The sequence below is a fragment of the Roseivivax sp. THAF30 genome (assembly GCF_009363575.1).
Taxonomy (GTDB): domain Bacteria; phylum Pseudomonadota; class Alphaproteobacteria; order Rhodobacterales; family Rhodobacteraceae; genus Roseivivax; species Roseivivax halotolerans.
Genome location: NZ_CP045389.1, coordinates 396,165 through 1,292,191 on the forward strand (window position 1 = coordinate 396,165; position 896,027 = coordinate 1,292,191).

General features: G+C 63.8%; 880 protein-coding genes, 10 tRNA genes, 2 other RNA genes, 8 pseudogenes, 3 riboswitches and 1 other annotated feature (2 of these 904 cut by a window edge). Of the genes and pseudogenes, 504 read left to right on the plus strand and 396 right to left on the minus strand.

The window, feature by feature from the left end:
- From bchJ to FIU91_RS01875, 4 genes are all read left to right on the plus strand, one after another.
- On the plus strand, positions 1-326 hold the 3' portion of the coding sequence (bchJ, locus tag FIU91_RS01860) for a bacteriochlorophyll 4-vinyl reductase (RefSeq protein ID WP_152461196.1). The gene continues 397 nt to the left of window position 1, outside the view; only the last 326 of its 723 coding nucleotides appear in the window; its start codon lies off the left edge, out of view; its stop codon occupies positions 324-326.
- A gap of 369 nt (positions 327-695) precedes the next feature.
- The gene (locus FIU91_RS01865) at positions 696-1,583 is read left to right on the plus strand and encodes an MBL fold metallo-hydrolase (protein ID WP_152461197.1); all 888 of its coding nucleotides are present in this window, start codon (positions 696-698) and stop codon (positions 1,581-1,583) included.
- Positions 1,584-1,689: 106 nt separating this feature from the next.
- Entirely contained in the window at positions 1,690-2,133 is a 444-nt protein-coding gene (locus FIU91_RS01870; protein WP_152461198.1) for a pyridoxamine 5'-phosphate oxidase family protein, read from the plus strand.
- 163 nt (positions 2,134-2,296) lie between these two features.
- Positions 2,297-4,753 (plus strand): mechanosensitive ion channel domain-containing protein, encoded by a 2,457-nt coding sequence (locus FIU91_RS01875; protein ID WP_152461199.1) that lies wholly within the window; start codon positions 2,297-2,299, stop codon positions 4,751-4,753.
- 66 nt (positions 4,754-4,819) lie between these two features.
- On the opposite strand, the gene FIU91_RS01880 is transcribed toward FIU91_RS01875, so the two are convergent.
- Positions 4,820-5,572: a dienelactone hydrolase family protein gene (locus FIU91_RS01880; RefSeq protein WP_093011409.1), complete on the minus strand. Its 753-nt coding sequence runs from the start codon at positions 5,570-5,572 to the stop codon at positions 4,820-4,822.
- A 111-nt stretch (positions 5,573-5,683) separates the two neighbouring features.
- Here FIU91_RS01880 and FIU91_RS01885 point away from each other — a divergent pair, with 111 nt between their 5' ends.
- The 5 genes from FIU91_RS01885 to pnp all read left to right on the plus strand — a co-directional run bounded on the left by FIU91_RS01885 (position 5,684) and on the right by pnp (position 11,200).
- A complete protein-coding gene (locus FIU91_RS01885; protein WP_093011413.1) occupies positions 5,684-6,190 on the plus strand; it encodes a DUF1643 domain-containing protein in 507 nt (168 codons plus the stop codon).
- An 80-nt stretch (positions 6,191-6,270) separates the two neighbouring features.
- Positions 6,271-7,263, plus strand: coding sequence for a calcium-binding protein (locus FIU91_RS01890; protein ID WP_152461200.1), 993 nt, complete (start codon positions 6,271-6,273; stop codon positions 7,261-7,263).
- A gap of 150 nt (positions 7,264-7,413) precedes the next feature.
- Positions 7,414-7,683: a 30S ribosomal protein S15 gene (gene rpsO / locus FIU91_RS01895; protein ID WP_093011418.1), complete on the plus strand. Its 270-nt coding sequence runs from the start codon at positions 7,414-7,416 to the stop codon at positions 7,681-7,683.
- An 88-nt stretch (positions 7,684-7,771) separates the two neighbouring features.
- A complete protein-coding gene (locus FIU91_RS01900; RefSeq protein WP_152461201.1) occupies positions 7,772-8,875 on the plus strand; it encodes a class I SAM-dependent RNA methyltransferase in 1,104 nt (367 codons plus the stop codon).
- Positions 8,876-9,067: 192 nt separating this feature from the next.
- Positions 9,068-11,200, plus strand: coding sequence for a polyribonucleotide nucleotidyltransferase (gene pnp, locus FIU91_RS01905; protein WP_152461202.1), 2,133 nt, complete (start codon positions 9,068-9,070; stop codon positions 11,198-11,200).
- Between the two features lie 237 nt (positions 11,201-11,437).
- Here pnp and FIU91_RS01910 read toward each other — a convergent pair whose 3' ends face one another.
- The gene (locus tag FIU91_RS01910) at positions 11,438-12,124 is read right to left on the minus strand and encodes a response regulator transcription factor (protein ID WP_093011424.1); all 687 of its coding nucleotides are present in this window, start codon (positions 12,122-12,124) and stop codon (positions 11,438-11,440) included.
- A 120-nt stretch (positions 12,125-12,244) separates the two neighbouring features.
- Between FIU91_RS01910 and ribA the strand changes: the two genes are divergently transcribed.
- From ribA to FIU91_RS01975, 13 genes are all read left to right on the plus strand, one after another.
- Positions 12,245-13,339, plus strand: coding sequence for a GTP cyclohydrolase II (gene ribA, locus FIU91_RS01915; protein WP_254702015.1), 1,095 nt, complete (start codon positions 12,245-12,247; stop codon positions 13,337-13,339).
- A 61-nt stretch (positions 13,340-13,400) separates the two neighbouring features.
- On the plus strand, positions 13,401-14,402 hold the full coding sequence (locus FIU91_RS01920) for an LLM class flavin-dependent oxidoreductase (RefSeq protein ID WP_152461203.1): 1,002 nt from the start codon (positions 13,401-13,403) through the stop codon (positions 14,400-14,402).
- Positions 14,399-14,908, plus strand: coding sequence for a L,D-transpeptidase (locus FIU91_RS01925; protein WP_152461204.1), 510 nt, complete (start codon positions 14,399-14,401; stop codon positions 14,906-14,908). Before FIU91_RS01920 ends, FIU91_RS01925 begins: the two co-directional genes overlap by 4 nt.
- The gene (locus tag FIU91_RS01930; RefSeq protein ID WP_254702016.1) at positions 14,905-15,486 is read left to right on the plus strand and encodes a uracil-DNA glycosylase family protein; all 582 of its coding nucleotides are present in this window, start codon (positions 14,905-14,907) and stop codon (positions 15,484-15,486) included. Before FIU91_RS01925 ends, FIU91_RS01930 begins: the two co-directional genes overlap by 4 nt.
- Positions 15,487-15,622: 136 nt before the next feature.
- Positions 15,623-16,792 (plus strand): DUF2235 domain-containing protein, encoded by a 1,170-nt coding sequence (locus tag FIU91_RS01935; protein ID WP_152461206.1) that lies wholly within the window; start codon positions 15,623-15,625, stop codon positions 16,790-16,792.
- A gap of 38 nt (positions 16,793-16,830) precedes the next feature.
- The gene (locus FIU91_RS01940; RefSeq protein WP_152461207.1) at positions 16,831-17,622 is read left to right on the plus strand and encodes an SseB family protein; all 792 of its coding nucleotides are present in this window, start codon (positions 16,831-16,833) and stop codon (positions 17,620-17,622) included.
- A gap of 87 nt (positions 17,623-17,709) precedes the next feature.
- Complete coding sequence (locus FIU91_RS01945) at positions 17,710-19,176, plus strand: ABC transporter substrate-binding protein (protein WP_152461208.1); 1,467 nt, start codon at positions 17,710-17,712, stop codon at positions 19,174-19,176.
- Positions 19,177-19,213: 37 nt separating this feature from the next.
- Positions 19,214-19,675, plus strand: coding sequence for a GNAT family N-acetyltransferase (locus FIU91_RS01950; protein ID WP_172974895.1), 462 nt, complete (start codon positions 19,214-19,216; stop codon positions 19,673-19,675).
- 19 nt (positions 19,676-19,694) lie between these two features.
- The gene (locus FIU91_RS01955) at positions 19,695-20,639 is read left to right on the plus strand and encodes an ABC transporter permease (protein ID WP_152461210.1); all 945 of its coding nucleotides are present in this window, start codon (positions 19,695-19,697) and stop codon (positions 20,637-20,639) included.
- Positions 20,636-21,451, plus strand: coding sequence for an ABC transporter permease (locus FIU91_RS01960; RefSeq protein WP_093011450.1), 816 nt, complete (start codon positions 20,636-20,638; stop codon positions 21,449-21,451). Before FIU91_RS01955 ends, FIU91_RS01960 begins: the two co-directional genes overlap by 4 nt.
- The gene (locus tag FIU91_RS01965) at positions 21,448-23,052 is read left to right on the plus strand and encodes an ABC transporter ATP-binding protein (protein WP_152461211.1); all 1,605 of its coding nucleotides are present in this window, start codon (positions 21,448-21,450) and stop codon (positions 23,050-23,052) included. The genes FIU91_RS01960 and FIU91_RS01965 overlap by 4 nt, the downstream gene beginning before the upstream one ends.
- On the plus strand, positions 23,042-23,782 hold the full coding sequence (locus FIU91_RS01970) for a glucose 1-dehydrogenase (protein WP_152461212.1): 741 nt from the start codon (positions 23,042-23,044) through the stop codon (positions 23,780-23,782). The genes FIU91_RS01965 and FIU91_RS01970 overlap by 11 nt, the downstream gene beginning before the upstream one ends.
- A complete protein-coding gene (locus FIU91_RS01975) occupies positions 23,766-24,785 on the plus strand; it encodes a P1 family peptidase (RefSeq protein ID WP_152461213.1) in 1,020 nt (339 codons plus the stop codon). Before FIU91_RS01970 ends, FIU91_RS01975 begins: the two co-directional genes overlap by 17 nt.
- A 60-nt stretch (positions 24,786-24,845) precedes the next feature.
- Here FIU91_RS01975 and FIU91_RS01980 read toward each other — a convergent pair whose 3' ends face one another.
- Positions 24,846-26,123: an acetylornithine deacetylase/succinyl-diaminopimelate desuccinylase family protein gene (locus tag FIU91_RS01980; RefSeq protein ID WP_152461214.1), complete on the minus strand. Its 1,278-nt coding sequence runs from the start codon at positions 26,121-26,123 to the stop codon at positions 24,846-24,848.
- A gap of 39 nt (positions 26,124-26,162) precedes the next feature.
- The gene (locus FIU91_RS01985; RefSeq protein ID WP_172974896.1) at positions 26,163-27,092 is read right to left on the minus strand and encodes a DUF2125 domain-containing protein; all 930 of its coding nucleotides are present in this window, start codon (positions 27,090-27,092) and stop codon (positions 26,163-26,165) included.
- Between the two features lie 65 nt (positions 27,093-27,157).
- On the opposite strand from FIU91_RS01985, the gene FIU91_RS01990 reads away from it, so the two are divergent.
- The 3 genes from FIU91_RS01990 to FIU91_RS02000 all read left to right on the plus strand — a co-directional run bounded on the left by FIU91_RS01990 (position 27,158) and on the right by FIU91_RS02000 (position 30,759).
- Positions 27,158-27,685, plus strand: coding sequence for a gamma-glutamylcyclotransferase (locus FIU91_RS01990; RefSeq protein WP_152461216.1), 528 nt, complete (start codon positions 27,158-27,160; stop codon positions 27,683-27,685).
- A gap of 68 nt (positions 27,686-27,753) precedes the next feature.
- Complete coding sequence (locus tag FIU91_RS01995; protein WP_152461217.1) at positions 27,754-28,965, plus strand: biopolymer transporter ExbB; 1,212 nt, start codon at positions 27,754-27,756, stop codon at positions 28,963-28,965.
- Positions 28,966-28,968: 3 nt separating this feature from the next.
- A complete protein-coding gene (locus FIU91_RS02000; protein WP_093011470.1) occupies positions 28,969-30,759 on the plus strand; it encodes a peptidoglycan -binding protein in 1,791 nt (596 codons plus the stop codon).
- 20 nt (positions 30,760-30,779) lie between these two features.
- Here FIU91_RS02000 and FIU91_RS02005 read toward each other — a convergent pair whose 3' ends face one another.
- From FIU91_RS02005 to gloB, 3 genes are all read right to left on the minus strand, one after another.
- The gene (locus FIU91_RS02005) at positions 30,780-31,736 is read right to left on the minus strand and encodes a M23 family metallopeptidase (protein ID WP_254702017.1); all 957 of its coding nucleotides are present in this window, start codon (positions 31,734-31,736) and stop codon (positions 30,780-30,782) included.
- Positions 31,733-34,060 (minus strand): ATP-dependent Clp protease ATP-binding subunit ClpA, encoded by a 2,328-nt coding sequence (gene clpA / locus FIU91_RS02010; protein ID WP_093011473.1) that lies wholly within the window; start codon positions 34,058-34,060, stop codon positions 31,733-31,735. The genes FIU91_RS02005 and clpA overlap by 4 nt, the downstream gene beginning before the upstream one ends.
- A 154-nt stretch (positions 34,061-34,214) precedes the next feature.
- A complete protein-coding gene (gloB, locus tag FIU91_RS02015) occupies positions 34,215-34,982 on the minus strand; it encodes a hydroxyacylglutathione hydrolase (protein WP_152461218.1) in 768 nt (255 codons plus the stop codon).
- A gap of 63 nt (positions 34,983-35,045) precedes the next feature.
- Here gloB and FIU91_RS02020 point away from each other — a divergent pair, with 63 nt between their 5' ends.
- From FIU91_RS02020 to FIU91_RS02055, 8 genes are all read left to right on the plus strand, one after another.
- The gene (locus FIU91_RS02020) at positions 35,046-35,783 is read left to right on the plus strand and encodes a methyltransferase domain-containing protein (RefSeq protein ID WP_152461219.1); all 738 of its coding nucleotides are present in this window, start codon (positions 35,046-35,048) and stop codon (positions 35,781-35,783) included.
- A gap of 286 nt (positions 35,784-36,069) precedes the next feature.
- Complete coding sequence (locus FIU91_RS02025) at positions 36,070-36,636, plus strand: F0F1 ATP synthase subunit delta (protein WP_152461220.1); 567 nt, start codon at positions 36,070-36,072, stop codon at positions 36,634-36,636.
- Positions 36,637-38,175: a F0F1 ATP synthase subunit alpha gene (atpA, locus tag FIU91_RS02030; RefSeq protein ID WP_093011482.1), complete on the plus strand. Its 1,539-nt coding sequence runs from the start codon at positions 36,637-36,639 to the stop codon at positions 38,173-38,175.
- Positions 38,176-38,187: 12 nt separating this feature from the next.
- Positions 38,188-39,069 carry a F0F1 ATP synthase subunit gamma gene (locus FIU91_RS02035; RefSeq protein WP_152461221.1) on the plus strand — a complete coding sequence of 294 codons (882 nt, stop codon included), beginning with the start codon at positions 38,188-38,190 and terminating at the stop codon, positions 39,067-39,069.
- Between the two features lie 16 nt (positions 39,070-39,085).
- Entirely contained in the window at positions 39,086-40,510 is a 1,425-nt protein-coding gene (gene atpD, locus FIU91_RS02040) for a F0F1 ATP synthase subunit beta (protein WP_152461222.1), read from the plus strand.
- Between the two features lie 101 nt (positions 40,511-40,611).
- Complete coding sequence (locus FIU91_RS02045) at positions 40,612-41,046, plus strand: F0F1 ATP synthase subunit epsilon (protein WP_152461223.1); 435 nt, start codon at positions 40,612-40,614, stop codon at positions 41,044-41,046.
- A gap of 163 nt (positions 41,047-41,209) precedes the next feature.
- A complete protein-coding gene (locus tag FIU91_RS02050) occupies positions 41,210-41,560 on the plus strand; it encodes an H-type lectin domain-containing protein (RefSeq protein WP_152461224.1) in 351 nt (116 codons plus the stop codon).
- 68 nt (positions 41,561-41,628) lie between these two features.
- Positions 41,629-42,684: a glycosyltransferase gene (locus tag FIU91_RS02055; RefSeq protein WP_152461225.1), complete on the plus strand. Its 1,056-nt coding sequence runs from the start codon at positions 41,629-41,631 to the stop codon at positions 42,682-42,684.
- 21 nt (positions 42,685-42,705) lie between these two features.
- On the opposite strand, the gene FIU91_RS02060 is transcribed toward FIU91_RS02055, so the two are convergent.
- Positions 42,706-43,716, minus strand: a complete 1,011-nt coding sequence (locus FIU91_RS02060; RefSeq protein ID WP_093011496.1) for a ribose-phosphate pyrophosphokinase — start codon at positions 43,714-43,716, stop codon at positions 42,706-42,708.
- A 91-nt stretch (positions 43,717-43,807) separates the two neighbouring features.
- On the opposite strand from FIU91_RS02060, the gene FIU91_RS02065 reads away from it, so the two are divergent.
- On the plus strand, positions 43,808-44,407 hold the full coding sequence (locus FIU91_RS02065; protein WP_152461226.1) for a 2-hydroxychromene-2-carboxylate isomerase: 600 nt from the start codon (positions 43,808-43,810) through the stop codon (positions 44,405-44,407).
- Positions 44,407-45,222 (plus strand): alpha/beta fold hydrolase, encoded by an 816-nt coding sequence (locus FIU91_RS02070; protein WP_152461227.1) that lies wholly within the window; start codon positions 44,407-44,409, stop codon positions 45,220-45,222. The genes FIU91_RS02065 and FIU91_RS02070 overlap by 1 nt, the downstream gene beginning before the upstream one ends.
- Here FIU91_RS02070 and plsY read toward each other — a convergent pair.
- The 4 genes from plsY to FIU91_RS02090 form a co-directional block, all read right to left on the minus strand.
- Positions 45,219-45,827: a glycerol-3-phosphate 1-O-acyltransferase PlsY gene (gene plsY, locus FIU91_RS02075; RefSeq protein ID WP_152461228.1), complete on the minus strand. Its 609-nt coding sequence runs from the start codon at positions 45,825-45,827 to the stop codon at positions 45,219-45,221. The two genes, FIU91_RS02070 and plsY, sit on opposite strands and share 4 nt — an antisense overlap.
- 106 nt (positions 45,828-45,933) lie before the next feature.
- Positions 45,934-47,226, minus strand: coding sequence for a dihydroorotase (pyrC, locus tag FIU91_RS02080; protein ID WP_152461229.1), 1,293 nt, complete (start codon positions 47,224-47,226; stop codon positions 45,934-45,936).
- A gap of 8 nt (positions 47,227-47,234) precedes the next feature.
- Positions 47,235-47,786: an aspartate carbamoyltransferase catalytic subunit gene (locus tag FIU91_RS02085; protein ID WP_254702018.1), complete on the minus strand. Its 552-nt coding sequence runs from the start codon at positions 47,784-47,786 to the stop codon at positions 47,235-47,237.
- Positions 47,783-48,733 carry an aspartate carbamoyltransferase catalytic subunit gene (locus FIU91_RS02090; protein WP_152461230.1) on the minus strand — a complete coding sequence of 317 codons (951 nt, stop codon included), beginning with the start codon at positions 48,731-48,733 and terminating at the stop codon, positions 47,783-47,785. The genes FIU91_RS02085 and FIU91_RS02090 overlap by 4 nt, the downstream gene beginning before the upstream one ends.
- A gap of 118 nt (positions 48,734-48,851) precedes the next feature.
- Here FIU91_RS02090 and FIU91_RS02095 point away from each other — a divergent pair, with 118 nt between their 5' ends.
- The 4 genes from FIU91_RS02095 (at position 48,852) to FIU91_RS02110 (ending at position 55,196) form a co-directional block, all read left to right on the plus strand.
- Positions 48,852-49,652: a uracil-DNA glycosylase gene (locus FIU91_RS02095; RefSeq protein WP_371418233.1), complete on the plus strand. Its 801-nt coding sequence runs from the start codon at positions 48,852-48,854 to the stop codon at positions 49,650-49,652.
- Complete coding sequence (gene moaB, locus FIU91_RS02100; RefSeq protein WP_152461231.1) at positions 49,649-50,191, plus strand: molybdenum cofactor biosynthesis protein B; 543 nt, start codon at positions 49,649-49,651, stop codon at positions 50,189-50,191. Before FIU91_RS02095 ends, moaB begins: the two co-directional genes overlap by 4 nt.
- Positions 50,192-50,339: 148 nt before the next feature.
- Positions 50,340-51,806 carry an efflux RND transporter periplasmic adaptor subunit gene (locus tag FIU91_RS02105; RefSeq protein WP_152461232.1) on the plus strand — a complete coding sequence of 489 codons (1,467 nt, stop codon included), beginning with the start codon at positions 50,340-50,342 and terminating at the stop codon, positions 51,804-51,806.
- 3 nt (positions 51,807-51,809) lie between these two features.
- Positions 51,810-55,196: an efflux RND transporter permease subunit gene (locus FIU91_RS02110; protein WP_152461233.1), complete on the plus strand. Its 3,387-nt coding sequence runs from the start codon at positions 51,810-51,812 to the stop codon at positions 55,194-55,196.
- 4 nt (positions 55,197-55,200) lie between these two features.
- On the opposite strand, the gene FIU91_RS02115 is transcribed toward FIU91_RS02110, so the two are convergent.
- Entirely contained in the window at positions 55,201-56,010 is an 810-nt protein-coding gene (locus FIU91_RS02115) for a protein-disulfide reductase DsbD domain-containing protein (RefSeq protein ID WP_152461234.1), read from the minus strand.
- A gap of 97 nt (positions 56,011-56,107) precedes the next feature.
- Between FIU91_RS02115 and FIU91_RS02120 the strand changes: the two genes are divergently transcribed.
- Positions 56,108-56,698 (plus strand): YqgE/AlgH family protein, encoded by a 591-nt coding sequence (locus FIU91_RS02120; RefSeq protein ID WP_172975049.1) that lies wholly within the window; start codon positions 56,108-56,110, stop codon positions 56,696-56,698.
- 2 nt (positions 56,699-56,700) lie between these two features.
- Here the strand turns inward: FIU91_RS02120 and FIU91_RS02125 are convergent, their stop codons facing one another.
- A complete protein-coding gene (locus FIU91_RS02125) occupies positions 56,701-57,636 on the minus strand; it encodes an L-threonylcarbamoyladenylate synthase (RefSeq protein ID WP_152461236.1) in 936 nt (311 codons plus the stop codon).
- A 149-nt stretch (positions 57,637-57,785) separates the two neighbouring features.
- Between FIU91_RS02125 and FIU91_RS02130 the strand changes: the two genes are divergently transcribed.
- The 4 genes from FIU91_RS02130 (at position 57,786) to FIU91_RS02145 (ending at position 61,394) form a co-directional block, all read left to right on the plus strand.
- Positions 57,786-59,501, plus strand: a complete 1,716-nt coding sequence (locus tag FIU91_RS02130) for an acyl-CoA dehydrogenase (protein WP_152461237.1) — start codon at positions 57,786-57,788, stop codon at positions 59,499-59,501.
- On the plus strand, positions 59,498-60,535 hold the full coding sequence (locus FIU91_RS02135) for an MBL fold metallo-hydrolase (protein ID WP_152461238.1): 1,038 nt from the start codon (positions 59,498-59,500) through the stop codon (positions 60,533-60,535). The genes FIU91_RS02130 and FIU91_RS02135 overlap by 4 nt, the downstream gene beginning before the upstream one ends.
- Positions 60,536-60,627: 92 nt before the next feature.
- Positions 60,628-60,762: an aa3-type cytochrome c oxidase subunit IV gene (locus tag FIU91_RS02140; RefSeq protein WP_093011540.1), complete on the plus strand. Its 135-nt coding sequence runs from the start codon at positions 60,628-60,630 to the stop codon at positions 60,760-60,762.
- Positions 60,763-60,776: 14 nt separating this feature from the next.
- The gene (locus FIU91_RS02145; protein WP_254702019.1) at positions 60,777-61,394 is read left to right on the plus strand and encodes a hypothetical protein; all 618 of its coding nucleotides are present in this window, start codon (positions 60,777-60,779) and stop codon (positions 61,392-61,394) included.
- Between the two features lie 3 nt (positions 61,395-61,397).
- Here FIU91_RS02145 and FIU91_RS02150 read toward each other — a convergent pair whose 3' ends face one another.
- The gene (locus FIU91_RS02150) at positions 61,398-61,730 is read right to left on the minus strand and encodes an AzlD domain-containing protein (protein ID WP_093011543.1); all 333 of its coding nucleotides are present in this window, start codon (positions 61,728-61,730) and stop codon (positions 61,398-61,400) included.
- Positions 61,727-62,440 carry an AzlC family ABC transporter permease gene (locus FIU91_RS02155; protein ID WP_093011546.1) on the minus strand — a complete coding sequence of 238 codons (714 nt, stop codon included), beginning with the start codon at positions 62,438-62,440 and terminating at the stop codon, positions 61,727-61,729. The genes FIU91_RS02150 and FIU91_RS02155 overlap by 4 nt, the downstream gene beginning before the upstream one ends.
- A gap of 55 nt (positions 62,441-62,495) precedes the next feature.
- Here FIU91_RS02155 and FIU91_RS02160 point away from each other — a divergent pair, with 55 nt between their 5' ends.
- Genes FIU91_RS02160 through glp form a run of 5 tightly spaced genes read left to right on the plus strand, consistent with a single transcriptional unit; the run spans position 62,496 to position 67,048 of the window.
- Positions 62,496-63,389: a formate dehydrogenase accessory sulfurtransferase FdhD gene (locus FIU91_RS02160; protein ID WP_152463613.1), complete on the plus strand. Its 894-nt coding sequence runs from the start codon at positions 62,496-62,498 to the stop codon at positions 63,387-63,389.
- Positions 63,386-63,862 carry a hypothetical protein gene (locus FIU91_RS02165; protein ID WP_093011553.1) on the plus strand — a complete coding sequence of 159 codons (477 nt, stop codon included), beginning with the start codon at positions 63,386-63,388 and terminating at the stop codon, positions 63,860-63,862. Before FIU91_RS02160 ends, FIU91_RS02165 begins: the two co-directional genes overlap by 4 nt.
- Positions 63,859-64,467, plus strand: a complete 609-nt coding sequence (mobA, locus tag FIU91_RS02170) for a molybdenum cofactor guanylyltransferase MobA (RefSeq protein ID WP_152461239.1) — start codon at positions 63,859-63,861, stop codon at positions 64,465-64,467. The genes FIU91_RS02165 and mobA overlap by 4 nt, the downstream gene beginning before the upstream one ends.
- Positions 64,464-64,955, plus strand: coding sequence for a molybdopterin-guanine dinucleotide biosynthesis protein B (mobB, locus tag FIU91_RS02175; RefSeq protein ID WP_093011559.1), 492 nt, complete (start codon positions 64,464-64,466; stop codon positions 64,953-64,955). The genes mobA and mobB overlap by 4 nt, the downstream gene beginning before the upstream one ends.
- Complete coding sequence (gene glp / locus FIU91_RS02180; protein ID WP_152461240.1) at positions 64,952-67,048, plus strand: gephyrin-like molybdotransferase Glp; 2,097 nt, start codon at positions 64,952-64,954, stop codon at positions 67,046-67,048. The genes mobB and glp overlap by 4 nt, the downstream gene beginning before the upstream one ends.
- A 6-nt stretch (positions 67,049-67,054) precedes the next feature.
- On the opposite strand, the gene FIU91_RS02185 is transcribed toward glp, so the two are convergent.
- From FIU91_RS02185 to FIU91_RS02195, 3 genes are all read right to left on the minus strand, one after another.
- Positions 67,055-68,062, minus strand: coding sequence for a hypothetical protein (locus FIU91_RS02185; protein WP_371418234.1), 1,008 nt, complete (start codon positions 68,060-68,062; stop codon positions 67,055-67,057).
- 20 nt (positions 68,063-68,082) lie between these two features.
- Positions 68,083-68,553: a transcription elongation factor GreA gene (gene greA / locus FIU91_RS02190; RefSeq protein WP_093011565.1), complete on the minus strand. Its 471-nt coding sequence runs from the start codon at positions 68,551-68,553 to the stop codon at positions 68,083-68,085.
- A 119-nt stretch (positions 68,554-68,672) separates the two neighbouring features.
- Positions 68,673-70,274 carry a sodium/solute symporter gene (locus FIU91_RS02195; protein ID WP_152461241.1) on the minus strand — a complete coding sequence of 534 codons (1,602 nt, stop codon included), beginning with the start codon at positions 70,272-70,274 and terminating at the stop codon, positions 68,673-68,675.
- Positions 70,275-70,665: 391 nt separating this feature from the next.
- Between FIU91_RS02195 and FIU91_RS02200 the strand changes: the two genes are divergently transcribed.
- The 3 genes from FIU91_RS02200 to FIU91_RS02210 all read left to right on the plus strand — a co-directional run bounded on the left by FIU91_RS02200 (position 70,666) and on the right by FIU91_RS02210 (position 75,053).
- Positions 70,666-72,318: an electron transfer flavoprotein-ubiquinone oxidoreductase gene (locus FIU91_RS02200; protein ID WP_152461242.1), complete on the plus strand. Its 1,653-nt coding sequence runs from the start codon at positions 70,666-70,668 to the stop codon at positions 72,316-72,318.
- 196 nt (positions 72,319-72,514) lie between these two features.
- Positions 72,515-74,239, plus strand: a complete 1,725-nt coding sequence (locus tag FIU91_RS02205; protein ID WP_152461243.1) for a tetratricopeptide repeat protein — start codon at positions 72,515-72,517, stop codon at positions 74,237-74,239.
- The gene (locus FIU91_RS02210) at positions 74,229-75,053 is read left to right on the plus strand and encodes a 4-(cytidine 5'-diphospho)-2-C-methyl-D-erythritol kinase (protein ID WP_152461244.1); all 825 of its coding nucleotides are present in this window, start codon (positions 74,229-74,231) and stop codon (positions 75,051-75,053) included. The genes FIU91_RS02205 and FIU91_RS02210 overlap by 11 nt, the downstream gene beginning before the upstream one ends.
- 69 nt (positions 75,054-75,122) lie before the next feature.
- Here FIU91_RS02210 and xylA read toward each other — a convergent pair whose 3' ends face one another.
- The 5 genes from xylA to xylF form a co-directional block, all read right to left on the minus strand.
- Entirely contained in the window at positions 75,123-76,415 is a 1,293-nt protein-coding gene (xylA, locus tag FIU91_RS02215; protein ID WP_152461245.1) for a xylose isomerase, read from the minus strand.
- Entirely contained in the window at positions 76,412-77,839 is a 1,428-nt protein-coding gene (xylB, locus tag FIU91_RS02220; protein ID WP_152461246.1) for a xylulokinase, read from the minus strand. The genes xylA and xylB overlap by 4 nt, the downstream gene beginning before the upstream one ends.
- Positions 77,840-77,847: 8 nt before the next feature.
- Positions 77,848-78,603, minus strand: coding sequence for an ATP-binding cassette domain-containing protein (locus tag FIU91_RS02225; protein WP_093011585.1), 756 nt, complete (start codon positions 78,601-78,603; stop codon positions 77,848-77,850).
- Positions 78,600-79,901, minus strand: a complete 1,302-nt coding sequence (locus tag FIU91_RS02230; RefSeq protein ID WP_152461247.1) for a sugar ABC transporter permease — start codon at positions 79,899-79,901, stop codon at positions 78,600-78,602. The genes FIU91_RS02225 and FIU91_RS02230 overlap by 4 nt, the downstream gene beginning before the upstream one ends.
- 128 nt (positions 79,902-80,029) lie before the next feature.
- Positions 80,030-81,058 (minus strand): D-xylose ABC transporter substrate-binding protein, encoded by a 1,029-nt coding sequence (xylF, locus tag FIU91_RS02235; protein WP_152461248.1) that lies wholly within the window; start codon positions 81,056-81,058, stop codon positions 80,030-80,032.
- A gap of 260 nt (positions 81,059-81,318) precedes the next feature.
- Here xylF and FIU91_RS02240 point away from each other — a divergent pair, with 260 nt between their 5' ends.
- On the plus strand, positions 81,319-82,542 hold the full coding sequence (locus tag FIU91_RS02240) for an ROK family protein (RefSeq protein WP_152463615.1): 1,224 nt from the start codon (positions 81,319-81,321) through the stop codon (positions 82,540-82,542).
- Positions 82,539-84,008: a VCBS repeat-containing protein gene (locus tag FIU91_RS02245; RefSeq protein ID WP_152461249.1), complete on the plus strand. Its 1,470-nt coding sequence runs from the start codon at positions 82,539-82,541 to the stop codon at positions 84,006-84,008. Before FIU91_RS02240 ends, FIU91_RS02245 begins: the two co-directional genes overlap by 4 nt.
- Here the strand turns inward: FIU91_RS02245 and FIU91_RS02250 are convergent.
- Together FIU91_RS02250 and FIU91_RS02255 are read right to left on the minus strand one after the other, a co-directional pair.
- Positions 83,998-85,308 carry a cytochrome-c peroxidase gene (locus tag FIU91_RS02250; protein WP_152461250.1) on the minus strand — a complete coding sequence of 437 codons (1,311 nt, stop codon included), beginning with the start codon at positions 85,306-85,308 and terminating at the stop codon, positions 83,998-84,000. The two genes, FIU91_RS02245 and FIU91_RS02250, sit on opposite strands and share 11 nt — an antisense overlap.
- 60 nt (positions 85,309-85,368) lie before the next feature.
- A complete protein-coding gene (locus tag FIU91_RS02255) occupies positions 85,369-86,370 on the minus strand; it encodes a polyprenyl synthetase family protein (protein WP_093011598.1) in 1,002 nt (333 codons plus the stop codon).
- 51 nt (positions 86,371-86,421) lie between these two features.
- Between FIU91_RS02255 and FIU91_RS02260 the strand changes: the two genes are divergently transcribed.
- The 3 genes from FIU91_RS02260 to FIU91_RS02270 all read left to right on the plus strand — a co-directional run bounded on the left by FIU91_RS02260 (position 86,422) and on the right by FIU91_RS02270 (position 87,699).
- A complete protein-coding gene (locus FIU91_RS02260) occupies positions 86,422-86,637 on the plus strand; it encodes a DUF2007 domain-containing protein (RefSeq protein WP_093011601.1) in 216 nt (71 codons plus the stop codon).
- Entirely contained in the window at positions 86,627-87,415 is a 789-nt protein-coding gene (locus tag FIU91_RS02265; RefSeq protein ID WP_254702021.1) for a tRNA1(Val) (adenine(37)-N6)-methyltransferase, read from the plus strand. The genes FIU91_RS02260 and FIU91_RS02265 overlap by 11 nt, the downstream gene beginning before the upstream one ends.
- A 107-nt stretch (positions 87,416-87,522) precedes the next feature.
- On the plus strand, positions 87,523-87,699 hold the full coding sequence (locus FIU91_RS02270; RefSeq protein ID WP_093011607.1) for a YdcH family protein: 177 nt from the start codon (positions 87,523-87,525) through the stop codon (positions 87,697-87,699).
- A 66-nt stretch (positions 87,700-87,765) separates the two neighbouring features.
- Here the strand turns inward: FIU91_RS02270 and FIU91_RS02275 are convergent, their stop codons facing one another.
- The 6 genes from FIU91_RS02275 to FIU91_RS02300 form a co-directional block, all read right to left on the minus strand.
- On the minus strand, positions 87,766-88,368 hold the full coding sequence (locus tag FIU91_RS02275; protein WP_152461251.1) for an alpha/beta hydrolase: 603 nt from the start codon (positions 88,366-88,368) through the stop codon (positions 87,766-87,768).
- Positions 88,361-89,293, minus strand: coding sequence for a VOC family protein (locus FIU91_RS02280; protein ID WP_152461252.1), 933 nt, complete (start codon positions 89,291-89,293; stop codon positions 88,361-88,363). The genes FIU91_RS02275 and FIU91_RS02280 overlap by 8 nt, the downstream gene beginning before the upstream one ends.
- A gap of 151 nt (positions 89,294-89,444) precedes the next feature.
- A complete protein-coding gene (gene phbB, locus FIU91_RS02285; RefSeq protein ID WP_093011616.1) occupies positions 89,445-90,167 on the minus strand; it encodes an acetoacetyl-CoA reductase in 723 nt (240 codons plus the stop codon).
- A gap of 80 nt (positions 90,168-90,247) precedes the next feature.
- The gene (locus tag FIU91_RS02290; RefSeq protein ID WP_152461253.1) at positions 90,248-91,093 is read right to left on the minus strand and encodes a patatin-like phospholipase family protein; all 846 of its coding nucleotides are present in this window, start codon (positions 91,091-91,093) and stop codon (positions 90,248-90,250) included.
- A 35-nt stretch (positions 91,094-91,128) separates the two neighbouring features.
- Positions 91,129-92,304 carry an acetyl-CoA C-acetyltransferase gene (locus tag FIU91_RS02295; RefSeq protein ID WP_093011622.1) on the minus strand — a complete coding sequence of 392 codons (1,176 nt, stop codon included), beginning with the start codon at positions 92,302-92,304 and terminating at the stop codon, positions 91,129-91,131.
- Between the two features lie 135 nt (positions 92,305-92,439).
- Entirely contained in the window at positions 92,440-93,264 is an 825-nt protein-coding gene (locus tag FIU91_RS02300) for an EAL domain-containing protein (RefSeq protein WP_254702022.1), read from the minus strand.
- A 290-nt stretch (positions 93,265-93,554) separates the two neighbouring features.
- Here FIU91_RS02300 and rpsD point away from each other — a divergent pair, with 290 nt between their 5' ends.
- Positions 93,555-94,175 carry a 30S ribosomal protein S4 gene (gene rpsD, locus FIU91_RS02305; RefSeq protein WP_093011625.1) on the plus strand — a complete coding sequence of 207 codons (621 nt, stop codon included), beginning with the start codon at positions 93,555-93,557 and terminating at the stop codon, positions 94,173-94,175.
- 154 nt (positions 94,176-94,329) lie between these two features.
- Positions 94,330-94,458, plus strand: coding sequence for a hypothetical protein (locus FIU91_RS19720; protein WP_256371896.1), 129 nt, complete (start codon positions 94,330-94,332; stop codon positions 94,456-94,458).
- Between the two features lie 69 nt (positions 94,459-94,527).
- Here FIU91_RS19720 and FIU91_RS02310 read toward each other — a convergent pair whose 3' ends face one another.
- Positions 94,528-94,740: a DUF1127 domain-containing protein gene (locus FIU91_RS02310; protein WP_152461254.1), complete on the minus strand. Its 213-nt coding sequence runs from the start codon at positions 94,738-94,740 to the stop codon at positions 94,528-94,530.
- Between the two features lie 276 nt (positions 94,741-95,016).
- On the minus strand, positions 95,017-96,042 hold the full coding sequence (locus FIU91_RS02315; protein WP_245760234.1) for a LacI family DNA-binding transcriptional regulator: 1,026 nt from the start codon (positions 96,040-96,042) through the stop codon (positions 95,017-95,019).
- A gap of 116 nt (positions 96,043-96,158) precedes the next feature.
- Here FIU91_RS02315 and FIU91_RS02320 point away from each other — a divergent pair.
- Positions 96,159-96,235, plus strand: a tRNA-Arg gene (locus FIU91_RS02320).
- Between the two features lie 673 nt (positions 96,236-96,908).
- Here the strand turns inward: FIU91_RS02320 and FIU91_RS02325 are convergent.
- A complete protein-coding gene (locus FIU91_RS02325) occupies positions 96,909-98,102 on the minus strand; it encodes a DUF2235 domain-containing protein (protein ID WP_172974898.1) in 1,194 nt (397 codons plus the stop codon).
- A gap of 334 nt (positions 98,103-98,436) precedes the next feature.
- Between FIU91_RS02325 and FIU91_RS02330 the strand changes: the two genes are divergently transcribed.
- The 4 genes from FIU91_RS02330 to qatD all read left to right on the plus strand — a co-directional run bounded on the left by FIU91_RS02330 (position 98,437) and on the right by qatD (position 103,086).
- Positions 98,437-100,251 (plus strand): P-loop NTPase fold protein, encoded by a 1,815-nt coding sequence (locus tag FIU91_RS02330; RefSeq protein WP_152461256.1) that lies wholly within the window; start codon positions 98,437-98,439, stop codon positions 100,249-100,251.
- Positions 100,252-100,424: 173 nt separating this feature from the next.
- Positions 100,425-101,015: a hypothetical protein gene (locus tag FIU91_RS02335; RefSeq protein ID WP_152461257.1), complete on the plus strand. Its 591-nt coding sequence runs from the start codon at positions 100,425-100,427 to the stop codon at positions 101,013-101,015.
- Between the two features lie 128 nt (positions 101,016-101,143).
- Positions 101,144-102,346 carry a Qat anti-phage system QueC-like protein QatC gene (gene qatC, locus FIU91_RS02340; protein ID WP_172974899.1) on the plus strand — a complete coding sequence of 401 codons (1,203 nt, stop codon included), beginning with the start codon at positions 101,144-101,146 and terminating at the stop codon, positions 102,344-102,346.
- Positions 102,343-103,086 carry a Qat anti-phage system TatD family nuclease QatD gene (qatD, locus tag FIU91_RS02345; RefSeq protein WP_152461259.1) on the plus strand — a complete coding sequence of 248 codons (744 nt, stop codon included), beginning with the start codon at positions 102,343-102,345 and terminating at the stop codon, positions 103,084-103,086. The genes qatC and qatD overlap by 4 nt, the downstream gene beginning before the upstream one ends.
- 895 nt (positions 103,087-103,981) lie before the next feature.
- Here qatD and FIU91_RS02350 read toward each other — a convergent pair.
- Positions 103,982-104,914, minus strand: coding sequence for an IS5 family transposase (locus FIU91_RS02350; protein ID WP_152461260.1), 933 nt, complete (start codon positions 104,912-104,914; stop codon positions 103,982-103,984).
- Between the two features lie 30 nt (positions 104,915-104,944).
- Between FIU91_RS02350 and FIU91_RS02355 the strand changes: the two genes are divergently transcribed.
- The 3 genes and pseudogenes from FIU91_RS02355 to FIU91_RS19770 all read left to right on the plus strand — a co-directional run.
- Positions 104,945-105,745, plus strand: a complete 801-nt coding sequence (locus FIU91_RS02355; protein ID WP_152461261.1) for an AzlC family ABC transporter permease — start codon at positions 104,945-104,947, stop codon at positions 105,743-105,745.
- A 4-nt stretch (positions 105,746-105,749) separates the two neighbouring features.
- The gene (locus tag FIU91_RS02360) at positions 105,750-106,535 is read left to right on the plus strand and encodes an alpha/beta fold hydrolase (protein WP_152461262.1); all 786 of its coding nucleotides are present in this window, start codon (positions 105,750-105,752) and stop codon (positions 106,533-106,535) included.
- Positions 106,536-106,767: 232 nt separating this feature from the next.
- Positions 106,768-106,818 (plus strand): annotated as a pseudogene (locus FIU91_RS19770) (hypothetical protein); the annotation flags it as partial.
- Positions 106,819-107,002: 184 nt separating this feature from the next.
- Here FIU91_RS19770 and FIU91_RS02370 read toward each other — a convergent pair.
- Positions 107,003-107,296 carry an AzlD family protein gene (locus FIU91_RS02370; RefSeq protein WP_152461263.1) on the minus strand — a complete coding sequence of 98 codons (294 nt, stop codon included), beginning with the start codon at positions 107,294-107,296 and terminating at the stop codon, positions 107,003-107,005.
- Complete coding sequence (locus tag FIU91_RS02375; protein ID WP_152461264.1) at positions 107,289-108,002, minus strand: AzlC family ABC transporter permease; 714 nt, start codon at positions 108,000-108,002, stop codon at positions 107,289-107,291. Before FIU91_RS02375 ends, FIU91_RS02370 begins: the two co-directional genes overlap by 8 nt.
- Before the next feature lie 93 nt (positions 108,003-108,095).
- Here FIU91_RS02375 and FIU91_RS02380 point away from each other — a divergent pair, with 93 nt between their 5' ends.
- Complete coding sequence (locus tag FIU91_RS02380; protein WP_152461265.1) at positions 108,096-108,644, plus strand: helix-turn-helix domain-containing protein; 549 nt, start codon at positions 108,096-108,098, stop codon at positions 108,642-108,644.
- A gap of 140 nt (positions 108,645-108,784) precedes the next feature.
- Here the strand turns inward: FIU91_RS02380 and FIU91_RS02385 are convergent, their stop codons facing one another.
- Positions 108,785-109,651 (minus strand): LysR substrate-binding domain-containing protein, encoded by an 867-nt coding sequence (locus FIU91_RS02385; RefSeq protein WP_152461266.1) that lies wholly within the window; start codon positions 109,649-109,651, stop codon positions 108,785-108,787.
- Between the two features lie 90 nt (positions 109,652-109,741).
- On the opposite strand from FIU91_RS02385, the gene FIU91_RS02390 reads away from it, so the two are divergent.
- A complete protein-coding gene (locus FIU91_RS02390) occupies positions 109,742-109,981 on the plus strand; it encodes a DUF1127 domain-containing protein (protein WP_152461267.1) in 240 nt (79 codons plus the stop codon).
- A gap of 1 nt (position 109,982) precedes the next feature.
- The gene (locus FIU91_RS02395; protein ID WP_152461268.1) at positions 109,983-110,843 is read left to right on the plus strand and encodes an EamA family transporter; all 861 of its coding nucleotides are present in this window, start codon (positions 109,983-109,985) and stop codon (positions 110,841-110,843) included.
- Positions 110,844-111,174: 331 nt separating this feature from the next.
- Here the strand turns inward: FIU91_RS02395 and FIU91_RS02400 are convergent, their stop codons facing one another.
- From FIU91_RS02400 to FIU91_RS02415, 4 genes are read right to left on the minus strand one after another with little or no spacing between them, the layout of a single operon-like run.
- On the minus strand, positions 111,175-112,359 hold the full coding sequence (locus tag FIU91_RS02400) for a Xaa-Pro peptidase family protein (protein ID WP_152461269.1): 1,185 nt from the start codon (positions 112,357-112,359) through the stop codon (positions 111,175-111,177).
- On the minus strand, positions 112,356-112,733 hold the full coding sequence (locus FIU91_RS02405) for a RidA family protein (RefSeq protein ID WP_152461270.1): 378 nt from the start codon (positions 112,731-112,733) through the stop codon (positions 112,356-112,358). The genes FIU91_RS02400 and FIU91_RS02405 overlap by 4 nt, the downstream gene beginning before the upstream one ends.
- A 24-nt stretch (positions 112,734-112,757) precedes the next feature.
- On the minus strand, positions 112,758-113,909 hold the full coding sequence (locus FIU91_RS02410) for an amidohydrolase (RefSeq protein ID WP_152461271.1): 1,152 nt from the start codon (positions 113,907-113,909) through the stop codon (positions 112,758-112,760).
- Entirely contained in the window at positions 113,902-114,846 is a 945-nt protein-coding gene (locus FIU91_RS02415; protein ID WP_152461272.1) for a pyridoxal-phosphate dependent enzyme, read from the minus strand. Before FIU91_RS02415 ends, FIU91_RS02410 begins: the two co-directional genes overlap by 8 nt.
- Before the next feature lie 100 nt (positions 114,847-114,946).
- Between FIU91_RS02415 and FIU91_RS02420 the strand changes: the two genes are divergently transcribed.
- Positions 114,947-115,417 carry an Lrp/AsnC family transcriptional regulator gene (locus tag FIU91_RS02420; RefSeq protein ID WP_152461273.1) on the plus strand — a complete coding sequence of 157 codons (471 nt, stop codon included), beginning with the start codon at positions 114,947-114,949 and terminating at the stop codon, positions 115,415-115,417.
- Between the two features lie 187 nt (positions 115,418-115,604).
- Here FIU91_RS02420 and FIU91_RS02425 read toward each other — a convergent pair whose 3' ends face one another.
- The 3 genes from FIU91_RS02425 to FIU91_RS02440 form a co-directional block, all read right to left on the minus strand.
- Positions 115,605-116,780 carry an IS256 family transposase gene (locus FIU91_RS02425; RefSeq protein WP_152461274.1) on the minus strand — a complete coding sequence of 392 codons (1,176 nt, stop codon included), beginning with the start codon at positions 116,778-116,780 and terminating at the stop codon, positions 115,605-115,607.
- Between the two features lie 1,081 nt (positions 116,781-117,861).
- Positions 117,862-118,368 (minus strand): GNAT family N-acetyltransferase, encoded by a 507-nt coding sequence (locus FIU91_RS02435; protein WP_152461275.1) that lies wholly within the window; start codon positions 118,366-118,368, stop codon positions 117,862-117,864.
- Between the two features lie 217 nt (positions 118,369-118,585).
- Positions 118,586-119,488 carry a LysR family transcriptional regulator gene (locus FIU91_RS02440; protein ID WP_152461276.1) on the minus strand — a complete coding sequence of 301 codons (903 nt, stop codon included), beginning with the start codon at positions 119,486-119,488 and terminating at the stop codon, positions 118,586-118,588.
- Between the two features lie 89 nt (positions 119,489-119,577).
- Between FIU91_RS02440 and FIU91_RS02445 the strand changes: the two genes are divergently transcribed.
- Positions 119,578-120,558 (plus strand): aldo/keto reductase, encoded by a 981-nt coding sequence (locus FIU91_RS02445; protein ID WP_152461277.1) that lies wholly within the window; start codon positions 119,578-119,580, stop codon positions 120,556-120,558.
- The gene (locus FIU91_RS02450; RefSeq protein WP_152461278.1) at positions 120,555-120,947 is read left to right on the plus strand and encodes a carboxymuconolactone decarboxylase family protein; all 393 of its coding nucleotides are present in this window, start codon (positions 120,555-120,557) and stop codon (positions 120,945-120,947) included. The genes FIU91_RS02445 and FIU91_RS02450 overlap by 4 nt, the downstream gene beginning before the upstream one ends.
- Here the strand turns inward: FIU91_RS02450 and FIU91_RS02455 are convergent.
- Complete coding sequence (locus tag FIU91_RS02455) at positions 120,944-121,432, minus strand: MarR family winged helix-turn-helix transcriptional regulator (protein ID WP_152461279.1); 489 nt, start codon at positions 121,430-121,432, stop codon at positions 120,944-120,946. The two genes, FIU91_RS02450 and FIU91_RS02455, sit on opposite strands and share 4 nt — an antisense overlap.
- A gap of 58 nt (positions 121,433-121,490) precedes the next feature.
- Between FIU91_RS02455 and FIU91_RS02460 the strand changes: the two genes are divergently transcribed.
- Both FIU91_RS02460 and FIU91_RS02465 read left to right on the plus strand, forming a co-directional pair.
- Complete coding sequence (locus tag FIU91_RS02460) at positions 121,491-122,372, plus strand: EamA family transporter (RefSeq protein WP_152461280.1); 882 nt, start codon at positions 121,491-121,493, stop codon at positions 122,370-122,372.
- Positions 122,373-122,473: 101 nt separating this feature from the next.
- The gene (locus tag FIU91_RS02465; protein ID WP_152461281.1) at positions 122,474-123,229 is read left to right on the plus strand and encodes a pyridoxine 5'-phosphate synthase; all 756 of its coding nucleotides are present in this window, start codon (positions 122,474-122,476) and stop codon (positions 123,227-123,229) included.
- A 131-nt stretch (positions 123,230-123,360) separates the two neighbouring features.
- On the opposite strand, the gene FIU91_RS02470 is transcribed toward FIU91_RS02465, so the two are convergent.
- Positions 123,361-123,807 carry an Lrp/AsnC family transcriptional regulator gene (locus tag FIU91_RS02470; protein ID WP_152461282.1) on the minus strand — a complete coding sequence of 149 codons (447 nt, stop codon included), beginning with the start codon at positions 123,805-123,807 and terminating at the stop codon, positions 123,361-123,363.
- A 104-nt stretch (positions 123,808-123,911) separates the two neighbouring features.
- Here FIU91_RS02470 and FIU91_RS02475 point away from each other — a divergent pair, with 104 nt between their 5' ends.
- Positions 123,912-124,511, plus strand: a complete 600-nt coding sequence (locus tag FIU91_RS02475; protein ID WP_152461283.1) for a LysE family translocator — start codon at positions 123,912-123,914, stop codon at positions 124,509-124,511.
- Between the two features lie 31 nt (positions 124,512-124,542).
- Here the strand turns inward: FIU91_RS02475 and FIU91_RS02480 are convergent, their stop codons facing one another.
- Positions 124,543-125,457, minus strand: a complete 915-nt coding sequence (locus FIU91_RS02480; protein WP_152461284.1) for a dihydrodipicolinate synthase family protein — start codon at positions 125,455-125,457, stop codon at positions 124,543-124,545.
- Positions 125,454-126,791, minus strand: coding sequence for a PLP-dependent aminotransferase family protein (locus FIU91_RS02485; RefSeq protein ID WP_152461285.1), 1,338 nt, complete (start codon positions 126,789-126,791; stop codon positions 125,454-125,456). Before FIU91_RS02485 ends, FIU91_RS02480 begins: the two co-directional genes overlap by 4 nt.
- Before the next feature lie 89 nt (positions 126,792-126,880).
- Here FIU91_RS02485 and FIU91_RS02490 point away from each other — a divergent pair, with 89 nt between their 5' ends.
- A complete protein-coding gene (locus FIU91_RS02490; RefSeq protein WP_152461286.1) occupies positions 126,881-128,041 on the plus strand; it encodes an MFS transporter in 1,161 nt (386 codons plus the stop codon).
- Positions 128,042-128,252: 211 nt separating this feature from the next.
- Here FIU91_RS02490 and FIU91_RS02495 read toward each other — a convergent pair whose 3' ends face one another.
- Complete coding sequence (locus tag FIU91_RS02495; protein ID WP_254702023.1) at positions 128,253-129,242, minus strand: oxaloacetate decarboxylase; 990 nt, start codon at positions 129,240-129,242, stop codon at positions 128,253-128,255.
- Positions 129,243-129,336: 94 nt separating this feature from the next.
- Here FIU91_RS02495 and FIU91_RS02500 point away from each other — a divergent pair, with 94 nt between their 5' ends.
- Both FIU91_RS02500 and FIU91_RS02510 read left to right on the plus strand, forming a co-directional pair.
- The gene (locus FIU91_RS02500; RefSeq protein ID WP_172974901.1) at positions 129,337-130,215 is read left to right on the plus strand and encodes a LysR substrate-binding domain-containing protein; all 879 of its coding nucleotides are present in this window, start codon (positions 129,337-129,339) and stop codon (positions 130,213-130,215) included.
- Between the two features lie 294 nt (positions 130,216-130,509).
- A complete protein-coding gene (locus FIU91_RS02510; RefSeq protein ID WP_172974902.1) occupies positions 130,510-130,860 on the plus strand; it encodes an MFS transporter in 351 nt (116 codons plus the stop codon).
- An 80-nt stretch (positions 130,861-130,940) separates the two neighbouring features.
- Here FIU91_RS02510 and FIU91_RS02515 read toward each other — a convergent pair whose 3' ends face one another.
- Positions 130,941-132,116 carry an MFS transporter gene (locus FIU91_RS02515; protein ID WP_152461289.1) on the minus strand — a complete coding sequence of 392 codons (1,176 nt, stop codon included), beginning with the start codon at positions 132,114-132,116 and terminating at the stop codon, positions 130,941-130,943.
- Positions 132,113-132,721 (minus strand): LysE/ArgO family amino acid transporter, encoded by a 609-nt coding sequence (locus tag FIU91_RS02520; protein WP_152461290.1) that lies wholly within the window; start codon positions 132,719-132,721, stop codon positions 132,113-132,115. The genes FIU91_RS02515 and FIU91_RS02520 overlap by 4 nt, the downstream gene beginning before the upstream one ends.
- Positions 132,722-132,972: 251 nt before the next feature.
- Here FIU91_RS02520 and FIU91_RS02525 point away from each other — a divergent pair, with 251 nt between their 5' ends.
- From FIU91_RS02525 to FIU91_RS19775, 10 genes and pseudogenes are all read left to right on the plus strand, one after another.
- The gene (locus FIU91_RS02525) at positions 132,973-133,869 is read left to right on the plus strand and encodes a LysR family transcriptional regulator ArgP (protein ID WP_152461291.1); all 897 of its coding nucleotides are present in this window, start codon (positions 132,973-132,975) and stop codon (positions 133,867-133,869) included.
- 111 nt (positions 133,870-133,980) lie between these two features.
- Positions 133,981-134,427 (plus strand): GNAT family N-acetyltransferase, encoded by a 447-nt coding sequence (locus tag FIU91_RS02530; RefSeq protein ID WP_152461292.1) that lies wholly within the window; start codon positions 133,981-133,983, stop codon positions 134,425-134,427.
- A gap of 264 nt (positions 134,428-134,691) precedes the next feature.
- A complete protein-coding gene (locus tag FIU91_RS02535) occupies positions 134,692-136,032 on the plus strand; it encodes an MATE family efflux transporter (protein WP_172974903.1) in 1,341 nt (446 codons plus the stop codon).
- A gap of 167 nt (positions 136,033-136,199) precedes the next feature.
- A complete protein-coding gene (locus FIU91_RS02540) occupies positions 136,200-136,805 on the plus strand; it encodes a LysE family translocator (protein ID WP_152461294.1) in 606 nt (201 codons plus the stop codon).
- Positions 136,806-136,943: 138 nt separating this feature from the next.
- Positions 136,944-137,474, plus strand: a pseudogene (locus FIU91_RS02545) (hypothetical protein); the annotation flags it as partial.
- Positions 137,475-137,667: 193 nt separating this feature from the next.
- Positions 137,668-139,614: a TIR domain-containing protein gene (locus tag FIU91_RS02550; protein ID WP_152461295.1), complete on the plus strand. Its 1,947-nt coding sequence runs from the start codon at positions 137,668-137,670 to the stop codon at positions 139,612-139,614.
- A complete protein-coding gene (locus FIU91_RS02555; protein ID WP_152461296.1) occupies positions 139,611-141,167 on the plus strand; it encodes a hypothetical protein in 1,557 nt (518 codons plus the stop codon). The genes FIU91_RS02550 and FIU91_RS02555 overlap by 4 nt, the downstream gene beginning before the upstream one ends.
- A gap of 248 nt (positions 141,168-141,415) precedes the next feature.
- Positions 141,416-142,444, plus strand: coding sequence for an HD domain-containing protein (locus tag FIU91_RS02560; RefSeq protein ID WP_172974904.1), 1,029 nt, complete (start codon positions 141,416-141,418; stop codon positions 142,442-142,444).
- 4 nt (positions 142,445-142,448) lie between these two features.
- Complete coding sequence (locus FIU91_RS02565) at positions 142,449-143,423, plus strand: hypothetical protein (protein ID WP_152461298.1); 975 nt, start codon at positions 142,449-142,451, stop codon at positions 143,421-143,423.
- A gap of 74 nt (positions 143,424-143,497) precedes the next feature.
- Positions 143,498-143,938, plus strand: coding sequence for a histidine phosphatase family protein (locus tag FIU91_RS19775; protein ID WP_371418237.1), 441 nt, complete (start codon positions 143,498-143,500; stop codon positions 143,936-143,938).
- Positions 143,939-144,062: 124 nt separating this feature from the next.
- On the opposite strand, the gene FIU91_RS02575 is transcribed toward FIU91_RS19775, so the two are convergent.
- On the minus strand, positions 144,063-144,356 hold the full coding sequence (locus tag FIU91_RS02575) for a hypothetical protein (RefSeq protein ID WP_152461300.1): 294 nt from the start codon (positions 144,354-144,356) through the stop codon (positions 144,063-144,065).
- Between the two features lie 542 nt (positions 144,357-144,898).
- On the opposite strand from FIU91_RS02575, the gene FIU91_RS02580 reads away from it, so the two are divergent.
- On the plus strand, positions 144,899-145,180 hold the full coding sequence (locus tag FIU91_RS02580; RefSeq protein ID WP_152461301.1) for a helix-turn-helix transcriptional regulator: 282 nt from the start codon (positions 144,899-144,901) through the stop codon (positions 145,178-145,180).
- A gap of 59 nt (positions 145,181-145,239) precedes the next feature.
- Here FIU91_RS02580 and FIU91_RS02585 read toward each other — a convergent pair whose 3' ends face one another.
- Together FIU91_RS02585 and FIU91_RS02590 are read right to left on the minus strand one after the other, a co-directional pair.
- Entirely contained in the window at positions 145,240-149,460 is a 4,221-nt protein-coding gene (locus FIU91_RS02585) for a HEAT repeat domain-containing protein (RefSeq protein WP_152461302.1), read from the minus strand.
- A 523-nt stretch (positions 149,461-149,983) separates the two neighbouring features.
- A complete protein-coding gene (locus tag FIU91_RS02590; RefSeq protein WP_254702091.1) occupies positions 149,984-151,861 on the minus strand; it encodes a TniQ family protein in 1,878 nt (625 codons plus the stop codon).
- Between the two features lie 915 nt (positions 151,862-152,776).
- Here FIU91_RS02590 and FIU91_RS02595 point away from each other — a divergent pair.
- The 4 genes and pseudogenes from FIU91_RS02595 to FIU91_RS02610 form a co-directional block, all read left to right on the plus strand.
- Positions 152,777-153,256: pseudogene (locus FIU91_RS02595) on the plus strand (transposase); the annotation flags it as partial.
- Positions 153,257-153,411: 155 nt separating this feature from the next.
- Positions 153,412-154,944 (plus strand): IS21 family transposase, encoded by a 1,533-nt coding sequence (gene istA, locus FIU91_RS02600; RefSeq protein WP_152461304.1) that lies wholly within the window; start codon positions 153,412-153,414, stop codon positions 154,942-154,944.
- Positions 154,945-154,956: 12 nt separating this feature from the next.
- Entirely contained in the window at positions 154,957-155,709 is a 753-nt protein-coding gene (gene istB / locus FIU91_RS02605; RefSeq protein ID WP_152461305.1) for an IS21-like element helper ATPase IstB, read from the plus strand.
- A 231-nt stretch (positions 155,710-155,940) separates the two neighbouring features.
- Entirely contained in the window at positions 155,941-156,762 is an 822-nt protein-coding gene (locus tag FIU91_RS02610; RefSeq protein ID WP_152461306.1) for a transposase, read from the plus strand.
- 86 nt (positions 156,763-156,848) lie between these two features.
- Here the strand turns inward: FIU91_RS02610 and FIU91_RS02615 are convergent, their stop codons facing one another.
- The 3 genes from FIU91_RS02615 to FIU91_RS02625 form a co-directional block, all read right to left on the minus strand.
- Positions 156,849-157,265, minus strand: a complete 417-nt coding sequence (locus FIU91_RS02615; RefSeq protein ID WP_152461307.1) for a DUF1284 domain-containing protein — start codon at positions 157,263-157,265, stop codon at positions 156,849-156,851.
- The gene (locus tag FIU91_RS02620) at positions 157,262-157,852 is read right to left on the minus strand and encodes a biotin transporter BioY (protein ID WP_152461308.1); all 591 of its coding nucleotides are present in this window, start codon (positions 157,850-157,852) and stop codon (positions 157,262-157,264) included. The genes FIU91_RS02615 and FIU91_RS02620 overlap by 4 nt, the downstream gene beginning before the upstream one ends.
- Before the next feature lie 132 nt (positions 157,853-157,984).
- Positions 157,985-158,635 carry a GntR family transcriptional regulator gene (locus tag FIU91_RS02625; protein WP_152461309.1) on the minus strand — a complete coding sequence of 217 codons (651 nt, stop codon included), beginning with the start codon at positions 158,633-158,635 and terminating at the stop codon, positions 157,985-157,987.
- Positions 158,636-158,815: 180 nt separating this feature from the next.
- Between FIU91_RS02625 and FIU91_RS02630 the strand changes: the two are divergent.
- Positions 158,816-159,438, plus strand: a pseudogene (locus tag FIU91_RS02630) (tyrosine-type recombinase/integrase).
- A 133-nt stretch (positions 159,439-159,571) separates the two neighbouring features.
- Here FIU91_RS02630 and FIU91_RS02635 read toward each other — a convergent pair.
- On the minus strand, positions 159,572-160,201 hold the full coding sequence (locus FIU91_RS02635) for a LysE family translocator (protein ID WP_172974906.1): 630 nt from the start codon (positions 160,199-160,201) through the stop codon (positions 159,572-159,574).
- 1,103 nt (positions 160,202-161,304) lie between these two features.
- On the opposite strand from FIU91_RS02635, the gene FIU91_RS02640 reads away from it, so the two are divergent.
- From FIU91_RS02640 to FIU91_RS02650, 3 genes are read left to right on the plus strand one after another with little or no spacing between them, the layout of a single operon-like run.
- Positions 161,305-161,799 carry a hypothetical protein gene (locus FIU91_RS02640; protein ID WP_152461310.1) on the plus strand — a complete coding sequence of 165 codons (495 nt, stop codon included), beginning with the start codon at positions 161,305-161,307 and terminating at the stop codon, positions 161,797-161,799.
- Complete coding sequence (locus FIU91_RS02645; RefSeq protein ID WP_152461311.1) at positions 161,796-163,724, plus strand: hypothetical protein; 1,929 nt, start codon at positions 161,796-161,798, stop codon at positions 163,722-163,724. Before FIU91_RS02640 ends, FIU91_RS02645 begins: the two co-directional genes overlap by 4 nt.
- A 21-nt stretch (positions 163,725-163,745) precedes the next feature.
- Positions 163,746-165,659 (plus strand): hypothetical protein, encoded by a 1,914-nt coding sequence (locus FIU91_RS02650; protein ID WP_152461312.1) that lies wholly within the window; start codon positions 163,746-163,748, stop codon positions 165,657-165,659.
- A 192-nt stretch (positions 165,660-165,851) separates the two neighbouring features.
- Here the strand turns inward: FIU91_RS02650 and FIU91_RS02655 are convergent, their stop codons facing one another.
- Complete coding sequence (locus tag FIU91_RS02655) at positions 165,852-166,253, minus strand: MarR family winged helix-turn-helix transcriptional regulator (RefSeq protein ID WP_172974907.1); 402 nt, start codon at positions 166,251-166,253, stop codon at positions 165,852-165,854.
- A gap of 126 nt (positions 166,254-166,379) precedes the next feature.
- On the opposite strand from FIU91_RS02655, the gene FIU91_RS02660 reads away from it, so the two are divergent.
- The 4 genes from FIU91_RS02660 (at position 166,380) to FIU91_RS02670 (ending at position 168,048) form a co-directional block, all read left to right on the plus strand.
- Positions 166,380-166,673 (plus strand): hypothetical protein, encoded by a 294-nt coding sequence (locus FIU91_RS02660; RefSeq protein WP_152461314.1) that lies wholly within the window; start codon positions 166,380-166,382, stop codon positions 166,671-166,673.
- 89 nt (positions 166,674-166,762) lie between these two features.
- Entirely contained in the window at positions 166,763-166,906 is a 144-nt protein-coding gene (locus FIU91_RS19300) for a hypothetical protein (RefSeq protein WP_172974908.1), read from the plus strand.
- Between the two features lie 164 nt (positions 166,907-167,070).
- Positions 167,071-167,619, plus strand: coding sequence for a fasciclin domain-containing protein (locus tag FIU91_RS02665; protein WP_152461315.1), 549 nt, complete (start codon positions 167,071-167,073; stop codon positions 167,617-167,619).
- A gap of 3 nt (positions 167,620-167,622) precedes the next feature.
- Entirely contained in the window at positions 167,623-168,048 is a 426-nt protein-coding gene (locus FIU91_RS02670; protein ID WP_152461316.1) for a hypothetical protein, read from the plus strand.
- A gap of 66 nt (positions 168,049-168,114) precedes the next feature.
- Here FIU91_RS02670 and FIU91_RS02675 read toward each other — a convergent pair whose 3' ends face one another.
- Positions 168,115-169,164: a hypothetical protein gene (locus FIU91_RS02675; protein ID WP_152461317.1), complete on the minus strand. Its 1,050-nt coding sequence runs from the start codon at positions 169,162-169,164 to the stop codon at positions 168,115-168,117.
- 68 nt (positions 169,165-169,232) lie between these two features.
- Positions 169,233-169,429: pseudogene (locus FIU91_RS19615) on the minus strand (cold-shock protein).
- 1,545 nt (positions 169,430-170,974) lie between these two features.
- Here FIU91_RS19615 and FIU91_RS02685 point away from each other — a divergent pair.
- The 4 genes from FIU91_RS02685 (at position 170,975) to FIU91_RS02700 (ending at position 177,573) form a co-directional block, all read left to right on the plus strand.
- On the plus strand, positions 170,975-173,266 hold the full coding sequence (locus FIU91_RS02685) for an AAA family ATPase (protein WP_172974909.1): 2,292 nt from the start codon (positions 170,975-170,977) through the stop codon (positions 173,264-173,266).
- Between the two features lie 427 nt (positions 173,267-173,693).
- Positions 173,694-174,362 (plus strand): hypothetical protein, encoded by a 669-nt coding sequence (locus FIU91_RS02690; protein ID WP_152461319.1) that lies wholly within the window; start codon positions 173,694-173,696, stop codon positions 174,360-174,362.
- Positions 174,362-176,614 carry a Mu transposase C-terminal domain-containing protein gene (locus FIU91_RS02695; RefSeq protein ID WP_152461320.1) on the plus strand — a complete coding sequence of 751 codons (2,253 nt, stop codon included), beginning with the start codon at positions 174,362-174,364 and terminating at the stop codon, positions 176,612-176,614. Before FIU91_RS02690 ends, FIU91_RS02695 begins: the two co-directional genes overlap by 1 nt.
- A gap of 2 nt (positions 176,615-176,616) precedes the next feature.
- Positions 176,617-177,573 carry a TniB family NTP-binding protein gene (locus FIU91_RS02700; protein ID WP_152461321.1) on the plus strand — a complete coding sequence of 319 codons (957 nt, stop codon included), beginning with the start codon at positions 176,617-176,619 and terminating at the stop codon, positions 177,571-177,573.
- Between the two features lie 210 nt (positions 177,574-177,783).
- Here the strand turns inward: FIU91_RS02700 and FIU91_RS02705 are convergent, their stop codons facing one another.
- From FIU91_RS02705 to FIU91_RS02715, 3 genes are all read right to left on the minus strand, one after another.
- Positions 177,784-178,548 carry a class I SAM-dependent methyltransferase gene (locus tag FIU91_RS02705; protein ID WP_152461322.1) on the minus strand — a complete coding sequence of 255 codons (765 nt, stop codon included), beginning with the start codon at positions 178,546-178,548 and terminating at the stop codon, positions 177,784-177,786.
- 94 nt (positions 178,549-178,642) lie between these two features.
- Positions 178,643-179,347 carry a helix-turn-helix domain-containing protein gene (locus FIU91_RS02710; protein WP_093011637.1) on the minus strand — a complete coding sequence of 235 codons (705 nt, stop codon included), beginning with the start codon at positions 179,345-179,347 and terminating at the stop codon, positions 178,643-178,645.
- Complete coding sequence (locus tag FIU91_RS02715) at positions 179,319-179,606, minus strand: hypothetical protein (protein WP_152463620.1); 288 nt, start codon at positions 179,604-179,606, stop codon at positions 179,319-179,321. The genes FIU91_RS02710 and FIU91_RS02715 overlap by 29 nt, the downstream gene beginning before the upstream one ends.
- Positions 179,607-179,789: 183 nt before the next feature.
- On the opposite strand from FIU91_RS02715, the gene FIU91_RS02720 reads away from it, so the two are divergent.
- The 3 genes from FIU91_RS02720 (at position 179,790) to FIU91_RS02730 (ending at position 182,144) form a co-directional block, all read left to right on the plus strand.
- Positions 179,790-180,245, plus strand: coding sequence for a hypothetical protein (locus FIU91_RS02720; protein WP_152461323.1), 456 nt, complete (start codon positions 179,790-179,792; stop codon positions 180,243-180,245).
- 61 nt (positions 180,246-180,306) lie between these two features.
- Positions 180,307-180,924: a ribonuclease HII gene (locus FIU91_RS02725; protein WP_152461324.1), complete on the plus strand. Its 618-nt coding sequence runs from the start codon at positions 180,307-180,309 to the stop codon at positions 180,922-180,924.
- Positions 180,925-181,034: 110 nt separating this feature from the next.
- Positions 181,035-182,144: a site-specific DNA-methyltransferase gene (locus FIU91_RS02730; RefSeq protein ID WP_093011648.1), complete on the plus strand. Its 1,110-nt coding sequence runs from the start codon at positions 181,035-181,037 to the stop codon at positions 182,142-182,144.
- A gap of 90 nt (positions 182,145-182,234) precedes the next feature.
- Here the strand turns inward: FIU91_RS02730 and FIU91_RS02735 are convergent, their stop codons facing one another.
- A complete protein-coding gene (locus FIU91_RS02735; RefSeq protein WP_152461325.1) occupies positions 182,235-182,711 on the minus strand; it encodes a pyridoxamine 5'-phosphate oxidase family protein in 477 nt (158 codons plus the stop codon).
- 112 nt (positions 182,712-182,823) lie between these two features.
- Between FIU91_RS02735 and FIU91_RS02740 the strand changes: the two genes are divergently transcribed.
- Positions 182,824-183,702, plus strand: coding sequence for a DMT family transporter (locus FIU91_RS02740; protein ID WP_152461326.1), 879 nt, complete (start codon positions 182,824-182,826; stop codon positions 183,700-183,702).
- Positions 183,703-183,758: 56 nt separating this feature from the next.
- Here FIU91_RS02740 and FIU91_RS02745 read toward each other — a convergent pair whose 3' ends face one another.
- From FIU91_RS02745 to ectA, 4 genes are all read right to left on the minus strand, one after another.
- Complete coding sequence (locus FIU91_RS02745; RefSeq protein WP_093011657.1) at positions 183,759-185,192, minus strand: aspartate kinase; 1,434 nt, start codon at positions 185,190-185,192, stop codon at positions 183,759-183,761.
- Positions 185,193-185,210: 18 nt separating this feature from the next.
- The gene (locus FIU91_RS02750) at positions 185,211-185,603 is read right to left on the minus strand and encodes an ectoine synthase (RefSeq protein ID WP_152461327.1); all 393 of its coding nucleotides are present in this window, start codon (positions 185,601-185,603) and stop codon (positions 185,211-185,213) included.
- 5 nt (positions 185,604-185,608) lie between these two features.
- Positions 185,609-186,901, minus strand: coding sequence for a diaminobutyrate--2-oxoglutarate transaminase (gene ectB, locus FIU91_RS02755; RefSeq protein WP_152461328.1), 1,293 nt, complete (start codon positions 186,899-186,901; stop codon positions 185,609-185,611).
- A gap of 63 nt (positions 186,902-186,964) precedes the next feature.
- Positions 186,965-187,489, minus strand: a complete 525-nt coding sequence (gene ectA, locus FIU91_RS02760; protein WP_093011666.1) for a diaminobutyrate acetyltransferase — start codon at positions 187,487-187,489, stop codon at positions 186,965-186,967.
- A 340-nt stretch (positions 187,490-187,829) separates the two neighbouring features.
- On the opposite strand from ectA, the gene FIU91_RS02765 reads away from it, so the two are divergent.
- Entirely contained in the window at positions 187,830-188,339 is a 510-nt protein-coding gene (locus FIU91_RS02765; protein ID WP_152461329.1) for a MarR family winged helix-turn-helix transcriptional regulator, read from the plus strand.
- Positions 188,340-188,342: 3 nt separating this feature from the next.
- Here the strand turns inward: FIU91_RS02765 and FIU91_RS02770 are convergent, their stop codons facing one another.
- The 4 genes from FIU91_RS02770 to FIU91_RS19305 all read right to left on the minus strand — a co-directional run bounded on the left by FIU91_RS02770 (position 188,343) and on the right by FIU91_RS19305 (position 196,652).
- A complete protein-coding gene (locus FIU91_RS02770) occupies positions 188,343-192,839 on the minus strand; it encodes a translocation/assembly module TamB domain-containing protein (protein ID WP_152461330.1) in 4,497 nt (1,498 codons plus the stop codon).
- Positions 192,836-194,593, minus strand: a complete 1,758-nt coding sequence (locus tag FIU91_RS02775) for an autotransporter assembly complex family protein (RefSeq protein WP_093011671.1) — start codon at positions 194,591-194,593, stop codon at positions 192,836-192,838. The genes FIU91_RS02770 and FIU91_RS02775 overlap by 4 nt, the downstream gene beginning before the upstream one ends.
- Positions 194,594-194,815: 222 nt before the next feature.
- Positions 194,816-196,504 carry an acyl-CoA dehydrogenase family protein gene (locus tag FIU91_RS02780; protein WP_152461332.1) on the minus strand — a complete coding sequence of 563 codons (1,689 nt, stop codon included), beginning with the start codon at positions 196,502-196,504 and terminating at the stop codon, positions 194,816-194,818.
- Positions 196,494-196,652 (minus strand): hypothetical protein, encoded by a 159-nt coding sequence (locus FIU91_RS19305; protein ID WP_172974910.1) that lies wholly within the window; start codon positions 196,650-196,652, stop codon positions 196,494-196,496. The genes FIU91_RS02780 and FIU91_RS19305 overlap by 11 nt, the downstream gene beginning before the upstream one ends.
- Here FIU91_RS19305 and FIU91_RS02785 point away from each other — a divergent pair.
- Positions 196,651-197,421, plus strand: coding sequence for a sulfite exporter TauE/SafE family protein (locus FIU91_RS02785; protein WP_093011677.1), 771 nt, complete (start codon positions 196,651-196,653; stop codon positions 197,419-197,421). The two genes, FIU91_RS19305 and FIU91_RS02785, sit on opposite strands and share 2 nt — an antisense overlap.
- 2 nt (positions 197,422-197,423) lie before the next feature.
- Here FIU91_RS02785 and FIU91_RS02790 read toward each other — a convergent pair whose 3' ends face one another.
- Positions 197,424-197,948, minus strand: coding sequence for a DUF3859 domain-containing protein (locus FIU91_RS02790; protein WP_152461333.1), 525 nt, complete (start codon positions 197,946-197,948; stop codon positions 197,424-197,426).
- A 106-nt stretch (positions 197,949-198,054) separates the two neighbouring features.
- The gene (locus FIU91_RS02795) at positions 198,055-199,653 is read right to left on the minus strand and encodes a phosphoenolpyruvate carboxykinase (protein WP_152461334.1); all 1,599 of its coding nucleotides are present in this window, start codon (positions 199,651-199,653) and stop codon (positions 198,055-198,057) included.
- A gap of 335 nt (positions 199,654-199,988) precedes the next feature.
- Here FIU91_RS02795 and FIU91_RS02800 point away from each other — a divergent pair, with 335 nt between their 5' ends.
- Genes FIU91_RS02800 through FIU91_RS02830 form a run of 7 tightly spaced genes read left to right on the plus strand, consistent with a single transcriptional unit; the run spans position 199,989 to position 205,426 of the window.
- The gene (locus FIU91_RS02800; protein ID WP_093011686.1) at positions 199,989-200,690 is read left to right on the plus strand and encodes a response regulator transcription factor; all 702 of its coding nucleotides are present in this window, start codon (positions 199,989-199,991) and stop codon (positions 200,688-200,690) included.
- Positions 200,691-200,695: 5 nt separating this feature from the next.
- Complete coding sequence (locus tag FIU91_RS02805; protein ID WP_152461335.1) at positions 200,696-202,426, plus strand: sensor histidine kinase; 1,731 nt, start codon at positions 200,696-200,698, stop codon at positions 202,424-202,426.
- 10 nt (positions 202,427-202,436) lie between these two features.
- Positions 202,437-202,883, plus strand: coding sequence for an HPr kinase/phosphorylase (locus FIU91_RS02810; protein ID WP_152461336.1), 447 nt, complete (start codon positions 202,437-202,439; stop codon positions 202,881-202,883).
- Between the two features lie 7 nt (positions 202,884-202,890).
- Entirely contained in the window at positions 202,891-203,817 is a 927-nt protein-coding gene (gene rapZ / locus FIU91_RS02815; protein ID WP_152461337.1) for an RNase adapter RapZ, read from the plus strand.
- Positions 203,814-204,230, plus strand: a complete 417-nt coding sequence (locus tag FIU91_RS02820; protein ID WP_093011698.1) for a PTS sugar transporter subunit IIA — start codon at positions 203,814-203,816, stop codon at positions 204,228-204,230. The genes rapZ and FIU91_RS02820 overlap by 4 nt, the downstream gene beginning before the upstream one ends.
- Before the next feature lie 19 nt (positions 204,231-204,249).
- Positions 204,250-204,528 (plus strand): HPr family phosphocarrier protein, encoded by a 279-nt coding sequence (locus FIU91_RS02825; RefSeq protein WP_152461338.1) that lies wholly within the window; start codon positions 204,250-204,252, stop codon positions 204,526-204,528.
- 58 nt (positions 204,529-204,586) lie between these two features.
- Positions 204,587-205,426, plus strand: coding sequence for a lysophospholipid acyltransferase family protein (locus FIU91_RS02830; protein ID WP_254702024.1), 840 nt, complete (start codon positions 204,587-204,589; stop codon positions 205,424-205,426).
- Here FIU91_RS02830 and FIU91_RS02835 read toward each other — a convergent pair.
- The 4 genes from FIU91_RS02835 to FIU91_RS02850 all read right to left on the minus strand — a co-directional run bounded on the left by FIU91_RS02835 (position 205,416) and on the right by FIU91_RS02850 (position 209,728).
- Entirely contained in the window at positions 205,416-205,829 is a 414-nt protein-coding gene (locus tag FIU91_RS02835; protein ID WP_093011706.1) for a PaaI family thioesterase, read from the minus strand. The two genes, FIU91_RS02830 and FIU91_RS02835, sit on opposite strands and share 11 nt — an antisense overlap.
- Positions 205,830-205,868: 39 nt before the next feature.
- Positions 205,869-206,531: a ligase-associated DNA damage response endonuclease PdeM gene (gene pdeM, locus FIU91_RS02840; RefSeq protein WP_152461340.1), complete on the minus strand. Its 663-nt coding sequence runs from the start codon at positions 206,529-206,531 to the stop codon at positions 205,869-205,871.
- A 59-nt stretch (positions 206,532-206,590) separates the two neighbouring features.
- Complete coding sequence (locus tag FIU91_RS02845; RefSeq protein WP_152461341.1) at positions 206,591-209,035, minus strand: ligase-associated DNA damage response DEXH box helicase; 2,445 nt, start codon at positions 209,033-209,035, stop codon at positions 206,591-206,593.
- A 105-nt stretch (positions 209,036-209,140) separates the two neighbouring features.
- Positions 209,141-209,728, minus strand: a complete 588-nt coding sequence (locus FIU91_RS02850; protein WP_093011714.1) for a VOC family protein — start codon at positions 209,726-209,728, stop codon at positions 209,141-209,143.
- A gap of 141 nt (positions 209,729-209,869) precedes the next feature.
- On the opposite strand from FIU91_RS02850, the gene FIU91_RS02855 reads away from it, so the two are divergent.
- Together FIU91_RS02855 and FIU91_RS02860 are read left to right on the plus strand one after the other, a co-directional pair.
- Positions 209,870-210,598, plus strand: coding sequence for a VWA domain-containing protein (locus tag FIU91_RS02855; RefSeq protein ID WP_172974911.1), 729 nt, complete (start codon positions 209,870-209,872; stop codon positions 210,596-210,598).
- Complete coding sequence (locus tag FIU91_RS02860) at positions 210,568-211,305, plus strand: VWA domain-containing protein (protein ID WP_152461343.1); 738 nt, start codon at positions 210,568-210,570, stop codon at positions 211,303-211,305. Before FIU91_RS02855 ends, FIU91_RS02860 begins: the two co-directional genes overlap by 31 nt.
- Before the next feature lie 55 nt (positions 211,306-211,360).
- On the opposite strand, the gene FIU91_RS02865 is transcribed toward FIU91_RS02860, so the two are convergent.
- The 9 genes from FIU91_RS02865 to FIU91_RS02900 form a co-directional block, all read right to left on the minus strand.
- Positions 211,361-212,437 (minus strand): BMP family ABC transporter substrate-binding protein, encoded by a 1,077-nt coding sequence (locus FIU91_RS02865; protein ID WP_152461344.1) that lies wholly within the window; start codon positions 212,435-212,437, stop codon positions 211,361-211,363.
- A 43-nt stretch (positions 212,438-212,480) separates the two neighbouring features.
- Complete coding sequence (locus tag FIU91_RS02870) at positions 212,481-213,404, minus strand: ABC transporter permease (protein WP_172974912.1); 924 nt, start codon at positions 213,402-213,404, stop codon at positions 212,481-212,483.
- Between the two features lie 97 nt (positions 213,405-213,501).
- Positions 213,502-214,587, minus strand: coding sequence for an ABC transporter permease (locus tag FIU91_RS02875; RefSeq protein WP_152461345.1), 1,086 nt, complete (start codon positions 214,585-214,587; stop codon positions 213,502-213,504).
- A gap of 42 nt (positions 214,588-214,629) precedes the next feature.
- Positions 214,630-216,153, minus strand: coding sequence for an ABC transporter ATP-binding protein (locus FIU91_RS02880; protein ID WP_152461346.1), 1,524 nt, complete (start codon positions 216,151-216,153; stop codon positions 214,630-214,632).
- Positions 216,120-217,064: a xanthine dehydrogenase accessory protein XdhC gene (xdhC, locus tag FIU91_RS02885; protein WP_152461347.1), complete on the minus strand. Its 945-nt coding sequence runs from the start codon at positions 217,062-217,064 to the stop codon at positions 216,120-216,122. Before xdhC ends, FIU91_RS02880 begins: the two co-directional genes overlap by 34 nt.
- Positions 217,061-219,499 carry a xanthine dehydrogenase molybdopterin binding subunit gene (gene xdhB / locus FIU91_RS02890; RefSeq protein ID WP_152461348.1) on the minus strand — a complete coding sequence of 813 codons (2,439 nt, stop codon included), beginning with the start codon at positions 219,497-219,499 and terminating at the stop codon, positions 217,061-217,063. The genes xdhC and xdhB overlap by 4 nt, the downstream gene beginning before the upstream one ends.
- Entirely contained in the window at positions 219,496-220,875 is a 1,380-nt protein-coding gene (gene xdhA / locus FIU91_RS02895) for a xanthine dehydrogenase small subunit (RefSeq protein WP_152461349.1), read from the minus strand. The genes xdhB and xdhA overlap by 4 nt, the downstream gene beginning before the upstream one ends.
- Positions 220,876-221,055: 180 nt before the next feature.
- Complete coding sequence (locus FIU91_RS19310; protein ID WP_172974913.1) at positions 221,056-221,229, minus strand: hypothetical protein; 174 nt, start codon at positions 221,227-221,229, stop codon at positions 221,056-221,058.
- 78 nt (positions 221,230-221,307) lie between these two features.
- Positions 221,308-221,514, minus strand: a complete 207-nt coding sequence (locus tag FIU91_RS02900) for a SlyX family protein (RefSeq protein ID WP_093011743.1) — start codon at positions 221,512-221,514, stop codon at positions 221,308-221,310.
- Between the two features lie 95 nt (positions 221,515-221,609).
- On the opposite strand from FIU91_RS02900, the gene hisS reads away from it, so the two are divergent.
- The 5 genes from hisS (at position 221,610) to choX (ending at position 227,149) form a co-directional block, all read left to right on the plus strand.
- Positions 221,610-223,094, plus strand: coding sequence for a histidine--tRNA ligase (gene hisS / locus FIU91_RS02905; RefSeq protein ID WP_152461350.1), 1,485 nt, complete (start codon positions 221,610-221,612; stop codon positions 223,092-223,094).
- Positions 223,091-224,173, plus strand: coding sequence for an ATP phosphoribosyltransferase regulatory subunit (locus FIU91_RS02910; RefSeq protein WP_152461351.1), 1,083 nt, complete (start codon positions 223,091-223,093; stop codon positions 224,171-224,173). Before hisS ends, FIU91_RS02910 begins: the two co-directional genes overlap by 4 nt.
- Positions 224,170-224,862, plus strand: coding sequence for an ATP phosphoribosyltransferase (gene hisG, locus FIU91_RS02915; RefSeq protein ID WP_093011752.1), 693 nt, complete (start codon positions 224,170-224,172; stop codon positions 224,860-224,862). The genes FIU91_RS02910 and hisG overlap by 4 nt, the downstream gene beginning before the upstream one ends.
- Positions 224,863-225,343: 481 nt before the next feature.
- Positions 225,344-226,042 carry a L,D-transpeptidase gene (locus tag FIU91_RS02920; protein WP_152461352.1) on the plus strand — a complete coding sequence of 233 codons (699 nt, stop codon included), beginning with the start codon at positions 225,344-225,346 and terminating at the stop codon, positions 226,040-226,042.
- A gap of 180 nt (positions 226,043-226,222) precedes the next feature.
- Positions 226,223-227,149, plus strand: coding sequence for a choline ABC transporter substrate-binding protein (choX, locus tag FIU91_RS02925; protein WP_152461353.1), 927 nt, complete (start codon positions 226,223-226,225; stop codon positions 227,147-227,149).
- 63 nt (positions 227,150-227,212) lie between these two features.
- Here choX and FIU91_RS02930 read toward each other — a convergent pair whose 3' ends face one another.
- Together FIU91_RS02930 and yghU are read right to left on the minus strand one after the other, a co-directional pair.
- A complete protein-coding gene (locus tag FIU91_RS02930) occupies positions 227,213-228,058 on the minus strand; it encodes a class I SAM-dependent methyltransferase (protein WP_152461354.1) in 846 nt (281 codons plus the stop codon).
- Positions 228,055-228,909: a glutathione-dependent disulfide-bond oxidoreductase gene (gene yghU / locus FIU91_RS02935; RefSeq protein ID WP_152461355.1), complete on the minus strand. Its 855-nt coding sequence runs from the start codon at positions 228,907-228,909 to the stop codon at positions 228,055-228,057. Before yghU ends, FIU91_RS02930 begins: the two co-directional genes overlap by 4 nt.
- Positions 228,910-229,125: 216 nt before the next feature.
- Here yghU and FIU91_RS02940 point away from each other — a divergent pair, with 216 nt between their 5' ends.
- A complete protein-coding gene (locus FIU91_RS02940; protein ID WP_152461356.1) occupies positions 229,126-230,040 on the plus strand; it encodes a hypothetical protein in 915 nt (304 codons plus the stop codon).
- A gap of 4 nt (positions 230,041-230,044) precedes the next feature.
- Here FIU91_RS02940 and FIU91_RS02945 read toward each other — a convergent pair whose 3' ends face one another.
- Positions 230,045-230,476 (minus strand): DUF1489 family protein, encoded by a 432-nt coding sequence (locus FIU91_RS02945; protein WP_152461357.1) that lies wholly within the window; start codon positions 230,474-230,476, stop codon positions 230,045-230,047.
- Between the two features lie 116 nt (positions 230,477-230,592).
- On the opposite strand from FIU91_RS02945, the gene FIU91_RS02950 reads away from it, so the two are divergent.
- Both FIU91_RS02950 and FIU91_RS02955 read left to right on the plus strand, forming a co-directional pair.
- Positions 230,593-232,881: an adenosylcobalamin-dependent ribonucleoside-diphosphate reductase gene (locus FIU91_RS02950; RefSeq protein ID WP_152461358.1), complete on the plus strand. Its 2,289-nt coding sequence runs from the start codon at positions 230,593-230,595 to the stop codon at positions 232,879-232,881.
- Positions 232,882-233,215: 334 nt separating this feature from the next.
- Positions 233,216-234,313, plus strand: a complete 1,098-nt coding sequence (locus FIU91_RS02955; protein WP_152461359.1) for an AAA family ATPase — start codon at positions 233,216-233,218, stop codon at positions 234,311-234,313.
- Positions 234,314-234,577: 264 nt separating this feature from the next.
- Here FIU91_RS02955 and FIU91_RS02960 read toward each other — a convergent pair.
- A protein-coding gene (locus FIU91_RS02960) for an IS3 family transposase (protein WP_152461360.1) occupies positions 234,578-235,767 on the minus strand; the annotation gives its coding sequence in 2 pieces (ribosomal slippage) (positions 234,578-235,515 and positions 235,515-235,767; 1,191 coding nt in all).
- Between the two features lie 245 nt (positions 235,768-236,012).
- Here FIU91_RS02960 and FIU91_RS02965 point away from each other — a divergent pair.
- Entirely contained in the window at positions 236,013-236,372 is a 360-nt protein-coding gene (locus FIU91_RS02965; protein ID WP_152461361.1) for a helix-turn-helix transcriptional regulator, read from the plus strand.
- 388 nt (positions 236,373-236,760) lie between these two features.
- Here FIU91_RS02965 and FIU91_RS19620 read toward each other — a convergent pair.
- The 4 genes and pseudogenes from FIU91_RS19620 to FIU91_RS02985 all read right to left on the minus strand — a co-directional run.
- Positions 236,761-236,928, minus strand: a pseudogene (locus FIU91_RS19620) (transposase); the annotation flags it as partial.
- 124 nt (positions 236,929-237,052) lie between these two features.
- On the minus strand, positions 237,053-238,762 hold the full coding sequence (lnt, locus tag FIU91_RS02975; protein ID WP_152463622.1) for an apolipoprotein N-acyltransferase: 1,710 nt from the start codon (positions 238,760-238,762) through the stop codon (positions 237,053-237,055).
- A gap of 11 nt (positions 238,763-238,773) precedes the next feature.
- Positions 238,774-239,259: a signal peptidase II gene (lspA, locus tag FIU91_RS02980; RefSeq protein ID WP_152461362.1), complete on the minus strand. Its 486-nt coding sequence runs from the start codon at positions 239,257-239,259 to the stop codon at positions 238,774-238,776.
- Between the two features lie 5 nt (positions 239,260-239,264).
- Positions 239,265-240,047, minus strand: coding sequence for a ZIP family metal transporter (locus FIU91_RS02985; RefSeq protein ID WP_152461363.1), 783 nt, complete (start codon positions 240,045-240,047; stop codon positions 239,265-239,267).
- A gap of 230 nt (positions 240,048-240,277) precedes the next feature.
- On the opposite strand from FIU91_RS02985, the gene FIU91_RS02990 reads away from it, so the two are divergent.
- Positions 240,278-240,949: a L,D-transpeptidase gene (locus FIU91_RS02990; RefSeq protein ID WP_152461364.1), complete on the plus strand. Its 672-nt coding sequence runs from the start codon at positions 240,278-240,280 to the stop codon at positions 240,947-240,949.
- Positions 240,950-241,097: 148 nt separating this feature from the next.
- On the opposite strand, the gene FIU91_RS19780 is transcribed toward FIU91_RS02990, so the two are convergent.
- From FIU91_RS19780 to FIU91_RS03030, 8 genes are all read right to left on the minus strand, one after another.
- Positions 241,098-241,274 carry a hypothetical protein gene (locus tag FIU91_RS19780; protein ID WP_371418239.1) on the minus strand — a complete coding sequence of 59 codons (177 nt, stop codon included), beginning with the start codon at positions 241,272-241,274 and terminating at the stop codon, positions 241,098-241,100.
- A 123-nt stretch (positions 241,275-241,397) separates the two neighbouring features.
- Complete coding sequence (locus FIU91_RS03000) at positions 241,398-241,796, minus strand: DUF411 domain-containing protein (protein WP_152461366.1); 399 nt, start codon at positions 241,794-241,796, stop codon at positions 241,398-241,400.
- 3 nt (positions 241,797-241,799) lie between these two features.
- Positions 241,800-243,173 (minus strand): M23 family metallopeptidase, encoded by a 1,374-nt coding sequence (locus FIU91_RS03005; protein WP_152461367.1) that lies wholly within the window; start codon positions 243,171-243,173, stop codon positions 241,800-241,802.
- Positions 243,170-243,799, minus strand: coding sequence for an SCO family protein (locus tag FIU91_RS03010; RefSeq protein WP_152461368.1), 630 nt, complete (start codon positions 243,797-243,799; stop codon positions 243,170-243,172). The genes FIU91_RS03005 and FIU91_RS03010 overlap by 4 nt, the downstream gene beginning before the upstream one ends.
- Positions 243,799-244,227 carry a copper chaperone PCu(A)C gene (locus FIU91_RS03015; protein WP_254702092.1) on the minus strand — a complete coding sequence of 143 codons (429 nt, stop codon included), beginning with the start codon at positions 244,225-244,227 and terminating at the stop codon, positions 243,799-243,801. The genes FIU91_RS03010 and FIU91_RS03015 overlap by 1 nt, the downstream gene beginning before the upstream one ends.
- 75 nt (positions 244,228-244,302) lie before the next feature.
- On the minus strand, positions 244,303-244,962 hold the full coding sequence (locus FIU91_RS03020; RefSeq protein ID WP_043843752.1) for a thioredoxin domain-containing protein: 660 nt from the start codon (positions 244,960-244,962) through the stop codon (positions 244,303-244,305).
- Positions 244,959-245,384, minus strand: coding sequence for a disulfide bond formation protein B (locus tag FIU91_RS03025; protein ID WP_152461370.1), 426 nt, complete (start codon positions 245,382-245,384; stop codon positions 244,959-244,961). Before FIU91_RS03025 ends, FIU91_RS03020 begins: the two co-directional genes overlap by 4 nt.
- The gene (locus tag FIU91_RS03030) at positions 245,381-246,016 is read right to left on the minus strand and encodes an SCO family protein (RefSeq protein ID WP_152461371.1); all 636 of its coding nucleotides are present in this window, start codon (positions 246,014-246,016) and stop codon (positions 245,381-245,383) included. Before FIU91_RS03030 ends, FIU91_RS03025 begins: the two co-directional genes overlap by 4 nt.
- Before the next feature lie 148 nt (positions 246,017-246,164).
- Here FIU91_RS03030 and FIU91_RS03035 point away from each other — a divergent pair, with 148 nt between their 5' ends.
- The 6 genes from FIU91_RS03035 (at position 246,165) to FIU91_RS03060 (ending at position 250,433) form a co-directional block, all read left to right on the plus strand.
- Entirely contained in the window at positions 246,165-246,593 is a 429-nt protein-coding gene (locus FIU91_RS03035; protein ID WP_152461372.1) for a helix-turn-helix domain-containing protein, read from the plus strand.
- Between the two features lie 3 nt (positions 246,594-246,596).
- Entirely contained in the window at positions 246,597-246,923 is a 327-nt protein-coding gene (locus FIU91_RS03040; RefSeq protein ID WP_152461373.1) for a YnfA family protein, read from the plus strand.
- 76 nt (positions 246,924-246,999) lie between these two features.
- Entirely contained in the window at positions 247,000-247,734 is a 735-nt protein-coding gene (locus FIU91_RS03045; protein WP_043843745.1) for a cytochrome c biogenesis CcdA family protein, read from the plus strand.
- 98 nt (positions 247,735-247,832) lie between these two features.
- Positions 247,833-248,774 carry a cation diffusion facilitator family transporter gene (locus tag FIU91_RS03050; RefSeq protein ID WP_152461374.1) on the plus strand — a complete coding sequence of 314 codons (942 nt, stop codon included), beginning with the start codon at positions 247,833-247,835 and terminating at the stop codon, positions 248,772-248,774.
- Entirely contained in the window at positions 248,771-249,364 is a 594-nt protein-coding gene (locus FIU91_RS03055; RefSeq protein WP_152461375.1) for a hypothetical protein, read from the plus strand. Before FIU91_RS03050 ends, FIU91_RS03055 begins: the two co-directional genes overlap by 4 nt.
- The gene (locus FIU91_RS03060; protein WP_152461376.1) at positions 249,357-250,433 is read left to right on the plus strand and encodes a saccharopine dehydrogenase NADP-binding domain-containing protein; all 1,077 of its coding nucleotides are present in this window, start codon (positions 249,357-249,359) and stop codon (positions 250,431-250,433) included. The genes FIU91_RS03055 and FIU91_RS03060 overlap by 8 nt, the downstream gene beginning before the upstream one ends.
- A gap of 454 nt (positions 250,434-250,887) precedes the next feature.
- Here FIU91_RS03060 and FIU91_RS03065 read toward each other — a convergent pair whose 3' ends face one another.
- Together FIU91_RS03065 and FIU91_RS03070 are read right to left on the minus strand one after the other, a co-directional pair.
- A complete protein-coding gene (locus FIU91_RS03065; RefSeq protein ID WP_152461377.1) occupies positions 250,888-251,211 on the minus strand; it encodes a YnfA family protein in 324 nt (107 codons plus the stop codon).
- Entirely contained in the window at positions 251,211-251,639 is a 429-nt protein-coding gene (locus FIU91_RS03070) for a helix-turn-helix domain-containing protein (RefSeq protein WP_152461378.1), read from the minus strand. The genes FIU91_RS03065 and FIU91_RS03070 overlap by 1 nt, the downstream gene beginning before the upstream one ends.
- A gap of 149 nt (positions 251,640-251,788) precedes the next feature.
- Here FIU91_RS03070 and FIU91_RS03075 point away from each other — a divergent pair, with 149 nt between their 5' ends.
- From FIU91_RS03075 to FIU91_RS03110, 8 genes are all read left to right on the plus strand, one after another.
- Positions 251,789-254,074: a heavy metal translocating P-type ATPase gene (locus FIU91_RS03075; protein WP_152461379.1), complete on the plus strand. Its 2,286-nt coding sequence runs from the start codon at positions 251,789-251,791 to the stop codon at positions 254,072-254,074.
- An 11-nt stretch (positions 254,075-254,085) separates the two neighbouring features.
- Positions 254,086-254,553 (plus strand): DUF411 domain-containing protein, encoded by a 468-nt coding sequence (locus tag FIU91_RS03080; RefSeq protein WP_152461380.1) that lies wholly within the window; start codon positions 254,086-254,088, stop codon positions 254,551-254,553.
- Positions 254,554-256,136: 1,583 nt separating this feature from the next.
- Positions 256,137-256,949: a hypothetical protein gene (locus FIU91_RS03085; protein WP_254702025.1), complete on the plus strand. Its 813-nt coding sequence runs from the start codon at positions 256,137-256,139 to the stop codon at positions 256,947-256,949.
- Positions 256,942-257,289, plus strand: coding sequence for a hypothetical protein (locus tag FIU91_RS03090; protein WP_152461381.1), 348 nt, complete (start codon positions 256,942-256,944; stop codon positions 257,287-257,289). The genes FIU91_RS03085 and FIU91_RS03090 overlap by 8 nt, the downstream gene beginning before the upstream one ends.
- Positions 257,290-257,425: 136 nt before the next feature.
- Positions 257,426-257,608, plus strand: a complete 183-nt coding sequence (locus FIU91_RS03095; protein ID WP_152461382.1) for a hypothetical protein — start codon at positions 257,426-257,428, stop codon at positions 257,606-257,608.
- Between the two features lie 89 nt (positions 257,609-257,697).
- Positions 257,698-259,848 (plus strand): Mu transposase C-terminal domain-containing protein, encoded by a 2,151-nt coding sequence (locus tag FIU91_RS03100; protein WP_152461383.1) that lies wholly within the window; start codon positions 257,698-257,700, stop codon positions 259,846-259,848.
- Between the two features lie 2 nt (positions 259,849-259,850).
- Positions 259,851-260,822, plus strand: coding sequence for a TniB family NTP-binding protein (locus FIU91_RS03105; protein ID WP_152461384.1), 972 nt, complete (start codon positions 259,851-259,853; stop codon positions 260,820-260,822).
- On the plus strand, positions 260,819-262,366 hold the full coding sequence (locus tag FIU91_RS03110; protein ID WP_254702026.1) for a TniQ family protein: 1,548 nt from the start codon (positions 260,819-260,821) through the stop codon (positions 262,364-262,366). The genes FIU91_RS03105 and FIU91_RS03110 overlap by 4 nt, the downstream gene beginning before the upstream one ends.
- A gap of 408 nt (positions 262,367-262,774) precedes the next feature.
- Here FIU91_RS03110 and FIU91_RS03115 read toward each other — a convergent pair whose 3' ends face one another.
- Complete coding sequence (locus FIU91_RS03115) at positions 262,775-264,607, minus strand: TniQ family protein (RefSeq protein WP_152461385.1); 1,833 nt, start codon at positions 264,605-264,607, stop codon at positions 262,775-262,777.
- A gap of 632 nt (positions 264,608-265,239) precedes the next feature.
- Between FIU91_RS03115 and FIU91_RS03120 the strand changes: the two genes are divergently transcribed.
- The 4 genes from FIU91_RS03120 (at position 265,240) to FIU91_RS03135 (ending at position 269,348) form a co-directional block, all read left to right on the plus strand.
- Entirely contained in the window at positions 265,240-266,289 is a 1,050-nt protein-coding gene (locus FIU91_RS03120) for an AAA family ATPase (RefSeq protein WP_152461386.1), read from the plus strand.
- Between the two features lie 627 nt (positions 266,290-266,916).
- Entirely contained in the window at positions 266,917-267,291 is a 375-nt protein-coding gene (locus FIU91_RS03125; RefSeq protein WP_152461387.1) for an AAA family ATPase, read from the plus strand.
- Entirely contained in the window at positions 267,266-268,150 is an 885-nt protein-coding gene (locus tag FIU91_RS03130) for an ATP-binding protein (RefSeq protein ID WP_172974914.1), read from the plus strand. Before FIU91_RS03125 ends, FIU91_RS03130 begins: the two co-directional genes overlap by 26 nt.
- A 56-nt stretch (positions 268,151-268,206) precedes the next feature.
- Positions 268,207-269,348 (plus strand): IS3 family transposase gene (locus FIU91_RS03135; protein ID WP_172974915.1). Its coding sequence is split into 2 segments (ribosomal slippage): positions 268,207-268,447 and positions 268,447-269,348, totalling 1,143 coding nucleotides; the frame shifts between segments, so codons are not numbered across the junction.
- Positions 269,349-269,676: 328 nt separating this feature from the next.
- Here the strand turns inward: FIU91_RS03135 and FIU91_RS03140 are convergent.
- Positions 269,677-270,378, minus strand: a complete 702-nt coding sequence (locus FIU91_RS03140; protein ID WP_152461389.1) for a FadR/GntR family transcriptional regulator — start codon at positions 270,376-270,378, stop codon at positions 269,677-269,679.
- 192 nt (positions 270,379-270,570) lie between these two features.
- Between FIU91_RS03140 and FIU91_RS03145 the strand changes: the two genes are divergently transcribed.
- The 3 genes from FIU91_RS03145 (at position 270,571) to FIU91_RS03155 (ending at position 271,910) form a co-directional block, all read left to right on the plus strand.
- Positions 270,571-270,720, plus strand: coding sequence for a hypothetical protein (locus tag FIU91_RS03145; protein ID WP_254702027.1), 150 nt, complete (start codon positions 270,571-270,573; stop codon positions 270,718-270,720).
- Between the two features lie 114 nt (positions 270,721-270,834).
- Positions 270,835-271,266 carry a PACE efflux transporter gene (locus FIU91_RS03150; protein ID WP_152461390.1) on the plus strand — a complete coding sequence of 144 codons (432 nt, stop codon included), beginning with the start codon at positions 270,835-270,837 and terminating at the stop codon, positions 271,264-271,266.
- Positions 271,212-271,910, plus strand: a complete 699-nt coding sequence (locus FIU91_RS03155) for a 5-formyltetrahydrofolate cyclo-ligase (RefSeq protein ID WP_371418240.1) — start codon at positions 271,212-271,214, stop codon at positions 271,908-271,910. The genes FIU91_RS03150 and FIU91_RS03155 overlap by 55 nt, the downstream gene beginning before the upstream one ends.
- An 8-nt stretch (positions 271,911-271,918) precedes the next feature.
- On the opposite strand, the gene FIU91_RS03160 is transcribed toward FIU91_RS03155, so the two are convergent.
- From FIU91_RS03160 to FIU91_RS03180, 3 genes are all read right to left on the minus strand, one after another.
- On the minus strand, positions 271,919-272,665 hold the full coding sequence (locus tag FIU91_RS03160) for a sulfite exporter TauE/SafE family protein (RefSeq protein ID WP_152461392.1): 747 nt from the start codon (positions 272,663-272,665) through the stop codon (positions 271,919-271,921).
- Between the two features lie 243 nt (positions 272,666-272,908).
- Positions 272,909-273,655 carry a M48 family metallopeptidase gene (locus tag FIU91_RS03165; protein ID WP_152461393.1) on the minus strand — a complete coding sequence of 249 codons (747 nt, stop codon included), beginning with the start codon at positions 273,653-273,655 and terminating at the stop codon, positions 272,909-272,911.
- Between the two features lie 642 nt (positions 273,656-274,297).
- Positions 274,298-274,765, minus strand: a complete 468-nt coding sequence (locus tag FIU91_RS03180) for a hypothetical protein (protein WP_152461395.1) — start codon at positions 274,763-274,765, stop codon at positions 274,298-274,300.
- A gap of 196 nt (positions 274,766-274,961) precedes the next feature.
- Here FIU91_RS03180 and FIU91_RS03185 point away from each other — a divergent pair, with 196 nt between their 5' ends.
- The 3 genes from FIU91_RS03185 (at position 274,962) to dctP (FIU91_RS03195) (ending at position 277,943) form a co-directional block, all read left to right on the plus strand.
- Positions 274,962-275,456, plus strand: a complete 495-nt coding sequence (locus tag FIU91_RS03185) for a TRAP transporter small permease subunit (protein ID WP_152461396.1) — start codon at positions 274,962-274,964, stop codon at positions 275,454-275,456.
- A complete protein-coding gene (locus FIU91_RS03190; RefSeq protein WP_172974916.1) occupies positions 275,453-276,775 on the plus strand; it encodes a TRAP transporter large permease subunit in 1,323 nt (440 codons plus the stop codon). Before FIU91_RS03185 ends, FIU91_RS03190 begins: the two co-directional genes overlap by 4 nt.
- A 79-nt stretch (positions 276,776-276,854) precedes the next feature.
- Positions 276,855-277,943: a TRAP transporter substrate-binding protein DctP gene (gene dctP / locus FIU91_RS03195; protein WP_093015090.1), complete on the plus strand. Its 1,089-nt coding sequence runs from the start codon at positions 276,855-276,857 to the stop codon at positions 277,941-277,943.
- A gap of 165 nt (positions 277,944-278,108) precedes the next feature.
- Here the strand turns inward: dctP (FIU91_RS03195) and FIU91_RS03200 are convergent, their stop codons facing one another.
- From FIU91_RS03200 to FIU91_RS03235, 9 genes are read right to left on the minus strand one after another with little or no spacing between them, the layout of a single operon-like run.
- The gene (locus FIU91_RS03200; RefSeq protein WP_152461397.1) at positions 278,109-278,777 is read right to left on the minus strand and encodes an NnrU family protein; all 669 of its coding nucleotides are present in this window, start codon (positions 278,775-278,777) and stop codon (positions 278,109-278,111) included.
- 2 nt (positions 278,778-278,779) lie between these two features.
- A complete protein-coding gene (locus FIU91_RS03205; protein WP_152461398.1) occupies positions 278,780-279,967 on the minus strand; it encodes an NnrS family protein in 1,188 nt (395 codons plus the stop codon).
- Positions 279,967-280,221: a DUF6522 family protein gene (locus FIU91_RS03210; RefSeq protein WP_093015084.1), complete on the minus strand. Its 255-nt coding sequence runs from the start codon at positions 280,219-280,221 to the stop codon at positions 279,967-279,969. The genes FIU91_RS03205 and FIU91_RS03210 overlap by 1 nt, the downstream gene beginning before the upstream one ends.
- Positions 280,218-280,457, minus strand: coding sequence for an NnrT protein (locus FIU91_RS03215; RefSeq protein ID WP_152461399.1), 240 nt, complete (start codon positions 280,455-280,457; stop codon positions 280,218-280,220). Before FIU91_RS03215 ends, FIU91_RS03210 begins: the two co-directional genes overlap by 4 nt.
- Complete coding sequence (locus tag FIU91_RS19315) at positions 280,454-280,630, minus strand: hypothetical protein (RefSeq protein ID WP_172974917.1); 177 nt, start codon at positions 280,628-280,630, stop codon at positions 280,454-280,456. Before FIU91_RS19315 ends, FIU91_RS03215 begins: the two co-directional genes overlap by 4 nt.
- 1 nt (position 280,631) lies before the next feature.
- Positions 280,632-282,515, minus strand: coding sequence for a nitric oxide reductase activation protein NorD (locus FIU91_RS03220; protein ID WP_152461400.1), 1,884 nt, complete (start codon positions 282,513-282,515; stop codon positions 280,632-280,634).
- Between the two features lie 5 nt (positions 282,516-282,520).
- Positions 282,521-283,315 carry a CbbQ/NirQ/NorQ/GpvN family protein gene (locus FIU91_RS03225; protein WP_152461401.1) on the minus strand — a complete coding sequence of 265 codons (795 nt, stop codon included), beginning with the start codon at positions 283,313-283,315 and terminating at the stop codon, positions 282,521-282,523.
- A 3-nt stretch (positions 283,316-283,318) separates the two neighbouring features.
- Positions 283,319-284,668 carry a cbb3-type cytochrome c oxidase subunit I gene (locus tag FIU91_RS03230; protein ID WP_093015076.1) on the minus strand — a complete coding sequence of 450 codons (1,350 nt, stop codon included), beginning with the start codon at positions 284,666-284,668 and terminating at the stop codon, positions 283,319-283,321.
- 13 nt (positions 284,669-284,681) lie between these two features.
- Complete coding sequence (locus FIU91_RS03235; RefSeq protein WP_152461402.1) at positions 284,682-285,134, minus strand: cytochrome c; 453 nt, start codon at positions 285,132-285,134, stop codon at positions 284,682-284,684.
- A gap of 121 nt (positions 285,135-285,255) precedes the next feature.
- On the opposite strand from FIU91_RS03235, the gene FIU91_RS03240 reads away from it, so the two are divergent.
- A complete protein-coding gene (locus tag FIU91_RS03240; RefSeq protein WP_152461403.1) occupies positions 285,256-285,468 on the plus strand; it encodes a DUF1858 domain-containing protein in 213 nt (70 codons plus the stop codon).
- Between the two features lie 6 nt (positions 285,469-285,474).
- On the opposite strand, the gene FIU91_RS03245 is transcribed toward FIU91_RS03240, so the two are convergent.
- A complete protein-coding gene (locus FIU91_RS03245; protein ID WP_254702028.1) occupies positions 285,475-286,191 on the minus strand; it encodes a Crp/Fnr family transcriptional regulator in 717 nt (238 codons plus the stop codon).
- 147 nt (positions 286,192-286,338) lie between these two features.
- Between FIU91_RS03245 and FIU91_RS03250 the strand changes: the two genes are divergently transcribed.
- From FIU91_RS03250 to FIU91_RS03265, 4 genes are all read left to right on the plus strand, one after another.
- Positions 286,339-286,770 (plus strand): pseudoazurin, encoded by a 432-nt coding sequence (locus tag FIU91_RS03250; RefSeq protein ID WP_152461404.1) that lies wholly within the window; start codon positions 286,339-286,341, stop codon positions 286,768-286,770.
- Positions 286,771-286,821: 51 nt separating this feature from the next.
- Positions 286,822-288,039 carry a copper-containing nitrite reductase gene (gene nirK, locus FIU91_RS03255; protein ID WP_152461405.1) on the plus strand — a complete coding sequence of 406 codons (1,218 nt, stop codon included), beginning with the start codon at positions 286,822-286,824 and terminating at the stop codon, positions 288,037-288,039.
- Positions 288,040-288,055: 16 nt separating this feature from the next.
- The gene (locus FIU91_RS03260; RefSeq protein ID WP_152461406.1) at positions 288,056-288,817 is read left to right on the plus strand and encodes an SUMF1/EgtB/PvdO family nonheme iron enzyme; all 762 of its coding nucleotides are present in this window, start codon (positions 288,056-288,058) and stop codon (positions 288,815-288,817) included.
- A 297-nt stretch (positions 288,818-289,114) separates the two neighbouring features.
- On the plus strand, positions 289,115-290,827 hold the full coding sequence (locus tag FIU91_RS03265) for a histidine kinase N-terminal 7TM domain-containing protein (protein WP_254702029.1): 1,713 nt from the start codon (positions 289,115-289,117) through the stop codon (positions 290,825-290,827).
- Positions 290,828-290,947: 120 nt separating this feature from the next.
- Here the strand turns inward: FIU91_RS03265 and FIU91_RS03270 are convergent, their stop codons facing one another.
- Positions 290,948-292,246 carry a dienelactone hydrolase gene (locus FIU91_RS03270; RefSeq protein ID WP_152461408.1) on the minus strand — a complete coding sequence of 433 codons (1,299 nt, stop codon included), beginning with the start codon at positions 292,244-292,246 and terminating at the stop codon, positions 290,948-290,950.
- A gap of 464 nt (positions 292,247-292,710) precedes the next feature.
- Positions 292,711-292,770 (plus strand) — a sequence feature (sul1 is cis-regulatory element that is thought to sense ions involved in sulfur or methionine metabolism; They are found in Alphaproteobacteria).
- Positions 292,771-292,838: 68 nt separating this feature from the next.
- Here FIU91_RS03270 and FIU91_RS03275 point away from each other — a divergent pair.
- The 6 genes from FIU91_RS03275 to FIU91_RS03300 all read left to right on the plus strand — a co-directional run bounded on the left by FIU91_RS03275 (position 292,839) and on the right by FIU91_RS03300 (position 299,239).
- Complete coding sequence (locus FIU91_RS03275; protein WP_152461409.1) at positions 292,839-294,320, plus strand: SulP family inorganic anion transporter; 1,482 nt, start codon at positions 292,839-292,841, stop codon at positions 294,318-294,320.
- Between the two features lie 13 nt (positions 294,321-294,333).
- Positions 294,334-295,185, plus strand: a complete 852-nt coding sequence (locus tag FIU91_RS03280; protein WP_152461410.1) for a universal stress protein — start codon at positions 294,334-294,336, stop codon at positions 295,183-295,185.
- A gap of 286 nt (positions 295,186-295,471) precedes the next feature.
- Positions 295,472-296,377 (plus strand): ABC transporter substrate-binding protein, encoded by a 906-nt coding sequence (locus FIU91_RS03285; RefSeq protein ID WP_152461411.1) that lies wholly within the window; start codon positions 295,472-295,474, stop codon positions 296,375-296,377.
- A gap of 5 nt (positions 296,378-296,382) precedes the next feature.
- Complete coding sequence (locus FIU91_RS03290; RefSeq protein ID WP_254702030.1) at positions 296,383-297,561, plus strand: ABC transporter permease; 1,179 nt, start codon at positions 296,383-296,385, stop codon at positions 297,559-297,561.
- Positions 297,558-298,493 (plus strand): ABC transporter ATP-binding protein, encoded by a 936-nt coding sequence (locus tag FIU91_RS03295; RefSeq protein ID WP_152461412.1) that lies wholly within the window; start codon positions 297,558-297,560, stop codon positions 298,491-298,493. The genes FIU91_RS03290 and FIU91_RS03295 overlap by 4 nt, the downstream gene beginning before the upstream one ends.
- On the plus strand, positions 298,490-299,239 hold the full coding sequence (locus tag FIU91_RS03300; RefSeq protein WP_152461413.1) for an ABC transporter permease: 750 nt from the start codon (positions 298,490-298,492) through the stop codon (positions 299,237-299,239). The genes FIU91_RS03295 and FIU91_RS03300 overlap by 4 nt, the downstream gene beginning before the upstream one ends.
- Positions 299,240-300,100: 861 nt before the next feature.
- Here the strand turns inward: FIU91_RS03300 and FIU91_RS03305 are convergent.
- The 3 genes from FIU91_RS03305 to FIU91_RS03315 form a co-directional block, all read right to left on the minus strand.
- Positions 300,101-302,284 carry an AAA family ATPase gene (locus FIU91_RS03305; RefSeq protein ID WP_172974918.1) on the minus strand — a complete coding sequence of 728 codons (2,184 nt, stop codon included), beginning with the start codon at positions 302,282-302,284 and terminating at the stop codon, positions 300,101-300,103.
- 70 nt (positions 302,285-302,354) lie between these two features.
- The gene (locus FIU91_RS03310; protein WP_152461415.1) at positions 302,355-303,101 is read right to left on the minus strand and encodes a hypothetical protein; all 747 of its coding nucleotides are present in this window, start codon (positions 303,099-303,101) and stop codon (positions 302,355-302,357) included.
- A gap of 282 nt (positions 303,102-303,383) precedes the next feature.
- Positions 303,384-303,890, minus strand: coding sequence for a hypothetical protein (locus FIU91_RS03315; RefSeq protein WP_152461416.1), 507 nt, complete (start codon positions 303,888-303,890; stop codon positions 303,384-303,386).
- A 110-nt stretch (positions 303,891-304,000) separates the two neighbouring features.
- Here FIU91_RS03315 and FIU91_RS03320 point away from each other — a divergent pair, with 110 nt between their 5' ends.
- Complete coding sequence (locus tag FIU91_RS03320) at positions 304,001-304,171, plus strand: ribbon-helix-helix protein, CopG family (RefSeq protein ID WP_152461417.1); 171 nt, start codon at positions 304,001-304,003, stop codon at positions 304,169-304,171.
- Between the two features lie 435 nt (positions 304,172-304,606).
- Here FIU91_RS03320 and FIU91_RS03325 read toward each other — a convergent pair whose 3' ends face one another.
- Positions 304,607-306,499 (minus strand): ATP-dependent endonuclease, encoded by a 1,893-nt coding sequence (locus FIU91_RS03325; RefSeq protein WP_172974919.1) that lies wholly within the window; start codon positions 306,497-306,499, stop codon positions 304,607-304,609.
- Between the two features lie 205 nt (positions 306,500-306,704).
- Between FIU91_RS03325 and FIU91_RS03330 the strand changes: the two genes are divergently transcribed.
- The 12 genes from FIU91_RS03330 to FIU91_RS03385 all read left to right on the plus strand — a co-directional run bounded on the left by FIU91_RS03330 (position 306,705) and on the right by FIU91_RS03385 (position 324,567).
- Entirely contained in the window at positions 306,705-309,248 is a 2,544-nt protein-coding gene (locus FIU91_RS03330) for a TerB N-terminal domain-containing protein (protein ID WP_152461419.1), read from the plus strand.
- Positions 309,226-310,533, plus strand: a complete 1,308-nt coding sequence (locus FIU91_RS03335; protein WP_152461420.1) for an ATP-binding protein — start codon at positions 309,226-309,228, stop codon at positions 310,531-310,533. Before FIU91_RS03330 ends, FIU91_RS03335 begins: the two co-directional genes overlap by 23 nt.
- Before the next feature lie 3 nt (positions 310,534-310,536).
- Positions 310,537-312,708: a DEAD/DEAH box helicase gene (locus tag FIU91_RS03340; RefSeq protein WP_152461421.1), complete on the plus strand. Its 2,172-nt coding sequence runs from the start codon at positions 310,537-310,539 to the stop codon at positions 312,706-312,708.
- Between the two features lie 135 nt (positions 312,709-312,843).
- Positions 312,844-313,125: a hypothetical protein gene (locus tag FIU91_RS03345; RefSeq protein WP_152461422.1), complete on the plus strand. Its 282-nt coding sequence runs from the start codon at positions 312,844-312,846 to the stop codon at positions 313,123-313,125.
- Between the two features lie 559 nt (positions 313,126-313,684).
- Positions 313,685-314,905, plus strand: a complete 1,221-nt coding sequence (locus tag FIU91_RS03350) for an exonuclease SbcCD subunit D (RefSeq protein ID WP_152461423.1) — start codon at positions 313,685-313,687, stop codon at positions 314,903-314,905.
- Between the two features lies 1 nt (position 314,906).
- Positions 314,907-318,638: an AAA family ATPase gene (locus tag FIU91_RS03355; protein ID WP_152461424.1), complete on the plus strand. Its 3,732-nt coding sequence runs from the start codon at positions 314,907-314,909 to the stop codon at positions 318,636-318,638.
- Positions 318,639-318,790: 152 nt separating this feature from the next.
- Positions 318,791-319,279 carry a hypothetical protein gene (locus FIU91_RS03360; RefSeq protein WP_152461425.1) on the plus strand — a complete coding sequence of 163 codons (489 nt, stop codon included), beginning with the start codon at positions 318,791-318,793 and terminating at the stop codon, positions 319,277-319,279.
- 396 nt (positions 319,280-319,675) lie between these two features.
- A complete protein-coding gene (locus tag FIU91_RS03365; protein ID WP_152461426.1) occupies positions 319,676-319,990 on the plus strand; it encodes a hypothetical protein in 315 nt (104 codons plus the stop codon).
- Between the two features lie 1,176 nt (positions 319,991-321,166).
- Positions 321,167-321,523, plus strand: coding sequence for a hypothetical protein (locus FIU91_RS03370; protein WP_152461427.1), 357 nt, complete (start codon positions 321,167-321,169; stop codon positions 321,521-321,523).
- Positions 321,524-322,669: 1,146 nt separating this feature from the next.
- Positions 322,670-323,368, plus strand: a complete 699-nt coding sequence (locus FIU91_RS03375) for a DUF4198 domain-containing protein (protein WP_254702031.1) — start codon at positions 322,670-322,672, stop codon at positions 323,366-323,368.
- On the plus strand, positions 323,365-323,706 hold the full coding sequence (locus FIU91_RS03380; RefSeq protein ID WP_152461429.1) for a hypothetical protein: 342 nt from the start codon (positions 323,365-323,367) through the stop codon (positions 323,704-323,706). Before FIU91_RS03375 ends, FIU91_RS03380 begins: the two co-directional genes overlap by 4 nt.
- A 36-nt stretch (positions 323,707-323,742) precedes the next feature.
- Positions 323,743-324,567, plus strand: coding sequence for a DUF4198 domain-containing protein (locus FIU91_RS03385; RefSeq protein WP_152461430.1), 825 nt, complete (start codon positions 323,743-323,745; stop codon positions 324,565-324,567).
- Between the two features lie 3 nt (positions 324,568-324,570).
- Here FIU91_RS03385 and gspD read toward each other — a convergent pair whose 3' ends face one another.
- Genes gspD through gspG form a run of 5 tightly spaced genes read right to left on the minus strand, consistent with a single transcriptional unit; the run spans position 324,571 to position 328,771 of the window.
- Positions 324,571-326,514 (minus strand): type II secretion system secretin GspD, encoded by a 1,944-nt coding sequence (gene gspD / locus FIU91_RS03390; protein WP_254702032.1) that lies wholly within the window; start codon positions 326,512-326,514, stop codon positions 324,571-324,573.
- Between the two features lie 14 nt (positions 326,515-326,528).
- Positions 326,529-327,413 (minus strand): type II secretion system protein N, encoded by an 885-nt coding sequence (locus FIU91_RS03395; protein ID WP_152461431.1) that lies wholly within the window; start codon positions 327,411-327,413, stop codon positions 326,529-326,531.
- Positions 327,410-327,772, minus strand: coding sequence for a prepilin-type N-terminal cleavage/methylation domain-containing protein (locus FIU91_RS19320; protein ID WP_172975051.1), 363 nt, complete (start codon positions 327,770-327,772; stop codon positions 327,410-327,412). Before FIU91_RS19320 ends, FIU91_RS03395 begins: the two co-directional genes overlap by 4 nt.
- Positions 327,769-328,311, minus strand: a complete 543-nt coding sequence (locus FIU91_RS03405) for a prepilin-type N-terminal cleavage/methylation domain-containing protein (RefSeq protein ID WP_152461433.1) — start codon at positions 328,309-328,311, stop codon at positions 327,769-327,771. The genes FIU91_RS19320 and FIU91_RS03405 overlap by 4 nt, the downstream gene beginning before the upstream one ends.
- The gene (gspG, locus tag FIU91_RS03410; RefSeq protein ID WP_152461434.1) at positions 328,259-328,771 is read right to left on the minus strand and encodes a type II secretion system major pseudopilin GspG; all 513 of its coding nucleotides are present in this window, start codon (positions 328,769-328,771) and stop codon (positions 328,259-328,261) included. The genes FIU91_RS03405 and gspG overlap by 53 nt, the downstream gene beginning before the upstream one ends.
- A gap of 106 nt (positions 328,772-328,877) precedes the next feature.
- On the opposite strand from gspG, the gene gspL reads away from it, so the two are divergent.
- From gspL to FIU91_RS03430, 4 genes are read left to right on the plus strand one after another with little or no spacing between them, the layout of a single operon-like run.
- The gene (gene gspL, locus FIU91_RS03415; protein ID WP_172974922.1) at positions 328,878-330,020 is read left to right on the plus strand and encodes a type II secretion system protein GspL; all 1,143 of its coding nucleotides are present in this window, start codon (positions 328,878-328,880) and stop codon (positions 330,018-330,020) included.
- On the plus strand, positions 330,017-330,478 hold the full coding sequence (gene gspM / locus FIU91_RS03420) for a type II secretion system protein GspM (RefSeq protein WP_152461436.1): 462 nt from the start codon (positions 330,017-330,019) through the stop codon (positions 330,476-330,478). The genes gspL and gspM overlap by 4 nt, the downstream gene beginning before the upstream one ends.
- Positions 330,475-332,019, plus strand: coding sequence for a GspE/PulE family protein (locus FIU91_RS03425; RefSeq protein WP_152461437.1), 1,545 nt, complete (start codon positions 330,475-330,477; stop codon positions 332,017-332,019). The genes gspM and FIU91_RS03425 overlap by 4 nt, the downstream gene beginning before the upstream one ends.
- Before the next feature lie 4 nt (positions 332,020-332,023).
- Entirely contained in the window at positions 332,024-333,244 is a 1,221-nt protein-coding gene (locus FIU91_RS03430; protein WP_152461438.1) for a type II secretion system F family protein, read from the plus strand.
- 5 nt (positions 333,245-333,249) lie between these two features.
- Here FIU91_RS03430 and FIU91_RS03435 read toward each other — a convergent pair whose 3' ends face one another.
- Entirely contained in the window at positions 333,250-333,930 is a 681-nt protein-coding gene (locus tag FIU91_RS03435) for a hypothetical protein (RefSeq protein WP_152461439.1), read from the minus strand.
- 2 nt (positions 333,931-333,932) lie between these two features.
- Here FIU91_RS03435 and FIU91_RS03440 point away from each other — a divergent pair, with 2 nt between their 5' ends.
- Genes FIU91_RS03440 through FIU91_RS03450 form a run of 3 tightly spaced genes read left to right on the plus strand, consistent with a single transcriptional unit; the run spans position 333,933 to position 336,417 of the window.
- Positions 333,933-335,009, plus strand: coding sequence for a penicillin-binding protein activator (locus FIU91_RS03440; RefSeq protein ID WP_172974923.1), 1,077 nt, complete (start codon positions 333,933-333,935; stop codon positions 335,007-335,009).
- A complete protein-coding gene (locus FIU91_RS03445) occupies positions 335,006-335,566 on the plus strand; it encodes a type II secretion system protein GspJ (RefSeq protein WP_152463628.1) in 561 nt (186 codons plus the stop codon). The genes FIU91_RS03440 and FIU91_RS03445 overlap by 4 nt, the downstream gene beginning before the upstream one ends.
- Complete coding sequence (locus tag FIU91_RS03450) at positions 335,563-336,417, plus strand: general secretion pathway protein GspK (protein WP_152461441.1); 855 nt, start codon at positions 335,563-335,565, stop codon at positions 336,415-336,417. Before FIU91_RS03445 ends, FIU91_RS03450 begins: the two co-directional genes overlap by 4 nt.
- Before the next feature lie 57 nt (positions 336,418-336,474).
- Here FIU91_RS03450 and FIU91_RS03455 read toward each other — a convergent pair whose 3' ends face one another.
- Together FIU91_RS03455 and FIU91_RS03460 are read right to left on the minus strand one after the other, a co-directional pair.
- The gene (locus tag FIU91_RS03455) at positions 336,475-336,696 is read right to left on the minus strand and encodes a hypothetical protein (protein WP_152461442.1); all 222 of its coding nucleotides are present in this window, start codon (positions 336,694-336,696) and stop codon (positions 336,475-336,477) included.
- A 15-nt stretch (positions 336,697-336,711) separates the two neighbouring features.
- Positions 336,712-338,271, minus strand: a complete 1,560-nt coding sequence (locus tag FIU91_RS03460) for a DUF4331 domain-containing protein (protein WP_152461443.1) — start codon at positions 338,269-338,271, stop codon at positions 336,712-336,714.
- Between the two features lie 145 nt (positions 338,272-338,416).
- Here FIU91_RS03460 and FIU91_RS03465 point away from each other — a divergent pair, with 145 nt between their 5' ends.
- A complete protein-coding gene (locus FIU91_RS03465) occupies positions 338,417-338,863 on the plus strand; it encodes an A24 family peptidase (protein WP_152461444.1) in 447 nt (148 codons plus the stop codon).
- Between the two features lie 490 nt (positions 338,864-339,353).
- Here FIU91_RS03465 and FIU91_RS03470 read toward each other — a convergent pair whose 3' ends face one another.
- The 4 genes from FIU91_RS03470 to FIU91_RS03485 form a co-directional block, all read right to left on the minus strand.
- A complete protein-coding gene (locus FIU91_RS03470; RefSeq protein ID WP_152461445.1) occupies positions 339,354-341,177 on the minus strand; it encodes a site-specific integrase in 1,824 nt (607 codons plus the stop codon).
- 522 nt (positions 341,178-341,699) lie between these two features.
- Positions 341,700-342,119 carry a hypothetical protein gene (locus FIU91_RS03475; protein WP_152461446.1) on the minus strand — a complete coding sequence of 140 codons (420 nt, stop codon included), beginning with the start codon at positions 342,117-342,119 and terminating at the stop codon, positions 341,700-341,702.
- Positions 342,116-342,493, minus strand: a complete 378-nt coding sequence (locus FIU91_RS03480; RefSeq protein ID WP_152463629.1) for a hypothetical protein — start codon at positions 342,491-342,493, stop codon at positions 342,116-342,118. Before FIU91_RS03480 ends, FIU91_RS03475 begins: the two co-directional genes overlap by 4 nt.
- Positions 342,494-343,030: 537 nt before the next feature.
- A protein-coding gene (locus FIU91_RS03485; RefSeq protein WP_152461447.1) for an IS3 family transposase occupies positions 343,031-344,136 on the minus strand; the annotation gives its coding sequence in 2 pieces (ribosomal slippage) (positions 343,031-343,884 and positions 343,884-344,136; 1,107 coding nt in all).
- A 173-nt stretch (positions 344,137-344,309) separates the two neighbouring features.
- Between FIU91_RS03485 and FIU91_RS03490 the strand changes: the two genes are divergently transcribed.
- Positions 344,310-344,504: a hypothetical protein gene (locus FIU91_RS03490; RefSeq protein WP_216651621.1), complete on the plus strand. Its 195-nt coding sequence runs from the start codon at positions 344,310-344,312 to the stop codon at positions 344,502-344,504.
- A 98-nt stretch (positions 344,505-344,602) separates the two neighbouring features.
- Here the strand turns inward: FIU91_RS03490 and FIU91_RS03495 are convergent, their stop codons facing one another.
- The 9 genes from FIU91_RS03495 to pcaC all read right to left on the minus strand — a co-directional run bounded on the left by FIU91_RS03495 (position 344,603) and on the right by pcaC (position 351,452).
- Positions 344,603-345,595: an aldo/keto reductase gene (locus FIU91_RS03495; protein WP_152461449.1), complete on the minus strand. Its 993-nt coding sequence runs from the start codon at positions 345,593-345,595 to the stop codon at positions 344,603-344,605.
- Between the two features lie 137 nt (positions 345,596-345,732).
- Positions 345,733-346,797, minus strand: coding sequence for a 3-carboxy-cis,cis-muconate cycloisomerase (locus FIU91_RS03500; RefSeq protein WP_152461450.1), 1,065 nt, complete (start codon positions 346,795-346,797; stop codon positions 345,733-345,735).
- A complete protein-coding gene (pcaD, locus tag FIU91_RS03505) occupies positions 346,794-347,579 on the minus strand; it encodes a 3-oxoadipate enol-lactonase (protein ID WP_152461451.1) in 786 nt (261 codons plus the stop codon). Before pcaD ends, FIU91_RS03500 begins: the two co-directional genes overlap by 4 nt.
- Positions 347,579-348,202 (minus strand): CoA transferase subunit B, encoded by a 624-nt coding sequence (locus tag FIU91_RS03510; protein ID WP_152461452.1) that lies wholly within the window; start codon positions 348,200-348,202, stop codon positions 347,579-347,581. The genes pcaD and FIU91_RS03510 overlap by 1 nt, the downstream gene beginning before the upstream one ends.
- Before the next feature lie 2 nt (positions 348,203-348,204).
- On the minus strand, positions 348,205-348,927 hold the full coding sequence (locus FIU91_RS03515; protein WP_152461453.1) for a CoA transferase subunit A: 723 nt from the start codon (positions 348,925-348,927) through the stop codon (positions 348,205-348,207).
- Entirely contained in the window at positions 348,924-349,760 is an 837-nt protein-coding gene (locus FIU91_RS03520; protein WP_152461454.1) for a 3-keto-5-aminohexanoate cleavage protein, read from the minus strand. The genes FIU91_RS03515 and FIU91_RS03520 overlap by 4 nt, the downstream gene beginning before the upstream one ends.
- A gap of 7 nt (positions 349,761-349,767) precedes the next feature.
- Positions 349,768-350,367 (minus strand): protocatechuate 3,4-dioxygenase subunit alpha, encoded by a 600-nt coding sequence (pcaG, locus tag FIU91_RS03525; protein ID WP_152461455.1) that lies wholly within the window; start codon positions 350,365-350,367, stop codon positions 349,768-349,770.
- Positions 350,368-350,370: 3 nt separating this feature from the next.
- A complete protein-coding gene (gene pcaH, locus FIU91_RS03530; RefSeq protein WP_152461456.1) occupies positions 350,371-351,099 on the minus strand; it encodes a protocatechuate 3,4-dioxygenase subunit beta in 729 nt (242 codons plus the stop codon).
- Complete coding sequence (pcaC, locus tag FIU91_RS03535) at positions 351,096-351,452, minus strand: 4-carboxymuconolactone decarboxylase (RefSeq protein WP_254702095.1); 357 nt, start codon at positions 351,450-351,452, stop codon at positions 351,096-351,098. Before pcaC ends, pcaH begins: the two co-directional genes overlap by 4 nt.
- A gap of 80 nt (positions 351,453-351,532) precedes the next feature.
- On the opposite strand from pcaC, the gene FIU91_RS03540 reads away from it, so the two are divergent.
- The 13 genes from FIU91_RS03540 (at position 351,533) to FIU91_RS03600 (ending at position 366,871) form a co-directional block, all read left to right on the plus strand.
- Positions 351,533-352,480 (plus strand): LysR substrate-binding domain-containing protein, encoded by a 948-nt coding sequence (locus FIU91_RS03540; protein ID WP_216651622.1) that lies wholly within the window; start codon positions 351,533-351,535, stop codon positions 352,478-352,480.
- 132 nt (positions 352,481-352,612) lie between these two features.
- Entirely contained in the window at positions 352,613-353,551 is a 939-nt protein-coding gene (locus FIU91_RS03545; protein WP_152461458.1) for a PDR/VanB family oxidoreductase, read from the plus strand.
- Complete coding sequence (locus FIU91_RS03550) at positions 353,541-354,731, plus strand: Gfo/Idh/MocA family protein (protein WP_152461459.1); 1,191 nt, start codon at positions 353,541-353,543, stop codon at positions 354,729-354,731. The genes FIU91_RS03545 and FIU91_RS03550 overlap by 11 nt, the downstream gene beginning before the upstream one ends.
- Complete coding sequence (locus FIU91_RS03555) at positions 354,728-355,720, plus strand: ABC transporter substrate-binding protein (protein ID WP_172974924.1); 993 nt, start codon at positions 354,728-354,730, stop codon at positions 355,718-355,720. The genes FIU91_RS03550 and FIU91_RS03555 overlap by 4 nt, the downstream gene beginning before the upstream one ends.
- A gap of 9 nt (positions 355,721-355,729) precedes the next feature.
- Complete coding sequence (locus FIU91_RS03560; RefSeq protein WP_152461460.1) at positions 355,730-356,167, plus strand: hypothetical protein; 438 nt, start codon at positions 355,730-355,732, stop codon at positions 356,165-356,167.
- 70 nt (positions 356,168-356,237) lie between these two features.
- The gene (locus tag FIU91_RS03565) at positions 356,238-357,710 is read left to right on the plus strand and encodes an aldehyde dehydrogenase family protein (protein ID WP_152461461.1); all 1,473 of its coding nucleotides are present in this window, start codon (positions 356,238-356,240) and stop codon (positions 357,708-357,710) included.
- 22 nt (positions 357,711-357,732) lie between these two features.
- A complete protein-coding gene (locus FIU91_RS03570) occupies positions 357,733-359,493 on the plus strand; it encodes a thiamine pyrophosphate-binding protein (protein ID WP_152461462.1) in 1,761 nt (586 codons plus the stop codon).
- A gap of 95 nt (positions 359,494-359,588) precedes the next feature.
- On the plus strand, positions 359,589-360,116 hold the full coding sequence (locus tag FIU91_RS03575; protein ID WP_254702034.1) for a MarR family winged helix-turn-helix transcriptional regulator: 528 nt from the start codon (positions 359,589-359,591) through the stop codon (positions 360,114-360,116).
- Positions 360,117-360,301: 185 nt separating this feature from the next.
- Entirely contained in the window at positions 360,302-361,285 is a 984-nt protein-coding gene (locus FIU91_RS03580) for a TAXI family TRAP transporter solute-binding subunit (protein ID WP_152461463.1), read from the plus strand.
- A complete protein-coding gene (locus FIU91_RS03585) occupies positions 361,282-363,183 on the plus strand; it encodes a TRAP transporter fused permease subunit (RefSeq protein WP_152461464.1) in 1,902 nt (633 codons plus the stop codon). Before FIU91_RS03580 ends, FIU91_RS03585 begins: the two co-directional genes overlap by 4 nt.
- 477 nt (positions 363,184-363,660) lie before the next feature.
- Complete coding sequence (locus FIU91_RS03590) at positions 363,661-364,941, plus strand: Rieske 2Fe-2S domain-containing protein (RefSeq protein WP_152461465.1); 1,281 nt, start codon at positions 363,661-363,663, stop codon at positions 364,939-364,941.
- Positions 364,942-365,057: 116 nt separating this feature from the next.
- Entirely contained in the window at positions 365,058-365,966 is a 909-nt protein-coding gene (locus FIU91_RS03595) for a DMT family transporter (protein ID WP_172974925.1), read from the plus strand.
- A gap of 80 nt (positions 365,967-366,046) precedes the next feature.
- On the plus strand, positions 366,047-366,871 hold the full coding sequence (locus FIU91_RS03600) for a universal stress protein (protein ID WP_254702035.1): 825 nt from the start codon (positions 366,047-366,049) through the stop codon (positions 366,869-366,871).
- A 476-nt stretch (positions 366,872-367,347) separates the two neighbouring features.
- On the opposite strand, the gene FIU91_RS03605 is transcribed toward FIU91_RS03600, so the two are convergent.
- The 4 genes from FIU91_RS03605 to FIU91_RS03620 form a co-directional block, all read right to left on the minus strand.
- Entirely contained in the window at positions 367,348-367,983 is a 636-nt protein-coding gene (locus FIU91_RS03605; RefSeq protein WP_152461467.1) for an NADPH-dependent F420 reductase, read from the minus strand.
- 56 nt (positions 367,984-368,039) lie between these two features.
- Positions 368,040-368,807, minus strand: a complete 768-nt coding sequence (locus tag FIU91_RS03610; RefSeq protein ID WP_152461469.1) for a carboxymuconolactone decarboxylase family protein — start codon at positions 368,805-368,807, stop codon at positions 368,040-368,042.
- 110 nt (positions 368,808-368,917) lie between these two features.
- A complete protein-coding gene (locus tag FIU91_RS03615) occupies positions 368,918-369,877 on the minus strand; it encodes a LysR family transcriptional regulator (protein WP_254702036.1) in 960 nt (319 codons plus the stop codon).
- A 26-nt stretch (positions 369,878-369,903) separates the two neighbouring features.
- On the minus strand, positions 369,904-370,362 hold the full coding sequence (locus tag FIU91_RS03620) for a cupin domain-containing protein (protein WP_152461470.1): 459 nt from the start codon (positions 370,360-370,362) through the stop codon (positions 369,904-369,906).
- Positions 370,363-370,613: 251 nt separating this feature from the next.
- Between FIU91_RS03620 and FIU91_RS03625 the strand changes: the two genes are divergently transcribed.
- Positions 370,614-371,054: a cyclophilin-like fold protein gene (locus FIU91_RS03625; RefSeq protein ID WP_254702037.1), complete on the plus strand. Its 441-nt coding sequence runs from the start codon at positions 370,614-370,616 to the stop codon at positions 371,052-371,054.
- Between the two features lie 52 nt (positions 371,055-371,106).
- On the plus strand, positions 371,107-371,853 hold the full coding sequence (locus FIU91_RS03630) for an SDR family oxidoreductase (protein ID WP_152461472.1): 747 nt from the start codon (positions 371,107-371,109) through the stop codon (positions 371,851-371,853).
- Positions 371,854-372,360: 507 nt separating this feature from the next.
- On the opposite strand, the gene FIU91_RS03635 is transcribed toward FIU91_RS03630, so the two are convergent.
- Entirely contained in the window at positions 372,361-373,245 is an 885-nt protein-coding gene (locus FIU91_RS03635) for a LysR family transcriptional regulator (protein ID WP_152461473.1), read from the minus strand.
- Positions 373,246-373,362: 117 nt separating this feature from the next.
- Here FIU91_RS03635 and FIU91_RS03640 point away from each other — a divergent pair, with 117 nt between their 5' ends.
- The 6 genes from FIU91_RS03640 (at position 373,363) to FIU91_RS03665 (ending at position 379,443) form a co-directional block, all read left to right on the plus strand.
- Positions 373,363-374,367 (plus strand): hydroxyacid dehydrogenase, encoded by a 1,005-nt coding sequence (locus FIU91_RS03640; RefSeq protein ID WP_152461475.1) that lies wholly within the window; start codon positions 373,363-373,365, stop codon positions 374,365-374,367.
- Positions 374,368-374,379: 12 nt separating this feature from the next.
- Positions 374,380-375,060 carry an RraA family protein gene (locus tag FIU91_RS03645; protein ID WP_152461476.1) on the plus strand — a complete coding sequence of 227 codons (681 nt, stop codon included), beginning with the start codon at positions 374,380-374,382 and terminating at the stop codon, positions 375,058-375,060.
- Positions 375,057-376,253, plus strand: coding sequence for an MFS transporter (locus FIU91_RS03650; protein WP_172974926.1), 1,197 nt, complete (start codon positions 375,057-375,059; stop codon positions 376,251-376,253). Before FIU91_RS03645 ends, FIU91_RS03650 begins: the two co-directional genes overlap by 4 nt.
- A gap of 117 nt (positions 376,254-376,370) precedes the next feature.
- A complete protein-coding gene (locus FIU91_RS03655) occupies positions 376,371-377,324 on the plus strand; it encodes a tripartite tricarboxylate transporter substrate binding protein (protein ID WP_152461478.1) in 954 nt (317 codons plus the stop codon).
- Positions 377,325-377,456: 132 nt separating this feature from the next.
- Positions 377,457-377,912, plus strand: a complete 456-nt coding sequence (locus FIU91_RS03660) for a tripartite tricarboxylate transporter TctB family protein (protein WP_152461479.1) — start codon at positions 377,457-377,459, stop codon at positions 377,910-377,912.
- Positions 377,913-377,934: 22 nt separating this feature from the next.
- A complete protein-coding gene (locus tag FIU91_RS03665) occupies positions 377,935-379,443 on the plus strand; it encodes a tripartite tricarboxylate transporter permease (protein WP_152461480.1) in 1,509 nt (502 codons plus the stop codon).
- A 379-nt stretch (positions 379,444-379,822) separates the two neighbouring features.
- Here FIU91_RS03665 and FIU91_RS03670 read toward each other — a convergent pair.
- A pseudogene (locus tag FIU91_RS03670) lies at positions 379,823-380,842 on the minus strand (IS110 family transposase).
- A gap of 380 nt (positions 380,843-381,222) precedes the next feature.
- On the opposite strand from FIU91_RS03670, the gene FIU91_RS19325 reads away from it, so the two are divergent.
- Complete coding sequence (locus tag FIU91_RS19325) at positions 381,223-381,441, plus strand: helix-turn-helix transcriptional regulator (protein WP_172974927.1); 219 nt, start codon at positions 381,223-381,225, stop codon at positions 381,439-381,441.
- Positions 381,442-381,539: 98 nt separating this feature from the next.
- Here FIU91_RS19325 and FIU91_RS19330 read toward each other — a convergent pair whose 3' ends face one another.
- The 4 genes from FIU91_RS19330 to FIU91_RS03690 are packed head-to-tail and all read right to left on the minus strand — an operon-like array spanning position 381,540 to position 385,551.
- Positions 381,540-381,836: a hypothetical protein gene (locus FIU91_RS19330; RefSeq protein ID WP_172974928.1), complete on the minus strand. Its 297-nt coding sequence runs from the start codon at positions 381,834-381,836 to the stop codon at positions 381,540-381,542.
- Between the two features lie 38 nt (positions 381,837-381,874).
- A complete protein-coding gene (locus FIU91_RS03680; RefSeq protein ID WP_172974929.1) occupies positions 381,875-383,179 on the minus strand; it encodes a site-specific integrase in 1,305 nt (434 codons plus the stop codon).
- Between the two features lie 29 nt (positions 383,180-383,208).
- On the minus strand, positions 383,209-385,293 hold the full coding sequence (locus FIU91_RS03685; RefSeq protein ID WP_152461483.1) for a site-specific integrase: 2,085 nt from the start codon (positions 385,291-385,293) through the stop codon (positions 383,209-383,211).
- A 30-nt stretch (positions 385,294-385,323) separates the two neighbouring features.
- Positions 385,324-385,551 carry a helix-turn-helix domain-containing protein gene (locus tag FIU91_RS03690; RefSeq protein WP_152461484.1) on the minus strand — a complete coding sequence of 76 codons (228 nt, stop codon included), beginning with the start codon at positions 385,549-385,551 and terminating at the stop codon, positions 385,324-385,326.
- A gap of 249 nt (positions 385,552-385,800) precedes the next feature.
- Here FIU91_RS03690 and FIU91_RS03695 point away from each other — a divergent pair, with 249 nt between their 5' ends.
- Positions 385,801-387,945: a hypothetical protein gene (locus FIU91_RS03695; RefSeq protein ID WP_152461485.1), complete on the plus strand. Its 2,145-nt coding sequence runs from the start codon at positions 385,801-385,803 to the stop codon at positions 387,943-387,945.
- 880 nt (positions 387,946-388,825) lie between these two features.
- Here the strand turns inward: FIU91_RS03695 and FIU91_RS03705 are convergent.
- Positions 388,826-389,470: a TetR/AcrR family transcriptional regulator gene (locus FIU91_RS03705; RefSeq protein WP_152461487.1), complete on the minus strand. Its 645-nt coding sequence runs from the start codon at positions 389,468-389,470 to the stop codon at positions 388,826-388,828.
- 17 nt (positions 389,471-389,487) lie between these two features.
- Here FIU91_RS03705 and FIU91_RS03710 point away from each other — a divergent pair, with 17 nt between their 5' ends.
- From FIU91_RS03710 to FIU91_RS03735, 6 genes are all read left to right on the plus strand, one after another.
- Entirely contained in the window at positions 389,488-390,429 is a 942-nt protein-coding gene (locus tag FIU91_RS03710) for a xanthine dehydrogenase family protein subunit M (protein WP_254702038.1), read from the plus strand.
- On the plus strand, positions 390,426-390,926 hold the full coding sequence (locus FIU91_RS03715; protein WP_152461488.1) for a (2Fe-2S)-binding protein: 501 nt from the start codon (positions 390,426-390,428) through the stop codon (positions 390,924-390,926). Before FIU91_RS03710 ends, FIU91_RS03715 begins: the two co-directional genes overlap by 4 nt.
- Positions 390,923-393,304: a xanthine dehydrogenase family protein molybdopterin-binding subunit gene (locus FIU91_RS03720; protein ID WP_152461489.1), complete on the plus strand. Its 2,382-nt coding sequence runs from the start codon at positions 390,923-390,925 to the stop codon at positions 393,302-393,304. Before FIU91_RS03715 ends, FIU91_RS03720 begins: the two co-directional genes overlap by 4 nt.
- A 48-nt stretch (positions 393,305-393,352) precedes the next feature.
- Positions 393,353-394,405: a C4-dicarboxylate TRAP transporter substrate-binding protein gene (locus FIU91_RS03725; protein ID WP_152461490.1), complete on the plus strand. Its 1,053-nt coding sequence runs from the start codon at positions 393,353-393,355 to the stop codon at positions 394,403-394,405.
- 71 nt (positions 394,406-394,476) lie between these two features.
- On the plus strand, positions 394,477-395,043 hold the full coding sequence (locus FIU91_RS03730; RefSeq protein WP_152461491.1) for a TRAP transporter small permease subunit: 567 nt from the start codon (positions 394,477-394,479) through the stop codon (positions 395,041-395,043).
- On the plus strand, positions 395,040-396,368 hold the full coding sequence (locus FIU91_RS03735) for a TRAP transporter large permease (RefSeq protein WP_152461492.1): 1,329 nt from the start codon (positions 395,040-395,042) through the stop codon (positions 396,366-396,368). Before FIU91_RS03730 ends, FIU91_RS03735 begins: the two co-directional genes overlap by 4 nt.
- Before the next feature lie 158 nt (positions 396,369-396,526).
- On the opposite strand, the gene FIU91_RS03740 is transcribed toward FIU91_RS03735, so the two are convergent.
- The 6 genes from FIU91_RS03740 to FIU91_RS03765 form a co-directional block, all read right to left on the minus strand.
- Positions 396,527-397,393 carry a ribokinase gene (locus FIU91_RS03740; RefSeq protein WP_152461493.1) on the minus strand — a complete coding sequence of 289 codons (867 nt, stop codon included), beginning with the start codon at positions 397,391-397,393 and terminating at the stop codon, positions 396,527-396,529.
- 10 nt (positions 397,394-397,403) lie between these two features.
- Positions 397,404-398,261: a MurR/RpiR family transcriptional regulator gene (locus FIU91_RS03745; protein ID WP_152461494.1), complete on the minus strand. Its 858-nt coding sequence runs from the start codon at positions 398,259-398,261 to the stop codon at positions 397,404-397,406.
- 3 nt (positions 398,262-398,264) lie between these two features.
- Positions 398,265-399,251 carry an ABC transporter permease gene (locus FIU91_RS03750; protein WP_152461495.1) on the minus strand — a complete coding sequence of 329 codons (987 nt, stop codon included), beginning with the start codon at positions 399,249-399,251 and terminating at the stop codon, positions 398,265-398,267.
- An 8-nt stretch (positions 399,252-399,259) separates the two neighbouring features.
- Positions 399,260-400,792 (minus strand): sugar ABC transporter ATP-binding protein, encoded by a 1,533-nt coding sequence (locus FIU91_RS03755; protein WP_152461496.1) that lies wholly within the window; start codon positions 400,790-400,792, stop codon positions 399,260-399,262.
- Positions 400,793-400,867: 75 nt separating this feature from the next.
- Positions 400,868-401,914 (minus strand): substrate-binding domain-containing protein, encoded by a 1,047-nt coding sequence (locus tag FIU91_RS03760; RefSeq protein WP_152461497.1) that lies wholly within the window; start codon positions 401,912-401,914, stop codon positions 400,868-400,870.
- Between the two features lie 42 nt (positions 401,915-401,956).
- Positions 401,957-402,934: a sugar phosphate isomerase/epimerase gene (locus tag FIU91_RS03765; protein WP_254702039.1), complete on the minus strand. Its 978-nt coding sequence runs from the start codon at positions 402,932-402,934 to the stop codon at positions 401,957-401,959.
- 437 nt (positions 402,935-403,371) lie between these two features.
- On the opposite strand from FIU91_RS03765, the gene FIU91_RS03770 reads away from it, so the two are divergent.
- From FIU91_RS03770 to FIU91_RS03785, 4 genes are all read left to right on the plus strand, one after another.
- Positions 403,372-404,004, plus strand: a complete 633-nt coding sequence (locus tag FIU91_RS03770) for a tyrosine-type recombinase/integrase (RefSeq protein WP_152461498.1) — start codon at positions 403,372-403,374, stop codon at positions 404,002-404,004.
- A 356-nt stretch (positions 404,005-404,360) separates the two neighbouring features.
- Positions 404,361-404,642: a hypothetical protein gene (locus FIU91_RS03775; RefSeq protein WP_152461499.1), complete on the plus strand. Its 282-nt coding sequence runs from the start codon at positions 404,361-404,363 to the stop codon at positions 404,640-404,642.
- An 85-nt stretch (positions 404,643-404,727) separates the two neighbouring features.
- Positions 404,728-405,222, plus strand: a complete 495-nt coding sequence (locus FIU91_RS03780; protein ID WP_152461500.1) for a DUF411 domain-containing protein — start codon at positions 404,728-404,730, stop codon at positions 405,220-405,222.
- Positions 405,223-405,233: 11 nt separating this feature from the next.
- Positions 405,234-405,680, plus strand: coding sequence for a cytochrome c (locus FIU91_RS03785; RefSeq protein ID WP_254702040.1), 447 nt, complete (start codon positions 405,234-405,236; stop codon positions 405,678-405,680).
- A 133-nt stretch (positions 405,681-405,813) separates the two neighbouring features.
- Here FIU91_RS03785 and FIU91_RS03790 read toward each other — a convergent pair whose 3' ends face one another.
- Positions 405,814-406,086, minus strand: coding sequence for a metal-sensitive transcriptional regulator (locus tag FIU91_RS03790; RefSeq protein ID WP_152461502.1), 273 nt, complete (start codon positions 406,084-406,086; stop codon positions 405,814-405,816).
- A gap of 118 nt (positions 406,087-406,204) precedes the next feature.
- Here FIU91_RS03790 and FIU91_RS03795 point away from each other — a divergent pair, with 118 nt between their 5' ends.
- From FIU91_RS03795 to FIU91_RS03810, 4 genes are all read left to right on the plus strand, one after another.
- Positions 406,205-407,032, plus strand: coding sequence for a MauE/DoxX family redox-associated membrane protein (locus tag FIU91_RS03795; protein WP_152461503.1), 828 nt, complete (start codon positions 406,205-406,207; stop codon positions 407,030-407,032).
- 545 nt (positions 407,033-407,577) lie between these two features.
- The gene (locus FIU91_RS03800) at positions 407,578-408,051 is read left to right on the plus strand and encodes a DUF305 domain-containing protein (protein ID WP_152461504.1); all 474 of its coding nucleotides are present in this window, start codon (positions 407,578-407,580) and stop codon (positions 408,049-408,051) included.
- A gap of 293 nt (positions 408,052-408,344) precedes the next feature.
- Positions 408,345-409,040, plus strand: coding sequence for a L,D-transpeptidase (locus FIU91_RS03805; protein WP_371418244.1), 696 nt, complete (start codon positions 408,345-408,347; stop codon positions 409,038-409,040).
- 469 nt (positions 409,041-409,509) lie between these two features.
- Positions 409,510-409,896, plus strand: coding sequence for a carboxymuconolactone decarboxylase family protein (locus FIU91_RS03810; RefSeq protein WP_152461505.1), 387 nt, complete (start codon positions 409,510-409,512; stop codon positions 409,894-409,896).
- 63 nt (positions 409,897-409,959) lie between these two features.
- Here the strand turns inward: FIU91_RS03810 and FIU91_RS03815 are convergent, their stop codons facing one another.
- From FIU91_RS03815 to FIU91_RS03825, 3 genes are read right to left on the minus strand one after another with little or no spacing between them, the layout of a single operon-like run.
- Entirely contained in the window at positions 409,960-411,474 is a 1,515-nt protein-coding gene (locus FIU91_RS03815; protein WP_152461506.1) for a tripartite tricarboxylate transporter permease, read from the minus strand.
- 21 nt (positions 411,475-411,495) lie between these two features.
- A complete protein-coding gene (locus tag FIU91_RS03820) occupies positions 411,496-411,927 on the minus strand; it encodes a tripartite tricarboxylate transporter TctB family protein (RefSeq protein ID WP_152461507.1) in 432 nt (143 codons plus the stop codon).
- Entirely contained in the window at positions 411,924-412,895 is a 972-nt protein-coding gene (locus tag FIU91_RS03825; RefSeq protein WP_152461508.1) for a tripartite tricarboxylate transporter substrate binding protein, read from the minus strand. The genes FIU91_RS03820 and FIU91_RS03825 overlap by 4 nt, the downstream gene beginning before the upstream one ends.
- Positions 412,896-413,112: 217 nt before the next feature.
- On the opposite strand from FIU91_RS03825, the gene FIU91_RS03830 reads away from it, so the two are divergent.
- Both FIU91_RS03830 and FIU91_RS03835 read left to right on the plus strand, forming a co-directional pair.
- Positions 413,113-414,069: a hydroxymethylglutaryl-CoA lyase gene (locus tag FIU91_RS03830; RefSeq protein WP_152461509.1), complete on the plus strand. Its 957-nt coding sequence runs from the start codon at positions 413,113-413,115 to the stop codon at positions 414,067-414,069.
- Positions 414,066-415,274 (plus strand): CaiB/BaiF CoA-transferase family protein, encoded by a 1,209-nt coding sequence (locus FIU91_RS03835; protein WP_152461510.1) that lies wholly within the window; start codon positions 414,066-414,068, stop codon positions 415,272-415,274. Before FIU91_RS03830 ends, FIU91_RS03835 begins: the two co-directional genes overlap by 4 nt.
- 351 nt (positions 415,275-415,625) lie before the next feature.
- Here FIU91_RS03835 and FIU91_RS03840 read toward each other — a convergent pair.
- A pseudogene (locus FIU91_RS03840) lies at positions 415,626-415,826 on the minus strand (transposase); the annotation flags it as partial.
- An 89-nt stretch (positions 415,827-415,915) separates the two neighbouring features.
- Here FIU91_RS03840 and FIU91_RS03845 point away from each other — a divergent pair.
- The 4 genes from FIU91_RS03845 to FIU91_RS03860 all read left to right on the plus strand — a co-directional run bounded on the left by FIU91_RS03845 (position 415,916) and on the right by FIU91_RS03860 (position 418,632).
- Positions 415,916-416,203: a DUF1330 domain-containing protein gene (locus FIU91_RS03845; protein ID WP_152461511.1), complete on the plus strand. Its 288-nt coding sequence runs from the start codon at positions 415,916-415,918 to the stop codon at positions 416,201-416,203.
- A 64-nt stretch (positions 416,204-416,267) separates the two neighbouring features.
- Positions 416,268-416,756 (plus strand): GFA family protein, encoded by a 489-nt coding sequence (locus tag FIU91_RS03850; protein WP_152461512.1) that lies wholly within the window; start codon positions 416,268-416,270, stop codon positions 416,754-416,756.
- Positions 416,757-417,041: 285 nt separating this feature from the next.
- Positions 417,042-417,404, plus strand: a complete 363-nt coding sequence (locus tag FIU91_RS03855; RefSeq protein ID WP_152461513.1) for a nuclear transport factor 2 family protein — start codon at positions 417,042-417,044, stop codon at positions 417,402-417,404.
- Between the two features lie 175 nt (positions 417,405-417,579).
- Positions 417,580-418,632, plus strand: a complete 1,053-nt coding sequence (locus FIU91_RS03860) for a peptidoglycan-binding protein (protein ID WP_152461514.1) — start codon at positions 417,580-417,582, stop codon at positions 418,630-418,632.
- A gap of 284 nt (positions 418,633-418,916) precedes the next feature.
- Here the strand turns inward: FIU91_RS03860 and FIU91_RS03865 are convergent, their stop codons facing one another.
- The 3 genes from FIU91_RS03865 to FIU91_RS03875 form a co-directional block, all read right to left on the minus strand.
- A complete protein-coding gene (locus FIU91_RS03865) occupies positions 418,917-419,273 on the minus strand; it encodes a hypothetical protein (RefSeq protein ID WP_152461515.1) in 357 nt (118 codons plus the stop codon).
- 412 nt (positions 419,274-419,685) lie between these two features.
- Positions 419,686-420,000: a hypothetical protein gene (locus tag FIU91_RS03870; protein WP_152461516.1), complete on the minus strand. Its 315-nt coding sequence runs from the start codon at positions 419,998-420,000 to the stop codon at positions 419,686-419,688.
- Positions 420,001-420,533: 533 nt separating this feature from the next.
- On the minus strand, positions 420,534-422,828 hold the full coding sequence (locus FIU91_RS03875; RefSeq protein ID WP_152461517.1) for a hypothetical protein: 2,295 nt from the start codon (positions 422,826-422,828) through the stop codon (positions 420,534-420,536).
- A gap of 345 nt (positions 422,829-423,173) precedes the next feature.
- On the opposite strand from FIU91_RS03875, the gene FIU91_RS03880 reads away from it, so the two are divergent.
- From FIU91_RS03880 to FIU91_RS03950, 15 genes are all read left to right on the plus strand, one after another.
- Complete coding sequence (locus FIU91_RS03880) at positions 423,174-424,406, plus strand: site-specific integrase (RefSeq protein WP_152461518.1); 1,233 nt, start codon at positions 423,174-423,176, stop codon at positions 424,404-424,406.
- Positions 424,403-425,143, plus strand: coding sequence for a hypothetical protein (locus tag FIU91_RS03885; RefSeq protein ID WP_152461519.1), 741 nt, complete (start codon positions 424,403-424,405; stop codon positions 425,141-425,143). Before FIU91_RS03880 ends, FIU91_RS03885 begins: the two co-directional genes overlap by 4 nt.
- A 68-nt stretch (positions 425,144-425,211) precedes the next feature.
- A complete protein-coding gene (locus FIU91_RS03890; protein WP_152461520.1) occupies positions 425,212-425,433 on the plus strand; it encodes an AlpA family transcriptional regulator in 222 nt (73 codons plus the stop codon).
- Positions 425,430-425,834, plus strand: a complete 405-nt coding sequence (locus FIU91_RS03895) for a hypothetical protein (RefSeq protein ID WP_152461521.1) — start codon at positions 425,430-425,432, stop codon at positions 425,832-425,834. Before FIU91_RS03890 ends, FIU91_RS03895 begins: the two co-directional genes overlap by 4 nt.
- A complete protein-coding gene (locus FIU91_RS03900; RefSeq protein ID WP_152461522.1) occupies positions 425,831-426,049 on the plus strand; it encodes a hypothetical protein in 219 nt (72 codons plus the stop codon). Before FIU91_RS03895 ends, FIU91_RS03900 begins: the two co-directional genes overlap by 4 nt.
- On the plus strand, positions 426,049-426,360 hold the full coding sequence (locus tag FIU91_RS03905) for a hypothetical protein (protein WP_216651623.1): 312 nt from the start codon (positions 426,049-426,051) through the stop codon (positions 426,358-426,360). Before FIU91_RS03900 ends, FIU91_RS03905 begins: the two co-directional genes overlap by 1 nt.
- 589 nt (positions 426,361-426,949) lie before the next feature.
- Complete coding sequence (locus FIU91_RS03910; RefSeq protein ID WP_152461523.1) at positions 426,950-427,495, plus strand: hypothetical protein; 546 nt, start codon at positions 426,950-426,952, stop codon at positions 427,493-427,495.
- Positions 427,488-429,020 (plus strand): terminase large subunit domain-containing protein, encoded by a 1,533-nt coding sequence (locus FIU91_RS03915; RefSeq protein WP_152461524.1) that lies wholly within the window; start codon positions 427,488-427,490, stop codon positions 429,018-429,020. The genes FIU91_RS03910 and FIU91_RS03915 overlap by 8 nt, the downstream gene beginning before the upstream one ends.
- Complete coding sequence (locus FIU91_RS03920; RefSeq protein ID WP_152461525.1) at positions 429,011-429,358, plus strand: hypothetical protein; 348 nt, start codon at positions 429,011-429,013, stop codon at positions 429,356-429,358. Before FIU91_RS03915 ends, FIU91_RS03920 begins: the two co-directional genes overlap by 10 nt.
- On the plus strand, positions 429,355-429,684 hold the full coding sequence (locus tag FIU91_RS03925; RefSeq protein ID WP_152461526.1) for an HNH endonuclease: 330 nt from the start codon (positions 429,355-429,357) through the stop codon (positions 429,682-429,684). The genes FIU91_RS03920 and FIU91_RS03925 overlap by 4 nt, the downstream gene beginning before the upstream one ends.
- 2 nt (positions 429,685-429,686) lie before the next feature.
- Positions 429,687-430,937 (plus strand): phage major capsid protein, encoded by a 1,251-nt coding sequence (locus tag FIU91_RS03930; protein WP_152461527.1) that lies wholly within the window; start codon positions 429,687-429,689, stop codon positions 430,935-430,937.
- Entirely contained in the window at positions 430,937-431,554 is a 618-nt protein-coding gene (locus FIU91_RS03935) for an HK97 family phage prohead protease (RefSeq protein WP_152461528.1), read from the plus strand. The genes FIU91_RS03930 and FIU91_RS03935 overlap by 1 nt, the downstream gene beginning before the upstream one ends.
- Entirely contained in the window at positions 431,545-432,084 is a 540-nt protein-coding gene (locus tag FIU91_RS03940) for a hypothetical protein (RefSeq protein ID WP_152461529.1), read from the plus strand. Before FIU91_RS03935 ends, FIU91_RS03940 begins: the two co-directional genes overlap by 10 nt.
- Before the next feature lies 1 nt (position 432,085).
- Positions 432,086-433,153 carry a phage portal protein gene (locus tag FIU91_RS03945; protein ID WP_152461530.1) on the plus strand — a complete coding sequence of 356 codons (1,068 nt, stop codon included), beginning with the start codon at positions 432,086-432,088 and terminating at the stop codon, positions 433,151-433,153.
- Positions 433,153-433,659 carry a hypothetical protein gene (locus FIU91_RS03950; RefSeq protein WP_152461531.1) on the plus strand — a complete coding sequence of 169 codons (507 nt, stop codon included), beginning with the start codon at positions 433,153-433,155 and terminating at the stop codon, positions 433,657-433,659. The genes FIU91_RS03945 and FIU91_RS03950 overlap by 1 nt, the downstream gene beginning before the upstream one ends.
- Positions 433,660-434,131: 472 nt before the next feature.
- Here FIU91_RS03950 and FIU91_RS03955 read toward each other — a convergent pair.
- The 6 genes from FIU91_RS03955 to FIU91_RS03980 all read right to left on the minus strand — a co-directional run bounded on the left by FIU91_RS03955 (position 434,132) and on the right by FIU91_RS03980 (position 439,392).
- Positions 434,132-434,206, minus strand: a tRNA-Asn gene (locus FIU91_RS03955).
- Positions 434,207-434,273: 67 nt separating this feature from the next.
- Entirely contained in the window at positions 434,274-435,176 is a 903-nt protein-coding gene (locus FIU91_RS03960; protein WP_152461532.1) for an MBL fold metallo-hydrolase, read from the minus strand.
- A gap of 59 nt (positions 435,177-435,235) precedes the next feature.
- Positions 435,236-436,441 carry a winged helix-turn-helix domain-containing protein gene (locus FIU91_RS03965; protein WP_152461533.1) on the minus strand — a complete coding sequence of 402 codons (1,206 nt, stop codon included), beginning with the start codon at positions 436,439-436,441 and terminating at the stop codon, positions 435,236-435,238.
- 82 nt (positions 436,442-436,523) lie between these two features.
- Positions 436,524-436,952, minus strand: a complete 429-nt coding sequence (locus tag FIU91_RS03970; protein WP_152461534.1) for a DUF4399 domain-containing protein — start codon at positions 436,950-436,952, stop codon at positions 436,524-436,526.
- A 149-nt stretch (positions 436,953-437,101) separates the two neighbouring features.
- Positions 437,102-438,370, minus strand: coding sequence for a DEAD/DEAH box helicase (locus FIU91_RS03975; protein WP_152461535.1), 1,269 nt, complete (start codon positions 438,368-438,370; stop codon positions 437,102-437,104).
- 290 nt (positions 438,371-438,660) lie between these two features.
- Entirely contained in the window at positions 438,661-439,392 is a 732-nt protein-coding gene (locus FIU91_RS03980) for a metallophosphoesterase (protein ID WP_254702041.1), read from the minus strand.
- Between the two features lie 236 nt (positions 439,393-439,628).
- On the opposite strand from FIU91_RS03980, the gene FIU91_RS03985 reads away from it, so the two are divergent.
- From FIU91_RS03985 to FIU91_RS04005, 5 genes are all read left to right on the plus strand, one after another.
- Positions 439,629-441,722 (plus strand): YjbH domain-containing protein, encoded by a 2,094-nt coding sequence (locus tag FIU91_RS03985; protein WP_152461536.1) that lies wholly within the window; start codon positions 439,629-439,631, stop codon positions 441,720-441,722.
- On the plus strand, positions 441,719-442,318 hold the full coding sequence (locus tag FIU91_RS03990) for a YjbF family lipoprotein (protein WP_152461537.1): 600 nt from the start codon (positions 441,719-441,721) through the stop codon (positions 442,316-442,318). Before FIU91_RS03985 ends, FIU91_RS03990 begins: the two co-directional genes overlap by 4 nt.
- Positions 442,319-442,356: 38 nt before the next feature.
- Positions 442,357-443,733, plus strand: a complete 1,377-nt coding sequence (locus tag FIU91_RS03995; protein ID WP_172974930.1) for a polysaccharide biosynthesis/export family protein — start codon at positions 442,357-442,359, stop codon at positions 443,731-443,733.
- A gap of 198 nt (positions 443,734-443,931) precedes the next feature.
- The gene (locus tag FIU91_RS04000; protein WP_152461538.1) at positions 443,932-444,918 is read left to right on the plus strand and encodes a PleD family two-component system response regulator; all 987 of its coding nucleotides are present in this window, start codon (positions 443,932-443,934) and stop codon (positions 444,916-444,918) included.
- Positions 444,919-444,923: 5 nt separating this feature from the next.
- Positions 444,924-445,265, plus strand: a complete 342-nt coding sequence (locus FIU91_RS04005) for an Hpt domain-containing protein (RefSeq protein WP_093014260.1) — start codon at positions 444,924-444,926, stop codon at positions 445,263-445,265.
- Here the strand turns inward: FIU91_RS04005 and FIU91_RS04010 are convergent.
- Positions 445,262-445,648, minus strand: a complete 387-nt coding sequence (locus tag FIU91_RS04010; protein ID WP_093014257.1) for a response regulator — start codon at positions 445,646-445,648, stop codon at positions 445,262-445,264. The genes FIU91_RS04005 and FIU91_RS04010 overlap by 4 nt on opposite strands.
- Before the next feature lie 290 nt (positions 445,649-445,938).
- Between FIU91_RS04010 and FIU91_RS04015 the strand changes: the two genes are divergently transcribed.
- The 4 genes from FIU91_RS04015 to FIU91_RS04030 all read left to right on the plus strand — a co-directional run bounded on the left by FIU91_RS04015 (position 445,939) and on the right by FIU91_RS04030 (position 453,076).
- Positions 445,939-447,849, plus strand: coding sequence for a PAS-domain containing protein (locus tag FIU91_RS04015; RefSeq protein WP_254702097.1), 1,911 nt, complete (start codon positions 445,939-445,941; stop codon positions 447,847-447,849).
- Positions 447,850-447,942: 93 nt separating this feature from the next.
- Complete coding sequence (locus FIU91_RS04020; protein WP_152461541.1) at positions 447,943-449,619, plus strand: PAS domain S-box protein; 1,677 nt, start codon at positions 447,943-447,945, stop codon at positions 449,617-449,619.
- Between the two features lie 83 nt (positions 449,620-449,702).
- On the plus strand, positions 449,703-451,925 hold the full coding sequence (locus FIU91_RS04025) for an NADP-dependent isocitrate dehydrogenase (RefSeq protein WP_152461542.1): 2,223 nt from the start codon (positions 449,703-449,705) through the stop codon (positions 451,923-451,925).
- 128 nt (positions 451,926-452,053) lie between these two features.
- Positions 452,054-453,076 carry a histone deacetylase family protein gene (locus FIU91_RS04030; protein WP_152461543.1) on the plus strand — a complete coding sequence of 341 codons (1,023 nt, stop codon included), beginning with the start codon at positions 452,054-452,056 and terminating at the stop codon, positions 453,074-453,076.
- Here the strand turns inward: FIU91_RS04030 and FIU91_RS04035 are convergent.
- Positions 453,064-453,690, minus strand: a complete 627-nt coding sequence (locus tag FIU91_RS04035) for a trans-aconitate 2-methyltransferase (RefSeq protein ID WP_152461544.1) — start codon at positions 453,688-453,690, stop codon at positions 453,064-453,066. The genes FIU91_RS04030 and FIU91_RS04035 overlap by 13 nt on opposite strands.
- A gap of 121 nt (positions 453,691-453,811) precedes the next feature.
- Between FIU91_RS04035 and FIU91_RS04040 the strand changes: the two genes are divergently transcribed.
- Positions 453,812-454,756: a lysylphosphatidylglycerol synthase transmembrane domain-containing protein gene (locus FIU91_RS04040; RefSeq protein WP_093014239.1), complete on the plus strand. Its 945-nt coding sequence runs from the start codon at positions 453,812-453,814 to the stop codon at positions 454,754-454,756.
- Between the two features lie 32 nt (positions 454,757-454,788).
- The gene (locus FIU91_RS04045) at positions 454,789-456,201 is read left to right on the plus strand and encodes an alkaline phosphatase D family protein (RefSeq protein WP_152461545.1); all 1,413 of its coding nucleotides are present in this window, start codon (positions 454,789-454,791) and stop codon (positions 456,199-456,201) included.
- An 87-nt stretch (positions 456,202-456,288) separates the two neighbouring features.
- On the opposite strand, the gene FIU91_RS04050 is transcribed toward FIU91_RS04045, so the two are convergent.
- The 13 genes from FIU91_RS04050 to FIU91_RS04110 form a co-directional block, all read right to left on the minus strand.
- Positions 456,289-457,635, minus strand: coding sequence for a TrkH family potassium uptake protein (locus FIU91_RS04050; protein ID WP_152461546.1), 1,347 nt, complete (start codon positions 457,633-457,635; stop codon positions 456,289-456,291).
- Between the two features lies 1 nt (position 457,636).
- On the minus strand, positions 457,637-458,299 hold the full coding sequence (locus FIU91_RS04055; RefSeq protein ID WP_093014230.1) for a TrkA family potassium uptake protein: 663 nt from the start codon (positions 458,297-458,299) through the stop codon (positions 457,637-457,639).
- 100 nt (positions 458,300-458,399) lie between these two features.
- A complete protein-coding gene (locus FIU91_RS04060; RefSeq protein ID WP_172974932.1) occupies positions 458,400-458,927 on the minus strand; it encodes a transcription termination/antitermination protein NusG in 528 nt (175 codons plus the stop codon).
- Between the two features lie 34 nt (positions 458,928-458,961).
- Positions 458,962-461,136, minus strand: a complete 2,175-nt coding sequence (locus FIU91_RS04065; protein ID WP_254702042.1) for a polysaccharide biosynthesis tyrosine autokinase — start codon at positions 461,134-461,136, stop codon at positions 458,962-458,964.
- A 179-nt stretch (positions 461,137-461,315) separates the two neighbouring features.
- The gene (locus FIU91_RS04070) at positions 461,316-461,660 is read right to left on the minus strand and encodes a hypothetical protein (RefSeq protein ID WP_093014224.1); all 345 of its coding nucleotides are present in this window, start codon (positions 461,658-461,660) and stop codon (positions 461,316-461,318) included.
- A 156-nt stretch (positions 461,661-461,816) separates the two neighbouring features.
- Complete coding sequence (locus FIU91_RS04075; protein ID WP_152461549.1) at positions 461,817-463,331, minus strand: malonyl-CoA synthase; 1,515 nt, start codon at positions 463,329-463,331, stop codon at positions 461,817-461,819.
- 74 nt (positions 463,332-463,405) lie between these two features.
- Entirely contained in the window at positions 463,406-464,404 is a 999-nt protein-coding gene (locus FIU91_RS04080) for a YeiH family protein (RefSeq protein ID WP_152461550.1), read from the minus strand.
- Positions 464,405-464,524: 120 nt separating this feature from the next.
- Complete coding sequence (gene dctP, locus FIU91_RS04085) at positions 464,525-465,586, minus strand: TRAP transporter substrate-binding protein DctP (protein WP_152461551.1); 1,062 nt, start codon at positions 465,584-465,586, stop codon at positions 464,525-464,527.
- Positions 465,587-465,615: 29 nt separating this feature from the next.
- Positions 465,616-467,091, minus strand: coding sequence for a TRAP transporter large permease (locus FIU91_RS04090; protein WP_093014212.1), 1,476 nt, complete (start codon positions 467,089-467,091; stop codon positions 465,616-465,618).
- On the minus strand, positions 467,092-467,679 hold the full coding sequence (locus FIU91_RS04095) for a TRAP transporter small permease (RefSeq protein ID WP_093014209.1): 588 nt from the start codon (positions 467,677-467,679) through the stop codon (positions 467,092-467,094).
- Between the two features lie 67 nt (positions 467,680-467,746).
- Positions 467,747-468,247, minus strand: a complete 501-nt coding sequence (locus FIU91_RS04100) for a flavin reductase family protein (RefSeq protein ID WP_371418283.1) — start codon at positions 468,245-468,247, stop codon at positions 467,747-467,749.
- A 19-nt stretch (positions 468,248-468,266) separates the two neighbouring features.
- Positions 468,267-469,103 (minus strand): aldo/keto reductase family oxidoreductase, encoded by an 837-nt coding sequence (locus tag FIU91_RS04105; RefSeq protein ID WP_254702098.1) that lies wholly within the window; start codon positions 469,101-469,103, stop codon positions 468,267-468,269.
- Between the two features lie 56 nt (positions 469,104-469,159).
- Positions 469,160-470,317, minus strand: coding sequence for an LLM class flavin-dependent oxidoreductase (locus FIU91_RS04110; protein ID WP_152461553.1), 1,158 nt, complete (start codon positions 470,315-470,317; stop codon positions 469,160-469,162).
- Between the two features lie 95 nt (positions 470,318-470,412).
- Between FIU91_RS04110 and FIU91_RS04115 the strand changes: the two genes are divergently transcribed.
- The 7 genes from FIU91_RS04115 to FIU91_RS04145 all read left to right on the plus strand — a co-directional run bounded on the left by FIU91_RS04115 (position 470,413) and on the right by FIU91_RS04145 (position 475,779).
- On the plus strand, positions 470,413-471,114 hold the full coding sequence (locus FIU91_RS04115; RefSeq protein ID WP_152461554.1) for a GntR family transcriptional regulator: 702 nt from the start codon (positions 470,413-470,415) through the stop codon (positions 471,112-471,114).
- Positions 471,115-471,136: 22 nt separating this feature from the next.
- Positions 471,137-472,219 (plus strand): Gfo/Idh/MocA family protein, encoded by a 1,083-nt coding sequence (locus tag FIU91_RS04120; protein WP_152461555.1) that lies wholly within the window; start codon positions 471,137-471,139, stop codon positions 472,217-472,219.
- A gap of 169 nt (positions 472,220-472,388) precedes the next feature.
- On the plus strand, positions 472,389-472,829 hold the full coding sequence (locus FIU91_RS04125; protein WP_152461556.1) for a cytochrome c family protein: 441 nt from the start codon (positions 472,389-472,391) through the stop codon (positions 472,827-472,829).
- A 164-nt stretch (positions 472,830-472,993) separates the two neighbouring features.
- Positions 472,994-473,968 carry an ABC transporter substrate-binding protein gene (locus tag FIU91_RS04130; RefSeq protein WP_152461557.1) on the plus strand — a complete coding sequence of 325 codons (975 nt, stop codon included), beginning with the start codon at positions 472,994-472,996 and terminating at the stop codon, positions 473,966-473,968.
- A 16-nt stretch (positions 473,969-473,984) separates the two neighbouring features.
- The gene (locus tag FIU91_RS04135) at positions 473,985-474,734 is read left to right on the plus strand and encodes an ABC transporter permease (protein ID WP_152461558.1); all 750 of its coding nucleotides are present in this window, start codon (positions 473,985-473,987) and stop codon (positions 474,732-474,734) included.
- Positions 474,680-475,354: an ABC transporter ATP-binding protein gene (locus FIU91_RS04140; protein WP_254702043.1), complete on the plus strand. Its 675-nt coding sequence runs from the start codon at positions 474,680-474,682 to the stop codon at positions 475,352-475,354. The genes FIU91_RS04135 and FIU91_RS04140 overlap by 55 nt, the downstream gene beginning before the upstream one ends.
- Positions 475,351-475,779, plus strand: a complete 429-nt coding sequence (locus FIU91_RS04145; protein WP_152461560.1) for a hypothetical protein — start codon at positions 475,351-475,353, stop codon at positions 475,777-475,779. The genes FIU91_RS04140 and FIU91_RS04145 overlap by 4 nt, the downstream gene beginning before the upstream one ends.
- Positions 475,780-475,786: 7 nt before the next feature.
- On the opposite strand, the gene FIU91_RS04150 is transcribed toward FIU91_RS04145, so the two are convergent.
- The 11 genes from FIU91_RS04150 to FIU91_RS04200 form a co-directional block, all read right to left on the minus strand.
- Positions 475,787-476,503 (minus strand): LrgB family protein, encoded by a 717-nt coding sequence (locus tag FIU91_RS04150; protein ID WP_152461561.1) that lies wholly within the window; start codon positions 476,501-476,503, stop codon positions 475,787-475,789.
- Positions 476,496-476,852, minus strand: coding sequence for a CidA/LrgA family protein (locus FIU91_RS04155; RefSeq protein WP_152461562.1), 357 nt, complete (start codon positions 476,850-476,852; stop codon positions 476,496-476,498). The genes FIU91_RS04150 and FIU91_RS04155 overlap by 8 nt, the downstream gene beginning before the upstream one ends.
- 30 nt (positions 476,853-476,882) lie before the next feature.
- Positions 476,883-477,524 carry an ATP-binding cassette domain-containing protein gene (locus FIU91_RS04160; RefSeq protein ID WP_152461563.1) on the minus strand — a complete coding sequence of 214 codons (642 nt, stop codon included), beginning with the start codon at positions 477,522-477,524 and terminating at the stop codon, positions 476,883-476,885.
- A complete protein-coding gene (locus FIU91_RS04165) occupies positions 477,517-479,169 on the minus strand; it encodes an ABC transporter permease (protein WP_152463642.1) in 1,653 nt (550 codons plus the stop codon). Before FIU91_RS04165 ends, FIU91_RS04160 begins: the two co-directional genes overlap by 8 nt.
- 64 nt (positions 479,170-479,233) lie before the next feature.
- On the minus strand, positions 479,234-480,448 hold the full coding sequence (locus tag FIU91_RS04170; RefSeq protein WP_152461564.1) for an ABC transporter substrate-binding protein: 1,215 nt from the start codon (positions 480,446-480,448) through the stop codon (positions 479,234-479,236).
- Positions 480,445-481,068: a CDP-alcohol phosphatidyltransferase family protein gene (locus FIU91_RS04175; protein WP_152461565.1), complete on the minus strand. Its 624-nt coding sequence runs from the start codon at positions 481,066-481,068 to the stop codon at positions 480,445-480,447. The genes FIU91_RS04170 and FIU91_RS04175 overlap by 4 nt, the downstream gene beginning before the upstream one ends.
- A gap of 113 nt (positions 481,069-481,181) precedes the next feature.
- The gene (locus FIU91_RS04180) at positions 481,182-481,742 is read right to left on the minus strand and encodes a membrane integrity-associated transporter subunit PqiC (protein ID WP_093014170.1); all 561 of its coding nucleotides are present in this window, start codon (positions 481,740-481,742) and stop codon (positions 481,182-481,184) included.
- Positions 481,743-481,747: 5 nt separating this feature from the next.
- Positions 481,748-484,213, minus strand: a complete 2,466-nt coding sequence (locus FIU91_RS04185) for an MlaD family protein (protein ID WP_152461566.1) — start codon at positions 484,211-484,213, stop codon at positions 481,748-481,750.
- Between the two features lie 3 nt (positions 484,214-484,216).
- Positions 484,217-484,861, minus strand: coding sequence for a paraquat-inducible protein A (locus FIU91_RS04190; protein WP_152461567.1), 645 nt, complete (start codon positions 484,859-484,861; stop codon positions 484,217-484,219).
- A complete protein-coding gene (locus tag FIU91_RS04195) occupies positions 484,831-485,487 on the minus strand; it encodes a paraquat-inducible protein A (RefSeq protein ID WP_093014161.1) in 657 nt (218 codons plus the stop codon). Before FIU91_RS04195 ends, FIU91_RS04190 begins: the two co-directional genes overlap by 31 nt.
- A gap of 166 nt (positions 485,488-485,653) precedes the next feature.
- Positions 485,654-486,751 carry a transglutaminase-like domain-containing protein gene (locus FIU91_RS04200; protein ID WP_152461568.1) on the minus strand — a complete coding sequence of 366 codons (1,098 nt, stop codon included), beginning with the start codon at positions 486,749-486,751 and terminating at the stop codon, positions 485,654-485,656.
- Between the two features lie 277 nt (positions 486,752-487,028).
- On the opposite strand from FIU91_RS04200, the gene FIU91_RS04205 reads away from it, so the two are divergent.
- The 3 genes from FIU91_RS04205 to FIU91_RS04215 are packed head-to-tail and all read left to right on the plus strand — an operon-like array spanning position 487,029 to position 491,360.
- Positions 487,029-489,065, plus strand: coding sequence for an NADH:flavin oxidoreductase (locus FIU91_RS04205; protein WP_152461569.1), 2,037 nt, complete (start codon positions 487,029-487,031; stop codon positions 489,063-489,065).
- Between the two features lies 1 nt (position 489,066).
- The gene (locus FIU91_RS04210) at positions 489,067-490,302 is read left to right on the plus strand and encodes an aromatic ring-hydroxylating dioxygenase subunit alpha (RefSeq protein WP_152461570.1); all 1,236 of its coding nucleotides are present in this window, start codon (positions 489,067-489,069) and stop codon (positions 490,300-490,302) included.
- Positions 490,303-490,310: 8 nt separating this feature from the next.
- A complete protein-coding gene (locus tag FIU91_RS04215; protein ID WP_093014150.1) occupies positions 490,311-491,360 on the plus strand; it encodes a hybrid-cluster NAD(P)-dependent oxidoreductase in 1,050 nt (349 codons plus the stop codon).
- A gap of 3 nt (positions 491,361-491,363) precedes the next feature.
- On the opposite strand, the gene FIU91_RS04220 is transcribed toward FIU91_RS04215, so the two are convergent.
- Positions 491,364-492,992 (minus strand): hypothetical protein, encoded by a 1,629-nt coding sequence (locus tag FIU91_RS04220; protein WP_172974933.1) that lies wholly within the window; start codon positions 492,990-492,992, stop codon positions 491,364-491,366.
- A 177-nt stretch (positions 492,993-493,169) separates the two neighbouring features.
- On the opposite strand from FIU91_RS04220, the gene FIU91_RS04225 reads away from it, so the two are divergent.
- Complete coding sequence (locus FIU91_RS04225; protein WP_152461572.1) at positions 493,170-494,297, plus strand: phosphatase PAP2 family protein; 1,128 nt, start codon at positions 493,170-493,172, stop codon at positions 494,295-494,297.
- Here the strand turns inward: FIU91_RS04225 and FIU91_RS04230 are convergent.
- The gene (locus FIU91_RS04230) at positions 494,273-496,339 is read right to left on the minus strand and encodes a S8 family serine peptidase (protein WP_152461573.1); all 2,067 of its coding nucleotides are present in this window, start codon (positions 496,337-496,339) and stop codon (positions 494,273-494,275) included. The two genes, FIU91_RS04225 and FIU91_RS04230, sit on opposite strands and share 25 nt — an antisense overlap.
- A 213-nt stretch (positions 496,340-496,552) precedes the next feature.
- Between FIU91_RS04230 and FIU91_RS04235 the strand changes: the two genes are divergently transcribed.
- Positions 496,553-497,752 carry an acetyl-CoA C-acyltransferase gene (locus FIU91_RS04235; RefSeq protein WP_152463643.1) on the plus strand — a complete coding sequence of 400 codons (1,200 nt, stop codon included), beginning with the start codon at positions 496,553-496,555 and terminating at the stop codon, positions 497,750-497,752.
- Between the two features lie 43 nt (positions 497,753-497,795).
- On the opposite strand, the gene gph is transcribed toward FIU91_RS04235, so the two are convergent.
- Positions 497,796-498,428, minus strand: a complete 633-nt coding sequence (gph, locus tag FIU91_RS04240; protein ID WP_152461574.1) for a phosphoglycolate phosphatase — start codon at positions 498,426-498,428, stop codon at positions 497,796-497,798.
- The gene (gene rpe / locus FIU91_RS04245; RefSeq protein WP_152461575.1) at positions 498,425-499,108 is read right to left on the minus strand and encodes a ribulose-phosphate 3-epimerase; all 684 of its coding nucleotides are present in this window, start codon (positions 499,106-499,108) and stop codon (positions 498,425-498,427) included. Before rpe ends, gph begins: the two co-directional genes overlap by 4 nt.
- 393 nt (positions 499,109-499,501) lie before the next feature.
- Between rpe and aroQ the strand changes: the two genes are divergently transcribed.
- The 11 genes from aroQ to FIU91_RS04300 all read left to right on the plus strand — a co-directional run bounded on the left by aroQ (position 499,502) and on the right by FIU91_RS04300 (position 511,594).
- A complete protein-coding gene (gene aroQ / locus FIU91_RS04250) occupies positions 499,502-499,942 on the plus strand; it encodes a type II 3-dehydroquinate dehydratase (RefSeq protein WP_093014132.1) in 441 nt (146 codons plus the stop codon).
- 130 nt (positions 499,943-500,072) lie between these two features.
- Positions 500,073-501,125: a C4-dicarboxylate TRAP transporter substrate-binding protein gene (locus FIU91_RS04255; RefSeq protein ID WP_152461576.1), complete on the plus strand. Its 1,053-nt coding sequence runs from the start codon at positions 500,073-500,075 to the stop codon at positions 501,123-501,125.
- A gap of 83 nt (positions 501,126-501,208) precedes the next feature.
- Entirely contained in the window at positions 501,209-501,730 is a 522-nt protein-coding gene (locus tag FIU91_RS04260; RefSeq protein WP_093014127.1) for a TRAP transporter small permease, read from the plus strand.
- Between the two features lies 1 nt (position 501,731).
- Positions 501,732-503,069: a TRAP transporter large permease gene (locus tag FIU91_RS04265; protein ID WP_152461577.1), complete on the plus strand. Its 1,338-nt coding sequence runs from the start codon at positions 501,732-501,734 to the stop codon at positions 503,067-503,069.
- An 8-nt stretch (positions 503,070-503,077) separates the two neighbouring features.
- The gene (locus FIU91_RS04270) at positions 503,078-503,908 is read left to right on the plus strand and encodes an IclR family transcriptional regulator (protein WP_093014302.1); all 831 of its coding nucleotides are present in this window, start codon (positions 503,078-503,080) and stop codon (positions 503,906-503,908) included.
- 32 nt (positions 503,909-503,940) lie between these two features.
- On the plus strand, positions 503,941-506,037 hold the full coding sequence (locus FIU91_RS04275; protein ID WP_152461578.1) for a 3-hydroxyacyl-CoA dehydrogenase NAD-binding domain-containing protein: 2,097 nt from the start codon (positions 503,941-503,943) through the stop codon (positions 506,035-506,037).
- A 12-nt stretch (positions 506,038-506,049) separates the two neighbouring features.
- Positions 506,050-507,228 carry an acetyl-CoA C-acyltransferase gene (locus tag FIU91_RS04280; RefSeq protein ID WP_152461579.1) on the plus strand — a complete coding sequence of 393 codons (1,179 nt, stop codon included), beginning with the start codon at positions 506,050-506,052 and terminating at the stop codon, positions 507,226-507,228.
- A gap of 11 nt (positions 507,229-507,239) precedes the next feature.
- Positions 507,240-508,436, plus strand: a complete 1,197-nt coding sequence (locus FIU91_RS04285) for an acyl-CoA dehydrogenase family protein (protein ID WP_152461580.1) — start codon at positions 507,240-507,242, stop codon at positions 508,434-508,436.
- Between the two features lie 34 nt (positions 508,437-508,470).
- Positions 508,471-509,601 (plus strand): acyl-CoA dehydrogenase family protein, encoded by a 1,131-nt coding sequence (locus FIU91_RS04290; RefSeq protein WP_152461581.1) that lies wholly within the window; start codon positions 508,471-508,473, stop codon positions 509,599-509,601.
- Positions 509,602-509,604: 3 nt separating this feature from the next.
- On the plus strand, positions 509,605-510,030 hold the full coding sequence (locus FIU91_RS04295; protein ID WP_093014108.1) for a PaaI family thioesterase: 426 nt from the start codon (positions 509,605-509,607) through the stop codon (positions 510,028-510,030).
- A 49-nt stretch (positions 510,031-510,079) separates the two neighbouring features.
- Positions 510,080-511,594: a class I adenylate-forming enzyme family protein gene (locus tag FIU91_RS04300; protein ID WP_172974934.1), complete on the plus strand. Its 1,515-nt coding sequence runs from the start codon at positions 510,080-510,082 to the stop codon at positions 511,592-511,594.
- 4 nt (positions 511,595-511,598) lie between these two features.
- Here the strand turns inward: FIU91_RS04300 and FIU91_RS19335 are convergent, their stop codons facing one another.
- From FIU91_RS19335 to FIU91_RS04310, 3 genes are read right to left on the minus strand one after another with little or no spacing between them, the layout of a single operon-like run.
- Positions 511,599-511,769, minus strand: coding sequence for a hypothetical protein (locus FIU91_RS19335; RefSeq protein WP_172974935.1), 171 nt, complete (start codon positions 511,767-511,769; stop codon positions 511,599-511,601).
- Positions 511,766-512,899 carry a YeeE/YedE family protein gene (locus FIU91_RS04305; protein WP_152461582.1) on the minus strand — a complete coding sequence of 378 codons (1,134 nt, stop codon included), beginning with the start codon at positions 512,897-512,899 and terminating at the stop codon, positions 511,766-511,768. The genes FIU91_RS19335 and FIU91_RS04305 overlap by 4 nt, the downstream gene beginning before the upstream one ends.
- Positions 512,900-512,902: 3 nt before the next feature.
- On the minus strand, positions 512,903-513,832 hold the full coding sequence (locus tag FIU91_RS04310) for a sulfurtransferase (protein ID WP_152461583.1): 930 nt from the start codon (positions 513,830-513,832) through the stop codon (positions 512,903-512,905).
- A gap of 351 nt (positions 513,833-514,183) precedes the next feature.
- On the opposite strand from FIU91_RS04310, the gene FIU91_RS04315 reads away from it, so the two are divergent.
- From FIU91_RS04315 to FIU91_RS04350, 8 genes are all read left to right on the plus strand, one after another.
- Complete coding sequence (locus tag FIU91_RS04315) at positions 514,184-517,042, plus strand: monovalent cation/H+ antiporter subunit A (protein ID WP_152461584.1); 2,859 nt, start codon at positions 514,184-514,186, stop codon at positions 517,040-517,042.
- Position 517,043: 1 nt separating this feature from the next.
- Entirely contained in the window at positions 517,044-517,412 is a 369-nt protein-coding gene (locus FIU91_RS04320) for a Na+/H+ antiporter subunit C (RefSeq protein ID WP_093014102.1), read from the plus strand.
- Positions 517,409-519,091 (plus strand): monovalent cation/H+ antiporter subunit D, encoded by a 1,683-nt coding sequence (locus FIU91_RS04325; protein ID WP_152461585.1) that lies wholly within the window; start codon positions 517,409-517,411, stop codon positions 519,089-519,091. The genes FIU91_RS04320 and FIU91_RS04325 overlap by 4 nt, the downstream gene beginning before the upstream one ends.
- 2 nt (positions 519,092-519,093) lie before the next feature.
- Positions 519,094-519,627, plus strand: a complete 534-nt coding sequence (locus FIU91_RS04330; protein WP_172974936.1) for a Na+/H+ antiporter subunit E — start codon at positions 519,094-519,096, stop codon at positions 519,625-519,627.
- Entirely contained in the window at positions 519,617-519,901 is a 285-nt protein-coding gene (locus FIU91_RS04335) for a K+/H+ antiporter subunit F (protein WP_152461586.1), read from the plus strand. Before FIU91_RS04330 ends, FIU91_RS04335 begins: the two co-directional genes overlap by 11 nt.
- On the plus strand, positions 519,898-520,281 hold the full coding sequence (locus FIU91_RS04340; protein ID WP_093014093.1) for a Na+/H+ antiporter subunit G: 384 nt from the start codon (positions 519,898-519,900) through the stop codon (positions 520,279-520,281). Before FIU91_RS04335 ends, FIU91_RS04340 begins: the two co-directional genes overlap by 4 nt.
- 125 nt (positions 520,282-520,406) lie before the next feature.
- Positions 520,407-521,351 (plus strand): lipid A-modifier LpxR family protein, encoded by a 945-nt coding sequence (locus tag FIU91_RS04345; RefSeq protein WP_254702044.1) that lies wholly within the window; start codon positions 520,407-520,409, stop codon positions 521,349-521,351.
- Positions 521,352-521,512: 161 nt separating this feature from the next.
- The gene (locus FIU91_RS04350; protein ID WP_152461587.1) at positions 521,513-522,577 is read left to right on the plus strand and encodes a Hint domain-containing protein; all 1,065 of its coding nucleotides are present in this window, start codon (positions 521,513-521,515) and stop codon (positions 522,575-522,577) included.
- Positions 522,578-522,608: 31 nt separating this feature from the next.
- Here the strand turns inward: FIU91_RS04350 and FIU91_RS04355 are convergent, their stop codons facing one another.
- On the minus strand, positions 522,609-523,112 hold the full coding sequence (locus FIU91_RS04355; RefSeq protein ID WP_152461588.1) for an SH3 domain-containing protein: 504 nt from the start codon (positions 523,110-523,112) through the stop codon (positions 522,609-522,611).
- A gap of 101 nt (positions 523,113-523,213) precedes the next feature.
- Between FIU91_RS04355 and FIU91_RS04360 the strand changes: the two genes are divergently transcribed.
- Positions 523,214-524,200, plus strand: a complete 987-nt coding sequence (locus FIU91_RS04360; RefSeq protein WP_152461589.1) for a D-glycerate dehydrogenase — start codon at positions 523,214-523,216, stop codon at positions 524,198-524,200.
- Here FIU91_RS04360 and FIU91_RS04365 read toward each other — a convergent pair.
- The 3 genes from FIU91_RS04365 to FIU91_RS04370 form a co-directional block, all read right to left on the minus strand.
- On the minus strand, positions 524,190-525,155 hold the full coding sequence (locus FIU91_RS04365) for a GGDEF domain-containing protein (protein WP_172974937.1): 966 nt from the start codon (positions 525,153-525,155) through the stop codon (positions 524,190-524,192). The genes FIU91_RS04360 and FIU91_RS04365 overlap by 11 nt on opposite strands.
- Positions 525,130-525,651, minus strand: coding sequence for a methanogen output domain 1-containing protein (locus FIU91_RS19340; RefSeq protein ID WP_172974938.1), 522 nt, complete (start codon positions 525,649-525,651; stop codon positions 525,130-525,132). The genes FIU91_RS04365 and FIU91_RS19340 overlap by 26 nt, the downstream gene beginning before the upstream one ends.
- Before the next feature lie 118 nt (positions 525,652-525,769).
- A complete protein-coding gene (locus tag FIU91_RS04370) occupies positions 525,770-527,344 on the minus strand; it encodes a 2-isopropylmalate synthase (RefSeq protein WP_093014073.1) in 1,575 nt (524 codons plus the stop codon).
- A gap of 401 nt (positions 527,345-527,745) precedes the next feature.
- On the opposite strand from FIU91_RS04370, the gene FIU91_RS04375 reads away from it, so the two are divergent.
- The 5 genes from FIU91_RS04375 to FIU91_RS04395 all read left to right on the plus strand — a co-directional run bounded on the left by FIU91_RS04375 (position 527,746) and on the right by FIU91_RS04395 (position 535,618).
- Positions 527,746-528,549, plus strand: a complete 804-nt coding sequence (locus FIU91_RS04375) for a hypothetical protein (protein ID WP_216651624.1) — start codon at positions 527,746-527,748, stop codon at positions 528,547-528,549.
- A 293-nt stretch (positions 528,550-528,842) separates the two neighbouring features.
- Positions 528,843-530,015, plus strand: coding sequence for an aspartate aminotransferase family protein (locus FIU91_RS04380; RefSeq protein WP_152461592.1), 1,173 nt, complete (start codon positions 528,843-528,845; stop codon positions 530,013-530,015).
- Positions 530,016-530,064: 49 nt separating this feature from the next.
- Positions 530,065-530,991 (plus strand): ornithine carbamoyltransferase, encoded by a 927-nt coding sequence (gene argF, locus FIU91_RS04385; RefSeq protein WP_152461593.1) that lies wholly within the window; start codon positions 530,065-530,067, stop codon positions 530,989-530,991.
- Between the two features lie 28 nt (positions 530,992-531,019).
- Positions 531,020-533,452, plus strand: coding sequence for an ATP-dependent helicase HrpB (gene hrpB / locus FIU91_RS04390; protein ID WP_152461594.1), 2,433 nt, complete (start codon positions 531,020-531,022; stop codon positions 533,450-533,452).
- Between the two features lie 144 nt (positions 533,453-533,596).
- Positions 533,597-535,618, plus strand: coding sequence for a M3 family metallopeptidase (locus FIU91_RS04395; RefSeq protein WP_152461595.1), 2,022 nt, complete (start codon positions 533,597-533,599; stop codon positions 535,616-535,618).
- A gap of 3 nt (positions 535,619-535,621) precedes the next feature.
- On the opposite strand, the gene FIU91_RS04400 is transcribed toward FIU91_RS04395, so the two are convergent.
- Complete coding sequence (locus FIU91_RS04400) at positions 535,622-536,608, minus strand: TraB/GumN family protein (RefSeq protein WP_152461596.1); 987 nt, start codon at positions 536,606-536,608, stop codon at positions 535,622-535,624.
- A gap of 81 nt (positions 536,609-536,689) precedes the next feature.
- Here FIU91_RS04400 and FIU91_RS04405 point away from each other — a divergent pair, with 81 nt between their 5' ends.
- From FIU91_RS04405 to FIU91_RS04450, 10 genes are all read left to right on the plus strand, one after another.
- Complete coding sequence (locus FIU91_RS04405; RefSeq protein WP_152461597.1) at positions 536,690-537,367, plus strand: DUF2161 domain-containing phosphodiesterase; 678 nt, start codon at positions 536,690-536,692, stop codon at positions 537,365-537,367.
- Positions 537,368-537,424: 57 nt separating this feature from the next.
- On the plus strand, positions 537,425-537,649 hold the full coding sequence (locus FIU91_RS04410; RefSeq protein ID WP_093010492.1) for an AbrB/MazE/SpoVT family DNA-binding domain-containing protein: 225 nt from the start codon (positions 537,425-537,427) through the stop codon (positions 537,647-537,649).
- Positions 537,646-538,053, plus strand: a complete 408-nt coding sequence (locus FIU91_RS04415; protein WP_152461598.1) for a type II toxin-antitoxin system death-on-curing family toxin — start codon at positions 537,646-537,648, stop codon at positions 538,051-538,053. The genes FIU91_RS04410 and FIU91_RS04415 overlap by 4 nt, the downstream gene beginning before the upstream one ends.
- A 141-nt stretch (positions 538,054-538,194) precedes the next feature.
- Positions 538,195-538,506 (plus strand): co-chaperone GroES, encoded by a 312-nt coding sequence (locus FIU91_RS04420; protein WP_093010488.1) that lies wholly within the window; start codon positions 538,195-538,197, stop codon positions 538,504-538,506.
- 57 nt (positions 538,507-538,563) lie between these two features.
- Complete coding sequence (gene groL, locus FIU91_RS04425) at positions 538,564-540,210, plus strand: chaperonin GroEL (RefSeq protein WP_093010486.1); 1,647 nt, start codon at positions 538,564-538,566, stop codon at positions 540,208-540,210.
- Between the two features lie 117 nt (positions 540,211-540,327).
- On the plus strand, positions 540,328-541,086 hold the full coding sequence (locus FIU91_RS04430) for an SDR family NAD(P)-dependent oxidoreductase (protein WP_152461599.1): 759 nt from the start codon (positions 540,328-540,330) through the stop codon (positions 541,084-541,086).
- 57 nt (positions 541,087-541,143) lie between these two features.
- Complete coding sequence (locus FIU91_RS04435) at positions 541,144-541,611, plus strand: GNAT family N-acetyltransferase (RefSeq protein WP_152461600.1); 468 nt, start codon at positions 541,144-541,146, stop codon at positions 541,609-541,611.
- A gap of 5 nt (positions 541,612-541,616) precedes the next feature.
- The gene (locus FIU91_RS04440) at positions 541,617-542,462 is read left to right on the plus strand and encodes a DMT family transporter (RefSeq protein ID WP_152463647.1); all 846 of its coding nucleotides are present in this window, start codon (positions 541,617-541,619) and stop codon (positions 542,460-542,462) included.
- 17 nt (positions 542,463-542,479) lie between these two features.
- Positions 542,480-543,229: a triacylglycerol lipase gene (locus FIU91_RS04445; RefSeq protein ID WP_152461601.1), complete on the plus strand. Its 750-nt coding sequence runs from the start codon at positions 542,480-542,482 to the stop codon at positions 543,227-543,229.
- Entirely contained in the window at positions 543,205-544,368 is a 1,164-nt protein-coding gene (locus FIU91_RS04450; protein ID WP_254702045.1) for an alpha-D-ribose 1-methylphosphonate 5-triphosphate diphosphatase, read from the plus strand. The genes FIU91_RS04445 and FIU91_RS04450 overlap by 25 nt, the downstream gene beginning before the upstream one ends.
- On the opposite strand, the gene FIU91_RS04455 is transcribed toward FIU91_RS04450, so the two are convergent.
- From FIU91_RS04455 to FIU91_RS04465, 3 genes are read right to left on the minus strand one after another with little or no spacing between them, the layout of a single operon-like run.
- Positions 544,358-545,428 carry a 5-(carboxyamino)imidazole ribonucleotide synthase gene (locus FIU91_RS04455; RefSeq protein ID WP_152461602.1) on the minus strand — a complete coding sequence of 357 codons (1,071 nt, stop codon included), beginning with the start codon at positions 545,426-545,428 and terminating at the stop codon, positions 544,358-544,360. The two genes, FIU91_RS04450 and FIU91_RS04455, sit on opposite strands and share 11 nt — an antisense overlap.
- Before the next feature lie 30 nt (positions 545,429-545,458).
- Positions 545,459-545,953: a 5-(carboxyamino)imidazole ribonucleotide mutase gene (purE, locus tag FIU91_RS04460; protein WP_152461603.1), complete on the minus strand. Its 495-nt coding sequence runs from the start codon at positions 545,951-545,953 to the stop codon at positions 545,459-545,461.
- A gap of 48 nt (positions 545,954-546,001) precedes the next feature.
- Positions 546,002-546,226: a YdcH family protein gene (locus FIU91_RS04465; protein WP_093010472.1), complete on the minus strand. Its 225-nt coding sequence runs from the start codon at positions 546,224-546,226 to the stop codon at positions 546,002-546,004.
- Between the two features lie 176 nt (positions 546,227-546,402).
- On the opposite strand from FIU91_RS04465, the gene FIU91_RS04470 reads away from it, so the two are divergent.
- Together FIU91_RS04470 and FIU91_RS04475 are read left to right on the plus strand one after the other, a co-directional pair.
- The gene (locus tag FIU91_RS04470; RefSeq protein WP_152461604.1) at positions 546,403-546,813 is read left to right on the plus strand and encodes an Hsp20 family protein; all 411 of its coding nucleotides are present in this window, start codon (positions 546,403-546,405) and stop codon (positions 546,811-546,813) included.
- Between the two features lie 4 nt (positions 546,814-546,817).
- Positions 546,818-547,045, plus strand: a complete 228-nt coding sequence (locus FIU91_RS04475; RefSeq protein WP_093010468.1) for a DUF1150 family protein — start codon at positions 546,818-546,820, stop codon at positions 547,043-547,045.
- A gap of 72 nt (positions 547,046-547,117) precedes the next feature.
- Here FIU91_RS04475 and FIU91_RS04480 read toward each other — a convergent pair whose 3' ends face one another.
- On the minus strand, positions 547,118-548,836 hold the full coding sequence (locus FIU91_RS04480; protein ID WP_152461605.1) for a bifunctional sulfate adenylyltransferase/adenylylsulfate kinase: 1,719 nt from the start codon (positions 548,834-548,836) through the stop codon (positions 547,118-547,120).
- A gap of 258 nt (positions 548,837-549,094) precedes the next feature.
- On the opposite strand from FIU91_RS04480, the gene FIU91_RS04485 reads away from it, so the two are divergent.
- The gene (locus tag FIU91_RS04485; RefSeq protein ID WP_216651625.1) at positions 549,095-550,516 is read left to right on the plus strand and encodes an amidase; all 1,422 of its coding nucleotides are present in this window, start codon (positions 549,095-549,097) and stop codon (positions 550,514-550,516) included.
- A gap of 18 nt (positions 550,517-550,534) precedes the next feature.
- Positions 550,535-550,936 (plus strand): ectoine synthase, encoded by a 402-nt coding sequence (locus tag FIU91_RS04490; RefSeq protein WP_152461607.1) that lies wholly within the window; start codon positions 550,535-550,537, stop codon positions 550,934-550,936.
- Positions 550,937-550,995: 59 nt separating this feature from the next.
- Here FIU91_RS04490 and trxB read toward each other — a convergent pair whose 3' ends face one another.
- The gene (gene trxB, locus FIU91_RS04495; RefSeq protein WP_152461608.1) at positions 550,996-552,003 is read right to left on the minus strand and encodes a thioredoxin-disulfide reductase; all 1,008 of its coding nucleotides are present in this window, start codon (positions 552,001-552,003) and stop codon (positions 550,996-550,998) included.
- A 229-nt stretch (positions 552,004-552,232) separates the two neighbouring features.
- Here trxB and FIU91_RS04500 point away from each other — a divergent pair, with 229 nt between their 5' ends.
- Entirely contained in the window at positions 552,233-552,733 is a 501-nt protein-coding gene (locus FIU91_RS04500; RefSeq protein WP_152461609.1) for an Lrp/AsnC family transcriptional regulator, read from the plus strand.
- Here the strand turns inward: FIU91_RS04500 and FIU91_RS04505 are convergent.
- The 5 genes from FIU91_RS04505 to lgt form a co-directional block, all read right to left on the minus strand.
- Positions 552,730-553,410: a Hint domain-containing protein gene (locus tag FIU91_RS04505; protein WP_152461610.1), complete on the minus strand. Its 681-nt coding sequence runs from the start codon at positions 553,408-553,410 to the stop codon at positions 552,730-552,732. The two genes, FIU91_RS04500 and FIU91_RS04505, sit on opposite strands and share 4 nt — an antisense overlap.
- Before the next feature lie 338 nt (positions 553,411-553,748).
- Positions 553,749-553,892 (minus strand): hypothetical protein, encoded by a 144-nt coding sequence (locus FIU91_RS19345; RefSeq protein ID WP_172974939.1) that lies wholly within the window; start codon positions 553,890-553,892, stop codon positions 553,749-553,751.
- A 222-nt stretch (positions 553,893-554,114) separates the two neighbouring features.
- The gene (gene pgeF / locus FIU91_RS04510) at positions 554,115-554,870 is read right to left on the minus strand and encodes a peptidoglycan editing factor PgeF (protein WP_152461611.1); all 756 of its coding nucleotides are present in this window, start codon (positions 554,868-554,870) and stop codon (positions 554,115-554,117) included.
- Positions 554,867-555,931 carry a class I SAM-dependent methyltransferase gene (locus FIU91_RS04515; RefSeq protein WP_152461612.1) on the minus strand — a complete coding sequence of 355 codons (1,065 nt, stop codon included), beginning with the start codon at positions 555,929-555,931 and terminating at the stop codon, positions 554,867-554,869. Before FIU91_RS04515 ends, pgeF begins: the two co-directional genes overlap by 4 nt.
- Positions 555,928-556,812, minus strand: a complete 885-nt coding sequence (lgt, locus tag FIU91_RS04520) for a prolipoprotein diacylglyceryl transferase (protein WP_152461613.1) — start codon at positions 556,810-556,812, stop codon at positions 555,928-555,930. Before lgt ends, FIU91_RS04515 begins: the two co-directional genes overlap by 4 nt.
- 92 nt (positions 556,813-556,904) lie before the next feature.
- Here lgt and FIU91_RS04525 point away from each other — a divergent pair, with 92 nt between their 5' ends.
- The gene (locus tag FIU91_RS04525; RefSeq protein ID WP_093010451.1) at positions 556,905-557,144 is read left to right on the plus strand and encodes an accessory factor UbiK family protein; all 240 of its coding nucleotides are present in this window, start codon (positions 556,905-556,907) and stop codon (positions 557,142-557,144) included.
- A 13-nt stretch (positions 557,145-557,157) separates the two neighbouring features.
- Here the strand turns inward: FIU91_RS04525 and FIU91_RS19625 are convergent, their stop codons facing one another.
- Positions 557,158-557,499 (minus strand): TraR/DksA family transcriptional regulator, encoded by a 342-nt coding sequence (locus tag FIU91_RS19625; RefSeq protein ID WP_152461614.1) that lies wholly within the window; start codon positions 557,497-557,499, stop codon positions 557,158-557,160.
- Positions 557,500-557,632: 133 nt separating this feature from the next.
- Here FIU91_RS19625 and FIU91_RS04535 point away from each other — a divergent pair, with 133 nt between their 5' ends.
- Positions 557,633-558,238: an exopolysaccharide biosynthesis protein gene (locus tag FIU91_RS04535; RefSeq protein WP_152461615.1), complete on the plus strand. Its 606-nt coding sequence runs from the start codon at positions 557,633-557,635 to the stop codon at positions 558,236-558,238.
- 38 nt (positions 558,239-558,276) lie between these two features.
- On the opposite strand, the gene FIU91_RS04540 is transcribed toward FIU91_RS04535, so the two are convergent.
- Positions 558,277-558,352 (minus strand) — tRNA-Lys (locus tag FIU91_RS04540).
- 116 nt (positions 558,353-558,468) lie between these two features.
- Between FIU91_RS04540 and dapF the strand changes: the two genes are divergently transcribed.
- The 3 genes from dapF (at position 558,469) to FIU91_RS04555 (ending at position 561,330) form a co-directional block, all read left to right on the plus strand.
- Positions 558,469-559,305: a diaminopimelate epimerase gene (gene dapF / locus FIU91_RS04545; protein WP_152461616.1), complete on the plus strand. Its 837-nt coding sequence runs from the start codon at positions 558,469-558,471 to the stop codon at positions 559,303-559,305.
- Positions 559,302-560,558, plus strand: coding sequence for a tRNA (N(6)-L-threonylcarbamoyladenosine(37)-C(2))-methylthiotransferase MtaB (gene mtaB, locus FIU91_RS04550; protein ID WP_152461617.1), 1,257 nt, complete (start codon positions 559,302-559,304; stop codon positions 560,556-560,558). Before dapF ends, mtaB begins: the two co-directional genes overlap by 4 nt.
- A 76-nt stretch (positions 560,559-560,634) precedes the next feature.
- Positions 560,635-561,330, plus strand: coding sequence for a phosphatidylcholine/phosphatidylserine synthase (locus FIU91_RS04555; RefSeq protein WP_152461618.1), 696 nt, complete (start codon positions 560,635-560,637; stop codon positions 561,328-561,330).
- Positions 561,331-561,334: 4 nt separating this feature from the next.
- On the opposite strand, the gene FIU91_RS04560 is transcribed toward FIU91_RS04555, so the two are convergent.
- Positions 561,335-562,144: an ABC transporter permease gene (locus tag FIU91_RS04560; RefSeq protein WP_093010439.1), complete on the minus strand. Its 810-nt coding sequence runs from the start codon at positions 562,142-562,144 to the stop codon at positions 561,335-561,337.
- 106 nt (positions 562,145-562,250) lie between these two features.
- Here FIU91_RS04560 and FIU91_RS04565 point away from each other — a divergent pair, with 106 nt between their 5' ends.
- Positions 562,251-562,847 carry a GcrA family cell cycle regulator gene (locus tag FIU91_RS04565; RefSeq protein WP_093010437.1) on the plus strand — a complete coding sequence of 199 codons (597 nt, stop codon included), beginning with the start codon at positions 562,251-562,253 and terminating at the stop codon, positions 562,845-562,847.
- Between the two features lie 36 nt (positions 562,848-562,883).
- On the opposite strand, the gene FIU91_RS04570 is transcribed toward FIU91_RS04565, so the two are convergent.
- From FIU91_RS04570 to FIU91_RS04585, 4 genes are all read right to left on the minus strand, one after another.
- Positions 562,884-563,570 carry a hypothetical protein gene (locus tag FIU91_RS04570; protein WP_152461619.1) on the minus strand — a complete coding sequence of 229 codons (687 nt, stop codon included), beginning with the start codon at positions 563,568-563,570 and terminating at the stop codon, positions 562,884-562,886.
- Between the two features lie 9 nt (positions 563,571-563,579).
- Positions 563,580-564,431, minus strand: coding sequence for a hypothetical protein (locus tag FIU91_RS04575; RefSeq protein ID WP_152461620.1), 852 nt, complete (start codon positions 564,429-564,431; stop codon positions 563,580-563,582).
- A 105-nt stretch (positions 564,432-564,536) separates the two neighbouring features.
- Complete coding sequence (locus tag FIU91_RS04580; RefSeq protein WP_152461621.1) at positions 564,537-564,962, minus strand: hypothetical protein; 426 nt, start codon at positions 564,960-564,962, stop codon at positions 564,537-564,539.
- Positions 564,963-565,049: 87 nt separating this feature from the next.
- Positions 565,050-566,033: an FUSC family protein gene (locus tag FIU91_RS04585; protein WP_152461622.1), complete on the minus strand. Its 984-nt coding sequence runs from the start codon at positions 566,031-566,033 to the stop codon at positions 565,050-565,052.
- 96 nt (positions 566,034-566,129) lie between these two features.
- On the opposite strand from FIU91_RS04585, the gene rimO reads away from it, so the two are divergent.
- Together rimO and FIU91_RS04595 are read left to right on the plus strand one after the other, a co-directional pair.
- Positions 566,130-567,488: a 30S ribosomal protein S12 methylthiotransferase RimO gene (gene rimO / locus FIU91_RS04590; RefSeq protein ID WP_152461623.1), complete on the plus strand. Its 1,359-nt coding sequence runs from the start codon at positions 566,130-566,132 to the stop codon at positions 567,486-567,488.
- A 4-nt stretch (positions 567,489-567,492) separates the two neighbouring features.
- Complete coding sequence (locus tag FIU91_RS04595) at positions 567,493-568,074, plus strand: thymidine kinase (protein WP_152461624.1); 582 nt, start codon at positions 567,493-567,495, stop codon at positions 568,072-568,074.
- Between the two features lie 85 nt (positions 568,075-568,159).
- Here the strand turns inward: FIU91_RS04595 and FIU91_RS04600 are convergent, their stop codons facing one another.
- The 4 genes from FIU91_RS04600 to FIU91_RS04615 all read right to left on the minus strand — a co-directional run bounded on the left by FIU91_RS04600 (position 568,160) and on the right by FIU91_RS04615 (position 571,187).
- Positions 568,160-569,278: a beta-ketoacyl-ACP synthase III gene (locus tag FIU91_RS04600; RefSeq protein WP_152461625.1), complete on the minus strand. Its 1,119-nt coding sequence runs from the start codon at positions 569,276-569,278 to the stop codon at positions 568,160-568,162.
- 70 nt (positions 569,279-569,348) lie between these two features.
- Positions 569,349-569,690, minus strand: coding sequence for a tRNA-binding protein (locus tag FIU91_RS04605; protein ID WP_152461626.1), 342 nt, complete (start codon positions 569,688-569,690; stop codon positions 569,349-569,351).
- Positions 569,687-570,499, minus strand: a complete 813-nt coding sequence (proC, locus tag FIU91_RS04610) for a pyrroline-5-carboxylate reductase (protein ID WP_152461627.1) — start codon at positions 570,497-570,499, stop codon at positions 569,687-569,689. Before proC ends, FIU91_RS04605 begins: the two co-directional genes overlap by 4 nt.
- 187 nt (positions 570,500-570,686) lie before the next feature.
- A complete protein-coding gene (locus tag FIU91_RS04615) occupies positions 570,687-571,187 on the minus strand; it encodes a YbjN domain-containing protein (RefSeq protein WP_093010424.1) in 501 nt (166 codons plus the stop codon).
- A gap of 329 nt (positions 571,188-571,516) precedes the next feature.
- Between FIU91_RS04615 and ribB the strand changes: the two genes are divergently transcribed.
- The 4 genes from ribB (at position 571,517) to FIU91_RS04635 (ending at position 574,065) form a co-directional block, all read left to right on the plus strand.
- Positions 571,517-572,644 carry a 3,4-dihydroxy-2-butanone-4-phosphate synthase gene (gene ribB, locus FIU91_RS04620; protein ID WP_093010422.1) on the plus strand — a complete coding sequence of 376 codons (1,128 nt, stop codon included), beginning with the start codon at positions 571,517-571,519 and terminating at the stop codon, positions 572,642-572,644.
- Positions 572,644-573,195 carry a 6,7-dimethyl-8-ribityllumazine synthase gene (locus FIU91_RS04625; protein WP_152461628.1) on the plus strand — a complete coding sequence of 184 codons (552 nt, stop codon included), beginning with the start codon at positions 572,644-572,646 and terminating at the stop codon, positions 573,193-573,195. Before ribB ends, FIU91_RS04625 begins: the two co-directional genes overlap by 1 nt.
- The gene (gene nusB, locus FIU91_RS04630; RefSeq protein WP_152461629.1) at positions 573,192-573,686 is read left to right on the plus strand and encodes a transcription antitermination factor NusB; all 495 of its coding nucleotides are present in this window, start codon (positions 573,192-573,194) and stop codon (positions 573,684-573,686) included. The genes FIU91_RS04625 and nusB overlap by 4 nt, the downstream gene beginning before the upstream one ends.
- A gap of 79 nt (positions 573,687-573,765) precedes the next feature.
- Entirely contained in the window at positions 573,766-574,065 is a 300-nt protein-coding gene (locus FIU91_RS04635; protein ID WP_152461630.1) for a hypothetical protein, read from the plus strand.
- Positions 574,066-574,080: 15 nt separating this feature from the next.
- On the opposite strand, the gene ssrS is transcribed toward FIU91_RS04635, so the two are convergent.
- The 3 genes from ssrS to FIU91_RS04650 form a co-directional block, all read right to left on the minus strand.
- A non-coding RNA gene (ssrS, locus tag FIU91_RS04640) (6S RNA) lies at positions 574,081-574,236 on the minus strand.
- A gap of 64 nt (positions 574,237-574,300) precedes the next feature.
- Entirely contained in the window at positions 574,301-575,044 is a 744-nt protein-coding gene (locus tag FIU91_RS04645) for a hypothetical protein (protein ID WP_093010414.1), read from the minus strand.
- The gene (locus FIU91_RS04650; RefSeq protein WP_254702046.1) at positions 575,044-576,363 is read right to left on the minus strand and encodes a hypothetical protein; all 1,320 of its coding nucleotides are present in this window, start codon (positions 576,361-576,363) and stop codon (positions 575,044-575,046) included. The genes FIU91_RS04645 and FIU91_RS04650 overlap by 1 nt, the downstream gene beginning before the upstream one ends.
- A 119-nt stretch (positions 576,364-576,482) precedes the next feature.
- On the opposite strand from FIU91_RS04650, the gene FIU91_RS04655 reads away from it, so the two are divergent.
- A complete protein-coding gene (locus FIU91_RS04655) occupies positions 576,483-576,953 on the plus strand; it encodes an MmcB family DNA repair protein (protein ID WP_152461631.1) in 471 nt (156 codons plus the stop codon).
- Here FIU91_RS04655 and FIU91_RS04660 read toward each other — a convergent pair.
- Positions 576,950-577,147, minus strand: a complete 198-nt coding sequence (locus FIU91_RS04660; RefSeq protein WP_152461632.1) for a DUF6324 family protein — start codon at positions 577,145-577,147, stop codon at positions 576,950-576,952. The two genes, FIU91_RS04655 and FIU91_RS04660, sit on opposite strands and share 4 nt — an antisense overlap.
- A 74-nt stretch (positions 577,148-577,221) precedes the next feature.
- Here FIU91_RS04660 and FIU91_RS04665 point away from each other — a divergent pair, with 74 nt between their 5' ends.
- Both FIU91_RS04665 and FIU91_RS04670 read left to right on the plus strand, forming a co-directional pair.
- Positions 577,222-577,713, plus strand: a complete 492-nt coding sequence (locus FIU91_RS04665) for a GNAT family N-acetyltransferase (RefSeq protein WP_152461633.1) — start codon at positions 577,222-577,224, stop codon at positions 577,711-577,713.
- Between the two features lie 54 nt (positions 577,714-577,767).
- Positions 577,768-577,844 (plus strand) — tRNA-His (locus FIU91_RS04670).
- Positions 577,845-577,874: 30 nt separating this feature from the next.
- On the opposite strand, the gene FIU91_RS04675 is transcribed toward FIU91_RS04670, so the two are convergent.
- Positions 577,875-578,165 (minus strand): DUF6476 family protein, encoded by a 291-nt coding sequence (locus tag FIU91_RS04675; RefSeq protein WP_152461634.1) that lies wholly within the window; start codon positions 578,163-578,165, stop codon positions 577,875-577,877.
- Between FIU91_RS04675 and FIU91_RS04680 the strand changes: the two genes are divergently transcribed.
- Complete coding sequence (locus FIU91_RS04680; RefSeq protein WP_152461635.1) at positions 578,164-579,198, plus strand: RluA family pseudouridine synthase; 1,035 nt, start codon at positions 578,164-578,166, stop codon at positions 579,196-579,198. The two genes, FIU91_RS04675 and FIU91_RS04680, sit on opposite strands and share 2 nt — an antisense overlap.
- Here FIU91_RS04680 and FIU91_RS04685 read toward each other — a convergent pair.
- Positions 579,173-579,817 (minus strand): DUF4386 domain-containing protein, encoded by a 645-nt coding sequence (locus FIU91_RS04685; RefSeq protein WP_152461636.1) that lies wholly within the window; start codon positions 579,815-579,817, stop codon positions 579,173-579,175. The two genes, FIU91_RS04680 and FIU91_RS04685, sit on opposite strands and share 26 nt — an antisense overlap.
- 222 nt (positions 579,818-580,039) lie before the next feature.
- Here FIU91_RS04685 and rpoH point away from each other — a divergent pair, with 222 nt between their 5' ends.
- The gene (gene rpoH, locus FIU91_RS04690) at positions 580,040-580,936 is read left to right on the plus strand and encodes an RNA polymerase sigma factor RpoH (protein ID WP_093010404.1); all 897 of its coding nucleotides are present in this window, start codon (positions 580,040-580,042) and stop codon (positions 580,934-580,936) included.
- A gap of 57 nt (positions 580,937-580,993) precedes the next feature.
- Here rpoH and FIU91_RS04695 read toward each other — a convergent pair whose 3' ends face one another.
- Complete coding sequence (locus FIU91_RS04695) at positions 580,994-581,416, minus strand: universal stress protein (RefSeq protein ID WP_152461637.1); 423 nt, start codon at positions 581,414-581,416, stop codon at positions 580,994-580,996.
- A gap of 169 nt (positions 581,417-581,585) precedes the next feature.
- Here FIU91_RS04695 and FIU91_RS04700 point away from each other — a divergent pair, with 169 nt between their 5' ends.
- The gene (locus FIU91_RS04700) at positions 581,586-582,554 is read left to right on the plus strand and encodes a Gfo/Idh/MocA family protein (protein WP_152461638.1); all 969 of its coding nucleotides are present in this window, start codon (positions 581,586-581,588) and stop codon (positions 582,552-582,554) included.
- 20 nt (positions 582,555-582,574) lie between these two features.
- Here the strand turns inward: FIU91_RS04700 and phaZ are convergent, their stop codons facing one another.
- Positions 582,575-583,882: a polyhydroxyalkanoate depolymerase gene (gene phaZ / locus FIU91_RS04705; protein ID WP_152461639.1), complete on the minus strand. Its 1,308-nt coding sequence runs from the start codon at positions 583,880-583,882 to the stop codon at positions 582,575-582,577.
- 105 nt (positions 583,883-583,987) lie between these two features.
- On the opposite strand from phaZ, the gene FIU91_RS04710 reads away from it, so the two are divergent.
- The 3 genes from FIU91_RS04710 to phaR all read left to right on the plus strand — a co-directional run bounded on the left by FIU91_RS04710 (position 583,988) and on the right by phaR (position 587,147).
- A complete protein-coding gene (locus FIU91_RS04710) occupies positions 583,988-585,793 on the plus strand; it encodes an alpha/beta hydrolase (protein WP_152461640.1) in 1,806 nt (601 codons plus the stop codon).
- A 158-nt stretch (positions 585,794-585,951) separates the two neighbouring features.
- Entirely contained in the window at positions 585,952-586,401 is a 450-nt protein-coding gene (locus tag FIU91_RS04715; RefSeq protein ID WP_093010394.1) for a phasin family protein, read from the plus strand.
- Positions 586,402-586,574: 173 nt separating this feature from the next.
- Positions 586,575-587,147 (plus strand): polyhydroxyalkanoate synthesis repressor PhaR, encoded by a 573-nt coding sequence (gene phaR, locus FIU91_RS04720; RefSeq protein WP_093010392.1) that lies wholly within the window; start codon positions 586,575-586,577, stop codon positions 587,145-587,147.
- Positions 587,148-587,151: 4 nt separating this feature from the next.
- On the opposite strand, the gene FIU91_RS04725 is transcribed toward phaR, so the two are convergent.
- From FIU91_RS04725 to FIU91_RS04805, 17 genes are all read right to left on the minus strand, one after another.
- Positions 587,152-588,342, minus strand: a complete 1,191-nt coding sequence (locus tag FIU91_RS04725) for a DegT/DnrJ/EryC1/StrS aminotransferase family protein (protein ID WP_152461641.1) — start codon at positions 588,340-588,342, stop codon at positions 587,152-587,154.
- An 87-nt stretch (positions 588,343-588,429) separates the two neighbouring features.
- Positions 588,430-589,734, minus strand: coding sequence for an FAD-binding oxidoreductase (locus FIU91_RS04730; protein WP_152461642.1), 1,305 nt, complete (start codon positions 589,732-589,734; stop codon positions 588,430-588,432).
- 13 nt (positions 589,735-589,747) lie between these two features.
- Positions 589,748-591,109, minus strand: coding sequence for a glutamine synthetase family protein (locus FIU91_RS04735; RefSeq protein WP_152461643.1), 1,362 nt, complete (start codon positions 591,107-591,109; stop codon positions 589,748-589,750).
- Positions 591,109-591,792: a type 1 glutamine amidotransferase gene (locus tag FIU91_RS04740; RefSeq protein ID WP_152461644.1), complete on the minus strand. Its 684-nt coding sequence runs from the start codon at positions 591,790-591,792 to the stop codon at positions 591,109-591,111. Before FIU91_RS04740 ends, FIU91_RS04735 begins: the two co-directional genes overlap by 1 nt.
- Positions 591,793-591,858: 66 nt before the next feature.
- Entirely contained in the window at positions 591,859-593,193 is a 1,335-nt protein-coding gene (locus tag FIU91_RS04745; protein ID WP_152463649.1) for a glutamine synthetase family protein, read from the minus strand.
- 75 nt (positions 593,194-593,268) lie between these two features.
- The gene (locus tag FIU91_RS04750) at positions 593,269-594,075 is read right to left on the minus strand and encodes an ABC transporter permease (RefSeq protein WP_152461645.1); all 807 of its coding nucleotides are present in this window, start codon (positions 594,073-594,075) and stop codon (positions 593,269-593,271) included.
- Complete coding sequence (locus tag FIU91_RS04755; protein ID WP_093010380.1) at positions 594,072-594,956, minus strand: ABC transporter permease; 885 nt, start codon at positions 594,954-594,956, stop codon at positions 594,072-594,074. Before FIU91_RS04755 ends, FIU91_RS04750 begins: the two co-directional genes overlap by 4 nt.
- Before the next feature lie 46 nt (positions 594,957-595,002).
- Positions 595,003-595,728 (minus strand): transporter substrate-binding domain-containing protein, encoded by a 726-nt coding sequence (locus FIU91_RS04760; RefSeq protein WP_093010378.1) that lies wholly within the window; start codon positions 595,726-595,728, stop codon positions 595,003-595,005.
- A 36-nt stretch (positions 595,729-595,764) separates the two neighbouring features.
- Positions 595,765-596,541, minus strand: a complete 777-nt coding sequence (locus FIU91_RS04765; protein ID WP_093010376.1) for an ABC transporter ATP-binding protein — start codon at positions 596,539-596,541, stop codon at positions 595,765-595,767.
- Between the two features lie 136 nt (positions 596,542-596,677).
- Entirely contained in the window at positions 596,678-597,124 is a 447-nt protein-coding gene (locus FIU91_RS04770) for a TerB family tellurite resistance protein (RefSeq protein ID WP_093010374.1), read from the minus strand.
- Between the two features lie 39 nt (positions 597,125-597,163).
- The gene (locus FIU91_RS04775; protein ID WP_093010372.1) at positions 597,164-597,583 is read right to left on the minus strand and encodes a hypothetical protein; all 420 of its coding nucleotides are present in this window, start codon (positions 597,581-597,583) and stop codon (positions 597,164-597,166) included.
- Positions 597,584-597,702: 119 nt separating this feature from the next.
- Positions 597,703-598,470, minus strand: coding sequence for a 23S rRNA (adenine(2030)-N(6))-methyltransferase RlmJ (locus tag FIU91_RS04780; protein ID WP_152461646.1), 768 nt, complete (start codon positions 598,468-598,470; stop codon positions 597,703-597,705).
- The gene (locus FIU91_RS04785) at positions 598,470-599,105 is read right to left on the minus strand and encodes a DUF2306 domain-containing protein (RefSeq protein ID WP_152461647.1); all 636 of its coding nucleotides are present in this window, start codon (positions 599,103-599,105) and stop codon (positions 598,470-598,472) included. Before FIU91_RS04785 ends, FIU91_RS04780 begins: the two co-directional genes overlap by 1 nt.
- Positions 599,106-599,294: 189 nt before the next feature.
- Positions 599,295-600,548 (minus strand): DUF5677 domain-containing protein, encoded by a 1,254-nt coding sequence (locus FIU91_RS04790; RefSeq protein WP_152461648.1) that lies wholly within the window; start codon positions 600,546-600,548, stop codon positions 599,295-599,297.
- Positions 600,549-602,192: a CTP synthase gene (locus FIU91_RS04795; protein ID WP_152461649.1), complete on the minus strand. Its 1,644-nt coding sequence runs from the start codon at positions 602,190-602,192 to the stop codon at positions 600,549-600,551.
- Between the two features lie 192 nt (positions 602,193-602,384).
- The gene (secG, locus tag FIU91_RS04800) at positions 602,385-602,771 is read right to left on the minus strand and encodes a preprotein translocase subunit SecG (protein ID WP_093010364.1); all 387 of its coding nucleotides are present in this window, start codon (positions 602,769-602,771) and stop codon (positions 602,385-602,387) included.
- A 70-nt stretch (positions 602,772-602,841) separates the two neighbouring features.
- On the minus strand, positions 602,842-603,057 hold the full coding sequence (locus tag FIU91_RS04805) for a DUF2061 domain-containing protein (RefSeq protein ID WP_152461650.1): 216 nt from the start codon (positions 603,055-603,057) through the stop codon (positions 602,842-602,844).
- A gap of 110 nt (positions 603,058-603,167) precedes the next feature.
- On the opposite strand from FIU91_RS04805, the gene FIU91_RS04810 reads away from it, so the two are divergent.
- The 3 genes from FIU91_RS04810 (at position 603,168) to FIU91_RS04820 (ending at position 605,640) form a co-directional block, all read left to right on the plus strand.
- The gene (locus FIU91_RS04810; RefSeq protein ID WP_152461651.1) at positions 603,168-604,028 is read left to right on the plus strand and encodes a helix-turn-helix domain-containing protein; all 861 of its coding nucleotides are present in this window, start codon (positions 603,168-603,170) and stop codon (positions 604,026-604,028) included.
- Positions 604,029-604,110: 82 nt separating this feature from the next.
- Entirely contained in the window at positions 604,111-605,406 is a 1,296-nt protein-coding gene (locus FIU91_RS04815) for an adenylosuccinate synthase (RefSeq protein WP_093010358.1), read from the plus strand.
- Between the two features lie 9 nt (positions 605,407-605,415).
- Entirely contained in the window at positions 605,416-605,640 is a 225-nt protein-coding gene (locus FIU91_RS04820) for a DUF2842 domain-containing protein (RefSeq protein ID WP_093010356.1), read from the plus strand.
- Between the two features lie 145 nt (positions 605,641-605,785).
- On the opposite strand, the gene FIU91_RS04825 is transcribed toward FIU91_RS04820, so the two are convergent.
- Entirely contained in the window at positions 605,786-607,984 is a 2,199-nt protein-coding gene (locus FIU91_RS04825) for a primosomal protein N' (protein ID WP_152461652.1), read from the minus strand.
- Between the two features lie 78 nt (positions 607,985-608,062).
- On the opposite strand from FIU91_RS04825, the gene fsa reads away from it, so the two are divergent.
- On the plus strand, positions 608,063-608,716 hold the full coding sequence (fsa, locus tag FIU91_RS04830; protein ID WP_152461653.1) for a fructose-6-phosphate aldolase: 654 nt from the start codon (positions 608,063-608,065) through the stop codon (positions 608,714-608,716).
- Between the two features lie 69 nt (positions 608,717-608,785).
- Here fsa and FIU91_RS04835 read toward each other — a convergent pair whose 3' ends face one another.
- The gene (locus FIU91_RS04835; protein WP_152461654.1) at positions 608,786-611,323 is read right to left on the minus strand and encodes a hypothetical protein; all 2,538 of its coding nucleotides are present in this window, start codon (positions 611,321-611,323) and stop codon (positions 608,786-608,788) included.
- A gap of 137 nt (positions 611,324-611,460) precedes the next feature.
- On the opposite strand from FIU91_RS04835, the gene FIU91_RS04840 reads away from it, so the two are divergent.
- The gene (locus FIU91_RS04840) at positions 611,461-612,138 is read left to right on the plus strand and encodes a thiamine diphosphokinase (protein ID WP_152461655.1); all 678 of its coding nucleotides are present in this window, start codon (positions 611,461-611,463) and stop codon (positions 612,136-612,138) included.
- Here the strand turns inward: FIU91_RS04840 and FIU91_RS04845 are convergent.
- Positions 612,110-613,015: a DMT family transporter gene (locus FIU91_RS04845; protein ID WP_152461656.1), complete on the minus strand. Its 906-nt coding sequence runs from the start codon at positions 613,013-613,015 to the stop codon at positions 612,110-612,112. The two genes, FIU91_RS04840 and FIU91_RS04845, sit on opposite strands and share 29 nt — an antisense overlap.
- A gap of 90 nt (positions 613,016-613,105) precedes the next feature.
- On the opposite strand from FIU91_RS04845, the gene FIU91_RS04850 reads away from it, so the two are divergent.
- Positions 613,106-613,684: a transposase gene (locus FIU91_RS04850; protein ID WP_216651626.1), complete on the plus strand. Its 579-nt coding sequence runs from the start codon at positions 613,106-613,108 to the stop codon at positions 613,682-613,684.
- Between the two features lie 136 nt (positions 613,685-613,820).
- Positions 613,821-613,982, plus strand: coding sequence for a hypothetical protein (locus FIU91_RS19350; RefSeq protein ID WP_172974940.1), 162 nt, complete (start codon positions 613,821-613,823; stop codon positions 613,980-613,982).
- A 49-nt stretch (positions 613,983-614,031) separates the two neighbouring features.
- Here the strand turns inward: FIU91_RS19350 and ettA are convergent, their stop codons facing one another.
- Positions 614,032-615,687: an energy-dependent translational throttle protein EttA gene (gene ettA / locus FIU91_RS04855; protein ID WP_152461657.1), complete on the minus strand. Its 1,656-nt coding sequence runs from the start codon at positions 615,685-615,687 to the stop codon at positions 614,032-614,034.
- Between the two features lie 199 nt (positions 615,688-615,886).
- On the opposite strand from ettA, the gene FIU91_RS04860 reads away from it, so the two are divergent.
- From FIU91_RS04860 to FIU91_RS04875, 4 genes are all read left to right on the plus strand, one after another.
- Positions 615,887-616,381, plus strand: a complete 495-nt coding sequence (locus tag FIU91_RS04860; protein WP_152463650.1) for an MOSC domain-containing protein — start codon at positions 615,887-615,889, stop codon at positions 616,379-616,381.
- Positions 616,378-617,013 (plus strand): nicotinate-nucleotide adenylyltransferase, encoded by a 636-nt coding sequence (locus tag FIU91_RS04865; protein ID WP_152461658.1) that lies wholly within the window; start codon positions 616,378-616,380, stop codon positions 617,011-617,013. The genes FIU91_RS04860 and FIU91_RS04865 overlap by 4 nt, the downstream gene beginning before the upstream one ends.
- Before the next feature lie 85 nt (positions 617,014-617,098).
- Positions 617,099-618,601 carry a D-alanyl-D-alanine carboxypeptidase/D-alanyl-D-alanine-endopeptidase gene (dacB, locus tag FIU91_RS04870; RefSeq protein ID WP_152461659.1) on the plus strand — a complete coding sequence of 501 codons (1,503 nt, stop codon included), beginning with the start codon at positions 617,099-617,101 and terminating at the stop codon, positions 618,599-618,601.
- 53 nt (positions 618,602-618,654) lie between these two features.
- Complete coding sequence (locus tag FIU91_RS04875) at positions 618,655-619,218, plus strand: hemerythrin domain-containing protein (RefSeq protein WP_152461660.1); 564 nt, start codon at positions 618,655-618,657, stop codon at positions 619,216-619,218.
- 6 nt (positions 619,219-619,224) lie between these two features.
- On the opposite strand, the gene FIU91_RS04880 is transcribed toward FIU91_RS04875, so the two are convergent.
- Together FIU91_RS04880 and FIU91_RS04885 are read right to left on the minus strand one after the other, a co-directional pair.
- Positions 619,225-620,580: a HAMP domain-containing sensor histidine kinase gene (locus FIU91_RS04880; protein ID WP_152461661.1), complete on the minus strand. Its 1,356-nt coding sequence runs from the start codon at positions 620,578-620,580 to the stop codon at positions 619,225-619,227.
- Positions 620,577-621,251 (minus strand): response regulator transcription factor, encoded by a 675-nt coding sequence (locus FIU91_RS04885; RefSeq protein ID WP_093010332.1) that lies wholly within the window; start codon positions 621,249-621,251, stop codon positions 620,577-620,579. Before FIU91_RS04885 ends, FIU91_RS04880 begins: the two co-directional genes overlap by 4 nt.
- 246 nt (positions 621,252-621,497) lie before the next feature.
- Here FIU91_RS04885 and FIU91_RS04890 point away from each other — a divergent pair, with 246 nt between their 5' ends.
- Both FIU91_RS04890 and FIU91_RS04895 read left to right on the plus strand, forming a co-directional pair.
- Positions 621,498-622,643, plus strand: coding sequence for a S1C family serine protease (locus FIU91_RS04890; protein ID WP_152461662.1), 1,146 nt, complete (start codon positions 621,498-621,500; stop codon positions 622,641-622,643).
- A 149-nt stretch (positions 622,644-622,792) separates the two neighbouring features.
- Positions 622,793-623,197 carry a universal stress protein gene (locus FIU91_RS04895; protein WP_152461663.1) on the plus strand — a complete coding sequence of 135 codons (405 nt, stop codon included), beginning with the start codon at positions 622,793-622,795 and terminating at the stop codon, positions 623,195-623,197.
- A 54-nt stretch (positions 623,198-623,251) separates the two neighbouring features.
- Here FIU91_RS04895 and FIU91_RS04900 read toward each other — a convergent pair whose 3' ends face one another.
- From FIU91_RS04900 to FIU91_RS04910, 3 genes are all read right to left on the minus strand, one after another.
- Positions 623,252-623,437: a PLD nuclease N-terminal domain-containing protein gene (locus tag FIU91_RS04900; RefSeq protein WP_093010328.1), complete on the minus strand. Its 186-nt coding sequence runs from the start codon at positions 623,435-623,437 to the stop codon at positions 623,252-623,254.
- 104 nt (positions 623,438-623,541) lie between these two features.
- On the minus strand, positions 623,542-625,743 hold the full coding sequence (gene uvrB, locus FIU91_RS04905; RefSeq protein WP_152461664.1) for an excinuclease ABC subunit UvrB: 2,202 nt from the start codon (positions 625,741-625,743) through the stop codon (positions 623,542-623,544).
- An 82-nt stretch (positions 625,744-625,825) separates the two neighbouring features.
- A complete protein-coding gene (locus FIU91_RS04910) occupies positions 625,826-627,001 on the minus strand; it encodes a cytochrome P450 (RefSeq protein ID WP_152461665.1) in 1,176 nt (391 codons plus the stop codon).
- 194 nt (positions 627,002-627,195) lie between these two features.
- Between FIU91_RS04910 and FIU91_RS04915 the strand changes: the two genes are divergently transcribed.
- Positions 627,196-627,843: a hypothetical protein gene (locus tag FIU91_RS04915; RefSeq protein WP_152461666.1), complete on the plus strand. Its 648-nt coding sequence runs from the start codon at positions 627,196-627,198 to the stop codon at positions 627,841-627,843.
- Here FIU91_RS04915 and tpiA read toward each other — a convergent pair.
- From tpiA to FIU91_RS04955, 8 genes are all read right to left on the minus strand, one after another.
- Positions 627,840-628,574, minus strand: coding sequence for a triose-phosphate isomerase (gene tpiA, locus FIU91_RS04920; protein ID WP_152461667.1), 735 nt, complete (start codon positions 628,572-628,574; stop codon positions 627,840-627,842). The genes FIU91_RS04915 and tpiA overlap by 4 nt on opposite strands.
- 95 nt (positions 628,575-628,669) lie before the next feature.
- A complete protein-coding gene (locus FIU91_RS04925) occupies positions 628,670-629,050 on the minus strand; it encodes an iron-sulfur cluster assembly accessory protein (protein ID WP_093010317.1) in 381 nt (126 codons plus the stop codon).
- 37 nt (positions 629,051-629,087) lie between these two features.
- Positions 629,088-629,795: a DUF3307 domain-containing protein gene (locus FIU91_RS04930; protein WP_152461668.1), complete on the minus strand. Its 708-nt coding sequence runs from the start codon at positions 629,793-629,795 to the stop codon at positions 629,088-629,090.
- Positions 629,792-630,433 carry a hypothetical protein gene (locus FIU91_RS04935; protein WP_152461669.1) on the minus strand — a complete coding sequence of 214 codons (642 nt, stop codon included), beginning with the start codon at positions 630,431-630,433 and terminating at the stop codon, positions 629,792-629,794. The genes FIU91_RS04930 and FIU91_RS04935 overlap by 4 nt, the downstream gene beginning before the upstream one ends.
- A 63-nt stretch (positions 630,434-630,496) precedes the next feature.
- Positions 630,497-631,060 carry a sugar O-acetyltransferase gene (locus FIU91_RS04940; protein ID WP_152461670.1) on the minus strand — a complete coding sequence of 188 codons (564 nt, stop codon included), beginning with the start codon at positions 631,058-631,060 and terminating at the stop codon, positions 630,497-630,499.
- Positions 631,061-631,104: 44 nt separating this feature from the next.
- Positions 631,105-632,304 carry a glycerophosphodiester phosphodiesterase family protein gene (locus tag FIU91_RS04945; protein WP_152463651.1) on the minus strand — a complete coding sequence of 400 codons (1,200 nt, stop codon included), beginning with the start codon at positions 632,302-632,304 and terminating at the stop codon, positions 631,105-631,107.
- 143 nt (positions 632,305-632,447) lie between these two features.
- The gene (locus tag FIU91_RS04950; RefSeq protein ID WP_152461671.1) at positions 632,448-634,112 is read right to left on the minus strand and encodes a mechanosensitive ion channel family protein; all 1,665 of its coding nucleotides are present in this window, start codon (positions 634,110-634,112) and stop codon (positions 632,448-632,450) included.
- A 63-nt stretch (positions 634,113-634,175) separates the two neighbouring features.
- Positions 634,176-634,538: an SUF system Fe-S cluster assembly protein gene (locus FIU91_RS04955; RefSeq protein ID WP_093010307.1), complete on the minus strand. Its 363-nt coding sequence runs from the start codon at positions 634,536-634,538 to the stop codon at positions 634,176-634,178.
- 146 nt (positions 634,539-634,684) lie between these two features.
- Here FIU91_RS04955 and FIU91_RS04960 point away from each other — a divergent pair, with 146 nt between their 5' ends.
- From FIU91_RS04960 to FIU91_RS04970, 3 genes are read left to right on the plus strand one after another with little or no spacing between them, the layout of a single operon-like run.
- Positions 634,685-635,506, plus strand: coding sequence for an isoprenylcysteine carboxylmethyltransferase family protein (locus FIU91_RS04960; RefSeq protein ID WP_254702047.1), 822 nt, complete (start codon positions 634,685-634,687; stop codon positions 635,504-635,506).
- Positions 635,503-636,213 (plus strand): bifunctional 2-polyprenyl-6-hydroxyphenol methylase/3-demethylubiquinol 3-O-methyltransferase UbiG, encoded by a 711-nt coding sequence (gene ubiG / locus FIU91_RS04965; RefSeq protein WP_152461672.1) that lies wholly within the window; start codon positions 635,503-635,505, stop codon positions 636,211-636,213. Before FIU91_RS04960 ends, ubiG begins: the two co-directional genes overlap by 4 nt.
- The gene (locus FIU91_RS04970) at positions 636,210-636,599 is read left to right on the plus strand and encodes a DUF4149 domain-containing protein (RefSeq protein ID WP_152461673.1); all 390 of its coding nucleotides are present in this window, start codon (positions 636,210-636,212) and stop codon (positions 636,597-636,599) included. Before ubiG ends, FIU91_RS04970 begins: the two co-directional genes overlap by 4 nt.
- Before the next feature lie 111 nt (positions 636,600-636,710).
- On the opposite strand, the gene FIU91_RS04975 is transcribed toward FIU91_RS04970, so the two are convergent.
- Complete coding sequence (locus tag FIU91_RS04975; RefSeq protein WP_152461674.1) at positions 636,711-637,667, minus strand: L-malyl-CoA/beta-methylmalyl-CoA lyase; 957 nt, start codon at positions 637,665-637,667, stop codon at positions 636,711-636,713.
- 342 nt (positions 637,668-638,009) lie between these two features.
- On the opposite strand from FIU91_RS04975, the gene dgcN reads away from it, so the two are divergent.
- The 9 genes from dgcN to FIU91_RS19745 all read left to right on the plus strand — a co-directional run bounded on the left by dgcN (position 638,010) and on the right by FIU91_RS19745 (position 648,259).
- Complete coding sequence (dgcN, locus tag FIU91_RS04980) at positions 638,010-639,011, plus strand: N-acetyltransferase DgcN (RefSeq protein WP_152461675.1); 1,002 nt, start codon at positions 638,010-638,012, stop codon at positions 639,009-639,011.
- Positions 639,012-639,036: 25 nt separating this feature from the next.
- Positions 639,037-640,002 (plus strand): N-acetyl-D-Glu racemase DgcA, encoded by a 966-nt coding sequence (gene dgcA / locus FIU91_RS04985; protein ID WP_152461676.1) that lies wholly within the window; start codon positions 639,037-639,039, stop codon positions 640,000-640,002.
- A 138-nt stretch (positions 640,003-640,140) separates the two neighbouring features.
- The gene (locus FIU91_RS04990) at positions 640,141-641,004 is read left to right on the plus strand and encodes a D-amino-acid transaminase (protein WP_093010295.1); all 864 of its coding nucleotides are present in this window, start codon (positions 640,141-640,143) and stop codon (positions 641,002-641,004) included.
- Positions 641,005-641,497: 493 nt separating this feature from the next.
- Positions 641,498-642,130: a glutathione S-transferase family protein gene (locus tag FIU91_RS04995; RefSeq protein WP_216651627.1), complete on the plus strand. Its 633-nt coding sequence runs from the start codon at positions 641,498-641,500 to the stop codon at positions 642,128-642,130.
- 110 nt (positions 642,131-642,240) lie between these two features.
- Positions 642,241-642,552 (plus strand): ETC complex I subunit, encoded by a 312-nt coding sequence (locus tag FIU91_RS05000; protein ID WP_093010289.1) that lies wholly within the window; start codon positions 642,241-642,243, stop codon positions 642,550-642,552.
- Positions 642,553-642,839: 287 nt separating this feature from the next.
- Positions 642,840-644,477 carry a peptide ABC transporter substrate-binding protein gene (locus tag FIU91_RS05005; RefSeq protein WP_254702048.1) on the plus strand — a complete coding sequence of 546 codons (1,638 nt, stop codon included), beginning with the start codon at positions 642,840-642,842 and terminating at the stop codon, positions 644,475-644,477.
- 81 nt (positions 644,478-644,558) lie between these two features.
- Complete coding sequence (oppB, locus tag FIU91_RS05010; protein WP_152461678.1) at positions 644,559-645,482, plus strand: oligopeptide ABC transporter permease OppB; 924 nt, start codon at positions 644,559-644,561, stop codon at positions 645,480-645,482.
- A 10-nt stretch (positions 645,483-645,492) separates the two neighbouring features.
- Positions 645,493-646,422 (plus strand): ABC transporter permease, encoded by a 930-nt coding sequence (locus tag FIU91_RS05015; protein ID WP_152461679.1) that lies wholly within the window; start codon positions 645,493-645,495, stop codon positions 646,420-646,422.
- Between the two features lies 1 nt (position 646,423).
- Positions 646,424-648,259 (plus strand): dipeptide ABC transporter ATP-binding protein, encoded by a 1,836-nt coding sequence (locus FIU91_RS19745; protein WP_152461680.1) that lies wholly within the window; start codon positions 646,424-646,426, stop codon positions 648,257-648,259.
- 70 nt (positions 648,260-648,329) lie between these two features.
- On the opposite strand, the gene katG is transcribed toward FIU91_RS19745, so the two are convergent.
- Positions 648,330-650,615 carry a catalase/peroxidase HPI gene (gene katG / locus FIU91_RS05025; protein WP_152461681.1) on the minus strand — a complete coding sequence of 762 codons (2,286 nt, stop codon included), beginning with the start codon at positions 650,613-650,615 and terminating at the stop codon, positions 648,330-648,332.
- 178 nt (positions 650,616-650,793) lie between these two features.
- Here katG and FIU91_RS05030 point away from each other — a divergent pair.
- Both FIU91_RS05030 and FIU91_RS19750 read left to right on the plus strand, forming a co-directional pair.
- Positions 650,794-650,870 (plus strand) — tRNA-Arg (locus FIU91_RS05030).
- Positions 650,871-650,947: 77 nt separating this feature from the next.
- Positions 650,948-652,387, plus strand: coding sequence for a calcium-binding protein (locus tag FIU91_RS19750; protein ID WP_152461682.1), 1,440 nt, complete (start codon positions 650,948-650,950; stop codon positions 652,385-652,387).
- On the opposite strand, the gene FIU91_RS05040 is transcribed toward FIU91_RS19750, so the two are convergent.
- The 10 genes from FIU91_RS05040 to FIU91_RS05085 all read right to left on the minus strand — a co-directional run bounded on the left by FIU91_RS05040 (position 652,384) and on the right by FIU91_RS05085 (position 662,341).
- Positions 652,384-653,538, minus strand: coding sequence for an exo-alpha-sialidase (locus tag FIU91_RS05040; RefSeq protein ID WP_152461683.1), 1,155 nt, complete (start codon positions 653,536-653,538; stop codon positions 652,384-652,386). The two genes, FIU91_RS19750 and FIU91_RS05040, sit on opposite strands and share 4 nt — an antisense overlap.
- An 87-nt stretch (positions 653,539-653,625) precedes the next feature.
- On the minus strand, positions 653,626-653,805 hold the full coding sequence (locus FIU91_RS05045) for a hypothetical protein (RefSeq protein ID WP_152461684.1): 180 nt from the start codon (positions 653,803-653,805) through the stop codon (positions 653,626-653,628).
- Positions 653,802-655,097 (minus strand): c-type cytochrome, encoded by a 1,296-nt coding sequence (locus FIU91_RS05050; RefSeq protein WP_152461685.1) that lies wholly within the window; start codon positions 655,095-655,097, stop codon positions 653,802-653,804. The genes FIU91_RS05045 and FIU91_RS05050 overlap by 4 nt, the downstream gene beginning before the upstream one ends.
- A gap of 4 nt (positions 655,098-655,101) precedes the next feature.
- Positions 655,102-656,325 carry a formate dehydrogenase subunit gamma gene (locus tag FIU91_RS05055; RefSeq protein ID WP_371418253.1) on the minus strand — a complete coding sequence of 408 codons (1,224 nt, stop codon included), beginning with the start codon at positions 656,323-656,325 and terminating at the stop codon, positions 655,102-655,104.
- Positions 656,326-656,476: 151 nt separating this feature from the next.
- Positions 656,477-657,070 carry a formate dehydrogenase FDH3 subunit beta gene (gene fdh3B, locus FIU91_RS05060; protein WP_093010269.1) on the minus strand — a complete coding sequence of 198 codons (594 nt, stop codon included), beginning with the start codon at positions 657,068-657,070 and terminating at the stop codon, positions 656,477-656,479.
- A 15-nt stretch (positions 657,071-657,085) separates the two neighbouring features.
- Complete coding sequence (locus tag FIU91_RS05065; protein ID WP_093010267.1) at positions 657,086-660,082, minus strand: formate dehydrogenase subunit alpha; 2,997 nt, start codon at positions 660,080-660,082, stop codon at positions 657,086-657,088.
- A 105-nt stretch (positions 660,083-660,187) separates the two neighbouring features.
- Complete coding sequence (locus FIU91_RS05070) at positions 660,188-660,382, minus strand: twin-arginine translocation signal domain-containing protein (RefSeq protein WP_093010265.1); 195 nt, start codon at positions 660,380-660,382, stop codon at positions 660,188-660,190.
- A 92-nt stretch (positions 660,383-660,474) separates the two neighbouring features.
- Positions 660,475-661,086 carry a molecular chaperone gene (locus FIU91_RS05075; RefSeq protein ID WP_152461687.1) on the minus strand — a complete coding sequence of 204 codons (612 nt, stop codon included), beginning with the start codon at positions 661,084-661,086 and terminating at the stop codon, positions 660,475-660,477.
- Positions 661,083-661,766, minus strand: a complete 684-nt coding sequence (locus FIU91_RS05080) for a DUF3306 domain-containing protein (protein WP_152461688.1) — start codon at positions 661,764-661,766, stop codon at positions 661,083-661,085. Before FIU91_RS05080 ends, FIU91_RS05075 begins: the two co-directional genes overlap by 4 nt.
- Complete coding sequence (locus FIU91_RS05085; protein WP_254702049.1) at positions 661,763-662,341, minus strand: DUF3305 domain-containing protein; 579 nt, start codon at positions 662,339-662,341, stop codon at positions 661,763-661,765. The genes FIU91_RS05080 and FIU91_RS05085 overlap by 4 nt, the downstream gene beginning before the upstream one ends.
- Before the next feature lie 160 nt (positions 662,342-662,501).
- Here FIU91_RS05085 and FIU91_RS05090 point away from each other — a divergent pair, with 160 nt between their 5' ends.
- Positions 662,502-664,466, plus strand: coding sequence for a 4Fe-4S binding protein (locus FIU91_RS05090; RefSeq protein ID WP_152461689.1), 1,965 nt, complete (start codon positions 662,502-662,504; stop codon positions 664,464-664,466).
- 9 nt (positions 664,467-664,475) lie between these two features.
- Here FIU91_RS05090 and FIU91_RS05095 read toward each other — a convergent pair whose 3' ends face one another.
- Positions 664,476-665,399, minus strand: a complete 924-nt coding sequence (locus FIU91_RS05095; RefSeq protein ID WP_172974942.1) for an alpha/beta hydrolase — start codon at positions 665,397-665,399, stop codon at positions 664,476-664,478.
- A gap of 111 nt (positions 665,400-665,510) precedes the next feature.
- Positions 665,511-665,589, plus strand: a riboswitch (SAM riboswitch).
- A gap of 78 nt (positions 665,590-665,667) precedes the next feature.
- Between FIU91_RS05095 and metZ the strand changes: the two genes are divergently transcribed.
- The 7 genes from metZ (at position 665,668) to FIU91_RS05130 (ending at position 673,945) form a co-directional block, all read left to right on the plus strand.
- Positions 665,668-666,846: an O-succinylhomoserine sulfhydrylase gene (gene metZ / locus FIU91_RS05100; protein WP_152461691.1), complete on the plus strand. Its 1,179-nt coding sequence runs from the start codon at positions 665,668-665,670 to the stop codon at positions 666,844-666,846.
- Between the two features lie 132 nt (positions 666,847-666,978).
- Positions 666,979-668,073, plus strand: a complete 1,095-nt coding sequence (folE2, locus tag FIU91_RS05105; protein ID WP_152461692.1) for a GTP cyclohydrolase FolE2 — start codon at positions 666,979-666,981, stop codon at positions 668,071-668,073.
- Positions 668,074-668,238: 165 nt separating this feature from the next.
- Positions 668,239-669,687, plus strand: a complete 1,449-nt coding sequence (locus tag FIU91_RS05110) for a TrkH family potassium uptake protein (protein WP_152461693.1) — start codon at positions 668,239-668,241, stop codon at positions 669,685-669,687.
- A gap of 3 nt (positions 669,688-669,690) precedes the next feature.
- Positions 669,691-670,818: an MlaE family lipid ABC transporter permease subunit gene (locus FIU91_RS05115; RefSeq protein ID WP_172974943.1), complete on the plus strand. Its 1,128-nt coding sequence runs from the start codon at positions 669,691-669,693 to the stop codon at positions 670,816-670,818.
- Between the two features lies 1 nt (position 670,819).
- A complete protein-coding gene (locus FIU91_RS05120; RefSeq protein ID WP_152461694.1) occupies positions 670,820-671,584 on the plus strand; it encodes an ABC transporter ATP-binding protein in 765 nt (254 codons plus the stop codon).
- 9 nt (positions 671,585-671,593) lie between these two features.
- Positions 671,594-673,333, plus strand: a complete 1,740-nt coding sequence (locus tag FIU91_RS05125; RefSeq protein WP_152461695.1) for an MlaD family protein — start codon at positions 671,594-671,596, stop codon at positions 673,331-673,333.
- Positions 673,334-673,342: 9 nt separating this feature from the next.
- Complete coding sequence (locus FIU91_RS05130; protein WP_152461696.1) at positions 673,343-673,945, plus strand: ABC-type transport auxiliary lipoprotein family protein; 603 nt, start codon at positions 673,343-673,345, stop codon at positions 673,943-673,945.
- Between the two features lie 7 nt (positions 673,946-673,952).
- On the opposite strand, the gene FIU91_RS05135 is transcribed toward FIU91_RS05130, so the two are convergent.
- Positions 673,953-675,566 (minus strand): FMN-binding glutamate synthase family protein, encoded by a 1,614-nt coding sequence (locus FIU91_RS05135; RefSeq protein WP_152461697.1) that lies wholly within the window; start codon positions 675,564-675,566, stop codon positions 673,953-673,955.
- Between the two features lie 146 nt (positions 675,567-675,712).
- Here FIU91_RS05135 and FIU91_RS05140 point away from each other — a divergent pair, with 146 nt between their 5' ends.
- Positions 675,713-676,783, plus strand: a complete 1,071-nt coding sequence (locus tag FIU91_RS05140; protein WP_152461698.1) for a phosphotransferase — start codon at positions 675,713-675,715, stop codon at positions 676,781-676,783.
- Here FIU91_RS05140 and FIU91_RS05145 read toward each other — a convergent pair.
- Positions 676,780-677,772, minus strand: a complete 993-nt coding sequence (locus FIU91_RS05145; RefSeq protein ID WP_152461699.1) for a type I glyceraldehyde-3-phosphate dehydrogenase — start codon at positions 677,770-677,772, stop codon at positions 676,780-676,782. The two genes, FIU91_RS05140 and FIU91_RS05145, sit on opposite strands and share 4 nt — an antisense overlap.
- A gap of 88 nt (positions 677,773-677,860) precedes the next feature.
- Positions 677,861-678,727 (minus strand): methylenetetrahydrofolate reductase [NAD(P)H], encoded by an 867-nt coding sequence (gene metF, locus FIU91_RS05150; RefSeq protein ID WP_093010236.1) that lies wholly within the window; start codon positions 678,725-678,727, stop codon positions 677,861-677,863.
- A 95-nt stretch (positions 678,728-678,822) separates the two neighbouring features.
- Here metF and FIU91_RS05155 point away from each other — a divergent pair, with 95 nt between their 5' ends.
- Together FIU91_RS05155 and FIU91_RS05160 are read left to right on the plus strand one after the other, a co-directional pair.
- Positions 678,823-679,728: a LysR family transcriptional regulator gene (locus tag FIU91_RS05155; protein WP_152461700.1), complete on the plus strand. Its 906-nt coding sequence runs from the start codon at positions 678,823-678,825 to the stop codon at positions 679,726-679,728.
- A 71-nt stretch (positions 679,729-679,799) separates the two neighbouring features.
- Positions 679,800-680,114: an ArsC/Spx/MgsR family protein gene (locus FIU91_RS05160; RefSeq protein ID WP_093010233.1), complete on the plus strand. Its 315-nt coding sequence runs from the start codon at positions 679,800-679,802 to the stop codon at positions 680,112-680,114.
- A gap of 3 nt (positions 680,115-680,117) precedes the next feature.
- On the opposite strand, the gene FIU91_RS05165 is transcribed toward FIU91_RS05160, so the two are convergent.
- From FIU91_RS05165 to FIU91_RS05185, 5 genes are all read right to left on the minus strand, one after another.
- Entirely contained in the window at positions 680,118-680,669 is a 552-nt protein-coding gene (locus FIU91_RS05165; RefSeq protein WP_152461701.1) for a DoxX family protein, read from the minus strand.
- Positions 680,663-681,415 carry a DNA-binding domain-containing protein gene (locus FIU91_RS05170; RefSeq protein WP_152461702.1) on the minus strand — a complete coding sequence of 251 codons (753 nt, stop codon included), beginning with the start codon at positions 681,413-681,415 and terminating at the stop codon, positions 680,663-680,665. Before FIU91_RS05170 ends, FIU91_RS05165 begins: the two co-directional genes overlap by 7 nt.
- Positions 681,412-682,263, minus strand: a complete 852-nt coding sequence (locus tag FIU91_RS05175) for a DUF692 family multinuclear iron-containing protein (RefSeq protein WP_152461703.1) — start codon at positions 682,261-682,263, stop codon at positions 681,412-681,414. The genes FIU91_RS05170 and FIU91_RS05175 overlap by 4 nt, the downstream gene beginning before the upstream one ends.
- 62 nt (positions 682,264-682,325) lie before the next feature.
- Positions 682,326-682,625: a DUF2282 domain-containing protein gene (locus tag FIU91_RS05180; protein ID WP_152461704.1), complete on the minus strand. Its 300-nt coding sequence runs from the start codon at positions 682,623-682,625 to the stop codon at positions 682,326-682,328.
- 323 nt (positions 682,626-682,948) lie between these two features.
- Positions 682,949-683,593, minus strand: coding sequence for a ribonuclease T2 (locus tag FIU91_RS05185; RefSeq protein WP_152461705.1), 645 nt, complete (start codon positions 683,591-683,593; stop codon positions 682,949-682,951).
- Positions 683,594-683,704: 111 nt separating this feature from the next.
- Here FIU91_RS05185 and FIU91_RS05190 point away from each other — a divergent pair, with 111 nt between their 5' ends.
- On the plus strand, positions 683,705-684,469 hold the full coding sequence (locus FIU91_RS05190) for a DUF1013 domain-containing protein (RefSeq protein ID WP_152461706.1): 765 nt from the start codon (positions 683,705-683,707) through the stop codon (positions 684,467-684,469).
- A gap of 163 nt (positions 684,470-684,632) precedes the next feature.
- Here FIU91_RS05190 and FIU91_RS05195 read toward each other — a convergent pair whose 3' ends face one another.
- The 6 genes from FIU91_RS05195 to ileS all read right to left on the minus strand — a co-directional run bounded on the left by FIU91_RS05195 (position 684,633) and on the right by ileS (position 693,442).
- The gene (locus FIU91_RS05195) at positions 684,633-686,579 is read right to left on the minus strand and encodes a PhoX family phosphatase (RefSeq protein WP_152461707.1); all 1,947 of its coding nucleotides are present in this window, start codon (positions 686,577-686,579) and stop codon (positions 684,633-684,635) included.
- Between the two features lie 163 nt (positions 686,580-686,742).
- Positions 686,743-687,498 carry a hypothetical protein gene (locus FIU91_RS05200; RefSeq protein ID WP_152461708.1) on the minus strand — a complete coding sequence of 252 codons (756 nt, stop codon included), beginning with the start codon at positions 687,496-687,498 and terminating at the stop codon, positions 686,743-686,745.
- Positions 687,499-687,538: 40 nt separating this feature from the next.
- Positions 687,539-688,096, minus strand: a complete 558-nt coding sequence (recR, locus tag FIU91_RS05205; RefSeq protein WP_371418284.1) for a recombination mediator RecR — start codon at positions 688,094-688,096, stop codon at positions 687,539-687,541.
- Between the two features lie 55 nt (positions 688,097-688,151).
- Positions 688,152-688,496, minus strand: coding sequence for a YbaB/EbfC family nucleoid-associated protein (locus tag FIU91_RS05210; protein ID WP_093010225.1), 345 nt, complete (start codon positions 688,494-688,496; stop codon positions 688,152-688,154).
- Between the two features lie 63 nt (positions 688,497-688,559).
- Positions 688,560-690,329, minus strand: coding sequence for a DNA polymerase III subunit gamma/tau (locus FIU91_RS05215; protein ID WP_093010224.1), 1,770 nt, complete (start codon positions 690,327-690,329; stop codon positions 688,560-688,562).
- Between the two features lie 119 nt (positions 690,330-690,448).
- A complete protein-coding gene (gene ileS, locus FIU91_RS05220) occupies positions 690,449-693,442 on the minus strand; it encodes an isoleucine--tRNA ligase (protein ID WP_152461710.1) in 2,994 nt (997 codons plus the stop codon).
- A 407-nt stretch (positions 693,443-693,849) separates the two neighbouring features.
- Between ileS and FIU91_RS05225 the strand changes: the two genes are divergently transcribed.
- Positions 693,850-694,173, plus strand: a complete 324-nt coding sequence (locus tag FIU91_RS05225) for a hypothetical protein (protein WP_152461711.1) — start codon at positions 693,850-693,852, stop codon at positions 694,171-694,173.
- 52 nt (positions 694,174-694,225) lie between these two features.
- Here the strand turns inward: FIU91_RS05225 and FIU91_RS05230 are convergent, their stop codons facing one another.
- Positions 694,226-695,245 carry a YcjF family protein gene (locus tag FIU91_RS05230; protein ID WP_152461712.1) on the minus strand — a complete coding sequence of 340 codons (1,020 nt, stop codon included), beginning with the start codon at positions 695,243-695,245 and terminating at the stop codon, positions 694,226-694,228.
- Complete coding sequence (locus FIU91_RS05235) at positions 695,242-696,648, minus strand: YcjX family protein (protein WP_152461713.1); 1,407 nt, start codon at positions 696,646-696,648, stop codon at positions 695,242-695,244. The genes FIU91_RS05230 and FIU91_RS05235 overlap by 4 nt, the downstream gene beginning before the upstream one ends.
- 104 nt (positions 696,649-696,752) lie before the next feature.
- Here FIU91_RS05235 and truA point away from each other — a divergent pair, with 104 nt between their 5' ends.
- The 3 genes from truA to FIU91_RS05250 all read left to right on the plus strand — a co-directional run bounded on the left by truA (position 696,753) and on the right by FIU91_RS05250 (position 699,772).
- Positions 696,753-697,520 (plus strand): tRNA pseudouridine(38-40) synthase TruA, encoded by a 768-nt coding sequence (gene truA / locus FIU91_RS05240; protein ID WP_152461714.1) that lies wholly within the window; start codon positions 696,753-696,755, stop codon positions 697,518-697,520.
- 63 nt (positions 697,521-697,583) lie between these two features.
- Entirely contained in the window at positions 697,584-698,249 is a 666-nt protein-coding gene (locus FIU91_RS05245) for an SDR family NAD(P)-dependent oxidoreductase (protein WP_152461715.1), read from the plus strand.
- The gene (locus tag FIU91_RS05250; protein WP_172974944.1) at positions 698,246-699,772 is read left to right on the plus strand and encodes a cryptochrome/photolyase family protein; all 1,527 of its coding nucleotides are present in this window, start codon (positions 698,246-698,248) and stop codon (positions 699,770-699,772) included. The genes FIU91_RS05245 and FIU91_RS05250 overlap by 4 nt, the downstream gene beginning before the upstream one ends.
- A gap of 4 nt (positions 699,773-699,776) precedes the next feature.
- On the opposite strand, the gene FIU91_RS05255 is transcribed toward FIU91_RS05250, so the two are convergent.
- The 3 genes from FIU91_RS05255 to FIU91_RS05265 form a co-directional block, all read right to left on the minus strand.
- Positions 699,777-700,985: a bifunctional alpha/beta hydrolase/OsmC family protein gene (locus FIU91_RS05255; protein ID WP_152461716.1), complete on the minus strand. Its 1,209-nt coding sequence runs from the start codon at positions 700,983-700,985 to the stop codon at positions 699,777-699,779.
- Between the two features lie 79 nt (positions 700,986-701,064).
- A complete protein-coding gene (locus tag FIU91_RS05260) occupies positions 701,065-701,277 on the minus strand; it encodes a DUF2945 domain-containing protein (protein WP_093010216.1) in 213 nt (70 codons plus the stop codon).
- A 69-nt stretch (positions 701,278-701,346) separates the two neighbouring features.
- Positions 701,347-702,822, minus strand: coding sequence for an MORN repeat-containing protein (locus FIU91_RS05265; RefSeq protein ID WP_172974945.1), 1,476 nt, complete (start codon positions 702,820-702,822; stop codon positions 701,347-701,349).
- Between the two features lie 162 nt (positions 702,823-702,984).
- On the opposite strand from FIU91_RS05265, the gene FIU91_RS05270 reads away from it, so the two are divergent.
- Positions 702,985-704,646 carry an NAD+ synthase gene (locus FIU91_RS05270; protein WP_152461717.1) on the plus strand — a complete coding sequence of 554 codons (1,662 nt, stop codon included), beginning with the start codon at positions 702,985-702,987 and terminating at the stop codon, positions 704,644-704,646.
- 3 nt (positions 704,647-704,649) lie between these two features.
- On the opposite strand, the gene FIU91_RS05275 is transcribed toward FIU91_RS05270, so the two are convergent.
- Positions 704,650-705,048: a metallopeptidase family protein gene (locus tag FIU91_RS05275; RefSeq protein ID WP_152461718.1), complete on the minus strand. Its 399-nt coding sequence runs from the start codon at positions 705,046-705,048 to the stop codon at positions 704,650-704,652.
- 78 nt (positions 705,049-705,126) lie between these two features.
- Here FIU91_RS05275 and FIU91_RS05280 point away from each other — a divergent pair, with 78 nt between their 5' ends.
- Positions 705,127-705,720: an NAD(P)H-dependent oxidoreductase gene (locus tag FIU91_RS05280; RefSeq protein WP_093010213.1), complete on the plus strand. Its 594-nt coding sequence runs from the start codon at positions 705,127-705,129 to the stop codon at positions 705,718-705,720.
- Positions 705,721-705,819: 99 nt separating this feature from the next.
- Here the strand turns inward: FIU91_RS05280 and thpR are convergent, their stop codons facing one another.
- On the minus strand, positions 705,820-706,350 hold the full coding sequence (gene thpR / locus FIU91_RS05285; RefSeq protein WP_152461719.1) for an RNA 2',3'-cyclic phosphodiesterase: 531 nt from the start codon (positions 706,348-706,350) through the stop codon (positions 705,820-705,822).
- 136 nt (positions 706,351-706,486) lie between these two features.
- On the opposite strand from thpR, the gene gltX reads away from it, so the two are divergent.
- Positions 706,487-707,815: a glutamate--tRNA ligase gene (gltX, locus tag FIU91_RS05290; RefSeq protein WP_093010211.1), complete on the plus strand. Its 1,329-nt coding sequence runs from the start codon at positions 706,487-706,489 to the stop codon at positions 707,813-707,815.
- On the opposite strand, the gene FIU91_RS05295 is transcribed toward gltX, so the two are convergent.
- Positions 707,812-708,345 carry a gamma-glutamylcyclotransferase family protein gene (locus FIU91_RS05295; RefSeq protein WP_371418256.1) on the minus strand — a complete coding sequence of 178 codons (534 nt, stop codon included), beginning with the start codon at positions 708,343-708,345 and terminating at the stop codon, positions 707,812-707,814. The genes gltX and FIU91_RS05295 overlap by 4 nt on opposite strands.
- Positions 708,346-708,477: 132 nt before the next feature.
- Between FIU91_RS05295 and FIU91_RS05300 the strand changes: the two genes are divergently transcribed.
- From FIU91_RS05300 to gcvP, 4 genes are all read left to right on the plus strand, one after another.
- Complete coding sequence (locus tag FIU91_RS05300) at positions 708,478-708,951, plus strand: Rrf2 family transcriptional regulator (RefSeq protein ID WP_093010209.1); 474 nt, start codon at positions 708,478-708,480, stop codon at positions 708,949-708,951.
- Positions 708,952-708,959: 8 nt separating this feature from the next.
- A riboswitch (glycine riboswitch) is annotated at positions 708,960-709,047 on the plus strand.
- Position 709,048: 1 nt separating this feature from the next.
- A riboswitch (glycine riboswitch) is annotated at positions 709,049-709,125 on the plus strand.
- A gap of 225 nt (positions 709,126-709,350) precedes the next feature.
- Entirely contained in the window at positions 709,351-710,457 is a 1,107-nt protein-coding gene (gene gcvT / locus FIU91_RS05305) for a glycine cleavage system aminomethyltransferase GcvT (protein ID WP_152463658.1), read from the plus strand.
- Between the two features lie 28 nt (positions 710,458-710,485).
- Positions 710,486-710,848, plus strand: a complete 363-nt coding sequence (gene gcvH / locus FIU91_RS05310; RefSeq protein WP_093010208.1) for a glycine cleavage system protein GcvH — start codon at positions 710,486-710,488, stop codon at positions 710,846-710,848.
- A gap of 131 nt (positions 710,849-710,979) precedes the next feature.
- Positions 710,980-713,826, plus strand: a complete 2,847-nt coding sequence (gene gcvP, locus FIU91_RS05315; RefSeq protein WP_152461721.1) for an aminomethyl-transferring glycine dehydrogenase — start codon at positions 710,980-710,982, stop codon at positions 713,824-713,826.
- Between the two features lie 94 nt (positions 713,827-713,920).
- Here the strand turns inward: gcvP and FIU91_RS05320 are convergent, their stop codons facing one another.
- From FIU91_RS05320 to FIU91_RS05330, 3 genes are all read right to left on the minus strand, one after another.
- Positions 713,921-714,781 carry an inositol monophosphatase gene (locus FIU91_RS05320; protein ID WP_152461722.1) on the minus strand — a complete coding sequence of 287 codons (861 nt, stop codon included), beginning with the start codon at positions 714,779-714,781 and terminating at the stop codon, positions 713,921-713,923.
- A 62-nt stretch (positions 714,782-714,843) separates the two neighbouring features.
- Positions 714,844-717,357, minus strand: a complete 2,514-nt coding sequence (locus tag FIU91_RS05325; RefSeq protein WP_152461723.1) for an ABC transporter permease — start codon at positions 717,355-717,357, stop codon at positions 714,844-714,846.
- Entirely contained in the window at positions 717,354-718,058 is a 705-nt protein-coding gene (locus FIU91_RS05330; RefSeq protein ID WP_152461724.1) for an ABC transporter ATP-binding protein, read from the minus strand. The genes FIU91_RS05325 and FIU91_RS05330 overlap by 4 nt, the downstream gene beginning before the upstream one ends.
- A gap of 25 nt (positions 718,059-718,083) precedes the next feature.
- Here FIU91_RS05330 and FIU91_RS05335 point away from each other — a divergent pair, with 25 nt between their 5' ends.
- Complete coding sequence (locus tag FIU91_RS05335) at positions 718,084-718,770, plus strand: arylesterase (RefSeq protein WP_152461725.1); 687 nt, start codon at positions 718,084-718,086, stop codon at positions 718,768-718,770.
- A 9-nt stretch (positions 718,771-718,779) separates the two neighbouring features.
- On the opposite strand, the gene FIU91_RS05340 is transcribed toward FIU91_RS05335, so the two are convergent.
- Together FIU91_RS05340 and FIU91_RS05345 are read right to left on the minus strand one after the other, a co-directional pair.
- Positions 718,780-718,959 carry a hypothetical protein gene (locus tag FIU91_RS05340; RefSeq protein WP_152461726.1) on the minus strand — a complete coding sequence of 60 codons (180 nt, stop codon included), beginning with the start codon at positions 718,957-718,959 and terminating at the stop codon, positions 718,780-718,782.
- A 115-nt stretch (positions 718,960-719,074) separates the two neighbouring features.
- On the minus strand, positions 719,075-719,281 hold the full coding sequence (locus tag FIU91_RS05345) for a cold-shock protein (RefSeq protein ID WP_093010201.1): 207 nt from the start codon (positions 719,279-719,281) through the stop codon (positions 719,075-719,077).
- Between the two features lie 275 nt (positions 719,282-719,556).
- Here FIU91_RS05345 and FIU91_RS05350 point away from each other — a divergent pair, with 275 nt between their 5' ends.
- Complete coding sequence (locus tag FIU91_RS05350) at positions 719,557-719,784, plus strand: hypothetical protein (protein WP_093010200.1); 228 nt, start codon at positions 719,557-719,559, stop codon at positions 719,782-719,784.
- 11 nt (positions 719,785-719,795) lie between these two features.
- On the opposite strand, the gene FIU91_RS05355 is transcribed toward FIU91_RS05350, so the two are convergent.
- The 3 genes from FIU91_RS05355 to FIU91_RS05365 form a co-directional block, all read right to left on the minus strand.
- On the minus strand, positions 719,796-719,984 hold the full coding sequence (locus FIU91_RS05355; RefSeq protein WP_152461727.1) for a hypothetical protein: 189 nt from the start codon (positions 719,982-719,984) through the stop codon (positions 719,796-719,798).
- A gap of 80 nt (positions 719,985-720,064) precedes the next feature.
- Positions 720,065-721,273, minus strand: coding sequence for a geranylgeranyl reductase family protein (locus tag FIU91_RS05360; RefSeq protein WP_152461728.1), 1,209 nt, complete (start codon positions 721,271-721,273; stop codon positions 720,065-720,067).
- 4 nt (positions 721,274-721,277) lie between these two features.
- Positions 721,278-721,838 (minus strand): L,D-transpeptidase, encoded by a 561-nt coding sequence (locus tag FIU91_RS05365; RefSeq protein ID WP_152461729.1) that lies wholly within the window; start codon positions 721,836-721,838, stop codon positions 721,278-721,280.
- 296 nt (positions 721,839-722,134) lie between these two features.
- Here FIU91_RS05365 and FIU91_RS05370 point away from each other — a divergent pair, with 296 nt between their 5' ends.
- The gene (locus FIU91_RS05370) at positions 722,135-722,569 is read left to right on the plus strand and encodes a peptidylprolyl isomerase (RefSeq protein WP_152461730.1); all 435 of its coding nucleotides are present in this window, start codon (positions 722,135-722,137) and stop codon (positions 722,567-722,569) included.
- Between the two features lie 77 nt (positions 722,570-722,646).
- On the opposite strand, the gene FIU91_RS05375 is transcribed toward FIU91_RS05370, so the two are convergent.
- From FIU91_RS05375 to FIU91_RS05385, 3 genes are all read right to left on the minus strand, one after another.
- Positions 722,647-723,459, minus strand: a complete 813-nt coding sequence (locus FIU91_RS05375) for a LysR family transcriptional regulator (RefSeq protein WP_152461731.1) — start codon at positions 723,457-723,459, stop codon at positions 722,647-722,649.
- 228 nt (positions 723,460-723,687) lie between these two features.
- Entirely contained in the window at positions 723,688-725,400 is a 1,713-nt protein-coding gene (metG, locus tag FIU91_RS05380; protein WP_152461732.1) for a methionine--tRNA ligase, read from the minus strand.
- 81 nt (positions 725,401-725,481) lie between these two features.
- Positions 725,482-726,078, minus strand: a complete 597-nt coding sequence (locus FIU91_RS05385; RefSeq protein ID WP_152461733.1) for an ImuA family protein — start codon at positions 726,076-726,078, stop codon at positions 725,482-725,484.
- 131 nt (positions 726,079-726,209) lie between these two features.
- Here FIU91_RS05385 and modA point away from each other — a divergent pair, with 131 nt between their 5' ends.
- The 9 genes from modA to FIU91_RS05430 are packed head-to-tail and all read left to right on the plus strand — an operon-like array spanning position 726,210 to position 734,808.
- Positions 726,210-726,977 (plus strand): molybdate ABC transporter substrate-binding protein, encoded by a 768-nt coding sequence (gene modA / locus FIU91_RS05390; RefSeq protein ID WP_216651628.1) that lies wholly within the window; start codon positions 726,210-726,212, stop codon positions 726,975-726,977.
- Positions 726,978-726,992: 15 nt separating this feature from the next.
- The gene (gene modB, locus FIU91_RS05395; protein WP_093010194.1) at positions 726,993-727,688 is read left to right on the plus strand and encodes a molybdate ABC transporter permease subunit; all 696 of its coding nucleotides are present in this window, start codon (positions 726,993-726,995) and stop codon (positions 727,686-727,688) included.
- Entirely contained in the window at positions 727,685-728,785 is a 1,101-nt protein-coding gene (modC, locus tag FIU91_RS05400; protein WP_152461735.1) for a molybdenum ABC transporter ATP-binding protein, read from the plus strand. Before modB ends, modC begins: the two co-directional genes overlap by 4 nt.
- 38 nt (positions 728,786-728,823) lie before the next feature.
- Positions 728,824-729,885 (plus strand): aldo/keto reductase, encoded by a 1,062-nt coding sequence (locus FIU91_RS05405; protein ID WP_152461736.1) that lies wholly within the window; start codon positions 728,824-728,826, stop codon positions 729,883-729,885.
- A 40-nt stretch (positions 729,886-729,925) separates the two neighbouring features.
- Positions 729,926-730,828 (plus strand): DMT family transporter, encoded by a 903-nt coding sequence (locus FIU91_RS05410; RefSeq protein WP_152463659.1) that lies wholly within the window; start codon positions 729,926-729,928, stop codon positions 730,826-730,828.
- A 42-nt stretch (positions 730,829-730,870) separates the two neighbouring features.
- Positions 730,871-731,593, plus strand: a complete 723-nt coding sequence (locus tag FIU91_RS05415; protein WP_152461737.1) for a tRNA (guanosine(46)-N(7))-methyltransferase TrmB — start codon at positions 730,871-730,873, stop codon at positions 731,591-731,593.
- Positions 731,590-732,345 (plus strand): biotin--[acetyl-CoA-carboxylase] ligase, encoded by a 756-nt coding sequence (locus tag FIU91_RS05420; RefSeq protein ID WP_152461738.1) that lies wholly within the window; start codon positions 731,590-731,592, stop codon positions 732,343-732,345. The genes FIU91_RS05415 and FIU91_RS05420 overlap by 4 nt, the downstream gene beginning before the upstream one ends.
- Positions 732,346-732,367: 22 nt before the next feature.
- Positions 732,368-733,150, plus strand: coding sequence for a type III pantothenate kinase (locus FIU91_RS05425; protein WP_093010190.1), 783 nt, complete (start codon positions 732,368-732,370; stop codon positions 733,148-733,150).
- Complete coding sequence (locus FIU91_RS05430) at positions 733,147-734,808, plus strand: ribonuclease J (protein ID WP_093010189.1); 1,662 nt, start codon at positions 733,147-733,149, stop codon at positions 734,806-734,808. Before FIU91_RS05425 ends, FIU91_RS05430 begins: the two co-directional genes overlap by 4 nt.
- Here the strand turns inward: FIU91_RS05430 and FIU91_RS05435 are convergent, their stop codons facing one another.
- From FIU91_RS05435 to FIU91_RS05455, 5 genes are all read right to left on the minus strand, one after another.
- On the minus strand, positions 734,809-735,513 hold the full coding sequence (locus FIU91_RS05435) for a hypothetical protein (protein ID WP_093010188.1): 705 nt from the start codon (positions 735,511-735,513) through the stop codon (positions 734,809-734,811). It abuts the gene before it with no gap.
- Between the two features lie 95 nt (positions 735,514-735,608).
- Positions 735,609-737,099, minus strand: a complete 1,491-nt coding sequence (locus tag FIU91_RS05440) for a DEAD/DEAH box helicase (RefSeq protein WP_152461739.1) — start codon at positions 737,097-737,099, stop codon at positions 735,609-735,611.
- Between the two features lie 147 nt (positions 737,100-737,246).
- Entirely contained in the window at positions 737,247-738,203 is a 957-nt protein-coding gene (locus FIU91_RS05445) for a glycosyltransferase family 2 protein (protein WP_371418258.1), read from the minus strand.
- The gene (locus tag FIU91_RS05450) at positions 738,203-739,975 is read right to left on the minus strand and encodes a glycosyltransferase family 2 protein (RefSeq protein WP_152461740.1); all 1,773 of its coding nucleotides are present in this window, start codon (positions 739,973-739,975) and stop codon (positions 738,203-738,205) included. The genes FIU91_RS05445 and FIU91_RS05450 overlap by 1 nt, the downstream gene beginning before the upstream one ends.
- Positions 739,976-740,045: 70 nt before the next feature.
- On the minus strand, positions 740,046-741,653 hold the full coding sequence (locus FIU91_RS05455; protein WP_152461741.1) for a peptide chain release factor 3: 1,608 nt from the start codon (positions 741,651-741,653) through the stop codon (positions 740,046-740,048).
- A 109-nt stretch (positions 741,654-741,762) separates the two neighbouring features.
- Between FIU91_RS05455 and FIU91_RS05460 the strand changes: the two genes are divergently transcribed.
- Positions 741,763-742,020 (plus strand): Rho termination factor N-terminal domain-containing protein, encoded by a 258-nt coding sequence (locus FIU91_RS05460; RefSeq protein WP_152461742.1) that lies wholly within the window; start codon positions 741,763-741,765, stop codon positions 742,018-742,020.
- A gap of 74 nt (positions 742,021-742,094) precedes the next feature.
- Complete coding sequence (locus tag FIU91_RS05465; RefSeq protein ID WP_152461743.1) at positions 742,095-742,469, plus strand: nuclear transport factor 2 family protein; 375 nt, start codon at positions 742,095-742,097, stop codon at positions 742,467-742,469.
- 95 nt (positions 742,470-742,564) lie between these two features.
- Here the strand turns inward: FIU91_RS05465 and FIU91_RS05470 are convergent, their stop codons facing one another.
- On the minus strand, positions 742,565-743,581 hold the full coding sequence (locus tag FIU91_RS05470) for a Hint domain-containing protein (RefSeq protein WP_152461744.1): 1,017 nt from the start codon (positions 743,579-743,581) through the stop codon (positions 742,565-742,567).
- Positions 743,582-743,716: 135 nt separating this feature from the next.
- Between FIU91_RS05470 and FIU91_RS05475 the strand changes: the two genes are divergently transcribed.
- Positions 743,717-744,496: an SDR family oxidoreductase gene (locus FIU91_RS05475; RefSeq protein WP_152461745.1), complete on the plus strand. Its 780-nt coding sequence runs from the start codon at positions 743,717-743,719 to the stop codon at positions 744,494-744,496.
- The gene (locus tag FIU91_RS05480; protein WP_371418259.1) at positions 744,468-745,637 is read left to right on the plus strand and encodes a hypothetical protein; all 1,170 of its coding nucleotides are present in this window, start codon (positions 744,468-744,470) and stop codon (positions 745,635-745,637) included. Before FIU91_RS05475 ends, FIU91_RS05480 begins: the two co-directional genes overlap by 29 nt.
- An 11-nt stretch (positions 745,638-745,648) precedes the next feature.
- On the opposite strand, the gene FIU91_RS05485 is transcribed toward FIU91_RS05480, so the two are convergent.
- The 7 genes from FIU91_RS05485 to FIU91_RS05515 form a co-directional block, all read right to left on the minus strand.
- The gene (locus tag FIU91_RS05485) at positions 745,649-746,341 is read right to left on the minus strand and encodes a M48 family metallopeptidase (RefSeq protein ID WP_152461746.1); all 693 of its coding nucleotides are present in this window, start codon (positions 746,339-746,341) and stop codon (positions 745,649-745,651) included.
- An 88-nt stretch (positions 746,342-746,429) separates the two neighbouring features.
- Positions 746,430-746,867, minus strand: a complete 438-nt coding sequence (locus tag FIU91_RS05490) for an OsmC family protein (protein WP_093010180.1) — start codon at positions 746,865-746,867, stop codon at positions 746,430-746,432.
- Positions 746,868-746,952: 85 nt separating this feature from the next.
- A complete protein-coding gene (locus tag FIU91_RS05495; protein WP_152461747.1) occupies positions 746,953-748,137 on the minus strand; it encodes a VWA domain-containing protein in 1,185 nt (394 codons plus the stop codon).
- 10 nt (positions 748,138-748,147) lie between these two features.
- A complete protein-coding gene (locus tag FIU91_RS05500; RefSeq protein WP_152461748.1) occupies positions 748,148-748,315 on the minus strand; it encodes an apolipoprotein acyltransferase in 168 nt (55 codons plus the stop codon).
- Positions 748,312-749,679, minus strand: a complete 1,368-nt coding sequence (locus FIU91_RS05505) for a DUF2927 domain-containing protein (protein ID WP_152461749.1) — start codon at positions 749,677-749,679, stop codon at positions 748,312-748,314. Before FIU91_RS05505 ends, FIU91_RS05500 begins: the two co-directional genes overlap by 4 nt.
- The gene (locus tag FIU91_RS05510; protein ID WP_152461750.1) at positions 749,679-750,134 is read right to left on the minus strand and encodes a GNAT family N-acetyltransferase; all 456 of its coding nucleotides are present in this window, start codon (positions 750,132-750,134) and stop codon (positions 749,679-749,681) included. Before FIU91_RS05510 ends, FIU91_RS05505 begins: the two co-directional genes overlap by 1 nt.
- 341 nt (positions 750,135-750,475) lie before the next feature.
- Complete coding sequence (locus tag FIU91_RS05515; RefSeq protein ID WP_152461751.1) at positions 750,476-751,318, minus strand: MoxR family ATPase; 843 nt, start codon at positions 751,316-751,318, stop codon at positions 750,476-750,478.
- 175 nt (positions 751,319-751,493) lie between these two features.
- On the opposite strand from FIU91_RS05515, the gene dksA reads away from it, so the two are divergent.
- From dksA to FIU91_RS05535, 4 genes are all read left to right on the plus strand, one after another.
- Positions 751,494-751,916: an RNA polymerase-binding protein DksA gene (gene dksA, locus FIU91_RS05520; RefSeq protein WP_093010173.1), complete on the plus strand. Its 423-nt coding sequence runs from the start codon at positions 751,494-751,496 to the stop codon at positions 751,914-751,916.
- Between the two features lie 73 nt (positions 751,917-751,989).
- Complete coding sequence (locus tag FIU91_RS05525; protein WP_152461752.1) at positions 751,990-753,168, plus strand: FAD-dependent monooxygenase; 1,179 nt, start codon at positions 751,990-751,992, stop codon at positions 753,166-753,168.
- Between the two features lie 48 nt (positions 753,169-753,216).
- Positions 753,217-754,185, plus strand: a complete 969-nt coding sequence (locus FIU91_RS05530; protein WP_152461753.1) for an XdhC family protein — start codon at positions 753,217-753,219, stop codon at positions 754,183-754,185.
- Entirely contained in the window at positions 754,182-755,171 is a 990-nt protein-coding gene (locus tag FIU91_RS05535; RefSeq protein ID WP_152461754.1) for a molybdopterin-binding protein, read from the plus strand. The genes FIU91_RS05530 and FIU91_RS05535 overlap by 4 nt, the downstream gene beginning before the upstream one ends.
- Before the next feature lie 217 nt (positions 755,172-755,388).
- Here the strand turns inward: FIU91_RS05535 and infC are convergent, their stop codons facing one another.
- The 7 genes from infC to cysG form a co-directional block, all read right to left on the minus strand.
- Entirely contained in the window at positions 755,389-755,931 is a 543-nt protein-coding gene (gene infC / locus FIU91_RS05540; protein WP_093010169.1) for a translation initiation factor IF-3, read from the minus strand.
- Between the two features lie 129 nt (positions 755,932-756,060).
- Positions 756,061-756,915 (minus strand): ferredoxin--NADP reductase, encoded by an 855-nt coding sequence (locus FIU91_RS05545; RefSeq protein WP_152461755.1) that lies wholly within the window; start codon positions 756,913-756,915, stop codon positions 756,061-756,063.
- Positions 756,916-757,007: 92 nt separating this feature from the next.
- Entirely contained in the window at positions 757,008-757,379 is a 372-nt protein-coding gene (locus tag FIU91_RS05550; protein WP_152461756.1) for a DUF934 domain-containing protein, read from the minus strand.
- Entirely contained in the window at positions 757,376-758,167 is a 792-nt protein-coding gene (locus tag FIU91_RS05555; protein ID WP_152461757.1) for a phosphoadenylyl-sulfate reductase, read from the minus strand. Before FIU91_RS05555 ends, FIU91_RS05550 begins: the two co-directional genes overlap by 4 nt.
- A complete protein-coding gene (locus FIU91_RS05560; protein WP_152461758.1) occupies positions 758,157-759,830 on the minus strand; it encodes a nitrite/sulfite reductase in 1,674 nt (557 codons plus the stop codon). The genes FIU91_RS05555 and FIU91_RS05560 overlap by 11 nt, the downstream gene beginning before the upstream one ends.
- Before the next feature lie 34 nt (positions 759,831-759,864).
- Positions 759,865-760,179 carry a DUF2849 domain-containing protein gene (locus FIU91_RS05565; protein ID WP_152461759.1) on the minus strand — a complete coding sequence of 105 codons (315 nt, stop codon included), beginning with the start codon at positions 760,177-760,179 and terminating at the stop codon, positions 759,865-759,867.
- Complete coding sequence (gene cysG / locus FIU91_RS05570) at positions 760,179-761,573, minus strand: siroheme synthase CysG (RefSeq protein WP_152461760.1); 1,395 nt, start codon at positions 761,571-761,573, stop codon at positions 760,179-760,181. Before cysG ends, FIU91_RS05565 begins: the two co-directional genes overlap by 1 nt.
- Positions 761,574-761,701: 128 nt before the next feature.
- Between cysG and FIU91_RS05575 the strand changes: the two genes are divergently transcribed.
- Positions 761,702-762,181, plus strand: a complete 480-nt coding sequence (locus FIU91_RS05575; RefSeq protein WP_152461761.1) for an Lrp/AsnC family transcriptional regulator — start codon at positions 761,702-761,704, stop codon at positions 762,179-762,181.
- Positions 762,182-762,216: 35 nt separating this feature from the next.
- Here the strand turns inward: FIU91_RS05575 and thrS are convergent, their stop codons facing one another.
- Positions 762,217-764,169: a threonine--tRNA ligase gene (thrS, locus tag FIU91_RS05580; protein WP_152461762.1), complete on the minus strand. Its 1,953-nt coding sequence runs from the start codon at positions 764,167-764,169 to the stop codon at positions 762,217-762,219.
- Between the two features lie 137 nt (positions 764,170-764,306).
- Here thrS and FIU91_RS05585 point away from each other — a divergent pair, with 137 nt between their 5' ends.
- The 19 genes from FIU91_RS05585 to FIU91_RS05675 all read left to right on the plus strand — a co-directional run bounded on the left by FIU91_RS05585 (position 764,307) and on the right by FIU91_RS05675 (position 784,925).
- Positions 764,307-765,566 (plus strand): MFS transporter, encoded by a 1,260-nt coding sequence (locus FIU91_RS05585; protein WP_152461763.1) that lies wholly within the window; start codon positions 764,307-764,309, stop codon positions 765,564-765,566.
- Positions 765,567-765,632: 66 nt separating this feature from the next.
- Positions 765,633-766,385 (plus strand): alpha/beta fold hydrolase, encoded by a 753-nt coding sequence (locus FIU91_RS05590; RefSeq protein ID WP_152461764.1) that lies wholly within the window; start codon positions 765,633-765,635, stop codon positions 766,383-766,385.
- On the plus strand, positions 766,382-767,365 hold the full coding sequence (locus tag FIU91_RS05595; protein WP_152461765.1) for a carboxylesterase: 984 nt from the start codon (positions 766,382-766,384) through the stop codon (positions 767,363-767,365). The genes FIU91_RS05590 and FIU91_RS05595 overlap by 4 nt, the downstream gene beginning before the upstream one ends.
- Before the next feature lie 45 nt (positions 767,366-767,410).
- Complete coding sequence (locus tag FIU91_RS05600; protein ID WP_152461766.1) at positions 767,411-768,373, plus strand: ester cyclase; 963 nt, start codon at positions 767,411-767,413, stop codon at positions 768,371-768,373.
- A gap of 86 nt (positions 768,374-768,459) precedes the next feature.
- Positions 768,460-768,987 (plus strand): redoxin domain-containing protein, encoded by a 528-nt coding sequence (locus FIU91_RS05605; RefSeq protein ID WP_152461767.1) that lies wholly within the window; start codon positions 768,460-768,462, stop codon positions 768,985-768,987.
- 132 nt (positions 768,988-769,119) lie between these two features.
- Complete coding sequence (gene ftsW / locus FIU91_RS05610) at positions 769,120-770,286, plus strand: putative lipid II flippase FtsW (RefSeq protein ID WP_152461768.1); 1,167 nt, start codon at positions 769,120-769,122, stop codon at positions 770,284-770,286.
- Positions 770,287-770,319: 33 nt separating this feature from the next.
- A complete protein-coding gene (locus FIU91_RS05615; protein WP_152461769.1) occupies positions 770,320-771,423 on the plus strand; it encodes a UDP-N-acetylglucosamine--N-acetylmuramyl-(pentapeptide) pyrophosphoryl-undecaprenol N-acetylglucosamine transferase in 1,104 nt (367 codons plus the stop codon).
- A 4-nt stretch (positions 771,424-771,427) separates the two neighbouring features.
- Positions 771,428-772,831 (plus strand): UDP-N-acetylmuramate--L-alanine ligase, encoded by a 1,404-nt coding sequence (murC, locus tag FIU91_RS05620; RefSeq protein WP_093010153.1) that lies wholly within the window; start codon positions 771,428-771,430, stop codon positions 772,829-772,831.
- Positions 772,832-772,834: 3 nt separating this feature from the next.
- Positions 772,835-773,089: a DUF2484 family protein gene (locus tag FIU91_RS05625; RefSeq protein ID WP_152461770.1), complete on the plus strand. Its 255-nt coding sequence runs from the start codon at positions 772,835-772,837 to the stop codon at positions 773,087-773,089.
- Positions 773,086-773,340, plus strand: coding sequence for a DUF2484 family protein (locus tag FIU91_RS05630; RefSeq protein WP_152461771.1), 255 nt, complete (start codon positions 773,086-773,088; stop codon positions 773,338-773,340). The genes FIU91_RS05625 and FIU91_RS05630 overlap by 4 nt, the downstream gene beginning before the upstream one ends.
- Positions 773,341-773,395: 55 nt before the next feature.
- Complete coding sequence (gene murB / locus FIU91_RS05635) at positions 773,396-774,316, plus strand: UDP-N-acetylmuramate dehydrogenase (RefSeq protein WP_152461772.1); 921 nt, start codon at positions 773,396-773,398, stop codon at positions 774,314-774,316.
- A 95-nt stretch (positions 774,317-774,411) separates the two neighbouring features.
- Positions 774,412-775,323: a D-alanine--D-alanine ligase gene (locus tag FIU91_RS05640; protein WP_172974946.1), complete on the plus strand. Its 912-nt coding sequence runs from the start codon at positions 774,412-774,414 to the stop codon at positions 775,321-775,323.
- Entirely contained in the window at positions 775,311-776,177 is an 867-nt protein-coding gene (locus FIU91_RS05645; protein WP_093010148.1) for a cell division protein FtsQ/DivIB, read from the plus strand. The genes FIU91_RS05640 and FIU91_RS05645 overlap by 13 nt, the downstream gene beginning before the upstream one ends.
- A 4-nt stretch (positions 776,178-776,181) precedes the next feature.
- Positions 776,182-777,516 (plus strand): cell division protein FtsA, encoded by a 1,335-nt coding sequence (gene ftsA / locus FIU91_RS05650; RefSeq protein ID WP_093010147.1) that lies wholly within the window; start codon positions 776,182-776,184, stop codon positions 777,514-777,516.
- A 173-nt stretch (positions 777,517-777,689) separates the two neighbouring features.
- A complete protein-coding gene (gene ftsZ, locus FIU91_RS05655; protein WP_093010146.1) occupies positions 777,690-779,339 on the plus strand; it encodes a cell division protein FtsZ in 1,650 nt (549 codons plus the stop codon).
- Between the two features lie 231 nt (positions 779,340-779,570).
- Positions 779,571-780,491 carry a UDP-3-O-acyl-N-acetylglucosamine deacetylase gene (lpxC, locus tag FIU91_RS05660; RefSeq protein WP_152461773.1) on the plus strand — a complete coding sequence of 307 codons (921 nt, stop codon included), beginning with the start codon at positions 779,571-779,573 and terminating at the stop codon, positions 780,489-780,491.
- A gap of 120 nt (positions 780,492-780,611) precedes the next feature.
- Positions 780,612-781,493: an outer membrane protein assembly factor BamD gene (locus tag FIU91_RS05665; protein WP_254702050.1), complete on the plus strand. Its 882-nt coding sequence runs from the start codon at positions 780,612-780,614 to the stop codon at positions 781,491-781,493.
- A 30-nt stretch (positions 781,494-781,523) separates the two neighbouring features.
- A complete protein-coding gene (gene recN, locus FIU91_RS05670) occupies positions 781,524-783,170 on the plus strand; it encodes a DNA repair protein RecN (protein WP_152461774.1) in 1,647 nt (548 codons plus the stop codon).
- A gap of 141 nt (positions 783,171-783,311) precedes the next feature.
- A complete protein-coding gene (locus FIU91_RS05675; RefSeq protein ID WP_172974947.1) occupies positions 783,312-784,925 on the plus strand; it encodes a chloride channel protein in 1,614 nt (537 codons plus the stop codon).
- A 13-nt stretch (positions 784,926-784,938) separates the two neighbouring features.
- Here FIU91_RS05675 and FIU91_RS05680 read toward each other — a convergent pair whose 3' ends face one another.
- From FIU91_RS05680 to cobT, 3 genes are all read right to left on the minus strand, one after another.
- Positions 784,939-785,283 carry a DUF427 domain-containing protein gene (locus FIU91_RS05680; protein WP_152461776.1) on the minus strand — a complete coding sequence of 115 codons (345 nt, stop codon included), beginning with the start codon at positions 785,281-785,283 and terminating at the stop codon, positions 784,939-784,941.
- 86 nt (positions 785,284-785,369) lie between these two features.
- Positions 785,370-787,163 (minus strand): aminopeptidase P family protein, encoded by a 1,794-nt coding sequence (locus FIU91_RS05685; protein WP_152461777.1) that lies wholly within the window; start codon positions 787,161-787,163, stop codon positions 785,370-785,372.
- A gap of 16 nt (positions 787,164-787,179) precedes the next feature.
- Positions 787,180-789,057 carry a cobaltochelatase subunit CobT gene (cobT, locus tag FIU91_RS05690; protein ID WP_152461778.1) on the minus strand — a complete coding sequence of 626 codons (1,878 nt, stop codon included), beginning with the start codon at positions 789,055-789,057 and terminating at the stop codon, positions 787,180-787,182.
- Positions 789,058-789,192: 135 nt separating this feature from the next.
- On the opposite strand from cobT, the gene FIU91_RS05695 reads away from it, so the two are divergent.
- On the plus strand, positions 789,193-790,005 hold the full coding sequence (locus tag FIU91_RS05695) for a TIGR00282 family metallophosphoesterase (protein WP_152461779.1): 813 nt from the start codon (positions 789,193-789,195) through the stop codon (positions 790,003-790,005).
- Positions 790,006-790,106: 101 nt separating this feature from the next.
- Here the strand turns inward: FIU91_RS05695 and FIU91_RS05700 are convergent, their stop codons facing one another.
- Positions 790,107-790,370, minus strand: a complete 264-nt coding sequence (locus tag FIU91_RS05700) for a hypothetical protein (RefSeq protein WP_152461780.1) — start codon at positions 790,368-790,370, stop codon at positions 790,107-790,109.
- 88 nt (positions 790,371-790,458) lie between these two features.
- On the opposite strand from FIU91_RS05700, the gene FIU91_RS05705 reads away from it, so the two are divergent.
- The 5 genes from FIU91_RS05705 to FIU91_RS05725 all read left to right on the plus strand — a co-directional run bounded on the left by FIU91_RS05705 (position 790,459) and on the right by FIU91_RS05725 (position 793,192).
- Positions 790,459-790,647 (plus strand): DUF6494 family protein, encoded by a 189-nt coding sequence (locus tag FIU91_RS05705; protein ID WP_093010137.1) that lies wholly within the window; start codon positions 790,459-790,461, stop codon positions 790,645-790,647.
- Between the two features lie 8 nt (positions 790,648-790,655).
- Complete coding sequence (locus FIU91_RS05710) at positions 790,656-791,720, plus strand: Mrp/NBP35 family ATP-binding protein (protein ID WP_152461781.1); 1,065 nt, start codon at positions 790,656-790,658, stop codon at positions 791,718-791,720.
- A complete protein-coding gene (locus FIU91_RS05715) occupies positions 791,717-792,424 on the plus strand; it encodes a biotin/lipoate--protein ligase family protein (protein WP_152461782.1) in 708 nt (235 codons plus the stop codon). The genes FIU91_RS05710 and FIU91_RS05715 overlap by 4 nt, the downstream gene beginning before the upstream one ends.
- The gene (locus tag FIU91_RS05720) at positions 792,421-792,900 is read left to right on the plus strand and encodes a DUF6505 family protein (protein ID WP_152461783.1); all 480 of its coding nucleotides are present in this window, start codon (positions 792,421-792,423) and stop codon (positions 792,898-792,900) included. The genes FIU91_RS05715 and FIU91_RS05720 overlap by 4 nt, the downstream gene beginning before the upstream one ends.
- A 94-nt stretch (positions 792,901-792,994) precedes the next feature.
- Positions 792,995-793,192 carry a CsbD family protein gene (locus tag FIU91_RS05725; protein ID WP_152461784.1) on the plus strand — a complete coding sequence of 66 codons (198 nt, stop codon included), beginning with the start codon at positions 792,995-792,997 and terminating at the stop codon, positions 793,190-793,192.
- Between the two features lie 7 nt (positions 793,193-793,199).
- Here FIU91_RS05725 and FIU91_RS05730 read toward each other — a convergent pair whose 3' ends face one another.
- Together FIU91_RS05730 and FIU91_RS05735 are read right to left on the minus strand one after the other, a co-directional pair.
- Complete coding sequence (locus tag FIU91_RS05730) at positions 793,200-793,880, minus strand: hypothetical protein (protein ID WP_093010132.1); 681 nt, start codon at positions 793,878-793,880, stop codon at positions 793,200-793,202.
- A 40-nt stretch (positions 793,881-793,920) separates the two neighbouring features.
- The gene (locus tag FIU91_RS05735) at positions 793,921-794,619 is read right to left on the minus strand and encodes a DUF1194 domain-containing protein (RefSeq protein WP_152461785.1); all 699 of its coding nucleotides are present in this window, start codon (positions 794,617-794,619) and stop codon (positions 793,921-793,923) included.
- A 256-nt stretch (positions 794,620-794,875) separates the two neighbouring features.
- Here FIU91_RS05735 and FIU91_RS05740 point away from each other — a divergent pair, with 256 nt between their 5' ends.
- Complete coding sequence (locus FIU91_RS05740; RefSeq protein WP_152461786.1) at positions 794,876-795,883, plus strand: DUF4393 domain-containing protein; 1,008 nt, start codon at positions 794,876-794,878, stop codon at positions 795,881-795,883.
- Between the two features lie 8 nt (positions 795,884-795,891).
- Here the strand turns inward: FIU91_RS05740 and parE are convergent, their stop codons facing one another.
- On the minus strand, positions 795,892-797,850 hold the full coding sequence (gene parE / locus FIU91_RS05745) for a DNA topoisomerase IV subunit B (protein WP_152461787.1): 1,959 nt from the start codon (positions 797,848-797,850) through the stop codon (positions 795,892-795,894).
- 118 nt (positions 797,851-797,968) lie between these two features.
- Here parE and FIU91_RS05750 point away from each other — a divergent pair, with 118 nt between their 5' ends.
- Positions 797,969-798,865 carry a DMT family transporter gene (locus FIU91_RS05750; RefSeq protein WP_152461788.1) on the plus strand — a complete coding sequence of 299 codons (897 nt, stop codon included), beginning with the start codon at positions 797,969-797,971 and terminating at the stop codon, positions 798,863-798,865.
- Here FIU91_RS05750 and FIU91_RS05755 read toward each other — a convergent pair.
- Complete coding sequence (locus tag FIU91_RS05755; protein WP_152461789.1) at positions 798,862-799,668, minus strand: putative rhamnosyl transferase; 807 nt, start codon at positions 799,666-799,668, stop codon at positions 798,862-798,864. The two genes, FIU91_RS05750 and FIU91_RS05755, sit on opposite strands and share 4 nt — an antisense overlap.
- A gap of 462 nt (positions 799,669-800,130) precedes the next feature.
- Here FIU91_RS05755 and rpsL point away from each other — a divergent pair, with 462 nt between their 5' ends.
- The 34 genes from rpsL to FIU91_RS05925 all read left to right on the plus strand — a co-directional run bounded on the left by rpsL (position 800,131) and on the right by FIU91_RS05925 (position 823,529).
- Positions 800,131-800,502 carry a 30S ribosomal protein S12 gene (rpsL, locus tag FIU91_RS05760; RefSeq protein WP_074257494.1) on the plus strand — a complete coding sequence of 124 codons (372 nt, stop codon included), beginning with the start codon at positions 800,131-800,133 and terminating at the stop codon, positions 800,500-800,502.
- A gap of 15 nt (positions 800,503-800,517) precedes the next feature.
- On the plus strand, positions 800,518-800,988 hold the full coding sequence (gene rpsG / locus FIU91_RS05765) for a 30S ribosomal protein S7 (RefSeq protein WP_093010127.1): 471 nt from the start codon (positions 800,518-800,520) through the stop codon (positions 800,986-800,988).
- A gap of 25 nt (positions 800,989-801,013) precedes the next feature.
- Positions 801,014-803,155, plus strand: coding sequence for an elongation factor G (fusA, locus tag FIU91_RS05770; protein WP_152461790.1), 2,142 nt, complete (start codon positions 801,014-801,016; stop codon positions 803,153-803,155).
- 81 nt (positions 803,156-803,236) lie between these two features.
- On the plus strand, positions 803,237-804,412 hold the full coding sequence (tuf, locus tag FIU91_RS05775) for an elongation factor Tu (RefSeq protein WP_152461791.1): 1,176 nt from the start codon (positions 803,237-803,239) through the stop codon (positions 804,410-804,412).
- 135 nt (positions 804,413-804,547) lie between these two features.
- Positions 804,548-804,856 (plus strand): 30S ribosomal protein S10, encoded by a 309-nt coding sequence (rpsJ, locus tag FIU91_RS05780; RefSeq protein WP_076450108.1) that lies wholly within the window; start codon positions 804,548-804,550, stop codon positions 804,854-804,856.
- Positions 804,857-804,869: 13 nt separating this feature from the next.
- The gene (gene rplC, locus FIU91_RS05785) at positions 804,870-805,742 is read left to right on the plus strand and encodes a 50S ribosomal protein L3 (protein ID WP_093013706.1); all 873 of its coding nucleotides are present in this window, start codon (positions 804,870-804,872) and stop codon (positions 805,740-805,742) included.
- Positions 805,739-806,356 (plus strand): 50S ribosomal protein L4, encoded by a 618-nt coding sequence (gene rplD / locus FIU91_RS05790; RefSeq protein WP_093013703.1) that lies wholly within the window; start codon positions 805,739-805,741, stop codon positions 806,354-806,356. Before rplC ends, rplD begins: the two co-directional genes overlap by 4 nt.
- Entirely contained in the window at positions 806,353-806,649 is a 297-nt protein-coding gene (locus FIU91_RS05795; RefSeq protein WP_093013700.1) for a 50S ribosomal protein L23, read from the plus strand. The genes rplD and FIU91_RS05795 overlap by 4 nt, the downstream gene beginning before the upstream one ends.
- 401 nt (positions 806,650-807,050) lie before the next feature.
- Positions 807,051-807,893 carry a 50S ribosomal protein L2 gene (rplB, locus tag FIU91_RS05800; protein WP_093013697.1) on the plus strand — a complete coding sequence of 281 codons (843 nt, stop codon included), beginning with the start codon at positions 807,051-807,053 and terminating at the stop codon, positions 807,891-807,893.
- Between the two features lie 3 nt (positions 807,894-807,896).
- Positions 807,897-808,175: a 30S ribosomal protein S19 gene (gene rpsS / locus FIU91_RS05805; protein WP_093013694.1), complete on the plus strand. Its 279-nt coding sequence runs from the start codon at positions 807,897-807,899 to the stop codon at positions 808,173-808,175.
- Positions 808,176-808,178: 3 nt separating this feature from the next.
- Entirely contained in the window at positions 808,179-808,559 is a 381-nt protein-coding gene (rplV, locus tag FIU91_RS05810; protein ID WP_093013691.1) for a 50S ribosomal protein L22, read from the plus strand.
- Positions 808,559-809,260: a 30S ribosomal protein S3 gene (rpsC, locus tag FIU91_RS05815; RefSeq protein ID WP_093013688.1), complete on the plus strand. Its 702-nt coding sequence runs from the start codon at positions 808,559-808,561 to the stop codon at positions 809,258-809,260. Before rplV ends, rpsC begins: the two co-directional genes overlap by 1 nt.
- A 13-nt stretch (positions 809,261-809,273) precedes the next feature.
- Positions 809,274-809,687 carry a 50S ribosomal protein L16 gene (rplP, locus tag FIU91_RS05820; RefSeq protein WP_093013685.1) on the plus strand — a complete coding sequence of 138 codons (414 nt, stop codon included), beginning with the start codon at positions 809,274-809,276 and terminating at the stop codon, positions 809,685-809,687.
- A gap of 208 nt (positions 809,688-809,895) precedes the next feature.
- A complete protein-coding gene (locus FIU91_RS05825) occupies positions 809,896-810,513 on the plus strand; it encodes a TIGR02466 family protein (RefSeq protein WP_152461792.1) in 618 nt (205 codons plus the stop codon).
- A gap of 179 nt (positions 810,514-810,692) precedes the next feature.
- A complete protein-coding gene (rpmC, locus tag FIU91_RS05830; protein ID WP_093013679.1) occupies positions 810,693-810,899 on the plus strand; it encodes a 50S ribosomal protein L29 in 207 nt (68 codons plus the stop codon).
- Positions 810,900-810,912: 13 nt separating this feature from the next.
- Complete coding sequence (rpsQ, locus tag FIU91_RS05835) at positions 810,913-811,143, plus strand: 30S ribosomal protein S17 (RefSeq protein WP_093013676.1); 231 nt, start codon at positions 810,913-810,915, stop codon at positions 811,141-811,143.
- Positions 811,144-811,218: 75 nt separating this feature from the next.
- A complete protein-coding gene (gene rplN, locus FIU91_RS05840) occupies positions 811,219-811,587 on the plus strand; it encodes a 50S ribosomal protein L14 (RefSeq protein ID WP_007427594.1) in 369 nt (122 codons plus the stop codon).
- Positions 811,587-811,892 carry a 50S ribosomal protein L24 gene (gene rplX / locus FIU91_RS05845; protein ID WP_093013673.1) on the plus strand — a complete coding sequence of 102 codons (306 nt, stop codon included), beginning with the start codon at positions 811,587-811,589 and terminating at the stop codon, positions 811,890-811,892. Before rplN ends, rplX begins: the two co-directional genes overlap by 1 nt.
- Positions 811,892-812,452, plus strand: coding sequence for a 50S ribosomal protein L5 (gene rplE / locus FIU91_RS05850; RefSeq protein WP_093013670.1), 561 nt, complete (start codon positions 811,892-811,894; stop codon positions 812,450-812,452). The genes rplX and rplE overlap by 1 nt, the downstream gene beginning before the upstream one ends.
- Positions 812,453-812,466: 14 nt before the next feature.
- On the plus strand, positions 812,467-812,772 hold the full coding sequence (gene rpsN, locus FIU91_RS05855; protein WP_093013667.1) for a 30S ribosomal protein S14: 306 nt from the start codon (positions 812,467-812,469) through the stop codon (positions 812,770-812,772).
- A gap of 12 nt (positions 812,773-812,784) precedes the next feature.
- The gene (rpsH, locus tag FIU91_RS05860) at positions 812,785-813,177 is read left to right on the plus strand and encodes a 30S ribosomal protein S8 (protein ID WP_093013664.1); all 393 of its coding nucleotides are present in this window, start codon (positions 812,785-812,787) and stop codon (positions 813,175-813,177) included.
- Positions 813,178-813,192: 15 nt separating this feature from the next.
- Positions 813,193-813,726, plus strand: coding sequence for a 50S ribosomal protein L6 (gene rplF, locus FIU91_RS05865; protein ID WP_093013661.1), 534 nt, complete (start codon positions 813,193-813,195; stop codon positions 813,724-813,726).
- Between the two features lie 12 nt (positions 813,727-813,738).
- Entirely contained in the window at positions 813,739-814,098 is a 360-nt protein-coding gene (gene rplR / locus FIU91_RS05870) for a 50S ribosomal protein L18 (RefSeq protein ID WP_093013659.1), read from the plus strand.
- Positions 814,099-814,262: 164 nt separating this feature from the next.
- Complete coding sequence (gene rpsE / locus FIU91_RS05875) at positions 814,263-814,850, plus strand: 30S ribosomal protein S5 (protein ID WP_093013656.1); 588 nt, start codon at positions 814,263-814,265, stop codon at positions 814,848-814,850.
- Between the two features lie 3 nt (positions 814,851-814,853).
- The gene (gene rpmD / locus FIU91_RS05880; protein ID WP_093013653.1) at positions 814,854-815,042 is read left to right on the plus strand and encodes a 50S ribosomal protein L30; all 189 of its coding nucleotides are present in this window, start codon (positions 814,854-814,856) and stop codon (positions 815,040-815,042) included.
- 237 nt (positions 815,043-815,279) lie between these two features.
- Positions 815,280-815,747, plus strand: a complete 468-nt coding sequence (gene rplO / locus FIU91_RS05885) for a 50S ribosomal protein L15 (RefSeq protein WP_093013650.1) — start codon at positions 815,280-815,282, stop codon at positions 815,745-815,747.
- Positions 815,748-815,854: 107 nt separating this feature from the next.
- Positions 815,855-817,216, plus strand: coding sequence for a preprotein translocase subunit SecY (gene secY / locus FIU91_RS05890; RefSeq protein ID WP_152461793.1), 1,362 nt, complete (start codon positions 815,855-815,857; stop codon positions 817,214-817,216).
- Positions 817,213-817,869 carry an adenylate kinase gene (locus tag FIU91_RS05895; RefSeq protein ID WP_152461794.1) on the plus strand — a complete coding sequence of 219 codons (657 nt, stop codon included), beginning with the start codon at positions 817,213-817,215 and terminating at the stop codon, positions 817,867-817,869. The genes secY and FIU91_RS05895 overlap by 4 nt, the downstream gene beginning before the upstream one ends.
- Before the next feature lie 363 nt (positions 817,870-818,232).
- A complete protein-coding gene (gene rpsM / locus FIU91_RS05900) occupies positions 818,233-818,601 on the plus strand; it encodes a 30S ribosomal protein S13 (protein ID WP_093013641.1) in 369 nt (122 codons plus the stop codon).
- A gap of 15 nt (positions 818,602-818,616) precedes the next feature.
- Positions 818,617-819,009 (plus strand): 30S ribosomal protein S11, encoded by a 393-nt coding sequence (gene rpsK / locus FIU91_RS05905; RefSeq protein ID WP_093013638.1) that lies wholly within the window; start codon positions 818,617-818,619, stop codon positions 819,007-819,009.
- Positions 819,010-819,127: 118 nt separating this feature from the next.
- Positions 819,128-820,144 (plus strand): DNA-directed RNA polymerase subunit alpha, encoded by a 1,017-nt coding sequence (locus tag FIU91_RS05910; RefSeq protein WP_093013635.1) that lies wholly within the window; start codon positions 819,128-819,130, stop codon positions 820,142-820,144.
- A 142-nt stretch (positions 820,145-820,286) separates the two neighbouring features.
- Complete coding sequence (rplQ, locus tag FIU91_RS05915; RefSeq protein WP_093013632.1) at positions 820,287-820,709, plus strand: 50S ribosomal protein L17; 423 nt, start codon at positions 820,287-820,289, stop codon at positions 820,707-820,709.
- Between the two features lie 136 nt (positions 820,710-820,845).
- A complete protein-coding gene (locus FIU91_RS05920; protein WP_152461795.1) occupies positions 820,846-822,222 on the plus strand; it encodes a trypsin-like peptidase domain-containing protein in 1,377 nt (458 codons plus the stop codon).
- Positions 822,222-823,529, plus strand: a complete 1,308-nt coding sequence (locus tag FIU91_RS05925) for a replication-associated recombination protein A (RefSeq protein WP_152461796.1) — start codon at positions 822,222-822,224, stop codon at positions 823,527-823,529. Before FIU91_RS05920 ends, FIU91_RS05925 begins: the two co-directional genes overlap by 1 nt.
- A 120-nt stretch (positions 823,530-823,649) precedes the next feature.
- Here FIU91_RS05925 and rimK read toward each other — a convergent pair whose 3' ends face one another.
- Positions 823,650-825,059 (minus strand): 30S ribosomal protein S6--L-glutamate ligase, encoded by a 1,410-nt coding sequence (rimK, locus tag FIU91_RS05930; RefSeq protein WP_093013623.1) that lies wholly within the window; start codon positions 825,057-825,059, stop codon positions 823,650-823,652.
- A 144-nt stretch (positions 825,060-825,203) separates the two neighbouring features.
- Between rimK and tgt the strand changes: the two genes are divergently transcribed.
- A complete protein-coding gene (gene tgt / locus FIU91_RS05935) occupies positions 825,204-826,331 on the plus strand; it encodes a tRNA guanosine(34) transglycosylase Tgt (protein ID WP_152461797.1) in 1,128 nt (375 codons plus the stop codon).
- A 148-nt stretch (positions 826,332-826,479) separates the two neighbouring features.
- Positions 826,480-826,773: a hypothetical protein gene (locus FIU91_RS05940; protein ID WP_093013620.1), complete on the plus strand. Its 294-nt coding sequence runs from the start codon at positions 826,480-826,482 to the stop codon at positions 826,771-826,773.
- Positions 826,774-826,812: 39 nt separating this feature from the next.
- Here the strand turns inward: FIU91_RS05940 and FIU91_RS05945 are convergent, their stop codons facing one another.
- Genes FIU91_RS05945 through FIU91_RS05955 form a run of 3 tightly spaced genes read right to left on the minus strand, consistent with a single transcriptional unit; the run spans position 826,813 to position 829,666 of the window.
- Positions 826,813-827,628 carry an NAD(P)-dependent oxidoreductase gene (locus FIU91_RS05945; protein WP_152461798.1) on the minus strand — a complete coding sequence of 272 codons (816 nt, stop codon included), beginning with the start codon at positions 827,626-827,628 and terminating at the stop codon, positions 826,813-826,815.
- Positions 827,619-828,452 carry a glycosyltransferase gene (locus tag FIU91_RS05950; RefSeq protein ID WP_254702051.1) on the minus strand — a complete coding sequence of 278 codons (834 nt, stop codon included), beginning with the start codon at positions 828,450-828,452 and terminating at the stop codon, positions 827,619-827,621. Before FIU91_RS05950 ends, FIU91_RS05945 begins: the two co-directional genes overlap by 10 nt.
- Positions 828,449-829,666 (minus strand): NAD-dependent epimerase/dehydratase family protein, encoded by a 1,218-nt coding sequence (locus FIU91_RS05955; RefSeq protein WP_093013611.1) that lies wholly within the window; start codon positions 829,664-829,666, stop codon positions 828,449-828,451. The genes FIU91_RS05950 and FIU91_RS05955 overlap by 4 nt, the downstream gene beginning before the upstream one ends.
- Before the next feature lie 164 nt (positions 829,667-829,830).
- On the opposite strand from FIU91_RS05955, the gene FIU91_RS05960 reads away from it, so the two are divergent.
- The 5 genes from FIU91_RS05960 (at position 829,831) to FIU91_RS05980 (ending at position 834,611) form a co-directional block, all read left to right on the plus strand.
- Positions 829,831-830,946: an alkene reductase gene (locus FIU91_RS05960; protein WP_152461800.1), complete on the plus strand. Its 1,116-nt coding sequence runs from the start codon at positions 829,831-829,833 to the stop codon at positions 830,944-830,946.
- Between the two features lie 293 nt (positions 830,947-831,239).
- Positions 831,240-833,645 (plus strand): endopeptidase La, encoded by a 2,406-nt coding sequence (gene lon / locus FIU91_RS05965; protein ID WP_152461801.1) that lies wholly within the window; start codon positions 831,240-831,242, stop codon positions 833,643-833,645.
- 196 nt (positions 833,646-833,841) lie between these two features.
- Positions 833,842-834,333: an HU family DNA-binding protein gene (locus FIU91_RS05970; RefSeq protein ID WP_152461802.1), complete on the plus strand. Its 492-nt coding sequence runs from the start codon at positions 833,842-833,844 to the stop codon at positions 834,331-834,333.
- Between the two features lie 19 nt (positions 834,334-834,352).
- A tRNA-Val gene (locus tag FIU91_RS05975) sits at positions 834,353-834,427 on the plus strand.
- Between the two features lie 108 nt (positions 834,428-834,535).
- Positions 834,536-834,611 (plus strand) — tRNA-Val (locus tag FIU91_RS05980).
- Positions 834,612-834,695: 84 nt separating this feature from the next.
- Here FIU91_RS05980 and FIU91_RS19355 read toward each other — a convergent pair.
- The gene (locus tag FIU91_RS19355; RefSeq protein ID WP_172974948.1) at positions 834,696-835,433 is read right to left on the minus strand and encodes a hypothetical protein; all 738 of its coding nucleotides are present in this window, start codon (positions 835,431-835,433) and stop codon (positions 834,696-834,698) included.
- Between the two features lie 267 nt (positions 835,434-835,700).
- On the opposite strand from FIU91_RS19355, the gene FIU91_RS05995 reads away from it, so the two are divergent.
- The 6 genes from FIU91_RS05995 (at position 835,701) to FIU91_RS06020 (ending at position 842,110) form a co-directional block, all read left to right on the plus strand.
- The gene (locus tag FIU91_RS05995) at positions 835,701-836,456 is read left to right on the plus strand and encodes a hypothetical protein (protein ID WP_152461805.1); all 756 of its coding nucleotides are present in this window, start codon (positions 835,701-835,703) and stop codon (positions 836,454-836,456) included.
- Positions 836,457-836,635: 179 nt separating this feature from the next.
- Positions 836,636-837,673, plus strand: coding sequence for a TRAP transporter substrate-binding protein (locus tag FIU91_RS06000; RefSeq protein ID WP_152461806.1), 1,038 nt, complete (start codon positions 836,636-836,638; stop codon positions 837,671-837,673).
- 63 nt (positions 837,674-837,736) lie between these two features.
- Positions 837,737-838,306 carry a TRAP transporter small permease gene (locus tag FIU91_RS06005; RefSeq protein WP_152461807.1) on the plus strand — a complete coding sequence of 190 codons (570 nt, stop codon included), beginning with the start codon at positions 837,737-837,739 and terminating at the stop codon, positions 838,304-838,306.
- 4 nt (positions 838,307-838,310) lie between these two features.
- On the plus strand, positions 838,311-839,627 hold the full coding sequence (locus FIU91_RS06010; protein WP_093013554.1) for a TRAP transporter large permease: 1,317 nt from the start codon (positions 838,311-838,313) through the stop codon (positions 839,625-839,627).
- An 11-nt stretch (positions 839,628-839,638) separates the two neighbouring features.
- Positions 839,639-840,397, plus strand: coding sequence for an SDR family oxidoreductase (locus FIU91_RS06015; RefSeq protein WP_152461808.1), 759 nt, complete (start codon positions 839,639-839,641; stop codon positions 840,395-840,397).
- A gap of 141 nt (positions 840,398-840,538) precedes the next feature.
- A complete protein-coding gene (locus FIU91_RS06020) occupies positions 840,539-842,110 on the plus strand; it encodes a cytochrome c (protein ID WP_152461809.1) in 1,572 nt (523 codons plus the stop codon).
- A gap of 33 nt (positions 842,111-842,143) precedes the next feature.
- Here the strand turns inward: FIU91_RS06020 and FIU91_RS06025 are convergent, their stop codons facing one another.
- From FIU91_RS06025 to FIU91_RS06040, 4 genes are all read right to left on the minus strand, one after another.
- The gene (locus tag FIU91_RS06025) at positions 842,144-843,226 is read right to left on the minus strand and encodes a lipocalin-like domain-containing protein (protein ID WP_152461810.1); all 1,083 of its coding nucleotides are present in this window, start codon (positions 843,224-843,226) and stop codon (positions 842,144-842,146) included.
- Positions 843,216-845,618, minus strand: coding sequence for an FtsX-like permease family protein (locus FIU91_RS06030; protein ID WP_152461811.1), 2,403 nt, complete (start codon positions 845,616-845,618; stop codon positions 843,216-843,218). The genes FIU91_RS06025 and FIU91_RS06030 overlap by 11 nt, the downstream gene beginning before the upstream one ends.
- Positions 845,615-846,268: an ABC transporter ATP-binding protein gene (locus FIU91_RS06035; protein ID WP_093013541.1), complete on the minus strand. Its 654-nt coding sequence runs from the start codon at positions 846,266-846,268 to the stop codon at positions 845,615-845,617. The genes FIU91_RS06030 and FIU91_RS06035 overlap by 4 nt, the downstream gene beginning before the upstream one ends.
- A 72-nt stretch (positions 846,269-846,340) precedes the next feature.
- Positions 846,341-847,231 (minus strand): LytTR family DNA-binding domain-containing protein, encoded by an 891-nt coding sequence (locus tag FIU91_RS06040; protein WP_152461812.1) that lies wholly within the window; start codon positions 847,229-847,231, stop codon positions 846,341-846,343.
- Between the two features lie 284 nt (positions 847,232-847,515).
- Here FIU91_RS06040 and FIU91_RS06045 point away from each other — a divergent pair.
- Both FIU91_RS06045 and FIU91_RS06050 read left to right on the plus strand, forming a co-directional pair.
- Positions 847,516-847,592 (plus strand) — tRNA-Asp (locus FIU91_RS06045).
- 33 nt (positions 847,593-847,625) lie between these two features.
- Positions 847,626-847,702 (plus strand) — tRNA-Asp (locus FIU91_RS06050).
- A gap of 149 nt (positions 847,703-847,851) precedes the next feature.
- On the opposite strand, the gene FIU91_RS06055 is transcribed toward FIU91_RS06050, so the two are convergent.
- Complete coding sequence (locus FIU91_RS06055; protein WP_152461813.1) at positions 847,852-848,421, minus strand: DUF882 domain-containing protein; 570 nt, start codon at positions 848,419-848,421, stop codon at positions 847,852-847,854.
- Between the two features lie 327 nt (positions 848,422-848,748).
- Here FIU91_RS06055 and FIU91_RS06060 point away from each other — a divergent pair, with 327 nt between their 5' ends.
- From FIU91_RS06060 to murD, 6 genes are all read left to right on the plus strand, one after another.
- Positions 848,749-850,359, plus strand: a complete 1,611-nt coding sequence (locus FIU91_RS06060) for a murein L,D-transpeptidase (RefSeq protein ID WP_152461814.1) — start codon at positions 848,749-848,751, stop codon at positions 850,357-850,359.
- A 27-nt stretch (positions 850,360-850,386) separates the two neighbouring features.
- The gene (gene lpxD, locus FIU91_RS06065) at positions 850,387-851,481 is read left to right on the plus strand and encodes a UDP-3-O-(3-hydroxymyristoyl)glucosamine N-acyltransferase (protein ID WP_152461815.1); all 1,095 of its coding nucleotides are present in this window, start codon (positions 850,387-850,389) and stop codon (positions 851,479-851,481) included.
- Between the two features lie 36 nt (positions 851,482-851,517).
- Complete coding sequence (locus FIU91_RS06070) at positions 851,518-851,778, plus strand: acyl carrier protein (protein WP_152461816.1); 261 nt, start codon at positions 851,518-851,520, stop codon at positions 851,776-851,778.
- Positions 851,775-852,983, plus strand: a complete 1,209-nt coding sequence (locus tag FIU91_RS06075; protein WP_093013524.1) for a beta-ketoacyl synthase — start codon at positions 851,775-851,777, stop codon at positions 852,981-852,983. Before FIU91_RS06070 ends, FIU91_RS06075 begins: the two co-directional genes overlap by 4 nt.
- Positions 852,984-853,182: 199 nt before the next feature.
- Positions 853,183-854,403: a Coenzyme F420 hydrogenase/dehydrogenase, beta subunit C-terminal domain gene (locus FIU91_RS06080; protein WP_152461817.1), complete on the plus strand. Its 1,221-nt coding sequence runs from the start codon at positions 853,183-853,185 to the stop codon at positions 854,401-854,403.
- Positions 854,404-854,466: 63 nt separating this feature from the next.
- Complete coding sequence (gene murD / locus FIU91_RS06085) at positions 854,467-855,870, plus strand: UDP-N-acetylmuramoyl-L-alanine--D-glutamate ligase (RefSeq protein WP_152461818.1); 1,404 nt, start codon at positions 854,467-854,469, stop codon at positions 855,868-855,870.
- Here murD and FIU91_RS06090 read toward each other — a convergent pair.
- Both FIU91_RS06090 and FIU91_RS06095 read right to left on the minus strand, forming a co-directional pair.
- Positions 855,843-856,529, minus strand: a complete 687-nt coding sequence (locus tag FIU91_RS06090) for a hypothetical protein (protein ID WP_152461819.1) — start codon at positions 856,527-856,529, stop codon at positions 855,843-855,845. The two genes, murD and FIU91_RS06090, sit on opposite strands and share 28 nt — an antisense overlap.
- Positions 856,530-856,595: 66 nt before the next feature.
- A complete protein-coding gene (locus FIU91_RS06095; RefSeq protein WP_152461820.1) occupies positions 856,596-857,783 on the minus strand; it encodes an NAD(P)/FAD-dependent oxidoreductase in 1,188 nt (395 codons plus the stop codon).
- Between the two features lie 130 nt (positions 857,784-857,913).
- On the opposite strand from FIU91_RS06095, the gene FIU91_RS06100 reads away from it, so the two are divergent.
- The 4 genes from FIU91_RS06100 (at position 857,914) to FIU91_RS06115 (ending at position 860,012) form a co-directional block, all read left to right on the plus strand.
- On the plus strand, positions 857,914-858,651 hold the full coding sequence (locus FIU91_RS06100; RefSeq protein ID WP_152461821.1) for an alpha/beta fold hydrolase: 738 nt from the start codon (positions 857,914-857,916) through the stop codon (positions 858,649-858,651).
- A gap of 52 nt (positions 858,652-858,703) precedes the next feature.
- An RNA gene (gene rnpB / locus FIU91_RS06105) (RNase P RNA component class A) lies at positions 858,704-859,109 on the plus strand.
- Between the two features lie 112 nt (positions 859,110-859,221).
- On the plus strand, positions 859,222-859,389 hold the full coding sequence (gene rpmG / locus FIU91_RS06110) for a 50S ribosomal protein L33 (RefSeq protein ID WP_010441901.1): 168 nt from the start codon (positions 859,222-859,224) through the stop codon (positions 859,387-859,389).
- 113 nt (positions 859,390-859,502) lie between these two features.
- Entirely contained in the window at positions 859,503-860,012 is a 510-nt protein-coding gene (locus tag FIU91_RS06115) for a GNAT family N-acetyltransferase (protein WP_093013510.1), read from the plus strand.
- Positions 860,013-860,086: 74 nt separating this feature from the next.
- On the opposite strand, the gene FIU91_RS06120 is transcribed toward FIU91_RS06115, so the two are convergent.
- From FIU91_RS06120 to FIU91_RS06135, 4 genes are all read right to left on the minus strand, one after another.
- Positions 860,087-860,830 carry a Bax inhibitor-1/YccA family protein gene (locus FIU91_RS06120; protein WP_093013507.1) on the minus strand — a complete coding sequence of 248 codons (744 nt, stop codon included), beginning with the start codon at positions 860,828-860,830 and terminating at the stop codon, positions 860,087-860,089.
- Between the two features lie 143 nt (positions 860,831-860,973).
- Positions 860,974-861,702, minus strand: a complete 729-nt coding sequence (locus tag FIU91_RS06125) for an HAD family hydrolase (protein ID WP_152461822.1) — start codon at positions 861,700-861,702, stop codon at positions 860,974-860,976.
- On the minus strand, positions 861,699-862,598 hold the full coding sequence (locus tag FIU91_RS06130; protein WP_152461823.1) for a D-amino acid aminotransferase: 900 nt from the start codon (positions 862,596-862,598) through the stop codon (positions 861,699-861,701). Before FIU91_RS06130 ends, FIU91_RS06125 begins: the two co-directional genes overlap by 4 nt.
- 4 nt (positions 862,599-862,602) lie before the next feature.
- On the minus strand, positions 862,603-863,574 hold the full coding sequence (locus tag FIU91_RS06135) for an NADPH:quinone oxidoreductase family protein (RefSeq protein WP_152461824.1): 972 nt from the start codon (positions 863,572-863,574) through the stop codon (positions 862,603-862,605).
- 276 nt (positions 863,575-863,850) lie between these two features.
- Between FIU91_RS06135 and FIU91_RS06140 the strand changes: the two genes are divergently transcribed.
- The 4 genes from FIU91_RS06140 to FIU91_RS06155 all read left to right on the plus strand — a co-directional run bounded on the left by FIU91_RS06140 (position 863,851) and on the right by FIU91_RS06155 (position 866,873).
- On the plus strand, positions 863,851-864,237 hold the full coding sequence (locus FIU91_RS06140) for a helix-turn-helix domain-containing protein (protein ID WP_152461825.1): 387 nt from the start codon (positions 863,851-863,853) through the stop codon (positions 864,235-864,237).
- A gap of 100 nt (positions 864,238-864,337) precedes the next feature.
- A complete protein-coding gene (hisN, locus tag FIU91_RS06145; RefSeq protein ID WP_152463664.1) occupies positions 864,338-865,123 on the plus strand; it encodes a histidinol-phosphatase in 786 nt (261 codons plus the stop codon).
- On the plus strand, positions 865,120-866,460 hold the full coding sequence (locus FIU91_RS06150; RefSeq protein ID WP_152461826.1) for an 8-oxoguanine deaminase: 1,341 nt from the start codon (positions 865,120-865,122) through the stop codon (positions 866,458-866,460). The genes hisN and FIU91_RS06150 overlap by 4 nt, the downstream gene beginning before the upstream one ends.
- Positions 866,457-866,873 carry a CAP domain-containing protein gene (locus FIU91_RS06155; protein ID WP_093013488.1) on the plus strand — a complete coding sequence of 139 codons (417 nt, stop codon included), beginning with the start codon at positions 866,457-866,459 and terminating at the stop codon, positions 866,871-866,873. Before FIU91_RS06150 ends, FIU91_RS06155 begins: the two co-directional genes overlap by 4 nt.
- A gap of 4 nt (positions 866,874-866,877) precedes the next feature.
- On the opposite strand, the gene guaD is transcribed toward FIU91_RS06155, so the two are convergent.
- Positions 866,878-868,167 carry a guanine deaminase gene (gene guaD, locus FIU91_RS06160; RefSeq protein ID WP_152461827.1) on the minus strand — a complete coding sequence of 430 codons (1,290 nt, stop codon included), beginning with the start codon at positions 868,165-868,167 and terminating at the stop codon, positions 866,878-866,880.
- 137 nt (positions 868,168-868,304) lie between these two features.
- Here guaD and mgtE point away from each other — a divergent pair, with 137 nt between their 5' ends.
- Positions 868,305-869,702 carry a magnesium transporter gene (gene mgtE / locus FIU91_RS06165; RefSeq protein WP_152461828.1) on the plus strand — a complete coding sequence of 466 codons (1,398 nt, stop codon included), beginning with the start codon at positions 868,305-868,307 and terminating at the stop codon, positions 869,700-869,702.
- On the plus strand, positions 869,699-870,253 hold the full coding sequence (locus tag FIU91_RS06170) for a 5-formyltetrahydrofolate cyclo-ligase (RefSeq protein ID WP_152461829.1): 555 nt from the start codon (positions 869,699-869,701) through the stop codon (positions 870,251-870,253). Before mgtE ends, FIU91_RS06170 begins: the two co-directional genes overlap by 4 nt.
- Positions 870,254-870,260: 7 nt before the next feature.
- Here the strand turns inward: FIU91_RS06170 and FIU91_RS06175 are convergent, their stop codons facing one another.
- Both FIU91_RS06175 and cobS read right to left on the minus strand, forming a co-directional pair.
- Positions 870,261-870,626, minus strand: a complete 366-nt coding sequence (locus FIU91_RS06175; RefSeq protein ID WP_152461830.1) for a hypothetical protein — start codon at positions 870,624-870,626, stop codon at positions 870,261-870,263.
- Positions 870,623-871,609 (minus strand): cobaltochelatase subunit CobS, encoded by a 987-nt coding sequence (gene cobS / locus FIU91_RS06180; protein WP_152461831.1) that lies wholly within the window; start codon positions 871,607-871,609, stop codon positions 870,623-870,625. The genes FIU91_RS06175 and cobS overlap by 4 nt, the downstream gene beginning before the upstream one ends.
- Before the next feature lie 160 nt (positions 871,610-871,769).
- Here cobS and FIU91_RS06185 point away from each other — a divergent pair, with 160 nt between their 5' ends.
- The 4 genes from FIU91_RS06185 to msrB all read left to right on the plus strand — a co-directional run bounded on the left by FIU91_RS06185 (position 871,770) and on the right by msrB (position 874,281).
- On the plus strand, positions 871,770-872,315 hold the full coding sequence (locus tag FIU91_RS06185; protein ID WP_093013717.1) for a sigma-70 family RNA polymerase sigma factor: 546 nt from the start codon (positions 871,770-871,772) through the stop codon (positions 872,313-872,315).
- Positions 872,312-873,028 carry an anti-sigma factor domain-containing protein gene (locus FIU91_RS06190; protein WP_152461832.1) on the plus strand — a complete coding sequence of 239 codons (717 nt, stop codon included), beginning with the start codon at positions 872,312-872,314 and terminating at the stop codon, positions 873,026-873,028. Before FIU91_RS06185 ends, FIU91_RS06190 begins: the two co-directional genes overlap by 4 nt.
- Positions 873,029-873,131: 103 nt before the next feature.
- On the plus strand, positions 873,132-873,707 hold the full coding sequence (locus FIU91_RS06195; protein WP_093013470.1) for a fasciclin domain-containing protein: 576 nt from the start codon (positions 873,132-873,134) through the stop codon (positions 873,705-873,707).
- Between the two features lie 103 nt (positions 873,708-873,810).
- On the plus strand, positions 873,811-874,281 hold the full coding sequence (gene msrB / locus FIU91_RS06200; protein ID WP_093013714.1) for a peptide-methionine (R)-S-oxide reductase MsrB: 471 nt from the start codon (positions 873,811-873,813) through the stop codon (positions 874,279-874,281).
- A 68-nt stretch (positions 874,282-874,349) separates the two neighbouring features.
- Here msrB and FIU91_RS06205 read toward each other — a convergent pair whose 3' ends face one another.
- Positions 874,350-874,976 (minus strand): J domain-containing protein, encoded by a 627-nt coding sequence (locus FIU91_RS06205; RefSeq protein ID WP_152461833.1) that lies wholly within the window; start codon positions 874,974-874,976, stop codon positions 874,350-874,352.
- Positions 874,977-875,053: 77 nt separating this feature from the next.
- On the opposite strand from FIU91_RS06205, the gene FIU91_RS06210 reads away from it, so the two are divergent.
- A complete protein-coding gene (locus FIU91_RS06210) occupies positions 875,054-875,311 on the plus strand; it encodes a BolA family transcriptional regulator (RefSeq protein WP_152461834.1) in 258 nt (85 codons plus the stop codon).
- A 9-nt stretch (positions 875,312-875,320) separates the two neighbouring features.
- Here FIU91_RS06210 and FIU91_RS06215 read toward each other — a convergent pair whose 3' ends face one another.
- Entirely contained in the window at positions 875,321-875,851 is a 531-nt protein-coding gene (locus tag FIU91_RS06215) for a hypothetical protein (RefSeq protein ID WP_216651629.1), read from the minus strand.
- Positions 875,852-875,975: 124 nt separating this feature from the next.
- A complete protein-coding gene (gene gatB, locus FIU91_RS06220; RefSeq protein ID WP_152461835.1) occupies positions 875,976-877,490 on the minus strand; it encodes an Asp-tRNA(Asn)/Glu-tRNA(Gln) amidotransferase subunit GatB in 1,515 nt (504 codons plus the stop codon).
- A 144-nt stretch (positions 877,491-877,634) separates the two neighbouring features.
- On the opposite strand from gatB, the gene FIU91_RS06225 reads away from it, so the two are divergent.
- Positions 877,635-878,369, plus strand: coding sequence for a transglycosylase SLT domain-containing protein (locus FIU91_RS06225; RefSeq protein ID WP_093013454.1), 735 nt, complete (start codon positions 877,635-877,637; stop codon positions 878,367-878,369).
- A 4-nt stretch (positions 878,370-878,373) separates the two neighbouring features.
- Here the strand turns inward: FIU91_RS06225 and FIU91_RS06230 are convergent, their stop codons facing one another.
- Complete coding sequence (locus tag FIU91_RS06230; RefSeq protein ID WP_093013451.1) at positions 878,374-879,261, minus strand: 1-acyl-sn-glycerol-3-phosphate acyltransferase; 888 nt, start codon at positions 879,259-879,261, stop codon at positions 878,374-878,376.
- Between the two features lie 150 nt (positions 879,262-879,411).
- A complete protein-coding gene (pepN, locus tag FIU91_RS06235; protein WP_152461836.1) occupies positions 879,412-881,967 on the minus strand; it encodes an aminopeptidase N in 2,556 nt (851 codons plus the stop codon).
- Between the two features lie 147 nt (positions 881,968-882,114).
- Here pepN and FIU91_RS06240 point away from each other — a divergent pair, with 147 nt between their 5' ends.
- Together FIU91_RS06240 and FIU91_RS06245 are read left to right on the plus strand one after the other, a co-directional pair.
- Positions 882,115-882,447, plus strand: a complete 333-nt coding sequence (locus FIU91_RS06240) for a hypothetical protein (RefSeq protein ID WP_152461837.1) — start codon at positions 882,115-882,117, stop codon at positions 882,445-882,447.
- Positions 882,448-882,459: 12 nt separating this feature from the next.
- The gene (locus FIU91_RS06245; protein ID WP_152461838.1) at positions 882,460-882,618 is read left to right on the plus strand and encodes a DUF2256 domain-containing protein; all 159 of its coding nucleotides are present in this window, start codon (positions 882,460-882,462) and stop codon (positions 882,616-882,618) included.
- On the opposite strand, the gene FIU91_RS06250 is transcribed toward FIU91_RS06245, so the two are convergent.
- The 8 genes from FIU91_RS06250 to FIU91_RS19360 form a co-directional block, all read right to left on the minus strand.
- On the minus strand, positions 882,613-883,194 hold the full coding sequence (locus tag FIU91_RS06250; RefSeq protein WP_152461839.1) for a GNAT family N-acetyltransferase: 582 nt from the start codon (positions 883,192-883,194) through the stop codon (positions 882,613-882,615). The two genes, FIU91_RS06245 and FIU91_RS06250, sit on opposite strands and share 6 nt — an antisense overlap.
- Positions 883,194-883,589 carry a ketosteroid isomerase-related protein gene (locus tag FIU91_RS06255; RefSeq protein WP_152461840.1) on the minus strand — a complete coding sequence of 132 codons (396 nt, stop codon included), beginning with the start codon at positions 883,587-883,589 and terminating at the stop codon, positions 883,194-883,196. The genes FIU91_RS06250 and FIU91_RS06255 overlap by 1 nt, the downstream gene beginning before the upstream one ends.
- Positions 883,586-884,035 (minus strand): low molecular weight phosphatase family protein, encoded by a 450-nt coding sequence (locus tag FIU91_RS06260; protein ID WP_093013436.1) that lies wholly within the window; start codon positions 884,033-884,035, stop codon positions 883,586-883,588. The genes FIU91_RS06255 and FIU91_RS06260 overlap by 4 nt, the downstream gene beginning before the upstream one ends.
- Positions 884,036-884,515, minus strand: coding sequence for a UPF0262 family protein (locus FIU91_RS06265; RefSeq protein ID WP_152461841.1), 480 nt, complete (start codon positions 884,513-884,515; stop codon positions 884,036-884,038).
- 80 nt (positions 884,516-884,595) lie between these two features.
- Positions 884,596-885,897 (minus strand): histidinol dehydrogenase, encoded by a 1,302-nt coding sequence (gene hisD / locus FIU91_RS06270; RefSeq protein ID WP_152461842.1) that lies wholly within the window; start codon positions 885,895-885,897, stop codon positions 884,596-884,598.
- Between the two features lie 69 nt (positions 885,898-885,966).
- Positions 885,967-886,428, minus strand: coding sequence for a DUF2948 family protein (locus FIU91_RS06275; protein ID WP_093013427.1), 462 nt, complete (start codon positions 886,426-886,428; stop codon positions 885,967-885,969).
- Complete coding sequence (gene murA / locus FIU91_RS06280) at positions 886,425-887,693, minus strand: UDP-N-acetylglucosamine 1-carboxyvinyltransferase (RefSeq protein ID WP_152461843.1); 1,269 nt, start codon at positions 887,691-887,693, stop codon at positions 886,425-886,427. Before murA ends, FIU91_RS06275 begins: the two co-directional genes overlap by 4 nt.
- Positions 887,694-887,697: 4 nt before the next feature.
- Positions 887,698-887,847 carry a hypothetical protein gene (locus FIU91_RS19360; RefSeq protein WP_172974949.1) on the minus strand — a complete coding sequence of 50 codons (150 nt, stop codon included), beginning with the start codon at positions 887,845-887,847 and terminating at the stop codon, positions 887,698-887,700.
- Positions 887,848-887,946: 99 nt separating this feature from the next.
- Between FIU91_RS19360 and FIU91_RS06285 the strand changes: the two genes are divergently transcribed.
- A tRNA-Thr gene (locus FIU91_RS06285) sits at positions 887,947-888,021 on the plus strand.
- A 143-nt stretch (positions 888,022-888,164) separates the two neighbouring features.
- A complete protein-coding gene (locus FIU91_RS06290; protein WP_254702052.1) occupies positions 888,165-889,055 on the plus strand; it encodes a formate/nitrite transporter family protein in 891 nt (296 codons plus the stop codon).
- Positions 889,056-889,092: 37 nt separating this feature from the next.
- Here the strand turns inward: FIU91_RS06290 and FIU91_RS06295 are convergent, their stop codons facing one another.
- From FIU91_RS06295 to FIU91_RS06330, 8 genes are all read right to left on the minus strand, one after another.
- A complete protein-coding gene (locus FIU91_RS06295; RefSeq protein ID WP_152461844.1) occupies positions 889,093-889,566 on the minus strand; it encodes a hemerythrin domain-containing protein in 474 nt (157 codons plus the stop codon).
- 160 nt (positions 889,567-889,726) lie between these two features.
- The gene (locus FIU91_RS06300; RefSeq protein ID WP_093013418.1) at positions 889,727-890,656 is read right to left on the minus strand and encodes an AEC family transporter; all 930 of its coding nucleotides are present in this window, start codon (positions 890,654-890,656) and stop codon (positions 889,727-889,729) included.
- 10 nt (positions 890,657-890,666) lie between these two features.
- Positions 890,667-891,467 carry an MBL fold metallo-hydrolase gene (locus FIU91_RS06305; RefSeq protein ID WP_152461845.1) on the minus strand — a complete coding sequence of 267 codons (801 nt, stop codon included), beginning with the start codon at positions 891,465-891,467 and terminating at the stop codon, positions 890,667-890,669.
- Positions 891,464-892,267 (minus strand): TatD family hydrolase, encoded by an 804-nt coding sequence (locus FIU91_RS06310; protein ID WP_152461846.1) that lies wholly within the window; start codon positions 892,265-892,267, stop codon positions 891,464-891,466. Before FIU91_RS06310 ends, FIU91_RS06305 begins: the two co-directional genes overlap by 4 nt.
- A gap of 74 nt (positions 892,268-892,341) precedes the next feature.
- The gene (locus FIU91_RS06315; RefSeq protein ID WP_152461847.1) at positions 892,342-893,475 is read right to left on the minus strand and encodes a DNA polymerase III subunit delta'; all 1,134 of its coding nucleotides are present in this window, start codon (positions 893,473-893,475) and stop codon (positions 892,342-892,344) included.
- The gene (tmk, locus tag FIU91_RS06320; RefSeq protein ID WP_152461848.1) at positions 893,472-894,113 is read right to left on the minus strand and encodes a dTMP kinase; all 642 of its coding nucleotides are present in this window, start codon (positions 894,111-894,113) and stop codon (positions 893,472-893,474) included. Before tmk ends, FIU91_RS06315 begins: the two co-directional genes overlap by 4 nt.
- Complete coding sequence (locus FIU91_RS06325) at positions 894,113-895,282, minus strand: D-alanyl-D-alanine carboxypeptidase family protein (protein WP_152461849.1); 1,170 nt, start codon at positions 895,280-895,282, stop codon at positions 894,113-894,115. Before FIU91_RS06325 ends, tmk begins: the two co-directional genes overlap by 1 nt.
- Positions 895,283-895,346: 64 nt before the next feature.
- Positions 895,347-896,027, minus strand: the 3' portion of a protein-coding gene (locus FIU91_RS06330; protein WP_371418264.1) for an SPOR domain-containing protein. 147 nt of this gene lie beyond the right edge of the window; 681 of the gene's 828 nt are visible here — the last part of the coding sequence; its start codon lies beyond the right edge, outside the window — the gene reads right to left on this strand; its stop codon occupies positions 895,347-895,349.

Genomic DNA, 896,027 nt, shown 5'->3' on the forward strand with positions numbered 1-896,027 from the left:
CCTATGGCTTCGAGCTGACGCGAAACCCCTTCGCGCACGGTGCGGTTTCGGATCAGGCCGTCTGCGGCTGGCATGCCGCGGTCTTCGCCGGACTTTACAACGCGCTTGTGTCAGCCGCGTTCGACTGCACCGAAACATCCTGCATCGCGCGGGGAGATCCATCCTGCCGCTTCGAGCTGACACGAAAATATGATAAAGAGCAAAGGCAGAGCGACGGAGTCCGTCGGCGCCTCAGCGCGCCGTTCGGCAACCGGCAGACAGGCCCCACCGGAAGCACCCGGACCTCCGGGCTTCCCCGTGACATCGGAACCTACGATGGAACTTGAGAAATACGCCTTGAAGCAGAGAGATCCCGATGCATCGCAAGAGGGACGCATGGTCCCGCGCGTGCAGGAATGCCTTTCGCGAATCGACCCGGAGCTCAGGCCGTCCTCACCGCTGCGCCGGAGCAAAGCCTGCATGGACCCGGTCACCGTGCACGATATCGCGGTATCGGCGCTTCTGATGATCGCGGCCCATCACAGCCGCAGGCACTGTGCAGGCCGGAGGAGGCGCCACGTCGCCTTTGCTGCTTCTGCGGCGTTTCATCCGCCTCGCAAGTCAGTCTAAGGTCTCTTCCGGAGCGCGGCGATAAGCCCGGGAGGATCCGATATGACACTTCACGACCTGACCTTCGACGCCAAGCCGGACGGGTCATGAGCGGCGAGGCAGCGGTCACGCTTCTCGGCACGAAAGGCGGCCCTGCGATTCGTCCGGGCACGCGGATGCCGACCGCGACGCTGATGGAGATGGGCGGGCAGACGATCCTCGTCGATGCGGGGCTTGGAGTGACGCGAGGGATCTGCGATGCGGGCATCGCGCTGACGGAGCTCGACGCAATCCTGATCACGCATCTGCATTCCGATCATTACCTCGAGCTCGGCCCGCTGTTGCACACAGCCTGGACGGCCGGGCTGAAGCGGCCCGTGCCGATCTACGGGCCTGATGGGCTCGCCGCCTATTGGCAGGGTTTCCTGACCTCGATGGCCTTCGATATCGAGCTTCGGATCCGCGACGAGGGACGCCCGGACCTCGGGGCCCTTGCCGAGATCAAGCAGATGCCGGAGTCTGGCCTAAGGGTAGGTCCGGTGACCATCTCCAGCCTCCGCAACGTTCATCCGCCCATCGTGGAAAGTTACACGCTCCGTTTCGAGTGCGGGGGGCAAAGCGCCGTTCTTTCCGGTGACACCGCGCCGATGCACGACATGGTGTCCTTCGCCAGAGGGGCGGAGCTGCTCGTGCACGAGGCGATGCTCGCCGCCGGGATCGATGCGCTGTGCAAGCGGGTCGGCAATGGCGACGACAGGCTGCGCCGCCATCTCGAACGATCTCACACCCCCGCGGCCGAGGCGGGACGGATCGCGCATGAGGCCGGCGTGGGTGCGCTCGCGCTCAATCATCTTGTGCCCTGTGACGATCCGGCTTTCACGGAGGAAGACTGGCAGCGCGAGGTGCGCCGCGGCTGGGATGGGCCGATTTACATCGGACAGGACGGAATGCGTATCGCGCTCGCGCCTCTGGCCGCGCAGGTCGGCGATGCCTGACGACATTTGCGAACCTGCCGGGTCATGGAGGTCAACGTCACCTTGGTGCTGGCGCATCAACCTCGAAGACCGCGAAACGCGCAAACGGACATCAGGAGAATGAGCCGTGAGCTGGACGATCGAAAACACCTGCCGCCACTCCGTTCTTTGCTGGCTTGCGACCGTTGACGCGAGAGGCCGTCCCAGCGTCTCTCCGAAAGAGATGTGGCGTCTTGCCGGCGACGAGTTCCATATCGCGGATATCGCCTCGGCAGGCTCGGTCCGTGCGATCCGGGCCAATCCCGAAGTCTGCGTCAGCCTGATCGACATCTTCCGCCAGCGGGGACACAAGCTCTTTGGCGCTGCCGAGATCATCGGGTGCGAGGATGAAGGCTTCGACGCGCTGCATGGCCCGCTTGCCGATATGGCCGGTCCGCATTTCCCGATCCGGCACGTCATCCGCATCAAGATCGAGCGCAGCGCCGAGATCCTCGCGCCGAGCTACCGGATCTTTCCGGACCGAACGGAAGCGGAGCATATCGGCGCGACCAAGGCGCGTTACGGGGTCTGAATATGCCTCCGCCAGGCCCGAACGGCGGCTTTCAACCGCTATGGGAACGGCTTCGGCAATCCGGTTGTTTATCGCATAACCATGTGCGAGTCCGGTGCTCAAGCGCCTCTTGACACGTCAAAGCGGGCGTTAGGTATGTCCGGATCACACAGAAGGGTCACCCATGTTCCGAGTTTTGTTCGAGCGGATTTGCGGCATTCGCGCGCTCGCCCTTGTTCTCGTCGCTCTCACAACCGCCGCTCTGGCGCTGTCATCCCCGCAAAGTGCTTCGGCGCAAGGCGCCCTCGGCGCCGGTGGCGGTGAAAGCGGCTCTTCCTCCGGGGAGGAGGCGCAAAGCGAGACACCTTTCGCGCTGCAAGCCTTGCTCGAAGTCCTTCGGAACGAAGAGGCCCGTCAGACCCTGATCGACGAGCTGGAACAACTGACGCAAGGCGGCTCCGGCACGTCAGAAGAGGACAGCTCGTCCAGTGAGACCGGCCCGTCGGAGCCGCAACTGGAGCCGGCTCCGGGGGAGACGAATTCGCTCGGTGCCCGCGTCGCGGAGTTCACGCAGGAAGTGGCTCAGGGCACGGCGGGTTGGGTGCTCGGCGTCTTCAATGGTGTTACCAGCGGCGATACCGTCCTCTCCGGCCTCTCGGGAGACGAACTCGGCGTTCTCATCGAAGCCTTCCAGGCGCTGATCCTCGTCATTGTCATTACCGTCGCGGTCTATCTTGTGCTGCGCCGCCTCGCGATGCCGGTCTATACGCGGATGGGGCGACGCGCCGAGGACGCCAACGCCCTTCGCACGGTCTTCATCTTCCTTGAAACGCTCATCCTCGACGCGCTCATCGTCGTCGTGGCCTGGGGGCTTGGCTATGCGATTGCCCTTGGCGTCCTCGGCGATGCGGGGCAGATCGGCTTCCGGCAGGCGCTGTATCTCAACGCGTTCCTGCTGGTGGAGATGGTCAAGGTCTTCGCTCGCGCGATCATCTCGCCGTCGAGCTACGGCCTTCGCCTCGTGAACGTGTCGAACCGGGCGGCACTGAAGCTCAACCGGCACATCAATGTCGTGGTCAGCGTCCTCGGCTACGGCCAGCTGCTGATCGTGCCCATCGTGAACCGCAACGTCTCCCTCGCGGGCGGCACGGCGATCTCGGCGATCCTGTCGATCTTCGTTCTGGTCTATCTCGTCGTCATCGTGATCCGGAACCGCGAGGCGGTCGCCAACTGGATCGCGCGGCGGCTCATGTCGCAAGACAGCGCGCCCGAACAAGATGACGCGGCCCCGGCGCGCGAGCGTCTTGGCGGCATCCTCGGCACGCTGACCCGCACCTGGCACTGGTTCGTCCTCGCCTATCTTGCGCTGATGGTGATCGTGGTGCTGTCGCAGCCGAACGACGTGGTTTTCGACTACATCACCCGCTCTGCGAAGGTGTTCGTGGCGATCCTGCTCGGCTCGGTGCTGGTCGGCGCAATCGGCGGCTGGCTCCGTAACGGGATCGAGCTGCCCGAGGACATCAACCAGCGCATTCCGCTTCTCGAGCAGCGTCTCAACAAGATCGTGCCGAAGATCCTGATCGCGCTTCGCGTCATCGTCGGGATTGCGGTCTTGCTCTACGCGATCAACGCGAGTGGCCTTCTGAATATCGGCGGATGGTTCTCGAGCGATGTCGGCATCGACGCGTCGGGCCGCCTCGTGTCGGTCCTTTTCATCCTCGCCGTCGCGGCGCTGATCTGGCTGGCGATGAACTCGTGGATCGACTTTCGGCTCAGCCCCGATATCGGCGCGGTGCCTACCTCGCGTGAAAAGACGCTTCTGACGCTTCTGCGGAATGCCGCGACGATCGCGCTCATCATCCTCACGCTGATGTTCGCGCTGTCCGAAATCGGCATCAATATCGGTCCGCTTCTCGCCTCCGCGGGTGTCCTTGGCCTCGCCATCGGTTTCGGCGCGCAGAAGATGGTGCAGGACATCATCACCGGTGTCTTCATCCAGTTCGAGAATGCGATGAACGTGGGCGATGTCGTGACCGTGGGCGGCACGACGGGTGTCGTGGAGAAGCTGACGGTGCGTTCGGTCTCCCTGCGCGATCTGCAGGGCACCTACCACATCATTCCGTTCTCCTCGGTCGACATGGTGTCCAACTTCATGCGCGATTTCTCCTACTTCGTGTGCGACATGGGGATCGCCTACCGCGAGGATATCGAAGAGGCGAAGCAGGCCATGTTCGACGGCTTCGAGGAGCTGCGGAGCGACCCCGACCAGAACGCGCTGATCCTCGGCGATCTCGAGTGGTTTGGCCTTAACTCCTTTGGCGACAGCGCCGTCGTGCTGCGCGCGCGGATCAAGACCGTGCCGGGCAGCCAATGGGGTGTCGGCCGGGCCTACAACGCGATCCTGAAGCGCATCTTCGACGAGCGCGGTATCGAGATCCCGTTCCCGCACCAGACGATCTTCTTCGGCGAGGCCAAGGACGGCCGGACCCAGGCCTTGCGCCTGCGGAACGTCGAGGAAGAGACGATCGAGGGCGAGGCGAGCGAGCCCGATGCGCCGAAAGCCTCGGAAGACGAGGGCAAGACGCCGACGCAGGATGCCCCGCCCGACGAGGAAGGTCCGGACGCCGATCCGGGCCGCTGAGACGCCTCACATGCAAAACGCCCCGGGCCACGACCCGGGGCGTTCTTTTTTAAGCTGGATGACGCGTCAGAGCTGCGCGTTCAAAAAGCTCATGAAGCCGTCCCAGGACGCTTCGTCGGCGTCGAGATCGTAATCGTCCGAGCCCCAGACGGTGAAGCTGTGGCGCGCGCCGCCGAAGATTTGCGCGTCGTGCTCGACCCCGGCTTCCTGCATCTCGTTCAGAACCGCGGCCATCGCGTCCATTCCCGAGACCGGGTCCGCCGAGCCGTGGAAGAGCATGATCGGGCCGGTCACGCCGTCATAGCTTTGCCCCTCGGGCGTGCCGAGCCCCGCGTGGAAGGCGGCGAACCCATCGAGATCTGCGCCCGCGCGCGCCGCTTCCAGAACCGCCGCACCGCCGAAGCAATAGCCCGAGATGACCATGTTCTCGGTTGCGCCGGGTATGTTCGACGCTTCCATGATCGAACCCATCAGGCGTTCCTGGAAAAGCTCCCGATCTTCATAGAGCGCGCCCGACAGCGCCCGGTTCTCCTCGACGCTTTGCGGGTTCTCGTCGGCCCCGTAGACGTCGATCGCGAAGGCGGTGTAGCCCGCCGCGGCGAGCATCTCGGCCCGGCGCATCTCGTACTCGGTGAGCCCGTCCCAGTCGTGCACGATGAGAACCGTGCCCTTGGTGGTCTCGAGATCCGTGTTACGGGCGACGTAGCCCTCGAACTCGGTATCGCCCACGGTGTAGGTATACGCCTCTCCGGTGATCTCGGCCGAGGCGATGCCTGCGACGAGCATCATCGGAAGTGCTGTCAGGGTTGTGCGGAACATGATGATCTCCCTCTTGGTTTTGATGACGCTAGGGAAGCTAGAGCGCATCTGCCGAAAGGAAGGGGGCACACGGCCTTGTGTGCCTCGAGCGGATGCGCTTGAACCGCGCCGATGATCCGCCGCACGCACCAGACCACCGAGAGCTTTTCCGAAGCGCTTTATTCCACCTGCGAGACCTATCGCTACGGGCTGGCGCGCACATGGTCCGAGGCTGCGCCGGTGCTCTTCGTGATGCTCAATCCCTCGACAGCGACGGAGATGGCGAACGACCCGACCATCCATCGCTGCGAGACACGGGCGCGCGCGATGAATGCAGGAGGCGTGCGGATCGCCAACCTCTTCGCGTTCCGTGCAACGCGGCCGCAGGATCTCAAACGCGCGGCAGATCCGGTCGGGCCGGAGAATGACACGTTGCTGATGGAGTGGGCCGCGGGCTCGGCGATGACCATTGCGGCGTGGGGCGTGCATGGGGCCCATCTTGGGCGGGCTGCGGCGCTCCGGCCCAAGCTTGGCACGCTCTGGCACTTGGGCTTGACCAAGGCCGGGCACCCGCGCCATCCGCTCTACGTGCCTTATGCGCGCCGGCCGGAGCGCTGGTCTGTTGACACACCTGCTTAACCACGGCTGGCGAATACTTTTGCGCGCGCCAGGCGCGACGGGCATGATCACGGCGTTGTCTTGGTTCGAGGTGTGATGCGGTGCTCTTTCTGGCGGGGCTGATGGGAATGATGATCGTCGGCTCCGTCGCCGTTCTTTCTATTGCCCCCGGCGAAGACGGACCGGACCCCGATGACATCGACGCGCCGACCTCGGCAGACGAGGCGCAGCCCACAGGTTCCGATCATGGCCTTCTGGAAGCTGCCGCGCAGCAGCTCGTCCTGACGGACGAGGGCGGCATCATGACCGCAGGTTCGCCCGATGCGGATGTGCTGACGGGCACCGATGTGACCGATCATCTCTCGGGCGGCGATGGGTCCGATACGATCCTCGGCGGCGCCGGCGACGATTCGCTCGAAGGCGAAGACGATGCTGACCGGATCGAGGCTGGTTCCGGGAATGACACGGCGCATGGCGGTGCCGGCGATGATCTTCTTTCCGGGGAGGAAGGGGACGATTCCCTCTTCGGTCATGACGGCAGCGATACGCTGTCTGGCGGTGACGGCGCGGATACCCTCGAAGGCGGGCTGGGCGACGACTGGCTGAGCGGTGACGAGGGGTCCGATGCGCTTCACGGGCGTGAGGGGAACGACACGCTCTCTGGCGGCCTCGGCATCGACACGCTCTTTGGCGGCGATGGCGACGACCTTGTTTCAGGAACCTCCATGCGCGGGATCGACGATGGTTCGGATTTCGTGAATGGCGGTGCGGGGCAGGACGTGCTGGTGCTTGGCGATGGCGATACCGGACATGGCGGCGACGGGGCGGATTCATTCCTGACCGGATACTGGATGCAGGCGGGCGGCGCGGAGATCGCGGATTTCGACAGCACCGCCGATCGCATGATCGTGGTCTACGACGAGGCTGACGGACCGCCAAACGATCTGACCTATACCGCCGACCCGGACGATGAGGGCAGCGTCCTCCTCCGTGCCGAAGATCAGGTCCTTGCCCGTTTTGCAGCCGCTACCGCACCGGCCCTCGGCGATATCATCCTGATGTCCGCGTCAGAGGCGGAAAGTTTCGCGATCTGACCTTTGGCGGCCCCAGTAGATTCCCCCTTTTCAAGGCACGGCATGTAACCTATACGCCGCGGGTCTCGAACCCAGGTTCGGAACACCTCCATCGGCCCTGCTGGACGACATCCCGGCTTGCGCCTTCACTCGAATTCAAAGGAGACCCCGATGTCGATTACGCAAGAAGAGAAGCAGAAGATCATCAAGGAACACGCGACGGCCGAAGGCGATACCGGTTCGCCCGAGGTTCAGGTTGCGATCCTGACGACGCGCATCACCGCCCTGACCGAGCACTTCAAGACCCACGCGAAGGACAACCACTCGCGCCGCGGTCTGCTGAAGCTCGTCGCGCAGCGCCGCAAGCTGCTCGACTATCTCAAGGCGCGCGACGAAGAGCGTTACCGCACCCTGATCGGCAAGCTCGGCATCCGCCGCTGACCGATCCGCACGGATTTCGCGAAGGGCCGTCCTCAGGGGCGGCCCTTTTCGCATTGTGGCGCGGCGCTGCGGCGCGCTACTCCGAGGCATGAACGACAGCTTGGACATATTCCTCGTCACCGCACCGGGACTCGAGCATTTCCTGGGGCAGGAGGCGCGCGAGGCCGGTTTCAAGGTCACCGCCAATCTGGTCGGCGGTGTCTCCATCAAGGGGGGCTGGTCCGAAGTGCGGCGCGCGAACCTGACCTTGCGCGGCGCGACACGCGTGCTTGTCCGCCTCGCGCGGTTTCCGGTCGCCAACACCGCCGAGCTCGACAATCGCCTGCGGCACCTGCCCTGGTCCGACTGGTTGCGGCGCGACGTGCCGGTGCGGGCCGACGTGTCCTGCCGGGCCTCGAAAATCTACCATGAAGGCGATGCGAAAAACCGGATCGAGCGGGCGATCGCAATGGCGACGGGGGCCGAGACCGGCGCGGGCGCGCTGGTCGCGATCAAGGCCCGGATCGAGGAGAACGTCTGCACGCTCTCCGTCGACACATCGGGCACGTCGCTGCACAAGCGGGGCACCAAGGAAGAGGTGAACAAGGCGCCGATGCGCGAGACGCTGGCGAGCCTCTTCCTGAGGGCCGCAGGGTTCGATGGGTCGGAGCCTGTCTGCGATCCGATGTGCGGCTCGGGCACGTTCATCCTCGAAGCGGCGGAGCGAGCGGCGGGCCTCCTGCCCGGGCGCGGGCGCGACTTTGCCTACGAGTATCTCGCAACGTTCGATCCCGCAGACCGCGAAGACGTCCCGCAGGGGCGGAAGAGCCAGCCGCCTCACCGCTTCCAAGGCTCGGATCGCGACGCGGGCGCGATCGCCATGTCCCGCGCGAATGCCGAGCGTGCAGGTATAGCCGATCTGTGCACTTTCGAGACGCTGCCGATCTCGGAGGTCAGCCCGCCAGATGGCCCGCCGGGCCTCGTGATCGTCAACCCGCCCTACGGCCAGAGGATCGGCGCGAAGTCCCCGCTCTTCCCGCTCTATGCCGCGTTCGGCACGCGCATGAAGGAGGCCTTTCCCGGATGGCGCATCGGGCTCGTGACCTCTGAGGCGGGTCTCGCGAAGGCGACGGGTCTGCCCTTTGGCAAGCCGGGCCCGCATGTCGATCATGGCGGCACCAAGGTGCGCCTCTGGCAGACCAAGCCGCTCTGATACCCGTGCCAGCATGACGCCGGGGCTTTCTCTTTCCAAACGCCTCGAAAACCGTTAGGGGCGTGGCTATCTGAGACGTGATGCCCTGAGCCCCCGGGCCATGCGACAGGATAGGGGGCGGCGGCAATGGGGCCGCCAATCAAACGGGAGACCCGGGATACGCCCGGGAGTGCTCCTCGATAGGATACGATGATGTTCAAAACGACGACGAAAAGCATGCAGTGGGGCGAGGATACGCTCACGCTGGAAACGGGTAAGGTTGCCCGTCAGGCTGACGGATCGGTGATCGCCACGCTGGGCGAGACCTCCGTGATGGCCAACGTGACCTTTGCCAAGCAGGCGAAGGAAGGGCAGGACTTCTTCCCGCTCACGGTTCACTACCAGGAAAAATACTATGCGGCCGGCAAGGTGCCCGGCGGCTTCTTCAAGCGCGAGGCGCGTCCGACCGAGAAGGAAACGCTGACCGCGCGCCTGATCGACCGTCCGATCCGCCCGCTCTTCGTGCCGGGCTTCAAGAACGAAGTGCTCGTGATGTGCACCGTGCTCAGCCACGACCTCGTCAACGATCCCGATATCGTGGCGATGATCGCGGCCTCCGCGGCGCTGACCATTTCGGGCGCGCCCTTCATGGGGCCGATCGCGGGCTGCCGCGTGGGTTACGAGGATGGCGAATACATCCTCAACCCCGATGTCGAGGACATGCAGAACCTGCGGGCCAACCCCGACCAGCGTCTCGACCTTGTTGTCGCAGGCACCAAGGACGCGGTGATGATGGTCGAATCGGAAGCCTACGAGCTGACCGAGGAAGAGATGCTGGGCGCAGTGACCTTCGCGCACGAGCAGATCCAGCCCGTCGTGGACCTGATCGTCTCGCTCGCCGAAGATGCTGCGAAAGAGCCGTTCGACTTCACTCCGCCGGATTATTCCGCGCTCTACGAGAAGGTGAAGGGTCTGGGCGAGACCCAGATGCGCGACGCCTATGCCATCACCGACAAGCAGGAGCGCCAGGCTGCCGTCTCCGCCGCGAAAGAGGCGATCAAGGCGCAGCTCTCCGAGGAAGACCTCGAGGACGCCAATCTCGGCTCCGCGCTCAAGAAGCTGGAATCGACCGTTCTGCGCGCCGATGTCGTGAAGAACTCGCGCCGCATCGACGGCCGGGCGCTCGACCAGGTGCGCCAGATCGAGAGCGAGACCTCCGTTCTGCCCCGGACCCATGGCTCGGCGCTCTTCACGCGCGGTGAAACGCAGGCGCTGGTCGTGACCACGCTCGGCACCGGTGACGACGAGCAGATCATCGACGCGCTCCACGGGAATTTCCGCTCGAACTTCCTCCTGCACTACAACTTCCCGCCCTACTCGGTCGGCGAAGCGGGCCGCGTCGGTCCTCCGGGACGCCGCGAGGTCGGTCACGGCAAGCTCGCCTGGCGCGCGCTTCAGGCGGTCCTGCCGGCACCGACGGACTTCCCCTACACCATCCGCGTTGTCTCCGAGATCACCGAGTCGAACGGCTCGTCCTCGATGGCATCCGTCTGCGGCGGCTCGCTGTCGATGATGGATGCGGGCGTTCCGCTGAAATCCGCGGTCGCCGGTGTCGCGATGGGCCTCGTTCTGGAAGATGACGGTGAGTTCGCTGTCCTGACCGACATTCTTGGCGACGAGGATCATCTCGGCGACATGGACTTCAAGGTCGCGGGCACCGAAACCGGCATCACCTCGCTTCAGATGGACATCAAGGTCCAGGGCATCACGCCCGAGATCATGAAGCAGGCGCTGGCGCAGGCCAAGGAAGGCCGGATGCACATCCTCGGCGAGATGAACAAGGCACTCTCCGAGGCGGGCAGCTTCTCCGATTACGCACCGCGTATCGAGACGATGCAGATCCCGACCGACAAGATCCGCGAAGTGATCGGCTCGGGCGGCAAGGTCATCCGCGAGATCGTGGAAACCTCGGGTGCCAAGGTCGACATCAACGACGAAGGCATCATCAAGATCGCATCGCCCAACGGCGAGGCCATCCAGAAGGCATACGACATGATCTACTCGATCGTGGCTGAGCCGGAAGAGGGCCAGGTCTACAAAGGCAAGGTCGTGAAGATCGTTGATTTCGGCGCCTTCGTGAACTTCTTCGGCAAGCGGGACGGCCTTGTGCATGTCTCCCAGATCGAGAACCGCCGCCTGAACCATCCGTCGGACGTGCTGAAGGAAGGCCAGGAGGTCTGGGTCAAGCTTCTGGGCTTCGACGATCGCGGCAAGGTGCGCCTGTCGATGAAGGTCGTGGATCAGGAGACCGGCGAGGAAGCCAAGAGCGAGGAAGACGCGGAGTAATCCGCAACCTCTCTACGAATGCGAAAAGCCCCGGCGGCGCCCGGGGCTTTTTCTTTTGCGACGCTCTAGGCCGCGCGCGAGTCTGAGACTGGCTCTGAAACTTGGTCGGACGAAAAAAGGCCCGGGCGCGAAGCCCGGGCCAGTCCAACAGGGAGGTGCATGTGAGGTCCCGCACATGCAACGGGCTGAAGATGCAACAAGCGAAATCTCATCAGGTTCCCGCGTGCCGCGAACGGCTCAGGACATGAGCCGATATCCGCCACTCTCGGTGACGAGCAGACGCGCATTTGACGGATCTGGCTCGATCTTCTGGCGAAGCCGGTAGATGTGCGTTTCCAGCGTGTGGGTGGTCACGCCCGCATTGTAGCCCCATACCTCATGCAAGAGCACGTCGCGCGGCACGACACCGTCGGGCGCTCTGTAGAGGAATTTCAGGATATTGGTTTCCTTCTCGGTCAGGCGAATCTTCTTTTCGGCCTCGTCCACGAGGATTTTCATCGCGGGACGGAAGGAATACGGCCCGAGCTGGAAGACCGCGTCTTCGGACTGCTCGTGCTGGCGCAGCTGTGCCCGGATACGGGCCAGCAGGACAGGAAACTTGAAGGGCTTGCTGACGTAATCGTTCGCGCCCGCATCGAGGCCGAGGATCGTGTCCGCGTCCGAGTCGTGCCCGGTCAGCATCAGCACGGGTGCCTTCACGCCTTGCTTTCGCATCAGCTTGCACAATTCGCGGCCATCGGTATCTGGCAACCCGACATCGAGAATGACAAGATCGTGGTGCTGCTCTTTGACCTTCTGCATGGCCTGGCTGCCGTTCTCTGCTTCGAAGACCTCGAAATCCTCGGTCAGAACGAGCTGCTCCGCGAGCGCTTCGCGCAGGTCATCATCGTCATCGACGAGAAGAATGTTTTTGAGTTGCGCCATTGGTGCGTCCTCCGTTTCTTGTGACAGAAATGTGAGCCGATGCGATCTGCGGCAAGTTTTGCTGCAAGTCTCTCACGTCGTCGTGTAAACGGCGCAGGATTATTACAGGATTGTAAGGACATGACCTCCGATCCCGCCTTCTCGCCCGACCTGACGGAGACGATTGCCCGCGCGCGCGGGGATCTGCGGATGGGCGTGCCGGTCGTCCTGCGCGCGCCCGAGAGGGCCGCGCTTGTCATGGCGGCCGAGACGTTGACCGAGGCGCGACTTGCAGCGGCGCGCGGGCTGGCGCGGCCAGTGGATCTTGCGCTGACCGGGCGGCGGGCGACCACGCTCCGCGCGCGGGCCTATGACGGCGATATCGCGCGCGTGGCGCTCCCGCCCGATGCCGATCTCGGCTGGGTGCAGGCGCTTGCCGATCCCGCCGACGATCTCGCTCGCCCCATGAAAGGCCCGCTCGAGACGCGCCGCGAGGGCAGCGCGGAGCTGCACCGGCTTGCTCTGACGCTGGCCAAGTCCGCGCGCCTTCTGCCTGCGGCTCTGGTCGTGCCTCTCGGCGAGAACGCGCCACCCGGAGGCTTGACCACGCTCGATGCCGGTCTTGCCGCGCCGCACCTGTCCCGCCTCGCGCCCTTGGAGCACGTCATCAGCGCGCGCGTGCCGCTCAAGCACGCAGAGCGCGCAAGACTGCACATCTTCCGCCCCGAGGACGGCTCCGAGGAGCATTACGCGGTCGAGATCGGCAAGCCGGACCGGGACAAGCCGGTTCTGAGTCGCCTGCACTCTGCCTGCTTCACGGGGGATCTTCTGGGCTCGCTCAAATGCGATTGCGGCCCGCAGCTCAATGCCGCGCTCGCGCAGATGGGAGCCGAGGGCGAGGGCGTGCTGCTCTATCTCAACCAGGAGGGCCGCGGGATCGGGCTTGCCAACAAGATGCGGGCCTATGCGCTGCAAGATCAGGGATTCGATACCGTCGAGGCGAACCATCGCCTCGGTTTCGAGGATGACGAGCGCGACTTCCGTCTGGGCGCGCAGATCCTTGCGCGTCTCGGTTTCGGCGCGGTGCGGCTTTTGACCAACAATCCCGCCAAGATCGCAAGGATGGAAGGCGAGGGGATCGTCGTGACAGAACGCGTGGCGCTCAAGGTCGGGGAGACGCGCTTCAATCATCATTACCTCGAGACCAAGGCGAAGAAGTCCGGTCACCTTCTCTGAACGTCGCCCCCTTTGAACCGATCGGTTCAGCCCTTAGGTTCGAACCAACAGGAGGCGATCCATGCACTATTCCCTACTCGACCTTGCCCCGGTGCCCGAAGGCACGACCACGAGGGAGGCTCTCAAGAACCTCGGAGAGCTTGCCGAACATGCCGAACGGCTCGGATATCACCGCTATTGGCTGGCAGAGCATCACAACATGCCGGGCATCGCATCGGCGGCGACGGCTGTCCTGATTGGCCATGTCGCGCAGCGCACCTCGCGGATGCGCGTCGGTGCGGGCGGGATCATGCTGCCGAACCATGCTCCGCTCGCCGTGGCCGAAGCCTTCGGTACACTCTCCGAACTCTATGACGGGCGGATCGACCTCGGGCTTGGACGCGCGCCGGGGGGAGACCAGATGGTGATGCAGGCGCTTGGCGTCACGCCCCAGCGCGCCGAGCAGTTCCCCGAGGAGGTGGCCGAACTCCTGCGCCTTTTCGGCCCGCACGAGCCTTCAGCGCCGATCAACGCTCATCCCGGCGCGGAGACAGGCGTGCCGCTCTGGATCCTCGGCTCCTCGCTTTATGGCGCACAGGTCGCGGCGCATTTCGGACTGCCCTATGCCTTTGCCTCGCATTTCGCGCCCGCCGCGCTGGAGCGGGCCTTCGAGGTCTATCGCGAGAGGTTCCAGCCGAGCGCCGCGTTCCCGCGACCGCACGCGATGCTGGCGGTGAACGTCTTCGGTGCGGATACCGAGGCAGAGGCCAAGCGGCTCAAGACCTCCATGCAGCAGGCGTTCTACCGGTTGCGGACCGGCCAGCCCGGGAAGCTGCCCGCGCCGGTGGACGATATCGGCGAGGTCATTCCCGCAGGCGCGCTGGCGCAGGTCGACGAGGCTTTGCGGATGTCGGCCACGGGCACGCCCGCGCAGGTCGAGGGGCAGCTTGCCGAGTTGATCGCCCGCCACCGGCCTGACGAGGTTATTGTCACAGGGCAGATCCACGATCACGCGGCGCGAATGCGCTCATTCGAGATCGCGGCGGGTGCGCTCTCCAACCTCGAGCGGGCGAACGCCGCATGACGCCTGCCGACATGGTCCTGACCCAGCGCGGCCTGCGCTTCCGGGGACGAACGATTCCGTGCGTGATCGGGCGGGGCGGGGTCAGGTCCGACAAGCGCGAAGGCGACGGCGCTACTCCGAGCGGCACACACCGGATTGTCGGGATGCTCTATCGTCCCGACCGGATTGCGCGGCCCGCGGACTGGGCCGTACCGATCCGGCCCGGCGATCTCTGGTCCGACGATCCCGGCCACGAGGATTACAACCTCATGGTCCGCACGCCATACCCGCACAGCCACGAGGCGCTGCGGCGCGCCGATCCGCTCTACGATCTCGTCATCCTGACAGATTGGAACTGGCCGCGTGCCGAAGCCGGGCGAGGATCGGCGATCTTCCTGCACCAATGGCGCAGGCCCGGCTATCCGACCGAAGGATGCGTCGCGTTCCGCCGCGAAGACCTGCACTGGATCGCGCCACGCATCGGCTACGAGACCCGGCTCATCGTGCCCGAGGCGCTGGGCCGGTGAGCCTTGCCGATGAGATCCGCGCCTGCCGCCTTTGCGCGGATCGCTTCGCCGCGACAAAGACCGCACATGCGCCGCGCCCGGTCGCGTGGTTCGAGCCCACCGCCACGATCCTGATCGCGGGACAAGCGCCGGGCATGCGGGTGCATCAGTCGGGCATTCCTTTCGACGATCCGTCCGGTGATCGCCTGCGTGACTGGCTCGGCGTCGACCGGGAGACATTCTACGACCGGACCCGCATCGCCATCGTGCCGATGGCCTTCTGCTTTCCGGGCTACGATGCCAAGGGCTCCGATCTGCCGCCCCCGCGGATTTGCGGGCAAACCTGGCACGACCGGGTGATGTCGGCGCTGCCGAATATCCGCCTGCGCCTCATCGTCGGCGGCTACGCGCATCGGTATCACCTGGGCGTCAGGACGGGCGTGACCGATTCCGTCGCGCAGTGGCGCGACGCCGGGGAGGGAACCTTCCCTCTGCCGCATCCGTCATGGCGTAACACTGCCTGGCTGAAGAAGAACCCCTGGTTCGAGAGCGACGTGCTGCCTGCGCTCAGGGCTGGCGTGTCCGAGGCGCTCGGCTGAAGCGCTCCTCGCGCTTGCCGCAGGGTAAGCTTCGTGGCAGGCTCTTCGCTACATATTCAGAAAATAATTGTGACGCGAGATCGCTTTCGCCTGCCGGCTACTCGCGCGTATCCTGCGCCTCAGGAAGGTCATTTCGATGCCCCGGAACATCGTCATCCTGCTCGACGGCACATCCAACGAGATCGAGAAATCCAAACACACCAATATCCTGCGGCTCTACGAATGCCTGCTGAAGCGAGACGATCAGATCGTCTATTACGATCCCGGCGTCGGCACGATCGGTGACGAGACCGCGTGGCTGCGCGTCTGGCGCAAGGCGCAGGAAATCTGGGGCATGGCGACGGGCTGGGGCCTCGATACCAACGTGAAGGAGGCGTATCGCTTTCTCGTGGAGACCTATGACAAAGGCGAGGGCAGCGCGGATCGCGACCGCATCTACATTCTCGGATTCTCGCGCGGCGCCTATTCCGCGCGTGTCCTTGCAGGCTTCATCCACGCTTTCGGCATCATGGAGCGGCGCAACCTCAATCTGCTCGACTACGCCTATCGCGCCTACAAGCGCATCGGGGAGGATGGCGACGACGATGCCTTCGCCGAGATCCGCCTGTTCGAGAAGTTTCTCGATCCCGACCGCCCGCCGATCCGGTTTCTCGGTCTCTTCGATACTGTTGCCTCGGTGATCGAATGGGGCCGCATCGCGCCCCGTCTGAAATCTCATGCCTTTACGAAGACCAACCCCAGCGTGGAGAGCGTGCGCCACGCTGTCGCGATAGATGAACGCCGGACTATGTTCCGCGCGAAGCTCTGGCCCGAGGGCGGGCTCTACAAGCGGCACCGGTTCATGAAGGACGAGGACGCCGCGCCGCAGGACGCGCGGGAGGTCTGGTTCACCGGCGTGCATGGCGATGTCGGCGGGGGCTATCCTGAAGCGGAGTCGGGTCTGGCGAAGCTGCCGCTTCTCTGGATGATCCTCGAGGCGCAGCGCCAAGGGGCCGGGTTCTGGACGCAGAGCGTCAATCGCATCGCGCGCGGTGACGGCGAGGGATATGTCCCGCCCGATCCACTGGGCAAGACGCATAATTCCATGACCCCCGGCTGGAAGCCGCTCGAGATCCTGCCGCGCCGGCAGCCCGAAGGGTCGCGCCGGCCGAGTCTTGGCGGATGGTATCTGCCGCTCTGCGATCCGCGCACGATCCCGGACAACGCACGTATCCACGCCGCCGTCATCGCGCGGGCCGAAGCACGGGGGCGCTGGCCCAAGGCGCTGCCATCGACATATCGTGTGGAGGGGACGGACGGGGCGTGAGGCTTGTTTCGCGCGCATTGCCCGGCTAACTCGCAGTCATGGACAGCGATACCCCCCTCGATCTGGCCTTCGCGGCTATGGAGGCCGCGCCTGAAAGCGACGCGGCCCGTCTCCGCTTTTACGAGCGGCTGGCCGATACGGAGCTGAATCTCCTTCTGAAAACCGAACCCACGGCCGAAACCCTCGATCCCGAGGTGTTCGAGGTCGATGGAACGTCCTTCGTTCTGGTCTTCGATACCGATGCGCGGCTTGCGGGTTTCGTCGGCCGCGCCGCGCCCTATGCCGCACTGCCGGGCCGCGTGATCGCGCAAATGCTCGCCGGGCAGGGCGCGGGCCTCGGGCTCAATCTCGATGTTGCACCGTCAGCCTACCTCATCCCGCCCGACGCGGTGGCGTGGCTTGCCGAAACGCTGGGTCACGGCCCCGAGGAAGGCGCGGCGAAACCGTCCGAGCTCTTCGCGCCGAGCGATCTTCCCGAAGCGCTCCTTACCGCGCTCGACGGGAAACTCGGCCGTGCGGCTGGCCTTGCGCGCAAGGCCTATCTCGCCGCCGTCAGCTACGATGATGGCAGCCGCGGACACATGCTCGGTATCACCGGCGCGAAAGACGGCGCCGAAGCGCCGCTCGCCCGCGCGGTGAACGAGGCGCTGGTGTTCTCCGGGATCGAAGCAGGCGCGCTCGACGTGGTATTCCTGTCAGAGACCGATCCCTTCACCGCGCGCATCGCGCGGGTCGGACTGCGCTTCGACCTTCCCGAACCGCAGGAGCCACAGCGCGCGGCACCGGCCGCGCCGGGAAGCGACCCCAGCAAGCCTCCCCGCCTGCGCTAAGGGGCGCTTTGCCGCCTCGGCGCTTGATCGTCGCGGCGAATGAATCAAGGATGCGCCCAAGACAACAGAGCCCGAGGAGGCCCGCCCATGTTCCGCCGCACACTGACCGCGCTCGCCCTCGTCGCGAGCCCCGCGCTCGCGCAAGAGACCGACCTGACCATCGCGATCCAGCTCGAGCCGCCGCATCTTGACCCGACCTCGGCCGCAGCGGGCGCCATCGACAGCGTGCTTTATTCCAACGTCTTCGAAGGGCTGACGCGCTTTGCCGCTGATGGCTCCGTCGAGCCCGCGCTCGCAGAGGATTGGGAGATTTCCGAGGACGGAACCACCTACACCTTCACTCTGCGCGAGGGCGTGAGCTTCCACGACGGCAGCGACTTCACGGCGGAGGATGTGAAGTTCACCCTCGACCGCGCCCGCGCCGAGGACAGCGTGAACGCGCAGAAGGCGCTGTTCGAGGGGATCTCCGAGGTGAACGTCGTCGATCCGCAGACCGTTGAGATCGTGCTGTCGCAGCCCGACGGCAACTTCCTCTTCAACCTTGCCTGGGGCGATGCCGTGATTGTCGCCGAAGAGAGCATCGAGAACATCAAGTCGAACCCGGTCGGCACCGGGCCGTTCACCTTCTCCGAATGGGTGCAGGGCGATCGGGTCGAGCTGGCGCGCAATTCCGAGTATTGGGGCGAGGCCCCGTCCCTCGAAGCCGCGACGATCAAGTTCATCTCAGATCCGACCGCCGCGTTCGCCGCGATGATGGCGCAGGATATCGACGCCTTCGCTGGCTACCCCGCGCCCGAGAACCTGCCGCAATTCGAGGCCGATCCACGCTTCCAGGTGATTGTCGGCTCAACCGAGGGCGAGACGATCCTTGCGATGAACAACGCCGAGGAGCCGTTCAACGACCCCGAAGTGCGTGAAGCCGTGGCCCATGCCATCGACCGTCAGGCGATCATCGATGGCGCGATGTTCGGCCAGGGCACGCCGATCGGCACGCATTTCGCGCCGCACAATCCCGATTATGTCAACCTGACGGATCTGTCGCCCTACGATCCCGAGATCGCCCGCCAGCTTCTGGCCGATGCGGGCTACGAAGAAGGGTTCTCGACCACGCTCAAGCTACCGCCGCCGTCTTATGCGCGGCGCGGCGGCGAGATCATCGCAGCGCAGCTTCGAGAGGTCGGCATCGAGACGGAGATCACCAATCTCGAATGGGCCCAATGGCTCGAGGAAGTCTTCCGCGGCAAGGATTTCGGCCTGACCATCGTCAGCCATACCGAGCCCTTCGATATCGGGATCTACGCGCGCCCGGATTACTACTTCTCCTACGACAATCCCGAGTTCCAGGAGCTGATGGCGACCCTGACCGCGACGACCGATCCCGCCGAGCGCTCCTCGCTGGTGGCCGACGCGCAGCGCATGATCTCGGAGGACTACGTCAACGCCTATCTCTTCCAGCTGGCCTATCCGACCGTCGCCGATGCGCGGCTTCGCGGCCTCTGGGAAAACCAGCCGACCCAAGCCAACCCGCTGGCCGGTGTCAGCTGGAGCGAGTGAGCGTTCGGCTGCGGCGGGCACCAGACGGAGAGGCATCATGCGGATCAGGCCGACACGCCCGGACGATGTGACGGGGATCAGCGAGATGCTGACGGCGCTTGCCGATGCCGGCAAGCGCACCCGTCCGAGCGATCCCGATTTCGTGCGCTCGACCTATGTGGAGAACGATGCGCTCGTCTCGAGCCATGTCGCCGAGAGTGAAAGCGGGCGTATTCTGGGACTTCAGGTGGTCATCCTCGCCGGGCCGGACGACCCGTTCGGCGTGCCCGAGGGTTATGGCTCCATCGGCACGCATGTGGCACCCGATGCCGGCCGTCGTGGGATTGGATCGCGTCTCTTCGAGGCGACCGAGGCCGTGGTTCGCCAGTCCGGGCTGCCCGCGGCTGATGCGAGCATCGCGGACGACAACGCCGAGGGGCTCCAGTATTACGAGGCGATGGGATTCCGGACCGACCGGGAAGGCGCGGGCCGTATCGTGAAGCGCCTGTCCTTCGCGTGATGCCGCGCCGGGTCCGCGCATGTTGAGATACGCCCTGAACCGCCTGGTCTCACTCGGGCTGAGCCTCATCGTGGCCTCGCTCGTGATCTTCCTCGTCGTGGAGGTCGCGCCTGGCGATCCGGCGAGTTTCATGCTCGGCATCAACGCGCAGCCCGACACGGTGGCGGCGCTCCGGGCCGAGCTCGGGCTCGATGTGCCGAAATGGCAGCGTTACCTGACCTGGGTCGGCGGCATGCTGACGGGCGATTTCGGCACCTCCTATACATACCGCACCCCGGTGTCGGAGATGGTCGCGGATCGGCTCTGGATCTCCCTGCCGCTCGCGCTCTACGCTTTGGCGCTGTCGACCGCGCTGGCCTTTCCCGCCGCGCTCTATGCCGCCTCGCGTCGGGGCCGCCCCGGCGACATGACGGTGATGGGAGCGACGCAGCTCGGTATCGCGGTGCCGAATTTCTGGTTCGCGATGCTGCTGGTCCTCCTCTTCGCGATCAATCTCGGCTGGTTCTCCGCGGGCGGCTTTCCGGGCTGGGACGATCCTCTTGCCGCGATGAAGGCGCTGACGCTTCCGGCCATCGCGCTAGCCCTGCCGCAGGCGGCGATCCTCGCGCGGGTCATGCGCTCCGCGCTCATCGACATCATGGCCGAGGATTTCATGCGGACGGCCCGCGCCAAGGGCCTGACACGCAGCCAGACGCTCTGGCGGCACGGTGTCCGTAACGCGCTGATCCCGGTTCTGACGATCATCGGGCTGCAATTCTCCTTCCTGCTCGCGGGCGCGATCATCATCGAGCAGGTCTTTTTCCTGCCGGGCCTCGGGCGGCTGATCTTCCAGGCCATCTCCCAGCGTGATCTGATCGTCGTCGAAAGCGTCGTGATGCTTCTCGTTTTCGCCGTGATCCTCGTGACCTTCCTGACGGATCTGGCCTATGCGGCGGTCGATCCGCGGCTGAGGCGGCGGGCATGATGCGGCGTCTCGCCCCCGGCGCGGCGCTGAGCGCGGTCTTCGTGATCGCGGCGCTCCTGTCCTTCCTGTGGACGCCGTACGCGGTCGACGGGATGGCCATCGCGAACCGCTTGCAGCCGCCGTCGGCGGCGCACCTTCTTGGCACCGATCACTTCGGGCGGGACATCCTGTCAATGATCATGGTCGGCGCGCGCACCTCCATCGCGGTGGCGCTGGTCGCGGTCGGGATCGGCATGGGGCTCGGCGTGCCTCTGGGCCTCGCGGCTGCGGCGCGGCATGGCGGCCTTCTCGACGAACTCATCATGCGCGGCAACGATCTGGTCTTCGCCTTTCCGAGCCTTGTCATCGCGATTCTCATCACGGCCATCGCGGGCCCGTCTGCGGTCAACGCGATCATCGCGATCGGCATCTTCAACGTGCCGGTCTTCGCGCGGCTGACCCGCGGCGCGGCGCTGGCGCTCTGGTCGCGGGATTTCATTCTGGCGGCCCAGGTCGCGGGCAAGGGCCGTGCTCGGATCTCTCTCGAGCACATCCTGCCGAACGTGACGAACCTCTTGATCGTGCAGGGAACCATCCAGTTCTCGCTCGGCATTCTGGCGGAAGCTGCGCTGTCCTATGTCGGCCTCGGCGCGCAGCCGCCGATCCCGTCCTGGGGCCGGATGCTTGCCGACGCGCAGACGATGGTCGCGATGGCCCCTCATGTCGCGCTGATGCCGGGGCTCGCGATCGTGCTGACAGTGCTTGGCCTCAACCTTCTGGGCGATGGCTTGCGCGACGCGCTCGATCCCAAGCTTGGCGAGGGGCGGGCATGAACGTGCTGTCGGTCGAGGCCCTCTCTGTCCGCATCGGCGCGGCAGAAATCCTGCGCCATGTCTCCCTGACCGTGGCACCGGGCGAGATCGTCGCGCTGACCGGCGAAAGCGGGTCCGGTAAATCCATGACCGCGCTTGCGGCGATGGGTCTTCTGCCTCGCGCGGCCGAGGCGTCAGGTGAGATCCGTGTCGGAGGCGCTCAGGTTTTGCACCGGCCCGAAGCCGCGCTGTGCCGGATGCGCGGTGCGGAGATGGGCATGGTCTTCCAGGAACCGATGACCGCGCTCAATCCGGTGCAGACCATCGGGCGGCAAGTGTCCGAGACCGTGCGCCTGCACAAGGGCGCGTCCTCCGCACAGGCGAAAGAGCTGGCCCGCGCCGCGCTCGACCGCGTGGGCCTGACCGAGATCCCGCTCGATCGTTATCCGCATGAGCTCTCTGGCGGGCAGCGCCAACGCGTCGTGATCGCGATGGCGACCGTGCTGCGCCCGAAGCTCCTGATCGCGGACGAGCCGACGACGGCGCTCGACGTGACGACGCAGGCGCGCATCCTCGACCTGTTGCGCCGGCTCGCGCGGGACGAGGGCATGGGACTGCTGCTCATCACCCACGATCTCGCGGTCGTGCATGGCATCGCCGACCGGCTCGCGGTGATGAAGGCGGGCGAGATCGTCGAGGCGGGACCGACCGCCGATGTCTTCGCGGCGCGCACGCATCCCTATACTGCCGCGCTCTTCGCCGCGTCCGGACACCGCGCCAGTTTGACCTCGCGCGCGGCGGACGCACCGCTTCTGTCGGTCGACGGCCTCGATCAGAGCTATGCTTTGCCGCGGACGAGCCTCTTCGGTGCGCGGCCGCGCTTCCCCGCGCTGAAGGGCGTCTCGCTCGAGATCCGCGCGGGCGAGCGGGTCGGGCTCGTCGGCGAGTCGGGCTCCGGCAAATCGACGCTGACCCGCGCGATCCTGGGGCTCGAGACGCCCGACCGGGGCGAGATCCGTCTCGGCGGCGCGGCGATCGTGCCCGGCGCAACACTGGCCGAGACGCGGGCGGATATGCAGGTCGTCTTCCAGGATCCCTATGGCAGCTTCAATCCGCGCCACCGGGTCGAGCGGCTCGTGGCCGAACCCTTTCACCTCATGGCCGATCCGCCGCGCGGCGCGGCGCGTCAGCAGGCAGTGGCGGACGCGCTCGAGGCCGTGGGGCTGAAGCCCGAGGACGCACGCCGCTACATCCACGCCTTCTCGGGTGGGCAGCGCCAACGCATCGCCATCGCGCGCGCGCTCATCACCCGGCCGAAATTCATCATCTTCGACGAGGCGGTCTCGGCGCTCGACGTGCGGGTGCGCGCGCAGATCCTCGACCTGATTGCCCGTCTCTCGGACGAATACGGGCTTGCCTATCTCTTCATCAGCCATGACCTTTCCGTGGTGCGGGGGATCACAACGCGGGTGCTGGTGCTGAGGCGCGGCGAGATCGTCGAGGAGGGGCCGACCGAAGAGGTCATGGGCGCGCCGCGCCATCCCTATACGCAAGAGCTGATCGCGGCCGCGCCGCGTCTGCCGGAAGATCGGGCCCGAACGGAGGAGAGCCATGCGACTTGAAGGAAAACGCGCCATCGTCACCGGTGGCGGCTCGGGCTTCGGCGCAGGTATCGCGCGCGCCTTCGCCGCCGAAGGGGCACGGGTCATGGTGGCCGACATCAACGAGGAAGCCTCGCGCGCCGTTGCCGCCGAGGTGAATGGCGTTGCGGCCCGCGCGGATGTGGCCTCGGGCCCGAGCGTCGATGCGATGGTGCGCCGTGCGCGCGAAGTGATGGGCGGTGTCGACATCCTGGTGAACAATGCCGGGATCACGCACATGCCGACGCCGCTGGAGGATGTCTCCGAAGAGGAGTTCGACCGTGTCTTCGCGGTCAATTGCAAATCGGTCTACCTGACCGCGCGCGCGGTGGTGCCGCTGATGAAGGAGAGCGGTGCGGGCGCCATCGTGAACATCGCGTCTACCGCCGGTCTCTCGCCACGCCCGAAGCTCAATTGGTACAACGCCTCGAAAGGCTGGATGATCACCGCGACGAAGACGATGGCAGTGGAACTCGCGCCCTCCGGCATCCGCGTGAACGCACTCTGCCCCGTTGCGGGGGAAACGCCGCTTCTTGCGTCTTTTCTTGGCGAGGACACGCCCGAGATGCGTGCGAAATTCCTCGCCACGATCCCGATCGGACGCTTCTCGACGCCCGAGGATCTGGGCCGCGCGGCGCTGTTTCTGGCCTCCGATGAGGCGTCGATGATCACCGGCACGGCGATGGAGGTCGACGGTGGCCGCTGCATCTGAGCCGAAAACGGGCCCGCGCAATACCATCACAGACGTGGCGGGGCTGCATGTGGGAAGCGCCGAGGACCGTCGGCTGAAATCGGGCGTGACCGTCCTGACGGCGGATTCGCCCTTCACGGCGTCGGTCGCGGTGATGGGGGGTGCGCCGGGCACGCGGGAGACCGACCTTCTGGCGCCCGACAAGACCGCGCCCGGCGTCGATGCGCTGGTGCTCTCGGGCGGATCGGCCTTCGGCCTCGCGGCGGCTCAGGGAGTGATGGACGCGCTCGCAGAGGCCGGGCGGGGCTTTGCCGTCCTGTCGGCGCGGGTGCCCATCGTGCCCGCGGCGATCCTCTTCGACCTCTTGAACGGCGGCGAGAAAGGCTGGGGCAAGAACCCTTATCCGTCGCTCGGCCGGGCCGCCCTCGGTGCCGCTGGCGCGGACGTCTCGCTGGGATCCGTCGGGGCGGGAGCCGGCGCGCAGACCGCTCAGGTCAAAGGCGGGCTCGGCTCTGCCTCGCTGGTGCTGGACAGCGGTGTAACCGTCGGCGCGCTCGTGGCCGTGAACCCGATGGGCTGCGTGACGACGCCGTCGGGTCGGCACTTTCACGCGGCCCCGTTCGAGATCGGCGCCGAATTCGGCGGTCTTGGGCCCGACCCCGCACGCGGGCTGCAAATGGCTCCGCCCTCGAAGAAGCTCGCGGCGATGGCGAGCCTTGGAAACACGACGATCGGTGTCGTCGCGACGGATGCGGCACTTAGTAAAGCGCAATGCCACCGTATGGCGATCGCCGCACATGACGGGCTGGGCCGCGCGATCATGCCTGCCCATTCGCCTCTCGATGGCGATCTCATCTTCGGGGCCTCGACCGGCGCGCAGGCCCTGTCCGACCCGGCGGGCGAGCTTGCCGCAATCGGCCATGCGGGTGCGATCTGCATGGCGCGCGCCATCGCGCGGGCGATCTGGGAGGCCAGTCCCGAGCCGGGCGATCTGCTGCCGACCTTCCGCGAGACGTTGGGCTGAGATGCGAGGGGCCAGCCCCTCGCGCTCCCCGCGGGTATTTGGGCCAATCCAAAGAGACAGTCAGTCGGGAAGCAGGAGCTTCTCGAGCACCCGGGCCATCACGCGGGCGCTTTCGAGCATGTCCGTGACCGAGATCCATTCGTCCGGCTTGTGGGCCAGCTCCAGCTTACCCGGCCCGTAAGCCACGCAGTTCTTCAGACGGCCGATGCGGTCGATATGTTTCTGGTCGTAGCTCCCCGGTGAGGCCACATGCTGGGCCTTCGACCCGAGCGTTTCGGCGATGGCGGCTTCGAGCGTCGTGACCACCGGCGCTGCAGGATCGGTCATGGAGGGGATAACGCGATTGATCTCGCGCAGCTCGTAATCGAAATTCGCGCGCCGCGCTTTCAGCCCGTCGAGAAGGCCGCGCATCTCTGCTTCGACCGCGTCGATGCCCTCCTCGATCAGGAAGCGGCGGTCGATGGTGATCCGGCAGCTGTCCGGTACGCAATGCACGGGCAGGGCGCTGCTGTCCTCTGGCTCTTCCGGCTGGCCGCCATGTATCGCGTTGATGTTCATGGTCGATGCGCGCGCGCCATCGGGAATGACCGGCATCTCGGTGCGCCGCGACGCGAGAGCTGGAAAAAGGTCGCGTTCGAACGCGTCCAGAACCGCGCCCATGTGCCGGATCGCGCAATCGCCAAGGAAAGGCATCGCGCCGTGGGCGATTTCGCCCTTTGTTTCGATCTCGGCCCACCAGCCGCCACGATGGCCGAGGCAGATCCGATCCTTGCCGAGCGGTTCGGGGATGATGACGTGATGCACGCGATCCGGATCGAACCAGCCCTGTTCGGCAAGATAGGCAACCCCGCCATAGCCGCCCGATTCCTCGTCCGCCGTGCCGGAAATCTCGATCGCGCCCGCGAAATCGGGATGCTCGATCAGGAACGCCTCGGCGGCGAGGATCGAGGCGGCAAGCCCGCCTTTCATGTCGCAGGCGCCGCGCCCGTAAATCCGGTCGCCGTCTAGCTCTGCGCCGAACGGGTCTCGGGTCCAACCGGCGCCCACTTCCACGACGTCGATATGGCTGTTGAAATGCACGCATTGTCCGGGCCGCGCGCCTTCGCGCCGCGCGACGAGGTTCCAGCGGGGATACGCGTCGCTATCGCCCGGCGCGCCCGTCGCACGGACCAGGTGCGTCTCGAACCCGGACAGTGCGAGCCGTGTTGCCAGATCTTCGCAAATATCGCGGTAATGCTCGCCGGGCGGGTTCAGCGTGGGCACGCGCAACAGGCTTTGCGTCAGCGCGATCAAGTCGTCGCGCGCATCCTCGATGCGGGTGGCCAGCCGGTCGGTCATGGCCATACTCTCAGGTCTTGGCGCGCCGCGCGCAAGCGCTCAGGAGCGTGGCAGAGCGGGAATGCGTCCCAGCGGCAGAGGCCCGAGCCTGACGCGACCGTCGTCGATCCGCAACTCGGCACTCGGATTGCCGCCGCCGGAGATCCGGCCGAGCACCGAGAGAACATTTTGCAGCGGCGGAACCAGGATGGCGGGAAGCCGGCCGCTCTCCTGCGCCTCCTCGAGAAGCGCCTCCCAGTCTTCCGCGCGCAGCGCCAGTGTGCCGGTGGCACGACCATCGCTGCCGAATGACAGAGGCCCGGACAACGCAACGCGGCCCGCACCATCGGCATATTCGAGCGTGGAGAGGTCGATCTCGCGCAGCGTTCGAGGATCGGTCGGATCACTGGTGCCGAGCATGGCGTTCAACGTCACACGGGCGTCCGTGGCAGCGGCGTCCGCGCTTTCGGCCGGATAGGCATTGAAAGCCGCGCGCCACATCTCGGGGCCGCCAGAGGATTGCAGCGCAGCGGTCATCTGGGCGAGGTGAACGGACCCGGCTTCGTTATGCGCGAGACTGATTGCGCCGCTTTCGGCGGCGACGCGATCGAGGCGGCCCTCCTGCCACACCGCGCTGGCCCGAAGACCTTCGCCGTCGATGCGCCAGGTGGACCCGCCGCGCTCGACAATCTGCTCGCCGGATGCCGCGACGATGAGGTGGTTCGGGCGGTAGACAAGGCGCATGACCTGCAATTCGGGCACCTGCCAGCGGGGCCCGTCCTCGGGCGCGAGCACCAAGTCCGAGAACCGCGCATCGAGGCGGTTGGGAAATCCTCTGACAGCGATCTCGGACGCCTCGGCGGTCCAGCCTTCGGCGCGGCGGGCCTCGAACCAGGTATCGATCTCGGCGCGCAACGCGCGGGCCTGCCAGACCCAGAGTCCCGACCAAAGAAGGGCGGCCAGGATGACGGCGAGTGTCAGTCTCTTCACGGGGGATGCCTTTCCTGCACGTGCGATCCGTGTTTAGAGCCATGCCAGGCAAAGGACCAGAAACCATGACACTTTGGGTCTTCGGATACGGATCACTTCTTTGGAACCCGGGCTTCGAGGTGATCGAGCAGGTGCCGGCGCGGCTCTCGGGGTATCGGCGGAGCTTCTGCATGCGCTCGATCCACCATCGCGGCACACCGGAAGAGCCAGGCCTGGTTCTTGCGCTCGACGCATCGGACGAGGCGCATTGCGACGGTCTGGCACTGGCCGCCGCGCCTGACCAGAGCGAAGCGGTCCTCGCCTACCTGCGCGAGCGGGAGCTTGTCTCGGCGGCCTATCTCGAACGTCTTTTGCCGCTCGCCCTCGAAGATGGGCGCGACGTGACGGCGCTCGTCTACGTGATCGACCCCGATCATGTGCAATATTGCGCGCTCGAGCTCGAGGAACAGGCGCAGATCATCGCACAGGCTGTCGGGGGCCGCGGGCCGAACAGTGAATATCTCTACAACACCTCCACGCATCTGGAGACCTTGGGCCTGCCCGATGCAGAGCTGCAATGGCTGGACAAACGGGTGCGTGAGTTGACCGCATAAACCTTTCCTTGACTGGGCAAGGCGTCTAACCTTCGCCCAACGATAACCGAGCGTCAGGAGCGATCCCCTTGGATCAACCGGACCTAGAGGCCGAGCCGCATTTTTCGCAACCGCTGCGCCAGGTGTTCCTGATGCTGGCGGTGCTTGGCCTGTCGGCCTTTGGCGCGATCATGGCCTTGCCTTCGGTGCTGCCGGTCTTCCAGGCAAATCCCTATCTCAACGGCTTCATCCTGTTCGTCTTCGGGATCGGGGTGCTCGCGTGTTTCTGGCAGGTGGTGCAGCTGATGTACTCGGTCCGCTGGATCGAGGATTTCGTGCACGGCAAGGCCAAGGCGGGGCGCGCGCCGCAGCTGCTGGCTCCGCTTGCAACGCTCTTGCGGGCGCGCGGTCGGCGGATGAAGATCGCCACGACGTCGAGCCGGTCGATCCTCGACTCGGTCGCGCAGCGGATCGACGAGGCGCGGGAAATCACCCGCTACATCGTCTCGCTGCTGATCTTTCTTGGACTTCTCGGCACGTTCTGGGGACTTGCAACGACGGTTCCGGCGCTCGTGGATACGATCCGCGGGCTTGCCCCGCAGGAGGGCGAGAGCGGAACCGATGTTTTCTCGCGGCTCATCGGCGGGCTGGAAAGCCAGCTCGGCGGCATGGGGATCGCGTTTGCCTCCTCGCTTCTGGGGCTGGCAGGATCGCTGATCGTGGGGCTCCTCGAGCTTTTCGCGGGGCATGGCCAGAACCGCTTCTATCGCGAGCTCGAGGAATGGCTGTCGTCGATCACGCGGATCGGCGTGTCGGCCGGGGATGGCGAAGGCGCGGGCGAGATGTCGGGCGCGGCCTTGGCGCTCGAGCAGGTGGCCGATCAGCTCGACGGGATGCAGAGGCTTTATGCCCGCTCCGAGGATGGGCGCTCTGAGATCGAGGGACGTCTTGCACAACTGGCGGACAGCGTGGAGCGCATGACCGAGCGGATCGAGGCCTCCTCGCCGTCTGCCGCGACCTTCGCGCGGCTCGCGGACGGGCAGGAACGGTTGATCGAGGCATTGTCGCACCAGGAAGAGACCGGGCTCGACGCCGAAAGCCGGATGCGTCTGCGGTCGATCGACGTTCAGATGCTGAGTATCCTCGAAGAGATGTCCGCGGGCCGGCAGGAGAGCATGGCAGAGATCCGCACCGATCTGGCCGCGCTCAGCCGCGTTCTGGGGCAGATGAGCCGCCAGCAAGGGCGTTCGGGCGATACGCCAACACGGCCGCAGCGCGTCACCCGTCGGCAGGAGGGCTGAGTCATGGCGCTGTCGCGCCGGACAGGGCAACGGTTCCAGAGCTCGATCTGGCCGGGATTCGTGGACGCGATGACCGGGCTCCTCCTGGTGTTGATGTTCGTGCTGACGATCTTCCTGGTGATCCAGGCGGTCCTGCGCGAGACGATCACGGGCCAGGAAACGCAACTGACCTCGCTCACCGAGCAGATTGCGGCCCTCTCCGAAGAGCTTGGCATGGCGGAGCGGCGCAACACTGCGCTCTCGAACAATGTCAGCTCGCTCGAAGCCACGCTCGACAACCGCGACGCGCGGATCCTCGAACAGGAGAGCATCATCACCTCGCTCAGCGCCGAACGGGACCGGCAGGCTGCCGCGCTCGAAGAGGCGGAAGGGCAGATCAGCGATTTCGAGGATCGTGTCGCGGCGCTTCTGGCCCAGCAGGATCGCGCGGAGGAGCGGATCGCGGACCTGACCGCATCGCGTGATGAGCTGGAAGCGGCACAGCAAGAGCTGATCTCGGAGCAGGAGGCGCTTCAACTGGCACTGTCCCAGGCCCGCGACGAGGTCGATGCCAACGAGGAAGCGGCGCGGCTCGCGGCCGCCCGGCGGGAGGCGCTCGAAGCGCTTGTCGCGGATCTGCGGGCCGAAAATGCGGGTGCCGAAGATCAGCTCGCGCAGCTCTCGGGGCAAGTCGATGAGCTGAGCGAGGCGTTGAGCGAGGAAGAGGCCGCCCGGCTGGCCGAAGCAGAGGCCGCCCGTGCCTTGCGCGCCCGCCTCGAGACCGCCGATGCCGAACTGACCGCGATGACCTTGCGCCTCGAGGAGCAGCGCCGCGAGGCCGAGGAAACGCTCACTCTATTGGCGGCGGCGCGCGCGGCCGAGGACGAATTGAACACCCGGCTCGCTGCCGCGCTCGAAGGACGCGAGGCATCGCGGGAGGTCGAGGCCGATCTGCGCGAGGAGCTGGCGCGGGCACTCGCGGCTCAGGCAGCCTCGGAAGCCGCCGTCGAAGAGGCGATGAGCGAGGCGGAGCAGCAGGCGACGCTTCTGGCCACTGCGCGCGACACGCTGTCAGAGGAGCGCGAGCGGGCCACGGAAGCGGAGCGCGAAAGCGAGGCGCTTAGCCAATCGCTGGCGCAGGTGCGCCGGCAACTCGCCTCGCTGCAGGAGACCTTGCAAGCCGCCGAGGCGGCGGATGATGCGGCGCAGGTCCGGATCGACAATCTTGGCTCGCGGCTGAACGCGGCGCTTGCACGGGCCGCAGACGAGGAGCGTCGCCGCCGGGAAGCCGAAGAGGAAGCCCGTCGCCTCGAGGCGGAACGCGCGGCACGGCTCGAGGAGGAGAACCGCAACCTCGCACGCTATCGCTCGGAGTTCTTCGCCGAGCTGCGCGACCTTCTGGCCGACCGCGAGGGTGTGCGGATCGAGGGCGACCGGTTCGTCTTCTCCTCCGAAGTGCTGTTTGCGCCGGGTTCCGCGGATCTGTCGGCGGGGGGGCGCCAGCAGATCGCCAATGTCGCGGGTATCCTGCGGGACATCTCGGACCTCATTCCCGAGAGCATCGACTGGGTCATCCGGGTTGATGGACATACCGATTCCACACCGCTTCTGCCTGGTGCCGAATTCGCCGACAACTGGGAGCTCAGCCAAGCGCGCGCCTTGTCGGTCGTACGGTTCCTGACCGACACGCAAGGTATCCCGCCTTCACGGCTCGCGGCGAACGGCTTCGGGGAATACCAGCCCATCAACGAGGCCGATACCGCAGCGGCGCGTGCGCAGAACCGCCGCATTGAGTTGAAACTGACCGAGAAGTAGCTCTTTCGCCCTGTCAGGCGTTATCGCACCGAGACATAGGCGTGGCGCACCGCGATCACCGTCTCGCCGCGCATGAGACGGGCCGTGCCGGTATAGTCGCCGGACGGCCAGCCCTCCTCGGGCGCGCGGCGGCCGAAGGCGCGGAAGGCCTGGGCGTCACCCGTCTTCACGAGGATCGAGTGGTCGAAGACGGGACGGTCCGGTCCGTTCGCCTCGAGATGGAGGACATCGCCGCGCTCTGCGTGGAACATGTGTGCATAAAGCACGAGCGCTGTGTCCGCGGCGAGACTATCGACGCGGGCATCGCCATTTTGCACCTCGGAAAACTCGGGCACCCGGTTCGAAAATCCTGCTGTGAAGAGTCCGGTCTCGACGTAAGGTGGCGCGTCCTCCCAGAGGGTCGGCGCGGTCGCGCTGCAGATGCCAGCCGCCTCGTAGTCGAACGGATCGATACTCTCTCCGTCGCGGAGCACGGTGAAATGCAGGTGCGGGTAATTCGTTTGACCCGAAAGGCCGATGCGCCCAAGCGCCTGCCCCCGTTCCACGCTATCGCCCTCGACGACGGTCAAGGAGCCTTTGGCGAGGTGGCAGTAAAGCGTGTGCAACCCATCCCCATGATCGAGGCGCACCGCGTTGCCGCATTCGATGCCCGAGATGGCTTCCGCGTTGTCCATGCGTCGGTCTTCGACGCCGTCCCTGAGCGCGGCGATGCGTCCCGGTGCGGCGGCGAGAACATCGACCCCGGCGAGGCGCTGTGCGTCGGACAAAAGCGCGATGTCGGTGCCGCTATGCGCGTCCCGGCTTTTGAGCCCGCACATGAAGTCGCTCATGCCCGGGCCGGGCGTCGCATCCACGTAATCTTCGATGAAACAGGTGCGGCCGTTGTCGCAATCGACGGGCCAGGAAAGCAAAACCTCCGCCGCGGTGGGCGCGGCGGAGGTTCCTGCGATCAGCGCGAGAAGCGCCGACCTAATCATTCAGCCGTCAGGAGCGGCGGCTTCTTGGAGGACAGACGCCGCTTTTCGGGCCCGTCGAGCTGCAGGTCGAGCTCGCCGTCCTTCACCGCGACTCGAACGATTCCGCCCTTGGAGAGCTTGCCGAAGAGAAGCTCCTCGGCGAGCGGCTTCTTGATATGCTCCTGGATCACGCGGCCCAGGGGACGCGCGCCCATCTTGTCGTCGTAGCCGCGCTCTGCCAGCCATTCCGCGGCGGGCTGCGTCAGCTCGATGGTCACGTTGCGGTCCAAAAGCTGCGCTTCGAGCTGCAGGACGAACTTCTCGACCACGCGGAGGATCACCGACTTCGGCAGCGGCTGGAACGAGATCACCGCGTCGAGACGGTTGCGGAATTCCGGCGTGAACGTCCGCTCGATCGCGGCGGTATCCTCACCCTCGCGGCGGTCACGGCCGAAGCCGATCGCCGCTTTCGCCTGCTCGGTCGCACCGGCATTCGAGGTCATGATGAGGATCACGTTGCGGAAATCCACCGTGCGACCGTTATGGTCGGTCAGCGTGCCGTGATCCATCACCTGCAGCAGGATGTTGTAGACATCCGGGTGCGCCTTCTCGATCTCGTCGAGCAGAAGCACGCAATGCGGGTGCTGGTCCACACCGTCGGTGAGCTGGCCGCCCTGGTCGAAGCCGACATAGCCCGGAGGCGCGCCGATCAGGCGGCTGACCGCGTGCTTCTCCATGTACTCGGACATGTCGAAGCGCAGCAGCTCCACTCCGAGAGAATCGGAGAGCTGTTTGGCCACCTCGGTCTTGCCGACGCCGGTCGGGCCCGCGAACAGGTAGTTGCCGATCGGCTTGTCAGGCTCGCGCAGGCCTGCCCGCGCCAGCTTGATCGCCGAGGACAGCGCCTCGATCGCGAGGTCCTGCCCGAAGACGACGCGCTTCAGCGTGCTTTCGAGATCCTTGAGCACCTCGGCATCGTCCTTGGAGACGTTCTTCGGCGGGATCCGCGCGATCTTGGCGACGACGGCCTCGATTTCCTTCGTGCCGATGGATTTGCGGCGCTTCGATTCCGCCAGAAGGTGCTGCGCCGCGCCAGCCTCGTCGATCACGTCGATCGCCTTGTCGGGCAGCTTGCGGTCGTTGATGTAACGCGCCGACAGCTCGACCGCGGTCTTGATCGCGTCGTTCGTGTACTTGATCGCGTGGTGCTTCTCGAAATAGGGCTTGAGGCCCTTGAGGATCTTCACGCTGTCCGCGACCGTCGGCTCGTTCACGTCGATCTTCTGGAACCGGCGCGACAGGGCGCGATCTTTCTCGAAGTGCTGACGGAACTCCTTGTAGGTGGTGGACCCCATCGTGCGAAGCTTGCCGCCCTGAAGCGCGGGCTTCAGGAGGTTCGAGGCATCCATCGCGCCGCCCGAGGTCGCGCCCGCACCGATCACGGTGTGGATCTCGTCGATGAACAAGACCGCGTCGGGATGCTCTTCGAGTTCGGTCACGACGGCTTTCAGACGCTCCTCGAAGTCGCCGCGATAGCGGGTGCCGGCGAGCAGCGCGCCCATGTCGAGCGAGAAGATCGTGGTCTTGGAGAGAACCTGCGGCACCTCGCCCTGCACGACCTTGCGCGCGAGACCCTCGGCGATGGCGGTCTTGCCTACGCCCGGATCGCCCACGAGGAGCGGGTTGTTCTTGCGGCGGCGGCAAAGCACCTGGATGCAGCGCTCCACTTCCTGCTCGCGGCCGATGAGCGGGTCGACATCGCCCTTGCGCGACTTCGCGTTGAGGTCGACGCAATACTTGGCGAGCGCGGATTCCTTGCCATCGTCGGACGGCGCGGCATCGGCTGTCTGTGCGTCCTCGTCATCGCTCGATCCCTGGACGGGACGGCTTTCGCCGTAAGCGGGGTTCTTCGCGACGCCATGCGCGATGAAGTTGACCGCGTCGTAGCGGGTCATGTCCTGCTCTTGCAGGAAGTAGGCCGCGTTCGACTCGCGTTCGGCAAAGATTGCGACGAGGACATTCGCGCCCGTCACCTCTGTCCGGCCGGAGCTTTGCACGTGGATCGCCGCACGCTGGATCACGCGCTGAAAGGCCGCAGTAGGCACGGCTTCGGAGCCTTCGATGTCGGTGACGAGGTTCGACAGATCATCGTCGATGAACTCCACCAGCGTTGTGCGCAGCTCTTCGGTATCCACGTCGCAGGCTTTCATCACGCGGGCCGCGTCTGGCTCGTCGATAAGGGCCAGCAGCAGATGCTCTAGCGTGGCGAACTCGTGGCTGCGCGAATTGGCAAGCGCCAGCGCCGCGTGGATGGACTGCTCAAGAGAGTTCGAGAATGAAGGCACGGGCGGTGCTCCTCTTGTCTGCGCCGAGGCGGTTTCCCCAGCATTGCCTCTTGAAGTTAAAGTTTGGTCGATTGCCGCACTGCTTCAAGTTTTTTCTGTGGCCTTGATGGTCACAAATCCGGAACTGTCATGCAATCGCCCGCATCACAGGCGATCAGAATGAATCCTTCCGGCGTCGTATTTCAGCGAAGACCTCCGCCGCGGGCGCATCTGTCATTCCGAGGTTTTCCCGGATTGGGGCGTCGCCCGCACGCAAGAAGGGGTTGGTGGCCAATTCTTCCGACAGACGCGAGGGAACAGTCGGCTCACCCTTCGCACGGGCCGCTGCCACCGCGTCTACACGAGATTTAAGCGCATCGCTGTCCGGTTCAATAGTAAGCGCGAAACGTCCGTTCGCTTCGGTGTATTCGTGGCCCGAGCAGATCGTCGTCTCGGGTGGCAGTTTCGCGAGCTTGGAAAGGCTCTCCCACATCTGCTCCATCGTGCCCTCGAAGACACGCCCGCAGCCGAGCGCCATGAGGCTGTCGGCGGTGAAGGCGATTTCCTCTTGCGGCAGATGGAAGGCGATATGCCCGATTGTATGGCCAGAGACGTCCATGACATGCACTTCGCGGCCGGCGAAATCGAAGCTGTCGCCATCGCCGACCTTGCGATCGAGATCGGGAAGGCGATGAGCATCGGCGCCTGCACCCGTCACCGTGGCGGATCGCCCGTCGAGCAGCGCGCCCAGCCCCTGGACATGGTCGGGATGGTGGTGCGTGATCCATACCTCCGACAGGGTCCAGCCCCGGCTGTCGAGCGCTTCCGCGAGGGGCGCAGCCTCGGGCACGTCGATCACGGCGGTCGCGCCGCTATCGGGATCGTGCAAGAGGTAGGCGTAATTGTCCGAAAGGCAGGGCACGGTCACGAGCTCAAGGGGCATGGCGTTTTCCATCACTCTTTGTCAGGGTTCCCTTAAGGCTAGGACGGCGGCAGGGGCCCGGCAATGCATCTCGACGTGCGCGATCTGAAGGACTTCTATTACAGAAGCGCGCTCGGCCGCGAAGTGCAGAAGGTGATCCGCACGGAGGTGCGCTTCACCTGGCCCAATACGCACGGCCACACCGTTGCAGGCTACGGGTTCGCCGCGCCGCTTCTACGCCCGTTCCTCTCGGACAGCCGCCGTGTCGTGGCACTGATGCCAGCACCGCAGGGCGTGATCTCCTGGCCGGCGGGACTGCCGAATGTTTCGGTCCTTTGCGAAGAAACGCGCTGGCCGCTCGAGACGGGCCACGTGGACCGGCTCGTCGTCATGCACGGGCTCGAGACATCCGATGATGCCTCGGCGCTCCTCGATGAATGCTACCGCGTGCTGGGGCCGGGAGGCGAGGCGCTGTTCATCGTGCCAAATCGCACGGGGCTCTGGGCGCGGTCCGACCGGACACCCTTCGGATATGGCCGCCCCTATTCGCTGAGCCAGCTCGAGAACCTTCTCTCCTGGCACGATTTCGTGCCGGACGATCACGTCTCGCTGCTCTACCAGCCGCCCTCTACCCGGCGATTCTGGATGAAGACCGGCGCGATGTGGGAGCGGATGGGCCGCGCCATTCCGGCGGTGATGGCGGGCGGTGTCATGGCGGTGCGTGCGGTCAAGCGGCATCCTCCGCGTCCGCGCGGCACGCAAGAACGGGTGCGCGCGCCCCTTGGCGCGCTGGCGCCCAAACCGTTGGCAAAGCCGGTCTGACCGCAATTGGGGCCGGGCAGATCGCGGGAATCGTTTCAAAAGGTTGAAATTTCGTTGCCGCTCAGGGGGTTCGGAGCGGCACAGAAGGTCGCACCTGGCGATGTCTTGGGCTAAGTCCTTGGATTCACAGGAAACGGCGGTTTTCTCTAAAAGCGCCCTAGCATGTTGCGGGGTCGGGTATGCTCTGCTACATCCGCGCTGATTTCAGCGCCCCGGCTCCTGCCGGGAGACAAAAACGCCTCCGGGTCCGCATCGCGACGGGCCACGGGGGCTTGATAGCGGAAGGATGGACGTGTCTGAACCAGCTTCGATTTCCTCCGGCATCGCAGAGCGCTATGCAGCGGCCGTCTTCGAACTCGCCCGGGAGGCTGATGCGCTCGACACGCTCGAAGCCAATCTCGACGATCTCGCCCAGGCTCATGCGGACAGCAGCGATCTGCGCGACCTGATTCACTCGCCGGTCTACAGCCGCTCCGTTCAGGAGCAGGGCATCCGGGCCGTGGCCGACAAGATGGGCCTGATGGATACTCTCAAGAACGCGCTCGCGCTGATGGCTTCGAAGCGGCGCCTCTTCGTGCTGCCCGCGCTCATCGTGCAGCTGCGCGAGATGATTGCCGATGCCAAGGGCCTCGTGACCGCCGACGTGACCACCGCGGTGGAACTGTCGAGCGAGCAATCCAAGAAACTTGCCGAAACGCTCAAGGCCTCCGTCGGCCGCGACGTCCAGATCAAGACGACCGTCGACGAGAGCCTCATCGGCGGTCTTATCGTTAAGGTGGGCTCGAAGATGATCGATACCTCGATCCGCTCGAAGCTCTCCTCCCTACAGAATGCAATGAAAGAGGTCGGATAAATGGGTATCCAAGCAGCCGAAATTTCTGCGATCCTGAAGGAGCAGATCAAGAACTTCGGTCAGGAGGCCGAGGTTGCCGAGGTGGGTCGCGTTCTGTCTGTCGGCGACGGGATTGCCCGTGTGCACGGTCTCGACAAGGTGCAGGCCGGCGAGATGGTCGAATTCCCCGGCGGGATTCGCGGCATGGCGCTCAACCTCGAGCAGGACAACGTCGGTGTCGTGATCTTCGGTTCCGACCGCGACATCAAGGAAGGCGACACGGTCAAGCGCACGAACTCGATCGTGGACGTGCCCGTCGGTGATGGCCTCCTCGGCCGCGTCGTGGACGGCCTCGGCAATCCGCTCGACGGCAAGGGCCCGATCGAATCCACCGAGCGCCGCCTCGCGGACGTCAAGGCGCCCGGCATCATGCCGCGCAAATCGGTGCACGAGCCGATGGCGACCGGCCTCAAGGCCGTCGACGCGATGATCCCGATCGGCCGCGGCCAGCGCGAGCTGATCATCGGCGACCGTCAGACCGGCAAGACCGCCGTGGCGCTCGACGCGATCCTGAACCAGAAAACCTACAACGAGCGCGCAGGCGACGACGAGAGCCAGAAGCTCTACTGCGTCTACGTCGCGATCGGCCAGAAGCGCTCCACCGTGGCGCAGCTGGTGAAGAAGCTCGAAGAGACCGGCGCGATCGAATACTCGATCGTCGTGGCCGCGACCGCGTCCGACCCCGCGCCGATGCAGTATCTCGCCCCGTACACCGCGACCGCGATGGGCGAATACTTCCGCGACAACGGCCGGCACGCGCTGATGGTCTACGATGACCTCTCCAAGCAGGCCGTGGCCTACCGCCAGATGTCCCTCCTGCTCCGCCGCCCGCCGGGCCGCGAAGCCTACCCGGGCGACGTGTTCTACCTTCACTCCCGCCTGCTCGAGCGTTCGGCGAAGCTGAACGAAGAGAACGGGTCCGGCTCGCTCACCGCGCTGCCGATCATCGAAACCCAAGGCGGCGACGTCTCGGCCTTCATTCCGACCAACGTGATCTCGATCACCGACGGCCAGATCTTCCTCGAGACCGACCTCTTCTACCAGGGCATCCGCCCGGCGGTGAACACGGGCCTCTCGGTGAGCCGCGTGGGCTCCTCGGCGCAGACCAACGCGATGAAGTCGGTCGCGGGCCCCGTGAAGCTCGAGCTCGCGCAGTACCGCGAGATGGCGGCCTTCGCCCAGTTCGGCTCGGACCTCGACGCGGCGACCCAGCGCCAGCTGAACCGTGGTGAGCGTCTGACCGAGCTGATGAAGCAGCCGCAATACTCGCCGCTGACGAACGCCGAGATCGTGGTCATCATCTTCGCCGGCACCAACGGCTACCTCGACAAGATCAAGACGTCCGATGTGGGTCGTTTCGAGCAGGGTCTCCTGCAGCACCTGCGCGGCAAGCATTCCGATCTTCTCGACTGGATCACCAAGGAAGATCCGAAGGTGAAGGGCGATGCCGCCGACAAGATCAAGGCTGCGCTGGACGAATTCGCCGCCGACTTCGCGTAAGGAGAGAGCCTCGTGGCAAATCTCAAGGACCTGAAGAACCGGATCTCCTCGGTCAAATCGACCCGGAAGATCACGAAGGCCATGCAGATGGTCGCGGCGGCAAAGCTCCGCCGTGCCCAGGACGCGGCCGAGAGCGCGCGTCCCTATGCCGAGCGGTTCAACGCCGTCATGGGGTCGCTCGCGGCTTCGGTCGGGGACAGCGACAGCGCGCCGCGTCTTCTGCGCGGCACGGGCAGCGACAAGGTGCAACTTCTCGTCGTGATGACCGCCGAGCGCGGTCTGTGCGGCGGGTTCAACACCAATATCGCCAAGCTTGCGCGGTCCCACGCGCAGAAGCTCAAGGCCGACGGCAAGGAGGTCAAAATCCTCACCGTCGGGCGCAAGGGCCGCGACCAGCTCAAGCGTGACCTCGGGGAGCACCTCGTCGGGCATGTCGATCTGTCGGACGTGAAGCGCCTGTCCTACCCGGACGCGCAGAACATCGCCAAGGATCTGCTCGAGCGGTTCGACAACGAGGAATTCGACGTCGCCACGATCTTCTACTCGAAGTTCGAAAACGTCGTGAGCCAGATCCCGACCGCGCAGCAGGTCATCCCGGCCGATTACGATACCGGGGAGGCAGATGGTTCGGAGGGCAGCACGCTCTACGACTACGAGCCCTCGGAAGAAGAAATCCTGCGCGATCTTCTGCCGCGCGGTGTGGCGACGCAGATCTTCGCGGCGCTCCTCGAGAACGCGGCCTCGGAGCAGGGCGCACGGATGTCGGCGATGGACAACGCCACGCGCAATGCGGGCGAAATGATCGACGACCTCACGATCGAGTACAACCGCACCCGCCAGGCCGTGATCACCAACGAGCTGATCGAAATCATTTCGGGCGCCGAAGCCCTTTAAGAACCGGAGAAGACACATGGCAAACGCGAAAGGCAAAGTGACGCAGGTCATCGGCGCCGTCGTTGACGTGCAGTTCGACGATCACCTGCCCGCGATCCTCAACGCGCTCGAGACCGACAACAATGGCAAGCGCCTTGTTCTCGAAGTCGCGCAGCACCTGGGCGAGAACACTGTCCGCTGCATCGCGATGGACGCGACCGAAGGCCTCGTGCGCGGTCAGGAAGTCAGCGACACCGACGGTCCGATCACCGTGCCGGTGGGCAACGCGACCCTCGGCCGTATTCTGAACGTCATCGGTGAGCCGGTGGACGAGGGCCCGGAGGTCAATGCGGACGAGTATCGCCCGATCCACGCAAACGCGCCCGAGTTCAACGAACAGTCGACCGAGTCCGAAGTGCTCGTGACCGGCATCAAGGTGATCGACCTGCTGGCCCCCTACGCCAAGGGCGGCAAAATCGGCCTCTTCGGCGGTGCGGGCGTCGGCAAGACCGTTCTCATCATGGAGCTCATCAACAACATCGCGAAGGTGCACTCGGGCTTCTCCGTGTTCGCCGGCGTGGGTGAGCGCACCCGTGAAGGCAACGACCTCTATCACGAGATGGTCGAGTCCAACGTGATCAAGCCCGACAACCTGCCCGAGAGCCAGGTGGCCCTGGTCTACGGTCAGATGAACGAGCCTCCGGGGGCACGCGCCCGCGTTGCGCTGACCGGCCTGACGCTGGCCGAGCAGTTCCGCGACCAGTCGGGCACGGACGTTCTGTTCTTCGTCGACAACATCTTCCGCTTCACCCAAGCGGGCTCCGAGGTGTCGGCGCTTTTGGGACGTATCCCCTCCGCCGTGGGCTACCAGCCGACGCTGGCGACCGACATGGGCCAGATGCAGGAGCGGATCACCTCCACGAAAGCCGGCTCGATCACCTCGATCCAGGCCGTGTACGTGCCCGCGGACGACCTGACCGACCCCGCTCCGGCGACGACCTTCGCGCACCTCGACGCGCAGACGGTTCTGAGCCGCGCGATCTCCGAGCTTGGCATCTATCCCGCCGTGGACCCGCTTGATAGCTCGTCGCGCCTGATGGACCCGCAGATCGTTGGCCAGGAGCATTACGATGTGGCCCGCGAAGTGCAGGGTATCCTTCAGCGCTACAAGTCGCTGCAGGACATCATCGCGATCCTCGGCATGGACGAGCTTTCCGAAGAGGATAAGCTGACCGTGGCTCGCGCCCGGAAGATCCAGCGCTTCCTGTCGCAGCCCTTCGACGTGGCGAAAGTCTTCACCGGCTCCGACGGTATCCAGGTGCCGCTGGAAGAGACGATCTCGTCCTTCAAGGCGGTCGTTGCGGGTGAATACGATCACCTGCCGGAAGGCGCCTTCTACATGGTCGGCGGCATCGAGGACGTGAAGGCCAAGGCCGAGAAGATGGCCTCCGAGGCCGCCTGATCCGCATGGAACATTGGGGCGGGCTCGCGTCCGCCCCGGTATGGCATGGCTTCTCGAGCCGGACGTTCTCCGGCTCGCCGACGGCCTGAAAGGAACGAGACATGGCAGACACGATGCAGTTCGACCTCGTCAGCCCTGAACGGCGACTTCTGCAGGCCGAGGTCACATCGGTGCAGATCCCCGGTGCGGATGGCGACATGACCGCGATGCCGAACCACGCGCCGCTCATCACGACGCTGCGCCCCGGTATCCTGACCGTTGAGACCACCAACGGCACCGAGGAATTTGTCGTCACCGGCGGCTTTGCCGAGATGGGCGAAGGGCTTTCGGTTCTCGCGGAACGCGCCTTGCCGCGCGGTGACATGGACCAGGAGACCTACGACAAGCTCGTCGAGGACGCCGAGACCGAGTACCGCAAGGCGAAAGAGACGTTCAAGAACGAGCCGGGTCCGGTTGACGATGCCGCGAATCTCCTCGCGGACATGGTCGCGGTCGGCACGCATATCGGTCTTTCGACCAAGCAGCCGAACCTCTGATCCGGCTGACTTTCGACGCAATCCTGCCCCCGGCCGTTTGGTCGGGGGTTTTTCTTTGCGGACAATCTGCGCGACACACGCCGTGAGGTCGCTTTAAACCGGTCTTTCGTCCGCCACGGGAATTCCCCATTATCGCTCAACACCTTTGCTATCGAGCGGCTCCATGAAGAAACTCGCATCCCATCTTGTCGGCATCGATCAGGGCGAGGTCGAGCTGTTCTCGGATTTCGCCTCGGGCGGCGACATGTGGACGGGAGACGGCTCCCGCGAGCGCCGCAAGCGCGTGGCCTTCTCCGAGCCCTTCCGCGAGCCGCCCAGCGTTCAGGTCGCGCTGTCGCTCTGGGACATCGACAGCAGCGCCAATATCCGTGTCGATCTCGGAGCGCAGAAAATCGACACGAAAGGCTTCGACATGGTCTTCAGAACATGGGGCGACAGCCGCATCGCGCGCGTGCGAATGAGCTGGACTGCCTTTGGCGAGGTGAAGAGCGACGACGACTGGGACCTCTATTGAGACTTTAGTCAAAGTCCGTTTAGACACTTGGCACGGCGACAAAAGAGCAGCGGCAGGAAGGCCTCTAAGTGAAAATTCTCTACATCGAACGGCCGATCAAAAGAGGTAGCTTGCTGCGCCGCTTCAATCTGTCGGTTAGAAAGTTGTCTGACGGGCAGCACGGCTTTTTCGATGCTGCGCTATCTGGCGCGGGAACGGTGGAGACAGCGCACGCTTCGGAGGTCATGAGCGCTGGCTCGCAGCGGTTGCGGAGCTACGATGCCGTCGTCGTTAGTTCGAAATGCACCAAAGATTTTCCGGACGAGTCAGGTGACCTGTTTGCGGCGCTCAAGGCGGTCTCGATTCCAAAAGCGATTTTCATGACGCAAGCGCATCCTGACCAGATGTATCCGGATACAATATTCGACGTGTTTGATGTCATCTTCAAACGTGAGCCTTACGCTGATCTCGAGCGCTACAATCTTGCGCTACGAAACCGCGACAAGATCGTGCCTACGCATCTTGCCAATCCGTTCGCTCGGCTCTCTACCCATCGGTTTGCGAACAACCGTGAGGGAGCGTTGCGTAAGTATGCCTGGCAAAGTCGGAAACGTTTCGATGTTGGTTTCTTAGGGTCGGTTGGTGGTATGAAGTTCGATCGCCGCCATGACGTTTGGAAGCGGATCGTGTCCGAAGACTTTGTGGCCTTCGGAGGTCTGACGCCCAAGCCGGGCACAAATGTCGCTCCGCACCTGACAGGCACAAAGGTAGGAAAACCTGAGTATATGTCCCGTGTCTACGAGACCGCGGTGAACCTTGCACTGAGTGGCCACGGCCCTTTCACGTTCCGACACTTGGAGCTTCTCTGGGCAGGCGCTTTCATGCTTTCAGAGCGCGAGATAGTCGAGCAGCGGCTCCGCGCGCCTCTTGTCGAAGATCGCGATTTCGTCGCGTTCGATACGCTCGACGAGATGGTCGATAAAATACGATATTACCTAGACCGCCCCGCGGATCGGCTTCGGATCGCGCAGAATGGGCGTGCGGCTTATGAACGGCTTCACAATGTGCCAGCACATGCGAAAGAGGTTCATGCCGCACTGGCTCAAGGGCCAAAAGCTGCACGTGACCTAATTGAAGGATGGTAGACAGGACCCTCTATTGAGGTCTCAGAGAATCCCCTCGTAGATTGGCCCGAGCGTGTCGATCTCGAACAGGGACGACACCGACGTGCCGTTCCAGATGTTCAGAATGGCCTGCGCGAACATGGGCGCGGTCGGCACGACGCGGATATTCGGTGCGGCTTCGGCTTCTTCCGTACGAGCGATGGAATCGGTTATGACGAGCGACTTCATCACGCTGCCTTTGATCCGCTCGACCGCCGGGCCCGAGAGGACGCCGTGGGTGATGTAAGCGTGAACCTCGGTGGCGCCGTGCCCCATGAGGATTTCCGCCGCCTTGCACAGCGTGCCCGCCGTATCGCAGATGTCGTCCACGATGATGCACTTCTTGCCTGCGACATCGCCGATCACCGTCATCTCCGCGACTTCGCCGGCCTTCTCGCGCCGCTTGTCGACGATGGAGAGCGGCGCGTTGATGCGCTTGGCCAACTCGCGGGCACGGGCGACGCCGCCCACATCCGGCGAGACGACCATCAGATCGTCCATCGAGCCTTTGAATTGCGATTTCACGTCGAGCGCGAAGATCGGCGAGGCGTAGAGGTTGTCGACCGGGATGTCGAAAAAGCCCTGTATCTGAGCCGCGTGCAAATCCATCGTCAGTACCCGCTCGATCCCGGCTGAGACCATCATGTTCGCCACGAGCTTGGCGGTGATCGGCGTGCGCGCCTTGGTGCGCCGGTCCTGACGGGCGTACCCGAAATAGGGGATCACGGCAGTGATCCGCGCTGCGGAGGACCGGCGCAGCGCGTCGGCCATGATCAGAAGTTCCATCAGGTTGTCGTTGGCAGGGTTCGACGTCGGCTGGATCACGAACATGTCCTCGCCGCGCACGTTCTCGAACACTTCGACGAAGATTTCCGCGTCGTTGAACCGTTCGATCCGGGCATCCACGAGACCGACGGACATGCCTCGGTAGAGGGACATGCGGCGGGCGATGGATTTCGCCAGATCGAGATTGGCGTTGCCCGAGATGAGCTTGGGTTCGATGACGGTGGGCATGGAGGCGCTGTCCCTTTGGGATTCGATATTGCCGGGGCCTTAGCATGGGCTAGGCTGGGCAGGGAAGCGCGACGCCCGAGGACCATTGAAGATGCCGCATATCGATTACTATTTCGCCACGATTTCCCCCTTCACCTATCTCGCGGGTACGAAGCTCGAGGAGTTGGCGAAGACCCACGGCTGCACGATCACGTACAAGCCGCTCGACATCATCACCCTCTTCTCGCGAACCGGCGGCACGCCACCCAAGGACCGGCACCCGTCGCGGCAGGAATATCGCGCGCAGGATCTGCCACGGCAGGCGAAGAAGGCGGGGCTGCCGCTGAACCTTCATCCCGCGCATTGGCCTACGAACCCTGCGCCGTCCTCTTACGCGATCATCGCGGCGCAGCAGGCGGGGGGCGGCGATCTCGGCGGGCTTGTCCACGGGATCTTGCGCGCCTGCTGGGCCGAGGAAAAGGACGTCGCCGAAGACGAGGTGATCCGGGCCTGCCTCTCGGATGCCGGGTTCGATCCGGACCTGACGAATAGCGGTCTTCTCTCGGGGGCGGAGACCTATGGCCGCAATCTCGAAGAGGCAGTCGCGGCCGGCGTGTTCGGGGCGCCGTTCTACGTGCTCGGCACCGGACAGAAGTTCTGGGGCCAGGACCGGCTTGAAGATCTCCAGATGCATCTCGAAGGCAAGCTCTGATGCCCAAGGACTTGCGGGACGGCGCATCCGTTCACTGGATCGAGCTTGGCGACGAGAGCGGCGCACCCGCGCTCGCGCTGCATTGCGCCCTTGCCCATTCCGGCGCCTGGGGCGGGTTGGCCAAGGCGCTTGGCGGACGACTTTCGATCATCGCGCCCGACATGCCCGGTCATGGCCAGAGCGCCGATTGGGACGGGCCCGAAAGCGGCGATTTCCACGACAACGTGACCGGCATAGCCGAGACTTTCCTCGAGGACGGCATGACGTTGATCGGTCATTCCTTCGGTGCGACCGTGGCCCTTCGGCTCGCCGAGACCCATCCCGACAAGATCCGCCGCGTTGTCCTGATCGAGCCGGTGCTCTTCGCTGCCGCTCGGGAAAGCGCGCCCAAGCTTTTCGCCGAGCGCCGGGAAGCCGCGCGCCCGATGATGGAAGCGCTCGAGCATGACGATCCCGAGACCGCGGCGCGTGCCTTCACCGGCACATGGGGCGTGGGGCGCAGCTGGCACGACATGAACGACCGGGCCCGCCGTCAGATCATGCGCCAGATGCGGATCGTGCAGAACACCGAGACTGCGCTGACATGGGATGGTGCGGGTCTGTTGCATGACGGGCGCCTCGAGGGCTGCACGATGCCGGTGCTCTTTGTCCGCGGCGAACAGACGGAGCCGATCCTGGCCGAGATCCACGCCACGCTGATGTCGCGGTTGCCCGACGCGCGCGAAGCGATGATCGAAGGTGCAGGGCACATGTCGCCGATTACCGCGCCGGACGCGGTCGGACAGACGATCGCGGCGTTCCTGGACGAAAGCTAGGGCTTCTGCCCGACCTTGGGCTCGGTCCCTGCGCGCAGCCGCGCGATGTTCTGGCGGTGCCGCCAGTAGATCAGCAGCGTCATGAGGATGCCGAGGAGAAGCGTTTCCGGTCGCGCCAGGAGGATCATCCAGATCGTGGAGCTTGCCGCCGCCAGGAGCGCGCCCATCGACGAGATCCGTGTCAGCGCGAGACCCGCGATCCAGACCGCGCAGGACAACAGGCCGACCACGAAGTTGAGGGCCAGCAACAGCCCGAGGAAGGTGGCGACGCCCTTGCCGCCACGAAACCGCAGCCAGATGGGATAACAATGGCCGATGAAGGCGGCGAGCGCCGCGATTTGAGCGGCGTCCTCTCCGGCGAGGAACCGCGCGAATAGAACGGCTGCGACGCCCTTCAGCGCATCGAGCAGCAGAGTCAGCGCCCCTGCCGCCTTGGAGCCGGTCCGCAGCACGTTCGTCGCGCCGATATTGCCTGACCCGATCCCGCGCGGATCCTGAAGGCCCATCGCTTTCGTGACGACCAGTCCAAAGGGGATCGAGCCCAGAAGGTAGCCGATCAGAGCCCAAAGCCCCAGGATCAATGACGTGTTTTCGATCAGTGGCATGATTGGCTCCGGTCCCGGTCGGTATCTGGCGCGACATTACAGCGCGCCGACGGGCGGTCAAACCGGTAGAGCAGCCCGTGGAAACGCGGACGGCAATCGTGGCAGATCAGGCCCGGTAGACAGCTTTGCCGCCGACGAATGTCGCGAGCACCCGGCCTTGCAGGCGGGCGTTGTCGAACGGTGTATTCTTGGATTTCGACAGGAGTTTGAACCGGTCAAGGATGAAGGGCTGGTCGGGGTCCAGCACGACAAGGTCCGCCGGAGCGCCCTTGGCCATGCGCCCGCTTTCAAGCCCGAGCCGCTTTGAGGGGTTCAGCGACAACGCGCGGAACAGCGTCGGCAGATCGAGATCGCCTGAATGATAGAGCCGCAGCAGCACCGGCAGTAGGGTTTCGAGCCCCACCGCGCCGCTTGCCGCCTCCTCGAAGGGCAGGCGCTTCGATTCCTCGTCCTGCGGCGTGTGCATCGACGAGATCACGTCGATCAGGCCCGAGCGCACCGCCTCGATCACAGCCTGGCGGTCTTCTTCGGCGCGGAGCGGTGGCTTCACCTTGAAGAAGGTCCGGTAGTCCGAGACGTCGAGCTCGTTCAGCGTCAGGTGATGGATCGAAGTGCCGGCTGTCACGTCGAACCCGTTGTTCTTCGCGCGTTCCAAGGCGGGCAGGGCGCGCATCGCGGTGATCTGGTCCGCGTGGTAGCGCGCGCCTGTCATCTCGACCATCGCGATGTCGCGGTCGAGGCCCATCCGCTCGGCCATCGGCGAGACGGCGGGCAAGCCGCGCAGCGAGGCGAACTTGCCCGAGGTCGCCGCCGCCCCCGCCGAAAGGCCGGGCTCCTGCGGATGGCCGATGATGAGCGCGCCGAGAGCCTTGGCATAGGTCATCGCCCGGCCGAGCACCTTGGTGTCGCGCACGGGCCGGTCGCAATCGGTGAAGGCGACGGCACCCGCATCGAGAAGAAAGCCGATCTCGGTCATCTCTTCGCCGGCGCGACCCTTGGTGAGTGCAGCCATTGGCAGAACCCGCACAGGAGCGACTTCGCGGGCACGGCGGCGGATGAACTCGAGCGCTTCGGGCGTGTCGACCGCCGGATCGGTATCGGGCCGCGTGACCATCGTCGTGACGCCGCCCGCCGCCGCGGCAGCCCCGGCGGTCTTGTAGCTTTCCTTGTGCCGCTCACCGGGCTCGCACACCTTCACGCCGATATCGACGATGCCAGGGGCCAGCACCTTGCCGTTCGCATCGATGCGGTTCTCGGGCGCGGCGCGTGCGCGCAGACCCTCTCCGCTCTCGGCGGTGATCTCCGTGATGACGCCCTTCTCGATCAGGACATGGCCTTCGGTGACGCTCCCTGCTTCGGGGTCGACGATACGCGCATTCTCGATCAGCGTTGCGATCATGCCTGGCCTCACCCGAACAGCACGTAGAAGAGAACACCGAGAAGCGCCGCGCCGATGACGATCAGAATGGCCCTCAGAAGCGGCGAGCCGACCTTGGCGAGCGGGTCTTCCGGCCCCTCGCCGCGTGGCACGGCGCCCTTGACGCTCTGGCTGCGGATGGGCTGAGCCTCGGTCTCCGGCTCGACTTCCGAGAAGGTGCCGATCCAGCGCAGGGGGCTCGCGACGGTCAGGGTCTGGCTGGTATTTCCGAAAGCCTGGCTCGGCAGGATCACCACGTGCCCCTTGAGCCCGTCGATCTGCGTGCGCAATCGCGTGAAGTCCTTCCCGGTCACACCATGCGCCTCGGCAAGGTAATCGGACAGCCGCATCTGCCCAAGATCCTTGATCGCGACGGTTTCCACGAAGCTCGGGCGCAGCTTATCGGCCCCGAGCGCGTAGGAAAGCGGCCATTCCCCGGTGCCCGCCTGTGTGGTGAAGCGATCGACGGCCTCGGGGGGCAGGTCGAGATGAAACAGGCGGGTGACGCCGGTCTCCGTGCCCTTGATGTCCATCTTGGTCATGCCATCACCTCGTTCGGTCGCGCGCGCAGGTTCCGGGCGAGCAGATCGAGCGCGGCCATACGCACCGCGACCCCCATCTCAACCTGCTCCTGGATGACGGAGCGGTTGATGTCGTCGGCAATGGTCCCGTCGATCTCGACGCCGCGATTCATCGGTCCGGGATGCATCACGATCGCGTCGGATTTGGCGAAGGCCAGCTTTTCCGCGTCGAGACCGTAGCGGTGGAAATATTCCCGTTCGGAGGGGATGAACCCGCCATCCATGCGCTCTTTCTGAAGGCGCAGCATCATCACCACATCGGCGTCGCGCAGCCCTTCGGCCATGTCGTGATAGACCTCGACGCCGAACTCCTCGATGCCGGCGGGCATCAGGGTCGGCGGGCCGATCAGGCGCACGCGGTTTTCCATCTTGTGAAGAAGCAGAAGGTTGGACCGCGCGACGCGGCTATGCGCGATGTCGCCGCAGATGGCGACGGTCAGCCGGTGGAGCCGCCCCTTGGCCCGCCGGATCGTCAGCGCATCGAGCAGCGCTTGCGTGGGGTGTTCGTGCCGCCCGTCGCCGGCGTTCAGAACCGCGCAGTTCACTTTCTGCGCCAGAAGATCCACCGCACCCGAATTGGGGTGCCGCACGACCAGAAGGTCGGGATGCATCGCGTTCAGCGTCAGCGCCGTGTCGATCAGGGTCTCGCCCTTCTTGAGCGAGGAGGCCTCCATCGCCATCGACATCACGTCCGCGCCGAGCCGCTTGCCCGCCAGCTCGAAACTCGCCTGCGTGCGCGTCGAGTTCTCGAAGAACATGTTGATCTGCGTGAGGCCCGACAGGATGCCCGACCGCTTCTGCCGTGAGCGGTTGAGCGTGGCATAGCGATCCGCGAGGTCCAGAAGCGTCGTGATCTCGTCAGGGCGCAAGGGCTCGATGCCGAGAAGGTGACGCTGGTCGAAACGCATCGGGGAAGGTGCTCCGCTCGGGGGTGGTCGTGGCGTTATAGGAAGCCCCTGTCACGGCAGCAAGAGGGCGAAACCCGATCGGAAATTCGCCGCCTTCCTGCCGCCTTCGGCGAGGTCTATGCTGCCCCCGATGGATTCGCTCGATTGGCATAGCGCGCAGGCGATGCTCGCCTGGCAGGCGGAGATGGGCGTGACCGAGACGATCTCGGAAATGCCCGTCGACCGGTTTGCCGCCGCGGAGGCCGCGCTGGCCGAGACCGCGGCAAAAGCGACCGCTGCGGTGGCCGGCGCCAGCGTTGCCGAGGCCGAGGTCGACCCCGTGGGGCTGGCGCGGCAGGCGGCGGCATCGGCGGGGGATCTTGCGGCGCTGAAGGCCGCTCTCGGGGCATTCGAGGAATGCGAGCTGAAGCGCGGCGCGCGGAACCTTGTCTTCGCGGATGGCATGCCGGAGGCCCGCGTGATGATCGTCGGCGAGGCGCCGGGCCGCGATGAGGATCGCGAGGGGCGTCCCTTCGTCGGACGCGCGGGACACCTGCTCGACCGGATGCTGGACGCCATCGACATGGGCCGCGCGAAGGATGGTCCGAAGGGTGTCTACATCACGAACGTCCTGCCCTGGCGGCCACCGCAGAACCGCGAACCCACGACCGAGGAAATCGCGATGATGCTGCCTTTCCTGGAGCGGCACGTCGCCTTGGCCGATCCCGACATCCTGATCGTGATGGGCAATATCTCCGCATCCGCGGTGCTTGGAAAGCGCGGCATCACCCGGCTCAGGGGCCAATGGACAGAAGCGATGGGACGGCCTGTCTTGCCGATGTTCCATCCGGCATACCTCTTGCGGAACCCGCAGATGAAACGCGAGGCCTGGGCCGACCTCTTGGAATTGCAGGCGAAACTGGAGACGACAGCGACATGAGCCGTATCGACGAGACGCGCGACTTCATTCCCGTCCGCATCGCGGTCCTGACCGTGTCGGATACGCGCCAGGTCGAGGACGACCGCTCGGGCGACACGCTTGTGGCACGCATCGAGGCGGCCGGGCATGTCCTTGCGACCCGCGCCATCGTGCCCGACGAGCGTGAGATGATCGCGGGGAAGCTCCGCGAATGGTGCGAGAACCCTGATATCGACGTGGTGATCTCCACCGGCGGCACCGGCCTGACCGGGCGCGACGTGACCGTCGAGGCGCATCGCGATGTCTACGAGAAAGAGATCGACGCCTTCGCAATCGTCTTCACCCATGTCTCGATGGCGAAGATCGGCACGTCCGCCGTCCAGTCCCGTGCCACGGGTGGCGTTGCGATGGGCACCTACCTCTTCGCACTGCCGGGAAGTCCCGGCGCCTGCAAGGATGCCTGGGACGAGATCCTGTCGCTTCAGCTCGATTACAGGCACCGTCCATGCAACTTCGTGGAGATCATGCCGAGGCTCGACGAGCATATGCGCCGGAAGTAGCGCGCTCGGCCGAAATTTTTTCGACGGATACCGGTGTCCGCTTCGTAAAAGGGTGGTGAGGTGCGGTCCCGACGCTTTGGAAAAGGTCTCGGGACGGCTACCTTTTAATCAGTGCGGAGGATGATCCTCCGGTCCACGCCGAGGTGCCATGCGGTTTCTAAGACGTTCTCTGACCGGACTTTTTCTCCTGGCAGCCACGCTGGGCCTCTTGGTCTATGCCGGTGCGCTTGTCTGGGGTGCCGTCGAGACGCGCATGGCCGACGAGCCGCGCATCCCCGATGCCGAGGAGCGCGTCTTCTCGGTCAACGTGGTCGAAGCGACGCCGCGCACCGAAACGCCGGTCCTGACGGCCTATGGGTCGGTCGAAAGTCGCCGCACGCTCGAAATCCGGACCGAAGCCGCCGGGCGGATCGTGGAGCTTGCGGAGGATTTCGACGCCGGTCGCCAGGTCGAGGCAGGTCAGCTTCTGGCGCGCATCGACCCTGCGGATGCGGAAGCGGCGCTCGATCGGGCGCGGTCGGCCCTCACCGATGCACGCGCGGAGGCTCGCGATGCGCGCCGCGCGGTGGAGCTTGCCCGCGAGAACCTGGCCGCCGCCGAGGAACAGGCCCAACTCTACGAGCGCGCGTTCGCCCGGCAGCAGGATCTCGTGGACCGCGGTGTCGGCAGCGCCTCGGCGGCGGAGACCGCGGAGCTGCAGGCTTCGACCGCCCGCGCCGCGGTGATCCAGCGCCGCCAATCGCTCAGCGACGCGGAGGCGAGGGTCAGCCAAGCCGAGACCGCCATCTCCCGCACCGAGATCGATGTGGCCGAGGCCGAGCGCCGGCTCGAGGCGACCGAGATCCGCGCGGATTTCGCAGGTGTTCTCAGCGACGTTTCGGTGGTCGAAGGCCGGCTCGTCTCGGCCAATGAACAGATCGCCACCCTGATCGATCCCGACGCGCTCGAAGTGGCCTTCCGTGTCTCGACCCAAGGCTTTGCGCGCCTTCTGAACGAGTCCGGCCGGGTGCGCCCCGCCCCGGTGACCGCGATGCTCGATGTCTATGGCACTGATCTTGTTGCCGAAGGCAGGATCGACCGCGCGAGCCCGCAGGTCGGCGAAGGCCAGACCGGACGGCTCGTCTATGCCCGCCTGACCTCTTCGGCAGGCTTCCAGCCGGGTGATTTCGTCACGGTCCTGGTCGATGAGCCCGATATCGAGAACGTGGTGCGTCTGCCCGCTACGGCTCTTGGCCCGAACGGAGATGTGCTGCTCGTGGGCGCGGATGATCGCCTTGAGGCCGCTGCCGTGGAACTCGTTCGCCGCCAGGGCGACGACATCCTGGTGAGTGCCGGATCGATCACAGGCCGTCAGGTCGTCGCTCAGCGCACTCCGCTTCTGGGGTCGGGCATAAAGGTGCGGGCGCGCAGCATGGCGCCACCGGAGGACGCCGAAGCGCGCGTCGAGGACGACCTGATGGACCTCTCCGAAGAGCGCCGCGAACGCCTTCGGGCGTTTGTCGAAGGCAGCGACCGGATGCCGGATGCGGCCAAGGAACGTATCCTGGCCCAGCTCAGCGAGCCGCGCGTGCCGGCGGCGATGGTCGCCCGGCTCGAAGCGCGTATCGGGGGCTAGGGTATGGACCGTAGCAGAACGCCCTTCTTCGGTCTGTTCTCATACTTCACGCGTCACCGGACCCTGGCGAACCTCCTTCTGGTGTTGATGATCGCCGCTGGCGCCTTTGCGGTGCCGAACATGCGCGCGCAGTTTTTCCCGGACGTCATCGTCGACGAGATCGACATCTCCGTGCGCTGGGACGGCGCGGGCGCGGAGGACGTGGATCAGGGTATCGTGCAGCTTCTGGAGCCTGCGCTTCTGGCGGTGGAGGGCGTCGAGTCGAGCGAGGCGCGATCGCGCGAGGGATCGGCCCGGATCGAGCTCGAATTCCAGCCCGGCTGGGATATGGGGCGCGCGACCAACGATGTCCGGCAGGCGGTCGACAGCGTCACGCAGCTCCCCGAGGAGGCCGACGAGCCCGAGATCAGCCGCTCGACCTGGTTCGACCGCGTGACCGACGTGGTGATCCAAGGCCCGGTCGCGCCGGAGCAGCTTGCCAATTACGCCGATCTGTTCGTCAATCGTCTCTTTGCGGAAGGCGTGACGAATACGACGATCCGGGGCCTCTCCGCTCCGCAGACCATCGTGGAGGTGCCCTCCACCAATCTCATCGCTCACGATGTGACGCTGCGCGAGATCGCGGCGGCCATCGGCGGCGAGGTCGACGCCGATCCGGCGGGCGAGGTGGACGGTGCCAATGCCCGCGTGAGGACCGGGACCGAAAAGCGGAACGCCGACGAGATCGAGACCATCGTTCTGCGCTCCAATCCGGACGGCACGAAGCTGACCGTGGGCGATGTCGCCAATATCCGCGTCGAGGGCGTGACCCGCGAGCGCAGCTATTTCGTGGGCGAGAACCCCGCGATCTCGATCCGCGTCGACCGCACGGCCCAAGGGGATGCCATCGCGATCCAGCGGCAGGTCGAGGAAGTTGCGGCGGAATTGCAGGCGGAGATGCCGGAGGGGTCCTCCATCGACCTCATTCGTACGCGGGCCGAGGCGATCTCGGGGCGGCTCAACATCCTTGTCGACAACGGGCTTATGGGCCTCGGCCTCGTCGTTGTGCTCTTGTTCCTGTTCCTCAATGCCCGCATCGCTTTCTGGGTCGCGGCGGGCATACCGACGGCGATGCTGGCTGCCATCGCGCTGATGTATGTGGGCGGGCTCACGATCAACATGATCTCGCTTTTTGCGCTGATCATCACGCTCGGGATCGTGGTCGACGATGCCATCGTCGTGGGCGAACATGCCGATCACCTCGCGCGGCGCGGGCTCGGACCGGCCGAGGCTGCGGAGACTGCCGCCGCGCGCATGGCGATGCCGGTATTCTGCGCGACCCTGACCACGCTCATCGCCTTCTTCGGGCTCGTGGCCATCGGCGGGCGCTTCGGCGGTCTGATCGCCGACATCCCCTTCACGGTGATCGCGGTCCTGATCGCAAGCCTCGTCGAGTGCTTCCTGATCCTGCCGAACCACATGCGCCATGCGCTGCACCATGCGAATGCGCGCCACTGGTACGATGCGCCGTCGCGCGTGGTGAACCGGGGTTTCCGCTGGGTTCGTGAACGGCTGTTTCGCCCGTTGATGGCGGGGGTCATCGCGGGCCGCTACGTCGTTGTCGCCGCCGTGATCACGCTTCTGGCGAGCCAGGCCGCGCTCCTGATCAAGGGCGATGTGCCTTGGCGCTTCTTCAACGCGCCAGAGCAGGATTCCGTGACAGGCAACTTCGCGATGGCGCCGAGCGCGGGCCGCGAGGACAGCATCGAGCAGATGCGCGCGATGCAGGCGGCAGTGAACGATCTCGCCGCCGACTACGAGGAGCGCTACGGCCGCAGCCCGGTTGCTTACGTCCTGTCGGAGATCGGCGGCAATTCGGGGCGGGGCCTTGCGGGCAGCGATACGAAAGAGCCCGAACAACTCGGCTCCATCGCGATCGAGCTCATTTCGGCGGACCTGCGCCCCTATTCCGCCTTCCAGTTCGTCGGCGAGTTGCAGGACCGCGTTGAGCAGCATCCGCTTGCCGAGACGATCAGTTTCCGCGGCTGGCGGTCGGGTCCGGGGGGCGACGCACTCGACGTGCAGTTCTTCGGCGCCGATGCCGACACCCTGAAGGGCGCGGCCGAGGATCTGAAAACCGCGATGGCACGGTTCCCGGAAGTCTCTGCCGTCGAGGACGACCTTGCCTATGACAAGGACGAGCTGGTGCTCGATCTGACGGCGCGGGGGCAGGCGCTGGGCTTCGACATCGACTCTCTTGGTCAGACGCTTCGTGCGCGGCTTGGCGGCGTCGAGGCGGCGACCTATCCGGTGGGCCCGCGCTCCGCCGCGATCCGGGTGGAGCTGCCCGAGAGCGAGCAGACGGCTGATTTCCTCGAACGGATGCAACTCCGCACACCGGAGGGGCAATACGTGACACTCGCCGATATCGTGCAGGTGGAGCGGGAGGTCGGATTCTCGACCGTCCGGCGCGAGAACGGGATCCGGCTCATCTCGGTCAACGGGGATATCTCGGAGGACGATCCGGCCGCCGCCGCCGAGGTCATGCAGGCACTCGAGGACGAGATCCTGCCGACAATCGCCGCCGAGCGGCAGGTCGATTACCGGCTCTCGGGCCTCTCCGAGCAGGAGGACGAGTTCCTGGCTGACGCGCTCGCCGCCTTGGTGATGGTGCTCCTTGGAATCTACCTCGTTCTCGCCTGGGTCTTCGCGAGCTGGTCGCGTCCGATGGTCGTGATGGCGATCATCCCCTTCGGCCTTGTGGGCACGATTTACGGCCATGCGCTATGGGACGTGCCGATGTCGATGTTCACGGTGGTCGGCCTTCTCGGCATGACGGGAATCATCATCAACGACTCGATCGTGCTGGTGACGACCATCGATGAATATGCCGCGGATCGGGGCATCTTGCCGGCCATCATCGACGGCGCGGCGGACCGGCTGCGGCCCGTGCTTCTGACGACACTGACCACGGTTCTCGGCCTCGCACCGCTTCTCTACGAAGGGTCGAGCCAGGCGGAGTTCCTGAAGCCCACCGTCATCACGCTGGTCTACGGGCTCGGATTCGGCATGGTCCTGGTGCTGCTGGTGGCGCCCGCCCTCATCGCCATCGGAGAGGATTTCGCGCGTGCGAAGGCCAGTGTCCGCAGGGGCCTTCGCTACCGCGATGTGCGGGTGCGCGGCGGGTATCTCGCGGGGCTTGCCGCGCTTGTTGCCTGGCTGGGCGTCACGCTCGGATGGTATGTCGCGACGGGCGCGCTGCCGGTGCCGCTGTCGGCGCTCGTTCCGGGTGCCGGCCTGTCCGCAGCCTTCGCGATCTTCCTGGCGGGGGCCGCGCTGGCCGTGCTCGTCGCCTATGCCGTCGCGGCGCTTATGATCGGGCTTGGCCGGAGAAGGCGCGCCGCGGGCTGACCCCTCAGCGGCTGCAGCCTTCGATCTCGACGGCGTGGCTCGATCCGAGGACCGTGAAAGTCAGGCTCGAGCGGTCGAGGGCGAAGGGCCGCTTCTCGACGTGCCGCACTTCGGCGCGGGTCACGAGCGTGCCGCCCTCGCGGCGGCTTCGCGGCTCTGAGACCCAGAGAAGCGGATTGCCGGTTTCGATCACGACATCCTCACGTGTGCCGGCAGGGTCGACGGCGATCTCGGCGGTCAACGTCATGCCCTTCCCGGAAGGATCGACGCGGCACTCTGCCGACGCGCCACCGACATCTGCCGCCGTGAACGGGCGATCTGCGAGCGCGGCCACGATGGCCGGATCGCGCGGCGACGGTGCGGCGGGCAGTACGGCCGAGAAACTCAGCTCGTGCGGCATGCAGATGTCCTTGCAGATGCCGAGCCGCATATCGCCCGCAAGCCGCACGTCGCCACCCGACGCGGGCCGGATCGCAAGCGGCAAGATCACTTCGTCATGGTAGCCGATGCTGCGCATGCCGCCCTGCTCGAACACGTCCGGGCGCGGCCAGACCACCGACACGCCCGAGAGGTTCGCCGAACCGCGCCAGCCGAATTCAGGGGGAATGCCCGCATCGCCGGGCGCACGCCAATAGGTCTTCCACCCCGGTGCCAGCTTCAGATGCAGCGCGGCCATATGCGTGCCGTCGGCCTGACGCCAACCCGGCCGCAGCTCGGCAGAGACAACCCGGTCGATATCCTGCGCGCCAGCGATACGCGGCGCGGCGGAGAAGAGGCAGGCCGCAGCGGCGGCGAGACAGAGCGATCTGAACATCCAACTTCTGTGCCCCGGTCGTCCTGAAATGAAAAGTCACGTCTCAGCGAAGGTGGCGGTCTTGCCACGCGCCCGGTCGCGCCCCATCCTTGCAGGGATGCAGGATTCCGAGCCCGACACCAGCGACAGCGATCTCACCGGCCGCATGCTGATTGCCATGCCCGGCATGGGCGATGCGCGATTCGACCGCGCGGTCGTTTTCCTGTGCGCCCATTCGGCGGACGGGGCGATGGGCCTCATCGTGAACAAGCCTGCGCCGGGACTCGAGATCGCAACGCTTCTCGAACAGCTCGAGATCGTGAGCGAAGAGGATCGAGCGATCGGCTTCGAGCCCGTCTTCTTCGGCGGTCCGGTCGAGACGGGGCGGGGATTCGTCCTGCACAGCCGCGATTTTCAATCCGACGTGACCTCGCTCGACGTGAACGAGGGCGTGTCGATGACCGCCACGCTTGATATTCTGGAGGAAATCGCCGCCGGACGGGGTCCCGAGCGGCGGCGCATGTGTCTTGGCTATGCCGGCTGGGGGCCGGGGCAACTCGAGGAGGAGTTGCAGCAGAATGGCTGGCTAGTCTGCGATTCTTCCGACGCGCTGATCTTCGGTCAGGATGCGGATGGGATATGGGAGGCCGCGCTCGGCTCTCTCGGTGTCTCCTCGCTGATGCTGTCGGCGGAAGGCGGACAGGCGTAGGCCTAGCGCGGTGCTGCCGCGCGGCTCAGCCGGTCGTTGATCGCGATACCGAGGCCGCGATGGGGCACGGGCGCCACCGCGATGACCTCCCGCCCGGACCGGTCGAGGGCATGCAGATGCGCGAAGAGATTCGCCGCCGCTTCGCTCAGATCCTCGCTTTCCGACAGATTGAGATCGCAGGGCATATCGCCGAAACCGAGCGTCGCCTCCCCGTCCTGCCATTCGGCCGCGTTGAGGCGGAGCGTTGCGCGCGGCGCATAGTGAGAGGGGGTCTGGCCGGGCGCGGAGATCGCCTCGGTATCGCGGCGGGTGAAGACATGCGTGCCCAGCGTGCCCGCGAGCGCCTCGGCGGTGATACCGCCGGGCCGCAGAAGCGTCGGTTTGCCGGTCAAGCCAAGGATCGTCGATTCGAGACCCACCTGCGATGCGCCGCCCGCGACCACCGCATCGATCCGACCGTCGAGCGTGTCGAGCACATGCTCGGCTCGCGTCGGGCTGATCCGGCCCGAGCGATTGGCGGACGGAGCCGCGACACCGCGGCCGAAGGCGGTCAGCAGGCGGCGCGCGACGGGATGCGCGGGCATTCTTATCCCGATCGTGTCGAGCCCCGCCGTCACCAGGCCAGAGACGGGCGCGCCATCGCGCAGCGGCAGGACCAGCGTCAGGGGGCCGGGCCAGTATGCAGCCGCGAGCGCCTCGGCCCGGTCGCTCCACACTGCGAGCGCCTTGGCCTGGTCGAGGCTGGCCACATGGGTGATGAGCGGATTGAAACTCGGCCGGTCCTTTGCGGCGAAGATCGCCGCAACGGCTTTGTCGTTGCCGGCATCGGCACCGAGGCCGTAGACCGTCTCGGTCGGGAAGGCGACGAGGCCCCCTGCGCGCCAGATCTCCGCAGCGCGCACGATGTCCGCCTCGGCCAGGGTCAGACGTTCGGTCATGGTTCTGTCTCCGACGCTCGTGACGCGGCGTTTGTATTGCCCGGACCAGATGGCCGGGCCACCCTTCGCTGCGAAAACATGCGCTATCCTGGCGCGGCGTGGTACTGGATGACCGCCCCGTTGCCAAGATGCGAGAGGAAGCGAAGCCTATGCCCTATACCGCACCCGTTGCCGATTTCCGATTCCTGTTCGAACATGTCGTGGACCTCGGGCAGGTCACCTCGCAGGACCGCTATGCTGATGCCACGGCGGACGTCATCGACGCGATCCTCACCGAGGCGGGCCGTGTCTGCGAAGAGGTGATCGCGCCGACCCGCCGGGCGGGCGACACCGATCCCGCGCGCCTCGAGAACGGCGTCGTTCGCACGAGCAAGGGTTTCAAGGAGGCATATGCCGCGCTGGCCGAGGGCGGCTGGGTGGCCGTTGCGGCCGGGCAGGAGCATGGCGGCATGGGCTTGCCGCAAGCGATGGCGACGGCCGTCAACGACATGCTCTCGGCGGCAAACCTGTCGTTGCAGCTCTGCCCGCTTCTGACGCAAGGCCAGATCGATGCGCTCGAAGCCTGGGGCACCGAGGAGCTGAACGCGCTCTACCTGCCGAAGCTGATTTCCGGCGAGTGGACCGGCACGATGAACCTCACCGAGCCGCAAGCGGGCTCAGACGTGGGCGCGGCGCGGGCCAAGGCAGAGCCCAACGGCGATGGCAGTTTCGCGGTGTCGGGTCAGAAGATCTACATCTCCTGGGGCGATCACGACGTGGCCGAGAATGTCTGCCACCTCGTCCTTGCGCGGCTGCCCGATGCGGCACCGGGCACAAAGGGCCTGAGCCTCTTCATGGTGCCGAAATACATCCCGAACGAGGATGGCAGCCTCGGACCTGCGAACGATCTGCGGGTCGTCTCGCTCGAGGAAAAGCTCGGTTTGCATGGCTCGCCCACGGCGGTCATGGAATATGACGGCGCAAAGGGCTGGCTCGTCGGTGAGGAGCATGGCGGCATCAAGGCGATGTTCACGATGATGAACAATGCCCGGCTCGGGGTCGGCGCGCAGGGCGTGGGCGTGGCTGATGGCGCCTACCAGCACGCGCTGGCCTACGCACAGGACCGCAGCCAGGGCAAATCCAAGATCGAAGGGGCGACGGGCAGCATCGTCGATCACGCCGATGTCCGCCGGATGCTCGCTTCGATGAAGGCCGACACGTTCGCGGCGCGAGCCATCGCGCTGGCTTGCGGTGTCGCGATCGACATGTCCCGCGCCACGGGCGAGGCCGAATGGGAGGCGCGCGCGCAGCTGCTGACTCCGATTGCCAAGGCCTTCGGGACCGAAACCGGCATCCGCGTCGCCAACGAGGGCGTCCAAGTTCACGGCGGCATGGGCTTCGTCGAGGAGACGGGCGCGGCGCAATTCCTGCGCGATGTGCGGGTGACCGCGATCTACGAGGGCACGAACGGCATTCAGGCGATGGACCTCGTGGCGCGCAAGATGATGGATGGCGGCGAGGCGGCGTTCGCGCTTCTCGATGAGATCGAGGCCTTCGCAGAGACGGCCCGCGCGGACATGCCCGACCTGGCCGAACCTGTCTGGCAGGCGACAGAGACCCTGCGCGAGACGGTTGAATGGCTGGTCGCGACGGAGGACATGAACGCGCGCTTCGCAGGCTCCATGCCCTTCCTGATGGGCTTTGCCCGCGTGCTCGGCGGCTACTACCACCTGCGCGCAGCCAAGGCCGATCCGGAGGGCAGCCATGCGCGGCTCGCGCGGTTCTACATCACGCGGCTTCTGCCGGAGCATACGGGCCTTCTGGCTCATGCGCGCGGCGGCGCGGACGACCTCTACGCGATCACGCCCGACGATCTCGCGGCATGAACGCGCCCGCCCGCGGCATACGTTACCCTTGGGAGACGCCGCCTGCCGAGGGCGAGGCGATCGAGGTTGCCGACGGTATCCTTTGGCTGCGCCTGCCGCTGCCGATGGCGCTCGACCACGTCAACGTCTACGCTCTTGACGACGGTGAAAGCTGGACCCTGATCGATACGGGCGTGCATTCGCGCCGCTCGGTCGCGCTTTGGGAGAAGATCCTCGCGGGCCCGCTCGGGGGAAAACCCGTCACCCGCGTGATCCTGACCCACCACCATCCCGATCACGTGGGCATGGCCGGCTGGTTCATGGCGCGCGGAGCCGAGCTTGTGACGACGCGCACGGCGATGCTGATGTCGCGGATGCTGACGCTCGATGAGCAGGAGCGCCCGACGCCCGAGACGCTGCGTTTCTGGCGGCATTGCGGGATGGAGCGGCGGATCTACGATGAACGCGCCGAGACGCGCCCCTTCAACTTCGCCGACATCGTGCACCCGATCCCGCTCGGATATACGCGGATCAAGGAAGGCGACCGCCTTCATGCTGCGGGGCGAGACTGGGACGTGCGGATCGGCAACGGCCACGCGCCCGAGCACGCGACACTCTGGTCGACGGACGGCACGTTAATCCTTGCAGGCGACCAGATCCTGCCCTCGATCAGCTCGAATATCGGTGTCTACGCGACAGAGCCCGAAGCCGATCCGGTCAGCGACTGGATCGAAGCCTGCGAGCGGCTGAGCGCCCATGCCACGACCGAGCAGCTTGCGCTCGGCGGGCACAAGCTGCCGTTCCGCGGGGTGCCGACGCGGCTGCGCCAGCTCATCGACAACCACCACGGCGCGCTCTCGCGGCTCGAGGACTTCCTGTCGGAGCCGCGCACGGCTGCGGAGTGCTTCCCGCCGCTCTTCATGCGCCGGATTTCAGACGGCGAATACGGGCTCGCTCTCGTGGAAGCGATGGCCCATTGCCTGCACCTCTGGCACGAGGGCCGGGCCGAGCGGATCGTCGGCGAGGACGAGGCGTGGCGGTTCCGCGCCATCTGACGGGCCTGCGGCGGAATGGCCGCGCGCTGTATCGTGACACGCGCGCTCGAATCCGCTAATCCCCGCCCGAACGACATTTGGAAGGACGCGTCATGGCTGAGCACAAGCACGGCGAGATGGATACAACCGAGCAGCAGAAGACCTTCGACGGGTTCGTGACCTTCACGATCCGCACGGTCATCGTCATCCTCGTGGCGGTGGTTCTCCTGGCGATTTTCAACGCCTGAGGATTCATCGCGCAATGATCCGTTGCTTACGTTTCGGGCTGGCTGCCCTCGGTTTGGCGGCCCTGTCCGCCTGTGCGCCGCAGGGGCAGGGGCCGGATGCGAGCCTTGAAGAGGTCAGCCGCGCGGTCTATCGCCATGACGGGCCGCCGGCCCTGACGCTCTATACGATGGTGTCGAACCGGTCGGGTGAGGGCGCGCATACCAGCCTGATGATCAATGCCTCGCAGCGGGTGATCTTCGACCCCGCGGGATCCGTGTCGAGCGATCGCATCCCGGAACGGGGCGATGTCCTTTACGGGATTACGCCGCAGATCGAGGATTTCTACGAACGCGCCCATGCCCGCGAGACCTATCACGTGGTGATCCAGCGCGTCGAAGTGCCCCCAGAGGTCGCGGAGCAGGCGCTGCAACTTGCGATGCAGAACGGCCGGGTGGGGCAGATGTTCTGCACCTCGGCCACGGCTGGTATCCTGAAACAGCTTCCGGGGTTCGACGGCATCCGCTCGACCTTCTTCCCGACCGCCCTTTCAGAGCAGTTCGCGAAGCTGCCGGGCGTCGAGACACGGCGGGTCTACGAGACCGATGGCGACGACAAGGGCGAAGCCATCGCCGAGTTCGAGGCCGAACTCTAAGGCTCAGCCGAAAAGGCCGAGCCCGATCCCCAGGATCGCCGCGCCCGTCAGCATCGCCGCGATGACGTTTTTCGTGACGTAAGCCACGGCCAGTGTCGCCATGCCTGCGGAAAAGCGCACCGGTTCAAATTCGCCGCCCGCGCCCCGCGGCCAGAGGATCAGCGGCGCAATCAGAGCGGGCAGGATCGCGACGGCCGTGTACCGCAGGTGCCGCAGCGCCCATTCGGGCAATTCGCGGTCGCCGACGAGGCCCAGGAATACGAAGCGCAGCCCGAAGCTGCCGATCCCGAGCCCTGCGATGATGAGCCAGAGGGTCGTTCTGTCGATCTCGATCATGCCAGCTTCCTCTGCATCATGCGCCGTTCGGCTTCGGCCCCGGCGATCATGCCCGACAGGCCGCCCGCGATGAGGCCGAGATTGAAGGGCAGCCAGGCAAAGAGGATCGCGGCCAGCGCGCCGACCAGCGCCGCGACCACGTGCGGCCCGGTGCGAAGCATCGGTCCGATCATCGCAAGAAACGCGATGGGCAGTGCGAAATCGAGCCCGTATCCGGTCGAGATCGCCCCGCCCGCCAAGGCTCCGATCAGGGTCGCGACGTACCAGATCGGGCAGATCGGCGTGACGACACCCATGAAGTAGGCGAACCGTTGTCCGGCGCTTTCCGCAGGGTGGCGTTCATAGTCGAGCGCGGCGCAGGCATAGACCTGGTCGACAAGGAAATAGGCCGCGATGGCGCGCTTCCAGATCGGCAGCTTGCCGAGATAGGGCGTCATCGACGCCGAATACATCGCCATCCGAAGATTGATCGCGAGCGCCGAGCCGAGCACGATGAAGGTCGGCGCTTCATCCTGCAGAAGCTGCAGCGCGGTGAACTGCGCCGCGCCCGCGATCACCACGACCGAAAAGCCGAGCGCCTCGGCGACCGACAGGCCCGCCTCGGTCGCCAGAACCCCGAAGAGCATGCCGAACGGCACGATGACCAGCAGGAACGGCAGTCCGTCCCGGACGCCGCGCCGATAGCTTGACATTGCGTCTGAACCCGCCATGACTCCTGCCCCGATCCTGCGCCTCGTTTGGAGGCTTACGCCCGCGACAGGGAATGTGCAATTGCCAGGCAAGCTCGACCATCAAAGCCGCTATATCATCGCCCCCGACCCTGGTCGCGCGGGTCTCACGAGGCGGGTGACCGGCACCGATCAGACCGGCGCGGAGGTCGAGATCCCGGTCGTCGAGGAACGCCCCCTGACGATCTATCTCAATTCTCAGGAAATCGTGACCGCGATGACGATCGGGGATTATCCCGAATATCTCGCGGTCGGTTTCCTGCGTAACCAGGGTATGCTCGGGTACGCGGAGACGATCACCGGCATCGACTTCGACGAGGAACTGGAAACGGTCGTCGTTCGCACCGCCTCCGCGACAAGCTACGAGGACAAGCTGAAGAAGAAGACCCGCACCTCGGGATGCGCGGTGGGCACTGTCTTCGGCGACATGATGGAGGGGCTGGCGGATGTGACGCTGCCGGCGACGGAGCTGCGCACGTCGTGGCTCTACGCGCTGGCCCACGAGATCAACACGACGCCGTCGCTATACCTTGAGGCGGGCGCGATCCACGGCACGGTGCTTTGCCACCAGGACCGGCCGCTCGTCTACATGGAGGATGTCGGACGGCACAACGCGGTCGACAAGATCGCGGGCTGGATGTTCCTCGAGAATGTCGATCCGGCGGACAAGATCCTTTACACGACGGGCCGGCTGACGTCCGAGATGGTCATCAAGACCGCGCTCATGGGCATCCCGGTTCTCGCGTCGCGGTCCGGCTTTACGGCCTGGGGCGTCGAGATCGCGCGCGAAGTGGGGTTGACCTGTATCGGCCGGATGCGCGGCAAGCGCTTCACCTGCCTCTCCGGGGCGGAGCGGCTCCTGCGAGATGCCGACCCTGACGCTGTGCCCGAGGAAAGCGCGAAATCGCGCCGTAAAGGCGCAAGCGCATGACCGCGCCCCGAGGCGGAGCCGCCGAGCAGCACGCAGAGACGATGCCGCGTCTTGATCCCGCGCATCAGGAGGCGGTGGGAGCCGCGCTTGTCTTCATTGCGGAGAAGCAGCGGGGCGACTGGCACTCGGTGGCCTCGGTGGTGCTGACCGCCTCGGGCGCCCGCTATCTCGGTCTCAATCTCGACAGCACATTGCCCCGCGCGAGCGTCTGCGCCGAACCGGTCGCGCTCGGCATGGCGATGGCGGCGGACCCGGACGATCCCGTGACCTTCGTCGCGGCGGTCAATCGGCGCGGCGAGGTGATCCCGCCCTGCGGGCCATGCCGCGAGCTGATGCTCGACTATGCGCCGCGCGCGTTGGTCGCGATCCCCGAAACCCACGGGCCGGAGACGCGCGGGCCCGGGCGGTTCGTGGCGGTCGAGATGGCGGCGCTGATGCCGACCGCCTACAAACACGACCGGAGAAAGCCATGAGCGCGCCCCTGGGTGTCATTCTCGCCGGCGGTCGCGCAACGCGCATGGGCGGCGGCGACAAGGGCCTGCTCAAGGTTGGCGGGCGCACGCTCCTCGCGCATGTGATGGAGAGGCTCGCGCCGCAGGTCAGCGGTATGGCACTGAATGCCAACGGCGATCCGACGCGTTTCGATGCGCTGGGCCTCGATGTGCTGCCGGACACCGTGTCGGACTATCCCGGCCCGCTCGCGGGGGTGCTCGCCGGGCTCGACTGGGCCGCGGGAAAGGGTGCGGACCGGATCGTGACCGTCGCTGCCGACACGCCCTTCTTTCCCCGCGATCTTGCCGCGCGTCTCGAAGACACGGGCACTGGCATGGCGCATCCGCTCGTCCTTGCAGCGACGCCCGATTCAGACCGGGGGCAAGTGCGGCACCCGACCTTCGGCCTCTGGCCGGTGGCGCTCCGCGACGATCTGCGCGCCGCGCTGGAAGACGGTGTGCGAAAGGTCGTGATCTGGACCGACAGGCATGGCGGGCGCGAGGCGCTGTTCGAGGGAGAGGGCGAGCCGTTCTTCAACGTCAACACGCCCGAAGACCTCGTGCGCGCCGGGGAGATCGCGCCATGAAGCTCTACGGTGTCACGGGTTGGAAGAACTCCGGCAAGACGGGCCTGATGGAGCGGCTCGTGGCGGAAATCACGGCACGGGGCTTTTCCGTCTCCACCGTCAAACACGCGCATCACAGCTTCGACGTCGACCAGAAAGGGCGTGACAGCTATCGCCACCGGGAGGCCGGCGCGCGCGAGGTGCTGCTGTCCTCGCGCAACCGCGTCGCGCTCATGACCGAACTCAGGGGCGAAGAGGAGCCTACGCTCGAGGCTCTGCTCCAGCGTCTCGCGCCGGTCGATCTTGTGCTGATCGAAGGTTACAAGCGGGACCGCCATCCCAAGATCGAAGCGCATCGCGCCGAGACCGGGCAGCCGCTGATCGCCCCCGAGGACGAGACGATCCGCGCCGTCGCCTCGAATACCCGCCCGGACGTGGACCGTCCGCTTTTCGATCTCGACGACACGGCGGCGATTGCGGATTTCATCCTTCGCGAGGTGGGGCTGTGACGGGCTTTGACTCATTTCTCGTTGCCGATTGGTCAGCGGCGCAGGGAGTCCGGCGGGCTGGAAAGGACGCAATTTGGATCGCCCTTGCCCAAGACGGGGCTGTGGAGCCTGCACGTCATTTTCCGACGCGGCTCGACGCCGAGGCATGGATCGCGGAGACAATCCGCGCAGAGATCGCTGCAGGTCGCAGGGTCTTGGCTGCCTTCGACTTCCCTTTTGGCTATCCCACAGGCGTTGCGGAGATCATCTGCGGTGCTGCTGATCCGCTCGCACTCTGGGATTGGCTCGCGGCGCGAATTACCGACGATGCGCGTGGGCGCAACAACCGCTTTGCCGTCGCCGAAGAGATCAACGCGCTTTTTCCGGGCGAGGGGCCATTTTGGGGCAAGCACAATCGGGACGCATATCCCGGCATCCCCTATGGCGGGCGGTCCCGTACCGCGGAAGTGAGTGAGAAGCGGGCTTGCGATATTTCGGCCAAGGCTTCTTCGTCAGTTTGGCAATTGGCATTCCCGCCAACGGTTGGAGGTCAGGCGCTCATGGGCATGCCGATGCTCTCACGCCTACGCCGGATACAGGGCTGCGCCGCCTGGCCTTTCGAGGCATGGCAGGAGGCGCAGGCGGTCCTGACCGAGATCTGGCCGGGGCTTATCGAACCGGCCGTGCGCGCGTCAGACGATTTGCGCGACCGTGCTCAGGTGGAGGGCCTGGCGCGCGCTCTTTCTCGACTGCCGTTAGACGAGCTTGAGCGGATGATGGACATTGAGGCGTCGGAGGAAGGCTGGATCCTTGGTGCGGGACACGGCGAGAGATTGACCGATCTCGCCCGTCCCACTTCGCTCCGCCCGCCGCCCCTGCGCAACGATTGCTTCGCCTTGCCCGCCGGTGTCGACTGGACGCCCGTCGACACCGCGCTCGCTCTTCTCAGGGAGCGCCTGCATCCGGTGACGGGGACAACGAAGTCGGGGCTCTTCGAGGCGGAAGGACGCATCCTTGCCGAGGACGTGATCGCCCGCCGCGCGAACCCGCCGCATCCCAACACCGCCGTGGACGGCTACGGGTTCGCTGCGGCATCGGTCGGGGCAGGGGACGTGGTGCTGCCTCTCGTCCAAGGACGGGCGGCAGCTGGCGCGCCGTTCGAGGGACCGGTGCCCAGAGGCTCGGCGCTCCGCGTTCTGACCGGCGCGGATCTGCCCGAGGGCGTCGATACGGTCGTTCTCGACGAGGATTGCAGCGTCGGAGATGGCCGCGTCGCGTTTCGGGGCGGGGTCAAGCCCGGTGCGAATACCCGCAAGGCCGGCGAAGACGCAGGCGAGGGCGACCGCGTGCTGAGCGCAGGGCGGAAGCTGACCGCGCCCGATCTCGCCCTTGCCGCCGCTGTGGGTCACAGCACCCTCCCGATCCGCGAGAAGCTGCGCGTTGCGGTTCTGTCCACCGGGGACGAGTTGACCGAGCCCGGCGACGTGCCGGGTGCGGGAGGTATCTTCGACGCGAACCGGCCGATGCTTCTCTCGACGCTTGCGCGTTGGGGGCATGTGCCCGTCGATCTCGGACGTATCCCCGATGACCGCTCGGCGGTTGCCGCCGCATTCGACCGCGCGGGCCGGGACGCGGACGTTCTTCTGACGTCTGGCGGCGCGTCGGCCGGGGACGAGGACCATGTCTCTGCGCTCCTGCGCGAGGCCGGGGCGATGCAGGAATGGCGGATCGCGCTGAAACCGGGGCGCCCGCTGGCGCTCGGCCTCTGGAACGACATTCCCGTGTTCGGCCTGCCGGGAAATCCCGTCGCCGCCTTCGTCTGCACGCTGATCTTCGCGCGGCCCGCCTTGACGGTTCTCGCAGGCGGCAATTGGGCCGAGCCCCAGGGGTTCGAGATCCCCGCCGCTTTCGAGAAGCGCAAGAAGCCCGGACGGCGGGAATACCTGCGTGCGCGGATGCGCGACGGGCGTGCCGAAGTGTTCCCGTCCGAAGGGTCGGGCCGCGTCTCGAGCCTCTCCTGGGGCGAAGGGCTCGTCGAGATCGAGGATGGCGAGCGCCATATCCGGCCCGGCGATCCGGTCCGGTTCATCCCTTACGGATCGTTCGGCCTCTGACGCGCGTCAGTCGAAGGTGCCCGTCACCCGTCCGATCAGCATGAACGCCCGCGCGCTGCGCGTATCGGCGAGGGCCTGAATGTCGGTGTCGCTGGCATCGGGCTCGAACCGCGCAAGCCCCTTGTCGAAGAGCCGCAGGAAATGATGGGCGGCGTCGCGGAAGATCGCGTCTTCCTTCATCCGCGTATTGGTGAGCGCCAGGGAGGTGCGATCGCGCACGCCCCCGAGCGCCGCGACTGCGCGTCCGCGTTCGCCCTGGGCGAAGCGGCGCCAGAGTTCGGGCCGCGCCATGTCCGGGCGCAGGTCGTCCATGTATATGCCGTCCTGGCTCAGAAGGGTCAGCACGTCCTGACTCGCCTGGACGAGCTGCGCCGATGGCCGATGCTTGAGCGCCCGGCGGAGCGCCGCGAACCCTACCTCGTCCTCGGCAGTGTCGGGGAAGTTCAGCGCACGAATGAAATCGCCATTGGACAGCGGCTTGGCGAAGGCTTCGGCGGGGGTGCCAAGCGCGAGATCCTGCTGATCGGTCTCATTATGTGCCGGGCCGCCGGGGCTCTGGCGGCTTGTCACGGCCTCTCTCGCGCGGGTCGACGTGAACATCGCGAGCGCCGTCTCGGTCTTCTTCTGGGTCGCTGCGATCTCGTCGAGTTTCTTGGCGATGGCCGCGCTCGTCTCGGGCGCGGCATCGCGCGTCTGCTGGACATAGGCCTTCCGAAGCGCGTCGACCGCTGTTTCGAGCCGCTGCGCCTCGATCCGCATCACCCGAGTCGCCCGAAGCGCCATCGCGGCGACCCAGATCATCGCCACGGGGAGGAACACCACCATCAGCGTCAGAAGGAAACGCAGACCGCCTTCGCCATCGATGCCGACGAGCAGGAAGAAACCGACGGCGATCAGCAGCCACAGACCGCTGAGGCCGACCGCCATGCGTTCCACTCCGGTGACGCCGGGCATGTCGCGGGCGGGCGGTGCCACCTGAGCGGTCGGGCGGCTCTGTCTGGGATCGACGGCCATCTGCCGGTGCCCTCGCGCTGTCAGATGTAGTCGATCGAGAGGATCTCGTAGGACTTGTCGCCACCGGGCGTCCGCACCTCGACGCTGTCACCCTCTTCCTTGCCGATCATGGCGCGGGCAATGGGCGATTTCACGTTGAGCAAACCCTTCTCGATGCTGGCCTCGTGTTCGCCCACGATCTGCCAGGTCTTTTCCTCGTCGGTGTCCTCGTCGACGACCTTCACGGTCGCGCCGAACTTCACCGGGCCCGAGAGAGTCTTGGGATCGACAACCTCGGCGAGGCCAAGCACGCTCTCGAGCTCCTTGATCCGGCCCTCGATGAAGCCCTGTTTCTCGCGCGCGGAATGGTATTCCGCGTTCTCCTTGAGATCGCCAAGCTCGCGCGCTTCGGCGATCGCCTGAATGATCGCCGGGCGCTCTTCGGACTTGAGCTGCTTCAATTCGGTTTCGAGCGCGGTGTAACCCGCGCGGGTCATCAGTATCTTTTCCATGGTGCCGTCCGAACGTCTTTGGTCCTGGGCCCGGTTCCCTGCGAAACTGCCCATTTGTTATGAAATACCTGACGCGAGCGGCGTTCGATTGCAAGGGGCGCGCGCCGCATCACGTCACGCTACCAGAGCCAGATCACCATGCCCGTCGTCGCGATCAGAAGCACTAGACCCCAAAGCAGCGGGCTCGTGTATACGGGCGTCCCGACTTTCGTCAGCAGCTCGCGCGCTTCGGCGGAGGACCATACCAGCTCGTCCACACCCTCTTTCTTAGGCTGGCGGGTCGCGGCGGAGATCCCGAGGTTGAGGGCGATACCGACGAAGAACAGGATCGTGCCCATCACGGTGTAGTGGATGTCGGGCAGGCCGATGCTATCCCAGACGCCCGTCACCTCCTTCAGGATGAAGGTCGGAATGCCGACGGCCAGCCCGAAGATGATCGTCCAGAACGCACCTGTGCCGTTCGCCCATGTCACCGCGAGGCCCACCATGTAGGTCGCGACCATCGTCGGCACGATGTAGCTCAGCGAGGACTGGAAATAGCCGAAGAGCGTGCCGAACGACCCGATGAAGGGCGCATAGACCGCCGCGAAGGCAAGGAACCCGCCCGTCGCGATCTGGCCGATGATGACGAGGCGACGCTCGCTCATCTCGGGGTTCATGGGCTGCACGAAGTCCTTCACGACGAGGGAGGACAGTGCCGTCGCAGCCGAGTCCACCGAGGACATGATCGCCGCGATCAGCGCCGCCATGATGATGCCCCGGATGCCGATGGGCATGAGTTCGAAGGCGAGCTTGGGAAAGGCGAGGTCCGGTGTTTCGAGGTCGGGATAAAGCTGCAGCGCGATAAGCCCGGGAATGATCATTATGAAGATATTCGGCAGCTTCAGAAAGCCCGCGAACACTGCGCCGAGCCGACCGTTCTTGAGGTCTTTCGCCGCGAGCGTCCTCTGGGCGACGAACTGGTTCATGGTCCAGAGATAGAAGCTCAGCAGCGTCACGCCCCAGAGCCCGTGCCACGGCGTGAAGTCGTTCTCGCGCGGCAGGATGAGGTGCTGCTTGGACTCCTCGACATTCCAGATCTCGCTCCAGCCGCCGATTTCCTGCAGGCCGAGCCAAAAAATCAGGAGACCCCCGAGGATGAGCAGGATCGACTGAACCGTGTCGGTCACGACGACCGCCGCGAGACCGCCGAGAACCGTATAGATCCCCGCGATCAGCGCGAGAATCGCCGCGGCGGTCCAGATGTTGAGGAACGAGAAGGTGTTGGCGATGACGAGTCCGCCCGCATAGAGCGCCCCCGCCACGTCGATCAGCATCACCGCGAGGATGGTGAAGATCGAGTAAGCCTTTCGGGAGCGCACATCGAAGCGCAATTCGAGGAATTCCGGCGTCGTCGCGATCTTGGCGCGCAGGTAGGACGGCAAGATGAAGATCGCGAAGAGGATGAGGACGATCGCCGCCGTCCATTCGTAATTGTAGATGGCGATGCCGTTCTCGTAAGCTCCGCCCATCAGGCCCACGAAGCTCGAACCGGACATGTTCGAGGCGAAAAGCGAGAAACCGATGACGAACCAGCCGAGATTGCGGCCCGCGAGGAAGTAATCGTCAGACTCACCGCCCCGCTTCTTCGAAACGTAGACGCCATGCGCGATGATGCCCACGAAATAAACAACGACGATCAGGTAATCGATCAGATGGAGCTCGAATTGCGCTTCGCCCATGCCGTTCATCCTTCGCGCGATGCTGGCGTTGCCACTCAACCCTGCTGAGAAAGTGCAGTTCCGTCAGCAACTTATGCCGCAGCGCGGAAAGTCGGCGCGGCGCCGACAATCGTCTTTGATAACCAACATCTTAAACTCATCAAAAATATTTTGGTGCGAGCGGGATGGTGACACCCTGTCAGGGCGGCTCATCGGTCGGGCGCCGCCAACCGACCATTCGCGGAACGGGTCGCGAACGCCGCTTTCGGTACATTCGGGTGCATGAAATCGGGGCAAAAGCCGCGCAAAGAGGCCATCGGGACGCGGTGTCACAATTGACCCCCGCCCCTTGCGCCCTTTAATCCACTGCAGGTTTTCACGAAAAGGGGTCTCCGGCCCCGAAGGGAGCGACATGACCGAGATCCAGCGCGAGGCGATGGAATATGACGTGGTGATCGTGGGCGCAGGGCCGGCCGGCCTTTCTGCCGCGATCCGCCTTAAGCAACTCGATGCGGACCTGGACGTAGTCGTGCTCGAGAAAGGCTCCGAGGTCGGCGCGCATATCCTCTCGGGCGCGGTGCTCGATCCCGTCGGGCTCGATGCGCTCATCCCTGACTGGAAGGAAAAGGGTGCGCCGCTCAATACGCCGGTGAAGGAAGACAATTTCTATCTCCTCGGCGAGGAGGGCAAGGTGCGCGTGCCGAACTGGCCGATGCCTCCGCTCATGAACAATCACGGCAATTACATCGTCTCGATGGGGAATGTCTGCCGCTGGATGGCCGAACAGGCTGAAGAGCTGGGCGTCGAGATCTTCCCGGGCATGTCCTGTTCCGAACTCGTCTATGGCGAGAACGGCGAGGTGAAAGGCGTGGTCGCGGGCGTCTTCGGGCTCGAGGCTGACGGCTCCTACGGGCCGAACACCGAGCCGGGCATGGAGCTTCACGGCAAGTATGTCTTCCTTTCCGAAGGCGTGCGTGGATCGCTCTCGAAAGAGGTGATCGCCAAATACGATCTGGCCCAGGACAGCGAGCCGCAGAAATTCGGTCTCGGCATGAAGGAAATCTGGGAGATCGACCCGGAGAAGCACCGCGAAGGCACGGTCACCCATACGATGGGATGGCCGCTTGGCAAGAATGCGGGCGGCGGCTCTTTCATCTACCACCTCGAGAACAACCAGGTTTACGTCGGCTTCGTGGTGCATCTCAACTACGAGAACCCGCACCTCTACCCCTACATGGAGTTCCAGCGCTTCAAGCATCACCCGATGGTCGCCGAGCTTCTGGAGGGCGGCAAGCGGGTGGCCTATGGCGCTCGGGCGATCTCCGAAGGCGGCTACCAATCGATGCCCAAGATGGTCGCGCCGGGCGTGGCGCTGCTCGGCTGCTCCGTGGGGATGGTCAACGTGCCGCGCATCAAGGGCAATCACAACGCGATGCTGTCGGGCAAGGCGGCGGCCGAGGCAGCCCATGCGGCGCTGGCCGAAGGTCGCGCCTCTGACGAGCTGACGGCCTACGAGACCGAAGTGCGGGCCGGCGCAATCGGCGAGGATCTCAAGAAGGTCCGCAACGTCAAGCCGCTGTGGTCGAAATACGGGCTCACCACGAGCCTCGTCGCGGGCGGTCTCGACATGTGGACGAACACGCTCGGCTTCTCGTTCTTCGGGACGGTCAAGCACGGCAAGTCCGACGCCGAGGCGACCGGCAAGGCCAAGGATCACAAGAAGATCGATTATCCCAAGCCCGACGGGAAGCTGAGCTTCGACCGGCTGACCAATGTCTCCTTCGCGGCGACGAACCACGAGGAAAGCCAGCCGTCGCATCTCAAGTTGAAGGACGAGAAGACGCCGGTGGCCGTCGACTGGACCGAGTATGCCGGACCGTCGCAGCGCTACTGCCCTGCTGGCGTTTACGAATTTGTCACGCCCGACGAGGGCGGCGAGCCGAAGTTCGTCATCAACTTCCAGAACTGCGTGCACTGCAAGACCTGCGACATCAAAGATCCCGCGCAGAATATCGTCTGGACGGTTCCGCAGGGCGGCGACGGGCCGAACTATCCTAACATGTGATGCGCTTGCGTTATGATGCATGACGCCTGGGGCGGCCTTTCGGGGCCGCCCTTTTCGTATTCTGCGCTCTGCAAAGCAGCCCTCACCGCATCGTGCGAGCCTGTGCAGATCCCTGTGGCGCTGTCCGCATTGCAAGCCGGGGCGGGGCAGGGTTAGTCTTATGCGAAATACGAGGCCCGAGCCGAAGGATATGCCAATGACCGGCCCCACCACGCATTGGACGAAAGCCGCGCTGGCGTCACTGGCGCTTGCCCTGCCCATCGGCGCAGAGGCGCAAGGTGTCGCGGGCGATTACCTCGCCGCCCGCCATGCCGGCATGAGCGGCGATTTCGAAGCCGCCGCGCGGTATTTCGATCGCACGCTGATGCATGACCCCGAAAGTCTCGAATTCCTGGAGCGCTCCGCCCTGGCGCATATGTCCCTCGGCAATGTCGAGCGCGCCGCGGACCTCGGAGAACGCATTCTGGAGACGGGCCAGAATACGCAAGTCGGGCAAATGGCGGTGCTCGCCGCGGACATGGAGCGCGAAAACTACGCCGCGGTCCTAGCGGCGATCGATAACGATCGTGGCGCGGGCCCGCTCGTTGATGGCCTGATCCGTGCCTGGTCGCTGCTGGGGCAGGGCGACATGTCATCTGCGCTGAACGCCTTCGACGCGGTGGGCGAGACGCAAGGACTGGCGCCCTTCGCGGCCTATCACAAGGCCCTGGCGCTCGCCTCCGTCGGCGATTTCGAAGGGGCGGATGCGCTCTTTTCCGGCGAGATGGGCGGCGGTGTCGATTTCACCCGCCGCGGCATTCTTGCGCGCACCGCCATCCTCAGCCAGCTCGACCGCAACGAGGAAGCGCTCGCGCTGATCGACCAGAGCTTCAATTCCGGGCTCGATCCCGAACTGCGTGACCTAGTCGCTCGGCTGGACGCTGGTGAGACAGTGCCCTTCGACATGATCCGCGGCGCGAAGGACGGGCTTGCGGAGACGTTCTTTACCATCGGCTCTGCGCTGACGACGGATGCGAGCGAGGATTTCACTCTTCTCTATGCGCGTGTCGCCCAGCATCTCAAACCGGACTTCGCGGATGCGACCCTCATGGCTGCCGAGCTGCTGCGCGCGCTCGAGCAGTACGAGCTGGCCGCCGAGACCTATGACACCGTCCCGCGCGACGATCCTGCCTTTCATGCCGCCGAGATCGGCCGCGCCGAGGCGCTGCGCGAGATCGGCCGTACCGATGCCGCGCTCGAAGCACTGCAGAGTCTCGCGGAGACCCATGGCGATTTGCCCGTCGTGCAATCGACCCTCGCGGATTTCCTGCGCCGCGAAGAGCGGTATGACGAGGCGATCGCGGCCTATACCCGCGCGCTCGATAGCTATGAAGAGGAAGCGCGCGAGCAGTGGTTCCTCTACTATGCCCGCGGTATCGCCTATGAGCGCTCTGGCAATTGGGAGGAGTCCGAAGCCGATTTCCGCGCCGCGCTGGAGCTCAACCCCGAACAGCCGCAAGTGCTCAATTACCTCGGTTATTCGCTGGTCGAGCAACAGGTGAAACTCGACGAGGCGCTCGATATGATCGAACGTGCCGTCGCGGCGCGCCCGGATGCAGGCTACATCGTCGACAGTCTCGGCTGGGTCTACTACCGGCTCGGCCGCTACGAAGAGGCGGTGGATCAGCTCGAGCGGGCCGCCGAACTCATGCCCATCGATCCGGTCGTGAACGACCATCTCGGCGATGCCTACTGGGCCGTGGGGCGCGAGCTTGAAGCCGAATTCATGTGGAAGCGCGCGCTTTCCTTCGTCGATTTCGAGAATGTCTCCGAGGATGCCGATCCCGAGAGGATCCGCCGCAAGCTCGAGGTCGGGCTTGACCGGGTTCTCGAAGAGGAAGGATCCGCACCCCTCGACGTGGCCGTTGGCAATGGTAATTGAGGAACGCGCACCAGCCAAACTCAACCTCTCGCTGCACATCACCGGACGACGAGCCGACGGATATCACCTCCTCGACAGCCTGGTCGTGTTCGCCGATCTTGGCGACGTGGTGCGGGTTGAGGCAGCCGAGGATCTGTCGCTCGATGTGACAGGTCCGATGGCCGATGGCGTGCCGGATGGCGAGGACAACCTTGTCTTTCGGGCGGCGCGGTTCCTGGACCCTGTACGCGGCGCGAAGATCACGCTTGAAAAGCACTTGCCGAGCGCAGCCGGGATCGGCGGCGGATCGTCAGACGCCGCGGCTGTCTTGCGGGCCCTGTGCGAGCTGTGGGGCATGCCCCTGCCGCGTCAGGCGATGGCGCTTGGCGCCGATGTGCCGATGTGCCTCGATCCCAAGGCGCAGCGCATTTCAGGCGCAGGCGAGGCGATCCGGATCGTGCCGGGCTTGCCGAAGATGCCCGCCGTTCTCGTCAATCCGGGTGTCGGCGTGTCGACTGCGGAGATCTTCAGGACTTTGACGGCGCGAGAAAACCCGCCGATGCCCGAGACCTGGCCCGAAACGCGCGATGTCGCCGATGTCGCCGATTTCCTTTCTGGCACACGGAACGACCTGACCGCGCCAGCCATAGCCGCCGCGCCCGAGATCGAAACCGCGCTCGCGGCGCTGGACGATGCGCTTTTCGCACAGATGTCGGGATCTGGCGCGACCTGTTTCGGAATCTATACCGATGCCGCGGCAGCCGACGCGGCGGCAAACCGGATCTCAGCCGCGCAGGGCAATTGGTGGGTCCGGGCCGTAACGCTCAACCCGTGAAGGGCGAGGGGCGCTGCCCCTCGCGCTCCCCGCGGTATTTGAGCCAATCCAAAGAAGGGGAGCGGCGTCTTAGACGAAGCGGTTCACCAGGTTCTCCAGCCGTTCTTGACGCCCCGAACGCGGGCTTGGATTGATGTTCTCTTCCAGAACCCGCTCGTAGAGCGTGCCGAGGTCCTGGCCGAGGACATCAGAGCTGTCGTAGCCCGCGTAGCGCGCCGCTCGCGCCTCTTCGAGCGAGCCGTCCTCGAGCATCGCCCAGGCCGCCTTGAAGCCGCGCGCGCAGGTGTCCATTCCGCCAACATGCGCCAGGATCAGGTCTTCCGCATCAAGCGATTGGCGGCGCAGTTTGGCGTCGAAATTGGTGCCGCCCGAGACGAACCCGCCTGCTCGCAGCACCTCGTAATAGGCCAGCGCGACTTCGGGCACGTTGTTCGGGAACTGGTCGGTGTCCCAACCCGATTGGTAATCGTTCCGGTTCATGTCGATCGAGCCAAGAATACCGAACGCCGCCGCCATCGCCAGCTCGTGTTCAAAGCTGTGGCCCGCCAGGATCGCGTGACCCTGCTCGATATTCATCTGCACCTCGTTCTCGAGGCCGAATTCCTTGAGGAAGCCGTAAACCGTGGCCACGTCGTAATCGTACTGGTGCTTGGAGGGCTCCTGGGGCTTCGGCTCGAGAAGGATCGCGCCCTCGAAGCCGATCTTCTTCTTGTAGTCGACCACCGCGTTCAGGAACCGTCCGGCCTGCTCACGCTCTCGCTTGAGGTCAGTGTTCAGCAGCGTCTCGTATCCTTCGCGCCCGCCCCAGAGCACGTAATTCGCGCCGCCGAGCTTCTTGGTGGCATCCATGCAGGATTTCACCGTCGCCGCCGCATAGGCGTAGACATCGGGGTCGGGGTTGGTTGCCGCGCCAGACATCCAGCGGCGATGGGTGAACATGTTGGCCGTGCCCCAGAGAAGACGCGTGCCGGTCTCGTCCATTTTCTGACCGAGATAATCGGTGATCTCTTCAAGGTTGCTCAGGCTTTCCGCGAAGGTCTCGCCCTCGGGACGCACGTCGACATCGTGAAAGCAGAAGAAGGGCTGGCCGAGGATGCGGAACATCTCGAAGGCGGCGTCGGCCTTCATCTTGGCAGCGTCCATCGTGTTTCCGAACCAAGGCCGCTCGAAGGTCTGGCCGCCGAAGGGATCGCCGCCCTCCCAGGCGAAGGAATGCCAGTAGGCGACCGAGAAGCGCAGATGCTCGGCCATGGTCTTGCCGCCCAGCGTTTCGGATGGGTCGTAATGGCGGAAGGCGAATTCCGTGTCGCTCTCAGTTCCCTCGAAGCGGATTGGCGGGATGTCCTTGAAGAAATCAGTCATGTCAGGTCCTTGAGTGCGTGGTAGGCCGCGCGGTAGCGGGCATGTGCATCGGCGAAGGCATCGCGAAGCGCGGGGTCGGGGGCGAAGACGCGGTCGGTCTCTGGCGGTTGGGCGATATCCGCGCTCGCACCATCGGCCATCATTGCAAGCCGAGCCGCGCCGAAGGCACCGCCGAAATCGCCCGAGACAGGCCGTTCGACCGAAAGCTCGAGCGAGGTCGCCAGCGCCGACAGCCAGTAGTCGGACCGCGCGCCGCCACCCACGGCGATCAGCTTTTCGATCCGTGTGCCCGTGGCGGTCAGCGCATCGAAACAATCGCGGATGGCATGGGTCACGCCCTCCAGGACCGCGCGCGTCAGCGCGGCCTGGTCGGAGGCGTGATCGAGATTTAGGAACGCACCGCGAATGCGCGCATCGTTATGCGGGGTCCGCTCGCCGCCGAGATAGGGGAGAAACAGCGTTCGCGCCGGAGGTTCGAGCGCTCCGAGCGCGCCGGTCAGCGCCGAGGCCTCTTTGCCGGCCGTACCGGCATACCAGTTGAGCGCGTCGGTCGCGGCAAGGATCACGCCCATCTGGTGCCAGGTGCCGGGCAATGCGTGGCAGAAGGTGTGAACCGCCGTTTCCGGCGCGGGCTGATAGGCATCGGCGGCCGCGAAGAGGACGCCGGACGTGCCGAGCGAGACAAAGGCTTCACCTGCGCGCACCACGCCGCAGCCGATGGCCGAGGCCGCGTTGTCGCCACCCCCGCCCGCAACGGTGACGCCTTCGGGCAGGCCCCAGCGGCTGGCAAGTTCGGGCCGGACGATGCCGGAAGGCTCCGAGCCTTCCACGAGGCGCGGCATGTGTCCGCGCGACAGCCCTGTCAGCGACAAGAGCTCGTCCGACCAGTCCCGCGCGCCGGTATCGAGCCACGACGTCCCCGCCGCATCGGACATCTCGGCCACGGCCTCGCCGGTCAGCCAGAGGCGCAGGTAATCCTTCGGCAGAAGCACGCGCTTGGTCGCGGCGAAGGCTTCGGGCTCGTGACGGGCGGCCCAGACAAGCTTTGGCGCCGTAAAGCCTGGAAAGACGATATTGCCGGTGATCTCGCGCCAGCGCGGGTCCGCGTCGAGTTCCGCGGCCTCTTCGCTCGCGCGCGTGTCGTTCCAGAGGATTGACGGGCGCAGCGCGCGGTCATCCGCGCCGACAAGCGTCGCGCCGTGCATCTGCCCCGAGAGCCCGATCGCGCGCACGGCAGAGAGATCGCCAAGCCCGGCCATCGCCTGATCCGCCGCCTCGCACCAGCTTTCGGGATCCTGTTCGGACCAGCCGGGCGCGGGGCGGGCGACGGTGAGCGGGACGGTCTTTTCCGCGCGAATCGTTTGCGTGTCGTCGACGAGAACGGCCTTCAGGCCCGACGTTCCGAGGTCCAGTCCGATATACATGAATTACCTCAGGCGACCGCTTTTTCGCGAGGATTCTTGCCAAGGATGATCATCGACAGGATGTCGTCCTCGGTCACGTCCTCGACCCGTTCGGTGCCGATCAGCTGGCCGTTCTTCATCACGGAGACGCGGTCGCAGAGCTCCATCATCTCGCGCGTGTCGTGGCTGATGAGGAAGATGCCCAGACCTTGCGCCTTCAGCTCCTTGATGAGGTCGGCGACCATCTGCGTCTCGTGGACGCCGAGCGCGGCGGTCGGCTCGTCCATGATCAGGATCCTGGCGTTGAAATAGACCGCGCGGGCGATAGCGACAGACTGGCGCTGGCCGCCCGAGAGCGCCGAGACCGGCTCGGTGATCTTTTTGAAGTTGGGATTGAGCCGCTTCATGATCTTGCGCGTCTCGGCTTCCATGCGCGCATCGTCGACGAGGCCGAAGACGTTGGTCAGCTCGCGTCCGAGAAAGAGGTTCGACGGTGCATCGAGATTGTCGGCCAGCGCGAGGGTCTGGTAGATCGTCTCGATGTTGTGTCGGCGCGCATCGCGGGTGGAGGAGATGTCCACCTTCTCGCCGTTGATACGGATCTCGCCGGAATCCATCTTGTAGGCGCCCGACAGGATCTTGATGAGCGTCGACTTGCCCGCGCCGTTGTGGCCGAGGAGGCCCAGGACCTCGCCGGGCATCAGGCTGATGGACACATCGTCCACCGCCTGCACGCCGCCGAAGGCGATCGAGATGTTCTTGAGTTCGACCAGGGGAGTCGTCATTTTCCTTCTCCCGTCCATTTGCGGTACTGGATGTCGATCCACACGGCGAGAACCAGGACGCCGCCCACGACGATGTTCTGGAACGGCGCGTCGACGCCCATCATCGCCATGCCCGATTGTAGCGATTGCATGATGAGCGCGCCGAGGATCGCACCGTAGATCGTGCCGATCCCGCCCGAGAGCGCAGTGCCCCCGATCACGGCGGCTGCGATGACGCGCAGCTCGTCGAGCGTGCCGATGTCGTTGGTGTGGTTGGCAAGGCGTGCAGAGGCCACGACCGCGGAGATCGCGCAGAGCGCGCCGAGGATCGCGAAAACCTTTACCGTGAGAAGCTTGGTGTTGATGCCCGACAGCTCCGCCGCGTCCGGGTTGCCGCCGGTTGCGAAGATGTAGCGGCCTAGGCGCGTGCGCGTTGCGATGATCGTCATGACGATGGCGACCGCGATCAGGACGAGGACCGAGAAGGGCAGACCGTAGGACGCGGTATAGCCTTCGGGCAGAACGCGGCCCGCGGCTTCGAAGTCCCGCTCCAGCACGCGCTGGGGGATCTCGTAGGAGGTCAGGATCCAGACGAAGCCGAGGATGCCGCCCGCGATGATCGCCGCGACCACGCCTTCGGCCCAGAGCGGCTTGACCGGGAAGTCGTGCGCGACCTTGTTGCGGCGCGCGGACCATAGGCCGACGAGTGCCGCCGCGACGGCGATGAGGCCGACGACCCAGCTCCAGAACGAGCCGAGAGTGCCCTGTATGCCGCCGAAGGCGGAGTAGGTCTCGTTGAGTGGCCCGATTGTCTGTCCGTCCGTGAGATACCAGGCGACGTTTCGCCAGACGAGCAAGCCTCCGAGCGTCACGATGAAGGCCGGGATGCCTTGATACCCCGCGAGCCAGCCCTGGAAGGCGCCGATGATCGTGCCGACGATGATGCCCGCCCCGATGGCGAGCCAGGGCAGAAGCGGATGGCCGAGATCGAAGCCAAAGTCGAGCAGCCAGCGCGTCTGCATCATCGCCATGACCGCCGAACAGGTCGCGAGAAGCGCGCCGACCGAAAGATCGATGTGCCGGGTGACGATGATGAAGACCATGCCGGTCGCCATGATCGCGACCGAGACCGTCTGGATCGTCAGGTTGAAAATGTTGCGCGGCGTCAGGAATCGCCCGCCCGTCATGATGTTGAAGATGACCGCGATGGCGATGAACGCCCCGATCATGCCGAGGAGGCGTGGGTCGATCTCGAGGCTCTTCCAGATGGATCGGCGCTGCCGTCCGCCGGAGGAGGAGGCTTGGGTCGTGTCGCTCATGGGATTGGCTCGTCTCGGGGCTCGGACCGGGCGCGGCGCGTGAGGGGCGTCCGGGCGGTGCGATTGGGGGCTTGAAGTGAAAGTCCCGCGGCGGCTATCCGCCGCGGGACGTGTTCAGATCGCCAGGATCAGTTGCAGGGCGCGGGGCCGTTCTCGACGCCCTGGCAGAGCGCTTCCTGCTCGATCCAGCCGGCATCGACGACAACGGATAGGTTGTCCGCCGTGACCGGGACCGGCTCGAGGAACTCGGCCCAGAGCGTCGTGCCCGCGGGCGACGTCCACTCTTCGGCGCCTTCGATCTCGGACATCTCGGTGCCACCAGCGAGCGACAGGGCGATCTCGCCGGCGCGGTTTCCGAGGTCGCGGGCGTCTTTCCAGACGGACACGGTCTGCGTGCCTTGCGCGATACGGTTCAGCGCGGCGTGGTCGCCGTCCTGGCCGGAGACCGGGATACCTTCCATGCCCTGAGCGGTGAGCGCTGCGACAGCGCCGCCGGCGGTGCCGTCATTGGAGGCGACGACCGCATCGACGTTGTTGTCCTGCGCGGTCAGGATCTGCTCCATGTTACGCTGCGCGTTCGCGGGGAGCCACTGATCGGTATAGGCCTCGCCGACGATGGTAATGTCACCGGCGTCGATGGCTTCCTGCAGGACTTCCTGCTGACCGCCGCGGAGGAAATCCGCGTTGGGGTCGGTGGGCGAACCCTTGATCATCACGTAATTGCCGGTGGGCGCGGCCTCGAGCACGGCACGGGCCTGCATCCGGCCGACTTCTACGTTGTCGAAGGTCAGGTAGAAGGCGCGGTCGTCCTCGATCAGACGGTCATAGCCGACGACCGGAATGCCCTCTGCGAAGGCTGCGTCGATGGCGGGGCCGATGGCCTGTGAGTCCTGCGCGAGGATGATGAGCGCGTCGACGCCCTGCGCGATCAGGCTCTCGACATCCGAGAGCTGCTTGGCGGACGAGGATTGCGCGTCGGTCGAGACATATTCTGCGCCAGCCTCGTCGAGTGCGGACCGGATCGCCGCCTCATCGGTCTTCCAGCGCTCTTCCTGGAAATTCGACCAGCTCACGCCCACGGTCAGGTTGTCCTGGGCGATGGCTGCCGAACTGAAGCCGACCGTCGCGACGACGGCGGCAAGCAATGCCTTATGCATGTCTTCCTCCCTATACGTGTCGCCCGCCTCTCCTGGGCGGGCGCCGAGTCTTGTGACCCTGACCAAGGAAGATGCGTTTATTATCTTCACGTGTCAAAATAAAATTGACAGGATATACGTGAAAATGTCGAAATCGGCGGCGGGGAGAGCCAGTCTTGCGCTGGAATGAGGAAAGTATGGCCGACGAGCAGACCGCTTATATTCGAGATGTAAAGAAATTCGGTGCGCCATCAGCGCTAGATGCGGGTGGCGATTCGCTTATGGCCGAGGGGTGCGGCCCGCTCCTGCGCGGTGACAATGGCGAGGCGAAACCGCTGCGGCAACAGGTATTCGAGCATGTGCGTGCGCGAGGGCGGGCCACCCGCGCCGAGACCGCCCGCGATGTCGGGATCAGCGCCGGCTCGGTCACGCAGATCTCGGCGGATCTGATCGCGCGCGGACTGCTCGAAGAGGTCGAGGAAACGGATCGTGCCGCCGTGCGGGGCCGCCCACCCATCGCGCTCAGTGTCGTCGGGTCTTCGGGCTGCGTTCTCGGTGTGAAGCTCTCGGACCAGATCCACTCCGCGATGATCTCGGACTTCGCAGGGGCGGAGCTTGGCGCGCTCACGTCCGAGGCGCGCGCCGGTCGGCGCCCGATGGCGGAGCGGGTCGATGAGGTCGCCGCGCTGGTCGAGAGGACACTGACACAGGTCGGACTTGATCTATCCGCGCTTTCGGCCCTAGCGGTAGGATTGCCGGGGCTTGTCGATCACGATCGCGGCCACGTGCTCTGGTCGCCCCTGATGCGCGAGACGGACATCGACCTGAAGGCGGCTTTGGAGACGCGGCTCAAGCTTCCGGTCCATCTCGACAACGACGTCAACATGCTTGGCCTCGCGGAGCTCTGGTTCGGCGCGGGCCGCGCGAAAAGCGACTTCGCCGTCGTCACGATCGAGCAGGGCGTCGGCATGGGCATGGTACTCGGCAACCGGCCGTTCCGCGGCTCGCGCGGGATGGGCCTCGAACTTGGTCACACGAAGGTGCAGCTCGACGGCGCGCTCTGCCGCTGCGGCAAGCGCGGCTGTCTCGAAGCCTATGTCGCCGATTACGCGCTCGCCCGCGAGGCCGCGATCGCGCTCGACCACGGACCGGAGACCATTGCCGCGCCGCACCGCGCCATCGAGGCGCTGTTCCAGGAGGCGCGCGCCGGCAACCGGGCCGCCCGCACGATCTTCTCCCGTGCCGGGCGCTACCTCTCGCTCGGCCTGTCGAACGTCGTGCAGCTCTTCGATCCCGAACTCATCATTCTATCGGGCGCGCGCATGCGCTACGATTACCTCTATGCCGACGAGGTGCTGGCGGAAGTCGCCGCGCTGTCGCTCAACGAGGGGCGCACGCCCGCGCGCATCGAGATCCACGCCTGGGGCGACCTTGTCTGGGCGCGCGGGGCGACGGCGCTGGCCCTCTCGGCAGAGACGGACCGCATTCTCGGAGGCGCGGCATGAGGACCATCCTGGCCGCGGCGCTGATCGCCAGCCCCGCATTCGGCGAGCCGCGATTCGAGCGGATCGACACTCCGCTTGATGACCATGTCTATTCCGGCGGATGGGAGCATTTCGTGGGCGGCGGCGTCGCGGTCTTCGATTGCAACGACGACCGTTTGCCCGACCTCTTCGCCGCCGGTGGCGAGACCCCCGCGGCGCTGTTTCTCAACGAAGGGGGCATGCAATTCGCAAAGGGCGACCTGCCGGAACTGACGGGAGTGACCGGAGCCTATCCGCTGCATCTCGATGACGACGCGGAGATCGACCTCTACGTGATGCGCGTCGGCCCCGACCTGGCCCTTCTGGGCGAGGGGAATTGCGCGTTTCGCGACGGCACCGAAGAGATCGGCCTGCCACAGACGGATCAATGGACAACGGCTTTCACTGCATGGTTCGAACCCGGCGAGGACCGGCCAACGCTGGCAGTGGGTCACTATGTCGACCGCAGCGATCCGGACGGCCCGTTCGAGGCCTGCGATGCCAACGCGATCCTGAGGCCTGGCCCGGACGGCTACGAGACCGAGGAACTGACGCCGGGCTTCTGCCCCTTGTCGATGCTCGCCTCGAAGGATTGGCGCCGCGAGCCCACGCTGCGTATCTCCAACGACCGGCATTATTACGTGCGCGGCGGAGCCGAGCAGATGTGGGATATTGGCGAGCGGCGCTTTCTGACCGAAGCGGATGGCTGGGATGGCCCGCAACTCTGGGGCATGGGCATCGCCGCGCGCGATCTGACCGGGGACGGGCGCGCGGAAGTCATGCTGACCTCGATGGGCGACCAGCTTTTGCAGATCGCGGATCGGGATGGCTACAAGGCCGCCCCGTTCGAGATCGGCACCTACGCGCAGCGGCCCTTCACCGGCGGCGATGGCCGACCCTCGACCGGCTGGCACGCGGAGTTCGGCGATGTGAACAACGACCGGCTCGACGATCTCTTCATCGCGAAGGGCAATGTCGACCAGATGCCCGGCATGGCGATGGACGATCCCAACAACCTGCTGATGCAGAAAGAGGACGGCACGTTCGTTGAGTATGGCGAGATCGCTGGCATTGCGACGCTGGACCGTGCGCGGGGTGCGGCGCTCAGCGATCTCGATTTCGACGGCAGGCTCGATCTCGTCGTGGTCAATCGGCGTGCCGGGATGGAGCTGTACCGCAACGTGACCGAGCAGACCGGGAACTGGATCGCCATAGATCTCGTGCAGCCCGGTCCAAATCCCGGCGCTGTCGGTGCCGAGGTTCGGGTGAACGGCCGCTTGCAGGAAGTCACCGTTGGCGGCGGCCATGCCGGCGGCGATGCCGGGCCTCTGCATTGGGGCCTTGGGGATGCCGGCTCGGCACGGGTCGAAATCACTTGGCCCGACGGCACGCAGGCCGGCCCGCTGCGGCTCAGGCTGAACGGGCTCCACCGCCTCGTCAGGGAGTAGGCACGGGCAGGCCGCTCGGAACCGATGCCGGAATGCCGAGACGACCTTCGCGGGCGGCAGGATCGGTCAGAGCCTCGAGGAAGGCGACCAGCGCTGCGATCTCGCCTTCGTCGAGAGGGGCGGGCGCGCGATGCACCGCGGCTGCAATCGCGGCGCGCTCGTCGCTGTCCGAGAGAATCCGCCAATCCTCCGTCTGAAGCGCGGGCAGCACCGCGCTTGTCTCGTAGCTTTCCAACTTTGCGCGCGGGTCGACATGATGACGAAGATACGCGGCAAGCTCGTCATAAGCGCCCGCGTGACCGTAAGGCGACGTCAGCGCGACATTGCGAAGGGAGGGCGTGCGAAACGCGAAGGCGTCGGCCGGATCGCCGGTCACGCGCATGCGTCCCTCATCGCGCGCGTGGCTTTCGAAAGCGGCCGCCTTGCCGGGGCCGAGCTGCACATCCCCCATCGCGTGGAACCCGTGGTCGGTCTGGAATTTACCCGAATGACACTCCGCGCAGCCTGCCTCGCCGTAAAACAGCGTCATGCCGCGCTCCGCTTCGGTGCTCAGGGCATCCTCGCCGCGCAGGTAGGCGTCGAACGGGCTCTGATCCGAGCGCCATTCGAATTCGATGAAGGCGGCGATCGCGTCCGAGATACGGGTGAAGGTGATGTCCTCGGATGTCTCGATATCCGCATAGACCGCCGGGAAGCTTTGCGCGTAGCCCTCAACCCCCGCGACACGCCGGGCGATGAGATCCCAGGCCCCGCCTTCGCCGGTCAATCGACCTTGGCGCACGGCGGTCGAGATCTCGTTTTCCTGGTGATGCCCGGCCATTTCATCGGCCGACAGGACAGGAAACATGGTCTGCGCGGAGAGGAGCGAGGCGAAATCTTCAACCATGTCCTGCCCAAGCGGGGTGCGGATGGAGCCATCCTCGCGGATCTCGACGCGGCCATCGTGGAACATCACCCGGAACTCGTGAGCCCCGAGGTTCCACAGCGCCTGGGCGTTCCGGGGAATACGCTGCTCCGGCATGTTGTCAGGGTTGGGCGTGCGCTTCGGCCCCATCCCGATGCCGCCATCGCCGAGCCCGAGCGAGAGCCCGTCACCGGTTCCGAACTCCGGATGGTGGCAGGACGCGCAGGCCACTTCGCGGTTGCCCGACAGGATCGGATCGTAAAAGAGCTGCTGGCCGAGCCAAGCCTCGGAGATCCTGACCGGGCGGTAATCGTCGTCTGTGACGGGCGCAGGCAGATCGGCGGCGACAAGCGCGGTCGGAATCAGAAGCGGGGCGAGGATCGTGGAGCGGCGCATGATAAACCAGTCAACGGCTTTGCCGTCAGCGTGGCTGAGCCTTGCCCCTCTGGCAAGGCCCTAGCTGATCCGCGCGACCACGTAATCCGCCAGATCGATCAGCATCTCGCGCAGATCGCTTCGCGGAAGTTTGGACATCGCGTCCTTTGCCTTCGCCGACCAGCCGAGCGCATCGTCGCGCGTCGCCTCGAGCGCGCCGTGCCGGTCGAGCAGCATCAGCGCGTGATCGAGATCGCCGTCTTCCTGCTTGCCCTTCTCGATGACGCGAGACCAGAAGGCACGCTCCTCGGCGTCTGCCTGTGCGACGGCCTTGATGACCGGCAGCGTCAGTTTGCGCTCGCGGAAATCGTCGCCGACATTCTTGCCGGTGGCCTTCGTATCGCCCTGGTAGTCAAGCAGATCGTCGACGATCTGGAAGGCGATGCCGAGCGCGTCACCGTAGTCGAAAAGCGCCTCAACCTGCGCCTCGTCGACGCCCGCGATCACGCCGCCGACCTCGGTCGCCGCCGAGAAGAGCGCGGCGGTCTTGCCGCGCACGACCTTGAGGTAGATGGACTCGTCTGTTCTAAGATCCTGCGCGGCGGAAAGCTGCAGCACCTCGCCTTCGGCAATCGTCGCAGCGGCGTTCGACAGGATGTCGAGCACGCGCAGATTGCCTGTCTCGACCATCAGCTGGAAGGAGCGGGCAAAAAGATAGTCGCCCACCAGGACGCTCGACTTGTTGTCCCAGAGAAGGTTTGCGGTCGGCCGCCCGCGTCGCTGGGCGCTCTCGTCCACGACGTCGTCATGCAAGAGCGTCGCGGTGTGAATGAACTCCACCGTCGCGGCGAGATGCACGTGGTAGGGACCGGGATACCCGCACATCTTCGCCGCGGCGAGCGTCAGCATCGGGCGCAGACGTTTGCCGCCCGCTTCAACAAGATGCGCGGTGACTTCGGGGATGCGCGGCGCATGTTCAGAGGCCATCCGCGTGCGGATGAGCGTGTTGACCTCGCCCATCTCTGACTCGAGAGCGGCGGCGAGGCGGTCATGCGGTTTCTGCGCGGGGTGATCCAGGCTCATGGGGTCTCCGGGCTCTCGACACTCGAAATAGGAGAAGGTTAACTCGCGCCCATGGAAGAATTGCTGCGCACGAATGACATCACGCTGATCCCCCTGGCTCGAGCCATACTCGACGACGAGGGTATAGAGAGCTTCGAGTTGGACGTAAACATGAGCGTCCTCGAAGGCTCCATCGGCATTTTGCCGCGCCGCCTTATGGTGCGCTCGAGCGACCTGGCGCGTGCGAGGACGGCACTTTGGGAAAACGGGGTCAAGCTTGACGGCTGACGGGCTGGGCTTCGCCGAGGCGGAGCTGAGCCATGACGCGTTTCTTGGCGGACGGATCACGCTTTATCAGCCGAAATCGGGATACCGCGCGGGGATCGACCCGATTCTCCTGGCCGCCTCCGTGCCCGCGCGCCGAGGCGAGCGGGTGCTGGACCTTGGGTGCGGCGCGGGGCCGGCACTTCTGGCGCTGGGCGCGCGTGTGCCTGGCCTGTCGCTGACCGGGCTGGAGCGACAGGCGGCCTACGCGGACCTTGCGGTGCGAAACGCTGGGGCGACGGGCATCGCCGCGCGGATCTTCGCGGCGGATTTGCGGGAGATGCCGGCCGAGCTCCGGGCCGAGAGTTTCGATCATATCATTGCCAACCCGCCCTATTTTCAAGCGGCCGACCGGACCGCCGCGCGGGATGCGGGCCGGGAGGCCGGACGCGGCGAGGAGACCCCGCTTGCAGATTGGGTGCGCGCGGGATCGAAGCGCCTCGCGCCAGCCGGGCGGCTGACGATGATCGTCCGGGCCGAGCGCCTGCCGGAGCTTTTGGACGCGATGCAGGGCTTGCTTGGCAGCCTCGAAGTGCAACCTCTCGCGCCGCGAACAGGCCGCGCGGCGCGGCTCGTGCTGGTGCGAGGCCGCAAGGGCGGACGCGCGGAGTTTCGCCTTCACGCTCCGATCGTCCTGCATGAAGGCTCGCATCACGTCCGAGATGGCGAAGACTACGCCCCGCGCATCCGTGCGGTGCTCCGCGAGGCGGCTGCGCTCCATTTCGGGGCATCCGATCAATAAAATTACAATCGGCGGTGTTTTGCTTTGCGGATTTTGCGCCTGCAGCGTGACTTCCTATGTGTCTTATGCTCCACTTCGGAGTCTCACATCAGTCTAGGAGGTCTACCATGAGCCTGAGTTCGCACCTGTCGGAGCTGAAGAAAAAGCATGCGATCCTGTCGGACAAGGTGGAGGCGGCCCAGCGCTCTCCCGGGACGGACGGTCTTCGCGTGGCTGAGCTCAAGAAGCAGAAGCTGCGGCTCAAGGAGGAAATCTCGCGTCTGTCCGCGCATCCCATGCACTGACGCGGCGCGATAATCCTTTTCGGCACCGCGCGATCCGCGGTGCCGGACAGTTGAGGACTTGTTCAGTCAGGACAGAAACTCGGACAGAGCCTCTATCTCGGAATGTGCGATCTCGTGCCCGCCGGGATGCCAACGTGCGGTGACATCCGCGCCCTGCTCTCCAAAGTAGTCAACGAGTGCCTGTGTCTTTGGCGCGGGACAGATCGGATCGCGCTCGCCCGCGCTGATCAGGATGCGCCGGCCCGAGAGACCCGGCTGCGGGGCAGGGGCCCACGGAATCAGCGGGTGCAAAAGCGCCAAATCGGTAAAGATCTCGGGCGCTTCGAGCGCAACCGCCGCGACGATATTCGCGCCGTTGGAGTACCCGAGCGCGATAACGCGGCGCGCACCCAGCCGAGAGACATGAGCCTTCAGAAATCCCGTCATCGCGGCGCGTCTCTGCGCCAGGTCTTCCATGTCGTAGACGCCTTCGCCTGTTCGACGGAAGTAGCGCAAAGCGCCATGTTCCGAGACATCGCCGCGCGGCGAGATGACATGCGCACCGGGCACAAGATCCGAGGCGAAGCGGTGGAATTGCTGCTCGGTTCCGCCGGTGCCATGAAAGGTAAAGACGAGGGGCGCACCGGGTGCGCCCTCCGTCTCGGCGTAGGTATAGCTCGCCTCAGTCATGGATCGGCTCCAGATACCGGCTTTCCAAAGCTGCCCGCAGATGTTCGTGCTGACTCGGCAATTTCAGTGCTTCGCCGAGATGCGCGGTATCCTCGTCTCGGTCGAATCCGGGCTCGTTGGTCGCCACTTCGAAGAGCACGCCGCCGGGCGTGCGGAAGTAGATCGCCCAGAAATAATCCCGGTCGATCACCGGCGTGACCTGGTATCCCGTGTCGGAAAGCGCCCGGCGCACGGCGAGTTGCGTCGCGCGGTCCTCGACGGCGAATGCGACGTGGTGGACCGAACCTGCCCCCTGATCGGCATGCGGCGCGGCGATCTTGGTAAGGTCGATCGTGTTGGCGTCGTTGCCGCCCGGAATGGCAAAGCGCGTGACTTCCCCCTGCGCGTCCACCTTCTCATAGCCCATGAAGGTCAAAAGCTCCGCCGTCGCAGCGGTGTCGGTGAGCCGCATGTCAGTTGAGTGAAAGCCGCGGATGGCCACATCCGCCGGAACGCCGTGACCCGTCCACGGCGAGCGGTTGTCGCTGTCGACCTCAGCGAGCGCGAAGCCGTCGCCGTCGGGCCCCGCGAAGCGCAGCCTCTCTTGGCCGAAGCGGCTGTCACGGGTGAGATTGGGAGTGCCAGCGGCAGACAGCCTTTCTTCCCAATAGCCAAGGGCGCCTTTCGGCACGGAAAACACGGTTGTTCCGACCTCTCCGGTACCGGCGCGGCCGCGGCGGGCATTGGGGAAAGGGAAATAGGTCATGACCGTACCGGGCGTGCCGATCTCGTCACCGTAATAGAGGTGATAAACCTCGGGCGCGTCGAAATTCACTGTCTTCTTGATCCGGCGAAGGCCGAGCGTCTTGGTGAAGAAATCGTTGTTCGTCTGGGCGCCCGATGCCAGCGAGGTGACATGGTGCAGGCCTTGGATGTCCTTGATCATGGGATCTCCCTCCATCTCTGTTCGCGGCAAAGATAGGCGCGTAGTTCTGCGCGTAAATGCGAGTTTACGCGCGACGTCTGTGCGAAAAAGCAAGAGCCCCGACCGCGGGGACGGGGCTCTTTCGCCCTTGCGGGCGGCATTGCAACGGAGATCAGACGAAGAACTGAGCGCCGTTGGCGGAGATCGTCGAGCCGTTGATGAATTGCGAGTCGTCCGAGGCGAGGAAGGTCACGCAGCGCGCGATCTCCTCGGGCTCGCCGAGGCGGCCTGCGGGGATCTGGCCGATGATCGCTTCGCGGACCTTCTCGGGGACGGCCATGACCATTTCTGTCGCGATGTAGCCGGGGCAGATCGCGTTGGCGGTGATGCCCTTGCCCGCGCCTTCCTGCGCCAGCGACTTGACGATGCCGAGATCGCCCGCCTTGGTCGCGGCGTAATTGACCTGCGCGAACTGGCCTTTCTGACCGTTGATCGAGGAGATGACGATGATCCGGCCGAAGCCGCGCTCGCGCATGCCCGGCCAGAGCGGGTGGACCGTGTTGAACACGCCGGTGAGGTTGGTGTCGATGACCTCCTGCCATTGCTGGGGCGTCATCTTGTGGAAGGGCGCATCGCGGGTGATGCCGGCATTGGCGACGACGACCTCGATCGGGCCGAGATCGGCCTCGACCTGGGCGAGGCCCTCCTTGGAGCTCTCGTAATCGGCGACGTTCCACTTATAGGTCTTGATGCCGGTCTCGTCGGTGAAGGCCTTGGCCTTCTCGTCATTGCCGGCATAGGTCGCCGCCACTTCGTAACCTTCGGCTTTCAGCGCTTTCGAAATTGCCGCGCCGATGCCCCGGCTACCGCCAGTGACCAATGCTACACGTCCCATATGTCTTCCTCCTCGCTTGGTAATAGTGTTGCTATCGCGCGCCCCTCACGCGCAACATTATTTCATGTGTCGAGAGACCATCAATCCAGCTTGCCGTCAAGCCACCGCCGCGCATCGGCCTCGCCCTGCTCCCAGGTCAATCGCAGTTTCTGTGGATCGGTGAAGTCGATCTTGTCGGCGGGTGTCGCCTCGCTCGGTGCGATATAGGTCAGACGATCCTCGTTTCGCAGGTTCCGGTAGCGCCGGGTCAGGAGGATCGTCGTGTCGCCTTCGTCGGGATCGGGCATCGGGGCCTGGTCGGCCATGCCGCCGTCGATCACCGGCTTGTCGTCCCATTGGGGCGGCTTGAACACCGGGGGGATCGTCGCTGCTGCACAGACGAGATGCACGAGCTTGCCCTCGCGTGCGGCCTTGTTCGCATCGACGAGCGAATAGGTCAGACCCATCTTCTCGGCCCAGCCGAAATGCGGGCTCGACTTGATGTAGAGCTCGGTCTGATAGGCCATCGCCATCGCTGCGCCCGTCGTGGCCGGCGCCTTCGAAGCGGGCGGATGGGCGATCAGGATCTGCAGCTGCGGACCGTCGGCAATGCGCCGCTCCGCCTCCGCATCGATGGCGTTCTCGACCACCTCGCAGTAGATTTCCTGATGCGGGGTCAGCCCGCCTTCCTTCTCGTCGAAGAGCGAGTCGGCATTGTGGTTGCGGTGCTGTTCCTCGAAGGCGGCGCACATCTCGTCATAGAGATCGTGCTCGCGGCCCGAGAGGAACCCCACCGCCGAGAGCGCGCCGCCCGACACGCCGGTGACCCGCTTGGGCGCGATCTCGTGCTCCTTGCAGACGACCTCGAGAAAGCCGCCCTGCCAGAAGCAGCGCAGACCGCCTCCGGAGAAGACGAGTTGCGTGGGGGGCTTGAACGCGTGCGCCATGAAAAAAGGCGGGAGTTTGACCCCCGCCCGCTCTTTCAGTCGCGCTCGACGCAGAGGGCGACGCCCATGCCGCCGCCGATGCAGAGTGTCGCGAGTCCCTTCTTGGCGTCGCGGCGCTTCATCTCGAAGAGAAGCGTATTCAGAACGCGCGCGCCCGAAGCGCCGATCGGGTGGCCGATGGCGATTGCGCCTCCGTTGACGTTCACGATCTCGGGGTCCCAGCCCATGTCCTTATTGACCGCGCAGGCCTGTGCCGCGAAGGCCTCGTTCGCTTCGACGAGATCGAGATCTTCCGGTTTCCAGCCTGCCTTCTCGAGCGCCTTGCGCGACGCGTAGATCGGACCGACGCCCATGATCGACGGATCGAGACCCGCGGTCGCGTAAGACGCGATGCGCGCCAGCGGCTCGATGCCGCGCTTTTCCGCATTCTCGGCGGTCATCAGAAGCGCGCCGGCAGCACCGTCATTGAGACCCGAGGCGTTGCCCGCGGTGACGCTGCCATCTTTCGTGAAGGCGGGGCGCAGCTTCTGCATGTTGTCGATGGTCGCGCCGAGGCGGATGTACTCGTCCTTGTCCACCACGATATCGCCCTTGCGGGTCTTGACCGTGAAGGGGATCACCTCGTCGTCGAAGCGGCCAGCCTTTTGCGCGGCTTCGGCCTTGTTCTGGGAGGCGAGGGCGAATTCGTCCTGCTGCTCGCGGCTGATCTGCCACTTCTCGGCGACATTCTCGGCGGTCTGGCCCATGTGGTAGCCGTTGAACGCGTCCCAAAGTCCGTCGCGGATCATCGTGTCGATATACTTGACGTCGCCCATCTTGTGGCCGGCGCGCAGATGCGCCGCATGGGGGCTGAGAGACATGCTTTCCTGACCGCCGGCGCAGATGATCTCCGCATCACCGAGCATGATGTGCTGCGCGCCGAGCGCAACGGCGCGAAGACCCGAGCCGCAGACCTGGTTGATGCCCCAGGCCGCGCTTCCTTCAGGAAGGCCAGCGTTAATGTGCGCCTGCCGTGCTGGGTTCTGGCCCTGGGCCGCCGTGAGAACCTGGCCAAGGATCGTCTCCGAGACTTCGGACTTGTCGATGCCCGCACGCTCCACCAGCGCCTCCAGAACGGCGGCGCCCAGATCGTGGGCCGGAGTGGCGGCGAAACTGCCGTTGAAGCTGCCGACGGCTGTCCGTGCGGCGGATGCGATCACGATATTGGTCATGGCCCATTCTCCTCTCGTGCATGGGTCGCTCGGGCCCGCACCAGAGGCGCACGGGCCGTGCGCGTTGCCCAACTCGTATCGGATGCATCCAAGCTCGGCAACAGACCTGCACCACGTGCCGAGGGACTGTTAGCGTCAGTCGCGGCTGTTTTTCCATGCCGTCGCGCGCCAGGGCGGCTCGAGCGTGGGCGCGGCGAAGAAATACCCCTGCAGGCAATCGATCCCGGCATCGCGGGCGAAAAGAGCGTCTTCAAGCGTTTCGATACCTTCCGCGACGGTGAACAGATCGATCTCCCGTGCCATGGCGAGGATCGCGCGCAGAAGCGATTGCCGGTCAGGATCGGCGCCGACGCCCCTGACTACGGTCCCGTGGACCTTGACGATGTCAAACGGAAACCGCGTCAGCATGCCCAGATCGCTGGGCCCCTGGCCGAAATTGTCGAGTGTGAAGGAAATGCCGGTCCTCGCGTATCGGTTCATGAAATCCCAAACGAGTTCGGGGATGCGCTGTACCGAGGCATCGCGCAGCTCGAGGATCAACCGCTCCGCTATCGTTGGGTCGTCACCGAGGCCCTGCTCGAGAATACGCGCGTATTTTCTGTAGCCGACGGACCGCGCCGAGAGGTTGAGAGCGAGGCGGACGCCCGGATTGCGCGCCAGGATGCCGAGCCCCTTGCTCAGCACCACGCAATCGAGGGCACGGCCTGCCTCCTCCTCTTCTATGACGCGGATGAAATCGGCGGCGGGCAGGCTGCGGCCATGAGGGTCCTGCACGCGGGCAAGCGCCTCGTGATAGGCGATGCGGTCTTGCGCGGCCGCCTGCACGACCGGCTGGAAGGCGAGCTTGACACGCCGGTGCCGGATCGCGTCCCGCGCCAGCGCAGGGGCGTCGCGCACCCGCGCCTGAACGGCGACGTCGAGCGCGTTTCGCGGCTGGTCGATATCAGTGAGCCGGGACATGCGGCGGACTCCGAAGAATGCGGTGTCGCGCCAGATTTCACGCAACACCTTACCGCGGCCCTAACGATACAGCGCGCCATGCCAGGAAAAGCCCGCTCAATGCGATTGAATTCGTTGGGGCACGGCACGTGTTGACTCAGGGCCAAAGGCCGATATAAGCGCGCCTTCATTGGTGTTGGTGGCCCCCGCAAGGGGATGCCTGTCAGGGTGCGATGCACCCAGAGGACAACGCCCTTCACAGATGCCGGGCCGACCACCCGTCTGGCATCGCATCAGAAGGAGATCAGACGGTGACCAAACGCACCTCTGCCAAGTACAAGCTCGACCGCCGGATGGGCGAAAACATCTGGGGTCGTCCGAAATCCCCGGTCAACCGCCGTGAATACGGCCCCGGTCAGCACGGCCAGCGCCGCAAGGGCAAGATGTCCGACTTCGGCCTTCAGCTTCGCGCCAAGCAGAAGCTCAAAGGCCATTACGGCGATCTGACCGAGAAGCAGTTCCGCCGCATCTTCGCCGAAGCCGAGCGTCAGCGCGGCGATACCGGCGAGATCCTCATCGGCCTTCTGGAGCGCCGCCTCGACGCGGTCGTCTACCGCGCGAAGTTCGTGGCGACCGTCTTTGCCGCGCGCCAGTTCGTGAACCACGGCCACGTCCTCGTGAACGGCCGCAAGGTGAACGTGCCGTCCTACCGTGTGAAGGAAGGTGACGTGATCGAGGTTCGCGAGAAGTCCAAGCAGCTCGCATCCGTGATCGAAGCCTCCCAGCTGCCCGAGCGCGACGTGCCCGATTACATCGAGGTCGACCACTCCAAGATGACGGCGACCTATCTGCGTCAGCCGGGCCTTTCGGACGTGCCGTTTGCCGTTCAGATGGAACCGAACCTCGTCATCGAATTCTACGCGCAGAACTGATTTTTCCGTTCTGCCTCAGCGCATTCGAAAGCCGCGTCCCGAGGGGCGCGGCTTTTTTGCATTACTCCCGAACGAATTTTGTTCCTCAATCAATTTCCGGAACACAAATCCGCGAATTCGGGTTTCTTGTTCATCCAATCGCAGGGAGCCAGTTATGACACCGTTTCTCGTTTTTTGCCTGATGGCGATTACCGTGGTCGCGTCTTTCGCGACCTGGGGTGCGATCTTGTCCATCGTGGACCGCAAGGCGCGTCTGGCAGAGATCCAGGACATCCGCACCTGATCCCGCCCGGCATCAAAAAAACCGCTCCGGACTCCGGAGCGGTTTTTTTCATGTCGATCCGACGCGATTTCAGGCGAACATGATGTCCCGGAAAACGTGCCGGGCGATATCTTCGCGACGCAGACCGCGCTCGGCGAGCTGTTCATCGGACATGGCGTGCAGGGCCTGTGCCTGTTGCACGCGCCTGTTGTTCTCTCCGATCCAGATCATTCCATCGAGGATGCGAGCGAAGATGTTCTTGGATTTGCCCGTGCGGTGGGCGTGAATGTAGGCGAATGCCATTTTGGATCTCCGTGCGGTTATCTACGGTTCGATCCTCCCTTGGCTTGAGAGATACGCCCGGCCTCTTGAGGCTTCCAGCGCCAGAATGGAAACCCCGCATCCCTCTGGATGCATGGCTCGCGTCGCATGAAAGTGGGGGGCAGCAGATGCCGCCCCCCGATAATCGAAACACAGAGAATGAATAGCCGGGTAGGTCGTTCGGAAGTCACGATGCACGTCGGAGCGACCCGGAAACATGGGTTGGTTACAGTGAGTCGGTGACAGCTGCGTGACGTTTCAGCGTTTCTTGAGCGTATCGCCCGGTTTGACGCGGGGCGTCAGTTCCACGATCCGGTCGATCTGGGCGTCAGGCGTCTCGACAAGGGTCGCGACGATCTTCGCCGCGGCGCGTCCGATCTCGGCGCGGCCGGCATCCATGGTCGCCAGCCGGCGGGGAAGGCCATCCAGAAGCTCGACGCCATTGAACCCGGCCAGCCCGATTTCGCCCGGAATGTCGACGCCCTTCTCGAGCAGGTAGAGCATCCCGCCAGCGCCGATCATGTCATTGGAATAATAAAGAAAATCGAGCTCGGGCGTGCGCGCCAGCATGGCTTCGGTCAGCTCGCGCCCTTTGGCGAGGGAGGAGCCGCCGGAATAGAACTCGCGGTCGATGATCTCGACCCCGGCCTTCGCCAGTGTCTCGGTGAACCCTTCGAACCGTTTCCGCGCCCGGTGATCCAGCGGCATCTTGGTGCCCATGAAGCCGATATTCGTGTAGCCGGCCTTCAGAATCGCCTGCGCCATCTCGCGTCCAGCGCGACGATGAGAAATCCCGACCATCGCGTCAATCGGTGTGCCATCGGTGTCCATGATCTCGACGACGGGAATGCCGGAGGCCGCAAGCATCGCACGCGAGGCATCGGAATGTTCGAGCCCGGCGATAATGACCGAAGAGGGCCGCCAGGACAGCATCTCGTAGAGGACGCGCTCTTCCTTCTCGGGCAGGTAATCCGTGACGCCGACGACCGGTTGAAGCTCCGTATCCTCGAGAACCGCGCTGATCCCCGACATGACCTCCGGAAAGACCATGTTGCGAAGGCTCGGGATGATGACGGCGACGAGGTTCACGCGCTGGCTGGCGAGGGCACCGGCGATCTTGTTGGGCACGTATCCCAACGATTTCGCGGCCTCGAGAACCTTCTCGCGGGTCGCCACACTCACGTCGCCCCGATTGCGAAGGACGCGCGAGACCGTCATTTCGGAGACGCCGGACGCTTCTGAGACGTCGCGCAGGGTCAAGGGTCGCGGGGGTGTCGGCGCCAAGGGCATGTCCTCATTCTGCCGTGTTGCGAGAAGGTTAGCCCAAAGCCCGTGCCGGTCACAAGCGGGCTCGTCGACGGGTGACAGTCGCGCGCGGGACGGCTACAAGGCTGGCAAGCGGCCCCGTGGCTCAACTGGATAGAGCAGCCCCCTCCTAAGGGGCAGGTTGCAGGTTCGAATCCTGCCGGGGTCGCCAATCGCCGCCTTGTGTAGAGGGCATCAGTTAGATGCCATTACCCCGGGTTCCATGCCATTGGGGTGAGCAGGTTGCGTGCCATTGAGGCTTTTTCTTTGGCGCATTTCCAGCTTGAGCTTATTGACCGTGCCCTGCCGTGGGCTCGAAGTCGACATTTCCGGGTCCGGATAGTGGCTTTTGGCTAACAGCTCCAAGAGCCGGCCCGGACGTTTTTCGGTTGGTATCGGCCTCTGCACCATCCCGACCTAGCCCGGGAACACTTCATCAGTTTGCGCCGCGCAAAGCCGAGATGATAAAGGTGCCGGTCCAGGCGGTATCTGCAATCGAAGAATGCTTGGCGATGGTTTATCCGAAGGCGCGGCTTCCGAGGCTGAGCACAGTCACCCGGATGATTGAGCGTGCGGAAACGATCGCCTCGCGCCTACGATCCATTACTCGTGGTCGTAAATCGCGAAACGGTAAGGCACATAGCCGGCGTTGGAGCCGCCCTCCTTGCCATCACCTCGGGCTCTTAATGCTCGTTTCGGTTCCCTCAGTAGAAGGCAAATTTCAGTAAAGAATTTTCTGACTTCGGAGCAACACACGACCGCGGCGATCACCGATGGCGGCGCTGATTGTTGTTGCCGCCTGTTTGACTGATACTGTCGCGCCCGCTCCAGCACCGGAAGCAGATCTAGGCGTTGCGTTTAGGCAGACCCGCTTTGGGCTTTTCGTCTGCAAGCAGCAGGGCGAGTTTCTCATGAATGTTCGCTAGGCTGCCGGGGCGATACCCAGTCGGATCTGTCCTTACGCGGTCCATCACTGAAGAGTGCAGCTCGTCGATCGCATCTGGTCCGGTCCGATCTTTCGGAAAGAGACGGGTTAGCCAATTTACAATACCCGTCGGTGCTTCGCGTGTGTTGCGAAGCGGGCCGTTCGGATCATGTTCGGTCTCGATCTTCGCAACCCGTTCAGAGTTGAACTGCAAGCCAGCGGCGTCAGCGCCTTCCATCATCCATGTCAACGCAATGCTGGATAGAGACCGGATGTCACCGCCGCCACCCACCGAGCCATGATCGCCGGCAAAGAAACGTTCTTGGTAGAGAGCAGGGTCCGGGTTCCCGCTCTCTTGGTTGAGCTCGGCAATGTTGGTCCAGCGCGTCGGTTCGAATGATTTGCGCTTTTCGTCGAGCGCTACGGCGTGGCGTGCGGAAACGACCATGCTCGAGAGATCAGCATCGTGGAACCGGTAGCGGCGCTTCGCCCACTCGCCGAGGATGGGAATGTGGGCTGGTACGCCAAGCGCGCCGACGGAATCCCATACACCAAGGAAGCTGATCCGGAGGCGCGGAGCTTCGGGCATTCCTTTGGCTGCCCTCCAATCGGCTTCCGCCTCGCTCGTGACTACGCGGGGCGAAAGCCTCGCGCGGAATTCATGGCTCGCGTCGCTGCTTGGATGCGTGCGCTTCGGCTGATCTAGCGTTCTGTATCGCGAAATCGCCTCGGGGATAAGGTCGAGTGAGTCCCGGTTGACGATCCCGGTCGAGCGTATAAATCCGGTAAGCGACCGGGCCGTGTATGCGCCGCGCGAAAAGCCGAAGATGTAGATCTCGTCACCGGGTTCGTAGAGGAAGACCAGGTGGCGGTAGGCCTCAGCGATATTGTCCAGTAGGCCCCACCCGAAGGCACCCCCAAGCACTGAGTCGAGTTTGCGCGACACTCGCGTCACGCCTTCTCCAGTGCCCACGCCCTGGATGTAAATCGGAACTTGCACGGTCCCGTCTGTCGCGACGGGCGCAACAGCCTGTCCCAGTTGCACGACGTTGGTAGGAGTCTTGCTGTCGGACCTGTTCCATGTCCCGTCGCAAAGAATTACGATGCGCTTCAAGGCTTGCCTCCGTCTACCGCTTGGTCGGCTTGCAATACATTATATGGAGCATATCCAGACTTCATCAACAACATACGGTAGCGAGTTGGGTCAATAGCGGTAGATCCGAGCTACGCCCGAGGAGCATCAATCTTTCAACAGAAGGGTGAGCCGCTCGCTCGCCGGACTTCTGACGGACGCCCGCTCTCGGTCGGCGGCTCGAGCTTGAGCGCGGCATCCGAACACTTCACACGAGGGTAACTTTATTAAATCTTGGATGAAAAGTGCTCGCCCCAAGAGCCTGATTTCCATAACAAGTTTAGAGCCTTAAAATCTTCCGGTAAGTTTCTCTGCTATGTGGTCCGACAACGAAACGACGATCGACCTTCTGAATTACGGCGAGTCGGTGGAGCTGGTAACCGATCTCCTCGCTCGTGGAGATCTTCGGCCAATTTCGGTTGGGCTCTTTGGGGGGTGGGGCGCTGGAAAGAGCTCTCTGTCCAAGATGGTCGTACGAGACCTCGCGAAAGCGGATGGTGACCCATACATCGTGGTGGAGTTCGACGCCTGGCTCTACCAAGACTTTGATGACGCTCGTGCTGCTCTCTTAGAGAAGATCTCACATGCACTTTACGATGTGGCGAAAGCTTCCGAGACAGGAGCCGAGAAGGCGTTTTCGCTCCTCAAGCGTGTGAACAAGCTCCGCGTTCTTGGTCTCTTGGCGGAGGGAGGAGCAGCGTTCTTGGGCGCGCCGACCTTCGGCATCCTGAGCAGGGGAGTAGAAGGACTAGGCGATATCGGGACCGGTGAAGGTGACGATGAAGATGTGGAAGCTGTCCACAAGGCCAGCGAGGAGGTGAGAAAAAAGACCAAGGGGCTTCTCGACCCCGAACAGAAAAGAAGCCCTCCACAGGAGATCGAGCAGTTCCGTCGCGAGCTGGAAGAGCTGCTGAGAGAACTCGACAGGACGCTTGTCGTGTTCATCGACAACCTCGATCGGTGCCTTCCCCGCAATACGATTTTGACCCTCGAGGCCGTTCGCCTCTTTTTGTTCGTCCCGGGTACTGCGTTCGTCGTCGCGGCCGACGAGGATATGGTTCGGCTGGCCGTCGCTGAGCACTACAAGGCCAACGCGGACCGATTGGTCACCGACTATCTCGACAAGCTCGTCCAGTTCCCGATCCGCGTTCCAAGGGTGGGTGTCGCCGAAGTGCGCGCCTACCTGATTGCTCTTTTGATCTCGCAGCCCTTCGACGCCAGCCGCGCCTTATCACCTAAACATCGAGGAATTGTGGTCGACGCTCTTGTCGAGAACCTTCGAAACACTTGGAAGGACGGACCACTTGGGTTGAAATCTCTGGAAGAAGTGCTCAACCACGGCGAACGGCTGGCCACGGACCAAGGACAAGTCCTCGTGGAAGCTGTTCAGATCGCGGAACGTCTCGCCCCGCTTCTTGCAACTTCCGCGCGTGTGGGTGGCAACCCGCGCATCGTGAAGCGAATGCTGAACACGGTGCGAATGCGTCTCTCCGTTGCCCAACGTCGGCAAATGCCCCTCAGCGAAGCTTTGCTCGCCAAGATGGCGCTGTTCGAGCGTTGCATGGGCGAGGCAGCTACAAACGCGCTCCTCACGGAAATCGGCAATGCAAAAGACGGTAAGCCCGAAGTGCTCGCCAAGTTGGAGGCTGACAGGGCAGCCAATCCTGAGGAGTTGCCGAAGGAATGGCAGGGACCGAGTGAAATAGAGTTCGTGCGTGGGTGGGCCGAATTGGAACCGAAGCTAGCTGACGTCGACCTCCGGCCGGTGGCCTACCTTACCCGCGAACTGAAGCCCCTTCGGGTATCTACCGAAGGACTTAGCGCCGCCGGTGAGATGGCCTTGCAGACCCTCCTGAAAGCTCGGACTTCCACGTCTCCGACGGTTAAGAAGGTGCTTGATGACGCACTACCGGACGAACGGCCCTTGCTTATGCGGGCGCTCGTCGAACACCTCGGAAAGGTTTCCGACTGGAGCACAGCTCCCGCGGGGTTCTACGGCACGGTTGCGCTCGCGGACTACGACGAGGACGCTGCGGGAGACTTAGCAACGCTTATTCGATCCCGCAATTTTGTGAAGAGGCCAAATTGGCTAAAGGCTTCCCTAAAAGACAAGAGTTGGTGGGCTGACTAATGGGCACCTCGAAGGATGGCTCCGGATCGAATGATCGATCCCCTCTGGTTCCCGATCACGCAGATGCTGAACCAGGACAACCTCTCCCTCAGCGGGAGCCCAACGCATTGCGCAGTTATAGGCTCTCTGTATCGCGTTACCTTCGCAGTGGCAGCACCGAAGGTCGCCGTGACGTGCTTCGAAACTATGCACGCAAGGCTGTAGGCGGCTCCTCGAACGGATATAGACGGCAGGGAGCCAACGCTCGATCTGGTGCCGCTGGCATCGCTGGCATTGGCGATCTCAGTCGTGGTGGAACTGGACAGACCGCAACCGGGCGGGATCTTCGTGAAGCGATCGGTAAACCAGTCGAAGAAGCAGCGCAGATCATTGCTGACGCTGTGGCTCCAGAGGGCCAAGATCGCGACGAAGTGCGCGCCGCCATCCAGGATGCGATCTGCCAAGTCTTGTCCGAGCAAAATGCATTCGATCCGTCGGCAATAACAGAGGATCAATTCCACGACCTTCTGGCTGTCTACGTGACCACCTGCGTCTTCCATGATATTTGGTTCCGCGAGGCGGGGGCTTCTGTGAACCGGAACGCCTCGCCGGAGGCTTTGATAGACCGCGAGAATGATCTCAGGGAGACAGTTCGGGCGACGGTCGACAACATGCTTTCCCGACGCGGCGGCGCTCCGGTCTCGCAGATGTCGGCCAACGACCTTCGCGACCTTCAGCTTGATGTGGTTCGGGGAGCACTCGAAGTCTGGGAGAGCGACGAATGACGAACGTGGCCTGTCTTGCAGACCCGGTAGCTCTGCGTTCCTCGAGCGCGGACCGGCGTGTTCGCCTATTTGGCCCTCGTAGGGACGTTCCCGATGCAGCGGCGACGGGAACACGAATTTACGATCAAATGCGTCGCCTCGAGGGAACGATCTCACCCAGGGCATTCGACTTTCTATCAATCGCCCTCTCTGCAGTGACCGCGGACGTATTGGTGCCTCGCGCCGTTGCCTCGAACGGCTTCTCACGCTCGATCGAATTGACCACGAGCGTACAGGACACGGCATTCTGGATCGCTCAAGCCAGCAACCTCGAACGCACCCTCAACTTCCTGACTGGGGATAACTGGTCGATGAGCTTTACCGGGGAGGGTCGATCCGCTCCAACCACGGCGTCGCGGAAGGGCCTGCGGCAACGCACTAAGCTTCTCGACGCGGACTGCGTTTGCCTCTTCTCAGGTGGCCTCGACAGTCTTCTCGGTGCCGTTGAACTGATCGAAGACGCCAATCGATCTCCGCTCTTGGTAAGTCGCGAGAGCACCGGTGATAAGCAGTTTCAGACCTATCTTCGTAGTCACCTTCCTTCGCGTCCGCACCTCGGGGCGAACGACGCACTGCGGGGACCCGAAGTGCAGTACGGCGTCTATTCGAGGGAGGACACGACGCGAGCACGTAGCCTACTCTTCCTGGCAATGGGCACGTGTGTGGCATCTGCAATCGCTAACCGCGACGGACTTCTCTCGTCCGCCGGTAGAGTTACGCTCTACATCCCCGAGAACGGTTTTATTGCCCTGAATCCGCCTCTCAGTCCGCGCAGACTAGGAGCACTCAGCACGAGAACGGCGCATCCCGAGTTTCTTTCAGGCATTCAACGCCTGCTGGACGCAGGAGATATCCCGGTTACAATCAAGAATCCTTTCCGGCATATGACGAAGGGCGAAATGCTGCACGGCAGTTCGAACTTGCCCCTTGCGCATAGGCTGGCGGCGGAAACTGTTTCCTGTGGTCGATGGAAGCGAAAGAGGATGCAGTGCGGGCACTGCGTTCCATGTCTAATCCGACGGGCGGCATTTCACGCAAGTAATGTTACCGATCGGACAAAATACTGGTTGGGTGATCTCGGGCAGGTGATGGACAAGCCCGATCGGCGAACTGACTTGCTCTCCGTCATCTACGCCATCAAACGGTCGCGGACGGAAGGCATTGCTCGCTGGGTGATCCGTGCGGGAACCTTGCCCACAGATTCCGGCGAACGAACGGAGCTCCTAAAAGTTGCCGAACGGGGGCGGGATGAACTCGCTGCTTTCATCCGCTCTGAGGGCATACCCGTTTGATCGATTTTCACTGCCATCTTGATCTCTACTCGAAACCGCAGACGATCATTGAGCGAGCGGACAGGTCCGGTGTTTACGTGCTATCAGTTACGACGATTCCGAAGGCGTGGTTAGGCACGAAACGGTTGGCGAAAGGGCGACGGCGCATACGTACGGCATTGGGCTTCCATCCCGAACTCGCGCATGAGCGGCATAACGAACTGGAACTGTTCGACACGTTGGTCGATGAAGCGCCCTACGTCGGTGAAATCGGCCTCGATGGCTCTCAGCACCTTCGGGAGTACGCGCCGATCCAACGAAAAGTTTTTGCCCATGTGCTGAGAGCCACCGAGCGCGTCGGCGGTCGTATTATGTCAATTCATAGTAGAGGTGCTGCTGACGAAGTTCTTGATTTGCTCCGCGCTCACGAAGCTGGACTACCTGTTCTGCACTGGTTCACCGGAGGACCGAGCCAGCTACGTCGCGCGGTCGATACAAACTGCTGGTTTTCGGTTGGCCCCGCTATGCTTAAGAGTAAAGCTGGAAGAGATCGTGTCGCGGCAATGCCTCGAGATCGCTGCCTGCCTGAGACAGACGGTCCGTTTGGAAAGGTTAAAGGTAGACCACTTGAACCCACAGACGCCGATTCCGTGGTAATCACACTTGCTGAAATATGGTCGATGTCGCCCGATAATGTGCGACAGCAATTCATTCAAAATTTTAAGAATATTTTATCACTCGCCGGGACGCAGAGATACTAACTGTATCCAATGCGACGTCGATATTATCCTTATTATTTAACGATATTATTAGAGTCGGCCATCGTCATTGATGATTGGCTGCCTTTCTTAGGATTTCGGTAAAAACGAAAGAAAAGGCCTTTTGGTGGATATCGAGAAGAAAAACGTCAACAGCTAATGTCGATCCTAGAAGAAGACTTCTTCTGTGTTGAGGAGTGCAGTCTGAAGTTGGCTGGGTTCGGTCATAAAATCAGGGCTGACGTACTTGCGGTGCCGCGATACGTTAATGATCGCTGGGTCTTTGCGTGCGAGGTAAAAATACCGGCCGTGACGTGGGAGTTCAAAAATTGGATTAGGGCGTTCCGGCAGGCTGCGGATTATCCAAACTGCCAAGTAGCGGACGAAAGAGCTGGACGTGCAAACGGCTTGCTCGTAAACGCGGCTTTCCTTTACCCGGGGCCCGACCTTAGCAGTTGGGATGCTGAGGCGTCGCAAGTGAATCGCTTCTACCCCGAGGATGACCGCGAACCTCTTCGCGGGGCATTTCTGCTGGCGCAGCACTTTAGGGTGGGTTCGGTTGTTCTCCATCCGCGCAAAGATCGAGTGTCCTTCAATCTCGGGACTGACCCGATTTGGGACAATCGATCGGGTTTTAGAAGCAAGGCACCCGGACTGTTGAACAAGCGTCCAGTGGGATCGACAAAACGCAGGATAACGTAGAACACAAGAAACGCATAATTCTCAAACCAAACACAAAAGATTTCTTCTCGAAGACGTGGCCGAAGTTCGGGATAATCGTTGCGAAGTCCTGCCCATATGTTCCGTCAGGTCGAAAGTCAGGCGCTGTTTCTTGCCGCGCAGCGGCATTGTTGCAGAACCCGCGCCTGAGACGTGACTGCCCCTTACCCTACTGACGTCATGCCACGCGGACGATCTCGGCGGTACCGAGAGCTGAGAAGCGGTTCATGAGGGCTATCCGGATGTGGATTTCGGCGGTCTGGCGGTCGGGGTCTCGTGCGGCGATGCGCTCGCCGAAGGCCTTGAGGTTGCGCATCCTCGCCTCGATCCGGCTGCGGGCGTGATAGCCCGTCCAGCGTTTCCAGAACGCTCGCCCGTAGTATCGGGTGGCGCGCAGGGTTTCGTTTCTGACGCGTGCGGCCGGGCAATCCTCTTTCCACAGGCGGCCGTTTATCCGGATCGGGATGATCGGTGTGGCTTGCCGGTCAGTGATGGCCTTGTGGCAGCGGCGCGTGTCGTATGCGCCATCGGCGGTCACCGTTCCGATCGGCTCGTCCGCCGGGATTTGACCGAGCAGGTCGGGGAGCACGGGGCTGTCGCCGTCGCGGCTGGGAGTGAATTCGACGGCGCGGATGTCGGATGCGGCAGGATCCATGGCCAGATGTACTTTGCGCCATTGGCGTCGGCCCTGGACGCCATGCTTGCGTGCCTGCCATTCGCCATCGCCCAGGAACTTGATCCCGGTGCTATCGACAAGCAAGTTCAGCGGGCCATCAGCGCGGCGATAGGGAACCTGCACGGCCAAGGTCTTCTGCCTGCGGCACAGCGTGGAGAAGTCCGGCACGGGCCAGTCCAGCCCCGCCAGATTCAGCAGGCTGGCCACCATCCCTGCGGTCTGGCGCAACGGCAGCTTGAACAGAACTTTGATCGACAGGCAGAATTGTATGGCCGCATCGGAAAACACGGCTGGACGTCCTGGCCGCTCATCACGCGGCGCGCGCCAGGTCATGTCCGTGTCTACCCAGATCAGCAGAGACCCCCGCTTGCGCAGCGAGGCATTGTAGCTGGACCAGTTCGTCGTGCGATAGCGGGCGGGAGGTGGCTTGCTCATGCAGCGCGTGTAACGGCATGGATTCGCGAAGTGAATCCTCTGTCGTCAGCGATGTGCAACAACGCCGCGCTGAATGCGCGTCATGTCATTATGGGGGCCGCGCTTGCCCCTTGGGTGAACCGGCTGCCGCCCTGGCAACGAGTTCTGAGCCTTGCCTATCTCAGCGACCCGAACTTCGCCGACAGCCAGACAGCCTTCAAGTCCGGACGGGCGGATCTGGGCCGTCTTCTCGGCGGTGGTTTGATTCTGTGGTTGAATTGGATCGTCGGGACCGCCATCGGCGTTCTGGGAGGCGGTCTGTTGGGCGCGCCGGACCGGTTTGGAATCGACGTCGTGATGGTGTGTTTCTTCACTGCGGTCGTCACGGAACAGCTTCGCGAGGGCCGCGACGTAATCCTGCCGGTCCTTGTCGCGGCGGTCGTCTCCGTCGTCAGCCTGCCTTGGTTGGCGACGGGGTGGAACGTGATCCTCGGCGCGCTTGCTGCCGGGATCGCCGGCATCGCAACAGGCGGATCGGATACCGACAGAGCAAAAATGGCTGATTGGATTGTCGTAGCGATGGTGGCGGCGATCACCCTGGCCAGCCGGTTGCTTGGGGCGACCGTGATGATCCATGTGCGTGAGACCCGCAGGGTTGGCCGTTTCCTGGATGGGCTCTCCGTCGGCGTCATCGCGGCGCTCGTCGCCTCCTTCGTTGCCCAGGCCGACCTTCGGACGGCCTTTGCCGTTGCCGTTACGGGGTTGACCATGCTTGCTTCGAAGAGCGCCGTTTGGGCGATGCTCTCGGGCATGGCGGTTGCGGCCGCGTGGCGCTGGCTGGGAGCGGGATGACGGGATGCAGCTTCCGGACATCGCGACAGGTTATCGGCTCCATGGCGCGGGCAAATCCCGCGTCGTGGTGCTTCACGGCGGACCGGGTGCCGCGGGTGAGGTCGGGCCTCTGGCTCGGAACCTCGTCCTCCCCGACCGCAGCGTATTGGAGCCGTTTCAAACCGCGCGCAGCATCGACGGGCAAATCGAGGAACTCCATGGCCAAATCGTCCGGAGATGTGATGCGCCGGTCGTCCTGATCGGATGGTCTTGGGGCGCCTGGCTTGGCCTGCTCTACGCCGCGCGTCATCCAGACAAGGTTGGGCGCCTTGTCGTGATCGGTTGCCCGCCATTTAAAGAGCAGGAAGCCGAAGGCATCAGCGCGACCCGTCTTGCGCGCCTCGATCGCGACGAGGTGGAACAGTATGAGCGACTGTCGGGCCAGCTCGGGTCTGCGGATGCCTGGCCAAGACTTTCAGAGCTCTTCGACAAGATGGACGGATATTCGACCGACGGGCGTCCAGCTGTGCCTGTGTCCGTGGATCGGGCCATCAACCAGGCGGTCTGGCGCCAAGCAACCACGATGCGCCGATCCGGTGAGCTGCTCGACGCCTTGTCCGAAGTACGATGCCCGGTGACTGCGATCCACGGCGACCATGACCCCCATCCGGTTAGCAGTGTGCGCTCTGCGCTCCGTGCGGCCTTCGGTTCACCTGACGTATTCGTGCTTGAGAAATGTGGTCACAAACCGTGGATCGAACGCTTCGCAAGAGACGCGTTCTACGACGTTCTTGAGCGAGCGCTTATCTAAATCTGCAACCCGGCATGGAAAAGTGGGTCTGACGCCTATTTGGTTCAGTTGAAGCCACGGCTCGCTACATTTTGGCAGTCTTCGCGCGAGGTTGCCCATGGCATCTGGAATGGATCGACGGGCGTTCCTGCTCGGAGGGTTGAAGGCAGAACGGGTCGAACTGGTTGACGATAGGGTGCTGATCCACGTGCGCCCGGCCGGCGGAGGTGCCGCCTGACCAAGATGCGGCGAGATTTCTCAACGCGTTCATAGCCACTACCCGCGTCGTCTTACGGACCTGCCGGCACATGGGCGGCAAGTCAGGCTTGTTCTGTCTGTTCGGCGCTTTCGGTGTCGGTCGGTCTCATGCCGGACACGGATCTTCGCGGAGCGGTTCTCGCCAGCAATTGCTCTGCCCTACCCCCAGCGCTCCGACGCCGCGCTGCCGCAGGTCGGCTTCGAGCCCGTTACCGCCTTTTGCTCCACCGTCAGGTCAGGCTGCGCAGCAACCAGACCGAACCGACGCCTGCCAGCATGGTCAGCGGCAGGCTTCGCGATAGCAGTGCGACGGCGAGGGCCACCGACGCTGCCGTCCATTCCGCCGGTTCAGCCTGGACGAGGATCACCGCGAGCAATGCGGCGATCAGGCAACCGGGCAGAGCTTGCAGGGCCCGAGCCCACGGTCCGCTCTCGGGTATGCTTGCGCCGAGCAGGTAGCCGCCCAACCGTATTGCGAAAGTGCCGAGCGCTAGTCCGCCAATGACGATCGCTTGTTCATTCATGATACTTCATTCCGGCAAATCCGGCCCCGGCCACGGCACCGGCGATCAGGCCCCACGACGGATCCAGCGGCAAGGACCATGCGCAGCCCGCCGCGATCACCGCGGAAACGGTCCATGGTGGCAGGCTCCGCAGACCTTTCCAAAGGCTTGTGAGCAAGAGGATGAACGCGGCAGTGAAGGCGAAATCCATACCGCTTTCCGAGAGGTCCGGCAGGGACCGAGCGAAAGCGGCGCCAAGTGCCGTCGAGACGATCCAAACCATGATCAGGCTTGTGCCGCCACCGACGAGATACCAGTAGCCGGCCGCTTTGCCCTTGTTGCGCGTCGCGTGCATCAGGACCCAGTTCTCGTCCGACGTCAGGTGGACGCCCAGAAAAACCTGCCAAAGCGGCCGGCCGCTCAGCTCGGTGCGAGAAGAGGCCGTCATCAGCAGGATGCGAAGATTGAGCGCAAGCCCGGCGACAACAGCCAGGATCGCTCCGGCATCTGCCGCCAGCCGCTCCACGGCGACGATCTGCGCCGAACCCGCAAATATCAATGCTCCCATCAGTCCGGTCACCAGCGCGCTCAGTCCCTGACTGGCGGCCAGTAGTCCGAAGGCAAGGCCATAGACAGCAACGCCAAGCGACAGCGGCGTGATGTCGCGCAAGCCGCTGCGAAACTCTTTCCGAGCATGGAAAACGGTGTTGCGAACGTGGTCAGACATGGGACACCTTGAGCCTTGAGCGAACATCGTTCGAAATAGTGAACGAGAAGAACCCGTTCGTCAAATCGATCAATGTAATGCTATACTGAACGCATGTCACCGAATGCCATCATTGCCGCCGCCATTTCTCGCGAAAGAAGCCAAGCTCAGCTCAGTCTATCGGCTCTGGCGACAAAGGCAGGGCTCGCCAAGTCCACTTTGTCTCAGCTCGAGGCCGGCAAGGGCAACCCGAACGTCGAAACCCTTTGGGCCATCGCGAACGCCCTCGGCATCCCGTTCAGTTCACTGTTCGAAACCGCGTCGTCCTATAGTGCGCTCATCCGTTCCACCGAGGGTGTCAGTCTCGCGGCAGAGGAGTCGGATTTCGCCACGGTGTTGCTGGACAAATCTCCACCCGACCGGCGGCGGGACCTCTACCGTGTCGTGCTCAGACCAGGTTCCGCCCGTCAGTCCAAAGCACATCCGCTTGGCATGGTCGAACATGCTTTCCTTTGCAGCGGGATGGCGCGTCTGGGACCGATTGATGCCGTGACTGAGATCCGGCCCGGAGATTACTATCGCTATCCGGGCGATGTTGCGCATTCCTATGAAGCGGTCGATGGAGAGGCCCAGCTTCTGCTCGTTATGGATAGCCCTCGTTAGACCGAGACAACAGCCTTGAACGTCAGGAAAGTCCCGCGGTGCCGTCGCTCAGGCAAACCGCAGCGAAGGTTCGCGGAGAGCCCATTCTACCGGATGCTGCGAGTGCCGTGAATGTCGGCTCCGGTAGTTCCGGTGGCGTTTCACCCTCCGGCTTCCATTGCGACCCAATCGCAGAACACCCGTGCCTTTCGCGGGCCATCTCTGCGCCGGACGGCGACGTAGTCGAGGCCTGAGGGGATGAGCCCGAAGGGCGCGACGAGGCGACCTGCGGCGAGGTCGTCGGCGACATGGGGCTCGGGGGCGAGGGCGACGCCGAGGCCGGCCGCGGCGGCCTCCAGCATGAAGTAGAAATGCTCGTAGGGCGCGCCGCCGTCGAGCCGGCAAAGCCCCGCGCGGTCGCACCAATCGGCCCAGGCGGCGGGGCGGGTGCGCGCCCAGAGGCGCGGGGCTCCGGCGAGGTCCGCAGGTGTCCGCAAATCCAGCCGCTCGGCCAGGGCGGGCGACAGGACGGGGCCGACCCTTTCGGGAAAGAGCGTGGCGACATGCGCGTCCTCGGGGAGGGCATGGTCCGTCACCCGGATCGCCACGTCGTAGCGGCCGCGAGAGAAGTCCGTGGCGGCGTCCGACTGCATTAGCCGCACCTCGATGCCGGGATGGGCCATGGCGAACCGCCCGAGCCGCGGGATCAGCCAGCGCATGGTGAAGGTGCCGAGGCACGACACGTCGAGCGTGCCGCCCGCCTCGTCGCGCAAGGCCGCCACGCCCGCCTCGATGTCGCGAAAGCTGCGGGTGAGATGCTCGGCCAGCACGGCACCCGCCTCGGTCGGAAGAAGGCCCTGATGCGTCCGCTGCAGCAGTTGCGTGCCGAATGTCTCTTCGAGAAGCCGCACCTGTCGGCTGATGGCTCCATGGGTGACGCCGAGCTCATCGGCCGCCCGGGTCATGCGGCCGTGGCGAATGGCGGCCTCGAAGGTACGCAGAGCAGTGAGCGATGGCAGGGGCGACAAGGGAAGGGTCCGGTACTGTGATCTAGGCTCACATCGGGTCGGCCGAGACATCGTTTGTCAAGGCGAACACGTCGATGACATCCTGCGCGTATGTCACATGCGCCCATCCCTCCGCTCACCTACACCAATGGCAGGCCCCGTCCTCCGGCGGAGTTCGGCCCCTTCTGCCTCACTCGGCCGCTTGCGCTCCTCGCACTCTGGCATCACCGTACCCGCACCCGCGCGCAGCTCTCGCGTCTTGATGCCGAGGCGTTGCGCGACGTCGGGATCGGCGAGGCGGAGCGTTCCGCCGAATGTGCCCTGTGGTTCTGGCAAGGGGCGGACGACTGAGATGGATCCGGCGACCGCCGGCGGTCTCGACACGCTGACATTCCTCGCCGTTCTCGCGGCCGCGCTGATGCATGCGGGCTGGAATGCGATCGTGAAAGTTGGTCTCGACCGCTTCTCCTCCATGCTGCTGATCGCGCTGGTGTCGATGGGGCTGGCGCTGGCCCTGATCCCGGTCTTCCCCCTGCCAGCCGCAGCGGCTTGGCCATGGGTCGTTGGCTCCGGTCTTCTGCACACCGGCTACAAGCTCTTCCTCGTGCGGGCCTACACCCATGGCGATCTCTCGCAGGTCTATCCGATCGCGCGCGGCACGGCCCCGTTGATCGTCGCCGTGGTCGGGGTCTTCGCGCTCGGTGAGGAGATCGGACCCGTCGCCGCCACCGGGATCGCCCTGATCGGTCTCGGCGTGGTCTCGATGTCGCTGCGGAGGGGCGGTATCGAAGCAAACCGCACCGCGATCCTCTGGGCACTCGGCACGGCGGGCTTCACGGCGTCCTACACCCTGGCCGATACCGTTGGCGCGCGCCTCTCGGGGACCGCCTCGGGCTTCGTGATGTGGATGTTCGTCGTGGACGGCATTGCGATGAGCGCCTTCGCAGTTCTCGCGCGGGGCCGAGCGGCCTTCGGCAAATTGCGACCGGCCTGGCGATCGGGGCTCGTCGCCGGTGTCCTGTCCCTCGGCTCCTACTGGGTTGCGGTCTGGGCCTTCACGCGAGCGCCGGTCGGCCTCGTCGCCGCACTGCGCGAAACGAGCGTGCTCTGGGCCATGCTGATCGGCGTGCTCCTCCTCGGCGAGCGCGGTGGGCCGTGGAGATGGGGCGCTGCGGCCATGATCGCGAGCGGATTGGTCTTGGTCAGAGCCTGAGCGGGCAGTCTCAGATGTTTCGATCCGATGGGAGCGGACGCTCACGCAGCGCGGTGCAAAGGCGGCTCCGTCCCGCATCGGCGGCCATTCAACGAGGCGCAGCGAGAGGTGGATTAAGTCTCCTTGGTTTGAGGCAGCCTTCAACGAACGCTTCCGTGATCTGCGCCGCGACGCAGAACCCCGCTTGCTGTAGGTGCGAGCGCCTCCATTGTCATGCTGCAGTTGCATCGGTTATCCTCCGATCCAGATGAGTCCAGCATCGGAGGTGACCCTAGGGTCGCGAAGCAGCGGAGCTATGCGACTAGTGCGCGGGAGCGCATGAACCGCATCCCTACCGCGACACGACCGGAAGCGCGACATCGGCACGACGTGACAGCAGCCGGGATCCGTCGTCGCCCACCACGATCAGTTCCTCGCAGACCATAACAGCCCGTCGACCCGAGGCCGTCTCGAACGTGAAGCTCGGCTCGATGGCGAGAACCATGCCGGTTCGCAGGGGCGTAGCATCGTCGAGATGCAGCGAGGGCGGCTCCGTGTAATCGAGGCCAACCCCATGCCCGAGGCGGCCGATGCCGCTCCCATCCGCAGGGAGAACCGCGGCCATGGCTTGCCAGACGTCGCAGGCTGAGATGCCCGGTCGCACGGTGGCGAGCGCATGGTCCAATGCTGTCTGTGCGGCCCGATGCGCCGCTTGTGCCAGTTCGTCCGGATGGCCGATGGCGAGGTTCCTGTCGAAATCCGACCAGTAGCCATCGATCGTAGTCCCGATATCGACTCCGAGAACATCGCCCTGCGCGAGGCTTCGATTCGTCGCCCCGCGCGTCAGGCTGTCGTAGCCCCCCGGACCGCTGCCGATGGCGAGGTACGGGACCGCGCCGGCGTCAGATTCGATGAGGGTGCGGAGAACCGCGCGGTGGACATCCCGTTCGGTTTCGGCCGCTGCGACAATGACGGGCAGGCAGTCGAAAGTGTCCTGCGTGGCCGCTGCCGCCGCGGCGATGCGCGCGAGTTCGGCATCGGACTTCGACGCCCGCTCCGCCCAGAGCAGGTCCGATGCATCGACCATCTCCGTGCCCGAAGCGTCTCGGATTGCGGTCATATCATCCCAGGTCGTGCCGATCCGTGTCTCACGACCCAGTTCCGCACCGATCCTCCCGTGGCGGCGGCGCAAGTTCGCGAGAACAGCTCCGACCTCGTCCACGCCCTCGTTCGTGTCGGGGCGCGGACTGGACCAGGATCGGAGCGAGCCGAACGCCCCTTCGCGCTCCATGTCCCCTTGCCCCAGTTGGGGAACGACGACCACGGGCGCTCCGTCCGCGGGCAGAACCGCGTACCACGGTCGCGTGGGCGCGACGCCGATTATAGGGGCATGTCCCGTGAGGTAGCGCAGGTTGGCGAGGTTCGAGACGATAAGCGCGTCGAGCCGCGCGTCGTGCATCCTGCGTTGCAACGCCTGCCAGCGCGCATCGAACGTGCCGGGGTGCCAAGCGGGAGGGCGCGTTCGGGGGCTCGTCATTCCCGCATCGCGATTGCCTGAACCTTCACCTTGGCACCGAAGGGCAGCTTCGCGGCTTGGTAGATCGTCCGGGCAGGCGGAGCATCGAACAACTCGCCGTAGAGAGCGTTCACCTCGGGCAGTTCGTCGAGGTCGGCGAAGGCGATGTCGACATAGACAATCTCGTCACGCCTGAAGCCCGCCTCCGCTGCAATTAGGAACACGAGCTCGAAAGCGCGTTCGGCCTCCTGCCGCGCGGTTCCCGGACGATAGCCGTCGTCGTAGACGGCGAGCTGGCCCGAGATATGGCAGGTGTTGCCGACGACAACCGCGTTCGAGATGGGTGAAGGCGAACGAGGCACGCCGAGGACGTCGATGATGGTGCGTTTGGTCATGGAGAGTCTCCTCATATGTGTAGGTCAGGGCTGGGACGCGTGGGGCCTGCGGGCGAGCCGCTGCCACAGCGCGACACCGTCCGGAATCAGGGCATCGTTGAACTCGTAGCCGGGGTTGTGCAGCGGCAGGGCGTGACGGCCCTCGCCCGCTTGGCCGAGCATGGCCATCGCGCCGGGAATGCGGGCGAGGATCCAGGCGAAGTCTTCCGACACGCCGAGACGAGGCGAGGCATCATCGACATATAGCCCCGCTGCGCGGCCCGCATCGGCCATCGCTGCAACCGACGCCGCATCGTTGACCAGCGGCTCGAAGGAGCGGGCGATGGAAACCTCTGCCGTCAGCCGGTGCGTCGCCGCGCCGTGGGCGGCGATCTCTCGTATACGGCCGGCGATCAGCGCGGCCGTCGCGTCGTCGTAGCCTCGAAAATCCCCGGTCAGCACCACGCGGGAGGGGACGACGTTGCGCGCGCCGTCCGTCTCGAACCCCGTGAGCGAGAAGACCGCGAAGCGGTCGGGCGGTACTGCACGGGATACGACAGTCTGGAGTGCCCCCACCATGGCCGCCGCGCCGACGAGGGGATCGGCGAGCAGATGGGGACGCGCTGCGTGGCCGCCCCGCCCGGTCACAACGATTTCTACGTTATCCTCAAAAGCGAAGAACGGGCCAGGGGTCGTCCCCAAATGGCCGAGCGGCATGTCGGGCGCGTTGTGCAGGCCATAGGCGTCGGCAGCCGGGAAGCGATCCAGCAGGCCGTCCGCGATCATCGCGGGCGCGCCCGCCCCGGTCTCCTCGTCGGGCTGGAAGACGAGATGGACGCGCCGATCGGGCGGATCGGCGGCTAGGGTCAATCCCGCCGCCACCAGCATCGCGGTGTGGCCGTCATGGCCGCAGCCGTGGTGTCGGCTCGGTATAGTCGAGGCATGTGGTTGCCCGGTCGTGCCCGTGATCGGTAGCGCGTCCATGTCCGCGCGCAGCATTACCGCCGTCTCTAGTGGACCGGCTCCCACCGAGGCGACGACGCCATGGCCGCCCACGCTGCGCGCGATGTCCAAACCAGCCGCACCAAGCACCTCGGCCACGGCGCGGGCTGTGCGGGGCGTGTCGGCCCCAACCTCGGGATGTGCGTGCAAGTCGCGGCGAAAGGCGACCGCGTCGAAGGTCGCGGGGTCAGGCATCGTTTGGCCCCTCGCTGAGGACGACGAGGGGGCGCTCTCCGCCCAGGCGCTTCCAGGCCGCGACGCCGGCAGCTCCGGAGGGGGTCGTCTGCAGCCCCTCGGCCGCCATCAGGTCGGAAGCCTCCGCGGCCTCCGTCTCCGAGACGGTGACGAAGGCGTCCGCAGCTTCGCGCAGCAAGTCGAACGCGAGCATCGAGGGCGTCTTGCAATCGAGGCGGCCCATCACAGAGACCGGGCCGTTGACGGTGACGATGCGACCCGCCGCGACGCTCTCCTTCAGGCAGGGGGCGGCCTCGGGCTCGACCACGACGATGCGGGGCTGATCGGCCCAAGAGGCGCGGATGCGCTCTGCAATCGCAGCGGCCAGCCCGCCGACGCCGGCCTGCAGGTAGACCGTATCAGGCCACGCATACTCCGCCTCGAAGGACTCTCGCAATTCCTCCGCGATGATTGTGTAACCCTCCATGACGAGGCGCGGCGGCTCGCTGTAGCCCGGCCACGATCCGTCCGCGAGGTGGATCGCCCCGGTGCCCTCGGCGTCCGCCACTGCGGCGGCGACCGCCGCCTCGTACTCCTCACCCGAGCGGACGACCTCGGCCGCTTCCGCGCGCAGTCGTTTCGCGAATGCTTCGGGCACGGTGGAGGCGATGTGGACGCGGGCGCGAGCGCCGAACACCCTCGCGCCCGCCGCGACGGACAGTCCGTGGTTGCCCGCGCTCGCTGTGACAAAGGTGATGGCGGGGCCGCGATCCTCGATATGGCGCAGCACGGCATAGGCGCCGCCGAGCGCCTTGAAGGACCCCAACCCCATCCGCGCCCGCTCGTCCTTGATCCAGAGCGGACGGCCTGCGACCTCGCGCCGAAACAGGGGCGAAGTCGCATGGACGGGGCATCGGGCGAGGCGGGCGCCCACAGGCGCAGGATCGAATATGGTCATGGGGCCAGATTAGTCGCTTTGCATGCGGCGATCTCTGCATCCTGTGGCGCCATCGCGGGAAAAAATCGCGGTGAAGGAAGAATTGTGCCATAATGGGATCATGCAGAGCCCTCTTGACGCGGCTGACCGCACGATCCTTGCCCGGCTCCAAGCCGACGCGCACGCCAAGCTCGAAACGCTGGCGCAGGCGGCCGGCCTGTCAGTCGCCACAATCCAACGTCGCATCGCGCGACTGCGGGCCGACGGGACCATCGCCGGAACGGTCACGTTACTCGACCCCGCCCGCCTCGGCCAAGGTATGACCTTTGTCGTCGCTGTGGAGATGGAGCGCGAGCGGCCCGACCAGCTTGATGCCTTCGCCCGCGCGGCCTGCGCGGAGCCGCAGGTCCAGCAATGTCACTACGTGACAGGAGAGGGAGACTTTGTGCTGATTTGCACCGCCAAAGACATGGACGATTTCGAAGCCCTCACTCGTCGCTTGTTCCTCGGCGAGCCGAATGTCCGGCGTTTCCGGACCTCCGTGGCGATGCGGACCTACAAGCGAAGCCTCGACCTGCCCGTGGAGCGGTAGGTCGCCGGTTCGAATGGAGGCAGTTCCATGAGTTGCACACTAGCGCGAAGAGAATGTGAAACGGTTCGTTGGTCGTGTCGCGAAAGCTGTGGAAATTCTCTGGCGGCGTGCTCCGGGCATGTGAAGGTTCGGTTTCTCAGGCGGCGAGGTCAAGGGGCATCGGCTCAAGGGGCTGAGAGAGGGTCTCTTATCCATCGACCTTGCGCATCTGGATCTGGCCGGAGGCCAGCAGCGCCCAGAGCAGCATGGGCAAGGTCTCGGCACAGGGCAGCACGGTCTGGGTCTTGATCCGGCGACGGAACTCCCCGTTCAGCCGTTCGATGGCGTTTGTGGTGCGGGCTGATTTCCATTGCAATGGATCGAGGCGGGTGAAGGCGAACAGCCGGGCCCCTGCTTCTTCCAAGCTGTCGGACACCGCCCGGCACTTGAGGCGCCATTTGCGGAGGAAAGCCTTGCGGCGCGTCTCGATCTCGGCGGCGGTGTCGGCGTAGATCATGTCGCGATAATCCTCGGTCAGCTCGTCCTGCATGTGCTTGGGCGCATGCGCCAGGAGGTTGCGGTGCTTGTGAACCGTGCAGCGCTGGATGGGCAGGTCTTCGCCCCAGAGCGCAGTCAACGCGGCCTCGAGCCCCGGGGCGCCGTCGACGATCACGAATTCGGGCCTTTTCAGGCCACGTGCATCGAGGTCATCCAGGAACTGGCGCCAGGCGGCCGTGCTCTCCCCGCCCATATTCCTGATGGAAAGCAGCACCTTCTGGCCGTCTCGCCGTACGCCGATGGCGGCCAGCACCGAAATGTTCGTCGCCTTGCGGTCCAGACGCGTCCGGATCACGGTGCCGTCCAGGATCAGACGGACGATGTCTTCCCCGGCCAGGTCTCGGGCACACCACGCATCCCAATCGACCTTCACCTTGCGCCACGCGCGGCTGACGACGTCCTTGCTGACGGCGCCCTCGAACAGCCCGAACAGCGCCCGCTTGACCCGACGCGTGTTGGTCCCGGCGAGATAGTCCGCGGCGATCAGCGCCTCGGCCTTCTTCGTCAGCCGCTGGTAACGGGGCAGCGCCTTCGACCGCCATTCCGTCACCTTGCCCGTCTCATCCTCGACCCGGCCGCGCGGCACACGGACCGTTTCGGTCCCGAAGGTGCCGGTGATTTGTCGCTCCCGGTGACCGTGGCGATAGCCTTTCGCGGGGCCATCGCCCCGGTCGTAGCGAAGCCGGCCAAGAAAGCTGGCCAGCTCCTCTTCGAACACGGCCTCGATGGTTGCCCGGACGTTGGTCCGCAGCCGCTCCTCGATCGGGTCGAACCCGGCTTCCCCAGCCAGTAGCGCAAAGCTCGCGGCGTCGGTAATGTGGTTCATGGCGTGATCTCCTCGGCGGTTGCCGCCGCCGGTTGGGTGGGTGTCAGTTCACCCGGAGATTGCGCCGCCCTCGAATTTCCACCAACTTCGCGACACGACCGGTTCGTTCGTTGCGGTTGGGTCTTTAGCTGTATTCGAGAACTGGAACGCTAAACGGCTACCTCAGCGCGCCCGCCGAATCGGTCATTCACCCGCTGTGCAGCATCGGTGACTCTGGGCCATGCTGATCGGCGTGCTTCTCCTCGGCGAGCGCGGCGGGCCTTGGAGATGGGTCGCGGCGGCCATGATCGCAATCGGGATGGTCCTGCTAAGGGCATAAGAGGGTAATCGCAGATGTGCGAAACGACGAAAACTAACCTCCATGCAACGCGCAGCGAAAGCCCGTTCCGTCCCGCGCTGCCCCCGCTCGTGAGAGCTGCGGCAAAGGGCGGGAGCGTGAGTAAGACGTTAAAATGCCCTCTCAAGTGAGGTAGTATCCGGCAGCCGTTCAAGATGAGCATCAGGTTGGCTGTGATCGAAGAGCATTCCCTCCCGACAGAAATCGAGGATCGATGGGTGGCGATTACTCTGCGCGGCTCGGAACCGTTTTCGGACGTATCGGTCAATTATCTAATCGCGCATATACCCGCTCGGGCGTTTGTCGTAGTGGCGACGATCAGATGGGCGGGCTCACCTGTGAGCCTCTGCTTCCGCCTGCAGCGGACCGTCACCACAGCGGGGCTGCGCGTCAAAGAGCGTCTCTCGAGGTTCCCGCGGAGTGAGCACGGCAGGTGGTTCAATCGCCCGATCGACATGCGTCCGTTGGCAGACAGTCCGGTCTTCGCGCTGCGGGGTGAACGGCCCTGCGATCACGTCGAGGCACTCAAACTCAGCGAACACCTTTGGCGGTACGCCGACACACCAGCCCTGTATCGCATTGATCGCAGCGCGACCGGGACGGCATAGACGTCCGTGTCGGCACCATCCCGCGTTGCGGTAGTTTGGACTGTCCGCGTCGAAGGATAGCGAAGAGCCCTTTCCTCACGCTATATAAGCGGAGCTTTTCCACGCGATTGGTCCAGCGAAGAGCATGTGCCTTGCCTCAGATCCGCAAGATACAGAGGTATGCGTCCCGAGGTTTACCGCCTATCCGAAACCCGTCCGGATGGACTGAGATACGCTCGAAGCCACACCTTTCGTAGAATGAAAGCGCGCGAGTATTCCCGACGTCGACGTAAAGTTCGAGTTGTTCGACGTCTCGCGTGCGCGCTTCGCCTATGAGCCCATCCATCAGTACACGCGCTGCTCCAGACCCTTGGTACGCCGAAGTCACATAGAATGGCCCAACTTCGGCTCGGTGGCGCGTTTGCTGCAGCGTCTCTATTTGCAATCCGCAATATCCGATCATGCAGGAAGCGTCGAAGACACCCCGCGTGTGACCTTTATTGAGGATCGACCGGGCTTCGTCGCTTGTCATGTTCGCAGCTTCCTCGGCGGTGAAGAGGAAACCAAGCGGGAAGTCGCGTGCTCCCTCCTGACGCAGAGCTGTCCATGACTGGTGGTCGTCACCTTTCAAAGTTCGGTAAGCGTATGATTGTTCAATGGTCATCGCCGTTCCTTATAGCCGTCGAATCACGGAAGATCGCTAATGGATCGGCTCATAGTTTCCAATATCCGCTCCGTCCCGCACACCAGCGGCTCGGGAGCCACGCTGCGGGAGGCCGTTTCGAGTCCCTTTTACCGATGCTGCGCTTGGTATGATTGTCAGGCTCTGCGCCTCCGCATGCTGCCCGGGGGGCGCGGCCGCTGTCGCCTGTGAAGCCGGTCTAGGCGATGCTTGGTAAGCAGAGAAAGACCCGGTTTTCCGAGACGACCTCGCGTAGGAAGGTCCCGACAGCCTGCACCCGGCGAGACGATGCCAGATCGGTTTGCGTCACGAGCCAAATCGGCTGGTCGATGCCTAGATCGGATTCGAGGCAGATCAGCTCCCTCGGCTGCGCCACCAGGTGCGGCAGCACGGCGAGACCTAATCCCGACGCACAACCGGCTGCTTGGGCTGCGAGGGACGTGGTGATGACGGCTGGGCTCCGGCCGCGCAGCGCTCGATCGATCCACTGGGCTGCAGGGAGGTGGCCGTATCCTTCCGCCCATGCGATGAAGTCATCCCGCTCAAGGTCGACTTCGGGACCTCCGGCGCGGCGCTCCACGTACGATTGTGCGGCGTAGAGCCCATAGCCGAGCGTTCCAACGCGCTGTAGGGAGACATGACCACGCTCCGGCTTCACCATGCGCAGCGCGATGTCCGCGTCGCGGCGGTGCAAGTTCACGGTGGCGATGTCGGTCGCGATCTCGAGCGTTAGCCTCGGATGCGCGCGGCGCAGGCGCGGCAGTGCCGGCAGGATCAGCGCGGTCGCGAGGTTCTCGGCTGTGGCAAGGCGAACGGTTCCCGACACCTCCGGCTCTTCCGGCAAGCCCGATCCGAAGGCCCGCGCCGCCGCCTCCATCTCCTCGGCGCGTTCGATCAGCGCCGTACCATCCTCGGTCAGCCGATAGCCCGTGTGGTGTCGCAAGAAGAGCGGGCGTCCAAGACGTGCTTCCAGCCGTTCGATCCGCCGGGAGACGGTCGCAAGCCCGATGGAGAGCATCGAGGCGGCCCCGCTGATGGAGCCCGACCTCGCCACAGCAAGGAACACGGGAACGTCGTCCCAGATCAGTCCCTGCCTTTCCATTATCGGAATCCTCGTCTCCATTTCCGGTCATTTCTTAACGCATTCGGAAATGCCATCTCCCTGCCATCAGCACAAGGCAGGAGAGAAACATGGAACGACGGACACTCGGCGCCGACCTAACGGTCTCGGCGCTCGGCCTCGGCTGCATGGGCATGAGCGAGTTCTACGGGCCGCGCGATGACGAGACCTCTCTGCGCGTCTTGCACGAAGCTGCAGATCTCGGCATCGACTTTCTCGACACTGCGGACATGTACGGCCCGCATCACAACGAGGAGCTGATCGGTCGTTTCCTGAGCGAGACGTCGGTCCCCATGAAGGTCGCGACCAAGTTCGGCATCGTCCGCGCGCCGGGCGAGTACCGGCGCAGTCTCGACAACGGGCCGGACTACGCACGGCAGGCGTGCGAAGGCTCCCTGCGCCGTCTCGGTGTGGAGCAGATCGACCTCTACTACGTTCATCGGGTCGATCAGGAACGGCCCATCGAGGAAACGATGGAGGGCCTCGCGGGCCTCGTGGATGAGGGCAAAATCGCACGGATCGGTCTCTGCGAGGTCAGCGCCGAGACGCTCCGACGCGCCCACGCCGTGCATCCAGTCTCGGCGGTTCAAACCGAATACTCGCTCTGGTCCCGCGGCCCCGAAGCCGAGGTTCTGCCAACCTGCCGCGAGCTTGGCATCGGGTTCGTCCCGTATTCTCCGCTCGGTCGCGGTTTTCTGACGGGCCGCTTTCAGGACGGCCAGTTCGAGGACGGGGATTTCCGCGCCTCGCTCCCCCGGTTCCAGGACGAGGCGGCGCAGGCGAACCGCCGGATTGCCGATCTCGTCGCGACGATAGCGGAGCGGAAGGGCTGCACGCCTGCGCAACTGGCGCTCGCCTGGCTCTTAGCGCAGGGCATGGACATCGTCCCGATCCCCGGCACGAAGCAGCCGAAGTACCTGCGCGATAATGTCGGTGCGGCGGACGTGTCGCTCTCAGAGGACGATTTGGCCGATATCGACACCGAGCTCGCACACCGGCCCGTCGCGGGCGACCGATACACTACGGAAGGCATGAAAGGAGTGGACGCATGAGCGACGCGTCCGATCGCCTCACCCGCGCCCTGTCCCTTCTTGAGCGTCTTGAACCGGGCGCGCCCGAGCGGGTCCAGGGCAACCTCAACGCGTTTCACCAGGACGCCGCAGAGCTTGTTCTCGGATACGCGTTTGCAGACATTGTCGGCCGCGACGGGATCGATCTCAAGACGCGTGAGATGCTGACGGTTGCGATGCTCGCAGCCATGGGCACAGCGCAGGGGCAACTCGAGTTCCACATGCGCGCGGCGATGAACACCGGGGTGAGCCGGGAAGAGATCGTTGAGATCGTTCTGCAAGCCTCCGTCTACGCCGGTGTACCCGCCAGCATGAATGCGATCACCGCGGCGAAAAAGGCGTTTGAGGCGGTCGAGAAGAGCGGCCCCTAGCTGTCTTCGGCAGCTTTCATCAGCTTGGACAGAGCGGCGTCCAGTTGGGCGATCTCGTCCGACGTCAGGACGGTCAGAAGCGATCTTTGCGTTTCCACGTGATCGGCCAGCGCAGCGTCGATCAACTGGTGCCCCTCATCGGTCAGTTCGACCACAGCGCGGCGCGCATCTCTCGCGTCCGGCCGACGAGTGACAAGGCCAGCCTTGGCGAGCTGGTCGACCCGGTTCGTCATTGTTCCGGAGGTGATCATCATGGACGCCATCAGTTCGCCCGGCGAGAGCGCATGGGGCGGCGGAGACCGGCGCAAAGTCGCAAGCACATCAAAGCCCGCTGCGTTCAGCCCGTGCCGGGCGAATGTCTCACCCATACGCCGGGTAAGGTGGTAGAAGACCCGTGAAAGGCGGCCGATCGGACCCATAGCGGAGGTATCCAGATCGGGCCGCGCGATGGCCCACTGTTTCAGAATTCGATCGACAGCATCCATGCGGTGGACAGTAGAAAGAGGGATATCTTGACGTCAAGATAATGCCGTGGAGCCCTCTATGCCTCGATCGCTTGATGTCCTTCTGACCGCGCTCGCCCCCACTGTGTGGGGCAGCACCTACATCGTCACGACCGAGCTTCTGCAAGAAGGTTATCCGATCACGGCCGCCATGCTCAGAGCGTTGCCGGCCGGTCTCTTGCTGCTCCTGATTGTCCGCTCACTTCCACATGGGCGGTGGATCGTCCGGGCCCTCGTACTCGGTGCGCTGAATTTTTCAGTGTTCTGGTGGCTTCTATTCGTCTCGGCCTACCGCTTGCCTGGAGGGGTCGCGGCGACGATCGGTGCCGTTCAGCCCCTGATCGTACTCGTGCTGGCACGCCACATGATGGAGCAGCCTTTCTCAAGAACCGGACTGATTGCGGGCATCATGGGCGTCGTAGGCGTCGGCCTTCTCGTTCTCACGCCGGAGGCGGCACTGGATACCGTGGGCATCTTTGCCGCGCTTGGCGGGGCAAGCTCCATGGCGCTGGGTACAGTTCTGACGAAGACATGGCAGCCCCCCGTCTCACCGCTCACTCTCACCGCGTGGCAGCTCACTGCGGGGGGGATCCTCCTGCTACCCGCCGCCCTGATGTTCGAGCCGCCACTGCCACCACTTTCGATGTCCAACGTGGCGGGCTTCGTCTATCTCGGGCTCGTCGGCGGGGCGATGACCTATATTCTCTGGTTCCGGGGGATCGCGTTGCTCGGGCCTTCGGCCGTTTCCCCCCTCGGGCGACTGAGCCCTGTTGCTGCGGTCCTACTCGGCTGGTTCATTCTGGACCAGACGCTCAACCCGCTCCAACTGTTCGGCATGGTCCTTGCGATCGCCAGTGCGTGGTTCGGGCAGAGGTCTCAGCAAACGCAGTCTGTGACGGCTGTGCTGCCGCAGCGAGCCTAGAGTGCATGCGCTGCTTTTCGTCGCGAACGCTTGGAGGCGTGGCGGTTCCGTGAGATGCGTTCTTGCGATCTTTCACGGATGTAAGGTCGGAGTAACTCTGAATGACCGTACTTTCGGTGAACATGAACGTAGCGGCGCTGCTTCGAAACCGTCGAAACCATCCTTGGCCGAGTGTCGTAGATCTTGGTCGTGCTGCACTGGCGGCAGGCGCTGTCGGTTTAACAGTTCATCCTCGGCCGGACGAACGACATACGCGTGCCTCGGATGTACGCGATCTGCGCGCCCTGATTGATGCCGAGTTTCCAAATCGCGAACTGAACGTCGAGGGCTACCCAGACGCCCGTTTCCTGTCGCTGGTGCGCGAGGTTCGCGCAGACCAGGTTACGTTGGTTCCGGACGCGGCCGACCAAGCGACAAGTGATCACGGATGGGACTTCCACGCAGATCGGGCACGCTTAGAGAGGGAAGTGTCGGCTCTCAAAGCAGATGGCCACCGCATATCATTGTTCGCCGACCCGGACACGACCGTGATGGCCGCCGCTGCGGATACTGGGGCGGATCGAGTAGAGCTTTATACCGGTCCCTACGGTGGCGCGCACAGTGACGTGGAAGCGCAGGAACGGGAACTGGACCGGCTCGCCGGGGCCGCCAAGGCAGCTGACGATCATGGTATGCGCGTCAACGCGGGACACGACCTTACCGTGCCGAACACGGCCGCGCTTGTTGCTCGCGTCCCCGCCCTGGCCGAAGTCTCAATCGGTCATGCACTGTTTTGCGACGCTCTCACGTATGGAATGGAAGGAACTGTCCAGCGGTATCTAACCGCGTGTAGAAGTGTCGCCCGAGATATGGGTTGATCGGGCAAGCTGTAGGCGAAATCGTACCATCCCTTGGGATACGTCAGCCAGCCCAGACCTTATCCCTCTCCCAGTTCGCTGAGGATCCGACTTGCCTCTAACCATCTCTCTCCTGCGTACGCAAGCTGGAATCACGTTGCGCGCTCGTCCTTGGGTGAGCCCATCACGATGTAGGAGGTGATGGCGTTCACGTGGGACTGCGTGCCCAACACGTCGGTGTGGAAACGCTTGTACCCGGAGAGATCGGCGCTCTCGACCCGCAGCAGGTATTCGAACGCCCCCGCGATGTTGTGGCATTCGACGACCTCGGGCGCCACGGCCATCGCGCGCTCGAACCCCTCCTGCGCTGCCTTGGTGTGCGAGGACAGGCCGACCATGACGTAGGCCGCAAAGCCGCGCCCCATTTGCTCGGGGTCGGTCACCACGCGGTAGCCCCGGATCACACCCGCACGCTCCAGTTCCTGCACGCGCCTGAGACAGGCCGAGGGGGAGAGGCTGACGCGCTCGGCCAGGCCGACATTGCTGATCCGGCCGTCGCGCTGCAGTTCGCGCAATATTTTCTGATCTATCTCGTCCATGGCCCGTGAATAGTTGCGCAAGTCGGGCGAATGATAGTGAAGAAGATCACAAGTTGCGAGCGACCCCTGATAATATTGCGGCCAGGCAATCCGAGGGGATCACCATGAATTTCACCGTCATGAGCGGGCTCTTGGGCTTCGCGTTCGTCGCCACCGTCACGCCCGGGCCGAACAACCTGATGCTCATGGCCTCCGGTGCGAATTTCGGCTACCGGCGCACCCTGCCTCACATGCTCGGCATCGTCGGAGGCGTGGCGCTGATGGCGCTCCTCGTGGGGGCGGGTCTGATGGCGCTCTTCGAGGCGGTGCCCGCTCTGAGCCTCGTGCTGAAGGTCCTGTCCGTGGGATACTTGCTTTGGCTCGCGCTCAAGGTCGCCACCGCCGCACCGGTGGAGGATCGCGATTCCGATGGCCGTCCGCTGACCTTCCTGCAGGCGGCGATGTTCCAGTGGGTGAACCCCAAGGCCTGGGCGATGTGCCTGTCGGCGATCACGCTCTACGCGCCCGACCGCTCGCTGCTGTCGGTCGCCATCGTGGCGGGCGCCTTTGCGCTGGTCAGCTTTCCGTTGATCTCGCTCTGGACGTGGATGGGAACGATGCTCCGACAGTGGCTGTCCAACGCCACCCGGCTCAGGGTCTTCAACATCACCATGGCGGCATTGCTGGTGGGGTCGCTCTACCCTGTCCTCGGGGTCGGCGGCTGACCTCGGCCACGGCGGTGTCGCCGCGCCGGAATTACACCGTCGGCGACCCGCCCGCGACGCCCTCGATCTCCTCCAGGGCCCCGCGGACCTTCGCCGCTTCGTCGCGCGGCAATGGCAGAACGGGACGCGGCGGCAGAGCATCGGTGAGGCCGAGCTCGTGCGCCATGGCGTAGACCACGCGGAGGCTGCCGAACGCGCGGAAGAGATCCCAGAGCGGTGCGAGCCGTGCGTCCATCGTCCGCGCCGCCTCGGCGTCGCCGCGCCGGGTCGCCTCGGTGATCTGCATGGCCGGCCCCGGGAGGATGCCGCCGAGGACGCTGAACCAGGCGTCCGCGCCCGCCAGCAGCGCCTCCGTGCAGCCCCAGTCGCCGCTGTAGCCGATGGCAAAGTCGCGCGGCAGCCGTCTGCGGAGGTCGTCGAGCTCGGCGGCGATGGTGCGATCCGCGGGCAGGGGCATCTTCACCCCCGCGACGTGGTCCAGCCGGGACAATCGCTCGATCAGCTCGGGCGTGAAGGTGAAATGCGTGGTCGAGGGATTGTTGTAGAGGCAGAGCGGCAGTCCCCCGGCCTCCGCCACGGTTCGGACATGCGCGAAGACCTCTTCGCCTGTGAGCGGCGTGTAGGAGGCGGGGGCGAGCAAGAGCCCGTCCGCCCCGGCGTCTCTTGCGTCCCGCGCCAGCGCCTCGGCCGCATCGGTACGAAGCGCGCCGACGCCGACGATCACCGGGATTGCACCCGCCAGCCGGCCGGCCGCCGTGTCGATGGCGCGCCGCCGCTCGGCGCGGCTGAGATACATGTAGCCGCCGGTGCTGCCCAGAAGGCCCACGGAATCCACGCCCGCCGCGACGAGGCGATCCAGCACACGGCCGAGCGCCTCTGCATCGACGCGGCCCTCGGCATCGGCCGGCGTGATCGGGAAGGCCGAAAGGCCGGAAAAGAGGGTCATGTCTGCGTCTCCTGCGCGTGGGTCAGTTCTTCGCGGATCGTGGTCAGCGCCGCCGCGAAATCAGGCAAAGGCACGCCGCCGAAGGCAAGGCGAATGGCCTGCGGCGGATCGCCGACGGCGTAGGGTGCGCCGGGGGACACCGCGACGCCACGCTCGCGAAGACGCGCGACCAGCGGATCGGCGCGCCGTCCCCGGGGCAGGGGTATCCAGGCAAAGCCCGCGTTGCGATGCGCGATGAGGGGGAGATCGGCGAGCACGTCCCGGCAGAGGCGCTGACGCTCGGCCCCGTCGCGCCGCCGTGTCTCTTCACAGACCTCCAGCGTGCCATCCTCGATCCAGGCGGTGACGAGCGCGGTGATCAGCGCGGGCGTGTTCCACGTCGTCGCCCGGATGGCGCTCGTCAGCTGGCCAAGATGCGCCTCTGGCGCGATCAGAAAACCGACGCGCAGCCCCGTTCCGAGGCTCTTGGAGACGCCGCCCACATGGATGGTCCGTTCGGGCGCAAGCGCGCGCAGGCTCGGCGGCGGATCGGTCTCGAGGAAGGCGTAGGCGCTGTCCTCGATGATCAGAAGGTCGTGCCGCCGGGCCACCTCGACGATCCGCCGCCGCGTGGCCTCGTCCATGACCGCGCCGAGAGGGTTCTGCACGCTCGGCATCAGGTAGACAGCGCGCAGTCCGCGCGTTCGGCACGCGTGATCGAGCGCGTCCGGGTCCATCACGCCTGCATCGCCCTCGACCGGCACCAGCGGCGTGCCGCGCAACGCGGCGACCGATTTGATCCCCGCATAGGTGAGCGGGTCGGTCCCGACCGCATCGCCCGGCCCGAGCAATCCCAGCATGATCAGCGAGAGGCCGTGCTGCGCCCCGGACGTGACCAGCAGGGTCTCCGGCGCAACCGGGCCAAGTCGCGCTGAGGCCCAGTCCGCAAGGGCCTTGCGCTCGTGCGGCCGGCCGCCATGGGGCTGGTAGCGCAGCATCGCGTCGAGATCGCCGCCCGCGGCGAGCCGCTTCAGCCCCGCGCGCAGCATGTCCGCGTCCGCGGCGCCGCCCGGCATGTTGAATACCAGATCGATCAGCCCGTCCGAGGCCGCCTGCTCCACGCCGACACCCGCAGGGACAGCCGCGTCGCGCACGAACATGCCGCGGCCACGCTCGCCGACGATCAGATTGCGGCGCTCAAGCTCGCGATAGGCGCGCGTCGCGGTGGCGAGCGCGACGCCGTGCCGTTCGGCAAAGACGCGGTGCGGCGGCAGCTTAGAGCCGGGAGGCAGAGTCCCGTCGGCTATCTGGGCCGCAACATGGTCGGCGAGGTCGATGAACTGTGTGCGGGGCATTGGGCCAACTGTATCTAGTACAATAAAAATATTGTATCGAATCCCTGCGAGTGTCAACGCTCGGCCGGCAACCAGCCGAAAGATCGCCCATGTCCCGCTCCGCCGCCGCGCTCTGCCTTGCCGTCTCGCTCTTTCTCGTCACCTACGCGGTCAACCTGCAGGCGCCGCTCTACGACGCCTACGCCGCGGCCAGCGGGCGCGGACCCGCGGCCGTCACGCTCGCCTTCGCGGCTTATGTGGCGGGCCTGATGCCGGCGCTGCTATTTCTCGGCGGGCTGTCGGACCGGATCGGACGGCGCATTCCCCTGGCGATGGCGCTCCTTCTCGGCGCGGCCGCGACCGCCCTGCTGATCGTCCTGCCCTCTTGGACCACGCTCGTTCTCGCCCGCATGCTCCTCGGGGTCGGAACCGGCCTCGCCACCACGGCCGGGACGGCGTTCATGGTCGAACTGATGGGCACCGAGCGGAGCCGCAGCGCGGCGCTCGCGGTCACATCGGCGACCTCGCTCGGCTTCGGCGGCGGCGCGCTCGCCACCGGGATCAGCCTGTCGCTGACAGGCCCGACGTTCTTCCCCGCGAGCTTCGGTGTTCTGTTCGTCTTAGCGCCGATCTTGGCGCTCTGCATGATCTGCGCGCCGAAAGTCGCGCAGCCGCAAAGCGGGGCGCTCCTGCGTCTTCCCGTCTTTCCGCGAGGCACGTGGATCTTCGGCGCGACGCTCGCGCTCGCCTGGTCGGCCACGGGCATGATCATTGCGGTGGTCCCGCTCGAACTCGCGACGCACGGCCTGTCCGGATGGACCGGTTCGGTGATCTTCCTTGCGATCTTCGTTGGCTTTCTCTGTCAGCCCATCGCCAAACGCCTCAGCGACGAGACATCGCTGGCGCTGGGGCTCGCCCTGATCCCGTCGGGTTTCGGTCTCATTCTCTTCGGGAGCTGGATGCAGGCGATTGCTCCCGTCCTGATCGGCACGGCTCTTTCGAGTGCCGCCAGCTACGGCTTCGTCTACCTCGCCGCGCTCTCACAGGTTTCGAACCGCGCAGGCAGCGGCACATCACGGGCCACCGCGGGGCTGTTCGTCTACGCCTATGCCGGGTTCTCCCTGCCGGTGATAGGGAGCGGCGTGCTCGCCGAATCCATGGGGCTGATCCCGGCGATGGCAGTTTTCCTCGCTTTGCTTATCGTCGGCGCGATTGCTTTGGCTTCGTACCTAGCAGCGAGATCGACCGTACCAGTGGACCAGCCGACATGAGTTCTCCGCTTGTTCCTCAACGCGTCGGGTCGGTGCAGTTAGGTTCCTCTTGCGTTCGTCAATCCGTGCATTTGCGGTTTGATGTGGAATCCTACGCTAAGCCAACAATGGTCGTTCGTTCCGGCTTCGGCGATCTGCAACTCCGAGCCCAACCTGAGCATTCGTCGGTGCGCCGCGAACTGCTGTTTCGCCCAATTGGGTTTAATCGGCATCAGACTGTCGTCTGCTTGATTTTTCTCATTAGATTGGCGGCGGCTGCATCCGAAACCGCCTTGTCAGCGTAGCCGTAGGTTCCACAATCCTTCAGCTCTTCCGCGGCCCGGATCATTTCGCCTAGCGCCGCGCGCGCCAGCGAACCGCCGGTGCTGATGCGTCGGACGCCAGTCTTCGAGAGATCGTCTGCCGTGTACGTCGTGGCGGAAAGCCCGACTACCACGTTGACGGGAACCGTGACCGCTTCACACACCGCCCGAACGCATTCGATGTCCGGCAGGCCCGGAGCGTAAACCACATCCGCTCCGGCTTGTTCGAAGGCTTTCAGGCGTCGGATCGTGTCGCCAAGATCAGGGCGGTCGTAGATGAAGTTCTCCGCCCTGGCGGTGATCAGGAAACTCTTCGTAGGCCTCGCCTCAACGGCCGCGCGTATCCGCTCAACTGCAAGCTCGAAATCGTAGATCGGATCGCTCGGATCACCCGTCGCATCTTCGATAGCGCCACCGCACAGTCCGACGGCTGCGGCCTCGCGCACGGTCTGCGCGCAATCCTCCGGCGAAGCACCGAAGCCGTTCTCCAGGTCTGCGGAAACAGGTAGCCTTGTAGCCTCGACAATTGAACGAGCATTCTCCACGACCTGTCGGCGCGACAGGCTGCCGCTGGAATCCCGCAAGCCCATTGAGAAGGCCAACCCAGCGCTTGTCGTTGCCAAGGCGGGAAAGCCCATGCCTTCGAGGATGCGTGCCGTCCCGGCATCCCAGGCGTTTGGCATCAGGAACGCGCCAGGCGCTCGGTGAAGACGGACAAACTCGACAAGTTTTTGATTATGCTCGGCTGAATGCATGTGCCGATGTCCCTTTCGCGGCTCGAAGGTCTGGTCCTTGACCTTCCGCTTCGGCACGAAGCGCCCATCCCCTCCTTGTTCCACTGTTCCCAAGGGTGACATGCGTGTTGCCACGAACATGCTTTGAGCAAGGGTTGCCAGCATACCGATCACCTCCAAGATCAGACTACGGCAGCTCTATGGATTTCTGAAACGAATAGGTTTGCTAAGAGTAATGAGTACCGCTTATCATCGAGACATGAAGCGTGACCTCGAAATTGACCTTCTGCGGTCCTTTGTGGCGGTGGCCGCCCATCTCAACTTCACGCAGGCGGCGAACGCGGTCGGCCGCACCCAGTCGGCGGTAAGCCTTCAAGTGAAGCGGCTTGAAGAGATTGTCGGAAAGCGCCTCTTCGACCGGAGCCGTCAGTCTGTCGCGGTCACACATGCGGGCGAGGCCCTGCTGGTCTATGCCAATCGCATCCTCGCTGCGAACGACGCCGCGCTTTCACATATCCAGCGGCCCGAAGCCGCGGGGCTGGTCAGGATTGGAGCACCGGACGACTATGCCACGTTCCTGTTGCCGCCGATCCTCTCTGCCATTGGCAAGGATTATCCCAGGCTGCACTTGGAGGTCACGTGCGACAATGCCTGCGATCTGCTGCCGCAACTTGAAACACGAGCCCTTGATGTCGTCGTCGCAACCCACCCGACGAATGCTGTTGCTGGAGAGATAGCTCGGTACGAACCGCTTCACTGGGTCGCTGCGCCGGACTATCTGGACGACCCGATAGCGGCGCTGTCGCTGGTGCTGTTTCCAGCGGGATGTGTCTGCCGCGACATCGCCCTAGACGCCTTGCGGCGCATCGACCGACCGTGGCGCGTGGCCTATTCCACGCGCAGTGTCGGGCTGATGGAGAAGGCCATTCTCGAAAACGCCAGCGTCTCGGTGATGGAGGCTTCAACCATCCCAGCCAGCCTCAAGGTCATCGACGGAAGAGAGGGGTTCCCCTCACTGCCCGATGTAGCGATTTCGATTCATCGACCGACAAAGAGTGAAGCGCACGTCTCTCTCGTAGCCGACTACCTTCTGTCCAAGCTCGCGGGCACCGCGTCGAGAGATGTCGTCGGGCAATGAAATTGACGATCCGACGACGCGGCTACCTCCCGTGGATCATCGCTGACCCACCTTGGTACAACAGATGCCGTCGGCGGGCGGTTACACCATCAAAGCCCATCGAGACCGGTAGGGCAGAACTGGCACTGTTCAACGATGTCGACCCCAGCAAGATCGCAGCTCGAGACGTTCGAACCGAACCACTGGCTTGGTTGATGCTCGATGGTGGAAGCGCCGTGCGGCAATCCCCGCTCCCCCTGGCCGTGGCAGAACTTGGTTGCGCTTGGCGAGACGCCGCGCTCGAGGGCCTCCATGGTGTCCGACCGTATCGGGCGGCGCGTCGTCCTTCTATGCGGCCTTGTCGCCACGGCGGTGGCGACCGCCTCTCTCGGGGCTGCTGACAGTCTCGGTTGGTTTCTCGCCGGACGCGCCTTGCAAGGTTTCGTCGCCTCCAGCTGCCCGCCGGTCGCGCTCAGCCTCGTCGGCGAGGTGCTGCCACCGGCCCGCCGTCCGCTCGGCGTGTCCCTTATCAGCTTTGCCTTTCTCGCCGCCGCTCCTGTTGCACAGTTCGTCGGGGTAGCCACCGCCGCGGGCCTAGAGAGCATAGTGTGTGGAAACACACGCCAAGGTAAGAGCGGACGCTTGTTCAGTTTGCAACGCAAGTGAGCGAAGTGACCAAAGCAGTCGAATATATTTCGAAGATTTTGGTAGGCAGCGCGTCACGTTCGAGCCCATGATCGATGAGTTCAATGGGCCCTTCTTCCCTCGAACAAGCTTATGGTGCCGAGTACAATCGAAAATGTGAGAACGAGCACACCGAAGGAACCCACCGTCGCTCCTCCGGCACTTAGTGCCGCCGTCCCGATGGAAGCAATCGCGAGTTGAAGGGCGCCGAGAACACCGCTGGCGGAACCTGCTGCATCGGCAAACGGCGCCATCGCGAGTCCCTGCCCAGGACCAAAGGCGTAGGTGAAGCCGACGGATCCGAGAGCGATTGCCCCAACATACGGCATAGGCGTTGTCATTCCCTCGCCTAAGGATGCGATCGACAACCAGATACCAGAGACTGCGAATAGGGCGAGGCCGATCCGGGCGAGATTGGTAGCACTGACCCGCGAGCTCAGCGGCGATACCGTTGCCGACGCTAAGACGACCACGACGGCATTGAGAGCAAAGAGGGCTCCAAAGACGGGTTCACTGACGCCGAGTCGTCCCATCAGCACCGCCGGCGCGATGGCTACATGTCCCATCATATATATCATTGCAAAAATTGTGATGGCCGCGGGAAGCCACGCCTTTTGTTCTACTAGTATCGCGCGAACTGGTAACACTGATCCCGCACTGCGAGCCGTATCGGGCATGCCACGTATCACGGTGAGTGCGAGAAATGCCAGAAGCACGTAGAGTCCGAAAACCGCCCGCCACCCAAACAACATGAGGGGCGCTAGACTGAGGACGGGAGACAGGGCAGTGGCCGCATTCAGAACGGCGGTCAAGACCGCGAAGCCCCCCGCCCCACCTGCCACTGAGCGATCTCTTACAGCGGAGAATGCTACAACCGTCGTCGCGCTGGCACCGATTCCCTGAAGGCCCCTTCCCATAAGCAGAACAGACCAACTTGGAGCAGTCATTCCAAGAACCGCTCCCGCACCGAACAGAGCGAGACCAATGAGGGCGACCGGGCGGCGACCGATCCGATCGCTGAGCCGGCCGAAAGGGATCTGGCCGAGGCCCAGAGGTAGGAGGAACACGCTAAGGAGTAAGCCAGCCCGATCTGGAGTGCGGTCGAAAGCTCGGGTGATCGCGTTTGCAGCTGGCAGAAGGAGATCGATCCCCAACGGACTAAAAGTGACGAGCAGGACCGGGTATAGGATCCAGAGAGGCGAGGTTGCGGGCGATGGCATTTGCGATGATGCGCTCATAAGGTTGCTCCGAAAACAAGCCTTGCAGCGATGGTCCACATCAGCAGACCGACGAGCAGGTCCAGAATGCGCCAAGCTCGGGCGCTCGCAAACACGGGCCGGAGGATGCGGGCCCCGTAGCCGAGAGAGAAGAAGAATGTGAAAGAGGCTGCGGCCGCGCCAAGAGCAAACGCAGTTTCTTCGCCGGGGTAGCCGGTTGAGACCGCTCCGAGGAAGATCACCGTGTCGAGATAGACATGCGGGTTGAGCCAGGTCAGCGCGAGACAGATGCCGAGCGTTTTGAAGAGGTTCGACGGAGCACTGTCGCCCGGCGTCAGGGCAGATGTGGAGGTCGCGGCACTCCAGAGGCTCCGCGCGCCATAGAGGATCAGGAACCCTGCACCCAGAGTGAGAAACACCGGTTCGATCCATTCGGCTCTGGCGACTACCGCCTGAAACCCGCCGACGCCGAGCGCAATGAGGATCGCGTCCGAGATCGCGCAGGTCAAACAAACGGGGGCCACGTGTTCTCCGCGCAGGCCCTGTCGGAGCACGAAGGCGTTCTGCGATCCGATAGCCAATATGAGCGTCAGGCCGATGCCAAACCCCGAAAGAGCGGCGGTCATCGTGCCGCTCTAGTGATTTCGATCCGACCTTTGGTCGGGCCACGGACTTTTTCGCGTCCGGCTCGGAAAGCCGCGTCTGAGGCACGTCGATCCAATCGCTGCTGTCTCAGGCAAGGCTGCATTCGCTGTCTTCCGTCCGATTGATCGTCTTCTGGCGGATTAGCGGTTCCTGCGCATGAAATCGAATGAGGACTTGTCACGCGACCTGAGCTCAATTCAGGATGTCGCGGCGAACGGGACGAGATTTCAGCATGATCGACTACCCTGCCTTCGAGGCTGTCTACGCCATCTGTTCGGAAGGCTCCTTTGACAGGGCTGCGGCACGGCTCGGCATCACGCCGTCCGCTGTCTCGCACCGGGTCAAGGCACTCGAGGAGCGTATCGGAGCCGCGCTGATCGTTCGCGGAGCCCCCTGCCGTGCGACGGAGGTCGGGCGGCGGGTTTGTCGGCACGTGGAGCGGATACAGCTCCTCGAGATGGATCTTGGTGCGACCCACCCGGCTCTGGCAGTTGGAAACGGTGGCGGCCAACAGGCGCGCGCGCGTGTCGTCGTGAATGCCGATAGTCTGGCGACATGGTGCATGCCGGCGCTCGCAGAGTTCACGACCCGCACCGGTGTGCTGCTCGATATCGCCATCGAGGATCAGGACCATGCGAAAGACTGGCTCGTGAGGGGAGAGACAGACGCCGCTGTGACCGCAAGCGCAGACCCGGCTGCCGGCTGCGATGTTCAGGCGCTCGGTGCTCTCAGGTATCGTGCGACGGCCAGCTCTGACTTCATGGCGCGGCACTTTCCGGACGGTGTGACGGCAGAGGCTCTGGCAGCGGCGCCGTGCCTGGTCTTCGACCGCAAGGACGCTCTGCAGGATCGATGGCTGACGGATCAGATCGGTTCTCTGGTTCAGCCACCTGTTCATCGCCTTCCGTCATCGACAGCCTTCGTGGACGCCGCTGTTTGCGGAATGGGCTGGGGCATGAACCCGGAGCCGCTCGTGGCCGATCATCTCGCCGCGGGCTCTCTCGTGGACGTGATTCCAGGGAGGGTCGTGGACACCCCGCTCTACTGGCAGGTCAGTCGTTTGACGGCAGATCTTCTCAAGCAGTTGACCAGCAGTATTCGGCGGGCTGCGCGAGATGCGCTGCGGTGATCGGGGAGTATCAAACGCCTCTTTGGTCGTGAGATGCTTACGGTGGCTTTGCCTTCATCAAAAGCTGCCGTTACGAAGGACAGAACAGCTTGGACAGATGGGACGATCGGTATGATACGAGCAGCTGAGACCGCGGACGAGCCGCGTATTAGGGCCTGCGCCAAGGAAGCGTATTCGCGGTACGTGTCCGTGATCGGCAGAAAGCCCGCCCCGATGAACGCCGACTACGCCTCGCTGATCGAGGCTGGGCACGTCCACGTCGCTGTGGACCCGGACAACAACCTCCTGGGTTTCGTAGTCTTCTACGAGGACCATGGGAACGTTATGCTGGAGAACGTGGCAGTCTTTCCAGACGCCGCCGGTCGCGGCGTCGGAAAGAAGCTCATCCGGTTCTGCGAGACCGAGGCCCGGCAGCGTGCCGCGCGCGCGGTGCGCCTCTATACCAACGAGAAGATGACCGAGAACCTGTCGATCTATCCACGCCTCGGCTACGTGGAGACTGGTCGCCATTCCGAAGATGGCTTCGACCGCGTGTATTTCGAGAAGCCGCTCTCCTGACCGGACCCGGTCTGCATCGGGCGCATCATTTGAATGGAAACCAGTCGATGCCCGGGGCAGGCGGTTGTCCGTAGCCGCAGAGCCATTCTGAATGCGCTTCACTGTACTCGGTCGGCGAACCTCTTTGCATCCATCAAATTTTCAGTTGGCGACAACATCACGCATCATGCTATGTCTCCGGACGGTAAGCTGCCCCGCCGGGTGATTTCGGTGGTCCTTGGTCATCAGCTCCCTGGGTGGCCGTGCAATCGCACGGGTACCTGCATGTCCAATTCTCCGTCGTCCTCTTCAATCGCCACGGTTTTCTCTTTTGTCCGGACAGCGCTTCCGATCGGCGCATTCTACCTGACCGAGATCCTCGTCGGACTGACCGATCTCGCGGTGGTCGGAGCACTTGGCACCACCCCCCTTGCCGCCGTGGGGTTGGCCAAGACGATCCTGTTGTCCATCATGGTGGTTGGCTTCGCAGTTCTCTCGATCGGCACGGTCCTGATGGCCGAGCGATCCGATCCCGAGACTTGTGGCCGAGTGCTGGTTGCCTCGATCGTCGTGGCGGCGCCGTTAGTCGTGGTCGCCATCTGCATCGCTTGGGGCACTATCCCGATCCTCGCCGCTAGTGGATACGCCGCCGACCTGGTCGCTGACTTCGATGCCTATGCCACCGTGTTCGCCTGGGCGCTCGTGCCTACGTTTATGTTTGCTTCATTGAAAAACGCCCTGAACGCCGTCGGCCGCACGGGTGTCATTGCCTGGTTCTCCATCGGTATTGTCCTCGGGAACCTGGCCCTCAGCATCGTGCTCGTCCATGGGCTTTGGGCGTGGGAGGGCTTCGGTGTAGCTGGGGCCGCCGGGGCTACGGTCGCCGTCAACGTCGCTGCCGCAATAGGTCTGCTGATCCATGTCCAGAGATCCGGGGTCGTGCGCTTTGGTGCCATCCGGGCGCGAGCGGTCTGCCGAAGTGCGGGTGAGATCATCCGTCTCGGGTGGGCTGCCGGCGCTCAGCAGGCCCTCGAAAGCGTTCTGTTCGTAGTGGTCCTCTACCTTCTGGGCCTGTACTCCGTCCTCTGGCTGGCGGCGGGAACAGTCGTGTTCGCAGTAATGGAATTGAACTACGCCGCAAGCGGAGCCGTGGGTGAAGTGTTGGCAGCTCGCCTTGCTGCCGCTCGAGCTGATGGAGGAAATCTGCATCGCTTGCTCCGTCTCGGCGTCAGCGTGTCCGGACTTGCCGCGGCAAGCCTGGCATTGACGGTTGGCGTCTTCACGGAGGCGACGGTGGCGCTGTTCTCGGGAGCCGAGACGCCTCCGGAGGGACGGGTCTTGATGTCGCAGGTCCTGCGCTGGACCGCGCCAATCTTCATCTTCGACGCATGGCAGATCGTTTTCATGCACGCGTTACGCGGCTTGCGGCGGACCGTGCTGCCGATGGTGCTGAGTACGACGTGCTACTGGGCTGTCGGTTTGGGCGGCGGACTCGCTTTCGCAGAATTGGCCAAGCTTGGCGCATCTGGCATTTGGGCGGGCTTCTGCCTCGGCTTGACCTGCGCAGCCATACTGCTTGGCGCGATGGCGATCAGAACTGCGGAGCTTCCACGACGCGGGGAATGAATCGGAGCTAGAATGGCTATTGCAGGATGCCCGCCTCAACGCTGCTTCTCGGCGTACGATGATCACAAGCTCCGATAGTCGTAGCGATGCAAGGTTTCCGGCGCAGGCGACAAGAAACCCGTCGGGGATCGCGGAGGTTATAGAAAAACCGAAAGACGGAGTTACCCATGCCCCTGGAGTTCCTCGCGATCGTCCTGATGGTCGTTCTCATCCCCGGCGTCGACCAGCTGATGGTGCTGCGGAACACGCTGGCGAAAGGGCGCGTCGCCGGCTTGGCGACCGCCATCGGAATCGGCACGGCGTCGTCTGTTCAGGCTCTTCTCGCCTCGCTCGGCATAGGGGCTGTCATCGTCGCATCGCAGCCCGTCTTTGAGGCAATCAGATGGCTCGGTGTCGCATATCTACTTTGGATGGGCTTCAGTTCGCTGAGATCGGCGGTTCGCGGGACCTATGAGGATGAGACCGATACGGCCGCACGGGGACCACTCCTTGGCTTTCGAGACGGCGTCCTGTGCAACATCACCAACCCGAAGATGCTCGTGTTCTACCTCGCCCTTTTACCGCAGTTCGTCGGCGCGACAGGGCCCGTGGTGCAGTGGGTTCTTTTCGCGATGATGGTGCCCCTGCTCGGCACGCTGTTCCTGATCGCCCTGACGCTTCTGATCGACTTCGCCCGGCGCATTCTGCTCAAACGGATCGTGCGGAGGACGATCGACGGTACCACTGGGCTCCTTCTCGTCGCATTTGGGCTCCGGCTCGCTCGAGAAGCGTAGAACGCTGATGCATAAGTCTGGTCAGCATCAGATCGCGGTTTTGGTCTGTCTAACGGTTGGGGTGGATGGCTCCTGCTCCCCGGCTTCGCATGGTGCCATATTGCAGATCTCAGGATCTGCTTAAAAGGAGCCACCCCGATGAAAGTCACGACTGTCGGCCTCGATCTGGCCAAGAATGTCTTCCAGGTCCACGGGATCACCAATGAAGGAGCGATTGCCTTCAACTGTTCGCTGCGCCGCAGCCAGGTTCTGGCATTCTTCTAGCGTCTCGAGCCCTGCCTGGTCGGTCTCGAGGCCTGCGCCTCGGCCCGCTACTTGGCGCACGAGTTGAGCCGCATCGATCATGAGGTGAGGCTCATTCCGGCGATGTATGTCAAACCGTATGTGAAGCCCGGAAAGTCGGACGCGGTCGACGCGGAGGCGATCTGCGAAGCCGTGACGCGGCCCAGTTCAAGTTGGTCTGCACCAGCAGATTGAACGATCCGGGGGATCGTTCAAAGGCGCAGAACGCGTATTGTCGAGATCAAGTCCGAGGAGCAACAAGCCTTTCTGAGCCTGCATCGCGCAAGGGCCTTTGTCGTCAGGCAACGGACCCAGCTCATCAACATGCTGCGCAGCCTGCTGGCGGAGTTCGGCATCGCCATCGCCCGCGGCCTCGCCAATGCCATCGGCTAGCCCTTCGGCCGCGGGGCTATGTTTCGGGTGAATGACAATCGGGGCTCACAGCCGTCGTGACGAAGTCCGGAATCATTTCGGCTTCATGGAAAGTTATGGGCCTAATCGGAGCGTGGGAGGCCGCCTTAGTCAAACTACAACACCTACATCTTGTGTCCTTGCTACCAATGCGGCATCAATAGTGGTGATGGCTCGTGATTTCTCAACGCTTTCTCCATCTGAGTTCGAAGCGCTTTCGTCGGACCTAATAGGGCGCGACCTCGGCGTTCGGTTCGAGCAATTCGGGGAGGGCCCCGACGAGGGGATAGACGGTCGCCACGTAGCGGGTCCGGATGGGGTGACGATACTTCAAGCCAAGCGGTATGAAAACTCCGGCATATCGTCTCTGAAGCGTACGATGCGGGAGGAACGCAAGAAGATCGATCAGCTTGCCCCAAGTCGATACATCCTCTCGACTTCCGTCTCCATGACGCCTGCAAGGAAGCAGGATCTGATGGAGATTTGCGGTCCCTCTCTTCTGACAACGGCGGACATTTACGGATGTGAAGACCTCGAAAAGCTCCTGCGCGACCATCCCGACATCGAAGAGGCACATCCATCCCTTTGGACCCCATCCAGCGGCGGAGCGCTGGAGAGGATTATGGGCCGAGCGTTGGATAGGCATGATCAGGAACGCCGCCCGCCCCCGATCCTGAGAGACCTCCTTCCGAACTCGAGCGCAAGTCCAGCAGATGCCGTCGAGCCTACGAGCGACACGCTCTTTCTTATCGGTGTCAGGCCGCTCCACGATCAGTTCCTTCTCTGGCTCGGTCCGAAGTTGGAAGCCCACGGCTACGGGGTTTTCTCGGAGATCATGACGCTTGAGCCCGGCGATCGATGGCGCAAAGAGACTGCAATTGCGTTGGAGCACCGTGCGGCCAAAGTTCTGGTCGCTGTGAGCTCGGAAACTCGGGCGGACGACAACGTGATGGATATGGTCGACCGGGCAAAGAGCCTCGCGGACGCGCTCGAGGATCCACGTTTGATCATACCCCTGCGGCTTGAGGATGGAGCGAAGATAGATGGGCTGCGTGACGCCGTTCCCGCTGACTTCGCGCGCGGTTGGGCGGAGGGCCTGATGAAGCTGCTCGACACGCTTGGACGACAGGGCGTTCCGCGCCGTGCAGGGGAGCCGGTAGTGGCTTCTCAGTGGGACAGCTTTCGCAAGCGAGGTGCGGTGCCGCTCATCTCCAAGCCAGAATCACTCGTCTCGAACTGGATTCGGATCGCCGAAATTCCTGACGAGATTCATTTCTATGAGGCTGTTGGTGCCGTCAGAGATGATGTTCTTAAGCGCAGGATCAGGGCGCTTCCCTATCCGGCGGTGCCGCACGAGCGAGGACTGATTGCCTTTGCCGATCCAATGGATGCGCGGGAGAGTCTCGAGGGTGTCGCCAAGTTGCGTCATAGGGCATCAGTTTCGATCATGGATGCCCCGGCGGATGGCATGCCAGAGATCGACCTCAAGGGGAGAGACCTGTCGAACGTGATAACGGGACTTCTCCGGGAGTCTTGGGAGCGTCACTGCCGCAGCATGGGGATGGTCGAATATAGCTACTCTGGCGGGAACGGCTTTCATGTCTCGCCGGAACAGCTAAAGCTCGGAGAACTCGTACCCTGGGGCAAACAGGGAGCACGTCGCTCATCGATGCTCCGCAATGTAGCCAAGAAGCACGTGTGGTCATACGGAGTTACCGCGATCCCGAGGAACTGGCCATTCTGGCACTTTCGCTTGAAGGCGAGGGTTCTGTTCGCCAAGGACAATGGTACGGAGCAAGGCGAAAGGATCGACGATCCCAAGAAAATGCACCGCCTTCGTCGGTCCGGCTGCAAGGGCTGGAGAAACAAGCAGTGGCACGGTCGGCTTCTGGCTTTCTTGCAGATCATGTCGGGGGACTCGGCTTTCATTCGTGTTTCGCTTGCGCCGGGGCGAGACATGCTCTTGTCATCGGAGCCGCTCCAGTTCACCTCGCCTGTCAGTACTTCGCTGCCGGACGTGTTGGACCCGGATGCAGAAGAAGAGGACCACAGCACACTTGGGCGTCCCGAACCGGATGAAGATGAGGGTGCAGATTCGGATCGAGGGGGTCCATGAAGCTTCCTGAAGCGAACCTAGCCGTCGATCATCTCAATGAGCCCGAACTGGATTTTCGGCATGGTCAACGCAGCCACCACCCTAAGGATGGTCTCTTTCTCTACGGTCCTCACCAAGCGCGCAAGAAGCCACAAGAAGTGCGGATCGGGGTTATCGGAACGCAAGAAGGGTTGGGCCACTTCGGCTCATGGAGTCGGCGCCTGCTTGAGGGAATCCGGGTGCCCCCACCAGGTCCGAGCGAAAAGAAGGACCGCCTTCACCTTGCGGACTTCGCCGGCCTCGAAGAGACGTTTGGGATCACGTTCGACCCTGAAAGGTGCAGGACGCTAGCGGTCGAGATGGAGGCTATCGACCGCGCGACGCGTCTGCAGAACATGCACGAAGCGGTCGATGCGGTGGCGCGCGTCTACATCGACCGCCTAGAGAAATTTCGTCGAAACGAAGAGGGCGCGATTGACGTTTGGCTCTTTGTCGTCCCGGAGATCGTCTACGAACGATGTAGGCCGGAATCGCGGAGAACGGGGTTGGCCTTACTACCGGGGAAATCCCCGAAGAAACAACGCACCCGTGAAGACCTGCCTCTTCTCTCCCTTGATCCGTCATTCGACACGAGGGCGGAGGACATCTTCGATGACGTCCCCGATTTTCGGAGGCACATAAAAGCCAAGCTGCTCTCGATCGCTCCGTCTCAGATCTTACGAGAAACTACGCTCGAACCCGGCGCTTTCCCGAATAGCGCGGGTTATCCAACCCGAACGACGCAGGATCCTGCAACGGTGGCTTGGAACCTTGCGACAGGCATTTACTACAAGACGCAAGAGCGACCGCCATGGCGTCTATCGGATGTCCGCGACGGCGTTTGCTACATCGGAATGGTCTACAAGAACCTCCCGAACAATCGCGACAACCACGTGTGCTGTGCCGCCCAGATGTTCCTGGGCGAGGGAGACGGGGTAGTCTTTCGTGGCGCCAACGGCCCCTGGAAGACCGGCGACTATGAGTATCATTTGAGCGCGACGGCGGCTGAAGATCTTCTCGCGACCGTGATCGAAGCCTACGAAGACGCGCATTCCGCGCCTCCTAAGGAGCTCTTCATCCATGGACAGGCCTCGTTCAACGACGAGGAATGGGAGGCCTTCTGTCGTGCGGCCCCGCCAGGCACGAACGTTGTCGGTGTGCGGATAAGGTCGACAAACGGGGACACGAAGCTCTTCCGTGACGGGGACTACCCCGTGATCCGGGGAACGGCGCTGCATCTGGACGACAGGAACGCCTATCTATGGACGAGCGGCTATGTCCCCCAGCTGGACACTTATATCGGACCGGAAACACCGAACCCTCTCATTGTGACCATCCTGCGGGCAAAATACCGGCGCCCTGCGATGCAGACGGTGCTCGCGGACATCATGGGGCTGACGAAGATCAACTACAACACGTGTAACTTTAATGACGGGCTGCCGGTGACGGTGCGCTTCGCGAAGATGGTCGGCGATATCCTCGTCATGGGTTCCGCGAAGGTAGGCGGCCCGCAGCCGTTCAAGTTTTACGTTTGAGACGGGAAGTGTCGTCGTTCGCGTGCGACCTGTAGGTTCGATAGTGTTGTTGAGCGGCCCTTGACATGCTCAACTGAACCAACAGCTTGCTGCAACCGTTGGTCTTCGCGGTTCGTTTAGGAGTGGCGGCGGCTGGATGTCGTGTTAGGAACTTGCCAGTTGCCATAGCGTGTCGACCTCCTGAGTAGGAGCAGGAAGGGCTGGAACAGGTGTTGGACGTCATGTGTAGGGAAGGGAAGCAGCCGGACATGCTGACGTGGGGCTCGGACTATGCCCCGTGCGATGCCTATCGCTCGGACACCTGTCACTACTTCCGCGACTCTATCGTCTCTTCACTTGTTTCCCTTGCACCGGTCAGGCGCCTCGCCGGTATTGGCTTTCTCGGTGCGATCGATCACCTGCGCCAAGGCTCGGGACGGGCAGGCCATCGCCGTCGCCACAACCGCCTGGAGCATTCTCTTGGCGTGGCACGGCTTGCCGACGTTTACGCGCGTGAGGCTGATCTTTCTGATGACCGCCGTCGTTTGTTGCTCACCGCGGCACTCCTGCATGACGTTGGACACGGGCCGTTGTCACACACGTTGGAACCGGTGTTTTCGGATGCCTTCGGGATCGACCACCACAGTGTCACGCGTGATCTCATCACTGGCAAGCTGCCGGCAGGGGAAGGCATCGCCGAGACGCTGGCTGCAGCGCAGGTCGATATCGAAGAAGTGCTCGCTCTCATCGACGGCACTCATGACGGCGACGTAGGCTTCCTCTTCTCCAGCCAGATCAATCTCGACACGCTCGACGGCATCACGCGCTGCCGGGCCTTCGTCGCGCCACGTCCTGCCTATCGCGGCGCCGAGAGGATCGCGCGCCTTTGGGCGCGAGGCGGCGCCTTGACCGTGGATGCATTCGACGAGTTCTGGCGTTTGAAGCACGACGTCTACACGCTCTTCATTGGAGGTCCTTCCGGTGCGGCCCTCGATATGCTTGCACAGACTTATATGCGGGAACATCTTTCCGAGTTCGCTCCCGAGGACTTTTTGATCACCGAGACAACGCTTCTACGGCGACATCCCGAGCTTCACGACTACCTTAAGATGGCGGCGCGTCTGGATAATTTACGTGCGCGCGTTCCAAAGGCGTGGCTCAAGCAAACGGTCGAGCGTCGCAGGCGCGACTTCTTTGTCGAAGCGGACATGCCGCTGGTGGACAACGCCGCTATCGACCGTCGTTACAAACAAACCAAGACGCGCAACTCCACCACTTTGGCGGAATTGCTGGACTGACCCCATGACAAGAATCGAACGATTGACTGACGCGGGCAGTGTCCGCAAGGTTCTCGACACCGCACGGCAAGAGGCGGACCGTCAACTCGAAGCGATGCGCGCAGCCGCGCAGGAAGTCATATCCGATGAACCGGGAATCATTGTCGGAGTAAACGGCTCAGTTGCACGGCGCGAGGTGACTAGCGGTTCGGACGTCGATCTGTTTTTCCTCGCTACTGGCGACGATGCCGACGCGATCCGCCCAGTGCAGGAGGCGTTCCGCGAGCGTCTGCAGGCGGACGGGGTCAAGATGCCTGCCCATGGTGGCGTGTTCGAAGATCCGCTAACGGTGAACGATCTCTTGGCTAATATCGGTGGGGACGCAGATACCAACGAATATCTGACCCGGCGAATGCTATACTTGTTGGAGGGGGAGTGGCTGCACAATCGAGCAGGGTTCGATGATGTCCGCTCGCGGCTCGTCGGACACTACGTTCGCGATGAATTGGAGGAGCGCAAGCTCTGCCGGTATCTGCTCAACGACGTGATCCGCTACTGGCGCACTATCTGCGTAGATTTCGAAGAAAAGACCGCGGATGGTGGCAAGCCGCGTGCGATACGTCTTGTGAAGCTTCGTTTCGCGCGCATGATGCTCTATTTTGGTGGTGTGGCGGCCATCTCGCGCACTGCCGACGCGTCGGCAGAGGCGAAGCGTGCAATGTTGCTTGAGACCTTCGCCAAGCCGCCGGCGGATCGGCTGACTGAAGCGTTTGGCCATGACGAGATGGCCCAGCCGCTTGCAGCCTATGCAACCTTTCTCAATTCGATCGACGACGGTGAAATCCGCAGTGCGCTGGAGCGCGCCGGGCATGAAGGGCTGGACACGGACGAGTACCGAGAACTGGTCGAGGTCGCGCGCGAATTCCGGAACGGTCTCGAAAGTGTGCTTGTCGGTCCCGAAGGGCTGCGCCATCGGATCGGTTCCGCTCTTTTGCTTTGACCCGTTCGAAAGTCGGACCGCATATGGTCTTGATGCGGCATGCTCCGACGGCTTGGAATCGAGCAAGGCTCGTGATGGGGCGGAAGGACGTACCACTCGATATCTGCGCGGTGGGTGAGGCTGCAGTCGCTGCTCGCAACTTCAAATATGCAGAAATCGACGCGCTCTTCTCTAGTCCTTTGATTAGGTGCATCCAAACGGCAAGTGAATTCGAGCGCGTATTCAACCTTCCCGCGCAAGTGGTGCCAGGATTGGAGGAGCGAGCTTGGGGACGCTTCGAGGGAAAGCCGAAAGTGATGCGTGATAAGGCAGTCGCAGGACCGGGAGTCGAGAGCATAGAATGCTTCCGAAGACGTGTTCTAATGGCCATCGGTAGAATTAAAGAGCAGGCAACTGTTCCCTTGATCGTAACTCACTCGGGGGTAATACGGGTCTTGCTGGGAGCCGATGCCGATGAGCAGATTCCACACCTCAAGCCCATTATTGCTTCATGGCCTGATAAAGACTGGCTCTAATTTACCGAAAGAAAACCAATCATAGCTTGGCAAGGACATATATCTGCGAAAGCTGCATGAACCGCTAATGCGTGATCGGACATTGTTGCCCGATCATCGCTTGCGTCGAAATTAAAGCGACTGGCTATGCTTCGTGAGAACCACTAGTTTCTTCGGCAATGTCAATAAGAGTGTTCAAGTTGTCCAAGAACTTTGTGTGGGCAGCGTGAAGGCCGGCCTCAATCATAGCAATCTCCTCTTCGCACCTCTTGCGGCTGAGGCTGCCCTCCGGGCCAAACTTGCCGCTCTGGATCCCGGCGCGAATCTGCTCACGGATACTAGCCTCACGATCGTCAATAATGCGCTGAGTGTCCACGACGTCGCGCCTGTAAGTAGAGACGCTGGGAGTGTTCTTAGGGCGGGGCTGACGGGTATTCATGGTGTCTCCTTTAGAACTCAAGCTGCTGACGAGGCGCAGATATGCCCACCCCTCAGTTCCGCAAGGTATTTTTTTGACGCCTCTGAATGTGGCGCTGGACAACGGGATGCCCCTTGTTTCGCGAACCACAATGGCGTCGGTGCTCGGCGCGAGCCGGAGGCAAACGCTGACAGCGTTCCTGCGGCGCACGGTCTAGCCTTCGCTCAGCATGAAGAGTGTCACATAGATCGAACCGAGACCGCTCGACATCGCCTAGATCCGCGCCGCCCGAGCGGCGGGTATCAGTTGTGCGTCTTGAGCGCAGCAAACCGCGCCGTTCAGTCTGGCGACTTTTTTCTTGCCTTAAGTGTGTGCGGCTGGCGCGAGGGTCAGTTTCGAACTCAATGCGATGAGGGTCGAGGCCGGACTGACGCCTGATACCGGCCTCTTCGGCCAGCTGTGGCTCCGCGTTGCAGGGCACAGCCGTGATCAACAAGCCTGACATGGCACAACCGCAAGTGTAACATCGTAGAGTTGCCAATACGAATTCGCAGGAGATCGCCATGGGCGTCATCAGAGATCGCTTACGCAAAACGCGCCCGGACGTTGAGGAGCAATTACTCCTCAATGCGGATAAACGGGCAGTGGCCCTGGAAGCGCGTCGAGCGCGGAAGCTTCGCGAGCTAACTGTGGAACAAGTGGCTGAGGCCAGTGGTCTGAGCCCCAACGAGGTGTCGGCGATCGAAGCTCCCGCGGGAGAGCTCCCGAGCCTTTCCTCTTTAAAAATCTATGCAGAGGCCTGTGGGGCGAAGCTAAGAGTGCGCTTCGAGACGACCGACGGTTAAGGCATGATTGCGAGCGGCGGCGCGCGGCTGCATATCTCTCGGAGCAGTTTTACAGCCGATCATTCCATTCCGAACATTTCAGCAAAGGTGGTGATCGGGATAGAGGTCTTGCGGCGCAGCGTCCACGGTGTGAACTCAGCGGAGCCGAAGTCGAAGCCAGTGCGGTGTGCCATCATCCACAGCAAGGTGGCCTCGACGTCCGCGCCCGCTCGGAGGTTGAGAAGCCAGTCCCTAGCCAGGGTCGATAGTGGCCAGCGCGAGAGCTCCGAGTCGCTGGCCGCCAGATCGTTGGTCTGATCAAAGAACGGGTGGTCGGCCGCGAGAAGGCCGTGCTTGCGCGCCAAATCTGCGGCCGTGTCACGGTCGTCGATCATCGACAGCGCTAGAGCCCTTCGGACGTCCGAAGCGTTCGGTCCACGCAGTGCCTCGAGGGTGGCGGCGTCGCTGTCAACAGCCAGCTGAGCGCCGAGCGCCAGCAGGAGCGGCGCGGCAAGCTGGGCGTCGATGTGGTCGGCGGCGGCCCTGATTGCCGCCCACGGGGCGAGGCTGTGTTCGCCCGGATACCGGCTAATCCGATGCACTACAGCCCAGGCGGCCGCGTAGCGCACCGGATAGAGATTCTCGTCGGCGTCGCCGACAACTTGGGCATTAGTTAGCCCGCGCTGGATGGCGGTCCAGACTCCCGGGTGGTCTGGGCAAGTCAGAAGGTCGAGCAGCTTCCCGTGCAGCATGACGTCGACCGTCTCGGCATCGTCGTTGATCAGGACGGCGATGATCTGATCGAGAACTTCCGGCGGAAGCGGGTCGAACCTGGCTAAGGCGTCGGCGGCCGCGCGGGCGACGAGATACTCAGGCTCGTAGCGTCGCTGGAGCTCGGGATGGCGGCAATAGTTGCGACGGTCGCCCAGCAGGGTGACGAGGACGTCGAGCCCCTCGGGCCATGCCTGTTCTCCGATCACCTCGGCCAGCGCCTGGCGGACTGGCGCGCTCCTGTCGACCACAAGGCCAAGTATGGCTATCTTTTCAGCCGTGTCAGCTCTGGGAGCCAGCGCCTTCAGGGCCGTGCGCCGGACCTCGTAATGCGCGTGGTTAAGCGCGTTGGCGATCGCGGTCCGCGCCTCGGGTGTTCCAAGTTCGGCAAGCGCCCGCACCGCCGCTTGCGCATCAATGTCGTTATCTGAAGTCGCCCACTCTTCGGCGAGAGCGTGAATGTCCAGATGCTCGGCTCCGGAGATCATCAACAGAAGCCGGGCGAGTTTGGCTGGCCCTTCCGTCATCAGGGTCTCGGCTTGACCTGGCGGGAGTTCGCGAAAGCGGTTCAGAAGCGTAGCATCGTCGGCACCGAGGGCGCGCGAGAGCGCAAGGTGGACGGCAGCCGCAGCCTCGGGAGGAGCGGCGGCCAAGACACGCTGCGCCAGCCCGGCCTTCCTGTGCCCAAACTCGAGATCGACTATTTCCGGGGCCAACATGACCGCCCGCATCGGCGACAAGGTCGGCAGCAGATTAAGCAAGATACCTTGAGCGGAGGTCCGGCCGGAACTCCCTTCTTCTCGACCTTCCAAGAACGACAAGGCTCGAACCGCCGCGTTGATCGCCTTCGCCCCCCCAGTGGTCAGGGCCGCCGAAACCCGATCGCGGCCAAATTCAAGGCGGCGATCAGCGATGACGCCAAGCCCTGCGGCCTGCAGGCGGTCATCGTCGCCGGCGGCAACGAAAAAGGCGTCGAGCTCGCTAACAGTAACCTTGGTCAAATCCCACTTCATTATGTCGGCCCACAGCGGCAGGACGATGTCCTGCCGGGGGTGACCAGCGATCCAGCCGTGCCCTTCTCGGCGGCGGCGGGCGCGGACATAACCTTTGGCGAAATGCTCTGCCGAGGGTTCTTCGTCCTCCGTTCGCTCCTGAATACGTAGGCCGTGCGCGAAGTCCAGTTCGCCCTGCCATGCTTGGCGGCGGTCCTCGTTCGACTTGGCAAGCACGTCGTCGACGATCTCCTGCATCGTTTCGACCTGTGACCAGACGGCTTCATAGGGCGGATCGGATCCGGCGAGCGCACACTCGGCGATAGCGTCGCCGCACATCACAAATTCGGCCGCCTGTGCTACGACTTCACCAGCGACCAAGAACGCCTTGGTGAAGTCGACTTTGAAGGGAGTTAACCAGACCATCAGCTTGTCGGCGTCGTAGTCGTTGTGGGTCCGTGGCAGTTGGTGGGCGATGAAGCCCTTGAGAATGCGCAGCTCGGGGTCGGCCGCCAATAGGGCTTCGCGGTCGGCGTGGGACACCTTTGGCGGCTTCCATCCGAACTCAGCGAACCCGCCTTTGGTCCTGGGTGCGCCGTGTTGCAGCCATTCGACCAAGCGGCCGATCGGTTGACGCAGACTGAGTCGCCGGTCTGCTTGGTTCCAAGCCTTACGAAAGGCACTGGGATTGCCGACAGCTGCAGTGAGCTCATCGATCAAGCTCTTGTCGAAGGCCTCGACGACAACCTCCTCCAACTCGACCCCTGCGTCCTCAAGCGAACGCGCGCCCGTCACCAAGCGCTCAACGACGGAGAGCCAGATCGTGTCATTCGCCGCTAGGCGCAAGGCTGCGCGGGCCGCGGCATTTAAGGCGTCCTCCGTCCCCCGGAATTGGTCGCGGGCAATCGCCTCCATCGCCTCGATCACCTTGGCGTGGGCGGCGTAGGCACCATCGCCATCTTTAGTCAGGTGGCTCTGGGCTAGGTGGACGGCGAGATCATCGAGTCCGATGTCGACCTTGCTCTCCCTGTCGACCTCTCGGCGGAGATCGGCCAAGGCTTTGGGAGGTAAGACGCGCGAAGACCGCAGCAAAGCCCAGAGCACGGCCGTCCCGCGCGCGCCCCGGTCACCGTAGGCGCCGATCTGGTCGCGCACCACATGAAGTCGGCTATCGCTGAGAGCCCGATCGACCAAGTCGTTCACGTCGGCTTCGAGCGGCTTGGCGACGGCGATGAGTTCACGGGCGAAGCTGATCAATTCGAGCGGCGACTTCAGGTCCCTCAGTAGCCGCGCCTCATGCTGCTTTGCGAGGTCCTGCCGCCAGGCCCCTTGGCCTGCGAGCCGGCCATGCAAAATCGCGCGGCGCGAACCGTCATCGTAAACGTCATCGTCTATTGTTACCGCCTGGCTGCTCCAAAGCGGGGCCGGCGACGAGCCGAGCGCCGCCCGGTAGATTTCGCTGCGTGAGGTGATCACAAACAGCTTGTCGGGTGCCTGCTGCACGATCAACGCGCTGATGCGTTTGGTCCACTCTTCGGCCTCGCCCTTCTTGAACCCGGACTGGCCCCAAGGGTCTTCGAGGTGGAATAGGACACGGCCGGGCGCTGCGAAGACCTCTTCGATGGTGCCAAGCCCGTCTTCGCATCGGACAATTTTGTAGGGTGGGTCGGCTTGACGCCGATCGTAAGCCAATTGGTCGGCAGTCAGGCTTTTGCCGTAGCCGGAGGGACCGATCAGCAGCACCGAGCCATAATTGGCTAGGCGCTCTTCTGCGAGGCCGAAATTGGCTGGCGCAACGTAGTAGGTCAGCTGAGGGTTGGCGTGAGGTAGACCGCCGAAGGCCTCGGCGATCTGCTCGACATCGTTGCGATGCAACGGGCTGCGGACGGCGAGGAAGCGGTCTTCGACCGCCCTCTTGAGGCGCTCGACACAGCCTTCGAGACCTTGGCTCGGGACATGCAGCTTTCCCGTGAGGATCTGGTCGATTTTTCGGCGGGTCGCTTCCAACGTCATGCCTTCGATAAGGGCGAACCGGCCGGCGAGGTCCTGCCCGGCTTTGAGGTTGAGGTTCGTGGGCGTGAAAGTGGGATTGGACGACTTTTCAGGACTGTCGACCCGTCCCGAGGCCAGGGTTCCATCGACGCTGGCGTTGGTGATGAAGACATAGCGGCGCTTGGGGTTGGCGAGCATCAGGGCCTTAGCGCGCGCTCGCGGCTCGGGGCCTTTGGCAGCCTTGGCCGGCTTGTTGTTCACCACGCCGGCGAAATCCTTCGGACTCCAGGCTCCCGCGCCCTTGAACTTGATCTGGATGTGCAACTCGTGGGCTGCGGCGACAATCAGGTTTGCCTCGGCCGCGTCGAGTGGGACGTCAAGATACGCTTTGATGTCGTCGTGGGACGCCGGCTCGACCGTGATGCGGTCGGTGCTGGCGCCTGTGCCGAACATCAGCTTCAGAGCCACCCAGACGGTGACCAGCTTCTGGTAATCGTAACCTTGGTAGGCAGGGTTAGCCCCGCCGTTTTCAGTATCGGTCGTCATAAATGCCCTCCGCGCACCACATATGTTCAAGGGGTGCTTTCCGCGTGTCTAGGGGTGTCTGACCTTATGAACGTCCACTTTCCGCCCTGATTCAAAGTTCGCTTGGCGAAAAGGTTCAGTCTCAGCTAGTCTCTTAGCGTGCGGCACTTAGTTCATGCAATTTGCGGCGAAGATCGAATTCGAGCCCATGTCTTTGAAGAGATTTATTCGGCAGCAAAGCAAGCTGTCCGTTTCACTTAGAAACGAAAGGGTGAGATTTTCGGATAGGCAGGCAGGAAGATACCGCGAAGTAGCTTTACTTCGATCTGAAGCCTCACCTCTCGCTCAACTACATGCTAGGCAGATCGATCTGTTCCTTCATGTCGACGGACTGCATGACGCTCAATCACCGTTCTTCGGATAGATCGGTCTGCCATCCATCGACCTTGGACTGCCTGTTCTTAGATAGTGACGGCCGGATGCGAGCGTGGTCACCTTTCGCATGGCATTTCTGAATGGGATGAGCTGCATTTAGCGTACTCTGCTACGTCTTGGACCGGCTGCCCGGGCTCTTTATAAGTTGCCGCTTAACATCCGACCGAAGAAAGAGCTGCCCAAATTTGACGCCGTCATGCTCAAATCTTTTGATGCCGGCCATCTTTAAGTCTCGTTTCACTGCAACAAAGCTCATCTGTCTTTCAGCCGCAATCATCGAAAGAGTCGTGAATTTGGCGCGAAATTCTCGTGCATCGTCGGGCGTCACGTAGAGCTTCTCATGCCCCGACGCGGGGTTCATAACTCGCGTTGCCGGCGTGAGCCCCGCCTTTACTAATGCAGAGAACCCCTGGTTTGTCCGCAATCCGACTGAACGCTCGAATTGCGGTATGGTCATCAAGTCAGTTCCAGCTTCGGACCGGTGACGTTTGACCAGTTCGGAGAAATCAGAGAAGTTGACGAAGATCGATTTGTAGAGTGCGGCTGTTCCGAGTTGACCAACTCGAATCTTGCCTGCCGCAATGCCGGCTAAAATTGGCTGCAGCCCGAATTTCGCCCGAAACGCGGCTCGGTGGATGTGTTCCCAACCCTCGAAGTCGTCCTCGAGAGGTTCGGCACCGTGAAGCAATCTCTCAACAAAAGCGGTTCCGTCGGAAAGCCGCCACGGTGCCCGGAAACCTGAAAGTGTCACCAGGGGTGTCAGGATACCCTCCCTCACCAAGGCATCGAACTGGTGCTCCGTAGCCCCGATGTGCCTGGCCATTTCCCGGGCCCCGACGAGCTTCGGGTATTCCTGCAACAGCGAGCCATGCATTTGAGCATCGAAGGTAACAAGGCCATCGGGTCGGCGATCCTCCGCTGCGACGATGCCAGCATCTATGAGAGCCTCGCGCAGTGGGTGGGCGGCGTAGCCGATTTCCTCTGAGGCGGTCCGGATCGAATGCAGACGTCTTGCCACGATATTTTCGCCCAACAGGTCTTCTCCAGCTGCAACGGGCCAAGTGTTCAAGATCACATCTCGAAGCAGTCGCCGGAAAGGTTCGAATTCCGGTTCTTGAACAAGGTCACGCGACAGGAGCTCATAGAACATTCCAAACACATACTTCGGCTTGTGCGAGCCTTTAGTGACGTATCGGGTCATCTGTTGAAGCGTGTCAGCTATGGCCTCTTCCCCTTGGCTGACGACCGCGAAACCCCGTTCAAGAGAGTGCCGCATGATGTCCGTTTCAGACATCCCCGTGACTGCGTTTTTGTCGTGACGCAATAACTCAGTCCCCAGAAGGCGGCTTGCCTCAAGGGCCGCATAGAGATCAAACTGAGACACTTGAGTCTCGTCCTGGTAAACCGCAAGTCGTTGATCCAGCCATGCTTCAAAGGCGGTCGGGCGTAATGTTTTACCAGTCAGGTTCCCAGAAGATAGATCTGGAAGGAGTTCCTGAAGTTGCGTTTGCATGTCATAGCGCTTCAGGATCGATGTAGAGGTCCAGAGTGGGACGAGCGGACGCGCGTGGCGAATACAGGTATGGGCATATTTCACCTGCCAATCGCCGCGCAGCGCCATCGCCTCGAAGGGCCGGCCAGGATTTCTTTCGATATCTTCTCGCAGGCAATGCGGACAGCCGCGCACAGTTGGACTGCGCAAGGCTCGCGATACAAAGACATCGTTCCGAAATGCCATCCTGACGTCGCCCAAGATCTCGCCAGTCCAAGATCTTAGGTCGGCAATTTCGTCTGAGCTCAGGTTCCCGACCTCAGCCATCTTCTCGATCGCGACGGACTCACCGACGCATATTCTTCTCAGCGAAAATCCCATTTCACTCGCGAACTCCGCCGTCGGCATCCTGTTCCAGGCAGCGAGCCGGTTCAGAAAAGACGGTAGCGTCTCGCGCGAAAGAGGAGCGGGAATGGATGAGTCTTGGCGTTGCACGGGCTGGAGAAACCACAATATTCTCCTAATTTCAATACATTAGCTTTTTGTTTTCAAGCCAATGCGTCCGAGCTTCCGAGGTATTTCGCCTCTCGTTGCGGTCGACCGCCAGCATATTAACGCGCTTTGTGCTGCAGGCATCGCTCAGCTGGCCCGTGCAGGATTCACCGACGCCCTGCTGTCAGCCAATGACGCTTGGGGTGCAAGCCTTTGTCGTTTCGCCGAAGGCCCGCTGAAGCGGCTCGTTGACAAAGCCTGCATCAAGGTCTTTCGCGGCGGGGATCGGCGAGCCAACGACCACGGCGCATGGGGCGGTCGGTAGTAGCTTTGACCCGGCGACGGTCGATATCCGCGCCGTTAGGTTCACCACGAGCCGGAGCGACGACAGACTTGATTTACCCAATCTACTCGAACCAATCCCTCACTGTGATCAGATCGCTAAAACTGACCGATGACGGTGCATAAGATGCACTTCGATGCGACATCGCAAAAAGCAAGAAGACGTCATCTCGGTGAAATCAATCCGCAAGAGCAACTAGTTGCGGAAATAGGGCGGCGGGGCAGTCTCGCTCTGAGACGAATAACTGTCAATTCATGCCACGGGCGACTCGTTCGAGTTTCGGCAAAAATCCCACGCTACGCCGACATCGTTCATTCGAGCCTAGGGCGGCGAATGTCACCGAAGAGCCCGTTGCGGAAGTGTCAAATTCTCGCTGCGCGCACTCGCAGCGAGAATTTTTGCTGAGACGCGGCAAACCGTTATGCCGCATCGCAGCTGTGGATCCGGTCGTTCGTGCGCCGCGCAGCGAAACCCTCGGGAGCAGCGACCGCAGCGCGGAGATGGTGTTGAAAAACTCCGCTTGAGCGACGGCATGGGGCCTGATTCAATTCTCCTGAAGCATGGGAGAACTGGCGATGATGGGGCCGAGGCAGGTTTCGCAGGGCGCGCTGTTCTACGAGTTCACAATAGAAGACCACGTCCCGGCGGAGCATCTACTCAGGGGCATCGACCGCTTCGTTGATCTCGGAGACATGCGCCGTCACCTTGCACCGTTCTACAGCACGACGGGCCGCCCCTCGGTCGATCCGGAACTGATGATACGGATGCTGATCGTGGGCTATGCCTTTGGCATTCGTTCGGAACGGCGTCTCTGTGAAGAAATTCATCTCAACCTGGCATATCGCTGGTTTTGTCGGCTCGACCTGACCGACGCTGTGCCCGACCACTCGACCTTCTCGAAGAACCGGCATGGCCGGTCCCGAGAGAGCGATCTCTTCCGGCGGCTCTTCGAGGCAGTGCTGGCGCGGTGCATCGCCGAGGGGCTCGTGGGCGGTGAGAGCTTCGGGGCGGACGCGTCGCTGATCAAGGCGTGCGCGTACCGGGCGCATCCGGTCACCGTTTCCAATGACATCCGGTCAGTGATTCCGATTTGATCCGGTCACGGATTCCGGGGCATCCGGTCACCCCGGAACCGGGTTGAGAGAGACCGCTGGGCGATCGTGCGGCGGGGTAGCCTTGCCGTCCATTTGGACGAGCAAGGAGCCCGAGAATGAGACGATTGCCGATGCGCAAGATCGCAGAAGCCCTCCGGCTGAAGGCCGCGGGATTATCGACGCGGAAGATTGCGTCGAGCCTTGGCTTGGGGCAGTCCACGGTGTCCGAGTATCTCAAGCGGGCGGAGCGCGCCGGCTTGTCTTGGCCGCTGCCGGAAGGGACCACCGACACCGGTCTGGAACATCGCCTGTTTCAGCCGGCCGGCAGCGCGACGCGTCTGGGCCTTGCCGCCCCGGACTGGGCCCATGTCCATCGCGAACTGCGCCGGAAGAACGTGACGCTGTCCCTTCTCTGGGAGGAATATCGCGCCGCGCATCCCGACGATGGCTACGGCTATAGCCGGTTTTGCGAGCTTTATCGACGCTGGGAGGGACGGATCAGCCCGACGATGCGGCAGCACCATGTCGCCGGCGAGCGCGCCTTCGTGGACTTCGCCGGCGACACCATCGAGGTGATCTGCGCCGAGACTGGCGAGGTGCGGCAGGCGCAGCTCTTCGTCGGTGTGCTCGGCGCCTCGAGCTACACCTATGCCGAGGCGGTCTGGACCCAGACCCTGCCCGATTGGATCAGCGCCCACGTTCGGATGCTGTCCTTCTTCGGCGGCGTGCCGGAGCAACTGGTCTCCGACAATCTCCGCGCCGGGATCACCAAGGCGTGCTTCTACGAGCCGAAGGTCCATCGGACCTATGCCGACCTGGCCGCGCACTACGGCACTGCGGTCATCCCTGCGCGGCCCTACAAGCCCCGTGACAAGGCGAAGGTCGAGGTCGGCGTCCAATTCGTTCAGCGATGGATCGCAGCCGCGCTGAGGAACCGGCGGTTTCGGTCTCTGACCGAGTTGAACACCGCGATCCGGGAGCTTCTGGAACGGGTTAACGGCAAGGTATCCCGGCATCTCGGCGCCAGTCGCCGGACGTTGCTCGAAGCCTTGGACAGACCGGCGCTGCGGCCGTTGCCGGCGATCCCCTACGAGTATGCCGAATGGGTCGAGCGCAAGGTGGGTCTCGATTATCACGTCGAGATCGAGCGGCATTACTATTCCGTCCCGCATCAGCTCCTGAAGTGCAAGGTCTGGGCCAGGGTGGCGGCCCGCACCGTGGAGGTTTTCCATGAGGGACAACGCGTTGCCTCTCACGTCCGGACCTCCGGCAACCGCCAGCACAGCACCGTGCCCGCGCATATGCCGGCCAGTCACCGACGGTATGCCGGGTGGACACCTGCGGAGATCAGGCGCCGCGCCGATCAGATCGGGCCCAACACCGGCGCTCTTGTCGATCTGATCCTGCGGACCAAGACCCACCCCGAACAGGGTTTCCGCGCCTGCCTCGGCATCGTTCGCCTGGCCAAGTCCCATGGCTGCGAGGCGCTGGAGGCGGCTTGCGAGCGCGCCATCGAGATCGGCGGTACTTCGTACAGCTCGGTGAACTCGATCCTGAAGAACAACCTGCATCGCAAACGGCCCGAGACGCCCGCGGACGGGCCGGCGATCACTCACACCAACATCCGCGGCGCTGGATATTTCCACTGAGAAAGGACGAACATGCTCGACCACCCCACCCATGACCAGCTCCGTTCATTGAAGCTCGACGGCATGGCCGACGCGTTCACCGAACTGCAAGGCAGCGACGATGCCGCGGAGCTCAGCCATGCCGAATGGCTGGGTCTTCTGATCGACCGCGAGACCGCCAGCCGCAGCACGAAGAAGTTCCAGACCCGAATGCGGGCCGCGAAGCTGCGCCATGTCGGCGCCAGTATCGAGGACGTGGATTTCCGCACGCCGCGCAAGCTCGACAAGCCCCTGTTCCAGAAGCTCGCCACCGGGCGATGGATCGACGAGGGCCAGAACCTGCTGATCACCGGCCCGTGCGGCGTGGGAAAGACATGGCTCGCCTGCGCGCTCGGGCAACGCGCGTGCCGGGACGGAATGTCCGTGCTCTACCATCGCCTGCCGCGCCTCTTCGCCGATCTCGAACTCGCCCATGGCGACGGTCGCTTCCCGCGCCTGTTCCGACAACTCGTGAAGGCCGACATGCTGATCCTGGACGACTGGGGTCCCGACCGATTGACCGCCGGCCAGCGTCGCGACCTGATGGAGATCGTCGAGGATCGCTACGGCACCGGATCGACGGTCATCACCAGCCAACTCCCGGTCGAGACCTGGCACGACGTCATCGACGAGCCCACCTTCGCAGACGCAATCCTCGATCGGCTGATCCACAACGCCCACCGATTGCCCCTCGACGGACCCTCGTTGCGAAAGACCAGGGACGCCGCAGCCGGCGACGAGAATTGACCGTTCCCACACTTGACCGAACTGACTTCGGATGGGATCAGAAAACCACGCTCAGCGGCGTCACCTCAGAGTGACCGGATACCCCGGAACCGCTGACCGGATGTCGCTGGAACAAGCGACCGGATACCCCGGAATGCGCACAAGGCGGATGCCAGCCGCTACACCAAGGCCGAATACTCGGAATGGTCAGCAGAAGATGACGCCAGCCGAGCGACACAGGAATACCTCGCCATGCTCGATGACGCCGCTTTCGGTGCGGCCACGCCTGTCAAGCCGAAGGCAATCTCGCCCACCGATCCCGCCGCACGGTTCACCGGAGCCAACGGGGACAGGCCCTTTTTCGCCTACAGCACCAACTACCTTGTCGATCTGGACAATGCGATCATCGTCGACGTCGAGGCCACCGTTCCGATCCGGCAGGCCGAAGTCGGTGCCGTGCGAAACATGCTGACACGAACCAGAGACCGCTTCGATCTGCACCCCGAAAGGCTGGCCGCGGATACTGCCTACGGCACCGCCGAAATGCTCGGCTGGCTCGTCGACGACCAAGAGATCGAACCGCATATCCCGGTCTTCGACAAATCCGAACGCAAGGACGGCGCGTATCCGGCGACCGACTTCGCCTACGATGAAGACGCAGACGAATACCGCTGCCCCGGAGGCCGCGCGCTGAAGCCCTACTGGCGGGATATTTCTAAGGGGCGACCGGAATTCGGCAAGGACGGCTGCAAGAAGTACTATGCCCGGAAACAGGATTGCGCCGCCTGCGCGCTGAAGCCGCACTGCACACCCAACCAGGCCACGCGAAAGATCTCCCGGTCGCGGTACGAGCACGCGCGCCAGAAAGCCCGGGAGATCGCCAAGACCGATGCTTATGTCGCTTCGGAATACGCCCGGAAGAAAGTCGAGATGCTCTTCGCTCACCTGAAGCGCATTCTGGGCCTCGACCGCCTTCGCCTCCGGGGACCAAATGGCGCCAAAGACGAGTTCCACATAGCCGCAACCGTCCAGAACCTCCGCAAACTCGCCAAGCTGAGGCCTTCAGTGGCCTGAGAAGTCAGCAGGACCGCCATGGCGATCCAGTCTACGGGAAAACTGAGGCGAGTTTTTCAACAACATCCGGACAAAGCAGTCTTTGCTTAGAGGCATGTGTTGGTATATTGCGCAGCGGCGACGGCGCTGCATAGGGAGGCCCACTCGCAGCCCTCGCAGGCCGATCTTACGCTCATGGTGTCAAACGCGCGCCGCAGGGATCGGATCGACGCATCGTCCAGCATCAGACGCGCTCCCGGCGTGGTCGCGCGCCCTAGCAGTTTCCCGATATCGTTGGACGCAGCCCGGTCCCGCGCGATCACGCTGTTCCGGCGGCAATGTGCGTCTTCGTCATGGAGCAGGGGCGCGCAGATATCGTCGGGACCATCGACGATCTTGATCTCCTCCCCCGCGGATATGCGCTCGATGATCGCTGCCATGTTGGTCGTGAAGGCAGGGGAATATCCCCTACCAACATGGGTCAGAATGCATAGAAGATGGTGGGGCCGAAGCAGCACCGTCATGCGTCGGCACGCTTCATCCTGCCGTGGATCAACTTGAGCACCATCGCGCCGAGCGCAGACTTCAGAACGGCACCTAGGAGGAACGGGACGACACCGGCCATGATAGCCTGCTCGGGGCCAATGAGCACTGCCAGCCACGCTGCGCCCAAAGCAAGGCAAACCGCATTGCTGACGAGCATGCCGACGAAGGCCAGTCCGACGCGCTTCCCGGTCCAGCCACGCTCGGCCAGCCAACCCATGATCATGCCCGCGACAGGGAACGCGAAAAGGTACCCGCCCGTCGGCCCGATGAAGTGCTGCGCACCCGAAGCGCCCCCGGCCAGAACAGGCAGACCCAGAGCCCCCTCGACAAGCCAGGCCGTGATCGTGATGCCGCCAAGCCGCCACCCGTAGAGTGCGCCGATCAGGGCGACTGAAAAGGTCTGCAACGTCACCGGGACGGGCACCATCGGAACCTCGACATAGGACGAGAGTGCCAAGAACACGGTTCCCAAGATCACCGCGCCGAACTTCCAGGCGAGTGAGCGATTGCGAATGTCTAACGGGGTGCGTGCGGCACCGGCGGGCATGGCGGCTGAGGTGGTCATGCGAGCATCCTTTTCGAAATTATAGATAGAATCTCTATCCGATATCTAACTTTTGCCGAGAACGCAGATGCATAGCAAGAGCGCCGGGAAAACCAGCGGTCCTGCGGTTGGCCAAAGGCATGGAAAGGGGGCTTACCGCTCCCTGCTAAGCGACCCGTTCGGGGGCGCCTTCGATCCCATCCACGTGACGTGCCGCGACAGAAGCGAGGCGGCCAGGTCGATATTACCAGCTCGAAGCGCTAGCAAAATCGCGCGATGGTCGCGATCAGTCGGGGTTTCCCACTCTGCGCTCCACCCCGAGAACAGGAAACGCGCACTCGCCACGTGCAGATCGTCGATCGACTGCAACAGGCGGGGCATCCCGCAGGGCGTCAGTATGGTGCGATGGAATCTGCGGTTCTCCTCCTCCCAGCCATAGACATCGCCGGCGCGATCCCCCGCGCGGGTGGCTTCTTCGGCTTCATCCAAGATGGCAGCCGTGAGGTGCGGAGCGGCGTTGCGAAGCGCCAGCACCTCAAGTGATCCACGCATCTGCGCGACCTCTCGGATCTCATCGAACCCGAAAGCCGCGACCCGAACGCCGCGGCGAGGTTCGCTCTTGACAAGTCCCTGTGACTCGAGCCTGCGGAACGCTTCTCTCACGGGCACGTGGCTAGTGCTAAACTCCTCTGCAATGTGGTCTTGCCGCAGGCGCTCTCCCGCCGCGATCTGTCCGGTCACGATACGGTGGGCAAGCTCACGGTTAATCCGCGCGGCGTGGGATTCAGCTTTAGCTATCGTCATGGATAATATATAATCCTGACCAGGATGAACGTCTAGGTAGGGCTCCAAGCCGACCTGCGGCAGCGCGGCGTCGGAGCGCTGGCGGTCAGCTCCGTCACCGGTCGTTCACGATCTCGCTTACTATCGCGGGGTCACGCGATGTCGACGCCTGGGCCGGGAGGGACGGATGGAGGAAGTCTCATGTCCAAGATCCAGCTCCCCGCCACCAAGCCGAAGCGACGTCCCTGGAACCGCGGCAGGCTCGTCGGTCAGAAACGCCCGCTGTTGCCGAAGCAAGTCTGGGCGATCCGCGCGCGCCTTGAGCTCGCGGGCAACCTGCGTGACCTGGCGCTGTTCAACCTGGAGATCGACAGCAAGCTGCGCGGCTGTGACCTCGTCAGGCTCAAGGTCGCCGATCTCGTCGTCGGCGGTTGCGTGCGCGAACGCGTCTCCGTCATCCAGAGCAAAACTCAGCGCCCCGTCCAGTTCGAAGTTACGGAAAACACTCGCGCGTCGATCTCGACTTGGGTGGCGCGGCCCGAGATGATCGGCTGCGCCTTCCTGTTCCCGAGCCGGTTTCACGACAGACCGCACATCTCGACGCGGCAATACGCGCGGCTCGTTCGGGATTGGGTGACGGCGATCGGCCTCGAGCCAAGCGGCTACGGCACGCACTCGCTGAGGCGGCGCAAATTTACCGCAAGACGGGCAATCTTCGCGCGGTCCAGCTCCTGCTTGGTCACACGAAGGTCGACAGTACCGTCCGGTATCTGGGTGTTGAACTCGAGGATGCCCTGAGCATCGCCGAGTCGGTCGACATCTGATAATCTCTGCGAACGGCGCATGCCGTTCGCCATCCGAGACCGGACACGCAGCGGCGTGCGAGCCAACGCTGGCTCAGAGCCCAAATAAGCATGATGCCGCGCAGTGCGCGAATGTCGGCACTTAGTCGCGCTACTACCGCTGAGGCTGCAAGTCCTTGCTCGCCAGCAACGCCGCTGCGCTTATCATCAGTGCGCCACAAACCTTGTTCACTAAGCCAAAGGAAAATCGCTTTAGCGCCGTGGCCGCGCGAACCCCAAGCCAACCCCACAGCAGCAGGATTGCTCCATCAACAACCAAATACGTGACACCCAAGATAAGAAGCTGAGGCAGCACCGGTTTTGTTGGGTCGATAAATTGGGGAAAGAGCGCGCCAAAAAAGACGACAGCAAATGGGTTTGCCATAGAAGTTACGAAGCCCTGACGGAACAAGCGAAACGATTGTCCGGATGCATTGGCGGCAACATCATCCGTTTGATTGCCAGTGAGAAGCAACTGCACGCCAATCCAGATTAGATAGGCCACCCCGAGCCATTTGATCCAGATAAACGCACTCGCTGAGGTTGCAATTATTGCTGCAAGACCGAAAGCTGCACCAGTCATCTGCAAGCTGTTTGCTGCCAGGTCGCCAGCTATGGTGTAGGCACTACGCCTCAGCCCGTGCCTGACGCTGTTCGAAATGATGAGAAGCTGACTGGTGTCTGGCGGTGTCGCGAAGAACACCGCGACTGCTGCCAAATAGACCAAATACGTTTCCATCTGCATCATTGCGCCCCTACCGTTGCACTACAGCAAGTTAAGGTCTTGAAGTTCAATGTGGTCAAACCCTCATTGCTGCCATTCGCATCTGGTTGCTGGACGATAGCTTCGTCCGCATCGGTAGCACTGCTGCGAGGCGCAGCGAATGGTACGTTTTGGTTCCCTGATCCAACGTAGCCATGAACGACCGCTTCCGTGATCTGAGCTGCGGTGCAGAACCCCGCCTTCTGTGGCTGCGAGCTTCTCTGTCGTCATGCTGCAACTGCATCGGTTGCTCGCCGAATGACCGGAAAGTCCGCATAGCAGGCACACGCGCGGGGCGCGTCGAAGGTTCGGTCTGGGTCGGAAATCCGTGGCAGCGGGGTCAGGATTGCTTGGCATTGGTTCCCGACAGAATGCAGAAATCCGGGGGCTCGAGTCGCGTTCGCATGGCATTCGACACGCGCTCGCGCGGGGATCTCCGAACCCGCACAAGCGACCGTCACCCGAATGGGCCGAGACAGACCGGCCCGGGCGACCATGCGGCCGCGACGGCGCGCGGCTCGGGACGAGACGGGCGCCGGCGCACCTGGGCCGCAGGGAGAGCGGAACGGGCAGGCTCGGGGAGGACCGAAGGGACGACTAGGGCGCGGTCCCGCGCTCGCGCGGGATGGGCCATGCGCCTTATGGCTCTCCGATCCGATAGGGATTTGCTAGGCCTAGCGAACGCCGTTCTGCTCGAAAACGCCCATGTGCCCTGGCAGCCAAGCCCGGTGCAGCTCGCTTCCCGCGATCATACGGCGCACCTGGCGCTGCATGATCCGGCCCGAGTAGCCAGCCAGATAGCCGGGTCGAACGTCAGCGCGCGTACGGAGATCCGCACGCAGTTGGAAATTTTTGGGTTTGGCGCCGAGTAAAAAACGTCTTTGAATATTCTCTGTTGATGCGGCAAGTTTCCGTAGGGGGAGAAGTCACTGAAACCATATACGAAATCCTCAGATCGTCAGAGCGCCATCAGGCTTCTAGCCTGCCTCGTCGCAGGCGCCGAAGTTCCGAAGCCCGGACAATGGGACGAGGACGTCGTCGGTGTTCTAGAGGGGCAAGCCAGACTTCAGGCGCTCGATTTCTGGATGCGGTACCCTGACTATCTCGCGAACGAGCTGCTGAACCTCCATGAAGCGGGCGCCTCCAAGGCTTTCCTTACGATAGCAAGGCGCATCTTCGATGATCGCGAGCCGGACCTGCGTCACCTCCCCATGATCCGTTACCATTTCGGAGCCTTTGAGCCGCTGGACGACGCTTTATCGATCCTGCGGGCTGCAGATCTGATCCGGATCAGGCGGGTCGGACAGCCAGGAAAGATCGGGCGTCATATCTATCTACTGACGGGACGGGGCCGCGAAGCGATGGAGACGCTCGCGGCCGCCGCGCCGGAACTCGCATGGTACAGAGATCGCGCGGCGCTCGTCGCGGTGGTCGCCGGTGGGCAGGGCGGGGCGGCGCTGAAGGGCCGCCAGTATCTTCAGAAAGAATACGCCGAAACAGACCTGTCGCAGCCGATACAATCGATCGCGGCCCGTGTCTTAAAGAGGTTGGGAGACCTAGAAGGTGAGGATGGAGAATGAGCCAGAGCTGGCTTGAGACGATCGCAGCCAAGACGGACTTAACTCCAGACCAGGCCGAGAAGCGGCTCCGAGGATGGGGAATTGTGCCGGACCGCGCCGCGCGGCCTGCACCATCCTTCGTCATCGAGCGCCTTGCATTCTCGGGGGAGAAAAAGGGTGAGACGAGAGGACCGATCGACTTCGAATGGGCCGGGCTGGGTCCGGGCATTTGGGCCATTACCAGCAATCGCAATCTTCGCGGCAAGTCGACCGTGTTGGAGGTCATCTTGTGGTGCCTGAGAGGTGTCCCGAAAAACCTGCAGGACGACGTCCGCGGCTGGTTGTCGAAGGTCGCGTTAGAGTTCGCAGTCGGTAACGAGCACCACCGGATCGTGTTCGATTTGGTCGACGGTGTACCCCAAGGTCGGCTCGACCGGCGTGCGGCGGATGGCGCATACCACCCGCGAGAGAGCTTCACGTCGGACGAGGGCTTTGCTCTTGCGATGTCGCATTTCATGATGGGAAGTCTCGATCTTGATATCCTGCCCGCGATGCAGGGCGGAGATTACGACAGGGAGGTCATCGAGCACGGATGGCTTGCCCTCTCAAACGTCTTCTATCTCGGAGGGGAGCATAAGGTGCTCCTCGGAGATACGCAGATGGCAGGCCTCCCGGCGCGTATGCTGCAGATGTATGTCGGGATTCCCTGGGCCAGCACCAAAACTTTCGTCACGACGGCGAAGAAGGAGATTGAGCAGAAGCGTTCGAAGGCAGATCGGGCGGCGCGCAGTTTCAAGGCGGAAGCCGAAGCGGCCCAAACGCGTCTTGAGGCGGAGATCACCGCCGCGCGTGCGGCCCTTGCCGCGCTGCCGATGGAGACGACGACGGCCGAAGCGCTTGAGCAAGCGGGAACGGCAGTCGCATCGGCCACACGTAAGATGTCCGAGTTGCAGGCTCGCGCTGCAAAGGCCGAGGCTGATGCCGACCGTGTGCAGGCGGTCGCGGTAGAGGACGAACGTTCCGTTAGAAACTTGCGGGAAACGATCGTTGCCACGCAGTTCTTCAACGGCTTGAATCCTGAATGCTGCCCGCGATGCGAGACCAAGGTCGCAAGTGCGCGGATCAAAGCGGAAGTCGCCGATCTATCGTGCTCGATCTGTGCAGAACCGATCCCGGAGGACCGCTTCGAGGATTTGAGCGAGGAGCTGGAGGCCGCCGAGAAACGAGCGGCCGCGTCGAAGTCGGCTGGCGACCGTGCCGAGGCGGATCGCGCTGCGGCAAGTGCCGCTGCCAAAGGTGCCTCAAACGATCTGACAGAAGCACAGCAGAACCTAAATGAGCTCGTGAAAAGGGCGGATTTCGCGGCCAAGCGCAACGCGGAGCTCGAGTTGGCTCGGTTGGAAGGTGCGCTGAAGGAGCGGAGCGCTGCTCCCCGCGACATCGAAGCTGATCCGGATGAAACGCTGATCGCAGTAGCCGAGAAGGAAACGGCGAAGGCTTACAACGCTGGAAGGACAGGCATTCTGGAGGCCCTGAACGACGAAATCCTTCCCCTCAGTCGACAGCTGGGCATCGAGGCGCTCGAAGCAGTGGACCTGCGTAGCAACGCGAGCCTGATAATCTGGAAGGGAGGCGCGAAGACAAGCTTCTCTCAGGTGACGGCGGGCGAGCGTTTGAGGCTTCGCCTCGCTACAGTTATTGCGCTCCTACGGGTCGGAAGAAGATTCGGGATAGGTCGCCATCCAGGTCTCCTAATCATCGACTCGCCTGGCAAGGAGGAAGTCACCAAGGTAAATCTCGAAGCGCTTCTTGGGGAACTGAAGAAGATCGCCGAGGAGATGGGAGACCTACAGGTGATCGTCGCCGGGACAGATGCGGACGAGATCGCTGGCGTGCTGGGCGAGGAGCATTGCCGCATCGCGCATGGCGAAGACTATGTCTGGTAGACGCCGAGGAGGGCAGCTGGCGTGAGCGCTTGTGCCGCATTAGAGCACAGCGTCACGGTCGGCACGATCCCGTCCCTTGATGATCTAGGCGGCGTCGCAGGAGTCCTGGCCGACCGCGACGCCATCATCGGTAGCCCTTTCCTGGACGTGCTCATCGAGAGCGTCGGCCGCGGTGGGTGCGAGGAACAGGCCGCGTTGGTCGATCTCCTCGCGGAGGGCTTCCGCACGGCCGATAAGCCAGTCGTCTTCCGGGATGCAGCGAATGCGCTCTTGGAGTATCAAGGCCTAACGGAGGCAATGCGCCGGACGCTCGAGAGTGTCTTGGCAGATCGGATCGAGGAACGACGAGACGGTGCGGACGCGTTGACGGCAGCCTACGCACTCGAAACCCTGTTTCGCCTTGGCCTTGAGGATCGTCGCGCGAAGCTCAGAACGCTGCTCCTAATCGACGGTCTGAGAGCCGATGACAACGGCCTCTTCTCGCAGCACGCAGCGCGTATCGTCGGTATCGCGTGGCACCAATGGGCAGATCGCGACCTTCGAGACGTGCTGATCCGACTGCAGGCGAACGACGAGGCGGCAGACGAGGCGGCTTTCGAACTCGCTATGATCGCCTTTGCCGATGCTTTGAACGCCGATAGTCGCGCCGAGGTCGGCACGCGCATGAAGGACGCCCGCGCCTTGTTCAGAGGCGTCGTACGACGCGACGAACAGCGCCTCGATGCAGCGATGTATATCGCGGTCATCGACATCGTCTCGTCCTTCGCAGCCGGCTCGACCGAAGATCTGAGTGCTCAGATCGAGGACCTCGGCCGTTTGCTCGCCGAGCGACATGACCAGTTGGGGATCGGCGAGACACCGGGCTGGCTGAGGCCACGCGTGGACCGTGAGGTCGAGTGGTGGTCGCTATTACGCCTGCTGCAATCGGTTGACGACAGTATCCGCCGCGAGAGCTGGCTGAATGCCAGTTTGGTGATGGAGCAAGTTCTGGCAGTCTACGATGCCGAACGAACGGTGGCGATTGGAACCGGCCTCCATGTACTCTTTGCCCCACGGATCGAGGCGGCATTCATCCGCCACCAAGGCCTCGCGGCACACCTGGATGATCTCCTCGCAACCGAGAACTGGGCACCCGCTGAGCGACCGATCGCAGCGACGCTGCGAGACCGGCTTGCGCAGCGGGTGGAGGAGAGTTTTCCTGCGCGACTAGATGAGGGGGACGGTGCATATCCTGAGCTCGGCGCCGTCCTCCAAGATCACGGACTTCTGAGCCAGGTTCCCGAGGAGATGGCATCTCGGTTGGAAGGTGCCCTTGCCGATCGGACGAAGGGTAGTCGGGGAAGGATGCGTCCCGACGTGCAGCGCATCTGCCGTGAGGTCGCTGAGACTTTGGCGGACGCAGAGGATTATCGTAGGAAAGTCCGTTACGCTTTCGATGAACTGCTCCAGCAGATCGTCGTCTTTTGCGAGGATCGACAGAATGCGGATATGGCTCAATTGGGGGAGCGGGGGAGATATCTACGAAGCACCGATGCCGTAGAGAACGATCTGCAGCGGGACTTGCGAGAATGGCTCCGTGGAAACATGCCCGCGGTCGGGATCTCCCCGGAGGTTCCCGGTATCGCGACCGGACGGGCGGATCTTTATATCGACTTCGGCGAGATTCAATTCGTCGTCGAACTCAAGCGACACCACGGAGTCGTCGACGAGAGCGTGGCCCGTAGCTATAGAGCGCAAGCCGTCGCATATCAGGCGACGGGACCGAAGCTCGGGATGCTCGGAATTCTCGAGCTGGCAGATCGGCCAGGTCCGCCTCCGAGCCTGATCGAGTGCGTTTGGGTCGATTCGTACATCCCCGAGGGCAGCAGCCTCCCGAGATATCTCGTCGTTTTCCGGGTTCCCGGCAAGTTGAAGCGGCCGTCAGAGATGACCTAGCCACCCGTTGTCTAAAGACTTTCCTGCGACACTCGATGATGTTTCTGGAGCGAAAGAAAGCCCGCTTTGTCAGCGCTCCGGTCATTCAGGCAAAGCGCGACGAACGGTCGGCAGGAGCCCACTCTCACCGATGCTGCGTTACTGATGGACGTCCGCTTTCGCTCAAAAGCTTATCCCAGACAGCCAACAAGTTTATGCTGCCTTCGCCTCTTTATGTTCGTGGCAGAGCTGATCCCGTTCTTCTTCGCCAAGCTCCACCCGTAGCAGAGTGCAGAATCCGGTTTTTCCACGCGCCTCGTGGTGAAAGCAGGTGCGGCAAACACCGAAGGATCGGCCGTCGCGTTCCTGCAGCAGTCCCGAGATCAAATGGGTCAGCTGATCGGCAAAATTTTCCGCGTCCTCAGCAGAGAGCTGAGACAGCGCCTTGCTCAATCCGTCACCGACGGAAACCAGTGCGATCCCTTCCGGCGTAGGCTCATAGGAGAACGACCGTTTATCGGTCTCCGACCGGCGTTCACGGATCAGGCCTTTGCGATGCAACGCCTTTAGTGTTTGCGAGACGGTCCCCCGTGTCGCCGACAAATAGTCACCCACCTGCTGGCCCCGGGCCGTCGCCCGGATCGCCACCGACCGGCACGAACGGCACGACCGGGCCATTCACTTTGGCGCGGATGCCGGCGAAAACCACTTGTTTGCGCCGGGTGCGATGTCGAGGAGCGCGTGCGCGAGATCTCGCGCTCGAACACCCGCGACCCCGAGGTCGACATGATCTTCGAAGTCGTCATCTGCGACGACGGCGATCATGCCATCATGATGAGCTTCACCGAGCACGAGGACTGGTTCCCGGATATGCGCTTTTTGCCCGGGGCAACTGTTTCTTCCCACTGGAGCGGCACCGACAGCTCCGACGGGTTCTCTGCGGAGGACTGGGCGCATCGCCGCCGTACCTACCAGCGGATCCTGTCGCGAGATCCCCATGGCCGGCCCGCGGGGTGCAGGGCAAGCCTCGTTTAGCAGAAACTCGTAGGGGCCCCGACCGTCGCACAGGTTCAAGCGGACGGCCTTGCGCGGACGCCTGGGCCAGACGGAAGGCGCGCCAGCTCATGGTGGCAGAATGGGCCGACAGCCAGAGGAGCGAGGCGCTCGACATAACCGCGTTCACCGAGGCCGCCGCGCGCCTCTACATCGCCCGCGATGGCGAGCGCTGTAGAGGCACGGGCCGCATCGCTCCGTGGCGTCCTGTCTGAGATAGACGAGGGCCGCCTGAAGCGCGCTCTGGAAACCCCAGAGCCGGACGAAACGCCTGTCGATACGTCACCCTGATTGCTGACAGCGCGACGATCTGGACTCAATCGGGACAACCGCTAAGCTGACGACCGTAATGGACGTGTTTCTGAAGCGGTCATTTTCGATGAAAGCCCTTTCCATAATCGCGATTGCCGCGATCATCCTGACGCCCCCGGCGCTCGCGCAGGACAATCCCATGGTCGGCGGCGCCGAGATGTTCGCCGACCGCACCATCGTCGAGAATGCCGTGAACTCCGAGGATCTCACCACCCTCGTCGCCGCGGTCCAGCAGGCGGGTCTCGTCGACACGCTGTCGGGCGAAGGTCCGTTCACGGTCTTTGCCCCGACAGATGAAGCCTTCGCCGCACTTCCAAACGGCACTCTCGATGCGCTTATGATGGACGACGACGCCGATCAGCTCGCGTCGATCCTCACCTACCACATCGTGCCCAGACGGCTGGACGTCGATGACCTGCGGGACGGCATGACAGTTTCGACCTTGCAGGGATCGAGCCTCGAGATCGAGAATGATGGCACCGTGACGGTCGGGGGCGCCAGGATTGTCTCCGACGCCATCCCGACATCCAATGGCGTGATTTACGCGGTCGACTCGGTCATCATCCCGGGAACGGGTCCGGACGACACCGACGATCCCGGTCCCTCCCTGGAGTGACGCATGACCGACGATACTGAAAAGGCATTCGAACAACGCCAGCAACGCCTTGGCGACAAGCGTGAGACGAGCGGACGGATCGGGGAGACGACGCGTTTCATCGCGTTCGGAATCATTGCCCTCGTATTCACAATACACGGGTCCGACAGTGCAATTGCGACCGGGATAATCACCCGGCACGAAGCCCTGCTGAACGCCGCCGGGCTGGTAGCCTGCCTGAGCGTGCTCAGCGATTACCTTCAGTATGTCTGCGGATATTTCTCCGTGGATCATGCCCTGACCCGCAAGGACAATGCCTACACATACGATAGCACGACGTGGGTCTATCGAGGCAGGTCGTTCTTCTTCTGGGCGAAACAGGTCCTCGCATTCCTCGGCGCCGCGATCGTCGTGGGCCTCATGTCTGGGGCAATGATTTCGGGAAGCTAGGCCGGCGCGGCGGCCTCGATCGGGCCGAGATGCCGTTTGAGCGCCCCGGCCGAGGGGAAGGCGGTCTCACCGCACCTTGCTGTCGAACAGGCGCTCTGCCTCGTCCGCCGTCTCGGCCGGCCAGTAGGAGGGGCATCCCACCGCGCTCGACGACATCCAGACCTTGCGATCCTTCGCGTCGCAATAGATGTCGTGGTCATTGACCCGACCGCCGTTGTTCCAGCAAAGCATGCAGGACCGGACGTGACGTCCGTGCTCGAAGGCCTGGGCGATCATGAACGCCTTCAAGGGATCGCGGATCTCGGACCATCTGCGCTGTTCGTAAGAGATCCTCGGGTCGACCATCGTGCTCGTCTCGAGCTGCGGATCCGCCGTGATCTCCTCGTGCGCCGCGAGGTCGGGCTCCGCATACCAGGGTTTTCCATTCCTGTAGAGGAGCAAGGCAAGGCCCGTCGCGCTGCACGGCTCGGTGCAGCATTTCTCGACAGGATCGAGTTGCGCCGGGTTGTGGTGCTGCACGCGCCCCGACACGGCGTCGAGGCCTTGCGCCAGAGCCTCGATCTCGTCCTCGCCTCTGACCGTGATCTCGATGATCTCGAGTCCGCTCGAGATTTTCTCCTCGTCGCAGGGGTGGGTCACGGCGATCTCGAGGAGCATCGCCTCCGCGGTTCGGCTCGAGGACAGAAGGATGTCCGCCGCGTAGCCGTCGATCCCCGCCTCGAGCGCGACACGATCGTATCTTGCCGCCAGATCCCGTGGCGCCGGCATGCTTTGCCTCGTGCAGATCAATCCGAACTGATCCGCGTAGCGGTCGCAGACGCTCTTCCTGTTCTGGACTAGGTTGTACGGTCGGCCGAGGCGGATTGCATCTGACAAGGCCGCGAAGAGCGTCATTTTCGCGAGCTGGTGAAGGTATGTCTCGTTGAGGCACGAGGCCGGGCGACCGGCCTTGTGCTTGAAGTGGTGCCGCCTGGTTCGACCAAGGGCCGGCACCATCACATGGTCGCATGCAAGGCAGGTATAGGGACCGAGCGCATACCGCGCGGAGGGATCGACATCGGTGATGTTGATCACTTGACCGGTGGATGCGCAGGCGTAGCGATTGGTGTCTGGCATCGTGTCTTATCCTGTCCTGTCCGGCGCGCGGCGGAAGGCCCGCGCCGAACGCGCCGTCGAGCGCGGGCTCAGGCGAGCTGGAGGTTCTCCGCCGACTCGCGGCCGTCACGGTCCGACTTGATGTCGTAGCTGACCTTCTGGTTGTCGCTCACCCAGGACGCCTCAACGTGCAAAAAATATGGACGAACACGTCCTTGCCGCCCGCGTTAGGGGCGATGAAGCCGTTGCCCAACGCTGACGCGGCCGGTTGGACGTAGTCTATCATAAAATTCTGAACAAGTCCGGACCTGCCAGCGCCGCGTGCCATCTCGGAAAAGGTGTGTGGCCTCGGCTGCTGTGGAAGGGTAGGTTCAGTCTCCATCGCTCATAGAAGCGGCCCTTCGGGCATAGCGCAGCGAAAGCCAGGTCCGTCCCGCTGAGCAGTCCGTTGAAGACCATGCGGCTAACCGCTGGGTTGAGCCCACTGCCCACTAGTCGTGATGCGGCGAACAACCCGCTTCAGTCATCCTTCGCTGCCGGGATGGGCATCTGCGCGGGTTCGTGAACAGCCACGCTGATCATGACAAGGGACACGCCCAGGATATCCGCGGGATGTTTCTTTCGCACATCGAATCCTGTCGATCGATTTCCTCGACTGATTCGCCGAAGTGGAGCGAATAATTACGACCAAAGTGAAAAGACGAATCGCCACTTATTTGCGAAAAACTTTACAATCTCAATTGTCACATTGCTTAATCTCCCCAGAAAAAACAGCACAAACTCGCTATAGCCCATGATTTAAAGGGCGATCGCGATCCAAGGGCCATTTGCGAAAAACGCGAGGCCTTCTTGGCTCGCTAGGGAGGTGCCGAGCTTCTTGATTTTACGAGTAAATTTTGAGTAGCGATGAAGGGTACACGTTTTGAGCGAACCGGTGCCGAGATGGTACCTCCGCACCGGTTCTCGACATCACTGACCTCAGGAGATCATCGATGCCATGCCCTGCATCTAGCGCGCTCTCTACCACGAGTGAATACCCGTTCGTCCCATATCTTCCGAAGCCCAAAGTCCACGAACCTCCGTCAGACTTCGAAATTGGAAGTCTGTTCTGGATATTCCTGGAGCAGCTCGAGACTCTCGCCGAGGAAGACGTGAACTGCCCCGCAAAGGTGTGTGGGGACCCCGCGCTCCGTAGTCTATCAGACCGATCACAGGTGGCGTGGTCACTTTCCTCGGAACTGGCAGAGGAAGTCATCGGCAAACGGCAGTCCGTTCCACATGAACAACTTGGTTATTGCAAAACGGCAATGCATGCCAGACGGGCCCTTCGGGCGCCTTCGCCGGAAATTATGGATGATGCGATCTTTTCTATCGAAGCGGAATTTCAGGCTGCGATGTCTGCCAGCACACGCTCGAACATGGCATCCGACCTGGCACGCTGCTGGGCCCTCGTGGTGCGGCTGAGAGACATCTGGTCGCTCGATAGCTGAACTCAATTCGGTTCGCTAAAGCATCTGCGGAAGCCGACACGTTCGGCCTTTCGGCAGGAAATCTCACTTGCCTACGCCTGGAATGACTTGCCGTGGTCGTGACTGGAGAATGCCAGATGAAGATAAATCTACCTGTAAGCGTAAAGCCCTCTGTTAGTCCAGACGACCTCTACGCGCTCATCGAGGATTTACCGAGACAACTTGCCATTTGCGCACATCTTGGCTGTGAAGGTTCGCACGGTCTCAAGTCGCCGCCTCCGACACACTGGCGTGGGAAGACAGGAGAGAGACCGCTCGCGACGCCACTGTCAGAGTCTCTGTCGGCAGATGAGATCGAAGACATGATCGCAGCGCGTCTCGACCCATACGCGGTGGGCTTTGGTTTCGATGGGAAGCATGACGAAGCAATCCTAGAAGCGAGCGCGACAAAAAGTATGCTTACTGCCTGGAGTGTGGGGCACGCGATCAGGGATGTGCTCCAAGCGCCATCCACCGACGCGTATACCGTCCTGTCTCGACTGGCCGGTCGCGGGTCGACCGTATTGCTCCGTTTCCCTTTCGGACTGAGTGGCGGGCTCGATACAGGCTTCAGCGAACGAAGCATATCGAGATCGGTCTCGCACCTGAAATGGATGCTGTCTGTCGCATGCGAAGACTTAATCATCGATGAGCGGCCGCCAGCGATACATCGATACGGGTGGCTAAACACGTCCCATAGAAGGGTTCTCGAGGGCGACCACCGGTACGGAGCAAAACTCAAAGCCGCGAGCGAAGAAGAGGAAAGACTCTCTGCCGCACACGCGATGACGAGCGACATCATGCATGATCTTGCTCAAGGCCAACCCGTTATCGGTCTCCTGGACAACAACGTCAGGATCCCCGAACGCATCAATGCGATCACATCCTGCGAGGCGACGATAAAGCCTTTCACAGGAGATGATATTCTTGACCTGCTGAAATTGACTCACAGCACCACGGGTGGCATCGCCAGGGACGCCCTTCGGGACCGTCTTCCGACAGATAGCGAACTCGCGGCTCTTCCGCCCGCTATCTTGTTTGCGGCATTCGCGATGCCCACGACCTTTGCTGTTGTTGAGTGTCTCGCCGAGCAAGTCGCGCTCGGGATAGGCGAAGAATTTCATTCTGAGGACGACACCACACAAGAGATACCCTACGAGGCGCGCGGCCCAAAGCTTGCAGACCTGAAGGGCCAAGCTGCCGCAAGCCGGGAGCTGTGGCGGATCGTAGCCGACCTCCGTGATTGGCAGGAGGGTGAAATTGCCTGGTCGGAGATCGAAACCTCTATTCTGTTCTACGGGCCACCGGGTGCTGGAAAGTCGATGGCGGCGACTGCCCTTTCGAACGAGCTTGGAGTCCCGCTCATCGATGGCTCGATCGGCCGGTGTCAATCGAAGGGACCGCTTAGCGATACCCTGAAGGCGGCAGCGGAGGCTGTTAAGACCGCCAGAGAAAGCGCGCCTTCGATCCTCCTCATGGACGAGCTTGACTCGCTCATGGATCGGGATCGCGGGACGGATAATGGCTACATGCGGCTCCTGGTGAACGCGCAACTTGAGTCTCTGACCAACATACAAGGTTACGAGGGCGTTATCCTCATCGGAACGACGAATAATCTCGATGACATTGATCCGGCTATCGCCCGAAGCGGGCGGTTTGATGTCAAGGTTCGCATGGAGCTACCGGATTTGGCCGGATTGACTGAAATCGTGCTAGCGGGCATCGGCGATCACCTCGCGCCAGGGGTGGCAGAAGACCCAGAGGTGAGATCGAATCTGCGTCGTCTGAACGGGTGTTCAGGGGCGGATGCCGCTACCCTCGCACGCCGAGCGCGCGGCGTCGCACGACAACGCCATCGCGTGGACGGCTCGGGGAAATTGGTAACAGCGCAGGATCTGCAGGATGTGGTTCAATTCACCCGCCCGAAGCGCGACGACGCCAACGAATACCTTGTGGCGATCCACGAGGCCGGGCATGCGGTTGTCGGGGTCATTTCCGGACTTGGATACCCGCAATCCGTGTTTGTTCAAGGTCATGGTGGAGCGGTCGATTGGCATACGAATGCCGGGTTGACCGAAGCGCTTCTTCGGTCACGCATCGTGACATCGATGGCGGGAGGTGCTGCCGAGGAAATATTTCTTGGAGCGAGAACCGCAGGTTCAGGGATCGGACCTGACAGTGATCTCGCGGCAGCGACGCGCCTCGTGCTGCAGATGAAACGGCAGTTCGGTCTTGCGCCGGGCCGGTTCGCATGGCAGCCGGTCGAAAAGTCAGGCGAGTTTCTGTACAAAGACGATCGTGAATGGGTGGATCAACATCTGCGCGAGGCGGATCAGAAGGCTCGCGAGATACTCGAGCGTAGTTGGACTCTCGTTGAGCATCTTGCTGCTGAGCTCGTCAAATCTCGAGAACTGGATCAAGGCACTCTTCACAAATTATTTGAGAATTTTCCTGACCCATGGTTGCAAGAATTTCTTGAGGCTACATATCGGTGTGGCGAAGCGAAAGGAACACGACATGAAGCGAGTAATCATAGGGACCCGCCGAACCGGCGCCTGACTCTCGCATCGTCTGTGAGGCCGGCGCAGTCCACTCATCGGAGCCGCCAGCCATGATCTTCCTCATCTTCCGAGATAGCAGCTTCGGCTGCATTCCGTCCGACCGCATTCGAACGATATCCAGTTCACCGTCACGCCACATGCGTGACCGGTCCGGATACTAGTTCCACTGCAGTTTCGGCTGATCTGATATCCTGGACTTGTCACGCCTGATCTCCCTCGAGTTCGGGATACTGTCACATGTCCAATTTCAACACTTTCACGGGATTGCCCGCCCGTCCCCAAGTTCCCTTGTCCCTAGGCGATTTGTCTCCCGCGCGAATAACCCGCGGGCCGCTTCAGTACGGCTGATCGCCGCCTTCTGAACCTGCCCTCGGTCTGTGGTTCACCCGCCGACTCATCGAATGCCAACCGCTGTCCCGAATGTCCGGGCCATCGGCATGGCCGCGCTGTGCGCGGTTCCTGACATCGAAGGGGACTTTCCATGTCCAATCATTTTTCCTCGGAGGCGATCCGGTTTCCGGCGCCCAGCGTTGCGCAACGCAAAGGTACGACCGGCACGCCGACGAATTGTAACGCCGATTGCGTCGTTGATGGCCGGGCGATGAAGGTCGACAGCCACTTGGAGCTGACGTGCCTGATGTGTCTGGTAGCCGATCCAAACGTCGTAGGCGTGCGTGAGCAGCAACGCTTCAACTGGTATGATCGCGAGGGCGTGGTGCATAAGCACTATTTTGACTTCATTGTGGACTACCGCTCGGGAGAAGTGATCGGCTACGCGGTGCGTCCTCGCGCTGAGCTGACCGCCAAGTATGAAGACGACCTCTCGATGATCCGCCGTCAAGCTATCGACGCAGGCTTCGTCGATGATATGCGCGTTCTGGACGAAAACGCCTTCGATCCAGTGACAGTGTTCAACGCGGAGCTTCTTTACGGGTCGCGTCATGAAGACCCGGTGGCCGATGCGATGGCCGAGAAGATCGTGCGCGCCATAAAGGGTGTGATGAAAATCGAGGAGTTGTCGTCACTTATGGGGTGCGGAGGGTCTGGCTTCCGCGCGCTGGTCCGACTATTCCGGACGTCGGTACTGGCAACGGTTCGGCACGAACGGATCACCCCTGAAACGCTTGTCTATAAACGGAACCTCAGCTGATGCGTGTGCGAAAGACACCCTTGAATTTTCCATCGGACAGGGCGCGCATTCGCATTGGTCGGTTTGATCGGGTCGTCATCGAGGGACGACCATTCACCTTGGCAATGAATACGGAGGACGGCTACCTTCTTGAGCACGATGATGGGAGCGGCCGGACGGAGCCCGTGTCGCTGGAGGACATGCGAGCCCTCGATCGGCTCAAGCAGATCGATCATCAACGCAATTTCTACCACCCGGAACGGGCGCGCCTCACGAAAGAGGCAGCGAACCCAAAACTAAGTGAATTGAACGATCGTGAAGCGGCATTTCTTTCCGTCCGCTCAGCACTAACCGACGCCGTCGAGGAGCTTCGGTGCGAAGGAGTGGTCAAGATCACGGACGCCTCGATCGCAGACAACATGGACACGATTGTGGGGCGCGCTCAGGCGATGATGGGGGAGCACTCCGCTCGGCGTCGCGGTGGCGGCACCAAATCCCTTGATGACGGATGGAGGCCCAAGCCTGGCACGCTGCGCAAATGGGCCACGGCGCGAAGAAAGCATGGTCTCGACGAGCTCGTCCCAGCGTTTGCGAAAAGAGGCGGCAAGGGTACACCCCTTCATACGGAAGTATCTCGGATCATGTGGAAGGAGATCCGAGAATACCTTACCTACCAGGGACCTGACAAGACAGAGATCTGGGAAAACGTTTGCAAGGAAGTCGCTGAGGCGAACAAGCAGCGCAAAAAGGAAGGGCTCAAAGAACTCCGTGCTCCTTGCAAGCGAACGATTGCCAACAACATCAACAAGCTTGACGCGTTCCAGGTCGCTGCCGCTCGCGGCAGCGAAGAAATGGCTCGGAAGTCCTTTCGGCCGGTGACCATGGGCGTTCAGTATACGCGACCATTGGAGCGTGTCGAAATCGACGAACACGAACTCGACCTCTGGACAATCATCGACCCAGATGACTGGGCGGACATCCTGTCAGAAGAAGACATTACCCGACTTGGCTTGCGGAACGGCAAAGGTCGTCTCTGGATCACGCTGGCGATCTGCTGCACGACCAAAGTGATTGTCGGCATCACGATTACGCCGTCACCGACAAGCCAAGCCGCGCTTCAAACGCTCGAGATGATTTTGACGGACAAAGGCCGTTGGTCCGATCGCGTCGGTGCCACGGGGTCTTGGAACATGTACGGTCTCCCGGAGAAAATTGTTACGGATTGCGGTGCTGGATTTAGCTCGGAATTATTCCGTCATGCATGCGTCGAGCTTGGAATTGCCGCAGAACGTGTAAAGGCCGGAGTTCCTGAGATGCGCGGCGTCGGCGAGCGCATCTTTCGCACAGTCAATCAGAAACTAATCAAGAGGCTTACTGGCAGCACGTTTCACGACAAGATGACATCGGATGCGCCGAAAGACCGGCCGCGCGGAGAGGATCGAGCTGCGCTGACGCTAGAAGACCTTGCATTCGCAATCGTCCGGTGGGTGGTGGATATCTATCATGTCTCCGGGCACGAAGGCTTGCTGGGGGAGTCTCCGCGAGACTGTTGGGACCGCCTTGTCGCGACCCACGGTGTGAATGGGTCGCCAGACGAGACGCGTATTCGGATGATCTTCGGCACAAAGCTAATCCGCGTGTTGGATAAAAACGGCATCACAGTCCTGGGCGTTCGATACCACTCGCCGACATTGGCAGCATACATGAACAAAGCTGGACAGCAGAAATTGGCAGTGCGGTGGCATCCGTCAAACATCGGAAAGATCGCGGTCCAGTTTGATGGTGCATGGCGCGAAGTGCCGGCGATCGTGGCGGGTTTCGACGAGGTCCCGGCAGAAAACTGGCTGATGGCAGCTCGTCACGTTCGATCAGGCAGAAAAAGTGTTCGGGAGATCGATATCCGAACGGCTCTCGACGCGATGGAAGCGATCCAGGAACGCTCTGATGATGCGACTTTGGCAGCCGGGGTTGCCCTCAATCGCTGGTCGCCGGAACGGCTCGCATACGCGGAGGGCAGGGTCATGGCAGGCATCACATTCCGGGAGCCCGCTGGCCCCGCTGAAGACCAACGTCCCGGATTGCCGGGAACAGCAATCGAGGAGCCCGTCGACCCACCGCCTTCGCCACGAAAATCGGCTCAAGCCAAGCCCGCTGACAGCGCAGTATCACCCAAATCCAAAAGGACTCGGAAGCCTGCACAGAAGTCGAGTAATCCCAAAAAGCCGCCAAAACGTGGATCGGGTGGACGGACGATTATCGTGGAGGAGGATTGATCGTGACCGATCCGAAGAAGATCGATGAGGTGATGGAGCGAATTCGTAACCTGCATTTTGGAACGGATGTGGATGCGGAACTCGAGCGGCATCTCGACAGATTGCTGAAGGCAGACGACGAGGATCCGTCGATTGCCCACCCGATCCGGATGGGGCGGACGAAGGAGACACGTGGCATTTTGTTTGTCGATGCAGCCGGTGCAGGCAAGACAACCGCAATTGATCGAGGTCTGTCAAAGCATCCGCGGTTGCAAAGTCAGCGCGAAGGCTTCCGACCATACTTGTTCGCAGAGGTTCCGACAGATCCTTCACTGAAGAGTATGGCGACTAGGCTTCTCGAGGTCGCTGGCTACAAGTTCGAACGAACGCGGCGTACGACATCTCAGCTGTTCGACCACCTCCGGGAGTTGATGCAGAGAAATGGTCAAGTCGTGCTGTGGATTGATGAAGCGCACGATTTGATGACGAAAGATCGAGACAAAATTCTTCGAGCGACGAAGTCCCTCATGCAAGGGCCGAACTCCGTGATCGTCATCATGTCAGGAACGCAGGACTTGGAGGTCTTACTTTCTCAGGATGATCAGGTTCGCCGGCGCTTTTCCATTGTCAAACCGGAGCCGCTCGATCTTGAGCGGGATGGCGACTGGATCATGGGTGTGTTCGACGAAATGTGTAAACGTTCACCGGTAAAACCTCTGGATGATCCCTCCCTCGCATCACGGGTTCTCGTTGCCAGTCGCTACCGGCTAGGGCGTGCGATCGAGATGCTGGAAAACGGGATTGAGCGAGCTCTTTGGGATGACGCCAAAACGGTCGATCTTCAACACTTTGCCGATGCGTATTCGATGCAAGAAGGAGGCGACATTGAGGATAATCCGTTTCTCGTCGACGACTGGAAGCGCATCGATCCCGACAAGAAGATGCGCGACACTTGGGAGAAGCGCCGGACGGGGAGATGAAAATTTCCGTTTAATGCCTCTAGGTTTGTGAGAAACAGCCCGCCAAACGGCGGGTTTTTCTTTGGAAAACGAAATGGCACGCAACCTCTTACCTCAATGGCATTTTGGTTTCACGAGGTAGATGCAGTATAGTTAAAATAAGGGGAAAACCGACGGCTACTTTTCGTCAATGGCACGTTTTGGATGCCTCCTACACCTTGCCAGTCCGCGTCAGCGTTGTGTCGCGCCGGGCGCTCCCTTGGCATTATCCTTCGCGCAGATATAGGCGATGTCATTCCACATACCGAAATAGGCCATGTCTTGAGCGCTGAGGAGATCTGCAACGGTCAGGGGCTCAACGTGAAAACCCGCAGCGGTGATCCGTTGGGCGATGTCGGTGCCGTAGCGTCGAACGTGATCGAACTGGCCGAAGCGGCGCTTTCTTTCCTCGGGGTCTGCAAGCGACGTATCCTCGACTGTTGATGTGGCATCCTGATCGACGGGAACTTGCAGAACGAGCCGCCCGTCCGGTCGCAGGATCCGGTAGAGTTCAGCGAACCCTGCCGCGTCGTTGGGCACATGTTCCATGACATGCGAGCAGAGGATCAGATCGAAGCTGTCGCTTGGTGCGTCAATGGCCGTGATATCCCAGTGTCTGTCGACGCCCGGCGCGGAATAATCGGCGGTGGTCAGGCGGACCGAAACTTTTTGCGCGAGCCACTTCTGCACACCCCAATCCGGGGCGAAAAGCAGCACCTCGGTAGCCGGTCCCGGATCGCGGGCCAGAAACCTGTCGAGCCAAAGAACGAGCAGCTTGTGACGCGTCGCGGAACCGCAATAGAGGCAGGGTTCCTTGCGCGCGTGACCGGCCCATCTCTTGGTGCATACCGGGCAATGGAAACGGTCGCCGCGATAGGCAACGGCGCGATATTCCCGCCGCACGATCCGCACAGCGTCCGAAATCAAGGGGATGTACCTGTAGGGCGACGCCCGCATGGCCTGACCGTCATCATCTGCGCCGATACCGGACGCTAGATCATCGCGGGAAGCCCATCAATGGCGGCTGTGGCTCGATCCGAACCGCGAAAGATCAGATCACTTCGATCACGTCCTTGTCGACGGCGAGCATGTAGCCGCGTTTCGCGATGGTCTTGACCAAGAGCTCCGAGACGATCTGGTTGCCGAGCCCGTCTCTCAGGCGCTTGACGCGCGTTGCACCGGCCGCCTCGTCGCAATCGCTCGCGTCGCGCCCCGAGATCATCGCCTCGATCTGCGTGCCGGTCAGCATCTCCTCGTCGAGACGTGCTTCGGCGAGGATGGCCAGCGTCTCCATCATCGCCTCTGTGAGATGAAAGCCCATCGTGTTGAGGTAGACGGTGTTCTCGCTTCGGCTGATGATAAGCGAGCGCACCTCGATCCCCGACCTTTCGATCGCCGCCATGCGCCGGTTGAGCCCGACCAGCATCACCAGGAAGATCAGCGCAGCCAGCAGCAAGGCCGTGGCGAAGACGAGAAGTACGAAAATCGTCAGGCGGTAGCTTTCAAGCGTCTCGGCAAAGGCCGTGCCCGATTGCGCGAGGATCTCGAGCAGCTTCACTTCGGCCTGTGCCGTCAGGTCGTCATTCTCGATGAAAAGCCGCTCGACGCGATCGTTGAAGGCCCCGGCCTCCGGCAGGGTGACGAACAGCCAGATCCCGGCCAGCACAAGAAGCGCGACGATGGCCGCGATTCCGAATGTTACGACACGGGTGCCCGACCGGCGCGCGTCAGTAACGGAGAAAGTTCTGTCCGGCACTGTCTCTCCTTTCCTCAAGCCCGTCTTCACCGAAGACCGAGACGATATTCAGCAGCGACCAGCCCGCGCTTTCAAGACGCGGTGCCAGTTCGCTCGCGGCGCCGTCCCGTGAACAGGAGGCGTCCGGGATCTCGGCCACGCCGTAATGCAGCCGAAGAGGATCGTCGCGCTTTGCCTTGTAATCGGCATAGCAGGCGGCCTCGGCGCCCATCGGGGCGAGGACCAGCATCAGGGTGAGAAGACAGGCATGAGCTTTCATGTCGGGCACTGTGGCGGGCACCTTCACGTCATTCAATATCCAAGGCCGGGCCGGAGCCGTTATGTGATAGCCTTGGTGGTGTCATTGCTTCACCGGCATGCCAAGCGGGACGATCCCGGCAGCCGGCCCCTCCGCAGTCCCGCATCCCGCGCCGGCCTTCACCACAAGGAAGGAGACCGTCCGATGTCGAACCGTTTCATAGCCATGATCCTCGCGGCCAGCACGGCCATCGCCGTGAGCGCCCAAGAGGCGCGCGCCAAGCCCGAAGACGTGGCCAAGGTCGTGGGAGGTATCGCGCTTCTTTACATCGTCGGCGAGGCGCTGGCCGCCGAGACTCGCAAGGACAGTAACGATGAGACGACCGTCGTGGCCCACGACAAACCCGCGAAGGCAGGCCACAGACAGGCCAATGGTCGTGGACGGGTGGAGTTGCCGCAGCGCTGCCGAACGGTCGTTGACACCCATCGCGGCAAGCACCGTCAGGTGTATATCGCCCGCTGTCTCGAGCGGAACTACGTCGACGTCGCGCGTTTGCCGGAAGCCTGCGCGTTGCCGGTCAACACGAACCGAGGCCGTCGCCTCGCCTATGGCGCGCGCTGTCTCGAACGCTACGGCTTCGACGCTCTTGGCCGCAGATGACCATCTGCCGGCTTGCGGTTTCCTCTGGCAGAGGAACCGCCGCCGGCGCTAATCAGGCGCCATGACCGATGCGACCGACCGATATGAACAAGACCTCATCGCGCAAGGCGCACGCCGTGTTGTCGGTGTCGACGAGGTGGGGCGCGGCCCGCTAGCAGGCCCCGTGGTCGCCGCAGCGGTTCTGTTCGACCCGGCGCGCTTGCCGGCCGGGCTTGCCGATAGCAAGCGGCTCACGGCAACGCGGCGCGAGGCCCTGGCCGAGGTGCTCCTCGCGGAGGCGGAGGTCGGTATCGGCGTGGCTTCGGTCGAGGAAATCGACGAGATCAACATCCTGCGCGCCTCGCATCTCGCGATGATGCGGGCGGTCGACGCGCTTTCCGCGCCGCCGTGTCACCTGCTCATCGACGGCAATCTCGTGCCGCGTGAATGCAAGCATCCCGCGACCCCTCTGGTGAAGGGCGACGCGCTCTCGGTGAGCATCGCCGCGGCCTCGATCGTTGCCAAATCACACCGCGACAGGCTCATGCGGGATTTGGCGCAACACTTTCCCGGATACGGCTGGGAGACCAATGCGGGCTATCCGTCGAAAAGCCACAGATTGGCGCTTCAAAATCTCGGGGTGACCCCACATCATAGAAAAAGCTTCGCCCCGGTGCACAAGATATTGTGGCAAGCGTAATTGGCAAACCTCTGATTCAAAAAAAGAAATTGACCAAGAATCGGCTTTGACTCAGTCTTTGTCCAACCTTCACGAGAGCGCTAAAGCGCCGCGGGTCTTGGGGCAGAGAAATGACGAAGATGACGAATTTGAAGAGCGCGCAAGCGCTCCCTCTCAACACGATCCTGGCCGGGGATTGCATCGAGGTGATGCAAAGCCTCCCGGAAGCCTCGGTCGATCTGATCTTCGCGGACCCACCCTATAATTTGCAACTCAAGGGCGAATTGCATCGCCCCGATAACTCCCGTGTCGATGCGGTCGACGACGACTGGGACCGTTTTGCCAGCTTTGAGACCTACGACGCCTTCACGCGCGCCTGGCTCGCTGCGGCGCGCCGGCTTCTGAAGCCCAACGGCGCGATCTGGGTGATCGGCTCCTACCACAACATCTTCCGCGTGGGCGCCGCGCTTCAGGATCAGGGCTACTGGATCCTGAACGACGTGGTCTGGCGCAAATCGAACCCGATGCCGAATTTCCGCGGCAAGCGTTTCACCAACGCCCATGAAACGATGATCTGGGCATCGAAAGGCGAGGGCGCGCGATACACATTCAACTACGAAGCGCTGAAGGCTCTCAATGATGGCGTTCAGATGCGTTCGGATTGGGTTCTGCCAATCTGCAACGGCAACGAACGGCTGAAAGATGCGGACGGCGCCAAGACGCACCCGACGCAAAAGCCGATCTCGCTTCTGCACCGCGTGCTCGTGGGCGCATCGAATGTGGGCGACGTTGTGCTCGATCCGTTCTTCGGAACCGGAACGACCGGCGCGGTCGCCAAGATGCTGGGCCGCGACTGGATCGGGATCGAGCGGGACGCGGACTATCGCGCCGCCGCCGAGGCGCGGATCGCCAAGGTCCGCAAGTTCGACAAGGTCGGACTCGAGACCACCAAGGCCAAGCGCGCAGAGCCGCGCGTGCCCTTCGGCCAACTTGTCGAGCGCGGTATGCTCAGCCCTGGCGAGACATTGATTTCGCCGACCGGCAAGAGCGCGAAGGTTCGCGCGGACGGCACGCTGGTCGGGCTCGATGTGAAAGGGTCCATCCACCAGGTGGGCGCGCATCTCGAAGGCGCCCCATCGTGCAACGGCTGGACTTACTGGCACTTCAAGCGCGACGGCAAGACCGTGCCAATCGACGTTCTGCGCCAGCAGATCCGCGCGGAGATGGCCGAGCACGGCTGATCCCACGTCAGAGAGTTACCGCCAGCCTCCCGCACCGCCTGCGGTGAGGTAACTGACCCCGCCTGCCTTGTGCCGGCGGGGCCTTTTCGTTCAGGCCTCGGACGCGGGGGGCCAAGCCAGGTCCGGTCCGGTGCGGAAATACGAGACATTGTTCGTGAAGACGCTGTCCGGGACGAGCCGGATCAATCGACCGCCCGGATCGTCTATGGCAGCGATAGTCTCGACGAACCAAGTGTTCCATTGCGCTTCGTCAGGCCCGAGATACTTCCCGAGAAGCCTGCGGAAGAGCGCGGCGTCCAGCTTCCGGATCTCTGCGGCGCCGCGAAACCCCAGATGCAGGAGGATCCCGGCGGCATTGTCGTAATCCACGATCTCCACGGCGCAGCGCGGATCCCGCGTGAGCCGCCGTACCGACGCTCCGTCCTTCGTTCCGAGCATCCAGAGCGCCCCGTCCTCCCACTGGAACCAGACAGGTGCGTTGCGCGGCGCACCGTCTGCATCCACCGTGGCGAGATTCGCCATCAGCGGTTTGGAGAGCAGCACGTTCGGATCGAAATTCCGGGCCATGCGAGGACGTTATCGCACGCCACTCTCGATGTCCTGCGCCATTCGGGAATCGGACAATCTGGTTGCGTCCATGAATGCGGCGGGGTCATGTGGCCGCAGGAAAGGAGCCCTCATGGATATCCGCGGCATTCTCATGGGCCTCGCCTTCGCGGCGATGTGGTCTTCGGCCTTCACCTCGGCACGCATCATCGTGCAGGCCGCGCCGCCTTTGATGACGCTGTCGCTGCGCTTCCTGATCTCGGGGCTCATCGCTGTCGGCATCGCGCGGGCGCTCGGGCAAAGCTGGCATCTGAACCGCGCGCAATGGCGCGGCGTGGTGATCTTCGGGCTTTGCCAGAACGCGATTTATCTGGGCCTCAACTTCGTCGCCATGCAGGCCGTGCAAGCATCGCTCGCCGCGATCATCGCCTCTGCCATGCCGCTTCTCGTGGCGCTTCTGTCCTGGATCGTGTTGCGAGAGAAACTGCCCGCCCTGGGCGTTTTCGGCCTCGTCGCCGGGGTGGCGGGTGTCGCCGTCATCATGGGCGCGCGGCTCTCGGGCGGAGCGGATCTTTGGGGGGTGGCTTTGTGCGGGCTTGCGGCCCTGTCGCTCGCCATCGCGACGCTGACGGTGCGCGGAGCAACATCGCGCGGCAACGTGCTGATGGTTGTTGGCTTGCAGATGTTCGTGGGCGCGGCGGCGCTGGCCGTACCGGCTATGGCGCTTGAGACGCTTGAGGTGACGTGGTCGCCCGCGCTCGTCATCGCGTTCTGGTACACGGTTCTCGTGCCAGGCGTTCTCGCGACGCTGGTCTGGTTCCTGCTGGTGGACCGCATCGGGGCGACAAAGGCCGCGACCTTCCACTTCCTCAATCCGTTTTTCGGGGTGCTCATCGCCTGGGCGCTTCTGGGCGAGGCGCTCGGCATATGGGACGTGATCGGCGTGATCGTGATCGCGGGGGGTATCCTCGCGGTGCAGCTTGCCCGTGCGGAGGTGAAGCGCTCCGCATGAAAAATCCCCCCGCGCCGAACGGCGCGAGGGATCGTAATCAAGGTCTGCGGGATGTCTTAGGCGACGAGTTTCGGCGCCTCTTCACCTTTTCCCATGAACGTGTCGTGCAGGATCTTCACGCAGGTGTCGCGATCCTCGCGGTCGACGACGAATTGAGCGTCGACCGTGCGAGTCGTCTGGTGAGCCGAGATGACGTCGATCCCCGCCTCGCGCAGCGCACCGAGCCCGCGTTCGAGAACGTGCAGCCCGCGAAGATCACGGCCAATGACCGACACGATCGCCGTCGACCGGACGTTCAGCTCCGAGTTGGGGTAGGCATTCGACAACTCGGATTCGACCGAGCGGATCGCGCTCAGCGGTGCATCCACGTAATGCGTGATCGTGTTGGCGTTGGAGGTCTTGGAGACGATCCGCACGCCATGCTTCGTCAGCGTGTCGAGGGTCGTCGCGTCATAGCCTTTCACGCCGACCATGTCTTGCTCGAAGAGCTCGAGCGCGAAGACATCGACGCCGCAAACGATCTCGGCGACGCCTTTCTCGGCCTCCGCCTCGTCGATCAGCGTGCCGGGGTCGTGCGGCTCGAACGCGTTCGTGACCCGCAGCGGCACCTGCGCCTGGCGCAGCGCCTTGGCGGCGGTGGGATGGATCGCTTCCATGCCCATATTCGACAGCTGATCGGCCACGTCGTAGTTCGTGTGACCCAGCTTGCGAACGTTTTCCGCACCGACGAGCTTGGGATCGGCAGAGCTCAGGTGGAACTCCTTGTGGATGATCGCCTCGCGCGCCTTTGTGATCGCGGCGATCTGGCTGAACGTGACCTCGGAATAGCCGCGGTCATACTTGTTCATCAGCCCTTCGGCGCATTGCGCGTAGCCCGTGACGATCGGCATCTCGGTCGAGATGTCGATATCCTGAAGTCCGTCAGTGATACGCTCCTCGAGGTTCATCTCGCGGTCATCGCGCCACCCCGAGAGGTCCACGAAGCGCGCAGAGACGCCACGGCGCCGCAGCAGCAGCGAGGTGACATAGGCCGAATGCGCTTCACCGAGGCCCGAGAGCAATTCGCGTGTGACCTGCATGTGCGCCGATAGCCGGAAATGACCGTAGGAACACAGACGGTGCAGGTCGATCAGGCAGTTGCGCGCGCCTTCGACGCGGTCCCGAACGAAATCGTTGGCGTCGTTCTTGTCGGCAGAGTGGTCGAGCAGCCGGTCATGGGCCTCGCGCATCGCGCGATCCACCTTCGACAGCGCACTCATCCAGCCATGCTCTTCGGTGTTCTCGGCGAAATGGGCGTAGACGCCAGCTTCACCGCTTTTCTTGTGCTCAAGCAGGAGGTCGGTGATGCCGCCGAAGGCCGAGACGACGAAAAGCCGCCCGTATTCGGGATTATCCACCTGGAACAGCGGATCGAGCAATTCGTCGAGACGGGACATCGACGTGCCGCCGATCTTCTCGACCGTGTGGTTGTTGAAGTCGATCTTGGTCATCTGATCCCTCGGGATTGCTTAGGCAGCCTCATCGGGCGCGGCGTAGGAGCCATCTTCGCGATGCACTTCCTTGCCGGTGACGGGCGGGTTGAAGCAGCAGGCCAGCACCAGCTCTTCCTCGCAGCGGACAGTGTGCTTGTCATGCTTGTCGAGCGCATACATCACGCCGGGCTTGATCTCGTGGACCTCGCCGGTCTCCAGATCTTCGATGGAGCCCTTGCCGGACACGCACCAGACGCTCTCGAAGTGGTTCTTGTAATGGAACGTGTGCTCCGATCCCGCCTGGATATACGTGATGTGAAACGAGAACCCCATCTGGTCGTCCGCCAGCAGCATGCGGACAGACGTCCACTGGGCGTCGGACACGGATCGGTCGGTGTTTTTCAGTTCATTGACGTCGCGAATGATCATAGCTGTTACTCCGCTGCGATTTTGTGGCTTGCGGTCGCTTCGCGGGCGGCTTCGAGCAGGATGTCGAGCCCTTTGCGGAGCGTTTCTGTGGGGACGGTCAGCGCGACGAGCACCTTGACCACCTCGTCATCGGCACCCGATGTCTCGATGATAAGGCCCTTCTCGAAGGCGCGGGCGCAGATGTCGTCGGCAAGCTCGCCGCCGCCAACGTCGATGCCCTGCATCATGCCGCGACCCTTGAGGCGCGAATTCGGAACGATATCCGCGACCGCCTGAAGACCCGAGGTCAGCATCATCGCCTTCTCGTGGATCTCCTGCTGGAACGCGTCGTCTTTCCAGAACTTCTCGAGCGTCACGCGGCCCGTCACGAAGGCATGCGTATTGCCACGGAAGGTGCCGTTATGCTCGGCCGGCTTCCAGATGTCGTGGTCTTTCTTGATGAGAAGGCAGGCGAAAGGCAGACCGAACCCCGAAAGCGATTTTGCCTGGGTGATCATATCCGGCTCGATGCCCGCTTCCTCGAAGGAGAAATAGGTGCCGGTACGGCCGCAGCCCGACTGAATGTCGTCGATGATCAGCATAGCGCCGTATTTCTTGGCAAGCCGCGCAACGCCCTGCATCCATTCGTTCGATGCAGCGTTGAGGCCACCTTCGCCCTGGACGGGCTCGAAGATGAAGGCTGCCGGTGCATCGACGCCGGAAGAGGAGTTGTCGAGCATCATCTCGATCTGCTTGAGCGTCTCGACACCTTCGCCGAACGCGCCGTCATAGGGCATGTGCGTCACGCCGCAAAGGCCGGCACAATTGTTGCCGGCGCCGGCACGCTTCGACGCATTGCCGGTGAGCGACAGTGCGCCCATCGTCATGCCGTGAAAGCCGTTGGTGAAGGTGATGATGTTGCGCCGGCCAGTGACCTTCCGCGCGAGCTTCATGGCGGCTTCGACGGCGTTGGTGCCCGTCGGGCCGGTCATCATGATCTTGTAATCATCCATGCCACGCGGCTTGAGGATGATGTTCTCGTAAGCTTCGAGCCACGCAGCCTTCTCGACGGAGTACATGTCTAGGCCATGCGCGATGCCGTCATCGGCGATGTGCGAGACAAGAGCCTGCTTCATGTCCGGGTCGTTGTGCCCGTAGTTCAGCGAGGAGCAGCCCGCGAGGAAGTCGATATACGTTGTCCCCGCCTCGTCGGTCATCTCGGAGCCGACTGCCTTGGTGAAAACGGTATCGAAACTGCGGCAATAGGAGCGCGCTTCGGATTCGCGGCGCTCAAACACGGATTTATCGGTCGTGGACATGATGTGTCCTTTCGCAATGAGGTAGAATTTGGAAGTAGGGGGAAAAGCCGGGGTGGCGAGCGCTTATGCCGCGCTCTGCTGCACCGCTTCCCGGAAGGTGATCGTGAGCATGTGCTCCGTCGCGTGTTCGCCGTTGAAGTGAGTGTCACGCGTGAAGTGCGCCTCGGAGTCGAGGATCGCGTTGTTCTTCTCGGCAAACTTGGTGAAAAGCGCCCAGGATGCGTCGTTGTCGAGCGTGATGGTCGTTTTCATCCGCTTGCAGTCCGACGCTTCCTCGCGCGTCATCAGGGCCGACAGCATGCGCGTGCCAAGACCGATGCCGCGCGCTTTCTCAGACACGGCGACCTGCCATACGAACATGGAATCGGGATCTTGCGGCGTGATATACGCCGAGACCCAGCCTGCGATCTCGTCATCGACGAGCGCGACGACGCAGGTGTCACGGAAGTGATCGGCCTGCAGCAGGTTGGCATACATCGAGTTCTCGTCGAGCGGCTTGCAGCTGCGGATGAGTTCCCAGATCGCCGCGCCGTCCTCGCGGACCGGCTTGCGGAAGGTCACAGCACCATCGGTTTTCGTCTCTTGCATCGTCTGCACGGCTTCAGCCCTCAGTTCGCTATACTTGCTTTGATGAACTAAATATAACGCGTGATGCGGATACTTCAACCGACTAAGTAATTTTCTTCCCCCGGGGCAGAGGTCATGGGGAAATCCCTTTATTTATTGAGAAAATCGCTCAATCTGTCCAAGTCGACCGCGAAAATTAGCTTCTTCATGCGAATTTTCTTGCCTGTCCTTGCTTGTGGATGAATATAGTTAGCACTAACTAAGTATCGTTATGAAGAATACCGGACACCAGACAGCCGCGAGCCGATGCACCCTCATAGGACCGCATTTGCAGCGACCCCGCGATCAGTTGGATGTGACGATGGACAGGACGGATGTAAGCCTCATTGCTCTGCGCAGGATCTTGCGAGCCACGGACAGCTATGGCCGGGATCTCGCACGGGATGCAGGCCTGACCGCCGTCCAGCTGCGCGTCCTGCAGATCGTCGCGGAGAAGGGCAAATGTCATCCCTCCGAAGTCGCGAGCCGCATGAGCGTCAGCCAAGCGACGATTTCGGTCATCATCAAGAAGCTCGAAAGCTGGGGGCTCCTTGCGCGCGACCAATCGGAAGATGACCGGCGCCAGATCGATTTGACCCTGACCGAAGACGGCAAGGCACGCCTGTCTGCCGCGCCGGACGCGCTCCAGCAGCGCTACGTGAAGAAGTTCGAGGCGCTGCCGGAATGGGAGCAGTCGATGATCGTCTCGGTCCTGCAACGTGTCGCCGGAATGCTCGACGAAGGTGAATTCGATGCCTCGCCCGTTCTCGCAACCGGTGAGATCACGCGCCACGAAGCTGCCGCCGCGCGCCGCAAGACGGCGAACGGCTGAGCCTCAGTAATCCCGCTCGTAGTAAATCCCGACACCTGTATTGCCCGTTGACGTCACCGTTCCACGAGCGGTGATGCTGTCGGTAATATCGAGGTTGAGATTGATATCGGTCTCGCCGCTCGAACTGACGGTGACGTCCGTATAAAGATTTTCCCCGATATACTTGCCGACGCTGACCGACGTGGTGCCGTCCTGAGCGGTCTGGAGGTCGAGGTTGTCGAGCCCGGTATTGGCACGCAGCGTCTCTGTGATGCCAGGTCCGCCGCCTGTCAGCGTGTTGATGGCTGCTGCGATCCGCAGTGCCTGGAAAGCCGATATCTCCGACAGATCGCGCCCGAACAAGAGAAGCGCCAGAACTTCTTCCTGCGGCCGATCCGGGGTCGAGCTGAACGTCACCTCGGGGTCCGAAGCCGGACCGGAGATCGTCACGCGGATCTGCGTATCATCGCTTTGGGTCTCGGCAACCACGGTGACGAACGGGTTGAAATCGCCTTCGATGGAGACCGATGCCTCATCAAGCTCGATCCGCTGGCCGAGAATATCGAGCCGCCCGCGAATGAGATCGAACCGGCCTTGCGGCACGACGTTCTGGATCGTCCCGCCGATGCGGAGCTGCCCGCCGACCTCGGCATCGAGGCCACGGCCGCGGATAAAGATCCGCGAGGGCGCGTTGATGAGAAGGTCGAGGCGGTAATTGACGCCTCCGCCGCTGCCGCCCGATCCACTCTCGTCTGGGCTTTCGATGAGGCCAGCACGCTGGCGTGTCAGGCGCACCGCCGCGCTTTCGTTCACGTGGTCGATGGGAAAGCCCAAGGTCTGGATTCCGCCACCCGAGGGGATCCGCACTTCGGTCTGGTCGAGGTCGATCTGTCCCGACAGCGTCGCGGTCGAGGCCAGCGGCCCGACCAAGGTCAGCGTGCCATCCACATCGGTCTGATAGAGCCCCGGGTCTTCGACGATGACGTCGTCGAGCGTGATGGTGAGATCGCCGTTGAAGGGTGGTGATAGGGTCACCAGCCCCGTCACGTTGATATCGCCGCCGGTGGCCACATCGCCTTGCAGCTCGATATTCGCCTGCCCGCCATTCAGGCCGACCTGCGCGCCGATATTCTCGAGCGCGATGCCTTGGTTCGGAATGGTGAATTGCGCGCCTTGCGTCACAATCTGTCCAGACAGCGCGTCGAGCCCCGGAGGCCCGTTCACGGACAAATCGAAATTGGCGATGCCGCCGATCAGGTTCGGCTCGAGAAACGGGTTGGCAAGCCCGAGCGGCGCGGAGCCGTTGATGTCGAGGTTGAGCGTCGAGGCATCCGCCGCGACCGTGCCAGAGACGTCGGCACTGGTATTGCCCGGCGCGGTCAGCGCGGCATTCACGCGCCAGTCGCCGCCGGAATTCGCCGCGGTACCCCGCGCCGTGGCCGGCCCGTTGAATTCGGGCACGAAGAGGCCGACATTCGCGAGCCGCACGTCATACTCGATCTGCCCGCCGTTTGCGCCGTAATTGCCGCTCGCCGTCGCGTCGATCTGAGGTGCATCAAGGTTCAGGCTGTCGATGCGGAACGCTCCGCTTTCGAGACGTCCGCCGCGGAACTGGAGATCCGTCACACCGCCGCGGAGGAGCTGGTCCACGGCTTCAATGCCGGTCACGGGGTTCCGCGCCTCTGCATCGAGCGTGACCTCCGCGACACCGCTGTCGGGATTGAACGTGCCGTTCGCGTCGGCGCTGATTTGCGGCGCGTCGAGGTCGAGGCTCTCGATCACCAGCGTGCCGTCCTCTTGCCGACCGCCGCGGAACGCAAGGTCGGTCACGCCGCCGCGCAACAGCTGGTCGACTGGCGCAATGCCGGTCACGATGCTGCCCGCTTCGGCATCGAGCGTCACCTGCCCCGCGCCGCTCTCGAAATCATAACCGCCCGAGGCGGTCGCATCGACCGAGCCCGACAGCGAACGTCCGACAAGGCCCTCGTAGGGGCGCAGCGTGTTGACGCTGAGCGAGACGTCTCCGCGAACCGATTGCGGCACCATCTCCTCGAGGGCGGCTGTCGCGTCGATATCGGCTGTCAGTCCACCGGGACCGGCCGCGTCGAGCACGATATCCCAGTTATCGCCCATCTGATCGGCACGGCCGGTGACGTTGGCGGAGCCCGACATCGTCGGAACGACGTCGGCGAGATCGTCCAGCCGCACATCGAATCTCACACCGCTATCCTCGGGCCGGTATGCGCCCTCGGCCGTGGCGGAGAGGCGTTGTCCTGTCACATCGAGATCGCGCAAGAGATACCCGTCGGTTGTCTTGGCGCCGTCGACCGAAAAAGTCGTGTTGCCGGCGAGAAGGCGGTCGACCTCGGCGATCCCGGTGATCGGATCGGTGACATCACCGCTGGCCGCGACGCTGACCGTGTTCAACTCAAGATCGGCGCTGCCTTCGGCTGAGATATCCGCCGCGCCGCCAAGGGGCCGGCCGGCGATCTCGGAATAGGCGGAGAGATCGGCGACATTGGCATCGAGAGTTCCGCCCACGGCGCGGAGTTGGCCTTCCACGAGTTCGAGCGCGGCATCGATAATGGCCTCCGCTCCGCCGGGACCGGCGACATCGCCGCTGACCTGCCAGCTCTCACCTTCCTTCCGGGCCGTGCCGTCGAAGGAGAGCGCACCTTGCAACTCGGGCAGGATTTCGGACAGTTCCGCGACCCGCAGGGAGATGTCGGCATTGCCGGTCTCGGCACCCAGGCCGCCCGATGCCGTCAGGTTCGCCTCGGGAGCGCTGACCTCGAGCTGTCGGAGCAGGATGCCCTGCTCGTCGCGCTGCGCGCTGAGCAGAAGTTCGGTCTGACCGTCGAGAAGTCGATCCGCCTCTGCGATACCGGTCACGAGGTCGTTCACCGTGCCGTCGAGCTCGGCGTCGAACGCGCCCGACAGCGGCTCGACGCTGCCCGAGGCGCTCAACCGAGCACCGCCCGACAGCTCGCGGCCCGCCAGTCCGGAAAACCGTGCGATATCAGAGGTTTCAACGTTTACGTCGCCCTCGATCGCGATGTTGAGCTCGTCGGTCAGGCCGGTGATGTCGAGCGCGCCGTCGATGGCGATGCCCGCGCCATCGAGCGCGATCTGCGTCAGGCTCAAGGGTTCGCCCTCGCGGTAGTCGAATTCGAGGATGCCGGACAGGGTCGTGCCGACGGCTTCTGCTAGCGAGGGGTCGGCGAAGGCGAGCGCTTCGGTCGCGATGTCGAAGCGGCCATCCACTTCGCCGACGGCATTGCCTTCGCCGCGTATGAGCGTGCCCGAGCCGTCGAGGCTCAGCCGTTCTGCCGAAAGGGTGGGGCGGTCGAGGCCCGTCACGGCAAGTTCCGCCTGCCAGGCATCGCCGCTTTCGGCATCGTATTGCACGTTCAGATCGGCGCGATCGACGCGCGTGACTTCGCCGGGAATGGGCAACTGGATCGGCGCGCCGTCCCGCCCGGCGATATCGCCCGTCAGATCGATCCGCTCCGGCCAATTGTCGGGGCCAAGCGCGATGAAACCGTTGATATTGATCGCCTCGGAAGCAAGCTCCAGCGTGTCGATGGTCAGAGCGCCCGACTCGAGGCTTTGGCCCGCCACGTCGAGACTGAGATCGGCACCGAAGAATTCGCGGTTCTCAGGCGTCAGCAGGGGACGGATGTCGCCTTGGACATCCGCGGAGAAACCGGTGCCCGCGACATCCCCCTCAAGCGCTGCCACCGCGACGCGGCCCGTGAGGCGATCCTCGCCATCCGTGGCAAGTTGCAGATCGGCGGCGAAATCCGAAAGCGGGCCTTCGCCCTCCACGCTCAGCGCGACAGGCGGTGTGCCCGGCAGGCCGATCAAGGTCGCGGCGATACCGCCTTCGGGCTCGTCGAGCGACAGATCGAGCGACAGGACGTTGGTTTCGTTCGCGTAGGAGCCCTCAAGGCTGATCTCGCCGCCCCGGTCGAGCCGGTCGATCGAGAGCGAGACATCGCCTTCTCCGCCCGCAAGGCTCGCCGAGCCTTCGAGCGCGAGCACGGCTTCGACACCGATCACCGGCTCGCCAAGCTCCACCCGCTCGGCCGCGATGCGTCCGATCTGCACCGAGACCGGCAGTTCGGGAAGAGAGAACGGCTGGGCCTGGGCGTCGGGGACTTCGGTCGTCTCGCCGCCCTGGGGCAGGCGCGGGACGAGGATCTCTTCGGCGATCAGCTCATCGACCGAGACCCGCCCCCGCAGAAGCGCCGCGCGGTTCCAGTCGAGGGTGACGCCTCGCAGGGTGAGCCAGGGGCCTTCGGCATCCGAAAGGATCAGCTCTTCCACCGTGGCTTGTGAAGAAAGCGCGCCTTGAAAGCCGACAATATCGACGCCGAAATTCTCGCCCGAGAGGTTGTCCTCGATCAGGGCCTCAAGCCGGCCGCGCTCGCTGTTGTCATCCTGTTGCGCCAGCACGGTCGTCGCGCCGATGCCCGCCGAAAGGGTCGTCGCGGTGAGAAACTTGCCAAGATGTCTCAAAATGCCTGTCCGATACCGATGTAGAATTGCACGCCTTCGCCGGTCTCTCCGCCGGTGGGGCCGGCCACGTCGACGCGGATCGGGCCGATCCCGGTCTGGTAGCGAATCCCGAGCCCCGCGCCCGAATGCCATTCGCCCGAGCCGTCATAGAAGCTTTCTTCGCCGATATAGCCCGCATCGTAGAACCCCACGACGCCGATATTCTCGGTCACGTCGCGGCGCAGTTCCGCCGAGATGCCGAGGAAGGATCGCCCGCCGATCTCATCGCCATTGCCGAGATCGACCGCAAGCGAGCGGAAAGGCTGGCCACGCACAGTGCCGCCGCCGCCGGAGGTGTAGAGGAAATCGGGCGGCGCGTCGGTGATGTCGGGCCCCGCGACCGAGCCGAGCTGGATCCGCAGCGCGGCAACTGTCGCATCATCCATGCCGAACCCCTGGTAGGCCCGCGCATCCGCATCGAACTTGAGACCGCCAGGCGAACCCATGAGTCCGACGAAGGGAGTCGCGGTCGCGGTGACGTAATAGCCGCTCACAGGGTTCAGATCGTTGGACCGCGTATCGTAGGTCAGGGTGCCGGGAAGCGTGAGCAGCAGGAACTCGCGCTCGCCAAGGTCGTCCTCGGTCTCGCTGTAGCTGAGGCCCAGACCAATCTCCGCGGTGTAGCGGTCGTTGAGGCGGCGGGTTGCGCCGATCTCGAATTCGGCCCGGTTGGAAATGAAGGTTGGCTCGTCTTCGCGGGTCAGCGAGGCCTGGACGTAGCCATCCGTTTCCGCGCCGTAAATCGCAGGGATCTCGAGGCGCCCCGAGAGCGAGTAATCCATACCGCTGTCACTTGCGCCGATATTCGAGACCGAAGCATCGAACCGCAGCCGCTCTGCGCCGCCGAAGATGTTGCGGTGGAGCCAGAACGCGGTGAGCGCGCCACCCTCGAGCGTCGAGACCTCCGCACCGAAGCCGATCCGGCGGGGTTTGCGGTCACTGACGGACAGCAGCATGTCCATGCTGCCGTCGGGCTCGACCACGTCCGCCTCGCTGAGCGTCACCGAGGAGAACGCGCCGGTGCGTCGCAAGCGGTTCACCACGCGGTCCACATCGTCGGGATCGAAGCGTTCTCCGGCCGGGAAGCCCGCGATGCGCCGGATCGCGGCTTGCCGCACAGCGCTGTCGGTCGTGATCTGCATATCACCGAAACTGACGCGGGGGCCGGGGTCGATACCGATCCGCACGTCGAGACGCGCGATATCGTGGAGCGCCGTGGCCTGCTCGCTGTCGGGCATGGCCTTGGCGTGGCCGCGCTGACGCCAGCCTTCGATGGACGCTTGCGCGGCCTCCCGGATCACGCCCGTCTCCGCGGGCTGACCTTGGGCAAAGCCGTCGGGCAGTTCGGTTCTTGCCGCGAGCGGCGCGATCTCTGCCTGCCTGAAGCGGAATTGCGGGCCGGTCTCGACGCGAATTTCCGCGCGTTGGAACGCTGGCGGCAGGTTGAGCAGCTCCAGATCCGCGACTTCGCGGCCATCGAGCCGGATCGAGACGACGCCGCTGTAGAACCCCGCATCGTAGAGGGCCTCGACCACGGTTTGGTAATCCGAGAGGGCCGCCGCGGCGACCTCCTGCGGCGTTTCGAGACCTTCGGGGGTAGCTGTCGTCAGGCTCGACGTGTTGCGGATGGCCCGGCCGATGCGGTTGCCCGCTTCGGCATCGTCGGTGGCGATCTCGATATCGATGTCTTCAAGCGCATCTGCGGGCAGTGCCACTACCGCGACGCCTAATGCAAAAGCGGTCGCGAAACGTAAAGTCGTACTTGGAAACAAGAGTAAAGGCTCCCCACCCGTATTGCGGCTCGAACGGCTTTGTGCAGCCTAACGAGTGACGTCCGGACGTTCCAGCACTGTCACGGGCCTCTTGGCTCACAAAAGAGCCATCTGCGGCAAGGGATGAAAGGGCGGGCGGTTCTTCCGCCACGCCCTTTTCGCATATCAGGCCAGAAGGCGCCGCGCGATTACCTGCGCCTGGATCTCTGCTGCGCCCTCGAAGATGTTGAGGATGCGCGCATCGCAGAGGATCCGGCTGATCGGGTATTCCAGCGCGAAGCCGTTGCCGCCGTGGATCTGGAGCGCATTGTCCGCCGCTGCCCAGGCGACGCGCGCGCCCAGAAGCTTGGCCATGCCGGCCTCGAGATCGCAGCGCCGACCTTCATCCTTCTCCCGCGCGGAGAAATAGGTGAGCTGCCGTGCCACCATGATCTCCACTGCCATCATGGCAAGCTTGGAGGCGACACGCGGGAAGGCGATGAGCGGCTTGCCGAACTGCTTGCGGTCCTCGGCGTAGCGCATGCCCTGGTCGAGCGCCGATTGTGCGACCCCGATGGCCCGCGCGGCGGTCTGGATGCGCGCGCTTTCGAACGTCTCCATCAGCTGCTTGAAGCCCTTCCCCTCTTCGCCGCCGAGAAGGTTCTCGCCCTTCACCTTGAAGTCGTCGAAATTGACCGTGTATTCCTTCATCCCGCGATAGCCGAGCACTTCGATCTCGCCGCCCGAGATACCCGGATCCTGCCAGGGCTGTTCGTCGGTGCCCGGGGTCTTTTCCGCCAGGAACATCGACAGGCCCTTGTAATCATCGGTGCCGGGAACGGAGCGCGCGAGCACGGTCATCACGTGGGTGCGCGCCGCATGAGTGATCCATGTCTTGTTGCCGTTGAGGATCCAGTCGCCGTTCTCGTCCTTGGCCGCCTTGGTTCGCAGGCTGCCGAGGTCGGAGCCGGTATTGGGCTCGGTGAAGACGGCGGTCGGCAGGATCTCACCGCTTGCAAATCCGGGAAGCCAGCGCGTTTTCTGGTCGTCGGTGCCGCCTGCGATCACCAGCTCCGCCGCGATCTCCGAGCGGGTGCCGAGGCTGCCCACGCCGATATAGCCGCGCGAAAGCTCCTCGGAGACGACGCACATCGACGCCTTGGAGAGGCCCAGTCCGCCGAATTCCTCGGGGATGGTCAGACCGAACACACCCATCTCCGCGAGTTCCTCGATCACCTCCATCGGGATGAGTTCGTCCTTGAGGTGCCACTCATGGGCATGGGGCTCGATCTTGTCGACGGAGTAGCGGCGGAACTGCTCGCGGATCATCTCGAGCTCTTCGTCGAGCCCGGTGCGGCCCACCGTGATCTCGGCGGAGCGCTCGCGCATCAGCTCGACGAGCCGCACGCGCGCCGCCTGGGTGTTGCCGCCCTGGGTCAGCGTCGTCACCGCGTCGGACATCAGCGCGCGCATGTCATCCTGCGCGAGCCCAAGATCCTGCAGGCGCACGACCTCGCCCTGGTTCATCTGGATGCCGCCATAGATCTGCCAGAGGTATTCGCCAAACGCGATCTGGTGAATGAGCTGCTCGACCTCGCCGAACGTGCCCTCGTCCTGCATCCGTTCGGCCCAGCCCTGCATCTCGCGCAGGGACTCGACGTAGGTTGCGAGCCAGGCGAGCCCGTGCGCGGCTGTCTGGTGCGCCTCGAGCTTGGAGCCCGACACCCGGTCGCCATCCATGACGAGCGCCGACACCGAGGCTTTCGCGCGGGCCAAAACGTCGTCGCAGGGTCCGAGCGCGGCCTTCGTCAGAGCGAGAAGATCGGGAAGAAGCGCGGTCTCCGCGATTGTCAGATCCTGACCGTCATGTGCCATGGTTCACATCCTCTTTTCGTTTGGCCTCGACATAGCGCTCTCGCAGGCGCAGCGCAACAAAGATACGCTGCGATGCGGCAAAACGTTCAAAAATTGCGCGACCGTTTTCGCTGGTCGTCCGCCATTTGTTTGATAACACAGCATGCATGGAGCTTCTTTCGGACCTTTTGACGCCCGCGCAATGGGCGCTCGCCCTCGGGGTGACGTTCCTTGCGGGATTCGTGAAGGGCGTCGTGGGGTTCGCCATGCCGATGATCATGATCTCGGGGCTGGGCTCGATTCTCGCGCCGGACGTGGCGCTCGCTGCACTGATCCTCCCCACGCTGATGTCCAACGGGATGCAGGCGCTCCGGCAGGGTCCGCGCGCTGCGGCGGGATCGGTCAAGAAATTCAGGGTCTTCCTGATCGTCGGTGCCGTTATGCTGATCCTTTCGGCACAGCTCGTCGCCGTGATGCCGGTCTCGGTTATGCTGGCGCTGATCGGCGTGCCCATCGTCGCTTTCGCGATCGCGCAGATCGCTGGCTGGGATGGACGGCTGCCCGCCGGGCCGACACGGGTGTTCGAGGTCGGTATCGCCGCATTCGCGGGCTTCATCGGTGGGTTCTCGGGCGTCTGGGGGCCGCCGACCGTGGCCTACCTGATGGCACTCGATACCGAGAAGACCGAACAGATGCGCGTCCAGGGGGTCATCTACGGCCTTGGCGCCGTCGTTCTGACGCTGGCGCATATCGGCTCGGGTGTTCTGAATAGCGCGACGGTCTGGCTATCTTTGGCGCTGATCCCGCCGGCGGTGCTGGGCATGTGGGCCGGCGGGCAGGTGCAGGACCGGATCGACCAGCGCTTCTTTCGGCGTGCAACGCTCTGGGTCTTGCTGATCGCGGGACTGAATCTTCTGCGCCGCGCCTTTCTGGCCTGATCTCAGGAGAGCGGGATGCCCTCGCACATCGCCGCGATCTCGGGTGCTTCGGCCGCTGTCACCACCTTGAAGCGCGCCTCGTAAAGCACCTCACCATTCTGTTCGGCGCGAAAGGTCCAGAGGCCGGGAACCTGCTCCTCGGGCACATCGAACGTATAGGCGTTGATCGAGGTGCCGGTCCCGCCAAGCGACGTCACGTAGGCTTGCCGGGTCGTGCCGGTCTCGGTGAAGGGCGGGTGCGTCAGGGTCAGGACAACACCGGGATAGGCTGCCCCGTCGAGGCTTTCCGTCTTTATGCCAAAGCTCACATCCGGCACGGCAGGCACCACGTTGGTCTGCCACTGGAACTCCGGGATCGTCTCGAAAAGCTCGATCTTGCCCGCGACCGTGCCGGGAGCCTCCATTTCTCCGACCGACGGGACATCGCAGAACACGCCCTGTTCTACGGCGAACTGAGCCGGGTCATAATCGACCTCGGAAAAAGCCGGGCAAGCGATGAGGCAAAGAAGGACGGGCAGGGCGCGCATTGGGTGAAGGGTGCAGCCGAGCGCCCCGGTGTCAATTCCCGAGGTCGTGAAACGAAAACGCCCCGGCGGTGTCCCGCCGGGGCGTCCTGATCCGAAGCGGGACGCGTTACCCGATCGCGACCGCTTTCACGTCGTCGTCGATATAGGGGATGTACTGCTCGAAATTGTCGGCGAACATCGCGACCAGCTTCTCGGCCTGCGCGTCATATGCGGCCTTGTCGTCCCAAGTGCGGCGCGGGTCGAGCAGAAGCTCGGCAACGCCTTCGACCTTCACCGGAACCTCGAAGCCGAAATTGGGGTCTTTACGGTATTCCGCGGAGGACAAACGCCCCTCGAGCGCTGCCGACAGAAGCGACCGCGTCGCCTTGATCGGCATCCGGCTGCCCTGTCCGTAGGCGCCGCCGGTCCAGCCGGTGTTCACCAGCCAGCATGTCGCACCGTGCTTTGCGACCTTGTCGCGCAGAAGGTTGCCGTAGACTTCCGGCCGGCGCGGCATGAAGGGCGCGCCAAAGCAGGTCGAGAACGTCGGCTGCGGCTCGGTCACGCCCCGCTCGGTTCCGGCGACCTTCGCGGTGAAGCCCGACAGGAAGTGATACATCGCCTGCGCGGGTGTCAGACGCGCGATCGGGGGCAGGACGCCGAAGGCATCGCAGGTCAGCATGACGATGTTCTTCGGGTGCCCGCCAAGCGCCGTCGACGAGGCGTTCGAGATGTAATCGAGCGGATAGGCACAGCGCATGTTCGCGGTGAGGCTGTCGTCGTCGAAATCGAGCTCGAGCGTCTCGGGATCGAAGATCATGTTCTCGATCACAGTGCCGAACTTGGTCGTGGTGGCGTAGATCTCGGGCTCGGCCTCTTCGGAGAGGTTGATGGTCTTGGCGTAGCAGCCGCCCTCGAAATTGAACGTGCCCCGTTCGGACCAGCCATGTTCGTCGTCGCCGATGAGGACCCGGTCGGGATCGGCCGACAGCGTTGTCTTGCCGGTGCCCGACAGGCCGAAGAAGATCGCCGTATCGACCGGGTTACCCTTCGCGTGGTTCGCCGAGCAGTGCATCGGCATCACGCCCTTCTCGGGCAACAGGTAATTGAGCAGGGTGAAGACCGATTTCTTGTTCTCGCCCGCATATTCGGTGTTCGCGATCAGGATCAGCTTGCGGTCGAAATTGAGCGCGATGACTGTCTCGGACCGGCAGCCGTGCTTGGCCGGGTCGGCCTTGAAGCTTGGGCAGTTCACGATGGTGAAATCGGCGGTGAACTCGTCGAGGCTTTCGCGATCGGGGCGGCGCAGCATGTGGCGGATGAACAGACCGTGCCAGGCGAGCTCCGTGACCACGCGCACATTGAGCTGGTGCGTCGGATCGGCTCCGCCGAAAAGATCCTGCACGAAATAGTCTCGGCCCTTCATGTGCTCGAGCATGTCGGCATAGAGCGCATCGAAGCCTTCGGGCGACATCTCGGCGTTGTTTTCCCACCAGATATCGTTCGCGACAGAGTCCGTTTTCACGACGTGCTTGTCCTTGGGCGAGCGGCCGGTGAACTTGCCGGTGGTGACAAGAAACGCGCCGCCGCGGCCAAGAGTGCCCTCGCCGCGCCGAAGCGCCGCGTCGATCAGCGCCGGCTCGATCTGGTTGTAGTGAACCTCTCCCAGCCCCTCGATCCCTTGGTCCTCGAGGCGGAAGTTCGGATTGACCCGTCCGGATGTCATTGTTTCGGCTCCTCCGGCCATCTGCGTGGCAAGGCGCGCCAGACAGGCACGCGAACCCGGCGTTTGCGGCCGGGTGACATGGGCATAACACGCGTATTTTGCGGGCCGAAAGGTGCCAAAGTGTCCGTTAGCGCAACCAAATGACCTTTAGCGCAATCATCTTGCGCGGGCGTCCGCCCAACGGGCTACCTGCGTGACCATTAAGCCGCTCGTGAGAAAAATTGCGTTTAAATTGTGACGCTCTGCGAACCGATTCGCAGAATGGAATTGTTCGAGGCGCTCGCGACGCGCATAATGGCGCAAAAAACAATGTGAGCAGTACAAGGATCGCAACGATGAACAAGATCGCTCTTGTCGATGACGACAGGAATATCCTGACGTCCGTGTCCATAACGCTCGAGGCGGAAGGGTTCGAGGTCGAGACGTATAACGACGGGCAGCAGGCGCTCGACGCATTCAACAAGAAGATGCCCGACATGGCGGTCTTCGACATCAAGATGCCCCGCATGGACGGCATGGATCTGTTGCAGCGCGTGCGCCAGAAATCCCGCATGCCGGTCATTTTCCTGACCTCCAAGGACGACGAGATCGACGAGGTGCTGGGACTGCGGATGGGCGCGGACGACTACGTCAAGAAGCCGTTCTCGCAGCGCCTGCTGGTTGAGCGCATCCGCGCGCTGCTGCGCCGCCAGGAAGCGATCGAAAGCAACGTGGTCGGCGAGACCGAGGAAACCAAGCTGATGACGCGCGGCGCCCTGACGATGGACCCGCTGCGGCATTCCGTGACTTGGAAAGGGCAGGACGTTTCGCTTACGGTGACGGAGTTCCTGCTCCTTCAGGCGCTTGCCCAACGCCCCGGCTTCGTGAAGTCGCGCGACCAGCTCATGGATGTGGCCTATGATGACCAGGTCTACGTGGACGACCGCACCATCGACAGCCACATCAAGCGGCTTCGAAAGAAGATGCGCAGCGTGGATGACGAATTCTCCGCTATCGAGACGCTCTACGGTATCGGCTACCGATACAACGAAGAGTAACGGTCATGGCCTTGGCCGAACGTATCCCCATGAATGACGAGTCCTCGCCCGAAAACCGGCGCGACGACGATGTCGTGCTCGGGGATGACTGGGTCGCGCCGGACGCCACCGTCGAGAAGGAATTGCAAGAGAGCCGCGCGCGCCGCGGCCTCTTCGCGCTCAACCGCTCGCCACTGACGCGCAAGATCATCATCTTCAACCTGATCGCGCTCAATATCCTCGTGGCGGGAATCCTGTTCCTGAACTCGTCCCGCGATACGCTGGCGATCCAGCGCGCCTCGGCGATGGAATCCGAGGTCGAGCTGATCGCGGATGTCTTCGAAGCGCAAATCGCGGGCGATGAAGTGAACCTCGCGACCGATGAGGGCGTGAATGTCGCGGCAACGCTTGAAGGCCTCGATCTGCGTCAGGATGCGCGGCTCTTCGTCTTCGATGACCAGCGCTTCCTCGTCGGGGAGACACGGGGCGCGCTCGCCCTGACCAACGCGCTGGCAACCGATTCCGAGCCCGAAGAACCGACTGTCCTGTCCGATTTCCTCGGCAATCTCTGGCAGACGCTATCGAGCGTATTCACCATCCTGTCTGGTGATCCCCCGATCACCGAGGAGGACCGTCTGCGGCAACTGATCGAAGCGCAAGGCCAAGCCGGAACCTATGTCGGGCAGGCCGTGAACGACGCCGGCGAGACCGAGTTCACGGCGCTCACGCCGATCCGTTCGGGCGGCGTTGTCGTCGGCACGCTCGGGCTTGTCTCCTCTGCCGAAGAGATCGATACCGCCGTGCGTCTCGAACGCGACCGCGTTCTGCAGATGTTTGTCATCGCGACCGTCGTCTCCATCGCGCTCAGCCTTGTTCTGGCTTCCACCATCGCCAATCCGATTTCCGATCTGGCCGCCGCCGCCGAGATCGGCCGCGACCGCAACAAGCGTTCGAGCCAGCCGGGCCGCATCCGTATCCCCGACCTCACCGCCCGCCCGGACGAGATCGGGCGGCTCTCGGGCGCGCTGCGGGGGATGGTCGGCGCGCTCTACGACCGGATCGACTCCAATGAACAATTCGCCGCCGATGTGGCGCACGAAATCAAGAACCCGCTCGCATCGCTGAGATCGGCGATCGGCTCCCTTCGGATCGTCAAGAAGGAAGAGCATCGCGACAAGCTTCTCGACGTGATCGAACACGATGTGCGCCGCCTCGACCGCCTCGTCTCCGACATCTCCAACGCCTCGCGTCTCGACAGCGAACTGGTGAAAGAGGAGGAGCAGGAGTTCAACCTCCTCGAGATGCTCGACAACCTGACTCAATATCTGGGCCAAGATGCGCGCAAAAAGGGCATCGAGTTCATCACCGACCTGCCGCTGCGCCCCATCGAGATCAACGGCCTCGAAGCGCGTCTGGCGCAGGTCTTCGTAAACCTCATCACCAATGCGATCTCCTTTTGCGAGGATGGCGACGCGATCCGCGTTTGGGCGCGCAAACGGGACAACCGGGTGCTCGTCGTGGTCGAGGATACCGGCCCCGGCATTCCCGACCAGGCACTGACCAAGATCTTCAAGCGCTTCTATTCGCAGCGTCCCGAAGGTGATTTCGGCAACAATTCCGGCCTCGGCCTCGCGATCTCCAAGCAGATCGTCGAAGCGCATGGCGGTGTCATCTGGGCCGAGAATATCCGCCCGACCGAGGCCGATATCAGCTCGGAGCCGCTCGGGGCGCGTTTCGTGGTCGGCCTGCCGATCTGAGGTGACGCGCATGCCGGACGAGACGGGCGGCGCAGCGGAAAAGGCCGAGATCCTCCATGCCAGCGCTGTGGCCTTCGAGGGCAAAGCCTGTCTCATCCTCGGCCCCTCGGGCAGCGGCAAGTCGACGCTCGCATTCGAGCTGATCGCGCTTGGCGCGAGCCTCGTCGCCGATGACAGGGTGATCCTGACCGCCACGGCAACCGATCTCGTCGCGTCCTCGCCAGGGCCCATCCTCGGCATGATCGAAGCGCGGGGCGTCGGTCTCCTGGCCTCAGAGCCCGCGCCGCCGACACCGCTTGGCCTCGTGATCGATCTGTCCCGCACGGAAACGGAGCGACTGCCGCCCGAGCGGCGCACAACGCTCCTCGGGCGATCCTTGCCCTGTCTTCACAAGGTCGCGTCTCCGGTTTTCGCCGTCGCGATCCGGCAGTATATGCGACTGGGAAGACGTGCATGAGATCCAGATGAGCCAGGACAGCACCATACCTCGCGTGATCGTCGTGACCGGGCCTTCGGGCGCCGGGCGGACGACTGCGATCAACGCGCTGGAGGATTTCGGCGTCGAGGCCATCGACAATATCCCGATTTCGCTGATCCCCCGGCTTCTTCAAGCACCGATTGCACCGGGCGGCATCGCGCTCGGTGTGGATGTCCGCAATCGTGATTTCGGCGTGCCGGCGCTTCTGGATCTGATTGCCGCGCTCCGCACCCGCGAGGACATCTCGGTCGAACTTCTGTTTCTCGATTGCGGCAAGGATGCTCTGATCCGCCGGTTCTCCGAGACACGGCGCCGGCATCCGCTCAGCCCCGATACGACGCCCGAGGATGGTATCGCGCGCGAGATCGCGCTGCTGGAGCCGGTTCGCGCAGCGGCGGACAGCCTGATCGACACGACCGCGACATCGCCGCATGATCTCCGCGCGGAGATCGCCCATCGTTTCACCCGGCCCTCGGAGGCGCGGCTGACCGTGTCGCTCCTGTCGTTTTCCTACAAGCGCGGGTTGCCGCAGGGCGCGGACATGATCTTCGATTGCCGCTTTCTCAGGAACCCGCATTGGGACGAAAGCCTGAGGCCACTGACCGGTTTGTCGGGCGACGTGCGTGCCTATATCGCAGAGGATGCTCGGCTCGCGCCCTTCCTTCGCCAGATAACGGAGCTGCTCGAATTCCTGCTTCCGGCACATCGGGAAGAAGGCAAGGCGCATATCACCGTCGGCATCGGGTGTACCGGCGGGCAACACCGCTCGGTCGCCGTGACAGAAAGCGTGGCGGCTGCTCTTGCAGAGACGGGCTGGCAGGTGTCAACTGAACATCGCGAACTCGAGCGGCGGGGGTTTCTCCCGAGGGACGAGCAGTTTGCACACGGCGGAAAGGACGGAAGGCGGCTTTGATCGGGATCGTCATCGTAGCGCATGGCGGATTGGCGCGTGAGTATCTCGCGGCGATCGAACACGTCGTGGGCGCGCAATCCGGTATTCTTGCCATCGCGATCGAGCCGGACCACGACCGCAGCTCCAAGCAATCCGAAATCTGCGCCGCCGCGGACAATGTCGACCAAGGGCAGGGCGTGGTGATCGTCACCGACATGTTCGGCGGCTCCCCCTCGAACCTCTCGCTCCGGGCGTGCCAGCCGGACAATCGCCGCATTCTCTACGGTGCGAACCTGCCGCTGCTCATCAAGCTTGCCAAGTCGCGCCATCTGGCCGTGCCCGATGCCGTCCGCATCGCGCTAGAGGCAGGGCGCAAATACATCGACAGCCAGAATATCGGGCCCAGTGGCGTGATCCCGGCGAAGACGGCGTGACCCGGAGCGAGGCCCTGAAATGAGCGAGTGCGTTCGCCGCGAGTTGAAGATCGTAAACGAAAAGGGCCTGCACGCGCGTGCGTCCGCGAAACTCGTCGAGGTCGTCGAGGGGTTCGAGGCGAGCGCGGAGGTGAGCCGCGAGGGCATGTCCGCCTCGGGGGACAGTATCATGGGGCTCCTGATGCTTGCTGCTGCCAAGGGCTGCACCATCGACGTCGAGACCCGCGGCAGCGATGCCGAAGCGCTCGCCGACGCAATCGAGGCGCTGGTGTCGGACCGGTTCGGCGAGGCCAACTGATATGCGGCTGGATCCGCTCCAGCCACACGGGCCGCCACGGGATCCCGAAGAAGAACCGGTGCAGGTCGAACCTGTCCAGGCGCCCTACGACAAGCGCAAGCTCAGCTACGCCAATACCTTTGCCAACCCGTCCAAACGGCTCGCCATCCGCACGCTGGAATGGCTGACCGGCAAGCTGACCCTTCTGCGTATGGTCCGGCGGTTCGAGCGGATGGGCCTGGTCGAAGGGCAGGCCTTCTGGGCGCGCGCGCTCAAGATCATGGGGATCGAGCTTGGCACGCCCGATCAAGAGATCGCCCGCATCCCGCGCGAGGGGCCCGTCATCATCGTCGCCAACCATCCGCATGGGCTCGTCGATGGCATGGTTCTGGCAGAGCTGATCGGACGCGTCCGCGAAGATTACAAGATCCTCACCCGCTCGCTCCTGACCGGGGTCGAGGAAGTCGGCCGCTTCATGATCCCCGTGCCGTTCCCGCATGAACCCGATGCGCGCCAGCAAAGTCTCAGGATGCGGAACGAAGCGATGGAGCATCTCGAAGCGGGCGGCGTGATCGTGCTTTTCCCGTCGGGCGTCGTCGCGTCTTCGGACACCGCCTTCGGCCCCGCAGAGGAGCGCGACTGGAACCCCTTCACCGCGAAGATGGTCCTGCGGTCCGGGGCGACCGTGGTGCCTATCCGGTTTCCCGGCCAGAATTCCCGCGCCTACCAAATCGCGAACCGGGTTTCGCCGACGCTCAGGCAGGGGCTCTTGATCCACGAGGTCGTGGCCGCCTGCAACAAGCCGCAGGCGCCGATCGTCGGCACGCCGCTTACGCCGCGCGACATCGCGGAACTGGCTCCGGGCGGTCGGGATCTGTCCGCCCGGCTTCGCGCGCTGACGATGGCGCTCAGCCGGTAGGAACGGGCACCATCGTGCCGGTCAAGAGCGCGACATGTGTCTCTTCACCGTCCAAGACCGCAAAGACATCTGCCGCAACCACGATCAGCCGCCGCCCGAAGCGCACCACGCGACCCCGCGCGACAAGACGCTCGCCGCGCGCAGGCGCGAGGAGATGAATACGCATCTCGGACGTCACGACCTCCATATCCGCACCAAGAAGGCTGAGCGCCGCGTAGCCGGCGGCGCTGTCGCCCAGCGAAAAGGTCAGCCCGGCATGCGCGAAGCCATGCTGCTGCAACACGCCCGGCCCGATCGGCGCGGTAATCTCGACGGCACCGTCCGCGACCGAAAGGATCTCGGCCCCGAAGGTCTCCATCAGGCTTTGCCGGGCAAAGCTGTCGTGAATGCGGGTGTCTGTCATGGCTGTATCTGGTCACGCGCCGCACGCGGCGGCAAGACCCTAGCGCGGCATCGGGACGGCAAGAGGCTTCGGCCCGGTCAGGATCGCCTGCGCGCCCGGCTCCATGAGATCCGAAAGTGCGGCGTTCGAGGTCCAGAGGCCACCGGTATAGGCACCGTAGGCCGGCATGATGAGCCGGCAGGCATCAACGAGGAAACACGCCCGCGAGATCGACCGTCCGCGCAGCGCAAGCCGCGCCTTGGGATGATAGTGCCCCGAGACTTCGCCAAGCCCGTCCCGCGTCGCGATATGCCGGAAGACGAGCGGCCCGCGCCGGGCCTCAGCCGCATGTGTGCCGCCGATCCCGACGGGGCCGGGATCGTGATTGCCCTCGATCCAGAGCCAGCTTCGTCCTGCCTGCATCCGGGCCAGCCAGAGCTCAGCCTCCTCGGGTAGAGTAGCACCGGCCTCCACGCTGTCGAAACTGTCGCCAAGGCAGATCACCTCGCCCGCGCCCGTCGCGTCGAGATCCGCATCCAGCCGCGACAGCGTCTCGACCGTGTCGTACGGCGGCAGCATCGCACCCCCCTTCGCCACGAGCCGCGCGCATTTGCCGAGATGCAGATCCGAGACCACGAGAAGCCGCTGATCCGGCCAGAAAAGCGCGCCCGAGGGCAGCGCGTGCAACTGCGTTCCGCGAAAGTCGAAAGCGTGGGTGTTCATGGCCTGTTCTTATGCATCGCGCGGCGCGTTACGCAACCCCGTGCACGCCGCTTGGCATCTTACCAAGGAACCCGCCAGACCGGTCTCGCTGGCGCATCGACCTGCGCGAGCCCGCTCTCGTCCAGAAGGCGCGTGACCTCCTCCTCGATCAGCCGCTCGTCCGCCGATCCTTTTATCGGCACGCGGCCGGGCTCGAGAAACAGCGGCGCGGCGAGGGGCGTCACCCGCTCGAGCCGCAGCAGGTCGATCCGGTCGCCCACCCGCTGGCACATCTCCCGAATGCGCGAGAAATCTACGAGCCCGCGCATCGCCTCGGCGCGCGTGATCTCGAGCATCAAGTGGTTGGGATCGTATTTCACCAGCGTATCGTAGAGGATGTCCGAGGACATCGTCGCCTGCCGCCCGGTCTTGCGCTGCCCGCCCACCTGCCGTTCGATCAGGCCCGCGATCGTGGCCGAGGCGCGGAAGGTCCGCTTCATCACCGCGTTGCCTTGCAGCCAAGTGTCGAGCCCGGCTTCGAGCCGCTCGAGATCGAAGAGCGGCCGGGGGTCGCTCACTGCGTCCAGCCCCCAGATCAGCGTCGCGTAATCCGTGGCGACGAAGCCCATCGGCGCGAGCCCTTCCTCTTCCATCCGCTTGGTCAGGAGAAGTCCGAGCGTCTGCATCGCGTTGCGCCCCGCAAAGCCGTAGACGACCAGTTGCTCGCGCCCGTCATGGGGGAAGCTCTCGATCAGGAGCCGTCCGGGCTCGGGCAGACGGGAGACCTCGCGCTGAAGGCTCAGCCATTCGGCGGTATGGCCCGGCAGCTCCGGCCAGCGTTCGTTCTGGAACATCCGCACGATCCGGTCGGAAAGCTGCGTCGAGGTGGCGAACTTGGTGCCCATGAAGGTCGCGATCTTGGGTTTTTGCGCGGCATCCCGGCTGACCTCTACGACCATCTCGCGCAATCCCTCGTAGCGCACGATCTGCCCGCCGATCAGAAAGGTGTCGCCCTTGCTCAGCGTCGCGGCAAAGCCTTCCTCGACCTCGCCAAGCGGTTTGCCACCGCGGCCCCGCATGCGGACCTTGAGCGTGTCGGTGTCCTGGATCGTGCCGATATTCTGCCGGATGCGCGCGGCCGAGCGCGGATCGCGAAGCTCCCAGAGCCCGTCCTCGCGCTGGCGGATTCGCCGCCACTGGTCGTAGGCCCGAAGCGCGTAGCCGCCCGTCGCGCAGAAATCGAGACAGGCGTCGAACTCGGCGCGCGTCAGTCCGCCATAGGGCCCCGCCGCGTTCATCTCGACATACAGCATATCTGCATCGAACGGCCCCGACGCGGCGGCGATCAGGATGTGCTGGCAGAGTACGTCGCGCGGGCCCGGCCCGCGCGGCTCCCCGTCGAGATCGCGGTCCCGCACCGCCTCGAGCGCGGCCACGCATTCCACCACCTCGAACCGGTTCGCCGGCACCAGGAGCGCCTTCGATGGCGCGTTGTAGCGATGGTTGGCTCGCCCGATCCGCTGCACGAGCCGCTTGACGTTCTTCGGCGCGCCGACCTGGATCACCAGGTCCACGTCTCCCCAATCGATGCCGAGATCGAGGCTGCCTGTGCAGACGATGGCCCTGAGATCGCCGCGGACCATCGCCGCTTCCACCCGCTCACGCTGCACCCGGTCGAGCGAGCCGTGATGGATGCCGATGGGCAGCGCCTCCTCGTTGGCGAGCCAGAGATTGTGAAAGAAGATCTCCGCCTGCGCGCGGGTATTGTGGAAGATGAGCGTCGTGCGGTGCTGCCGGACCGCCTCCAGAACAGCCGGAATCGCGTATTTCGCGCCGCCCCCGGACCAGGGCGGGCGCTCTTCGGTCACGAGCATGGAGATGTCCGGCTCGGGGCCGGGATCCGCCTCGACGATCTCGCACGGGTCGGGATGGCGCGCCATCAGTCGCGCGATGGCGTCCGGGTCATCCACCGTCGCCGACAGCCCGACGCGGCGCAGCCCCGGCGCCAGCGTCTGAAGCCGTGCCAGCGCCAGCATGAGCTGATCGCCCCGCTTCGATTCCGCGAGCGCATGAATCTCGTCCACGACGACCCGTTTCAGCCCGGCGAACATCCGGCCGGCATCCTCGTAGGAGGTCAGCAGCGCGAGGCTCTCGGGCGTCGTCAGTAGAATATGCGGTGGATCGGCGCGCTGACGCTTCTTGCGGCTCGCAGGGGTATCGCCCGTGCGGTCCTCGACGCGGATCGGCAGACCGGCCTCCGAGATCGGCGTGGACAGGTTGCGCCTAATGTCGGAGGCCAAAGCTTTCAGCGGACTGACATAAAGCGTATGCAGCCCCGGCTCTGGACGCTCCGCAAGCTCGGCAAGGGTCGGCAGGAAGCCTGCCAGCGTCTTGCCGCCGCCCGTCGGTGCGATGAGCAGAAGCGCAGGCGCACTGGCCCGCTCCAGCATGGTCTGCTGATGCGGGTGCAAGTCCCAGCCGCGCGCGTCGAACCAGGTCTTCAGCGCTGCTGGCAGCTCGGTCATGGGAATTGGCGCACCGAAGCCGCGCAGCGCCCGCGCCCCTCTTTGGATTGGCGAAAATACCGTGCGGGGGGTCTGGGGGGCGCAAGGCCCCCCAGCCGTGTCGTCTCAGCCGCCATAAGGATCTTTCGCGCTGCGATCTTCCGAAAGCGTCTGCTGGCGCCGGGAGACGAGCAGTTCGATCGCGTCCGCAAGATGGATCTCGGCGATGCTGTAATCGCCGCGTGCCACGCGCATGCGATGTGCCTCGATCATCACGTCCGCATGGGTGCAACCGGCGGGCGGCTCGAAGCGGTAGCAGGCCAGTTCGATCAGCAAGCCCAACGGATCCTTGAAATAGATCGAATCCATGAAGCCACGGTCCTTGGGGCCCGAATGCTTGATCCCGCGCTCATCAAGCCGGGTGACGACCTGGCTCCAGACCGCTTTCGAGACGTTGAAGGCGATGTGATGAACGCAGCCGGGATCCGTCGGCGTCCGGCCATGCACGGGCTTGCGTTTCTCGCTCGTGAAGATGGTGATGAGCCGCCCGTCGCCCGGATCGAAATAGAGATGCCCTTCGTCGGCATCGTCGAGATTGGGCTGATCGAAGATGAAGGGCATGCCGAGTATGCCCTCCCAGAAGTCGATCGAGGTTTGCCGGTCCGCCCCGGTCAACGTGATGTGGTGAACTCCCTGGACCTGTAACTTGCGCATGACGTCCGCCTTCCCGATGTGACCCGTTTCTTCTCGCAGGGCTATGATAGAGCGCAAGACCCCGCCCGGCGACCGCGTGTTTTTCTCGACAGGCGTGTTTGGCCCGCGCAAGGTGGAGAGACCCCTCAAGATGGTATGCCAATGTTCCGGCATCTTGCTTTGCCTGTTTGCCTTGCCGCAGCGCTCGGCCTTGCGCCGGACGTGGCGCTGACGGCGGGCTGTGCCGAGGATGCGATGATCGTGCTCGACGGGTCGGGGTCCATGTCGGGCATGGGGTTCGACCGCAGACGCGACGCCAGGATCGTCGAGGCCCGCGCGGCGCTTGGCGAGGTTCTGCCCGGTATCGAGCGGGTGCGCCGTCTTGGCCTCGTGACCTACGGGCCGGGAGAGGGCCGCGTCTGCGAGCGCGTCGATCTTGTCTTCCGGCCTGCGCCCAACGCGGCCGGACCGATCCTCGAGCGGGTGGATGCGCTTTGGCCCGCGGGCGCAACGCCGCTCACCCGCGCGGTGCGGACGGCGGCGGCGACCCTGGACGGAGCCGGAGGAACGGTGGTGCTTGTTACCGACGGCAAGGAGACCTGCGGCGGCAACCCCTGCGCGCTTGCGGATCGCCTGGCGCTCATGCGGACAGGACTGACGGTTCACGTGATCGGCTTCCGCGTCACCGGAGGCAGGCTGTCGCGGGGCGACGAGGTCGACCGCGACTATGGTCGCGCGGTCGCGGATGCGCGCTGTCTGGCCGACCGCACGGGCGGGCGATACATTGACGCGCAGGATGCCGAGGCCTTGATCGCCGCCCTGCGCGAGACGCTCGGCTGTCTTGCGATCGGAGATGCGACATGGCTGCCGGAACACGTTTTCGCACGCTGAGCGTTGCCGCCTGCCTCGCGCTTGCGGGGACGGGCCAGGCAAGCGAGGTCTGCACCGAGGATGCGGTCATCGTCTTCGACGGCTCGGGCTCGATGTCCGAGATGGGGTTCAACAATCTCGGCGAGCCGCGCATCTTCGAGGCCCGCCGCGCCGTTCGGCAGGTCGTGCCCGAGATTGCGCGGATGCGCCGCCTCGGGCTCGTGATCTACGGGCCCGGCGCGCCCGAAACGGATAGCTGCGACACGGTCGACACCCGCTTCGCGCCGCGCTGGGAGGCCGATGGCCTCATCATCTCCGAGATCGAGGCGCTGAGACCTTCTGGCGAGACTCCCATCGCGGATGCTGTCGCCCAGGCCGCCGAGCTTCTGCGTTACCGCGAACGACCCGGCGCGATCGTCCTCGTCACCGACGGCAAGGAGACCTGCGGCGGCGCGCCCTGCCAACTGGCCGCCGAACTGGCCGCGACGGGAGCCGACCTCACCGTGCATGTCATCGGCTACAAGGTGCGCGGCGATTTCTTCGCTTGGGAAGGCCAGCCCGGCGACTATGCCGATACCGAAAGCACCGCGCGCTGCCTCGCCGATGCGACGGGCGGCAGATATGTCGGCGCAGAAAGCGTGGACGATCTGATCGCGGCGCTTCGGGTCACGCTCGGCTGCAATGTCTATGGCGCGCTCGAGCCTCTGCCCCGGGCGCGCGCGGAATAGAAAAAGCCGTCCCGGATCGCTCCGGAACGGCTCTGGTCTTTCGGGATTGCCGCGATCAGTTCGGGATTTCGCCCGTCAGACCCTCAACGTAGAAATCCATGCCGAGCAGCGTCTCATCGGTCGCCGTCTCGCCCTCTTCGAGCCAGACCGAGCCGTCCTGACGATTGATCGGGCCGGTGAAGGGATGGTATTCACCGGAGGCCAGCTGCGCCTTCAGCTCCAGCGCTTCGGCCTTCACGTCTTCAGGCACCGCGTCCGAGATCTCGCCGATGCCAACCATGCCTTCCTCGATGCCGTGCCAGACATCCTGGCTCTCCCAGGTGCCGTCCATGACCGCCTGCACGCGGTCGATGTAATAGGGCGCCCAGTCGTCGATGATCGAGGAGACCCGCGGCAACGGCGCGAATTCGGACATGTCCGAGGCCTGGCCAAAGGTGATGACGTTACCAGCTTCCTGCGCTGCAGCCTGCGGCGCGGTGGAATCGGTGTGCTGCAGGATCACGTCGGCACCGTTCTCGATGAGCGCGCGGGCGGCATCCGCCTCTTTCGCCGGATCGAACCAGGTATAGGCCCAGACGATGGAGAACTCGACATCGGGGTTCACGCGCTTGGCGTGCAGATAGGCCGAGTTGATGCCCCGGATGACCTCGGGGATCGGGAAGGAGGCGATGTAGCCGATCTTGTTGGTCTCGGTCATCGAGCCCGCGATGTGACCCTGGATCGCGCGGCCTTCGTAGAAGCGGGCGGAATAGGTCGAGACGTTGTCGGCGCGCTTGTAGCCGGTCGCGTGCTCGAATTTCACGTCGGGGAATTTCTCGGCGACCGCGATGGTCGGATCCATGTAGCCGAAGGAGGTCGTGAAGATGATGTCGGCCCCCGACAGGGCCATCTGCGTGATCGCACGCTCGGCGTCGGCGCCTTCGGGCACGCTTTCCTGGTAGACGGTCTCGACCGCGTCCCCGAATTCCTCTTCGACGGCAAGGCGTGCTTTGTTGTGTTCGTAGGTCCAGCCGCCATCGCCGATGGGGCCGACATAGATGAAGCCGGCCTTGACCGGATCGTCCTGGGCAAAGGCCGCGCCCGCGGTGAGCGCGAGCGTCGCGGCGCCGGCGAGAAGTGTTCTGCGATACATTGTCTTTGGTCTCCCTGTCCTTGGTTGGGTCTTGGCCCCGGCGTCAGGCCGAGGCGTGGAACGGTCGTCCCAGCGATGCGGGCGCGCCATGCGCGCCGCGCGCCGAGATGATCACGAGCACAAGAATGGTTATCAGGTAAGGCGAAGCCGACAAGAGCGCGACAGGCACCGCCGCGCCTGCGGCCTGCAGGTTGAGCTGAAGCACCGTGACCCCGCCGAAAAGGTAGGCGCCGATCGCAACACGCCCCGCGCGCCAGGAGGCGAAGACCACGATGGCAAGTGCGATCCAGCCCGCCCCGGCGGTCATGCCTTCGGTCCATTGCGGCACCCGCACGAGGCTCAGATAGGCCCCGCCGAGCCCGGCGCAGGCTCCGCCGAAGGCAATCGCCACGAGCCGCACCCGCACAACCTTGTAGCCGAGCGCATGGGCCGCGTCATGGCTCTCACCCACGGCGCGCAGGATCAGCCCGGCGCGGGTGAATTTCAGGAAGGCCCAGACCGCGAGCACCAGCAGCAGCGACAGGTAAACCATCGCGTCATGCGAGAAGAGCATCCGCCCGAGCACCGGCAGGTCCGACAAGGGACCGAGATCGAGCCGGGGCAGCGTCGGCGATTTCATACCCTCATAGGGCTTGCCGATCAGCGCCGAGAGGCCCAGCCCGAAAAGTGTCAGGCCAAGGCCCGTCGCCACCTGGTTCGACAGGAAGAGCTGGGTCAGCACCCCGAAGACCAGCGCCAGAAGCGCCGAGGCGAGCGCTGCCGCCATGAAGCCCGGCACGGGCGCGTCCGCGTTGACCGCGACGGCGAAGCCGACAACCGCCCCGGTAATCATCATCCCCTCGACGCCGAGGTTTAGGACGCCCGATTTCTCCACCACCATCTCTCCGATGGCGGCCAGAAGGATTGGCGTCGCCGAAACCATGACGGACGCGATCAGGAGGACGGGGGAGATCGAGCTCAGGTCCATGAGATCCGCCTTTCACATCTGATCCCGTGGCGCACTCCGCTTGGCATTGCGCTCGTGGCTGCCGCGAGTTTCGGTATTTTTGCCAACCCAAGAACGCTCATGCGGTCGCTCCGAGGTTCAGCCGGACGCGATAATTGGTGAAGACATCGACACCCAGAAGGAAGAACAGCAGCATCCCCTGGAACAGCTGGATCGCCGCACCCGGCAGCCCCAGCATGAGCTGCGCGAGCTCGCCGCCGATATAGGTGAGCGCCATCAGAAGCCCGGCAAGGAGGATGCCGACCGGGTGCAGCCGGCCCAGGAACGCGACGATGATGGCGGTGAAGCCATAGCCCGAGTTAAAATCGATGGAGATCTGGCCCGCTGGACCCGTCACCTCGAACAGACCAGCAAGCCCTGCCAGCGCGCCCGCGATCCCGAGGCAGAAGACGATCACGGCCGCCGGGTTCACGCCCGAGAACCGCGCAGCGCGCGGCGCCTCGCCCGAAAGGCGGATATTGAAGCCCTGGATGTGCCGCGCCAGCAGGACATACGCCGCGATCACCGCAACAAACGCGGTCAGCACGCCGAAATGCATCCCCGTGTTGGCGATGATCTCCGTATTGGCGACCGCGTCCCAGTCCCGGAAATTGCGGCTGCCCGGAAAGCCCATGCCTTCGGGATTGCGCAAGAGCCCCGAGGCGACGGAGGCGAGGATCGACTCCGCTACGTAGACGAGCATCAGCGAGACCAGGATCTCGTTCGTGCCGAACCGCACCTTCAGAAGCGCGGGAATCATCGCCCAGGCCCAGCCGCCAAGCGCGCCAGCCAGGATCATCAACGGGAAGATGAGAGCGCTGTCCGAGGGATAGAAGGCCAGCCCCGCGCCCGCGCCGCAGATCGCGCCCATGATATACTGACCTTCGGCGCCGATGTTCCAGATGCCCGCCCGGAACCCCAGCGACAGACCGATGGCGATCAGGATGAGCGGTCCTGCCTTCACGAGAAGCTGCGGGCGGGAATAGGAGGCGAATTGCGGATTGAAGAGCGGATCCCAGAAGATCGTGCGGATCGCCGTCAGTGGTTCGGCCCCGAGCGCGGCAAAGAGCGCGCCGCCGACGATCATCGTCAAAAGAACCGCGAGGATCGGCGAGGCCAGCGTCCAGGTGCGCGAGGGCTGCGGGCGTTTCTCGAGACGGATCATGCGCGATGGCCTTCTGCGCCGAGGTCGGACGGAATGATCGGGTCACGCATGGCTCGACACCAGTTCGAGGTCATGCGCTCCGCCCATCATCAGCCCGATCTTCTCGATATCGAGCTCTGCGACCGGCCGCGCGCCGCTGAGACGCCCTTCGTTGAGCGCAGCAAACCTGTCCGAGATTTCCATGAGCTCGTCCAGATCCTGGCTGATCACCACGATCCCCGTGCCTTCGGAGGCAAGGTCCAGGAGCGCCTGCCGGATTGCGGCGGCTGCTGCGGCGTCGACGCCCCAGGTCGGCTGGTTCACGACCAGGACCTCGGGCTTTTGCATGATCTCGCGCCCGATCACGAATTTCTGCAGGTTTCCGCCCGAGAGCGCCCGCGCGGCAGTCTGAGCCGAGGGCGTGCGGACATCGAAGCTCTCGATCACGCGCTCGGCGAAACGCGCGGCGCCGGGCCAGTCTATGAAGCCGCGGCGCACCAGCTTCTCGCGGCGCGAGGCGGTCAGAACACCGTTCTCGACAAGGCTCATGTTTGGGGCGGCGGCATGGCCGAGCCGCTCTTCGGGGCCAGACAGAAGGCCAAGCGCCCGGCGCGCCAGTGGTCCCGAGCGGCTCACATCCTTCCCCTTGAACGCGATCGTCCCCTGTGGGGCGAGCCGTTCGCCCGAAAGCGCGGTCAGAAGCTCGTCCTGCCCGTTCCCCGCGACGCCGCCAATCCCGAGAACCTCGCCCGCGCGCAGCGATAGCGACACGCCGCGCAGCGGTGTCGCAAACGCATCCGGCGCGGGCAAACTCAGGCCTTTGACATCCAGGAGAACCTCGCCCGGGCGCGTGGCTTTTGCAGCGGGGGCCGCGAAGCTCGATCCGACCATCATCTCCGCAAGTTCGCGCGCCGTCGTATCGCGCGGCGTGCAGGTCGCCACTCTCTTTCCAAGCCGGAGGATCGTCGCGGTGTCGCAAAGCGCGCGGATTTCCTCGAGTTTGTGCGATATATAGAGGATCGACGTGCCTTCCGACTTCAATTTCCGCAGCGTCTGGAACAGGATGTCGACCTCCTGCGGGGTCAGGACGCTGGTCGGCTCGTCCATGATGAGAAGCTTCGGATCCTGCAGCAGGCATCGGATGATCTCGACCCGCTGCCGTTCGCCTGCGGATAGGGTGCCGACGGTGCGGAACGGATCGAGCGGTAAGCCGTAGGCTTCGGAGACCTCGCGGATCTGCCGCGCCAGATCTCGCGTCTTGGGCGGCATTTCCATCCCGAGCGCGACATTCTCGGCCACCGACAGCGCATCGAAGAGAGAGAAATGCTGGAAGACCATCGCAACGCCGCTGCGGCGTGCCTCGGCCGGCTCGGACGGGGAAAAGGGCGCGGCCCGCATCGTCATCTCGCCCGCGTCGGGCTGCACCAGCCCGTAGATCATCTTCACGAGCGTCGACTTGCCCGCGCCATTCTCGCCAAGAAGTGCGTGAATCTCGCCCTCGCCGATCTCGAAGGAGACGTCGTCATTGGCGATCACGCCCGGATAGGCCTTTGTCAGGCCCCGGAGGCTGAGAAGTGGTTGTCCCAAACCGCTGTATTCCCCGTCTTGCCCGACTCAAGTAGCTGCGCGGCGGCGCCAAGCGCAATGGCTTGAGGATGCTTGCCGAGCGATTTCTGCCCAATCGGGCAGCATATGCGCTGAATTTCGGCATCCAAATGGCCAAATCCTCGCAGGCGAGACCGAAAGCGCGCCCATTTCGTGTCAGAGCCGATCAGCCCGGCAAAGGCGAAGCCGCGCCGCAGAAGCGCATTGCAGAGCGCAAGGTCGATCTCGTGGCTATAGGTCAGAATGAGGTGCGCCGCGTCTCCGGGTGCATGGCTCGCCAGCCTCGGCAGGTCTGCGGCAGGCACGATCAGCGTGCCCTGCGGCGGCGTTTCGGGGAAGCGCGCACGATCCGTGTCGGCCCAGGTGATCGCGTAATCGGGCAAAGGCGCAGTGATGTTCACGATGGCCCGGCCCACGTGACCCGCGCCCCAGATCCAGAGTGGCTGGCGTGGCGGCGCGACCGGCTCGATCATCCAGCCCGCGATGAGCCTGGGCGTGACGTCTGCCCCGGAATTGCGCGCGGCAGTCTTGGCGCGCATCACCGCCAGCGGTTCGGCTCCGATCCCGCGCGCATAAAGTCCGGTTTCGGGAACCTCTGCGAGCGCCGCAGCGTCGAACGCTTCGGTCAGAAGCGTCACGCGACCGCCGCAGCATTGGCCGAGATCGGGGCCGAGCGCGTGCCGAGAGAGCCCGGTTGCGCCGTCCCGGGCCGCGCGTGCCGCCTCGAATTCGAGCGTGCCACCACCGATCGTGCCCGATTGCCCCTCCGGCCAGACCAGCATCGCCGCGCCGGTCTCGCGCGGGGCCGACCCGCCGGTCTCCGCCACGACGACGCGGGCGACACGGCCATGTCGGGCGACGGCCTCCACGAGCGCTGCGCGATCGAAACTCATGCCCGCGCCCGCCGCACCGCCGCCAGCACCTCTTCGGGTGTCGCGGGAGCATTGAGTGCAGGATAGGCGGGTCCGCAGGCCGCCACAGCGTCCGAGAGCGCGAAGAACACCGACATGCCCAGCATGAAGGGTGGTTCGCCCACTGCCTTGGAGCGGTAGATCGTGTCCTCTCGGTTCTCGCCGTCCCAAAGCGCGACATTGAAGATGTCCGGCCGGTCCGAACAGGCAGGGATCTTGTAGGTCGAGGGCGCATGCGTCGACAGCCGTCCCAGATCGTCCCAGACAAGCTCCTCGGTGGTCAGCCAGCCAGCGCCCTGCACGAAACCGCCCTCGATCTGCCCCTTGTCGATGGCCGGATTCAGCGATCGGCCGCAATCATGCAGAATATCGGTACGCAGGATGCGGTGCTCGCCGGTGAGCGTGTCGATCACCACTTCCGAACAAGCGGCGCCGTGGGCGAAATAGAAGAACGGCCGCCCCTGGCCCTTGATCCGGTCCCAGTTGAGCTTCGGCGTCTTGTAATAGCCGGTCGATGACAGGCTGACCCGCCCCTCGTAACAAAGCTTCGCCGCCTCGGCGAAGGGGATCGTCTCCTCGCCGATGCGCACTTCCCCACCCGAGAAGGAGACCCGTGATCCCTGGGTCTGGTAGCGCGCGGCAAGATAGGCGGCCATCCGGTCGCGGATCGTCTCGGCGGCGGCCTTGGCCGCCATGCCGTTGAGATCGGAGCCCGAGGAAGCGGCGGTCGCCGAGGTGTTCGGCACCTTTCCGGTATCCGTCGCGGTGATCTTCACCGAAGCGGCGTCCAGTCCGAATGTCTCGGCGGTAACCTGCGCGACCTTCTGGAACAGGCCCTGGCCCATCTCCGTGCCGCCGTGGTTCAGCGCAAGGCTGCCGTCCTGGTAGACATGAACGAGCGCGCCCGCCTGGTTGAGATGCGTCAGCGTGAAGGAAATCCCGAACTTCACCGGCGTCAGCGCGATCCCGCGCTTGAGCAAAGGCTGCCCGGCGTTCCATTCGACAATCGCGGCGCGTCGCGCGGCATAGTCGCAGCGTTCGGCAAGCCTCTCGGTCATCTCGCCGAGGATGAAATCCTCTACCGCCATTCCGTATGGCGTCGTTTGCCCGGACGTCGCGGGCGCGGCCTCAGAGGCGGGCACATTGCCCACCGCCCCGCGCGAGGCGAGATCAGCGCCGGTATCGCGCGCCTCCGGCTGGGCTGCATCCCGCGCCCTTGTCTTTGGATTGGCGGAAATACCGTCGGGGGGTGCGGGGGGCAGACGGCCCCCCGCCATCTCCGCGTAGTAGTTGCGCTGGCGCACCTCGAGCGGGTCGAGCCCGAGCCTGTGCGCGACCTCGTCCATCACGCGCTCGATACCCATCATGCCTTGCGGGCCGCCGAAGCCGCGAAAGGCGGTCGCGCTCTGGGTGTTGGTCTTGAGCCGGTGGCTCTCGATCCGCGCGGCGGGCAGATGATAGGCATTGTCCGAATGCAGCATCGCGCGGTCGGCGACGGGCAGGGACAGATCCTGCGCCCAGCCGCAGCGCATCAGGTGGACGAATTCGACCCCCGAGAGACGCCCCTCGTCGTCGAATCCCGCGCGATACTCGATCCTGAGATCGTGCCGCTTGCCGGTGATCGTCATGTCGTCGTCACGGTCGTAGCGCATCTTCGCGGGACGGCCGGTCTTCGCCGCCACGATGGCGCAGGCCACGGCGAGAGCATTGCCCTGGCTCTCCTTGCCGCCGAAGCCGCCGCCCATCCGGCGCGTCTCTACCCGCACGGCGTGCATCGGCAGGCCGAGCGCGTCCGCCACCTTGTGCTGGATCTCGGTCGGGTGCTGCGTCGAGGCATGCACGACCATGTCGCCGCCTTCCTGCGGAAAGGCGAGCGCGGCCTGACCCTCGAGGTAGAAATGCTCCTGCCCGCCGATCTCGATCTCGCCCGAAACCTGGTGCGGACTGTCGTCGATCGCCTCGCCGGCATCGCCCTTCTCCCAGATGCGGGGGCCATCCTCGAAGCGGCTATCGGCCTCCAGCGCCTCGTCGACGGTGAAGATCGCATCGCGCGCCTGCGTCTCGAACACCGCCCGCCGCGCGGCCTTGCGCGCGCTCAGATGGCTGTCGGCGGCCACGATGAAGACCGGCTGGCCGAAATACTGAATCGAATGCCCGGACAGAAGCGGCTCGTCATGCGCCGAGGGCGAGCAATCGGCGGGCCGGTCGAGATCGCCTGCTTCGAGCACCAGCGTGACGGCCGGGCTCTGCCGCACCTCCCGCAGGTCGAGCGACGTGATCCGCCCGCGAGCGATGGGCGCGAGCCCAAAGGCGAGGTGCAGCGTGTTCGCAGGCACCGGAATATCGTCGACATAGCGGGCAGTGCCCGTCACATGCATCCGGGCGGCGTCGTGGGGCAGGGGCTTGGCGACGCTCATGCCGAGACCTCCAGAACCGAAACCGTGCCGCCCGCGCGTTCGGCGAGATAGCGGCGCAGCATGTTGCGGGCCGCCTCCAGACGGTATTCCGCCGAGGCGCGCATGTCGGAGAGCGGCACGAAATCCTCCGCGAACGCGTCGAGCGCGTCCTCGATGCCCGTCTCGCTCCACTCCGCGCCGATCAGCGCCTCCTCGACGCGGCGGGCACGTTTCGGAACGCCTGCCATGCCGCCGAAGGCCACACGCGCGGCGGTCACGCGCCCGTCGCTCACCTTGATGTTGAAAGCGCCGCAAACCGCGGAGATGTCCTGATCGAACCGCTTCGACAGCTTGTAGACCCGGAACTCCGCGGCCTCGCGCGGAAAACTCACGCCTTCCACGAACTCGCCCTGCGCGCGGTCCTGCTTGCCATATTCGACAAAGAACTCCTCGAGCGGCATGGAGCGGCGATTGTCGCCCGCGCGCAGATGCAATTCCGCGCCGAGCGCGATGAGCGCGGGCGGGTTGTCCCCGATCGGCGAGCCGTTGGCGATGTTCCCGCCGATGGTCGCGGCGGCGCGCACCTGCGCCGAGCCGTAGCGGCGGATCATCTCGGCGTAGGAGGGCAGGGTCGGGCGCACGGCGTCCAGCACCCGGTCCATCGTCACGCCCGCGCCGATGCGGATCCGGGTGCCGTCCTCCTCGATCTCTTGCAGATCGGCGCAGCGGCCGAGGAAGATCACCGTCTCGAGCTCACGCAGCGATTTCGTGACCCAGAGCCCGACATCCGTCGCGCCGGCAACGAGCGTCGCATCGGGATGGCGCGCATACAGCGCGGCCAGCGCATCGCCGCTTTCAGGCGCGAAGACCGGGCCGTCCTCTGCGGCGAGCGTGCCCGAAAGCGCGTCCATGTCCTCGTCCATCCAGTCCGGCACGGGCGCTTCCGAAGCGGCTTCGGCGGCGCGCACGATAGGCGCGTAGCCCGTGCAGCGGCAGAGATTGCCCGCGAGCGCATCGTCGAAATCGCGCCGGCCCGCCTTGTGGGCCACGGCCATCGCCACAACGAATCCCGGTGTGCAGAAGCCGCATTGCGAGCCGTGATGATCGATCATCGCGTCCTGAACCGGGTGGAGCGCACCGCCGGGCCCGGAGATACCCTCGACCGTGCGCACGGCCTTGCCGTGCAGCTGCGGCAGAAAGAGGATGCAGGCATTGAGCGCGCGCGTGCCGTGATCGTCGGTCACAGCGACGGTGCAGGCCCCGCAATCGCCTTCATTGCAACCTTCCTTGGTGCCGGGCAGGCCGCGCGTCTCGCGCAGCCAGTCAAGCAGGGTGACGGTGCCCGCCACGTCCCTCAGCTCGACACTCTCTCCGTTGAGAAGAAAGCGGATATCCATGATGAAACTCTCGCCGCGTTACCGGGTTGCCCTGCAGCGCGTCCTCGATGCGGCGTAGAAGACGGCGGGCTGGTCCTTGCTTCAGCCACGGAGGCTAGGATCCGGGCCCGCCGCTTGGCAAGCAAAAAAGGGCCGCGCGCCAGGGCGACGCGCGGTCACGGGCGCACAACGAGGCAGAGCTCAGTTGCCGTCGTTCTGGATCGCTTCGCCGGTATTCTCGATGGCCTGGCCGACATTCTCCTGCGTGTCGTCGATCGCCTGCTCGCCTTCCGGGCTGAGCTCGATGAAGCCGAAGAACATCAGGATCGCGATGATGATGACAACAACAAGGATGAGGCCGATCAGTCTGGACATGGGAAACCCTCCGCCGGTTGAACCGAAGAGATAACGCCGCAAAGCGCCTCCGGGTTTCCCGCGCGCCGCGCATTCGGCTCACCAATGCGGCGGTTTCTCGTCGCCGTAAAGATGCGCGCCGGTCTGGTCGCTTTCGCGTTCGGCCTCGCGGCGCAGAAGCAGCGCGACCTGGCCTTGCAGCCGGTCGAGTTCGCGGTCCTGCCGCGCGATCACTTCGGAGAGCTCGTCGGTCTGGCGCAGAAGCTCCGCCAGCCGTTCTTCGATCCGGTCGATGCGCTCGCTCATGGCTCGTCCTTTCCGCTCGGGCGTGTTCTTGCCCCTGTTGCCTCGAGAGGCTAGAGGAGGCCGCGCAACGCCGCCCCAACGCAGAGCCTTACATCATGGCCAAAGAGAAGAAACAGCCCCGTCCGAAGGCCGAGACGCCCAAGGGCTTCCGCGACTATTTCGGCGCGGACGTGACCGAGCGCGCAGAGATGCTCTCGAAGATCGCAGGGGTCTATCATCGCTACGGGTTCGAGGCGCTGGAAAGCTCCGCGGTCGAGACGGTGGAGGCGCTAGGCAAATTCCTTCCCGACGTGGACCGACCGAACGAGGGCGTCTTCGCCTGGCAGGAGGGCGACCCCGAGGGCAAGGCCGACTGGCTGGCGCTCCGCTACGATCTGACCGCGCCGCTCGCGCGGGTCTACGCGCAGCACCGGAACGATCTGCCGACGCCCTACCGCCGCTACGCGATGGGCCCCGTCTGGCGGAACGAGAAGCCGGGGCCGGGGCGGTTCCGGCAATTCTACCAATGCGATGCGGATACCGTGGGCGCGCCTTCCGTGGCGGCCGATGCGGAGATCTGCGCGATGCTCTGCGATGCGCTGGAAGAGGTCGGCATCCAGCGCGGGGACTACGTCGTCCGGGTGAACAACCGGAAGGTGCTGGAGGGGGTGCTGGAGACGATGGGCGTCGAGGACGACGCCACGCGTGATGCTGTCCTTCGCACGATCGACAAGTTCGACAAGGTCGGTGAGGCAGGAGTGCGCGAGCTGCTGGGCAAGGGCCGTCTCGACGCCTCGGGCGCGTATATCGACGGCGTCGGTCTCGGTGATGATCAAGCCGAGCCCGTCATCGCGTTTCTGACATCGAAGGGCGAGGACGCCGACACGACGCTTGCCAACCTGCAATCCGCGGTGGGCGATAGCCTGAAAGGGGCCGACGGCATTGCAGAGCTTCGCCAGATCGCGGGCCTCCTCGCCGCTCAAGGCTACGGACCCGACCGCATCGTTATCGATCCCTCCGTCGTCCGGGGCCTCGGCTATTATACCGGCCCGGTCTTCGAGGCGGAGCTGACCTTCGAGATCAAAGACGAAAAAGGCCGTCCGCGTCAGTTCGGCTCGGTTGCGGGGGGCGGGCGCTATGACGATCTGGTCAAGCGCTTCACCGGGCAGGCCGTGCCCGCGACGGGTGTCTCCATCGGTGTCGACCGCCTGCTCGCCGCGCTCCGCGAGACCGGCAAGTCGGGGGATAGCGCCAGGGGCCCCGTGGTCGTCACGGTGATGGATCGCGACCGGATGGCCGATTACCAGTCGATGGTCGCGGAGTTGCGGCAGGCGGGCATTCGCGCCGAGGTCTATCTCGGCAATCCGAAGAATTTCGGCAACCAGCTCAAATACGCGGACCGGCGTCAGGCCCCGGCGGCGATCATCGCGGGCTCGGACGAGTTCGACAAAGGCATCGTGCAGATCAAGGATCTCATCCTTGGCGCCGAGATTGCCGCCGACGCGACGCTCGAAGAGTGGAAGGAGCGTCCCTCGCAGTTCGAGGCCCCGCGCGAGGACATGGTCGCCCGCGTCAAAGAGATCGTGGACCGCTATTCATGACGACGCGCGCCGCACGCGAACGCGCGCTCGAGCTGCGCGGCATCTTCGAGGCGGCGGGGGCGGCGGTCGTGGAATGCGACATCCTGCAACCGGCAGAAACGCTGCTCGATCTTTATGGCGAGGATATCCGCGCGCGCGCCTATGTCACCCAGGATCCCGCGCGGGGCGAGCGGATGCTGCGGCCCGATTTCACCGTGCCGGTCGTGCAGATGCACATGGCCGGCGGCGCGGAGCCTGCGCGCTACACCTATGCCGGTGAGGTGTTCCGGCGGCAGGAGGATCATCCCGGCCGTGCGTCGGAATACCTGCAGGTCGGCTTCGAGCTTTTCGACCGGACGGACCCGGAAGCGGCGGATGCGGAAGTGTTCTGCGCGCTGCAATCGGCGCTAGAGGGTCTGCCGCTGCGGGCAGCGACGGGAGATATCGGCATCCTGATGGCAGCCGTCGCCGGGCTTGGCACGTCCGAGGCGCGGCGTGCGGCGCTCCTGCGGCATATCTGGCGGCCCCGGCGGTTCCGGCAACTGCTCAACCGCTTTTCCGGCAAGTCGCCGCTGCCTGAGACCCGGCGCGCGCTTCTGGCGGAAGCCGATCCTATGGCATGTGCCGCGCCGATCATCGGCCTGCGCGACCGCGAGGAGATCGCCGCGCGGATCGAGGCGCTCCGGGCCGATGCGGACGAGCCGCCCATCGCGCGCGGCGAGGTCGAGATGATCGACGAGCTTCTGAGCGTAGCGGAGACCTGCCCCTTCGCCATCGACCATCTCAAGCATCTCGGCATGGATCACCCGCCGCTGCGTGCGGCTGTCGACCGCTTCGAGAGGCGCTGCGATGCGCTGGCCGCACGCGGCGTGAACGTCGACATCCTCGATTTCGAGGCGGCCTACGGGCGCACTTCGATGGAATATTACGACGGCTTCGTCTTCGGCTTCTACGCCGAGCGGCGGCCCGATCTGCCGCCAGTTGCGACCGGCGGGCGGTATGATGCGCTGACGGCGCGGCTCGGGCAGGGCGAGAGCATCCCGGCCGTGGGCGGCGTCATCCGCCCCGACATCCTGAGCGAGATCGGAGGCGATCCATGACGATCAAGCTCGGTGTGCCCTCCAAGGGCCGGCTCATGGAAAAGACCTTTGACTGGTTCGGCGCGCGGGGCATCACGCTTGAGCGCACTGGCTCCGACCGGGAATATTCGGGCGCGGTGAGCGGCATTGACGGTGTCTCGCTTGTGCTTCTCTCAGCGGGGGAGATCCCGCGCGAACTTGAGGCCGGGCGCATTCATCTCGGCGTCACTGGCACGGACCTTGTTCACGAAAAGCTCGTGCAATGGGAGCAGAAGGTCGAGCCGCTATCGGAGCTCGGTTTCGGCCATGCCGATCTCATCCTCGCCGTGCCGCGGGCCTGGGTCGACGTGACGACGCTCGACGATCTCGACGGTGCGGCAGCGGCGTTCCGGGCGCGGCACGGCTTCCGCCTCAGGATCGCGACCAAGTATCACCGGCTCGTGCGCGACTACCTGCGCGATGGCGGGGTGGCCGATTACGCGCTGGTGGACAGCCAGGGCGCGACCGAAGGCACCGTCGCGAACCGCACCGCCGAGGCCATCGCGGATATCACCTCGACCGGCGAGACGCTGCGCGCCAACCACCTCCGTCCCTTGGGCGAAGAGCCGATCCTCCGCAGCCAGGCGACGCTCTTCCGCTCGCGGACCGCGACCAAGACCGATGCCGATCGGGCGGTTCTGAAGCAGCTGTGTGACATGCTCGGGCTTTAGCGCCGATCACGTCATCCACACGCAGACGTCATCTCTGCCGGCATGCTCGGTCTGGACAGGCTGGCGCAGCCTGCCGATACGGGGCCCATGCCGGTCCTGCGTGTCCTGTCCCTGATGCTGTTGGTGCTCCTCGCCTTGCCGTGGGGCGCGTATCTGCACGCGGCGGGAAGTCCGGCGCAGGTTTCCGCAGAGATGCCCTATGAAGACACCGCGCACGGCCCAATCGACGCCGAGGCGCGCGATGCGCGTGCGACGAGACCTTGCCGGACTGCAACCCTTCCCGGTGCCCCTTGCTTGCACGTGATCGTGCCGCGCGCCGCCTCGGGCCACGGCGCAATGCCGGTGGTAGATACCACGCCCCGCCCTGAGAAGGCGGGCTGGCCCCGGCAAGCTTGCATATGCCCCGCGAAAGATCCCCCGCGACTCGGCTGATCGGACCTCGACACTAACCCGAGATTTCTGATCGACCGGAGCTTTTCCCATGCTGAACCGTCGCAATTTCATGGCGGGAGGCGCTTTCGCCGCGCTGTCCGCCTGCGCGCGCCCTGCCGCTGATCCCGTCACCGAGGCCGTCCCGCCTGAGCCATCCGTGCCAGCGCTTCCTGACTTCTACGGTGCCATCACCGACGAGCCCTTTCCGATCCCAGCAGTGGAGGAAGGTGTGCTCGACCCGAAGTACTGGCGTCAGGAGGTGCCCAACCTCTGGCCGGGCAAGGCGCGCGGTACCATCGTCGTCGATCCCGATTCCGCGATGCTCTACTTCATCGAGACGCCCGAGACCGCGACCCGGTATGGCGTCAGCGTCGGTGCCGCCGGCTTCGACTGGGAGGGCACGGCGCGGCTCCAGTTCTGGCGCTCCTGGCCGCGCTGGAAAGTGCCCGAGGCGATGATCGCACGGCGGCCCGAACTCGAGCCTTATTCGGTCGCAAATGGCGGCATGGACCCCGGGCCGGACAATCCGATGGGTGCCCGTGTGCTCTATCTCTTCCAGAACGGCGTCGACACGCTCTACCGGGTGCATGGAGATGCCGTCGCGCGGGAGTTGGGCCGGGCGGTCTCCTCGGGCTGCATCCGGATGCTGGACCAGGACGTGATCCATCTGAACGACCGGGCAGTTCACGGCGCGGACGTCATCGTGCTGCCGTCGATGCGGCCCAAGGGCCTCGGGCCGCTCTACTGACTCCTCCGTCACCGCGGCGTGTGCGGGCGTGCTCGCCGCGGTGAAAATGGTGTTTTTCAAGTATCGTCAGGGGCTTCGACCCTTTCGCCATGCTTCACGAGATACTTCTTTGACACCCCGGTCAGAACCCGCATGATCTGCGACATCTTCAGAACCGAGATATCTCAGGGAGAGATCGAGATGAAAAAGACATTGACCTCCGCATTTGCGCTGACCCTCGTGGCCGGAACCGCGATGGCGCAGGACACCTGCGACAGCGTGATCTTTGCCGATGTCGGCTGGACCGACATCACCGCCACGACAGCGGCGACGACCACCGTTCTCGAGGCGCTGGGCTACGAGACCGAGACCCGCGTTCTGTCGGTGCCGGTGACCTATACAGCGATGGCTGACGGCGATGTGGATGTCTTCCTCGGCAACTGGATGCCGACGATGGAAAACGACATCGCGCCCTACCGTGAGGCAGGGACCGTCGAAACCGTGCGCGCGAACCTCGAAGGTGCGAAATACACGCTCGCGACCAATGCCGCCGGTGCGGAGCTTGGGATCGACAGCTTCGAGGCGATTGCGCAGAACGCCGATGCACTCGAGTCGACCATCTACGGCATCGAGCCCGGCAATGACGGCAACCGCCTGATCCTGTCGATGATCGAGGACGACGCGTTCGGCCTCGGCGAATTCGATATTCGCGAAAGCTCGGAGCAGGGGATGCTGGCGCAGGTCGGCCGCGCGTCGGATCGCGACGAACCCATCGTCTTCCTCGGCTGGGAACCCCATCCGATGAACGCGAATTACGATCTGACCTATCTTGAGGGGGGCGACGATTACTTCGGCCCGAACCTCGGCGGCGCGACCGTCTACACCAACACCCGCGCAGGCTTCGCCGAGGATTGCCCGAACGTGCAGACGCTGCTCGAGAACCTCGAATTCACGCTCGAGATGGAGAACCAGATCATGGGTTCGATCCTGAACGACGGCATGGACGGGGATGAGGCCGCAATGCAGTGGCTCACCGCCAACACCGACACCGTGGAAGGCTGGCTCGACGGCGTGACCACCGTCGATGGCGGCGATGCGGTCGAAGCGGTGATGTCCGCGCTGCAGTAATCCTCTTTGAGAGGAATGAAACGCGCCGGCCTGCGACACGCGGGCCGGCGTTTTTTATGAGGCCTATCGGGTGACCGTCACGAGGTTGATCCGCCCCGGCAGATTCAGCGGGCCTGTCGCGAGATATGGCTGCCACTCCGCGCGCAGCGTCGCGAGGATCGCCGCTAGGTCCGCGTCACTGCCGTTCCGGTCGCGCAGAACCGACGGGATCGGCCCGATGGCGGGCAGAAGCCGCTCCATGGCGGTCCAACCCTCGGGATGGGTGAGGGTGATATCCCGCTGCAAGATCTCGATGTCACCGAAGCCCGCGCGTTTGAATATGACGTCGATCCGCTCGGGATCTCGAAGCGCCATCGGGCCGGGCGCATCCGGGTCGCCCGCGGGCGGTGCGCCAAGACGCTCCACCGCGACGCGGCGCGCGTCCGAGAACCACGGATTATGCTCTGCCGGTGCCCATGTGGCGGCGACGAGTCGTCCGCCGGGGGCGAGGGCCGCCCGAAGGTTCGCGAAACCGGCGTCGAAATCGTCGAAGAACATTACTCCGAAGCGAGAGATCACGCGGTCAAATGCGTCGTCGAACGCGTATGTCTGCGCGTCCGCCTCGACGAAACGCGCGTTGGCGGTGCCTGCCTCGCGGCGCGTCTCTTCGGCCAGCTTGAGCAGTGTCGCGGAGATATCGAGGCCGAGCACCTCGCCCCCTGCGCCCACCCGGTCCGCGGCGGCGAGGGTCAAAGCCCCGCCGCCGCAGCCGATATCCGCAACGCGCATGCCCGGAGTAAGCTCCGCCGTTTCAAGCACCAGCTCTGCCACGCCGCGATGAAGGTGATCGAGATCGGCGTGATGAGTCACCCATCGGCGACCCGGATCACCGCCCCAAAACTCGACCTGCGCGGCGTTGGGGCGGCTCATTCGCCGATCTTGTCCTGCGTCTTCGTCTCGAAATCCGACGCGTCATGCCGTTCGTGAAGTTGCTCCTCCGGCTCGCCGAAGGTGCGGTTGACCATGCGGCCCCGACGCGCGGCGGGACGCGCTTCGATCTCCTCGGCCCAGCGGATGACGTGCTCGTATTCATGGACCGACAGGAACGTGCCCGCATCGTAGGCCTGCCCCTGCACGAGCCGCCCGTACCATGGCCAGATCGCCATATCGGCGATGGTGTAGTCGTCGCCGATCATGAACTTGTTCTCTGCGAGGTGACGGTTCAGCACGTCCAGCTGACGCTTCACCTCCATCGCGTAGCGGTTGATCGGGTATTCCATCGGCTCGGGTGCATAGGCGTAGAAATGGCCGAAGCCGCCGCCAAGGAAGGGCGCGGAGCCCATCTGCCACATCAGCCAGGACAGAAGCTCGGGCCGGTCTTCGGGCTTACCGAGGAATTTCCCGAACTTCTCCGCCAGGTGCATCATGATCGCGACGCTCTCGAAGACGCGCACCGGCGTGTCGCCGGAGCGGTCCACGAGCGCCGGGATCTTGGAATTGGGATTCACCTCGACGAAGCCCGAACCGAACTGGTCGCCATCGCCGATCTTGATGAGCCAGGCGTCGTATTCGGCGTCGGTCACGCCCGCTTCAAGCAACTCCTCGAACAGGACCGTGACCTTCACGCCGTTCGGCGTGGCCAGTGAATAGAGCTGGAACGGGTGTTTCCCGACGGGCAGTTCCTTGTCGTGGGTCGGCCCGGCGATAGGGCGGTTGAGGCTGCCCCAGGTGCCGCCATTCTCGGCGTCCCAGGTCCAGACTTCGGGAGGCGTATAGGTCATGATCCCTCGCGATATGAATTGCGTGTCCTTGATCGAGATTTATCCCGCAGATCCGGGAATGCCAGATGCGCGAACGTTCCAGGATGCACAGGCCCCGTGCAGAGCGAACCCCGCTGGCGGAGGATGGCTCATGTCACGTCCATGTGTGATGCAATCTTGACGGGATTCCCGGACACTGCGATCACCAAATCATAAAACAAAAACCGAGGCAGTGACATGACAGGCAAAACACTCACGGCGGTGGGGTCTTTCCTCATTCTGGCAATGGCGGCGCCGGCCTACGCGCAAACGAGCGGCGGTGCGGCTCTGACGCTTGGCTATGGTCTGGGCGAGGTCGAAGGGAGCGATTTCCAAACCTCCCTTATGGCCTTCGACGCGGATATCGCGAATGGTCCGCTCACCTTCGATCTTGATCTTTCGCGCGCAGCTCAGGGCGGCGACGACGATTTCGACGCGACGCTCTTCACCGGCGAGATCCTTCCCAAATACTGGTTCTCGCCCGCGGGCGGCGTTGGCCTTTACTTCTCATCGACCACCGTCGATGCGGACGGCGTGGATAGCGTCACCGCGAACAGCTACGGGCTCGAAGGCACGTATCGCGCGGCAGGGCTCGAAACCTCGGCCTTTATCGGCGAGACCGATGCGAGCGACCTCGTGGGCGACGACGTGGACATCACCGATTACGGTCTGCGCGTGCGTTATGACGTCAACACTCAGCTCAGCCTCTACGGCAAAGGCGTGAACAGCGATTTCGAGGCTGGTGGAGATACCGCGAGCGCGCAATCCTACGCGCTGGGCGCTACTTACGATTTCGGCAACGGGCTGACCACTTTCGGCGCGCATCAGATTGCGACGTCGGACGAGATCGACAGCAACCTGCACACCACGTCGCTCGGCGTCGCCTACAACCTCTCGGCGGCCGGGCGTCCGATCCTGCTGAGCGGGGAATACGCGCGTTATAATTCCGAAGTGCTGGGCGGCGATGCGGACGGCCACAACATCACCTTTGGCGCGACCGTGCTTCTGGGCGATGCGCAGGCAAAGCGCCTGCCGGGTGCCGGCGCGACGCGGAACCTCGCCAAGAGCGACCGCAACGCCGTGGATGGTCTGCTGAGCGTCGGCGGGTTCTGAGCCCTCAGATCACGCCAAGTTCGGCCAGCGCGCCGGCGAGCTCGGGCGGCAGCTCGTCATCGTCGGCGCGGGTGGCCGAAAGGTCGCCGGGGGCATCCTCGGCGGCCAGATAACGCCACCCTTGAAAGGGACGGCGGGGGGCCGGGTTCACCCGGATGATCTCGGGGTCGAGAACGATGGCGCAGCGTCGAATGCCGTCGCCACCCGTCACTTCATCAAGGCGCTCGATCCGCTGGCGGCACTGTATCAGGCCCTTTATCACCCAGTAGATCGAGCCGCCCTCGAGGATCTGCGCTTCCTTCTTGGGCCACATCCGCGTGACATGACGGGGCAGCCCGTCCGCACCCTTCGCGCGCGCCGAAGCCTGCCAGCGGACAAGCTGTTCGACGCTTTCAGTGCCTGCGGAGAGCTTGAGAAGATGAACGGGCTTGGACACGGACCGGGCTCCTTTCACGCCATATTTAGCCGTCGCAGAGCGCGCATCAACCAGTTGTGCCATGCCGGGCTTTCCGCTAGATTGGAGGGCCTTCCCCGCTGCCAAGGATTCTGTCGATGACCCGCTTCGCCGCCCCCATCGCCGAGCAAATCTGGGACATGAAATATCGTCTCAAGGAAGCCGACGACACGCCGATCGACATGAGCGTCGAAGAGACATGGTCACGGATCGCCCGCGCCCTGGCGGAGGTCGAGGACGACCCGAAGGCGTGGGAGCCGCGTTTCTACGAGGCGCTGGAGGATTTCAAATACCTGCCAGCAGGTCGCATCACCGCGGGCGCCGGGACGGGCCGCTCCGTGACGCTGTTCAACTGCTTCGTCATGGGCACGATTCCCGACTCGATGGCCGGGATCTTCGACATGCTGAAGGAAGCCGCGCTGACCATGCAGCAGGGCGGAGGGATCGGCTATGATTTCTCCACGATCCGGCCGCGCGGCGCGCTGGTCGAAGGCGTGGCGGCGGATGCGTCGGGGCCGCTCTCGTTCATGGATGTCTGGGATGCGATGTGCCGCACGATCATGTCCGCAGGCTCCCGCCGGGGCGCGATGATGGCGACGATGCGCTGCGATCACCCGGATATCGAGGATTTCATCGGGGCCAAGGCCGACAGCGCGCGGCTGCGGATGTTCAACCTCTCCGTGCTCGTCACTGATGCCTTCATGGAAGCGGTGAAGGCCGACGGAAAATGGGAGCTGACGTTCAAAGGGCGCGTTTACAAGACGCTGAAGGCGCGGGATCTGTGGAACCAGATCATGCGCGCGACCTATGATTATGCCGAACCGGGCGTGATCTTCATCGACCGCATCAACGAGGCCAACAACCTCAATTACTGCGAGACGATCGCGGCCACCAATCCTTGCGGCGAACAGCCGCTGCCGCCCTACGGCGCCTGCCTTCTGGGCTCGGTGAACCTCGCGCGGCTCGTAGCAGACCCGTTCGAGAAGGACGCGCGGCTCGATCCCGAAGCGCTGGACCGCATCGTCGGCACCGCGATCCGCATGATGGACAATGTCGTCGATGCCTCGCGCTTCCCCTTGGCCGAGCAAGCCGAGGAAGCGCAGAACAAGCGCCGAATCGGGCTTGGTGTCACCGGCCTTGCCGATGCACTCCTGATGTTGGGGTTGCGCTATGGCTCCGACGAGGCGGCGGCACAGACAGAGGCCTGGCTCAAGCAGATCGCGCGGGCCGCCTATCTCGCCTCTGTCGAGCTTGCGAAAGAGAAGGGGCCATTCCCGCTTTTCGACGCGGAGGGCTATCTGGCCTCGGGCAACATGATGCAGATGGACGAGGATGTGCGCGACGCGATCCGGGAGCACGGCATCCGCAACGCGCTTCTGACATCCATCGCGCCGACCGGCACGATCTCGCTTTACGCGGGCAATGTCTCTTCAGGGATCGAGCCGGTCTTCGCCTACAGCTACACCCGCAAGGTTCTGCAGAAGGACGGCACCCGCACCGAGGAGCGCGTCGAGGATTACGCGGTGCAGATGTTCCGCGCAAAGTTCGGTGAGGATGCGGACCTGCCGGGCCACTTCGTCAATGCCCAGACGCTGAGTCCGGCCGAGCACGTCAAGATGCAGGCGGCGGCGCAGAAATGGATCGACAGCTCGATCTCGAAGACGATCAACTGCCCCGAGGACATCTCCTTCGAGGCGTTCAAGGACGTCTACATGCAGGCCTACGAGACCGGCTGCAAAGGCTGCACGACCTACCGCCCGAACGAGGTGACGGGCTCTGTCCTGAGCGTGTCGGACGCCGAGCCGAAGGCCGAGGAGAAGCCAGTTCTCGTCTCCGAAGGCGAGGGCAGCGCCGAAGTGGTGTACATGTCCGAACCGCTCGACCGGCCGCAATCGCTGGAAGGGGCGACCTACAAGCTGAAATGGCCCGATAGCGAGCATGCAATCTACCTGACGATCAACGACATCATCGTCGGTGGACGCCGCCGGCCTTTCGAGGTCTTCATCAACTCCAAGAACATGGAGCATTTCGCCTGGACCGTGGCGCTGACGCGGATGATTTCCGCGGTCTTCCGGCGCGGCGGCGATGTGAGCTTCGTCGTCGAAGAGCTGAAAGCGGTGTTCGACCCTCGCGGCGGCGCTTGGGTGAAGGGCAAGTACATCCCTTCGATCCTCGCGGCGATCGGCGGCGTGATCGAACAGCATCTCATCGCCATAGGCTTCCTCGAAGGCGAGGGCCTCGGACTCAAGAGCGACCCCACCGCCGCAGTCGTCAACCTTGACGGCGCCCCCCGCGGCAAGGCCTGCCCGTCCTGCGGCCAGTTCGAAATGCGGATGGTCGAAGGCTGCATGACCTGCGCAAGCTGCGGTCATTCGAAATGCGGGTGAGTGGGGATTTGTTGCTAGATGTGAGACCCACCGAATAATGTCCTTTTCCATGGTTTTTTGACCATTCCGGCACGCAGGAAATGTCCATTCGAAACCCGATCTGCAGTAATTTGATTTAATATCAATTAGTTGAAGGGATCTCGCGCTGAGGAGACTGTTGGCGCCTCCATTCGGCTGGCGAACCACCCGTGGCGTTGACTGACGCCCTCCAATGTTCTCTTAAAGTTCCAAGGTTCCGGAACCTTTCACATCCATTCCGCCCACCTTGCGAGGCAGGGCGGGGCCAGCCCGCGGTCGAGAGCCGCGCGGCGCAGCATGTTGAAAGGACATTCCAATGCCGAACTGCTCGAAGATCCCGTTTGCCAAGGTCCGCTTCTACGAAGACATTCCAAAGCTCGAGGTTGTGGAACACAGGCTGCAACGCTTTCTGAAGGATCTTCGTATTGCCCGTCAGGACGCTGAGATTTCGGCTGGTCGCCTTTCCGAGGATGACAAGCTCGCGCATCATGCGATCGTCGAGCGACGTGACAAAATCCGCATTGCGAACCGCGCCATAGCCTACGTTGAGCGTGTGCATTCTTCTACGGGCATGGATCATCTGAGCGAGAGGGATCGCGCTCGACTGGAGCCGCTCAGGCACGGCCTGACGATAACCGGAATTTCCGATGAGCATGAAGCCGACACCATTGCAGCTCGGCTTCATGAAGAGATGCCTTGGATGGCTCCGGCCACCGAACACGTTTGGCACGCGATGCGACGTTCGGTCCGGCAAGGCGAACCTGGCTTTCGCTTTCCCGCGCTCCTTTTGGTCGGCCCTCCCGGCATCGGAAAGTCGTTCTGGGCGCGGCGGTTTGGTGAGCTCCTCGAGCGTCCGACAACAAAAATCGAGGCGACGTCCGAACCCGCAAGCTTTTCAATTGTCGGGTCCCAGCGCGGCTGGTCGAGCGGGGAACCCGGCAAGGTATTGACGACTATTTTACGTGAGAAAACTGCAAGCCCTTTGGTGATTGTCGACGAGGTCGAAAAGGCGGGTGATGTCACTTCGAACAAAGGCGTTCGGTTCAGCATCACTGACGGTTTGCTGCCACTGTTGGAGGTATCGACCGCTGCGACTTGGCAATGCCCCTACTACAGGATCCAGTTTGACATGTCGTGGGTCGGGTGGGTGCTGACCGCCAACAGTTCAGATAGCCTTCCCGAGCCACTTCTCAGCAGATGTCCTCCGCTAACGCTTTCGAACCTTTCACGTGAAGACATTCTGAAATTCGCACGTCGGCAAGCGGAGAGACGACAACTACCTGAGGCTGTGATCGGCGCAATCGAAGAGAGCTTGGCGGCGGCGACCTCGAAAGCACGCGTTCCAAGCCTTCGAACCGTCATTCGCATGATCGATCGAGCGGAAACGATCGCATTCATGCCGACAATCCATTGATGGTTTCCATGGTCTGCAGCTCTGAGAGGAACGGAAGGCGCGGGTGTCTTGAGTTTCCTCAAGAGGTGGGCTCTCCCCTGAAAGCCGCGACCTTTTCTAAGGCGCGCGCTTTCAGGCCTCGATGATCTCTCGTAGCTGAAAGAACCCACCTCGCGGTGCAGGACGGGTGGAGAGTAACTGGCGGTCGGTAGGGCTTGCGAGTCCTTCGCGCGCCCCGACCTGGGATGAAAATTCACCAGGGAAAGGTGACCTGCCACTGAACTTTCATCCAGCCGCGACCGGAGCCCGGTTTGTGTTTACGCCGATAGGCGCAGGTTGAGCAATCGCCCGACGCGCGGAGCTTTCATCTCGCGCAGCGGGGCGGGCGATTGCGGTGGTCAGGGTCCGCGCGTAGTCGGCCGGGGTTTGGTAATCCAAGGCGGAATGCGGGCGCTCGGTGTTGTAGTCAGTCGCCCAAGCCGTGATCACGACACGCGCGTGGGAGTGGTTCCGGAACATTGTCTCGTTGACCAACTCGTCGCGCATGCGTCCATTGAAGCTCTCCACAAAGCCGTTTTGCATCGGCTTGCCCGGCGCGATGTAATGCCACTCGATCCGGTGCTTGGAGCACCAGCGAAGTATGGCGTTACTGGTCAGTTCGGTTCCGTTGTCGCTGACAATCATGCCGGGCTTTCCGCGGCGCTCGATCAGGGCCGTCAGTTCACGCGCGACACGGCGCCCCGAGATCGATGTGTCCGGGATTGCAGCGAGGCATTCCCGTGTGACGTCATCGACGACGTTCAGCACCCGGAAACGCTGGCCGTTGGCGAACTGGTCGTGGACGAAATCCAGTGACCAGCGTGCATTGGCCTGTGCCGCCACCAGGATCGGGGCCCGTGTTCCGACCGCCTTGCGCCGGGCCTTTCGCTTGCGCACCGTTAGCCCTTCCTCGCGGTAGAGCCGATAGATCCGGTTGATCCCCGACCGCTCACCGTCGCGGCGCAGGAGCACGAACAGCCGCCGATAGCCAAACCGCCGACGCTCGTTGGCCAGCTCGCGAAGGCGGCCGCGCAGCTCCGTATCCGGATCACGCCGCGCCTCGTAGCGGACCATCTTGCGATCCGCACCAGCAATCCGGCACGCCCGCCGTTCCGAAAGCCCGAGCATGGACCTCAGATGCGCGACCGCCTCGCGCTTCACGGCAGGCGTCACCACTTTTTTGAAACCAACTCCTTCATCGCCGCCAGATCCAGCATCTGCTCGGCCAGAAGCTTCTTGAGCTTGGCGTTCTCGTCCTCGAGCGCCTTCAGCCGCTTGGCCTCCGACACCGTCATGCCACCGAACTTGGCCTTCCAGTTGTAGAAGGTGCCTTCGGACATCCCGTGCTTGCGGCACAGGTCCGCGCACTTCGCGCCTGCCGCGTGCTCGGCCAGTATCCCGATGATCTGCTCGTCCGTGAATCTCGTTCGCTTCATTGTCCGTCCTCAGGTTGGGCCGGACTCTAATCGACGGTGGAGGAAAAATCCCGTGGCAGGTCACCGGTGGTCTAGACGCAGTCGCTGCTGTTCTGAATGACGGATCGGATAGACCCTGTCGCGGAAAACGAATCCGGCGCGGCTCGGGGAGAAGCGTTTCTGGACTCGCAAAGCGTTTAGCACGATGACTTGCAGGGCGCTTCCGTTGTGCGCGCCATTCTTCAATCAGCCGATGAGAACTGCACATGATCAGGAAGCCTGACAACGCGCCGTCGATTGGATACCATCGCCAGGCCGTCACGATGAAATCGGAGGAGGTCACGATGGGCGTCATCGAAGATCGCCTGAGGCAAACGCGCCCAGACGTAGAAGAACAGCTGCTCCTGAATGAAGATAAGCGGGGAATAGCATTGGAAGCGAGGCGAGCGCGCAAGCTTCGCCATTTGACGGTGGAACAAGTCGCTAAGGCTGGTGGCCTGAGCGTGGACGAGGTTTCGGCGATCGAAGCTCCAGCGGGAGAGCTCCCGAGCCTTGCTGCTCTGAAGAGCTATGCGGAGGCTTGCGGAGCAAAGCTAAGAGTCCGCTTCGAGAAGAGCGATGGATAGATGTCTAGGGGACCGGACTGCCTGCCCGAGGGCGCAAGATAAAAATAGACTGAATTCAAGGTGCGACAGCCTTTATCTGCCACAGGTGGCGGATTAACGGGATTAACTGCCAAATCTGGCAGACTCGAGCGCCAGGAGGCGCGAGCACATATCGGCTCGGATCACGTTGCCGCACTGCTTTGCTTGAGGTGTATGAGGATAAGGAGGCGACACCTGCGCATTCCGACGCATCCGGCCGGCCACCAGGTCCGATGTATTCGGCCACCAGTGACGCGATGCCGCGAGGCAGTGGATTTCGGGTATCAGGTTTTGGGGTTTTCGTCAGCATTTTTGGCGATGGTTTGCGATTGATCCCGTTCTTTAGGATCGATTGGACGGATGAGTAGGACAGCCGACGCATCTCGTCGGGCAGCAGACCGCCGTATTTCTTCTTCCAATTGAAGTAAGTCGCCTGGCCAATGCCCGCTTTGCGACCGATCTCCGTGTTCGGCGTGCCTTGCTCGCCCTGCTTCAGGTTGAACGCCTTCTGCGCTTCTATGAATTTCGATGTCTTCATGCGTTTCCGCTCCTCTCCCAGCCAGGAAAGATTAGCCGAAAACTCCAGCTTCAAGCGGTCCAGTTCTCAGGGGGCAGAGCATCAGCATTGACCAATTTGAATTTTTGATAACGGGTTGATAAATCTACCGTAGGTGGCCGACACCCCGAGCTGGACGCGATGAAAGAAAGCGGCTGTTTATTACGCTTCGTAGAGAGCGTAGTTTTTGGGTTCTTTGTGGAAGCTCCAATCCAGCAGCATCGACGGAATCTGCGATCATTATCAATGGCCTCCTTGAGAAGATACGGCGAGAATCGTTTCGTCGTGACGTGACCCGATCCAGTCCGAGCGAAAGCAACCACACGGCGATGCCGAGAGGCGGAAGCACCCAGTCACCCGCGCGGGCGTAGAGCGTGGCAGGCAAAGCCGCAGGCAAGCTGGCATCGATGATCCCGGTCTTTTCCAGCCCGAGCTCCCGGATGATGGTCCCGTTCGCGTCGATCACCGCCGAGATGCCTGTATTCGCCGCGCGGATCACCGGCAGCCCTTCCTCGACAGCGCGCATTCGAGCCGACGCAAGGTGCTGCTCGGGGCCGATGGACGTCCCGAACCAGGCATCGTTGGTGGCGTTGAAGATCCACTCCGGCCGGAACTCATCATCGACGACATGGCCGGGAAAAATGATTTCGTAGCAGATCGCAGCAGCCAGGACCGGCAAACCCGATACCGCGAGTGTTCTCGGTCCGGGTCCGGGCGTGAAGTCACCAAGCCCCGCCGTCAGGCGGTCTATCGGCAACCAGTCCGCGAAAGGAACATATTCGCCAAAGGGCACGAGGTGATGCTTGGCGTAGCCTGTGAGAATTGTGCCAGACCCGTCGTATGCCTGGATCGTGTTGAAGTAGCGCGGCACCGCTTCCCGTGCGGTCCGGTCAGGGGCGCCGGTGAGCAGAACCCTTCGGCCTCGAAGAGCTTCTGCTATGCGGTGTTTCGCATCCTCGTTCTCGTCCAGAAAACCCGGATAGGCTGTCTCCGGCCATAGCAGGACGTCGGCCGGGTCGCCTTGCGTGGAAAGCCGGAGGTATCGCGAAAGCGTGGCAGGGGCACTCCCCGGCGCCCACTTGGCTCTTTGCGGTACGTTGCCCTGCACGATCCGCAGCGAGATGCCGTTGGATTCCGGCATTGGCCGAGAAATGCGCGCCTGACCTGAGACCCAAAAGCCGCCGACGAAGAGCGCGAAGAACAGGAGCGCCAGACAGCGGGGTGCGCCTCTCATGAGGACCGCCTGTGCCGGAAGCACGCTGGCGAGAATAACGAGGAAGCTCAGACCATAGCTGCCAAGCCACGCTGCGGGTTGGCGGAGCGCACCGAAATCCACCATCGCATATGCGGTCAGGTTCCACGGAAAGCCCGTCAATACGTGACCGCGTAGCCATTCCGCGCCAGCCCAGCACGCCGCAAACAGGCACGCCGCGGTCACACCGCCAACAAGCCAACGTCGACGAAGGAGCACGAAGAGGGTCATAGCTAGCGCCGGAAAAAGTGAAAGGAGCCCACTGAGCCCTGCAACGGCTGGGATCGCGAGCGCGCCGAAACGCTCGGCGTCTATCTGGAAGCTTTCGGCGATCCACGACAGCCCGAAGCCGAAATAGCCGAGGCCGAAAAGCCATCCCAGTGCGCCGGCTACTAAAGGATTGCGGTCCCGCACTAGCAAAAACAATGCGCCGTAGGCGGCGGGAACGAGTGCGAGGATCGAAAAGGGAGGCAGCGTCAAAACCGCTGCAGCACCCGCCATGAAAGCCCCGACGCCATGTGACAGAACCGCGTTAAGGATGATGTGTTTTGAACCAACCCGCATGAGATGTCCGATCAAGGGGCTGCGTTCTTCCGCCGGACATGGCGACGGGGCAAGAACAGAAGCACCACCACGCCGCATAAGATCGCAGTATCGGCGAGGTTGAAGGCAGGCCAGTGCGTCTCTCCGATGTAGAAGTCGAGAAAGTCTGTCACGCCACCGAACCGCACCCTATCCGCAATGTTGCCAAGCGCGCCGCCGAGGATGAGTCCGTATCCCACGGCATCACTTGACCGTTCAGTCCGGATTGCGAGCACCACAAGCCACGCGGCGATGAGCAAGGCGAGCGACACCAGTATGAAGGGGGACACGTCGCTGAGCATCCCGAAGCTCACACCTGAGTTGCGATGAAGGACGAGGTTGAAGCCGGGGAAGACGCCGAGACCGCCGGCAAGGGCTTCGGCATTGGCGCTGGCTAGCGCCTTCGTCGCTTGATCGGTTACGAATGCCGCAACAGCGATGCAGCCTGCAAGAGTTGAGGCATAGGTGGGACGCTTCATTGCTCTCATCCCAGCCAGACGTCGAGGAACAGCATTAGGACCAGACCAACGGCCAAGCCAAGCGTCGCACGGTTCTGATGCCCGCTGCGATGCGTTTCGGGAATGATCTCGTGGCTGATGACGTAGAGCATCGCGCCTGCGGCGAAGGCGAGACCCCAAGGCAGGAGCGGTTGTGACAACGTGGTGATCCCGGCGCCGAGAAGCCCGCCGATCGGCTCGACGAGACCAGTCAGGGCAGCAATGCCCCATGCACGGAACTTCGGATAACCCTCGCCTAAGAGCGACACTGCAACTGCCAGCCCCTCGGGTGCATTCTGCAGCCCGATACCGATAGCGAGCGGCAGGCCGCCGGAAAGCCCATCCGCACCGAAACCCACGCCGACGGCAAGGCCTTCAGGGAAATTGTGGATCGTGATCGCGATGATGAAGAGCCAGACGCGCCGGAGCGACGCGGCCTCCGGCCCCTCGCGCCCGGTCTTGAAATGTTCGTGAGGCAGGCGCTCGTTCATCAGTGCGACCACCCCCATGCCGAGCAGGATCGAGATGCAGACGATCAGCGCCGGCATGGCGCCACTCTCGAACATTGGTTCGGCGGCATCCAGCGCAGGAATGATCAGCGAGAAGAACGACGCCGCCAGCATTACGCCGGCCGCGAAGCCAAGCGCCATGTCCCGCATGGCAGGCGACGGAACCCGGCCAAAGAGCACCGGAACCGCCCCGACCGCAGTCATCAGACCGGCGGCGAGACTGCCAAGGAAGCCGAACGCTATCGGAGACAATTCGGTCATGGGCGCTCCTGAAAAAACACTGAAATCGTAAGAGGTGGCGAGGCGCGCTTCCCGCGGCACCGGAGTCCCTGCACGAAGGACCAGCTCGCGAAGCAATGTTCGACTCTGACCTTTTGCGATGTCACACCCATGTGACCGAGCAAGACATTCGATGGTGTCTTGACTATTTTTATCCCGAGCTTCCCAGGAAGCTCGGGATAATCAATGCCTTCCGGGAGTGACCTATAGCAATGCTCACACGACGCCATTTCATCACCACGACCACCGCTATGTTCTCTGCACCGATCGCCGGTCCCCTTCTTGCAAGCAATTGGCCGACGGAGGCACAGAAGGCCGCCTGGGACGCGGAAGTGACGCCGGCTAACTACGACCCGGCCACTACGAACCCGTGGGGCCTTCACCCGCGACTGCTGCCGCAGCGAGTCGAGGCGCGGCCTGATCTCGTGCCCGGCGACATCCACGTCGATGCCACCGCACGTTATCTTTACCATATCGAGCCGGGTGGCACGGCGATGCGATACGGAGTTGCCATCGGTGAGGGCGGGCTCTACGAGCCAGGCACCTACACGATCCGCCGAAAGGTGAGATGGCCGCACTGGAAGCCGACGCAAAACATGATCCGCCGGGAGCCGGAAGCTTATGCGCAATACGAGGACGGTATGGAGCCCGGTCCGAAAAATGCGCTCGGTTCGCGGGCTCTCTATCTTTATATCGGTGATCGCGACACCTATCTTCGGATCCACGGCACACCCAACCCACGCTCTATCGGCTCGCGCGCGAGTTCCGGATGTGTGCGCATGGTCATGCCCCATATCAACGACCTCTACGAGCAGGTCGAAACCGGTGTGACCGCCGTTCTCTATCCTGCCGAAAACGACGGTCCTATGACGGCGCATAGCTGATCGTTTAGCGCACCTAACCGGGGCACGTTTCTTGGCCATTGGATGCGCGAGGCGGCCTCTGCCCGCCACGCATCCCTGTGCCAGTTGGGCCCCGGAACACCCATAGGCAGTTGGCAACAAGGCTCGCGGCATGATCGAATACATTGCGTCAGCCTGCCGCCTGCGCCACACGCTGGGCGCAGATGCGACGCCCGTCGACCGTGCGAAGCGGCAGCATGGTCGTTTCGACCGGGCCGACATGGCGATACCAATAACAGCCGTCCGGCCGCTGAATTACCGTCTGAACATTCTGGTAGGGAGCGGCCATGACGCTCAGTTGCGCCATCACCTCCTCCGTGATCCCGGGCTCCGCTTCCGCAGTCTCGTTCACGGGAGGGGTGCAGGCGCCGAGCGCAAGCAGACCCGCAAATAGAAGTGTTGCTTTTCCAGTGGTGCGCGTTTGCAGCATTTATCCATTTCCATTGTAGTTTGCGAAGACTTCGGTCGAGCCGTCCTCTCGGATGAGTAAGACGTCGTAGGCCCCTCGGCGCCCGCCGAAATCCATGTCAGGGGACCCGAGCGGCATCTCCGGCACGGCCACGCCGACGGCTCCGAGACGTTCTTCCAGAAGGCGGCGGGTGTAGCTGGCAGGCACATGTCCCTCGATCACGCAGCCGTCGACGAGCGCGTCATCGAACATGTCCTGCCCGGCCGGCGCGAAGCCGTTCTCTTCCAGATGCTCCATCCATGCGAGGCAGTAGCCGCAGCCGTTGGTCTTGCGCACGTCAAACGAAGTCGCTTCCGCCAGAGTCTTCGCGGCGGGAAGAAGGGCGCTGGCGGTCGTCACCGCGGTGAGCAGCTTTCCCATCGGTCAGAGCCTTTCGGTGGTGTTGGATGCAAGATCGCTGGCGAGCGCGTCCTCTAAGCGCGCACGCGCTTCAGCCAGCCGGTCCAGGCCTGCGTTGCCCTGAGCTTCGCCCTCGAACGCTTCCGACAGCCGCTCGTCAGAAAGTGGATCGGTCGGACGGCCGTCCACGCGCACCTCGTAATGCAAATTCGGCCCCGTCGCCGTTCCGGTCGCCCCCACCCGTCCGATAGTGTCGCCGGCCGTGACGCGCTGACCTTCTGCGAGGCCATCGGGCACAGCGCTCAGATGTGCATAGCGGGTCATGGTCTCCGTGCCGTGAGCGATTTCGACAACGCGCCCGTAGCCGCCCCGACGTCCGATGAAGGCAATGCGCCCCGGCGCGGTCGCGCGCACCGACGTTCCGCGCGGTGCCGCGAAATCGACGCCGGTATGCATGCGCACATTGCCGTAGATGGGGTGCTTTCGCCGCCCAAAGACGGAGCTAAGCCGAGCCCCCTGAACTGGCTCAGCGAAGACGCGAACCATTTCGCCGTTTAGGTACATCGTGGCGCGACCCGTGCCGTCCTCGGGCCAGACAACCTCGTAGAGTGCGTCCCCCAGATCGAGCGAAGCGAAGGCGATCTTGGGTTGTCCTATGGTATCGCCCTCGACACGCGCCTCGTGCCATAGAAGGCGAAGGGTCTCGCCCCCGCCGAGGTCACGGCGGAAATCCACCGTACCCCCCAACATCTGCGCCAGATCTACCGCGAAACGCGGCGGTATCCCGGAGTCTTCTAGCGCGGCGAAGATCGAATTCTCTATCCTGGTGGTTCCGGCCAACACCACGATCTCGGGCTCGGGGGACACGACGCGGGTCGAGAGCGTATCGCCGAACGTCGCTTCGACCCGCACGCCGTCGTCCACATCGAGCGCCACGCGGCGTGGACTGCCATCGTCAGACATCTCGACTGTCAGAACGTGGCCAGGACGCAGGCGACGCAGATCGTATTCTGCGGAGATCGCCAGCGACGTCTCCGCGCGATCCGGCCCGGTGAGGCCGGCTTCGGCGAGTAGACCGTCGAGCGTATCCCCAGAGGCGATTTCGCGAGACCATACTAGGAGGGGCGGCTTGATCATAGGCAAGGAAGCATTCGCAGTCGGTGCGGTCGGGAGAGCCGGAGCTGCAGCTCTGTTCGGCGAAACTGAAACCGTGGACACAGCGAGGGGTGCCACCAGGTTCGCCTCCACAGGCGATGTTAAGGGCTCGGGGCGCCAGCGGCTAACCTCGGTCAAACCCGATGGTAACGGCTCGTTCGCGGCCACATTGGACAAAGCAATTACCGTTACCGAAACGCCGCCCGCCATCACCGATCCGATCGTCCAATATCTCAACTTCATGTTGCCCCTTCTGCGTCTTTTTCGTTCATTGCGCGGCGAATCTTTGGCACCGCGAATTCTCTCGGTTCGTGGTAGTCGATAGTGGTCACGAAGCGCCCCTGGGCGTCGAACAGGAAGACGCTCGCCGTGTGGTTCATGGTGTAGTCGCCGCTGTCAGTCGGGACCTTTTCGTAGGTCGCGCGGAAACCCTCGACCGCCAGAGCAATCTGCTCCTCCGGACCGGTCCAGCCACGGATCGCCGGGTGGAAATAGCCGACGTACTCCGCCATCGCATCGACATTGTCCCGCTCCGGATCGACGGTGATGAAGACAACGTTCAGTTGTTCAGCATCCCTTCCCAAGGCGTCCAGCCAACCGGAAATGTCTGCAAGCGTCGTCGGGCACACATCCGGACAGTAAGTAAAGCCGAAGAAGACCATTGAGGGCGACCCGACCAGCGTATCCGGTCCAACCGGACGTCCTTCGTGATCGGTGAGGTCGAACTCCATCGCGGTGAGCGGCAACGGCCGTCCGTCGTCCGGTACAGGCGCTCCGGGGCCGTCGACCTGCCACCAGCCGACGAATAGAGCGAGCCCGAGCACACCGAGCGCCGCGGCACCGTAGCCGAGAACTGATCTGCTCTGCATCAATCCTCCGGCCCGCGCGCTGCGATCCCGAGGATCGGCACCTCGACCATCGTCTCTCCGCCATCGGAGAATGTCAGCGTCAACGGAAAGGTCTCGCCCTCTTCCATCGGGCGCTGAAGCTGCATCAGCATGGCATGCAGGCCGCCGGGCTCGAACGCGACGGTCTCGCCAGGTGCAATGACAATCTGGCCCGCCGGAGACATCGAGCTCACACCCTGCTCGTCCGTCGCGGTCCGGTGAACTTCGGGCAGCATGGCGAGGTCTGTCCGGAGCCCGGTCAACGTGACCGGCTCGTCACCCGCATTGTGGACTTCCATATAAGCTGCGCCGGGGCGGGAGGTGCCGATCGAGGCCCGCGCCCAGGCGTTCTCGACGACGACATCGGCGGAGCCGGCCATTGCCGACGTCGCAAGCATGAACGGCAGCATCAGGACTGAGCACGCGGCGTGGATGGTGTATTTCATTGCAGCTCCTTCTCGATTCTCGATTGCGCGCCCGTCGGATCAGCTTCCGGCGGCCGCGACTTCCGACGCGACCAGCGCCCGGAGTTGCGCCTCTCCGAATGGATCAAGCGGCTTGCCGTTGACGAAGAAGGTTGGCGTCCCGCTCACGCCGACGGTCTCGACGTCTGCTCGGTCCTGGTTGAGTATGCCGATGACGTCAGGAGCCATCATCTGCGTCTCTGCGGCTTCAGCATCTAGACCCGCCGTGGCGGCGACCTCGAGGATCAGCCCCGGTTCCGGCGCGCCATGCGACGCCCAGCGGGGTTGCTCGCGCAGGATGGCCTCCAAAACGGGCTCATAGACATCCTGCATCCGGGCGGCTTCCAGGACGCGAATGGCCTCTTCGGAGGCTTCCCCGTGGAACGGGGTGTAGCGGATCGCGAGACGGACGGCATCGCCATGCTCAGCCATGATGTCCTTCACCACGGGATAGAAGGCACGGCAGGCCTCGCAGGCCGGATCGAAGAACTCGACGATGGTGACCGGCGCCTGTTCCGGTCCCAGGATCGGCGAATAGGGGCGCAATAGGGCCTCCGCCTGTTCCGCCGGAACCGACGCGGTCTGCGCGACTGGCGCGGGACGAGTGGCGAACCAGGCAGCGAGCGCGAAGCCGGCGAGGGCAAGCACCAGGACTGACAGGACGAGTGTTTTTCGGTTCATGAATGTGATTCCTTCAAGGAAAGCGTCGACAGCCCGACGACCAGCACGAAGGCGATGAGCGACAGAAACGGGATCGGGATGCCGAGAACCAACTGGTTGACGTCGGTACACGAAGGACCGATCGCTGTGCAGGGCTGGATCGGTTCGGGAACGAGACCGACGTAGAGACCCGAGTGCCAGAGCGCGATCGCTGCTCCGCCAAGGCCGAGAGCCACGCCGTAACGCCCGACGCGGCGGTCCTGCCACCACAGCCCGAGACCCAGAACGACGGCCAGCGGGAACATGAACGCGCGCTGGTACCAACACAGAAGGCACGGCATCTGACCCAGCACCTCGCCGATGAACAGGACGGCGAGCGATGCAGCCAGCGCCACGATCCATGCAGCGGTGAGTGCTGTATCGGCGGAAGCTCTCGGTTTCATCTGGTGATCCGTTTCCGCAGATCGGCGAGGATCTCCTCGGCTGGCGTCCCATAGCTCCAGGTCGTGACGAGGCCCGCATCTGGGCCGAACAGAAACAGGTGTGATGTGTGGCTCATCGTGTAACCGCCCGGCGCGGAGGCCTCCTCGATTTTCTCGTAGAAGATGGGGAAGTTCTCGGCCGCTCGTTCGATCTGGTCGGACGTTCCGGTCAGGCCGAGAATGCCAGCATTAAAAACCGGCACATAGTCGGCAAGGTTCTCCGGCGCATCGCGCTCGGGGTCGATCGAGATGAAGAGCGGCTGAACCTGCTCCGCGTTCTCCCCCAGACCGTCCATGACCGCGGCAACCTCGGATAGGGTGGTCGGGCAGATATCCGGGCAATTGGCGAAACCGAAGAAGATCAGCATCCACTCGCCCGCAAAATCCTCCTGGGTGCGGACCATCCCCCTGTGGTCGGTCAGCTCGAAATCCGCTCGGAAAGCAGGTTCCGTCTCGGTGCGCGCACGATCGGCACGATAATCCGCCCAGAGAAGAAGCCAGACCAATACCAGGGCAGCAATGACCACCGACGCCCAAAGCACTTTTCGAAGGTGTGTCAGCGTCACATAAACCGCCTGTTTGCCGTCTTTCATAATGGCGCGGATACATGCTCTAGCCACTGGAGGTTCAACTACTTTCGCCGCGGTTACCGCGCTTTATCACATACATGTGAAAGCCATGTCCTCGTTGTCAAAGCGGCCAATCAAATCTACTAAGACTACACATTTGTTGGAGACATATATGCTTACAATCGGCAACTTGGCTGAGAAGACTGGCACCAAGGTGCAGACCATCCGCTATTACGAGCAGATCGAACTTATGCCCGAGCCCGGTCGGACCGCAGGCGGGCAGCGCCGCTATGGCGATGCTGAGCTCGACAGGCTGTCCTTCATCCGCCATTCGCGCCAGCTTGGCTTTTCTCTGGATGCAATTCGGGAACTGCTGGACCTCGGTGACCATCCCAACCGGCCTTGCCATGAGGCCGATGCGATTGCGCGACGGCAATTGACGCAGGTGGAGCGGCGGATCGCTCGGCTCGAGGCGCTGCGCACGGAACTGAATCGGATGGTGCATGAATGCAGCGGCGCGCGGACAGCCGATTGCCGCGTGCTAGAGGTTCTGCGCGACCACTCCGCATGCCTTACCGACCATGACGAGATCGGGGCGTGAGGTATGGGCGCGGCGATCGTCTATCCTCTGGCCGCATTGGCCAAGATCGCCGGTTGCTTCGCCATCTGGGCATGGTGGCGCCTCGGGACCTCGCCGCTCTGGTTGGCCCCGGGTCTTATTGCGCTTGCGCTCTTCGGGTGGTTACTCGCCCAAGTCGAGGCCACCGCGGCGGGGCGCGCTTTTGCGGCCTACGGGGGCGTCTATACCGCGGCTTCGGTTCTCTGGATGTGGCTGATCGAGGGACAGCGGCCAGACAGGTGGGATGTGATCGGCACCGCAATCTGCCTTGTCGGGGCAGCGATCATCCTGGCGGCGGCGCGCCAGGTCTAGGAGCTTCTCCTGAAGCTAAACCCGTCGTAGCCCTTCAAAGCCCGTTCGACTGAGGTGCAGGAAAGGCGGTAACTGAATGTTCGAAATCTCCGGTGTGGGAGTCATCGCAGCCTTTTTGGGCGGGACGGTCTCGTTTCTGTCACCCTGCGTTCTGCCACTGGCTCCAGGATATATATCCTATATCGCGGGGCAACCTGCTCCGGCATCGGGAACGGCGACAGCCATCGGCGACCGGGTGCGCAGTGTGATCCTGAGCCTCTGGTTCGTGCTCGGGTTCTCCACGGTCTTCGTGGCGCTCGGGGCCGGGGCAAGCCTTTTGGGCGGAATGCTGCTGCGCTGGAAATACGAACTGGGTCTTGCGGGGGGCGCTCTAATCGTACTTTTCGGGCTGGTGATGATGGGGGCGATCCGGGTCCCCGCGATGATGCGCGACACAAGGCCCGATGTCGCAACTAAAGGCGGCAACGCGGTGGGGGCGTATCTTCTGGGCCTCGCCTTTGCCTTTGGTTGGACGCCCTGCATCGGGCCGGTGCTCGGCTCGATCCTCGCGGTGAGCGCGACATCGGACGCGGATGGCGTGGCGCTTCTAGCCATCTATTCCGTGGGTCTGGGCGTGCCGTTCCTGCTGATCGCGCTCTTTACCAATGAAATCGCGGGCAAACTCAAACGGATCGGCGCGACAGGCCGGTGGCTCTATCGCAGCGCGGGCGGGCTGATGGTGCTGATGGGGATCGGAGTGATGACCGGTCAGATCAACCGTCTGGCCTTTTGGTTGCTCGAAACCTTCCCGGTCCTTGGCAGCATCGGATAGCCGAAGGCCTAAGGTCTCGGTCGAAAGTAGTTAAAGGCATTGAAGCTACAGCCACTATAGCAACTAAATTGCTCCTCGACCGATTCGAGGAGCTTTCCGTGCCGCACGATCATAGCCATGCTCATATCGACCCAAAATCCGGCGATCGCCGCGTGTCTGTCGCGATCTGGGCCAACGGCCTTCTGACCGTCGCGCAGATCGTCGGCGGGATCCTTTCGGGCAGCTTGGCGCTGATCGCTGACGCGCTACACAATTTCTCGGACATGGCGTCGCTTGTGATCGCCTTCGCCGCGCGCAAAATCGCGCGGCGACCGGCGGATGATCGCATGACCTTTGGCTACGGCCGGATCGAGATCGTCGCCGCGCTGATCAACTACACCACGCTTATCCTGATAGGTTTCTACCTGATCTACGAGGGCGGCATGCGGATGATCGACCCACCACAGATTCAAGGCTGGACGGTCGTGATCCTGGGTGGTGTCGCACTGGTCGTGGACACCCTTACCGCGCTGCTGACCTATTCCATGCAAAAGGGCAGCGTGAACATTCGCGCCTTGTTCCTGCACAACCTCTCCGATGCGCTCGCGTCGGTCGCTGTGATCGTCGGCGGATCGCTCATCATCCTCTACGACATGCGTTGGGTGGACCCGGCGATCACGATCGGGATCGCTCTCTACATTCTATATCTAGCCATTACCGAGATAGGCGGCCCGATCCGAACGCTGATGCTGGGAAGCCCTCCCGATCTGGATTGCGGTGCTGTCATCAATGCGATGCGCGGGATCGACGGCGTCGCAGACGTCCATCACGTCCATCTCTGGCAGATGCAGGAACACGAGGCGGCGCTCGACTGCCATGTCGTTCTCACGAACGAAGGCTGGACGCGGATCGAAGGCATAAAGGCTGAGCTCAAGGCGTGCCTGAAGGATCGGTTCGGCATTTCCCATTCCAGCCTCGAATTCGAACACGAAGATCACGCGCACATGAACGCCGCTCTCTATGGTCATGGCAGTTCGGCGCGGAAGGAGGAAACAGGATGAGACGACCGCTTGTCTTAGCGGGGTCGACTCTGGCGGCCGTTGTCATGTTCGTCGTCGCAATCGGTACACTCGTGCCGCAGACGGTGGACGTGAGTGCATCGAGCATGATCGATGCGCCGCGTGCGGAGATTTGGCGGGTCGCCTCCGATTTCGAGGGGGCGTTCGAGGACTCGAACCCGGCGCACCGTGGGACCACCGTGCTGAGCGATCCAAAGGCGCCCCTGCGCGACGGTCTCCGGTTCCGCCAGGAGGAGTATGTCGGCGGGCTCCGCGGTGTGCTTGAGGCGGAGTTGTTCGACGTCTATCCGCAAGCGCGCTTCGGCTGGCGCGCCGAGACCGACTACACGCTCTGGGGCCTGCCAGTCGCGACCGTCGAGGAAGGTGGGATCTTCCGGATCGAGGAAAGCCGCGAAGGAGACGGTTTCCGCGTATCGCATCTTGTCTGGGGAAACTTTCCCGACACGTTCTACGGCCGCTTGCTGAGCTGGGTATCCGTCGCGTTGCTCGACATGGAGACCGACGCCGAGCGCCACACGCGTGTTGAGCTCGAGTATTTTGAACGACAGCTGGAGGGCGCTCGCGATGGCTGACGGGCTCTCTTTCGCCATCATCGGGGGCTATGGCCAGTTGGGGCGCGCCGTCGCGGCGCCGCTGCTCGATTGCGGGGCGGACAGGGTCACGATCGCCGGGCGCAGTTCCGAAAAGGCCGGCAAGGCCGCGAAGGATCTCGCCGGGCGAGACCGCACCGGCCGGCTCGTGTCGGAACGCGCAGGCGCCGATGACGGCGACGCTCTTGGCTCTTTGCTCTCCAGCCACGACGTCGTGATCCATGCGGCGCCCCTCGACAGTGTTGCAGCCCGGACCATGTGCGAGGCGCTCTCGCGCGTGGGTGGCCGAATGGTTCTGGTCAGCCACGACCCTGACGCAATTGCGGGCTTGCAGGCCGCGCGTCCAAAGCTCGAACAGGCCGGGGCGAAGGTGATCGTCGATGCCGGAGCGGACCCGGGTCTGCCAGGTCTTGTCGGACATCTCGCTGCCGAGACCCACGGCGCCGCCGAGGGCGTCGAGATCTCGGCCCGGTACCGAGCTCCGGAGGTCGGCCGAGCCGGTCTCGCGGATATCCTCGACAGCGCGACCGACGCGGCCTGGGTCTATGCAGATGGCTGGCGGCGCGCCGGTCTCTTCGAGGTTCGTCGTCGAGCTTGGCCCGGCGGACTCGGAGCATCGCTCGCGATGCCCGTGTATCTGCCTGAACTCGATGTGCTTCGCCGTCGTCACGGACTTCGCCGGCTCGCCCTTTGGCACGGAGGTCTGAACGGCCCCGCAGACTTGGTTGTGTCGATGCGCCGGGTTCTGGGGCGGATGTTTCCGCGGGAGGTCAGTCTTGCAGCGCTAAAAGCAACGATGCGCTTCGCGAATCCGCCACCCTACGGCCTTGGGATTTCAGCGGTTGCAGCCGGACAAGGCCGGCAGTCCGAGGTTCTGCTATCGCACTCCGACGTCTACGAGGCGACGGCAGGGATCGCCGCCTGGTGCGCAGAAGACCTCGCCGGAGACAATCCCTCGGCTCCTTCGTTCCGGGTCGCTCTTGAACTGCTGTGTGGTGGCGACGCGAAAGACGGCCTGCAGGAGCGAGGCTTCGATCTGATGTTTCGGTGACCGACGCACGAAGCGGCTTGATCCCAATGACCCCGTCCGAAGACCTAAATGCACTGTCCCGAGAATACGCCCATACCCGAAGACCTGCCGAGCCTCCGTCCGCGAAAGATCTCCTTCCTTCCCTTCGAACTGTTCTTATACTCCAGCGCTAGATCGACGATTGCCTGAAACGCGACAAGGCCGCAAAAACCCGGCTAGATGTTGCGCTGATTGTCCGCAAAGCTGCCGAGCGGGCCGAATTTGCCGCGTATCGCATGAGTGGCAGCAATCGAAAAGCCACTTCGCAGCGCGGAGATGGTCGGTGAACGGCGGCTTCGGGTCGATCGCGGCGTCCCGTTAGTCGGGGCGGATTTCGACCCTTCGCGTATATGCGATTAAAGAAGATATCTCTGAGGGAACCGACCTTGCAACTGTTTTTCCATGTAGCACCCGTTAGGAGTATCAGAGCCTTCTGTCACCCAGCGCGTGGCGCGGCCAGGATCATGCCGGCTCCGGCGAGGCACAGACCTGTACCGGCAAAATCCCAAAGGTCCGGCCGCTGCCCCTCTACACTCCACATCCAGAGGAGCGAAGCGGCGATGTAGACGCCCCCGTTAGCAGCGTAGGCCCGCCCGGCGAAACCGACGTCAACCTGGGCGAGAAGCCAACCGAACAGGACGAGGCTCGCCATCCTTGGGAGCAGCAAAAGGAACGAGGTACCGCGCCACCACGCCCAGATGGCAAAGCAGCCGGCAATCTCGGCAAGCGCAGCGAGCGGGTATACGACTATCGTCGGCATCAGGGGGCAGGCTGCTGGTGATGAGAGAGGCATTCTTCGTGATCGCGCAAGACCTCGAGTATGTGGCAGTCGGCCACGCGGTCGGCGTTGCACTCGCTAATCATCCGCCGAAGTTCGACCCTGAGCGCCTCGAGACGCGCGATACGCGCCTCGACCTCGCGCAGCTGTTTCTGGGCGACTGCATCGACCTGCGCGCACGATCGTTCAGGGCTGTCCGAGAGATCCAGAAGTTCGCGGATCGCGCCAAGCGAGAAGCCAAGCTGTCGGGAGTGACGGATGAACGAAAGACGATCAAGCTCGACATCCCCATAGCGTCTCTGGCCACCATCCGTCCGGCCGGGCTCGGGCATCAGACCGATCTGTTCGTAGTACCGGATGGTCTGCACCTTTGTGCCGGTGCGCTTGGCGAGAGTGCCGATCGAAAACATGGATTTCCTCCTACTGCCCTGTGGTGCTGGAAACGCGTGGCTCCTCACCACGGCACAGGTTGAGGGAAATCTCCAGCCGAGGCTTGAACCTACAGTTGCTGTAGATCGTATATCAAGGTTCGGTCGAAGAATCACGGCGGAGGGCCTTCATGGCAAACACCAGCGCACAACAACGCGAGTGGCGCGTGACGGGCATGGATTGCGGGTCATGCGCTGCCAAGGTGCGCGGCGCGGTTGAGCGCCTGCCTGGCGTTGAAGGTGTCGATGTCGCCCTGATGGCCGAGCGGTTGCGATTGACGCTCGATGAGACACAGACACCGCCCGAGCACATCGAGAAGGCCGTGCGGGGCGTCGGCTTCGGGATCGCGCCCAAGGGAGCTCGGCCGGAGAAGCCCAAGGGAGGCTTCGTCCTGCCGGACGGAGCGTTTCCGGGTGCTACGGAGGGCTCGGAGACCGACAGCGCTCCGGAAGAAAACGACGAGCCGGCCGAAGCGGCGCCGAGATCGTGGATGACATCGTCCAAGGGGCGATTAGTGATCGGCACGGGCGCATTGCTCGCGGCGGCCTGGGCGTCCCGCCTCGTCCTTCCGGCAGAGGTCGCCCATTGGGCGTTCGTCCTGGCGACGCTCGTCGGAATCGTCCCCGTCGCGCAACGCGCTTTCGCCATGGCCCGGGCTCAAATGCCTTTCACCATCGAGATGCTGATGACCATCGCCGCTGGCGGTGCGCTGGTAATCGGTGAGCCGGAAGAGGCAGCGCTGGTCGTTTTCCTCTTCTCCGTGGGGGAACTCCTGGAAGGGGTCTCTGCGGGTAAGGCGCGCGACAGTATCCGGGCGCTCTCGAAGCTTGTGCCGAAGACCGCGCGGCTCGAAGTGGGCGGCAAGACGCGTGAGGTCTCGGCCGAGAAGCTCCAGGTCGGCCAGATCGTGCAGGTTCGCCCCGGTGACCGCGTGCCCTGCGACGGCGAGGTGATCGAGGGCACCTCGGGCGTCGACGAGAGTCCGGTGACCGGCGAGAGCGTCCCAAGCCTCAAGGAGCCGGGTGCCGAGGTCTTCGCCGGCTCGATCAACGCCGCGGCGCTCCTGCGCGTGCGGGTATTGAGGTCGGCCGAGGACAACACCATCGCCCGCATCGTCCGGCTGGTTGAGGAAGCCGAGAGCGCCCGCGCACCGACCGAACGCTTCATCGACAGGTTCAGCCGGGTCTACATGCCCGCGGTGGTCGCGGCCGCTGTCCTTGTCGCCGTCTTCCCGCCGCTGGCCTTCGGCCTCGCATGGGGCGAGTGGTTCTACCGGGCGCTGGCGCTGTTGCTGATCGGGTGCCCCTGCGCTCTGGTCATTTCGGTGCCGGCCTCGATCACCTCGGCTCTGTCGACCGGGGCGCGGAACGGCCTGCTGATGAAGGGCGGCGCTGTGATCGAGGCGGCGGCCCGCACCACATATGTCGCCTTCGACAAGACCGGGACGCTCACGCATGGCAGGCCCCGCGTGACGGACGTCTCGGTGCTGAGCGGGAGCGAGGAGGACCTCATGGCGCTTGCCGCCGGGGTCGAGAGCGGCGCGAGCCACCCGCTTGGACAGGCGATCTGCGCCGAGGCCAAGAAGCGGGGCGTCGATGCGGCGGCGGCGACCGGCGGCCGCGCGCTTCCCGGCAAGGGGGCGGAAGCGTCCATCGACGGCGTGAGCGTTAGCGTGGGCTCGCCACGGCTGGCAAACGAGCGCGGCGCACTCACGGACGACCTGCGGACCCGCGTGGCGACGCTGGAAGCCGAGGGCAAGACGGTGGTGATCGTCCTGCGCGATGACGCGCCGGTGGGTCTCATCGCGCTCAGGGACGAGCCGCGCGCCGATGCGGCGGATGCCGTCGCGCAGCTGCGCAGGCTCGGCATCTCCTCGATCATGCTGACGGGGGACAATGCGCGCACGGCCCAGGCCATCGCCGAAGGACTCGGGATCGAGTATCGGTCGGAACTCATGCCGGAGGACAAGATTACGGCGATCCGTGATCTAAGCGCGGACGCACATGTGATGATGATCGGCGACGGCATCAATGACGCGCCCGCGCTCGCCGCCGCGCATGTCGGCGTGGCCATGGGCTCGGGCACCGATGTCGCGCTCGAGACGGCCGACGCGGCGATCCTTCGGAACCGCGTAACCGATGTTGTAGGCAAGGTCCGCCTCGCCCGGGCCACCATGTCGAACATCCGCCAGAACATCGCGATTGCGCTTGGACTCAAGGCGGTCTTCCTGGTGACCACCGTGCTCGGCATCACCGGCCTCTGGATCGCGATCCTCGCCGATACCGGCGCCACCGTGCTTGTCACGATGAACGCGCTCCGGCTGCTGTTCTTCCGGCCCACCGGCACAACTGAACCTGCGGGGCACGTCAGTCTGACTGCTGAGACACGCCCCGATCAAGCAGCCGCAACGACCTGAAAGGAATCCAGATGACCCTCACCCGCCGCGCCATGATGGCCTCCGCCGCAAGCTTTGCCGCGACGGCACCGACCGCCGGTCTGTCCCGAAGCTCTCCCGCGATCCACGTTTTGAAGGACCCCAATTGCGGATGCTGCACCGCCTGGATCGAAATTCTGAAGGAGGACGGCTTTGCCGTCACCACGGAGCGCAGCTTCGGCACCCTCCTAATCCGGCACAAGCTCGAGAACGGCATACCCCAGAACATGACCTCCTGCCACACCGGTGAGGTTGAGGGCTACATGATCGAAGGACATGTGCCGACGGCCGACATTCGACGGCTCCTCTCCGAGCGCACCGATGCCGTCGGTCTCGCTGTGCCCGGCATGCCCTACGGCTCACCAGGCATGGGGCCGGAGAATGAGCGGGAAGCCTATGAGGTCTTCTTGATCCGGAAAGACGGCAGCACGGAGATCTTCGCAAGCTACGAGGCTGCCTGAGGGCAAAAGGATTGACGATAGGGCGCTGCGTATTTTCCACATCGCGCAGTTACATCGAAAGCTCGGAAAGTCTGACATCGGCGCCGCTGCCGCGAGGCACAGCGAATGGTGGGATTCGGCTTTTGGGCCTAGTGCGGTCTTGGACGACCGCTAAGGTGATGTTCGCTGTTGCGCAAAGCCCCGCTTGCTGCGGCTGCGAGCAACGCAACCGTCATGCCGCAGCTGCATCGGTTGTTCGCCAAATGACTGAAAAGTCCGCGTTGTGAGCCTTTTTGTCCCTCTATAGAAGGTTGAGTGTGACGCAAAGGCTCTTGCGGATCAGGACGGCAAGCTTTGGGACAAGCACTTAATGACATCCAGAAAGCGCTGTCTTTCTGTCCGTCTTCGCAACGCATTTAGCACTAACTAATCGGAAGTTGCGATCAGGTGGTTGAAGGTATCGCCAGGCCTGATGCAGTTCGAGGCTTTGCACCGGCCTGAAAGGTTGTGCCATTGGCGCCATACCAAGCTACCACCGCACCGTTCTGCAGAACTTAACCAGGGTTATGGTTCGGGCAACGTTTACCGCCAGCATAGGAAGAACTACGGACATCTACGTCAGGTGCGAGCGCATCTCGTTCGAATGGAAATAGTATCCGTCTAGGTTGTGGCCATTAAGTCACGAAGAGTTCTTGCTCGAATTCCCAATTAGAATTTGCGAAAAATTATTTGACTCCCGATCAAGCAGTTACTAGCTGTTGCTTTGACACGGGGAGCGATCCCCTCGGGCCCGGCAAAGAGACCGGATCACCTTAAAGGTCATCGTTTACACATACCGGGCGGACCCCAGTGCTTGAGCCTCAGGGCATCTTGCAGAGGGAATGCAGATCCCAAGAACCGGATGATCGAACCGGCGTCTTGGCAAACTAGCGGTCAATGTGGACGGGGCCTGAGTCTTCTCAGAACTCGACATGTTTTTGATGAGCGCCTTGGTGCGCAAATCGGCCGCTTTCCGCGCGCCGATTTTTTTATGCGCGGTTGATGAGGGTCGAGATCGAAGGATCGCGAAAATGCAGGAGAGAATCAGTGGCTGAATACCAATTGAGTCCAGAATCATCGGTTCGAAATTCATGTAATTTGCCACCGAAACGCGAAGTCGAAAGAAAAGAAAAATTTGTCGATTGAAACAATCGGGAATATTTTCGCAGATCACAGAATTCCGTCGCTGGCGAAGCTTGATCTAGGGACGGACGCTCGCTTTTAAATTTGGGCAAGAGGTAGTTTGGCGTAATATGCGAAAAATCGGGAAAGAACCCTTATCTAAGCCTCTGAAAAAATTGGAGGAATGCCTTCCCCGATGCGGAGCGAGACGATAGCTTTGTCGAAGCTGGAAGCGGCCACCGAAAACGGAACGAGGAGAACGATCACATGACGGACTGAGAAAAGAAAAACACGTGATCTGCGCCAACAGACCACGTGCTTGCTGGACAGAGCGATGTCTACCCGATGATTGCGTAAACGATAGCGATTGTTCGCGTCGTTTTCAAGGACAACGTTCTTCCGGCTCACATACGCAGACCTACCCAACCGCCAGCATCTGACGCGTGGCGACGGGAGAGGTGTGTCCCGATGCCAACGACGCCATCGGCGTCCGCGAAGCATGGGCCGCCGCTTGGGTCATCCGCTTTCCGAATGCCCGGGAGGCGAAACCTTCGCTGAAAGAACAAACGATGTCCTATCATTTTCAAGACGGTGGAACCGAGCTGCCTGAAGAGAGCCTCGGCGACCGTGCGACACAGGTCGGTTCGACGAAGCACTTCACCGGACGGCTGGTCATCGGCGACGATGCTGGTCGTCGTCTGGGGGTGGAGAGCCACCTGGAGACGAAAGCAGCTTTGCTCCTTTCGACGCGCTCCGACACGTTGTCGCTCGTCGAGCAGGTGCGCTTCGAATGGTTCGATGCCGATGGTGAAATCCACGATCACTACATCGACCTGGTCGTCGCACGCGCTGACGGAGTGAAGATCGGTTACGCAGTGCGTCCTTGGGCGCGCGTCTCGGCGCGGTATCTGGAAGAGCTGTCCCGCATCAAGGAGCAGTCCATCGCGGCTGGCGCACTCGACGATTTTCGCGTCTTCACCGAGTCCGATGTGTGCCCGCTCGAGCTTCACAATGCCAAGCTTTTTCATTCGGTCCGGCGCCCCGACGTGTTCGCAGACCCAGTCGTCCGCGATGTCCTGCAAAACATGGCGGGGGTGTTCACTGTAGATGCTGTCGTCGAAGCCACTGGCCTTGATGGGATGGCATTTCGTGCAGTGGCGCGGCTGATCCGGTCAGGTCATCTCGCACTGGTTTGTCCTGAGCGCATTACCCGCAAGACCCGCATCTTCAAGGCGTTGGAGATCTCACATGGATGAGAAGTTCAAAATCCGTCCGGCACGGACATTTGGTATCGCGACCTCGTTTCCAGCACCGAAGCGTCGACAGCGCGCGGTTCCCCCACCGCCCAGGAACCTCTTTGGGTCGCTGGATCGGATCGAATTGGATGATTTCCAGATCTGCTTGTCGGACCTCTCTTTGAAGTTCGCAGACCAGAGAGCTTTGATGCCGAATGGCCCTCGACCGACAATCCGTATCGAGGTCGGCTTCGACAAGACCTCGCGCATGATCCGATGGAGCCGTGGAGAAACCTTTTGTTGGTATCCTGGATCCGCCATGACGGTCGGTCGGTTCCCGCGCGAGTCTAATCTTATGTAGTGACCGCCAGCGAATTCAACCGCGCCTGCCTTTACGCGAGCAGGTGGGCGCGACCTTCCACGAAACTCCAGCTCGAATTTCTCCGAGGCAGCATCTGTCTTGGCTCAAATTCTGCACGCCATCGAAAGGACAAAAAATGGCACGTAATCAATGGGAATTCATCGGTGTCGCCGACATCATCATTTCAGACAGCGGAAGCCTCTTCCGGTCTAGTGACTTCGATCCTGACCGATCGAATGACGCCGCACCTTTCGGATTGAGCGACGTCCGCGACTGTTTTGGTGAACTCGACGCCTATGGCGACCGACTGGGTCTCTAAATCCTGAAATCCCCCAAGCCCTGGCCGTCTCCTGACGTCCATTCGTCTCAAGCAGCAATCGCTGCACTGATCCCAAGAAAGGACTTCCCATGGATCTCTCTTTTTCGACCAACACTGCTGTTTACGCGTTCGGTGCCTATGATCAAATCTTTCTCGAGGGCATCGAATATGTCCCGCATTCTCAGAATGAGTGTGGCCACCTCTTCACTCGTGCTGATGGAACGGGCCTCGCGAAGCAGGTTTCCCATGGTGAATTGAGCCGGCTGGTTGCGAAGGGTCGTTTGACCGTCAACCGGAATCATAACCATCCGAGCCTTTCTCGCAAGCGGTTCATGGACGCGGAAACGTCGCTCTCTGCACTGCAGGGAAAGCCTCAGATCCGCATTACCAAGCGCGAGGCATTTTGCCAGGCGGCAATCGAATTGCATCGTGAAGGTGAGCTGAAGTTCACGGATGAGAGCTTGAGAGCTAACATGCGTGGAATTAAGGGCCTTGCGGTCGAGCTTGTTGAGAATCTGAATCGGTCTGGAGAAGAGAAGCTTCCGCCGTCAGAGGATTTTAAAGTATCTCCGTCTCCTCGAACTTTGCGACGCTGGCTCTCTGCGCGCAACGAGCTGGGACTCCATGGCCTTGTCGACAACATGTCCCGTCGTGGCAACCGAACGACCTGCATGTCGCCGGAAGCGCTGGGACTTATGATGAAACAGGTGCGAGAATACCTGTCTCCCGAAAAGCCGTCCATTCAAATGATCCACGAGAACGTGCAGGACGCGTTTCGTGAGCGCAATGATGAGCGGGCGAGCCGAAGGCTTGATGCACTCATCATCCCGAGCCGAGAGACGGTTCGGCGGGCCATTCGGGCGCTCGACCCCTTTTCGGTTGAAGCCGCTCGGAACGGTGAAGCAGCGGCGCGGAAGAAATTCCGGCCGGTCGCCGGCGGAATCAAGGTGACCCGACCGCTGGAGCGCGTTGAGATCGATGAATGGACTGTCGATGTCATGACGCTGATGGAAAGCAGCGGAATGTTTGCGCTGCTGACCGACGACGAGAAAGCACTTCTCGGCCTCGAGAAGAAAAAGAAGGATCGCTGGACGTTGACGGCGGCGATCTGCTGCACGACGCGATGCATTGTCGGCATGGTCCTGAGCCGGAACCCCCAGGCCCAAGCGGCTGTCCAGGTTCTGCAAATGATCACGACCGACAAGGGCGCTTGGGCGGATGCCGTTGGCGCTCTGAGTCCCTGGGACATGCACGGAACCCCGGAACTCATCGTTTTCGATGGTGGCGCGGCATTCAAGTCGCAACGCTTCCGGTTCGCGGCTGAGGATCTGGGCGTTTCTTGGGAGATGGCCATGAATGGCACCCCCGAGAACCGTGGAACGATCGAACGCGCTTTCGGCACGTTTGCGATGGACTTCGCGCCGCGGCTCACTGGGCATACTTTCTCATCCATTATCGAGAAAGGCGACGCCGATCCGGAGGCCCGAGCTGCGCTCACTGTGGATGATTTCACCTTCGCGCTTCAGCGTTGGGTCATCGACATCTATCACAATACGCCGCATCGCGGGCTGGGTGGAGAAACGCCGGCCAAAGCCTGGCGCCGTCTCAGCGAGGAATTCGGCGTTCAGCCTCCGCCGGACATGAGGATGACCCGTCTGTGCTTTGGATACGAGCGCGAGTATCGCCTCGACAAGACCGGGATCACCATTCTGGGCGTGCGCTATCACAATGACGAGCTCGCGCAATACATGCTCCGCAAGGACCCCCGGATGATCGACGTTCGCTGGCACCCCAAGGATATCGGCTGGATCTCGGTCAAGCTCGGTCAGAAGTGGTTCGATATTCCGGCGCTCGACCACAGCCTTGATGGGATCGCTGCGCAGACCTGGCTGACCGCCGTGCGTCACGTGCGCTCTGCACGTCCGAAGTCGAACCGTCTGGACATGATCGCGGTTCGCGAAGCGATGAAGGCCATCGCAGAGCGCAACAAGGCGGCCATGGCTGCGGCGAGCCTGAACGTCGAGGACTGGTCTGACGACCGCGTGGCCCGCGCTGAGGCGGACCTTATGGCGGGCGTCGAGTTCTTCGAACGCAAAGGCGCGCAGAAAGTCGACGGTGATCTCGGTCACGAAATCCCCTCCACCGCCGATTTGACGGGTGCGTCCGTTGGCGACGTTCAGGAACCGGGTGACGAGCTCAAGCCCTCTGGCAAGTCCAACTTTTCGATCGAGGAGGACTGATCATGCGCAGCGAACAAACCGCGTCGAACGCTTTCGAAGCACTTCGCAATCTCCACATCGGATCGAACCGGGACGCAGAGGCTGCGTCCCACATCGAGCGGCTTCTTCAGCGGGACGCCGAGGGGCAGGCAATGCCTGCTGCCCGGCGGTTCACGAAAACCGGCGAAACCCGGGGCTTCCTCCTCATCGGAAGCCCCGGGAGCGGCAAGTCGCACCTCGTGAACCGGACCTTGGCGAAGATGCCCGCGTTGGTGGATAACGGGTTCGGCCAGCCGCGCTACATTCAATGCTCGGTGCCGAGCCCGGCCACCTTCAAGAGCATGACTCTCGCGCTATTGGAGCAGACTGGTTATTCCGAGGCCAACCCGCGCAAGGAGGCGTGGTCGCTCTGGCAGACCTTCCGTAACCGGCTGCATCGGCTCGAGATTTCAGTCGTCTGGATCGACGAGGCCCACGATCTCTTCTGCGCGGACCGCAAGCTCATCCTCCGCGCGGTGAAGTCTCTGATGCAGGGTGAGAACGCGTGCGTCGTGATCCTGTCGGGGACAGAGGAGCTGGCGGATGTGATCCGCACCGACCCTCAGGTCCAGCGCCGTTTCAGCGCAATGGTTCTTCCTGCCCTCGTCGAGCAAGTCGATGGTGAGGCTTTCGCCGATATCATTGAGGGCTACTGCTCACGGGTTGGCGTGGCGCCCCCCGTTGAAGCCGACCTGATCGGGCGTCTGTTTCACGCCGGACGCTACCAGTTCGGCCGTGCGCTGGAACTCTTTCTCCTCGCTCTCGAGGGCGCGACCGACAAAGGTGCTGCGCGTCTCACGATCGATGATTTTGCGGCGGCGTGGACGATGCTCGAAGCGCGCCCCGCGTCGGAAAACGTCTTCCTTGCGGACAAGTATTGGACGCTCGATCTCGATGGTGACGCGTGCGATGGGGCGCTGCCGCGTCGCACCGAACGCAAGCGGCAGAGGGCATGATCATGCGTCGCCTTTCGCCTCTGCTCCCGTTCAACGATGACGAGACACCTATGTCCTGGGCGGCGCGACAGGCGGCGTTTCATACCGGTGGGCGCGTCAACAACTTCCTCAACGACCTCGGGGTGCCCATCATGGATCTTGCGCGTGGCAACGAGAGCGCGACCTCGCGGCTCTGCGAGATCGCCGGTCAAGATCCGGCACCGGTTCTGTGGAACACGATCAGCTCCGTCGGCAAGCGCCTCCAGAAGCTTCGTGGCGAGGAGTTCGCTACCGAATTCACCACCGGGGCCGTGACGCGCGTATGTCCCTCCTGCCTGGCGGAGGACATGGCGGAACATTCGTATCCGAACGAAGCGCTGCGGCACCGCCTGATTTGGCGGCTGGCTCCAGTGCGGACGTGCGGCACTCACGGCGTCGCTCTCCGTGACCTTCGAAAGGGGACGTGGGACGATGGCGCGCACGAGCTGCAATCCATGCGCGGTGCGATCGAGGACGAAATGAAGCGCCATATGGATCCGCGACCGCGAGCTGTTTCGCCCCTCCAAGACTACGTCATCAAGCGTTTGGAGGGGCATGACGGACCAGCTTGGTTGGACGGGCAGCGGATCGATCAGGCTGTCCGCGCAACCGAGATGCTCGGAGCGCTGATGGCGTTTGGCGCGGAGCAGACGGCCTCGAGCATGTCCGAGACCATGTGGGATGATGCAGGACGCGCCGGGTGGCCCCTCGTCGTAAAAGGCGAGGAGGCGGTTAGAGATCATCTCGTCATTCGGATCGAAGAGCAGGGAAAAGGGAAGGGTGGCGCGAGCCCGCGCAAGGCCTATGGCATGCTTTACAGCTGGCTTTCTGCAAGCCGGCTCTCCAAGGACCCGGGGCCCATCCGCTCCGTCCTGCGCGGTGTCATCCTGGACAATACGCCCATGGTTCTAGGGCATATGCTTCTGGGTGAGCCTGTTGCTCGTCCCAAATTGACTCGTGTGAGCTCGATCGCGGCGGCTGAAGGGATGCATTCCAGCACGGCCGTGAACGTCTTGCGGGCAGCAGGTCTGATTGCGAGCGAGGGGGCAGGTCGCGACGAACTCGTAGTCGACTATCTTTCAGCCAAGCAACTGATCGACAGGGTGAAGCATGCTGTGCCGGTAATCCAAGTGCCAGACATGATGAATACGTCACGTCCTATCGTCGCCGCGCTCATTGAGTTGAAGCTGCTCAAGAGGGTGCAGGAGCAACCGCACCTCGAGAGCAAGATCGGGAAGGCGGTGGACGGTCGGGATATCCGGAACTTGCTGAGATGGCTCGAGGAGCAATTCGAAGCCGTCGAGGTGGTCCCGGAAGAATACGTCTCCATCGCTAAAACGGCGGAAAGGTGTCGCGCCAAGGCGGGCGCCATACTGGAGCTTCTGTTTGGAGGATACCTCAAGAACGTGCTTCGAGACTCCTCGGAAATTGGATTGAACGCGGTCCGCATCGATCCCCAAGAGCTTGATAGTCTCCTGGCATCTCCGCCCGAAAGTGTCTCGGAAGCGGTTCGCTTCCTAATGTAAAGATTCGATCCCCGCCGCCGGCGACGGGTTCTTCGCAACGTCGATCATCGAAATCCGCGACCAATCGAGCACATGCCGCCTTCGGGCGGCATTTTTCTTGAACTTTCGATGGCCATTTTCTGCGTGCAAAATGGTCAAGTGGCCGCCGATCCGACGCAGGCCCAGAAAAATATATTTTAATAACAGCTACTTAAATTCCACCGGAATTAGCTGAATGGCCATTTCCGGCGTGCTCCGACACTAGAAGCCAGAAAAACCAAAAGAGTGCGCAAACGACGCCAAAAGACTGCGCAAGCTCTGTCAAGCCGTTTTGTCAGCGTTTGTTATAGGCTCGTACAACACCACGACCGAAGGTCTAAGCTCCCGACTTGAATGGACAATTCGCTCGGCTCCGTCCAGCGCCGCCCTCTAGGGCTGCTCGAGGGCCTCGTCGACGTCGCGTTTCAGGTAGAGGCCGCCATATTCCTCGTCCGCCGAGCTGAACGGCTCCACCCCGGCTCTCTTGAGGCGGGCAACGAGGCTCTGCCACGAGAAGCCGTGTGATCTCGATGCCGTGCGCAGAGTGTAGAAAGTGGCGTGGAACGCATCCGCATCCTCGCCGGTGATGTAAGGCTGGAGAGCGCCGGTGCGCGGATTGCGGAGCCTTGTGGCGGCCGTATGCCCGTTTGCGACCAGCCGCCTCAGATGTATTGGTCGGCCGATCCCGACTGTTTTCGCGAAGAGCTCCAGAGACATGGCCTCAGGAGCCTCATCGGCGACAGCCGATGCGACCTCGTCGTGGTAGACATAGAGAGCCGCATAGCCGTCAAAATCGGAGTGTCGACCGACGCGACGGATGAGGCCCTCCCTGATGCCGTCAATGATGACGCCTGGATTGATCTTCAAGCGGCTTGCCGATTTCGAGATATGCTCCCAGCCATGCTGGGCCTGGCGAAGCGGTTCTGCGCCGGCGAAGAGCTCGGTCAGCATTGCTTGGCCGGCCCACGGGTCCCAGACCGATTTCGTTTCGGAGGTCTCGAGCGCAGGCTGGAGAATTCCGTCGGCCACCAGACGGTCGAACTGAGACCGTGACATGCCCAGGGACTTGGCGAAGTGAGTGGCTGGCACCAGTCGGGTCATCGCGTTCAGGAGCGGCTCGGCTGCTTCTGCATCGAAGACTTCCCAGGCATCGGGTCGCTGATCGGCGATCAGTCCTCTGCTTCTCAGCATCTTTCGGAGCCGCCGAGGATCGATACCGGTTTCCCGTGACGCCGACTGGACGGAGTGAAGCTTGCGTTGATCGACCGGTTCGCCCAGCAGATCGTCGCCGGTCCCGAGCGGCCAAGTCTCGATGAGATGGGTGCGCAACAACTCGCGATACGGAGCGAACTCGGGAGCGTGTCGGTAATCTCGGGACAGGCGATCGTAGAGGACCGGATAGATCGCTTTCGGACCTCGATGTGGTTCACCAGGCAGATCCTGGAGACGCTGCAAGGCCTCGCGGATGCGCGTCGGACCGTGTCGCGCCACGGCGAAACCCATCTGCAGAAGAGCCCAACGGTCTTCAGGGTGAACATCCGAGGGCGCGGCGGTCTCGTGTCGCATGAGCGCGCTGCCAAGCAGGAAGCAAAACGTAGCAGCTGCATGCAGGGGGTGCTGATCAAGCCAGCACGAGCCTGGTGCGTCTGTCAGGCGTGCCTCGATCCATTCATCGAAGTCGGTCGGCTCCCGTGTCTCGTGGTCGAATACGCCAGATACGATGTCCGACGCGATGGACCGAAAGCGCACGACCGTGTCGTACCGCTCGGTCGGCCGCACGTGGCGCCAAAGGGGAACGAGCGGGTGATCGTGCTTCAGGCAGATCGTCAGGGTGGGCACCGTCCACGTGCCGCGTAGAGCCATCGCCTGTTCGGGTGGCAGAAAGGAGGTGGCCGCATCCTGCCGCAAGCAGACCGGACACCCCCGGATCACCGGGTCGCGGATGAGTTTGCCAGGGAACGGCTCGCCGCGCAGCACGTGGCGCCGCCCTTCCTGTTTCCGCGCTGTCCAAGCCGTCAGTTGAGAGGCATCAGTGCCTCCCAGCATGGCCAGTTCAGCGACCGCCTCGGGCTCACCATCGAGAACGCGCTGGAACGCGATGTCTTGTTCCAGGCCAAAGCCTCGCGCATCAGTTCCATTCACCGCGGCGAGACGCGCCATGAATGAAAAGGCAGTCTCCCGATCAGCGAGGTCGACACGCAACGGCAATGGTCTTCGCAGCATGTATTGGCCTCCGGAGGATTCGACGTGCTTTATCGGTCGCGAGTGGGAGAACGAAAAGCAATAACCCTGATGGCCAATCCGAAAAGCATATTTCTGTCTGCACCGGCAGGTCTGGGCGTTTAGAGGGCCAAGGACAAATCGCACTTATTTATCAGATTCATACTAAGCGTTGCAGCTTTGCGCCACTCCTATAATTTGCGAAAAACTCCTTATCGATATGCGAGATCGCCTTTTCCATAAGACAAATTCAATCGACAAACCGATTGCGAAAAATTGCTTTTCGGCGCGTATCGCGTCTTCCTCGAGCACCCAAAATTCGTAATAGAGAAAATCCAGACTTGCTCACCGAGAGACCCACGCATAGCCACTCAAGTGTCGGAAGGAGATATCGCATGAACTGGGCCACAATCCTCATACGCGTCTATATCTGACCCCCGGCTGCGCGGGGGCCGGTGATCCCCTGCGACCTCTCCAGACAGGATCATGTCTTTGCGACCGGGCCTCCGTGCCCGCGGCGTTCCGCGCTCCCATCCTTTTCATGGAGAGCAAGATGATCCCTCATACCCTCGTAATCCTGACCGACCTCGCGACCCGCCAGATCGAGCCGCGCCCTCATTCCCGGGGAGGAGGTCATGTCTGATAGACCCCAGCCAACCTACGCAGTGGTTCCGTCCGCCCTCGACGTTCCGTCGGAGCGCGCTTTCGTGGAGCGGTTCACCGCGTTCTCCCATCAGTTGAGCCGGAACCTCGGTTCAAGATACGGATCGACCCACGGCAAGATTATGAAGGCGACCAACTTGGCAAAGGAAGCGCATGATCGTCATCTGCGGGCTGCAGGTGTGTCGCGGCTTGTGCGAGACCAGCAGGTTCAGCTGGCGCGCTTGGCCCGCCGTGGTGCCACATTGACTGGGCCTTGCACGCTTCATGCCGTCGACGAGTGGGCGGCTGCGCTCCACGAGGCATCTCCTTGGATGTCGGAGGTGGGCACGTTCCTGATGCGCCACATGCGGCGCGCCGTCGAAAAGGGGCGGTTCGGCCTGAGTATTCCGCCGATCCTGCTCGTCGGGCCTCCCGGTGACGGAAAGACCACCTATGCTCGGCTTATTGCGGAGCTCTCCGGCACGCCGTTTCGCCAAATCGACGTCGGGAGCGGCAGCGCCGGGTTCCGGATCACGGGGCTCGAGCGCGGTTGGAGCAGTGCGCAATCGGGCGTGCCGGTCGAGATGATGCTCGATCGCGGGGTGGCCAACCCGTTGCTCATCGTAAACGAAGTCGACAAAGCTCATGGCGTGCGAAGCACAAAGGGGTCCGTCAACGACTTGGAGACCAGCCTGCTGCAACTGCTCGAGCCGGAAACCGCATCGCGCTTCGAATGTCCATCTCTTCGCGTGCCGTTCGATCTGTCTCGCGCGTCCTGGATCCTGACCGCAAACGACCTGCAGGCGGTGCCCGATCCGCTGGTAGACAGATGCACAGTGTTTCGAATGCCTGAAGTAACGCCCTCCGTCGCGGGGCTGATGTTCGATGCGATTGCGCGGAACCACGAGGTGATCGACCAAGAGCTGCTGTGCCAAGTCCGTGACATGGTCATCGGGGCGTCACGCACCGGAAGTTTAAGCCTGCGGACCATTCAAAGGGTCCTCGCGGGGCTAGAGCAGTTGCCAGGCAACGTCCTTCACTGAACGTTCCACACGAGGTATATTGCCGAGGGGCTATCGAGGTCTGAGCTTTGTGAGATCGCCTGCCGGTCAGACGAGAATCGGCAGGCGAGGCCATTCATTAGCCAGCAGATGCTCCAAATCGACTTGCATGTGGTTAAACATCCAGCACGCATCGGCGCCCGCCCGTGATAATCCCTGACCTGAAAACCGCGACCTTTTCTACTGCGCACGCTTCCAGACCTCGATCATCTCTCGTGGCTTTTTGAAACTACCTTGCGGTGCAGGATGCGTGGAGAGGAGCTGGCGTTCGGTAGGGCTACGTGTCGTTCATGCGCCCAAACCTGGAATGTAAATTCACCAGGGATAAGGCGAACACGCAGTTCGGAAGGCGAGCTGCTGCTCGCTGCATCATAGCAGTGCAGCAGCGATGCGCACCGGGTGAACGGTTACGTTTTCATCCATAGTCGATGCATCCGATAGGGAAGCAGACTTGCCGAAGCTCAAACGAAATGATCTCATTGAACTCTAATGTTTCGCACTCAGCGCTTACGAAGAGCAAACTCTTGGATTAAATAGCGTTATAAAAACGATGCACGCTAAGCCGATCTTTAGTAGCGCTAAGTTGTTGTTGATTTTATAGGGCTTGCTATGAAACTGGTTGCACTAGAGGTGGAGAACTTTCGTGCTTATAAAGATCGGCGGAGAGTCGAGCTTGACGATCTAACCACACTCATCGGCAAAAATGACGTCGGAAAGTCAACCCTCCTGGAGGCACTTGAGGTATTTTTCAATAATGATGTAGTTAAAATCGAGAGCTCCGATGCGAATGTAGAATCGGACCATAGATTGGTCTCGATCATGTTTGAATTTGAAGATTTCCCCAAGACGATCACTTTGGATGCTGGTGCAGAAACAAGCTTGGCAGATGAGTATCTTCTAGCAGAGAATGGTAAACTTCAAATTGAGAAAGTTTTTGACTGCTCCAAGCCTAAACCTAGTGAGCAGTTTTTTTTTGGTTTGTAGTCATCCCTCAGCCAAAGGTTTCAATGATCTTCTCAGCCTAAAAGAATCTGGGTTGCAGGCCAAAGTTAAGGACCTGGGCCTAAATGTTGCGCTAAAGGGCAATCCTAAAATGCGCAAGGCAATCTGGGAGAGCGCCGAGGATCTTGACCTGAAGCCTCAGAGACTGGAGCTTGGGAAAGGCAATGAAGATGCAAAGAAAGTTTGGGATAAGCTAAACGGCTACCTTCCCATGTTCGCACTTTTTCAGAGTGACCGCGCGAGTAGGGATAGCGACAACGAGGTTCAAAACCCACTTAAGGGTGCCATCAAGGCGGCTATCGCTGAAGCAGCCGAGCACATTCATGAAATTGAGGAGCTTGTGCGGACAAAGGCAGAAGAAATTGCAAGACTTACACATTCTTCCTTGACCGAAATTGACCCAAAGCTCGCAGAGTCATTGACTCCAAAATACAATCCACCTCAGGCCTCGAAGTGGGCTGGATTGTTTTCGCTTGGGATGGAAGCGAACAATGGCATTTCTTTGAATAAGCGTGGCAGTGGTGTTCGACGAATGATTCTCGTCAGTTTTTTTAAGGCGGAGGCTGAACGCCGTTTGAAGACATCCGCCAAATCTAACATCATATATGCCATTGAAGAACCGGAAACGTCGCAACACCCAGACAATCAGCGGGTGCTCATGAACGCCTTTAGAGACCTCGCTTCAATGCCCGGTTGTCAAGTGGTGCTAACAACACACAGCCCAGGTCTCGCCGCAGACCTTCCGACGGAAAGCATCCGGTTTATCCAGAACCCAGACGGAGCGCATGTTCCCGACATTACTTCGGGTGCCGATGTCTTCGGAGAGGTGGCTGGAGTTTGAATAGCCCCGTGTATCGTGGACGCCTTCTTCGCTAATTTTGAGGCAAGGAGGCCATGATGAGCAGCAGCAAGTTCAGCGATGAGTTCAAGCGGGACGCGGTCGCGCAGATCACCGAGCGGGGCTACCCGGTTAGGGAAGTATCGGAGCGTCTCGGGGTCAGCCCGTATTCGCTCTACGCTTGGAAGAAGAAGTTCGCGAAGGCGTCATCGGGAGAGGCGGAGAAGGACACGGAGATCCGTCGGCTCAAGCGTGAACTCGTGAGAGTGACGGAGGAGCGGGATATCCTAAAAAAGGCGACCGCGTATTTCGCCAGGGATGCAAAGTGAGATACGCGTTCGTGGCCGAGCATCGCGGGCAGTTCTCCGTCCGGGCCATGTGCCGTTGCCTGCGCATCCAGCCGAGCGGCTTCTATGCGTGGTTGAAGGCGCCGCCCCGCAAGCGTGCCCAGGAAGACGCCCGCCAGACCGAACTGCTGAAGGAGGCCTGGGTCGAAAGCGGCAAGGTCTATGGGCACCGCAAACTTCACGACGATCTTCTCGAACAGGGCGAAGACGTCTGCCTGAACCGCGTCGCGCGCCTGACCGGGCTGGCCGGGATCACAGCACAGATCGGCTACAAGCGCCGACCCGGGAAGTATGGTGGCAAACCCTCGGTCGTGGTCGACAACACTCTGGATCGGCAATTCGACGTGGAGGCGCCGGATAAGGTCTGGGTGACCGACATCACCTACATCCGCACCCAGGAAGGCTTCGCCTACCTCGCTGTCGTAATAGACCTGTTCTCTCGGCGCGTGGTCGGATGGTCCATGCAGTCGCGCCAGACGACCGACGTCGTGCTCCAGGCTCTGCTCATGGCCACATGGCGGAGGAAGCCGAAGGCTAAGGTGCTGATCCACTCCGATCAGGGAAGTCAGTTCACCAGCATGGACTGGGCCGCTTTCCTGAAAGCCCATGACCTCGAGCACTCCATGAGCCGTCGAGGCAACTGCCACGATAACGCCGTCGCCGAAAGCTTCTTCAACCTGCTCAAGCGCGAGAGGATCAGGCGGCGCAGCTACCGCACCCGAGAGGAAGCCAGGCGAGACGTGTTCGACTACATCGAGATGTTCTACAACCCGAAGCGCAAGCACGCGCGGAACGCAATGCTGTCGCCCCTCGAGTTCGAGCGGCAGCAGAAACTGAGGAACGAGGGCGTCTAAGAAATTCGGGGCTATTCAGATAGACCAGAGGCCGACCATGCACTAACAAACTAACCGGACCACCCGGTGGGGGCAGACCATTACTGTTTGCGCATACTATTGGCGTCTTTTGGCGCGATGCGGAGATCAAGTCATTGATATTAAATTATTAAGTTCGAATGCGAATCGCGTCCGAGCATTCTTGCGCACTGTTTTGCCGTGTCTGGCTCTGGAGCACGAAGATCAGCTAATGGTCGCAAGGCGCCAGCTTTTCTCCGACTTGGCAATATCGATCCGACGCGAAGCGATCATATGCGGCAGGATACGGTCGGGCTGACGATCTGGGCTCTCACGGCCTCTGCCGTTCCAGATCGAGAACGCCCATGTCGATGCTCACGGCTTCAAGATGCTCGGCCATAGCGTGATGCGCGGCCGGGGCGTCGCCTGCCGCGATGGCGTCGACCACACGCGCGTGTTGATCGCTATGAACCTTGGTGAACTCGTCGACGCCTATCCGGCGATAGGTGCGGTCCCATTCCCGTTGCCAGACGGCCCGGCACCGGGCGCTGGAGAAGTGACGCAGAAGGGCGATCAGGACCGGGTTGCGCGCGACATGCGCGATCGACTGATGGAAGGCGTCGTCTGCACGCTCGCAGGCCGCACGATCGCGCGCCGTTCGGCCGTCCTCCAAACGGGCGCGCAGAACACCGAGCTCGTCGGGAGTGGCACGGTCCGCAGCGGCAGCTGCGATCTGCGGTTCAAGCAGTCGGCGAGCATCCATCAGGTCCGCCGAGGTCGTCGCCTCCAACAACAACGTATCTTTCACCGGGCGTCCCAATGGCGCGCGGCCTCGAAACGTCCCCTGTCCGACGTGCCGCCAGACCTCGCCCTCCGCCTCGAGCGCAGCCAAGGCGGTACGAAGTGTCTCTCGACTGCATCCGACAAGATCTTTCAGGACACGTTCCGGCGGCAGGCGATCTCCCGACGCCGGGGCACGCTCCTCGAGAACCCGCCACAGCTGCGCTTTCGCCGTCTCTCTTTTCGTCCGCATGCGCCCGCTCCGGTTAAGACCAATATCCGGACCATAGCCACAGTCTGAGGAGAGAACACCTGCACATCCGTCTCGTACAGGAACGCTTTCGCAGAATCTTTGCGTCGGCAACCGGGCGGATGCGCGCCGGGGTCGGTGCGCTTATCGGAATCAGTTTCTGTGCGATGCTTGTCAGCGTCGGCGCCGCACGACATGCCAGTCGGAGCGCTTCTCGGCCGGCTGGCAGTACAGGGAAGCGAGGTCGTCCCGGTGACGCGACACGCCCGCCTCGTCGGTATCCTGACGCGCTCCGACATCATGCGTTTGCTGCTTCATGGCGCGGCGGAGCGTTCGGGCGCATAGCGTTGGGTTGAAAAGCCACCCCTCAATGCTCATGATAGCAAGAGGCGAGGACGGCCTCGCTCGGCCAATCGGCCAACACGCGGGACGGCCCGATCAACAATCGGAGCCTCTCTCATGCGTAGCACCGCAGACCGTATCCGTCAGGCCGTCAGCTTCGAGCTCATCGGAATTCTAATTGTCACACCGCTCTTTGCCTGGGGCTTCGATCATCCGATGGGTGAGATGGGCATCCTGGTGGTGCTCGGCGCCACGGCGGCAACAGCCTGGAACTATCTTTTCAATCTCGGCTTCGACCACCTGTTGAACTGGCGGCGCGGCGATGTCCGCAAGACCGTGCCGCTTCGGCTGGTCCATGCCGTTCTGTTCGAAGCGACCCTTCTGGTCCTTCTGCTGCCACTCTTTGCCTGGTGGCTCGAGATCTCGCTGGTTGCCGCGCTGGTGATGGAGATCTCGTTTGCGACCTTCTACATGGTCTATGCCTTTGTCTTCACATGGGGCTACGACCTCGTCTTCCCACCGGAACAGACGGGACAGGCACCGACGTGACTGGAGACGAGACCACTGGGGGCACGAGACCCTGCGCGGCGCATCTCCTTGTCGATGGGCACTTGATTGATCCAGAGACCGCTCGGGACGTCGCCCGGTTCCGCCGCGCAGAGCGCGCGCGGCTTGTTGCCGAGCGTGCATTATCCTCGCACGAGCGAGAGAGAGCGACAGCCTTTTTGATCGATGGTTTGAACCGGATCGTCAGCCTTGAGGCCGGCATGTCCCTCGCCGTCTATTGGCCAATCCGCGGCGAGCCGGACCTGCGCCCGTGGATGCATGCCGCCCATGCTGCCGGTGTCCGGCTTCTGCTGCCTGTGGTGGTCGAAGACCATGCGCCGCTCGAGTTTCGAACTTGGTCTCCGGAGAGCCGCATGACCCGCGGTGTCTGGAACATCCTTGTGCCGGCCGATGGCGAGCCGGGTTTGCCCGACACAGTGATCGCACCGCTCGTGGGGGTCGACGACGATCTTTTTCGTCTCGGAAATGGCGGAGGATATTACGACCGGACCCTGGCTCGGCTGGAGCCGCGGCCACGAATTATCGGCGTCGGCTTTTCCGGATGCCGACTGCCCACGATCTATCCAATGCCCTGGGACATCCCGATGACGGAGGTGCTGCTATCGGAGGGCACCCATCTGGCGTGACCTTGTCGTCAGAACATGAAGAACACCGCAGTCAGGATAGCACCGATGCAGACGATCAAGGCCCGGAGATAGACCGTGTTCCTGATGCGCCGAGCTTGTTGCGCTCCGATGTATCCGCCCAGCGTGGTCGCGAGGGCCAGGATCGTGGCAGGTTCCCAGGCAATCAGGCCGGCGGTTGCGTAGGTTGCAACGGAGACCAGTGAGAGCACCGCGGAGAGCAGGTTCTTCAGGCCATTCATCCCATGCAGGTTCTGGAAACCGATCAAGCCGAATACGGCCAGGAGCATGATCCCCAATCCGCCGTTGAAATAACCGCCATAGGCAGCAACGAGGAAGAGCGCCGCAGCCGAGAGTGCCGGTCCGACACTCCACCCCCGCGCGCGGACCACCGCGACCAGACGCGGACCGGCAGCGAAGAGAAGCGTGGCCGTCAGCAAGAGCCATGGCACGATGCCCACGAACGCGTCGCCCGGTGTGATCAGAAGAAGCCCGGCGCCCGCAAGCCCGCCGAGGGCTGCAATCAGGAGGATACTGCCCAACCGGAGGCTCCCCTCCGCGCGAATATCGCGCCGGTATGCCCAGGCACTCCCGATATAACCGGGCAATGCGGTCATCGTCGCCGTGGCGTTCGCCATGATTGGGGGCACCCCAAGCCAGACGAGGACCGGAAAGGTGAGGAGCGTGCCGCCCCCGGCAATGGCATTCACCATACCGGCGAGAAAGCCGGCAATTATGAGAATGACGATCGATAACATCTGGGCATCCTTGCAAGAGAAGGAATGCCTTTACGCCCCACAGTATTTGGTCTGCAAATTGGTCTTGTATGTGCCCGCCTTGCACTTCGGTTCACGACGCTTGGACCGAGTTCGGACTTGACCGGGACGCCGTGCTGAGCGGACTGCAGCCTCGCGCTTAACATCACAAAGTCGGTCGCGCGCGTCACGCACAACTCCTCGAGCGCCCATAAACGACGACCGAAGTGACAAGCCTGTTTGCCGTCAGGCCTCGATCATCTCGCGCAGCTCTCGGATGCGCCCTTGCGGTGCGGGATGCGTCGAGAGGAGCTCTGGCGGCCGGTTGGGCTGTGCGTCCTGCGTGCGCTCCCAAAGGCGAATGGCGGCGTCAGGCTGGAAGCCGGCTTCGCTCATGAGGGCGAGGCCCAGACGGTCCGCTTCGAGTTCTTGCTGGCGACCGTAGGGTAGAGCCACCCCGTAGCGCAGGCCCAGCCCGAGCGCCGCCATGATTTCCTCGTCGAACTCGATGTCGGATTGCCTCAGGAAGAAGGCCACGACGCGCTGAAGTGCGTTCTGAGCGCGTGCGTTGCCCATGCGCTCGCGCACATGGTCCGCCTGCAGGTGGCCGATTTCGTGGCCGATCACCGCGGCCAGCTGATCCGGACTTTCGGCCAACTCGTAGAGCCCGCGGTAGACGCCGATCCGTCCGCCAGGAAGTGCGAAAGCGTTCACCTGATCGGACTCGAATGCCACGACCTCCCAATTGGCGGGCATATCGCCCGCAGCCTCGATGAGGCGAATGGATAAGCCGCTCACGGTGTCCCGGAAGGCCCGGTCGCTGCTTTCGGGAACATCCGCGCGGATCCGCTCCCAGGCCTCAGCCCCCATTTCCGCAGCTTCCTGCTCGGACACGAGGACGGACGCGCGGTCGCATGCCGGCAGCGTTGCGATGGGAAGCGTCGCGACACCGGCAAGCACGCCTCTTCGGGTAACGTGGCAATTGCAGTTCATGGACAGCTCCGTGGCTTTGAAAGGACTACCTCAGAGGTCCGCGTGAAGTTCCCCTGGAGAATGGCCTATCCTGAAGAGACAGCTGCCATCCGCCATCACGTTACACGTCCATGGGCGTGACGATACCTTCGAAGTGGCCGTACTCGTCGAAGACCAGGACCATGTGCGCAGGCGCTGTCCTCAGCCGATCAACCACGTCAAGCGCGTCCTGACCGGCTCACCCACCATTGCGACATCGTCGAGACCGACAACGAGAGCTGGCGCTTCAAGACACGAGCCTGAGCCCCAGAACATCGCTGGCCCGATCCGGTTGCGCTGTATGATGGTTACACCGCATCGGGCCAGCTTCCGGTGCGCTCAGAGGGGTCAATCTTCGGCGCCGATAGGGGGTCAGAATTGGACGCCGATTGACAGAATAATAGGCGGACTCGCCCAAAGGCAGCATCACGAACAGCGTGAACAGCAACAGCGCTGGCAGCAGCAGGATCAGCGCGGCGGTCACCCGCCCGTTGGACAGGCTGCGACGCAGACGGTCGGACGCCGGCAAGCGCCGGGACGTGGCGGCAGTGGCCTGCAGTCTCTCCGAAACGGTGAAATCGAGGAGGCCGACGCGCAGAGGAGATGCGCGCCGGCCGAGAAGGCTTAGCGGAAGTCCCAAGCCTCCCGGACTTGCGCGGCTCCTTCTTCCGGCGTGATCGCGCCTTGCGCGAGGTCCGCCGAAACGTCGTTCACCGTCGCCCCGACCGATGCTCCGAGGAATTGGTCGAGGAAGATCTGGTGATAGCTGCTTTCCTCGATATGGGTGGCAACTGTGCGGTAGAGCTGGTTTTCCAGCGCATCGGAGGTGCCTTTGGCCACCGGGATGACGATCTCCTGGCTGGCGGCCTGGCGCTGGTTTTCCTCGTTCAGCATGAATGCGAGGAACTCGACCGCCTCGGGCTCCGCCGAGGAGGACACCGCCCAGCCGTTGATCCCGCCGAGCGTGGCGGCCTCGCCTCGTTCGGTCACCGGATCGGCAATGGTCGGGAAGCTGATGATCCGCATCTCGTCATCCGAGAGCCCGCCGCTCGTCGAGCGTTCGCGCATCGGCAGGTAGTCCCAGTCGCCCATCAGGTAGAAGGAACTCGGGACGCATTCTGGAGCAAATCATCCAACCTCATGATTCTGCAAAAGCGGTCTTGAGGTTATGTATGCAGAAGCGCTCGCTCCGCCGGTTGCACTTCGACCTCATGCCAACCAAGGTGCGGCACAACACTGGTGGGATGCGACATCCAGCCGGTCACGACACGGGTTTTGGGAGGAGCCAATGGTCATCCGCGCCATCGACGGGCTGAACGAGATCGTCGGGAGGATTGTCTCGGTGGTCGCGGTCGTCTTCGCCGCGATCATCATCTACGACGTGGTGATGCGCTATGCCTTCAACGAACCCACCCGCTGGGCCTTCGACGTCTCGAAGCAATTGTACGGGTTCTATTTCATCTTGCTGGGCGGATACGCGCTGCGCCATCGAGCGCATGTGAACGTTGATCTCGTGACGGAAAAACTCGGCCCGGGCGCGCTCAAAGCGGTTGAGGTCGCAGGCTACGCCATCTTCTTCTTTCCATTCGCCTGGGTCTTCCTGACGCGGTCGTGGGAATTCGCCATGCGGTCCTGGACCCAGGGCGAGACCACCTACGGTGCGATTCAGATGCCGGTCTATCCGCTGAAAATGGCGATGTGCGTCGCCGCCGGGCTTCTGCTGCTGCAGGGCGTCTCGGAGGTTCTCAAGATCATCCTCAACCATCGCGAGGACCAGGCATGAGCCCCGAACCTCTCGCACTCTGCATGTTCGGCCTGCTGCTATTGGGCCTGTTCATGGGTCATCCGCTGGCGTTCGTCCTTGGCGGGACCGCCGTTCTCGGCGCGATCCTCGCGGGCAAGACGATGGTGCTGGGGATCGTCATCAACCGCATCTTCGGCGACGTCCTGGACAATTACACGCTGATCGCGATCCCGCTTTTCGTGCTGATGGCTCGGTTCCTGTCGGATTCCGGCGTCACCGACCGGATGTTCGAGGCGCTGCGCTTGCTGCTCAGCCGGGTCCGTGGCGGTCTCGCGCTGGCGGTCGTGTTCATCTCGATCCTGCTGGCGGCGACCACCGGCATCATCGGTGCGTCGATAACCGTGATGGGCGTGATGGCGCTGCGCCCGATGCTGCAATACGGCTACGCACCGACGCTGACGACGGGCGTCATCGCCGCTTCGGGGTGTCTCGGCATCCTGATCCCGCCGTCGATCATGCTCATCCTGATGGCGAGCTACTCCCCGCTATCGGTGGGTGAGCTCTTCGCGGGCTCGATGATTCCCGGCGTGCTTCTGGGGCTCGCATACGCGCTCTATGTCTACGTGATCTCCGTGCTCCGTCCCGACCTGGCTCCGGCGGTCGAGCCGGATGAGAAGATCAGTCGCGGTGCGCTCTTGCGGATGCTGGCCCTCGAGGCGCTCCCGCCGCTGGTGCTGATCTTCGGCATCCTCGGATCGCTCCTCGCCGGCATCGCCACCGCGACCGAGGCCTCGGCGATCGGCGCCGTGCTGGCGCTGCTCATCGTGATCCTGCGCGGTCGCTTCACATTATCGACCTTCTACGGTGCGATGCTCGAGACCGGGCGAACGTCGGCCATGATCCTGTTCATCGTTCTGGGAGCGACGGCCTTTACCGGTGTGTTCAACATAACCGGCGGCCTGCGCGCGACGCAGGACATCATTCGCTCGCTCGACATGGAGCCTTGGATGCTGCTGACCATGATGATGGCCATCGTCTTCGTCCTGGGCGCATTCCTCGATTGGACCGGGATCGTGCTGCTGTCTTTCCCGATCTTCCTGCCGATCGTGCAGGAGATGGAAGGCGTGAGCCTTCTGTGGTTCGTCGTCCTGATGGCGGTCGTGCTGCAAACCTCTTTCCTGACGCCACCCTTCGGATACGCGCTGTTCTATCTGAGGTCTATCGCGCCACGTGAGGTCAGGACAGGTCACATCATCCGGGGCGTCCTGCCGTTCATCGCGATCATCGTCGTGATGTGCTTTCTCGTGGCGTTCTTCCCTCAACTCGTCACCTGGTTGCCGTCCGCGCTCTACAGCTGAGGCAACCCTTGATGTCCCGGCCAGCGGTGCCGGGGCGTCCGTTCCAACCAAAAACCGTTCTTCTAGGAGGAGACTGAAGATGACGACTAAGGCACTCGCATTGGGCACGGCGCTCGTGGCCGTGACGGCCGCGCCGGCCCTGTCCCAGGAAAGCTGGACGATGACCACGACCTGGCCGTCTTCGCTCGAACTGATCGAGACGGATCGCCACTTCGTCGAACTCGCCAATGCACTGACCGGCGACGAGCTCCAGATCGAGTTCTTCGAGGGCGGCTCGCTGGTCCCCGCGGGCGAAGTCTTCGGCGCTGTGGAGTCCGGGACCGTGCAAGCCGGTGGCGACTGGCCGGGATATTGGGCGGGCCGCGACTCCGCGTTCTCGCCGCTCGCGACGACGCCGGCTCTGTTCAACGCGGTCGACTACGTCAACTGGATCCAGCAATGGGGCGGGGCGGAGCTTTACGACGAGATCTACGGCCAGTTCGGCATGGTCTATCTGCCCTATGGCGTGACTAACAACGAATCCGGCTTCCGCACCACGGACGAGCCCATCCGCACGCTCGAGGATCTTCAGGGCAAGCGTTTGCGCCTGTCCGGTCTCGAGCAGGGGCGCCTGCTTGAACGTCTGGGCGGCAACCAGGTCTCGATGGCCGGTGGCGAGATCTACCAGTCGCTCGAGCGCGGAGTCATCGACGGGGCGGAATTCTCGACGCCCAACGTCGATTTCTCGGCCGGCTTCCAGCAGGTCACGGATTACTGGGCGACTCCCGGCTGGCACCAGTCGGCTTCGGTCTTCGGTGTGATGATCAACCAGCAATCCTGGGACGCGCTGTCCGAAGAGACGCAGAACAAGCTGGAGATCGCGGCTGAAGCCACGCTGCTGTGGTCGCTGGCCTTCACGGAAAAGCGCGCGACCGAGGCCTATGCCAAGTTCGAGGAAGAGGTCGAGATCAACCGCTACGACGACGAGACGCTCGAGCAGGTTCAGCAGATGGCCAACGAGGTGATCGTCGAGACCGCGTGCGAAAACCCGAACTCGGCGAAGGTTTATCTCAGCATGATCGAGTATCTGGACGACTACGCCAAATGGCGTGACGCGTCGGCGCCGTACAACCTCGGCCGCACGCCCAATGGCCCGGATGCCGAGGCCCTGCGCGAATGCGCCGGCTGATCGACACCGATCCTGAATAAAGACTTGGTGCCCGCCTTCTGGGCGGGCATCTGGCAACCTCTCGATTTGCGTGAAGGCGCCTCGCCACGAGCGACGACCCTTCCGCTCGATGAGACGCACTGTTCCCCTACCCTCCGGCAGCGCGACCGTCCGCTTCCAGAGATATCACACCGCTGGCACGCCGATCACATAAGGATGGGCCAGGAGGAGCGCGGCGAACACTGCGATACCAAGCATCAGCCGCAGGATCAGAAACAACCATGACCGAGGCGCATGGAAACGTGCGCCGGCCTTGCGTGCCGTATCGAGGGCCTCCCAGTTCGACGCGCCCATCACGGCTCGCTTGCGCCGGTCGATCATGGCCCGGCCGACAATCGCGAAACTGCCCAGCACGCCGAACAGGATCACAAACGAAAGATCGCCGTTGGGCAGCAGGTGGACACCCGCCCAGATCGCAAGCGCCAGGAGAACGGGGTGCCGTGTCCAGCCCACGATGCCGGAGCGCGCGGGATCGAACCTGTCGTTTCGCGCCCCGCCAAAGGAAAACGGGTTTGGCCGTGCGATGCTCAGCGCGAGGATCACGCATACCGCCAGCATCCCCAGATGCGCCGCGTGGCGGTGCCAGCTCAACTGCGGCCAGAGCTGCACATGAGGAGCCTCGCCCGCAGCCCAGATCAGGATCGCGAGCATCCCGACCGAAAGGATCGAATAACCAGCGCGGAAGCCGCGTTCACCGATCCTGTCGACAAGGCGCGCCTTGACCGGCGGTCGCACGGGGATCGAGTGCGTCAGGAAAAAGACCGCGAATACGGCGGCGAAGCCTGCCCATCCCATCCTTATTTCTCCGGTCTTGGACGCAGAAGAGCAGGGCCGTAGACAAGTGCGAAGCCTGCGAATGCGGCCAGCCAGAGCGCCCCTGAAAGATGCGTCAGGCCCGAATGAACACTGCCGAGGTAGCGGCTCAGGACCGAGCCGAAGATACAGAAGTAAATCGCTACGGTTGCCCGGTTCGCGGTGAGTGACTGACCCGTATGGCCAAGGGTGGCGCGGGTCATCACGGCGAGCGTCATCGCGCCGATCGCCCCGGCCATCCAGAGGTGCTGCGCCCCGGTGGTGCCGCGAGTGCCGAAGATTTGCTCAAGCCCGATCGCAAGCGCACCCAATGGAATGAACAGGTAGGCTGCGTGCAAAACCCAGAGGAGGGGCTCGCGCCACGTGTGCAGGGGTGTCCAGCGAGCCTGTCGGGCAAGATGAAGGCCGCCGAATGCAATCAGCGCCGCTGCGGATTGCATGTCGCGAGGCCCCGCGACCCAGAGCATCAGGAGGGCGATGCTCGCCAGCAGAACGGCCCTGTCGAAACGCTGCATCGGCGGCACAGGACGCACAGGATTGTTTTCCTTCGCCAGCCAGTTTCGGGTGAAGGACGGGATGATCCGTCCGCCGATCACCGCGATCATCATGATGCCGGTCGCGAGGCCGAGACGCAGCCCAAGCCCTTGCGCGGCGTAAGCCCCCGTAAGGGCCTCGATATGGAAAATGCCATTGGCCAGCACGAAGACGGCAAGGAGGCCGAGGACAATCAGATTGCGCCAGTTCCGGCCCGCCACGATCTCGCGCAGGATCAGGCCGCCGAGAAAGAGCGGAAAGGCCAGATCGAGGGCAGGGGCGACCGCTTCGGGAAGATGGCTCGAAACCAGCACCGCGACACGGCCCGCGACCCACAGAGCGAAGAGCGCCGCCAAGCGCCATCCTGCTATCGGCAAGCGGCCGGTCCAGTTGGGCACCGCCGTCAGCAGAAACCCTGCCAGAACCGCGCCGAGATATCCGAAGAGGAATTCATGCGCGTGCCAGGACACCGGGTCGAACCGCGTCGGCAGAGCAAGCGCGCCGGACAGGGCAGGCAACCATAAAGCCATCGCGAGAGCGACCCAGAGCGCGCCAAAAAGGAAGAAGGGCCTGAAGCCGAAGCTGAAGAGCGCTGGTCCATGCCAAACCGGCATGTGTTCCGCTGATGTATCGGCCATCATCGTGATCCTGTTCTGGTGCGCGTGGTCTTGAGCACTGTGCCGTCCTCGGAGCAGGTCAGGCGCACGCGCATGTCATCGTGAAAGAAGGTGAGCCGGATCTTTCCGGCGTCGTCGCCTTCGCCCGTCTCCAGCCGGGTCTTGATACGGCCGTCACGCATTCGGTCGCGGACCTGGGCGGGTGTCAGTTCCAGAAGCCCTGCGAGATCGGCGGCGTCGATGGTGGGCTGGCCCGTTTGCATGTCGATCTTCATATCGGCTCCTGTCTGTCGGCCAAGTTCATGAGGTGGCGGATATGGCGGGCGAAATACCACGTTGCCGGTGCGCCGATCACGCAGCCCAGGGTCAGCGACACGGCCGTGGATGCGACCGGTCCGCCGACCCAGCTGAAGATCAGCGAGGCGAAAAAGACGTTCACCGCTGCTGCCCCGGCCCCGAACGGATAGAGCGCCAGCGCGATGCGCCGGGTGGACCACCCCTGCCGGGTCATCTGCGCGACACCAGTTTTTGCACGGCGATCATGGACACGACGAGCGCAATGCAGGCCATCGCGTACCAGAATTCCGCGGTGGCTGACTGGGCTTGCGGGATGGGCCGGTCGAAGCTCTCGGCAAGGGCGGGCGAGGCGAAGAGCGCGGCGAAGGGAAGGATAAGTCTGCGCATGTCAGGTCTCCTGTGTCAGGGTCCGGTAGATGTCGGGCAAGGCCCGGGTCAGGCGTTCGGGATCGGGCAGAAGGGTGAAGCCGCCGCGTCCGAAGATGCGTGCGAACCAATCCTGCCCGTCCTCGTCGATGATGATGCCGTGCAAGCTTTGCCCTGCATTTCGAGCTTCGCGCACGGCCATGTGGCTGTCCTCGATACCGTGCTGGCCCTCGTAATGGTCAAGGTCGTTGGGTTTGCCGTCGGTCAGTACGATCAGGAGTTTTCGGGCACTCGACTGCTCCGACAAACCTGCGCTGACATGGCGGATCGCGGCGCCGAGGCGCGTATAGTGGCCGGGGCTTAGCGCTCCGATATTGGCGGTGATCTCGGGCGACATGGGGGCGTCGAAATTCTTGCAGCGCGTCAGGAACACACGGTCCCTTCGCAGCGAGGAGAAACCCCAGATGCCAAGACGGTCGCCCGCCGCATCGATGCCCCCGGCCAGCGCCGCCATTGCCTCCCGCGCCACCTCTATGACCGAAGTGTCGCCGATGGCGGCCTCGGTAGAGCGGGATGTGTCGATCAGGAAGGCCACCGACAGGTCGCGCTCGGTCTGGCGAGCCGATTGCCAGATGCGATCCGAGCCGCGCCCGGTGGCGGCCAGGTCCGCGCGGGCCGTCAGCAGGGCGTCGAGGTCAAGCTCGGAGCCGTCGACCTGCCGCGGTTGCAGGATCCTGCGCGGGCGTAGCGCCTCGAACTGGCGGCGGACCTCGCGCAGGCGGCGGGCGTCGGGCACGAATGCCGTACCGCCGGGGCGCGCGGGCGCGTCCAGCACGCGGCAATGGCTGGTCATGTAACTTCGGCTGCGGTGGTTCCACTCGGGATAGGTATATTTCCCGGCCAGCGCCTCGTGATCGGCGTCGGCGGGCGACAGGTCGAGATGCAGGCGCAGGCGGGTCGCGGCCTTGCGATCCTGTTTCGACAGGGTGATCCGGTCCTGGTCGTCGGCGGCCTTCTGGGCGTTCTCGTCGTCGTCATCATCGACGCTGCGGTTGATGTTCATCGACTCGACCCAGGACAGGATCGACTCGAACCGGTGGATGATGAAGCTGTCCTTGCGGTTCTGCTGATCCTGATCCTTGCGTTCACCCGACTTGCGGCTGGTCTGTGCGGTATTGGGCGGAGGCGCGGCTGGATCCGCCTGCTCTTGGCCCGCCGGTGCGCCGCAACCGGGGTCGGCAAAGCGCAGCCAAATTGGCACGGGTGCTGCGGGCATGTAGCCGCGTGGGGCTTGGGCAGGCGCAAGCGTGGGTTTCGTCCCGCAAAGCTGGTCGAGAATGGCGGCTTCCATGGACGCCTCCTCGGCAGGCCGGATGACCTTCGGACGTGTCTCGGCGCAGTGTAGAGCCATCTGTGCATAGCTTTGTCGCAGCCCGGGACAGACGGCATAGGCTGCGTCCGCTGCGGCCATGTTGGCGCGGATCTGGGCGCAGTCGAGCGCGGCTCCGTCCACGGCGAAGTCGAACGCGGCGATGTCGGAGCAGGCCGCCAGCGCCGTCAGCCAGAAATAGGCAGCACGGTTCAGCGCGGGTTCCGGAAAGGCGGCGATGACGGGCGGCAGGGCCAGGCGTTCCCCGTCGAAACGCGCGACCCATTCGTGGTCCCTCTCGGCCCCGACCCTGCGCCGGAGGGGCCGGCGGTGGCGCACCAGCGTCGCGGCAGCTTCGGAGAGTTCCACATCCGGCGCCCCGCCCAGCGAGCGGAAGAGCATGGCAAGGCTGGGTCGGAGCGGGGCGAGCGTAACGCTGGCCTGCGGGTAGCTGACCTCGGCCCCGATCCCGCTGGCCATGTCGTGCCAGAGGTTGCCGACGGTCTCTTCGGGTTCCATGAGATCGAGAAAGTGCATCGCGCTTACCCGTAGATCGTCTCGACGAGGTCGCGCAGCGCCTGCTGCACGTCCGGCTCGTCGCTGAGAGGTTCGATGACGGCGGCCTCGAGCGCCTGAATGACGCCCATACCCCCCGCCATCAGGGTCGCCGCATAGATCAGCAGGCGGGTCGAGACGCCTTCCTCCAGGTCCATGCCCGACAGTCGCCGGATATGGCCCGCGAGCCGCACCAGCGGCGCGACGCGTCCCGGCTCCAGCCGGCTTTCGGCGGCGACCACGGCGATCTCGGTTTCCGCATCCGGAAAGTCGAAGGAGATCGACAGGAACCGTTGTCGGGTAGAGGGTTTCAGCCGCTTGAGCACGTTCTGGTAGCCCGGATTGTAGGACGCCACGAGCATGAAGCCCGCAGGCGCCACAAGTTCTTCGCCGGTGCGGTCGATCATCAGGGTGCGGCGCGTGTCCGTCAGAGGGTGCAGGACCACGGTGACGTCCTTGCGCGCCTCGACCACCTCGTCGAGATAGCAGATCCCGCCCTCGCGCACGGCGCGGGTCAGGGGGCCGTCAACCCAGACCGTCTCGCCGCCCTTGAGCAGGTAGCGCCCGATCAGGTCCGCGGCCGACAGGTCGTCATGGCAGGCCACGGTATAAAGCGGCTTGCCCAGCCGGGCAGCCATATGTTCGACGAAACGGGTTTTGCCGCAGCCGGTCGGCCCCTTCAGAAGAAGGGGCAAACCGTTGTCATGGGCCGTCTCAAAGAGGTCGCATTCGCGGCCAGTGGGCTGATAGAACGGCAGGGTGGGTTTGCTTTCCATGTTCATGGCTCACTCTCCCGGAACAGGGTTTGCAGGGCCGGGGGTGATGACCTCTTTCCGGCGCACGACCAGCATCGAGTAGATGAAAAGGAGTGCCCCGATCACCACGGCGGCCCCGGCGCCGAAGCGCATCAGGTAGAAGACCGAGAGGCTGTCCTGCACGTCCATGTAGTAGTCGCCCACGACGCGCTGCATGTGCGTCTGGATGGTGCCGGCGAAGGTCAGCACGAAGGTCATGAAGGCCATGCCCCCGGTCATCAGCCAGAAGCTCGCCATGTTAAGCACCTGGTTATAGGGCTCGCGTTGGCGCAGCATCGGCATGGCGTAGCTGAAGACCGCAAGGTTCAGGGCCACGTATGCGCCGTAGAAGGCAAGGTGCCCGTGGGCCGCGGTGATCTGTGTGCCGTGGCTGTAGAAGTTTACCCCGTGCAGCGTGTGCAAAAAGCCCCAGACGCCAGCGCCGAAGAACGCGACCGTGGAGGATCCCAGCGACCAGAGCAGGGCGGCCTTGTTCGGGTGGGTCTTGCGGCCTTTCCACACCATGACGAAGGCGAAGGACATCATCAGGAAGAACGGTATCACCTCGAAGGTCGAGAATATCGAGCCGACCCACTGCCAGTATCCCGGCAGACCGATCCAGTAGAAGTGGTGCCCGGTGCCGAGAATGCCCGAGAATAGCGCGGTGGCGACGATGACGTAGAGCCATTTCTCGACGACTTCGCGGTCGACGCCGGTCAGCTTCAAGAGCAGGAAGGCCAGGATCGCGGCCATCACCAGTTCCCAGGTCGCTTCGACCCAGAGGTGCACGACGAACCACCAGTACATCTTGTCGAGGCTGAGATTGTCGGGGTTGATGAAGGCGAAGACCCAGAGCAAGGACAGAAGCCACAGGCCCATGAGCAACACGTTGGTGATCGCCGTTCTCTTTCCCGACAGAACGGTCATCGAGACGTTGAGCAGGAAGATAAGCGCAGCAACGAGAATGCCGAACTTGACCCAGAGGGGCTGTTCGAGAAACTCGCGGCCGCCATGGATGCCGACGAGGTAGGATCCAACCGCGCCGAGCGTGCCCACGAGCAGGATGACAAGCTGAAGATATGCCAGTTTCGGAGACCAGATCTCGCGCTCGGCTTCTTCGGGCACGAGGAAGTAGGCTGCCGCGAAAAAGCCCAGCAGGAGCCAGACGATCAGCGCGTTCGTATGGATCATTCGGATCACGTTGAAGGGCAGCAATTCGGACAGGAAATTGGGCGAGACATAGACCCAGCCCGCAAGCAGCCCCCCGGCCACCTGGATGCCGAAAAGGGCCAGCGCGGCCAGGATATACCAGTACGCCACTTTCTGAGATTGGTATTTCATCTGCTTCGCCTCCTTATCCAGCGTCGTTGGGCGGCCAGCCCTGGGTGTCTGTCTGATCTGCCCAGCGAAGGAATTCCGACAGGGCACGAATGTCGTCATCGGTCAGTTCGTAGCGGGGCATCTGGCGGCGTCCTTCGAGTCCGCTCGGCTGGCTTTCGATCCAGCCCTTGAGCATCCAGAACGCGTCGTCGGGACTGTCCTGCACCCCCCAGCGGGTCGTGACGTTGCCAAGTTCCGGGGCGAAATAGGCACCTTCACCGTGCAGGCTGTGGCAGTTGATGCAGGAATGTTCCTCCCACACATGCTTGCCGTGTCGCACCTCTTCGCTGAGGGGCATTCCTGCGGTCGAGGTTTGCACCACGTAGCGGTGCGAGTGGACGGTCATCCCGACGAAGACCACGACGAAGAAGATCGAGCCCCCGTAGAAGATGTTTCGCGCCCGGGATTTCGTGAGAATTTCAGCCATGTTCGGGCCTCCTTGAAAGCGGGATGCCCTGTCGTAGCGGCACGTCTGAGGCCGAAGTTTGCGCCAGCGCAAAGTTCGCCGCGATTGGTTGGTTAGGCTGGAAGCGGAAAGGAGACATCTCATGGCCCGCCTCCGTCTGGACGACCCCGATCTGCCTCTGGCCGACCTGATGAGAGCGTGGCCGCAGACCATCCCCGTCTTTGTGCGTCACAAGATGCTGTGTGTCGGGTGCCTCATCAGCCCGCTTCACACAGTGACCGACGCCTGTGCTGAGTATCACCTGAAGGAGGAAGACTTCCTGGCGGAACTCAGGCAGGCGGCAAAGCTGGGCTAGCTGTGCTTACTTTTGGCTGAGAACCACCAGCGCGTGGGGATCGCGCACAACGATGCGCTTGCGGCGGCTTTCCACCAGCCCTTGCCTTTCCCATCCACTGAGCAGGCGGCTGACCGTATGCAGGGTGGTCGCGGTCAGTTCCGACAGGTCCTGTCGCGTGATCGGAAAATCGATCTCGATTCCGTTTTCGACCCTGCGGCCCGTCTGGTTGACCAGGCGCAGAAGCGCGTTGGCGACACGCTGTTCGACTTGCTGGGTGGCCATTTCCACGATTTTGTTCTGCACTTCGCCGAGCCGTTGCCCGAGTGTCTTGTAGCTTTCGGTGGCAAAGCCGTCGAATTCCGCGACGAAGCTATCCCACAGGTGCATCGGCCAGCTGAGCGCAAGCGATTCCGACGCGGTCATCGCCGTCGCGGGATATGTATCGCGTCCGATAGCGCGGGCGATGCCCATCAATTGGCCCGGCGGGATGTGCAGTGCAGTGACCTGTTCGCCAGTGGGTGTAATGCGCACGACGCGAACATACCCGTCCAATAGCATGTAAAAGCGATCAGCCGGGTGCCCCTCTTCAAAGATGGCGATGCCCGCGTCGTAGCGACGCGACGACGCCTGATCCAGAATCGTTCGAATCTGTCGTTTCTCGAGGCGCGAGAAGGGCGGCAGGTGCGACAGCAGACTCTCGTCGAGCCGCGGCAGTGTTTTGCGCGAAGGGAAAGCGTCCATGGCGAGGGTTTTGTCACATTCCGGGTCACTCAACCAATACGAAGTTCTCACGTCATCGGGCAGAAGTTTGCGCCAGAGCAAAAAGCACCTGACACGGACACGGTATCTTTCAGTCAACCCAAACAGCGATCTGAAAGGAAGAGACCGATGATCCGCACACTGGCAACCGGCCTGGCATTCGCGGCCCTGATGGGGGGCGCCGCCTTCGCCGAAACATTTGAAGTCAAGATGCTCAACAAGGGCAGCGATGGCGAACGCATGGTCTTCGAGCCAGCCTTCGTCCAAGCCGCGGCAGGCGACACCATCAAGTTCATCGCGACCGACAAGGGGCACAACGCGGAGACCGTCGAGGGCATGATCCCCGAGAGCGCAGCGGGCTTCCAGGGCAAGATCAACGAGGAACTGGAGATCACCCTCGACACTGAAGGCGTCTATGCCGTGGCCTGCAAGCCGCACTACGCCATGGGCATGGTGATGACCATCGCCGTCGGCGACGTCGATGCGCCGGAAGGCTTCCTCGAGGTCCGTGTGCCGGCGAAGGCCAAGGCCCGTTTCGAAGATCAACTCAGCAACATGTAACGCACGGGGCCGGGCGGGTTCTCCGCCGCACCCGTGCCCCAGGAGAAAGACATGACACAGATCAACAACCCAGGCCTGACGCAGACCAGCCGCCGCAACGTGTTGCGGGGAACGGTCCTGGCCGGCGCTGTCGCCATGACCGGAGTGAGCGCAGCCTTCGCCCGCCAACCCCGTTTGCCGCTGAAGGCCGACGCGGTGTCGCGCAATCTGCACAAGGTTGCCGCCGAGCAGAATGCAGGCAGCACCGCGAAACCCGCCGACCTGTCAAGCTATGTCCGCGTCAAGCAAGAGCTCGTCGCCCCGCCCTTCGCCCCGGTCCACGAACAGGTCGCGACGGGCGCCCCAAAGATCATCGAGGTCACCCTGGTGACCGAAGAACGGCTGATGGTCGTGGACGAAGACACCGGTGCCAGCGTCTGGGCCTTGACGTACAATGGCTCCGTGCCCGGCCCGCTGATCATTTGCCACGAGGGCGACATGGTCGAGCTGACCCTCCGCAACCCCGCGGACTCGATGATGGAGCACAATATCGACTTCCACGCCTCAACAGGTGCGCTGGGCGGCGGTGGCCTGACCCATGTCTACCCGGGCGAGGAATGCGTGCTGCGCTGGAAGGCGACGAAGCCCGGATGCTTCACCTATCATTGTGCACCCGGCGGCGCGATGATCCCGTACCACGTGACCCACGGCATGAATGGTGCGGTCATGGTGCTGCCACGCGACGGGCTGAAGGACGCGCAGGGCAACCCGCTGCGCTATGACAGCATCGCCTATATCGGCGAGCAGGACTACTACCTTCCGATCGACGAGAACGGTGACTTCAAGAGCTACGACGCCGCTGGCGACGACTACGCCGACAGTCTCGAAGCGATGCGCGCCCTCGTGCCGACGCACCAGGTGTTCAACGGCGCAGTCGGTGCCCTCACGGGCGCGAACGCCCTCAAGGCCAAAGTCGGCGAGACCGTCCTGATGGTCCACAATTCATGCAACGTGGACAGCCGTCCGCACCTGATCGGTGGGCACGGAGACTATGTCTGGGAAAGCTCGTTCAGCGACACACCACTGACAGGGATGGAGACATGGTTCGTCCGTGGCGGCAGCGCGGCGGCGGCGATGTATACGTTCGAGCAGCCCGGCGTCTACGCTTACGTGAACCATAACCTGATCATCGGCGCGATGCTGGGAGCGACCGCACACTTTGTCGTCGAGGGCGAGTGGGACAACACCCTGATGGAACAGGTCGCGGAACCACGACCCTTTGAAAGCTGAGGATAGGAGCGGAACCATGACCGCCGCGATGACCGTGAAGCCAGGCCTGAAGGTGTCCCTTCTTCTGGTTTCGCTGTTGGTCATCGCGGCGGTTGTTCTCGGCATCGCGCTGACCCGGCGCGGTGCCGTATACGATCCGGCACAACTGCCGGAGATGGCAGCAACCCCCGTCACGCTGTCTGCCGGAGCGAAGATCTACGTCCAGAAGTACGAGGTCAGCGTAGCCGAATGGAACACTTGCCACGAGGAAGGTGCCTGCACCCTGCGCCTGCGGGTCCGGTCGGACCAAGACGCACGGCTGACGCCTGCGACGAGCTTGAGCTACGTCGATGCCGGCGAATACCTTGACTGGATCAATGGGGTAACCGGCATGACTTTCCGGCTGCCCACCTTGGGCGAGTGGACCGAGATGGCGGCATCCGTGCTGCCGGAGGAAGCTGACCCGATCTTCACCGATCCTTCCCTCACCTGGGCGTCTACCTATCTGATTGAAGGTTTGACGCCTCGTGCGCTGAAGCCACGGGGCAGCTTCTCGCTCTCCCCCGAAGGCATCGCCGATCTTGACGGAAGCGTTTGGGAATGGACAGGGGAGCGCTTTCCCAGCGCATCGGACAACGCAGATCCGGCACGCTGCCCGGCCTTTTACGTCGCGGGCGAACATGTTGCCGCGATGTCCTACCTTATCCGCGACCCCGCCCGTGGGGGATGCGCCGTAGGATCGCCACCAGCGCATCTCGGCATGCGTCTCGTCAGTGAAACAGCAATCCCAGAGCCGTGATGGGGCCTCTCGAAGCGCTCGTTGCCTTTTCTGCTGAAGGCCAAAGCGTCCCGACCGCCACCGGCCAGCGGTGGGAGGCTGCCTTATCTATGCGCCCCAATCCCAAGCGTTTCCCTGCGACCACATGTTTCGCTTTTGTCGGCTTCGACGACATAAATGGCCAGATTTCGCCACATCTTGCAGTTATCTTTGAGCCGGACAGGTTACTCAGGCTACGACATGAACTGTGTTCAGGGAGTTCTGGCGGACCCGATTTTCATCGGGAGCGCGGCAGCGAGTGCTATTGCGGCACTTGTCATGATCCTTACCACGCGCTTCCAGGAATTTCCCGGCAAGCGCTTTCTCTCGATTACCTATCTCGGCGTGATCTGGACGCTTCTCTGCGTCGGGCTCGAAGGCGCGTCCACCTCCGCAGAGTGTCAGATGCAATGGGCGATGCTGGCCTGGTTCGGCAATGTGCTGGTCCCGATTGCCTGGTGCTTCTTCGTCTTCGCCTATGTCGAGGCGACAGGCTGGACCCGGTCGCGCAAGACGGATCTCGTCCTTGTCGTCGCGCCCTCCCTTGGGCTTCTCCTGGCGATGACGAACCCGTGGCACGGCCTCATCTACACCGACGCATCCGGCATGCAGGCCGAAACCGGCAGGGTCCGGTTCGTGCATGGGCCGGCCTTCTACCTCGTCATTGGCAGCGTCTACCTCTTCGTCATGGCGACGCTGTTTTGCATCGTGCGAGCCTTGCGACGTGCGCGCCGGACCGTTCTGCCGCTGCTCGCCATGCTGAGCGTCATCACGCTCACACCGCTCATTGCGAATGTCGGGTACATCGTCTTCGATCTCACCGTCTTCGGAATGGATCCGACCGCGTTCATGTTCATGATCGGGATCCTCAGTTTTACCGGCATGATCGTGACCAACCGCAAGATGGACATGGCGTCGATCGGACGGTCGCTCCTGTTCGACACGATGAGCGAGCCGGTCGTCCTTTTCGACTCGAACCGGCAGATCGTCCTTTGCAACTCAGCGGCGAAGAAGAACGGGCTCTGCACCACGAATGGCTCGCCGCTGCATGATCTGACGACGGGCTTTGCCGATCTGGGGCAAGCGGACGCGGACGGACATATCGAGATCGGCACGCGGATCTACGAGCCCCGGGTTCAGAGCGTGGAGAATCCGCTCAATCCGGGTGGCGCGAAACTGGGGTGGAGCGTGACCTATGTCGACGTCACGGAGCGGGTTGCGACCAACCGCGCCTTGCAGGACGCGCTGGTGGAGGCCGACAAGGCGAACCGCGCGAAGGACGACTTCATCTCCGTGGTCAGCCACGAGTTGCGTACGCCGCTTACCTCCTTGAAAGGCGGTCTTGCCCTGGCTCTCAGCGGCCGGTTGGGGGATCTCAACCCGCAGATAAACTCCGCGCTGTCGATAGCGCATCGCAACGGGATTCGTCTCTCGCGACTCGTCGACAACATCCTCCTCGCCCAGAAAATCGAACTCGGCGCGGTGTCCCTGAACAGCGAGGAGCTGGATATGGCCCGCCTCTTGGAAGAGAGCATCGAGGAAAACCGCATGTTCGCCGAAGAACGCGGGATCCGGGTCGTCAAGTCCGCGGAGGAGATACCCGGCCTCGTTCGCGGCGATGCTTTCGCGATCCGTCAGATCATCGACAACGTGTTGGCCAACGCGATCAAGTTTTCGGAACGCGACGGCGTCGTCAGCGGAGTTCTGACGCTGGTGCGCGACGAGGGACTGCGCCTGTCGATTACCGATTCCGGGCGCGGGATCCCGCAGGGAATGCAGGATATCGTCTTCGGCCGCTTCCAGCAGGTCGCCGATGACGGGCAGGGAGCGACGCAAGGCTCCGGCCTCGGAATGCACATTGCCCGCAAGCTGGCGCGCCAGATGAACGGTGAACTCTCCTACGAGAGCGTCCCCGGCCAGGGCGCCACGTTCCACCTCGACTTCCCGATCATCGCCGTGGATCTCACTGATGAGCGGCGACTGGCGGGATAGGTTGGCGCGAAGGGGGTGAGTGGCTTTTAGCAATGGCACTCGACCCCGAAAACGAAAAGCAAAACGGGCGATGCGTCGAGATCGCCCGTTCTTCATTTTCGGACATCTCTACACGCTCCGTCACTCGGCTGAACGGAACTCCAGTCGCAAGCCCTTCGCGGTGCGCTCCGGGAAGCCGGTCCAGTAGGTATGTTCTTCGCTCGGCTCGCCGGCATCGGTTATCGACCAGACGCCGTCTTCGGCGGTTTCGACAAGATCGAAAAAGCGCCCGGCATTTTCTTCGCCCTTGAGGTGCTGATCGAACCATGCCGTCGAGAAGTGTTGCAGGACGTTGTTCATGCGCGTCGTGTCCCACACGGCATCGGCGTAGTGATTGAACGGAGGTCCGCCGAGCGCCTCAGACACGTCCCATGAATTGTCCGGCGCGGGCATCGGGGCGGCTGCATTGTGGTTCGCCCCTGCGAAACTGAGCAGATATCGGTCGGTTCCGGTGGTCTCCTCGAATATTTCGCGGATATGCTCGTAGCCCGATACGTCGTCCTGATCGCCCGCGACCAGCAGCAACGGTTTTTCGAAACCCGCCAACCCTTCGGCATCCCAGAAGTCGCGATTGCGTCCCCAGGGACCGATGGCGATCACCGCTTTGACGCGCGGATCGATCAGGCCAGCGTGACTGTCGCTGCCGGCTGCGTGCTGGTCCAGCAGGTCGCGCGGCGCAACATATGCGGCCGGCTCCTCTCGCGTCACCGCCGTGTCCGAAAGACCGGCGCCTCCGAAGATCAACGCGCCGTATCCTCCCATAGAGTAGCCGACGAGCCCTGCATTCTCTGCGTCGATGATGGCGCCGATCTCGCCTTCCATCTCGGACAGAGCGTCGAAGAGGAAAGCCTGATCCAATGGCCGGTTGACCAGGGTGGAGGCGAAGAGCGCCATGTCTTGATACGTGCTGTCCGGGTGGTCCGTGGAAACCGCCACGTAGCCCTTCGAGGCAAGGTTCTCGCCGAGGTGGCTCATCAGGAAGCGGTTGCCGGGATATCCGTGCGAGATGAGCACCAGCGGAAACGATCCCGAGGCCGGAGCGGCGTCGCGGGACGCCCGGCCGGACAGGCTCACCGGCGTCTCACCGTCGCGGAGCACGGTTTCGTAGGTCGTGCCTGGCGTGGTGCCTCCGGCAGCCGGATACCAGATCTCCGTGGTCAGGGTCCTGTCCGAGCGCGGCAGCTCGCCTTCCGCATCCTGCGCCGTGATCACGTCAGCGCGGCCGACATCGGTAAAACTCCGTGTGATAACGCCGACCGGATGCGTGCCGTAGGCGGAAAGCGCCGGGGCGTCTGGGCGGATCCGGTCGATCGGGTTTTCGGCGCCGGCAGGAGACGCGAGTGCTGTCACCGAGGCAAGCGATAGAAGCATGTGTTTCATGGGGGTCCTCCTCTACCGTGCCAGCTTTGCCGGCCTGCTGCTCCCGTTCAACCTTCGGATGTATGCCTGCCCCGAAGTCATGCGATCAGGCCGCGTTCGTCCATGCCACGGCGCGTGCCGCGGCCACGATCTTGCGAGCGAAGCGAGGTGTCACCTATCCCGTGCGCGGCAATCTGTGCGGCGTCTTGTGACAAGCGAAGCCGATGCGACCCAGGCGCCTTGACGCGATAGCGTTCGGAAGACCATCAGAGGTCAGATCGTAGCTTGTTCCAGGCCCGGTTTAGAGAAGCGGCTCGAAATTCGGCCTCTGGCAGACCAGTCACCGAACGCGCATTGCGTGAGCAACCGCCGCATCAATTATGTGCGTCCTCGAGACATTCTGCTTTTTCTGGCGGTCGTCCCGTCTATTGATCTCGTCCCAGCCTTGCGTGTCGCGTCCTGGCGGTCTAAGCGCACGGCAATCATCTGGACCTGGGGTGGAATTCCCCGGGTGGCTCTCCCGGCCGCCGATCCGCCGGGTCAACCAAGACTATTCGAATAGATGACCGGCGCGGCGTCGCCGCCGGGCCGGACCGGAACGGGACATCTCACCATGACTCTCAACGCATACCGGCGCCAATGGCTCGGTAACGTGCGCGGCGATCTCATCGCAGGCATCGTCGTCGCGCTCGCCCTTATCCCCGAAGCGATCGCCTTCTCGATCATCGCCGGCGTCGACCCCAAAGTGGGGCTCTACGCCTCATTCTCCATTGCCGTCGTCACCGCCATAGCCGGTGGCCGGCCTGGCATGATCTCGGCCGCGACGGCCGCCACTGCCGTTCTCATGGTGACTCTGGTCGCCGATCATGGCCTCCAATACCTGCTTGCAACGACGGTGCTGGCCGGCCTCCTGCAGATCGCAGCCGGTTTCGCGCGGCTCGGGCACCTGATGCGCTTCGTGTCGCGCTCGGTGATGACCGGCTTCGTGAACGCACTCGCCATCCTGATCTTCATGGCGCAGATCCCTGAACTCGTCGGTGTGCCGTTGCTGACCTATCCGCTCGTCGCGGCCGGTCTCGCGATCATCTACCTCTTTCCCTACCTGACCCGCGCCGTGCCGTCGCCACTGGTGACGATTATCGTTCTGAGCGCGCTGGTGATGATCATGGGCTGGGACGTGCGGACCGTCGGCGACATGGGCGCGCTGCCGGATACGCTGCCGGTCTTCCTGATCCCGGACATCCCGCTCAATCTCGAGACGCTGACGATCATCTTTCCCTATGCCGCCGCAGTGGCCGTCGTGGGCCTGCTAGAAAGTCTCATGACGGAGAACATCGTCGATGACCTGACCGACACCAAGTCGGACCGGAACCAGGAATGCATCGGGCAGGGACTTGCCAACACCGCCACCGGGTTCATCGGCGGCATGGCGGGCTGCGCGATGATCGGCCAGTCGATCATCAACGTCAAATCGGGAGGGCGCGGGCGGCTGTCCTGCTTCTCGGCGGGCGTCTTCCTCCTCTTCATGGTGGTCGTGGTGGGCGATCTCGTGGCACAGATCCCGATGGCCGCCCTCGTGGCGATCATGATCATGGTTTCGATCGGCACGTTCTCGTGGTCCTCGATCAAGCAGTTGAAGACGCATCCGCGGTCCTCGTCCATCGTGATGATCGCGACGGTGGCTGTGGTGGTCTATACCCACAACCTCGCCATCGGCGTGCTCGTGGGCGTGCTGCTCTCAGGCCTGTTCTTCGCGGGCAAGATCGCGCAGCTCTTCCGGGTCACCTCGTCCCTCTCGGACGACGGACGCGTGCGTGCCTACCATGTCGAAGGACAGCTCTTCTTCGCCTCGGTCGAGGACTTCATGGACGCTTTCGACTTCAAAGAGGCGGCTGACCGCGTGGTGATCGACGTCAGCCGCGCGCATATCTGGGACATCTCTTCGATTGCCGCGCTCGACATGGCCGTGCTCAAGTTCCGCAGGGACGGCTGCGAGGTAGAGATCGTGGGCATGAACGAAGCATCGAAGACCATCGTTGACCGACTGGCCGTCCATGACGAGCCCGGCGCGATGGACAAGCTGATGGCGCACTGAGGGAGGAGACGACATGACCCATAAGATCATCGCCCTGGTGGATGGCTCCGCCTACTCGAAAAGCGTCTGCGACCACGCGGCATGGATCGCAGGACGCGGGGCCTATGCCGTCGAGCTGATGCACGTCCTCGGCCGACGTGAGAGCGGCGCGGGATCGGATCGCTCGGGAGCGATTTCTCTCGGCGCGCGCAGCTCCCTCCTGGAAGAGCTGTCCGCTCTCGATGAGCAACGCGCCAAGCTGTCCATCGTGCGTGGGCGCGCCATTCTCGAGGATGCCAAGGCGCTCGTCGATGCGGCTGACGTGAAGACCAGCGAACACCTGCGTCACGGCGACCTGATGGAGGCGATCTCCGAGAAGGAAGGCGATGCGGAGATGCTTCTGATCGGCAAGCGTGGCGAGGCGGCGGATTTTGCCAAGGGGCACCTCGGCTCGAACCTCGAACGCGTCGTCCGCGCGGTGTCGAAGCCCCTTTTCATCGCCTCGCGGGCGTTCCGTCCGATCGGCAAGGTGCTCATCGCGTACGATGGCAGCGCGAGCGCCATGCGCGCGGTCGACTATGTTGCCCGCTCTCCGCTCTACACCGGTCTGAAGATCAAGATCGTCACGATCGGTTCCGCGACCGACGCCGCGAAGAAACGCCTCGAGGATGCGAAAGCGATGCTGTCGGCTGCGGGGCTCGACGCGGAGATCGGAATCCTGCCCGGCCAGCCGGAAGACGCTCTCGGCAAACTCATCGAAGAGGCAGACTTCGATCATCTTGTGATGGGCGCCTCCGGCCACTCCGGGCTCAGATCGCTGTTCGTCGGCTCGACGAGCATGGAGATGATCCGCACGTTCAAGGTGCCGATCCTGCTTGTGCGGTGAAGGGAACGGTGAACGGACGCATGAAGGGCTGAGGCCCGTCTTTCATCCAGCCTGCAAAAAAATTGCCGGTCTGCCCGCTTCCTTGAAACAATAGAGGAGGGGTCCAAACCTCACCCGGCTAAGGAAAGCCCGATCCGCATAACTTTTCGGGACAGATCAGTCGTCTGGAATTCTGTCGACCACGATAGGTGCGGATGAGCTTGGCTGGCAGAGACATTCTTCTACCTTGCGTTGGAAGTGGACGCCGCAGGGCGTGGAATCTCTAACGGCAGAAAGTAGACTCTGGATGAAAAAGCACCTCATTCTCGCCGCCGGCGTGTTCGGCGCATACGCGACCGCAGCACAGGCTGACATCGTCGTGTCTTCCAAGATCGACACCGAGGGCGGCCTCCTGGGCAACGTCATTGCGCTCGCGCTCGAGGATGCGGGCCTGCCCGTGGAGCAGCGACTGCAACTCGGCGGCACGCAGGTCGTGCGGGAAGCGATCCTTGCAGGACAGATCGACATCTATCCCGAGTACACGGGCAACGCCGCATTTTTCTTCAACGAAGCCGACAGCGATGTCTGGAAAGATCCGCAGGCCGCTCATGACCGCGCGGCGGAGCTGGACGCCGAGGAAAACGATATCGTTTGGCTCGACAGCGCCCCGGCGAACAACACTTGGGCTATCGCCGTCACCGGTCCCGTGGCGGAAGAGAACGACCTGACGACCATGTCCGACTTCGGCGAATGGGTCTCGGAGGGCGGAGACGTCAAACTGGCCGCGTCGACGGAATTCGTATCTTCCCCGGCCGTTCTTCCCGCCATGCAGGAGACGTACGGCTTCGAGCTTTCCGAGGACCAGACGGTCATACTTTCAGGAGGCGACACTGCCGCAACGATCCAAGCCGCTGCGCGCGGCACCTCCGGCGTCAACGCGGCGATGGTATACGGCACGGATGGCGGGGTCGGCGCAACCGGACTGGTCGTGATGGAGGACAACATGGGCGTGCAACCGGTCTACGAGCCGGCGCCGATCGTCCGCGGCGAGGTGCTGGAGGAGTATCCTGCCATTCGGGACGTGCTGAACCCGATCTTCGCCGAACTGGACATGTCGACGCTACAGCAGCTCAATGGCCGGATCCAAGTCGGCGGCGAACCGGCCGAGGCCGTTGCGCGCGATTATCTTACCCAGGTCGGAGTGCTCGACTGAGAGGCGTGGCAGTGGCGATGGCGGGGGCGCGGCACGGCGTCTCCCAGCCCGGGGTGCTCTTCGCTGTCCTCGGTTTGGCGGCCCTGCTCGTTCCGTTCATGACGCTCGCCGCCAACCGTATCGTTGCGGGTGAGGGCGTCATGGCTTGGTCTGTCGCTCCCGCCGCGCTCACGATACCTGGCCTTGTGGCGCTTGTGCTGGGGCTCGGGCTGGGCTTGCCGGCAGCCTGGCCTCGCCTCCGGCTCCTCGGAGCAGTCTTGGGTCTTGGCGGATTGCTTTGGCTGCTGGTGCAAGGCGCGTCGGGGCTTCTCGACGGGGCGGGAGATTACGCTCGGGTCTCCCCCGCATTGGGTGTGTGGTGCCTGCTGACGATCTTCATGCTGTCTATGACCGACGCGCTTGTGCAACTCGCGCCGGGGCCGTTGGCACGCGGCACGTTGCTGGCGGCGGTGCTGGCAGCGCTGGCCGTAATCCTCTGGTCGGGAGCGCTGGCGCCGCTTTCGGTCCTTCAGGAATATGCCAGCCGGAAGGCGGCCTTCGCCGACGCGGCGCTGCGCCATCTGGCGCTTGCCTTCGGCTCCCTTGCTACGGCGGCGCTCATCGGCTTCCCGGTCGGTATCCTGTGCCATCGCAACCGGAGGCTGCGCGGCGCGATCCTGCCGGTCCTCAGCTTTCTTCAGACAATCCCATCTCTGGCGATGTTTGGCCTTATGATCCCCATCCTCGGCTGGATCGGCGACAGCGTCCCTGGCGCGCAGGCTTTCGGCATCGCCGGGATCGGCTTCGCACCTGCTTTCCTCGCGCTGGTGCTCTATTCGCTTCTTCCGGTCGTCGCCAATACCGTCGCCGGCCTTGCCGCCGCCCCGCGGGCGTCAATCGAGGCCGCGCGCGGAATGGGCATGACGTCTGGCCAGCGCCTCTTGCGGGTCGAGCTTCCGATGGGCCTGCCGATCCTGTTGACCGGCCTGCGTATCGTGCTGGTGCAGAACATCGGGCTGGCCGTGATCGCCGGTCTGATCGGCGGAGGCGGCTTTGGCACATTCGTCTTCCAGGGACTGAACCAGACCGCCACCGATCTGATCCTTCTGGGCGCTTTGCCGTCGGTGGCGCTGGCGCTCATATCCGCCATCGTAATGGACATCCTGGTGGAATTGACTCGCCCGCAAGCCGCGAGTGCCGCATGATAGAGATCGATCGCATCACCAAGATCTACAACGGCGTGCCGGCAGTGGATGCTGTCACGATGACTGTCGAGAGCGGCACGATCACCGTCATCGTGGGCACGTCGGGTTCCGGCAAGACCACGCTGCTGCGGATGATCAACCGGCTCGAGGAGCCGACGTCGGGTGAGGTCCGGATCAACGGGGAGTCAACGCTCGAGATCAAGCCGCATCTGCTGCGTCGGCGCATTGGCTATGCCATCCAGGGACACGGCCTGTTCCCCCATCACAACGTGGCGCGCAACATAGGCGCGGTTCCAACGCTTCTGAACTGGCCAAAAGACAAGATCCGCGCGCGCGTCGACGAATTGCTGACGCTGTTCTCGATGGAGCCCGCCGAATTCCGGGACCGCTTTCCAGCAGAACTGTCCGGCGGGCAGCAGCAGCGCGTCGGCGTGGCGCGCGCCTTGGCGTCGCGGCCGGATCTCCTCCTGATGGATGAACCATTCGGCGCGCTGGACCCGATCATCCGGGCCCGAGCGCAGGATGATCTGCGTCGGATTCAACGGGCGCTGGGCTCTACGATCATGCTGGTGTCGCACGACATGGAAGAGGCCATTCGACTGGGCGACCGGGTCGCTGTGATGGACGGCGGGCAACTGGTGCAGCACGGCACGCCCACCGACATCATTGCAAACCCGGCGACCCCCTTCGTCGCCGACATGGTCGGGGACATGGAGCGTCCGTTGCGGCTGCTATCGCTGGTGCCGCTGGCGGAGGTTGTCGAGGACGGCGGCGCACCGGGCGCGGCACTTCCGGCCGATGGCAGCCTGCGCGACGCCCTGTCGGCCTGCCTTTGGACCGGACGAACGGCAGTGCCGGTGGAGCGAGAGGGCGCCTTGATCGGACGCGTGACGCTGGAGACCATCCGCGCCCGCGCGGGGCTGCGCGCATGAAGGCCGGCGCGATACTGCGCCCGGCCGTGATCCTGCTTCTGCTGGCCCTGGTTCTGAAGCCGGAATGGTTCACGCCAGTCTTTGCGCCGCTGGCCCCCGAAGGCGCGCCGGTGATCTATGCAAGGAGTTCACTGCTCTCACTGTCCCTGAGCCACCTCGGCCTCGTCGCGGCGGCCACGACGGCGGCGACGTTCGTGTCGATCATGCTGGCGATCCTGGTCACGCGCGAGGCGGGCGCGGCCTTCCGGCCGTTGTCGCGCACGATCACGAACATGGGTCAAACCTTTCCGCCCGTCGCTGTCCTCGCCCTCGCCGTGCCCGCGCTCGGCTTCGGAAACGGGCCGACGCTGGTAGCGTTGTTTCTCTATGGTCTTCTGCCGATCTTCGAGAACTCGGTGACCGGGCTCTCGAACCTGCCGCCGGCAACGATGGAGGCCGCGAGGGGTATCGGTCTCAACCGTTGGCAGCGGCTCATCCAAGTTGAACTGCCCCTGGCTCTTCCGGTGATCCTGACCGGCATCCGCCTGTCGGTCGTGATCTCTCTGGGCACGGCGACAATAGGCTCCACAGTGGCGGCTCGCACGCTGGGCGAGGTGATCATCGCCGGGCTTCTGACCAGCAATACCGCCTATGTGCTTCAGGGCGGACTGATCGTCGGGCTGTTCGCGGTCGCCGTCTACGATGCGCTCATCCAGCTGGAAGCGCGGATCGCTCGTCGCTCCGGAGCCCGGAAGGCGCCTCGATAGGTTCGGAAGACACGCGGGAAAGCCCGTTCAGCATGTCTGAGGGGAAGGGTGGATCGATCACTGCTATGGCCGCAGATGTGGCAGATCATTCGGGTCGACCGGGCTTCAACCATTTGTGCGGGCATGCTCGAGAACGGTGCTGATAGTGCCGAGCATGGCATTGAACGTGCCCGGCTCCCGGCCGGGAGAGGTCTCAGGCATACCCTCGGCGCATTCGTGGATGTCTCGCCAGGTCATCCGAGCCATGCGATGCTGTCAGCACAAGACAGAGACGCACATCTGAAGGCGAACGATCATGTATTGAGCCATGACCTCTTCCGGCAACTCCTCCAGAACGAACAGGAAATCCAGCACCGCATCCCACTCCGCGATCAACTTCCTGATCCAGGTATGCGCAAAATTTTCGTCTGTCGTCCCTAGGGACAAAAATATCGGTGATCGCGATGTGGAAAACCTCGGTAGGCGGCGCGGGAAGTAGAACCGTCCTCGGTGACAGTAAAGGTATGGGCTGGGCATATGGTGCGTCTTTCCATGCGAGACGGATCACCCCGGAGCAGCACAGGTCTGTCCACGGGGTGCGATCCCATGTGCAACGCCTGTGCAACATTTCCGATCAAACCGCTTTCCACCATCGGAGCTAAGCTCCGAAAGTGTGCGGTTTCAGTAGCTTAGGGAAATTTTGGCTCCGGCGGTAGGGATCGGAGCTAAATTCCTTGTTTCTACCTAAGGCGCTGATTTATAAGCAAAAAGATCTCCTCGTGAAGCCGTCTTTGCTACGTTCTGTGCAACCTGATGTGCAACACTTGTGAAACCACGCCGACGCGAAAGTCTGCGCCCTGAGAACACTATCACAGAGCGAACCTAAGGACATGGGCTGTCGCCATGGGTGCTGACGGGGTGAACTCGAAAGAACGCCGCGATCTCATCCCGCTCCATCTCTCTCGAGCGGACGAGCATTTCTGCCAGCCCCTCGATCAGGTCCCGGGTCTCTCGGACAACGTGTTCTGCGAAATCCGCCTCATCGCGCATGATCCGATCGAGGGCATCGCCGAGTTCCGTGCCCGGAAGCATGCGCCCAAGGAGAGTAGGATGCACGGACAGGAGGCTCTTGCCGTCCAATCCCCAGCTGTGTCGCAGGTTGAACGCCGCGCGAGTGGCTTGCGCAAGATCGTCAGCCGCGCCGCTCGATGGCCCGTCGAGCAGCACGCTTTCTGCGGCGCGGCCTGCCAAGAGAGCAGCGATGCGCATGCGCGCCGTCTCCGCCGTTTCGATCTTCCTGGGGCTGTCGTGGACCTCGCCACCCTCTGGCGTGATCCGAACGCGGGTGGGGATATCCCCGGTCAGCCGCCAGTTGACGACCACATGCCCGGCTTCGTGGATGGCGATGCGCCACAGATCCTCGCCTGAGCGTTTCGGCGCGATCTCTGCGATCGCCGCGACAAGATGGTGGTCTTCCAGCGAACTGCCATCCTGCCGCGCCTGCGTCTTGGCGCCACGGATCATCGCGGCGATGGTCGCTCCGGAGCAGCCCGAAAGCTGGCGCGCGTGACCCGCGAGATCGAGCCGATCCGGGTCATTCATAGATCCGGACAGGATCCGGATGATCCCGGCCTGATCCGGTGGGCCGATCTCGTAATGCTGATCAAAGCGGCCGGGACGCAGGATCGCAGGATCGATCAAATGGCGGTTATTCGCGGCGCCGACAAGGAGAACGCCGGGCGCATCGTTGAGCCGCGAGAGATGCTCGAGCAGTCCGTTGACCACCCCGATATTGTAGCTCGAATTCTGCGTGGCGTTATTCCGGACCAGGAAAGAATCCAGCTCATCGATCAGCAGCACGGCCGGCGCCCGCGACATCGCCTCGGTAACCTTGTCCGATAACGCGCGGAGAAAATCCCCCTGATGGCCATGTTTTTGGCAATCGGCGTAGCTCGTTGTGATCAGCGAGATCCGGGCCGATCCTGCCAGCGCGGAGGCCAGCAGGGTCTTGCCATTGCCCGGCGGGCCGCTGAGGAACAGCGATGCTGAGACATCCGACCATTCGAGCGAGCCGGATTGCCATGCGGCGAGGTCTGCCAGCAGCCGATCGAGACCGCTCCGCAGCGGAGCGGGCAGCGCGATATCATCCAGTGTCAGATCGGGCCGCACATCCGCGCGCGCGGCAATTCCGGAGAGGCGCTCGGCGACGCGCAGCGTCGTGTCCGCCGCCATGGCATGGTCGAGCAGGCCAGGGTGCAGTCCCGCAAGCGCGGAGTCCGGGGGCAGGCGCGCGAGAACGGCGTCCTCGGCGAGCTCGCCGGTAACCGAATGGGTGACGCGCAAGATCTCGACGATCATCTCCCGCGTCAGGGAAGGGAGGTGCCATGTCGCCTGGCTGAGCAGGCGGCCGATCTCGGGCATGTCGTCTGCGTGCGACGCCAATGCCCAGACTGCAGCGCCCTTCGAGACGGCCAGCTCCACCGCTTCGCGGAACTCCGCCGTCTTGCGCGCCTGATTGCGCTCAGATGCCTCGCCGCCAAATACGGGTGTCTCGGGCCAACTCATCAAGATCCCGCAAGATGCAGAAGACTTGCGCATGGCATGCAGCAACTCGCTCAGAGCGCGCCACCCGAGCTCGCGGTCCCGGCGCTGCGGGATTACGAGCGTCGTCACGACCCCCGGAGCAGTGAAACGCTCGAAGGCGTCCTGCGTGGGCGTCAGGGCCAGCAGGCGCAGCGCCATGCTCATCTCTCGGAGCGGCGGCGAGGACATGCGGCGATGCGGGCGGCCGTGGAGATCCGTGGCAAAGGGATCCTCTCCGGACGCGATCCGGGTCGCAATCTCCTCACCCGTCATCGCGCTGGCCTCTGGCACACCGCGATAGGTCGCATTGAGCTTTGCGGAGAGCGACTCCGCGTCCGGATCTGGAGTGGAGGGGGTGTCGCGGAGCCGCGCGCGCAGCGCGTCCTCGAGCACGAGGCTGCGTGCGACGAGGTCGTTGAGGATCGTGCGCGCGAATGCGCGCGCGAAGGAAGAAAGGGCCACAGGCCCAAGGGCTTGAGACATAGGTCGGCCTCCGGATGCGTGAGAGAAATCCCGGACAGCCGAAAGCTGTCCGGAAAAGAGTGCAATGAGATCAGGGAGATGAGATGGGGAGCCCGGCTTCGATGCGGTCCAGAAGGTGGCGAAGGATGGGCTCCGCAGAGATATGGTAGATCTCGCTGCGGGTGTTGATCGCGTCGCCATATACCGACTTGGGCACGATTAACTCCGGATTATATCGGCGCATGTAGGTATGTGCCTTCTTCTCCTGACAAACCGCATCGTGGCCGGTCGGGACCGGAACCGTCCGGAGAATCCGGCTCGGAGTGTCGCGCGTGATGCCGAGTTGTTGTCGGAGCCGTCGCGCCGGATTGCTGCTGTATCCCAGCTTCAGCACCTGTTCCGGATCAAGATCGACCCGGAACAGGTAGAGTTGCGAAGGCTTCGACGTCCAGCTCTCCCCGCACGCGGCGCAGTCGACGTCGCCCCAGCGCATATTGCCATTGGAGACGTCCTGTAGATGCCCGCAGCTGTGGCGATAGCTGCGATATCCGGTGCGTCCGGATGCAGCCGGTCCGACAAGGCGCCAGTCATGGTCGCGCGCGATTGCATCATAGCGCTCCTCGCGGCAGGTCTCGCAGCCTGCTGCACAGTCGCCTTCGGCGGCACGCTCGATCCGGTAATACTGGCGGCGAACGATATGACCGCAGCTCAGCCGAAACACGCCATAATGGCGATGATCTGGATCGGGACCGATCAGGATGGCCCCGATCCGGGACGCGGCCGCCGCGCGACGGGTCCGGATGCACACGGGACATTCCGGAGAGTGGTCGCGGATCACGCTGCGGCGCTTGACCAGAACAGTGTTGCAGTTCCGGCACCGGATCAGCAGCCGGGTGCGATCAGTGAGCCGGGAGAGAATCTTAAAGCCAGAGCGCGTCGCGGCCTCATGCAGGGCGGCGGGCAGGGGGCCTGCGCGCAGAGTGACCTTCGTGGCATCAATGATGCAGGAGATGGGTTGTGAAACTGTGAATGGGGATCCTCCTGAGCAAGTCGGAAATAAAGATGCAGAAAGGCGACCCGGGCCGAGCCCGGGGCCCTGGGATGTGAACGGGAAAAGGGTTCAGCCGTGGGAGGGCGCGCCCGGATCAAAAACCGTTTCGGGATCTGGATCTGCTGCCGTCTCGCTGTCCTCGATGATGACGCTGAGGAGGGAAGAGAGGTGTGACAACTGCCGGGTCAGGACCAAGCTTTCGAGATCGACGCGCGCAGCCGAGCGGCAGGCGGCACGCATCAAAGAGACAGGCGCGGTGCGCAGGCGATCATGGTCCAGCCCGCGATCCTGCAGCACGTCCAGAACATGCTCCGCCGCGAGAACATGCGCGTCTCCAAGATGGGGCCGCGCGAGGAAGCGCAGCGTAGCCGTCTCGCAAGTCTCCCAGGCATACGCAGCCTTGTGTGCGAGATCACTCAGCGCGATATCAAAAAATTGATCGCCGACGAGGGCTTCGGCATCGATGGCCTCGTGCAGCTGATCGATGATCGCGTCGAGTGCATCGGCGTCGCGAAAGAAGCTCTCGGGACAGGTTCCGGACAGAGGTGGGGTCGTGATAGGGGCGTGCATAGCCATGGAGATCTCCCAACAGATCAAAGTGGTCAGTGTCGGTGCGGGAGTTGCAGCTCTTGCGCCGACACGCATTACATGTGATATTGATATTGAAAAATCAAGAGGTCAATATCATGAAATCCAAGGGACGACCGAAAGTCGACACATCACCGGTCCTCGTGCGCGTCGATGCCGAGATGCTGCAAGCCATAGACGACGCAAGGCGCATCGAGCAGGACGTGCCGACACGGCCAGAGATGATCAGGCGGATGATCGCGGAATGGATCGAGCGGCGGGATGGGTGATCGGATAGAAACTATCTCGCCGTAGCTTTCCGGTTCCACTTCAGCCGATCGCACCCATGCAATCGGCGAAAAGCTCGACTTTTGCAGACCTCAGCCGTCCCTTGGCTTGATATCATTTGCGCGAACCACGATCTCAACAGTTCCAAAACGCGCCAACGGGCGCGGTCGCCGTCCATCTACACATTCAGCCTTGGCAACTAGCTCTGCTAACGGGTCGCCCGTCCGCAAGCCGAGCACCATATATGTGAGCCATTCCGCGAAAGAGCGAGACGCAGCACCGACCAGGTCTGTTGGAAGTTGCGAGGCCCTCGCAGAGTGAAACCGCGCCATATCCTCGATCAGCTGCGTTGGTCCCGCAGTCATGAGAACTTTTAGGCAGCGTGACACATGAAGAGGCTTGCGGCTCGGACGATTAGGCGGTTACGTGGTTCGGCGCTAGACCAAGATACGTTCTACCAATTTTTGTAGGATGGGAAAGGTCTTTCCCTTATTCCACGCAGACGACATAGACGCCGCAATGAATAGCGGATGCTTTCTGGAATTGCGTAAATTACCGACAGCGTCACGGCCAGATTGTAGGCATGCCTCGATGTCCTCGCCAAACTCTGCTTCGAGTGTCCTCTCAATATTAAAACGCCAGCCCGTAACATTTGACAGAAAAATATGATCGGTTGGAAAGCTTCCGATTTTTTCATGCCCCGATAGCTCTAGTATCGCGTCGTTATCCCTAATATGCTCATTATAGGGTTCCCTGAACTTATCCGGATTGGCAGTGAATTTTTCCTCATATTCGGAGTCGCAGTCAAAGATAGCGTGATACGGAATCTTGAAGCTCTTCATTATTAGAATCATGAGCGCAAGCGAGCTTTTTCCCTCACAAACAACGATGGTTGCTCCGGATTTCTGAAACTCTGACCTTTTTCCGGACAGCCGCATATAAGCCTCGATGCAGGCCAAATCAGATACGCCCTCAACGACGACTACGCGTTCAGCAAAGAATACCTCATTGAACTTAGGTTGAGTTTGTATTGCGAGCTTAGTTCGGGCTTGATCCTCGTTTTGAAGAGGCTTTTTGAATGCTGCATTGTAGTTGTCAAGGACTTCTGAGAATGAAGACGATGAAACAGTTGCTACGCCAGATGTATTTCTGAAAACCTTTATACCATCGAAATACTCAACATCGATAAAGTATGGGCTATGCGTGGTGAGAAGAACTTGAGAGTCTCCAGCCGCCAATTCCATCAATATCTCTGCAAGGTGACGAGCTTGGGGCGGATGCTGATAAAGTTCTGGCTCTTCGCAGCCGAGGATGAGTGTTGGATTTACTGCATTGTCAACGGCCATTAACTCTTGAAGGATTACAAGTAAAAATGATCGTTGCAACCCATGCCCAAACTTATCAACTCGATCAACATATCCGCGTTCGGACAGGAGCACCTGCGCGATTGGATCCTGCACAGAAACAGACTTCTCGTCCTTCTTCCAGTCCAATTTGAGGTCTGCCTCGGTCATTACGGCGGCTTGCAATCTCTCCGCCAGTCGAGCTTGCAAGTCTCCCAGGTGAGACGTTTGGTCCGACAAAAGCTTTGAGTAGGCGTCTAATGCGTCTGTTCTGATGCGCTCAAGTTCAGCGTCGTAGTTCATCTGGCTTCTTATGGTGTGCTGAATGAGCTTTCCCAAGTGAGAGGTTTTGGCTTCCTCGGATTCGCTTGATGCGTCTTTAACTGCAGGGACGTAAACCCAGCACAAATGGCGCTGAAATTTATGAATACCTTTGCTAATTCCAAAAAATTCGCCGCCGCTAGGAACTAGCTCTTTTTGATCCTCGGGCAGCTCTCCTTCATATTTAGCAAGCGCCGCAGAACGATCTCCATCGTTTGTTGCCGCGTCGATTCCATTATACCTTTCTCGAAGATTCTTGAATACGATCCCCCTGTCTTTCGCTGTTGCGGCCTCAAAATACTCCCTAAATGGAGGGAAAATTAGTCTCTCCCCTCTAATAACTCTTTTAAAGCTACCGTCGTCGGCTTTGCTAACTTCTGCATGCACAATAAGCTGACCTGCACGTGCGTAGTGCTTGAATTCTTCTGCGGCCTCTTCACTTAGATCGCAAAATATGACAGTGATTTTAATGGGTTTCTCAGTGTTTCTTGCATGGAAGTCTTCGTCTGAGAAGCTATTTATTTCTCCAAAAAACACATTCAAAGCATGTAGTGTTGTGGACTTTCCGGCACCGTTAGGGCCGACAAACGAGTTATATTTAGTGAGATTAATGGTTTCGTCGACTATCGATCGAAAGTTTACGATTTTTACTGTCTTAATTTGCAAGGCTGCACCACGCGACAATAGAGAACTAGAGGTTAAGGGTCTTTGCGGTGCAGAAGGCACTAGTCAGACATGATAATCAACCTGATCGTGTAACTGTGCTTCAACCGCACCGTTTGCAGGGCTAGTGTGCTCCACACGCATCAGCAGTTGCCCGAGCGGCCACGCGTCGTCAGAATAAGCCAATGGCCAAGCTCGGACATATTCAATGAAATATATACTCGCTGTTTTTCGCGTGGTTATCTGGTATTCGCTGCTATTCGTCGTAGCCATGATCGGGATCGTCGCAGCCGGTGACGTATTGTCGCCTGGTGCGCAGATGGCGGTTGCCTTCATCGCTCCTGCTGTTGGAGTATGGCGCCTTGAGAGGCGTAGGAAGTTCAAACGAGCGTCTCGCACGAATAAGGTGCATACCGCTGCTCCGACGACTCCGCCTATGCCGGAAAAGCATGGTTTGAAGGGCGGAGCCAACGAGTATGCGCCGCCAGAGAGTTCGGCACCTCGGGGCGCTGCAAGCAAAACCAATACCGATCCCACGGAGAGGCCATCTTCGAATCGCAGGTCGGAGTCCAGCCAAGGTTACGCGGCAATCGCACGGCATTCACGCGAGATCGCCGCCAAGCGCGACCGTGGCCAACAGCGTGCCCCCGCGTCTGCATCGCGACGTCAGGACTGGGTGCCGAAAGGGGAGACAGTCGAGGTTGGGGGGCGGCACCTAGACGGTATGATCTATGTTGGGACCCCGCCGGCGCTGAGCACCTACGGCTACAGTGAGAAATCGCGCCCCTATATTGATCCTGCGTTGCCGGTTGCTCGAGCAGGAACCGACAAAGCCGGTCACGATATGCCCTACTGGCCGGGATACTCCGGGATTCCTCCACGCTGCCGGGCGACGTATCTCGATTGGCTGGCTTCGGGGCGCTCCGATACCTCCTACGATCCTGGATACATGTTCCTCTACTTCTACGGGCTAGAGCGCAGGTTTTTCATGGACGAGCCATCGCAGGACGAGCGGCAGGATCTCGTGGAAGAAGCGCGACGGCTGGCAGGTCTATACCCGGGCAACCGTTCCGTTCAGCGATACCTGAGCGAATTCATCGAAATCGGCCAAGCCGGGGTGATCGAAGCCCACAAGATTGAACCAATTTTTGAGAACCAGACTTGGGAGCTGCCGTTCTCGCTGAAGCTGGCTCTCGGTGTCAGGATCCGGGAGGACGAGCCACTCGATGCCGACTGGGTTCTAAGCTGGCTGATGTGTGATCCAGAGAGCAGATTGCGAACTCCGGCGTCACGGTGCTTCGAGGAATTCAGAGAACTTTTCAGATTGAAGTTCATGGCCCTCCATCCAGAAGGGCTGAAAATTCGCAAGCCACGGGCAACCTTGAAAGCGACATACAGGGCTGCGTCCAGCGAGTTTACCGGAACGGTGACTGCCGAACTCGGAGGCAAACCCGTGCCTGACGTGTCTGGCTTGCGGCAACCTATACAGCAAGCTCAGAAGATCGCCGAGGAAGCGATGGAAGACCTCGACAAATATAGCCGATTCCTCGGTCGAAATCCCGATGGGCGTGGCACCATGGAAGCGCATGCGCTGCTGCCCTTGGAACTCTGGTCTTTGTTTCCCGCCGCCGAAATGGATGCCCTCAAGGCGTGGGCGGCGGAGATCGTTGCGGCCGGCGGTCTCGTTACGGCAGGCGATGTCGTCAAGCGGCTCGAGGGTGTCAGACCGGAGAAGATCGGGAAGCGGCATTTGACTGGAGCTGCGGACGCGCTGGCGCGTCTTGGGTTCGGCTTGGCACCGGATCCACGCTTCGCCTTGCGTTCCCCCAAAGCCGAAGAGCCTGTGGTTCTCTTCCATCTCGGAGCGCCGGTGGAGAAGCTCGAGGATGTCTCGGCGGGCTACCGTTCCGCGCTCATGCAGCTCGCGCTGGCCTCCTTCGTGGCACACGCGGATGGACATATTGCTGAGGCAGAGCGAGTGGCGCTGGCGGAGCAGGCCCGAAGCGCCGAGGGCTTGAGCGAACAGGAAAAGCACCGGCTTCAGGCAAATGTAGACTGGTTCCTTGCCGTGCCGCCCGACATTACTCTTCTCAGGCGAAAACTGAAGGATTCCGCGGAGGAGGACCTCGCCGCTCTCAGGGCATCGATCGTCGCCGCGGCGCCTGCAGACGGTGTGATCCAGTCTGAGGAGGTGGCCGGGATCGAAAAACTCTACAAGGCGCTCGGCATGGACCCCGGACTCGCTTATTCCGACTTGCATGCAGGCGTTGTTCCGGATGGGCCTAGGACTGTGCGCCCACCAAGGAGCGGGGCTCCCGGCGAGGCCATTCCGGACGAGCCGGTCACTGAGGCGCGGACACTAGACAGCGCGCGCATAGCGGCAATTCGATCGGACACAGAACGGGTGTCCTCGGTGCTGGGTGAAATCTTCGCTGAGGACGAAGAGAGCGAGACTGTCGGTGGTCTCGCAACAGACCATCCGTTCGATGGACTCGATGAGAAACACGCCGAGCTGGTGCGCACGTTGGTGTCCCAGGCGCATTGGAGCGAAGAGACGTTCGAGGCAGTCTGCGACACACATGGCGTAATGCCCGCTGGCGCACTTGAAGCGGTGAACGAGTGGTCGTTCGAGACCTATGACGAGCCGTTGCTGGATGAATACGATGGATACGACGTCTCGCCGGATGTCTCGGCGGCGATCAACGAAAAACTCGGAGGGGGGGCCAGGAATGTCCAGACTGAAACCGCGTGAACGCGATGCGATCGTGCAGGCACTACGAGCGGGTGTCGTGCCCAAGCTCGGATTGCGTCACATTCAGGTCGGACGGGCGCGTGAGATCAAGGAATTGGTCAAGGATATGGACCGGATCGCGGATGGCGGTTCGGCGATCCGGTTCGTGATTGGCGAATACGGATCCGGCAAGACGTTCTTCATGAACTTGATCCGGCTCGTCGCTCTGGAGAAAGGGCTTGTCGTGATGTTTGCCGATCTTGCGCCAGATCGCCGTATTCACGCGACCGGCGGGCAGGCGCGCGGGCTTTACGCCGAAATGGCGCGCAACCTCTCGACGCGGACCAAGCCGGACGGTGGTGCGCTGGCGAGTGTCGTGGAGCGGTTCGTATCTCAGGCCCACCGGGATGCAGAAGCGCGCGACATGCCGACCGGCTCGGTCATCCGCGAACGTCTTGGCCATTTCGAAGAGCTGACCGGCGGTTTCGAGTTCTCAGAAGTGATCCGGCGCTACTGGGAAGGGCATGAGAACGGTGACGAGGATCTGAAATCGGCCGCGCTACGTTGGCTGCGCGGCGAGTTTTCGACACGCACTGATGCACGCAAGGCGCTCGGCGTTCGGACGATCATCGACGATGCCAGTGTCTACGATCACCTTAAGCTGATGTCGGCGTTTGTTTGCGAGGCAGGCTACAAGGGTTTGTTGGTCGGGCTCGACGAGATGGTCAATCTCTACAAGCTGACCTCGGCGCAGGCTCGCAATGCGAACTACGAGCAGATCCTACGTATTCTGAACGACGTTCTACAGGGGAGCGCGCAGAACCTCGGGTTCTTAATGGGCGGAACGCCCGAGTTCCTGATGAACACACGCCGCGGGCTTTACAGCTACGAGGCCTTGCAGTCTCGACTGGCGGAGAACACCTTCGCCCGCGACGGCCTCGTCGATCTCTCGGGGCCCGTCATCCGCCTCGCGAACCTGACACCCGAAGATATGTTTGTATTACTGGCAAATGTCCGTGCGGTCATGCAGGACGAGGGTAACGCGGTGTCGGACGCGGCGCTCGAAGCTTTCATGGCGCACTGTTCGGACCGTATCGGCGAGGCCTATTTTCGGACTCCGCGAAACACCGTAACGGCCTTCGTGAACCTGCTGTCGATATTGGAGCAGAACCCGGGCACCGAATGGAGCGATTTGATCGAAAGGATCGAGTTGTCCGAGGACGGCGGAGACGATCTAACTGACGTTGACGAGGATACTGGAGCGCGTCCGTCAGGTGACGACGATCTCGTCAGTTTCAAGCTCTGATCGGTGAGCGCTGCGTTCGACAAGCTTGCGCGTCCGGTCCAGAAATGGATCCGTTCGAAGGGCTGGCGCGAGTTGCGAGACATCCAGGCGCGGGCAACGCAAGCGATCCTTGATGGCGATGGCGACGTGATTATCGCTGCCTCCACCGCCGGCGGGAAGACCGAGGCAGCATTCCTGCCGCTGATCTCCGAAGTTCTCGACGGCCCGAGATCGCAAGGTCAGGGGTTTGATCTGCTCTACATCGGTCCGCTCAAGGCGCTGATCACAGACCAAGCCGCGCGCCTCGAGGACATCTGTCGGGACGCAATATTGCCGGTGGTGCCTTGGCATGGTGATGTGTCGCAGTCGGTCAAGGCTCGGGCTCTCAAAACGCCCGGTGGAACCCTGATGATTACTCCGGAATCTCTCGAGGCCCTGTTCATTCGCCGTGGCCTTGAGATACCGCGCCTCTTTCGCGGCCTGCGTGCGGTGGTGATCGACGAATTGCACAGCGTGCTTGATACTGAGAGGGGTGTGCAATTGCGGTCGCTCCTAGCGCGCATGGAGCTCTCAATCGGTCATCCGGTGCGGCGTGTCGGACTATCCGCCACGCTAGGGGATATGGGGCTCGCCAAAGCGTATCTCCGACCCGATAGCGCGAGCGAGGTTACGCTGATCGAGGGGGATAGCGGCGAGTCCGAACTTCGTCTTCAAGTCAGGGGGTACTTGTCTGGTGGCGAAGGGGACGATGCGCGGTCAGCAACGGACGCGGTCGCCGAACATCTCTTCGCGAACCTTCGCGGGACCGACAATCTGGTATTTGCCGGGTCGCGTCAATCAGTCGAAATCTATGCCGACCGATTGCGCGATCTCTGCGAGCGCGAGCACATGCCGCAGGAATTTTATCCGCATCATGCGAGCCTGTCCCGGGAGCATCGTGATTTCGTGGAGCGTCGGCTGAAAGACCCCGGCAAGCCGACAACGGCGGTCTGCACGTCCACGCTCGAGCTTGGGATCGACATCGGTGATGTGACCTGCGTCGCCCAGATCGGCGCGCCGTTCAGTGTTGCTGCCCTTCGTCAGCGTTTGGGGCGATCCGGCCGACGCGAGGGGCAGCCTGCGATCCTGCGGCAATATGCCGTTGAGACAGCGCTATCGTCAGATAGCAGCTTCGTGGATCGGCTTCGGCTGGGCCTCGTCCGGGCCATCGCCATGATTGAGCTGCTGCTGGAGGGGTGGTGCGAACCGCCGAAACCGCAAGCGCTGCATCTGTCCACGCTCGTCCATCAAATTCTCTCTGTGATTGCGGAGCGCGGAGGTGCTTCGGCAAGCCGCCTTTACGCCATACTTTGTCGGGAGGGCCCGTTTCGCGCCGTGAGCCAGGCACAGTTTCTCGACGTCCTGCGCTCTATTGGGGAAGCTAATACAGCCTTGATTGAACAAGCTGACGACGGGAGTCTCTTGCTTGGCCGTGTCGGCGAGAAGCTGGTCGAGCATTACGGTTTCTATGCTGTCTTCAAGACCCCTGAGGAGTTCCGCCTTATATGCGACGGGCGCGAACTCGGAACTATACCGATCGAAAATATCCTGGCCCCCGGCATGCTGCTGATTTTCTCGGGGCGTCGGTGGGTCGTTGAGAAGATGCACGACCGCGAGAAAGCGATCGTCGTCAAGCCGGCCAAGGCAGGAACCCCGCCCATGTTCGGCGGCGATCCCGGTGATATCCACGACAGAGTGATAGAGCGTATGTTCGACATCTTCGAAGGCGAACTGATCCCGAGTTACCTCGATAAGACAGCCTCGGAATTGCTCGAAGAGGCGCGTCGAAACTTCCATATGCTTGGCTTCGGTGAGACGAGCATCGTTTCGATCGGACCGGACAGCTCCATCCTCGCGATCCGAGTAGGGACCATCAGGGCTGTATCACTGGCGCTGGCCCTAAGAGGACAGGGGTTTGAGGTCGAACAGCATGATGGTTTTCTGAAGGTGGAGCGCAAGGGGGATGCGCCTGCGCTGTGTGAAGCGCTCAAGAGAATTTTGGATCAGGAAGAGCCCGACCTCGCGGCGGGAGCGCCCAATCTCATGTTCGAGAAATTCCACCACTACTTGAGCCAAGACCTCCTTGAGCTTGACGCGAGATCTTGTCGTCTTGACCTAACTGGCGTCGTGATGACCGCCGAGCGCTTGATGCGATGATTTTCGGCACGCCTCGGAAGGTATGCCTCCATCAGATCTTCGGAAGTAAGCAGACCGATATCATCAAACCTGACAACGCGCCGTCGAAAGTATATGGTCCGGAAGTGGTTACGACGAATTCCGAAGGGTATGACAATGGGCGTCATCAGAGATCGCCTCAGGCAAACGCGGCCGGACGTCGAAGAGCAGCTGATCCTCAATGAAGACAAGCGCGAAATAGCGTTGGAAGCGCGGCGAGTGCGAAAGATCCGCCGGTTGACCGTCGAGCAGTTGGCTGAAGCGAGTGGCCTGAGCCTGGACGAGGTTTTGGCGATTGAAGCTCCTTCGGGAGAACTCCCGAGCCTTACGTCGTTAAAAACCTATGCAGAGTTCTGCGGAGCGAAGATAAGGGTCCGCTTCGAGGCGAGCGAACGATAGGTGCATAAAGGCGGTGATCCTTGGTCGGTCGGGCCGCTGCTTTGAGCAAGCCAAGAACAACAAGAAATCGGTCGCTACGTGACACGCGCCCGCGAACCAGACGGGTTCGATGAGAGGTCGGGGCGGGAAAGATGATCATTCGCCCTACCGGACCGTGAGAGAAGTCGGTCTTCGTCCACCTTGGGCCGTCACGCTTCAACGAAGCAAAAGCAACATGTGACACGAATATCGAAATATATCAGTTAGTTACTTCTTGTCACGCGTCACACCCGAATGTTTATTACATGCGTGTGTGCGTGTGTGCGTGCGTGCGCGTAGGTGCGCGCATGTGAATACATATTTCTCTATTCCGTGACACAGATAGATAGAATGAGATATTCGTTCGTAAAGTCAGTGGGTTAGGTATGTCACACGAGGTGTCACAGGGCGTGACAAACTGGCCGATTTCCGTGACAAAATCCGTCACAACAAGCCTTTGGTGAAGGAACCCTCGGGTGCTCTGATGTTCTCGTTGATCAAACGTCCGGAGCCATCGTCGACCACGCAGGGATCAAGTAACATGCGCATTCTTCACACGGCAGACTGGCACATCGGACAGACTTTGAACGGCTGGGCCCGGGACGAGGAGCACCGCGTGTGGCTCGACGAGCTCTCCGGCATCCTCGCTCGTGAAGAGATCGACGTCCTCCTGGTTTCCGGCGACGTCTTCGACGGCATCAATCCCTCGGGCGGCAGCCAGCGGCTGCTCTACTCGGCCCTGCGCCGCTTCAAGGATGCTCGCCCCGGGCTGCGCACGGTGATCACCGGCGGCAACCACGATCCCGCGGGCCGCCTCGAGGCACCTTCGGCCATCCTCGAAAGCCTCGATGTCCATGTCTTCGCCACGGTGCGCCGTGACGGCGAGGAGATCCTGGCGGATCGCCACATGGTCCCGCTGCCGGGCCCGGACGGCGCGCCCCGCGCCTGGGTCTGCGCCATCCCGTTCCTCCGCGCGCCGGATCTTCCGGGCCTCAGTTTCGCAGCCGGCGAAGGGCGCGGCTCGCCCATCGTCGAGGCGGCCCGCCGTTTCCATGCGATGATGGCGGCACGGGCCCGCGAGACCGCCGGAAACCTGCCTGTCATCGCCATGGGGCACTTGCATTGCCACGGCGCCACCGAGAGCGAGGGCGCCGAGCGGCGCATCCTGATCGGCGGCGAGCATGCGCTGCCCGAGGATGTCTTCCCCGAGGGGTTCGACTACGTCGCGCTCGGCCACCTGCATCGCCACCAGACGCTCGGTGGCCGGATCCGCTACTCGGGCTCGTGCTTTCCGCTCTCCGCAGCGGAGGCTGGCTACGACCACGGCGTGACCCTCCTCGAGATCGAGGAAAACTTCATTTCACACACGCATGTGCCGATCACGCGGCCCGCGGAGATGCTGCGCTTCCCGCAGCGCGGCACCATGACCTTCGCGGAATTCGAGGCGGCGCTCGATGACCTGGACTTCGATCCCGACACGCCGAGCGGCCTGCAGCCCTTCGTCTACGTGAATCTCGAGGCGACCGGGCCCGCGGCGGTTCTTCTGGGTGAGGCCGAGAAGCTCCTCGCGGCCGCGCCGGTGCGGCCCGCGGGTATCCGCGTGCGGCGCGACGCGGCAAACGAGGATGCCGCGCCCGAGCTGCAATCGCTCGGGGATACCACCCCCGAGGCGCTGTTCCGCCCGGCCTTCGAGAAGGCCAATGGCACGGCGCCGGAAGACCGGCACATCGCCGCGTTCCGCGAAGCCTTGGTAGGAGAGTGACATGCAGATCCTGACCATCCGCGGCGCGAACCTCGCGAGCCTCGCCGACACGTTCGAGATCGACCTGACCGAAGAGCCGCTGCGCTCGGCCGGTCTCTTCGCGATCACCGGCAAGACCGGCGCCGGCAAGTCGACGATCCTCGATGCGCTGTGCCTTGCGCTCTACGGCAGCTGCCCGAGGCTCTCGAGCCAGGGCGTGAACGACGACGTGCCCGACATCGCCGGCGAGTTCATCAAGTCGAGCGATCCGCGCGCCATGCTGCGCCGGGGCGCCGCCCAGGGCTTCGCCGAGGTCACCTTCCGGGGGCCCGACGGGATGACCTACCGCGCCAGCTGGACTGCGCGGCGCGCCCGCGGCAAGGCCGAGGGGCGGCTGCAGAACGTCGAGCGGGCCCTGACGCGCGTCGACGACGACACGCTCATCGAGAGCCAGATCAACGCCGTGCGTGACCGGGTCACCGATATCACGGGCCTCGCCTACGAGGAATTCCGCCGCACGGTCCTCTTGGCGCAGGGCGATTTCGACGCCTTCCTGCGCGCGAATACCCCTGAGCGCGCCGCGCTCCTGGAGAAGGTGACCGGAACGGGCATCTACCGGGACATCTCCCGGCGCATCTACGCGCGCCACGAGGAGGCGAAGGCCGCGCTCGCCACGCTCGAGACGAAGCGCTCGGCCACGAACGCGCTGACCGACGAGGCCCGCCAGGCGATGCGCGAGGAATCCGACACGCTCGGCAAGCAGATCGCGGCGACCCTCGCCGAGATCGCCGGCCTCGAGGCGAAGATCCAGGTCCACGTCGCCGTCACTGAGGCGCGGTCCCGCGTCACCAAGGCGGAGGCCGCGGAGCGCGACGCACGTGCGGCCGTGGAGGCGGCGAAAGACGATCGCGCGACGCTCGGACGGATCGAGACCGCCCACGGTCTCAAGAGCGAGCAGGGCCGTGCTCTCTCCGCGGACCGGGCGGTGAGCGATCTCGAGCGCGAGGAGAAGGCTGCTGCCGAGGAACAGACCCGGCGGGCCGGAGACCTCGAGAAAGCCGTGGAGGCGCACCGGAGCGCCGTCACCGCCGCCGAGGAGGCGGAGCGGGTCTTCAAGGCGTTCGGGCCGCAATGGACGGAGGCAACGAAGCTCGACGAGCTGATCGTTACCGCCAAGGGCGAAGTCGAGAAGGCCACGCAGGCCCGGTCGGAGATGGAAACCCACCAAAAGACCGCCGCGAAGATTCTCGCGGAGCTGCAGGGCCGGGACAAGTCCGCGTCGGAGGCGCTCGACGGCGCGCTCGCGCAGATGAAGCGGGCGCCGGACGCGCATCGCCTGGCCGACAACTGGACCCAGGTCCAGGCGCTCCTCGATGAGCGCACCGAGGCACGGAAGACCGAAACCGGTGCCCGCAAAGCCGCGATCGGGGCGCGCAAGGAGGCCGCGGACGCCGAAAAGCGACGCGCGGCGCTGACCGCCGCCGACACCGCGGACCGCGCCAAGCTCGCCGAGCTGGAGACCGCGCGTCAGACGGCGCAGGCCCGTCTCGACGAGATCTCGAAGGACGATCCCCAGGCCCGGATGGACCGGCTGACGAGGGGCGAGCAGGGCCTCAAGGACATGACCCGCGCCGCCGGCGCGCATGACAAGGCATCGACGCGCAAGGCGACCGCCGAGATCCGCATCTCCGAGGAGACGACGAAGCAGGCCGCCGCGACGGACGCACACGGCAAGGCCGAGACAGAGATCGCCCGCGCGGATGCCGCGATCGCGGCGCTGCAGGCGCCGGTCGACCGCGCCGAGGCGGCGGCGTCGGACATGGCGGCCGAGCTGCGGCGGTCCCTCGAACCGGAGGCGCCGTGCCCGGTCTGTGGATCGAAGAGCCATCCCGTGGAAGCGGACGACGCCCTGAGCCGCATCGCGCGCGAGATGCGCCAGGAGCTCGAGGCCGAGCGCCGCGCCCTCGAGACGGCCCTCCGGGCGCTCGACACCGCGGCAAGGGCGCGCGACGCGGCCGCTCTTGCGATCAAGACGGCCACGGAGGCGCGTGACACGGCTGCCAAGGCCATCACCGAGGCCGAGACAGCCTTCGCCGAGGCGCGTCGCCAGACCCTGGAGAGCGGCCTCACACAGCTGCCGGAGAGCCCGGCCGGCGCCAAGGAGGCGCTGGCTACGCTCACAGGCAAGCTGGCCGCGCGGCGCGCGGAGATCGCGGAGCTGATTGCCGAGCAGGGGCGCCTGCGCACGGCCCTCGAGGAGACGCGCAAGGCGGTCCAGACCCATTCCGGGACTATCGATACTCGCGCCCCGAATCACGAGGCGGAGGTCCGGATCGTCTCGGAGAAGACATCGGCGGCCTCGCTCGCGGACCAGGAAGCGGCGCATGCGGTGCGACGGATCGCCGACATCGACCGCGAGATCTCGCCAGCGCTGGCCGCGGTCAACTTGACGCCCGAGAAGCTCGATGCGGATCCTGTCGGCGTGCGCGGCAAGCTCGACAGCATCGCCCAGTGGTGGACCACGCAGATCTCTCGCCGGGACTCTGCCGAGGCCACGCGCCGCGAGCTCGCGCCGCAGATCGCCTCCGCGATCTCGGCGGCCCGATCGGCGCAGTCGAACCTCAATACCGCCCTGCGCGCCGAGAAAGACCGCACGGAGGCGCTGGCCACGCTGCGCGCCAAGCGGGCGGAGATGCTCGGCGGAGAGGACACCGAGGCGCACCGGACCCGGCACAATGAGGCCCGCCTGAAGGCGTCCGTGGAAAAGGAGCGCCTCGCGGCCGCCGTGTCCGAAGCCCATAGCCTGAAATCCGGCGCCGATGCCCGCCTCAAGGCGGCGCGCGATGCCCTCGTGCCGGCGCGAAAGGAACAGGCGGAGGCCAAGACCGACCTCGATGCCAAGCTCGCCGAGGCCGGGCTCAGCCGCGAGGAGCTGGCGGTTCTGCTCGGCAAGGGCGCGGCGGAGGTCACGCGCCTCAAAGGCATCCTCAAGTCGATCGACGAGGCGCTCACTGGCACAATCTCCACGCTGGCGGCGCGCCAGGGCGATCTCAAGGAGCGCCTCGACAAGGGTCTTCCCGAAGAGGCCGAGCCCGACCTGCGCGCCGCCAAGGCGACGCGCGAGGAGGCCCGCGACGAGATGCGCGAGCGGACCGGGGCGATTACCCAGGCGTTCAAGGCCGACGACGCGCTCCGCGAACATCTCAAGGGGCTCGACGCCGAGATCCGGGCGGCGAAAGAGACCTGCGATACATGGCGCGCGGTCAACGAGGCGGTGGGCTCGAAGCAGGGCGGGAAGTTCGCCCAGATCGCCCAGTCCGTGACGCTCTCGCTGCTCGTGGAGCGCGCCAACCTGCACCTGGCGGATCTCAAGCCGCGCTACCGGCTGATGCAGGGCGGCGAAGACCTGGCGCTACACATTATCGACGGCGATATGGGCGACGAGGTTCGCTCCACGCGCTCCCTCTCGGGCGGCGAGCGGTTCCTCGTGTCGCTCTCGCTGGCGCTTGCCCTGTCGCAGATGGGCGGGCAGGGCGGCCTGGCCGCGACGCTCTTCATCGACGAGGGGTTCGGATCTCTCGATGCCGAAGACCTCGACATTGCCATGGACGCCCTCGAGACGCTGCAGGCGCAGGGCCGAACGATCGGCGTGATCTCCCACGTGGAGGCGATGAAGGATCGCATCCCGGTCCAGGTGCGCGTTACGCGCCGCGGCGCGGGCGCCAGCACGATCGAGCTCGCGGGCGCCGCTTGATGGATAAGCCCCATCGACGAGATGCATTGATCATCATTTGCCGATGCTCGGATCAGTCTCTGCCTAGGATATGTGGATAACCTCGCCGCCGCGCTTAAGTGCCAAGTCTGAGCGCATACCTCGTCATCGTTCAACAACGGAGATGACGAGACATGCCCAAGACACCGAAAAAGACCGACGCCGAAATTCGCACGGCGATCCTCAGCTATCGCGAACAGTATAGCGAATGGCCCACCTACAAGCAGACTCGTGACGTTCTCGGGGGGCCTGCCAGCAACGATCGGCTGGCCCGAATCTTTCCGGAGGCCAAGAAAGAGGTGGAGCAGAGCTCGGGTTCCGCAACGGCCCCTGGGCTTGAGGCCGCGATCGTGACTGTGATCCATGCCGAGCTTGATGTCACCGAAGAACCTCTGCTCGCACTTCAGGACATCCGCCGCAGGGTGATTGAGGCCCTCGATACGGCGGAGCGGCAGCGCCTGGAGCGCGAGGTCGGACGGCGGCGCGCGTTGCAGGAGGCATTGCGGTCTGTGGGCGGCCTCCTCGGTAGCGTGGGCGAGCAGGTTGATGCCGCCGCGGTTTGCGCGAGGGGTGCTCGCCCTGCGTTCCGCCCGAATTTTCCGGGCGCGCGATCCGACGTCTGAGCCGAGTGAGGGGCCACCGGGCACCTCCTGTGGTCCCGCTGACCCACCAACTTCCCGCGAAATACTTTATGGGGGTGCCGCCGTGCGTCGGGCCGGATCGCACGATTGTCGAGTGATCCGGCACTGACTGACACCATGGCAGGGCAGGTCATTCGGTTTCCTTAATGAGCTGGAAAAAAGGAACAATTCGCTTCGCGCAACTCCGTTCGGGAGCGCGGCAGCGGAGATCGGCTCGTTACGCAACGCTCGCCAGCGAGGTCATCCTTTCACGATAATCCGAGGAGCCGTGATCGGGATCTGTCGCTCTGGAGCGAGGCCCCTCGAGCGGACCCGCAGGACAGGAGCTGAAGAATGGGACATCGTCGGAACCGCGAGAGGCAAACGAAGCCGCGTAGAATGCACGCGACCGAAATGGAATGGCAAATGGTGCGCGAAAGGGCCGAGACGGCCGGGCTCTCGATGTCCGCGTATCTTGTCGACGCTGCACTTACTCGCCCGGATCATACCTCGCGCTCTTTCCAGGTCGATGCGATCCGTCTCTTGACTGTATCCCAGCAAACTCTGTCGGAAATCTCGGACAGCATCGCAGGGCGCGAGGCCGCACTCGACCACCTCCTACTCGCGACCGCACTCGACCAGGTCGCCGCGCGGCTCGAGAAGATCGCCGCGGCCGTCGCGGCTGGCGGTGCCGGACGGAAGGGCGCGAGATGATCCTAACGTGGTCAAAACACCAGAGCGGACCGGCTTCCGCCGCGATCGGCTATTTCCTGCATGAGCAGGTCCGAAAACAAGTGGGTGGTCGTCAAGCGACCACCCATCGCGATCCCGCACCCGAAATTCTGTTCGGAGTCCCATCTCTCGTCGGTGCGTATATTGACGCTCTGCCGTTCCAAGCACGCTATCGGTCCTGCGTGTTGAGTTTCTCGGCTGACGAGCTCGATGTCCGGACATTCAATGGTGGGGAGTTCGCGTCACGAACCGCTGTGTCCGGTGCCCTGCGATTGCTATTCGAGTTGGGCTATGCCGGCGTGCCGCTAGCCGCCCGACCGCCGGTCCTCGCATCGACGCACACGCATCTGGGACGTCTTGAGGTCAATGTGCTGCTGCCGCGTGCAGTTGGACTTCCTGGTCAGCGGATACGGAGCATCAACCCGCATCCACCCGGACTTGCAAGCCGCGACGACTGGGATGCATACACCGATGTCGTCAATGCGACTTACGGCTGGGCCGACCCTCGTTGTCCGATGCGCCGGCGGCATGTCACGCCACCGGGATGGATGGCCAAGGAGGCCGCTGAGTTGATGCGGCGGGCCGAGCGAGGCGGGCCGGTCGGCGTCGACCAGAGCGACGCACGCTACCGAGCCTGGTCGCTCTGCCGCCAAGCGACCGCGGCGGGCCTCGCCACTCGCAAAGAGATCGTTGCGCATGTCGATGCGGGCCTCGGACCACACGATTGGGCGGTCACGAGCCAGTCCGCACACGACATCACGTGCGGGCCGATAGACGGGCGGGGACCTCGTGTCACCTTTCGTGGCGCCGCGCTCGGCGACGGTGCTGAGGATGCGATTGATCCCTTCGTCGCGATGGTGGCACGTCAGGATGAGATCGCCGCGGCTCCGGCGAAGCTCGCCGAAGCGCATAGACGCCGGGCGGAGTTCAATCGCCACCTGGGGAGCGGGACTTGGCCAGTCGTTATTCGATCGGATCCCGCAGAGCTACTCGACGGCCCGACAGCGCTGATGACGTCCGGCGGCGCCCGGCGTTCTCTGCTCGGACGTCTGATCAATCGGCTTATGACAACGCTATCCGACCTCCTTTTGGCCAGGGCGTTCACCGCGCTCGCGCCGAAACCCCTGACACAGCTTGCAATCAATCTGGAGACTACCTGTGACGAACTCACTCGACGCAAATCCCGTCAGCAGCCGCGTGGAGCGCTTGATCGAACTCCTCGAAACGCTCCTCGAACGCCGGACAGACGGATCGCTAGCGGACCGACTCGACGACATCATCGACCAGCTCTCCCGCCTCGAGCGCGCGATGACGAGCGCGTCGCGCCTGATGGACGAGGCGGCCCCGAGGTTGACAGGGGCAGTGACGCTGGACGACCTCCAGGCCACGGAGCGGCGAATGGAGGAGGCGCTCGCCCGGCACGCGGCGTCCCAGGCAGAGATGGCTTCGAGGATCGACCATATGATCGAGATGCTCGGCCTGCCGCCGGCTCGCGGGCGGAATGGCTCGCAGTGACGCTAGGCCTCGTGCGAGAAATTTGCGGAGGACCGCGACGCGTCTTTTTTCGGCGTGGCTGGGAAGCGGTGGAATACCTCGTTGTCGAAGACGATGCGGAGGAGGTCGTCCTTGAGTTTTCGTCCGGCGAGCCCGATCCGGCTTGGCGGCGGCTGTTACGTGAACAACTTGTGGGGAACTCGGGCACTCTACAGGACGCCGACGCTAAGAACCACGGCTTGGAGGACCCCGAGATGTAAGGAAACGACTGCGTCATACGCTTGCGGCGCACCGCCACTCACGAAGCAGTAGACGGAACGTCGTGAGATCGCGCGCTTCCTCGAGCCGAGCGCCCAAAATCAAGATGCGGGCAAATTGGACCTTAAACGAAGGGGGTGTCCGCAAACTGTGTTGGTCCGCTATGCGGACTTTCCGGTCATTCGGTGGCCAACCGATACAACTGCAGCATGACAATGGAGGCGCTCGCAGCTGCAGAAACTGGGGTTCTGCGTCGCGGCGCAGATCGCGGAAGCAGTCGTAGAAGGCTGCGCCGGACCAGGGAATCTAAACCCACCTTTCGCTGCGCCTCGTCGCAGCGCCGCCGACGCGGGACCTTTCTGCCGTTCGCTGCACATGCTCACATTAAGCCGTATCTACGAAGTCATGCGGAAGGAACGCCGGCTTCCGGACTCTTGCCGCGAAGGCGGGATGTTTTCGGCCAATCTGCGAAAGCGGACTTCATCGGCGTCTTGGTTTTCAGCTATTCCGCGCGGCGCCGTATAATCGCTCTGAGCGCTGATCCAGAAACACACAATGCTTGCCGCGCGCGCTCGCCGCACCGACTTTGGACAATCATGAGACCCCCAAGAGGCTGCGACCGGGTCACGGTATCAGTGAGCCTTAAGGTAGTCTCGCCTGGGTTCGGTGGGTGCGTTGGGCAACAGGACGCAGTCGCTCGCCTCGCCGGTCGTCCGCGCCCCACCATTAGAAGCAACCCGGTCAAAGCTTGAAGCGACGCGAAACTTTACACGGACGTCGCACGTGCATGCGGTGTTAGACTTAGGGCAAACGTTATAGGGGAGGAGCACTATGCCGATTCGGCTATCGCAGATTGGACTTACTGGAATTCTTACGGCGGCCGCGACGGCGGCGTCCGCGCACTACGGAATGATCATTCCTTCAGACAACATGGTCGACCAAGAGGATGGCCGGTCGGTCTCGCTCACCTTGTCATTCTCGCACCCGTTCGAAGGTGACGGCATGTTGCTGGACGAGCCGGTGTCCTTCGGCGTCACTCGCGAAGGCGAGACCACAGACCTTCTCGGCCTCCTTCAGGAAACCGAGGTGATGGGCCAACCCGGCTTCATGCTCGACTATCCGCTGGAGGCACCGGGAACGCACATCTTCGCGATGGAGCCCCAGCCCTACTGGGAACCGAGCGAAGATAGTTTTATCATTCATTATACCAAAACCTATGTCAGCGCCTACGGCGATGATGGCGGCTGGGATGCGGAATTGGGACTCCGGACCGAGATTGTCCCGCTATCGAAACCCTTCGCACTTTGGACCGGGAATGCGTTTCAGGGCGTGGTGATGCTGGACGGCGAACCAGTGCCGCATTCCGAGGTCGAGATCGAATACTATAATGAGGATGGCTCGGCGGTGGCGCCGTCCGACCTGATGATCACTCAGACAGTCAAGGCCGATGAGAACGGCGTCTTCACGTATGTCGCCCCGCGCGGCGGCTGGTGGGGTTTCGCTGCGCTGAACACCGCGCCCGAAACAATGGAGCGTGAGGGCATGGAAAAAGCGGTGGAACTTGGTGCGGTGATGTGGGTGCGGTTCGAAGACTGGGCTCAGCGATGATCGGGCGCCGCGCCTGTGGTTTTCTCGCCATCGCGCTATGCTCCGCGCAGTCGGTCGCTGCGCATCATTTCAACGTCTATGCCTGGACGGACTGCCAGGTGATAGAGGTGCGTGCTACGAGCGAAAGCGGCAAGCTGGCTGCGACGGGCGATATCCGGCTGCGCGACGACGGCGGCAACATCGTCGGTTCGTATGATCTCGCGCCCGGCGAGGCGACGGAAGTTCCACTGGACGGGGTCGACCTGTCGGGCGGACTGCGGGTCGAGGTGCAGTCCGGACCGCACGAGGATTATTGGCAGCTGACCCAAGAAGACATCGCGCGGGCCTGTGCGTCCTGAAAGCGCGCCGAACAAGCCAAAAAAGAAAGCCTTACCATGCCACTTTCTTGCGGATCGCACATTGCAGGTGCCGTGCTACTCGCGTCTGTAATCCCATTGCGGGTGTTGGCGCACGAGACATGGCTCGACGTGCAAGACTGGCGACCTGCACCGAACGATCAGATCCGGGCGGACATCAGCAACGGACACATGTTCGATGGCCAGACACTTCCTTGGCTCGACCAGCTCATCGACGGGGTGACGCTTGTCGATGACGTTGGGAGCCTCGCCGTCGAGGGCGAGAACGGCGATATGCCCGCGGTCGAGGTTGCAGCACGTTCGGAGGGACTTGCGATCCTCGTCTACGAATCGCGGTACCGCGCGCTCACCTACGACAGCTTCGATGTGTTCCGTGGGTTTCTTGTCGACAAGGACGAGACCTGGGTGCTGGGCGAGCATGCGACGCGCAATCTGCCGACAAACGGGGTGAGGGAGGCGTATCGGCGTTTCTCGAAGGCGCTCGTTGCCGTCGGTGCGGGGCGTGGCACGGATCGGGTCACCGGAATGGAGATGGAACTCGTTGCCGAGGCGAACCCCTACACCTCCCCTGGCGACCCGTTTGCTGTGCGGCTTCTGCATAATGGCGCGCCGAAGGCGAGCGAGCGGGTGACCCTCTACAGCCGTGACGCGTCCGGCGCAGTCGAGATCCAAATGGCGCACACAGACCCGAACGGTCGTGCGGAATTCTCGCTCAAGCCGGATCGAGAGTACCTGGTCGACGCCGTGCTGATGCGCAAACCGGGGCGCGAGGTCGCTGCGGAACACCGCGTAATGTGGGAGTCACTTTGGGCGTCGCTCACCTTCGCGACGCCAGCGGACTGACGGTTAGTAAAGACCGTTGATCTCGAGCGGCAGCTTGTCGACCTTGCGTTCTTTTAGAAGGCTGCGCGGCGGCTCTGCTGCGTCGGCGCTGCGCAGGCGCTGATAGCGGCGGTCGGCGACGACCCGCGCCTTGTGTTCGCTGTCGATAACCGTCGGGCGCATGAACACGAAGAGTGTCCTACGAGTTTGATCGACGCTACGCGAGCGGAAGATATTGCCCAAGACTGGAACGTCGCCGAGGCCCGGTACCTTGGAATTCGAGCTTTGTGCGTCGTCGGTGATGAGTCCGCCTAGCACGATAGTGCCGCCGTCGCGCGACTGCACCGTAGTCTCGATTAGACGGCGGTTGGTGATCAGGTCGGCTGCGCCCTGCACGTTCGCGTTGACGAGCGAGGACACTTCTTGGCTGATATCAAGCCGCACGATGCCGTTCGAGGTCACGCGGGGCAGGACCTCCATGGTGATGCCGACATCCTGACGTTCTATCGTGGTGAACGGGCTCAGCGTGTTGCCGTCTGTGGCAAAACTACCGGTCCGGAACGGGACGTTTTGGCCCACAATGATGGTGGCGGACTGGTTGTCCATCGTGGTGATCGAGGGGGTCGACAGCAGGTTGGCGCGGGTCGACTGACCGAGCGCCTGGACCAGCACGCCGAACTCGTCGCTGCTGCCCGCGAGGGTGAGTCCCGGCGTCAGGCCGCTCGCGCCGGGCACACCGAGCGCCGAGAGCACCGCACTGAGCGACGCGCCACCCTGAGAAAACGACGTGGAGGCGAAGCCCGTGTTCGGCAGGTTGTCGGCGAAACCAAGCTGCACGCCGAGACGTTCGCCGATTTCGCCCGAGACCTCGACGATGGCCGCCTCGATCATGACCTGCGCGCGCTCCTTGTCGAGCGAGCGCACGATGGCGATGACTTCCTCGATTTGCCGCGCAGTACCGCGGATCACCACGGCGTTAGTCTGTGTAGAGGCCTGCACTGCCACCGCGGGTGCCGGGCCCTCGGGCAAGGCGACGCCGGGCTGGCCTTCGCCTCCCTCGCCCACCGCGGCGGCGACCGGATTGGTCAGCTCGGTGGCGCCGCCCAGGGTGCCGTTAACGACCTCGGCCACCACCTCGGCGTCGGCGTATTGCAGTTCGTAAACATAGGTCCGCAGCTGCGCCTGCGGCGGCTCGCGCGGGGCGATGTCCATGTCGCGCACAAGATCGCGCACCATCGAGATGTCGACCTCGGTGCCGCGCACCAAAAGCGTGTTGGATGTAGGGTCGCTCGACAGCCGCGCGCCGGTCCCGGCGGAGCCCAGCACCTCGTTGATCGCCTGTAGCACCGCGTCGGCATCGGCGTAATTGAAGCGCACGACTTCCGTGCGCAGGTTCTCTGGTCCGTCGAAGGTGCGGGCGATCTCGACAATACGCTCCACGTTCGCACGAGTGTCGGTGACGATGATGGCGTTAGGATCACTAAGGGCTTCAATGTAGCCCGCCTCGGCCACCAGCGGACGCAACACGCGAACTGCCTCTTCGGCTGGCAACCGGTCGAGTTCGACGATGCGGGTTGTTGTATCTTGACGGCCGGACAGCACGCCGCCCACCGGCATGCCCTTGGTACGGGCATCGGCCTCCGACACGATTTCCCACACTACGCCGCTTTCGACGGCGACGAAGCCGCGCACGCGCAGGATCGACTGAAAAAGTTCCCATACCCCAGCCTGGCTGAGCGCTTCAGCCGAGATAACCGTGACTTCGCCAGCGAGCGCGGGGTCCACGACCAGCGTTCGGCCGGTGATCTCGGACACCTGCTCGGCCAGTGCCGAAATATCTGCATTGCGTAGATTGATGACGAAGTCGCCATCATTTGAAAGACCCTGCGACCACGCCCGGTCGGCCGACACGCACGCGAATGCGATCATCGCCAGGCAGATGCAGATGAGGCGGCCGATTGGCTTCAAACCGTGTTGACCTTTCATCTCAGCGGAAACGACATCAGCAGCGTTTCTCCGTCCCTGACTACTTCCAGGCGGGCTTGGCCCGAGGCCGCAATTTCGTCGTAGAACGCTCGGTCCCGATCCGGATCGCCAACGTCCTGCCCGTTCACGCGCGTCACCCGGTCGCCCGGCTTCAGCCCCGCCATCGTAACACCGATGTTCGGATTTTCAGCGATGGTATAACCACCATCCCCTGGGACCAAGCCAATCGTGTCTAGGACGGATTGCGGATCGGCGATGATGCGTTCGCGCCACAAGTCGATGTAATCCTGCGTGGTCTCGGGGGGCGGCGCCTCACGCAGATCGAGCGATCCGCGGCCAGGTACGATCGCGGCACGCAGCCGGTCGAGCGGCGATGGCGGCGGCGCGGCGTCCGGTGTCCGCGTCGACCCGGTGTCCGGAGCGCCCTCGTGCGCGCCGTCGAAGCCGAAGCGGCGCGGGTCCCCGTCGATGTCGACCTCCACGAAGTCCACGGCGATGGCAACTAGAACGGCGTTTTCGGCCAGATCGTCACCGATCCGGTACCGGTCGACGTTACCGCTGACGGCAATGAGCGCGCGCGACCGTGCTGGATCGGACGCGACCAGCACGCCGTGCAGCACCAAGTCGAGCATACGCCCAGTCGCCCCCACATTTTCAGACGCAGTCGGCGCGGCCGGAGCGCCGAACGGTGCGAATGCGAGGATGTTCTCGGTGCCTACCGGCGGGGAGGCGCCGTCTTCGGTCAACGGCGCCTCGAAGCGTTCCGGCACGACACCGGTGTGACCGGCCAGATGCGCGGCCAGCCGCGCGCCCGGCGGCACGAGCGTCGCGCAGAGGGCGGCGACGGCACAGATCGCGACCAGGCGGGGCAAATTGCTCATTGCGCGGCTCCGTCCGGCAAGTAGCCGACCAACGTGACCAGCGGGTCACCCGGCGGGCCAGCAACAATCCGCACCTCCACGAGACCGCTGCCACCCAGCGCGCGGCGCTCTGTATTGGTGTCGATCTCTTGGCCAAGTGCGGTGCTCCATTCGGCGCGCATCTCAAAGCCGAGTTGCACTGACACGAGCGCGTTCTCGGCCACCCAGCGCGCAACGATCCGGTCGGCAAGGCCGCGGGTCTCGGCGGCGTGCCTTTCGGCGGCGGTGAGCAGAGTCGCCGCGCCAAAGCCCAGAACCGTCATGGCAACAAGCGCCTCGATCAGGGTGAACCCTGCGTCAGGTGCGCGTGCGGGCCTCATTGGAGAGGCTCCACGTAGGCAGACAGCCCGTCGAATGCCACATTCGCGCGGGCGCCGATGCGGAAGATCGTGGTTCTCCCCGGGGGCGGCGCGGCGTCTGGCCCGATCGTGAGGCGCCCCTCGGTCGCGCCGGTGTCGCCCGCGAGGCTCAGGGCACGCGAAACCGTCTGCCGCTCCGCGAGGCGCGGGTTGCCGTGCGGGCGCCAGTCTTCCTCTCTCCATTCCACGAAGCTGTAGCCGTCCCGTCGCCAGTCGAGCGCGGCGGCTCGGCCGGACACCAGGCTTTCCTCAACGGCAATGCTCAGCCGAGCCGCCAGAAGCTCGGAGTCTTGCCGGACGGCTTGGTCCGCGCGGTCGCCCGGCCGCACGCTTAGCGAAACCAGACCCGCGCTTACCCCGATCAGCGCCAGCACCACCAAAACCTCTAGCAGGGTGACGCCAGCGTCACGGCCTCGTCCGTGCCGCGATGAGCGCGCCCGCAACATGTCAGCCGCCCGCCTCTTGCCGTGCGCCGCGCCCGATATCGGCGTTGACGGCATCACCGCCAGGGCGTCCGTCCGCGCCGAGGCTGATTAGGTCGAACGCCCCGGACTGACCGGGCGAACGATAGACATACGCGTTGCCCCACGGATCCTCAGGCATGGTGTCGAGATACCCTTCCGCCGGGAAGGTTTCGGGGACCGGCGGCGCACTCGGGCGCTCGACCAGCGCGGCCAGCCCCTGCGCGGTCGTGGGATAGACGCGATTATCGAGGCGATAGAGCTCCAGCGCACTCTCTATGCTGCGCAGATCGGTCTCGGCGACCGTGGCGCGCGCCTCGTCGGGGCGGCCGACGACGTTGGGCACGATCATGGCCGCCACGACAGCGATGATGACCAGAACCACCATCATCTCGATCAACGTCACGCCGGATTCGGGATGTCTGGCGCGCACGGCACCACTGCGTCGCGGGCTGATGCGACCGACCGCCGAGGCGCGCCGAATTCGAGCTGGTGTCATGAAACTCTCTTTCTCCTTGCGGCGTGTATCAGTTACCATACTAAATAATCGCCACGAAGAGGTGCAGATTTCATACACCGGAAGCATCGTGCTGATAAAGGCAAATTTGGGAAAATATACGGCCCGCCGGCCGGACACCGCGCCGATCGACGTCCCGGTCAGGCCGGGCCACGAAGATGCCAGGGTCGGCGACATCGGCCCGCTGGCCGCGCGTCTTCGGCGCGCGGCCGGCAGGGATATCTACGTCGTACCGGCCGAGCATGTAACGCTCTTGAACGTGACGCTGCCGCTGCGGTCGAACCGCCAGCGCCTCGCCGCCTTGCCGTTCGCCGTCGAGGATCGTCTGGCCGCGCCGCTCGAAGATCTGCACGTAGCGCTATGCGGCCACGGACCGGATGGCGGGATCGTCGCAGCGGCCCTCGCGCGAGACGTAATGGCGGACGCGGCGCGGGACCGCCCCGGCTTACCTGTCATACCCGAACAGCTTGCCCTTCGCGTGCCGCACCCCGTCGTCGAAGGGCCACCGGCATGGTTGGCCTTCCGCCAGGGCGCGCGCGTGGTCGTTCGTCTTGCCGATGGCACCGGATTTGCCGCGGGGGCGACCGCCTTGCCCGATCTTTGGCTGCGCGCCGGGCGTCCAGCAGTCCAATCCCTAGGCCAAGCCTTGCCAGACGGGATCGACTGGACACCGGGCGAGGATGTCCGGCCCAGCCAGGCCGATCTGTCCATCGACCTGCGCCAGGGCGTGTTTCGCCCGCCGAGCGGCTGGGTCCGCCCGCTGCGGGCCGCTGCTGCCGCCTTGCCGGTCGTCGCACTTCTGCATCTCGCGCTGGCCTGGGCCGATCTACAAGCGCTGCACGGCGTTGCACTGGACGCGCGGGCCGAAACTGAGGCGGCACTGGCCGAAAAGGTTCCCTCGGCGACCGTGTTCGACGATCCACGCATGCTGTGGTCGCGCCTAGTGGCGCGCGATGACGCTGGACCCGGCGACGGCGGCCTGGTGCCGCTGCTGGACCGTGCCTCGGGCTCGCTTATGGGCGCGGGCCTCGCCGTAACAGTGGACCGCATGGTCTGGTCGACAGCTCCCAACACTCTGGCTCTGTCGGTCACCGCGCCGACACTGGACATTCTGCAAGAGACCGAAGAGGCGCTGCGCCTCGCAGGGCTGTCGGTCACAGCCGGGACCGCCACCGCCGGCGAATCCGGCGCGCAGTCGGAACTGACCATCCGCGACGGCGACGGCGGATGAGCGCGCTCGCCAATCTCAGCCCGCGAGAGCGGATGATGCTGCTGTTTTGCGCCGTGCTGATCCCTGCACTAGTGCTGTGGCGCTTTGCCTGGCAGCCGATTCAGGCTGAACGTGCCGCGCTGAACGATGAAATCGCTCGCTATCTGGCGCTCCGCCGCGTGGCCGAGCAGGTGGACGTGGCGCCGGGTGGGACAGCGCAAACGGCGGAAATGCCGTTGGCGGCGCTGTCCCAGCGCGCGACGCGCAGCGCCGAGGCGGCGAGCGTGCGGATCACGCGCATCGACCCGCGGGGCGCGAGCTTGACGTTGGTGGTGCAGGAAGCGGCGTTCCGCGAAATCTTGGCTTGGATCGTGGCGCTGGAACGCGAGGAACGCGCGAGAGTCACCGCGCTCGAGGTCGACCGTCTGACGGTCCCCGGCACGGTCAGCGCTCGGCTCACGCTGGAGGACGCGGGATGACGGACACCGCCGAAACCGACGCTACGGAAACTGATCAGATCGGGGATCGGCCCATCGTGTCCTACGCCTTCGCCAAGGCGCACGGCGCGATCGTTGAGCCAGACTTGGACGGCGCTCTAGTCTGCCGGCACCTCGGAACAGCCGACCTGCTAGCGCTCATGGAGGCGCAACGCGCGGCCGGGCAACTCGTCGCCTTCGAGGAGGTCGGCGGGGAGACCTTTGAGGATGCGCTCGGGCGCATCTTCCGCAATGACGCCACCGAGGCGGCACAGATGGCAGCGCGGGACGGCGACGATCTGTCCGCGCTGGCCGAGACTGCCGCTTCGGTCGACGATCTCCTAGACCAGAACGACGACGCACCGGTGGTACGGCTAATCAACGCGTTGCTGCTGCAGGCGGTCAAGGAAGGCGCCTCTGACATGCACGTGGAGGTAGAGGAGCGCCGCTTGGTAGTGCGCTTCCGCGTCGATGGCGTGTTGCGCGACGTGATCGAGCCAAAGCGCGCGCTCGCGCCTCTGCTGGCAAGCCGCCTCAAGGTTATGGGCAAGCTCGACATCGCCGAAAAGCGGCTGCCGCAGGACGGACGCGTGTCGGTACGGGTGGGCGGGTACGAACTCGACGTGCGGATCTCCACCTTGCCGTCGCAATTCGGCGAACGGGTGGTACTGCGCCTGCTGGACCGCGGCCAGACTCAGCGCGGCATCGCGCATCTGGGCATGTCCGAGCACGACCGCGCCGCCTTTGAGCATGTCATAGCCGCGCCAGAGGGGCTGGTCCTAGTCACCGGTCCGACCGGGTCTGGCAAAACCACGTCGCTGTACGCCGCGCTCGGTCATCTCAACGACCGCGAGCGCAACATCCTGACCGTCGAGGATCCCATCGAGTATTCAATGGACGGCATCGGGCAAATGCAGGTGAACCCCAAGACCGACCTGACTTTTGCCCGCGGCCTGCGCGCGCTTCTGCGGCAGGACCCCGACGTCATCATGGTGGGCGAGATCCGTGATGCCGAGACCGCCAAGATCGCGGTCGAGAGCGCGATGACGGGGCATCTTGTGCTGTCGACGCTGCACACCAACACCGCCATCGGCGCGGTGTCTCGGCTGATCGACATGGGGGTGGAGCGGTTCCTGCTGGCGCCGATGGTCCGCGGGCTTGTCGCGCAGCGTCTGGTGCGCCGACTTTGCGCCGAATGCCGCGCGCCGCATGAGCTGAGCGCGGCGGAGTCAAAGCTGCTGTCGGGCGCACTGCCCGAAGGCGAAAAGGTCTGGCGCGCGGCCGGCTGCGAGGCCTGCGGGCAGTCCGGCTATCGCGGCCGCCTGCCGATCTACGAGATCGTCGTCGCCGACCGCGAGATCGAGGCGATGATCCATTCCGGCGCATCCGAGGCGGACCTCACGGCCGCAGCGCGCGCGAAGGCGCCGGGCATCCTGCAGGACGGGGCGCGGAAGATGTGCGAGGGTCTGACCACCGCCGATGAGGTCGTCCGGGCGGTGCGCGAGGACAGCGCACCCGGCCGACCCGCGCAGGCGGCGGAATAGCCCGTTGGCCGCGTTTCTCTACAAGGCGGTCGATGCCGACGGGCGCCGCGCCCGCGGGCTTATCGAGGCCGCGAGCGAAAGCGCCGCGCGGTCCGAATTGCGCCAGCGCAAGCTGTTGCCGCTGTCGGTTGAGCCGACGCGGCGGCGCCCCGGACAGGCGTCTTCGCGCGACCGGGCGCCGCGATCCTCCCGGCTCGGGCCGAAGCGGCTGGCGCTTCTCACGCGGCAGCTTGCCACGCTGGTGGGTGCCAATGTGCGCATCGAGGACGCTCTGCGGGTCGTCGCGGGTCAGACGCGGAACTCGCGCGAGGGGTCCTTGCTGCTGAACCTTCGCGGCGCGGTGCTCGACGGGCGAAGCTTTGCCGCGGCACTCGATGACAATCCCACGAGCTTCGACGAATATTACCGCGCCTCGGTGCGCGCGGGCGAGACCTCGGGGCGGCTGAGCCAGGTGATGGACCACCTCGCGCTGCACATCGAGGAACAGGCCAAGAACCGCCAGAGCCTGCAACTGGCGCTAATCTATCCGGCGCTCCTGACCATCGTTTCCGTTGTCGTGATCTCTGCGCTTCTGGCCTTCGTTGTGCCTGATATCGTACGGGTGTTTACCTCGCGCGGGGCGGAGCTGCCGGTGCTGACCCGTGTGCTGATCGCGGCCTCGGACTGGCTGACGACATGGGGGCCGGTAGCGGCGGTGGCGATTGCTAGTACGATCATGGCGGGCCTTGCTGGCCTGCGTCGGCCGGCCGTGCGCGCGCGCTGGCACCATTTGCTCGCGACCACGTGGCCCATGCGCGGCCCGGTAATCAAGATCGCGTCGGCGCGTTTTTCGGGCACGCTGGCCACGCTGGTGCAAAGCGGTGTGCCGCTGGCCGAGGCGCTCCGGGCGGCGACGGATACTGTCCCGAACCTCTATCTTCGCAACCGCCTCGCAGCGCTCGCGCAGCGGGTATCCGACGGGGTGGCGCTGTCCCGCGCGGCGGAAGAGTCGGGGATATTCCCGCCGATGCTGGTGGCGATGATCGCCAGCGGCGAGGCCGGCGGTACGCTTGGTCAAAGCCTCGAGCGCAGCGCAGCGGAACAATCGGCCGACCTTAAGGCAAAAGTTGCGACCATCGTCGCGTTGGTGGAACCGGGCGTGCTGCTTGTCATGGGGGGAATCGTCATGCTGCTTGTCCTCGCGATCCTGATGCCCATCGTCAGCCTGAACGATCTGGCCGGATGATCGGCTCAGAAGGAGTATTCGAGAGTCAGCGGTCCATTCTTGGGCAGCGCCGGATAGATATCCGCCGCCGCCTCGAGAATCGAGAGAATGGCGCGGCCCGCGCCGTCGATCTGGAAATAGGCGAGAGGCCGGTCGCCGCCGGCGTCGAGGCGCCCGGCAGCGGTATTGTCCTCGGTGGAGAAGATCAGATTTTGCTCTGGCAGCTCGACGTCTCGCGCCCCTTTCGCGCACGTGCCGGCGGGCAGCGTAACCCTCCCATCGGCCCGGGTCGCGCCACCGGCCTTCAGTAGCGTCACTTCGTCGACCCGAGCCGTCATGCCGCAGCGCCACGCACCGGGGACCAGCTGCGCCAAGCCCGGCCCCGCGCGCCCGGACACCGCCGCGATGCCGATCTCGCGCGGATAAAGCCGCAGATCGCCGACGAGCCGGGTATCGCTGCCCTCCAGCCGCAGCGTGCCGCCGAACCCGGGCCAGGGGCGAAGGCCAGGCCGCGTCGACCAAGTCAGCGTGTACCCTTGCGGGAGGTCCGCCCCACCCATCCGCAGGGTACCGTAAACGGCATGTACCTGTGGCGGCAGATCGAGCGAACGTGTAAGAATCGTCATCGGAGCGAGATAGAGGAGCGCGCCGCCAAGCGCGCCGAGGCCAACACATGCGATACCCAGAAAAACCGCGATCCGCGCCAACCATGACGCGCCGCGCGACATCCTCGCGGCGGGCGATCCTGAAGGGGCTGGCTGCGTCATCGGTTTCGGTCCTTGGGGGCTGCGGCATCGGCGAGGAGATTGGCGGCAGCAGCGCTTCCGGCGGGCCAGGCAGGGCGGCGCTGCTGCTGCCGCTGTCGGGTTCGTCCGAGCAACTAGGCCAGATGCTGCAGACCGCCGCAAGCCTTGGTGGCGGTCCGGGCATCGGCATCGACATCTTCGACACGGGCTCGACCCCTGAGGAGGCGGCGGCGGCAGCGAGGAACGCCGTCGATGCCGGCGCCAACATGCTGATCGGACCGGTGTTCGGGGCGCAGGCCCGCGCGGTCGCCGCTGCCGTGCCTAACCAAGTGCCGGTCGTGACGATGTCGAACGACGCCTCGCTGGCAGGCAGCGGCCTCTATGTCTTCGGCATCACCCCGGCCCATTCGGCGCAGGCGGTGCTGAGCCTCGCTGCGCAGCGCAACTTGCGCGATGTCGCGGTGATCGTACCGCCCGGAGCGTTCGGTGCGCAGTCGGTCGCGGCGGTGCAGGCGCTCGCTCCGCAACTAGGGATTCAGCTGCGCGCACCCATTGTGCGCGGCGACCCCGCCGGAATCGGCGCGGCGCTCGCCGATGGCGGGGGCACGCCCGACGCGGTCTATCTGCCCGCCGCCGATGGTACTCTGGCCCCTTTTGCCCGCGCGCTCTCAGGCCTCGACATCCAACTTCTGGGATCGGCGCAATGGTCGGCCCTGGATCTCGAAAGCGACCCGGCATTCAACGGCGCCTGGTTTGCGGCGCCCGACCCATTGCGATTCGCGCCGTTCCGCGATGCCTTCGCCGAGGCGACGGGATCGAACGCAGGGATCATCGCGGGACTGACCTACGATGGCACCGAATTGGCGCGCACGCTCGGTCGTCAGGGCCGCCAGTCGCGCCGCGGATTGCAGGCCGAGGACGGCTTTTCCGGAGTGCTTGGGCCTTACCGGTTTCTGCGCTCGGGACTCTGTCAACGCGGCCTTGCGGTGTTGCGCGTCGGGTCAGGCGATTTCGCGCTGATCGGTGCTACTTCGGTATGACGCCGCCGCGGCTACGGCTCGGGGACGCAGGCCTGACGCTTGTCGAGGTGCTGGTGGCGCTGGCGCTCTTCGCGCTTGTCAGTGTCGCGGGGCTGACCATGCTCGACACTGTGATTCGGGTGAACGACCGGACGGCTTCGCGGCTCGAGCGGCTGGCCGAGATCGACCGCGCGCTCCTGGTCTTACGCCGCGACCTCGCGCAAATGGCGCCGGGGCCCGTCACGCTGAACGAGGCCGGGCTCGCGTTCTCGCGCAGCTTTGAGGCGGGACCCGCGCGGATCGCCGTGCGGCTGGCCGATGGCGCGCTGATGCGCGATTTGCCTGCAGCAAGCGGTACCGCAGCGTCGCAGCAACGCCTGCTGACCGGGGTGACGGAGGCGCGCTGGCGGATTCTCAGTACTTCGCGCACTTGGTACCAGGAATGGCCGGCGGACGCAGCTTCCGAAGGTGCGTTGCCGGTCGCGGCGGAAGTGACGCTCGACCTTTTGGAGAAGGAGCCGGGGACCGGCGGGTCTCTTCTGCGCCTTTTCATCCTACCTGAGGCGGCGCGGCGATGAGGCGCGAGCCCGAAGACGGGGTAATCCTGGTCAACGTGCTGGTGATCCTTGCGCTGACCGCGGGCATCGTTGCGCTGATGTTCGGCGGCCGCGACTCAGCGCGAGAGCGTGTCGTTGGCATGGCCGATGCGGCGCGGGCCGAAGCGCTCGCGCTCGGCGCCGAAGCCTCGGTAATCGCCGAGTTGCGCCGCGACCTCGAGATCGCGCCCGAGACGGATCATTTCGGCGAACCCTGGGCACAGATCGCGCAGGAGGAGGCGCGCCTCGCCACTGGGCGCTTTTCGGTCACGATCCGCGACGCGCAGCGCAAATATGACATCAACCGGCTGGCTGGCGGCGGCCTCGGGCCTGTGACGACCCTTGCACGGCTACTGGAGGAGGTCGATCAGCCGACCGACTTAGCAGCGCAGATCGCGGCCGTACTGGCACGCGTTGGGCCGGTTGCTGCGCTGGATAACCTGACGGCGTTCGGCATTCCTGCGTCCGCGATCGACGCGATCTCCCCCTACGTTACGGCACTGCCGATCGAAGGCACAGTCAACCTTAACACGGCCGAGGCGCCGCTCATGCGGGCGATGTTCGCCAACCGTACCATCGTCGCGCGTCTGATTGCAGTCAGACAGCGGGATGGCCACATCACGCGCGACGCCTTGGCCGGCGCAGGGGCGATCCGCCCAGACCATTCGGGGTTTACCTCAAACCTCTTTGAAGTCGAGGTCGTGGCCGAGGCCGGCACGGCCGCGGTCCGTCTGCAAAGCCGGATCCTGCGGATCGACACGCTCTCGGCGCATTCGGTCGGGGTAATGTCGCGCAGGTTCGCCGAGGTTCATATCGTTGACGACCGCGAATGAAAACGGCCCCCGGCAAAGCTGCCGGGGACCGAAAAAGGGCCGGAAAGAGCCGTCCGATCAGGGATTGAAGGGCTGTAGACCCGGCGTCAGCTCCAGGTCGACATCCTGCGCATCGAACGGCTCGTCGTTCGGATCGGCGTTGAACGCGGCGACGAAGTCACTGCCGAGCGTTTCAATACCCTGCGCCGAGTCGTCGTCATCGTCATTGCCGCTCTCGTCACAGGCTGCAACGACCAGCGCACCAGCGATGAGCAGCGCGAACTTGGTGGTTCTCAACATCATTAATCCTCCGGATCAGCCGCCGGCGCCCGGAAGCGGCGCAAGCAGATACGGGAATTGCTCGCTCACGTCGAGCGCGCTGACCGGGGCACCATCGATGAAGGGTTGATCACCAACAGGCGCGTCTTGAGGGTCGCATAGGCCGAGGTTCACAAGATCGCTTTCGGTGTCTTCCTCGGCTCCCTCGATACCAAGTTCGGCCCCGAGCGGCACCGGGTGACACAGGGCCCCCATGACCACACGCAAGGCGATATCGACTACGTCATCGCCGGGGCGCCGACCGTTTGGGAACCCCGCAAGGTCTTCGCCCACGACGCCGAAATTGCTTTGCTGCGAGCGCGGCGTTGCTGGTACGGCAGTGTTGAGGCGCATCATTTCCGACGGCGTGACGTTGGCCTGCTGGTTCAGTCCGGGAAAACCGGTCAGGAACGCCGTCACGAGATCCTGACGCGGCAGGTTCGACGGCGCGATGTTTCCGTCGGCCCCGAGCGCGTCGCGGAAGAGGATGTCGATGAGCGCCGGCAGCGTTGGGTTGGTCACGTAGGTTGCCAGCGCGCCATCCTGCGTCGGCTCGGCCGCGTTGAAGAGGTCCTTGTCGGGCAGGCCGATGACCACCTCGTTCACAAGCGGTGCGGACAGACGCGACTGCTGCACCCAGGCCCCGCCATAAACGGAAGTGCCTTCGTATGTCGGCGAGGGATCCTCGATCTCGGCTTGCGGCAGGCTCGACGTCGTCCAGCCACCGATCACACCGTTTCCGTCACCGGTGACGCACGAGATCGGCAGCTCGAGCGCCAGCGAGGTTACGTTGAAACGGTCGATCAAATCGTCGTTCTCGCGGCTATTCTCAATAGACCCCTCAAGCGGCACGAGGTTCACGAGGTCGAAAATTTCGCCAAGATTCACAGCGAAGGCTTCGGCCCGCTGACCGACGAATACGCGGCCCTGGCTCGAGCACTCCGGGAGCGCGACATTGTAGATATACTGGTCGGCGTAGGCTTCGTAATCGGGGATGGTTTTCGTGCCGATGTTGTCGAGCGGCTTGACGAAGTTGCGCCGTCCGTCAACGCCGACTACTGGCTCTGCGTCGCCGCTGCGGCGGTCGCCCTGGATGACGTCGAGCGTGTATGTCTCGATTTCGTTCAGCGGATCGCTGTCGGCCCCGGTAATTGCGCCGGCTGCTTTTAGCGGTATAGCGACGGTCTCGTCGCCGATGGTTAGAGCTATGCCGTTGCCATCAGCGCCAAGTGCGTTGTCGAAATCGAATTGGAAGGTCAGATCCTCAATCGCGTCGCCATCATTATCAATGTGGATCTCGTAAATCGCATCCGCATCCATGGTGAAGTAATTCGGTCCACCGTAGGGCGCCTGTAACGGTTGATAGTTCGCTATAATGGTCACGAAGTCCTCACGCCCCGCCTGATAGCTGCGGAACATGTAGAAGTCTGTAGCATCGACCTTGGGGCTCTCTGTGATGCCGGGCGCTTCGCGGTGCGACGAGGCCTGCGCCCCGCACGCAGCTGCTACCAAGGTGGCGATAAACGCTCCTTGGCCGAGTTTCGACTTGGTTCTCATTACGTTCAACTCCCTGTAGTATTTACATGCAACTAAACAGCACACATCTAATTCGGAACTGCGCAGCTGGTCGCATCATTATCACTCACGGAGATCGTGGTGGAAAAGTTTCACAGGCTCGAAGTAACATTCTGATGATCGACCTATGAGTGTCGAAGTTTTCGCGACATTCCCGCTGCTGGTGATCTTGGTAGCACTTGCCTGGACGGATGCCCTCACGCAGAGGCTTCCGGATCTCGGAACAATATCCGTCGGCGTCCTCGGTCTCTTGGTGGCGATTGCGTCCCCGGCAGGTGATCTTTTCGACTCGCTGCTTGCGGCAGCGACCGGGTTCGGTCTGTTCTGGGGCATCGGCGCGACGTTTTATAGGCTTCGAGGATACGAGGGGCTCGGTCTTGGCGACGCGAAGCTTTTCGGCGCCGCGGGCGCTTGGGTCGGACTGATGGGATTAGCGTGGGTGCTGCTCGTGGCGACCTTATCTGCGCTGGTTTTCGTGCTGACGATGGGCACAGGGCGCGAGACGAGAGTGGCGTTCGGTCCATGGTTGTGTATCGGCTTTTCCGCAGTCTGGCTCAGCAAGCTGATGGTATGAAGAGTTAACGCGTCCGAAGCGTTTTGTTGGGATCCGTAGAGCGGGTTTGGAAGGGTGCGAGTAAGTCCTCGTGGCTTAACAGTCCGAAAATTGGCGGAGCATGTGCAGCGGTGCAGCACCCTGGTTGCTGCGGCTGCGAGCGTCTTGATCGTCTCCTCGAAGTTCACTTGGATAGTCGTCTTTCGATCGCAGATTCCTACCTTCGCGGCTTTGCTTTCGAGAATGTCGCTGCGCGGCGCACGAACGACCGGATCCGCAGCTGCGATGCGGCATAAAGACTTGCCGCGTCACAGCAAAAATTCCGCTGCGAGCACGCGCAGCGAGAATTTGACACTTCCGATACGGGCTCGAAGCGGACCTCTGCGTGACACCTGGTCTACGATACGCGGACAATCTCCGCCGGGTGGATACGCGAAACAACGAAGCGCACAAACACGCTTTGCGGACACCCCCTAAAAGAATGGGGCTTACCATATCTCTCGTCTCGGTATCAGAACCACCTCGGAATGCTGTCGATCGCCGCCTTCTTGAGCGCGAATGGCATGCCCTCCTCATCGCCGTAGACCTCTTCATTCAGGTCCTCGCCGGAATGTCCGAGGATGTCGAGACGGGTGTCTTTCAGCACGGAGCGGTTCTGTTTCAGGACCGCGTTGAAGCTATGCCGCAGGCTGTGTGCGTCGAGTTTCCGGGGATTTCCATCAAGCTGCGCATCACGGATTTTCTTCCAGTTATAGCGCAATTGGCGCGCAAACTTCTTTGCGGCTCCTTTCGGAACGAGTTCCGGGAAGAGGTATGTCTCGCCCCGCGCTTTCATACGCGCATGATGATCCAAGAGCCCCAGCTCGATCAGGTGTTCGTGGATCGGAATGAGTCGCACGCTTTGCAGGTTCTTCAGACGCCGTTGATCATGCGGCCTGATATCGAAACCAAAGTGTCCTTCTGCCGGCTGGATCGCATCTACGGTCAGTCCCGCAATTTCTTCCATTCGGCCGCCGGAATAGGCCACGATAAGAGGCGTGAAATACAGACCATCCCGCTCAATATTATCGCCCGCATGCAGCCGCCGTGAACTGCTTTGACATCCGGTCCAAACAGGATGCTCGAAGAGCCTGCGAACCTCGTCTCGTTTAAAGGCATTTCTCTTCTCTCGTTCGCGTTTATTCTCCTTCCGTCGCTCGGTGGACGTATCAATGTTCGGGTCGACCGGGCTTCCCTCATTCGTGCGGGCATGCTTGAGAACGGCGCTAATATTGTCGAGCATGGCATTGAATGTGCCCGGCTCCCGACCGAGGGCGGTCTCAGGCATACCCTCGGCGCGTTCGCGGATTTCTTGCCAAGTCATCCGGCCATCCTTCGGAGAACGCATGAAATTCTTCGGTAGAAGGTCGCATAGCTCGTCGAATAGCCGGATATGATACTGCTGCACCTCATCCACCCGTTGTAGACCGGTCAACAAGCAGAATGTTTTGACCTTCGTGCGGCGGGCCTCGGCGGTTCTCGCATCCATCTTGCCTTTGGCCATTGCTCGTTTGATCGAGCGTTCACAGGCGCCGGCAATATCGAGGCCGAAGGGTTCCTCCGAGGGGTTACGATGCAAGGATTCGTCGGAAGCAGCTGCTGCCGACAGTTGTGCCGACAGCGCGTCATAGGTCAGCGGGCCCTTGATGAGTTCGACCCCTGGAGTCAGCACCAGGTCTTCGGCCGCTGCCTTTTGTGGCGACGGCGATGGTAACGCCAGCTGCTCCGAGACCTGCGCGATCGGCGCAGTGACAGGCGCAACGGAATTCACTTCAAATACGCCAGCCATAATTTCACGGGAAAGCGCCTCGAATTCCGCCTTCTGCGCCGCATGTTGATCATCCAGCGTTCTCAGCGCGGCCAATCGTGAGTGCAAGTAGGCCTCGAGGATCTGAGCATGATGCTCGGCGGCGCGAGGCTCCTGTCCGGTAACCTCTCGAAACTCTCCGGCCAAACGATCCCGCATGGCAGAACTCGTCGTGGCGTCGAATTCCGCACGATGGAGGCGCATGATGCTCTCAAGGGTGTCGGCGGACCATTCCGGATCGATCCGGTGCGGGGGAAGATTCGAGCAAAGCCCATCGATCAAAAAGGACTCGATGACGATTTTCATGTGTTCCTGACGCGTATCGCATAGCCCACGTCCGCGTCCGCTCATCCGAGCCATGCGATGCTGTCGGCGCAAGTCAGAGACGCACATCTGAAGGCGAACGGTCATGTATCGAGCCATGACCTCTTCCGGCAACTCCTCCAGAACGAACAGGAAATCCAGCACCGCATCCCACTCCGCGATCAACTTCCTGATCCAGGTATGCGCAAAATTTTCGTCTGTCGTCCCTAGGGCCAAAAAAATTGGCGATCGAGATGTGGAAAACCTCGGTAGGCGACGCCGGAAGTAGAATCGTCCTCGGTGACAGTAAAGGTATGGGCTGGGCATATGGTGCGTCTCTCCATGGGAGACGGATCACCTCGGAGCAGCACGGGTTTTCCCACGGGGTGCGACCCCGTGTGCAACGCCTGTGCAACATTTCCGCTCAAACCGCTTTCTACCATCGGAGCTAAGTTCCGAAGGTGTGCGGTTTCAGTAGCTTAGGGGAATTTTGGCTCCGGCGGTAGGGGCAGGACCTTCGCCCTCAACCTCCGGATTCCAAAGGAAAAACGGCTCTGACACCGAGACTGACTCTGGTGTGTAATCTTGTGTGCCACGGCTGTGTCCGCCGTGGCAACTGATTTGTGTACGGCCGGTGTTGTGTCCATCGATATCCGGAGGACCCGGATCCCTGAGGTCGCGCCGCAAAAGAAGCGGCGCGACCTGATTTCATCCGCGCAGGCGGAGCAACTCCTGTTCGACGGCAATCGCTTGCTGCACTTGGGACCAGGCGCATTGAACCTGTACGAGGCAGCGATTTACCTTTGTCAGGTGCCTCGCCGCATCGGTGAGCACGGTCTCGTACCCGCCGCCGCTCATGCAGTACTCGTCGTCGACATATCGCTGCGACGTCCCCGCAATTATATCGCGCTCGAGAGCTCGCAGGAGGCGGGACAGATCGACTTCTTCGCGCCGAGACATCATCGCGTAGGACTGGAACGCACTCTGCAGGCGACAGGCACACTTACTGAGCTCCGGATCGTCCCGGAAATGCTGGAGTATCACAGACAGGTCGGTGCCTGCCTGTCCGCGGCATTCGAAGTACCTCGTCAATGCGGTCTCCAACGGGTCGACGTGAACGTTGGTCATGACATCACCGTCTTGTCCGACGGCGTTGCCTGCACGGCGTTGCCGAGCTCTGCCTCGAGCGCGTCGTCGAGCCCATCTGCCAAAAGGCAAATTTCCTCGACATACGGCTCATTTGGATCGAGCTCGGCGAAATACGCCGCTTCGGGACGGTCGATGTCATGGATGTGCTCGAGGTGGAGCAGGGCCCGCAGCTCTCGTAGCTCGCGGCCAATCTTTCGCGTGATCCCAGGCCTTGAGCATGCTTCGTCTATGAGACGCTGCACGCGGCGAAGCCAGGGGCGTCCGCCGAGCAGGAGCGCGGCGTTTTGAAGACCCTCGCCTTGCTCAGCGAGGAAGCTATGCAGCCTTGTCGGCTGTCTGGGAAAATCGAACATGTCGAGTTCCTTTTCTTTGCTCGAGGCGGGATTGCCCGAGCTACAAGACCGCCTGACCTCCTTTCGGTGCGTTGGGCTTCGGTTGAAAAGACTGACGCGGTGGACGGCTTCCAAGTCGTCGACTTATCCAGGGTAGGGACGTGAATCCGCGTCCCGAACCATGGTGATGCAGTACTTTTATCGCGATGGACGTTCCGTTCAGAGTGTCGTCTCGCAAAGATGACGACGCTCTGAACGGACGGCCGGTCGAGACGTTGCAAACCTCTCTGCCGAACGGCATCGTTTTTCGTGTTAGAAATCGATCCAGAGAGACTGTTAATTGCAGATTTTATTTACTGATCTTGAACTACAAGAAAGGCTCTTTCAGATCGTGCAGGGGTATAGGACTGGCCGCGCCGGCTTTGATCGAGCTGCCCCATCAGCCGCCTCGGTCTTGGACTTCACCCCGTCTCTGGTCCGGATTTAATGCGACCTTCCGGGCTCGTTGTGGACTTGCCCCCCAACGCTGGACCGCTGTCTTGAGCGTCTTCTCGTGTTCTAAGCCATTGGGTGGCAGGTCGCCCCAATGGATTTCATGAACTCGATCGGGGTCTTGTTTCCGATCGAGCTGTGTGGTCGTTCAGTGTTGTACTCGTGGCGGTACGCCTCGCATTTTACCCGAGCATCCTCGATCGACAAGAACCAGTTCTGGTCGATGCACTCTGCCCTGACTTTGCCGTTGAACGCTTCGGCGAATGCATTGTCGGTAGGCTTTCCGGGCCGACTGAAGTCCAGGATGACGCCATTCATGTAAGCCCAGAGATCAAGGTCCTTCGAGATGAACTCGGGACCCTGGTCGACGCGTATCGACCGGGGAAAGCCATGATCCCGTGTCACCCGCTCCAGCGTCGCCACGACGTCTGCACCTGTGTACCTCGCTCGGACATCGATCGCGGGTGAGAGTTTCGAGAACGTGTCGACGATGGTCAGGACCCTGATCTTTGTCCCGTCGAAGAGCTGATCGGATAGAAAATCCATCGCCCAAACCTCATTCGGCGCGACCGGCGGTTTGCGGTCCTCCCTAAGCTTGGCCGCAACCTTGCGCTTTGGTCGCTTGTTTCGAGTCTGCAAGCCTTCCTCGACATATAGCCGGTAGACGCGCTTGGCATTCACTTCCCAGCCCTCCCGCCTCAACAGGACATGGATCCGACGATAGCCATAGCGCACACGCGTCTCGGCAATCTCACGGATCCGGTTTCTCAGTGCCGCCTGCGATGGCCGCCGCGCCTTGTAGAAGTAGGTCGGCTTCTGCAAGCCCAGCACCGTGCAGCCTCGCCGGATCGAGACCTGGAACACGCCCTGAACATAGTCGACCAATCGCCGGGCCTTCGCAGGCGCTACACCTTTTTTGACAGCACATCCTGCAGCATGGCTTTGTCCAGCGAGAGGTCCGCGACCATCCGCTTCAGGCGTGCATTCTCCTCTTCGAGCAGCTTCAGTCGCCGCACTTCCGACGGCATCAACCCACCGTACTTCTTACGCCACCTGTAATAGGTCTGTTGCGAAATTCCGGCCTTCCGACAGACCTCTTCAACGCTGAGCCCGTCATCAGCCTGCTTCAGAATGAACGCAATCTGCTGTTCGCTGAACCTCGATTTCTTCATCGGTCTTCCTCACTCTGCCTGCCGGGGACATTACGAGAATTTTCCCAGTTCCAGCGGTCCAGTTATCCGGAAGCAGGTCAGTTTCACGATGACGGGCTGGTGACGCCATCGGGATAATGCATGGCAATCGCAACGTTGTATCAGAATGCGCTGTGGGGTCGATCTTCGCCTCGATGGCAATGACGATCATGGGCGGGTTTGCCTTCGACAGCGTTCCCGCGAAGGCGGCTACCTCGCGACGTCGCATCTTTGACATGGATTCAAAAGACAAGATGCTGGTGGCGGGCAGCCACGTCTATTCCCAGGGTTTTGGCCGTATTCTGACGGATGGTTGGGCTTGTCGCTACATCCCGGCAACGTGGATGTAGATAGCGTAGGGTTAAGCAGCTTGCATCCCAAGCGCGCCTTCACCACCAACGACACGGCGGCATCGTGACCCTGCAGCATCGTGACAGGGCATTTCTTGTCAGCTGTATCGTTCAGGGCCTGCCCACTGCGCATAGCTGTAGCGATCGCCGTAGGCCCAACCGACCGGCAGAACCTCTTCGATTCGCCGGTAATCGTCCTCTGAGAGCCGGACCTCAGTCCCTTTCAGCAGTTCCTTAAGGTGATCGACATTTCGCGTGCCGGGAATGGGCAGAACGTCGTCGCCTTTTTCGATCAGCCAAGCGATAGCGAGTGTGGCCGCCGGCAATCCCATATCCGCGGCCAATTTGCGGAACGCCTGGTTTTTCTTGATGTTCAGATCGTAATTCGGTTGCTGGAAACGGGGGTTGTTCTTGGTGAACGCGATGGTCTGCGCCCGCTCGTAGCTGAACGGTGCGTCGGTCAACAGCGACCGTCCGACCGGCGAAAAGGCCACGACGATCGCTCCGACTTCTTCGCAGGCCTGTCTCAAGCCAAGCTCGGGGGCGCGGGTTGAAAGCGAATATTCGGACTGAACAGCGGCAATCGGGCATTCCGCAACGGCACGCCGCAGCGTGCCAGGCGCCACTTCAGAGAGGCCGACCGCTCGCGCTTTGCCACTGTCGAGGATGCGGCGCAGGGTACCGGCTACGTCTTCGATTGTATGTGTAGCATCGTAGCGGTGGATGTAGAACAAATCGACATAGTCGGTCTTCAGCCGCTTCAGGCTGTCATCGAGACAGGCCACGAGGTAGTCTGGGTCATTGTTGAACCGGCGTTCGGGATCGCCAGTGTTGCCGGCCTTGGTCGCCAGTATCATATCGGATCGCGCGCCTTTGTTGGCCGTCAACCAATCGCCGATGATCTCCTCGCTCCGTCCCTTGCCATAGAGATTGGCGGTGTCGATATGAGTAACACCGGCAGCGCGACAGGCGTTCAGAACCGCATGGCACTCGTCCGTAGTTGCTACGCCATATGCCCCGGAGAATGACATCGCGCCTATTCCGAACTGAGACACATTGGGTCCGCCTTTGCCCAGAGTGATCGAACGCATGGGCTCCCTCCATTTTGGTTTTCGTTGCCGAAAAGTTAGACTTCTAAGCATTAAGGCAAAGGCGAATTCGACGCGTGTCGGATGGGAAGGTGCCAAACGTGTGAAGAAGCGACCGCTCGACCACATGTGGATGTCGCTCACTTTTCGGGGTCAAACCGCCCCATACTCCCGATTTGGTCCAACAGAGTCGAACAGGTTGACAGCGCACGACCTGTGGCTGCAGTCATTTGCGGCAAGATCATCCATTCCAGCATCCAGGCCGCGCCAGAGCGTTCTTGTTCATGAACCAGAGCTTGATGCATACCGGAAACCTGTGTCGCGTTGAATCGAGCCAGTGTAACGAGAAGTTCGGCAAGAACGGGATTGGACTTGTGCGGCATTGCCGATGAGCCGCCCCCGCCAGAGATCACGATCTCATCTACGCCTTGTTGTGCCATCAAAGCGATGTCCTGTCCGATCTTGCCGAGCGATCCTGTGATCGCCGATATCTGCCCGGCAAACTCGATCACTGCAGAGCGGTCCGTGTGCCAGGTAGGGTCGTGTTTTAGGCCAAGCTGCTTTGCCATGTGACGTGCAATGTCATCGCGGTCCTCGCCGAAAACATGCGCCGTCCCGACAGCACCGCCGAGTTGAAGGCGCGCGACGCGCAACCGCAACTCCTCGACGCGATTCAGGTGTTGTACGATCGGGCTTCGCCACGCAGCGATTCGATTTGCGGCCGTGATGGGTAGTGCCGCCTGCATTCTCGTTCTGCCCATCAGATCACGTACACCGAAGGCGCCTTCAAGGCGCTCAAGCGCCGAATGAACGCGCGTGAGGCGTGTCGAGTAAAGAGCCGTAAGAGCCCGGAGCGTAAGCGACAGGGCTGTGTCCATGACATCCTGCGATGTTGCACCGGTATGAACTGCTTCAGCAGCCTCACCAGCGCGGGCACGAAGCTGCCGTACCAATTCAGGCACGGGCAGCCCATCGATCCCAGTGCGATGCTTCAGTTCCCCAATATCCAGCGACGCGTCTTCGATTGCGCGCGATGCCGCTGCACCGACGCTTTCGGGAACGCGGTGCGCAGCCTCAAGGGCCTGTGCCAGCGCTATTTCAAAGGCTTTGAAGTGGCCCAGCTGCGCCCTCGAGGACCATAGTGTCGTAACCTCGTCATCTCCGAAAAGCCCGCCAAGCCACTCATGCTCGAAAACGGAGATCACGAGAGCGTTTCCAGATGCTTGAGGATGTCATCAGCAAGTACACTCGGAACTTCGATACAGGGCAGGTGGCCGACAGACGTGTAGAGCTTGGATTGAGCATCACAGATCGCTGATGCCAAAGCCTCCACAACGTTCGGCGGTGTCGCCAAATCGTCTGTCCCAGCAATGCAAAGCGTCAAGCACTGAATAGACTGCGCTACGTTCTCGAGGTCCGCATCGCGGATTGCGGCGCATACGGCACTGTATCCGGCGGTGGGCGTGCGGGTCAGCATCAAGCGGTAACCAGCCACAATCTCCGGATAGACCAAGTGAAAGCTTGGCGCGAACCAGCGCTCAAGAATTCCTTCGGCCATTGCCTCGATACCTTGCTGGTTTACCGTGACGATGCGCTCCTCCCAGTTTTCGGACGTGCCGATGCGGTAGCCTGTACTGCACAGCACCAGACCGCCTACGAGGTCTGGACGCGCGCTTGCGAGAGCCTGCGCTATCATTCCGCCTACGGAGACACCGCACACCAGCGCGTCCTTGATACCCAACGCGTCCATCAGAGCGGCCAAATCGGCCGTGAACGCGTCGATGGAGGCCACGCCTCCGGCGGACAGTCCGTGTCCCGACTTATCGTAAGCGAGTGTCGGAATGTCCGGAGGCAGCCTATCGATCACCTCATCCCAAATGCGAAGGTCCGTGCCCAGCGAATTGACGAACACAATCGCGCGGTCTCTGCTCCTTTGTCGGAAATGATAGTGGTGGAGGCGACCGTTGATAGTCACAAATTGTGGCATTAGACAATCTTCGCCTCGGTGGCGGCGCGGAGCTCCTCCTCGCTCACGCCGTCGGCACATTCGACGATCCGCAGGCCGCCCTCGACCACGTCGAGCACGCCGAGGTTGGTGATGACCCGGTCCACCACGCCCGCGCCCGTGAGCGGCAGGGTGCATTCCTTCAGGAGCTTCGATTCACCGGCTTTGTTCTGGTGGTCCATGACCACGATGACCCGGCCCACGCCGGCCACCAGGTCCATCGCACCGCCCATGCCCTTGACGAGCTTGCCGGGTATCATCCAATTCGCGAGGTCGCCGTTCTCGGCCACCTCCATCGCGCCCAGGATCGCTGCTGCGATCTTGCCGCCGCGGATCATGGCGAACGAGGTTGCGCTGTCGAAGTAGCTGGTCCGGGCCAGCTCGGTGATGGTCTGCTTGCCGGCGTTGATCAGGTCCGGGTCTTCCTCGCCCTCGAAGGGGAAGGGGCCCATGCCCAACATGCCGTTCTCGGACTGGAGCGTGATGTCCTTGTCGCCCACATAATTGACCACCAGCGTTGGGATGCCGATGCCAAGATTGACGTACATGCCGTCTTCCAGTTCCTGGGCGGCCCGAGCCGCCATCTGGTTGCGGTCCCAAGCCATTCTCAAGCCTCCTCAAGCTGGCGCACGGTGCGCTGTTCGATCCGCTTTTCGTGCCCGCCCTGAATGATGCGGTGCACGTAGATGCCGGGCAGATGGATGTGATCGGGATCGAGCTCGCCACGCGGCACTATCTTCTCCACCTCGGCGATGCAGACCTTGCCGCACATGGCCGCGGCCGGGTTGAAGTTGCGCGCGGTCTTGCGGAACACCAAATTGCCAGTGTCGTCGGCTTTCCAGGCCTTGACGATAGAGAGATCGGCAAAGATGCCCTTTTCCATGATGTAGGTCTCGTTGCGCTCCCCGGGCCCGGTCGGGAATTCCTTGTGTTCCTTGCCCTCGGCGATCTGGGTGCCGACGCCGGTCTTGGTGTAGAAGCCGGGGATGCCAGCCCCGCCGGCGCGCATCCGCTCGGCCAGAGTTCCCTGAGGATTGAACTCCAACTCCAGCTCGCCCGAGAGGTACTGGCGCATGAACTCGGCGTTCTCGCCTACGTAGGAGGAGATCATCTTCTTGACCTGCTTGGTCTGAAGCAGGATGCCGATGCCGAAGTCGTCCACCCCGGCATTGTTAGATGCGAAGGTTAGATTCTTGGTGCCCGCCTCCTTGATGGCCTGAAGCAGAAGTTCCGGTATGCCGCACAGACCGAAGCCTCCGGCAGCGATCAACATGTCATCATGCAGCAATCCAGCAAGCGCCTCGGACGCTGTCCCGTATACTTTCTTCATGTCACTCCCCTTAGTCCAAGTATCTGACGCGCCTGATGCCATGTTGCGACGGGACGCTCGTAGCGGTCGCAGATCTCGACGACTTTGCGAACAAGCGCGGCATTGGATGGCGCGAGTGCGTCGCGATCGAGGCGCACGTTGTCTTCGAGGCCCGTCCGAGCATGTCCGCCTCGCGCGACGGACCATTCGTTCACGATAATCTGGTTTGCCCCGATGCCCGCAGCACACCATGGCGCATCCGGCCCAAAGAGCCGCTTAACCGTATAGATGTAGTAGTCGAACACATCGCCATCGGCGGGCATCGCGTTCTTCACGCCCATCACAAATTGCACATAGGGCGTCGCCGCGATCCGCCCGTCGTCGAACATCCGCTTGGCCTGAAAGATGTGCGACAGGTCGAACGCCTCGATTTCGGGCTTGATCTCTTGTTTGCGCATCTCTCCGGCGAGCCAATCGACGAGGTCCGGCGGGTTCTCGTAGACACGTGTCGGGAAATTGTTAGACCCGACTGACAGTGAGGCCATGTCGGGCGCAAGTGGCAGCATCCCGCCGCGCGTCTGGCCGGCACCCGAGCGCCCACCGGTCGAGAACTGAATGATCATGCCCGGGCAATGCTTTTCAATGCCTTCCTTAAGACGCGCGAATTTCTCCGGGTCCGACGAAGGCGATTCATCGTCATTGCGAACATGGGCGTGCACTATACTCGCTCCGGCCTCGAAGGCTTCGTGTGTGCTTTCGACCTGTTCCTCGACGCTGATCGGAACTGCGGGGTTGTTTGCCTTTTTCGGTAGCGATCCAGTGATCGCCACACATATGATGCAAGGATCACTCATATGGTCCTCAAATATCCAGAAACACGGTTTCGCCCTCGCCCTGAAGGCGGACATCGAAGCGATATGCGGCGTCTCCTATCTTGGTCGCGATCAGGGTTTGGACACGGTGACGCTGTTCGATCCGCGCCAAAAGGGGATCGCTCGCGTTATCCTCGTCCTCGAAATAGATACGGGTGTGCAGCCCGATATTGATGCCTCGTGCGACGATCCAGAGCGAGATATGCGGTGCCATCTCGCGGCCGCTGCATTCATGTACGACACCCGGTTTTACGGTCCTGAGAGTGAATTCGCCCGAGTCCTTATCGGTGGCGAAACGGCAGAAGCCAGAAACCGCCGGGTCCGCGCCCTCCTGTCCGGGATAGCGGCCCGCCGCGTCGGCCTGCCAGCTTTCGAACATCGCATCGCGCATCGCCCATCCGGTCCCGTCATAGATCGACCCGGTCACTGTAATGATCTCGCCTCTCGCGCCGTCAGAAATTGGGCTCAGGCCGAGGTCCTCGGGATAAACGCCTTCGATGCCCGCGAAGGTCGGGATGCAGCCAATATGCACGTAGGGTCCGGCTGTCTGGCTTGGTGTTTCCACCAGTTGATTGAGCAGTTGAACCATGGCTCACATTCCCTCCGGCTTGTTTTCAAACATCGTCTGCCGGCGGCCGCGCAGGACGATGTTGAACTTGTAGGCAAGGTAGTCGTGGGGCTTCGAATTGGGCATATCGAGTGGTGCCACAAGGCTGTCGAGTTGACCGCGGTCGCGGATCGTGGCTGCGATGGGGCAGAGATCGATCAGCGGGTCACCCTGAAAATACATCTGGCTGATAAGCCTCTGGCCGAAGGCATGACCGAAGATCGAGAAGTGGATATGCATCGGCCGCCAGTCATTGGCGCGGTTGGGCCAGGGATAGGCACCGGGCCGGATCGTCAGAAACTCGTAGCAACCCTCATCGTCGGTGATCGTCCGGCCGCAACCGCCGAAAGACGGATCGAGCGGGGCGAAATAGGTGTCTTTCACGTGCCGATACCGACCGCCTGCATTGGCCTGCCAGACCTCGATCAGGGTCTGGGGCACGGGACGCCCGAATTCATCCAAGACCCGGCCATGCACGCGGATACGCTCGCCAATGGCGGGGCTTTCGCCCTGCGAATAGTTCAGGATCAAGTTGTTATCGAGCGCACCAATCAGCGAGTGACCGAAACGCGGACCTGTCTCCTCGCTTGGCGTCGAGTCCAGCGACAGAAGCGGCAGCGACGGCGAGCGGGTCACCGAGGTCTTGTAGTCGCTCCAGTGCGGCAGCGGGTGCTTGTCGCGCTGGCGCGGAACGAGGGGTATTGTTTCGGTCATCGGTCAGTCTCCATCTCCGCATAGGTCGCCTTGGCGAGCTTGATGGCATGGTTGGCCTTGGGCACACCGGCATAGATCGCGACATGCAGAAAGCACTGGATGATATCTTCCTGTGTCGCGCCGGTATTCGCCGTGGCGCGGACATGCATCGGAATTTCCTCAAAGTTTCCGGTCGCGGCCAAGAGCGCGAGGGTCAGCATGGACCGTTCGCGCCGCGTGATCGTTTCGTCGGCCCAGACCGTGCCCCAGGCACCTTCGGTGATAAGCTTTTGAAAGTTGGTGTCGAACGGGGTCTTTGCGGTTTCGGCGCGGTCCACATGGGCATCGCCCAGCACCGACCGACGTGTCGCCATCCCGGTCTCATAGCGGTGATTGCTCACGTGGTCGCTCCTCCTGTTGCGGCAGCTCGTTGGGGTTGTATCCAAATGGACGATTGATTTTTATTGATACTTTACACACCAAACATAATTATTTTGGTATGAGTTGGGAAACCGAACTGCGTCTTCGCCATGTGAAGACCTTCCTCGCCATCGCGAACGGGGAGAGTGTTTCGCTCGCCGCGGAGTCGCTGCATGTCACGCAACCTGCAGTGTCGCGGACGCTGCGGGAGCTCGAGGACATGTTGGAAGTTAAGCTGTTCGATCGGGTCGGTCGGGGTTTGCGGCTGAACGAGGCCGGACGTGTATTCCAGACCCACGCCGCGGCATCGATGGTCGAGTTGGCGCGCGGACGGGACCGGCTGTCGTCCGGAGGCGACCATTTCGTCAAGCTCTCGGTCGGTGCCTTGCCGACCGCATCATCGGCATTGGTGCCTGCCGCCGCACTGGCATTCTCCGACCGGTGTCCTGAGGCGCGGCTGCACGTGTTGACCGGTCCCAATTGGCTCTTGTTCAATCAGTTGCGGCAGGGCGAGGTCGACCTCGTCGTTGGTCGGATGCCCGAGGGTGACAGCGGCGAGGGCCTCTCCTTCGAACAACTCTACATTGAGGACGTCGTTGTGGTCTGCCGGCCCCGGCATCCGCTTATCGGCGGACGCCTGATCGCGGAGATCGGCTCCTACCCGTTGGTCCTGCCGCCGAAAGGCGCGGTGATCGCGCCAACGGTGGATCGCTTCCTCACCAGCATCGGCGTTTCTGAGTACCGGGCGCGGTTTGAGACCGTTGCCCTGCCGATCGGGCGCAAGATCGTCCAGTCCTCGGATGCGATCTGGTTCATATCGCGGGGCGTCGTGGCGGACGAATTGCGCAGCGGTGCGCTTTGCTCAATCGAACTTGCCTCGCCGCTGCTTGCTGGGCCGGTCGGTGTCAGCATCTCCACCTCGGCCCCTTTCAGCGTCGAGAGGCTTATCCTGATCGAATGCCTGCGCGGCGCGGGCCGATAGGTAGCATCAACGCCTTAGCAGCGCGAACGGACGCATATCTTGCCAACGCTTGACATAAACTTAGGTATCTAAGAAATAACGTGAGGAGCCGGGATTCGTGTCGCTTTGATCCCAATGGCTATGGAGGAATACATGGAAAGCATGAACGTGACGGTCGCCGAACGGCGGCAATTGACCGGACAGATCTGCGAATTCACGCTGGCCCCCGTCGATGGCGTCAAGCTGCCGACCTTCACCGCGGGCGCCCACATCACCGTTGAGACACCCTCCGGTGCTATGCGGCGCTATTCGCTCGTCAATGACGGGAGCGATCCCGAGGTATACAAGATCGCGCTTAAGCGCGAAGAAGACGGCCGCGGCGGTTCGAAATCCATGCATGACGACGCCGTCGAGGGCACCGAGTTGCGGATCGAGGCACCTGAAAACTCGTTTGAGCTGACCGAGGCCAACGAGTACCTTTTAATCGCAGGCGGGATCGGCGTTACGCCGATTTACGCTATGTCCCAGCAGCTTCTGCGCGAGGACAAGCCCTTCAAGGTCATCTACTGCACGCGCTCGGAGCCGGATACGGCTTTTCTCGAGGAAATGAAATCGACATTGGGCGATCGTCTTACCTTGCATCATGACAACGGCGATCCCGATGAGGTCTATGATTTCTGGGATCACTTTGAGGAGCCGAAGAACATCAAGGTCTACTGCTGCGGGCCTCAGCCGCTTCTGGAAGAGATCGAGGCGATCGCTGGACACTGGCCCGAAGGTCGCGTGATCTTCGAAGACTTCAAACCGGTAGATGCTGTGCGTCCGGACGACACGCCCTTCGAGGTCAAGCTCGAGAAGTCGGGCGTCACCGTGCACGTGCCCGAGGACCGTTCAATTCTGGAGGCAATCCGCGACAGCGGTATCGCGACAATGAGCTCCTGCGAAAGCGGGACCTGCGGCACCTGCAAGTGCCGTCTCGTCTCGGGTGAGGTGGATCACCGTGACATGGTACTGATGGACGAGGAAAAGGGCGACCACATTATGATTTGTGTCTCCCGCGCCAAGCAGGGGGATCTGGTTCTTGACCTCTGAGCCAGTCCGCATTGGCGTAGTCGGCCTTGGCCGGGCATTCGTGCTGATGCTGCCAACGTTCCGCAACGACCCGCGTGTTAAGCTCGTGGCCGCCGCCGCCCCGCGCGAAGAAAGCCGCGCGGCGTTCAACGCCGAGTTCGGAGGTCGCGGGTATGCCTCGGTCGAGGAAATGGCTGCCGATCCCGAGGTCGAGGCTGTCTATATCGCCACGCCGCATCAGATGCATGCCGATCACGTCGCCGCAGTGGCCGCGGCGGGCAAGCATATCCTCGTCGACAAACCGCTGGCGGTTACACTTGAGGATGCGGACAAGATGGTGAAGGCGGCCAACTGCGCGGGTGTTCACCTGATTGTTGGTCCGAGCCACAGCTTCGATGCGCCGGTTGTGCGCGCGCGCGCGATCATCGAAAGCGGCGAGTTCGGTGCCGTGCGCATGGTGCAGGCGTTCAATTACACCGACTTTCTCTACCGCCCCCGGCGACCCGAGGAGTTGCGCACCGAGGAGGGCGGTGGTGTCCTTTTCAGTCAGGGCGTGCATCAGATCGATATCGTGCGTCTGCTTTGTGGCGGGCGGGCGCGGAGCATCACGGCGATGACCGGGGCGTGGGATCCGCAGCGCCCGACTGAGGGTGCCTATTCCGCCCTGATGGATTTCGAGGACGGGGCTTTCGCGACGCTGACCTATTCGGGGTACGCGCATTTCGACAGCGATATCTGGATGGATAACGTCGCCGAGCTTGGCGGTGCCAAGGACCCAAAAAAATATGGCGCCGCGCGGCGTGCGCTGCAGAACCTCCACCCGGAGGCTGAGGCCAAGCTGAAAACCACACGCACCTACGGCGCGGACACGGTACCGCCCGCCGCGGAAAACAACGAACATTTCGGACCGATCATCGTGATGTGCGACCGCGCCGATCTGCGTCTGCGCCCCGGCGGCATCGACGTCTTCGGAGATGCCAAGCGGCACTCGATCGACATCCCGCTCGCCGATGCGCCACGTCGGACGGTGATCGATGCGCTTCAGGCCGCAGTGCGCCACGACATCGCGCCGCCGCAGACGGGCGAGTGGGGCCGGGCCAGTCTCGAAGTGTGCCACGCAATCCTGCAATCCGCGGAGACTGGCCAGAAAATCACGCTCACACGACAATGTGGCGTCGTAGTTCAGGAGGAGACACTTTGACAGACCTCACCCTTTCACTTGCCATGGGCAATTACGATCGGACCCGCGCCATCGTGGACGGCCGCGTCAAGATTGACGGCGTCGATCCGGTGCCGATGCTGCTGTCACCCGAGGAGATGTTCTTTCGCGCGTTCCGCCATCAGGCTTTTGACATCTCCGAGCTGTCGTTGTCGTCCTATTCGATCTCGGTCGCGCGGGGTGATCCGCATTACGTTGCTGTGCCGGTTTTTCTAAGCCGCGCCTTCCGCCACACGTCGGTCTATATCCGAACGGACCGAGGTATCGGCCGGCCCGAGGACCTGAAGGGTCGCAAGATCGGGATTGCGGAATACCAGCTTTCGGCGAATGTGTGGGTGCGCGGCATCCTCGAGGAGCATTTCGGCGTGAAGCCGTCGGATATCGAATGGATTCGCGGCGGCATGGACACGCCCGGCCGACCCGAAAAGATCAAGGTAGATCTGCCCGAGGACGTGCGGGTGACTCCCGCGCCCGAGGGCTCGACGCTCAACCAGATGCTGGTGGACGGCGAGATCGACGGATTCGTCGGCCCGCGTTGGCCGCGCTGCTATTCCGAGGGGCATCCGCATGTGGGGCGGCTGTTCTCGGACAGCATCGCCGCGGCGGAAAGATATTACCGCGACACGCAGATCTTTCCGATCATGCATGTTCTCGGCGTACGCCGTACGCTCGCCGAAACGCATCCCTGGCTTCCCGGCGCACTGGTCAAGGGCTTTGCCCAGGCCAAGACGATTGCTCAGGAGGCTTTGCAGGACACCTCAGCCACCAAGGTCACGATGCCCTTCGTCGAGGATACTCTGAACCGCGCGCAGGCGCTGATGGGCACCGATCCCTGGACCTATGGCGTCGCGCACAATGCCCACGTCCTCGACAAGTTCCTAGAATACCACCACGCGCAGGGCCTGTCACCCAAGCGCGTGGCGGTCGAGGACCTGTTCCATCCTTCGACCTATGAAGCCTACAGCCTGTAAGGAGGAAACATGACCGACGTGACCCCAGGAGAAGTGGTCGAGATCGAGATTGGTCCGCATAAGGCCTATGCTCAGGTGACGCACAATCACTCCAGCTACCCGCCCGTGGTGCGCGCGCTCGACGGTCTACACGACAACCGTCCGTCCGATCTGAATGCGGTCGTGGCGGGCAAGACCCGGTTTGTCGCGATGATACCGCTTCTGACGGCGCTGACACGGGTCGGGGCAACATTTGAATGCCTCGGCACGTTCGACGTGCCGTCCGAGCACGGTGAGTTCCCCACATTCCGCATGCCGATCCGCGACAAGAAGGGCGAGATCGTCTATTGGTGGTTTTGGGACGGACGCAGCCTGAGCTACGACGTCGAGCTGACATCGGATCAGGACGCCCTGCCAATGCGGGAAGTCATGACCGGATCGCGGTTTCTGCAACTGATCAGCACCTGACGGTGCCGCGAACCAGAGCGGGCGCCGTCGCGTCCGTGCGCGCAGTCGCGCGCAAGGGAGGAGGAACATCATGACCAAGATGGACGTGCTGGGCGTCATGCCCAAGCATCTGGATATCTATATGGGCGGGCAGTGGGACATGCCGAAATCCGGCCGGTATGCCGATACGCTCAACCCCGCGACCGGCGAAGTACTCGCCTCTGTCGCCGATGCCGGTGCGGATGACGCCGACTCCGTCGTCGCCAAGGCACGTCAGGGGTTCCTCGAATGGCGTGACGTGGTCCCGCTCGAACGGGCGCGCATCCTCAAGGAGGTGGCCGCGATTCTGCGTCGTCACGGCGACGAGCTCGCACTGATCGACGCGGCCAATTGCGGCAATCCCTATACCGAAATGCGCGGCGACTCAGTGATCGCTGCAGCGCAGATGGATTTCTTCGCCGGTCTTGTCACCGAGATGAAGGGCGATACGATCCCAATGGGGCCCGAGCGGGTGAACATGACCACCCGCGAGCCCTTGGGCGTGGTGGCGCGTATCCTCGCGTTCAACCATCCGTTCATGTTCTGCGGCGGCAAGATGGCCGCGCCTCTCGCGGCAGGAAATGCTGTCATCATCAAGCCGCCGCTTCAGGCGCCGCTTTCGGCGCTCAGGCTCGCGGAGCTGGTCGACGGCCTGTTTCCCGAGGGCGTGTTCAGCGTTCTGCCGGGCGGGACCGAGGCGGGTGCAGCACTCGCCGAGCATCCCGGCGTCGCGAAGGTGACGCTGATCGGGTCGGTGGGCGCGGGCCGCGCCGTAATGCGGAGCGCGTCCGATACGCTCAAGCCCGTGCTTCTGGAACTCGGCGGCAAAAACGCGCTGATCGCTTATCCCGACAGCAAACCCGACCGCATCGCTGACGCAATCATTGCGGGCATGAATTTCGGCTGGTGCGGACAATCTTGCGGATCGACCAGCCGCGCCTTCCTGCACGAGGATCTGCACGACGAGGTCGTGGCGCTTCTGTCTGAAAAGATCGCGCGCTACCAGCCGGGCATTCCGACCGATCCTGACACAACGATGGGTGCGCTCGTCTCGCGCGACCATTTCGACCGGGTCATGGGCTTCATCAACAGTGCCAAGTCCGAGGGCGCGCGCGCCGTCACCGGCGGTCATGCCGTGACTGAGGGCGCGCTATCCAAGGGCTGTTTCATCGCGCCGACCATCTTTGCCGATGTGACGCCCGAGATGCGCATCGCGCGCGAAGAGATCTTCGGCCCCGTCCTCGCGGTGCGCCGCTGGTCCGACGAGGCGGCGATGCTCGAAGAGGTCAACGGTCTCGATGTCGGGTTGACCTGCGCGATCTGGAGCCGCGACCTCGCCACGGCGCACCGCGCCGCAAATCGCGTCGAGGCAGGTTTCGTCTGGATCAACGAGGTCGGACGGCATTTCCTCGGAGCACCGTTCGGCGGCGTCAAGCAATCGGGCATCGGTCGCGAGGAAGGGATCGGCGAGCTCATCTCCTTCACGCATGAGAAGAATATCCACATCAATCTGGCTGGCCAGTAGGCCGCACCTCTCGGAGACAGCTATGCGCCATGATCTCGACCGCCCGGTTCACAGCGAAATCCGGAAGCTCTATGGAAGCGACGCCATCGCAGAGATGATGCGACGCCTCGGCACGCCTTATGTGGCGCTCAATCCCGGTTCGAGTTTCCGTGGGCTACATGACAGCATCGTCAATTACCTGGGCAATCGCGATCCCCAGATGCTTCTGTGCCTGCACGAGGAACACGCGGTCGCCATCGCTCATGGCTGGGCCAAGGTTACCGGTAAGCCGTTGTCGGTGATCCTGCACGCCAATGTCGGGTTGATGCATGCTTCAATGGCGATCTACAACGCATGGTGCGATCGCGTGCCCATGGTGATCTATGGCGCGACCGGGCCGGTGGATGCCGCCAAGCGGCGGCCTTGGATCGACTGGATCCATACGTCGCGGGATCAGGCGGCGCTGATCCGCCCTTACGTGAAGTGGGACGATCAGCCGGCTTCGCTCGCGGCGTCGCTGACATCGATGCTGCGTGCCTCCGTTATCTCTGAGACTTCGCCCAAGGCGCCGACCTATGTCTGTTTCGACGTGTCGGTCCAGGAGGAGCCGATCGACGAGATGCCGGTCCTGCCGGACCCGGCACAGCACGCAGCGCCCCGGATGCCGGAATTTTCCGAGGCCGATGCCGGGGCGGTGCACCAGCGGCTCGCGCGCGCGGAAAAGCCGGTGTTCCTGATGGGTCGGGTGTCGCGGGACCAGGCCGATTGGGATCGCCGCGTGGCTTTGGCGGAACATTTCGGCGCGCGCGTCGTAACGGATATCAAGACCGGGGCGGCCTTCCCGACGCGCCATCCGCTGCATGTGGGATCGCCGAGTTATTTCGTGTCGCCCGATGCAAACCGGGCGATTGCCGAGGCAGATGTCGTCGTCTGTTTCGACTGGGTCGATCCTGGTGGTACGCTACGGCAAGCCGGCGCGACGCTGGATCGCACGCAGATCGTGAACATCACGCTCGATCAGCTGCTTGCCAATGGCTGGTCGCTCGACCACATGTCCTTCACGCCGTCCGAACTCAGCATTATCGCCGATCCTGACGATGCGATCCGTGCGATTTGCGCTGCCGCGGGACTTCCGGAGGCCGCGGCGGGCCGGATGGACATTCATGCGACCGAGTATCCGGCGCACCGCGCCGACGCGCTCATCTCCATCGACTCCCTCGCCGATACGCTTGGCGCGGCGCTGGTGCATGAGCATGCGAGCCTGCTGCGGCTCACGCTGAGCTGGAACGGGTCGAAATGCGATTTCCGGGGTCCGCTTGATTACCTCGGCTATGATGGCGGTGCTGGTATCGGATCGGGGCCGGGCATGGCCGTGGGCTCGGCGCTGGCACTCCGGGGGGTGGAGCGGTTGCCTGTCGCCGTTCTGGGAGACGGCGATTTCCTTATGGGAGCGACCGCGATCTGGACCGCTGCCCATCATGAGATACCTATGATTGTGGTCGTAGCCAACAACCGGTCTTACTTCAATGACGAGGTTCACCAGGAGCGTGTGGCAAAGGATCGGGACCGCCCGGTGGAGAACAAACATGTCGGGCAGGCGATCAGCGAGCCGGATATCGACATTGCCGCGATCGCTGAGGCGCAGGGTGCGACGGCGTTCGGACCCGTCTGGGACATAGGATCCCTGCGCGACACGCTGCAGCAGGCAATTGAGGCTGCGAAGTCAGGCCGAACGGTGGTCGTCGATGTTCGAGTGGAACCCGGCTACAGCGACGATATGGCCGAGGGCATGACCAACAATTAGCTTGGGCATCGGCTTTCTGTGGCTTAAACCTTGTGGCGTCCGAAATTGACTCGGAGCTAATCCAGAAGGCGCGCTGATGTCGCCAGAAAGACTGAATGACCCAACTACCCGCGAAAGAGATAAAGGCCGAGACTGCCATCCCATCTGAAGAGCGTATTGCACGCCTCGTGCGTCTTTCAGCGCGTGCATTCAACAGATCTTTGCAGATGCGGCTAACTACTGAGGGCGTCACTTTTGGACAATGGATCTTTCTGCGGATCCTCTGGACGTGCGATGGTCTGTCGCAACGTGAGCTAAGCGAAAAAGCTCATCTGACCGAACCGACCGCGCACACAGCACTGCTGCGGATGGAAGAACTCGGCTTTATCACTCGCCGCAATGTCGGCGGAAATAAGCGCCGCCAGCATGCTTTTCTCACCGAAAAAGGCTGGGCACTGCGCGACAGGCTCGAACCGATGGCGGTCGAGACTAACGAACTCGCGCTGGACGGATTGTCCCACGAAGAGGTCAAGGTGCTTCGCCGCGCGCTTTCGTTAATGATTCGCAATCTCGAGGAAGACGAGAAGCAGGGCGCGGCCAAAGGCCTGAAAATTCCCTCGACGCGATCGCTGAACGGCCTCTGATCTCACAGATTCGGCTATTTTTCCCCAATAATGCATGCTTTCGGCCCATAAAATAAGATATCTAATTAGTTGACAGGCGGCTCCTTTGACGTAGATCATAGACATCTAAGTTCCGGCCTTGGGTCGGAGGAGGAAAAACACTTCCGTGGCGCGTCTGCCGCGGGGTACTTTGGGAGGAGATCCAAATGAGACTGACTGCTCTGGCAGCTGCAATCGGCATTGCTGCAACCTCGACGGTCGCCGTAGCTGAACCCGTGAACCTAACTCTTTCGGGCGGCAACCCCGGTGGCCTTTGGTCGCTGTTGGGCGCGGGTATCGACCGGGCCGCTAAAATGGACGATGGCGACTCGGTCGTGACCTATCAAGCAACGGGCGGTGGCTTCGCCAATATTGGCCTACTGGGAGCGGGCAATACTGATTTGGGTCTTGTTCACGACGCCGAAGCTAAAATCGCACTGCAAGGCGGGGACCCATTCCAGGCTCCGATCGAGAACATGCGCGCAATCGGCTACATGTACAATTGGGCGCCTATGCACTTCTTCCTCGAGCGCTCGGTCGCCGAGGAATACGACATAGACGGGATCGACGATATTGCCTCGAGTGGCGCGCCGGTCCGGATTGGGATCAATCGGTCGGGCAATATCACGTCTAATATAGCCCTTCACATGCTTGAAGCTGTTGGAGTTACAGAAGAAGGACTTGAACAGGCCGGCGGACAGTTCGTCCGCGCTGGAGCCAACGAACAGGCCGACCTGATACAAGACGGGCGCCTCGATATGATCACCAATGGCATCTTCATCAATCACTCTTCGTTCCGCGCCGTGAACGAAAACAGCGACGTCGTTCTTTTGACTGTTCCAGAAGATGTCATCGCCTCCACAAACGAGGCGTTCGGCACCGGCACGCTGGCGATCCCGGCGGGCAGCTATCCGAATCAGGATGCAGATGTAGAAACGGTCACGCTCGGCGCACTTCTCGTCGCGACGGACGGTATGAGCGATGAAGCTGCCGGGTCGCTGGCCAGTTCAATCCTGAACAATATCAATGAAGTGCGCGCGGTTCATTCCGCTATGGGTGCACTGACGCCGGAGCTACTCGCGACGCCAAGCGTCCTTGAGTTCCACCCCGCGGCGGAAGCCGTCTACAAAGACGCAGGGCTGCTCCAGTGATTGGATCCCTCGTAGCTACCGGCCGCAGGCGTAAGCTTGCGGCAGGTTCGCAACGAGCCCTGATTATCGTTGCGGCGATTTTTGCGGGCTGGGTTATCTATGCGAACCTGTTCACAATTTCGGATCCCCTCATCCTGGGTATCCTCTTCGTCTGTGGCATTTACACAATCATGTTTGTCGCGATCGGTGCCACACCGACTGCGCCGGACAAGGTCCCGTTCTACGATTGGGCGCTGACTCTATTAAGTCTCGCCTGCGGGATTTACTTCTTCGTTAACGCAGGAGCGATATCGGACCGCATCAGCCTGCTCAATCCGTTCACGCCGGCGCAGCTTTTCTTCGGGAGCGCGCTACTGTTTCTGACACTCGAAGCAACGCGACGGACCACAGGTATGGGCCTGACAGGCGTGGTGGTACTGTTCCTGCTCTACAACCAATTCGGATCGTACCTGCCGCCTCCATTCGGCCACGGGATCTCGGACTTCACCTACCTGCTCGATATTCTCGTCTTTACTACGGATGGTGTGTTCGGCGTGCCAATTCAGGTTGTCGCAAGCTACGTTTTCTTGTTCGTGATGTTTGGCACCTTCTTGTCGAAGGCCGGCGGAGGAGAATTTTTCTTCAATCTCGCGGCTCTGGTGACCGGCAAGTCGCGGGGCGGACCCGCGAAAATAGCAGTGCTTTCCTCGGGTCTATACGGTACCATGTCGGGAAGCCCAACATCGGATGTGGTCGCGACCGGTTCGATTACCATCCCGGTCATGAAACGACTTGGATACAAAGCACGTTTTGCCGGTGCGGTCGAAGTTGCGGCCTCTACGGGCGGGAGCGCGATGCCCCCGATCATGGGCTCTGCCGCGTTTATCCTTGCTGAATATACAGCCGTTCCTTACCAAGAAGTGGTGCTCGCGGCGATTTTCCCTGCGATGCTCTATTATCTCGGTGTCTTTCTCCAGGTGCACTTCCGCGCGGTGAAAGAGGATTTGCGTCCGTCCGAGGGTGAGGTGCCGACGTTCGTCGACACGTTCCGTACAGGCTGGGTGTTTGTCATCCCGATTGCGGGCATCGTATGGGCGTTGCTCTCTGGATACTCTCCGACCTTCACAGCGGGTGTGGGCGTTCTTGCGGCGGTCGTTGCAGCATCTCTTCTCAAAGCCACGCGACTGTCACCGTGGCAGATTATCGAAGGTTTAGGCGAGACCACGCTACGGATCCTCCCCGTGGCGGGCGCCTGCGCTGCCGCTGGTCTGGTAATCGGCGGTCTGTCGATGACGGGTCTCGGTATGAAAGCTGCAAACGTCATCCTCACGATAAGTGGCGGGCAGGCAGTGCTGACTCTGATAATCGCGGCGATCGTCACGATTATTCTCGGGCTCGGTATGCCGACGCCGAGCGCGTATATCTTGGCGGCGGTCCTTGTGGGGCCGGCTCTTGCGGAACTCGGATACCCGATCTTGCAGAGCCACATGTTCCTGCTCTACTTCGCCATCATGTCTGCGCTGACTCCGCCAATCGCGGTTGCGGCGCTGGCTGCTGCTGCGATTGCCGACGAGGACCCGTTCAAGATCGCGTTCTCGGCGGTGCGATTGGCAGCAATCGGTTTCCTCATGCCCTTCGCGTTCATCTGGAACCCTGGGATTATGATGCTGGGTGATACGCTAACCAATACGGTTGCCTTGGTTGGAGGGGTGCTCGCAACGGCGGCGATTGCGATCTCGATCGAGGGATCGGTAGGCATTGCTCTTCGGCAAATCGAGCGCCTGATCCTGGTAGCGGCGGCTGTTGCGGCGGTTTTACCCTATCCAATCATCGCTCTTGGTGGCATCGCAGTCATTCTGGTGATTTCCGTGCGGTACATGCTCCTTCTGCGCCAGCGAGCCAGCGTCGAAACCGCGTAGTTAAATCCGGGGGCCTTGCGCAAGTTTGGCCCCCGTTGCCATGTCATCCAATTCATCAATTCATAACTTGTCGGAGAAAATAGTGGCGTCTGACACTGCCGAAAAGACCTTTGGTGATACGAAGCAAGCGTTACGCAGGACGCAACCGGTGTTCTGGAAGCGCTGGACGGTCAGCATGCTCGCTGTCTATCCCCCGCTTGTCTGCCTTGTACTTGTTTCGAACTACGTCTTCGGAGACCTGCCGATGCTCGTGTCTCTTTTCATCGTCGCGTTTTGCCTCACGGGTCTTTCCACGGGTCTGATCCTACCGTTCCTGAATAGGTATTTGCGCGAATGGCTCCAAAGATAGATGACCACTCACCAAATGCAGCAGTTCGCCTTCGCTATAATTTGCAGGCACCATGCAGCTTGACTCAAAAACTTAGATAGCTAAGTATGTACCAACGGCCGGACGGCCATTTCGTTAAGGAGGAACCGATGCTTACGTACGAGGAAAACGAGCTCCTCACTCGCGTCAACAACGATGCGCCCATGGCCCGGTTGATGCGTCAGCACTGGACGCCTGTCTGCCTCATGGAGGAGGTGGCGGAGAATGACGGCAAGCCTTTGCGCGTCGAGGTACTCGGCGAGACCTACGTCGCCTTCCGCGACACCAAGGGTCGCCTCGGCATGCTCGATGAGCTTTGTCCGCATCGCAAAGCGTCGCTCGTCTACGGTCGCAACGAGGATTGCGGCCTGCGCTGCCTCTACCACGGCTGGAAAATGGATGTGGACGGCAATGTCGTAGCGATGTCTTCCGAGCCCGAGGGCAGTCCCTTGATGGACAAGGTAAAGGCTCGCTCTTACCCGGTGCGCGAATGGGGAGGCTTCGTATGGGCTTGGCTCGGCGACAAAGAGGACATGCCTGAGTTCCAGCCGCCCGCTTTCGCGCCCGAGGAGGACACGCCCGTCGCTATCCTCAAGATCCGCGTTCCGGCTAACTGGGCGCAGATCCATGAAGGACAGATTGACTCAGCGCATTCGTCTTCGCTCCACTCCTCGACGATGAAGCCTGCCCGCGTTGAAGGCGCGTCTGCGGATGATAAGTCTTGGTATCGACCGTCAACTGACAAGTCGCCGCGCATGCAGACTGAGACGACGAGCTACGGTTTCCATTATGCGGCAATCCGAAAGCCGATCAAAAACGCCAAGACGCATAACTATCTGCGGATCACAGAATTCATCGCGCCTTATTATTCGCTGATCCCGCCGAACAACAATTATAAGGTGGCAAGCGTCATCGTGCCGATCAACGATGATGAGACGGCGTTCCATTTCCTCGCTTTCGGTGGCCCGAACGTACCCTCGACAGAGGAATGGCGTGCGTTCAACCACGCAGTGCCGGGCAAGGATCTGGACCACAAGTGGCGGACCAAGCGGACGCTCGAGAACGACTTCATGCAGGATCGCGACTGGATGAAGGAAGGCCACTTCACCGGTGTGCCCGGGATCCCGAACGAGGACATCATCATGTGGGTTTCGATGGGCAGTCGCGTGCAGCGTCATACTGATGTTTTGGGTGCTTCGGACCTCGCCATCGTCGAATTCCGCCGTCTAATGGCCGATGCCGCGCAGAAGGTCGCCGATGGCGGCAAGGCGATCGGCACCGAATCCGACATCCCGCAGGCGCGGATCGCGTCACATGAAGGCGTGCATCCCAAAGAGGTTGATTGGCGCACGCTGGTCTCGACCTCGGCGATGAACCAGGCGGCTGAATAACACCAATATCCCTGAAGCATTTATCTCACCCGCCCGACCCGGCGGGTGAGTTTTTCATGGCCTGCCGCAAAGGCGCGGGCGACAGAAGGAGCGTCGCGGCATGCAGCGCATCAGCCATGGGTGAGGTCTACGCGCTCTTGTCGGCGGCGAGTTTCGGGATCGCCGGTGCTGCGGTCGCCAAGGGCGCGCCAACCGCGAAGGGCGATAACGGGGTCTTTCTGTCAATTGTCCTGACGCTGGCCTTGTCGGGCCTGCTGTGGCTGGCCTTCGGAAACGATCCCGGAACTATCGACAGCGCGACCGCCTTGTGGGCCGGGATCGGGTTCTTCGTCGTCGCCGGTGTCCTTGCGACGGTATTCGGCCGACTGACGAATTTCCGGTCCATCGCGATGTCGGGCGCGATCCGGTCGAGCGTGTTTCGCCGCCTTATCCCCGTCTTTTCCATCGCGCTTGCCTTCCTTTTGTTGGGAGAGCGGTATCCGCCCACGGCGATGGTTGGCATGTTGCTGATCCTGGGAAGTATCGGGCTGGCGATGTGGGTGCGCGCGCCGCGCGCGGTGGGTGGACCGCCGGACCTGTCCAAGAATGATCTTCGGCTTGGATTGATTTTCGGAACGGTGTCCGCCTTTTGCTACGCGCTTGCCTATATCGCGCGGAAACTGGCGATGCAGTATCTGCCGGACGCGGCGCTCGGTGCGCTTGTGGGGGCGATCACCGGGGTTGTGTGGTATGTATTGGCGTCCTGTGTCAGCGCGCGGTATCGCGACAGTCTGTTTTGCGTGTTTCGGACGGCTGGCCCTTGGCAATGGCTCGGCGCGCTCGGCATGTCCTTGGGGCAGATCCTCTTGTTCTTCGCCCTGATTTCGGCGCCAGTGGCGGTCGTGGCGATCATCGGATCACTTGAGATGTTCGTGGGCGCGTATCTCGCGGCTTTCCTATTTCAGAGCGAGCCAGTCCCTGGGCGTGGCATGATCCTCGCCACGATACTCGCAGCCGTAGGCGTGGCGCTCGTCGCGGTCAGCTGAGCCGCAGAACATCAAAAATAGATAGATATCTAAGTTTATTCTGGCTATAACCAGATGGCAGTAGGAACGGCGGAAGACCCATGAGAATCAAAAATATCCTGATCGCCCATACCGGAAGCTCGGCGTTCGCAAGCTCACTCGACTATGCGGTCAAGATAGCGGTCCGGCGAGAGGCTTGGCTGACTGCGGTTTACGGCAATACGAACTCCTATTTCGATCAGGTTCTCGAGCTCACCCCCGAACTGACCAAGAAGCTTGGATCGGTCAGGGCAGACAGAATTGCGCAGGCCCGGGAATTATTCGAAAGCGAGGTCACCGCGGCGGGTATGTCTGATCGTGCCCGTTTCCTGATGCCCGAAGACGTCGGCAAACTCTCGCCGGCTGAGATCGCGCGGCATTTCGATTTCGTCGTGACAGGGTTCCATCCGAACAGACCTGCTGATGAATACCGCGCCGTGAGTCCCGATATCATCGCTCTGCAGAGCGGGCGTCCGGTATTGGTGGTACCGGAAGGCTACGCCGCCACCGGCCTTGCGGATCACGCTCTTGTCGCTTGGGACGGGAAGCGGGCTGCCGCGCGGGCTTTGAATGATGCGATGTCTGTGCTTGAGGAAAAGCCGCGCAAGGTGTCGGTCGTCACGATAGGGGATCTGTTGCGCGATACACCCGCAGCAATAAGCATCTCGACACATCTGGAACGCCACGGTGTCGAGGCCAATTTCATCCAAGTGCGAGACTCAGGCCGCGATATCGCTCGGACGATCCAAAAAACCGCGGACGAAATCGGGGCGAAGCTGATCGTCATGGGGGCCTACGAGCACAGCAAGTTCTCACAGGACATCTTCGGGGGAGTGACCCATGATGTCGTGCGATTTTCGTCCGTGCCGGTGTTCATGTCGCATTAACGGTTCGGCGATCATTAGCAAAAAGCTAATAGTGGATTTCTGCAGGCGGAAAGACGCAGTTCGAGTTTGAACTGGCCCCGGTTTCGAGCGGGAAATTAGGCATGGGGGCGTGTTTGGACTGGATTTATCGAGGACCCTACTCATGGCAGACATCTCCTACAGATTGCGCGGCGTTTTTACGATTCAGATGAGTGTTTCGGAGCCTGAAGCACAATCTTGACCCGGAGCATAACTGACCGTGACGGGCGTAGAAGGCATTTCAGTCGCAGCATGATCGCGCTCGTAATGAACGGCCCAGTTCCGTAATTCCCGAGACCGGGCCTTGCTTCAAGGAAGCAGACCTTCGACAGATGATGCAGCATCCGCTGTTGCGATTGATGCCGGTTCCGGTGAAATAATCCTACGCCCCGGGGGCGGACGCGGTCTGACCTGCGCGTGTGATCTTCATGGGTGGGTCTCCTTCTGTACGGCCGCGCTCAGCGCAGCTTGTCGAAACGATAGGTCAGCGTGGGTCCTCCCGGCTGTCCGTATGCAAGAACCGCGGTGATCATGGCGAAGGGTTCGGCGTAGCGCCCTGTGCTCAGGCCGCCGGCCTCCAGTGGCTCGAACCCGATGTCCGAGATCAAGGCGCCGGCCACGTCCTTGGCTCCGTCGTCGTCGCCGTAGACCAGCAGGTGAGGGCGCGGGGCGGTGTCCTTGCGGGCGAAGACCGGTTTGAACGCCTCCGACGGGCTGGTGTTGAAGCACGACACCCACCGCGCGTCCGGCCTGATCCGTGCCAGTTCCTCTGCCCCCGACGTGTCGGGGCCGACAACCAGCGCACTGTCGTCTTCGTTAAGAGGCACGCAGCAGTTCAGCACAACCTGCCCCGCGAGATCACCGGCCTGCTCCAGTACGTCCCCGGTCCGCGACCAGTGAACCGCGAGCAACACCGCGTCTGCGCCATCGACCGCCTCTACGATGGAGCCCGCGGTGCTGCCGGTCTCTTTTGCGAGGCGGTCGAGCTTGGCCCGGTCGCGGGAGTAGGCAAAGGTCACATCATGACCGCAGATGGCCCAAAGGCGCCCGAGCTTGGCGCCCATCAGGCCTGATCCGAGAATGGCGATCTTCATGTCGGTCTCCTGTCGCGTCGCGTAGTCGGCGGGTTCTGGCCCCGCCGGCACAGGGATTACTCCGAGCGGCTCTCAAAGACGCCGGCCGCCACCGGCATCGCCGAGAACACGCGCGGCCAGCCAGCGTAGAACGCGAGATGCGACAGCATCGCGCCCGCCTCTTCCTGGGTAAGGCCGTTGTCCATCGCGCGATTGAGGTGAAACGTCATCTGCTCGGGCTGGCCAGCGGCGATGAGTCCAGCCACGGTCACGAGGCTGCGGTCGCGCGGCTCCAGCGCCGGGCGCAGCCAGAGGTCGAGGAAGAGCAGCTCCTCGGTGTTGTCCACGACACCTTGGCTGACGTCGCCATAGGTCGACTGAACGTTCTCCTGCCGGGCATCCTCCGACTCCTGGTCGAGCGGCAGAAGCTCGGGGTCGAGCGTCGGCAGATCGTCGTCGGTCACGCCGCGTTCCTCGTAGACCGGCGCGGCAGCCTCGGCAGCGGCGACGGCGTTGCCCCAGCCGGTGTAGAAGGCGAGATGCGTGATGGTCTCCGAAATCTCCGCGGGCGTCACGCCGGCATCGAGGGCAAGCGCGATGTGCTCGGACAGGCTACCGGTCTCGTGCCGCGTGATCTTGGCCGCGACGGTCACGAGCGCACGGTCCCGCATGGACAGCGCCTCGTCGGTCCAGACGCTGCCGAAGAGATCGTCCTGTGCATAGGCCTCAAGCTTGGGCGCGACTTGACCGACGGCGTCGGGCAGGGTGGTGTCGAGATCCTGCGCGGAACCGGCGGTTGCAGCGAAGCTGAGTGCGAGGGCGGGTGCGGCAAGGCGCGTTTTCATGGAGCGTCTCCTATCAGGCATGTTGCTTTCACCCGATTGACATGGGCCACGTCGGCCGATCCGTCATGGGTTGCCTTGTCAAGCCGCCCATGAGCGTCGCTCATCAATTCTCAAGAGCGCTCGCGCAGGGCTTCCAGCACGACCTGAAACGCCGATGACGGGCGCAGGCGACTTGGATAGAAAAGGTGAAAACCGGAGAATGAGGGGCAGAACGCTTCGAGGCAGGTGCGAAGCCGTCTGTCCGCCAGCGCCTTGGTGGCAAGGCGCTCGGGGACGAGTGCCAGCCCGATGCCGTCTATCGCCGCCTGCATCACCGGGCCGATTGCATTGAAGCAGGCCTGGCCCTGGACCTTCACGTTGATCTCAGTGCCGTCCGGATCCTCGAACTCCCATGCATAGAGCCCGCCGTGGTTCGACAGGCGCAGGTTCACGCAGGAATGGTCCGAAAGGTCCTGCGGCACGTCGGGCTCGCCCTTGTCCTCGAAATAAGACGGCGCGCCGACGCAGATCATGCGTTCGTCAGGACCGATCCGCGCTGCGATCATGCCGTCGCTCACTTGGTCGCCATAGCGAACTCCGGCGTCGCATTGCGAAGCCGCAAGGTCGGTGTAGCCGTAATCGTTCATGAGCTCGATCCGCACCGCCGGGTGTTCGCGCAGCACGGGCGCGAGCTTGGGCCAGAGCAGGGTTTCGATGGCGTAGTCTGTGGCGGAGATGCGGACGGTCCCGGTCGGCTGGTCCCGCGACTCGTTGAGTGCGAGAAGCCGCGCCTCGATCTTCTCGAAGCACGGATTGAGGGTCGAAAGCAGGTCTTCGCCCTCCAGCGTGGGGGCGACCGAGCGGGTCGTCCGGGTCAGAAGCCGGAGGCCGAGACGGGCCTCCAGCGCCTTGATCGTATGGCTCAGTGCCGATTGCGACACGTTGAGCCGAGCCGCGGCCCGGGTGAAGCTGCGCTCTTCCGCCACGGCGGCGAGCGCGATCAGGTCGGTGATGTTCTCTCGAAGCATGAGCGCGGCGCAGATTTGTTGTTCGGGTACGATGTCCCGTGTAGATATATGCGCCCTGCTCATGGCGTCCACCGATTATCCCGCGGCGTTCAGCGACCGTACTCCTCGTCGGTGACGTGCTCGCCCCACTCGACGGCCGAGCCATCTTCGGCCGCCTGCACCGCGAGGTGCGTTACCGAGGTCCTGTCGGTGGCGCCGTGCCAATGCTCGACACCGGCCGGCGCCCAGACAACGTCGCCGGCCTGCATGGTCATTTTCTCACCGCCGCGTTCCTGCACCCAGCCGGTGCCTGCGGTGACCACGAGCCACTGGCCGATGGGATGCGTGTGCCACGCCGAGCGGGCGCCCGGCATGAAGACCACTTCGCCCGCGTTGACATCGTTCATTTCCGGGCCGAAGACCGGGGCGACATAGACTGTGCCGGTGAAGTTCTCTTCGCTTCCGATCTGACCGGCGCGATCTTCCGCCTTGGTCATCTCCAGCGATTGCGCAAGCGCCGCCGGAGCGACAAGCGCGAGGGCGAGCGTGGGGGCGATAAATCGGGTCATGTGCTACGTCTCCTGATGGAAAGGGTAGTATGGTGGCGCCCCATGACGCCACGAGGCTTCATCTGGCCCACGCGTCTGGTCTCATCATGGGCCGCCAGCGGGATGCGCCCATGAGCAAGCTTCATAAGCGGTCGGCATCTTTGATCGCTCGGCTTATGAGTTTGCCTCATGAGTGGCAGTGATAGGCGGCGGATTTTCCCGCTTGGCTCAAGTGTCTATCTCCGGCGTATCGAAACGGTGCGAGACGAGCCATGAGACAACAGCAAGCAACGATGGCGGTGGCGCTTGCCGCCGCGCTCTGCATTGGGGCCTTCGCATATGCACAAGAGGAGGGCAAAATGATCCCGATCACCGTCACCATCGGCAAGGAGACCCTTGCCGGCACTCTCGACGACAGCCCGGCGGCGCGCGACTTCGCCGCGATGCTACCGCTCGATCTGACCCTTTCGGACTACCATGGCATCGAGAAAGTCGCCGATTTGCCCCGCGCAGTAGACACCAGCAACGCGCCCGACAGCTACACGCCGAAGGCTGGCGACATAACGATCTACGCCCCTTGGGGCAATCTCGCGATCTTCTACAAGCCGTTTCAGACGTCGCGCGGACTCGTCCGGCTTGGCGCCTTCGACAATCCCATCGACCTGATGATGCAGAGCGGACCGTTCGACGTCCGCATCGCCCGGGCCGACTGACCGAAACGGCGGTCAATCCGCCTTACTGACCCCCTCAAAAGGAGAGAAACCCATGACAGACAACATCACCGGCAAAGTCATCGTTATCACCGGCGCTTCCAGCGGCATGGGCGAGGCCACTGCCCGCGACCTCGCTGCGAAGGGCGCCAAGGTTGCGCTCGGCGCGCGACGACAGGACCGGCTCGACGCCATCGTGTCGGAGATAAAGGCCGCCGGCGGCGATGCAGTTGCGCTCGCCACCGACGTCACCAAGCGCACCGAGGTCGACGCGCTGGTCGCAAAGGCGAAGGAAACCTTTGGCCGCGTGGACGTGATGTTCAACAATGCCGGCCTTATGCCGCTTTCGCCCATGGAGAGCCTTCGCGTCGACGAATGGGACCAGATGATCGACGTCAACGTGAAGGGTACGCTTTACGGGATCGGAGCGGTGCTGCCGATCTTCAAAGAGCAAAAGTCGGGCCAGATCATCAACGTGAGCTCGGTTTACGGGCATAAGGCCGTCGCCACCGGCGCGGTCTATTGCGGCACGAAGTTCGCGGTGCGCGCGATCTCGGAAGGTCTCCGACAGGAGGTGAAGGACTACAACGTCCGCGTAACGGTCATTTCGCCCGGTGCCGTCGATACCGAGTTGACCCAGCACATCTCCGAGCCTGAGCTTGGCGATCAAATCCGCGGCTTCGTCAAGGACATCGCCGTGCCGTCCTCGACCATGGCCGACATGGTCGCCTTCGCGATATCTCAGCCCGAGAACGTGGACGTGAACGAGATCCTATTCCGCCCGACCGTACAGCCCGTCTGACCGGCGTCGGCGCTCTCCTCGGACGCATTACAATTGAGCCTCCGAAAACCTCGGGGGCTCACAGTCAGAATATACCCTCTGCCTGCGAAAGAGCGATACTGCTTCAATTTCCAGTATCCCGTGCTTTTTGGCGAAATCTCGGATGATGATGAATGGTTGGGATGGGCCAATCGCGAAGGGCGCGCCCATGCTGGAGCAGCGAACGGACCAAGATCGACGCGGTTGGTTCGGGCTCACGGCAGAACTCGGCTGTGTCGCAGCATCTCTCCTGCCATGCCTACCGTCACAGATGAGAACGGCCCTCAGCCGCCGTCCATTCGAGGAAGCGAGAATGGCAGCTGCTGAGGCGTGGCTTGCCACCGCGGTCAGTAGGTCGACCAAAACATTCAGCTTGGCCGATAAAATGAAGGAAGATTTCGCAGGCTTGCGCTGCGCCCAAGGAAATCGCCCTCAACTCTCAATCATGAGAATTTGTGCACGTTCGCATGAAGATAGTTTGATCCCACTCTACGGACGAGGCATGCCGAAGGGTCCTGCTTTCGCCGCAAGCAGATTGTGCAGATCGTACATGAGGTCTGACTTGGCCGATGTAGCGCGCTGAACGATGCCGATTTGTCGAAATATCTGCGGCGCACCGAAGGGCTGCGTGATTATGTCCGTACCGTCGTTCTGGACGGCAATATCGGGCACGATACTCGCGCCGAGGCCTGCCGCCACACATTCCACCAAGGCCGCGACGGTGTCGATCTCGGCGATATCGTCGGTGATGATGTTCAGACGGGCAAGTTCGGTATCGATCAGGTTGGCGAGGGGCACGTTGCTGCGGAACCGCAGATAGGGCAACTCGGTGAGAATTTCGTGTGCCGACATGCCGCGTGCATGGCCAGGCGCCGCGACGACGAGCGGCTCTCGCAGGAACGGGGCCCAGGTCAGGGTCTGCGGTACGCCGACATGCTCGGCGACAATAGCGAGATCGAGCCGCCCTGCGAGAACGTCGCTGATCAGCGTGCTCGACAGCCCGACGTGCAACTTGAAGCGGACTTCAGGATATTCCTCGCGCAGGCCGACGATCGCACGGGGCAGGAGGCCGATGGCGCTGGTCCGCACGGCTCCGATGTTCAGCGTGCCGGTGGTCTGCTTGCCCTCGATTGCACCTTTCACCTCGTCTACAAGCCCGAGGATCTGCTTGGCCGTCTCCAGTAATTGCAGCCCTTGCAGGTTCAGCGTCGGCGGCCGTTTCTCCCTGTTGAAAAGCGGTGCGCCGACCTCCTGTTCGAGCGCGTGGATTTGCTGGCTGACCGCCGATGGCGTGAGCAGGACGCGTTCGGCCGCACGCGAGAACGTGCCGTGTTCGGCAATGGCGACGAGGGTCTTGAGTTGACGCGTATCCATTAGTTTCAGTCCTGCTTCATTTAACGGATAGAATTATTCGCTGTTGTGAACTTTGTCTATCTGTAACCTCTGCCGTGGAGGAGAGCGGCCCTGGCCGCACGACACGAGGACCCTGACGTGACATCCCAAAAGACAATCCTGATCACCGGGCCGTATCTGGATTCCGATGCGGCCGCGCTGGCAGCCGAGCACGGCTTTGCCGTCGTGCATACCCCCGCTTATCCTTCGACAGATACGCTTCGCGCCCATCTCGCCGAACATGCGCCGTTCGGCGTCGTCTCGCGCATGGGACGCTTCGAGGGCGCGGCGATGGATTCCAGCCCCGGCCTCCGCGTCATTGCCAAGCACGGGGCGGGCGTCGATAACATAGACATCGCCGCTGCGACCGAACGCGGGATCCTCGTGACCCGCGCGGCAGGCGGCAACGCGGTCTCAGTCGCGGAACACGCGGTCGCCATGATCATGGCCGCGGTCAAGCGCGTGGTCCCGATGGATAAGCGTCTGCGCGACGGCCACTGGGACAAGCCGACCCATGTCGGCCGCGAGCTTCGCGGTATGCGCGTCGGGCTCGTGGGCAGTGGCGCGATCGGTACCGAGACCGTCAAGCTCTGTCAGGCGATCGGCATGAGCGTCGGCATCTACGATCCCTACGCGCCGGCCAATGCCTTCGCCGATCTCGGCGTCACCCGCTTCGACTCGCTCGAGGGCTGCCTCGGCGGTTCTGACGTGGTGTCGCTGCACTGCCCGCTTACCTCCGAGACGCGGCATCTGCTCAACGCGCGCACCATCGGCCTCATGCCGGAGGGCAGCTACCTTGTGAATACCGCGCGCGGGGGTCTCATCGACGAGGCCGCGCTAAAGGACGCGCTGGACAACGGCCATCTCGCGGGCGCCGCGCTCGACACGTTTGAGGCCGAGCCGCCTAAGGAACACCTGCCGCTTTTCGACTGTCCAAACGCCATTTTGACACCGCACGTCGCCGGCGTCACCGCCGAGGCCGGGCGCCGGGTCGGACTGATGGCCGTCGAAAGCATCATCGCCATTGCGGAGGGCGCAGGTCTCGCACCGGCCAGGATGGTGAACGCGGACGTTCTGGCCGAACCGGCCCCGTCGCACAACTGAGAGGACCAAGACGTGACAATCGGAAATCAGATCCGCCCGCGCGACCGCAAGGTCGATGCCGAGAATATCGCGAGGTTCGCGGAACTACCGGTCGCGAATGTCAGCGACAGCATGTCCCGGGTCTTCGCCGCGGGGCCGACTCTGCGCCCGATGCACGCCAAGGGCAGCATGGCGGGAGCGGCGATTACCGTGCGTTCGCGCCCCGGCGACAACCTGATGCTGCATAAGGCGATCGACATGGCCGAACCCGGCGACGTTATCGTGGTGGATGCTGGCGGCGATCTGACCAATGCGCTGATGGGCGAGCTGATGCTGGCCTATGCGGTCAAGCGCGGTGTGGCGGGCTTTGTTCTGAACGGCGCGATCCGTGACGTGGACGCCTTTGTCGAAACCAACCTGCCAACTTTCGCGGCCGGCGTGACCCATCGCGGTCCCTACAAGGACGGTCCCGGCGAAATTAACGTGATCATCTCGCTCGATGGCATGATAATCGCGCCCGGCGATCTGGTGATTGGCGACGCGGACGGCGTGCTGGCCGTGCCGTATGACGATCTCGAAACCGTATACGAGGCGACGATGGCCAAGCAGGCCGCCGAAGAGAAGCAGATGAAGGCCATTGCCGAGGGCACCAACGACCGCTCCTGGGTCGACAAGGCGCTGGCCGCAGCGGGTTGCCAAGATTTGACGGGTTGAAGATCGACCACCTCGTCGCCGCGCTGCGGAACGCGTCATTCGCGTTCTATCTGGGCGGCAACGCCGCTTCCATCGTCGGCACCTGGGCGCAGCGCGTGGTGCTGTTCTGGCTTGCGTGGGAGGCGACCGAGTCCACCGCCATCATCGGCTTGATGGCCGCGGCGGACCTGCTGCCCTCGGTTCTCGTCGCGCCGTTTGCGGGATCGCTGGCCGACCGGGCCGACAGGCTCGCGTTGGCGCGGCTTCTCCAGCTTCTGTCTGTAGGGCCGCCGCTGATCCTGCTGGGGCTTCTCTCGGCCGGGCAGATCACTACGCCCGCGTTGCTGGCGATGTCGCTGGCGACCGGCATCGTCAACGGCTTTGACCATCCCACGCGCATGGTGCTGGTGGGTAATCTCGTCGAGCGGTCGCTGGTCCCCGGTGCCGTCGCGATCAATTCCATCGTTTTCAATCTGGCCCGCATGATCGGGCCCGCGCTCGGGGGCGCGGCGATTTCGTTCGACGCATCCGGAGCGATCTTCGTGCTGAACGTGGTGAGTTATCTCGGGTTCGCCGCGATCCTGTCGCGCCTTACACTGGTGTCCCGCCCCGAGACCGGTCCCTCGACCTCTGTGGCGACAAGCTGGGTCGACATACTCTCGCAACTCGGTGCCCGCCATCGCACCGTCCTGATCTACTTCGCGCTGCTCGCACTCTGCTTTCGACCAGTTTTCGAGCTGTTGCCTTCCTTTGCTGAGACAGTAGCGAGTTCGGGACTGGAAGCCGGGCAGGTCTTCGGCTGGATGACCTCGGCGCAAGCGCTCGGTGCGATGGTCGGCGCGTTCGCGGTCTCCATGCTGACGGCCGCAGTCGGGGTGGTGCCGCTCATACTGGCGACAGGTTCGGTCTCTATCGTCGCGCTGGCACTTTTTCTTGTGTCCTCAGGTGCGGCGGCGGCGCTCGCGACCCTGGCATTCCTGTCCGGTGCCATCCTCGCCAACGGTGTCTCCACACAGGTCATGCTTCAGACCGAAATAGCCGACACTGAACGCGGGCGGGTCCTGTCGCTCTACACGATGATATTCCGTGGCATGCCTGCACTCGGGGCGTTCCTGATCGGTTTAGGCGGGACCGTCGTGTCCTCCAAGGTGCTGTTCTGGATGACTATTCCGGCGCTCGTTCTTGCGTCAATCATTGCGGCGCGCCGATTGTGATCATCGATACCACCCTATTAAGTAAGCTGAGCTTAATCTGTGGATCATTTTTATTCGCTGTAAATTAGATAACCTATATGAATAGGGTTGCTGCGAGGAAACCAAGGGAGGAACCTTATGAAACGCACAGTCTTCACCGCCGCGCTCGGCGCAACCATTGCCGCGGCAGGGGCGGCGTCCGCGCAGGAATACCCGTCCAGCGAGATCGAGATCATTGTCGGCTATTCGGCCGGCGGCGGTACTGACGTGATGGCACGCACAGTCGCGCCCTTCCTCGAGGAATACCTCGGCAACGACGCAACCGTGGTGGTCAAAAACATGCCAGGCGCAAGCGGCCAGATCGGTGTAACCGAGGTCGCGACGGCCGAGCCGGACGGCTACACGCTGGGCACATTCAACCTGCCGGGCATGATGGCGCGTACTCTCGACCGCGAGGCGGACTATGACGCAGACAGCTTTACCTACCTTGCCAACGTGGTGAACGATCCCAACGTGATCGTCACTCCGGGTTCGAGCGAAATCGACACGATGGAGGAGCTCGTAACGGCCGCTCAGGAGGAGCCCGGCGCGATGACTGTCGGTATGTCAAGCCTCGGCGGCGACGACCACCTCTTCCTGGTCAAGCTGATGGAGGCAACCGACACCGAGATGACCGTGGTGCCATTCTCCGGCTCTGCTCCAGCACGTAGCGCGCTAATGGGTGGCCACGTAGGCATGGGGATCATCAATCTGTCCGAAGCCGTGAACTTCCTCGAAGACTTGAACGTCGTCGGTATCGCCTCCGAGGAACGCTCGGATCTCGCGCCCGAGGTGCCGACACTGGTCGAGCAAGGCTATGAGGTCACCAACGGTGGCCTGCGTGGCTTCGTAGCACCGGCCGGACTGCCGGAGGACGTGGAGCAGCAGCTCCTCGACGCGTTCCAGCAGGCCTACGACGATCCCGAGTTCCAGCAGGCTATGATCTCGACCGGCAATCCGGTACGCCTGACGCTGGGCGACGAGTTCGAACAGCTCACCCAAGAGCAGCTCGATCTCGCGAGCCGTATCTGGGAAACCACCCCCTGGAAGTGATCCCCGGCGCGCGGGGTGGCCCGGCCACCCCGCTTCGCGCCCGGGCACCAAAGACTTGAAAGGGGCCGGGCTGGCAGGCGGCGATCGTTTCGCCAGCAGGTCCGGTTCCTGAGCATAGTCACGAGGCCAGCTATGAAATACCACCTGACCCGCCCGCATCCCGACATCGTCGCGGGTGTCGTGGTCATCCTCGCGTCCATCCTGCTGATGCTGCGGGCCGGGACGATGCCTGCAATGACCGCGCTTCTGCCCTTCGCCATGCTCGGCGCTCTGATCATCCTCTCGCTCGTGATGATCGTCCGCGCACTGATGCGCGAAGCCGATCCGGAGACGACAAGGCCCGATGTCTTCGACTCTCGAAAGCGCTTCTTCGGCGTTTGCGCCGCCATCGGCCTCTACGTTGCTGCCGTTGCGTTGATTGGGTTCTACACCTCCACCGCGATCATGATCCCGGCGGTCAGCTGGGGCTTTGGGTTCCGCAAGCCTATTCCGCTTGCGCTGGCCACGGTCATCTTCGTGGGCGGCATCGCTTTGATCTTCCACGTGCTGATGGGCCAGGACCTGCCGCCCGAATTCTTCGCGCGCTGAGGCTGAGGCTGAGGAAAACAAAATGTACGGAGCTCTTCTCGACGCCCTTCCCGAAGTCCTCGGCTGGGCCAATCTTTTTGCAGTGGTGGTCGGCGTGCTCTCGGGCATATGTGTCGGCGCACTACCCGGGCTCAGCGCCACAATGGCAATCTCGGTGCTGATCCCTTTTACCTTCGGCATGTCGCCACTTGTGGCGCTCGGCATGATGGCAGGAATTTATAACGGCGCGATGTACGGCGGCTCGATCCCTGCAGTCCTCCTGCGCATCCCAGGTACGCCTGCCGCAGTCGCCACCAGCTTTGACGGTTACCCTATGGCACAGAAAGGGCGTGGCGGCTACGCACTCCAGGTCGCTGTGGTCTCCTCGGCGCTGGGTGGAATTGCGTCCGCAATCGTCCTGATGCTGTTGGCTCCGCCGCTTGCTCAGGTCACGCTGCTCTTCGGTCCGGCTGAAATTTTCTGGGTCGCCGTCTTCGGCATGTCCTCGATCGTGTTCCTTCTGAGCGGGGACATTGTTAAAGGCCTCATGAGCGCGGCCTTCGGCGTCTTCGTCTCGCTCATCGGAGCGGACACGATCACCGGCTACGACCGCTTCACCTTCGGCCGTCTCGAGCTTCTGGATGGGATCAACATCATTGTACTTCTGGTAGGGCTCTATGCGCTTCCGCCCGCTGTCGGTCTGCTTGAAGAGCCCAAAAAAATCGATGCCTCGAACGCCTCGCGTCTCTCCACCGGCAGTATTTGGAGCGCCATTCCCGGGATGTTGGGCTACTGGAAGACGTGGCTGCGCTCTGCGGTCATCGGCATTTTCGTTGGCATCCTGCCCGGCGCCGGCGGCTCGATGGCGGCGTTCCTGAGCTGGAACGAAGCGCGGCGCGCATCGTCAAACCCAGATGAGTGGGGCAAAGGCGAGCCCGAGGGCGTTGCGGCTGCCGAAACAGCCAACAACGCCGACACCGCCTCGGCCATGATCCCGGCACTAACTTTGGGTATCCCCGGTACGGCGGTTGCGGCGGTCATGCTCGGTGGCCTGCTAATCCATGGCCTTCAGCCGGGACCGATGCTGTTCCGCTCAAACCCTGAGATCGTCTTCGGCTTTATGTGGCAGTTCCTGTTCGCTGCGATCTTGCTAATCTTCCTCGGTGGCTCTCTCGCCACCAACAGCTTCGCACAGGTGCTAAGGCTGCCGCGTCCGATCCTCGGCGCGATCATCATTGCGCTGGTTTTCATCGGGGTCTATTCGATCAATGGACGAATGTTCGACGTCTACCTGACACTCGGCTTCGGGGTAATTGGCTACTTCATGGAAAAGCTGAAGTTCCCACTGCCGCCGGTGGTGCTTGGCCTTATCCTGGGCAAGTTCGCCGAGGAGAACCTTCGGCTCGCGCTGCGCATCGGCCGCGGGGACTGGACCGTGCTATGGAGCAGCAGGACCAGCCTCATCATCGTCGGCTTGACGATCGTCGTCGTGCTGATGCCGATCATTCGCAACGTCATCGCGAAGCGGCGAGAGGCCCGGCAGTCGCAGTGATGTCTGCTGTCCGGTCACCTTCGGCGGCGCGCGCAGAAGCAGCGATGATCGAGCACGCGCAGCGAACGGCAGAAAGGTCCCCAGAGCGTGAGTTCTGGGATGCCTCGATCTCGCGACCGCTGCAATCGGCCTGTGTGGATGGCTCCTGCGTAGCAAGACATTTCTGAGATTTTTTCGCACTGGTCAGAAGCAGACGAGTGTCCGGCCTATTTGCGCGGCGCACGCGGCCGCTGGCCCTGATGGTTTCCGCAGGCCAAGTCCCATACGGGTTCACGGACAACAATGTGTCCCTGACATTCGACGGGGTGTCTTGGCGAGCGGCCTGACTGTGCTCCATGATCTCAAAGGTCTTGCTATTCTGTAGGTTTGTTCCTTCGCTTTAGGCGTAGTGTGAGCGGTATTGTTCGTTCCTGGTCAACACCGCCCAGATGATCCGGGCCGTCTTGTTGGCCATCGCCACGGTGGCCAGGTGCGTCGGTTTCAGCTCGAGCAGGTTCAGTGTCCACGAGCCGACCCGTTGCGGGTGGGTTTTCGTTTGCCGCAATTGGGCAGTCAAGCCTGTTACCAGCAGGCACCTGATGTAGAGGTCGCCCATTTTCGAGATGCGTCCCAGTCTCTCCTTGCCTCCACTGGATCGATTGAGCGGTGTCAGGCCAAGCCAGGCCGCAAATTGACGGCCATTCTTGAATTGCCGGGCATCGCCGACGGTGGCTACAATGGCGGACGCCGTCGCCGGGCCGACACCCGGTATTGTGCGAAGCAACATCACACGGGCGTCCTGTTTGGCCTGAAGCCGCATACGCACCTCATAACATCGGACCCGCAGGTGCAGAGCGATGAGCTGATTGCTGAGATCGGCCAGGACGTCAACGGCAACCGCGGGAATATTCGGGACGTCCCCATCCAGAACACCGTTGGCAAATTTCACCGCGCTGCCATCTCCTTGGTCGATCACGATGTCGAACTCGGCCAGCAGACCGCGCAGCATGTTGCTGAGCTGGGTGCGCTGGCGAACGATAAGGTCGCGGGCCCGGTGCAGGAATAGGACTCCTTGCTGCTCTTCCGACTTGATCGCGACAAACCGCATAGTGGGGCGTGTCATGGCCTCGCAGATCGCCTCGGCATCGACCGCATCAGACTTGCCGCGTTTGACATAGGGCTTCAAGTAATTGGCAGGGATCAGACGAACTTCGTGGCCGAGCGCAGAAAGGCGCCGCGCCCAGTGGTGGCTGGACCCGCACGCCTCCATACCGACAAGTCACGCTGGCAGATCTTCGAAGAAAGCCAGAAGCTGCGCGCGCCTGATCGTCCGATTGAAGACAACCTCGCCGGTTTCGGCGATCCCATGGACCTGAAAGACGTTCTTGGCCAGATCTACGCCAACTGTTGTAACCTGCATTGGGTGGCTCCTCTCATAGCAGTCATGACAACTGCATTATGGCGCATTGCGACGCCGGTTGGAGCAGGAGCCATCGACCCCATCGGGTTCGGTGGGCCGCGCTGCAGCATCCAGAGAGTAGGTGAACGGCAGCTATCGGCCATTCGCGAACGGCACACTCATACTGCAACTGGAATGGCTTCATCGCGGGCCAAAGCACGACCGACCGAGATCCGGACATCACCATGAGGTGGTCTATATACCACGCGAGTTATATAGTTCTGACACCATTCAAAATGGGAGGTTACACCGTGGGGAAATCATTTCGCGAGCGGATGCTGCAGGCCCGCCCCGAAATAGCCGAGCGACAACAGGCTTTCCCGCGGAAGAGATTCATAGCTATGCGACTACGAGCGTTGCGGGATGCACGCGATATGACGCAAGCCGATGTCGCACGAGCTTCCGGTCTGACGCAATCAGCGGTCGCGCGACTCGAAGCGCTGACTGGACAAGTTCCGAAGCTCGAAACTCTCGAACGCTATGTCGCTGGCTGCAATGGCTACATCGCTCTGATAATCTCCGCCGACACCATCGAATTGCCTGAGAATACCGTAGCGTAGAGCCTCAGGACGCTCCTTCGGCCCTGCTCTGACTGGGGAACCGGTCTTTTCTGTTCCGGTAGCGGAACAGCGGGGTTTGCAGACATCACCAAAAGTTATCAGATTGCGATAGATGCAACTTTGATTTGCACAACTGCTCGGTGAGCTAAAAGCTCGCCTTCGCCATCATACGCATCAGCGCATTTGTAAGTCGTATCGACGAGTACATTGTAGTCGGACAGGCGGCTATGGGGCGCAAGCAGATTATGGCGCTTGTTGAGCAGAAGGCCGATATAGGTCAGCGTGTTGCGGAAGTTCCGGTGATGGGGAGAAATTGTTGAAAACGCCCCATCATCATCCCGTGCGGGTGATTGGCCCCCGTTTTCAACACGTCTCGGAAAATGCGGTATTTTCAACGGCCTGCGGTGGTGAGCGGGAGTGTTCCTGAGAGGCCTCACAGGGCCAGCTCCGGCATGGCTGCTCGCCTCCCTTCGACAAGGTCGATGAATTCCTCGGCAACAGCAACCCCTTGAGAATGGTCGTAGTAGCGTTGCGTGGTTCGCTCGTCCTTGTGCCCGAGAAGATACGCGGCTTTCCGTCCGCCAGCGGAGAGAAGCTCGCTGGCGTCTGTTGCCACGTTGTCGCGAAGGCGATGCAGCGACACACGAACTCCAAAGGCGCGCTCTGTCAGATCGCCGGCAAGCCGCCCGAGATGTTTTTCGGTGACCACTTCACCGCGGTTGAGAGAGGACGGAAACAGGAAGGTGCCGTCGTCGAAGATCGGCCGAAATTTCTCCAGGTATTCCTCGATAGCCTCACAGAGCTTCTGACTGGTCAGCAGCCGTTCGAACGGCTCCCCATTTTTCTGGTCCTCAGACAACTTCAGCAAATGGGCGGGAAGCCAAATGCGGATGGTGTTATCTCCGATCAAATGGAGCGTCGTGCCGGAGGCCAGGGCCGACATGGCGCGTGCGCGCTGGGGCAGGGCGGTCGCCAAGGCCAGCAGAATGCCGTTGCGGAATTCCTTTGCGGCCTGTGGACCTCTGACAGTTCTCGCGCGGGCCGCATCCATGAGCTCAAACCCGAGATCATAGATGCGACGGACGCCGACCAGTTGCGAACCGGTCTTCGTGCTGCTGCCTTCTTTGGCGGCGCGTTCCTTCCAGTCCTGAACGACGAAATCGCAAGCCTCCGAGGAAAAGCCAGGCGCGATGATCGAGAAACCGGAGAGGATGCGCGCGGCGTAGTCTGACGCGGTGCGGGCCGAGGCGCGATTTGCGATTGCGCTGGCATATGCATCGAGGCTCGCACCCGTGGGTGTCATTGGCAGCCCTGAGGTATCGCAGTGATCTACCCAGCGCGCGAGGACGAGAGCGACGTTGCGCAGATGGGCCGCGCTCCAGATCCGTGCCGCTTTGACGCGCGCGCCCTGTTTTGAAAGCTCCGCATGGGCACGCAATGCGTCGCGCCATCGCCGCGGGAGCCTTTCGATCGCGTCTTCGGCAAGTTCCCAGTCGGACTTGCGCTTCGTTTTCTCAAAGACACGGGCAGCGCGGAGCACTTGCCCGACATGCGCTGTCGCTTCTGGCCCCCAAATCTCAGCCGCGACGCGCTGCACATGGGCAAACTCCACCCATGCGGATTTTCCTACAGCGGCAAACCGGTCTTGTAGGTGTGCCGCGAGTTCACCGTACTGCGGGACCTGGGAATGTGGTCCCGCAGCGCGCATGGTGCGCAACAGGGTCAGGTGAGCATTCATGATTGAGTGTCCTTGTCGGTGTTCAGTCTTCAGGCTGCCTTGCGACGGTCGAGAACCGCGAGCCATTCGTCCGAGATGAGATCATCATCGAGTTCTGCGTAGAATTCGATTGTTGTTTCGATACTTAGATGCCCGAGCAGCTTCTGCACTTTCGGAAGGTTATCGAGGCTTTGCTTCAACCAGATCCAGCCGACCAGATGCCGGAAGAGATGCGGATGAATCTTCACGCCGACTTTTCGATGGAGGATCCGGGTCACGCGCTCGAGAAGGGCTCCGTAGTGACCGTCCTGATTTGTCGCGCCTTGTCCTGGAAAGAGATAGGGATTGGCGCTCTGCTGATCCTTCACCAGTGCCGGCCGAAGCGTCTGCAGATAGGTCTGGAGCAGCCGGCTCGTGGAGCGCGCGAGTACGATGGTCAGATCAGCGTCGCCGTCTTGGCGCATCTTCACTTTCGATGCTGGAACGACAATCCGGGCCCGGTCGTCTTGCCAGGTGATCCAGTCCAGACGCGCTTGCAGCACGTTCGCGCTCCGCGGCGCGCGCGATAGGAGAATGTCGTGCGCCAGAGCCGCCATGATGTCACGGGCGAGTTCGGCGTTGACGACCTCCACGGGTTTCGGGCGCGTGCCATGACGCTTCTGCCAAACCTTTTGCCTCTGATCGATTATCCTGTTCACGTCCTTGAGGATCTCACCGCTAAGATTGACAGTTTTTTTGATCCTGGCCTCGTTGAACTGTCGTAGTTTCGCTTTGTTGCGCGGGGAAATCCCTTTGAAACCGGCTTTGTACAGCTTGATCAGATCGTCGATCAAAAGCAGATCGTCCGCGGAGCGGCATTGATAATCCTGGGCAATCTTCCGGATCGCTTTCAGAACCGTTGAAAGATAGGAGCTCGGAAACTCACTTTGGTTGGCCTCCGCGAGCGTTTGCATCGCCGCTTCCAGGAATTCCGGATCGGTCAGTTCTTCGACAGTGTCTGGCACGATCCCGGTGGACGCTGACAGAGCCTTGGCGATCGACACGACATAGCCCCGACGCGTCTTCAGGGTTTCTTCGCTCCACTTGCCCTTCCCAACAAGAAACCCAGCTTTCCGGATGGCATCGTTCCGCGCACTCCCGCAGTCTTGTTTGGGCTGCCCCGAACGTTGAGCCTTTTCCCGGCGCTTGTTCCTAAGCAAGGCCTTCTTGTCCGTTATGGACTCCTTGTCTTCCTTCGCATCGAGTTCGGCGATGAAGGCTTCGCGAGTCTTTCCGTCTCGGGACATCTGGCCGAGTGCCCAAGGCGCGACGCGCAAGTCGAATTCGGTCATCAGTGGAGCGATCGTTTCCTCCGCGACACCGTATCTGTTGCGTGCATCGGCGAACGGGTGAGCTGCTGCTACAAAACCGAAGTCGGAGAATTCCGGGTCGTTGGCCAGACGCTTGAGCAGGGTCGCGATCTCGCGCACGTGTTTTTCGCATTGCGCCTCGCTCTTCGGCGAAACCACGATCCGATGATTGTAGTAGTCGCTGAGGGTCGCCATGGTGATCTCTGCCGGAGCGATGTCCGCATCATGTAAAAATAGCAGAAAGGATCCCGCTGCCAGCCGAGCCGATTTCGGGAGCGCACTGTTCTTGATGGCCTGTTGAACATCACGGTAGATACCACCGATATCGTCAATCCTTCTCTTGCGTTGGCGGGGTTCGCCACTCCCGGCGGCTTTGATCAGAGCTGAGCGATAGGTCGCATAGCTGCCTTGTGAGAGATCGAACCGAGCCGCCGTGTTCGCGTCGAAGAAGTCGATCACGTCCTGCTTGCAGACTGCGCGCAATTCGGGCGTCCAACCGGCTTTGCGGCAGAGCCAGCGCAGTTTTGACACGAGCGCGCGCTGATCTTTATTGATCGCGCGGGTGATCAGATCCGCATAAGTCACCCGCCTCTCACCCAGAGCCGCGAACAGGTCGTGGCCGGTTGCCTCGGAGAGAGCGGTTAGCGTTGAATGGCGCGGTTTCAGTCCCGGAATACTCAGGATATCGGACACCGCCTTAGGGTTCAGGCCGGCGCGCAGGGAGAGGGCGCGCATGCTTTCGCCGGAAGTGTCGAGGTAGGATCGCAGCGCTGTGTCGAGTGTCATTTAGTTTTCCTTTTCAGGCAGGTGGCGGGGTTATTCGAGGTCGAGGTCCGGCCTCCCAGGCTCGGGCCGGACCCGAAGCTCGAAGACCGCCAGCCACTCGTCTTTGATCGTCCAGGATTTCCCCAGCTTCACCGCTTGCAGCTTCACCAGACCATTTGGGGTGGGGCAGCCGTGGTTGATCCAGTCGCGGATCGTGTGCGGGTCGCGCTTGAAGATCTCCGCGACTTCGTTCGCGCTGTAGTATTTTGGTGTCTTCACGTTGTGTCCTCCATCATCTCGAGGAGGAAGTGGGTCCCATGACCCGGTCACGGAAATTTCCGACGCAGAAATTTCCAATGATACGAATAATTTGCTTGAACTTCCGTTCTCGGCGCAGGGTCGAAAAGGTGTCGCGCCGGTAGAAGATATTCACTACCGGCATGACACCCTTTTTCCGGATCCAACTTTTTCTTCCGCGATTTCCGTACCGGACCAACGTTCTCGTCAGATCAGAAATGGAGACTGACGATGGACTTGAAGACAGACACGGTGATCAAGCGTGATCGGAATGGACGCTTCGGTGGAGCGGGGGCTTATGCTGTTTCCGTCCCTGCAAAGGAAACGCGCTTCACGCCGCTGGCGGAGGCTGAAAATCAGCTCAGCCAGGCGCTGCAGGCTGCGGATTTCCATCTCAGGGAGGCTGAAGGTGAGGGTGAGGGCGTGCCGACAGCTATCGTTAGGGCAAGCCCTGGTGCCGGGAAGAGCACAGGCCAAAGGCGGCTCATGGCGGCACGTGCCAAAGCTGGAGATCCTCGCAGGATCGCGTTTCATGTTCCGACGCTGTCGCTTGCCGAGGAAGCTGCAGCGCAAGCTAACGAGTTCGGTTTACCCGCTCGCGCAATTCGCGGACGAACGGCGAAACGTCCGGACGAGCAGGGCAAGATGTGCGCAAAGGCCGACCTCGTCGATAGCGCAAGCCGACTGGGCATTTCTGTGCGCGAGAACTTCTGCGAACGCAAAGACGAGGACGGGAACGTCACGCATTGCCCTTATTTCGATGGCTGTGCGTACATGGCACAGTTTGAAGACCGCGTTTCTCATCGCTTTCTTGCAACCAGTTATTTCAGGTTACCGAATTCAGATAGCTTTGAGGCCGATCAACGGATCGTCGATGAGACATTCTGGCGAGAGTTTTATGACACGCTGAATGTCGAGGAAGAGTATTTTTGTACCTCACGAACACCGCCGATCTCTGACCAGCCAATGGCGCATGCCGAGCTTTTGCAGGCCGCAAAAGATGTATTTGCAGCTTTGGTCGATGGTCGTGGACCCATGTCGCTCAGATATAGCGCGGAGGAATATGCGGCATTCGCAACGCTCGAGAGAAGCGCCAGAACGGCTCTTCCCGATTTTGCGCCTGATCAGACTGTTCGAAAGCAGAAGGAGATGCTCGACGCGTATGAGCGTATTCATCGGACTGCGACGCGGTTTGCCGCGGTCTGGGACTTGCTTGCAGACGCGAAGCGAAAAAACTTGGGCCGGTGCGAGCGACTTCGCTTGTATCGCAAGGACGGCAAGCACTTGCTGCGCGTGTTGAAAATGCGTGATCTGCAGCACCGGAAACCGCTACTCGTCCTTGATGCAGATGCCGATCCTGACATTCTCAGAGCCCTCGGCTGCGATATCGTTTTCGACAAGCAACTGTCACTTCGACCCAATGCAATCATCGAGCAGTTGCACGATAGACGAATGTCCACGTCTTCGCTGCTTGGCTCTGGAGAAATTCGGAAGCAATGGCGGCGTATCATTGCGCGAGAGGTCTTGCGGGACCGCTTGGGACAGAACTCCGGTGTTCTCGTCGGTGCGACCAAAAAAATCGTAAAAGCGTTCTTCGAGGATGCCGGTCACCGCTTTGAAGGGTTGTCTTCGGACGAGGTGAACGAATTCATGCTCGACACGAAGCTGCACGGTGCGTCTTGGACCTGGTTCGGTGGGCGATCGCTCGGCGTCAATCGGTATGAAGACTATTCCAGTTGCATCATCATCGGTCGCGAGGAACTCCCGATACACGCTCTGGAAGATCAGGGGAGGGCGCTCTTCGGCGACACACCGGGTGCTCCGCTGCAATTGGTTCCTGAAGATGCCAATGGAGGGCAGATGCTGCCTGAAATCGAGATCTCATACGAGATGACCGATGGCAGCGCCATGGCAGTCATGGTGCCCTGTCATCCGGATCCGAGGATCCGCCGGCTGCAGCTTCAGTCGAGAGAACTGCGAACTCGGCAACTCATCGAGCGGCTGCGGCTTGCGCGTGCAACGACACCGAAGCGAGTTTTGATTGGATGCAACATTCCGGTCTCGGGGCTTCCGGTCGATGCTCTGATTTCATGGCAGGACCTCTGCGTTGAGCGCGTTGAAAGCGCGATTCAGATGGGTCTACTTGCCGGAAACGAGGTGCATTTGACCAATGCCGGTCTCGTGGCGGCGGCTCCTACAGTCTTCACCACCGAAGAGGCCGCGAAAAACCACATAGGTCGCAATCGGGTCAAGAGAGCTCTGCTCCAAAAGATGAAAACGGAGCTGGGTCAAGGCGCCGGGAAGCGGACGCTCAACCTTCAGGATGTCCGGAAGAATGGTCAGATCGAAAAACTGAAGGCGCTGCTCTCCATCTGAGAAATCTGAGACGGCTTTGACCGACGATCAGAAATAGCGGGTGAGAGTTCTGCGGGGCAGGGACCCTGCCTGTGCAATTTAGATCTCGCCGTCAAGTCAGACCGGATGTCTCGTCTGGTGACCTGCGGCGGCTGACGCGGCCACGACAGAGACGACATTCGTTGCCGCCAATCCTGAGGCTCTAACGCCGACGTCGGACATACCCGGACCGAGCATGATTTGAGATGGGATTTTGATGTGGAAGCGACTTTGAGAAATTTTGCTCCACCGGACCAAAATCGATTTTTCCGTCTAAACGCACGTACCCACTTACTGTTCAGGGCGCTTGCCCATCCACACAACACAAAAGGAACGGAAAGATGTCACCGAAGTATTCTCACATACGCGTCCAACTGACCGGTGAAGACGATTCAGCACCGGGGATCGTGATGAGATGTCGCCAGGCCGCGCAGCGTGCCGGGCTGCCTCAATCCGAATGCAACGCGTTCATGCGTGACGCCTTTTCCGGAGACTACGACAACGTAATCTCTACGGCTATGGCTTGGTTCACTTGCGATTGACGTGAAGGGCCCAATACGGAGCTGAAGGGCGCGTAGTCGATATGGTTTGAAGTGTTGGGCCTGGAAAGCGTGACGGGGTCGTTGCGGAAACGAAATGCTGTGACCCTGTCGCTCGTGACCCTATCGGCCCTGAGCCGACATCCACCTCACCTTTCGAATGCTGCGTCTGCGGTCCGCATTGCAGACATTCCCTGCGGTTGCATTCTCAGATACCCCGGCTTGGTGTTCCTTCCGGATGCCAATGATCTGCTCTCCGCTGAAACAGCTTTTCCGCATCGTCTGGGCTTTGATGCTGTAAACGCCCCCGAAGCTGTTTTTCCTTAGTTCTCGAGGTGGATTCCAAAGAATTGGAGGTATTTGTCGATCGCCCGCGCGATTTCGTCCTCGGGGTGCTCGGGCGCAGGCATCCGGTAGATGTGCTGGCGGATGCCGATGTAGACAATTCCGCCGTGCAAGTTCCACACGTCTTCCATCGTCGGGCGAATGTCGCCGCGCGCCAGCGCTTCGGTTTCTGCCAAGATCGGGCGCAGGATGACCTCGCCCAAATGCTTGAGATACCGGTGGTTCAGCGAAGCTCCAGCCAGGCCCGAGAACATGAAGATCCGCATCCACTCGCGCTCGAAGATGAGAGCGCTGTACTCGCTGTAGAAGGCAATCAGCCGATCGCGTAGCGCCACGTCGCGGTCGGTCAGCCGCTCGGGCCAGTCAGGTGACAGCCGGCCGATATAGACGTTTTCGTAGACCGCCTCGATCAGGTCGTCCTTGGTCGCGAAGTAATTGAATAGTAGGGATTGTGTGACGCCGAGACGCTTCGCGAGTTCCCGTGTCTTTCCCTCCAGCCCGACCTCGGCGAAGAAGCGCACCGCCTCGTCCACGATCTGTTGACGCCGTTCCGCCGGAGGCAGGCGGCGGCGGATCGCGCCATATTCGCTCTCGGCGGCGCTGTTGTCGGCGGATTGGTCCATGAAGCGCCCTTGCAATCTTGGTCGAGAAAAATGTCTTGCACCGACTCGGATTAAAAGATCAACTGATCAACGGAATTGATCAAGCGCTTAATAAGGTGCGGATCAACGGAGGAATGGAGGACGCCATGAAGGCATCGGCGGGCGGGTACGCCCGGGCTGAAAACCTGCGCCATGCGATCGAAATGCTGGTTGCAGCAAAGGGGGAGGGTCGCGTGCTCGCAGGCGGTCAGAGCCTTGTGGCGGCGATGAACATGCGCCTGTCTGCGGGCGATCTGCTCGTCGATATTTCGCGCCTGAGCGAGCTTTCCGGCGTTTCGCAAGAAGGGGACACGGTGCGCATCGGCGCGCTTACCCGCCACGCGCAGGTAGGTGCCGATCCGATCGTGCAAGCGCGTGTGCCACTGCTGGCGGCCGCGGTGGGGCATATAGCGCATGCCGCGATCCGCAATCGCGGCACGATCGGCGGGGCGCTCGCCCATGCCGACCCGGCGGCCGAGTTTCCTGCCTGCGCGCTGGCGTTGGGGGCCGAGATCCACGTCGAGGGGCCCGAAGGCGACCGCAGCATTCCGGCCGAGGATTTCTTCGAGGATGTGTTCACAACGGCATTGGAAGAGGACGAGATCCTGACCGCGCTGTCGGTTCCCGCGGCCGAGCCAGGCGAGGTTCAGCTTATCGAAGAGGTTGCGCGCCGGTCGGGCGATTACGCGCTGGCGGGCCTATGCCTCGTCAGACGCGCGGCGGGCCATCGTGTCACGCTGTTCTCGGTTGGGCCGAAGCCGATCCTCGCAACCGGTGCCATGGCCGCGCTTGATGCGGGCGATGTGGACGGGGCGGTCGCGGCGCTGGCCTCCGAGATCGATCCGCCGTCCGACACGCAGGCCAGTGCGGCCTATCGCCGTCACCTCGCAGGCGTGCTGATACGCCGTGCGGTGGCCCGGCTGGAAGGAGACAGGACATGACCGAGATGTTTCGCGACAAGGTGGACGTGGCGCTGACCGTCAACGGCGAGCCTGTCGAGGCCCGCGTGCCCGCCGGCCAGCACATGATCGACTTTCTGCGGCTCGACCTGGGCCTGACCGGCGCGCATGCGTCGTGCGAACATGGCGTCTGCGGCGCTTGCACGATCCGCGTGGATGGGGTGTCCGTGCGCGGCTGCCTGATGCTGGCGGCTCAGGCCGACGGTGCCGAGGTCTGGACCGTCGAGGGCCTGACCGACACGGCCGCGATCACCGACCTTCAGGATGCCTTTGTCACGCGTAACGCGCTGCAATGCGGATTCTGCACGCCCGGAATGCTGGTCGCCGCAGAAGAGTTGCTGTCCGCCGGAGGCACGCCGAGCCGGGCTGAGATCCGCGAGCACCTGTCGGGCAACTACTGCCGGTGCACCGGCTACGAGGCCATCGTGGACGCGGTTGAAAGCGTGGCGAAGGCGCGCGCCGGGAAGGGGGACGCATGACCATCCAGTTCAACAATCCCGACCGGCCGAATTCGTATATCGGCAAGACCGTCCCGCGCCCGAACGCGACCAAGCTCGTGCAGGGCCGGGGGCGCTATGTCGACGACATCGTGCTGCCGCGCATGCTACACGTGGCGTTCGCCCGTTCGCCCGTGGCGCATGCGAAGATCGGCGAAATCGATCTGGAAGACGCAAAGGCGGTCAAGGGCGTGCTGCGTGTCTTCACCGGCAAGGACCTGGCCGAGGTCTGCACACCCTGGGTCGCCGTGCTCGCGCATCTCAAGGGGCTGAAATCCCCGCCGGAACATCCGCTGGCGGTCGAGCGGGCCTGCTGGGTGGGCGAGCCTGTCGTCGCCGTCGTTGCCACGACGCGCGCAGCGGCCGAAGAGGCGGCCTCGCTTGTCATGGTCGACTACGAGGACCTTCCCGCCGTCACCGACACGATGACCGCGCTCGACAAGGACACCCCGGTCATCCATCCGGAGCTGGGCGATAACCTCGCCTTCCGGCGCCTACACGAAGAGGGCGACGTGGACGGCGCCATGGCGCAGGCGCATAAGGTTGTCTCGGCTCGGTTCCGCACCGCGCGGCATACCGGCGTCACGCTCGAGCCGCGCTCGATCCTGGTGGACTGGAACCCTGCCGAGGGCCAGATGACGGCCTATCATGCCACGCAGGCGCCGCACATGATGCAGACGGTGTTCGCCAAGCATCTCGACATTCCCGAAAGCCGGGTACGCGTGATCTGTGGCGACGTGGGCGGATCGTACGGGATCAAGGTACATGTATACCCCGACGAGGTGGCGACGGCGGCCATCGCCAAGGTGATGGGCCGGCCGATCAAGTTCATCGCCGACCGGCTGGAAAGCTACAGCACCGACATCCATGCCCGCGACCACGAGATCGAGGCGAAGATCGCGGTAGACAAGGACGGCAAGATCCTTGCTATCGACGTCGATGACTGGACGGGGATCGGCCCCTATTCGGTCTACCCGCGCACCTCGGCGATCGAGGGCAACCAGGTGGTTAACCTGTGCGGCGGGCCATACGATTTTATGAATTACCGCGCACAGACGACGGTCGTTTTCCAGAACAAGACGCCGACCTGCCAGTACCGGGCCGTCGGTCACCCCATTGCCGTGGCGATCACCGAGGGGCTGGTTGACATGGCTGCGGCCGAGCTCGGCATGGACCCAGTCGAGATCCGGCGACGCAACATGTATGCCGACGACGCCTATCCCGTGACCTCGCCCGCCAAGATGCGGTTCGAGGGACTGTCGCATCAAGCCTCGATGGACAAGCTGATCGGGATGATGGACTACGACGCCCTGCGTGCTGACCAGGAAGAGGCGCGCAAGCGCGGCAAGTATCGTGGTATCGGCATCGCGAGCTTCATCGAGCTCACCAACCCCTCGCCCTTCATGTACGGCATCGGTGGCGCGCGGATTTCGGCCCAGGACGGGTGCACCGTGCGGATGGACCCAGACGGATCGGTCGTGGCGCTGTCGGGCGTGACCGAGCAGGGGCAGGGGACTGAGGCGATGCTGTCCCAGATCGTGGCCGAGGGCGTGGGCGTGAACCCTTCGCAGGTGCGGATCGTCACCGGCGACACGGAGGTCACGCCCTATGGCGGCGGCACCTGGGCGTCGCGCGGCGCGGGCATCGGCGGTGAGGCCGCTTTGCAGGCGGCGCGTGCCCTGCGCGACTCGATTCTCGAGGTGGCGGGGGCGATGCTTCAGACCGACGCGAGCACGCTCGACATCCGCAGCGGCCAGGTCGTCGACGCGGACAGCGGCGAAGAGCGCATGCCGCTCGAGGAATTGGGCCGTATCGTCTATTTCCGCGGCGACACACTGCCCAAGGACTTGGCGCGCGAGCTCGTGCAGACCCGGCACTTCATCACGATGGAGTATCCGTTTGCCTTCACCAACGGGGTCCAGGCCAGCTATCTCGAGGTCGATACCGACACCGGCGTCGTCACCCTGCTGAACCATTGGTGCGTCGAAGATTGTGGCCGGGTGATCAACCCGCAACTGGTCGACGAACAGATCCGTGGGGGCATCGTGCAGGGCCTTGGCGGCGCGCTCTATGAGGAAATCCATTACGACGCGGAAGGCCAGCTGCTGAACGGGTCGATGGCCGACTACCTCGTGCCGATGGCGGCCGAGATGCCGGACATGCAGATCGGTCACGTTGAGACGCCCACCGGTGAAAGCGAGCTGGGCGCCAAGGGCGCGGGCGAGGCGGGAACCGCCGGGGCGCCCGCGGCCGTCATGAACGCGATCAATGACGCTCTGCGCCCTCTGGGCGCGCAGGTCACCGAAATGCCCTTTACCCCCGAACGCATCCTGCGGGCGCTGGGAAGGATCGACGACTGAACCAAGACGGCGCTGGAGGAGGCGCCGCGACACCAAGGAGGAGACCCCATGAAACTGACTGTCATCACGACGGCGGCGGCCGTTCTGGTCGGGGGCGCGGTCAGCGCCCAAGAACAAATCACCGTGAATATCGGATCGTCGCACCCAGAACAGAACATCTGGGTATATGCGATGAAGAACACTTTCCAGCCCGAAGTGAACCGCATCCTTGCCGAGAACGGCAACGAATACGAGGTGAACTGGGTCGAGAGCTACGCCGGCACGCTCTACAAGTTCACCGACACGCGCGAGGCGGTAATGGACGGCATCGTCGACGTGGGCATGGTCGGCACGGTCTGGGAAGGGGCGAACATGCCGCTTCAGAACGTGACCTACTTTACGCCCTTTGCCACCGAAGATCACCGCATGATCATCGAGATTTTTGACGACCTTTCCGAGAACCTACCCGAGCTGAAGGACAGCTGGTCCGAAAACGGTATGGTTCACCTGTCGTCGCTGATCACTGACAGCTACGACATCTACGCAACCTTCCCGGTCACCTCGATGGAGGACCTGCAGAACCGGAAGCTCAACGCGCCGGGCACTTCGGCCAATTGGCTGCGCGAAACGGGCGCAACTCCGGTGGATGGCGCGCTGACGACCTACTACACCAACATCCAGACGGGCGTGACCGAGGGCACACTGTCCTTCGCCTCGGGCATCCTGCCGACCCGCGTCTACGAGGTTGCCCCGGAACTGACCCGCGTGGGCATCGGCTCGATGTATTTCGGCGGCATCGCCGCGAACGAGGACTTCTTCAACGGGCTGCCCGAACCGGTGCAGCAGGCGATGCGCGAGGCGGCGCAGGCAACCTCGATCGCGCATGGCGATTACGTGGCCGATCTTGCCGCGCGCGCGCTGGACGAGATGCAGGCCGCCGGCCTGACCATCCACCAGCTTCCCGACGCGGAGAAGGAAAAGTGGGTCAACAACCTGCCCAACATCGTCGAGCCCTGGCTTGAGCAGACGGGCGAGGCCGGCGAAGTGGTATTGAAGGCGTATTTCGACGCGCTGCGCGAACGCGGCGCGACACCGCTGCGCGCCTGGGACGAAGGTCTCTGAGCCATCCTTGAACGCACCGCGTCCGCCCGGCGTCAAGCCGGGCGGCGTTTTCCTGATGATGGGACCGGAGCATGAGCGACGACAATTCGGCCGCCTTCGACGATGACGGGTACGTACCCGCCTTTTCCGACGCGCCACTGGGCGCGATCTTGTGCAGTGCTGCGGCGGCCATGTCCGCCATCGGCACGGCGGCGATCGGCGCGCTGATGTTGTTGATCGTGGCGGACGTGATCGGCCGCAACTTTCTCGACGCGCCGATTACCGGGGTGTCCGAGATCGCCGCGCGCACGGTCGTCGCCATAGTGTTCCTTCAGGTGCCGGCCGCGATCCTACAGCGCCGCCTGACCCGCGCCGATTTCCTCGTGCGGCGGCTCCAAGGCGTTTCGCCTGCCGCCGTTTCGGCCCTGGAGGCCGCATTCTGCATCGCCGGCGCTGTCGTCTTTGCCCTGATCCTCTGGGCGTCCTGGCCTAAGCTGCCCGAAAGTTGGGCCTCTGCCGAGTTCTTCGGCGTGCAGGGCGTTTGGACCATCCCTACCTGGCCGTTCCGAGGCATCACCGTTCTGGGCGCGACGCTTGCCGTGCTCGCCGCGCTTTACCGCGCCACGCAGGAAATGCGCAGCATCCGGAGCCGGACATGACCACACTCGCCTTCGGTTTCGTCCTGATCGGGGTCCTGATCGCGCTTGTCCTTCTGGGCATGCAAATCGCCTATGCGCTGTTTGGCGTGGCCTTCGTCGGCATCTGGCTGATCCGCGACAACATCGACCTGGCTTTCCGGATGCTCGAGCTCACGGCCTATTCCGGCATCGCGGACTATCTCTTTGCCACGATCCCGTTGTTCGTGCTCATGGGCCTTCTTGTCAGCGTCTCGAACGTCGGCCGCGACACGTTCGAGGTGGCCGAGGAACTATTGCGCCGCATGATCTGCGGCCTCGGGGTCGCCACGGTTGCGGCCAACACGATCTTTGCCGCAGTGACGGGCGTCTCAATCGCATCGGCGGCCGTCTTCACCCGGGTCGCGGTGCCCGAGATGAAGCGCCACGGTTATCGCCCCGCGTTTTCCGCCGGAACGGTCGCGGGATCGTCCGTGCTGGGCATGCTCATCCCTCCAAGCCTGTTGCTCATCATATACGGCGTGCTGGCCGAGGTCTCGATCGGCGGCATGTTCATCGCGGGTATCATCCCTGGGCTGATGCTGGCGGGGGGCTTCGTGGCCATGCTCATCAGCGTCACGATTCTATTTCCGGGCTTCGTGCTGGACGACCCCGAGAGCACGCGAAAGCGGCGGCTCGAACGGGATCACCAGCCCATGCCGCTGGGGCGGATGGTTTCCAAGCTCATCCCGATCATCCTCCTCGTGATCCTCGTGCTGGGCGGGCTGTATACTGGGTTTTTCACACCTACCGAGGCGGGCGGCGTTGGCGCTTTCGGCGCGCTTCTGGTCGCGCTGTCGCGCCGCAGCTTGGATCGGCACAAGCTCTGGCAGGTGATGAAGCAGACCGGCGTGATCTCGGTTTCGATCCTGCTGCTTCTGGTCGCGGCGTCGTTCTATTCGCGCATGCTGGCCATCGCGGGCCTGCCAAACGCCATCGCCGGGTTGGTGACGGAGTCCGGCTTCGGTCCGCTGGGTTTCCTGTTCTTCTATGCGCTGATCATCCTGCTAATGGGCATGATCCTGGATAGTACTTCCATCCTGCTCATTATGGTGCCGATTGCCGCGCCGATCGCGCAGGGCATGGGAATCGATCTGATGCATTTCGGGATCGTCACAGTGATCGCAGTCGAGATCGGGCTGCTAACGCCGCCCTTCGGGATTTCCGTTTTCACGGTCCACAACACGCTCAATGATCCGGATGTGGGGGTCGAGCAGATCTTCGGCGCTACTCTTCCCTTCATCGCTGTGATGCTGGTAGTCCTTGTTATCGTCGCCCTTGCCCCGGCGACCGCAACTTTCTTCCTTTGACATATTCAAGCGTAATGTCAGTCGCTTACCCGGGACGTTTTCCTTTTAACAACGGACGTTTGCTGTCGGCCCAGACTTGCCTTTCACGGAGCGTCCCGTCGCTGCCGTGCAGCTTCCCCACAGCGGCCATCCAATGCGCCGTGCAGCATGGCCCGGCGTCAATACGTCGAGACGTGGCGAGCAGCAGCGCGATTGGCAAGTTCGAGCGCCCGACTAAACTCGTCCCCGGCAGCAAGACGGGCAACCAACGTTCCGATGAAGCAGTCACCGGCCCCATGAGTTGAGATGACCTCAACCTTCTCCCCCGGCACTGCAAATTTGTTTGCGTCCGAAGCAAAGGCGACGCCATCACCTCCCGCTGTGACCACCACGTAAGCGAAACGCTGAGACAGTGCCGCCGCGGCTTTTTGTGCCGTCTCGAGGTCGTTGACGTCGACGCCGCACATTGCCTCCGCCTCAAGCGCGTTGACGACGAGGATGTCGACGAGCGACAGAAACTCGTCTGACATAGGGCGCCAAGGGGCGGCGTTCAGGCAGACGACAACGTCCCGCGACCTTGCCGCACGAGCGGCTACGAGATTGGTCTCCTCGCGGATCTCGTTTTGCAGGATAAGATGCGTGGAACCGTCCCACAGTTCGGGCACCTCGAGCTGTTGCGGGTCTATCATCAGGTTTGATCCCGAAACGATGACGGCTCCGTAGTCGCCGGATGCGTCGCTTATTGCGACGCTCATGCCTGTGCCTACGTCTTTGGCTCGGCTCACATGAGCTGTATCCACACCGCCGGTTTGCAGCCCCGCAAGCAGGAACTCGGCGAAGCCGTCATTGCCTACAGCCGAAACCATTAACGTACGAACGTCTTGTTGGGCAGTCGCGACAGCCTGATTTCCACCCTTGCCACCGAACTTGGGAAACCAGCGCATTCCAGTCACGGTCTCACCCGCCGCGGGGCGGTGTGGCGCCTCGACGAAAATGTCGTAGTGCAGGCTGCCGACAACGACGACGGCTGCGGTCGTGTTTGCCATGTGCAAGCTCCTATTTTTCCCGCTTGCTGTCGACGGATTTCATCGTCCGTGCCAGCTGGCTCTCGGCAGATTCAAAATCGCGCTGCGCGACTGAGACGAAGATCGCATCCATGATGTTGAGCTGGGCGATCCGGGCTGCCGCGTTCTCTCCGAGCAGGGGTGACCCCTGAGCAGTCGAGCATAGAACGACGTCGGCAATCTCGGTGATTGGCGCGTTAGTATAATTGGTTAGAGCGATGGTGCGAGCTCCGTTCTGCCGCGCCAAGCGCGTCGCGTCGATCACGGCAGAGGTCGCACCGGAGTGACTGAAACTGACCACTACGTCGTCGGGCCCGAGCAGTGCAGCTGACATCAGCATCATGTGCGAGTCGTCGAACACGGCACTGCGCAGACCGATGCGCAGGAACTTGTGTGACACGTCACGCGCAATCTGGGCCGATCCGCCAAGGCCGTAGAAGTCCCGTTGTCGCGCCCCGTGTAGCAGGGCTGACGCCCGATCGAAGGCCTCCATATCGAGAATTGACATGGTTTCTTCGATGGCCTGCACTGCGGTGTTGAACACCTTGCGCACGATGTCGGAAGAACTGTCCTCTGGCGAGATTTCGCTATGGAGCGAGGCGACGTCGGATTGCTGATAGCTGACCAGCGCCTCACGAAAATCTCTGAAGCCGTTGAAGCCCAGCTTCTTGGCTATCTTGACGATCATCGCATCAGAGACACCAGAATCTTCGGCCACCTCGCGAAGCGAGGTGGTCATGTCCATGTCCGTGCGTCCGGTGATCGTATTGACGACCCGCGCTTCCAGCGGCGTGAGGGACGGGGTCTGCATCCTCACTCTTGCTCCAACAGTGCGCGGGTCGATATTCATGTATCAGGCTCTTCCTCTTGTGGCTCGGTCAATGAGCATCGCAACGATGATAATAATGCCTGTCGCAAGAAGTTGATAGAACGCCTGCACGTTCATCAGCGTCAGCCCGTTGCGAAGCGAACCAAGGATAACCGCACCCAGTAGCGTACCGACGACCGACCCCTTGCCGCCCATCAGTGACGCCCCCCCAATGGCGGTCGCTGCGATGGCGTCGAGCTCCCAAAGATTGCCCATCGTGGGATCAGCCGCGCCCAGCCGGCCCATCAGGATCAGAGCGGCGACCGCAGCAAGGCCACCCGACATCACGTATACAGTTATCCTTGTACGAGCGACGGGAACGCCTGCGATGCGCGCTGCCTCTTGGTTGCCTCCAACGGCCAAGATGTACTCACCAAATGGAGTGCGGTTCAGAACGATCCACAATAGCAGAGCGATCAGGCCGACGATGACGACAGGGACCGGAACGCCCAGAAGATCACCGTTGATAAATGCACGGAATTCGGTGGGAATACCGAAAATAGGATTGCCGCCGGTGAAGATCAGTGCAAGCGCCCGATAGAGCGAAAGGCCCCCCAAGGTTACGATAAACGGCTGAAGGCCCGCAAAGGCAATCAGGCAGCCATTGAACAACCCGCACAACATTCCTGTGCCCAGAGCGCCCAGCAATGCTATGGGCAGTGGAACCCCCGCGGTCATGAGTGCGGCGCCCGCAACGGCCGAAATCGCCGCCGCGGGACCCACCGAGAGGTCGATCCCCCCCGAGATGATGACAAAGGTCATCCCCAGCGCGATGCAGGCATTGATCGACGATTGCTGCAGAATGTTGAGTACATTCGGCGCGGTCATGAAGACAGGGTTCAGAACGGCGAAAACAATCAGGATCAACGCAAGGCCAAAAAGCGTGCCTGCGTCACGGAGGTTGATGAAGGCGGGCAGGAACGAGCGTCGGCCTTCTGCCTCGCTGGCCTTGGTATCGGATGTATTTGTCATGGCTTGGCTCACGCTGGTTCGGCAGTTCGCTGAGAACTGCGGCTTTTCGATTTTGGAATGGCGAGGGCGGCGATCCGGCCTTCGTCTATGTCACCACCCGAAAGGACCCCTGCGATCTCGCCTTCGCGCATCACCATCACCCGGTCGGATAGGCGCAGGATCTCTGGCAGCTCGGAGCTGACGACGATAATCGATTTGCCCTGCGCCGCGAGCCGTTCGATCAGATCGTAAATTTCCGATTTGGCGCCGATGTCGATGCCGCGCGTCGGCTCGTCGAACAGCAGGATATCTACATCCGCGGCCAGCCAGCGACCAATGATGGCCTTCTGCTGGTTTCCACCTGAGAATTGGCCGATGGCCCGGTCCACGTTCGGCGGGCGCAGGTTCATTTGCTGCATCAGCTCGGTCGCCTCGTGGCGCAGATGCGCGCGACGGATCAATCCAGCGGAGGAGAAACGGTTCATGCAGGGCAGCGCCATATTGGATGCGACAGATCGGTCGCGAACAATGCCGTCCTTCTTACGTTCCTCCGGCACCAGCCCGATCCCGGCCGAGATTGCTTCACGCGGCGAGCGGAAACTATGCTCGCTTCCCCTAATTTCGATGCTGCCTTCGGTCGCGCGGTCGATGCCCGCGATCAGCCGCATCAGCTCGGTTCGGCCAGAACCGACGAGTCCTGCAAGGCCCAGCACTTCGCCCTTATGCAGCTCAAAGCTGGCGTCGCGGATCATCCGACCGTCGCCCAAGCCTTCTACCCGCAGCACAGTCTCGGCTTCGGCATGGCTGACATGTTGCTCCGCCTGGATTTCGCGCCCCACCATGCTGGCGATCACTTCGTCCTCGCTGGTTTCAGTGAGATCGACTGTAGCTACGAAGCGTCCGTCACGCAGAATTGTTGCGCGTTGGCAGACTTGGAACACTTCGTCCATTTTGTGCGAGACATAGATGATCGAGACCCCCTGCGCTGACAGCTTGCGGATCAGCGCAGCGAGGCTGTCGAACTCCGAGGGCGTCAGAGACGAGGTGGGCTCGTCCATGGCGATGATCTTCGCATCGTCCAACAAAGCACGGGCGATTTCGACGATTTGCTGCTGTGCGACCTTCAGTTCGTGAATCGGTCGGCCCGGATCGATACTGGGGTCCAAATCCGCCAGAATAGAGCGCGCTCGCGTCTCTTGGGCACGCCGGTTCACGAGGAGCCCACCTGCCATCTTCAGAGGTCGGCCCAGAAAGATGTTCTGCGCCACACTCAGGCCCGGGATGTGTTGAAGTTCCTGATGGATCATCGCGATCCCGGCAGCGCGTGCATCTTTGGGACTGCCAGGGCGTACGGTCTCGCCGTCGATCCGGATCTCGCCTGCATCGGGCTTCAGAACAGCCGCCAGAACATTCAGCATCGTGGATTTGCCTGCGCCGTTCTCGCCCAGGAGCCCGTGAACTTCGCCGGGGCGGACCTGAAAAGACACATCTTCCAGCGCCTTGACGCCTGGGAAGCCCTTGGAAATCCCGTCGACAGCGAGACGGATGATGTCGGTTGCCATGGTGGGACCTTTCGATGAGGGGAGCCGCACGACACGCGAAAACGCGTCCAGCGGTCCCCGATCGATGAATCGGCCTTATTCGGCCAGAAGCATCTCGCGCAGCGCAGCGGTATCCTCGATGGAGTACTGTTCGATGTTCTCCGAGGTGATCAGAGCTTGGGGCGTGGCCACCACGCGCGGAAGATCCTGCCCATCAAGAAGGCGCAGAGCGACTTCCATCGCGACTTCGCCTGTCAGGACGGGAAAGCTGTCGACGGTTCCGGTAAGGTCCCCCGCTCGGATCGAGTCGTAGGCGTCCGAGATGCCGTCGGTGCCGAATACAGCTACCTGCTCCTGTAGATCGGCCGCCTTAACCGCCTCAACCACGCCAAGCGCCATGCCGTCGTTGTTGGCATAGAAGCCGATCAGGTCGGGATGTTGCTGCAGGATAGTTGACGCTGCGTTGTAGGCCTCTTCGCGGCTCCAGTTCGCGGGAACGCTCGCCACCACTTCGAGACCATCTGCCTCGTTGATAGTGGTGGTAAAGCCGTCGGTACGCTGACCCGCAGCAAACACGCCAGGCTGGCCCTCGATCACCGCAACTTTGCCCCCGTCGGTGTTTTCGATGAACCATTGCGCCACGCGCACGCCGTTGTCGCGCTGCACGTTTCCGACATAATGTTCGACCGAGGGGATGACCGCATCATTCACGTTCACCACAGGGATGTCTTGCGATCTCGCGCGCTCCAGCGCCGGCTGCAGGTTGTTGTCAGTCTGCGGCGAGAACAACAGCGCGTCATAGCCCTGCAATAGCATGTTCTCGGCGATCGATAGCTGCGCCAGTTGATCGCCCTCGCTCGGCGCCGCCTGATAGGCGAAATCAACGCCATACTCATCGGCGACATTCTTGTAACCGATACCCAGAGAGCGCCAGTATTCGTTCGTCAGCGTTTTTGAGACGCCACCAACCGAAGCATCATCGGTCGGAGTCGGAACCGTACCGAACTCGGCCTCAAGCTGCGACCAGTCGATGCGGTCCGCCTCAGTATCGGAGTTAAGGGGTGGCAGGTCTTGCGCCATGGCAAGGCCGGCGCTGCTCGCAAAAGTTCCAGCGAGCAGAATCGTCTTCAGTGTCTTCGTCATTTGGGTCTCCTCCCTTTACGTGAATCTGTGATTTCGTGAATTTTAACCGCCTGCGAGGATCCTCTGTACGGCGCGTTGCGCAGCGGGGGAATTCTGTTTTCCGATGGCGGATCTCAGAGTGTTGTCAGCCTCGACCTTCTCGGCCATCGCCATCAGCCGCTCGACCATCTCGATGTTCGCGGCACATTCCTCGACCGGATCGATGCCCGATGCGTCCGGGAAGGTGTCGAAGTAAATCACCCCATTGTACCCGTCCCGCCGGATCTGGGTTAGCAGCTCAAGAGTGGCCTGAGGGTGAACAGAGCCGACCATCAGGCCATCATCCCGCTTGGCGTATCCGTCGTTGAGATGCACGCCGAGCAGGCGCGAGCGGCGGGTGATCAAAGTGGCGGCGAAGGCTGGCATCTCGTCCGCATAGAGAACATGCGCGAAATCGAGTGTGACGCCGAGATTTTTTGCCCCGGCCTCATCGATGGCCAGCAAGGTCGTTGCGGCATCGGGTAGAAGTGCGAATGAGCGGGGCTCATTTGGTTTATACTCGATGGAAATCAGGCATTCAGGGGCATATTCAGCCACCTCCTGTATGCCACTGACCTCATCCTCCCACATCTTAGAGTAGTCGCCCTGAAAGCTGTAATCGAAGCCATCCTGACCCATCCAAAGAGTCATCAGCGGCGCGTCCATTTCCAGAGCGGCATCGATGCCCTTTTTGGTCAGATCGATCGCCTCGCGCCGGACTGCCGCGTCGGGATTGGTGAAAGCGCCAAGCTTGAATGCGGGATTGGTGTAGTAGCGCATAGCCAGGCCGTTGATCTCAAGCCCCATGTCGTTGACCTCGGAGCGGACGGCCTTCGGATCGTCCGACACATGATCCGGATAATTCAGGTCAACATGGGTCAATCCAGGCACTTTGGCCGCGCGGCGCGCTGTCATCATCGGTGTCGGCTTGCCTTTGTGATCAGGCCACTCTGCCTCCGCCTTTGCGGCGAACGAGTTCAGTCGGGTCGCGAAGCGGGTCATGGGCTGTCCTCCTAACTTTACGTTGAACCATATTTTTGTGAAGTTAGCAAGGATCTTTGTGCGATCGCTGTGATCGCCGCTCCGATGTGCTGGAGGTGGAACCGCGTCATGCAGCAAAGATGCCCCTTCTCGTCTGAGCGGCGCCAAGCCCTGCTGTGAAGCCGGTTCCAAAATTGGCGATATCAGTGGTTTCTGTCCCGCTCCAAGAGGCCTCGCGTCGTCAGAAGGTTAGCCGGGACGGACCCCCGAGGAAAAACCCATGTGGTTCTTGCACGTTTATGGCTGCTCGTGAGATCGGCCGTTCGCTGCAGCCCGTCTAAGGCGTAGGTCGGGCTCCGAGCAGCCATTCGTGCAGCGCTCCCGTGGTAGCGTGGTAGGATCGCCCTGCCGACATGATGTCGGTGTTGCGGAGGATGGGGCGGACCGGAGGATCCACCATGCCCACCACAAACCTCCCTGCCATCCGCCTTCGGAGATCAGCCTGGAACAGAGGCCGCATCGTCGGCCAGAAACGACCGCTTATGCCGAAACATGTCTGGGCCATTCGCGTGCGCCTCGAAATCGCTAACCGGGTTCGGGATCTCGCCCTCTTCAACACTGCCATCGACAGCAAACTGCGCGGATGCGATCTCGTCAGTCTCAAGGTGGCGGACGTGTTTGCGGCCGGACAGGTCAAAGAGCGTACATCAGTCAACCAGAGCAAGACCAAGCAACCGGTGCGGTTCGAGATCACCGAGGGCACACGCAGGTCGATCGCTGCGTGGCTTCAGGATCCAGCCATGATCGGTTCCGAGTATCTCTGGCCCGGGCGCTTTCACGAGCGTCTGCACATTTCGACGCGCCAGTATACCCGGCTCGTGCGCGATTGGGTGACCTCGGTCGGCCTTGAGCCGAGTGCCTACGGGACCCATTCCATGCGGCGAACCAAGGTCGCACAGATCTACCGCAAGACAGGAAACCTGCGGGCGGTTCAGCTTTTGCTGGGCCATACCAAGATGGACAGCACTGTCCGCTACCTCGGCGTTGAGCTGGAGGATGCGCTGGCAATTTCCGAGGCGGTGGAAATGTAACAAGCTGGGCCGTCTTCACGGACGGCCCATTGCCGACCTTGGCCATGACGGCGATTGCCGCACCGCAGCTTCACTGAAGCGGACACTCATAAATGGCGCAGCATTTCGAGAAATCAGAGCGTAGTGATCTCGAACGAGGTGAATCTTCTCTGCAAGTGCGAAAGCCGTCGCCACAACTACCGAGATCCATCGTAGGGCTCCTGTCGCTGGAAACATCGCCTGGCGTTGAGCAGAGCGGTGCTTTCCAAAATGACTTTTGATGCGTCAGCACATAGCGCGGCCGTGACTTGTAATGCGCAAGATACCCCGTGTAGGTATGTTTTATGTCCTTGGTTCGTTTTCTCTTGATCGCTGCGGTGGCAATCTCTGCTTCGCTTTCCGGCGCGATGGCGGCGGGTCATGCGATGACCGCCGAACCGGACCAAGGCGTCATGGAGATGACGACCGATATGCCCGCACATTGCTGCGATAGCAGTCTCGAGCCTACACAGAGCTGTCATTTCCTGCCTGCGCTTCTGCCTGGCGAAGCTGGACCCGACGCAGCATCGATCACCAGCGGAGACATCTTTGCGGCGGATGGTCGTCTTTTGACCGGCATCACACCTTCCGGCCCTCTCGATCCACCGCGCGCGATCTGATCCGACCTGTGCCCAGCACAGGCTCTTTCCCAAATCGCATCGAAGCTGGGTTTGCCAGCTTGCTAATCTTTCGAGAGGAAAACTCATGAAACCGACCAACGCCTTTTTGGCCTTAGCTCCTGTCACTGCACTGACGCTCAGCCTTGAATCCTTCGGTGCGGCCGGAATGGCTCACGCGGAGAGCCATCCCGACATGGCCGGGCATGGCAGCATGCATGTCACGAAAAGTCCCACCTGCGGCTGTTGCGGCGCGTGGGTCGCGCTTGCGCGCGAGGCAGGTTACGAGGTCGAGGTCACGGACACGCGGGACGTGACGAGCGTAAAACTGGAGAATGACGTGCCAGGAGCGCTCTGGTCTTGCCATACCGCGGAGATCGAGGGCTACACGATCGAGGGACACGTCCCTTTCGCAGCTCTGAACAGGCTGCTGGACGAACGGCCTGACATTGCCGGGATCGCAGTACCGGGCATGCCGGTCGGCTCACCCGGCATGGGTACAGATCCGAGCGCCCGCTATGACGTGATCGCGTTCGGCGGAGATGCAGCCTCTGGTGAGATCTTCCATCGGGCTGGCCAATGAAGCGGGGTCTCTTGATCACGACGAGTGGAGCGGTTCTTCTGGGAGCCGCTCTGCTTGCCACGGTCACGCTCCGACCGGGGGAAGAACGGATTGTTCTCCGACACGCTGATCCAGACACCGTTGCCACGGGCGCGGCCGTCTATGTGGAGCATTGCGCCGCCTGTCATGGCCCAAATCTTGAAGGGCAGCCCGATTGGCGGTCGCCAGGTCCGGACGGAAGGCTCCCTGCACCGCCGCATGATGAGACCGGGCATACCTGGCACCATGACGGCGAGACGCTGTTCCGACTGACGAAGTTCGGGATCGGCGCATTGATCGATGATCCTGACTATGCCTCGAACATGCCGGTGTATGACGGAGTCCTGACTGACGAGGAAATCGTCGCAGTCCTCAGCTATATCAAATCGACATGGCCCGAGGACATTCGCGCGCGCCACGATGATATGGAAAGCCGATGACGGTCATACGCAATTGAAAGTGGCATAAGCGACGGCCCGTGTTCTCTGAACATGGGCCTGTTGCTCTCGGCGTCACCATGACGACCAAGCTCGCCGCCTTGCTCTGACGCGGCAAGACTTTCGACTGAAAGGGTTACCGTGACGCCTTTTGCAATAGCCCGATCAGCTCGTCGAACTTGGCGCGCTGTTCCTCGGGGTCGGCACTGGCAATGGCCTCCTCGACACAGTGCTCGGCATGGTTCTCAAGGATAAGCCGTTCGACACTCAGAATTGCGGACCTGATCGCGGCTGTCTGCGCCAGGATATCCATGCAGTAGCGGTCACTCTCGACCATGCGGGCGACACCGCGGACCTGGCCTTCCAGGCGGGAGAGCCGATCGAGTGTGCGTTGCTTGTCCTGTTTCATGTCCTTGTCCTTTATCGACCGCTGCACCAGGCGCCCGCTTGAAGATACCCCTGTAGGGTATATGTGCATGTAAGGCTCAAATTCGAACAATCCTTCGCACGGATCTGGAGGCCCGACCATGAGTACGACGAATATCGACGGCCCCGAGGCTGCTCGCGCTGCGAGCCGCGGCAACGGCAAAACAGCCTCTCTTTATCGCATGGCCATGCCCGGCCATCTTTGTCCGTTCGGCCTGAAGTCGAAGGCGCTTCTGGAATGGAAAGGGTACAAGGTTGATGATCATCTTCTGACGAGCCGACCCGAGATCGACGCGTTCAAGGATGCCCATGGCGTGGAAACGACGCCACAGGCATGGATCGACGGAGAACGTATCGGAGGATTCAGTGAGCTGAAGACGCGCTTCGGGTACCGCGTCCTCGCCAAGGACGACACGACCTATGCGCCGGTGATCGCCATCTTCGGCTCCATGGCGCTGCTTTCCGCGGCGATTGTCGCCAAACTTTACGATGGCTTCCCGGTCCCGACATGGCTCATGTGGTTCTTTGCCACGTCGATGGTCGCTCTCGCGGTGCAGAAGCTGCAGGACGTTGGCGGCTTCGTGAGCGGCTTCCTCGGCTATGACCTGTTGGCACAGCGCTATGTGCCTTACGGCTATGCCTATCCCTTCCTTGAACTCTATGCCGGCATCGGCATGGCTGCGTTGATCGGTACCGGCTCACCGTTGATCTGGGCTGTGGCACCCGTGGGGCTCTTTATCGGAACGATCGGTGCGGTGAGCGTGGTCAAGGCTGTGTATATCGACAAGCGGGAGCTCAAATGCGCCTGCGTCGGCGGCGGATCGAATGTGCCACTGGGCGTCATCTCGTTGACCGAGAATCTGGTCATGATGGCCATGGGCATCTGGATGATCGCGAATGTGATGACCGGGACCACCATGCCGATGTAAAAGGTCTGCAAGACAACATCGTCCCCGGACCGGACGATGTTCGGCCTCTCAATATCGGATGGTGGAAGCGATGATGACTGCATTGATCGGTGGCGACGGCGGGAGCTCGACCAGTTTCCGTCGCCCCTCATATCGCATAGCGCCCTCATCGTGACACCGCTCATCCGGTGCCTTTCCATAATTCTCTTGAGCGCATTGATCCTGACGGGATCTCTCGCTCAAGAGCACGACGCGGCCTTAGGCGACATGACAGGCTTGGCCACCCACGCACTGGATCGCGAAGATCACGGCCCACATAAAAGCGGTCCCTCCGCGACAATCACGTCTTGCGAGTTTTACGGATCGGGGCATGCAGGCGACTGCGCGGTCGCTTGCTGCCATCCGGATTTAAGTCCGGAGAGCCTAAACGCCTCATTTAACGCCGCGCAGGCGTTTCACCAAACGGGCTTGGTCCCGGGCTGGCCTGGCCTTCGTGCGGCGGTGGAGACGCCTCCACCCAAGCATCTTCTGTGGAAGCCCCCGACTTTATTCCCACAGGAGATAGCATGATGAAGACTCAAACGACCCTCGCCGCGAGCGTTTTTCTCGCCCTCGCGCTCGCCAGCCAAGCGCCAGCTCAGAATGGAGATGTGTTCGAACTCCCGGAGCAATGCTCCGAGATGCCGGTATCAGCGATGCGCGAGACGCAAAGCGGGCACGACATGATGGATCATGGCGCGGACCACAACATGGGCATGGAGGAAGACCACGGTGGCATGATGCCCCAGCATGTGCGCGAAAATATGCAGAAGATGCTTCTGACAATGCCCGCGATGCAGCAGGGCATGATGCAGGAAGATCCCGACATCGCCTTTGCCTGCGGTATGATTGCTCATCACCAAGCGGCGATCGACATGGCACAAGTCGTTCTTGACCATGGACAAGACGCCGACATGCGGCGTCTCGCCGAGGAGATCATCGAGGTCCAGCGGGACGAGATCGAGTACATGTCCGAGTGGCTCGCACACGCGTCACGATAATCTTCACTGGCCGCGCGACGACAACGCGCGGCCAGTTCGCTGCCGAAGTGGCTTCACGCTCGCCTGCGCTGCGCAAGCCCCGCGCCGAAGTCGCCTCCCGGCAATATCCCGAACAGTATAATGCGGCGTAGTTCGGACATTGCTCGCTGAAGCGGTGCAGCCCGTCAATCAAGCGGTCTGCACAGTTCTGGGAAACGGTCGCCGACACGGCTTCACTTTATGTTGTCAAGCGCGGCAAGGATCCATTTCTCGTCTAACATGGTTTCCGCGGAAGCGATGAACGGAGAATTGTGATGTCCAGAACGAACAAGCGCCCCACCTCCGAGAAGTCGATCCTACCCTCCTCGTGGCGTGTCCCAAGAGGCATGACTGCTCCGATGTTGTCTCGCCGCCAGGCCCTCTTTTTTGGCGCGTCGGCGATCGGTGTGGCCATGGCCGATGCCGGTACGGCTCATGAACAGGACGTAACGTCGCCCGAGACTGAGCTTTCGCCAATGGAGCCCAAGATCGTGCAAATGGATGTCGAGGTGCCGCCAGGCGAGATCCATGTCGTTCCAGATCGCTTTGAGCTTTACTGGACAATTCCGGATGCACAGGCTTGGCTCTACAAGATCCGTGTCGGCCGGGAAGACCTTTATGAACCCGGTAGATTTTACATTGGGGCAAAAAAAGAATGGCCCTCTTGGACCCCGACGCCGGACATGATCGCGCGTGAGCCGGAAAAATATGAACAGTTTAAGGACGGGATGGATGGCGGTCCGGACAATCCGCTCGGCGCGCGGGCCTTGTATCTGTTTCAGGCGGGACGAGGCGACACCTTCCTCAGAATACACGGCACGAACGAGCCCGCGACCATCGGGCGTGCCGTGTCAAACGGGTGCGTGGGCTTGACCAACGATCATATCCGCCACCTGTATGACCGTGTCCCCATGGAGTCGACGGTCTTTCTTTACCCAAAGGCGACTGCTGACACCTATACCCAAGGCTGACCGTCAAAAAGACATCAATCCTTCGGATCCAGATGTGCTTGGCGAGATTACAAATTCAGCGAAGAGCGGCTTACCAGCCGACGTGTGGCATGTATCGCTGAGGCAATAAGTGGCGGTTGTCTGCGCCTTTATTAAGTATGCGGTCTTCGGCCCTCACCCGCCGTTCAGGCCCCGTCCGATCGCTGCGGTGCAGCTTCACCAGACCGGCCATTCGTCCATCGCGCAGCATTTTCAAAGGATCAAGGTCGGCAGTGCGGACTTTGCTGACCTTCGACGAACGGCAGCTATCAATCCGGGACAAAACCGTCCATTCTGTCCGCCGACAGCGGGGAGAACCCAAGAGCCCGGCACGCACGACGAGGCGCAGAAGGATCAGACCTTGACAGCGGCGAATAGAGAACCTCCCGAGGCACTACCATGGGCCATTGGCCCCGGGCGAGGGTGGGGGGTGAACAAGAAAGGGAATATCATGGGCACTTTCGACGCGGATCTTTTCGAAAAGGGCATGGAAAAGCGCAGGGAGACGCTGGGGTCGGAGTATGTCGAGAAAAGCTTTGCCGGGGCCGACGACCTGACTCGCTCGTTCCAGGAAGCGATGACGGCCTGGTGCTGGGGCTTCGGCTGGGGTGATCCGGCGATCGAGCCGAAGACGCGCAGCATGATGAACCTCGCCATGCTGGGCGCGCTTGGCAAGATGCACGAATGGGAAATCCATTGCCGGGGCGCGTTGAACAACGGCGTCACGAGGGACGAAATCCGGGCGATCTGCCATGTCGTGGCGATCTATTGTGGCGTCCCGCAGGCGCACGAGTGTTTTCGGGTGGCGCGCGAGGTTCTGGACGAGGCAACGCCGTGACCCAGCCTCTGCCCTGATCCGAGTAGGACCCACGCAGGGCGGCAGGTAGCCGCTCTGTGTGGGTTAGGTCTCGGCGTCGCGCTTCTGAGTGCGCTTTTGGTTGCGGCGAGCCAGCCAGATCGACAGCGCGAGGAACGCCGCTGCCAGCACGTAGAGCACGACGGAAATCGGGCTGGCGATCAACACACCCCAGTCGCCATTCGAGATCGACATGGCGCGGCGCAGGTTGCGCTCCATGTCGCCGCCCAGCAGCAAGCCCAGAACCAGCGGCACAAGGCTGACGTCGAGCTTGCGTAGCAGATAGCCCAACACCCCGAACATGATCATCAGCTGAAGATCGAATCCAGAGTTCGAAATCGAGAAGACGCCAACGAAGCTGACCGCCGCCACGATAGGCATCAGTGCCCATGTGGGCACCATCATCAGCCGACTGAACAAGCCGATCAGCGGCAGGTTCAGAACCAGCAAGGCCACGTTTGCCATGTAAAGCGATGCGACCAACCCCCAGACCAGGTCTGGCTGGCGCTCGAAAAGCAAAGGGCCGGGTTGTACGTTCAGCGAAATCAGCATCGCCAGCATGACAGCCGTGGTGCCCGATCCCGGCACGCCCAACGAGAGCATCGGGATCAGCGCCCCGCCCGAGGCCGCGTTGTTGCCTGCCTCCGGGGCCGCGACGCCGCGCGGGTCGCCCTTGCCGAAGGTGCCGTCCTTGTCGCTGGTCTGCTTTTCCATGGAATACGCCATTACAGAGCCCAGAGATGCCCCGGCCCCCGGCAGCACACCCGCGACGAAGCCGACGATCGAGCCGCGTAGGGTCGCCCAACGCGTCATCCATATTGCGCGCAGATCGGGCAGCCAGCTTGTCAGTCCTATGGGCTTGGCCCTGTCGATGGCGGCCTTCTCGAGCAACATCAGGATCTCGGACAGGGCGAACAATCCGACCAGTGCTACGATGGGATCGACGCCGTCGTAGATGTGATAGTTCTCGAAGGTATAGCGTGGGATGCCCGAGATCGGGTCGAGCCCGATCGTGGCGATCATCAGCCCTAACAGCGCTGAGATCAGCGTCTTGCGCGGATCGACGCCGGCGATGCCGCCGATCGTAATGAAGGCCAGAACGTACAGCGCGAAGTAATCGGCCGGCCCGAAATGGATCGCCGCGCGCGCCAGCAGGGGCGCAAAAAGAGTCAGGCCGATCACAGCGACCGTCGCGCCGATGAACGATGCCACGCCGGAAATGGCCAGCGCATCCGCCGCGCGCCCCTGCTGCGCCATCGGATAGCCGTCGAGCGTGGTCATCACCGCCGGCTCGTCACCGGGAATGTTGAGCAGGATCGAGCTGATCCGGCCGCCATACATCGCGCCGAAATAGACCGAGGACAGCAGGATCAACGACGATGTCGCGTCGAACCCGAAGGCGAAGGTAAGCGGGATGAGGATCGCGACGCCATTCACCGGGCCGAGCCCCGGCAGTGCGCCGATTAGCGTTCCGGAAAAACAGCCAAGCAGCAGCAACCCGATATTCAGCGGGGTCAGCGCGACGGCAAAGCCGCCGGCCAGAAGGGAAAAAACTTCCATGAGTGCACCTTGTGCTGCGTGTCAGTCGAACCAGCGGCCCAGAACGGCGAGCGGGAGCCCCAGGACCTGGTCAAAAAGCGCCCAGAGCGCGGGTGCGAGAAGCGCTGCCAGGATAAGGGCGCGCAACGGCGCCCCCCCAAGCAGAATGCCGATGCCGAGGATCAGGCCGAACGTGGCAAGCGGAAACCCCAGATCCCGCAACAGCAGCGCATACGCCAGCAGGATCGCAAGCGCGGCCGCTTGTCGTAGCATGTGCGACGGGCCGGGCCAGTGGACGGCGCCGGTCGGAAAAACCACCAGCGAAGCCGACAGGATCATCGCCGGGATGCCCACAATCAGAGGAAAAACCGACGGACCCAACACGTCCCCAAAGCTTGCCGTGTATTCGCGCCCGTACCAGGTATAAAGCGCCGCGATCACGAAGATCGCGACGCCGGCCAGTCTGACCGTCATTCAATCACGCCGATATCGCGCGAAATGTCCTCCATGGCCTGAGCTTCCTCGATGACGAAGTCGGAGAACTCCTCGCCGCCGCGCCAGATCGGAATCAGCCCGGATTCGACGGCTGCGGTCTGCCATTCCTCGGAATTGTAAAGCGTTTCGAGGTTGGCAACCCATTCGTTGTAGGCCGCGTCGGACACGTCTCCGCCGGTATAGAGGCCGCGCCAGTTGTAGCCGGTCACGTCGATGCCCTGCGATTTTGCGGTCGGGATGTCCGGAAACGCGGGGATCGGATCGTCCGAAAGCGCGGCGAGGACGCGGATGTCGCCCGAATCGACGAAGCCCGCAATCTCGCCCAAGTCGGTCGACACCACGTCGATCTGGCCGCCCATCATCTGCGTCACCGCATCGGTGCCGCCGTCGAATTGCACCCAGCGCACATCGCCGACCGCATCCAGCCCGCCTTCGCGCGCGACCATCAGCAGGCGGATGTGATCCCAGCCACCGGCGCCGGACGATCCCGCCGTGACCAGCGATCCGGGGTCGGAGGCCAGCATCTCGGTGAGTTGCTCCAACGACTCGATCTCGCTGTCGTCGTCGACGGCGATGACGCCCACATCCGCGCCCAGCATGGCAAGGTAGCGCATGGTCTCGACTGGCGCGGGATACCGGCCTTGCGCGATCTGCGTGATGCCGACGGTCGAGGTGGCGACGATCAGGTCCTCGTCTGCCGGACGCTCGTTGGCGACCATCGCAAAGGTCACTGCGCCCACGCCGCCGGGCATGTTGGTGACCTGAACATTGCCCTCCACGAGGTCCAGATCGGTCAAAATACGGCCGATGGTGCGACAGGTGAAATCCCAGCCGCCGCCCGGCGCCGACGGTGCGATGCACTCGGTGGCGGATGCCGGCGCACCGAAGCTCACCCCTGCGGTCAGGACCACGCCAAGCGCGGCCGAAGTCATGCTGAATATCTTCATAGTATCATCCTCCCATGGATGCGGCGAGGAAATGACAGATGTCGTTGGTTTGCAAGTGGTCGCAGCCATCCGTCTTTTTCGGATCGCGCAGCGCCGGCCCGTTCGCGGCAACGCAGAGGGCGCGTCAAAATGGCATCCCTTGCCCCAACCGAGCAATCTTGCGAAACGTGGCAAGAGGCGCGGCCTGTCCTGCGCCCCGTTACGGAAGGATACCGCCATGGCGAGCGCCGCCCTCGTGCCGCACGGCACCCGGATCACCATCTGCGAGGTCGGACCCCGCGACGGGTTCCAGAGCGAAAAGACGTTCATCCCCACTCGGAAGAAGATCGAGATTGCCAACGCCCTATTCGCCAGCGGGATCAGGCACATGCAGGTGACGTCCTTCGTCAGCCCGCGCGCCGTGCCACAGATGGCCGATGCCGAGGCAGTGCTTGACGGGATCGACCGCCCCGACGGCGCCTGGGTGACCGCGCTGGTGCCCAACCTACGCGGTGCCGAACGCGCCGCCGGCGCCGGCGTGGACGCGGTGCACACGGTCCTGTCGGCTTCGGAGACGCACAACCGCAAGAACGTGAACCGCTCCGTGGATCAGTCGCTGGACGAGCTGGACGCGGTGTTCGACGTGCTGTCGCGGACCAACATCGCCGTCGAGGGCGGGATCGCCACCGCCTTCGGCTGCCCTTTCGAAGGCGTCGTGCCGCCCGAACAGCTGGCGCGGATCGCGCGGCGCTACCAGGATCTGGGCGCATCCAGCGTGTCGCTGGGTGACACCACCGGCATGGCCACGCCGCTGACCGTGCAGGCCGCCATCCGCGCCATTCGCGACGCAGCACCAGGGCTCGATATTCATCTGCATTTTCACAATACCCGTGGCGTGGGGCTCGCCTGCGTTATGACCGGGCTGACCGAGGGCGTCACGCATTACGATGCGGCGGTCGGCGGGCTTGGCGGCTGTCCCTTCGCAGCCGGGGCGACGGGCAACATCTGCACCGAGGATCTTGCCTATCTGCTGCAGGAAAGCGGCTATGACACCGGTGTGGATCTCGAAAGGGTGATCGAGGCCGCGGCCCTCACGCAGGACATCATCGGCCGGGCCCTGCCCGGGCAGGTGCTCAAGGCCGGGCCGCGGCTGAAGCGCCACGACCCGGACCTGACCGTGACGGCCGCAGGATGAGCGCCCTGCCCCTATCCGGCGTGCGGGTCATAGACCTTACGCGGATCCTGTCCGGTCCGTTCTGCTCGATGGTCCTGGGCGATCTGGGCGCCGACGTCGTCAAGATCGAAGCGCCTGGCGGCGACGCCGTGCGCAAGCAGGGCCATATCGTCGATGGGCTGTCGTGGTATTTCGCTGGGTTCAATCGCAACAAGCGCTCGATCGAGCTGAACCTGCGTGCGCCCGAGGGCATCGCCGTTCTGGAAGACCTGCTGGCCGACGCCGACATTCTGACCGAAAATTTTCGACCCGGTACGCTCGACAAGATGGGCCTGACCGAAGCGCGGCTGGCGCAGATCAACCCCGATCTGATCGTGACGAGCGTGAACGGCTATGGCTCGACTGGCCCCTACGCCGACCGCCCGGCCTTCGACTTCATCGCGCAGGCCATGTCCGGGTACATGGCTACCAACGGCACGCCAGACACCGGCCCCTTGCGCACGGCCCCCCCAATCACGGATCTCCTCGCCGGGCTTTACGCCGCAATGGGGGCCGTTGCCGCGCTGAGAAACCGCGAACATGGCGGCCCGGCGCAGCGTGTCGAGGCATCGATGATGATGTCGATGCTATCGATGATGGCCTACCTGTCGTCGAATGCGCTGGCAACCGGACGCGACCCGGTGCCCACGGGAAACAATCATCCCATCGCGTCGCCCTACGGGCTGTTCCGCGCTTCGGATGGCGATATCGCCGTCGCCCCCTCGACCGAGGTGATCGTGCGCCGCTTTCTGGCCGAACTGGGGCTGGAACACCTGCTGTCGGACCCGCGTTTCAAGACCAACGCCCTGCGCCTGCAGAACCGCGCCGCGCTCAATGCGCTGATCGACGCGGCGGTGGCCGGCGGCACGCAGGACGACTGGATCGCGCGCCTAAACAAGGCGGGCGTGCCCTGCGGTCGCGTGCAATCTCTGTCGGAGGCGCTGAGCGACCCGCAGGTCGCTGCACAGGACATGGTTCTTCGCGTGCCGCATCCCGGACATGGCAACGTCGGCATGATCGGGTTTCCGGTTAAGTTCTCGCAATCGCCGCTGTCAGTGCGCCTTCCAACACCCCGTCTTGGCGAGCACGGTGCCGAGATCTTACGCGGGGTCGGCTACAGCGATGACCGGATCGCCGCGCTCACCGCGCAGGGTGTTTTGGGAAGCGGTCACGATCCGGCCGAATAGATGGCCGTGGACCTTTTTGCATAGGGTTTAAGGTGACCTGTCAAAACGGTGATTTCTGTCCCGCCCCAAGAGGGCCTGCGTCGTCAGAAGGTTAGCCGGGACAGAAGCCCCTGGAAAACCCATGTGGATCTTGCACGTTTATGGCTGCTCTGGAGAGTGGCCGTTCGCTGCAACCCGTCTAAGGCGTAGGTCGAGCTCGAAGCGGTCATGCGGCACTGCTGCGTGCGACCGCCCTGCCGGAGCAACTCGGCGCTCCCGGCCCTGACCGGACATTCACCCAGAGTCCCCTTCCTTCGAAGCGGCTTCACCAAACCGGCCATTTATCCGTGATGCGGCATTTTGGGGAGAGTGTCGACCATCAGTGTTCACGCCGACCGCGATGGTAACGGCAACGGAGGCGCTTTGCCCGCCCCGGCAGACCTTTAGATGGGTTGCGTCGATCCAGAGATAGGGCCACTCGCCTTGGATGGGTCGGGTAAGGAACACATCGACCTGTTCGTTGATCTCAGCACACAGCCGGCTGACTTGGCTCCTCGAGATGCCGGTGCCCCCAAACAGCAGACTTGTGACCGGAACCGTGGTAGTATCTGAGTCTACGCGAACCGCAACTCAAAACGCTGCTACGGAGAGAGACGGCGAAGATGCCCAAGGGTTACCTGATTGCGCACATCCGCGTGCATGACAAGGACGCCTTCGAGGAGTTCAAGCAACTCTCAGGCGCCGCCATAGCGAAGTTTAACGGCAAGGTCCTGGTTCGAAATCCCTCGCCTGACCACCGAGAGGGAGGTGGAAAGGGCCTGGCGATCCTGATCGAATTTCAAAGCTACGATACTGCGAAGTCCTTCTATGAGTCCGGCGCCTATACGGAAGCGCGTGCTGTAAGAGAGAAAATCTCCGATACCGACCTCATTCTGGTGGAAGGACTGTAGCCGCACCGGGCTTTGGCTTGTTTTCGGCAGCAATTCATTTGTCCGTCGCGAAAAAGGAGGGGACATGTCCACTGGGTTCAAGGGCCGCTGCCTTTGCGGCAAGCTGAGCTACCAAACTGGCGGTGATCCCCTTTGGATAACGATCTGTTATTGCCGTTTCTGTCAGCGTGCCACGGGATCGGACCGCATGATCGAGCCGATCTTCGAGCGATCTCTGTTTGCATTTACGGGCCTGAGCCCCGCTGTTTATTCGCTTCCCTCGGAAGGCAGTGGGAAAGATATCAACGTCCACTTCTGCACTGGTTGCGGCACCAAGGTAGCCCTGACCTTTGAGCGCTGGCCGGATCGAATTGGCATCTATGCAGGAACGCTGGATCAACTGTCGTCGGTGGCGGTGACGCCGGAGAACGCAAAGCACATATTTGTTTCTGAAGCCCAGCCAGGGACGATCTTACCGGCGGGTTTCAAGGTCTTTGACCGGCACGCCACCGAAAATGACGGCAGTCCAATCGAACCGACTGTCCATGCTGCTCCTTTCCTGGTGCGTGGCTGACCTAATCGTGGGAGGGTGACGTCTCGCGGCAGACTTGCGGCAGCGCAGCAGGGCGTGGGTCTTGTTGCGTCCAGTTTGCATAGCTCTCGGCCCATTGCGCACCTCCGCAGAGAGGAGTGCATGGCGTCGCGGCCTTCTCTGAGGCGGACTTTCACCTCTCAGAAGAATATTCATTGCCCATTGGCAAGGCCGACACTCATAGACTGTGCAGCCCTTGCCCGGGCACAGTGAAACCCGAAGCTTTTTGGTCACTGAGCCATCATATCCGATCACAAGGACCGGACCATGAGAACACAAGACACACTCAAAGTAATGCGCGTGCTGAACGACTACATCAAAGGCACCCGTGAGGGAGATGGAGATATCCTCCGGCGAGTTTTTCATCCTGAGGCGGTGGTGGCTGGCTGGTTTGGAAGTGATCTGCTCATGCGCGGCCCTGAGGGCTTCATCGCACGAGCAGAGGGCGCCGATGCCGGGCCGGATTATACAGCCTGTGTCGCGTCCGTGTCTGTTTTGGGCAACTCGGCGACGGCAACCGTGATCGAAGACGGTCTTTGGCAAGGCTGGTCTTTCGTCAATCAGTTTCACCTCATCCGGGATGAAACTGGGCTGTGGAGCATAACGGCGAAGCTCTTCCACCGCGATTGATCCGGGGACGGGCTCAATAGACTGTGAGCCAACTTAGAGTACCAGCGGGCCGAGCTCGTGCCTGACTACCTCTGGCATGCGTCGCACTCGGCCCGTTGCTTTCAATCATCCAGACCGTACCGTACGGCAGTTCCGATCCTTTTGTTGACGTGATCGAGCGTTTCATGAAATCATTTTGTCATATGATTTCATTGCAAATCAACTGATTGGCCTGATCATGCAACTTCTTAAAATATGTGCTTTTATCCTAATATGTTCATCATCTGCACTCGCCGATCCCCATCCGATGCGTCTTGGCAGTCATCCCTTCAATGGTAGTGTTCAGCCAGTGACTGAAGATGGGGTCACACGCTTTGAAATCCGCAACCACGAGTGCAGCAGCCGGAAATATGGCGATGGACGTGGCGAAAGCGACTGCCTGAACGGCAATGTTCGTTCGAGTTTGACCGCGCACCAAGCCAACAATTCTTCCTCGTGGACCTACGAATTCCAATTCAGAGTGCCGGGTCCGATCGGATACTCAGGCTGGCGCAATTCGCACGCGTGCGGCTTTCTTCCTGGCTGTGAAGACTCGCGCCTTCGAATTGCAAGTTGGGAAGGCAACCGCCTCCATAACTTTCTTTACATGCTAAAGCTCGATAGCCGCCACGGCGCACGGTTCCTTGACCAGACCTGCGTTAAGCCGGAGGACTTGGAAGAGTGGAGTACCTTTCGCATGGAGGTGCATTGGTCCAACAATGATCGTGGGTGGATCCGCGTCAGTTGTGACGACCGCGTCATACATTTTCGAGAAGGAAACCGAACCGCGGAAGCGCCGCACTGTTACATCACCAATCTCTGCCAAGATGGTTCGCAGAAGCGGCCCAGTCGAGTGCTGACAATCCTCGGTCCGGTGATGCAGGGTTTCGGGCACGAATGGCGAAAAAGAGGCAAGCCGCATCAGTTCACGGATTTTTACGCCGACATACGCGTTGAGATGCGAAACATCGTTTTCACACCCGAAGCGACACTTTACGACGACGAAACGTCGAACGCAGTACGCGAGCTACAGGCTCATCTACTGGCTCTTGGCTGCGACCCAGGCCCGGTAGATGCCGCGATGGGTCCGAAAACACGAGATAGCGCACTGACTTGCCGCAATATGTCCGAATTCAGTTTGCCGACCGAGATCAATGCCGAAACGGTGTCGCAATGGCTGAAGGCATATAAAGATTATCATCCCCTATAGCCTTGGCACTGGCCACTGGGTTCAACTATGAGCGAGCTCTGTTCCAGTTTACTAAATACGCGCGTCCCGCCATCTAATTCTATTCTCGCAAAGACCGTTTTTCACGCATTTTCCGATTTCTGATATTGGGACATTATAGAAAACGCGGACCTTGAAAAGGCGTCGCTGAACCCGCGTTCTCTAATCTCGTCAGCCCAGCTGACCATCGGTTTTCCACATCTTTTCGAGACTTTGATGCGCACGCACCCTGGCATGGACCCATCGCACGACTATTCAGTGGCGCGCTACTGCATGGTCATCACTGATTTCGAGCCATCCGCGCGGATAAAGGTCACAGTCCCATCATCTTCAAACACGACATTCTGGCACGCGGTGCCCGCCCAGTCCGCGGGCTGCGTCAGCGTCCGACAGAATTGCCCGTTGCGCTCTTCCCAGGTACCGACCACCGCTGAGCCGTCGGCCTCAGTGCCCGATAGCACCCCGCCAGCCTCTGGCGTGATTGACCACCCTCCGCTATTAACGAGCGTCTTTCCGGTCAGCCGCGTCTCGATCGGACCCATCGTCGACATCGTTCCAGTCGTCGCACATCCGGCAAGAAGGCCGATCGAAATCACCGTTGCGATTGCTCCCCTGATCAGCATCTCTTTCCTCCTCCAATGAAGGCTTTCAAGCATGCAGATCTATTTTAATAATCAACAAAATTGATTCTAAGTGGCTTCTTGGTCTGTTTTTGCGTTTGGGAATTAGATACCTCCGCCGCAATCGCGGCTGCGGCTTCCAACATTTATTGCAGCAGACAACTTGGGTAGTGCTGTTGTCTTTATGGCACCATTTCACAAGCCAATACGGTCAGATGAGCAGACGTTCGCGTTGCCCGCAGCGAACTTCCGCTCTCCGTCCTTCCTACGTTAGGGAACGTGAATGAGATCGGCTTAGAGAGGGTCGTCACGCGGCAAAAAATGTAGCGGTGCAGCGGGCCACTTGCGGTCCTTCGTCGTTTTGCCTCTTACACTTGGGCAGACGCGCCGGGGAGTTGCAGCCCCGGCAGTGATCTCACTCATATGATTGAGCACGCCCTTCCTCGTTGGCGAGAAAAACCCAATCCACTTGATCTACGTCGAAGCGACCGAAAGCGATGTAGTCGCGGAACGCATGAATGCTTGCGAAGTCATGTCGGGCATCGGGATACCGATCAAAAAGCTCATTCATGAACGCGTTGTATTCCTTGGCGCTCAGGTCGCGACGCCGGATGACGCGGTGGTAGTCAAGACAGAACATTCGATAGAGGTTATTGCATATTTTACTTATATGTGCCGTCTCGCCAGATTGGCCAATTGAGTAATCGAGGCTGAATGCTTTCGAAGCCATAGTCCTACCTTCTTATTGTACCCTGGTAGCGGCTCGGGGCCGTATCTATTCCATTTTCCGCTACGTGAATAAATTGGGTTCGCTTCATAGGGCACAAAACAAAAACTGAAGAGAATGAGTGTTCTGTCTATTATCATGATCCCAGTTGGGCGTTCGTATATGAAACACCTGGTTACGGTGAGACGCGCATACGGCACAGCTCAAGGTGCACCCCATTCTGATCGAGGACGGTGGATTGTGTGGGGAGCGTGAGTAACTGCTATGCCCGCCAAGACTGGCCCGTTCGACCTTCAAGATTTTCTACCGGGACACTTTCCACTGTTTGCCACCAAGCAGACCCCTCTCTTGGCGAGTGTTCGCAGCGAACAACAGCTTCCTGTCCGCCTTCGTCTAACTTGGCGGTTGCGTCTTTTGTCGGGCACGTGCTGCGAATGGCCATCACTTCAGCGAATATCACCGCCTCAATTTGTGGACCACGCCGAAGTGTTGTCGATGATGGTCGATGCCGACGTCGGCGGCATCGACCGTAACAATCAGGAAGACTTGACCAACTTTAGGAGCGAAGCGGTTTCCGTGTCGTGGTCTTTCCGTCCTCTCACAGGGCTAACCACCTTGTTTGCGTCGAAGGGCACCTTTGCGACATGCTCGAGCAATGTCGTGAGGGGGATCCCATCCCGCGCATAGGATTTCTCGCCCTCGTCGAGTGGCTCGTGACCCATAAGTTTGCGCTTGATGTATCCCGGGCAGCTGCCGGCCATCAGATGATGGTGAAACGTCGTCCGGAGCGCGTGGAGATCCAGACCGTGCCAGTAGACGTTGTGCTTCCTGCGGTAGTTACCGAAAGCCTTGGTGAAGTTTTCGGTGAACGTGCCTTTGGTCTTACCGCGTGTCAGGGACGGGAAGATCCGGGTCTGACCATTTGCCTTGGCGCGTTCCACGAGATCCAGGAGGCCCAGTGCGATGAGCGCGGGGTGGACCGGCAGTTTCCGGTTCCCGCTCTCCGACTTCACGCTGTCGTCGGAACCCTGGATGATGCGCAAATAGGAGAGTCCATCCTCGCTGCCGAAGTCTTCCGGGCTGAGCTGCGTTGCCTCCTCGCTTCGGAGGCCCTGCAAGTCGGCCAGCAACGGGATCCAGAACATCGGATCATCCTGACCGTCCGCCTGGCCCTGGAACGCCGGTGTTTGCAGCAGAAGCTCGAACCGGTCGTCCCATCGCTGACGCGCGATCTTGGCCTCGACGCTCTTTAGACGCCGTTCCTCGTCGTTGGAGAAGCTGCAATTCTCGAACGGATTCTTGTCAATCACGCCAAAGGCCATGAGCATTTTTGCGACCTTGTTCGGGCCACGCACGTGTCGCATGTACGTTTCCGCACGAATTGTTGGGATGGCCTTTTCGCGGCGCCGATCCTCGATATAGGCTGGATTGTCAGAGTATTCGTTCTTAAGTGCCCGCTCGACGGCGTTCATGTCGTTCTCCTGCTTCACGCGCATCCGGTCGATAAGGTCGACATATCCATTGAAAGGTATGAAATCGCCGCCTTTTCCATGGTGCTTTGGAATGTCGGCCATTTTCGCGATTGCCTCATCGACTGCGTCTTTCTCGATCTCGCCGATCGGCGTGTCGTCGAGGAAATCGGTCCAGATTTTCTGTCCCGTGCGGAGCGTATTGGCAGACGTCTTTTCCCATTTCGCACCGGTCTTCTGGTTGGGCTTCTGCGGCTTCTCCCAGGTGTCGGTACATCCATTGCACTTGAGCTCGAGATAGACGCTGAATGCTTCCGAGATCGTGATGGACGAGCCTTTCTCGAGAAGCCGAATGCTGTCTTCGGACAGGACACCGAGCACAGCTCGCTCCTTAAGCGTTTCCCGGATCTCGGGGTGCTCAGGCTCGCTGGGTTCGGGTTGCGAGATAGTGGGCGTTGAGGCCCTGAAGTTTGGAAACTTGAAGAACATGTCGTCCTCTTTGGTTTGGGTTTCGGATCGCAACGATGCGAATGCATCGCGCGGGAGTGCCGAGCCAGCAGCGTGATGAGGCTGTGCAGGGATGTGGGCCGTGTTCGACGCCAGTGCGCGCTGGAAATACGGGCTGGGCTCTGAAAATTCGCCCCGGTCGCGCCGCTCGCGCTCTTGGCTCACATCGAGCAGAACACGCGTGGCCTCATGCGCGAGCCAGCGTGCATCGGGGGATGCAAGGTCTGGCAGGCTCACACCGAGCTTGTCGGCAACCGATCTGAGGGGATCTTCCGCGATGGCAAAATCACGGCGCAGATAGGCGTCCCGGAGACTGTCCTGAATGGCACGCTCGCGCTCGATCGACGCTTGCGCCGCTACGGCGGATCGCGGGCTCTCCGTGGCTCGGAGATGATCCGCTGCCGCGATCTCGAACCGTACCAGTTCGGTCAGAAGTCTCGATGTTTCTTGCATGCTCAGGGACATCATCGCCGCGTAGAGAAAGGTTTCATCACTCAGCGCCGTGAGCCGTCGGGCCCGGTCGGCGGCAACGTGGTAATCGTGGGTCTTCAGAGAAAAACAGGGGGTAGATTTTGGTGGTGCCGCCTGCCGAAAATCAGATGCAGCGATTTCAATGGGTTGCGGACTGTCAAGGGGTTTGACTCGGTGCAAAGCTTGACTCGATTTCTGCGTGGTTTGACTCGAATTGCGGGATTCCCTCACAAGATCAGACACTTGGATTTGGCAAATCTGAAGACGAAGGGTCTGATTCGACGCAGCTCGACGAATCAGATCGCGGGGCAGGCGCCGTCTCCAGGCATATCCGTAGGGGCGCAGTTCGAGATGGGGGATGGCGGTGTGGCGGTGCTTCGGCACTGTGTCTGACTCCTGTGTGACTCCGCTGTGTACGGAGTGTGTGACTGGGTGTGTCAGTTTCGGTGCCCGAGACGAGAAAAGCGGCCCCGAGGGGCCGCTTTTTCCTTGAAAATCAACCCTTTGCTGGGTGATTGGCTCCGGCGGTAGGGATCGAACCTACGACCAATTGATTAACAGTCTAATTTTTCGGGCTATCAGCGCCAAACGATGTAAAACTATCGCGTCGCGCAAGCACATGAAAGTCAGTATTTATTGACGTTCAAGGCTCTCACGGGCTAACATCGGGGAACAAGGGCAATCGGCCATTCTGTTCCCCAGACTGTTCCCCCGAAGGACCAATTGATTATGAAGCTGACCGCCGCGAGCGTAGAGAAAGCCAAGCCGACCGACCGGCGGCAGGAGATCCCGGACAGTCTTTGCACCGGGCTTTATCTGACGGTGCAGCCCAGCGGAAAGAAGGGCTGGCAGGTGCGCTATCGCCACGGCGGGGTGCATCGGCGGATGAGCCTGGGCGCTTATCCCGTGCTGTCTCTGGCGGATGCACGTCAGCGGGCACGGGACGCGCTGGCGGCGGCAAGCGAAGGACGCGACCCTGCCGAGGAAGTGCGGGCGGCGAAGGCTCCGAAGCCCCAAGATGATCGGGACAAGGTGCGGACGCTGATGGCGCTCTATGCCAAGCGGCATCTGGCCAGCCTCAAGAGCGGCGCGACAGTGAAGCGTGAACTAGAGCGGCACGTCGTCAGCGAATGGGGCGAGCGGGACATTCACGACATAGCCAAGCGGGACGTGATCGACCTTCTGGACGGCATCGCGGACAGCGGGCGCGTCGTTACCGCGAACCGGGTTCGCGCCTATCTGAACAAGTTTCTGAATTGGTGCGTGGAGCGTGACGTGATCGACGCATCCCCGGCGCTCGGGGTGAAGCCGGTGGCGAAAGAGGCGAGCCGCGACCGCGTTCTAAGCGATGATGAAATCCGGTGGTTCTGGCGGGCATGCGAGGCGGAAGGGCAACCGTGGGGGACGCTTGGGAAGGTGCTGCTACTGACGGGGCAAAGGCTGTCCGAGGTCGCGGGCATGTCCGATGCGGAAATCACGGGCGAGACGTGGCACCTACCGGCGGCGCGCACCAAGAATGGCCGCGCACATGACGTGCCGTTGTCCGAAGCTGTCCGGGACGTTCTGGACGGTATGGAGCGGATCGACGGCACGGCGCTCTATCACACAACGAACGGGGCAACACCGCTGAGCGGTTATCATAAGGGCAGGGGGCATCTTGCAACGCGGATGGTCGAGGTCGCGTCCGAGGAAGCGGGCGAGCCGGTCGAGATACCGCATTGGACGTTCCACGATCTGAGGCGGACAGCAGCGACCGGAATGGCCCGCTTAGGCATTCCCGTGCGCGTGACGGAAGCTGTCTTGAACCATGTCAGCGGGACCGGCGGCGGGATCGTGGGTGTTTATCAGCGCCACGACTATGCGGAGGAAAAGCGAAAGGCTCTGGAAGCGTGGGCACGGTTTGCCCGCAGTGTCGTGGATGGCAATGCTGAGAATGTTGTGCGGTTGGAGGTGGCTCAATGAATGATTGGGGCATTCCCGATTGGACCGACCCGTTGGCCTACGGCGACACTGAAGGGTGGCATCTTTGGCGTTGGCGTTGGGAATTTTATCGACGCCGCGAAGATCTGCGAAAAGACTATATGGAAAATTTGGAGCAGGCATATAGAAATGACTTGTGGCTCAGGGATAAGCTGAAAGACACCAAAATAATTTTTGGTCAGGTCAAAGAGCTTGGGGATAGGTCTTTCAAAGTTCCTGCGCCCGGATGTGACGAGAAATATGGATATCCAGCGTTGCCGCATCCCGCGTACGGGGATCATCCTATAGTCGATATATGCCCTATCCGTGATCGCGATGAAGACGTTGGTTTAGTCAGCGGTGAGTGGTTCGATGATGGGATTGGTACAATCGGCATCCAACCCAACGAAATGGCGATTGTTTTTAAGTTGGACAAACCACTATCGGCTCAGCTTAAAGCCGCAAAGGAGGAGTTGTCCCGCCAGCAGCGTGTAAGGTCTAGTGAAGGCCGTACGGTTCGAAAGACGCGCCCCTCGCCCGCTGATCGGTTGGCCTACCTGCGCATACTCGACGCTCGCGCTGACATGCCGGAAGCAAAATGGAGGGAATTTACCGATGCTCTGTTCGCGCACGGACTTGTAGATCGGCGGAAGGACCCGGCAGGTGGATACTGCGCGCCGCCACCGCAGGCTGGTCGCGACAGGTGGGAATCGGCGAACGACTTGCGATTTGATTTTTGATTTCCGCGCGCAATCCCCACAGCGGCTATCGCCGGTCACAAAGGGCCACCAACCAATGAGGTGGCCCAATGAAGACAGAAACTTCCGAAGCTCCTGCGCTAGATCTGCATAAGCGCGTTCCCGTCGCCCGCGTCCGCGAACTCTGCGGCGGCGTCTCCGAAATGACCCTGCATCGCTGGCTGAACGATCCGGCGATGGACTTCCCCCGTCCCATCTATCTCGGCCAGCGCCGCTACTGGCGCGAAGCTGACGTCATCGCGTGGCTCGACTCCCGCGAGGTGGCGGCATGAGACTGGCGGACTTCTCCCCCGAAGCGCAGGAGCTACTAAAGCGCGCGAGCTTCCATGACCTTCAGTGCCTTGGCGCTGAGGCGAAAGGCATCAAGGACCGGGAGCGCGTGTCGGAACTCGGGACCGATCCGGGAGCGGCCATCAAGGCGGCATTCGAGGTTCGCAAGGCCGATGTATCGGTCGAGATCGACGACCCGCTAGAGTTCGTCGAGGACAGCCTTGAACTGGTCCGCACGGTTGCGGGCCATGAGATGGGCGAGGACTGCACGCACCGCGCCATGTGGACAGTTCTGACCGCTGCGGTCGATACGCTCCGGGAACATCGCGCGCGTGACCGCGAAGCCAATGAGCACCTGCGGGCAGCGTGGCTGAAGCTGCGGGACGCGGAGGGCAAGGCATGAACTGGCTTGCCAACGTTTCGCTCGATGAGCTTTTGCAGCTCAAGCCCAAGGGCTTCTATCGCATCGCCAATGTCGAGGGGCGCACGGTCTTCACGATCTGCCGCCCGGATGAGCCCCCGGAGCAGTATCTCTGCGCCTCCCCCGGCATCGCAAACCAATTGCGGATGAGCCTGACAGACGAGGGCCTTGCGGGCTTCGTGGAGGGCGCATGGTGATGGCCCGGAAAAAGCAAACCCCCGATCCGGCTGTCACCGTGACCGAGGGCCTAAATGAAGTCACCCAACTTCAAAGCGAAGATAGCACCCGCCCCAAGACCAAGCAACAGCGTTGGCGCAAGCGGAACCCGCGTTCCTATCTCGCGCACATCACCGTGGCCAACGCTCTGCGCCTGGGGGTGCTGACGCGCAGCCCGTGCGAGGTGTGCGGCTCTGAAAAGAGTGAAGCCCACCACGACGACTATTCCAGCCCGCTCGAGGTGACGTGGCTCTGCCGCCGTCATCATCGCGCCCGGCACCGGAACCCCTGACAGACCCTCGCCCCTGCACCTTGGGCGAGGTGTGGGGGCGTCCATCCATCGGAGCAGACCGGACAACGAGCCGGGCACATCCTCTTTGCCGTCCTAGCCTTTGACCGTTGGGCGATACCAATGGGCTTATGACGATCCGGGGGCATCACCCACCCCGAGCGGTACCGACTCCTACTGGGCCGCTCAGAGACGCGACAACGAAACCCACGTGGCACGCGCCCGACGAGAAGGCGTATGACCCGGGACCGCACCGGCGCAGGGCTGCAAAGGGCGGGCTGAGTGAAAAGCTCAGGGGAAGGCGGCTGGCCCCCGACATCGGGCATCGCGTGGAAACGGATCGAGGAAGCGTAGGGCCTTCCCCTGCATGCGGGGGGAAGGAGCGGGTGGCGGAGGTGCGTCCATCTTGATTATGTCAGCTGTATTGACCTATATTGGGTAAGCTATGCTGACCTACTTGCGAGAATGCTGCGATGCTCTGCCACGCTGAGGGCTCTGTATTGGTTCCAATGCCCCGGCTTCGGGAGGGGGGTGCGGCCGCGGGGCGGGGTCTTCCTTTCTCTCTCCCGAAAAAATCCCGGGAGGTGGCTCGATGAACCGCAATCAGCGCCGTGCTTTCTACAGAAAGACCGCGAACCTTTCGCGCGATCAATTGGTCGCGGCGGCACGAGATTATCTCCGCGACTTTGAGGAATTCGAGCTAACGGAGGTCGAACGCGAGATTGAAAGAAAGATGCTTGCGGCGCGCCATGCTGATCGCCCGCTGTTCCATGGCGGGCTCCGTGGTCGGCAAATTGGCGACAAACTTCTTCCGGGATCGCTGACAGGCGAGAACCCTCACGGCTTTCGTGACGCCGAATTCCGCCGCAGGTTTGTCTACTGCACCCCCAAGCCGGAAGAAGCCAAGTGGTTCGCGCAAAGAAGCGATGGAGTGGTCTATCAGGTCCAGCCGGACGGTGAGGTCTGGTTCGACACGCGGGTTGTTCGGACCGCCTGGCTCTTTCTCGGCAGCGAACTGGTGAAGAAAGAGGCGCGCAAGTTTGGGCCTCGATACGGCGACCAGTTTCTTGCGGTCTACGCAAATACTGGCGCCGTGATCTGCCGCAGCGCAACGGTTCTCGAGGTGCTGCATGTCTAGGGCATCCAAAGAAGCGACGGCGGCACTGCGCTTCCTTCCCAAGCTGATCGTCCCGGAGGGCAGGACAGCCGGCAAGCGGCTGAAGCTGGCGCGCTATCAGAAAGAGTTTGTGCGCGGTGCGTTCGCGAAGGACGTGGCGGCGGGTTGCCTGTCGATTGGTCGGGGCAATGCCAAGACGGCGCTGTCGGCCGGCATCGCTCTGGGGCACCTGATTGGCGAGATCGCGCCGCAGCCCAAGCGCGAGATCATCTTTGCGGCCCGGAACCGGGATCAAGCCAAGATCGCGTTCGGCTTCCTGGTCGGCTTCATCGAAGGTCTGCCCGAAGACGAGCAAGAGCAATTCACGATCCGCCGCGGCTCCAAGCTGGAAGTCGAAACGGCGGAGAATGGCGGCGGTCTGGCGCGCGTCATCGCGGCGGATGGCAAGTCCATTCTCGGCGGCGCTCCAACGTTGGCGATCCTCGATGAGCGGGCAGCATGGGAACGCGAGAAGGGCGACAACCTCGAAAACGCGATCCTGTCCGGCCTCGGCAAGCGGGACGGTCGCGCTCTGATTATCAGCACCTCGGCACCCGACGACGCAAACACCTTTTCCCGATGGCTCGATGAGCCCCCGCCGGGCACCTACGTCCAAGAGCACCGGCCCGAGCCGGGCTTGCCGCCGGACGATCTGGAAAGCCTGCTGATCGCCAACCCCGGCGCGCGCGAGGGCATCGGCTCGACCGCGGAATGGCTGGTGGCGCAGGCCCGGCGGGCGATTGCGCGGGGCGGCTCTGCCCTGTCGAGCTTCCGCAACCTCAACCGCAATGAGCGGGTGGCGTCCGATGATCGGTCGGTGCTGGTCACGGTAGACGAGTGGCTGGCGGCGGAGGTGTCGCCGGATGAACTGCCCGAGCGCGACGGCCCCGTTGTGCTGGGCGTCGATCTGGGCGGCTCGCGCAGCATGAGCGCGGCGGCGTTCTACTGGCCCGAGACGGGGCGGCTTGAGTGCCTGGGCGCGTTCCCGACCAAGCCGGGGCTCGCGGATCGCGGCGCGGCCGATGGTGTGTCGAGCCGATATGTCGAGATGAGTGACCGGGGCGAACTGGTCACGATGGGCGAGACGACCGTGCCCGTGGACCGCTTCCTTGCGGACGTGGTGGCGCAACTGGACGGCCAACCCCTCGCGGCAATCGTGGGCGACCGCTTCCGCCATGCCGAATTTGTCGAGGCGCTGCGCGGTGCCGGGCTGGAACGGGTGCCGTGCGTCTGGCGCGGCATGGGCTGGAAAGACGGCTCCGAGGATGTGGAGCGGTTCCGGCGCGCGCTATTCGAGCAGAAGGTGCAATGCCTACCGTCGCTGCTGCTGCGCTCCGCCTTCGCGGACGCGATCACGCTGATTGATCCGGCGGGCAATCACAAACTCACGAAATCCCGCTCGACCGGGCGGATCGACCCGGCGGCGGCAACCGTCATCGCGGTCGCGCAGGGCGTTCGGATGACCGGCGCACCGAAGAACAAGGGAGGACGCATCGCATGGGGCTGACCAAGACAGCATCGCGGCTGATCGCGCGGTACGGGCAGGCTGGCACGTTCGTGCGACCGGGCGAGGCGGACGACACGACCTATCCGCCCACGCCGGGCGAGCCGACCGAACATCCCTGCACGGTCGCGGTGGTCGATTATGAATCGGAAGATCGTGACGGCTCAAATATCCAGACGAACGACCTGCGGGCGCTGGTGTCGGTCGAAGGCTTGGCCATTACCCCGAACAACGGGGACAGCCTGATTGTCGCGGGCAAGACCTTTGCCGTGGTGCGTGTCATGCCGCTCGCCCCTGATGGGGTGGTCCGGTTTTATGATGTGCAGGTGCGCGGCTCATGAACCGGCGGAGTGAATACAAGCGGCACTCCGCCCGCGTGACGCGCGGCCCGCGATGGAAGGCGCTGCGTATGCAGGCGCTCGACCGCGACGGGTGGGCCTGCGTCGAATGCGGCACGCGGCGGCGGCTCGAAATCGATCATATCGAGTCCGTCCGGGACCGCCCGGATCTGGCCTACGCGCTTTCCAATCTGCAAGCGCTCTGCGGGCGCTGTCACGCGCGCAAGACCCGAATTGAGGTTGGCATGGGCCAGCCCAATCCCGCCCGCGAGGCGTGGAAATCCCTGCTGCGGGACATGCAGCGCGACCCCAACAAACACGAGGTGTGAGCATGTTGGATTCAGTGAAAATCTCCCGGCGGCAGTCGGAAATCCGCCAAGCCCTTTCGGGAATGGTGGGCAAGGAAGCCCCGTCCGAGGAAGAGACGCGGCAAATGGATGAACTCGACCGCGAATATCGGTCGAACGAAACCCGCTACCGGGCCGCGCTGGTTGCGGAAGACGAGGAACGGCGCGACGCTGGGGCCGAACTGGAAACCCGGTCGGATCGCGAGTGGTCCGAGCTGATGGGCCAATTCGAGATGCGACAGGTCGCCTTGGCGCTGGATGAGGGCCGCGCGCTCGATGGCCAAACCGCCGAGATCGTGAACGAACTGCGCAGCGCTGGCGGGTATCGCGGCATCCCCGTGCCGTGGCAGGCGCTCGAACTCCGCGCGGGCGAGACCATTGCCAGCGGGACGCCCGATCCGATCCAGACGCGCCCGATCATTGACCGTCTTTTCCCGAACTCGGTCGCGGCGCAGATGGGCGCACAGATGGTGACGATCGACCACGGCGAAATCGAGTGGCCGGTGGTGACGCAAGGCGCGACCGTCGCATGGCAGACGAGCGAGACCGGCAACGTGGGCGCGCCGCAGGCGTTCCAGGCGGTGGACAAGGCGCTGGCTCCCGACCACACGCTGGGCGTCCAGATGCGGCTGACCCGCAAGAGCCTGAAGCAGTCGGGCGCGGCGCTGGAAGACGCGGTGCGGCGCGACATGAACTCGGCCATCGGTGCCGAGATGGATCGTGTCGTGTTTCTCGGCAGCGGTGCGGATGGCGAACCCTTGGGGGTGATCCCCGGCGCTTCGACCTACGGCATCACCGAAACCGCGGTTGACGCTGCGGCGTCCTACGCGGCGTTCCGCGCGGCGGCGGTGCGGTTCATGCTGGCCAACGCGGCGACAGGCACCGGCGCGGTGAACCTGCTCCTGCGGCCCGAAATCTTCGACAGCATGGATGACCTGATCGACGGGCTGGCCATCTCCGAGTGGGATCGGCTGGTGGCGAAGATGGGCCGCACGGTGCTGACGACCAACGGGCTGGCGGCTCCCGCCGGTGATCCGGCGGCAAGCACGGGCCTGCTGACGACGAACGCGGGCGGCGTGCCGCCGGTCTTCGTCGGCAAATGGGGCGCGGTCGATCTGATCCGCGATCCCTACACCGACGCGCAGTCGGGCGGCCTGCGGATCACGGCCCTTGCCACGATGGACGTGACCGTGGCGCGCGGCTCGCAGCTCGAAATCCTGACCGGGCTGCAATAATGCTCTGGGGCGGACATGAAGGCGGCCTAGAGCTGCGCAAGCGGGCGTCGGGCGCTTTGGCGCTTCATGGCCGCTTCCCATACGGCAAACGCGCGGTCCTGTCCGATGGCGGCAGGACCGGGCGTCCCCGGAAAGAGGTGATCGCACCTCGCGCGTTCTCCTACCGGGTGGAGCGTCCCGAGGAAGATATTCACCTGCTGATCGGCCATAGCTATGACCGGCCCCTTGCATCGCGCGGGGCCGGGACGCTGGAACTGGCGGACAGTGACGACGCCCTGACCTTCACGGCGAACATCACAACCGAAATGCAGGAGGTCAGCTACGTTGACGACTTCCTGCGGACCATGCGGGCGGGACTGATTGTCGGTATCTCGCCCGGCTTCCGCATCCCGCCGCAGCGGGCGGAACCGAATGCGGAGAAGGTCGAGGAAGAGGACCCGGCGGAGGGCACGGCGCTGATCCGCACGATCTTCGCGGCCTTGCTCTATGAACTGAGCGTGGTCACGCGCCCGGCCTATGACGAAACCCAAATCGAGGAACGGAACTGGCAGCCCGCCCGGAAACCGGCGCGGACGGGAGTTTATAGCCCGTATGGAGGACCGGTCAGATGGCGGTGACGTTGAAAGAGGATGAGGCGATCCCGAGCGCATATCCTGCCTCACCGGCAGGTTTGAGCACGGCGGCGGCGGCGCTGGACCCCGAACCGATCTGGCAGCGGATCGAAGCATATTGCCGAGTGCGCTGGACGCCGCGCGAGGTGGTCTGGATCGTGGAGGAGGACGGCGACTGGTGCCCGCCGCTCCACCCGCTCGAAGTCACGGCAGAGGAAATCTGGAATGGCAGCGCGTGGGAAGCTGCAACCGTCTTCGCATCGCCCTACGGCGGCTATCGCCTGACGACTGCCGGGCCTTACCGCTTCACCGGGACCGTGGGTGGCGGTGACGTGCCTGCGGCAGTCTCCGAGGCGTTCCGGCGCATGGCCGAATACTTGGCCGACGACGCCGACCGTGCGGGCGCGTCCAGCTACAGCGTGAACATGGGCGGGGCAATCGAGGAAAGCTATGACCGCAACCCCGCATGGATCGGGCGCGCAATGGAACTGAGCGGGGCGGCGGATCTTCTGCGCCCCTTCAAGCGGAGGGCCTGACATGTGGCCATTCAAGCGAAAGGCGGTCGAGGAAACCCGGTCTAGCGGATCGGGCTTCACGGCGGAAATCATGGCGGCGCGCGAGTCCTATATCTCCGGGCGGCGCGGCATTGCCGAACTCACGGCCACGGCGCAGGGCGCGGTGACGCTCTGGGAAGGCGGTTTAGGGCTGGCGGACGTGAACGGCACGACGCTCTTGGACCGGCGGTCCCTGTCGCTCTGCGCCCGGTCGCTGGCCCTGCGGGGCGAGGCGCTATTCCTGATCCGCGAGGCGGGCCTTGTGGCCTGTTCCGACTGGGACTTGCGCACCCGCGACGGAAAGCCAACGGCCTACCGGGTTTCCGTCTCCGAAGCGGGTGGCGGGCGATCCTTCACGGTGTTGGCAGCGGAGGTGCTGCACTTCCGCATAGGCTCCGACGTGGCGGCGCCCTACTACGGGACGGCTCCCCTGAAGCGGTCGCAACTGACGGCAAGCCTACTCAATGCGGTCGAGACGGCGCTTGCGGAAGTCTATGAGACTGCACCGCTCGCCAGCATGATCGTCCCGTTTCCCGAGGCACCGCAAACCGACATGGAGCAAATCGCCCGAGGCTTCAGGGCCAATCGGGGCAAGGTTTTGATCCGGGAAAGCGTGAACGTCGCAGCGGCTGGCGGCCCCACTCCGGTGCAGGACTGGAAGCCGCACGATCTGTCCCCGGACCTATCCAAGAGCATGACGCGCGAGACGCTGGCAGCGGCGCGGGACGCGATCAATATGGCGTTCGGCATCTTGCCGGGACTGACCTCGCCCGCCACGACCGGCCCGCTTGTGCGCGAGGCGCAGCGGCATCTGGCGCAATGGGTGCTGCAACCCATTGCCATGATGATCGCGGAGGAAGCTACGGACAAGCTGGGCCAGCCGGTAAGTCTCGACACTCTGCGGCCGCTGCAAGCCTTCGACGCGGGCGGACGGGCAAGGGCGATAACGGCCATTGTCGGTGCCCTGGCGCAAGCCAAGGAATCGGGTGTTGATCCGGCGGCAGCGATGAAGCTGGTCGATTGGGGGAATGAGAATGATGCGGGGGCGTGATGTTCGATATGGCCCCGATCAAGTCAAAGGCTGAGCGGAAACGCGAGCGGCGCGAGCGCGAGGCCCGTAAAGGTCGCCTTGGCCGCGACCGCTTCGATCATCTGGCAAAGGAACTGGCGGGCACGATCCGGCTGGCCTTCGAGGCGGGGGCGACGGGATCGCTGTTCGGGCTGGAAGGGCCGCTCCGCCAAGGTATTCGATCTGACCTTTGCCTGATGGGGTGGCGATGGGACGACGCGGACTTCATGGCGCGTGAACTGTTGGGCGAGGCGTTCCGGCGGGCGCGGGCGGTGCGACCAACTTGGTATGAAGGGCAACCGGAATGGACGATTCGCCAAGGACTTCTAATCGAGCGAACGCGGTGCGTGGAATGCGGGCAGCATCTGCCGGAGGGGCATCGGAAGTTTTGCGACACCGTTTGCCTGAACAGTCATCACAAACGGCAGACGCTTCTGCGCGAGGGCGGCGAAGAGACGGCAGTGAGGATCGCGACACGCTCGATATGAGGCACCGGTGCGCCCGGTGCGGCGCGGACATTACGGGCGGCCCTTCGCATAAAATCTACTGCACTTCCGCATGCCGTGCTGCGGCAGACGTTGAGCAGGCGCGACGGGTGCGGGCACTCGATAATGCGCGCAAGCGGTGCGAATGGTGCGGAGGCCCGATGCAACCTGACGCTCGGAGCTTTGCGAAATACTGCGGCAAAACCTGCAACGAACGGGCCGCAACCTACCGGAACCGCGAGAGAGTCAACGCGGAGCGGCGGGCAGCGTATGCAACGGACCCCGAACTGCGCGAGAAGGCGAAGGCGCGGGCGCGGGCGGCATACTATAAGAACCGCGAAGCCATCCTCGCGAAGCTCCGCGAGAAGTCGGCGGCGCGAAAACGTCGCTAGTTCCCCCGGCGTTCCCCAGAAACAGAAAGAAGAAACGCCCCTTGCGGGGCGTTCTCTTAGTCACCTGATTTCCTTGGTGATTTTGGCTCCGGCGGTAGGGATCGAACCTACGACCAATTGATTAACAGTCAACTGCTCTACCGCTGAGCTACGCCGGAACACGTGGGCGCATATAGCAAGTGCGATTCCGGGCGTCCAGAGGGTCGGGAAGAAAATGTATCGGTTTCACGAAAGCTCGAATACGGCTCCCGCGGTGAGGGGGCCGCGGGGCTGCGCCTCAAAGGTTTCGTGCAGCTCGATGAGGTGGGCGAGGACATTGCGTGCCGCGGCGGGCAGGAGCGCGGGCGGGATATCGGTGTAGAGGCGGCGGGCGAGGTCTTCGGCGGTTCCAGGCGCATCGGCCAAGGCCGTGCGAATCTGGTCGTGGCGCATCCGGCGGTGGGCGATCAGCTCCGCCATGCGGGCACGGGGCTCCTCGATCGCTGCGCCGTGACCGGGGTGGAGGCGGGTCCAGTCGGTGCGAGAGAGACGCTCAAGCGAGGCGAGGAAAGCCGACAGCTCGCCATCGGGCGGTGAGACGAGAGAGCTCGCCCAGCCCATGACCAGATCCCCGACGATCAGCTCATCCCCGACCGCGAAGGCCAGATGATTTGCCGTATGGCCCGGCGTGTGAAGGCTCGTGATCTCTTGCCCGTCGATCCTGAGACACGCGCCCTCCGTCAAAACCCCGTCCGGCTCGAAGCCCACATCCTGTCCTTCGCCGCCGCCCAAGGCGCCCTCGGCGGCAAGACGCGCCATGGCGGGGCTGCGGCCGGCTTCGGCACCCCCGAAGGCGAGCACCTCGGCGCCGGTGCGCCGCTTCAACTCGGGCACCAGCGCGGTGTGGTCGATATGCGTATGGGTGAGAAGAATGGTCGAGACATGCCCGCCCTCGGGCACTGCGGCCAGGATCGCCTCGAGATGTTCGGGCGCTGCGGGTCCGGGATCGACCACGGCGATCTCGCGCTCCCCGATGAGATAGGTGTTCGTTCCGTGATAGGTCATCGGCGACGGGTTCGGTGCGAGGATGCGCCGCAGCCCGGGCGAGAGCTCGATGATCCGGCCGTAATCGGGCGAGGGCGCGTTCATGTCCATTTCCTTTGCTCTCCGCAAGCGCCGTGCCACCCTATCAGCAGAGGCGCGCCGGGTCATGACGGGGCGGGCCGCAGCCAGCCCGGCTCAAGGCGCAGATCATCCGCGCCGACAAGGTGAGACAGCCGGCGAAGTTCCGCCATGATCCCTTGCTCACGGGTCTTGCCCAACGCGATCCCGGCCTCGGGCCAGAAGGCGCGCACGGCGATACGCGATCCATCGCGACGCGCATCGAGCCGGCCGATCAGCCGGTCGCCCTGCATCACCGGGAAGACGTAGTAGCCATATCGTCGCTTGGCCTCGGGCACGAAGATCTCGATCCTGTAGTGAAAGCCGAACAAGCCCTCTGCGCGCGCCCGATCCCTCAGTGCCGGGTCGAACGGGCTGAGGATGCGGATCCGCGAGGAGGGCTGCGGCAGATCGCCGAGGCCCTCCAGCGCCGCCTCGCTCGAGAAGACGCGCCGGGTGCGCCCATCGGCCATCTCGACATCGACCTCGATGAGGCGGCCCTCTTCGAGCGCGGCGGTGCACCACGCTTTCGCTTCGTCACGCCTGACGATTTCGAAGAAGGCCGCGATCTCTCCGCTGGTGCCGAAGCCGAGGCGGTCCAGCGCGGCGGACATGGCCCAATCGACGATTTCACCGTCGCTCCGCCGGGCGTTCAGGTATTCGGGCGGGATGACCCGTTCGGCGAGATCGTATTGCTTGCGGAACCCCTGCCGGTGACAGATGGCGAGCCGCCCGGAGCGCCACAGGAATTCAAGCGCCGTCTTGGAGGGGTGCCAATCCCACCAGCCCGAAGAGCCCTTGGCTTCGCCGGCGCCAACATCCAGTGACGAGGTCGGGCCACGCTCCGCGACATGGGAAAGCACGGTGTCAAGTTCGTCCCGCCATCCCTCGCGTCGGCAGGCAGGCCAGCGGGCCTGCATCCGGGCTTCGTCCCGTTCGAATTTCAGCCGCCACATCGGGTAGAACTTCATCGGGATCACGGCGGCATCGTGGGTCCAGTGCTCAAAGGCGCTTCGCCTTTTGGCAACCAGCCGTTCGAGCGCGGATGGGCGATAGCGGCCACGTCTGGACCAGAGGATCAGATCATGTGCGCGGGCCAGCGTATTGACGCTGTCGACCTGAACGAAGCCAAGCTGCTCGAGGACGTGTTCCAGATCTTTAGCCCGGCCCGAACCCGTGTCAGGGTCGAGCAGAAGATGCCGGTCGAGGAAGAGACGCCGGGCGGTCTTGTTGTCGAGGCGCGGGCGGGACATGCCCAGACCCTAGAGGCCCGCGTCGCAAAGGGCACGTTCGAAATGCGCCTGTCCCAAACCTGGGGCCAGCGCGCGTTCTGCGTCACTCCACCGTGATGGTCACGGGATCGCTCGTCACCGGCGGGTCGTGCGGCACGTGGTTCGCATCGCCGAGCAGAAGCTGCAGCCTGTGCTCGCCCGTCGGGAGTTCGGTTGTGACCTGCGTTTGCCCACCGCCGAAATGCACGATCTGATCCGTGGCCGGCAGGTTCGCGTCAAGATCGACGCTGTCCAGTTCGGTGTTGATCAGCAAATGGTGGTGGCCGGTATTCTCGGCGTCGGTTCCAGCCGGGGCGATGCCCATCCCCTCGAGGCCGAAGACGATTGTGACCGGGTTGGATACGGTTTCCCCGTCCGAAGGCGAGATGATGTAGGCGCGGGCATCCTCGGGTGCGGGTGTGCGGTGGTCCGATGCGTGCGCTGCACTTGCAAGTGCAAGCCCGGCTCCGAGCATGAGAGCATGCGGTTTCATGAAAGCCTCCCTGATTGGTCAGGCTTCCATCCTAGCACGGTGACGCGCGGGCTGCTGTGACGCTTGCGCGAGCGATGAGAGGACGCGCCTCCTCGCCTGTGCGTGCACCCGCCACGCAATTTGATGGCGGATGCACGGAATGTTTGAGATCAAGCCGCTTTCTTGCGGCGCGGGCGACGCGCTCGACCACGCCCACCCGGCGCCTGCGCGTTCGGTTTACCAGCGCCGCCGCCCTTGCCACGCCGCGAGCGGCCCGGTTTGCTGCCGCCCGGCGCGCGCCCGTCGATGAGCGGCGATGTGCCGCTTGCGACAGGCACCTCGATTTTCATCAGGCGCTGGATCTGCGCCAGAAGATCGGCCTCGTCGCTCGCGCAGAACGAAATCGCTTCGCCTTCACGGCCCGCACGCGCCGTCCGCCCGATCCGGTGCACGTAATTGTCCGGCACTTCCGGCAGATCGTAGTTGATGACATAGGCGACGCCCGGAATGTCGATGCCGCGTGCCGCAACGTCGGTCGCGACGAGCACGGTGATGTCTCCGTCCCGGAAGCCCTTGATCGCGCGGTCGCGTTGACCCTGGCTCTTGTTGCCGTGGATCGAGGCGGCATTGAAGCCGTCGGCGCGAAGTCCCTTCATCAGCTTCTCTGCGCCATGCTTGGTGCGTGCGAAGACCAGCGTCAGCGCGTTCGGATCCTGGCTCAGGATCTCGCGCAGCTTGCGGGGTTTCTCGGGCTTTTCAAGGAAATGCACAGATTGGGTGATCTTGTCGGCAGCCTTGCCCGGAGGCGAGACCTCGACCCGGCGAGGATCGGTGAGATAGGCGCGCGACAGCTCTTCCATCTGTTTCGGCATCGTCGCCGAGAAGAGCATGGTCTGACGCGGCGTACCGAGCTTCGGCGCGATTTTCCGCAAGGCGTGGATGAAGCCCATGTCGAGCATCTGGTCGGCTTCGTCGAGCACGAGATGCCGGACCTGGCCAAGATCGACCGCGCCGCGATCCATCAGGTCCATCAGGCGGCCCGGCGTCGCAACGAGGATATCCGTGCCGCGCGACAGGATCGAGATCTGCTTGCCGATGGATTGGCCGCCGACGACGGTCGTTACTTTCAGTTTCGTGCCTTCGGTGAGACCGCGCAAGCTCTCGGCGATCTGGTTCACCAGCTCACGCGTCGGTGCGAGGATCAGCGCCTTGGAGGTCTTCGGCAGCGGTTTGCCCGGCTGCGCCAGGAGGTGGTCGATGAGGGGCAGGCCGAAAGCCAGCGTCTTGCCGGTGCCGGTCTGGGCGAGCCCCATGATGTCGTGACCGTCAAGCGCAAGCGGGATCGCCTGGTTCTGGATCGGTGTGGGTTCGGAGAAGCCCGCGCGCTCGAGGGCCGTATTGAGTGCCGGCGCAAGGCCGAGCATGTCGAAATCGAACAATGTATATCCTTTACCAGCCACGCGCGGAAGAAACCCGGCACGGCCGTGATGACAGCCGCATCCTGCGCGGCCAGAGGGTTGACGAAGGCCAATGCGAGTCCGGGCGTATCCCGGGCCAACCGGCCGTCGCGTCAGGAGCCCTGCGTGATGGGGAACTGAAATTCGGTATCGCTGATGGCCCGAACGGGCGCGGCATGCTCACGCGGCAGCGCAGCGATAACAGGCAGATGGGCGAGCGGAGGTGCAAAGTCAATGAAAAAGCTTTGCGGCACCGCTCGGTCGCAGGTGGATCACGTCGAGATGAAGCGCACCTCGCCATCCGCCACGATGCCCGCAGTCAGGCGCCCGGTAGCGTACGCGCCGGTATCGAGCGCAATCCGTCCGTCCTCGGCCGAAGGCGCGTCGACGATCGTATGACCATGCACGACCCAGATGCCGTCGCGCCGGGGCGTCTGCAGGAAGTCGCGATGTCCCCATATCAGTGTCTTTTCCGGTGCGCTGGCGATTGGCTCGGAGGGATCTGCGCCGGCATGAAGAACCGCGACATTCCCGGTCTCATGCAGCACGGGCAGGGCGCGCAGCCACGCGACGAGGTCGTCGCCCATCGCGGTTTTCATCTCGTTGCGCGCCTCGCGCAGCTTCATGCCCCGCGTCATCTCGTTGAGGCCCGTAATGCCGATATCGGCAAGCGTCTGAAGGCCGCCATTGCGGAGCCAGCGCGGCCCCTTTTCCTCGGGGTTGTCGAGAAAGCCCACGAGCATGTCCTCGTGGTTGCCCTTGAGGCTGAGTATCTCCGGGCGCGCCATGAGAAAACGCAACGTGTTTACCGACGAGGGCCCGCGATCAACGTAATCGCCAACGCAGATGACACGCAGATCCGCGGGCAGTTTCGCGAGCAACTCTTCAAGAAGATCCAGCCGTCCGTGAACATCGCCAATCGCCGCGAAAGGTTCATCCGGAGCGGGAGGAGCGAATTCAGGTTTTGATGGTTTGCGAAGCTTCTCGATCAGCGACTTGAACAACAGGGACCTCGGATCTGGAAAGGATGCCCATGGTCCTACCAAGATCGGCGGACCTTGACCACGTGGCGCGTCACACGTCTGTGTCACCCTGCATCTGTGGATAAGTGCCGTATTCAGTACAACCTGTGGCCGACGCGCCACATCATGCCCCGTGCTTGGCGGTTGTGCGCCGACCGCGGGATGCTGTGCTCACGCGAATGATCTATGCATCCTTGAGAATCCGGGGGAGTTCTTGAGTGAAACGTATCGCGGTCATCGCGTTTGTCTCGCTTGCTGCGGGCAGTGCCGTCGAAGCGCAGGACAGCTTCGACGTTCGCTACTCGACCTATGGTTTGCCGGGCATGGTCGACATGCCGACGGCGCTCAGCTTTCCAGACTCCGATCTGTCGGTGACGGTGTCGGACTTCGGCGGCACAAGCCGGATCACTGGCAGTTTCCAGGTGTTGCCGCGGGTCACTGGTTCGTTTCGCTACTCGCGGATCCAAAACTTTTCCGGTCCGGGTGGTGATCTCTTCGATCGCAGCTTCTCTCTGCATGTCCGCCTGCTCGAGGAAACGCGCCGTCGCCCGGCACTGACGCTCGGCGTCAACGATCTTATCGGCACGGGCGTCTACGCATCCGAGTATCTCGTTGCGACGAAGCACCTGACGCCGCGCCTTCGGGTCACGGGCGGCCTGGGATGGGGACGGCTGGGATCGAATAACGGCTTCACCAACCCCTTGGGCTTCCTGAGCGAGACGCTTGAGACACGGCCCAGCCGTGATTTCGGACGGGGCGGCGAAGCCGAACTCGACCAGTTCTTCCGGGGAGACGCCGCTTTCTTTGGCGGAGTCGAGGTAAAGGCCACCGACAAGCTCAGCTTCGCCATCGAATATTCCTCCGACTCCTATGCGCGGGAAGATGGTCCGACCTTCGATTATCGCTCACCCTGGAACTTCGGTCTGACCTACAAGCTGCGCGAGAACGTGAATGTCTCGGCCGCTTATCTTTACGGGTCCGCGCTGGGGGTTCAGGTCACGTTTACAACCAACCCGACCGAGCCGCCTTATGATGGCGGCGGCGATCCTGCGCCATTCCTCGTCACGCCGCGCGCGGATGTCGATGTCGCCGCGCTCGGCTGGACGCAGCCCGACGGCGGAGCAACTGCGGTTGGGCAGCTCGAAGAGGTGCTAGAGGCGGAAGGCGTGCCGCTTCACGGCTTTTCGATCGAGGGTTCCGTTGCGCGTGTCGAGATCGAGAATACCCGCTGGCGCGCCAACGCCCAGGCTATCGGACGCACGGCGCGCGTTCTGACCGGTGCGATGCCGCCGCAAGTAGATACTTTCGTCATTCGTCCGGTCTCCAACGGCATCGCGGGCTCCGAGGTCACCATCCGCAGGGCGGATATGGAGGAGTTGGCATTCTCCCTCGACAATTCGTGGTCGAGCTATGCGCGCGCGCAGATCGAACCGACCACGACACCGTCCCAGCCACTCGCGCGGGTCTATCCGCGGTTCGATTTCGGTCTCGCGCCCTACGCCCAGCCGAGCCTTTTCGACCCAGATGCCCCGGTCCGCGCAGATTTCGGCGTTCAGCTCAACGCACAGTTCGAGCCCGCGCCCGGATTCTTGTTTCGGGGTTCAGTCCGCCAAAAAGTCTTCGGAAATCTAGACGAATCCGATCGTGTTTCAGACTCGGTGCTGCCGCGGGTTCGCAGCGAGACCAACATTTACGAGCGGACAGGTCCGACGGACCTACTGAACCTGACTGGGAGCTATTTCTTCAAGCCAGGGCGTGATCTTTATGGTCGCGTGACTGTTGGCTATCTTGAACGTCATTTCGGTGGGGTTTCGACCGAAGTGCTGTGGAAGCCGGTGGACAGCAATCTCGGGATCGGGGTTGAGGCAAACTACGTCAAGCAGCGCGCGTTCGATCAGGGCTTCGGCTTCCGCGACTACGAAGTCGCGACGGGGCACGCCTCGCTCTACTACGATTTCAACAACGGCTTCGAGGCTCAAGTCGACGCTGGTCGCTACCTTGCCGGTGATTGGGGCGCGACACTGACGATCAACAGGACCTTCAAGAATGGCTGGAAGATCGGTGCGTTCGCCACGCTCACCGACGTGCCTTTCGAGGAGTTCGGCGAAGGATCATTCGACAAGGGGCTCCTGCTGACCATCCCGCTCGATTGGGCGCGCGGCGATCCGACCCGTCAGAATTTCGGCTACGCGCTCCGGCCCATTTTGCGAGACGGCGGCGCGCGGTTGTCGATCCGCGACCGGCTCTATGAGAAGGTCAATCAGTCGCATGAGCAAGAGCTCCGCGACGGTTGGGGGAGGTTCTGGAAGTGATCCGTGTTCTCCCCATCTGCGCTATGGCTGCCCTCGCTGCCTGTGCCAGCACGCCGCCCTTCGGGTCTTTTCGGGCCGGGCTGACGCCAGAACTCGTGGCCACCGTGGACGCGCCGCTCCTCTATGTCGGTGTCGAAGGGCTCGGCCGCGAATCCACTGTCCAGCCGATCGAGACACTGGACGGTGTCACCACATGGCGCACGCCGGACGGCACCTCGGCGATTTCGACCCGCGACGGGCTTGTCGTCGCGACCCGCTCGCTCGGCGACGATTTGATGTCGGCCGATCTGGCGGGCTCCATTGCCGCTTCGAATGGGCAGGGGGGAGACGGGTATTACCCGCGCTTCCACACTACCCTGGACGGTGAATACCAGACGGAATTCCGGAGCTTCCAGTGCATCGTGACGGCGCGAGAGCCGGAGACCCTGAATATCCTGGGAACAGCGCGCGCCACGATTCGCACCGACGAGACATGCGCCACGCCAAGTTTCGACGTCACGAACAGCTATTGGCGCGGGACGGATGGGGAACTCGTGCGGTCCGAGCAGTGGATCAGCGAAGGCACTGGTGTCATCATTACCGAACGACTGAATTGATCCGCAGGCGGCGCCATGCGGGAGGAAAGGGAACAGCTATGAGGAAAGCGCTCATCGGATCGGCGTTGATAGTCGCCGCAATGACGCTCGGTGCGTGCGGCGTGAGTTACAACAGTCCGTCCGTCAGCCAGCAGGCCGGCGGAGCGGATGTGCGGGTGGTGGATATCGATCCGCAAACGCTGCTCGTTGCCAACCGCGCGCCTTACACGCCCAAATCCCTGCCGGAAGTCTTCTATGCAGCGGCCGGTGGTGGTCAGCTGCGCGGCGCTGGCGCGCTGCCCGAAGAGCCGTTCCTGCCCGACGAGCGGCGCCAGCCGCTGGAGTTGCGCGTGCCGCCGCAAATCCCGACCGAGCCCTACCGCATCGGCGTTGGCGATGTTCTTCTTCTCGCGACGAAATCCGCCGGATCGACGGTTGAGGAATTGTCCGGTCTTCTTGCCGCTCAGAACGCGCGGCAGGGCTACACTGTTCGCGACGACGGTGCGATCGCCATACCCGATATCGGCCCGGTGCAGGTCGCTGGCATGACCATCGAGGAAGCCGAAGCGATGCTGTTCGACGCGCTCGTGTCGAACCAGATCGACCCGGCCTTCTCGCTTGAGGTGGCCGAGTTCAACTCCAAGCGCGTCGCGGTCGGCGGGGCTGTGGGTGATCCGACAATCGTGCCGATCACGCTCAATACCCTGGATCTCGGTGAGGCGATCACCGCCGCCGGCGGCATTCAGGTCTCCAACGAGGAATTCGCCTCGATCCGCATCTACCGCGATGGATCGCTCTACCAGATCCCGTTCGAGGACTTCCTCTCGCGGCCGGACCTTCAGCGCATTCGTCTGACGAATGGCGACGCGGTCTACGTCGATACGAGCTACGATCTCCAGCAAGCGCTCGAGTTCTATCGCACCCGAATTGACGTCATCAACATTCGCCGCGATGCGCGCCAGTCTGCTATTCAGGAACTTCAAGCTGAAGTCGGCCTCCGCCGCGCTCAGCTGAACGAGCTGAGAGACAACTTCAGATCGCGGCTGGAGCTGGATGCCGAGGATCGTGACTATGTCTATCTTGCCGGCGAGGTAACCGAGCAGAGTCGCTTCGTCATGCCGTTCAACCAGCAGACAACCTTGGCGGATGTCATTTACGGCAATGGCGGGTTCCCGACGACAACCGGCGATCCTTCGGAAATCTACATCTTGCGGTCGTCCTCCAACCCGGCAGAGTTCGGCGCCGTCACAGCTTGGCACCTGAACGCGCGGAATGCGGCGAACCTCACGCTCGCGACGCGCTTCGAGATGCGCCCGAACGACGTGGTCTTCATCGAGGAGCAGCCGATCACCAAGTGGAACCGCGCCTTGCAGCAGGCCCTCCCGACGCTGATCAACACCGCCGCATCTGCCGCGCGGCAGGGGTTGGCGAACTAGGCTGACGCTGGGAAATCAAGGCCGCGCCGACCTCGTTGGCGCGGCTTTGTTGTTTGCATTACTGCAATCCCGAATTTTACGAGTTGGGCGAAATCGGGCGCCTCTGACCCGATTATCGCCTTAATTGCATCACGATTGAGCTCGACACTCACAGGGCATGAGACGGGGATCCGTCCCTCAAAAGCCTGGGAGAGCCTGATGCGTATTCTTGCGGTAGACGACGATCCGATTATCCTCGAACTGGTGACCACGGTTCTGAGCGATGCCGGTTACGAGGATGTCGTGACCGCTGGCTCGGCGGAGCAGGCGATGACGGTGATTTCCACGGTCGAGCGCCCGTTCGAATGCTTCCTTCTGGATATCTTGATGCCGGGCATCGACGGCGTCGCGCTTTGCGGCGAGATCCGTGCGAACCCGCTCTACAGGGCAACGCCGATCCTGATGGTCTCGCGTCTCGATGAGAAACACCATTTCGACCGTGCTTTCGCGGCGGGGGCGAGCGACTATGTCACCAAGCCGTTCGACGCGACCGAGTTCCGCGTGCGCCTTGGCCTGGCCGAGCAGATGCAGCGCCAGCAAGCGCAGCTGGCCGCGGCGCAGCACGGCAAGCCGGACCGCGAGAAGCCGCGCCTCTCCGAGGCCTTCAGGCTGGATGATGTGCCCTTTTCCATCGCGAACCATGCGCTGGAAAGCTACCTGCAAGGTGTCCCGGGCGGTGTCGGCGGCATGCAGTGCTTCGCGCTCAAGCTTGCCAACGCGGTTGAAATCCATCGGAAGGCTTCAGGCAACGATTATGAATTCGTGATCAACTCTCTGGCCGATGCGGTCACCGAAGTACTGGCGGGCGCAAACTACTTCATTTCCCATTCCGGCAACGGGGTCATCAGCTTCGTCGTTCATGGGGCGATCGACATGACCGAGGAGGAAGTGGCCCGGGCCGTGATGACCGAAGTCGGGATGCTCGATCTGCGTCTTGCCGATGGATCGCAGGTCAGCCCCGATGTCGTCGTCGGCTCAAGCAGCGTCTCGCGTCTCACCTCGCGGTCCGCGCGCATTGCCACGATGCGCGAGGCGGTGATGAACGCGGAAGGCATCGCCGACGCGGTTGCGGGAGGCAAGATCGTTCTTCAGGAACAGCCGCGCGACTCGCTGCTTGATCGCCTCTTCGGAGGTCTGGCAGCATGAGTTCCATGGCCAGTGAACGAAACCTTCAGCCCGCCCTCGACGCGATCCGCGTAAAATTCCTCGCAAGCCTCGAAACCCGGCTTGCGGAGCTCGATGCGCTCACGACCATGATAAAGTCTGGCGACAAGGGCTCGCGTGTCTGGGAAGAAGTGCGCCTTCGCGTTCACCGTATCGCGGGTGTCGCGGGGTCATTGGGCTTTCCTGCGCTCGGGGCACGTTCTGCGCGTCTCGATACCGCGATCGAGCAGTACATCGCCGAGCCGAGCAGCGCCGACGAGGCGACGATCCTCGCCGCTCTCGATGATCTTCTCGACGATATAGACGCGATCCTCGAAGACGGAAACTAGGTGTCATGCTCCGCCAGCATGTCCCGCAGCTGGTCGGTCAACGTCATCGGGTCGAAGGGTTTGGTCACGAATCCGATCGCATCCGTGCGCGCCATCAGGGCGTGCGAGCTGTCCTCCGTCTGCGCCGTCATGAAGATCGCCGGCACGGTTTTCAGATGGTCGAATTCTCGCAATTTGCCGAGCGTCTCTTCCCCGCTCATCTCCGGCATCATCTGATCGAGAAGCAGAAGATCGGGCGTCAGCGACGGGGCCGCGTCGAGGGCGGCCTTGCCGCCGGCATATTGATCGACCTGCAGGCCGCCGATCATTTCGAGCGCCAAGCGCGCGATCTCTCGAATGTCGGCATCGTCCTCTACGTGAAGGATGCTGGAAAGCTGCGTCACGCCGTGCCCCTTTTGCCAAAGTCGTGGGATGCTGCAACCACCCTGACGGGCAAATGCGGCAGAAATTCGTTGTATGCCGGCAACATTCGAGCTTCCATCGCACGACACAGGACTGTTTCGAAGCTGTCCTCGTCACACAATCTACCGAAGCGGGCAAGTCGCAACGAAAAAACACTATCAGGCAGGCGACAGTGAACCTTCGGAACTTGATCTGGCATCGGCGGCACATCGTGCTTGCAGTCGCGATCATCGCCGCAGTGGGCGTTGCGAGCAGTTTTTCCGTGTATCTTATGGCAAAGCAGGAGCGTGCGGAAGCGATCCTTGAGACGCATGAGCGCGCCGAGACGATCTCTGCCGAGCTGGAAAAGGGATTCCAACAGGTTCTGCTTGTCGCGCGCGGCGTCGCCGCTGCACTCGCGCGGGATACGAGGGTTGATAAGACGCTTTACGCCGATATCGTCGCGCGGGTGGCTCCGAACTCCGACGATGCGGTCGTCGAGTTCCTCAACATCGCCTTTTCGCGCGACCTCATCGTGCAGCAGGTCTATCCCCGGGCAGCAAATGCGGAGGTTCTTGGCCTCGACTACCGCGATTATCCCGATCAGCTGAGCCATGTCCGGCAGGCGCTGGACAATGCGGATGCCGTGATGATTGCACCGGTGGATCTCGTGCAGGGCGCGAAGGGCGCGATTGCGCGGATGCGTGTGGAGGATGTCCGGACGGAGGAGATCACGGGCGTGGTCTCGGTGGTGGCGACACTGGATTCGCTCTTTACGAAGGCGAATGACATCGCAGAACGGGACGGCCTCAATTTACAGGTCATTAAGACCGGCCCGACCAGTGAGCCGATGATTGTCTTCGGTGACGCGCCGCGAATGAATGCAGAGCCGGTCGTGATCGACTTCGATGTCCTGGATGAAACCTGGCAAATGCGGCTCGTCCCGCAGGAGGGCTGGGCGATCGCGCCTGCCGATGCGGCCTTCGTGTTCATTTTCTTCGGTGCGCTCGGCGGGTCGGTGTTTCTGCTTTTTTTGTATATCGACCGGACCGAAAGCATCCGCAGAAGTGCCGAGGAGAACCTGCATACCGCGATTGATGCCATCAATGACGGCTTTGCGCTCTACGACAAGGACGACCGTCTCGTTCTGTGCAACGATACGTACAAGAGCTTCTATCCCCGCAGCGCCGATGCGATCGTGCCGGGCGCCACCTTCGCCGAAATACTCGAAAAGGGGCTGCGGAACGGCGAATACCGCGATGCCTATGGCCGCGAAGGTGAATACACGGCAGAGCGCATGGCCGCCCATACCGGCAGCAATTCCACCTTCGTCGAAGAGCTCGATGACGGTCGCTGGCTGAAGATCTCGGAGCGTAAGCTCTCTGATGGAAGCCGGGTCGGGTTCCGCGTCGATATCACCGAACTCATGGAAGCGCGCCGCGCCGCCGAAGCGGGAAGCCGGGCCAAATCGGCTTTTCTCGACCGGATGAGCCACGAATTACGCACGCCGCTTTCCGTTCTCATGGGCTACGCGGCCTTCCTTTCGAAGCCCGAGCGACTGGCGGGCCGCCGCGCCCTGGAAGACCACGCCCCGGACGCGGAGCTTGCCGCCTATGATGCCGAGATCACGTCCCACGCGGAACACATCACGCGCTCGTCGCGCCAGCTTCTGTCGCTGATCGACCGCGTTCTTCAAGTAAGCCGGGCCGAGCAGGAGAGCTTCGAGGCTGGAGGGCAGCTGTCTCTCGATCTGATTCTCGACGATCTCGTGCGTGCGTTCGAAGTGCGTGCCGGGGATCGGTGCACCCTTGAGCTGCACAAGGCCGGATCCATTGCGACGGTCGATCACGGCGACACGGTACGCAAGGCGCTCAGCGAGATCTTGCGCCATTGCGTCGACGGGTTCCTCTCGGCGCATGTCGAAATGAGCGTCGCTGCACAGTCCGATACGATCAAGATTGCAGTCGAGATCGCCGGAGAACGGAACGCGCAAACGCCAGACGAAACTATCGTCGAGCCGTTTCCTAAGCAGAAGGTTCCATCGAGCCATCGCGACATGATGAGCCTCGAGCTGGCCATCGCCGAGCGTCTGGTCCTGCGGCTCGGGGGGCGCTTCGAGTATCGCCGCGATAGTGCCGCGCGCGATCTTGTCGATGTGACGCTGCCAAAGCCGAAAGATCGGGAGGTCGAGAATGCGGCATGAGGTCGAAAACGGGTCAGGCCTCTGCCCAAGTCTTGTCAGAATTCGCCTGTAACAACGTCACTGCATCCTGGAGAGCGCAAGTAAGGGGTTGTAATGATTAAATTTTCAAAGCGGATTGGCGCGCTAGGTCAGCGCAGGAATCTCGGTCTTGCGCTGGTTTTGGGCGGTATTTTCGGCGCATTCGCCGCGCTCAGCCTGGCGGAATTCGGCTATGATGGCGGCCTTCCGCTCGATCTGTACCTGCTGATGACAGCGACGCTGATCGTATCGGCCGGGGCGTTCTTCCAGCTCCATCTCTACAACCGTCAGCAGGAACAGAAACTCGAGCTGGAGCGCAAGGAAAACGCCGTCATGCGTATGGCGCTCGACACCCACGCGATTGTCTCGGTAACGGATTCGCAAGGGCGGATAATCGACGTGAATTCCCGCTTCACGGAACTGACAGGCTACGAGCGCAACGAAATCATCGGTCGCACGCCCCGGTTCCTGCACGAAAGCGAAGAGGGTACGCAGACCTTCCACATGATCCGCGCTGCTCTCGATCAGGGCAGGACATGGCATGGCGAGCATTGCTCGATCAGCAAAACCGGCGAGAAGCGCTGGTTCGAGGTGACTGTCGTTCCGATGATGAGCCAGCGCCGCGAATTGGTGAAGGCGATCTCCGTTCGAACCGACGTGACCGAACAACGTGCCGCGGAAGCCGACCGCCAGATGAGCGCGATCCTCGACAACATGCAGGACGAGGTGTTCATCTACCGGGCCCGCGATCTGCGTATGCACTATATGAACGAGGCTGCCTGTGCGCGGTTCGGCTGGAAAACGGCCGATGTGAAGTCCAAAACCATGACGGACATCCGCGGCGATTTCGACGAGGCGCGCTTCCGGCGTCACCTTGCCCCGCTTTTTTCCGGGTCGGTCACGACCACCTATCTTCAGGGCCAGCATTCCGGCGATCCGGTCGAGGTGGCGACCAGTCTTTTCGAGGCCGTCGACGGCGAGAAGCTGCTGATCTCGGTCCTGCGCGACATCCGGGAACGCGAAGCGCTCGCGCGGGCGAAACTCTCCTCGGTGTCGGTCGTCAGTCACGAGCTCCGCACGCCGCTCACCGCGATTTCCGGCGCGATCAAGATGCTCAAGGGCCGGTTCAGCGACGAATACAGCAAGCAGGTCGGCGGCATTGTCGATATCGCCGAGCGGAATTGCGAACGTCTTCTGTTCATCGTGAACGACATCCTCGATCTGGAGAAGATCGAGGCCGGCAAGATGTCCTTCGACAAGAAACCCCTCGCGATTGATGCCCTGGCGAGCGAGGCGATCAGCAGCCTGCAGCCTTATGCATCGGAGCTGGGTGTGCGCCTTTCGCTCGAGACGCAGGTCGAGGACGCGATGGTCGAGGCGGATGCCTCCCGCATGATGCAGGTCATGTCCAATCTTCTGTCGAACGCGGCGAAGTATTCGTCCGAAGGCGATGTCGTGAACGTCGCCGTCACGGCAACCGACGGCGGCTGGCGCGTTGCGGTCAAAGATCATGGGCCCGGTATCGGTCCCGAAGATCAGGCGAAACTCTTCAACACGTTCGCGCAGATCAATGCGGCCGACGGCAAGAAGCGTCTCGGCACAGGGCTCGGGCTCGCGATCACCCGGCGCATTCTCGACAATCACGGGGCGCGGATCGGGGTGGACAGCGTCGTCGGCAAAGGCTCCACGTTCTACTTCGAAATCCCGAAATACGTCGAAAATGCCGAGGCCGAGACGGTAATCGCCGCCTGATCGGACCTGCGCCACCTGTGACCGTGGACCAGCGGCGCGCGTTCTTGTAGAGGTCGGCCGACTGACCGCAAAGGACGAAGGCCATGACCGAAAACGCGTATCCGGATATTGTGTATACAAAGGTAGACGAAGCGCCGGAGCTTGCCTCCCACTCGCTTCTGCCGATCATCCGCAGCTTCACCGATGCCGCTGGCGTTACCGTCGGAATGAAGGACATCTCGCTGGCCGGCCGTATCCTTGCCGCCTTCCCCGAGCGGCTCTCGGACGACCAGAAGCAGAGCGACGATCTGGCCGAGCTTGGCCGAATCGTGAAGCAGCCGGACGCCAACGTCATCAAGCTGCCCAACATCTCGGCCTCCGTGCCGCAGCTCGTCGCCGCCGTGCGCGAGCTTCAGGGGCAGGGCTACGACATTCCCGACTATCCCGAAGAGCCGGGCACCGATGCCGAGAAGGACATCCGCGCACGATATGACGCGATCAAGGGTTCGGCCGTGAACCCGGTCCTGCGCGAAGGCAATTCGGATCGCCGGGCCGCCGCCGCCGTCAAGAAATACGCAATGGCGAACCCGCATTCGATGGGCGAATGGTCGTCTGACAGCAAGACGCATGTCTCCTCGATGTCGGAAGGCGACTTCTACTCGAACGAGAAATCCGCAACGCTCAGCGCCGCGCAGGCGGGCAAAGCGACGATCGAGCACGTCGCCGAGGATGGCTCCGTGACCGTACTGAAAGAGGGCGTCGATTTCCCCGAAGGCACCGTGGTCGACGCCACCTTCATGTCGGCGGCCAAGCTCGATGCGTTCCTCGCCGACCAGATTGCGAAGACCAAGGAGGAGGGCATCCTCTTCTCGCTGCATATGAAGGCGACGATGATGAAGGTCTCCGATCCGATCATCTTCGGCCACGCGGTGAAGGAATTCCTCAAGCCCGTTTTCGAGAAATACGGCGACAAGCTGAAGGCCGCGGGCGTGAACCCGAATTCCGGCATCGGCGACATGATGAACCGTGTCGCCGAGATGGACGAGCGCGCCGAGATCGAAGCCGAGATCAAGCGCGTAATGGACGAGCGTCCGGCCATGTACATGGTCGACAGCGGCAAGGGCATCTCGAACCTGCATGTTCCATCGGACGTCATCATCGACGCGTCCATGCCGGCAGTCATCCGTGCAGGCGGCAAGGGCTGGGGGCCGGACGACGCGCAGCACGACACCAACTGCGTCATCCCCGACAGCTCCTACGCGCCGGTCTACGATGAGACGATTCGCTACTTCAAGGAGACGGGCGCTCTCGATCCGACGACCTCGGGCACGGTGCAGAATATCGGCCTGATGGCACAGAAGGCCGAGGAATACGGCTCGCACCCGACGACCTTCGAGATCCCCGCGAAGGGCAACGTGCGCCTCAAGACCGCCAATGGCGACATCCTGCACGAGCACGCGGTCGAGCCCGGCGATATCTGGCGTTCCGCCTCTGCCAAGAAGGCCCCGATCGAGGATTGGGTGAAGCTCGCCATCGAGCGGCAGAAGGCGGAAGGCTGCGAGGCCATCTTCTGGCTCGATGCGAACCGTGCCCATGACGCTGAGCTCATCTCCTTCGTGAAGCCCATTCTCGAAGCCGAGGGCGTCTCCGACAAGTTCCAGATCATGGCGCCACGCGAGGCGACCCGCCAGACTTTGGAGACGATCCGCAAAGGCGAGAACTCCATCGCGATCACCGGCAACGTGCTGCGCGACTATCTCACGGACCTCTTCCCGATCCTGGAGCTTGGCACCTCGGCCAAGATGCTCTCCATCGTGAAGCTGATGAATGGCGGCGGCCTCTTCGAGACCGGCGCGGGCGGCTCGGCTCCGAAGCACGTCCAGCAGCTCGTCGAAGAGAACCACCTGCGCTGGGACAGCCTGGGCGAGTTCTGCGCGCTGGCCGAAAGCCTGAAGTTCCTCGCCGATCAGCGCGGGAACGACAAGGCGCGCGTGCTGGGCAAGGGCGTCGAGGTCGCGACCCAAGGCGTGCTCGACCACGACCGGTCGCCGTCGCGGAAGGTCGGCCAGCCCGATAACCGCGACAGCCATTTCTGGTTCGCGCTTTACTGGGCCGACGCATTGGCCGCGCAGACCGAGGATGCCGAGATCGCCCAGCATTTCGCGCCCATCGCCAAGGCGCTGCGCGAGAATGCCGATGCGATCGTGGCCGAGCTTGCCGAAGCGCAGGGTCAAAAGGTCGATCTTGGCGGCTACTATCACACGGACGAGGCCAAGACCTCGGCGGTGATGCGCCCGTCCAGGACGCTGAACGAGATCATCGGCTAACCTCCAGCCCGAATTTGCAAAGTTGCGCCCGCCGGTTTGCAGATCGGCGGGCGTTTTCATGCCCGGCAGCGGTTTTCGCGCCGGCGCGCTGCCGCTAGGCTCGACCCGTCACACCTTCAGGAGCTGAGATGCGCGCCTTCTTCGACGACCGCCAGATGAAGCACGAACCCAAGGGCCGCCTCGTTGCGGGTGTGATGAAGCCCTCGCCCGAGGAGCCCGAACGCGCCGTGCGCCTCAAGCGCGGGGCCGAGGCGGCGGGCTACATTGTCGAAGCGCCCGGCGATTACGGGCTTGGCCCTATCGCCCGGATTCACGATCCGGCCTATATCCGCTTTCTCGAGACGATTCACGAGCGCTGGGCGCGGCTCGACGGAGCCTCCGAAGAGGTCATGCCGAACGTGCATCCGGCCAACCGCACGGACAGCTATCCGGCCTCGCCGGTCGGACTTGCGGGCTTTCACATGGCCGATACGGCGTGCCCGATCGGCCCCGACACATGGTTCTCGGCCTATTGGTCGGCACAGGCCGCGCTGTCGGCGGCTGATGCGCTGATGACGGGGGAGCGCGGGGCCTACGCGCTGTGCCGCCCGCCGGGGCATCACGCGTTCGCCGATCTGGCAGGTGGTTTTTGTTATCTGAACAATTCAGCCATCGCGGCAGAGCATCTGACCCGCGCCGGCCGCCGTGTCGCGATCCTCGATGTGGACGTGCATCACGGCAATGGCACGCAAGGCATCTTCTACTCCCGAGGCGACGTGCTGACAGTATCGATCCACGCCGATCCGATGGGGTTCTACCCGTTTTACTGGGGTCACGCGCATGAACGGGGGGAAGGTGCCGGGCGCGGCGCGAACCTCAATCTGCCGCTGGCGCGCGGGCAGGGAGATGCAGAGTTCCTGGACGCGCTCAGCCCGGCACTCGCGCAGATCCGCGCCTTCGGGACGGACGCGCTGGTGATCGCGCTGGGGCTCGACGCATACGAGGGCGATCCGCTCAAGGGGCTTGCGGTGACGACCGAGGGGTTCGCCCGCATCGGTGCAGCCATCGCGGAGGCGGGTATGCCCACGCTCTTCGTGCAGGAGGGCGGCTACCTGTCAAAGGCGCTCGAGCACAATCTGACCTCGGTCCTCGGTGGCTTTCACGGGGCCTGATCGCGCCGCGCGAGCAAAACCGAATGATAATCGCAGTCCGGGTCTTCTGCCAAGAAGGACACGACCGACAGTCCCGCCTCCGCAAGGCGCGAGGCATACTCGTCGGGCGACAGGCTCGCATGATAGACGGGATCGGTGCCCACATGCCCGAAGGCCTCACCTGCAGAGGGGCCGACAGTCAACATTAGCGGTGCGCCGGGTTTCAGATGCCGGGCCAAGCGCGGAATGACGGATCGCTGCTCGGCCGCAGTCAGGTGGAAGAACGCGTCCCAGGACAACGCCCCGTCGAACACCTGCCCGAGTTCGAGATCGCGCATATCCGCGACGCGCCAATCGCCGTCCGGCGCGTGACGGCGCGCGCGATCGATCATGGGCGCTGCGGCATCGATCCCGGTGACGCGCATTCCGGAGTCGCGAAGATAGGCGGCGATCGGCCGGCCTGTCCCGCAGCCGATATCGAGCACCTGACCGCCCTCCGGCACAAGCGCGAGGAAGCGATCGAGCCAAGCCTTCTCGAACAAGACTTGCGGCCGGGTCGCATCGAAGAAGGCCGCCTGACCTTCGTAGACGCGCACGGTATCGCGGGCATCGGCGCGCTTGGGGTGGTTTTCCATATGGCAAGCCTACATCGAAAGGCAGTGGCGCGACATCCGTGCCGCCTCGCATCTGTTGTGCCGCTCTCCGGCAGCACGTATAGGCGCGTCATGTGGGCTTTGTCTTTATAGGTTGCGGGCGATGCGCTTATCACGAACGCAGCTCCGCATCGTCCAGATCCTCGTGAGCCTCACACTGCTCACGCTGCTCTGGCTGGCGGTGGACGGGCAGCAAGCCCTCAGGATTCTGCGTCGCGCGGATTGGAGCTGGATCGTGCTCGCCTGGGGTGTGATGACCCTTCAGACCGTGCTTTCTGCGCTGCGCTGGAAGCTCATCGCGGCCAAGCTCGGACAAAGCTTTTCCTATATTCACGCCCTATCCGAATATTACCTCTCGCAATTCGTGAACCAGTCGCTTCCGGGCGGCATGGTAGGAGATGCGGGCCGGGCGTATCGGGCGCGGAAGCAAGCCGGGCTTCTGCGCGCGGCGCAGGGGGTGTTCTTCGAACGTCTCTCGCAGCAGGCGGGGATCTTCGCGGTCTTTGCCGTGACCTATGTGGTGACGATCGTGCAGCCGGGGGGATTGCGCTGGCCGGTCTGGCTCACCTCGATTACCGCGCCGTTCCTCCTGATCTGCCTCGGGCTGCCGTTCATCCTTTATTTCGGCTGGCTTTTGCCGGGCCCGCAACGACGCGCGCTCGAAGACCTTTGGTCATCACTCGAAGCCTCGCTCGTCAAACCGCGTATCCTGGCCTATCAGGCGCCGCTGGCGCTGGTCACGGCGGCCTGCAACATCTTCGCCTTCTATGCCTGTGCGCGTTCGATCGGGGTCGAATTACCCCTTGTGGCCGTGCTTGGCCTTGTCCCGCTCATCCTTTTCATGATGCTGGTGCCGGTCACGGTTTCGGGCTGGGGGCTGCGCGAAGGGGTGGCGGCCGCGCTCTTCCCGATCGTTGGCGCGAGCGGCTATTCGGGCCTCGCCGCGTCCATCGCCTTCGGGCTCGTGTTTCTTGCGGCGGTGCTGCCCGGCGTTCTTCCGATCCTTTTCCGAAGACGCCGCGTTGAGGAGGAGAGGGGAGCGAGCTAACTCCCTATCCGATAGCCGAAAGCGAGAGTGTGATGCCAGTAACCGCCGGTCCCGTCCTGATCTTCCGCCATTTGACTGACCGCGCGCTGGAACTGGCCGCGCTCGTCCTGACGGATGACGCCACACCGCCCGAGCCGCTAGAGACCGGCGAGAGCAGGATCGCGCCGACCGAGCTTGCAATGATCGACGGGCAGGGTGTGTGGCGGTTCGACTTCGCGTTGCCGCGCGGCGGGCAGCACGGCTACAGCTTCGGCGGACAGAGCTACCCGGTCGCGACCGATTTCGAGGACGATCTTCGGATCGGTTTCGTGTCCTGCAACGGAGAGGAGCATGGCGATCTCGGCCGCGAAGACGGCGAGCGCAACGCGATGTGGCGGCACATGCACGAGGCGCATCGCCGCGAGCCCTTGCACCTTTTGCTGCACGGGGGCGATCAGGTCTATGCGGACGAGGTGACGGACGGCCACCCGCTGAGTGACGATTGGCCCGAAGACCTGCGGAGCGATGTCCCCGAGGCAGAGCTCGACGATCTTTCCGCGCATCTGCGCCGCGGCTTCCTCGATCGCTACACACGGACCTACGCGGGCTCGGGCTTTGCCCGGATGACCGCCGAAGTGCCGTCGCTGATGATGTGGGACGATCACGATATCTGCGACGGGTGGGGCTCGCTCGGTCCGGACGTGGAAAAGACGCCGGTGGCAAAACGGCTTTTCGCGGCGGCGCGGGAGGCTTTCCTGCTCTACCAGCACGCCGCGACCGAGGCGGATGTGCCCGACCTGTTTCTCGATCCCGAGGGGCGGAGCCTCGGCTTCCGCCGGGATCTGCCGGGCGTGACGCTGCTCGCCCCGGATCTGCGCTCCGAGCGCACGCTCGACCGGATCATGGGCGAGACGGGCTGGCGGCTCTTCGACGACACCCGCGCGGATGTCGCCGAACGGGTGCTGATGATCTCGTCGGTGCCGCTTCTGGGGCCACGTCTGTCGATCCTCGAGAAGATGATGAACGCGATCCCTACGATGCAGAAATACGAGGACGATCTGCGTGATCAGTGGCAAAGCTACGCCCATCGCGAGGAGTGGAGGCGAATGTTGCGCGCCGTGATCGATATGGAGGCTGCGGGCAGCGACGTGACCGCGCTTTCGGGCGAGATTCACCTTGCCACGCGCGCGACGCTCGCCAGCCCGCGCGGCCCTGTGCACCAGCTCGTCGCATCGGGCATCTCGCATCGCGCGCCGCCAAAGGCCTGGGCCTGGACGCTTGGAACGCTGGCGCGGCTTGGCGAAGCGCCGCTGCCCGAACACCCGATCCGTATCGTGCCGTTGCCGGGGCGGGGCACGAACTACACCGCCGAGCGGAATTATCTCGTGGTGGAGCGCCGAGGCGGTGAGTGGCGCGCGCGCTGGGCGCTGGAAGACAGCGGCCTGACGCCGGAACTCTCACTCTAGAGGCGCCGCGCCGAGGGCGCGGCGGCGAGGGCTCTGCCCTCGCGCTCCCGCGGTATTTCCGCCAACCCAAAGAGGGCGCGCGGTCGCTCAGCCCAGATAGACGCGGCCCTTGGGATAGCGCACGCGCGCGACGGAATGGGTGGCGAGAAAGAAGCCCAGCGTCAGCGGTCCGACGCGCCCCAGGAACATCACCACCATGATCATCGCGCGACCGACCGTGTCGAGGTCTCCGGTCGCGCCCATCGACAAGCCGACTGTTCCGAAGGCCGAGACCACCTCGAAGGCGAGGGTCAGGAACGTGCCGTCATGTGTGATCGAGACGACGAACAGGGCGACGAAGACGATCAGGATCGACACCACGGTGAGCGCCAGGACCTTCATCACCTCTTCGAGGCCGAGACTGCGTCCAAAGGCGTTGAGCTCGGTGCTTTTGCGGAAAAAGGCGATGGTGGCGAGGACGAGCACGATGGCCGTCGTCACCTTGATGCCGCCCGCTGTCGAGGTCGAGCCGCCGCCGATCAGCATCAGCGTCATGGTCATGAGCGCGGTCGCGTCATGCATCTCGCCGGTATTGATCGTGTTGAACCCCGCGGTGCGCGGCGTGACCGCCTGGAACCAGCTCGCCGTGATCTTGCCCCAGAGGTTCAATTCTCCCAGCGTGGCGGGATTGGTCCATTCCAGGAGGGCGAAGGCGAGCCATCCTATGAAGATCAGGCAGACCGAACCGTAAAGCATGATCTTCGTATGCAGCGAGAGCTGCCGCCAGTTCCGGCTCTCATAGATATCGGCAAGGACGACGAAGCCGAGCCCGCCGACGATGAACAGGAGCGGGATCACGAAATTGAACAGCGGATGCGCGGCCCAGGGAATGAGGCTCTGGTCATCGAGCCCGAAGCCCGCATTGTTGAAGGCCGAGATCGCGTGAAAGATCGCGTACCAGGTGCCCTCGGCCCAGCCGAGATCGGGCACGAAGACCGCGAGCAGAAGGACCGCGCCGCCTGCCTCGCAGGTCAGCGCGACCACGAGGATCACGCGGACCAGCTTGATCAGGTCACCGATCGAGGATTGATTGAGGTCCTCGCGCAGGATCAACCGCTGTCCGAGACCGATCTTCACCCCGATCGCCGAAAGGACGAAGACCGCGAAGGTCATGAGGCCAAGCCCGCCGAACTGGATGAGAAGCGCGATCACCACCTGTCCGATGAGCGTGAAGTCCTGTCCCGTCGAGACGACCACGAGCCCCGTCACCGTCACCGCCGATGTCGAGGTGAAAAGCGCATCATAAATCGACACGCCCCCGGTATTGGCAAAGGGCAGGCTCAGGAGAGCCGCGCCAAGAAGGATGACGATCAGGTAAAGGCTGGCCAGAAGTGCCGGCGGAGAGAGCCGGACAAGGCGGTCCAGAAGGCGCGTTCTGACGCCGATATTGGCCATGTCAGAGGCTCGCGGCGAAGCGGCGCAGATCGTTGCGCTGGCCGAGGAGAAGCAGCAGATCGTCCGGTTCGAACGTGCAGGCTTCGCCGTCCTGCGCGAGGAACTTCGTGCCGCGCATCACGCCGATGCAGCGCAGATTGAACTCCGAGCGATGTTCGAGGTCATCGAGGCTTTTGCCTTCGAGGCTCTTGGGAATCCGGAAATTGACCACGTAATACCCGTTGCCGAGGCTGATATAGTCGCGGATCAAGGGGTTGTGCAGCACCTGCGCAACGTGCTGACCGACCTCGACCTCCGGATGCACGATCCGGTCGACGCCGAGCCGCGAGAGGATACGGTGATGGGTCTTGGTGCGCGCCTTGGCCCAGATCTTCTCGACACCGACGAGCTTGAGATTGATCGCCGATAGGATCGACGCTTCGAGATCCGAGCCCATGGCGATGAGGGCCACGTCGCAATCGCCCATGCCCGCCTCTTTCAAGGCCGCGTCGTCGCGCGCATCGACGATCATGGCCTGGCTCAGCTTGTCGGCATGGGCTGTTACACGGCCCTCGTCGATATCGATGCCGATCACCTGGTTGCCGAAGCGCGTCAACTCATGCGCGACAGTGGAGCCGAAATTGCCGAGGCCGACGACCCCGAAGATGCGTGCTTTGTCCGCCATGCTGAAGCGAAGTCCTTTCGCGAGGAATAAGATGCCGCGGCGATGAACGATGGCGCGATTTTGCTTCGTGACAAGGCCGGGGAGACAAACCGTTGTCTGGTCAGTTCTCGATTTTCTCGAGATACCGCGAGGACACCGAAACGCGGGCGGTCTGCCCCATGAGCTCCATCAGGAGTTCGATCCGGTCAGCTTCGCCGATCCGCTCGATCTTGCTCACGAGCTCTGCCATGGGCCCGCCGATCACGCGGACCGTGTCTCCGATCTCGAGCGACGGCGGCGCCGTCAAGGTGGCGGTGTCGTCGCAGCGCGCCATCAGCGCTGCCATGAATTCTTCGGGAAGCGGACGCGGCTTGCGTGGATCGGACAGGATGACCCGGGTCAGCCCGCGTGTTGCGTTGAGCACACGCCAATCTGTCCGCTCCGGCGCTGTCTGTATGAAAATATATCCGGGAAACAATGGCTGCGCCCGGTCGACGATCTTGCCCCGAATGCGACGGGCTTCCATGCGGCGCGGCAGGAACGCCGCGAAACCCTGCCGATCGAGGTTACGCTCCGCGATTGCAGCGGCATTGGGTTTCAGCTGTGCCGCGAACCAGTTCGCCGCATCGGGCATCTCGCGATCAGGCATTCTACCTCGCCTATCGGACGTGAAATCCTGCGTCTTAACTGTTGTAGTAGCTCGCCCCGTAGGCGCCGTAAGAGCCGTACTTACCACCATACCCGTAGCGTTTCATGCCTTTGGGGTCGATCTGGCTCAGCACGAGACCGGTCACATGCACGTTGACCGTCGAGAACTGGCGCATCGCTTCGCGGACCTGCGCTTTGGTCGTCCGATCCCACGCGGTGGTGAACACGATGGCATCGGTGTGCTGACCGATCACGCGGGCATCGGGCACGACGAGGACGGGAGGGGTGTCGATAATGATCGTGTCGTAGGTGGCCCGAAGGTGATCGAGGAAGGCGCGGAACTTCTCGGAGGAGAACACGTCCGCCGCGTTGAGGCCCGATTTGTCGCCCATGATGACATCGACGTTCTTGAGCTTCGGATCGCGAACGATGGCCTCTTCGAGCGTGCATTCCTCCATCATCGCAGCCACAAGGCCGGGATGATCTTGCGGGACATCGAAATATTCCTGGAAGGTCCGGCGCCGGATATCCGCCTCAACCAGGAGAACCTTGCGCCCGAGGCCTGCGAGATTATGCGACAGCGAGATCGCCTGGGTCGTCTTGCCTTCGCCGGGCAGGGAGGACGTCGACATGATTAGCTGCGGCGGATTGTCGACATCCGACAAGAGGACGGACGTCCGCAGGTTTCGGATGGCCTCGGCCGCTGCCGATGTCGGTTTTTCGTTGAGGTACTGGATGAGGTCGCCGCGGCGCTTGATCGGCATCTTCGGAATCTGACCGAGGATGGTCCGTCCCGTATGGGCTTCAAGGTCTTCGGCAGTGCGGAAGCCTTGATGCAGGAACTGACGTCCGAGGACGATCGCGGCGCCGGCCATCAGGCCGAGGATTAGTGACAGGGCCAGGATCAGACCTTTGCGCGGCTCGACCAGCCGGCCCGGAGTTGCCTCGGACAGGATCCGGCTGTCGGCGCTCATCAATCCGCGCTGCACGGACGCCTCCTTGAGACGGGCGAGGAAGGTCTCGTAGAGGGTCTGCGTCGAGGCGATTTCCCGGTTGAGCTGTTCCAGTTGCGACAGATCTTCCGCCTGCGATTGCAGCGCTTCTTCCTGGCGGACCATCGACGCCTCGAGAGCCGCCGCCTGCGAGCGCGCACGGCGCAGGGACGTCTCGATACGCGAGGTCAAAAGATCGGTACGCGACAGGAAGGACTCTACGGCATCGGCGTCACCGTTCTGCACCCGAGGCAAGAGGTTATCGAGCGTCGGATCTCCGAGTTCTTGCGCGATGGTCTGGAAATCGCGGGCCTCGCGCGCAGTCTCAAGCGCGGCCAGACGGTCTTCCTGCGTCGCCACCGAGCTTTGGGTCTCTTCAACGCGATTGCGGACGTCGATCAGCTGGCGATTCACGGCTTCGAGCGCCTCGGGCGTCACGAGATCCGTCTCCGTGCGAAGCGCCTGCAGGCGTTCCTGACCTTCGTCCAACTCCGCTTCAAGCTCGGTAACTCTTTCCGACAGGAACGTGACGGCGGTTTCCAGGCTGTCGAATTTCGCGTCGATCTGGTCCTGGATATAAATCTCCGCCAACGTGTTCACCAGCTGCTGAGATTTGACCCTTCCAGTTGTCGTGGCGGACACGTTAAATACGAAGGTATCGCGCTTGATGCTCGCGGAGATCGCGCTCCGAACGGCATCGACGGTGCTATTGAGTATTGCCGTTTCTTCATCGACCTCGGAGGCAGTTGCCTCACCGGACGATCCGATCAGCGACCGAACGAGGCCGATCACGGGTGCCAGGGAAATGGCCGGCTCTGGCCGAAGGGACGCATTGAATTCCGGATCCTCAAGCAGGTCCATCGTGTCGATCAGGTTCAAAATGACCGTACGCGACTGGAGGATCTCAAGCTCAGTGTTCAAGCTGGCATCTTCGGTAGAGACCCCGGAGACGACCGATTCAATATCGACGATGGAGGGTGCCTGCATCTCGATCGCGACCGTGGCTGTTGCCGTGTAGCGCGGCACGGCGACCCCGAACGCGTAGAAGCCACCGATCAGGAGCGCCAGAATTGCCGCGCCCGCGAGCACCAGCTTCCCGCGCCAAAGCGTCCCCAGCAATTCGAGGAGATCGATCTCGTCATCATCACTGGCGGGCGGGGCCGATTGTACGGAAACGTGGTTGCCGAGGGTGGAATAGCTTTTGTTCACGTCGCTCACTTAGCCTTAACGGTAGTTGTCACTTTGTATCAGGCTGGACCCCGGAGGAAAGCCTAGAGGGGTCAAGAATCGACGTAAGAGGCATCAATCTCGAGTCAGATACTCAGTGATCGGGACGCCTGAAATATAAAAAGGTGGCCCAGAGGCCACCTTTTCAACGAAATCAGCCTTGCAGCAGATCAGTTGGTACCGGAGGTTCCGGACGTCGAAGAAGTCGACGATGTCGCAGAGGACGACGAGCCATCGCCACCGAGCGATGCGATGATCGCAACGAAGGTCAGGCCGGCCACTGCGGTGCCGGTAGCGCCGAGCGTGCCGCCGAGGTCGCCGCCAGCCGCGGGACGCAGGCAAACGACGCGAACGTTGCCGTTGGGCAGGAATTCAGCGGACTGAATGGTTGCAGCGGAGCCGCAAGCGTTCTGGTTTGCCGCGATCTGAAGCGCTTCGGCATTGGTGCCTTGCGCAGAAGCCGCGCCTGCGGTGAGGGCGAGGGCGAAAGATGCGATGGTTGCACGGAAAGTCATATTTTAACTCCTAACGTCGATGGGCCGACTAATGGATATTAGCGCTGCTGCATAAGGCATAGCTCAAAACGCCGCAATGTCTCAAGCCTGCAAAGAATTTTCCGAAATTTTTTTGCCCTTGGGTCAAGGCAGGCGGATATTCGCGCGACGTTCAGGTCACTCCGTAAGCAATTTCGCGTATTCGGCGCGCAAGGCCGCCTTCTGGACCTTGCCCATCGTGTTCCGTGGCAGCGCGTCCACCACGACATATCGCTTCGGCTGCTTGTAACGCGCAAGCGAATCGGCTGTCGCGCTTTCAATTTGCGCGAGATCAGGCTCGACGCCGGTTTCGGGAACCAGGATCGCCACCGGGCTTTCGCCGAAATCGGGATGCGGCACGCCGATGACCGCGCTCTCGAGAATGCCGGGCAGTTCATCGAGCACCAGTTCAACCTCCTTGGGATAGACGTTGTAGCCGCCCGAGATGATCAGGTCTTTTTCGCGCCCGACGATACTCACGTAGCCGTCCGCGTCGATCCGGCCGAGATCGCCGGTGATGAAAAATCCGCTGTCTCGCAATTCTTCGGCGGTTTTCTCCGGCATCTGCCAATAGCCCTGAAAGACATTCGGTCCCCTGACTTCGATCATGCCTGTTTCACCCTGCGGCACGTCCGCGCCGCTTTCGGGCTCGATGATCCGCAACTCGATACCGGGGAGGGGCGGACCGACGGTGCCTGGCTTGCGCGCGCCGTTATAGGGGTTGGACGTGTTCATGTTGGTCTCGGTCATCCCGTAACGCTCCAGGATGCGGTGACCGGTGCGCGCCTCGAAGGCGCGATGCGTCTCTTCGAGAAGCGGGGCGGAACCAGAGGTGAAGAGCCGCATATCGGCGACAAGGTCTTGATCGAGGCGGCTATCCGACAGAAGGCGGGTATAGAACGTCGGCACGCCCATCATCGTCGTCGCGCGCGGTAGCCAGTCGATCACTTGATCCAGATCGAACCTCGGCAGGAAGATCATCGCGCCGCCCGCTTTGAGCACGACATTCGTCGCAACGAACAGTCCGTGCGTATGAAAGATCGGAAGCGCGTGAAGAAGGATGTCTGAGGCGTCGAAGCGCCAGGCGTCCGTCAGGATCTCCGCGTTCGACAGGAGGTTCTGGTGGCTCAGCATTGCACCCTTGGATCGGCCGGTTGTGCCAGACGTGTAAAGGAGTGCGGCCAGGTCGCTGTCTTGGCGATCAACCGTGGGGAAGAAGGTGTCCATCCCGACTGCGAGTTCGGACAGGCTGCCCCCACCATCTGCGTTCAGCGTGTCGAGGCTGGCGCCCAGGCGTTCTGTCATGGGTGCGATCTCGCGACGACGGGCTTCGTCGCAGATCACGAGCGCGGCGCCGGAATTCTCGATGAAATACGCAAGCTCGCTCTGGGTATAGGCGGTGTTGAGCGGCAGGAAGACCACGCCAGCCTGCACCGCGGCTGCGTATAGCGCGAGGCAGGACGCCGATTTCTCGACCTGAACGGCGAGCCGGTCTCCGGGGCCAAGGTCGCGTGCGGTCAGCGCATGGGCGAACTGCGCGGCAAGACCGAGAAAATCGGCGTAGCTGAGAACCTTTCCATCCGGGAGATAGAGAAAGGGCGTGTCGTGGCCTTCATGCACTCCGAACAGGGCATCGAAGAGAGGGTTGGGCATCTGTCGGCTCCGGCGTCTGATCCTGGCGGCAAGGTGCTGCCTTTGGCCCCTGGGGTAAAGCCCGGAGGCGGCTGTCACATCGTGAGAAGATACGCGCCGGCCGCGACGAATATCGCGAGGAACACTGTCTCGACGCAAAGCATCAGCATCGCGGCGCGTCCGACTTGCATGAGTTGCGGCAGCGACGTCTTCATCCCGACTGCCGCGATCGCGGTGATGAGCGCCCAGCGGGAGAGGTCGGAGGCAACCGCATTCACGATATCAGGGACCGCGCCGGTCGAGTTGATCGCGGCGAGGACGAGGAAGCCCAGAACGAAGCCGGGCAGCAGCGGCGGGCGCGCCTCGCCGGGGCTCGCGTGCCGAAAGGCGAGCGCGACGATCAGAACGACAGGTGCGAGGCAACTCACGCGAATGAGCTTCACGAGCGTGGCCACATCGCCCGTCTCGTCACTGACCGAGTAGCCCGCACCGACGACCTGCGCGACATCGTGGATCGTGCCGCCGAGAAACACGCCCGTGACCTGCGGGTCGAATCCGAGGCCGGCGGCCAGCATGGGGTAGACGATCATTGCGACGGTCGAGAGAACCGTAACACCGACGACGGTGAAGACCACGTCCTGTTCGGAGCGCGCATCGCGCGGCAGCACCGCCGAGATGGCGAGCGCGGCGGAGGCGCCGCAGATCGCCACCGAGCCGCCGGTGAGCGTGGCAAAGCGGCGGCCGCGCCCAAAAAGCGGGGCGGCCAGAAGCGCGGCGCCGATTGTTGCGGCGGTGGACAGCACGATGAGCCCCACGAAGGCCGCGCCGAGGTCCGCGACGAGCCCCGCAGAGATCCGCAGACCCAACAGCGCGACGCCGAAACGCAGAACCACCCGGGCCGCAAAGTCGACGCCGGGCGCGGTGCGCTCCTCTTCGGAGAGGAAATGCAGCGCGATGCCCAGGAGGATCGCCATCAACATGGCGGGTGCGCCGTAGTGCTCGGACAGGAAGACCGAGGTCACTGCGACGAGGCCGGCCACGGAGAGCCCTGGGAAGATCGTGCGGGCTTTGTCCTGGAAGGTCGCGAGGCGCATCTTATTGGGTCCGTCAGGCAAAAGGATCAGGGGCAGGGCCAACATGGCCCGGCGTCAGGTCCGGATTTGCGGGGAAAAGGGAAGGCCCGCGCGCATCAACCGGCGCGCGGGCCGATCGTCTTACTGGATATCGGCCGCGATCTCGGCGTCGATTTCCTCTTCTGCCGCGGCAACGCTGTCGCGGAGTGCTTGAAGCACTTCGCCGCCGCCATCGACATTGGTCTCGAACCAATCATAGACCGGGGTCACGGCTTCGGAGAATGCGTCCATCTCTTCCGCGGTGGGCACGTAGATCTCGCCGCCCGCCTCGGTGAAGGCCTCGTAGGCCGAGATCTGCTTGCGCTTTGGCGAGGCGAAGGTCGCCTGCTGCAGCTCCTTGAAGCCGTTCACGACGACCGTGCGCATGTCCTCCGGCATCGACATGAAGCGTTCGTTGTTCATCACCCAGATCGCCGCCATGTAGGCGTGCCCGTCGAGCGTCAGATACTGAAGGCCCGCATCGGTGAACTTCATGTTCATGATGTCGGTGACGCCGTTCTTGGTACCTTCCACGACGCCCGTCTGAAGCGAGGTGAAGAGCTCGGGCCACGGGATCGGCGTCGGCGATGCGCCGAGCGTCTTCACCAGCTCCTGCGGCAGGTCCGCGACCACGGTACGCATCTTCATGCCTTCGAGGTCCGAGGGCGTTGCGATGCGCTTCTGCGTGTTCGCGAAGTTCCGCCAGCCGCCGGTATTGCCGACGGTCATGATGCGGATCGCGTTGTTCGAATCCTCGAGAGCCATGTCGCGCAGCGTGCGCGTGAATGTGCCGTTGGTCAGGACCGCCTCTGCGATGCGGTCGTCGCGCATCAGGTAGGGCAGATCGAAGACCTGGACGTAGGGGAAGATGCCCGCAGCGCCGCCCGAGGTCGTCACGAAGATGTCGATTGAGCCGTCGGCGATGCCCTGCAGACACTCTGTGCCGTTCGCGCAGAGCTGGGTGCCGATGAAGAGCTCAACCTCGATGGCCCCGTTCGACGCCTTCTCCACGTAATCCTTGAACACGACGAGACCGTCGTAATCCTCGTCCTGGTCGTTCGAATTGGCCGTCGCGCGCAGCGTGTATTCCTGCGCGGAGGCGAGCCCCGCGGACAGCGCGAGCGTTGCCGCGAGCCCGAGGCCGGTAAGGGTGTGTTTCAGCATGGTGTCCTCCCTGGATTGCTTGATGCTGATCAGTTCACGAATCCCGCAAGGCGCGGAACAGTGAGAGAGATCGCGGGGAAATAGGTGATCAGGAAGATCACCAGGACTTCGACCGCGAGAAATGGCAGGATCGCCTTGGAGATGGTCTCGACCTTCTCGCCGGACACGGAAGAGGCGACGAAGAGAACGAGTCCCATCGGCGGCGTCGCGAGGCCGACGGTCAGGTTGACCGACATGATGATCGCGAAATGCACCGGATCGACGCCGAGCGAGGTGAAGACGGGGCCGAGGATCGGCCCGAGAATGATGATCGCGGGACCTGCATCGAGGAACATCCCCACGATGAACAGCAGGATATTGATGAGGAACAGCAAGATCAGCGGGTTCTCGGAGAGCGCGAGAATGAACTCCGCGAGGATCTCGGGCGCGTGACTGAGGCTGACGACCGTCTTGAACGCCACCGCCGCACCGACGAGCAAGAGCACCGTCGCCGAGGCGATCGCCGAGCGGCGCAGCACGTCGGCAAGGTCCGAGATCTTCATCACGCCGAGAACCCCGTAGGAGATGATCAGCGCATAAAGAACCGCGATGGCCGCCGCTTCGGTCGGGGTGAACACGCCCAGAAGAATACCGCCAAGGATGATAATCGGTGTCTGCAACGGCGCGACGGCCTTCTTGCAGACGGTGCGGAAATCGGGGTCGGCGCGCCTCCGCCAGGCCATCAGCAGGAAATGCGCCGGGATCAGCATGGCGAGGTAGACGGCCAGCCCGCCCACGGCCATCCCCTCGGGCAGCATCAGGGCAAACAGGTAGAAGACGCCGGCAAGGTTGAGGCGCAGGAGCACGAAGCTCACCCAGTATTCCACCGGGCCAATGGCCGCGCCTCGCTCCACGATGCGCTCGGCCTTGGGCAGATCGTAGCGGTCGGCCATGAGCCGCACCATGACCATGAGGCCAAGCCCCACCAGAATGCCGGGCACGATGCCTGCGAGGAACAGCGCGGCGACCGATTGGCCCATCACGTAGGCGTAGATGATCATGATGCCCGAGGGCGGAATGATCGGGCCGATGACCGACGACGCAGCCGTGATCGCCGCGGCGAAGCGGCGGGTATAGCCCTGTTTCTCCATCGCCGGAATGAGCGTGGAGCCGAGCGCCGAGGTATCCGCGACGGCCGAGCCCGAAAGCCCAGCGAAAAGGATCGAGGACAGGATGTTCACATGCGCGAGCCCGCCGCGCAGATGGCCCATGAACGCCTGAGAAAACTGCACCAGCCGCTCGGTGATGCCGCCCCGGTTCATGATCTCGCCTGCCAGCAGGAAGAAGGGCAGAGCCATCAGCGGGAAGCTGTCCATGCCGTTATAGAGATTGCGGTAGAGAAGCGCGAGGTCGCGCTCCTGGCCGTTGAGCCACAAAAGGGCGCCCGGCGCGAACAGGAGTGCGAAGAAGACCGGCAGGCCGATCATCAGAAGCACGAGGAAGACGGGCAGGAACCAGACCAGCATCTATTCGGCCTCCGCCAGCTCGACCGGGGAGAGCGGCTTCAGCCCCTCCGCGCGCCCGCCGATGATAAGGATGCGGCGCAGGATCAGCTCGATGTTGACGATGCTCAGAAGCACCATGCCGACGAAGACCGACATGTACATCCAGGCGAGCTTGATCTTGACGGAAGCGCCGCCGACGAGGTCGAGCGGCAGGCGCAGCGAAGACGACGCGAAAAGCCAGCCGGAATTGACGTGGGTCCAGCCAAGCTGCACGCCCATCACGAGGACGATCATCGCGATGAAGAGCAGCACCAGGATCAGGATATCGGCGAGACGGCGGGGCAGGGCCTCGCTCAGCATGTCGATGGCCACGAAACCGCCCCGGCGCAGGCCCGACGGCGCGGCGAGTCCGGTCATCCAGAGCATCAGGAAGCGGGCAGCTTCATCGGGCCAGGGCAGCGCGTTGTTGAGAACGTAGCGAAACCAGACCTGCGCCAGGATGACGGCGACCATCAAGCCCAGCGCGAGAAGCGCCAACCAGCGGCCGAGCGCCAGTGCCCAGTCGTTCCAGATCTCGATCGGCACGAGCATTGCCCGGATCAGACCCATCTTTCCTCCCTCTCCGGTGCGCGCCTGCGGCGGCACCGCTCCTCCGCCGTGGCCGGCGTTTTCGCGATCAGCCGAGCGCCTGGAAGCCTCCGTACTGACCGTTCAGGAACAGAAGCGGGTCCCCCTCCCGCATCCGCACCCGTTCCACGCGCCCCACGACGATGACGTGATCGCCGCCGTCATGCACCGCGTCGCGGCGGCATTCGAAATGCGCCAGCGCCGTCTCGATGAGTGGCACGCCGTTCTCGTTCTCGGTCAGATCCCCCGGCCGGAAGCGGCGCGCGTCCTTGGCGACCTCGGTGCAGAGCGCGGCCTGGTCGGCGGCAAGGACGTGAATGGCGAAATGCTCGGCCTCGGCGAAGGGCTTGAACCGGCTCGACGCTTTCGCGGGCGACCACAGCACCAGGGGCGGGTCGAGCGACAGGGACGCGAAGCTGTTCGCCGTGATCGCGATCGGCCCGTCCTCGGTCTGCGTGGTGACGATTGTCACGCCTGTCGCGAAGCGACCCAGCGCATCCCGGAAGGCCCGTGCATTGTCGGGGCCGGGCTCGAATATCTCGTGGTTCATGCTCATGCCACCGTCCATGTCAGGGCACCTCGTGGCCGAGCGCAAGCGTATAAAGCTCGAACCAGGTCTGGCGGTCGATTTCGACGCTTTCCGCCTGGGCCAGCGCCCCGATCCGGTCGAGGTTGTTGGTGCCCATCACGGGCATGATCCGGGCAGGATGCGCAAGGAGCCACGCGACTGCAACCGCTGCGGCATCGACGCCTTGCGCCTTCGCGATCTCATCAAGCTTGCCGCGCAGATTGGCCGAGCTCTCGGCAAAGAGCGACCCGCCCCCGAGCGGCGACCACGCCATCGGCGCGATGCCGCGCTCCTGCAGGAAGGCCACATCGCCATTGGTCAAGCCCTCATGGGCCAGGAGCGACAGCTCGATCTGGTTTGTCACCAGCGGCGTCTTCATCGCCGATTGCAGCAGCGTCCAGTCATGCGGCTTGAAGTTAGAGACGCCCACATGAAGGGCCTTGCCGCTCTTCACGATCTCGTCGAGCGCCGCGCCGGTCTCGTGGTGATCCATCAAGGGGTCGGGCCGGTGGATCAGCAGAAGATCGATATGCTCGATCCCCATCAGGTCCAGCGACTGGTCGACCGAAGCGCGGATATGCGCGGCGGACGTGTCGTAATGCTTCACCCGCGCGTCCGAGTAACGGCCCGCGGGCGCGACGATATCGCATTTCGTGACGATCTCGATCCGGTCCCGCAGGTCGCTGCCGCGCAGCGCATGGCCGAGCACCGCCTCTGCCTCGTAGCCGCCATAGATGTCGGCCTGGTCCATCGTGGTGATGCCCTGTTCGAGGCATGCCTCGATCTTGGCGCGGACATGAGCGGGCGAGACGTCGTTATCGTCGGAAAGGCGCCACATTCCGTAGACGATGCGGCTCAGCTCCAAAGTGTCGCTCAGGGTGACGCGGGATACTGTCACTTGCGGTCTCCTTCGCCGAGGGGCGTGTTCGGGGTTTCGGACGGGACGCGCCCGTATGCGTGGGGCAGCGAGCAGGTCTTCAACTCGGGAAGCACCTTCTCGCCGAAGATGCGGCATTCGTCGAGATGCGGATAGCCCGAGAAGATGAAGGCGCGGATGCCCATCTGCTTATAGCGCTCGATCTTCGACATGACCTGATCGACCGAGCCGACAAGGGCTGCGCCGCAGCCCGATCGTGCCCGTCCGACGCCGGTCCAGAGCCCCGGCTCGACATAGCCGTATTGATCCGCGAGCTCGCGTGCCCGGGCCTGGTGGCTGACGCCAAGGGAGGAGGCGTCATGCGCGCGCTCGCGGATCAACTGGCCGAGCTCGTCATCGAGCTTGGAGACGATGTGGTCGGCATATTCGCGGGCTTCCTGTTCGGTGTCCCGCACGATCATGTGCACCCGGAGCCCGTAATCGAGCGTCCTGCCGTAGCGCTCGGCGACGGCATTCACGTCGCGCATCCGCTGCGCGAGTTGCTCTTCGGGCTCGGGCCACATGAGATAGACGTCGCAATGCTGCCCGCAAAGCTCGAGCGCGTGGGGGCTGTAGCCGCCGAAATAGAGGAGCGGGCCGCCATTCTGCTGGTAGGGCTTGGCCGGGTCGGTCCAGAGGTTCTTGAAGGTGTAGACCTCGCCCTCGTAATTGATCTCGTCCTGCGTCCAGGCCTGTTTGAGGATCTCCACGACCTCGCGGCTGCGCTGGTAGCGGAAGGCGCTGTCCGCCTTCTCGCCCGGGAAATCGGACGAGATGACGTTGAGCGTCAGCCGCCCCTTCATCATGTGGTCGATGGTCGCGATCGTGCGGGCGAGCATGATCGGCTGCATCTCGCCGCAGCGGATCGCCGCGAGCATGTTGATGTCGGAGGTGACCTGGCTGCCGGCGGCGACGAAGGACAGAACGTCCTGCCCCACCTGGTAGGACGAGGGGCAGAGGATGTTCCGAAATCCCTGCCGCTCGGCTTCCTTGAGGATGGTGGAGCAGTGATCCCAGCTCGACCTCAGACGGCCCTCCGGCACGCCGAGATATTGGTAATCGTCCGAGCAGAGCGCGGCGAACCAGGATACTTCGGCAGCGTCTAGATCGGCGGAGGTAACGGGGACGATGCTCATGTGATTCCTTCGGATCGCGCTTCGGATTTCCTCTTGCGTAGCACCGTCATTGATGTGCATCAATAGTGTATCAATTTTTTCCAGCCGTGGATTCGATGCCAGACGAGACCGCCCTTCCACGCTACTTGCAGGTGGCCGAAACCCTGATCCGAGAAATCGCGGCAGGGCGGCTCGCGGACGGCGCGCGCATGCCGCCCGAGCGCGAGATGGCGGCGAGCTACGACATATCGGTCGGAACGCTTCGCAAGGCTTTGGGGCGGCTCGAGGACGCGGGGCTTCTCGAACGTATACAGGGCTCGGGCAACTACGTGCGGCGCGCGCCGCAGGAGCTTGGTCTTTACGCCTTCTTCCGGCTGGAGCTGGTGGAAGGCGGCGGCCTGCCCACGGCGGAACTTCTCTCCGTCGAGCGCCTGCCGAAAGAGCCGGACATGCCCGAATTCGGCCCCTCCAGCGAAGGGCACCGCATCCGCCGGCTTCGGCGTATCGGCGGCGTTCCGGCGGTGCTCGAGGAGATCTGGCTCGACGGGGATGCCACGGCGCGGATCGATCGCGCGGCGATGTCGGAATCCCTTTATCTTTACTATCGCGAGGCGCTGGGCCTCGTCATCACCCGCGCCGAAGATCGCATCGGCGTCGCCGCCGTGCCGGGCTGGGTCGTGCCCGAGGCCACGCTCGACGCCGGCGAGAGCGCGGGCTTCATCGAACGCACGAGCCAGGCCGCGGACGGCGCGCGTGTCGAGTATTCCCGAACATGGTTCGACAGCCGCCACGTCCGCTACGTGGCGCGCCTCAGATAAGCAACGAAGGAGCCTTCACGGCATGATAAACTACGGCATCATCGGCGCCGGAATGATGGGGCAGGAGCATATCCGCAATATCCAGCTTCTGGGCGGGGCGCGCGTCGATGCGATCCTCGAACCCGATGCGGAGATGCGCGGACGTGCCGGGGCGCTCGCCCCCGACGCGGTGCAGGTGGACAGCATTCCCGAGATGCTGAAGCGCAATACGCTCGATTGTCTGCTGATCGCCTCGCCGAACTACCACCATGTCCGACAGATGGAAGAGGTGGCCGCGATCCGGCCCTTGCCCATGATCGTCGAAAAGCCGCTTTTCACGACGAGCGGAGAGGCGGAGCGCGTCGCGAAGCTTGCCCGCGAGTATCCCGCCCCGATCTGGGTCGCGATGGAATATCGCTACATGCCGCCCATCGCGATGATGCTGGAGCGTGCCGAGGCGGAGACGGGGGGCATCCGGATGCTGACGATCCGTGAACATCGCTTCCCCTTCCTCGACAAGGTCGGTTCCTGGAACCGGTTCAACGCCACCTCCGGCGGCACGCTCGTCGAGAAATGCTGCCATTTCTTCGACCTGATGCGCCTTGCCACCGGAGCCGAGCCGGTGCGGATCATGGCTTCGGGCGGGCAGGCGGTGAATCATCTGAACGAACGCTATGACGACAAGGCCCCAGACATCTGGGACAATGCCTACACGATCGTCGATTTCGACAACGGCGCGCGGGCGATGCTGGAACTGTGCATGTTCGCCGAGGGATCGAAGTACCAGGAGCACCTGAGCGCCGTCGGTCCGCGCGGCAAGATCGAGGCGCTGGTGCCCGGCCCGACGCGCTTCTGGCCCGAGCGCCTCGGCCCCGCGCCCGTGCCGAAAGTGGTGCTGAGCCCGCGAGATCCTTCGGGCGAAGAGGTGCTGGACGTGCCGGTTGACCCCGCCCTTCTCGATGCGGGGGATCACAACGGATCGACCTTCTACCAGCACCGCCGGTTTCTCGACGTGGTGCAATCGGGCGGACGGGTCGAGGTCACGCTCGAGGACGGTGCGCGCGCCGTCGCGATGGGCCTTGCCGCGCAGCGCTCGGCCGAGACCGGCGAGGCGGTGCGGCTGTGAGACGAGTTTTCGCCTAGCACCTTGGAGGCATGGTCAAATCCCGAACACGCGCTAGTGTAGCGGTTACGAGAATCGGAGGAGGGACGATCCGATCGTACGAGGCTCACACGTCGGGGCCGAGAAAGACGTGCGATCGGACTCCCGTCGAATGAACGAGGAATAAAGATCCATGCTGAACAAACTTCTTGCCGCAAGTGCTCTTGTCATCCTGCCCGCGGGTTTTGCGCTCGCTCAGGATGATGCAGCGGGCGGAGATCAGGAATACGAGATCACCGGCGATGCCGAAGCGGGCGAGCGCGTCTACCGCAAGTGCCAAGCCTGCCACATGGTCGGCGAGGACGCACAGAACCGTGTCGGCCCGCAGCAAAACGGCGTCATCGGCCGTGAGATCGCCGCGCTCGAGGACTTCAACTACTCAGATGCACTGGTGGAGAAGGGCGAAGCTGGCGAAGTCTGGACGCCCGAGAACCTCGACGCGTTCCTCGAGAACCCGCGCGAATGGGCTCCGGGCACCAAGATGTCCTTTGCCGGTCTTCGCAAGGAAGAAGAGCGCGCCGATGTGATCGCCTATCTCGCGCAATACAACGCGGATGGCACGACCTCCGAATAAGCGCCTGATCTGTCAGGTCTTTCGCGCCCGGTTGCCGTTCGGCAGCCGGGCGTTTCCTTTATGGGCGCTCCGACCTCTCACCCGAAAGTAGCGGTTCCACGGCTCCCGCCCTCTGCCACACTGTGACAGAGACCGGCGCCAAGTGTCGGAATGGGAGGAATATCATGATCTATCACGTCACCCGCCTCGCGGCGGCGGTGGCCGTTACCGTTACGGCATCGGCCAGCCTCGCTCAGGATCTGCCCACCGTCCGCGCCGCCGTCCTCGAGATCGGCACGGTCAATTGGGAACTCGCAACGATCGCCGAGAACGGCCTCGACGAGAAGCATGGCTTCGTCCTCGATGTGCAGGGCTATGCCGATAACGGCGCGACCCGCGTCGCGGTGGAAGGCGGCGAGGCAGATATGGCCGTGGCGGACTGGATCTGGGTCGCCCGGCAACGTGCGGCGGGCAAGAATTACGTCGTCGTCCCCTACTCGAAAGCCGTGGGCAGCCTGGTTGTCCCGGAAGGCTCGAACGCCGAGACGCTTCAGGATCTCGTGGGGGGCAGCATCGGAATCGCGGGCGGCCCGCTCGACAAGTCCTGGCTGATCCTGAGGGCCTATGCGTCGCAGGAATACGGCCTCGACCTCGCCGCGGAGACCGAACAGGTCTACGGCGCGCCGCCGCTCATCTTCAAATCCGGGCTCGGCGGCGACTATGCAGGCGCGATCAACTTCTGGCACTTCCTGGCGAAGATGAAGGCCGGAGGTATGCGGGAGCTCATCTCGGTCGAGACCGCCGCGATCGAACTTGGCCTCGACCCCGAAACGCCGCTCCTCGGCTACTACTTCAAGGACGAGTTCCTGAACGAGCATCCCGATCTTGCGCAATCCTTCTATGAGGCCTCTCGCGATGCGAAGGATCTTCTGGCCAGCGATCCCGAGGCCTGGGAGGCGATCCGCCCGATGATGAACGCGTCAACCGACGCGCAATTCGAGCTTTTGAAAGCGGACTGGCTGGCAGGCACGCCTGAGCGTGGACCGGTCGACCCCGAAGGTGCGAGCGCCTTCTTGGCGCTGATGAACGATCTCGGCGGCTCGGAGCTTGTGGGCGAGGCAACGAGCGTGCCGGACGGGCTCTTCGCCGAGGTCGAGTAAGATAGGGGCGGGTCCGATGACCGACAGCCGCGTTGTCACCGGCATATCGCTCGCGGGCCTCATCCTGTTCTGGTGGGCGGCGGCGCTCCTGACCGCCGATCCGACGATCTTGCCGGAGCCGGGCGCATTGATCGCGCCATTCCTGCGGGAACTGGCCTCCGGCGATCTGCTCTACCATCTCGGTCAGACGTTGGTGCGTGTCGCCTGGGCCTTTGTGCTGGCGATGGGCCTGGGGCTGGCGCTCGGTCTCGCGATGGGACGGTCCGAGCGGCTCAACCGCTGGCTTGATCCCTGGCTCGTCGTGTTCCTGAACCTGCCCGCGCTCGTTCTGATCGTGCTGTGCTATCTCTGGATCGGCCTCAACGAGACCGCGGCGATCCTTGCTGTCACGCTCAACAAGGTGCCGAATGTCACCACCGTGCTCCGCGAAGGCGCGCGGGCGGTCTCGCCCGAGCTTGACGCGATGGCGCGGGTCTACCGGATGTCCTGGTGGACGCGGCTCACCCATGTGACCCTGCCCCAGCTTGCGCCCTTTATCGCTGGCGCGGCGCGGTCGGGCGTCGCGGTGATCTGGAAGATTGTCCTCGTGGTGGAGTTCCTGGGCCGCTCGTCGGGCATTGGCTTCAAGATCCACATGTATTTCCAGCTTTTCGACGTGACGATGGTGCTGGTCTACGCGCTTTCGTTCATCGCCATCATGCTGGCCGTGGAATGGGCGATCCTGCAACCCTGGGAACGGCGCGTGCGCCGCTGGCGGACGGCATGATCCGCGTCGAGATCAAAGAGAAGCGCTTCGGCCGCCTGCCGGTTCTCTCGCACGTCGCCTTCGAGGTGGCGCCCGCCGAGACCGTTGCGATCACCGGCCCTTCGGGCATCGGCAAGTCGACGCTCCTGCGGATCGTCGCGGGAATCGACAAGGAATTCGCGGGCCGCGTCGACATTCCCGCCCGCATCGCGATGGTCTTTCAGGAGCCGACCCTTCTGCCGTGGCGCAGCGCGCGTGAGAACCTGACGCTTGTCCATCCGGGTCTTGCACGCGCTGAAGCTGACGCTGCGCTCGCCAGGGTGGGGTTGGCTGAAAAGGCGGGCGACTTTCCGGGCCAACTGTCCCTCGGCCAGCAGCGGCGTCTGGCGCTCGCCCGTGCGTTCGCCGGCCGGCCCGAGCTTCTGATCCTCGACGAGCCGTTCGTCTCTCTCGATCCCGAGACAGCCGAAACGATGGTCGCGCTGACCGAGGCTCTTATCAAGGAGACGCGCCCGGCGACGCTCTTTGTGACCCATTCGGAGATCGAGGCACGGCGCCTTGCGACCCGGATTCTCAGCCTGCGGGGCAGTCCCGCAACCCTCGCGCCGCATGCGGTGCCCATCAAAGGAGTGAACCCTTGAAACACATTCTGACAGCTACGGCCCTGTGCCTTACCGCGAGCGCGGGCTTCGCGCAGAACTATGGTTTTGCCGGTATTCTTTCCAATGACAACAGAGGCGAGATGCCCGAGTTGCAACTCGTTGTTGGCCAGCCCATCGCGGAAGGTCCGATCACGCTGAATTCCGGCATGGTCTACGAGATGGAGATCGAGGCGGATGGCTCTGCCGAGCTGGCGCTGACGGGGGCCGAGTTCTTCCGTGCGGTCTGGGTCAACGAGGTCGTGGTGAACGGGCTTGAGATCCGGCCCTTCGGGATCGAATCCGTCGAGTTCGATGAGGCCGGCACGATGGAAATCGAGTTCGTCGCGATCAAGCCCGGCACCTATGAGCTGAAGATCCCCGGCTCGACAGAAGACAGTCAGCGCGTCCAGATCACGATCCAGTAGACGTCGCTCAAAAGAGCAGGCTCACGACAAGCGGAGCCAGGAGCGCGGTCAGGATCGCGTTGAGGCCCATGCCGATCCCCGAGAACGCCCCTGCGGTGGAGTTCACGCGGAACGCATGGGCCGTCCCGATCCCGTGCGCTGCAAGCCCGACGGCGAAGCCCCGCGCGCGCCAGTCGGTGATCCGAAGCGCGTTCAGCATCGGCGTTGCGACGATGGCCCCGGTGATGCCCGTGAGAATCACCAGGACCGCCGTCAGCGTCGGCTCGCCGCCCACTGCCTCCGACACACCAAGCGCGACGGGCGCGGTCGCCGATTTTGGCGCAAGGGACAGCAGGGTCTCGCCCCTGACCCCCATCGCCCAGGCGATGCCGAGTGCCGACAGGATCGCCGTCAGCGATCCCGCGACAAGCGCCACCATCATTGGCAGAAGCGTGCGCTTCACCCGCCCGAGATTGGCGTGAAGCGGGACCGCAAGCGCAACCGTGGCCGGACCAAGCATGAAATGCACGAACTGCGCGCCTTCGAAATAGGTGGGGTAGGGCGTCCCGCTGAGGCCGAGCACGACCGCGATCAGCACGATGGCGATCAGCACGGGATTGGCGAGCGGGTGGCGATGCGCGGCCTCGGCGATCCGGTCGGCTGCCACGTAAGCGACGAGCGTCACGGTGAGCCACAGAAGGGGCTCTTGCGCGAGATACGACCAGAGCTCGAACGGGTCATTCATCGACATCGCTCCCGGTGAGCCGCGCGGTCAGACGGAAGGCGCCGACGCCCGCGAGGATCGCCAGCACCGTCGAGCCGACAAGCGCCGTGGCAAGCGCGAGCCCGTTCTCGGCGAAGGTCACGAGGTGAGCGGTGACGCCGACGCCGGCGGGCACGAAGAGCAGCGACAGATGCGCCAGCAATCCCTCTGCGGTTGGCCGCATCGCCTCTGCCAGCTTCGGCAGGAACAGGAGCGCGGCGAACAGCCCGCCGAGGCCGATCACCGGGCCCGGCACCGCGAGACCGAAGCCACGGGCGAGCGTTTCGCCGGCCAGTTGAAAGGCGAGCAGGATCGCGATGTTGCGGATCATGGCTTGAGGCTCCGGTCGTGTCGGAAGACGCTACGCGCGGGCTCCGAGCTCGACAACCCGTCCGCGCGCCGCCTCCGCATCGGCGCGATCATGGGTGACCATGAGAACCGGGAGGCGACACCGCTCCGCCCGCTCGAAGACGAGCTTGCGCATCTGGTCGCGACGTTCGGCATCGAGGCCCGAGAACGCCTCGTCGAGCAACAATGCGCGCGGCTCGGCCAGCAGCATCCGCATCAGCGCGACCCGCGCTTTCTGTCCGCCCGAGAGCGTCGCGGGATCGCGGTTGGCGAAACCCTCAAGTCCGATCTCCGCGAGCCCCTCCTCGATCCGTGCGCGACGCTCTGTCCGGCTGCCACCGCGGGAGAGGCCGAAGGCCAGGTTCTCGCCGACCGAAAGGTGTGGGAAGAGCAGGTCGTCCTGGAAAAGAATGCCGATCCGCCGGGCCTCGGGCGCAACGCGCGTGATGTCCTGCCCGTCGAGCTTCACGCGGCCCTTGTGCCGGAACGCGGGCGCGAGCGTACCGGTCACGAGCGACAGCAGCGTCGACTTGCCGATACCAGACGGCCCCATGACGCTCAGCACCTCGCCGGGGCGGATATGCGCGTCGAGCGCGACAAGCGGCGCGTCTCCATGCAGGATCTCGACCTTATCGAGTGTCAGGCCCTCAGCCATGCATCCCCCGCCGATTGCGCCACAAGACGGCAGGTATCAGGAGAGCGGCCGCAAAGGGAACCATCACCGCCAGCGTTTGCGCCACGCCGAAGACGCCGATGGCCCGCCGGTCCCCGCCCGAGGCGAGTGCGACGGCTTCGGTGGTCAGCGTCGAAACGCGGCCGCCCCCGATCAGCAGGGTCGGCAGATATTGCCCGACGCTGACCGCGATGCCGACAGCGGCGGCCGTCAGCAGCGGGCGCGTCAGCATCGGCAGGCGGACCCGGACCAGAACGCCAAGCGGGCTCGCCCCGAGCGCCCGCGCGACGATCCCCGCCCGCTGATCCCAGGCGCGCCACGTATCGCCGAGCGACAGGAAGACGTATGGCAGGACGAAGACGAGATGCCCGATGATGACGGGACCGGTGCCCGCACCGTAACCGAGGATCAGAAGGAGCGTCTGCAGACCCGGCAGGAACGCGATTTGCGGCACCAGGAGCGGCAGGTATACCAGCCAGAGCCCGGTCGGGCTGATCGCGCGGCCCCTGCGGTATTCGGCCTCGAGGCAGCCCACGGACAGAAGAAGGGCGATCCCGGTCGCGATCAGCGCCACGAGCGCGGTGATCCCGGTCGCCTCCCACGCGCTTGGGCCGTGCCGCATCCAGTTCTGCGCGGTAAATCCCTGCGGCAGCGCATCGGGAAAGCCCCAGAAGCCGGCAAAGGACCAGACCGCGAGGCAGGCCAGGCCGCCAAGGATCACGGCCGCCGAAAAGCTGCCCGCGAAGACGCCGAGCGGTCGAAACAGCCGGTCCGCCGCGCGGCCTCTCCCGCCGCGCATGACCCAGCGCCGTCCGAGGACAGCCACCAGCGCCTCGCCTGCGCGCCAGAGCGCCAGCGCCCCGATGACGAGACCCAGCTGCAACAGCGCGCCAGCGGACGCCACGAGCCGCATAGAGAGATCGGGATCGCTCATCCAGCGGACGATCTGAACCGAAAGTGGCGAGGGTGTCGACGGGCCGAGGATCAGCGCGACATCAACGACGCTCATGGAGTAGGCGAGGACGACATAGACCGGCAGCCGGATCTGCGCGTAGATGCTCGGAAAGACGGCCTTCAACCATCCCGTCACCCGTCCGTATCCCGCCGCCTGCACCACGCGCATCCGCCGCGCCGCATCGCTCTGGCCCATCGCGGCAAGACCCATCAGCAGCAGGAACGGCATTTCTTTCGCGACGAGCCCGAGGGTCATCGTGATGCCGAGGGAGTCCTGGACGATCAGGATGTCGGGCGGTCGCTCCCATCCCGTCGCCCAAGGCGAGAGGCCGCGCGCGACCCAGCCTGACGGCGCGATCAGGAACGCGAGACCGAAGGCCATCGCGGCGTGCGGAACGGAGAGAAGGGGCGACAGGAGACGCTCGAGCGCACAGAAGGCGCGCGTGCCCGACCAGCCCGCGAAAAGCAGCGTGACACCCGCCAGCGCAAGCGCGGTCGCGAAAAGCCCGGTCGTGACCGACAGCCGCATCGCCTGACCGAGGCCGGGCCAATCGAAGAGATCCACGAAAGGCGCAAGAGAGAACCCTGAGATCCCCGCCGCCGGCAGGTAGCCGAAGGCGGGAAGAAGCGTGCCTGCGAGCCCCGCCGCGACGGGGCCGAGCATCGCCAGCATGGTGAGCGCGGGCGCGGCGGCGAAAAGACCCGCTTCGGAGGGAGTGCCGCCGCGCACTTTTAGCCTATTGGACGACGCCGTAGCGCTCGATCCATTCCTCGGTGATGCGCGTCATCCAGCTGGGATGCGGCTCGGGCTGAACGGTGCCGAGTTCTTCGGGCGAAAGCGTCGCGATGCCGAGATCGAGCGCGTCGAAGGCGGCGCGCTGCTCCTCGCTCAGCTTGTCCATCGCGAGAACCGTATTGTAGCCCAGAACCTCGGGATCCTGCGCGCGCGCCTGCGCTTCGGGCGACATCAGGTAATTCGCAACGACCATCGCGCCCGCCTTGGAGCCCGAATTATACGGGATCGCCACGAAGGAGGCATTGCCGAGCGTGCCGTCCTCCAGAACGAAGGTGCGGATCGTGTCGGGCAATTGGTTCTGCGCGATGTTGCGCGAGGCCTCGTTGGGGCTGAAGGACACCGCGAGGTCGATCTCGTTGTCGGCCAGAAGCTGGATCTGCGCCGGGCCGGAGGCCGGGTAGGCGCGGCCCTGCCGCCAGAGGTTTGGCGTCAGCTCGTCGAGATAATCCCAAAGCGGCGCGGTGACTTCCTGGAAATCTGCCTCTTCGACCGGCGTGGCCAGCGTGTCGTTGTCATCCGTCAGCTCGATCAGCGTCTGCTTCAGGAAGGTCGAGCCCAGGAAATCGGGCGGCTGGGGATAGGTGAAGCGCCCCGGATTGGCGCTCGCCCATTCGAGGATCGCCTCGGAAGAGGCCAACGGGCCCTCCATGTCGGCGGTGTCGTACATGAAGACGACTTGCGCCATCGCCCAAGGCGCTTCGAGGCCGTCCGTCGGCACGGTGAAGTCGGTCTGAACCGTCTTGCCCTCGACATCGACATATTGCCAGTTCGGAAGCTCCTCCGCGAACGGGCCGAAGAGCAGCTCCGCCTCTTTCATGGAGGCGAAGTTGGGACCGTTGATCCAGATGAGATCGACCGCTCCGTCTTCATCCTGGCCCGCCTGCTTCTCGGACAGGACACGCGTCACCGCGTCGCCGGTATCGGATAGCTTCACATGCTCGAGCGTGACGCCGTACTCGGCGTCAACCTGCTCGCCGACCCAGGCGATGAAGTCATTCGTCGCGGTGTCGCCGCCCCAGGCATGCCAATAGACGGTTTGCCCGTCTGCAGCATCGCTCACGGCATCCCAATCGGCGGGGTCGATCTCCTGCGCGGCGGCGGGCAAGGCCAGCGCCGCCGCGAGGGCGAAGGGCAGGGCGGAGGAAATATGTGTCATTCTGTCTCCCGGTCGTTGGTGAAGATGAATTGCGCCGCCCAAAGCCTGAGCGCGCCCGTGGCAAAGCAGAGCGTCCCGAATATCCACGCAAGCGGGGCGAAAAATGGTTCAAACAGGCAGATCAGCACGAAAAACCCTATGGTTTCAGTGCCTTCCAGGAGCCCGTTCGAGAAGTAAAGCGACTTCGAGCCTTGGGCCGATGTCTCCATGTCACGCTTCTCGGCGAGGATGGCGTAGCCGAGGAAGGATGTGCCGTTGAAATAGAAGGACGTGAGCAGGAAGGCTCCCGCAAGACCGTTCGCCGCCGGGTCGTGGATCACGAAGGCCAAAGGCACCGCGCCATAGAAGAGAAAGTCGCAGACGATATCGAGGTAGCCGCCGTAATTGGTCTTGTGGCTGGCCCGCGCGACCGCTCCGTCGAGACCGTCCGCGAGGCGCGAGACGACCAGGGGAACAAGCGCCCAGAGCGGCGCGCCGAGCGCGATCATCGCCGCGGCGACAAGTCCGATGGCCAGCCCCAGAAGCGTCACCGTATTCGCCCCGATCCCGAGACCGGCAAGCTGCCGGCCCGCCGCGTTGAGCGGCGGATCGATCAGGGGGCGGATATGGGCGTCGAGCATGGGCGGCGCAAAACCTTCAGGTGAGAGGATGCTGCGATGAATGCACCCCGCACCCCTATCCGTCCATCGCGCCTACGCGAACGTGATACGGCGTAACGGGTGCAAGCATTGGCTCAGAGGCCCTCGCGCGCGATTTCCTCCGCAAGCCGCGCCACGGCCCGACCGCGTGCATTGGCGATCGCCGCCGCGCTTTCGCCGCCGATCGGCTCCACGATGGCGAACTGACCCGAGGCCGCGCGGCCGCCCGCCTCGGGCGCGACGAAATACTGCCCGGCAAGGCGGAACGTGCCCTCGGCCGTGGCCAGCATCTCCTCAAGGCGCACATCGACACGCGCGGCGGGGAAGGGGCGGAACGGCCAGGGTTCGGGCGCGACCGTCACGCCGGTAATCGTCGCCAGATCGCGCGAGAGCTGCAGCGTGATCGCCCGCGCCGGAAGATCCGCCCAGAGCGTGCCCGCAGGAGAGATCGCCCCGTCCGCACCGCGCAGGTAGATGTCCTCTGCGGCGGCGTAGGACGGCAGCGTGACCTCGGCTACTTCGAGGCTCGGGAAGCTCGAGGGCACACGCACCTCGGGCGGCGCGATGGGGCTCGCGAAACGGGTCTCCGAGCCGCAGGCGGCCAAGGCCAGTGCAAGCCCGATGGCGGCGAAGCGCCGTGTTGTCGTGATCGTCATGTCTGTCACCGTCCCAGGATAAGCGAATTCGGATTGCGTTCGATGGTGCGCGCCAGCCGTTCAATGGCCTCGGCGGCGGACTCGATCTGCCGGATTGCCCCGCGTGTGTTGCGCGAGAACTCGGAGTCGCGGCCATAATCGCCGAGGGTGGAGCCCGCCTGGTTGGCGACCTGCCGCAGCTGCGTCGCGATGCCGGGCAGAAGCTGCGTCGCCTCCTCGATGGCCGAGGCCGCATCCCGCGCCGAGGCGAGCGTCGCGTTGGTGTTCTCCACGACGCCGCCCGCGCGCAGCTCGGAGAGCGTGAGGCGCAGCTCCTCGAGCGTGCCGTTCAGCTCCTCCGGCAGATCACGCGTCGATTGTTGGTCAAGGATCGCCTCAGCGGAGGCCAGAAGCTCCGACGTGCGGTTCGCCAGCGTCTCGAGCGGCACTTCCCCGGCCTCGTTCAGGATGCTGTCCGCCTGATCGACAAGGGCCGGGAGACCGTCTGCCGCGACGCGCACATCCTCGATCGTCTGGGTGAGCTGCGCGGCGATACCTTCGCGCTCAAGCTCGGCGACGATGTTGTTGAGCGAATTGGAGATCTCGCCAAGGTTGCTTATCACGCCCGAGACCTGATCCGGCAGTCCTTGCGTCGTCTCGTTGCCGGTGAGGCCGCTGACATCGTTCAGGATGGTCTGAACCTCGGTCATCGCGGCGACCAACTCATCCGGGATCGCCTGCGTCGCAGGATCCTCGACATAGGCCCGGATCGAGGCGAGCAGCGCCCGCGCATCGCCCGTCAGTTCGGTCAGCGGCACCTCGTTCGCGCTGGCGACCAGGGTATCGACCTGCTCCACGATGCCGGGCAGGCCATCGGCGGCGGTGCCGACGTCTTCGACCGCGGCGGTGAGCGTCTCCGCGATGCCCTGACGCTCCAGCTCCGCGATGATGTTGTTGAGCGAGTTGGAGATCTCTCCGAGGTTACCGACGACGCCCGACACTTGTCCGGGCAGGCCTTGCACGTCCTCGCTCTCCGCGACGCCGCGCACGGCCTCGAGGATGCCGCGAAGCTCTTCGGGGGCCTCCTGCAGCGCCTGGCTGCCGACCAGCGCCGTGGCGTTGTTGAGGAACCCGATCGCCGATTGCATGACCTCCTCGATGGGAAGATCGCTGACGCGCTGCAAGACGCCCTGCGCCGAGTTGGAGATGTCTGTCACGTCCGCCGGTGCCGTCGGGATTTGCGGATAGGGATCGGCGTCGCGCAGGAGCGTGGCCTCTTCGGCGTCGTCGACTTCGACCAGCACGACCTTCAGCCCGCCCGTCAGGAGCGAGGCGTTGGTCAGCCGCGCGCGCATGCCTTCGGCGATCCGCGTTTCGAGGTAGGTGAAAAGCTCTTCCTCTTCGGCGCCTTCGCCAAGCCCGATCCGTCCCGGATTGATCCGCACGGTGGTCAGAAGGTGCACATCGTTGTCGCCGAACCGCTCGGCATCGACGAGGCCGGTGATCGTGGAGACTTCGCCCACGCGCAAGCCCCCGAGTTCGACCGGCGCGCCCGTCGAGAGCCCCGAGAGGTTCTGATCGAAGACCATGCTCATCGTCACGCTCTGCCCGTCGCCTTCAACGAGGAAGTCGTCTCGCGCGGCGTCTTCGTCGCCAAATAGCTGGAACTCCGTGCCGTCTTCCAGCGGCATGCCGCCAGAGCCCATCGTCTCGAAGGTGACGCCGCCGGAAATGAGCGAGGCGAAGCTGTCGAAATTGAGCCGTGCGCCCGAGGTGCCGAGCGAGAAGGAGAACCCCGAGACGTCCCAGAACCGCGTTGCGGTGGTGACGAGCTCCGTGTGCGGCTCGAAGATCACCGCCTGCGAGACGACGCCCGTGCCGTCGGCGTTGATCTCGGCAGCGGCAACCTGGCCGACCTGAACGCCCTTGTAATAGATCGGCGTGTTCGCCGCGGGCAGCCCGTCGGTGGAGCGCAGCGTGAACTGCACCCCTTGCTGGTCCGCGCCCAGAAGCGGCGCGCTGGTGAGGCCCTCGAACCGGCTCGTGAAGCCGCTCGGCTCGCTGTCCCATGCGCCCTGGATGTAGACACCCGACAGCACCGTATCGAGGCCTGTCACACCGCGCGCGGAGACTTCGGGGCGAACGACCCAGAACCGGCTTTCCGCGTCGATGTAATCGGCAACTTCGTTGTCGACGCGGATCTCGGCGATGACCTTTTCAAGATCGGGGCTGAAGCGCACGTCCTCGACGAGACCGACCTCGATGTCGCGATACCGCAGCAGCGTCTCGCCTGATTTCACGCCGGCCGCGTTGTCGAAGGTGATCTCGATCAGCGGGCCTTGTTCGGCGTAATTGCGATAGGCCGCACCAAGGGCCACGGCGAGCGCGATCACCGGGATCAGCCAGATAAAGGAGATCCGGCTCCAGACGGATTTCTTTCCCTCCTCGACGGGGACGGGATCGGGCGAGACGGTGTTATCGTTATCAGACATGGATCAGCGACGGGTCCTCTTGGTTCCGCGGAAACGCGCGTCCCAGATGAGACGCGGATCGAAGGATTGCGCGGAGAGCATGGTGAATATGACGGAAAGCGCGAAAGTGAAAGCCGCGGGGCCCGGCCGGATCGAGGCCACGACCGAAAGCTGCACGAGCGATGAGAGTATCGCGACGACGAAGACGTCGATCATCGACCAACGGCCGATGAACTCCACGATCTCGTAGAGATGGGTGCGTTTGCGCGCGGGCACCGACGAGCCGCGCCGCGCCGAGATGGCAAGAAAGGCGATCGCCAGGAACTTGCCCACCGGGATGAGCACGCTCGCGATCAGGATGATTGCCGCGACCCCGTAAGAGCCGTATTTCGCGATTTCGACCGCGCCGCCCACGATGGTGTTCTCGGTCGAGGAGACCAGCGTATTCGTCGACAGCATCGGATAGATGTTGGCGGGGATATAGGCGATCACGCCCGCGACCCACCACGCCCAGACCTTTTGCAGGCTGGCGGAGTCGCGCGACTCAAGACGGCTGCCGCAACGCGAACAGCGCTCCTGGTCCATCGGCCAGACGCGGGCGCAGCGACGGCAAGCCACAAGGCCCGCCTCGCGCGCCGTTACTCTTCTTCCAGTTCCAGGGATTTCCATACAGACCAGGTACACAAATAATTATCATTCACCAGAACTAGGATCACCAGGACGGCAAACATCCAGAAAGCGGGGCCGAAGCCGATATTGGCGAGATCGGCGACCTTGACCAGCGCCACGGCGCACCCGATGGCGAAGATCTCCGCCATCGCCCAGGGCTTGAGCTCCTGGCTGAGACGGAAAGCCCGCCGTGCCTGCGGCCAGGGTTTGAAGTCGAAGACGACGGGCGTGAGGACGTAGACGATCAGCATCGTTCGCACCAGCGGAATGACGATGATCGCGGCGGCGACGACGATCGACAGGAAGGTCATGTAGCCCGAGCGGAAGCTCGACGCGGCATCGAGGATCGAGGTCGAGTTGCCGAAGCCTTGCGCGTTGATGTCGAGAAACGGAAAGAACAGCGCGGAGATCACGAGGATCATCACCGCCAGCGTCATCGCGATGATGCGCGCGCCCGCTTTGCGGCGCGGCGAGATGAGAACGGTGTGACAATCGCGGCAGACCGCGCGGCCGCCCGGCTCGGGCAGGCGCGCGACGTAAAGCGCGTCGCAATGCGGGCAGGCCATCAGATCCTCGATCGGAACGTCCGGGGCCGCTGCGTATTCTGACGCGGTGGCTGTTGTCATGCGCTCCTCTTTCTAGCGCTTTGCGATAGTCGCAACCCGGCGCATCCTATGTGGCCAGGCGGGCGAGCGAAAGGTCAGGGACGGGCCCGCCGCGTGGAGACACGTAGCTTCCGGGCGAAAAAGTCGTCCCTTCGCGTTCAAGACATAGTGAGCAAAGCCGCGCGGACTAGCCTGTCCGTTCCGCGGCGAGGATCTCGTAGGCAAAGCGTTCGGGGTCGAGCTCATCCCGCCGCACGCCGCCGATCTCTGCCTGCGGATACATCAGGAACGGCACCGGCGCGCCGGACGAGCCCGGCAAGGCGACATCGTGGGCGTCGTTGAGCGGAACCCAGTTGCCTTCCGCCGCGCCGAACAGACCTGCGCGCAAGGCACGCACCTCGGGATCGCCAAGCTCGAGATCGCGCGGCGGCTCCTCGAGGATCACCTTGCGCACATCTGCCGGATCGGCTGGCACCCAGCCTGCGCCCTCGATGAAGACGTCGGCGCGGCAATGCTGCGCGCCGGTCACGTTGGACGATCCAGCGCCGAGGCTCTTGTAACCGAAGGCCGAGGGCGCGACCCGCAAGCCGTAAAGATCGCGTGCGGGCAGGCCGGCGGCGCGAGCCAGGCCCACAAACAGCGCATTGAGATCAGCGCATTTCCCGGTGAGGTTGCCCGAATGCAGCATCGAGGCGACATCGCCCAATCCGCAGCCGCGAGTCTCGGGGTTGCGGGTCGTGGTCTCGACGACCCAGTCATAGATCGCGCGCGCTTTCTCCAGATCGCCGGTCTTGCCTGCGGTGATCCCGGCGGCGGTCTCCGCGACGATCCCGTCTGTCGGGATGAGCTCGGTCGGGGCGAGGTGCCGGGCCCACTCCTCCGGCGATAAGGGTTCTGCGCCGGCTCCGGCCGGATCGACGCTCCGATCGCGCGTGGTGACGGATGAAACCACATCGAGCGTCGCGGGCGCCTCGCCTTCGGGCCAGACCGCATGCACGAAAGCCGCGCCGCTCGCGGCGTCCCTCCGCAAGACGACCTCGGAGGCGTTCGTGTCCCATCGTGTCGGGCCGGGGCGCGACCAATCCGGCGCATCGAGAGAGGGCACCGGAATCCAAGCCTGCGCGGTCCGTCCGGCGCGATCGAGGCGCACGCGCGTCGTCAGCTCGAATGTCCGCCATTCTGGCGAGCAGGGTGCGAACCGCGCGGCGCTGAGCGCCGGGGCTGCTTGAACGAAAGCCGTCGCTGCGCCGAGGGCCAGAACATGTCGCCGTGTGATCGTGGTCATCGAGAACTCCGCACTGAGAAACCTTTGGTGGCGGATAGCCAAGCGGCAGACCTTGTGCAACGCGGCGCGTCCGCGCGGGCGGTTTGCCTGCAAATGAGGCACGTCGTGACCCGCGTTCAGCCGCTTATAGCGGGCTTTGGCGCCGATTTGTGCGGGTGGTCGCAATTAGACCCGCCGTAGTCGCCTTGCGGCACGCGGCGAGAGCGCGATTCTCCGATGTGTCGCTGCAAGACCGGAGGGCGCTCGACCCTCACGGCAAGGCCGACAGGACACCCTCATGCGTAACGATCCCCTTTTGCAGCCCTATCAGCTCAAGCACCTGACGCTGAAGAACCGCATCATGACCACCGCGCACGAACCGGCCTATCCCGAGGACGGAATGCCGAAGGCACGCTACCGCGCCTATCACGAGGTGCGCGCGAAAGCGGGCGTCGCGCTTGCCATGACCGCGGGCTCCGCGGCGGTGTCGCGCAACTCCCCGCCTGTCTTCAACAATATCCTCGCCTACAAGGACGAGGTGGTGCCGTGGATCCGGGAACTCACCGATGCCTGCCACGAGCATGGCTGCGCGGTGATGATCCAGCTCACCCATCTCGGTCGCCGCACGCATTGGAACAAGGGCGACTGGCTGCCGGCGGTCTCTCCTGGCCACGAGCGGGAGCCGGCGCATCGCGCCTTCCCGAAGATGGTCGAGGATTGGGAGATCGAGGGCATCATCGAGGACTATGCCGACGCGGCGGAGCGCATGAAGGCCGGCGGCATGGACGGGATCGAGCTTCAGGCCTACGGGCACCTGATGGACCAGTTCTGGTCGCCGCTCACCAACGCGCTCGACGGTCCCTATGGCGGCTCGCTCGACAACCGCCTGCGCTTTACCTGGGATGTTCTCGACGCGATCCGCGCCCGTGTCGGCGAGGGTTTCATCGTGGGCATCCGCTATACCGCCGATGAGCGGCTCGAGGGCGGGATCTCGGTCGAGGAAGGTCTCGAGATATCTCGCCGACTTGCCGACAGCGGCAAGGTCGACTTTCTGAACGTCATCAAGGGTCATATCGACACCGATCCGGGCCTGACCGACGTGATCCCGGTTCAGGGCATGAAGAACGCGCCCTTCATCGACTTCGCGGGCACGATCCGGAAGGAAACCGGAATGCCCACGTTCCACGCCGCCAAGATCCCGGACGTTGCGACCGCGCGGCATGCGGTCTCCTCGGGGCTTCTCGACATGGTGGGGATGACGCGGGCGCACATGGCGGACCCGTTCATCGTCCGCAAGATCATGGAGAACCGCGAGGACGACATCCGCCCCTGTGTCGGCGCGACCTACTGCCTCGACCGGATCTATGCCGCCGGAGAGGCGCTCTGCATTCATAACGCCGCCACGGGCCGCGAGCTGTCGATGCCGCACATAATCGCGCCCGCGGACGTGAAGAAGAAGGTCGCCGTCGTCGGGGCGGGGCCCGCCGGGCTCGAAGCGGCGCGCGTCGCCGCCGAGCGCGGCCATGCCGTGACCGTCTTCGAGGTCCAGCCCGATCCGGGCGGGCAGGTGCGGCTGACCGCGCAATCCGAGCGGCGCCGCGAAATGATCTCAATCATCGACTGGCGCATGGCGCAATGCGCCGCGCGCGACGTGGACTTCCGTTTTAACACCTATGCCGAGGCCGAGGATGTCGCGGAGCTCTCGCCCGACGTGGTGATCGTCGCCACGGGCGGCCTGCCGCATACAGAGGTCTGCGAGACCGGCAACGATCTCGTCGTCTCCGCCTGGGACATCATTGCGGGCGATGTGAAGCCCGGCTCCCGCGTTCTCGTCTACGATGACGCGGGCGATCACACCGGCCTTCAGGCTGCGGAAGTCATCGCCAAGACTGGCGCGCATGTGGAGATCATGACGCCCGACCGCAGCTTCGCGCCCGACGTGATGGCGATGAACCTTGTGCCATACATGCGCGCGCTCCAGGACAAGGACGTGCGGTTCACCGTCACCTACCGGCTGAAGGACGTGACCCGGACCGGCAACATGCTCACCGCACATATCGGCACGGATTATTCGGCCCACCGCGAGACGCGGGACTTCGATCAGGTCGTGGTCAATCACGGAACGCTGCCGATGGACGAGCTGTATTTCGACCTCAAACCGCGCTCGCGCAATCTCGGCGCGGTGGACCAGGACGCGCTGATCGAGGGCCGCCCCCAGCCCGAGGGCCGCAACCCCGACGGCGCATTCACGCTCTACCGGATCGGCGATGCCGTCTCGGCCCGTAATACCCATGCTGCAATCTATGACGCGCTGCGTCTTGTGAAGGACATCTGACATGAGTGCACAATCGGATATGCTCTCCCACCTGATGAGCCGCCGGCCGGGCTACACGTTGCCGCGCGCGCTTTATACCGATCCCGAGATGTTCGAAGTCGACATGGAGCGGATCTGGTACCGCGACTGGCTGCTCGTCGGCGCGGGCTCCGAGATCCCCAAGACCGGCAACCACATGACGGTCGAGATCGGCGCCTACTCGGTCATCGTCGTGCGTGGCGCGGACGGCGTGGCGCGCGCCTTCCACAATTCCTGCCGCCATCGTGGCTCCCGGATCTGCAAGACACACAAGGGCTCCGCGCCGAAACTCGTCTGTCCCTATCACCAGTGGACCTACGATCTCGACGGCAAGCTGCTCTGGGCGCGCGACATGGGGCCGGAATTCGACCCGTCGCAGCACGGGCTAAAGACCGTGCATTGCCGTGAGGCCGCCGGCATCCTCTTCATCTGCCTCGGCGCGGAGGCTCCGGCATTCGACGCGATGGCTGAGATGGCGCAAAAATATGCCGGGCCGCACAAGCTCTCCGAGTGCAAGCTCGCCCACGAGACCACCATCGTCGAGAAGGCGAACTGGAAGCTCGTGATCGAGAACAACCGCGAATGCTACCATTGTTCTGGCAGCCATCCCTCGCTGTGCGTGACCTTCGATGACAACCCCAACATCGCGGGCGACGGGTCGGGCAAGGACGATCCGGTGATCGCGGCGCATCTGCAGAAATGCGAAAAGGCGGGCCTTCCCTCCGAATTCACGATCGCGCCCAACGAGCAGTGGCGCTTTGTCCGTGTGCCGCTCGTGGGATCGTCGGTCAGCTACACGCTCGACGGCAAGCAGGCCTGCGAGAAGCTGGTGGGCGATGTGACGATCCGCGATGCGGGCACGCTGCTCTTCTTCCACTATCCCAACACCTGGAACCACTTTCTGTCGGACATGGTGATCCTGTTCTCCGTGAAGCCCGTCGGCCCGCAGGAGACCCAGGTCACGACCAAGTGGTTCGTCCACAAGGACGCCGTCGAGGGGCAAGACTATGACCTCGAGCGCCTGACGACCGTCTGGATTCACACCAACGACGAGGATCGCGAGATCATCGAGGAGAACCAGCGCGGCATCAACTCGCCGGCCTACGAGCCCGGCCCCTACAGCGCAGCGCAGGAATCCGGCGTCGCGCAATTCGTCGACTGGTATTGCGAAACGATGACGTCGCGGCTCACGGGCCGCGCCCTCTACGCGGCCGAGTGAGGCAGGGCATGTCCGAATACTGGACCGACACCGAAGAGCTTATCTGCACGATGGTCGTGCCCGAGGCGCCGAACGTGAAGACATTCGCGTTCCGCGCCGCCTCGGGCAAACCGTTCCGCTACAAGCCGGGGCAGTTCATCACGCTCGAAGTGCCGGTGAAGGGCGGGCCGATCCACCGCACCTACACGCTGTCTTCGACGCCGTCGCGGCCGCTGACGATCTCGGTCACGATCAAGTGCCAGCCGGACAGCATCGGCACGCGCTGGATGTTCGACAACCTGGGGCCGGGCATGAAGATGCGCGCCTTTGGACCGGCAGGGCATTTCACCCTCGACGATCCCGAGAAAAAGTTTCTCTTCATCGCGGCGGGCTCCGGCATCACGCCGATGATGTCGATGGCCTCCTACCTCTACGACAAGGGCGACATGCCCGATGCGCGGCTCGTGGCCTGCGCGCGGCGGCCCTCCGAGCTGATTTTCCGGCAGCGGCTCATTCATATGGCAAGCCGCGTGCCCGGCCTGCATCTCAGCTTCGCCGTCACCGAGGAGGAGCCTTACGAGGTCTGGACCGGGTATCTCGGCCGCTTCAACCAGCTGATGCTGGGCTTGATGGCGCCTGATTACCTCGAACGCGAGGTCTATTGCTGCGGGCCCGAGGACTTCATGACGATGGTGCGCGAGGGCCTTGCGGGGCTCGGCTTCGACATGGATCATTACCACCAAGAGAGCTTCGAGGCACCGGTGGCAAAGGCCGAGGACGTGCCCGAGTTCGACGACACCGTGCCTCAGGACGCCACCGAGGCCGAGGTGGTCTTCTCGAAGAGCGGGCTGCACGTTTCTTGCCACGAGACCGATACCGTCCTGTCGCTCTCGAGGGCGAACGGTCTGCGAATCCCCTCGGGCTGCACCTTCGGGATCTGCGGCACGTGCAAGATCAGGAAGACCGCGGGCGAGGTCCACATGGTCCATAACGGCGGGATCTCGGAGGAGGATATCGAAGAGGGATATATCCTCGCCTGTTGCTCGCACCCGATTGGCAAGGTCGAAGTCGACGCCTGAGGGTCACAGCAAGTCGAGCGCCATCTCGTGCGACGGCAGAAGGTTCGACTGGCGCAGCGTGAAGACGGGATAGGTTTCGTCTTCACGGATGCGGAGCACGTCGAAATCGGGCTCGATACGCTTGAGGGCGCGGGCCATCTGCGCCGATTTCTGCGCCTCGCCTTGCGCGGCGTAGAGGCACAGCAAGTGCCGCATGGGGGCGCGGAAATGCGGCGCGCGGGCATGGGCGCGCTCATAATGGCGCACCGCCTGGTCGAGATCCCCCGCCGAGATCGCCGAGAGCCCCGCGATCGTGTCGAACCAATGCGCCGAGGCGGCCCGGCCCGCGAGCCGGGCGGCGTGTTCTGAGGCGGCGAGCGCCGCCGCCGTATCGCCCGCGCGCAAGGCCACCGTCGCCGCGGCGGAATGGGCAAAGGCGTTGAACCGGCTCGCCTCCACAGCGTCGCGAGCCAGCACCGCGCTCACCACCGTGTCGTTCTCGAGGATCGCCAACAGCTGAGCGACGAGCGACATCACCAGCGTGTTGCCGTCATTGCCCTCGAGCGCCGCGTGGGCGAAGGCGCGCGCTTCCTCGTGCAACTCCTCGAGGTTCTGCTCGGTCCGTTCCACCAGCATGATCTGCCGCAAAAGGCTCCGCCATGCAGCGATGCGCGACAACGGGCGCAAGGCGTAAGCTTCGGCAAGAAGCGCTTCGGCGCGGCGCAATTCTCCGGGCATGTAGGTGAACATCGCGGCGATCGCCGCGTTGACGAGCGCGTCGATCCTGAGGCTGAGCCCGGCATCCTCCCGCGCGTCGAGAATCTGCGTCAGAACCCGTTCGGCGGAGTGATAGACAAGGCTCGGCACATCGCCCTGGCCCAGGAGATCGCCCGCGCGCGCGTCGAGCCGCGCGGTCTCGGACCAGACCATCTTGCCCGAATCCTGCGCGGTCAGCCCGGCGAGGATCTGAACCTCCTCTCCGACGGTCAGTGCACGGATCGCCAGGGTCAGGCCGCCTGCCTTGGCCTCCGCGCTCCGATCCACCAATGTGTCGAACGTTCCGAAATCCGAGATCAGCCCCGCCATCTGCTGACTAAGCATGTCGCCGATGAACTGACCGGTCTCGCGGGCGCTTTCGCCGAAGCCTTTGACCTCGATGGATAATGGTCGGCCCATGAGCGGCGGGGCGCCCGCGCCGAGGGTCAGCGCGCCGGCCGTGCGTTCGAGCGTCTGCAGAATGCGGCTCTTCTCCTCGCGGTGCCAGCTTTTATAGGCTGGAACCTTGAGGCGGACATCCTCCAGGAGATCACCGCCGCTGCGGAGCCGATCGAGGCAGGAGCGCGGATCGACGTCGATATCGGTCGTGCAATCCACGAGCGAGATTGCCGCGCGTGTCGAGACGAGGTGGTCCTCCGCCAGGGGACCGAACGCCTTGCGGATCTGGCTGACCACCTGCCGGAGCGATCCCGAGGCCTGCTCCGGGCTGCGGTCCGGCCAAAGCGTCTGCTCGATCCAGCGACGCGAACGGGTGCAGTCGGGAGACCGGGCCAGGATCGCCAGAAGCGCGCGTGCGCGCGCCGCATTCGGCGTCACGTCCGATCCCGCGTCATCGAGGACGCGGAAATCTCCGATCAAACGGATCTTCACGGTCACCCTGTTCCCCTTCCCGTGCCCGACGAAAGCTAGCAAATCCGGGGCCTTCCGGGAAGCGCCACGGAGAGCTTGCGTGAATTCTTCGCGAATTTCGTGCCCGTTTTGCGAATTTTCTTCGCGCCGGGCCGAACCGGTATCAAACTCCGCCAGCATATTTCAGGCGAGGAGTTTTTCGGTATGGCGATTTTAGGAACCCATGGCACGCACGGGACGCACGGCACCCACGGCACGCACGGTACCCATGGGACGCACGGCACGCATGGCACACATGCCGGTGGCGGCGGCTCGCCACTTCTTTCGAGCGCGCTTGGCGTCTCGGCCGAGGGCCTGATGGGATATTGGGACGGGCAGGGCGAGGTGCCGCCTGCGCCGAGCGCGACGATGATCGATCGTCTGCGCGCCCTGCAACCCGGCTCGCGGGCGGCTGTGGTCGCGCAAGAAATGAGCGGCTTTTTCTCCGTCGCCGGTCCGCCCGAAGCGCCGCGCGTGTCCGCGCGAGGCATCTCTCTGACATTGCCGACGCCCAGCGCCGAGGATCTCGGAGTGCATCAATTGCCGTATCTGCGTACCGCGATGGATCTGCGATCCGACCGGCTGCCGGAGATCCTGCTACAACAGGGCGACATGCTCTCCTTCTTCGGCACGCAAGTGCAGCTCGACGCGACTCGGCGGCGCTGGACGATGGAGCTTTTGGGCCGTGTCTACGACGTCGTGATCCAGCCCGAACAGGCAGTGAAACTCGCCGCGGACGTGCCGCGCCCCATCGCATATTCCCCGAAAGTGCAACCGATCATCCAGACGCCCGGTCACGGCTCCTGCCCGAGCGGCCACGCGACGGAGGCTTTCGCGTTCGCCACGATCCTTGCGCTCATGTCGCAAAAGGGACGCCGCCCGCACGAGAGCGCCATTGTCGGGGTGATCGAGACGCTGACCGCGGTCGGTCAGCCGGCCCCGGCCGATGAATGGACGCTGATGCCCTTCGCGCTGGCGGCGCGTATCGCCGACAATCGCACCGTGGCAGGCGTGCATTTTCCCATCGACAGCGCCTATGGCGGGCTTCTTGGCTTCATGCTCGGTCTTGCGCTCGCGCGTCCGATCCTCGGCGAGTCCCTGACCCATGACTTCGCGCCGAGCGCGCCTTTCGCGCCCGACGCCGCCTCCTGGAATGGCGGGTTCACGCTGGATGCGTGGCGTGAATGGGTGCGCGCGCTTGTGCCGGGCAGCATCTCGAGCGCCGTGAGCGAAGGACGTCGCTCGCGGCTTCTCGGTGCGATGGGCGCTCAGGCGCTCCGCGAATGGGGATGATCGTGTAGCGTGCCGCGGCCCAGCCTTGGGTCCGGGCGGGGCAGAGGCGGCGTATCGCCGAGGATCGCCATGAGGTCGGCTTCGGGATCGCCCGAGCCGCCTTGGCGCGCCCAGAGGGTGGCAAGCGCGCGGCTGACCCGAGGTGCCGCGACGCTGGTTCCCGAGAACCGCGCGACGCTGCCGGTCAGAACGCCCGATGCCCGTTGGCCTGTCAGGAAGACGCCGTCATCGCCGCGTGCGGACAGGGTCGGGCCCACGGATTGACCGGGACGTCCGAGAGACGAGATGCCTTCGGCCGAATAGCGCGACGCGATGTGGGCGCCCGGCTGACCGGTTGCCGGCCCTGCGGCGCTGACGAACCACAGCATCGCGCTCGTGGCGCCGGCATAGGCGACGGCCGTTCCCTGCCGTGAGATCGGATTCCCGAAGGCCGGCGCGGCATTGCTTCCAAGCTCCGCATCCCAGTCCCAGCCCGGCGCATCGAGATAGGATTGCCGCCCGCGCGGGCGGAAGCCGTAGGGCGTGTCGTCTCGCAGCACCTCGGCGGTGACGAGGGCCGATGCCGCGCTCTCGACCGAGAGCTTCCAGGCGCCTGCCGGGGCAAGCGCACCGTCATCCCAGCGCGCGGTCGGCGCGACCGCGAGAACCAGGCACGCCCCACCCGCGGGTGCGGACACGGAATAGAGCGCCGCGATCACATGCCGTCCGCGCTGCAGAAGACGCACTTGTCCCGCATCCGGCCAATCGAGCACCAGCGGCGCGATGCGCGGATCGGGCACGGTCACCGACACGCGCTTTCCGGCATCGCCACCCGGTGCACGCAGTTCAAGAAAGCTCGCTGTGCGGTCGTCGGGCTGAATGCGCCAGTCGAGTGCGAGCGGCGCGTCGGCGCAGACCTCCTTGCGGGCGACAAGCTGGTCGAGCCGCGCATTGCCGTAAGCGGCGACGATCTGGAGCCGCCCGCCGGTCAGGCGTTCGTAGCGCGCGATTTCAGAGCTGCACCACTCGGCAAGAAAAGCGGTCTCGTCGCCCGGTCCTCCCAGCGCACCTAGGCTCAAGTTGACGACGACAGGGCGTCCGTCGCACGTCGAAGCGCGCATGGCTTCGGTCACGATCCAGCGCAGGCCGATGGCCACATAACCTTCCGTCTTGCGCCCTGAGGTCTCGGCGATCGCGGCGGGCGGCAATTGCACGGCGAGGATCGGCAGATCGCGCAATGGGTCGTCTCCCGTGCACTCTGCGCCCGCGGCGAGGTCGAGAACATGCGTTCCATGCGCCGCGCGGTGATCGGTCGAGTGCCGCACATCGCGCGGCAGAAGCCCGGCGTTCCGCATCCGGTAGAGGTGATCCTCGTCGAGGCCCGTCGCGAGCTCCCGGTCGATGTCACGGCGGGTGAGCACCTGGCCGATCCGAACGTCCGGCAGCGGCTCCACGACACCGTGAGTATCGCCGCGCGGCTCGGACTGAAGCCAGATCTTCTCGATCCGGGTTTCGCTCAGGCTGCGGCGGAAGCGGGCATTGAGATAACCGATCCCGTCATCGATGGCGGCGATGATCGGTGTCGTGCCCCGCCCGGTCGCGGCATGGCGCGCGATCGGATCGCGGTCGCGGGGGTCGGCTTCGTTGAGCCGTGCCACGCGCGGGCCGACATGGATGAGCCGGCAATAGTCCGGCAGCTCGTCGAGCGCTCCGAGCCAGAAGACAGCGACACGGACCGGCCAGGGAAAAGCAGGAGGCGGCGGGGAGAGGTCGCCGGCCTCACTGCTGCCCTTGCCGCGCGCCATCTCGTCGAGCGCGGCAATCTCGGCATCGAGCGCATCGAGCTCGGACGCCTGCATGCGGGCCATGGGTTCGGCCTGCAGCGCGAGGATAGCATCCCTGAGGGAGGTCACGGATGCGCTTTCGCGGAGTTCGGCAAAGACCATGACAGCGCGAAGTTGCTCTGTCTTGGTTGCGGCTTCCCAATGGGAATAGCCGTCGCCGGGTTCGGGCAGGGGCTGAGCGTCGCTCCAGACAATTCGCTCATGCGTTGGAATGCTCATTTCGCGCCCTTCTCTGCGTCACCCGGGGCAAACACTGCCATGACGCGGCAACGACGCAATGGCGGCCCGGCATGCAGGCGCAGCATTCACGATTTATTAACGCTTGGATTCACGTGCTTGCGGGCGAGCTTAACGCTAGGGCAGTTTGCTCTCCCGGATAAGCTGCGCCAAAGTACCTGAGAGCTTGTTTGGGAGGCCGATTTGCCACGCGACATCACCGATGATCCGATTCTCATTTGCGGGGCGGCGCGCACGCCGCTCGGCGCGTTCCAGGGGGCGTTCGCTGGCGTCTCGGCCACCGAGCTCGGTGCCGCAGCGATCCGCGCGGCGCTCTCGCAGGCAGGGCTCGCACCTGACGAGGTCGGCGAGGTGCTGATGGGCAATGTCCTGCCTGCCGGCCTCGGTCAGGCGCCGGCGCGGCAAGCGGCTTTGGGCGCCGGGCTGCCGGTTTCGGTGCCTTGCACCACCGTCTCCAAAGTGTGCGGATCGGGCATGAAAGCCGTGATCCAGTCGGTCGACGCGATGCGCGCAGGCTCGCACGGCATTGCCATCGCGGGCGGTATGGAGAGCATGACCAACGCGCCGTACCTTCTGCCGCAGGGCCGCGCCGGTGCGCGGATCGGGCATTCGCGCGTTCTCGACCACATGATGCTCGACGGGCTGGAGGATGCCTACGACATCGCGCCCGATGGCACACGCCGGTCCATGGGCACATTCGGCGAGGATTGCGCCGAGGCCTACCAGTTCACGCGCGAGGCGCAGGATGCCTACGCCATCGAAAGCGTCACGCGCGCGAAACGGGCCACCGAGAGCGGCGCCTTCGACTGGGAGCTGACGCCGGTCGAGGTCAAAAGCCGCAAGGGCAGTGCCGAAGTCGCCCGCGATGAAGGGCCGGACAGGATCGACCCGGAGAAGATCCCGAACCTGCGCCCCGCCTTCAAGAAGGACGGTACAATCACGGCGGCATCATCGTCGTCGATCAACGACGGCGCGGCGGCGCTCGTTCTGGCACGCGCGTCCGAAGCGGAGCGGCTGGGCCTCGAGCCGCTGGCCCGGATCGTCGGCCATGCCGCCTATGCCGGAAAGCCGGGCTGGTTCACGACAGCGCCGATCCACGCCAAGCGGCGTCTCTTCGACGCGACCGGCTGGTCGGTGGACGACGTGGACCTCTTCGAGATCAACGAGGCCTTCGCCGTCGTCGCGATGGCGTCCATGAAAGAACTCGATATCCCGCATGACAAACTGAACGTGCATGGCGGCGCGGTCGCGCTCGGTCACCCGATCGGAGCCTCGGGTGCGCGTATCCTCGTGACGCTGCTCGGCGCGATGCGGGCGCGGCAGGCCCGGCGCGGGGTCGCCTCGATCTGCATCGGCGGCGGCGAGGCGACGGCGATCGCGGTGGAGGTGATGTAGCCGCAACGGGATGGCGCGGCTCGGCGCTGATACCCTCGCTCCGTCAGGCGAATGCGGAGACGAGCTGCGGTAAATCCTTGAAGTCGGGGAAGCTCGCTGCTGCGGTGATCTTCTCATGCGGAATGTGACAATAGCCTTCAGTGAAGAACAGGAAGGGCACGCCCGCCCGTGCCGCCGTTTCTGCATCGACCTCGCTGTCGCCAACATAGACCGCCGGTTCACCCAACGTCGCTGCGCGAAGCGGCTCTGGGTCCGGTTTGCGAACCGGTAGGCTGTCGCCGCCGACCACTGTGTCGAAGTATGTCTCCAGCCCCAGATGCGCGAGCACGGCCAGGGTTGGGCGGATTGGCTTGTTGGTGCAGATGGCGAGGACGTGGCCTTCGCGGCGCAGAGCCTCGAGCGCACCGCGGACCCCGGGATACAGCGTCGTGAGGCCGAACGCGGTCTCGTACCGCGCCTCGAAGGCATGCAAAAGGCGGCCCTGTGCCTCGCCCGGTATCTCACGCGCTGCGCGCATCCGCGCGATGAAGGTCGGGGCGCCATTGCCGATGAAGCTTTTCGTCTCCTCCAGCGTCAAAGGCGCGCGCGCGTCTTCGGCGAGAAGCGCGTTGGCGATCCCGCGGATTTCGGGCGCGCTGTCGATGAGCGTGCCGTCGAGGTCGAAGACGATCCTCACGCAGCCTCGGCCGCCTCGCGGATTGCCTTGATGTTCCGGCCATAGACATCCGGCTTGTCGACCGATCCGCCCTTGAACACCGCCGAACCCGCGACCAGCGCGTCGGCACCGGCCTTCGCAAGCATTGGTGCGGTGCCTGGATCGACGCCGCCGTCGATCTCGATATGTACCTCGCGGTCGCCGATCATCTCGCGCAGGGTGCGGACCTTGGCGGTCATGTCGATGAACTTCTGCCCGCCGAAGCCCGGATTTACCGTCATCACGCAGACGAGGTCCGCAAGATCGAGCAGATGCGCCACGGCCTCCGCCGGGGTGCCGGGGTTAAGCGCGATGCCCGCCTTCATTCCCGCCGCGCGGATCGCCTGAAGCGTCCGGTGACTATGCGGGCCCGCCTCCACATGGGCGGTCAGGATGTCCGCACCGGCATCGGCATAGGCATCGATATACGGATCGACCGGGGCGATCATCAGGTGCACGTCCATGACCGTGGTCACATGGCGACGGAAGGCTTTCACCGCGGGCGGGCCGAAGGTGAGGTTCGGCACGAAATGTCCATCCATCACGTCCACATGCACCCAATCGGCGCCCTGATCCTCGATGGCGCGAATCTCGCGGCCGAAATCGGCGAAATCGGCCGAAAGGATGGACGGGGCGATCTTGATCGAACGGTCGAATGGCATGAGGCGCGCGCTTTCCGGCTGGGGTCGTCGCTATGGTATCTGGCACGGTCTTGCCCAGAGGGGAAGAGCGTCGCTCCGCCGCGCTGGGCGCGAATGATCGCCGATGTCATGGAGACGTCACGGATTCGGTCTAACTGGCCTTTCAGGGAAGCATCGATTGATTTGGGGACATGACCGATGACTGAACTCGACCCGCTGCGCTACGTTCTGGCCTGCTGCTTCGGCACATCGCCGAACGGGCCGCTTGCACGGCTTTTCGGGCGCAAGACACCCAGCCTCTTCGACTGAGGGCGGTTTTTCCGCCACAACGCTCGTCCCGAGGCGCGCGCTCGTCTTGCCTGATCGCCCCGCTGCGGGTGACAACGGACCCATCCGCGTCGCACGAGGCCGCCTATGGGCAAGACGATCTATCTTCTGAACGGGCCGAACCTTAACCTGCTCGGCCAGCGTCAGCCCGAAATCTACGGGCGCGAGACGCTCGCCGACATCGCCGCCGATTGCGCGGCGATCGCGGAGACGTCCGATACCGAGATCGAGGCGCTGCAATCGAATTGGGAAGGCCAGCTCGTCGACTGGATTCACGAGGCGCGGCTCCGAGCGGACGGGATCGTCATCAATCCCGGTGCTTACAGCCATACCTCGATCGCGATCCTCGATGCGCTCAACGCGTTCGAAGGGCCGGTGATCGAGGTCCATATCTCCAACATCCACAAGCGCGAGAGCTTCCGCCACCACTCGTACATTTCCGGGCGGGCCGATGGGGTGATCGCGGGTTGCGGAACGGACGGCTACCGCTTCGCGATTCGGCGCATCCTGTCCTTGCTGGGCAGCTAAGCCTCCTCGACTTTTCCAGTCATGCGAAGAGCATCCGCGGTTTTGCGCGGATGGCCGTTGACGTGGCGTTTGATTTCTGTAGCCATATAGCGGAAATCAATTCCGCATAGTAGAACTGGGAGGAGAAACTATGACGCGTTTCATGAAAGCTGCGCTGGCAAGCGTGATGATCTGCGGGGCGGGAGCCGCCACCGCACAAGACCTATTCGTCGGTGAGGCGGGCCCGAACCGCGGCGCGCGCGGCGAGTCGCTCAACTTCTTTGCCGAACAGGTCGAGGAGATGTCGGGCGGCGATCTCTCGCTCAACATCCAGTGGGGCGGCGCGCTCTTCAAGGCGGGTGCGGCTCTGTCCGGCATCGCTGACGGCGTGGCCGATCTCGGCACGATCATCGCGGTCTATTTCCCGCAAGAGATGGCCCCCTACCGCATCGCGGACATGCCGCTCGAGAATTCCGACGCCTGGGTCGGCATGAAGGCGACCGACGAGATCATGCGCTCGAACGAGCAGATCACCGAGTACCTCGCGGCGCAGAACCTCGTCTATCTTGGCACATTCACCACCTCCGCGGTCCATATCGGCTGCAAGGGCACCGCGATCCGGTCGGTCGAGGATATCGAGGGCCTCAAAGTCCGCGGCGTCGGAGCATACGGCGACACGTTCGGCGATTTCGGCGCGAACCTCGTTCCGATGTCGATCTACGACGCGTATCAGGGTCTCGACACGGGTCTCATCGACTGCTCGCAGACATATTCCTACGCGACGGCCGCGCTGAAACAGCAGGAAGTGATCGACAGCTACACGCTCCTCAACTGGGGTCAGACCGGCGCGCTTGGCATCTTCATGAACAAGCAATCCTTCGACGGGCTGCCGGCCGAACAGCAGGACGTCCTTCTCGAAGCGGGCCGCATGATGTCGGACGAGCTGGGCCGTCTCATCACCGCCGACAACGAAGCCGCCATCGAGACGATGCGCGAGGCGGGCGTCGAGATCATCGAACTGCCTGCCGAAGAGCGTAGCAAGCTCGTCGAAGAGGGCTCCAAGTATATCGACGAGTGGGTCGAGCAGGTCTCCGGCCTGGGTCTCGACGGTGAGGCGATGCTCGAGGAATATCGCGGCCTTCTCGAGAAATACGAAGAAGAGCGCGACAGCCAGGGCTACCCCTGGGAGCGTGAGCAGGGCTAAGGCCCGCACCTTCGACGAACACGCGGCGCGCCTTGCCCAGCAAGCGCGCCGCCCCCCAATCCCCTTCCTCATGAGGTTTCGCGATGCTGCGCCGTATCGAGCGCCTTCTCGTGGATTTGGCGATCATTTCCGTCCTCGGCCTTGGAGTGCTGATCACCGCGACCGTCCTTCTGCGCGCCTTCTTCAATTCGGGCGTGCCTGACGCGATCGTCATGGTGGCCGAACTGATGGTCGCCGCCGTGATCCTGCCCCTGGCCGCGACGACCGCGAACCGCGCGCATATCGTGGTGGAATTCGTCTCCAACAGGATGCCGCCGCGCGTGCGGGACGGGCTGGTTGTCTTCGGCTCGATCTTCGGACTTCTGGCGCTGGCGCCGCTCATCTGGGCCGGCTGGCGCGAGGTCACGCATACGATTGCCTCCGGGGGATACTTCTTCGGCGATCTCAATCTGCCGAAATGGCCGGGCCGCGTGATCTTCCTCGCCGGCATCTCCTTCTGCTGGCTGCGGCTGGCGATCATGGTCTGGCGCGACATCGGCGCGATGCGCCGGGGCGAGCCTCTGGCCGATACGGGCTACGGCCCCGAACAGACCGAGGAGGCCTGAGATGGATCCGACCACGATTGGCCTCATCGCCTTCGCCGCCGTCATCGTGCTGCTTGCGCTGCGCGTGCCCATTGCTTTCGCGCTCGCGGGCGTTGCAAGCCTCGGCACCTTCGCGATCTTCGCCTTCCGCACCGGCACCTTCATGCCCGAGCGAGCGTTCACGCCGACGTCGAGCCTCGTCTTCTCGAACTCGTTCGACCTCGTTCATTCCTACGATCTTTCGATGATCCCGCTCTTCGTGGCGCTGGGCCACATCGCCTATCGCGCGGAGATCACGACGAAGATCTACCACGCGGCGCGTGTCTGGCTGGCCTCGGTGCCTGGCGGCGTGGCGATGGCCTCGGTCGTCGGTTGTGGCGGCTTCTCGGCGATCACCGGGTCGTCCATTGCCTGCGCCTCGACGATGGGGCGGATCTGCTCGCCCGAGATGCTGAGGATGGGCTACGACAAGCGGCTCGCGACAGCCTCGGTCGCGGCGGGCGGCACGCTCGGATCGCTCATTCCGCCATCGGTGCTGTTCATCATTTACGGCATTTTCACCGAAACCTCGATCTCGGCGCTGTTTCTCGCGGGCATCATCCCCGGCCTTCTGTCGCTCGCAGGCTTCCTGATCGTCATCTTCTTCTGGGTCTGGCGCGAGCCCGAGGCGGCTCCGGCCTTTACCGGCAAGATCACCGCGCGAGAGCGTTTCGACGCGGCGCTTGAAGCCTGGCCGGCAGTTGCGCTCTTCGTGATCATCGTCGGCGGCATCTATGGCGGCATCTTCACGGCGACCGAAGCAGCGGCGGTCTGTGTCTCCGCAGCGATCCTCATCGGCTTCGCGCAGCGCAAGCTGACCTTCGCGGGCCTCTGGGAAAGCCTGCGCGAGACCGTGATCCAGACCACGTCCATCTTCATCATCGCCGCTGGCGCGAAGATCTTCGTGGCCTTCATCGCCTTGACGGGCGTTGCCTCGGACATCGTCTCCTTCGTTTCGGACGCAAACCTGTCGGTGGTCCTTCTGCTTGTCGCGATCGCGATCATCTACCTGGTGCTCGGCATGTTCCTCGATCCGATCGGGATCATGGTGCTGACGCTGCCTCTGATGGTGCCGCTCGTAGAAAGCTATGGCTGGGACCTCATCTGGTTCGGCGTCGTGGTCATCAAACTCCTGGAGATCGGCCTCATCACACCTCCGGTCGGGCTCAATGTGTTCGTGATCTCGGGTGTTGTCGGTAAGGATGTGCCCATCGACCGGATCTTCTCGGGCATCCTGCGTTTCCTCAGCATTGACGTGCTTGTGCTTGCGCTGATCATGGCGTTCCCGATCCTGTCGCTCCTGATCCCTAGTTCGATGTGATGACCGGCATGCGACCCGAGGAAGATATCCGCATCCTGCCGCAGGACGAGACCGACCGCCGCTTTGCGACGACGCTGGCGCGGGGACTCGCGGTCTTGCGCGCGTTCCGCGCCTCCGATGACGGGCTTGGCAATGCGGAGATCTCGGAACGGACGGGAATCCCGAAATCCACGGTCTCGCGGCTGACCTTCACGCTGCAATCGCTTGGCTATCTCAACCACGCCCGCCGGCATGACCGCTACCGGCCCGGACCTGCGCTCCTGGCACTCGGCAACGTCGCGACATCGTCCATTTCCTTCGTGGAACTCGCGGGGCCGATCATGCAGCGGGTCGCGGACGAGACGGGAACCATGTCGCTGCTGCTTGTGCGCGACGACAAGAAGCTTCTCATCCTGAAGACCTGGCGCCCACGCGGCATCTCTTCGCTGTGGCTCGAGATCGGTCATCGCTTGCCATTCAACGGCACATCCTCGGGGCACGCGCTGCTCGCGGCGATGCCCGAAGACGTCTTTGAGAAGACCGTCGCGAACGTCGCCGGCGCGGGCGGGCTGACGCCGGAGCGCGCGCTCGAGATCCGCCGCGACGCCTGGGGCCAGCTCATCACGCAGGGCTTCTCGATCACCGATCCCGACCAGTATTACGCCGCCAATATCCACGCCGTGGCGCGGCCCTTCCATTCCCGCGATCTCTCGGAGCCCGTGGTCTTCACCTGCGGGGCGATGCCCGAGGCGCTCAGTATCGAACGGATGCGGCAAGAGGTCGGCCCGAAGCTGAACGAAGCGGTGGGCGAGCTCGAACGGATCATGGGGCAGGGTTCCGCAATGACGATGCGGGGCTAGGTAATGAAACGCAAAGACTACAGAGGTGCAGCATGAGCGACGTCGTCGCCTATGAGATGGACGGAGATATCGCCGTCATCACCATCGCCAACCCGCCGGTGAACGCGCTCGGCCATGCCGTGCGGCAAGGGCTCTGGGACGCGATCGAGCGGTTCGATGCGGACGAGGGCGCGCATGCGGCGGTGATCCTCGGTGAAGGTAAGCTCTTCATCGGCGGGGCGGATATCTCCGAGTTCGGCAAGCCGCCGCAAGATCCTTGGCTGCCCGAAGTGGTGAACCGGATCGAGGCCTGCGGCAAGCCGGTCGTGGCGGCCATCCAGGGCGCGGCGCTCGGCGGCGGTCTCGAAGTCGCCTTGGGATGTCACTACCGCGTGGCGATGCCGGGCGCGAAGCTCGGTCTGCCGGAAGTCAATCTCGGCATCATTCCGGGCGCGGGCGGCACCCAGCGGACGCCGCGTCTCATCGGCGTTGCCGCCTCGGTGCAGATGATCCCTGCCGGCGGCAATCTCTCGGCCGAGGATGCGGTCGCGCAGGGGCTTGCGGACACGCTCGGGGAGGGTAGTCCGCGGGAGGCCGGTCTCGCCTATGCGCGCGAGCTGGTCGGACAAGGCGCAGGCCCGCGCCGTGTGGGCGCGCTGCCATGCCCGAAAACGGACGAGGCGGCGCTCGAGGACGCGCGCGCGCTCTGGCGCAAGAAATCCGCAGGCGAGGTCGCGCGGCTTGCCGCCATCGACGCGGTCGAGGCCGCAACGCGTTTGGACATCGCCGAGGGGCTCGACGAAGAACGCCGCATCTTCCGCGAAATGATGGAGACGCCGCAGCGCGCGGGCCTGATCCACGCCTTCTTCATCGAGCGCAAGGTCGCCAAGCTGCCCGAGATCGAAGGCGTCGCCCTGCGCGAGGTCGCCCGGATCGGGGTCATCGGCGGCGGCACGATGGGCGCGGGCATCGCCACGGCGGCGCTGACACGCGGGCTCGATGTGACGTTGATCGAACGTGACGAGGCCTCGGCGGACAAGGCGCGCGCGACGATCTCGAAGAACCTCGAAGGCGCGGTGAAACGCGGGAAGCTCTCGGACGCGCAGAAGGACAGCATCCTGTCGGACGGCTTCCGCACGGCGACGGGCTATGACGCGCTGTCCGAGGCGGACCTCGCCATCGAAGCGGTGTTCGAGGACATGGACGTCAAGAAGCAGGTCTTTGCCGAGCTCGACCGCGTGATGAAGAAAGGCGCGATCCTGGCGACCAACACCTCCTATCTTGACGTGAACGAGATCGCGGCGAGCATCTCGCGCCCCGGTGACGTGATCGGGCTGCACTTCTTCTCGCCCGCGCATGTGATGAAATTGCTCGAGGTGGTCGTTGCGGATCAGACTGCGAACGACGTGACCGCGACGGCCTTCGCCCTGGCGAAAAAGCTCGGCAAGGTTGCGGTGCGCGCTGGCGTCTGCGACGGGTTCATCGGCAACCGCATCCTTGCCAAGTACCGCGCGGCGGCGGACCGGATGGTCCTGCAAGGGGCGAGTCCCTACCAGGTCGACCGCGCCGTGAAGGCCTTCGGCTGGCCGATGGGCCCCTACGAGATGGGCGATCTCGCAGGGCTCGACATCGGTTACATGACCCGCAAGCGGAAGGAGCCGACGCGCGATCCGCGCGACGTGGTGCCGACCTGGGCGGATGAGCTCTACCATCTCGGGCGTCTCGGCCAGAAAACCGGGCGTGGCTACTACATCTACGAGGAAGGCAAGCGCGGCGGGCAGGAAGACCCGGAGGTCGAAGAGCTTGTCGCCAAGGCCCGCGAGAAACAGGGTATCGCGCCGCGCGAGTTCACCGACGCCGAGATCCAGCGCCGCTACATGGCCGCGCTCGTGAACGAGGCTGCCCGCGTCGTCGAGGAAGGCATCGCCAAGCGACCGCTCGATGTCGATGTGACCTTCCTTTACGGCTACGGCTTTCCGCGCTGGCGCGGCGGGCCGATGCACTGGGCCGATCACGCGGGCCTCGCGGACCTTCTGTCAGACATCAAGGAGTATGCCGAGGAGGACGATTTCTTCTGGCAACCCGCGCCGCTTCTCGAACGGCTCGTCGCCGACAATGCCAATTTTGCCAGCCTGAACGATCAAGGCTGAGGGAGGATTATCATGAACGATCCCGTCATCGTCTCCGTCGCACGCACCGCCATCGGCAAGGCCGGGCGCGGCACTTTCAACATCACGCATGGCGCGGACCTCACCGGCCATGTCGCGGCGGCGGCGGTCGAACGCGCCGGCATCGATCCCGCGCTCATCGAGGATTCGATCTGGGGCTGCGGCTATCCGCAGGGTGTCACCGGACGTAACATTGCCCGGCAGGCGGTGATCCGTGCCGGGCTTCCGGTCACCATCGCGGGCACCACGGTCAACCGCTTCTGCGCGAGCGGGCTTCAGGCCATCGCCATGGGCGGGCATATGATCGCCTCGGAGGGCGCGAAAGCCGTTCTCGTGGGCGGCGTCGAGTCGATCTCGGGGGTGCAGCCGCCGCCGGATGAAGCCCCGAACGAGTGGATCCTCGAGAACAAGCCCGATCTCTACCTGCCGATGATCGATACAGCCGACATCGTCGCGGATCGCTACGGCGTTAGCCGCGAGGCCCAGGACGAGCTCGGCTACCAGTCGCAGATGCGCACCGCCGAGGCGCAGGAGGCGGGCCGCTTCGATGAGGAAATCGTGCCGATGACCGTCACCAAGGCCGTCAAGAACAAGGAGACGGGCGAAGTCACGCACGAAGAGGCGACGATCGCCCGTGATGAATGCAATCGCCCGTCCACAACGCTCGAGGCGCTCCAGAAGCTCGAGCCGGTGCGCGGCGCGGGCAAGTACATCACCGCTGGCAACGCCTCGCAGCTCTCGGACGGCGCGGCGGCGCTTGTGATGATGGACGCCAAGGAGGCCGAGAAGGCGGGACTGACCCCGCTCGGGCGCTTCCGTGGTTTCGCTGTCGCAGGCTGCGAGCCCGACGAGATGGGGATCGGGCCGGTCTACGCCGTGCCGCGCCTTCTGGAGCGCGAAGGGCTTTCGGTCGATGATATCGACCTTTGGGAACTCAACGAGGCGTTCGCGAGCCAGGCGCTTTACTGCCGCGACAAGCTCGGCATCGACAACGACAAGATGAACGTGGACGGCGGCTCCATCGCCGTGGGCCACCCCTTCGGCATGACCGGCGCGCGGATGACCGGGCACCTGATGTTCGAAGGGCGTCGCCGGGGTGCGAAGCTCGGCGTCGTGACGATGTGCGTGGGCGGCGGCCAGGGCGCTGCCGGCCTTTTCGAGATTTTCAGCTGAGGAGACATCTCATGGACCTCACTTATACCGATGAACAGAAAGCCTTCCGGGACGAGGTGCGCGCGTTTCTGGACGAGAAACTGCCCAAGCGTCTCTCGGACAAGGTCGCGGGCGGCAAGCACCTCGTGAAAGAGGATTACGAGGAATGGCATGCCATCCTGAACGAGAAGGGCTGGCTCGGCGTGACCTGGCCCGAGGAATTCGGCGGCACCGGCTGGGATGCCGTGCAGCGCCATATCTTCGAAGAAGAGACCACCCGGGCGAGCGCCCCGCGCATCGTGCCCTTCGGCGTCAACATGCTGGGGCCGGTCCTGATGAAGTTCGGCTCCAAGGAACAGCAGGATCACTACCTGCCTCGCATCCTTTCGGGCGATGACTGGTGGTGCCAGGGCTATTCGGAGCCCGGCGCGGGCTCTGACCTTGCCTCGGTCAAGACGAGCGCCGAGCGCGACGGGGACCATTACATCGTCAACGGACAGAAGACCTGGACGACGCTTGGCCAGTACGCCAACAAGATCTTCTGCCTCGTGCGGACCTCGAAGGAGGGCAAGCCGCAGGAAGGGATCTCTTTCCTGCTGATCGACATGGACACGCCCGGCGTCGAGGTGCGACCCATCGTGCTCATCGACGGCGAGGCCGAGGTCAACGAGGTCTGGTTCGAGGACGTCAAGGTGCCGGTCGAGAACCTCGTCGGCGAGGAGAACAAGGGCTGGACCTATGCCAAGTACCTCCTGACCCACGAGCGCACGAACATCGCCGGGGTCGGCTTTGCCAATGCGGCGCTGCAAAACCTCAAGCGGATCGCGGGTCTCGAGAAATCCGGCGGCAAGGCTCTTATCGAGAACCCGTTCTTCGCCGCCAAGATGGCGCAGGTCGAGATCGACCTGATGGCGATGGCGACCACGAACCTGCGCACCATCGCGGCGGCCGCCGCGGGCAATGCGCCCGGCGCGGAAAGCTCCATGCTCAAGATCAAGGGCACGGTGATCCGGCAGGAGATCAACGCGCTGACCCGGCAGGCGGTCGGACCCTTCGCGATGCCTTTCGTTTCCGAAGCGCTCGACGAGGGCGCGAACGTGGAGCCCGTCGGCCCCGATTACGCGCTGCCCGCGACGCAGAGCTATTTCAACAACCGCAAGCTCTCGATCTACGGCGGCTCGAACGAGGTGCAGCGGCAGATCATCTCGAAAGCGATTCTGGAGCTCTGAGCGCCCCGCGCGCCGGCTCCACAGGAGGACCAAGATGAATTTCGAACTGACCGAAGAACGGCAGATGCTTCAGGACGGCCTTCGCCGCTACCTGCGCGAGAACGTGACGCCAGAGGCGCTCAACGAGGCGACCGACAGCGAGGCGGGTCATATCCCCGCGCTCTGGGACGGGCTCACGGAAATGGGGGTGATCGGTGCGCTCTTCACCGAGGACGATGGCGGGTTCGGCGGCGCGGGCTTCGACCTTTCCGTCGTCTTCGAGGAGATGGGCCGAGCGGGCGCTTTCGAGCCGCTCCTTGAGACGGGTGTGCTTGCGGGCGGCCTGATCGCGGATATCGGCTCTGACGCGCAGAAGGCGGTGATCGAGGAGATCGTCGGCGGCAAGATCCTGAGCTTTGCCCATACCGAGCCCGGCGCCCGCTATGACCTCGAGCATGTGACGACCGAAGCGAAGAAATCCGATGCGGGCTGGACGCTGTCCGGCCGCAAGAGCGTCGTCGGCCATGCCGGCATCGCGGAAGCCTTCGTGGTCTCGGCCCGGACAAGCGGCGCGGCAGAAGATGAGGACGGGATCTCGCTTTTCCTCGTGCCCGCGAGCGCGGACGGGGTCGATATACGCGACTACGCGATGAATGGCGGTGGCCGCGCGGGCGAGGTGACGCTGACGGACGTCTCCATCCCCGCCGATGCGATCCTTGGCGAAGAAGGCCAGGCCTATCCCGCGCTCGAGAACGCAGCTGCGCGCGCGACCGCGGCGCTGTCCTCGGAGGCGGTGGGCCTGATGGAGACGATCCGCGCGCTGACCGTCGATTACCTTCAGGGTCGCAAGCAGTTCGGCCAGCCCATCGGCAAGTTCCAGGCGCTGCAGCACCGCATGGCGGATGTTCTGATCGAGATCGAGCAGGCGCGCTCGGCGGCGATCAATCTCGCGGGGCACCTCGATGCGGGCCGTGTGGAGCGCGAGCGCCATGTCAGCGCGACGAAGAACCTGATCGGCCGCGCAGGACGGCTGGTGGCCGAAGAGGCGATCCAGATGCATGGCGGGATCGGCATGACGCAGGAATATGCGCTTGGTCATCTCGCCAAGCGGCTGACGATGATCGACCATCGCTTCGGCGACACCGATTATCACCTCGAACGCTTCATCCGCCTCAGCGCGGCCTGAAGAATGGCGGTGATCGAAGGGGAGACCGGCGCGCAGCGCAGCATCGGCTACGTGCTCGATGTGGGGCAGGGGGACGGCTCTGCCCGCTGCCATCTCGATGTGAGCGAGGCGCATGCCAATCGGCACGGCGTGCTGCATGGCGGGATCGTGTCGATGATGCTGGACAACGCGATGGGTGCGACGGGCAGCCTGACCGTGGACGAGACCGGGCGCGCGCCGTTCCTGACGGTATCGATGACGACGAGCTTCGTCGGGCCGGCGGATATCGGCAAGCGCGTCACCGCGACCGGCCGTGTGACCGGAGGCGGTCGATCGCTGCTCTTCATCGAGGGACGGCTCGAAGACGCGGACGGACGCCTCGTTGCGACCGCCACCGGCGTCTTCAAGCGTGTCCCGCGCGAGCGGATGGCGACGGGCGGCGACGCCTGACCGGGTGGCAGCCGCCACTCATGGAATATGCGAAAAGGACTGGGATCACATGACCGAATTCACGCGGGTGCATGAGATGATCGCCGCCAGCGCCGCGCCGCGGCCCCGTGCTGTAGCGGTGATCGACGGAACTGCGCGGATCTCTTGGCAGACCTATGCGCGCATGACCGAGGAGATGGCCGCGGTGCTGAGTGGCCTTGGTGTCGGCCCCGGTGACCGGGTGATGATCGTGGCCGAGAACTGCCTTGCGCTGGCGGTCGCGATCTTCGCGGCAAGCCGCCTCGATGCATGGGCGGTGCCGGTCAACGCGCGCATGTCGTCCGCGGAGCTCTCGCGGATCGAGGATCATGCCGAGCCGAAGGTCATCCTGTTCACCAGCCATGTCTCGAAGGATGCGGCGGCCCATGCTGGTGCGCTCAAGGCCGAGAAGCTGCACACCGATGTCGGCGAGCTGCACGTGGCCGCGCGGCGCGGCGGCGCGCCCGAGCCGCTGGAACCGGGTGCGGAGCAGGTCGCGGTCATCCTCTACACGACCGGAACGACCGGCGCGCCCAAGGGCGTCATGCTGACCCACGGCAATCTCATCTTCGCCGCGCGTGCCTCGCGCGATCTGCGCCGGCTCATGCCCGAGGATCACGTCTATGGCGCGCTGCCGCTGACCCATGTCTTCGGGCTCGCCTCGATGCTGATGGCCTCGGCACTGGCCGGCTGCACCGTCGAGCTTGCCACCCGCTTCTCGGCCGAGGCGCTTTACGACGCGCTCAAGCGCGGGGCGACCGTGGTGCCCGCCGTGCCGCAGATGCACGCCGTTCTCATGGCGTATGCCGCCGAGCACGGGCACGAGACGCTCGGGTCCGAGCGCCTGCGCTATGTGTCCTCCGGGGCCGCGCCGCTCGATCCCGCGTGGAAGCGCAAGGCAGAAGCGTTCTACGGCCTTCCTCTCCAGAACGGCTATGGCATGACCGAGACGACCGCGGGTGTGTCGGGCACTCAGAACGTGCTGGGTGATCCCGATACCTCTGTCGGACCGCCGCTGCCCGGCGTCGAGGTGCGGCTCGACGAAAGCGTCGGCAACGAGCCGGGCGTTGGGGAAGTGCAGACGCGCGGCCCGCACATCATGAAAGGGTATTACAAGAACCCTACCGCGACGGAAGCCGCGATCACCGAGGACGGCTTCATGCGCACGGGCGATCTCGGCAAGATCGACGGCGAGGGCCGCTTGCACATCGTCGGCCGCTCGAAAGAGCTGATCATCCGGGGCGGGTTCAACGTGTATCCGCCCGAGGTCGAGGCCGCGCTCAACGATCACCCTGCAGTGGTGCAATCGGCGGTGGTCGGCAAGAAGCTCGACGGCGGCAGCGAGGACGTGCTCGCCTTCTGCCAGATCACGAAGCCGGATGCTGTGGCCGAGGAGGAGCTCAAGTCCTTCGTGAAAGAGCGGCTGACGGGCTACAAGCGCCCCTCTCGCATCTTCATCGTGGAGGCCTTGCCCGCCGCTGCGACGGGCAAGATCCTCAAGCACAAGATCCTCGACACTTTCGCCGAGATGATGGCCGAAGGCTGAGGCGCTATTCGGGCAGGGCCGCGCAATGCGCGCCGCCCGCCGCCTGACCTGATCCGAGCGCGATGGTCGCTGGCTGCTGGAAGCGGTTCACCGGCTCGCTTTGCGCCTGATCGAAGATCAGAAGCGCGGCGATGAACAGCACCGTCAGTCCGGCTGTGAGTCTGCGCGTTCTCATCGCCGACCCTCCAGCCCGAGGACCGGGCGCAGCTTCACTCCGACGAACGCGCCGCCGAAGGCCGCCACGAACCAGGCCCAGCCGTGCAGCGAACCCGTCGAGATGCCCGAGAAGAACGCACCCACGTTGCACCCGAACGCGATCCGCGAGGAATAGCCCAAGAGGAAGCCCGCGATCACCGTCGCGACCCAGGCGCGTTTCGGCAGATCGGGAAGACCCTGGCCAAGACCGCTCCGCCAGACGGCGACGAGGAACGCGCCGCCGATGATGCCGAGATTGGTGAGCGAGGTGACGTCGGTCAGAAGGCTCTGGCTCACGCGCTCCATGTTGCCGGGCGTGCCCCAGAAACTCGACGCGCTGATATCCGCGCCAAGCGCCGTCGCACCCTTCGCGGCCCAGAGGCCCAGCCCGTAGACCACGCCCCAGGGCTGGCCCGCGACAACGAGGTTGAAAAGCGCCAGGCCCGCGAGAAGCGCCGCCGCGATCCAGAGGCGGCGCGGGATGCGGCGCGTGCCGGGCGCCGCGAGGAACAGGAGCAACCCCGCCGACGCCGCCAGCAGCGCCAGCGTCACCATGAGACCCGAGGTGCCATCGAAGGCGATCAGCGGCAGGGTGCCAAGCTCGGTCCACCACAGAAGGTGATAGGCGCCGGCGAAGCTGCCGATGGCGAAGAAGGGCAGGGCCAGAAGGCTCACCGGGTTGCCGCTGCCGGCATTGACCAGCGTGCCCGAGCCGCAGCCCATGACGATCTGCATGCAGGCCCCGAAGACGAACGCGCCGCCGACCATGGCAAAGCCCACTGGCGCGCGCGCGCCCACGAGCGTGCCGCCTGCATCCGCGAGAAGCGGGATCGCGACGATGGCGACGAGCGCGATGGAGAGCAGCTGCGCCAGCGTGCCGCCCGGATCGCGCTTGGTGATCATCTGCCGCCACGGCCCGGCAAAGCCGAAACGGAAACCTTCAAGCACGATGCCGAAGCCGAGACCGATCAGCAGGAGCAGGCCATACCGCGCGCCGACGAAGGCCGCGACGATGAGCGCCAGAACGAGCGCACCGGCCACGAGGCCGGTGCGGGTGAGAAGCGAGGAGGCCGGCGCCGTGCCAGCCTCGGGGGTCGTTGCGGTGGACATGGATCAGAACGTGTTCTTGATGTTGAGCCACAGGCTGCGAAGCGGCCCCGGAACGTTGGCCATCTCATAGCCCGCATTCGACCAGCCGACCATGCTTTCGGGGTAGAGTTTCACGTTCTCGGCGCCTGCAAGTTCGGACAGGGCGAACCAGTTTGTCGCGGCCCAGTGGCCGGTATTGCAGAAGGAGATCAGGCCGTCCGCGCCCGCAAGGTCGTTCTCTTCGGCGAGGCTTTGCGCCGCCGAGGCGTCGATGATGGTCGGGCCGTCCGAGAACCAGCTCGAATGCACGAAATACTGCGATTGCGGCAGCGTGCCGGGCCGCGCGGCGGCAGCGTGCGATTGCTGGCCGTTCCAGAAGCTCTCGGGCCGCGCATCGACGAGCGTCGTATCGGTCTCACCGTCGATGGCGGCTTGCACATCCTCGACGCTCGCGGTCCAGCTGTCATCCCAGGTGACGGTGATGTCGGAGGGCTCCGGCTGCACGGCGTCGGTGGACAATGCGTATCCTGCCTCGGTCCAGGCGGTGAGACCGCCATTGAGGATCGCGATCTCATCGAACCCGCTCGACTTGAGGGTCCAGTAGACGCGCGCCGCGGCGCCGAAATCGGTGACGCTTTCACCCTGGTAGGTCACGATGACCGGCTGATCGGTCTCGAGCCCCAGCTGTCGGAAGGTTTCGGTCAGCTGATCCGCGGGAACGATCTGGCCCGGGTTCTCGGCGGGGCCACGGAAAAGACCATAGGGCGCGTTCACGGCGCCTTCTATATGTCCGCCCGCGAACCCGTCCTCGCCCTCGGCGCGGATGTCGAGGATCTGGATGTCGGAGCCGAGCTCGGCTTCAAGATCGGCGGGCGCGACAAGCGGCCCCTCGATCGCGGCCATCGCGGGCGCGGCGAGAAGGGCGAGCGTCGAAGTCAGAGCGATACGGGTCATGCGATCCTCCATGAGTGGGGCGAGTGTTGTTTCCATGCGAATTGGCGAGATTGCGCCCGGTTTCAAGTCCGGCAGGCCGCGCAGGGCAGGGTCGCCCTGAAACGCGCGTTCGATCCGGACACCGAAGTCGGAGAGGCCGCTCCATTCGCACGGCTTCGCGCCAGACGCGCGTCTCGCACTTGCCCCGCTTTCGCAAACGACGTTCTTTTCAAGCACGATTTCGGGTGACTCACGAAAACGTCGATCCATATCTCCCGCGAGATAAGGAAAAACTGTCCTGTTTCGCTTGAGGCTCGTGCGAAAGTTTCGCAGAAACGGGAAACTGTCTGTCAAATGGGACCGGGGGACATCGTGTCGCTATTCTTGATCGTCGCGCTGCCGTTTCTTGGCGCTCTGCTGCCTGGCCTGATGTATGGCGCGGGTCGGAAAGCCTGTGCGAGCGTCACGCTGGCCGTGACCCTGACCGCGTTGATCGGATTGCTGACCCGCCTGCCGGAGATCTGGAGCGGTCAGACGATCACCGCTCGGATCGACTGGATTCCGGCCCTCGGCCTCAATCTTGAGCTTTGGCTCGATCCCTTGGGTTTCTTCTTCGCCGCGCTGATCCTCGGGATCGGCTGTCTCATCATCATCTACGGGCGCTACTACCTCTCGCGCGAAGATCACATGGGCGAATTCTTCACCTACCTGCTGCTCTTCCAGGGCGCGATGGTGGGGATCGTTCTGTCCGACAACATACTGCTTTTGCTGATCTTCTGGGAACTGACCTCGCTCTCTTCCTTCCTGCTGATCGGGTATTGGAAGCACCTGCCCGAAGGCCGGCAAGGCGCCCGGATGGCTCTGGCCGTGACCGGGATGGGCGGTCTTGCGATGATCGGCGGCGCGATCATCCTGGGGCAGATCGCGGGCAGCTACCGGATTTCCGACATCATCGCGGCGCGCGATGCGATCCAGGCCTCGGAGCTTTACACGACCGCGCTAGTCCTGATCCTCTTGGGGTGTTTCACGAAGTCCGCGCAATTCCCATTCCACTTCTGGCTGCCGCACGCGATGGCGGCGCCGACGCCGGTCTCGGCCTATCTGCACTCGGCGACGATGGTGAAGGCGGGCATCTTCCTGATGGCGCGGCTGTGGCCTGCGCTTTCGGGCACGCCCGAATGGTTCTACCTCGTGACCGGGGCGGGGCTCATCACGATGTGCCTCGGTGCGGTGATCTCCTTCTTCAAGCACGATCTCAAAGCGATCCTCGCTTTCTCGACGGTCTCGCATCTGGGCCTGATCACCATGCTCCTCGGTACGGGCACGGCGTTCGGTGTGCTGACGGCGGTGTTTCACATTCTCAACCACGCGACCTTCAAGGCGGCGCTCTTCATGTCGGCGGGTATCGTCGATCACGAAGCGCATACGCGGGACATTCGTCGCCTCGGAGGGCTCCGGCACCTGATGCCGGTTACTGCGACCATCGCGATCATCGCCGCATTGTCGATGGCGGGCATCCCGCTCATGAACGGTTTCATCTCCAAGGAGATGATGTTGAAGGAAGCGCTCGAGACGCAGCTTTTCGGCCCGGAATGGCTGGTGCCCGCGCTCGCGACCTTTGGCGCGCTGTTCTCGGCGGCCTATTCCTTCCGCTTCATCGCCCACACTTTCCTTGGCAAGACGCGCGACGATTATCCCTCGCCTCCGCATGATCCCAACAAGGGCATGTGGCTGCCTCCGGCGTTCCTGACGGTGCTCGTGGTCGGAATCGGCGTGCTGCCGTTTCTCGTCGAGCCCTTCGTGAAGTTCGTGACCGGCGCGGTCTTGGGCGGTGTCGCGGAGGTGCCGGACTATCACCTGGCGATCTGGCACGGCGTGAACATCCCGTTGATGATGTCGGCGGTCGCGGTTGTCGGCGGTCTTATCCTGCTGGGCCTGCATCGCGGCTTGCAGGCGGGCTGGGACAAGACCCCGCGTCCAGAGGCCAAGACCATCTTCGACGGCATCATCGCCGGCGCGATCTCCTTCGCGCGCGGCCTGACGGGCGGGCTGCATGACGGCGCATTCACGCGCTATGCGGCGATCCTGGCGCTCGCGATCATCGCGGCGGCCGGACATGCCTGGATGACCGGCGAAGTCGGTGCGCCAGCCTTGCCCTTTGCCTGGCCTAACCTGGCCTCTGCGCTCGGCTGGCTGATGCTGGTCGTGGCGACGGTCGTGCTGGTCGCCACCCATCACAACCGCCTCCTCGCACTCATCCTCATGGGCATCATTGGCACGATGGTGTCGGTCGGCTTCGCCTATTTCTCCGCGCCCGACCTTGCGATGACGCAGATCTCCGTCGAGGTGGTGACGATCATCCTGATGTTGCTCGCGCTCAACTTCCTGCCCGACTGGACCCCGAAGGAATCGACGCCGATGCAGCGGCTCTTCGATGGAACAGTCGCGATCCTCGGTGGCCTCGGGGCAGGGGGGCTGTGCTATCATCTCCTGCGCCGGACGGCGGTGGAGACGCCGATCTCGTCCTATCACCTCGAAAACAGCTATTACGGCGGCGGCGGCACGAACGTCGTGAACGTGATCCTCGTCGATTTCCGGGGCTTTGACACGTTCGGCGAGATCATCGTGCTCGGCATTGCCGCGCTCGTCATCTACGCGCTGACCGAGGCTCTGCTGTCCGGGCCGGTGCGTGCACGGCTTCTGAACCGTGTGCCTGACAAGCCGCTCGCGGGCGACAGGCATCCCCTGATGATGGTCGTGCTGACGCGGGTCATGATGCCGATCGTTCTGATGGTGGGCGTCTACATCTTCCTGCGCGGGCACAACCAGCCGGGCGGCGGCTTCATCGCCGGGCTCGTCGTCGCGGTGGCGGTTGTCATGCAATACCTGGCATCGGGGTTTGCCTGGGCGACGGACCGGCAGCGCTACCCTTACCATGCGATCATCGGCTCTGGCGTTCTGGCGGCGGGTCTGACCGGGATCGGTGCCTGGTTCGCCGGGCGCGAATTCCTGACCTCGAGCTTCGGCTACGTGAAGTTGCCCGGTCTCGAGGCCTTCGAGGTCGCCTCGGCGCTCTTCTTCGATCTGGGCGTCTTCCTGGCCGTGGTCGGCGCGGTCATGCTCTCGCTCGAGAGCTTCTCGCGGCTTGCACGCCGGTCCGATACGCGCGATCCGGAGCATCCGATGGATATCGACCCGTCACGGGACCAACGCGCAGAGGGAGGGGCCTGACATGGAACTGATCGTTGCAAGCGCCGTGGGCGTCCTGACCGCGGCGGGGCTCTACCTTGTCACCCGGTTGCGGACCTTCCCGGTCATCATCGGTGTCGCGCTTCTCACCTATGCGGTGAACGTCTTTCTCTTCGCGAGCGGTCGGCTGACCGTCGGCGCGGCTCCGATCCTGCGCGACGGGATGGAAAACTACGCCGACCCGCTGCCCCAGGCGCTCGTCCTGACGGCGATCGTCATCTCCTTCGGCATGACCGCTGTGGTCGTCGTGATCGCGCTCGGCGCATACCTCGCCGGTGACGATGACCGAGTGAACGATGCCGCCGATCATCTCGACACGACCCGCGTCGGCGGAAAGGAGGCCGGGCAATGAGCCACTGGATCATCGCCCCCGTCCTGTTGCCGGGCCTGCTTGCGGCGTTCATCGTGCTCGTCGCGCGTTTCCATCGCGATATCCAGCGCACCGTCTCTCTTGGCGGGGCGGTCGCATTGCTGGTCATTTCGCTGGCACTTTTCGTCAATGCCTCGGACGGCACGCTGACGCTTTACCAGCTTGGCGACTGGGCCGCGCCGTTCGGTATCGTTCTGGTCGCCGACCGGCTTTCGACGACGATGCTGTTGCTGACGAGCGTTCTGTCGCTCTCGGTTCTGATGTATGCGATCGGCACCAATTGGGACGAGAGGGGCCGGCATTTCCATGCGCTGTTCCAGTTCCAGCTCATGGGGATCAACGGCGCGTTCCTGACCGGCGACGTCTTCAACCTCTTCGTCTTCTTCGAAGTGCTGCTCATCGCCTCCTATGGCCTGATGATCCATGGCGGGGGCGCGAAGCGGATGAAGGCGGGCACGCAATACGTGCTCTACAACCTTCTGGGCTCGACGCTTTTCCTTTTCGCGCTCGGCACGATCTACGCTGAGACGGGCACGCTCAACATGGCCGATCTCGCTCAACGGGTGGCGGCGATCTCGCCCGATGAAAGCTCTGGCATCCGGGTCGCGGCCGTCCTCCTGATCATCGTCTTCGGCATCAAGGCGGCGATCGCGCCGGTGCATTTCTGGCTGCCGTCCTCCTATTCGGAGGCGCCCGGTCCCGTTGCCGCGCTCTTTGCGATCATGACCAAGGTCGGTGCCTACGCGATCCTCCGCATCTATACGCTGGTCTTCCCCGCCGATGCGCCGCTCTTCGAGGGACTGCACGGGGCGTGGCTGATGCCGCTTGGTCTTGTCGGGCTCGTGATCGGCATGATCGGGGTGCTCGGCGCATGGAAGCTCGACCGGCTGATCGCCTTCTCCGTGATCGGGTCGATGGGCATGGTGACGATCGCCATCTCGATCTTCACCGAAGCGGGGATCACCGCGGGCCTCTATTACATCGTGCATTCGACACTGGCGACGGCGGCACTCTTCATGATCGCCGACTTCGTGCTGACCCACAGAGGCGGTGCAGGACTGCGCCTTTACGCCTCCACACCGATCCGCGGCAATGCGATGCTGGCCGGTCTCTTCTTTGCCGCTGCCATCGCTATGACTGGTCTGCCGCCGCTTTCGGGCTTCATCGGCAAGCTGCTGATCCTCGACGCGGCTTATTCGACCGACCTCGTGGTCTGGGCCTGGGCGGCCATCCTCGGCTCCTCGCTTGTCGCGGTTGTCGGCTTTGCGCGGGCGGGCACCATCGTCTTCTGGAAGTCACGCCAGATCGCCGGAGAGATGCAGGACGATCCGCGCAGTGAGCAGGACAATGTCGACAGCAAGCCCGACTATCCGAGCGCGCCGCTGAAGGCACTGCCGCTCGTCGCGATTGGCGGATTGGTCGCGCTGATCGGCGTCCATACCGCTCTTGCAGGGCCGGCCACAGCGTTCTTCCGCGCCACGGCGCAGCAATTGCAGTCGCCGGAGCCCTACATCTCCATCGTGCTCGACACGGAGGGCAAGGAGATCAAGGAAGGCGGCAACGCGCTCGGCTACAAGAAGGACGACCACAGCGGCGAGGAGGGCGCGCTTGCAGGCGAGGACGCAGCCGACGCGCCCGCCGTTGAAGAGGGAGGCAACTGAGCATGGCAGAGTCGCAGGCACAGGACCGCCCCAAGCTGATGCGCCGGATCTTTCCGCACCCGCTCCTGACGGTGCTTCTCATCGTCGTCTGGTGCGTCATCACCAATTCCGTCGCGCCGGGCACGATCGTCCTCGGAGTGATCCTTGGCATCCTGATCCCGTTCTTCACCTATCCCTACTGGCCGCATGTCCCGCGGGGGTTCCGGCCGTTCAAGATGGTGAGCTACCTCTTCCTCGTGATCTGGGACATCCTTGTCGCGAATGTCAGCGTCGCCTGGATCGTGCTGACCAAGCGCAATTCCGACATGCGCTCGACCTGGGTGGTGATCCCGCTGGATCTCAGAACCCCCGAGGCGATCACGCTGCTTGCGGGCACCATCACGCTGACGCCCGGCACGGTGTCCGCGGATCTGTCCGACGAGGGCCACTGTCTTCTGGTTCATGCGCTCGACGCGGACGACCCGAACGCTGTCAGAGACGAGATCAAGACCCGCTACGAGGCCCGGCTGAAGGAGATCTTCGAATATGAATCCTGAGAGTTTCTTCGAATGGTGCCTTCTCATCGCAATCGCCTCCGTCGCGGTGAGCCAGGTCCTTGCCATGGTGCGGCTGGTCAAGGGTCCCAATACCGGTGACCGGATCCTCGCGCTCGACACGATGGTCATAAACGCAATTGGCCTGATCATGCTTTTGGGCGTTGCCGAAGGATCAGAGGTCTATTTCGAAGGCGCGCTGATCTTCGCGATGCTGGGTTTCGTCTCGACCGTCGCCTATGCGCGCTTCAAGCTGAGAGGGGACATCATCGAATGATAGCGATCCTCGAAATCGTCTCCGCCATCGCGCTCCTTGTCGGTGCGCTCTTCACACTGGTCGGCTCTTACGGCCTTCTGAAGCTCGACGACCCGATGAAGCGGCTGCACGCCCCGACAAAGGCCGGCACGCTTGGGATCGGGGCGCTGATCATGGCCTCGATCCTGCATTCCTTCACGACCGGTATCGATTCCGTGCACGAAATCCTGGTTATGGCGTTCCTGTTCGTCACGGCCCCGATCTCGGCGCATTTCGTCTCAAAGGTCCATCTCCATCGCGGCACCTGCGAGACGCCGCCTCCGCCACCCGAAGACAAGGTCTGGGCAACGCGAGGTCAGGCAGACGACGGCCCGCTCGCGCCGGACCAGGCCCAAAGCTGAGTTTGGGAGCCGGCCTGTGGCCGAAGGGAAACGCCTGGTCGTTTTGCGCGTCTTGCGGGTTTGCGTAAACGCAAGCGCTCGCTAAAGCTTGCAAAAAACAAGACAAGAACGAGCGAGCAGGTTTGATGCCCTTCAAGATCATGGACCGGCGCATGCCGGCATGTGCCGCCTTGTGCGCGCTGGCCCTTTCCGTTTTCGCCGCGAGCGCCAGCTCCGCACAGGAGCGCCTCCGGGTGGGTTACGGACGGCTCGTCATCAATGACTCCGCCGGCGAGCTGAAGGATCGTTGGCGGTCAGGCTCCATCGCGTCGAGCCGCGTCTGGGGCTATGGCTGGGACGGTCAGGCGCCCGCGCGGCCGGGTGAGCTTCTCGAGCTGCGACTGCACGGTCAGGTCATCGCGCCGTCGAGCCTGAAAGACTTCAATCCCGACGACCGGCTCTATGCCGGTGCGCTTTCCGCAGGTCTTCATACGCATTTCCAGCGCGGGCTTGCCGAGGTGTCTTTGGGAGGCGACCTCGTCGTGACCGGACCGCAGACCCGTCTGGACGAGCTTCAGACCGCGCTGCACGACCTGCTCAACATTCCCCGGCCGAGCGAGGATATCCTCGATGAGCAGATCGAAAACGGCTTTCACCCGACCCTTGTGGCCGAGGTGGGCAGCACGTTCGAGCTTGGCACCGTGGGCCGCGTGCGGCCCTTTACCGAACTCCGCTGGGGCGCCGAAACACTGGCGCGCGTCGGGTTCGACATGTCCTTCGGTGCCTTCGGCAAGGACGAGCTGATGGTGCGGGAGTCGGTGAGCGGCCAGCAATACCAGGTGATCAGCAAGGATCCGGTCGGCACGAGCTTCTTTCTGGGCGCGGATGTCGCGCAGGTCAATTCAAGCGTCTACATGCCCGAGGATCGCGGGCCCGAGCTTGAGCAGAACCGGCACCGTCTGCGCGCTGGTGTGAACTGGCAGGGCAAGTCCTGGGGCGCGCAATACGGCGTGACCTATCTCAGCGAAGAATTCGAGGGACAACCGGAAGGACAGTTCCTCGGCGGCGTTCGCATCAAGTACAATTTCTGATTGAATGGGCCCGAGGGCGGCGCCACAGCGCTGTTGCTATTACGCAACCTCGGGCTTGAAAGATGCGAAGCCGGGCAGCGCTTCGGGAAGTTTCTCTTTGGGAAACAAAGTCTTTCCGCATACCCTTAAAGCAATAAAAAAAGACTGAGGCAGATTTGAGAATGGGAACGGGCTATCGAGGCACGTTCGTCATCTCTTGGTCGCAAACTGGTGTGGATGGGTTGGATGCGGCGCCGGTCGCGTCTCTCACTGTCGGATCGCAATGGATCTGGCGGGGTGAAACGGTGCGTGTGGACGGGCCGAATTCCGTACTTGAACTCGACCGGGCAGAGGATGACGTTCTGCTGCGCAGACGCGCGGCACGTATGGTGCGCCGCCTTGTCGGTGCGGCGCTCGACACATCGCGCGAGCTTTCGGACATCGAGGTCGATCACCCGCTGACGGACCAGAGCTTTGTCGTGACGGATGGCTTCTCGAGCTACACTGTCACGCTGATCGAGGTCGGCCGCGACGCGCCGCCGCTCTTGATGTTCCTCGACGAGGTGCCGCCGGCGTATAAAGATCTATGGGTGGTTCACCATAACATCGACATGACGGCGCTCGATCCGCAGTCGCATCTCGGCTCGGGTGTTATCTGCTTCACCAAGGGCACGCGCATCGCCGCGGAGAACGGGTCGGTGCGGGTCGAGGATCTGCGCGAGGGCGACCGCGTCCAGACCAAGGATAATGGGCTGCAGGAGATCTGCTGGATCGGCAGCCGCCGCATGACCGGCGCGCGCCTCTTCGCGCTTCCGAAGCTGCGTCCTGTGCTGATCCGCGCGGGCGCGCTCGGCGTGGAGCGTCCCGACGACGCGCTTCTCGTCTCGCCGCAGCACCGGCTTCTCATCAAGGGGGCGAAGGCGCTGTCTCTGTTCAATTCCGACGAGGTTCTCGTCGCGGCATCCGATCTGATCGACGGGCAGAGCATCGTCGCGGACACGATGGCGAAAGAGGTGACCTATATTCACCTGCTCCTGCCGCAGCACGAGATCCTGTTCGCAAATGGCGTCGAATCCGAGAGCTTTCATCCGGGAGAGACGCAGCTCGACACGCTCGATCCGGGCGACAGGGCGCGGCTATCGCAGCTCATCCCGAGCGTGGAGCGCGCTCCGCAGAGCTATTCAGCCCCTGCGCGCCGTATGCTGACGCCGTCGGAGGCGGCGATCCTGACCCATCGCGCGGCCTGACCCAACAGGACACCGGCTCGCACGTGTCGCGTTATTCGCGGATCTCGCGCGGGCCGACGCCCCAGAGTGCCGTCTTGGGTGCCCAGCCGCGATAGCCGCCGGCTTCAACCTCGCACCAGGCAGGCTCGCAGCTGCCGAGACGGGCGATCACGCCGAGGCCCAGTTCGGCATTGATCGGTGCGTCCTTCCGGGGGCGGGAGCGGATCATCAGCTTGTCCTGCTCGACGAGGACCGTCCGCACGCCCGACAGAAGTGCGTAATGCACCCAGCCGCCGGCGCCGTCGCGGTCGCGCACGCGCCGCCAATGTCCGAACTCCGCGGTGATCTCGAGAGGCATGTCGCGACGCACGTAGACCCAATCGATCCTGTGGCTGAGGGAGGGGCCGCGCCGCACATTGCCTTCGTCCGTCTTCAGCGAGACGTAGCGGGGAAGCGGCAGATTGGTCACGGGGCCGCGCTCTTCGGCCGCCAAGACTGCGATCGGCCCGACCGTCAGGACGGCGGCCAGAAAAAGACCCTTCAACGCTTTGATCATTCTCAGTGCTCGAGTTTTTCGGGCGGGGTTCTTGTGCCTCGTCCGGTCTTGCGACACTCTGCCTTGAAATGGCTGATCGGAAAAGGTCGGGGAGGTCGGGCATGCCCTCAAAACGTCTGAGTGTTGTCGTCACGCGACGCCTGCCGGATGTCGTGGAAACACGTCTGTCCGAGCTGTTCGATGTCCGCCTGCGCGATGACGACACGCCGATGACCAAAACGGAGCTGGCCGAGGCCATGCGCGACGCGGATGTCCTCGTGCCGACGGTCACCGACCGGCTCGATGCGGGGCTGATCGGTCAGGCCGGTGAGCGGCTCAAGCTCATCGCGAATTACGGCGCGGGCGTCGATCACATCGACGTGGATACGGCCCGGTCGCGCGGCATCCTCGTGTCGAACACGCCAGGCGTTGTGACCGAGGACACCGCTGACATGACCCTGGCGCTGATGCTCGCAGCGACGCGGCGCATCCCCGAAGGCCTTGCCACGATGCAGTCGGACGGCTGGCAGGGCTGGGCCCCGACCGCGTTTCTGGGCGGACGTCTCGGCGGACGCAGGCTTGGTATTCTCGGGATGGGGCGGATCGGGCAGGCGGTTGCGAAACGGGCGCGCGCCTTCGGTATGCAGATCCACTATCACAACCGCCGCCGGCTGCGCCCGGAGATGGAAGAGGCGCTCGAGGCGACCTACTGGGACAGCCTCGACCAGATGGTTGCGCGGATGGACATTCTATCGATCAATTGCCCGCACACGCCTTCGACCTTTCACCTGATGAACGCCCGCCGCTTGAAGCTGATGAAGCCGGACGCGGTGGTGGTGAACACCTCGCGCGGCGAGGTGATCGACGAGAACGCGCTGGTGCGGATGCTGCGTGGCGGGGAACTGGCAGGAGCGGGGCTCGACGTCTACGAACACGGCAACGATGTGAACCCCGAACTGCGTAACCTGCCCAATGTCGTTCTCTTGCCGCATATGGGCTCTGCCACCCGCGAGGGGCGCGTCGAGATGGGCGAGAAAGTCATCATCAATGTGAAGACATTCGCGGACGGGCATCGCCCGCCCGACCAGGTCGTGCCCTCTATGCTCTGAGGCGGCGCGTGGTCTTCATTTCGTACATGCGGGCATCCGCTGTCTCGAGAAGGTCCGAATAGCGCGCCCCGTCGACCGGGGCCGATGCGGCACCCATTGAAAACGTGATCGAGATTTCCCGAGGACCGACGAGCCCGGACGTCTCAGGACGTGGTATCGGCGCTTCGACGATATTGCGAAGCCTGTCCATCAGGCGCGCCGCTTCGCGCGCGCCGCTTCCTGCGAACCAGATACCGAACTCGTCGCCGCCGAGCCTGCCGACAAGGTCATCGGTTCTGCCGAAGGAGCGAAGACGCGCGCCCAGCGTGGCGAGGATGATATCGCCCGTCCGGTGTCCGTAGGTATCGTTGATCGACTTGAAGTCGTCGCAATCGAGAAACACGAAAGTGCCTGCGCGTTTGCGGGGGGCATGCAGGTAAGTGCGGCACCGGCGCGCGAATTCCTCCGAATTGAGCAGGCCGGTCAGCCGGTCGGTCGCGGCGAGATATGACAGGCGTCGCGCCTGTGCCTGAAGATGCTCGCGCTCCGCCTCGATCACTGCCAGCTCTCGCGAGGCCTGCGCCCGCGATTCCGACGCGGCGAGAAGGCGTGCGCTCATGCTCTGCTCCGTGTCCTGTTTGAGGATGATGAGGCCCGCGGGCAGACCCGGAACGTCGTGCATCCGCCATCCGATCGCCTCGAGCCGCCCCGCGGGCGTGCGGATTTGCAGGGCGCAGGCAATGGAGGCCGAGGAGATCCGCCGTAGATCGGCGACGAATGTCGGGTCTTCGGACAGGCGCGATCTGTGCTGTCCGGCCTGCCCGGTCACGAGGAAGGCGCGGCGACCCAGGCGATTGGTGTAAACGAGCGAGCCGCACAAGGTGAAGACGGCGATGGCCCGCGGCGCATGCGCGAAGACGGCCTCGAGCGATAAAAGCGCCGCGGCGCGCTCAACCGAAGAATTCGTGTCCGTCATCGGACGTCTCGCGGCGAAGGGAAACCACGACGCGGCAACGGCCATGGCCCGTCGCGATCGCCTCGTCGATATGGACGCGGGCATAGCCGGTCGCATCCGATACGATCCGGCCGAACACGCTGGTCGTCATCATGCAAAGGGAGGGATGCCCGACGACCCGGTCCGCGAAGGGGCAGGCGGTGTTGATCAGCACCAGTTCGGTCGGGCTGATCGCCTCTATTCGGAAACGGCCCCCGATCCGCGCCTTGAGGTCGATGAGGATCGCGCCGATCGCTTCGATCTCTTGGGGGAGGGCGCCGTCGCTATCGACGTAACGAGCGCCGATTGCGTCGCCCATATCCCCGCCGACGCGGGCGATGAAGGTCGACGCGTCCTCTATCCCGAGATAATTCTCGAGCGTTCCCGCCAGGTTGACGAGCGTATCGCAGAAGAAGTCCTCGCGCTTCAGATCGCAGGCTGCGCCCGTGGCAACGGATTGGTCGAGACTGTGGGACATCGATGGGCACCCTTCCTGAAGAAAGGGTGCCGCGCAAATCTAAACAAAAGGTTAACGGGTGTCCGGGTTTGATGAGCCGGAGCGCGCTTTCCCAGCGGCCCCGGCCCAACCCCGAGGCTCAGCTCACATCTTTGTAGCTGATCTCTCGCTGATCCGCGCCCGGTCCGGCCTTGTCGCGCCGCACGAGAAGGCGGTTCAGGGCGTTGATATAGGCCTTGGCCGAGGCGACGACGGTGTCGGTATCGGCCGATTGGCCGGTCGCGATCATACCGTCCTCCTCGAGACGCACGCTCACCGTGGCCTGTGCGTCGGTGCCCTCGGTCACGGCGTGGACCTGGTAGAGCTGCAGACGCGCGGCGTTGGGGTGCAGCTCGCGCACGGCCTTGAAGGTCGCGTCCACGGGGCCGTCACCCTCGCAGGTGGCCGAGACCTCCTTGCCGTCGATCTCCATCTCGAGCTCTGCGCGCGCGGGCCCGCCGGTGCCGCAGGTCACGCTCATGTTCACGAGCTGCAGCCGGTCCGCATGACCGTCGGTGGTGGTGGCGGTGACGAGGGCGAGGATGTCCTCGTCGTAGACTTCCTTCTTGCGGTCGGCGAGATCCTTGAACCGCACGAAGAGATCCTTGAGCTGGTTGTCCCCGACCTCGACGCCCAGATCCTTCAGCTTCGCGCGGAGCGCCGCGCGCCCCGAATGCTTGCCCATGACGAGATTGGTGGCGGCGAGGCCGACATCCTCGGGGCGCATGATCTCGAAGGTCTCAGCGTTCTTCAGCATCCCGTCCTGGTGGATGCCGCTCTCATGCGCGAAGGCGTTCTTGCCGACGATGGCCTTGTTGAACTGCACCGGGAAGCCCGAGACGGTCGCGACGCGGCGCGAGATCTGCATGATCTTCCGCGTGTCGACGCCGGTATCGTAGGGCATGATGTCCCCGCGCGTCCGGAGCGCCATCACCACTTCCTCGAGCGCGGTATTGCCCGCACGCTCGCCGAGCCCGTTGATCGTGCACTCTATCTGCCGCGCGCCGCCTTCGACCGCGGCCAGCGCGTTCGCCGTCGCCATGCCGAGATCGTTGTGGCAGTGCGTCGCGAAGACCACCTCGTCCGCGCCCGGCACCTCGGCGATCAGGCGGCGGATGAGATCGGCGCTCTCGCGCGGGGCGGTGTAGCCCACCGTGTCGGGGATGTTGATCGTCGTGGCCCCGGCGCTGATGGCGATCTCGACGACGCGCTTGAGGTAATCCCACTCCGTGCGGGTCGCGTCCATCGGCGACCATTGCACGTTGTCGGTGAGGTTGCGCGCATGGGTGACGGTCTCGTGGATGCGGTCGGCCATCTCGTCCATCGTCAGGTTCGGGATGGCGCGGTGCAGGGGCGAGGTGCCGATGAAGGTGTGGATGCGCGGGCGCTCGGCGTGCTTCACCGCCTCCCAGCAGCGGTCGATATCGGGCAATTGCGCGCGCGCCAGCCCGCAGATCACTGATTGCTTGGAGCGCTTGGCGATCTCGCTCACCGCCCGGAAATCGCCCTCGGAGGCGATCGGGAACCCCGCCTCGATGATGTCGACGCCCATATCGTCGAGCATCTCCGCGATCTCGAGCTTCTCGTCATGGGTCATGGTCGCGCCGGGGCTCTGCTCGCCGTCGCGCAGGGTCGTGTCGAAGATCAACACGCGGTCTTTGTCTGTGGTGGTCATGGCATGTCTCGTGGGTTCGTGTCTGCTTAAGGCTTGGTCGGCGCGGATCCCTGTCTCCCCTGAGCGGTCGCGCCGGTCAAGGCACGCTCAGAGGCGGGTAAGCAGAAGAAGGAGGCCAAGCGCAGGTAGCGCGCCGAGGGGCGCGGTCGCTGCGGAGATATGGCCGGTCATGCTCATGGGGCGGAAGGTAACGGTCTGCGAGGCGGAAGGGAAGGGGGGAATTTTGGGGGGGCGCCGGAGGCGGAGGTTCAGACAGGCTGGAGCGGATGGCGGGGAAGAGCCCTTCCACGACATTCCGGTAGCGAGCCGCGTGCCGTGGCTTGGGGAAAGTCGTCTTTCCACTGGACGCTGGGCGCCGCTACGATTGCATGGATGTCGCAGGTATGAGGAGTTTTGTAGCGTTGGATGAAAGATCACTAACCGCCGCGCGTGATCGGCTTCTTGAAACTGCCGTGCAGTCCTTTTCCGCCGATCCGGCTATCACCGGGATATTCCTGGGCGGCTCGCTACCCGCCGGTAGTGCCGATGCGTGGTCGGATATTGATCTGAGGGTCGTGGTCACGCCCGGTCGGCACCGCCACTATGTCGAGCGGCGCAAGGAGATTCCGAAGCAGTGGCCGGGCTTTCTGTTCAATGAATGGCTGCCCGGCACGCAGCATTGCGTTTCCCACTTCCATCCGTTCGGGAAGATCGACATTTTTTACTTTGATGCCGAGGCACTTGCGCCGTCCCCCTGGCTTCGCCTGCCAATCCGGATATTGCATGACCCCGAGGGGATCGTTGCGGACCTCGTTGAGCGTTCGCAGGGAATGCCGTTCACGGTATCCGACAACGATCTGGATATTTCGATCAGCAAGGGCTTGGCGGCGGCGCATGAAACCTATCGGCGCACGCGACGCGGCGAACTGTTCTATGCGCTGTCGTTGTTGGATGAGCTGCGCCAGCATATCATGCAGGCCGACGACTGGCTGCATGATCGGACCCCGGAAACGGCCGTGGTGGCAAAGTTCGACAAGCGGGGGAGTGACGCCGTTCTGGAGGTTCTCAAGGCGTCCTATGGCCCATGCGAGGCCGATGCCGTCATGGCGGCGCTGCGCTTGCTGGCGGAAACCTATCGCGCGCAGCTCATGGAGCTACATGCCAGCTTCGACCTTGCGCGTCCGCTCGCCTCTGACCTTGAGGCGATAGATATTCTTCTACCGTAGTTTTCCGAATTCTTGGATAAGACGGTAATGGCGGCTTCGTCCGCATCAGCGACCTTGGCTCAGCGTTCAGCGAACGCCCGTGAAGAACCCACATCCCCCTTGCCACAAACCCCATCCCCCGCTACCACCCCTCCCATGACGCCGACGCAGCACCCCCGACGAGGCCGCTGAGCCTCTTCCCGCCGCGCCCTTCCGGGCACGCGGCGCGCCTGCGTCCGTCATAACCCCCGCAAAATCTTGACTTGGCCCCGTGTCCTTGGCACCCCTAGGCCTTCCATTTCGAGGATACGAACATGATCCCGTCCGTCCTTCCGACCTATAACCGTGCGCCGCTCACCTTCGTGAAGGGTGAGGGGGCCTGGCTGATCGAGGCGGATGGGCGACGCTTCCTGGATCTCGGCGCGGGGATCGCGGTGAACGCGCTCGGCCACGCGCATCCGGCCCTCATTGAGGCGCTCTCGGAGCAGGCGCATGCGCTCTGGCACACGTCGAACCTCTATCGCATCCCGCAGCAGGAGGCGCTGGCCGATGCTCTGGTGGAGGCGACATTCGCCGATACCGTCTTCTTCACCAATTCCGGCACGGAGAGCTGCGAGCTCGCGGTGAAGATGGCGCGGAAATACTGGTATGAAGAAGGCCAGGCGGACCGCACGGAGATCGTGGCCTTCACCGGCAGCTTCCACGGCCGTTCCTCGGCGGGCATCGCCGCGGCGGGGTCGGAGAAGATGACCAAGGGGTTCGGCCCGCTTCTGCCCGGCTTCACCCATCTCGAGTTTGGAGACCACGACGCGCTGAAGGCGGCTGTCACCGACAAGACCGCCGCTGTCCTCATCGAGCCCGTGCAGGGCGAGGGCGGCATCCGCCCCGTGCCCGATCATTGCCTCAAGGGCCTGCGCGAGCTTTGCGACGAAACCGGCGCGCTTCTGATCTTCGACGAGGTGCAATGCGGGATGGGCCGGACGGGCCGTCTTTTCGCCCATGAATGGGCCGGGATCGCGCCAGACATCATGATGGTCGCCAAGGGCATCGGCGGGGGCTTCCCGCTGGGCGCGGTGCTGGCGAGCGAAAAGGCTGCCTCGGGGATGACCGCGGGCACGCATGGCTCGACCTATGGGGGCAACCCGTTGGGCTGCGCCGTGGGCCTCAAGGTCATGGAGGTGATGACCGCGCCGGGCTTTCTCGACGGCGTCAGCCGCCGCGCGGCCCATCTCCGCCAGAGGCTCGAAGGGCTCGTGGCCGAGCATCCCGAGGTCTTCACCGAGGTGCGCGGATCGGGCCTGATGCTGGGCCTCGTCTGCAAGGCAACCAATACCGACGTGATGAAGGCCGGGTATGAGGCCGAGATCCTGACCGTTCCCGCAGGCGACAACGTGCTGCGCCTTCTGCCGCCGCTCACGATCACCGAAGAGGAGATCGGCGAGGCCGTCTCCCGTCTCGGCCGCGCCGCGAGCGCCGTCGCTGCCTGATCCCATATTCTTCGCCGGGCCGCCCCGGCGCATCCGAAAGACCAGAAAGATGAAGCATTTCCTCGACATCCATAAGACCGATCCCGGTGATCTGCGCGCCATCCTCGACGCCGCGCAGCGCATCAAGTCGGCGCGCAACGGCGCAGGCAAGGCCGTGCCCGATGCCGAACAGCCGCTCGCCGGCCACATGGTCGCCCTCATCTTCGAGAAACCCTCGACCCGCACCCGCGTGTCCTTCGACGTGGGCGTGCGCCAGATGGGGGGCGAGACAATGGTGCTGTCGGGCTCCGACCTGCAGCTCGGCCACGGTGAGACCATCGCCGATACCGCGCGCGTGCTGTCGCGCTTCGTCGACCTCATCATGATCCGCACTTTCGACGAGAGCGTGCTGACCGAGATGGCCGAGTTCGCCTCCGTGCCGGTCATCAACGGGCTCACCGACCGCACGCATCCCTGCCAGATCATGGCCGACGTGATGACCTACGAGGAGCATCGCGGCCCGATCGCGGGCAAGAAGGTCGTCTGGTCGGGCGACGGCAACAACGTGTGTTCCTCCTGGCTGCATGCCGCCGCGCAATTCGGCTTCGACTTCACCTTCACGGGGCCAGTGCAGCTCGATCCCGAGATGGAATTCGTGGGGCTCGCCCGGAATGCGGGCGCCAATGTCAGTATCGAGCGCGATCCGCAGAAGGCGGTCGAGGGCGCGGATCTCGTCATCACCGACACCTGGGTGTCGATGCACGACGCCCAGAGCGCGCGCGAGCGGCGGCACAACATGCTCCGTCCCTACCAGGTCAATCGCGACCTCATGGCCCGCGCCAAGGAAGACGCGCTCTTCATGCATTGCCTGCCCGCGCACCGCGAGGAAGAGGTGACGTCCGAGGTCATGGACGGGCCGCATTCGGTGATCTGGGACGAGGCCGAGAACCGGCTGCACGCGCAGAAGGCCATCATGCGGTGGTGCGTGGGCGCGTGAGCGTCCCGCAGCACTGCCTCCGACCGGCATGAGCCTGCCCATCGAAGACGCGCTGCCGGCGCTTCTTAAGGCAATCGGGCAGCAGGGCCGCGCGGTCCTGCAGGCCCCGCCGGGTGCGGGCAAGACGACGCGGGTGCCGCTGGCGCTTCTTGAGGCGGGTCTGGTCGACGGCACAATCCTGATGCTGGAGCCCCGCCGGCTCGCCGCGCGCGCTGCCGCCGAACGCATGGCCGAGACGCTGGGCGAGAGGGTGGGCGAGACGGTCGGCTACCGTATCCGGGGCGAGGCTAAGGTGTCGAAGGCGACCCGCATCGAAGTCGTCACGGAAGGAATCCTGACCCGTCGCCTGCAATCGGATCCAGAGCTTGCCGGCGTGGGCGCGGTGCTATTCGACGAATTTCACGAACGCTCGCTCAATACCGATCTTGGCCTCGCGCTCTGTCTCGAGATCGCGGGCGCATTGCGCGAGGATCTGATCCTTCTGCCCATGTCGGCGACGCTCGATGCCGGACCCGTGGCAGATCTACTGAACGCTCCTGTCATTTCCTCGGAAGGACGCAGCTTCCCGGTCGATATCCGCTGGCGCGATGCGCCGCTCGCCAAGGGTGCGCGGCTTGAGAATGCGGTCGCGGAGACCGTCACGGAGGCTCTCGGGGTCGAGGAGGGCGGCATCCTCGTCTTCCTGCCGGGTGAGCGCGAGATCCGCGCCGTCGCGGCGCAGCTTGGCAAACGTGTCGGCGCGGATGTGCAGATCCGTCCGCTGTTCGGCGCGATGCCCTTCGCCGAACAGCGCGCGGCGATCCGGCCCGAACCCTCGGGCCGCAAGGTGGTGCTGGCCACGTCCATCGCGGAAACCTCGCTGACCATCGAAGATATCCGTATCGTCGTCGATGCCGGGCTCGCGCGGCGGGCGCGCTTCGATCCGGGCTCGGGCATGTCGCGTCTGGTGACAGAGCCGGCCTCGAAAGCCGAGGCGAAGCAGCGCGCGGGCCGGGCGGGGCGCGTCGCGCCCGGCGTTGCTTACCGTCTCTGGACCAAGGGAGAAGAAGGCGGCATGCCCGCCTTCGCGCCGCCGGAAATCGAGGTCGCGGATCTTGCCGGACTTGCGCTCGAGCTCGCGGTCTGGGGCGCGGGGCCGGAGGATCTGCCGTTCCTGACGCGGCCGCCGCAGGGGCCCTATTCCGAAGCGCGGTCGCTGCTGACGGAGCTTGGCGCGCTCGATGCGGGCGGCCGGGTCACGGCTCATGGACGTGACATGGCCCGAATGCCACTGCACCCGCGTCTCGCACACATGCTTGCGCGAGCGGGAGACGGGGCTGCGGCCCTTGCCGCGCTGCTGTCCGATCGCGATCCTCTGCGCGGCGCGCCCGCGGAACTGACGCTTCGGCTCGAGGCGCTGCGCGATCCCAAGGGCTTCGCCGCGGGGCGGCCTTTCGAGGTGAGCCGAGGCGGGCTCGAACGGATCAGGGCCGAGGCCAAGCGGCTGGCAAGGCTTGGTGGCGAGGATGCCGGGCTCTCGACTGCCGAGATGGCCGCGCTTGCCTATCCCGACCGGATCGGGCTGCGCCGCAAGGGTGATGCGCCGCGATACCAGCTTTCGGGCGGATCGGGCGGCGCGTTGCGCGAGGACGACCCCTTGGGATCGGCGCGCCTCATCGTGGCGACCGATCTTGACGGCGATCGGCGCGAGGCGCGTATCCGGCAGGCGATCCAGATCACCGAAGGCGAGCTGCGCGCGGTCTTCGCCGATCGCATCAGCTGGATGCGCCTCTGCGAATGGTCCCGTCGCGACGCCCGCGTTCTCGCGCGCGAGCAGGAGCGGCTCGGTCAGATCGCCCTCGATGACCGGATCTGGCTGGACGCGCCGCCAGACGCGCTGGCGGAGGCGATGCTGGACGGGGTGCGGGACATGGGGCTCGGGGTCCAGGCGAAATCGCAGCGCTTCCTCGCGCGGGTCGAGATCGGCCGCGAGGCGGGCCTTGATCTACCCGCATCGGACGAGGAGACCTTGATGGCGACGCTGGAGGACTGGCTCTTGCCGTTTCTCGGCGGCGTTCTGAGCCGGCAGGACTGGAAGCGCTTCGACCTTCTGCCCGCACTGGAGGCGCGGCTCGATTTCGCGGCACGGCAAGCGCTTGATCGCGCGGTTCCCGGCAGTTTCACAACGCCGCTCGGCAGGTCGATCCCGATCGATTATTCCGGCGACGTGCCGGAGATTTCTCTGCGGCTGCAGGAGATGTTCGGTCAGCGCGTGCACCCGAAGGTCGGGGAGAAACCGCTCAAGGTCACGCTTTTGTCCCCGGCCGGGCGGGCGGTGCAGACCACGATGGATCTGCCGGGCTTCTGGGAAAGTTCATACGCCGATGTGCGAAAGGACATGCGCGGGCGGTATCCCAAGCATCCCTGGCCGGAAGATCCGCGCGAGGCCGATCCCACGCTTCGGGCCAAACCGCGGCGCTGAGACAGAGGTGCGAGGGGCCAGCCCCTCGCGCTCCCCGCGCGTATTTTTACCAATCCAAAGAGGGGGCGCCGTCGCTTTGTCCCCGGCGGGGCGTTGCCGCGGGGCAGCGCGCGCCATAGGTATCTTCGCAAAGGAGATCCCCCAATGAACAATCCGCTTCTCGAGCCCTGGTCCACCCCGTTCGGCATCCCGCCTTTCGCCGAGATATCCGACGAGGATTACGCGCCCGCGCTTGAGACCGCGCTGATCGAACATGATGCCGAGATCGCGGCAATCGCAGAGAACCCCGCCGCGCCGGCTTTCGAGAACACGATCGTCGCGCTGGAAGGCGCGGGCGCCGCGCTCGACAAGGTCTTGTCGGCCTTCTTTGCGGTGGCCGGGGCGGACACCAACCCCAAACGCCAGGAATTGCAGCGGGATTTCTCGCCGAAGCTCTCGGCGCATTTCTCGGGCATCTACGCCAATGCGGCGTTGTTCGCGCGGATCGAGGCGCTGTGGCAGACCCGTGAAGAGCACGACCTCGGTCCCGAAGAGCAGCGTCTGCTGAAACTCACCCGCCGCGGGTTCGTGCGCGCCGGGGCAGCGCTCAAGGGCAGTGACGCGGACCGGATGCGCGAGATCAAGTCGAGGCTCTCCGTGCTCGGCACAGCGTTCACGCAGAACCTTCTGGCGGACGAGGCGGGCTGGCAGATGGAGCTGTCCGAGGATGACCTCACCGGGCTGCCGGACTTCGTGAAGGCCCCCGCCCGCGCGGCGGGGGAAGAGCGCGGTGCGGACGGGCCGGTGATCACGCTGTCGCGCTCGCTCATCGTGCCATTCCTGCAATTCTCGGCCCGCCGCGATCTGCGCGAGCGCGCCTGGCGGGCCTGGACGTCCCGCGGCGCGAACGGGGGCGAAACCGACAATCGCGAGATCGCCCGCGAGGTCCTGGCGCTGCGCGAAGAGCGGGCGAAGCTTCTCGGCTATGACAGCTTCGCGGCCTACAAGCTCGAGACCGAGATGGCCGGCACGCCCGCCGCGGTGCGCGATCTTCTGACAGCGGTCTGGGAGCCGGCAAAGGCGCAGGCGCTCGCCGACCAGGACGCGCTTGCCGCGCTCATGCAGGACGAGGGCGTGAACGGCCCGCTGCAGCCCTGGGACTGGCGCTATTACGCGGAGAAACGCCGGAAAGCGGAGCATGATCTCGATGAAACCGCGCTGAAACCCTACCTGCAGCTCGAACGGATGATCGAGGCGGCATTCGACTGCGCGAACCGGCTGTTCGGGCTCGAATTCAAACCGCTCGATGTCGATCTTTACCACCCCGATTGCCGCGCCTGGGAGGTGACGCGACACGGCCAGCACCTCGCGGTGTTCGTGGGCGACTATTTCGCGCGCGCTTCCAAGCGATCGGGCGCGTGGTGCTCGGCGATGCGGATGCAGGCCAAGCGCCCGGAGGTGAAGACGCCGATCGTCGTCAATGTCTGCAACTTCGCCAAGCCCTCGAAAGGCGCGCCGGCGCTTTTGTCCTACGATGACGCGCGCACTCTCTTTCACGAGTTCGGCCACGCGCTGCACCAGATCCTGTCGGATGTGGAGTTCGGCTCGATGGCCGGGACCAGCGTGGCGCGCGATTTCGTGGAATTGCCCTCGCAGCTCTATGAGCACTGGCTCGAAGTCCCCGAGGTGCTGAAGAGCTATGCCACCCATGTCGAGACCGGCGAGCCGATGCCGCAGGAGATGCTGGACAAGGTGTTGAAGGCTGCGAATTTCGATCAGGGCTTCCAGACCGTGGAATACGTGGCTTCCGCGATGGTGGACCTCGAGTTCCACGACGGCCCGCCGCCCGCCGATCCAATGGCGCGCCAGGCGGAGATCCTGCAGGGAATGGGCATGCCCGAGGCCATCGCGATGCGTCACGCCACGCCGCATTTCGCGCATGTCTTCGCGGGCGACGGCTATTCCTCGGGCTATTACAGCTACATGTGGTCCGAAGTCATGGATGCCGATGCCTTCGCCGCCTTCGAGGAGGCAGGCGGGGCGTTCCATGCCGCGATGGCCGAGAAGCTGGAGCGCTTCATCCTGTCCAAGGGCGGATCGGCCGAGGCCGAAGATCTCTATGTCAGTTTCCGTGGCAAGATGCCGGGTGTCGACGCGCTTCTGAAAGGCCGCGGGCTCGCGGCCTGAGGCTCAGAACGGCTGGCGTTCGAGGGTGAAGCCTTGCGCTTCGAGCAGCGCAAGAAGCCCATCCTCGCCCGGCAGATGCGCCGCGCCTGCCGCGACCATGATCGAGGTGCCAGGCGTGGCGGCGCCAAGGATCACCGGCATCCAGGCGCGGTTGCGATCGCGAAGCAGCGCACCTTCCATCTCCGTGATGGCGGAGCGGACCTCGCTCGGGTCCGCATCCGAAGCTTCGGCGGTCAGCACTCCTGACAGCACCCAGCTCTCGGCGGTCCGTTCTTCGAAATAGGCCTCGCGGAGCGTGGCGAAGATGTCTTCGGCAACGTTCGGGGGAAGAATGCCCGCCGTGATCGTCTCGGCCTGCTCCTCGAGAGGGATGGCCTCGAATGCCTCAAAGACGGTGATGGGGTCTTCGAGCGCGGCGGTGGGCGTGCCGGTCTCGCGCGCGACATCCTGAAGCCGCGCGTCAAGACCCGTCGCCCCGCCTAGGGTCACGTCCATGCAAGGCGGTATGGCCAGGATCATCGAGACGTACCAGGGCTTGAACTTGGCGGCCATGAAGGGAGGCATGCCCCGGGCACTGACCGCCTCCGCGATGCGCTGCCAATCGTCTTCCGGCAAAAGGTCGGGCAGGCTGGTGCCGTCGAGAACGAAAAAGGACGGATCGGAGGCGAGCCTCTCGACTATCGCGGCTTCCTCCTCCGCGGTGAGTTCGAGCAACAGAAGGTCAGAGGCCGCGACCAGCGGACGCAATCGCTCCGTCACGGCGTCGAAGCGGCCATCATCCACATGCATCGTGCCGACGAGACGGATTTCCTGTGCGCCGCGCGTGGCGAGCCAGTGGTTGCCGGTGGGATTCGGCATGTCCCGGATGCGTGTCGCGATCTCCGCGCGGGCCGCGTCCGAGAGGGTCGGCCGCAGGTCCGTTCCGGCGCAGTCGGCATGGGCCAGCGTGCTGCCGATGAGCCAGAAGAGGACGGAGAAAAAGACGCGCATCGGCAGAAGCTCCACAAGTGTTCTATCAACGCTAGGAGAGGGGCTTGCCAGCGGCAAGATCCGCGAGGAGTCTGAGCCGCGATGTCACGGGAAAGCGATCTCTACGCGCCGATCAAGGCCTATCTCGAGGCACAGGGCTACGCCGTCAAAGGCGAGGTCGGAGCGGCGGATGTGGTGGCGTGCCGCGCGGGCGAGCCGCCGGTGATCGTGGAGCTGAAGCGATCCGTCACGCTCGGCCTGGTGCATCAGGGCATTGCGCGGCTGTCGCTCACCGATCACGTCTATCTTGCCGTGGCGCTTCCCTCGGGCGTGCGGGCGAAGCGGACGCTGAAGGACAATGTCGCGCTCTGCCGCAGGCTCGGGCTCGGGTTTCTGACGGTGCGGGCGCGGGACGGCAAGGTCGAGGTCCATGCCGATCCGGGGCCCTACGCGCCGCGAAAGAACCGCAAGGCGGAAGCTCGGCTCCTGCGCGAATTCGAGCGCCTGCGCGGCGATCCGAACGATGGCGGCGCAACGCGGCACGGGCTTGTCACCGGCTATCGGCAGGATGCCCTCGCATGTGCGGCCTATCTGGCGGCGAGCGGCGCGGAGAAGGGCGCGATCGTCGCAAAGGCTACGGGCGTGCCAGAGGCCACGCGGATCATGCGCGACAACCATTACGGCTGGTTCGAGAAGGTGGAGACGGGGGTCTATACGCTGACCGCGGCGGGGAATGCGGGTCTGGCGCATTGGGCCGGAAGTTGGGAAGATCCGCGCTGAGATGGACATGTATCGGGCCTTGTGTATATATTTACGTATATACGCCCGGAGGCCGCAATGATCGAAACCAAAATTCGCAAGGTCGGCAATTCGGCGGCCATGACCCTCACGACCGAAATGCTCGCCATTCTCGACGCCAAGGAAGGCGACACTCTTTACGTGGTGCGCGGCGATGACGGGACGCTGCGGATCATGGCGCATGATCCCTCGGTCGCGGAGGCGCTTGCAGCAGCCGAAACGGTGATGGACGAGAACCGCGATCTTCTGGCCGCACTGGCGTGACCGCGCCTGTCTGGGTGCCGCTTGCGGCTGTGAAGACTATCCATGACCGGCAAATCTCTCGGCATGGCGGCGCGCCCGGTCTGCGTGACGCGGGCCTTCTTGAGGGGGCTCTGGGCAGGCCGTTCAATATCCATGCATATGGCAATTCGGACCTTTTCGACCTTTCGGCGGGATGTGCCTTCGGAATTGCCAAGGCGCACGCCTTCGTCGATGGCAACAAGCGCACGGCTTTCGTAACCTCGGTCGCCTTTCTCCGGCTCAACGGATATGCGTTTCGGCCTGATCCGGTGGAGGGCGTGCGCGCCATGGAAGATCTTGCGTCGGGCGCGCTTTCCGAGGCGGATTTCGCGGCTTGGCTGAAAGCGGGCGCGATGCCCATCTCCGAGACGGCAGAGAGCCGATAAAAATCTCTCCAGAGCTTGCTTGACACCCTGTCGCACCCTCCCTATCTCGGCGGCGTTGGCACTCGACTCTGGTGAGTGCTAATGCGTCTGCCTGAGGGGGGACGCCAACAGGAACGAACTTTGAGCCAAGGAGACTCGAAGATGGCATTCAAACCGCTCCATGACCGTGTCCTGGTCCGTCGTGTCGAAAGTGACGACAAGACCAAGGGCGGCCTCATCATCCCGGAAACCGCCAAGGAAAAGCCGGCTGAAGGCATCGTGATCGCGTGTGGCGAAGGCGCACGCAAGGACAACGGCGAGCTGATCGCTCCGGCCGTGAAAGAGGGTGACAAGATCCTCTTCGGCAAGTGGTCCGGCACGGAAGTGTCGATCGACGGCGAAGAGCTGCTCATCATGAAAGAAAGCGACATTCTCGGCATCATCGCCGATGCAGCCGAAGCGAAAGCCGCCTGAAGGGCGATTTCCTCCGGAAAAGTTTTCTTTCTGACCCCGAACAAGGAGTGACAAAATATGTCTGCTAAGGACGTGAAGTTCGATACCGACGCCCGCAATCGTATGCTCAAGGGCGTCAACGTACTGGCCGATGCGGTCAAGGTGACGCTCGGCCCCAAGGGCCGCAACGTGGTCCTCGACAAGTCGTTCGGCGCACCGCGCATCACCAAGGACGGCGTCTCCGTCGCCAAGGAAATCGAGCTTGAGGACAAGTTCGAGAACATGGGCGCGCAGATGGTGAAGGAAGTTGCTTCCCGCACCAACGACGAGGCCGGAGACGGCACCACCACCGCGACCGTGCTCGCGCAGTCCATCGTCAAGGAAGGCGTCAAGGCCGTTTCCGCGGGCATGAACCCGATGGATCTCAAGCGCGGCATCGACCTCGCTTGCACCAAGGTCGTCGAGCACATCAAGAATGCCAGCCGCAAGGTCGAGAATTCCGACGAAGTGGCACAGGTCGGCACCATCTCCGCAAACGGCGAAGAGTCGATCGGCACCATGATCGCCGACGCCATGCAGAAGGTCGGCAACGAGGGTGTCATCACCGTCGAAGAGAACAAGGGCATGGAGACCGACGTCGAAGTCGTCGAAGGCATGCAGTTCGACCGTGGCTATCTCTCCCCCTACTTCGTGACCAACTCCGAGAAGATGGTCGCGGAACTCGAGGATTGCATGATCCTTCTCCACGAGAAGAAGCTCTCCTCTCTGCAGCCGCTGGTCCCGCTCCTCGAGCAGGTCATCCAGTCGCAGAAGCCGCTCCTCATCATCGCTGAAGACGTCGAAGGCGAGGCTCTGGCCACGCTCGTCGTCAACAAGCTGCGCGGCGGCCTCAAGATCGCAGCCGTCAAGGCACCGGGCTTCGGCGACCGCCGCAAGGCCATGCTGCAGGACATCGCGATCCTCACCGGCGGCCAGGTGATCTCGGAAGATCTCGGCATGAAGCTCGAGAACGTCACGATGGACATGCTCGGCCAGGCCAAGAAGGTCGACATCTCCAAGGACGAGACCACCATCGTCGATGGCGCGGGCGACAGCGCCGAGATCGAGGCGCGCGTCGGCCAGATCCGCACCCAGATCGAAGAGACGACCTCCGACTACGACCGCGAGAAGCTGCAGGAACGTGTGGCCAAGCTCGCAGGCGGCGTCGCGGTGATCCGCGTTGGCGGCATGACCGAGGTCGAAGTGAAAGAGCGTAAGGACCGCGTCGACGACGCGCTGAACGCAACCCGCGCGGCTGTCCAGGAAGGCATCGTGGTCGGCGGCGGCGTTGCGCTCGTCCAGGGCGCGAAGGCTCTCGAAGGTCTCACGGGCGCGAACAGCGACCAGAATGCCGGTATCGCCATCGTGCGCCGCGCTCTGGAAAGCCCGCTGCGCCAGATCGCCGAGAACGCAGGCGTCGACGGCTCCGTCGTTGCAGGCAAGATCCGCGAAAGCGACGATCTGAAGTTCGGCTACAATGCTCAGACCGACGAATATGGCGACATGTTCAAGTTTGGCGTCATCGACCCCGCGAAGGTCGTGCGTACCGCGCTTGAGGATGCAGCCTCCGTCGCGGGCCTCCTGATCACCACCGAAGCCATGGTCGCCGACCGTCCGCAGAAGGACAATGGCGGCGGTGCCGGTGGCGGCATGCCCGACATGGGCGGCATGGGCGGCATGATGTAATCAGCCGGTCATCGACCGAGACACCGAAAGGGCCCGCAGCGCGCGGGCCCTTTTCTTTTTCAGGGAACGCGGGATGCGGCCCTTCGTTCTATCGAGGATATCGCACAGGAGAGCAGCATGAACCGCTTCAAGAACAAGACCGTCGTCGTCACCGGCGCAGGCTCCGGCATCGGCGCGGCCGCCGCACGCAGGTTCGGCGAAGAGGGCGCGCATGTCGTGCTCGTGGGCCGCACCAAGGACAAGCTCGACGCAGTGGCAAAGGACATCGAGGGCGCTCTCGTGGTCGCCGCCGATGTCGGCACGGAGGATGGCGCGCGCGAAGTCACAGAACAGGCGGTCGAGGCATTCGGCGGCATCGACATCCTCGTCAACAACGCAGGCGTCGCCGAGCCCGGCCGGATGGGCGAGGTCGACCGGGAGGACTGGGACAAGACCATACGCATCAACCTCACCGGCGTATATCTCATGACCGAGGCAGCCTGGCCGCATCTGAAGAAAAGCGGCGGCAATGTCGTGATGACCTCGTCCGTCTCGGGCATGGGCGGCGACTGGGGCATGCTCGCCTACAACGCCTCGAAAGGCGGCGTTACGAATTTCGTGAAAGCGCTCGCGCTCGAGGCGGATCAAAGCGGCGTGCGGGTCAACGCGGTCGCACCCTCGGCCACGCAGACGGACATGGCTTCGGGCCTTCTCGAGAACGATACGCTCTACGGCAAGTTCAAGGAGCGCATCCCGCTTGGCCGCGCCGCCCATCCCGAAGAGGTCGGCGACGTCATCGCCTTTCTCGCGAGCCACGATGCGCGCTTCGTCAATGGCGTGATCCTTCCCGTGGATGGCGGTCTCTCGGCCTCCAACGGACAGCCGCCGCTCGGCTAAGGTGGGATTGACCTCGGCCTCCCTTGCGGGCTTTGTCGGCCCGGAAGGGAGTGCGCTATGACTGATTTCATGCGCGAGATGCGCGCAGGTGAGGAAGACGCGGTCGAGGCGCTGCTCCGCGCGGCATTTCCCGGGCCCGATGAGGCGAATCTCGTGCGCCACTTGCGAAAATCCGGTGCCATCGCCGGAGAGCAGGTCGTCACGGAGGGCGATCAGCTTTTGGGATACCTCGCACTGTCGCAGATGATCGCCCCGAAAGGATGGCTCTGCCTTGCGCCGGTCGCGGTCGCGCCGGATCGGCAGCGTCAGGGTATCGGGCGGCGCATGTGCCGCTTCCTCGCAGGCTGGGCAGAGGCGGCGGGACAGACGATCGTGGTCCTTGGCGAGCCGGGATTCTACCAGCGCTGTGGCTTTCGCATGGCCGAGGGACTGACCTCGCCCTTTCCGGTCGATCACACGCTGGTCGTCGGCCCGGCCAAGAGCAAGGAGTCCGCTCTGGTCTATCCCAAAGCGTTCGGCGCGTGACGCCTGTGCGCCTCTTTCTGCTCACCGCGCTCACTATGACCGCTTTCGCGGCGAATTCGGTGCTGAACCGGATGGCGCTGGCCGATTGGGGCATGGATGCCGCGCGTTTTGGCACGATCCGGCTCTGGGCTGGGGCGGTGACGCTGGTCGCATTGTCCTACGCCTTGCGCGGCGGAATGCGCTGGGGCGGGCGAGGCCGCGCGCTCGGTGTCATTTCGTTGCTCATCTACATCTACGGTTTCTCGGCGGCTTATCTTTCGCTCGATGCAGGGCTGGGCGCGTTGATCCTCTTCGGCTTCGTGCAGATCACCATGTTCGGCGGCGCGCTCCGGGGCGAGGAGCGACCGCCGGCGCGGCGCTGGGCGGGGGCCGCGCTCGCCTTTACCGGGCTCGCCTGGCTCCTCTGGCCGGGTTCGGGCGCGGAGGTGAGCTTGCCGCACGGCATGATGATGGCGGCGGCCGGCCTGGGTTGGGGGCTTTACTCGCTGGCTGGGCGCGGCGCGGGCGATCCGCTTGTCGGGACAGCCGCGAATTTCGCGCTGGCGGCGCCTCTCGGCCTGATCATCGGGGTCGCGTTCGGGGACGGGGGAAACCTCAGCGGTGCGGGCGTGGCGCTCGCGATTTTGTCGGGCGCGGTCACATCTGGCCTCGGCTACGCGCTCTGGTACAGCATCTTGCCGCGCCTCGCCGCGAGCGCCGCGGCCGTCGCGCAACTCACCGTGCCAATCATCGCGCTGGGCGGCGGCATGATCTTTCTCGGAGAAAGCGCGAGTCTGCATTTCGCGCTCGCAAGCCTTCTCGTCCTTGGCGGCGTCGCGGTCTCCGTTTTGCCGTTTCCGAAGCGAGGCTGAGCGCCTATGTCACGCCCATGCGCTTTGCCCTTGTCCTTCTCCTGACGCTCCTCGCCGCACCGGTGCGGGCCGATTGCGTGATCTTGCTGCACGGGCTCGCGCGGAGCGAGGCGTCGTTTCTGCCTCTGGCCGAGGTTCTCGAGCTTGAAGGCTATCGCATTGTCGCGCCGGGATATCCCTCGACCGAGAAACGGATCGAGACGCTGGTGCGGGACACGCTGCCTGCCGCCGTTCGGGAATGCGGCGACGAGACGCCGGTGCATGTTGTCACGCATTCGATGGGCGGCATCCTCGCGCGGGTCTGGCTGGCTGAAAACCCGCTGCCCGAGCTTGGTCGCGTGGTCATGCTCGCCCCGCCGAACCACGGCAGCGAGCTGGTCGATGAGCTGGGCGGGCTCGACGTGTTCGAGTGGCTCAATGGCCCGGCTGGCGAGGAGCTCGGCACAGGCCCCGAAGATCTGCCCGCGCAGCTGCCGCCGGTCGATTTCGAGCTGGGCGTCATCGCGGGCAATCGTTCGCTGAACCCGTTCTATTCGGCGCTTATTCCGGGTGCGGATGACGGTAAGGTGTCTGTCGCTTCGACGCGGGTGGACGGGATGACGGCGCATCTGACCCTGCCGCTCACCCACACCTTCATCATGCAAAGCCCCGAGGCGATGGCGCAGGTTCTGACGTTCCTGGAGACCGGGCATTTCGGGCCGGTCGGGCAATGGGCCGAGATCCTGCCACTTGACGAGCTGCCGTGTCTGATCGGGATCTGCCCGTGATCGCGCTGCGCTTGTCCGGGGCGGAGGTGCTGGGCCCGGAGGGTTGGGACGAGAGGGATGTCGCCTTCGCCCACGGCCGCTTTGATGCGGAAATCGATGCGCGCGTTGTCGATGCATCGGGCTTTCGCATCCTGCCAGGGATCGTGGACGCTCACGGCGACGGGTTCGAGCGCCATGTCGCCCCGCGCCGAGGTGCGCTCAGGGACACGCAAGGGGGCCTTTTCGCGACGGCGGCGGAGCTCGCCGCCAACGGCGTGACGACAGCCTATCTCGCCCAGTTCTGGTCCTGGGAAGGCGGTTTGCGCGGGCCGGTTTTCGCCGAAGAGGTCTTTGCCGCCTGGGCCGCAATGCGCGCCGATGTGCCCGTGGATCTGCGCGTGCAGCTTCGGCTCGAGACGCATCTTCTGGACGAATTCTCCCGCGCCGAGGCGGCGATCGCGACCTACGGAGTAGACTATCTCGTCTTCAACGATCATCTCGCACACGATCGGCTCGCCGAAGGACGCCAGCCCAAGCAGATGACGGGTCAGGCGCTCAAGAGCGGCCGCAGCCCGGAGGCGCATTTCGAGCTCCTGCTGGAGCTGCACCGGAACGGTCCGCGCGTGGACGCGGCGGTTTCGGATCTGGCGGAAAGGCTCCGCGCGCAGGGCGTGAGGCTCGGCTCGCATGACGATGGCGACGCGGAGACGCGGGCGCGGCTGCGCGGGCAGGGTCTGAGGATCGCCGAGTTTCCGGAGACGCTGGATGCCGCTGAGGAAGCGCGCCGTGGCGGCGATGGGATCGTCATGGGTGCGCCAAATGTCGTGCGCGGATCGAGCCACAAGCGAAACGTCGCAGCAATCGAGCTGATCGAAGCTGGGCTCTGCGACGCGCTCGCTTCAGATTACCACTATCCCGCGCCGCTCTCCGCGGTGCTGCGGCTGGTGGAGCGGGGCATCTGCGATTGGCCCGCCGCCTGGTCGCTGGTCTCGGACGGACCGGCGCGTCTGCTTGGCCTCTCGGACCGAGGCCGGATCGCGGAAGGCCTCCGCGCGGATTTCGTCGTGCTGGACGCAGACAACCGCGTTGCCGCGACCTTTGCAGGTGGGCAGGTCGCCTATCTTTCGGGGGCCTTCGCAGAGCGGCTTCTCAGCCTCTGACGATCCGGTTCACATGGCCCATCTTGCGGCCCGGCTTCACCTCCGACTTGCCGTAGAGGTGGAGCGCGACGTCGCGCTCCTGCGATAGCGCGGGAACGCGGTCCATGTCGGTGCCGATGAGGTTCTCCATCACGACGTCCGCATGGCGGACTCCATCGCCAAGTGGCCAGCCCGCAATGGCCCGGATATGCTGCTCGAACTGGTCGACCGCGCAGCCGTTCTGCGTCCAGTGGCCGGAATTGTGCACGCGCGGCGCGATCTCGTTCACGACAAGACCCTGCGCCGTAACGAAAAGCTCGACGCCCATCACGCCAACGTAATCGAGCGCATTCAGAATCCGCCCCGCGAGCAAGACCGCGTCCTGCCGGTGGGCGGGCGTGAGGCGAGCGGGCACGGTCGTCGTCCGCAGGATTCCCTGCTCGTGGACATTCTCGCCGGGATCGAAACAGGCGACCTCGCCGGTCGTGCCGCGCGCGGCGATGACAGAGACCTCGTGGCTGAACGCGACGAAGCCCTCGAGGATCGCGGGCGCGCCCTTCAGTTCCGCAAGCGCGGCCTCGGCATCTTCGGGGCGGCTGATACGTGCCTGCCCCTTGCCGTCATATCCGAAGCGCCGCGTCTTCAGGATTGCGGGGGCGCCGATCGTTTCGATCGCGGCGGAGAGCCCGGCCGCATCCGCGACATCGGCATAGGGCGCGACCGAGAGGCCGAGGCCCGACAGGAAATCCTTTTCGACCAGGCGATCCTGGCTGACCCGCAACGCCTCGCGGCCGGGCCGGATCGGGCGCATCTCGCCCAAGAGATCGAGCGCCTCGGTCGGCACGTTCTCGAACTCGTAGGTGATGACGTCCACGGCGTCGGCGAACGCCGTCAGTGCGGCGCGATCCTCGTAAGGAGCGGTCGTCACGCTTTGGGCAAGTTGCCCTGCTGGCGGCTCCGCGCCCGGCTCGAAAATATGTGTGCGAAAGCCGAGCCGTCCTGCCGCCACCGACAGCATCCGTCCGAGTTGGCCGCCGCCGAGAATGCCGATCGTCGCGCCTTGGGGAAGGGGGGTGGTCATGCGTTTCGCCCTTGGGTTCGAGAAATCGTCTCAGTCGCGCTCGGGCGCGTCCGGGATCGAGGCCGACAACGCCTCGCGCCAGGCATCGAGCCGTTCGGCGAGAGAGGCGTCCTCGTTGGCGAGGATCGCGGCGGCCATGAGCCCGGCATTCGCCGCGCCCGCCGCGCCGATCGCCATCGTCGCCACGGGGAAGCCGCGCGGCATCTGAACGATGGAATAGAGGCTGTCGACGCCCGACAGCGCGCGGGTCTGCACCGGCACACCGATCACCGGCACGCGGGTCTTGGAGGCCATCATTCCCGGCAGATGCGCTGCGCCGCCCGCGCCCGCGATGATCGCCTTGAGGCCCCGTCCGACTGCTTCCTTGCCATAGGACCAGAGCCGGTCGGGCGTGCGGTGGGCCGAGACGATGCGGACTTCGTGCGCGATGCCAAGCTCGTCCAGAATATCGGCGGCTTCCTTCATGGTCGGCCAGTCCGACTGGCTGCCCATGATGATCCCGACCCGTATCGCGCTACCCGTCATCGCTGATCCCTCATCCGTGCCCGAAGCGGGTTAGCGCCCCTTATCCGTCTACGCAATGATGTCGGGAAACAGACGGTCCTCGATATAGGCGATCATGTCCTTCAGCTGCAGCTTGCGCTTCTTCAGGCGCTGCAAGGTCAGCGCATCCGCCGTCCCGGTGCCCTGCAAGGCACGGATGGAATCGTCGAGGTCGCGATGCTCGCGTTTGAGCACCTCGAGTTCGACCTTCAGCACCTCGTCCGACTTCATGGAAATATCTGAAAAGGCGTTCATGTCCGACCCTGTCGCATCTCTGCACGTTGGACGATCAAAATACCGCTTTTGGAGGCCCGCGCATAGCCCCGGCATGCGCCGGAGGCTTGCAGCGCCGCGATCTGCCCCCCATATTTCCTCTCAGGATCGCCGGAACGGGATCTTGCCAGACGATCGCTTGCGAAGAGGATGCGTCGATGACGAAAATGACCTTGGGGAGCCATCCCCAACTTCTTGGGTTCGAGCAATTGGAGCGCCTGCTGGAACGCAGCGCCAAAAGCTCGGAGGGCTATCCCCCTTACAATATCGAGCGTACCGCAGAGGACGCGTACCGGATCACGCTCGCCGTAGCGGGATTTGCCGAAACGGACCTGTCGATCACCGTAGAGGACCGCCAACTGGTGATCCGAGGACGCCAGAGCGCGGAAGATGACGGCCGGGTGTACCTGCATCGCGGTATCGCCGCCCGCCAGTTCCAGCGCAGCTTCGTGCTGGCCGATGGTGTGGAAGTCGGCGAGGCGCGGCTCGAGAACGGTCTCTTGCATGTCGATCTGAGCGTCGCCCGACCGCAGAGCGTCGTGCAGACAATCCAGATAAAGAAGGGGTGAGAGCATGAATACCGAATTTGATTTTTCGAAGATCGATGAAGGCCGGACAGTATACGTCCGCTCCGTCGAGATCGCCGATCTGCCCGAAGATGTCCGCGAGCAGGTGTCCGGCAGCGGCACGATCTACGCGGTCCACCGCGCCGATGGTGAGCGCCTCGCGCTGGTCAAGGACCGCCACATGGCCTTCGTGCTCGCGCGTCAGAACGATTACGCGCCGGTGACCGTGCACTAATCGGATCAATCCGCCGATACGCAAAAGGCCGCGCAATTCGCGCGGCCTTTCTTGTTTGAGCGATGCTGTCGATCAGCCCGCGATCAGGCCCATGCTCTCGAGCTTCAGGATCACCTGGTGGGCGCAGTTGTCCACGTCCGTGCCTTCGGTCTCGACGCGCAGTTCGGGGTTCTGCGGCACGTCATAGGGGTCGGAGATCCCGGTGAATTCCTTGATCTTGCCTTCGCGCGCGAGCTTGTAGAGGCCCTTGCGGTCACGGCGCTCGCATTCCTCGAGCGATGTTGCGACATGCACCTCCACGAAGGCGCCGTATTGCTCGATCTCCTCGCGGACAGAGCGGCGCGTCGCGGCATAGGGCGCGATGGGGGCGCAGATGGCGATCCCGCCGTTCTTCGTGATCTCGCTCGCCACGTAGCCGATGCGGCGAATGTTGAGGTCGCGGTGCTCTTTCGAGAAGCCGAGCTCGGAGGAGAGGTTCTTCCGGACGATGTCGCCATCGAGAAGCGTGACCGGGCGGCCGCCCATCTCCATCAGCTTCACCATGAGCGCGTTGGCGATGGTCGACTTGCCCGAACCGGAGAAGCCGGTGAAGAACACCGTGAAGCCCTGCTGCGAGCGTGGCGGACGGGTCCGGCGCAGCTCGGCCACGACCTCGGGGAAGGAGAACCAGTCGGGCACTTCGAGACCTTCCTGGAGGCGGCGGCGCAGCTCGGTGCCCGAGATGTTCAGGATCGTGACTTGATCCTTGTCCTCGATCTCGTCGATGGCCTCGTATTGCGCGCGTTCCTGCACGAAGACCATGTGTTTGAAATCGACCATCTCGATGCCGATCTCGTCCTGATGCTCGCGGAAGAGATCCTGCGCCTCGTAGGGGCCGTAGAAATCCTCACCGGCGGAGTTCTTCCCGGGACCGGCATGGTCGCGACCGACGATGAAATGCGTGCAGCCGTGGTTCTTGCGGATGAGCCCGTGCCAGACCGCCTCGCGGGGGCCTGCCATCCGCATCGCGAGGTTCAGAAGGCTCATCGCCGTGGTGGAGCCCGGATACTTGTCCAGGACCGCCTCGTAGCAGCGCACGCGGGTGAAATGATCGACATCGCCCGGCTTCGTCATGCCGACGACCGGATGGATCAGCAGGTTCGCCTGCGCTTCCTTGGCGGCGCGGAAGGTCAGCTCCTGGTGGGCACGGTGCAAGGGATTGCGCGTCTGGAACGCGACGACCTTGCGCCAGCCGAGCTTGCGGAACCGCGCGCGAAGCTCGTTCGGCGTATCGCGGACGGCGCGGAAATCGTAATGCGTGGGCTGCTGGATGCCGGTGACGGGACCGCCGAGATAGACCTTTCCGGCGGTGTTGTGCAGGTAGTGGACCGCCGGATGCGCGTCGTCATCGGCGCCAAACACCTTCTCGGCCTCGCGCGACTTGTTGGGCACCCATTTGTCGGTGACGGTCATCGTGGCGAGGATAACGCCTTCCTGGTCGCGCAGGGCGATGTCCTGACCTTCCTCGATACTGTCGGCATAGGCTTCCGAGACGTCGAGCGTGATCGGCATCGGCCAGAGCGAGCCATCGGCGAGGCGCATGTTCTCGACCACGCTGTCGTAATCGGCCTCGCTCAGGAACCCCTTCAGCGGGGAGAACCCGCCGTTCATCAGAAGCTCGAGATCGCAGATCTGGCGCGGGGTCAGATCCCAGCCCGTCAGGTCGCCAGCCTCTACTTTCAGTTTCTGTGCGCTCTCGTAGGAGACGTAAAGCTCGGGCAGGGGGGCAAGATTGGGTAATTCAATGCTCATGGCGATCTCTGCTTTTTCAAATGTAGAGGCGGACGTGCCGCTAGGGCAGTTTTGCCGGCGGCATTAGCCTCGTGGTTCTACGCTGGCAAGTCGTCTGAGCCGCCCGCAACGGAAATGAGGCCGATTTGCTGCAGCGCGGCATCGGCGTGGAACGCCTTTCCCAATGAACCGAGCCTTTGCAGAACCGGCGTCCCGGTGCCTCGTTTGGAACCTGACTCCAAGAGGCGTGTTTTTCCTCCGCAACCAACGGAGGCGATCTTGAGCGACGAAAGCGATCTTGGAACGTTCACCGCAGCGCAACTCGGAGCGGCCTTCGAGGCAGGCGACGCCTCTCCGCTCGAAGCCACCCGCGCCGCGCTGGACCGTATCGAGCGGTTCAATCCCGCTGTGAATGCCTATGTGCATGTCGATGCCGAAGGTGCCGAGAAGGCGGCCCGCGCCTCCGCCCGCCGTTGGGGCAGGGGCGAGCAGTTGAGTCCTATCGACGGCGTCCCGGTCTCACTCAAGGATCTGACGGAAGTGGCGGGCATGCCTGCGCGCGAGGGCACTCTGCTGACCAGCGACGCACTGTGCGAGCGAGACGCCCCCCCGGCCGCGCGTCTGCGCGAAGCGGGGGCCGTCATCCTCGGCAAGACGAACACGCCGGAATACGGCTGGAAAGGCGTGACCGACAACCGCGTCTTCGGCGCGACGTTCAACCCGTGGGACACGCGGCTGACGCCCGGTGGCTCTTCGGGCGGTGCGGGCGCGGCGGCGGCGCTGAACATGGGATCGCTCCACCAGGGCGGCGACTCGGGCGGCTCGATCCGTATACCGGCCGCTTTTACCGGCACGTTCGGCTTCAAGCCGACCTTCGGCTGGACGCCGCAATGGCCCCCCGCGAAAGCGCCGAGTCTGTCCCATATCGGCCCGATGACCCGCACGGTCGAGGATGCCGTGCTCATGCTGAACGTGATCGGGCGCTACGATCATCGCGACCCTTATGCGGCGCGCGGCATGCCCGACGATTGGGGCGCGAGCCTTGGCGAAGGTCTGAAGGGTCTGCGGATTGCCTTCTCCGCCGATCTTGGCTGCGCGAACGTGCATCCGCAGATCGCCTCGCGGGTGCGGGAAGCCGCCCAGCAGCTCGAAGAGCTTGGGGCCGAGATTGAAGAGATCTCACCCGATATCGGCGACCCGATCGAGCCGTTCCAGAACATCTGGTTCACCGCGTCTCGCGACCTCTATCTCTCGCTGTCGAAGAACGACCGGCAGAAACTCGACACCGGTCTCGTGGACAACGCGATCCGGGCGGAGAACTGGACGGCGGTCGATCTCTTTCGCGGGCTGACGAAACGGGCCGAACTGACCCAGCAGCTCGAGAAGTTCAATCAGGACTATCACCTCCTGATGACGCCCTCGGTCGCGATCCCGCCTTTCGAGGCGAACCACGATGTGCCGCCGGGCTCCGAGATGACGGATTGGACGGAATGGTCCCCCTTTACCTACCCGTTCAATCTTAGCCAGCAGCCTGCCGCATCGATCCCCTGCGGGTTCACCAGCGACGGCCTGCCGGTCGGCTTCCAACTCGCCGGCGGCAAGCATGACGATCTGCGCGTCTTGCGCGCATCCCACGCCTACATGAGCGCGCATCCCGCGCGGTTCCCCTCGGTGCCGGACCCCTCCGGCACCACGGTCTGACGAAGGAGGCACCCGACCATGATCATCCGTCACAAGAGCGACGCCGAAAAAACGGCCGTCGATGAGGACAAGTTCATCTCCAAGCGCTACACGCTGCGCAAGGACGGGATGGGGCACTCGGTCCACGAGACCTACATCAAGCCCGGTCAACACCTGCATATGTGGTACAAGAATCACAAGGAAACCGTCATCTGCACCGAAGGCAGCGGCCAGATCCAGGATCTGACCGAAGGCGGCACCTGGGATCTCGAGCCCGGCGTCCTCTACGCCCTCGACAAGCACCAGAAACACATCCTGTCGAGCGAGGAGGGCATGACCGTCCTCTGCGTCTTCAGCCCGTCACTGGTCGGACCCGAGGATCACGACGAGGAGGGAAGTTACCCTCTATATGAAGACGACGGCACCATCGTGAAGCACTAGGCTCATCGACTATCCCCAACGAAAAGGCCGCCTTGAGAGGCGGCCTTTCTCGTGTCGTCTTATTCTGCGGCGCTTTCAACCGGCGCACCGTAGCCCAAGGGCTCGGTCTCGTCCTTGCCGCTGTCGAGATCCTGCTCGGAGAGCCAGCGCTCGGCTTCGAGCGCGGCCATGCAGCCCATCCCAGCACTCGTGACCGCCTGACGATACTTGTGATCGGTCAGATCGCCCGCCGCGAAGATGCCGGGGATCGATGTCTCGGTGCTGTCGGGCTTCGTCACCACGTAGCCGCCCATATGCGTCTCGAGCCGGTCCTTCACCAACTCGTTGGCAGGGGCGTGGCCGATGGCGATGAAGACGCCTTTCGCGGGGATCTCGGTGATCTCGCCGGTCTCGACATGGCGGACGCGGACGCCTTCTACGCCGAGTGGGTTCTCGGTGCCGGTCACCTCGTCGAGAGCGTGGTTCCACAGCATCTCGATCTTGGGATTCTTGAAGAGCCGGTCCTGAAGGACCTTCTCGGCACGCAGCTCGTCCCTGCGGTGCACCAGCGTGACCTTCGACGCGAAATTCGTCAGGAAGAGCGCTTCCTCGACCGCCGTGTTGCCGCCGCCGATGACGACGATCTCCTGCCCCCGGTAGAAAAATCCGTCGCAGGTCGCGCAGGCGGAGACGCCGAAGCCCTTGAACTTCTCCTCGGACGGCAGCCCGAGCCACTTGGCACGCGCGCCGGTCGCAAGGATGATGGAATCGGCCACGTATTCGGTGCCGCTGTCGCTCTTGGCAATGAAGGGGCGGCTGTCGAAATCGATCTCGGTAATGATGTCGCCGATGATCTCGGTGCCCATCGCCTTGGCATGGGCTTCCATCCGCACCATGAGGTCGGGGCCCTGCACTTCGGTATCGCCCGGCCAGTTCTCGACATCGGTCGTCGTCGTGAGCTGCCCGCCCGGCTCGATCCCCTGAACGAGGATCGGATCGAGCATGGCGCGGCTGGCATAGACGCCCGCCGTGTAGCCCGCAGGGCCGGAGCCGATAATGAGAACCTTGGTGCGCTTCGTCTCGGACATGGGGGAACGTCCTCCGGCTGGTCTGGTTGCCTTCTCGTGGGGCCGCATATACGCATGCCGATGGCGCGGCGCAAACCCCAGAAACGCAGGGTTCACCTCAGCGCATGGCACACACCTCCATCGTATTGTGACCAGACGCAGAAATAATATTGCGGCCTCGCGACATATTATTGCGTAGCTCGCCATTGCTGCTATATCATCTGCAAATTCGCACCTCGGGAGACACTTCATGGCCAGCCATCGGCTCGACCCTATCGACAGAAAGATCCTGTCGGAATTACAGGCGGATGGCCGCATGACGAATGTCGAACTGGCCAAGCGCGTCGGCATCTCCGCACCGCCCTGCCTGCGCCGGGTGCGCGCGCTGGAGGAGCAAGGCTTCATCCGCGGGTATCATGCCGACGTGGATCCGCGCTCGCTCGGCTTCGAAGTCCAGGTGTTCGCGATGGTCGGTCTGCAAAGCCAGGCGGAGGCGGATCTGTCCGCTTTCGAAGCGCGCTGCCGGGGCTGGCCGCTCGTGCGGGAATGTCACATGCTGAACGGCGAGGTGGATTTCATCCTCAAATGCGTCTCGCCCGACTTGTCGACCTTCCAGAGCTTCCTGACCGGAGAGTTGCTCACCGCACCGAATGTCGGCAGCGTCAAAACCTCGCTCGTCATTCGTGATGCCAAGGGCGAGCCCGGCGTGCCGTTCGAGGTGCTCGAAGAGCGGCTGTCGCGAACGGCTTAATGCCCGGCGAGGCGCAGCACTGCCTCGCGCGAGGTGCGTGGGCAAGACAGCTCGCCGAAATCCTCGATCGCCGACAGGTTCGGGAATAGCGACAGGAACGTCTCCATCAGCGCCGGACCGAGCTCGCGCCGCAGACCGGGGCCGGGATGGTAGCTCTCGATCTCGAAATCGCCGATGCGGAGCGACTTATGCTCTCTCAGGGCGACGTGGTACATCTGAACCGAGCCGCCGGGCTGGACCGGAATGACCCGATCGCCATCCGCATAATCGGCCAGCGGAACGAAGACGCTGTCATGGCCGATCGTTTCCCGGAACTTGTCGCGGCGGACACGGAATCGCGCGGCCGGGCCGAAGACCATGTCGGGGCCGTGCTGATCCGGACCGAACGCGCCGCCGGTCACGCGGTAGAGCGTCGTCAGGATGCTTTCGCTGTCCTCGACGCGGGGAACGTAGGTGGTCGATCCGATCCAGAGGACGGGCTCGGCCCCGTCGGAGGTCTCCACGTAGTCGCCGGGCAGAAGATCCTCGACCGCGACCGGGCCGGAGGGGGTCTGAAGAAGCGTGCCGCGGGCGAACCCCGCGGCGGTTTCCTCGAAGATCGGATGCGCCGGGGCGGTGCGCGTGACGTGCTGAACGGAAAGATCCGGAAGGAGGGCGGCGGCCTCATATCTACGCATGAGAGAAACTGCGCGGCGAGGCCGCCCGACCGGACGAGCAAACGACTCTTGCGAGACGCGAAGCGGACGCGGCGTGCCGGCGTTGTACATTGGTGCCTGAAGGCTGGCCATGTGATCACCCCTAAGGTTGGTCACATCCGTGCTGGCCCCCACCAACAACGACGAACGGACATTGCGACTGCGTTCACCGACAAATAAGGCGCAACCGCTTCGTTTCGTCAAAAAAAGAAACGGATTGGCGGCGAGGTGCCGGCCAATCCGAGTTCACGAGGGAGGATTGTTCTCGGGAGGGCGCGTAAGCCCGCCACATTTCGCGGCAAGCTTGCGCCGAATCGGGGTCAGGCGCGCTTGAGGACCGGAGCCTTTTCGCTACGGCGCGCGATGGCGGCCGCGCGCGTTGCGCCGCGCTGCCAGGGAAGCGGGGTGTCCATCTTCTCTGCGGATTTGAGGATGGACTGGATGAAGCGGCGTTGCGGTTTCATAGGCTCTGTTCCTTGGTCTTTGTTTTGCTCGACAGGTCATCGCCTGTCCCTTGAGAGCAAGATGCCGCCGGATTGGGGCGGGCTTTTGACCAGAGCGGGACAATTTACGGAATGTCGCCTGATTGTTCGCGAATTGGCCGAGCTGCGAATTGACCACGAAATCAGGGAAATTCTTGCCGCATGGTCGGGACTGTTTCCGTAAATGCGGCGGAAACCGGGCGTTCAAAGGCGGATCGTGGAGATAAGCCGCCCGTAATCGGCTTCCTTGGCATGAGTGGTCCTGCGATAGGAGAAGAACCGCTCAGGATCGTTGTAGGTGCAATGCCGGGTCCATTCGGCAGACACGCCCGCCTCGCGCAGCCGCATCAGGCCAAAGCCCGGCAGGTCGAACAGCATGCGGTCGCCCTCGCCATTGGCGAAAAAGCGCAAGTAGCGCGGGTCTTCCGCCTCGAAATCCTCAAGAAAATCCGGCCCGACCTCATAAGCGCGCTGGCTGATCGACGGGCCGATCACCGCGCGGATCGCGCCGCGGTCGGCGCCGAGTTTCACCATCGCCTCGACCGTCGCCTCGAGCACGCCCGCGAGCGCTCCGCGCCATCCGGCATGAGCCGCGCCGATTACGCCGGCCTCGGGGTCGGCGAAAAGCACCGGCTGGCAATCGGCCGTCAGGATACCAAGGGCCAGACCTGGCTCGCGCGTCACCATCGCATCCGCGCGGGGGCGCTGCTGCGCTGTCTCGCGCGTCACGACGGTCACTTCCGCAGAATGGATCTGGTGGACGGTGACAAGCTCTTCGGGGGCAACCTGCATCGCATCGGCGACGCGCGCGCGGTTGATCCGTACCATCTCGGATTGATCGGAGGAGCCGGTGCCGCAGTTCAGCCCTTGAAAAACGCCCGAGGACGCCCCGCCGCGCCGCGTGAAGAAACCGTGCCGCAGCGGCGACAGCGCCTGCGACGTGATGATTTCGAGCGTCATGTCACCAATCCCGGCGGCAAGGCGGCTCCCTCAGGCACAAGTCCCATCACCTTGAAGAGAGAGCCCATTTCATCTGGGTGGGTCAACCGGCGATGCGCGGAAATATGTGTCTCGAGCGCGTCGCCCGAAAGCCGGGTTGCCAGCGCCTGTGCGCGTGCCGTGATGCCGAGCGTCTCGAGAAAGACGCCTTGCGTCGTGACGGGCGAAGCATGTGCCGGGGCCGCTGCGCGGCAGAGCGCGCCGAAATCCACATGCGCGGTAAGGTCGGCCGTGCCCGGCGCGTCCAGGGGCGAGACCTTTTCATGCGCGCGGAGCGCCTGGAACGTATCCCCGAGGCTCGCCTCGGAGCCATAATCCACGATCAGCGCGGCGCCGCCCTGTGCCGCGATCCGGTCGCCCAGAACCTCGGCAACGCCCTGCGCCGCGTGGCTGACCTCCACGAGATCTCCGTCGGATGTATCCTCGAGGCGGTGTGACAGGTCCGGGCGCGGTGCGCGGTCGGCAAGCCCGAAGGTCAGCGCACCGTCCGAAAGTCCGATCACCCGCTCACGCCAGCCAGCGCCGTCGCGCAGAAATTGCCGGACGGGCAAAGCGTCGAAGAATTCGTTGGCGATGACGAAGAGCGGACGATCCTCCGGAAGCGCGTCGACGCTGTCCACCCAGACTGGCGCGTGCGCCGCAAGCGTCTCCGCCTGTGCTGCGCGCAAGGCCGGGGAGGCTTCGACCAGCGTGACACGGACCGCGTCGTGAAAGCCGGGCATCCGGGCCGTTGCGCGCAGGGCATCGGCCATCAACGTGCCGCGCCCGGGGCCGAGTTCGACGAGCGCTGCGTTCGCGGGCGCGCCCTGGTCCGCCCAGGCCTGGGCCAGTGCAAGCCCGATGAGTTCCCCGAACATCTGGCTGATCTCGGGCGCGGTGATGAAATCGCCCGCCTGTCCCAGCGGATCGCGTGTGGAGTAATAGCCGTGCTCGGGGTGATGCAGGCAAAGCGTCATGTATTCCGCGACCGACATCGGACCTTCGGCCGCGATGCGGCTCTGGATGATCTCGGAAAGGCTCACGGTCGCCGGGCTCGGAGGATCAGGAAGAGACCGAGCGCGAGCATCGGCAAGCACAGGATCTGGCCCATCGTCAGCCCGTAGCCACCGACATGCCAGGCGAGGCCCAGCGGATTGCCTTCGCTCACGAATTGCGCGTCGGGTTGGCGGACAAATTCGACGAGGAAACGGGCAAGCCCGTAGCCCGCGACGAAAATGCCCGCAGCCATTCCGGGCCGCTTGAGAAGGCCGCGCCGAAAGGCGAGCCAAAGCAGCAGCGCGCCGAGAACCAGACCTTCGAGCGCCGCCTCGTAGAGCTGGGAGGGATGCCGCGCGCAAACCTCGCCTATCGCCTGTCCGCAGGCCTGCGCCATCTCGCCGGGGAAAACGACGCCCCAGGGCAGATCGGTCGGGCGGCCCCACAGCTCGGCATTGATGAAGTTGGCGAGCCGACCCAGCAAGAGCCCCGGCGGTGTCGCGACCGCGAGCATGTCGGCCGTGGTCAGGACCGGCGCGCGGTTGCGCCAACAAAAGAGGGCCATCGCGATGATGACGCCCAGAAGTCCGCCATGGAAGGCCATTCCGCCCTGCCAAACCGCCAATATCTGCGCCGGATTCGCGAGGTAATAGCCTGGCTGATAAAACAGCACGAAGCCGAGCCGGCCGCCGAGGATTACGCCAAGGATGATCCAGGTCAGAAGCTCCTCGACCTGCTCCGCGCTCATCGGCGGCGTTTCGGCGCGCCAGAGGACCGGGCGGCGCACCAGCGCCACGGCGATCCGCCAGCCGATCAGGATGCCCGCGATATAGGCAAGCGCATACCAGCGCAGCGCGAATTCGATGCCCGCCACCGAGATGGAGAAGAGCTCGGGCGAGATGTTCGGGAAGGGAAGGGCACCGGTCATGATCGGTGAGAGGCCATGCGGACGCGCCAGAGTCAACCTTGAGACGCGGGCCATGACGGACCATATAGAAACCAACCAATCAGGAGACAGACATGCAGACGCGCAACAAGGTATTCGACGATCTGAGCCAGCTCATGACGAACGCGATGGGCGTGGCGCAGGGCGCCAAGACCGAGGCCGAAACCGCGATGAAATCCATGCTCGACCGCTGGCTTGCGGATCGCGATTTCGTCACCCGCGAGGAATTCGACGCCGTCCGTGCAATGGCGCAGAAAGCGCGCGAAGAGAACGAAGCGCTGAAGGCGCGGATCGACGCGCTCGAGAAGGGCTGAAGCGCAGCGGGCGTCAGCCGTGCGCGCTGGCGCATTCGAGGCACTCGGTCGTTGTGGGCATCGCGTTGAGGCGCGCGGCCTCGATGGGGTCTCCGCATTCGCGGCAGATCCCGTAAATGCCGAGGCGGATGCGTTCGAGCGCGGCATCGATGGCGGCCAGCTCGCGCATCCCGATCGCGCCGAGCCGCTCGGCGACTCCGTGAGTCTCGCGCTCTGTGACCGCGTCGTTGAAATCGGCACTGACGGGCTGGTCAAGCTCTGCTTCGATCCGTGTCTCGCGCTCGAGAATCTCGTCGCGCCAGGCGAGCAGCCTCTCTTCATCCCTCGTCCGGTCGGGTATGGTTCCGTCTTTCATCGCTTTTCCTCCGAGTCACTCCGTTCACACGCTGGCGCATAGGCCGGCGATCTGCCTTGATGAATGTCAAATGCCTGCGCGAACACGACGGAACCGGGGCCGTTCAAGCGCTGTTCAGCCTCGAAGGGGAACCATGAGCGAAGCACACACATACGAGCCAAGCGAGCATCCGGTCGGCGAAATCGTCGACCGTCTCGACGAGCTGGCCGGGGCATCCTGCGTATCGCTGGCCGATGTCATCGACGCGTTCGGCTCGCGCTCGTTCCTGCCGGTGATGATGGTGCCCGCCTTGCTCGTCGTCTCGCCGCTCTCCGGTATCCCGTTTTTCTCATCGGCCTGCGGGCTGACCATTGCCTTCATCGCCGCGCAGATGGTCATCAGCCGCAAGCAACTGTGGCTGCCTGAATTCTTGACCAAGCGTCAGGTCGAGGGTGCGCGTGCGAGGCAGGCGGTTGCCAAGCTCAGAACTGTCGCCGGATGGCTCGACAAGCACGCCAAGAATCGGATCGGCCCCTTCGTGACCGCTCCGGCGCGCAAATGGGTGCAGATCATGTGCATGCTCTGCGGCGCCGCGATGCCATTCCTCGAGATCGTGCCGTTCTCGTCCTCGATCCTTGGCGCGGCGGTGCTGTTCCTGTCCACAGCACTTCTCGCCCGCGACGGGCTGTTCGTGATTTTCGGCCTGGCGACACTCAGCACGGCCATCATCGTGCCGCTAATTGTCTTCGACGTCATCTGACGTTCGGCGCGATCGCAGGGAAAATGAGAGGAAGTCAGTGGTGAGCCGTGCAGGATTCGAACCTGCGACCCACTGATTAAAAGTCAGTTGCTCTACCAACTGAGCTAACGGCCCACTGGCGCGCTATCTAGAAAGAGCGCCGGAGAGGGTCAACCCATAAATTCCTGAAAACGAAAGAGCCTGGTCGCCCCCTCTGGAAAGGGGCGGGCGAGGCGCGTATATGCGCGCCCATGACGGACGCGCAGAACGATCTCAGTTTCATCAAGATGCACGGGCTCGGCAATGACTTTGTCGTGCTCGACGGACGTGTGCGCGAGACGCAGGTCACGCCCGCCCTCGCGCAGGCTCTTGGCGACCGGCACCGGGGAGTGGGCTTCGACCAGCTCGCGCTCATCGAGGCGCGGGGCGAGGGCGATGCCCATCTGACCTTCTACAATGCCGATGGCTCGACCTCGGCTGCCTGCGGGAACGCAACCCGTTGCATCGCGGAGATGCTGCTGACCGAGACCGGGAAGGACAGCCTGACCCTCACGACCGATCGTGGATCCTTGCCGGTGACGCGCGCGCCCTCGGGCGCGGTGTCGGTCAATATGGGGCCGCCGCAGACCGAGTGGTCCGACGTGCCGCTCGCCGAGGAAATGGACACGCTCGAGCTGCCCATCGAGGGTGCTCCGACGGCCACGGGCATGGGCAACCCGCATTGCACGTTCTTCGTGGCCGATGCCGACGCGGTGCCGCTGGAGGTCTTCGGGCCGCGCTACGAGCATCACCCGCTCTACCCCGAACGCACCAACGTGCAGGTGGCAACGGTAACGGGTGAGAATCGCATCCGTATGCGCGTCTGGGAACGGGGCGTCGGCGTGACGCTGGCCTCCGGCTCATCCTCTTGCGCGACGGCGGTGGCTGCGGCGCGACGGGGCCTGACGGGGCGCAAGGTCACGGTCGAGCTTGATGGCGGAGCGCTCGAGATCGACTGGCGCGAGGACGGGGTCTGGATGACCGGACCGACGGCGCGGGTCTTCGACGGCGTCCTCACGCCGGACTGGCTGGCGGGGCTCGCATCATGAGCGCCGCGCCCAAATTCACGACGCTCGGCTGCCGCCTCAACGCCTACGAGACCGAGGCGATGAAGCGCATGGCCGAAGAGGCGGGGCTTTCGGGAGCCGTTGTCGTCAATACCTGCGCCGTGACCTCAGAAGCGGTTCGGAAGGCGCGGCAGGAGATCCGCCGCCTTCGCCGCGAGAACCCGGACGCCCGCGTGATCGTGACCGGCTGCGCCGCGCAGACCGAGCCCGAAACTTTCGCCGCGATGGACGAGGTCGACCAGGTCATCGGCAATTCCGAGAAGATGACCCCCGACGTCTGGCGCGACATGGCCGCCGATTTCGTCGGTCAGACCGAGCGCGTCCGCGTCAACGACATCATGTCGGTCACCGAAACCGCCGAACATCTGATCGACGGCTTCGGCACGCGCAGCCGCGCCTATGTTCAGGTCCAGAACGGCTGCGATCACCGCTGCACGTTTTGCATCATTCCCTACGGACGGGGCAATTCGCGCTCCGTGCCGGCAGGCGTCGTCGTCGACCAGATCAAGCGGCTCGTGGACGAGGGCTTCAACGAGATCGTTCTGACAGGGGTCGATCTGACCTCCTGGGGCGCGGATCTGCCCGCGCAGCCGAAGCTTGGCGATCTCGTCATGCGGATCCTGAAGCTGGTGCCCGATCTGCCGCGCCTTCGCATCTCCTCCATCGATTCGATCGAGGTGGACGAGAACCTGATGCAGGCGATCGCGACCGAGACGCGCCTCATGCCGCATCTGCACCTGTCCCTGCAGCACGGGGACGATCTCATTCTGAAGCGCATGAAGCGCCGGCACTTGCGCGACGACGCGATCCGTTTCGCCGAAGAGGCGCGCCGCCTCCGGCCCGACATGACCTTCGGGGCCGATATTATCGCGGGCTTTCCCACGGAGACCGAAGCGCAGTTCGACAATTCGCTCCGGCTCGTGGAGGACTGCGCGCTTACCTGGCTGCACGTCTTCCCCTATTCCCCGCGCCCCGGAACGCCTGCCGCGCGGATGCCGCAAGTCGACGGCCGCGCGATCAAGGAGCGTGCGGCTCGTCTGCGCGAGGCGGGGCGCATTGCGGTTTCGCGGCATCTCGACGGCGCGACGGGCAGGGCGCACCGCATTCTGATGGAAGCGCCCGATATGGGCCGGACCGAGCAATTCACCGAAGTGCGGTTCGCGACGCCGCGCTCCGAGGGCGCGCTTGTGACCGCGACGCCTGCGCGCCATGACGGGCAGGTTCTGCACGTCTGAGCGCGATCGCGTCACGCTGCGGCGAAAGGGGGTCTGATTGCTTGCGGGCGCCCCCGCCTTCCGGCATCACTCCGGGATGAAACTTCGCCACCAAGCGCTTCTCGTCCATCTTCTGACAGCGACGGGCTCTGTCTTTGCCATGCTGGCGCTTCTCGCGGCGGCGATGGGCGACTGGGCGGTCATGTATCTCTGGCTGGTCGTGGCCTTCGCGGTGGACGGCGTCGACGGCCCGCTCGCCCGGCGCTACCAGGTGCGGGTGAACGCGGCGCGGTTCGACGGGGTGCTTCTGGACCTCATCATCGACTACCTGACCTACGTGTTCATCCCGGCCTTCGCCCTCTTTCAGTCGGGGCTGCTGCCGGGCTGGACCGGATGGTATTCGATCATCGTCATCACCTATGCCTCCGCGATGTATTTCGCGGATACGCGCATGAAGACGGACGATTATTCCTTCGAAGGCTTCCCGGGCTGCTGGAACATGCTCGTCCTCGTCTTTTTCGCGGTCGAGCCGCCGATCTGGGTGATGGTCGCACTGATCGCGGCGCTGGCGGTGGCGATGTTCCTGCCGCTCAAGTTCGTGCACCCGGTTCGGACCGCGCGCTGGCGGTGGCTGACCCTTCCGATCGCGCTGGTCTGGACCATCGCGGCAGGCTGGGCCGCCTGGGTCGAGTTTCACCCCGAGACCTGGGCCACGTGGATCCTGATCCCGAGCTCGATCTACCTCCTGAGCGTCGGTATCGTGCAGCAGCTCTGGCCCGCCAAGGCGGGCTGAGCGCTTACGCCTTCAGCCGGTAGCCGCGCCGGAACATCACCCACGCCACCGCGCAGATCGCGATCGTCGCGACGAGCGCGATGAAGAAGCCGAGCAGCGGGTCGCTGTCCGACACCCCGATCATGCCCCAGCGCGCCCCGTCGATCAGGTAGAAGATCGGGTTGAAATGGGTGATCTCGTTGAGCACCGGCGGCAGCGCCTCGACCGAGTAGAAGGTGCCCGACAGGAAGGCGAGCGGCGTGACGACGAAGTTGGTGATCGCGGCCATCTGGTCGAATTTCTCGGCGTAGATCGCGGCGACGATGCCGAGACCGGACAGGAAGGTGCCACCAAGCACGACGAAGACCAGCATCACCAGCGGATGCTCGGGCCAGAGGCCGAGGACGAGCCCGAAGGCGAGCGTGATGACCACGGCGACGATGAGCCCGCGTGCGATCCCGCCGGCAAGATAGCCGATCACCATCTCCGCGCCCGAGAGGGGCGGCATCAGAGTGTCGACGATGTTGCCCTGGACCTTGGCCACGACGATCGAGGACGAGGTATTGGCAAATGCGTTCTGGATCACGGTCATCATCAGGATGCCGGGCGCGATGAAGGTGGTGAAGGGCAGGCCCATCACCTCGCCGCGGCGCGGTCCGATCGCGATGGTGAAGATCACCATGAACAGGCCCGCCGTCACCAAGGGTGCGAGCAGGGTCTGGGTCCAGACATTGACGAAGCGCAGCACTTCGCGTTCGGCGAGCGTGTAGAGGCCCATCCAGTTGACGCGGCCGAAACGACGGTCGCCCTGGGCGTGGGGAAGGGTATCGGACATGGGGTCTCCGGGTTGTATCTGCCGCTGCGATACATAAAATAGAAGGCGAAGACGAGATGTCAGGCGGCTCTCTTTCCGGGGCCGCTTTATTCATTGAGGGTAGACAATGTCCTGGACCGACGAGCGCGTCGAACTTCTGAAGAAAATGTGGGGCGAGGGCCAGTCGGCCAGCCAGATCGCCAAGGAGCTTGGCGGTGTGACGCGCAACGCGGTGATCGGCAAGGTGCATCGCCTGGGCCTGTCCAATCGCACCGGCGGTGAGGCGGCCGAGGCCGCGCCCAAGGCGGAGCCCGCGCCCGAGCCCAAGGCGAAAGCGAAGCGCGCAGAGCCCAAGGCCAAGCCCTCCGAGCCGAAAAACGACGCGCCGACCGCCGAGGCACCGGCCGAGGAGACGCAGATCACCGCGCCCGCTCAGCCGCAGCGGCCCAAGATCATTCCGGCCGGCCAGCCCCTGCCGCCCCAGCCCTCGGCCAACGAGATCAGCCCCGAAGCCCTCGCCAAGGTCTCGGCCATCGAGAAGAAGGCCAAGCGCCTGACGCTGATGGAGCTCACCGAACGGACCTGCAAATGGCCCGTGGGCGACCCCGCGACCGAGGATTTCTGGTTCTGCGGCCTGCCCGTGCAACAGGGCAAGCCCTATTGCGAAGCGCATGTCGGCGTGGCGTTCCAGCCCATGTCCTCCCGCCGCGACCGGCGTCGCTAGGGGCGGAACGGCTCTGGATTCCGGGGCGTGCTGGCCTCAATCCTTCCGCCCGACGATGCCCGCCACCGCCGCCGCCGCGATGGCGGTGATGAGCCAGCCCGAGAGCTGCGTCAGCCAGCCGGTCGCGAAGCCGAGCGTTCCCCAGATACCCCGCACCGGCGAGGGCGCCCAGGCCGCCTCTTGTCCCAGAGCATCGAGCGGGATGAAGAGGTCGAGCGCGTAGAGTGGGGCGTTGAAGGTGGTGTAGTCCTGGGCGGCTTCGCTATCCGTCCACGCCCGAAGCGTGTTCACCGATGTGTCGAGGTCGCCATCGGGCATCAGCGCGACATGGCGCGTCCAAGCCTCGGAGGTCAGCACGACATCCGAGGTTGGGGCCATCTGCCCGGCCTCCCAGACCTGCGCGTAGAGCGCCCAGTTCAGCGCGAGGATGCCCAGCACAGCGAACAAGGCGCGTCCCGGCCGGTGGCCGTATCCGAACATCACGCCGAAAAGCCAATCGAACGGGCGTTTGACGAGGGCGAGCGCTGCTTCGACATCGGCGGCAAGACTGCCATCGACCGCGGCCATCCTCCTGTTGAACGTTGCATCCAGCACGCGTCGGTCGCGCGCCTCAAGAACCCGCGCCGCCCCCAGCGCCATGCCCTGCTCACGCAGCACCTTCGCAAGCTGCGTGTAGGGCTGAGGGTCGCAAAATCTGCCGAAATCGGTGGGGCGGTAGGGCATGGGGGTGCCTTATCTCTGACCGTCGATTGTGACCGCTTCGTCGCGCAGCGCCGGAAGGATGGGGTTTTCCCGCTTCGTGGCGAGCCATCCCAAACGCGCGCCGATGGAAAGAGTGCCGGTCAGCCGGTCATAGCGAAACCCGTTCAGAATGAGCGGATCGGCACCTTTCCAGACCTCCGCATCATCATGGAGTCGCCCGACATGCGCGTCGGTCAGATTAAGCGGGCCGGTAAGGCTTTTGAGGTCGTGCATAAGAAACGGGCCCCGGACAGTCAGCGCCTCGGCAACTATGCCGCCCTCGAAGCGTCCGCCGTTCATGCGCAGTCCCCCTTGAACCGTTCCGCGCGCGAGATCTACGGAACCCTTGGCCTCAAAGTCATCTCGCAGGTAAAGATCGGCTCCGATGGTGATGGCGTTCATGTCGAGCGCGGGGCCGCCCTGTCCGTCGAACTTACCTTTAGTGCAAGCAACCTGACCGGTAATCCGGGCTCTCGTGAGGTCTACCGGCCCCTTGGCCTCAAAGTCGTCTCGCAGGAAAAGGTCCGCTCCGATGGTGATGCCATTCATATTAAGCGCTGGGCCGCCCTGTCCGTCGAACTTGCCGCCACGACAACTCACCTGTCCAGTGATCCGGGCCCCCGTGAGGTTCACCAGTCCCTTGGCCTCAAAGTCACCCCGCAGGAAAAGGCCGGCTCCGATGGTGATGGCGTCCATGTCGAGCGCGGGATCGCCCTGTCCGTTGAACTTGCCGCCGTCGCAAGCCACCTGACCGGAAATCCGGGCCCCCCTGAGGTCGACCAGCCCTTTGGCTTCGAAGTCGCCCCGAAGAAAAAGGCCGGCTCCGATGGTGATGCCATTCATCTTGAGCGCGGGACCGCCTTGACCGTCGAACTTACCTCCATCGCAAGCAACCTGATCTCCAACACACGCGCCAAGTAAGTCAACAGCTCCTTCGCATTCAAATCCTTAGTTCAAAAGGACACCGCGTTTGACCCGCAATCTGTGGGCATCTAGCCCGGGTAGCATACAGCCGGGCAGGTAAAGCGCGCCGAGCCGCGCGTCGCGAAACACCGGCTGCGTGTCGAAATGGCAAGCCACAAGAAATACGTCGAGTGGTGTATCACACCCTTGGAGATCGAGCTCGTCCGTGATGAAAGCGCCCGCTATTGCGATACCTTTATCTGGCACGCGCAGCTTTTCGCACCCGCCGAGGGTGATATGGCGGATCAGCTCGGCTCGGATCATATGGGCGTCGGTCGTCTCCTCCGGACGGGTTTCGGAGATGAAAACGATCCCGGTATGCGCCTCTTCCAGCAACTGCTCCTCAGCCGCAGACCACGCCGTGCCGCCCTTAATCTCATCCAACGACTTGCGATAAAACGAAATACCCATCGAACACCCTCCGGTTGAGGGAGTATGCACAAGCCTAGCGCGAGTGAAATATCATTCGCCGTACCTAGCCGCCAAAAAAACCGGCCCTCACCCATCCGGCTCCATCAGATCGTCGAGCGCTTCGGGCTTGATCCGGCGCACGATGGCAAGCGACGCCGCGCCGAGCGCGACGGCCAGGAGAGCCGCGGCGAACATGGAGGCGAGGCGCTCCACCGCCAGCGCGCTCACATCCGACACGATGCTCAGCGCTTCGAGGATGATGAGCGTCAGAAGCGCGGTGAACCCGGCATAGCTCAGCGGCAGGATGCGGAAGGCGAGGGGGAGGATTGCGAGAATGATCGCCAGCTTCCACGCCATCCCCTCCACTGCGAGCGTCACGATAATGGCGAGGACCACGCCCGCGATCGTGCCCGCCGTGCGCTTCGCTGTGCGCGAGAAGAGCTTGCCGAAGGGCGGGATCCACAGGATCACGAAGGTCAGCGGAAACCAGAAGCCGTGATCTCCGAAAAGCCGCGCGCCAAGGTCGACCGAAATCACCAGTCCAAGCCCGAGCGCGATGCCGAAGAGAAGGCTGTATTCGGGGCTCGACTCGCGGTCTTGCGGCGTCTCGGCGGATTGCCCGAAGGCCCAGGTGACCAGAAGGCTCCAGCTCATCGCCAGAAGGTAGACCGCAAGCACGAGCGGCTTGTCATCGGCCGGCAGGATCGGTCCGGTGAAGACGCACCACGTCATCAGCGCCCGCAGGCAAGGCGTCGAGAGCCCGTGCCGGAATCCCAGCGCACAGATCGCCGAGAGAACGCCCGCAACCATCAGCGACAGCGGGTGCGAGCCGAGCGCCAGTACGCCGCCGAGGCCGGTGACGAGCGTCACCGCAAGCGCGGTATGCGTGCCGGAATGTTTCGCGGCAAGATGGGCGGGCAGGGCCGCGACGAAGGCCGCAGCGCCTGTTTGTCCGAGTACCGAGATCGCCAGAATAACCGGCAGCGCCACGGCGCAGAGCGTGCCCGCCACATCCTTCCACGGCATCGGCGCATCGCCGTCGACCACGAAGGCCCGGGCACGATCCAGCATGGTCTCTCCTCATTCGGTAAGCGCAAGCTAGCGCCGGACCGCGCGCCGGAAAGCGTGGTGCTTTTCTTTGCCCGCCGTGCAGACTAGAGGAACCCCATGTCCCAGAATCCGCCCGATCTGCGTCCCGATCTCGCCCGCGCCCAGGTGCAGGGCTCATCCCGTCCCGGCCAGCCGACCATCGGCATGGTCTCTCTCGGTTGTCCCAAGGCGCTCGTCGACAGCGAGCGGATCCTGACCCGCCTCCGGGCAGAAGGATATGGCATCTCGCCCGATTATCATGGAGCCGATGCGGTGATCGTGAACACCTGCGGCTTTCTCGACAGCGCCAAGGCGGAAAGCCTCGAGGCGATCGGAGAGGCGCTTGACCGGAACGGTCGGGTGATCGTCACCGGCTGCCTCGGGGCGGAGCCCGAGTTCATCACCGGCACACACCCGAAGGTTCTGGCAGTGACAGGCCCGCATCAATACGAGCAGGTGCTCGACGCGGTGCATGGCGCGGTGCCGCCATCGCCCGACCCGTTCGTCGATCTTCTGCCCGCAAGCGGCGTCAGCCTGACGCCCCGGCATTACAGCTACCTGAAGATCTCCGAGGGCTGTAACCACAAGTGCAAGTTCTGCATCATTCCTGACATGCGCGGACGCCTCGCCTCGAGGCCGCACAAGGCGGTGATGCGCGAGGCCGAGAAGCTGGTTGAGGCGGGCGTGCGCGAGCTTCTGGTCATCAGCCAGGATACCTCGGCCTACGGAACGGACTGGAAGGACCGCGAGAGCAAGGCTCCGATCATCGATCTGGCGCGTGATCTCGGCAGTCTCGGCGCCTGGGTGCGGATGCACTACGTCTATCCCTATCCGCACGTGCGCGAGATGATCCCGCTGATGGCCGATGGCGGCGTGCTGCCCTATCTCGACATTCCCTTCCAGCACGCGCATCCCGACGTGCTGAAACGCATGGCGCGGCCCGCGGCATCGGCCCGCACGCTCGACGAGATCGCGGCCTGGCGCGCGGCCTGCCCGGAGATTACGCTGCGTTCCACCTTCATCGTCGGATATCCCGGCGAGACAGAGGCGGAGTTCCAGTATCTCCTCGACTGGCTGGACGAGGCGCAACTCGACCGGGTGGGGTGCTTTCAGTACGAAAACGTCGCGGGCGCGCGGTCGAACACACTGCCGGACCACGTTGCGCCCGAGGTCAAGGAAGAGCGCTGGGCGCGGTTCATGGAGAAGGCGCAAGCCATCTCGGAGGCCAAGCTCGCCGCGAAGGTCGGCACCGAGATCGACGCTATCGTCGATCTCGTGGAGGACGACGCCGCGACCTGCCGCACCAAGGCCGACGCGCCCGAGATCGACGGTTGCCTCTTCGTGGACGCGGGCCATGAGGGGCTGAGCCCCGGCGACATCATTCGTGTAAAAGTCGACGAGGCCGGGGAATACGACCTCTGGGGCAGCCGGGTCTGAGGCGATGGCCAAGCTCTACTTCATGTATTCGACAATGAATGCCGGCAAGTCGACGCTGCTCTTGCAGGCCGCCTACAATTACGAAGAGCGGGGCATGGAGGTGCTGCTCCTGACGGCCGCGCTAGATAGGCGCGCGGGTCCGGGTCGGATCGGCAGCCGGATCGGCCTCGGGCGCGAGGCGGAAACCTTCACCCCCGAGACGGAGCTCTTCGCGCGGCTCGAGGCGCGGCAGAACGAGGGGCCGCTGGCTTGCGTCTTCGTTGACGAGGCACAGTTTCTCACAGAGGCGCAAGTTTGGCAGCTCGCCCGCGCGGCGGACGATCTCGGACTGCCGATCATGTGCTACGGGCTGCGGGTCGATTTCCAGGGGCACCTCTTTCCGGGCTCGGCGACGCTTCTGGCGCTCGCCGACGACCTGCGCGAGGTACGCACGATCTGTCATTGCGGGCGCAAGGCCACGATGGTCGTCCGGCAGGACGGCGAGGGCCGCGTGCTGACAGATGGCGACCAGGTTCAGATCGGCGGCAACGAGAGCTACGTCAGCCTTTGCCGCCGGCACTGGCGGAAAGCGATGGGGCAGGGCTGACGGCGGCGCGTCCGGCTGATACTCAAGAGTAATCGAGGTGACGAGTGGTCGTGGAGCCTCGCATCGAAGCCCGCGACTGGCTCCGCTACGCCCGCTCCACCAGTACCGAGCCGACCGAATAGCCCGCCCCGAACGAGCAGATCACGCCCTTGTCGCCCGGCGCCAGGTCACCCGAGTTCTGCGAGAAGGCGATGATCGAGCCCGCCGAGGAGGTATTGGCGTAGTCCTGCAGGATGTTCGGCTGCTCGCCAGCCTCGGGCGTGCGGCCCAGAACCTTCTTCCCGATGAAATCGTTCATCGCCTTGTTCGCCTGGTGCAGCCAGACGCGCTTGAGCTCATCGGAGCTCCAGCCTTCGCCGGTCATATGCTCGGCGATATGCGTCGAGACGAGCGGCAGGACTTCCTTGAACACCTTTCGGCCGTTCTGCATGAACTGCATATCGCGCCGGTCCTCCATCGCATCGCGGGTGCGGCGCAGAAAGCCGTTATTGTTGCGGATGTTATTTGAGAACTGCGTCGCGCAACGAGTGGAATGGACGAGGAAGTGCGCGCCTTGCGCGTCCTCGGCCCGCTCCAGCACGACAGCCGTCGCCACGTCGCCGAAGATGAAATGGCAATCGCGGTCGCGCCACTCGAGGTGACCCGAGGTGATCTCGGGCGAGACCACGACGGCGCAGCGCACGGAGCCCGAGCGGATCATGTCCGCCGCCGCCTGGATGCCGAACGTCGCAGAGGAGCAGGCAACGTTCATATCGAAGGCGAACCCGCCCGCGCCAAGCTCTTTCTGGATCTCGATGGCGATGGCGGGATAAGCGCGTTCGTGGTTGGAAGCGGCGCAGATGACGAGGTCGACCTCCACGCCGGTGCGTCCGGCTGCCTCGAGGGCCGTGGTGCAAGCGTCGAGACCGATCTCGGCCATGATCGAGACTTCCTCGTCGCTGCGCTCACGCAAATGCGGATACATGCGCGCAGGATCGAGCACGCCCGATTTCTCCATCACGTAGCGCTGCTCGATGCCGGAGGCGGAGAAGATGAACTCTGCCGAGGAATGCGGCTTGGCCTCGATCTCGCCAGCGGCAATGGCCTCGGCGTTCTCGGTATTGAAGAGATCCGCATGGGCATTGAAGGCCGCGACCAGCTCGTCGTTGGTCACGGTCTCTTTCGGGGTGAAGACGCCGGTTCCGGTGATGGCGGGCATGTGCATGGCAAGGGCTCCTCGGATGGGCGGGGGATAGTCGCCGGGGGCATGTTTCGCAAGGGCTGCGGCCCTCGCGTCACTCCATCCGTGCGCCGTTCGGAACCGGGTGATCCGGCCCAAGGAGCACGATGGCGCCCTCCTCGTCCGCGCATCCGAGCGTCAGAACCTCGGACATGAACGGTCCGATCTGGCGGGGCGGGAAATTGACGACGGCCATGACCTGACGGCCAACGAGCTCGTCGGGGGCGTAATGCGCGGTGATCTGCGCCGAGGTCTTCTTCTCGCCAAGCTCGGGGCCGAAATCGATCCAGAGCTTGATTGCCGGTTTGCGGGCCTCGGGAAAGGGTTCGGCCCGCGTGACTGTGCCGGCGCGGATATCGACTTTCAGGAAGTCCTCGAAGGCGATCTCAGCGCTCATTGACCAAGTTCGCGCGATCGGTCCGCCGCCGCTTTCACCGTGGCGCGCATCAAGGGCGGAAGCCCGGTCTTCTCATCCATCAGGACTTCGAGACCCGCCTGCGTCGTGCCGTTCGGCGAGGTGACATTGCGCCTCAGCTCGGCCGGGTCGGTTCCGGTTTCCTGCGCCAGCGCGCCTGCGCCCGCAACGGTCGCCCGTGCCAGTTTCAAAGCGAGATCGGGCGAAAGGCCCTGCGCTTCACCGGCGGCCGCGAGACACTCGATCATGTGAAAGACGTAAGCCGGACCGGAGCCCGAGACCCCCGTGACCGCATCCATCTGCGCCTCGTCCTCGAGGACCGCGACTTCGCCGACTGCGGAAAGAAGCAGGCGCGCCTGTTCGATATGGTCTTCGGTCGCATGGGCATTGCCGATGATTGCGGTGATGCCCTTGCCGATCGCCGCCGGCGTGTTGGGCATCGCCCGGATGATGGGTGTCTTGTTGCCCAAAAGCTCCTCGAAGCGGGCCGTGCCCACGCCTGCCGCGACCGACAGGAACACGGTGGAGTTGTTGCCGTAGGGCTGGAGCGGGATCAGCGCGTCGCTCATGAGCTGCGGTTTGACCGCGATGAGCACGAGGGCGGCATCCTCTGGCGGATCGTCGTTCACCCGCACACCGCTGTTTTGCAGCCACTCGGTCGGGTTGGGATCGATCACGGTGACGCTGCTCGGTGGCAGGTCGCGCGCAAGCCAGCCTTCCAGCATGGCCGAGCCCATTTTCCCGCAGCCCAAAAGAACAAGCCCGCGGCGCGCGAGATCGGTGTCTTTCATCAGGTAAACCGTCCCTGTCTTCGTTCCCTCGCGCTAAGCTTTGCAGAGTACGCATCTTTGTGCAACGTGCTCGGTCGCACTGCATTAAGGGCGCCCTGCATAAAGCTGCCGAAACGAGAACACGCGGCCGCGTATGGGGTGCGCGGCCGCGTGCGGCGGTCTGGTCCGGGTGGGGAGAGACGCCCGGTCAGGCCGTTCCGTAGGCTTCGGCGATGGCAATCTGCAGCGCCTCTGCCGGAGATTGGTTGCCCCACGCCATGAGCTGGAACGCGGGATAGTAGCGCTCGGCGGACATGACCGCGGCGCCGATCATCGTGTCGATCTGCTCGGCCACGGCGACCTGGCCACCGGCCAGCACCAGACCGTATTTCCAGACCATCAGCTTTTGCTCGTCCCAGTAGGAGAACGAGCCGGCCCAGCATTGATCGTTCACGCGGTTGAGCCCTTCATAGAGCTTCGGCAGCGTGTCCTCGGGTGGTTCCATCTCGAAGGTGCAGATGATCCGCAATGTCTCGTCGAAGCCCGACCAGGCCAGCGTGATGGAGTAGGTGCGCCACTGGCCCTCGACCGCCATCGCGATCTGGTCTTCGCCGATGCGGTCGAAATCCCAGTCGTGATGCTCGGCGATATGCTCGACGAGGTCGATGGGATGCAATTCTTCGGACAGGAACTCTTCGGATAGTGCCATGGGCCACCTCATTGTTGCCTTAGCGGAGGGGCTGGCAGCGCCCCCAAGCGCTAGGTGCCTGCTCTAGGATAGGGTCGTTTTGACCTTGCCTGCACGAAATATGGTGCCTGTGCCTTGGCTCGCCTGTAAAGCGATATTTTTGTGAAACCTGCAATAAGTTGTGGATCGGCGTATCCGATGCCCAACATCCACCCTGTGGAAATGTGGATAAGATCGGGCCTACCGTCGGCGATCCGTGACGCGTCCGCGCGGCATTCCGTCGGGCCTCTTCGGCTTTCCAACCGCTTCCATCTGCATTATCTCGCCAGCACCGGACATGAGGAGCCGACATGATCGATTACGAGACCCCCGGCACGGTCGAGATGGACTGGAAGGACGCGATTTCCTCGGTCGAGGAGATCCTGGAGGATGCGCGCAACGGGCGCATGTTCATCCTGGTCGATCACGAGGACCGCGAGAACGAGGGTGACCTCGTCATTCCGGCGCAATGGGCGACGCCGGATGCGATCAACTTCATGGCAACGCATGGACGCGGACTGATCTGCCTTGCGATGACCTCGGACAGGATTGCCGAGCTTGGCTTGACGCTCATGTCCTCCAACAATTCCTCGCGGCACGAGACCGCCTTTACCGTCTCCATCGAGGCGCGCGAGGGCGTGACGACCGGCATCTCGGCCGCGGATCGGGCGCGCACCGTGCAGGTGGCGATCGACGCCGCCAAGGGTCAGCAGGACATCGCGACGCCGGGGCATGTCTTCCCGCTGCGCGCCAAGGATGGCGGCGTGCTTGTCCGGGCGGGCCATACGGAGGCCGCCGTCGATATCTCGCGGCTGGCCGGGCTCAACGCGGCGGGCGTCATCTGCGAGATCATGAACGAGGACGGCTCGATGGCACGCCTGCCCGAGCTGGTCGCCTTCGCGCAGCGCCACGGGCTCAAGATCGGCACGATCTCGGACCTCATCTCCTACCGTCGCCGCCACGACAATCTCGTGCGCGTGCAGAAGGAAGAGACGATCACCTCCGAGTTTGGCGGTGAATGGAACATGCGCGTCTATTCCGACACTACGCATGGCGACGAGCATATCGTCCTCATCAAGGGCGACATCTCGGGGCCGGAGCCCGTGCTTGTACGGATGCACGCGCTCGATCCGATGCTCGACATCGTGGGCGCAGGTCCGGCGGCGCGAGCCGACGAGTTCCGCGACGCGATGCGGCTTGTGGATGAGGAAGGGCGCGGCGCGGTCGTTCTGCTGCGCGACACCTCGATGAAGATGGGCAACGTCCAGGAGGCCAGCCCCTCGACATTGCGCCAATACGGGCTCGGCGCCCAGATCCTCTCATCGCTGGGTCTGTCCAAGCTGACACTTCTGACCAACTCGCCGACGCCCAAGATCGTGGGCCTCGAAGCCTACGGGCTCGAGATCGTCGGCACCCGCAAGATATCGGAGCTCGGCTGATGGCATCGAACGAGACGCATTACACGATTGAGCGGGGCGCGGTGGACAAGCCGACCAAGGTTCTGATCGTCGTCGCCCCCTATTACCGTGACGTGGCGGACCAACTCATCGCCGGCGCACAGGCTGAGATCGAAGCCTGGGGCGCAACGCATGAAGTGATCGAGGTGCCGGGCGCGCTCGAAGTGCCGACGGCGATCGCGATGGCGGGCCGCATGTCGAATTACGACGCTTATGTCGCGCTCGGCTGCGTCATCCGTGGCGAGACCACGCATTACGAGACGGTCTGCAATGACAGCTCGCGCGGGATCACGCTTCTGGGTCTGCAGGGCTACTGCATCGGCAACGGAATCCTGACGGTGGAAAACAAGACGCAGGCCGATGTGCGGGCGGATGCCGATGGGCAAAACAAGGGCGGCGGCGCGGCCGCGGCAGCCTTGCATCTTCTCAGCCTCGCCCGTAAATGGGGCGCTCCGCGAAAAGGCGTCGGGTTCGTGCCGAAACGGGACGAGCGCCAGATCGCCAGCGACAGCGAAGGCAATTCCATCGCATGACGACTCCAGCATCCGATCCGAAACGCGACGCTCGAGACGCTCGCCGCATGGCGCGGTCAGCCTCGCGTCTCTATGCCGTGCAGGCGCTGTTCCAGATGGAACACTCGCAGCTTTCGGCGGACCGGGTGCGGCAGGAATTCCTGAACCACCGCTTCGGCTTCGAGGTCGAAGAGGGCGTCGAGATGATCGACGGGAATATCGACCTCTTCCGCGAGATCCTCGATAAGGCCGTCAATTGGCAGGCGCGCATCGACCAGATGACCGACCGGGCACTGATCGCGAAATGGCCGATCACGCGGATCGACCCGACGCTGCGCGCGCTCTTTCGTGCGGCAGGCTCGGAACTGGTGGCGTCGGATGCGCCTCCCAAGGTTGTGATCGTGGAATATGTGGAAATCGCGAAGGCGTTCTATCCCGATGGGAAAGAGCCGAAATTCGTGAATGCGGTGCTTGACCACATGGCACGCGAGGCCAAGCCAGAGGCATTCTGATCTCGTATCCTTTTGCCGTTTCCCGCCGGTCATCTAATTTGCACGGAAGGGGACGCGCAGCACGAAGGTTTGCGATCATATGCCCACGCTCATTCAGTTCTACATCCGGCACAGCCTGATCGGCTTTGCCATCTCCGCCGTCTTCGTTGCGGCGATCGCCTGGTTCGACGTGATGGGGCTCGGTCGGCTCTTCATGGGCAGCACGCAGGGCCTTATCGGCTGTGCGATGCTCTGGTTCTTCTGCGGAACGATGTTCGCGGGCGCGCAAACGGGCGTTGCGCTTTTCTCCTTGCACCAGAACGAGGACGGGCCGCGAGGCGGCACCGGTTCTCCGGCGTATATCCCGGCGCACCGCAAGAAGGCGCGCCGGCGCATCTGAGATGTCGGGGAATGCGGCGGGACCACCACGACCGTGTGGTTATCTCATTCCCGAGGACCTGTATATACAGGTGGGCGCCAGGTAATCAGACCACGGCCTGAACAGAGCCAGCTCCCTCGGAATTGCTTAAGGCCACCGGAATGCAACCGTTCACGAGAAGGGCAGTACCCGCCTGATCCGCGAGCTAAGCTTCGGGCAGGTGCCTGACAAGAGGGCGCTTCAGCTTTTTCGCCGCTTACTCCGCGCCGGTCTCGAACCCGTAACGCTCGATCTCTTCTGAGACGAGCACATAGATCTCGTCGGGCGGCGTTGTCAGCGCGTGCTGCATCACGAGCGGATCGATCCCCATCTCGTCGAGATAGGTCATCACCTCGCCTTGCCCGCGCTGGATGTCTTCCACGGCAACAAAGGCGGGCAGGATCGTGGATTTGCCGAAATAATGCTGATGCACGCCAAGCTGCGCGCCTTCCTCGAGGCTGCGCGTTGCTCCGGCGGCGAAGAGGTAGGGGCAGGCGGAGTAGCAGTATTCGCCCGACAGCATCTCAGTCCCGATGCCCTCCTGCCTCAGGAACCGCCCGAGCCGCAGCGCGTCCTGCACCGAGCCGCCGGGCGATTGCAGGATCAGCCTCTCGGGGCGCGGCTGCACTTCGGCGATCCGATCCTGGATGCGCTCGGCATCTCCGGGGGAAATGCCGCCCTCGAGCCGCCAGGTCGCACCGCTTTCCTGCGTCAGCGTCAGCCGCTCGGGCATCTCGCCGGGATTACGGACCGGGTTGAGATCGGGCGAGACGCGCGAGGGATCATAGGTGCGCCTTTGGTCGCCGGGGCGCACGGGTTCTGTCAGTTCAGGCGCGCCGGGTCCGAAGCGGGGCAGGCGGATGCCTCCAGAGGACAGATCGGCCACGGCGAGGAACGCGCCGATGCCGATCTGCAGCGCAAGCACGCCCTTGAGGACGCGTCCGATGGAGTTGCCGTCCATCAGGACGAGCTCTTGCGGATCGTGGCGACGGAGGAGCCTTCGGGCGGTGCCTGCTCGGAAGCGGGTGCGGAGGGCGTCTCCTGCGCGGTGTGCGTCTGCGATTGACCTTCGACATCCCGGAACGCCGCCATCGCAGCGCGCAACTCCGCGAGCGTCATCGTGTCCTCGACCGATGCGCCTTCGCGCCCTTCGCGAATCGCCGATTGCGTGATCGCGAGAATGAAGACGAGCACGGCCGGCAGAAGATCGATCGCGATCGCGCCTGCCCAGGAGGGCACGAAGTTCCGGGCATAGAGAATGACCGCGTCGGCCGCCGAGACCGGGGTATACTGCACTTCGGTCGCCGGTGTCTGGTTCATCACGTTCTGCGCGGCGGTCTCGAGCGTCGCGGCACGTTGGCCCAGCACTTCAAGGACAGAGGTGATCGTTGCCGCCTGGTTGCCGCGGTTCTCTTCGGTCCGCCCGTCAAGCTCTGGCAGAACGACGGAAGCCGCGAGATCCTGCGCGGCGCGCTCGACCAGTGGCGCGACGGAAAGCTGGCGGAGCTGGGTGATAATCCCCTGAAGGTTGACCGCCGCTTCCGAGAACTCGACCGAGCGCGCCTCGACGGGCCCTTGCTCTACCGTGAGCGCGCGCATCCGGCTGAGGATCGCGTTGCCCTCGGCGAAGGACTGATCGACGAGCGGCGTCTGCTCCGCGATCTGTGTCTCGAGCGCTTCGAGCTCGGCAGCCTTCTGGCGCAGCACGCGGAAGACAGCGCCGCGCCCCGCAAGCCCGGAAAGGGACCCCTCGGCCTCCTGCTCCGACAGATCCTCGAAGCTCTGACGGACGCGGGCGACATCGCGCTGCAGCGCCTGCGCGGAGATGGCGATCTCATGCGCGCGCTCGAGGCTGCTTTGGTAGTCCTGCACGGTTTCCGCGAGATGCTGCTCTACCGCCGCGGATCCGGCCAGCGCCGCCGCGTTCAGCCAGGACGACATCGCCACGATCGCGAGCGATCCGAGCCCCATCGCGCCCGCCAGGCCGATCCGCGCCCGCGCGGTTCGGACCGTCGGGAAAAGGCGCATGAGGTAGGACCAGAAGACGAAGATCCCGACGGAGACCGCGACCGAATAGGCGATGGCCGCGAAGACCGACATGGCCCCGTTGTCATCAAGCAGAGAGGAGACGCCGAGATAGGTATAAATCCCCGACGCCGTCGCCAGAACGCCGAGCGCCGTGCCCGAGAAGGTGTCGAGCCAGCCTACATGCCCTTCGAGTTCGCGCGCGGTCCTGAGGCCGCGCTCATCCGCGCGGGTGGGCTGGGGTCGGTCGGCCATGCTGTCGGTCCTGCCTGGGGTAAATCTTTAACAAGGTATGAACCTTTACCCTGCAGGCAATGTGCCCTGCGGAAAAGTGAGGTCTTGGCATGTTCATGGATTGTTCGTATGCATGCAGCATGAGTCTTGCCCCCGACCCTGTCCTGATGCCCGGCCAACTCCTTGCGCGCGGGGTGGCGCGGCACCTCGTCCACGGTCACGGATTCGCCTGCGTAGAGGAGTTCGTGCCTGAACGCGGCCGCCGCGTGGACGTGATGGCGCTCGGTCCCAAGGGCGAGATCTGGGTCGTGGAATGCAAATCCTCCCGTGCCGATTTCACGTCCGACGCGAAATGGCAGGGCTACCTCGATTGGTGCGACCGGTACTTCTGGGCAGTGGATCAGGACTTCCCGACGGAGCTTCTGCCCGACGAGACCGGGCTCATCATCGCGGATTCCTACGATGCGGAGATCGTCCGCATGGCGCCCGAGCACAAGCTGGCGGGCGCGCGGCGGAACGTGCTCATCCGCAAGATCGCCTTTCATGCCGCGCGGCGTCTGCAGGGCCTGCGCGATCCCGACGGCGGGCTCGATACGGGTGGCTGGACCTAGCGCGACTTCGGCTTGATCTTCGCGGCCGATTGGGCCGCCGCACGGATCTCTTCCGCGATCTCCTCGGCTTCGTCGGGCGAGAAATCCATCGGCACCTCGGTTCCCCCTGCGGTGATGAACAGGCGGACCATGCCCTGATCGGTCGGCCCGATCTGCAGGTTGGCTTCGATGTCAGTTTCGTCGTTGATCCCCATAAGGGTCGCTCCGGGCTAGGGTCTGAGGAGGATTGCGGTGTAGTGAAGGCGCGCTTGGGAATCAAGGCGGGGCGATGGCGGACATTACGATGACTTTGCGCACCTTCGACGAGGCTGATTATGATTGGCTGGTCGACTTGCATGGGCGGCTCTATGCAGAAGACGAGGGCTTCGACGAGACGTTCGTGGCGCTCGTGGCAGGGATCCTGCGGGAGTTCCTGCATAACCACGATCCGGCCTGCGAGCGCGGCTTCGTGGCGGTGAACGAAACCGGTGAGCGACTCGGCTCCATCTTCTGCGTGAGGCTCGATGCTGAGACGGCGAAGCTGCGGCTGTTTCTTCTGACCCCCGAGGCGCGCGGTCAGGGGCTTGGCAGGCAACTTCTGGACGCCTGTACGGATTTCGCGCGGCAGACGGGCTATGCCCGGATGAAACTCTGGACCCACGAAAGCCATCGCGCGGCTTGCGCGCTTTACGCCCGCAACGGCTGGACGTTGCAGAGCTCCAAACCCGTTCGCAGCTTCGGTCAATCCCTTGTGGAGCAGCATTGGTCACGCCCGCTCTGAGCGGCCAATCGGGGCTTGCACTGTCCATGTGGTGGCGTTATCTCCCCCGCCAGTGCCGCCTTAGCTCAGTAGGTTAGAGCGCTAGATTGTGGATCTAGAGGTCCCCCGTTCGAGCCGGGGAGGCGGTACCATCCCTCACACCGTCATCGGTTGCGGCCCGGCTACGGGTCGAGCGTGATCGTCTGGGACAGCCGTCCGGCGCGGTCATAGACGAGAACACGCCCGCTTTCGGTGACGATGAGGATGCGCTCCGGCATCATCGTGACCGCTTGTGCGGTCTCGCCCTGCGGCAGATCGAGCGTTTCCGGCAGCGCCAGGGGCGCGGGCTCGCGGAAGCGGATGACAAAGAGCGCGATGATCACTAGAAGGCCGGCGATCATCGTCGCGGTCAGTACCGTGACGAGCCGTTTGATGAACCGCACCTCGGGTGCGCCGCTCGGGGTGTTATCCATGTCCTCTGCCACGCATCGTTTCCAGATCGGGCCGAACCCGCCGTCCCGGCTTGATAAGGCCTTGGCACGTGATGTGCCAGAGGCGCTGGCTCTTTCGCGGACCCGTCTCGCGGCGCTTCTCGGCGCGGGCGCTGTGCGGGTGGACGGGACGATCGCCTCGGATCCAAAGGCACGCGTCGCCGAGGGTGCGGAAGTGGAAATCGACTTGCCCGAGGCCGAGGAGGTCGAGACGGTCCCAGAAGATATTCCGCTTCAGATCCTCCATGAAGATGACGATCTCGTCGTGGTGATGAAGCCTGCGGGCATGGTCGTGCATCCAGCGCCCGGCACACCGGGCGGCACTCTCGTGAACGCCCTGCTGCATCATTTCGGTGGCGATCTTTCGGGCATCGGCGGAGAAAAGCGGCCTGGTATCGTGCACCGGATCGACAAGGATACGTCTGGCTTGCTGGTCGTGGCGAAGTCGGACCGCGCGCATCATGGTCTCTCCGAACAATTCGCCGCCCATAGCGTCGAGCGTCGCTATCTCGCCTTGGCCTACGGCGTGCCGCATACCGGCGATCCGCGGCTCAAAGGCGTGCGCGGCGTCTCTTTCGAGCCGGGGGCGGTGATGAAGATCACGACAGGACTTGCGCGCCACAAGACCGACCGGCAGCGCCAGGCGGTCTATTTCGACGGACAGGGGCGGCATGCGATCACCCGCGCCAAGGTGCTCGAGGCGTTCGGCACCCCGCCCGCACTGTCGCTTCTGGAATGCCGGCTTGAGACGGGCCGCACCCACCAGATCCGGGTCCACATGACCCATGCGGGCTTCGGCCTTGTCGGCGATCCGGTCTATGGTGGCCGGCGCAAGCTAAGCCCCAAGGCTGTGTCCGAAGCGGCGCTGGAGGCGGTCGCGGCCTTCCCGAGGCAAGCACTGCACGCGGCGTCGCTCGGGTTTGACCACCCCGTGACCGGGGAATGGATGGAGTTCGAGGCGGATTTGCCCGAGGATATGAGCGATCTGCTCAGCGCGCTCGGACACGTCCGGTAATCAGAAGCCAGAGGCAAAGCCCGGTCTCTGCCAGAAGCGGGACGAGGTAGGCAGGCTGGATCAGCGGCAGAAGGTCCGGCGCGGCGAGTCGCGCGAGGCTGCCCGCCATGTAGACTCCGCCCGACAGCGCGATGCCAGCCGCGATCACCCTTGGCACGCCGCCCGCCTGCCAAAGTAGCCAACCCATGAGCCAGCAATTGACCGCGAAAAGCGCGAGCCCGGTATCGTAGGCAATGCCGTGCAGCGTCAGCAGCGTCGTAGCCTGAACATCCGCGCCGGAGGTCAGCGATGTCGGAATGCCGGCAAGCAGGATGAGCCCCACGGCGATCGTCGCGGCCTGCATCAGGCGGAACACCATCGCGGCGAGCGACAGCCCGGCGCTGACCGGCACAAGGAGCCGATAGAACAGCAGCGCTACGGTGATATCCGCCCCGACCATCGCGAGATCGAAGAGAAGGCTGAGGCGCAGCCGGCCCAAACCCTCGGAGAGCGCGGCCGCAACGGTCTCTGGCGATCCGACATGAAACGGGGCGCGCAGGACGACTTCGCTGGTGACACCGGCAAGGATGATGAGGAGGTAAAAGGCTCCGGCGAGCCGCGCCAATCGTCTATCCGTCATGTCGTTCCCTTCATGCGCTGGCCCGAGCTGCTGTGCATTTTAGAAAGATCTGTCCTTGAAACACAGGGAACATGTGCGTCAGCGCGCGAAATCTTCAGGATCATCGGGGCAGGGAATGCGTTAAACCCACAAGATGCCCAAGGGCAGAGACTTGAAACCGCAAGATCGGCTTCACATATGGAATGTTAAGCCGATATACATCTGGCTGAATGGAGGGATGGGATGAGCAATTACGCGAATCTTCCGGCGCCGTCCCCGGAAGCGGGACTGAGCCGTTACCTGCAGGAAATTCGGAAGTTCCCACTTCTGGAGCCTGAACAGGAATACATGCTGGCGAAACGCTGGGTCGAGGATCAGGACACCCAGGCGGCGCACCAGTTGGTGACGAGCCACCTGCGCCTCGCGGCAAAGATCGCGATGGGCTATCGCGGCTACGGCTTGCCGCAGGCCGAGGTGATCTCGGAGGCGAATGTCGGCCTGATGCAGGCAGTGAAGCGCTTCGATCCCGAGAAAGGCTTCCGCCTTGCCACCTATGCCATGTGGTGGATCAGGGCTGCGATCCAGGAATACATCCTGCGGTCCTGGAGCCTTGTGAAGCTCGGCACGACATCGGCGCAGAAGAAGCTCTTCTTCAATCTCCGGAAAGCAAAAAGCCGGATCGGCGCGCTCGAGGACGGCGATTTGCGGCCAGAGCACGTCCAGAAGATTGCCAATGATCTCGGCGTGACCGAGGACGAGGTGATCTCGATGAACCGCCGCATGGCGGGCTCGGATGCGTCGCTCAACGCTCAGGTCGGCCAGGAGGATGATTCCTCCATGCAATGGCAGGACTGGCTCGAGGATGAGGACGCCAACCAGGCCGATGATTACGCCGAGAAGGACGAGCTCGACGCACGCCGCGCGATGCTGGCCGAGGCGATGGACGTTCTGAACGACCGTGAGAAGGATATTCTGACGAAACGGCGGCTCGCGGAGAACCCGCAGACGCTGGAGGACCTCTCTGGCGAATACGATGTCAGCCGCGAGCGGATCCGTCAGATCGAAGTGCGCGCCTTCGAAAAGCTGCAGAAGCGGATGCGCGACCTGGCAAAGGAAAAAGGGATGGCGGCCGCAAGCTGACGCCCGAACCCCTCTGAACGAAAGATGCCGCCGGGCCAAGTGCCCGGCGATTTTCGTTTATTCGGCTTCGCGCACGATCATCACGGAAGCATTGGCGTGGCTCGCAACCGCACCACCATTCGATGACCAGAAATAGTCCGCGAAATTCGGACGGTGCGACGCCATGATAACCAGATCGGCGTTGATTTCTTTCGACGCTTCTACAAGCGCGTGGTCCAGATCTGCGGTGGTGTCGTGCAGGATCAGCGCATGCGCGTCGGCTGTGTAGCCGCCGGCCTGACCCTTGTCCTTCGCGAAGCTTGCGAGCTTTTCACGAAACTCGTCCGGGCTGTGCGCGATCTCTCCCGGTGTCGCGTTGCTTGCGGATACGAAGGTCACCTTCGCGTCGTGATGCTTGGCTTCTTCGGCAGTCACGGCAAGTGCCCGCTCCAGCCGGTCGGTGTGACGAAGATCCACGGGAACCATGATATGCGAGAACATTGTCGAGCCTCCTTTCAGTCTGGTCGTGCAAGCGCACGATGAATGGCGACTAGGGTAAAAACGGTCAGGCTCCGGGGCATTGTTCCATGTCAATTCATGGGGTTGCCGTACCGCACCCCGCGGTCCACCTTTCCTCAACGACAGAATGACGCAGAACGGAGGGCGCGAGATGGGTGAGGCAGTCAGGTGGGGAATCCTCGGAGCGTCGAAGTTCGCACGCCAACAGATGGGCCCGGCGATCCACATGGCACGACGGGGCCGGCTTGGGGCGATCGCGACCTCGTCGCCCGACAAGGCTGGCGCCTTCGAGGAATTCGCCCCCGGTGTGACTGTGCATCAAGGCTACGATGCGCTTCTCGACGATCCCGAGATCGATGCGATCTACATTCCCCTGCCGAACGCGATGCATGTGGAGTGGAGTCTCAAGGCGCTCGAAGCCGGCAAGCACGTCCTGTGTGAGAAACCGCTTGCCCTCAAGGCGGAGGATTTCGATGCGGTGATCGCGAAGCGTGACGAGACCGGGCTTCTTGCGGCAGAAGCCTACATGATCGTGCACCACCCCCAATGGCAGCGGGCCCGCGAGCTCGTGCAGGGCGGCGAGATCGGCGCGCTGCGCGAGGTCACGGCGCAATTCTCGTTCTTCAACGACAACATGGACGATATCCGCAACCAGAAGGGTCAGGGCGGCGGCGGCCTGCCGGATATCGGCGTTTATATCTTTGGCGGGGCGCGGTTCGTGACCGGGGAAGAGCCCGAAGAGATCCTTGCGGCCGACCTCGACTGGCACGCAGGCGTCGACACGCGCGCCCACGTGTCAGTGCGCTTTCCGTCTTTCCATTATGCCGGATACGTCTCGACCCGGATGGCCCCGTTCCAGCGGGTGACATTCCACGGCGAGAAGGGTGCACTGACCCTCAGCGCGCCGTTCAATCCGCAGGTCTTCGGCGAGGCAAGGATCACGCTGGAACTGGGGCAGGGCGTCGTGCGGGAAGAGCGCTTCCCTGATGCGAACCACTACGTCTTGCAGGTCGAGGCCTTCAATCGAGCGGTTCTGGATGGGGCGATCTATCCGTGCCCGCTCGAGTTCTCGAAAGGAACGCAGCGCATGATCGACATGGTCTACGAGAAGGCCGGGTGACGGACCCGGCCCGCGCACATCTACTGCTTGAGGTTGACGACTGTCTTGTCAGCCTCGCCGCGCTGGCGTTTGGCCTTGGGCTTCGCGGTGCGGCTCTCTTCGGAATTCGCGTCGATGAAATCGAGGACAAGCGGCCGGATGTTGTTGCGCCACTTGCCGCCCGCGAAGATGCCGTAATGACCCGCGCCGGGTTCGAGGTGGCTCGCCTTCATTTCGTTCGGAAGTCCGGTCAGAAGATCGAGCGCCGCGACGCATTGGCCGGGCGCGGAGATGTCGTCATTCGCGCCTTCGACGGTCTTGACCGCGACATTCGTGATCTTGCCGATATCGACATGCTTGCCCTCGACGGTGAAGGCGTTCTTGGCGATCTCGCAATTCTTGAAGATCCGCTCCACGGTGGACAGGTAGAATTCCGCCGGCATGTCCATGACGGCGAGATATTCATCGTAGAACTTGTTATGCTTGTCGTGATCCGACGCTTCTCCGCTGGCGACGCGGAAAATCTGATCGTAGAAGGCCTGGGCATGCGTATCGGCGTTCATCGCCATGAACGAGGACAGTTGCAAAAGGCCGGGATAAACCCGGCGGCCGACCCCTTGATACTTGAAGCCGACGCGCTGGCACATGCTCTCTTCGAGCTGGCCCATCGTGACGCGTGCACCGAAATCGGTGACATCTGTCGGCGCGGCGTCGGGGTCGATCGGTCCGCCGATGAGGGTCAGCGTGCGCGGCTGCGCGTCGGGATCCTCAGCGGCGAGGTAGGCGGTCGCGGCGAGCGTCAGCGGCGCGGGCTGGCAGACGGCGATGACATGTGTGTCCGGGCCAAGTTCGCGCAGAAAATCGACGAGGTAGAGGGTGTAATCCTCGATATCGAACTTGCCCGCACTGACCGGAATGTCCCTCGCATTGTGCCAGTCTGTCACATAGACTTCGCAGTTAGGGATGAGGGATTTCACCGTGGACCGGAGGAGGGTCGCGTAATGACCGGACATCGGCGCAACCAGCAGGATCTTGCGAGGCTGCTCGTCCCGGCCGGCCACGTCGAAATGGACAAGATCGCCGAAAGGTTTCTCGAGAATGACCTCGGGCTGGACCACGTGATCGCGTCCGTCATCGCCCGTGACGCTGTCGATGCCCCAGTCCGGCTTGGCGATCATGCGCTCGAACGCGCGTTCGGTGACCTCTCCCCAGGCGGCCATCCAGCGAATACCGGGATGCGGAATGAGCGCGAGACCAGGATAGGAGGCCATCGTGCGCGCTGTTGCGCCGAGCCATTGGTTCGTGTTTCGAACCGTCTCCATCATGTCGTAGAGAGCCATGTGCCGCATAATGCCGTGTCTCCTTTCGCCGGTGAGCCTGTCACAGGCCGCCGCGATCGTGCGGCGCCGACGAGAATTGCTGCGTAGCAGCGAAGGTAGGGGGGAATCTGCCGAATGACAACCGAGACGTTCGATCAAGGCGAAAACCTGGAGCGGTTCAACCACAACCTGAATCGTATCGAGGAGCTTTCACAGCGCCTTGTCTCCGTGATGACGCATCGCAAGCCGCTCGACACCTCGCTGCAGGGCCCGGACCAGGATCTCTACGCCAAGGCGATGACGGGGTATATGCAGGCCTGGATGCAGAACCCCGCAAAGGTTCTCGAGCACCAGATCTCCTACTGGGGCGAGACGGTGAAGCACTTCGTCGAGGCGCAGCAGGCCCTCGCCGCGGGCAATCTCAAGGCACCCGAAGATCCCGGTCCGAAAGACAAGCGCTTCGCGAATCCGCTTTGGGATCAGCACCCCTATTTCAACTTCATCAAGCAGCAATACCTCATCAATTCCCGCGCCATCGAACAGGCGGTGGCCGATATCGACGACATGGACCCGAAGGAAAAGCGGCGGCTTTCGTATTTCGCGCGGCAGATCGTCGACATGATGGCCCCGACGAATTTCCTGTCCACCAACCCCGACGCTCTGGAAAAGGCCATCGAGACCGAGGGCGAGAGCCTTGTGAAGGGGCTCGAGAACCTCATCTCCGATCTCGAGGCCAACAACGGCGAACTTGTGGTGAAGCTCGCGGACGAGGATGCCTTCAAGATCGGTGAGAACATCGCCACCGCCGACGGCGAGGTCGTCTACCGCAATCGGATGATGGAGATCATCCAGTACACGCCGACGACCGAAAAGGTGAAGGAGACGCCGATCGTCCTTTTCCCGCCCTGGATCAACAAGTTCTACATCCTTGATCTGCGCGAAAAGAACAGCTTCATCCGCTGGGTCGTGGATCAGGGCTACACGCTCTTCGTGGTAAGCTGGGTCAATCCCGATCACGACTATCGCGATGTCGGGCTCGATACCTATATCGAGGAAGGGTTCCTCACCGCCATCGAAGAGGTGAAGTCGATCACCAACCAGAAGCGGATCAACGCGATCGGCTACTGCATCGCCGGGACCACCCTGTCCCTGACACTCGCGCTGATGAAAAAGCGCAAGGACACCTCGATCAAGTCCGCGACCTTCTTCACCACGCTCACCGATTTCTCCGACCAGGGAGAGTTCACTCCCTTCCTGCAGGACGATTTCATCGACGGCATCGAGGAGGAGGTCGAGAAGACCGGCGTTCTGCGCTCCTTCATCATGGCGCGAACCTTCTCGTTCCTGCGATCGAACGACCTGATCTACCGCCCCGCGATCCAGAGCTACATGATGGGAGAGACGCCGCCCGCGTTCGATCTGCTCTACTGGAACGGCGACGGCTCGAACCTTCCGGCTCGAATGGCAGTGCAATACCTGCGGCGGCTGTGCCAGGACAATGCGTTTGCAAATGGCGAGGGCATCGAACTGATGGGCGAGACGCTGAGCATCGACGATGTCTCCGTGCCGCTGATCTCGATCGCCTGCGAGACCGACCATATCGCGGCCTGGAAGGATTGCTTCCGGGGCGTGAGCCTCATGGGGTCCAAGGACCGCACCTTCATCCTGTCGGAATCGGGTCATATCGCGGGCATCGTGAACCCGCCGTCCAAGAACAAGTACGGTCATTACATCAACGACGATTTCGACGGCACGGCCGATGAATGGAAAGAAAAGGCGGTCTATCACGAGGGGTCCTGGTGGCCTGTCTGGGAAAGCTGGGTGGCCAAGCGTTCGGGCAAGTGGATCGCTGCGCGTCAGCCCGGCGATTCGGAGCATCCCTCGCTCGGCGCGGCTCCCGGCACGTATGTGATGACGAAATCGCGCAAGGTCGACGCGTGATTTTAAAGGCAAAGCAGGGGCTTATGACCTAGGGTCAAGATTTTTGCCGCACTGCAGCAAAAATCCTTGAAATGCTGCAGTGCAGCGTCCATATTCTTTTCAGACGCAGCGAAGCGGTTGGGTGGGCCAGCCGCAGCAGCGATGAAAGGAATTGAACGATGGCTAAGCAGCAAGATTTCACTGCGATGATGAAAGACATGATGGGCTCCTTCCCGGTCGACACGAAGGCAATGGAAGACGCCTTCAAGACCCAGGCGACCCTGAACGAGAAGCTCTCGGGCGTTGCTCTCGAAGCGGCTGAGAAGTCCGCCGAGCTGTCCTCCAAGTGGACCAAGGACACGCTGTCCAAGATGAGCGAACTTTCGAAGGCCAAGGCAGAGCCGGCCGACTACGCCAAGGCGATGACCGATTTCGCATCCGCTCAGGCAGAAGTTACCGCCGAGCACATGGCCGCCTTCGCCGAGATCGCGAAGAAGGTCCAGATGGACACCGTCGAGCTGATGATGGCCGCTGGCAAGGACATGTCCGAAGATGCAAGCGCCGCCATGAAGAAGGCGACCGCTGACATGACTTCGAACGCCAAGAAAGCGACCGCAGCCGCGAAATAATCGCGACTGAAACGAACAGGATCCGCGCTCACTCTCCTCCCAAAATCTGAGCGCGCGACTGAGGGCGGACCTGACGGGTCCGCCCATTTTATTTCGCGGGTGCGAGACGAGGCTTGCTCAATTCATCGGCGAAGGCTTAGGCTTGCTGCACCGCAGATTTTGGGAGGTCCCGAGTGTCCGAAACCGAAAAGCCGCTTCTGATCAAGCGTTACGCCTCGCGACGTCTCTACAATACCGAGACGAGCGATTACGTCACGCTGGAAGATATCGCGGGGTTCATCCGGGATGGGCGCGAAGTTCAGATCATCGATCTCAAATCCGGGGACGACCTGACACGGCAATACCTTCTCCAGATCATTGCCGAGCATGAAAGCCGCGGCGAGTCAGTCCTGCCGATCAACGTCCTCAACGACCTCGTTCGCAGCTACACGAGCCAGGCCTCCACGATGGTTCCGCAGTTTTTGGCCCAGAGCTTCGAGATGTTCCGCGACAGCCAGTCGAAATGGGTCGAGAACATGAGCGCCATGAACCCGATGGCCACCATGCCCGGCTTCGAGGCGATGCAGGCGCAGCAAGAAGCGTTCATGAAGGCGATGACCGGCGGCAAGTCGGGCCAGTGGTCCGGCCCGTCGCCCGACGACTCGCAGCCTGCGACGGCGAAGAAGGGCGAGTCCGAAGAGGATATCGAGGCTCTGAAGAAGGAATTCGCCGAACTTCAGGCCAAGCTGTCGAAGTTGGGCAAGTAGCGCGTCAGGTGCCGTAGGCGCAGGCCGGGGCCATCGCGGTTTCGGCCGCGGCCAGAAGCGCGTCCGCGACCGCGCCGCACTCCTCCACGGTCAGGCGCGCGGGCAGCCGCGTGTCGCAGGCCCGGCGCAACATCGCGCGGGTTTGCGGCAGATGGAACGTCTCGGGCAGGAAATGCCAATTCCAGAAAGCGCGCGCGTTGTTTTCGCTCATCCCGAAGACCTGCACTTTGACGCCTTGCTCGCCGGCGGCGGCGACGAAGGCGGTGACATCGGCATCGCTCATGCCGCGCAGGCTGAACTGAAGCGAGTCCGGCGCACGTTCCTCGGGGTCAAGTTTCTGCGGGACGTGGAACCAGGGCGAACTGCGGAGCCGCTCGGCCACAAGGTCATGGTTGCGCCGCCCATCCGCGACCCGGCGCGGAATCTCGGCAAGTTGCGGCCGGATGATCGCCGCCGACAGGTTCGAAAGACGCTGGTTGTAGAGCGGCAGCTTGTTCTGCCATCGCGCGAAAGCGTCGGTCAGAAGCCCGTGCTTCTTCCAATTGCTTTCATACGCGCCGGACATGATGACGGCGCGGGCGATGATCTCGGGATCGTCGGTAACGAGAAGTCCGCCTTCGCCCGCATTCAGAAGCTTGTAGCTCTGGAAGCTGAAGCAGCCGATGTTCCCCAGGGTCCCGATGTTCTGTCCGTGCCATGTCGTGCCGAGGCTGTGAGCCGCGTCCTCGACAACCGGGATGCCGCGCGCCTCGGCAAGGCGCAGGATCGCATCCATGTCGGAGGTATGCCCGCGCATGTGGCTGATGATCACCGCCGAGACACCCTCGAGCTTGGCTTCGAAATCGGCCATGTCGATGCGGTAATCGTCGCCGACCTCGCAGAGGACCGGCACGCATTCGGCATGAATGACCGCCGAGGGCACGGCAGCGAAGGTGAAGCCGGGGATCATGACCCGGGCATCCCGTGGCAACCCGAGCGCCTTCAACGCGAGGAAAATCGCGGCCGAACAGCTCGACACGGCCAAGGCAAAGCGGCTGCCCAGCATATCCGCAAACTCGCGCTCGAGAAGCGTGACAGGGCTGTCTTCGGACGCGTGATAGCGGAACAGGTCGCCGGTTGCGAAAAGGCGATCGACCTCCGCGCGTGCGGCTTCGGGAATGGGCTCGGCGTCGTGCATGTCGGGGATGCGGGTCATGGCGCGCTCCTTCGGCAAGTTGCCGCAGTGTTACTTGGCCCCGCACCCTGCGCCAAGCGGTAAAGGGTCGCGGGCGATACGCTTCTCTCAGACGCCGAGGCGATCGCGCAACGCATACCAGCTCATCGCAAGCACGAGAAGTGGCGTGCGCAGGGCTCCGCCTCCCGGAAAACGCGGCGTGGGCAAAGCCGCCATCGCATCGAACCCGTCCGTCTCGCCGCGGATTGCGTCGGCCATGAGCTTGCCTGCCTGCGTGGCCGAACCGACGCCGTGACCCGAATACCCCGAGGCAGAAAGGATGCGCTGGCCGGGCCGGGCGAGATAGGGAAGGCGTTTCATCGTGATTGCCAGCGTTCCGCCCCAGGCATAGTCGAGCGCGACATCCTTCAGGCTTGGAAAGATCTCCAGCATGGGCTTCGAGACGAGACCGCGAATATCTTTCGGGAAGCGGTAGCCGTAGCTCTCGCCTCCGCCAAAAAGGAGCCGCCCGTCCTCGCTGAGCCGGAAGTAGTTCACCACGAACTTGTCATCGGCGACGGCCACATCGCGGGGCAACACCTCCGCGACACGCTCGCCCAGCGGTTCGGTCGCAACGATGAAGTTGTTGATCGGCATCACCCGCGCCGCGACCTGACCCGACAGCCCGCCGAGATAGCCGTTGCAGGCGAGGATCACATGCTCGGCAGTGACGCGGCCTGCATCAGTCTGCACCAGGGCGGGCGAGCCGTCTTCGACGTGATGCACTTCGGAGCCTTCGTGGATGCGAACGCCCGCCGCAAGGCAGGCCGCGCGCAGACCGAGGGCAAAGCGCAACGGGTGCAGATGTGCCGCGTCATGGTCGATCACACCGCCCCGATAGGCCGGGGAGGCGCAGACCGCGCGCCAATCCTCGCCGCGCAGCGCCTCGAGGTGGGTGTAGCCGTAGACCCGTTCCATGTGTTCTGCATGGTCGAAACCGTCGCGGACGCCGGTGTCGGACGATACCGCTTCGGCGACGCCGGGCGTCAGGTTGCACGCGATCCCATGCCGCGCGATCAGCGACTTCACCAGCGCTTTCGCCTCTTCGCCGAGAGCCCAGTAGCGCCGCGCCTCATGCGCCCCGAGCATCTTCTCGAGCGAGAGCTGGTCCACACGTTGACCGGAGCCGAGTTGTCCGCCATTCCGACCCGATGCGCCGAAGCCCGCGCGATGCGCCTCGAGCAGCACCACGTCGCGCCCGGCCTCGGCCAAATGAAGGGCCGCGGACAGGCCCGTGTAGCCCCCGCCCACGACGCAGACATCCGCACGGGTCTCGCCACGCAGGGGCGGTTCGGCCTCGGGCAGTTCCGATGTCGCAGCGTACCAGCTTTCGGGGTAGGCCCCGCGCGCATCGTTGGCGTGAAGAAGGTTCATCGGGCGCAGCGCCTCAGACGTTCAGAAGCAGGTGCTCGCGCTCCCACGGGCTGATGACCTGCAGGAATTCCTCATATTCGGCGCGCTTCACGATGGAGTAGACCCGCGCGAATTCGGGCCCCAGCACCTTGTGCAGCGCGGTCGCCTCGTCGAAGAACTCCAGCGCCTGACCGAGAACGCGGGGGATGTCGCCCTCTCCGTCATAGGCATCGCCCTTGAACTGCTTGGAGGGCCAGCGCTCCTCCATCATGCCGAGATAGCCGCAGGCGAGCGAGGCCGCGATGCCGAGATAGGGGTTGCAATCCATACCGGCGAGCCGGTTTTCCACCCGGCGGCTTTCCGGTCCCGAGATCGGGATGCGGATGCCCGTCGTGCGGTTGTCGCGGCCCCATTCGAGATTGATCGGTGCCGCCTGGTCGCGCACATAGCGCCGGTACGAATTGACGTATGGTGCCAGCACGGCGATCGCCGCGGGCAGGTGCGTCTGCAGCCCGCCGATGAAGTTGAAAAACGCGTCGGTCTCGCCGCCCTGCGGGCCCGAGAAGATCGACTTGCCGGTCTCGATGTCGTTGATCGAGTGATGGATATGCATCGCCGAGCCGGGCTCGTCCGCAATGGGTTTCGCCATGAAGGTCGCAAAGCAATCGTGGCGCAGCGCCGCCTCGCGGATCAGCCGCTTGAAGTAGAACACTTCGTCGGCGAGCTTCACCGGATCGCCGTGGCGCAGATTGATCTCGAGCTGACCCGCGCCGCCTTCCTGGGTGATGCCGTCGATCTCGAAGCCCTGCGCCTCGGCGAAATCGTAGATATCGTCGATGACCGGGCCGAATTCATCCACGGCGGTCATGGAATAGGCCTGACGCGCCGCGGCGGGCCGCCCGGTACGGCCCATCATCGGCTTGATGTCCTGCGCCGGGTCGGTGTTTCGGGCGACGAGGTAGAATTCCATCTCGGGCGCAACCACCGGCTTCCAGCCCTGCGCGTGATAAAGATCCACCACCCGCTTGAGGATGTTGCGCGGCGCGAAGGGAATGGGCCGCTCCTTGCGGTCGTAAGCGTCGTGGATCACCTGCAGTGTCCAGTCGCCGGTCCAGGGCGCGGCAGTCGCGGTCGACATGTCCGGCAGGAGGATCATGTCGCGCTCGATGAAGCCCTCGTCCTCGTCGGCGGCCTCGCCCCAATCGCCGGTGATCGTCTGGAAGAAGATCGAATCCGGCAGGTGGAAACTCTTCTGTCGCGCGAATTTCGAGGCCGGAACCGCCTTGCCGCGCGCGATGCCGGGAATGTCGGCGATGATACACTCGACCTCGTCGAGCCTGCGCCCCTCGAGATAGGCGCGCGCAGCGTCCGGGAGACCTTCGGTCCAGTCAGTCATCAGAAAAGCTCCTCACCGCGGAAAAAGCGGTCGAATTGGTCGGCGATCTCGGCGCTTTGAAGCTCGGTACCGAGGCCAGCCTCGGCGGCCTCGAGCTGACCTTGCGGCACGACGCCGGGGCCGCGCTTGTCGATAAGGCCCTTGACGAATCCGTCTCCGAATTCTGGGTGCGGCTGGACGGTATAGATATGGTTGCCATAGACCAGCGCGGCATTGGCGCAAAAATCGGACTTCGCCACGACGCGCGCCGCTGCCGGAGCTTCGACTACCTGATCCTGGTGCCAGGCGTGAATGGTGCGGGGCCCGTCGGCGAAGTCGTAGCGCTGCGGTCCCACCGACCAGCCGCCTGCGAATTTCTCCACCTTGCCGCCGAGGGCCTGCGCGATGATCTGGTGGCCGAAACAGACGCCGATCATAGGCCGTCGGCTGGCGTCGATCTCCCGGATGAGCGCCTCGAGCGGCGCGATCCAGTCGTGATCTTCGTATGCGCCGTGTTTCGAGCCGGTGATGAGCCAGGCCTCCGCCGCGTCCGCACCGGACGGGAATTCGTTCTCGACGACGTTCCAGGTTTCGAACGTGAATCCGCGCCCCGCCAGGAGCCGCTCGAAAAGGTCCGCGTATTGGCCATGTTCCTCTGCCAGCGCCTCGGCCACGAGCCCGGTCTGCAGGATGCCGATCTTCATCAATCTCACCGATCTTGTTCGTCGCGGAAGGTATGGCCCGCCTCCGCTTCGGGCAAGGCGTCGCGCTCAGACCGTGTCGAGGTATATCTCCACCTGCTCTTTCGGGGACAGCTCCGCCATGTAATGCCGCTCCTGTTTCTTGGTGAGCAGGTAATTGCGTATGAGCTCTTCGGGGAAGATGCGCGGCATGATCTCGCTCTTCTCGAAATGTTCGATCGCATCGGACCAGTTGCCCGGCATGTGATCGAGATCGAGCGCGTAGGCATTGCCGGTGATCGGCTCGGGCGGCTCGCGGCCATCCTCGATCCCGTTGAGCGCAGCGCCAAGGATCGCGGCGAGCGAGAGGTAAGGGTTCACATCGCCGCCCGAGACACGGTGCTCGATCCGCCGCGCGGCGGGCGCGCCCGAGGGCACCCGGATTGCCGCGGTGCGGTTCTCGTAGGCCCAGCAGAGCCCGGTCGGCGCATGTGCGCCCGGCACGAGCCGGTCATAGGAATTGAGATGCGGCGCGAAGATCAGCGCGGAATCCTTCATCGCCGAGAGGCACCCTTCCACCGCGTGGCGCAGCGTGTCGGTGCCTTTTGACCCGCCATCGTCGAACACGTTGCGCCCCTTCGCGTCCAGCACCGAGAAATGCGCGTGCATGCCCGATCCGGAATAATCCTCGTAGGGCTTGGCCATGAAGGACGCCGCGAAGCCGTGCCGCCGGGCGAGACCCTTCACGAGCCACTTGAAGAGCCAGGCATCGTCCGCGGCGCGCAGCGCATCGTCGCCATGCATGAGGTTGATCTCGAACTGTCCGAGCCCCGCCTCGGAAATCGCGGTATCGGCGGGAATGTCCATCGCCTCGCAGGCGTCGTAGAGATCCGTGAAGAAGATATCGAACGTGTCGAGGGCGCGGATCGACATCGTCTCGGCCGCCTTGCGCCGCTTGCCGGACCGCGGAGAGATCGGCACCTCGAGCGTGCGCCCTGAATCGTCGATCAGGAAGAATTCAAGCTCCACCGCGACGACCGGTGTCAGCCCCCGCGCCTTGTATCGGTCGAGAACGGCGCGCAGCGCATGGCGCGGATCGCCCTCATAGGGCCGCCCGTCCTCGCGGAACATCCAGATCGGCAGAAGGGCAGTCGGCGCCTCGAGCCAGGGCATGGGAAGGAAGCCGCGCTCTGTCGGGAAGAGAACGCCGTCCCGGTCGCCGCTTTCGAAGACGAGCGGGCTGTCGTCGATATCCTCTCCCCAGATATCGAGGTTCAGGACCGACACCGGAAAGCGCGTGCCGTTCTCGACGATCTTGTCGGCAAAGCGCGATGGCACCCGTTTGCCGCGCGGCTGACCGTTGAGGTCGCAGGCCGCGACACGGATCGTGCGGACATTCGGGTTCTTCCGAAGGAAATTCTTCATCTGGAGCGAGGACATGCGCCACCTGTCAAAATTTGATCAAATCTGGCACGTGCCGCGTCGGCAGGCAAGGGGGCGCTAGCGAATGAGGTTCATCCGCAGCTTGAGCCTGCCCCGCCGCGCCTGCGGCAGATGCCGGTTGAGCCTGCGGTTCGCGAGCCCGAAAACTCCGATGATCGTCAGCGTCAGCAGGATGAAATAGCCCGCAAGGATCGGGTAGGGCACGAAGGGATTGAAGGTCTTGTCGGCGAAATAGCTCGCGTAATACAGCGCATCGCCCTTCTGCTGCCGCGTTGGAAAGCCCGAGAAAAAGACGAGCGCGGTTGCGTGAAAGAGAAAGATCGCCTCGTTCGTATAGGCCGGCCAGGCAAGCCGCAGCATTGTCGGCCAGGTGATCCGCCGGAAGCGCGTCCATCCCGTGAGACCATAAGCGTCGGCGGCTTCCAGATCGCCCTTCGGCACCGACAGAAGCGCGCCGTAGAAGATTTCTCCCGAATAGGCGGCCGTGTTCAGGAACAGCACGATCAACGCGCCGAGCCAGGCGGAGGTAAAGGGGTCGAAGAACGGGTAGGAGGATTTCAGCGAAAGGAAGACGAAATACGCGAAGAAGAACTGGATGAAGAGCGGCGAGCCCCGGAAGATCAGGATGAACCACTCGGACGCCTTCCGGGCGAACGGGTTCCGTGCAGCCTTGCCGACGGCCACCGCGGTCGCGAGAAAGAAACCGGACAGAAGCGCGAGCGTGCCGAAATAGATGTTCCAGATCATGCCCGAGCCGATCAGCACGACTTGCTGGCAGAGCGTGAAATCCGAGCGCGGCAAGAGCCGCTCGCCGATGCCCAGCGAGCGCAGACCGTAATCGGCCAGGGTTTCCCAACAGCTCATGCGCCCGCCTTCCGCTGGGCTTCGCCAGCGAGGGTCGCCTGTCCGCGTGTCAGGCGGGTCATCAGCCGGTCGAGGACAGTCTCGGAGAGCTTGGTGAAGGCGAGGTAGAAGACGAGGAGGGCCAGGAAGTACCACATCCGCCAATCGCCATGCGGATAATCGGTGAATTGCGGGGTCTTCGTGCCGCCGAGGTCGCGCGCCCAGTAAACGATATCCTCGACCCCCAGAAGGAAGAGGAGCGGCGTCGCCTTGATCAGAACCATCCAGAGATTCGACAGGCCCGGCAGCGCATAAACCCACATTTGTGGCACGATGATGCGCCGGAAGGTTTGCGACCGGGTCAGCCCGTACGCCTCCGCGGTCTCGACTTGCGCGCGGGGCACGGCGCGCATCGCCCCGTAAAGGACGTTCGCGGCGAAGGCACCGAAGACGATCGCGAAGGTCAGGACCGCGACAAGAAATCCGTAGGTCTCATGCACCCATTGCGGCGCGGTCGAGAGCGGCAGCTTGGCCTCTGCACAGACGATGAAGTCCGAGCCCTGACGGATCGGCTGGTCCCAATCGGGACAGCGGATCTTGTGGCGGATCCACTCGAAGCCCTGGTCGAGGGCGATCACGAAGAACAGGAAGAAGGCGATATCCGGCACGCCCCGCACGATCGCGATATAGGCCTTGCCGATCCACGAGACGGGCGGGATGCGCGAGCGGGCCGCGACAGCTCCGCCGAAGCCCAAGAGGAGCGCCGCAGGCGCGGTGATCGCCAGAAGCAAGAGCACCGTGCCAAACGCGCCATAGAACGCCAAGTGCTTGCCCGTGGTCAGGTAACAGGCAAACCAGGCGAGACCGTCGAGCGTCCCGGGATCTGTGCAGAAGGCGAACATGTCGATGTGTGAGGGACGGGCCGCCGAGGGCCCGTCCCCGTCTCAGTCAGTAGGTGGTGATCTCTTCGCCGAACCACTTCACGAGCATCTCGTTCAGCGTTCCGTCTTCCTTCATCTCGCCGATGATGGTGTCGAAGGTCTCTTTCAGCTCGGTGTCGCTTTCGCGAAGACCCATGCCGATCCCGCCGCCGAGCGGAACCGGGTCGCCGACGAACATCAGCTCGCCGCCCGACGCATCGACAATCGGCTTGAGGAAGTCGTAATCGGCGAAGACCGCATCCGCCTCGCCGTTGCGAACGGCTGCGACGGTCTCTTCAGGGGTGGCGAACTCGATCAGTGCCGCGCCGCCTTCAGCGACATGCGCCGCCTGGATCGTGGCGGTCTGCGCGGCGACGACGCCACCCTCGAAATCGGCCTCCTCACTCGCGCCGACATAGGCACTCTCGGTCGGCGGGTAGTAGTTCTGGGTGAAGTCGATGACCTCGTCGCGCTCGTCGGTGATCGACATGCCGGCCATGATCGTGTCGTAGTTCGAGGAGACGAGGTTCGGAATGATCGAATCCCAGTCGTTCGACACCCATTCGCAGGTCAGCTCGGCGCGTGCGCAGAGCTCGTTGCCAAGCTCGATCTCGAAGCCCGCAAGCTCGCCGTTGTCGTCGATGTAGTTATACGGAGGGTAAGCGCCCTCGGTGCCCATGCGGATCACATCCTGGGCAAAGGCGGCGGACGCGGTGAGCGCCAGCGCGGCACCCGTCATCATAAGAGTTTTCATGGATCGTCTCCCTGTTTTCATGGTTTTTTGCTCGTATCAGGCCTGCATGGTGGAGCTCAGAAAGCCCCGGAGCCTTTCGGATTTGGGTGCGCCGAACAGCGCATCCGGTGAGCCTTCTTCTTCGATGAGGCCCTTGTGCAGGAACACGACGTGCTTGGACACATCGCGCGCCATTTTCATGTCATGCGTCACGATGAGCATCGTTCGCCCCTCGCGCGCAAGATCCTTGATGACTTTCACCACTTCCTGTTCGAGCTCGGGATCGAGCGCGGATGTCGGCTCGTCGAACAGAAGCGCTTCGGGTTCCATGCAAAGCGCCCGCGCGATCGCCGCGCGCTGCTGCTGCCCGCCCGAGAGCTGTGCCGGATAGGCATCGCATTTGTCACCGATCCCGACCTTGTCGAGATAGCCGCGCGCGGCCGCCTCGACCTCGCCGCGCTCGCGTTTCAGGACGGTGAGCGGTGCCTCCATGACGTTCTGCAGGATCGTCATGTGTGACCAGAGATTGAACTGCTGGAACACCATGGACAGGTTGGTGCGGATTCGGAGCACCTGCTTGGGGTCGGCCGGGTGCCGGTCATGGCCCTTGCCGCGCCACGCGACGGGTTCGCCCTTGAAAAGAATCTCGCCCTGCTGGCTGTCTTCCAGGAGGTTCGCGCAGCGCAGAAGCGTGGATTTGCCCGATCCCGACGATCCGATCAGTGAGACCACATCGCCCCGACGCGCTTCGATATCGACGCCCTTGATGACCTCGAGCGCGCCATAGGCCTTGTGAAGATCTCGGATGGCGATGACGGGGGCTTGGTCGGTCACGGGAGGGGGCTTGAACCTCGGATCGTTGCAATCAGCCCGAAGGAGAGGGGATTTGCGACGCTTTTGCAACGTGAAAGCGCAGATCCATCTGGATGCGGGGGCCGGGTGACGAAAGGTCAGCCCGGCAAATGCCGCTTCACGCGCCGCTTTGCCCCTGCGCGCTGTGGCGGGCGCGGGCGCTTTCCTGGTCGGTCAGGCCCAGAAGGCTTGAGACGAGACGCAGCAGCGAATCTTCCTCGGGATCGCGAGACCCGTCAGCCAGAACGACCGACCACAGCGCCTCGACCACGGCGAAGCGATGGTCGTAGGGCACCGCATCCTTGATCGCGCGGGTGAAGCGAACGGTATCGGGCGCTTCGGCCTCTAGCGCTTCGGCATCCTTGCGAAGCGCGACGGCGTCTTCCGCCCCGAGCCCGTACCGGGTCTCGACGATCCGGTCGATACGCGCCCGCTCGTCAGGGTCGAAATGCCCGTCGGCGCGCGCCACACGAACGAGAAGGGCGGTCAGCGCCAGCCGGGCATCCTCGTCGGCCAGGGGTTTCGGCTCAGGCTGGATCAGCCGGGAAAGGAAATCATTGAACATGCGTGTCAGATAGTCAGAAGAGCGTCGATGTCCAAGCGATCAGATCTGCCCGGGGCGCCGGGGCGTGACGCCGTCGAGGCCGAGGCGGGCGGCGAGCGAGGCTTGCAGGCGCTTGGAGTCGCGGGGGCGGCGACGACGCACCTCCTCGGACATGCAATCGGCCAGCGAGCGCCGCTCGACCTCGGGCACATGTGCGGAAATGAGCCGCGCGAGATCCTCGCCGGGGCGAACGGCGGTGGCGAGTGCCTCGCAGATCGCGCGCATCTCGGCGGCTTCCCGGCGCGTCAGCTCGAACCGGCGGGCGAGAATGGTATCGAGCTCCGCACTGCCCAGCACGTCGGGGGGCAGATCGCAGCGCGCCGCGTGCACGGCAAGCGCCCCGAGCGCCAGCGGCGTATCCGCGGGATCGAGCCAGGCCGCATCCGGCTTGTTCAACCATAAAAGGAGTCGCTTCGACATCACTCCACCTTGCCGGGTCTCCTCGCACGCGTCGTTCCGCGCGTTTCGGCACGGTACCGATCGAGCCTGTCCGAAGAATGCAAGTTTGTCTATAAGACTTCGGCAAGGCCGCTTTTGCGTCAGGGAGTGTGAATAAGCCGCTCGATTTCAGCTCCCGCCTCGGGGAGGCCCCAGGGCGGATTGACGACGAACATGCCCGAGCCGACCATCGCGTGACCGGGCCGCGCGGGCGGGAAGCGCACCTGGTGATCGACGGCGTCCGGAAACGCCGCCTTGAGCGCGCGCAACATGCTCTCGTGCCGCGCATCGGTCAGGATCGGGTACCAGAGCGCCAATATCCCGACATTCCACTTCTTATGAAGCTGCGCGAAGCGTTTCGGGATCGCGTCGTAATCGGCCTTCACCTCGTAGGACGGATCGCAAAGAAGCAGACCCCGGCGCGGCTCGGGCGGGGCGAGGCTTTGTGCCAGCGCGAAGCCGTCCTCGTGATAGACCCGCGTTCCCCGCGCGACAGTGCGTTCGAGCGCGTCATGCTCGGCCGGGTGCAGCTCTGCGAGATGCACGGCATCGCCCGCGCGCAGCAGCGTCTCCGCGACGAGCGGCGAGCCGGGATAGGCGCTCGGCCCGAACCGCGCGCGCACCTCTGCAAGGACGCGGGCGAGGGGATGGCCCTCGGGCAGCTCCCGCGCCTCGACCCCCGCCGCAGCCTCCCCGGTCTTGCGCGCCTCGGCGCTCGACAGATCGTAAAGGCCGCGCCCCGCATGCGTCTCGATATAGCTCAAGGGTTTGTCCTTGCGGGTGAGGTAGTCCAGCATCGACGCCAGAAGCCCGTGCTTGTGCAGGTCCGCGAGGTTCCCGGCGTGATAGGCGTGCTGGTAGGACAGCATCAGGCGGCGCGCTCCCGTCGCAGGTAGATCTCGAGGGCGATGAGGTAGGGCAGGTAGAACCCCACGAAATTGAACAGGTCGAACGGCCCGGTGAAGGCCTCGGTCGAGCCGATCCCCCCGGTCGCCGCATACCAGACCCAGTAGTGAAGGCGATAGAGGAAGGAGCCGATGGCAAGCACCGTCAGCCGGAGCGCCCAGGCCCGATGCGCCGCGTGGTTCTTGTCGAGCGCGTAATAGACGGTATTCGCCGCCGCGATCAGCAGGAGCGCACCGTAAAGCGCGAAGCCCGCCGACATGAGCGGCCCGCCAATCGTGCCGCGCAGCGCGATGTACGAGAGCCCCGCGAGGCCGGTGATGGCGCTGGCGGTGAGGGTCACGTAGCCGAGACGACGATGCAGGCGCGGGCGGCGGATGCGGATCCGCTCGATCAGCTGGAACGGCGCAAGGAGGGTCGCGACGGCCCCGGTCGCCATATGCGTGAAAATGAGCGCATTCGGTAGCGGGGTCGTGAAAAGCCGCGTTTCGCTGGACAGATCGCGCGTCAGCCCCGCGAGGCCGAAGCCCGCGGAGTAGAGGACGAAGGGCAGGGCGAGAAGCGCGAGCGCGAGGATCGCAAAGGTGTAGGCGCGGGGCATGGGGCGTCGGGCGGTTTGGGTTTGGTGTAACCTATGCCAGCCGGTGCCGGTTCGCCACAGGAGCAATGCCGGGCGCGCCTGCCCGTGGGGTGGGTAGGCGCAGAGCACGTCTCTCAACAATTACTCAAGAACACTTAGGCTGAACGAGATTTTGATCTTCAAATAATTCAGACTGGGCGCGCAAGCGAATCAATCAATTCCTCCACTCATCTTTATTTTGATTGCCCTTTCAAAAACAGCATCCCCAATGGTGTTGAGCTCATCGATGGCCAGGTCTCGAATTTTGCTGAGAGTTAATATGAATGCTGCACGATCTATATTTGGGTCTTCACTCAGGGCGATATGATTGAGCTCAGCCAGTGAGATCGCTAAGTGTTTTGCGGGTTCTTCTAGCCCCATATTCGACGCGCCGGCAACTGGCGCATCAAACGCTCCTGCGTGATGGCTGAGTGCTTTTGACGCTGGATGAATTCCGCGATTAGCAACCTTGTAATGATATCTCATATGAGCTTTGTCAGCGAGCTTTTCGATATCAATAAAGCGGACGAAAGATCTTTCAGCTAACTCGGCTGCCCAGCCCCAATCTCCGGAGAAGTCTTTGCCATACTTCTCTATTACGCGACCATAATCGGCTTCAATTTTTTCAGTTATCTCAACAGGTAAGGATGTATAGCCTAGCTTAAGTTCATTTTCTTTCCGGCGTTGCAACTCTTTGTAGTCGTCGACCTTGGCGTGGTCCAAATAACGCTTTGCAACACTATCGTCGCCATTATTTATAACGCTCATCACGACTACAATTTCATGCAAAGTCCGCCAACGCGCCATTGCCCCGTCTGCAAAGCCATTCTCAATTAAGCACAAGGTCTCAGACGCGGTTCGGCAGCCGCGTCGGTGTAGAAGGCTTAGTGCAATGCGCCGGTGGTCATTGCTCGCAGTGTTTTCCACATTGAAGTGGTTGATATATGCGCTCCCAATCTCAAAAGTAGAATTAAGAATTAAGCGAATTGGGGAGAGCCCGTTTTGCCAAGTTTGAGCAAGTCTTTGCTTAAAGGCTGCTTCATTTTGTTGGGATTGTATTTCTTCAGTGGTCCATTTTCTTATTAGGGTATCGGCAAACTCGGGCGAGACTTTCTCAATTGCAGCGTTTATTGAGATTTGAACGTCTGGTAGCAATTTTTCATAATTTAGCAAAGAATCATCAAGCAATTCAAGGATGACACCTTGTTCTTCTATGCATGCAATATTCGATTCGAGTTTTCTAAAATCTAATGATGAAAGTGCCTCTTCTGTTTCAGAGAGTATTTCTTCTATTCGGTCTGGAGAGATTCTTAATCTATAGCGCGATATATTCTCACGTATATAGTCGATGCAAAATTTAGCTTGTTGTGCCGCAAGTACACTTTTTACTTCTTCTTCGAGTGAATTTTCGGTGAATAAATCCACTTACACCAACCTACTCACATCCTTCGCCGCTCTTACAAAATCCTTGAACAACGGATGCGGATCGAACGGTTTCGACTTCAGCTCCGGGTGGAACTGCACGCCGATGAACCACGGATGGTCCGACCATTCCACGATCTCGGGCAGTTTCCCGTCCGGTGACATGCCCGAAAAGCAAAGCCCCGCCTCTTCGAGCTGCTTCTTATACGTGATGTCGACCTCGTAGCGGTGCCGGTGGCGCTCGTCGATGGCGAGGGTGCCGTAGACCTCCGCGACGCGGCTGCCTTCCTTCAGCACCGCGTCATAGGCGCCGAGCCGCATCGTGCCGCCCTTGTCGTCGTCGGGGCGGCGGTTGACCTTCTCGTTGCCCTGCACCCATTCCTTGAGGTGATAGACCACCGGCTCGAAGCGTTTCTTGCCGGCCTCGTGGTCGAACTCCTCCGAGCCTGCCCGCGCGACCCCGGCGGCGTTCCGGGCCGCCTCGATCACCGCCATCTGCATCCCGAGGCAGATGCCGAGATAGGGCACCTTGTGCTCACGCGCGAATTGCGCGGCCTTGATCTTGCCCTCGGTGCCGCGCTCTCCGAAGCCGCCGGGCACGAGGATCGCGTGGAAGCCCTGAAGATGCGGGGCCGGATCCTCGCGCTCGAAGATCTCCGCATCGACCCAGTCGACATTGACCTTCACCCGGTTCCAGAGCCCGCCATGGGTCAGCGCCTCGGCGATGGATTTGTAGGCATCCTCGAGCTGCGTGTACTTGCCGACGATGGCGACGTTCACCTCGCCCTCGGGGTTGGCGATGCGGTCGGCCACGTCCTCCCAGACCGAGAGGTTCGGCTTCGGCGCGGGCGTGATCTGGAACGCGTCCAGCACCGCCTGGTCGAGCCCCTCGCGGTGATAGGCGAGCGGCGCCTGGTAGATCGACTTGAGGTCCTGCGCCGCGATCACGCTGTCCGGCCGCACGTTGCAGAAGAGCGCCAGCTTCTCGCGCTCCTTCTGCGGAATCGGCCCTTCGGAGCGGCAAACGAGAATGTCCGGCGCGAGCCCGATGGAGCGCAGCTCCTTCACCGAGTGCTGCGTCGGCTTGGTCTTGAGCTCGCCCGACGCCTTGATCCACGGCAGAAGCGTCAGGTGCATGAAGATGCATTGCCCTCGCGGCTTCTCCTGGCTGAACTGGCGGATCGCCTCGAAGAAGGGCAGGCCCTCGATATCGCCGACCGTGCCGCCGATCTCGCAGAGCATGAAATCGACCTCGTCCTCGCCGATGGAGATGAAGTCCTTGATCTCGTTGGTGACGTGCGGAATGACCTGGATCGTTTTGCCGAGATAGTCGCCGCGGCGCTCCTTCTCGAGCACGTTGGTGTAGATCCGACCCGACGAGATCGAATCGGTCATCCGCGCCGGCACGCCCGTGAAGCGCTCGTAGTGGCCCAGATCGAGATCCGTTTCCGCCCCGTCATCGGTCACGAAGACCTCGCCATGTTCGAACGGCGACATCGTGCCGGGATCGACGTTCAGATACGGATCGAGCTTGCGCAGCCGCACCGAGAAGCCTCGCGCCTGCAGAAGCGCGCCAAGCGCCGCCGATGCGAGCCCCTTGCCCAGGCTCGATACCACACCGCCAGTAATGAAAATAAAGCGCGCCATGTGCCGCAGACCCCGTGATTTGCCTCAATGTCTCGAGCGATGAGGGCATGTTTCGGCCCACCCACGGCCCGCTCAGGACCGCAGCATCACGGGATTTAGATCGTATGGGATTCGCACGCGCCTGACAAGCCGACCGCAAGATGCTGTTGCGGTCTTTTGCGTGCCCTCAAGTGATGGTGGCTATTTTGTCGCTTAGTCCGCTTGCGGAACGATGGGTCCGTCGCCATCGCTGCCGCCGCTGCCCGCGGAGGGCGGAGGCAGGAGCCCGTCGGTGTCGAGCCCGTCATCCGCCGGAGCCTCGCCAGAGCTTGCAGGAGCCGGAGAGAGCCGGTCGAGCACCGATCCGGTGGAGCTGTCCCGCGCCGCCAGGATGGTCAGCGTCAGCGAGGTCGCGATGAACGCCACGGCCAGCGCCCAGGTCAGCTTGCCGAGCGCCGTGCCCGCGGACCGCGCCGACATCGCGCCGCCACCGCCGCCCGATCCCATGCCGAGACCGCCACCTTCGGAGCGCTGCAAGAGCACCACCGCGATCAGCGAGAGCGCGAGGAGAAGGTGGACGACGAGGATGACGTTCTGCATGTCGGATACGCTTTTGCCTGAGTGCGACGGGGCGGAGATAGGCCATTCGGCCCCCGCCCGCAACCCGCGATCAGGTCTCTCCAGGATGCCGCCGGCCCCAGGAGATCCGATCCCAGATCCGCTCATGCACGACATAGGCGACAAGGGCGACACCGCTCGAGGTGAGCGCGATCGCACCGCCCTGGCTGACCGATCCGGTGAAGAGATAGCCAAGCCCGGTCATCGTGCAGAGCCCGAGCGCCTGCCAGCAGAGCGCCTTCGCTACCGTGCGCCGTGTCGTGTCCATGCTTCGCCTCCTTCTTCGCGTGATTTGGCACAGGGCTAGCAGCCTCGGCGGCGCGTGGGCCATTCAGTGACTTGTGGACAAAAAGCCAAAACTATGCAGAAAAATAGAGTATGGTTACTAAAGTCGACAAGCGCGCCCGCGCCGAGCTGTTCCGCCAGCGCCTTCGCGAGGCGATGCAGGTCGCCGGCGTGAACCTGTCCGAACTTGCGCGCCAGACCGGCGTCAATCGCTCCACGGTCTCGCAGCTCATGGGCGAGGGCGCGGCGCGTCTGCCCAATGCCCAGCTTGCCGCTGAAGCGGCGCGCACGCTCGGCGTCTCGACGGACTGGCTTCTGGGTCTGACCGACCGGCCGGAACGCCCGGGCGATGTCGTGGCGGCCGCGATGCAGATGACCACGGCCGAGCGCACACCCTCCGACGAGCAGCTCATCGACTGGGCGCGCGAGGCGGCGGGCTACAAGATCCGCCACGTGCCCGCGATGCTCCCGGACATGCTCAAGACCGAAGCGGTGATGCGCTGGGAATACGGGGATTTCCTCGGCAAGACGCCGGACCAGGCCATCTCTGCCATGCGCGACCGGATGGCGCTCGTGCGCGCCGGCGGATCCGACTACGAGATCGCGATGCCGATCTACGAGCTGACCTCGATGGCGCGGGGCGAGGGATATTACCGCAGCCTCTCGCGCGCGGCGCGGGCCGAGCAGGTCGAACAGCTCGCCGCCACCTGCGAAGAGCTTTATCCATCGCTGAGGCTGTTTCTCTTCGATGCGAGCCGGGTCTTCTCGGCGCCGATCACCATCTTCGGCCCGCTTGTCGGCGTCGTCTACGTAGGCCGCTTCTACATCGCCTTCCGCGAATCCGGGCGCATCCGGTCGCTGACCGAGCATTTCGACTGGCTCGTCCGTGAGGCCGAGATCGATGCGCGCGACGCAGCGGGCTTCCTGCGCGATCTCGCCCGCGACGTGCTCTGACGCCGCTGCCCAAATTCCGGTTTCACTGTCTCGCGCCTGTCGCTATGACGGCATCGTTTGAAAAGCCGGACGAGAGGTCGAGATGGCGAACGTGGTTGTCGTGGGCGCCCAGTGGGGCGACGAGGGCAAGGGCAAGATCGTGGACTGGCTGTCCGAACGCGCCGATGTGATCGCGCGCTTTCAGGGCGGTCACAATGCGGGCCACACGCTTGTCATCGGCGAGACGGTCTACAAGCTGCACGCGCTGCCCTCGGGCGTCGTGCGCGGCGGCAAGCTCAGCGTCATCGGCAATGGCGTGGTGCTCGACCCCTGGCATCTCGTGAAGGAGATCGAGGGCATTCGCGGACAAGGCGTGGAGATCACGCCCGAGACGTTGATGATCGCCGAGAACACGCCGCTTATCCTGCCGCTGCACGGTGAGCTCGACCGCGCCCGCGAGGAAGCGGCCAATCCCGGCGCGAAGATCGGCACCACCGGCCGCGGCATCGGCCCGGCCTACGAGGACAAGGTCGGACGCCGCTCGGTGCGCGTGGCCGATCTCGGCGACCGCGCCACGCTCGAGGCGCGGGTGGATCGCGCGCTCACGCATCATAACGCGCTGCGGCGCGGGCTCGGGATCGATCCGATCGACCGCGAGGCGCTGATCGCCGATCTCGAAGCCATCTCCGAAAAGATCCTGCCCTTCGCCGCGCCCGTCTGGAAGGTGCTGAACGAGAAGCGCAAGGCCGGCAAGCGCATCCTTTTCGAAGGGGCGCAGGGCGCGCTGCTCGACATCGATTTCGGCACCTATCCCTTCGTGACCTCCTCGAACGTGATCGCCGGGCAGGCGGCGACGGGCGTCGGCCTTGGCCCCTCGGCCATCGACTACACGCTCGGCATCGTGAAGGCCTATACGACCCGCGTCGGCGAAGGCCCGTTTCCGACCGAGCTGACCGACGAAGATGGCAAGCGCCTTGGAGAGCGCGGGCACGAATTCGGCACCACGACCGGCCGCCAGCGCCGCTGCGGCTGGTTCGACGCCTGCCTCGTCAAGCAGACCTGCGCGACGTCGGGCGTGAACGGCATCGCCCTCACGAAGCTCGATGTGCTCGACGGTTTCGAGACGCTCAAGATCTGCACCGGCTACGATCTCGACGGCACCCGCCTCGACTACCTGCCGACGGCGGCCGATCAGCAGGCCCGCTGCACGCCGGTCTACGAGGAGCTGCCGGGCTGGAGCCAGTCGACCGAAGGCGCGCGCAGCTGGGCCGATCTGCCCGCCGAGGCGATCAAGTATGTCCGCCGCGTCGAGGAATTGATCGAATGCCCGGTGGCGCTACTCTCCACCTCGCCAGAGCGTGACGACACGATCCTCGTCACCGACCCATTTGCCGATTGAGGAGACCGGATGCCCAGCCACAAGACCAAGAAGCGCCTCGCCCTTCTGATCCTCGTGGTGGGCCTGCCCGTCTATATCGTGGTCGCCTCCTCGATCATGACCTGGCTCGACCGTCCGCCGATCCTGGTCGAGCTTCTGATCTACGCTGTGCTCGGCGTGCTCTGGGCGCTGCCGTTCCGTTGGGTCTTTCTCGGCGTCGGCCAGCCTGCGCCCGAGGATGACGAGCCCCGCTGATCGGCGCGACCTTCTTTGGCCAAGTGCGGCTCCTGCGCCCACCTCCCGGCGCAGGACCGCTGTAGACTATCTGCCTTCTCTCTTTGGGTTGGTCCAAATACCGCGGGGAGCGCGAGGGGCTGGCCCCTCGCTCCCGCCGGGACCATCAGAAAAACGATTGAGGGTCGATATCGACGGCCAGCCGCAGATCGCCCTTGAGCCGGAACTGGCCCACCCAATCCGCGACCGCGGCCTGCAGCGCGCTGCCTTTCGGCGCCTTGACCAGAAGCCGCACCCGGTGCCGTCCGCGCACCCGCGCAATCGGCGCAGGCGCGGGTCCGTAGACATCCGCCCCGATCCGGCGCAGCGCGCCCGCGTTCCGCGCCAGGGCGTTGCCGAGATCGAAAACCTTCTGCACGTCCTCGGAGGACAGGATGATCCCCGCCATGCGCCCGTAGGGCGGCACACCCGCCGCCTCTCGCTCCCTTGCTTCGGCGCGCCAGAACCCCTCTTCGTCACCTGAGAGGATCGCGCGGATCACCGGATGGTCCGGCTGATAGGTCTGCAAGAGCGCGACGCCCGGTTTCTCGGCGCGTCCGGCGCGGCCCGCGACCTGCCGCATGAGCTGGAACGTCCGCTCCGCCGCGCGCAAGTCCGAGCCCTGCAGCCCGAGATCCGCGTCGATGACACCCACGAGCGTGAGAAGCGGGAAGTTGTGACCCTTCGCCACGAGCTGCGTGCCGACGATGATATCCGCGCCGCCCTCCGCGATGCTCGCGATCTCGGCCTTGAGTTGCCGCGCGGTGGTGTACATGTCCGACGACAGAACCGCGATCCGCGCCTCGGGAAAGCGGGCGCGCGCTTCCTCTGCCAACCGCTCCACCCCTGGCCCCACGGCGGCGAGCTTGCCTTCCACGCCGCAGGAGGGACAGACCTCCGGTCGGGGTTCCGTCTCGCCGCATTGATGGCAGACCAGGCGCTTGAGGAACCGGTGTTCGACCATGCGCGCGTCGCAATGCTTGCAGCCGATCTGGTGCCCGCAGGCCCGGCAGATCGTCACCGGCGCATAGCCGCGGCGATTGAGAAACAACAGCGCCTGCTCGCCATTCTCGATCCGGCGGCGGGCCGCGGCGGCCAGGGGCTCTGAAATCCAGCGATCGGCGGGCAGATCCTCGCCGCGCATGTCGAGGCTCTTCATCTCGGGCAGGGCGGCTGTGCCGAAGCGCGAGGTGAGCGTCAGGCGGCGGTACTTGCCGGCCTCGGCATTCGCCCAGCTCTCGAGCGATGGCGTCGCGGAGGCCAGGACCACCTGCGCGTCCGTGATCGACGCGCGCAGGACGGCCATGTCCCGTGCATTGTAGAGCGCGCCCTCTTCCTGCTTGTAGGAGCTGTCATGCTCCTCGTCGACGACGACCAGGCCCAAGTCCTGGAACGGCAGGAACAGGGCCGAGCGTGCGCCCACGACAAGCTGTGCGCCGCCCGATCCGACCATGTGCCAGATGCGGCGGCGTTCCGTCTGCGTCACGCCCGAATGCCATTCCGCGGGCTTTGCCCCGAAACGCGCTTCGACCCGCGTCAGGAATTCGGCCGAGAGCGCGATCTCGGGCAATAGCACAAGCGCCTGACGCCCCTTGGCAAGACAGGCGGCCACGGCTTCGAGATAGACTTCGGTCTTTCCCGAGCCGGTCACGCCCTTCAGAAGTGTCGTGCCGTAACGCCCGGACGCCACGGCATCTCGCAAGACCTCCGCCGCTTCGGCCTGATCCTCGGCGAGCGGTTTCGAGGGCAGCGCCGGATCGAGGCGCGGATAGGGCGTGTCACGCGGACTTTCCTCCTCGGAAACGACCCCCTGTTTCACGAGACCCTTCACCACCGACGACGTCACGCCTGCCATCTGGCTCAGTTCGGAGAGGGTGAGCGCAAGACCGCCCATTTCGTCGAGCGCGGCCATCACGCGCGCGCGCGCCTCGGTCTCGCGGTCCGGCCGCCCGGTGCCGCGCCGGTAGACCTTGCGCTTCGACGGGGGCTGGCCGAGCGCGGGTGCGCGGGTTGCGAGGCGCAACATGGCGGGCAGCGGCGTCAGCGTGTAAGCGCCTGCTTTCTCGAGGAAAACGCGCATTTCATCGCGCATCGGCGGCACATCAAGCACGCTCGAGACCCGCCTGAGCTTGGACGCATCGAACCCGCCGAGTCCGGGCCCCCAAACGACTCCCATCACCTTGCGCGGCCCGAGCGGAGCCTCGACATACGCGCCGATCATCACCCCGCCTTCGGGCGCGAGATAATCGAGCGGCCCGTCCAGCGGCTGCGTCGTCAGCACGGCGATCCGCGCGCCTTCGGGGAAGTGGGAAGGGGTGTCGTTCATAATTCCGGCTTTTGCCTCTCCCCTGCGTGAGGTAAAGGCTCTGGTCGAAAACGCCAAGCATCCCAAGGAGGCTGCCCCATGAAATTCTTTGTCGACACGGCCGATATCGAGGCCATCCGTGAGCTTAACGAGCTCGGCATGGTCGACGGTGTCACCACGAACCCTTCACTGATCCTGAAGTCGGGCCGCGACATCCTCGAAGTCACGAAAGAGATCTGCGACATCGTCACGGGACCGGTTTCCGCCGAGGTGATCGCGCTCGAGGCCGAGGACATGATCAGCGAGGGCCGCCGCCTGGCAGAGATCGCCGACAATATCGTTGTGAAGGTTCCGCTGACCTGGGACGGCCTCAAGGCCTGCAAGACGCTCACCGACGAGGGCCGGATGGTCAACGTGACGCTCTGCTTCTCGGCGAACCAGGCGCTGCTGGCGGCCAAGGCGGGCGCGACCTTCATTTCGCCCTTCATCGGCCGGCTTGACGATATCAACCTCGACGGCTTGCAGCTGATCTCGGATATCCGCGAGATCTACGACAATTACGGCTACGAGACGCAGGTGCTCGCGGCGTCGATCCGCACGGCCAACCACATGTCCGATTGCGCCAAGCTTGGCGCAGACGTCGCCACCGCACCGCCGGGCGTCATCAAGGCGATGGTGAACCACGTGCTGACCGATAAGGGGCTCGACGCTTTCGTCGCGGATGCCAAGAAGGCCGGCATCAAGATCGTCTGAGCCACTGCTCTTGCCGAAACGCAAAGCGGCGGCCCCGAAAGGCTGCCGCTTTTTTCATTTCCGGGATAATCAGCTCGCTGCGCGGGCGTCCGGTTTGAACCCGATCTGCTGCGAGGCTGCAAAGCGTCCACCTTCAAGCTTTGCAATTTTGCCCTCACGAAGAAGCTGGCCGAAGCTGCGCAGGCGGTCTTCACGGCTGCTTTCGGCCTCTTCAGCTTCCCGGACCTTCGTCATCAGTTGCGGACGCGAGAAGTCGCGCCGGTTCTCGACGAAGGCAAGGTAAGCCGCGGCGGCTTCGAGCAGATCGCCGAGTTGATATGCACCGACAGATTCCGCGTATTCCGCAAAGCTCATGTCCGTTTCCACGTTATCGCTTTGCGTCGATGCGGCATTTTGCGCGACCCTGCGCGGCCGGATCGGGCGCGACGCGGCGCCGGTTTCGTCCACGCGCTGCTCAGCTACCAGTTTCAGCGGCGCCGGACGCGACGGGGCAGGGCGCGCCGAAGGCCGCTCTGTCACGCGGACCGGTTCGGGCCGGCGGGGCCGCACGACGTTCTTGAGGTCTTCGCGGTAGGGCTCGCTTTCCGTGGTCTCGTCGCGGCCGCGGCCAAGAAGCTTGTCAGCCCGCGTCGCGGCAACTGCGGCGCGGAGATGCTGGATCGCGGTGCGGCGGCCCTTGGAGTCGGGCTCCTCCATCTCGCGATTGGTCTCGTCCAGCAGCCGGTCGACGCCGGTGCCGGTATCCTCGACCTTGCCCTCGGTCAGCATGGCACGCGCGGGCGAGGCCATCTTGACTGCGCGGCGCGCGCCTTCGCTGGCGCGGGCGAAGCGCTCGGCGTCTTCCTCGTTGAGCTCATCCAGCGCTTCGTCGCGGGGCTCGTCATCCATCGCCCGTGCGGTCAGATCGAGGTCCGTCGCCGGATCGTCGGAGAACGCAGCGTCGAGTTCGGCGGCAAGATCATCCTCGTCATCCTCGCCCTGCGCCGGAGCTTTCGCTGCATGTGCGGAGGTCAGCTGGAACGGCGTGCCGGTCTCGGACTTGGGCTGCGCCTCGGCCTCGGGGGCTTCGTCGTCATCCTCGTCGAAGAGCGTGTCGAGATCGTCGTCCTCCTCGAAATCGTCCAGATCACTGAGCTCGTCCTCGGTCTCGTCGTCGAGCTCCGACGCATCCTGGAACGCGAGATCGTCCTCGTCGTCCTCGTCAGCCTCATCACCCTCTTCGGCCTCGAGTGCGGCGAGCTCGCGAAGAAGGTCAGCCTCGTCGTCTTCGGACAGGGTGCTGTCCGACGTCCGTGCGGCAGCGGAGGGCGCGATGCCCTCGTCCTCGTCGTCGTCGTCCTCGACCGCTTCGAATTCACCTTCGGAGAGCGCGCGTTCGAAATCGGCGCGCTTGACCTTCATGATCCGCAGCGAGCGAGTGGGGGCGTCGTCCGCTTCGGGCGCGTCGTCCTGATCCTCGCTCTCCGCATCCGCCTCGGCGCTGGGCGGCGCGGCGGGGGTTTCCGCGATGTCGTCGGTCTCGACAGGCGCCTCGGCAAAGGTTTCGCTCTCGTCGTCAAGATCCGTGTCGTCCGCCTGACCGGACACAAGGCCGGCGATCGTGTCGCCGAGACGGCTGTCGTGTTCGTCCAGGTCTTCGAGGTCTTCGGTTTCGGCGGGCTCGTCTGCAGAGCTCGTCTCTTCCGACAGCGCTGCGGCGAGCCGCGCCGGGTCGAAGGTATCTTCTTCCTCGGCGAGATCCTCTTCGTCCGCGATGCTCTCGGCTTCCGCATCGGCCTGCATCTCGTCTTCTGCGAGGGCCGCCTCGGGCGAATCCTCGACGAAGGGCACGCGGCCGCCCATCATTTCCTCGGCATGCTCATCCTCGGAGAAGGCCTGCGCGACGGGCGCCGCAGCCGCAGTCGCAGCCGCGGGAGCTGCGTTCGAAGCGACGACGGCACGAATGCGGGCGAGCTTGGCCGCAACGCTTTGTTCGGGCGTGGCGGAGAAGGGCGAAGGGGCGACGTCGGTTGCGCTCGGGCGCGGCGCCTCGACCTCTGCATTGGGCTCGCGGCGTGGGGCGAGCGGCTGCGCGGTGTCTTCCTCGACGGCGATGTCCGTGTCGGCAGCCTCGTCCATGTCGGATGCGTCGCTTTCGGCGTCGACCTCGGGCAGCGCCGGGTCCTCTGCGATGGGGGCGTCCGAGGGATCGGCCGCGGCGTCGCTCGCGGCTTCATCCGCCACGCGCGCATCGACGGCGGCGGCAAGCGCGTCTTCTTCCGGAGCAGCTTGCGTGTCGTCGGGCTGGGCATCTGCCGCGGGGGCAGGGGCCTCCCTGGCCTCGGTCGTCTCCGCCTCGGCTGGCTCTGCCGGGCCGGTTCGCAGAACGACCCCGCCATCATGTCCGAGCCGTGCCTCGACGCGCCGCGCGATCTCGCGCTCGGCGATCCGGGCGAGCATGTCGGCATCCGGGGTCGGGGGCTCGGCCCCGAAATAGCGGTCATCCTGCGCCAGGTCGCGGAAATATTCCGCGATGGCCTTCATCGTGTCGAAGGAATCGTCGAAACCTTCGAGCGTGCAGGAAAACGTCCCGTAGGAGACCGTAAGAATTTTGCTCGAACTGACCATTGCTGCTCACTTTCAGTCTATTCGCAACAGACTGTTTAGCAGGTCGACAAGGACCAAAGCTGACCGAATCTGCGTCGACCACCGTATCATTTCATGTCCTCAATGTGGTTTAAGCCTCAAATTGAGGAAAATTTGCCATGTTTGATGTGATTGTTCGCTCTGAGGAACCAATACTGCTGGTCGGTGGCGGAGACGTGGACAATGACTCGCTGCGCGCCGCGTTGTCGAGATTCAGGTGCATCGTCGCTGCCGATAGCGGGGCGGATTCGGTGCTGAAGGCGGGCGGGATGCCGGACGCCGTCATCGGCGACATGGATTCCATCTCGAGGGCCACGCGGGAGGCACTGGATCCGCGCGTGCTGCACGAGATCACGGAGCAGGACAGCACCGATTTCGACAAATGCCTTCGCAGCATCGATGCGCCGCTCGTCGTCGCGATGGGGTTTCTTGGTCAACGCGTGGATCACGAGCTGGCCGCTTTCACCGTTCTGGCGCGGCGGTCGGACCGACCGTGCATCCTGATCGGCCGCGAAGACGTGGTCGCTCTGTGCCCGCCTGTCCTGAATCTGGAAATGCCGCGCGGCACGCGCGTATCACTCTGGCCGCTGGCGAATGTAACAGGGCGGTCGACCGGGCTTCACTGGCCGATCGACGGGATCACCTTTGCCCCGGACGCGCTCGCGGGCACCTCGAACCATGTCGACGGCCCGCTCGAGATCGCGATGGATGCGCCGTCGATGCTGCTGATCCTGCCGGTGGATTTCTCGGATGCCCTGTCCCGCGCGATCATGGCGGGGCCGCGCTGGGTGTCGTGAGCGCTCTTGCGACCTTGTGCTCGCGCCAGATGACGTAGAGCCCCGCGGCGCAGATGAGCCCGATACCGAGCGCCGCTTGCGGGCCGGGCAGATCGCCGAAAATGAGGAAGCCGAAGGCGGTCGCGACCGGGATCTCGATATATTGCATCGGTGCGAGCGTCGCCGAGGGCGCAAAGCGCAGCGACCAGGTCATCAGAAGGTGGGCGAATGTGCCAAGAATCCCCATCGCCGTCAGGAGCGCGATGGCGGACGCATCGACGCGCGGCCATTCGCCGGCCCAGAATGCGACGGGGATCAGGCAGACGAGCGCCATCCACCCGTTCATCGCCTGCAAGGGGATCGCGCCGATCTCGCGCGCGATCATGCGTGTGACCAGCATGAACGAGGCGAAGAAAACCGCGACGCCGAGCGGCAGCAGCGCGGGCGGTCCGACTTCGGCAAAAGCCGGTTGCAAGACGAGAAGCGTGCCCGCGAAGCCGACCGCGCAGGCAGCCAGCCGCCGCGGCCCGACCTCCTCTCCGAGAAAGAGCCAGCCCATCAGCAGCATCAGGAACGGCATGACGAAGGCGATCGCGATCGCATCGGCGAGAGGGAGGTAGACGAGCGCGGTGAACATGCAGCTGATCCCGCCGATATGGAGGAGCGTCCGCAGCGCAGCGAAACCCCAGACACGCGAGCTGATGCCTTTCCGCGCTTTCCATGCGAGCGGAGTGAGAATGATCGCCTGAAATGCAAAACGCACGAGAAGCAGCACCGCCAGCGGCACGATCGGACCCAGGATCTTTGCAAGGCTGTCGCCGAGCGGGGCAAGTACACAGAAACCCGACATCAACGCGATGCCGAGCACGGGGCGGTCCTGATGGGCTGTCTCGGTCATCCGGAGAAGGTGAGCCGCTTTGCACGGGAAGTCGAGGGGCCTTCATCACCGGTTAACGAGCCGTGCGCTATAACTCGGGGCATGGAGCCGATGCCGAAACATCTCGATGGTCCGACTGTCTTTTTCACCGTGTCGCTCGCGCGGCCCGGAACGCGGCTGCTGATCGACGAGATCGCTGTGCTGCGCGAAGCGGTGCGGCGGGTCAGGACGCGCCGGTTCTTCCATATCGATGCCTGGACGGTCTTGCCCGACCACATGCACACGATCTGGACCCTGCCCGCTGCGGATCCCAACTATTCGGGGCGGTGGGGCGCCATCAAGGCATGCTTTTCCCAACATCTGGGCCTTGCCGGCCGCGCGCCCGAGCCGCCTCCCGGACGGCTTTCACCAAAAGCGCGGCAGCGTGGCGAAGTCGGGATCTGGCAGAAACGGTTCTCCGAAACGGTGCTGAAAGATCGAGCTTCCTATGACTGGCATCTTGCCTTTTGCTGGACCGATCCGATCCGGCACGGTCTGGTCGAGCGGGCCGAGGCCTGGCCGCATAGCTCGCTGCACCGCGATCTGCGCCTCGATGCGGGCCGCGTCGCATCGACCCTGAAAGCGCATGTCGGTGGCTCGCGAAACCCCGGTCAGATGGCGCTGCCGCTCCTGTCGGAAGTGGCCGCATGACTGTGTGACTGCCGTCCGATAGGCCGAAGGCCGCCTAAGGCTCGCAAGGGCGCCGCATAGAACGGAACCACGAGCGGGGCGTATCGCGTTTTCCAATCAGACGGGCCCACCGCCCAAACCGAAAGGAAGGCCGATCATGTCTATCATGAATGTCGTGAAAAAAGCCGCGCGCACCTTTGCGCGTCACAAGACGAAAGCCACGCCGCATCGCGCCACCGCGCGCCCGGTGCACCGGAAAACCAGCCCCGAGGCACAGGTTGCCAAGAAGGCGGTCAGTTACGCGAAGAAGAAATTCTGAGATTTGATCGGGCGCGGAAAATCTCCGCGCCCGGCCTTTTTCGCGGCGCTCAGCGCGCGAACTTCTTGTGCTTGATCCGCTTTGGCTCCGCAGCATCGGGGCCGAGGCGACGCTTCTTGTCCTCCTCGTAGTCCTCGAAGTTCCCCTCGAACCATTCCACGTGCGCGTCGCCCTCGAATGCGAGGATATGCGTGCAGATCCTGTCGAGGAAAAAGCGGTCGTGGCTGATAACCACGGCGCAGCCAGCGAAATCGGTCAGTGCATCCTCGAGCGCGCGCAGCGTCTCGACATCGAGATCGTTGGTCGGCTCGTCGAGGAGCAGGACGTTCCCGCCCGACTTCAGGAGCCGCGCCATGTGAACGCGGTTGCGCTCCCCGCCCGACAGCTGGCCCACGACCTTCTGCTGATCGCCGCCCTTGAAGTTGAACGCGCCGCAATACTTGCGTGAGTTCACCTCCGCGTCGCCCAGCTTGATGACTTCCGCGCCGCCGGAAATCGCCTCCCAGACCGTATCGGTCGGCGTCAGGTCGTCACGCGTCTGATCGACATAGGACAGATCGACCGTATCGCCGAATTCGATCGAGCCCTCGTCGGGCGCTTCCTGTCCGGTCAGCATCTTGAAGAGCGTCGATTTCCCGGCGCCGTTCGGGCCGATGACGCCCACGATACCGCCCGGCGGCAGCGAGAAGGTGAGGTTCTCGATCAGGAGCTTGTCGCCCATCGCCTTCTTGAGCTTCTCGACCTCGATCACCTTGGAGCCGAGCCGCTGCCCGTTCGGGATGACGATCTGCGCCTTGCCGACGCGCTCGCGCTCGGACTGGCTCGCCATCTTCTCATAGGCCTGGATCCGTGCCTTCGACTTGGCTTGCCGCGCCTTCTGGCCTTGCCGCATCCATTCAAGCTCGCGCGACAGCGTGCGCTGCTTGGCCTTGTCCTCGCGCGCTTCCTGTTCGAGCCGCTTGGCCTTCTGCTCGACCCAGGCCGAGTAATTGCCTTCGTAAGGGATGCCCCGCCCGCGATCGAGCTCGAGAATCCAGCCGGTGATATCGTCGAGGAAGTAGCGGTCGTGGGTGACGATCAGGATCGTGCCCTTGTAATCGATCAGATGCTGCTGAAGCCACGCGATCGTCTCGGCGTCGAGGTGGTTGGTCGGCTCGTCGAGAAGCAGCATGTCAGGCGCTTCCAGCAGCAGTTTGCAAAGCGCGACACGGCGCTTCTCACCGCCCGACAGCGCGGTCACATCGGCCTCGTCCGCCGGGCAGCGGAGCGCTTCCATCGCGATGTCGATCTGGTTGTCGAGCTCCCAAAGGTTCTCGCCGTCGATCTCGTCCTGAAGCTGCGCCATCTCGTCGGCGGTCTCGTCCGAGTAATTCATCGCCAGCTCGTTGAACCGGTCGAGCTTGGCTTTCTTTGCCGCGACGCCCAGCATGACGTTGCCGCGCACGTCGAGCGCGGGGTCCAGTTCGGGCTCCTGCGGCAGATAGCCGACGCGTGCGCCTTCGGCGGCCCAGGCCTCGCCCTGGAAGTCCTTGTCGAGACCCGCCATGATTTTCAGAAGTGTCGACTTACCGGCGCCGTTGACGCCGACCACACCGATCTTCACGCCGGGCAGGAAGTTCAGCTTGATGTTCTCGAAACAGGTCTTGCCGCCCGGATAGGTCTTGGAGACCCCGTCCATGTGGTAGACAAATTGGTAGGATGCCATGGAGCTTCAGCCCTTTGGAATATTATGAAGGATTGCCGGCCTCTTTAGGCGATTTGCGTCCGCTCTGGAAGGGCAGGGCGGGTACGATCTTTGCGAAGGCCGCTTGGGCAAAGTTCAAGCGGCAGGTTTACTCCGGCGCACGCAAATCCGCGTGCCGGATTTGCTCCCGAAAACTCCCGGAGTTTTCGGCGTGAGGGAGATGATCGCGCGCAACGCGCAGGCCGGCCGGATCGATTGGATCGGAGTTCGGGGCGCCCGGCGCGAGCCACTGGTCGCGCACCCCGAGGCGCAGATCCTTCATGCCGGGCTCGAAGGCGATCATGCCCGGCCCGGCAAACGGGCGGTCACGCTGATCCAAGCCGAGCATCTGCCGGCCATCGCCGCCTATCTCGGGCGGTCCGAGGTCCGCGCTGACGAGCTTCGGCGCAATATCCTCGTCTCCGGTCTCAACCTCGCCGCGCTCAAGGGCCGCGCGCTGCAAATCGGGGACGCATGCCTGCGTATCACCACGATCTGCGCGCCGTGCTCGCGGATGGAGGAAACCTTCGGTCCCGGCGGCTATTCGGCCGTGCGCGGTCACGGTGGCTGGTGCGCCGAGGTGCTGGCGCCCGGACGCATCGTCCTCGGTGACGCGGTGCTGCCGCTTGCGGAGGATTGCCTTCCGCCGAACTTGCGTGTTTCACCCGATCCATGAACATCACGGCGCAAGATACCGGATTGTCGCTGCCTCCGGGCAGGTCGGTCGGCCTTCTGGGCGGCTCGTTCGATCCGCCCCATGCGGGGCATCTCGGAATCAGCCGGGAGGCTCTGCGCCGCTTCGGCCTCGACCGCGTCGTCTGGCTCGTCTCGCCAGGCAACCCCTTGAAACACCACGGCCCCGCGCCGCTCGAGACGCGGATGGAGGCGGCGCGCGCGCTTGTCGATCATCCCCGGATCACCGTCTCGGACGCGGAGGCGCAGCTGGGCTCGGCCTTCACCGCCGAGACGATTGCCTCGCTGCAGGCGTTGTTTCCTCGCGTTCGGTTCGTCTGGCTCATGGGCGCAGACAATCTGCGGCAGTTCCACCTCTGGCAAAACTGGCACGACATCCTCGGCCGTGTTCCGGTCGGCGTGCTGGCCCGCCCCGGCGACCGCATCTCGGCGCGGCGCTCCGTGACGGCACGTATTTATGCTGATGCACGCCTGCCGTCGCGGGAAAGCCGCCGCCTTTCGCAGATGACGACGCCCGCCTGGTGCTTCGTGAACGTGCCCATGACGGATCTCTCATCGAGCGAGATCCGGGCGCGCGGCGCGTGGCAGGCGGCAAAAGATGCGCGCGGGACATGACAATCTCGACAGGACCGCCGCGGAACACGGAAAAGTCGGCTGAGCCTGCTTGTCTCGCGCCGTCCGCCTCTGTTTAGTCCCGCGCATGATTTCGCAGCTAACACGACGCCAGCTTCTGACCGGGGCCAGCGCGGCCCTTCTTGCCGGACCGGCTTGGGCCGAAGCGCCCGAGGCATCGCTCCGCCCGGTCGCGCGTGGTGAGGACCTTCGCAAGCGGACCGTGCCCGATCTGGCGAGCATCATCGCCGATGCGGGGCTCGACGGGCCGAGCTCGGTCGCGCTGGCCGAGGTGCAATCGGGCGAGATACTCGAAGAACACGCCGGAACGCTCGGCCTGCCGCCCGCCAGCGTCGCCAAGGCGATCACGGCCGCATATGCGCTCGATTCACTCGGTGCAGAGTACCGCTTCGAGACCCGCATCCTGACAACGACGCCGCCCGGAGAGGACGGCATCATCCGTGGCGACATCATCCTGGCCGGTGGTGGCGATCCGACACTCGACACAGACGGGCTCGCCCGGCTTGCCGAGGGGCTAAAGGATGCGGGCGTGATCGAGGTGCAGGGCAGGTTCCTCGTCTGGGGCGGGGCATTGCCGAGGATCGACGAGATCGACATCGAGCAGCCCGACCACGTGGGCTACAACCCGTCGATTTCCGGGCTGAACCTCAATTATAATCGCGTGCATTTCGAATGGACGCGCGCCGGCTCGGATTACGCGGTTTCGATGGATGGCCGCTCGGCCCGATTCCGGCCGGAAGTCGCGATGGCGCGGATGGTTGTCGTCGCGCGGCGTTCTCCGATCTACACCTACCGCGAGGGCGACGAGCGAGACGAATGGACCGTCGCGAAATCGGCGCTCGGAAATGGTGGGGCGCGGTGGCTGCCGGTGCGGCAGCCCGAACTCTACGCGGGCGAGGTATTCCAGACGCTTGCCGGCGCGCAGGGCATCCGTCTCAAGGCGCCCGAGCGGATCGAGACGCTGCCCGAGACGGCAGAAGACATTGCGCGGATCGAAAGCGGCCCGCTTCTCGAGATCCTGCAGGACATGCTGCTCTATTCGACCAACCTCACCGCAGAGGTCGTCGGGCTGGCGGCCACGGCGGCGCGTTCGGGACAGCCCGAGAGCCTTGTCGCCTCAGCGGAGGCCATGAATGCCTGGACGAAAGAGAGTTTCGGTCTCGATACCGTCGCGTTCGTCGATCATTCGGGCCTAGGCGATGCAAGCCGCATCTCGGCCGTCTCGATGGTCGGCGCGCTCGTCGGCCTACGCGCGCAGCTCCCGCTGCGGGATATCCTGAAATCCATCCCGCTGGTCGACGACAGCCGCGCGGCGATCCCCAATTCCGGCGTCGAGATCCGCGCCAAGACGGGGACGCTGAACTTTGTCTCAGGCCTCGCAGGCTATGAGACGCTCGAGGACGGCACCGAGCTGGCCTTCGCGATCTTCTCGGGCGATCTTGGCCGGCGCGACGCGCTTTCGATGGAGGAACGCGAGCGCCCCGAGGGCGGGCGCACCTGGAACGGAAAGGCGAAACGGATGCAGCAGGCGCTTCTGCGGCGGTGGCGCATCGTCTACGCCGAAAGCTGACTGGCCGGGCGAAGAAGCCGGGCTAGCTCGGCTTTGCGAAGGAAAGACATCTCATGACCAAGACCATCGAGGAGGAGCTGCGGCTCGCGAACCGGACCCGGTTGCCGGACGCGCTGCGCGTGCTTCTGGAAGAATTTCCCCGCACGGGATGGGATTCGCATCCGAACTTCAAAGGGCTCGTGGAGTTCTGGCTCGGGCGGCACGGCATGTTCCGCGAGATTGTCGCGGCGCTCAAATCCGATGCCGAGGCCGAAATGGACGGCAAGATCGAATCCCGCGCGCGCGATATGCGCCTGTCGCGCTATGGCGGTGCGCTGGTGAACGAATTGCACGGTCACCACCAGATCGAGGACCACCACTATTTCCCGACCCTGATGGGGCTCGACGGGCGGATCTCGAAAGGGTTCGATCTGCTCGAGGCGGATCACGACGATATGGACGGCTTGCTCGACCGGTTCACCAAGGCTGCGAACGGCGTCCTTCGCGGTGACATGGAGACGGGACGCTTCCGAGAGGAACTCCTGTCTTTCGAGGCGCTTCTGGACCGTCACCTCAATGACGAGGAAGAACTGATCGTGCCGGTCATCCTGAAGCACGGGCCCGGCGGGCTGCACTGAGCGCTTTCAGGCTTTCGGAAATCGCAAGCTCGCTTTCAGACCCGGCGCATTGTCAGACAGATCGAGCGTCGCGCCGTGGCTCTGGGCGATAGCCGCGACGAGGGCGAGCCCGAGGCCGTTGCCAGGTGTCGTCCGGCTCCGTTCCAGCCTGTAGAGGCGACGGGTGACCAGCGCGCGCTCGGCTTCGGGGATACCGACGCCGCGATCCGCGACGCTCAGGACCAGCGCAGCCTGATCTCGGGCCACCGCGACCGTGATGTCCGAGCCGTCCCCGTGGCGCAGCGCATTCTCGATGAGGTTCGCGACCGCCTGGCCGAGCAGCGCGCGGTTGCCCTCTATCTCCACCGGCCCGTCGGGCAGGTTCGTTGATAACCGGATTCCGGCTTCCTCCGCAGCCGGCTCGTAGAGTTCCGCCATTTCTGCGGCGATTCCCGAGAGATCGACGCGCGTCATGTCCCCGATCTTTCCGCCGCCTTCGAGCTGCGCGATCTCGAGCAGCGACTGGAACACGCGCACGGCGCGGTCGGCTTCCTCGCGGGCGCGATCGGCAAGCGGCGCGCGTGGATCGCCTTCGCCGGTTTTGCTCTGCAACTCGTCGAGCAGCACCGCGATCCGCTGGAGCGGCGTGCGTAGATCATGCGCGATATCTGATGTGACCTGCCGGAGCGCTTCGGTCGCGGCCTCTTGCCGCGCAGCCATGTGGTTCACGCCCTTGCCGATCCGCGTGAGGTCGTCATCGCCCGCCCGTCCGGGATCGTACCTCGCCGAGAGATCGCCCGCCGCGATCCGGCGCAGCGTCGCCTCGATCCGGGCCACGCGGCGAGCAGATCGCCGTGCAATCAGGGTGCCGAGGCCCAGGGACAGGATTACGGTCGGCAAAAGCGAGAACGCGAGGAGGGCGAGGAACGTGCCACGCAGATCCTCGAGACGCTGCATGCTCTGTGCCACGACGAGGATACCGGAAGAGAGCCGCCGCACCTCCTTCATGTAGCCCGCATCGGAGAGCCGCTCGCCCTCTCGGGCGCGCAGGATGACCTGGCCGTCCGACATCCGCGCATTGGCGTTGCCCGCACGGCGGCCATCGTCGCCGACGAACAGATAGACCCGTTCCTTGGGGTCTGCGGCGCGGGCGCGGGCCTCGACCAGCGTTCTGAGCGCGCCGGGCGTCGCCGAGATGTCGAGCCCGGCCATCTCGGCGGACAGGTCCGCGCGGATAGAGGCTTCGGCCTGGGCTTTCAGCGTCAGATACGCCCCGCCCAGCGTCACGAGGTTCACGGCCGCGAACAGGAGGACGAGCAGCAGCGCGATCCGCACCGGGGTGGAGCGGACCAGCTTGGGCAATGTGAGGCGGGCTACGGTCATTCCGTGATCTTGTAGCCCGCCCCGCGCACGGTGACGATCAGATCGCGTTCGAACGGCCGGTCGACCTTGGCCCGAAGGCGCGAGACATGGGTTTCGACGACGTTGGTTTGCGGGTCGAAATGAATGTCCCAGACCGCCTCGAGCAGCATCGTTCGGGTCTGAACCCGGCCCTTGCGGCGCAGAAGATGTTCGAGAAGCGCGAATTCGCGGGGCAGAAGATCGATTGCCTCGCCGCCGCGCGTGACCTTGCGGCGCACGAGATCCATTTCGAGATCGCCTGCCCGCAGAACGGTCTCCGCCGCGTCCGCCATCGGCAGCCGCCGCCCGAGCGCCGCGATCCGAGCGGACAGCTCGCCGAAGGCGAAAGGTTTGACGAGATAATCGTCGCCGCCTTCCGACAAGCCCTGGATCCGGTCGTCGATCCCGCCCATCGCCGTCAGGAAGATCGCGGGCGTCGACACCTTCGCGGTCCGCAAGGCTTTGACGAGCGACAACCCGTCGAGATCGGGCAACATGCGGTCGACGACCAGCATGTCGTAGGGAACACTCATTGCCTGAGACAACGCCTCCCGGCCGGAGGCGAGCCGATCGACGGAATGCCCCTCTTCGGTCAGCCCGCGGGTGATGAATTCCGCGGTCGTCGTATCGTCTTCCACAACCAGAATTTTCATGCGCGTCGCCTCGCGTCGAAACCTTTCGAACGATGGCGTTAAGAAGGAGGTCTCTCCCGGTTTTTCAACCATATGCGGCGTATATTACGAGGATCACGCGGTGCTCGTGAGAATGTTTGCAGATTTGTAATTGCAGCAAGGGCGTTGCTGCAATCTTGGCGGCCAATCTCAATTCGCGAGGCACGGGGCGCCCCGATGGGACCCGATGCCACCCGATTGCCGTGCGAATGGATGGAGAAAGCCAGCATGACACCTACCGCAAAGACACCGAAAGCCCTGATGACAGGAGTTGCGATCGCCGCGATCGTGGGAACGACGGGCGCGCTATCCACCACTGCGATGGTCGGCCCGGCAGAGGCCGCACCGCAGGCGGGCACCGATTACGTGGACCTCGTGGCCGAGCTGTCTCCTTCGGTCGTCACCATCGAAGTGTCCAAGAGCGCCGCGAATGCGCGCGGCAGCATGACCGATGAGCAGGAGGAGTTCCTCGAAGAATTCCAAGAGCGGTTCGGCATGCCGTTTCCGGGCGCACCGGGGCAGGGCCGCGGTCCGGGCGGCGAGATGCGCGGCTCCGGCACGGGCTTCATCGTCTCTGCCGATGGCCGTATCGTGACCAACGCGCATGTCATCGACGGTGCGGACGAGGTGACGGTGACGCTCGAGGACGGCACCGAGCTTGAGGCCGAAATCATCGGCTCCGATCCAGCGACCGATATCGCGGTTCTCGATGTTGAGGGCGACGAGCTTCCTTTCGTGGAATTCGGTGACAGCGAGGCCCTGCAGGTCGGGCAGAACGTGATCGCGATGGGCAACCCCTTCGGTCTCGGCAATACCGTGACCACGGGCATCGTCTCCGCGCTCGGCCGTGATATCAATTCCGGGCCCTTCGACGACTTCATCCAGACCGACGCCGCGATCAACCGCGGCAATTCCGGCGGGCCGCTCTTCAATGAGGCAGGCCAGGTGATCGGCGTGAACACCGCCATCCTGTCGCCCACAGGCGGCTCGGTCGGTGTCGGCTTCTCCGTCCCGTCGGACCTGGCCTCCGAGGTCGTCGCGGATCTTGCCGATGACGGCGTGGTGGAGCGCGGCTGGCTTGGCGTGCGCATCCAGCCCGTCGGAGAGGATGTCGCGATGGCGCTTGGCTTCGAGGAAGGCGAGGGCGTGATGATCGCCGACGTCACCGCCGACACGCCCGCCGAAGAGGTGGGCCTCCAGAACGGAGATATCGTCTTGTCCGTGAATGGCGAAGAGGTCGAGACGCCGCGCGATCTCACCCGCGCCATTGCGATCGAGAAGCCGGGAGCCGAGGTCGAAATCACCTATCTGCGCCGCGGAGAGGAGCAGAGCGTCACGGTCACACTGGGCGACCGCGCCAATCTCGACGCCTGATCGGGGCGATTGGCTGACATCGACGCACAAGGGCGCGGAGTGATCCTCTGCGCCCTTGTCATTTCTGATGTGGCAGGCTCAACGCATCTGATCTGTGTCAATGAACGACGCATCCCGGGCTGCGAGAAAGGCCCAAGGAGGTGCTAATCATGTTCAAATCCATTCTCGTTCCCGTCGCTCCGGATCATCCCGAGCGTCTGGAGGAACAGCTTGCGATCGCGCGCGCGCTTGCAGGCGACGACGCCCGGATCGCTGTCCTGTCCGTTGTCGAGACGGTCCCGCTTTATGTCGCCGCCGAAGTGCCGACGGTGGTCTTCGAGCGCGCCGAAGACGAAACTCGCGCGGCGCTGGAAAAGGCTCTCGATGGCACTGGCCTCGCGCTCGAGGTCGTGCACGGGCATGCGCCGACGGTCATTCTGGACAAGATGCGGGAGATGGCGGCCGACCTCGTCATCATCCGCTCGCACAAACCCGGTCTCAGCGACTGGGTCATGGGCTCGACCGCGGGACGCGTCGTTCGGCATGCGTCCTGCTCGGTCCATGTGATCCGATAGGCAGCACGCATAGTAAGGGGCGCGCCGCACAATGCAGCGCACCCCGTCTTTGTCTTACACCTTGACCGATCCGCCGCGCGGTCCGGCGACGAGCCAGGCGATGAAGCCGAGAACCGGCAGGATCAGGATCGCGAGAACCCAGAGGATCTTGGCGAGCGTCGATGCGCCCGAAGTGATCACCTGGTAAATTGCATAGATGTCGAGGACGAGGACGATCAGTCCCAGAAGGCCATATTCCACAGCGGAACTCCTTATGATGCGTTCAATTCACATCATAAACGTGTGAGCTGCATCCGGGTTCCGTGAGAGGCGCAAGCCATGCGCGGAACTTCGCCCGACCCCGCTCAGTGCTTCTTGCGCCGTTGCACGTTGCCGCCGCGCATCCCGCCGCGACCGGCGGTCGAGCGGCCGGAGCGTTTTGTCGCCTCTTCGGACGCCTTTTCAACGGCTTGCTGTCGCGCCAGCGGATCATCGGCCACGGCAAGATCAACGGCTTCGAGACGTTTGACCTCGTCGCGCAGCCGCGCGGCTTCCTCGAATTCGAGGTTCTCGGCAGCCTTCCGCATATCCTCGCGCAGACCGTCCAGCACCGCCTGCATGTTCGAGCCCGCGCGGGTGTCGTCGATCTTGGCGGTCACGCGGCTCATATCCGTGTCGCCCTGATAGAGGCCGGCAAGGATGTCCTCGACGTTCTTCTTGATCGTGGCGGGGGTGATGCCGTGCTCTTCGTTGTAGGCCATCTGCTTCTCGCGCCGCCGCTCGGTCTCGCCGAGCGCCCGCTCCATCGAGCCGGTCACGCGGTCGGCATACATGATAACCCGGCCTTCCGCGTTACGTGCGGCCCGCCCGATCGTCTGGATGAGCGATGTCTCGGAGCGCAGGAAGCCTTCCTTGTCCGCGTCGAGGATGGCGACAAGCCCGCATTCGGGGATGTCGAGTCCCTCACGCAAAAGGTTGATGCCGACCAGCACGTCGAAGGCGCCGAGACGCAGATCGCGCAGGATCTCGATCCGTTCGATCGTGTCGATGTCGGAATGCATGTAGCGCACCCGGATGCCCTGCTCGTGCAGATACTCGGTCAGATCCTCCGCCATGCGCTTGGTCAGGACGGTGCAGAGCACCCGGTAGCCCGATTGCGCGACATGCCGGATCTCGTCGAGAAGATCGTCGACCTGGGTCTCCACGGGCCGGATCTCGACCTTGGGATCGAGAAGGCCGGTGGGGCGGATGATCTGCTCGGTGAAGACACCGCCCGCCTGTTCGAGTTCCCAGTTCGCGGGCGTCGCCGAGACGAAGACCGATTGCGGGCGCATCGCGTCCCATTCCTCGAACTTGAGCGGACGGTTGTCCATGCAGGAGGGCAGGCGGAAACCATGCTCGGCCAGCGTGAACTTGCGCCGGTAGTCGCCCTTGTACATGGCGCCGATCTGCGGAACCGAGACATGGCTCTCGTCGGCGAACACGATGGCGGTATCCGGGATGAATTCGAAGAGCGTCGGGGGCGGCTCGCCCGGTGCGCGGCCCGTCAGGTAGCGCGAGTAATTCTCGATCCCGTTGCACGAGCCGGTGGCCTCCAGCATCTCGAGATCGAAATTCGTGCGTTGCTCCAGCCGCTGCGCTTCAAGGAGCTTGCCTTCCGAGACGAGTTGGTCGAGCCGCTGGCGCAGCTCTTTCTTGATCTGCTCGGCGGCCTGTTTCAGCGTCGGGCGGGGCGTCACGTAGTGCGAATTGGCGTAGATGCGGATGCGCTCGAAACTGCCCGTCTTCTGACCCGTGAGCGGATCGAATTCGGTGATCGCTTCGAGCTCCTCTCCGAAAAAGGAAAAGCGCCAGGCGCGATCTTCGAGGTGCGCGGGCCATACTTCGAGCACATCGCCGCGCACCCGGAAGCTGCCGCGCTGAAACGCCTGGTCGTTGCGGCGGTATTGCTGTGCCACGAGATCGGCCATGACCTGCCGCTGGTCGTATTCCTTGCCCGTGAAGAGATCGAGCGTCATCGCGCCGTAGGTCTCTACCGAGCCGATACCGTAGATGCACGACACCGAGGCCACGATGATTACGTCGTCGCGTTCCAGAAGCGCGCGGGTCGCCGAGTGGCGCATCCGGTCGATCTGCTCGTTGATCTGGGATTCCTTCTCGATATAGGTATCCGAGCGCGGCACGTAGGCTTCGGGCTGATAATAGTCGTAATACGAGACGAAATACTCGACCGCGTTTTCCGGGAAGAACTGCTTGAACTCGCCGTAGAGCTGAGCGGCCAGCGTCTTGTTGGGCGCGAGGATGATCGCCGGGCGCTGCGTCTCCTCGATGACCTTCGCCATTGTGAAGGTCTTGCCGGTACCGGTCGCGCCCAGAAGCACCTGGTTGCGCTCGCCCGCGTTCACCGCCTCTGAGAGCTCAGCGATGGCGGTCGGCTGGTCGCCCGCGGGCGCGTATTCGGTGTGCATCACGAACCGCTTGCCGCCCTCGAGCTTCTCGCGCTCCGCGACATGCGGCGCGGCGGCGTGCAGAAGCTCGGGCATCTGGTCGGGACGGTTGTTGTGCATGGGAGACGTAGCCTTTTCGATCCTCATGCAGACTTGCGCCCGCGAGGCCGGGATTCAAGAGGCACAGGCCGCAGCGCTTTCGTCAGGCCTGCGACACGATCAGCCGCTCGAGCCCGTGGAAATGATATTTCGGCGCATAAAGCGGCTGCTCGGCAAGACGCAGGCGTGGCAGCCGTGCGAACAGGATCGGCAGCGCGACCTCAAGCTCCAGCCGGGCAAGCGGCGCGCCGACGCAGAAATGCAGACCGCCGCCGAACGCCTGGTGCCGCGATGGACGGCGCGCGGGATCGAAGGTTTCAGGCGCTTCGCACAGTTCGGCGTCGCGATTGGCCGAGGCCAGAAGCAGCGCGACCTGCTCGCCGCGCCGGAAGTCGTGGCCCCAGAGCGTCACATCCTCGTAGGCGTAGCGCGTGAAGAGGTGCAGCGGCGGATCGAAACGCAGGATCTCTTCAGACATTGCGGTCGCGTTCGCCTCGCTCGCCTCCGCGCCGTGCTCGAGGAGCGCCTTTACGCCGTTGCCGATCGTATGGACGGTTGCCTCGTGCCCTGCATTGAGAAGGAGGACAGAGGTCGCGATCAGCTCCTTCTCGTCGAGCTTTTCGCCATTCTCTTCCGCCGCGATCAACTCGCTCAGAAGATCGTTGCCGGGGCGCTTGCGCCGCTCCGCGATGACGCTTCGAAGGAAGGCGGCAAAGTCGCGCGCGGCGGCGTTTGCGGCCTCTTCATCCGCCCGGCTGCGGCCCGCTTGGTACATGCCGACCATCGCGTGCGACCAGCGCAAGAGGTCGGGTGCCGTCTCTTCGGGAACGCCGAGAAGGCGCGCGATCACGATCACCGGCAAGCGCTCGGCGAAAACGGGCAGCAGGTCGAACGGCCCATCGGGCGTGTCCTCCAAGAGGCGGTGTGCCAGCTCGGCGATCTCGGGGCCGAGTGCCTTGATCCGCCGCGACGTGAAGGCGCGAAGAACGAGGCCGCGCAGGCGCGTATGAACCGGCGGCTCCAGCTCCAGCATGGAGCGGTCCTCGATCTCGTAGAAATCCCGAAGATGCTCGGGCCGGGGCGTGGCAAGTTCGCTCGGCACTTCGCGGCCGAACCGGCGGTCCTTGAGAAGTGCCGATACGGAATTCAGCCGCGTGGCGGCAACCATGCCGTACTCTTCCCAGAAGATCAGCGGCCCGGCTTCGCGTGCGCGGGCGTAGAACGCGTAAGGATTCTGGACGAAGGCGGGATCGGTCGGGGATTGGTGAAGATGCTGCATCGCGCGGAACCTGCCGCCCCAACGCATCCGGGGCAAGTGGCCGTCATGCGCCGGGCGAAAAAACGAGGCTTGTTTTGCGGTCTGCCCTCTGCGGTAAAAGGTGGGCCTTTCAAGAGTAGACTGCTCAAAAATAGATCACGCATTCAGGAACAGACCCGGCGTCCGCCCGTTCCGCTCTCCTGAACGGAGGCTGCATGTTCGATTGGTTGACTGACAATTCCGCCGCCCTGGGCCTGTTCGTGGACCTGACGCTCATGCTGGTTTGGGTGACCTACCTGAACCTGTTTCTCATCGGGTTCTATCGGCAAAACCGGAGCGCCATTCATATCAGCCGCGCCGCTGCCGAAAACCGGCGCGCGCGGTGCCTTCTGACGAATATGGGCCAGCAGAATATTTTCCTTTTGGCAATTGTCGTTGATCTCAAGGATGAGAATGGCACGCGCCGGACGATCGCGACCGACCGCGAAGAGCATCGCGAGGACGAATACGGCGACCTTCTCGAGCGGACGTTCCAGGGTCCGCTTGAACCCGGCCAGTCGCGGGACATCGGCAGTTTCGAAGAGCTTCTGAATCGCGCGATCCTGCGCCTGGACACGTCTTGCGAGATAGAGCAGTTCGACTGCGTCACCGTGACCGCGATCGCCGCGTCGAACCAGGCAAAGAGTTTCGTCGCGGCGCACAAGAGCTTCACGATCTCTGTGCCGGATAGTTCGCAGGAAAGCCGCTTTCAGCCGGAGAGCCTGCTGACGACCCAGATCGGCGGGCCGTTCGGAGATCGTCGCATCCGTCGCCTACTTACGGCGGACTGGAGCTCGCAGACCGTGCATAAAGAGGCAGCTTAATCGGACGCGTTGAGCGCGTCGATGATGCCGCCGAAATCCGATGCCTTGAGGCTCGCACCGCCGACCAGCGCACCGTTGACATGCGGCACGGCAAAAATCTCGGCCGCATTGCTCGGCTTCACGCTGCCGCCATAGAGAAGCGCCATCTCCGCGCCGGTGTCGAAGCGTTCGGTCAGCAACTGGCGGATATGGCCGTGGACCTCCTCGATCTCGTCGTTCGAGGGGACTTTTCCGGTACCAATGGCCCAGACAGGCTCGTAGGCGATCACCACGGTGTTCGAAGCAGCGCTATCGGGCACCGAACCCGCGAGCTGCGTGCCGACCACGTCGAGCGTGCGCCCCGCCTCGCGCTCGTTCAGTGTCTCGCCCACGCAGATAATCACATTGAGCCCCGCATCGAGGCCCGCCTGAGCCTTGGCCGCGATGTCGGCATCTGTCTCGCCATGGTCGGCGCGACGCTCCGAATGGCCGACAATGACGAAGGAGGCGCCGGCGTCTTTCAGCATTGCTGCCGAGACGTCACCCGTATGCGCGCCGCTGTCGGCCGCGTGACAATCCTGGCCGCCGATAAGCACCGGGCCCGCGATGTCTGCCGCGCGACTGAGAAGCGTCGCGGGCGGGCAAATCACGACCTCGACGCTGTCCGTATTGCGTGCCGCGAGTGTTTCGATTTCACCAAGTTCGGCCCCGGTGCCGTTCATCTTCCAGTTTCCGGCAGCGATCCTGCGCATCGGGGCTCTCCTGTGTTCGTGGACTGACGACCCGCATCATTGCGGCGAGGCGCTCGAGGTCAAGACGATAGGCTCAGGGGGTCGGCATAGGACCGCTAGTCGCCGGCCTTTTCAGCCTGCAGCTCGTCGACATCCTTGAACTTGATCGACTCGCCGCATCCGCAGGCATCGACCACGTTGGGATTGCGGAACTTGAAGCCCGATTCGAGCAAGCTTGTCTCGTAATCGATCTCGGTGCCGAAGAGGAACATCTGCGCCATCGGCGCGATCAGCACACGCGCGCCATCGCTTTCCACGATCTCGTCGTTGCTCTCGGCGGCATCGACGTAGTCCATGGTGTATTCCATGCCCGCGCAGCCGCCTTTCTTCACACCGATCTTGAGCCCGTAGCGCCCATCGCGCTCCATGAGCTTGGTGATCTGCTTGATTGCGGCCGGGGTCATCGTCACCGGCGCTTCTCCGGGAAGGGAAAACATGAATGTGCTCCGTTGGCTCTCATTCAAACCTAAGGGTTCAGCTCAGAAATTCCAATGGGGGAAGGTGCGCGAGCAGCGCGCGCACTGCATAGGCGACAGCGAGCGCCCAGGCGAAGGAGGCGAGGGTGCCGACAATCACATATTCAGCGGTTCGGCTGTCCTTTGCTGAGTCGAAGCGCAAGATCGACTTTGCCGCGATCAGGAAGCCAACCGCCGTCGGCTCGCCGACAAGGACCAGCAGGTAAAGAATGGCCCGTTCCAACTGGCCGATGATCTGGCCGGCCTTTGGTAGCCCTGGGGCAACGTCGTCCGTGGCGAGCGGCGTCACGAGAAGCCCGACCGCATAACCGCCGGCCCGGATCGCGAAGATCGCTCCGCCGATCAGCAGCATGAGTGCGGGCAGGCCATCCATCTCGGCCCACAGACCCGCATCCCACAGCCCCGGAACAGCCCATGCGACAGCGCCGATCGTGACCAGGTGCGCGGCCTGATCCCATAAGAATGGCGCAAGGCCGCCGCGACCGAGCCAAGCCTTGGCAACGTCAATGGCAAGGTGAGCGGAAGCCAGAAGCAGGATCGAACCGGATGCCACATGCCCGGTTGCAAGCTGAGCCGTCACGAGCACGATCGCTGTATGAAACAGCAGCACCCCGAACTGGCGTTTGCGCGCCGCCATCCAGCCGGTCTGAAGCACGAAATCCGCCAGTGCATGGGCGAAGAACAAAGCGGCAAAGGTTTCGATCATCGTCTCATTGCCTCGAAATCGGCGTTCCTTACGGCGGCGAGGGCGTTTTCGAAAGATCCGAACCCCGCGCTCGCAAGGCGCGACTGCACCGCCTGACGCGTAATCTTCAGCCGCTTGGCGATGTCGTCATGAGTGTCGATGTCAGGATCGAGAGCCAGGACCACCGCTTCGGCTTGAGCCTGAGTCCAGCCGGACATGAGTTCCGCCACCAGATCGAAAATCGCCGGTAGCCAATCGGGTGTCGTGCTGGCCGCTACGGCAAGCCGCCGTTTTCCGATATGGTCGAGGTGGTCGCCCGAGATGAAGAAGGCGGGGCCCGACGCATCCGAAAGATCGGCGCTTCCCTCGCTGTCAACGGTGCCGATCCCGGCCGAGATGCGGGTGCTTAGCTTGGGAACGGCGGCCGTGAGCGATGCGGTCAGAAAGATTGTGGCATCCAGCACGAGACGCGGATTGGTCAGCAGGATCTGCCAGCCATCGCCACGAAACCGGGTAAAGCGCAGGTCGATATCCCAGGCGGCCCCGAAGCGCGCCGCACCGCGCTCGAGCGCGGCGAAGGCAGGTGCGACCTCCGCCGGGCTTTCGCGTGAGCCGATCAGGTCGCCGCTCAGGACGGCTTTCGTGGTTTGCGCTGACATGTGCAAATGAAAAACTTTGCTAATATGTAAAGCAAGCTTTTTCATTTGCTATTCGAAAAGCAGTCAATATTGGTTGCTTTTTGTCCCAACCGGTCGCGCCGGATTTCCCACCACGGTCGCTCCTTCCGCCACATCCCGCGTCACTACAGCGCCCGCGCCGACGATCGCGCCGTCGCCAATGGTGATGCCGGGAAGGATGATCGCGCTCGCACCGATCCAGACATCCTCGCCGAGCGTCACCGGGCGCGTCGTCTCGAGTTCGGCCTTGCGGGCGGCACGCTCTCTTGGGTGGTCAGCGGTCAGAAGCTGGACGTATGGGCCGATATCACAGCCATTCCCGATACGGATCGGCCCGGCATCCAGAAGGTAGCAGCCGTAATTGAGAAAGACGTGGCTGCCGATCTCGATATTGTAGCCGTAATCGACATAGAAAGGCGCGCGGATGGCGACGCTGTTACCGACCCTACCCAGAAGCTTGGCCAAAAGGGCCGGGCGGCTCTCGTCGCCATAGGTCGTCTGGTTGTAGTCCCGCATCAGACGCTGCGCGCGCTTGCGGTCCTCGGCCAATTCGGGATCGCCGGGGTAATAGAACTCCCCGGCGATCATCTTTTCTTTCTCGCTCGTCATCGCGTGCCTCGCCCTCTTGCCTGGAGAGCGAGGCTAACCGCGGATCAGAGCCCCATGCAATTGGCGTAATAGGTCACCGTCGCGGGCCAGTCGGAGAAGACGCCCACGACACCCACGTCCTGCGCCAGCACGTCGAGAATTTCGAGGTAGTCGGAGTCGCTGTCCACCGCGTCCGCAACCGACTGGAAGTACCAGCCGCCGCCCGAGGCGAGCGGGCCGGAGCGTTCCAGCGTCCAGGCGATCATGTCGAGATCGGCGGCCTGGGCTTCCTCGGCATAGACCGACGGCACCATCTCACCGTTCTCGTTCAGCGTGACCATCATCCAGAGCGGCGGCGCGATGTAGTTGACGCCCATCTCCTTCAGCTCGGCCATTGTCGGCTTGAAGGTCGAGGCGTCCATCGGGTCGATCAGGCCCTCGTCCTCATCTTCCGCCTCGTAGCGGTCGTCGAGATAGACGGCTTGGGCGCCGAATTCCGGCTCGTTCTCGATCCAATAGAGCACATCCGAGAGATTGAACGACTGCGCCCAGACGCGGGACGGGTCGATACCGGCGTCCTTGTACTCGTCGATCATCTTCTGCGCGTAGTCTTCCTGGCTGAAGCCGTCGAAGGGCATCTCGACGGACGGCGCCTTCAGCTCGGGCGTGAAATCAGCGCCGAGGCTGTCGAAGAGCGCGATGGATTCCGCGTGCGTCATCAGAGTGGCGTCGTTCGCATAGAGGTCCGTGCGCCAGTTCGCGGTGCCGTTCTGATATTCTTCCGCCGTGGTGGCAGAGGCGTTGGCCGCGTCCATTTTGGGCTCGAGCGTGCGGAACTCGGCCAGCGTCAGGTCCGAGGTGCGGCACTCCGCCGAGGCATCGGTGTCGCCTGATGCAGGGGTGAACCCTTGCGTGCACTTCTCGGCCAGGTCGGTGACAAGAATGTTCGTTGTCGTGTGCAGGTCGTTCTGCGCGTGGCGGCAGACGAGCTCCTTGTCGGATGTAAAGGTCACGTCGCATTCGAGGATGCCCGCACCCATCTGCGCGGCGGCGACGTTCGATTCGACCGTATGCTCGGGCAGCATCAGGGGCGCGCCGCGGTGGCCGATGGAGAACTTTGTCTGCTGCGGCGTCGCCGTGCAGGACATGAGCGTGTCACGCAGTTCGCCCTCTGGCAGCTTGGAGGCGAGGAAGGCCGGACGCGGTCCATAGGAAACGGACATGTCGGAGGACGCCTCGCTCTGGGCGAAGGCCGGGGCGGCCATCGCCACAAGCGCGGCCGAGGTCAGGAAACGGTGAAGCATGGTATAATCTCCCTGTTAGGTGCGGAGCTTCTGTGGCCCGCGAGTGATGACAAGAGTGCGACACTGGCGCGACAGTCGCGCGACACTCTCGCAAAGCTTTGGTGTCAGCCGGCGTCCATCGCGCCGACCGCCGGGAAGACCGGCCTTGCCTCGGTACCAAGCTCGGCTGCCGCAGCAAGGACCTGTTCGCGCACCTCGCAGATCCGCGCCCAGGCGGTGTTCGGATCGGGGCAGGGCACCATGAACAGAACCTCCTGGCCGAAAACGTCGTGCCCGGCGACGAAAACGCCGCGATCGCCTGCAAGCTCGGCTTCCTCCTCCGTGTCGAGCTTATCCAGAACGTCGTAGTAGCGCGCGCGCAAAGCCGGCACATCTGCCGTATGAGCAAGTTTCAGCCGCACCTCGCCGATCAGCGCGGGATCGGTCATCGTCCAGTTCTCGAACGGCTCGCCGACGAAATCCACGACCGGCACGACGATACGCTTGCCGGTCCATTCGCGCAGTTGGACGAAGGTGAAATTGATCCGCTCGACCGAGCAGAGATGCCCGTCATAGACGATCTTGTCGCCGATCCGCGCCGATTGGTTCAGCGCGATCTGCAAGGAGGCCATGACATTGCTGAGCATGTTGCGGGCCGCGAAGGCAAGGATCAGAGTGAAGGCGCCCGCAGAGGCCAGAAGCGAGAAGCCGAGCGTCTTCATCAGGTTGGCTTCGCGCAGGACGAGCCCGACGCCGAAAAGCGTGATGATGACGATCATTGCGCGGCGGATGGCTGCCACTTTCGTCGCCAACTCGCGCTTCTTTTCCTGGCCCTCGCCGGTCTTCGTGAGCGCATCGCCGTCGAAACTCACCAAGCGGTCGATCACAGCGTCCGAGAGGTTGATGATCGCCCAGATCACCGCCGTCACAAGGCCGATGGCGACAAGCGGCGAAAGGATCGTGTCGATCCGGCCCGAGAACGGAAAGAGGTTACCTGTCGTGATAGCCAGGGTGCCGGCCACCACGGTCAGGATGACAGGCGGGCGCAGCGCCACGAGGATCGAGTCGCTCCCGGTATCGCGCCGTGTGCGCCCCAGTCCCCGCGACATTACATTGTAGGTGAGGCGGCCAAGTCCGATCGCGAGGGCGAGGATGATCGGCAAACAAATCACCTCCCACCATCGCAGGCCCCAGAAAGCGCGCTGGCGCAAGGGATCCGGCAGCAACTCTTCGATCCGGGACGGACCGTAAAGTTCGTAGAGCCGCGGCATGTTGTCGATGCTCTGCCGCGAGAAGAGCCACGCGGGATCCTGGCCCTCGACTTGCAGCCGGTTCAGCCTGAGGCTCACGGGCCGACCATCCATGTCGATGAGTGCCAGCAGCAGCGAGCGGCGCGGCTGGCCCGCAACGGCTCCTTCGCTGACGGCCCGTGCATCGAGCGCATCGGGCCTGTCGAGAAGCTGATACCAGTTCACGACAATCTTCCGGTCGATCACTGTGAAGAGCTGCTCGGCGAGCTCCGGACCGATCTCGGCCTGCTCCTCTTGCGGGAAATTCGCAAGGTCCAACAGGTGCGCCGCGTCCTGCCAGCGGTTCTCACGGCCTAGGGCCAGAAAGCTTTCCATTGTCGCCTGGGGCGTGCCGCGCTGCACGTCGCCCGGCAGGTCGCCCAAGCCGGGATTGATCGCGTCGACTTCGTACCAGGATTCCGTAACGGCATTTTCCTGTGCAGACAGCACAGACGCAAACGCCGCGAGAAGCAGCGCGAAAACCAGCCTGACCACGTTCATGACATCCGAACCCGCCTCGCGCAGGTTCGGTTCCCATACCGTGCGTGCGCCCGGATTGAAGTTTTACATGAAGCCCAGTTCGAGCCGCGCCTCGTCGGACATCATGTCCATGCCCCAGGGCGGATCCCACGTGATCTCGACATCGACCTGCTTCACCCCGTCCACGGGCTCGACAGCATCGGCGATCCAGCCCGGCATCTCTCCGGCCACGGGGCAACCTGGCGCGGTCAGCGTCATGATGATCTGAACCGCGTTCTCTTCGGAGATGTCGATCGTGTAAACGAGCCCGAGATCGTAGATATTCACCGGAATCTCGGGATCGTAGACGCTGCGGCACGCTTCCACGATCTGATCGTAGAGCGGATGATCCGTGCTCGACGGGGCGATCAGCGGCGCGCCTTCGAGTTTCGGGCTCTGATCGTTCATGGCTGGCGTCCTTCCTTGGAATTCCGACCAAAGATATAAGAAATGCGCGGGCCGGGGTAAAGGCCCTGCGCCCGATCCGCGCCGCCTCCCTGACATGTCCGAGAGCGCTGCTGGACCCGGCGAGCCGCTGGTTTACTTCGCGCGCCATGAACGACACACCGCGCCCTCCAGACCGCCCGATTGCGCGCCTCTTGCGCCTTGTGCTGGGCAATTTCGATGCCCCGCCCGGCAAGCGTCGCATCGCGCTGGCCCTGGCCTATGGCGCGCTCTGTCATTTTGTCTTCGCGGCAGCGGTCCTCTGGATGTTCTGGACGCTCTACAACGGTATGACGACCGCCTTCGGCGCGGTGCCCTGGCCCTGGGCGGCGCTGACGAACCTTGCCCTGCTGCTGCAATTTCCGGTTCTGCATTCGCTCCTGCTGAACGGCAAATTCGCCTCCTGGCCGGCGCGCGTGTTCCCCGAGCCATACGGGCCGGTCCTTGCCTCGACGACATATACGATCTTTGCCTCGCTGCAGCTGCTGGCACTGTTCCTCCTCTGGACCCCGTCCGGCATCGTGTGGTGGCAAGCCGAGGGCGGCGCGAAGGTCGCGGTGACGCTGCTCAACTTCGGTGCATGGGGTTTTCTTATGAAATCCAACCTCGACGCGGGAGCCGAGCTGCAATCGGGTGCGCTCGGTTGGATGTCTCTGCTGCAAAAGCGCAAGCCCAACTATCCGGACATGCCCCAGACGGGCATCTTCCGTTTCATCCGCCAGCCGATCTATCTCGGCTTCGCGCTGACCCTCTGGACCGTGCCGACCTGGACGCCGGATCAGCTTGCGCTCGCGCTGGGCCTGACCGCCTATTGCGTCATCGCGCCGCGCCGGTTGAAGGAGCCGCGCTATCGTCGCCGCTTCGGCGCGCGCTATGAGACCTACCAGGAAAATACCGGCTACATGCTGCCGAAGCGGACGGGGACGCGATGAGCGAACAGAAGCGCAACAACCTGGCGATCTACGACGACGTCGCCGCCAAGTGGTGGTCCGACGAGATCCGGTGGGTCCGCACATTGAAGAACCTCGTGCCCGCGCGCATGCGATACTTCGACCGCTTCACTTCATGGGACGGGGCCAAGGTTCTCGATCTGGGTTGCGCCGGGGGCTTCATGGCCGAGGCGCTGGCGCGCCGCGGCGCGGATGTCACGGGGCTCGATCCGGCGGAAGACGCGATTGCGGCGGCCCGCGCCCATGCAGACGAAGAAGGTCTCGCAATCACCTATGATATCGGCACGGGCGAGGAGATGTCTTACCCGGACGCAGCCTTCGACGCGGTGGTCTGTGTCGATGTGCTCGAGCACGTGGCCGATCTGCAAAAAACCCTGAACCAGGTCGTGCGCGTCCTGAAACCCGGCGGGCGATTCTTCTTCGACACGATCAACCGCAACCGGATCGCGCGGCTCGCCGCGATCACCATCGCCGAAGACGTGGTCCGCATCCTGCCCAAGGGCACGCATGATCCCGAGATGTTCATCACGCCCGAAGATCTGCGCGCAGGCTTTGCCGCCGCCGGTTTGACCGATCTCGACATGACAGGCCTGGGCCCGCGCGGCATAAGCCGGCGCGGCGATCTGACCTTCGGCGCTCTGCCATTGAAAACCGTTCAATATATGGGCGTCGCGGAGAAACCGGCATGACGGTGGCGGCGCTTCTTGCAACCGCGCTCCTTTTCGGTGGCAGCGTGCTCTACTCCTTCGGCTTCGCCGCGTTCCTCTTCAAGAACCTCGAGGCACAGGAAGCAGGCTGGCTCCTGCGCCTGGCTTTCCCGCACTTTTATGTCTTTGTCATCGCGATTGCGTCCATCGCCGCCGCCTTGCGCCTGCCCACGGACGGCCTGTCCGCGATCATCCTGGCCGCCATTGCGCTTTCGACGATTCCGGCGCGGCAGATCCTCATGCCCGCGATCAACCGCGCCTCGGATGCCGGTGACAAAGCCCGCTTCGGCCGGTTGCACGGGGTGTCGGTCGCGCTCGGCCTCGTTCAGATCGCTGCGATGGCCTACGTTCTGACGCGCTTTGTCTAATCCTGTCTTTGGATTGGCGAAAATACCGCGGGAGCGCGAGGGCAGCGCCCTCGCCGCCGCGCCCGAGGCGCGGCGCGGGTCGCCTCGGGCCTTTGCCCGAGGCGAAACCCTTCAGAGGCCGATCATTTCCGCCTGGCGCACGATCACCTCGGCCTGCTTGATCGACGCGATATCGACGAGCCGCCCTTTATAGACCGTCGCGCCTTCGCCGCGCTTGGTGGCCTCTTCCATCGCCGTGAGGATCTCGCGCGCCTCGCTCACCGCCTCCTCCGACGGTGTGAAGACCTCGTTCGACAGCGCGACCTGCTTGGGATGGATCGCCCATTTGCCGACCATGCCGAGCGTCGCCGAGCGCCGCGCCTGTGCGCGGAAGCCCTCGTCGTCCGAGAAATCGCCGAACGGGCCATCGACCGGCAACACGCCATGCGTGCGGCAGGCCGCGACGATGGCCGCCTGCGCCCAGTGCCAGGGATCGGACCAGTACTGCTGACCCTCGCGGTGCATGTAATACCATTCCTGCGTGCCGCCGATCCCGGTTGTCGCCATGCCCATCGAGGCGGCGAAATCCGCAGCGCCGAGGCTCATCGCCTGAAGGCGTGGCGTCGCGGCGGCGATCTCCTCAACATGGGCAATGCCCGCAGCGCTCTCGATGATGACCTCGAAGCCGATCGTTTTCTTGCGCCCCTTGGCGCGCTCCACTGCCGTGACCAGCGCGTCGACCGCGTAGAGATCGCCGCAATTGCCGACTTTCGGGATCATGATCTGGTCGATCCGGTCGCTCGCCTGCTCGAGGATCTCCACGACATCGCGATACCAATAGGGCGTATCGAGCCCGTTGATCCGCACCGAGAGCGTTTTCTCGCCCCAGTCGATATCGCCGATAGCGGCAATGACATTGGCCCGGGCGGTGTCCTTGTCGTCCGGCGCGACCGAATCCTCGAGATCGAGATTGATGACGTCGGCCTCCGAGGCCGCCATCTTCTCGAAGATCGCCAGGCGTGAGCCGGGCCCGAAAAGCTGGCAGCGGTTGAGGCGGGCGGGCGGAGCGGGCTGGATACGGAAGGACATGTGGGTAATCTTCTTTCGTTTCGCGTTGCCTGAGGGCTATTATGTTGCGCCGCAGCATTCAAGCGGCTTTTCCGCAGCGCGTCAGGACCGCCTCTTTTCCGGGCAGCGCTCCCGCGGGAGCGCAGACCGGCGTTCGCCGGATCTTGCCGCCCCGGCCGCCTCGTCTACCTTGCGACGCAATGACACGCACGGGGGGCACGACCGATCCCCGCGCAAAAATCGTCGCAGAGATGCCGGTCTTGCGGGACAGGATTCGCAGAACCGGCGCTGCGGCGCATGAAAAACGAACGCAATTCGCAACGGGCTCGCCGATACCGAACGGCAAGCCGACGGAGGACAGACATGATCGAGACGCCATACCTTCTTTTCCTGGGCGATGCGCCCGACCCTCTTGCCGCCAAGGTCGCGCAAGGGATCAAGGATTGGCGGCCCGACAATTGTGTGGGTCAGATGCGGCTTGAGGGCTGCAACGCCGATATGGGCCTTGAGGACATGACCCTCGCAGAAGCCAAAGCCGCCGGTGCCAAGACGCTGGTGATCGGCGTTGCCAACCGGGGCGGCGTAATCTCGGACAAGTGGAAGGCCGTTCTGATGGACGCGCTCGACGAGGGGTTCGACCTTGCCAGCGGCCTGCACAACCTTCTTCGCGACGAACAAGAGCTGGCTGCGAAGGCCGCCGAGACCGGCCGCACCTTGCACGATGTCCGCATCCCGACGGTCAAGTATCCGATCGCCGACGGCAAGAAGCGGACCGGCAAGCGCGTGCTTGCGGTCGGCACCGATTGCTCCATCGGCAAGATGTACACCGCTCTCGCGCTCGATGCCGAGATGAAGGAACGGGGCATGAAATCCTCGTTCCGCGCGACAGGTCAGACAGGCATTCTCATCACCGGCGAGGGCGTGCCGCTCGACGCGGTGATCGCCGATTTCATGTCCGGTGCCGTGGAGTGGCTGACGCCCGACAACGATCCCGATCATTGGGACGTGATCGAGGGGCAGGGCAGCCTCTTCCACATCTCCTATTCCGGGGTGACGCTGGCGCTCATTCACGGCGGCCAGCCCGACGCGCTGATCCTCTGTCACGAGCCAACGCGCACGCATATGCGCGGTCTGCCCGATTACGCGCTGCCGAGCCTCGAGGATCTGCGCGATCTCGCCCTGGCGCTCGCGCGGGTTGCGAACGAGAAGTGCGAGGTGGTCGGCATCTCGGTCAATACCAAGGCGCTCGGCGAGGACGAGGCGAAAAGCTATCTCGCGGGTCTCGAGGAGAAGCTCGGCCTGCCCGCGGTCGATCCCTACCGCCACGGCGCAGGCAGGCTCGTCGACGCGCTGGCCACGATCTGAAGCAAGCCTAGAGCGGAGACGAAACATGACGATCACCGTCACCCGTGACGTGTTCAGGCTGGCGGAGGCCTTCACCATCAGCCGCGGCTCGCGCACCGAGGCGCAGGTCTTGACCGTTCGGATCACCCGCGACGGGGTGACAGGCTGGGGCGAATGCGTGCCGTATGCGCGCTACGACGAGACGCTGGACAGCGTGACCGCCGAGATCGAGGGGCTGCCGCAGGGCATCGACCGCACCGCCCTGCAAGAGGCGCTGCCCGCCGGTGCGGCGCGGAACGCTGTCGATTGCGCGCTCTGGGATCTTGAGGCGAAGGCGGCGGGTCGCCGCGTCTGGGAGCTTGCGGGCCTTGCTCGGCCTGGCCCCGAGATCACCGCCTATACGCTCTCGCTCGATACGCCCGACAAGATGGAAGCCTCGGCGCGGAAACACGCCCACAGACCGCTGCTCAAGATCAAGCTCGGCACCGAGGACGACATGGCCCGGCTCGAGGCCGTGCGGCGCGGCGCGCCCGAGGCGCGGATCATCGTCGATGCCAATGAAGGCTGGAGCACGGAGATCTATTCGGAGCTCGCGCCGCATCTTGCGCGCCTCGGCGTCGCGCTGGTGGAGCAACCCCTTCCGGCAGGCGATGACGAGGCGCTGGTCGGGCTCGACCGTCCGGTGCCGCTTTGCGCCGACGAGAGCTGCCATGATCGCGCGTCGCTGCCCGGTCTGCGCGGCAAGTACGATGTGGTGAACATCAAGCTCGACAAGACCGGCGGCCTGACCGAGGCGCTGCTTCTGAAAGAGCAGGCGCTGGTCGAAGGCTATGACGTGATGACCGGCTGCATGGTCGGCTCGTCTCTCGCGATGGCCCCGGCGGTGCTCGTGGCGCAAGGCGCGGTGGTGACCGATCTCGATGGCCCGCTTCTCTTGGCCGAGGACCGGGACGTGCCGCTCGTATTCGACGAAGAGGGTGTGCATCCTCCGGCGGCGGCGCTGTGGGGGTGAGGGCAGACGCCAACCTGATCGAACAGCGAGACGTCTGGACGGCCGCACGCGAGCAGTCTGTCTGCGAAGTTTCGCACTCTTGACGCGCCGCCCCGCGCCCGTGAAAACCGAGATCCGAACCTTCAGGAGACCCATCCCATGACCCGCACCGTCTACGTCAACGGCGAGTACCTGCCCGAACACGAGGCCAAGGTGTCGATCTTCGACCGAGCCTTCCTGATGGCGGACGGCGTCTACGAGGTGACGAGCGTTCTGGACGGCAAGCTCATCGACTTCGACGGACATGCGAAACGGCTCCAGCGCTCGCTCGACGAGCTCGACATGAAAAGCCCTGTGACGATGGACGAGCTGCTCGAGATCCACCGTGAACTCGTGCGTGTGAACGAAATCGACGAGGGTCTCGTCTACCTGCAGGTCACGCGCGGCGCGCCCGCCGACCGCGATTTCGTCTTTCCCGATCCCGAGACGACAGAGCCGACGCTGGTCCTTTTCACGCAGTCCAAGCCCGGCCTCGCCGACAGCCCGGCGGCAAAGCGCGGGATGAAGGTCATCTCCATCGAGGATCAACGCTGGGGCCGCCGCGACATCAAGACGGTGCAGCTGCTCTATCCGTCGATGGGCAAGATGATGGCCAAGAAGGCCGGGGCGGACGACGCCTGGATGGTCGAGGACGGCTTCGTTACGGAAGGCACCTCGAACAACGCCTACATCATCAAGGGCAACACGATCATCACCCGTGCGCTCTCGAACGACATCCTGCACGGCATTACCCGCGCCGCGGTGCTGCGCTTCGCCCGCGAGGCGCAAATGCAGGTCGAGGAGCGCAACTACACGATCGACGAGGCGAAAGAGGCAGATGAGGCGTTCATCACGTCTGCCTCGACTTTCGTGATGCCGGTGATCGAGATCGACGGCACGCCCGTGGGCGAAGGTACGCCGGGTCCGCGCGCCGCGCGTCTGCGCGAGATCTATCTCGAGGAAAGCCGCAAGGCCGCGATCTGATGCGTCAGTCGAAGTAGCTTGCCGCGATCTCGGCAAGCCGCTCGGCCGACAGGTTCGGTGGAACGAGGGTGCGAAGCGCGCCGGCGCCTCAGAGCACGTCCGCATGGCTACCATGAGCATGGACGGGCGGGCCGTGAGGCTCACGAGACAGCACCTCCGCTTCCACCGCGAAACACGGCCTGATGTGCGGTCAGCGGCGCGCGGATCGTCGCGATACTGTCCCGTTCGGGATCGATTGTGACCATGAGCGGAACCGCCACGATGCCGAGCGCCGTCTTGCGCGAGAACGGGCGCTGCCGGCAGCGACAGACCTGCGGCAAAAAGTGACGTGAACTTCATGTGGGTGTCCCAGCGTTCCCTCGAGGAAGGTTGGGCCCGCCGCGGCGAAACGACGTTGACGATCTCGTGCAGGACGCCGGGCCAGCGAGGCCGGTCTCGCAGTGGAACCCGGCGTCTTCGGGTCTACCTGTCACCACGACGAAAAGGAGGCATCATGTCCAAGACCATCCTCTACGGCTTCAACGGCTCGACCTATGTGCGAACGACGCGAATTGTCATGCGGCGCAAGGGTGTCGAGTACGACCAGGTCCCTGTCGATGTGCTCGAAGGCGAGCCGAAACAACCCGAACATCTCGAGCGGCACCCTTTCGGCAAGGTGCCGGTGCTCGACATCGACGGGCACCGCATCCGCGAGACCGATGCGATCGTGCGCTACATCGAAGCGACCCGCGACGGACCCACGGCGATGCCCGAGGACGCCTGGGACCGCGCCCGCATGGACGAGATCATCTCGCTCATTCACGGTTACGGCTATGACGCGCTCGTCGGTGCGGCCTTCTATCACCTGATGCCCGGTTTCATCGGCGACCCGGACGAGGCGCAGCATCACAAGACGGTCGAGACGGCCAAGACCTTCATGCGCCTTGTCGGCGAGATACGGGGCGATGATCCCTGGCTCGCAGGGGACAGCGTGAGCCTCGCCGACTACTATCTCGCGCCGCTTGTCTTCTATATCGGCCTGACGCCGCACCGGCACGAGTTCCTCGAAGCGGGCGGCTTGTCGGAGTGGTGGTCCAGCATCTCGGACGATCCCGATTTCGCCGCGACCGAGCCCGATATGGGTTGAGCCGCACAAAGGCCGCCGGCGCGCTGGACAAGGTGCCGCGCGGCCTTTGACATCGCTTGCATAGCCCCCCATTTTTACGGATAAGCCCATCTTGAAGACGGAGGTCACTCATGCGCGCACGCATCTATCAGCCCGCCAAGACGGCCATGTCCTCGGGCTGGGCGAAAACAAAGCACTGGGTTCTCGAGTTCGTGCCGGAAAGCCCGCGCACGGTCGATCCGCTCATGGGCTGGACCTCGTCGGATGACACGCAGGCACAGGTTCGGATGACCTTCGAGACCAAGGAAGCCGCTGTGGAATATGCCCGCGATCACGGCATCGACGCACAGGTCTTCGAGCCGAAGCGGCGCAAGCATAACGTGCGCCCGCGTGGCTACGCGGAGAATTTCGCCTATCACCGCCGGTCGGCCTGGACGCACTGAGCGTTACCGACCGGACCGACAAACAGATGAGCCGCGTCGCGCAAAGCACTGACGCGGCTTTCTTTTATTTTCCGGTCGGTCGGGCGCCCCAGGATGTTTTTCACAAGCCCGCCATTGCGTTTGTCGCACCTCACTCAGCAGTGATCCGCCGAAACATCGCTCGACGCGACGTAAAGATCTTCCTTAGGTTGCGGCCATTCTTGGTCTTGCTACGCTTTGTGCAGTTTCGGCCACGCGACCCTTTAGGTCCGACGCCGGAGAACCTTTTCCGATACAGGGAGAAAGATTTGACCCGCATCACGCGATTGACCCTGACGGCATTGCTGTCGAGCACCGTTCTGACCGGTGCAGCCACCGCCGCCTTCGCCCAGGACACGCATCCTGAAACCGGCGAGGAACTGGCGGAAGACCAGACTTTTACCTATCGCCTGCTTGACGATGTCAGCTCCCTCGATCCGCAGATCGTCGAGGACGTGGACGGCTCCGACGTCGTTCGCGACCTGTTCGAAGGTCTGATGAACCAGGACGCGCAGGGCAACCTCGTGCCGGGCGTTGCCACGGGCTACGAGGTCAGCGACGACAACCTCACCTATACCTTCACCCTCCGGGAAGATGCGCGCTGGTCGAATGGCGAGCCGGTCACCGCCGAGGATTTCGTCTACGCCTGGCGTCGCGCGGCCGATCCCGCGACCGCTTCGCCGTATCAGTGGTTCATGGAGCTGATGTCCATCGAGGGCGCGTCCGAGGTCATCTCCGGGGATGCCGAGCCCGACACGCTGGGCGTCCGCGCGATCGATCCGCAGACCTTCGAAGTCACGCTGACGACGCCGCTGCCGTATTTCGCGCAGATGACAACGCACTCGACCACCTTCCCGACGCCGCAATCGGTGATCGAGGAGCACGGCAACTCCTGGACCCAGCCCGAGAATATCGTCTCGAACGGTGCCTATGTTCTGACCGAGTATCGCCCCGGCGAGCGGATCGTGCGCGAGCGCAACGAGGAATACTGGAACAACGAGGAGACGATCCTCGACCGCACCGTCGGCCTCATCATCAACGACGAGAACGTGGCGCTGACACGCTACCTCGCAGGTGAGCTCGACCGGACGGAGATCCCCGCCGGCCAGTTCCAGCGGCTGAGCGAAGAATACCCCGAAGAGGCAACGAGCTTCCCGCGCCTGTGCAACTACTACTATACCTTCAACCTCAGCGATTCGGGCCCCGAGGCGTTCAAGGATCCGAATGTCCGCAAGGCGCTGGCGCTCGCGGTCGACCGCGACATCATCGTGAACAACGTCAAGGGCGGGGGCTGGCCGCCGGCTTATACCTTCACGCCCGATGCGGTCGCGGGCTTCTCCCCGCCGACGACCGAAATGGCCGAGATGACCCAGGCCGAGCGTGACGAACGCGCCAAAGAGCTTCTGGCCGAGGCCGGCTACGGCGAGGACAACCCGCTCGAGTTCGACATGATCTACAACACCGACGAGGCGCACCAGAAGATCGCCGTCGTCATGAGCCAGATGTGGAAGCAGAAGCTCGGTGTCGAGACCAACCTGTCGAACATGGAGTGGAAGGTCTTCCTCGAGACACGCGGCCAGCAGGATTTCGATCTCGCGCGCGGCGCATGGTGCGGTGACTACAACGAGGCATCGACCTTCCTCGACCTGCTCGATACCGATTCGGGCTACAATGACGGTAAGTACTCCAACCCCGACTACGACGCCCTTCTCGAAGAGGCGAAGACGGCCGAGGATACCACGCCGCTCTACACCGAGGCCGAGGAGATCATCGCCGAGGACATGCCGGTGATCCCGATCTACCATTATGCGGGCGTCTACATGCTCGACAGCGATGTCGGGAACTGGCCCACCGAGAACGTGGAGCAGAACTGGTACTCGCGTAACCTCTACAAGATCGCCGAGTAAGCACACCCGGTCCGAGCGCCGCCCTGCATTCTCCGACACGGGGGATCGGGCGGCGCTCTCGTTTTTCGCGGATTTCGTCACATGCTGCTTTATACCCTTCGCCGCCTCCTGGTCGCGATTCCGACGATCCTTTTGCTGGTGATCGCGGCCTTCTTCATGATGCATCTCGCGCCCGGCGGGCCCTTCACCTCCGAGCGGCCGCTGCCGCCCGAGGTAATGGCCAATATCCAGGCGCAATACGGTCTCGACCAGCCGCTGTGGAAACAGCTCTGGGACTACTTCTTCAACATCGTCGTCAATTTCGACTTCGGCCCCTCCTTCGTGCAGAAGGACCGCTCGGTGAATGACGTGATCGCGCAAGGCTTTCCGATCTCGCTGACCTACGGCGCGCTGTCCTTCCTCGCGGCCACGGTGATTGGCGTGATCCTCGGCATCGCGGCGGCGATCCGGCACAACAGCTGGGTCGATTACTCGGCGGTCTCGCTCGGTATCGCGGCGCAGGCCCTTCCGAATTTCATCATGGGTCCGATCCTGATCCTCGTCTTCACGCTCTGGCTGGGCCTTCTGCCGGGCGGCGGCTGGAATGGCGGTCAGTGGGAATATCTCATCATGCCGGTCATTGCGCTCGCCACCTCTTATATCGGGTCGATCGCGCGGATCACGCGCTCCTCGATGCTCGAAGTGATGAACTCGAACTTCATCCGAACCGCGCGGGCCAAAGGGCTGCCGGACCGCACGATCATCTGGCGGCACGCGATGAAGCCGACGCTGTTGCCGGTCGTCTCCTACCTGGGGCCGGTCTTCGTCTACGTGCTGACGGGCTCGGTCTTCGTGGATCTTTACTTCTCCACCGGGGGTCTCGGGCAGTCCTATGTCAGCTCAGCGCTGACGCGGGATTACGCGGTGCTTCTCGGCATCACGATCCTTTACGGCGCGCTGACCGTGATCGTGAACCTTCTCACCGACCTGGCCTATGCCTGGTTCGATCCGAAAATCCGGTACTGAGGGGCGGGCAATGTTTGGTAGATCTGAAAAAGCCGCTGCACTCTCGGCGGACATCACCGATTTCAAGGCCGTTCGCGGCCGGTCGCTCTTTCGCGATGCGATGGGGCGCTTCGTGCGCAACAAGGCGGCGATGGCGAGTGTCGTCATCCTGACGCTGATCGTGGCCTTCGTCATCTTTGGCCCGCTTTTCGCGGTCTGGGACAACGAAGAGATCGACTGGGCGAACATGGGCGATATCCGCCGCATGGGCGCACCGTCGCTCGAGAACGGGCATTATTTCGGCCTCGACGAGCTTGGCCGGGATCTATACTCGCGCACGATCCAGGCGACCCGCACATCGCTGCTCGTGGGTCTCATCGGGGCGACGATGGCCCTGATCGTCGGCACAGCCTGGGGCGTCATCGCGGGCTTTTACGGCGGACGGCTCGACAGCGTGATGATGCGCTTTGTCGACATCCTGCTCGCGATCCCGCTGACGCTTGTCCTCATCTTGATCCTCGTCGTGGCAGGACGCAGCTTCATCGCGCTTTTCCTCGCGCTCGGCGCCGTGTCGTGGCTGACGATGGCGCGGATCGTGCGGGGGCAGACGCTGACCCTGAAGACGCGCGAGTTCATCGAGGCCGCGCGGGCAGGGGGCGTCTCCGAACCTGCGATCATCTTCCGGCATATCCTGCCGAACCTCATCGGGGTGGTGATCGTCTACGCCTCGCTTCTCGTGCCCGAGATGATCCTTGCCGAAAGCTTCATCTCCTTCCTCGGCCTTGGCATCTCCGAGCCGATGACCTCGCTCGGCAGGCTCATCGCCGAAGGGGCCGGAACGATGGCCTATGGCACGCTTTGGCAGCTGATGTTCCCCTTGTTCTTCTACGTCACGATCATCATCACGATGTTCTTCATCGGTGATGGCCTTCGTGACGCGCTCGATCCGAAGGATCGCTGACATGACCGATGTGACACAGACCTCGACGGCCGGCAGCATCCTGTCGGTGAAAGACCTAAAGGTCGGATTCGAGACGCCAGACGGGACCGTCGAGGCGGTAAAGGGCGTCTCCTTCGACATCCGTGCGGGCGAATGCCTCGGCATCGTGGGCGAGTCGGGCTCCGGCAAGAGCCAGAGCTTCATGGCCGCGATGGGACTTCTGCCGCCGAACGGACGCGCGACGGGATCGGTGAGCCTGCAGGGGCACGAGATCCTCGGCCAGCCGATCTCGCATCTCAACCGCGTGCGCGGGGCCGATGTTGGCATGATCTTCCAGGATCCGCTCACCGCGCTCACGCCGCATCTGAAGGTCGGCGACCAGATGGCCGAGGTTCTGAAGGTCCACAAGGGCCTGACCGGACGCGCGGCCCGGCGCCATTGCCTCGACTGGCTCGAGCGCGTGCGTATTCCCGAGGCGGAACGGCGTCTCGGGCAATATCCGCACGAATTGTCGGGCGGGATGCGCCAGCGGGTGATGATCGCGCAGGCCATGCTCTGCGAGCCGAAGCTTCTGATCGCGGACGAGCCGACGACCGCCCTCGACGTGACGGTGCAGGCCGAGGTGCTCGACCTCATGGACAATCTCAAGCACGAGCTCGGCACGGCGATCGCGCTCATCACCCACGACATGGGCGTCGTGGCGCGGATGTGCGATCGCATCAAGGTCATGCGGTTCGGCGAATTCGTGGAGGACGGCTCGGTCGACGATGTGTTCTCGAACCCGCAGCACGCCTATACGCGCCGGCTGCTCGAGGCGATGCCGCGGATCGACAAGGGCGATGCCGGCGGCCAGGTCGCAGGCGAGGAGATCCTGCGCGTCGAGGATCTGAAAGTGCATTTCCCGGTCAGCGTGAAGGGTGGCCTTTTCGGGCGCACCGTGCCCCTGCGCGCGGTCAACGGCGTCAGCTTTGGCGTACGCGGCGGCGAGACGCTGGGCATTGTGGGCGAGTCGGGTTGCGGCAAGTCCACGCTCGCGCGCGCGGTCCTGCGGCTCATCGAGCCGTCCGATGGCAGCGTGAGCTGGCTCGGCAGCCCGCTCCACGCCTTCGACAAGTCCGCGCTGAAATCGGCGCGAAAGGATCTGCAGATCGTCTTCCAGGATCCGCTCGCGAGTCTCGATCCACGCATGACCATCGCCGACAGCATCGCCGAGCCGCTCAAGACCTTCCGCCCCGATCTCACGCGCCGCGAGCGCCACGACGAGGTCATCGCGATGATGGAGCGGGTCGGGCTCGAGCGCGAGAAGTTCAACCGCTATCCGCACGAGCTCTCGGGCGGGCAGAACCAACGCGTCGGCATTGCGCGGGCGATGATCAACAAGCCCAAGCTCATCATCTGCGACGAGGCGGTCTCCGCGCTCGACGTGTCTATCCAGGCGCAGATCGTGACGCTGCTGAAAGAGCTTCAGGCCGAGTTCGGCATGTCGATGCTTTTCATCAGTCACGATCTGTCGGTGGTGCGCGAGATCTCCAACCGGATCATGGTGCTGTATCTCGGCCGGATCGTGGAGATGGGGGAGGCCGACACGATCTGCGCGCGGCCGGTTCATCCCTATACCCGCTCGCTGATCTCGGCGGTGCCGGTGCCCGATCCGCAGGTCGAACGCATTCGCCAGCGCATTCGCCTGCCGGGCGAATTGCCCTCGCCGCTCGATACCAAGGCGGCGTTGCGGTTCCTGCCTTCCAAGCTTGAAGCGGGAGAGACCGATTACGTGCCCGAGCTGCGCGAGATCGCGCCGGGCCATTTCGTGGCGGAGCATGACGATCTCGAGGTCATCATGAAGTCCGAGGCGGCCTGACGGGCAATCGCACACCCGGACAAGAAAAAAGCCCGCCGGTCTGGCGGGCTTTCTTCGTTTCAGGAATGGTTTACGCCGCCACGTCGTAGCGGTCGAGCATCATCACCTTGGACCAGGCGGCGACGAAATCCTTCACGAGCCGTGCCTCGCCGTCGCTTGCGCCATAGACTTCGGCGATCTGGCGCAGCTGGCTGTTCGAGCCGAAGACAAGATCGCAGCGCGTGGCGGTGAATGCAGTTTCGCCACCCTCTCGCGTCTTGATATCGAACAGCATCTCGCTCTCGTCCTGCGGCACCCATTCGTAGTCCATGCTGGTCAGAACGTCGAAGAAGTCATTCGACAGAACCCCCGGCCGATCAGTGAAGAGCCCATGCTTGGAGCCGTCCCAGTTCTGGTCGAGTACCTTGAGCCCGCCTGCAAGCGCCGTCCATTCCGGCGCGGTCAGCGTCAGGAGCGCCGCGCGGTCGAGAAAGATCTGCTCGGGCGAGATATCGTAGCCGATATCCGTGCGGTGGTAGTTGCGAAACCCGTCCGAGACCGGCTGCAACCATTGGAACGTCTCGTCCGTCCATTCTTGGCTTGCATCCATACGGCCGGGCGTGAAGGGCACCTCGACATCGTGGCCTGCATCTTTCGCGGCCTTCTCGACCGCTGCCGCGCCGCCGAGGACGATGAGGTCGGCCATAGAGACGCGCTTGCCGCCGGTTTGGGCCGCGTTGAACTCGGTCTGGATCTTCTCCAGCGCCGCGATCACCTCCGCGAGCTCAGCCGGACGGTTCACTTCCCAATCCTTCTGCGGCCAGAGCATCACCCGCGCGCCGTTCGCACCGCCGCGCTTGTCGCTGTCGCGATAGTTCGATGCCGATGCCCAGGCGGCCGAGACGAGCGCGGGCACGCCAAGTCCTGTTCCGAGTATCTTCGCCTTCAGATCCGCGATGTCCGAGGCATCGACCACCTCGTGATCGAGCGCCGGGATCGGATCCTGCCAGGGCAGGTCTTCTTCGGCGACCTCGGGGCCGAGATACCGGACCTTTGGGCCCATGTCGCGATGGGTGAGCTTGTACCAGGCGCGGGCGAAGGCGTCCGAGAAGTAGTCGAAATCATTGAGAAATTTCTCGCAGATCTTGCGATATTCGGGGTCTTCCTTGAGCGCGATGTCCGAAGTCATCATCATGAGCGGGTGCTCGACACCGTCAAGATGCGCGTCCGGCGTCTTGGGCGCATCGGGATCTTTCGGCTTCCACTGGATTGCGCCTGCGGGGGAGGAGGTCTGCTCCCACTCATAGGCGAAAAGGTTGGTCAGGTAGTCGTTGTCCCATTTCGTCGGATTGGGGGTCCACGACCCTTCGATCCCGTTGGTCATCGTGTACTCGGCAAAGCCGGTGCCTTCGGGATTCATCCAGCCCATGCCCATCGCCTGCATCGGTGCGCCCTCGGGGGCGGGGCCGATCTTGTCGGCACTGACCGCGCCGTGCGACTTTCCGAACGCGTGACCGCCCGCGATGAGCGCAACCGTCTCCTCGTCGTTCATCGCCATCCGGGCGAAGCTTTCGCGAATATCGCGCGCGCTCTCGAGCGGGTTGCCGTTGCCGCGCGGACCTTCCGGGTCGACATAGATCAGAGCCTGGTGCGTTGCGCCGAGCGGATTTTCGAGCTCGTAATAATCCTCGTCCGGCTCTCCGTTCCAGCGCATGGTTCGGGTGACCATCTGGTTCGGATGCCCTTCGAGCGGCCCCGGCGCGGTCTCGGACGGCTTCTTGCCGTTCCAGCCTTCAGGCCCCCAATAGGTCGCGCGGTCCGGCTCCCAGGCATCGATGCGCCCGCCGCCGAAACCGAAGGTCTTGAACCCCATGATCTCCAGCGCGCAATTGCCGGTCAGCACGATCAGGTCGGCCCAGCTCAGCGCGGCACCGTATTTTTTCTTGATGGGCCAGAGCAGGCGACGCGACTTGTCGATATTGCCGTTGTCCCACCACGAATTGATCGGCGCGAAGCGCTGCATCGCCTCGCCAGCGCCGCCACGCCCGTCCGCGATCCGGTACGTGCCCGCGGAATGCCAAGCCATGCGGATCATCTGCGGGCCGTAATTGCCGTAGTCTGACGGCCACCAGGAGACCGAAGAGGTCAGCAGCCCCTTGATCTCGCGCTTGAGCTCCAGCAAGTCGATCTTCGAGAACGCCTCGGCATAATCGAAGGATGTCCCGAGGGGATCCGCCTCGGCGGGGTTCTGGTGCAGTAGTTCGACCTTCAGCCGGTTCGGCCACCAATGGTCGAGCTGCGGCTCGGAGCCGATCGCTCCGCCGACCCGGTCGCCGCGAAACGGGCAGCGCCCTTCGGTCTGTGCGTTATCTTTCATGAGGCTGGTCCTTCTGAGCATTCCTTGAGCCGCGATGGCGTGGCATCCAGTGATCCCCGCGCACGGCTCTTGAGGGCAACACATGAGGCGCGCATTCGGTTCGTCCAGCCTCGGAAACGTGAGGAGGCCCGCACGCTCTTGCCTCGCGTCGTCTTTCGCGGCATCACCGAGGCCGTGCGGTCCCTTAGCTCAACTGGATAGAGCAGCTGACTTCTAATCAGCAGGTTGAGGGTTCGAGTCCTTCAGGGATCGCCAGAACAGCCTTTTCCAAGCTGAGCCCTTGACCGCTTGCGCGGCCTGCGTCCTACTTCGCACAAGCGTAGGAGGGGCGCATGGCGATACCGATCCAGCCAACAGGACCGACCGAGGCTGACGCGATCCGCGCCGCGGCGTTTCTGGCGCGTATCGTGAACGGGGAGAGCGAGTTCGCGCCCGGTTTCGCAGACCCCTCCGTGGAGAACGGATATGGCGACGATTACGCGGGCTTCATTGCCGCTGCGACAGCGGATGCGCCGGGCGGCTCCTGGCATGTTCTGAGCGCGGAGGATTTTCCGCCGGGCAGCTTCGGCGCGGACGTGCGCTACACCGAGGGCGGGCTCTATGTCGGCGGGCCGCGCAACGGGGCCGAGGCCTTGGCGGTGCAGGCAGAGATCGGCGGCGAGACCGTGCTGATCTTGACCTTCCGAGGCTCGGACGGTGTGGACGCGCTACTCGGCCAGACCTTCACCGCCCAAGGCGCTGCGGCGTATTACGACGACCTGTCTCCGATCATCGAGGCGGCGGCGCTTTATGCGGGCGATCCCGCGAACGGGATCGATGCGGTGATCGTGGCAGGGCACAGCCTCGGCGCGACGATGGCCGACATTTTCACGCTGACAGATGCCGATCTTTTCGCCGGGCTCCCTCTGACGGTTGTGTCGATCGCCTCCGCAGGCATCCCTCCCGGCCTTTTCCCCGATGCAACCGGTCCGTTGACCGCGCCGGAGGCCGTCACGCATATCGGCATCGGGCATGCCGGCGATCCGATCCGCTTTCCCGAGGCAGAGCCACTTCTGATCAACCAGGTATTGGTCAACAATCTGCATTTCGCGCCCGACATCGTGATCGAATTGCCGAGCGTCGACACCGATGTCCGGGGCGATCCGCCCTTCGGGGCGGAGCACAGCTCGGTTCTCTACTGGGAAAATCTCGCTGCGCTCACCGATGATCCTCTTTTCGAGTTCTACGAGGATCAGACGCTGATCTTCGGCGCATCGGACTACGCGACGGTCCCAGACTACAGCGGAGAGGGCACGCTGCCTTCCGGCGAGGTCATCGGCGCGGAGGGCTTTTCCGTGGACGATGACGCGCCGGGGCTCCTCGGAACGGAAGGCGATGATTTCATCCTCGGGCTCGACGGCGACGACCGGCTGCTCGGGCGCGCTGGCGATGATCTTCTGTCCGGTGGAGAGGGCGCGGATACGCTCATCGGCGGGGCGGGCGATGATGTCCTTCTCTTGCGTACGGGCGATGCCGCATCCGGCGGCAGCGGCGCGGATCGGTTCATCGCCGATGCCGGAGCGGACAGCGCGCTGATCCTCGGTTTCGATCCGGGCGCTGACGTGATCGACCTTGCGCTGACCGGCGCGGAGGAGGCAGATCTTGTGATCCGATCCGGCGCATTCGTGGCGCATGTCGATTACGGATCCGGCGCGCTCACGCTCTTCGGCGCCGGCACGAGCCTTGTCTCGCCCGAGGATTTCGTCTTCGCCGAGCCCGAGCTTCTGGTCTAGGCGGCGGGCAGGTCCACCGCCTCGACCGACAGAATTGTAGGCAGATGGCGCGCGATCTCGGACCAGCTCTCGCCCGCGTCGTGGCTGGCGAAGAGAGACCCGGTATTGGTGCCGAAATAAATACCGAGGCTTTCCTTGCCGCCCGTGGACATCGCCTGCCGCAGAACCGTGAAATAACAGTTCTTCTCAGGCAGTCCGGCCTGGTGCTTCGTCCAGGAGGCGCCTCCATCCCGGGTGCGCCACACCGCCGCCGAGGCGTCCGGCGGAAAGCGCCCGGCCATGTCGCCATTGAGCGGGATTACCCAGGCCGTGTCGGGGTCGTCTGGATGCGAAGCGATGGGAAAGCCGAAGGTCGAGGGCAGGCCCTGACCCACATTCTCCCACGAGCGGCCGCCATCGGCCGACCGATAAGTGCCGTGGTGGTTTTGCTGCCAGATCACGTCGCCCGCGGCAGAGGCCGCGCGCACCATGTTGTGCACGCAAAAACCGATGTCCTCGGCGGTGCCGGCGGCGGGGTGGGCGGAGACCTCTGAGGGTGTATTCGCACGCCGGACCCGCCGTTCCCAGCTGTCGCCACCATCCTCGGAGGCGAAAACGCCTGCCGCGGAGATTCCGACCCAGAGCTTCGCGGCATCGCGCGGATCGGTCAGGATCGTGTGCAATGTCAGACCCGCCGCGCCGGGAGCCCAGTCGGTTGCGGTGGGATGGTCGGTCAGCGCATCGAGCGCGTGCCACGTCTCTCCGCCATCGGTGCTCTTGAGAAGCGTTGCGGGCTTGGCCCCGGCATAAAGCGCATCGCCCGAGAGATGCAGCGACCAGATCGCATGCAGCCTGTCCGCGAAGGGCGCATCGCGCACGGGCTCGAGCCCGAACATCTCGCGTGCGCTTTCGTCGGCCTCGAGCCAGCTGTCTATCTCACCGGTGGACAGCTTGGCGAGCCGCCAGTTTTGTCCCCCATCGCTCGAGCGGAAGACGCCCGCGCCAAGAAAGTCGTTGCCTCCACCGGCCCAGATCGTGCCGGTCTCAGGGCAGCCGGCCATGTGATTTATCGGCCAGCCTTCGCAATGCGGGCCGGAGATTTGCCAGTCCGTGCCCGTGTCTTGGGTCAGAACGAATGCGCCTTTGGTGGTGCCGACAAGAAGATGGGTCATGCTGCGGCCTCTCGTGCAGGACCACCCCAGCATATCACGACGGGCGCGCGCACAGGCATGAGAAATCGGGCCGGAACCCCTCCGGGGTCACTCCGTCGCTTCGGTTTCCGTCGGCGATCCGCTATTGCGCGGCCCGGCGTCGCCCAGGCGCACGGCGGAGTTGCTCGCCGTCCGGTCGGCGGCTGAGAAACCGTAAGCGTTCAGCCCGAACCAGGCTCCGACAGACACGACGGCGATAGCGACAAAACCCAGGATCATGGCTTTCATTCTTGGTCCTCCGTGGGGGCGGTCTCCTGGCGCAGATAGGCGATCAAATCCGCCCGATCCTCTGCGCCCGTGATCCGCTGCATGGGCATTTTCGTGCCCGGAATATAATGTTCCGGGCCGATATCGAAGAGGGCATCAACGGTCTCTTCCGTCCAAACGAGGTCGGAGCCTTCGAGCGCGTCGGAATAGGTGTAATCGTCGACGGTGCCCGCGCGGCGCCCGAAGAGATCATGCAAGGACGGGCCCGCGCGGCGCGCCGAGCCGGGGGTGAGGGTGTGGCAGATCGAGCATTTGCGTTTGAACTGTCGCTCGCCGTTCGGCATCTCGTCGGGATCGCTGAGGAAGGCGGCATCCTCTGTCTGCATCTGCTCTTGGTCGGAGAGGGTCGCGACCGGCCAGGCATGGACCGCAGTATCGAGCCCGGCGGCATAAAGCATCTCGCTCGATGGCGCGAAAGCCAATGCCCAGATCGGCCCGCGTGTGGCTGCGCGGAAGTCCCGCTCGATGCTCCAATCCTCGGTTGCGATCACCGAGATGAAGCCCTCGCCGTCGCCAATGGCCAGCCGTGCGCCGTCCTGCGAACGCGCCAGCGCCAGGATCGGTCGACGGTCGAGGGTGAGGTCGGCAAGCGATCTACCCGTCCCCAGCTCGATCACCCGCGTGACGCCATCGACCGCGCCATAGGCGAGCCAACCTGCGCCTTCATCGAGGACGAGCTCGTTGAGGCCGAAGCCGTGTTCGACGACGCGTGTTTGCTCTGTCCCGGTGTCGACAGCCCAAGTGCGGATCGTGCCGTCGGCGGAAGCCGAGTAGAGAAGGGCGCCGCCATCTGCGAAAGCCACGTCGTTGACGGGCCCGTCATGGCCCAAAAGAAAGCGCGGCGCGCCGCCGCCCCTGGGCCAGAGGCCGACTGACCCGTCCCAGCTCGCCGAGGCGATGAATTCCTCCGAGGAGGCGAGGGCCATGACCTTGCCCTGATGTCCTTCGAGCCGCTCCGAGCCGCCCGAGACGAGATCCCAGCGAATGAGGTCGAAATCGTCCGCGCCCGAGACAAGCGCGCGGTCGGAGAGGAAGTGCACGGTATTCACGGCGGCCTCGTGACCGTCCTGCCAAGCGGGCTCCGCATCGCTCCAGAGCCCGACCGCGTTGTCGAAGCTTGCCGTCGCAACCTTCCCGGAAGAGCCAACGGCAATATCCATCACGGGACCGCCATGCCCCTCAAGGCGGTGATACTCCTCGGCTGCGACTGGCAGGGCGCAACCGAGGCTCAGGGCGAAAAGAACGCCGCGCATGGGTTCATTCCGCCGGGGCGGTGCTGCCTTCGGGCTGTTTCACCTCACCTTTCGCGAGCTTCTTCTCGGCCCAGATGGAGTGGTGCTCGCGCGCCCATTGCTCTTCGACCTGGCCGGAGCCCATCGCGTCGAACGCGCCCTCCATGCCGATCGAGCCGATGTAGATATGCGCGAGGATCACAGCCATCATCACGAAGGCGACGATGGCGTGCCAGAGCTGCGCGAACTGCATTTCTTCCTGCGGTTCTAGATCGGTCGGGAACGCCTCCATCCCGAAGAGCGACGGCACGCCCCAGGAATTGAGGTGTTCGAAGGTCGGCTCGAAAAGCGTGATCTGGAACGGGAAGAGGAGCGCGAGCCCCGAGGCCGACACCGACGCGCCGAAAAGCACCACGACCCAGAAGATCATCTTCTGGCCCGCATTGAACTTCTTCGCGGGCGGATGACCCTTGATGAGCAGGCCGCCACCCTTCGCGATCCACTTGATATCGGTCTTGTCGGGTATGTTGTGCGCGACCCACATCACGAAGACCATCACGAGACCCAGCATGAACGCCCACGCGACGTTGTTATGCAGCCATTTCGAAGCAATCGCGATGTCCGAGAACAGGTTCAGCCCGAGGATCGGGATCAGGAACTCGCGTCCCATCAGCGTTATCAGCCCCGTGATCCCGAGTATGATGAACGACCCCGCGATCAGCCAGTGTCCGAAGCGTTCGATCCCGGTGAAGCGTTCGATCCGGCGGCCGGTTTTCTGTCCATCGATTTCGATGCGGCCTTTGACGAAATAGAACAGAGCCAGCAGGGCCAGCGTGCCCAGAAGAAGGTACCCGCCCCAATGCAGGACCGGCCCTTCGCGCAGCTCGAGCCACCATTGCCCGCCATCCTGCATGATGACGTTGGAGGCCGGACCCCGCGCTTGCGTCGTGATCTCGCGCTCGTCGAAGCGGAAGGCGCGCCAAAGATCCGCGTCGGAGGATCCGCCGAGCGTGCCGAGCGGGCCATCCGCGCCCGCCGAGGGATCGGCCTCCTCGCCCACGAGCGTGCGCCGTGCCGGAGTGTCGCTCGAAGAGAGGCCCTCCTGTCGCCGAAGGATGTCCTCGAGCGTGGTGGTCGCCTGATCCGGCGTGGCCTGTTGCACCTCGGGGTCGACCGCCTGTGCGGTGACGCTTCCGGGAAGCGCGAGTGCAATCGTCAGACTGAACAGAAGCGATTTCAGGAAAGGCATCATAGGTATCCTCTGGATTCATCGCCGTGACTGGGATGGGTCGGAACGGCCTTGCCTGAGGCCGCTCGGAGTCATCCGCCGAAAGCTGTATCCGCTCTGACAAATCGGGGCCGGCCTTGCGACCGGCCCCCGTGACTGCGTGCCGAAGGAACTACTGGCCCTTCTGGTCGTAGGCCGTGCCCCAGCCCCATGCGCCCGAGCCGAAGCCGCGGGCGACGACGCGTTCGCGGTAGATGTCCGAGACGACATCGCCGTCACCGGCCAGAAGCGCCTTTGTGGAGCACATCTCGGCGCAGATCGGCAGTTTGCCTTCCGCGATGCGGTTGCGGCCATATTTCTGGAACTCCGCCTGCGACATGTCCTCTTCGGGACCGCCGGCGCAGAAGGTGCACTTGTCCATCTTGCCGCGGCTGCCGAAATTGCCCGCTTGCGGGTATTGCGGCGCGCCGAAGGGGCAGGCGTAGAAGCAGTAACCGCAGCCGATGCAGAGGTCCTTGGAGTGCAGGACGACGCCATCGGCGGTCTGGTAGAAGCAATCCACCGGGCAGACCGCCATGCAGGGTGCGTCAGAGCAATGCATGCAGGCAACCGAGATCGAGCGCTCGCCCGGCTGGCCGTCCTGGATCGTCACAACGCGGCGGCGGTTGATGCCCCAGGGGACCTCGTGCTCGTTTTTACAAGCCGTTACGCAGGCGTTGCATTCGATGCAGCGTTCGGCGTCACAGAGAAATTTTGCGCGTGCCATTTTTCTTGATCCTCCTTACGCGGCCTCGATGCGGCAAAGCGTGGCTTTGGTTTCCTGCATCTGCGTGACCGAGTCGTAGCCGTAGGTTTGTGCGGTGTTTGTGGATTCGCCGAGCACGTAGGGATCGGCGCCCTCCGGATAGTAGGAGCGGCGATCCTCGCCCTGCCAGAAGCCGCCGAAGTGGAACGGCATGAAGGCGACACCCGGCGCGACACGTTCGGTGACCATGGCCATAACGCGGATCTTGCCTCCGTTCGGGCCGTAGACCCAGACCTGGTTGCCGTCGCGCACGCCGAGATCGTTGGCGTCACGCGGGTTCACCTCGATGAACATGTCCTGCTGCAATTCCGCGAGCCAGGGGTTGGAGCGCGTCTCGTCTCCGCCGCCCTCGTATTCGACCAGACGGCCGGAGGTGAGGGTGATCGGGAAGTCCTGCGAGTAATCGTCCTTCTGGATCGACGAATAGAGCGTCGGAACGCGCCAGAACTTCTTGTCCTCGTAGGTCGGGTAGTCGGCCACGAGGTCGTAACGCGGCGTGTAGAGCGGCTCGCGATGGACCGGGACCGGATCGGGGAAGGTCCAGACCACGGCGCGGGCCTTGGCGTTGCCGTAGGGCGCGCAGCCATGGGCGATCGCAACGCGCTGGATGCCGCCCGACAGGTCGGTCTTCCAGTTCACTCCGCCGAGCGCGGTGTTGTAATCGCTCTCGATCGGACCGGTCTGTGACTGCTCGCCGACATCCTGCTGACCGTTGCCCTGCGTGGTCGGGCGCTCGCCCTCCCAGCCGGCGACGCGCTCGATCGCGGTGCGCTCCTCGTCCGTCAGGTCGCCGTCCCAACCGAGATCGACGAGCATCTGGTAGGTGAACTCCGGGTAGCCGTCCTGGATCTCGGAGCCGACCGGGTAGACGCCTTCCGCGAGAAGGTTGTCGCCATCCCGCTCCACGCCGAAGCGGGCGCGGAAGCCCATGCCGCCATCGGCGACAGGCTTGGAGATGTCGTAGAGGTTCGGCGAGCCCGGGTGGTTCATCTCGGCCGTGCCCCAGCTCGGCCAGGGCAGGCCGTAATAGTCGCCGTCAGCCGGACCGCCGAGCGCTTTCAGCGTCGTGCGGTCGAAGGTGTGCTGGTTCTGCATGTGGGTGCGCATCCGCTCCGGCGACTGGCCGGTATAGCCGATGGTCCACATGCCCCGATTGAACTCGCGTGTCAGGTCTTCGATCAGCGGCTCGTCGCCATTGACCTCGATATTGCGGAAGAGCCGGTCCGAGAAACCGAACTTGTCCGCGAACATCTTCATGATGACGTGGTCGGCCTTCGACTCGAAGATCGGATCCACCACCTTCTCGCGCCATTGCAGCGAACGGTTCGACGCGGTGACCGAGCCGTAAGTCTCGAACTGGGTTGCCGCGGGCAGCAGGTACACGCCGTCGGTGCGGTCCTGCATGATCGCGGTCACGGTCGGGTAGGGGTCGATCACGACGAGAAGGTCGAGCTTCTCCATCGCGGTCTTCATTTCCGGCAGACGCGTCTGCGAGTTCGGCGCGTGACCCCAGAGAACCATGGCACGGGTGTTGTCGGGCTGGTCGATATTCTCGGCATCCTCGAGGACACCGTCGATCCAGCGCGACACCGGGATACCGGTCTCGTTGATCATCATCCGGTCGGCTCCGTCGGCGCCGGCGCCTTCCATCACGGCGAAGCGGCCGCGGAGCCAGTCGAGATCCTCGTCCCAGACGCGCGCCCAGTGGCCCCAGGCGCCATCCGTCAGGCCGTAGTAGCCAGGCAGCGTGTCGGCGAGAACGCCGAGGTCGGTCGCGCCCTGCACGTTGTCATGGCCCCGGAAGATGTTGGTGCCGCCGCCGGCCGCGCCCATGTTGCCAAGCGCGAGCTGCAGGATGCAGTAGGCGCGGGTGTTGTTGTTGCCGTTGGTGTGCTGGGTGCCGCCCATGCACCAGATCACGGTACCGGGACGGTTGTTGGCCAATGTCCGCGCGACGCGCTCGAGCTGCGAGCCCGGCGTGCCGGTGATGCGCTCGACCTCTTCGGGATCGTACTTGGCGACTTCGTCGCGGATCTGGTCCATGCCCCAGACACGGGTGCGGATGAATTCCTCATCCTCCCAACCGTTCTCGAAGATGTGCCACAGGATGCCCCAGACGAGCGCGACGTCCGTGCCCGGACGGAAACGGACATACTCGTCCGCATGCGCCGCGGTGCGCGTGAAGCGCGGGTCGCACACGATCATCGGCGCGTTGTTCTGCTCTTTCGCCTTGAGAAGGTGCAGGAGCGAGACCGGATGCGCCTCGGCGGGGTTGCCGCCGATCACGAAGATCGCGCGGGAATTGTGGATGTCGTTGTAGGAGTTGGTCATGGCGCCGTAGCCCCATGTGTTCGCAACGCCCGCAACCGTGGTCGAGTGGCAGATCCGCGCCTGGTGGTCGATGTTGTTCGTGCCCCAGTAGGCCGCGAACTTGCGCAGAAGGTAGGCCTGCTCGTTGTTGTGCTTGGCCGAGCCCAGCCAGTAGACTGAATCCGGACCGCTCTCGTCACGGATCGACATCATCTGGTCGCCGATCTCATTGATCGCCTCTTCCCAGGAGATGCGGGTCCACTCGCCGTCGACCTTCTTCATCGGGTACTTGAGGCGGCGCTCGCCGTGGGTGTGTTCACGCACCGACGCGCCCTTGGCGCAATGCGCGCCGAGGTTGAACGGGCTGTCCCAGCCGGGCTCCTGACCCGTCCAGACGCCGTCGCGGACCTCTGCGATCACGGTGCAGCCGACGGAGCAGTGGGTGCAGACGGATTTCACGGTCTTGACCGCGTCGTCGACCGCTTCCTGCGCCGAGGCGCGGGTGACCGAGCCGGCGGTCGCGCTGATCGCGGCAAGGCCACCGATGGCGAGGCCCGATCCGCGCAGGAAGGCGCGGCGGTCGACGGACTTACCGGCAACCTCGGACAGAAGCCCCGTTCGGGCGGCGCGTCGCGCAACTCCGCTTGTCTTTTTCTTGAGCATGGTTCCCTCCGTTATCGTCACCCACGGGCGCTTGTGCGTCTCGGGGCTGGTGCCGGCAGGCGGGGACGTGACGCCCGATGTGCCGGCAGATGCTGTGCGCGCGCCTTAGAAGCGGGCGCTGTCGAAATAGGCGCGGGTATGTGCGGTATCGCGCAGGCCGGAGCCCTGCTGGCCGTCATCGACCGCCGCTTCGGCCTCGGTGCCCGAGGTCGCGACGACGGCAAGCGCGGCCGGGGCCGCGGTGCCGGCGAGTTTGAGGAAGCCGCGGCGGCTCTTGTCCGCTTTCTGGTCTTTGGACATATCGTCTCTCCCTTCCTTGGCGGACGCCGGCCGATCTCTTCGGGCTCGTCCTTGGGTGTCTAGCGGCCCGGCTGAGGCCGCTTCGTGCCGGATCACTCCGACGTCAATCTGAAACCTTCGCGCTCGATCTCGACGAAGGCACGGCCGACCGAGCCCACCGCGGCATAGAACATCGCGGATTTGGCGGTCTCGAGATCGGCAAAGAAATGGCCCGCCCAGGGCGCGATATGGCGGTTGAAGAACGTCCTCTGATCCTCGAGCGGCGCAGGCTCTCCGAAGCGGCCGACGATCAGCGCGCCCATCACTTCCATCAGCGAGGCGATGTTGTCCTCGGGCTCGAATACGTTGGGCGAACGGCTGAGGCCCCGCGCGCGCAGATCCTGCCGCAGCGTGGCGAGCGGCTTCTCGTTCAGAAACCCGGTGAGGTAATAGCTCGCATAGGGCAGAAGCTCGCCGCGGCCGAGACCGATGAAGAGCTTGTTGAACTCGCGTTCCACGTCCTTGGGCGAGGAGGTCTTGGCGCAGTCGGCAAGCCGCACGATGGCCTGACCGAGATCGCTCTTGTCACCAGACAAGCCGCCGACCTGCGCGAGGAGCAAGCCATCCGGCGGCCCTGCAAGAAGCAGGCCGAGGAAATTGTAGAGATCGGCGCGGAGCCGGTCTTCCTCGGTCACCTCTTGGTTCGCCGTTCGAGCGATGCTCATTCTCCCCCCTCAAATCTGAAGCGCATGCGGCGGGGCCGCCGCTCTGCGTGCTCCTCCGTATGCCAAGGTGTTCCGACTTCCGACACCCCCTCCACTACGACCTTGGTCGTATATTCAGGGTTCGACTCAGATGCGCGCTGCATATTGTTGTCTGGCGCTGCATAATTTCCCGAAGCCTCTTCGGCGGCTTCGGATGCAGGTGCAGAAAATGCCGTCTCCTGAGGCGTTTCGGGCTCGGAGTTGACCCTGTCCGGGGTGGTCGCGTTTGCCTTCTCCTCGGCCTCGCGCGCCAGCGCTTCCACATGGGCGCGCATCCCCTGGCCGAGTTGGTAGGCGGTTTTCACGCCGGGGCTGTCGGTCGCCGCCGCGGTGAAGTCGCCGTCGTAATCGTTGAGACCATCGACGCAGGCCAGAACCGGGTTCGAGCGCCACAGCTTCCGCATCGCGCGGCGGCGAAGCCGCTCTGGAATTTCGCGGCGCATGAAGCCCGCGATCCCGTCGCCGGGCATCAGCTCGTCCGGGTCGGGCAGGCCGAACTGTTCGAGGATGTCCGCGTCGCTCTTCTCTTCGAGGGATCGCGCCTCGGCATCAAGCGCCGCCTCTTCCGACCGACGGACCTCTTCGACTTCTTCAGCCGCGACGCGCGCCTTGCGGCGAGACCAGAAATCACCGCCCCTCATCGCGTGCCCCGTTGGCGACGCTCGGTCGGCGCGCGATAGATGTCGCTCGGCTTCGAGATCCGCGGATCGCCGAGGCGCGCCTCGCCCTCTTCCATGGGCCGCCGCTTGCGCTTGACGAATTTCTCTTCGCGGTAATGCGTCTCGATCCAGCGGCCCGCCCAGCCGATGAGCCCGTCGGGCAGCGCGACCTTCTCGACCAGCTCATCGCCGGATTGCTCGAAAAGGGCCGCCTCGTGCGGGGAAAGCGTGACGAGATGGACATACCAAGGGAATCCCTCGCGCGCCGAGGGACGCAGGATGACGTATGCTGCGGGCACCGGCTCGGACAGCGCGACGCGATACGCCTCAGCCTCGCCTCGATACAGCGTCAGGGGGACGGTTGCCGCGAGATATTCCACGCGATCACCGTCACGGCGCAATTCGCGCCAATCGGCGTTCCTGGGTGCGTCGACGAGAAGCGCGCGGGGCTGCCAGACTTCGCGCTGCCAGCGCGTCACGCCCGGTCTGCGCTCCACGATCACGCCGACAGTCAGGCTGACCGACTTGCGGTCTGCCATGTCATTGTCTTCGGACAAGTCGTTCTCTCCCTGTAGCCGCACATCTTTGTGGCTTTCGCACGGCTGAATAGAACTATACCATCCAGCTCCGAAATCCGAAATCACGATTTCCCGAATTGCGGGATCGCCGCGCCGCGCGGCATCCCCGGCCGGAAGAGCCGCGGGACTAGGGGGAGCCATGCCGAAGAAAATCCTGCTTTGCGATTGCCTGGGCTCGCAAAGCCTCGATGCGGAAAAGATCGCCGCCGCGACCGGGCTCGAGACGAGCCGCGTGCACACCAAGCTGTGCCAGGGCGAGACCGAGGCCGCCGCGAAGGCGCTTGGGCAGGGCGACACGCTGGTGGCTTGCGGACAGGAGACCGCGTTCTTCGAGATGTTGGCCGAGGAGTTGGGCGTCGAGCCTCCCGCCTTCGTCGATCTGCGCGACCGCGCGGGGTGGTCGGACGAAGCGGATGAGGCCGGTCCGAAGCAAGCGGCGCTCGCCGCCGAGGCCCTGATCGAAGTGCCGCTGCCCGGCACCCGCGATGTGATCTCGGAAGGCACCTGCCTTCTCATCGGGTCGGGTGATCTGGCCTTCGAGACCGCCGCGACGCTCGCCGACCGGCTTGCCGTGACCGTTCTGCAGGGCGACGAGACGGAGCCGCCCGCCGACCGACGCTTCGATGTGGTTCGGGGCCGGATCCGCAAGGCGCACGGCGCGCTCGGCGATTTCGGGGTCACGATCGACGGCTTCCGTCAGCTTCTGCCCGGAGGACGCGGCGCCTTTACCTTCGACGAGCCCGTCGATGGCGCGGCCTCGTCCTGCGACATCATCCTGGACCTGACGGGCGGCACGTCGCTCTTTCCCGCGCCCGAAAAGCGCGAGGGCTATCTGCGCGCAGATCCCGGCCGCCCGGTGGAGGTCGTGCGCCAGGCCGCGCTCGCCGCAGAGATGGTCGGCACCTTCGAAAAGCCGCTCTACGTGCGGACCGAGCCTGCATTGTGCGCCCATTCGCGCGCCGGTCAGACCGGCTGCACGCGCTGCCTCGATATCTGCCCGACCGGGGCGATCCAGCCCGAGGGTGAGCATGTCCGCGTCGATCCGATGATCTGCGCGGGGTGCGGCGCGTGTTCGGCTCTGTGCCCCTCTGGAGCGATCACCTACGACGCGCCGCCCGTCTCCAGCGTCTTCCGCAGGCTCGAGACACTGGCGCGGACTTTCCGGCGGGCAGGCGGCGCCGCGCCGAGATTGCTCGTGCATGATGCCGACCACGGCGCCGAGATGATCCGCCTCGCTGCAAGATTCGGGCGCGGGCTTCCGGCCGATGTCATCCCTTTCGAGACCACCGCGCTCGCCGGCTTCGGTCACGCGGAGATGGTCGCGGCGCTTGCCGCCGGATTCTCCCGCGTCGACATGCTGATGTCCCCGCGAACCGAGCGAGACACGCCCGAGCGCGAGACGGCACTGGCCAATGCGCTGACCGGACAAGACGCCGTGCGGCTCCTCGATGTCGCCGACCCCGACGCGCTACCCGAAGCACTTTACGGCGGCGCGTCGCCCGCACTCTGCGCGCCCGCATTGCCGATGGGCACTCGGCGGCAGGTGGCCCGCGTCGCTGCCAAGGCTTTGCAGCCCGATGCGGAGATTGTCGATCTGCCGCAAGGCGCGCCCTATGGCGCGGTGCTCGTCGATACGGATGCCTGCACGCTGTGCCTGTCCTGCGTCTCTCTCTGCCCCTCGGGCGCGCTTGGCGACAACCCCGACAAGCCGCAGCTCCTGTTCCAGGAAGACGCCTGCCTGCAATGCGGGCTCTGCGAGAATATCTGCCCCGAGAACGCGATCGCGCTCGAGCCGCGCATGAACCTCACCGACGGGGCCCTCTCGCAGCAGGTCTTGAACGAGGAAGAGCCCTTCGCCTGCATCGAATGCGGCGCGCTCTTCGGGGTGAAATCCACCGTCGACCGGATCACGGAAAAGCTGGCCGGGAACCACGCGATGTTCTCGAACCCCGATGCGATCCGCATGATCCAGATGTGCGACGATTGCCGGGTGCAGGCGCAATTTCACAGCCAGAACAACCCGTTCCAGGGTGGTGAGCGTCCGCGCGTCCGTACGACAGAGGATTACATGGGAGAGAGCCCCTCCAAGCGCCGCGACCATTGAGGCTGCGTGTCAGAGCGCGTTCGGCACGAGAACCCGCGGAGGCTCTGCGGCGTCCGTGGCGCGCTGTTCGTGGGGCGGCAGGATCATCCGCAGCACGTCGAACGGCAGCCTGCCCGTCAGAAGATCGCGATAGAGACGCATGAGGCCGGGCCGCGTATAGGCGGACCAATGGCAGATGGGGTGGCGCGGCGCGCCGATCTGGTAGCCCGCCGCTGAAAGACGCTGGAGGCTCACGGCATCGTCGATCCGCAGTGAGACACCGCGCCCACATTCGACATCGCTGCGGACAAGGGGCAGGGCGGGCCGCCCGCCGGCCGCCATCGCCGTAAGGTAGAGCGCCTCGAACACCCAGTTTTCCCGCCCCGCGACGGATGCGATTCGCACCGTCTGCCCGGCAGGCGCGTGTCGCGCGGCCTTCAAGTCTGCTCGCGTCGCGGCTGGAGCCAGAAGCAGCGCGCTCTCGATGCTGCGCGCGGGCGCGGCGGCAAGCGCCCTCAGGATGACCTTCGCACCGAGCGAATGGCCGATGGCCGAAATCGGACGATGCGGTGCGAGAAGGCGCAATTCCCGCACGAGCTCGGCAAGGCGCGCACCTGCGGCATCGGCCTCGTGCGCGGCTTTCCAGATCGAGCCCCGCGCGGGCCAGCCGAAAGAAATACCAAGCGCGGCATCCGGTCCGGCCTCAAGACAGCCGAGCCGCCGCGGCCAGCTCATCCGCCGCGTGCCGTCCGCACGTCTTTGCGGATAGGCGTTGAAGAGTGTCTCATGCGGGCAGTGGATGCCCCGGCCCGGTGCGTAGGTGAACCCGTGAACCATCACGATGATCGGCCCCGAGGAGCCGGCGAGAGCTTCGGCCATCTGGGCCGCAAGGGGCATGTCCGCGTCATGCGGCACGAGCCCCTCGGGCAGCGCTGTGACGGGCAGGACGGGCATCTGCTCGGGCCTCCTGTTTTGCCCGAGCGGATACGCCCCGAGGATGATGTCCACGTGACGTCTGCGCGACGTCTCCATGACAGTCTTGACGTGTGGGAATCGGGCCGCTACCAGCATTTTCGTGGCGATTTGTTCACCGGATTGCGGGCCACGTTAAACATGCCGCTAAAGAGGTCAGACGAGAGCGTTCTTCCAGAAGGGCCCCTTTCGCTTGACCGCGACGGGGCTTTTTTGATGCGCCGCCCGGACGAGGCGGCAGGAGGCTGAAATGACGACGCGCAAGACCCGCACCAACCTTGTCCACGGCGGCACCCGCCGCTCGCAATATGGCGAGCTGAGCGAGGCGATCTTCCTCACCCAGGGCTTCGCCTATCCCAGCGCAGAGGATGCCGAGGCACGCTTCCTCTCTGCCGGGGAAGACGAATTCATCTATGCCCGCTACGGCAACCCGACCGTTCGCATGTTCGAGGAGCGGATCGCGCTGCTCGAGGGCACTGAGGACGGGTTCGCCACGGCAAGCGGCATGGCGGCGGTCAACGGTGCGCTGATGTCGATGCTCAAGGCGGGAGATCACCTCGTGTCGGCCCGTGCGCTCTTCGGCTCGTGTCTTTACATCGTGGACGAGATCCTGCCGCGCTTCGGTGTCGAGGTGACGCTGGTGGACGGCGCGGATCTTGACCAGTGGCGCGACGCCGTGCGGCCGGACACCAAGGCTGTCTTCTTCGAGTCGATGTCGAACCCGACGCTGGAACTGGTCGATATCGCAGGCGTGGCCGAGATCGCGCGCGGCGTCGGCGCGGCGGTGATCGTCGACAACGTCTTCTCGACGCCGGTCTATTCCGATGCCGTCGCTCAGGGCGCGGACGTGGTGATCTATTCGGCCACCAAACATATCGACGGGCAGGGGCGCACGCTGGGCGGCGTGATCCTCGGCACGCGTGAGCATATCCGCAAGGTCGTAGAGCCTTACATGAAGCATACCGGCGGCTCGATGAGCCCGTTCACCGCCTGGGTGCTTCTGAAGGGTCTAGAGACGATCGATCTGCGTGTCCGGGCGCAAACCGAGAGCGCGGGCCACATCGCCGAGGCGCTCGAGGGCAATACGCGGCTGTCCCGCGTGATCTATCCCGGCCTCGAGAGCCACGCGCAGCACGACCTGGCGCTGCGGCAGATGGGCGCGGGCGGCACGATGCTGGCCTTCGAGATTTCGGGCGGCAAGGAGGCGGCCTTCCGCTTCATGAACGCCCTTGAGGTCATTCTCATCTCCAACAACCTCGGCGATGCCAAGACCATCGCGACGCATCCCGCGACAACGACGCATCAACGTCTGTCGCAAGAGATGAAGGACGCGCTGGGTATCAGTGACGGGCTCATTCGCCTGTCCATCGGGCTTGAGGATGCAGAAGACCTGATCGGCGACCTGGAGCAGGCGCTCGCGGCCATGTGATCGGGGGACTACCCCCTCCAAATCATTGAAATTCCGCTGATCCGGGTCACTTTGTCGGACGTAAGATGAAAGCGGTCGGCAAATCGGGCGGCCGCGTCCTATATCTTCGCGTGACCAGACGGAGTGCCCCTCATGAACGTCCATACTCCAGAACTCGAGCGTAAGCCGAGCCGCGAGGCCGCCAGGGAAGCCCTGGCGCTCCTTCGCGACTGGGCCGGCGCGTCCGATGACGACGAGATCGCCGAGCTCGATCCGGCCATCGCCCGTCTCGTCTCGGGCGCGGATGCCTATCCTGACCTTGCGCGCGAATATGATGCGGCCTTCGATGTGGATGCCGAATACAAGGACACGCTGCCCGATCTGCAGAACGGGCCGTCCTCGCTGATCCGCGGCGCGCGCCGCGCGATCCAGCATGTCGGCATCTCGAATTTCCGTCTGCCCGTGACTTTCCGCACCCGCGACAACGGCAACGTGACGCTCGAGACCTCCGTCACCGGGTCCGTGAGCCTCGATGCCGACAAGAAAGGCATCAACATGTCGCGGATCATGCGGTCTTTCTACAAGCACGCGGAGAAGACGTTCTCGTTCGAGGTGATCGAGTCGGCGCTCGACGATTACAAGAGCGATCTCGAAAGCTTCGATGCCCGCATCAACATGCGCCTGCGCTTTCCTCTCAGGGTCGAGAGCTTGCGTTCGGGGCTCGAGGGCTTCCAGTATTACGACATCGCGCTCGAGCTGGTCGAGACCGCAGGGCAGCGCCGCAAGATCATGCATCTCGACTATGTCTATTCGTCGACCTGCCCGTGCTCGCTGGAACTCAGCGAACATGCCCGCAGGGAACGGGGCGTGCTCGCAACGCCGCATTCGCAGCGCTCCGTCGCGCGCATCTCGGTCGAGACCACGGGCGATGACTGCCTCTGGTTCGAGGATCTGATTGAGCTTTGCCGCAAGGCGGTGCCGACCGAGACGCAGGTCATGGTCAAGCGCGAGGATGAACAGGCCTTCGCGGAGCTGAACGGCGCGAACCCGATCTTCGTCGAGGATGCCGCGCGTCTGTTTGCCGAGCAGCTTCAGAAGGACGCCCGCATCGGCGATTTCCGGGTCGTGGCAAGCCACCAGGAAAGCCTGCACAGCCATGACGCCGTTTCGGTTCTGACCGAAGGGCCGCTCTTCGAGCAGGAGAGCCTCGATCCCAAGCTCTTCTCGACGCTCTTTCACGTCGGCTGACATAGGCTCGCAAAAAGCCGAACGCGCCCGCCATGTCCGGCGGGCGTTTTTCTCTCCTTTGCCTGTAGGCGAGAGAGCCTACGGGAGGCATGGGCGCATCGCATCGGAGATCCCGCGACCCTGCGCGCTTGACTTGGCCCAAGGCCCACGCCAACGCTCGCCGTCATGTTCGACGTCCGCCCCGTAGCCTATGTGATCGGCCTGCTGGTGACCTGCCTCGGCTTGACGATGCTGGTTCCGATGCTGGTCGATATTGCCGAAGGCCGGGGCGAATGGCCGGTCTTCGCGGAAAGCGCGATCATGACCATCGCCGCCGGCGGGCTGATCGCGCTCGCGACGCAGAATGCGGTCAAGGAGCGGATGTCCTTGCAGCAGATCTTCCTGCTGACGACCGGCGTCTGGCTGGTTCTTCCGATTTTCGGTGCGATCCCGTTTATCCTCGGTGCAACCGAAGCGCGATTCATCGACGCCTTCTTCGAAGCGATGTCAGGCATGACGACGACTGGGTCCACCGTCTTCACAGGGCTCGACGAGCTGCCCAAAGGGCTGCTTCTGTGGCGAGGCCTGCTGCAATGGTTGGGTGGGATCGGTATCATCGTGGTCGCGATGGTCTTTCTGCCCGAGTTGCGCGTGGGCGGGATGCAGATCTTCCGCTCCGAAGCCTTCGATACGATGGGGAAAGTCCTGCCGCGCGCGGCCGAGATCTCGTCCTCGATCTCCTCGATCTATATCACCATCACTCTGACCTGCACGCTCGCCTATATCGCGACCGGCATGAACGTGTTCGATGCCACGGTCCATGCGCTGACGACGGTTTCGACTGGCGGGTTCTCCAATTACGATGCGTCCTTCGGCACCTTCGCGGGACCGGCGGAATACGTCGCTTCCTTCTTCATGATCCTCGCGGCGCTGCCCTTCGTGCGCTACGTGCAGCTGGTGAACGGCCAGGAACGCGCGATCCTGCGCGACAGCCAGATCCATGTCTTCCTGATCATCATCGGCGTTCTGGTGGCCGTCACGGTCTCGGTGCTTCTGACGCTCTATCCGCGCCATCCCGAGGCCGCGCTGCGCGAGGCGCTGTTCAATATCGTCTCGATCATGACCGGCACGGGCTATGCCTCCGTCGATTACATGACATGGGGGCCGTTCCTGATCGCGATGTTCTTCTTCATCGGCCTTATCGGCGGCTGCGCGGGCTCGACCGCATGTTCCATCAAGGTCTTTCGCTGGCAGCTCATGATGGCCTCCGTTCGCAGCCAGCTGCGCCGGATCCGCACGCCGCACGGGCTTTTTGCGCCGCGTTTCGAGGGACGGCCGGTGGGCGAGGACGTGCTGTCCTCGGTCGTAACCTTCTTCCTGTTCTTCATCGTCACGCTCGGACTTTTCGCCGTGGCGCTCGGCATGACAGGGCTCGATTTCATCATCTCACTCTCCGGCGCGGCCTCTGCACTCGCCAATATCGGTCCCGGCCTCGGCCCGATCATCGGGCCTGCGGGCAATTTCGCGCCGCTCAACGATGCCGCGAAATGGCTTCTGTGCCTTGCGATGCTGATGGGACGGCTCGAGCTGATGGCGGTGCTCGTTCTGTTCACCCCGCGGTTCTGGCGGGGCTGAGGCATGGCGCACCTTTTCGACATGGTGGAGGAGACCGGAGCCGAGACGCGCGAGCTGACGCTGTCGGGCCGCCTGACCGTGTTCGAGCTGACAGAGGCGCAAGCCGCCTTGGACGCACTGCCCGCCGACCGCGACGTCCGTGTCGATCTGTCGAACCTGTCGCGCATGGACACGGCGGGGGCCTGGGCGCTGGAGCGGCTGCGGGACCGGCTGGAAGCGGCGGGTCATGATCTGACGCTTCTCGGGGCGTCCGACGCGCTCTCGCAGCTCATGACCCGCGTGGACCACGCCATTGCAGAGCCCGAACCGTCATCGCAACCTGTCCGGCGCGGGGTGGCCGACCGGCTCGCGGAGCTTGGCGAAGGCGTTGTGACGGCGGGGCGCGGCGGGGGCGTCTTTCTTGGCGTCTTCGGCCTGTTTCTCGCCCGTCTCGGTCGGTCGCTGCGGCATCCAAGCGAGTTCCGACTGACTGCCCTTGTCGCGCATTGCGAGGATGTCGGCTTGCGCGCCGTGCCCATCGTGAGCCTTCTGTCCTTCCTGATCGGCGTCGTGCTGGCGTTCCAGGGTGCGACGCAGCTTCGGCAATTCGGGGCGGAGGTCTTCGTGGTGGATCTCATCTCGATCTCGATCCTGCGCGAGCTCGGCATCCTTCTCACCTCGATCATCGTCGCGGGCCGCACCGCCTCTGCCTTCACCGCCGCTATCGGCTCGATGAAAATGCGTGAAGAGATCGACGCGATGCGGACCCTGGGCATCGACCCGGCAATGGCGCTCTTCGTGCCGCGCATCCTGGCGCTCGTCTTGATGCTGCCGATCCTCGGTCTCGTCGCCAACGTCATGGGGCTCCTCGGAGGCGGCATCATGTCGCTTCTCGTCCTCGATATCTCGCCCGCGATGTTCCTCACGCGCCTGAGCGAGGGCACGGACCTGGCCAACGTGCTGATCGGCCTGTCGAAAGCGCCCGTCTTCGCCATCATCATCGGTGTGGTGGGCTGCAATGCCGGGATGCAGGTCGGCTCCAACGCGGAGAGCCTGGGGCGGCAGACCTCGAAGGCGGTGGTGCAGGCGATTTTCGCGGTGATCGTTGCCGATGCCATCTTCTCGGTCTTCTTCGCGCAGCTGGGGGTCTGAGATGGAGGATCCGGTCATTCGCCTCCGCGGCATCCGCAACCAGTTCGGCAGCCAGCTCGTGCACGACGATCTCGATCTCGACGTGCAGCGCGGCGAGATCCTTGGCGTTGTCGGAGGATCGGGAACGGGCAAATCGGTTCTGATGAAGACCATCATCGGTCTTCAGACGCCCCGGGCCGGACAGATCGAGGTTCTGGGACAGGATCTGACGGGCGGCGATCCGGCGGCCCGCGCGGCGGTCGAGGACAATTGGGGCGTGATGTTCCAGGACGGCGCGCTCTTCTCGTCGCTGACCGTGCGCGAAAATGTCGAAGTGCCGCTTAAGCGGGTGCCGGGTCTTGCCCCCGAGGCGCGCCGCGCGCTTGCGGATCTGAAGATCGCGATGGTGGGTCTCGGTCCCGAGGCGGGCGGCAAATATCCCTCCGAGCTCTCGGGCGGGATGCGTAAGCGGGCCGGGCTGGCCCGCGCGCTGGCGCTCGACCCCGAAATCGTGTTCCTCGACGAGCCGACAGCCGGGCTGGACCCGATCGGGGCTGCGGAATTCGACCGGTTGATCCATGGACTTAGCCGGGCGCTGGGTCTAACGGTGTTCCTGGTAACGCATGATCTCGACACGCTTTATGCGGTCTGCGACCGTGTGGCGGTTCTGGCCGAACGGCGCGTTCTCGTCACAGGCACGATAGAGGAGATGGCCCGCGTGGATCATCCTTGGGTTCACGACTACTTCCACGGCCCGCGCGCTCGCGCGGCGCAGGGCGGGGCGTGATCGCGCGGTATGGAGACGCGCGCGAATTATATCCTGATCGGGACCTTCACGCTTCTGGGCTTCCTGGGGCTTCTGGGCTTCGTTCTGTGGTTCGCAGGCGTCGAGCTCGATGACGAATACGCCTATTACGACGTGAATTTCACGTCGGTCGCGGGGCTTTCCAACGCCGCCGACGTGCGGTTTGCGGGGCTTCCTGTGGGCCGGGTCGTGAGCCTTGGCCTTTCGCCAGATCGTGACGGCACGGTGCGTGTGCGCCTCGAGGTCGAAGCGGACACGCCGGTGCGGACCGACAGCGAGGCCACGGTGGAAGCCCAAGGCGTCACGGGTGTGTCCTACGTCGGCATCAGCGCGGGCACGGCGGATGCGCCGTTTCTGGCGGAAGCATCCGACAGCGCGATCCCGACGATTCCGGCAGGCACATCCGTCCTGCAATCCTTGAGCGAGGATGCGCCGGAGCTTCTCTCTGAAGCGCTCGAAGTGGTGCAGGATCTCAATGCCTTGATGAGCGAGGAGAACCGCGGCCGGGTCGATACGATCCTCGGCAACGTGGCCGATGCCTCCGAGAGTTTCTCAAGCGTGCTCGAAAGCTTTTCCAACGTGACCGAGCAGATCTCGGATTTTTCCGAGCAGATCGACCGGTTCAACACCACGCTCGAAACGCTCTCGGCGGACCTTTCGGTCGTTCTCGATACGGCCAACACGACGCTCGTCTCCGTCAACGATCTCGCGCAGGACGCGCAGGTTCTGCTGCAACGGGGGCAGGGCACGCTCGACGCGGCGACCGAGACGATCGACAGCACGCGGGGATATCTGTCGAATGACCTGCCCGCGCTGACCATCGAGTTGCAGGGGGCCATCGCCGATCTGCGTCTCGAGCTCATCGAGTTGACCGATGACGCGACCGAGACGCTGGCGACGCTGACCTCGGCCGGCGCCGTCGCGCAGCAGCGCTTCGAGGAGGCCGGACCGCTCATCGCCGAGACCTCTGCGCTGATCGACAGCTTCGAGATCGCGTCCGACTCGATCTACGAGACATCCGAGAATATCGACCTCCTCTTCGAAGAGGACGGCCAATGGCTCATCGACGAGATGCGCGCCGTGGTCGCCGATACCGCCGAGGTAGTCGAGGTGATCTCGGGCGTCGCTCAGGAAGATCTGCCGGTCGTCATCGCCGATGTCCGCAGCGCCACGCAAACCGCGCGCCGCGTGATCGAGGAGGCGGGCGCGGATGTGACCCGCACTGCCGAGGGTGTGGCGGGGCTTACCGATGATGCCGAATTGGCGCTCTCGACCGCGACGACGACCTTCGCCACGGCGAACGGCACGCTCGAGGCGGTCAATGAAGCGCTTGTGACCGGCAACCGGACACTGGTCGCGGCAGAGCGCGCCTTCAACGGCGCCGACCGGGTAATCAACACCGAGATCGCGGCCATTACCGAGGATCTGCGCGGCGCGATCACCAGTTTCGACGCGGCTATCGCGGAAGTGTCGGAGGACATTCCCGCGCTCAGCCAGGATCTTCGCGAGGCCGCTGCCGTCGCCGAAGCGACGTTCCGCGAAATCCAGAGCGTCGTTGCGCGGAGCGGCGGGCCGGTCGCGACCTTCGCCGCCGATGGGTTGCCGCAATACTCCGCGCTTGCGTCCGAGACGCGGCGGCTCATCCGCAATCTCGATCAACTGACGCGGCAATTGTCGCGTGATCCCGCGCGGCTTCTTCTCGACCGCGACACGCCCGAATTCCGCAGGTAGACTGACCCTATGACCCGCTTGGCCCTTATTTTCGCACCGCTCGCATTGTCCGCTTGCTCAGCGCTCTCCGCGTTGTCGGATGCGACCCAAGTGCTCGACGTCTACGAGCTGCGTGCGCCCGAGGGTATAGCGGAAGCGCCGCGCCGGTCTCGCCTCAACGTGACCGTGGAGCCGCCGACGACCACGGGCGCGCTCTTGACCGACCGGATCATGATCAAGCCATCCGAGCTCGAAGCTCAGTATCTGCCGGGGGCGCGCTGGGGCGAGGAAGTGCCGGTCATGGTGCAATCGCTGATGCTCCGCAGCCTGCAGGCCACGGACGGTTTGTCCTATGTGGGACGCGAGCCGCTCGGCCTGTCGGGGGACGTCGCGATCGTCAGCGATGTCATCGACTTCCAGGCGCGCGATCTTGGCGAGCAGGCCGAGGTGACGCTGCGGATCTCGGTCCAGCTCGTGCGCGAGGAGGATGTCGCCATCCTCGCCAGCCGCACCTTCGCGAGCCAGGCGGTGTCGGCCTCGCTCGAAACGCCGGATATCGTCGCTGCCTTCGATGCGGCCTCGGACGAATTGATGGCGGCCTTCGCCGATTGGGTCGTGACGGGGCTGCGCTGAGACCCGGTCAGTCCACCGAGCGGAAGCTGTCGGCGCGCGCCCGTTTCCAGCGCAAGCGGAAATCGGGAAAGTCGTCGGCATCGTCCAGAAGCGCGCCTTCGCGAATATAGGGATAGACGCGGTCCATCTCGGCCATCTCGCTGTCCTTTTGACGCACCATGAAGTGCCGCGGCAGGAATTCGCTGGGATTCGATAGCCCCGCGGCACCGGCCATTTCCGCAAGCGCGTGCAACGTCTTGCGGTGGAAATTGTAGACCCGTTCGGCCTTGCTTGGCACGTCGAGCGCCCGCTGGCGCAGCGGATCCTGCGTCGCGACGCCGGTCGGGCAATGGTTGGTATGGCAGGCCTGCGCCTGGATACAGCCGACGGCGAACATGAAGCCGCGCGCGGCGTTGCACCAATCCGCGCCGATCGCCAGCGCCCGGGCTATGTCGAAGGCCGAGGTGATCTTGCCCGCGGCCCCGATCTTGATCCGGTCCCTCAGGCCGGCACCCCGAAGCGCGTTGTGCACGAAGGTCAGTCCTTCGACCATCGGCATGCCGACATGGTTGGCGAATTCCAGAGGCGCCGCACCGGTGCCGCCTTCCTTTCCGTCCACTACGATGAAGTCCGGTGTGATCCCGGTCTCCAGCATCGCCTTCACGATGCACATGAATTCGCGCCGGTGCCCGATGCAGAGCTTGAAGCCGACGGGCTTTCCGCCCGACAGATCGCGCAATTGCGCCACGAATTGGAGAAGCTCGATCGGTGTCGAGAAGGCCGAATGCGCCGCCGGGGAAATGCAGTCGACACCCATCGGGATCTCGCGTGCTTCTGCAATCTCGGCCGTGATCTTGGAGCCGGGAAGCATGCCCCCATGTCCCGGTTTCGCGCCCTGGCTGAGCTTGATCTCGATCATCTTGACCTGCTCGAGCGCCGCCTGCTCTGCGAAGCGATCGGGGTTGAAGCGCCCGTCCTCCGTCCGGCAACCGAAATAGCCCGAGCCGATCTCCCAGATGAGGTCGCCGCCGCCTTCGCGGTGATAGCGGCTGATCGCGCCTTCGCCGGTGTCATGGGCAAAGCCGCCCTTCTTCGCCCCGGTGTTGAGCGCGAGGATCGCATTGGCCGAGAGCGAGCCGAAACTCATCGCGGAGATATTGTAGAGCGAGGCATTGTAGGGCTGCTTGCAGTCCGGCCCGCCGATCGTCACGCGAAAGTCTTGCTCATCGAGTTGCGTAGGCGCGATGGAATGGGTGAGCCATGAATATCCGGCCTCGTAGACACGTTCCTGCGTACCGAAAGGCCGGCTCGATTCGTCCTGCTTGGCGCGCTGGTAGACGAGGCTGCGCGCCTCGCGGCTGAACGGCTCCTCGTCTTTCTCGCTCTCGATGAGGTACTGACGGATCTCGGGGCGGATGCCCTCGAAGATGAAGCGCATGTGCCCAAGGATCGGGTAATTTCGCAGGATCGCGTGGCTGCTTTGGGTGACGTCATAGACGCCTACGAGCGACAGCGCCACGAAGAGAACGAGCGGAAGGACGAACCAGACGGAGACGGCAAGGGTCAGGATCAGCGAAAGCACAGCGAACGCCACGCAGCCCGCGAAAGTCCAATAGCGTTCGTGTTCGCGCGCCCAATCCATTCCGATCTCTCCTTTGCGTCTTGCCTACCTCCCAATCGTGAAGCTTTTACCTACGGTTTCCAACGCACTTTCTATTTTCAGGGCTGCTGCCGCAATCTCACCGCATAATCGCCGCGTCCGAAGGATAGGGAGATTGTCACGCAGCGATGCGACAGCTTCCGGCGCAGCGAGGTCACGACGTGGCGAAACCGAGCCTGCAAGAACTTGCCTCCGCAAACGAGGCACGCATTCTGCGCGTGCTCTCGGTGGCCGAGGCTGTCTGCGGTGAACCGGTCAGCGATGTCGAATCGCCCGGCGGGGTGTTCCGGGCCAGCCTGCGGCTCAAGATCGATGGACGCAGCGTGATTGCGACCGCGCGCAGCCAGGGGCGCACGGCACGCGAGGAAGCGCTGGTTCTCAGGGCGCTCTCGGACATCACCGACCGCGTGCCCGTGGTTCTGGGCTGTCAGTCGGGCGTTCTGTTGCAATCGGATCTCGGCCAGAACCGGCTCGACCTCGCGATTGCGCGGGCACCGGTGGGACGCCAAGCACTGCTCGCCGAGGCCGCCGCGTCGAGCCTTGTCGATCTGCACGCGGCGGCCGATCGCACCGCGCTGTCACGCGCGCTCGATCCGCTTGATGATCCCGAAGAGCAGGCGGCGCGGCGTATCCTCTCGGCCGACGCGCTGGCCCCTTTTGCAGCAAAGGGCGAGGTGGTGTTCGACCGGGCAGCCGTGATGCGCGCGCTTTGCGCAATCCCGCGGGCTTTCGTCAAAGGAGATTGCCGTCCCGCGAATGCGACGCTCGGCGCTGACAGGCGCGTTCGCTGGTTCGACTTTGAAACCTGCGGGCCTGGTCCGCGCGTGCGCGATTTCGCCGAGCTGATTGTCGACCCGGTCTGGACACTGCCGCCAGACCGGCTCTTCGCTTCTGTCGGAGCACGGGCCGGCTGCGCCCATGCAGCCCTTTCGCTGCATACGGCCTTGAGGGCGGCAGAAGCTCTCGAACGGCTGATGACCGAGGCGCAGGTCCATGGCTGGCAGTCACGTGCGCAAGTGCTGGTCGAGGATGGGCCTGGCGCGAATGCAGCCTTCGCGGCGCGTATTGCCGACATGGGCGCGATGGGCGCGGGACAGTCGCGGCTGCTCGAACCGCTGGTCCTGCCATTCTCGCGCGCCGCGCGGCATTTCCGGCAGGTTGCGCGACAACCGGGCCGGACAGGGACGCGCTGCTCCTAGCCGTGCTCTCGCACATGCATCAGCCGGGCCATGTCGAGCATCCGCGCGGAGAAGCCCCATTCGTTGTCGTACCATCCGAAGATGCGGAGCTGCCGATCCCCGACAGCCATCGCCTCCTGCGGCGCAAGGACGATGCTTTCGGGACGTGCCCGCAGATCGACCGAAACGCACGGATCCTCGGTGAGGCCGATCACCGCCGAGGTGTCGGCGAGGGCGCGCACAGCGTCCGCGGCGTCAGATCCGTGGGGGCGCGTCAGTTGCACCACCAGATCGACCGCCGAAACCGAGATCGAGGGCACCCGCACCGCCGCGCCAGTGACGCGGCCTGCGAGCTCCGGCAGCACATGGTCGATGAGCTTCGCCGCGGATGTCGTCGTCGGGACCATCGACACCGCCGCTGCGCGCGAGCGTTCGAACGGGCCGCGCGGCTTGTCGACGGTCGGTTGGCTGCCGGTATAGCAGTGGACCGTCGTCATATGTCCCGTCTCGACCCCGTAGGCGGCATCGAGCGCTTTCAGAAGTGGCGCAAGCGCATTCGTCGTGCAGGATGCGTTCGAGACGATGCGGGCGTCGCCCAGCATGTCCTCGTTCGCGCCGAGCACCAGAGTGCGCTCGGCGTCGAGGCACGGGCCCGAGATCAGCACGTTGCGCGCCCCTGACGCCAGCCCCGCCTCCGCCGCTGCCCTTGCATCTGCCGCACCGGTGCAGTCGAGTAGAATATCGACCTCCGACAGATCGAGATCGGCGGGCGTTTCGGCCGCGTGGAATGGCATCTCGTAATCGTCGACGGTCAGGTGTCCGTCCGAAGTCGTGGTTTTGCCGGGATAGGGGCCGTAGACGCTGTCATAGCGAAAGAGGTAGGCGCAATCCTCGAGCGGCGCGATGTCGTTCAGAAGCACGACCTCGATATCCGCATGGGCCGGATCGCTCAGGACCTGGCGCAGGATCGTCCTGCCGATCCGTCCGAACCCGTTGATCGCAATCCGCATGTGATCCCCCGAAAACAAAATGCGCGCGCCCTGAGAAAGGCGCGCGCGCGGTCTGAGTTCAAGCGCGGAATTGTACCGTCACAAAGGCTCAGGCGACGTTTTCGAGGCGGGTCTCCGGGGTGACGCCGAGCGCGAAGCAGACGTCGCGCGTGAGCTCGGGGCGGTTCAGCGTGTAGAAGTGCAGCTTGTCGACGCCGCCCTCGATGAGATCGGTGCAGAGTTCGGTGCAGAGCGCTGTCGCCAGCAGATCTTCGCGACCGTCCCGTTCAGCCGCATCGAACGCCTCGATCACCCAGGCAGGGATCTTCGTGCCGCAGCTTTCCGCGAAGCGACGTGCGCCTTTCCAGTTCTCTATCGGGAAGATGCCCGGAACGATCGGCTTGTCGATCCCGGCCTTCTCGCAGGCATCGCGGAACCGGAAGAACGTCTCCGCCTCGAAGAAGAACTGCGTGATCGCCTCGTCCGCACCCGCATCGAACTTGCGCTTGAGATATTCGACATCCGCAGTGTCGCTGGGCGCTTCGGGGTGGATATCGGGATAAGCGCCAACGCGGACCGTGAAATCGCCCGTCTCTTTCAGCGCCGCGATCAGCTCGCAGGAATTGGCGAAGCCGCCATCGGTGGGCGTGAACCGGGTTTCGCCCTTCGGCGGGTCGCCGCGAAGCGCCACGATATCCGTCACGCCGACCTCTGCGAAGCTCCGCGCGATGCCCAGCGTCTCTTCGCGGGTGGCGTTCACGCAGGTCAGATGCGCCGCTGTCCGGAGGCCCGAATGCTTGTGAATCGCGCTCACTGCCTCGCGCGTCAGCTCGCGGGTGGTGCCTCCCGCGCCATAGGTCACTGAGACGAAACGCGGGTTCAGCGGTGCGAGCGTCTGCACCGTGTCCCAGAGCCGGAACGAGGCTTCGATGTTTTTCGGCGGGAAGAACTCGAACGAGATCTCGGGGCGGGTCATGGACGGGCTTCCTTTTGCTTTCCATTGCTTGTCGCATGGCGAGAAAAGTGAGACAAACTCATAAATCTCAAGAACAACATGAGACGAACTAAGAGATGCACATCGAGTTCCGCCATCTACGCACGATAAAAGCCATTCACGAGGCAGGCGGGCTGGCGCGCGCGGCAGACCAGCTCAATATCACGCAAAGCGCGCTCAGTCACCAGATCAAGGGGCTTGAGGATCAGGCCGGGGTGGAGCTTTTCGTGCGGCGCTCCAAGCCGATGAAGCTCTCGCCGGCCGGATTGCGCCTCTTGCGGCTCGCCGAGCAGGTGTTGCCACAGGTCGAGGCGCTGTCGGCCGAGTTCGACGGTTTGCGAAAAGGCGTCTCGGGCCGGATGCATATCGCGATCGAGTGTCACGCCTGTTTCGAATGGCTCTTCCCGGTCCTCGAGGCTTTCCGCAAGTCCTGGCCCGATGTCGATGTCGACATCCGTCCCGGTCTTGCCTTCGACGCGCTGCCTGCGCTCCTGAAGGAGGAGGTGGACCTCGTCGTCTCGTCCGACCCCGAGGATCTGCCCGGGGTCACCTTCACCGAGCTCTTCGACTACAACCCGGTCTTCGTCGCCGCCTCGGCGCATCCCCTGGCTCAGAAACCCTATATCGAGGCGGAGGATTTTCGTGGCCAGACGCTCATCACCTATCCGGTGGAGCGCTCCCGTCTCGACATTTTCTCCCAGCTTCTGACGCCCGCCAAGGTGGAGCCGGCCGCCATCCGGCAGGTGGAGCTGACCGCCGTCATCCTCCTGCTCGTCGCCTCGAACCGGGGTATATCGGTTCTGCCCGATTGGGTCGTGCGGGAGGTGAAATACAATTCCGATTACGTCACGCGCCCGCTGACGAGAAACGGCGTCACGCGCAGGCTTTATGCCGCGACCCGCACCGCCGATCAGGGCAAGGGCTACGTGCAGGAGTTGATCTCGCTCGCCCGCAAGGAAGCAGGGCGGCTGCAGGCGGCCTGAGCTTTGTGGAACCGCAGGCGCGATGTCCCTGTTGGCCCCCGATACCAATGACGGCAGAGCGGAGACCATTCATGAAAATCTACGGCATCAAGAATTGCGACACCTGCAAACAGGCGCAAAAAGCGCTTCCCGACGCGGAATTCGTCGATGTGCGCGAAGACGGCATGCCGGGCGAGGTTCTGGCCGATGCGCTGGAGCGTTTCGGAGACCGGATGCTGAATATCCAATCCAAGACTTATCGCGAGCTCTCCGAAGAGGACCGCAAGAAACAGCCCGTCTGGATCATCGGCGCGCATCCGGCCGCGATGAAGCGCCCGCTGATCGTCAAGGGCGACGAGATGTATCTCGGCTTCGGCGCTGACACGCGCGAGGCGCTCGGGGTGTAAGCCTCAGGCCGGCTGCAGCCGGCCAGCACCGGAGGCGCGGCGCGCGAGGACCTGGTCGACAGACAGCGCGCCCGCCCCCTTCACCGCGATCAATGTCAGCGCAAGCACCCAGAACGCCCGCTGATCGAGAATGACCCCATCCGGTAACCGGTCGAACCAAGCGCCCAGCGTTTCTGTATGTGCGATACCGCCATGACCGTAGAGATCGGTCAGGCTCTGGATGATGATGAACCCGATCATCGCGATCGCCGCCGGCCGGGCAATCAGGCCGATCACCAAGAGAAGCGGAAGCACGAATTCGGCATACGTGCCGGCAAGCGCGACGAGGTAATGAAAGCCGCCGAGCTGGCTCGCGTCATAGCCGACCGCCTCGAATGCCCTTGGAAAGATCTGTGCGTAGGCTCCGAGCGAAAGGCTGACCGGCCCTCCATCGAGCTTCGTCAGCGCCGCGTGCCAGTAATAGACGAGCAGAGTTGCCGCGAAGACGAAGCGGGCGATCAGCGGCAGCACGAGGTCGCGCGCATCCGCGGGTGTGAAAAAAAGGCGGGTCAACATGAGGCGGCTCCGGTCTCTGGCGCGGCCAGCGCGCCGGTTTCGAGAAGTAGGGTGAGCGTGGCAGGCAGATCGAACTTCGGGCCTGCGCGCTCCTGTGCCGCGCCGAAGGTCTCGCCCGCGCCAAGCGCCGAAAGGAAAGCATAGGCGCCCTGCGGCAGAAGGTACGGCGCGGGATCGAAATGGGGCCGCAGAATCGCGACCGCCTCTCCGCCACCTGTCGGTTTGTCCTGCGTTTCGCCCATCGTGAAGGCGCGGATCTGGTGAATCGGCCAATTCGACGAAACAAGCCGTAGAGAATGGGCAAGCGTCAGGTGCAAGGCTGCGAGGTCGTCTTCCTCGAGCCCGGTCAGAGCGGCGGGATCGAGCGGGGTGTGATCGGCAGCGTGGTAGCTCTCGCGCATCGCGAGATCGACGCGCGCGATGTCCGAAAGGTAGGGCAGATGCGCGAGCGGTGGAAACGCGGCAAGGAAGGCCGGGAACGCTCGGCCATATTGCGCCAGGATCGGGCTCGTCGGCGGGCTCTGACGGATGAAAACGCTGGCGACGCGGCGCAGGTTCTCTTCTCCGATGAGGCGTGTGACGGTCGGAAAGCCGGTCTCGATCGCATCTGCCAGCGAGACGGCCACGTTGTTGCGATAGACGTTGTAGCGCCGATCAGCGCACCGCCCCGCGCCACCAGAAAGCCCATGCGGGATCGCGGCAGATGGCTCCATGAGCGCCGCGCGGAATTCGCACTCGCGGCTCATGCAAGCACCCGCGCGAGCGCCTCGTCGGCCCTTCGAGCCTCTTCGGCCAGAACCGGCCAGGCAGGCACGTCCGTGTCCCATTCGATAAGGACGGGGCGCGGTCCGGTGCGGCTGAGCACCTTGTCCAGCAGCGCCCAGACCGGATTCGCCACCTCGCATCCGTGGCTGTCGATCAGCAGCGGCGCGCCGTGATCGTCTGCGTCCTCGTCATGCCCGCCAAGATGGATCTCGCCCACCGCCTCCAAGGGGAAGGCCTCGATATAACCCTCGGGAGAGAAGCCGAGATTGGTCGCCGAGACGAAGACGTTGTTCACGTCGAGAAGCAACCCGCAGCCGGTGCGGCGGACAAGCTCCGCGAGAAATGCGGGTTCGTCCCAGGTCGATTCGGCGAAGGCGAGGTATGAGGACGGATTCTCCAGCAGCATCTGGCGGCCGAGCGCCTCCTGCACCTCGTCGATATGCGCGGCGACGCGGGTCAGCGTCGCGTTCGTGTAGGGCAGGGGCAGAAGATCGTTGAAATAAGCACCGTCATGGGTCGACCAGGCGAGATGCTCGGAAAACGCGGCAGGCTGCACCCGGTCCAGGAGCAGCCGGAGCCGCGCCAGGTGGTCGCGATCAAGCGGACCCTCGCCACCGATGGAAAGCCCGACACCGTGAACAGAAAGCGCAAAGCGTTCAGACAGAGCGGCAAGCTGGGCCTGCGGGCGCCCGCCATCGCCCATGTAGTTCTCGGCGTGGATCTCGAGCCAGCGGACGGGTCCGGGGCCGCGCATCAGGTCGTCGAAATGGCGCGATTTGAAGCCGATGCCCGGCGCCTGGGGCAGGGCCGTCTGGTTGAGATCGAACATGGCGATGCGTCCTTGCGGTGCGGGGGGAGGCGCGGGGCAGCCTTCTGCCCCGCGCGATCGGATCAGCCGGTCGGCAGGTCTCGGTCGAGCTCCTCGAGCGAGCCCTCGCGCGGCGTGCCATCGGCCATCTGCGGCAGATCGATCTCGGTGCAGGTGCCTGCTTCGACGAGGGTCCAGGCATTGCCCTGGTAGTCGACGGTCGAGGTGCCCGCGCAGGTCGTACCGGGGCCGGCGGCGCAATCGTTCTCGCCGGCGAGCGAGACGCCGTAGCACTTCTCTTGGGCCTGGGCATGGGCACCGGTTGCGGCGAAGCTCGCGGCGACGGCACCGACGAGAGCGGCGGTCTTGATGGTCTTGGACATGGATGTCTCCGTTGCGGCATTCGGGGTCAGAGGCCCGCCGGGCAGGCCGGTCGGGCTGGCCCAAGCCTGACCCGCGACCTTGCGCCGCGCCATTCACGGGAGCGTCAATCACGGACGCCTGACCCTTTCGCAGGTGCGACAGGTTCCGAGGAGTCCCGTAGGATCGTTTAATATCAATGGGTTGTTTCGGCTTCGAGACTTGGCCGCGCGCAAGCCGATGTAACACTCAGCGATGAAAGTGGCGTGAATGTTGCAAAGTCGCGCTTGCGCCGGAGGCGCATCGCGGGTCGCTCTCACGCAATGTTACAAACGCGCGCTGCGCCTCAGGGGATCGGATCCATCAGCGCATCCCGCGCACGGCAGTCGCGCACCACATCCGCGCCGCAGGTCACGGGCTCCAGATCGCGGGTCAGGCAGAGCCGCGTCTCCTGGATGCGTCCCTCCCGGCAGGTGATGGTCAGCATGTCGGGCTCGAGATCGGGATTGTCCCGCAGGAACGCCTCTTCAACCACGGCGGCGGGCAGCGTCACGGGGTCTTTCAGACGGCGGAACACCTCGGGCAGCACGACCGCCTCGAACGCTTCTTCTGCGGTCTCGTAATAATCAGTGGCACTCAGCCCCGAACAGGTGCCGTGCTTCTTCCACTGATGCCAGGCGAGGCCGGACGTGCCCATCACATCCGCCATATCCGCAGTCATCGCGCGCGACGGCGGGCCATGGGGCGTCCGGCAATAGGACGGCCAGCCCGTCTCGAATTGCGGCCAAAGTCCGTGCAGGATCCAGCCGGCATCCCGCTCGGGCGCGCATTGCGGCGAGCCCCGCGCGTCGCCTTCGAGCGCGCACCAGGTCGGAGACCAGCTCATCGCTAGGACGTAATAGTCGAACTCGCCCGCGATCTCGCCCTCTGCCAGCGCAGGTGCGCCAAGGCAGATCATCAGGCTCGCGATTTTCTCTTTCCACCGGATCATGGCGTGACTATATAGCGCCCAAGTTCCCCGACAACGGAAACCGACCCGGATCGTCCGGGTGCCCTGGGCCAGACGCCCCGGGCCACGAAGAAGACATGCGAAGGAGACATCATGGCCAAGCTCTTGCACCCCAAGGCGACCGCCGTCTGGCTCGTGGACAACACCACGCTGACGTTCAAGCAGATCGCCGATTTCACCGATATGCACGAGCTCGAGATCCAGGGCATCGCGGATGGCGACGTCGCCGCCGGCGTGAAGGGGTTCGATCCCCTGTCGAACAACCAGATCGCACCCGGCGAGATCGAGAAGGCCGAGAAGGATCCGCTCTACAAGCTGAAGCTCAAGCACAACCCGGCCGCGGTCGACGAGGACAAGCGCCGGGGTCCGCGCTATACGCCGCTGTCCAAGCGCCAGGATCGCCCTGCCTCGATCCTGTGGCTGGTGAAGTTCCACCCCGAGCTGTCTGACGCGCAGATCTCCAAGCTCGTTGGCACCACCAAGCCGACGATCCAATCGATCCGCGAGCGCACGCATTGGAACATCTCGAACCTGCAACCGATCGACCCGGTCGCGCTGGGTCTGTGCCGACAGTCAGAGCTCGATGCCGCTGTTGCCAAGGCCTCCAAGAACCAGGAGCAGGTGATGAACGACGACGAGCGCCGCAAGCTTGTCTCGACAGAGCAGTCGCTCGACATGGATCCCGAACCGCGCCTGCCCTCCAGCATGGAAGGGCTCGAGAGCTTCTCGCTCTCCGATCCGCGCGACGGCGAGGACGACGAGGAAGAGAAGGGTAACCAGAACTACGCGGATGCCGATTCCTTCTTCAACCTGCCCGATGACGACGATGAGGGTGAGGACAAGGACGAGCGCGGCTGAGATCGCCCGTCCAGCGCTCGGACAAAGGCCCGCTTCGGCGGGCCTTTATCGTTTGAAGCCGGGCAGCGACAGGATGTGGCACGACTGCGCTAGACGCCGTGTCAGCCTCTTTTGAGCAGGTGCCTCCCGATCTCGACGACCGGGAGGCTCTTGATGCAGGCGATCAGCCGACAGCGGCGCCGTCGGTCCGCTTGACCGTCACGATGGCCGAGCGGGGCAGCATGCCTTCGCCGTCGGGGAACGGGGCGCCCGGGTGCTGGATGCCGACGAACATCGTGCGTCGGTCGGACGACCAGGTCAGGCCGGTCACTTCGCTGCCGTTCGGGCCGGTCAGGAAGCGGCGGATCTCGCCGGTCTCGGGATCGCCCGCGAGCATCTGGTTGTTGCCCATACCCTCGAAATCGCCCTCATTGCTGTCGTCGCCATCGGTCTGGATCCAGATGAGGCCGGTCGTGTCGATCTGCATCCCGTCGGGCGAGTTGAAGAGGTTCCCGGCGTTGATGTTGTCGGTCCCCGCGTAGGGCCCGTCCGTGTGGACGTTCGGGTTGCCGGCCATCACGTAGAGATCCCACTCGAAACCGTCGCTGCCGTGGTCGCCGCCCTCGGGACGCCAGCGGACGATCTGACCGTACTCGTTGGTCTCGCGCGGGTTGGGCGCGTTGACCTCCATCGGATCGCCGCCCGCATTGGTCAGGACATTGCCGCTGTCGTCGGTCGCGCCGCGCCGCGAATTGTTGGTGAGGCAGCAATACCCTTCGGGCGCAGTCGGGTTGACGGCGATCCATTCGGGCCGGTCCATCGTCGTCGCGCCGACGGCCGAAGCCGCGGTGCGCGTGAAGATGGCGATCTCCGCGGCGTCCATGCCGGTCGCCTCGGGCGTCAGCGCGACCCAGCGGCCGCTCTGGTCGTCCGAGAAGCTCGCGGCGTAGAGCTGGCCCTCGACCAGCAGCGTCGAGGTGTCGCCGCCCTCTTCGTAGGCATCGCGGCTCACCCACTTGTACATGAACTCGCCGCGCTCGTCATCGCCCATGTAGACGACGAGACGATTGTCCCCGGCCAGCGCGTAGGCGGCGTTTTCGTGCTTGAAGCGGCCGAGCGCGGTGTGCTTGACGGGCGTCGCGCTTGCGTCGCTGGGGTCGATCTCGACGATCCAGCCGGCGCGATGCGGCTCGTTGGGGTTCGTGCTGACGTCGAAGCGCGAGTCGTAAAGATGGTAATTGTAGCCCCATCCCTCGGCGGAGATGCCATAGCGGGCGTAGCCTGCCGCGACCTTCTCGTCCGTCGGCATCTCGCCGGTGGCGCCGAAGTAGCCGTTGAAGTTTTCCTCGCAGGTCAGGTAGGTGCCCCACGGCGTCCGGCCCGAGCCGCAATTGTTGAACGTGCCAAGCGATTGCGTGCCCGTCGGATCGTCCTCGGTCTGCAAAAGCGCGTGGCCGGCAGCGGGGCCGTCCAGCATCATCGGCGTGTTATGGGTGATACGGCGGTTGTAAGGGCTGTCGATGACGACGGACCAGCCGCTCTCGCCCTCTTCGACCTCCATGACTGTCACGCCTTGGAAGTTCTGCAGGCGCAGAACGTCATCGGCAGAGCTGGGGCTGCGCTCGTCCTCGAGGCTGTCAGCCGCTGCGGTGGTCGAGCCGACGAGGTTAATGTCGTTGTTGGTGTATTCGCTGTTCACCACGAGGATCTCGCGACCATCGACCGAGAACAGCTCCATCCCGTCGGTGTTCTCACCGAAGACGCGGTCGGAGCCTTCGGTCGGAATACCCGTGTCCTGGCTGAACTCGGGCGCATCCGAGAAGAGCGGATCGCCCCAACGCACCAGCACTTGCCAGTCGTAGCCATCGGGCACGTGGATCGTGCCATCGGTCTGCGCGGCGATCTGTTCGAAGGGGAAGCGTCCCGCCCCTTGGGCAAGCGCGGTCGATCCCTTCAGGCCGGTCAGGCCCATGACGGCTGCGCCGGAGCCGAACGCAAGAACTCCGCCCAGAAATCCGCGGCGAGAGATCGCGCGCTCTACGACACGATCGAAGTCCTGCGTCTTGGCGCGCGGGAACCGTGCCTCGTCCCACTCATCGAACGTGAGACCGTGATGCTTGTCGTCTTTCATTTCGTCCATCCCTGGTGTGCGATCTGTCCTGTGGTGGACGCCCATCCGTCCGCCAGAGATCAAGCTAGCCGGTGTGTTTGACGGCGGCATGACAAAGGGGCGCGTGCGCCGTCAGGAACCGACAAGGTGAATGGAAGTCGAGAGCATCGCTCAGGCGGCTTTGTCATGGGGTGTTTTCGCAGCCGGCTTGCCGGTCAAGCGCCGTGAAATCCGCACGCCACGATGTGAGCGGCGTCAGAAAATCGTGGATCGCAGACAGTTTGGAGGCGCTTTCGGTGGCGATCGCCCCGGCGTTTCCCGCGCTTCCGGTGCGCCAGCGCGCAGATCCGATCACACGCTCGTTTACCGCAAAGCCCGGCAGGACGCAGCTTTCCGCATTGCAATAAACGACGAGCGGCAAATTGCCCCCGAAAGGAGAGCGCAATTGGCAGGAGATCTCGGCTGCATTCGGCGACTCGGCGCACAGGTAGTCGGATCCCCGCGTGATCCGTGCCTCGCCCGGCGCAAGCCGCGTGCGATGCGTCTCGGCATGACCCTTCGTCACGGCGGCGATATCGTCAACCGCGGCCAGGCGCAGCGCCTCGAGCGCGGTGGGCAGAACCGACGGATCGTAGGCGATACTGCGCGTGATCGGGATCGGATTGCCGCGCCCGTCCTTGGCCACGTCCCGCGCATCACGGCAGACCGTTTCTTCCCTCAAGAGAAGCGGCGTTTCCTCGAAATCTTCTGCGCGAAAGGTCGGGCCGCCCCGGACGGTCATCTCGGGTGTCGCGACGCCGAAATCGACGAAGCGGTAGAAATCGGGGCAGGGCGCGGCGGAGGCGAGACCGGGACCGAAGCTCAACGCGGCGAGAAGAAGCGTGACACGGCGCATGGGACCCCAGACATGACGCGCGACCGACACGGCCGCGATGCCCACCAGTTAAGCCTGAACCTCATGCCGGGCGCAAATCGTCTCGCTATAGAGATTTCCGCGCATTCAACGCCGCGGTGATCGTGCCGTCGTCGAGATAGTCGAGCTCCCCGCCGATCGGCACGCCTTGTGCCAGCGAGCTCAGTCGCACCCGACCCTCCAACTGGTCGGCGATGTAATGCGCTGTCGTCTGCCCGTCGATCGTGGCATTGAGCGCGAGGATCACCTCCTCGATCTCCTCGCCGGCGACGCGGTCGAGAAGCTTGGGGATGTGCAATTCCTCCGGTCCGATCGCGTCGAGCGCCGAAAGCGTGCCGCCGAGGACGTGATAACGCCCCTTGAACACGCCCGACCTCTCCATCGCCCAAAGATCGGCGACATCTTCAACGACGCATAGAAGGCCCGTCGCGCGCGCCTCGTCGCTGCAGATCTCGCAGATGTCCGAGGTGCCGACATTGCCGCAATTGAGGCATTCGCGCGCGGTGCGGGCGACGGTTTCCATCTGCTCGGCGAGCGGCTGCAAGAGAACCGCGCGCTTGCGGATGAGATGCAGCACGGCGCGCCGGGCCGACCGGGGGCCGAGCCCCGGTAGCTTTGCCATCATCTCGATGAGTGCGTCGATCTCGGAGCGACCTGCCACGTCTGTGCGTCCGGCCCGCTCAGAACGGCATGTTCATGTCCTTGGGCAGGCCCATGCTCTCGGCGAGCTTGCCCATCTCTTCCTTCTGACGCTCCTGCGCGCGGCCCTGCGCGTCCTTGATCGCGGCGAGGATCAGGTCTTCAACCACTTCCTTGTCGTCGCCATTGAAGATCGACGGGTCGATGTCGAGCGACTTCAGCTCGCCCTTCGCCGTGCAGGTCGCCTTCACGAGGCCAGCACCCGCTTCGCCCTCGACCATGATCGAGTGCATCTCTTCCTGCAGCTCGGTCATCTTGGTCTGCATTTCCTGGGCCGCCTTCATCATCTTGCCCATGTCGCCCAGGCCGCCTAATCCTTTGAACATCTCGATCTCTCCGGTTCTTTGTCTTGCTGTTGAGTCTGGGGACGGCGGGGGCCGCCCGCAAGGTCAGTCATCCTCGAACGGATCCCATTCGTCCTCGACCTCGGGCAGGGCTTCGGCTTCTGCCGCGACGGCCTCCTCCTCGGGCGTGACGACCTTGAGGATGCGTGCCTTGGGAAAGGCATCTAGAACGGCGCGCACCATCTCATGGGCTTCGGCTTCCTTCTTGAGCGCCAGCTCGGAGGCGTGTTCGGTCTCGTAGATCGTGGGCGCGTCGCACTCGTTGACGATCGTCACTGCCCAGCGATTGCCCGTCCAACGCGTCAGGGCCGCGCCCAGCCGTTGCGCGAGATCCTTGGGCGCATCGTCGGTGGGCGTGAACTCGATCCGCCCCGGACGGTAACTCGCCACGCGCATGTAGCGCCGTGCCTCGACCAGAAGCACCCCGTCACGATTGGCACGGATGAGCTCGATCACGTGATCGAAAGTCGGATAGCGCGCGAGCGCGTCTTCCGCGGCGACGGCTCGCACCGTATTGCCAGACTGCGCCGACGGGCCGGAGGGGCCGCTATGGGTCGGAACAGGAGTATGAGAGACGCCCTGCGCCATGCTGCCTCCCGAGGGTGCAGCGTTGCCTCCACCGCCACCTGGCGGCTGAGGCGGCGGCGTCTCCGACTGCAATTTCCGCACGAGATCCTCTGGCGAGGGCAGTTCAGCCACATGCGTCAAGCGGATCACCGCCATTTCCGCGGCCATCATCGAGTTCGGCGCCGAGGAAACCTCCTCGAGCGCCTTCAGCAGCATTTGCCACATCCGCGTGAGCGGCCGCATGCCCAGCGACTGGGCGAGCGCCTGACCGCGTGTGCGCTCGTCGGGCGAGATCGTCGGATCCTCCGCCGCTTCGGGCGTGATCTTCACGACGCTGATCCAGTGCGTGATCTCCGCCAGATCCCGCAGGATCGCCATCGGATCGGCGCCGTCGGCATATTGCGCCGAGAGCTCTGACAGTGCGCCGGCCGCATCGCCCCGCATGATCGTCTCGAAAAGGTCGAGAACACGCGCGCGGTCCGCCAGACCCAGCATCGCGCGCACTTCGTCCGCCGTGGTCTCGCCCGCGCCATGACTGATCGCCTGGTCGAGCAGCGATGTCGCGTCCCGCGCCGAGCCTTCGGCGGCCCGCGTGATGAGGGCCAACGCATCCTCTGTGATCTGCGCGCCTTCGGTATCTGCGATCCGGCGCAGAAGGGCGATCATCACCTCGGGCTCGATGCGCCTCAGGTCGAAGCGCTGGCAGCGCGAAAGGACCGTGACGGGCACTTTGCGGATCTCGGTCGTCGCGAAGATGAACTTCACATGCGCCGGGGGCTCTTCCAGTGTCTTCAGAAGCGCGTTGAACGCGCTCGTCGACAGCATGTGAACTTCGTCGATGATGTAGATCTTGTAGCGCGCCGAGGCCGCCCGGTAATGCACCGAGTCGATGATCTCGCGCACATCCCCGACACCCGTGTTCGAGGCCGCGTCCATCTCGAGGACATCCACATGCCGTCCCTCGGCGATGGCGACGCAATGCTCGCATTGCCCGCATGGCTGCGTCGTCGGACCGCCCGAGCCATCGGGCCCGATGCAGTTCATGCCCTTGGCGATGATCCGAGCCGTCGTGGTTTTCCCGGTGCCGCGGATCCCCGTCATGATGAACGCTTGCGCGATCCGGTCGGCTGCGAAGGCGTTCTTGAGCGTGCGGACCATCGCGTCCTGGCCGACGAGGTCGGCGAAAGTCTCGGGCCGGTATTTCCGGGCGAGAACCTGGTAGGCGGTCGAGGTCTCTGTATCGCTCATGCGGGGAATGCTCGTCGCTCGTGTCGGACTTGTCCAGCAGGTTGGGGCGGCGCGCCCGATAATCTTAAGTAAGATTATCGGCCCTGAGAAAATTATATAATTTTCTCAGGGCCGGGGCGTCAGCCGAGGGCCGCGTCACACCGTCCGCAGACGCCGGGATGCGTATGGGTGCCGACATCGGGCAGGATCTTCCAGCAGCGCTGGCATTTCTCGCCCTCCGCCTTGGCGAAGACCACCGCGACGCCCTCGATCTCGGGAAGCCGGTACGCCTCAGCAGGCGCGGTATCGCCGGTGATCTCGACATCGGAGGTGATGCAGATATCCTCGAAATGCACGCTTTCGAGCGCGGCGCGCGTCTCCGCGCTGTCCACATGCACGCGCGGCGCGGCTTCGAGCGACGCGCCGATCACCTTTTCCGTGCGCTGTACCTCGAGCGCGGCGGTCACCACGCGGCGCACGCGTCGGATCTCGGCCCATTTCGCGGCGAGGCTGTCATCACGCCAGCTTCCGGGCGTCTCCGGCATGTCCTCGAGATGGACGGAGCTGGTCTCACTCGCGAACCGCTCCAGCCAGACTTCCTCCATCGTGAAGACGAGAACAGGCGCGAGCCAGGTCGTCAGGCGATGGAAGAGGATGTCGAGCACCGTCCGCGCGGCGCGGCGGCGCGCCGTATCGCCATCGCAATAAAGCGCGTCCTTGCGGATGTCGAAGTAGAAGGCCGACAGCTCCACGGTCGCGAAGTTGAACAGCGCCTGGAAAACGCCCTGGAAGTCGTAGGCGGCATAGCCGGTCCGCACCCGCTCATCGAGTTCCGCAAGGCGATGCAGCACCCAGCGCTCGAGCTCGGGCATGTCCTCGGGTGCGGTGCGGTCGCTTTCCTCGAAATGCGCCAGCGCCCCCAGCATGAAGCGCATCGTGTTGCGCAGACGCCGATAGCTGTCGGCGACCCCCTTCAGGATCTCTGGCCCGATCCGGAGGTCGGCGGTGTAGTCCGACTGGGCAACCCAGAGCCGCAGGATGTCCGCGCCGTATTGCTTGGTCACGTCGTCCGGGGCCACGGTATTGCCCAGCGACTTGGACATCTTGTTGCCCTTCTCGTCGAGGGTGAAGCCGTGGGTCAGAACGCCGCGATAGGGCGCGCGGCCCTGCGTGCCGCAGCTTTGCAGCAGCGAGGAATGGAACCAGCCGCGATGCTGGTCCGTGCCTTCGAGATAAAGATCGGCGATGCCGTCCTCCGAGCCGTCCTCGCGGTCGCGCAGCACGAAGGAATGCGTGCTGCCGGAATCGAACCAGACGTCGAGGATGTCGAAGACCTGGTCCCATTCCTCGTGGTCGTATTCGTTGCCGAGGAAGCGCTCCTTCGCGCCGGGTTTGTACCATGCATCCGCGCCTTCCTCTTCGAATGCGGCGAGGATGCGGGCGTTGACGTTCTCATCGCGCAGCAGGAAGTCCGGGTCGGTCGGCATCGCGCCCTTGCGGGTAAAGCAGGTCAGCGGCACGCCCCAGGCGCGCTGGCGCGACAGCACCCAGTCGGGCCGCCCTTCGATCATCGAGTAGAGCCGATTGCGCCCGGTGCGCGGCGTCCAGGTCACCTTGTCGATCGAGCTGAGCGCGCGCTCGCGGATCGTGGTGCCGTTCTCGTCCTGACCATCGCCCACCGGCTTGTCGATCGCGGCGAACCATTGTGGCGTGTTGCGGAAGATGACCGGTGCCTTGGAACGCCAGGAATGCGGGTAGGAATGGGTCTGCCGCCCCCGCGCCAGCAATCCGCCCGCCGCAACGAGCGTGTCGATGACGGCCTTGTTGGCCTTCTCCTCCTTGCCCTTGTGGTTGAAGACGCGCAGCCCCGCGAAGATCGGCACATGAGGCAGGAATTCGGATTCCTCGCCGACATTGTGCGTCATCCGGTCGAGCCAGCCGCGCTTCTGGAAGCATTCGTAGTCTTCGGCGCCGTGGCTCGGTGCGGTATGCACGAAACCGGTGCCGGCATCGTCGGTGACATGATCGCCATCGATCATCGGCACGTCGTAATCCCAGAAGCCGTTCGCGCCCTCGAGATCCCGGAAGGGATGCGCCAGCGTCATCGCGGCGAGCTGGTGCTGCGTGACATGCCCGAGACGGCGATACATCGTCTCGTCAAGCCGCGCGCGGCCCATCACGTCCTCGGCGAGAGCATCGGCGAGGATGTAGCGGTCCCCGATCCGGGCCCAGCATTCCTCGGGCCGGCCCGTGACCTCGTAGAGCCCGTAAGAGATCTCGGGATTGTAGGCGACCGCCTTGTTGGACGGGATCGTCCAGGGCGTCGTCGTCCAGATCACGACCTTCGCGCCTTCGAACTGCGCCGCCGTCGACAGCTTTGCCGCTTCGGCCGCCTCGCGCGATCCGTCGGGCGCTTCCTCGTCGGACCATTCGGCATCGGGCAGGTCGAAGGATACGATCCGGAACGGCACCCAGATCGTGTGGCTCTGGTGATCGTGATACTCGATCTCCGCCTCGGCGAGCGCGGTCTTCTCAACCGGCGACCACATCACGGGCTTCGAGCCCTGGTAGAGCGTCCCGTTCATCAGGAACTTCTGGAACTCCTCCGCGATGATCCGCTCGGCGCGGAAATCCATCGTCAGGTACGGCTTTTCCCAGGTGCCGGTGATGCCGAGCCGCTTGAACTCGTCCCGCTGCACATCGATCCAGCCTTCGGCGAACTTGCGGCATTCCTGCCGGAAATCGACGATATCGACCTTGTCCTTGTCGAGACCCTTGGCGCGGTACTGCTCTTCGATCTTCCACTCGATGGGAAGGCCGTGACAGTCCCAGCCGGGGATGTAGCGCGCATCATGGCCCATCATCTGCTGCGAGCGCACGACCATGTCCTTGAGGACCTTGTTCAGCGCGTGGCCGATATGCAGGTGCCCGTTGGCGTAGGGCGGGCCGTCATGCAGCGTGAAGGGCTTGCGGCCTTCCGCCTTCTCGCGAAGGCGGTCGTAGATACCGATCTCCTCCCAGCGCTCGAGCCAGCCGGGCTCGCGCTTGGGAAGCCCTGCGCGCATCGGAAACTCGGTCTGCGGCAGGTTCAGGGTGTCTTTGTAATCGGGCGTGTCGGTGGTGTCGGCGCACATGAGTGGCGTCCTCGGAAAGTTCAGCGAATGGATCAGAAATCAGGGCGGCGCGGCAGGGCAGACGCCTTTGTCCCGGCGGACCGTATCAGCACGGCGCCGGGCACGTAATTCGCAGGATGATCGCAGACTGTCTCATCTTCGCCCGACTTATAGGAGCGCTGCCTGCGATGGTCCAGAGGTAGCGAACGCGGGCAGGGGCGGCGGGAACCTGCCGGGGTGCAACGTCCGCCATGGCGAATTGCTGCCCAACGGCAGGTGCCGCGATGCAGCGCGGCGGAAACCGGCGCGGCGGATCCAGCGCAAAAGGCAAGGATCGGCGCATATTCCGGGCCGCGCGGGGCGCCCTCTACCCGCCGTGGCAGAGCGCTCCAATCTTGCAGACATACGCTGCAGGAAAGGAGAAACTCATGGCCTATAGCGATCATGGTCCGAACCGGCCAAACCCCTACACGGTCAACCCGACCGGCGTGAACAACGATCCTTTCGCGCCGCCGGCAGCGACCGGCAAGAACGCGACCTCGGGGCTTCTCGTGGCACTAGGGCTCATCGTGGCCCTCGTGGTCGGCCTCAGCTTCGTCGGCGGCGGCGATGGTGAGACGACGCCCGCCCAGGAGCCCGCCGCGACAAGCGCTGTCGAGGGCGCCGGTACGGCCGCAACGGACGGGGCCGCAGGCGAGACGGCACCGGCCGCGGGTGCCGAGACCGCACCGCAAGCTGGCACCGGCCAGTGAATGCTCGACGGAGCCCGGCACAGCTCGGGCTCCGTCTTTGCGCTTTCTCCCCTTAGCGCGGGGATTTGTCGAAAAGGTCCGTAAGGCTGGTCGTGACGATCCGGCGCACGGAGGGTCGGCGACCCGCCGAGAACGGCAGGGGGCGACACACCTCCATCGCGGCGACACCGACGCGTGCGGTCAACGCGCCGTTGACCAGACCCTCGCCAAACCGACGCGACAGCCGCGCGAGAAGCCCGCCGCCGAGGATCGGCTCGATCATGTCGTCCCCGACCGCGACAGCGCCGGTCGCGACGAGATGCGAGAAGACCGCACGTGTCAGCCGCCACGCTCCGAGCGTGCCCGAGCGGCCCCCGTAGATCTCAGCGATCTTTCGGATCATCCGCAGATTGGCGCTGAGCGCGGCGAAGACATCCGCGAAGGCCAGTGGAACAAGCGCGGTCACCGCTGCAACCTGCCTCGCGGCGGCCTGCACTTCGGCCGTGGCGCGTTTGTCTAGCGGGGCCAGCAGCTCGCGTTCAGCCAGACCAAGCAGCGCTTCGGCGTCGAAAACGTCTCCCTGCCGCTCTTTGAGCCGATCACGCCCCCAGCGGGTGTCGTCGCGGGCGGAGTAGAGCGAATCGAGCCGCGTCGCGACATCGCGGGCCGCCTCGAGACTGTTCTCGGCCAGCGCATGATCGGCAGCGCGTTGCAGCCGGTCGAGCCGCGCAAGGCGGGCAAAGGCGGACATCTCCTTGATCGCGATCAGAAGCGTCACGAGAATGAAAAGGCCGAAGAGGGCTGTCACCACCCAGCCAAGGATCGGGTTCGCGGCCAGAAGCGAGGTCGCGAAATTCCAGGCCGCGATGGAGATCACGGTCGCGAGAATCGCGCCCAGGAGCGACCAGAACCACCGCGCGAGCCGCGAAGGTTTGCGCGAGGCGAGCGTCGCGGCCGTTGCCATCGCCCGCCCGTCGGGGCCGGGCTCGGAATGATCGCCAAGATCGGGAACGGGCGGCGCGTCGGCAGGGCCGGGCCGCGCGTCTTCGTGAGTGTCGAGTTCGATCAGGACGGGGCGCTTCTTGTCGCTCACAGGCGGTCTCCGATCAGGAATTCTGCGGCCCGGTCGAGCCGGATATGCGGCGGCCCGTCTCCGGGGCGCAGTGAGAGCGGCGCGGGAGCGAAGGACATGATGCCGTAATCGCCCGCGAGCCACTCCTCGGCATCCCCGCGCAAGAGGCTCTGCGGATCCTCGGGCAGATCGCCGGGCCAGAGCGCGGCCTCGCGGCCCGTCTCCAGAAGGCGTCCGCGCACGCAGGCCAGCTCCTCGCCCTTGACCTCGCGGGTCTCCTCCACAGTGGCACGTAGGCTTGCGATGGCCATCGCGCGCGTCTTCGCGCCGGCGAATTCCGCCCGGTCCGAGGCCTCGCGCGTCATCGCCTTCATCAGCGCGGTCAGCCGATCGTGCTGGGTGTGGTGCAGGTGGTCGGCCTTGGTCGCGGCGAAAAGGATACGCTCCACCCGTTTGCCCATCAGGAGCTGCGACAGGAAGGCGTTCCGGCCCGGACGGAAGGCGCCGAGGATATCGGCCATCGTGCGGCGCAGATCCGACAGCGAGTCCGGCCCCTTGTGGATCGCACCGAGCGCGTCGACCAGGACGACCTGCCGGTCGATCCTGGCGAAATGCTCCCGGAAGAACGGTTTGACGACGCGCGACTTGTAAGCCTCGTACCGGCGCTCGAATTCTCTCCAAAGCGAGCGGCGCGGTGCGGCGTCCTCGGGCGGCAGCGGCGCGAAGGTCAGGACCGGGGAGCCGGCGAGGTCGCCGGGCAGCAGAAACCGTCCGGGCGTGCAGTCGGAATAGCCTGCATTACGCGCGGCCTGCAGATACTCGGTGAAGGTCTGTGCAAGGCCCTGCGCGCGCGCCTCATCGAGCTCTTTCGAACTTTCTTCGCCCTTGGCGGCGGTCAGAAACGCGCGCACCTCGTCTCGTTGCTCGAGCCGGGACAGCGTCTCGCGAGACCATTCCGCATAGCTTTTCTCCAGAAGGCCCAAATCGAGGAGCCATTCGCCAGGATAATCCACGATGTCGAGATGCACCGTGCGCGGCCCCTGCAGCCCGCCCAGAAAGCCCGTCGGCTTGACCTTGAGCGACAGGCGCAGCTCGGAGACGGCGCGCGTGCTGTCCGGCCAATGCGGGGTCTTGGAAGTGAGGGCCGCCAGATGCGTCTCGTAGTCGAAGCGCGGCAGCGTGTCGTCTGGCTGAGGTTGCAGATAGGCCGCCGTGATGCGCCCCTCTGCCGCCGCCGACAGCTGACCCATCCGCCCCCGCTCCATCAGGTTCGCCACCAGCGAGGTGATGAACACCGTCTTGCCCGAGCGCGCGAGGCCCGTGACCCCCAGCCGGATCGAGGGTTCGAAGAACGCGCCCGAGACGGTATCGCCCACCGCCTCGACGCTGCGGGTGAGCCTGTCTGCGATATCGTCGATGAGCACGGGGCCTCCGGGTCTGTCGTCTCGGGCGAAGATAGGGGCTTGCGCGCCTGCGTGCCAGTGGGCGGGTCTTGCCGGGACGTGGCGCTTTGGCTAGGGCGAGCCTCATGCCCAGATACGCGCTCATGGTGGAATATGACGGCGGCCCCTTCGCGGGCTGGCAGCGCCAGGCTGACCAGCCGTCGGTGCAAGGCGCGATCGAGGCGGCGCTGGCGAAACTCGAGCCTGGCCCCCACACGATCGCTGCGGCAGGGCGGACGGATTCGGGCGTGCATGCGCGCGGGCAGGTCGCCCATGCCGATCTGGCGAAAGACTGGCAGCCGTTCCGTCTGCAGGAAGCGCTGAACTACCATCTGAAACCCGCCCCGGTGGCGATCCGCAGGGCGGCGCGCGTCGGCGACGAGTTCCACGCGCGGTTCTCGGCGGGTGAACGGCGGTATCTTTACCGGGTGCTCAATCGACGGGCGCGGGCGGTACTGGAAGCTGGCCAGGTCTGGCAGGTGCAAAAGCCGCTCGATCTGAGCGCGATGCGCGAAGGCGCGGCGCTGCTCCTCGGCAAACACGACTTCACCACCTTCCGATCCACGATGTGTCAGGCGAAAAGCCCGGTAAAGACGCTCGATGCGTTCGAGGTTGACGAGATCGAGACCGAGGCCGGGCGCGAAATCCGCTTTCGGCTGCGCGCGCGGTCCTTCCTGCACAACCAGGTGCGCTCCTTCGTGGGTACGCTCGAACGCGTGGGCGCAGGGGCCTGGAGGCCCGAGGATGTGCGCCGCGCGCTCGAGGCGCGGGATCGCGCGGCCTGCGGACCGGTGGCACCTCCACAGGGGCTGTATCTCATGGGGGTCGGATACCCCGAGGATCCTTTCGTCTGATCCCGCTCGCGAAGGCCGTGAGCCGCGCTTGAAGCGCCACGGCGCGAGGCTAGCTCGCGCTCCATGAAAAACGCATTGGTGATCGGAGCGTCGGGCGGTATCGGCTCGGCGGTGGTAGCGGAGCTCGTAAAGCGCGGGCTTCAGGTGACGGGGCTGTCGCGGTCGGAGGACGGGCTCGACGTGACTGACGAGGCGTCGGTCGAGAAACATCTGGGCGCGCTGGAGGGACCGTTCGATCTGGTGTTCTGCGCGACCGGTGCGCTCGAGATCGATGGCGCGATGCCCGAGAAAACGATCCGCGATCTCGATCCCAAGGCGATGATGGATCAATTCCGGCTGAATGCCGCCGGCCCCGCGCTCGTGCTGAAACACGCGATCCGCCTCGTGCCCCGGCGCGAATCGGCGGTGATGGCGGTGCTCTCGGCGCGGGTCGGATCGATCGGCGATAACGGTATCGGCGGCTGGTATTCCTACCGCACCGCGAAGGCGGCCGTGAACCAGCTCGTGCATACTGCCGCCATCGAGTTCGGGCGCTCTTACCGGCATCTGTCCTGCGTGGCGCTGCATCCCGGAACCGTAGAGACGCCCTTTACCGAGAAATACGCGGACAAACATCCGACCGTGACGGCGGAGAAAGCGGCCAAGCGGCTTTGCGATCTTTTCGAGCAGCTGACGCCAGAGCATACGGGCGGTTTTTACGATTACGCCTTCGAGGAGATTGTCTGGTGACGCGGCTCGTTCTGGTACTGGGCGATCAGCTCTCCGAGACATTGTCGGCACTCAAGGAAGCGGATCGCGAGACGGATGTCGTGGTGATGGCCGAGGTCGCCGATGAGGCGACTTACGTGCAGCACCATCCCAAGAAAATCGCGTTCATCTTCGCCGCCATGCGGAAGTTCGCGGCTCGGCTGCAGGAGGATGGCTGGGATGTGCGCTACACGCAGCTCGACGATACCGACAATTCCGGCTCCATTCCCGGCGAACTGACGCGCCGCGCCGAGGAAACCGGCGCCACGGAGGTCATCGCGACGCAGCCCGGCGAGTTCCGCCTGATCGAGGCTCTGGACGAGATGGGCCTCAAGGTTCGGCAACTCGCCGACGACCGCTTCCTCACCGATCTCGGCTGGTTCGAGGAGTGGGCCAAGGGGCGCAAGACGCTTCGGATGGAGTATTTCTACCGCGAGATGCGCAAACATCTCGGCATCCTCATGGAGGATGGCGAGCCTGCGGGCGGGCAGTGGAATTTCGACCACGACAACCGCAAGCCCGCGCCCGACGAGGTCGCGTTCGGCGGGCCGATGGAGTTCACGCCCGACGAGACGGTGGAAGAGGTGCTGGACCTCGTCGAACGCCGCTTCGGTAATTCCTTCGGCGATGTGCGCCCGTTCTGGTTCGCGACAGACCAGGGTCAGGCGCGCCGGGCGCTGACGCATTTCGTCAAGCACGCCCTGCCGCGCTTCGGCGATTTCCAGGACGCGATGATGGGGGACAACCGGTTCCTCTATCACTCGGTGATCTCGGGCTACATGAATATCGGCCTCCTCGATCCGCGTGAGGTCTGCGAGGCGGTCGAGGAGGCCTGGCGCGAGGGTCACGCGCCGATCAACGCCGTCGAAGGGTATATCCGTCAGGTCATCGGCTGGCGCGAATACATGCGCGCCATCTATTTCCGCGAAGGGCCGGATTATCCACGGCGCAACTGGCTCAACCACCAGCGCAAGCTGCCGCCGCTCTATTGGGGACAGGAGACGAAGATGCGCTGCCTGTCGAAGGCGGTGGAGGAGACCAAGGAAGAGGCCTACGCCCACCATATCCAGCGTCTGATGGTCACGGGCAATTTCGCGCTGCTCTGCGGGATCGACCCGGCCGAGGTCGAGGATTGGTATATGCGCGTCTATTTCGATGCGTTCGAATGGGTCACGGCGCCCAACACGGTCGGTATGAGCCAGTTCGCCGATGGCGGCGTGATCGCCTCGAAACCCTACGTCTCGTCAGGCTCCTATATCGACCGGATGTCGGATTATTGCGGCGACTGTCATTACAGCGTGAAGCAGAAGACAGGGGAGGGTGCCTGCCCGTTCAACGTCCTTTACTGGCACTTCATGGATCGCCACCGCGAGCGGTTCGAGAAGAACCCGCGGATGGCGCAGATGTATGGCACATGGGACCGGATGAAGGACGACAAGAAGGCGACGATCCGCGACGAGGCCGAGGATTTCCTGAAACGCTTGTCGGACGGCGAGGTGGTCTGAGCGCTCAGGCGAGCCGGGTTTCGATCCGCGCGCCGTGTTCGAGCGTGCGGTGAACCGGACACTTGTCCGCGATCTCGAGGAGTTTGGCCCGCGCCGCTTCATCGAGCGCGCCTTCGAGCGTCACGACTCGCAAGAACTGGTCGATTTTGCGCGCCTCGCCGGTCGCGGCGTCCTCGGCATGCACCTTGTCGTGGCTCACATCCACCTCGACATGGGCGAGCGGCAGTCCCTTGCGCCGCGCATACATCCGGATCGTCATCGCCGTGCAGGCACCCAGCGCGGCGGAGAGAAGGTTGTACGGCGTCAGCCCCAGATCCGTGCCGCCGACCGAGGTCGGCTCGTCGGCAAGGATGTGGTGGCTCGCGGTGACGACATCCTGCAGGAACCCGTTGGGATCGTTCTCGGAGACGCGGACGATGCCTTCGGGCGCATGCGGATGTGGTTCGGGCTCTTCAAGATCGAGATAACGCTCCGCCCAAGCCGAGATGATGGCGGCCGCGTATTCGGCATCCGCGATGCGGCTGACGAGGTGATCGGCCTCGTCGAGCGTCACGAAGCTCTTGGGATGTTTCGCCGCACTGAAGATCTGGGTGGCGTTCTCGATCCCGACCGTCGCATCTCGCGGCGCGTGCAGAACGAGAAGCGCGCGGCGCAAACCCGCGATCGCGGGGCCGAGCTCTGCGGAGCTCACATCGCGGACGAAGTCGCGGCTGATGCGAAAGGGGCGACCGGCAAGAGAGACTTCCGCCACGCCGTCTGCCTCGATCCGGTCCAGCGCATCCGAAAAGTTATGCGTCACATGGCCGGGATCGAACGGCGCGCCGATCGTGGCAATCGCGCGGGCGCTCGGGATTTCGGCGGCCGCTTTCAGGACCGCCGCTCCGCCGAGCGAGTGCCCGATGAGCAGGGACGGGGCGAGACCCTTCGCGGTCAGCGCCTCTGACGCTGCGACAAGGTCAGCGACGTTCGAGGTGAAAGATGTGTTCTCGAACTCACCGCCGGAATGACCGAGCCCGGTGAAATCGAAGCGCAGGACCGCGAAGCCCTCGGCGGTCAGCCGCCCCGCGATCCGGCGCGCTGCGGCGATATCTTTTCCGCAGGTGAAGCAATGGGCAAAGAGCGCCGCCGCACGCGGCTCGCCGCGCGGCAGGTCGAGCCGTCCGGCAAGCGAGTTGCCATGCGCGCCTTCGAAGGTGAGCTTTTCCGTCGGCATGATGCCTCCCTTTCCTCGCGATCGACGAGGACAGGGCTAGCCGCTTGCCGGTCACGGCGCGAGCGGGAATATCCCGCCGTCACGCCTTCCTGATTTCTGTGACGGATTTGAGGACGCGCGTGCCGTCATCCTGCTTGATGAGAAACGCCGGCTCGTCGACGCTGGCATGGCGCGTGATCTCGCTGCCCTTGATCGTGCGCGTCACCTCCTGTGTGAAGCGCTCCACGATCTCGCCCGAGGCGGTGCCTTGGCCCCAATCCCATTCGACGCGGTCTCCGGTGGCGTAGCCCATGACGCTCTCCTCGATGAAATCACATCGGGCGAACTGTCGGGCAGGCTGACCCGTTCCCGGAGGCAGCGATCACTCCGTCGTGTTGTCCTGCGTCTCGTCGCTGGCTTCGGGAGCCGCGGGCGTGTCGGGCGCTTCCTCGGCCGCGCCTTCGGCAAGCGCGCCATTGACCCAATCGCCGCTGGCTTCCTCGCCGGTGGCATACCGCATCGTTCCCTCGCCCTGGCGTTTGCCCGCCGCGAAGGTACCTTCGTAGACATCGCCGTTGGCATAGGTGGCGACGCCCTGGCCGGAGATCTCTCCGTTCTCCCAGGCACCTTCGTAGATGAAGCCGTCGGGCATCTCCATCCGGCCCTGCCCGTGGCGTTGGCCGTCCTCGAATTCGCCGGTATAGACCGTGCCGTCGGGATAGGTCGCGGTGCCTTCGCCCTCGCGCTCGCCGTCGACCCAGCCGCCTTCGTAGCGATAGCCGTCGGGATAGGTCATCACGCCCTGGCCGTGGTTGCGCGCATTGCGGAAGCCGCCCTCATAGACGAGACCGTTGGCGTATTCCGCCCGGCCTTCGCCCTCGATGACGCCGCCGACCCAGTCGCCCGCATAGGTCGATCCGTCGGGATAGGTGATCGTTCCTTCACCGTCCGCAAGCCCGTCGCTGAAGCTGCCTTCATAGACCGAGCCGTCAGGATACGTAACGCGCCCCTGGCCCTGGATCTCCCCGGCGACCCAATTGCCGGTATAGACATAGCCGTCCTGACCCTCGAACGTGCCTTGACCTTCGCGCTGGTCGTTCGCGAACTGACCCTCATAGGTATCGCCGTTCTCGTAGGTCACGCGGCCCTGACCCTCGCGGCGGCCCGCGACGAGCTCGCCTTCGTAGACATCGCCGTTCGGCTGGGTCAGCTTGCCGGTCCCGTCGATCTGGCCGTCATCCCACATACCTTCGTAGATCAGACCGTCCGGCATGGTGAGTTTGCCTTCTCCGTCACGCTTGCCGTCCGCGACGCGGCCCTCGTAGAGCGAGCCGTCGGGATAGGTGATCGTGCCGTTGCCTTCCTTGGTGCCGTTGACCCAGTCGCCCTCGTAGACGTAGCCGCCGGGGGAGGTCATGGTCCCCCGCCCGTGATGGAGCGCGTTGCGGAAGGAGCCTTCGTAGCGCACGCCGTTGGCATAGACCGCAATGCCCTGGCCGGTGATCTTGCCGTCGACCCAGGTGCCCTCGTAGGTGCCGCCATCGGCGAAGATGATCTTGCCGACGCCGTCGGGCTTGCCAGCTTCGAACTCGCCTTCATAGACAGACCCGTTCGGGAAGCGGGCGGTGCCGGTGCCGCGGATCTCGCCTTCGACCCATTGTCCCGAATATTCGTAGCCGTTCGGCAGCGTGTAGGTGCCCTCGCCGTGCTGGAGGCCATCCTGGAACGTCCCCTCGTAGACGCCGCCATCGTCGTATTGCTTGGTAATGACCTCGCCGTCCCGCGCGGTCGCCATGCCGCCCGAAAGGGCCAGTGCGGCGATCAGGGCCGCGTGCGAGTAGTTCCGAAAGGATGCCATGCTGCTCTTTCCCGCCATGTTGGCCGCGTGTTGCGGGCTTGCCACGAAGGTAGTCAAGGCGGGGGCCGGGCACAACGGGTTTCGGGGGGCGGGCGCGGCGACGGGTTCCCCTTGCGCGGGGTTCTGCTATGTCCCCGCCAAAGGCAATTCAGGCGAGGCGACATGGCCGATACCTTCCGGATCACACTGGCGCAGCTCAACCCGACGCTGGGCGATCTTGCGGGCAACGCCGCCAAGGCACGCGAGGCCTGGGAGGCCGGGCGCGCGGCGGGCGCGGACCTCGTGGCGCTGCCCGAGATGTTCATAACGGGCTACCAGACGCAGGATCTCGTCCGCAAACCGGCCTTCCACACCGCTGCCATCGAGACGGTGCGCCGTCTGGCCGAAGACTGCAGCGACGGACCCGCGCTCGCCATCGGCGGGCCTTGGGTGGAAGGGGCCGAGCTCTACAACGCCTACCTGGTCCTCGAGGGCGGGACGGTGCGTCACGCGGTGCTCAAGCACCATTTGCCGAACGATGCGGTCTTCGACGAGGAGCGGCTCTACTCCACCGGGCCGCTCGGCGGACCCTACGCCATCGGCGGCGTCCGGATCGGCAGCCCGATCTGCGAGGATGCCTGGTACGAGGACGTGGCCGAAACCCACGAAGAGACCGGGGCGGAGTTTCTGCTCGTGCCCAACGGCTCTCCCTATCATCGCGACAAGTACGATCTGCGCCTGACGCATATGGTCGCGCGGACGGTCGAGACCGGCCTGCCGCTCGTCTACCTCAACATGGTGGGCGGCCAGGACGATCAGGTCTTCGACGGCGGCTCCTTCGTTCTGAACCCCGGCGGCAAGCTCGCCTGCCGCTTGCCGGTCTTCGACGAGGAGATCGCGCATCTGACGCTCATTCGCAGCCCTGAGGGCTGGCGCGCCGAGGCAGGTCCGGTCGCGCCGCAACCGGACGCCTGGGAACAGGATTACCGCGCCATGGTCGAGGGCCTGCGCGACTATCTCGGCAAGTCGGGCTTTTCCCGCGTGTTGCTGGGACTGTCGGGCGGCGTCGATTCCGCGCTTGTCGCCGCCATCGCCGCCGACGCGATCGGGCCCGAGAACGTGCGCTGCGTGATGCTGCCATCGGAATACACGTCGGAGCACTCGCTCGAAGATGCCAAGGCCGTCGCCCGGATGCTCGGCTGCCACTACGATTTCGTGCCGATCACCGAGGGCCGAGATGCGATCACCGCAACGCTTGCGCCGCTCTTCAAGGGCCGCGCGCCGGACGTGACCGAAGAGAACCTGCAATCGCGCCTCAGGGGTCTGCTGCTGATGGCGCTGTCGAACAAGTTCGGCGAGATGCTCCTGACCACCGGCAACAAGTCCGAGGTCGCGGTCGGCTACGCCACGATCTACGGTGACATGGCGGGCGGCTACAATCCGATCAAGGATCTCTACAAGACCCGCGTTTTCGAGACCTGCCGTTGGCGCAACGCCAATCACAGGCCTTGGATGAAGGGCCCGGATAGCGCGGTGATGCCCGAGCGTGTGATCTCCAAGCCCCCCTCGGCGGAGCTTGCGGCGGATCAGAAGGACAGCGACAGCCTGCCCGAATACGACATCCTCGACGGTATCCTCGAGATCCTGATCGAAGGCGACGGCTCCATCGAGGATTGCGTCGCTGAGGGGTATTCCCGCGAAGACGCGATCAAGGCCGAGCGTCTGCTTTACCTGTCGGAATACAAGCGCTTCCAATCCGCGCCCGGAACGCGGCTCACGCCGAAGGCCTTCTGGCTCGACCGTCGCTACCCGATCGTGAACAGGTGGCGCGACGGGAAGGCGTGAGCCTTATTCCCACCAGCGGTCGATGACGGCGATGTCCTCGTCCGACCAGCCGAAATGATGCGCGAGCTCGTGAACGGTGACATGCGCCACGAGATCCTCGATCGTCACATCGCCGCGGTCGCGCCATTCTGCGAGGATCGGTTCGCGAAAGAGCCAGATCGTGTCGGGCCAGGGCGCGGGATCGGCGAAGCTCTTTTCGGTCATGGGAATGCCGTCGTAGAGCCCTGTCAGCTCCAGCGCGTCCTCGAGACCCAGCTCACCGAGCATGTCCGGCTCGGGCCAGTCCTCCACGCGCAGCACGATGTCTTGCGCGCCTTTGGCGAATTCCGCGGGCAGGGCCTCGATCGTGCGCCGTGCCATGGCCTCCATCACCGCGAGGCTCGCGCTCTTTCGAACACTCATTGTGCGGTCTCTCGCGAGGCGGAACGGGCGGCTTTGACATACGTTCTGGCCCGTAACGCAACAAAGGGAAGATCGGTCATGTCCGCTCCGAAAATCGCAGTCATTTTCTACTCCACCTACGGCACGAACCACGCCATCGCAAAGGAAGCCGAAGCCGCATTGAAAGAGGCGGGCGCCGAGGTGCGTCTGCGCCGCATCGCCGAGACCGCTCCGAAAGAGGTCGTCGAGTCGCAGGATGCCTGGAAGGAACAGCTCGACGCCATGTCGGACATCCCCGAGGTGAGCCATGACGATATGCTCTGGGCCGACGGCTACTTCTTCTCCTCGCCGACGCGCTACGGCTCGGTGACAAGCCAGATGCGCGCCTTCATCGATACGCTCGGGCCGATCTGGCAAGAGGGCAAGCTCGTCAACAAGACCGTGACGGCGACCACCTCCGCCAAGACGCTGCATGGCGGCCACGAGACGACGCTGCTCGGGTTTTACACCAGCACGATGCACTGGGGCGCGATTCCGGTCACGCCCGCCTATGCCGATCCGATCCAGTTCGAGGCTGGCGGCAACCCCTATGGCGTGTCGGTCGTGGCAGGCGAGTTCGACGACAAGCTGAAGCAAGCCGTCGCGGCGCAGGCAAAGCGCCTTGTGGACGTCACCTCCAAGATCATCGCCTAAGCCGAGGCTTCGCGAAAAAGCCCGTTTCTTTGAGTACGAAACTCGCTCGGCCCGGATTTCACATCGAAATCCGGGCCGATTTCTTGTCGGACACCGGCCCTAGGCCAATTCGAATTCGGCGAGCGGCTCGTGGACCGCGCCCGATTTCGTCAGGATCGACTCGTAAAGCACGAATTCGCGGGCGGGAACCTCGTCGATCCGCATCGTGCTTTCATCGGCGAGGAACGCGGCGAACTTGCGTTCTTCCTCCGGCGTGCGCCGCTCGGGCAGCCGGGCGAACGTGACATGGGGGCGAAAGCGCCTCCGCTCCAGCACGAGCCCCGCGCCTGTGAGCCGGGATTTTACCCTTGCCTGCAAATCGCTCAGCGCCGCGCCGCCATCGGCATCGAGCGCAAGGGCGGTGCCATAGGTCGACAGACCCGAGAGGCGAAAAGAAAAAGCCGGCGGCTGCAGCGTCTCCAGCGCGTCCGCCGCTTCGCGCAGAAGCGGCTCTTCGACCTCACCGAGGAATGCGAGCGTCAGGTGCATATTCTCCGCCGGAACGACCGAGCCGAACCCCAGCCGATCCCCCATCGCTTCGAGCACTTCGGCATCCGAGGCGGGCAGGGGCAGGGCAAGAAAGGCACGCATGGCTCGTCTCCGGATTTCACCGCCTCAGGCTTGGCGGAGGGCCGGGGCCTCTGCAAGGGGTCGATATGGACAAGGGCGAGGCTTTGTGAAACACGACGCCCTCGTATTTCAGCCCTCAGATCCCGGACCGCGCCGCATGACCGTCACCCGCTTTGCCCCGTCGCCCACTGGCCATATCCACGTGGGCAACCTGCGCACCGCCCTGATGAACTGGCTCATCGCGAAGAAAGAGGGCGGCACGTTCATCCTGCGGATCGACGACACCGATCCCGAACGCTCGCGCGAGGAATATGTCGACGGGATCAAGCGTGACCTCGAATGGCTCGGCCTTGGCTGGGACCGCGTCGAGCGGCAATCCGAGCGGCTCGACCGCTATCACGCAGCCGCGGACGATCTGCGCGAGAAAGGCCGGTTCTACGAGGCCTTCGAGACGCCGACCGAGCTCGACCTCAAGCGCAAGAAGCAGCTCAACATGGGCCGGCCGCCGGTCTATGACCGTGCCGCCCTCGCGCTCAGCGATGCCGAGAAGGACGCGCTGCGCGCCGAGCGCGGCGATGGCCATTGGCGCTTCAAGCTCGATCATCAGCGGATCGAGTGGGAGGACGGCATCCTGGGGCCGATCTCCATCGATGCGGCCTCGGTCTCGGACCCTGTGCTGATCCGCGCGGATGGCCAGTTCCTCTACACGCTCGCCTCCGTGGTCGATGACGTCGAATTCGGCATCACGCACGTGGTGCGAGGCTCGGACCACGTCACCAACACCGCGACGCAGATCCAGATCATGGCTGCCCTCGGCGCGGATCATCCGGTCTTCGCGCATCACTCGCTGCTCACTGGCCCTGCCGGCGAGAGCCTGTCCAAGCGGCTCGGCACGCTCGCGCTCAAGGATCTTCGCGAGGCCGGGATCGAACCCGAGGCGCTGTTGTCGCTGATGGCGCGGCTCGGCTCTTCGCAACCGGTGGAGCTGCGCCTGTCGCTCGCCGAGATCGCGGACGGCTTCGAGCTGTCGCAATTCGGCTCGGCGCCCACGAAGTTCGACGTGAACGATCTCTATCCGCTGACGGCGCGCAAGCTGCACCAGTTGCCCTATGAGGATGTCGCGAGCGAGATCACAGCGCTTGGCGTGCCCGAGGACAAGGCGCCGCTCTTCTGGCAGGTGGCCCGCGACAACATTACCACGCGCCGCGATCTTGCGGCCTGGTGGACGATGTTCTCCGAAGGGGCGGAGCCGAAGATCGATCCCGAGGACGAAGCCTTCGTGGCCGAGGCGATGACGCTTCTGCCCGAGCCGCCCTACGATGCGGACACCTGGTCCACATGGACGCAGGCGGTCAAGGAGCAGACGGGACGCAAGGGCAAGGGTCTCTTCATGCCGCTCCGCCGTGCGGTCACGGGCATGGATCGCGGCCCCGAGATGGCCGACGTGATGCCCTTGATGCAGGTGGTGCGCGCCCGGAAAGGCTAAGCTGGACGAACGTCGATCCCGCGCGCGGCGAGCGCGGCGTCGATCCAGGCGGTCTCTTCCCCGGTCAGTGCCTGCGCGCGGGGATAGCGCGGGCTCGGACGATCGTTGAGGACGGGCGCGCTGTCCCAGCCATCGGTTGTCTCGAAGAACCGGACCGCGCCGGCCTCGCCGAACATGTCGAGATAGCCCTGAAGCACGACGTCGAGATAGCTGAGCAGGATCGGCCGGCCCTCGTGTGCGGGCCGCCGCCGCGCCTCGGGCACGGAATAGATCGCGATGGATCTGAGTTCTCCGGCCTGGTGCAGCACGGCGGTCGTCGCGTCGAGCCGGTCGTATTCCTTTTCGCGCGCATCGAGCGTCTGCCAATCCGCGCCCGGCACGGCCGCGATCAGCCCTTCGATGTCGTGACCCGGCGCAGGCACGGCGGTCAGGACCGCAAGCGGATGCGCCTCGACATGGACCCAGGCGCGCCGCCATCCGGTTGCCCGCGCAAGGTGCGCCGGCCGGTTGCTGTGGGTTCTCTGGTTCACCAAAGACCCGTATCCGAAGAAAAAAGGTGTGGTCATAGCTTTTAATAAGATGGCGTGTTAGGGACATCAACGGCGCACCGGCCCCTTCACCATGTGCGCCGCCAAATCAAGCGTCATTCGGGAGGCGGTCCGATGCGCGTCAATAAAAGAACGAACATCGCCGTGCGCGTACTCATGTATTGCACGGTCCACAGGGATAAGCTGGTTACGAAAGCCGAGATTGCGCGCAGCTGCAATTCCTCGGAGCACCATCTTGGGCAGATCGTGAATCAGCTCGCTCAGCTCGGCTACCTGTCCACGCGACGTGGACGGCATGGTGGCCTCATGCTCGGCATGAACCCCGAAGATATCACGCTCGGCACGTTGTTTCGTCATTTCGAGTCGAAAGGCGCGATCGTCGAGTGTTTCCAGGAAAGCGGGAATACCTGTCCGCTCGTGAATGCCTGCCGGCTTCGCGCGTCGTTGCAGAACGCGATGGAAGCCTTTTTCGCGGCGCTCGAGAACGTGACCGTGTCCGACCTCGTGGTCGACAATACGGAGCTTGCGGCGCTGTTCGATCTCCCGGACGATAAAGCGGCGGTTGCGAGTCCCGAACACGCAGGCTAACGTCACGCGCATCAGCAAAGGGAGAACCGGCCGCGTGCCGGTGCCGAAGGAGCAACCGCCCCGGAAACTCTCAGGCCGCAGGACCTTTGCCGACAGACACTCTGGAGAGAGGCTCGCACAATAAAGCAGCGGGCCCGCCGAAGGGATAGCGATCTCAGGCGCAAGGACAGAGGGGGCGTTCCTGGCAGAGGCTTGCTCTGCCGCCATACGTGCCGGATAGTTCATCCGGACGAGCAACGGGGGAACGCCGTGAGCGAGAAAGACGCCGACGCCTACTCGGACTGGCAAAGTCACGATTGTGCCTGCGGGATGCCGCACGGTCCGGATGGCGGGCATGCGGCCGGCTGCGATGGCAGCGAGCTTTCCGAAGACGAACCCCGGACCGAAGACGGCCTTCTGATGACGCCGCTCCATGCGCTGCATGTCGAGCTTGGCGCGAAGATGGTGGAGTTCGCGGGCTATTCGATGCCCGTGCAATACCCGATGGGCGTGCTGAAAGAGCATCTTCACACGCGCGAGAAGGCGGGACTTTTCGATGTCAGCCACATGGGCCAGGTCATTCTCGTGCCGCGCAAGGCCTCGGCCAGCGCCGCGCTCGAAGCGTTGGTGCCGCAGAACATCCAGGGGCTCGAAGAGGGCCGTCAGCGCTATGCACTTCTGACCAACGATGAGGGCGGGATCGAAGACGATCTCATGGTCGCCAACAAGGGCGATCACCTCTTCGTCGTGGTCAACGCGGCTCGCAAGGAGCCGGATCTTGCGCGCCTGCGCGAGGGGCTCGAGCCGGGTGTCGTCGTCAAGCACGTCACCACCCGCGCGCTTCTGGCGCTCCAGGGTCCGAAGGCCGAGGCGGTTCTGTCCGGCATCGCGCCCGAGCTTGCGGAGATGCGCTTCATGGATGTGCGCGATGTCGTGGTGGACGGGGTCGAGATCTGGGTGTCGCGCTCGGGCTACACTGGCGAGGACGGTTTCGAGATGTCCGTGCCCGCCGATGCGGCGGAGGACTTCGCACGCAAGCTACTGTCGCATGGGGACGTCGAACCGATCGGTCTTGGCGCGCGCGATTCGCTGCGCCTTGAGGCGGGCCTTTGCCTTTACGGCCATGACATCGATGCGGGCACCTCGCCGGTCGAGGCCGCCCTGAGCTGGTCGATCCAGAAGATCCGCCGGGCCGATGGTGCGCGGGCAGGCGGCTTTCCCGGCGCGGACCGGATCCTGCGCGAACTGGCCGAGAGCGCCCCGCGCATGCGCGTCGGCCTCAAACCCGAGGGCCGCGCGCCGATGCGCGAAGGTGTGCCGCTTTATGCCGCCAAAGACGGCGCGGATCCGGTTGGCCATATCACGTCGGGCGGCTTTGGGCCGAGCACGGGGGGGCCTGTCGCGATGGGCTACGTTCCCGCCGCGATGACGGCGCCGGGCACCGTCCTATATGGCGAGCTGCGCGGCCGCAGATTGCCCGTGACCGTAACGAAGCTGCCCTTCGTTGCGCCGAACTTCAAACGCTGAGCTGACAAAGAACGAGGGTAAGCGAGACATGAAATACACCGAAGAGCACGAATGGCTCGACATCGACGAGGACGGCATCGTGACCGTCGGCATCACCGTGCACGCGGCCGAGCAACTGGGCGACGTGGTCTTCGTCGAATTGCCGGATGCGCCCAAGACGGTCTCGAAGGATGACGAGGTCGTCGTGATCGAGAGCGTCAAGGCCGCCTCGGACATCCTCGCCCCGATCGATGGCGAGATCGTCGAGGTGAACGAGACCATCGTGGACGATCCCTCCAAGGTGAACGACGACCCCGAAGGCGATGCGTGGTTCTTCAAGATGCAGATCGAGGACGCCTCCGTGCTCGACGATTTCATGGACGAGGCGGCCTACAAGAAATTCATCGCCTGACGCCGCCGGCCGCGGATCGGCCGGCCATCCAGGCGAACGAAGACGCGGCGCATCGGCCGCTTGACAAGGCAGACGGGCGGATGCCGCGCAACGCGCATCCGGCCCGGCGCGATGACAGAGCGAGATGTGACATGAGCTTTAAGCCGACCGATTACGACCCGTATGATTTCGCGAACCGCCGCCATATCGGCCCGTCTCCCTCCGAGATGGACGAGATGTTCGCGCGGCTCGAGGTCGCCGATCTCGACGCGCTGATCGACGAGACCGTGCCGAAGGCGATCCGCCAGGAGGACGCGCTCGATTTCGGCGCGCCCCTCTCCGAACGGCAGCTCATTTTCGAGATGCGCCAGATCGCCAAGCGCAACAAGGTCCTGACGACGATGATCGGGCAGGGCTATCACGGCACGGTCACGCCGCCCGCGATCCAGCGCAACATCCTCGAGAATCCCGCCTGGTACACCGCGTACACGCCGTATCAGCCGGAGATCAGCCAAGGCCGGCTCGAAGCGCTTCTGAACTACCAGACGATGGTCTCCGATCTTACCGGGCTCGAGATCGCCAATGCCTCGCTTCTCGACGAGGCGACTGCCTGCGCCGAGGCGATGACGATGGCGCTCCGGAGCGCAAAATCGAAGGCCAAGGGCTTCTTCATCGACGAGAATTGCCATCCGCAGAACATCCATGTGATGAAGACGCGGGCCGCGCCGCTCGGCATCGAGGTGGTGGTCGGCGCGCCCGAGACGCTCGATCCCGAGGCCGTGTTCGGCGCGATCTTCCAGTATCCGGGCACCTATGGCGGGCTTTCCGATTTCTCTGATCCGATCGCGGCGCTCCACGAGGCTGGCGCGCTCGGCATCGTCTCCGCCGATCCGATGGCGTTGTGCCTTCTGAAAGAGCCGGGCGCGATGGGCGCGGATATCGCCGTCGGCTCGACGCAGCGTTTCGGCGTCCCGATGGGCTATGGCGGCCCGCACGCGGCCTATATCGCGACAAAGGATGCGTATAAACGCGCGCTGCCGGGACGCATCGTCGGCGTGTCCATCGACGCGCAGGGCAACCGCGCCTACCGCCTCGCGCTGCAGACGCGCGAGCAGCATATCCGCCGCGAGAAGGCGACTTCGAACGTCTGCACCGCGCAGGCGCTTCTGGCGGTGATGGCGGGCTTCTACGCGGTCTTCCACGGGCCCGAGGGGCTGAAGGCGATCGCGCAACGCATTCACCTGAAGACCGCGGCGATGGCCGAGGGGCTTGAGGCGGCGGGCTTTGCCGTCGAGAACCCGGAATTCTTCGACACGATCACCGTCGATGTCGGCCTCTTCCAGAAAGGCATCCTCGCGGGCGCGGTGCGCGAGGGCGTGAACCTGCGGCCCGTCGGCAAGACCCGCGTCGGTATCACCCTCGACGAGACGACACGGCCCGAGAAGATCGAGGCGGTCTGGCGTGCGTTCGGGATCGAGCGGAGCTATCGCGAGGCCGAGACCTACCGGCTTCCCGATCCGCTGCTCCGGACCTCCGATTACCTGCAGCACGACGTCTTCCACATGAACCGCGCCGAGACCGAGATGATGCGCTACATGCGCCGGCTTGCCGATCGGGACCTCGCGCTCGACCGCGCGATGATCCCGCTTGGCTCCTGCACCATGAAGCTGAACTCGGCGGCGGAAATGATGCCGGTGTCCTGGCCCGAATTCTCGATGCTGCATCCGTTCTGCCCGAAGGATCAGGCGGAGGGCTACACCCAGCTGATCGAGGATCTGAATGCCAAGCTCTGCGCGATTACCGGCTATGACGCGATCTCGATGCAGCCCAATTCCGGCGCTCAGGGCGAATATGCCGGTCTGTTGACGATTGCCGCCTATCATCGCGCGAAGGGCGAAGGGCACCGCAATGTCTGCCTGATCCCGGTCAACGCGCATGGCACCAACCCGGCTTCCGCGCAGATGGTGGGCTGGAAGGTCGTCGCGGTGAAATGCGACGAGATGGGGTCCATCGACCTCGAGGATTTCCGCGCCAAGGCCGAGAAACACTCGGCCGAGCTTGCCGGCACCATGATCACCTATCCCTCGACGCACGGCGTCTTCGAGGAGACCGTGAAGGATGTCTGCGCCATCACGCATGAGCATGGCGGGCAGGTCTATATCGACGGGGCGAACCTCAACGCGATGGTCGGGCTCTCGAAGCCGGGCGATCTGGGCGGCGATGTGAGCCACCTCAACCTGCACAAGACCTTCTGCATCCCGCATGGCGGGGGCGGGCCCGGTATGGGACCGATCGGCGTGAAGGCGCATCTGGCGGAGCATCTGCCCTCCGATCCGCTAGCCGAGGACGGACCCGGCCCGGTTTCCGCCGCGCCCTTTGGCTCGCCGTCTCTGCTGCCGATCTCATGGGCTTATATCAAGATGACCGGCGGCGCGGGGCTGACGCAAGCGACCAAGGTCGCGATCCTGAACGCCAATTATATCGCCAAGCGCCTCGAAGGTTCTTACGACGTGCTCTATAAGGGCCGGAAGGGACGTGTCGCGCATGAATGCATCCTCGACGTACGGCCCTTCCAGAAATCGGCGGGCGTCACGGTCGACGACATCGCAAAGCGGCTGATGGATTGCGGGTTCCACGCGCCGACCATGTCCTGGCCCGTTGCAGGCACGCTCATGGTGGAGCCGACCGAAAGCGAGACAAAGGCCGAGCTCGACCGGTTCTGCGATGCGATGCTGGCCATTCGCGAAGAAATTCGCGCCATCGAGGACGGCCGGATGGATGCGGAGAACAACCCGTTGAAACACGCCCCCCACACGATGGAAGATCTCGTGCGCGACTGGGATCGACCCTATTCGCGCGAGGAAGGCTGTTTTCCGGCAGGTGCGTTCCGCGTCGACAAGTATTGGCCGCCGGTCAACCGCGTCGACAACGTCTACGGCGACCGCCACCTCATCTGCACATGCCCGCCGATGGAGGATTACGCCGAGGCCGCGGAATAGCAGGATCGCCCGGCGATCCTGCGCGGGTTTCCGCACGCGGAGACCCGGAGTCCACGAGGAAATCCGGGCACGCATCCTCGAAGGATGTGTGCGCTCAGTCCAGGAGGAAAGACCAAAGGTCGCGCAGGTGCGTCCACGTGGCCTCGTCGCGCGCCGCAAGAAGGTAGCCGCCCATCGGCCCGGCGCGGTACTCCGAGCCATCGAGCATCGCCACGTGACCGCCCGCGCGCTCCGCGATGAGCGCGCCCGCGGTGTGATCCCAGGGCGTGAGTCCCGCCGAGAACACGAAATCCACACCGCCTTGCGCGAAGACCCGGTATTCGTGACATCCGCAGCGCAGTTGCATCGCGCGGGTAAGCTTGGGGAAGGTCGCGGCCATCTCGGCGCGCTTGTCCTCCGGCAAAAGGCTGAGGCCGACGAAGCCCGCTAGATCCTCTGTGCCGCTGGCCGCGGCCACGCGCACGGGCCGGGTGCCGCGCCGGGAACGGACGAATTCGGCAGCGCCGCCGGCCTCGGCCCAGATGCAATCATCCATCACCGGGTCATAGTGCAGGCCGAAGACAGGCACGCCGTAGCGCGAGACCGCTACGATCACACCGAAGGTCGCGATGCCGTTGGCGTAGTTCCAGGTTCCGTCCACCGGGTCGATGATGAAGGCAGTTTCGGCCTCCGCGATACCGTCCACGATCTCGGGCCGCTCCGACGCGGCTTCCTCGCCGACGATCAGCGCGCCTGGAAACATCTGCGCGAGGCCCCGCCCGATCATCGCCTCGGCGGCACGATCGGCTTCGGTCACGAGATCCTGCGGACCCGTCTTGGTCGCGATGTCGGTGCTGGCGAGGTTGCGAAAGCGTGGCAGGATCTCGGCGCGGGCGGCGCGGCGGACGAGGTTCAGAACCTGGCGCTTCTGCGCGCGGCTGAGCGTGGTAACGGGGGCGGGGAGGCTGTCTTGCATCGGGGGCTCCTGTGCGGGCAGTCGGGCACGGGCCTAAGCCAGCCCGCCCCGCTTGCCAAGTGTCATTCCCGGGCGCGCAGCACTTGAGCGGGCCGGGCCGCGAGCGGGCGCCAGACGAAGGCGAGCCCGGCCAGAAGCGTCGCGAGGATGCCGCCAAGGACGATGCCGAGGACTGACGGCCAGATCACGGAATAGCTCGTTTCCATCAGGAAAGTCGACACCGCCCAGCCGCCGAGGATTCCCGCGACGATGGCGACGATTGCCGCCCCGGCACCCAAAAGCGCCGAGCGCAGGGCAAAGCTGCGCAGGATTCGCCCCCTGCTGGAACCAAGGGTCTTCAGCACCGCCGCCTCGTAGGTGCGGGCCTGCTCGCCCGCCGCCGCCGCGCCGATCAGCACGAGAAAGCCGGTCAATAGCGTCGCTGCCGCGCCCCAGCGCACCGCTTCGGCGACGCCGTCCAGAAGCTCCGACACCCGGTCGATGGCGTCGCGCACGCCGATGGCGGTCACGTTCGGGTAGGCGTCCGAGACCTCGCGCAGGATGCGGGCCTCTTCTTCGGGTTCGGCATAGACCGTCGAGATGAACGTATGCGGTGCGGCCTCCACCGACGCGGGATTCATGGTCATCACGAAACCGATCCCGGCGGTCGAGAAGTCGACGACCCGGAAGGAGGTGATCTCCGCGGTGATGTCGCGGCCGAGAATGTTCACGGTGATCTCGTCGCCGAGCGACAGGCCAAGTTCTTCGGCCTCTTCCTCGGCAAAGCTGATCTGCGGCGGGCCGTCGTAATCCTCGGGCCACCACTCGCCGGCGACGACGCGGGTGCGTTCGTCCGGAGTGGCGGAATAGGTGATCCCCCGATCGCCGCGGACGACCCAATGATCGCCTGCGACCTCGGTGGCGGGCCTGCCGTTGATCTCCGTGATGACGCCGCGCAGCATCGGTGCGCTGTCGACGCGGGAGACGACCGGGTCATCGACGATCTCGCGAAACCCCTCCATCTGGTCTTTCTGGATATCCACGAAGAAGTAGGAGGGCGCCACGTCGGGCAAATCCCGCTCGATGGCGGAGCGCAGGTTGCCGTCGATCTGGCCGATGGCGGCGAGGACGGCGAGGCCGAGCCCGAGCGACAGAACGACCGAGGCGCTTTCCTCGCGCGGGCCGCCGATGGAGGCGAGCGCCCACCTGAGAGCGGGGCGGCCCCTGGCGGCGGATTGCGCCCCGCGCGCCGCTGCGCGGATCAGGAAAGCTGCGCCGACAAGGATCAGTAGCGAGCCAAGGATGCCGCCCGCAGTCCAGAGAGTCAGCTCTGCATCACCGGAGAACAGCATCGCCGCGCCGACCAGCAGGACAAGCAGCACGCCAGTGACCGCGATGTAGATCGGTGCGGGCAGCGCCTTGGCCGAGGCCAGCGCATCGCGAAAGAGCGTCGCGGCGCGCACCTCTTCGGTGCGGGCAAGGGGCCAGAGCGTGAAGAGCAGCGCGGTGAGGATCCCGTAAAGCGCAGCTTCGGCCAGTGGCGCGGGATGGAGTGTGAAAAACGTCGGCACTGGCAGCGCGTCCGAAATGAGTGGCGCGAAAAGCAGCGGCACGCCTGCACCCAGAACGAGACCGATGGCGATGCCGAGAAGGGCAAGCGCGCCGACCTGCAAGAAATAGGTAAGGAAGATCGTCTCCCGCGTGGCCCCGAGCGTACGCAAGGTCGCGATGACGGAGGTCTTCCGCGCCAGATAGGCACGCACTGCCGAAGAGACGCCGACGCCGCCGACGGCCAGACCCGAGAGGCCCACCAGCACGAGGAAGCCGCCCAGCCGTTCGACGAATTGCGCAGTGCCCGGCGCGCCATTGCGCGCGTCGCGCCAGCGGATGCCGGCGTCGCGGTAGCGCTCCTGCGCCTCCGCTTCGATGGCATCGAGGTCAGTCTCTTCCGGCAAAAGCAGACGGTATTCGGATTCGAAAAGCGTGCCCGGCTCCAGGAGCCCCGCACCTTCGAGCGCTGCCGTCCGAACGATGGTGCGCGGGCCGAAATCGAAGCCTCCGCCAGCGTCGTCGGGCTCGCGCTCGATCACCGCAGAGAGCGTGAAGGTCTTCTCGCCGAGCCGAAACGTGTCGCCCGCCGAGATCCCCAAACGGTCGGCGAGGATAGGGGCCATGACGGCCCCATCCCCTTCCAGCGCTTCGGCCAATGGCATCTCGGGCGCGAGGACCACCTCGCCCAGAAGCGGGTAGGCGTCATCGACCGCCTTGATCTGGGTGAGGCCCCGTTCGGCCGCATCGCCTTCGCCGACCACCGCCATCGAGCGGAAATCCACGACCTCGGAAACGGCGGTCGAGACGCTTTCGAGCCAGGCCCGCTCGTCTTCGGTGGCGTAGCGGTAGGTGAATTGCGCCTCGGCGTCGCCCCCGAGGAGCACCGCGCCCTGATCCTCGAGCCCCGCCTGGATGGCGGAGCGGACCGACCCGACGCCGGCAATGGCAGCGACGCCGAGTGCGAGGCAGGCCAGGAAGATACGGAAGCCTTTGAACCCGCCGCGCAATTCGCGCCGGGCAAAGGTCGCAGCGGTGCGAAAGCTCATTCGGCGGCCTCCGCCACTTTCTCGGTCGAGATGCGCCCGTCGGTCAGCGTCACGACCCGGTCGCAGCGGTTCGCAAGGTCGGGCGCGTGGGTCACGAGGACGAGTGTCGCGCCATGCCGGTCCCGCAGACCGAAGAGCATGTCCATGATCGCCTCGCCATTGACGCCGTCGAGGTTGCCGGTCGGCTCGTCCGCGAGAAGTATCTCGGGCCGCGGGGCGGCGGCACGGGCGAGCGCGACGCGCTGCTGCTCGCCGCCCGAAAGCTGCGAGGGATAGTGATTGGCGCGATGACCGATACCGATCGCATCAAGCTCCGCACGCGCCTTGTCGAAAGCCTCGCGGTCCCCCGCCAACTCGAGCGGCGTGGCGACATTCTCGAGGGCGGTCATCGTGGGGATGAGGTGAAAGGACTGGAACACCACGCCCATGTGATCGCGGCGGAACCGCGAGAGCCCGTCCTCGTCCATCGCCGTCAGATCCTGACCCAAGGCCGAGACGGTGCCGCCCGTTGCGCGCTCGAGCCCGCCCATGACCATCAGCAAAGAGGATTTGCCCGAGCCGGAGGGCCCGATGAGGCCCAGCGTCTCACCGGACGCGACGTCGAGCGAGATCTCGTGCAGGATCTCAACCGGCCCGGCATTGCCGTTGAGGCTCAAGGTCACATCTTTCAGGGTAAGAACCGATTGAGAAGGTGAAGCCATGTCGTGCCAAGTCCTGCCCGCTTGCATGTTGAAGTCGTTCACATATGGGGCTGCCGCCCGTGCGATCAACGCGAGCGCGCTCACGCTTTTCGTGTCTGTCGCGGCGGTCGGCGCGGCGCGGGCCGAAACGCTCGAACTTGTCGCGCTCGGCGACTCTCTGACGCAAGGCTATGGCCTGCCGCAGGGCGAAGGGCTGGTGCCCACGCTTCAAGCCTGGCTCGAAGACCAGGGCGCGGATGTCGAGATTGTGAATGCCGGTGTGTCCGGCGACACCACGGCGGGCGGTCTGTCGCGCGTCGCCTGGTCGCTCACCGAGGAAACCGACGCGATGATCGTGGCGCTTGGCGGAAACGACCTCCTGCGCGGGATCTCACCGGACACCGTGCGCGCGAACCTCGATGGCATCCTGTCGGAAGCCGAGGCACGGGATCTTCCCGTGCTCCTGGTCGGTCTGATCGCGCCGCCCAATTACGGGCCGGACTACAAGCGAGATTTCGAAGCGATCTATACCGATCTCTCGCAAGAATATGACACGCTTCTCTACCCCGAATTTTTCGCCAATCTCAGGGACGATGAGGGAAACGCCTCCCCCGACCGGATTTCCGCCTACATGCAGCCCGACGGGATTCACCCCAATGCGGACGGCGTGGACCGGATCGTGGAGGATATGGGACCGGTCGTGCTCGAGCTTCTGGAGAAGGCGGACGGGTAGGGTCGCGTTCTACTTGCCACGCCGCTGACGCAGCCAGCCGCCAAGGAACCCGCCTACGCCGCCCGCGAGCATGATGACCCACCAGGGCGATTGCAGGTCGAACCCGAGAAGCTCCGACAGACCATAGCCTGCGAGCCCCGCGACAAGACCGACGAGAGCGAAACGGGCTGGCTGACTGAGACGAGACATCGGCTCCTCCTTCGCGCAACGCGATTATATCGCGCCGATCTTTCAGGTCAAAGAGTGGAGCCGCGCACGAAAAAGGGCGCCCTAAGGCGCCCCTCGAAACCGTCGGTGACTGGGCTCAGGCCAGTTCGAGGTTGATCGCTGATTCACGGCCGTCGCGGCCGGTCTGCAGCTCGTAGTTCACCTTCTGGTTGTCGGCGAGGCCGGTGAGGCCCGAACGCTCGACAGCAGAGATGTGGACGAAGACGTCCTTGCCGCCGGAATCCGGGGCGATAAAGCCGTAGCCTTTGGTGGTGTTGAACCATTTGACGGTGCCAGTGGCCATCGTCGTGCTCCTTAGTCGTAGTGTCTGCCCGCACTATTGCGGCAGGTCGGCGTAGTCATTGGAAATCGAGAGACTGGCCTTGGTGGAAGGAGCAGATCGATGTTCGTAACGTAGCAGTTAGAGTCTGTGCGTGTTTTCCGAGATTCTGGCAAGAAAAAACGATGTGAGGTCACAAGACGTGACATGTTCGCGCAGTGCTCTCGGGGTCTTGCCGAATGAAGCGCATGGTCCATGTTTCGAAGGCAAGCCGTGACTGCAACAGGAAGAGAGCAGCGATGACCCGGGAAGAAATGCAAGCGCGCTATAAACTTGCGAAGGCGAAAGTCGAGCGTCATGAGCAGATCGAGGCCGGACAAGCCTCCGCTCTTGCATATGCCGCGTTCGCAACGAAGCACAGCTTCGATGAAAGCGGCCTGTTGCGGAGCGCTGCTAAGGCGGCCGAGCTTTTCTGCATTGCCGCGCTGGGAATCGTTCCGATCCTGCTGTTTTTCTACGTCGTCTGACGTCGCGCGAATCAGTAGCCTTGGTCTGTGGATGCGGCGTCCTGCCGGATGGCGCTTGCCACGCCCGCCATTGTCCCGATCCCCGCGCAAAGCAGATAGAGCACAAGCGCGCCCCCTGCGCCGAAGCCGAAGAACATGATCGCCATGAAGCCGGCGATGATGCCGGCAAAACTCGATGCAATCAGGGACATGATGACCATCTGCCGTCTCCGTGTGACGATCCGCCCAATCTGGACGATATCTCTTACCGAGACATAAACAGCGGCGCATTATGGCTGCTTCATGGCGTCTTCGGTTCGGTTTCTTGCCGCTTAGGCCCGTTTTTCATGAATGCGCGCCAAAGGTGGTGGGGCAGGCGCCGCGCAAGCTGGCGCGATATATCCGCATATTCGGTCTCACCGGCCAGCAGGCGCAAGTATTCGTACTTCAAAGAACGGGACCGGCGAAACCCTGCGATGAACGCGCTCTGAAACCGAGGTTGGAACAGCAACGGTCGGATGAGCCGCGCGTGCTGCATCGAGCGGTGGATCGGCGCAAGCTTGCGCCGGTAAAGCGGCAGGGCGCGTTTCGGGTCCCCTTCGGACAAGGCAGCAATCGCCGCCTCGGCGGCAAGGCGTCCGCTTTCGAGTGCATGACCGATGCCTTCTCCGGTGATCGGATCGACGAGTCCCGCCGCATCGCCCGCCAGCAGCACCGAGTCCCGGCCCGGAATGCGACGCGGGGCGCCGAACGGCAGGTATTGGCCCTTAACACTGGGGCGGCCCTCGACGCCGCGTTCGGCCAGGTAAGTCGCGAGCCGCGCCTTGAGATCGGGATTGCGTGCGCGAATGCCTCCGATGCCAATCGTGGTGCCGCAGGTCTTGGGGAAGACCCAGCCATAGCCCCAGTTGGCGGCACCGAAGTCGATTCGCAACTCGGGCGGGGTCTGTTGCTCGGGCAGTTCGACCTCGAGCGCGAAGCCGATCTCCTTGGGATCGAAGGGACGTCCGTAGAGCGCGCGCGCGATTGCGCTCGATACGCCGTCGCAGCCAATCACGACGTCCGCCGCCAGTGAGATCTCGCCCAGTGACAGGACGCGCTGCTTTCCGGACAGATCGATGCCCTGCGGCAAATGCCCGCTGAAATCCTGCGCCCCGGCATCCAGCGCCGCTTCGAAGAGCGACAGGTCGAGGCTTTCGCGCATCGTGAGATAGAGGGGCGGGATGTCGTCATACCGCCCAAGATCGACACCGAACGCTCCGAAGGTGATCGCGTTCTTCGTCAGGTGCGGCGCGGCAGGAAGGTCTGTGCCGAAAGCTCGGCGATGGCTGGCGACGGCGCGGCCGGAAAAGGCGCCGCCGCACAATTTGTGTCGTGGAAAGCGTGCCTTGTCGACGAGCGCGACAGACAGCCCGGCGCGCGCGGCGCTGACCGCCGCGGCGCTGCCCGCCGGGCCGGCCCCGACAACGACGACATCGAAGTGCCGCGAGGTGCGGGCCTCCGCCCGCACGCTCTTATAGGACCTTGACCGGAGTTCCGGTCGGTACCCGCTTGTAGAGGTCGATTACGTGGTCGTTGATCATTCGGATGCAGCCGTTGGAGACCGACCGGCCGATCGACGAAGGCTGATTGGTGCCGTGGATGCGGTAGAACGTATCACGACCGTTCTGGAACAGGTACAATGCCCGCGCACCGAGCGGGTTATTTGGGCCGCCGGGCTGAACGTAATCGTTGTCCTTGAAGCGTGCGTAGGTCTGCGGCTCGCGCTCGATCATCTCGTCTGTCGGACGCCAGGTCGGCCATTCTTTCTTGACCTCGATGATCGCATCGCCCTGGAATTCGAGACCGGCACGACCCACGCCGACGCCATAGCGCCGCGCCTGGCCCGGCGCTTCGACGAAATAGAGGAAGTGCGCCCGCGGCATGACGATAATCTGTTGCGGCGCCAGGCTGGACTTCACCTGAACGGTTTGCGGCATGTATATCGGTTCGAGCTGAAAGCCCTGAGCGCGCGCGATGGCCGGCGCGGCAAGGCTCGCCGCGGCGGCGGCGACGAATGTGCGGCGGTTAAGCATGGATATCCCCTTCGGTTCGAGCAGCCCCGCTATTGTTCCCCGAGCGATTCGAACGGGCAAGCCTGCACGAATCAAACGCGGTAACGTCATGGCGCACGGGCCACATTTGAGGCCGGAGCATCGGATCACCGGCTTTGCCCTGCTCAACCCATGCGGAATCCGCTTGGTTCCAACGAATGAATCGTGCGCGACCCTTTGCAAATCCGGCGCAAAATACCTATTCTTGGTATCAATAGTGAGCACCCGCGATGGGCGCGGCCTCACTGAAACCCACTCCCAAACAGATTGGATTTCTCATGACCGAGGTGAAAACCGGCGACACGGTTCAGATTCATTACACCGGCACGTTGACCGACGGCTCCACCTTCGATTCCAGCGAAGGACGTGATCCGCTCGAGTTCACGGTCGGCTCCGGCCAGATCATTCCGGGTCTCGACAAGGCGATGACCGGGATGAGCGTCGGCGAGAAGAAGACCGTCGCGATCCCCGCCGACGAGGCGTATGGCCAGCGCCAGGACGAAGCGCTGCAAGCCGTCCCGCGCGAACAGATCCCGGCGGACATTCCGCTCGACATCGGCACGCAGCTTCAAGTGCAGACGCCGAACGGTCAGGTGATGCCGGTGACGGTGGCCGAAGTGAGCGAGGAGCAGGTGACGCTCGACGCGAACCACCCGCTCGCGGGCAAGGACCTGAACTTCGATATCGAGCTCGTGGACATCAAGGCGGCCTGAATCGCCGATGACCACGTGATGGTTCAAGAGGCCGGGCGTTGCGCCCGGCCTTTTTCGTTTGAAGGGAAAGGGGCGCTTCAATCGGACGCGAGGATCGCCACGATCTCGTCTATCGCGGCGCGGATCGGCGGATCCTGCCGGGCGTCGTGATGCGCGAGCAGCCAACTTTCATGTGTCAGCTCCGCGATGGGCTCTGACCGGCGCACAAGGTTCCTGAGCGAGCTCTCTACGAACGTCGGCAGGATCATGAGGCCATGCCCGGCCTCGGCCAACTCGAGGCAGATCCGGGGGTCCTGTGCCACTGCGACGATCTCGCGCCCGTGCCGTTCGTGCAGCCAGCGTTGCGAAGGCGTGTCGGGCGGGGCAGCAATATAGCCTTTCGCCTCCCGGGTTCCGTAGACCGCGAAGCGCACCGTCGCCAGCGCCCGTCGCGCGAGCCACGGATGATCCGGCGCGGCATTGCGAATGCCGATATCAGCCTCGCGTCGGGCAAGGTCGAGAGACGCCGTGGCGGGCACGAAATGCGGCAGCCACGTGCGTTCGGGATCCGCGGAAAGCCTGCGCGCGATCGCGTGAGACGTCCAGAACCCGGCCGTGATCCGCACCGGCGGACGGGCGTCGCTCAGGGATCGCCACCGCTCCACGCGACGGCGCACTTCGGCGAGCCCGCTGAGCTCCGCCGCCAGTGAGACGCCCTCGGCGCTGAGTGCGTAACCCCTTTTGCCGCGAAGGAAGAGTGTGCGTGCGAGGTCGCGCTCAAGCGCCGTCATGCGCCGCGACAGGGTCGGCAAGGGGACGCCGGTCCTGCGGCTCGCCTCACCGAGCGAGCCCGCATCGGCGACGGCGGCGAAAAGGGCGAGGTCGTCCAGGGAGGCTGGGGTTTCATTCATGAAACCCATGTTGCGAAGATCGCCGCTCAAAGGTCAAGGAAGGCTGGGCCATATCTCATTCAGACTAACAGGAGTGAGATACGTGATGATGATCCTCAGACCCATTCAGAGCGACAGCACCGAGATTCGCCAAGACTTTCGCGCCGTCCCCGCGCGCATTGCCAGCCGTGAGCGCTGGGCACGCCGGCACCGCTGGCTCACGCTCAGGGCGCGCGTCTTTGGTCGGCGTCAGTCGCGCTTGCCCGAGAACCGTGACTGCCAATCCTCGCGCTCGGCATCGGTGATCTTGCGGAAGGTGACGTCCGGCACCGCGAAGGCGTGACCCGCAGGCAGGGCCTCAAGCGCCGCGTCGATGTCGTCCGGCCAGTCCGCGCCCTCGGCGCGCATCGCTTCGAGAAGCTGCGCCGCGGCGTCGGGGATGAACGGCCCGGAAAGAATCGCGTATAGCCGGATCAGATTCAGGCCGAGCCGGATCTGCATCGCGGCCTGTTCGGGATCTTCCTTGAAGGTGGCCCAAGGCGCGGCGTCCTGCAGGTATTCGTTGCCGAGAACCCAGATCGCCCGAAGCGCAGACGCCGCCTTGCGAACTTCCATCGCCTCCATGTGGCGTTCGTATTCGGCAAGCTTGGTCTGCAGGTCGCGCACGAGCGCGCGCTCGGCCTCGGTGAAGGTGCCGCCCTCGGGCACGACCTCGCCGAACTTCGAGCGGCAGAACTTCGTCACGCGGCTCGCGAAATTGCCGAGGACGTCCGCAAGATCCTTGTTCACCGAGGATTGGAAATTCTCCCAGGTGAACTCGGCATCCGAGCTTTCGGGCGCATGGCTCAGAAGCCACCAGCGCCAGTAATCGGCCGGCAGGATCTCGAGCGCCTGGTCCATGAAAACGCCGCGTCCGCGCGAGGTCGAGAACTGCCCGCCCTCGTAATTGAGGTAGTTGAAAGACTTGATGTAGTCGACGAGCTTCCACGGCTCACCCGAGCCGAGGATCGTCGCCGGAAAGCTCAGCGTGTGGAACGGCACGTTATCCTTGCCCATGAACTGGGTGTAGGTCACATCCTCCGCGCCCTTGTCGGTGCGCCACCAGCGCTGCCAATCGTCGCCCTTGCCGGCATCGACCCATTCCTGCGCGGAGGCGATGTATTCGATGGGCGCGTCGAACCAGACGTAGAAGACCTTGCCCTCCATGCCCGGCCAGTCCTCGTCGCCGCGCTTGACGGGGATACCCCAATCGAGATCGCGGGTGATGCCGCGATCCTGCAGCCCGTCGCCGTCATTGAGCCACTTCTTTGCGATCGAGGTCGTCAGGACGGGCCAGTCGGTCTTGCTGTCGATCCATGCCTCGAGCTCGTCCTTCATCGCTGATTGGCGCAGGTAGAGGTGCTTGGTCTCGCGCATCTCGAGATCCGTCGCGCCCGAGATCACCGAGCGCGGATCGATCAGGTCCACCGGGTCGAGCTGCTTGGTGCAATTGTCGCATTGATCGCCGCGCGCATCCTCGAAGCCGCAATTGGGGCAGGTACCCTCGATATAGCGGTCGGGCAGGTAGCGCCCGTCGGTTGGCGAATACATCTGCGTTTCGGAGACCTCGCGGATCAGGCCCTTGTCGGCCAGAACGCCCGCGAAATGCTGGGTGAGCTTTTCATTCTGCTTGGAAGACGAGCGCCCGAAATGGTCGAAGGAGAGACGGAAGCCCTCGGCGATCCGTGCCTGGACCTCGTGCATCTCGGCGCAATATTCAGCGACCGGCTGCCCGGCTTTGGCGGCGGCCAGCTCCGCGGGCGTGCCGTGCTCGTCCGTCGCGCAGAGGAACAGAACCTCGTGGCCGCGCGCGCGCTGGTATCGGGCGAAGAGGTCGGCGGGAAGCTGCGAGCCGACGAGGTTTCCGAGGTGTTTGATCCCGTTGATATAGGGAATTGCCGAGGTGATGAGATGTCGCGCCATGTCCGGGTGTCGCTTTGCCTGTGGTGGAGCTTTGGGCTCCTCCTAGCGGATGGGCGCGGCAGAGAACAGAGGGGCCGGCTTCTAGACCGGGATGGGCGCGGCGGAGAGGCCGGTCTCGTCGTGCCGGAGCGAGAAGGCGGCGGGCGGAGCCATGCGGGCGCGCACCCGCCGGGCCGTCCAGCGAGCGCGGCTTGGGGCATGATCGGGGCTCACATGCCAGCGGCTCTCGACCCCCGCCGCGCCGCCCTCGCCGGGTGTCAGCAAAAGGCCCGTGGGCCGCTGGCGCATCTCCGCCCCCGTCTCGGCGGCAAGGTGAAGGCGGCGCACGGGCGTCAGCCCCGGCGCTTCGTCGAGATCGGCCACGGCCAGCGCCACCGCGCCCGCGCGGAGCGTCTCTTCCAGTGCCCAAAGACGGTCGATCGGACGTCGTGCGGTTACGAACAGGAACCGTCCCGGATCACAGAAGGGCGCCATCCCGTCGGGGTTCATCCCGCTGCCGCCGGGCCCCGAGATCCAGATCACCGGCCCTTGAGCCGCCCTTGCCAGGAAAGCCGCGAAGGCGAAGCGTCCAAGCCCGCAGGCCTCGTGCACGCGCCCTTCGGTCAGGGCGATGTCGCCCGCCACGGTGAGCGCGGGGGCCGCCTTGAGCGGTTTGCGGCTGAGAAGCAGATCGGTCATGCGAGATAAACTAGAGTGTTCGCAATTTGTTCTCAAGGGTGATGGCGTCCGGGTCGCGACCAAAGGCGACTTGCCGGGGCCTCTGCGCCGTGCAACCCATTGTGTCATCGAACATGTATGGTTCCGTCTCTATGCGCCTTTCCGGCTTCTCCCTTCTCGCCGCGCTCGCCTGTCCCGTCATGGGGACGGCAGCCGAGATCACGGTCTTCGCGGCCGCCTCGACCCGCGATGTGCTCGCCGAGGCGGCGGAGATCTACTCGGAGAGTTCCGGCGACGAGATCCGCATCGCGCCCGCAGGCTCTTCCGTCCTCGCCCGCCAGATCGCGCAAGGCGCGCCCGCCGATGTCTTTGTCTCCGCCAATCCCGAATGGATGGATTGGCTGGAGGAGCGCGACGCCGTCGACCCAGAGACGCGGGCTGCGCTGTTCGGCAACCGGCTCGTGCTGATCGCGCATGGGGCAGGGGCGGCAGGCAGCGCGGAGCTTGCACCCGGCGTCGATATCGCAAGCCGGCTCGGCCCTGAGGACCGGCTCGCCGTGGCGCTCACGGATGCGGTGCCGGCAGGGATCTATGCCCGCGCCGCGCTCGAAAGCCTCGGGGAGTGGGAGGCGCTCGCCCCACGCCTTGCCGAGGCCGACAATGTCCGCGCGGCGCTGGCGCTCGTCGCGCTCGGAGAGGCGCCGCTCGGCATCGTTTATGCGACGGACGCCGCCGCGGAGATGCGGGTCCGCGTCGCAGGCACCTTTCCCGAGGACAGCCATCCGCCAATCCGCTACGTCGGAGCCGTCACCGCAGCCGCGGCGGAACCAGAAGCCGCGGCAGCGTTCCTGCGCTGGCTCGGCGGGCCTCAAGCAACGGAAATCATCGCGCGCCACGGCTTTGCGCCGCTTCCCGAGTAGAGTATCGCAAAGGTCATGGAGACGCTCGGACCCGAAGCCTGGCAGGCGGTGCGCCTGTCGCTCAAGGTCGCCTTCTGGGCGACGCTGGCGGCGATGCCGCTCGGGATCGCGGTCGCTTATCTTCTGGCGCGGGTGCGGTTTCCGGGGCGGGGCCTTCTCAACGGGCTGGTGCACCTGCCGCTCATCCTGCCGCCGGTGGTAACGGGCTACCTGCTGCTTCTGGGCTTCGGGCGGCAGGGTCCGATCGGCGCGGCGCTCCATGAGCTTTTCGGTATCACGCTCGCCTTCCGCTGGACCGGCGCGGCGCTTGCGGCGGGCATCATGGCCTTCCCGCTTCTGGTTCGCGCGATCCGACTTGCCATCGAGGCGGTCGATCCGAAACTCGAAGAGGCCGCCGCGACGCTTGGGGCCTCGCGGATGCGGGTCTTCGCGACGGTGACATTGCCGCTCATCCTGCCGGGCGTGATCGCGGGGGCGATCCTCGCCTTCGCCAAAGCGATGGGCGAATTCGGCGCGACGATCACCTTTGTCTCGAACATCCCCGGCGAGACGCAGACCATCCCCTCTGCGATCTATGCCTTCCTGCAGGTTCCGGGCGGCGAAGGCGCGGCGATGACGCTGGTGGTGATCTCGCTCGCCATCGCGATGGCAGCTCTCTTTCTGTCGGAATGGCTGGCGCGGCGGGTCGCAGCGCGGGTGGCGGGCCGATGACGCTGTCGGTCGATGTGCGGAAGCGGCAAGGCGCGTTTCAACTCGACGTGGCCTTCGAGGCCCCGGACGGGGTGACGGCGCTCTTCGGGCGATCGGGCTCGGGCAAGACCTCGCTCGTCAACGCGGTTGCGGGGCTCGCGGCGCCAGACAACGGGCGTGTCGCGGTCCAGGGCGAGACATTGTTCGACGCGCGCGCCGGCCATTCCGTGCCCGTCCACGCGCGCCGCATCGGCTATGTCTTTCAGGAAGCGCGGCTTTTTCCGCATCTCGATGTGCGCCGCAATCTTCTCTACGGGCGCCGCGCGCGGGGGCTGTCGGGCGAGGGCGCGCTCGATCACGTGGCCGAGCTTCTGGGTCTTGCGCCGCTTCTCGCCCGTCGGCCCGGCGCGCTCTCGGGCGGAGAGGCGCAGCGCGTCGCCATCGGCCGCGCACTTCTGTCGGAACCTCGACTGCTCCTCATGGACGAGCCGCTCGCCGCGCTCGATGCGCCCCGCAAGAACGAGATCCTGCCCTATCTCGAACGGCTGCGGGCCGAGACGGGCCTGCCGATCCTCTATGTCAGTCACAACCTCTCGGAGGTGGCGCGGCTCGCTACGCATATCGTTGTCCTAGAAGAGGGGCGCGTGCTGAAGTCGGGTCCGGCGGAGGCGCTTCTTTCGGATCCAAGCCTGGTTCACGTGATGGGCCTGCGCGAGGCGGGCGCGGTCCTGAATGCCGAGGTCGCGGGCCACGAGGCGGACGGGCTGACCGAGCTTCGCATCTCTGGCGGGCGGCTGTATCTGCCGCGGATCGATGCGGCGGAGGGCGCGCGACTGCGCGTGCGAATCCTCGCGCAGGACGTGATCGTCGCGACAGAGCGTCCCGAGAACATCTCTGCCCTCAACGTCTTGCCCGCGACGGTGCGCGCCATTCGCCGCGGCGAAGGACCGGGCGTGATCGCGCAGCTGCAGGTCGGCGAGGACGCGATCCTCGCCCGCATCACCCAACGCAGCGCCGAGACGCTCGCCCTCTCCGAAGGCACGGCCTGTTTTGCCGTGATGAAATCCGTCGCGGTCTCGCCAACCGATGTCAGCCAGGGCTTGCGACGCGAGGCGTGAGGGATAGGGTTCGCGCCGAACGATTTGGAGACAGCGACATGAAGAAGAACAAGCTCGGCCGGTCCGGCATCGAGGTGACGGAGTTCTGCCTCGGCACGATGACATTCGGCTCACAGACCGATGCAGAGACCGCGCATGCCCAGATCGAGCGCGCGGGCGCGGCGGGCATCGACTTCATGGATGCCGCCGAGATGTATCCGGTGAACCCGGTGAAGGCCGAGACCATCGGTCATACCGAAGCGATCATCGGCGACTGGTTCGAGAAGTCCGGCAAGCGAAACGACTGGGTTCTCGCAACAAAAGTATCGGGCGCAGGGCTCGGCGCGGTGCGGGACGGCGCGCCGATCAGCCCCGCGACGATGACCGAAGCGCTCGAAGCGTCGCTTGGCCGGCTGAAGACGGACGTGATCGACCTTTACCAGCTGCATTGGCCGAACCGCGGCTCCTACGCCTTCCGCCAGCAATGGAGCTTCGCGCCGTGGGAGCAGGACAGCGCAGCGACGCGCCAGCACATGGCGGATGTCCTTGGCTGGGCGGCGGATGAGGTGAAGCGGGGGACGATCCGCGCGATGGGGCTCTCGAACGAGAGCGCCTGGGGCACGATGGCGTTCAACCGGATCGCCGAGGCCGAGGGATTGCCGCGCATGGATGCAGTGCAGAACGAATATTCGCTGCTCTACAGGATGGCCGATACCGATCTCGCCGAGGTTCTTCTGCACGAAGAGGTGGGCTTTCTGCCGTATTCCCCGCTCGGTGCGGGGCTTCTGTCGGGCAAGTACCAGGATGGGGCGATGCCGAAAGGCAGCCGGATGGAGGTAAACGTCGCCGATGGCGGAGCGGGCGATCTTGGCGGGCGCAAGACCGAACGGGCCTTCGAGGCGGTAGCGGCGTATCTGCAAATCGCGCGCGACTTCGGGCATGATCCGGTCCACATGGCTTTTGCCTGGTCCGCGCGGCGGCCCTTCGTGACCTCGTCGATCTTCGGGGCGACCACGCTCGATCAACTCGATCACGCGCTGGGCGCGATCGAGACGGAGCTGTCGCAGGACTGCCTGGACGCGCTCGACGCGGCCTGGCGCGCACACCCCTTCCCGTACTGAACATGGCCTCTCGCCCGCCCGTGCGGGCGTCCTCGAGATGATCGAGCCCTGGATCCTTTTCACGCTCAGCGCGGCGGCCTTCCAGACGCTGCGTTTCGCGCTGCACAAGATCCTGAGCCTTGGCGGTCTCTCAAGCACCGGATCGAGCTTTGCGCGCTTCGCCTATGCGATGCCATTCGCCTGGGCGGGCGCGACACTCTGGCTCTGGCTGCAAGGGACGGGACTGCCGCCGCTAGGCCGCGCGTTCTGGATTTACGCGCCCGTCGGTGCGCTGGCACAGATCCTTGCGACGATCTGCGTGGTCGCGCTGTTCGAGACGCGCAACTTCGCGGTCGGCATCACGTTCAAGAAGACCGAGGTGATCCAGACGGCGCTTCTCGCCTTCATCGTCCTTGGCGAGGCGGTGTCTCCGGGCGGCTGGGCGGCGATCCTGATCGGGCTTGCGGGCGTGCTCCTCTTGTCCGAAACGCCTGGGATCGCGGGCCGCTGGTGGCAGCGGATCGGGCCGCGCGAGGTGGCACTCGGCCTCGGCTCGGGCTTCTTCTTCGCGATCTCGGCGGTCGGCTACCGGGGCGCAACGCTGGCCGTCGCCTCGGACGATCCCGTCACGCGCGCAATCCTGTCGCTCGCACTTGTCACTCTGATGCAGACGGCCGCGCTCGGCCTCTGGCTGCGGCTTCGTACGCCGGGCACTCTCTCGGCGGTTTGGGCCGTGCGCGCACGGGGCGTCTGGCTCGGTGCGGCCTCGATGGCAGGCAGCGTGTCGTGGTTCTCCGCTTTCACGCTGCAGAACGCGGCTTATGTGCAGGCGCTGGGACAGGTGGAGCTGATCTTTTCCGTCGCGGTCTCCGCGCTCTTCTTCCGGGAGAGCGTCACGCGGCGCGAGATCGCGGGCATCGCGGTGCTGACGCTCTCGATCCTCGTTCTGATCCTCGCGCTCTGAGCCCGTTGCGGCGGCGCGCGCGCCGCGCTATGCCCGCGCCCCATGAAGGACCGGCATTCCACGGGCGCCCCCTGGCGCAATTTCTACGGGCGGCTCAAGGGCAAGGGCCTGCGCAAGTCGCAGGAAGCCTATCTCGACGAGGATCTGGCAAGCTACGCGCCGGGCCCGGTCGGATGGGAAGAAAACCCCGAGCGCAACCCTCTCGACGTGGCCGGGATGTTCGGCGGCAAGCCCGTCTGGCTCGAAGTCGGTTTCGGCGGCGGCGAACATCTCGTGCACCAGGCGCTGGAGAACCCGGAGGCCGGTATCATCGGCTGCGAGCCCTATATCAACGGCGTTGCGATGCTGCTCGGCAAGCTTCGCGACAACCCGGCGGGAAATGTCCGCATTCATCCCGGCGATGTGCGCGATCTCTTCGACGTTCTGCCCGAGGCATCGCTCGACAAGGCGTTCCTGCTCTATCCCGATCCTTGGCCGAAGAAAAAGCACCACCGCCGCCGGTTCGTGACGCCTGAGCATCTGGAGCCACTCGCCCGCGCGATGAAACCGGGCGCAGAGTTCCGTGTGGCGACGGACATTCCCGATTACGTCCGGCAGACCTTGCAGGAAGTGCCGAAAGCCGGATTCACCTGGGCAGCCGAACGGCCGCGCGACTGGCGCACCCCTTGGGACGACTGGATTTCCACCCGGTACGAGCAGAAAGCGCTCCGCGAAGGGCGCGTGCCCCATTATCTCACCTTCCGGCGGGGCGGGGCGGCGGCGTGAGCGCGATTTCCTGGCCCGAGGGATACGAGCGGCTGATCCTTGACGAGGTCGACAGCACCAATGCCGAGGCCGCGCGGCAAGCACGAACGTCAAGCGGGCCGATCTGGATCATGGCGCATCGCCAAACCGCCGCACGGGGGAGGCGGGGACGGGCCTGGCGCGTGCCCGAGGGAAATTTCTCCGCAACGCTTCTGCTGATGCCGTCCGAGCCGCCGGAGCTTGTCGCGCTGCGCTCTTTCGTGGCGGCGCTGGCGCTTTTCGATACCTGCGTGCGGCTGACGGGCAGGGTCGAGCCCTTCGCGCTGAAATGGCCGAACGACGTGCTTCTGAACGGTGGCAAGCTGGCGGGTATCCTGCTGGAAACTCTCGGGAATGGCGCGCGGGTCGATCACCTTGCGATCGGGATCGGCGTGAACCTCATCGCGGCGCCCGATGCGAGCGAGGTCGAGGACGGTGCGGTGCGGCCCGTGGCCCTTCTTCCCGAGACAGGCGCGGACCCCTCGCCGGAGACGTTCCTAGACCATCTGGCGGCGGACTACGCGCGTCATGAAACCAGCCTCAAGACCTACGGCTTCGCGCCGATCCGCGAAGCGTGGCTCTCGCGCGCGGCGCGTCTTGGAGAGGTCATCACCGCGCGGACCGGCAGCACGGAGACGCGCGGCACCTTCGAGACGGTGGACGCGCGCGGCAATCTTGTCCTAAAGACGCCGGAAGGCCGCGTTTCCATCGCCGCCGCCGATGTCTTCTTCTGACCCTCAACGGAGGCGGCGCACCATGCTTCTCGCAATCGATTGCGGCAACACCAACACGGTCTTCTCGATCTGGGACGGGACGGAATTCCTGGCGACCTGGCGGACCTCGACCGAACATCAGCGCACGGCGGACCAGTATTACGTCTGGCTGTCCACCTTGATGAAGCTTCAGAACATCGAGGCCGAGATCACCGACATGATCGTCTCCTCCACGGTGCCGCGTGTCGTCTTCAACCTGCGTGTCCTTGCGGATCGCTATTTCAACACCCGTCCGATTGTCGTCGGGCGGCCCGATTGCCTGATGCCCATCGATGTCCGCGTCGATGCGGGAACGCAGGTCGGCCCCGACCGTTTGGTCAATACCGTCGCGGGGCACGACCTTTACGGCGGTGATCTCATCGTCGTGGATTTCGGCACCGCCACGACCTTCGACGTGGTCGATACCGACGGTGCCTATGTCGGCGGGGTCATCGCGCCGGGCGTGAACCTGTCGCTCCAGGCGCTTCACGAGGCGGCGGCGGCGCTGCCGCATGTGGATATCTCCCGACCGCAGCGGGTCGTGGGCACAAACACGGTCGCCTGCATGCAGTCAGGCATCTTCTGGGGCTATGTCGGCGTTATCCGCGAGGTCTGCGCCCGCATCAAGGCAGAGCGGGACCGGCCCATGAAGATCATTGCCACCGGCGGGCTCGCGCCTTTGTTCCAGCAGGCCGAAGACCTATTTGATGACTGGAAAGACGAACTCACGATGCACGGTTTGACCGTCATCCATAATCACAACAAGACCGAAGGAAACATCCGATGAGCGCCAACCGACTGATCTACCTGCCCTTGGGCGGGGCGGGCGAAATCGGCATGAACTGTTACGTCTATGGCTACGGCGCGCCCGACAAGGAGCGGCTGATCGTCGTCGATATGGGCGTGACCTTCCCCGACATGGACACGACGCCCGGCGTCGATCTCATTTTTCCCGACGTCAGCTGGCTCAAGGCGCGGCGCGACCGGATCGAGGCGATCTTCGTGACCCACGCCCACGAGGACCACGTGGGCGCGGTCGCGCATTTCTGGGAAGAGCTTGGCGCGCCCGTTTATGCCCGTGCCTTCACCGCCAATATCGCCCGGCGGAAATTCGACGAGCGCGGCCTTTCGCCCGAGATCGTCCGCACGCAGGAGCCTTGGCCCGCGACGCAGCAGGTCGGGCCGTTCAGCGTTGGCTTCGCGCCGATCTCGCATTCGATCCCCGAAAGCTCCGGCATGGTGATCGATACCGATCTCGGCCGCGTCGTGCATACGGGCGATTTCAAGATCGACGTGACGCCCGTCGTCGGAGAGCCGTTCGAGCGCAGCATCTGGGAAGAGATCGGCAAGAACGGCGTGACCGCGCTCGTCTGCGATTCGACCAACGTCTTCTCCGAGCATGAGGGCCGGTCCGAAGCCACGGTCGGGCCCGAGATCGAGAAGCTGCTGCTGGACGCCAAGGGCATGGTTGTCGCCACGACCTTCGCCTCGAACGTCGCGCGCCTCAAAACGCTGGCCGAGGCGGGTGTCCGGGCAGGGCGGACGATCGTCCTCATGGGCCGCGCGATGCAGCGCATGGTGGAGGCCGCCAAGGAGACGGGCGTTCTGACCGGCTTTCCCTCGACCGAGCCCATCGAGGCAGCGGGCGACATTCCGCGCGAGAACCTCATGCTCATCGTCACCGGCAGCCAGGGGGAGCGCCGCGCGGCCTCCGCTCAGCTGGCGCGCGGCAAGCATTTCGGGATCGAGCTCAAGGACGGCGATCTGTTCCTGTTCTCCTCCAAGACCATTCCGGGCAACGAAAAGGGCGTCATCCGCATCATGAACCAGCTCTCCGAGCGCGGTGTCGATGTGGTCGACGATTCCTCGGGCAAGTACCACGTCTCGGGACACGCGAACCGTCCCGACCTGATCGCGATGCACCAGCTGACCGATCCGAAGCTGGTCGTGCCGATGCATGGCGAGCATCGCCATCTGAGGACCCACGCCAACCTGGCCGCGCAGCACGGGCGGCGCGGCGTTGTCGCGCCCAACGGGACGATGATCGACCTGACGACCGGGAAACCCTGCGACTACGTGGAGACAGGCCGCGTCTATCTCGACGGCTCGGTGCAGGTCGGTGCGCTCGACGGTGTGGTGCGCGACCGGATCCGCATGGCGCTGAACGGCCATGTCACGGTGACGCTGGTTCTTGATGAGGACAACGAGCCTCTGGGCGAGCCCTGGGTCGACCCGATGGGGCTGGCCGAGACGGGACGCAGCCAGCAGCCGCTTGACGCGGCGCTGGAGGAAGAGCTTGCGCAGTTCGTCGAACGCGCCAAGCCCAAGGTGCTCGCCGATGACGACGCATTGGAAGAGGGGCTGCGCCGCACGGTGCGGAACGCCGCGCAGAACGAAATCGGCAAGAAGCCGGAAGTGACGGTCGTCATCTCCCGGCTGAGCTGATCACTGAAGCGAGGGGTCGCGGTCCTCGGGGTTCTGGAACTGTCCGTCAAGCGGCGGCAGGTCCGGCCCCTCGGAGCCCGAGCAGTAATAGAGCGCGCCCCCCACGCCGACGAGCGTGACACCCGCGCCGACGGCGGCGACCGGTGCGCCAACCGTGCCAAGGGCCGCCGTGCCCGCGCTGCCGAGCGCGCCCAGCACCAGATCTCGCGACCCTGACAGGATCAGGGCGCCCGAGCCGTGGACGACCCCGTCGAGCCGCTCTTTCGTCTCGCCAGATTTGCGCTGCACCGCCGAAGCGAGCGCGGCTGTCGTGCTGACGGTCGCATCCGCGGCGGCATTGACCTTCTGGCAGGCGGTCTCCGTGCAGCGGCCACGATAATTGCGCGCGCCGGGCACAAGGATGTAGCCGGTCTCTTCCAGCTCCGACAGGCAATAGCCGTTCACGTCCTGCGCGGGCACCTGGTCGGCGAGATAGGTGATGATCGTCTGGCTGTCGCATTCCGGCGGGCGACCGCGCGCGCGGTCCCAGCGTCTGGACGGCCAGTCGACCAGCCTCTCACGGATGCCGGGGCTGGAGCGATCCTCGCCAAGCTCTTCGGTGTTGATGACGATTTCGCTGGCATTGACCGTCGCGGTGCACTCCTGCGCGAGCGCTGGAGCGGCGAAAAGCGACGCGGCAAGGGCCGCCGAAGCGGTGCGAAACATGGGATTATCCTCATTTTCATTGGCCTGTGGGACCAGAGGATATCCCAGGCAGCGGAACTTGCATCCCGTGCCCGGTCACATCGGCGTAACCGCGCTCAGCCGACTTTGCGTTCGTCGAGGCTCTTGGCGATGAAGGTGGGCATGTGATCGCCCATACCGACGACGTCATCCTGCTTGCCGCCGCGCTGCCCGCCGCGTCCGCCGCGCGAAGACTTGCCGCGCTGCGCCTTGTCGTCGGATTTTGGCTCGGGCTTGGCTTCGGACTTCTGCTCGGAGGTCTCGTCCTGTTGTTCGGACTGGACCTCTTTCGGCGCATCCGTCGCGGCGTCGCTCGCTTGAGACGTCTTGCTGCGCGAGCGCGAGCGGGACCGGGATTTGCGCGGCTTTTGATTGCTCTCGTCGCCTTCGGCCTCTGCGCTGGTTTCGGGCGCGGTGTCACCGAGCGGGTTGTCGAGGCGCGGGATCGGCTTGTCGATCAGGCGCTCCACGTCTTCGAGGTTCTTCTCGTCGCGCGGAATGCAGAGCGTCATCGCCTTGCCTTCACGGCCTGCGCGACCCGTCCGGCCGATCCGGTGAACGTAGTCCTCGGCATGGCCCGGAACGTCGAAGTTGAAGACGTGGCTGACCGACGGCACGTCGAGGCCGCGCGCGGCCACGTCAGATGCCACGAGGATCTTGAGCGATCCCGCGCGGAACCCTTCAAGCGTCCGCGTCCGCACCGACTGGTCCAGATCGCCGTGGATCGGGGCCGCGTCATAGCCATATTTCTTGAGCGATTTCGATACGATATCCACATCGACCTTGCGATTGCAGAAGACGATGGCGTTGGTCAGCTTCTCGCCCTCGGCATCGATCAGGGCCCGCAGCGCCCGGCGTTTGTCGCTTTCGGCGCGGTCGCGGCGCGAGGATTTCAGCATCAAAACGCCCTGCTCGATCGTCTCGGAGGCGGTGGCCTGCCGGACGACCTCGATCCGTGCCGGTGCGGCGAGGAACGTGTTGGTGATCCGCTCGATCTCCGGGGCCATCGTGGCCGAGAAGAACAAGGTCTGCCGGGTGAAGGGCGTGAGCGAGAAAATGCGCTCGATATCGGGAATGAAGCCCATGTCGAGCATCCGGTCGGCTTCGTCGACGACCATGATCTCGATGCCAGTCAGCAGCAGCTTGCCACGCTCGAAATGATCGAGCAGGCGACCGGGCGTCGCGATCAGCACGTCCACGCCCTTGTCGATGAGCTTGTCCTGCTCGGCAAAGCTGACGCCGCCGATCAGCAGCGCCTTGGTGAGCTTCACATGCTTGGAATAGGTGTCGAAATTCTCGGCCACCTGGGCGGCAAGCTCGCGCGTTGGCGCGAGCACGAGGCTGCGCGGCATACGGGCGCGGGCGCGGCCGCGAGCGAGCTTGGTGATCATCGGCAGCGTGAAGCTGGCCGTCTTGCCCGTTCCGGTCTGCGCGATGCCGAGCACGTCCCGGCCCTCGAGCGCGTGGGGAATGGCCCCCGCCTGGATCGGGGTGGGCGTCTCGTAGCCCGCTTCTTCGATGGCTTTCAGCACTTTCGGGCTGAGGTTCAGATCTGCAAATTTGGTCATGTGTATCCGGTGTTCACGGACACATCCTGGCCCGTGCGTCTGCGTAAGATAACCCCGCGCAAGGGGTCGAGGCCGGCAGCGCGCCGGCAAGCGTGTCGCTCTCTAGCGAAAAGGGGCGATGACGTCAATCTGACCTGCCGATACGGACTATCGCGAACCGCTCTCATGACCGAAATGTCGCGCAACGAGCGTGGGCAGGTCCATGCGGCGCGAGACAAGGAGGCCCTCCGCCGCGAGCCGGGAGCGGAGGTCGGGCGTCGCCAATGCCACGGCATCGTAGAAGCCGCGGAGCCCGGATTCGCCTTCGTCGGCCTCGATCTGAGTGAACAGATCATGCAGCTTGAGCGCCCCTGCGCCGCGCGCTTGCGGCTTCAACTCAGCCCGGTAGGAGCCCCGGGTCACGCGAAACCTGTAAGCGGCGAGAAACGCCTCCCAGCTCTCGGCGTGGAAATGTCCGAGCGGAATGTCGGGCAGGGCGACTTCGCCGGGGTTCTGCACGTCCCCGAGCCGGATATTGTGGATGCGGATCTGCAAGCCCTTGTGGCCGGTTCGGATGAAGAGCTTGCCCGCGACATGGCTCAGAAAACCGCCCGAGAGGTGCCGGGACGCATCGCCGAAGATGCGTTGTGCCGCATCCTGCCGCGCCGTCTGATCGAGATGGAACGCCTTGAAGTGACGCATCGAATCTTGCACAGGCGTATCGCTTTCCCGCGCGAGTGCCTCCGCCGGCCGCATCCGCGCGCAGAGGGCGTCTTTCGGCAGAGAGGCGAGCGCGGCGGACACGGACCCCTCGGGCAAAAGAAACTCGTCCACGTCGATATGGGCGATCCAGTCGAGCGTGCCCGCACGGTTATAGGCGTGCCGCGCGTTCCGGCACTGACGGTTCTGGTGCATGTCGGGCCGGCCGCCCTTGTTCTTCCAGTAGGCGGGGCCTGTCTCTGTCACATTGATCTGCGGATGCGCGGTAAGGACGCGCGCCGCCTCAGCATCGCCGTCGTCGAGATAGAGAAACAGCCGCTCGGCGCCGAGGTCCAGATGCCATGCGGCGAAGTCGAGGATACGCGGCAGCGGAGCTTTGATCGTCGCGACAAGGCCCCAGCGCATCAGGCGGCGCGGCCCCGGAAGACGCGCGCGACCGCCCCGTCGAGATCGAGCGGATGCAGCTTCAGCATGCCATGCGCGGCCAGCTTTGCGCGCAGCTCCGGCGTGTCGCGGCAGATTTCGTCGAAGAAGGTGCGAAGGCCCGCCTCGCCGTCTTCGTCCTGCAACATGCCCAGAATATCGGCAACGCCGAGCCGGCCCGACCGCTCGCTTTGCTTGGCATAGGATCCGCGGGTGCGCCGGAAATCGAGGTGACGCAGGAAGGTCTGCCAGTCGGGGGCGTGTAAATGGGCCAGCATCACATCGCAGAGCGCGACCTTGTTCGTCACTTCCGCCCCCCGATGCTTGAGCGCATGGATGCCGAACCGCGTCTCGGGGATGCCGGTGCGGGCAAACACCTTGCCCGTCGTGTGACTGAGGAAACCGCCATAGAGGTGCATTCCGAAGTTCGGATAGATGTCCTGAACCTCGGCTTTGCGGGTGCCTGCCGCGGCATGGGTGAGCTTGAAGGCCGAGGGCAGGGAGCCGTCGTCCGGGGCCAGCGCCTCGACCGGCGTTATCCGTGCAAGCGCGGCCGAGGGCGTCACGTCGGCGAGGATCTCGGCAATGGGCCGGTCCGGCAGCAGAAACTCGTCCACGTCGATATGCGCCAGCCAATCGAGCCGGTCCGCCTCGGTTTGAAGCGTGCGCGTGGCATTCCAGACCTGGCGGAGCTGGTGCGCCTCCATGCGCGGCTTGCCGAGCCCGTCCCAATAGGCGGTGTCGCAGGTGGTCACCCGGATACGCGGATCGCGGGACAGCGCGGCGGCGGTTTCGGGCTGAGGGACATCGAGGAAGATGTGCATCGCGTGCGCGCCGAGTTCGAGGTGATGCGCGGCAAAGCGCAGCGCGGCCTCGATTTCGGCCTTGATCGTCGCGACCACCCCCCAGCGCAGCGTGCCTGCCGTCAGCCGGGCCGCGCGGGCTGGAACTGGCGCCATGTTCACGGGCTTTTTCTTCTCGGGTTTGGCGCCGTCCTCGCGTTTCTGTTTGCGTGCCTTCATCGTCGCGAGGCGCTGGAAGATCGTAGCGGGGTCGTCGATCAGCGCGCCGATCAGATGCTGCGCGAGCGGCCGGATCACCGGCGCGGCCTCGGCTTCCTGCCAGAGCCGCCCCAGCATGTTCACGTCGAGCCCGCCATGCAGGATGGAATAGGAATCCATCTGCATCGGCAGCTTGGATTTCACCTTGTCATCCAACGCGAAGGCCGCGTCCGGCTTGCGCCCGGAATAGAGGCGTTCGGTCTCATAGAGCTTCATCGCGCCGAACAGGGTCGACAGGGCGAGCCCGCTGGCGCGCTCCTCTGGTGTTGCTCCGTGATCGCCGAAGGTCGTGACCGCAGAAACCTGCCACCGCAGATCGAGCGCGGCGAGCAGGAACTCCGCCTCTTCGGCCCAGAGCCGGCGGAAGAGTGCAGGCGCATGGTTCGGCCAGGATCGCTTGCGAAGATGCGCGATCAGGAGACCGTGTAGGCAGGCCAGCTCCGAGGCGCCGGTGAATTCCTCCCGGAGCGCGAACCGTTTGCGATGGTAGGCAGAGCGGAAGGGCGGGGCCTCTGACGGATCCTCGGCTGGCGGGCTGATGCGTGTCGCCTTCAGCGGTGCGAGGTCGATGTCGACCGGCGGCAGCGCCTCGCCTTCAGCATAGGTGATCGGGTCGCGCCGTCCCTCCATCTGGGTCAGCACGGCGTCGATCCCGCCGGGATAGGCGGGGCGTTTGCCCGTGTCTTTGCTCATCGCGAAGAGCGTGGCGCAGCAAATCGGCCCGAACAAGGCCAAACGGCGGAATGGTCGTGACGCGAAGCGCTCAGACCATCATCTCCTTCGTCGCCGACAGCGTCACGTCGGGATAGTCGCGCACGATCCGGTCGATGTCCCATTGCAGGCGCGTGAGGTATACAAGATCGCCGTCATTGTCGGTCGCGATATGCTGCTTGTTGGCGTTGACGAACTTGTCCACGGCCTGCTTGTCGCCATGCACCCAGCGCGCCGAGGTGAATTGCGAGGGCTCGAAGCGAACGGGCAGGCCGTATTCCAGCTCGATCCGGCTGCCCAACACTTCGAACTGAAGCTGGCCGACGACGCCGACGATGAAGCCCGAGCCGATATTCGGCTTGAAGACCTTGGCGGCACCTTCCTCTGCGAATTGCATCAGCGCCTTCTCAAGGTGTTTGGCTTTCATCGGATCGCCCGCGCGGCAGGATTGCAGAAGCTCCGGCGCGAAGGAAGGAATGCCCGTGACCTTGAGCGCCTCGCCCTCGGTCAGCGTGTCGCCGATCCTGAGTTGCCCGTGGTTCGGAATACCGATGATGTCCCCCGCCCAGGCCTCCTCGGCCAGCTCGCGGTCGGAGGCGAGGAACAGAACCGGGGCCGAGATCGTCATCGGTTTCTTGGAGCGGACGTGGGTGAGCTTCATTCCGCGCTCGAAATGCCCAGAGGACAGGCGCACGAAGGCGACACGGTCGCGGTGTTTGGGGTCCATATTGGCCTGCACCTTGAAGACGAAGCCTGTGACCTTCTTCTCCTCGGGCGCGATCTGGCGCGGCTCTGCGGAGGTGGGCTGCGGCTCTGGCGCGAGCCGGCCGATCCCGTCCATCAGCTCCTTCACGCCGAAGGAATTTATGGCGGAGCCGAACCAGATCGGTGTCAAGTGACCCTCAGCCACGGCTTGCGCGTCGAGTGTCGGCAGCAGCTCGCGCGCCATCTCGATCTCCTCGCGCAGCTGCGCGAGCCGCTCCGGCGGAATGTGGTTTTCAAGCTCGGGATCGTTCAGTCCCTTGAGCTCGATGCTCTCGGCGACGCGGTTGCGGTCGGCGCGGTCCATGAGCTCGAGCCGGTCGTTGAGCATGTCGTAGGCACCGAGGAAATCGCGCCCCATGCCGATGGGCCAGCTGGCCGGGGCCACGTCGATCGCGAGGTTCTCCTGGATCTCGTCGATGATCTCGAACGTATCCCGGCTCTCCCGGTCCATCTTGTTGCAAAAGGTCAGGATCGGAAGATCGCGCAGGCGGCAAACTTCAAAAAGCTTCTGCGTCTGGCTCTCCACGCCCTTCGCGCCGTCGATCACCATGATCGCCGCGTCCACGGCGGTCAGCGTGCGGTAGGTGTCTTCCGAGAAATCCGAATGGCCGGGCGTGTCCACGAGATTGTAGCGAAAATTGTGGTAGTCGAAGGACATCGCGGAGGCCGAGACCGAGATCCCGCGGTCCTTCTCCATTTGCATGTAGTCGGAGCGCGTGCGTCTCGCCTCGCCCTTGGCGCGCACTTGCCCCGCCATCTGGATCGCGCCGCCGAAGAGCAGAAACTTCTCTGTCAGCGTGGTCTTGCCCGCATCGGGATGCGAGATGATCGCAAAGGTGCGGCGCCGCGCGATTTCGGGCGGCAGGTCGGGGCGGTTCGTGGGCACATCGAGCATGACGCGCGATATAGTCCGGGCGCGGGGCCGCCGCAATCGGTGCATCGCGCCGCGCGGGAACCGAGGGAGCGGCAAGGATGTTTGTCACCCGGACCCGCAGGAGACGATCATGGCCGACCGCCCGAGCATCAAGAACGAGAAGCTGTACGAGGATTTGCGCGACGAGGGCATGTCCAAGGAAAAGGCGGCGCGGATCGCCAATGCCAAGGCCAATGACGACATGTCCCCCTCAAAGAAAGGTGGCAAGCAGCCCCCTTACGAGGAGTGGAGCAAGGACGAGCTTTACAAGCGCGCGCAGGAGATCGGCATCGAGGGCCGTTCGGACATGACCAAGGACGAGCTGATCGAGGCGCTGCGGCAGCATTGACGATTTCCGTTCCCGAATCGCCGCGCTCACGCTATGGTGAGAACATTGGGTGAACAAAATTCAGGAATACTGCGATGAAATTGTTGGAATTGGCGGAAAAGCTCGTGGCCGGCTGCCGTGATGGCAGCGATACGGCCAATCTCGACACGCTCTATGCGGAGGATGCGGTGTCGGTCGAAGCGGTCTGCATGCCCGGCGCGGAGAGCCGAGAGACGCACGGCCTTGAAGGCATCAAGGGCAAACACGCCTGGTGGAACGAGAACATGGAACTGCTCGATGGCACGATCTCTGGTCCGTTCCCGCATGGCGAGGACCGGTTCGCGGTGCATTTCGCAATGAAGGTGCGCGACAAGAACAGCGGCGAGACCACCGAGATGGAAGAGGTCGGCGTCTATCACGTCGCCGACGGAAAAATCGTGCGGGAAGAGTTCTTCTATAAGATGGACTGATTTGCAAAAATGCGTGCACGCGGCGCAATTATTCGCCGCGTGTTGCGTTTATTCAAAGCGTTACGCGAACCCGCAGATCAAACCGCCCGAAAGCCTTATCCGCTCGACGATTTGCGCAAGGCGGATATCGCATCCGCTCGTTTCAAAAGATCCTCCGCAACCTCGAGGGCGCTGTGCGAGCTTTCCTCGTGATCCGGCAGCAGCGCCGACAACCGATCGCCGAGCTCGCCCGGCAGAATGGCGGCGGTCCGCTCGTCCACGAGCATGGATTCAGCGGCTATGCCTTCCGCGAAGATGATCTGATGCTGATCGAAGAGCATCTGGAAATAATCGACGAAGCCTCCCGACAGTTGGCGGATCGTCTCTCCGTTCACGAGGTGCCGCGCGCGGACCAGAAGCTCTGAGCGCCCCGCGCCAAGCTCGTCGCTGCGCTGGTAGATGAAGAGCCTGTGATCGGGACTGACGACCAGATCGTTGAGATTGTTGAGAACACCCGCCTTGATCTCCACCGGCGCAAAGCCGCCAACCGCGCGCGTGGTGCGCTGCCCGATCCAGCGGATCGGCTGCGGGCCGTCATCGCGGGTCAGGACCTTGTCGCCGACCTTCAGATCTTCGACCGCGCGCTGCTCTCCGGTGGCAAGCGCGATGAGTGTGCCGCGCGTGAACGACACGCAAGCCTGCTGGGCAAAGCTCGACAGCGCGTTCTCGGTATCAACCCCCACGAGCGCGTAGTCCCGCTTGGGGTTGATCGGCGCGAGGGGCAGAAGATAGGTGTCCTCGACATCGCCCTCGTCATCGGTTTCAACGAGCACGATCGCCTCTGTCGTCTCGCCATCGCCCGACATCAGCGTCAGCGCGCAATCGAGGTGTAGGGCGGCGCCCGGCTCGCCGACCTCGGTGCCCGGTGCGACCGAGAACGGGCGATCGGGATGCGGCACGACACGCAATGTGACCTCATGCGCCACGGGCGACAGCCGGTAGATATCGTCGAGTTCGATTTCGCCCGCAAAGCCGACCGGATCCCCCAGATTCGCGCCATTCACGACGCGAAAATGCTCTGCCCGGAACACGGACAGGGACTGGGCGGACCTCGCGGAGCCGGGTTTCGGCATCAGGGGCTCTCTCTCTACTCGCGCTCGGGCGCGAAACAGGTCACTCTGCCCCCATAATTCGTGATCAAATATGTCATCAAAGGGCCGGTATGCGGGTCTTTTATCGACGTATCGGCAACAAGAAAAGGACAGGACATGGATCTGGGCATCTCTGGCAAAAGGGCACTGGTAACGGCATCGTCGAAAGGTCTCGGGCGGGGCTGCGCCGAAGCGCTGGCCGAAGCGGGCGTCGACCTTGTACTGAACGCGCGCGGCGAAGAGGCGCTTTCGGCAACAGCGCAGGCAATCCGCGACGCGCACGGGGTCGAGGTGACAGTGCTGGCCGCCGACATCGTCTCCGAGGAGGGTCGCGCCGCCGTCCTCGAGGCGGCAGGACAGGTCGACATCCTCGTGACCAATGCAGGCGGCCCCCCGCCGGGTGTCTGGTCGGACTGGAGCCGGGACGATTTCATCGCCGCGCTGGAGGCGAACATGCTGACCCCCATCGCGCTGATGCAAGCCATGCTGCCAGGCATGATGGAGAAGGGCTGGGGCCGCGTCGTGAACATCACCTCGCAATCGGTCAAGGCGCCGATCCCGGCGCTGGGACTCTCGAACTCGGCGCGGGCCGGGCTCACCGGCTTCGTCGCGGGCACCTCGCGGCAGGTCGCCCAGCATGGCGTGACGATCAACAACCTTCTGCCGGGCGCGCATGACACCGACCGGATCGACGCGCTCGACCGCGCTGCGGCGAACACGCAAGGCACCAGCCTAGAGGACGTGCGCGCCGCCAAGTTCAAGACCATTCCGGTGCGGCGCTACGGGACCGCGGCGGAGTTCGGGCGCACCTGCGCGTTCCTGTGCTCGCAGCATGCCGGATACATTGTGGGGCAGAACATCCTCGCCGATGGCGGCGGCATCAACGCGACGCTCTGAGATGGCGCGCGGGCCGGACGGGGCAGGGGGCGGGGCTGGCACCTCGCTCGCCGACCAGTTGTTCAATGCAGAAACCGTTGAGGTTCTGGGTTCTGAGCATGCGCATCTGCCGGGGTTCGACCGGGCCGCCTTCGAGACGGAGGCGGTGGGTGGCCTTGCAGAACGTAGTCTTATGCAGCGGATCGACTGGATCGCCACCTGTCTTGAGGCGCAGCTTCCGCGCGACTTTCCCGCGCTGGCCGACGCGCTCGAGGACGCGATGACGCCGCCGCTCGATCCCACGCGTCATGACGACGATTTCGGTCGTTTCATCCATGCGGTGCCGGGCGTTCTTGCGGTGCGTCACGGTCTTGAGACGCATCCCGATCGCGCGCTCGACCTTCTTCATGCCGCGACCCAGCGCTTCTCGATGGAATACTACATCCGGCCTTTCCTCGACCGCTGGCCGGAGAAGACCCTCGCGCGGCTAGAACGCTGGGCCGTCGATCCCAACTACCACGTCCGTCGCCTCGTATCCGAAGGAACCCGGCCGCGCCTGCCCTGGGCGCAGAACATAACGCTGGCCCCGGATCGCGCGCTGCCGCTTCTCGACATGCTGCACGCCGATCCCACGCGATATGTCACGCGCTCGGTGGCCAACCACCTGAACGATCTGACAAAATCGGATCTTGCCGCCGTGGTTTTGCGTCTTGAGGCCTGGCGCGCGGAAGGGCGGCAGGGCGCGGGCGAGCTCGATTGGATAACACGCCACGCGCTCCGCACGGCGGTCAAGCGCGGCGAGCCACAAGCCTTCAAGCTGCTCGGATATGACCCCGAGGCGGCACTCGACATCGATCTCGACGTGTCGCCGACGGCCCGGATCGGCGAGGCGCTGCAGATCGCGGCGGAGATCTCCGCTGCATCCGAGACCCGCCTTGTTGTCGATTACCGCATCCGCTTCCATCGGCCCTCCGGCCGTCCCGGTGAGAAGGTCTTCAAGCTGGGCACGGGCCGCGCCGGTCCGGGCGCGCCCCTCACGCTCTCGAAACGGCACCCGATCAAGGCAACGGCGACAACCTTCACCTGGCATCCCGGACCGCACGTTCTCATCCTGCAGGTGAACGGACGCGACCTCGCCGAAGCGTTTTTCGACGTGATCTGAGCCGCGGCGCGTCACCCCTCCACGGTCTGCCAGCGCGCCTCGAGCGCCTCGAGCGCGGCGACGCGCTCTTCGGTCTTGGGGTGGCTCATGAGCCATGCGGGCACCGCGCCCGCACGAGCGCCGGTCAATACTTCGAGCTTCTTGAAGAGGGATTTCTGCGGGCCGACACCGATTCCGGCCTTCGTCAGAAGCGCCGCTGCATAGGCGTCGGCCTCGAACTCGTCCCCACGCGACAGCCGTGCGGCCAGGAGGGACGTCAGGGCATTGGCGATCCAGACACCGATGCCGGGAATGATCCGACCCAGCACCATCGCAAGCGCCGCACGGATCGCGTTCTGCCCCGAGAAGTCGATCATGCGCCGCTTGGAATGGCCAAGTGCGACGTGTCCGAGCTCATGGGCGATGACCGAGGCCAGCTCTTCTCCCGACACCTCGCCAGAGCGGTATTTCCGGTAAAAGCCGCGGGTGATGAAGATGCGCCCATCAGGCGCGGCGAGCCCGTTCACCGGGTCGATCTCGTAGATATGAACCATGATGCGCGGCACATCGAGCGCGCGGGCGAGCTTGCCAAGGATGTCGCGCAATCCCGGATCGGCGAGCTCGGTCGACTTCTCGTCGAGTTCCTTGCCTGTCCGCCAGGCGGAAAATCGGTACATCGCCAGCGCGTAGAGAATCGCGAAAATGATCGGGGTGAGCTTCAGCATATGCCCAATATGGGGCGCGATGTGCCGAACGAAAAGCGCCCGGAAGCCTGTGCTCCCGGGCGCGTTATCAAGGCGTGGATCGCAAAGCTCAGGCGAGCTTGGCGTCCATCGTGATCTCGGCGGTGCCGCCCGCATAGAGCTTGGAGATGGGGCAGCCGTCCTTGGCCGCATTCGCCGCTTCCATGAACTTGTCCTCGCTGAGACCAGGCACTTTCGCGGTCACGTCGAGATGGACCTTGGTGACGGAAAAGCCGTCGCCGTCCTTCTCGAGGCTTACCGTTGCCTTCGTGTCGATATCGTCTGCGACAACGTCATGGTTGCCGAGGATCATCGACAGCGCCATCGAGTAGCAGGACGCATGCGCCGCACCCACGAGCTCTTCGGGGTTCGAGCCCGGCTCGCCTTCGAAGCGCTTGTTGAAGCCGTATTGCACCTTGTCGAGAGCGCCCGACTCGGTCGAGACCTCGCCCGTGCCCGATTGCAGGTCGCCCGACCAATGTGCGGTTCCGAATTTCTCGATTGCCATGAGATCCTCCTTTGACTGGTTCAAAGGAAAAACGGTCGCGCGCGATATAAGTTCCAGAGCGTAACGGTGTTATTGTGCGGGCAGCCTATCGGCTGAGTTCGCGCATCCCCGCCTCGATCCCCTCGAGCGTCATCGGCACCATCCGGTCCTCGAAGATCTCCCGGATTATCCCGATCGATTGGGTATATTGCCAGTATTTCTCGGGGACAGGATTGATCCACATGTGATCGGGCCATTGCGCCCGCGCCCGCATCAGCCAGGTCTGCCCGGCTTCCTGGTTCCAGTGCTCGTTCGCGCCGCCCGGCATCGCGATCTCGTAGGGGCTCATCGAGGCGTCGCCGACGAAGATGCATTTGTAGTCGGACCCGTAGGTCCGCAGCACCTCCACGGTTGGGGTCTGCTGATCCCAGCGGCGGCGATTGTCGCGCCAGACGCCTTCGTAGAGGCAGTTGTGGAAGTAGAAATGCTCGAGATGTTTGAACTCGGAGCGGGCGGCCGAGAACAGCTCTTCGACGACGCGGATATGATCGTCCATCGAGCCGCCGACATCGAGAAAAAGAAGCACCTTCACTGCGTTCCGGCGCTCTGGCCGCGTCTTGACGTCGAGCCAGCCTTGCTCGGCGGTGGAGCGGATCGTGCCGGGCAGGTCGAGCTCTTCGGCCGCGCCGTCGCGGGCCCATTTTCGCAGGCGCTTCAGTGCGACCTTGATGTTGCGCGTGCCGATCTCGATGGAATCGTCGTATTCGCGAAACTCGCGCTTGTCCCAGACCTTGACCGCACGGCGGTGACGGCTTTCGTTCTGCCCGATGCGGACGCCTTCGGGATTGTAGCCGTAAGCGCCGAAAGGCGAGGTGCCGCCGGTGCCAACCCATTTGGAGCCGCCCTGGTGGCGCCCCTTTTGCTCTTCGAGGCGTTTCTTGAGCGTCTCCATGAGCTTGTCGAAGCCGCCCATAGCCTCGATCTCGGCCTTCTCCTCTTCGGAGAGATGCTTCTCGGACATTTTCCGCAGCCAGTCCTCGGGCAGATCCATCGCCTCGATGAGCGCTTCGGTATCGATCGCCTCGAGCCCCGAGAACGCTGCCGAGAAGGCCCGGTCGAAGCGGTCGATATGCCGCTCGTCCTTCACCATCGCCGCACGGGCGAGGTAGTAGAACCCTTCGATATCGTAGGTCGCCAGGCCCGCGCGCATCGCCTCGAGGAAGGTCAGGTATTCGCGCAGTGACACCGGCACGCCGGCGTCGCGCAGCTTTTCGAAGAACGGGACGAACATGGCCCCTACCTTACAGCAGAATCTTCTCGAGCGCGATGGTGACGATGAGTCCCGCGAGTGCAAAAGCGATGGCGTAGATCGTGGCGTATTGCAGGATATCGAGCCGGTCACCCTTGCGGCGCTTGGCGGTCAAACCCCCGAAAGTGGCACCAAGCAGCGCCGCGACGATCACGATCATAGAGAGCCGATCCTCCGTTTGAGCGGGTTCAGCGCACCGATCTCGTCGATCTTGCCGCGCACCGCCACGTCCGAGCCGAACCCGTATCGCGCCCATCCGAGACTGTCCAGACGCACTTCCCGCGCTTCTGTGACGCGGCCCGAGAGGTCCAACGCCTCGGCGCGCAGCATCAGAAGCGTGGCGAGAAGGGCCGCATTTTCGTGCCGTGCCGCGACTTCGATTTGCGGCGCCAAAAGGGTCAGCGCGGCATCGGGTTCGTTCCGGGCGATCGCATGGGCGGCGAGTTGGGAGGCGACATAGGCGCGGTGCAGGCGCGTGCGCGGCGAGGCAGCGAAGAAGCGGTCGGCTTCGCGGAACTGCGCGAGCGCGGCGTCGAGATCGCGGGCCTGGAGGATGCGGCCCATCGCATAGTGGGCGAAGCCGCGGCGATGATCCGTCCAGCCCATCGCCATCGCGATCGAGAGCGCCTGGCGCGCCGCGTCTTCGCGATTGGGCGTGCCTGGGCCGAGGGCGGCCTGGATCGCATCGACCCAGCCGCGCGGCGTCGCATCGAGATTCGAGGCGCGCTGGCCCTGTCCGGCCGGGTTGATCCGGGCGAGGATCGCCGGAAGCCGCGCGGCGACCTCTTCGCGAGTCATGCCCGATTGCAGCGCCGGATCGTAGAAGGCGCGCAGGATCGCCATGTCGAAACCGGTCAGCACCGTGTGAACATTGTCGTCGTTGAAAACCGAATCCGGCAGGCGGTAGAGATCGTTAAGCGGCCCTATGGCCTGCGCCAATTCCTCGTGGAGGCAGTCGCGCACCTCCTGCGGGCTGGCATCGGCGGGCACGAAGACCGCCACCCGGTTGCGCTCGGTCATGTTGGACCAATTGACCTGGCCTGTGCGGCGCACGCGCAGGTATTCCTGCAAGGACGACACGTTCGGCACCACGAAACAGGCCGCTTGCGGCAGGATGCGGCGGATCTCGGCGCGCGGCACGGCCTCGACGGTGATCTGCGCGGCATCGCCGGTCGCGCGGGCAACGTCGATCTGCGCCTCGGTCCGCAATCGATGCAGTACCTGGTCGAGATCGGAGAAGAGGGAGGCGCGCGGCTGTCCGGTCACGCGCACCCGGATCGGATCCTCGAAGCGGGTGAAACGCTCCAGCGCGCGGCCCGATTCGAGAGCGAAGGACAATTCGATGAAATCGCGCGCGATATCCGCGTTCGAGGCCGTCGTAGGGAAGGGACGTGGCACCGAGAAGCTGCGCATCGGGGGCAGCGTGCTGTCCGCGATCACCGCGGCGCGGGTCGCGGTTTCGGTCGGCGCGACGGGCATACAGGCACCGAGAAGCAGATAAAGCGGAAGGATCAAACGACGCATCAGGGCCTCTGGTACTTGATGAACGGGGTCTCGACACCGATACGGTCGTAAAGTTTCCGCGCGGTCTCGTTGAAGCTCTGGGTGAGCCAGTAGACCTGTCCGGCCCCATGCGTGTCCGCGGCGGCATAGACCGCCTCGATCAGCGCGCGGCCCACGCCCTGTCCGCGCATTTCCGGCACGGCATAGAGGTCTTGCAGGTAGCAGACCTCTTCGATGCGCCAGGCATGGCGGTGAAACAGGTAATGCGTGAGGCCGACCAAAGACCCCGACGATTCCGCCACAAAACAGCTGTGGCTGCGCGGATCATCGTCCAGAAGCCGCGCGAAGGTCGTCTCGTAAACCTCGGCCGATACGCTGCTCTCGTAGAAGTCGAGATACGCAGACCAGAGCGCCTGCCATTCGGCACGGTCCCCGGCCACCAGCGCGCGCACCGTGAGGTCTGAAGATGCGGTCATGGATGTGGTCTGCCTGCTCATTCCAGATGCCACAGTGATCGGGGAGGTTTTTGTCGCTTGTTAGGACACTATAGGGCGAAAGAAGGATTTATGGACACGAGATGTCGACGGTGGCCAAAAAGCCGCCCGCGCGAGGCAGGTGATTGGAAAGATCTATATAAAACAGAGACCTGCCCTGTGCAGTTAAGCCACAGCGCGAATGTATGATTGTAGATTTTGCCGGCGAATAGTAAATCCGCCGGCCGGAATTCGGGAGGATTGCGGCAAGAGCCCCGCTTCAGGTCTGAGCGCCCGCGCAGGCCGCCCTGGTCTACTCGGAGGCGGGACGTCGCTGCTAACGCTCAGCGCCCCTGCCGCCGGGCCATGAAGGCGAGCCGTTCGAAGAGGTGCACGTCCTGCTCGTTCTTCAGAAGCGCGCCGTGCAGTTTCGGCAGCGCGTCCGCGCCGTCGCGTTTGAGATCTTCGGGCTGCAAATCCTCGGCCAGGAGCAGTTTCAGCCAGTCCAGTACCTCGGAGGTCGACGGCTTCTTTTTCAGCCCGGGCTGATCTCGGATCTCGTAGAACTGCGTCAACGCCTCGGTCAGAAGCGCGGGCTTGATGCCGGGGTGATGGACCTCGACGATCTTGCGCAGAACGTCCGGCTCCGGGAAGCGGATGTAGTGGAAAAAGCAGCGGCGCAGGAACGCGTCGGGCAGCTCTTTCTCATTGTTCGAGGTGATTATGACGATGGGGCGATGCCGCGCGCGGATCGTCTCGCCGGTCTCGTAGACGTAGAAATCCATCCGGTCGAGTTCCTGCAGAAGGTCATTCGGAAACTCGATATCGGCCTTGTCGACCTCGTCGATCAAGAGGACCACGCGCTCGTCCGCCTCGAAAGCTTCCCAGAGCTTGCCCTTGCGGATGTAGTTCTTCACATCGTTCACCCGCTCGTCGCCGAGCTGGCTGTCCCGGAGGCGGCTGACCGCGTCGTATTCGTAAAGACCCTGCTGCGCCTTCGTCGTCGACTTGATCGACCATTCGATCATCCGGGTGCCGAGCGCGGCGGCCACCTGGCGCGCAAGCTCGGTCTTGCCGGTGCCGGGCTCGCCCTTCACCAGAAGCGGCCGCTCCAGCGTGACGGCGGAATTTACGGCCATCGTCAGATCGTCGGTGGCGACGTAGGCGTCGGTTCCCTCGAATTTCATGCGCGGTGCTCCGTTCTTGCGTTCATGCTGTGTCCTAAAGCCGTATTTAGTCTGCGCAATGCAAGTTCTGTAGTGACACTGCGTCGGGCTTGAGCTATTCGCAGCCGCGGAACAGGGGTGCCAGATATCCCGGTGGATCACCATGCCGGGAACCTGGGTTTTTTACGGAGCAGCAATGAAGCCGGAGACCTTCCTTCCCGACGAGTACCGTCCCTCAGAGGACGAAGATTTCATGAACCCGCGGCAGCTCGAATATTTCCGCCGCAAGCTGATCACCTGGAAGCAGGATCTTCTCGCCGATAGCCGCGACACGATCGAAGGCTTGCAGGATTCGACCCGCAACATCCCTGATGTGACCGACCGCGCCAGTGAAGAGACGGACCGCGCTCTCGAATTGCGGACCCGCGATCGCCAGCGCAAGCTCGTCTCCAAGATCGAGGCCGCGCTGCGCCGGATCGAAGAAGGAGAGTTCGGCTTCTGTGAAGTCACCGGCGAGCCGATCTCGCTCAAGCGTCTCGACGCGCGCCCGATCGCCACGATGACGCTCGAGGCCCAGGAAAAGCACGAACGCCGCGAGAAGGTGCATCGCGACGATTAAGGTCCGGGCATAGCCATTCGGGAAGGGCGCCGGGCCGGTCAGGCCGGGCGCCCTTTCGTTTCGAGGAGGAGCCATGAAGATCGACGGGCTCAATATTGCGGTCATCGGCGGCGGGATCGGCGGGCTTGCCGCCGCCTTGGCTTTCCGGCGCGCAGGCGCATCCGTCACCGTCTACGAACAGGCCGAGGCGATCCGCGAGGTCGGCGCCGGGCTGCAGCTCTCGCCAAACGGACTCAAGGTCATCGAGGCGCTCGGCCTTCCGCTGGCTCCGGGCGGCGCGCCTCGGGCAGCGGCTGTCTCGCTGCGCGACTACCGGGCGGGCCGGGAGGTTCTGCGGCTCGATCTCGGCAGGCTCGGACCCGGCATGGAATACCGGCTCGTCCACAGGGCCGATCTCATCGACATGCTCGCCTCGGCCGTGCGCGAGGAGGGCGGCAAGATCCGCCTGTTGCAGAAACTCGGATCGGTGAGCCCGGGCGCACGGCCCGAAGCGCACATGGCGAACGGAGACCGGATCAGCGCCGACCTCATCCTCGGGGCGGACGGGCTGCATTCCGTGGTTCGCGCGGCCCTCAACGGCGCCGCGCCGCCGCACTTCACCGGGCAGGTGGCCTGGCGCGCCGTGGTGCCCAACGTGGTGAACCACCCGCCCGAGGCGCGTGTGCATATGGGCCCGCATCGCCATGTCGTCAGCTATCCTTTGCGCGATGGCGCGGAGGTGAACCTCGTCGCGGTGCAGGAGCGCGCCGATTGGACGGAGGAAAGCTGGTCGCTCACCGGCGATCCCGCGGATCTGCGCGCGGCATTCTCCGATTTCGGCGGCGACACGGCGCGTCTTCTCGCAGAAGCCGATGTGCCGGGGCTCTGGGGGCTTTTTCGTCATCCGGTCGCGGAGACATGGCACGGCGAGGGTGTCGCGCTTCTGGGCGATGCCGCGCATCCGACGCTGCCGTTCCTGGCGCAGGGCGCGAATCTCGCGCTTGAAGACGCCTGGGAGCTGTTCGATGCCTGCCGCGCGGCCCCGTCGCTGGAGGCGGGTCTCACAGCCTACCAGAAACGGCGGCAGGAGAGGGCGCGGCGCGTCATCGCGGCGGCCAACGGCAATGCCTGGAAGTATCACCTCGCCATGCCGGGCCTGCGCGATGCGGCGCATCTCGTGCTCCGCGCGGGCGGGAAGTTCGCGCCGGACCTGATGCTGCGGCAATTCGATTGGCTCTACCGTTACGATCCGACCGCGCCGACCTTTGGATGACGCGACAAGCGCGGCCCGCCGCGTTAGGAAGACCCCGGAGGATTGCCCATGGACCGTTTCGACCCGATTCCCGAAACCGCGCTCGAGTGGCACAAGGCAGGCCGCGGCGCCTGTGTTGCCACGGTGATCGAGACCTGGGGCTCCGCGCCGCGCCGCGTCGGCTCGCAACTGGCGATTTCAGGCGATGGCGAGATCGCGGGCTCTGTCTCGGGCGGCTGCGTCGAAGGCGCGGTGATCGTCGAGGCGCTGGAAGCGCTCGAGGACGGCACGATGCGCGAGCTTGAATTCGGTGTCTCTGATGCCGATGCCTTCGCGGTTGGGCTCGCCTGCGGCGGAACCATCCGAGTGCTGGTGGAGCCGCTGGGCGCGGTCCTGCCGGTAGATCTGATGGAAGAACTCGTCGCCGCGCGCGCCGCCCGCGACCCCGTCGCCGTCGTCGCGGATCTCGATGCGGGCAGCCGCCGCCTTGCGCGGTCGGGTTTCGAGACCCGGTTCCGCATGGACCGCGCCGGCTTCGAGGAGGGCAGTCGCACCTTCGTGACCATCCACAATCCGCCGCTTCGACTTGTCGTCGTGGGCGCGGTGCATATCGCGCAGGCATTGGTGCCGATGGCGCGGATCGCAGGCTACGATCCCATCCTGATCGACCCGCGCGAGACCTTCGGCTCCGAGGCGCGCTTTCCGGGCGAGACGATCCTGAACGAGTGGCCCGACGAGGCGGTCGAGACGGCCGGGCTCGACAGCCGCACGGCGCTGGTTCTCTTGACCCACGATCCCAAGCTCGACGATCCTGCCCTCCTGCGCGCGCTGCGCTCGGGCTGTTTCTACATCGGTGCGCTGGGGTCGACCCGAACGCATGCCAAGCGCGTGAGCCGGCTCGAGGAGGCGGGCTTTACCGAGACCGAGATCGCGCGCATCCACGGGCCGATCGGTCTCGATATCGGAGCTGCGGGGCCGGCCGAGATCGCCGTGTCGATCATGGGCGAGATGACCCAGGTTCTGAGGCGCGGATCATGAAATTCGGCCCCGTTCCCCTTGCCGAGGCCGAGGGCGCGATCCTCGCGCATTCGGTGTCGCTCAATCGGGGTAAGCTGAAAAAGGGCGTGACGCTGGGGCCCGAGGATCTGCAGCGCCTCGCCGAGACCGGATATGACGATGCCGTGGTCGCCCGGCTCGAGGACGGCGACGTGACCGAGGACGACGCGGCGGGACGGCTGGCCCGAGCGATTGTGCCCGAAGGAGAGACCGGCCTCCGGATCGGCAAGGCCGCGACGGGCCGCGCCAATATCTTCGCAAAGGGTCCGGGGCTCGCGGGCATCGATGCTGCGAAAATCCATGCGCTGAACGCGACGCATCCGATGATCACCGTGGCGACCGTCCCGCCATGGCAGCGGATGGACGCGCGCGGCATGGTCGCGACGGTCAAGATCATCTCCTACGCGGTTCCGGGCACGGCTCTCGAGGAGGCGGCGCGTCATGGCGCGGGCGCCTTGAGCTTTCATGCGCCCGCGCTCAACCATGCCGAACTCATCCAGACGGATGTGGGCAGTGGCCTCAATCCGGCAAAGGGTCACAAGGCGATCGAGGACAGGCTGACCCGCCTCGGCGTCACGCTTGCCGATCCGCATGTCGTCCCGCACGAGATAGACGCTCTGGCGGATGCGCTGTCCGCATCCGAGGCCGGAGCGATCCTGATCCTGACGGGCTCGGCCACCTCCGACAGCCGCGACACCGCGCCAGAGGCGCTCCGCCGCGCGGGTGGTGAGGTCGCGCATTTCGGAATGCCGGTCGACCCCGGCAACCTGCTCTTTTTCGGCACGCTCGGCGGCAGGCCGGTGATCGGTCTGCCCGGCTGCGCGCGTTCTCCGGCGCTGAACGGCGCGGATTGGGTGATGGAGCGGCTGATCTGCGGCGTTCCCGTCAGCCCCGAAGATATCGCCGGCATGGGCGTGGGCGGCCTCTTGAAGGAAGTCGCGGCGCGCGGACGGGCGCGCGACGCGTGAGCGAGGTCCGTCTGACAGGATCGCCGGTCTGCGACATGCCGGAGAAGGCGGAAACTGTCGCCGCCCAGCTCTGACACTACTCGCCTTGATCGGGCTTCGGGGTGGTTGGTGGCGACAGGTCACACCGCGCATGACCAAGAGGCCCCGGGCCTGGGCGGGCTCACGAAAAAGGGCACCGCCAAGGGTGCCCCGGTCTCGCTCGAAACGGCGATGAAGCTTATTTCACCGGACCGATCATCATGATCATCTGGCGGCCTTCCATCTTCGGCATGTTCTCGACCTTGCCGACTTCCTTCACGTCGTCCGCGACGCGCTCGAGGAGTTCGCGGCCGAGATTCTGGTGCGCCATCTCGCGTCCGCGGAAGCGGAGGGTGACTTTCACCTTGTCGCCCTTCTCGAGGAACTTGAAGACGTTCTTCATCTTTACTTCGTAGTCGTGAACGTCCGTATTCGGACGGAACTTCACTTCCTTGACCTCGATGGTCTTCTGCTTCTTGCGCGCTTCGGCTTCGCGCTTCTGCTGTTCGTACTTGTACTTGCCGAAATCCATGATCTTGCAGACCGGCGGATTTGCGTTCGGCGAGATCTCCACGAGGTCAAGACCGGCCTCTTCGGCCAGTTCGCGTCCCCGTTCGGGGGTGACGACGCCGATGTTCTCGCCTTCGGCTCCGATGAGCCGGATTTCTGCTACCCTGATGCGGTCATTGACTCGGGGACCGGTTTCACGTGTGGGCGGCGCGTTGTGGGGTCTGCGGGCTATGGTTTTCGTCCTTTCAAAACAGGTCAGTCAGGGGCGCAAGCTAACCATGCGCCCCTGCGCTTTCAAGCGGGAAACGGCACTGCGCCGGGCAGTTCCTGTGGTTTTCCGGGCTTTCGGCAGCTTGTGCCTTTAGTCGAGGAACGCCTTTTCGACCACGTAATGCTTGGGGTCGGAATTCGCGCCTTCCTCAAGCCCGTAGCTTTCCAGAAGTTCCTTGATCTCGAGGTTGAACGCGAGGTTGCCGCAGACCATCGCACGATCGTGCTCGGGGCTGATCGGTTCGACACCGAGATCGCGGTACACCTCGCCCGAGCGCATGAGATCGGTGATGCGGCCCATCTTCGGGCTCTCTTCACGGGTGGTCGTGGGATAATAGCGCAGCTTCGCGAGGTTCTCAGCACCGATGAGCTCGTTCAGAAGCTCATCCTGGCGAATGTCCTCGATCAGCGTGCGGCCGTATTCCAGCTCGCCCACTTCGCGGCAGGTGTGGGTGATGATGATCTCATCGTAATCCTCGAAGGTCTGAGGATCGCGCAGGAGCGAGGCGAAGGGCGCAAACCCGGTGCCGGTCGCGAAGAACCAGATCCGCTTGCCGGGAAGAAGGGCATCATGCACCAGCGTTCCGACGGGCTTGGGCCGCAGGATGATCTCGTCGCCCGGCTGGATATGCTGGAGCCGCGAGGTGAGCGGGCCGTCCGGCACCTTGATCGAGTAGAACTCAAGCTCTTCGTCCCAGGACGGAGAGGCGATGGAGTAGGCGCGCAACAGCGGCTTCTGCTTTCCGGTCTTGGGGTCGGGATCGCCCATGAGCCCGATCATCACGAACTCGCCCGAGCGGAAGCGCAGGCTGGCAGGGCGCGTCACGCGGAAGGAGAAGAGCCGGTCTGTCCAGTGCGTGACCTCTGTCACCGTCTGGGCGTCGGGCATGGCCATCGTCTTCACGGGCTTGGCGTCGGTCTGGGTCACGGGGCTATGCTCTGTCATGTGGTCTCGCAGGCTTGTCCGCCCGCGCCTCTCGGATAATCGCTTGGGCCCCGCGCGAAAAGGGGGCGTTTTGTCCTGTGAAGTGGCGTTTGTCAGCCGCGCAGGCGCGCTTGGTAATCGCCCGCGCGCCAATCGGCACGGAAGAGCCACTGGTCTTCGGGCTGGCGGGCGGCAAGCGCGTCGTCGATTTCCACCTCGTCGAAGCCAGCACGCCGCGCCATCGCATATTGGTCCGCGATCACGTAGCCGCGCGCGCGGAGGCGCCCTGTATAGCCGCGCACCCGCAACAGCCGCGCGAGGGTGAAGCCGCGCCCGTCGGCGACGCTCGGAAAGTCGATGACGATCATGTCCTGACCCTTTGCTGCCTCACTCAGCGTCTCGGGCGCCGTGTCGGAGGCGAGCTCCAGCGCCTCGCCCCGCCAGTCGTCGCTGCCAAAGCCGGTATCGGTCACGATCACACTCATGTGGATGCTCCTTGTCTGACGGCTTTTCCATCCACGAAATGGATGCCGCATTCGTCCTTGTTCTGCCCGCGCCACCGCCCGGCGCGCGGATCCTCGCCCGGGGCCACACGGCTGGTGCAGGGCGCACAGCCGATGGACGGGTAGCCTTCGCGCACCAGCGGATGCCGGGGCAGGCGGTTCTCGTCCATGTAGGCCTGCACGTCCTCGCGCGACCAATGCGCGAGCGGGTTGACCTTGATCCTTCCGGTCGCCTCTTCCAGTTCGAAGAAGTCGAGCGCGGCGCGGCCATCCGATTGGTAGCGCTTGCGCCCGGTGATCCAGCCGTCGAAGCCGGAAAGGGCCTCTTCCAAGGGAACGGTCTTTCGCAGCGCGCAGCACGCATCGGGATCGGAATGCTTGAGCGCCCCGTAAGGATCACGCGCGTCCAGCGTCTCGCGGTCCGTTTTCAAGATGCGGACATCGCGCAACCCGAGGCGTTCGGCGACCTCCTGCTGATAGACCAGCGTTTCGGCAAAGAGGAGCCGCGTGTCGATGAAGAGAACCGGCGTCGCGCGATCCACCATCGCCACAAGATGCAGAAGCGCCACGGATTCCGCGCCAAAGCTCGAGACCATCGCGATGCGCCCCGCCTCGGGATCCCCGAGCGCGCCGCGCAGAACGGCGGTCGCGCCGTGATGGCGATAGCGGGCGTTGAGCGCGGCGACGCGGGCGCGCAGACCGCTCAGATCCGCAGCGCCGGCATCGTCCTGCCCGACCTCTTTGTGCTGTGCCTGAGTATCACGCGGCATCGGCGCGGACCTCTTTCTCCGGCTCGTAAAGGGCGGTCTTGAACGGGTCCATGCCGACCCGCGCGAAGGTGTCGATGAAGCGCTCGTCGGCGCTGTCGCGCAGGGTCAGATAGGCATCGACGATGCGTTCCACTGCGGGCACGATCTCATCCGCCGAGAAGCCGGGGCCGGTGCGCTGCCCGACCTTCGCCGCCTCGGTGTGATCGCCGCCGAGCGTGATCTGGTAATTCTCCACGCCCGCGCGATCGAGGCCGAGAATGCCGATATGCCCGACATGGTGGTGCCCGCAGGCGTTGATGCAGCCGGAGATCTTGATCTTGAGATCGCCGATCTCGTTCTCGATCTTCAGCTCGTCGAAGCGCGTTGCGATCTCCTGCGCGATGGGAATGGAGCGCGCGGTCGCCAGCGCGCAATAATCCATGCCGGGGCAGGCGATGATGTCGCTGATCCGGCCGATATTCGCAGTGGCAAGCCCGTGCCGCTGAAGCTCCGCGTGGAGCGCGGGCAGGTCGGATTTATGCACATGCGGCAGCACGATGTTCTGCTCGTGGCTGACGCGCAGCTCGTCATGGCCGTAGCGCTCGGCGAGGTCCGCCATGACGCGCATCTGCTCCGCCGTCGCATCGCCAGGCGTGGCCCCGTGTGCCTTGAGGCTGATCTCGGCGATCGCGTAACCGGGCGCGCGGTGATCGGTCAGGTTCGTGTCCACCCAGGACCGGAAGGCCGGATCGTTGTCGTAAGCCGTGTCAAAGGCGTCGAGCGGCGCATCGCGGAAGGCAGGTGCGGCGAATTCGGCGCGGATCGTCGCGAGCATCTCTTGATCGATGCCAGTGAAGGCCGGGCGCAACTCGGCAAAGCGGTCGTCGACCAGCGCGCGGATTTCCTCGATCCCGTGTTCGTGCACGGTGATCTTGATGCGCGACTTGTACTTGTTGTCCCGCCGGCCAAGCAGGTTCCAGACGGACACGATGGCTTCGAGATAGGGCAAGAGATCCTCCTCGCGGAGGAACTCGGCAATGACCTTGCCGATCATCGGCGTCCGGCCGAGACCGCCGCCGACGAGCACCTGATAGCCGATCTGGCCGCCGCGCTCGACGATGCGAAGGCCGATATCATGCGCCGCCGTCACGGCGCGGTCGTTCGGGGAGCCCGTGACCGCGATTTTGAACTTGCGCGGCAGGAACTGGAATTCGGGATGGTCGGTCGACCATTGCCGGATGAGCTCAGCCACGGGACGGGGATCGGCGATCTCGTCCGCGGCGGCACCGGCGAAGTGATCGGCGGTCACGTTCCGTATCGTATTGCCTGAGGTCTGGATGGCGTGCATCTCGACCTCGGCCAGCGCATCGAGGATGTCCGGCACGTCGCGCAGCTCGGGCCAGTTGAACTGGATGTTCTGACGCGTAGTGAAATGGCCGTAGCCCTTGTCCCAGCGCTCCGCGATCATGGCGAGCTGCCGCATCTGGCGCGCATTCAGCGTGCCATAAGGGACAGCAACGCGCAGCATGTACGCGTGCAGCTGCAGGTAGAGCCCGTTCATCAGGCGCAGCGGCTTGAACTCGTCCTCGGTCAGGCTGCCGTCGATGCGGCGTTCGACCTGCGCGCGGAACTCGGCATTGCGCTTGGCGACATAGGCGGCGTCGAACTCGGAATACGTATACATCTCTGGTCTCCTCTGCGTCGGCTCTGAAAGTCGCTTAAACTTCAGAGCCCTGGCGCTCGGCCTGCTTGCCGTGGAAATAATTGGACGGCCCCGTGCGGCGGAAGTCCTCGCGAAAATGCGTGGGCTCCGGGCCTGCTTCCGTGGGTGCGACATCGGCGAGATACACGCCGACGACCTCGCCTAACCGGCGCTCCGCATCGAGAAGGCGCACCTGGGCATGCGCCTCGTCGGTCAGAACCTCGGCGTCCGCAAGCTCTCGGGTCCAGCCGTCATCTTCGCGCAGATAGACGACATCGCCTTCGAGAAGCGCGTTGGCGGTGACGACCTTGGGGGTGAAAGGGCGGGGCATTAGAGTGCCTCCTGAATGAGGTGATGTGCGGCGGCTTCGGCGGCGCGGGGCGCGAGACCGAAGAGCGTGAGTGCGGGACCGTCGAGAGCGGCCTCGTCGAGATCGGTCGCCAAGGTCGCAAGCGAGGTGGCGAGGATGCGCTGATCGGGGCGCGAGGCATTGGCGATGATCGTCACCGGCGTGTCCGGTGCCGCGCCGTGCATCAAGAGGCGTCCCTGGATGAACCGAGCCGCGCGCTTGCCCATGTAGATCGCGGCCACTTCGCTCGACCGCGCAAGCGCCTTCCAGTCGTGATCGGCAAAACCCTTCATGTCATGGCCGGTCAGGAAGCGGACGGAGGCGTTGCGACCGCGCCGCGTCAGGCTCTGGCCGATGGCTGCGACAGACGCGGAGGCGGCAGTGATGCCGGGAACGATGCTCCATGCGATACCGGCCGCATAGAGCGCCTCGATCTCTTCGTCGAGCCGCCCGAACACGGTCGGATCGCCCGATTTCAGACGCACGACCTGCGCGCCCTGACGGCCATGCTCCACGATGAGCCGATCTATATCGGCCTGCGGGGTGGAGGGGCCGAAGGCTTCCTTGCCGACGTCGATCATCATCGCCTCGCGGCGGCAAAGCTCGAGGATCTCAGGCGTCACGAGGCGGTCGTAGATCACGACATCCGCTTCATCGAGCGCCCGGCGCGCCTTCAGCGTCAGCAGTTCGGGATCGCCCGGACCTGCGCCGACGAAATGCACGTGTCCGGGCCGGTCCTCGGCGTGTAGGTGCCGTTCGAGAAGCCCCTCGAGCGCGGCTTGCGCGCCGTCCGCACCTTGGGCCTCGTAGGCGCGGGGGCCGTGGTCGAAATAGTAATCCGCCCAGAAATCGCGGCGCTTCCGGCCCATCGGCAGGGCATCCGCCATCTTGCGGAACGCCTTGCCGATCCGTGCCAGTGGGCCGAGCGTGACCGGCAGCCGTTCTTCGAGATCGCGCTTGATGGCGCGTGCCAGGACCGGCGCTGCGCCTTCGGTGCCGATGGCGACGGTGACGGGGTCGCGGTCGACGATGGCCGGCGTGATGAATTGGCTGCCTTCGAGATTGTCCACGATATTGACGAGCGCCCCGTCGGCGCGCGCGATGGCGGCGGTACGGGCATCCTCGGCATCGTCCTCGTCGGCGCCGTAGAAGAGCGCGGCGCAAAGTGCATCTCCCGGCTCCATCGCGCGGCGGCGAAGCGCGAGGCGGCCTTCATCGGCCCAAGCCTCGATCTCGGGTGCGGGGGCGGGCGAGAAGACCGTCAGATGCGCCTCGGTCTTCATCAGAAGCCGCAGTTTCGCCAGAGCGGCGTCACCACCACCGGAGACGACGACACGGCGACCGGCCAGCGCCACGAAGATCGGAAAATGCTGCATCTCTCGCTCCCTCGGGATCGGGTCTCTTGGCACGAGATATAGAATTTTGTCCCGCATTCGGGCTAGGGCGTTGCGAAAACAAGGATGCTTGTTCTAAAGGGGAGCTGATCGGGAACAGGATATTCGGCATGACGGAGAAAGACGGAACAGAGGTCCGCATCGATGCGACCGACCGGAAAATCCTCTTCGAGCTGCAGCGCGATGCCAGCCAATCGCTCGACGATATCGCGAAGAACGTGGGCTCCTCGAAGACGCCGGTCTGGAACCGGATCCGCAAGATGCGCGAGGCGGGCATCATCGGGCGGCAGACAGTTGTGCTCGATGCCGAGGCGCTCGGCTTCGAGGCCTGTTTCTTCGTTCTGATCCGCACGTCCGAACATGAGGCCGAATGGCAGCGAAGGTTCCTGAAAGCCCTGAAGGAACGGCCCGAGGTGCAGGAGGCACACCGGCTGGCCGGGGATATCGACTATATCCTGAAAGTGCGTGTGAAGAATGCCCGGGCCTATGATGCCTTCTACCAGGCGCTGATCTCGGAGGTGAAGGTGCACAACGTCACCGCCCTCCTGTCGATGGAAGAGATCAAGTCCACCGGCGATCTGCCCCTTTGAGCGCGGCGGGCCGCTGATCGGCCCGCCACTTAACGTCAGCCCGCCCGAAGATCCGGCGGCGTGGCCTCGGTCTCCAGCTCGGCGCAAATCTCGTCGAGTGCCGCGACCGAGGTCTGTTTCTCGCCGAGCCGGCGCACGGTCACCGTGCGCTCCTCGACCTCGCGATGTCCGATGGCAAGGATCACCGGAACCTTGCCGACGGAATGTTCGCGCACCTTGTAATTGATCTTCTCGTTGCGAAGATCGGTCTCTGCCCGCACACCGGCGGCCGTGAGCTTCTCCGCGACCTCTCGGCAATACTCATCCGCTTCCGAGGTGATGGAGGCCACGACCACCTGACGCGGCGCCAGCCAGAAGGGCAGCTTGCCGGCATGTTCTTCGATCAGGATGCCGATGAAGCGCTCGAACGAGCCCAGGACCGCGCGGTGCAGCATCACGGGGCGATGCTTTGCGCCGTCTGCCCCGATGAAGGTCGCCTGAAGCCGCTCGGGCAGGTTCGGGTCGACCTGCAGCGTGCCGCATTGCCAATCCCGCCCGATCGCATCCGTCAGCGTGAACTCGAGCTTCGGGCCGTAGAATGCACCTTCGCCCTCCAGCACTTCGAACTCGTAGCCCGCCGCGCGGCAGGCATCGCCGAGAGCCTTTTCCACCCGGTCCCAACTTTCGTCAGAGCCGATGCGCTTCTCGGGCCGCGTCGAGAGCTTGATGGTCCAGTCGTGGAACCCGAGATCCGCGTAGATGCGGGACAGAAACGCGATGAAGGTCGCGGTCTCGCTTTCGATCTGGTCTTCGGAGCAGAAGATGTGTCCGTCATCCTGGGTGAAGCCGCGCACGCGCATGATGCCATGCAGAGCGCCCGAGGGCTCGTAGCGCGCGCAAGAGCCGAACTCCGCCATGCGGAAGGGAAGGTCGCGGTAGGATTTCAGACCCTGGTTGAAGATCTGCACGTGGCAGGGGCAGTTCATCGGTTTCAGCGCGTTGATCGCTTTCTCGCGGGCATGGTCCTCGTCGACCTCCACGATGAACATGTTCTCCTGGTACTTGTCCCAATGCCCCGAGGCTTCCCAGAGCTTGCGGTCCACGACCTGCGGCGTGTTGACCTCCTGGTAGCCGCCCGCGCGCTGGCGGCGGCGGATGTAATCCTGCAGCGTGGTGTAGATCGTCCAGCCGCTCGGGTGCCAGAAGACCTGGCCCGGCGCCTCTTCCTGCATGTGGTAGAGGTTCATCTCGCGGCCGAGTTTGCGGTGATCGCGCTTGGCGGCCTCCTCGAGCATCGTCAGATGCGCCTTCAGCGCGTCCTTGGATTTGAAGGCGACGCCATAAATACGCTGGAGCATCGCGCGCGAGCTGTCACCACGCCAATAAGCGCCCGCGACAGACATCAGCTTGAAGGCATCGGCGGGCACCTGGCCGGTGTGCTGCAGGTGCGGACCGCGGCAGAGATCCTGCCAGTCGCCATGCCAGTACATCCGCAAAGGCTCGTCGCCCGGGATCGCCTCGATCAGCTCGACCTTGTAGGGCTCGCCGGACGCCTCGTAATGCGCGATGGCGCGGTCCCGCTCCCAGACCTCGGTGCGGACGGGATCGCGCGCGGCGATGATCTCGCGCATGCGCTTCTCGATCAGACCGAGATCCTCGGGCGTGAACGGTTCGGCGCGGTCGAAGTCGTAATACCAGCCGTTGTCGATCACCGGGCCGATCGTGACCTTCACGTCGGGCCAGATCTCCTGCACGGCCCGCGCCATGATATGCGCCAGGTCGTGCCGGACGAGCTCCAGCGCGGGCCCGTCCTCGTTCATGGTGTTGATGGCGATGGCGGCGTCGCGGTCGATGGGCCATTGCAGGTCCCAATGGGCACCGTCCACCTGCGCGGAGATCGCCTTCTTCTCCAGAGATTTGGAGATCGACGCGGCCACTTCGGCAGGGGTCACCCCTGCGTCGAAAGCGCGCGCATTGCCATCGGGAAAGGTCAGGGAAATCTGGGCCATCGGCCTTGCTCCTCGTCGGTTTGGCGCCCACGGAACGCCCGGTTGCGGGTTCATATGTCGTGGCGGGGTTCTGAGACGGCGGGAACCCGCTGTCAAGCGCTCGCGTTCAGGCATGTCGCACAAGAGACGGGGAACGCATGGCAAATCTGACGGAACCGGATGTCACCGAGATCTACGGCACGCTGACGGACGACGATGGCAAGGCCACCGCACGCGAGGCGCGCAACGGGCTGCGCCACATGCTGTCGCTGTCGATGACAAAGGTGGCGGACGGGCTTCTGTCTCCGAAACTGGTGCTTGCCTATATCATGCAATCGATCGGCGCGCCGGCGATGCTGACAGGTGTGCTCGTTCCGATCCGCGAGGCCGGGGCGCTGCTGCCCCAGATCCTGCTGGCCGGACCCGTCGAGGCGACGCGCCACCGCAAATGGTTCTGGGTCGCGGGCTGCTTCGGGCAAGCGGTCGGCGCAGGGGGGATCGCGCTGTCGGCGCTGACGCTCGAAGGCTGGGCCGGAGGAATTGCCATCTGCGCGCTTCTCGCGCTCCTCGCTGTCTCCCGTGCCGCCTGCTCGGTGAGCTACAAGGACATTCTCGGCAAGACCGTCGGCAAGACCCGGCGCGGCGCGATCAAGGGCGTCGCGGGTTCGGCAGCTTCCGCGGCGGTGCTTCTCTTTGCGCTCCTTTTGCTGTCGGGCCTCATGCAGGAGGTCACGCCGCTTGCCATCGCGGTCGGTATCGCCGCGGCGCTCTGGTTGGTTGCGGCGGCGCTGTTCTCGCGGCTCGAGGAGAAACCCTCGGAGCCGCAGGAACGGGACGGGCTGAACCTTGCCCCCCTGAAGGAAGACAAGCAGTTCCGCCGGTTCATCGCGGCGCGCGGCGCGCTCACCACCACCGCGCTCGCGCCGCCTTACCTCGTCCTTCTCGATGACAGCGACAGCGCGCTGCAGAAACTCGGCGCGCTGCTTCTGGCGTCGGCGGCGGCCGGCTTCGTGTCATCCTTCGTCTGGGGGCGCCTGTCGGACCGATCCTCGCGCAAGGTCCTGATCCTCGCCGGGCTCGCCGGGGCGCTGTCGATGGCAGCCGCCGTGATCGCCGCGCTCGCGGGTTGGACCGCGGCGATCTGGGTGACGCCGCTCATCCTCTTCGTGTTGCAGATCGCCTACCAGGGCGTGCGGGTCGGGCGCTCGACCTATCTCGTCGACATGGCGCCCGAGGATCAGCGGTCGTCCTACGCCGCGCTCACCAATACCGCGATCGGGATCCTTCTGTTGATCGTTGGTGCAATTGGCGGCGCGCTGGCCGCGCTCGGTCCTGTCGCGGCCCTTGCGGGCTTTGCGATCCTGTCGGCGCTGGGCGCGATGATCGCGATCGGTCTTGCAGAGGTGGAGCGGGGCTGAGCCAGATCGGCACTGGCCTCTTTTCGACGATGCGGGCATCTTCGACACGAAACGGTCGGAGGCGGCATGAGCGAAATCAAAACGATGGAAGGGCCGGGCGGCATGCGCCTCGCCTATGCAAAGACTGATGGGCAGGGGCCGACCATCGTGTTCCTGTCAGGCTACAAATCGGACATGGAAGGCACGAAGGCCGTTCATCTCGAGGCTTGGGCCAAGACCGAAGGCCGCGCCTTCCTGCGGCTCGATTATTCCGGCCACGGCTTGTCGGGCGGCGTGTTCGAAGAGGGCACGATCGGGCAATGGGCCGCGGATGCCGAGGCGGTGATCCGCCATGCCGCGCCAGGGCCCGTGTTGCTGGTCGGCTCGTCGATGGGCGGCTGGATCGCCTCGATCCTGACAAGGCGGCTCGGCAGCATCGTGGGCTTCGTCGGCATCGCCGCGGCGCCCGATTTCACCGAAGACGGGTTCTGGGCAGGCTTTTCCGAAGACGAGCGTCGGACCATCATGGAAGACGGGCAGATCGCCCTGCCGTCGGATTACGGCGATCCGTATATCGTGACGCGGGCCCTGATCGAGGATGGGCGAGAACATCTCGTCCTGCGTTCAGCGCTGCCCATGCCCTATCCGGTACGGCTTTTGCAGGGCACCGAAGATGCGGCCGTCAAGCGCGAGACAGCGCTGGCGCTGCTTGACCATATCGACGGGCCGGATGTCCGGCTGAGCTTCGTGAAAGGGGCCGATCACCGCTTTTCCGAGCCGGACAACCTTGCCCTGATCGAAGCCGCGTTTGTCGACTGCCTCGCGCGGTCCGCGGCATGAGATGGCTCGCGGGGCTTGCCCTTCTCTTGCTCGTCGGGGCGGGCATCGCGTTGTGGCTTGCGCCGGAGGAACCGACGAGCCTCGAGGCCTCCTTCGATCCCGCGCGTCTGGAGGGCGGTGTCGATGAATATCTCGCAGCGCAGGAAGCACGCGTGCCCGGTATCGTGGAGGGAACGCAGAAGCGCGTAATCTGGGCAGGCGCATCGCGCGAGACAACCGACTGGGCTGTGGTCTATGTCCACGGCTTTTCCGCCTCTTCCGAAGAGACGCGGCCCATGCCCGACCTCGTGGCCGAAGCGCTGGGCGCCAACCTCTTCTTCACGCGTCTCGCCGGTCACGGACGTGACGGGGCGGCGATGGACGACGCGACGCTGACGGACTGGATGGCCGACATGGCCGAGGCGATGGCGGTCGGCCGCGCGATCGGAGAGCGCGTTCTGGTCATCGGCACGTCGACGGGCGCGACACTCGCGACGCTTGCCGCAGCCGATCCCGCACTGGCGGAGGGCCTCGCCGGGATCGCGATGATCAGCCCCAATTTCCAGGTGAAAAACCCCGCCTCGGTGATCCTGACATGGCCCGGTGCGCGCAGCTGGGCGCCGGTCCTCGCCGGAGAGGAGCGCGCCTTTTTGCCCGCGAACGAAGCGCAGGCGCGCTACTGGACAACGCGCTATCCCACGACCGCGCTCCTGCCGATGGCCGAGACCGTGAAAGCGGCGCGCGGGCTCGATCACGGCGCGCTCGATGTCCCGGCTTTCTTCATTCTGTCCGATCTCGACCAGGTTGTGGATCAGAGCATCTCGCGTGAAGTCGAAGCAAATTGGGGCGGGCCCACGCAGATGTGGGTCGTGCCAGAAGGCGTGACCGAAGCGATGAACCACGTCCTTGCGGGGGATATCCTGTCGCCGGAGATGACAGGCCCGGTCGCTGAGCGGATTGCCGATTGGGCGCGATCCTTGCCGGGATTAAGCCCGGATTAACCACGCGCGCATAGCTTTGCGACAGGCAAGGCAAGAGGGCGCGCGGTGAAGGACTGGACGGCAGGGCAAGGCGATCTCGCGGACACGCTTCGGCGCATCGTTCCGGGTATTTGGGGCGCCGCGGATTTCGGGGCACTCTACGAGACGCATCTGCATCGGGACGCCATCTTTCGCGGGGCTGATCACGTTCTGCAGGGCCGCGTGGCCATCGCGACCGCGGCATTGCAGCCCATCGCGTCCTTTCCCGGCCGACGCCTCATCGTGGAAGATAGCGCTGCGGCTGCCGCGCCGGGCGGCACCGAGGTCGGGGCGGTGCGCCTCATCGCCGACGGACACTATGCCGGGCAGGGCCTGTTCGGACCGACTGCCGCGCGACCCGTACGCTACCGCGTCCTGATGGAGGCTGCCTCGAAAGGCGGGCGCATCGGGGAAATCTGGCGTCTGCGCGACAGCGAAGCGGTCTTTGCCGCGCTGGGCCTCGATCCCGAAACATGGGCGGCGGCGCGTCTCGGCTGGGATGACCGCGACACCGCGCCGTTCCGTCCGGCCATCGACGAGCCAGGTGCCTATACCGGGCGGGGGCCGGACGATGGCTGGGCCCAGGCTTGGGCGGATCTTCTCGACCGCGCGATGGAAGGGGATTTCGGTCTCTTCGCCATGCAAGTCGATCCCGGTGCCGAGATCGTGCTGCCGGGCGCGCGACAGACCTTTGGTCCCGAGGGCACGCGCGAGTTCTGGCTCGGCCTGCGCGCGGCCTTTCCCTCGGCGCGTTTCGAGGTGCAGCACCGCTTCGGATCGGAATGTCCGCTTCTGTCACCGCGCGCCTATCTGCGCTGGTCCCTCGCCGGTCGGCATGACGGGCCCGGCCTTTTCGGTGCGCCGAGCGGGGCCGAGGTCCATATCATGGGCATGAGTCAGGCTGAGTTCGGCCCGGAAGGTCTTCGGCGGGAATGGAGCCTCATCGACACCGGCGCGATCTGGATGCAGATCAAGGCGCAGACCGGATAGGCCGGCGCACATGGCCTGTGCCGGAACCGAAAGGGGCCCCAGGGCGCTTCAGCGTGAAATGGACACAACTACGCAGGAGCCATCCCATGTCCCGTATCACCCCCGGAACCCCGCTTCCCGAGATCCGCGTCGCCATGCTCGCGGGCGAAGACCGCACGCTCGGCGTGCCCGCGAACGGTCATGATTGGCAGCTGATCGTCGTCTATCGTGGCCTGCACTGCCCGATTTGCAAATCCTACCTCAAGGAGCTCGACGAGCTCTCCCCGCGCTTCGAGGAACTTGGCCTGGACGTCATCGCGATCTCTGCCGACAGCGCCATGCAGGCGCGGGCCTTCGCGGACGAGACGGGCGTCTCGGTTCCGCTCGGGCACGGCTTGAACGTGGGCGATATGGAGGCGCTGGGCCTCTACGTCTCCGATCCGCGCAGCCCCGAGGAGACGGATCACCCCTTCGCCGAGCCCGCGCTCTTCGTGGTGAACGGTGATGGCCAACTGCAGATCGTCGATATCTCGAACGCGCCCTTCGCGCGTCCCGACCTTCAGAAACTCGCGAAGGGCATCGGCTTCATCCGCGAAAAGGATTACCCGATCCGCGGCACGCGCAAGGCCGCCTGACGGTCAACTTTACGGGCGGGCGCTTCGCCGTGACCCTTTAATATAACTGGCGCAACCGCCCGAATTTGTCTAAGCTTCTCATCGAGACCCGGAAAACCGGGCGTTTGAGGCAGAAATTCGGGCGGTTTTTCCATGACCGAGATGGTATATGGCACGGTACCGGTGCGCGACAGCGAGCCGATCCTGCCGAAATGGTGGCGGACGATCGACAAGTGGTCGCTGTCCTGCATACTGATCCTGTTCGCGATCGGCATCCTTCTGGGCCTTGCCGCGTCTCCGCCTCTGGCAGAGCGCAACGGGTTCGCACCCTTCCACTACGTCCAGCGGCAGGCGGTCTTCGGCGGAGCGGCGCTGATCGCGATGTTCGCGACCTCGCTGATGGCACCGTCCACGATCCGGCGTCTCGCGGTGGTGGGCTTTGTCCTTTCCTTCATCGCGCTGGCGCTGCTGCCGTTCTTCGGAACGGATTTCGGCAAAGGCGCGATGCGCTGGTACAGCCTCGGTTTCGCGAGCCTCCAGCCGTCCGAGTTCCTCAAGCCGACATTCATGATCGCAGCGGCGTGGCTCATCGCGGCAAGCCAGGAGATCGGCGGGCCTCCGGGGAGGGCCTGGTCCTTCGCGCTGGCGCTGGCGATCGTGCTCATGCTCGCCATGCAGCCAGATTTCGGACAGGCGTGCCTTGTCCTTTTCGGCTGGGGCGTGATGTATTTCGTCGGCGGCGCGCCGATGGTGCTGCTGCTCACCCTGGCAGGGCTGGTGATCCTTGCGGGGACTGTCGCCTACAACAATTCGGAGCACTTCGCGCGCCGGATCGACGGTTTCCTGAGCCCGGAGATCGACCCCACGACGCAGATCGGCTACGCGACGAATGCTATCCAGGAGGGCGGCTTCTTCGGGGTCGGCGTCGGCGAGGGGCAGGTGAAATGGTCGCTGCCCGACGCGCATACCGACTTCATCATCGCCGTCGCCGCCGAGGAATATGGCCTCGTCCTTGTTCTCCTGATTATCTGCCTTTATGCGCTCGTCGTCGTCCGGTCGCTGGCGCGGCTGATGAAGGAGCGCGATCCCTTTATCCGGCTCGCCGGGACGGGGCTGTCCTGCATGTTCGGCGTGCAGGCGATGATCAACATGGGCGTGGCGGTGCGTCTTCTGCCGGCGAAGGGCATGACGCTGCCTTTCGTGAGCTACGGCGGCTCCTCGCTGATCGCGATGGGGATCGCCGTGGGGATGCTTCTCGCCTTCACCCGAACCCGGCCGCAGGGCGAGATCGGCGATATCCTGCGAGGCCGGTTGCGCTAGTCCGGAAACCCGGACCTTGGAAGGAGCGAGGAAATGAGCAAGGCGGATCGACCCCTTCTCGTGATCGCGGCAGGCGGCACAGGCGGGCACATGTTCCCCGCCCAGAGCCTCGCCGAAGTCATGCTCCGGCGCGGCTGGCGCGTGAAGCTCTCCACCGACGCGCGGGGCGCGCGCTATACCGGCGGCTTTCCCCATTCGGTCGAGATCGAGGAAGTCTCTTCGGCAACTTTCGCGCGGGGCGGGATCGCCTCCAAGGCGCTCGTGCCGTTCCGCGTCTCGGGCGGCGTCATGGCGCAGGCCGCAAGGATGATGCGTGACCGGCCGAGCGTGGTGGTCGGATTTGGCGGCTATCCCTCGATCCCGGCGCTCGGTGCCGCGACGCTTCTGCGTCTGCCGCGCATGATCCACGAACAGAACGGCGTTCTCGGACGGGTGAACGAGCTTTTCGCCAAGCGCGTCAATGCTGTCGCCTGCGGGACCTGGCCGACCGAGCTGCCCGACGGCGTCGAGGGCATCCACACGGGCAATCCGGTGCGTATGGCCGTCTACGAGCGGCAGGGCGCGGGCTATATCCCGCCCGGCGATTACCCGATGTCGCTGCTTGTGATCGGCGGCAGCCAGGGCGCGCGCGTTCTGTCGGATGTAGTGCCGCCCGCCATCGCGGAGCTGCCGATGGACATGCTGGCGCATCTTCGGATCAGCCACCAGGCCCGTGACGAGGACGGTGCGCGCGTGGCGGAATTCTATGCTGAGAACGGCATCGATGCCGAGGTGCAGCCCTTCTTCCATGACATTCCCGCCCGGATGAGCGAAGCGCAGCTGGTGATCTCGCGCTCGGGCGCGTCCTCGGTCGCGGATCTGAGCGTGATCGGCCGGCCCGCGATCCTCGTGCCGTTCGCCGCGGCGACGGGCGATCATCAGACCGCCAATGCGCGCGGCCTCACCGAGGCAGGCGCGGCGATCCGCATCCCCGAAAGCAAGCTCACCGTCGAGGCCATGCGCGACGCGATCCTGAGCGTGCTTCAGAATTCTCAAGGCGCCGCGCAGATGGCGCAGGCGGCGCTCAGCGTCAGCAAGCCCGACGCCGCCGAAGAACTCGCCCAGCTCGTCGAAGAGCTGGCAGACAAGGACAGGTAATTCCATGAACGCAGCCGCCGCCACGAAACTGCCGACCGATGTCGGGCCGATCCATTTCACCGGGATCGGCGGGATCGGCATGTCGGGGATCGCGGAAGTTCTTCTGAACCTGGGCTATTCCGTGCAGGGCTCGGACCTCAAGCGGTCGAAGATCACCGACCGGCTCGAAAGTCTCGGCGCGCGGATCTTCGAGGGGCAGAGCGCGGAGAACCTGAACGATGCCGAGGTCGTGGTGATTTCCTCGGCGATCAAGCCGGGCAATCCCGAGCTCGACGCCGCGCGCCTTGCGGGCCTGCCCGTCGTGCGCCGTGCCGAGATGCTGGCCGAGCTGATGCGCCTCAAGTCGAATATCGCCGTGGCTGGAACGCATGGCAAGACGACGACGACGACGCTCGTCGCCGAGCTTCTGGTCGCGGGCGGCATCGACCCCACGGTCATCAATGGCGGTATCATCCATGCGTATGGCTCGAACGCCCGGATGGGGCAGGGCGAGTGGATGGTGGTCGAAGCCGACGAGAGCGACGGCACCTTCAATCGCCTACCCGCGACCATCGCCATCGTCACCAATATCGACCCCGAGCATATGGAGCATTGGGGCGATTTCGACCGGCTGAAACAGGGGTTCACGGATTTCGTCTCGAACATCCCGTTCTACGGGCTCGCGGTCTGCTGCACCGATCACGAAGAGGTCCAGCGCCTTGTCGGCCGGATCACCGACCGGCGCGTCGTGACCTACGGGTTCAACACGCAAGCCGATGTGCGCGCGGTGAACCTGCGTTACGAGGCGGGCATCGCCCAGTTCGACATCGCGCTTCAGGCCGAAGGGCTGACGATCGAAGGGTGCTCCCTGCCGATGCCCGGCGATCATAACGTCTCGAACGCGCTCTCTGCGGTCGCGGTGGCGCGCCATCTCGGCATGAAGACCGAAGAGATCCGCGCCGCGCTCGCGTCCTTCGGCGGGGTCAACCGCCGTTTCACCCGCGTCGGCGAGGTTGGCGGCGTGACGATCATCGACGATTACGGCCATCATCCGGTAGAGATACAGGCGGTGCTGAAGGCCGCACGGCAAGCGACAACGGGACGCGTGATCGCTGTCCATCAGCCGCACCGCTATTCGCGACTCTCCAGCCTCTTCGACGATTTCTGCGGGTGCTTCAACGATGCCGATGTCGTCGCCATCGCTGATGTCTACGCCGCTGGCGAAGACCCGATCCCCGGTGCGTCGCGCGATGATCTCGTGGCGGGGTTGATCCGGCACGGGCACCGCAACGCGCAAGGCATCACGAGCGAGGACGATCTTGCCGATCTCGTTCGCGCCCATGCCGGTCCCGGCGACATGGTGGTCTGCCTTGGCGCGGGCACGATCAGCGCATGGGCCAACGGCTTGCCAAAACGGCTTGGAGGCTAGGGGATGGCCCCGGCGCTCCTCGCCCTTTGCGTCTGGGTGCTGGTCGCGGCCGTGACCGCCTTCCTGCCGATGCGGCGGCAATATGTGCCGGGGATTGCGCTCCTGATCGCCGCGCCGGCTCTGATGATCTGGATCGGCCTTTCGGTCGGCTGGGTCTGGGCCGCGCTCGGCACGGCGGCGTTCCTGTCGATGTTCCGAAATCCGCTGCGCTACTTCTGGGCTCGCGCCCGGGGAGAAAGACCGGAGATCCCGAAATGACGACCTCCCTGATCCTCGCGCTCATTTGGGCGCTGACGGCGAATATTCTCGCGATGATCCCCTCTCGCGACAACCACTGGACCCGCGCCTACCTGCTGATCGCGGCCGGCATCCCGCTTCTGGGCTATGTCACCTACGAAAACGGGCCCTGGATTGGCCTTTTCGCCCTCGCGGCGGGCGCAAGCGTCCTGCGCTGGCCGGTGCGGTATCTTCTGCGTTGGGTCCGGGGGCGGTTCGGCGCTGGCGCATGAGGGGGGGGCAAGGCCCCCCTTGCTCTTTGCCCCACATATCCTGCATGAGCGCCCCATGACCGACCTTCCCACACCGAGGGGCAAGCTGACCCCGAACCGGCCGCTTTCAGACCTCACCTGGCTGCGCGTCGGCGGGCCTGCGGATTGGTTTTTCCAGCCGGCCGACCGCGAGGATCTTGCGGACTTCCTGCGTGATCTCGATCCGGGCGTGCCTGTCTTCCCGATGGGCGTCGGCTCGAACCTCATCGTTCGAGACGGAGGGCTCCGCGCGGTCGTGATCCGGCTCGGGCGCGGGTTCAACGGCACGGAGATCGAGGGAACCCGTGTGCGTGCGGGTGCGGGCGCGCTCGATGCGCAGGTCGCCAAGAAAGCCGCTGCGGCGGGCGTCGACCTGACCTTCCTGCGCACTATTCCCGGCGCGATCGGTGGAGCGGTGCGGATGAATGCGGGCTGCTACGGCTCCTACGTCGCCGATCACCTGATCGAGGTCACGGCGGTGACGCGGGATGGAAAGGTCGTGACGATCCCCAAGGACGATCTCGACCTGCAATACCGCCAGAGCGCGCTGCCCGAAGGCTGGGTGATCGTCGAGGCGTTGTTCGAAGGCGCGGCGGGCGATCCCGAGGCGCTTGAGGCCAAGATGGCCGACCAGCTTGCCAGGCGCGACGCGAGCCAGCCGACGAAAGAGCGCACCGCGGGCTCCACTTTCCGCAACCCGGCGGGATTCTCCTCGACCGGCAAGGCGGATGACATCCAGGATCTGAAGGCCTGGAAGGTCATCGACGATGCGGGCATGCGTGGCGCACGGCTCGGCGGCGCGCAGATGAGCGAGAAGCATTCGAACTTCCTGTTAAACACGGGCGATGCCACCGCGGCGGACCTCGAAAGACTCGGAGAAGATGTACGAAAAAAGGTTTTCCAAAACAGCGGAATAGAGCTAGTATGGGAAATCATGCGCGTGGGCGATCCCGCGTAGCCTGACAGAGGGCGCAAAGCCCCGCAAAAGACGCAACGCCAGGCAGGTTGCGACACAAAAATGGGGCAAAGCCCCGACAAAGAGGCAGTTTCGGGATGTCGAGCAGGACAACCCCGAAAGTGGCGGTGATCATGGGCGGGCCCTCGTCAGAGCGCGAGGTTTCACTCAGTTCCGGCAGGGAATGCGCCGCCGCTTTGCGGACAGAGGGATTCGAGGTGGTCGAAGTCGATGCGGGCTCCGACCTCGTTTCACGTCTGGCCGAGATTTCCCCCGATGTCGTCTTCAACGCCCTCCACGGTCGATGGGGCGAGGATGGCTGCGTGCAGGGTCTGCTGGAATGGCAGGGCTGGGCCTACACCCATTCGGGCGTCCTGTCCTCGGCTCTCGCGATGGACAAGGAGCGCACCAAGGACGTGTACCGTGCCGCCGGTTTGCCGGTCGCCGAAAGTATTCTGGTGACGACCGACGCGGTCGCCAAGAGCCATGTCATGCCGCCTCCTTACGTGGTGAAGCCCTATAACGAGGGCTCGTCGGTCGGGATCTACCTCGTGCATGAGGGTGACGCGCCGCCGGTGGTGGCAAGCGACATGTCGACCCTCGTCATGGTCGAAGCCTTCATTCCCGGCCGCGAGCTGACCACGACCGTCATGGGCGACCGCGCCCTCGGCGTGACCGAGATCGTCACCGACGGCTGGTACGATTACGACGCGAAATACGCCCCCGGCGGCTCGCGCCACGTTTGCCCCGCCGAGCTTCCCGAAGAGATTACGGTCGCCTGCCTCGACTACGCGCTCCGCGCTCATGAGGCACTGGGCTGCCGGGGCGTCACCCGCACGGATTTCCGCTGGGACGAGGCGCTGGGGCTCGACGGTCTCAAGCTTCTCGAGACGAACACCCAGCCCGGCATGACCCCGACGTCGCTGTCGCCCGAACACGCCGCTCTGATCGGCATGAGCTTCGGCCAGTTCTGCGCGTGGATGGTGGAGGACGCCTCATGTCTCAGATGACAAGGTTCGATCCGGCGCCGTCGCGACTGAAGTATCGCATCGACCGCATGATGCTGACACCGGTCTACCGGCTGCTTTTGCGGATCGGTCTGCCCTTCGCGCTGACCTTCGGCGCGGCGACGTGGTGGTTCTCGGTCGAAGGTAACCGCGAGGCGGTGCTGCTCGCTATCTCCGATGCCCGCGCGGCGGTGGAGCAGCGGCCCGAATTCATGGTCAAGCTCATGGCCATCGACGGCGCGTCAGACGGCGTGGCGGAAGACATTCGCGAGATCGTGCCGCTGGATTTCCCGGTCAGCTCATTCGATCTCGAGCTTGACACGATGCGGGAGGCGATCACCGGGCTCGACGCGGTGAAGAACGCGACCCTCTTCGTGCGCCAGGGCGGCATCCTTCAGATCGACGTGATCGAGCGCGAGCCCGTGGTCCTCTGGCGCAATCCCAAAGGGCTGGAACTGCTCGACCGCGACGGCGTGATGACAGGCCCGGTGGAACGGCGCGCCGACCATCCGAATTTGCCGGTGATCGCGGGGACAGGCGCGGATGTGCATGTGCGCCAAGCGCTTCGGCTTCTCTCCGCGGCGGGGCCTCTCGGCGACCGGATCCGCGGTCTGGAGCGGATCGGCGAGCGGCGCTGGGATGTCGTGCTTGACCGTGGTCAGCGCATCCTGCTGCCGGAAGATGGCCCTGTCCGTGCGTTGGAACGGGCGATCGCGATGGACCAGGCGGTGGACATGCTGGGACGCGATGTCGTTGCAGTCGACCTGCGGCTCGCTGAGCGGCCGACGATACGGCTCAGCCAATACGCGCTGGAGGAACTCCGGCGGATCAGAGAAATTGAGGTAGGGGACAGATAAGACCATGATCGAGCTGTATGAATCCCAGCGAGCAATGCGGAACATGCGCCGGGCCGCGATGCAGCGAGGCGTCATCGCGATCCTCGATGTCGGCTCGTCCAAGATCGCCTGCCTGATCCTGCGCTTCGATGGCACCGAGCGGGATTTCGACAGCGACGGCATCGGATCTCTCGCCGGGCAGTCGGGCTTCCGGGTGATCGGCGCGGCGACAACGCGCTCGCGCGGGGTGCGCTTCGGCGAGATCGCCTCGATGGGCGAAACCGAGCGTGCGATCCGGACCGCGGTGCAGGCCGCACAGAAGATGGCGCAGATCCGGGTCGATCACGTGATCGCCTGCCTTTCGGGGGCCGACCCGCGCTCCTACGGCCTGGCGGGGCAGGTGGAACTCGAGGGCACCCAAGTCAGCGAGCAGGATGTCGCACGGGTTCTGTCCGCATGCGATGTGCCCGATTTCGGCGACGGACGCGAAGTTCTGCACGCCCAGCCCGTGAACTTCGCGCTCGATCATCGCTCGGGCCTCTCCGACCCACGCGGGCAGATCGGCCAGGAACTTGCGACCGACATGCATATGTTGACCGTCGACGCGATGGCGATCCAGAACCTCGCTCATTGCGTGAAGCGCTGCGACCTGGAGCTCGCGGGCCTGGCGTCTTCGGCTTATACGAGCGGGATCTCGGCACTTGTCGAGGATGAGCAAGAGCTCGGCGCGGCCTGCATCGACATGGGCGGCGGCTCGACCGGGATCTCGGTCTTCATGAAGAAACACATGATCTACGCCGATGCGGTTCGCATGGGCGGCGATCACGTCACCTCCGACATTTCGATGGGCCTGCAGGTTCCGATGGCGACCGCGGAGCGGATCAAGACGTTCTACGGTGGCGTGGTGGCGACCGGTATGGACGACCGCGAGATGATCGAAATCGGCGGGGAGACCGGCGATTGGGAACATGACAGGCGCACGGTCAGCCGCGCCGAACTCATCGGCATCATGCGACCGCGCGTCGAAGAGATCCTCGAGGAGGCGCGCGTGCGCCTCGACGTGGCGGGCTTTGATCATCTGCCTTCCCAGCAGATCGTGCTGACAGGCGCTGGCAGCCAGATCCCCGGTCTTGACGGGCTCGCGTCCAAGATCCTCGGCCAACAGGTGCGCCTCGGCCGCCCGATGCGGGTGCATGGCCTGCCGCAGGCCGCGACCGGCCCCGGCTTCTCGAGCGCGGTGGGTCTCTGCCTCTTCGCCGCGCATCCCCAGGATGAATGGTGGGACTTCGAAATCCCGGTGGAGCGACTGCCCGCGCGGTCTTTCCAGCGGGCCGTGAAATGGTTCCGGGATAACTGGTGAACGCAAGATGTCGCGAAATCGGCGAAATACCGCAGATGGAAGAGCATTTTCTTCCATATTTGGTGTGATTTTCGTGTTTTTCGCGTGACGAAAGCCGCTGCCATCGATAATACTTGGGAGAAATAGGCGAAAAAGGGCTGGAAATCGGCCCACAACAAGCAGGCGGATTAGCGATGACTCTGAACCTTACCGTGCCCGGGCACGACGAGCTCAAGCCGCGCATCACCGTGTTCGGTGTGGGCGGTGCAGGCGGGAACGCTGTAAACAACATGATCGACAAGTCGCTGGATGGCTGCGACTTCGTGGTGGCGAACACCGATGCCCAAGCCCTCAGCCAGAGCCGGGCGCAGGCCACGATCCAGCTCGGTGTGAAGGTGACCGAAGGTCTCGGTGCAGGGGCGCGTGCCACCGTGGGCGCGGCTGCCGCCGAAGAGAGCATAGAGCAGATCGTCGATCATCTCGCGGGCGCGCATATGTGCTTCATCACCGCCGGCATGGGCGGCGGCACGGGCACCGGCGCGGCTCCGATCATCGCTCAGGCAGCGCGTGAACTTGGCGTTCTAACCGTCGGTGTCGTCACGAAACCTTTCCAGTTCGAGGGCGGCAAGCGGATGCGCCAGGCCGAGGACGGCGTCGAGGCGCTGCAGAAGGTCGTCGACACGCTGATCATCATCCCGAACCAGAACCTCTTCCGCCTCGCCAATGAGCGCACGACCTTCACCGAGGCCTTCTCGATGGCCGACGATGTGCTCTACCAGGGCGTGAAGGGCGTGACCGACCTGATGGTCCGTCCGGGCCTCATCAACCTCGACTTCGCGGACGTGCGCGCCGTGATGGACGAGATGGGCAAGGCCATGATGGGAACCGGCGAGGCAGATGGCGAGGATCGCGCGATCCAGGCCGCGGAGAAGGCCATCGCGAACCCGCTTCTCGACGAGATCAGCCTGCGCGGTGCCAAGGGCGTGCTCATCAACATCACTGGCGGTCACGATCTGACGCTGTTCGAGCTCGACGAAGCCGCGAACCGCATCCGCGAAGAAGTCGACCCGGACGCGAACATCATCGTCGGCTCGACACTCGACGATAACCTCGAGGGCGTGATGCGCGTCAGCGTTGTCGCCACCGGCATCGACGTGACCGAGGTCGCCGAGACCCCGGTGCCGCGCCGCAAGCTCTCCGAGCCGCTGAAGCAGGCCGTCGAGGTCGAGGAAAGCGCACCTGCCGCCGCACCGGCTCCGGCCGCGGCGCCCGCCGCAGCGCGCGTCTCGCACGACACCTACGAGGACGAAGAGCCCTCGCTGTTCTCTGATTTCGACAGCCAGAGCGCTGCCGCAGAGGACGAGATGGAGCATGTCTTCGAAGAGCAGCCCGCCGCCCGTCAGGACGATGACGGTCTGCCGCCGCCGGCCTACCAGCCGCGTGTCGCAGAGTTCCAGCCGCAGGCGGACGCGGTCGAGCAGAACCCCGAAGCCTATGTCGCGCCCCGCTCCGGAGAGCCGGGACGCCCGTCGCCCGACACGCTGGCCCGCCTTCAGGCCGCCGCCAACCGCGCGCGCTCCGAAGCGCCGGCCGGCCGCCAAGCCACGCGTCAGCCGCAGGCGGCACCGCAGCAGCGCGGCGCCGAGGCTGACCGCCCGCGCTTCGGGATCAATTCGCTCATCAACCGCATGACCGGGCACCCCTCCGAAGGGCAGGCCGCACCCGCGCGTCGCACCCAGCCGCCGGTCCAGGCGCGCCAGCCCGATCCGGTCGTCGACCACGACGAAGAAGAGGATCAGGATCGCATCGAGATCCCGGCATTTCTCCGTCGCCAGGCGAATTAAGGCCAAAAATCACTCACGACGAGCTGAAATGCCCTCGGTTTTGCGGGGGCATTTTTCTATTATAAACAGGTATTTGCCAGGTTTAGGCGGTGCTTCGCCCAAGTGTTACAGCCGATGTTTCAGTCGGTTGTAATACTTGATTTGAGCGCGCGGACCACGGTCGTTAACTGATCACTCAAAGGACGGAGTGTCTCTATTCCGCCCAGATCCATCGACCGAAGGTACGACCTCTTGCAGACCACGCTCAAAGCTCCGGTAACGTTCGAAGGCCACGGCTTGCATTCCGGCCGTCCGGCCCGCGTGACCGTGCGTCCGGCCGTGGCCGAGCACGGCATCTGGTTCAAGCGCGTCGATGTGATGGTTGGCGACAACCTGATCCCCGCCCTCTGGGACGCGGCGGAGCGGACGCCGCTCTGCACGCGTATCGTGAACGCGGCGGGCGTGTCGGTCTCCACGATCGAACACCTGATGGCCGCGTTGGCCGGAACGGGTATCCACAACGCGATGATCGAGATCGATGGCCCCGAGGTTCCGATCCTCGACGGCAGCGCCGCGCCCTTCGTCAAGACATTCCTTGCGCGCGGTCTTCGCACGCTGAACGCGCCGGTGCGCGCGATCGAGGTTCTGAAGCCCGTCATGGTCGAAACCGGGGCAGGCTGGGCCATGCTGGAGCCGGGCCGTTTGCCCTCGATGGCGTTCTCCATCGATTTCGAAGATGCCGCCATCGGCACGCAGAGCAAGCGGATCACGCTCGCCAACGGCAGCTTCGTGCGTGAGCTGTGTGACAGCCGCACCTTCTGCCGCCAACGCGATGTCGAAGCGATGCAGGCGCAGGGCCTCGCCTTGGGCGGCACCTACGAGAACGCGGTCGTGGTGGATGGCGACAAGGTTCTGTCTCCGGGCGGTTTGCGCCACGCGGACGAGGCCGTGCGCCACAAGATGCTCGATGCGCTTGGCGATCTCGCGCTCGCAGGCGCGCCGATCCTCGGTCACTATACGGGCGTGCGCGCCGGTCATTCCATGACGAACCTGCTGCTCGAGGCGCTGTTCACGACCGAGGGTGCGTTTCGCATGGTCGTCTGCGACAGCCTCACTCGCGCGGAACTGCCGGGCGCGGGCGTCGTCCTCGATGAGGTCCCGGCGGTCGCGTGAGCGTGTCCGGCGGTGCGATCGGGAAATGCGCGTAAGGCGTTTTGCACCGGAATTTTCTGTGCTAGGACCATCTCTGAACCGGGCGGCACGGCCCAGATCGAGGTGCGAGGGACATCGGGCATGGCAACGGGCGCTTCCATGAAATCGGCAGTGGCAGCAGGCTGTCTTGCATTGACGTTGGCCGGATGCGGAGCTCTTGGAAACCTGAACATCGGCGGCGGTGGTGCCGCGGATGGTCTCGGGCCCGGAGGGCAGCCGCTTGAGAACTTCACGGCAGAGCAGATTTTCGGACGTGGAGAGTTCGAGCTTGATCGCAACCGACCCGATGACGCGGCAACGTATTTCGCGGAAGTCGAGCGGCTCTATCCCTATTCGGATTTCGCCAAGCGCGCGCTGATCATGCAGGCCTTCGCCTTCCACCAGGATCGCGATTACGAGAACAGTCGCTCGGCGGCGCAGCGCTATATCGACTTCTATCCGCTCGATGATGACGCGGCTTACGCGCAGTACCTTCTGGCGCTCAGCTATTACGACCAGATCGAGGAAGTGGGCCGCGACCAGGGGCTGACATTCCAGGCGCTGCAATCCCTGCGGACCGTGATCGAGCGCTACCCCGAGAGCGAATATGCCCGCTCGTCGATCCTGAAATTCGACCTGGCCTTCGATCACCTCGCCGGCAAGGAAATGGAAATCGGGCGCTATTACCTCAAGCGGCAGCACTACGCCGCGGCGGTCAACCGTTTCCGCGTGGTGGTCGAAGACTTCCAGACCACGACCCACACACCCGAGGCGCTGCACCGGCTCGTCGAGGCGTATCTGTCGCTCGGCCTGACCAACGAGGCGCAGACCGCGGGCGCGATCCTCGGCTACAATTACCGCTCGACCGAATGGTACGAGGACAGCTTCGCGCTCCTGACGGGGCAGGGCCTCGAGATGCGGGCGCGCGGCGACAGCTGGCTCGCGCAGATCTATCGCCAGACTGTCAAGGGCGAGTGGTTGTAAGAGCAGCAAGGCTAGCCGATAAGCGTATCCATGCTGCGCGCGCTCGAAATCAGGGACATGCTCATCATCGACCGGCTGGAGCTTGCCTTCCAGCCGGGTCTGAACGTGCTGACCGGGGAGACCGGAGCCGGGAAATCCATCCTTCTCGATGCGCTTGGCTTCGTTCTAGGGTGGCGTGGCCGGGCTGAATTGGTGCGCGCCGGTGCAGAGCAGGGCGAGGTCGTGGCGGAGTTCGAACTTGGCGCCGACCACGCCGCAAGGGCCGTCCTCGAGGAGGCGGGGCTTCCGTCCGAGGACATGCTCATCCTTCGGCGCGTCAACACGAAGGATGGACGCAAGACCGCATGGGTCAATGATCGCCGCTGTTCGGGCGAGGTGCTGCGACAACTCTCGGATACTTTGCTCGAACTTCACGGCCAGCACGATGACCGGGGTCTCTTGAACCCGCGCGGGCACCGGCAGCTTCTCGACCAATATGCCGGGGCTGGCGACGCGCTCGAGGCTGTCCGCAAAGCCTGGCGGGCAAGAGGGCAGGCAGCCAAGGCGCTTGAGCAAGCCGAAGCGGAACTCGCCGAAGTGCGCGCTGAGGAAGACTTCCTGCGCCACGCCGTCGACGAGCTGTCCAAGCTCGCGCCAGAGGCTGGCGAGGAAGAGGCGCTCGATACCGCGCGGCGCCGGATGCAATCGGCCGAGAAGATCCGCGAGGACATCTCGCGCGCGCATCAAGCGCTGAGCGAGGGAGCGGAGGGCGCGATGAGCGACGCGTTGCGTTGGCTCGAAGGCGCGTCGGATCGCGCGGAAGGCGGCGTGGACGCTCCGATCTCGGCGCTCGAACGCGCGATGGTCGAGCTGGGCGAGGCGGTGTCCGGCGTGGAGGCGTGTCTCGACGGATTGAATTTTGACGCCCACGAGCTCGAAGCCACGGAGGAGCGACTATTCGCGATCCGCGCGCTCGCCCGCAAACACCAGGTCGGACCGGACCAGCTGCCCGAGCTTGCCGAGACCTTGGGGGACAGGCTCGCGCGGCTCGACCGGGGCGCGGACGATGTCGAAGCCTTGCGCGCCGCGTTGAGACACGCCGAGGCGGGTTACGATACCGCCGCAGTCGCGCTGTCTGACTTGCGCAAAGGGGCCGCGAGCGGTCTCGATGCCGCGGTCACCGGAGAATTGCAGCCGCTCAAGATGGAGCGCGCGGTCTTCCACACGGAGATCACCGAGGCCGAGCCCGGCCCCGAGGGGCGCGACGCGGTGGCGTTCACCGTCGCAACGAACCCCGGCGCACCGGCGGGCCCGCTCAACAAGATCGCCTCGGGCGGCGAGCTGTCGCGCTTCCTTCTCGCTCTCAAGGTTTGCCTGACCGGCGAAGATGCCAGTCGCACAATGATCTTCGACGAGATCGATCGTGGCGTCGGCGGCGCGACGGCCGATGCGGTGGGCCGCCGTCTCAAGGCGCTGGCAGCGGGCGGGCAGGTGCTTGTCGTGACGCACTCGCCTCAGGTCGCCGCGCTTGGCGCACATCACTGGCAGGTCGCGAAACGCGTGGACGGCGAGGTGACAACCTCCACTGTGACGCCGCTGGACCCAGAGGCCCGAGAGGACGAGATCGCCCGCATGCTGGCGGGAGACACCGTGACGTCCGAGGCGCGGGCCGCGGCACGGGCATTGCTGCACGGCTGAGCGCGACCTGCTTTACCCCAGCGTGCCAAGTGCCTATGAACGCGGCAGAGTTTCCCATGGGACAAGCGGGAGATGCCCGGCGACAGCTCAATCCGGCGCGGTTTTGACTCCTTCTCCGCAAGATGCGGCAAGGGCTGGGACATGTTGCGCCACCGTGGGCCGGGACAGATCCAATTCTGGTTCATCGCGCTTGCGATCGGCATAGCCTCCGGCTTCGCCGCGCTCGTGTTCCGCCTCGCCATTGAATGGCTGCAGACAACGCTCTACGGCACCGAAGATCCGAATACGCTGGCGAGCTTTGCCGAGACGTTGCCTTGGTACTGGATCCTGACGATCCCGATGCTCGGCGGTGCGGCGGTCGGTCTCATCGTGCATTTCTTCACACCCGATGGCCGCGTTCGCAGCGTCGCGGACGTGATCGAGGGCGCGGCGCTCAATGACGGGCGGCTCGAGAAGAAAGCCGGTATCGCCTCGGCGCTGTCCTCCTGGATCACGCTGTCGACGGGCGGCTCGTCGGGCCGGGAAGGGCCGGTCGTGCATATCGCGGCAATGATCGCGAGCTGGGTGTCGAACCTCTTGCGGGTCGATGGCATCACCGGGCGCGATCTTCTGGGATGCGCCGTGGCGGCCGCCGTCTCCGCGAGCTTCAACGCCCCGATCGCCGGGGCACTCTTCGCGCTCGAGGTGGTTCTGCGGCATTTCGCGCTTCACGCTTTCGCGCCCATCGTTGTGGCCAGTGCCGCCGGCACGGTCATCAACCGCCTCGCCTTCGGCGATGTGACGGAGTTCCGCCTGCCGGGCACGACGACGGTGGAATTCTACCTCGAACTGCCCGCCTTCCTGATCCTCGGTCTGGTCTGCGGGCTTGTGGCGGTCGTCACCATGCGGGCGATCTTCGCGGCGGACGATCTCGGCACCGGGCTTCAGCGGCGTCTCGGCTTGCCGCATTTCCTGCGTCCAGCGGTGGCCGGGATCATGCTGGGCGCGTTGGCGATCTTCTATCCGCATATCATCGGCGTCGGGTATGAGACCACGTCCCTGGCGCTGACCGGCAATCTTCTCATGCATGAAGCCATCGTCTTCGCGATCATCAAGGTCGTGGCGTTGTCGATTACGATGGCGGGGCGCATGGGCGGGGGCGTCTTCTCCCCGTCGCTGATGATCGGCGCGCTGACGGGGCTGGCCTTCGGGCTGATCGCGACCGGGATCTTTCCGAACCAATCAGGGGCCTCGACGCTTTATGCGCTGGCGGGCATGGGGGCGGTGACCGCAGCTGTTCTCGGCGCGCCGATCTCCACGACACTCATCGTCTTTGAACTGACCGGCGACTGGCAGACGGGCCTTGCGGTGATGGTGTCCGTGTCGCTGTCCACCGCGCTGGCGGCGCGGCTGGTGGACCGCTCGTTCTTCCTGACCCAGCTCGAGAGGCGGAACGTGCATCTCGCGGCCGGGCCGCAGGCCTATCTTCTCGCGATGTTCAGCGTCACCGGCGTGATGCGCAAGCCGACCGACTTGCACGCGGCGGACGAAGAAAGCTGTCACACGATGATCGGACAGGAGCTCTTCGTCAGCGCAGCTTCGACGCTGGAGACCGCGATGCCGCTTTTCGAGAAATCCGGCGTGGCCTTCCTGCCGGTCATCAAACGCGATGCGGAAACCGATGCGCCCATCCTGCAAGGCGCGCTGTTCCACGTCGACGCGCTCAAGGCCTATAACCGTGCCCTCGCCGCGACCGCGGCCGAAGAGCACAGTTAAAAGTTCTTCGGGCTCAGAGCTGTTCGACCGCGATGCCGTCCTGCACGTGGAAGGCAAGATAGCCCTTGATCTCGGCGACCTCGTCCTTGGGATCCTCGTAGGTCCAGACCGCATCGATATACGTCTGCGATTTCGACATGATCGAGTAGTAATTCGCGACGCCTTTCTTGGGGCAGGTCGTCGTGGTGTCGCTGCGATCTAGGAACGCCATGCCGATATCCTCGCGAGGGAAGTAGATGACGAAGGGATATCCCTCTTCGGTCAGCTCCAGCGCCTTCGAGCTTTCGCCCAGAACCGCACCGCCCGCACGGATCACCCAGGTGCCCTCCGCGGGCCGGATCGTGATATCGTTGGTCATCTCACTTCTCCCTCTGGCAGCGCCTTGTGGCGCACCAAGATCACAGTTTTGTATCAATTAGTCCGCGTAACAAGCGGCTGCGTCGTTCAGATCGGCGCGGTCGCCGCTTCGAGCCAAGCCGCTGTCTCCGGGTCAAGTTCCGGGGCAAGACGAGCGCGGCATGTGGCGTGATAGGCGTCGAGCCAGGCGCGTTCCTCGTGCGTCAGCATCTCCGCCACGATGAGGGCGCGGTCGATCGGCACGTAGGTCAGCGTCTCGAACGAGAGCATCGTCTCTACACTCTGCCCCGGCAGGCGGTCGGCCTCTTGCACAACCACGAGGTTTTCCAGACGGATACCATAGGCGCCCTCGCGATAGAAGCCCGGCTCGTTCGAGAGCATCATGCCCGGCTCGAGCGGCACCGTGCCCGTCTTCGCGAGCCTCTGCGGGCCTTCGTGGACGCTGAGATACGCGCCGATCCCGTGGCCCGTGCCGTGCCCGTAATCAAGCCCCGCTTGCCAGAGCGCATGACGCGCGAACGGATCAAGATCGCGGCCGGCAAGACCCGAGGGCCAGCGCAAGAGCGACACCGCGATGAGTCCCTTGAGGACGCGGGTGAAGTTCTGCCGCTCTTCCTCGCCCGGCGAACCGATCGCAATGGTGCGGGTGATGTCGGTCGTGCCGTCGAAATATTGCCCACCGGAATCGACGAGAAACAGCTCGCCGTCCTTGAGCGGCGCATTCGTCGTCTCGGTCACCCGGTAATGCACGATGGCTCCGTGTGCGCCCGCGCCGGAGATGGTCTCGAAGGAGATGTCGCGCAGCGCATTGCTCTCGCGGCGGAAGCCTTCGAGCTTGCGCGCGACATCGATCTCGGTCAGCCCGCCCGGCGCGGTATCGTCGAGCCAGGCGAGAAAGCGGCACATGGCAAGGCCGTCGCGCTGTTGCGCGGCGCGCGCACCGGCGATTTCGGTCTCGTTCTTGCGCGCCTTGGGCAGCAGGCAAGGATCGGCGCATTCCTTTACTGCGACTTCGGCAGCTTCCAGAGCGTCGGCCACAGCAAGGGGGCAGGTCGCCGGGTCGAGCGTGACCGGGCCTTCGAGCGCCGCAAGGGCAGAAAGGAACTCCTCGGGCGTCGCGATTTCGGCAGCAAGCTTCGTATCGAGATCCTTGAGCTTCACCGGATCCACGAACAGGGTCACACGCGCATTGTCGTGCAGGATCGCGAAGGCATGGGGCACGGGATTGCGGGGGATGTCGCTGCCGCGGATATTGAGAAGCCAGGCGATGCTGTCGGGCTGCGTGAGGATCGCGGCCCGCGCCGGGGCGAGGGTCTTGGCAAGCCGGGTGATCTTTTCGGCAGCGGCCTCGCCGGCAAGCTCCGCTGGCTGCGCGATGATCGGCCCGAGCGGTGGATCGGGCTGATTGTCCCAGATCCTGTCGATGAGGTTGTCGGTACGGACAAGCTCGGCCTCGGGCAGCTTTTCGGATAGGCCGCGTGCCTGGTCGATCGTCACGAGCCAGGGGTCTATCCCGATCTTCGCGCCTTTTGGTGTGTTGGCGGCAATCCAGTCCGCAAGCGAGGTTTCGGGCCAGTCTACCGGAGTGAAGACATCGGCAATCTGAGCGCGGACCTGAACGCGGTAGCGGCCATCGACGAAGACACCCGCTTTGTCTTCCAGCACGACCGCGTGACCCGCCGAGCCGGTGAACCCGGTCAGCCAGGCGAGCCGCGCGTCGCGCTCGGAGACGTATTCGCCCTGGTAGGCATCAGCGCGTGGCACGAGGAAGGCGTCGAGCCCGTCACGCCGCATCTCGGCCCGCAGCGCATCAAGCCGCGGCGGCCCTTGCTCGGGGCGCGTGCTGTCGTCGAAGCTCTGAAAGCCGGTCTGGATCGTCATGGCTTTCCTTTCGGGGTCAGGAGGCGCGGCGCATGCCCATGACGCGGGCCCGCGCCCTGGGATCGCTGTCGAAAAGCGAGGCGAGCTGTTCGGTCATCGCGCCGGCGAGCTGCTCCACATCGGTGATCGTGACGGCGCGGTCATAGTAGCGGGTGACGTCATGGCCGATGCCGATGGCCAGAAGCTCCACCTGCCGCTTGCGCTCGACCATCGCGATCACGTCGCGCAGGTGCTTCTCGAGATAGTTCGCGGGGTTTACCGACAGGGTCGAGTCGTCGACCGGCGCGCCGTCCGAGATCACCATCAGGATGCGCCGCGCCTCGGGTCGGCCCGCGAGCCGCCGATGCGCCCATTCGAGCGCCTCGCCGTCGATATTCTCTTTCAGAAGGCCCTCTTTCATCATGAGGCCAAGGTTGGCGCGCGCCCGCCGCCACGGCGCGTCGGCGCCCTTGTAGATGATGTGACGCAGATCATTGAGGCGACCGGGCTGCTGCTCGCGGCCCGAATTCAACCAGTCCTCGCGGCTCTGCCCGCCCTTCCAGGCGCGCGTCGTGAAGCCCAGTATCTCGACCTTCACGTCGCAGCGTTCGAGCGTGCGGGCCAGGACATCGGCGCAGATCGCCGCGATGGAGATCGGCCGCCCGCGCATCGAGCCGGAATTGTCCAGAAGAAGCGTCACGACCGTGTCGCGGAACTCCATGTCTTTCTCGACCTTGAACGAGAGCGGCGTCGTGGGGTTGGCGACGACGCGCGCAAGACGCCCCGCATCGAGGATGCCCTCCTCGCGGTCGAACTCCCAGGATCGGTTCTGCTGCGCCTGCAGGCGGCGCTGCAGCTTGTTGGCCAGCCGCGAGACCGCGCCCTTCAGCGGGTCGAGCTGCTGGTCGAGATAGGCGCGCAGCCGCTCGAGCTCGGCAGGTTCGGCCAGATCCTCGGCACGGATCTCCTCGTCATGGGCAGATGTGTAGACGCGGTAATTGGGATCGGCGTCCGAGACAGGTTGCGGCGGGGGCGGCTCCATCGGGGCCTCGCCCTCCGGCATCTCGACCTCGTCGGCCTGATCCTGGTCGGCGCTGTCTTCCATCGAGACCTGCGCCTGGCTTGCGTCCTGCGTCTGCTCCTGGCTCTGCTCGGGCGCGGCCTCGGCGTCTTCCTCGCCGTCGTCCTGATCGCCTTCCTGCTGCTCTTCGTCGAGATCCTCGCCGCCCTCGTCGGCTTCGTTCTCGGACTCGTCGTCGAGATCGTCGGGATCGTCACCAAGCTGGTCGCCATAACCCAGATCGGTGATCATCCGGCGGGTGAAGCGAGAGAAATCGGACTGATCGGATAGGCGTTCGGCCAGGCCTTCGAGCGTCTCGCCTGCCTTGTCCTCGATATGGTTGCGCCAGAGTTCCATGACGTTCTGCGCGGCGGGCGGCAGGTCGCGGCCCGTGGCCAGATGCCGGACAAGATAATTCAGCGCCTGCGGCAACGGCACGTCGGAGGCGTCCTTCACCTCCGCATAGCCCTTCCGCCCGGCCTCGTGACCGAGCTTGGCGTCGATATTGACCGCCGTGCCAGGCATGTCGCGCGCGCCCATCGCCTCGCAGCGCGCGCTCTCCATCGCCTCGTAGATCTCGCGGGCCATGTCGCCCTGCGGCGCGTAGCGCGCATGCGTGCCCGCGTCGTGATAGCGGCGATGCAGCGCGAGCGCGTCCGCGGTGCCGCGTGCCAGCATCACCTCGTCCCGACTCATCCGGCGCGAGACCTGCGGCAAGCGCATCTGGTCGCCCGAGACGCCCGAAGGATCGACGCTGTAGCTCACCGACAATTCGGGATCGTGCGCCATGACCTTGGTCGCCTCGGCGAGCGCCTTCTTGAACGGATCTGCCGGGTTGTCGGAGCTTCTGGACATGGGCGGTTTGTCCTTCGTGGGCGCGGGAAAGGCAAGAGGGCGCGGATTGCGCTCCACAAGGTAACTGCCACGGGGCGCGCCGCAAGGGCCGCTTTGCCTCTGGGCAATCGCGCCCCGGAGGCTTAGTCAGGGGTCATGAGATGCCTGTTCCTCGGAGATGTCATGGGCCGCGCCGGCCGCGCCGCCGTGACCGAACGTCTGCCCGGCCTGCGCGAGGCCTGGAAGCTCGATTTCGTCGTCGTCAACGGCGAGAACGCCTCGAACGGGGCGGGGCTGACCGCCGATCACGCCAAGCTGCTGTTCGAGGCCGGAGCCGATTGCGTCACGCTCGGCGATCATGCCTTCGATCAGAAGGAAATGCTGCAATTCGCCGAGGCTGAAAGCCGGATCGTCCGGCCGGTGAATTTCGCCAAGGTCGCGCCGGGGCGGGGCTTCCGGCTCTTCGAGGATCGGCGGGGGCGCAAGGTGCTGGTGGCGCAGGTTCTGGGGCAGGTCTTCATGAAGCGGCCCTTCGACGACCCGTTCAGCCACATGGAGCGCGTCCTGAAGGCGCATCCGATGGGCGGGCAGGCACAGGCGGTCATCGTGGACGTGCATTGCGAGGCAACGTCGGAAAAGATGGCGATGGGCCACTTCTGTGACGGCAAGGCGAGCCTCGTTGTCGGCACGCACACCCATGTGCCGACGGCGGACGCGCAGATCCTGCCCGGCGGGACGGCCTATCTGACCGATGCGGGCATGTGCGGCGACTACGATTCGGTCATCGGGATGGAGAAAACAGAACCGCTCCGCCGCTTCGTTACCGGCATGTCGAAGGGCCGCTTCCAGCCCGCGCTCGGCGAGGCGACGCTTTCGGGCGTCTACGTGGAAACCGATGACAGGACGGGCCGGGCAGAGCGCGTCGTCATGGTGCGCCAAGGCGGACGGCTCGAGCAGACGGGCCCCTGAGCGCCGGTCCGCACGGGCATCGAGCCCGCGCGGTCCGGACGAGAGGCGCTGCCTCTCGTGCTCTCCGCGGTATTTTCGCCAATCCAAAGGAAGGAGCGCGCTCAGCGCAGCTCGATCGGGGCGCGGCCGTCTGGCCCGGGGAACAGCTTGGGCTCATCTTGCGTGACCTTCGCTGCGGGACTGGCGGCGACGCGCGGGATGCGTGTGGGGGTGCTGCGAAAGCATCGTGGCAGCAGACGCTCCATGAGACCGGTCGGTATGCGCGCCTCGGACACCGTCGGTTTAAAGCGCATGTCGGTCTTGACCGAGGCTTGCGACGCCGACGAGACAGCCCATATCGCCAGAAGCAGTTTGACCCGGTTCATCGGCATACCCTCCTCGCGCGCTTGGCTTGCAAGGCCAGAGGGCCTGTCCTACAGAGGTCAACGCTCTGAAACGGAGGAGGCCCCGGCCATGAACGAAGACCTGAACATGTCGATGCGGAAGTTTCTCAAGCAGGTGGGCGTCACCTCGCAGAAGGCGATCGAGGATGCCGTCGCCGAGAAAGGCGGGATCGAGGGCCAGAGTTTCGAGGCCAAGGTCGTTCTCACCGTCGAGGGGCTCGACCTCGAACATGTCGTGACCGGCACCATCAAGGGATAGGCTCGCAAGTGGCTGTGACACGTGACGCGGTTCTGGCCGCGCTGAAAGATATCGAAGACCCGGCAGGCGGTGATCTCGTCTCGCAAGGGCGGATCAAGGCATTGAATGTCGAAGGCACGTCCGTGCGTTTCGTCATCGAGGTGCCGGGAGACAAGGGCGAGGCGTTCAAGCCCGCGCGCGACGCCGCCGAAGCTGCGGTCAAGGCGCTGGACGGAGCGGAGACCGTCTCGGTGGTGATGACCGCCCATTCCGCCCCGAAACCGCCGCCCGATCTCAAGGGGGCGTCCAAGCCCGAACCGAAAGGCCCGCAGAAAGTGCCCGGGATCGACCGGATCGTCGCGATCGCGAGCGGCAAGGGCGGGGTCGGCAAGTCAACCGTCTCGGCGAACCTCGCCTGCGCGCTGGCCGCGGAAGGCCGCCGGGTGGGGCTGCTCGATGCCGACGTTTACGGGCCCTCGCAGCCACGCATGCTCGGCGTGTCGGGCCGGCCGGCGAGCCCGGACGGCAAGACCATCCTGCCGCTGAGGAATTACGGCGTCACGATGATGTCCATCGGGCTGATGATGAACGAGGGTCAGGCCGTGGTCTGGCGCGGGCCGATGCTCATGGGCGCGCTGCAACAGATGATGAATCAGGTGCAATGGGGCGCGCTCGACGTGCTGATCGTCGACCTGCCGCCCGGCACGGGTGACGTGCAGATGACGCTCAGCCAGAAATTCCAGGTGGACGGCGCGATCATCGTCTCGACCCCCCAGGACGTCGCGCTGCTCGATGCGCGCAAGGGGATCGACATGTTCACGCAGCTGAAGGTGCCGCTTTACGGAATGATCGAGAACATGTCGACGCATGTCTGCTCGAATTGCGGTCACGAGGAGCACATCTTCGGTCATGGTGGTGTCGCCAAGGAAGCAGAGAAGCTGGGCGCGCCGCTCCTGGCGGAAATCCCGCTGCACCTCGACATTCGCACGGCCTCGGACGGAGGCGCGCCGATCGTCGTCTCCAAGCCCGATAGTGCCGAGGCCGAGGCGTTCCGGTCGGTGGCTCGGCGGCTCGTGGAGAACAACCTGGCATGACCGCCGGTCCCGACCTGCCGCCACTTCTTGAAGCCTTGGCGGTGGCCGGGGAGACGCCTTACGCGGCGGCGATCCGCGCGGCGATGGACGGGGCAGAGGCCGGGTTGGTCCTGTACGATCCGGTCTCGCCCGACCTCGATGCGGCCATCGTCTTTGCCCCGGATGTGCCGCGCGCAGAGGCCGCGGTGATGCTTCCGCTCGGCGGTGTCGCGCTGCAGAACGCGCTCGGCTCGGTCGCGCCGCCGGAAGTCGCGCTGCATCTGGCATGGGACGGTCCGGTCCTGGTCAACGGAGCACGGGCGGGCCAGCTCAAGATTGCCGCCGCGCCGGGCCCCGTCGAGACAGTGCCGAACTGGTTGGTTCTCGGGCTGTCGCTGCGCTTCAAGCCACGGGCGGACGAGGGCGGCGAGCGGCCGGGAGAGACCGCGCTTCACGCCGAAGGCTGCGGCGAACTTGCGCCGCTGCCGCTTCTGGAAAGCTGGACCCGGCATCTTCTGCACTGGCTGCACGACTGGGAAACGGACGGCTTGGCCGCGCTTCACCGTGACTACGCGGCGCTTCTGTGGCAGCTCGGCGAAGAGACAGAGATCGCCGGGCAGACGGGGCACCTTGTGGGTCTCGATGAACGCCTCGGCGCGCTTTTGAAGGTTGAAGGCCGGACGGAGGGCCTGCCGCTGGTGATGCTGATGGAGGAAAGAGAATGAACCTCGCACGCGCGATCCATTTCGACGAAAGCGATACACGGGTGTTCCACAGCCCGGCCCGCACCGGGGAATGGTGCATCTCGGGCGGGTTCGAGTTCTCCAACTGGGGCGAGGGCGATCTCGAGGGCAAGGCGCGGCAGGCCTTCTCGAACGGCTGGCTCGGGCTCGAGACCTTCGGGCGCGTGACCTTTGTCGCCGTCACCCGGATCGAGGAGGCGGAGCGTGTGCGCCTTGTCGAGACGCTGGCGACGCATTTCGTGGAGGTCTATGGCGCGCCCTCGCAGGATGCGGCGCGCGAAGTGGCAGAAGCCGAGATCGCGGAGATGCAGGCGATGTGCGACGATTTCGACCCGAATACGATCCTGAGCGTCTCTCGCGAGCTGACCGAGGCGGGCGTGCGCGAGGAGTATCGCGCCATCGAAGCGCCGGATGCCGAACTCGAAGCCTTCGCCGTGCATGGCAGCCTCGACGATTGATCGGCGAAGATGTGCGCGCGGCGCATGATTTTCGGAACATGGCCTGCGGGGCGATGCGTTGGATATTCGGAGTGCAATTGCGAAAGGACACGCCATGAATTCCGACCAACTCAAAGGCCATTGGACTGAACTCGTCGGCCAGGTGCGCGAGCATTGGGGCGAGCTGAACGAGGACGAAGTTCAGCAGACCAAGGGCGATCGTGAGCAGATGATCGGCCAGATCCAGAAGAAATACGGCAAGACCCGCGAAGAAGCCGAGCGCGAGTTCGACAAGTTCGTCGCGGGCCTCTGATCGCGCGTCAGCGGCAGATGTTTTCCGTCTCCGCTCCCGCCCAGGGGATGCGGACGTTCCGGGCCTCGAGCACACGTTCGAGGCCCGAAATGTCCATGGCGCCCGAAATCGTCTGTCGCAGCCGGTCCGTACGCGGTGCTTCGGGATCGAGCACCAGGCAGCAGACATATTCTTCGACCAAGGAGCCCTGCTGCTCGTAGCCATAGGCAAAGAAGTCGCCGGTCGCGTCGGGATCGAAGAGGTACGGATCGTCGCTCCGCTGATGTTCGGCGGCGGCGCGAAACGGATGGTAGCCCGTGCGCTCGCGCTGTTGCCATTGCCAGACATGCGTCATCTCGTGAGCAAAGAGCATGGCCGAATAGAGGTCGATCACCTCGGGCATCTCGGCGAAGAAGTCGTCACGGAAAATGTCCTCTCGCCACATCACCCGGTTGAAAAGCGCGATCGCGCCGGCCGAGACCTCCACTCGTTCGCCTTTCGAGGGTGGAAACAGGCGGTCCTGGCAGGTGAGGCGCGGGCGGATTGGCCGTGTGTAGCTGTAGGCCGCGAAGGGATGCCCGTCGTTGAAGCGCACCGGGCGCGGATCGACCGTGCCGCCCGTCAGTGCATCGGCAACGAACGCCTCGCGCTCCGTCAGCGGACGGCCGCAGGCGGCCAGGAGAAGAAGAGCGACGATCAGAAGGCGCATGGCGTGCAAGGAAGCTCAAAGCGCGACCGGCGACAAGCCCTCAGCGGCTGGCCTCGCGGGGAAGTGCATGCGTCCCCGATATCTCCAGGATGAGCTTGCGCTTGACCGCCTCGGCGAAGCTTTCGCGGCTTTCGGCGGTAACGACGAACGATCCCATCCCGCCGATGATCTGCGTCTCGTAAGCCGCCTCAAGCCCGCCATGTGCGCGGCCCGGATCGTTCGGGCGCAGGATCGGTAGGGCGTTGATGGTAACGCCTTCGGCCAGAACGCGGGCACGGGCCTCGGCGATGGAGAGGCCGGAATAGTTGTTCACGCTGTCGCCCGAGAAGTCGATCACGCGCCGCCAGCCATCGATATCGTTCGTCTCCATAAGCTCGAGCCCGTCGAGAAGTGCCGAGCCGATCGCGTTGCGCCCATAGGCTTGCCGGGGTTTCGACAGAATCTCTGCGGCGAAGACTTCGGCTTGCTCAAGCCCCGCGATCCGCGTCCAGGGCGCGACAACCGCCGTGTTCGCGGCCCATTCGACGTAAGTCACCGCGATGGAGCCATAGGCGGTGTTCCGAATTGCCGCGAGCACTTCGGGGTCGGTGATCGCCGTCGCATAACCTTCGCGCTGGAAGGCGATCTCGGAGGCGTCGATGGAGCCCGAGGCATCGGCGAGGAGCACCAGTTCGAGGTCGGTGTCCTGCGCGAATGCCGGTGAGGCAAGGAATGTGAGGGCGAGGAGAAGGCGGCGCATGGGGTGAGTTTATCATGCCGGGGCGACGGGTGGCTCACGTTTCGGTGGGTGAAGGGGTGGGCGGTTGTTCGAGCGAAGTACCCCAGAGCGCGGAATCGCGGCTCCATTGGCAGCCGCCGCGCTCCAGCGCCTGCCCGCCCCGGTGGGCTGGCGCTTTGTCCGGGCCAGCGCTTGCATTCGAACTGAGCGCGGATGTGGCAGGCATAAAGCGCCCATGTTCCACCCTTAGAGCGCCATCCCGCGGGCAGGCGCATTGATGCTCTACGTGCTTAAAGAACAACCGCAAACTTACGCCAAGAATCGCAGGAACTATCTGACATTATCCGAGCCTGCTAGACTTTTCCGATGTCTGAGATGTAAGCTACACATTATTAACGAAGGCCTAATTTTTTTAGCAAGAAGAAAAGGTTGTAGCTCGTTGGCTGAAGATAGCAAAGATAATGTGAGTGAAGTAATTAACGCTGCTGCTAACCTTGCGAAAGCAGTTCCGGTTTATGATGATGCAATCAAACCGATTGCAATAGAAACAGGGAAAGCTCTCGGAACTGTCGGCAAGTTGGTTAATTCTGCACTCGCGCCGTTGCGAGGTCTCGTTTGGGGGGCTGAGAAAATAGAAGCGTGGGTGCAATCGCGCGTATCAGCCAAACTTGAGAATGTTCCGCCAGAAAAGATCATATCTCCAGATATAGCGATTGCGGGGCCAACCATTAGTGAACTAAAGTATAGAGGCCATAAGCCAGAGTTAAGCGAGATGTTTGCAAGTCTTTTCGCTGGAGCGATGAATTCCGATACAGCACAGAAAGCTCACCCTGCATTTGTAGGAATGATCTCCAGTATGACGCCATTGGATGCAAAGGTCTTTGCAACAATAATGGAGGGCGAGCCAATACCCTATATCGCTGTTGACTTGAAGGGAAAGGAGGGCTCAATTAACGTGCTTGATCTCGTATCTGACACACTCTTTAATGCGAACGTATTTCCCTCTGGTTATAGTAATGAAAGTGTACAAAAATTAAAGTCAAGCCTCAATAACCTTGAAAGAATGAAGCTAGTAGATGTAAATATGGATGGATATCTTTCCGCTCCGCCTTTCGAAAAAAGGTACCAGGAGCTTGAGGATTCTGAGGTAGTGATCTCATTCAAGGAACAACTGAAAGATAAAAATTTAGGTGGTCGAAGTATATGGATTAGAAAACGCTTTATTAGGTTGACCGAGTTGGGAAGAGACTTCTCAGAAGTCACCTTGACTAGCATCGGTACGTGACGCCACAGTCACACATCCAGCTCCTCCACGAACCGCGCGTTCTCCTGGATGTATTGGAACCGCAGTTCCGGCTTCTTGCCCATGAGGCGTTCCACGAGGTCGCCGGTCTCGCCTGGCTCGTCCTCGTCGATGGTCACGCGGATGAGCTTGCGGGTCGCGGGGTCCATCGTCGTCTCTTTCAGGTCCTTGGCGTCCATCTCGCCGAGACCCTTGAAGCGTTGCACGTCGATCTTGCCTTTCCCGCCGAGCCCTTTCTCCATCCAGAGCTCTTTCTCGGCTTCGTCGGCGACATAGAGGCGTTTCGGCCCTTGCGTGAGGCGGTAGAGCGGCGGGCAGGCAAGGTAGAGATGGCCGTTATCGATGAGCGGTCGCATCTGGCTGAAGAAGAACGTCATCAGGAGCGAGGCGATGTGCGCGCCGTCGACGTCCGCATCGCACATGATGATGATCTTGTCGTAGCGCAGATCGTCGAGATTGAACCGCGTGCCGAGCCCGACGCCGAGCGCTTCGCAGAGATCGTTGATCTCGGCATTCTGGCCGAGCTTCGAGGACGCCGCGCCGAGCACGTTCAGAACCTTGCCGCGCAAGGGGAGTAGGGCCTGGAACTCGCGGAACCGCGCGCCCTTGGCCGAGCCGCCTGCGGAATCGCCCTCGACGATGAAAAGCTCCGTGCCCTCGCGCGTCTTCGAGGTGCAATCGGTCAGCTTGCCGGGCAGACGCAGGCGCTTGGTTGCCGATTTGCGCTGCGTCTCTTTCTCCTTGCGGCGGCGCATCCGCTCTTCGGCGCGCAGGACGAGGAAATCAAGGATTGCGCCCGCGGACTTCGTGTCCGAGGCCAGCCAGTTGTCGAACCGGTCGCGCACCGCGCCTTCGACCAGCTTGGCGGCTTCGGTCGTGGCCAGCCGGTCCTTCGTCTGGCCGACGAATTCCGGCTCGCGGATGAAGCAGGAGACCAGCGCGCAGCCGCCGGTGACGAGATCGTCGCGGGTGATGTTCTGCGCCTTCTTGTTGCCCGCGAGATCGCCATAAGCCCGGATGCCCTTGAGGATGGCGGCCCAGAACCCGGCCTCGTGCGTGCCGCCTTCGGGGGTCGGCACCGTGTTGCAGTAGCTCTGCAGAAAGCCGTCGCGAGAGGGCGTCCAGTTGATCGCCCATTCCACCTTGCCCGGCCGGTCGAAGCGTTCGCGGAACTCGACCGTGCCTGAGAAAGGCTGGCTGGCATAGGTGGCCGCACCGCCCAGGGTCTCGGTCAGGTAATCCGACAGACCTCCGGGGAAGTGGAAGGTGGCCTCGGTCGGGGTCTCGCCATCGTCGATGGCCGATTTCCAGCGGATCTCCACGCCCGAGAAGAGATAGGCCTTCGAGCGCACCATCTTGAAGAGCCGCGATGGCTTGAGCTTGTGCGTGCCGAAGATCTCGGGGTCCGCATGGAAGGTCACGGTCGTGCCGCGCCGGTTCGGCGCCTGGCCCGCCTTTTCCACCGGGCCAAGCGGCTTGCCGCGCGAGAAGCGCTGCACATAAAGCTCGCGGTTGCGGGCGACTTCGACGACCATCGAATCCGACAGGGCGTTGACCACCGAGGCCCCGACGCCGTGCAGGCCGCCCGAGGTCTCGTAGGCTTTGCCCGAGAACTTGCCGCCCGCGTGCAGCGTGCAGAGGATCACCTCGAGTGCAGATTTTTCCGGAAACTTGGGGTGCGGATCGATCGGAATGCCGCGCCCGTTGTCGCGCACGAGGCACGAGCCGTCTTGCAGGATCTCCACCTCAATGCGGTTGGCATGGCCCGCGACCGCCTCGTCCATCGAGTTGTCGAGAACCTCGGCCACCATGTGATGCAGCGCGCGCTCGTCGGTGCCGCCAATATACATGCCGGGGCGTTTTCGGACGGGTTCGAGCCCTTCGAGCACCTCGATCGAGGAGGCGTCGTAATCTGAAGGCACGTGGCCCGCGAGAAGGTCTTCGGCCATAAGCTGCTCGTCCCGGATTCTGTGGTTGGGTTGAGGGTGGATTAGACCATCTGGGGCTCGGCAGGGCAAGCCGGACCATATCTGGCGGAGCGCGCGCGGCGGTGCTACCGCTTGCCGCATGACACCGAGCGCGGACAACGCGAAGGGCGCGGGGCTGATGATGGCCTCGATGGCCGCCTTCACCATCAACGACGCCTTCGTGAAGGCGGCGGGGGCGGCGCTGCCGCTCGGGCAGATCCTGCTCCTGCGCGGCGCGATCTCGATTTGCGCGCTTGTCATGCTGGCGCGGATGCTGGGTGCGCTGAGGGCCGTGCCGCGGCGGGATGCGGCGCTGATCGCGTTGCGGTCGCTCGCGGAGGTTGGCGCGGCCTATTTCTTCCTGACCGCGCTTTTGGCGCTGCCCATCGCCAATGTCACCGCGATCCTGCAGACGCTGCCGTTGACCGTGACGCTGGGCGCGGCGCTCTTTTTCGGCGAAGAGGTCGGCTGGCGGCGATGGGCCGCCATCGGCGTCGGCTTCTGCGGGATGCTGCTGATCGTGCGCCCCGGAACCGAGGATTTCACCGCTGCCTCGGTCTATGTGCTGATCGCCGTCCTTTTCGTGACGGTGCGCGATCTGACGACGCGGCGGATGTCTGCGGGCGTGCCGTCGCTGCTGGTCACGCTCTCCGCCGCGGTCGCCGTGACGCTCTTCGCGTCAGGGCTGACGCTGGTCCAGGGATGGCAGCCGCTGTCGGTGGGCACGGGCGGGCTGGTTCTCGGCTCTGCGATCTTTGTCAGCGCGGGATACTTCCTGTCCGTCGCGGTGATGCGAGTGGGCGATATCTCTGCTGTCGCGCCGTTCCGGTTCACCGGCCTTCTCTGGGCGCTGGCGCTCGGGCTGATCGTCTTCGGCGAGTGGCCGGAGCCGCTGACCTTCGCGGGTGCGGCCCTTGTCGTGGGGGCGGGGGTGTTCACGCTTCGGCGCGAGCGGCGGCTCGGGGCAAAGCGGGCGCGGCGCGGGGTGCCGCGCTAAGGCGCGAACACCGCCCTGACATGGTCCGCGTCGACCGCGAAGCGCGCGCGGATCTCCGCTTCGCCGGCGGCATCGAGCCGGGGCAGGGGATGCGGCTTCACATGCCGCTTCTGCCGCGAATCGTTGAAGCCGTTATGTCCCCGGAGAAACATGGGCGGATCGTTGAACGTAACGGTCGGCATGTGCAGGTTGATCTTCTGGTGACCGAAATTCATGACGCTCTGCCGGACGCCGCCTTTCACCGCCATCGCCTGCGCCACGCCCCAATAGGGATGCGACACTGGCTCGCCCGAAAGCCCGTTTGCATCGGCGCGGATCAGCCATCCCGACCCCCAGTCGAAGCCCACGAGCCGATGCTTCTCAAGAAGCGGCGCGCAATCGGCCGCCGCCGCGCGCAGACAGGCCACGAAGTCCACCGCTAACGCGTCGTCGTCGTCATGCCGGAATTGCAGGCAAGGCTCATCCGGGTCGAGCCGCGCCTCGTTCAGAACCTTCTGGCAGACCTTGCGGTGTGGCGCAGGCGGCTCTGCGACGATGCGCGCTTGCGGCATATCGGCGGTCAGTTCCAGAAGCCGCGAGAGCGTCTGTGCAGGAAGACTGTCGCCGACAAGGATGACGAAGGTAAAATCGGGATCGGTCTGCACCTTGAGGCCCGGCAGGCAGATCGTCTCGAACAGCGCCAGCCGCTCCTCGAGCCGTTCGGCTGCGTAAAGAAAGGCGGTGCGTTCTTCGATACTGTCGTGTTCGACTTGGAAACCGCCCTCGGCGGGATAGGAGAACCGGCAGAGGCCAATCACTTGCATCGGGGGCGATCCTGTCAGAGAGCTGCGCGTGAAGTGGTGCCAGCAGGGGCCTTTCGGAACAAGCGCAAATGCGCCGGAGAAACCCTGCCGAACACGGGTGTGCAGGGCTGTTGACAAGCCCAGAGACTCCCCATATACGCCGCGCATCTTGACCGAGCCGGAAGCGTTTTCCGTTCGGTCCGACATACGAACTGAAGCGGTCATGATCCGGGCCACGCGCCCCGATCCTCTGGTATCTCCCGCGTCGTTCCCTGAACCGGGGAACGCATGCGGCTTTTTGCGTCGGCATGGTCCGATGCGAGAGACCAGACCGGAGACGGCAGCGCCCAAGATGGCGCGCCGGGGCGCCCGCGGACGAAACCGATGGTGTTTGCGCGAGGGCGCGGGACACCGAATTTGACGAACCCATAGCGTCGGGCCGCGGCCTGCCGCACCTGATGTGAGCTAAACGGGGAAACCGGAATGCCAACGATCCAACAGCTGATCCGCAAGCCGCGGCAGCCCAAAGTCAAGCGCTCGAAGTCGCAGCACCTCGAGGGATGCCCGCAGAAACGCGGCGTATGCACGCGCGTCTACACCACCACGCCGAAGAAGCCGAACTCGGCTATGCGGAAGGTGGCGAAGGTGCGTCTGACCAACGGTTACGAGGTGATCAGCTACATTCCGGGTGAGAGCCACAACCTGCAGGAGCACTCGGTCGTGCTCATCCGCGGCGGCCGTGTGAAAGACCTTCCCGGCGTGCGTTACCACATTCTGCGCGGCGTTCTCGACACCCAGGGCGTCAAGGACCGCAAGCAGCGTCGTTCGAAATACGGCGCGAAGCGTCCCAAGTAAGAGGATTAGGAAAACATGTCCCGTCGTCACTCTGCCGAGAAGCGCGAGATCCTGCCCGACGCCAAGTATGGCGATCGCGTTCTGACCAAGTTCATGAACAACCTCATGGTGGACGGCAAGAAATCCACCGCCGAGCGTATCGTCTACAACGCGCTCGACCGCGTCGAGACCAAGATCAAGCGCGCGCCCGTCGAGGTCTTCCACGAGGCGCTCGACAACATCAAGCCGTCGGTCGAGGTCCGCTCGCGCCGCGTCGGCGGTGCGACCTACCAGGTCCCCGTCGAGGTTCGCCCCGAGCGCCGCGAAGCGCTGGCGATCCGCTGGCTCATCACCGCATCGCGCGCCCGCAACGAGAACACCATGGAAGAGCGCCTTGCAGGCGAGCTCATGGACGCCGTTCAGTCGCGTGGCTCCGCGGTGAAGAAGCGCGAAGACACCCACAAGATGGCCGACGCCAACAAGGCGTTCAGCCATTACCGCTGGTAATACTTCTCTAGCCTGAGGCACTCCAATGGCACGTGAATACTCCCTCGACCGCTACCGGAATTTCGGGATCATGGCGCATATCGATGCAGGCAAGACCACCTGCACCGAGCGCGTTCTGTTCTACACCGGCAAGTCGCACAAGATCGGCGAAGTCCATGACGGCGCCGCGACCATGGACTGGATGGAGCAGGAGCAGGAGCGTGGCATCACGATCACCTCCGCTGCGACCACCACGTTCTGGTTCCGCACCGAGGATGGCGAGAACCCGACCGGCATCTACGGCGACACGCCGCAGGAAGCCAAGTTCCGCTTCAACATCATCGACACTCCCGGACACGTGGACTTCACCATCGAGGTCGAGCGTTCGCTCGCCGTTCTCGACGGTGCGATCTGCGTTCTCGACGCGAACGCCGGTGTCGAGCCCCAGACCGAGACCGTCTGGCGCCAGGCCGACCGCTACAAGGTTCCGCGCATCGTCTTCGTCAACAAGATGGACAAGATCGGCGCGGATTTCTGGAACTGCGTCAAGATGATCAAGGACCGTACCGGCGCGCAGCCGGTTCCGATCCAGATGCCCATCGGCGCGGAAGACAAGCTCGAAGGCGTCGTCGACCTCGTGACCATGAAGGAATGGGTCTGGAAGGGCGAAGATCTCGGCGCGAGCTGGGTCGTTCAGGACGTCCGTGACGAGCTCAAGGAGCGCGCTGAAGAGATGCGCGCGGAAATGATCGAGCACGCCGTCGAAATGGACGACGCGGCGATGGAAGCGTATCTCGAAGGCGAAGAGCCCGATCTGCCGACCCTGCGCTCGCTGATCCGCAAGGGCACGCTGTCGCTCTCCTTCGTTCCGGTCCTCGCGGGCTCTGCGTTCAAGAACAAGGGCGTCCAGCCCCTTCTGAACGCCGTGATCGACTACCTGCCGGGTCCGCTCGACGTGCCGCCGTACATGGGCTTCTCGCCGGACGACGAGACCGAGACGCGCAACATCGAGCGCAAGCCCGGTGACGACCAGCCGTTCGCTGGCCTCGCGTTCAAGATCATGAACGACCCCTTCGTCGGCTCGCTTACCTTCTGCCGCATCTACTCCGGCCTCCTGGAAAAGGGTGGCACGGTGATGAACTCGACCAAGGGTAAGAAAGAGCGTATCGGCCGGATGATGATGATGCACTCGAACTCCCGCGAGGAGATCGAATGGGCCGGTTCCGGCGACATCATCGCGCTGGCGGGTCTGAAGGACACCACCACGGGTGACACGCTCTGCGACTCGAACAAGCAGGTCGTGCTCGAAACCATGACTTTCCCGGATCCGGTCATCGAGATCGCGGTCGAGCCCAAGACGAAGGCCGACCAGGAGAAGATGTCTGCCGGCCTCCAGCGTCTGGCTGCCGAGGATCCGTCCTTCAAGGTCGAAACCGATCTCGAATCGGGCCAGACCATCATGAAGGGCATGGGCGAACTTCACCTCGACATCCTGGTCGACCGCCTCAAGCGGGAGTTCAAGGTCGAGGCGAATATCGGCGCGCCGCAGGTGGCCTATCGTGAGACCATCCGCCAGCAGATAGAGCATACCTACACCCACAAGAAGCAGTCGGGTGGTTCGGGTCAGTTCGCGGAAGTCAAGCTCGAGATCAGCCCGACCGAACCCGGCGAAGGCTACTCGTTCGAGTCTCGCATCGTCGGCGGCTCGGTGCCCAAGGAATACATTCCGGGCGTCGAGAAGGGCATCAAGTCGGTCATGGATTCCGGTCCGCTCGCCGGCTTCCCGGTCATCGACTTCAAGGTGGCGCTCGTGGACGGTAAGTATCACGACGTGGACTCCTCGGTCCTCGCCTTTGAAATCGCTAGCCGGATGGCGATGCGTGAAGGTCTTCGCAAGGCCGGCGCTCAGCTGCTCGAGCCGATGATGAAGGTCGAGGTGATCTCGCCGGAAGAATACACCGGCAACGTGATCGGCGATCTGACCTCCCGTCGCGGGCAGGTCACGGGCCAGGAGCCGCGCGGCAACGCGATCGCGATCAACGCGATGGTGCCGCTGGCCAACATGTTCGGCTACATCAACACGCTGCGCTCGATGTCCTCGGGCCGCGCGCAGTTCACGATGCAGTTCGACCATTACGACCCGGTTCCGCAGAACATCTCGGACGAGATCCAGGCGAAATACGCATAAGAGCGGTGCGTGGGAGACCACGCACCCTACCCCCGTAGGGTGCGCATTTGAGGCGCACCGCCAAAGACAAAGGAGGCCATCATGGCAAAGGAAAAGTTCGACCGCTCGAAGCCGCACTGCAACATCGGCACGATCGGTCACGTTGACCACGGCAAGACCACGCTGACGGCTGCGATCACGAAGTATTTCGGCGACTTCCGCGCCTATGACCAGATCGACGGCGCGCCCGAAGAGAAGGCCCGCGGGATCACGATCTCGACGGCGCATGTGGAATACGAGACGGACAACCGTCACTACGCGCATGTCGACTGCCCCGGTCACGCCGACTACGTGAAGAACATGATCACCGGTGCCGCTCAGATGGACGGCGCGATCCTGGTGGTGAACGCCGCCGACGGCCCGATGCCGCAGACGCGCGAGCACATCCTGCTCGGCCGCCAGGTCGGTATCCCGGCGATGGTCGTGTTCCTCAACAAGGTCGACCAGGTCGACGACGAGGAGCTCCTCGAGCTCGTCGAGATGGAAGTCCGCGAGCTTCTGTCCGCCTACGACTTCCCGGGCGACGACATTCCGATCGTTGCGGGCTCGGCTCTGGCGGCGATGGAAGGCCGTGATCCCGAGATCGGCGAGAACAAGATCCGCGAGCTGATGGCCGCTGTGGACGAGTACATCCCGCAGCCCGCACGCGCCGTCGACCAGCCGTTCCTGATGCCGATCGAGGACGTGTTCTCGATTTCCGGCCGCGGCACCGTGGTCACCGGCCGTGTCGAGCGCGGCGTCATCAACGTGGGCGACGAGCTCGAGATCGTCGGCATCAAGGACACGCAGAAGACGACCTGCACGGGTGTCGAGATGTTCCGCAAGCTGCTCGATCGCGGCGAGGCGGGCGACAATATCGGCGCGCTTCTGCGCGGCATCGACCGTGACGCGGTCGAGCGCGGCCAGGTGCTCTGCAAGCCGAAATCGGTTCAGCCGCACACCAAGTTCGAAGCCGAGGTCTACATCCTGACCAAGGAAGAAGGCGGCCGCCACACGCCGTTCTTCGCGAACTACCGCCCGCAGTTCTACTTCCGGACGACGGACGTGACCGGCACCGTGACGCTGCCCGAGGGCACCGAGATGGTCATGCCCGGCGACAACCTGAAGTTCGCCGTCGAGCTGATCGCACCGATCGCGATGGAAGACGGTCTGCGCTTCGCCATCCGCGAAGGCGGCCGCACCGTCGGCTCCGGCGTCGTCTCGAAGATCGTCGAGTAATCGCGCCGCGGGCGTGAGCAAAATGGCAGGGCAGGACGCGCCGCGTCTGCCCTGCGACATCAAGAACGCGATGAGGGGGCAGGGTGGTCCTGCCTCCTCCTCTCGGGTTCCAACTAGCCGATGAAGGCCAGAGAAATGCAAAGCCAGAACATTCGCATTCGGCTCAAGGCGTTCGACTACCGTGTGCTCGACGCGAGCACGCAGGAGATCGTGAACACCGCGAAGCGGACCGGCGCCGACGTGCGCGGGCCCATTCCGCTGCCGAACAAGATCGAGCGCTTCACCGTTCTGCGTGGTCCCCACGTGAACAAGAAGTCCCGTGACCAGTTCGAGATCCGCACCCACAAGCGGCTTCTCGATATCGTCGATCCGACGCCGCAGACCGTGGACGCGCTGATGAAGCTCGACCTCGCCGCCGGCGTGGACGTCGAGATCAAGGTTTAAGGAGGGCACCCCTATGTTGCGCTCTGGAGTGATCGCAAAGAAGGTCGGGATGACCCGGCTCTTCATGGAAGACGGCAAGCAGATCCCTGTGACCGTCCTCCAACTCGACAAGTTGCAGGTCGTGGCCCAGCGGACCGCCGATCAGCATGGCTATACCGCCGTGCAGCTCGGTGCCGGTACGGCCAAGGTCAAGAACGTCTCGAAACCGATGCGCGGCCATTTCGCCGTGGCCAAGGTGGAACCCAAGCGCAAGATCGCCGAGTTCCGCGTGGCCCCGGAGAACATGATCGACGTGGGCGAGGAAATCACGGCTGACCATTACTTCGCGGGTCAGTTCGTCGATGTCTGCGGCACCTCGATCGGTAAGGGCTTTGCAGGCGGCATGAAGCGGCACAACTTCCGTGGTCTCGAAGCCACGCACGGCGTGTCGATCAGCCACCGCTCGCACGGTTCCACCGGCCAGTGCCAGGACCCCGGCAAGGTGTTCAAGGGCAAGAAGATGGCCGGCCACATGGGCGCCGTCCGCGTGACCACGCAGAACCTGCAGGTCGTCAAGACCGATGCGGATCGCGGCCTCATCATGGTGAAGGGCGCCGTGCCCGGATCCAAGGGTGGCTGGGTCACCGTCAAGGACGCGGTCAAGAAACCGCAGCCCGAAGGCATCATCCTGCCCGCCGCGCTGAAATCCGCCGCCGACGAAGCCAAGCGCGCCGCTGAAGAAGCCGCACGCCAGGCCGAAGAGGAGGCACGCGCAGCCGAAGAGGCCCGCCTCGCAGAAGAAGCGGCCCAGCAGGAAGAAGCCCTCAAGGAAGCCGAGGAAAACATCGCAGCCGAGCAGGAAGCCGGCGTCGATCCCTCGGACGAGAAGAAGGATGGCGAGCAATGAAACTCGACGTGATCAAACTGGACGGCGCAAGCGCCGGATCGGTCGAGCTCGGCGACGAGATCTTCGGTCTCGAGCCGCGTGCCGACCTTCTGCACCGCGTCGTGCGCTGGCAGCGCAACAAGGCGATGCAGGGCACCCATTCGACGCTTGGCCGTTCGGATGTGAGCTACTCGACCAAGAAGATCTACCGCCAGAAGGGCACCGGCGGCGCACGCCACGGCTCCCGCAAGGCGCCGATCTTCCGTAAGGGTGGTACCTACAAGGGCCCGACGCCGCGCAGCCACGCGCATGATCTGCCCAAGAAGGTCCGCAAGCTCGGACTCATGCACGCGCTGTCCGCCAAGGCACGCGAAGGCCAGCTCGTGATCATCGAGGCGGCCGATTGCGACGGCAAGACCAAGACCCTTGCCAAGCAGATGCGTGAGCTCGGCTGGAAGCGCGCCCTGGTCATAGACGGTGCCGAGGTCAACGGCGATTTCGCCCGCGCCGCTGCTAACATCGAAGGCCTGGACGTGCTGCCCTCCATCGGCGCAAACGTCTATGACATCCTCAAGCGTGACACGCTCGTGATCACGAAGGCGGGTGTCGAAGCACTGGAGGCTCGACTGAAATGAGCGCGAAAGCAGAACACTACGACGTGATCCGCAAGCCGGTCATCACCGAGAAGTCCACGATGGCGTCCGAGAACAACGCCGTCGTCTTCGAAGTGGCCATCGACGCCAACAAGCCCGCGATCAAGGAAGCGGTCGAGGCACTGTTCGGTGTGAAGGTGAAGGCGGTCAACACCACCGTCACCAAGGGCAAGGCGAAGCGCTTCCGCGGCCGCCCCGGCCGTCGCTCGGACTTCAAGAAGGCCTATGTGACGCTCGAAGAGGGCAACGCGATCGACGTGACAACCGGCCTTTGAGGCGGGTAGGCGGGGCTCAGGTCGCCGCACGAACGACAAAGTACCCCGGCTGCTAACGCGGCCGGGGTTTCTTTTTGGGCGTGGCGCCTTCGGACTTCAGCGCATCTTCGAGCCTTTGCGCGAGCCTGTGCGAGACCCAAGGGTACCGGACCCCGCATATATCGCCGGGCGCTCCCTTATATACGGCGCCTCTCCCTTGACGCCCCCGCCGCACTCCCCTAAACGCCACCCATCCGAAAGAGCCCCGGATTCGTCCGGGGCTCTCTCGTTTGCTCTTCGGAGCTTTCCAACCGGGCACCTACGGGGGCCTACATCCGACGGATGGCACGCGCCATCCTGACACATAGGCGGGGCGCGCCCGAGAGGGGCAAGCCGCGCTGCACATACGGAAGACAGAAAGCATGGCACTCAAGTCGTACAAGCCGACGACGCCGGGCCAGCGCGGGCTGGTGCTGATCGACCGTTCGGAGCTGTATAAAGGACGTCCCGTCAAGGCCCTCACCGAGGGTCTTCGCAAGTCGGGCGGACGCAACAACACCGGACGTATCACGGCACGCCGCCGCGGTGGCGGGGCAAAACGCCTCTACCGGATCGTCGATTTCAAGCGGAACAAGTTCGACGTTGGCGCGACCGTCGCGCGGATCGAATATGACCCCAACCGCACGGCCTTCATCGCGCTCATCCAGTATGATGACGGCGAGCAGGCCTACATTCTCGCGCCCCAGCGCCTCGCCATCGGCGACCGCGTTCTGGCTGCTGCGAAGGCCGACATCAAGCCGGGCAACGCGATGCCCTTCTCGGGCATGCCGATCGGTACGATCGTCCACAACATCGAACTGAAGCCGGGCAAGGGCGGTCAGATCGCACGCGCGGCGGGCACCTACGCCCAATTCGTGGGTCGTGACGGCGGCTACGCGCAGATCCGGCTCTCGTCGGGCGAGCTTCGCATGGTCCGCCAGGAATGCCTTGCGACCGTTGGCGCGGTTTCGAACCCCGACAACTCGAACCAGAACATCGGCAAGGCGGGCCGGACGCGTCACATGGGCAAGCGCCCGAGCGTCCGCGGCGTCGTGATGAACCCGATCGACCACCCGCACGGCGGTGGCGAGGGCCGGACCTCGGGTGGTCGCCACCCGGTGACGCCCTGGGGCAAGCCCACCAAGGGCGCACGCACCCGCAACACCAACAAGGCGTCGCAGAAGCTGATCCTTCGCTCGCGCCATGCACGCAAGAAGAGGCGCTAAGACATGACCCGTTCTGTTTGGAAAGGCCCCTTCGTGGACGCATACGTCCTGAAGAAGGCCGAAGCCGCCCGCGAATCCGGGCGCAACGACGTCATCAAGATCTGGTCGCGCCGCTCGACGATCCTGCCCCAGTTCGTGGGCCTGACGTTCGGCGTTTACAACGGCCACAAGCACGTTCCGGTGAACGTGTCCGAGGACATGATCGGCCAGAAGTTCGGTGAATACTCGCCGACCCGTACCTATTACGGGCACGCGGCCGACAAAAAAGCGAAGCGGAAGTAAGTCATGGGCCAGGAAAAGAACCCCCGCCGCGTGGCTGACAACGAGGCAATGGCCAAACTGCGCATGCTCCGCACGAGCCCGCAGAAGCTGAACCTCGTCGCAGCGATGATCCGCGGCAAGAAGGTCGAGAAGGCGCTGACCGATCTCACCTTCTCCAAGAAGCGCGTGGCGCAGGACGTGCGCAAGTGCCTCCAGTCCGCCATCGCCAATGCCGAGAACAACCACGGCCTCGACGTCGACGAGCTGATCGTCGCGGAAGCCTGGGTCGGCAAGAACCTCGTGATGAAGCGTGGCCGTCCGCGGGCACGTGGCCGTTTCGGCCGCATCATGAAGCCGTTCTCGGAAATCACCATCAAGGTGCGTCAGATCGAGGAGCAAGCCTAATGGGTAACAAGACCAATCCGATCGGCATGCGCCTCCAGGTCAACCGCACCTGGGACAGCCGCTGGTATGCCGATACCAAGGACTACGGCGATCTGCTTCTGGAAGACATCGCGATCCGCGAGTTCATCCACGAAGAGTGCAAGCAGGCCGGCGTCGCCCGCATCATCATCGAGCGTCCGCACAAGAAGTGCCGCGTCACGATCCACGCTGCCCGTCCCGGTGTCATCATCGGCAAGAAGGGCGCGGACATCGAGTCGCTGCGCAAGAAGATCTCGAAGATGACCGACAGCGAGCTGCACCTCAACATCGTCGAGGTACGCAAGCCCGAGCTTGACGCCCGTCTCGTGGGTGAGAGCATCGCGCAGCAGCTGGAACGCCGGGTGTCCTTCCGCCGCGCCATGAAGCGCGCCGTGCAGAACGCCATGCGTATGGGTGCTCTGGGGATCCGGGTCAACGTCTCGGGCCGCCTCGGCGGCGCAGAGATCGCGCGGACCGAATGGTACCGCGAGGGCCGGGTGCCGCTGCACACGCTGCGGGCCGATATCGACCACGCATCCGTCGAGGCAGAAACGCCCTACGGCATCATCGGGATCAAGGTCTGGATCTTCAAAGGCGAGATCATGGAGCACGATCCCCAGGCGCGTGACCGCAAGGCGCAGGAACTCCAGGACGGACCCGCCCCGCGCGGCCCCCGTCGCTGAGGAGGTTTGAGACATGCTTCAACCCAAACGTACCAAGTACCGCAAGCAGCAGAAGGGCCGGATCAAGGGCGTCGCCAAAGGCGGCTCTGACCTGAATTTCGGCTCCTTCGGCCTGAAGGCCCTGCAGCCCGAGCGCGTCACCGCGCGCCAGATCGAAGCCGCCCGCCGGGCCATGACGCGTCACATGAAGCGTCAGGGCCGGGTCTGGATCCGCATCTTCCCCGACGTGCCCGTTACGTCGAAGCCCACCGAGGTTCGGATGGGTAAAGGTAAGGGTTCGGTGGATTTCTGGGCCTGCAAGGTCAAGCCGGGCCGCGTGATGTTCGAAATCGACGGCGTCGGCGAAGACATCGCCCGCGAGGCGCTCCGCCTTGCGTCGATGAAGCTGCCGATCAAGACGCGCGTCGTCGCTCGCGAAGACTGGTAAGCGCCCACCGCTTGTCCAGCCGCAATGCCCCGCCGGTCCGCCGGCGGGGCTTTTCGTTGGCATATTCCCTTCGAGGAATGTGCGGCCGATTTCGCACGCGAAATCGCGGGGCGAGCGCTGCTCCAAACTCCGCGTTCGGAGTTTTCCCGATCTCCGTGTGCGGAGATCGCCTCTCGCGCAGACGGACGCCCTGCGCTAAGAGGCCGCCATGACCCAGATCCGCTCCCTCTTTGCCACCCGTCTTTATCAGGCGTCTCTGTCCGATCACGGCAAGATCGACACCGCAGAGCTCGAAGCGTCCTGCTATTCCATCGCCGATGATGATGAGGCAGGACAGGAATGGTGCGAGGCCAACGGCTATCCCGGCTACACCTCCTATGCCTCGCTGACCGATCTGCCGTGGCGTTTTCCGATTTTCGCCGATCTCGTGACCGCGCTCGACGCTCATGTCGCGGCCTTCGCGCGGGATCTCGAGTTCGACCTCGGGGACCGTGGGCTCGTGCTCGAGGACATCTGGATCAACATCCTGCCCGAAGGCGGCAGCCACGGCAGCCATATCCATCCGCATTCGGTAATCTCTGGCACTACCTATGTCGCGATGCCCGGCGGCACGTCGGCACTGAAGCTCGAAGATCCGCGCCTGCCGATGATGATGGCCGCGCCGACCCGAAACCGCGAGTGCCGCGAGGAGCTGAAGAGCTTCGTCTACGTGACGCCCGAGGCGGGCGAGGTGCTGCTCTGGGAATCCTGGCTGCGCCATGAAGTTCCGATGAACATGGCCGAGGACGACCGGATCAGCGTCAGCTTCAACTACAGGTGGGACTAGGGCGGGGCGCTGTCCTCAAGCGCGCGGTCGCCGGTCGATCCGGCCCGGAAAACAAGGCTTGCATGACGGGGCTTTCCCTTCTATGAGGCCCACTCATCCACGGACTCCACCGGAATCAGGGTGACCCTGTAGCTTTGCAGGCAGGGGCTCTCCGGTGATGTTGAAAAGGAAAGGGCGACATGAACGCCAGCGAACTCCGTGACAAGACCCCGGACCAGCTCCGGGACGACCTTGTCCAGCTTAAGAAAGAGGCCTTCAACCTGCGCTTCCAGCAGGCGACCGGCCAGCTTGAGAACACCGCGCGCATGAAGATCGTGCGCCGTGACGTCGCGCGGATCAAGACCGTGCTCAACGAGAAGGCCGCAGCCGCGGCCTCCGCAGAATAAGAGGGACGGACACATGCCCAAGCGTATTCTCCAAGGCACCGTGACCTCGACGGCGAATGCCCAGACCGTGACGGTCTCGGTCGAGCGCCGCTTCAAGCACCCCGTGCTGAAAAAGACCATCCGGAAGTCCAAGAAGTACCGCGCCCACGACGAGGCCGGCAGCTTCCAGGTGGGCGATTCCGTGCGCATCATTGAATGCGCGCCGAAATCGAAGACCAAACGCTGGGAGGTGATCGCCGAATAAGGCGCATCACTTTCCGGTTTTATCGAAACCCTGGGGGCGACAACAGAACACCCCCCAAAGGTCGGGAGAAACCACATGATCCAGATGCAGACCAATCTGGATGTTGCTGACAACTCCGGCGCACGCCGGGTTCAGTGCATCAAGGTCCTGGGTGGTTCCAAGCGTAAATACGCCTCCGTCGGCGACATCATCGTCGTCTCGGTGAAGGAAGCCATCCCGCGCGGCCGCGTGAAGAAGGGCGATGTCCGCAAGGCCGTCGTCGTGCGCACCGCCAAAGAGGTTCGTCGCGAGGACGGCACCGCCATCCGCTTCGACCGCAACGCCGCCGTCATCCTGAACAACGCGGGCGAGCCGGTCGGCACCCGTATCTTCGGGCCGGTCGTTCGCGAGCTGCGCGCCAAGAACTTCATGAAAATCATTTCGCTCGCTCCGGAGGTGCTCTGATGGCTGCGAAACTGAAAACGGGCGACAAGGTCGTCGTGCTCGCCGGCAAGGACAAGGGCAAGCAGGGTGAGATCACCTCTGTCGACCCCAAATCCGGCAAGGCAGTCGTGGACGGCGTGAACATGGCCGTGCGTCACCAGCGCCAGACCCAGTCGAACCAGGGTGGCCGCCAGCCCAAGGCGATGCCCATCGACCTGTCGAACCTCGCCATCGTCGACAAGAACGGCAAGGCCTCCCGCGTCGGCTTCCGCGAGGAAGACGGCAAGAAGGTGCGCTTCGCCAAGACCACGGGGGACGTGATCTGATGCTCGATACCCAGAATTATACCCCGCGTCTCAAGGCGCTCTTCAACGAAGAGATCAAGGCCAAGCTCAAGGAAGAGTTCGGCTATACCAACGATCTCCAGATCCCCCGGATCGAGAAGATCACGCTCAACATCGGCTGCGGTGCAGAAGCCGTGCGCGACAGCAAGAAGGCGAAATCGGCTCAGGAAGACCTGACCAAGATCGCCGGTCAGCACGCCGTCGTCACCAAGGCGAAGAAGTCCATCGCGGGCTTCCGCGTGCGTGAAGAGATGCCGCTCGGCGCCAAGGTCACCCTGCGCCATGCCAAGATGTACGAATTCCTCGACCGCCTGGTCACGATCGCGATGCCCCGGATCCGGGACTTCCGCGGCGTGAAGCCGTCCTTCGACGGCCGTGGCAACTTCGCCATGGGCATCAAGGAACACATCGTCTTCCCGGAAATCGACTTCGACAAGGTCGACGAGGTCTGGGGCATGGACATCAATATCACGACGACCGCGAAGACCGACGCGGAAGCCAAGGCGCTGTTGAAGCACTTCAACATGCCGTTCAACGCATAAGGGGATTTTGGATTATGGCTAAAAAATCCATGGTTGAGCGCGAGAAGAAGCGTCAGCGCCTCGTGGCAAAGTATGCCGAGAAGCGTGCGTCGCTCAAGGAAATCGCGAACGATGAATCGAAGCCGATGGAAGAGCGGTTCAAGGCGCGCCTCAAGCTCGCCGAGCTGCCGCGCAACTCGTCGCCCACCCGGCTTCACAACCGCTGCCAGCTGACGGGGCGTCCGCACGCCTATTACCGCAAGCTGAAAGTCAGCCGCATCATGCTGCGGGACCTGGGCTCCAAAGGCCTGGCTCCGGGCCTGGTCAAGTCGAGCTGGTAAGGAGGTCAAGTTATGAACGATCCTATCGGCGATATGCTGACCCGCATCCGCAACGCACAGCTGCGGGGCAAGTCCAACGTCTCGACGCCGGCTTCCAAGCTGCGCGCCTGGGTTCTCGATGTGCTGGCCGACGAAGGCTACATCCGCGGCTACGAGAAGGGCACCGACCATCGCGGTCACCCGACGCTCGAGATCGCGCTGAAGTACTACGAGGGCGCACCGGTCATCCGTGAGCTGACCCGCGTCTCCAAGCCCGGCCGCCGCGTCTATCTCGGCGTCGATAACATTCCGCAGGTCCGTCAGGGTCTCGGCGTGTCCATCGTCTCGACGCCCAAGGGCGTGATGTCGGATGCCAATGCACGCGCGGCCAATGTCGGCGGCGAAGTGCTCTGCACGGTATTCTAAGGAGGTCCGGTCCACATGTCTCGTATTGGTAAGAAGCCGGTCGAGCTGCCCTCGGGGGTCTCCGCCTCCGTGTCCGGCCAGACGATCGAAGTGAAGGGCCCCAAGGGCGCGCAGAGCTTCACCGCGACAGATGACGTGACCATCGCCGTTGACGGCGAAACGGTTACCGTCACGCCTCGCGGCAAGTCGAAGCGCGCGCGCCAGCAATGGGGGATGACCCGCACGATGGTGGCGAACCTCGTTCACGGCGTGCAGGAGACCTTCAAGAAAGAGCTGGAGATCCAGGGCGTGGGTTACCGCGCGCAGATTCAGGGCAACATCCTGAAGCTCAACCTGGGTCTGTCCCACGATGTCGATTTTCCGATCCCGGAAGGTGTCTCCGTCACCGCGGCCAAGCCGACTGAAATCACGGTCGAAGGCCATGATGCTCAGCAGGTGGGCCAGGTGGCTGCGAACATTCGCGACTGGCGGCGTCCCGAGCCCTACAAGGGCAAGGGCATTCGCTACAAGGGCGAGTACATCTTCCAGAAGGAAGGCAAGAAGAAGTAAGGACGACAAGGTATGGCTAACAGCAAAAGAGATCTGTTCCAGAAGCGCCGCCTGCGCGTCCGGAACAAGCTTCGTTCGACCAATTCGGGCCGCGCACGTCTTTCCGTGCACCGCTCGAACAAGAATATCAGCGTTCAGCTGATCGACGACGTCAAAGGCGTCACCCTCGCCGCCGCCTCCTCGATGGAGAAGGATCTGGGCGTGGTCGGCAAGAACACCGTCGAAGCGGCCCAGAAGGTCGGTGCGGCGATTGCCGAGCGTGCCAAGAAGGCTGGCGTCGAAGAGGCCTATTTCGACCGTGGGGGTTTCCTCTTTCACGGCCGCGTCAAGGCACTCGCCGATGCAGCCCGCGAGGGCGGCCTCAAGCTCTGAGGCAATGATCGAAAAGGTGCGCGGGCCAGCCTCGCGCGCCTTTCCATATGCAGGCCGGGCGCGCCGTCGCCCTGCCTCGATGATCGGGGAGCCGGCTTCGGGCTGCGCTCACTTCGATTGGACCTCCGCGCCGCCCGTGGCGCAGAAACAGATAGGAATGCCTGATGGCAGAACGTGACAACAAAGGCCGGGGCCGCCGCGATCGCGACGAAGCACCGGAATTCGCGGATCGCCTCGTCGCGATCAACCGCGTCTCCAAAACCGTCAAGGGTGGTAAGCGCTTCGGCTTCGCCGCGCTCGTCGTCGTGGGCGACCAGAAGGGCCGTGTCGGCTTCGGCAAGGGCAAGGCCAAAGAGGTGCCCGAGGCGATCCGCAAGGCGACCGAGCAGGCCAAGCGCGGCATGATGCGCGTGCCCCTGCGCGAAGGCCGCACGCTGCACCACGACATCGAGGGCCGCCACGGCGCGGGCCGCGTCGTGATGCGGACCGCACCGCAAGGTACCGGTATCATCGCCGGTGGTCCGATGCGCGCCGTCTTCGAGATGCTGGGCGTGCAGGACGTGGTCGCCAAGTCGATCGGCTCGCAAAACCCCTACAACATGATCCGCGCGACGCTGAACGGCCTCTCCCGCGGAGCGAGTCCGCGCCAGGTGGCGCAGCGCCGTGGCAAGAAGGTCGTCGACATCCTGCCCAAGCGTGATGAGGCTCCGGATCACGGCGATCCGCAGACCATTCTCGCCGAGGAGGTATAACCCATGGCGAAAACCATCGTCGTCAAGCAGATCGGCAGCCCGATCCGTCGCCCCGAGAAGCAGCGTCAGACGCTCATCGGTCTCGGCCTCAACAAGATGCACCGCACGCGCGAGCTGGAGGACACTCCCTCGATCCGTGGTATGATCGCCAAGATCCCGCATCTCGTGGAGATCGTGGAAGAGCGCGGCTAAGGCTCCAAGGCCACCCAGAAATCGCGAAAGCGCCCCGTGCCAATCCGGCCCGGGGCGCTTTTCATAAAGGATCCGGCCTCGCGCAAATTTCACTCCGCGCCGCCGGGGCACCCTTGAACCGCAAAGCGGTGCCGTCTATACGCCCCCGGTGATCCGCTTGGATCGCACCAACATCACACGCAACGCCGCGTTTGGCCCATCCGTCGCTGGGGGCCACATCCGGCAAGGAGAAGCGACATGAAACTCAACGAGATTCGCGACAACGAAGGCGCGACGCAGCGCAAGAAGCGCATCGCCCGTGGCCCGGGTTCGGGCAAGGGCAAGATGGGTGGCCGTGGTATCAAAGGCCAGAAGTCCCGTTCGGGCGTGGCCATCAACGGCTATGAGGGCGGCCAGATGCCGCTCTACCAGCGTCTGCCGAAGCGCGGCTTCAACAAGCCCAACCGCAAATCCTATGCCATCGTGAACCTCGGCCTGATCGAGAAGTTCATCGAGGCCGGCAAGCTCGACGCGAAAGCCACCATCGACGAAGAGGCGCTCATCGCTTCGGGTCTCGTGCGCCGCAAGCGCGACGGTGTCCGCGTTCTGGCCAAGGGCGAGATCTCGTCCAAGATCACGCTCGCTGTGACCGGCGCATCGAAGTCGGCGGTCGAGGCGGTCGAAAAGGCCGGCGGCTCGATCACGACGGCTCAGGCGGCCGAATAAAGGTTGTGGGCGGCCTGCGGGCCGCATACATCCTTAATCAGTTTTCCGACGCCGCCTCAGCCAAGACAGGCTCGGGGCGGCGTTTGTCCGAATAGAGAGACTGCTTCATGGCATCTGCTGTCGAACAAATGGCCGCGAATACGAGCTGGTCCGCGCTCGCATCGGCCACCGACCTTCGCAAACGCATCTTCTACACGCTGGCGCTTCTGTGCATCTTCCGCCTCGGCACCTTCATTCCGGTGCCCGGTATCGACGGACAGGCGCTGCGTGACTTCATGGAGGGCGCGCAGGCCGGCATCGGCGGCATTCTCACCATGTTCACCGGCGGCGCGCTGGGGCGGATGGGCATCTTCGCCCTCGGCATCATGCCCTACATCTCGGCCTCGATCATCGTGCAGCTCATGGCCTCGATGGTGCCCGCGCTCGAACAGCTCAAGAAAGAGGGCGAGCAGGGCCGCAAGAAGATCAACCAGTACACCCGCTACGGCACGGTGTTCCTGGCAACGTTCCAGGCCTACGGGCTGGCCGTCAGCCTCGAGGCGGGCGATCTCGTCACCGATCCCGGCTGGTATTTCCGCGCCTCCACGGTCATCACGCTTGTCGGCGGCACGATGTTCCTGATGTGGCTCGGGGAGCAGATCACCGCGCGCGGCATCGGCAACGGCATCTCGCTCATCATCTTCGTCGGTATCATCGCCGAGGTTCCCGCCGCGCTGGCGCAGTTCTTTGCGAGCGGCCGTTCGGGAGCGATCAGCCCTGCCGTCATCATCGGCGTGATCTTCATGGTGGTGGCGATCATTACCTTCGTGGTCTTCATGGAGCGGGCGCTCCGAAAGATCACGATCCAGTATCCGCGCCGCCAGGTCGGCATGAAGATGTCCGAGGCGCAGAACAGCCACCTGCCCGTGAAGGTGAACCCCGCGGGCGTGATCCCGGCGATCTTCGCCTCCTCGCTTCTGCTTCTGCCAGTGACGGTCTCGACCTTCTCGGGTCAGGACTCGGGACCCGTCATGTCGACGCTGCTGGCGTATTTCGGCCCCGGTCAGCCGCTCTATCTTCTGTTCTTCGCGGCGATGATCGTGTTCTTCGCCTATTTCTACACGTTCAACGTGTCGTTCAAACCCGATGACGTGGCCGAGAACCTCAAGAAGCAGAACGGCTTCGTGCCGGGCATTCGTCCGGGCAAGCGCACCTCGGAATATCTCGAATACGTGGTGAACCGCGTGCTCGTTCTGGGCTCTGCCTATCTGGCCTTCGTCTGCCTTCTGCCCGAGATCATCCGCAATCAGTTCGCCATTCCGTTCTATTTCGGCGGCACCTCGGTGCTCATCGTCGTCAGCGTGACGATGGACACGATTCAGCAGGTTCAGAGCCATCTGCTCGCGCATCAATACGAAGGTCTCATTCAAAAGTCGCAACTGCGCGGCAAGGGTAAGGGCCGCAAGAAGAGGGGACCGCAGCGCCGATGAACATCATTCTTCTCGGACCGCCGGGTGCCGGCAAAGGCACCCAGGCCCGTCATCTCGTCGAGACCCGCGGCATGACGCAGCTCTCCACCGGAGACATGCTGCGCGAGGCCAAGGACTCCGGCACGGAGATGGGCAAGATCGTCGCTGACGTGATGGCAAAGGGTGAGCTCGTCACGGACGAGATCGTCATTGGCCTCATCCGCGAGAAGCTTCAGGGCGAGAAGACGGAAGGGTTCATCTTCGACGGGTTCCCGCGCACGTTGGCCCAGGCTGACGCGCTGGCCGAGCTGATGGCTGAGCAAGGCGAGACGCTCAATGCGGTCATCGAAATGCGCGTCGATGACGATGCGCTCGTGGACCGGATCACAGCGCGCTCGACCTGCGGCAATTGCGGAGAGGTGTATAACGACCACACCAAGCCGATCCCGGCGGACGGCGTCTGCACCAATTGCGGCGAGAAGGCCGAATTCAAGCGCCGCGCCGATGACAATGCCGAAAGCCTCAAGCAGCGTCTTCTGGAATACTACAAGAAGACGTCGCCGCTGATCGGATACTATTACGCGAAGGGTCAGTTGACCGCGATCGACGGTCTCGGAGAGATCGACGAAGTGCGCGCGCGCATCGCCGAGGTGCTTGACGCGACGGCATCGTGAAACGATTTCGCGCGGCGGTCGTTGCTATAGTGGAATGATCGACCGCGCATTCCGTTCGTAAGGCACGTAAAGACGGTTTCAGAGAGGTGTCCGGCTCCCTCCCGGACACCTTTCGATTTCTCCCGATGGTCCTGGCTGAGCGGCATTCGACCGTATCTCGGCAAGGCGCGGGGGAAGGTCTTGACGACTATCCCGAATACCACTACGCACCGGCATCTCCGCAAGGGGAATCGCTTTTGCGGCAGCATATTGCCGCCGCAGACCACCTGATCGACTGACGGCCCGCGGGCGCTGAGCCCAAGGGTCTTATGTTGTGAAAAAAGGTTCTGGAGCTACGGAACCGCAACGAGAGGAAGTAGAGACTTGGCACGTATTGCCGGCGTCAATATCCCGACGAACAAACGGGTGCCGATCGCACTCACCTATATCCACGGTATCGGACCGTCCTCCGCGAAGACCATCTGCGAGGCTGTGAACATCGACCAGACGCGTCGTGTGAACGAGCTCAGCGATGCCGACGTGGTGGCCATCCGCGAGCACATCGACTCCAACTTCACGGTTGAGGGCGATCTGCGCCGCGAGGTCCAGATCAACGTCAAGCGCCTGATGGATCTCGGCTGCTACCGCGGCCTGCGTCATCGTCGCAACCTCCCCGTGCGCGGTCAGCGCACCCACACCAACGCTCGCACGCGCAAAGGCCCCGCGAAGGCCATTGCCGGCAAGAAGAAGTAAGGGAGGCACCGACTTATGGCACGTGATACCCGTCGCGGAGGCAAGAAGAAGGTCTCCAAGAACATCGCAGCTGGCGTCGCGCATGTGAACTCCAGCTTCAACAACACCAAGGTCCTGATCTCGGACGTGCAGGGCAATGCGATCTCGTGGTCGTCGGCCGGCACGATGGGCTTCAAGGGCTCGCGGAAGTCCACGCCCTACGCCGCTCAGCTCGCCGCAGAAGATGCTGGCAAGAAGGCGCAGGAACATGGCGTCAAGACCCTCGAGGTCGAAGTTCAGGGTCCGGGCTCCGGTCGCGAATCCGCGCTGCGCGCGCTCGCTGCCGCCGGCTTCAACATCACCTCGATCCGTGATGTGACGCCGATCGCGCATAATGGCTGCCGTCCGCCCAAGCGCCGCCGCGTCTGAAGAGTGTTTTTTCCGTCCGGGGCCCGCGGTGATGCGGGCCCCGGGCTTTGCCATTATTTAACCTCGGGCGTCTCCGGCCTTTCTGGACATGGGGCCGAGACAGGAATGGAGGTCATACATGATCCACAAGAATTGGGCAGAACTCATCAAGCCGACCCAGCTTGATGTCCGTCCCGGCAACGAACCCGCCCGGAAGGCCACGCTGATCGCGGAACCGCTCGAGCGCGGCTTCGGCCTCACGCTCGGCAACGCGCTGCGCCGCGTGCTGCTGTCGTCGCTTCAGGGCGCGGCAATCACCTCCGTGCAGATCGACAACGTGCTGCACGAGTTTTCCTCGGTCGCCGGCGTGCGCGAGGACGTGACCGATATCGTCCTGAACCTCAAGGCCGTCTCGCTGAAGATGGAAGTCGAGGGGCCGAAGCGCGTCTCGATCTCCAAGAAGGGCCCCGCTGTCGTGACCGCGGGCGACATCTCGGAATCGAACGGCATCGAGGTTCTGAACAAGGACCACGTCATCTGCCATCTCGACGACGGTGCGGATCTCTACATGGAGCTGACCGTCAACACCGGGAAGGGCTATGTCTCTGCCGACAAGAACAAGCCCGAGGACGCTCCCATCGGCCTGATGCCGATCGACGCGATCTATTCCCCGGTGAAAAAGGTCGCTTATGACGTGCAGCCGACCCGTGAGGGCCAGGTTCTCGACTATGACAAGCTGACCATGAAGATCGAAACGGATGGCTCGGTCACCCCCGAGGACGCGATCGCCTATGCCGCGCGCATCCTTCAGGACCAGCTGTCGATCTTCGTCAACTTCGACGAGCCTGAATCGGCGCAGCGTCAGGACGACGACGATGGACTCGAGTTCAACCCGCTCCTTCTCAAGAAGGTCGACGAGCTCGAACTGTCGGTCCGTTCGGCGAACTGCCTGAAGAACGACAACATCGTCTATATCGGCGACCTGATCCAGAAAACCGAAGCCGAGATGCTCCGCACTCCGAACTTCGGCCGCAAGTCGCTGAACGAGATCAAGGAAGTCCTCTCGGGCATGGGTCTGCACCTCGGCATGGATGTCGAGGACTGGCCGCCCGACAATATCGAGGATCTCTCGAAGAAGATGGAAGACCAGTTCTGAGGTCTTGCCTCGTGGCATCTGCCCGGGCGGCATCCCGGCCGGGCAAACAAGCAGGGCACAAAGCCCCAAGGTGAGGGCCTGACACGCATCGGGCCCCGGACAAAGCAAAACCGCCCGTAGAGGGCACGATTGGAGTAAGACAATGCGTCACGCAAAAGGCCACCGCCGCCTCAACCGCACCGCCGAGCACCGCAAGGCGCTCTGGGCCAACATGGCCGGATCGCTGATCGAGCACGAGCAGATCAAGACGACCCTGCCCAAGGCCAAGGAACTGCGCCCCGTCGTCGAGAAGCTCGTCACGCTGGCCAAGCGCGGCGATCTGCACGCCCGCCGTCAGGCCGCGGCACAGCTCAAGCAGGACAAGCACGTCGCCAAGCTCTTCGAAGTGCTTGGCCCGCGCTACGCCGAGCGTCCGGGCGGCTATATCCGCGTCCTGAAGGCCGGCTTCCGCTACGGCGACATGGCACCGATGGCGATCATCGAATTCGTCGATCGCGACACCGACGCGAAAGGCGCCGCCGACAAGGCCCGCCTCGCCGAGGAAGACGCGCTCGAAATGGAATGATCCGCGCGTCTCTCTGACGCCGGACAGCGCCCCGCCGGACCTCCGGCGGGGCGTTTTCGTTGTGGCGCCTCGTCCCGGCCCCTGCTTGCAAAGCCGCGGCCCGCGCGACATATCGGGGCCGGAGGTTCCGCTTGCGATGCTGAGATATCTTGCCCTTGTCCTGATCCTCGCCGTGCATCCCGCGACGGCCGAGGAGCGCGTGCCGCAAAGCCCTGCCGAGATCACGTTGACCTTCGCGCCCTTGGTGCGCGAGGCCGCACCGGCGGTCGTCAATATCTATGCAAGCCGCGTGGTGCAGAGCCGCTCGCCCTTCGCGGACGATCCGCTCTTCGGCCAGTTCTTCCGTGAGTTCGCCCCGGCGCGCCCGCGCGTGCAGAACTCGCTCGGATCGGGCGTGATCCTCTCCGAAGACGGAATCGTCGTCTCGAACTACCACGTCGTCGGCGAGGCCGAGGATATCCGCGTCGTGATGAGCGACCGCCGCGAATATGCCGCCCGCGTGCTTCTGGGCGACGAGGAATCCGATCTTGCGATCCTGAAACTCGAGGGCGCAGAGGACATGCCGCATCTGACCCTGCGCCAGGATGCCCCGGTCGAGGTGGGCGAGCTGGTCCTGGCGATCGGCAACCCGTTCGGGGTCGGTCAAACGGTCTCGTCGGGGATCGTATCTGGCCTCGCGCGCTCGGGCACGGCGACGGGCAATGCACGCGGTTATTTCATCCAGACCGACGCCCCGATCAATCCGGGCAATTCGGGCGGTGCCCTCATTGACGTGGCGGGCCGCCTCATCGGCGTGAACACCTCGATCCTCACGCGCTCCGGCGGGTCGAACGGGATCGGGTTCGCCATTCCCGCAGCCCTCGTCGCCCAGTTCGTGGCGCAGGCCGAGGCCGGAAAGACGCGCTTCCAGCGCCCCTGGGCCGGTCTCACCGGACAGCCCGTTGACCAGGATCTCTCCGACAGTCTCGGCCAGGTGCGTCCCGGCGGCATCCTGATCGCCGATATCCACCCTCGTTCGAGCTTTTCCGAAGCGGGCCTCGAGGTGGGCGATGTCATCCGCGCCATCGACGGTGCGCCGGTGAACAGCCCGCCGGAGATGATCTACCACATGTCCGTCGCCGGTATCGGCGCGGCAGCCGAGATCGAGGTGCTGCGCGCCGGCACGCTCGAGACGCTGAGCGTCACGCTGGCCGCCGCCCCGGACACGCCCGACCGTCAGCCCGTCTCGCTTGGCGAGATGGAGGTGCTGCCGGGGCTCGAGATCGCGCGCATCAATCCCGCGGTCAGCGACGAGATGGGCCTGCCGCTTCGGGCCAGCGGCATCGTGGTCACCGATCCCGGCCGCTGGGGTGCGCGTATCGGCCTGCGTCGCGGGGATATCCTGCGCGGGATCAACGGGTTCGCGCCCGAGGAAACCTCCGATGTCGCGCCCGCCTTACGCGCGGCCGCGCCGCGCTTCCGTCTCGACGTGGAGCGCGACGGTCGGATCGTCGCGCTGAGGTTCCGCAGCTGATGGCGGACCTCTTCGATACTGGCGACGAGCCGTCCGGCCCCGCGCCGCGCCCGCTCGCGGACCGACTGCGACCGCAAACCCTTGCCGAGGTGATCGGCCAGGACCAGCTTCTCGGTCCCGACGGCCCGCTGCGCGTGATGCTCGACGCAGGAAGCCTTGGCTCGATCGTCTTCTGGGGCCCGCCCGGTGTCGGCAAGACCACGATCGCGCGGCTTCTCGCCCACGAGACCGATCTCGAATTCGTGCAGATCAGCGCGATCTTCTCGGGCGTTGCCGACCTCAAGCGCGTCTTCGAGACCGCGAAACAGCGGCGCCGCGCCGGGCAGGGCACGCTGCTTTTCGTCGATGAGATCCACCGCTTCAACAAGGCGCAGCAGGATAGTTTCCTGCCGCATATGGAGGACGGCACGATCCTCCTTGTCGGGGCCACGACCGAGAACCCCAGCTTCGAGCTCAACGCCGCGCTTCTCTCACGGGCGCAGGTGATGGTGCTCACGCGCCTCGGCGAAGACGATCTCGGCGGCCTCGTGACCCGCGCCGAAGAGGAGCTTGGCCGCGCCTTGCCGCTCGAGGGCGATGCCCGCGGCGCGCTACTGGAAATGGCCGATGGCGACGGGCGCGCGCTTCTGAACCTCATCGAACAGATCGCCGCCTGGAAGATCGATGCGCCGCTCGACCAGAAGGCCCTGTCTCAGCGTCTCATGCGGCGGGCGGCGCAATACGACAAGACCGGCGATGCACATTACAACCTCATATCGGCGCTGCATAAATCCGTGCGCGGCTCCGATCCCGATGCCGCGCTCTACTGGTTTGCCCGAATGCTCGAGGCCGGGGAGGATCCGCGCTATCTCGCGCGCCGTCTCACGCGCATGGCTGTGGAAGATATCTGCCTCGCCGATCCCCAGGCGCAATCGGTGTGCCTCGATGCTTGGCAAAGCTACGAGCGGCTGGGCTCGCCGGAGGGTGACCTCGCGCTTGCGAATGCGGTGATCTACCTCGCCCTCGCACCGAAATCGAACGCCGCTTACGCCGCCTACAAGGCCGCACGCCGGGCTGCGAAGAAAACCGGCTCCGAGCCGCCCCCGAAGCATATCCTGAACGCACCGACGAAGCTGATGGAAGACGAAGGATACGGCGCAGGCTACGCTTACGACCATGACCAGGACGACGCGTTCTCGGGCCAGAACTACTTCCCCGACACAATGGAGCGGCCCGAATTCTACCAGCCGGTGGAGCGCGGCTTCGAACGCGACCTCAAGAAGCGGCTCGACTATTTCGGAAAACTCCGCCGCGAACGGGGCGGCTGATCCCGCTCCTTGGGTTGGCTGAAATACCGCGGGAGCGCGAGGGCAGGGCCCTCGCACCGCGCGATGAGCCAAAAGCTCATCGCGCCAGGGCAGACGCCCGCATCGCGGGCGACCGCTGGATCACCCCAGAAGCTTGCGCTTGCGAACGGGGGCAGGGCGCACGCGCTCCTCGATATGATCGTAAAGGCGCCCGGCGATGTTCTTCCCTGTCGCCGTCTCGATCCCCTCGAGCCCGGGCGAGGAATTCACCTCCAGCACTTTCGGTCCGGCTTCCGAGCGCAGAAGATCGACGCCCGCGAGATTGAGCCGGAAGGCCCGCGCGGCCCGGAGCGCCGTGTCGCGCTCTTCCTTGGAAATCCGCACGACCTGCGCCGAGCCGCCCCGGTGCAGGTTGGAGCGGAAATCGCCCTCCGCCCCGGTGCGCTTCATCGAGGCGATGACCTTGCCCCCGACAACGAGGCAGCGAATATCCTCACCCGCGGCCTCCTTCACGAAATCCTGCACCAGGAAGTTCGCCCGCAGGCCCCGGAAGGCATCGATCACCGATTGCGCGGCCTTTTTGGTCTCGGCAAGAACGACGCCCTTGCCTTGCGTCGATTCAAGAAGCTTCACGATCAGGGGCGCGGTGCCGACAAGCCGCATCAGGCTGTCGGTATCCTTGGGGCTCGCGGCGAAGGCGGTGTTGGGCATCCCGATCTTGTGCCGCGCCATCAGCTGGTGCGCGTAAAGCTTGTCGCGCGAGGCGGTGATGCCCTCCGAGCCGTTCACGCAGAACGTGCCGATCGTCTCGAACTGGCGGATCACCGCGGTCCCGTAGGCGGTCACGCTTGCCCCCACCCGCGGGATCACCGCGTCGTAGCGGGGAAGGCGCTTGCCATCGTAGTGCACTTCGGGCGCCATCGCGTTGATCGCCATGTAGCAGCGCGTGGTGTCGATGACCTCGACCGTATGCCCGCGGCTCTCGCCTTCCTCCACGAGCTTGCGTGTCGAGTAATTGTTCTCCCGGCTCAACACCGCGATCCGGAGCGCGCGTTTCGGCGCAGCGGTACGCATCCGCGATGAGGCATAGACCTCGTAGGAGAGCTGCGGCTGCAGGAACCTGTCGGTCGCGACGATCGCGATATGATCCTTCAGCGCCTCGCGTCCCAGAAGCATCCGGCTCGCCATGCCGCCCCGGTTGGTGAGCGTGATCTCGATGGGCCAGCTTTCCTCGCCGACGGTGATCTGCGAGCCGATCACGTAGCGGCTTTCGCCCTCGCCATTCGACGAGGTGACGACGCGCCGGTCGACGATTTCGGCCGAGCAGGGGATCGACAATTCGGGACGTTCGGGCACCGGATGCACCATGAAACGCACCTTGGGCTTGGTCGCGGACCCGAAGGTCTCGATCTCGGAGGCGTGCAGCGCCGAGGTCCGCGCGCCGGTATCGACCTTGGCCTTGAGCGCGGGCAGGCCAAGATCGGGCAAGGCGACCCATTCCTCCCATCCAAAACGCATCAGGTCGGTGGCGGGATCGGTCTCTTCGGTCATCAGTTTTCCTCTGCGCAAGCTGCGACGTGACCCTGAGACCTAGCAGCCCGGACAGGCCACGGCCAGTACCCGGGCCGCGCCTTGCCAATGACACGGGCACGTTTCGGTCTTGCGACAGCGCGGCGCGCGGGGCATCTCACACCTATGACGCAGTTTTCTTTCAGCCTCGCCGCCGGGTCGGGCAAGGCCCGCACCGGAACCATCTCGACCCCGCGCGGCCAGATCCGCACGCCCGCCTTCATGCCGGTCGGCACGGCGGCGACGGTGAAGGGCATGATGCCCGAAAGCGTGGCCGAGACCGGCGCGGACATCCTGCTCGGCAATACCTACCACCTGATGCTGCGCCCCGGGGCGGAGCGGATCGACAGGCTCGGCGGTCTGCACCGCTTCATGAATTGGGAAAAGCCGATCCTCACGGATTCAGGGGGGTTCCAGGTGATGAGCCTCGCGGGGCTGAGAAAGCTCACTGAAGACGGCGTGACCTTCAAAAGCCATATCGACGGCTCGCGGCACGAGCTCACGCCCGAACGCTCGATGGAGATCCAGCGGCTTCTCGGCTCCGACATCGTCATGGCCTTCGACGAATGCCCCGCGCTGCCCGTCCCGAAAGAGCGCATCGCGGCCTCGATGCAGCTTTCGATGCGGTGGGCGGCTCGGTCCCGCGAGGCGTTCGGCGACCGGCCAGGCCACGCGCTGTTCGGTATTCAGCAAGGCGGGCTCGAGCCCGACCTGCGCGAGGAAAGCGCCAAGGCGCTGACCGATATCGGTTTCGAGGGATACGCCATTGGCGGGCTCGCGGTGGGTGAGGGACAGGAGGCGATGTTCGGCTGCCTCGATACCGCGCCGGACATGCTGCCCGAGGACAAGCCGCGCTACCTCATGGGCGTCGGCAAGCCCGATGACATCGTCGGCGCCGTGAAGCGCGGGGTCGACATGATGGATTGCGTTCTGCCCTCACGCTCGGGGCGCACCGGGCAGGCCTGGACCCGGCGGGGTCAGGTCAACTTGAAGAACGCCCGCCACCAGGATGATCCACGCCCGCTCGAGGAAGGCTGCACCTGCCCCGCATGCCGCAACTATTCGCGCGCCTACCTGCACCATGTCTTCCGCTCGAACGAGATGATTTCGGGCATGCTGCTGACCTGGCACAACCTGCATTATTATCAGCTTCTCATGTCCGAGATGCGCGCGGCCATCGCCGACGATACGTTTGCGGCTTTCGAGGAAAAGTTCCACGCGACCCGAGCGCTCGGTGACGTTGAGCGGATCTGAGCCGGATCGACCCCCTCGATTGGCGAGACTTGGCCGGAACCGGCCGCCAGCGACCGCGGTTATCGGATAGCAGCCCCCTGAACTCGTCTGACATGGGGCTCCGCCCTAAGACATCGGGTATCGCGATAGAGAAAAAGGAATCGCTGCTATGAAAAAGACATTCACGGTTTTCGCCATCCTCGCCACCACCGGCCTTTCGGCTTGCGGGAACATGACCCAAGACCAGCGCACGGCGGCTGGCGCGCTTGCGGGCGGCGCGGCGGGCCTTGCCATTGCCGACCGAAACGACTCCAGCGACACCGCGCGCGGCGTGGCGACGCTTGCCGGTGCTGCAGCAGGGGCGACCCTCGCGGCGAATTCCGGCGGCGCGCAGAACAACACGACCACCCGCCGCTGCGTCTACTCGGACGGCACCCCGGCACCCTGCCCGGTAGGCTACTGATCGAAGGGCGGGCCCGGCCTATGGCACGGGCCCGCGCTTTCAGCTTGGCAACATCAACGGCAGGTCAGCCCTGAGCCGATCCCAGCCGCCAGGTGTCCAGCCCAAAGCTGCAAGACTCGCGCAATCCAGAACGCTGACGCAGCGCGCGTCCCGGTCCGGCGGCGTAGCGGTCGCTCCGGTCAAAAGCTGCACCTCCGCCATAAGGTCATGCCGGTCGAGGACCAGATCCGAGGCATGCACCGCGCCCGACACCTCCTTTTCGAGACAAAGCCGAACGGCCTCGGCAAGATCGGCCCCGTGAAGTTCGGTGCCCTTGCGCGGAGCGATCTCGCGCCCGCCCAGGTAATCCCGGAAAAGCTGCTGCCACTTGTGCCCCGGTCCCGGCCCGTAGATTCCCGTTGCGCGCAGGGATACCGAGCGCAGAGGCAACCGGAAGAGGTGCTCCTCCGCCTGCGCTTTCACCTTGCCGTAAAGCGAGGTCGGACGCGGGGCGAGGTCTTCGCGAAGATCGCTGCCCGGCGGATAGCCGTCGAAGACCGCGCGGCTCGAAAGAAAAAGCGCGACTTCGACGCCAGAGGAGGCAGCCGCCTCGAATAGGCGCGCCGTGCCGTCCACATTGGCCGCGATGAACCTTTCGGGATCGTCGCCTTCGCCGCCGCGATAGCGCCCCGGCACATGATCGAAGGCCGCGTGAACGAGCGCATCGATCCTTGACAGATCCGGCGCCGGGCCGAGGAGATGCCATTCCCTGTCCCGTCCGCGCCCCAGCGTGACGACGTCATGGCCAGCGCCTCGCAGCCCGTCCGCGATGAAGCGGCCGACCAGCCCCCCTGATCCGGTCAGGGCTACGCGCATGTCGGGCCGGGCAGGGCTGCCAGATCGGGGCTCTCACCGCGCTCATAGGCCTGCCACAGCTCGATGAGCGGACGCAGCGTGTCGGCCTTCGCGTGATCCTGCCAGGGTTTCTCGTATTGGAAATGCAGAACGCGGATCTGCGCCCAATCCCAGAGCTCGGGCAGGTTGAACCAGACGTATTGCAGCATGTTGTCGAAGACCGGCAGGCCGTGCCAGTCCGGGAAATAGTCCTGCAAAAAGGTCTGGTCCGTCCGCCGCCAGAACGCGCCGGGCGCGTCGAGCCGCTTCAGCATCGCCTCGAAGGTCGCCTCGGACGGCCGCGCGGTGAAGACGCCCGAATTCATCCGGTGAAAATCGCCGAGGCCTTCATAAACGTTCGGTGCGGCGCAAAATTCGGGATAGTCGAAAAGCCGGTCGATATTCCGCAGCACGATCGTATCGGCATCAAGGAATACGACCCGCTCGTAGCCCGTCTGCCAGAGCCGGAGCTTGGCGAAATTGTCGAGCGGGGTGTGGAAGGGCGGCTTCTCGCCCTTGGTGAACGGGTTCCGCCCGTGAATCTGGTCTTTCGCATGGGCGGCGTTGAATGCATCGCTCGTCGGCAGAAGCTCCGTGCGGATGAGCCGCGCGCCGCGCGCACGCAAGGGGGCGAGCGCGGCTTCGTCGACGGCTTCGGTATGCAGGACGACGCGGTCTGCCTCGCTGCCCGTCAGTGCAAGCGAATGCAGAAGCGCCGCGGCCCCCCGCGCGAAATCCGCGTTGGTGACGAGCGTGACGAAGGCCCGGTCCGAGCGGGCGGGGCCTTCGGGAACCAGCGCGCTCACGAGACCGATTTGAGCGACTTGCCCTCCGGGTCGCGCTCCACGCGGCTGCCGAGATCGCGCGTCCATGCGGAGACGGCCGGCACGCGGCTGCGGTCGATCCGGTGGGCGTATTTCTTCGCAACGTCAACCACTTCGGAGAGAAGCCCCTCGGCCAGTGTCGTCGGATCTAGGCCGAGCGCGAGGAACTGATCGTTCTTCACGATGAGATCGTTCTCGGCAGCTTCCTTGCGCGGGTTCGGCAGGTACTTGATCTCCGCCCCGGTCAGCTTGGCGACCAATTCGGCGAGATCGCGCACGCGGTGCGTCTCTGTCATCTGGTTGAAGATCTTTACCCGCTCACCCGCAGCCGGGGCATCCTTCAGTGCGAGCTCGATGCAGCGCACCGAATCCTGGATATGGATGAAAGCGCGGGTCTGACCGCCGGTGCCGTGCACCGTCAGCGGGTAATCGATCGCGGCCTGGATGAGGAAACGGTTCAGGACCGTGCCGTAATCGCCGTCATAGTCGAACCGGTTGATGAGCTGCTCGTGCCGGCGCGTCTGGTCGGTATGGGTGCCCCAGACGATGCCCTGGTGCAGGTCGGTGATCCGAAGCCCGTCATTCTGCGCGTAGAACTGGAAGAGGATCTGATCGAGCGACTTGGTCATGTGATAGACCGAGCCTGGCTTGGTCGGATACAATATCTCCTGGCCCTTTTTTCCCGTCGGCGTGTCGATCTCTACGTCGAGATAGCCCTCGGGGATCGGCGCGCCGACGCTGGAATAGCCGTAGACGCCCATCGTGCCGAGATGCACGACGTGCGGGTCGATTCCCGACTCCACCACGGCGGCCAGCAAATTGTGCGTCGCGTTGGTGTTATTGGTGACGGTGTAGACCTTGTGACGATCCGATTTCATCGAGTAGGGCGCGGCGCGTTGCTCGGCGAAATGGACGATGGCGTCGGGTTTGTGGTCGATCAGCCAGGATTTCAGCCGCTCGTATTCCTTGGCGAGATCGAGCAGATGGAAGTGCAGGACTTCGCCCGAAACTTCTTTCCAGATCCGGCAGCGTTCCTGGATCGAATCCATCGGCGTCAGCGACTGGACGCCGAGTTCGGTGTCGATCCAGCGGCGCGAGAGGTTGTCGAGGATGTGGATTTCGTGGCCCTGGGCCGAGAGGTGCAGGGCGGTCGGCCAGCCGACGAAACCGTCCCCTCCGAGAATGGCGATCTTCATGAGGGCATGTCTCCTTCACGTGAACTTCATGCGCGGCTAGCGCGACGCTGCCCCAGAGTAAAGCAACAGTTTCACGACAGGTCTGCGTTAGCGCACATACGCGCGGGGAACCGCGTGCCTATCTCAAGGCTTCGCCCATGAACGTCCCGAGCAGGAGACAAGATATGTCACAAGAGACCCTTTTCACGCCGTTGCAGGCCGGAGCCATCAAGCTGAAGAACCGGCTGGTCATGGCGCCGCTGACCCGCAACCGCGCCATGAACGACGACGACGCGCCGATGGACATGCATGTGAAGTACTACACTCAGCGTGCCGCCGATGCGGGCCTTCTCATCACCGAGGCGACCCAGATCAGCCCAGAGGGCAAGGGCTATGCCTGGACGCCCGGCATCCATTCGGACGCGCAGGTCGCCGCATGGAAGCGCGTCACAGGCGCCGTGCACGATGCCGAGGGCAAGATCGTCATGCAGCTATGGCATGTCGGGCGGATCTCGCACACCTCGCTGCAGCCGAGCGGCCAGCAGCCGGTTGCGCCATCGGCGATCCGCGCCAATGCGCCGACCTTCGACGGGGTGAAGATGGTCGATGTCTCCGAGCCGCGCGCGCTTGAGCAAGGTGAGCTGCCGCGCATCGTCGAGGATTACCGGATTGCCGCCGAGAATGCGAAGAAGGCGGGCTTTGACGGTGTCGAGGTGCATGGCGCGAATGGCTATCTGCTCGACCAGTTCCTGAAGGACGGCACCAACCACCGGGACGACGCCTATGGCGGATCGCTCGAGAACCGCGCGCGGCTCCTCTTCGAGGTGCTCGACGTGGTCGAGGATGTCTGGGGCGCGGACCGCGTCGGCCTTCGGCTGTCGCCCTTCTCTGGCGCGAATGACGCGACAGACAGCGACCCTGCCGCGCTCGCCGACTACCTCATCGACCGGCTGAAGGACCGGGGCCACGCTTATCTGCACATGATCGAAGGTCAGACCGGCGGGCCGCGCGATTGGCCGGACGAGGTGGATATTGGCGCGCTCAAGGCTCGCTATGGTGGCGTCTGGATGGGTAATAACGGCTATGACCGCGATCTCGCCATCTCCCGCGTCGCCGAGGGCAAGGCCGATCTCGTCGCCTTCGGTGTGCCCTACATCGCCAATCCCGATCTCGCCAAGCGGCTCGAACGGAATGCGGACTTGAACGCGCCCGACAAGGACACGTTCTATGGCGGGGGCGAAGAGGGCTACACCGATTACCCGTTCCTCGAGCAGGCCGCGATGAACGCGCATATCGCGTAAACGTCATCCCGGGTGGCGCCCGGCCCGAGCCGGGCGCTGCCGATCCACGCTCGATCCGAACATCGACGGGGCCTGTGTCGCCATATCCTGCGGCATGAGCCTTCTTATCCACAAACTATTGCGTTTTGCGCGGACGTTGTTGTTGCGCGGCTCCAATGGCCGCGCCATGCTGTCACCAAGGCTTGGTGCGGCTTGAAACACCCCCGCATTCGCACCACGTTATTGGTCCAATGGGGACGAAGCGCGCCGCCGGTATCCGGGGCCGGTTCGTTCTGCCAAGACAAGGAACTCGCATGGAACAGCCTCTCAACACGTCCTATCCGGTGCTGCCGCTGCGCGACATCGTGGTGTTCCCGCACATGATCGTCCCGCTCTTCGTCGGTCGCGAGAAATCGGTCCGCGCCCTCGAAGAGGTGATGTCGGACGACAAGCAGATCTTGCTCGCCAGCCAGATCGACCCGGCCGAGGACGATCCCTCCAGCGACCGCATCTACAATGTCGGTGTGCTCGCCAACGTGCTGCAGCTTCTGAAATTGCCCGACGGCACGGTAAAAGTGCTGGTCGAAGGGCAGACGCGCGTGCGTATCGACAAGTTCACCGACAATGACAGCTTCTTCGAGGCCTCCGCCGAATATCTCGACGAGGTGCCGGGCGACGAGGCCGCTATGGAAGCGCTTGTCCGCACGGTCGCCGAAGAGTTCGAGCGCTATGCAAAGGTCAAGAAGAACATTCCCGAGGAGGCCCTTTCCGCGGTCTCCGAGGCGACCGAAAGCGCCAAGCTCGCAGATCTCGTGGCGGGTCACCTCGGCATCGAGGTGAACCAGAAACAGGAACTGCTGGAAACGCTGTCGATCTCTGACCGGCTCGAGAAGGTCTATGGCCACATGCAGGGCGAAATGAGCGTTCTGCAGGTCGAGAAGAAGATCAAGACGCGCGTGAAGTCTCAGATGGAGCGCACCCAGCGCGAATATTACCTGAATGAGCAGATGAAGGCCATTCAGAAGGAGCTGGGCGACGGCGAGGACGGCCAGAACGAAGTGGCCGAGCTCGAAAAGCGCGTCTCCGAGACGAAGCTCTCGAAAGAAGCGCGCGACAAGGCCGAGGCCGAGATCAAGAAGCTCAAGAACATGTCGCCGATGTCCGCGGAGGCGACGGTCGTTCGTAACTATCTCGACTGGATGCTGTCGATCCCGTGGGGAGTGAAATCCCGCGTGAAGAAGGATCTTGGCCGCGCGCAGAAGGTTCTCGACGACGACCATTACAGCCTCGAGAAGGTCAAGGAACGCATCGTCGAATACCTTGCGGTTCAGCAGCGCTCGAAGAAGCTGAAGGGGCCGATCATGTGCCTCGTCGGACCTCCGGGCGTGGGCAAGACCTCGCTCGGCCAGTCGGTCGCGAAGGCCACTGGGCGCGAGTTCATTCGCATCTCGCTCGGTGGTGTCCGTGATGAATCCGAGATCCGCGGTCACCGCCGGACCTATATCGGCTCGATGCCGGGCAAGATCATCCAGGCGCTGAAGAAGGCGAAAACCACGAACCCGCTCATCCTCCTGGACGAAATCGACAAGATGGGTCAGGACTTCCGGGGCGATCCGGCATCCGCGATGCTGGAGGTGCTCGATCCCGAGCAGAACGGAACCTTCGTCGACCACTATCTCGAGGTGGAATACGACCTCTCGAACGTGATGTTCCTGACGACGGCGAACTCCTACAACATGCCCGGCCCGCTTCTGGACCGGATGGAGATCATTCCGCTCGCCGGCTACACCGAGGACGAGAAGGCCGAGATCGCCAAGCGGCATCTGATCGCCAAGTCGACCAAGAACCACGGCCTCAAGAAGGGCGAGTTCGAGATAGAAGACCAGGCGCTGATCGACACCATCCGCTACTACACCCGCGAGGCGGGCGTGCGGAACCTCGAGCGTGAGATCGCCAAGCTCGCGCGGAAAGCGGTGACGAAGATCGTGAAGAAGGAGGCCGACAAGGTCGTCATCACGCCGGATAACCTGTCCGACTACCTCGGTGTGCGCCGTCATCGCTACGGTCTGGCCGAGGAAGAGAACCAGGTCGGTGTCGTGACGGGACTCGCTTATACCAGCGTCGGCGGCGATCTTCTGCAGATCGAAGCGCTGCGTCTGCCGGGCAAGGGCCGGATGAAGACGACGGGTACGCTGGGTGACGTGATGAAGGAATCCATCGACGCGGCATCCTCCTATGTCCGCTCGATCTCTCCTCAGATCGGTGTGAAACCGCCGCGCTTCGAGAAGTGGGATATCCACGTTCACGTGCCGGATGGCGCAACGCCGAAAGACGGTCCCTCGGCAGGTCTCGCGATGGTCACGGGCATCGTCTCCGTGCTGACCGGCATCCCGGTCCGCAACGACATCGCCATGACAGGCGAGGTCACCTTGCGCGGCAATGCCACCGCCATCGGAGGGCTCAAGGAGAAGCTTCTCGCAGCGCTCCGGGGCGGGATCACGACAGTGTTCATCCCCAAGGAGAACGAGAAGGATCTGGCCGAGCTGCCCGACAACGTGAAGGACGGGTTGAAGATCATCCCGGTCGATCACGTCTCGGAGGTGCTCGAACAGGCGCTTGTCCGTAAGCCCGAGGCCGTCGACTGGGATGAGGAGGCCGAAGAGGCCGCCGCTCAGGCGCTGGCCAAGAAGGACGGCGAGACGGGAGCGGTCGCGCACTGATCGCAGGCAATTGCTCGAAAAGAAACGTCGCGGGTTCGCCCCGCGGCGTTTTTCTTTGTGGGCATCTCGAGGACGATCGCCGGGCAAAAAATGCGCCTGCGAAGGGCAAACCCGGCTTTTCACTTTGGGAACGGCCAAGTCTCTGGTAACTTTGTCGCAATAAAAGACGAAAAGTCACGAGCAGAGAGCACACAGAATGACAGAGAAAAAGACGCCCGCGCGCCGGACATCGCGCAAGACGACCACACGTGCGTCTTCGACTGCGACGCGCACGAGTGCAAAAAGCCCGGTCGCGTCAAAACCCGCATCCACGGTGACTATCGATCAGGTCGGTCGGGCCGCCGCTGGACCCGAGAGCGATCTTCAGCGCGCCGTCGCCGCGACGCTGGATCCGAGCGTCCTGCCGCCGAGCCAACAGCCCGATCTGAAGAAGCGCGAACTCGTCGACAAGATTGTCAAACGCACGGGCATCAAGAAGAAAGACGTGAAACCCGTCATCGAGGAAGCCTTGCAAATCCTTGGCGATGCGCTGTCCGAGGGACGGGAGCTGAACCTCAAGCCGTTCGGCAAGATGAAGGTGCAGCGGGTAAAGGACGTGCAGAACGGGCAGGTGTTGGTGACCAAGGTGCGCCAACCCGACGAAACGCCGAAAGCCGCCGCAGACCCCCTTGCAGAGCCCGCCGAGTGAGGCTAATGCACCCGGCACCGGGTGATTAGCTCAGTGGTAGAGCGCTTCGTTCACATCGAAGATGTCAGAAGTTCGAATCTTCTATCACCCACCAGGTTTCCGGAAAGGCGCATCCTGATCGCGGGATGCGCTTTTCTTCTTTCCGGGGCGGCGCTTCGCTCTTGATAGAGTCCCGGACCCCGGCTAAGACCGGCGCGGATCAGGGTGATTAGCTCAGTTGGTAGAGCGCTTCGTTTACACCGAAGATGTCGGGAGTTCGAGTCTCTCATCACCCACCATTCCGCCTCCGCAACGTGAAAGCCGTGAGATGCCGAGCCGGCAGGCCCGGCATTAATGTCAATCGCGTTCGGCGCGGCGATACTTCACCGGATGGACAACCGCACCGATCTCCGTGTCAGGTAGTCGGCCAGCTGCGCGCGACTGGCCATCAGGAAAACGCCCTGATCGCTCGTGCGTGCAACGCCGCCGATAAGCTCCATCTTGCCGCCACGGCGCAGATCGATCGTGAGCATATCGCCCGTCGCTGACTGAACGGTTCCGATGAACGCATCGTCCGCGGTGAAGACCGGCATGCCGATAATACCCGCGATTTCCGGAGCAAGGCCGCGACGCACCGGCGTCGAGCTCTCGTCCATCGAGTTGCGGGTCACGGCGTTGTCCATGTCGGTGTCGTTCTGGCCGCCGCCAGGCCCATCAGAGCCGCCGCCGGAGCCGTCCGAGCCGCCGCCCGAGCCGTTCGAGCCGCCGCCCGAGCCGTTCGAGCCGCCGCCGGACCCACCAGAGCCGTCATCCGGGTCATCAGAACCGCCTGATCCGCCGACCGACACGCCGACATCCGCATCGGCGACACTGCCGCCTCCGACCGTGGCATCGGCATCGGCATTCACGCCGTTGCCGCCGCCGACGGAGGCATCGACATCCGCGTCCGCGACGCTGCCGCCTCCGACAGAGGCATCGACGCCGGCATTCACTCCGTTCGAGCCTCCCAAGCCGACATCGACATCCGCCGAGATGCCCTTGTCTCCTCCAAGGCCGACATTGGCTGAAATGCCGAGACCATCGGCGCGGGCCGCACCAGTCGCGCAGAGTGACGCGGCCAAGGCAACGGCAATTCCGGAACTTGTAGATCTCAATCGACTAAGCATGGTGTTTCTCCATGATCTCAGCCCCCACAGCCGAAACCACGAATCTTAAGTTGTGCGAGTTTCAGAAAATCTTCCTAAAGTTGTAATTCTGACTGTTCTTGGGTGTTTAGGCGGTATCCGGCGCACGCGTTCCGATTGCGCCAAGGTTGACTGGTTGTAATGGAACGACGCTTTTCGCGCTTCGTTGTCCTCGTGATCGCAGCGAACCCCAAAGGAGGACTTATGCGTATCAAGACAGGCATCACCGCGCCCGTGACGGCGCTCGCACTCATCTTCTCGACGGCTGCCTACGCGCAGAGCCAGGATGCGACCGGCTCCGACAACGGCACTCCCAGCGAGTTGGAAGACACCGTCGACAATGCCGAAGCACCGGCGACGGACGGGCAGGGCAACGAGGCGTCGAGCAACGGCAGCTCGGACATGGCCCAGTCCGGCGACAACGGGACGGCCGAAGGCGGCAGCGCGGATCTCGAGCGCCTGATCGTCACGGTCGATGACACCGAGATCACGCAAGGCGATGTCATGGCGATGATCGCCGCGATGCCGCAGGAGATGCGCCAGCAACCTCAGGAGCGCCTTGTGCCGATGGCGGTTCAGCAGCTCATCATGCGCCAGATGCTGCTCGATGCGGCTGAAGCCGATGGTCTGTCCGAGGACGAAGACGTCCAGGCGATGACCGAAGAGAACGAGCAGATGCAGAACGAGGACGCGATGGTCCGCGTCTATCTGCAGCGCGAACTCGACTCGGCAGTGACGGATGACGCGGTTCAGAACACCTATGACGAGATCGCGGCAAATTCCGAGACCGAGCTGCCGCCGCTCGAGGACGTCCGCCCGCAAATCGAACAGCAGGTGCGCCAGCAAGCCTATGGCGAGCTGCAGGCTGACCTTCAGGAAGGCACGCGTATCGTCTTCTACGGTCCTGACGGCGAGCCGACCTCGGCCTCGACCGGCGGAACCGAGAATTCCGATAGCTAATCGAGCGTTAACTCGCATAGTTTCAGCAGCGGCCGGCGAAATTCTCGTCGGCCGTTTGTCGTTTGCGACCACGAAATAATCATTTGCGGAGCATAGGCCGGCTGACTAACACTTTCTCTCCATAAGCCATCGCCCGCGCGCATTGAGCGGGACGCAACATGGCAAGGGAGGAGAGAACCATGTCTACCAATCGCCGCCGAATGCTTTCGGTTTTGGGCGTTGCCGCGCTCGGCACGACGCTCGGGATGCCCGCGTTCGCGCAGGACGTGACGCTGCGCCTGCATCAGTTCCTGCCGGCGCAGGCCAACGTGCCGAAGAACGTGCTCGATGTCTGGGCCGACAGCGTGGAAGAGGATTCCGGTGGGCGGATCACCGTGCAGCGCTTTCCCTCCATGCAGCTTGGCGGCACGCCGCCGGAGCTGATCGACCAGGTGGTCGATGGCGTAGCGGACGTCATCTGGACCGTCGCGGGCTACACGCCCGGCCGCTTTCCGCGCGCCGAGGTGTTCGAGCTGCCATTTACCATGACCGATGCCGGCCCTGTGTCCCGCGCCTATTGGCGGCTCGCTGAAGAAACCATGATGGATCAGGACTTTGCCGATTTCAAAGTGCTGGGGCTCTGGGTCCACGGGCCTGGCGTGATCCATTCCGAAACGCCCGTCGAAACGCTCGATGATCTCAACGGCATGAAACTGCGCGCGCCGACTCGCCTGACCACGCGACTCTTTTCCGAACTTGGCGCGACCACGGTCGGTATGCCGGTTCCGGCGATCCCCGAGGCGCTCTCCAAGGGCGTCGTCAATGGCGCGGTGATCCCGTGGGAAGTCACGGGCGCGCTGCGGGTCAACGAGCTGGTCGACAACCACACGACCTTCGGCGACGAGACACTTTACACCACGACCTTCATTTTCGCGATGAACCAGGATCGCTACGATGCACTGCCCGACGATCTCAAAGCGGTGATCGACCAGAATTCCGGACTGGAATTCTCCGGGTTCGCAGGTGCTCAGATGCAGGAAGACGACGCGGGTCCGCGCGATGCCGCGATCGAGGCCGGCGCGAACATCATCGAGATCTCGGGCGAGGAGCTGGAGCGCTGGAAGGAAGCGGGTCAGGCCGTGACTGATGCCTGGGTTGCCGAGATGGACGAGAACGGCATGGATGGCTCGGCACTGCGCGACCGCGCGGCAGAGCTCATCGCCGAGGAAAGCGAGTAAGCCCGACCGGCGGACCGGAGCGCACGGCGCGCGCTCCGGCATCTCGCGGCAGAGGGAGCCTGCATGAAGGCTGGGATCGAACGTCTCGCGCGCGGCACGGCGGTGCTGGGCGGGCTGGTTTTGACGCTGGTCGTCATTCTCGCCTGCCTGAGCATCTTCGGGCGCGGGCTCAACACGCTGGGCCATTCGGGGTTTTTGCCCGGCGGCCTCGGAGATGCGCTCATCGCGAGCGGTGTCGGCCCGATCAACGGCGATTTCGAGCTGGTTGAAGCGGGCGTCGCTTTCGCCATCTTCGCCTTTCTTCCGATCTGCCAGCTTTCGGGCGCGCATGCGGTGGTCGATGTCTTCACCTCCGCTCTGCCGCAAGCGGTCCAGCGCTGGATCGCGGCCTTCTGGGAATGCGCGCTCAGCGCTGCGATCCTGCTCATCACCTGGCGGCTGGGCGTCGGCATGGAGGGCAAGATCGCCAATGGCGAGACGACCTTCATGCTGCAATTCCCGATCTGGTGGTCCTATGCGGCGAGCTTCGCCGCGGCCGTCGTCGCTTCGATCGTTGCGCTCTGGTGCGCCTATGCACGCCTGCGCGAAGCCGCGACGGGCCGCGTTCTTATGACAGACAGCGGAGGGCTCTGAGCTCATGTCGATGCTCGAGCTGGGCTTTGCGTCCTTTCCAATCCTTTTGCTCATGATCTTCTTGCGAGCGCCGATCGGGCTCGCGATGTTCCTCTGCGGGATCGGCGGGCTCTATTTCGCGCTGGGCTCGACTGGCATGTTCCTGTCGCGCCTCAAGACCGAGACCTACACGACCTTTTCGAGCTATTCGCTCTCCATCATCCCGATGTTTCTCTTGATGGGGCAGTTCGCGACCCTCTCGGGCATGTCTTCGGCGCTTTTCAAGGCCGCGGAAAGCTGGCTCGGGCACCGGAAAGGGGGCGTTGCGATGGCGGCGGTCGGGGCCTGCGCGGGGTTCGGTGCGATCTGCGGCTCCTCGCTGGCGACGGCGGCCACGATGAGCCGTGTCGCCTTGCCCGAGCTCAAGCGCTACGGCTATTCGGGCGGTTTTTCGACCGCGACGCTGGCGGCAGGCGGCACGCTCGGCATCCTGATCCCGCCCTCGGTGATCCTCGTGATCTACGCGATCCTGACCGAGCAGAACATCGCCAAGCTCTTTGTCGCTGCCTTCATTCCGGGCGTTCTGGCCGCGATCGGCTACATGATCACGATCTCGATCTACGTGCGGCTCAACCCCGACGCCGCGGGCACGCGGCCGGCCGTGCCGATGTCCGACCGTCTGCGCGCCCTCCTGAACGTATGGCCCGTCTTGATCGTGTTCGGCCTCGTGGTGGGCGGTATCTACCTTGGCTGGTTCACCCCCACCGAAGGCGCGGCGGTCGGCGCGGCGGGAACGGGCCTCATCGCGCTCTTTTCGGGCAGCCTGACCTGGCCGGTCTTCCGCGACAGCATCCTGCAGACCGCGCGCAGCACCGCGATGATCTTCTTCATCATCTTGGGCGCGGCGATCTACAACGGCTTTCTTGCGCTCACGCAGGTGCCCCAAGAGCTGTCGAACTGGGTGGTCAGCCAAGGCTACAGCCCGTGGACGGTGCTGGTCATGATCCTCGCCTTCTACCTCGTCTTCGGGTGCCTGATGGACAGCCTGTCGATGATCCTTCTGACCATCCCGATCTTCTTTCCGACGGTCAGCGCGCTCGATTTCGGGATGAGCCCCGAACATATGGCGATCTGGTTCGGTATCCTTGTTCTGATCGTCGTGGAGGTCGGGCTCATCACGCCGCCCGTCGGCATGAACCTCTTCATCATCAACGGCATGGACCGGGAGACGCCGATGACCGCGACCTATCGCGCGGTCTTGTGGTTCGTTGGCTCTGACATCGTGCGGGTCGCGATCCTCGTGATGTTCCCGGCCATCACCCTGTTCCTCATCCCCGAATAACGGAGGCCTCGATGCAGATCGACAATCAGACAGTGATCGTGACCGGTGGAGGCAGCGGCCTCGGCGAGGCGACGGCGCGCCATTTCGCGAGCCTTGGCGCGCGGGTCGCGATCTTCGATCTGGGAGCCGAGCAGGCTGAGGCGGTCGCGACCGAGATCGGCGGACGCGCCTTCCCGCTCGATGTGACCGACGCCGACGCGGTCGGCAGGGCGGTCGAGACGGTAGCTTCGGAGATGGGTGGCCTGCGCGCTGCGGTGAATTGCGCGGGCATCGCGGGCGCGGCGCGGGTCGTGGGCCGTGAGGGCAAGCTCGCGCTCGATCTCTTCGAAAAGACGATCCGCGTGAACCTTTTCGGCACCTACAACGTGATGAGCCATGCGGCCCGTGCCATGTCCGAGCTCGATCCGCTCGGCGAGGAGCGGGGCGTCGTGGTCAACACGGCATCCATCGCCTACGAGGACGGCCAGCTTGGTCAGACGGCTTACGCCGCCTCGAAAGGCGCTATCGCGGCGCTTTGTCTTCCCGCGGCGCGGGATCTCGCAAAGCTCGGCATCCGCGTGGCCGCAATTGCGCCGGGCCTCTTCAACACGCCCATGATGCAGGGTCTGCCGCCCGAGACGACCGAAGCGATCACTTCCAATATCCCGTTCCCCGCGCGGCTCGGCGCGCCCGAAGAATATGCGAGGATGGCCGCGCATATCGTCGAGAATTCCTACATCAACGGCACGACGATCCGGCTCGACGGGGCTGTCCGACTGCCGCAGCGATAGGGCTCGGCTGCGCTTGAAAAGGTGCCTCCTGTCATCACGATTTGTCATGGCGGCGTGACAATTCTTGTCCGACAAAGTGGACAGGGACGCCAAGCGCGATAGCTCCTATCGCGTCACCCCGCCTGATCCGCAGGAGTTCCGATGTCCACATCCTTTCGTCTTTCCGTTGCCGCTGCCGCGATGGCCGGCATTTGCACGCTCGCTCCGAGCGTGACTCTCGCGCAGTCGGAGGAGTCGAGCGCCGACGCCTCGTCGTCCTCGGACCAGTCCGATCTGGTCGCTCGCGGAGAGTACCTGTCCAACATGGCCGGGTGCCGCCACTGCCACCAGGCGCGCGATGGCGAACCCTATGCGGGTGGTCGCGTGATCCTGACGCCGTTTGGCAGGCTCATGTCTCCGAACATCACCCAGCACGAGCCTTCGGGCATCGGCGGCTGGACGCGGGACGACTTCGAGGGCGCGCTGCGCCGGGGAGTCAACAAAGAGGGCGGGCCGCTCTATCCGGCAATGCCATACAATCGCTACACGCTGATGAGCGACGAGGATATCGATGCGCTCTGGGCTTATTACCAGACGATCGAGCCGGTCTTTAACGAGGTCGAGACGATCCAGCTTCCTTTCCCGTACAACGTGCGCCAGGGCGTGGCGGTCTGGAAGGAGCTCTACTTCGAAGAGGCCCGGTACGAGCCTCGCGAAGAGTGGGATGACCAGCTCAATCGCGGTGCCTACCTGGCCGAGGGTGTCGCGCATTGCGCCGCTTGCCACACGACGCGCAATTCCATTGGCGGACCGGTCGCGGATCAGGCCTATCAGGGCGCGGTGGTCGACGGCTGGTACGCACCGAACATCTCGGGCAGCGTCGACTCGCACCTGAACAAGTTCGACCAGGAAACCCTGACGGCCTATCTCGCGAATGAGCATCCAGATGGCCTCGCTGCCTTCGGCCCGATGTATCAAGTCGCGGATTCCCTGTCGAAAGCCGAGCGCTCTGACGTGGAGGCGATCTCCGCTTACATTCTGAAGCGCGCCGAGGACGATCCCGAGGGCGAAGCCGACGAGGTCGCGGAACTGAGCGAGGATGCGATGGCGCGCGGCGCAGCGATCTACGAAGGGAATTGCCTCTCCTGTCACGGCGATGACGGCATGGGCCGCGACGGGCTCGCGGCGCGCCTTGTGAACAATGGCGGCGTGAATGGCGACAATCCGGTCAACGTCATCAACGTGCTGCTGCAGGGGATCGAGCCGCGCAACGATTGGGGCCAGATGCCGAGCTTCTACGATAGCCTGTCGGACGAAGAGATCGCGGATGTCACCAATTACGTGCGCGCATCCTGGGGCAACGAAGTGCCGCGCCTGGCCACCGCGCTCGACGTGGAGCGGGCACGCGGGGTGGCGCAGCTCGACATGACCGGCGACACGGATCTCACGGCCGCCTGTCCCGTCGTCTCGCTCGAGGGCGTCTCTGACGGCACACGCGACGCAGTGCGCGCGGTTGCGGACGGTCCGGTTCAGGAAGGCGAGCTGCAAGACGCGGTCGCCTCGCTCGAGAACGATTTGTCGGACGCGGAATATACCCGCAAGCTCACCGTCATGACGTCGCTTTACTGCGACGCTCTGGCCGAGCTCGATGCGGATATCTCCGAAGCGGATTTCCGCGAGCGGCAACTGGCCTTCATGAATGAGCTGAACAACGCGATCGCCAACGACGGCTGACCTCGCGCTAAAGACAAGACCGAGGCCGGGCCGCTATTGCGTTCCGGCCTCGGTCCGTTCGGGGTAGCCCGTCATCTCCAGATATCCGCGGCCCGAATGGCTGCCGCTGACCGTCACGGGGCCTTCCCAGTAGGGGAACAGCGTGCCCATCCAGGCCTGAGCATTTAGCGGCTCGGTGGTCACGTTCAGACCCTCGTCGGGTAGCTCCACCCGCCAGCGCACGGGAATATCCCGCCCGGCGACATCCGCCTCCCCAAGCGGCGTCAGCGTTACAGCGCCGTCCCCATAGGGGGTCGGCGTGCCGTCAGGCGCGATCCAGGTGGCCGAATTGTAGTGGCCGCCTTCGGTATCCCGCAGCCCGAACGCCATCAGCTTCGCGCCATTGTCGAAATTGAGCGAGAACCAGTCCCAGCCGCTTTGCGTCTCCGACAGGGGTTGCGACGACCATTCGCGGTCAAGCCAGGCACTCCCGGTGACAGCGACAGCGCCCTCGGGCAGGCTGATGTCCCCGGTCACCTCGTAGAAGGGCTGGGAGTAATAGTAACTTGCCTGGCCCTCGGGAGATTTAACCGAATACCCGTCCTCGCCCTGAAGGACGAGCGGGCCGGATGCGGTGAGGTCGAGCGCGTAGGAAAAGTCGGAGCCACGCGCAGCGAGCGCAACCTCCGACAAAGGATCGGCCTCCTCGGGCGCAGTGGAGCGCAGATGCCAATCGTCGATGAAAGCCTCGAACGGGGCGTCCTCGACACCGGCCTGACCGATCCCGCCGCGCGCCAGCCGCTCCGCCACGAGATGCGTGTCAGCCGAGGTCAGCGCGGCATGACCCATCCAGAGCTGATCCGCTTCCCAACCCTCTGATGTGAGCGGCCGCCGTGCCGACCGGAACAGTGTCCATTGCAAACCGTACTCCGTGCCGTCCGCCGCTTCGAGATTGGCGGTGAGATACCACCATTCGATTCGGTAGGCGGGGTGGGGCAGATGGTCCTTCGGAAACTCAAGCGACCGGTCCGGCGTAACCGCGCCAAAATCGCCGGCTTCGGTTCCGAGCCCCGCGAAGCCTTGGCCGTAAGCCGGGGCGGCGATGAGGAGGGGCACGATCAGAACTCTAGCGATCATTTGCAAAAACACTCACGAGGCGGGACGGAGGCAGGCGATTGAGGCGGATCACAGGCCAGAGACAGGCAAGGCAGGCCGCGATCAGGGCGGCAAGCCCCAGCCAGAGCCATTCGCCTGGGAAATAAAGCATCGGCAAGCGCCAGCCGAAGGCTTCGACATTGACGCGGGCCAGCAGCACCCAGGCGAGGCATAGTCCGACAGGAATGGCGAGCAGCCAGGTCAGAAGCGCGAGGAGCGCCGTGCGCGCGACCTCGAGCTTGCCGAGCGTGCCGGGGCGAAGCCCGAGCGCCCAGACCGGCGCGAGCTGCGGCAGGCGCAGGGTCGAAAGCGTCAGGAGGCTCGTCAGAATGGCAAAGCCCGCAACACCGAGCGTCAGCACGTTGAGTGCGCCCGTCACGAGGAACGTTTGGTCGAAAACGCGCAGTGACAGCTCTTTCACATCCGCCTGGTTCACGACATTGCCGGGCGGAAGGTCGAACTCGTCTCGGATGGCCTGCACCAGCGCCGGCGCCTCGTCGGGCGCGATCCGTATCGCGAACCGCAGGCGCGGGCGATCCGGGAAGCGCGCGCCAAGCGCCTCGAGCCCGACCATCGCCTGAGGCGCGGGGTTGCCATAATCGGAATAGACCCCCGCGACAGGCAGGGACCAGCCGGGCGCGAGTGCAATGGCGTCACCGAGCGCGATCTCCTCGCGCCGCCAGAGCTGCTCGTTGATGAGCGCGGCCTCGCCCGCGGCGATCCGGTCCCACACGTCAGGTTCAGCGGTAAGAAGCGGCCAGTTGTCGCGATAGGTCGGGTGGTCCGCGACGCCGAAGACCTCGCCGGGCTGGCCCGCGAGCGTGACATCCACCGACCAGATCGGCAGGACCGCATCCGCGTAGGGCTCAACAAAGGCGCGCAGCTCGTCCACTTCGGCGGGGGTGCGCGCGGTGACATAGACCTCAGAGGCCAGCCGCTGGTCGAGCCAGCCGTCGAAGGTCGTTCGGAAGGAGCCGACCATCGTGCCGACGCCGACATTGGCTGCAAGCGCGAGGAGCAGCGCCATCAGTGCCAGCGACAAAGCCGGAACCTGCTGGCGCGCATCGGCCAGAACCCATTCAGAGACTGGCCCGCGAGCCAGCGGATCTGCCGCGCGGAGCGTGCCGATCAGGCAGGCGGGCAGGGCCAGTGCCGCGCCGATCAGGAGCGCTGCAAGGCAGGCGAAGGCCGCGATCAGCCCGTCTCCCCAAGCCGCGAGAACCCCGCTTGTCGCCAGCAAGAGCGCTGCGAGCCCGCCCTGAAGGCGCAAGGTTCGTGCGGAGGCCATCGCCCAGGCACGCGGCTGCGCCGGGGCAAGAAGTGGCATCTTCGCAACCCGCCACAGAGCCTGCGCGCCCGCCAGCCCCGCGCCGATCAGGGCGATGGCGAGCGCGGAGGCCGCCCAAAGCGGATCGAAGCCGAGCTGCCCCGAGACATCCGCGCCGTAAAGCCCGCGCAGCGTACCGGCAACGCCCGGCAGAAGCGCCGCCGCGATCGCATAGCCGAGCGCGACGCCGACAGCGCCCGCGAGGAGCGCGATCAGGGCCAGCTCGCCCGCCAGAATAGCCATGAGACGGCGAAGCGGCATTCCGAGCGCCCGCAAGGTGCGGAACGTGCCGCGCCGCTGCTCGAACGCAAGGCCGATGGCGCTTTGCACGATGAAGAGGCCGACAGCGAAGGACAGAAGGCCGAACGCCGTGAGATTGAGGTGAAACGACTCCGTCAGCGCCGCCAGATCGCCTCCGCTTTCTCCCTCGACGAGGCTGAGACCCGTGGCGCCGGTTATCTCCGGCAGACCGAACGGCTGATCCGGGGAGACGGCGAGAGCGGTCAGTGTGTCGATGCCAAGAAGCCGCTGCGCGGTTGCGATGTCGGTCACGACCTCACCGCGCGCGATTCGCAGAACGCCTTGGCGGGGCGGCAGCTCGTCGGCCGCTTCGAGCGCGCGCGCCGTCTCTGGTGAGACCAGCAAGAGCCCGGTCTCGGAGAGAAGTCCGTCAAGCGCCGCCTCATCGCCCGCGATGGACGCCGTGCCGAGGCTCGGCGGGGCAGTCAGCGGATCGAGGCCGCGAATCTCGAGCTGCTGACCCGCGATCTCGATCCGTCCTTCGACGAGCGGGCTGACGAGATAACCCATGCGACGGATGCGGGCGAAATCCTCCAGATCGAGCGTGTCCGACGAGACGAGCCGGTCCGGCACGTCCTGACCGAGCGTCGCCGCGGCGCGATCGTAGCTGGCCCGCGCCTCGGCATTGATCGCCTGCACGCCCGACCAGAGCGCGGTCGCAAGAGCAAGGCCAATGAGGAGCGTTGCCAATTGAACCGGGTGCCGCCGCCAATGTGCCAGGAGCGCGACCAGACCCGCCCGCGTCATGCGATGCGCCCGCGTTCGAGGTGAAGCTGACGGTCCATGCGCGCGGCATGGCGTTCTGAATGTGTGACCATGAGGAAGGCCGCGCCGGTCTCGCGCGCAAGATCGAGCATCAGGTCGAGCACGCGCTCCGCCGTTTCTTCGTCGAGATTGCCCGTGGGCTCGTCGGCCAGCAGCAGCTCCGGCCTGTTGGCGACGGCCCGGCCGATGGCAACGCGCTGTTGCTGGCCGCCCGAAAGTTCTTCGGGATAGCGGTCGAGATATTCTTCAAGGCCGAGCCGCGCGGTCAGTTCTTCGATCCACGCGATATCAAGCCGCCCGGAAAGGCGCGCTTGAAATGCAAGGTTCTGCCGGACGTCGAGCGACGGAATGAGGTTGAGGCTCTGAAAGACAACGCCGATCCGGTCGCGGCGGATCTCGGCGCGTTCGGCTTCGCCAAGACCGTCGAGCCGGGTGCCGGCCAGCGTCACATCCCCGGCGTCGAGGCTGTCGAGGCAGCCCAGACAATGCATGAGGGTGCTCTTGCCCGAGCCGCTTTCCCCGGTGAGGGCCACGGCCTCGCCCGGTTGGACCTCCAGCGAGACGCCCCGCAAGACGTCGATCCGGCCCTCGCGGGTCGCGTATCCTTTTCGGATATCGGTTGCGGATAGCATGTGCCCGGCGGTCTCCTGTCCTTGCAGGGTTCAGCTAGTCGCCTTGCGTTGCGGGGCAACGCGACAGAATGTTCACCTTTGTTCGAGCTGGTCCCCGGCGTGACAGTCGATCCAGGCACGGACCGTGTCGAGCCGGGTGCGTGCGATCGGCACGGTCTGGCCGTTCGCCAGCACCATGATGTGCCGCGATCCCTCGCGCCGCACCGGGCCGATGGCGCGGCGGGCCACCCAGAAAGACCGGTGTGGCTGCACGCCCTCATCCTCGCGGGTCTGGGCGATGATGTCGCCAAGCCGGGCGCGCCGCGTCATCGAGCGTCCGTCGAGCGTGATCTCCACGTGGTGTTCGCGCGCCTCCAGCATCAGGATCTCGCTGAGGCCGAAGCGATCGCTGCCGATGATGACCTCGCGGCATTCGGGCGTCGCTGTGATCTCTGGTACCGGGGGCGTCGCGGCGGGTCGTGGTTCAGGTGTTTGCGGCCGTGCGAAGTGACGCCGCGCGTAGTCAGGATAGGCGTAGATGAAGAAGAGGCTGTCGTACAGGATCGCAAGTACGAGAAATTGCACGACATTCATCGTCGTGAAGATATTCGTGGGGGAGGCGGCAAAGATCAGGACAATGACCTGCCCGCCAAGCGCGGCGAGCATTGCGATCGGCAAGCTGAGACACAAGGTCGGCAACCGCGGCAAGCTCGGGCCGAAGAGCGCGCGCAATCCCGCGAGGACGAAAAGAAACGTGGCAACTGCCACGGCCGTCATCGCCATATAGAGGAAAAGGGCGATGCCAGCGGAGAAAGAGGCTCCGAAGGCCGCAGGATCCATCAAGTGCAGAAGCAACGCACACAACACGAAGAACGGCATGCCCCTGCGAGACAGGACGACAATAAAGAGCCGATTGATCGTGGTATCTATGTGGGAGCCAAAGCTGTCGACCAGCCGAATACGTTTATGAACAATGGCGAACACTAAGCAAACCTGGCTGCTGATTACTTACCAAAAACAATGAATAACGTGATATGGGGATGAACGTTGTCTTTAAAGGATATTCGTTGCGTCATCATACGACTTTAGGACCGCGGTCTGGTAAAGTGAGGGCGCGCGCACTCGTTTCAAACATGTCAAAAGCAGGTTTCGGACAGCCTAATGCCTGACCGGAAAAATGCCTCCGTTCTGCTTCCGAAACTGCTTGACGGCATCGCGGCACCCGCCTAGAACGCGCGGCACGTCCGGGGGCACCGGGCGGGCAGCGGGCGGTTGTAGCTCAGTTGGTTAGAGTACCGGCCTGTCACGCCGGGGGTCGCGGGTTCGAGCCCCGTCAACCGCGCCACGCTGTCCCCATGAGTGCCCCGAGGCGCAATGCGCGGTTGTAGCTCAGTTGGTTAGAGTACCGGCCTGTCACGCCGGGGGTCGCGGGTTCGAGCCCCGTCAACCGCGCCACTTTTCTCACGGTACTGACAAGACATGACTGCCTTCGGGGCAGGGTGTCTTCCTGCACTGACATCTGTGCTTCGGACACGAAAAAGGCACCCGAAGGTGCCTTGTTTCCGACCCGCCTTCATGAGGACGGGTATGATTGCCGCGCGCTGTCAGCTGCCCCAGCTGCGCACGGGCCCGCAATCCATGTGCACGAAGTTCGATCCCGAGTAGCGACCGACACCGCCGGCGCGGCATGCCGCGGCTGCCTTGGCCATCTGGTTCACGGAACGGGAGTTCAGTCGAAGATCCGCCGCCTCGCCGCGAAGGTGGCGCGAATTCTTCGCCACACCCGAAGACCGGCTGCGAAGCATCGTGTTGGTTTCGGGGCTGCGGTAGCCGGAGATCAGTAGGTAAGGCTCATCGGCATCGAGCAGGTTGTGCGAAGCGGCCATGATGTCGATCGTGCGCAGATCGATGCCTTTGACCTTGTTGTTCCGCCAGTCCCGCATGAAGAAATTGATCTCTTTCACGGCGTCGGCGATGTAATCGCCGTCCACCCAGTAGATCATTTCCAGCCGCTCACCAGTGCGCGCGGAGTACATCTTGATGCGTCGGATATCACCACCGCCCCGCAGGAACCCTGCGGCGTTTGCGAACGTTGGTGCGGCGGTGATGGTCGTCGCGGCGAAGGCCTGCAAAAGGCCGCGGCGGGTGAGCCCGCCAGAGCGTACGTCGTTCATCGGAAAGCCTGTCCCGTTTTCTGTCCTGTAATGCGCACCTCGTTGGGTGCGCCTGCCATCTTCCCCCAGATGTCCTAAGATTTATTGCACAGGGTTCCTTGTGTCGGAAGGCCGGAGTCCGAATTCGTTCCAATCGACAACGGGATTCGGCGAAAAATTGCTCAAATTCGCCTCCCGTTGCTCATTTGCATCGGTCGTTGCGGCGCGGTGACGGCATCGCAATTGTTACGGAAACTTTCGGGCTCGTGGAGGATTGTGAATAGACATCAACGGGTTTGCGGCATCAACTGTCGCAGTCCGAACCGAGTTCTGTCCGAGGATCGCCCCATGTTTTTCCCTGCCCGCGGCCGTCATCTTCTCGCCTGCGCCGCCCTTGTCGCCGCGATGGGCGCCGGACTTCCCGGACCTGCAAGCGCCCAAGTCACCGCGTTCAAGCAGGCGGTGGCCGAGGAAGTCGCCGAGCAGGATGGTCTCAATGCCTTCTATCGCAACCGCGATTTCGCCCCGGTCTGGACCGGCGCGGACGAGGTGCATCGTCATCGCCGCGCGATGCTTATCGACGCGATGCGAAACGTCTCCTCGCACGGGATTCCGGCCGCGCGCCATGATGCCGATGAACTGTTTGCCATGTTGCGGGCTGCCGATACGCCGCGCGAGCGGGGCGAGGCGGATGTCGCGATGTCGATGGCCTACCTGCGCCTCGCCAACGATTTGCAGAGCGGCATTCTCGATCCGCGCCGCGTGGTCAGCGGGATCAAGCGCGATCCGGCCACGCGCAGCCCCGAAGAGCTTCTCGCGCGGCTCGAAGCCGAAGATCCGCGCACGCTCTTCCGGTCACTGGCGCCGCAAAGCCCCGAATATGTGCGCTTGATGGCGGCACGCGTGAAGCTCGAAGAGCAGCGCGCGCGCGGCGGCTGGGGCGCGCCGGTGCGCGCGTCCAAGCTCGAGCCCGGCATGAGCGGGCAGGCCGTCGTCGATCTGCGGAACCGCCTCGTGGCGATGGGATATCTGGGGCATACCTCGACCGCGATCTACGATGCGGCGATGGAAAAGGCCGTGCGCGACGTGCAATCCGATCTCGGCCAGACCATCGACGGGATCGCCGGCCCGGAGACGCTCGATGCGATCAACAAGAGCGTCGATGACCGCCTGAAATCGGTCATCGTCGCGATGGAGCGCGAGCGCTGGATCAACATGCCCGGCGGGCTCGGCGAGCGTCACATCAAGGTGAACCTCACCGATTACCACGCACGGATCTATGACAACGACAAGCTCACCTTCGAGACCCGCGCGGTGATCGGATCGCAGGATTCGGACCGGCAGACGCCGGAGTTCTCGGACGTGATGGAGCACATGGAGATCAATCCGAGCTGGTATGTCCCGCGCTCGATCGTCGTGAACGAATACCTGCCGATGCTGCGCCGCAACCCGTACGCGGTCAGCCATCTCGAGATCACGGATCGCAATGGGCGGCAGGTGAACCGCGGCCGGGGCTTCTCGCAATACAGCGCGTCGTCCTTCCCGTTCTCCATGCGCCAGCCACCGGGCCCGAAGAATGCGCTGGGCTCGGTAAAGTTCATGTTCCCGAACCGCTACAACATCTATCTTCACGACACACCTTCGCAGAACCTCTTCTCGCGGACCGTGCGGACCTTTTCGCATGGCTGCGTCCGGCTCGACGACCCGCATGAATTTGCCCATGCGCTTCTGGCGGTGCAGGAAGACGATCCGGTCGGCTTCTTCGAAGCACGCCTGCGGACCGGTTCGACCCAGCGTGTCGTCCTTGAAAAGCAGGTGCCCGTTCATCTGATCTACCGCACGGCCTTCACAGACGCGAAGGGCCGCACGCAATTCCGTGACGACGTCTACGGGCGCGACGCGGCGATCTGGCGGGCGCTCGAGGCGGCAGGGGTTTCGCTGGGCGGTCTTCGCAGCTAAACCTCCGGGCAAGTTTCCGGAGGATCCATGCCCGATTTTACCCTAGCAGAAATCGCCGCCTCCCTTGGTCTGACGGCCGCGGGCGACGGCGACATCCGGATCGCGGGCGTCGCGGAGCCCGAGACATGCCCGGCCGATCACCTCGCGCTGGCGATGAAGCCGGAATATGCCGAGGCGCTCACACGCGGGGACGCGCGCGCCGCGATGATGTGGGACGGCGCGGACTGGCAGAGCTACGGTCTGGACGGGGCGATCCTCGCCAAGCGTCCGCGTTTCGCATTGTCTGGCCTTTCTGCGACGATGGATCCCGGGCAGGGCTACTCGACCGGCATTCACCCGATGAGCGACGTGCATCCCGAGGCGGAACTCGCGCCCGATGTGACGGTCGCCGCTTTCAGCGTGATCGGCCGCGGGGCGAAGATCGGGGCAGGGTCCGTGATCGGCCCGCAGGTGCATATCGGCGCTGAGACTGAGATCGGTCCGGGCGCGCTGATCCATGCCGGTGCCCGCATCGGCGCGCGCTGCACGATCGGTGCGAATTTCATCTGCCAGCCCAACGCGGTGATCGGCGGCGACGGCTTCTCCTTCGTCACGCCCGAGCCGTCGACGGCAGAGAAGGCGCGCGCGGCGCTCGGCGAAAGCGGAGAGGCGACAGGCCAGCCCTGGGCGCGGATCCATTCGCTGGGCGGCGTCACGATCGGCGACGATGTGGAGGTCGGCGCGAACAGCACCATCGACCGAGGCACCGTGCGCGACACGCGGATCGGGTCCGGCACGAAGATCGACAGCCTCGTTCAGATCGGCCACAATTGCATCATCGGCGAGCATTCCCTTCTGTGCGGCATGGTGGGGATCGGCGGCTCGACCGAGATCGGCTCCTTCGTGGTGCTCGGTGGACAGACGGGCGTCAGCGACAATATCCGCATCGGTGACAATGTTGTCTGTGGCGGTGCAACGGTTGTCTTGTCCTCGATCCCGGCGGGGCGCGTGATGCTGGGCTATCCGGCGACGAAGATGGACAGCCAGATCGAGATCTTCAAAGCCATGCGCCGGCTGCCGCGGCTCGTGCGGGATGTCGCAGAACTCCGAAAGACGGTTTCAAAGGACCGAAAGACCGACTAAATCGCGGATCAGCAAACCGGGACCGGGACTGTGCAGATGGACGTGAAGACACGGGTAATCGAGATCCTTGCCGAACAGGCAGTGCTAGACCCTTCGGATGTGCGCGAGGATATGACGCTCGAGGAACTCGGGATCGACTCCATGGGGCTCGTTGAATCGATCTTCGCCATCGAGGAGACCTTCGACATCTCGGTGCCTTTCAACGCCAACGAACCCGGTGAGAGCGAGTTCGACATCTCGTCGGTTGCCAAGATCATCGAGGGCGTGAAGCACCTGCGCAAGCAGCAAGCCTCGTGAAACGCGTCGTCATCACCGGGGCGGGCACGATCAACGCGCTTGGGCGCGATGTGCCGGCGACCCTCGAGGCGATGCGGGAGGCCCGTTCGGGTATCGTCCCGCTCATCATGCGGGATCGCGAGCGTCTGGCGGTACAGATCGGAGGGCAGGTGCAAGGCTATGAGCCGGAAGAGCGGTTCAATCGTCAGCAGATCGCGCTTTATGATCGCTATACCCAGTTCACGCTTCTCGCCGCAGAGGAGGCCATCGCGCAATCGGGCCTCAAGTTCGACGGCGAGCTTGCCTCGCGGGCAGGGGTCGTTCTCGGCACATCCGGCGGCGGTCTGACCACGCAGGACGAGAATTACCGGGCCGTCTACGAAGAGGGCAAGAACCGGGTGCATCCCTTCGTCGTGCCGAAGCTGATGAACAACGCCGCCTGCTCTCATGTCTCGATGCAGTACAATATCAAGGGACCGAGCTTTACCGTCGCCTCGGCTTGCGCGTCGTCGAACCACGCGATGGGCCAGGCGTTCTGGTTCGTCCGTTCGGGCATGGCGCCGGTGATGGTCACGGGCGGCTCGGAATCGATGCTGTGCTTCGGCGGGATCAAGGCCTGGGAGGGGCTGCGCGTGATGTCGAAGGACGGCTGCCGCCCGTTCTCTGCCAATCGCAACGGCATGGTGCAGGGCGAAGGCGCGGGGATCTTCGTCTTCGAAGAGTACGAGCACGCGCGTGCGCGGGGCGCGGAGATCCTGGCCGAGGTCGTCGGGGCGGCGATGTCCGCCGATGCCGCCGATATCGTGATGCCCTCGAAGCAAGGTGCGGCGCGGGCGATCAAGGGCGCGCTGTCGGATGGCCGGGTCAATCCCGCCGAGATCGGCTATATCAACGCCCACGGCACCGGAACGGCTGCCAACGACAAGACCGAATGTGCTGCGGTCGCCGATGTCTTCGGGCCGCATGCGGACGATCTGATGATCTCGTCGACCAAGTCGATGCACGGACATGCCATCGGCGGGACCGGCGCGATCGAGCTTCTCGCCTGCATCATGGCGCTGCGCGACGGCGTGATCGCGCCCACGATCAATTATGAAGAGCCGGATCCCGAATGCGCGCTCGATGTCGTCCCGAACGAGGCGCGCGAGGCCAAGGTGACGGCCGCGCTCTCGAACGCCTTCGCCTTTGGCGGGCTGAACGCCGTGCTGGCGCTTCGGGCCGTGTGAAGATGCGGAGCGGGCGGCGGGGCCGCCCGCGCCTCTCTGGCGGGCTGATCGTGCCGATCATCCCGCGGGCGAGGGGGCTTTCTGCCCCCTCGCGCTCCCCCGCCGGTATTTGGGCCAACCCAAAGAGGAAAGAGGGCGCGGGTTTCGAGTGTCGCGCGTCTCGGCTAGGGTTCGGGCTGTGAGCGGGTTCGGAGGGGTCATGCCGCGAGATCTGACAGGGTTGACGAGGCCGGAGATCGGCGGTGCCGCGCGGCCCGGTCTCTGTACAGATTGCGGGATCAGCCGCATCGGGGATGGCCGCGCCTGCGGACGGGCCTGCCAGTTCATTCAGCCTGATTATCCCGCTCTCGAGGCCGAGGTGCATGGCCGCGCGGCGCAGGGCGAGGGCGACGAGGCATTCTTCGGCGTGACGCAGGCGATGTGGCGCGCTCGGCTCGACCCGCCTGCCGAGGGCGCGCAATGGACCGGTATCGCCTCGGGCCTAGGCGCTGCCCTCCTTCGGGACGGCGCGGTCGACGCGGTGATTTGCGTGGCGCCCGATCACGAGGACCGCTGGAAGCCTGTCCCCGTCATCGTGACCGATCCCGAGGACATGGCACGGTGCCGGGGCATGCGGATGGGCTATGCGCCGCTCCTCGCGGCGCTCAAGCCCGCGCGCGAGGCCGGGCATCGGCGGGTCGCGGTCATCGGCATTCCCTGCCAGGTCTACGCCTTGCGCGCGCTTGAGGCTGAGTTCGGCTTCGACGAGATCAGCGTCATCGGCACACCCTGTTCGGACAATACGACGACCGAGAATTTCCACGCGTTTCTCGAGCGGCTCGATCCCTACCCGGAGACGATCAGCTACCTCGAATTCCGTGCCGATTACCGGGTCGAGCTGCGCTTCGATGACGGGCGTCCTGCGCGCACCATCCCGTTCCTGAAGCTGCCGCTCTCGGATCTGCCGGCGGATTTCTTCCCGATGACCTGCAAGACCTGCGTCGATTACACGAATCGGCTGGCGGACGTGACCGTGGGCTACATGGGCGGTGACGGCCAGCAATGGCTGATCGTGCGAAACGCGCGCGGAGCTGCGCTCCTCGAGCGGTTGGGCGACAGGCTGGTGCGAAACGCGCCTTCGTCGAAGGGTAAGCGCCACGCTGCGGTCGAAGGGTTTCGGCAGAATACCGAAGCTGCGGCGGGCGGTCTGCCGCTTCGGCGCATGCCGGGTTGGCTGAGGCCCATCGTGGCTTTCCTGCAGCCGCGGATCGGGCCGCGCGGGCTCGAGTTTGCCCGCGCCCGCGTGGATATGAAGGCGATCGAGACGATCCTTCATCTGCGCCGCGCCCATCCTGCGAAGATCAAGAACATGGTGCCGGATCATGTCTGGCGGCTGGCGGCGCGTTACGGGATCGAGCCTCGGGACGGCGAGCGGCGCTGACCCTTTCCTGGCGGCGTTCTATGGCGTAGCGATTGTGCGGATCAGGCGGGGTGAGGGCAGCAGATGATTCCGGTAACCGACATGGCTGGCCAGAAGGTCGGCATTCTGGGCCTCGGGCGTTCGGGTCTTTCGGCCGCGCGCGCGCTGCAGGCTGGCGGCGCCGAGCCCGTGCTTTGGGATGACAACCCCGACGCGCGTGCCCGCGCCGAGGCCGAAGGCTTTGTCGTGGAGCAGCTGGGCTCGGCGCGTGCGATGCAGGAGATCGCGCTTCTCGTCGTCTCTCCGGGCATCCCGCATCTCTATCCCGAGCCCAATCCCGTAATCGCGGCGGCCTGGGAGGCGGGCGTGCCCGTCGATAACGATATCGGGCTCTTTTTCCGTGCGCTGGGCCACGGCGAATGGGCCGCTTTCGACAGCCCGCCGAAGGTCGTGGCGGTGACGGGCTCGAACGGGAAATCGACGACCTCGGCGCTGATCCATCACATCCTCGAGGAAGCAGGAAAGCCCGTGGAGCTTGCGGGCAATATCGGCCGCGGAGTGCTCGATGTCGATCCGCCCGAGGACGGCGCGGTGATCGTGCTCGAGCTGTCGTCCTACCAGGCCGAACTTGCCCGTGCGCTGACGCCGGATATCGCGGTTTTCACGAACCTGACGGCGGATCACCTCGACCGGCATGGCGGTCTCGGGGGCTATTTCGCGGCCAAGCGCCGGCTCTTCGCCGAAGGCGGGCCGGACAGGGCGGTGATCGGCGTCAACGAGCCCGAGGGGCGCTTTCTCGCCAACCAGATCGCGACCGCGCCTGGCGATGACCGGCTGATCCGCATCTCCTCGGGCACGAAGCTGGGAGGGCCGGGCTGGCAGGTCTTCGCGAAAAAGGGGTTCCTGACCGAATGGCGCAAGGGAAAGCAGATTGGCTCCATCGACCTGCGCGAGGTGGCTGGGCTGCCGGGCGCGCATAACCATCAGAATGCTTGCGCGGCCTACGCCGCGACACGCGCACTGGGGCTCGGTCCGCGGCAGATCGAGGCGGCCATGAAGACCTTCGAGGGGCTGCCGCATCGCAGCCAGATTGTCGCGCGCGAGGGCGGTGTGACATTTGTCAACGACAGCAAGGCGACGAATGTCGATTCTGCTCTGAAGGCGCTCTTGGCCTTTGATCGGATCCGCTGGGTCTGCGGCGGGTTGATGAAGGAAGGGGGCCTTTCGGCATTGGAGCCCGGGCTCGCGCATGTGTCGAAGGCTTACGTGATCGGACGTGAAGCCGCGCAATTCGCGCTGGGTCTCACGGGTACCGAGGTCGAGATCTGCACCGATATGGCGCGTGCCGTCGAGAAGGCCGCGGCGGATGCGGAGCCCGGCGAGACCGTTCTTCTTGCACCTGCGGCGGCGAGCTTCGATCAATACGACAATTTCGAAAAGCGGGGCGAGGATTTCGCGGCTCAGGTCGCCCGCGTGCTCGGGCGCTGACGCAGCCGGTCGAGATGTCCGGCGGCCAATGCCTCGGGATGCACCGCGCCAAGCTGGGCAGGCACGCTCTTCAACTGCAGAAGTCGCGCGATGGCGAAGCGATGCGCGGCGCCGCCAGAGCGCATGAGCGTGCCGTCCCGCGCGATGTGGACGAGAATGCCCCCATGTTCGCGGCGGTAGCGGTCAGGCGTCTCTGAGCGCGGTTTCAGCCCCTCGCGCTTGGCATATTGCCAGAGTTTGTCGAGCCGGGCGTAGCGGGCATCGAGGTCGGCGCGGGAGGTGAGCCCATCGGGTCTCTTGCCTTCGGCGATTTCGCGCAGGAGCCGCGCATAGATCGGGGTTTCCGACCAAGGCACTCCCTCGACGAAGTGCAGACGGCAGGATTGGGCCTTGTCGCTTTCCTTGATCGGGCTGCGGTCGAGATCCCAGTCGCCGGCGACGACCTGTCCCGAATTGTGCCGGCGCAGCGACAGGCGCTTGCCGCCGGTATAGGCATGGTTCACCTGCATCGGATCGACCCAGATGCATTCGTCGCTTTGCGGCGCGCCCGCACCGAAGCGCAGCCGATTCCAGGCGTCGCGCAGGGTTTTCTGCGGCACCTGCGCCTCGATCGCGCGGGAGAGGTCGTGAAACCAGGATTGGTGAGCCAAATCTGCCATGACGACAGATTTGTAACGTGCGGGTGACAAAATCAAGCGCATCGGACTGCGCGCATCGCAAAGGCGTTACCGTTTCGTCATCTCTGCGATGGCTTGTCCCGCGGCCCAGCCCGAGGACCAGGCCCATTGGAAATTGTATCCGCCGAGCCAGCCGGTGACGTCGGCGGCCTCTCCGATGATGTAGAGGCCGGGACACCGCGCCGATTCCATTGTCTTCGACGAAATCGCATCGGTCGCCACGCCGCCCAGCGTCACCTCGGCCGTGCGATAGCCTTCCGATCCGCCGGGCGTCACCGCCCAGGTCTTGAGCGCATCGCTCAGCGCAGCGATCCGGGCATCGGAAAGATCCCCGAGGCGCTCGGTCAGGCCAAGACCTGGGGCCAGATGCTCGACAAGCCGCTGCGGCAGGTGCCGCGCAAGCTCGGTTGCGATCTGCTTCTTGCCATCGCTTCTGCGTTTCTCGGTCAGGATCGCGGCGATGTCGGTCGCTGGCAGTAGATCCAGCGTGACCGCATCTCCTTCGCGCCAATAGCTCGAGATCTGAAGGATCGACGGTCCTGAAAGCCCGCGATGCGTGAAGAGCAGTGCCTCGTCGAACGAAGTGTCGTTGCAGCTCGCGAGCGCCTGCGTCGCGACACCCGAGAGCGGCTTGAACCGGCCATCCGGAAAGGTAAGCGGGACGAGGGCAGGGCGCGTTTCGGTGATCTCGTGGCCGAACTGGCGGGCGATGTCATAGGCGAGGCCGGTCGCACCCATCTTGGGGATGGATTTGCCACCCGTGGCAAGCACCAGGTTCTCGGCGCGGCACGTGATCTGCCGGCCCTCGCGCAAGAGCGTCACGACGAAACGCCCATCCACATGATCGACGCTTTTGACCTCGGTTGAGAGCCAGAGCTGTGCGCCCGCCCGCTCGATGTCGGCGCGGAGCATCGCGATGATCTCTTTCGCGCTGCCATCGCAAAAGAGCTGTCCGAGCGTCTTCTCGTGCCAGGCGATCCCGGCCTCCGAGACGCGCGCGATGAAGTCCCATTGCGTGTAGCGCGACAGGGCCGATTTGTGAAAATGCGGGTTTCTGCCGAGAAAGCGCTCGAAGCGGATGTCGAGATTGGTGAAATTGCAGCGCCCGCCACCGGAGATGCGGATTTTCTCGCCCGGGGCTTTGGCATGGTCTACGACAAGCGTGCCGGGCCCGGCATGGGCCGCGCACATCATGCCGGCTGCACCGGCTCCGAGGATCAGGGTTCTTGTCTCCATGTCGCGCGGAAAGCACGGAGGGCGGGTTTTCGCAAGTCCGCCTCTCAGTGCGCCTTTTCGGCACGGCAGGGTTTGCTAGGCTTTGGATAGAAGCGCCAGCATAGGCGCGCGAGAGCAGGTTCGGTTCCAGGTGAACGTCACGGTTCGCAGCACATCGCCCGTCGAGGCGCTTGTCTTCATTCCGGATCACGGGATGACGTCACGGCTTTTTGCAGCGCAGATCGACGCCCTGTCGCTGGAACGGCCCGTCACGGTGGCTTTGCCGATCGGCGGTGAGCGGATCGAGGAGATCGCAACGCGGCTTCTGCCGCATCTTCCGCAGCGCATGGCGTTGATCGGGCAGGGGCTCGGCGGGGCGCTGGCGCTCGAGCTTCAGCGGCGCGCGCCCGACAGGGTCTCGCGGCTCGGGCTGATCGCGACCTCGCCCTTTTCAGAGACACCGCCAGAGGCGGCCGAGCGCGAGACACGGATGATCGCGCTGCGCGCCCGCCGCGTGGCCGAGTGGCTGTCACAGGAATACCCGCCCGGCGCGATTGCCGCACCGCAGGCCCGCTCGGCGCTCCGGGCGGAACTTCTCGCCCAGGCCGAGGCGCTCGGTCCCGAGACGATCCTGGCGCAAGCGCGCGCACTTCAACGCAGGCGCGATCTGCAAGGCAATCTCCGACGCTGCCTTGCGCCCATCGCGATCATCGCAGGCGCTGCAGACCCGCTTTGCTCGACACGGCGTCTGAACGTGATGGAAACGCTGGCCCCCGCGGCGAAGCTGCATCTCGTCGAGGGAGCGGGCCATTTCCCGACACTGGAAGCGCCCGAGACGATGCTGGCGCTGTTCCGCAGCCTTCTCGCCCAGCCTCTCGTTCTGCGCTGACGCGCCGGGGCCATTGACCCCGGCGGCGTCGCCCCCTATCGCAAGCACTCGCGCGGAGGGCCGGACGGTCGCTCCGGTCGGGGAAACCCGGCCGGGGAGGAAAGTCCGGACTCCCCGAAGCAACGGTGCCGGGTAACGCCCGGGCAGGGCAACCTGACGGAAAGCGCCACAGAGAACAGACCACCGCCGGTGCGCCGGCGGCCAGGGTGAAACGGTGGGGTAAGAGCTCACCGGGGCGGTGGCAACACGGCCCGCATGGCAAGCCCCACCGGGAGCAATGCCGCATAGGGACCCCGCGCGGGCTGATCCTTTCGGGGATATCGCCGCAGGGCCGCTTCGGCCCGAGGGGTCCGGGTTGGCAGCAGGAGCCGGATCGCGAGGTCCGGCCAAGATGAATGATCGTCTGGGGCGGGTTCGCCCGCCCGACACAGAATCCGGCTTACAGGCCCTCCGCGCGAGATTTTGGGGCCCGGCCCGGTTGACTTGTCCGCCCGGCTGCGTAATAGGCGGGCCTCAAAGATTTTCACGGGAGCGCCATACCCTGCGCGCCCGTCCGAAGGAGACGACACGATGGCGAAGCCGACGACGATCAAGATCCGCCTGAACTCGACGGCGGGCACGGGCCACTTCTACGTGACCAAGAAGAACGCCCGCACGATGACCGAGAAGATGACGATCCGGAAGTATGACCCGGTCGCGCGCAAGCATGTCGAGTACAAGGAAGGCAAGATCAAGTAATCTGCCTGAATTTTGGAAGTTTGGAACGCCGCGCCTTTGGGACGCGGCGTTTTTCATGATCGGGTCACGGTTCGCTCCCTATCTTTGGGCTCCAGTGAACCGGAATTTTAGTTATGACTTTGCTCGAATCAGTTTCGATCCGGCGGGCGCAGGGCTCTGATTTCCCGGCGGTCGACCGCTTGTTCTCAACCTCCTACCCGATCCTATTGCGCGAAGCCTATGACGAGGAAACCTGCGTGAAGGCGCTGCCGATCATCGGGCGGGCGCAGCCGGACCTCGTGCGGTCGGGATCCTTTTTCCTCGTTCTGCGCGGTGCGCTTCTCGTGGGTGCGGGCGGCTGGACGCTCGAGGCGCCGGGCACCGGGGACATCTCGCCCGAGACGGGCCATGTTCGGCATGTGGTCACCCATCATCGCCACCAGCGGCATGGCGTCGGTCGGCGGCTGCTCGATTATATCATGCTGCATGCGCAGGGGCAGGGCGTCCGGCGTCTGTGCTGCTATTCCACGCTCAACGCGGTGCCGTTCTACGCTGCGATGGGGTTCACGGCGGAGCGTGACGTGACGCTGCCGCTCGCGGGCTCCGTGCCGTTCCCGGCTGTCCGGATGAGCGCGACGCTTTGATTTCAACTCCACTCACGAAGAAAAAAAAGGCCGCCCCGAGGGGCGGCCTTCCTGTGTCTAGGCTGGCGCGAGAATTACTCGCGCTGGCCGAAGAGCTGCAGCAGGAACATGAACATGTTGATGAAGTCGAGATAGAGACGCAGTGCGCCCATGATCGCCGACTTGCCGAGCCACTCGCTGTCGCCGTGGCGGGCATGCTCGATGTACTCGTTCTTGATCGACTGCGTGTCATACGCAGTCAGGCCCGCGAAGATCAGCACGCCCAGCACCGACACCGCGAAGTAGATCGCGGGGCTTTGCAGGAAGATGTTGACCAGCGAGGCCACGACGAGCCCGATCACACCCATCATCAGGAAGGTGCCCCAACCTGACAGATCTTTCTTCGTGGTGTAGCCCCAGAGCGAGAGACCCGCGAAGGAGATCGAGGTGATCAGGAACACCTGCGCGATGGAAATGCCGGTGAAGGCAACGAAGATCCAGCTAAGCGACAGGCCCATGATCGCCGCGAAGGCGTAGAAGAAGGTCTGTGCGCCCGCAGCGGACAGGCGATTGATGGCTGCGCCAAAGGCGAAGACCATGATCAGCGGTGCGAACATCACGATCCAGCCGAGGATGTTCGGCTGCAGAGTCTCGGGATCGCGGAAGATACCGAGAAGCTCGGGGCTGGAGCCGACGGCCCATGCCACAAGGAACGTGAGGAACATGCCCACGGACATCGTGCCGTAGACCTTGTTCATATGAGCGCGCAGGCCCTCATCGATCTGAGCCGAACGCGCACCGGCTGCGGCGCCGGTCCGAACGGTTCTGTAGTCAGCCATTAATCCCTCCGAATTGAATGATAATCCGGCAGGATCCGCCGGAGTTCTGCTCAAATATCGGCACTCTCCAGGCGCTTTTCAAGAATTTCCGGAGGCGCTTGACGGAAACAATCTGACATCTTTGCGAGCAGATCACGCGGCGCTCACGACGGCGGGGTCAGCGCATGCGCGCGGAGGCGCTCGTAATACGGCATCGCAGCCTCCGCCGTGCGCGCGAAATCGCCCTGCAGATGCGGAAGCGGCCCCTCCTGTCCCGCAAAGCCGCTCGATCGGTGAACGGCGTGGTACCAGACGGGCGCCCAGACGCCATCGTAAGACTTGGGACCGATAGGCCAGCCGAGCATCGATTGCATAAATGCGATATTCAGGCGGTCGCAGAGTAAACGCAGAATGGCTTCAGGATTCTGCCTTATGTCATTGGAATCGATGATAAAGGGTATCTCTTTATTCGCTTCTGAGACGCGATCGAACAGCTCGGCTTGTTGTACAAAACCAATATCTGACAATTCCGCGGCCTCATACTTCGAGGCAAAGCTCGCCATGACGCGCGCGGGGTGACGGATCAGGAAAACGTTGGTCACATCCTCGATCCAGTCACGTGGCATGTCCGCGATCATGTGCTGACACATATGTTTTTGATAGAACAAAGGCTTGTCGCTCGAAGTTGGAGCGACGCAGGCCGCAGCGACGCGAGCGGGATCGGTTTCTCCCGCGGCGATGATCTCGTCGCGCATGGGATGGGCGAGGCCGGTGCGCGCAAGGTAGGCCGCGTAGAACGGCTCATCCCAAACCGCGCAATCGCCCCGCGCCGCGAAGGCGTACATCAGCGCGGTGGAGAGATTGCGCGGTCCCGACCACATCGCGATATTCATGCGCCGACCATGTCCTTGTAGGCGGCGCGGATACGCTCCGTCACAGGGCCGATCTCGCCCGTTCCGATCTTGCGTCCATCGATCTCGCTTACCGGTGTCTGCGCCCCGAAGGAGCCCGTCAGGAAGGCCTCGTCCGCAGAATAAGCCTCTACCAGGGAATAGTTTTTCTCGAGGACCGGGATGTCTTCCCTTCGGCAGATCTCGATCACCGCGGCGCGGGTGATCCCGTTCATGCAGTAATCGCCCGTCGAGGTCCAAACCTCGCCCCGCCGCACGATGAAGAAGTTGCAGGCATTCGTCGTGTTCACGAAGCCATGGATATCGAGCATCAGCGCCTCGTCCGCGCCGGCCTTCTCGGCCGCAATACATGCGAGGATGCAGTTGAGCTTCGAATGACTATTGAGCTTGGGATCCTGGCTCATCGGCAGACCGCGGATATGCGGCACCGTGGCAAGCCGGATCGGACGGGGCAGAGCGGGGCGCGAATGCTCCATCACGATCACGAAGGTCGGCCCGCGCGTCGAGAGGGCGGGATGCTGGAATGGGCGCGCCTTCACGCCGCGCGTGACCATGAGCCTTGCATGAGCATCGGTCTGCATCCCGTTGGCGTCCCGCGTCTTTTCAAGACGTGCGATCACTTCGTCGCGGCTCAGCCCGATATCGAGGTCGATGGCTTTCGCCGCCTCGAACAGTCGATCCATGTGCCTGTCGAGAAACGCCCAGCGCCCGTTGTAGAGGCGCATTCCCTCCCACACACCGTCGCCGAGCATGAAGCCGGAATCGAAGACGGAGACCTTCGCGTCGGCTCGGGGCACCAGCCCATCATCGACCCAGATCAGCACGTTTTCGTTGCGCGCATCCTCTTCGGCCTGGTGTGTGAACGTGTCCGCCGGCATCGGATTATGCGCTTTCGGCGACCTGGATCACCACCTTGCCGGTCGATTTGCGGAGCCGCAAAAGTTCAAGCCCCTCCTCGGCGCGATCGAGCGACAGCAGGTGGCTGACATGTGGTTTGAGCTTGCCTTCGGCATACCAGCCGAAGAGCGTGCGGAGGCTCTCCGTGACCACCTCGGGGCGGAACGCAAGGTAGCCGCCCCAGTAAACCCCGAGAACCGCAAGGTTTTTTACCAGAAGATGGTTCGCCTTGATCTCCGGGATATCTCCGGAGGCGAACCCGATTGGCAAGAGCCGCGCTTCGGGGTTGCAGGCGCGGAAGGCCGCCTTGAATTGATCACCGCCGACCGGATCGTAGACCACGTCCGCGCCGCCCGCCGCCTTGACCTCTGCGCGCAGGTCTGCGGTTTCCGCATCAATCAGAATGTCCGCACCAGCGGCTTCCGCAACGGCCAGCTTGTCGGCGCCCCGCGCCGAGGCGATGACCCTGGCGCCCATGAGCTTGCCGATCTCGACCGCCGTCAGCCCGACGCCGCCCGCGGCTCCGAGCACGAGAAGCGTCTCGCCCGGCTGGATCCTCGCGCGATGGTCGAGCGCGAGATGGCTCGTGCCATAGGCAATGAGGAAGGCGGCCGCATCGGCCGAGGGCATCGCATCCGGCAGCACAACCGCGCGGCGAGCATCGAAAACACCGTATTCCGCGAGGCCGCCATGACCGCCGAAGACCGCGACCCTGTCACCTTTTTTGAAGCCCGACACGCCGGCACCGAGTGAATCAACCGTGCCGGCAACCTCCATGCCGAGGGTGAAGGGCAGGGGCGGAGTATCCTGGTATTGTCCCGTCACCATCAACAAATCGGCGAAATTCAGCCCACAGGTTTCAACCCTGACACGAATTTCGCCGTCGGCCGGTTCGGGCGTCTCGATATCTTTCAAGATCGGCGCTGTTTTGTGGTCTTCGACAACGAGAGCTTTCATATTTGCTTTCCTTTACGGGCCTTAGGTTCGGTGATGGGGGCCGTGCCGGAATCCGTCAACAGATGACGCGACGACGTGCGTTTATGTCTCGCGCAGCAATGAAATTGCAACTTTTGAAGCTTCAAATGAGTCCCCAGGTGATCTCATCTTGTTTCGGGACGGGAATTCGCTGTACATATTGCTCGCTGCGAATGTGCAAGTGTTGTGGGTTTAAAGGCCGTCCGGACCGCATCATAAGTGGTCAGGTCGGGGGTTCGAACAGCAAAAGGCAAGGTTATGACGCATCCTGTCGACGTCCATGTAGGTAAGCGGATACGCCATCGGCGTTGGCTCGTCGGCATGACGCAGCAGCAATTGGCCGAGAAGGTCGGGATCAAGTTCCAGCAGATCCAGAAATACGAGACAGGGGCAAATCGTGTCTCGGCCTCGCGTTTGTGGGATATTGCCGACGCGCTCAGCACTCCGGTGAGTTTCTTTTTCGAAGGTATGGACGGCGAAGACAGCCCCGAGGTGCCCTCGGACGCGCAGATCGCGAATTCCGTGCCGCGGGACATCCTGGGCGACAAGGAAGCGCTGGACCTGATCCGCTCCTACTACTCCATCCCCGAGCATCAGCGTCGCCGCTTGTTCGAACTGGCCCGTGTGCTTTCCGATGTGGCCTGACCCGGCCCAAACGACCAGGGGTTGATCGCGGGCGCCGAAAGGCGCAACGCTCCTTCGAGCAAGAGGAGCGGGGGATCACGTGCGCGACACGAATATCGACATGACCGAAATCGCGGCCGTCGCCGGTGAGTTGGCCGACGCGGCGCGCGCGGTGATTCTGCCGCATTTCCGTTCGGCCACCCTGGCTGCCGAGAACAAGGAAGACGGTGGCTTCGACCCCGTCACCGAAGCGGACCGCGCGGCCGAGCGCGCGATGCGGGACATTCTGGCAACGCGCAGACCTCAGGACGGCATTCTCGGTGAGGAATACGGGGCCAGCACCGGATCGAGCGGTCTGACCTGGGTGCTGGACCCGATCGACGGGACCCGCGCCTTCATCTGCGGCACACCGACATGGGGCGTGCTGATCGCGCTCTCGGACGCGGGCGGTGTGCGCTTCGGCATGATCGACCAACCCTTTACTGGCGAGCGCCTCTCGGGCGGGACCGGTGGTGCGACCTGGATCGGCCGGGAGGGCGAGACGCGGACACTGGCGACAAGCGGTATCAAGGCGCTTTCGGATGCGCGGCTCATGACAACCTTCCCCGAGGTTGGGACCCCCGCGGAAGGGCGCGCCTTCGCGAAAGTGTCCTCGCAAGCCAAGCTGACGCGGTACGGAATGGATTGCTACGCCTATGCGCTTCTCGCCGCGGGGCATGTGGACCTCGTGATCGAAGCTGGGCTCAACCCCTACGACATCCAGGGACCGATCGGGGTCATCGAAGCCGCCGGCGGGATCGTCACCGATTGGAATGGCGGGGCGGCGCATCACGGCGGGCGCGCCATCGCCGCCGCAACGCCGGAGCTGCACGCCGAGGCGCTGGCCCTCTTGCGAGACGTTGCATGAGCGAGACGCTGATCCGGAACGCGGCACATGTTCTTACGATGGATGACGGCGCATGCGAATACGCGGACACCGACATCCTCGTTCGGGATGGCGTCATCGCGGAGATCGGATCGAACCTGGCGACCGTAGGCGAGATCGTCGAGGCACGGGGCTGCCTCGTGACGCCCGGTCTCGTGAACACGCATCATCATCTCTACCAGACCCTCACGCGCGCGGTGCCGGGCGGGCAGGACGCGCTACTCTTTGGTTGGCTCAAGACACTTTACCCGATCTGGGCGCGGTTCGGCCCGGCAGAAATGCGGGTCTCGGCGTTGACGGGATTGGCCGAACTGGCACTGTCTGGCTGTACGCTGACCTCGGATCACCTCTATCTTTTCCCGAACGGCGCGCGTCTCGATGACACGATCGACGCGGCGCGGGAGATCGGGCTGCGCTTTCACCCGACGCGCGGGGCCATGTCCATCGGGGAGAGCGCGGGCGGTCTGCCGCCCGACGGTCTCGTGGAGGAAGAGCGGGCGATCCTTGACGATTGCATCCGCGTGATCGACGCCTTTCACGACCCCAAGCAGGGCGCGATGGTGCGCGTCGGGGTCGCGCCGTGCTCTCCATTCTCTGTGAGCCGAGAGCTCATGCGCGACGCCGCCATTCTCGCGCGGGACAAGGGCGTGATGCTGCACACGCATCTCGCCGAGAACGACGAGGACATCGCCTATTCGCTCTCGCAATTCGGCTGCCGGCCCGGTCAATATGCCGAGGATCTCGGCTGGACTGGCGCGGATGTGTGGCACGCCCATTGCGTGAAGCTCGATGGCCAAGAGATTGACCTTTTTACCAAAACCGGGACGGGCGTGGCGCATTGCCCATGTTCGAACTGCCGCCTCGGATCGGGCATCGCGCCTGTCCGCGCCATGCGGGATGCGGGTGTGAAGGTCGGGCTCGGCGTTGATGGATCGGCGTCGAACGATGCCGGCAGCCTGGTCGCGGAAGCCCGGCAAGCGATGCTTCTCCAGCGCGTCGCGCAAGGCGCGGATGCGATGAGCGCGCGCGAGGCGCTGAGGATCGCAACGCGCGGCGGCGCGGAGGTGCTCGGGCGGGACGAATGCGGCCAGATCGCGCCGGGCTACCGCGCCGATCTCGCCATCTGGGATGTATCTGGCATCGAAAGCGCGGGCAGCTGGGATCCTGCTGCGCTCTTGTTGGCAGGGCCAACCTGCGTGAGGGATCTTTTCGTCGAAGGCCGCCAGATCGTCCGCGATGGTGAGATCGCAACGCTCGATCTGCCAGTTGTCATCGAAGAGCAGACTCGCATGGCCCGCGCCTTGGCGGAAGCCTCATGATCCGTTTGCTCGTGATCCTGCTGGTCGCGGCGACGCCCGCTCTGGCCGATCCCGGCGTGGAGGCGCTTTCGGCGTTCCGGGTCCAGAACGGTCTGCCGGCGGTCAGGCATTCCGAGAAGTTGGACGCGATGGCCCGCGCGCATGCGCTGGACCTGTCGCGCACCGGGCGGTTCTCGCACCAGGGCTCGGACGGATCGGATATCGGCAGCCGCGCGCGGGGTGTCGGTTACGGCTATTGCCGTCTGGCCGAGAATATCGCCAAGGGTCAGCGCAGTCTCGCCGAGGTGATGCGGAGCTGGGCCAATTCGCCCGGCCATCGCCGCAACATGACGCTGCGCGACGTGACCGAGGCCGCGCTGGTGCGGACAAGCGACGATGTCTGGGTCATGGTGCTTGGTCGGCCGGGCTGTTGACGCCTCAGATGCGACGCTCTCCCGCCACCCAGACCGAGCGCACCGCGCGGTCGTCACCCATCATGATCGTCGCGAAGACCTCGTCCCATACGGTCTCGGCCTGACGGGTCCGCTGCGCGATGGCCTCCGTGGAGGCAAGGTCGAGCACGCAGATATCCGCCTCCGCACCGGGCGCGAGCGTGCCGATCCGCCCCTTGGCATGGAGCGCCTCGGCAGATCCTTCCGTTGCGAGCCAGAGAAGCTCGGAGGCATGGAGGGCCCGGCCGCGCAATTGCCCGATCTCGTAAGCCGCGGCCATCGTGCGCAGCATCGAGAAGGACGAGCCGCCGCCGGTATCCGTGGCCAGACCGACCGGGATCCCGCGGGCAGTCAGCCCGTCCATGTCGAAAAGACCGGAGCCTATGAAGGTATTCGAGGTCGGACAATGCACGAGCGCCGCGCCAGTCTCTGCGATCCGGTCGATCTCGCGGGGCGTCAGGTGGATCGCATGGCCGAAGAGGGCGCGCTCTCCAAGAAGGCCGACCGCTTCATAGGTGTCGAGATAGTCGCGCGCATCAGGAAACAGAGAGGCGACCCAGTCCACCTCATCGATCTGTTCCGAAAGATGCGTCTGCATCAGACAATCGGGATGCGCCGCCCAGAGCGCGCCCAGTGCCTCAAGCTGGTCCTGCGACGAGGTGGGTGAGAACCGCGGCGTGATGACATAGGAGGCGCGCCCGCGTCCGTGCCAGCGTTCGATCAGCGCGCGGCTTTCGTCATAGGCACGGATCGCCGTGTCGCAGAGCGCGTCGGGCGCATTGCGGTCCATGCAGGTCTTGCCCGCGTAGACGCGCATCTCGCGCGTCTCGGCGGCCTCGAAGAAGGCATCGACGCTGGCGGGATGCGAGGTGCAGAAACTCGCTACTGTCGTCGTGCCGTGTTTCACCACGAGATCGAGATACTCGCCCGCGACAGCGGCGGCATAGGCCGGATCCTCGAGGCGCATCTCTTCGGGGAAGGTGTAGGTATTCAGCCAGTCTATCAGGCGTTTGCCCCAGCTCGCGATGATCCGCGTCTGCGGGAAATGGACATGCGCGTCGACGAAGCCCGGGCAGATGAGATCGCGGCCATAGGCCATCTCCGTCACGTCGGGCGCGGCTTGGCGCAGCATGTCCGCGGGCCCCGTCACGGCGATCTGGTTCTCGGCGATGAGAACGCCCCAATCCTCCTCGATTCGCGCGGTATCGCGCCCGTCACGCAGGGGCGCGCCGTCCCAGACCAGCACGCGCCCGGTAAGAAGATGATCTGCCTGCATTGCCGCCTTGACGCCCCCGTTTCTTGTCGCGCGACCCTATGCCGGCCAAAGGGCAAGGTAAATCTGCGCCGAGACCTGTTGCTTCTTTGAAGGCTGCCCTAATCTCCGGTGGAAACACGAGACGCGAGGAGAGCAGGATGGCAGAAGAGCAGCTCGACGTGGCCCCAGAGCCGGAAAACGCCGAGAGCGACGCTTACGCGCTCGACCCCAAGACCATTTCCGCGATCCTCTACACCGTCGAGGTGCAGGATCGTGAACGGCTCGTCGAGCTGATGGAGCCTCTGCATGCCGCCGATATCGCGGACATGCTGGAGCAGATGAACGCCTACGACCGGATGCGGCTCATCCGGCTCTATGATCTCGAATTCGACGGCGATATCCTGACCGAACTCGACGAGAGCATCCGCGAGGAGGTCATCCAGATCCTCAAGCCCGAGGTTCTGGCTGACGCCGTGCGCGAGCTCGATTCGGACGACGTGGTCGACCTTCTCGAAGACCTCGAGGACGCGCAGCGCGATTCCATTCTCGAGGCCCTCGAGGACAGTGACCGGGTCGCGGTCGAGCAATCGCTGACCTATCCCGAGTATTCCGCCGGCCGTCTCATGCAGCGCGAGGTGGTCATGGCCCCCGAACACTGGAGCGTCGGCGAGGCGATCGACCACATGCGTGCGAACGAAGATCTGCCTGACCAGTTCTATCACATCATTCTCGTCGACCCGCGCCTCAAGCCGGTGGGCAAGGTCGCGCTCGGCAAGCTGATGTCGTCGCGGCGCGAGGTGAAGCTTGCCGACATCACCGATACGAGCTTTCACATCATCCCGGCCACGCGCGCGGAGGCGGATGTCGCTTACGCCTTCAACCAGTATCACCTGATCTCGGCCCCGGTCGTGGACGAGAACGAGCGGCTCGTGGGTGTCATCACCATCGACGACGCGATGCTCGTCCTCGAGGAAGAGAACGAGGAAGACATCCTCCGTCTCGCGGGCGTGGGCGAGGAAAGCTCGCTCTCCGACACCGCGATCCAGACGACGCGGCAGCGCTTTCCGTGGCTTGCCGTGAACCTAGCCACCGCGATCCTCGCCTCGCTGGTGATCGCGCAGTTCGAAGGCGCCATCGCGCAGGTCACGGCGCTGGCCGTGCTGATGCCGATCGTCGCCTCGATGGGCGGCAATGCGGGCACGCAGTCGCTCACCGTCGCGGTGCGCGCGCTCGCGACACGCGACCTTACCGGGTCGAACGCGGTCCGTGTCATTCGCCGCGAGGCGACCGTGGGCCTTATCATGGGCGTGGCCTTCGCGGTGGTGATGGGCATCGTCGGTGTCGTCTGGTTCGGCTCGACGCAGCTCGGCTGGGTGATCTTCGCGGCGATGATCATCAACATGGTCGCGGCGGCCCTGGCCGGGATCGGGATTCCCATCCTTCTCGAGAAGATCAAGGTCGACCCCGCGCTGGCCTCGGGCACCTTCGTGACCACCGTGACCGATGTCGTCGGCTTCTTCGCCTTCCTCGGTCTTGCGAGCCTGGTGCTGCTGTGAGCCTCGAGGACCGAAAGGCAGCGGCCCGGAAGGCCGCCTTCGCCCGTAGGAAGGCCGCGCATGCGGCGCGCGGGCCCGGCGATGCGGGGCACTTGAGCCAGGTGCTCGCCGGGTATCGCGGGGTGCCGGTGTCAGGGTATATGCCGATCCGAACCGAGATCGACCCGATGCCATCGATGGAGGAAGCGGCCGCGCACGGCCGCGTCTGCGTTCCGGTGATCGAGGCGAAGGGCATGCCGCTCCGCTTCGCGCGGTGGGAGCCCGGATCGGAGATGGTCGAAGGCACCTTCGGCGCACTTGTCCCGAGAGATATCGAATGGGTCGAGCCCGAGATCCTGATCGTGCCGCTTGTCGCCTTTTCGCGGCGCGGGGGGCGGCTTGGCTATGGCGGGGGGTTCTACGATCGCACGCTCGAGATGCTGCGCAGCCGCCGCGCGACGCTGGCCGTGGGCTTCGCGTTTGCCGCGCAGGAGGCGGACGATCTGCCGCTCGAGCCTACCGATCAGCCGCTCGATCTGATCGTGACCGAGCGCGAGGTCATCGAGGTCTGAGCGCCGCTCACTCCACCGGGCAGCGCTCTATCGTGCGGAGCGTGATCTCGCGGCTCGTCTCGTCCCCGCCGTAGATATAGGCTTCAACCATCAATGCACGGCTGTCGGCCTCGGCGGCGATGAACCGGTCAAGCATGTCAGCATCGGCACCGGCGGCGATGGCGCGGTCCCGATACTGGCGGATGGCAGCTTCGGAGAGGCCGTCATCGCCTAGCGCCGTAAGGCGTGCCGCAGCGATGCCGTAGCCGGCCCAGAACGCGGCGCATTGCACGTCGTGATTGTCGGAAAGACGCGGCGCACGCGCGGGAGTGTCGGAGGGTGTCGCCAGGGCAGGCGCCGCGGCGAGAAGAAGGCAGAGCGCCCCGCCTCTCACCCCATGCTCACCGAAGCGGCGCTTTCGGGCAGTTCCTCGTCGAAGCAGCGCTGGTAGAACTCGGCCACGGTTTGCCGCTCGAGCTCGTCGCACTTGTTGAGGAAGGAAAGACGGAAAGCGTATCCCATGTTTCCGAAGATCTGAGCGTTCTGCGCCCAGGCGATCACCGTCCGCGGGCTCATCACCGTCGAGAGATCGCCGTTCATGAAGGCGGTGCGCGTCAGTTCGGCTACCGTCACCATCTGCCGCACCGTCCGGCGGCCCTTGTCGGTGTTGAAGGACGGGTTTTTCGACAGAACGATCTCGACCTCGGCATCGACCGGCAGGTAGTTCAGCGTCGCAACGAGGCTCCAGCGGTCCATCTGACCCTGGTTGATCTGCTGCGTGCCATGATACAGCCCGGTCGTATCCCCGAGGCCCACCGTGTTCGCGGTCGCGAAGATCCGGAAATAGGGATGGGGGTGGATCACCTCGTTCTGGTCGAGCAGCGTCAGCTTGCCGTCGACTTCCAGAACACGCTGGATCACGAACATCACGTCCGCGCGGCCCGCGTCGTATTCGTCGAAGACGATCGCGGTGGGGTTCCGCAGCGCCCAGGGCAGGATGCCTTCCTGGAACTGCGTTGTCTGTTTGCCGTCGACGAGACGGATCGCGTCCTTGCCGATAAGGTCGATCCGGCTGATATGGCTGTCGAGGTTCACGCGCACGGCGGGCCAGTTGAGACGGGCCGCGACCTGCTCGATATGGGTCGACTTGCCGGTGCCGTGATAGCCTTGGATCATCACGCGGCGATTGTGCTCGAACCCGGCCAGGATCGCGAGCGTCGTGTCGGGATCGAACTTGTAGGTGAAATCGATATCCGGCACACGATCGCTGCCGTCCGAAAAGCCATGCACGACCATATCGGTGTCGATACCGAAGGTCTCGCGTACCGAGATTTCCTCGGTCGGTTTCGCATTGATATCCATCGATCCGTCCGCCATGCTTTCCGCGTCCTCCTGATCGGCTGCGTTGCGCGTCGTGGTGCAACATATTCCGGGGAGGAGCAAGGGAAAGCGCGGCCTGATCTCGCGCTCTCCCCAATGGCAGGGGTATCGAGGCGAGTTGATGCAGGATTCAGGCGGGCCCGGGGCCTCGGCGGCCATGAGCCCACAGGACGAGATCGAAGCTTTCATCGCGCGCATCGTGATGAAGGACCGCGCGGCATTTTCCGCATTATACGACCGCACCAGCGCGAAACTCTTCGCTGTGAGCCTGCGTGTCTTGAACGATCGCGCCGAAGCCGAGGAAGCCTTGCAGGAGGCCTATCTGCGGGTGTGGCACCGCGCCGAGCTGTATCGGGCCAACGGCTACTCGCCGATGACGTGGCTCATCACGCTGACACGGAACGTCGCCATCGATCGGCGGCGCAAGAAAAAACCATCGACGGGCGAGGCGCTCGATGCGGCGGACACGATGCCTGACCAGGGACCAGGTCCCGAAGCGCAGGCTGCTCTGAATTCAGAGGCACGCGCATTGTATGGCTGTCTCGGGGAACTGCCGCCGGACCGGGCCGAGATGGTCCAGAAGGCGTATCTGGATGGCTGGACCTATGCCGAGCTTTCCGATGCGACAGGGGTCAAATTGAATACGGTCAGAACCTGGCTGCGCCGGGCCCTGATCCAGTTGAAGGAGTGTCTCTCGCGATGAGCGACGAGCGCGACGATATCATGCCGGGCAGTCCAGAGGACGATGCCGCGCGCGCTGCCGAATATGCCTTGGGTCTCATGCCCGAGGAGGAAATCGCTGCGTTCGAGGAGCGTCTCCTGCGCGAGCCCGAGCTCGAGGCGACCGTCGTCAGCTGGACCGAGTACTTCGCGTCCCTGGCCGACGCCTTGCCGCCCGTCGCGCCACCTCCGCAGCTCAAGCGCCGGATCGAGGCGCTCGCATTCGGAGAGACGAAAGATCATCCCTGGTGGCGGAGCCTCGTTCCCTACGCACTCGGCGCGGTCGCGGCGGCCGTGTTCGGCTGGGCCGTCATCACCACCGGAATGCTGGACATGGGGGGCACGACGCCGACCTACGTGGCCGACCTCGCGGCAGAAGAAGGATCGGAGCTTCTGGTCCACGCAGGATATCTCGAGGAAAGCAACGAATTCCTGATCCGCCGCGACGGCGGCACCGTGCCAGAGGGGCGCGACAACGAGATGTGGCTTGTCCCGGATGACGGACCGCCCATCTCGCTCGGCCTTGTGCCGCGCGAGCAGGGCGTCATCGGCCGGCAAGTGCTGCCCGAAGAGCTGATCCCGATGCTCGAGGGCGGCACGCTCGCCGTGTCCGAAGAGCCGGCTGGCGGTTCGCCCGACGGCACGCCAACCGAGGTTCGCGCGGTCGGCCCCATCGTGCCTTTCACGGACACGTGACCGCCGCCTCGCCCGAGATTTTGAAACTCCGATTTTGCGCTCCACGTGGGTCAGTGTGATCCCGGCCAAAAGGTCGGGGCACATGAATGACAGGAGTTTGAAGATGACCATCAAGACCACTTTCGGAGCCCTCGCCGTCGCAGCAAGCGCAGTTGCATTCGGCGCCAGCACCGCGTCCGCTCAGGACAACCCGACCGTTGGCGGCGCGCCGATGATGGCCGACATGACCATCGTCGAGAACGCGGTTAACTCGCCCATCCACACCACGCTCGTTGCAGCCGTGCAGCAGGCTGGCCTCGTCGACACGCTGAACTCCGAAGGCCCGTTCACCGTCTTCGCGCCGACCGACGACGCCTTCGGTATGCTGTCCGAGGACAGCCTCAACGCGCTGATGATGGACGAGAATCAGGAACAGCTCGCGCAGATCCTGACCTGCCACGTCGTCGCGGCGGAAGCCTTCTCCACCGCCATCGCGGGCATGATCGCCGACGACATGGGCAACCACCCGGTCGAGACCGTTGGCGGCTGCACGCTGCAGGCGATGATGGACGGCGACGAGATCACGCTGACCGACGAGAACGGCCGCACCGCGACCGTGACCATCGCCGATGTCGACCAGTCGAACGGTGTCATTCACGTGATCGACCGTGTGCTCCTGCCGGCCGGCCAGGCAGGCTGAACCCTGTAAACGCGTCCTGAAACCCCTATATTTCAGGGCAATGGGCCCGGACCGATCTCCGGTCCGGGCCTTTTTATTCGCCGAACGATTGGAGGCCGACATGATGAGCCGACGCACTTTCATCGGAACCACTGCCGCCGCCTTGGGGCTGGGCTCGGGTGCCGCGCGGGCGCAAGAGGGCAACTTTCCCGTGACCCGCAGCGAGGCCGAATGGCGCTCCATGCTGAGCGACGCCGAATTCACCGTCATGCGCGAGGAAGGCACGGAGCGCGCCTTCAGCTCGCCGCTGCACGATCTCAAGACGCAAGGCACCTACATTTGCCGCGGCTGCGATCAGGAGCTTTATTCCTCCGAGCACAAATACGACAGCGGCACGGGCTGGCCGAGCTTTTACAAGCCGATCTCCCAAGAGGTGATCGGCACGAAGCCGGACCGGTCGCTCTTCATGACCCGGACCGAGGTTCATTGCTCGCGCTGCGGCTCGCATCTCGGCCACATCTTCGATGACGGGCCTCAACCGACGGGCAAACGTCATTGCCTGAACGGCGTCTCGCTGACATTCGTCGAAGCGTAAGGCGAAGCTGGACATGAAAAAAGGCGCGCGTTCCACGGGGCGCGCGCCTTTTTCGTTGTCCCGTCGGATTACTTGAAGAAGCGGCTGTCCTTGAGCTGATCCCAGGCCCACATGACAAGCTGCAGCTGCTCTTCCTGACTGCGGTCGCCGCCGTTCATGTCCGGGTGCAGCACTTTGATGAGCGCCTTGTAGGCCTTCCGCACGTCGGCCTTCGTCGCATCCTCGCGCACCTCGAGAATATCGGCCGCGCGCTTTTCGGTCGGGGGCAGGCGGCGTCCGCCAGTTTTGCCGGCCTTGCCGGGATTGCGCGTCGCGTTGTCGCCCAAAACCTGATGCGCGTCCTCGATTCCGAGCCGCGCCCAGGCGCGGGCCTCGGGATCGCGCCAATCTTTGGTGCGCCGCTCCCAGACCTTGTCGGCGCTTGACTGGGCGTTCATCTCGGCTTCCGTCTTGCCCTCGAAGAAGCTCCATTGCGCGTTGTACTCGCGCACGTGGTCCTTGCAGAACCAGTAGAAGTCATCGAGCACGTCCGGCGCTTTCGGCGCGCGGAACTTTCCCGGCTCCTGACAGCCTTCGTGGTCGCAGACGCGGGTGGAGGTTTCGGATTCGCCTGACATGCCACGCCGTCCGCGCGGGCTCTTTTTCTTGGCCGATTTCACGGACATGTCGAATCCGAAGGGATCTGATCTGCTCATGTTTGAACACCTTTTCGACTCGGACGGTGCAGTTTAGACAAAACCGAACCGGATCATAGGGGGCGAAGCGTATAAAAATGTCGCGGACTGAATTGATGGAAACACGCCTGCGCGAGGCGTTCGAACCACGCGAGCTCGTGGTGCGGGATGACAGTGAGGCGCACCGCGGACATGCGGGATTCCAGGAGGGTGGTGAAAGTCACTTTCATGTCGTCATCCGCTCGGAGGCGTTCAAGGGCCAGAGCCGCATCGCGCGGCACCGTGCCGTTCATCAGGCCTTGGGCGCGGATCTGGTCGGCGCGATCCACGCGCTGTCGCTGGATCTCGGCGAATAGGGCAGGGCGTCAGGCCTTCTGCGTCTCTGCCGGATCGGTCTTGTCATCCTCAGAGGCGGTTTTTTCGTCCTCTGTCTCATCGGGGCGATCCTCGCTCGCGGGGATCAGCCGCCCGGCGCGTTCGCGCAAAAGCGCGCCAAGGCTGCCTGTCGATGTCTTTTCGGCGTCGCGCTCGCTCTGGGTGTCCGCGTCGGGCTTCTCCGGAGCGCTTGCCGCGACCTTTGCTGGAAAGAGCGGTGCGGACTCGTTTTCGTCGTCATCGTCCGGCCCTTCGATCATGGGAACGGCGAAATCCTCGGCCCGGTCGAGCCGGGGACGCCGGAACACCAGCAGAGTGCGCCATTCCGTCACGCTGGAGCCGAGCCCCGCGCGTTCTTCGGAGGGCAGCGTGTCGGCGCGGAGATACTCCCAGCCGTCTGCGCCCATCTCGTTCATGAGCTCCTCGACCGCATGGGCGAACCGCGCTTTTGCGCCCTTCACCCCCTTGGCTTTCTTGCCTTTTTCGGGGGCAGGCAGAATGCGGTATTGATAGCGGGTCATGGGATCGGAGGCTCACTTCTTCAGGTCGGTCGAAACTGTACTGTCACGCGCCCTGGAAGGCCAGCGCTGGCGGGGAGCAGAGCGAAGACTTGCTGACCAGCAGGACGAGCCGCGGTCATCCGCCCTACAGGCCGAGCTTGGCCGAGACGATCTCGTTCACGGCCTTCGGATTGGCCTTGCCGCCCGTCGCCTTCATCACCTGGCCGACGAACCAGCCCGCGAGCTTGGGGTTCTGCTTGGCCTTCTCGACCTGATCGGGATTCGCAGCGATGACCTCGTCGACCGCGGTCTCGATCGCGCCGGTATCCGTGACCTGCTTGAGGCCCTTCTCCTCGACGATGGCCGCTGGATCTCCGCCTTCGGTATAGACGATCTCGAAGACGTCCTTGGCGATCTTGCCCGAGATGTCGCCCGACTTGATGAGCTTGACGAGCCCAGCAAGTTGACCTGGAGAGACGGGGCTGTCCGAAATGTCGCGATCGTCCTTCTTCAGCCGGCCGAACAGCTCGTTGATGACCCAGTTTGCCGCCATCTTGCCGTCGCCGCCCTCGGCCGCGACCTTCTCGAAATAGACGGCATTCCGCAGTTCAGCGGTCAAGACGCCCGCATCGTATTCCGAAAGGCCGAAATCCTTGACGAACCGCGCCTTCTTGGCGTCGGGCAGTTCCGGCAGGCTCTCGGCGATGCCGTCCACCCAGGCCTGCTCGATCTCGAGCGGCAGAAGGTCGGGGTCGGGGAAGTAGCGATAATCGTGTGCCTCTTCCTTGGAGCGCATCGAGCGTGTCTCGTTCTTGTCGGGATCGTAGAGGCGCGTTTCCTGCACCACTTCGCCGCCGCCCTCGATAATCGCGATCTGGCGGCGGGCCTCCACGTCGATGGCCGCCTGGATGAAGCGCATGGAGTTCATGTTCTTGATCTCGCAGCGCGTGCCGAGATGGCTGAAATCCTGCGTTTCCTGGTATTTTTCGTAATCTCCGGGACGGCAGACCGATACGTTCACGTCTGCGCGCAGGTTGCCGTTCTGCATGTCGCCATTGCAGGTGCCGAGATAACGCATGATCTGGCGCAGCTTGGCGATATAGGCCGCCGCCTCCTCCGGCCCGCGGATATCGGGGCGCGAGACAATCTCCATCAGCGCGACCCCTGTGCGGTTGAGATCGACAAAGGACATCGCCGGGTCCATGTCATGGATCGACTTGCCGGCGTCCTGCTCCATGTGGATGCGCTCAATCCGCACGCGGCGGGCGATGCCGGGCTCCATGTCGACGATGACTTCGCCCTCGCCGACAAGTGGATGATAAAGCTGGGAAATCTGGTAACCCTGCGGCAAGTCGGGATAGAAGTAATTCTTCCGGTCGAACGCCGAGGAGAGGTTGATCGCCGCCTTGAGGCCGAGGCCCGTCCGAACGGCCTGCTCGACGCAGAACTCGTTGATGACCGGCAGCATGCCCGGCATGGCCGCATCGACGAAGGAGACGTTGGAATTGGGCTCTGCGCCGAATTCGGTCGAGGCACCCGAGAAGAGCTTCGCCTTGGAGGCAACCTGGGCATGGACCTCCATGCCGATGACGAGTTCCCAATCGTGCTTTGCCCCGGCGATGACCTTGGGTTTCGGAGCCTCGAAGCTCAAATCCAGCATGAGATGCGTCCTCTGGCGGCCTTGGAATTCAGATCTTGCGTTTAGGACAGGGGCGGGCAGGGGGCAAGAGCCGGCAGCTCTTTGCCGCCGCAAGACGCACGCGGACTTGCATCGAGGCGCGAAAGACAGGCATTCTCGCGAGCGATGCTGCTCAGAACACTCATAGCGTCATTGGCGATCAGCTGCACCGCCGGGATGGCCGCGACCTCAGATACCCTCGACCTGATGCAAAAGGCCGAGGATCTGCCGCTGTTCGTGAAGCCCGATCCCAGCCCGCAAGCGGTTGCCGCCTCGCCCCGTCCAAAGGCGCGGCGCGATCAATTGCCAACCGCGCGATGGGGCAAGACCGGGCAGCGTGCCATCTGGACACGCGCCACCTTGTCGGCCCTGAACGGCCACGCCTCGCGCCTGCCCGAGATCGTTCCGCGCGATATCGAGGAATGGTGTCCGGCCTATCCCGAGGCGAACCGCCGCGACCGCGAAGCGTTCTGGGTGGGCCTTGTCTCGACGCTGGTGAAGCATGAAAGCACCTATCGGCCGACGGTGATCGGCGGCGGCGGGCGCTGGCACGGGCTCTTGCAGATCCTGCCGTCAACCGCGCGCCTTTATAACTGCCGGGCGACGACGGGGGCGGCGCTGCTCGACGGTCCGGCGAACCTCTCCTGCGGACTGAGGATCATGGCGCGCACCGTCTCGCGGGATGGTGTCGTCAGCCAGGGGATGCGCGGTGTCGCGGCCGACTGGGGTCCCTTCCATTCGGGCAGCAAGCGGCGGGACATGATGGCCTGGACGCGCGAGCAGACCTATTGCCAGCCGATTTTCAACACGCGCCCCGTGGCTCGGCCCGCACCGCCGATCGAGGTCGCGGAAGACGGCTGACGCCTCAGGTCGCGGTCAGGGCTTTCAGCCAGGACGGCCGCGCCGAATTGTCGAGAAGCGATACCGCCGGAGCCCGAGGACCGCCAAGCGCGAGGGTTGCGCGGCGCAGCATCTCGATCCCGTCTTCGGACTTCTGCGGCAGCGCCGCTGCCGAGATCGGCTCCCCGACGGTGATGCGATAGGGTTGACGGCCCTTGTTCAGCGTCTCGTGGAAGAGCGTGATGTCGCGCAAGGACGGGTGGATGAAGTCGAAGAGATAAAACAGGACCGAGTTGCGAGCCCGGATGTTCAGGGGAATGATGGGCAGTTCGAACTTGCGCGCGATCATCGCTGCCGAGCCCATCCATTCGCGTTCGTGCAGGCAGAGGCCGCGCCGCTTGGCCAGACGGCCGGACGGAAATATGATGCCAAGCCGGTCCGCCTCGACCGCTTTGCGGGTATAGGCCATCGTCTCGCGGGTCTTGCCGTGGCTGCGCTTGTCCTTGCGCCACTCCACCGGGGCGATCATGTCCTCCATCTGCGGCAGCACACGCAATATGTCGTGGTTTGCAAAGAAATAGAGGTCTGGACGGATATCGCGCAGCACGTGGTTGAGCATGATTCCGTCGGCGATACCCGTCGGATGGTTCGCCACGATCAGAGCAGGCCCGCTGCGCGGCACGTTTGACAGACCGGAAACCTCGACATCCCGCGCAAGCATGTCGCCCAATTCGCGCATCAATTCCGCGCTCGGCATGTCACGGAACCGCTCGCCAAGGGCAATCGTCTTGCGATAGCCAAGCATGGCATTGAGGATACGACGCGCATGGCGCGTGCCGAGCTTGTCGCTGAAGAGCCAACCAGCGCGCTCTTCGATCAAGGGGTCGATGCGGTCCTTCATCTCGCTCGGCATCTTCAGTTCCGTCTTTTTATTATCCCATGACATGACACTCGCATGAAGGGAAGTGCGAATGGCCGCCTCAGACCGGCGACCCTCTGCCGAAAAACGGCTAAAGCATAGCGGAACGCGCAGACCCGGCCAAGAGTTCCGCGCGCACGGACTTCAAGCCGCGAGAAGGCGCGAGACCATCTCGCTCATGTCGCGGCTGAGATCCGGCGTAGCGGCGATCCGCTCGAGCGCGGCCTTCATGCTGGCGCGGCGATCCGCATCGTAGCGCGTCCAGCTCTGGAACGGCGCGCACATCCGGGCCGCGGTCTGCGGATTCTTCACATCGAGCGTGATGAGCCAGCCGGCAAGGAAGTCGTAGCCTTCGCCGTCGGCGCGGTGGAAGCCCGCATGGTTCATTGCGAAGGCGCCCATGACCGCGCGGAAGCGGTTGGGGTTCTTCAGATCGAAGGCCGGATGTTCGGTCAGGTGACGGGCGCGGGGCAGGGCGTTTTCTGGTGCGGTTGCCGCGATCTGCATCGCGAACCACTTGTCCATGACCAGCCGGTCGTCCTTCCACTGCGCCTCGAAAGCTGCGAGCGCGTCTTCGTCAGCGCCCGCGCGGACAAGGCAGGTCAGGGCGGCAAGCTGGATCGTCATGTTGTCCGCGCTCTCGAAGGCGGCCTTTGCGGCAGCGCCGCCGTCAAGCCGCGTCTCGAGGCTGAGTGCCGCCGACCAGAGCGCCCGCTTGCCTGCCTGCTCGGCATCGGGGCTGTAGGGCGCGCGGATCTCCGTTGCGTCCTTGATCGCAGGCAGAAGATGCTCAAGCCGCGCCGCCTTCGCATCCCCGAGCGCCTCCGCCGCGGTGAAGATCTCGTCCGGGTCGGGGGTATGGCGGCGCTCATGCAGGATCTGCGCGATCTCCGACTGTGTCGGTCCAGAGAGCATCAGGGCGCGAAAGGCCGGGTCGAGCGCTTCGTCGGAGACGAGCGTCGCGATCCCGTCGAGATAGCTCGCATCGGGCGCGGCACCTTCGGTGATCTGCGCGACAAGGCTCTCGCGCGCGAGCTGCCGCCCGGCATCCCAGCGATTGAACGGGTCGGTGTCATGCGCCAGCAAGAATGCCGTGCGCTCCGCATCCCAGCCTTGCTCCAGCACGACCGGCGCGGAGAAGCCGCGCAGGATCGACGGGACGGGCCTTTGCGCCATGTTCGGAAAGTCGAAGCTCTGCTCGGCCTCGCTCATCTCCAGAAGCGTGGTCGGCACGATCTCTTCGCCGTTCTGCCCCAAAAGTCCGACCGCGATGGGCAGGACTTGCGGAGCTTTCTGGTCCTGTCCGGGCGTCGGCGGCGTGTGTTGGCGGAAGGTGAGGGTATAGGTGCCGTTCTCGTAGCTGTCCGCGACCGAGAGCCGCGGCGTGCCCGCTTGGCTATACCAACGCTTGAACTGGCTCATGTCGCGGCCGGTTGTGTCCTCGAACACGCGCAGCCAATCCTCGATCGTGCAGGCCTGCCCGTCATGCCGCTTGAAATAGAGATCGAGCGCCTTTGCATAGGCCTCGTCACCGACGAGCCGCTTGAGCATGCCGATGACCTCGGCGCCTTTCTCGTAGACAGTCGCGGTGTAGAAGTTGTTGATTTCCTGGAAGCTCTCGGGCCGGACCGGATGGGCGAGCGGGCCCTGATCCTCGGGGAATTGCCGTGCCCGCAGATCGATCACATCCGAGATGCGCTTGACCGGGGCAGAACGCATATCCGCGGTGAACTGGCTGTCGCGGAAGACGGTCAGCCCCTCTTTCAGACAAAGCTGGAACCAGTCGCGGCAGGTGATCCGGTTGCCTGTCCAGTTATGGAAATATTCATGCGCGATGATCGCCTCGATCCGCTCGAAATTGGCGTCGGTCGAGGTCTCCGGGCTCGCCAGAACGGCGGCGGAGTTGAAGATATTCAGCCCCTTGTTCTCCATCGCGCCCATGTTGAAGTCGTCGACGGCGACGATGTTGAAGACGTCCAGATCGTATTCGCGCCCGTAGACCTCTTCGTCCCAGCGCATGGATTTCTTCAGCGCTTCCATTCCGAAGGCGCATTTGTGCTCGTCTCCGGGCCGGACCCAGAGGTTCAAGTCGACGGCGCGGCCCGAAGCCGTGGTGAAATGGTCCTCATGCGCGACAAGCTCGCCCGCGACCAGCGCAAAGAGATAGGAGGGTTTCGGCCAGGGATCATGCCATTCGGCCCAGCCCTCGCCCGATGCGGCGGGATTGCCGTTCGACAACATGACCGGCAGGTCGCCCTCGATCCGCACGGTGAAGGTCGCCATCACGTCGGGGCGATCGGGATAATAGGTGATCTTGCGAAACCCCTCGGCCTCGCATTGCGTGCAATACATGCCGTTCGACATGTAGAGGCCCTCGAGCGCCGTGTTCTCCGCAGGGTCGATTTCAACCTCGGCCTCGAAGGTGAACGGGGCATCGGGAGCGTCCTCAAGGCGCAGACCGTCCGCCGTGATCTCGGGCGCAACGTCCGCTCCGTCGATCTTTGCCGAGATCAGCGTGACGTTTTCGCCGTTGAGAAAAAAATCGCGGGTCTTCGTTGCCGGGTTCGGCGCGAAGCGAATACGGCTCAGAACGCGCGTCGCGTTCGGCGCAAGACGGAAGGTGAGATGAACATCCTCGACCAGATATCCGAAGGGCTCGTAGTCCTTGAGGTATACGGTCGTCGGGCTGGCATCTTTCAAGATTTCATCTCCTGTGGTCAGGTGTCGCAGTGCAGCATTCGTCTGTGCCGGGCCGGGAACCGCCCTATTTGGCAAAGTGTTATGCCTTCAGAGCCGCTGCGGCAAGTAAGGCTGCCGCAGCGTAGACAACAGTTCCGAGGTACTCAAATGTCCGCACCTGATACCGATGTCGAAAAGCAGGAGAAGAAGCATCGCCCCTCGCTTCTCGGGATCAAGGCATCCCTTTTCTACGGGGCGGCCCTTTTGTTGATCTTTGTTCTCTACGTCGCCTTCGTCGGCAGCAGCGACGAAGAGCAGGGCGTGGCAGGGGACGACACGGCCGGTTCCTCGATGGTCGAAGGCGAGACCGAGGCGACGACACTCGAAGGCTACGAGGCAGAGAGCTACGAGCCCGGCGGCAATTCGACCGGCAGTGTGACGATCGACGGCGAAGGCGAGAATGCGTCGTCCGGCGGCGACAACGCCGCGGGTCAGAACTGACGAGACCCTGTCTTGGCCCGGATGCGTAAGAAATCCGACTTGCCCCAGAAGGTCTGCGCGGTCTGCGCGCGGCCTTTCACATGGCGCAAGAAATGGGCCGATGTCTGGGATGAGGTCAAATATTGCTCGGACAGGTGTCGTCGTGATGCACGCGGCGGCAAGCCGTCATAGCTCCCTGATCCAGAACTGAAGCCGGTGAGTGGTCTCGTCCGGCTGATCGACATCTTTCCAGGCAAATTCCGCTTCTACGCCGGGCAACGGCTCATAGCCGCGTTTTCGCCAAAATCCGTTGAGCGGCCTGTACCCGGCGGGCCGCATCGGATGATCTTCCGAGCGAAGCACGGCGCAGAAGCAGGCATGGCTGGCACCGAGCCGGCGCGCGTGCTCCTCGCGCATGTCGAAGAAAAGATGCCCGATCCGAAGGCCACGATATTCGGGCAGCAACACCGATTCCGCGCAGTAGAAAATCGACTCGAGCGAATATCCGGTCTGCGCGAAGGGTTTCGCGAAATCCTCGGCATGATCGGCCATGGGCGTTCCGGTGGCGGCACCGACGAGCCGATCGCCGTCGAAAGCTCCGACGAGAATGGCGTTGTCGCTCTGTCGATAGGCCTCCAGATAGCCCCGCTCGTATTCCGCATCGCCATCGTAGAGATAAGGCCAGTCGCGAAACACCTCGATCCTGAGCCGCGCCACGTCGTCGAGCGCCGCATCAAGCGCCTCTCCGGTTAGCACGTCTACCCGCATCAGGAGACCTGCCGGATCCAGTCGCTCAGGTTGTAATAGGTGACGATGCGAATGATCCCTCCCTCGGAGAGCGTGAAGAACGATCCCGCAGGCAGCCGGTAGGTCTGGCCGTTGGCTTCGGGCAGGCCCTCATCCGTCTGCAGATAGGTGCCGTTCACCATGTATTCGGCCGCACCGCGCCTGCCGCCCTCGGCTTCGAACAGAACCAGCTCGGTCAGCCGCTCATCGTAGCACTTGGCCATGTGATCGCAGAAGCCGCGAAACGCCTCCTTGCCCGTGCGGATATCGCCTTCGTTGACGTAATGCGCGACCTCGTCGCTCAGGCAGTCGAGCATCCCCTCGATATCCTTGCGATTGAAGGCGTCGAAGTACCGGGAAAGCACGTGTTGGCTCATGGTGTCCCCCATTTCTCTGTCATGGCTCGGGTGATCGCGTCGCGCGCCTCGCGATAGGCGGCAAGCTTGGTGGCGCGGGTCTCGCCGGTGCCGGAGGGATCCGGGATCGGCCAGTATTCCAGCGTCATGTCGTAGAGGCGGGTCATATCGGTGGCGATGGCCTGCGCCTGCGGCGTCATCGCGACGATCAGGTCAAATCCCGACAGCGCCTCTCCCATGCGTTCAAGCTCGGTCAGATCGCGGACCTTGTGGCGGGATAGCTCGACGCCGATCTCCTCGCAGACCGCGATGGCGAAGCCGTCCACATCGGCATCGTGCATGACACCGGCCGATTGCACGTAAGGGTCCGCGCCGTAGAGCTTTTTCATGATGCCCTCGGCCATCGGAGAGCGGACCGCGTTGTGATCGCAGCAGAAGAGAACCGAGCGCGGCAGGGGTTCGGTCATTCAGCCCCCGTAATGCAGGACGGAGACGAGGGTGAACAGGCGCCGGGCCGTATCCTCGTCGATGTCCGCCTTGCCCGCAAGGCGGTCCTGCAGGATCCGCGCCCCTTCGTTGTGGATGCCGCGCCGCGCCATGTCGATGGTCTCGATCTGGCTCGGGGGCGAGGTCTTCACCGCGTCGAAATAGCTTTTGCAGATCTGGAAATAGTCCTTCACCACCTGACGGAACGGCGAGAGCGACAGGTGAAATTCAGCGACCGGCGCACCGTCCTCGGAAGCCACGTCGAAAACCAGCCGTTTCTCGCGGATCGACAGCTTCAGCCGGAACGGCCCTTCCGGCGCGGGCGCATCGCCACGCGCAGGCAGCGAGAAGCTGTTGGTTTCCATCAGATCGAACATCGCGACACGGCGCTCTTGCTCGATCTCCGGGGTCGGGGGCGGCAGGTTTCCGTCTTCTAGGTCGATATGTACGATATGGCTCATGGGCCGGGTCTCGGATGCAGATGTATCTTTCTGCGTAGCGGCAAAGGGATGTCCGGGCAACGTCACTTTGCGTCCGAGCCTCAGCGATTGAGCTTCCGAAGCCGCGCGGTCACGGAGAGACCGTGGGCTTCGAGGCTTTCCGCCCGTGCCAGGGTTTCGGCGGCGGGGCCGATGGCGCGCAGCGCGTCGGGCGTCATCTTGGCAAGCGTCGTGCGTTTCACGAAGTCCATGACCGACAGCCCCGATGAGAACCGGGCAGAGCGCGCGGTCGGCAGAACGTGGTTCGGACCGCCGACATAATCGCCGATTGCCTCGGGCGTCCATTGGCCGAGGAAAATGGCCCCGGCATGGGTGATTTTCTCGGACAGGGCGTCGGGATCAGCGGTGCAAAGCTCCAGATGCTCGGGCGCGATGCGGTTCGAGAGCGCGGCGGCCTCGTCCAGATCGCGCACCGTGATGATCGCGCCGAAGTCGCGCCAGGAGGCACCGGCAATCGCGCGGCGCTCCAGCGTCTCGAGCCGCGCCTCGACGGCAGCAGCGACCTCGCGGCCGAACGTCTCGTCGGTGGTGATCAGGATCGATTGCGCGCTTTCGTCATGTTCGGCCTGGCTCATCAGGTCGAGCGCGATCCAGTCTGGATCGTTGTCGCCATCCGCGATCACGAGGATCTCGGACGGGCCCGCGATCATGTCGATGCCGACGCGTCCGAAAACGCGGCGCTTGGCGGCGGCAACGAAGGCGTTGCCCGGCCCGGTGATCTTGTCGACCGGCGCGATGGTCTCGGTGCCGTAGGCAAGCGCCGCGATGGCCTGCGCGCCGCCGATCCGGTAGATCTCGTCCACGCCGGAGAGGCGCGCGGCGAGCATGACCAGGGGATTGATGACGCCGTCCGGGGTCGGCACGGTGATCGCCAGTCGGGACACGCCGGCGACCTTGGCCGGGATCGCGTTCATCAGAAGCGACGAGGGGTAGGAGGCGAGCCCGCCCGGCACGTAGAGACCCGCGGCGGAAACCGGCGTCCAGCGCCAGCCGAGTTCCGCGCCTTCGGGATCCGTCCAGCGTGCATCCTCGGGCATCTGACGGGCGTGGTAGGCACGGATACGTTCGGCAGCCTGTTCCAGCGCCGCGCGGTCGGTGTCATCGACCTTGGCGATCTCGGCGTCGACCTCGCTTGCGGAAATCGCCAGCTGGTCCGCGGTCAGGTCGAGCCGGTCGAACCGTGCCGTGTAGTCCAGAACCGCTTCATCCCCGCGCGCCCGCACATCCGCGATGATCGCGGCGACGGTGTCGTCCACGTCGGGGCTGTCCTCGCGCTTGGCGGTCAGCAGCGCGGCGAAGGCGTCCTCGAAATCGGGCGCGTTCGTGTCGAGGAAGACGGGCATGGGGCCTCTCCGTTGATCCTGCGCCGGGGTTCTAGTGATACGCGCAGGAGGCGCAAGCCGAAGCGGCGCTCATTCCGGGTGCTGCGGCCGTTTGCCGGACGGCGCGCGGTAGGGGCGGGTGACATCCTTCAGCCGCAGCTCGAGCGCTTCGACCTCGACCCGGATCGCGCCGTCCCCGGCAAAGGCGATCTCCACCGCGCCGGAGCCGTCGTCTCCGGGCGCAAAGGTGATGGTCAGGATTTGCAGGATCATGTCGCGATCCGACCGATCGATGCCCTGGCTCGAGACGTGCAAGGCGTTCTCCACGACGAGAAGCGACTGAACACGTTCCACTTCGGGCGTGCGATCCTCGTGCCGCAGGCGGTTGATCAGCAGCGCGACCTGTCGATCGCGCGCCCGCCAGGCGATCTCTGTCACCGGAAGGACGGCATCCTGTGCAAGCGCCGAGAGCACCGCGAGATCGTCGGGATCCATCGCGCCGAGATTGAGCGGCTGCGGGCCGGCATCTTCGAACCGTGCGTCCTCGCTCATGTTTCCTTGATCCTTTCGATCTTCGCGCCGACGCCCGAGAGCTTGGCAACGACGTGTTCGTAGCCCCGGTCGAGATGATAGACGCGGTTGACGGTCGTCTGACCCTCCGCCGCGAGCCCGGCAAGGATCAGCGAAACGCTTGCTCTGAGATCCGTCGCCATGACCGGCGCTCCCTTGAGACTGTCCACGCCGGTCACGCGGGCGGTGCCGCCATTGACCTCGATCTTCGCGCCCATCCGCATCAGCTCGGGCGCGTGCATGAACCTGTTCTCGAAGATCTTTTCTTCAAGGACGGATGTGCCTTCGGCAGTGCAGAGCAGGGCCATCATCTGCGCCTGCAGGTCGGTCGGAAAGCCCGGGAACGGCTCTGTCGTCACATCGACGGCCGAGACGCGTCCGTTCCGGCGCGAGACCGTGAGGCCGCGCTCGGTTTCGGTCACGTCGATACCCGCTTGCTCCAGCTTGTCGACGAAGGCCGAAACGAGGCGTTTCTCGCCGCCAAGGCAGGTGACTTCGCCGCCGCAGATGGCCGGGGCCAGCATGTAGGTGCCAAGCTCGATCCGGTCGGTCACCACCCGGTGCGTCGCGCCGCCGAGGCGATCGACGCCCTGAACCGTGATCTCGTGCGTGCCGTCGCCCTCGATCTGCGCGCCCATGCGGCGGAGGCATTCGGCAAGGTCCACGATCTCGGGTTCGCGCGCGGCGTTCTTGATGACCGTCGTGCCCTTGGCGAGCGTCGCGGCCATGAGCGCGTTCTCGGTCGCGCCCACCGAGACGAGCGGGAAGTCCACGACCCCGCCCTTGAGCCCGCCCGGCGCCTTGGCGTGCACGTACCCGTCCCGCAGGTCGAGCTCCGCACCCATCGCCTCGAGCGCCCGCAGATGCAGATCGACGGGCCGCGCACCGATGGCGCAGCCGCCCGGAAGGGAGACCACAGCGTGCCCGTCGCGCGCCAGCATCGGACCCAGGACAAGGATCGAGGCGCGCATCTTGCGGACGATGTCGTAGTCGGCGCAGTGATTGTCGATGGCATGGCTCGACAGCGCGAGGACATGGCCGTCCTGCAGCGCCGTCACCTCAGTCCCGAGCGATTGCAAGAGCGTCGTCATCGTGCGGATGTCCGACAGGCGCGGCGCGTTCATCAATGTCAGCGGCTCTTCGCTCAGGAGCGTCGCCGGCATCAGCGTCAGGCAGGCATTTTTCGCGCCTGCGATAGGGATGTCCCCCGATAGAGGGCCATTGCCCGTCACCACGATCGAATCCATGCCCTCAATCCTTGTTATCTGTCCCGCTCGGCGCGTCGTCTTCGCGCGCCTTCGCCTGACGCTTGCGACGCGCCAGGTTCGCCTTGAGCGCGGCCTTGAGCCGGTCCTCTCGACCGGTGTCGCGGCTGCCTTTCTGCGGGGGTTTCTGCTCCATGACGGGTGTCTATATGAGGTGGCCGAAAGCGTCCAGATTCATGCTTGCACCCTTGTGAGTTTGACATTAGAGACCCGCCCACACCGCACGTCGCGGCGGGCTGCTGTAGCTCAGTGGTAGAGCACTCCCTTGGTAAGGGAGAGGTCGACAGTTCAATCCTGTCCAGCAGCACCATTCCCTCAAACATAGCGAGCCCGATCTGGCGCGCCCCATGGGCCGCGATGACGCGCGGCGGGAACCTACCGGCCGTTCCAGGGGTTTCTGTCTGGCGTCCCGGCTCCGCAACGCGGCTCCGGGCTTTTTTTCGAGGGTAGGGTATGACCGACGACACCGAACGTCACGAGATGAACGATGGCGAGAAGCACGCAATGTATTCGCGCGAAGAAGCACTTCAGATCGCGCGACATCGTGCGTTAGCGCCGCGCGCCGTTTACGAGGTGATCGACCTCGAAGGGCGGGAAGAACTCAAGCGCCCGCTCTGGTCGCTCTGGTGGTCAGGCATCGCGGCTGGCATCTGTATTTCGACCTCGGTTCTGGCCGAAGGCATTCTGCACACGATCTACGAGGGCCACCCGTATCAAGGCCCGATCGAAAACATGGGCTACACTGTCGGCTTCATCCTCGTGATCCTGGCCCGTATCCAGCTCTTTACCGAGAACACCATCACGGTCGTCCTGCCGGTTCTGAAGGATCGCTCGCGCAAGATGCTGACTTGCACGATGCGTCTCTGGGCCGTGGTGTTCGCAGCGAACCTCGTGGGCACGTTCTTCGTAGCCTTCTTGAGCGTCCACGGCGGCACCGTGGTGCCCGAATACGTCGAAGGCATGAAGGCGATCTCCGAGCATTTCGCGGAATACACGCCTTGGGAGACCTTCAAATACGGCGTTCCGGCCGGGTTCTTCATCGCCGCGATCGTCTGGATGCTGCCTTCCGCCGAAGGGTTCGAGATCTTCCTGATCTTCCTCTTCACGTATCTCATCGCGATGGGCGAGTTCACGCACGTGGTCGCGGGCTCCAAGGAGGCGTTCCTCTTGATGCTTTCGGGCGACATTTCGGTCAGCAAGGCGATCTTCGGGCTGATCCTTCCGGCCTTCGCGGGGAACGTCCTTGGCGGCACCGGCCTTTTCGCTCTCCTGGCCTACGGTCAGGTCGCCCACGAGATCGATCCGGAGCTGAACGGTGAGGCAAAGAAAAAGGGGAAAGGCTGAGCCTTTCCCCTCGCGACCTTGATCAAGGTCTCGTCGATCAGTCTTCGAGCGAATCCTCGCGCTTTTTGTCGACGAGACCTTTTTCCTTCTCCTTGCGCTCCCGGAACGCCTTGCCGTATCCCTCGATCTCGTCATCCGGGATGACCTCGCGGGCGCGGCCGAAGACCTCGTCCTCTTCCTCTTCCATGTGGTGCTCGTAATCGTGCTTGAGCGTGTTGAACTTGTTGAGCCAGCCGGGGCTCGACATGTCCATCTCGTTCAGCTCCTCCATGAGATCGTCCATCTCGGCATGCTCTTCGACGGAGTGGCGTGCGGAATCCTGGCCCCAAGTCTTGGACATGAGCTTTGAATAGAAGGTTTCCTCTTCCGCAGCGGCGTGGCTCTTCACGTCGTAGAAGAACTCATTCCACGCGGTCTTGCGCTCTTCGCTGTCGCCGGTCGTGTCGGCGATGCGGTTGAGCAAATCGCGATGATGTTCGTGGTCGGCAATGATCGCGTCATAAATCGACATGGGGGCGGATCTCCGTGGCTATCTGGCTGGGGCGGGTTACAAAGCGGACCCGGAACATGATCGCCGGCGGACGCCTGAGCGCACGAGGTTAGCGGGCCGCCCAAGGCGCACGCCAGCGATGCGCTGGTCTAACGTGTGGCAAGCGGTCAGGTTCCAGGGCTTATGGCAGAAGCGACAGCCAGACCCATGTGGTCAGCACGGAAAGCGCGGTTGCCAACAGAACCGAGGACGCCGCGACCCGGCGCGCGCGTCCGTACATGTTCGCGAAGACGTAGGCGTTGATGCCCGGCGCCATTGCCGCGGTAATGACCGCCGAGCGGAACTCGTTGATATTGAGTGCGAAAGCGGTTCCGAGCGTCCAGGTGATCGCGGGATGCACGATCAGGGTGACGCCGCAGACGAAAGCGATGATCCTGAGATCGCCTTCGGGCCGGTAGCGGTAGAGGACGCCGCCCATCCCGAAAAGCGCCGCCGGCAGCGCGGTTCGGACCATCATGTCGAGCGCGTCCACTACCGGGCCGGGCAGCCCGAGACCGAAGATGTTGAAGATCGCCCCGAGCGCGATCCCGATCACCAGCGCGTTGCGGAACATCGCCTTCAGAACGGTGGCGGGCAGCGCCTTTGCCGAAGTCCCGCGCGCGCGGGCAATCTCCATCGCGGTGATGCCGAGCCCGTAGCAGATAGGCGAATGCAGCGCGATGATCGCGTAATTGGCCTCGAGCGCATCGGAGCCATACGCCCGCTCGGTGATGGCGAGGCCCAGAAGCAGCGAATTGGCGAAGAGACAGCAGAACCCGATCGCGACAGAATCCTCCCAGTCGCGTTTGAAAAGGTAGCGCCCCGCCAGAAGTCCGAGCGCGAACCCAGTCACCGAGCCCGAATAGAAGCTGATCAGCAGCGCCGGATGGAAGTTCTCGCCCAGATCGAGAGTCCATATCGCCTGGAACAGCAGACAGGGGATCGCGAATTGCTGGGTGAAGATCATCAACCCGTCGACCGCGGTGTCGGGGAAGAGCTTGCGCCAGGTTGCGAGATATCCGGCGCCGATCAGAACGAAGACGGGGAGGATGACCCCGAGAAGTGCCTGCATCTATTCAGACCTAGAGCGCATAGCGGATGACCATGCCGTCATAGGCCGGCGTGATATGCTCCGCCGTTTCCGCCTCGAGCGTGGCATAGTCGAGATCGATATGCATGTTTGTCAGCACCCCGCGACGTGCGCCGGAGGCCGCGATCCAGTCGAGTGATTGCTCGAGATGCGAATGGGTCGGGTGCGGGTCACGGCGCAGCGCGTCGAGCACCCAGCAATCGAGGCCCTGCAGCGTCGCCCAACTCGCCTCGGGGATCGAGGAGACGTCCGGCAGATATGCCAGATCCGCGATCCGGAAGCCGAGCGCGTCGATCGAGCCGTGTTCGACCTCGAAGGGTGTCAGCGAGATCTCCCCGCCCGCGCCGTCGATGGCGAAAGGGCCCTTGATCGTGTGCATGTCGAGGATCGGCGGGTAAGGGCTGTCCTCGGGCTGGGTGAAGGCATAGCCGAACCGCGAATAGAGGCTGTCTTGCGTGCCGCCATCGGCCCAGACCGGCAGACGCGCCTTCATGTTGAAGACGATCATCCGCAGATCGTCGATCCCGTGGACATGATCGGCGTGGGAGTGCGTGTAGACGACCGCATCGAGCGCCCCGACGCCCGCGTCGAGAAGCTGCCCGCGCAGGTCGGGCGAGGTGTCGATCAGAACGCGCGTGATGCCGCCTTCGCCTTCGCGCTCGATCAGCATGGAGCAGCGGCGGCGGGCGTTGCGCGGGTTGTCGGGATCGCACGCGCCCCAGAGATTGCCGAGACGCGGCACGCCGCCCGACGATCCGCAACCGAGGATGGTGAAGCGCAATTCGCCTGTCATGCAGCCTCCGCCCAGGCGGCGGCTTTCCAGAAGAGCCGTTCGAAATTGTCTTCGGTCGCGGCGGCGAACTCGGCGTAGGACAGCCCGAACAAGTCCGCGCCAACTTCGGCGGTATGGATCGTGTAGCCCGGCTCGTTGCGCTTGCCGCGATAAGGGGGCGGGGCGAGGTAGGGGCTGTCGGTTTCGACAAGGATCCGTTCGAGCGGAGCTTCGGCGAAAATCGCGCGCAGGTCGCTGCTTTTCTTGAACGCGGCGATGCCGGACATCGACAGGTAGAAATCCATTGCAAGCGCCCGCCGCGCCAGATCCGCGCCCGAGGAGAAGCAGTGCATCACGCAGGTATAGGGCTTTTTCGCAAACCCTTCCTCCAGGATCCCGGCCATGTCGTCGTCGGCATCGCGCGCATGAATGATGAGCGGCAGGCCGGTTTCCTGCGCCGCCTCGATATGGATGCGGAGCGAGGTCTGCTGCACGCCGGCGCTCTCGGCGGTGTAGTGATAATCGAGCCCGGTCTCTCCGAGCGCCACGAATTTGGGGTGCCGCGAGAGCTCAACGAGTTCCTCGACGCTGGTCATCGGCTCGTCTGCGGCGCTCATCGGATGCGTGCCCGCGGCATAGAAGACCGACGGATGCGCCTCCGCGATGGCGCGGACCCGTGGCTCCTGGCGAAGGCGCGTACAGATCGTCACCATCCGGTGCACGCCGGCTTCGTGGGCACGCGTGACGATGGCGTCCCGTTCATCGTCGAAATCGGGAAAGTCGAGATGACAATGGCTGTCGGTAATCTGCGGCGCGCTCATCGCCCATCCTTCGGCTCGGTGCGGCTGGTTGCACTCGGGGTATCTAGGATGGGGCAGGGAGGGTCAAGACGGGCTCAGGCCCGAACCCGCGCAGAGGCCTCGCGCATCTTCATGACCGTATCGAGGACGAGCGAGGCCGCGTCGACATTTACCGCACGGCCGTGCCGCGACCTGTCTCCTGCGATCTGCGCGACCTCCGCCCAGGCGCGTCCGGTCACGACATCGGGCGCGAGGCGGCGCAAAAGCGCGGCTTCCTCAGGGGCGGCCAGCCGGCCCGGCGGTTGCCCGGTGACGCCGGTGCGCGCAAGGCGGGCCATCGCCGTGTCCGCAAGCCAGAAGAACAGATCGAGCCGCTCTTCCCGGCCGCGCTGGGCAAGGCTGTCAGCCAGGGCCAGCGCCTTGGGACGGTCGAGGTCCGGCATCGTGCCCATCACCTCGAGAAGATTGCGGTAGAGCGTCAGCCCCTCGAGCCCCGCAACCCGCATCGCCGCGCCGACGGAGCCGCCGGACAGCTCCGCAAGCGCGTCCGCCCCGGCGCCCGACAGCTCCGCCCCCGCCTGATCGAGCGCAGATTTCATATCATCGGGCGACAGCGGCGACAGGCGCAGCTCGCGGCAGCGCGACCGGATCGTCGGCAAAAGCCGCGAGGGCTGATGGCAGACGAGCAGCATCACCGTGCGCGCGGGCGGCTCCTCGAGGAGTTTCAGAAGCGCGTTGGCCGCGTTCACGTTCATCTCGTCGGCGGCATCGACGATCACCACGCGCCGCCCGCCATCCGCCGAAGACAGCGCGAAGAAGGATTTCAGCTTGCGCACCTGGTCGACCCGGATCTCGGCGGCGATCCGGTCGCCCTTGTCGTTAGGCCCGCGTTTCAGCACGAAAAGACCAGGCTCCGCTCCGGCGCGAGAGCGGCGCGTAACGGGATGATCCTCACCGATATCGAGGGTTTCGGGCGGCGGCGGCGCGCCGAAAAGTCCATCCTCCTCCGCATCCGGGGTCGCCAGAAGAAACCGCGCGATTTTCCACGCGAGGGTTGCCTTGCCGACGCCCTTCGGCCCGATCAGCATCCATGCGTGGTGTAGTCGCCCGCCGGAAAAGGCGTCGAGAAACGCCCGTTCCGCCGCCTGCTGCCCTAGCAGCCTGCGCGTCTCCGCGGGGTGCGGTGCGCCTTCGACCTGGGTCGGATCGGGAAGCGCCTGATCGCTCATTCGAGCGTGTCCAGAAAGCCGTGCGCGATCCGGGTGACGTCGCCCGCGACCTCCGCCTCCGTGCGGTTTCCGTCGACAATGCGAAAGCGGCGCGTGCGATGGGCAAGGTTCAGGAATCCGGCCCGCAGGGTTGCGTGCAGCTCCAGCCCGAAACTCTCGAACCGCGCCTCGGAGCCTATGCGTTTCGCTGCCCGCGCATGGGCGACGCCGGGGTTCATGTCGATGAGGAAGGTGAGATCCGCCTCGAGACCGATCATGAGCGCATGAAGCGCATCGACCGTGCCACGCAAATCGCCGCGAGTGATGCCTTGGTAAACTCGCGTCGAGTCGACGAAGCGGTCGCAGATCACGACCTTTCCGGCATCGAGCGCGGGCCGGATCGTCCGCTCCACGTGATCGCGCCGCGCGGCGGTGAACATCAAAAGCTCCGTCTCTGCCGACCAGCGATCGGGGTCGCCGTGCAACAGCAGATTGCGGATCTCTTCCGCGCCGGGGCTGCCGCCGGGTTCGCGGGTCAGCACGACATCATGCCCCGCCTGGCTGAGCGTTTCCGCCAGAAGCCGTGCCTGAGTGGACTTTCCGCTGCCGTCGATGCCTTCGAATGTCAGAAATGCGCCGAGACGCCGGGATGAGACCATTACATCACGTCCTGAGGAGGTTGTCCGATTCTCCTGAACAATACGCCCGCAACGGTCATCACCCGATTAACGAACCCTGCGCCAGCCACGGCATTTTCCGCGAAAAGCGGGACGCGATGCTCGGGCAGTCCTTCAGGGCGCACGATGAGCTCGGCCAATTGCTGCCCGGCGGCGATCGGTGCTTGCAGCGGGCCGGTATAGACCACCTCCGCCTCGAGCGGTCCGCCGGTCAGGGTCGGCAGCAAGAGCGTGACATCCTCCTCGGCCACGAGCCCGACGCCATCTTCCGCACCCATCCAGACATCGGCGCGCGCCACGGCCTGACCTTCCTCGACGATGGTCCGCTCGGCGAATTGCCGGAAGGCCCAGTTGACGATGGCTTCGCTTTCCTCGGCGCGGGCACGGGTGCTGTCGAGCCCGGTCAACGCGAAGATCACGCGGCGCTCGCCCTGCTTGGCCGACCCGGTCAGCCCGTAGCCCGCTTCCTGCGTATGCCCCGTCTTCAACCCGTCCGCGCCTATGCCGAGGCCGAGAAGTGGGTTGCGGTTCGAGACATTCTGCGGCGCGCGGCCGTCGAATTCGAAGCGCTCCTCCGAGAACATCTCGTAGAATTCGGGGTAGTCCGTGATGATCCGGTTCGAGAGAAGAACCAGGTCGCGCATCGACATCACATGCCCCTCGGCCGGCCAGCCATTGGAGTTCTTGAAGGTCGAACTGGTCATGCCGAGTTGCTGGGCGCGGCGCGTCATCAGCTCTGCGAAGCCGCGCTCCGTGCCGTTCGGGGACAGCGCCTCGGCGATCACGGCGCAGGCGTCGTTGCCCGACATGACGATGATCCCGCGCAGGAGGTCCTCGACCCGGACACGATCCGTCGTGTCAAGGAACATCGTCGAGCCGCCATAGGACATCGCGTGCTGCGAGACCGGCAGCCGCTCGTCGAGGGACAGCCGTCCCTCACGGATTGCTTCGAAGGCCATGTAGAGCGTCATCAGCTTCGACATGGAGGCGGGCGGCAGGGCCTCGTCGGCATTCTTCGACAGAAGAACAGTGCCGGTTTCCTGGTCGAGTACGAAGGCAGCCCGCGCGCTTGTGTCGAAGGCGGCGGCTGTCTGCGCGGCAAGAACGAGCGTCAGTGCCGCGGCGGCGATGCGTTTGATGAGAACGGTCATGGGGCAGCTCCAGAACCTGAAGGGGGCGGTAAGGCGGGGCCGCCGAGCGCCCCCGATAGGAGATCTAGTTTGACACCGCATAGGCGTCAGAGAAACCCGTCGCTTTGATCTTCGTGAGGAGATTGTCGATCTCTTCCCGGCTCTGGGCGGGGCCTACGACCACGCGCCAGAAGGTCTTGCCGGACGAGCTCTGCTTCTTGACGGTCGGAACCATGCCTTCCTGCCGCATCGCGGTCGCGGTGTTCCGGGCATTTTCTTCGACCGAGAAGATGCCGATCTGCACGAAGGGCTTGGCAAGCGGTGAGCTTTGCGGAGACGGGGTCGGGCTCGGCGCCGGAGCGGCCGCAGCCGGTTCGGCAGGGGCAGGGGGCGCCGCGGCGGCAGGCGCGCGGTCAAGCGCCGCAGCCGCGTTGTTGGCGACGGGATCGAGCGTCGAGGTCTCCACTTCGGAGGCGCCCGGCAAGGGCGTGCCTTCGGTCGGCGCCTCGGCCTCGCTGATCGCCGCGGGCGGGGCGACCGGCCCCTCTTCGCGGCGAAGGGCGACGACGTGCAGGTTCGCCGGCGCGCCGGCGAGCATCTCCAGCGATGCGGCCGCGTCCGAGGAGACCTGGATTCGTGGCCCCGGCGTCTCGCGTTCGCGCTTGAAGAGCGCGCCGATCACGTATTGACCATTGCTTTCGTTCCGAATGACGACGCGTTCCGGTTCGGACACATCGGGATGCGCCACCCAGACGCCGCCGAGCGA

Bases quoted from the DNA above. Each gene is read 5' to 3' on its own strand.
- FIU91_RS01865 (WP_152461197.1), top strand. From the start codon at position 696: ATGAGCGGCGAGGCAGCGGTCACGCTTCTCGGCACGAAAGGCGGCCCT.
- FIU91_RS01875 (WP_152461199.1), top strand. From the start codon at position 2,297: ATGTTCCGAGTTTTGTTCGAGCGGATTTGCGGCATTCGCGCGCTCGCC.
- FIU91_RS01880 (WP_093011409.1), bottom strand. From the start codon at position 5,572: ATGTTCCGCACAACCCTGACAGCACTTCCGATGATGCTCGTCGCAGGC.
- FIU91_RS01885 (WP_093011413.1), top strand. From the start codon at position 5,684: ATGATCCGCCGCACGCACCAGACCACCGAGAGCTTTTCCGAAGCGCTT.
- rpsO (WP_093011418.1), top strand. From the start codon at position 7,414: ATGTCGATTACGCAAGAAGAGAAGCAGAAGATCATCAAGGAACACGCG.
- FIU91_RS01900 (WP_152461201.1), top strand. From the start codon at position 7,772: ATGAACGACAGCTTGGACATATTCCTCGTCACCGCACCGGGACTCGAG.
- pnp (WP_152461202.1), top strand. From the start codon at position 9,068: ATGTTCAAAACGACGACGAAAAGCATGCAGTGGGGCGAGGATACGCTC.
- FIU91_RS01910 (WP_093011424.1), bottom strand. From the start codon at position 12,124: ATGGCGCAACTCAAAAACATTCTTCTCGTCGATGACGATGATGACCTG.
- ribA (WP_254702015.1), top strand. From the start codon at position 12,245: ATGACCTCCGATCCCGCCTTCTCGCCCGACCTGACGGAGACGATTGCC.
- FIU91_RS01920 (WP_152461203.1), top strand. From the start codon at position 13,401: ATGCACTATTCCCTACTCGACCTTGCCCCGGTGCCCGAAGGCACGACC.
- FIU91_RS01925 (WP_152461204.1), top strand. From the start codon at position 14,399: ATGACGCCTGCCGACATGGTCCTGACCCAGCGCGGCCTGCGCTTCCGG.
- FIU91_RS01935 (WP_152461206.1), top strand. From the start codon at position 15,623: ATGCCCCGGAACATCGTCATCCTGCTCGACGGCACATCCAACGAGATC.
- FIU91_RS01940 (WP_152461207.1), top strand. From the start codon at position 16,831: ATGGACAGCGATACCCCCCTCGATCTGGCCTTCGCGGCTATGGAGGCC.
- FIU91_RS01945 (WP_152461208.1), top strand. From the start codon at position 17,710: ATGTTCCGCCGCACACTGACCGCGCTCGCCCTCGTCGCGAGCCCCGCG.
- FIU91_RS01950 (WP_172974895.1), top strand. From the start codon at position 19,214: ATGCGGATCAGGCCGACACGCCCGGACGATGTGACGGGGATCAGCGAG.
- FIU91_RS01955 (WP_152461210.1), top strand. From the start codon at position 19,695: ATGTTGAGATACGCCCTGAACCGCCTGGTCTCACTCGGGCTGAGCCTC.
- FIU91_RS01960 (WP_093011450.1), top strand. From the start codon at position 20,636: ATGATGCGGCGTCTCGCCCCCGGCGCGGCGCTGAGCGCGGTCTTCGTG.
- FIU91_RS01965 (WP_152461211.1), top strand. From the start codon at position 21,448: ATGAACGTGCTGTCGGTCGAGGCCCTCTCTGTCCGCATCGGCGCGGCA.
- FIU91_RS01970 (WP_152461212.1), top strand. From the start codon at position 23,042: ATGCGACTTGAAGGAAAACGCGCCATCGTCACCGGTGGCGGCTCGGGC.
- FIU91_RS01980 (WP_152461214.1), bottom strand. From the start codon at position 26,123: ATGACCGACCGGCTGGCCACCCGCATCGAGGATGCGCGCGACGACTTG.
- FIU91_RS01990 (WP_152461216.1), top strand. From the start codon at position 27,158: ATGACACTTTGGGTCTTCGGATACGGATCACTTCTTTGGAACCCGGGC.
- FIU91_RS02000 (WP_093011470.1), top strand. From the start codon at position 28,969: ATGGCGCTGTCGCGCCGGACAGGGCAACGGTTCCAGAGCTCGATCTGG.
- FIU91_RS02005 (WP_254702017.1), bottom strand. From the start codon at position 31,736: ATGATTAGGTCGGCGCTTCTCGCGCTGATCGCAGGAACCTCCGCCGCG.
- gloB (WP_152461218.1), bottom strand. From the start codon at position 34,982: ATGCCCCTTGAGCTCGTGACCGTGCCCTGCCTTTCGGACAATTACGCC.
- FIU91_RS02020 (WP_152461219.1), top strand. From the start codon at position 35,046: ATGCATCTCGACGTGCGCGATCTGAAGGACTTCTATTACAGAAGCGCG.
- FIU91_RS02025 (WP_152461220.1), top strand. From the start codon at position 36,070: ATGGACGTGTCTGAACCAGCTTCGATTTCCTCCGGCATCGCAGAGCGC.
- atpA (WP_093011482.1), top strand. From the start codon at position 36,637: ATGGGTATCCAAGCAGCCGAAATTTCTGCGATCCTGAAGGAGCAGATC.
- atpD (WP_152461222.1), top strand. From the start codon at position 39,086: ATGGCAAACGCGAAAGGCAAAGTGACGCAGGTCATCGGCGCCGTCGTT.
- FIU91_RS02045 (WP_152461223.1), top strand. From the start codon at position 40,612: ATGGCAGACACGATGCAGTTCGACCTCGTCAGCCCTGAACGGCGACTT.
- FIU91_RS02050 (WP_152461224.1), top strand. From the start codon at position 41,210: ATGAAGAAACTCGCATCCCATCTTGTCGGCATCGATCAGGGCGAGGTC.
- FIU91_RS02060 (WP_093011496.1), bottom strand. From the start codon at position 43,716: ATGCCCACCGTCATCGAACCCAAGCTCATCTCGGGCAACGCCAATCTC.
- FIU91_RS02065 (WP_152461226.1), top strand. From the start codon at position 43,808: ATGCCGCATATCGATTACTATTTCGCCACGATTTCCCCCTTCACCTAT.
- FIU91_RS02070 (WP_152461227.1), top strand. From the start codon at position 44,407: ATGCCCAAGGACTTGCGGGACGGCGCATCCGTTCACTGGATCGAGCTT.
- plsY (WP_152461228.1), bottom strand. From the start codon at position 45,827: ATGCCACTGATCGAAAACACGTCATTGATCCTGGGGCTTTGGGCTCTG.
- pyrC (WP_152461229.1), bottom strand. From the start codon at position 47,226: ATGATCGCAACGCTGATCGAGAATGCGCGTATCGTCGACCCCGAAGCA.
- FIU91_RS02085 (WP_254702018.1), bottom strand. From the start codon at position 47,786: ATGACCAAGATGGACATCAAGGGCACGGAGACCGGCGTCACCCGCCTG.
- FIU91_RS02090 (WP_152461230.1), bottom strand. From the start codon at position 48,733: ATGCGTTTCGACCAGCGTCACCTTCTCGGCATCGAGCCCTTGCGCCCT.
- FIU91_RS02095 (WP_371418233.1), top strand. From the start codon at position 48,852: ATGCTGCCCCCGATGGATTCGCTCGATTGGCATAGCGCGCAGGCGATG.
- moaB (WP_152461231.1), top strand. From the start codon at position 49,649: ATGAGCCGTATCGACGAGACGCGCGACTTCATTCCCGTCCGCATCGCG.
- FIU91_RS02105 (WP_152461232.1), top strand. From the start codon at position 50,340: ATGCGGTTTCTAAGACGTTCTCTGACCGGACTTTTTCTCCTGGCAGCC.
- FIU91_RS02110 (WP_152461233.1), top strand. From the start codon at position 51,810: ATGGACCGTAGCAGAACGCCCTTCTTCGGTCTGTTCTCATACTTCACG.
- FIU91_RS02115 (WP_152461234.1), bottom strand. From the start codon at position 56,010: ATGTTCAGATCGCTCTGTCTCGCCGCCGCTGCGGCCTGCCTCTTCTCC.
- FIU91_RS02120 (WP_172975049.1), top strand. From the start codon at position 56,108: ATGCAGGATTCCGAGCCCGACACCAGCGACAGCGATCTCACCGGCCGC.
- FIU91_RS02125 (WP_152461236.1), bottom strand. From the start codon at position 57,636: ATGACCGAACGTCTGACCCTGGCCGAGGCGGACATCGTGCGCGCTGCG.
- FIU91_RS02130 (WP_152461237.1), top strand. From the start codon at position 57,786: ATGCCCTATACCGCACCCGTTGCCGATTTCCGATTCCTGTTCGAACAT.
- FIU91_RS02135 (WP_152461238.1), top strand. From the start codon at position 59,498: ATGAACGCGCCCGCCCGCGGCATACGTTACCCTTGGGAGACGCCGCCT.
- FIU91_RS02140 (WP_093011540.1), top strand. From the start codon at position 60,628: ATGGCTGAGCACAAGCACGGCGAGATGGATACAACCGAGCAGCAGAAG.
- FIU91_RS02145 (WP_254702019.1), top strand. From the start codon at position 60,777: ATGATCCGTTGCTTACGTTTCGGGCTGGCTGCCCTCGGTTTGGCGGCC.
- FIU91_RS02150 (WP_093011543.1), bottom strand. From the start codon at position 61,730: ATGATCGAGATCGACAGAACGACCCTCTGGCTCATCATCGCAGGGCTC.
- FIU91_RS02155 (WP_093011546.1), bottom strand. From the start codon at position 62,440: ATGGCGGGTTCAGACGCAATGTCAAGCTATCGGCGCGGCGTCCGGGAC.
- FIU91_RS02165 (WP_093011553.1), top strand. From the start codon at position 63,386: ATGACCGCGCCCCGAGGCGGAGCCGCCGAGCAGCACGCAGAGACGATG.
- mobA (WP_152461239.1), top strand. From the start codon at position 63,859: ATGAGCGCGCCCCTGGGTGTCATTCTCGCCGGCGGTCGCGCAACGCGC.
- mobB (WP_093011559.1), top strand. From the start codon at position 64,464: ATGAAGCTCTACGGTGTCACGGGTTGGAAGAACTCCGGCAAGACGGGC.
- FIU91_RS02185 (WP_371418234.1), bottom strand. From the start codon at position 68,062: ATGGCCGTCGATCCCAGACAGAGCCGCCCGACCGCTCAGGTGGCACCG.
- greA (WP_093011565.1), bottom strand. From the start codon at position 68,553: ATGGAAAAGATACTGATGACCCGCGCGGGTTACACCGCGCTCGAAACC.
- FIU91_RS02195 (WP_152461241.1), bottom strand. From the start codon at position 70,274: ATGGGCGAAGCGCAATTCGAGCTCCATCTGATCGATTACCTGATCGTC.
- FIU91_RS02200 (WP_152461242.1), top strand. From the start codon at position 70,666: ATGACCGAGATCCAGCGCGAGGCGATGGAATATGACGTGGTGATCGTG.
- FIU91_RS02205 (WP_152461243.1), top strand. From the start codon at position 72,515: ATGACCGGCCCCACCACGCATTGGACGAAAGCCGCGCTGGCGTCACTG.
- FIU91_RS02210 (WP_152461244.1), top strand. From the start codon at position 74,229: ATGGTAATTGAGGAACGCGCACCAGCCAAACTCAACCTCTCGCTGCAC.
- xylA (WP_152461245.1), bottom strand. From the start codon at position 76,415: ATGACTGATTTCTTCAAGGACATCCCGCCAATCCGCTTCGAGGGAACT.
- xylB (WP_152461246.1), bottom strand. From the start codon at position 77,839: ATGTATATCGGACTGGACCTCGGAACGTCGGGCCTGAAGGCCGTTCTC.
- FIU91_RS02225 (WP_093011585.1), bottom strand. From the start codon at position 78,603: ATGACGACTCCCCTGGTCGAACTCAAGAACATCTCGATCGCCTTCGGC.
- FIU91_RS02230 (WP_152461247.1), bottom strand. From the start codon at position 79,901: ATGAGCGACACGACCCAAGCCTCCTCCTCCGGCGGACGGCAGCGCCGA.
- xylF (WP_152461248.1), bottom strand. From the start codon at position 81,058: ATGCATAAGGCATTGCTTGCCGCCGTCGTCGCGACGGTCGGCTTCAGT.
- FIU91_RS02240 (WP_152463615.1), top strand. From the start codon at position 81,319: ATGGCCGAGGGGTGCGGCCCGCTCCTGCGCGGTGACAATGGCGAGGCG.
- FIU91_RS02245 (WP_152461249.1), top strand. From the start codon at position 82,539: ATGAGGACCATCCTGGCCGCGGCGCTGATCGCCAGCCCCGCATTCGGC.
- FIU91_RS02250 (WP_152461250.1), bottom strand. From the start codon at position 85,308: ATGCGCCGCTCCACGATCCTCGCCCCGCTTCTGATTCCGACCGCGCTT.
- FIU91_RS02255 (WP_093011598.1), bottom strand. From the start codon at position 86,370: ATGAGCCTGGATCACCCCGCGCAGAAACCGCATGACCGCCTCGCCGCC.
- FIU91_RS02260 (WP_093011601.1), top strand. From the start codon at position 86,422: ATGGAAGAATTGCTGCGCACGAATGACATCACGCTGATCCCCCTGGCT.
- FIU91_RS02270 (WP_093011607.1), top strand. From the start codon at position 87,523: ATGAGCCTGAGTTCGCACCTGTCGGAGCTGAAGAAAAAGCATGCGATC.
- FIU91_RS02275 (WP_152461251.1), bottom strand. From the start codon at position 88,368: ATGACTGAGGCGAGCTATACCTACGCCGAGACGGAGGGCGCACCCGGT.
- FIU91_RS02280 (WP_152461252.1), bottom strand. From the start codon at position 89,293: ATGATCAAGGACATCCAAGGCCTGCACCATGTCACCTCGCTGGCATCG.
- phbB (WP_093011616.1), bottom strand. From the start codon at position 90,167: ATGGGACGTGTAGCATTGGTCACTGGCGGTAGCCGGGGCATCGGCGCG.
- FIU91_RS02290 (WP_152461253.1), bottom strand. From the start codon at position 91,093: ATGGCGCACGCGTTCAAGCCCCCCACGCAACTCGTCTTCTCCGGAGGC.
- FIU91_RS02295 (WP_093011622.1), bottom strand. From the start codon at position 92,304: ATGACCAATATCGTGATCGCATCCGCCGCACGGACAGCCGTCGGCAGC.
- FIU91_RS02300 (WP_254702022.1), bottom strand. From the start codon at position 93,264: ATGTCCCGGCTCACTGATATCGACCAGCCGCGAAACGCGCTCGACGTC.
- FIU91_RS19720 (WP_256371896.1), top strand. From the start codon at position 94,330: ATGACACCGTTTCTCGTTTTTTGCCTGATGGCGATTACCGTGGTCGCG.
- FIU91_RS02310 (WP_152461254.1), bottom strand. From the start codon at position 94,740: ATGGCATTCGCCTACATTCACGCCCACCGCACGGGCAAATCCAAGAAC.
- FIU91_RS02330 (WP_152461256.1), top strand. From the start codon at position 98,437: ATGTGGTCCGACAACGAAACGACGATCGACCTTCTGAATTACGGCGAG.
- qatC (WP_172974899.1), top strand. From the start codon at position 101,144: ATGCGTCGCCTCGAGGGAACGATCTCACCCAGGGCATTCGACTTTCTA.
- FIU91_RS02350 (WP_152461260.1), bottom strand. From the start codon at position 104,914: ATGAGCAAGCCACCTCCCGCCCGCTATCGCACGACGAACTGGTCCAGC.
- FIU91_RS02360 (WP_152461262.1), top strand. From the start codon at position 105,750: ATGCAGCTTCCGGACATCGCGACAGGTTATCGGCTCCATGGCGCGGGC.
- FIU91_RS02370 (WP_152461263.1), bottom strand. From the start codon at position 107,296: ATGAATGAACAAGCGATCGTCATTGGCGGACTAGCGCTCGGCACTTTC.
- FIU91_RS02375 (WP_152461264.1), bottom strand. From the start codon at position 108,002: ATGTCTGACCACGTTCGCAACACCGTTTTCCATGCTCGGAAAGAGTTT.
- FIU91_RS02380 (WP_152461265.1), top strand. From the start codon at position 108,096: ATGTCACCGAATGCCATCATTGCCGCCGCCATTTCTCGCGAAAGAAGC.
- FIU91_RS02390 (WP_152461267.1), top strand. From the start codon at position 109,742: ATGTCACATGCGCCCATCCCTCCGCTCACCTACACCAATGGCAGGCCC.
- FIU91_RS02395 (WP_152461268.1), top strand. From the start codon at position 109,983: ATGGATCCGGCGACCGCCGGCGGTCTCGACACGCTGACATTCCTCGCC.
- FIU91_RS02400 (WP_152461269.1), bottom strand. From the start codon at position 112,359: ATGACGAGCCCCCGAACGCGCCCTCCCGCTTGGCACCCCGGCACGTTC.
- FIU91_RS02405 (WP_152461270.1), bottom strand. From the start codon at position 112,733: ATGACCAAACGCACCATCATCGACGTCCTCGGCGTGCCTCGTTCGCCT.
- FIU91_RS02410 (WP_152461271.1), bottom strand. From the start codon at position 113,909: ATGCCTGACCCCGCGACCTTCGACGCGGTCGCCTTTCGCCGCGACTTG.
- FIU91_RS02415 (WP_152461272.1), bottom strand. From the start codon at position 114,846: ATGACCATATTCGATCCTGCGCCTGTGGGCGCCCGCCTCGCCCGATGC.
- FIU91_RS02420 (WP_152461273.1), top strand. From the start codon at position 114,947: ATGCAGAGCCCTCTTGACGCGGCTGACCGCACGATCCTTGCCCGGCTC.
- FIU91_RS02425 (WP_152461274.1), bottom strand. From the start codon at position 116,780: ATGAACCACATTACCGACGCCGCGAGCTTTGCGCTACTGGCTGGGGAA.
- FIU91_RS02435 (WP_152461275.1), bottom strand. From the start codon at position 118,368: ATGACCATTGAACAATCATACGCTTACCGAACTTTGAAAGGTGACGAC.
- FIU91_RS02440 (WP_152461276.1), bottom strand. From the start codon at position 119,488: ATGGAAAGGCAGGGACTGATCTGGGACGACGTTCCCGTGTTCCTTGCT.
- FIU91_RS02445 (WP_152461277.1), top strand. From the start codon at position 119,578: ATGGAACGACGGACACTCGGCGCCGACCTAACGGTCTCGGCGCTCGGC.
- FIU91_RS02450 (WP_152461278.1), top strand. From the start codon at position 120,555: ATGAGCGACGCGTCCGATCGCCTCACCCGCGCCCTGTCCCTTCTTGAG.
- FIU91_RS02455 (WP_152461279.1), bottom strand. From the start codon at position 121,432: ATGGATGCTGTCGATCGAATTCTGAAACAGTGGGCCATCGCGCGGCCC.
- FIU91_RS02460 (WP_152461280.1), top strand. From the start codon at position 121,491: ATGCCTCGATCGCTTGATGTCCTTCTGACCGCGCTCGCCCCCACTGTG.
- FIU91_RS02465 (WP_152461281.1), top strand. From the start codon at position 122,474: ATGACCGTACTTTCGGTGAACATGAACGTAGCGGCGCTGCTTCGAAAC.
- FIU91_RS02470 (WP_152461282.1), bottom strand. From the start codon at position 123,807: ATGGACGAGATAGATCAGAAAATATTGCGCGAACTGCAGCGCGACGGC.
- FIU91_RS02475 (WP_152461283.1), top strand. From the start codon at position 123,912: ATGAATTTCACCGTCATGAGCGGGCTCTTGGGCTTCGCGTTCGTCGCC.
- FIU91_RS02480 (WP_152461284.1), bottom strand. From the start codon at position 125,457: ATGACCCTCTTTTCCGGCCTTTCGGCCTTCCCGATCACGCCGGCCGAT.
- FIU91_RS02485 (WP_152461285.1), bottom strand. From the start codon at position 126,791: ATGCCCCGCACACAGTTCATCGACCTCGCCGACCATGTTGCGGCCCAG.
- FIU91_RS02490 (WP_152461286.1), top strand. From the start codon at position 126,881: ATGTCCCGCTCCGCCGCCGCGCTCTGCCTTGCCGTCTCGCTCTTTCTC.
- FIU91_RS02495 (WP_254702023.1), bottom strand. From the start codon at position 129,242: ATGCTGGCAACCCTTGCTCAAAGCATGTTCGTGGCAACACGCATGTCA.
- FIU91_RS02500 (WP_172974901.1), top strand. From the start codon at position 129,337: ATGAAGCGTGACCTCGAAATTGACCTTCTGCGGTCCTTTGTGGCGGTG.
- FIU91_RS02515 (WP_152461289.1), bottom strand. From the start codon at position 132,116: ATGAGCGCATCATCGCAAATGCCATCGCCCGCAACCTCGCCTCTCTGG.
- FIU91_RS02520 (WP_152461290.1), bottom strand. From the start codon at position 132,721: ATGACCGCCGCTCTTTCGGGGTTTGGCATCGGCCTGACGCTCATATTG.
- FIU91_RS02525 (WP_152461291.1), top strand. From the start codon at position 132,973: ATGATCGACTACCCTGCCTTCGAGGCTGTCTACGCCATCTGTTCGGAA.
- FIU91_RS02530 (WP_152461292.1), top strand. From the start codon at position 133,981: ATGATACGAGCAGCTGAGACCGCGGACGAGCCGCGTATTAGGGCCTGC.
- FIU91_RS02535 (WP_172974903.1), top strand. From the start codon at position 134,692: ATGTCCAATTCTCCGTCGTCCTCTTCAATCGCCACGGTTTTCTCTTTT.
- FIU91_RS02540 (WP_152461294.1), top strand. From the start codon at position 136,200: ATGCCCCTGGAGTTCCTCGCGATCGTCCTGATGGTCGTTCTCATCCCC.
- FIU91_RS02550 (WP_152461295.1), top strand. From the start codon at position 137,668: ATGGCTCGTGATTTCTCAACGCTTTCTCCATCTGAGTTCGAAGCGCTT.
- FIU91_RS02555 (WP_152461296.1), top strand. From the start codon at position 139,611: ATGAAGCTTCCTGAAGCGAACCTAGCCGTCGATCATCTCAATGAGCCC.
- FIU91_RS02560 (WP_172974904.1), top strand. From the start codon at position 141,416: ATGCTGACGTGGGGCTCGGACTATGCCCCGTGCGATGCCTATCGCTCG.
- FIU91_RS02565 (WP_152461298.1), top strand. From the start codon at position 142,449: ATGACAAGAATCGAACGATTGACTGACGCGGGCAGTGTCCGCAAGGTT.
- FIU91_RS19775 (WP_371418237.1), top strand. From the start codon at position 143,498: ATGGGGCGGAAGGACGTACCACTCGATATCTGCGCGGTGGGTGAGGCT.
- FIU91_RS02575 (WP_152461300.1), bottom strand. From the start codon at position 144,356: ATGAATACCCGTCAGCCCCGCCCTAAGAACACTCCCAGCGTCTCTACT.
- FIU91_RS02580 (WP_152461301.1), top strand. From the start codon at position 144,899: ATGGGCGTCATCAGAGATCGCTTACGCAAAACGCGCCCGGACGTTGAG.
- FIU91_RS02585 (WP_152461302.1), bottom strand. From the start codon at position 149,460: ATGACGACCGATACTGAAAACGGCGGGGCTAACCCTGCCTACCAAGGT.
- istA (WP_152461304.1), top strand. From the start codon at position 153,412: ATGAGACGATTGCCGATGCGCAAGATCGCAGAAGCCCTCCGGCTGAAG.
- istB (WP_152461305.1), top strand. From the start codon at position 154,957: ATGCTCGACCACCCCACCCATGACCAGCTCCGTTCATTGAAGCTCGAC.
- FIU91_RS02610 (WP_152461306.1), top strand. From the start codon at position 155,941: ATGCTCGATGACGCCGCTTTCGGTGCGGCCACGCCTGTCAAGCCGAAG.
- FIU91_RS02615 (WP_152461307.1), bottom strand. From the start codon at position 157,265: ATGACGGTGCTGCTTCGGCCCCACCATCTTCTATGCATTCTGACCCAT.
- FIU91_RS02620 (WP_152461308.1), bottom strand. From the start codon at position 157,852: ATGACCACCTCAGCCGCCATGCCCGCCGGTGCCGCACGCACCCCGTTA.
- FIU91_RS02625 (WP_152461309.1), bottom strand. From the start codon at position 158,635: ATGACGATAGCTAAAGCTGAATCCCACGCCGCGCGGATTAACCGTGAG.
- FIU91_RS02635 (WP_172974906.1), bottom strand. From the start codon at position 160,201: ATGCAGATGGAAACGTATTTGGTCTATTTGGCAGCAGTCGCGGTGTTC.
- FIU91_RS02640 (WP_152461310.1), top strand. From the start codon at position 161,305: ATGCGGTACCCTGACTATCTCGCGAACGAGCTGCTGAACCTCCATGAA.
- FIU91_RS02645 (WP_152461311.1), top strand. From the start codon at position 161,796: ATGAGCCAGAGCTGGCTTGAGACGATCGCAGCCAAGACGGACTTAACT.
- FIU91_RS19300 (WP_172974908.1), top strand. From the start codon at position 166,763: ATGGTGGCAGAATGGGCCGACAGCCAGAGGAGCGAGGCGCTCGACATA.
- FIU91_RS02665 (WP_152461315.1), top strand. From the start codon at position 167,071: ATGAAAGCCCTTTCCATAATCGCGATTGCCGCGATCATCCTGACGCCC.
- FIU91_RS02670 (WP_152461316.1), top strand. From the start codon at position 167,623: ATGACCGACGATACTGAAAAGGCATTCGAACAACGCCAGCAACGCCTT.
- FIU91_RS02675 (WP_152461317.1), bottom strand. From the start codon at position 169,164: ATGCCAGACACCAATCGCTACGCCTGCGCATCCACCGGTCAAGTGATC.
- FIU91_RS02685 (WP_172974909.1), top strand. From the start codon at position 170,975: ATGATCGCAGCGCGTCTCGACCCATACGCGGTGGGCTTTGGTTTCGAT.
- FIU91_RS02690 (WP_152461319.1), top strand. From the start codon at position 173,694: ATGTCCAATCATTTTTCCTCGGAGGCGATCCGGTTTCCGGCGCCCAGC.
- FIU91_RS02695 (WP_152461320.1), top strand. From the start codon at position 174,362: ATGCGTGTGCGAAAGACACCCTTGAATTTTCCATCGGACAGGGCGCGC.
- FIU91_RS02705 (WP_152461322.1), bottom strand. From the start codon at position 178,548: ATGCGGGCGTCGCCCTACAGGTACATCCCCTTGATTTCGGACGCTGTG.
- FIU91_RS02715 (WP_152463620.1), bottom strand. From the start codon at position 179,606: ATGAAAGCTCATGCCTGTCTTCTCACCCTGATGCTGGTCCTCGCCCCG.
- FIU91_RS02720 (WP_152461323.1), top strand. From the start codon at position 179,790: ATGTCGAACCGTTTCATAGCCATGATCCTCGCGGCCAGCACGGCCATC.
- FIU91_RS02725 (WP_152461324.1), top strand. From the start codon at position 180,307: ATGACCGATGCGACCGACCGATATGAACAAGACCTCATCGCGCAAGGC.
- FIU91_RS02730 (WP_093011648.1), top strand. From the start codon at position 181,035: ATGACGAAGATGACGAATTTGAAGAGCGCGCAAGCGCTCCCTCTCAAC.
- FIU91_RS02735 (WP_152461325.1), bottom strand. From the start codon at position 182,711: ATGGCCCGGAATTTCGATCCGAACGTGCTGCTCTCCAAACCGCTGATG.
- FIU91_RS02740 (WP_152461326.1), top strand. From the start codon at position 182,824: ATGGATATCCGCGGCATTCTCATGGGCCTCGCCTTCGCGGCGATGTGG.
- FIU91_RS02745 (WP_093011657.1), bottom strand. From the start codon at position 185,192: ATGACCAAGATCGACTTCAACAACCACACGGTCGAGAAGATCGGCGGC.
- FIU91_RS02750 (WP_152461327.1), bottom strand. From the start codon at position 185,603: ATGATCATTCGCGACGTCAATGAACTGAAAAACACCGACCGATCCGTG.
- ectB (WP_152461328.1), bottom strand. From the start codon at position 186,901: ATGTCCACGACCGATAAATCCGTGTTTGAGCGCCGCGAATCCGAAGCG.
- ectA (WP_093011666.1), bottom strand. From the start codon at position 187,489: ATGCAAGAGACGAAAACCGATGGTGCTGTGACCTTCCGCAAGCCGGTC.
- FIU91_RS02765 (WP_152461329.1), top strand. From the start codon at position 187,830: ATGGACAGGACGGATGTAAGCCTCATTGCTCTGCGCAGGATCTTGCGA.
- FIU91_RS02780 (WP_152461332.1), bottom strand. From the start codon at position 196,504: ATGGCACATGACGGTCAGGATCTGACAATCGCGGAGACCGCGCTTCTT.
- FIU91_RS02785 (WP_093011677.1), top strand. From the start codon at position 196,651: ATGGAGCTTCTTTCGGACCTTTTGACGCCCGCGCAATGGGCGCTCGCC.
- FIU91_RS19305 (WP_172974910.1), bottom strand. From the start codon at position 196,652: ATGCATGCTGTGTTATCAAACAAATGGCGGACGACCAGCGAAAACGGT.
- FIU91_RS02790 (WP_152461333.1), bottom strand. From the start codon at position 197,948: ATGCGCGCCCTGCCCGTCCTTCTTTGCCTCATCGCTTGCCCGGCTTTT.
- FIU91_RS02795 (WP_152461334.1), bottom strand. From the start codon at position 199,653: ATGACATCCGGACGGGTCAATCCGAACTTCCGCCTCGAGGACCAAGGG.
- FIU91_RS02800 (WP_093011686.1), top strand. From the start codon at position 199,989: ATGAACAAGATCGCTCTTGTCGATGACGACAGGAATATCCTGACGTCC.
- FIU91_RS02805 (WP_152461335.1), top strand. From the start codon at position 200,696: ATGGCCTTGGCCGAACGTATCCCCATGAATGACGAGTCCTCGCCCGAA.
- FIU91_RS02810 (WP_152461336.1), top strand. From the start codon at position 202,437: ATGCCGGACGAGACGGGCGGCGCAGCGGAAAAGGCCGAGATCCTCCAT.
- rapZ (WP_152461337.1), top strand. From the start codon at position 202,891: ATGAGCCAGGACAGCACCATACCTCGCGTGATCGTCGTGACCGGGCCT.
- FIU91_RS02825 (WP_152461338.1), top strand. From the start codon at position 204,250: ATGAGCGAGTGCGTTCGCCGCGAGTTGAAGATCGTAAACGAAAAGGGC.
- FIU91_RS02835 (WP_093011706.1), bottom strand. From the start codon at position 205,829: ATGACAGACACCCGCATTCACGACAGCTTTGCCCGGCAAAGCCTGATG.
- pdeM (WP_152461340.1), bottom strand. From the start codon at position 206,531: ATGAACACCCACGCTTTCGACTTTCGCGGAACGCAGTTGCACGCGCTG.
- FIU91_RS02845 (WP_152461341.1), bottom strand. From the start codon at position 209,035: ATGACCGAGCTGCCAGCAGCGCTGAAGACCTGGTTCGACGCGCGCGGC.
- FIU91_RS02850 (WP_093011714.1), bottom strand. From the start codon at position 209,728: ATGCGCAAGTTACAGGTCCAGGGAGTTCACCACATCACGTTGACCGGG.
- FIU91_RS02855 (WP_172974911.1), top strand. From the start codon at position 209,870: ATGTTCCGGCATCTTGCTTTGCCTGTTTGCCTTGCCGCAGCGCTCGGC.
- FIU91_RS02860 (WP_152461343.1), top strand. From the start codon at position 210,568: ATGGCTGCCGGAACACGTTTTCGCACGCTGAGCGTTGCCGCCTGCCTC.
- FIU91_RS02865 (WP_152461344.1), bottom strand. From the start codon at position 212,437: ATGTATCGCAGAACACTTCTCGCCGGCGCCGCGACGCTCGCGCTCACC.
- FIU91_RS02870 (WP_172974912.1), bottom strand. From the start codon at position 213,404: ATGGACCTGAGCTCGATCTCCCCCGTCCTCCTGATCGCGTCCGTCATG.
- FIU91_RS02875 (WP_152461345.1), bottom strand. From the start codon at position 214,587: ATGATCCGTCTCGAGAAACGCCCGCAGCCCTCGCGCACCTGGACGCTG.
- xdhC (WP_152461347.1), bottom strand. From the start codon at position 217,064: ATGAGTTTCGATCGCGCAGCGCTCGTGGAGGCCGTCGCCCGACATGGC.
- xdhB (WP_152461348.1), bottom strand. From the start codon at position 219,499: ATGAGCGTCGCCAAGCCCCTGCCCCACGACGCCGCCCGGATGCATGTG.
- xdhA (WP_152461349.1), bottom strand. From the start codon at position 220,875: ATGGATATCCGCTTTCTTCTCAACGGAGAGAGTGTCGAGCTGAGGGAC.
- FIU91_RS19310 (WP_172974913.1), bottom strand. From the start codon at position 221,229: ATGTCCAGACTGATCGGCCTCATCCTTGTTGTTGTCATCATCATCGCG.
- FIU91_RS02900 (WP_093011743.1), bottom strand. From the start codon at position 221,514: ATGAGCGAGCGCATCGACCGGATCGAAGAACGGCTGGCGGAGCTTCTG.
- hisS (WP_152461350.1), top strand. From the start codon at position 221,610: ATGGCCAAAGAGAAGAAACAGCCCCGTCCGAAGGCCGAGACGCCCAAG.
- FIU91_RS02910 (WP_152461351.1), top strand. From the start codon at position 223,091: ATGACGACGCGCGCCGCACGCGAACGCGCGCTCGAGCTGCGCGGCATC.
- hisG (WP_093011752.1), top strand. From the start codon at position 224,170: ATGACGATCAAGCTCGGTGTGCCCTCCAAGGGCCGGCTCATGGAAAAG.
- FIU91_RS02920 (WP_152461352.1), top strand. From the start codon at position 225,344: ATGCTGAACCGTCGCAATTTCATGGCGGGAGGCGCTTTCGCCGCGCTG.
- choX (WP_152461353.1), top strand. From the start codon at position 226,223: ATGAAAAAGACATTGACCTCCGCATTTGCGCTGACCCTCGTGGCCGGA.
- FIU91_RS02930 (WP_152461354.1), bottom strand. From the start codon at position 228,058: ATGAGCCGCCCCAACGCCGCGCAGGTCGAGTTTTGGGGCGGTGATCCG.
- yghU (WP_152461355.1), bottom strand. From the start codon at position 228,909: ATGACCTATACGCCTCCCGAAGTCTGGACCTGGGACGCCGAGAATGGC.
- FIU91_RS02940 (WP_152461356.1), top strand. From the start codon at position 229,126: ATGACAGGCAAAACACTCACGGCGGTGGGGTCTTTCCTCATTCTGGCA.
- FIU91_RS02950 (WP_152461358.1), top strand. From the start codon at position 230,593: ATGACCCGCTTCGCCGCCCCCATCGCCGAGCAAATCTGGGACATGAAA.
- FIU91_RS02955 (WP_152461359.1), top strand. From the start codon at position 233,216: ATGCCGAACTGCTCGAAGATCCCGTTTGCCAAGGTCCGCTTCTACGAA.
- FIU91_RS02965 (WP_152461361.1), top strand. From the start codon at position 236,013: ATGATCAGGAAGCCTGACAACGCGCCGTCGATTGGATACCATCGCCAG.
- lnt (WP_152463622.1), bottom strand. From the start codon at position 238,762: ATGCGGGTTGGTTCAAAACACATCATCCTTAACGCGGTTCTGTCACAT.
- lspA (WP_152461362.1), bottom strand. From the start codon at position 239,259: ATGAAGCGTCCCACCTATGCCTCAACTCTTGCAGGCTGCATCGCTGTT.
- FIU91_RS02985 (WP_152461363.1), bottom strand. From the start codon at position 240,047: ATGACCGAATTGTCTCCGATAGCGTTCGGCTTCCTTGGCAGTCTCGCC.
- FIU91_RS02990 (WP_152461364.1), top strand. From the start codon at position 240,278: ATGCTCACACGACGCCATTTCATCACCACGACCACCGCTATGTTCTCT.
- FIU91_RS19780 (WP_371418239.1), bottom strand. From the start codon at position 241,274: ATGGCGCAACTGAGCGTCATGGCCGCTCCCTACCAGAATGTTCAGACG.
- FIU91_RS03000 (WP_152461366.1), bottom strand. From the start codon at position 241,796: ATGGGAAAGCTGCTCACCGCGGTGACGACCGCCAGCGCCCTTCTTCCC.
- FIU91_RS03005 (WP_152461367.1), bottom strand. From the start codon at position 243,173: ATGAAGTTGAGATATTGGACGATCGGATCGGTGATGGCGGGCGGCGTT.
- FIU91_RS03010 (WP_152461368.1), bottom strand. From the start codon at position 243,799: ATGCAGAGCAGATCAGTTCTCGGCTACGGTGCCGCGGCGCTCGGTGTG.
- FIU91_RS03015 (WP_254702092.1), bottom strand. From the start codon at position 244,227: ATGCTGCCGTTCATGCTTGCGACGTCGGCAATGGCCGGCTCCGCCGAT.
- FIU91_RS03020 (WP_043843752.1), bottom strand. From the start codon at position 244,962: ATGAACCGAAAAACACTCGTCCTGTCAGTCCTGGTGCTTGCCCTCGCC.
- FIU91_RS03025 (WP_152461370.1), bottom strand. From the start codon at position 245,384: ATGAAACCGAGAGCTTCCGCCGATACAGCACTCACCGCTGCATGGATC.
- FIU91_RS03030 (WP_152461371.1), bottom strand. From the start codon at position 246,016: ATGAAAGACGGCAAACAGGCGGTTTATGTGACGCTGACACACCTTCGA.
- FIU91_RS03035 (WP_152461372.1), top strand. From the start codon at position 246,165: ATGCTTACAATCGGCAACTTGGCTGAGAAGACTGGCACCAAGGTGCAG.
- FIU91_RS03040 (WP_152461373.1), top strand. From the start codon at position 246,597: ATGGGCGCGGCGATCGTCTATCCTCTGGCCGCATTGGCCAAGATCGCC.
- FIU91_RS03045 (WP_043843745.1), top strand. From the start codon at position 247,000: ATGTTCGAAATCTCCGGTGTGGGAGTCATCGCAGCCTTTTTGGGCGGG.
- FIU91_RS03055 (WP_152461375.1), top strand. From the start codon at position 248,771: ATGAGACGACCGCTTGTCTTAGCGGGGTCGACTCTGGCGGCCGTTGTC.
- FIU91_RS03060 (WP_152461376.1), top strand. From the start codon at position 249,357: ATGGCTGACGGGCTCTCTTTCGCCATCATCGGGGGCTATGGCCAGTTG.
- FIU91_RS03065 (WP_152461377.1), bottom strand. From the start codon at position 251,211: ATGCCGACGATAGTCGTATACCCGCTCGCTGCGCTTGCCGAGATTGCC.
- FIU91_RS03070 (WP_152461378.1), bottom strand. From the start codon at position 251,639: ATGTTTTCGATCGGCACTCTCGCCAAGCGCACCGGCACAAAGGTGCAG.
- FIU91_RS03075 (WP_152461379.1), top strand. From the start codon at position 251,789: ATGGCAAACACCAGCGCACAACAACGCGAGTGGCGCGTGACGGGCATG.
- FIU91_RS03080 (WP_152461380.1), top strand. From the start codon at position 254,086: ATGACCCTCACCCGCCGCGCCATGATGGCCTCCGCCGCAAGCTTTGCC.
- FIU91_RS03090 (WP_152461381.1), top strand. From the start codon at position 256,942: ATGGATGAGAAGTTCAAAATCCGTCCGGCACGGACATTTGGTATCGCG.
- FIU91_RS03095 (WP_152461382.1), top strand. From the start codon at position 257,426: ATGGCACGTAATCAATGGGAATTCATCGGTGTCGCCGACATCATCATT.
- FIU91_RS03100 (WP_152461383.1), top strand. From the start codon at position 257,698: ATGGATCTCTCTTTTTCGACCAACACTGCTGTTTACGCGTTCGGTGCC.
- FIU91_RS03105 (WP_152461384.1), top strand. From the start codon at position 259,851: ATGCGCAGCGAACAAACCGCGTCGAACGCTTTCGAAGCACTTCGCAAT.
- FIU91_RS03110 (WP_254702026.1), top strand. From the start codon at position 260,819: ATGATCATGCGTCGCCTTTCGCCTCTGCTCCCGTTCAACGATGACGAG.
- FIU91_RS03115 (WP_152461385.1), bottom strand. From the start codon at position 264,607: ATGCTGCGAAGACCATTGCCGTTGCGTGTCGACCTCGCTGATCGGGAG.
- FIU91_RS03120 (WP_152461386.1), top strand. From the start codon at position 265,240: ATGTCTGATAGACCCCAGCCAACCTACGCAGTGGTTCCGTCCGCCCTC.
- FIU91_RS03125 (WP_152461387.1), top strand. From the start codon at position 266,917: ATGAAACTGGTTGCACTAGAGGTGGAGAACTTTCGTGCTTATAAAGAT.
- FIU91_RS03140 (WP_152461389.1), bottom strand. From the start codon at position 270,378: ATGCGGACGAAAAGAGAGACGGCGAAAGCGCAGCTGTGGCGGGTTCTC.
- FIU91_RS03145 (WP_254702027.1), top strand. From the start codon at position 270,571: ATGCCAGTCGGAGCGCTTCTCGGCCGGCTGGCAGTACAGGGAAGCGAG.
- FIU91_RS03150 (WP_152461390.1), top strand. From the start codon at position 270,835: ATGCGTAGCACCGCAGACCGTATCCGTCAGGCCGTCAGCTTCGAGCTC.
- FIU91_RS03155 (WP_371418240.1), top strand. From the start codon at position 271,212: ATGGGGCTACGACCTCGTCTTCCCACCGGAACAGACGGGACAGGCACC.
- FIU91_RS03160 (WP_152461392.1), bottom strand. From the start codon at position 272,665: ATGTTATCGATCGTCATTCTCATAATTGCCGGCTTTCTCGCCGGTATG.
- FIU91_RS03165 (WP_152461393.1), bottom strand. From the start codon at position 273,655: ATGAACTGCAATTGCCACGTTACCCGAAGAGGCGTGCTTGCCGGTGTC.
- FIU91_RS03180 (WP_152461395.1), bottom strand. From the start codon at position 274,765: ATGGGCGACTGGGACTACCTGCCGATGCGCGAACGCTCGACGAGCGGC.
- FIU91_RS03185 (WP_152461396.1), top strand. From the start codon at position 274,962: ATGGTCATCCGCGCCATCGACGGGCTGAACGAGATCGTCGGGAGGATT.
- FIU91_RS03190 (WP_172974916.1), top strand. From the start codon at position 275,453: ATGAGCCCCGAACCTCTCGCACTCTGCATGTTCGGCCTGCTGCTATTG.
- dctP (WP_093015090.1), top strand. From the start codon at position 276,855: ATGACGACTAAGGCACTCGCATTGGGCACGGCGCTCGTGGCCGTGACG.
- FIU91_RS03200 (WP_152461397.1), bottom strand. From the start codon at position 278,777: ATGGGATGGGCAGGCTTCGCCGCCGTATTCGCGGTCTTTTTCCTGACG.
- FIU91_RS03205 (WP_152461398.1), bottom strand. From the start codon at position 279,967: ATGGCCGATACATCAGCGGAACACATGCCGGTTTGGCATGGACCAGCG.
- FIU91_RS03210 (WP_093015084.1), bottom strand. From the start codon at position 280,221: ATGAAGATCGACATGCAAACGGGCCAGCCCACCATCGACGCCGCCGAT.
- FIU91_RS03215 (WP_152461399.1), bottom strand. From the start codon at position 280,457: ATGACCCGGCAGGGGTGGTCCACCCGGCGCATCGCGCTGGCGCTCTAT.
- FIU91_RS19315 (WP_172974917.1), bottom strand. From the start codon at position 280,630: ATGCGCAGACTTATCCTTCCCTTCGCCGCGCTCTTCGCCTCGCCCGCC.
- FIU91_RS03220 (WP_152461400.1), bottom strand. From the start codon at position 282,515: ATGCACTTTCTCGATCTCATGGAACCCGAAGAGACCGTCGGCAACCTC.
- FIU91_RS03225 (WP_152461401.1), bottom strand. From the start codon at position 283,315: ATGAACATGGAAAGCAAACCCACCCTGCCGTTCTATCAGCCCACTGGC.
- FIU91_RS03230 (WP_093015076.1), bottom strand. From the start codon at position 284,668: ATGAAATACCAATCTCAGAAAGTGGCGTACTGGTATATCCTGGCCGCG.
- FIU91_RS03235 (WP_152461402.1), bottom strand. From the start codon at position 285,134: ATGGCTGAAATTCTCACGAAATCCCGGGCGCGAAACATCTTCTACGGG.
- FIU91_RS03240 (WP_152461403.1), top strand. From the start codon at position 285,256: ATGGCCCGCCTCCGTCTGGACGACCCCGATCTGCCTCTGGCCGACCTG.
- FIU91_RS03245 (WP_254702028.1), bottom strand. From the start codon at position 286,191: ATGGACGCTTTCCCTTCGCGCAAAACACTGCCGCGGCTCGACGAGAGT.
- FIU91_RS03250 (WP_152461404.1), top strand. From the start codon at position 286,339: ATGATCCGCACACTGGCAACCGGCCTGGCATTCGCGGCCCTGATGGGG.
- nirK (WP_152461405.1), top strand. From the start codon at position 286,822: ATGACACAGATCAACAACCCAGGCCTGACGCAGACCAGCCGCCGCAAC.
- FIU91_RS03260 (WP_152461406.1), top strand. From the start codon at position 288,056: ATGACCGCCGCGATGACCGTGAAGCCAGGCCTGAAGGTGTCCCTTCTT.
- FIU91_RS03265 (WP_254702029.1), top strand. From the start codon at position 289,115: ATGATCCTTACCACGCGCTTCCAGGAATTTCCCGGCAAGCGCTTTCTC.
- FIU91_RS03270 (WP_152461408.1), bottom strand. From the start codon at position 292,246: ATGAAACACATGCTTCTATCGCTTGCCTCGGTGACAGCACTCGCGTCT.
- FIU91_RS03275 (WP_152461409.1), top strand. From the start codon at position 292,839: ATGACTCTCAACGCATACCGGCGCCAATGGCTCGGTAACGTGCGCGGC.
- FIU91_RS03280 (WP_152461410.1), top strand. From the start codon at position 294,334: ATGACCCATAAGATCATCGCCCTGGTGGATGGCTCCGCCTACTCGAAA.
- FIU91_RS03285 (WP_152461411.1), top strand. From the start codon at position 295,472: ATGAAAAAGCACCTCATTCTCGCCGCCGGCGTGTTCGGCGCATACGCG.
- FIU91_RS03295 (WP_152461412.1), top strand. From the start codon at position 297,558: ATGATAGAGATCGATCGCATCACCAAGATCTACAACGGCGTGCCGGCA.
- FIU91_RS03300 (WP_152461413.1), top strand. From the start codon at position 298,490: ATGAAGGCCGGCGCGATACTGCGCCCGGCCGTGATCCTGCTTCTGCTG.
- FIU91_RS03305 (WP_172974918.1), bottom strand. From the start codon at position 302,284: ATGTCTCAAGCCCTTGGGCCTGTGGCCCTTTCTTCCTTCGCGCGCGCA.
- FIU91_RS03315 (WP_152461416.1), bottom strand. From the start codon at position 303,890: ATGGCTATGCACGCCCCTATCACGACCCCACCTCTGTCCGGAACCTGT.
- FIU91_RS03320 (WP_152461417.1), top strand. From the start codon at position 304,001: ATGAAATCCAAGGGACGACCGAAAGTCGACACATCACCGGTCCTCGTG.
- FIU91_RS03330 (WP_152461419.1), top strand. From the start codon at position 306,705: ATGAAATATATACTCGCTGTTTTTCGCGTGGTTATCTGGTATTCGCTG.
- FIU91_RS03335 (WP_152461420.1), top strand. From the start codon at position 309,226: ATGTCCAGACTGAAACCGCGTGAACGCGATGCGATCGTGCAGGCACTA.
- FIU91_RS03345 (WP_152461422.1), top strand. From the start codon at position 312,844: ATGGGCGTCATCAGAGATCGCCTCAGGCAAACGCGGCCGGACGTCGAA.
- FIU91_RS03350 (WP_152461423.1), top strand. From the start codon at position 313,685: ATGCGCATTCTTCACACGGCAGACTGGCACATCGGACAGACTTTGAAC.
- FIU91_RS03355 (WP_152461424.1), top strand. From the start codon at position 314,907: ATGCAGATCCTGACCATCCGCGGCGCGAACCTCGCGAGCCTCGCCGAC.
- FIU91_RS03360 (WP_152461425.1), top strand. From the start codon at position 318,791: ATGCCCAAGACACCGAAAAAGACCGACGCCGAAATTCGCACGGCGATC.
- FIU91_RS03365 (WP_152461426.1), top strand. From the start codon at position 319,676: ATGCACGCGACCGAAATGGAATGGCAAATGGTGCGCGAAAGGGCCGAG.
- FIU91_RS03375 (WP_254702031.1), top strand. From the start codon at position 322,670: ATGATCATTCCTTCAGACAACATGGTCGACCAAGAGGATGGCCGGTCG.
- FIU91_RS03380 (WP_152461429.1), top strand. From the start codon at position 323,365: ATGATCGGGCGCCGCGCCTGTGGTTTTCTCGCCATCGCGCTATGCTCC.
- FIU91_RS03385 (WP_152461430.1), top strand. From the start codon at position 323,743: ATGCCACTTTCTTGCGGATCGCACATTGCAGGTGCCGTGCTACTCGCG.
- FIU91_RS03395 (WP_152461431.1), bottom strand. From the start codon at position 327,413: ATGAGCAATTTGCCCCGCCTGGTCGCGATCTGTGCCGTCGCCGCCCTC.
- FIU91_RS19320 (WP_172975051.1), bottom strand. From the start codon at position 327,772: ATGAGGCCCGCACGCGCACCTGACGCAGGGTTCACCCTGATCGAGGCG.
- FIU91_RS03405 (WP_152461433.1), bottom strand. From the start codon at position 328,311: ATGCCGTCAACGCCGATATCGGGCGCGGCGCACGGCAAGAGGCGGGCG.
- gspG (WP_152461434.1), bottom strand. From the start codon at position 328,771: ATGACACCAGCTCGAATTCGGCGCGCCTCGGCGGTCGGTCGCATCAGC.
- gspM (WP_152461436.1), top strand. From the start codon at position 330,017: ATGAGCGCGCTCGCCAATCTCAGCCCGCGAGAGCGGATGATGCTGCTG.
- FIU91_RS03425 (WP_152461437.1), top strand. From the start codon at position 330,475: ATGACGGACACCGCCGAAACCGACGCTACGGAAACTGATCAGATCGGG.
- FIU91_RS03440 (WP_172974923.1), top strand. From the start codon at position 333,933: ATGACGCGCCGCGCGACATCCTCGCGGCGGGCGATCCTGAAGGGGCTG.
- FIU91_RS03445 (WP_152463628.1), top strand. From the start codon at position 335,006: ATGACGCCGCCGCGGCTACGGCTCGGGGACGCAGGCCTGACGCTTGTC.
- FIU91_RS03450 (WP_152461441.1), top strand. From the start codon at position 335,563: ATGAGGCGCGAGCCCGAAGACGGGGTAATCCTGGTCAACGTGCTGGTG.
- FIU91_RS03455 (WP_152461442.1), bottom strand. From the start codon at position 336,696: ATGTTGAGAACCACCAAGTTCGCGCTGCTCATCGCTGGTGCGCTGGTC.
- FIU91_RS03460 (WP_152461443.1), bottom strand. From the start codon at position 338,271: ATGAGAACCAAGTCGAAACTCGGCCAAGGAGCGTTTATCGCCACCTTG.
- FIU91_RS03465 (WP_152461444.1), top strand. From the start codon at position 338,417: ATGAGTGTCGAAGTTTTCGCGACATTCCCGCTGCTGGTGATCTTGGTA.
- FIU91_RS03475 (WP_152461446.1), bottom strand. From the start codon at position 342,119: ATGACCAACGTTCACGTCGACCCGTTGGAGACCGCATTGACGAGGTAC.
- FIU91_RS03480 (WP_152463629.1), bottom strand. From the start codon at position 342,493: ATGTTCGATTTTCCCAGACAGCCGACAAGGCTGCATAGCTTCCTCGCT.
- FIU91_RS03490 (WP_216651621.1), top strand. From the start codon at position 344,310: ATGGCAATGACGATCATGGGCGGGTTTGCCTTCGACAGCGTTCCCGCG.
- FIU91_RS03495 (WP_152461449.1), bottom strand. From the start codon at position 345,595: ATGCGTTCGATCACTCTGGGCAAAGGCGGACCCAATGTGTCTCAGTTC.
- pcaD (WP_152461451.1), bottom strand. From the start codon at position 347,579: ATGCCACAATTTGTGACTATCAACGGTCGCCTCCACCACTATCATTTC.
- FIU91_RS03510 (WP_152461452.1), bottom strand. From the start codon at position 348,202: ATGGCTTGGGACCGCAACCAGATGGCGGCTCGGGCCGCCCAGGAACTG.
- FIU91_RS03515 (WP_152461453.1), bottom strand. From the start codon at position 348,927: ATGAAGAAAGTATACGGGACAGCGTCCGAGGCGCTTGCTGGATTGCTG.
- FIU91_RS03520 (WP_152461454.1), bottom strand. From the start codon at position 349,760: ATGAGTGATCCTTGCATCATATGTGTGGCGATCACTGGATCGCTACCG.
- pcaG (WP_152461455.1), bottom strand. From the start codon at position 350,367: ATGGTTCAACTGCTCAATCAACTGGTGGAAACACCAAGCCAGACAGCC.
- pcaH (WP_152461456.1), bottom strand. From the start codon at position 351,099: ATGACCGAAACAATACCCCTCGTTCCGCGCCAGCGCGACAAGCACCCG.
- pcaC (WP_254702095.1), bottom strand. From the start codon at position 351,452: ATGGCGACACGTCGGTCGGTGCTGGGCGATGCCCATGTGGACCGCGCC.
- FIU91_RS03545 (WP_152461458.1), top strand. From the start codon at position 352,613: ATGGAAAGCATGAACGTGACGGTCGCCGAACGGCGGCAATTGACCGGA.
- FIU91_RS03560 (WP_152461460.1), top strand. From the start codon at position 355,730: ATGACCGACGTGACCCCAGGAGAAGTGGTCGAGATCGAGATTGGTCCG.
- FIU91_RS03565 (WP_152461461.1), top strand. From the start codon at position 356,238: ATGACCAAGATGGACGTGCTGGGCGTCATGCCCAAGCATCTGGATATC.
- FIU91_RS03570 (WP_152461462.1), top strand. From the start codon at position 357,733: ATGCGCCATGATCTCGACCGCCCGGTTCACAGCGAAATCCGGAAGCTC.
- FIU91_RS03575 (WP_254702034.1), top strand. From the start codon at position 359,589: ATGACCCAACTACCCGCGAAAGAGATAAAGGCCGAGACTGCCATCCCA.
- FIU91_RS03580 (WP_152461463.1), top strand. From the start codon at position 360,302: ATGAGACTGACTGCTCTGGCAGCTGCAATCGGCATTGCTGCAACCTCG.
- FIU91_RS03590 (WP_152461465.1), top strand. From the start codon at position 363,661: ATGCTTACGTACGAGGAAAACGAGCTCCTCACTCGCGTCAACAACGAT.
- FIU91_RS03595 (WP_172974925.1), top strand. From the start codon at position 365,058: ATGGGTGAGGTCTACGCGCTCTTGTCGGCGGCGAGTTTCGGGATCGCC.
- FIU91_RS03600 (WP_254702035.1), top strand. From the start codon at position 366,047: ATGAGAATCAAAAATATCCTGATCGCCCATACCGGAAGCTCGGCGTTC.
- FIU91_RS03605 (WP_152461467.1), bottom strand. From the start codon at position 367,983: ATGAAGATCGCCATTCTCGGATCAGGCCTGATGGGCGCCAAGCTCGGG.
- FIU91_RS03610 (WP_152461469.1), bottom strand. From the start codon at position 368,807: ATGAAAACGCGCCTTGCCGCACCCGCCCTCGCACTCAGCTTCGCTGCA.
- FIU91_RS03615 (WP_254702036.1), bottom strand. From the start codon at position 369,877: ATGAGCAGGGCGCATATATCTACACGGGACATCGTACCCGAACAACAA.
- FIU91_RS03620 (WP_152461470.1), bottom strand. From the start codon at position 370,362: ATGACCCGATTTATCGCCCCCACGCTCGCCCTCGCGCTTGTCGCTCCG.
- FIU91_RS03625 (WP_254702037.1), top strand. From the start codon at position 370,614: ATGAGACAACAGCAAGCAACGATGGCGGTGGCGCTTGCCGCCGCGCTC.
- FIU91_RS03630 (WP_152461472.1), top strand. From the start codon at position 371,107: ATGACAGACAACATCACCGGCAAAGTCATCGTTATCACCGGCGCTTCC.
- FIU91_RS03635 (WP_152461473.1), bottom strand. From the start codon at position 373,245: ATGGATACGCGTCAACTCAAGACCCTCGTCGCCATTGCCGAACACGGC.
- FIU91_RS03655 (WP_152461478.1), top strand. From the start codon at position 376,371: ATGAAACGCACAGTCTTCACCGCCGCGCTCGGCGCAACCATTGCCGCG.
- FIU91_RS03660 (WP_152461479.1), top strand. From the start codon at position 377,457: ATGAAATACCACCTGACCCGCCCGCATCCCGACATCGTCGCGGGTGTC.
- FIU91_RS03665 (WP_152461480.1), top strand. From the start codon at position 377,935: ATGTACGGAGCTCTTCTCGACGCCCTTCCCGAAGTCCTCGGCTGGGCC.
- FIU91_RS19325 (WP_172974927.1), top strand. From the start codon at position 381,223: ATGCGACTACGAGCGTTGCGGGATGCACGCGATATGACGCAAGCCGAT.
- FIU91_RS03680 (WP_172974929.1), bottom strand. From the start codon at position 383,179: ATGAATGCTCACCTGACCCTGTTGCGCACCATGCGCGCTGCGGGACCA.
- FIU91_RS03685 (WP_152461483.1), bottom strand. From the start codon at position 385,293: ATGACACTCGACACAGCGCTGCGATCCTACCTCGACACTTCCGGCGAA.
- FIU91_RS03695 (WP_152461485.1), top strand. From the start codon at position 385,801: ATGGACTTGAAGACAGACACGGTGATCAAGCGTGATCGGAATGGACGC.
- FIU91_RS03705 (WP_152461487.1), bottom strand. From the start codon at position 389,470: ATGGACCAATCCGCCGACAACAGCGCCGCCGAGAGCGAATATGGCGCG.
- FIU91_RS03715 (WP_152461488.1), top strand. From the start codon at position 390,426: ATGACCGAGATGTTTCGCGACAAGGTGGACGTGGCGCTGACCGTCAAC.
- FIU91_RS03720 (WP_152461489.1), top strand. From the start codon at position 390,923: ATGACCATCCAGTTCAACAATCCCGACCGGCCGAATTCGTATATCGGC.
- FIU91_RS03725 (WP_152461490.1), top strand. From the start codon at position 393,353: ATGAAACTGACTGTCATCACGACGGCGGCGGCCGTTCTGGTCGGGGGC.
- FIU91_RS03730 (WP_152461491.1), top strand. From the start codon at position 394,477: ATGAGCGACGACAATTCGGCCGCCTTCGACGATGACGGGTACGTACCC.
- FIU91_RS03735 (WP_152461492.1), top strand. From the start codon at position 395,040: ATGACCACACTCGCCTTCGGTTTCGTCCTGATCGGGGTCCTGATCGCG.
- FIU91_RS03740 (WP_152461493.1), bottom strand. From the start codon at position 397,393: ATGGCAAACACGACCGCAGCCGTCGTCGTTGTCGGCAGCCTGCACTAC.
- FIU91_RS03745 (WP_152461494.1), bottom strand. From the start codon at position 398,261: ATGAATATCGACCCGCGCACTGTTGGAGCAAGAGTGAGGATGCAGACC.
- FIU91_RS03750 (WP_152461495.1), bottom strand. From the start codon at position 399,251: ATGACAAATACATCCGATACCAAGGCCAGCGAGGCAGAAGGCCGACGC.
- FIU91_RS03755 (WP_152461496.1), bottom strand. From the start codon at position 400,792: ATGGCAACCGACATCATCCGTCTCGCTGTCGACGGGATTTCCAAGGGC.
- FIU91_RS03760 (WP_152461497.1), bottom strand. From the start codon at position 401,914: ATGACGAAGACACTGAAGACGATTCTGCTCGCTGGAACTTTTGCGAGC.
- FIU91_RS03765 (WP_254702039.1), bottom strand. From the start codon at position 402,934: ATGACCCGCTTCGCGACCCGACTGAACTCGTTCGCCGCAAAGGCGGAG.
- FIU91_RS03770 (WP_152461498.1), top strand. From the start codon at position 403,372: ATGCCCACCACAAACCTCCCTGCCATCCGCCTTCGGAGATCAGCCTGG.
- FIU91_RS03780 (WP_152461500.1), top strand. From the start codon at position 404,728: ATGAAACCGACCAACGCCTTTTTGGCCTTAGCTCCTGTCACTGCACTG.
- FIU91_RS03790 (WP_152461502.1), bottom strand. From the start codon at position 406,086: ATGAAACAGGACAAGCAACGCACACTCGATCGGCTCTCCCGCCTGGAA.
- FIU91_RS03795 (WP_152461503.1), top strand. From the start codon at position 406,205: ATGAGTACGACGAATATCGACGGCCCCGAGGCTGCTCGCGCTGCGAGC.
- FIU91_RS03800 (WP_152461504.1), top strand. From the start codon at position 407,578: ATGATGAAGACTCAAACGACCCTCGCCGCGAGCGTTTTTCTCGCCCTC.
- FIU91_RS03805 (WP_371418244.1), top strand. From the start codon at position 408,345: ATGTCCAGAACGAACAAGCGCCCCACCTCCGAGAAGTCGATCCTACCC.
- FIU91_RS03810 (WP_152461505.1), top strand. From the start codon at position 409,510: ATGGGCACTTTCGACGCGGATCTTTTCGAAAAGGGCATGGAAAAGCGC.
- FIU91_RS03815 (WP_152461506.1), bottom strand. From the start codon at position 411,474: ATGGAAGTTTTTTCCCTTCTGGCCGGCGGCTTTGCCGTCGCGCTGACC.
- FIU91_RS03820 (WP_152461507.1), bottom strand. From the start codon at position 411,927: ATGACGGTCAGACTGGCCGGCGTCGCGATCTTCGTGATCGCGGCGCTT.
- FIU91_RS03825 (WP_152461508.1), bottom strand. From the start codon at position 412,895: ATGAAGATATTCAGCATGACTTCGGCCGCGCTTGGCGTGGTCCTGACC.
- FIU91_RS03830 (WP_152461509.1), top strand. From the start codon at position 413,113: ATGGCGAGCGCCGCCCTCGTGCCGCACGGCACCCGGATCACCATCTGC.
- FIU91_RS03835 (WP_152461510.1), top strand. From the start codon at position 414,066: ATGAGCGCCCTGCCCCTATCCGGCGTGCGGGTCATAGACCTTACGCGG.
- FIU91_RS03845 (WP_152461511.1), top strand. From the start codon at position 415,916: ATGCCCAAGGGTTACCTGATTGCGCACATCCGCGTGCATGACAAGGAC.
- FIU91_RS03850 (WP_152461512.1), top strand. From the start codon at position 416,268: ATGTCCACTGGGTTCAAGGGCCGCTGCCTTTGCGGCAAGCTGAGCTAC.
- FIU91_RS03855 (WP_152461513.1), top strand. From the start codon at position 417,042: ATGAGAACACAAGACACACTCAAAGTAATGCGCGTGCTGAACGACTAC.
- FIU91_RS03865 (WP_152461515.1), bottom strand. From the start codon at position 419,273: ATGCTGATCAGGGGAGCAATCGCAACGGTGATTTCGATCGGCCTTCTT.
- FIU91_RS03870 (WP_152461516.1), bottom strand. From the start codon at position 420,000: ATGGCTTCGAAAGCATTCAGCCTCGATTACTCAATTGGCCAATCTGGC.
- FIU91_RS03880 (WP_152461518.1), top strand. From the start codon at position 423,174: ATGAAGCTGACCGCCGCGAGCGTAGAGAAAGCCAAGCCGACCGACCGG.
- FIU91_RS03885 (WP_152461519.1), top strand. From the start codon at position 424,403: ATGAATGATTGGGGCATTCCCGATTGGACCGACCCGTTGGCCTACGGC.
- FIU91_RS03890 (WP_152461520.1), top strand. From the start codon at position 425,212: ATGAAGACAGAAACTTCCGAAGCTCCTGCGCTAGATCTGCATAAGCGC.
- FIU91_RS03895 (WP_152461521.1), top strand. From the start codon at position 425,430: ATGAGACTGGCGGACTTCTCCCCCGAAGCGCAGGAGCTACTAAAGCGC.
- FIU91_RS03900 (WP_152461522.1), top strand. From the start codon at position 425,831: ATGAACTGGCTTGCCAACGTTTCGCTCGATGAGCTTTTGCAGCTCAAG.
- FIU91_RS03905 (WP_216651623.1), top strand. From the start codon at position 426,049: ATGGCCCGGAAAAAGCAAACCCCCGATCCGGCTGTCACCGTGACCGAG.
- FIU91_RS03910 (WP_152461523.1), top strand. From the start codon at position 426,950: ATGAACCGCAATCAGCGCCGTGCTTTCTACAGAAAGACCGCGAACCTT.
- FIU91_RS03915 (WP_152461524.1), top strand. From the start codon at position 427,488: ATGTCTAGGGCATCCAAAGAAGCGACGGCGGCACTGCGCTTCCTTCCC.
- FIU91_RS03920 (WP_152461525.1), top strand. From the start codon at position 429,011: ATGGGGCTGACCAAGACAGCATCGCGGCTGATCGCGCGGTACGGGCAG.
- FIU91_RS03925 (WP_152461526.1), top strand. From the start codon at position 429,355: ATGAACCGGCGGAGTGAATACAAGCGGCACTCCGCCCGCGTGACGCGC.
- FIU91_RS03930 (WP_152461527.1), top strand. From the start codon at position 429,687: ATGTTGGATTCAGTGAAAATCTCCCGGCGGCAGTCGGAAATCCGCCAA.
- FIU91_RS03935 (WP_152461528.1), top strand. From the start codon at position 430,937: ATGCTCTGGGGCGGACATGAAGGCGGCCTAGAGCTGCGCAAGCGGGCG.
- FIU91_RS03940 (WP_152461529.1), top strand. From the start codon at position 431,545: ATGGCGGTGACGTTGAAAGAGGATGAGGCGATCCCGAGCGCATATCCT.
- FIU91_RS03945 (WP_152461530.1), top strand. From the start codon at position 432,086: ATGTGGCCATTCAAGCGAAAGGCGGTCGAGGAAACCCGGTCTAGCGGA.
- FIU91_RS03950 (WP_152461531.1), top strand. From the start codon at position 433,153: ATGTTCGATATGGCCCCGATCAAGTCAAAGGCTGAGCGGAAACGCGAG.
- FIU91_RS03960 (WP_152461532.1), bottom strand. From the start codon at position 435,176: ATGAACGCGCCCTCGCCCGATTACGGCCGGATCATCGAGCTCTCGCCC.
- FIU91_RS03965 (WP_152461533.1), bottom strand. From the start codon at position 436,441: ATGTCCCGCCCGCGCCTCGACAACAAGACCGCCCGGCGTCTCTTCCTC.
- FIU91_RS03970 (WP_152461534.1), bottom strand. From the start codon at position 436,952: ATGAAACCGCATGCTCTCATGCTCGGAGCCGGGCTTGCACTTGCAAGT.
- FIU91_RS03995 (WP_172974930.1), top strand. From the start codon at position 442,357: ATGAGGAAAGCGCTCATCGGATCGGCGTTGATAGTCGCCGCAATGACG.
- FIU91_RS04000 (WP_152461538.1), top strand. From the start codon at position 443,932: ATGCGTATTCTTGCGGTAGACGACGATCCGATTATCCTCGAACTGGTG.
- FIU91_RS04005 (WP_093014260.1), top strand. From the start codon at position 444,924: ATGGCCAGTGAACGAAACCTTCAGCCCGCCCTCGACGCGATCCGCGTA.
- FIU91_RS04015 (WP_254702097.1), top strand. From the start codon at position 445,939: ATGGCAAAGCAGGAGCGTGCGGAAGCGATCCTTGAGACGCATGAGCGC.
- FIU91_RS04020 (WP_152461541.1), top strand. From the start codon at position 447,943: ATGATTAAATTTTCAAAGCGGATTGGCGCGCTAGGTCAGCGCAGGAAT.
- FIU91_RS04025 (WP_152461542.1), top strand. From the start codon at position 449,703: ATGACCGAAAACGCGTATCCGGATATTGTGTATACAAAGGTAGACGAA.
- FIU91_RS04030 (WP_152461543.1), top strand. From the start codon at position 452,054: ATGCGCGCCTTCTTCGACGACCGCCAGATGAAGCACGAACCCAAGGGC.
- FIU91_RS04035 (WP_152461544.1), bottom strand. From the start codon at position 453,690: ATGGAAAACCACCCCAAGCGCGCCGATGCCCGCGATACCGTGCGCGTC.
- FIU91_RS04040 (WP_093014239.1), top strand. From the start codon at position 453,812: ATGCGCTTATCACGAACGCAGCTCCGCATCGTCCAGATCCTCGTGAGC.
- FIU91_RS04045 (WP_152461545.1), top strand. From the start codon at position 454,789: ATGCCAGTAACCGCCGGTCCCGTCCTGATCTTCCGCCATTTGACTGAC.
- FIU91_RS04050 (WP_152461546.1), bottom strand. From the start codon at position 457,635: ATGGCCAATATCGGCGTCAGAACGCGCCTTCTGGACCGCCTTGTCCGG.
- FIU91_RS04055 (WP_093014230.1), bottom strand. From the start codon at position 458,299: ATGGCGGACAAAGCACGCATCTTCGGGGTCGTCGGCCTCGGCAATTTC.
- FIU91_RS04060 (WP_172974932.1), bottom strand. From the start codon at position 458,927: ATGCCTGATCGCGAGATGCCCGATGCGGCGAACTGGTTCGCGGCACAG.
- FIU91_RS04070 (WP_093014224.1), bottom strand. From the start codon at position 461,660: ATGACTTTCCGTGCAACCATCGCATCTTTCGCCCTCGCCCTCACCGCA.
- FIU91_RS04075 (WP_152461549.1), bottom strand. From the start codon at position 463,331: ATGCCCAACCCTCTCTTCGATGCCCTGTTCGGAGTGCATGAAGGCCAC.
- FIU91_RS04080 (WP_152461550.1), bottom strand. From the start codon at position 464,404: ATGCGCCTCGCGACCTTCCAGGACAAAGCCCGCACGATCTTCCCAGGG.
- dctP (WP_152461551.1), bottom strand. From the start codon at position 465,586: ATGCTGAAACACACCCTTACCGGCCTCGGGCTCGCGGCAACGCTCGCG.
- FIU91_RS04090 (WP_093014212.1), bottom strand. From the start codon at position 467,091: ATGCTGGTCTGGTTCCTGCCCGTCTTCCTCGTGCTTCTGATGATCGGC.
- FIU91_RS04095 (WP_093014209.1), bottom strand. From the start codon at position 467,679: ATGGGTCTGATCCGGGCAATGCTCGTGCCGATCGAGATCTGGAACGAC.
- FIU91_RS04100 (WP_371418283.1), bottom strand. From the start codon at position 468,247: ATGAACCACGAGATATTCGAGCCCGGCCCCGACAATGCACGGGCCTTC.
- FIU91_RS04105 (WP_254702098.1), bottom strand. From the start codon at position 469,103: ATGTGGCGCCTTTCCGACGATAACGACGTCTCGCCCGCTCATGTCCGC.
- FIU91_RS04110 (WP_152461553.1), bottom strand. From the start codon at position 470,317: ATGAGCATCGTCCCCGTTACCTCCGCCGATCTAGACGCTGCCGAAGTA.
- FIU91_RS04115 (WP_152461554.1), top strand. From the start codon at position 470,413: ATGCCAGACGAGACCGCCCTTCCACGCTACTTGCAGGTGGCCGAAACC.
- FIU91_RS04120 (WP_152461555.1), top strand. From the start codon at position 471,137: ATGATAAACTACGGCATCATCGGCGCCGGAATGATGGGGCAGGAGCAT.
- FIU91_RS04125 (WP_152461556.1), top strand. From the start codon at position 472,389: ATGCTGAACAAACTTCTTGCCGCAAGTGCTCTTGTCATCCTGCCCGCG.
- FIU91_RS04130 (WP_152461557.1), top strand. From the start codon at position 472,994: ATGATCTATCACGTCACCCGCCTCGCGGCGGCGGTGGCCGTTACCGTT.
- FIU91_RS04135 (WP_152461558.1), top strand. From the start codon at position 473,985: ATGACCGACAGCCGCGTTGTCACCGGCATATCGCTCGCGGGCCTCATC.
- FIU91_RS04140 (WP_254702043.1), top strand. From the start codon at position 474,680: ATGGGCGATCCTGCAACCCTGGGAACGGCGCGTGCGCCGCTGGCGGAC.
- FIU91_RS04150 (WP_152461561.1), bottom strand. From the start codon at position 476,503: ATGAATGACCCGTTCGAGCTCTGGTCGTATCTCGCGCAAGAGCCCCTT.
- FIU91_RS04155 (WP_152461562.1), bottom strand. From the start codon at position 476,852: ATGATCCGCAACATCGCGATCCTGCTCGCCTTTCAACTGGCCGGCGAA.
- FIU91_RS04160 (WP_152461563.1), bottom strand. From the start codon at position 477,524: ATGGCTGAGGGCCTGACACTCGATAAGGTCGAGATCCTGCATGGAGAC.
- FIU91_RS04165 (WP_152463642.1), bottom strand. From the start codon at position 479,169: ATGCTGGCGATGCTCGGCCCCGTCGCGGCGGGGCTCGCAGGCACGCTT.
- FIU91_RS04170 (WP_152461564.1), bottom strand. From the start codon at position 480,448: ATGACACATATTTCCTCCGCCCTGCCCTTCGCCCTCGCGGCGGCGCTG.
- FIU91_RS04175 (WP_152461565.1), bottom strand. From the start codon at position 481,068: ATGCTCGACGCCCATATCCGCCCCCTGATCGATCCGCCGCTCAACGCG.
- FIU91_RS04180 (WP_093014170.1), bottom strand. From the start codon at position 481,742: ATGACGATCACGACAACACGGCGCTTCGCCGCCATCGGGCTTGCACTG.
- FIU91_RS04185 (WP_152461566.1), bottom strand. From the start codon at position 484,213: ATGTCTGATAACGATAACACCGTCTCGCCCGATCCCGTCCCCGTCGAG.
- FIU91_RS04190 (WP_152461567.1), bottom strand. From the start codon at position 484,861: ATGGAAATCCCTGGAACTGGAAGAAGAGTAACGGCGCGCGAGGCGGGC.
- FIU91_RS04195 (WP_093014161.1), bottom strand. From the start codon at position 485,487: ATGACAACAGCCACCGCGTCAGAATACGCAGCGGCCCCGGACGTTCCG.
- FIU91_RS04200 (WP_152461568.1), bottom strand. From the start codon at position 486,751: ATGACCACGATCACACGGCGACATGTTCTGGCCCTCGGCGCAGCGACG.
- FIU91_RS04205 (WP_152461569.1), top strand. From the start codon at position 487,029: ATGCGTAACGATCCCCTTTTGCAGCCCTATCAGCTCAAGCACCTGACG.
- FIU91_RS04210 (WP_152461570.1), top strand. From the start codon at position 489,067: ATGAGTGCACAATCGGATATGCTCTCCCACCTGATGAGCCGCCGGCCG.
- FIU91_RS04215 (WP_093014150.1), top strand. From the start codon at position 490,311: ATGTCCGAATACTGGACCGACACCGAAGAGCTTATCTGCACGATGGTC.
- FIU91_RS04225 (WP_152461572.1), top strand. From the start codon at position 493,170: ATGGCGATTTTAGGAACCCATGGCACGCACGGGACGCACGGCACCCAC.
- FIU91_RS04230 (WP_152461573.1), bottom strand. From the start codon at position 496,339: ATGAGCATTCCAACGCATGAGCGAATTGTCTGGAGCGACGCTCAGCCC.
- rpe (WP_152461575.1), bottom strand. From the start codon at position 499,108: ATGCCATTCGACCGTTCGATCAAGATCGCCCCGTCCATCCTTTCGGCC.
- aroQ (WP_093014132.1), top strand. From the start codon at position 499,502: ATGGGCAAGACGATCTATCTTCTGAACGGGCCGAACCTTAACCTGCTC.
- FIU91_RS04255 (WP_152461576.1), top strand. From the start codon at position 500,073: ATGACGCGTTTCATGAAAGCTGCGCTGGCAAGCGTGATGATCTGCGGG.
- FIU91_RS04260 (WP_093014127.1), top strand. From the start codon at position 501,209: ATGCTGCGCCGTATCGAGCGCCTTCTCGTGGATTTGGCGATCATTTCC.
- FIU91_RS04265 (WP_152461577.1), top strand. From the start codon at position 501,732: ATGGATCCGACCACGATTGGCCTCATCGCCTTCGCCGCCGTCATCGTG.
- FIU91_RS04270 (WP_093014302.1), top strand. From the start codon at position 503,078: ATGCGACCCGAGGAAGATATCCGCATCCTGCCGCAGGACGAGACCGAC.
- FIU91_RS04275 (WP_152461578.1), top strand. From the start codon at position 503,941: ATGAGCGACGTCGTCGCCTATGAGATGGACGGAGATATCGCCGTCATC.
- FIU91_RS04280 (WP_152461579.1), top strand. From the start codon at position 506,050: ATGAACGATCCCGTCATCGTCTCCGTCGCACGCACCGCCATCGGCAAG.
- FIU91_RS04285 (WP_152461580.1), top strand. From the start codon at position 507,240: ATGGACCTCACTTATACCGATGAACAGAAAGCCTTCCGGGACGAGGTG.
- FIU91_RS04290 (WP_152461581.1), top strand. From the start codon at position 508,471: ATGAATTTCGAACTGACCGAAGAACGGCAGATGCTTCAGGACGGCCTT.
- FIU91_RS04295 (WP_093014108.1), top strand. From the start codon at position 509,605: ATGGCGGTGATCGAAGGGGAGACCGGCGCGCAGCGCAGCATCGGCTAC.
- FIU91_RS04300 (WP_172974934.1), top strand. From the start codon at position 510,080: ATGACCGAATTCACGCGGGTGCATGAGATGATCGCCGCCAGCGCCGCG.
- FIU91_RS19335 (WP_172974935.1), bottom strand. From the start codon at position 511,769: ATGAGAACGCGCAGACTCACAGCCGGACTGACGGTGCTGTTCATCGCC.
- FIU91_RS04305 (WP_152461582.1), bottom strand. From the start codon at position 512,899: ATGTCCACCGCAACGACCCCCGAGGCTGGCACGGCGCCGGCCTCCTCG.
- FIU91_RS04310 (WP_152461583.1), bottom strand. From the start codon at position 513,832: ATGACCCGTATCGCTCTGACTTCGACGCTCGCCCTTCTCGCCGCGCCC.
- FIU91_RS04320 (WP_093014102.1), top strand. From the start codon at position 517,044: ATGGAACTGATCGTTGCAAGCGCCGTGGGCGTCCTGACCGCGGCGGGG.
- FIU91_RS04325 (WP_152461585.1), top strand. From the start codon at position 517,409: ATGAGCCACTGGATCATCGCCCCCGTCCTGTTGCCGGGCCTGCTTGCG.
- FIU91_RS04330 (WP_172974936.1), top strand. From the start codon at position 519,094: ATGGCAGAGTCGCAGGCACAGGACCGCCCCAAGCTGATGCGCCGGATC.
- FIU91_RS04335 (WP_152461586.1), top strand. From the start codon at position 519,617: ATGAATCCTGAGAGTTTCTTCGAATGGTGCCTTCTCATCGCAATCGCC.
- FIU91_RS04340 (WP_093014093.1), top strand. From the start codon at position 519,898: ATGATAGCGATCCTCGAAATCGTCTCCGCCATCGCGCTCCTTGTCGGT.
- FIU91_RS04345 (WP_254702044.1), top strand. From the start codon at position 520,407: ATGCCCTTCAAGATCATGGACCGGCGCATGCCGGCATGTGCCGCCTTG.
- FIU91_RS04350 (WP_152461587.1), top strand. From the start codon at position 521,513: ATGGGAACGGGCTATCGAGGCACGTTCGTCATCTCTTGGTCGCAAACT.
- FIU91_RS04355 (WP_152461588.1), bottom strand. From the start codon at position 523,112: ATGATCAAAGCGTTGAAGGGTCTTTTTCTGGCCGCCGTCCTGACGGTC.
- FIU91_RS04360 (WP_152461589.1), top strand. From the start codon at position 523,214: ATGCCCTCAAAACGTCTGAGTGTTGTCGTCACGCGACGCCTGCCGGAT.
- FIU91_RS04365 (WP_172974937.1), bottom strand. From the start codon at position 525,155: ATGACGGACACGAATTCTTCGGTTGAGCGCGCCGCGGCGCTTTTATCG.
- FIU91_RS19340 (WP_172974938.1), bottom strand. From the start codon at position 525,651: ATGTCCCACAGTCTCGACCAATCCGTTGCCACGGGCGCAGCCTGCGAT.
- FIU91_RS04370 (WP_093014073.1), bottom strand. From the start codon at position 527,344: ATGACCACCACAGACAAAGACCGCGTGTTGATCTTCGACACGACCCTG.
- FIU91_RS04380 (WP_152461592.1), top strand. From the start codon at position 528,843: ATGATCCCGTCCGTCCTTCCGACCTATAACCGTGCGCCGCTCACCTTC.
- argF (WP_152461593.1), top strand. From the start codon at position 530,065: ATGAAGCATTTCCTCGACATCCATAAGACCGATCCCGGTGATCTGCGC.
- hrpB (WP_152461594.1), top strand. From the start codon at position 531,020: ATGAGCCTGCCCATCGAAGACGCGCTGCCGGCGCTTCTTAAGGCAATC.
- FIU91_RS04395 (WP_152461595.1), top strand. From the start codon at position 533,597: ATGAACAATCCGCTTCTCGAGCCCTGGTCCACCCCGTTCGGCATCCCG.
- FIU91_RS04400 (WP_152461596.1), bottom strand. From the start codon at position 536,608: ATGCGCGTCTTTTTCTCCGTCCTCTTCTGGCTCATCGGCAGCACGCTG.
- FIU91_RS04405 (WP_152461597.1), top strand. From the start codon at position 536,690: ATGTCACGGGAAAGCGATCTCTACGCGCCGATCAAGGCCTATCTCGAG.
- FIU91_RS04410 (WP_093010492.1), top strand. From the start codon at position 537,425: ATGATCGAAACCAAAATTCGCAAGGTCGGCAATTCGGCGGCCATGACC.
- FIU91_RS04420 (WP_093010488.1), top strand. From the start codon at position 538,195: ATGGCATTCAAACCGCTCCATGACCGTGTCCTGGTCCGTCGTGTCGAA.
- groL (WP_093010486.1), top strand. From the start codon at position 538,564: ATGTCTGCTAAGGACGTGAAGTTCGATACCGACGCCCGCAATCGTATG.
- FIU91_RS04430 (WP_152461599.1), top strand. From the start codon at position 540,328: ATGAACCGCTTCAAGAACAAGACCGTCGTCGTCACCGGCGCAGGCTCC.
- FIU91_RS04435 (WP_152461600.1), top strand. From the start codon at position 541,144: ATGACTGATTTCATGCGCGAGATGCGCGCAGGTGAGGAAGACGCGGTC.
- FIU91_RS04445 (WP_152461601.1), top strand. From the start codon at position 542,480: ATGCGCTTTGCCCTTGTCCTTCTCCTGACGCTCCTCGCCGCACCGGTG.
- FIU91_RS04455 (WP_152461602.1), bottom strand. From the start codon at position 545,428: ATGACCACCCCCCTTCCCCAAGGCGCGACGATCGGCATTCTCGGCGGC.
- purE (WP_152461603.1), bottom strand. From the start codon at position 545,953: ATGACGGGTAGCGCGATACGGGTCGGGATCATCATGGGCAGCCAGTCG.
- FIU91_RS04465 (WP_093010472.1), bottom strand. From the start codon at position 546,226: ATGAACGCCTTTTCAGATATTTCCATGAAGTCGGACGAGGTGCTGAAG.
- FIU91_RS04470 (WP_152461604.1), top strand. From the start codon at position 546,403: ATGACGAAAATGACCTTGGGGAGCCATCCCCAACTTCTTGGGTTCGAG.
- FIU91_RS04475 (WP_093010468.1), top strand. From the start codon at position 546,818: ATGAATACCGAATTTGATTTTTCGAAGATCGATGAAGGCCGGACAGTA.
- FIU91_RS04480 (WP_152461605.1), bottom strand. From the start codon at position 548,836: ATGAGCATTGAATTACCCAATCTTGCCCCCCTGCCCGAGCTTTACGTC.
- FIU91_RS04490 (WP_152461607.1), top strand. From the start codon at position 550,535: ATGATCATCCGTCACAAGAGCGACGCCGAAAAAACGGCCGTCGATGAG.
- trxB (WP_152461608.1), bottom strand. From the start codon at position 552,003: ATGTCCGAGACGAAGCGCACCAAGGTTCTCATTATCGGCTCCGGCCCT.
- FIU91_RS04500 (WP_152461609.1), top strand. From the start codon at position 552,233: ATGGCCAGCCATCGGCTCGACCCTATCGACAGAAAGATCCTGTCGGAA.
- FIU91_RS04505 (WP_152461610.1), bottom strand. From the start codon at position 553,410: ATGCGTAGATATGAGGCCGCCGCCCTCCTTCCGGATCTTTCCGTTCAG.
- FIU91_RS19345 (WP_172974939.1), bottom strand. From the start codon at position 553,892: ATGAAACCGCAACGCCGCTTCATCCAGTCCATCCTCAAATCCGCAGAG.
- pgeF (WP_152461611.1), bottom strand. From the start codon at position 554,870: ATGACGCTCGAAATCATCACGTCGCAGGCGCTGTCGCCGCTGCGGCAC.
- lgt (WP_152461613.1), bottom strand. From the start codon at position 556,812: ATGACCGGTGCCCTTCCCTTCCCGAACATCTCGCCCGAGCTCTTCTCC.
- FIU91_RS04525 (WP_093010451.1), top strand. From the start codon at position 556,905: ATGCAGACGCGCAACAAGGTATTCGACGATCTGAGCCAGCTCATGACG.
- FIU91_RS19625 (WP_152461614.1), bottom strand. From the start codon at position 557,499: ATGAAAGACGGAACCATACCCGACCGGACGAGGGATGAAGAGAGGCTG.
- FIU91_RS04535 (WP_152461615.1), top strand. From the start codon at position 557,633: ATGAGCGAAGCACACACATACGAGCCAAGCGAGCATCCGGTCGGCGAA.
- dapF (WP_152461616.1), top strand. From the start codon at position 558,469: ATGACGGACGCGCAGAACGATCTCAGTTTCATCAAGATGCACGGGCTC.
- mtaB (WP_152461617.1), top strand. From the start codon at position 559,302: ATGAGCGCCGCGCCCAAATTCACGACGCTCGGCTGCCGCCTCAACGCC.
- FIU91_RS04555 (WP_152461618.1), top strand. From the start codon at position 560,635: ATGAAACTTCGCCACCAAGCGCTTCTCGTCCATCTTCTGACAGCGACG.
- FIU91_RS04560 (WP_093010439.1), bottom strand. From the start codon at position 562,144: ATGTCCGATACCCTTCCCCACGCCCAGGGCGACCGTCGTTTCGGCCGC.
- FIU91_RS04565 (WP_093010437.1), top strand. From the start codon at position 562,251: ATGTCCTGGACCGACGAGCGCGTCGAACTTCTGAAGAAAATGTGGGGC.
- FIU91_RS04570 (WP_152461619.1), bottom strand. From the start codon at position 563,570: ATGCCCTACCGCCCCACCGATTTCGGCAGATTTTGCGACCCTCAGCCC.
- FIU91_RS04575 (WP_152461620.1), bottom strand. From the start codon at position 564,431: ATGAATGGCATCACCATCGGAGCCGGCCTTTTTCTTCGGGGCGACTTC.
- FIU91_RS04580 (WP_152461621.1), bottom strand. From the start codon at position 564,962: ATGGGTATTTCGTTTTATCGCAAGTCGTTGGATGAGATTAAGGGCGGC.
- FIU91_RS04585 (WP_152461622.1), bottom strand. From the start codon at position 566,033: ATGCTGGATCGTGCCCGGGCCTTCGTGGTCGACGGCGATGCGCCGATG.
- rimO (WP_152461623.1), top strand. From the start codon at position 566,130: ATGTCCCAGAATCCGCCCGATCTGCGTCCCGATCTCGCCCGCGCCCAG.
- FIU91_RS04595 (WP_152461624.1), top strand. From the start codon at position 567,493: ATGGCCAAGCTCTACTTCATGTATTCGACAATGAATGCCGGCAAGTCG.
- FIU91_RS04600 (WP_152461625.1), bottom strand. From the start codon at position 569,278: ATGCACATGCCCGCCATCACCGGAACCGGCGTCTTCACCCCGAAAGAG.
- FIU91_RS04605 (WP_152461626.1), bottom strand. From the start codon at position 569,690: ATGAGCGCTGAGATCGCCTTCGAGGACTTCCTGAAAGTCGATATCCGC.
- proC (WP_152461627.1), bottom strand. From the start codon at position 570,499: ATGAAAGACACCGATCTCGCGCGCCGCGGGCTTGTTCTTTTGGGCTGC.
- FIU91_RS04615 (WP_093010424.1), bottom strand. From the start codon at position 571,187: ATGGCACTATCCGAAGAGTTCCTGTCCGAAGAATTGCATCCCATCGAC.
- ribB (WP_093010422.1), top strand. From the start codon at position 571,517: ATGATCGATTACGAGACCCCCGGCACGGTCGAGATGGACTGGAAGGAC.
- FIU91_RS04625 (WP_152461628.1), top strand. From the start codon at position 572,644: ATGGCATCGAACGAGACGCATTACACGATTGAGCGGGGCGCGGTGGAC.
- nusB (WP_152461629.1), top strand. From the start codon at position 573,192: ATGACGACTCCAGCATCCGATCCGAAACGCGACGCTCGAGACGCTCGC.
- FIU91_RS04635 (WP_152461630.1), top strand. From the start codon at position 573,766: ATGCCCACGCTCATTCAGTTCTACATCCGGCACAGCCTGATCGGCTTT.
- FIU91_RS04645 (WP_093010414.1), bottom strand. From the start codon at position 575,044: ATGGACGGCAACTCCATCGGACGCGTCCTCAAGGGCGTGCTTGCGCTG.
- FIU91_RS04650 (WP_254702046.1), bottom strand. From the start codon at position 576,363: ATGGCCGACCGACCCCAGCCCACCCGCGCGGATGAGCGCGGCCTCAGG.
- FIU91_RS04655 (WP_152461631.1), top strand. From the start codon at position 576,483: ATGAGTCTTGCCCCCGACCCTGTCCTGATGCCCGGCCAACTCCTTGCG.
- FIU91_RS04660 (WP_152461632.1), bottom strand. From the start codon at position 577,147: ATGGGGATCAACGACGAAACTGACATCGAAGCCAACCTGCAGATCGGG.
- FIU91_RS04665 (WP_152461633.1), top strand. From the start codon at position 577,222: ATGGCGGACATTACGATGACTTTGCGCACCTTCGACGAGGCTGATTAT.
- FIU91_RS04680 (WP_152461635.1), top strand. From the start codon at position 578,164: ATGTCCTCTGCCACGCATCGTTTCCAGATCGGGCCGAACCCGCCGTCC.
- FIU91_RS04675 (WP_152461634.1), bottom strand. From the start codon at position 578,165: ATGGATAACACCCCGAGCGGCGCACCCGAGGTGCGGTTCATCAAACGG.
- FIU91_RS04685 (WP_152461636.1), bottom strand. From the start codon at position 579,817: ATGACGGATAGACGATTGGCGCGGCTCGCCGGAGCCTTTTACCTCCTC.
- rpoH (WP_093010404.1), top strand. From the start codon at position 580,040: ATGAGCAATTACGCGAATCTTCCGGCGCCGTCCCCGGAAGCGGGACTG.
- FIU91_RS04695 (WP_152461637.1), bottom strand. From the start codon at position 581,416: ATGTTCTCGCATATCATGGTTCCCGTGGATCTTCGTCACACCGACCGG.
- FIU91_RS04700 (WP_152461638.1), top strand. From the start codon at position 581,586: ATGGGTGAGGCAGTCAGGTGGGGAATCCTCGGAGCGTCGAAGTTCGCA.
- phaZ (WP_152461639.1), bottom strand. From the start codon at position 583,882: ATGCGGCACATGGCTCTCTACGACATGATGGAGACGGTTCGAAACACG.
- FIU91_RS04710 (WP_152461640.1), top strand. From the start codon at position 583,988: ATGACAACCGAGACGTTCGATCAAGGCGAAAACCTGGAGCGGTTCAAC.
- FIU91_RS04715 (WP_093010394.1), top strand. From the start codon at position 585,952: ATGGCTAAGCAGCAAGATTTCACTGCGATGATGAAAGACATGATGGGC.
- FIU91_RS04725 (WP_152461641.1), bottom strand. From the start codon at position 588,342: ATGACCCGCATCCCCGACATGCACGACGCCGAGCCCATTCCCGAAGCC.
- FIU91_RS04730 (WP_152461642.1), bottom strand. From the start codon at position 589,734: ATGAACCTTCTTCACGCCAACGATGCGCGCGGGGCCTACCCCGAAAGC.
- FIU91_RS04735 (WP_152461643.1), bottom strand. From the start codon at position 591,109: ATGACTGACTGGACCGAAGGTCTCCCGGACGCTGCGCGCGCCTATCTC.
- FIU91_RS04740 (WP_152461644.1), bottom strand. From the start codon at position 591,792: ATGAAGATCGGCATCCTGCAGACCGGGCTCGTGGCCGAGGCGCTGGCA.
- FIU91_RS04745 (WP_152463649.1), bottom strand. From the start codon at position 593,193: ATGAAGAATTTCCTTCGGAAGAACCCGAATGTCCGCACGATCCGTGTC.
- FIU91_RS04750 (WP_152461645.1), bottom strand. From the start codon at position 594,075: ATGAGCTGTTGGGAAACCCTGGCCGATTACGGTCTGCGCTCGCTGGGC.
- FIU91_RS04755 (WP_093010380.1), bottom strand. From the start codon at position 594,956: ATGTTCGCCTTCTGCACAGATCCCGGGACGCTCGACGGTCTCGCCTGG.
- FIU91_RS04760 (WP_093010378.1), bottom strand. From the start codon at position 595,728: ATGAAAACTCTTATGATGACGGGTGCCGCGCTGGCGCTCACCGCGTCC.
- FIU91_RS04770 (WP_093010374.1), bottom strand. From the start codon at position 597,124: ATGTTCAATGATTTCCTTTCCCGGCTGATCCAGCCTGAGCCGAAACCC.
- FIU91_RS04775 (WP_093010372.1), bottom strand. From the start codon at position 597,583: ATGTCGAAGCGACTCCTTTTATGGTTGAACAAGCCGGATGCGGCCTGG.
- FIU91_RS04780 (WP_152461646.1), bottom strand. From the start codon at position 598,470: ATGCTGTCCTACCAGCACGCCTATCACGCCGGGAACCTCGCGGACCTG.
- FIU91_RS04785 (WP_152461647.1), bottom strand. From the start codon at position 599,105: ATGCCCCGCGCCTACACCTTTGCGATCCTCGCGCTCGCGCTTCTCGCC.
- FIU91_RS04795 (WP_152461649.1), bottom strand. From the start codon at position 602,192: ATGGCGCGCTTTATTTTCATTACTGGCGGTGTGGTATCGAGCCTGGGC.
- secG (WP_093010364.1), bottom strand. From the start codon at position 602,771: ATGCAGAACGTCATCCTCGTCGTCCACCTTCTCCTCGCGCTCTCGCTG.
- FIU91_RS04805 (WP_152461650.1), bottom strand. From the start codon at position 603,057: ATGGACACGACACGGCGCACGGTAGCGAAGGCGCTCTGCTGGCAGGCG.
- FIU91_RS04810 (WP_152461651.1), top strand. From the start codon at position 603,168: ATGGTTACTAAAGTCGACAAGCGCGCCCGCGCCGAGCTGTTCCGCCAG.
- FIU91_RS04815 (WP_093010358.1), top strand. From the start codon at position 604,111: ATGGCGAACGTGGTTGTCGTGGGCGCCCAGTGGGGCGACGAGGGCAAG.
- FIU91_RS04820 (WP_093010356.1), top strand. From the start codon at position 605,416: ATGCCCAGCCACAAGACCAAGAAGCGCCTCGCCCTTCTGATCCTCGTG.
- FIU91_RS04825 (WP_152461652.1), bottom strand. From the start codon at position 607,984: ATGAACGACACCCCTTCCCACTTCCCCGAAGGCGCGCGGATCGCCGTG.
- fsa (WP_152461653.1), top strand. From the start codon at position 608,063: ATGAAATTCTTTGTCGACACGGCCGATATCGAGGCCATCCGTGAGCTT.
- FIU91_RS04835 (WP_152461654.1), bottom strand. From the start codon at position 611,323: ATGGTCAGTTCGAGCAAAATTCTTACGGTCTCCTACGGGACGTTTTCC.
- FIU91_RS04840 (WP_152461655.1), top strand. From the start codon at position 611,461: ATGTTTGATGTGATTGTTCGCTCTGAGGAACCAATACTGCTGGTCGGT.
- FIU91_RS04845 (WP_152461656.1), bottom strand. From the start codon at position 613,015: ATGACCGAGACAGCCCATCAGGACCGCCCCGTGCTCGGCATCGCGTTG.
- FIU91_RS04850 (WP_216651626.1), top strand. From the start codon at position 613,106: ATGCCGAAACATCTCGATGGTCCGACTGTCTTTTTCACCGTGTCGCTC.
- FIU91_RS19350 (WP_172974940.1), top strand. From the start codon at position 613,821: ATGTCTATCATGAATGTCGTGAAAAAAGCCGCGCGCACCTTTGCGCGT.
- ettA (WP_152461657.1), bottom strand. From the start codon at position 615,687: ATGGCATCCTACCAATTTGTCTACCACATGGACGGGGTCTCCAAGACC.
- FIU91_RS04860 (WP_152463650.1), top strand. From the start codon at position 615,887: ATGATCGCGCGCAACGCGCAGGCCGGCCGGATCGATTGGATCGGAGTT.
- FIU91_RS04865 (WP_152461658.1), top strand. From the start codon at position 616,378: ATGAACATCACGGCGCAAGATACCGGATTGTCGCTGCCTCCGGGCAGG.
- dacB (WP_152461659.1), top strand. From the start codon at position 617,099: ATGATTTCGCAGCTAACACGACGCCAGCTTCTGACCGGGGCCAGCGCG.
- FIU91_RS04875 (WP_152461660.1), top strand. From the start codon at position 618,655: ATGACCAAGACCATCGAGGAGGAGCTGCGGCTCGCGAACCGGACCCGG.
- FIU91_RS04880 (WP_152461661.1), bottom strand. From the start codon at position 620,580: ATGACCGTAGCCCGCCTCACATTGCCCAAGCTGGTCCGCTCCACCCCG.
- FIU91_RS04885 (WP_093010332.1), bottom strand. From the start codon at position 621,251: ATGAAAATTCTGGTTGTGGAAGACGATACGACGACCGCGGAATTCATC.
- FIU91_RS04890 (WP_152461662.1), top strand. From the start codon at position 621,498: ATGACACCTACCGCAAAGACACCGAAAGCCCTGATGACAGGAGTTGCG.
- FIU91_RS04895 (WP_152461663.1), top strand. From the start codon at position 622,793: ATGTTCAAATCCATTCTCGTTCCCGTCGCTCCGGATCATCCCGAGCGT.
- uvrB (WP_152461664.1), bottom strand. From the start codon at position 625,743: ATGCACAACAACCGTCCCGACCAGATGCCCGAGCTTCTGCACGCCGCC.
- FIU91_RS04910 (WP_152461665.1), bottom strand. From the start codon at position 627,001: ATGCAGCATCTTCACCAATCCCCGACCGATCCCGCCTTCGTCCAGAAT.
- FIU91_RS04915 (WP_152461666.1), top strand. From the start codon at position 627,196: ATGTTCGATTGGTTGACTGACAATTCCGCCGCCCTGGGCCTGTTCGTG.
- tpiA (WP_152461667.1), bottom strand. From the start codon at position 628,574: ATGCGCAGGATCGCTGCCGGAAACTGGAAGATGAACGGCACCGGGGCC.
- FIU91_RS04925 (WP_093010317.1), bottom strand. From the start codon at position 629,050: ATGTTTTCCCTTCCCGGAGAAGCGCCGGTGACGATGACCCCGGCCGCA.
- FIU91_RS04930 (WP_152461668.1), bottom strand. From the start codon at position 629,795: ATGATCGAAACCTTTGCCGCTTTGTTCTTCGCCCATGCACTGGCGGAT.
- FIU91_RS04935 (WP_152461669.1), bottom strand. From the start codon at position 630,433: ATGTCAGCGCAAACCACGAAAGCCGTCCTGAGCGGCGACCTGATCGGC.
- FIU91_RS04940 (WP_152461670.1), bottom strand. From the start codon at position 631,060: ATGACGAGCGAGAAAGAAAAGATGATCGCCGGGGAGTTCTATTACCCC.
- FIU91_RS04945 (WP_152463651.1), bottom strand. From the start codon at position 632,304: ATGGCCGCCCCGGCCTTCGCCCAGAGCGAGGCGTCCTCCGACATGTCC.
- FIU91_RS04950 (WP_152461671.1), bottom strand. From the start codon at position 634,112: ATGAACGTGGTCAGGCTGGTTTTCGCGCTGCTTCTCGCGGCGTTTGCG.
- FIU91_RS04955 (WP_093010307.1), bottom strand. From the start codon at position 634,538: ATGAACGATCAGAGCCCGAAACTCGAAGGCGCGCCGCTGATCGCCCCG.
- FIU91_RS04960 (WP_254702047.1), top strand. From the start codon at position 634,685: ATGAACGACACACCGCGCCCTCCAGACCGCCCGATTGCGCGCCTCTTG.
- ubiG (WP_152461672.1), top strand. From the start codon at position 635,503: ATGAGCGAACAGAAGCGCAACAACCTGGCGATCTACGACGACGTCGCC.
- FIU91_RS04970 (WP_152461673.1), top strand. From the start codon at position 636,210: ATGACGGTGGCGGCGCTTCTTGCAACCGCGCTCCTTTTCGGTGGCAGC.
- FIU91_RS04975 (WP_152461674.1), bottom strand. From the start codon at position 637,667: ATGTCCTTCCGTATCCAGCCCGCTCCGCCCGCCCGCCTCAACCGCTGC.
- dgcN (WP_152461675.1), top strand. From the start codon at position 638,010: ATGATCGAGACGCCATACCTTCTTTTCCTGGGCGATGCGCCCGACCCT.
- dgcA (WP_152461676.1), top strand. From the start codon at position 639,037: ATGACGATCACCGTCACCCGTGACGTGTTCAGGCTGGCGGAGGCCTTC.
- FIU91_RS04990 (WP_093010295.1), top strand. From the start codon at position 640,141: ATGACCCGCACCGTCTACGTCAACGGCGAGTACCTGCCCGAACACGAG.
- FIU91_RS04995 (WP_216651627.1), top strand. From the start codon at position 641,498: ATGTCCAAGACCATCCTCTACGGCTTCAACGGCTCGACCTATGTGCGA.
- FIU91_RS05000 (WP_093010289.1), top strand. From the start codon at position 642,241: ATGCGCGCACGCATCTATCAGCCCGCCAAGACGGCCATGTCCTCGGGC.
- oppB (WP_152461678.1), top strand. From the start codon at position 644,559: ATGCTGCTTTATACCCTTCGCCGCCTCCTGGTCGCGATTCCGACGATC.
- FIU91_RS05015 (WP_152461679.1), top strand. From the start codon at position 645,493: ATGTTTGGTAGATCTGAAAAAGCCGCTGCACTCTCGGCGGACATCACC.
- FIU91_RS19745 (WP_152461680.1), top strand. From the start codon at position 646,424: ATGACCGATGTGACACAGACCTCGACGGCCGGCAGCATCCTGTCGGTG.
- katG (WP_152461681.1), bottom strand. From the start codon at position 650,615: ATGAAAGATAACGCACAGACCGAAGGGCGCTGCCCGTTTCGCGGCGAC.
- FIU91_RS19750 (WP_152461682.1), top strand. From the start codon at position 650,948: ATGGCGATACCGATCCAGCCAACAGGACCGACCGAGGCTGACGCGATC.
- FIU91_RS05040 (WP_152461683.1), bottom strand. From the start codon at position 653,538: ATGACCCATCTTCTTGTCGGCACCACCAAAGGCGCATTCGTTCTGACC.
- FIU91_RS05045 (WP_152461684.1), bottom strand. From the start codon at position 653,805: ATGAAAGCCATGATCCTGGGTTTTGTCGCTATCGCCGTCGTGTCTGTC.
- FIU91_RS05050 (WP_152461685.1), bottom strand. From the start codon at position 655,097: ATGCGCGGCGTTCTTTTCGCCCTGAGCCTCGGTTGCGCCCTGCCAGTC.
- FIU91_RS05055 (WP_371418253.1), bottom strand. From the start codon at position 656,325: ATGCCTTTCCTGAAATCGCTTCTGTTCAGTCTGACGATTGCACTCGCG.
- fdh3B (WP_093010269.1), bottom strand. From the start codon at position 657,070: ATGGCACGCGCAAAATTTCTCTGTGACGCCGAACGCTGCATCGAATGC.
- FIU91_RS05065 (WP_093010267.1), bottom strand. From the start codon at position 660,082: ATGCTCAAGAAAAAGACAAGCGGAGTTGCGCGACGCGCCGCCCGAACG.
- FIU91_RS05070 (WP_093010265.1), bottom strand. From the start codon at position 660,382: ATGTCCAAAGACCAGAAAGCGGACAAGAGCCGCCGCGGCTTCCTCAAA.
- FIU91_RS05075 (WP_152461687.1), bottom strand. From the start codon at position 661,086: ATGAGCATCGCTCGAACGGCGAACCAAGAGGTGACCGAGGAAGACCGG.
- FIU91_RS05080 (WP_152461688.1), bottom strand. From the start codon at position 661,766: ATGAGGGGCGGTGATTTCTGGTCTCGCCGCAAGGCGCGCGTCGCGGCT.
- FIU91_RS05090 (WP_152461689.1), top strand. From the start codon at position 662,502: ATGCCGAAGAAAATCCTGCTTTGCGATTGCCTGGGCTCGCAAAGCCTC.
- FIU91_RS05095 (WP_172974942.1), bottom strand. From the start codon at position 665,399: ATGCCCGTCCTGCCCGTCACAGCGCTGCCCGAGGGGCTCGTGCCGCAT.
- metZ (WP_152461691.1), top strand. From the start codon at position 665,668: ATGACGACGCGCAAGACCCGCACCAACCTTGTCCACGGCGGCACCCGC.
- folE2 (WP_152461692.1), top strand. From the start codon at position 666,979: ATGAACGTCCATACTCCAGAACTCGAGCGTAAGCCGAGCCGCGAGGCC.
- FIU91_RS05110 (WP_152461693.1), top strand. From the start codon at position 668,239: ATGTTCGACGTCCGCCCCGTAGCCTATGTGATCGGCCTGCTGGTGACC.
- FIU91_RS05115 (WP_172974943.1), top strand. From the start codon at position 669,691: ATGGCGCACCTTTTCGACATGGTGGAGGAGACCGGAGCCGAGACGCGC.
- FIU91_RS05120 (WP_152461694.1), top strand. From the start codon at position 670,820: ATGGAGGATCCGGTCATTCGCCTCCGCGGCATCCGCAACCAGTTCGGC.
- FIU91_RS05125 (WP_152461695.1), top strand. From the start codon at position 671,594: ATGGAGACGCGCGCGAATTATATCCTGATCGGGACCTTCACGCTTCTG.
- FIU91_RS05130 (WP_152461696.1), top strand. From the start codon at position 673,343: ATGACCCGCTTGGCCCTTATTTTCGCACCGCTCGCATTGTCCGCTTGC.
- FIU91_RS05135 (WP_152461697.1), bottom strand. From the start codon at position 675,566: ATGGATTGGGCGCGCGAACACGAACGCTATTGGACTTTCGCGGGCTGC.
- FIU91_RS05140 (WP_152461698.1), top strand. From the start codon at position 675,713: ATGCGACAGCTTCCGGCGCAGCGAGGTCACGACGTGGCGAAACCGAGC.
- FIU91_RS05145 (WP_152461699.1), bottom strand. From the start codon at position 677,772: ATGCGGATTGCGATCAACGGGTTCGGACGGATCGGCAGGACGATCCTG.
- metF (WP_093010236.1), bottom strand. From the start codon at position 678,727: ATGACCCGCCCCGAGATCTCGTTCGAGTTCTTCCCGCCGAAAAACATC.
- FIU91_RS05155 (WP_152461700.1), top strand. From the start codon at position 678,823: ATGCACATCGAGTTCCGCCATCTACGCACGATAAAAGCCATTCACGAG.
- FIU91_RS05160 (WP_093010233.1), top strand. From the start codon at position 679,800: ATGAAAATCTACGGCATCAAGAATTGCGACACCTGCAAACAGGCGCAA.
- FIU91_RS05165 (WP_152461701.1), bottom strand. From the start codon at position 680,669: ATGTTGACCCGCCTTTTTTTCACACCCGCGGATGCGCGCGACCTCGTG.
- FIU91_RS05170 (WP_152461702.1), bottom strand. From the start codon at position 681,415: ATGAGCCGCGAGTGCGAATTCCGCGCGGCGCTCATGGAGCCATCTGCC.
- FIU91_RS05175 (WP_152461703.1), bottom strand. From the start codon at position 682,263: ATGTTCGATCTCAACCAGACGGCCCTGCCCCAGGCGCCGGGCATCGGC.
- FIU91_RS05180 (WP_152461704.1), bottom strand. From the start codon at position 682,625: ATGTCCAAGACCATCAAGACCGCCGCTCTCGTCGGTGCCGTCGCCGCG.
- FIU91_RS05185 (WP_152461705.1), bottom strand. From the start codon at position 683,593: ATGATCCGGTGGAAAGAGAAAATCGCGAGCCTGATGATCTGCCTTGGC.
- FIU91_RS05190 (WP_152461706.1), top strand. From the start codon at position 683,705: ATGGCCAAGCTCTTGCACCCCAAGGCGACCGCCGTCTGGCTCGTGGAC.
- FIU91_RS05195 (WP_152461707.1), bottom strand. From the start codon at position 686,579: ATGAAAGACGACAAGCATCACGGTCTCACGTTCGATGAGTGGGACGAG.
- recR (WP_371418284.1), bottom strand. From the start codon at position 688,096: ATGATGGCAAAGCTACCGGGGCTCGGCCCCCGGTCGGCCCGGCGCGCC.
- FIU91_RS05210 (WP_093010225.1), bottom strand. From the start codon at position 688,496: ATGTTCAAAGGATTAGGCGGCCTGGGCGACATGGGCAAGATGATGAAG.
- FIU91_RS05215 (WP_093010224.1), bottom strand. From the start codon at position 690,329: ATGAGCGATACAGAGACCTCGACCGCCTACCAGGTTCTCGCCCGGAAA.
- ileS (WP_152461710.1), bottom strand. From the start codon at position 693,442: ATGTGCGCCGACACCACCGACACGCCCGATTACAAAGACACCCTGAAC.
- FIU91_RS05225 (WP_152461711.1), top strand. From the start codon at position 693,850: ATGGCCTATAGCGATCATGGTCCGAACCGGCCAAACCCCTACACGGTC.
- truA (WP_152461714.1), top strand. From the start codon at position 696,753: ATGCCCAGATACGCGCTCATGGTGGAATATGACGGCGGCCCCTTCGCG.
- FIU91_RS05245 (WP_152461715.1), top strand. From the start codon at position 697,584: ATGAAAAACGCATTGGTGATCGGAGCGTCGGGCGGTATCGGCTCGGCG.
- FIU91_RS05255 (WP_152461716.1), bottom strand. From the start codon at position 700,985: ATGCCGACGGAAAAGCTCACCTTCGAAGGCGCGCATGGCAACTCGCTT.
- FIU91_RS05260 (WP_093010216.1), bottom strand. From the start codon at position 701,277: ATGGGCTACGCCACCGGAGACCGCGTCGAATGGGATTGGGGCCAAGGC.
- FIU91_RS05265 (WP_172974945.1), bottom strand. From the start codon at position 702,822: ATGGCATCCTTTCGGAACTACTCGCACGCGGCCCTGATCGCCGCACTG.
- FIU91_RS05270 (WP_152461717.1), top strand. From the start codon at position 702,985: ATGGCCGATACCTTCCGGATCACACTGGCGCAGCTCAACCCGACGCTG.
- FIU91_RS05275 (WP_152461718.1), bottom strand. From the start codon at position 705,048: ATGAGTGTTCGAAAGAGCGCGAGCCTCGCGGTGATGGAGGCCATGGCA.
- FIU91_RS05280 (WP_093010213.1), top strand. From the start codon at position 705,127: ATGTCCGCTCCGAAAATCGCAGTCATTTTCTACTCCACCTACGGCACG.
- thpR (WP_152461719.1), bottom strand. From the start codon at position 706,350: ATGCGTGCCTTTCTTGCCCTGCCCCTGCCCGCCTCGGATGCCGAAGTG.
- gltX (WP_093010211.1), top strand. From the start codon at position 706,487: ATGACCGTCACCCGCTTTGCCCCGTCGCCCACTGGCCATATCCACGTG.
- FIU91_RS05300 (WP_093010209.1), top strand. From the start codon at position 708,478: ATGCGCGTCAATAAAAGAACGAACATCGCCGTGCGCGTACTCATGTAT.
- gcvT (WP_152463658.1), top strand. From the start codon at position 709,351: ATGACGCCGCTCCATGCGCTGCATGTCGAGCTTGGCGCGAAGATGGTG.
- gcvH (WP_093010208.1), top strand. From the start codon at position 710,486: ATGAAATACACCGAAGAGCACGAATGGCTCGACATCGACGAGGACGGC.
- gcvP (WP_152461721.1), top strand. From the start codon at position 710,980: ATGAGCTTTAAGCCGACCGATTACGACCCGTATGATTTCGCGAACCGC.
- FIU91_RS05320 (WP_152461722.1), bottom strand. From the start codon at position 714,781: ATGCAAGACAGCCTCCCCGCCCCCGTTACCACGCTCAGCCGCGCGCAG.
- FIU91_RS05325 (WP_152461723.1), bottom strand. From the start codon at position 717,357: ATGAGCTTTCGCACCGCTGCGACCTTTGCCCGGCGCGAATTGCGCGGC.
- FIU91_RS05330 (WP_152461724.1), bottom strand. From the start codon at position 718,058: ATGGCTTCACCTTCTCAATCGGTTCTTACCCTGAAAGATGTGACCTTG.
- FIU91_RS05335 (WP_152461725.1), top strand. From the start codon at position 718,084: ATGTTGAAGTCGTTCACATATGGGGCTGCCGCCCGTGCGATCAACGCG.
- FIU91_RS05340 (WP_152461726.1), bottom strand. From the start codon at position 718,959: ATGTCTCGTCTCAGTCAGCCAGCCCGTTTCGCTCTCGTCGGTCTTGTC.
- FIU91_RS05345 (WP_093010201.1), bottom strand. From the start codon at position 719,281: ATGGCCACTGGCACCGTCAAATGGTTCAACACCACCAAAGGCTACGGC.
- FIU91_RS05350 (WP_093010200.1), top strand. From the start codon at position 719,557: ATGACCCGGGAAGAAATGCAAGCGCGCTATAAACTTGCGAAGGCGAAA.
- FIU91_RS05355 (WP_152461727.1), bottom strand. From the start codon at position 719,984: ATGGTCATCATGTCCCTGATTGCATCGAGTTTTGCCGGCATCATCGCC.
- FIU91_RS05365 (WP_152461729.1), bottom strand. From the start codon at position 721,838: ATGCTTAACCGCCGCACATTCGTCGCCGCCGCCGCGGCGAGCCTTGCC.
- FIU91_RS05370 (WP_152461730.1), top strand. From the start codon at position 722,135: ATGACCGAGGTGAAAACCGGCGACACGGTTCAGATTCATTACACCGGC.
- FIU91_RS05375 (WP_152461731.1), bottom strand. From the start codon at position 723,459: ATGAATGAAACCCCAGCCTCCCTGGACGACCTCGCCCTTTTCGCCGCC.
- metG (WP_152461732.1), bottom strand. From the start codon at position 725,400: ATGGCGCGACATCTCATCACCTCGGCAATTCCCTATATCAACGGGATC.
- FIU91_RS05385 (WP_152461733.1), bottom strand. From the start codon at position 726,078: ATGACCGATCTGCTTCTCAGCCGCAAACCGCTCAAGGCGGCCCCCGCG.
- modA (WP_216651628.1), top strand. From the start codon at position 726,210: ATGCGCCTTTCCGGCTTCTCCCTTCTCGCCGCGCTCGCCTGTCCCGTC.
- modB (WP_093010194.1), top strand. From the start codon at position 726,993: ATGGAGACGCTCGGACCCGAAGCCTGGCAGGCGGTGCGCCTGTCGCTC.
- modC (WP_152461735.1), top strand. From the start codon at position 727,685: ATGACGCTGTCGGTCGATGTGCGGAAGCGGCAAGGCGCGTTTCAACTC.
- FIU91_RS05405 (WP_152461736.1), top strand. From the start codon at position 728,824: ATGAAGAAGAACAAGCTCGGCCGGTCCGGCATCGAGGTGACGGAGTTC.
- FIU91_RS05415 (WP_152461737.1), top strand. From the start codon at position 730,871: ATGAAGGACCGGCATTCCACGGGCGCCCCCTGGCGCAATTTCTACGGG.
- FIU91_RS05425 (WP_093010190.1), top strand. From the start codon at position 732,368: ATGCTTCTCGCAATCGATTGCGGCAACACCAACACGGTCTTCTCGATC.
- FIU91_RS05430 (WP_093010189.1), top strand. From the start codon at position 733,147: ATGAGCGCCAACCGACTGATCTACCTGCCCTTGGGCGGGGCGGGCGAA.
- FIU91_RS05435 (WP_093010188.1), bottom strand. From the start codon at position 735,513: ATGTTTCGCACCGCTTCGGCGGCCCTTGCCGCGTCGCTTTTCGCCGCT.
- FIU91_RS05440 (WP_152461739.1), bottom strand. From the start codon at position 737,099: ATGACCAAATTTGCAGATCTGAACCTCAGCCCGAAAGTGCTGAAAGCC.
- FIU91_RS05445 (WP_371418258.1), bottom strand. From the start codon at position 738,203: ATGCGCTGGGGCCTTGTCGCGACGATCAAAGCTCCGCTGCCGCGTATC.
- FIU91_RS05450 (WP_152461740.1), bottom strand. From the start codon at position 739,975: ATGAGCAAAGACACGGGCAAACGCCCCGCCTATCCCGGCGGGATCGAC.
- FIU91_RS05455 (WP_152461741.1), bottom strand. From the start codon at position 741,653: ATGCTCGATGTGCCCACGAACCGCCCCGACCTGCCGCCCGAAATCGCG.
- FIU91_RS05460 (WP_152461742.1), top strand. From the start codon at position 741,763: ATGGCCGACCGCCCGAGCATCAAGAACGAGAAGCTGTACGAGGATTTG.
- FIU91_RS05465 (WP_152461743.1), top strand. From the start codon at position 742,095: ATGAAATTGTTGGAATTGGCGGAAAAGCTCGTGGCCGGCTGCCGTGAT.
- FIU91_RS05470 (WP_152461744.1), bottom strand. From the start codon at position 743,581: ATGCCGAAACCCGGCTCCGCGAGGTCCGCCCAGTCCCTGTCCGTGTTC.
- FIU91_RS05475 (WP_152461745.1), top strand. From the start codon at position 743,717: ATGGATCTGGGCATCTCTGGCAAAAGGGCACTGGTAACGGCATCGTCG.
- FIU91_RS05480 (WP_371418259.1), top strand. From the start codon at position 744,468: ATGGCGGCGGCATCAACGCGACGCTCTGAGATGGCGCGCGGGCCGGAC.
- FIU91_RS05485 (WP_152461746.1), bottom strand. From the start codon at position 746,341: ATGCTGAAGCTCACCCCGATCATTTTCGCGATTCTCTACGCGCTGGCG.
- FIU91_RS05490 (WP_093010180.1), bottom strand. From the start codon at position 746,867: ATGGCAATCGAGAAATTCGGAACCGCACATTGGTCGGGCGACCTGCAA.
- FIU91_RS05495 (WP_152461747.1), bottom strand. From the start codon at position 748,137: ATGTTCGTCCCGTTCTTCGAAAAGCTGCGCGACGCCGGCGTGCCGGTG.
- FIU91_RS05500 (WP_152461748.1), bottom strand. From the start codon at position 748,315: ATGATCGTGATCGTCGCGGCGCTGCTTGGTGCCACTTTCGGGGGTTTG.
- FIU91_RS05505 (WP_152461749.1), bottom strand. From the start codon at position 749,679: ATGCGTCGTTTGATCCTTCCGCTTTATCTGCTTCTCGGTGCCTGTATG.
- FIU91_RS05510 (WP_152461750.1), bottom strand. From the start codon at position 750,134: ATGACCGCATCTTCAGACCTCACGGTGCGCGCGCTGGTGGCCGGGGAC.
- FIU91_RS05515 (WP_152461751.1), bottom strand. From the start codon at position 751,318: ATGAAATTCGAGGGAACCGACGCCTACGTCGCCACCGACGATCTGACG.
- dksA (WP_093010173.1), top strand. From the start codon at position 751,494: ATGAAGCCGGAGACCTTCCTTCCCGACGAGTACCGTCCCTCAGAGGAC.
- FIU91_RS05525 (WP_152461752.1), top strand. From the start codon at position 751,990: ATGAAGATCGACGGGCTCAATATTGCGGTCATCGGCGGCGGGATCGGC.
- FIU91_RS05530 (WP_152461753.1), top strand. From the start codon at position 753,217: ATGGACCGTTTCGACCCGATTCCCGAAACCGCGCTCGAGTGGCACAAG.
- FIU91_RS05535 (WP_152461754.1), top strand. From the start codon at position 754,182: ATGAAATTCGGCCCCGTTCCCCTTGCCGAGGCCGAGGGCGCGATCCTC.
- FIU91_RS05545 (WP_152461755.1), bottom strand. From the start codon at position 756,915: ATGACAGAGCATAGCCCCGTGACCCAGACCGACGCCAAGCCCGTGAAG.
- FIU91_RS05550 (WP_152461756.1), bottom strand. From the start codon at position 757,379: ATGAGTGTGATCGTGACCGATACCGGCTTTGGCAGCGACGACTGGCGG.
- FIU91_RS05555 (WP_152461757.1), bottom strand. From the start codon at position 758,167: ATGCCGCGTGATACTCAGGCACAGCACAAAGAGGTCGGGCAGGACGAT.
- FIU91_RS05560 (WP_152461758.1), bottom strand. From the start codon at position 759,830: ATGTATACGTATTCCGAGTTCGACGCCGCCTATGTCGCCAAGCGCAAT.
- FIU91_RS05565 (WP_152461759.1), bottom strand. From the start codon at position 760,179: ATGCCCCGCCCTTTCACCCCCAAGGTCGTCACCGCCAACGCGCTTCTC.
- cysG (WP_152461760.1), bottom strand. From the start codon at position 761,573: ATGCAGCATTTTCCGATCTTCGTGGCGCTGGCCGGTCGCCGTGTCGTC.
- FIU91_RS05575 (WP_152461761.1), top strand. From the start codon at position 761,702: ATGACGGAGAAAGACGGAACAGAGGTCCGCATCGATGCGACCGACCGG.
- thrS (WP_152461762.1), bottom strand. From the start codon at position 764,169: ATGGCCCAGATTTCCCTGACCTTTCCCGATGGCAATGCGCGCGCTTTC.
- FIU91_RS05585 (WP_152461763.1), top strand. From the start codon at position 764,307: ATGGCAAATCTGACGGAACCGGATGTCACCGAGATCTACGGCACGCTG.
- FIU91_RS05590 (WP_152461764.1), top strand. From the start codon at position 765,633: ATGAGCGAAATCAAAACGATGGAAGGGCCGGGCGGCATGCGCCTCGCC.
- FIU91_RS05595 (WP_152461765.1), top strand. From the start codon at position 766,382: ATGAGATGGCTCGCGGGGCTTGCCCTTCTCTTGCTCGTCGGGGCGGGC.
- FIU91_RS05605 (WP_152461767.1), top strand. From the start codon at position 768,460: ATGTCCCGTATCACCCCCGGAACCCCGCTTCCCGAGATCCGCGTCGCC.
- ftsW (WP_152461768.1), top strand. From the start codon at position 769,120: ATGACCGAGATGGTATATGGCACGGTACCGGTGCGCGACAGCGAGCCG.
- FIU91_RS05615 (WP_152461769.1), top strand. From the start codon at position 770,320: ATGAGCAAGGCGGATCGACCCCTTCTCGTGATCGCGGCAGGCGGCACA.
- murC (WP_093010153.1), top strand. From the start codon at position 771,428: ATGAACGCAGCCGCCGCCACGAAACTGCCGACCGATGTCGGGCCGATC.
- FIU91_RS05625 (WP_152461770.1), top strand. From the start codon at position 772,835: ATGGCCCCGGCGCTCCTCGCCCTTTGCGTCTGGGTGCTGGTCGCGGCC.
- FIU91_RS05630 (WP_152461771.1), top strand. From the start codon at position 773,086: ATGACGACCTCCCTGATCCTCGCGCTCATTTGGGCGCTGACGGCGAAT.
- murB (WP_152461772.1), top strand. From the start codon at position 773,396: ATGACCGACCTTCCCACACCGAGGGGCAAGCTGACCCCGAACCGGCCG.
- FIU91_RS05640 (WP_172974946.1), top strand. From the start codon at position 774,412: ATGTCGAGCAGGACAACCCCGAAAGTGGCGGTGATCATGGGCGGGCCC.
- FIU91_RS05645 (WP_093010148.1), top strand. From the start codon at position 775,311: ATGTCTCAGATGACAAGGTTCGATCCGGCGCCGTCGCGACTGAAGTAT.
- ftsA (WP_093010147.1), top strand. From the start codon at position 776,182: ATGATCGAGCTGTATGAATCCCAGCGAGCAATGCGGAACATGCGCCGG.
- ftsZ (WP_093010146.1), top strand. From the start codon at position 777,690: ATGACTCTGAACCTTACCGTGCCCGGGCACGACGAGCTCAAGCCGCGC.
- FIU91_RS05665 (WP_254702050.1), top strand. From the start codon at position 780,612: ATGGCAACGGGCGCTTCCATGAAATCGGCAGTGGCAGCAGGCTGTCTT.
- recN (WP_152461774.1), top strand. From the start codon at position 781,524: ATGCTGCGCGCGCTCGAAATCAGGGACATGCTCATCATCGACCGGCTG.
- FIU91_RS05675 (WP_172974947.1), top strand. From the start codon at position 783,312: ATGTTGCGCCACCGTGGGCCGGGACAGATCCAATTCTGGTTCATCGCG.
- FIU91_RS05680 (WP_152461776.1), bottom strand. From the start codon at position 785,283: ATGACCAACGATATCACGATCCGGCCCGCGGAGGGCACCTGGGTGATC.
- FIU91_RS05685 (WP_152461777.1), bottom strand. From the start codon at position 787,163: ATGACGATCCAGACCGGCTTTCAGAGCTTCGACGACAGCACGCGCCCC.
- cobT (WP_152461778.1), bottom strand. From the start codon at position 789,057: ATGTCCAGAAGCTCCGACAACCCGGCAGATCCGTTCAAGAAGGCGCTC.
- FIU91_RS05695 (WP_152461779.1), top strand. From the start codon at position 789,193: ATGAGATGCCTGTTCCTCGGAGATGTCATGGGCCGCGCCGGCCGCGCC.
- FIU91_RS05700 (WP_152461780.1), bottom strand. From the start codon at position 790,370: ATGAACCGGGTCAAACTGCTTCTGGCGATATGGGCTGTCTCGTCGGCG.
- FIU91_RS05705 (WP_093010137.1), top strand. From the start codon at position 790,459: ATGAACGAAGACCTGAACATGTCGATGCGGAAGTTTCTCAAGCAGGTG.
- FIU91_RS05715 (WP_152461782.1), top strand. From the start codon at position 791,717: ATGACCGCCGGTCCCGACCTGCCGCCACTTCTTGAAGCCTTGGCGGTG.
- FIU91_RS05720 (WP_152461783.1), top strand. From the start codon at position 792,421: ATGAACCTCGCACGCGCGATCCATTTCGACGAAAGCGATACACGGGTG.
- FIU91_RS05725 (WP_152461784.1), top strand. From the start codon at position 792,995: ATGAATTCCGACCAACTCAAAGGCCATTGGACTGAACTCGTCGGCCAG.
- FIU91_RS05730 (WP_093010132.1), bottom strand. From the start codon at position 793,880: ATGCGCCTTCTGATCGTCGCTCTTCTTCTCCTGGCCGCCTGCGGCCGT.
- FIU91_RS05735 (WP_152461785.1), bottom strand. From the start codon at position 794,619: ATGCGCCGCCTTCTCCTCGCCCTCACATTCCTTGCCTCACCGGCATTC.
- FIU91_RS05740 (WP_152461786.1), top strand. From the start codon at position 794,876: ATGCTCTACGTGCTTAAAGAACAACCGCAAACTTACGCCAAGAATCGC.
- parE (WP_152461787.1), bottom strand. From the start codon at position 797,850: ATGGCCGAAGACCTTCTCGCGGGCCACGTGCCTTCAGATTACGACGCC.
- FIU91_RS05750 (WP_152461788.1), top strand. From the start codon at position 797,969: ATGACACCGAGCGCGGACAACGCGAAGGGCGCGGGGCTGATGATGGCC.
- FIU91_RS05755 (WP_152461789.1), bottom strand. From the start codon at position 799,668: ATGCAAGTGATTGGCCTCTGCCGGTTCTCCTATCCCGCCGAGGGCGGT.
- rpsL (WP_074257494.1), top strand. From the start codon at position 800,131: ATGCCAACGATCCAACAGCTGATCCGCAAGCCGCGGCAGCCCAAAGTC.
- rpsG (WP_093010127.1), top strand. From the start codon at position 800,518: ATGTCCCGTCGTCACTCTGCCGAGAAGCGCGAGATCCTGCCCGACGCC.
- fusA (WP_152461790.1), top strand. From the start codon at position 801,014: ATGGCACGTGAATACTCCCTCGACCGCTACCGGAATTTCGGGATCATG.
- tuf (WP_152461791.1), top strand. From the start codon at position 803,237: ATGGCAAAGGAAAAGTTCGACCGCTCGAAGCCGCACTGCAACATCGGC.
- rpsJ (WP_076450108.1), top strand. From the start codon at position 804,548: ATGCAAAGCCAGAACATTCGCATTCGGCTCAAGGCGTTCGACTACCGT.
- rplC (WP_093013706.1), top strand. From the start codon at position 804,870: ATGTTGCGCTCTGGAGTGATCGCAAAGAAGGTCGGGATGACCCGGCTC.
- rplD (WP_093013703.1), top strand. From the start codon at position 805,739: ATGAAACTCGACGTGATCAAACTGGACGGCGCAAGCGCCGGATCGGTC.
- FIU91_RS05795 (WP_093013700.1), top strand. From the start codon at position 806,353: ATGAGCGCGAAAGCAGAACACTACGACGTGATCCGCAAGCCGGTCATC.
- rplB (WP_093013697.1), top strand. From the start codon at position 807,051: ATGGCACTCAAGTCGTACAAGCCGACGACGCCGGGCCAGCGCGGGCTG.
- rpsS (WP_093013694.1), top strand. From the start codon at position 807,897: ATGACCCGTTCTGTTTGGAAAGGCCCCTTCGTGGACGCATACGTCCTG.
- rplV (WP_093013691.1), top strand. From the start codon at position 808,179: ATGGGCCAGGAAAAGAACCCCCGCCGCGTGGCTGACAACGAGGCAATG.
- rpsC (WP_093013688.1), top strand. From the start codon at position 808,559: ATGGGTAACAAGACCAATCCGATCGGCATGCGCCTCCAGGTCAACCGC.
- rplP (WP_093013685.1), top strand. From the start codon at position 809,274: ATGCTTCAACCCAAACGTACCAAGTACCGCAAGCAGCAGAAGGGCCGG.
- FIU91_RS05825 (WP_152461792.1), top strand. From the start codon at position 809,896: ATGACCCAGATCCGCTCCCTCTTTGCCACCCGTCTTTATCAGGCGTCT.
- rpmC (WP_093013679.1), top strand. From the start codon at position 810,693: ATGAACGCCAGCGAACTCCGTGACAAGACCCCGGACCAGCTCCGGGAC.
- rpsQ (WP_093013676.1), top strand. From the start codon at position 810,913: ATGCCCAAGCGTATTCTCCAAGGCACCGTGACCTCGACGGCGAATGCC.
- rplN (WP_007427594.1), top strand. From the start codon at position 811,219: ATGATCCAGATGCAGACCAATCTGGATGTTGCTGACAACTCCGGCGCA.
- rplX (WP_093013673.1), top strand. From the start codon at position 811,587: ATGGCTGCGAAACTGAAAACGGGCGACAAGGTCGTCGTGCTCGCCGGC.
- rplE (WP_093013670.1), top strand. From the start codon at position 811,892: ATGCTCGATACCCAGAATTATACCCCGCGTCTCAAGGCGCTCTTCAAC.
- rpsN (WP_093013667.1), top strand. From the start codon at position 812,467: ATGGCTAAAAAATCCATGGTTGAGCGCGAGAAGAAGCGTCAGCGCCTC.
- rpsH (WP_093013664.1), top strand. From the start codon at position 812,785: ATGAACGATCCTATCGGCGATATGCTGACCCGCATCCGCAACGCACAG.
- rplF (WP_093013661.1), top strand. From the start codon at position 813,193: ATGTCTCGTATTGGTAAGAAGCCGGTCGAGCTGCCCTCGGGGGTCTCC.
- rplR (WP_093013659.1), top strand. From the start codon at position 813,739: ATGGCTAACAGCAAAAGAGATCTGTTCCAGAAGCGCCGCCTGCGCGTC.
- rpsE (WP_093013656.1), top strand. From the start codon at position 814,263: ATGGCAGAACGTGACAACAAAGGCCGGGGCCGCCGCGATCGCGACGAA.
- rpmD (WP_093013653.1), top strand. From the start codon at position 814,854: ATGGCGAAAACCATCGTCGTCAAGCAGATCGGCAGCCCGATCCGTCGC.
- rplO (WP_093013650.1), top strand. From the start codon at position 815,280: ATGAAACTCAACGAGATTCGCGACAACGAAGGCGCGACGCAGCGCAAG.
- secY (WP_152461793.1), top strand. From the start codon at position 815,855: ATGGCATCTGCTGTCGAACAAATGGCCGCGAATACGAGCTGGTCCGCG.
- FIU91_RS05895 (WP_152461794.1), top strand. From the start codon at position 817,213: ATGAACATCATTCTTCTCGGACCGCCGGGTGCCGGCAAAGGCACCCAG.
- rpsK (WP_093013638.1), top strand. From the start codon at position 818,617: ATGGCACGTGATACCCGTCGCGGAGGCAAGAAGAAGGTCTCCAAGAAC.
- FIU91_RS05910 (WP_093013635.1), top strand. From the start codon at position 819,128: ATGATCCACAAGAATTGGGCAGAACTCATCAAGCCGACCCAGCTTGAT.
- rplQ (WP_093013632.1), top strand. From the start codon at position 820,287: ATGCGTCACGCAAAAGGCCACCGCCGCCTCAACCGCACCGCCGAGCAC.
- FIU91_RS05920 (WP_152461795.1), top strand. From the start codon at position 820,846: ATGCTGAGATATCTTGCCCTTGTCCTGATCCTCGCCGTGCATCCCGCG.
- FIU91_RS05925 (WP_152461796.1), top strand. From the start codon at position 822,222: ATGGCGGACCTCTTCGATACTGGCGACGAGCCGTCCGGCCCCGCGCCG.
- rimK (WP_093013623.1), bottom strand. From the start codon at position 825,059: ATGACCGAAGAGACCGATCCCGCCACCGACCTGATGCGTTTTGGATGG.
- tgt (WP_152461797.1), top strand. From the start codon at position 825,204: ATGACGCAGTTTTCTTTCAGCCTCGCCGCCGGGTCGGGCAAGGCCCGC.
- FIU91_RS05940 (WP_093013620.1), top strand. From the start codon at position 826,480: ATGAAAAAGACATTCACGGTTTTCGCCATCCTCGCCACCACCGGCCTT.
- FIU91_RS05945 (WP_152461798.1), bottom strand. From the start codon at position 827,628: ATGCGCGTAGCCCTGACCGGATCAGGGGGGCTGGTCGGCCGCTTCATC.
- FIU91_RS05955 (WP_093013611.1), bottom strand. From the start codon at position 829,666: ATGAAGATCGCCATTCTCGGAGGGGACGGTTTCGTCGGCTGGCCGACC.
- FIU91_RS05960 (WP_152461800.1), top strand. From the start codon at position 829,831: ATGTCACAAGAGACCCTTTTCACGCCGTTGCAGGCCGGAGCCATCAAG.
- lon (WP_152461801.1), top strand. From the start codon at position 831,240: ATGGAACAGCCTCTCAACACGTCCTATCCGGTGCTGCCGCTGCGCGAC.
- FIU91_RS05970 (WP_152461802.1), top strand. From the start codon at position 833,842: ATGACAGAGAAAAAGACGCCCGCGCGCCGGACATCGCGCAAGACGACC.
- FIU91_RS05995 (WP_152461805.1), top strand. From the start codon at position 835,701: ATGCGTATCAAGACAGGCATCACCGCGCCCGTGACGGCGCTCGCACTC.
- FIU91_RS06000 (WP_152461806.1), top strand. From the start codon at position 836,636: ATGTCTACCAATCGCCGCCGAATGCTTTCGGTTTTGGGCGTTGCCGCG.
- FIU91_RS06005 (WP_152461807.1), top strand. From the start codon at position 837,737: ATGAAGGCTGGGATCGAACGTCTCGCGCGCGGCACGGCGGTGCTGGGC.
- FIU91_RS06010 (WP_093013554.1), top strand. From the start codon at position 838,311: ATGTCGATGCTCGAGCTGGGCTTTGCGTCCTTTCCAATCCTTTTGCTC.
- FIU91_RS06015 (WP_152461808.1), top strand. From the start codon at position 839,639: ATGCAGATCGACAATCAGACAGTGATCGTGACCGGTGGAGGCAGCGGC.
- FIU91_RS06020 (WP_152461809.1), top strand. From the start codon at position 840,539: ATGTCCACATCCTTTCGTCTTTCCGTTGCCGCTGCCGCGATGGCCGGC.
- FIU91_RS06025 (WP_152461810.1), bottom strand. From the start codon at position 843,226: ATGATCGCTAGAGTTCTGATCGTGCCCCTCCTCATCGCCGCCCCGGCT.
- FIU91_RS06030 (WP_152461811.1), bottom strand. From the start codon at position 845,618: ATGACGCGGGCGGGTCTGGTCGCGCTCCTGGCACATTGGCGGCGGCAC.
- FIU91_RS06035 (WP_093013541.1), bottom strand. From the start codon at position 846,268: ATGCTATCCGCAACCGATATCCGAAAAGGATACGCGACCCGCGAGGGC.
- FIU91_RS06055 (WP_152461813.1), bottom strand. From the start codon at position 848,421: ATGAACGACGTACGCTCTGGCGGGCTCACCCGCCGCGGCCTTTTGCAG.
- FIU91_RS06060 (WP_152461814.1), top strand. From the start codon at position 848,749: ATGTTTTTCCCTGCCCGCGGCCGTCATCTTCTCGCCTGCGCCGCCCTT.
- lpxD (WP_152461815.1), top strand. From the start codon at position 850,387: ATGCCCGATTTTACCCTAGCAGAAATCGCCGCCTCCCTTGGTCTGACG.
- FIU91_RS06070 (WP_152461816.1), top strand. From the start codon at position 851,518: ATGGACGTGAAGACACGGGTAATCGAGATCCTTGCCGAACAGGCAGTG.
- FIU91_RS06080 (WP_152461817.1), top strand. From the start codon at position 853,183: ATGCCGCGAGATCTGACAGGGTTGACGAGGCCGGAGATCGGCGGTGCC.
- murD (WP_152461818.1), top strand. From the start codon at position 854,467: ATGATTCCGGTAACCGACATGGCTGGCCAGAAGGTCGGCATTCTGGGC.
- FIU91_RS06090 (WP_152461819.1), bottom strand. From the start codon at position 856,529: ATGGCAGATTTGGCTCACCAATCCTGGTTTCACGACCTCTCCCGCGCG.
- FIU91_RS06095 (WP_152461820.1), bottom strand. From the start codon at position 857,783: ATGGAGACAAGAACCCTGATCCTCGGAGCCGGTGCAGCCGGCATGATG.
- rpmG (WP_010441901.1), top strand. From the start codon at position 859,222: ATGGCGAAGCCGACGACGATCAAGATCCGCCTGAACTCGACGGCGGGC.
- FIU91_RS06115 (WP_093013510.1), top strand. From the start codon at position 859,503: ATGACTTTGCTCGAATCAGTTTCGATCCGGCGGGCGCAGGGCTCTGAT.
- FIU91_RS06120 (WP_093013507.1), bottom strand. From the start codon at position 860,830: ATGGCTGACTACAGAACCGTTCGGACCGGCGCCGCAGCCGGTGCGCGT.
- FIU91_RS06125 (WP_152461822.1), bottom strand. From the start codon at position 861,702: ATGAATATCGCGATGTGGTCGGGACCGCGCAATCTCTCCACCGCGCTG.
- FIU91_RS06130 (WP_152461823.1), bottom strand. From the start codon at position 862,598: ATGCCGGCGGACACGTTCACACACCAGGCCGAAGAGGATGCGCGCAAC.
- FIU91_RS06135 (WP_152461824.1), bottom strand. From the start codon at position 863,574: ATGAAAGCTCTCGTTGTCGAAGACCACAAAACAGCGCCGATCTTGAAA.
- FIU91_RS06140 (WP_152461825.1), top strand. From the start codon at position 863,851: ATGACGCATCCTGTCGACGTCCATGTAGGTAAGCGGATACGCCATCGG.
- hisN (WP_152463664.1), top strand. From the start codon at position 864,338: ATGACCGAAATCGCGGCCGTCGCCGGTGAGTTGGCCGACGCGGCGCGC.
- FIU91_RS06150 (WP_152461826.1), top strand. From the start codon at position 865,120: ATGAGCGAGACGCTGATCCGGAACGCGGCACATGTTCTTACGATGGAT.
- FIU91_RS06155 (WP_093013488.1), top strand. From the start codon at position 866,457: ATGATCCGTTTGCTCGTGATCCTGCTGGTCGCGGCGACGCCCGCTCTG.
- guaD (WP_152461827.1), bottom strand. From the start codon at position 868,167: ATGCAGGCAGATCATCTTCTTACCGGGCGCGTGCTGGTCTGGGACGGC.
- mgtE (WP_152461828.1), top strand. From the start codon at position 868,305: ATGGCAGAAGAGCAGCTCGACGTGGCCCCAGAGCCGGAAAACGCCGAG.
- cobS (WP_152461831.1), bottom strand. From the start codon at position 871,609: ATGGCGGACGGATCGATGGATATCAATGCGAAACCGACCGAGGAAATC.
- FIU91_RS06185 (WP_093013717.1), top strand. From the start codon at position 871,770: ATGAGCCCACAGGACGAGATCGAAGCTTTCATCGCGCGCATCGTGATG.
- FIU91_RS06190 (WP_152461832.1), top strand. From the start codon at position 872,312: ATGAGCGACGAGCGCGACGATATCATGCCGGGCAGTCCAGAGGACGAT.
- FIU91_RS06195 (WP_093013470.1), top strand. From the start codon at position 873,132: ATGACCATCAAGACCACTTTCGGAGCCCTCGCCGTCGCAGCAAGCGCA.
- msrB (WP_093013714.1), top strand. From the start codon at position 873,811: ATGAGCCGACGCACTTTCATCGGAACCACTGCCGCCGCCTTGGGGCTG.
- FIU91_RS06205 (WP_152461833.1), bottom strand. From the start codon at position 874,976: ATGAGCAGATCAGATCCCTTCGGATTCGACATGTCCGTGAAATCGGCC.
- FIU91_RS06210 (WP_152461834.1), top strand. From the start codon at position 875,054: ATGTCGCGGACTGAATTGATGGAAACACGCCTGCGCGAGGCGTTCGAA.
- FIU91_RS06215 (WP_216651629.1), bottom strand. From the start codon at position 875,851: ATGACCCGCTATCAATACCGCATTCTGCCTGCCCCCGAAAAAGGCAAG.
- gatB (WP_152461835.1), bottom strand. From the start codon at position 877,490: ATGCTGGATTTGAGCTTCGAGGCTCCGAAACCCAAGGTCATCGCCGGG.
- FIU91_RS06225 (WP_093013454.1), top strand. From the start codon at position 877,635: ATGCTGCTCAGAACACTCATAGCGTCATTGGCGATCAGCTGCACCGCC.
- FIU91_RS06230 (WP_093013451.1), bottom strand. From the start codon at position 879,261: ATGCCGAGCGAGATGAAGGACCGCATCGACCCCTTGATCGAAGAGCGC.
- FIU91_RS06240 (WP_152461837.1), top strand. From the start codon at position 882,115: ATGTCCGCACCTGATACCGATGTCGAAAAGCAGGAGAAGAAGCATCGC.
- FIU91_RS06250 (WP_152461839.1), bottom strand. From the start codon at position 883,194: ATGCGGGTAGACGTGCTAACCGGAGAGGCGCTTGATGCGGCGCTCGAC.
- FIU91_RS06255 (WP_152461840.1), bottom strand. From the start codon at position 883,589: ATGAGCCAACACGTGCTTTCCCGGTACTTCGACGCCTTCAATCGCAAG.
- FIU91_RS06260 (WP_093013436.1), bottom strand. From the start codon at position 884,035: ATGACCGAACCCCTGCCGCGCTCGGTTCTCTTCTGCTGCGATCACAAC.
- FIU91_RS06265 (WP_152461841.1), bottom strand. From the start codon at position 884,515: ATGAGCCATATCGTACATATCGACCTAGAAGACGGAAACCTGCCGCCC.
- hisD (WP_152461842.1), bottom strand. From the start codon at position 885,897: ATGCCCGTCTTCCTCGACACGAACGCGCCCGATTTCGAGGACGCCTTC.
- FIU91_RS06275 (WP_093013427.1), bottom strand. From the start codon at position 886,428: ATGAGCGAGGACGCACGGTTCGAAGATGCCGGCCCGCAGCCGCTCAAT.
- murA (WP_152461843.1), bottom strand. From the start codon at position 887,693: ATGGATTCGATCGTGGTGACGGGCAATGGCCCTCTATCGGGGGACATC.
- FIU91_RS19360 (WP_172974949.1), bottom strand. From the start codon at position 887,847: ATGGAGCAGAAACCCCCGCAGAAAGGCAGCCGCGACACCGGTCGAGAG.
- FIU91_RS06290 (WP_254702052.1), top strand. From the start codon at position 888,165: ATGACCGACGACACCGAACGTCACGAGATGAACGATGGCGAGAAGCAC.
- FIU91_RS06295 (WP_152461844.1), bottom strand. From the start codon at position 889,566: ATGTCGATTTATGACGCGATCATTGCCGACCACGAACATCATCGCGAT.
- FIU91_RS06300 (WP_093013418.1), bottom strand. From the start codon at position 890,656: ATGCAGGCACTTCTCGGGGTCATCCTCCCCGTCTTCGTTCTGATCGGC.
- FIU91_RS06305 (WP_152461845.1), bottom strand. From the start codon at position 891,467: ATGACAGGCGAATTGCGCTTCACCATCCTCGGTTGCGGATCGTCGGGC.
- FIU91_RS06310 (WP_152461846.1), bottom strand. From the start codon at position 892,267: ATGAGCGCGCCGCAGATTACCGACAGCCATTGTCATCTCGACTTTCCC.
- FIU91_RS06315 (WP_152461847.1), bottom strand. From the start codon at position 893,475: ATGAGCGATCAGGCGCTTCCCGATCCGACCCAGGTCGAAGGCGCACCG.
- tmk (WP_152461848.1), bottom strand. From the start codon at position 894,113: ATGGTCTCATCCCGGCGTCTCGGCGCATTTCTGACATTCGAAGGCATC.
- FIU91_RS06325 (WP_152461849.1), bottom strand. From the start codon at position 895,282: ATGACCGTTCTCATCAAACGCATCGCCGCCGCGGCACTGACGCTCGTT.